The sequence below is a fragment of the Caproiciproducens sp. LBM24188 genome, assembly GCF_054130445.1.
The window spans coordinates 749,727-1,672,472 of record NZ_CP196862.1; the positions used below are offsets into that span (position 1 = coordinate 749,727).

Annotated in this window: 879 protein-coding genes, 7 tRNA genes, 3 other RNA genes, 10 pseudogenes, 1 CRISPR repeat array, 1 riboswitch and 2 other annotated features (2 of these 903 running past the window's edge); of the genes and pseudogenes, 591 read left to right on the forward strand and 308 right to left on the reverse strand. The window is 46.9% G+C overall.

The genetic code is table 11. The features are described 5' to 3' along the window. The 3 genes from ACSVDI_RS03400 to eda form a co-directional block, all read left to right on the forward strand. A protein-coding gene (locus tag ACSVDI_RS03400) for a gluconate 5-dehydrogenase (RefSeq protein ID WP_457944745.1) crosses the window boundary here: on the forward strand, positions 1-506 show its 3' portion. The gene continues 280 nt to the left of window position 1, outside the view; the window shows 506 of its 786 coding nt (coding positions 281-786); the start codon falls outside the window, past its left edge; it ends in the stop codon at positions 504-506. A 187-nt stretch (positions 507-693) separates the two neighbouring features. Then, a complete protein-coding gene (locus ACSVDI_RS03405) occupies positions 694-1,653 on the forward strand; it encodes a sugar kinase (RefSeq protein WP_457944747.1) in 960 nt (319 codons plus the stop codon). 78 nt (positions 1,654-1,731) lie between these two features. Then, entirely contained in the window at positions 1,732-2,370 is a 639-nt protein-coding gene (gene eda, locus ACSVDI_RS03410) for a bifunctional 4-hydroxy-2-oxoglutarate aldolase/2-dehydro-3-deoxy-phosphogluconate aldolase (RefSeq protein ID WP_457944748.1), read from the forward strand. Between the two features lie 84 nt (positions 2,371-2,454). On the opposite strand, the gene ACSVDI_RS03415 is transcribed toward eda, so the two are convergent. The 3 genes from ACSVDI_RS03415 to ACSVDI_RS03425 all read right to left on the reverse strand — a co-directional run bounded on the left by ACSVDI_RS03415 (position 2,455) and on the right by ACSVDI_RS03425 (position 5,519). Further along, entirely contained in the window at positions 2,455-2,736 is a 282-nt protein-coding gene (locus tag ACSVDI_RS03415; protein ID WP_457944750.1) for a hypothetical protein, read from the reverse strand. A gap of 135 nt (positions 2,737-2,871) precedes the next feature. Beyond that, positions 2,872-4,059 (reverse strand): IS256 family transposase, encoded by a 1,188-nt coding sequence (locus ACSVDI_RS03420; protein ID WP_135661204.1) that lies wholly within the window; start codon positions 4,057-4,059, stop codon positions 2,872-2,874. Between the two features lie 89 nt (positions 4,060-4,148). Then, positions 4,149-5,519 (reverse strand): DUF4080 domain-containing protein, encoded by a 1,371-nt coding sequence (locus ACSVDI_RS03425; RefSeq protein ID WP_457944751.1) that lies wholly within the window; start codon positions 5,517-5,519, stop codon positions 4,149-4,151. 418 nt (positions 5,520-5,937) lie between these two features. Between ACSVDI_RS03425 and ACSVDI_RS03430 the strand changes: the two genes are divergently transcribed. The 6 genes from ACSVDI_RS03430 (at position 5,938) to ACSVDI_RS03455 (ending at position 14,646) form a co-directional block, all read left to right on the forward strand. Then, positions 5,938-8,112 (forward strand): glycoside hydrolase family 3 C-terminal domain-containing protein, encoded by a 2,175-nt coding sequence (locus ACSVDI_RS03430; protein ID WP_457944753.1) that lies wholly within the window; start codon positions 5,938-5,940, stop codon positions 8,110-8,112. Between the two features lie 548 nt (positions 8,113-8,660). After that, entirely contained in the window at positions 8,661-9,392 is a 732-nt protein-coding gene (locus ACSVDI_RS03435; protein ID WP_457944755.1) for an ABC transporter ATP-binding protein, read from the forward strand. Beyond that, entirely contained in the window at positions 9,389-11,203 is a 1,815-nt protein-coding gene (locus ACSVDI_RS03440; protein WP_457944757.1) for a CARDB domain-containing protein, read from the forward strand. Before ACSVDI_RS03435 ends, ACSVDI_RS03440 begins: the two co-directional genes overlap by 4 nt. Continuing rightward, on the forward strand, positions 11,200-12,540 hold the full coding sequence (locus ACSVDI_RS03445; RefSeq protein WP_457944759.1) for an ABC transporter permease: 1,341 nt from the start codon (positions 11,200-11,202) through the stop codon (positions 12,538-12,540). The genes ACSVDI_RS03440 and ACSVDI_RS03445 overlap by 4 nt, the downstream gene beginning before the upstream one ends. A 287-nt stretch (positions 12,541-12,827) precedes the next feature. Next, entirely contained in the window at positions 12,828-14,306 is a 1,479-nt protein-coding gene (locus ACSVDI_RS03450; RefSeq protein ID WP_457944761.1) for an alpha-N-arabinofuranosidase, read from the forward strand. Between the two features lie 88 nt (positions 14,307-14,394). Then, entirely contained in the window at positions 14,395-14,646 is a 252-nt protein-coding gene (locus tag ACSVDI_RS03455) for a DUF6171 family protein (protein ID WP_457944763.1), read from the forward strand. A gap of 81 nt (positions 14,647-14,727) precedes the next feature. On the opposite strand, the gene ACSVDI_RS03460 is transcribed toward ACSVDI_RS03455, so the two are convergent. The 3 genes from ACSVDI_RS03460 to ACSVDI_RS03470 form a co-directional block, all read right to left on the reverse strand. Continuing rightward, positions 14,728-16,626, reverse strand: coding sequence for an ABC transporter ATP-binding protein (locus ACSVDI_RS03460; protein WP_457944765.1), 1,899 nt, complete (start codon positions 16,624-16,626; stop codon positions 14,728-14,730). Then, complete coding sequence (locus tag ACSVDI_RS03465; RefSeq protein ID WP_457944766.1) at positions 16,607-18,358, reverse strand: ABC transporter ATP-binding protein; 1,752 nt, start codon at positions 18,356-18,358, stop codon at positions 16,607-16,609. The genes ACSVDI_RS03460 and ACSVDI_RS03465 overlap by 20 nt, the downstream gene beginning before the upstream one ends. Positions 18,359-18,476: 118 nt before the next feature. Continuing rightward, on the reverse strand, positions 18,477-18,947 hold the full coding sequence (locus tag ACSVDI_RS03470) for a MarR family winged helix-turn-helix transcriptional regulator (RefSeq protein ID WP_457944768.1): 471 nt from the start codon (positions 18,945-18,947) through the stop codon (positions 18,477-18,479). Positions 18,948-19,197: 250 nt separating this feature from the next. Between ACSVDI_RS03470 and proC the strand changes: the two genes are divergently transcribed. The 7 genes from proC to ACSVDI_RS03505 all read left to right on the forward strand — a co-directional run bounded on the left by proC (position 19,198) and on the right by ACSVDI_RS03505 (position 27,067). Next, entirely contained in the window at positions 19,198-19,992 is a 795-nt protein-coding gene (gene proC / locus ACSVDI_RS03475; RefSeq protein WP_457944770.1) for a pyrroline-5-carboxylate reductase, read from the forward strand. Positions 19,993-20,220: 228 nt separating this feature from the next. Then, positions 20,221-22,404 carry a DNA helicase RecQ gene (gene recQ, locus ACSVDI_RS03480; RefSeq protein ID WP_457944771.1) on the forward strand — a complete coding sequence of 728 codons (2,184 nt, stop codon included), beginning with the start codon at positions 20,221-20,223 and terminating at the stop codon, positions 22,402-22,404. A gap of 92 nt (positions 22,405-22,496) precedes the next feature. Beyond that, positions 22,497-22,793, forward strand: a complete 297-nt coding sequence (locus tag ACSVDI_RS03485; protein ID WP_457944773.1) for a DUF2087 domain-containing protein — start codon at positions 22,497-22,499, stop codon at positions 22,791-22,793. Positions 22,794-22,861: 68 nt separating this feature from the next. Beyond that, positions 22,862-23,097: a binding site (T-box leader), on the forward strand. 80 nt (positions 23,098-23,177) lie between these two features. Beyond that, positions 23,178-24,848 (forward strand): biosynthetic-type acetolactate synthase large subunit, encoded by a 1,671-nt coding sequence (gene ilvB / locus ACSVDI_RS03490; protein WP_457944774.1) that lies wholly within the window; start codon positions 23,178-23,180, stop codon positions 24,846-24,848. A 12-nt stretch (positions 24,849-24,860) separates the two neighbouring features. Then, positions 24,861-25,352 (forward strand): acetolactate synthase small subunit, encoded by a 492-nt coding sequence (ilvN, locus tag ACSVDI_RS03495; protein ID WP_457944775.1) that lies wholly within the window; start codon positions 24,861-24,863, stop codon positions 25,350-25,352. 108 nt (positions 25,353-25,460) lie between these two features. After that, positions 25,461-26,660 carry a threonine ammonia-lyase gene (ilvA, locus tag ACSVDI_RS03500; protein WP_457944777.1) on the forward strand — a complete coding sequence of 400 codons (1,200 nt, stop codon included), beginning with the start codon at positions 25,461-25,463 and terminating at the stop codon, positions 26,658-26,660. 32 nt (positions 26,661-26,692) lie between these two features. Continuing rightward, positions 26,693-27,067, forward strand: a complete 375-nt coding sequence (locus ACSVDI_RS03505) for a RidA family protein (RefSeq protein WP_457944779.1) — start codon at positions 26,693-26,695, stop codon at positions 27,065-27,067. Between the two features lie 166 nt (positions 27,068-27,233). On the opposite strand, the gene ACSVDI_RS03510 is transcribed toward ACSVDI_RS03505, so the two are convergent. Together ACSVDI_RS03510 and ACSVDI_RS03515 are read right to left on the reverse strand one after the other, a co-directional pair. Then, positions 27,234-28,067 carry a putative ABC transporter permease gene (locus tag ACSVDI_RS03510; protein WP_457944781.1) on the reverse strand — a complete coding sequence of 278 codons (834 nt, stop codon included), beginning with the start codon at positions 28,065-28,067 and terminating at the stop codon, positions 27,234-27,236. 92 nt (positions 28,068-28,159) lie between these two features. Continuing rightward, a complete protein-coding gene (locus ACSVDI_RS03515; RefSeq protein ID WP_457944782.1) occupies positions 28,160-29,530 on the reverse strand; it encodes an oligosaccharide flippase family protein in 1,371 nt (456 codons plus the stop codon). 150 nt (positions 29,531-29,680) lie between these two features. On the opposite strand from ACSVDI_RS03515, the gene prmA reads away from it, so the two are divergent. Then, the gene (gene prmA / locus ACSVDI_RS03520; protein ID WP_457944784.1) at positions 29,681-30,601 is read left to right on the forward strand and encodes a 50S ribosomal protein L11 methyltransferase; all 921 of its coding nucleotides are present in this window, start codon (positions 29,681-29,683) and stop codon (positions 30,599-30,601) included. A gap of 160 nt (positions 30,602-30,761) precedes the next feature. Beyond that, positions 30,762-31,259, forward strand: coding sequence for a VOC family protein (locus ACSVDI_RS03525; protein ID WP_457944786.1), 498 nt, complete (start codon positions 30,762-30,764; stop codon positions 31,257-31,259). A gap of 56 nt (positions 31,260-31,315) precedes the next feature. On the opposite strand, the gene pheA is transcribed toward ACSVDI_RS03525, so the two are convergent. The 6 genes from pheA to aroF form a co-directional block, all read right to left on the reverse strand. Next, positions 31,316-32,449 carry a prephenate dehydratase gene (gene pheA / locus ACSVDI_RS03530; protein ID WP_457944787.1) on the reverse strand — a complete coding sequence of 378 codons (1,134 nt, stop codon included), beginning with the start codon at positions 32,447-32,449 and terminating at the stop codon, positions 31,316-31,318. Between the two features lie 130 nt (positions 32,450-32,579). Further along, entirely contained in the window at positions 32,580-33,656 is a 1,077-nt protein-coding gene (gene aroC / locus ACSVDI_RS03535; protein WP_457944789.1) for a chorismate synthase, read from the reverse strand. Further along, complete coding sequence (aroA, locus tag ACSVDI_RS03540; RefSeq protein ID WP_457944791.1) at positions 33,634-34,872, reverse strand: 3-phosphoshikimate 1-carboxyvinyltransferase; 1,239 nt, start codon at positions 34,870-34,872, stop codon at positions 33,634-33,636. Before aroA ends, aroC begins: the two co-directional genes overlap by 23 nt. Further along, a complete protein-coding gene (gene aroB / locus ACSVDI_RS03545; RefSeq protein ID WP_457944793.1) occupies positions 34,865-35,950 on the reverse strand; it encodes a 3-dehydroquinate synthase in 1,086 nt (361 codons plus the stop codon). Before aroB ends, aroA begins: the two co-directional genes overlap by 8 nt. After that, the gene (locus tag ACSVDI_RS03550) at positions 35,950-36,786 is read right to left on the reverse strand and encodes a prephenate dehydrogenase (protein ID WP_457944795.1); all 837 of its coding nucleotides are present in this window, start codon (positions 36,784-36,786) and stop codon (positions 35,950-35,952) included. The genes aroB and ACSVDI_RS03550 overlap by 1 nt, the downstream gene beginning before the upstream one ends. A gap of 102 nt (positions 36,787-36,888) precedes the next feature. After that, positions 36,889-37,914, reverse strand: coding sequence for a 3-deoxy-7-phosphoheptulonate synthase (gene aroF / locus ACSVDI_RS03555; protein ID WP_457944797.1), 1,026 nt, complete (start codon positions 37,912-37,914; stop codon positions 36,889-36,891). Between the two features lie 509 nt (positions 37,915-38,423). Here aroF and ACSVDI_RS03560 point away from each other — a divergent pair. Continuing rightward, positions 38,424-39,782 (forward strand): sensor domain-containing diguanylate cyclase, encoded by a 1,359-nt coding sequence (locus ACSVDI_RS03560; RefSeq protein ID WP_457944799.1) that lies wholly within the window; start codon positions 38,424-38,426, stop codon positions 39,780-39,782. A gap of 109 nt (positions 39,783-39,891) precedes the next feature. On the opposite strand, the gene aroE is transcribed toward ACSVDI_RS03560, so the two are convergent. Next, a complete protein-coding gene (aroE, locus tag ACSVDI_RS03565; protein ID WP_457944800.1) occupies positions 39,892-41,244 on the reverse strand; it encodes a shikimate dehydrogenase in 1,353 nt (450 codons plus the stop codon). Between the two features lie 212 nt (positions 41,245-41,456). On the opposite strand from aroE, the gene acpP reads away from it, so the two are divergent. From acpP to nagA, 40 genes are all read left to right on the forward strand, one after another. Continuing rightward, positions 41,457-41,684 carry an acyl carrier protein gene (gene acpP / locus ACSVDI_RS03570; RefSeq protein WP_457944801.1) on the forward strand — a complete coding sequence of 76 codons (228 nt, stop codon included), beginning with the start codon at positions 41,457-41,459 and terminating at the stop codon, positions 41,682-41,684. 242 nt (positions 41,685-41,926) lie between these two features. After that, a complete protein-coding gene (locus ACSVDI_RS03575; RefSeq protein WP_457945595.1) occupies positions 41,927-43,009 on the forward strand; it encodes a sodium ion-translocating decarboxylase subunit beta in 1,083 nt (360 codons plus the stop codon). Beyond that, the gene (locus tag ACSVDI_RS03580; RefSeq protein ID WP_457944803.1) at positions 43,010-43,201 is read left to right on the forward strand and encodes an OadG-related small transporter subunit; all 192 of its coding nucleotides are present in this window, start codon (positions 43,010-43,012) and stop codon (positions 43,199-43,201) included. Between the two features lie 292 nt (positions 43,202-43,493). Continuing rightward, positions 43,494-44,930: a proline--tRNA ligase gene (gene proS, locus ACSVDI_RS03585; RefSeq protein ID WP_457944805.1), complete on the forward strand. Its 1,437-nt coding sequence runs from the start codon at positions 43,494-43,496 to the stop codon at positions 44,928-44,930. A 253-nt stretch (positions 44,931-45,183) separates the two neighbouring features. Then, positions 45,184-45,450, forward strand: a complete 267-nt coding sequence (locus ACSVDI_RS03590) for a hypothetical protein (RefSeq protein ID WP_457944806.1) — start codon at positions 45,184-45,186, stop codon at positions 45,448-45,450. Positions 45,451-45,504: 54 nt separating this feature from the next. Further along, a complete protein-coding gene (locus ACSVDI_RS03595; RefSeq protein ID WP_457944807.1) occupies positions 45,505-46,371 on the forward strand; it encodes a hypothetical protein in 867 nt (288 codons plus the stop codon). A 461-nt stretch (positions 46,372-46,832) separates the two neighbouring features. Then, entirely contained in the window at positions 46,833-47,144 is a 312-nt protein-coding gene (gene rpsJ / locus ACSVDI_RS03600) for a 30S ribosomal protein S10 (protein ID WP_038325938.1), read from the forward strand. 81 nt (positions 47,145-47,225) lie between these two features. Further along, a complete protein-coding gene (rplC, locus tag ACSVDI_RS03605; RefSeq protein ID WP_457944808.1) occupies positions 47,226-47,858 on the forward strand; it encodes a 50S ribosomal protein L3 in 633 nt (210 codons plus the stop codon). 17 nt (positions 47,859-47,875) lie between these two features. Beyond that, positions 47,876-48,499: a 50S ribosomal protein L4 gene (gene rplD, locus ACSVDI_RS03610; RefSeq protein ID WP_457944810.1), complete on the forward strand. Its 624-nt coding sequence runs from the start codon at positions 47,876-47,878 to the stop codon at positions 48,497-48,499. After that, entirely contained in the window at positions 48,499-48,789 is a 291-nt protein-coding gene (gene rplW / locus ACSVDI_RS03615) for a 50S ribosomal protein L23 (RefSeq protein WP_457944812.1), read from the forward strand. Before rplD ends, rplW begins: the two co-directional genes overlap by 1 nt. 82 nt (positions 48,790-48,871) lie before the next feature. Next, positions 48,872-49,705, forward strand: coding sequence for a 50S ribosomal protein L2 (rplB, locus tag ACSVDI_RS03620; RefSeq protein WP_457944814.1), 834 nt, complete (start codon positions 48,872-48,874; stop codon positions 49,703-49,705). A 26-nt stretch (positions 49,706-49,731) separates the two neighbouring features. Further along, positions 49,732-50,013, forward strand: coding sequence for a 30S ribosomal protein S19 (gene rpsS / locus ACSVDI_RS03625; RefSeq protein ID WP_457944816.1), 282 nt, complete (start codon positions 49,732-49,734; stop codon positions 50,011-50,013). A gap of 21 nt (positions 50,014-50,034) precedes the next feature. Next, the gene (rplV, locus tag ACSVDI_RS03630; protein WP_457944817.1) at positions 50,035-50,370 is read left to right on the forward strand and encodes a 50S ribosomal protein L22; all 336 of its coding nucleotides are present in this window, start codon (positions 50,035-50,037) and stop codon (positions 50,368-50,370) included. A gap of 20 nt (positions 50,371-50,390) precedes the next feature. Then, positions 50,391-51,056: a 30S ribosomal protein S3 gene (gene rpsC / locus ACSVDI_RS03635; RefSeq protein WP_457944819.1), complete on the forward strand. Its 666-nt coding sequence runs from the start codon at positions 50,391-50,393 to the stop codon at positions 51,054-51,056. Then, positions 51,056-51,481 carry a 50S ribosomal protein L16 gene (gene rplP / locus ACSVDI_RS03640; RefSeq protein WP_457944821.1) on the forward strand — a complete coding sequence of 142 codons (426 nt, stop codon included), beginning with the start codon at positions 51,056-51,058 and terminating at the stop codon, positions 51,479-51,481. Before rpsC ends, rplP begins: the two co-directional genes overlap by 1 nt. Beyond that, a complete protein-coding gene (rpmC, locus tag ACSVDI_RS03645; protein WP_457944823.1) occupies positions 51,481-51,687 on the forward strand; it encodes a 50S ribosomal protein L29 in 207 nt (68 codons plus the stop codon). The genes rplP and rpmC overlap by 1 nt, the downstream gene beginning before the upstream one ends. A 19-nt stretch (positions 51,688-51,706) precedes the next feature. After that, positions 51,707-51,964 (forward strand): 30S ribosomal protein S17, encoded by a 258-nt coding sequence (gene rpsQ, locus ACSVDI_RS03650; RefSeq protein WP_457944825.1) that lies wholly within the window; start codon positions 51,707-51,709, stop codon positions 51,962-51,964. A gap of 30 nt (positions 51,965-51,994) precedes the next feature. Then, the gene (gene rplN, locus ACSVDI_RS03655) at positions 51,995-52,363 is read left to right on the forward strand and encodes a 50S ribosomal protein L14 (protein ID WP_457944827.1); all 369 of its coding nucleotides are present in this window, start codon (positions 51,995-51,997) and stop codon (positions 52,361-52,363) included. Positions 52,364-52,377: 14 nt separating this feature from the next. Then, positions 52,378-52,698, forward strand: a complete 321-nt coding sequence (gene rplX / locus ACSVDI_RS03660; RefSeq protein WP_457944829.1) for a 50S ribosomal protein L24 — start codon at positions 52,378-52,380, stop codon at positions 52,696-52,698. A gap of 15 nt (positions 52,699-52,713) precedes the next feature. Further along, a complete protein-coding gene (gene rplE, locus ACSVDI_RS03665) occupies positions 52,714-53,253 on the forward strand; it encodes a 50S ribosomal protein L5 (RefSeq protein ID WP_457944831.1) in 540 nt (179 codons plus the stop codon). Positions 53,254-53,265: 12 nt separating this feature from the next. Then, a complete protein-coding gene (locus tag ACSVDI_RS03670) occupies positions 53,266-53,451 on the forward strand; it encodes a type Z 30S ribosomal protein S14 (protein WP_457944833.1) in 186 nt (61 codons plus the stop codon). 23 nt (positions 53,452-53,474) lie between these two features. Further along, entirely contained in the window at positions 53,475-53,873 is a 399-nt protein-coding gene (gene rpsH / locus ACSVDI_RS03675; protein WP_457944835.1) for a 30S ribosomal protein S8, read from the forward strand. Positions 53,874-53,888: 15 nt separating this feature from the next. After that, positions 53,889-54,437 carry a 50S ribosomal protein L6 gene (gene rplF, locus ACSVDI_RS03680; RefSeq protein ID WP_457944837.1) on the forward strand — a complete coding sequence of 183 codons (549 nt, stop codon included), beginning with the start codon at positions 53,889-53,891 and terminating at the stop codon, positions 54,435-54,437. A gap of 18 nt (positions 54,438-54,455) precedes the next feature. Further along, on the forward strand, positions 54,456-54,815 hold the full coding sequence (gene rplR, locus ACSVDI_RS03685) for a 50S ribosomal protein L18 (RefSeq protein ID WP_457944839.1): 360 nt from the start codon (positions 54,456-54,458) through the stop codon (positions 54,813-54,815). Between the two features lie 15 nt (positions 54,816-54,830). Then, positions 54,831-55,328 carry a 30S ribosomal protein S5 gene (gene rpsE, locus ACSVDI_RS03690; protein WP_457944841.1) on the forward strand — a complete coding sequence of 166 codons (498 nt, stop codon included), beginning with the start codon at positions 54,831-54,833 and terminating at the stop codon, positions 55,326-55,328. 14 nt (positions 55,329-55,342) lie between these two features. Continuing rightward, on the forward strand, positions 55,343-55,522 hold the full coding sequence (gene rpmD, locus ACSVDI_RS03695) for a 50S ribosomal protein L30 (protein ID WP_457944842.1): 180 nt from the start codon (positions 55,343-55,345) through the stop codon (positions 55,520-55,522). A gap of 18 nt (positions 55,523-55,540) precedes the next feature. Next, positions 55,541-55,981 (forward strand): 50S ribosomal protein L15, encoded by a 441-nt coding sequence (gene rplO / locus ACSVDI_RS03700; RefSeq protein ID WP_457944844.1) that lies wholly within the window; start codon positions 55,541-55,543, stop codon positions 55,979-55,981. Position 55,982: 1 nt separating this feature from the next. Next, complete coding sequence (gene secY, locus ACSVDI_RS03705; protein WP_457944845.1) at positions 55,983-57,317, forward strand: preprotein translocase subunit SecY; 1,335 nt, start codon at positions 55,983-55,985, stop codon at positions 57,315-57,317. Positions 57,318-57,329: 12 nt separating this feature from the next. Continuing rightward, a complete protein-coding gene (locus ACSVDI_RS03710) occupies positions 57,330-57,962 on the forward strand; it encodes an adenylate kinase (RefSeq protein WP_457944847.1) in 633 nt (210 codons plus the stop codon). 2 nt (positions 57,963-57,964) lie between these two features. Beyond that, on the forward strand, positions 57,965-58,717 hold the full coding sequence (gene map, locus ACSVDI_RS03715) for a type I methionyl aminopeptidase (RefSeq protein WP_457944848.1): 753 nt from the start codon (positions 57,965-57,967) through the stop codon (positions 58,715-58,717). A 12-nt stretch (positions 58,718-58,729) separates the two neighbouring features. Beyond that, on the forward strand, positions 58,730-58,996 hold the full coding sequence (locus tag ACSVDI_RS03720; RefSeq protein WP_457944849.1) for a KOW domain-containing RNA-binding protein: 267 nt from the start codon (positions 58,730-58,732) through the stop codon (positions 58,994-58,996). Positions 58,997-58,999: 3 nt separating this feature from the next. Next, entirely contained in the window at positions 59,000-59,218 is a 219-nt protein-coding gene (gene infA / locus ACSVDI_RS03725; RefSeq protein ID WP_038325909.1) for a translation initiation factor IF-1, read from the forward strand. Positions 59,219-59,247: 29 nt separating this feature from the next. Beyond that, a complete protein-coding gene (gene rpmJ, locus ACSVDI_RS03730; RefSeq protein ID WP_022174947.1) occupies positions 59,248-59,361 on the forward strand; it encodes a 50S ribosomal protein L36 in 114 nt (37 codons plus the stop codon). A gap of 33 nt (positions 59,362-59,394) precedes the next feature. After that, positions 59,395-59,763, forward strand: a complete 369-nt coding sequence (gene rpsM / locus ACSVDI_RS03735) for a 30S ribosomal protein S13 (RefSeq protein ID WP_457944852.1) — start codon at positions 59,395-59,397, stop codon at positions 59,761-59,763. Positions 59,764-59,784: 21 nt separating this feature from the next. Beyond that, a complete protein-coding gene (rpsK, locus tag ACSVDI_RS03740) occupies positions 59,785-60,198 on the forward strand; it encodes a 30S ribosomal protein S11 (RefSeq protein WP_457944854.1) in 414 nt (137 codons plus the stop codon). Positions 60,199-60,228: 30 nt separating this feature from the next. Beyond that, positions 60,229-60,855 carry a 30S ribosomal protein S4 gene (rpsD, locus tag ACSVDI_RS03745; RefSeq protein WP_457944856.1) on the forward strand — a complete coding sequence of 209 codons (627 nt, stop codon included), beginning with the start codon at positions 60,229-60,231 and terminating at the stop codon, positions 60,853-60,855. Positions 60,856-60,927: 72 nt separating this feature from the next. After that, complete coding sequence (locus ACSVDI_RS03750) at positions 60,928-61,881, forward strand: DNA-directed RNA polymerase subunit alpha (RefSeq protein WP_457944857.1); 954 nt, start codon at positions 60,928-60,930, stop codon at positions 61,879-61,881. Positions 61,882-61,930: 49 nt separating this feature from the next. Continuing rightward, entirely contained in the window at positions 61,931-62,272 is a 342-nt protein-coding gene (gene rplQ / locus ACSVDI_RS03755) for a 50S ribosomal protein L17 (RefSeq protein WP_457944858.1), read from the forward strand. A 407-nt stretch (positions 62,273-62,679) separates the two neighbouring features. Continuing rightward, a complete protein-coding gene (locus ACSVDI_RS03760) occupies positions 62,680-64,656 on the forward strand; it encodes a hypothetical protein (RefSeq protein WP_457944859.1) in 1,977 nt (658 codons plus the stop codon). 308 nt (positions 64,657-64,964) lie between these two features. Further along, entirely contained in the window at positions 64,965-66,101 is a 1,137-nt protein-coding gene (nagA, locus tag ACSVDI_RS03765; protein WP_457944860.1) for an N-acetylglucosamine-6-phosphate deacetylase, read from the forward strand. 99 nt (positions 66,102-66,200) lie between these two features. On the opposite strand, the gene ACSVDI_RS03770 is transcribed toward nagA, so the two are convergent. Continuing rightward, complete coding sequence (locus ACSVDI_RS03770; protein WP_457944861.1) at positions 66,201-67,367, reverse strand: phosphoglycerate dehydrogenase; 1,167 nt, start codon at positions 67,365-67,367, stop codon at positions 66,201-66,203. Between the two features lie 32 nt (positions 67,368-67,399). After that, a complete protein-coding gene (gene serC, locus ACSVDI_RS03775) occupies positions 67,400-68,485 on the reverse strand; it encodes a 3-phosphoserine/phosphohydroxythreonine transaminase (protein WP_457944862.1) in 1,086 nt (361 codons plus the stop codon). 269 nt (positions 68,486-68,754) lie between these two features. Between serC and ACSVDI_RS03780 the strand changes: the two genes are divergently transcribed. The 7 genes from ACSVDI_RS03780 (at position 68,755) to ruvX (ending at position 74,864) form a co-directional block, all read left to right on the forward strand. After that, positions 68,755-69,513, forward strand: a complete 759-nt coding sequence (locus tag ACSVDI_RS03780) for an ElyC/SanA/YdcF family protein (RefSeq protein ID WP_457944863.1) — start codon at positions 68,755-68,757, stop codon at positions 69,511-69,513. A 160-nt stretch (positions 69,514-69,673) separates the two neighbouring features. Next, positions 69,674-70,969, forward strand: a complete 1,296-nt coding sequence (locus tag ACSVDI_RS03785; protein ID WP_457944864.1) for a dihydroorotase — start codon at positions 69,674-69,676, stop codon at positions 70,967-70,969. A 57-nt stretch (positions 70,970-71,026) separates the two neighbouring features. After that, positions 71,027-71,959: an orotidine-5'-phosphate decarboxylase gene (pyrF, locus tag ACSVDI_RS03790; RefSeq protein WP_457944865.1), complete on the forward strand. Its 933-nt coding sequence runs from the start codon at positions 71,027-71,029 to the stop codon at positions 71,957-71,959. Positions 71,960-71,984: 25 nt separating this feature from the next. After that, positions 71,985-72,767 carry a dihydroorotate dehydrogenase electron transfer subunit gene (locus ACSVDI_RS03795; RefSeq protein WP_457944866.1) on the forward strand — a complete coding sequence of 261 codons (783 nt, stop codon included), beginning with the start codon at positions 71,985-71,987 and terminating at the stop codon, positions 72,765-72,767. A 4-nt stretch (positions 72,768-72,771) separates the two neighbouring features. Continuing rightward, positions 72,772-73,683 carry a dihydroorotate dehydrogenase gene (locus ACSVDI_RS03800; protein WP_457944867.1) on the forward strand — a complete coding sequence of 304 codons (912 nt, stop codon included), beginning with the start codon at positions 72,772-72,774 and terminating at the stop codon, positions 73,681-73,683. A gap of 46 nt (positions 73,684-73,729) precedes the next feature. After that, positions 73,730-74,392 carry a histidine phosphatase family protein gene (locus ACSVDI_RS03805; protein ID WP_457944868.1) on the forward strand — a complete coding sequence of 221 codons (663 nt, stop codon included), beginning with the start codon at positions 73,730-73,732 and terminating at the stop codon, positions 74,390-74,392. Between the two features lie 52 nt (positions 74,393-74,444). Then, a complete protein-coding gene (gene ruvX / locus ACSVDI_RS03810) occupies positions 74,445-74,864 on the forward strand; it encodes a Holliday junction resolvase RuvX (protein ID WP_457944869.1) in 420 nt (139 codons plus the stop codon). Positions 74,865-74,945: 81 nt separating this feature from the next. Here ruvX and ACSVDI_RS03815 read toward each other — a convergent pair whose 3' ends face one another. After that, positions 74,946-75,827: a DegV family protein gene (locus ACSVDI_RS03815; RefSeq protein ID WP_457944870.1), complete on the reverse strand. Its 882-nt coding sequence runs from the start codon at positions 75,825-75,827 to the stop codon at positions 74,946-74,948. Between the two features lie 191 nt (positions 75,828-76,018). Next, positions 76,019-77,308 (reverse strand): class II aldolase/adducin family protein, encoded by a 1,290-nt coding sequence (locus tag ACSVDI_RS03820; protein ID WP_457944871.1) that lies wholly within the window; start codon positions 77,306-77,308, stop codon positions 76,019-76,021. A gap of 254 nt (positions 77,309-77,562) precedes the next feature. Between ACSVDI_RS03820 and ACSVDI_RS03825 the strand changes: the two genes are divergently transcribed. The 4 genes from ACSVDI_RS03825 to ACSVDI_RS03840 all read left to right on the forward strand — a co-directional run bounded on the left by ACSVDI_RS03825 (position 77,563) and on the right by ACSVDI_RS03840 (position 78,914). After that, positions 77,563-77,766 carry a DUF378 domain-containing protein gene (locus ACSVDI_RS03825; RefSeq protein ID WP_457944872.1) on the forward strand — a complete coding sequence of 68 codons (204 nt, stop codon included), beginning with the start codon at positions 77,563-77,565 and terminating at the stop codon, positions 77,764-77,766. A 175-nt stretch (positions 77,767-77,941) separates the two neighbouring features. Then, on the forward strand, positions 77,942-78,217 hold the full coding sequence (locus ACSVDI_RS03830) for a late competence development ComFB family protein (protein WP_457944873.1): 276 nt from the start codon (positions 77,942-77,944) through the stop codon (positions 78,215-78,217). A 58-nt stretch (positions 78,218-78,275) separates the two neighbouring features. Beyond that, positions 78,276-78,602, forward strand: a complete 327-nt coding sequence (locus ACSVDI_RS03835; RefSeq protein WP_457944874.1) for a GNAT family N-acetyltransferase — start codon at positions 78,276-78,278, stop codon at positions 78,600-78,602. Between the two features lie 108 nt (positions 78,603-78,710). Then, positions 78,711-78,914: a hypothetical protein gene (locus ACSVDI_RS03840; RefSeq protein WP_457944876.1), complete on the forward strand. Its 204-nt coding sequence runs from the start codon at positions 78,711-78,713 to the stop codon at positions 78,912-78,914. Positions 78,915-79,009: 95 nt separating this feature from the next. Here the strand turns inward: ACSVDI_RS03840 and ACSVDI_RS03845 are convergent, their stop codons facing one another. Next, positions 79,010-80,335, reverse strand: coding sequence for an MATE family efflux transporter (locus ACSVDI_RS03845; protein WP_457944877.1), 1,326 nt, complete (start codon positions 80,333-80,335; stop codon positions 79,010-79,012). Between the two features lie 312 nt (positions 80,336-80,647). Further along, complete coding sequence (trxB, locus tag ACSVDI_RS03850) at positions 80,648-81,580, reverse strand: thioredoxin-disulfide reductase (RefSeq protein WP_457944879.1); 933 nt, start codon at positions 81,578-81,580, stop codon at positions 80,648-80,650. Between the two features lie 784 nt (positions 81,581-82,364). On the opposite strand from trxB, the gene ACSVDI_RS03855 reads away from it, so the two are divergent. The 5 genes from ACSVDI_RS03855 to ACSVDI_RS03875 all read left to right on the forward strand — a co-directional run bounded on the left by ACSVDI_RS03855 (position 82,365) and on the right by ACSVDI_RS03875 (position 88,138). Further along, positions 82,365-82,691 (forward strand): DUF1292 domain-containing protein, encoded by a 327-nt coding sequence (locus tag ACSVDI_RS03855; protein ID WP_457944881.1) that lies wholly within the window; start codon positions 82,365-82,367, stop codon positions 82,689-82,691. Positions 82,692-83,355: 664 nt separating this feature from the next. Then, a complete protein-coding gene (locus tag ACSVDI_RS03860; protein ID WP_457944883.1) occupies positions 83,356-84,384 on the forward strand; it encodes a LacI family DNA-binding transcriptional regulator in 1,029 nt (342 codons plus the stop codon). A gap of 50 nt (positions 84,385-84,434) precedes the next feature. Further along, positions 84,435-85,061 (forward strand): DUF4867 family protein, encoded by a 627-nt coding sequence (locus ACSVDI_RS03865; RefSeq protein WP_457944885.1) that lies wholly within the window; start codon positions 84,435-84,437, stop codon positions 85,059-85,061. Position 85,062: 1 nt separating this feature from the next. After that, the gene (gene xylB / locus ACSVDI_RS03870; protein ID WP_457944887.1) at positions 85,063-86,583 is read left to right on the forward strand and encodes a xylulokinase; all 1,521 of its coding nucleotides are present in this window, start codon (positions 85,063-85,065) and stop codon (positions 86,581-86,583) included. Between the two features lie 70 nt (positions 86,584-86,653). Next, entirely contained in the window at positions 86,654-88,138 is a 1,485-nt protein-coding gene (locus ACSVDI_RS03875; RefSeq protein WP_457944888.1) for an L-fucose/L-arabinose isomerase family protein, read from the forward strand. A gap of 72 nt (positions 88,139-88,210) precedes the next feature. Here the strand turns inward: ACSVDI_RS03875 and ACSVDI_RS03880 are convergent, their stop codons facing one another. Continuing rightward, positions 88,211-88,573 (reverse strand): MerR family transcriptional regulator, encoded by a 363-nt coding sequence (locus ACSVDI_RS03880; protein WP_457944889.1) that lies wholly within the window; start codon positions 88,571-88,573, stop codon positions 88,211-88,213. A 381-nt stretch (positions 88,574-88,954) separates the two neighbouring features. Between ACSVDI_RS03880 and ACSVDI_RS03885 the strand changes: the two genes are divergently transcribed. From ACSVDI_RS03885 to ACSVDI_RS03900, 4 genes are read left to right on the forward strand one after another with little or no spacing between them, the layout of a single operon-like run. After that, a complete protein-coding gene (locus ACSVDI_RS03885) occupies positions 88,955-90,127 on the forward strand; it encodes an aldo/keto reductase (RefSeq protein WP_457944890.1) in 1,173 nt (390 codons plus the stop codon). A gap of 41 nt (positions 90,128-90,168) precedes the next feature. Next, positions 90,169-90,609, forward strand: a complete 441-nt coding sequence (locus tag ACSVDI_RS03890) for a DUF1893 domain-containing protein (protein ID WP_457944892.1) — start codon at positions 90,169-90,171, stop codon at positions 90,607-90,609. Between the two features lie 29 nt (positions 90,610-90,638). Beyond that, positions 90,639-91,430, forward strand: coding sequence for a nitroreductase family protein (locus ACSVDI_RS03895; protein ID WP_457944893.1), 792 nt, complete (start codon positions 90,639-90,641; stop codon positions 91,428-91,430). Between the two features lie 12 nt (positions 91,431-91,442). Continuing rightward, entirely contained in the window at positions 91,443-92,063 is a 621-nt protein-coding gene (locus tag ACSVDI_RS03900) for a flavodoxin family protein (protein WP_457944894.1), read from the forward strand. Between the two features lie 564 nt (positions 92,064-92,627). Here the strand turns inward: ACSVDI_RS03900 and ACSVDI_RS03905 are convergent. The 3 genes and pseudogenes from ACSVDI_RS03905 to ACSVDI_RS03915 all read right to left on the reverse strand — a co-directional run. Beyond that, a pseudogene (locus ACSVDI_RS03905) lies at positions 92,628-93,038 on the reverse strand (manganese catalase family protein); the annotation flags it as partial. Between the two features lie 93 nt (positions 93,039-93,131). Continuing rightward, positions 93,132-94,712, reverse strand: a complete 1,581-nt coding sequence (locus ACSVDI_RS03910; RefSeq protein WP_457944895.1) for a recombinase family protein — start codon at positions 94,710-94,712, stop codon at positions 93,132-93,134. A 73-nt stretch (positions 94,713-94,785) separates the two neighbouring features. Then, on the reverse strand, positions 94,786-95,274 hold the full coding sequence (locus tag ACSVDI_RS03915) for a hypothetical protein (RefSeq protein WP_457944897.1): 489 nt from the start codon (positions 95,272-95,274) through the stop codon (positions 94,786-94,788). Between the two features lie 52 nt (positions 95,275-95,326). Between ACSVDI_RS03915 and ACSVDI_RS03920 the strand changes: the two genes are divergently transcribed. Then, complete coding sequence (locus tag ACSVDI_RS03920) at positions 95,327-95,533, forward strand: hypothetical protein (RefSeq protein WP_457944898.1); 207 nt, start codon at positions 95,327-95,329, stop codon at positions 95,531-95,533. 575 nt (positions 95,534-96,108) lie between these two features. Here ACSVDI_RS03920 and ACSVDI_RS03925 read toward each other — a convergent pair. Then, positions 96,109-96,465 carry a helix-turn-helix domain-containing protein gene (locus ACSVDI_RS03925; protein ID WP_457944900.1) on the reverse strand — a complete coding sequence of 119 codons (357 nt, stop codon included), beginning with the start codon at positions 96,463-96,465 and terminating at the stop codon, positions 96,109-96,111. A gap of 219 nt (positions 96,466-96,684) precedes the next feature. Between ACSVDI_RS03925 and ACSVDI_RS03930 the strand changes: the two genes are divergently transcribed. Genes ACSVDI_RS03930 through ACSVDI_RS03940 form a run of 3 tightly spaced genes read left to right on the forward strand, consistent with a single transcriptional unit; the run spans position 96,685 to position 97,362 of the window. After that, a complete protein-coding gene (locus tag ACSVDI_RS03930) occupies positions 96,685-96,891 on the forward strand; it encodes a hypothetical protein (RefSeq protein ID WP_457944902.1) in 207 nt (68 codons plus the stop codon). After that, positions 96,875-97,189 (forward strand): hypothetical protein, encoded by a 315-nt coding sequence (locus ACSVDI_RS03935; protein ID WP_457944903.1) that lies wholly within the window; start codon positions 96,875-96,877, stop codon positions 97,187-97,189. Before ACSVDI_RS03930 ends, ACSVDI_RS03935 begins: the two co-directional genes overlap by 17 nt. A gap of 44 nt (positions 97,190-97,233) precedes the next feature. Next, entirely contained in the window at positions 97,234-97,362 is a 129-nt protein-coding gene (locus tag ACSVDI_RS03940) for a hypothetical protein (protein ID WP_457944905.1), read from the forward strand. 82 nt (positions 97,363-97,444) lie between these two features. Here the strand turns inward: ACSVDI_RS03940 and ACSVDI_RS03945 are convergent. Together ACSVDI_RS03945 and ACSVDI_RS03950 are read right to left on the reverse strand one after the other, a co-directional pair. Further along, positions 97,445-97,561, reverse strand: a pseudogene (locus ACSVDI_RS03945) (manganese catalase family protein); the annotation flags it as partial. An 11-nt stretch (positions 97,562-97,572) separates the two neighbouring features. Next, positions 97,573-99,006 (reverse strand): recombinase family protein, encoded by a 1,434-nt coding sequence (locus tag ACSVDI_RS03950; protein ID WP_457944907.1) that lies wholly within the window; start codon positions 99,004-99,006, stop codon positions 97,573-97,575. A 59-nt stretch (positions 99,007-99,065) separates the two neighbouring features. Between ACSVDI_RS03950 and ACSVDI_RS03955 the strand changes: the two genes are divergently transcribed. The 3 genes from ACSVDI_RS03955 to ACSVDI_RS03965 all read left to right on the forward strand — a co-directional run bounded on the left by ACSVDI_RS03955 (position 99,066) and on the right by ACSVDI_RS03965 (position 100,815). Beyond that, a complete protein-coding gene (locus tag ACSVDI_RS03955) occupies positions 99,066-99,395 on the forward strand; it encodes a hypothetical protein (RefSeq protein WP_457944909.1) in 330 nt (109 codons plus the stop codon). A gap of 163 nt (positions 99,396-99,558) precedes the next feature. Next, positions 99,559-99,780 carry a hypothetical protein gene (locus tag ACSVDI_RS03960; RefSeq protein WP_457944911.1) on the forward strand — a complete coding sequence of 74 codons (222 nt, stop codon included), beginning with the start codon at positions 99,559-99,561 and terminating at the stop codon, positions 99,778-99,780. A gap of 345 nt (positions 99,781-100,125) precedes the next feature. Further along, entirely contained in the window at positions 100,126-100,815 is a 690-nt protein-coding gene (locus ACSVDI_RS03965) for a DUF6062 family protein (protein ID WP_457944912.1), read from the forward strand. A gap of 56 nt (positions 100,816-100,871) precedes the next feature. On the opposite strand, the gene ACSVDI_RS03970 is transcribed toward ACSVDI_RS03965, so the two are convergent. Next, on the reverse strand, positions 100,872-101,378 hold the full coding sequence (locus ACSVDI_RS03970; RefSeq protein ID WP_457944914.1) for a superoxide dismutase family protein: 507 nt from the start codon (positions 101,376-101,378) through the stop codon (positions 100,872-100,874). A 250-nt stretch (positions 101,379-101,628) separates the two neighbouring features. Here ACSVDI_RS03970 and ACSVDI_RS03975 point away from each other — a divergent pair, with 250 nt between their 5' ends. The 12 genes from ACSVDI_RS03975 to ilvD all read left to right on the forward strand — a co-directional run bounded on the left by ACSVDI_RS03975 (position 101,629) and on the right by ilvD (position 115,529). After that, positions 101,629-102,657, forward strand: coding sequence for a M42 family metallopeptidase (locus tag ACSVDI_RS03975; protein WP_457944915.1), 1,029 nt, complete (start codon positions 101,629-101,631; stop codon positions 102,655-102,657). A gap of 236 nt (positions 102,658-102,893) precedes the next feature. Beyond that, a complete protein-coding gene (locus ACSVDI_RS03980; RefSeq protein ID WP_457944917.1) occupies positions 102,894-104,174 on the forward strand; it encodes an MFS transporter in 1,281 nt (426 codons plus the stop codon). 482 nt (positions 104,175-104,656) lie between these two features. Next, the gene (locus ACSVDI_RS03985; RefSeq protein WP_457944919.1) at positions 104,657-105,673 is read left to right on the forward strand and encodes a LacI family DNA-binding transcriptional regulator; all 1,017 of its coding nucleotides are present in this window, start codon (positions 104,657-104,659) and stop codon (positions 105,671-105,673) included. Positions 105,674-106,282: 609 nt separating this feature from the next. After that, positions 106,283-106,975 carry a FadR/GntR family transcriptional regulator gene (locus tag ACSVDI_RS03990; RefSeq protein ID WP_457944920.1) on the forward strand — a complete coding sequence of 231 codons (693 nt, stop codon included), beginning with the start codon at positions 106,283-106,285 and terminating at the stop codon, positions 106,973-106,975. A 2-nt stretch (positions 106,976-106,977) separates the two neighbouring features. Beyond that, complete coding sequence (locus tag ACSVDI_RS03995; protein ID WP_457944922.1) at positions 106,978-108,270, forward strand: ABC transporter substrate-binding protein; 1,293 nt, start codon at positions 106,978-106,980, stop codon at positions 108,268-108,270. Between the two features lie 48 nt (positions 108,271-108,318). After that, positions 108,319-109,239, forward strand: coding sequence for a carbohydrate ABC transporter permease (locus ACSVDI_RS04000; protein ID WP_457944924.1), 921 nt, complete (start codon positions 108,319-108,321; stop codon positions 109,237-109,239). Between the two features lies 1 nt (position 109,240). Then, on the forward strand, positions 109,241-110,077 hold the full coding sequence (locus ACSVDI_RS04005) for a carbohydrate ABC transporter permease (RefSeq protein ID WP_457944925.1): 837 nt from the start codon (positions 109,241-109,243) through the stop codon (positions 110,075-110,077). Positions 110,078-110,141: 64 nt separating this feature from the next. Further along, positions 110,142-110,960, forward strand: a complete 819-nt coding sequence (locus ACSVDI_RS04010; protein ID WP_457944927.1) for a transketolase — start codon at positions 110,142-110,144, stop codon at positions 110,958-110,960. After that, complete coding sequence (locus ACSVDI_RS04015; RefSeq protein ID WP_457944928.1) at positions 110,953-111,885, forward strand: transketolase family protein; 933 nt, start codon at positions 110,953-110,955, stop codon at positions 111,883-111,885. The genes ACSVDI_RS04010 and ACSVDI_RS04015 overlap by 8 nt, the downstream gene beginning before the upstream one ends. Positions 111,886-111,902: 17 nt before the next feature. Continuing rightward, positions 111,903-112,307, forward strand: a complete 405-nt coding sequence (locus ACSVDI_RS04020; protein ID WP_457944930.1) for a cupin — start codon at positions 111,903-111,905, stop codon at positions 112,305-112,307. Between the two features lie 87 nt (positions 112,308-112,394). Further along, entirely contained in the window at positions 112,395-113,729 is a 1,335-nt protein-coding gene (locus ACSVDI_RS04025; protein ID WP_457944932.1) for an MATE family efflux transporter, read from the forward strand. 147 nt (positions 113,730-113,876) lie between these two features. Continuing rightward, the gene (gene ilvD / locus ACSVDI_RS04030) at positions 113,877-115,529 is read left to right on the forward strand and encodes a dihydroxy-acid dehydratase (RefSeq protein WP_457944934.1); all 1,653 of its coding nucleotides are present in this window, start codon (positions 113,877-113,879) and stop codon (positions 115,527-115,529) included. 125 nt (positions 115,530-115,654) lie between these two features. On the opposite strand, the gene sufU is transcribed toward ilvD, so the two are convergent. The 5 genes from sufU to sufC are packed head-to-tail and all read right to left on the reverse strand — an operon-like array spanning position 115,655 to position 120,605. Beyond that, the gene (gene sufU, locus ACSVDI_RS04035; RefSeq protein WP_457944936.1) at positions 115,655-116,104 is read right to left on the reverse strand and encodes a Fe-S cluster assembly sulfur transfer protein SufU; all 450 of its coding nucleotides are present in this window, start codon (positions 116,102-116,104) and stop codon (positions 115,655-115,657) included. Next, the gene (locus ACSVDI_RS04040) at positions 116,094-117,278 is read right to left on the reverse strand and encodes a cysteine desulfurase (protein WP_457945596.1); all 1,185 of its coding nucleotides are present in this window, start codon (positions 117,276-117,278) and stop codon (positions 116,094-116,096) included. Before ACSVDI_RS04040 ends, sufU begins: the two co-directional genes overlap by 11 nt. A 25-nt stretch (positions 117,279-117,303) precedes the next feature. Continuing rightward, positions 117,304-118,398 (reverse strand): Fe-S cluster assembly protein SufD, encoded by a 1,095-nt coding sequence (gene sufD, locus ACSVDI_RS04045; protein WP_457944938.1) that lies wholly within the window; start codon positions 118,396-118,398, stop codon positions 117,304-117,306. A 26-nt stretch (positions 118,399-118,424) separates the two neighbouring features. Next, complete coding sequence (gene sufB / locus ACSVDI_RS04050) at positions 118,425-119,843, reverse strand: Fe-S cluster assembly protein SufB (protein WP_457944940.1); 1,419 nt, start codon at positions 119,841-119,843, stop codon at positions 118,425-118,427. Positions 119,844-119,858: 15 nt separating this feature from the next. Continuing rightward, complete coding sequence (gene sufC / locus ACSVDI_RS04055) at positions 119,859-120,605, reverse strand: Fe-S cluster assembly ATPase SufC (RefSeq protein ID WP_457944941.1); 747 nt, start codon at positions 120,603-120,605, stop codon at positions 119,859-119,861. 391 nt (positions 120,606-120,996) lie between these two features. Between sufC and ACSVDI_RS04060 the strand changes: the two genes are divergently transcribed. Then, entirely contained in the window at positions 120,997-121,428 is a 432-nt protein-coding gene (locus ACSVDI_RS04060; RefSeq protein WP_457944943.1) for a CBS domain-containing protein, read from the forward strand. Positions 121,429-121,568: 140 nt separating this feature from the next. Here the strand turns inward: ACSVDI_RS04060 and ACSVDI_RS04065 are convergent, their stop codons facing one another. The 4 genes from ACSVDI_RS04065 to ACSVDI_RS04080 all read right to left on the reverse strand — a co-directional run bounded on the left by ACSVDI_RS04065 (position 121,569) and on the right by ACSVDI_RS04080 (position 122,473). Further along, positions 121,569-121,679 (reverse strand): manganese catalase family protein, encoded by a 111-nt coding sequence (locus tag ACSVDI_RS04065; protein WP_457944945.1) that lies wholly within the window; start codon positions 121,677-121,679, stop codon positions 121,569-121,571. Then, positions 121,679-121,939, reverse strand: coding sequence for a spore coat protein CotJB (locus ACSVDI_RS04070; RefSeq protein ID WP_457944947.1), 261 nt, complete (start codon positions 121,937-121,939; stop codon positions 121,679-121,681). The genes ACSVDI_RS04065 and ACSVDI_RS04070 overlap by 1 nt, the downstream gene beginning before the upstream one ends. Further along, a complete protein-coding gene (locus tag ACSVDI_RS04075) occupies positions 121,936-122,130 on the reverse strand; it encodes a spore coat associated protein CotJA (RefSeq protein ID WP_457944949.1) in 195 nt (64 codons plus the stop codon). Before ACSVDI_RS04075 ends, ACSVDI_RS04070 begins: the two co-directional genes overlap by 4 nt. 154 nt (positions 122,131-122,284) lie before the next feature. Further along, positions 122,285-122,473: a hypothetical protein gene (locus ACSVDI_RS04080; protein WP_457944951.1), complete on the reverse strand. Its 189-nt coding sequence runs from the start codon at positions 122,471-122,473 to the stop codon at positions 122,285-122,287. Positions 122,474-122,730: 257 nt separating this feature from the next. On the opposite strand from ACSVDI_RS04080, the gene ACSVDI_RS04085 reads away from it, so the two are divergent. The 3 genes from ACSVDI_RS04085 to ACSVDI_RS04095 all read left to right on the forward strand — a co-directional run bounded on the left by ACSVDI_RS04085 (position 122,731) and on the right by ACSVDI_RS04095 (position 125,304). Continuing rightward, entirely contained in the window at positions 122,731-123,522 is a 792-nt protein-coding gene (locus ACSVDI_RS04085; protein WP_457944953.1) for an HAD family hydrolase, read from the forward strand. Positions 123,523-123,718: 196 nt separating this feature from the next. Next, complete coding sequence (locus ACSVDI_RS04090; RefSeq protein ID WP_457944955.1) at positions 123,719-124,840, forward strand: lysylphosphatidylglycerol synthase transmembrane domain-containing protein; 1,122 nt, start codon at positions 123,719-123,721, stop codon at positions 124,838-124,840. Between the two features lie 170 nt (positions 124,841-125,010). Further along, positions 125,011-125,304 carry a hypothetical protein gene (locus ACSVDI_RS04095; protein ID WP_457944957.1) on the forward strand — a complete coding sequence of 98 codons (294 nt, stop codon included), beginning with the start codon at positions 125,011-125,013 and terminating at the stop codon, positions 125,302-125,304. Positions 125,305-125,404: 100 nt separating this feature from the next. On the opposite strand, the gene ACSVDI_RS04100 is transcribed toward ACSVDI_RS04095, so the two are convergent. Beyond that, positions 125,405-127,981 (reverse strand): calcium-translocating P-type ATPase, PMCA-type, encoded by a 2,577-nt coding sequence (locus ACSVDI_RS04100; RefSeq protein WP_457944958.1) that lies wholly within the window; start codon positions 127,979-127,981, stop codon positions 125,405-125,407. A 299-nt stretch (positions 127,982-128,280) separates the two neighbouring features. On the opposite strand from ACSVDI_RS04100, the gene ACSVDI_RS04105 reads away from it, so the two are divergent. Together ACSVDI_RS04105 and rd are read left to right on the forward strand one after the other, a co-directional pair. Next, a complete protein-coding gene (locus ACSVDI_RS04105) occupies positions 128,281-128,529 on the forward strand; it encodes a DUF6514 family protein (RefSeq protein WP_457944960.1) in 249 nt (82 codons plus the stop codon). 63 nt (positions 128,530-128,592) lie between these two features. Further along, complete coding sequence (gene rd / locus ACSVDI_RS04110; protein WP_457944962.1) at positions 128,593-128,751, forward strand: rubredoxin; 159 nt, start codon at positions 128,593-128,595, stop codon at positions 128,749-128,751. A 171-nt stretch (positions 128,752-128,922) separates the two neighbouring features. Here rd and ACSVDI_RS04115 read toward each other — a convergent pair whose 3' ends face one another. From ACSVDI_RS04115 to ACSVDI_RS04135, 5 genes are all read right to left on the reverse strand, one after another. Beyond that, a complete protein-coding gene (locus ACSVDI_RS04115) occupies positions 128,923-130,818 on the reverse strand; it encodes a hypothetical protein (protein WP_457944964.1) in 1,896 nt (631 codons plus the stop codon). Then, positions 130,793-131,692: an ABC transporter ATP-binding protein gene (locus tag ACSVDI_RS04120; RefSeq protein WP_457944966.1), complete on the reverse strand. Its 900-nt coding sequence runs from the start codon at positions 131,690-131,692 to the stop codon at positions 130,793-130,795. The genes ACSVDI_RS04115 and ACSVDI_RS04120 overlap by 26 nt, the downstream gene beginning before the upstream one ends. Next, positions 131,685-132,068: a GntR family transcriptional regulator gene (locus ACSVDI_RS04125; RefSeq protein ID WP_457944968.1), complete on the reverse strand. Its 384-nt coding sequence runs from the start codon at positions 132,066-132,068 to the stop codon at positions 131,685-131,687. Before ACSVDI_RS04125 ends, ACSVDI_RS04120 begins: the two co-directional genes overlap by 8 nt. A 140-nt stretch (positions 132,069-132,208) precedes the next feature. After that, positions 132,209-133,336 carry a sporulation integral membrane protein YtvI gene (ytvI, locus tag ACSVDI_RS04130; protein WP_457944969.1) on the reverse strand — a complete coding sequence of 376 codons (1,128 nt, stop codon included), beginning with the start codon at positions 133,334-133,336 and terminating at the stop codon, positions 132,209-132,211. Between the two features lie 118 nt (positions 133,337-133,454). Further along, entirely contained in the window at positions 133,455-133,703 is a 249-nt protein-coding gene (locus tag ACSVDI_RS04135) for a helix-turn-helix domain-containing protein (protein WP_457944970.1), read from the reverse strand. 424 nt (positions 133,704-134,127) lie between these two features. Between ACSVDI_RS04135 and ACSVDI_RS04140 the strand changes: the two genes are divergently transcribed. The 3 genes from ACSVDI_RS04140 to ACSVDI_RS04150 all read left to right on the forward strand — a co-directional run bounded on the left by ACSVDI_RS04140 (position 134,128) and on the right by ACSVDI_RS04150 (position 136,586). Next, entirely contained in the window at positions 134,128-135,588 is a 1,461-nt protein-coding gene (locus tag ACSVDI_RS04140) for a nicotinate phosphoribosyltransferase (RefSeq protein WP_457944972.1), read from the forward strand. Positions 135,589-135,674: 86 nt separating this feature from the next. Further along, an RNA gene (gene rnpB, locus ACSVDI_RS04145) (RNase P RNA component class A) lies at positions 135,675-136,018 on the forward strand. A 232-nt stretch (positions 136,019-136,250) separates the two neighbouring features. Then, positions 136,251-136,586 (forward strand): hypothetical protein, encoded by a 336-nt coding sequence (locus ACSVDI_RS04150; RefSeq protein WP_457944974.1) that lies wholly within the window; start codon positions 136,251-136,253, stop codon positions 136,584-136,586. Positions 136,587-136,723: 137 nt separating this feature from the next. Here the strand turns inward: ACSVDI_RS04150 and ACSVDI_RS04155 are convergent, their stop codons facing one another. The 5 genes from ACSVDI_RS04155 to ACSVDI_RS04175 form a co-directional block, all read right to left on the reverse strand. Beyond that, positions 136,724-137,728 (reverse strand): ABC transporter ATP-binding protein, encoded by a 1,005-nt coding sequence (locus ACSVDI_RS04155; protein ID WP_457944976.1) that lies wholly within the window; start codon positions 137,726-137,728, stop codon positions 136,724-136,726. Then, entirely contained in the window at positions 137,682-138,533 is an 852-nt protein-coding gene (locus ACSVDI_RS04160; protein WP_457944978.1) for an ABC-2 family transporter protein, read from the reverse strand. The genes ACSVDI_RS04155 and ACSVDI_RS04160 overlap by 47 nt, the downstream gene beginning before the upstream one ends. A gap of 46 nt (positions 138,534-138,579) precedes the next feature. Then, complete coding sequence (locus ACSVDI_RS04165; protein WP_457944979.1) at positions 138,580-139,377, reverse strand: ABC-2 family transporter protein; 798 nt, start codon at positions 139,375-139,377, stop codon at positions 138,580-138,582. Between the two features lie 111 nt (positions 139,378-139,488). After that, positions 139,489-139,641, reverse strand: a complete 153-nt coding sequence (locus ACSVDI_RS04170; RefSeq protein WP_457944981.1) for a hypothetical protein — start codon at positions 139,639-139,641, stop codon at positions 139,489-139,491. Between the two features lie 225 nt (positions 139,642-139,866). Next, complete coding sequence (locus ACSVDI_RS04175; RefSeq protein WP_457944983.1) at positions 139,867-141,528, reverse strand: glycosyltransferase; 1,662 nt, start codon at positions 141,526-141,528, stop codon at positions 139,867-139,869. Positions 141,529-142,037: 509 nt separating this feature from the next. On the opposite strand from ACSVDI_RS04175, the gene ACSVDI_RS04180 reads away from it, so the two are divergent. Continuing rightward, complete coding sequence (locus ACSVDI_RS04180; RefSeq protein ID WP_457944985.1) at positions 142,038-143,828, forward strand: aminopeptidase P family protein; 1,791 nt, start codon at positions 142,038-142,040, stop codon at positions 143,826-143,828. A gap of 52 nt (positions 143,829-143,880) precedes the next feature. Here the strand turns inward: ACSVDI_RS04180 and ACSVDI_RS04185 are convergent, their stop codons facing one another. From ACSVDI_RS04185 to ACSVDI_RS04195, 3 genes are all read right to left on the reverse strand, one after another. Next, complete coding sequence (locus tag ACSVDI_RS04185; RefSeq protein ID WP_457944987.1) at positions 143,881-144,075, reverse strand: hypothetical protein; 195 nt, start codon at positions 144,073-144,075, stop codon at positions 143,881-143,883. Between the two features lie 178 nt (positions 144,076-144,253). After that, complete coding sequence (locus tag ACSVDI_RS04190; RefSeq protein ID WP_457944989.1) at positions 144,254-144,475, reverse strand: hypothetical protein; 222 nt, start codon at positions 144,473-144,475, stop codon at positions 144,254-144,256. 47 nt (positions 144,476-144,522) lie between these two features. After that, a complete protein-coding gene (locus ACSVDI_RS04195) occupies positions 144,523-145,581 on the reverse strand; it encodes a nucleoside recognition domain-containing protein (RefSeq protein ID WP_457944991.1) in 1,059 nt (352 codons plus the stop codon). 256 nt (positions 145,582-145,837) lie between these two features. Between ACSVDI_RS04195 and ACSVDI_RS04200 the strand changes: the two genes are divergently transcribed. The 17 genes from ACSVDI_RS04200 to ACSVDI_RS04280 all read left to right on the forward strand — a co-directional run bounded on the left by ACSVDI_RS04200 (position 145,838) and on the right by ACSVDI_RS04280 (position 160,057). Next, positions 145,838-146,089 (forward strand): YabP/YqfC family sporulation protein, encoded by a 252-nt coding sequence (locus ACSVDI_RS04200; RefSeq protein ID WP_457944992.1) that lies wholly within the window; start codon positions 145,838-145,840, stop codon positions 146,087-146,089. Positions 146,090-146,098: 9 nt separating this feature from the next. Beyond that, a complete protein-coding gene (gene yqfD / locus ACSVDI_RS04205) occupies positions 146,099-147,277 on the forward strand; it encodes a sporulation protein YqfD (RefSeq protein ID WP_457944993.1) in 1,179 nt (392 codons plus the stop codon). A 114-nt stretch (positions 147,278-147,391) separates the two neighbouring features. Next, positions 147,392-148,351 carry a PhoH family protein gene (locus tag ACSVDI_RS04210; protein WP_457944994.1) on the forward strand — a complete coding sequence of 320 codons (960 nt, stop codon included), beginning with the start codon at positions 147,392-147,394 and terminating at the stop codon, positions 148,349-148,351. A 2-nt stretch (positions 148,352-148,353) separates the two neighbouring features. Next, positions 148,354-148,863, forward strand: a complete 510-nt coding sequence (gene ybeY, locus ACSVDI_RS04215; protein WP_457944996.1) for an rRNA maturation RNase YbeY — start codon at positions 148,354-148,356, stop codon at positions 148,861-148,863. A gap of 3 nt (positions 148,864-148,866) precedes the next feature. Then, positions 148,867-149,373, forward strand: a complete 507-nt coding sequence (locus tag ACSVDI_RS04220; RefSeq protein WP_457944998.1) for a diacylglycerol kinase family protein — start codon at positions 148,867-148,869, stop codon at positions 149,371-149,373. A 22-nt stretch (positions 149,374-149,395) separates the two neighbouring features. Further along, entirely contained in the window at positions 149,396-150,352 is a 957-nt protein-coding gene (era, locus tag ACSVDI_RS04225) for a GTPase Era (RefSeq protein ID WP_457945000.1), read from the forward strand. A gap of 269 nt (positions 150,353-150,621) precedes the next feature. Further along, a complete protein-coding gene (gene recO / locus ACSVDI_RS04230; protein WP_457945002.1) occupies positions 150,622-151,392 on the forward strand; it encodes a DNA repair protein RecO in 771 nt (256 codons plus the stop codon). A gap of 43 nt (positions 151,393-151,435) precedes the next feature. Further along, complete coding sequence (locus ACSVDI_RS04235) at positions 151,436-152,350, forward strand: metallophosphoesterase (RefSeq protein WP_457945004.1); 915 nt, start codon at positions 151,436-151,438, stop codon at positions 152,348-152,350. Between the two features lie 4 nt (positions 152,351-152,354). Next, entirely contained in the window at positions 152,355-154,733 is a 2,379-nt protein-coding gene (locus tag ACSVDI_RS04240; protein ID WP_457945005.1) for an endonuclease MutS2, read from the forward strand. Positions 154,734-154,935: 202 nt separating this feature from the next. Continuing rightward, entirely contained in the window at positions 154,936-155,607 is a 672-nt protein-coding gene (locus tag ACSVDI_RS04245) for a hypothetical protein (RefSeq protein ID WP_457945007.1), read from the forward strand. Positions 155,608-155,730: 123 nt separating this feature from the next. Beyond that, positions 155,731-156,093, forward strand: a complete 363-nt coding sequence (gene ylxM, locus ACSVDI_RS04250) for a YlxM family DNA-binding protein (RefSeq protein ID WP_457945008.1) — start codon at positions 155,731-155,733, stop codon at positions 156,091-156,093. 32 nt (positions 156,094-156,125) lie between these two features. Continuing rightward, positions 156,126-157,454 (forward strand): signal recognition particle protein, encoded by a 1,329-nt coding sequence (ffh, locus tag ACSVDI_RS04255; protein WP_457945010.1) that lies wholly within the window; start codon positions 156,126-156,128, stop codon positions 157,452-157,454. A 114-nt stretch (positions 157,455-157,568) separates the two neighbouring features. Next, positions 157,569-157,811 (forward strand): 30S ribosomal protein S16, encoded by a 243-nt coding sequence (gene rpsP / locus ACSVDI_RS04260; RefSeq protein WP_457945012.1) that lies wholly within the window; start codon positions 157,569-157,571, stop codon positions 157,809-157,811. A gap of 15 nt (positions 157,812-157,826) precedes the next feature. Next, complete coding sequence (locus tag ACSVDI_RS04265) at positions 157,827-158,060, forward strand: KH domain-containing protein (RefSeq protein ID WP_457945014.1); 234 nt, start codon at positions 157,827-157,829, stop codon at positions 158,058-158,060. Positions 158,061-158,284: 224 nt separating this feature from the next. Continuing rightward, the gene (gene rimM / locus ACSVDI_RS04270; protein WP_457945016.1) at positions 158,285-158,800 is read left to right on the forward strand and encodes a ribosome maturation factor RimM; all 516 of its coding nucleotides are present in this window, start codon (positions 158,285-158,287) and stop codon (positions 158,798-158,800) included. Continuing rightward, positions 158,790-159,545, forward strand: coding sequence for a tRNA (guanosine(37)-N1)-methyltransferase TrmD (trmD, locus tag ACSVDI_RS04275; protein ID WP_457945018.1), 756 nt, complete (start codon positions 158,790-158,792; stop codon positions 159,543-159,545). Before rimM ends, trmD begins: the two co-directional genes overlap by 11 nt. A gap of 248 nt (positions 159,546-159,793) precedes the next feature. Next, the gene (locus ACSVDI_RS04280; protein WP_457945020.1) at positions 159,794-160,057 is read left to right on the forward strand and encodes an HPr family phosphocarrier protein; all 264 of its coding nucleotides are present in this window, start codon (positions 159,794-159,796) and stop codon (positions 160,055-160,057) included. Between the two features lie 77 nt (positions 160,058-160,134). Here the strand turns inward: ACSVDI_RS04280 and ACSVDI_RS04285 are convergent, their stop codons facing one another. Next, on the reverse strand, positions 160,135-160,518 hold the full coding sequence (locus tag ACSVDI_RS04285) for a VOC family protein (protein WP_457945022.1): 384 nt from the start codon (positions 160,516-160,518) through the stop codon (positions 160,135-160,137). A gap of 304 nt (positions 160,519-160,822) precedes the next feature. Between ACSVDI_RS04285 and uvrC the strand changes: the two genes are divergently transcribed. From uvrC to ACSVDI_RS04310, 5 genes are all read left to right on the forward strand, one after another. Beyond that, positions 160,823-162,676 (forward strand): excinuclease ABC subunit UvrC, encoded by a 1,854-nt coding sequence (gene uvrC / locus ACSVDI_RS04290; RefSeq protein ID WP_457945024.1) that lies wholly within the window; start codon positions 160,823-160,825, stop codon positions 162,674-162,676. Between the two features lie 112 nt (positions 162,677-162,788). Continuing rightward, the gene (rsmD, locus tag ACSVDI_RS04295) at positions 162,789-163,340 is read left to right on the forward strand and encodes a 16S rRNA (guanine(966)-N(2))-methyltransferase RsmD (RefSeq protein ID WP_457945026.1); all 552 of its coding nucleotides are present in this window, start codon (positions 162,789-162,791) and stop codon (positions 163,338-163,340) included. Next, entirely contained in the window at positions 163,337-163,834 is a 498-nt protein-coding gene (coaD, locus tag ACSVDI_RS04300) for a pantetheine-phosphate adenylyltransferase (protein ID WP_457945028.1), read from the forward strand. The genes rsmD and coaD overlap by 4 nt, the downstream gene beginning before the upstream one ends. Beyond that, the gene (locus tag ACSVDI_RS04305) at positions 163,831-164,307 is read left to right on the forward strand and encodes an ATPase (RefSeq protein ID WP_457945030.1); all 477 of its coding nucleotides are present in this window, start codon (positions 163,831-163,833) and stop codon (positions 164,305-164,307) included. The genes coaD and ACSVDI_RS04305 overlap by 4 nt, the downstream gene beginning before the upstream one ends. A gap of 258 nt (positions 164,308-164,565) precedes the next feature. Then, positions 164,566-165,558 (forward strand): polysaccharide deacetylase family protein, encoded by a 993-nt coding sequence (locus ACSVDI_RS04310; protein WP_457945597.1) that lies wholly within the window; start codon positions 164,566-164,568, stop codon positions 165,556-165,558. A gap of 288 nt (positions 165,559-165,846) precedes the next feature. Here the strand turns inward: ACSVDI_RS04310 and ACSVDI_RS04315 are convergent, their stop codons facing one another. Continuing rightward, positions 165,847-165,978, reverse strand: coding sequence for a hypothetical protein (locus ACSVDI_RS04315; RefSeq protein ID WP_457945032.1), 132 nt, complete (start codon positions 165,976-165,978; stop codon positions 165,847-165,849). Between the two features lie 354 nt (positions 165,979-166,332). Then, positions 166,333-167,715 (reverse strand): amino acid permease, encoded by a 1,383-nt coding sequence (locus ACSVDI_RS04320; RefSeq protein WP_457945033.1) that lies wholly within the window; start codon positions 167,713-167,715, stop codon positions 166,333-166,335. Between the two features lie 256 nt (positions 167,716-167,971). On the opposite strand from ACSVDI_RS04320, the gene ACSVDI_RS04325 reads away from it, so the two are divergent. Both ACSVDI_RS04325 and ACSVDI_RS04330 read left to right on the forward strand, forming a co-directional pair. Next, positions 167,972-168,048: transfer RNA gene (locus ACSVDI_RS04325), tRNA-Asp, on the forward strand. A 3-nt stretch (positions 168,049-168,051) separates the two neighbouring features. Beyond that, positions 168,052-168,127, forward strand: a tRNA-Thr gene (locus ACSVDI_RS04330). A gap of 524 nt (positions 168,128-168,651) precedes the next feature. Here the strand turns inward: ACSVDI_RS04330 and ACSVDI_RS04335 are convergent. The 7 genes from ACSVDI_RS04335 to ACSVDI_RS04365 all read right to left on the reverse strand — a co-directional run bounded on the left by ACSVDI_RS04335 (position 168,652) and on the right by ACSVDI_RS04365 (position 175,519). After that, positions 168,652-170,688, reverse strand: coding sequence for a thioredoxin domain-containing protein (locus ACSVDI_RS04335; protein WP_457945034.1), 2,037 nt, complete (start codon positions 170,686-170,688; stop codon positions 168,652-168,654). An 87-nt stretch (positions 170,689-170,775) separates the two neighbouring features. Beyond that, positions 170,776-171,585 carry an energy-coupling factor ABC transporter ATP-binding protein gene (locus tag ACSVDI_RS04340; protein ID WP_457945035.1) on the reverse strand — a complete coding sequence of 270 codons (810 nt, stop codon included), beginning with the start codon at positions 171,583-171,585 and terminating at the stop codon, positions 170,776-170,778. Further along, on the reverse strand, positions 171,578-172,441 hold the full coding sequence (locus ACSVDI_RS04345) for an energy-coupling factor ABC transporter ATP-binding protein (RefSeq protein ID WP_457945036.1): 864 nt from the start codon (positions 172,439-172,441) through the stop codon (positions 171,578-171,580). The genes ACSVDI_RS04340 and ACSVDI_RS04345 overlap by 8 nt, the downstream gene beginning before the upstream one ends. After that, on the reverse strand, positions 172,429-173,169 hold the full coding sequence (locus tag ACSVDI_RS04350) for an energy-coupling factor transporter transmembrane component T (protein ID WP_457945598.1): 741 nt from the start codon (positions 173,167-173,169) through the stop codon (positions 172,429-172,431). The genes ACSVDI_RS04345 and ACSVDI_RS04350 overlap by 13 nt, the downstream gene beginning before the upstream one ends. Before the next feature lie 249 nt (positions 173,170-173,418). After that, positions 173,419-174,024, reverse strand: a complete 606-nt coding sequence (locus tag ACSVDI_RS04355; RefSeq protein WP_457945037.1) for an ECF transporter S component — start codon at positions 174,022-174,024, stop codon at positions 173,419-173,421. A gap of 1 nt (position 174,025) precedes the next feature. Beyond that, positions 174,026-174,781 (reverse strand): nucleoside phosphorylase, encoded by a 756-nt coding sequence (locus ACSVDI_RS04360; protein ID WP_457945038.1) that lies wholly within the window; start codon positions 174,779-174,781, stop codon positions 174,026-174,028. A gap of 42 nt (positions 174,782-174,823) precedes the next feature. Next, complete coding sequence (locus ACSVDI_RS04365; RefSeq protein WP_457945039.1) at positions 174,824-175,519, reverse strand: Crp/Fnr family transcriptional regulator; 696 nt, start codon at positions 175,517-175,519, stop codon at positions 174,824-174,826. 404 nt (positions 175,520-175,923) lie between these two features. Between ACSVDI_RS04365 and ACSVDI_RS04370 the strand changes: the two genes are divergently transcribed. The 7 genes from ACSVDI_RS04370 to ACSVDI_RS04400 all read left to right on the forward strand — a co-directional run bounded on the left by ACSVDI_RS04370 (position 175,924) and on the right by ACSVDI_RS04400 (position 182,601). Next, entirely contained in the window at positions 175,924-177,651 is a 1,728-nt protein-coding gene (locus ACSVDI_RS04370; RefSeq protein ID WP_457945040.1) for a DEAD/DEAH box helicase, read from the forward strand. A gap of 158 nt (positions 177,652-177,809) precedes the next feature. Beyond that, complete coding sequence (locus tag ACSVDI_RS04375; RefSeq protein WP_457945041.1) at positions 177,810-178,061, forward strand: kinase to dihydroxyacetone kinase; 252 nt, start codon at positions 177,810-177,812, stop codon at positions 178,059-178,061. A gap of 143 nt (positions 178,062-178,204) precedes the next feature. Continuing rightward, positions 178,205-178,690 carry a peptide deformylase gene (def, locus tag ACSVDI_RS04380; protein WP_457945042.1) on the forward strand — a complete coding sequence of 162 codons (486 nt, stop codon included), beginning with the start codon at positions 178,205-178,207 and terminating at the stop codon, positions 178,688-178,690. Positions 178,691-178,793: 103 nt separating this feature from the next. Next, positions 178,794-179,273: a DUF134 domain-containing protein gene (locus ACSVDI_RS04385; RefSeq protein WP_457945043.1), complete on the forward strand. Its 480-nt coding sequence runs from the start codon at positions 178,794-178,796 to the stop codon at positions 179,271-179,273. Positions 179,274-179,778: 505 nt separating this feature from the next. After that, positions 179,779-180,672 (forward strand): PHP domain-containing protein, encoded by an 894-nt coding sequence (locus tag ACSVDI_RS04390; protein WP_457945045.1) that lies wholly within the window; start codon positions 179,779-179,781, stop codon positions 180,670-180,672. 16 nt (positions 180,673-180,688) lie between these two features. Further along, positions 180,689-181,714 (forward strand): aldo/keto reductase, encoded by a 1,026-nt coding sequence (locus ACSVDI_RS04395; protein ID WP_457945047.1) that lies wholly within the window; start codon positions 180,689-180,691, stop codon positions 181,712-181,714. Positions 181,715-181,782: 68 nt separating this feature from the next. Continuing rightward, the gene (locus tag ACSVDI_RS04400) at positions 181,783-182,601 is read left to right on the forward strand and encodes a hypothetical protein (protein WP_457945049.1); all 819 of its coding nucleotides are present in this window, start codon (positions 181,783-181,785) and stop codon (positions 182,599-182,601) included. A 124-nt stretch (positions 182,602-182,725) separates the two neighbouring features. Here the strand turns inward: ACSVDI_RS04400 and ACSVDI_RS04405 are convergent, their stop codons facing one another. The 3 genes from ACSVDI_RS04405 to ACSVDI_RS04415 all read right to left on the reverse strand — a co-directional run bounded on the left by ACSVDI_RS04405 (position 182,726) and on the right by ACSVDI_RS04415 (position 187,504). Next, positions 182,726-183,298 (reverse strand): DUF4430 domain-containing protein, encoded by a 573-nt coding sequence (locus tag ACSVDI_RS04405; protein WP_457945051.1) that lies wholly within the window; start codon positions 183,296-183,298, stop codon positions 182,726-182,728. 108 nt (positions 183,299-183,406) lie between these two features. Next, positions 183,407-184,849: an outer membrane protein assembly factor BamB family protein gene (locus ACSVDI_RS04410; RefSeq protein ID WP_457945053.1), complete on the reverse strand. Its 1,443-nt coding sequence runs from the start codon at positions 184,847-184,849 to the stop codon at positions 183,407-183,409. 22 nt (positions 184,850-184,871) lie between these two features. Next, positions 184,872-185,037, reverse strand: a riboswitch (cobalamin riboswitch). A 373-nt stretch (positions 185,038-185,410) separates the two neighbouring features. Further along, on the reverse strand, positions 185,411-187,504 hold the full coding sequence (locus ACSVDI_RS04415) for a glutamine synthetase III family protein (RefSeq protein ID WP_457945054.1): 2,094 nt from the start codon (positions 187,502-187,504) through the stop codon (positions 185,411-185,413). 402 nt (positions 187,505-187,906) lie between these two features. On the opposite strand from ACSVDI_RS04415, the gene ACSVDI_RS04420 reads away from it, so the two are divergent. Genes ACSVDI_RS04420 through ACSVDI_RS04440 form a run of 5 tightly spaced genes read left to right on the forward strand, consistent with a single transcriptional unit; the run spans position 187,907 to position 192,901 of the window. Then, on the forward strand, positions 187,907-189,001 hold the full coding sequence (locus tag ACSVDI_RS04420) for a class II glutamine amidotransferase (protein ID WP_457945056.1): 1,095 nt from the start codon (positions 187,907-187,909) through the stop codon (positions 188,999-189,001). Continuing rightward, on the forward strand, positions 189,001-190,509 hold the full coding sequence (locus ACSVDI_RS04425) for a glutamate synthase-related protein (protein ID WP_457945057.1): 1,509 nt from the start codon (positions 189,001-189,003) through the stop codon (positions 190,507-190,509). The genes ACSVDI_RS04420 and ACSVDI_RS04425 overlap by 1 nt, the downstream gene beginning before the upstream one ends. 3 nt (positions 190,510-190,512) lie before the next feature. After that, entirely contained in the window at positions 190,513-190,944 is a 432-nt protein-coding gene (locus ACSVDI_RS04430; protein WP_457945059.1) for a 4Fe-4S dicluster domain-containing protein, read from the forward strand. A 5-nt stretch (positions 190,945-190,949) separates the two neighbouring features. Beyond that, entirely contained in the window at positions 190,950-192,182 is a 1,233-nt protein-coding gene (locus tag ACSVDI_RS04435; protein ID WP_457945061.1) for an NAD(P)/FAD-dependent oxidoreductase, read from the forward strand. Continuing rightward, on the forward strand, positions 192,179-192,901 hold the full coding sequence (locus ACSVDI_RS04440) for a GltB/FmdC/FwdC-like GXGXG domain-containing protein (RefSeq protein WP_457945063.1): 723 nt from the start codon (positions 192,179-192,181) through the stop codon (positions 192,899-192,901). The genes ACSVDI_RS04435 and ACSVDI_RS04440 overlap by 4 nt, the downstream gene beginning before the upstream one ends. 163 nt (positions 192,902-193,064) lie before the next feature. Here the strand turns inward: ACSVDI_RS04440 and ACSVDI_RS04445 are convergent, their stop codons facing one another. Beyond that, entirely contained in the window at positions 193,065-194,075 is a 1,011-nt protein-coding gene (locus ACSVDI_RS04445; protein ID WP_457945065.1) for an SDR family oxidoreductase, read from the reverse strand. A gap of 95 nt (positions 194,076-194,170) precedes the next feature. Between ACSVDI_RS04445 and ACSVDI_RS04450 the strand changes: the two genes are divergently transcribed. Continuing rightward, positions 194,171-194,686 carry a glycosyl-4,4'-diaponeurosporenoate acyltransferase CrtO family protein gene (locus tag ACSVDI_RS04450; RefSeq protein ID WP_457945067.1) on the forward strand — a complete coding sequence of 172 codons (516 nt, stop codon included), beginning with the start codon at positions 194,171-194,173 and terminating at the stop codon, positions 194,684-194,686. A 152-nt stretch (positions 194,687-194,838) separates the two neighbouring features. After that, positions 194,839-196,017, forward strand: coding sequence for a cadherin-like beta sandwich domain-containing protein (locus ACSVDI_RS04455; protein WP_457945069.1), 1,179 nt, complete (start codon positions 194,839-194,841; stop codon positions 196,015-196,017). Between the two features lie 157 nt (positions 196,018-196,174). Here ACSVDI_RS04455 and ACSVDI_RS04460 read toward each other — a convergent pair whose 3' ends face one another. The 8 genes from ACSVDI_RS04460 to ACSVDI_RS04495 all read right to left on the reverse strand — a co-directional run bounded on the left by ACSVDI_RS04460 (position 196,175) and on the right by ACSVDI_RS04495 (position 206,056). Then, positions 196,175-196,825, reverse strand: a complete 651-nt coding sequence (locus tag ACSVDI_RS04460; RefSeq protein ID WP_457945071.1) for a glycerol-3-phosphate acyltransferase — start codon at positions 196,823-196,825, stop codon at positions 196,175-196,177. Positions 196,826-196,851: 26 nt separating this feature from the next. Next, positions 196,852-198,009, reverse strand: coding sequence for an MGDG synthase family glycosyltransferase (locus ACSVDI_RS04465; protein ID WP_457945073.1), 1,158 nt, complete (start codon positions 198,007-198,009; stop codon positions 196,852-196,854). 157 nt (positions 198,010-198,166) lie between these two features. Beyond that, a complete protein-coding gene (locus tag ACSVDI_RS04470) occupies positions 198,167-199,789 on the reverse strand; it encodes a mannitol dehydrogenase family protein (protein WP_457945074.1) in 1,623 nt (540 codons plus the stop codon). Positions 199,790-199,838: 49 nt separating this feature from the next. Continuing rightward, a complete protein-coding gene (uxuA, locus tag ACSVDI_RS04475) occupies positions 199,839-200,909 on the reverse strand; it encodes a mannonate dehydratase (RefSeq protein WP_457945076.1) in 1,071 nt (356 codons plus the stop codon). 5 nt (positions 200,910-200,914) lie between these two features. Next, positions 200,915-201,595 carry a GntR family transcriptional regulator gene (locus ACSVDI_RS04480; protein ID WP_457945078.1) on the reverse strand — a complete coding sequence of 227 codons (681 nt, stop codon included), beginning with the start codon at positions 201,593-201,595 and terminating at the stop codon, positions 200,915-200,917. Beyond that, the gene (locus ACSVDI_RS04485) at positions 201,574-202,290 is read right to left on the reverse strand and encodes a hypothetical protein (RefSeq protein WP_457945079.1); all 717 of its coding nucleotides are present in this window, start codon (positions 202,288-202,290) and stop codon (positions 201,574-201,576) included. The genes ACSVDI_RS04480 and ACSVDI_RS04485 overlap by 22 nt, the downstream gene beginning before the upstream one ends. Before the next feature lie 55 nt (positions 202,291-202,345). Further along, complete coding sequence (locus ACSVDI_RS04490) at positions 202,346-204,460, reverse strand: hydantoinase/oxoprolinase family protein (RefSeq protein ID WP_457945080.1); 2,115 nt, start codon at positions 204,458-204,460, stop codon at positions 202,346-202,348. Positions 204,461-204,709: 249 nt separating this feature from the next. Beyond that, positions 204,710-206,056, reverse strand: coding sequence for a citrate transporter (locus tag ACSVDI_RS04495; protein WP_457945082.1), 1,347 nt, complete (start codon positions 206,054-206,056; stop codon positions 204,710-204,712). A 592-nt stretch (positions 206,057-206,648) separates the two neighbouring features. On the opposite strand from ACSVDI_RS04495, the gene ACSVDI_RS04500 reads away from it, so the two are divergent. The 5 genes from ACSVDI_RS04500 to ACSVDI_RS04520 all read left to right on the forward strand — a co-directional run bounded on the left by ACSVDI_RS04500 (position 206,649) and on the right by ACSVDI_RS04520 (position 208,274). Next, complete coding sequence (locus ACSVDI_RS04500; protein WP_457945083.1) at positions 206,649-207,122, forward strand: RNA polymerase sigma factor; 474 nt, start codon at positions 206,649-206,651, stop codon at positions 207,120-207,122. 13 nt (positions 207,123-207,135) lie between these two features. After that, the gene (locus ACSVDI_RS04505; RefSeq protein ID WP_457945085.1) at positions 207,136-207,237 is read left to right on the forward strand and encodes a hypothetical protein; all 102 of its coding nucleotides are present in this window, start codon (positions 207,136-207,138) and stop codon (positions 207,235-207,237) included. Further along, positions 207,227-207,433 carry a hypothetical protein gene (locus tag ACSVDI_RS04510; RefSeq protein ID WP_457945086.1) on the forward strand — a complete coding sequence of 69 codons (207 nt, stop codon included), beginning with the start codon at positions 207,227-207,229 and terminating at the stop codon, positions 207,431-207,433. The genes ACSVDI_RS04505 and ACSVDI_RS04510 overlap by 11 nt, the downstream gene beginning before the upstream one ends. Before the next feature lie 251 nt (positions 207,434-207,684). Next, positions 207,685-208,026: a hypothetical protein gene (locus tag ACSVDI_RS04515; protein ID WP_457945087.1), complete on the forward strand. Its 342-nt coding sequence runs from the start codon at positions 207,685-207,687 to the stop codon at positions 208,024-208,026. A gap of 35 nt (positions 208,027-208,061) precedes the next feature. Next, a complete protein-coding gene (locus ACSVDI_RS04520) occupies positions 208,062-208,274 on the forward strand; it encodes a hypothetical protein (RefSeq protein ID WP_457945089.1) in 213 nt (70 codons plus the stop codon). 605 nt (positions 208,275-208,879) lie between these two features. Here ACSVDI_RS04520 and pbp4b read toward each other — a convergent pair. From pbp4b to ACSVDI_RS04550, 6 genes are all read right to left on the reverse strand, one after another. After that, positions 208,880-211,099, reverse strand: coding sequence for a penicillin binding protein PBP4B (pbp4b, locus tag ACSVDI_RS04525; protein WP_457945091.1), 2,220 nt, complete (start codon positions 211,097-211,099; stop codon positions 208,880-208,882). A gap of 181 nt (positions 211,100-211,280) precedes the next feature. Further along, positions 211,281-211,760: a PTS sugar transporter subunit IIA gene (locus tag ACSVDI_RS04530; RefSeq protein ID WP_457945093.1), complete on the reverse strand. Its 480-nt coding sequence runs from the start codon at positions 211,758-211,760 to the stop codon at positions 211,281-211,283. A 5-nt stretch (positions 211,761-211,765) separates the two neighbouring features. Then, positions 211,766-213,412, reverse strand: coding sequence for a phosphoenolpyruvate--protein phosphotransferase (ptsP, locus tag ACSVDI_RS04535; RefSeq protein WP_457945094.1), 1,647 nt, complete (start codon positions 213,410-213,412; stop codon positions 211,766-211,768). A gap of 13 nt (positions 213,413-213,425) precedes the next feature. Beyond that, complete coding sequence (locus ACSVDI_RS04540; protein ID WP_457945096.1) at positions 213,426-213,683, reverse strand: HPr family phosphocarrier protein; 258 nt, start codon at positions 213,681-213,683, stop codon at positions 213,426-213,428. Positions 213,684-213,816: 133 nt separating this feature from the next. Then, positions 213,817-214,869, reverse strand: coding sequence for a MupG family TIM beta-alpha barrel fold protein (locus ACSVDI_RS04545; RefSeq protein ID WP_457945098.1), 1,053 nt, complete (start codon positions 214,867-214,869; stop codon positions 213,817-213,819). A 14-nt stretch (positions 214,870-214,883) separates the two neighbouring features. Beyond that, positions 214,884-216,314 carry a PTS transporter subunit EIIC gene (locus tag ACSVDI_RS04550; protein ID WP_457945099.1) on the reverse strand — a complete coding sequence of 477 codons (1,431 nt, stop codon included), beginning with the start codon at positions 216,312-216,314 and terminating at the stop codon, positions 214,884-214,886. A 403-nt stretch (positions 216,315-216,717) separates the two neighbouring features. Between ACSVDI_RS04550 and murQ the strand changes: the two genes are divergently transcribed. From murQ to ACSVDI_RS04565, 3 genes are read left to right on the forward strand one after another with little or no spacing between them, the layout of a single operon-like run. After that, positions 216,718-217,647, forward strand: a complete 930-nt coding sequence (murQ, locus tag ACSVDI_RS04555) for an N-acetylmuramic acid 6-phosphate etherase (RefSeq protein WP_457945101.1) — start codon at positions 216,718-216,720, stop codon at positions 217,645-217,647. 20 nt (positions 217,648-217,667) lie between these two features. Further along, on the forward strand, positions 217,668-218,504 hold the full coding sequence (locus tag ACSVDI_RS04560) for a MurR/RpiR family transcriptional regulator (RefSeq protein WP_457945102.1): 837 nt from the start codon (positions 217,668-217,670) through the stop codon (positions 218,502-218,504). Positions 218,505-218,518: 14 nt separating this feature from the next. Continuing rightward, the gene (locus ACSVDI_RS04565) at positions 218,519-219,361 is read left to right on the forward strand and encodes an HAD hydrolase family protein (protein WP_457945104.1); all 843 of its coding nucleotides are present in this window, start codon (positions 218,519-218,521) and stop codon (positions 219,359-219,361) included. A 90-nt stretch (positions 219,362-219,451) separates the two neighbouring features. On the opposite strand, the gene ACSVDI_RS04570 is transcribed toward ACSVDI_RS04565, so the two are convergent. From ACSVDI_RS04570 to ACSVDI_RS04585, 4 genes are all read right to left on the reverse strand, one after another. Further along, positions 219,452-220,639, reverse strand: coding sequence for an IS256 family transposase (locus ACSVDI_RS04570; RefSeq protein WP_457945106.1), 1,188 nt, complete (start codon positions 220,637-220,639; stop codon positions 219,452-219,454). Between the two features lie 89 nt (positions 220,640-220,728). Next, positions 220,729-220,947 carry a hypothetical protein gene (locus ACSVDI_RS04575; RefSeq protein ID WP_457945108.1) on the reverse strand — a complete coding sequence of 73 codons (219 nt, stop codon included), beginning with the start codon at positions 220,945-220,947 and terminating at the stop codon, positions 220,729-220,731. 172 nt (positions 220,948-221,119) lie between these two features. After that, positions 221,120-221,980, reverse strand: a complete 861-nt coding sequence (gene mauJ, locus ACSVDI_RS04580; protein WP_457945109.1) for a methylamine utilization protein MauJ — start codon at positions 221,978-221,980, stop codon at positions 221,120-221,122. A 253-nt stretch (positions 221,981-222,233) separates the two neighbouring features. Further along, positions 222,234-222,309 (reverse strand) — tRNA-Ala (locus ACSVDI_RS04585). Positions 222,310-222,521: 212 nt separating this feature from the next. Between ACSVDI_RS04585 and ACSVDI_RS04590 the strand changes: the two genes are divergently transcribed. After that, positions 222,522-222,842 carry a putative heavy metal-binding protein gene (locus ACSVDI_RS04590; RefSeq protein ID WP_457945111.1) on the forward strand — a complete coding sequence of 107 codons (321 nt, stop codon included), beginning with the start codon at positions 222,522-222,524 and terminating at the stop codon, positions 222,840-222,842. A 16-nt stretch (positions 222,843-222,858) separates the two neighbouring features. On the opposite strand, the gene ACSVDI_RS04595 is transcribed toward ACSVDI_RS04590, so the two are convergent. Continuing rightward, entirely contained in the window at positions 222,859-223,275 is a 417-nt protein-coding gene (locus tag ACSVDI_RS04595; RefSeq protein WP_457945113.1) for a YjdF family protein, read from the reverse strand. Positions 223,276-223,702: 427 nt separating this feature from the next. Between ACSVDI_RS04595 and cysK the strand changes: the two genes are divergently transcribed. Next, positions 223,703-224,629, forward strand: a complete 927-nt coding sequence (gene cysK, locus ACSVDI_RS04600; protein ID WP_457945114.1) for a cysteine synthase A — start codon at positions 223,703-223,705, stop codon at positions 224,627-224,629. A gap of 217 nt (positions 224,630-224,846) precedes the next feature. On the opposite strand, the gene ACSVDI_RS04605 is transcribed toward cysK, so the two are convergent. Continuing rightward, a complete protein-coding gene (locus ACSVDI_RS04605) occupies positions 224,847-226,571 on the reverse strand; it encodes a HAMP domain-containing methyl-accepting chemotaxis protein (protein WP_457945116.1) in 1,725 nt (574 codons plus the stop codon). Positions 226,572-226,997: 426 nt separating this feature from the next. Between ACSVDI_RS04605 and ACSVDI_RS04610 the strand changes: the two genes are divergently transcribed. The 4 genes from ACSVDI_RS04610 to ACSVDI_RS04625 all read left to right on the forward strand — a co-directional run bounded on the left by ACSVDI_RS04610 (position 226,998) and on the right by ACSVDI_RS04625 (position 231,324). Beyond that, entirely contained in the window at positions 226,998-227,690 is a 693-nt protein-coding gene (locus tag ACSVDI_RS04610; protein WP_457945117.1) for a response regulator transcription factor, read from the forward strand. Continuing rightward, positions 227,668-229,119, forward strand: a complete 1,452-nt coding sequence (locus ACSVDI_RS04615; protein WP_457945118.1) for an ATP-binding protein — start codon at positions 227,668-227,670, stop codon at positions 229,117-229,119. Before ACSVDI_RS04610 ends, ACSVDI_RS04615 begins: the two co-directional genes overlap by 23 nt. Before the next feature lie 294 nt (positions 229,120-229,413). Then, positions 229,414-230,376, forward strand: coding sequence for an NAD(P)H-dependent glycerol-3-phosphate dehydrogenase (locus ACSVDI_RS04620; RefSeq protein ID WP_457945120.1), 963 nt, complete (start codon positions 229,414-229,416; stop codon positions 230,374-230,376). Between the two features lie 108 nt (positions 230,377-230,484). Continuing rightward, positions 230,485-231,324, forward strand: a complete 840-nt coding sequence (locus tag ACSVDI_RS04625) for a P-loop NTPase (protein ID WP_457945122.1) — start codon at positions 230,485-230,487, stop codon at positions 231,322-231,324. Positions 231,325-231,390: 66 nt separating this feature from the next. On the opposite strand, the gene ACSVDI_RS04630 is transcribed toward ACSVDI_RS04625, so the two are convergent. Further along, on the reverse strand, positions 231,391-233,175 hold the full coding sequence (locus ACSVDI_RS04630; protein WP_457945124.1) for an ABC transporter ATP-binding protein: 1,785 nt from the start codon (positions 233,173-233,175) through the stop codon (positions 231,391-231,393). After that, entirely contained in the window at positions 233,165-234,931 is a 1,767-nt protein-coding gene (locus ACSVDI_RS04635) for an ABC transporter ATP-binding protein (RefSeq protein ID WP_457945126.1), read from the reverse strand. Before ACSVDI_RS04635 ends, ACSVDI_RS04630 begins: the two co-directional genes overlap by 11 nt. Before the next feature lie 204 nt (positions 234,932-235,135). Here ACSVDI_RS04635 and ACSVDI_RS04640 point away from each other — a divergent pair, with 204 nt between their 5' ends. The 25 genes from ACSVDI_RS04640 (at position 235,136) to ACSVDI_RS04760 (ending at position 258,909) form a co-directional block, all read left to right on the forward strand. Beyond that, on the forward strand, positions 235,136-235,939 hold the full coding sequence (locus tag ACSVDI_RS04640) for an AraC family transcriptional regulator (RefSeq protein ID WP_457945128.1): 804 nt from the start codon (positions 235,136-235,138) through the stop codon (positions 235,937-235,939). A 61-nt stretch (positions 235,940-236,000) separates the two neighbouring features. Continuing rightward, positions 236,001-236,618 (forward strand): dihydroxyacetone kinase transcriptional activator DhaS, encoded by a 618-nt coding sequence (gene dhaS, locus ACSVDI_RS04645; protein ID WP_457945130.1) that lies wholly within the window; start codon positions 236,001-236,003, stop codon positions 236,616-236,618. Between the two features lie 248 nt (positions 236,619-236,866). Next, on the forward strand, positions 236,867-237,844 hold the full coding sequence (locus ACSVDI_RS04650; protein ID WP_457945132.1) for a glycosyltransferase family 2 protein: 978 nt from the start codon (positions 236,867-236,869) through the stop codon (positions 237,842-237,844). 132 nt (positions 237,845-237,976) lie between these two features. Continuing rightward, positions 237,977-238,300 (forward strand): PadR family transcriptional regulator, encoded by a 324-nt coding sequence (locus ACSVDI_RS04655; protein ID WP_457945134.1) that lies wholly within the window; start codon positions 237,977-237,979, stop codon positions 238,298-238,300. Then, entirely contained in the window at positions 238,293-239,348 is a 1,056-nt protein-coding gene (locus ACSVDI_RS04660) for a DUF4097 family beta strand repeat-containing protein (protein ID WP_457945135.1), read from the forward strand. Before ACSVDI_RS04655 ends, ACSVDI_RS04660 begins: the two co-directional genes overlap by 8 nt. Positions 239,349-239,393: 45 nt before the next feature. Beyond that, complete coding sequence (locus ACSVDI_RS04665) at positions 239,394-239,738, forward strand: cysteine hydrolase family protein (RefSeq protein WP_457945137.1); 345 nt, start codon at positions 239,394-239,396, stop codon at positions 239,736-239,738. Between the two features lie 15 nt (positions 239,739-239,753). Next, on the forward strand, positions 239,754-239,936 hold the full coding sequence (locus ACSVDI_RS04670; RefSeq protein ID WP_457945139.1) for a hypothetical protein: 183 nt from the start codon (positions 239,754-239,756) through the stop codon (positions 239,934-239,936). A gap of 387 nt (positions 239,937-240,323) precedes the next feature. Continuing rightward, a complete protein-coding gene (miaB, locus tag ACSVDI_RS04675; protein ID WP_457945599.1) occupies positions 240,324-241,709 on the forward strand; it encodes a tRNA (N6-isopentenyl adenosine(37)-C2)-methylthiotransferase MiaB in 1,386 nt (461 codons plus the stop codon). Between the two features lie 45 nt (positions 241,710-241,754). Next, positions 241,755-242,162 carry a YlbF family regulator gene (locus tag ACSVDI_RS04680; protein ID WP_457945140.1) on the forward strand — a complete coding sequence of 136 codons (408 nt, stop codon included), beginning with the start codon at positions 241,755-241,757 and terminating at the stop codon, positions 242,160-242,162. A gap of 36 nt (positions 242,163-242,198) precedes the next feature. Continuing rightward, on the forward strand, positions 242,199-244,808 hold the full coding sequence (gene mutS, locus ACSVDI_RS04685; protein WP_457945141.1) for a DNA mismatch repair protein MutS: 2,610 nt from the start codon (positions 242,199-242,201) through the stop codon (positions 244,806-244,808). 45 nt (positions 244,809-244,853) lie between these two features. Next, positions 244,854-245,360, forward strand: coding sequence for an N-acetyltransferase family protein (locus tag ACSVDI_RS04690; RefSeq protein ID WP_457945143.1), 507 nt, complete (start codon positions 244,854-244,856; stop codon positions 245,358-245,360). A 44-nt stretch (positions 245,361-245,404) separates the two neighbouring features. Then, positions 245,405-245,557: a hypothetical protein gene (locus ACSVDI_RS04695; protein WP_457945145.1), complete on the forward strand. Its 153-nt coding sequence runs from the start codon at positions 245,405-245,407 to the stop codon at positions 245,555-245,557. A gap of 52 nt (positions 245,558-245,609) precedes the next feature. Further along, positions 245,610-245,918, forward strand: a complete 309-nt coding sequence (locus ACSVDI_RS04700; RefSeq protein WP_457945147.1) for a GNAT family N-acetyltransferase — start codon at positions 245,610-245,612, stop codon at positions 245,916-245,918. 102 nt (positions 245,919-246,020) lie between these two features. Beyond that, positions 246,021-247,988, forward strand: a complete 1,968-nt coding sequence (mutL, locus tag ACSVDI_RS04705; protein WP_457945149.1) for a DNA mismatch repair endonuclease MutL — start codon at positions 246,021-246,023, stop codon at positions 247,986-247,988. Positions 247,989-248,046: 58 nt separating this feature from the next. After that, the gene (gene miaA, locus ACSVDI_RS04710) at positions 248,047-249,006 is read left to right on the forward strand and encodes a tRNA (adenosine(37)-N6)-dimethylallyltransferase MiaA (protein WP_457945151.1); all 960 of its coding nucleotides are present in this window, start codon (positions 248,047-248,049) and stop codon (positions 249,004-249,006) included. A gap of 26 nt (positions 249,007-249,032) precedes the next feature. Further along, the gene (locus tag ACSVDI_RS04715; protein ID WP_457945152.1) at positions 249,033-250,313 is read left to right on the forward strand and encodes an HlyD family efflux transporter periplasmic adaptor subunit; all 1,281 of its coding nucleotides are present in this window, start codon (positions 249,033-249,035) and stop codon (positions 250,311-250,313) included. Next, positions 250,294-251,025 carry a YggS family pyridoxal phosphate-dependent enzyme gene (locus tag ACSVDI_RS04720; protein WP_457945154.1) on the forward strand — a complete coding sequence of 244 codons (732 nt, stop codon included), beginning with the start codon at positions 250,294-250,296 and terminating at the stop codon, positions 251,023-251,025. Before ACSVDI_RS04715 ends, ACSVDI_RS04720 begins: the two co-directional genes overlap by 20 nt. A 32-nt stretch (positions 251,026-251,057) precedes the next feature. Continuing rightward, positions 251,058-251,534 carry a cell division protein SepF gene (locus tag ACSVDI_RS04725; RefSeq protein ID WP_457945156.1) on the forward strand — a complete coding sequence of 159 codons (477 nt, stop codon included), beginning with the start codon at positions 251,058-251,060 and terminating at the stop codon, positions 251,532-251,534. Beyond that, positions 251,534-252,289, forward strand: a complete 756-nt coding sequence (locus ACSVDI_RS04730; protein WP_457945158.1) for a YlmH family RNA-binding protein — start codon at positions 251,534-251,536, stop codon at positions 252,287-252,289. The genes ACSVDI_RS04725 and ACSVDI_RS04730 overlap by 1 nt, the downstream gene beginning before the upstream one ends. A gap of 17 nt (positions 252,290-252,306) precedes the next feature. Beyond that, positions 252,307-253,074 carry a DivIVA domain-containing protein gene (locus tag ACSVDI_RS04735; RefSeq protein WP_457945160.1) on the forward strand — a complete coding sequence of 256 codons (768 nt, stop codon included), beginning with the start codon at positions 252,307-252,309 and terminating at the stop codon, positions 253,072-253,074. 67 nt (positions 253,075-253,141) lie between these two features. Further along, positions 253,142-255,943: an isoleucine--tRNA ligase gene (gene ileS, locus ACSVDI_RS04740; RefSeq protein WP_457945161.1), complete on the forward strand. Its 2,802-nt coding sequence runs from the start codon at positions 253,142-253,144 to the stop codon at positions 255,941-255,943. Positions 255,944-256,167: 224 nt separating this feature from the next. Continuing rightward, the gene (gene lspA, locus ACSVDI_RS04745) at positions 256,168-256,647 is read left to right on the forward strand and encodes a signal peptidase II (protein WP_457945162.1); all 480 of its coding nucleotides are present in this window, start codon (positions 256,168-256,170) and stop codon (positions 256,645-256,647) included. Further along, positions 256,644-257,591, forward strand: a complete 948-nt coding sequence (locus ACSVDI_RS04750) for an RluA family pseudouridine synthase (RefSeq protein WP_457945164.1) — start codon at positions 256,644-256,646, stop codon at positions 257,589-257,591. Before lspA ends, ACSVDI_RS04750 begins: the two co-directional genes overlap by 4 nt. Positions 257,592-257,635: 44 nt before the next feature. Further along, positions 257,636-258,436, forward strand: a complete 801-nt coding sequence (locus tag ACSVDI_RS04755; protein ID WP_457945166.1) for an HAD family hydrolase — start codon at positions 257,636-257,638, stop codon at positions 258,434-258,436. Between the two features lie 8 nt (positions 258,437-258,444). Continuing rightward, positions 258,445-258,909, forward strand: a complete 465-nt coding sequence (locus ACSVDI_RS04760) for a ComEA family DNA-binding protein (RefSeq protein ID WP_457945167.1) — start codon at positions 258,445-258,447, stop codon at positions 258,907-258,909. Positions 258,910-259,065: 156 nt separating this feature from the next. On the opposite strand, the gene ACSVDI_RS04765 is transcribed toward ACSVDI_RS04760, so the two are convergent. The 6 genes from ACSVDI_RS04765 to ACSVDI_RS04790 form a co-directional block, all read right to left on the reverse strand. Continuing rightward, on the reverse strand, positions 259,066-259,269 hold the full coding sequence (locus ACSVDI_RS04765) for a hypothetical protein (RefSeq protein WP_457945168.1): 204 nt from the start codon (positions 259,267-259,269) through the stop codon (positions 259,066-259,068). 20 nt (positions 259,270-259,289) lie between these two features. Beyond that, positions 259,290-260,366 (reverse strand): 6-phosphofructokinase, encoded by a 1,077-nt coding sequence (locus ACSVDI_RS04770; protein ID WP_457945170.1) that lies wholly within the window; start codon positions 260,364-260,366, stop codon positions 259,290-259,292. Between the two features lie 15 nt (positions 260,367-260,381). Continuing rightward, a complete protein-coding gene (locus ACSVDI_RS04775) occupies positions 260,382-262,514 on the reverse strand; it encodes an RNA degradosome polyphosphate kinase (protein WP_457945172.1) in 2,133 nt (710 codons plus the stop codon). A 121-nt stretch (positions 262,515-262,635) separates the two neighbouring features. Further along, positions 262,636-264,195: a Ppx/GppA phosphatase family protein gene (locus ACSVDI_RS04780; protein ID WP_457945173.1), complete on the reverse strand. Its 1,560-nt coding sequence runs from the start codon at positions 264,193-264,195 to the stop codon at positions 262,636-262,638. A gap of 136 nt (positions 264,196-264,331) precedes the next feature. Beyond that, the gene (locus ACSVDI_RS04785; RefSeq protein ID WP_457945175.1) at positions 264,332-264,796 is read right to left on the reverse strand and encodes a DUF4358 domain-containing protein; all 465 of its coding nucleotides are present in this window, start codon (positions 264,794-264,796) and stop codon (positions 264,332-264,334) included. Between the two features lie 13 nt (positions 264,797-264,809). Next, the gene (locus tag ACSVDI_RS04790) at positions 264,810-265,715 is read right to left on the reverse strand and encodes a GDSL-type esterase/lipase family protein (RefSeq protein ID WP_457945176.1); all 906 of its coding nucleotides are present in this window, start codon (positions 265,713-265,715) and stop codon (positions 264,810-264,812) included. A 222-nt stretch (positions 265,716-265,937) separates the two neighbouring features. Here ACSVDI_RS04790 and ade point away from each other — a divergent pair, with 222 nt between their 5' ends. Then, the gene (ade, locus tag ACSVDI_RS04795) at positions 265,938-267,644 is read left to right on the forward strand and encodes an adenine deaminase (RefSeq protein WP_457945177.1); all 1,707 of its coding nucleotides are present in this window, start codon (positions 265,938-265,940) and stop codon (positions 267,642-267,644) included. Positions 267,645-267,724: 80 nt separating this feature from the next. Here ade and ACSVDI_RS04800 read toward each other — a convergent pair whose 3' ends face one another. From ACSVDI_RS04800 to ACSVDI_RS04825, 6 genes are all read right to left on the reverse strand, one after another. Further along, the gene (locus tag ACSVDI_RS04800; protein ID WP_457945179.1) at positions 267,725-268,369 is read right to left on the reverse strand and encodes an ECF transporter S component; all 645 of its coding nucleotides are present in this window, start codon (positions 268,367-268,369) and stop codon (positions 267,725-267,727) included. Between the two features lie 132 nt (positions 268,370-268,501). Continuing rightward, complete coding sequence (locus ACSVDI_RS04805) at positions 268,502-269,257, reverse strand: hypothetical protein (protein WP_457945181.1); 756 nt, start codon at positions 269,255-269,257, stop codon at positions 268,502-268,504. Positions 269,258-269,270: 13 nt separating this feature from the next. Then, positions 269,271-270,116, reverse strand: a complete 846-nt coding sequence (locus ACSVDI_RS04810; protein WP_457945182.1) for an ABC transporter ATP-binding protein — start codon at positions 270,114-270,116, stop codon at positions 269,271-269,273. Next, entirely contained in the window at positions 270,109-270,474 is a 366-nt protein-coding gene (locus tag ACSVDI_RS04815) for a GntR family transcriptional regulator (protein ID WP_457945184.1), read from the reverse strand. Before ACSVDI_RS04815 ends, ACSVDI_RS04810 begins: the two co-directional genes overlap by 8 nt. Positions 270,475-270,601: 127 nt before the next feature. Then, a complete protein-coding gene (locus ACSVDI_RS04820) occupies positions 270,602-271,987 on the reverse strand; it encodes an MATE family efflux transporter (RefSeq protein ID WP_457945185.1) in 1,386 nt (461 codons plus the stop codon). 54 nt (positions 271,988-272,041) lie between these two features. Then, complete coding sequence (locus tag ACSVDI_RS04825; RefSeq protein ID WP_457945187.1) at positions 272,042-272,674, reverse strand: cytidylate kinase-like family protein; 633 nt, start codon at positions 272,672-272,674, stop codon at positions 272,042-272,044. A gap of 219 nt (positions 272,675-272,893) precedes the next feature. On the opposite strand from ACSVDI_RS04825, the gene ACSVDI_RS04830 reads away from it, so the two are divergent. The 5 genes and pseudogenes from ACSVDI_RS04830 to ACSVDI_RS04850 form a co-directional block, all read left to right on the forward strand. After that, positions 272,894-273,259, forward strand: coding sequence for an MmcQ/YjbR family DNA-binding protein (locus ACSVDI_RS04830; RefSeq protein ID WP_457945189.1), 366 nt, complete (start codon positions 272,894-272,896; stop codon positions 273,257-273,259). A gap of 50 nt (positions 273,260-273,309) precedes the next feature. Next, positions 273,310-273,581 (forward strand) — a binding site (T-box leader). A gap of 194 nt (positions 273,582-273,775) precedes the next feature. Further along, entirely contained in the window at positions 273,776-274,813 is a 1,038-nt protein-coding gene (locus tag ACSVDI_RS04835; protein ID WP_457945190.1) for an ABC transporter substrate-binding protein, read from the forward strand. 51 nt (positions 274,814-274,864) lie between these two features. After that, positions 274,865-275,779, forward strand: coding sequence for an ABC transporter permease (locus ACSVDI_RS04840; protein ID WP_457945191.1), 915 nt, complete (start codon positions 274,865-274,867; stop codon positions 275,777-275,779). Further along, entirely contained in the window at positions 275,757-276,566 is an 810-nt protein-coding gene (locus ACSVDI_RS04845; protein ID WP_457945193.1) for an ABC transporter ATP-binding protein, read from the forward strand. The genes ACSVDI_RS04840 and ACSVDI_RS04845 overlap by 23 nt, the downstream gene beginning before the upstream one ends. 279 nt (positions 276,567-276,845) lie before the next feature. Then, positions 276,846-276,989: pseudogene (locus ACSVDI_RS04850) on the forward strand (helix-turn-helix transcriptional regulator); the annotation flags it as partial. 7 nt (positions 276,990-276,996) lie between these two features. Here ACSVDI_RS04850 and ACSVDI_RS04855 read toward each other — a convergent pair. Next, on the reverse strand, positions 276,997-277,488 hold the full coding sequence (locus ACSVDI_RS04855) for an amidase domain-containing protein (protein ID WP_457945195.1): 492 nt from the start codon (positions 277,486-277,488) through the stop codon (positions 276,997-276,999). 232 nt (positions 277,489-277,720) lie between these two features. On the opposite strand from ACSVDI_RS04855, the gene ACSVDI_RS04860 reads away from it, so the two are divergent. The 3 genes from ACSVDI_RS04860 (at position 277,721) to thpR (ending at position 279,094) form a co-directional block, all read left to right on the forward strand. After that, entirely contained in the window at positions 277,721-277,939 is a 219-nt protein-coding gene (locus tag ACSVDI_RS04860) for a YwbE family protein (protein WP_457945197.1), read from the forward strand. A gap of 44 nt (positions 277,940-277,983) precedes the next feature. Continuing rightward, positions 277,984-278,484 (forward strand): GAF domain-containing protein, encoded by a 501-nt coding sequence (locus ACSVDI_RS04865; RefSeq protein ID WP_457945198.1) that lies wholly within the window; start codon positions 277,984-277,986, stop codon positions 278,482-278,484. Positions 278,485-278,563: 79 nt separating this feature from the next. Beyond that, positions 278,564-279,094, forward strand: a complete 531-nt coding sequence (gene thpR, locus ACSVDI_RS04870) for an RNA 2',3'-cyclic phosphodiesterase (protein ID WP_457945199.1) — start codon at positions 278,564-278,566, stop codon at positions 279,092-279,094. Between the two features lie 143 nt (positions 279,095-279,237). On the opposite strand, the gene ACSVDI_RS04875 is transcribed toward thpR, so the two are convergent. The 3 genes from ACSVDI_RS04875 to ACSVDI_RS04885 all read right to left on the reverse strand — a co-directional run bounded on the left by ACSVDI_RS04875 (position 279,238) and on the right by ACSVDI_RS04885 (position 280,777). Further along, complete coding sequence (locus tag ACSVDI_RS04875; protein WP_457945200.1) at positions 279,238-279,423, reverse strand: hypothetical protein; 186 nt, start codon at positions 279,421-279,423, stop codon at positions 279,238-279,240. 105 nt (positions 279,424-279,528) lie between these two features. Then, positions 279,529-279,927 (reverse strand): hypothetical protein, encoded by a 399-nt coding sequence (locus ACSVDI_RS04880; RefSeq protein WP_457945202.1) that lies wholly within the window; start codon positions 279,925-279,927, stop codon positions 279,529-279,531. Positions 279,928-279,967: 40 nt separating this feature from the next. Further along, positions 279,968-280,777 carry an alpha/beta fold hydrolase gene (locus tag ACSVDI_RS04885; RefSeq protein ID WP_457945204.1) on the reverse strand — a complete coding sequence of 270 codons (810 nt, stop codon included), beginning with the start codon at positions 280,775-280,777 and terminating at the stop codon, positions 279,968-279,970. 180 nt (positions 280,778-280,957) lie between these two features. On the opposite strand from ACSVDI_RS04885, the gene ACSVDI_RS04890 reads away from it, so the two are divergent. Then, the gene (locus ACSVDI_RS04890) at positions 280,958-281,878 is read left to right on the forward strand and encodes an AEC family transporter (RefSeq protein ID WP_457945206.1); all 921 of its coding nucleotides are present in this window, start codon (positions 280,958-280,960) and stop codon (positions 281,876-281,878) included. Positions 281,879-281,965: 87 nt separating this feature from the next. Here ACSVDI_RS04890 and ACSVDI_RS04895 read toward each other — a convergent pair whose 3' ends face one another. Next, a complete protein-coding gene (locus ACSVDI_RS04895; protein WP_457945207.1) occupies positions 281,966-282,112 on the reverse strand; it encodes a hypothetical protein in 147 nt (48 codons plus the stop codon). A 141-nt stretch (positions 282,113-282,253) separates the two neighbouring features. Here ACSVDI_RS04895 and ACSVDI_RS04900 point away from each other — a divergent pair, with 141 nt between their 5' ends. The 10 genes from ACSVDI_RS04900 (at position 282,254) to feoB (ACSVDI_RS04945) (ending at position 293,847) form a co-directional block, all read left to right on the forward strand. Beyond that, positions 282,254-282,646 (forward strand): winged helix-turn-helix transcriptional regulator, encoded by a 393-nt coding sequence (locus ACSVDI_RS04900; RefSeq protein WP_457945208.1) that lies wholly within the window; start codon positions 282,254-282,256, stop codon positions 282,644-282,646. A 39-nt stretch (positions 282,647-282,685) separates the two neighbouring features. Beyond that, entirely contained in the window at positions 282,686-283,435 is a 750-nt protein-coding gene (locus ACSVDI_RS04905) for a nitroreductase family protein (RefSeq protein WP_457945210.1), read from the forward strand. A gap of 77 nt (positions 283,436-283,512) precedes the next feature. Further along, a complete protein-coding gene (gene msrB / locus ACSVDI_RS04910) occupies positions 283,513-284,463 on the forward strand; it encodes a peptide-methionine (R)-S-oxide reductase MsrB (RefSeq protein ID WP_457945212.1) in 951 nt (316 codons plus the stop codon). A gap of 187 nt (positions 284,464-284,650) precedes the next feature. Then, positions 284,651-285,217 carry an HDIG domain-containing metalloprotein gene (locus ACSVDI_RS04915; RefSeq protein WP_457945213.1) on the forward strand — a complete coding sequence of 189 codons (567 nt, stop codon included), beginning with the start codon at positions 284,651-284,653 and terminating at the stop codon, positions 285,215-285,217. A gap of 370 nt (positions 285,218-285,587) precedes the next feature. Continuing rightward, a complete protein-coding gene (locus ACSVDI_RS04920; RefSeq protein WP_457945214.1) occupies positions 285,588-287,192 on the forward strand; it encodes an ABC transporter substrate-binding protein in 1,605 nt (534 codons plus the stop codon). 271 nt (positions 287,193-287,463) lie between these two features. Further along, positions 287,464-288,480, forward strand: a complete 1,017-nt coding sequence (locus ACSVDI_RS04925; protein WP_457945215.1) for an ABC transporter permease — start codon at positions 287,464-287,466, stop codon at positions 288,478-288,480. A 6-nt stretch (positions 288,481-288,486) separates the two neighbouring features. After that, positions 288,487-289,389, forward strand: coding sequence for a nickel transporter permease (gene nikC / locus ACSVDI_RS04930; protein WP_457945216.1), 903 nt, complete (start codon positions 288,487-288,489; stop codon positions 289,387-289,389). Between the two features lie 14 nt (positions 289,390-289,403). Next, on the forward strand, positions 289,404-290,387 hold the full coding sequence (locus tag ACSVDI_RS04935; protein WP_457945217.1) for an ABC transporter ATP-binding protein: 984 nt from the start codon (positions 289,404-289,406) through the stop codon (positions 290,385-290,387). Next, positions 290,384-291,358, forward strand: a complete 975-nt coding sequence (locus tag ACSVDI_RS04940; protein WP_457945218.1) for an ABC transporter ATP-binding protein — start codon at positions 290,384-290,386, stop codon at positions 291,356-291,358. Before ACSVDI_RS04935 ends, ACSVDI_RS04940 begins: the two co-directional genes overlap by 4 nt. A 329-nt stretch (positions 291,359-291,687) precedes the next feature. After that, positions 291,688-293,847, forward strand: a complete 2,160-nt coding sequence (feoB, locus tag ACSVDI_RS04945; RefSeq protein ID WP_457945219.1) for a ferrous iron transport protein B — start codon at positions 291,688-291,690, stop codon at positions 293,845-293,847. 265 nt (positions 293,848-294,112) lie between these two features. Here feoB (ACSVDI_RS04945) and gdhA read toward each other — a convergent pair whose 3' ends face one another. Then, on the reverse strand, positions 294,113-295,444 hold the full coding sequence (gene gdhA / locus ACSVDI_RS04950; RefSeq protein ID WP_457945220.1) for an NADP-specific glutamate dehydrogenase: 1,332 nt from the start codon (positions 295,442-295,444) through the stop codon (positions 294,113-294,115). Positions 295,445-296,054: 610 nt separating this feature from the next. Between gdhA and ACSVDI_RS04955 the strand changes: the two genes are divergently transcribed. The 7 genes and pseudogenes from ACSVDI_RS04955 (at position 296,055) to ACSVDI_RS04985 (ending at position 301,630) form a co-directional block, all read left to right on the forward strand. Next, positions 296,055-297,653 (forward strand): DUF1538 domain-containing protein, encoded by a 1,599-nt coding sequence (locus ACSVDI_RS04955; RefSeq protein WP_457945221.1) that lies wholly within the window; start codon positions 296,055-296,057, stop codon positions 297,651-297,653. Then, the gene (locus ACSVDI_RS04960) at positions 297,640-298,326 is read left to right on the forward strand and encodes a hypothetical protein (RefSeq protein WP_457945222.1); all 687 of its coding nucleotides are present in this window, start codon (positions 297,640-297,642) and stop codon (positions 298,324-298,326) included. The genes ACSVDI_RS04955 and ACSVDI_RS04960 overlap by 14 nt, the downstream gene beginning before the upstream one ends. 213 nt (positions 298,327-298,539) lie before the next feature. Further along, entirely contained in the window at positions 298,540-298,887 is a 348-nt protein-coding gene (locus tag ACSVDI_RS04965) for a hypothetical protein (RefSeq protein ID WP_457945223.1), read from the forward strand. Between the two features lie 58 nt (positions 298,888-298,945). Further along, positions 298,946-299,113 (forward strand): hypothetical protein, encoded by a 168-nt coding sequence (locus ACSVDI_RS04970; protein WP_457945224.1) that lies wholly within the window; start codon positions 298,946-298,948, stop codon positions 299,111-299,113. Between the two features lie 243 nt (positions 299,114-299,356). Continuing rightward, positions 299,357-299,761, forward strand: a pseudogene (locus ACSVDI_RS04975) (cupin domain-containing protein); the annotation flags it as partial. A gap of 242 nt (positions 299,762-300,003) precedes the next feature. Beyond that, on the forward strand, positions 300,004-301,419 hold the full coding sequence (locus tag ACSVDI_RS04980) for a ComEC/Rec2 family competence protein (protein WP_457945225.1): 1,416 nt from the start codon (positions 300,004-300,006) through the stop codon (positions 301,417-301,419). Positions 301,420-301,429: 10 nt separating this feature from the next. After that, the gene (locus tag ACSVDI_RS04985) at positions 301,430-301,630 is read left to right on the forward strand and encodes a DUF3006 domain-containing protein (RefSeq protein WP_457945226.1); all 201 of its coding nucleotides are present in this window, start codon (positions 301,430-301,432) and stop codon (positions 301,628-301,630) included. 133 nt (positions 301,631-301,763) lie between these two features. On the opposite strand, the gene ACSVDI_RS04990 is transcribed toward ACSVDI_RS04985, so the two are convergent. Both ACSVDI_RS04990 and ACSVDI_RS04995 read right to left on the reverse strand, forming a co-directional pair. Then, entirely contained in the window at positions 301,764-303,035 is a 1,272-nt protein-coding gene (locus ACSVDI_RS04990; RefSeq protein ID WP_457945227.1) for a sensor histidine kinase, read from the reverse strand. A 4-nt stretch (positions 303,036-303,039) separates the two neighbouring features. Further along, entirely contained in the window at positions 303,040-303,765 is a 726-nt protein-coding gene (locus tag ACSVDI_RS04995; protein ID WP_457945228.1) for a LytR/AlgR family response regulator transcription factor, read from the reverse strand. 228 nt (positions 303,766-303,993) lie between these two features. On the opposite strand from ACSVDI_RS04995, the gene ACSVDI_RS05000 reads away from it, so the two are divergent. Beyond that, on the forward strand, positions 303,994-304,533 hold the full coding sequence (locus ACSVDI_RS05000) for a LemA family protein (protein WP_457945229.1): 540 nt from the start codon (positions 303,994-303,996) through the stop codon (positions 304,531-304,533). Positions 304,534-305,082: 549 nt separating this feature from the next. On the opposite strand, the gene ACSVDI_RS05005 is transcribed toward ACSVDI_RS05000, so the two are convergent. The 4 genes from ACSVDI_RS05005 to ACSVDI_RS05020 form a co-directional block, all read right to left on the reverse strand. Further along, the gene (locus tag ACSVDI_RS05005) at positions 305,083-305,460 is read right to left on the reverse strand and encodes a PH domain-containing protein (RefSeq protein ID WP_457945230.1); all 378 of its coding nucleotides are present in this window, start codon (positions 305,458-305,460) and stop codon (positions 305,083-305,085) included. A gap of 302 nt (positions 305,461-305,762) precedes the next feature. Further along, positions 305,763-306,869 carry a site-specific integrase gene (locus ACSVDI_RS05010; protein ID WP_457945231.1) on the reverse strand — a complete coding sequence of 369 codons (1,107 nt, stop codon included), beginning with the start codon at positions 306,867-306,869 and terminating at the stop codon, positions 305,763-305,765. A gap of 142 nt (positions 306,870-307,011) precedes the next feature. Beyond that, positions 307,012-307,383: a S24 family peptidase gene (locus ACSVDI_RS05015; protein WP_457945232.1), complete on the reverse strand. Its 372-nt coding sequence runs from the start codon at positions 307,381-307,383 to the stop codon at positions 307,012-307,014. Positions 307,384-307,485: 102 nt separating this feature from the next. After that, positions 307,486-308,673 (reverse strand): IS256 family transposase, encoded by a 1,188-nt coding sequence (locus ACSVDI_RS05020; protein WP_135661204.1) that lies wholly within the window; start codon positions 308,671-308,673, stop codon positions 307,486-307,488. A 55-nt stretch (positions 308,674-308,728) separates the two neighbouring features. Between ACSVDI_RS05020 and ACSVDI_RS05025 the strand changes: the two genes are divergently transcribed. The 12 genes from ACSVDI_RS05025 (at position 308,729) to ACSVDI_RS05080 (ending at position 315,628) form a co-directional block, all read left to right on the forward strand. Further along, positions 308,729-310,024 carry a minor capsid protein gene (locus ACSVDI_RS05025; RefSeq protein WP_457945233.1) on the forward strand — a complete coding sequence of 432 codons (1,296 nt, stop codon included), beginning with the start codon at positions 308,729-308,731 and terminating at the stop codon, positions 310,022-310,024. Further along, positions 310,014-310,292 (forward strand): hypothetical protein, encoded by a 279-nt coding sequence (locus ACSVDI_RS05030; RefSeq protein WP_457945234.1) that lies wholly within the window; start codon positions 310,014-310,016, stop codon positions 310,290-310,292. The genes ACSVDI_RS05025 and ACSVDI_RS05030 overlap by 11 nt, the downstream gene beginning before the upstream one ends. A 94-nt stretch (positions 310,293-310,386) precedes the next feature. Beyond that, positions 310,387-310,713 (forward strand): DUF4406 domain-containing protein, encoded by a 327-nt coding sequence (locus ACSVDI_RS05035; RefSeq protein WP_457945235.1) that lies wholly within the window; start codon positions 310,387-310,389, stop codon positions 310,711-310,713. A 138-nt stretch (positions 310,714-310,851) separates the two neighbouring features. After that, positions 310,852-311,409, forward strand: coding sequence for a phage scaffolding protein (locus ACSVDI_RS05040; RefSeq protein WP_457945236.1), 558 nt, complete (start codon positions 310,852-310,854; stop codon positions 311,407-311,409). Positions 311,410-311,431: 22 nt separating this feature from the next. Next, the gene (locus ACSVDI_RS05045; protein WP_457945237.1) at positions 311,432-312,370 is read left to right on the forward strand and encodes a hypothetical protein; all 939 of its coding nucleotides are present in this window, start codon (positions 311,432-311,434) and stop codon (positions 312,368-312,370) included. A 13-nt stretch (positions 312,371-312,383) separates the two neighbouring features. Next, positions 312,384-312,572, forward strand: coding sequence for a hypothetical protein (locus ACSVDI_RS05050; RefSeq protein ID WP_457945238.1), 189 nt, complete (start codon positions 312,384-312,386; stop codon positions 312,570-312,572). Next, on the forward strand, positions 312,553-312,915 hold the full coding sequence (locus tag ACSVDI_RS05055) for a hypothetical protein (RefSeq protein ID WP_457945239.1): 363 nt from the start codon (positions 312,553-312,555) through the stop codon (positions 312,913-312,915). The genes ACSVDI_RS05050 and ACSVDI_RS05055 overlap by 20 nt, the downstream gene beginning before the upstream one ends. 8 nt (positions 312,916-312,923) lie before the next feature. Next, positions 312,924-313,250, forward strand: coding sequence for a hypothetical protein (locus tag ACSVDI_RS05060; RefSeq protein ID WP_457945240.1), 327 nt, complete (start codon positions 312,924-312,926; stop codon positions 313,248-313,250). After that, positions 313,247-313,684: an HK97 gp10 family phage protein gene (locus ACSVDI_RS05065; protein ID WP_457945241.1), complete on the forward strand. Its 438-nt coding sequence runs from the start codon at positions 313,247-313,249 to the stop codon at positions 313,682-313,684. The genes ACSVDI_RS05060 and ACSVDI_RS05065 overlap by 4 nt, the downstream gene beginning before the upstream one ends. After that, positions 313,674-314,093: a phage tail terminator family protein gene (locus tag ACSVDI_RS05070; RefSeq protein WP_457945242.1), complete on the forward strand. Its 420-nt coding sequence runs from the start codon at positions 313,674-313,676 to the stop codon at positions 314,091-314,093. Before ACSVDI_RS05065 ends, ACSVDI_RS05070 begins: the two co-directional genes overlap by 11 nt. Before the next feature lies 1 nt (position 314,094). After that, positions 314,095-315,141 carry a phage tail sheath subtilisin-like domain-containing protein gene (locus ACSVDI_RS05075; RefSeq protein ID WP_457945243.1) on the forward strand — a complete coding sequence of 349 codons (1,047 nt, stop codon included), beginning with the start codon at positions 314,095-314,097 and terminating at the stop codon, positions 315,139-315,141. Positions 315,142-315,154: 13 nt separating this feature from the next. Next, entirely contained in the window at positions 315,155-315,628 is a 474-nt protein-coding gene (locus tag ACSVDI_RS05080) for a phage tail tube protein (protein ID WP_457945244.1), read from the forward strand. A 54-nt stretch (positions 315,629-315,682) separates the two neighbouring features. Here the strand turns inward: ACSVDI_RS05080 and ACSVDI_RS05085 are convergent, their stop codons facing one another. After that, the gene (locus ACSVDI_RS05085; RefSeq protein ID WP_059031389.1) at positions 315,683-316,723 is read right to left on the reverse strand and encodes an IS6 family transposase; all 1,041 of its coding nucleotides are present in this window, start codon (positions 316,721-316,723) and stop codon (positions 315,683-315,685) included. Between the two features lie 118 nt (positions 316,724-316,841). Between ACSVDI_RS05085 and ACSVDI_RS05090 the strand changes: the two genes are divergently transcribed. The 3 genes from ACSVDI_RS05090 (at position 316,842) to ACSVDI_RS05100 (ending at position 320,068) form a co-directional block, all read left to right on the forward strand. Then, on the forward strand, positions 316,842-317,252 hold the full coding sequence (locus ACSVDI_RS05090) for a phage tail assembly chaperone (RefSeq protein WP_457945245.1): 411 nt from the start codon (positions 316,842-316,844) through the stop codon (positions 317,250-317,252). 177 nt (positions 317,253-317,429) lie between these two features. Continuing rightward, the gene (locus ACSVDI_RS05095; RefSeq protein WP_457945246.1) at positions 317,430-319,412 is read left to right on the forward strand and encodes a tape measure protein; all 1,983 of its coding nucleotides are present in this window, start codon (positions 317,430-317,432) and stop codon (positions 319,410-319,412) included. Beyond that, positions 319,409-320,068: a LysM peptidoglycan-binding domain-containing protein gene (locus ACSVDI_RS05100; protein ID WP_457945247.1), complete on the forward strand. Its 660-nt coding sequence runs from the start codon at positions 319,409-319,411 to the stop codon at positions 320,066-320,068. Before ACSVDI_RS05095 ends, ACSVDI_RS05100 begins: the two co-directional genes overlap by 4 nt. Before the next feature lie 37 nt (positions 320,069-320,105). Here ACSVDI_RS05100 and ACSVDI_RS05105 read toward each other — a convergent pair whose 3' ends face one another. Then, positions 320,106-320,717 carry a hypothetical protein gene (locus ACSVDI_RS05105; RefSeq protein WP_457945248.1) on the reverse strand — a complete coding sequence of 204 codons (612 nt, stop codon included), beginning with the start codon at positions 320,715-320,717 and terminating at the stop codon, positions 320,106-320,108. 69 nt (positions 320,718-320,786) lie between these two features. On the opposite strand from ACSVDI_RS05105, the gene ACSVDI_RS05110 reads away from it, so the two are divergent. The 10 genes from ACSVDI_RS05110 to ACSVDI_RS05155 are packed head-to-tail and all read left to right on the forward strand — an operon-like array spanning position 320,787 to position 326,794. After that, positions 320,787-321,800, forward strand: a complete 1,014-nt coding sequence (locus ACSVDI_RS05110) for an XkdQ/YqbQ family protein (RefSeq protein ID WP_457945249.1) — start codon at positions 320,787-320,789, stop codon at positions 321,798-321,800. Then, the gene (locus ACSVDI_RS05115) at positions 321,797-322,123 is read left to right on the forward strand and encodes a DNA helicase (protein WP_457945250.1); all 327 of its coding nucleotides are present in this window, start codon (positions 321,797-321,799) and stop codon (positions 322,121-322,123) included. Before ACSVDI_RS05110 ends, ACSVDI_RS05115 begins: the two co-directional genes overlap by 4 nt. Beyond that, entirely contained in the window at positions 322,120-322,515 is a 396-nt protein-coding gene (locus tag ACSVDI_RS05120; protein WP_457945251.1) for a DUF2634 domain-containing protein, read from the forward strand. The genes ACSVDI_RS05115 and ACSVDI_RS05120 overlap by 4 nt, the downstream gene beginning before the upstream one ends. Further along, positions 322,515-323,537, forward strand: coding sequence for a baseplate J/gp47 family protein (locus ACSVDI_RS05125; protein WP_457945252.1), 1,023 nt, complete (start codon positions 322,515-322,517; stop codon positions 323,535-323,537). The genes ACSVDI_RS05120 and ACSVDI_RS05125 overlap by 1 nt, the downstream gene beginning before the upstream one ends. Beyond that, positions 323,534-324,067 (forward strand): putative phage tail protein, encoded by a 534-nt coding sequence (locus ACSVDI_RS05130; RefSeq protein ID WP_457945253.1) that lies wholly within the window; start codon positions 323,534-323,536, stop codon positions 324,065-324,067. The genes ACSVDI_RS05125 and ACSVDI_RS05130 overlap by 4 nt, the downstream gene beginning before the upstream one ends. Further along, a complete protein-coding gene (locus ACSVDI_RS05135; protein WP_457945254.1) occupies positions 324,067-324,957 on the forward strand; it encodes a hypothetical protein in 891 nt (296 codons plus the stop codon). The genes ACSVDI_RS05130 and ACSVDI_RS05135 overlap by 1 nt, the downstream gene beginning before the upstream one ends. A 12-nt stretch (positions 324,958-324,969) precedes the next feature. Continuing rightward, the gene (locus ACSVDI_RS05140; protein WP_457945255.1) at positions 324,970-325,311 is read left to right on the forward strand and encodes a hypothetical protein; all 342 of its coding nucleotides are present in this window, start codon (positions 324,970-324,972) and stop codon (positions 325,309-325,311) included. After that, positions 325,308-325,442, forward strand: coding sequence for an XkdX family protein (locus ACSVDI_RS05145; RefSeq protein ID WP_457945256.1), 135 nt, complete (start codon positions 325,308-325,310; stop codon positions 325,440-325,442). The genes ACSVDI_RS05140 and ACSVDI_RS05145 overlap by 4 nt, the downstream gene beginning before the upstream one ends. A gap of 20 nt (positions 325,443-325,462) precedes the next feature. Continuing rightward, entirely contained in the window at positions 325,463-326,302 is an 840-nt protein-coding gene (locus tag ACSVDI_RS05150; protein WP_457945257.1) for a glycoside hydrolase family 25 protein, read from the forward strand. A 33-nt stretch (positions 326,303-326,335) separates the two neighbouring features. After that, the gene (locus tag ACSVDI_RS05155; RefSeq protein ID WP_457945258.1) at positions 326,336-326,794 is read left to right on the forward strand and encodes a phage holin family protein; all 459 of its coding nucleotides are present in this window, start codon (positions 326,336-326,338) and stop codon (positions 326,792-326,794) included. A gap of 377 nt (positions 326,795-327,171) precedes the next feature. Here ACSVDI_RS05155 and ACSVDI_RS05160 read toward each other — a convergent pair. Then, positions 327,172-327,247, reverse strand: a tRNA-Trp gene (locus ACSVDI_RS05160). Positions 327,248-327,439: 192 nt separating this feature from the next. On the opposite strand from ACSVDI_RS05160, the gene rpsU reads away from it, so the two are divergent. The 10 genes from rpsU (at position 327,440) to ACSVDI_RS05210 (ending at position 335,488) form a co-directional block, all read left to right on the forward strand. Then, a complete protein-coding gene (gene rpsU / locus ACSVDI_RS05165; RefSeq protein ID WP_457945259.1) occupies positions 327,440-327,616 on the forward strand; it encodes a 30S ribosomal protein S21 in 177 nt (58 codons plus the stop codon). 250 nt (positions 327,617-327,866) lie between these two features. Further along, positions 327,867-328,403 carry a YqeG family HAD IIIA-type phosphatase gene (locus tag ACSVDI_RS05170; protein ID WP_457945600.1) on the forward strand — a complete coding sequence of 179 codons (537 nt, stop codon included), beginning with the start codon at positions 327,867-327,869 and terminating at the stop codon, positions 328,401-328,403. A 14-nt stretch (positions 328,404-328,417) separates the two neighbouring features. Next, complete coding sequence (gene aroQ / locus ACSVDI_RS05175; RefSeq protein ID WP_457945260.1) at positions 328,418-328,855, forward strand: type II 3-dehydroquinate dehydratase; 438 nt, start codon at positions 328,418-328,420, stop codon at positions 328,853-328,855. Between the two features lie 75 nt (positions 328,856-328,930). After that, on the forward strand, positions 328,931-329,488 hold the full coding sequence (gene efp, locus ACSVDI_RS05180; RefSeq protein ID WP_457945261.1) for an elongation factor P: 558 nt from the start codon (positions 328,931-328,933) through the stop codon (positions 329,486-329,488). Positions 329,489-329,543: 55 nt separating this feature from the next. After that, entirely contained in the window at positions 329,544-329,978 is a 435-nt protein-coding gene (locus ACSVDI_RS05185; protein WP_457945262.1) for a CD1247 N-terminal domain-containing protein, read from the forward strand. Positions 329,979-330,171: 193 nt separating this feature from the next. Next, positions 330,172-330,870, forward strand: a complete 699-nt coding sequence (locus tag ACSVDI_RS05190) for a Crp/Fnr family transcriptional regulator (RefSeq protein WP_457945263.1) — start codon at positions 330,172-330,174, stop codon at positions 330,868-330,870. Between the two features lie 105 nt (positions 330,871-330,975). Next, positions 330,976-332,025 (forward strand): ABC transporter substrate-binding protein, encoded by a 1,050-nt coding sequence (locus ACSVDI_RS05195; RefSeq protein ID WP_457945264.1) that lies wholly within the window; start codon positions 330,976-330,978, stop codon positions 332,023-332,025. Beyond that, positions 332,003-332,785 (forward strand): ABC transporter permease, encoded by a 783-nt coding sequence (locus tag ACSVDI_RS05200; protein WP_457945601.1) that lies wholly within the window; start codon positions 332,003-332,005, stop codon positions 332,783-332,785. The genes ACSVDI_RS05195 and ACSVDI_RS05200 overlap by 23 nt, the downstream gene beginning before the upstream one ends. A 60-nt stretch (positions 332,786-332,845) precedes the next feature. Further along, positions 332,846-333,466, forward strand: coding sequence for an ABC transporter ATP-binding protein (locus ACSVDI_RS05205; RefSeq protein WP_457945265.1), 621 nt, complete (start codon positions 332,846-332,848; stop codon positions 333,464-333,466). A 213-nt stretch (positions 333,467-333,679) separates the two neighbouring features. Further along, positions 333,680-335,488 carry a polysaccharide biosynthesis protein gene (locus ACSVDI_RS05210; protein ID WP_457945266.1) on the forward strand — a complete coding sequence of 603 codons (1,809 nt, stop codon included), beginning with the start codon at positions 333,680-333,682 and terminating at the stop codon, positions 335,486-335,488. A gap of 100 nt (positions 335,489-335,588) precedes the next feature. Here ACSVDI_RS05210 and ACSVDI_RS05215 read toward each other — a convergent pair whose 3' ends face one another. Next, positions 335,589-336,188, reverse strand: coding sequence for a thymidine kinase (locus ACSVDI_RS05215; protein ID WP_457945267.1), 600 nt, complete (start codon positions 336,186-336,188; stop codon positions 335,589-335,591). A gap of 175 nt (positions 336,189-336,363) precedes the next feature. On the opposite strand from ACSVDI_RS05215, the gene ACSVDI_RS05220 reads away from it, so the two are divergent. From ACSVDI_RS05220 to ACSVDI_RS05235, 4 genes are all read left to right on the forward strand, one after another. Beyond that, on the forward strand, positions 336,364-337,134 hold the full coding sequence (locus ACSVDI_RS05220; protein ID WP_457945268.1) for a polysaccharide deacetylase family protein: 771 nt from the start codon (positions 336,364-336,366) through the stop codon (positions 337,132-337,134). Between the two features lie 112 nt (positions 337,135-337,246). Then, entirely contained in the window at positions 337,247-337,480 is a 234-nt protein-coding gene (locus ACSVDI_RS05225; RefSeq protein ID WP_457945269.1) for a hypothetical protein, read from the forward strand. A gap of 179 nt (positions 337,481-337,659) precedes the next feature. After that, positions 337,660-338,202, forward strand: a complete 543-nt coding sequence (locus tag ACSVDI_RS05230; RefSeq protein WP_457945270.1) for a hypothetical protein — start codon at positions 337,660-337,662, stop codon at positions 338,200-338,202. Positions 338,203-338,298: 96 nt separating this feature from the next. Further along, complete coding sequence (locus ACSVDI_RS05235) at positions 338,299-338,493, forward strand: alpha/beta-type small acid-soluble spore protein (RefSeq protein ID WP_457945271.1); 195 nt, start codon at positions 338,299-338,301, stop codon at positions 338,491-338,493. Between the two features lie 139 nt (positions 338,494-338,632). Here ACSVDI_RS05235 and ACSVDI_RS05240 read toward each other — a convergent pair whose 3' ends face one another. Beyond that, complete coding sequence (locus tag ACSVDI_RS05240) at positions 338,633-339,028, reverse strand: BofC C-terminal domain-containing protein (RefSeq protein ID WP_457945272.1); 396 nt, start codon at positions 339,026-339,028, stop codon at positions 338,633-338,635. 92 nt (positions 339,029-339,120) lie between these two features. Here ACSVDI_RS05240 and ACSVDI_RS05245 point away from each other — a divergent pair, with 92 nt between their 5' ends. The 4 genes from ACSVDI_RS05245 (at position 339,121) to ACSVDI_RS05260 (ending at position 345,129) form a co-directional block, all read left to right on the forward strand. Next, positions 339,121-341,484 (forward strand): transglycosylase domain-containing protein, encoded by a 2,364-nt coding sequence (locus ACSVDI_RS05245; RefSeq protein WP_457945273.1) that lies wholly within the window; start codon positions 339,121-339,123, stop codon positions 341,482-341,484. Between the two features lie 228 nt (positions 341,485-341,712). Next, complete coding sequence (locus ACSVDI_RS05250) at positions 341,713-342,957, forward strand: homoserine dehydrogenase (RefSeq protein WP_457945274.1); 1,245 nt, start codon at positions 341,713-341,715, stop codon at positions 342,955-342,957. A 25-nt stretch (positions 342,958-342,982) separates the two neighbouring features. After that, positions 342,983-343,879, forward strand: a complete 897-nt coding sequence (gene thrB, locus ACSVDI_RS05255; RefSeq protein ID WP_457945275.1) for a homoserine kinase — start codon at positions 342,983-342,985, stop codon at positions 343,877-343,879. Between the two features lie 29 nt (positions 343,880-343,908). Further along, positions 343,909-345,129: an aspartate kinase gene (locus ACSVDI_RS05260; protein WP_457945276.1), complete on the forward strand. Its 1,221-nt coding sequence runs from the start codon at positions 343,909-343,911 to the stop codon at positions 345,127-345,129. A gap of 105 nt (positions 345,130-345,234) precedes the next feature. Here the strand turns inward: ACSVDI_RS05260 and ACSVDI_RS05265 are convergent, their stop codons facing one another. Together ACSVDI_RS05265 and ACSVDI_RS05270 are read right to left on the reverse strand one after the other, a co-directional pair. After that, positions 345,235-345,951, reverse strand: a complete 717-nt coding sequence (locus tag ACSVDI_RS05265) for a hypothetical protein (RefSeq protein ID WP_457945277.1) — start codon at positions 345,949-345,951, stop codon at positions 345,235-345,237. Positions 345,952-346,046: 95 nt separating this feature from the next. Beyond that, a complete protein-coding gene (locus tag ACSVDI_RS05270; RefSeq protein WP_457945278.1) occupies positions 346,047-346,304 on the reverse strand; it encodes a hypothetical protein in 258 nt (85 codons plus the stop codon). A gap of 421 nt (positions 346,305-346,725) precedes the next feature. Between ACSVDI_RS05270 and ACSVDI_RS05275 the strand changes: the two genes are divergently transcribed. Continuing rightward, positions 346,726-347,409: a DUF3298 and DUF4163 domain-containing protein gene (locus ACSVDI_RS05275; RefSeq protein WP_457945279.1), complete on the forward strand. Its 684-nt coding sequence runs from the start codon at positions 346,726-346,728 to the stop codon at positions 347,407-347,409. A 6-nt stretch (positions 347,410-347,415) separates the two neighbouring features. Here ACSVDI_RS05275 and ACSVDI_RS05280 read toward each other — a convergent pair whose 3' ends face one another. Next, complete coding sequence (locus ACSVDI_RS05280; RefSeq protein WP_457945280.1) at positions 347,416-348,861, reverse strand: MFS transporter; 1,446 nt, start codon at positions 348,859-348,861, stop codon at positions 347,416-347,418. Next, positions 348,861-349,301 (reverse strand): MarR family winged helix-turn-helix transcriptional regulator, encoded by a 441-nt coding sequence (locus ACSVDI_RS05285; protein ID WP_457945281.1) that lies wholly within the window; start codon positions 349,299-349,301, stop codon positions 348,861-348,863. The genes ACSVDI_RS05280 and ACSVDI_RS05285 overlap by 1 nt, the downstream gene beginning before the upstream one ends. A gap of 341 nt (positions 349,302-349,642) precedes the next feature. Here ACSVDI_RS05285 and ACSVDI_RS05290 point away from each other — a divergent pair, with 341 nt between their 5' ends. Continuing rightward, positions 349,643-350,329 (forward strand): L,D-transpeptidase, encoded by a 687-nt coding sequence (locus ACSVDI_RS05290; RefSeq protein ID WP_457945282.1) that lies wholly within the window; start codon positions 349,643-349,645, stop codon positions 350,327-350,329. A gap of 85 nt (positions 350,330-350,414) precedes the next feature. Here the strand turns inward: ACSVDI_RS05290 and ACSVDI_RS05295 are convergent, their stop codons facing one another. After that, positions 350,415-350,759 (reverse strand): rhodanese-like domain-containing protein, encoded by a 345-nt coding sequence (locus tag ACSVDI_RS05295; protein WP_457945283.1) that lies wholly within the window; start codon positions 350,757-350,759, stop codon positions 350,415-350,417. A gap of 250 nt (positions 350,760-351,009) precedes the next feature. Here ACSVDI_RS05295 and pta point away from each other — a divergent pair, with 250 nt between their 5' ends. Continuing rightward, the gene (gene pta, locus ACSVDI_RS05300) at positions 351,010-352,002 is read left to right on the forward strand and encodes a phosphate acetyltransferase (protein WP_457945284.1); all 993 of its coding nucleotides are present in this window, start codon (positions 351,010-351,012) and stop codon (positions 352,000-352,002) included. A gap of 213 nt (positions 352,003-352,215) precedes the next feature. Further along, entirely contained in the window at positions 352,216-353,493 is a 1,278-nt protein-coding gene (locus tag ACSVDI_RS05305) for a LysM peptidoglycan-binding domain-containing protein (protein WP_457945285.1), read from the forward strand. Between the two features lie 69 nt (positions 353,494-353,562). Here ACSVDI_RS05305 and ACSVDI_RS05310 read toward each other — a convergent pair whose 3' ends face one another. Both ACSVDI_RS05310 and nth read right to left on the reverse strand, forming a co-directional pair. Beyond that, positions 353,563-353,760 (reverse strand): hypothetical protein, encoded by a 198-nt coding sequence (locus tag ACSVDI_RS05310; protein WP_457945286.1) that lies wholly within the window; start codon positions 353,758-353,760, stop codon positions 353,563-353,565. A 91-nt stretch (positions 353,761-353,851) separates the two neighbouring features. Further along, on the reverse strand, positions 353,852-354,496 hold the full coding sequence (gene nth / locus ACSVDI_RS05315; RefSeq protein ID WP_457945287.1) for an endonuclease III: 645 nt from the start codon (positions 354,494-354,496) through the stop codon (positions 353,852-353,854). 202 nt (positions 354,497-354,698) lie between these two features. Here nth and ACSVDI_RS05320 point away from each other — a divergent pair, with 202 nt between their 5' ends. From ACSVDI_RS05320 to ACSVDI_RS05340, 5 genes are all read left to right on the forward strand, one after another. Then, positions 354,699-355,352: a TraX family protein gene (locus tag ACSVDI_RS05320; protein ID WP_457945288.1), complete on the forward strand. Its 654-nt coding sequence runs from the start codon at positions 354,699-354,701 to the stop codon at positions 355,350-355,352. A 53-nt stretch (positions 355,353-355,405) separates the two neighbouring features. After that, on the forward strand, positions 355,406-356,659 hold the full coding sequence (locus ACSVDI_RS05325; RefSeq protein ID WP_457945289.1) for a serine hydroxymethyltransferase: 1,254 nt from the start codon (positions 355,406-355,408) through the stop codon (positions 356,657-356,659). Between the two features lie 169 nt (positions 356,660-356,828). Next, positions 356,829-357,014 carry a hypothetical protein gene (locus tag ACSVDI_RS05330; RefSeq protein WP_457945290.1) on the forward strand — a complete coding sequence of 62 codons (186 nt, stop codon included), beginning with the start codon at positions 356,829-356,831 and terminating at the stop codon, positions 357,012-357,014. A 39-nt stretch (positions 357,015-357,053) separates the two neighbouring features. Continuing rightward, on the forward strand, positions 357,054-358,334 hold the full coding sequence (locus ACSVDI_RS05335; RefSeq protein ID WP_457945291.1) for a replication-associated recombination protein A: 1,281 nt from the start codon (positions 357,054-357,056) through the stop codon (positions 358,332-358,334). 170 nt (positions 358,335-358,504) lie between these two features. After that, on the forward strand, positions 358,505-359,161 hold the full coding sequence (locus ACSVDI_RS05340; protein WP_457945292.1) for a flavin reductase: 657 nt from the start codon (positions 358,505-358,507) through the stop codon (positions 359,159-359,161). A gap of 52 nt (positions 359,162-359,213) precedes the next feature. Here the strand turns inward: ACSVDI_RS05340 and ACSVDI_RS05345 are convergent, their stop codons facing one another. Continuing rightward, complete coding sequence (locus tag ACSVDI_RS05345; protein ID WP_457945293.1) at positions 359,214-360,101, reverse strand: LysR family transcriptional regulator; 888 nt, start codon at positions 360,099-360,101, stop codon at positions 359,214-359,216. A gap of 180 nt (positions 360,102-360,281) precedes the next feature. Here ACSVDI_RS05345 and ACSVDI_RS05350 point away from each other — a divergent pair, with 180 nt between their 5' ends. The 20 genes and pseudogenes from ACSVDI_RS05350 (at position 360,282) to ACSVDI_RS05445 (ending at position 384,690) form a co-directional block, all read left to right on the forward strand. Next, a complete protein-coding gene (locus tag ACSVDI_RS05350) occupies positions 360,282-362,024 on the forward strand; it encodes an ABC transporter ATP-binding protein (RefSeq protein WP_457945294.1) in 1,743 nt (580 codons plus the stop codon). Next, the gene (locus ACSVDI_RS05355) at positions 362,021-363,784 is read left to right on the forward strand and encodes an ABC transporter ATP-binding protein (RefSeq protein WP_457945295.1); all 1,764 of its coding nucleotides are present in this window, start codon (positions 362,021-362,023) and stop codon (positions 363,782-363,784) included. The genes ACSVDI_RS05350 and ACSVDI_RS05355 overlap by 4 nt, the downstream gene beginning before the upstream one ends. A gap of 69 nt (positions 363,785-363,853) precedes the next feature. Next, positions 363,854-364,699, forward strand: coding sequence for a transketolase (locus ACSVDI_RS05360; RefSeq protein ID WP_457945296.1), 846 nt, complete (start codon positions 363,854-363,856; stop codon positions 364,697-364,699). Beyond that, entirely contained in the window at positions 364,700-365,644 is a 945-nt protein-coding gene (locus ACSVDI_RS05365) for a transketolase family protein (RefSeq protein ID WP_457945297.1), read from the forward strand. It abuts the gene before it with no gap. Positions 365,645-366,258: 614 nt separating this feature from the next. After that, positions 366,259-366,678 carry a division/cell wall cluster transcriptional repressor MraZ gene (gene mraZ, locus ACSVDI_RS05370; RefSeq protein WP_457945298.1) on the forward strand — a complete coding sequence of 140 codons (420 nt, stop codon included), beginning with the start codon at positions 366,259-366,261 and terminating at the stop codon, positions 366,676-366,678. Positions 366,679-366,702: 24 nt separating this feature from the next. Next, positions 366,703-367,629, forward strand: a complete 927-nt coding sequence (gene rsmH / locus ACSVDI_RS05375; RefSeq protein ID WP_457945299.1) for a 16S rRNA (cytosine(1402)-N(4))-methyltransferase RsmH — start codon at positions 366,703-366,705, stop codon at positions 367,627-367,629. Positions 367,630-367,724: 95 nt separating this feature from the next. Next, entirely contained in the window at positions 367,725-368,219 is a 495-nt protein-coding gene (locus ACSVDI_RS05380) for a hypothetical protein (RefSeq protein ID WP_457945300.1), read from the forward strand. 249 nt (positions 368,220-368,468) lie between these two features. Then, positions 368,469-370,694 carry a penicillin-binding transpeptidase domain-containing protein gene (locus tag ACSVDI_RS05385; protein WP_457945301.1) on the forward strand — a complete coding sequence of 742 codons (2,226 nt, stop codon included), beginning with the start codon at positions 368,469-368,471 and terminating at the stop codon, positions 370,692-370,694. Positions 370,695-370,744: 50 nt separating this feature from the next. Next, a complete protein-coding gene (locus tag ACSVDI_RS05390) occupies positions 370,745-371,254 on the forward strand; it encodes a hypothetical protein (protein ID WP_457945302.1) in 510 nt (169 codons plus the stop codon). 177 nt (positions 371,255-371,431) lie between these two features. Then, positions 371,432-372,439: a phospho-N-acetylmuramoyl-pentapeptide-transferase gene (gene mraY / locus ACSVDI_RS05395; RefSeq protein ID WP_457945303.1), complete on the forward strand. Its 1,008-nt coding sequence runs from the start codon at positions 371,432-371,434 to the stop codon at positions 372,437-372,439. Positions 372,440-372,646: 207 nt separating this feature from the next. After that, positions 372,647-373,891, forward strand: a complete 1,245-nt coding sequence (ftsW, locus tag ACSVDI_RS05400; protein WP_457945304.1) for a putative lipid II flippase FtsW — start codon at positions 372,647-372,649, stop codon at positions 373,889-373,891. Positions 373,892-373,944: 53 nt separating this feature from the next. After that, entirely contained in the window at positions 373,945-375,072 is a 1,128-nt protein-coding gene (gene murG, locus ACSVDI_RS05405) for an undecaprenyldiphospho-muramoylpentapeptide beta-N-acetylglucosaminyltransferase (RefSeq protein ID WP_457945305.1), read from the forward strand. A gap of 136 nt (positions 375,073-375,208) precedes the next feature. Continuing rightward, the gene (gene murA / locus ACSVDI_RS05410; RefSeq protein WP_457945306.1) at positions 375,209-376,462 is read left to right on the forward strand and encodes a UDP-N-acetylglucosamine 1-carboxyvinyltransferase; all 1,254 of its coding nucleotides are present in this window, start codon (positions 375,209-375,211) and stop codon (positions 376,460-376,462) included. Between the two features lie 56 nt (positions 376,463-376,518). Further along, the gene (locus tag ACSVDI_RS05415) at positions 376,519-377,436 is read left to right on the forward strand and encodes a cell division protein FtsQ/DivIB (protein WP_457945307.1); all 918 of its coding nucleotides are present in this window, start codon (positions 376,519-376,521) and stop codon (positions 377,434-377,436) included. Positions 377,437-377,565: 129 nt separating this feature from the next. Beyond that, positions 377,566-378,669, forward strand: a complete 1,104-nt coding sequence (gene ftsZ / locus ACSVDI_RS05420; RefSeq protein WP_457945308.1) for a cell division protein FtsZ — start codon at positions 377,566-377,568, stop codon at positions 378,667-378,669. A 440-nt stretch (positions 378,670-379,109) separates the two neighbouring features. Next, positions 379,110-380,033 carry a magnesium transporter CorA family protein gene (locus ACSVDI_RS05425; RefSeq protein WP_457945309.1) on the forward strand — a complete coding sequence of 308 codons (924 nt, stop codon included), beginning with the start codon at positions 379,110-379,112 and terminating at the stop codon, positions 380,031-380,033. A 221-nt stretch (positions 380,034-380,254) separates the two neighbouring features. After that, positions 380,255-380,785 (forward strand): FumA C-terminus/TtdB family hydratase beta subunit, encoded by a 531-nt coding sequence (locus ACSVDI_RS05430; RefSeq protein WP_457945310.1) that lies wholly within the window; start codon positions 380,255-380,257, stop codon positions 380,783-380,785. Positions 380,786-380,845: 60 nt separating this feature from the next. Beyond that, positions 380,846-382,021, forward strand: coding sequence for a cation diffusion facilitator family transporter (locus tag ACSVDI_RS05435; protein ID WP_457945311.1), 1,176 nt, complete (start codon positions 380,846-380,848; stop codon positions 382,019-382,021). Positions 382,022-382,223: 202 nt separating this feature from the next. After that, on the forward strand, positions 382,224-384,137 hold the full coding sequence (gene htpG / locus ACSVDI_RS05440; protein WP_457945312.1) for a molecular chaperone HtpG: 1,914 nt from the start codon (positions 382,224-382,226) through the stop codon (positions 384,135-384,137). A gap of 326 nt (positions 384,138-384,463) precedes the next feature. Further along, positions 384,464-384,690, forward strand: a pseudogene (locus ACSVDI_RS05445) (zinc ribbon domain-containing protein). A gap of 70 nt (positions 384,691-384,760) precedes the next feature. Here ACSVDI_RS05445 and ACSVDI_RS05450 read toward each other — a convergent pair. The 3 genes from ACSVDI_RS05450 to ACSVDI_RS05460 are packed head-to-tail and all read right to left on the reverse strand — an operon-like array spanning position 384,761 to position 389,483. Then, complete coding sequence (locus ACSVDI_RS05450; RefSeq protein ID WP_457945313.1) at positions 384,761-387,343, reverse strand: transglutaminase domain-containing protein; 2,583 nt, start codon at positions 387,341-387,343, stop codon at positions 384,761-384,763. A 14-nt stretch (positions 387,344-387,357) separates the two neighbouring features. Further along, positions 387,358-388,536 carry a DUF58 domain-containing protein gene (locus tag ACSVDI_RS05455; RefSeq protein WP_457945314.1) on the reverse strand — a complete coding sequence of 393 codons (1,179 nt, stop codon included), beginning with the start codon at positions 388,534-388,536 and terminating at the stop codon, positions 387,358-387,360. Positions 388,537-388,544: 8 nt separating this feature from the next. Then, complete coding sequence (locus tag ACSVDI_RS05460; RefSeq protein WP_457945315.1) at positions 388,545-389,483, reverse strand: AAA family ATPase; 939 nt, start codon at positions 389,481-389,483, stop codon at positions 388,545-388,547. Positions 389,484-389,868: 385 nt separating this feature from the next. Here ACSVDI_RS05460 and ACSVDI_RS05465 point away from each other — a divergent pair, with 385 nt between their 5' ends. The 5 genes from ACSVDI_RS05465 to ACSVDI_RS05485 all read left to right on the forward strand — a co-directional run bounded on the left by ACSVDI_RS05465 (position 389,869) and on the right by ACSVDI_RS05485 (position 394,453). Continuing rightward, entirely contained in the window at positions 389,869-390,609 is a 741-nt protein-coding gene (locus tag ACSVDI_RS05465; protein WP_457945316.1) for an NAD-dependent protein deacylase, read from the forward strand. 117 nt (positions 390,610-390,726) lie between these two features. Next, positions 390,727-392,148 carry an IS1182 family transposase gene (locus ACSVDI_RS05470; protein ID WP_283109454.1) on the forward strand — a complete coding sequence of 474 codons (1,422 nt, stop codon included), beginning with the start codon at positions 390,727-390,729 and terminating at the stop codon, positions 392,146-392,148. Between the two features lie 212 nt (positions 392,149-392,360). Further along, positions 392,361-392,789: a hypothetical protein gene (locus tag ACSVDI_RS05475; protein ID WP_457945317.1), complete on the forward strand. Its 429-nt coding sequence runs from the start codon at positions 392,361-392,363 to the stop codon at positions 392,787-392,789. Between the two features lie 400 nt (positions 392,790-393,189). Continuing rightward, positions 393,190-393,768: an RNA polymerase sigma factor gene (locus ACSVDI_RS05480; protein ID WP_457945318.1), complete on the forward strand. Its 579-nt coding sequence runs from the start codon at positions 393,190-393,192 to the stop codon at positions 393,766-393,768. Next, positions 393,734-394,453 carry a DUF4367 domain-containing protein gene (locus tag ACSVDI_RS05485; RefSeq protein ID WP_457945319.1) on the forward strand — a complete coding sequence of 240 codons (720 nt, stop codon included), beginning with the start codon at positions 393,734-393,736 and terminating at the stop codon, positions 394,451-394,453. Before ACSVDI_RS05480 ends, ACSVDI_RS05485 begins: the two co-directional genes overlap by 35 nt. 426 nt (positions 394,454-394,879) lie before the next feature. Here ACSVDI_RS05485 and cas7c (ACSVDI_RS05490) read toward each other — a convergent pair whose 3' ends face one another. The 5 genes from cas7c (ACSVDI_RS05490) to ACSVDI_RS05510 form a co-directional block, all read right to left on the reverse strand. Further along, a complete protein-coding gene (cas7c, locus tag ACSVDI_RS05490) occupies positions 394,880-395,800 on the reverse strand; it encodes a type I-C CRISPR-associated protein Cas7/Csd2 (protein ID WP_457945320.1) in 921 nt (306 codons plus the stop codon). Continuing rightward, a complete protein-coding gene (gene cas8c / locus ACSVDI_RS05495) occupies positions 395,801-397,828 on the reverse strand; it encodes a type I-C CRISPR-associated protein Cas8c/Csd1 (protein ID WP_457945321.1) in 2,028 nt (675 codons plus the stop codon). After that, complete coding sequence (gene cas5c, locus ACSVDI_RS05500) at positions 397,825-398,568, reverse strand: type I-C CRISPR-associated protein Cas5c (RefSeq protein ID WP_457945322.1); 744 nt, start codon at positions 398,566-398,568, stop codon at positions 397,825-397,827. The genes cas8c (ACSVDI_RS05495) and cas5c (ACSVDI_RS05500) overlap by 4 nt, the downstream gene beginning before the upstream one ends. Positions 398,569-398,580: 12 nt before the next feature. After that, on the reverse strand, positions 398,581-400,998 hold the full coding sequence (gene cas3 / locus ACSVDI_RS05505) for a CRISPR-associated helicase Cas3' (protein ID WP_457945323.1): 2,418 nt from the start codon (positions 400,996-400,998) through the stop codon (positions 398,581-398,583). A 411-nt stretch (positions 400,999-401,409) separates the two neighbouring features. Next, positions 401,410-402,357 (reverse strand): hypothetical protein, encoded by a 948-nt coding sequence (locus ACSVDI_RS05510; RefSeq protein ID WP_457945324.1) that lies wholly within the window; start codon positions 402,355-402,357, stop codon positions 401,410-401,412. Positions 402,358-402,664: 307 nt separating this feature from the next. Here ACSVDI_RS05510 and ACSVDI_RS05515 point away from each other — a divergent pair, with 307 nt between their 5' ends. The 7 genes from ACSVDI_RS05515 (at position 402,665) to ACSVDI_RS05545 (ending at position 409,006) form a co-directional block, all read left to right on the forward strand. Then, positions 402,665-402,841 carry an excisionase family DNA-binding protein gene (locus ACSVDI_RS05515; RefSeq protein ID WP_128706129.1) on the forward strand — a complete coding sequence of 59 codons (177 nt, stop codon included), beginning with the start codon at positions 402,665-402,667 and terminating at the stop codon, positions 402,839-402,841. Between the two features lie 67 nt (positions 402,842-402,908). Continuing rightward, entirely contained in the window at positions 402,909-405,170 is a 2,262-nt protein-coding gene (locus ACSVDI_RS05520; RefSeq protein WP_457945325.1) for a DNA primase family protein, read from the forward strand. A 419-nt stretch (positions 405,171-405,589) separates the two neighbouring features. Further along, positions 405,590-405,895: a hypothetical protein gene (locus ACSVDI_RS05525; RefSeq protein ID WP_457945326.1), complete on the forward strand. Its 306-nt coding sequence runs from the start codon at positions 405,590-405,592 to the stop codon at positions 405,893-405,895. Between the two features lie 12 nt (positions 405,896-405,907). Continuing rightward, complete coding sequence (locus ACSVDI_RS05530; protein ID WP_457945327.1) at positions 405,908-406,855, forward strand: phage major capsid protein; 948 nt, start codon at positions 405,908-405,910, stop codon at positions 406,853-406,855. Positions 406,856-407,097: 242 nt separating this feature from the next. After that, entirely contained in the window at positions 407,098-407,259 is a 162-nt protein-coding gene (locus ACSVDI_RS05535) for a transposon-encoded TnpW family protein (RefSeq protein WP_204614219.1), read from the forward strand. A gap of 76 nt (positions 407,260-407,335) precedes the next feature. Continuing rightward, positions 407,336-408,076: a recombinase family protein gene (locus tag ACSVDI_RS05540; RefSeq protein ID WP_457945328.1), complete on the forward strand. Its 741-nt coding sequence runs from the start codon at positions 407,336-407,338 to the stop codon at positions 408,074-408,076. Positions 408,077-408,088: 12 nt separating this feature from the next. Further along, the gene (locus ACSVDI_RS05545) at positions 408,089-409,006 is read left to right on the forward strand and encodes a DUF4368 domain-containing protein (protein ID WP_457945602.1); all 918 of its coding nucleotides are present in this window, start codon (positions 408,089-408,091) and stop codon (positions 409,004-409,006) included. A gap of 97 nt (positions 409,007-409,103) precedes the next feature. On the opposite strand, the gene ACSVDI_RS05550 is transcribed toward ACSVDI_RS05545, so the two are convergent. Continuing rightward, positions 409,104-409,358, reverse strand: coding sequence for an AbrB/MazE/SpoVT family DNA-binding domain-containing protein (locus tag ACSVDI_RS05550; protein ID WP_457945329.1), 255 nt, complete (start codon positions 409,356-409,358; stop codon positions 409,104-409,106). Positions 409,359-409,534: 176 nt separating this feature from the next. On the opposite strand from ACSVDI_RS05550, the gene ACSVDI_RS05555 reads away from it, so the two are divergent. From ACSVDI_RS05555 to ACSVDI_RS05570, 4 genes are all read left to right on the forward strand, one after another. Beyond that, positions 409,535-410,116, forward strand: coding sequence for a nucleoside recognition domain-containing protein (locus ACSVDI_RS05555; protein WP_457945330.1), 582 nt, complete (start codon positions 409,535-409,537; stop codon positions 410,114-410,116). 106 nt (positions 410,117-410,222) lie between these two features. Next, complete coding sequence (locus tag ACSVDI_RS05560; protein WP_457945331.1) at positions 410,223-410,744, forward strand: spore maturation protein; 522 nt, start codon at positions 410,223-410,225, stop codon at positions 410,742-410,744. A gap of 9 nt (positions 410,745-410,753) precedes the next feature. After that, on the forward strand, positions 410,754-412,598 hold the full coding sequence (gene feoB / locus ACSVDI_RS05565; RefSeq protein ID WP_457945332.1) for a ferrous iron transport protein B: 1,845 nt from the start codon (positions 410,754-410,756) through the stop codon (positions 412,596-412,598). A gap of 350 nt (positions 412,599-412,948) precedes the next feature. Further along, entirely contained in the window at positions 412,949-413,719 is a 771-nt protein-coding gene (locus ACSVDI_RS05570) for a type III pantothenate kinase (protein ID WP_457945333.1), read from the forward strand. A 94-nt stretch (positions 413,720-413,813) separates the two neighbouring features. Here the strand turns inward: ACSVDI_RS05570 and ACSVDI_RS05575 are convergent, their stop codons facing one another. Then, complete coding sequence (locus ACSVDI_RS05575; RefSeq protein ID WP_457945334.1) at positions 413,814-414,992, reverse strand: DegT/DnrJ/EryC1/StrS family aminotransferase; 1,179 nt, start codon at positions 414,990-414,992, stop codon at positions 413,814-413,816. 248 nt (positions 414,993-415,240) lie between these two features. On the opposite strand from ACSVDI_RS05575, the gene ACSVDI_RS05580 reads away from it, so the two are divergent. The 6 genes from ACSVDI_RS05580 (at position 415,241) to ACSVDI_RS05605 (ending at position 421,879) form a co-directional block, all read left to right on the forward strand. Beyond that, positions 415,241-415,819, forward strand: a complete 579-nt coding sequence (locus ACSVDI_RS05580; RefSeq protein WP_457945335.1) for an acyltransferase — start codon at positions 415,241-415,243, stop codon at positions 415,817-415,819. 3 nt (positions 415,820-415,822) lie between these two features. Continuing rightward, positions 415,823-416,950 (forward strand): DegT/DnrJ/EryC1/StrS family aminotransferase, encoded by a 1,128-nt coding sequence (locus ACSVDI_RS05585; RefSeq protein ID WP_457945336.1) that lies wholly within the window; start codon positions 415,823-415,825, stop codon positions 416,948-416,950. A gap of 28 nt (positions 416,951-416,978) precedes the next feature. Next, positions 416,979-418,298 carry a nucleotide sugar dehydrogenase gene (locus ACSVDI_RS05590; protein ID WP_457945337.1) on the forward strand — a complete coding sequence of 440 codons (1,320 nt, stop codon included), beginning with the start codon at positions 416,979-416,981 and terminating at the stop codon, positions 418,296-418,298. Positions 418,299-418,414: 116 nt separating this feature from the next. After that, on the forward strand, positions 418,415-419,515 hold the full coding sequence (locus ACSVDI_RS05595; protein ID WP_457945338.1) for a Gfo/Idh/MocA family protein: 1,101 nt from the start codon (positions 418,415-418,417) through the stop codon (positions 419,513-419,515). Positions 419,516-419,541: 26 nt separating this feature from the next. Beyond that, positions 419,542-420,618, forward strand: a complete 1,077-nt coding sequence (gene wecB / locus ACSVDI_RS05600) for a non-hydrolyzing UDP-N-acetylglucosamine 2-epimerase (protein WP_457945339.1) — start codon at positions 419,542-419,544, stop codon at positions 420,616-420,618. A 16-nt stretch (positions 420,619-420,634) separates the two neighbouring features. After that, positions 420,635-421,879 (forward strand): glycosyltransferase family 4 protein, encoded by a 1,245-nt coding sequence (locus ACSVDI_RS05605; RefSeq protein ID WP_457945340.1) that lies wholly within the window; start codon positions 420,635-420,637, stop codon positions 421,877-421,879. A gap of 200 nt (positions 421,880-422,079) precedes the next feature. On the opposite strand, the gene ACSVDI_RS05610 is transcribed toward ACSVDI_RS05605, so the two are convergent. The 4 genes from ACSVDI_RS05610 to ACSVDI_RS05625 form a co-directional block, all read right to left on the reverse strand. Then, entirely contained in the window at positions 422,080-423,732 is a 1,653-nt protein-coding gene (locus ACSVDI_RS05610) for a DUF4368 domain-containing protein (protein WP_457945341.1), read from the reverse strand. Between the two features lie 57 nt (positions 423,733-423,789). Beyond that, positions 423,790-423,993 carry a transposon-encoded TnpW family protein gene (locus tag ACSVDI_RS05615; protein WP_138205822.1) on the reverse strand — a complete coding sequence of 68 codons (204 nt, stop codon included), beginning with the start codon at positions 423,991-423,993 and terminating at the stop codon, positions 423,790-423,792. A 74-nt stretch (positions 423,994-424,067) separates the two neighbouring features. Beyond that, positions 424,068-424,967 carry a phage major capsid protein gene (locus tag ACSVDI_RS05620; protein ID WP_457945342.1) on the reverse strand — a complete coding sequence of 300 codons (900 nt, stop codon included), beginning with the start codon at positions 424,965-424,967 and terminating at the stop codon, positions 424,068-424,070. 264 nt (positions 424,968-425,231) lie between these two features. Further along, on the reverse strand, positions 425,232-427,535 hold the full coding sequence (locus ACSVDI_RS05625; protein ID WP_457945343.1) for a phage/plasmid primase, P4 family: 2,304 nt from the start codon (positions 427,533-427,535) through the stop codon (positions 425,232-425,234). An 815-nt stretch (positions 427,536-428,350) separates the two neighbouring features. Between ACSVDI_RS05625 and ACSVDI_RS05630 the strand changes: the two genes are divergently transcribed. Genes ACSVDI_RS05630 through ACSVDI_RS05645 form a run of 4 tightly spaced genes read left to right on the forward strand, consistent with a single transcriptional unit; the run spans position 428,351 to position 435,164 of the window. Next, complete coding sequence (locus tag ACSVDI_RS05630) at positions 428,351-428,590, forward strand: helix-turn-helix domain-containing protein (RefSeq protein ID WP_012103576.1); 240 nt, start codon at positions 428,351-428,353, stop codon at positions 428,588-428,590. After that, a complete protein-coding gene (locus tag ACSVDI_RS05635; RefSeq protein WP_457945344.1) occupies positions 428,583-430,547 on the forward strand; it encodes a DNA methyltransferase in 1,965 nt (654 codons plus the stop codon). The genes ACSVDI_RS05630 and ACSVDI_RS05635 overlap by 8 nt, the downstream gene beginning before the upstream one ends. Positions 430,548-430,561: 14 nt before the next feature. After that, positions 430,562-433,522, forward strand: coding sequence for a type III restriction-modification system endonuclease (locus ACSVDI_RS05640; protein WP_457945345.1), 2,961 nt, complete (start codon positions 430,562-430,564; stop codon positions 433,520-433,522). Between the two features lie 22 nt (positions 433,523-433,544). Next, positions 433,545-435,164: an ATP-dependent nuclease gene (locus ACSVDI_RS05645; protein WP_024833756.1), complete on the forward strand. Its 1,620-nt coding sequence runs from the start codon at positions 433,545-433,547 to the stop codon at positions 435,162-435,164. A 125-nt stretch (positions 435,165-435,289) separates the two neighbouring features. Here the strand turns inward: ACSVDI_RS05645 and ACSVDI_RS05650 are convergent, their stop codons facing one another. Next, on the reverse strand, positions 435,290-435,856 hold the full coding sequence (locus ACSVDI_RS05650) for a uracil-DNA glycosylase (protein WP_457945346.1): 567 nt from the start codon (positions 435,854-435,856) through the stop codon (positions 435,290-435,292). Positions 435,857-436,219: 363 nt separating this feature from the next. Between ACSVDI_RS05650 and ACSVDI_RS05655 the strand changes: the two genes are divergently transcribed. The 3 genes from ACSVDI_RS05655 to ACSVDI_RS05665 all read left to right on the forward strand — a co-directional run bounded on the left by ACSVDI_RS05655 (position 436,220) and on the right by ACSVDI_RS05665 (position 438,428). Next, entirely contained in the window at positions 436,220-436,777 is a 558-nt protein-coding gene (locus ACSVDI_RS05655) for a PduL/EutD family phosphate acyltransferase (protein ID WP_457945603.1), read from the forward strand. Between the two features lie 174 nt (positions 436,778-436,951). Further along, positions 436,952-438,139 carry an IS256 family transposase gene (locus ACSVDI_RS05660; RefSeq protein WP_135661204.1) on the forward strand — a complete coding sequence of 396 codons (1,188 nt, stop codon included), beginning with the start codon at positions 436,952-436,954 and terminating at the stop codon, positions 438,137-438,139. A gap of 22 nt (positions 438,140-438,161) precedes the next feature. Further along, on the forward strand, positions 438,162-438,428 hold the full coding sequence (locus tag ACSVDI_RS05665) for a hypothetical protein (protein WP_457945347.1): 267 nt from the start codon (positions 438,162-438,164) through the stop codon (positions 438,426-438,428). A gap of 34 nt (positions 438,429-438,462) precedes the next feature. Here ACSVDI_RS05665 and ACSVDI_RS05670 read toward each other — a convergent pair whose 3' ends face one another. The 6 genes from ACSVDI_RS05670 to ACSVDI_RS05695 form a co-directional block, all read right to left on the reverse strand. Then, on the reverse strand, positions 438,463-439,671 hold the full coding sequence (locus ACSVDI_RS05670; RefSeq protein WP_457945348.1) for an FprA family A-type flavoprotein: 1,209 nt from the start codon (positions 439,669-439,671) through the stop codon (positions 438,463-438,465). A gap of 42 nt (positions 439,672-439,713) precedes the next feature. Next, entirely contained in the window at positions 439,714-441,615 is a 1,902-nt protein-coding gene (locus tag ACSVDI_RS05675; protein WP_457945349.1) for an acyl-CoA dehydrogenase family protein, read from the reverse strand. A 183-nt stretch (positions 441,616-441,798) separates the two neighbouring features. Then, entirely contained in the window at positions 441,799-442,215 is a 417-nt protein-coding gene (locus ACSVDI_RS05680; RefSeq protein WP_457945350.1) for an RrF2 family transcriptional regulator, read from the reverse strand. A gap of 216 nt (positions 442,216-442,431) precedes the next feature. Then, a complete protein-coding gene (locus tag ACSVDI_RS05685) occupies positions 442,432-443,235 on the reverse strand; it encodes a YhfC family intramembrane metalloprotease (RefSeq protein WP_457945351.1) in 804 nt (267 codons plus the stop codon). 66 nt (positions 443,236-443,301) lie between these two features. Beyond that, entirely contained in the window at positions 443,302-443,694 is a 393-nt protein-coding gene (locus ACSVDI_RS05690; RefSeq protein ID WP_457945352.1) for a hypothetical protein, read from the reverse strand. Positions 443,695-443,804: 110 nt separating this feature from the next. Beyond that, on the reverse strand, positions 443,805-444,089 hold the full coding sequence (locus ACSVDI_RS05695; RefSeq protein ID WP_457945353.1) for an autorepressor SdpR family transcription factor: 285 nt from the start codon (positions 444,087-444,089) through the stop codon (positions 443,805-443,807). Positions 444,090-444,343: 254 nt separating this feature from the next. Between ACSVDI_RS05695 and ffs the strand changes: the two genes are divergently transcribed. The 14 genes from ffs (at position 444,344) to ACSVDI_RS05765 (ending at position 456,063) form a co-directional block, all read left to right on the forward strand. Next, positions 444,344-444,442: signal recognition particle sRNA small type (gene ffs, locus ACSVDI_RS05700), an RNA gene on the forward strand. A 76-nt stretch (positions 444,443-444,518) separates the two neighbouring features. Then, positions 444,519-446,171 carry a DNA polymerase III subunit gamma/tau gene (gene dnaX, locus ACSVDI_RS05705; protein ID WP_457945354.1) on the forward strand — a complete coding sequence of 551 codons (1,653 nt, stop codon included), beginning with the start codon at positions 444,519-444,521 and terminating at the stop codon, positions 446,169-446,171. Between the two features lie 62 nt (positions 446,172-446,233). Next, positions 446,234-446,584, forward strand: a complete 351-nt coding sequence (locus tag ACSVDI_RS05710) for a YbaB/EbfC family nucleoid-associated protein (protein WP_457945355.1) — start codon at positions 446,234-446,236, stop codon at positions 446,582-446,584. A gap of 1 nt (position 446,585) precedes the next feature. Then, positions 446,586-447,191, forward strand: coding sequence for a recombination mediator RecR (gene recR, locus ACSVDI_RS05715; RefSeq protein ID WP_457945356.1), 606 nt, complete (start codon positions 446,586-446,588; stop codon positions 447,189-447,191). Positions 447,192-448,059: 868 nt separating this feature from the next. After that, entirely contained in the window at positions 448,060-449,205 is a 1,146-nt protein-coding gene (locus tag ACSVDI_RS05720) for an RNA-binding domain-containing protein (RefSeq protein WP_457945357.1), read from the forward strand. A 137-nt stretch (positions 449,206-449,342) separates the two neighbouring features. Continuing rightward, positions 449,343-449,657 (forward strand): hypothetical protein, encoded by a 315-nt coding sequence (locus ACSVDI_RS05725; protein WP_074365374.1) that lies wholly within the window; start codon positions 449,343-449,345, stop codon positions 449,655-449,657. 74 nt (positions 449,658-449,731) lie between these two features. Continuing rightward, positions 449,732-450,472: a class I SAM-dependent methyltransferase gene (locus ACSVDI_RS05730; RefSeq protein ID WP_457945358.1), complete on the forward strand. Its 741-nt coding sequence runs from the start codon at positions 449,732-449,734 to the stop codon at positions 450,470-450,472. A gap of 31 nt (positions 450,473-450,503) precedes the next feature. Further along, complete coding sequence (locus ACSVDI_RS05735) at positions 450,504-451,337, forward strand: nucleotidyltransferase domain-containing protein (RefSeq protein WP_129724976.1); 834 nt, start codon at positions 450,504-450,506, stop codon at positions 451,335-451,337. Between the two features lie 67 nt (positions 451,338-451,404). Continuing rightward, a complete protein-coding gene (locus tag ACSVDI_RS05740) occupies positions 451,405-451,791 on the forward strand; it encodes a VOC family protein (protein WP_068556432.1) in 387 nt (128 codons plus the stop codon). A gap of 62 nt (positions 451,792-451,853) precedes the next feature. Beyond that, the gene (locus ACSVDI_RS05745; protein WP_457945359.1) at positions 451,854-452,210 is read left to right on the forward strand and encodes a hypothetical protein; all 357 of its coding nucleotides are present in this window, start codon (positions 451,854-451,856) and stop codon (positions 452,208-452,210) included. A gap of 1,062 nt (positions 452,211-453,272) precedes the next feature. Further along, complete coding sequence (locus ACSVDI_RS05750) at positions 453,273-453,470, forward strand: helix-turn-helix transcriptional regulator (RefSeq protein ID WP_457945360.1); 198 nt, start codon at positions 453,273-453,275, stop codon at positions 453,468-453,470. Beyond that, positions 453,445-453,960 carry a DUF6773 family protein gene (locus ACSVDI_RS05755; RefSeq protein WP_457945361.1) on the forward strand — a complete coding sequence of 172 codons (516 nt, stop codon included), beginning with the start codon at positions 453,445-453,447 and terminating at the stop codon, positions 453,958-453,960. Before ACSVDI_RS05750 ends, ACSVDI_RS05755 begins: the two co-directional genes overlap by 26 nt. A 695-nt stretch (positions 453,961-454,655) precedes the next feature. Then, a complete protein-coding gene (locus ACSVDI_RS05760) occupies positions 454,656-455,243 on the forward strand; it encodes an MBL fold metallo-hydrolase (protein WP_457945362.1) in 588 nt (195 codons plus the stop codon). Between the two features lie 274 nt (positions 455,244-455,517). Then, positions 455,518-456,063, forward strand: a complete 546-nt coding sequence (locus ACSVDI_RS05765) for a hypothetical protein (protein ID WP_457945363.1) — start codon at positions 455,518-455,520, stop codon at positions 456,061-456,063. Between the two features lie 271 nt (positions 456,064-456,334). Here ACSVDI_RS05765 and ACSVDI_RS05770 read toward each other — a convergent pair whose 3' ends face one another. Further along, the gene (locus ACSVDI_RS05770; RefSeq protein ID WP_457945364.1) at positions 456,335-456,739 is read right to left on the reverse strand and encodes a four helix bundle protein; all 405 of its coding nucleotides are present in this window, start codon (positions 456,737-456,739) and stop codon (positions 456,335-456,337) included. A 562-nt stretch (positions 456,740-457,301) separates the two neighbouring features. Here ACSVDI_RS05770 and ACSVDI_RS05775 point away from each other — a divergent pair. Together ACSVDI_RS05775 and ACSVDI_RS05780 are read left to right on the forward strand one after the other, a co-directional pair. Further along, positions 457,302-458,228 (forward strand): ParM/StbA family protein, encoded by a 927-nt coding sequence (locus tag ACSVDI_RS05775; protein ID WP_457945365.1) that lies wholly within the window; start codon positions 457,302-457,304, stop codon positions 458,226-458,228. A 5-nt stretch (positions 458,229-458,233) separates the two neighbouring features. Further along, positions 458,234-458,521 (forward strand): hypothetical protein, encoded by a 288-nt coding sequence (locus ACSVDI_RS05780; RefSeq protein ID WP_162784467.1) that lies wholly within the window; start codon positions 458,234-458,236, stop codon positions 458,519-458,521. A 636-nt stretch (positions 458,522-459,157) separates the two neighbouring features. Here the strand turns inward: ACSVDI_RS05780 and ACSVDI_RS05785 are convergent. Continuing rightward, entirely contained in the window at positions 459,158-459,445 is a 288-nt protein-coding gene (locus tag ACSVDI_RS05785) for a hypothetical protein (protein ID WP_457945366.1), read from the reverse strand. A gap of 83 nt (positions 459,446-459,528) precedes the next feature. Continuing rightward, positions 459,529-461,499 (reverse strand): CHC2 zinc finger domain-containing protein, encoded by a 1,971-nt coding sequence (locus ACSVDI_RS05790; protein WP_457945367.1) that lies wholly within the window; start codon positions 461,497-461,499, stop codon positions 459,529-459,531. Between the two features lie 414 nt (positions 461,500-461,913). Here ACSVDI_RS05790 and ACSVDI_RS05795 point away from each other — a divergent pair, with 414 nt between their 5' ends. Beyond that, positions 461,914-462,201 carry a stage V sporulation protein S gene (locus ACSVDI_RS05795; protein ID WP_457945368.1) on the forward strand — a complete coding sequence of 96 codons (288 nt, stop codon included), beginning with the start codon at positions 461,914-461,916 and terminating at the stop codon, positions 462,199-462,201. Positions 462,202-462,435: 234 nt separating this feature from the next. Here the strand turns inward: ACSVDI_RS05795 and ACSVDI_RS05800 are convergent, their stop codons facing one another. Beyond that, positions 462,436-462,681: a helix-turn-helix domain-containing protein gene (locus tag ACSVDI_RS05800; protein ID WP_034835500.1), complete on the reverse strand. Its 246-nt coding sequence runs from the start codon at positions 462,679-462,681 to the stop codon at positions 462,436-462,438. A 104-nt stretch (positions 462,682-462,785) separates the two neighbouring features. Here ACSVDI_RS05800 and ACSVDI_RS05805 point away from each other — a divergent pair, with 104 nt between their 5' ends. The 26 genes from ACSVDI_RS05805 to ACSVDI_RS05930 all read left to right on the forward strand — a co-directional run bounded on the left by ACSVDI_RS05805 (position 462,786) and on the right by ACSVDI_RS05930 (position 490,734). Then, complete coding sequence (locus ACSVDI_RS05805; protein ID WP_034835502.1) at positions 462,786-463,670, forward strand: GGDEF domain-containing protein; 885 nt, start codon at positions 462,786-462,788, stop codon at positions 463,668-463,670. A gap of 191 nt (positions 463,671-463,861) precedes the next feature. Continuing rightward, positions 463,862-464,146 (forward strand): stage V sporulation protein S, encoded by a 285-nt coding sequence (locus ACSVDI_RS05810; protein WP_457945369.1) that lies wholly within the window; start codon positions 463,862-463,864, stop codon positions 464,144-464,146. Between the two features lie 164 nt (positions 464,147-464,310). After that, on the forward strand, positions 464,311-464,661 hold the full coding sequence (locus tag ACSVDI_RS05815; RefSeq protein WP_457945370.1) for a Spo0E family sporulation regulatory protein-aspartic acid phosphatase: 351 nt from the start codon (positions 464,311-464,313) through the stop codon (positions 464,659-464,661). A 335-nt stretch (positions 464,662-464,996) separates the two neighbouring features. Continuing rightward, positions 464,997-466,064, forward strand: coding sequence for a DNA sulfur modification protein DndB (locus tag ACSVDI_RS05820; protein ID WP_457945371.1), 1,068 nt, complete (start codon positions 464,997-464,999; stop codon positions 466,062-466,064). 911 nt (positions 466,065-466,975) lie between these two features. Then, positions 466,976-467,413: a hypothetical protein gene (locus ACSVDI_RS05825; RefSeq protein WP_457945372.1), complete on the forward strand. Its 438-nt coding sequence runs from the start codon at positions 466,976-466,978 to the stop codon at positions 467,411-467,413. Positions 467,414-467,462: 49 nt separating this feature from the next. Next, on the forward strand, positions 467,463-468,548 hold the full coding sequence (locus ACSVDI_RS05830; RefSeq protein ID WP_457945373.1) for a hypothetical protein: 1,086 nt from the start codon (positions 467,463-467,465) through the stop codon (positions 468,546-468,548). Positions 468,549-468,671: 123 nt separating this feature from the next. Further along, on the forward strand, positions 468,672-469,016 hold the full coding sequence (locus tag ACSVDI_RS05835) for a hypothetical protein (RefSeq protein WP_457945374.1): 345 nt from the start codon (positions 468,672-468,674) through the stop codon (positions 469,014-469,016). A 196-nt stretch (positions 469,017-469,212) separates the two neighbouring features. Beyond that, positions 469,213-470,487, forward strand: coding sequence for a restriction endonuclease subunit S (locus ACSVDI_RS05840; protein ID WP_457945375.1), 1,275 nt, complete (start codon positions 469,213-469,215; stop codon positions 470,485-470,487). A gap of 14 nt (positions 470,488-470,501) precedes the next feature. Continuing rightward, a complete protein-coding gene (locus ACSVDI_RS05845) occupies positions 470,502-470,732 on the forward strand; it encodes a DUF2188 domain-containing protein (protein WP_034835528.1) in 231 nt (76 codons plus the stop codon). Positions 470,733-470,747: 15 nt separating this feature from the next. Continuing rightward, entirely contained in the window at positions 470,748-471,110 is a 363-nt protein-coding gene (locus ACSVDI_RS05850) for a hypothetical protein (protein ID WP_034835531.1), read from the forward strand. 13 nt (positions 471,111-471,123) lie between these two features. Further along, the gene (locus ACSVDI_RS05855; protein ID WP_434565055.1) at positions 471,124-473,010 is read left to right on the forward strand and encodes an HsdM family class I SAM-dependent methyltransferase; all 1,887 of its coding nucleotides are present in this window, start codon (positions 471,124-471,126) and stop codon (positions 473,008-473,010) included. Positions 473,011-473,024: 14 nt separating this feature from the next. Then, positions 473,025-474,422 (forward strand): restriction endonuclease subunit S, encoded by a 1,398-nt coding sequence (locus ACSVDI_RS05860; protein WP_457945376.1) that lies wholly within the window; start codon positions 473,025-473,027, stop codon positions 474,420-474,422. 28 nt (positions 474,423-474,450) lie between these two features. Then, a complete protein-coding gene (locus tag ACSVDI_RS05865; RefSeq protein ID WP_457945377.1) occupies positions 474,451-475,506 on the forward strand; it encodes a hypothetical protein in 1,056 nt (351 codons plus the stop codon). Continuing rightward, the gene (locus ACSVDI_RS05870; protein ID WP_457945378.1) at positions 475,503-476,558 is read left to right on the forward strand and encodes a hypothetical protein; all 1,056 of its coding nucleotides are present in this window, start codon (positions 475,503-475,505) and stop codon (positions 476,556-476,558) included. The genes ACSVDI_RS05865 and ACSVDI_RS05870 overlap by 4 nt, the downstream gene beginning before the upstream one ends. Positions 476,559-476,569: 11 nt before the next feature. After that, positions 476,570-480,631: a hypothetical protein gene (locus ACSVDI_RS05875; RefSeq protein WP_457945379.1), complete on the forward strand. Its 4,062-nt coding sequence runs from the start codon at positions 476,570-476,572 to the stop codon at positions 480,629-480,631. Further along, entirely contained in the window at positions 480,631-481,431 is an 801-nt protein-coding gene (locus tag ACSVDI_RS05880) for a hypothetical protein (RefSeq protein ID WP_457945604.1), read from the forward strand. The genes ACSVDI_RS05875 and ACSVDI_RS05880 overlap by 1 nt, the downstream gene beginning before the upstream one ends. Further along, on the forward strand, positions 481,418-482,578 hold the full coding sequence (locus ACSVDI_RS05885; protein WP_457945380.1) for a hypothetical protein: 1,161 nt from the start codon (positions 481,418-481,420) through the stop codon (positions 482,576-482,578). The genes ACSVDI_RS05880 and ACSVDI_RS05885 overlap by 14 nt, the downstream gene beginning before the upstream one ends. An 18-nt stretch (positions 482,579-482,596) precedes the next feature. Then, complete coding sequence (locus tag ACSVDI_RS05890; protein WP_457945381.1) at positions 482,597-484,282, forward strand: helicase HerA domain-containing protein; 1,686 nt, start codon at positions 482,597-482,599, stop codon at positions 484,280-484,282. After that, on the forward strand, positions 484,275-484,916 hold the full coding sequence (locus tag ACSVDI_RS05895; protein ID WP_457945382.1) for a hypothetical protein: 642 nt from the start codon (positions 484,275-484,277) through the stop codon (positions 484,914-484,916). Before ACSVDI_RS05890 ends, ACSVDI_RS05895 begins: the two co-directional genes overlap by 8 nt. 1 nt (position 484,917) lies before the next feature. Further along, a complete protein-coding gene (locus tag ACSVDI_RS05900; protein WP_457945383.1) occupies positions 484,918-486,381 on the forward strand; it encodes a protein kinase domain-containing protein in 1,464 nt (487 codons plus the stop codon). A gap of 69 nt (positions 486,382-486,450) precedes the next feature. Then, on the forward strand, positions 486,451-487,425 hold the full coding sequence (locus tag ACSVDI_RS05905; RefSeq protein WP_457945384.1) for a toll/interleukin-1 receptor domain-containing protein: 975 nt from the start codon (positions 486,451-486,453) through the stop codon (positions 487,423-487,425). A gap of 26 nt (positions 487,426-487,451) precedes the next feature. Further along, entirely contained in the window at positions 487,452-487,895 is a 444-nt protein-coding gene (locus ACSVDI_RS05910) for a DUF3908 family protein (RefSeq protein WP_457945385.1), read from the forward strand. A gap of 33 nt (positions 487,896-487,928) precedes the next feature. After that, complete coding sequence (locus ACSVDI_RS05915; protein ID WP_457945386.1) at positions 487,929-488,822, forward strand: ADP-ribosylglycohydrolase family protein; 894 nt, start codon at positions 487,929-487,931, stop codon at positions 488,820-488,822. Positions 488,823-488,851: 29 nt separating this feature from the next. Next, positions 488,852-489,433, forward strand: coding sequence for a DUF7686 domain-containing protein (locus tag ACSVDI_RS05920; RefSeq protein WP_457945387.1), 582 nt, complete (start codon positions 488,852-488,854; stop codon positions 489,431-489,433). A gap of 172 nt (positions 489,434-489,605) precedes the next feature. After that, positions 489,606-490,343, forward strand: coding sequence for a DUF1444 family protein (locus ACSVDI_RS05925; RefSeq protein WP_457945388.1), 738 nt, complete (start codon positions 489,606-489,608; stop codon positions 490,341-490,343). Between the two features lie 124 nt (positions 490,344-490,467). Beyond that, positions 490,468-490,734, forward strand: coding sequence for a hypothetical protein (locus tag ACSVDI_RS05930; protein ID WP_457945389.1), 267 nt, complete (start codon positions 490,468-490,470; stop codon positions 490,732-490,734). Between the two features lie 72 nt (positions 490,735-490,806). Here ACSVDI_RS05930 and ACSVDI_RS05935 read toward each other — a convergent pair whose 3' ends face one another. Next, positions 490,807-491,103, reverse strand: coding sequence for a hypothetical protein (locus tag ACSVDI_RS05935; protein WP_457945390.1), 297 nt, complete (start codon positions 491,101-491,103; stop codon positions 490,807-490,809). A 294-nt stretch (positions 491,104-491,397) separates the two neighbouring features. On the opposite strand from ACSVDI_RS05935, the gene ACSVDI_RS05940 reads away from it, so the two are divergent. Further along, the gene (locus ACSVDI_RS05940) at positions 491,398-492,267 is read left to right on the forward strand and encodes a hypothetical protein (protein ID WP_457945391.1); all 870 of its coding nucleotides are present in this window, start codon (positions 491,398-491,400) and stop codon (positions 492,265-492,267) included. A 708-nt stretch (positions 492,268-492,975) separates the two neighbouring features. After that, positions 492,976-493,581 (forward strand): recombinase family protein, encoded by a 606-nt coding sequence (locus tag ACSVDI_RS05945; protein ID WP_457945605.1) that lies wholly within the window; start codon positions 492,976-492,978, stop codon positions 493,579-493,581. Between the two features lie 172 nt (positions 493,582-493,753). On the opposite strand, the gene ACSVDI_RS05950 is transcribed toward ACSVDI_RS05945, so the two are convergent. Next, on the reverse strand, positions 493,754-495,730 hold the full coding sequence (locus ACSVDI_RS05950; protein WP_457945392.1) for a hypothetical protein: 1,977 nt from the start codon (positions 495,728-495,730) through the stop codon (positions 493,754-493,756). 609 nt (positions 495,731-496,339) lie between these two features. Between ACSVDI_RS05950 and ACSVDI_RS05955 the strand changes: the two genes are divergently transcribed. From ACSVDI_RS05955 to ACSVDI_RS06095, 29 genes and pseudogenes are all read left to right on the forward strand, one after another. Continuing rightward, positions 496,340-496,813 carry a hypothetical protein gene (locus ACSVDI_RS05955; protein ID WP_457945393.1) on the forward strand — a complete coding sequence of 158 codons (474 nt, stop codon included), beginning with the start codon at positions 496,340-496,342 and terminating at the stop codon, positions 496,811-496,813. 188 nt (positions 496,814-497,001) lie between these two features. Continuing rightward, on the forward strand, positions 497,002-497,229 hold the full coding sequence (locus ACSVDI_RS05960) for a hypothetical protein (RefSeq protein WP_457945394.1): 228 nt from the start codon (positions 497,002-497,004) through the stop codon (positions 497,227-497,229). A 178-nt stretch (positions 497,230-497,407) separates the two neighbouring features. Further along, positions 497,408-497,869: a hypothetical protein gene (locus ACSVDI_RS05965; protein WP_457945395.1), complete on the forward strand. Its 462-nt coding sequence runs from the start codon at positions 497,408-497,410 to the stop codon at positions 497,867-497,869. Between the two features lie 474 nt (positions 497,870-498,343). Then, the gene (locus ACSVDI_RS05970; protein ID WP_457945396.1) at positions 498,344-499,201 is read left to right on the forward strand and encodes a TnsA endonuclease C-terminal domain-containing protein; all 858 of its coding nucleotides are present in this window, start codon (positions 498,344-498,346) and stop codon (positions 499,199-499,201) included. Then, entirely contained in the window at positions 499,182-501,341 is a 2,160-nt protein-coding gene (locus ACSVDI_RS05975) for a Mu transposase C-terminal domain-containing protein (protein ID WP_457945397.1), read from the forward strand. The genes ACSVDI_RS05970 and ACSVDI_RS05975 overlap by 20 nt, the downstream gene beginning before the upstream one ends. After that, positions 501,319-503,010, forward strand: a complete 1,692-nt coding sequence (locus ACSVDI_RS05980) for an ATP-binding protein (RefSeq protein WP_457945398.1) — start codon at positions 501,319-501,321, stop codon at positions 503,008-503,010. Before ACSVDI_RS05975 ends, ACSVDI_RS05980 begins: the two co-directional genes overlap by 23 nt. Continuing rightward, complete coding sequence (locus ACSVDI_RS05985) at positions 503,004-504,716, forward strand: TnsD family Tn7-like transposition protein (protein WP_457945399.1); 1,713 nt, start codon at positions 503,004-503,006, stop codon at positions 504,714-504,716. Before ACSVDI_RS05980 ends, ACSVDI_RS05985 begins: the two co-directional genes overlap by 7 nt. 169 nt (positions 504,717-504,885) lie before the next feature. Then, positions 504,886-505,062, forward strand: coding sequence for a hypothetical protein (locus tag ACSVDI_RS05990; protein ID WP_457945400.1), 177 nt, complete (start codon positions 504,886-504,888; stop codon positions 505,060-505,062). Further along, positions 505,059-507,452, forward strand: coding sequence for a hypothetical protein (locus ACSVDI_RS05995; protein WP_457945401.1), 2,394 nt, complete (start codon positions 505,059-505,061; stop codon positions 507,450-507,452). The genes ACSVDI_RS05990 and ACSVDI_RS05995 overlap by 4 nt, the downstream gene beginning before the upstream one ends. A gap of 619 nt (positions 507,453-508,071) precedes the next feature. Next, a complete protein-coding gene (gene smpB, locus ACSVDI_RS06000) occupies positions 508,072-508,536 on the forward strand; it encodes an SsrA-binding protein SmpB (RefSeq protein ID WP_457945402.1) in 465 nt (154 codons plus the stop codon). A 129-nt stretch (positions 508,537-508,665) separates the two neighbouring features. Beyond that, positions 508,666-509,038, forward strand: a transfer-messenger RNA (tmRNA) gene (gene ssrA, locus ACSVDI_RS06005). 171 nt (positions 509,039-509,209) lie between these two features. Beyond that, positions 509,210-510,361, forward strand: coding sequence for a tyrosine-type recombinase/integrase (locus ACSVDI_RS06010; RefSeq protein ID WP_457945403.1), 1,152 nt, complete (start codon positions 509,210-509,212; stop codon positions 510,359-510,361). Between the two features lie 273 nt (positions 510,362-510,634). Beyond that, positions 510,635-510,970: a hypothetical protein gene (locus tag ACSVDI_RS06015; RefSeq protein ID WP_457945404.1), complete on the forward strand. Its 336-nt coding sequence runs from the start codon at positions 510,635-510,637 to the stop codon at positions 510,968-510,970. Between the two features lie 208 nt (positions 510,971-511,178). Further along, entirely contained in the window at positions 511,179-511,745 is a 567-nt protein-coding gene (locus ACSVDI_RS06020) for a recombinase family protein (RefSeq protein ID WP_457945405.1), read from the forward strand. A gap of 428 nt (positions 511,746-512,173) precedes the next feature. After that, positions 512,174-513,505 (forward strand): restriction endonuclease, encoded by a 1,332-nt coding sequence (locus ACSVDI_RS06025; RefSeq protein WP_457945406.1) that lies wholly within the window; start codon positions 512,174-512,176, stop codon positions 513,503-513,505. A 426-nt stretch (positions 513,506-513,931) separates the two neighbouring features. After that, a complete protein-coding gene (locus tag ACSVDI_RS06030) occupies positions 513,932-514,864 on the forward strand; it encodes a hypothetical protein (protein ID WP_457945407.1) in 933 nt (310 codons plus the stop codon). Positions 514,865-515,060: 196 nt separating this feature from the next. Continuing rightward, positions 515,061-515,282 carry a helix-turn-helix domain-containing protein gene (locus tag ACSVDI_RS06035; RefSeq protein WP_457945408.1) on the forward strand — a complete coding sequence of 74 codons (222 nt, stop codon included), beginning with the start codon at positions 515,061-515,063 and terminating at the stop codon, positions 515,280-515,282. A 486-nt stretch (positions 515,283-515,768) separates the two neighbouring features. Beyond that, complete coding sequence (locus ACSVDI_RS06040) at positions 515,769-516,005, forward strand: hypothetical protein (RefSeq protein ID WP_457945409.1); 237 nt, start codon at positions 515,769-515,771, stop codon at positions 516,003-516,005. Positions 516,006-516,050: 45 nt separating this feature from the next. Beyond that, the gene (locus ACSVDI_RS06045) at positions 516,051-516,350 is read left to right on the forward strand and encodes a hypothetical protein (RefSeq protein WP_457945410.1); all 300 of its coding nucleotides are present in this window, start codon (positions 516,051-516,053) and stop codon (positions 516,348-516,350) included. Beyond that, entirely contained in the window at positions 516,347-516,691 is a 345-nt protein-coding gene (locus ACSVDI_RS06050; protein ID WP_457945411.1) for a hypothetical protein, read from the forward strand. The genes ACSVDI_RS06045 and ACSVDI_RS06050 overlap by 4 nt, the downstream gene beginning before the upstream one ends. An 11-nt stretch (positions 516,692-516,702) precedes the next feature. Continuing rightward, the gene (locus tag ACSVDI_RS06055) at positions 516,703-517,392 is read left to right on the forward strand and encodes a metallophosphoesterase family protein (protein ID WP_457945412.1); all 690 of its coding nucleotides are present in this window, start codon (positions 516,703-516,705) and stop codon (positions 517,390-517,392) included. Between the two features lie 425 nt (positions 517,393-517,817). After that, positions 517,818-518,102: a hypothetical protein gene (locus ACSVDI_RS06060; RefSeq protein WP_457945413.1), complete on the forward strand. Its 285-nt coding sequence runs from the start codon at positions 517,818-517,820 to the stop codon at positions 518,100-518,102. A gap of 367 nt (positions 518,103-518,469) precedes the next feature. After that, on the forward strand, positions 518,470-518,817 hold the full coding sequence (locus tag ACSVDI_RS06065) for a hypothetical protein (RefSeq protein ID WP_457945414.1): 348 nt from the start codon (positions 518,470-518,472) through the stop codon (positions 518,815-518,817). Positions 518,818-518,833: 16 nt separating this feature from the next. After that, positions 518,834-520,129, forward strand: coding sequence for an FtsK/SpoIIIE domain-containing protein (locus tag ACSVDI_RS06070; protein ID WP_457945415.1), 1,296 nt, complete (start codon positions 518,834-518,836; stop codon positions 520,127-520,129). 180 nt (positions 520,130-520,309) lie between these two features. Then, on the forward strand, positions 520,310-521,242 hold the full coding sequence (locus ACSVDI_RS06075; RefSeq protein WP_457945416.1) for a rolling circle replication-associated protein: 933 nt from the start codon (positions 520,310-520,312) through the stop codon (positions 521,240-521,242). Between the two features lie 2 nt (positions 521,243-521,244). Continuing rightward, entirely contained in the window at positions 521,245-521,520 is a 276-nt protein-coding gene (locus ACSVDI_RS06080) for a hypothetical protein (RefSeq protein ID WP_457945417.1), read from the forward strand. 57 nt (positions 521,521-521,577) lie between these two features. After that, positions 521,578-522,717 carry a tyrosine-type recombinase/integrase gene (locus ACSVDI_RS06085; protein ID WP_457945418.1) on the forward strand — a complete coding sequence of 380 codons (1,140 nt, stop codon included), beginning with the start codon at positions 521,578-521,580 and terminating at the stop codon, positions 522,715-522,717. A gap of 628 nt (positions 522,718-523,345) precedes the next feature. Then, positions 523,346-523,816: pseudogene (locus ACSVDI_RS06090) on the forward strand (DNRLRE domain-containing protein); the annotation flags it as partial. 27 nt (positions 523,817-523,843) lie between these two features. Next, a pseudogene (locus ACSVDI_RS06095) lies at positions 523,844-524,071 on the forward strand (hypothetical protein); the annotation flags it as partial. Between the two features lie 1,096 nt (positions 524,072-525,167). Here the strand turns inward: ACSVDI_RS06095 and ACSVDI_RS06100 are convergent. Beyond that, the gene (locus ACSVDI_RS06100; protein WP_457945419.1) at positions 525,168-525,695 is read right to left on the reverse strand and encodes a nitroreductase family protein; all 528 of its coding nucleotides are present in this window, start codon (positions 525,693-525,695) and stop codon (positions 525,168-525,170) included. Positions 525,696-525,904: 209 nt separating this feature from the next. On the opposite strand from ACSVDI_RS06100, the gene ACSVDI_RS06105 reads away from it, so the two are divergent. Then, positions 525,905-525,978 (forward strand) — tRNA-Gln (locus ACSVDI_RS06105). Positions 525,979-526,005: 27 nt separating this feature from the next. Continuing rightward, a tRNA-Pro gene (locus ACSVDI_RS06110) sits at positions 526,006-526,082 on the forward strand. 911 nt (positions 526,083-526,993) lie between these two features. Here the strand turns inward: ACSVDI_RS06110 and ACSVDI_RS06115 are convergent. The 43 genes from ACSVDI_RS06115 to ACSVDI_RS06325 form a co-directional block, all read right to left on the reverse strand. Further along, entirely contained in the window at positions 526,994-527,311 is a 318-nt protein-coding gene (locus tag ACSVDI_RS06115; RefSeq protein WP_457945420.1) for a hypothetical protein, read from the reverse strand. Positions 527,312-527,376: 65 nt separating this feature from the next. Then, positions 527,377-528,036, reverse strand: a complete 660-nt coding sequence (locus tag ACSVDI_RS06120; RefSeq protein WP_457945421.1) for a hypothetical protein — start codon at positions 528,034-528,036, stop codon at positions 527,377-527,379. Continuing rightward, on the reverse strand, positions 528,033-528,365 hold the full coding sequence (locus ACSVDI_RS06125; RefSeq protein WP_457943357.1) for an AbrB/MazE/SpoVT family DNA-binding domain-containing protein: 333 nt from the start codon (positions 528,363-528,365) through the stop codon (positions 528,033-528,035). The genes ACSVDI_RS06120 and ACSVDI_RS06125 overlap by 4 nt, the downstream gene beginning before the upstream one ends. Before the next feature lie 72 nt (positions 528,366-528,437). Continuing rightward, complete coding sequence (locus ACSVDI_RS06130; protein WP_457945422.1) at positions 528,438-529,361, reverse strand: helix-turn-helix domain-containing protein; 924 nt, start codon at positions 529,359-529,361, stop codon at positions 528,438-528,440. A gap of 67 nt (positions 529,362-529,428) precedes the next feature. Next, on the reverse strand, positions 529,429-531,225 hold the full coding sequence (locus ACSVDI_RS06135) for a type IV secretory system conjugative DNA transfer family protein (protein WP_457945423.1): 1,797 nt from the start codon (positions 531,223-531,225) through the stop codon (positions 529,429-529,431). A gap of 29 nt (positions 531,226-531,254) precedes the next feature. Further along, positions 531,255-532,181, reverse strand: coding sequence for a DUF3991 domain-containing protein (locus ACSVDI_RS06140; protein ID WP_457945424.1), 927 nt, complete (start codon positions 532,179-532,181; stop codon positions 531,255-531,257). Positions 532,182-532,193: 12 nt separating this feature from the next. Continuing rightward, positions 532,194-534,986 carry a MobP3 family relaxase gene (gene mobP3 / locus ACSVDI_RS06145; RefSeq protein ID WP_457945425.1) on the reverse strand — a complete coding sequence of 931 codons (2,793 nt, stop codon included), beginning with the start codon at positions 534,984-534,986 and terminating at the stop codon, positions 532,194-532,196. 147 nt (positions 534,987-535,133) lie between these two features. Next, entirely contained in the window at positions 535,134-535,547 is a 414-nt protein-coding gene (locus ACSVDI_RS06150) for a hypothetical protein (RefSeq protein ID WP_457945426.1), read from the reverse strand. Position 535,548: 1 nt separating this feature from the next. Continuing rightward, positions 535,549-541,866, reverse strand: a complete 6,318-nt coding sequence (locus ACSVDI_RS06155) for a DNRLRE domain-containing protein (RefSeq protein WP_457945427.1) — start codon at positions 541,864-541,866, stop codon at positions 535,549-535,551. 184 nt (positions 541,867-542,050) lie between these two features. Beyond that, positions 542,051-542,656 (reverse strand): hypothetical protein, encoded by a 606-nt coding sequence (locus tag ACSVDI_RS06160; protein ID WP_457945428.1) that lies wholly within the window; start codon positions 542,654-542,656, stop codon positions 542,051-542,053. 2 nt (positions 542,657-542,658) lie between these two features. Next, positions 542,659-543,162 carry a hypothetical protein gene (locus ACSVDI_RS06165; RefSeq protein ID WP_457945429.1) on the reverse strand — a complete coding sequence of 168 codons (504 nt, stop codon included), beginning with the start codon at positions 543,160-543,162 and terminating at the stop codon, positions 542,659-542,661. Between the two features lie 54 nt (positions 543,163-543,216). Beyond that, positions 543,217-543,669 carry a hypothetical protein gene (locus ACSVDI_RS06170; protein ID WP_457945430.1) on the reverse strand — a complete coding sequence of 151 codons (453 nt, stop codon included), beginning with the start codon at positions 543,667-543,669 and terminating at the stop codon, positions 543,217-543,219. Positions 543,670-543,747: 78 nt separating this feature from the next. Then, complete coding sequence (locus ACSVDI_RS06175; protein ID WP_457943364.1) at positions 543,748-543,879, reverse strand: hypothetical protein; 132 nt, start codon at positions 543,877-543,879, stop codon at positions 543,748-543,750. Positions 543,880-543,962: 83 nt separating this feature from the next. Then, positions 543,963-544,424, reverse strand: a complete 462-nt coding sequence (locus ACSVDI_RS06180) for a hypothetical protein (protein WP_457943365.1) — start codon at positions 544,422-544,424, stop codon at positions 543,963-543,965. Further along, entirely contained in the window at positions 544,417-544,866 is a 450-nt protein-coding gene (locus ACSVDI_RS06185; protein WP_457943366.1) for a Fic/DOC family protein, read from the reverse strand. Before ACSVDI_RS06185 ends, ACSVDI_RS06180 begins: the two co-directional genes overlap by 8 nt. Before the next feature lie 288 nt (positions 544,867-545,154). Beyond that, complete coding sequence (locus ACSVDI_RS06190; protein ID WP_457943367.1) at positions 545,155-545,328, reverse strand: antitoxin VbhA family protein; 174 nt, start codon at positions 545,326-545,328, stop codon at positions 545,155-545,157. 99 nt (positions 545,329-545,427) lie between these two features. Continuing rightward, complete coding sequence (locus tag ACSVDI_RS06195) at positions 545,428-546,858, reverse strand: lysozyme family protein (protein WP_457943368.1); 1,431 nt, start codon at positions 546,856-546,858, stop codon at positions 545,428-545,430. Beyond that, a complete protein-coding gene (locus ACSVDI_RS06200; RefSeq protein WP_457945431.1) occupies positions 546,858-549,434 on the reverse strand; it encodes an ATP-binding protein in 2,577 nt (858 codons plus the stop codon). Before ACSVDI_RS06200 ends, ACSVDI_RS06195 begins: the two co-directional genes overlap by 1 nt. Then, the gene (locus ACSVDI_RS06205) at positions 549,431-550,033 is read right to left on the reverse strand and encodes a hypothetical protein (RefSeq protein ID WP_457945432.1); all 603 of its coding nucleotides are present in this window, start codon (positions 550,031-550,033) and stop codon (positions 549,431-549,433) included. The genes ACSVDI_RS06200 and ACSVDI_RS06205 overlap by 4 nt, the downstream gene beginning before the upstream one ends. Positions 550,034-550,309: 276 nt before the next feature. Next, a complete protein-coding gene (locus ACSVDI_RS06210) occupies positions 550,310-551,245 on the reverse strand; it encodes a conjugal transfer protein TrbL family protein (RefSeq protein WP_457943372.1) in 936 nt (311 codons plus the stop codon). Between the two features lie 7 nt (positions 551,246-551,252). Further along, positions 551,253-551,615, reverse strand: coding sequence for a DUF3852 family protein (locus ACSVDI_RS06215; protein ID WP_457943374.1), 363 nt, complete (start codon positions 551,613-551,615; stop codon positions 551,253-551,255). A gap of 54 nt (positions 551,616-551,669) precedes the next feature. After that, positions 551,670-552,797: a DUF7768 domain-containing protein gene (locus ACSVDI_RS06220; RefSeq protein ID WP_457945433.1), complete on the reverse strand. Its 1,128-nt coding sequence runs from the start codon at positions 552,795-552,797 to the stop codon at positions 551,670-551,672. A gap of 15 nt (positions 552,798-552,812) precedes the next feature. Further along, complete coding sequence (locus ACSVDI_RS06225; protein WP_457943376.1) at positions 552,813-553,220, reverse strand: single-stranded DNA-binding protein; 408 nt, start codon at positions 553,218-553,220, stop codon at positions 552,813-552,815. Positions 553,221-553,284: 64 nt separating this feature from the next. Then, entirely contained in the window at positions 553,285-559,605 is a 6,321-nt protein-coding gene (locus ACSVDI_RS06230) for an SNF2-related protein (RefSeq protein ID WP_457945434.1), read from the reverse strand. Between the two features lie 323 nt (positions 559,606-559,928). After that, positions 559,929-562,886 carry an Ig-like domain-containing protein gene (locus ACSVDI_RS06235; RefSeq protein WP_457945435.1) on the reverse strand — a complete coding sequence of 986 codons (2,958 nt, stop codon included), beginning with the start codon at positions 562,884-562,886 and terminating at the stop codon, positions 559,929-559,931. Positions 562,887-562,932: 46 nt separating this feature from the next. Beyond that, positions 562,933-563,484, reverse strand: coding sequence for a hypothetical protein (locus ACSVDI_RS06240; RefSeq protein ID WP_457945436.1), 552 nt, complete (start codon positions 563,482-563,484; stop codon positions 562,933-562,935). Beyond that, the gene (locus ACSVDI_RS06245) at positions 563,481-563,882 is read right to left on the reverse strand and encodes a DUF4320 family protein (RefSeq protein ID WP_457943383.1); all 402 of its coding nucleotides are present in this window, start codon (positions 563,880-563,882) and stop codon (positions 563,481-563,483) included. The genes ACSVDI_RS06240 and ACSVDI_RS06245 overlap by 4 nt, the downstream gene beginning before the upstream one ends. 10 nt (positions 563,883-563,892) lie before the next feature. Further along, positions 563,893-564,513 (reverse strand): secretion protein F, encoded by a 621-nt coding sequence (locus tag ACSVDI_RS06250; RefSeq protein WP_457945437.1) that lies wholly within the window; start codon positions 564,511-564,513, stop codon positions 563,893-563,895. 245 nt (positions 564,514-564,758) lie between these two features. Next, positions 564,759-565,688: a type II secretion system F family protein gene (locus ACSVDI_RS06255; protein WP_457945438.1), complete on the reverse strand. Its 930-nt coding sequence runs from the start codon at positions 565,686-565,688 to the stop codon at positions 564,759-564,761. Beyond that, on the reverse strand, positions 565,685-567,052 hold the full coding sequence (locus tag ACSVDI_RS06260; protein WP_457945439.1) for an ATPase, T2SS/T4P/T4SS family: 1,368 nt from the start codon (positions 567,050-567,052) through the stop codon (positions 565,685-565,687). The genes ACSVDI_RS06255 and ACSVDI_RS06260 overlap by 4 nt, the downstream gene beginning before the upstream one ends. Continuing rightward, entirely contained in the window at positions 567,045-567,788 is a 744-nt protein-coding gene (locus ACSVDI_RS06265; RefSeq protein ID WP_457945440.1) for an AAA family ATPase, read from the reverse strand. The genes ACSVDI_RS06260 and ACSVDI_RS06265 overlap by 8 nt, the downstream gene beginning before the upstream one ends. Further along, a complete protein-coding gene (gene cpaB / locus ACSVDI_RS06270; protein WP_457945441.1) occupies positions 567,778-568,527 on the reverse strand; it encodes a Flp pilus assembly protein CpaB in 750 nt (249 codons plus the stop codon). Before cpaB ends, ACSVDI_RS06265 begins: the two co-directional genes overlap by 11 nt. Before the next feature lie 17 nt (positions 568,528-568,544). Next, positions 568,545-569,051, reverse strand: coding sequence for a prepilin peptidase (locus ACSVDI_RS06275; RefSeq protein WP_457945442.1), 507 nt, complete (start codon positions 569,049-569,051; stop codon positions 568,545-568,547). A 1-nt stretch (position 569,052) separates the two neighbouring features. Further along, positions 569,053-569,262 (reverse strand): DUF6133 family protein, encoded by a 210-nt coding sequence (locus tag ACSVDI_RS06280; protein WP_457945443.1) that lies wholly within the window; start codon positions 569,260-569,262, stop codon positions 569,053-569,055. A gap of 380 nt (positions 569,263-569,642) precedes the next feature. Beyond that, positions 569,643-569,897 carry a septation protein SpoVG family protein gene (locus ACSVDI_RS06285; RefSeq protein ID WP_457943396.1) on the reverse strand — a complete coding sequence of 85 codons (255 nt, stop codon included), beginning with the start codon at positions 569,895-569,897 and terminating at the stop codon, positions 569,643-569,645. Between the two features lie 20 nt (positions 569,898-569,917). Next, a complete protein-coding gene (locus ACSVDI_RS06290) occupies positions 569,918-570,952 on the reverse strand; it encodes a hypothetical protein (RefSeq protein WP_457943397.1) in 1,035 nt (344 codons plus the stop codon). A gap of 566 nt (positions 570,953-571,518) precedes the next feature. Next, entirely contained in the window at positions 571,519-573,267 is a 1,749-nt protein-coding gene (locus tag ACSVDI_RS06295; protein ID WP_457945444.1) for a hypothetical protein, read from the reverse strand. 88 nt (positions 573,268-573,355) lie between these two features. Beyond that, a complete protein-coding gene (locus ACSVDI_RS06300; RefSeq protein WP_457945445.1) occupies positions 573,356-573,925 on the reverse strand; it encodes a DUF6550 family protein in 570 nt (189 codons plus the stop codon). A gap of 378 nt (positions 573,926-574,303) precedes the next feature. After that, positions 574,304-574,486, reverse strand: coding sequence for a hypothetical protein (locus ACSVDI_RS06305; protein ID WP_457945446.1), 183 nt, complete (start codon positions 574,484-574,486; stop codon positions 574,304-574,306). Positions 574,487-574,514: 28 nt separating this feature from the next. After that, entirely contained in the window at positions 574,515-574,742 is a 228-nt protein-coding gene (locus tag ACSVDI_RS06310) for a hypothetical protein (protein WP_457945447.1), read from the reverse strand. Positions 574,743-574,770: 28 nt separating this feature from the next. Beyond that, a complete protein-coding gene (locus ACSVDI_RS06315) occupies positions 574,771-575,685 on the reverse strand; it encodes a ParB/RepB/Spo0J family partition protein (protein ID WP_457945448.1) in 915 nt (304 codons plus the stop codon). Continuing rightward, complete coding sequence (locus tag ACSVDI_RS06320) at positions 575,682-576,479, reverse strand: ParA family protein (RefSeq protein ID WP_457945449.1); 798 nt, start codon at positions 576,477-576,479, stop codon at positions 575,682-575,684. Before ACSVDI_RS06320 ends, ACSVDI_RS06315 begins: the two co-directional genes overlap by 4 nt. A gap of 15 nt (positions 576,480-576,494) precedes the next feature. Further along, positions 576,495-576,668: a DUF3970 family protein gene (locus tag ACSVDI_RS06325; RefSeq protein ID WP_457943410.1), complete on the reverse strand. Its 174-nt coding sequence runs from the start codon at positions 576,666-576,668 to the stop codon at positions 576,495-576,497. A gap of 397 nt (positions 576,669-577,065) precedes the next feature. On the opposite strand from ACSVDI_RS06325, the gene ACSVDI_RS06330 reads away from it, so the two are divergent. Further along, positions 577,066-578,070 (forward strand): tyrosine-type recombinase/integrase, encoded by a 1,005-nt coding sequence (locus ACSVDI_RS06330; protein ID WP_457945450.1) that lies wholly within the window; start codon positions 577,066-577,068, stop codon positions 578,068-578,070. A 1,074-nt stretch (positions 578,071-579,144) separates the two neighbouring features. On the opposite strand, the gene ACSVDI_RS06335 is transcribed toward ACSVDI_RS06330, so the two are convergent. Continuing rightward, entirely contained in the window at positions 579,145-580,602 is a 1,458-nt protein-coding gene (locus tag ACSVDI_RS06335; protein WP_457945451.1) for an MDR family MFS transporter, read from the reverse strand. Positions 580,603-580,785: 183 nt separating this feature from the next. Between ACSVDI_RS06335 and ACSVDI_RS06340 the strand changes: the two genes are divergently transcribed. Continuing rightward, positions 580,786-581,409, forward strand: coding sequence for a TetR/AcrR family transcriptional regulator (locus ACSVDI_RS06340; protein WP_457945452.1), 624 nt, complete (start codon positions 580,786-580,788; stop codon positions 581,407-581,409). A 91-nt stretch (positions 581,410-581,500) separates the two neighbouring features. On the opposite strand, the gene ACSVDI_RS06345 is transcribed toward ACSVDI_RS06340, so the two are convergent. Together ACSVDI_RS06345 and ACSVDI_RS06350 are read right to left on the reverse strand one after the other, a co-directional pair. Then, the gene (locus tag ACSVDI_RS06345) at positions 581,501-581,818 is read right to left on the reverse strand and encodes a hypothetical protein (RefSeq protein WP_457943353.1); all 318 of its coding nucleotides are present in this window, start codon (positions 581,816-581,818) and stop codon (positions 581,501-581,503) included. A gap of 79 nt (positions 581,819-581,897) precedes the next feature. Beyond that, positions 581,898-583,319 (reverse strand): IS1182 family transposase, encoded by a 1,422-nt coding sequence (locus tag ACSVDI_RS06350; RefSeq protein ID WP_457945453.1) that lies wholly within the window; start codon positions 583,317-583,319, stop codon positions 581,898-581,900. Between the two features lie 237 nt (positions 583,320-583,556). Here ACSVDI_RS06350 and tnpA point away from each other — a divergent pair. Then, positions 583,557-584,026, forward strand: a pseudogene (gene tnpA, locus ACSVDI_RS06355) (IS200/IS605 family transposase). A gap of 175 nt (positions 584,027-584,201) precedes the next feature. On the opposite strand, the gene ACSVDI_RS06360 reads toward tnpA, so the two are convergent. After that, on the reverse strand, positions 584,202-589,991 hold the full coding sequence (locus ACSVDI_RS06360) for an InlB B-repeat-containing protein (protein WP_457945454.1): 5,790 nt from the start codon (positions 589,989-589,991) through the stop codon (positions 584,202-584,204). Between the two features lie 26 nt (positions 589,992-590,017). Further along, complete coding sequence (locus tag ACSVDI_RS06365) at positions 590,018-590,518, reverse strand: hypothetical protein (RefSeq protein ID WP_457945455.1); 501 nt, start codon at positions 590,516-590,518, stop codon at positions 590,018-590,020. 468 nt (positions 590,519-590,986) lie between these two features. On the opposite strand from ACSVDI_RS06365, the gene ACSVDI_RS06370 reads away from it, so the two are divergent. From ACSVDI_RS06370 to ACSVDI_RS06405, 8 genes are all read left to right on the forward strand, one after another. Then, on the forward strand, positions 590,987-591,166 hold the full coding sequence (locus tag ACSVDI_RS06370) for a hypothetical protein (protein WP_457945456.1): 180 nt from the start codon (positions 590,987-590,989) through the stop codon (positions 591,164-591,166). Then, on the forward strand, positions 591,163-591,333 hold the full coding sequence (locus tag ACSVDI_RS06375; RefSeq protein WP_457945457.1) for a hypothetical protein: 171 nt from the start codon (positions 591,163-591,165) through the stop codon (positions 591,331-591,333). Before ACSVDI_RS06370 ends, ACSVDI_RS06375 begins: the two co-directional genes overlap by 4 nt. 240 nt (positions 591,334-591,573) lie before the next feature. After that, entirely contained in the window at positions 591,574-591,813 is a 240-nt protein-coding gene (locus ACSVDI_RS06380; RefSeq protein WP_457945458.1) for a hypothetical protein, read from the forward strand. 186 nt (positions 591,814-591,999) lie between these two features. After that, positions 592,000-592,164, forward strand: coding sequence for a hypothetical protein (locus ACSVDI_RS06385; RefSeq protein WP_457945459.1), 165 nt, complete (start codon positions 592,000-592,002; stop codon positions 592,162-592,164). A gap of 32 nt (positions 592,165-592,196) precedes the next feature. Beyond that, positions 592,197-592,889, forward strand: a complete 693-nt coding sequence (locus tag ACSVDI_RS06390) for a response regulator transcription factor (protein ID WP_457945460.1) — start codon at positions 592,197-592,199, stop codon at positions 592,887-592,889. Between the two features lie 5 nt (positions 592,890-592,894). Beyond that, on the forward strand, positions 592,895-593,812 hold the full coding sequence (locus ACSVDI_RS06395; protein WP_457945461.1) for a sensor histidine kinase: 918 nt from the start codon (positions 592,895-592,897) through the stop codon (positions 593,810-593,812). Positions 593,813-593,950: 138 nt separating this feature from the next. Beyond that, entirely contained in the window at positions 593,951-594,877 is a 927-nt protein-coding gene (locus ACSVDI_RS06400) for an ABC transporter ATP-binding protein (protein WP_457945462.1), read from the forward strand. Then, a complete protein-coding gene (locus ACSVDI_RS06405) occupies positions 594,870-595,451 on the forward strand; it encodes an ABC transporter permease (RefSeq protein ID WP_457945463.1) in 582 nt (193 codons plus the stop codon). Before ACSVDI_RS06400 ends, ACSVDI_RS06405 begins: the two co-directional genes overlap by 8 nt. A 551-nt stretch (positions 595,452-596,002) precedes the next feature. Here ACSVDI_RS06405 and ACSVDI_RS06410 read toward each other — a convergent pair. After that, positions 596,003-596,299, reverse strand: coding sequence for a hypothetical protein (locus ACSVDI_RS06410; RefSeq protein ID WP_457945464.1), 297 nt, complete (start codon positions 596,297-596,299; stop codon positions 596,003-596,005). Positions 596,300-596,631: 332 nt separating this feature from the next. Between ACSVDI_RS06410 and ACSVDI_RS06415 the strand changes: the two genes are divergently transcribed. The 3 genes from ACSVDI_RS06415 to ACSVDI_RS06425 all read left to right on the forward strand — a co-directional run bounded on the left by ACSVDI_RS06415 (position 596,632) and on the right by ACSVDI_RS06425 (position 598,715). Continuing rightward, on the forward strand, positions 596,632-597,063 hold the full coding sequence (locus ACSVDI_RS06415; protein ID WP_457945465.1) for a MarR family winged helix-turn-helix transcriptional regulator: 432 nt from the start codon (positions 596,632-596,634) through the stop codon (positions 597,061-597,063). A gap of 77 nt (positions 597,064-597,140) precedes the next feature. Next, positions 597,141-597,929: a DUF1295 domain-containing protein gene (locus ACSVDI_RS06420; protein ID WP_457945466.1), complete on the forward strand. Its 789-nt coding sequence runs from the start codon at positions 597,141-597,143 to the stop codon at positions 597,927-597,929. A 51-nt stretch (positions 597,930-597,980) separates the two neighbouring features. Next, complete coding sequence (locus ACSVDI_RS06425) at positions 597,981-598,715, forward strand: hypothetical protein (RefSeq protein WP_457945467.1); 735 nt, start codon at positions 597,981-597,983, stop codon at positions 598,713-598,715. Between the two features lie 264 nt (positions 598,716-598,979). On the opposite strand, the gene ACSVDI_RS06430 is transcribed toward ACSVDI_RS06425, so the two are convergent. Further along, positions 598,980-599,123, reverse strand: coding sequence for a hypothetical protein (locus ACSVDI_RS06430; RefSeq protein ID WP_457945468.1), 144 nt, complete (start codon positions 599,121-599,123; stop codon positions 598,980-598,982). A 255-nt stretch (positions 599,124-599,378) separates the two neighbouring features. On the opposite strand from ACSVDI_RS06430, the gene ACSVDI_RS06435 reads away from it, so the two are divergent. From ACSVDI_RS06435 to ACSVDI_RS06450, 4 genes are all read left to right on the forward strand, one after another. Then, positions 599,379-599,648, forward strand: coding sequence for a nitrilase-related carbon-nitrogen hydrolase (locus ACSVDI_RS06435; protein ID WP_457945606.1), 270 nt, complete (start codon positions 599,379-599,381; stop codon positions 599,646-599,648). A 779-nt stretch (positions 599,649-600,427) separates the two neighbouring features. Continuing rightward, positions 600,428-601,018: a TetR/AcrR family transcriptional regulator gene (locus ACSVDI_RS06440; RefSeq protein ID WP_457945469.1), complete on the forward strand. Its 591-nt coding sequence runs from the start codon at positions 600,428-600,430 to the stop codon at positions 601,016-601,018. A 31-nt stretch (positions 601,019-601,049) separates the two neighbouring features. After that, positions 601,050-603,221, forward strand: coding sequence for an efflux RND transporter permease subunit (locus ACSVDI_RS06445; protein ID WP_457945470.1), 2,172 nt, complete (start codon positions 601,050-601,052; stop codon positions 603,219-603,221). A gap of 70 nt (positions 603,222-603,291) precedes the next feature. Next, entirely contained in the window at positions 603,292-605,400 is a 2,109-nt protein-coding gene (locus ACSVDI_RS06450; protein WP_457945471.1) for a hypothetical protein, read from the forward strand. A 215-nt stretch (positions 605,401-605,615) separates the two neighbouring features. On the opposite strand, the gene ACSVDI_RS06455 is transcribed toward ACSVDI_RS06450, so the two are convergent. Both ACSVDI_RS06455 and ACSVDI_RS06460 read right to left on the reverse strand, forming a co-directional pair. After that, positions 605,616-606,194 carry a GNAT family N-acetyltransferase gene (locus ACSVDI_RS06455; protein WP_457945472.1) on the reverse strand — a complete coding sequence of 193 codons (579 nt, stop codon included), beginning with the start codon at positions 606,192-606,194 and terminating at the stop codon, positions 605,616-605,618. 64 nt (positions 606,195-606,258) lie between these two features. Continuing rightward, on the reverse strand, positions 606,259-606,786 hold the full coding sequence (locus ACSVDI_RS06460; RefSeq protein ID WP_457945607.1) for a flavodoxin domain-containing protein: 528 nt from the start codon (positions 606,784-606,786) through the stop codon (positions 606,259-606,261). Positions 606,787-607,155: 369 nt separating this feature from the next. Here ACSVDI_RS06460 and cas3 (ACSVDI_RS06465) point away from each other — a divergent pair, with 369 nt between their 5' ends. The 9 genes and pseudogenes from cas3 (ACSVDI_RS06465) (at position 607,156) to cas2 (ending at position 616,563) form a co-directional block, all read left to right on the forward strand. Further along, positions 607,156-609,330 (forward strand): CRISPR-associated helicase Cas3', encoded by a 2,175-nt coding sequence (cas3, locus tag ACSVDI_RS06465; RefSeq protein ID WP_457945473.1) that lies wholly within the window; start codon positions 607,156-607,158, stop codon positions 609,328-609,330. Positions 609,331-609,403: 73 nt separating this feature from the next. Further along, complete coding sequence (gene cas5c / locus ACSVDI_RS06470; protein ID WP_457945474.1) at positions 609,404-610,063, forward strand: type I-C CRISPR-associated protein Cas5c; 660 nt, start codon at positions 609,404-609,406, stop codon at positions 610,061-610,063. After that, positions 610,060-611,460: a type I-C CRISPR-associated protein Cas8c/Csd1 gene (gene cas8c, locus ACSVDI_RS06475; protein WP_457945475.1), complete on the forward strand. Its 1,401-nt coding sequence runs from the start codon at positions 610,060-610,062 to the stop codon at positions 611,458-611,460. Before cas5c (ACSVDI_RS06470) ends, cas8c (ACSVDI_RS06475) begins: the two co-directional genes overlap by 4 nt. Positions 611,461-611,555: 95 nt before the next feature. Further along, positions 611,556-612,830 carry an IS110 family RNA-guided transposase gene (locus ACSVDI_RS06480; protein ID WP_457942479.1) on the forward strand — a complete coding sequence of 425 codons (1,275 nt, stop codon included), beginning with the start codon at positions 611,556-611,558 and terminating at the stop codon, positions 612,828-612,830. A 442-nt stretch (positions 612,831-613,272) separates the two neighbouring features. Then, positions 613,273-613,677: pseudogene (locus tag ACSVDI_RS06485) on the forward strand (type I-C CRISPR-associated protein Cas8c/Csd1); the annotation flags it as partial. A 3-nt stretch (positions 613,678-613,680) separates the two neighbouring features. Beyond that, a complete protein-coding gene (cas7c, locus tag ACSVDI_RS06490) occupies positions 613,681-614,565 on the forward strand; it encodes a type I-C CRISPR-associated protein Cas7/Csd2 (RefSeq protein WP_457945476.1) in 885 nt (294 codons plus the stop codon). A gap of 3 nt (positions 614,566-614,568) precedes the next feature. Further along, positions 614,569-615,234, forward strand: coding sequence for a CRISPR-associated protein Cas4 (gene cas4, locus ACSVDI_RS06495; protein WP_457945477.1), 666 nt, complete (start codon positions 614,569-614,571; stop codon positions 615,232-615,234). Further along, on the forward strand, positions 615,231-616,262 hold the full coding sequence (cas1c, locus tag ACSVDI_RS06500; protein ID WP_457945478.1) for a type I-C CRISPR-associated endonuclease Cas1c: 1,032 nt from the start codon (positions 615,231-615,233) through the stop codon (positions 616,260-616,262). Before cas4 ends, cas1c begins: the two co-directional genes overlap by 4 nt. A gap of 10 nt (positions 616,263-616,272) precedes the next feature. Next, positions 616,273-616,563 carry a CRISPR-associated endonuclease Cas2 gene (gene cas2 / locus ACSVDI_RS06505; protein WP_457945608.1) on the forward strand — a complete coding sequence of 97 codons (291 nt, stop codon included), beginning with the start codon at positions 616,273-616,275 and terminating at the stop codon, positions 616,561-616,563. Between the two features lie 181 nt (positions 616,564-616,744). Continuing rightward, positions 616,745-620,416: a CRISPR direct-repeat array (repeat unit 32 nt; unit sequence GTCGCTCCCCACGCGGGAGCGTGGATTGAAAT). Positions 620,417-620,597: 181 nt separating this feature from the next. On the opposite strand, the gene gatB is transcribed toward cas2, so the two are convergent. From gatB to pdxR, 6 genes are all read right to left on the reverse strand, one after another. Further along, positions 620,598-622,016: an Asp-tRNA(Asn)/Glu-tRNA(Gln) amidotransferase subunit GatB gene (gatB, locus tag ACSVDI_RS06510; RefSeq protein WP_457945479.1), complete on the reverse strand. Its 1,419-nt coding sequence runs from the start codon at positions 622,014-622,016 to the stop codon at positions 620,598-620,600. Positions 622,017-622,053: 37 nt separating this feature from the next. Then, complete coding sequence (gene gatA, locus ACSVDI_RS06515; protein WP_457945480.1) at positions 622,054-623,517, reverse strand: Asp-tRNA(Asn)/Glu-tRNA(Gln) amidotransferase subunit GatA; 1,464 nt, start codon at positions 623,515-623,517, stop codon at positions 622,054-622,056. A 9-nt stretch (positions 623,518-623,526) separates the two neighbouring features. Continuing rightward, entirely contained in the window at positions 623,527-623,805 is a 279-nt protein-coding gene (gene gatC / locus ACSVDI_RS06520; RefSeq protein ID WP_457945482.1) for an Asp-tRNA(Asn)/Glu-tRNA(Gln) amidotransferase subunit GatC, read from the reverse strand. A gap of 19 nt (positions 623,806-623,824) precedes the next feature. Then, complete coding sequence (gene aspS / locus ACSVDI_RS06525; RefSeq protein ID WP_457945483.1) at positions 623,825-625,576, reverse strand: aspartate--tRNA ligase; 1,752 nt, start codon at positions 625,574-625,576, stop codon at positions 623,825-623,827. A 469-nt stretch (positions 625,577-626,045) separates the two neighbouring features. Beyond that, positions 626,046-627,263, reverse strand: a complete 1,218-nt coding sequence (pepT, locus tag ACSVDI_RS06530; protein ID WP_457945484.1) for a peptidase T — start codon at positions 627,261-627,263, stop codon at positions 626,046-626,048. A gap of 205 nt (positions 627,264-627,468) precedes the next feature. After that, positions 627,469-628,857 carry a MocR-like pyridoxine biosynthesis transcription factor PdxR gene (gene pdxR, locus ACSVDI_RS06535; protein ID WP_457945485.1) on the reverse strand — a complete coding sequence of 463 codons (1,389 nt, stop codon included), beginning with the start codon at positions 628,855-628,857 and terminating at the stop codon, positions 627,469-627,471. 214 nt (positions 628,858-629,071) lie between these two features. Between pdxR and ACSVDI_RS06540 the strand changes: the two genes are divergently transcribed. The 3 genes from ACSVDI_RS06540 to ACSVDI_RS06550 all read left to right on the forward strand — a co-directional run bounded on the left by ACSVDI_RS06540 (position 629,072) and on the right by ACSVDI_RS06550 (position 631,784). After that, positions 629,072-629,599 (forward strand): TIGR04002 family protein, encoded by a 528-nt coding sequence (locus tag ACSVDI_RS06540; protein ID WP_457945486.1) that lies wholly within the window; start codon positions 629,072-629,074, stop codon positions 629,597-629,599. 39 nt (positions 629,600-629,638) lie between these two features. Then, positions 629,639-630,211, forward strand: coding sequence for an ECF transporter S component (locus ACSVDI_RS06545; RefSeq protein WP_457945487.1), 573 nt, complete (start codon positions 629,639-629,641; stop codon positions 630,209-630,211). A 265-nt stretch (positions 630,212-630,476) separates the two neighbouring features. Next, on the forward strand, positions 630,477-631,784 hold the full coding sequence (locus ACSVDI_RS06550) for an oligosaccharide flippase family protein (protein WP_457945488.1): 1,308 nt from the start codon (positions 630,477-630,479) through the stop codon (positions 631,782-631,784). A gap of 155 nt (positions 631,785-631,939) precedes the next feature. Here the strand turns inward: ACSVDI_RS06550 and ACSVDI_RS06555 are convergent, their stop codons facing one another. Continuing rightward, positions 631,940-634,318 carry an HAD-IC family P-type ATPase gene (locus ACSVDI_RS06555; protein ID WP_457945489.1) on the reverse strand — a complete coding sequence of 793 codons (2,379 nt, stop codon included), beginning with the start codon at positions 634,316-634,318 and terminating at the stop codon, positions 631,940-631,942. Between the two features lie 292 nt (positions 634,319-634,610). Between ACSVDI_RS06555 and ACSVDI_RS06560 the strand changes: the two genes are divergently transcribed. Continuing rightward, positions 634,611-635,825 carry an O-antigen ligase family protein gene (locus ACSVDI_RS06560; protein ID WP_457945609.1) on the forward strand — a complete coding sequence of 405 codons (1,215 nt, stop codon included), beginning with the start codon at positions 634,611-634,613 and terminating at the stop codon, positions 635,823-635,825. Positions 635,826-635,997: 172 nt separating this feature from the next. Here ACSVDI_RS06560 and ACSVDI_RS06565 read toward each other — a convergent pair whose 3' ends face one another. From ACSVDI_RS06565 to safA, 4 genes are all read right to left on the reverse strand, one after another. After that, a complete protein-coding gene (locus ACSVDI_RS06565; protein ID WP_457945490.1) occupies positions 635,998-636,855 on the reverse strand; it encodes a TIGR03915 family putative DNA repair protein in 858 nt (285 codons plus the stop codon). Further along, positions 636,834-638,153 carry a putative DNA modification/repair radical SAM protein gene (locus tag ACSVDI_RS06570; RefSeq protein WP_457945491.1) on the reverse strand — a complete coding sequence of 440 codons (1,320 nt, stop codon included), beginning with the start codon at positions 638,151-638,153 and terminating at the stop codon, positions 636,834-636,836. The genes ACSVDI_RS06565 and ACSVDI_RS06570 overlap by 22 nt, the downstream gene beginning before the upstream one ends. 168 nt (positions 638,154-638,321) lie before the next feature. Then, positions 638,322-639,536 (reverse strand): MFS transporter, encoded by a 1,215-nt coding sequence (locus tag ACSVDI_RS06575; protein ID WP_457945492.1) that lies wholly within the window; start codon positions 639,534-639,536, stop codon positions 638,322-638,324. A 169-nt stretch (positions 639,537-639,705) separates the two neighbouring features. Continuing rightward, positions 639,706-640,323 carry a SafA/ExsA family spore coat assembly protein gene (gene safA / locus ACSVDI_RS06580; protein ID WP_457945610.1) on the reverse strand — a complete coding sequence of 206 codons (618 nt, stop codon included), beginning with the start codon at positions 640,321-640,323 and terminating at the stop codon, positions 639,706-639,708. 249 nt (positions 640,324-640,572) lie between these two features. Here safA and ACSVDI_RS06585 point away from each other — a divergent pair, with 249 nt between their 5' ends. After that, entirely contained in the window at positions 640,573-642,171 is a 1,599-nt protein-coding gene (locus ACSVDI_RS06585) for a peptide chain release factor 3 (protein ID WP_457945493.1), read from the forward strand. A gap of 120 nt (positions 642,172-642,291) precedes the next feature. On the opposite strand, the gene clpB is transcribed toward ACSVDI_RS06585, so the two are convergent. From clpB to ACSVDI_RS06615, 6 genes are all read right to left on the reverse strand, one after another. Next, complete coding sequence (gene clpB, locus ACSVDI_RS06590) at positions 642,292-644,895, reverse strand: ATP-dependent chaperone ClpB (protein ID WP_457945494.1); 2,604 nt, start codon at positions 644,893-644,895, stop codon at positions 642,292-642,294. Positions 644,896-644,958: 63 nt separating this feature from the next. Further along, a complete protein-coding gene (locus ACSVDI_RS06595; protein WP_457945495.1) occupies positions 644,959-645,621 on the reverse strand; it encodes a hypothetical protein in 663 nt (220 codons plus the stop codon). Between the two features lie 367 nt (positions 645,622-645,988). Next, positions 645,989-646,975, reverse strand: coding sequence for a D-2-hydroxyacid dehydrogenase (locus tag ACSVDI_RS06600; RefSeq protein WP_457945496.1), 987 nt, complete (start codon positions 646,973-646,975; stop codon positions 645,989-645,991). Between the two features lie 73 nt (positions 646,976-647,048). Next, positions 647,049-647,840 carry a methyltransferase domain-containing protein gene (locus ACSVDI_RS06605; protein ID WP_457945497.1) on the reverse strand — a complete coding sequence of 264 codons (792 nt, stop codon included), beginning with the start codon at positions 647,838-647,840 and terminating at the stop codon, positions 647,049-647,051. Next, the gene (locus tag ACSVDI_RS06610) at positions 647,833-648,654 is read right to left on the reverse strand and encodes a GNAT family N-acetyltransferase (protein WP_457945498.1); all 822 of its coding nucleotides are present in this window, start codon (positions 648,652-648,654) and stop codon (positions 647,833-647,835) included. The genes ACSVDI_RS06605 and ACSVDI_RS06610 overlap by 8 nt, the downstream gene beginning before the upstream one ends. Positions 648,655-648,980: 326 nt before the next feature. After that, positions 648,981-651,416, reverse strand: coding sequence for a GH36-type glycosyl hydrolase domain-containing protein (locus ACSVDI_RS06615; protein ID WP_457945499.1), 2,436 nt, complete (start codon positions 651,414-651,416; stop codon positions 648,981-648,983). Between the two features lie 482 nt (positions 651,417-651,898). Between ACSVDI_RS06615 and ACSVDI_RS06620 the strand changes: the two genes are divergently transcribed. The 4 genes from ACSVDI_RS06620 (at position 651,899) to ACSVDI_RS06635 (ending at position 656,475) form a co-directional block, all read left to right on the forward strand. Further along, on the forward strand, positions 651,899-652,927 hold the full coding sequence (locus ACSVDI_RS06620) for a LacI family DNA-binding transcriptional regulator (protein WP_457945500.1): 1,029 nt from the start codon (positions 651,899-651,901) through the stop codon (positions 652,925-652,927). Positions 652,928-653,001: 74 nt separating this feature from the next. Continuing rightward, positions 653,002-654,465, forward strand: coding sequence for a carbohydrate ABC transporter substrate-binding protein (locus tag ACSVDI_RS06625; RefSeq protein ID WP_457945501.1), 1,464 nt, complete (start codon positions 653,002-653,004; stop codon positions 654,463-654,465). A 160-nt stretch (positions 654,466-654,625) separates the two neighbouring features. Then, complete coding sequence (locus tag ACSVDI_RS06630) at positions 654,626-655,579, forward strand: carbohydrate ABC transporter permease (RefSeq protein WP_457945502.1); 954 nt, start codon at positions 654,626-654,628, stop codon at positions 655,577-655,579. Then, positions 655,576-656,475: a carbohydrate ABC transporter permease gene (locus tag ACSVDI_RS06635; protein WP_457945503.1), complete on the forward strand. Its 900-nt coding sequence runs from the start codon at positions 655,576-655,578 to the stop codon at positions 656,473-656,475. The genes ACSVDI_RS06630 and ACSVDI_RS06635 overlap by 4 nt, the downstream gene beginning before the upstream one ends. Positions 656,476-656,694: 219 nt before the next feature. On the opposite strand, the gene ACSVDI_RS06640 is transcribed toward ACSVDI_RS06635, so the two are convergent. Then, complete coding sequence (locus ACSVDI_RS06640; RefSeq protein ID WP_457945504.1) at positions 656,695-657,558, reverse strand: YitT family protein; 864 nt, start codon at positions 657,556-657,558, stop codon at positions 656,695-656,697. Between the two features lie 306 nt (positions 657,559-657,864). On the opposite strand from ACSVDI_RS06640, the gene ACSVDI_RS06645 reads away from it, so the two are divergent. The 7 genes from ACSVDI_RS06645 (at position 657,865) to ACSVDI_RS06675 (ending at position 666,231) form a co-directional block, all read left to right on the forward strand. Continuing rightward, a complete protein-coding gene (locus ACSVDI_RS06645; RefSeq protein WP_457945505.1) occupies positions 657,865-660,084 on the forward strand; it encodes a glycoside hydrolase family 3 C-terminal domain-containing protein in 2,220 nt (739 codons plus the stop codon). A 137-nt stretch (positions 660,085-660,221) separates the two neighbouring features. Then, complete coding sequence (locus ACSVDI_RS06650) at positions 660,222-660,437, forward strand: hypothetical protein (RefSeq protein ID WP_457945506.1); 216 nt, start codon at positions 660,222-660,224, stop codon at positions 660,435-660,437. A gap of 204 nt (positions 660,438-660,641) precedes the next feature. Then, entirely contained in the window at positions 660,642-661,049 is a 408-nt protein-coding gene (locus ACSVDI_RS06655; RefSeq protein WP_457945507.1) for a Fur family transcriptional regulator, read from the forward strand. A 67-nt stretch (positions 661,050-661,116) separates the two neighbouring features. Beyond that, positions 661,117-661,659, forward strand: a complete 543-nt coding sequence (locus ACSVDI_RS06660) for an NADH peroxidase (protein WP_457945508.1) — start codon at positions 661,117-661,119, stop codon at positions 661,657-661,659. Positions 661,660-661,878: 219 nt separating this feature from the next. Next, on the forward strand, positions 661,879-663,231 hold the full coding sequence (locus ACSVDI_RS06665) for an NAD(P)/FAD-dependent oxidoreductase (RefSeq protein WP_457945509.1): 1,353 nt from the start codon (positions 661,879-661,881) through the stop codon (positions 663,229-663,231). Between the two features lie 64 nt (positions 663,232-663,295). After that, positions 663,296-664,870: an NAD(P)/FAD-dependent oxidoreductase gene (locus tag ACSVDI_RS06670; protein ID WP_457945611.1), complete on the forward strand. Its 1,575-nt coding sequence runs from the start codon at positions 663,296-663,298 to the stop codon at positions 664,868-664,870. Between the two features lie 191 nt (positions 664,871-665,061). Then, positions 665,062-666,231, forward strand: a complete 1,170-nt coding sequence (locus ACSVDI_RS06675) for an iron-containing alcohol dehydrogenase (RefSeq protein ID WP_457945510.1) — start codon at positions 665,062-665,064, stop codon at positions 666,229-666,231. A gap of 334 nt (positions 666,232-666,565) precedes the next feature. Here ACSVDI_RS06675 and ACSVDI_RS06680 read toward each other — a convergent pair whose 3' ends face one another. The 4 genes from ACSVDI_RS06680 to ACSVDI_RS06695 all read right to left on the reverse strand — a co-directional run bounded on the left by ACSVDI_RS06680 (position 666,566) and on the right by ACSVDI_RS06695 (position 669,312). Further along, positions 666,566-667,432 carry a pyridoxamine 5'-phosphate oxidase family protein gene (locus tag ACSVDI_RS06680; RefSeq protein ID WP_457945511.1) on the reverse strand — a complete coding sequence of 289 codons (867 nt, stop codon included), beginning with the start codon at positions 667,430-667,432 and terminating at the stop codon, positions 666,566-666,568. Between the two features lie 15 nt (positions 667,433-667,447). Continuing rightward, positions 667,448-668,218: an EFR1 family ferrodoxin gene (locus ACSVDI_RS06685; RefSeq protein WP_457945512.1), complete on the reverse strand. Its 771-nt coding sequence runs from the start codon at positions 668,216-668,218 to the stop codon at positions 667,448-667,450. Between the two features lie 50 nt (positions 668,219-668,268). Beyond that, positions 668,269-668,760, reverse strand: a complete 492-nt coding sequence (locus ACSVDI_RS06690; RefSeq protein WP_457945513.1) for a hypothetical protein — start codon at positions 668,758-668,760, stop codon at positions 668,269-668,271. A gap of 93 nt (positions 668,761-668,853) precedes the next feature. Next, on the reverse strand, positions 668,854-669,312 hold the full coding sequence (locus ACSVDI_RS06695) for a hypothetical protein (protein WP_457945514.1): 459 nt from the start codon (positions 669,310-669,312) through the stop codon (positions 668,854-668,856). A gap of 486 nt (positions 669,313-669,798) precedes the next feature. On the opposite strand from ACSVDI_RS06695, the gene ACSVDI_RS06700 reads away from it, so the two are divergent. Both ACSVDI_RS06700 and ACSVDI_RS06705 read left to right on the forward strand, forming a co-directional pair. Then, positions 669,799-670,560 (forward strand): ParA family protein, encoded by a 762-nt coding sequence (locus ACSVDI_RS06700; protein WP_457945515.1) that lies wholly within the window; start codon positions 669,799-669,801, stop codon positions 670,558-670,560. A 2-nt stretch (positions 670,561-670,562) separates the two neighbouring features. After that, the gene (locus ACSVDI_RS06705; protein WP_457945516.1) at positions 670,563-671,060 is read left to right on the forward strand and encodes a late competence development ComFB family protein; all 498 of its coding nucleotides are present in this window, start codon (positions 670,563-670,565) and stop codon (positions 671,058-671,060) included. A 184-nt stretch (positions 671,061-671,244) separates the two neighbouring features. On the opposite strand, the gene pdaA is transcribed toward ACSVDI_RS06705, so the two are convergent. The 4 genes from pdaA to iadA form a co-directional block, all read right to left on the reverse strand. After that, a complete protein-coding gene (gene pdaA / locus ACSVDI_RS06710) occupies positions 671,245-672,048 on the reverse strand; it encodes a delta-lactam-biosynthetic de-N-acetylase (RefSeq protein WP_457945612.1) in 804 nt (267 codons plus the stop codon). Positions 672,049-672,243: 195 nt separating this feature from the next. After that, the gene (gene cphA, locus ACSVDI_RS06715) at positions 672,244-674,874 is read right to left on the reverse strand and encodes a cyanophycin synthetase (protein WP_457945517.1); all 2,631 of its coding nucleotides are present in this window, start codon (positions 674,872-674,874) and stop codon (positions 672,244-672,246) included. 13 nt (positions 674,875-674,887) lie between these two features. Then, positions 674,888-675,703, reverse strand: coding sequence for a cyanophycinase (locus ACSVDI_RS06720; RefSeq protein ID WP_457945613.1), 816 nt, complete (start codon positions 675,701-675,703; stop codon positions 674,888-674,890). Positions 675,704-675,775: 72 nt separating this feature from the next. Beyond that, positions 675,776-676,891 carry a beta-aspartyl-peptidase gene (iadA, locus tag ACSVDI_RS06725; protein ID WP_457945518.1) on the reverse strand — a complete coding sequence of 372 codons (1,116 nt, stop codon included), beginning with the start codon at positions 676,889-676,891 and terminating at the stop codon, positions 675,776-675,778. A 283-nt stretch (positions 676,892-677,174) separates the two neighbouring features. On the opposite strand from iadA, the gene ACSVDI_RS06730 reads away from it, so the two are divergent. Genes ACSVDI_RS06730 through ACSVDI_RS06740 form a run of 3 tightly spaced genes read left to right on the forward strand, consistent with a single transcriptional unit; the run spans position 677,175 to position 678,094 of the window. Next, on the forward strand, positions 677,175-677,333 hold the full coding sequence (locus ACSVDI_RS06730; RefSeq protein ID WP_457945519.1) for a hypothetical protein: 159 nt from the start codon (positions 677,175-677,177) through the stop codon (positions 677,331-677,333). A gap of 15 nt (positions 677,334-677,348) precedes the next feature. Then, positions 677,349-677,492 carry a CPC_1213 family protein gene (locus ACSVDI_RS06735; protein WP_457945520.1) on the forward strand — a complete coding sequence of 48 codons (144 nt, stop codon included), beginning with the start codon at positions 677,349-677,351 and terminating at the stop codon, positions 677,490-677,492. Further along, complete coding sequence (locus ACSVDI_RS06740) at positions 677,489-678,094, forward strand: HDIG domain-containing metalloprotein (RefSeq protein WP_457945521.1); 606 nt, start codon at positions 677,489-677,491, stop codon at positions 678,092-678,094. Before ACSVDI_RS06735 ends, ACSVDI_RS06740 begins: the two co-directional genes overlap by 4 nt. A gap of 92 nt (positions 678,095-678,186) precedes the next feature. Here the strand turns inward: ACSVDI_RS06740 and ACSVDI_RS06745 are convergent, their stop codons facing one another. Together ACSVDI_RS06745 and ACSVDI_RS06750 are read right to left on the reverse strand one after the other, a co-directional pair. Beyond that, positions 678,187-678,849: a LysM peptidoglycan-binding domain-containing protein gene (locus ACSVDI_RS06745; protein WP_457945522.1), complete on the reverse strand. Its 663-nt coding sequence runs from the start codon at positions 678,847-678,849 to the stop codon at positions 678,187-678,189. A gap of 6 nt (positions 678,850-678,855) precedes the next feature. Then, positions 678,856-679,197 (reverse strand): LysM peptidoglycan-binding domain-containing protein, encoded by a 342-nt coding sequence (locus ACSVDI_RS06750; RefSeq protein ID WP_457945523.1) that lies wholly within the window; start codon positions 679,195-679,197, stop codon positions 678,856-678,858. 231 nt (positions 679,198-679,428) lie between these two features. Between ACSVDI_RS06750 and ACSVDI_RS06755 the strand changes: the two genes are divergently transcribed. From ACSVDI_RS06755 to ACSVDI_RS06765, 3 genes are all read left to right on the forward strand, one after another. Then, positions 679,429-679,965 carry a glutathione peroxidase gene (locus tag ACSVDI_RS06755; RefSeq protein WP_457945524.1) on the forward strand — a complete coding sequence of 179 codons (537 nt, stop codon included), beginning with the start codon at positions 679,429-679,431 and terminating at the stop codon, positions 679,963-679,965. Between the two features lie 61 nt (positions 679,966-680,026). Next, positions 680,027-680,461, forward strand: coding sequence for a MarR family winged helix-turn-helix transcriptional regulator (locus tag ACSVDI_RS06760; protein ID WP_457945525.1), 435 nt, complete (start codon positions 680,027-680,029; stop codon positions 680,459-680,461). Positions 680,462-680,691: 230 nt separating this feature from the next. After that, entirely contained in the window at positions 680,692-681,471 is a 780-nt protein-coding gene (locus ACSVDI_RS06765; protein WP_457945526.1) for an NYN domain-containing protein, read from the forward strand. Positions 681,472-681,750: 279 nt separating this feature from the next. On the opposite strand, the gene ACSVDI_RS06770 is transcribed toward ACSVDI_RS06765, so the two are convergent. After that, positions 681,751-682,986, reverse strand: a complete 1,236-nt coding sequence (locus tag ACSVDI_RS06770; protein WP_457945527.1) for an ammonium transporter — start codon at positions 682,984-682,986, stop codon at positions 681,751-681,753. Positions 682,987-683,243: 257 nt separating this feature from the next. Beyond that, positions 683,244-683,588 carry an OadG family transporter subunit gene (locus ACSVDI_RS06775; protein WP_457945528.1) on the reverse strand — a complete coding sequence of 115 codons (345 nt, stop codon included), beginning with the start codon at positions 683,586-683,588 and terminating at the stop codon, positions 683,244-683,246. A gap of 215 nt (positions 683,589-683,803) precedes the next feature. On the opposite strand from ACSVDI_RS06775, the gene ACSVDI_RS06780 reads away from it, so the two are divergent. The 3 genes from ACSVDI_RS06780 (at position 683,804) to asnB (ending at position 687,189) form a co-directional block, all read left to right on the forward strand. Further along, positions 683,804-684,658 (forward strand): AraC family transcriptional regulator, encoded by an 855-nt coding sequence (locus ACSVDI_RS06780; RefSeq protein ID WP_457945529.1) that lies wholly within the window; start codon positions 683,804-683,806, stop codon positions 684,656-684,658. Then, entirely contained in the window at positions 684,655-685,206 is a 552-nt protein-coding gene (locus tag ACSVDI_RS06785) for a DUF1836 domain-containing protein (RefSeq protein WP_457945530.1), read from the forward strand. The genes ACSVDI_RS06780 and ACSVDI_RS06785 overlap by 4 nt, the downstream gene beginning before the upstream one ends. Positions 685,207-685,335: 129 nt before the next feature. Next, positions 685,336-687,189 (forward strand): asparagine synthase (glutamine-hydrolyzing), encoded by a 1,854-nt coding sequence (gene asnB / locus ACSVDI_RS06790; RefSeq protein ID WP_457945614.1) that lies wholly within the window; start codon positions 685,336-685,338, stop codon positions 687,187-687,189. 67 nt (positions 687,190-687,256) lie between these two features. Here asnB and ACSVDI_RS06795 read toward each other — a convergent pair whose 3' ends face one another. From ACSVDI_RS06795 to udk, 3 genes are all read right to left on the reverse strand, one after another. Then, positions 687,257-687,547 carry a hypothetical protein gene (locus ACSVDI_RS06795; RefSeq protein WP_457945531.1) on the reverse strand — a complete coding sequence of 97 codons (291 nt, stop codon included), beginning with the start codon at positions 687,545-687,547 and terminating at the stop codon, positions 687,257-687,259. 390 nt (positions 687,548-687,937) lie between these two features. After that, a complete protein-coding gene (locus ACSVDI_RS06800) occupies positions 687,938-688,159 on the reverse strand; it encodes a hypothetical protein (protein ID WP_457945532.1) in 222 nt (73 codons plus the stop codon). Between the two features lie 176 nt (positions 688,160-688,335). After that, a complete protein-coding gene (udk, locus tag ACSVDI_RS06805; protein ID WP_457945533.1) occupies positions 688,336-689,004 on the reverse strand; it encodes a uridine kinase in 669 nt (222 codons plus the stop codon). A 272-nt stretch (positions 689,005-689,276) separates the two neighbouring features. Between udk and ACSVDI_RS06810 the strand changes: the two genes are divergently transcribed. From ACSVDI_RS06810 to ACSVDI_RS06825, 4 genes are all read left to right on the forward strand, one after another. Further along, positions 689,277-689,564: a sll1863 family stress response protein gene (locus ACSVDI_RS06810; protein WP_457945534.1), complete on the forward strand. Its 288-nt coding sequence runs from the start codon at positions 689,277-689,279 to the stop codon at positions 689,562-689,564. 68 nt (positions 689,565-689,632) lie between these two features. Next, the gene (locus ACSVDI_RS06815; protein ID WP_457945535.1) at positions 689,633-689,803 is read left to right on the forward strand and encodes a hypothetical protein; all 171 of its coding nucleotides are present in this window, start codon (positions 689,633-689,635) and stop codon (positions 689,801-689,803) included. 112 nt (positions 689,804-689,915) lie between these two features. Next, positions 689,916-690,092 carry a hypothetical protein gene (locus tag ACSVDI_RS06820; RefSeq protein WP_457945536.1) on the forward strand — a complete coding sequence of 59 codons (177 nt, stop codon included), beginning with the start codon at positions 689,916-689,918 and terminating at the stop codon, positions 690,090-690,092. Between the two features lie 198 nt (positions 690,093-690,290). After that, on the forward strand, positions 690,291-690,443 hold the full coding sequence (locus ACSVDI_RS06825) for a hypothetical protein (protein ID WP_457945537.1): 153 nt from the start codon (positions 690,291-690,293) through the stop codon (positions 690,441-690,443). A 114-nt stretch (positions 690,444-690,557) separates the two neighbouring features. On the opposite strand, the gene ACSVDI_RS06830 is transcribed toward ACSVDI_RS06825, so the two are convergent. Next, positions 690,558-691,550 carry an ATP-binding protein gene (locus ACSVDI_RS06830; RefSeq protein WP_457945538.1) on the reverse strand — a complete coding sequence of 331 codons (993 nt, stop codon included), beginning with the start codon at positions 691,548-691,550 and terminating at the stop codon, positions 690,558-690,560. A 4-nt stretch (positions 691,551-691,554) separates the two neighbouring features. After that, positions 691,555-692,586 (reverse strand): DnaD domain protein, encoded by a 1,032-nt coding sequence (locus ACSVDI_RS06835; RefSeq protein ID WP_457945539.1) that lies wholly within the window; start codon positions 692,584-692,586, stop codon positions 691,555-691,557. A 300-nt stretch (positions 692,587-692,886) separates the two neighbouring features. Between ACSVDI_RS06835 and ACSVDI_RS06840 the strand changes: the two genes are divergently transcribed. From ACSVDI_RS06840 to ACSVDI_RS06875, 8 genes are all read left to right on the forward strand, one after another. Beyond that, positions 692,887-692,962 (forward strand) — tRNA-Gly (locus ACSVDI_RS06840). A gap of 196 nt (positions 692,963-693,158) precedes the next feature. Further along, positions 693,159-694,979: a translational GTPase TypA gene (gene typA, locus ACSVDI_RS06845; protein WP_457945540.1), complete on the forward strand. Its 1,821-nt coding sequence runs from the start codon at positions 693,159-693,161 to the stop codon at positions 694,977-694,979. Between the two features lies 1 nt (position 694,980). After that, a complete protein-coding gene (locus ACSVDI_RS06850; RefSeq protein ID WP_457945541.1) occupies positions 694,981-695,862 on the forward strand; it encodes an exonuclease domain-containing protein in 882 nt (293 codons plus the stop codon). A gap of 182 nt (positions 695,863-696,044) precedes the next feature. Then, a complete protein-coding gene (gene pgeF, locus ACSVDI_RS06855) occupies positions 696,045-696,881 on the forward strand; it encodes a peptidoglycan editing factor PgeF (RefSeq protein ID WP_457945542.1) in 837 nt (278 codons plus the stop codon). A 71-nt stretch (positions 696,882-696,952) separates the two neighbouring features. Then, positions 696,953-697,840, forward strand: a complete 888-nt coding sequence (locus ACSVDI_RS06860) for a radical SAM protein (RefSeq protein ID WP_457945543.1) — start codon at positions 696,953-696,955, stop codon at positions 697,838-697,840. A 124-nt stretch (positions 697,841-697,964) separates the two neighbouring features. Further along, a complete protein-coding gene (trhA, locus tag ACSVDI_RS06865; protein WP_457945544.1) occupies positions 697,965-698,654 on the forward strand; it encodes a PAQR family membrane homeostasis protein TrhA in 690 nt (229 codons plus the stop codon). A 102-nt stretch (positions 698,655-698,756) separates the two neighbouring features. Continuing rightward, positions 698,757-699,710, forward strand: coding sequence for an alpha/beta fold hydrolase (locus tag ACSVDI_RS06870; protein ID WP_457945545.1), 954 nt, complete (start codon positions 698,757-698,759; stop codon positions 699,708-699,710). Between the two features lie 312 nt (positions 699,711-700,022). Beyond that, positions 700,023-700,862, forward strand: coding sequence for a glycerophosphodiester phosphodiesterase family protein (locus ACSVDI_RS06875; RefSeq protein ID WP_457945546.1), 840 nt, complete (start codon positions 700,023-700,025; stop codon positions 700,860-700,862). A 154-nt stretch (positions 700,863-701,016) separates the two neighbouring features. Here the strand turns inward: ACSVDI_RS06875 and ACSVDI_RS06880 are convergent, their stop codons facing one another. From ACSVDI_RS06880 to metF, 4 genes are read right to left on the reverse strand one after another with little or no spacing between them, the layout of a single operon-like run. Then, positions 701,017-701,772 (reverse strand): hypothetical protein, encoded by a 756-nt coding sequence (locus ACSVDI_RS06880; RefSeq protein ID WP_457945547.1) that lies wholly within the window; start codon positions 701,770-701,772, stop codon positions 701,017-701,019. 12 nt (positions 701,773-701,784) lie between these two features. Continuing rightward, a complete protein-coding gene (locus ACSVDI_RS06885; protein WP_457945548.1) occupies positions 701,785-704,175 on the reverse strand; it encodes a homocysteine S-methyltransferase family protein in 2,391 nt (796 codons plus the stop codon). Between the two features lie 4 nt (positions 704,176-704,179). Next, positions 704,180-704,848, reverse strand: a complete 669-nt coding sequence (locus ACSVDI_RS06890; RefSeq protein ID WP_457945549.1) for a vitamin B12 dependent-methionine synthase activation domain-containing protein — start codon at positions 704,846-704,848, stop codon at positions 704,180-704,182. Continuing rightward, a complete protein-coding gene (metF, locus tag ACSVDI_RS06895; RefSeq protein WP_457945550.1) occupies positions 704,845-705,708 on the reverse strand; it encodes a methylenetetrahydrofolate reductase [NAD(P)H] in 864 nt (287 codons plus the stop codon). Before metF ends, ACSVDI_RS06890 begins: the two co-directional genes overlap by 4 nt. A gap of 358 nt (positions 705,709-706,066) precedes the next feature. Here metF and ACSVDI_RS06900 point away from each other — a divergent pair, with 358 nt between their 5' ends. Beyond that, the gene (locus ACSVDI_RS06900) at positions 706,067-706,630 is read left to right on the forward strand and encodes a GNAT family N-acetyltransferase (RefSeq protein WP_457945551.1); all 564 of its coding nucleotides are present in this window, start codon (positions 706,067-706,069) and stop codon (positions 706,628-706,630) included. Here ACSVDI_RS06900 and ACSVDI_RS06905 read toward each other — a convergent pair. Continuing rightward, entirely contained in the window at positions 706,575-707,267 is a 693-nt protein-coding gene (locus ACSVDI_RS06905) for a DUF554 domain-containing protein (RefSeq protein WP_457945552.1), read from the reverse strand. The two genes, ACSVDI_RS06900 and ACSVDI_RS06905, sit on opposite strands and share 56 nt — an antisense overlap. Positions 707,268-707,397: 130 nt before the next feature. On the opposite strand from ACSVDI_RS06905, the gene ACSVDI_RS06910 reads away from it, so the two are divergent. From ACSVDI_RS06910 to ACSVDI_RS06920, 3 genes are all read left to right on the forward strand, one after another. Then, on the forward strand, positions 707,398-708,048 hold the full coding sequence (locus tag ACSVDI_RS06910) for an HAD family hydrolase (RefSeq protein WP_457945553.1): 651 nt from the start codon (positions 707,398-707,400) through the stop codon (positions 708,046-708,048). A 135-nt stretch (positions 708,049-708,183) separates the two neighbouring features. Continuing rightward, positions 708,184-708,621 carry a YaiI/YqxD family protein gene (locus ACSVDI_RS06915; RefSeq protein WP_457945554.1) on the forward strand — a complete coding sequence of 146 codons (438 nt, stop codon included), beginning with the start codon at positions 708,184-708,186 and terminating at the stop codon, positions 708,619-708,621. Positions 708,622-708,769: 148 nt separating this feature from the next. Then, positions 708,770-710,185: an NAD(P)/FAD-dependent oxidoreductase gene (locus ACSVDI_RS06920; protein ID WP_457945555.1), complete on the forward strand. Its 1,416-nt coding sequence runs from the start codon at positions 708,770-708,772 to the stop codon at positions 710,183-710,185. A 65-nt stretch (positions 710,186-710,250) separates the two neighbouring features. Here the strand turns inward: ACSVDI_RS06920 and ACSVDI_RS06925 are convergent, their stop codons facing one another. Next, positions 710,251-710,964, reverse strand: coding sequence for an SGNH/GDSL hydrolase family protein (locus tag ACSVDI_RS06925; protein ID WP_457945556.1), 714 nt, complete (start codon positions 710,962-710,964; stop codon positions 710,251-710,253). 320 nt (positions 710,965-711,284) lie between these two features. Here ACSVDI_RS06925 and ACSVDI_RS06930 point away from each other — a divergent pair, with 320 nt between their 5' ends. After that, the gene (locus ACSVDI_RS06930) at positions 711,285-712,706 is read left to right on the forward strand and encodes an IS1182 family transposase (protein WP_457941925.1); all 1,422 of its coding nucleotides are present in this window, start codon (positions 711,285-711,287) and stop codon (positions 712,704-712,706) included. 108 nt (positions 712,707-712,814) lie between these two features. Here the strand turns inward: ACSVDI_RS06930 and ACSVDI_RS06935 are convergent, their stop codons facing one another. Beyond that, entirely contained in the window at positions 712,815-713,807 is a 993-nt protein-coding gene (locus tag ACSVDI_RS06935; RefSeq protein ID WP_457945557.1) for an asparaginase, read from the reverse strand. A 337-nt stretch (positions 713,808-714,144) separates the two neighbouring features. Here ACSVDI_RS06935 and ACSVDI_RS06940 point away from each other — a divergent pair, with 337 nt between their 5' ends. From ACSVDI_RS06940 to ACSVDI_RS06950, 3 genes are all read left to right on the forward strand, one after another. After that, positions 714,145-714,810 carry a M48 family metallopeptidase gene (locus ACSVDI_RS06940; RefSeq protein ID WP_457945558.1) on the forward strand — a complete coding sequence of 222 codons (666 nt, stop codon included), beginning with the start codon at positions 714,145-714,147 and terminating at the stop codon, positions 714,808-714,810. A gap of 262 nt (positions 714,811-715,072) precedes the next feature. After that, complete coding sequence (locus tag ACSVDI_RS06945) at positions 715,073-716,308, forward strand: aminopeptidase (RefSeq protein WP_457945559.1); 1,236 nt, start codon at positions 715,073-715,075, stop codon at positions 716,306-716,308. Between the two features lie 58 nt (positions 716,309-716,366). Then, positions 716,367-717,317 (forward strand): L-lactate dehydrogenase, encoded by a 951-nt coding sequence (locus tag ACSVDI_RS06950; protein WP_457945560.1) that lies wholly within the window; start codon positions 716,367-716,369, stop codon positions 717,315-717,317. A gap of 102 nt (positions 717,318-717,419) precedes the next feature. Here ACSVDI_RS06950 and ACSVDI_RS06955 read toward each other — a convergent pair whose 3' ends face one another. Then, positions 717,420-717,632 carry a cold-shock protein gene (locus tag ACSVDI_RS06955; RefSeq protein ID WP_457945561.1) on the reverse strand — a complete coding sequence of 71 codons (213 nt, stop codon included), beginning with the start codon at positions 717,630-717,632 and terminating at the stop codon, positions 717,420-717,422. Between the two features lie 153 nt (positions 717,633-717,785). Between ACSVDI_RS06955 and ACSVDI_RS06960 the strand changes: the two genes are divergently transcribed. Beyond that, positions 717,786-718,691 (forward strand): glycoside hydrolase family 25 protein, encoded by a 906-nt coding sequence (locus ACSVDI_RS06960; RefSeq protein WP_457945562.1) that lies wholly within the window; start codon positions 717,786-717,788, stop codon positions 718,689-718,691. A gap of 12 nt (positions 718,692-718,703) precedes the next feature. Continuing rightward, a complete protein-coding gene (locus ACSVDI_RS06965; RefSeq protein ID WP_457945563.1) occupies positions 718,704-719,000 on the forward strand; it encodes a hypothetical protein in 297 nt (98 codons plus the stop codon). 50 nt (positions 719,001-719,050) lie between these two features. Here ACSVDI_RS06965 and ACSVDI_RS06970 read toward each other — a convergent pair whose 3' ends face one another. Further along, positions 719,051-719,383 carry a hypothetical protein gene (locus ACSVDI_RS06970; RefSeq protein WP_457945564.1) on the reverse strand — a complete coding sequence of 111 codons (333 nt, stop codon included), beginning with the start codon at positions 719,381-719,383 and terminating at the stop codon, positions 719,051-719,053. Positions 719,384-719,617: 234 nt separating this feature from the next. On the opposite strand from ACSVDI_RS06970, the gene ACSVDI_RS06975 reads away from it, so the two are divergent. Continuing rightward, a complete protein-coding gene (locus tag ACSVDI_RS06975; protein WP_457945565.1) occupies positions 719,618-719,941 on the forward strand; it encodes a hypothetical protein in 324 nt (107 codons plus the stop codon). Between the two features lie 57 nt (positions 719,942-719,998). Here ACSVDI_RS06975 and ACSVDI_RS06980 read toward each other — a convergent pair whose 3' ends face one another. Continuing rightward, positions 719,999-720,601, reverse strand: a complete 603-nt coding sequence (locus tag ACSVDI_RS06980; protein ID WP_457945566.1) for a DUF3862 domain-containing protein — start codon at positions 720,599-720,601, stop codon at positions 719,999-720,001. 395 nt (positions 720,602-720,996) lie between these two features. On the opposite strand from ACSVDI_RS06980, the gene ACSVDI_RS06985 reads away from it, so the two are divergent. Then, positions 720,997-723,633 carry a cation-translocating P-type ATPase gene (locus tag ACSVDI_RS06985; protein WP_457945567.1) on the forward strand — a complete coding sequence of 879 codons (2,637 nt, stop codon included), beginning with the start codon at positions 720,997-720,999 and terminating at the stop codon, positions 723,631-723,633. Positions 723,634-723,795: 162 nt separating this feature from the next. After that, the gene (locus ACSVDI_RS06990) at positions 723,796-724,446 is read left to right on the forward strand and encodes a pentapeptide repeat-containing protein (protein ID WP_457945568.1); all 651 of its coding nucleotides are present in this window, start codon (positions 723,796-723,798) and stop codon (positions 724,444-724,446) included. 101 nt (positions 724,447-724,547) lie between these two features. On the opposite strand, the gene ACSVDI_RS06995 is transcribed toward ACSVDI_RS06990, so the two are convergent. After that, positions 724,548-724,994: an RrF2 family transcriptional regulator gene (locus ACSVDI_RS06995; RefSeq protein ID WP_457945569.1), complete on the reverse strand. Its 447-nt coding sequence runs from the start codon at positions 724,992-724,994 to the stop codon at positions 724,548-724,550. 236 nt (positions 724,995-725,230) lie between these two features. Here ACSVDI_RS06995 and ACSVDI_RS07000 point away from each other — a divergent pair, with 236 nt between their 5' ends. Then, positions 725,231-726,004 (forward strand): tRNA threonylcarbamoyladenosine dehydratase, encoded by a 774-nt coding sequence (locus tag ACSVDI_RS07000; RefSeq protein WP_457945570.1) that lies wholly within the window; start codon positions 725,231-725,233, stop codon positions 726,002-726,004. Between the two features lie 62 nt (positions 726,005-726,066). On the opposite strand, the gene eno is transcribed toward ACSVDI_RS07000, so the two are convergent. After that, positions 726,067-727,344 (reverse strand): phosphopyruvate hydratase, encoded by a 1,278-nt coding sequence (gene eno / locus ACSVDI_RS07005; RefSeq protein ID WP_457945571.1) that lies wholly within the window; start codon positions 727,342-727,344, stop codon positions 726,067-726,069. A 398-nt stretch (positions 727,345-727,742) separates the two neighbouring features. Here eno and ACSVDI_RS07010 point away from each other — a divergent pair, with 398 nt between their 5' ends. Next, complete coding sequence (locus tag ACSVDI_RS07010; protein ID WP_457945615.1) at positions 727,743-730,448, forward strand: SH3 domain-containing protein; 2,706 nt, start codon at positions 727,743-727,745, stop codon at positions 730,446-730,448. A 118-nt stretch (positions 730,449-730,566) separates the two neighbouring features. On the opposite strand, the gene ACSVDI_RS07015 is transcribed toward ACSVDI_RS07010, so the two are convergent. The 8 genes from ACSVDI_RS07015 to ACSVDI_RS07050 form a co-directional block, all read right to left on the reverse strand. Then, complete coding sequence (locus ACSVDI_RS07015) at positions 730,567-732,783, reverse strand: tetratricopeptide repeat-containing glycosyltransferase family 2 protein (protein WP_457945572.1); 2,217 nt, start codon at positions 732,781-732,783, stop codon at positions 730,567-730,569. A gap of 156 nt (positions 732,784-732,939) precedes the next feature. Further along, positions 732,940-734,439: a flagellin N-terminal helical domain-containing protein gene (locus ACSVDI_RS07020; RefSeq protein WP_457945573.1), complete on the reverse strand. Its 1,500-nt coding sequence runs from the start codon at positions 734,437-734,439 to the stop codon at positions 732,940-732,942. Positions 734,440-734,671: 232 nt separating this feature from the next. Beyond that, positions 734,672-734,902: a carbon storage regulator gene (locus ACSVDI_RS07025; RefSeq protein WP_457945574.1), complete on the reverse strand. Its 231-nt coding sequence runs from the start codon at positions 734,900-734,902 to the stop codon at positions 734,672-734,674. 12 nt (positions 734,903-734,914) lie between these two features. Continuing rightward, positions 734,915-735,349, reverse strand: coding sequence for a flagellar assembly protein FliW (fliW, locus tag ACSVDI_RS07030; RefSeq protein ID WP_457945575.1), 435 nt, complete (start codon positions 735,347-735,349; stop codon positions 734,915-734,917). A 165-nt stretch (positions 735,350-735,514) separates the two neighbouring features. Further along, on the reverse strand, positions 735,515-736,870 hold the full coding sequence (locus ACSVDI_RS07035; RefSeq protein ID WP_457945576.1) for a flagellin N-terminal helical domain-containing protein: 1,356 nt from the start codon (positions 736,868-736,870) through the stop codon (positions 735,515-735,517). A gap of 29 nt (positions 736,871-736,899) precedes the next feature. Further along, the gene (flgK, locus tag ACSVDI_RS07040) at positions 736,900-738,609 is read right to left on the reverse strand and encodes a flagellar hook-associated protein FlgK (protein WP_457945577.1); all 1,710 of its coding nucleotides are present in this window, start codon (positions 738,607-738,609) and stop codon (positions 736,900-736,902) included. An 82-nt stretch (positions 738,610-738,691) separates the two neighbouring features. Continuing rightward, positions 738,692-739,174 carry a flagellar protein FlgN gene (locus ACSVDI_RS07045; RefSeq protein WP_457945578.1) on the reverse strand — a complete coding sequence of 161 codons (483 nt, stop codon included), beginning with the start codon at positions 739,172-739,174 and terminating at the stop codon, positions 738,692-738,694. Between the two features lie 48 nt (positions 739,175-739,222). Beyond that, on the reverse strand, positions 739,223-739,564 hold the full coding sequence (locus ACSVDI_RS07050; RefSeq protein WP_457945579.1) for a flagellar biosynthesis anti-sigma factor FlgM: 342 nt from the start codon (positions 739,562-739,564) through the stop codon (positions 739,223-739,225). A gap of 300 nt (positions 739,565-739,864) precedes the next feature. Between ACSVDI_RS07050 and flgB the strand changes: the two genes are divergently transcribed. The 28 genes from flgB to ACSVDI_RS07190 all read left to right on the forward strand — a co-directional run bounded on the left by flgB (position 739,865) and on the right by ACSVDI_RS07190 (position 764,322). After that, entirely contained in the window at positions 739,865-740,248 is a 384-nt protein-coding gene (flgB, locus tag ACSVDI_RS07055; RefSeq protein ID WP_457945580.1) for a flagellar basal body rod protein FlgB, read from the forward strand. Between the two features lie 176 nt (positions 740,249-740,424). After that, complete coding sequence (gene flgC, locus ACSVDI_RS07060) at positions 740,425-740,883, forward strand: flagellar basal body rod protein FlgC (RefSeq protein WP_457945581.1); 459 nt, start codon at positions 740,425-740,427, stop codon at positions 740,881-740,883. 6 nt (positions 740,884-740,889) lie between these two features. Further along, positions 740,890-741,198 carry a flagellar hook-basal body complex protein FliE gene (fliE, locus tag ACSVDI_RS07065; protein WP_457945582.1) on the forward strand — a complete coding sequence of 103 codons (309 nt, stop codon included), beginning with the start codon at positions 740,890-740,892 and terminating at the stop codon, positions 741,196-741,198. 151 nt (positions 741,199-741,349) lie between these two features. Continuing rightward, positions 741,350-743,107, forward strand: coding sequence for a flagellar basal-body MS-ring/collar protein FliF (gene fliF, locus ACSVDI_RS07070; RefSeq protein ID WP_457945583.1), 1,758 nt, complete (start codon positions 741,350-741,352; stop codon positions 743,105-743,107). Next, on the forward strand, positions 743,100-744,107 hold the full coding sequence (gene fliG / locus ACSVDI_RS07075; protein WP_457945584.1) for a flagellar motor switch protein FliG: 1,008 nt from the start codon (positions 743,100-743,102) through the stop codon (positions 744,105-744,107). Before fliF ends, fliG begins: the two co-directional genes overlap by 8 nt. After that, positions 744,100-744,993 (forward strand): FliH/SctL family protein, encoded by an 894-nt coding sequence (locus tag ACSVDI_RS07080; protein WP_457945585.1) that lies wholly within the window; start codon positions 744,100-744,102, stop codon positions 744,991-744,993. Before fliG ends, ACSVDI_RS07080 begins: the two co-directional genes overlap by 8 nt. Before the next feature lie 59 nt (positions 744,994-745,052). Beyond that, positions 745,053-746,351: a flagellar protein export ATPase FliI gene (fliI, locus tag ACSVDI_RS07085; RefSeq protein WP_457945586.1), complete on the forward strand. Its 1,299-nt coding sequence runs from the start codon at positions 745,053-745,055 to the stop codon at positions 746,349-746,351. Between the two features lie 15 nt (positions 746,352-746,366). Beyond that, the gene (fliJ, locus tag ACSVDI_RS07090; RefSeq protein ID WP_457941745.1) at positions 746,367-746,798 is read left to right on the forward strand and encodes a flagellar export protein FliJ; all 432 of its coding nucleotides are present in this window, start codon (positions 746,367-746,369) and stop codon (positions 746,796-746,798) included. A gap of 86 nt (positions 746,799-746,884) precedes the next feature. After that, entirely contained in the window at positions 746,885-748,171 is a 1,287-nt protein-coding gene (locus ACSVDI_RS07095) for a flagellar hook-length control protein FliK (protein WP_457941746.1), read from the forward strand. A gap of 16 nt (positions 748,172-748,187) precedes the next feature. Beyond that, a complete protein-coding gene (locus tag ACSVDI_RS07100) occupies positions 748,188-748,904 on the forward strand; it encodes a flagellar hook assembly protein FlgD (RefSeq protein ID WP_457941747.1) in 717 nt (238 codons plus the stop codon). 28 nt (positions 748,905-748,932) lie between these two features. Then, positions 748,933-749,337, forward strand: coding sequence for a TIGR02530 family flagellar biosynthesis protein (locus ACSVDI_RS07105; RefSeq protein ID WP_457941748.1), 405 nt, complete (start codon positions 748,933-748,935; stop codon positions 749,335-749,337). An 82-nt stretch (positions 749,338-749,419) separates the two neighbouring features. Continuing rightward, positions 749,420-750,637, forward strand: coding sequence for a flagellar hook-basal body complex protein (locus ACSVDI_RS07110; RefSeq protein WP_457941749.1), 1,218 nt, complete (start codon positions 749,420-749,422; stop codon positions 750,635-750,637). Positions 750,638-750,707: 70 nt separating this feature from the next. Next, a complete protein-coding gene (locus tag ACSVDI_RS07115) occupies positions 750,708-750,911 on the forward strand; it encodes a flagellar FlbD family protein (protein ID WP_457941750.1) in 204 nt (67 codons plus the stop codon). Between the two features lie 195 nt (positions 750,912-751,106). Beyond that, on the forward strand, positions 751,107-752,090 hold the full coding sequence (gene fliM / locus ACSVDI_RS07120) for a flagellar motor switch protein FliM (protein ID WP_457941751.1): 984 nt from the start codon (positions 751,107-751,109) through the stop codon (positions 752,088-752,090). Positions 752,091-752,113: 23 nt separating this feature from the next. Continuing rightward, a complete protein-coding gene (gene fliY, locus ACSVDI_RS07125) occupies positions 752,114-753,271 on the forward strand; it encodes a flagellar motor switch phosphatase FliY (RefSeq protein WP_457941752.1) in 1,158 nt (385 codons plus the stop codon). A gap of 29 nt (positions 753,272-753,300) precedes the next feature. After that, positions 753,301-753,663 carry a response regulator gene (locus ACSVDI_RS07130; protein WP_457941753.1) on the forward strand — a complete coding sequence of 121 codons (363 nt, stop codon included), beginning with the start codon at positions 753,301-753,303 and terminating at the stop codon, positions 753,661-753,663. A 31-nt stretch (positions 753,664-753,694) separates the two neighbouring features. Continuing rightward, positions 753,695-754,144, forward strand: a complete 450-nt coding sequence (locus ACSVDI_RS07135) for a FliO/MopB family protein (RefSeq protein WP_457941754.1) — start codon at positions 753,695-753,697, stop codon at positions 754,142-754,144. A 43-nt stretch (positions 754,145-754,187) separates the two neighbouring features. Next, complete coding sequence (fliP, locus tag ACSVDI_RS07140) at positions 754,188-754,874, forward strand: flagellar type III secretion system pore protein FliP (RefSeq protein ID WP_457945616.1); 687 nt, start codon at positions 754,188-754,190, stop codon at positions 754,872-754,874. 37 nt (positions 754,875-754,911) lie between these two features. Continuing rightward, entirely contained in the window at positions 754,912-755,178 is a 267-nt protein-coding gene (gene fliQ / locus ACSVDI_RS07145; RefSeq protein ID WP_457941755.1) for a flagellar biosynthesis protein FliQ, read from the forward strand. A 90-nt stretch (positions 755,179-755,268) separates the two neighbouring features. Then, positions 755,269-756,033: a flagellar biosynthetic protein FliR gene (gene fliR, locus ACSVDI_RS07150; RefSeq protein WP_457941756.1), complete on the forward strand. Its 765-nt coding sequence runs from the start codon at positions 755,269-755,271 to the stop codon at positions 756,031-756,033. A 108-nt stretch (positions 756,034-756,141) separates the two neighbouring features. Then, entirely contained in the window at positions 756,142-757,221 is a 1,080-nt protein-coding gene (gene flhB, locus ACSVDI_RS07155; RefSeq protein WP_457941757.1) for a flagellar biosynthesis protein FlhB, read from the forward strand. Then, entirely contained in the window at positions 757,205-759,268 is a 2,064-nt protein-coding gene (gene flhA, locus ACSVDI_RS07160; RefSeq protein WP_457941758.1) for a flagellar biosynthesis protein FlhA, read from the forward strand. The genes flhB and flhA overlap by 17 nt, the downstream gene beginning before the upstream one ends. A 51-nt stretch (positions 759,269-759,319) precedes the next feature. Beyond that, on the forward strand, positions 759,320-760,093 hold the full coding sequence (locus ACSVDI_RS07165) for a sigma-70 family RNA polymerase sigma factor (RefSeq protein ID WP_457941759.1): 774 nt from the start codon (positions 759,320-759,322) through the stop codon (positions 760,091-760,093). Between the two features lie 12 nt (positions 760,094-760,105). After that, entirely contained in the window at positions 760,106-760,849 is a 744-nt protein-coding gene (locus ACSVDI_RS07170; RefSeq protein WP_457941760.1) for a flagellar hook-basal body protein, read from the forward strand. 28 nt (positions 760,850-760,877) lie between these two features. Beyond that, on the forward strand, positions 760,878-761,582 hold the full coding sequence (locus ACSVDI_RS07175; RefSeq protein WP_457941761.1) for a flagellar hook-basal body protein: 705 nt from the start codon (positions 760,878-760,880) through the stop codon (positions 761,580-761,582). A gap of 52 nt (positions 761,583-761,634) precedes the next feature. Then, on the forward strand, positions 761,635-763,119 hold the full coding sequence (locus ACSVDI_RS07180; RefSeq protein WP_457941762.1) for a DUF342 domain-containing protein: 1,485 nt from the start codon (positions 761,635-761,637) through the stop codon (positions 763,117-763,119). Positions 763,120-763,216: 97 nt separating this feature from the next. Then, the gene (locus tag ACSVDI_RS07185) at positions 763,217-763,840 is read left to right on the forward strand and encodes a chemotaxis protein CheC (RefSeq protein WP_457941763.1); all 624 of its coding nucleotides are present in this window, start codon (positions 763,217-763,219) and stop codon (positions 763,838-763,840) included. Continuing rightward, positions 763,837-764,322 (forward strand): chemotaxis protein CheD, encoded by a 486-nt coding sequence (locus ACSVDI_RS07190; RefSeq protein WP_457941764.1) that lies wholly within the window; start codon positions 763,837-763,839, stop codon positions 764,320-764,322. Before ACSVDI_RS07185 ends, ACSVDI_RS07190 begins: the two co-directional genes overlap by 4 nt. An 87-nt stretch (positions 764,323-764,409) precedes the next feature. Here the strand turns inward: ACSVDI_RS07190 and ACSVDI_RS07195 are convergent, their stop codons facing one another. The 3 genes from ACSVDI_RS07195 to fliD all read right to left on the reverse strand — a co-directional run bounded on the left by ACSVDI_RS07195 (position 764,410) and on the right by fliD (position 767,708). Then, a complete protein-coding gene (locus tag ACSVDI_RS07195; protein ID WP_457941766.1) occupies positions 764,410-764,841 on the reverse strand; it encodes a hypothetical protein in 432 nt (143 codons plus the stop codon). A gap of 66 nt (positions 764,842-764,907) precedes the next feature. Next, positions 764,908-765,285: a flagellar export chaperone FliS gene (gene fliS, locus ACSVDI_RS07200; protein WP_457941767.1), complete on the reverse strand. Its 378-nt coding sequence runs from the start codon at positions 765,283-765,285 to the stop codon at positions 764,908-764,910. A gap of 44 nt (positions 765,286-765,329) precedes the next feature. Continuing rightward, on the reverse strand, positions 765,330-767,708 hold the full coding sequence (fliD, locus tag ACSVDI_RS07205) for a flagellar filament capping protein FliD (protein ID WP_457941769.1): 2,379 nt from the start codon (positions 767,706-767,708) through the stop codon (positions 765,330-765,332). A gap of 214 nt (positions 767,709-767,922) precedes the next feature. Here fliD and ACSVDI_RS07210 point away from each other — a divergent pair, with 214 nt between their 5' ends. Continuing rightward, entirely contained in the window at positions 767,923-769,029 is a 1,107-nt protein-coding gene (locus ACSVDI_RS07210) for an HD-GYP domain-containing protein (RefSeq protein ID WP_457941771.1), read from the forward strand. A gap of 287 nt (positions 769,030-769,316) precedes the next feature. On the opposite strand, the gene ACSVDI_RS07215 is transcribed toward ACSVDI_RS07210, so the two are convergent. From ACSVDI_RS07215 to ACSVDI_RS07240, 6 genes are all read right to left on the reverse strand, one after another. Continuing rightward, positions 769,317-770,543: a methyl-accepting chemotaxis protein gene (locus ACSVDI_RS07215; protein WP_457941772.1), complete on the reverse strand. Its 1,227-nt coding sequence runs from the start codon at positions 770,541-770,543 to the stop codon at positions 769,317-769,319. After that, positions 770,540-771,076, reverse strand: a complete 537-nt coding sequence (locus tag ACSVDI_RS07220; protein ID WP_457941774.1) for a chemotaxis protein CheW — start codon at positions 771,074-771,076, stop codon at positions 770,540-770,542. Before ACSVDI_RS07220 ends, ACSVDI_RS07215 begins: the two co-directional genes overlap by 4 nt. Before the next feature lie 44 nt (positions 771,077-771,120). Continuing rightward, entirely contained in the window at positions 771,121-771,765 is a 645-nt protein-coding gene (locus tag ACSVDI_RS07225; protein ID WP_457941775.1) for a PilZ domain-containing protein, read from the reverse strand. 44 nt (positions 771,766-771,809) lie between these two features. After that, a complete protein-coding gene (locus ACSVDI_RS07230; protein WP_457941777.1) occupies positions 771,810-772,343 on the reverse strand; it encodes a chemotaxis protein CheW in 534 nt (177 codons plus the stop codon). Between the two features lie 177 nt (positions 772,344-772,520). Further along, positions 772,521-772,868, reverse strand: a complete 348-nt coding sequence (locus ACSVDI_RS07235; protein ID WP_457941778.1) for an EscU/YscU/HrcU family type III secretion system export apparatus switch protein — start codon at positions 772,866-772,868, stop codon at positions 772,521-772,523. Then, on the reverse strand, positions 772,855-774,282 hold the full coding sequence (locus ACSVDI_RS07240) for a hypothetical protein (protein WP_457941780.1): 1,428 nt from the start codon (positions 774,280-774,282) through the stop codon (positions 772,855-772,857). Before ACSVDI_RS07240 ends, ACSVDI_RS07235 begins: the two co-directional genes overlap by 14 nt. Before the next feature lie 92 nt (positions 774,283-774,374). Here ACSVDI_RS07240 and ACSVDI_RS07245 point away from each other — a divergent pair, with 92 nt between their 5' ends. The 4 genes from ACSVDI_RS07245 to ACSVDI_RS07260 all read left to right on the forward strand — a co-directional run bounded on the left by ACSVDI_RS07245 (position 774,375) and on the right by ACSVDI_RS07260 (position 780,898). Beyond that, positions 774,375-776,435, forward strand: coding sequence for a chemotaxis protein CheW (locus ACSVDI_RS07245; RefSeq protein ID WP_457941781.1), 2,061 nt, complete (start codon positions 774,375-774,377; stop codon positions 776,433-776,435). A 116-nt stretch (positions 776,436-776,551) separates the two neighbouring features. Then, positions 776,552-777,355 carry a CheR family methyltransferase gene (locus ACSVDI_RS07250; protein ID WP_457941782.1) on the forward strand — a complete coding sequence of 268 codons (804 nt, stop codon included), beginning with the start codon at positions 776,552-776,554 and terminating at the stop codon, positions 777,353-777,355. 8 nt (positions 777,356-777,363) lie between these two features. Further along, positions 777,364-778,416: a protein-glutamate methylesterase/protein-glutamine glutaminase gene (locus tag ACSVDI_RS07255; RefSeq protein WP_457941783.1), complete on the forward strand. Its 1,053-nt coding sequence runs from the start codon at positions 777,364-777,366 to the stop codon at positions 778,414-778,416. 208 nt (positions 778,417-778,624) lie between these two features. Continuing rightward, positions 778,625-780,898 (forward strand): methyl-accepting chemotaxis protein, encoded by a 2,274-nt coding sequence (locus tag ACSVDI_RS07260; protein WP_457941784.1) that lies wholly within the window; start codon positions 778,625-778,627, stop codon positions 780,896-780,898. 99 nt (positions 780,899-780,997) lie between these two features. Here ACSVDI_RS07260 and ACSVDI_RS07265 read toward each other — a convergent pair whose 3' ends face one another. Further along, positions 780,998-782,530 carry a YifB family Mg chelatase-like AAA ATPase gene (locus ACSVDI_RS07265; protein ID WP_457941785.1) on the reverse strand — a complete coding sequence of 511 codons (1,533 nt, stop codon included), beginning with the start codon at positions 782,528-782,530 and terminating at the stop codon, positions 780,998-781,000. 424 nt (positions 782,531-782,954) lie between these two features. Here ACSVDI_RS07265 and ACSVDI_RS07270 point away from each other — a divergent pair, with 424 nt between their 5' ends. From ACSVDI_RS07270 to ACSVDI_RS07320, 11 genes are all read left to right on the forward strand, one after another. Beyond that, positions 782,955-783,542, forward strand: a complete 588-nt coding sequence (locus ACSVDI_RS07270; RefSeq protein WP_457945617.1) for a sigma-70 family RNA polymerase sigma factor — start codon at positions 782,955-782,957, stop codon at positions 783,540-783,542. 106 nt (positions 783,543-783,648) lie between these two features. Continuing rightward, the gene (locus ACSVDI_RS07275; protein ID WP_457941786.1) at positions 783,649-783,924 is read left to right on the forward strand and encodes a zinc-ribbon domain containing protein; all 276 of its coding nucleotides are present in this window, start codon (positions 783,649-783,651) and stop codon (positions 783,922-783,924) included. A 155-nt stretch (positions 783,925-784,079) separates the two neighbouring features. Further along, positions 784,080-784,292 carry a DUF1858 domain-containing protein gene (locus tag ACSVDI_RS07280; protein ID WP_457941787.1) on the forward strand — a complete coding sequence of 71 codons (213 nt, stop codon included), beginning with the start codon at positions 784,080-784,082 and terminating at the stop codon, positions 784,290-784,292. Between the two features lie 258 nt (positions 784,293-784,550). Beyond that, entirely contained in the window at positions 784,551-785,255 is a 705-nt protein-coding gene (locus tag ACSVDI_RS07285) for a tRNA (adenine(22)-N(1))-methyltransferase (protein WP_457941789.1), read from the forward strand. Next, positions 785,252-786,025, forward strand: a complete 774-nt coding sequence (locus ACSVDI_RS07290; protein ID WP_457941790.1) for a Nif3-like dinuclear metal center hexameric protein — start codon at positions 785,252-785,254, stop codon at positions 786,023-786,025. The genes ACSVDI_RS07285 and ACSVDI_RS07290 overlap by 4 nt, the downstream gene beginning before the upstream one ends. 23 nt (positions 786,026-786,048) lie before the next feature. Further along, the gene (locus ACSVDI_RS07295) at positions 786,049-787,812 is read left to right on the forward strand and encodes an Rqc2 family fibronectin-binding protein (protein ID WP_457941791.1); all 1,764 of its coding nucleotides are present in this window, start codon (positions 786,049-786,051) and stop codon (positions 787,810-787,812) included. A 19-nt stretch (positions 787,813-787,831) separates the two neighbouring features. Beyond that, positions 787,832-789,370: an O-antigen polysaccharide polymerase Wzy family protein gene (locus tag ACSVDI_RS07300; protein WP_457941792.1), complete on the forward strand. Its 1,539-nt coding sequence runs from the start codon at positions 787,832-787,834 to the stop codon at positions 789,368-789,370. After that, complete coding sequence (locus ACSVDI_RS07305) at positions 789,367-790,587, forward strand: glycosyltransferase (protein ID WP_457941793.1); 1,221 nt, start codon at positions 789,367-789,369, stop codon at positions 790,585-790,587. The genes ACSVDI_RS07300 and ACSVDI_RS07305 overlap by 4 nt, the downstream gene beginning before the upstream one ends. Continuing rightward, positions 790,584-791,765 carry a glycosyltransferase gene (locus ACSVDI_RS07310; protein WP_457941794.1) on the forward strand — a complete coding sequence of 394 codons (1,182 nt, stop codon included), beginning with the start codon at positions 790,584-790,586 and terminating at the stop codon, positions 791,763-791,765. The genes ACSVDI_RS07305 and ACSVDI_RS07310 overlap by 4 nt, the downstream gene beginning before the upstream one ends. 15 nt (positions 791,766-791,780) lie before the next feature. After that, a complete protein-coding gene (locus ACSVDI_RS07315) occupies positions 791,781-793,043 on the forward strand; it encodes a hypothetical protein (protein ID WP_457941795.1) in 1,263 nt (420 codons plus the stop codon). A 169-nt stretch (positions 793,044-793,212) separates the two neighbouring features. Further along, the gene (locus ACSVDI_RS07320) at positions 793,213-794,748 is read left to right on the forward strand and encodes a site-specific DNA-methyltransferase (protein ID WP_457941796.1); all 1,536 of its coding nucleotides are present in this window, start codon (positions 793,213-793,215) and stop codon (positions 794,746-794,748) included. A gap of 26 nt (positions 794,749-794,774) precedes the next feature. Here ACSVDI_RS07320 and ACSVDI_RS07325 read toward each other — a convergent pair whose 3' ends face one another. The 4 genes from ACSVDI_RS07325 to ACSVDI_RS07340 form a co-directional block, all read right to left on the reverse strand. Continuing rightward, positions 794,775-795,503 carry an HAD-IB family hydrolase gene (locus tag ACSVDI_RS07325; RefSeq protein WP_457941797.1) on the reverse strand — a complete coding sequence of 243 codons (729 nt, stop codon included), beginning with the start codon at positions 795,501-795,503 and terminating at the stop codon, positions 794,775-794,777. Positions 795,504-795,730: 227 nt separating this feature from the next. Then, positions 795,731-795,907: a hypothetical protein gene (locus tag ACSVDI_RS07330; RefSeq protein ID WP_457941798.1), complete on the reverse strand. Its 177-nt coding sequence runs from the start codon at positions 795,905-795,907 to the stop codon at positions 795,731-795,733. A gap of 495 nt (positions 795,908-796,402) precedes the next feature. Then, positions 796,403-798,220, reverse strand: coding sequence for a methyl-accepting chemotaxis protein (locus ACSVDI_RS07335; RefSeq protein WP_457941799.1), 1,818 nt, complete (start codon positions 798,218-798,220; stop codon positions 796,403-796,405). A gap of 237 nt (positions 798,221-798,457) precedes the next feature. Beyond that, positions 798,458-799,387, reverse strand: coding sequence for a S1 RNA-binding domain-containing protein (locus ACSVDI_RS07340; protein ID WP_457941800.1), 930 nt, complete (start codon positions 799,385-799,387; stop codon positions 798,458-798,460). Positions 799,388-799,602: 215 nt separating this feature from the next. On the opposite strand from ACSVDI_RS07340, the gene ACSVDI_RS07345 reads away from it, so the two are divergent. The 3 genes from ACSVDI_RS07345 (at position 799,603) to ACSVDI_RS07355 (ending at position 802,904) form a co-directional block, all read left to right on the forward strand. Beyond that, complete coding sequence (locus tag ACSVDI_RS07345; protein ID WP_457941801.1) at positions 799,603-800,469, forward strand: peptidylprolyl isomerase; 867 nt, start codon at positions 799,603-799,605, stop codon at positions 800,467-800,469. Positions 800,470-800,502: 33 nt separating this feature from the next. Continuing rightward, positions 800,503-801,174: a hypothetical protein gene (locus ACSVDI_RS07350; protein ID WP_457941803.1), complete on the forward strand. Its 672-nt coding sequence runs from the start codon at positions 800,503-800,505 to the stop codon at positions 801,172-801,174. Between the two features lie 119 nt (positions 801,175-801,293). Beyond that, a complete protein-coding gene (locus tag ACSVDI_RS07355) occupies positions 801,294-802,904 on the forward strand; it encodes a CTP synthase (RefSeq protein ID WP_457941804.1) in 1,611 nt (536 codons plus the stop codon). Between the two features lie 211 nt (positions 802,905-803,115). On the opposite strand, the gene ACSVDI_RS07360 is transcribed toward ACSVDI_RS07355, so the two are convergent. Beyond that, positions 803,116-805,083 (reverse strand): DUF2207 family protein, encoded by a 1,968-nt coding sequence (locus ACSVDI_RS07360; protein WP_457941805.1) that lies wholly within the window; start codon positions 805,081-805,083, stop codon positions 803,116-803,118. A 20-nt stretch (positions 805,084-805,103) separates the two neighbouring features. Next, positions 805,104-805,661, reverse strand: coding sequence for a LemA family protein (locus tag ACSVDI_RS07365; RefSeq protein WP_457941807.1), 558 nt, complete (start codon positions 805,659-805,661; stop codon positions 805,104-805,106). 295 nt (positions 805,662-805,956) lie between these two features. Between ACSVDI_RS07365 and ACSVDI_RS07370 the strand changes: the two genes are divergently transcribed. Continuing rightward, entirely contained in the window at positions 805,957-806,616 is a 660-nt protein-coding gene (locus tag ACSVDI_RS07370) for a manganese efflux pump (protein ID WP_457941808.1), read from the forward strand. A 91-nt stretch (positions 806,617-806,707) separates the two neighbouring features. On the opposite strand, the gene ACSVDI_RS07375 is transcribed toward ACSVDI_RS07370, so the two are convergent. From ACSVDI_RS07375 to ACSVDI_RS07395, 5 genes are all read right to left on the reverse strand, one after another. Continuing rightward, entirely contained in the window at positions 806,708-806,932 is a 225-nt protein-coding gene (locus tag ACSVDI_RS07375) for a DUF3006 domain-containing protein (protein ID WP_457941809.1), read from the reverse strand. Between the two features lie 43 nt (positions 806,933-806,975). Further along, positions 806,976-807,905, reverse strand: coding sequence for a ComEC/Rec2 family competence protein (locus ACSVDI_RS07380; protein WP_457941810.1), 930 nt, complete (start codon positions 807,903-807,905; stop codon positions 806,976-806,978). Then, complete coding sequence (locus tag ACSVDI_RS07385; protein WP_457941811.1) at positions 807,875-809,761, reverse strand: YgiQ family radical SAM protein; 1,887 nt, start codon at positions 809,759-809,761, stop codon at positions 807,875-807,877. The genes ACSVDI_RS07380 and ACSVDI_RS07385 overlap by 31 nt, the downstream gene beginning before the upstream one ends. A 59-nt stretch (positions 809,762-809,820) precedes the next feature. Then, entirely contained in the window at positions 809,821-812,352 is a 2,532-nt protein-coding gene (locus tag ACSVDI_RS07390) for a DNA translocase FtsK 4TM domain-containing protein (RefSeq protein ID WP_457941812.1), read from the reverse strand. A 135-nt stretch (positions 812,353-812,487) separates the two neighbouring features. After that, the gene (locus ACSVDI_RS07395) at positions 812,488-813,270 is read right to left on the reverse strand and encodes a ClpP family protease (RefSeq protein ID WP_457941814.1); all 783 of its coding nucleotides are present in this window, start codon (positions 813,268-813,270) and stop codon (positions 812,488-812,490) included. Between the two features lie 255 nt (positions 813,271-813,525). Between ACSVDI_RS07395 and ACSVDI_RS07400 the strand changes: the two genes are divergently transcribed. The 3 genes from ACSVDI_RS07400 to ACSVDI_RS07410 all read left to right on the forward strand — a co-directional run bounded on the left by ACSVDI_RS07400 (position 813,526) and on the right by ACSVDI_RS07410 (position 817,433). Continuing rightward, on the forward strand, positions 813,526-815,457 hold the full coding sequence (locus ACSVDI_RS07400; RefSeq protein ID WP_457941816.1) for an aconitate hydratase: 1,932 nt from the start codon (positions 813,526-813,528) through the stop codon (positions 815,455-815,457). A gap of 92 nt (positions 815,458-815,549) precedes the next feature. Further along, on the forward strand, positions 815,550-816,758 hold the full coding sequence (locus tag ACSVDI_RS07405) for an NADP-dependent isocitrate dehydrogenase (protein ID WP_457941817.1): 1,209 nt from the start codon (positions 815,550-815,552) through the stop codon (positions 816,756-816,758). A gap of 30 nt (positions 816,759-816,788) precedes the next feature. Further along, positions 816,789-817,433: a redox-sensing transcriptional repressor Rex gene (locus ACSVDI_RS07410; protein WP_457941819.1), complete on the forward strand. Its 645-nt coding sequence runs from the start codon at positions 816,789-816,791 to the stop codon at positions 817,431-817,433. A gap of 105 nt (positions 817,434-817,538) precedes the next feature. Here the strand turns inward: ACSVDI_RS07410 and ACSVDI_RS07415 are convergent, their stop codons facing one another. From ACSVDI_RS07415 to ACSVDI_RS07465, 11 genes are all read right to left on the reverse strand, one after another. Next, complete coding sequence (locus ACSVDI_RS07415; protein ID WP_457941820.1) at positions 817,539-818,162, reverse strand: V-type ATP synthase subunit D; 624 nt, start codon at positions 818,160-818,162, stop codon at positions 817,539-817,541. 31 nt (positions 818,163-818,193) lie between these two features. Continuing rightward, the gene (locus tag ACSVDI_RS07420; RefSeq protein ID WP_457941821.1) at positions 818,194-819,654 is read right to left on the reverse strand and encodes a V-type ATP synthase subunit B; all 1,461 of its coding nucleotides are present in this window, start codon (positions 819,652-819,654) and stop codon (positions 818,194-818,196) included. A 105-nt stretch (positions 819,655-819,759) separates the two neighbouring features. After that, positions 819,760-821,520: a V-type ATP synthase subunit A gene (locus ACSVDI_RS07425; protein WP_457941822.1), complete on the reverse strand. Its 1,761-nt coding sequence runs from the start codon at positions 821,518-821,520 to the stop codon at positions 819,760-819,762. Positions 821,521-821,552: 32 nt separating this feature from the next. Beyond that, positions 821,553-822,149, reverse strand: a complete 597-nt coding sequence (locus ACSVDI_RS07430) for a V-type ATP synthase subunit E (protein ID WP_457941823.1) — start codon at positions 822,147-822,149, stop codon at positions 821,553-821,555. A 32-nt stretch (positions 822,150-822,181) separates the two neighbouring features. Beyond that, positions 822,182-822,490, reverse strand: coding sequence for a V-type ATP synthase subunit F (locus ACSVDI_RS07435; protein ID WP_457941824.1), 309 nt, complete (start codon positions 822,488-822,490; stop codon positions 822,182-822,184). Positions 822,491-822,514: 24 nt separating this feature from the next. Next, positions 822,515-822,967: an ATP synthase subunit C gene (locus ACSVDI_RS07440; protein WP_457941826.1), complete on the reverse strand. Its 453-nt coding sequence runs from the start codon at positions 822,965-822,967 to the stop codon at positions 822,515-822,517. 57 nt (positions 822,968-823,024) lie between these two features. Beyond that, on the reverse strand, positions 823,025-824,971 hold the full coding sequence (locus ACSVDI_RS07445; RefSeq protein WP_457941828.1) for a V-type ATP synthase subunit I: 1,947 nt from the start codon (positions 824,969-824,971) through the stop codon (positions 823,025-823,027). Positions 824,972-824,978: 7 nt separating this feature from the next. Then, positions 824,979-826,037, reverse strand: coding sequence for a V0D/AC39 family V-type ATPase subunit (locus ACSVDI_RS07450; RefSeq protein ID WP_457945618.1), 1,059 nt, complete (start codon positions 826,035-826,037; stop codon positions 824,979-824,981). Positions 826,038-826,042: 5 nt separating this feature from the next. After that, positions 826,043-826,354: a hypothetical protein gene (locus ACSVDI_RS07455; protein WP_457941829.1), complete on the reverse strand. Its 312-nt coding sequence runs from the start codon at positions 826,352-826,354 to the stop codon at positions 826,043-826,045. Positions 826,355-826,624: 270 nt separating this feature from the next. Next, a complete protein-coding gene (locus ACSVDI_RS07460; RefSeq protein ID WP_457941830.1) occupies positions 826,625-827,983 on the reverse strand; it encodes a DUF711 family protein in 1,359 nt (452 codons plus the stop codon). A gap of 143 nt (positions 827,984-828,126) precedes the next feature. Continuing rightward, on the reverse strand, positions 828,127-828,396 hold the full coding sequence (locus ACSVDI_RS07465) for an ACT domain-containing protein (RefSeq protein ID WP_457941832.1): 270 nt from the start codon (positions 828,394-828,396) through the stop codon (positions 828,127-828,129). A gap of 404 nt (positions 828,397-828,800) precedes the next feature. On the opposite strand from ACSVDI_RS07465, the gene ACSVDI_RS07470 reads away from it, so the two are divergent. The 4 genes from ACSVDI_RS07470 (at position 828,801) to ispE (ending at position 832,230) form a co-directional block, all read left to right on the forward strand. Continuing rightward, positions 828,801-829,613, forward strand: a complete 813-nt coding sequence (locus ACSVDI_RS07470) for a histidinol-phosphatase HisJ family protein (protein ID WP_457941834.1) — start codon at positions 828,801-828,803, stop codon at positions 829,611-829,613. 75 nt (positions 829,614-829,688) lie between these two features. After that, complete coding sequence (locus tag ACSVDI_RS07475) at positions 829,689-830,174, forward strand: Lrp/AsnC family transcriptional regulator (protein WP_457941836.1); 486 nt, start codon at positions 829,689-829,691, stop codon at positions 830,172-830,174. Next, complete coding sequence (locus ACSVDI_RS07480) at positions 830,170-831,339, forward strand: aminotransferase class I/II-fold pyridoxal phosphate-dependent enzyme (protein WP_457945619.1); 1,170 nt, start codon at positions 830,170-830,172, stop codon at positions 831,337-831,339. Before ACSVDI_RS07475 ends, ACSVDI_RS07480 begins: the two co-directional genes overlap by 5 nt. 30 nt (positions 831,340-831,369) lie before the next feature. Then, positions 831,370-832,230 carry a 4-(cytidine 5'-diphospho)-2-C-methyl-D-erythritol kinase gene (ispE, locus tag ACSVDI_RS07485; RefSeq protein WP_457941837.1) on the forward strand — a complete coding sequence of 287 codons (861 nt, stop codon included), beginning with the start codon at positions 831,370-831,372 and terminating at the stop codon, positions 832,228-832,230. A 126-nt stretch (positions 832,231-832,356) separates the two neighbouring features. On the opposite strand, the gene ACSVDI_RS07490 is transcribed toward ispE, so the two are convergent. Beyond that, a complete protein-coding gene (locus ACSVDI_RS07490) occupies positions 832,357-832,983 on the reverse strand; it encodes a VanZ family protein (RefSeq protein ID WP_457941839.1) in 627 nt (208 codons plus the stop codon). A gap of 385 nt (positions 832,984-833,368) precedes the next feature. Here ACSVDI_RS07490 and spoIIR point away from each other — a divergent pair, with 385 nt between their 5' ends. From spoIIR to leuS, 21 genes are all read left to right on the forward strand, one after another. After that, on the forward strand, positions 833,369-833,971 hold the full coding sequence (spoIIR, locus tag ACSVDI_RS07495; RefSeq protein ID WP_457941841.1) for a stage II sporulation protein R: 603 nt from the start codon (positions 833,369-833,371) through the stop codon (positions 833,969-833,971). Positions 833,972-834,195: 224 nt separating this feature from the next. Then, positions 834,196-837,546 (forward strand): PD-(D/E)XK nuclease family protein, encoded by a 3,351-nt coding sequence (locus ACSVDI_RS07500; RefSeq protein ID WP_457941843.1) that lies wholly within the window; start codon positions 834,196-834,198, stop codon positions 837,544-837,546. After that, positions 837,539-841,114, forward strand: a complete 3,576-nt coding sequence (addA, locus tag ACSVDI_RS07505; RefSeq protein WP_457941845.1) for a helicase-exonuclease AddAB subunit AddA — start codon at positions 837,539-837,541, stop codon at positions 841,112-841,114. Before ACSVDI_RS07500 ends, addA begins: the two co-directional genes overlap by 8 nt. A 152-nt stretch (positions 841,115-841,266) precedes the next feature. Beyond that, the gene (infC, locus tag ACSVDI_RS07510) at positions 841,267-841,806 is read left to right on the forward strand and encodes a translation initiation factor IF-3 (RefSeq protein ID WP_457941847.1); all 540 of its coding nucleotides are present in this window, start codon (positions 841,267-841,269) and stop codon (positions 841,804-841,806) included. A 22-nt stretch (positions 841,807-841,828) separates the two neighbouring features. Further along, positions 841,829-842,026, forward strand: coding sequence for a 50S ribosomal protein L35 (gene rpmI / locus ACSVDI_RS07515; RefSeq protein ID WP_457941849.1), 198 nt, complete (start codon positions 841,829-841,831; stop codon positions 842,024-842,026). Between the two features lie 46 nt (positions 842,027-842,072). Then, on the forward strand, positions 842,073-842,426 hold the full coding sequence (gene rplT, locus ACSVDI_RS07520) for a 50S ribosomal protein L20 (protein WP_457941851.1): 354 nt from the start codon (positions 842,073-842,075) through the stop codon (positions 842,424-842,426). 59 nt (positions 842,427-842,485) lie between these two features. Further along, a complete protein-coding gene (locus ACSVDI_RS07525; RefSeq protein ID WP_457941853.1) occupies positions 842,486-843,295 on the forward strand; it encodes a TrmH family RNA methyltransferase in 810 nt (269 codons plus the stop codon). A gap of 78 nt (positions 843,296-843,373) precedes the next feature. Next, positions 843,374-844,555, forward strand: coding sequence for a DNA-processing protein DprA (gene dprA / locus ACSVDI_RS07530; RefSeq protein WP_457941855.1), 1,182 nt, complete (start codon positions 843,374-843,376; stop codon positions 844,553-844,555). A gap of 221 nt (positions 844,556-844,776) precedes the next feature. Further along, complete coding sequence (gene topA, locus ACSVDI_RS07535; protein ID WP_457941857.1) at positions 844,777-846,861, forward strand: type I DNA topoisomerase; 2,085 nt, start codon at positions 844,777-844,779, stop codon at positions 846,859-846,861. Further along, the gene (gene trmFO, locus ACSVDI_RS07540) at positions 846,858-848,171 is read left to right on the forward strand and encodes a methylenetetrahydrofolate--tRNA-(uracil(54)-C(5))-methyltransferase (FADH(2)-oxidizing) TrmFO (protein ID WP_457941859.1); all 1,314 of its coding nucleotides are present in this window, start codon (positions 846,858-846,860) and stop codon (positions 848,169-848,171) included. The genes topA and trmFO overlap by 4 nt, the downstream gene beginning before the upstream one ends. 24 nt (positions 848,172-848,195) lie before the next feature. Then, positions 848,196-849,227 carry a phosphate acyltransferase PlsX gene (gene plsX, locus ACSVDI_RS07545; protein WP_457941861.1) on the forward strand — a complete coding sequence of 344 codons (1,032 nt, stop codon included), beginning with the start codon at positions 848,196-848,198 and terminating at the stop codon, positions 849,225-849,227. Between the two features lie 65 nt (positions 849,228-849,292). Next, positions 849,293-849,967 carry a ribonuclease III gene (rnc, locus tag ACSVDI_RS07550; RefSeq protein ID WP_457941863.1) on the forward strand — a complete coding sequence of 225 codons (675 nt, stop codon included), beginning with the start codon at positions 849,293-849,295 and terminating at the stop codon, positions 849,965-849,967. Continuing rightward, positions 849,964-850,971, forward strand: a complete 1,008-nt coding sequence (locus ACSVDI_RS07555) for an elongator complex protein 3 (protein ID WP_457941864.1) — start codon at positions 849,964-849,966, stop codon at positions 850,969-850,971. The genes rnc and ACSVDI_RS07555 overlap by 4 nt, the downstream gene beginning before the upstream one ends. Before the next feature lie 87 nt (positions 850,972-851,058). Further along, positions 851,059-854,637, forward strand: a complete 3,579-nt coding sequence (gene smc, locus ACSVDI_RS07560; RefSeq protein ID WP_457941866.1) for a chromosome segregation protein SMC — start codon at positions 851,059-851,061, stop codon at positions 854,635-854,637. Between the two features lie 60 nt (positions 854,638-854,697). Continuing rightward, a complete protein-coding gene (gene ftsY, locus ACSVDI_RS07565; RefSeq protein WP_457941867.1) occupies positions 854,698-855,609 on the forward strand; it encodes a signal recognition particle-docking protein FtsY in 912 nt (303 codons plus the stop codon). Between the two features lie 18 nt (positions 855,610-855,627). After that, complete coding sequence (locus tag ACSVDI_RS07570; protein WP_457941868.1) at positions 855,628-856,218, forward strand: XTP/dITP diphosphatase; 591 nt, start codon at positions 855,628-855,630, stop codon at positions 856,216-856,218. Further along, positions 856,212-856,517 (forward strand): YhbY family RNA-binding protein, encoded by a 306-nt coding sequence (locus ACSVDI_RS07575; protein WP_457941870.1) that lies wholly within the window; start codon positions 856,212-856,214, stop codon positions 856,515-856,517. The genes ACSVDI_RS07570 and ACSVDI_RS07575 overlap by 7 nt, the downstream gene beginning before the upstream one ends. Positions 856,518-856,626: 109 nt before the next feature. Continuing rightward, positions 856,627-857,226 (forward strand): nicotinate (nicotinamide) nucleotide adenylyltransferase, encoded by a 600-nt coding sequence (nadD, locus tag ACSVDI_RS07580; RefSeq protein WP_457941872.1) that lies wholly within the window; start codon positions 856,627-856,629, stop codon positions 857,224-857,226. Positions 857,227-857,231: 5 nt separating this feature from the next. Then, positions 857,232-857,804, forward strand: a complete 573-nt coding sequence (yqeK, locus tag ACSVDI_RS07585; protein WP_457941873.1) for a bis(5'-nucleosyl)-tetraphosphatase (symmetrical) YqeK — start codon at positions 857,232-857,234, stop codon at positions 857,802-857,804. Positions 857,805-857,836: 32 nt separating this feature from the next. Continuing rightward, the gene (gene rsfS, locus ACSVDI_RS07590; protein ID WP_457941875.1) at positions 857,837-858,187 is read left to right on the forward strand and encodes a ribosome silencing factor; all 351 of its coding nucleotides are present in this window, start codon (positions 857,837-857,839) and stop codon (positions 858,185-858,187) included. A gap of 47 nt (positions 858,188-858,234) precedes the next feature. Next, the gene (gene leuS, locus ACSVDI_RS07595) at positions 858,235-860,643 is read left to right on the forward strand and encodes a leucine--tRNA ligase (RefSeq protein WP_457941877.1); all 2,409 of its coding nucleotides are present in this window, start codon (positions 858,235-858,237) and stop codon (positions 860,641-860,643) included. Positions 860,644-860,698: 55 nt separating this feature from the next. Here leuS and ACSVDI_RS07600 read toward each other — a convergent pair whose 3' ends face one another. Beyond that, positions 860,699-860,983, reverse strand: a complete 285-nt coding sequence (locus ACSVDI_RS07600) for a DUF1294 domain-containing protein (RefSeq protein WP_457941878.1) — start codon at positions 860,981-860,983, stop codon at positions 860,699-860,701. Between the two features lie 11 nt (positions 860,984-860,994). After that, positions 860,995-861,372: a zinc ribbon domain-containing protein gene (locus ACSVDI_RS07605; protein ID WP_457941879.1), complete on the reverse strand. Its 378-nt coding sequence runs from the start codon at positions 861,370-861,372 to the stop codon at positions 860,995-860,997. A 169-nt stretch (positions 861,373-861,541) separates the two neighbouring features. On the opposite strand from ACSVDI_RS07605, the gene ACSVDI_RS07610 reads away from it, so the two are divergent. Beyond that, positions 861,542-862,846, forward strand: a complete 1,305-nt coding sequence (locus ACSVDI_RS07610) for a glycoside hydrolase family 10 protein (RefSeq protein WP_457941881.1) — start codon at positions 861,542-861,544, stop codon at positions 862,844-862,846. An 81-nt stretch (positions 862,847-862,927) separates the two neighbouring features. On the opposite strand, the gene mtaB is transcribed toward ACSVDI_RS07610, so the two are convergent. Beyond that, a complete protein-coding gene (gene mtaB, locus ACSVDI_RS07615) occupies positions 862,928-864,217 on the reverse strand; it encodes a tRNA (N(6)-L-threonylcarbamoyladenosine(37)-C(2))-methylthiotransferase MtaB (RefSeq protein ID WP_457941883.1) in 1,290 nt (429 codons plus the stop codon). Between the two features lie 132 nt (positions 864,218-864,349). On the opposite strand from mtaB, the gene ACSVDI_RS07620 reads away from it, so the two are divergent. Beyond that, entirely contained in the window at positions 864,350-864,586 is a 237-nt protein-coding gene (locus ACSVDI_RS07620; RefSeq protein WP_457941885.1) for an HPr family phosphocarrier protein, read from the forward strand. 52 nt (positions 864,587-864,638) lie between these two features. Here ACSVDI_RS07620 and ACSVDI_RS07625 read toward each other — a convergent pair whose 3' ends face one another. Continuing rightward, the gene (locus ACSVDI_RS07625; RefSeq protein ID WP_457941887.1) at positions 864,639-866,534 is read right to left on the reverse strand and encodes an ABC-F family ATP-binding cassette domain-containing protein; all 1,896 of its coding nucleotides are present in this window, start codon (positions 866,532-866,534) and stop codon (positions 864,639-864,641) included. 123 nt (positions 866,535-866,657) lie between these two features. Further along, complete coding sequence (locus tag ACSVDI_RS07630; RefSeq protein ID WP_457941888.1) at positions 866,658-867,110, reverse strand: hypothetical protein; 453 nt, start codon at positions 867,108-867,110, stop codon at positions 866,658-866,660. A gap of 348 nt (positions 867,111-867,458) precedes the next feature. On the opposite strand from ACSVDI_RS07630, the gene ACSVDI_RS07635 reads away from it, so the two are divergent. Next, a complete protein-coding gene (locus tag ACSVDI_RS07635; RefSeq protein ID WP_457941890.1) occupies positions 867,459-868,244 on the forward strand; it encodes a sugar phosphate isomerase/epimerase family protein in 786 nt (261 codons plus the stop codon). A gap of 90 nt (positions 868,245-868,334) precedes the next feature. Next, positions 868,335-868,796 (forward strand): transcriptional regulator NrdR, encoded by a 462-nt coding sequence (gene nrdR, locus ACSVDI_RS07640; RefSeq protein WP_457941892.1) that lies wholly within the window; start codon positions 868,335-868,337, stop codon positions 868,794-868,796. Between the two features lie 113 nt (positions 868,797-868,909). On the opposite strand, the gene ACSVDI_RS07645 is transcribed toward nrdR, so the two are convergent. From ACSVDI_RS07645 to ACSVDI_RS07655, 3 genes are all read right to left on the reverse strand, one after another. Next, positions 868,910-869,290 carry a DUF4363 family protein gene (locus ACSVDI_RS07645; protein ID WP_457941894.1) on the reverse strand — a complete coding sequence of 127 codons (381 nt, stop codon included), beginning with the start codon at positions 869,288-869,290 and terminating at the stop codon, positions 868,910-868,912. After that, on the reverse strand, positions 869,287-869,901 hold the full coding sequence (locus ACSVDI_RS07650) for a DUF421 domain-containing protein (protein WP_457941896.1): 615 nt from the start codon (positions 869,899-869,901) through the stop codon (positions 869,287-869,289). The genes ACSVDI_RS07645 and ACSVDI_RS07650 overlap by 4 nt, the downstream gene beginning before the upstream one ends. Before the next feature lie 183 nt (positions 869,902-870,084). Continuing rightward, complete coding sequence (locus ACSVDI_RS07655; RefSeq protein ID WP_457941897.1) at positions 870,085-871,338, reverse strand: glycosyltransferase; 1,254 nt, start codon at positions 871,336-871,338, stop codon at positions 870,085-870,087. 331 nt (positions 871,339-871,669) lie between these two features. Here ACSVDI_RS07655 and ACSVDI_RS07660 point away from each other — a divergent pair, with 331 nt between their 5' ends. Genes ACSVDI_RS07660 through ACSVDI_RS07670 form a run of 3 tightly spaced genes read left to right on the forward strand, consistent with a single transcriptional unit; the run spans position 871,670 to position 874,617 of the window. Next, positions 871,670-872,734 carry a glycosyltransferase family 2 protein gene (locus tag ACSVDI_RS07660; protein WP_457941899.1) on the forward strand — a complete coding sequence of 355 codons (1,065 nt, stop codon included), beginning with the start codon at positions 871,670-871,672 and terminating at the stop codon, positions 872,732-872,734. Beyond that, positions 872,731-873,948, forward strand: a complete 1,218-nt coding sequence (locus ACSVDI_RS07665) for a glycosyltransferase (RefSeq protein ID WP_457941901.1) — start codon at positions 872,731-872,733, stop codon at positions 873,946-873,948. Before ACSVDI_RS07660 ends, ACSVDI_RS07665 begins: the two co-directional genes overlap by 4 nt. A gap of 18 nt (positions 873,949-873,966) precedes the next feature. Beyond that, complete coding sequence (locus ACSVDI_RS07670; RefSeq protein WP_457941903.1) at positions 873,967-874,617, forward strand: lysoplasmalogenase family protein; 651 nt, start codon at positions 873,967-873,969, stop codon at positions 874,615-874,617. 150 nt (positions 874,618-874,767) lie between these two features. Here ACSVDI_RS07670 and ACSVDI_RS07675 read toward each other — a convergent pair whose 3' ends face one another. After that, positions 874,768-876,204, reverse strand: coding sequence for a radical SAM protein (locus ACSVDI_RS07675; protein WP_457941905.1), 1,437 nt, complete (start codon positions 876,202-876,204; stop codon positions 874,768-874,770). Between the two features lie 308 nt (positions 876,205-876,512). Between ACSVDI_RS07675 and ACSVDI_RS07680 the strand changes: the two genes are divergently transcribed. The 12 genes from ACSVDI_RS07680 to ACSVDI_RS07735 all read left to right on the forward strand — a co-directional run bounded on the left by ACSVDI_RS07680 (position 876,513) and on the right by ACSVDI_RS07735 (position 891,507). Further along, positions 876,513-877,967 carry a UDP-N-acetylmuramoyl-L-alanyl-D-glutamate--2,6-diaminopimelate ligase gene (locus tag ACSVDI_RS07680; protein WP_457941907.1) on the forward strand — a complete coding sequence of 485 codons (1,455 nt, stop codon included), beginning with the start codon at positions 876,513-876,515 and terminating at the stop codon, positions 877,965-877,967. Positions 877,968-878,089: 122 nt separating this feature from the next. Next, a complete protein-coding gene (locus ACSVDI_RS07685) occupies positions 878,090-879,448 on the forward strand; it encodes a UDP-N-acetylmuramoyl-tripeptide--D-alanyl-D-alanine ligase (RefSeq protein ID WP_457941909.1) in 1,359 nt (452 codons plus the stop codon). Positions 879,449-879,810: 362 nt separating this feature from the next. Further along, positions 879,811-880,479 (forward strand): NlpC/P60 family protein, encoded by a 669-nt coding sequence (locus tag ACSVDI_RS07690; RefSeq protein ID WP_457941910.1) that lies wholly within the window; start codon positions 879,811-879,813, stop codon positions 880,477-880,479. A 395-nt stretch (positions 880,480-880,874) separates the two neighbouring features. Beyond that, complete coding sequence (potA, locus tag ACSVDI_RS07695; RefSeq protein WP_457941911.1) at positions 880,875-882,002, forward strand: spermidine/putrescine ABC transporter ATP-binding protein; 1,128 nt, start codon at positions 880,875-880,877, stop codon at positions 882,000-882,002. Positions 882,003-882,004: 2 nt separating this feature from the next. After that, entirely contained in the window at positions 882,005-882,823 is an 819-nt protein-coding gene (locus ACSVDI_RS07700; RefSeq protein WP_457941912.1) for an ABC transporter permease, read from the forward strand. Beyond that, positions 882,820-883,638 (forward strand): ABC transporter permease, encoded by an 819-nt coding sequence (locus tag ACSVDI_RS07705; protein ID WP_457941914.1) that lies wholly within the window; start codon positions 882,820-882,822, stop codon positions 883,636-883,638. Before ACSVDI_RS07700 ends, ACSVDI_RS07705 begins: the two co-directional genes overlap by 4 nt. After that, entirely contained in the window at positions 883,635-884,840 is a 1,206-nt protein-coding gene (locus tag ACSVDI_RS07710; protein WP_457941916.1) for an ABC transporter substrate-binding protein, read from the forward strand. Before ACSVDI_RS07705 ends, ACSVDI_RS07710 begins: the two co-directional genes overlap by 4 nt. Positions 884,841-885,195: 355 nt before the next feature. Next, a complete protein-coding gene (gene spoIVB / locus ACSVDI_RS07715; protein WP_457941918.1) occupies positions 885,196-886,425 on the forward strand; it encodes a SpoIVB peptidase in 1,230 nt (409 codons plus the stop codon). 116 nt (positions 886,426-886,541) lie between these two features. Further along, positions 886,542-887,327, forward strand: coding sequence for a sporulation transcription factor Spo0A (gene spo0A / locus ACSVDI_RS07720; RefSeq protein ID WP_457941920.1), 786 nt, complete (start codon positions 886,542-886,544; stop codon positions 887,325-887,327). 189 nt (positions 887,328-887,516) lie between these two features. Next, the gene (locus ACSVDI_RS07725; protein ID WP_457941922.1) at positions 887,517-888,509 is read left to right on the forward strand and encodes a tyrosine-type recombinase/integrase; all 993 of its coding nucleotides are present in this window, start codon (positions 887,517-887,519) and stop codon (positions 888,507-888,509) included. Positions 888,510-889,735: 1,226 nt separating this feature from the next. Further along, a complete protein-coding gene (locus tag ACSVDI_RS07730) occupies positions 889,736-890,080 on the forward strand; it encodes a hypothetical protein (protein WP_457941923.1) in 345 nt (114 codons plus the stop codon). Between the two features lie 11 nt (positions 890,081-890,091). Then, on the forward strand, positions 890,092-891,507 hold the full coding sequence (locus tag ACSVDI_RS07735) for an Ig-like domain-containing protein (RefSeq protein WP_457941924.1): 1,416 nt from the start codon (positions 890,092-890,094) through the stop codon (positions 891,505-891,507). A gap of 256 nt (positions 891,508-891,763) precedes the next feature. Here ACSVDI_RS07735 and ACSVDI_RS07740 read toward each other — a convergent pair whose 3' ends face one another. Beyond that, the gene (locus ACSVDI_RS07740) at positions 891,764-893,185 is read right to left on the reverse strand and encodes an IS1182 family transposase (RefSeq protein ID WP_457941925.1); all 1,422 of its coding nucleotides are present in this window, start codon (positions 893,183-893,185) and stop codon (positions 891,764-891,766) included. Positions 893,186-893,785: 600 nt separating this feature from the next. On the opposite strand from ACSVDI_RS07740, the gene ACSVDI_RS07745 reads away from it, so the two are divergent. The 11 genes and pseudogenes from ACSVDI_RS07745 to ACSVDI_RS07795 form a co-directional block, all read left to right on the forward strand. Next, on the forward strand, positions 893,786-894,049 hold the full coding sequence (locus ACSVDI_RS07745) for a hypothetical protein (RefSeq protein WP_457941926.1): 264 nt from the start codon (positions 893,786-893,788) through the stop codon (positions 894,047-894,049). A 1,648-nt stretch (positions 894,050-895,697) separates the two neighbouring features. Next, entirely contained in the window at positions 895,698-896,189 is a 492-nt protein-coding gene (locus ACSVDI_RS07750; RefSeq protein WP_457941927.1) for a hypothetical protein, read from the forward strand. A gap of 83 nt (positions 896,190-896,272) precedes the next feature. After that, positions 896,273-897,109, forward strand: a complete 837-nt coding sequence (locus tag ACSVDI_RS07755; RefSeq protein WP_457941928.1) for a phage major capsid protein — start codon at positions 896,273-896,275, stop codon at positions 897,107-897,109. A gap of 147 nt (positions 897,110-897,256) precedes the next feature. After that, positions 897,257-897,493 carry a helix-turn-helix domain-containing protein gene (locus ACSVDI_RS07760; protein WP_457941930.1) on the forward strand — a complete coding sequence of 79 codons (237 nt, stop codon included), beginning with the start codon at positions 897,257-897,259 and terminating at the stop codon, positions 897,491-897,493. A gap of 140 nt (positions 897,494-897,633) precedes the next feature. Then, complete coding sequence (locus tag ACSVDI_RS07765) at positions 897,634-898,410, forward strand: hypothetical protein (protein WP_457941932.1); 777 nt, start codon at positions 897,634-897,636, stop codon at positions 898,408-898,410. A 273-nt stretch (positions 898,411-898,683) separates the two neighbouring features. Continuing rightward, complete coding sequence (locus ACSVDI_RS07770) at positions 898,684-900,564, forward strand: hypothetical protein (protein ID WP_457941933.1); 1,881 nt, start codon at positions 898,684-898,686, stop codon at positions 900,562-900,564. 93 nt (positions 900,565-900,657) lie between these two features. Beyond that, positions 900,658-900,822 (forward strand): hypothetical protein, encoded by a 165-nt coding sequence (locus ACSVDI_RS07775; protein ID WP_268058208.1) that lies wholly within the window; start codon positions 900,658-900,660, stop codon positions 900,820-900,822. After that, entirely contained in the window at positions 900,822-901,286 is a 465-nt protein-coding gene (locus ACSVDI_RS07780) for a hypothetical protein (RefSeq protein WP_457941934.1), read from the forward strand. The genes ACSVDI_RS07775 and ACSVDI_RS07780 overlap by 1 nt, the downstream gene beginning before the upstream one ends. A 116-nt stretch (positions 901,287-901,402) precedes the next feature. Beyond that, the gene (locus ACSVDI_RS07785) at positions 901,403-902,941 is read left to right on the forward strand and encodes a phage terminase large subunit family protein (RefSeq protein ID WP_457941936.1); all 1,539 of its coding nucleotides are present in this window, start codon (positions 901,403-901,405) and stop codon (positions 902,939-902,941) included. A 15-nt stretch (positions 902,942-902,956) separates the two neighbouring features. After that, complete coding sequence (locus tag ACSVDI_RS07790; RefSeq protein WP_457941938.1) at positions 902,957-904,258, forward strand: phage portal protein; 1,302 nt, start codon at positions 902,957-902,959, stop codon at positions 904,256-904,258. 197 nt (positions 904,259-904,455) lie between these two features. Beyond that, positions 904,456-904,581: pseudogene (locus ACSVDI_RS07795) on the forward strand (sporulation initiation factor Spo0A C-terminal domain-containing protein); the annotation flags it as partial. Positions 904,582-904,919: 338 nt separating this feature from the next. Here ACSVDI_RS07795 and ACSVDI_RS07800 read toward each other — a convergent pair. Next, the gene (locus ACSVDI_RS07800; RefSeq protein ID WP_457941939.1) at positions 904,920-905,117 is read right to left on the reverse strand and encodes a hypothetical protein; all 198 of its coding nucleotides are present in this window, start codon (positions 905,115-905,117) and stop codon (positions 904,920-904,922) included. A gap of 134 nt (positions 905,118-905,251) precedes the next feature. On the opposite strand from ACSVDI_RS07800, the gene ACSVDI_RS07805 reads away from it, so the two are divergent. The 3 genes from ACSVDI_RS07805 (at position 905,252) to ACSVDI_RS07815 (ending at position 909,298) form a co-directional block, all read left to right on the forward strand. After that, complete coding sequence (locus tag ACSVDI_RS07805; RefSeq protein ID WP_457941940.1) at positions 905,252-906,025, forward strand: M15 family metallopeptidase; 774 nt, start codon at positions 905,252-905,254, stop codon at positions 906,023-906,025. Between the two features lie 108 nt (positions 906,026-906,133). Further along, positions 906,134-907,600 (forward strand): glutamate--tRNA ligase, encoded by a 1,467-nt coding sequence (gltX, locus tag ACSVDI_RS07810; protein ID WP_457941942.1) that lies wholly within the window; start codon positions 906,134-906,136, stop codon positions 907,598-907,600. 12 nt (positions 907,601-907,612) lie between these two features. Next, positions 907,613-909,298, forward strand: a complete 1,686-nt coding sequence (locus ACSVDI_RS07815; RefSeq protein ID WP_457941943.1) for a glutamine--tRNA ligase/YqeY domain fusion protein — start codon at positions 907,613-907,615, stop codon at positions 909,296-909,298. 68 nt (positions 909,299-909,366) lie between these two features. Here ACSVDI_RS07815 and ACSVDI_RS07820 read toward each other — a convergent pair whose 3' ends face one another. Beyond that, positions 909,367-910,347 (reverse strand): biotin--[acetyl-CoA-carboxylase] ligase, encoded by a 981-nt coding sequence (locus tag ACSVDI_RS07820; protein ID WP_457941944.1) that lies wholly within the window; start codon positions 910,345-910,347, stop codon positions 909,367-909,369. A gap of 199 nt (positions 910,348-910,546) precedes the next feature. Between ACSVDI_RS07820 and ACSVDI_RS07825 the strand changes: the two genes are divergently transcribed. The 6 genes from ACSVDI_RS07825 (at position 910,547) to ACSVDI_RS07850 (ending at position 915,616) form a co-directional block, all read left to right on the forward strand. Beyond that, on the forward strand, positions 910,547-910,744 hold the full coding sequence (locus ACSVDI_RS07825) for a DUF951 domain-containing protein (RefSeq protein ID WP_457941946.1): 198 nt from the start codon (positions 910,547-910,549) through the stop codon (positions 910,742-910,744). A gap of 43 nt (positions 910,745-910,787) precedes the next feature. Beyond that, positions 910,788-911,885 (forward strand): peptide chain release factor 1, encoded by a 1,098-nt coding sequence (gene prfA / locus ACSVDI_RS07830; RefSeq protein WP_457941948.1) that lies wholly within the window; start codon positions 910,788-910,790, stop codon positions 911,883-911,885. 92 nt (positions 911,886-911,977) lie between these two features. Next, positions 911,978-913,000 (forward strand): L-threonylcarbamoyladenylate synthase, encoded by a 1,023-nt coding sequence (locus ACSVDI_RS07835; protein WP_457941950.1) that lies wholly within the window; start codon positions 911,978-911,980, stop codon positions 912,998-913,000. Further along, entirely contained in the window at positions 912,993-913,607 is a 615-nt protein-coding gene (gene coaE, locus ACSVDI_RS07840) for a dephospho-CoA kinase (protein ID WP_457941952.1), read from the forward strand. Before ACSVDI_RS07835 ends, coaE begins: the two co-directional genes overlap by 8 nt. After that, positions 913,594-914,211, forward strand: a complete 618-nt coding sequence (locus ACSVDI_RS07845) for a lytic transglycosylase domain-containing protein (RefSeq protein WP_457941953.1) — start codon at positions 913,594-913,596, stop codon at positions 914,209-914,211. Before coaE ends, ACSVDI_RS07845 begins: the two co-directional genes overlap by 14 nt. Then, the gene (locus tag ACSVDI_RS07850) at positions 914,204-915,616 is read left to right on the forward strand and encodes an aminopeptidase (RefSeq protein ID WP_457941954.1); all 1,413 of its coding nucleotides are present in this window, start codon (positions 914,204-914,206) and stop codon (positions 915,614-915,616) included. Before ACSVDI_RS07845 ends, ACSVDI_RS07850 begins: the two co-directional genes overlap by 8 nt. 47 nt (positions 915,617-915,663) lie before the next feature. On the opposite strand, the gene ACSVDI_RS07855 is transcribed toward ACSVDI_RS07850, so the two are convergent. After that, positions 915,664-916,821, reverse strand: a complete 1,158-nt coding sequence (locus ACSVDI_RS07855; protein WP_457941956.1) for an FtsW/RodA/SpoVE family cell cycle protein — start codon at positions 916,819-916,821, stop codon at positions 915,664-915,666. 186 nt (positions 916,822-917,007) lie between these two features. Between ACSVDI_RS07855 and ACSVDI_RS07860 the strand changes: the two genes are divergently transcribed. The 5 genes from ACSVDI_RS07860 to upp all read left to right on the forward strand — a co-directional run bounded on the left by ACSVDI_RS07860 (position 917,008) and on the right by upp (position 921,089). Further along, positions 917,008-918,675, forward strand: a complete 1,668-nt coding sequence (locus tag ACSVDI_RS07860) for a formate--tetrahydrofolate ligase (RefSeq protein ID WP_457941958.1) — start codon at positions 917,008-917,010, stop codon at positions 918,673-918,675. 97 nt (positions 918,676-918,772) lie between these two features. Then, complete coding sequence (tsaE, locus tag ACSVDI_RS07865; protein ID WP_457941959.1) at positions 918,773-919,198, forward strand: tRNA (adenosine(37)-N6)-threonylcarbamoyltransferase complex ATPase subunit type 1 TsaE; 426 nt, start codon at positions 918,773-918,775, stop codon at positions 919,196-919,198. A gap of 43 nt (positions 919,199-919,241) precedes the next feature. Continuing rightward, complete coding sequence (tsaB, locus tag ACSVDI_RS07870) at positions 919,242-919,955, forward strand: tRNA (adenosine(37)-N6)-threonylcarbamoyltransferase complex dimerization subunit type 1 TsaB (protein ID WP_457941960.1); 714 nt, start codon at positions 919,242-919,244, stop codon at positions 919,953-919,955. A gap of 1 nt (position 919,956) precedes the next feature. Then, positions 919,957-920,403 carry a ribose 5-phosphate isomerase B gene (rpiB, locus tag ACSVDI_RS07875; RefSeq protein ID WP_457941962.1) on the forward strand — a complete coding sequence of 149 codons (447 nt, stop codon included), beginning with the start codon at positions 919,957-919,959 and terminating at the stop codon, positions 920,401-920,403. Between the two features lie 53 nt (positions 920,404-920,456). Next, entirely contained in the window at positions 920,457-921,089 is a 633-nt protein-coding gene (gene upp / locus ACSVDI_RS07880) for a uracil phosphoribosyltransferase (protein WP_457941963.1), read from the forward strand. A gap of 111 nt (positions 921,090-921,200) precedes the next feature. Here upp and ACSVDI_RS07885 read toward each other — a convergent pair whose 3' ends face one another. Together ACSVDI_RS07885 and ACSVDI_RS07890 are read right to left on the reverse strand one after the other, a co-directional pair. Next, positions 921,201-922,139: a hypothetical protein gene (locus tag ACSVDI_RS07885; protein WP_457941964.1), complete on the reverse strand. Its 939-nt coding sequence runs from the start codon at positions 922,137-922,139 to the stop codon at positions 921,201-921,203. Positions 922,140-922,153: 14 nt separating this feature from the next. Beyond that, a protein-coding gene (locus ACSVDI_RS07890) for a tRNA(Met) cytidine acetate ligase (RefSeq protein WP_457941965.1) crosses the window boundary here: on the reverse strand, positions 922,154-922,746 show its final stretch. It continues 607 nt past the right edge of the window; only the last 593 of its 1,200 coding nucleotides appear in the window; the start codon falls outside the window, past its right edge — the gene reads right to left on this strand; its stop codon occupies positions 922,154-922,156.

Sequence of the window (922,746 nt, forward strand, 5' to 3'; positions counted from 1 at the left end):
ACAATGCCGGTATCATCAAGCGTATCCCAATGCTGGAAATGGAAGCAAAGGACTTCCGTCAGGTGATCGATGTTGACCTGAACGCGCCGTTTATTGTTTCCAAGGCGGTCATTCCGGGTATGATCAAAAAAGGCCATGGCAAGATCATCAACATCTGCTCCATGATGAGCGAACTTGGCCGTGAAACGGTCAGTGCTTATGCAGCTGCAAAAGGCGGCCTGAAAATGCTAACCCGGAACATTGCTTCCGAATACGGCGAGTATAATATTCAGTGTAACGGTATTGGACCTGGATACATTGAGACTCCGCAAACCGCTCCGCTGCGTACTCCGGACCATCCGTTCAATAAATTCATTATTTCCAAAACTCCGGCAGCGCGCTGGGGCAAGACGGATGACCTGATGGGACCTGCCGTTTTCCTTGCTTCGGACGCATCTAATTTTGTAAACGGACACATTCTGTATGTGGATGGCGGTATCCTCGCATACATTGGCAAACAACCCTGATCTTATCCTGATCCGGGGGTAAGATGGTAAAATGGTTCGGACCGGGCCGGGTATTTCCCTGCCCGGCCCGAACCATCTAAGCAGCCGTTGATTCAAGCAGTTCCCCAACGCCGCTCCATCTGTGTTTTCGCGGCTTTTGACTGCCGTCTTCGACGGAATCACCGGTTACTAACAGGAGGGAAATCTTTTGGGTAAAAAACTTCTTTTGGTCGGCGAACCGATGGGCCTCTTTATCGCGCAGGAGGAAGCATCGCTGGAGGATGTAGCGCATTATTCCGCCGCCGTAGCCGGTGCGGAATTCAACGTTGCCGTCGGCCTTTCGCGCCTTGGCCATTCGGTGGGTTACATGACCAAATTGGGCAATGACCCATTTGGTCACCGGATTGTCAAGACGATGAAGCAAAACGGAATCGGGACCTCCCTGATTACTTACAGCGACGACCGTTCCACCGGATTTATGCTGAAAGGTAAAACCAGCCACGGCGATCCGGAAACCTTTTATTTCCGCAAAAATTCCGCTGTTTCCACCATTTCCGTGGAAGATGTGGAAAAAGTGGATCTTTCTGAATACGGGTACCTTCATATGACGGGAATTTTACCCTCACTGTCAAAAACAACGCAGGAAGCGGCACACCACCTGATGAAGCGCGCGAAAGAAGCTGGTCTGACGATTTTTTTTGACCCGAACTTGCGCCCAAGCCTTTGGCCGGACACGTCCACCATGGTGCGGGAACTGAACCGCCTGGCGGAGCTGGCGGATTATGTTCTGCCCGGCTGCAAGGAAGGAAAAATCCTTTGCGGAACGGACGACCCGAAAGCGATTACCGAATTTTACCTGGCGCGCGGCGCAAAGGCGGTCATAGTAAAAACCGGACCGAAAGGTGCCTATGCTGCAACCAAAGAAGGTGGGTTCCAGTCCCCCGCGTATCCGGCGGAAAAGATTGTGGATACCGTGGGTGCGGGCGACGGTTTCGCCGCTGGAGTGATCAGCGCGGTGATGGAAAACCTTCCTCTGGAGGAAGCGGTTCGCCGCGGCAACGCCATTGGTACGATTCAGGTTATGAGTGTGGGCGACAATGAAGGACTGCCCACACGGGAAAAGTTGGAACGTTTTATGCGGGAAAACAAACAGGAATCCGTCGATTAAGAGGGCGGAGGTTCAAACGGTTGATTACGGATGCGGATTCAAAGCAAAATCCGTATCATACGAAAGGGTGGCTTATCAATGAGTGATTTTTTTACAGAACTGCATGAGGTTGGCATTGTCCCCGTTATTAAAATGGATACTGCGGAAAACGCAGTACCGCTGGCTAAGGCGCTGCAGGCGGGCGGTCTGCCCGCTGCGGAAATTACCTTCCGCAGCGAAGCGGCGGAAGCATCCATCCGCGCCATTGCGGAAAGTGTGCCCGGCATGTGCGTGTGTGCCGGAACGGTGCTGAATGTGGAAAACGCACGCCGTGCGGTGGAAGCGGGCGCAAAAGCAGTAATCAGCCCCGGTACCAATCTGGAAGTGGTGCGCTGGTGCGTGGAACATCATGTTCCGGTTATTCCGGGCTGCGCTACCCCGACCGAGGTGGAAGCCTGCATGCGGGAAGGCCTGAAGACCGTAAAGCTGTTCCCGGCGGAAGTTGTGGGCGGCGTAAAAATGCTGAAAGCACTTGCCGGCCCTTACGCAGGCATGAAATTTATGCCGACCGGCGGCATCAGCCTTGCCAATGCGAAGGATTACCTTCTGCTGAAAAACGTCGTCGCGTGCGGCGGCAGCTGGATTGTCCCCGGAAATCTGCTTGCGGAAAAACGTTTTGACGCGATTGAAAAGCTCGCGGCGGAAGCTGCTCAGTTAAGGGACAGCGTCCGCAGCTGATTCCTTGTACTAGTAAGAAAACAGCCGTGGCCCATTGGCAAATGGGTCACGGCTGTTTTTGTTGTGTGGGAACTCCTAGTTGCGTTACCGGCTATGCAGTGCAGATGGTTCGCGCAAGGGGAAACGGGTCAGTGGATATTCCCCGGTGACGGGGTTTTGGTCGCGGTATTCCGCGCGCACCACGCAATGTTCCGTGTAAAGAATCGCGTATCCGCGGCGGACACCGTCCGGAGAACGGGTCAGGTCTTCCTGTTCCAGCCGCTTCACGGCACGAAGCAGTTCCGGGTCGTTCCGGCGAAGAACGGGTGGTAGTTTGCCGGAAGCGTTCGTGGCCAGACGGTCGCATACCATACAGTCACGCAGCACAAAGGGGTCCACCCCGTTCTGCCCGCTGAAATAACGGAAAACAAGTTCCGTGTAATCGTCCAGCGAAATTTTCTGGGTTCCTTTTGCTGGGCTATGTCAAGAGAAGTTCGCAATTTGGGGACTCCACGAAATGAATTAAGCTGCGCTTAGCAGAAGTGTCTGAATCGATTTGGGATTCAAATATGCTCTGGAAACGGACCAGTCTTCAGCGTATTCCATGAGATATGTTGTAACCAACCGCAGATAGGAATCTTTGTTTGGGAATATCCCGACGACGTTGGTTCTGCGCCGGATTTCCTTGTTCAGCCGTTCCAGCATATTGGTCGATGAGATTTTACGGGCATCAAGCTCGGGGAATGCATAGAAAGCCAGTGAGTCCTCCAGCCCGTCTTCCAGAAGCTCGATTGCTTTGGGAAACCGCTTCCCATATTGCTCCGACAACTGTTTTGCGCGCTGTCGCGCTAATTGGACGGAAGGCGCCAGCCAGATTTCTTTCAGTTGGACCGCAAAGGATTCTTTTTCTTTCTGCGGTATATGGGCCAGAATATTTCGCATGAAATGCACTTTGCAGCGTTGCCAGGATGCGCCGGGAAAACTTTCTCGGATGGCGGCAATCAGCCCTTTGTTCGCATCGGAAACCACCAGCAGCGGTGTTTTCAAGCCGCGATCCAAAAGACTTTGAAACAACTGGGAATAGCTCTCTTTGGATTCGTCCAGCATCGGCTCCACGGCGAGAATGTCCCTGTGCCCTTGCTCGTTGACGCCGCAGACAACCATCACCGCCATGCTGACGACACGGCCATCCATACGGACTTTTTCGTACAGGGCATCCGTCCAAATGACAGGATAACGAGTATCCGTCAGAGAACGGTTGCGAAATTCCTGTACCTGTTCATTGAGCCCTTTTGTCATCTCACTGACCTGACTGCGGGAGAGGTTCTCTATCCCCAGACTGTGAGCCAACTTTTCCATCTTCCGTGTGGACACGCCCTGCACGAATGCCTCCTGAATAACCTGTACCAGCGCCGCCTCGCTGCGTTTGCGTTCCGTGACAAAGAACGGGATATATCCATGGCTGCGCAGCTTTGGCACCATGAGATACATCGTCCCTACGCGAGTATCCAGCCTCCGGGGACGATATCCGCAGCGGTAGTCGCTTCGAGACGGATTATGCGCATTCTTTTCCGCTCCCACAAGGCCGGAAACCTCCGCCTCCATCAGTTGAGCGCAGAGCCATTCCAGCATACTGAGCATCGGGTCGGGCTCCGCCATACATTTCAGTAGCAATTCCGTAAGATCTGTGTTATTCTTTCCTTGAGTCATTGGGGCCAACTCCTTCTTTGAATGTCTTGACACCATTCATTTTAAAGGAGTCCCAATGGCTTTTCTATACCTTCTCGAAATTGCGAACTTTATTGTACTCTATCTTTTGCTGCGGCATATTCCCCGAATTTTGTAAACAACTCAAACGGAGTCCACCCGGTTTGCCGGAACAGGTAGTCCAGTGTGCGCGGGAATCGGCCGCTGTTGGAAAGGCGCTCCAGCGCGTCCTCCGTCCGGTGCAGGCAGAGCAGCTCCGCCGCCGAAAGCCAGGGCGTTTCCAGTACCTCATAGGGTGGCTCAGGCGCGTAGCGGCAGGGGTATTCCTCCGGCTGCTCGCGCATGGGTGCTCCGTATAAAAGTTTCAAAAATCCAAGCTGCAGCATATTGGGGTGCAGGGCATAGGCGGTGTTAAAGCTTTCTGTGAAACAGGTCCAGTCTTCGTATGGCAATCCGGCAATAAGGTCAATGTGAATGTGCATATTGGCGTTATTCGTCAGGCGTTTAATATTGGCTTTCAATTTTTCCACGTTTGTTTTCCGGTGGATGGTTTCCAGCGTTTTTGCATGGAAACTTTGCAGCCCGATTTCCAGCTGCATGGAGCCCACGGGAGCCGAAGCGAGAATCTCCAGCGTTTCCTCATCCAGCAAATCGCCTGCAATTTCAAAATGGAAGCAGACGCCTTTCGGGATATCGGTTCCGTAATGCCGGATAATAAAGCGGAAAATTTCGTTTGCACGCTCCCGGTTGGCGTTGAATGTGCGGTCCACCAGCTTCACGGTTTGTGTGCCGCTGTTTGCCAGCAGAAGCAGTTCCCGCTTGGTGCGTTCCAGGTTGAAAAACCGTGCACCGCCGCACCGGCCGGAAAGGCAGAATGCGCAGGAAAATGGGCATCCGCGGCTGCTCTCTAGGTATGCGATGCGCCCGTTCAGCGCCTGAAAATACTCCGGCGAGTAAGGGCTTGGAGGGTCCTCCTTCGGCGTATAGGGTTCCGTGGTCCAAATGCGTTCTCCATCCCGGCAGCATACGCCGGGAATGCCCTTGCCGCTTTCGCCTGTGCGGATTGCGTCGAGCAGCAGGGCAAACGGCTTTTCCCCTTCGCCGGAAATGATATACTGCACCAGTGGTTCTTCTTTCAGCAGGGCCTCCGCCCGGTAGGAAACTTCCGGCCCGCCCAAAATGACAACTGTTTCCGGCAGACTTCTTTTGATTCTGCGCACGAGCGCGAGGGTTGTCTGAATGTTCCAGATGTAGCAGCAAAAACCGACCGCCTGCGGCTTGCAGGCCAGAATGCGTTCAGCTATCGGTTCTGTTTTTTCATTGATGGTGCCCTCCACTACATGGGCGGTGATTTCTTCGCCGCAGTACGTCTTGACTCCGGCCAGAAGGCACCAAGGCGCGAGGGAAGAATGAATGTATTGGGAATTTAATGCACAAATTACAGCGGATAATGTTTTCTGCATGATGTAAACTGCCTTTACTTAAATTTGTTTTGGATTCTATTATACCATAAACATGAATCAACGACCCAAGAAACCATAACCGCAGCAGGCGGGAAGTCACGGTGTGCCTGCGGCAGAAGCGGGGCAACGGTCGGGATATCATGAAACTGATGCCCGGTGCACCCGCGCTACGGGGGAAATGCTGGTCTGAATTCGCTGCACGGACTAGGCTTTGTCAATAAAAATGTAAGATGGCACAATAACAGATTTTCCCGGTATGACGGCAGCATTTTTCTGTTTTAAGTTCTTTGCTGTAGCTTTTGTCTGAATTAGAGCAAAAAATGATCAGGAAAGCGCAAGGAATGATGGGACTTCTTTCCGCGGAACAGTTATCATAGTGTAAGACCGGTAACTATAGGAACGCGGAGGATTTGTAATAATGCCACAAGAGCCGATATATAGAAACGAAGAATACAGTTTTGAAGAACGGGCGCGCGATTTGGTGTCGCGTATGACCTTGGAGGAGAAAATCGGGCAAATGCAGCACAGTGCGCCGGAAATCACGCGGCTGGGTGTTCCAAGCTACAACTGGTGGAGTGAAGCACTGCACGGTGTTGCGCGCGCGGGCGTTGCCACCATGTTCCCGCAGGCAATTGGTATGGCAGCAACGTTCGATCCGGATTTACTGGAAAAAACCGCAGATATTATTTCCACGGAAGGACGTGCAAAATATCATGAATTTCAGCGGAAAGGCGACCATGATATTTACAAGGGACTTACATTCTGGTCACCCACCATTAACATTGACCGTGACCCACGCTGGGGGCGCGGCCAGGAATCCTATGGGGAAGACCCGTACCTGACTTCCCGGCTTGCGGTTTCCTTTATCCGCGGTATTCAGGGCAACAATAAAAAATATCTGAAAGCTGCCGCCTGTGCCAAGCATTTTGCGGGTCACAGCGGGCCGGAAGGGGAACGCCACCGCTTTAATGCAGAAATTTCGCAGAAAGATCTTTGGGAAACTTACCTGCCGGCGTTTGAGGTCGCCGTCCGCGAAGCGGGAGTAGTGGGTGTGATGGGCGCCTATAACCGTGTGAACGGGGAGCCCTGCTGCGGCAGTAAAACGCTTTTAAAAGATATTCTGCGCGGCGAGTGGGAATTTGACGGCTATGTCACTTCCGACTGCTGGGCAATTAAGGATTTTAATGAAGCACATAAAGTGACGAAGAGCATTGAAGAGTCCTCCGCTCTGGCGGTAAACAATGGATGTGACCTAAACTGCGGCTGCGCATATGCCAGCCTGACCAAGGCGGTGCGCAGCGGGCTGATCAGCGAATCCGCTATTGACGAAGCGGTTTACCACCTGATGCTGATTCGCATGCGCCTGGGAATGTTTGATAAGCCGGAGCATGTGCCCTACACCACGATTCCTTATGAAAGGGTGGACTGCGAGGAACACCGCCGCGCCGCGCTGGAAGTAGCCAAAAAATCACTCGTTTTGCTGCGGAACCGGAATCAACTCCTTCCGCTGAATAAAAATCAGCTGAAATCCATTGCGGTCATCGGGCCGAACGCCGACAGCCGCGCCGCGCTGGAAGGAAACTACAATGGAACCGCCTCCGAGTATGTTACGGTATTAAACGGAATCCGTGAGGCGGTCGGACCGGATACCCGTGTGTATTTCGCGGAAGGCTGCCATCTTTATAAGAACAGCATGAGCGGCCTTTCGGAAAAATACGACCGAATTGCGGAGGCGGTTTCCGCAGCGGAGCGCGCCGATGTAGCGGTACTTTGCCTTGGACTGGATGCCGGTCTGGAAGGTGAGGAGGGCGATACTTCCAATGAGTTTGCCTCCGGCGATAAAGTCAACCTGAAGCTGCCCGGCACCCAGCAGCAACTGCTGGAAGCGGTTCAGAAAACCGGCACCCCGGTTGTTTTGGTCCTTCTTTCCGGAAGTGCGCTCGCGGTAAATTGGGCGGATGAACATGTAAATGCTATTGTGCAGGCGTGGTATCCGGGCGGGCAGGGCGGCCGAGCTGTTGCGTCCCTGCTGTTTGGGGAGTATTCCCCAAGCGGAAGGCTGCCGATTACCTTTTACCGTTCGGAAGAGGATCTGCCGGATTTCCACGACTATTCCATGGAAAACCGTACCTACCGCTACTTCAAAAAGGCGCCGCTCTATCCGTTTGGATACGGCTTGAGTTACACCAGCTTCCGTTACAGCAACCTGGTTCTCAGTGCGTCGCAGCTTCCGGCGGGAAGCGGGCTGGAGGCGCGTGTTACCGTGGAAAACACCGGAACGCGTGCTTCCGATGAAATTGTTCAGCTTTATTTGCAGGATATGGAAGCCAGCGTGCGGGTTCCACGGTGGCAGCTGAATGGCATTCGCCGCATTACCTTGAATCCGGGCGAAAAAACGGAGGTTTCCTTCCCAATTACCGCCCGTCAGATGGCACTGATTGACAATGACGGAAACTGTGTGCTGGAACCCGGCAAGTTCCGTGTTTACATTGGCGGAAGCCAGCCGGATGAACGCAGCAGGGAACTGACCGGCTGCGAGGTACCCTGTGCGGAATTTACCGTAACCGGCGAACCGCTGCGCATGCACAGATGACACGCTAAAAAAGAGAAATTTGGGGCAAGCCGCTAAAACGGCTTGTCCCAAATTTTTTGCTGTCGTCTAAACAAAATTGCAAAGTTACCAGTCGCAAATTTAAATGGTTGGCTGAACACTGAATCAGCAATTATTTCGACCTCCAATAAGTCGGAATTCCATATAATTATGGAAAGAGGCATTCCTTGCCGTTTCGCTGCATTTTATTAAGTAACATCTTCCTTCGTAATCAGAATTTCTTTTTGCATCCAAAGCGTATGGAGAAAGCACAGCGGGGCGGCTTGCTGCGCTGCCGCAGAAAGTTACATTTTTGTTCATTGTTTTATTTCTCGCAATAGTATATTATTAGCTTAAAATAATGTTAAATATTGCCACATCTCTAAAATTTTTTAGGATTGTTGTCAGCACTGCAAGAAAGGGGAATTGGAATCGCTTTTTAAGGAACCTGCCGTTTTGGATGGATTGCCCCCCGTTCTGCACGATGGCGGATGGGTTGGGTTACAGGCAGGGCGCGATGCGCAAAGTTTCAGTTACGGAAGGAGAATGAAATGAGCTTGATTTCCGTGAAAGATATCCGCAAGACTTACCGGGTCGACCGTGAAAGGGTGGTCGCCCTGGAACGGATTAATTTAGAGATTCAGCCGGAAGAAGTGTGTTGTATCCTTGGCACCTCCGGTTCGGGAAAGTCCACCCTGCTGAATATCCTTGCGGGACTGGAAAAACCGACAAAAGGAACCGTAAAAATCGGAGGGCAGACGGTTTCGAATTTTTCAGAGAAACAGTGGGCGCTGTTCCGGCAGAAAAATATTGGGTTTATCTTTCAGTCGTACAATTTGCTGCCCACCCTTACGGCGGTCGAAAATGTTGCTATACCGTTGGTGTTTAAGGGCGTTGACAAGACCGAACGCACCAAACGGGCCATACATATGTTAAAGCTGGTGAACCTGGGGGACCGGCTGTTCCACAAACCCACGCAGATGAGCGGCGGCCAGCAGCAGAGGGTTGGCATTGCGCGGGCGTTTGTTTCCCGCCCTCAGATTATTTTTGCCGATGAACCGACCGGGAACCTGGACAGCAAAACCAGCCGGGAGGTCATGGAAATTATGGTTTCGCTGGCCAAACGGTACCGAGAAACGCTGATTGTGGTAACGCACGACAACGAAATCGCAAAGTATGCTGACCGGATTATAACGATTCACGACGGAAATGTCAAAAGCGATGAGCCGAATCTTTCAATTTTACAAACGATCCACAGCGAAAAACAGGAGGAAAACGCATGATGAAAAACAGAATACGAAGGATGGTTTCTCTGGCAATGGTATTTTGCCTGATTACCACGGTTGTTGCTTTCAGCCGCACGGCAAGTGCGGCGGGGACTGACGACGATATTACGCCGCGGTTGTCATACCATATCATTTCGAATGCGGATAAGCCTTCTATCAGCCGGGGCAGCAGCTTTGAGGCGGATTTTGTATTTTTCGACCAGAATAGTCATGACCCTGATAACGTTCAAATATCGGTAACCAGCCCAAACGGTTCCATTTCCGGTCTGCCGAGTGGTAAAATGACTCCGAAGAAGTGGGAACCGGATGATGACAGCAGTTCTACCCCTTCTAAAGGGAATGCGTACTATATTCATATTGGGGAAAAAAATATGAAGTATGTCGGCATGGGGCCGGCCATCCTCAAATTTACCATTGTTTTTGTATCAGAAAAGAAATCGTGTACTATTCAGAAGACCATTACCGAGTGTCAGCCGACCACGACTTCCTCCGGCACAGAAAAGTCCGACCTGTCGCTTGCCAGCTACACGGTCAGCCAAAGCGGGATTAAGGAAGGGGAAAAATTTGACCTGAACCTGACCCTGAAAAACAGCGGCAGCCTTGCAAACCACCATGTGACCGTGGTGCTGGACGGGTTGAATGCCGACGAAATCACCGTAAACGGGCAGACGGATACCAAAACTGTAGATTCACTGGATGCCGGAAAGACCACGGTGGTCACCTTTCCCATGGTCTGCAATCCGAAGATGGTGTCCAAAAATTATATGATAAAAGTCCAGATTTCATCGGATGAATGTCCAACGACAGTGGCCACTAATGTGTTTGTGCCGGTCACTGGTACCAAAACGGACACGGAAAGCGGAAGCAGTGGAACCAACGCGAGCAAGCCAACCATTATTATTGAAAGCTATGATTACGGCGGGAAGGCTGTTCTGGGCGGCAAGGAGTTCAACCTCGCGATGCGTTTCCGTAATACAAACCCCACCACGCAGATTGAAAACCTGAAAATTACGGTTTCTTCTGTGGCGGGAAACGACGATAAATCCGTAGCGGGTGCATTTACCCCTGCAAAATCTTCCAACACCTTTTTTATCGATAAAGTTGCCCCCGGCGCGTTATTCAGCAGAGAAATCGCGCTGCTGCCGAAGTCGGACGCAACCCCGAACTCATACGGTGTGAATGTGGCCTTTCATTATGAAGCGGTTCTGGACGGAAAGCGGGAAACGATTGAGTCTACCGAAGTCATTTCCATTCCATTAACTCAGCCGGACCGGTTTGAAGTGGGTGGGGTGGAACTTCCGTCCCCCATGTTTGTTGGGGAATCCGGGCAGCTGAGCATTAGTTACGTGAATAAAGGAAAAAGTAAAATATTTAATCTGTCCGTCAAGCTTAGCGGCAACTTTACCTCCAGTGAAATGGACTCCTACATCGGCAATGTGGAGTCTGGCGTGGGGGATACGTTTCAGGCTTCTTTAACCCCAAACGAGGAGGGGACGTTAAAAGGAACCGCTGTGTTCAGCTATGAGGACGCAACCGGCGTAAACCGAAGCGTGACCAAAGAATTTTCCTGCGAGGTGTCGCAAATGGAGGATGAACCTGGTGAGGGTGGTTCCGAACCAGCTAACGCTCCGGTGGAAAACAACGGGCTTCCGTGGTACCTTTGGGCCGGTGTGGGCGTTGGCGTCATCGCAATTCTAGTCGTTTTGCGCATCTTTCTGAAAAAGCGGAAGGCAAAAAAACTCCGCCAATTGGAGGAAGAGGACGACTATGACGCTCCCGAGCCGTCTTCACAGGAGAAACGGTTATGAAGTGGAAAGATATGATTTCCATGGCGCTCGGGAACCTTTTCAAACGAAAGGTGCGCACGGTTCTGACCGTGGCCGGCGTGGTAATTGGCACCTGTGCCATTGTGGTTATGCTTTCGTTTGGATTCGGAATTCGGGAAAGTATGGAAGCTATGATGCGGGATATGGGCGATTTGACTGTAATTCAGATTCATGCCGATTCGGGGTCATCCAAGTCCACTCCGCTGGACGACAAAGCGCTGGAAAAAATCAAAATGATGGAGCATGTTGTCGCGCTGACACCGGTTTGCATGCTGGACCCATCACAGGTAACGGTCAAAAGCGGAAAATACCGCTATGACAGCATGATTTACGGCGTAGATATGGGGGCGCTGGAAGCGTTCGGCTATAAGCCAACGCAGGGAACGCTTCCGAAAAAAGAAGAGGAAAACCGTACCACGATTCTGATGGGGAAAGACGGGGCCTATGACTTTATTGATACCCGGAAAACCAACAATAACATGGTGTATGCGGAACCGGACAAAAACGGGAAGCTGCCGGAACCGTTTTTGGACCCGATGAAGGCAAAGCTTCAGGCGGAGCCGACGCCGCCGGAAAATTCCACCGCAAAGGTCAAACCCGTTAAACTGAACTGCATTGGTATTCTGGAGGAGGATTACGGCAAAAGCCCTACTCCGAGTCATTGCATTTTTATGGACATCAGCCTTGCGAAGGAACTGCAAGCGAAATACGAAAAGCTGAACAATGTGAAGAAGGATAAAAATGCTTCGGAGGGATACAGCGAAGCGAGTGTGAAGGTGGACGCGGTGGAACATGTCTCTGACGTAGAGGAAGTGATTAAAAAGTCCGGCTACAGCACTTACAGCATGAACAGCATCCGCAAGCCGATTGAAGAGCAGATGCGGACGATTCAGATGATACTGGGCGGCCTGGGGGCCATTTCCCTTTTGGTCGCCGCGCTTGGAATCGCCAATACCATGACCATGTCCATTTATGAACGCACGCGTGAAATTGGAATTATGAAGGTTCTAGGCTGTGTAGTGGGAAATATACGGTCCATGTTTTTAATGGAAGCCGGTGCCATTGGTTTTTTGGGCGGCATCGTGGGTGTTGGAATCAGCTATCTGATTTCTACCGTAATCAATACGCTGGCCGCGCAACAAAAGGGGGGCGACGCCATGGTGGGGCTGGTTTCAGCCGGTTCGCAGATTTCCATTATACCGCCCTGGCTGGCGCTGAGTGCCTTGGCTTTCGCCACGCTGGTTGGGCTGGTTTCCGGTTTTGGCCCGGCGAACCGCGCGGTTAAAATTAGTGCGCTTACCGCGATTAAGCAGGAGTAAAGGAATAACGCTCCGTTACCGGGTTTCAAACCTGTTTTAAGCCGGGAAAACAACGGTTTTCCCGGCTTAAATTTGTTGTTTTTCCATATTTTATTTTATAAAAAAAATGATATAATATAAAGGTAATTATAAAATATAAATGCATACATAAAATTGGACAAAAATTCTTATGCTGCACGGTTTCAGCAGCGGCTGATGCGGAATCCCGGTGTCAAAGGGGTCGCAAATCCGAATCCGGCGGCAAAGCAGCAAAGAGCGAATTTCAGTTATTTACTGGAGGAATGGAAATGGGAAAACTAATTGTCAACACCAAAGTGAAAAAAAGTAAAATCAACCGCAACATCTATGGCCATTTTTCGGAACACTTGGGCCGCTGTATTTACAACGGCATTTATGTGGGTGAAAATTCGGAGATCCCCAATGTGAACGGGATGCGCACCGATGTGGTGGAGGCCCTAAAGCACATCCGCGTTCCTGTACTGCGCTGGCCGGGCGGCTGCTTTGCTGACGAGTATCATTGGAAAGATGGGGTTGGACCCAAAAGCAGCCGCAAAAAAATGATTAACACCAACTGGGGCGGCGTCGTGGAGGACAATTCGTTCGGTACGCACGAATTTCTGGAGTTTTGCCGCCAGGTCGGCTGTGAGCCGTACATCAACGGAAACTGCGGTTCCGGCACCGTTCAGGAAATGAGCGAGTGGGTGGAGTACATGACCTTCGACGGGCAGTCCCCCATGACGGAATGGCGCAAACAGAACGGCAGGGAAGAGCCCTGGAAGGTAAAGTACTTCGGGGTAGGAAACGAAACTTGGGGCTGTGGCGGCAACATGCGGCCGGAGCATTATCTCGACCTGTACCGCCAGTATCAGTCCTTTCTTAAGAATTACGGGGAAAACAAGATTTTCCGGATTGCCAGCGGCCCCAGCGTGGGCGACTATCATTGGATGAAAACCATGATGGAGTACGCGGGCAAATTGATGGACGGCATTACCCTGCACTATTACACCGTTCCCGGCGAGTGGAAAAACAAAGGCTCTGCAACTAAGTTTACCGAGCAAGAGTATTACATAACGCTGAAAAAAGCGCTCTACATGCAAGAACTGGTGGAAAATCACTCCCGAATTATGAACTATTATGACCCGGACCATAGGGTAGGGCTGATTGTAGATGAATGGGGAACCTGGTATGATGTGGAACCGGGGACGAATCCAGGATTTTTATATCAGCAGAATACCATGCGCGACGCCATAGTGGCGGCCCTAAGCCTGAATATTTTCAACCAGCACAGCGACCGTGTGGTAATGGCCAACATTGCCCAGATGGTGAACGTTCTGCAGTCCGTGATTTTGACTGAGGGCGAAAAGATGGTGCTGACCCCGACTTATCATGTATTTGATCTATACCGTGCGCATCAGGACGCCACACTGGTGGAAAGCTTTGCCACGGGGGAGATGATCGGAACAGAAGACGCTCAGGTTCCGAATCTCAACGTATCGGCATCTGTGGATGACCATAATGTTCTTCATATTACCGCGGCAAACTTGTCGGCCGATGCGGCTGAGCCGATTGAGTGCGACCTGCTCGGGATGAAGCCGAATCAGGTCAGCGCGCGAGTTCTGACCGGCGGCGCAATGGATGCGTACAATGATTTCGACCACCCGGACACCGTTAAAATTCAGAACTTCCAGTCGATTGAAACCATGGAAAACCGCCTGAAATTCACCATGCCAGCCTGCAGTGTGATGGAAATTACCGTAGCGGAATAATCCGCAGGCCCGGCGGCACCGGAAAGCCGCCCCGCGAACGGGGCGCGCACAACGTTCCGGCCAATGCCCGTGAAAGGATGAGCGGAAAATGGACATCGTTTGCAGGCGCTGCTTGTTAAAAGATATGACCGACAGCGAGTATTACCGGAGCATTTCCGAGTATGTGGAAAGTCTGGACGAAACAATGCGGACACCTGCGCCGGATTATGAAGCCCGCCTGGCGTATTGCAGGCAGTGCAGCCATCTAATCAACGGAATGTGTGAACTGTGCGGCTGTTTTGTAGAGGTTCGCGCTGCCAAAAGACAGAATCACTGCGCAAAGGACAGTCGTATCTGGTAACGCGTACTGATTTTATAAAAAAAGACTTTCTTCCTCAACCCATTCGGCCGGGGAAGAAAGTCTTTTTTATGAAATGAAACATCAGGAAAGTTCAAACATACCTGTGTAAAGCTGATAATATTTGCCCTTTTGCGCAATCAGCTCTTCATGGTTGCCGCGCTCAATAATATTGCCGTTTTCCAGCACCATAATTGCATTGGAGTTGCGCACGGTGGACAGCCGGTGGGCAATGACGAATACCGTACGGCCCTGCATCAGGCGGTCCATGCCTTTTTCAATCAGTATCTCCGTGTGGGTATCGATGGAGGAAGTCGCTTCGTCCAGAATCAGCACGGGCGGATTCGCCACCGCGGCACGAGCAATGGCCAGCAGTTGGCGCTGTCCCTGAGAAAGGTTGGAGCCGTCGGAGTAAAGCATCGTATTGTATCCTTTTGGCAGATGGCGGATGAAGTGGTCGGCATTGGCCAGCTTTGCCGCCTCAATGCATTCCTCGTCGGTTGCGTTTAAGTTGCCGTAGCGGATGTTTTCCATCACGGTTCCGGTAAACAGATGGGTGTCCTGCAGCACCATGGAAAGCGAACGGCGCAGGTCCGCCTTTTTAATCTTATTGATGTTAATGCCGTCGTAACGGATTTTTCCATCCGGCACGTCGTAAAACCGGTTAATCAGGTTGGTGATGGTTGTTTTCCCAGCGCCGGTGGAACCGACAAAGGCGATTTTCTGGCCCGGTTTGGCGTAAAGGGAAATGCCGTTCAGTACGGTTTTGTTCGGCTCGTAGCCGAAGACCACGTTGTCAAATTCCACACGGCCTTCCAGCTTGGTGTAAGTTACGCTTCCGTCTGCGCTGTGGGGATGCTTCCAAGCCCATACGCCGGTGTAGTGATCTGTTTCAGTAATGCTGCCGTCCGGCTCTACTTGGGCGTTTACCAGTGTAACGTAGCCGTCGTCCACCTCGGGTTCCGAATCAATCACCTCAAAAATCCGTTCTGCACCGGCCAGTGCCGTCAGCACGGTGTTCATCTGCTGGGAGATTTGGGTAATCGGCATGGAGAAGTTTTTGGTCAGCTGCAAAAACGCTACCACTGTGCCCGTTGTCAGGCTTCCAGCCAGAACCAGTAACCCGCCGCACGCGGTGGTCAGCGCGTAAAGGATGTTGGAAATGTTGCCCATAATCGGCATTAAGATATTGGCGAATGTATTGGCGCTGGTCGACGCGTCGCACAGTTCCTCATCCAACTGGTGGAACTCTTCCTTGGTCCTGTCTTCGTGGCAGAATACCTTTACGACCTTCTGTCCTTCAATCATTTCCTCAATATAACCGTTGACCTTGCCAATGGCCTGTTGCTGCTTGCGGAAATACAGTTCACTTTTTCCGCCGATTTTTTTTACCACGTTAATCATGACAAACAGCATCAGAATCACAACGATGGTAAGCTGCCAGCTGTAATAAAGCATCATGACAAACGCGCTGACAACCGAAAGGGCGGAGGAAATAAAGTTTGCCACGCTGTTGGAAAGCATCTCACGGATGGTGTCCGTATCGTTGGTGTAGCGGCTCATCAGTTCACCATGGGTGTGGGTGTCGAAATAACGGATGGGAAGCTTCTCCATTTTGGTAAACAAGTCGGTACGGATGCGATACAGGGTTTTGGTGGAAATCACCAGCATAATACGGCTGTACGCATAAGTGCAGAGCGCACCCATCAAATAAACCACGCCCATAATCAGCAGCATGCGCACAAAGCTAGCCATCAGGGTGGAGGAAATGCCGTTTTGCAACATGGGCATCAGTGCATTATCAATGATGCGCTGCAGCAGGGTGGTGCCGACAATCTGAGCGCTTGTACTGATGACGATTGCCACCAGAACAAGGCAGAACCGGAATTTGAAATTCCCCAGATAGCCGAAAATGCGCTTCAGCGTTTTTCCGGTGTTCTGTGGTTTTGCGCCTGGTTTTTGTTTATGCATTGGTCCTGGCATATTCGTCCACTCCTTTCTGCTGGGATTCATAAACTTCCCGATAAATTTCGTTTGTTTTCATCAGTTCTTCGTGGGTACCAAAGCCGTTGATTTTTCCTTCGTCCAGCACAATGATTTTATCCGCATCACAGACAGAGCTGATGCGCTGCGCGATAATCAGCGTGGTGGTACCTTTCAGCTTTTTGCGGAACGCCGCGCGGATTTTGCTGTCCGTTGCGGTATCCACCGCGCTGGTGGAATCATCCAGAATAATGATTTTTGGCTTTTTCAGCAGGGCACGGGCAATGCAAAGGCGCTGCTTCTGCCCGCCGGAAACGTTCACGCCGCCCTGCCCCAAATCGGTGTTGTAGCCGTCGGGGAAAGACTGCACGAAGTCGTGTGCCTGAGCGGATTCGCACGCCGCTTGAATTTCTTCATCAGTTGCGTTTTCGTCGCCCCATTTCAGGTTGTCGCGGATGGTGCCGGAAAACAGCACGTTTTTCTGCAGAACCATGGCGACTTCCTCGCGCAGGTCGCGCAGCTTATAGTCGCGCACGTCATGGCCGCCCACGATCAGCTGCCCGTCCAGGACATCATAAAGCCGTGGAATCAGCTGCACCAGCGACGTCTTTGCTGAACCGGTTCCGCCGATGATGCCGATAGTCTGTCCGGAGGCGATGGAAAGATTGATGTGCGACAGCGTCAGGTTTTCCGGGTCGTTTGCGTAGCTGAAAGATACATCGCGGAATTCAATGGAGCCGTCTTCCAGGTGAAGCTCTGTTTCCCCTGCGGCATCCTGAATGTTCGGGGTTTCGTCTAGGACCTCCATAATTCTCTGAACGGAGGCGTAGGAAATGATCGAGATGATAAAGATCATCGAAAGCATCATCAGCGACATTAAAATCTGGGCAATATAGCTGAGGAAGCTGGACAGCTCGCCGATTTCAAACGAACGGTTCAGCACCATATTGCCGCCGAACCAAAGCACTGCCAGAATGGAACCGTACATGCACAGCTGCATAACCGGCACGTTCATAATGACGAGCTTTTCCGCGAAGAACTGGGCTTTGCGCACCGAGTCTGCATGGTCGCGGAACTTTTTATCTTCGTGGTCCTCGCGCACAAACGCTTTTACCACGCGAATTCCAATCAGGTTTTCCTGCACCACGGTGTTCATCGTGTCGTAGCGCTTCAGCATTTCCAGAAAACGCGGGTGCGCCTTGCTGATAATGAAATACAGTGCGCCGCCCAAAATCGGAATCGCCACAAGGAATACCAGGGAAAGCCGCGCATTGACACGCACCGCCATAATGGTTGCGCCGATTAGCATGGTCGGCGCGCGGAAGCCGACGCGCAGGATCATCATAAAGGCGTTCTGTGTATTGGTCACGTCCGTGGTCAGCCGGGTGACAAGCGAGCCGGTGGAGAATTTGTCGATGTTGGAAAAGGAAAAATCCTGTACTTTGTCAAACAGGCTGTTGCGCAGGTTTTTGGCGAATCCCATCGCCGCCACGGCGCCGGCCCGGCCGCCTGCTGCGCCAAAAAAGAGGGAAATAAACGCGAGCATCACCATAATCGCACCCATTTTCAGGGTGTAGTTCATGCCGCCGGTTCCCTGAATGCCGTTGTCAATAATTTGAGCCATGACCAGGGGAATCAGGACTTCCATCACGACTTCGCCAATCATAAAGAGCGGCGTCAAAATCGCGTATTTCCTGTATTCGCCAACATAGCTGAGCAGTCTTTTAATCATATATTGTGACCATCCTTTCTCTGCCAGTCGGAGGTTTCAAACGGGCTGTCCGTAAGTTGGATTTCCGTTTTGTTTTTCAAGGAAAGTGGCAGAACCTTCTGCTTGAAAGATAGGTTTATCAAGAATTACCATCCCTTGCTTCTATGATGTTGTTGATCACTCGATGAAGAAAGTCGTGCAGCTGAACCTGCTCTGCGGAAGAAAAACCCTGGATGATTAGTTTTTCCTCCATCTTTCTTTCGTTCAGAATCACTTCGAAAAGGTTGTGGGCCTTCTGTGTTTCGGTAACGATTTTGGCCCTTGCATCCGTTTTGCTGGTGGTTCTTAAAATAAATCCGCCTGCTTCCAGGTAGTTTAGCGCACTATTGATGGTGGATGGGCGAAGGTTGAATTCCTCCTCAATATCGTGCTGTGTGATTTCTTTCCCTTTGTTGAAGCACAAGAAAGTGAGAATGGCAGCCTGTTTTCCCGTGATTCCATGCGGTTCGTACAGCCGGTTCCGGTATAGTGCCAGGTGGTGGGCAATTCCCGCCAGAAGGAACGAGTTGCTGTCTTTAAAGGAAGTCAAATCTTCGCTTTTGTTTTTCACAAACGGGACACCGCCTTTCCGTGAAAATTGAAAATACTTAGATATAGAAAAGTTAGAATTCTAAACAAATATAGCACGATTGCATTTTATTGTCAACGAGAACTTTTATGACTCCATACTTTCGCGCATTACATTGACAGATTGCTCTCAGTCAGTTATCATATGGTTACCACAATGGCATTTCTTATCAATCTATCCCGCCGTCCTGTGTTCGTCCGTGGACGACCGGAAACAAAGGAGCATCCACAGCATGAAACTGGGGTTTATCGGATGCGGCAACATGGCGTGCGCCATGATGGGCGGCATCATAAAAAATCAGGTTCTTAGCGCGGAGAAAATTATTGCATCCAATTTGGGTCGTGCCCCGCTGGAACGCGCACAGCGGGAGCTTGGCATAAAGACTGCGCAGGATAACCGGGAAGTGGTTCGGCAGGCGGAAATTGTAGTTCTTGCCGTAAAGCCGCAGGTTTATGAAACCGTTATTCGCGAAGTGGCGGAAACGGTGCGGCCGGAGCAGGTCATCGTTACCATTGCGCCAGGCAAAACGCTGAACTGGCTTGCGGAAACGTTTGGCAAACCGGTCAAACTGGTGCGCACCATGCCGAACACCCCAGCCTTGGTGGGGGAAGGCATTACCGCGGTTTGCGCTAACGAATCCGTTACCGCTAAGGAACTGGAGGAAGTCTGCCGGCTTCTGCGCGGGTTTGGCCGCACCGAGGTGATTCCGGAGCACCTGATGGATGTGGTGGTTTCGGTAAGCGGCAGTTCCCCGGCGTATGTTTTCTTATTCATCGAAGCCATGGCCGATGCCGCTGTGGCGGACGGAATGCCCCGGAAGCAGGCATATGAGTTCGCGGCGCAGGCCGTGCTGGGAAGCGCGAAGATGGTGTTGGAATCCGGAAAACATCCGGGTGAGCTGAAGGATATGGTCTGTTCCCCCGGGGGTACCACGATTGAGGCAGTGCGCGTACTGGAAGCGAAAGGCTTCCGCAGCAGCGTGATCGAAGCGATGAAAGCCTGCACACAGAAGGCAAAATCCATGTGAGCCCATATGGGGTACAGAAAAACAGCCCGTGAATCTTCACGGGTTGTTTTTCTGCAAAGGGACTTTTGGGGCGGAATATGTTATAATACATCATACATAAAACCGGCAACTCTTTTTCTCCGTTGGAACCGCTTGCCAAGAAATTTCAACCGCTGCGGTTTCTTGTTTCGAAAGGAGAAAGCGATTGTAATTGGTAGTCATTATTAATAGAAACATGGAGGACGCATTTTGGACAAACTCGGCGCGCTGAAGCAGTATTTCGGCTATGACTCTTTTCGAAACGGACAGGAAACGCTGGTGGATGGACTTCTTTCCGGCCGGGATGTATTTGGGGTGATGCCGACGGGCGCGGGAAAATCGCTGTGCTTTCAGCTTCCGGCGCTGATGCTGGAGGGCATTACGCTGGTGATTTCCCCGCTGATTTCCTTAATGAAAGATCAGGTGTATTCGCTGAACCAGGCGGGAATACGGGCAGCTTATCTGAACAGCTCCCTTACACAAGGGCAGTACCGGCTGGCGCTGGAGCGTGCGCGGGAATACACCTACAAAATTATTTATGTTGCGCCGGAACGTTTGCTGACGGAAGAATTTCAGGAGTTTGCCCGGCATGTGAAGCTGGCCATGATTGCTGTGGACGAGGCGCACTGCGTTTCCCAGTGGGGGCAGGATTTCCGCCCGAGTTATTTGAAAATACGTGAGTTTACGGACGGGCTTCCCGTGCGCCCGGTGATGGGCGCGTTCACCGCCACTGCGACCGAGCAAGTGCGCAGCGATGTGGTGCGTCTGTTGAATTTGCGCGACCCGGTTCAGGTTTCTACCGGATTTGACCGCAGCAACCTGTATTTTGAGGTGCAGAAGCCACGGGATAAGTTTTCGGCGCTGCTGAAATTACTGAATGAAGCGCGGGAGCAGTGCGGAATTGTGTACTGTTCCACGCGCAAAACGGTGGAAGAAGTGTGCGACCGCCTGAACGCGGAGGGCATCCCCGCTGCCCGTTATCACGCCGGGCTGAGCGACCGGGAGCGCCGTGAAAGCCAGGAGGACTTCCTTTTTGACCGCGTTTCCGTCATGGTGGTGACCAACGCGTTCGGAATGGGCATTGACAAATCTAACGTGTCTTTTGTCATCCATTACAATATGCCGAAGGATATGGAAAGCTATTATCAAGAGGCGGGGCGCGCTGGACGTGACGGTGAGCCCGCACGATGCACTCTGTTTTACAGCGGGCAGGATGTGCGAATCAACCAATTTATGCTGCAAAACGGTCGGGATAACGAAGAGCTGGACGAAGCGACCCGTGCGCTGATTTTGCAGCGCGACGAGGAACGGCTGAAAAAAATGACGTTTTACTGCTTTACCGACGACTGCCTGCGCGCTTACATCCTGCGGTACTTCGGGGAATCCGCGCCGGGGTACTGCGGCAACTGCGGCAGCTGCTGCGCAGACACGGAGGAAACGGATATTACGGAGGATGCGCGGAAAATTCTGGCTTGCATTCAGCAGTCGGGTGAACGGTTTGGCGCGGCGATGCTTACGGAAATTCTGCGCGGCGGGGGAAACGACCGCATTTACCGGTATGGGCTGGACGCCCTGCCCGTTTACGGCAGCCTGAGCCGCCGTACGGAACAGCAAATCCGTGCCGAGCTCCGTTATTTGGAGGGGAATGAATATGTGTCTACTTCTCAGGATGAGTACCGGGTGCTGGGCTTGACCGGAAAGGCGGAAGAAATTCTGCGCCGCGGCGAAACGCTGCGGATGCGTCTGCCAAAAGAAACACAGCCTGCGCTGAAAAAGAGCAAGGCAGCAGCCCCGCAGGGGCCGGTGGACACCCGCCTGTTCGAGCGGCTGAAAAAACTGCGTGCCAAAATCGCGGGGGCGCAGGGCGTTCCCGCTTACGTGGTGTTTTCGGACGCGACGCTGCGCGGCATGTGCGCACGCCTGCCGCGCACCCGGCAGGAATTGATGGAGGTCAGCGGCGTTGGCGCGGAAAAGGCGGCGCGCTATGGGGAGCGTTTTCTTGCCGCGATAGCAGAGGAAGAGGCTCCCAATCCGGCACCGGCCGCAATTCCAGAGGAAGAGAAGTTCCAGCTGAGCGAAGAACAGAAAGAACAGCTCATTTTCCTCGACGAACCGGTTCCGGTCAGCTTTCTAACGAAAAAAATCGCTTCCGTAACGGGCGGCGCGTACAAAGTTTCCGCCGTTCGGGTGACCAACTGGCTGCTGCGGCAGGGTTATCTAATGGAGCAGCACACAGCGGGCGGCAAAATGCGCGTGGCCTCCGATTCCGGCCGGAAAATCGGGATTCTTACCGAGGAGCGGGAAAGCGAATCCGGGGAAGTGTACCGCATCAATTTGTACGACAGTACGGCACAGCGTTTCCTTCTGGATCATCTGGGGGAGATTCTTTCCTAACGGCCGTAACTTGACTTTTTGGATGAGAATGGTAAAATCGAAACAAATATCTCCTGTCATACAACAGGACAGGGAAGGGACGGTTACAAGGAATGGATGATTTTTCAGTAACACCGGAAGAGGAAGAGAAAATTTTGAAGAACTGCTTCAGCTCGCTTGACCCGCTGAAATTGAAGGTATTTTCTTCCAAGGCCAAGAAAAAAGCGATCATTATCAAAAAAATCGCTGGTCAGTTTGAGGCGGGGAAAACCTATACGGAGATGGAGGTCAACGGAATCCTCAAGCAGATTTATCCGGAGGATTTTTCCACCCTGCGCCGCGGCCTGATTGAAGCGGGTTATCTGGACCGCAAGCCCGACGGAAGCGCCTATTGGGTAAAAGAAGCATAAAATATAAATTTTATTTAATGCTTGACAACGCTAAAGAAATTGAATATTCTATATATTAATAGGATAAGTGAAATGCGCAGATGGGGACGGAATGCGGATGTCCCGTTTTCAGAGAGCCGCCGGCAGGTGCGAGGCGGTACGGAGTTTGCAGGAGATCACCCCGGAGCAGGCGGCTGAACGGTAACTAGTAGGCTCGCTCGGGTTCTTCCCGTTATCAAAGAGTGCATTGTTGGATGCATACAGAGATGCCGCTGCGGCGGTGAATTAGAGTGGTACCGCGAAGCTGATAGCCTTCGCCTCTATGTTTAGAGGCGAAGGCTTTTTTGTTTTCGATGCATCGGCTGTTTGGCCGGAAATTTTAAATAGAATTAGGAGGATAAGGAAATGCTTTTGACAGGAGCGCAGATTGTCATGGAATGTCTGCTCGAACAGGGCGTGGATACGGTGTTCGGCTACCCGGGCGGTGCCGTGCTGAATATTTACGATGCCCTTTATGAGTACCGGGACAAAATCCGCCACATCCGTACCGCGCATGAGCAGGGCGCGGCACATGCCGCCGACGGGTACGCCCGCTCCAGTGGGAAAACGGGCGTCTGCATCGCAACCAGCGGACCCGGCGCAACGAATCTGGTAACGGGCATTGCCACCGCTTACATGGATTCCGTTCCGATGGTGGCGATTACCGGAAACGTAAGCAGCGATCTTTTGGGGCTGGACAGTTTCCAGGAAGTTGATATTACCGGAATTACCATGCCGGTAACCAAACATAACTTTTTGGTCAAAGACGTGGATAACCTTGCCGATACCATCCGCCGGGCATTCCGCATTGCCAATACCGGGCGCAAGGGCCCGGTACTGGTGGATATCCCCAAGGACCTGACGGCGAAACGGTGCGAATACACCCGTTCTGAACCGCTTGCACTGCCGAAAACTGCCCTGCCCAAACCGGAGCGGCTGGAGCAGGCATTGGAAATGATTCGGAAAAGCGAGCGGCCGTTCCTCTATGCGGGCGGCGGCGTGGTGGCGTCCGGGGCAAATGACGCACTGAAAGACTTTGCCGAGCGCATCGACGCCCCGGTTTCCTGCTCGCTGATGTGCCAGGGCGGCTACGACCAGACGGATGCCCGCTATATCGGCATGCTGGGCATGCACGGAACCAATACGTCCGCCTTGGCCATTAAAAACTGCGACTTGCTGATTGCCGTCGGCACGCGCTTTTCCGACCGCGTGTTGTGCAATGCCGGTTTGTTCGCGCAGCATTGCCCAATTCTGCAAATCGACATTGACGCAGCGGAATTCAATAAAAATATCGACGTGGATTTAAGGCTGCATGGGGATGCAAAGGAAGTCCTTACCTGCCTGAACGAGCAGCTGACCCCAGTCCGCCATAGCGAATGGATGGGCATGATTCAGGGCTGGAAAGCACTTTATCCGTTGGAGCAAAAGGCGCCTTCCGACGAGGCGGTGACCCCGAAGGAATTGATGGAAACGCTGGACCGCCTGACCGGTTCCGAAGCGATTATTGCGACGGAGGTCGGCCAACACCAGATGTGGGCCGCCCAGTTTTACCGCTTCCGCCATCCGCGCCAGTTTATTAGTTCCGGGGGACTCGGCACCATGGGCTTCGGCCTTGGCGCGGCGCTGGGTGCGCAGGTGGCCAACCCTGATAAACGGGTGGTGAATATCGCGGGGGACGGCAGCTTCCACATGAACTGCAACGAGCTTTCAACTGCGGCGCAGTACCGGATTCCCGTTATTGAGCTGGTGGTCAACAATACCGTGCTCGGCATGGTGCGCCAGTGGCAAAAGCTGTTTTATGAAAGCCGTTTTTCCCAGACGGACTTGGACCGCGCTACCGACTACGAAATGCTTGCCCGGGCTTTTGGCGTAAAGGCGCTCACTATTCGTACCAAGAGCGACATTGAACCGGTGCTGAAACAGGCACTCGCCCTGAACGAACCGGTGCTGATTAACTGCTATATCGACCCCGACCTGAACGTGCTGCCCATGGTTCCCGCGGGCGGCTGCGTTGAAAAACCGATTCTGGAAATGTGAGGAGGTTCCGTGATGAGCAACCAAACTGGAGAAAAAGAATATATCCTGTCCGTGCTGGCTCGCAACAATCCGGGCGTGCTGCTGCGCATTTCGGGGCTATTCAGCCGCCGCTGCTACAATATTCTGAGCATTGTTGCCGCGCAGACGGAAAATGCCGAATATTCCCGAATTTTGATTGTGGTTCTGGGGGATGACCGCATTGTGCGTCAGGTGGATAAACAGCTTAGCAAGCTGGAGGACGTGGAAGACGTAAGCGTTTTGGACCGTGACCGAGCCGTTGTGCGGGAGCATCTTTTGATGAAGGTGGAACGCACCCTGCAGAACAGTGAAAAGCTGGTAGAAATCGCTAACGTGTTTCATGCAAATATTCTGAACGTGGAACCGGATTCCATGATATTGGAGTTGACCGGCGACGCGGCATCCATCAACTCGTTTATTGAGCTGTATAATCCGTACCATGTGGTGAAAATTTTGCGAACCGGAACCATGGCAATGATGAAATAGAACCGACCATTTCAACCGCTGAGCTCCGCCCCTTGCCGGAAAACACCCGGCAGCCTTCGCGCCGAATCAGTGGGGAGCAAATCAAACTGACTGATGGGGGAATAAAAAATGCTGACACTGGATAAAGTGTATCACGCCGCTTTTGTTTTGAAGAATGTCATTCGCACTACGGATTTAATCAGCGCACCGCTGATCAACCCGGAAAGCCAGATTTACCTAAAAACAGAAAACCTGCAGATTACCGGTTCCTTTAAGGTGCGCGGTGCGTACTATAAAATTTCACAGCTTTCCGATGAAGAAAAGAAAAAAGGCGTCATCGCCTGTTCCGCCGGCAACCACGCGCAGGGGGTGGCGCTGGCGGCAGCAAAAAACAAAATCCGTTCGCTTATCTGTATTCCTGACAGCGCACCAATTTCAAAGGTAGAGGCCACCAAAAGCTACGGGGCGGAGGTGTGCCTGGTTCAGGGCGTTTACGACGACGCGTTCCAGAAGGCGTGCGAACTTCAAAAGGAAAGCGGCGCAACCTTTATTCACCCCTTCAATGACCCGGATGTCATTGCGGGTCAGGGTACAATCGGGTTGGAAATTCTCAATCAGCTCCCGGAAGTAGACGCGGTGATTGTCCCCGTGGGCGGCGGCGGACTGATTGCTGGCGTGGCCTTTGCGGTAAAGTCGCTGAACCCGAACTGCAAGGTGTACGGCGTTCAGGCCTGTGGCGCGCCGAGCATGGCGCAGGCGCTGGAAAAGCACAAGGTGGAAGCGCTGCAGAATGTTTCTACCTTTGCGGACGGCATTGCCGTTAAGTGCCCCGGCGACCTGACCTACGAGCTTTGCAGCAAATATGTGGATAAAATCGTAACGGTAACGGACGATGAAATTTCCACTGCCATTCTTACGCTGATTGAAAAACATAAGATGATCGCAGAGGGCGCGGGCGCAGTATCCGTGGCGGCGGCCATGTTCAACAAGGTGGATGTAAAGGGCAAAAAGGTGGTCTGTCTGCTTTCCGGCGGCAACATCGACGTGACTATCCTTTCCAAGGTAATTAACCGCGGCCTGCTGAAGGCTGGGCGTTCCAGCGACTTGACCATTGAAATGATCGATAAACCCGGTCAGCTAAAGGAAGTTTCCGCACTGATTGCCGACCTTGGCGCGAACGTGGTAAGCGTGCACCACGAACGCGGGGGCGAAAACACGGGCATTAACGCCTGCACGCTGCGCATTCGCATGGAAACCAGGGATTGGCAGCATGTGCAGCAGATTCGGGAGGCTATCACTGGCGCGGGATACACGATTTTAAATCCATAAAATTTATTTTTATGATAAAGGAAGGGTTTGTTATGTTTCAGGTGATTTCCACGAAGGATGCGCCCGCCGCAATCGGGCCGTATTCTCAGGCAATTGTTGCAAACGGTATGGTTTTTGCTAGCGGACAGATTCCGATTATCCCGGCAACGGGCGAAATCGCCGAAGGGGATATTACGGCTCAGGCGGAGCAGGTGATGAAGAACGTTGGGGCGATTCTGTCGGCGGCGGGAACGGATTACAGCCATGTGGTAAAAACGACCTGTTTCTTGGCAGAAATAGCTGATTTTGCGGCGTTCAACGCCGTATATGAGAAGTATTTTACCGGAAAGCCAGCCCGTTCCTGTGTGGCTGTAAAACAGCTGCCGAAAAATGCGCTGGTTGAAGTCGAGGTAACTGCGGTTCTTTAAAACGGCCGGCGCTTTCCCTGTGCTGCCGCTCGAAAAGTCCGTGGAGAATGCCGCTGCCAGTGGGGCCACAACGGACAATGAAACAGAAAGGCGCTGCAAAATGAACCTGGATTCATTTTGCAGCGCCTTTCCTGATTCCTCTTTTTATGTTTGCAGGATTCAAGATTTACCGGCGCGTGATTCGCTGTGCCCGTTCGGTAATTGATCGTTTTAAACGCTGTAAGGACTCGTTGTTCTGAATGGAGGTCATCGTCGGGAATGCATCAAGCAGGCGGCGCTGAATCCGCTTGCTGGTGCTCTCCAGTTTATCCATCTGTTCAAATAGGGCCGTAAAGCGGGACTTTGCGTCTTCATCCAACAGCCCGGAAAACGCAAGGCGAATGCTTTCCACGGTTTCCTCTTTCGCCAAAGAAGCGCGCTGGCGCAGTTCGTTCAGGGAGGCGCGCTGCTTGATTTCGTTTAGAATCTGCTGCAGCTCGTCCAACTTTCCGTTCAGCTGATATACCGCGTTGACGGTAATCGCGGTGTCAAACAGGAAATAGACCGCCAGAACGGCATCAATTGTCATCAGCCCATTTTGCGGGATGTAGTCCAGCAGACTCACCAGCGCAGGGTACACGCACCGAACACCGACCACGCACATGACCCCGAACGCAAGTGAATTCCCCAGACAGATGCGCCCATGAAGATTGCATCTGCGGTGGCTGTAGTCCCAGTATTTCGTGTGGAAAAGCTTTTCCAGAATGGCACCCGTCAGGTATTCCACCAGTGTGGTAATGAATACGCTGGCTGTATAAAGCAGAATCAAATGATTTTGGAACGGCATCAGCGTGACGGTAACAAGAATACCGCCTGCTCCATAAATCGGGCAGAATGGGCCGTTCAGAAATCCGCGATTGATAAATTTATGTTCTGGAATCGAACAGACAATGCTTTCCGTCAGCCAACCGATAAAGCTGTAAACGGAAAACAGAAAAAACAGAACCCAAATATTCTCCATTCAACCCCTCCGTTCGTTAAGGTAGAAATCAGCTTGATCCGACAGAAAGCAATGGTAGAATGGTTATAGTTTAATCGGTTTAAAACGGTTTGTCAAACCCCCGAAAATAAAATCCGGCGCGCCAGAATCAGTACGTAATAAAGCAGTGCCGCGGCGACCGCAGGGGTGAGAATCCAGCCGGTAATATCCACTTCCAGCGAGGTAACTTTCAGCAGGCGGTTGATGCTGAGCGATGCGTTGAAAATCTCGCTTAAAAACAGAATGGCAATGTACGCTTTCATACCGGCGGCAGGAATGGTGGTTGCAACCAGCAGCACGCGCATAATAGAATCGGTAAAGTTATAGGTCATGGAATAGAACTGCTGGTCCAGCCCTTTCAGCATGCCGTCCACCACACTGTCAAGGTACATCAGCGGAACAATGGGGGCCATTACCCGCAGAAGCGTGCCCGCCTGCGTGTTGTGGTAAAACGCCATGCCAAGGTCGTCGGCAAATACAATCAGCAGCGTTGTTACAAAGAAGGAAAATGCCAGCGTAAAACGGATGGAGCGGGCGGCGGCCCGCTGAATGGTTTTCTGGTTTCCAGCGGCGTTTGCCTCGGCCATTTCCGGTACCAACAGCACGGCCAGCGAGCTGAGGAAAGCCGAGGGGAAAAGCAGAATGGGCATGACCATGCCCTGCATTACACCGTACTGTGCGAGGGAGGATTGGGCGTCGGAACCATTTTTCCGCAGCCCCCTCGGAATTAAAATATTTTCCACACTTCCGAACAGTCCCCGCAGGAAAGTTCCGCCCAGTACGGGTGCCGCAATGTGGATAATGCGCCCAAAGACCGGTTCGGCCTTTCGCTTCGGGAAATTCTTTCTGCGGATGAAGATGCGGTACAGCAGGACCATATAAAGGAAAGAGATTACTTCCCCAAGCGTGGAACCGAGCATGAGCGCTTCCATCGGGCTGACCAGCTTCAGCAGAATCAGGGTTGCACCGATGGTTGCGGATTGCTCCAGAAAATCGCCGCAAACCGGTACCACCGTATTGCGGATGGCGATAAAATACCCGCGCAGGCAGGCGCATACGGAAATAAACGGCAGACCCGGCATCAGCAGGCGGATGGGGTAGGCTGCCGGCGGGCTGTTTATCCATTTTGCGGCGATGAAATCTGCGCCGAAAAAAAGAACCGCACTTGCCGCAAGACTGAGGGAAAGCGCGCATCCAAGGCATAGCCGCACGGCGTGGCGGGTTCCATGCCCCTCCGCGACCAGCCGTGTGACCGCAAACCCAATGCCGGAGGTGCACAAAATAATGCCGAGCGCAAAAATGGAAAAAATGAGCTGGTACAGCCCCATGCCGCTCGCACCGATCAGGCCGCTGATCAGGGTGCGGAACCAGATGTTGAACAGGCGAATGATAACCGAACTGACGGTAAGGATAACAGCGTTGTAAAAAAATACGCGATTTTTCATTTGACATACACCTTTAAACCTTTATAGTCAAATGTATTCGCGTAAGGGTTGAAATAAGTCTATAAATTTGAAAGGATTTGCATTATAATAGAGTTCGCATCAAAAAACCGGGCGGAACGTTCCGGTCAGCGACGAAAGGATGGACAATTAATGGATTGGACGGAAGTAACCGTAACGGTGGACGCCGCAGAAATCGACCGCGCGAGCGATATTGCACAGATGGTGGTACCGTACGGGATTTATATTGAGGACTATTCCCACTTGGAGGAAGAAGCGAAGGAAATCGCACACATTGACCTGATTGACGAAGAGCTTCTGAAAAAGGACCGCACCAAGGCGATGGTGCATGTCTACATCAGCCCGGAGGAAAGCCCGGCAGAGGCCATTGCGTTTTTGAGCGAACGGTATAACGCAGAAGGAATCCGCCACACCATTACCACCGCAAACTGCGTGGAAGAGGACTGGATTAACAACTGGAAAAAGTACTTTAAGCCGATTCCGGTGGGGGAAAAGCTGCTCATCCGCCCCACTTGGGAAGAGGAGTATGAGGCCGACGACCGCGTGGTGCTGAATCTGGAACCTGGCCTTGCGTTCGGCACAGGCACGCACGAAACAACCCGGCTTTGCATGGAACTGCTGGAAAAAACCATTCAGCCCGGCATGGATGTGCTGGATGTGGGCTGCGGAAGCGGCATCCTTTCCGTAGCCGCCCTGCTGCTGGGGGCGCACAACGCCGTTGGGGTGGACATTGACCCGCTCGCGGTAAAGACCGCCGTACAGAATGCGGAGCGCAACCAGGTTCAGGAACGCTTTACCGGAATTTGCGGGGACCTGACCGAAAAGGTCAACGGCAGGTTCCACGTAGTGGTTGCGAACATTGTGGCGGATGTGATTGTGAAACTCACGGAAGACATCGAGCAGTTCCTGTTCCCGGATTCCGTGTACCTGATGAGCGGAATTATTGACACCCGTGAAGCAGACGTACTGCGCGCACTGGAAGGCAAATTCGAGGTTTTTGACCGCAAAACCGAACGCGGCTGGGTGGCCCTTGCCGCAAAGCTGAAAAAATAGCGATAAATAAGATAAAACGTTGTCCTGTTTCTTGTGCGATCATATGTATACGGTTGTATATTGTTAGGAGATGCGGGAATCTCATCATTTCACCGTCGTTCGCAATGGAGAGCATATTGATCGGCGTTGCGAAAGCTGTGAATTTAAAGGGTGGTATTTTATGGATTATCAAATTTCCATTCATTCGCTCTATATCTGTGTTAAGGACATGGAGCGTGCTGTCCGCTTTTACGAGGAATTTTTGGGGCAGAAGGCAGATACACACGACCCTGTGTTTTCGGTTTTTTCCATTGGGGGATTCCGGTACTGCCTGTTTCAGCCGGATTTGATGGGCGAAACCGCCGTATGGGGCGACAACTGCCTGCCCAGCTTTGAAACGAACAATATCGAAGCTGTCCGGAAAAAGGTCATCGAAATGGGAAGACCGATAGTTTTTCCGCTGAAACAGATCGGTGATAACCTTGTATTTGAATTTACGGATTCCGAAGGCAACGACATTGAGGTTTACAGCCCGCAGGCACAAGAGCCCCTCCTGCTCGAAAGCGGAACTACACAATGCCCTTGTAAGCGTGTGAAATGCCCGCGTCATGGAAAGTGCACCGAATGCATGGAACACCACAGTACGAAGAAAAGACCGCCTTACTGCAAACGAAAATAAAAAAGCACCAGCCTGCGGACATTTGTTTTCCGCAAGCCGGTGCTTTTCAGCCGGTGTTATAAGTTGGATTCATATTCCACATAATTCCCCAGAAAAGAAAAGCGCGGCAGTTCATCGTAAAGCGATAAAATCAGGTTTTGTGTGGGCTCTTCCCGAATATTACCAGTAAAGTCCAGATAAAAGTCGTATTCAAAGGTCCGGTTGGCGATCGGGCGGCTTTCAATTTTGGTCAGGTTCAGGCCCGCCACCGCAAAGCGGGAAAGAATCTTGTAGAGCGAGCCGGTCTGATGCGGCAGGGAAAAGCACAGGCTGATTTTCCCCGCGGATTTCGGAATCACCATCCTGCGGCTGATGACGATGAAGCGGGTGCAGTTGTTGGCGCTGTTCTGAATATCCCGCTCCAGAACCCGCAGGCCGTATTGGGCTGCCGCTTGTTCGGAGCAGACGGCGGCAATACCGGGTTCGTTCCATTGGGCAACCATCTGAGCGGCGCGCGCGGTGCTGCTGAATTTTACCGGGTTTAAGTGATGCATCTCAATATATTGGGAGCACTGTGCCAGCGCTTGCGGATGTGAATACACAGTTTTAATCTCTTCGGGGTTGCTTCCCTGTGTGCAGGCAAGGCAGTCATGCACCCGGAGCGTGATGGCCGCGGCAATGTAAAAACGGTATTTTAGAATCAGGTCATAAACTTCGCTGACCGAACCGGCGGAAGAGTTTTCCACGGGGACAATGCCAATGTCGGCGTCGCCGCTTTCTACCGCGGCGAATATTCCGCTGAAATGTTCAAAGAAAAGAGGGTTTGCGTCGGGATAAAGTTCCATGGCCGCTTCGTGAGAAAACGAACCAATTTCACCCAGGCAGGCAATTGTGTCACACTTCTCTAGTGCGGGGTCTGCCGCTGCAATCTGGCTGCGAAGCACATTTCCGGTGCCAAGCAGCGCGTGCTGGCGCGCCCTGCTCAAATCCATCAGTGTGGAGTAAAGAATGCGCGCTTCGTTCCCGTATTTTCCGGCGTCTTTTTCCGTGCGGTTCAGTATTTCTTGTTCACGTTCCGGGTCGTAAACGGGAAGGCCGCCCTGCCGTTTGATTTCGGCAACCTGTTCCGCACACTTCATGCGCTTAATCAGGAGAGGCAGCAACTGCTCGTCAATGGAATCAATTTCCGTTCGAATTTCATCCAGCGTCATTTTATGCATCCCTCAGTTTTAAATTATTTATATTCAGATTATTATGGATTCGTTTGCCAACGGGGTTCCGGCGGGACGAAAATCAGTCCCGCCTTTTTGACAATGGGAACACTTTTATTGGAAAGCAACCCTATAGTACCATATCTAGCAGCGCTATCGCAGCGGCGGCTTCCACCACTGGAACGGCGCGCGGAACAATGCAGGGGTCGTGGCGGCCATGTACATTCAGCTTGGTGTTTTTGCCTGTCTGCAAATTCACGCTGTCCTGTTCGCGGCCGATGGATGAGGTCGGCTTGAACGCGGCGCGGAACACGACCGGCATACCGGTGGAAATTCCGCCCAGAATTCCACCCGCGTGGTTTGTCTTAGTGTGGATCTCGCCATATTCCGTGATTTCATACGGGTCATTGTTTTCGCTGCCGTGCAGCTGCGCCGCGCCGAACCCGGCGCCGAACTCCACGCCCTTGCACGCCGGAATACCGAACAGCATGGAGGCAAGCATCGGCTCGATTCCGCCGAACAGCGGCCCGCCGATTCCGGCGGGCAGGCCGATGACGGCACATTCCACCACGCCGCCCACGCTGTCGAGCGCAAGGCGCGCCTGCTCTATGACTTGCCGCATTTCAGCTTCTGCCCCGGCACGCAGGACGGGAAAGTAAACCGAAGACAAACGGCGAATCAGCTCTTCCGGAATCTGCACCGGGTCAAAGGCGTCGTCCTGAACCGTAGAAATGGAAGCAACGTGCGCGCCGATGAGAATGCCCCGCCGTTCCAAAATCTGGCGGCATACGGCGCCGGCAAACACAAGCGGGGCGGTCAGCCGTCCGGAAAAATGCCCCCCACCGCGGACATCGTTGTACCCTTCATAGCGGACAAACGCGGGGTAGTCGGAGTGACCGGGCCTTGGCACAATATCGAGGTTTCCATAGTCGCCGGACTTGGTGCTGGTATTTTCGATGATGGCGCAGAGCGGCGCCCCGGTAGTTTTTCCGTTTAGCATACCGCTTAAAACGGTGGGAAGGTCGGCTTCCCTGCGCGGCGTGCTGGAGCGGTCCCGGCCCGGGGCGCGCCGAGCCATTTGCAGTGCGACGGCGTCAAAATCAATGGGTTCCCCTGCAGGCAGGCCGTCCAGCACTACGCCAATCGCTTTTCCATGGCTTTCCCCGAAAATCGATATTTTAATCTTATTCCCCCATGTGGATGACATTGGCTTTCCCTCCTAATGCTTGAAAATCCTGAAAAAATGACGGGTAACTTTTTCGAATGCTCTGCGCGTCGGTAATCGTCACGGGCGCGTCAGCGTTCAATGCCGCTATGGAGAGTGCCATTACCACGCGGTGGTCGTTATACCCCAGTGCCGAACCGCCGCGCAGACGCGGCACGCCCTCAATCAGCAGGCCGTCCGGCAGTTCCGTAACCCTGCCGCCCAGCCGGTTCAGTCCGTCCGCCATGGCGGCGAGCCGGTCGCTTTCCTTGATGCGCAGGCGCCGCGCGTTGTAAATGCGGGTTGTTCCCCCGCACAACGCTGCGGTGGCTGCCAGCGCGGGAACTAAGTCCGGAATCTGCGCCGCGTCGATTTCGACGCCGTGCAGATTCCCCGGGGAAACGGAAAGAAGCGTTCCCTCCCAGTGTACATTTGCCCCGAACGCATGGAAAAGCGTTTCCGCCGCGCGATCTCCTTGTGCGGAAGCAGGGTTCAGTCCCTCCAGCGTGATAGAGCCGCCCAGCGCGCCCGCTGCGAGGAAAAACGCGGCCTGGGACCAATCACGCTCCACACGGTATTCCCGTGTGCGGAAGGTTTGGTTCCCCGCAACGTGCCAGCCGTTTTCCGTTCGCTCCACGGCAATGCCGAAGTCGTGCAGAATTTCCAACGTCATGTCCACATATCCCGCGCTTTCCAGCGGAGAAGTTAAAAGCAGCTCGCTGTCGCCGTTCAGCAGCGGAAGGGCGAGCAGCAGTCCGGTAATAAACTGGGAACTGATGTTGCCCGGAACGGGAAACGTTCCGGGGCGCAGCTGCCCATGAATGGTCAGTGGAAGTCCCCCGGCGGTCGTGCACGAAACGCCGTGCGCTGGAAGGCACTCGGCATACACGCCGATCGGGCGTTCCGGCAGCCTGCCCCGGCCGGTGAATTCCGCCGGGATGCCGAGCGCCGCCGCGACCGGAATCAGGAAGCGGAGGGTGGACCCGGATTCCCCGCAGTCAATTTGCAGTGTGCCGCCGCGGTAAGCGCGGATCTCCTGCATGGCGCGCAAGGTGGTTAAAATGTCCTCGCTCAGCGGTTCTTCCTGGGAAAACGGTGCGGCTGCGCCCGCAAGAGCGGAACAAATGATTGCGCGGTGCGCGGCGCTTTTGGAGGGCGGGGGAAGAATCCTGCCGTTCAGAACGCCGGGCTGTATGGTGACCGTTTGGTTTTCATTCATGCCACATACCGTCCTTTAGCCCGCAGAACTTGGAAAATTCTTCTCTGCTGTAGGTTTGAATCAGGCTGCTGCCGATTTCTTTCAGCAGGATTACGCGGAGGGAATGCCCGTTGCTTTTCTTATCGACCGCGGTCGCTTCAAAAATCTTTTCCAGCCCCATTTCATCACAAACCGGCAGTTGGTACTTTTGCAGAACCTCGGCAATCTCATCCGCAGTGCCCGGTTTGGTCAGGCCCGCTTTTTCGCTCAGCCGGGTCATCATCACCATTCCGATGCCGACGGCTTCCCCGTGGGACAGCTTCCGGAAGTCATACAGCTTTTCCAGCGCGTGGCCGAACGTGTGGCCGAAGTTCAAAAGCATACGCTCGCCGGTGTCCAGTTCGTCGTGTTCCACGACTTCTCGTTTGATATCGACGCAGTCGGTAATCATTTTTTCCAGAAATTCCGGGTCGGAACCCACGTTTTCCCCGGCAGTGCGGAGCAGGTCGAACAGCGCGCGGCTTTTAATACAGCCGTATTTCACCGCTTCCCCCATCCCGTCAGAAAAATAGCGCGGGGGCAGTGTGGCAAGCGTCTGTGGGTCGATCAGCACCAGGCTTGGCTGGTGGAACGCGCCGACCAGATTTTTGCCCTGCGGCAGGTCCACACCGGTTTTTCCGCCCACGGAGGAGTCAATCTGCGCTAGCAGGGAAGTGGGAATTTGAAGAAACCGGATGCCGCGCAGAAACGTAGCGGCGGCAAAGCCCGCCATGTCGCCGGTAACGCCGCCGCCCAGCGCCACAATAAAGTCGCTCCGGGTGAACCGGCTGTCCGCCAGCGCGCAGTAAATCTGTTCCACCACCGACAGCCGCTTGGATTGCTCCCCGGCTGGGAAGGTGAACCGGAAGCACGAAAATCCGTTTTGTGTCAGCGCGTGTTCCACCGCATCGCCGTAAATCGGCAAAACATTCGTATCGCCAACGATCATGGCTTTTGCGCCAGCGGGGAACAGCTGCCCCGCGTGCATGCCAACTTGATTTAGACAGCCGCTTTCAATCCTTATTTTATAAGGATGGGAGGTTTTTACCGTCAGTTCCATTATTCACCAAGCCTTTCTTTTACCAGTCTGCCCTGCCGCAGGAGGGAACGCAGCGTTTCCGCATCGCTGCGCGCCACCGCGTCCTTAATTTCTGTAATATGGCCGATTAGGGTATCCAGCTCTTCCGTCAGGTGTGTTTTGTTATCGATAAACAGCTCGGTCCAGAGCGTTTCATTAATATTTGCTACCCGGGAAACGTCGCGGTAACTGCCGGCGGAGTACCCGTTGTGCTCCGGGCAACGCGGGCTCATCACATAAGCGCATGCGAGCACATGGGGGAGCTGGCTGGTAAACGCAATCATGCTGTCGTGGTGTTCCGGCGTGGTCACCACCGTGCCGCCGAACCCAAGTTCCACGGCAATCGCTTTCAGCAGGTCCACGGCCTGTGCCGGGGCACCGCAGGGGACAATCAGGTAGCTTGCGCCCAAAAACAGGTCCGCGTCGCTTGCCGAAAAGCCGTTTTGCTCTTTTCCCGCCATGGGGTGCCCGCCCACAAAGGAAAATCCGTTTTCTGCCGCGATTTGGGGCAGCTTGGAACAGATTGCCGACTTGATGCCGCAGGTGTCCGTAACCAGGCATCCGGGACGGATCAGGGAAAGATGCGCGGTGACAAAATCGATATCCGCCTGTGGGTAGAGACACAAATACAGCACATCTGCGCTGCGGATGTCATCATCCGTTCCGATTTTATCGATGGCACCGATTTCCAGGGCGGCTTTCAGCACCGATTTGTCCCGGTCGATTCCTACCACCGAGCATTCACTATACTTTTGGAACGCTTTCGCGAGCGATCCTCCAATCAGTCCCAGCCCCACAATGACGATATTTTTTTTCACGCGGCATTCCCCCAATCTGATATTTTGTAAATTCTCTTCGGTTTTTCGGCACGTTGCCGATATATCTGAATGTTGTGAACCATTATATCAGATTTTAACGCTTTAATCTACTACTCTTCCAAAGCTTTTTGCCACCGCCTTAACCCGCTGTGCCACTCGGTCAAACTGATCCGGTGTCAGGGACTGTGCGCCGTCCGAAAGGGCCTTGGAAGGGTTGTTGTGTACTTCAATAATCAAACCGTCGGCACCTGCCGCAACGGCCGCGAGGGCCAGCGGTTCCACCAGCCAGGAGATGCCGGAAGCATGGCTTGGGTCGACCACAACCGGAAGGTGGGAAAGCTTTTTCAGAATCGGTACCGCCGAAATGTCGAGCGTATTCCGGGTGTAGGTTTCATATGTGCGGATTCCACGTTCACACAGGATGACCTTGTCGTTTCCGCCCGCCATAATGTATTCTGCGCTCATCAGCAGTTCCTCAATGGTGTTGGAAAGACCGCGCTTCAGCAGAATTGGACGGTCGATTTTTCCCAGTTCCTTCAGCAGTTCAAAGTTCTGCATGTTCCGTGCGCCCACTTGGATGATGTCAACCCCGTCTTTTAAAAACAGTTCGATGTGGCGCACGTCCATCAGTTCTGTAACAATCGGAAGCCCGGTTTGCTTTTTGGCCTCCATCAGCAGTTCCAGTCCTTCCGCTTTCAGCCCCTGGAACGCATAGGGCGAGGTTCTCGGTTTAAAGGCTCCGCCGCGCAAAAACTGTGCGCCCGCCGCCTTGACCCGCTGCGCCACACCGCAGATCTGTTCTTCGCTTTCTACCGAGCACGGCCCGGCAATCAGGGCAAGACCGTTCCCGCCGATGCTCTGCCCGTTGGGAAGTGTAATAATGGTATTGTCCGGGTGAAACTTCCGATTCGCTTTTTTGTAAGGCTCCTGAACCCGCTTTACGCTTTCCACAATTTCCTGTGCAGCGACGGAATCAATATCAATCACGGAAGTATCCCCAATCAGTCCTAGTACGGTGCTCTGGGTTCCTACCCAGGTGTTTACTTTAATGTGGTATTCGTTTTCCAGTGATTGGGCAAACTCCTCGGTCTGTTCTGTGGTACACCCCGGTTTCAGTACGATAATCATGTTTCATTCCTCCAAAAATTTTTCGGTTGTGCTGTGGGTAGGTTCCCCAGAACCGCGTCAGCGGTTCGACATGAAAGTGTAAAAAAATAGCGGAGCTGACATCAGCTCCGCTAAAAATATCAACCGTTTTTCAGTGCCCAAAAGGTGGGCGTATCCGGCTTGATTTTTTCACACGTAAAAGCTTGCAGTCAGTTTCATTGCATGCACGAAAAGCCCACGCCAAAAATAGCGGGGGTAACCATAACCTGTAAATCGTGCAGTAGCGGCAATGAAGCTCATCGCAATACTCCTTTAATAATCTTGTTTAAAATGGTAATACAGAATGACTTCTCTGTCAATATTGAACGGGGATAATTTTAATAATTATTTTATAATTAACAAATTACACCAAAATGGTGATAAAACTCAAGTAATAATTGATTATATTATCAAATTTTGTTAGAATAATACTAGAGAATGAGTACAGGATATCTTATGCCGTATTTCACAAAATGTAAAGGAGCCAAAGTATGCACGACGCCTCGTCACCTCCGGTCCGCTTGGAAACCATATCGGATTTCCTCGCGAGCGGAATCCTATGCTGCCGGCACGACGCAAATTTGACAATTACATATGCCAATCGAAGTTTTTACCGCATGCTGCAATATCAGCCCGGGGAAATTCAGTCGCTGTTGGGCGGCGAAACGGGCGGTGTTCTGCGCGATACTTCTGCTGCCGACTGGGACGCACTGGGGGATGAGCTCCGCCAGGGCGGCTTTGCTGACCACACTTTGAAGCTGTACCCAAAAGACGGACACCATATTTGGGTGTCTGCACGCATTGGGCTGATGCGGCCCGAGGAGGCGCGCGGGGAGGAATATTTCTGCATGGTGTTAAACGACATTACGCAGGAACGGCGCAGCCAAAAGCTCCAGCAGGAGCAGCTTGAGGCAATCCGGCGTGCGGAATCGGAGCTGGCCGAAAGCGAGCAGCGTTACCGCATTATTATGGAACAGGCGGCGGATCCCATTTTCGATTACGACCTCAAAACAAAACGAGTTTACTGCTCGCCATCTTTCCGGCAGCGATTTGATTTTGAAATTAATGGCGGAAATTATTTTGAAAAATTGCGAAATACGGATTTTATTTATGAGGAGGACCGCCCGCGTGCCCTTGCCAATCTAAGCGCGGCGCTGCACGATGGCCGGGACACCCACATTGGGGAATATCGTCTCAAAACAAAATGCGGCCGTTACTGCTGGCACCGGGTGCGCGGCACGATTGTTCGGAGCGACGGTAACGGGTCCGTGCGCCTCATCGTCTTTTTCACCGATACCGACAAACAGAAGCGCGAAACGCTTCGTCTGCGGGAGCAGGCGGAACGCGATCTTTTGACCGGACTTTACAATCACGTGACCACCACCGAGCTGATCGACAAGGCGATTTTAGAGAGCAGCCCGGAACAGCGTCATGCACTTTTTGTCATCGATATTGATAACTTCAAAACCGTAAATGACAAGCTGGGCCACCTTTACGGGGATGAAGTGCTGGAAGAAATCGCGCTTAAGCTGAAAGAGCAGTTCCGGGAAGAGGATGTGGTAGGAAGAATCGGGGGCGACGAATTTGTGGTATTCCTGAAAAACATACCATCCCAGAAAATTCTGTCTTTGAAATCCCGAATTCTGAACGACCTGTTCCGTGGAACCCAGTCGGACGGCAAAGTTGTCTGCCCGTTTTCCTGCAGCGTTGGGGTGGCGCTTTACCCCAGGGACGGCAGGAATTACCACGAGCTGTTCCACAAGGCAGATATCGCTATGTACGCAGCGAAACGAAGCGGCAAGGATCGGTTCCGTTTCTATTCGGAAGACCTTGAAACTATAGAAGAATAAGGATTCGGGCGGCGTGAATGGCCGCCCGAATCCAATAAATAAATCGGAAACCAACGCATTTTTACAAAAGCCCGCGGCTGTAAAACCGCGGGCTTTTGCTGTTATGTTTTTATTCCTGCTCTTTCTGGAAGAGTGCTTTGACTGCTGCGGCGGTCTCCTCCGGGCTTTGGTCCGCCGGAATGGTGAAGTCTGCCGCCGCGCGGTAAAGTTCCGTGCGTTCTGTATACAGCCGCTTCATGGCTTCTTCCCGGTCTGGTCCGGCGAGGAGGGGGCGTGTTTTGTCCCCCTGAAGCCGCGCGCGCACGGCATTCAAAGATGCATCTAGAAAGACGATGATGCCGTTTTCCCGTAATGCGGCAGCGTTGCTGGGGTTCGTCAGCGTGCCGCCGCCAGCCGCAATGACCAGACGGCTTTTCTGCCCGAGTGTTTCAGCGGCCTGCCGCTCCAGACGGCGGAATTCCGGCTCCCCGCGCCGCTCAAAAATTTCGGCTACCGTCATGCCCTCGTTTTTCTCAATCCACTGGTCCAAATCGATAAACTCCCGGTTGAGTTCCCGAGCCAGCAGTTTTCCAACGGTGGTCTTGCCGCTGCCCATAAAACCGCATAAAATCACATTGCCGAACTCCCGTTTCCTTTCGATGACCGCGTCACTGCAAATCTGCGCGATCCCCTCCGGGTCAAATTCGGCCCCGTACCAGATTCTATGCGCTTCGGCCGCCTGCCAGACCAGCATGCTCATGCCGCCGACGGCTTTTTTTCCGCTTTGCCGCGCCAGTTTCAGAAAGGCGGTTTCGTTTGGGTTGTAAACCGCGTCGAACACGCAGGATGCCTGCGAGATGATTTCCCGCGGGACGGGGCTTACTCCGGTGTTCGGGTACATGCCGACCGGCGTCGCGTTTGCCAGAAGGTCGATCGGCCCGCGGAGCTGATCCATTTTTCGCGCGTCTGCGTGCACCCCGGGAATTTTTTTTTCCAGGTCACAGCAGAGCCGCCGTGCCGCTTCCAGGCTGTGTTCACGGGCGGCAACGGTAACTGTGCCGCCCTGGAGCGCCGCTTCAAATGCAAGCGCCCGCGCGGCGCCGCCTGCACCCAGAATGACAGTGTGCCCGTTCAGCGGAATGCCCGCCGCCTCAAGCGCCTTGCAGAACCCGGTTCCGTCGGTGTTAAAGCCGGTCAATCGGCCGCCTTCCTGCTTCACCGTGTTGACGGAATGAAAAAAAGACGCGGTTTGATCCAGCGCGTCCAAATATGGAATAATCGTCTGCTTATGGGGAATTGTTATGTTGAATCCATCCAGCTGCTTCAGCTCACTCAGGCAGTCCGCCGGCGATGGCAGGTCCAGTACGCAGTACTGCGCTTTTTTGCCGCTTAGAGAGAATAGACGCGAATGGATAAACGGAGACATAGTGTGGGCAATCGGATGCCCGATTACCGCAAACCGATTCTGCTTTTGGGTATTCATAACAGATTACCTCACAGGAAAGAAAATAAAAAATGATGGAAAAGATATTGACAAAGTCGGGGTTTGCTAATAATATGTGGTTAGGCAAAAAAGGGCGGAGCGATTTATCTCGTTTTTACTGTGGCAATTGTATCATAATTTGGTTTCTTTTGTCCACATAAACAATAACGTTTCCCGTACGCCGATATCTTAATTAGTAAGGAGGGTGAAACATGGTTTTTGAAAAAGTGAAGGCAATCCTCAGCGAGCAATTCGATGTAGAAGAGGATTCCATTACCCCCGATACCAACATCTCGGAAGATTTGGGTGCGGATTCTTTGGATGTGGTAGACCTTTTAATGTCGATCGAAGATGAATTCGAAATCGAAATTCCCGATGAGGAAATTGACAATATCAGGACGGTCGGTGAACTGGTTAAGTACATTGAGGCAAATGTATAAAGTGGTTATTCCGCTAACCGCCGTGCGTTGCACGGCGGATTTTTTATGTTTTCCCCCAGCAGCGGACCAGAAAAACCGTTTTTTTACAGGGAAATGAAACAAGCCCTTGAAAAGGGAATCGCGTTCCGATATAATATTACGTAGTTTATCCGCAAAAATTTTGGCAGATTAAACAAAGGAGTTGTGAGTCGTTGGAGGGTTTGAGTTTTTTAACCGCCGGATTAACCGCAATTACCTGGCAAATGGTTTTAATGTGGCTGATTGGTGCGGTGCTGATCTGGCTTGCGGTCAAGAAGGATTTTGAACCTGCTTTGCTTTTGCCGATGGGTTTCGGTGCGATTCTAGTCAACCTGCCCCTGAGCGGCGTCATTGGGGACAACGGAATTATCCGCTGGCTGTTTGAAAAAGGAATCTCTGTTTCCGAAGCGTTCCCGCTGCTGCTGTTCATTGGCATTGGCGCAATGATCGATTTCGGCCCCCTGCTCAGCAATCCGCGCATGCTGCTGTTCGGCGGCGCGGCGCAGTTCGGTATTTTCTTTACCGTGTGCATGGCTGTGCTGCTTGGCTTCCCGCTGAAAGACGCCATGGCGACCGGAGTAATCGGCGCGGCGGACGGCCCAACCTCGATTCTGGTCTCTCAGGTGCTGAAAAGCAATTACATCGGCCCGATTGCAGTTGCCGCGTACTCCTATATGGCACTGGTGCCGATTATCCAGCCGGCGGCAATTCGACTGGTTACCACAAAGCACGAGCGCATGATTCGTATGCCCTATAACCCACAGTCGGTTTCCAAAACAACGAAGATCCTTTTCCCGATTATCGTCACGATGATTGCCGGACTGGTGGCGCCGGATTCCGTCGCTCTGGTCGGATTTTTGATGTTTGGCAACCTGATCCGCGAGTGCGGCAAGCTGGAATCCCTTTCGCAGACAGCACAGGGTCCGCTTGCGAACCTCATTACGATTCTGCTTGGCATCACCATTGCGTTCCAAATGCGTGCCGATGTGTTTGTAAAACCCGGCACACTGGTGGTTATGGTGCTTGGTTTGGTCGCCTTTATCTTTGATACCATTGGCGGCGTGCTGTTTGCTAAAGTTCTGAATTTGTTCCTGCCGCACAATAAAAAGGTCAATCCAATGGTTGGCGGCGCAGGAATTTCCGCGTTCCCAATGTCCGCACGCGTCATTCAGAAAATGGCGCTCAAGGAAGACAACCAGAACCATATCCTGATGCACGCGGTCGGCGCGAATGTGGCCGGCCAGATCGGTTCGGTGGTTGCAGGCGGCATTATTTTGAATCTTGCCAGAATGTGGGGGATGATGTAAATGGGGAACCTGTTGAATTGGAACTTTCTGACCGCGTTTACCAGCGTGGTGGGAGAAGTCAAAAATGCGGATATTACCAAGTCCTTTGAACTGATGGGCAAGGGAATGCTCGGCATTTTTGTCGTAATGCTCCTGATTTATCTTGTCATTGTGCTTCTGAACCGGTTTACTGGCAGCAATAAAGAAAAATAATTATCTTCGCCATTTTGGCGGTTTTTGTACGGTACAGCTCACATATGGGGAGAATATAAACAGACGTGTTCTTATAAATAGAACAGCACATATTGAATGAAATGAACCCCGCCGCCCTTTCTCGGATTGGGCTGCGGGGTGGCTGTACCTTTTTTGCTTTTTAGATCATTGCAATAATTCGGGGCGGTTTGAAAACTCCTGCTCGGGTGGAACCGTATACCGCATTTCCTGCGGCGGGTTCGGCAGAGCTTTTGTTTTCAGAAATGTCCCTAGAAATCAAGGAGAAATTTACATGGCAGAACAGAAGAAGATGGTGGAAGCCATCACCTCCATGGAGGAAGACTTTGCACAGTGGTACACCGATATTGTGAAGAAAGCGGAGCTGATGGACTACACCAGCGTACGCGGCTGCATGGTGATTGAGCCGTATGGTTGGGCCATCTGGGAAAATATCCAGAAGATCCTGGATGCGGAGTTCAAGGAGCTGGGGCACGAAAATGTGTCCATGCCGCTTTTTATTCCAGAAAGCCTGCTGAATAAAGAAAAGGATCATGTGCAGGGCTTTGCGCCAGAAGTTGCTTGGGTTACGCACGGCGGCAGCGAAAAGTTGACGGAAAGACTGTGTGTTCGCCCAACCTCGGAAACCCTGTTCTGCGAGCATTACGCCAAGGTGATTCAGTCCTGGCGTGATCTGCCAAAGCTGTACAATCAATGGTGCTCCGTGGTGCGCTGGGAAAAGACGACCCGTCCGTTCCTGCGTTCCGTCGAGTTCCACTGGCAGGAAGGCCATACCATGCATGAAACAGCGGAAGAGGCGAAAGCCGAAACTGAGCGCATGCTGAACGTGTACGCCGACTTCTGCGAAAAGCAGCTGGCGATTCCGGTTGTTAAGGGCCGGAAAACCGATAAGGAAAAATTTGCGGGAGCGGAAGCCACCTATACGATTGAAGCCATGATGCACGACGGCAAAGCTCTGCAGTCCGGAACCAGCCATTATTTCGGCGACGGCTTTGCCCGGGCGTTCAACGTGACTTTCCAGGGCAGGGACAATTCGCTCTGCCATCCATTCCAGACTTCCTGGGGCATGAGCACCCGTATCATCGGCGGCATCATCATGACGCACGGAGACAACAACGGACTGGTTCTTCCGCCTGCTGTTGCACCGATTCAGGTTGTGATTGTTCCGGTTGCTCAGCATAAGCCCGGTGTATTGGAAAAGGCGAAGGAGCTGCAGGCACAGCTGAAAAAGCAGTTCCGCGTAAAGCTGGACGATTCCGACCAGACCCCCGGCTGGAAGTTTGCGCAATATGAGATGAAGGGTGTTCCGCTTCGTCTGGAAATCGGCCCGAAAGATATTGAAAAGGGCCAGTGTGTGCTGGTGCGCCGCAATGACCGCGAAAAGATTTTTGTCCCGCTGGAAAACCTGGAAAGCGCTATTGCGGAGCAGCTTGAGCTGGTTTGCAAGGGAATGTACGAATCCGCGCTTGCACGCCGTGAAAATATGACCTATACGGTTAAAACGCTGGATGAGATGAAGGAAACCGCCGATAACAAGCCTGGCCTGATTAAGGCTATGTGGTGCGGCGACGTAGCCTGCGAGGAAAAGCTGAAAGAGGTCGCTGGCGTGTCTTCCCGCTGCATCCCGTTTGAGCAGGAACACATTTCCGACACCTGTGTTTGCTGCGGAAAACCGGCCAAGTCCATGGTGTACTGGGGCAAAGCGTATTAATCCCGGCCAATCTGCTGAAAAATATTATGAATCCAAAGCGTCGTTACGGCTTCAGCTGGCGGCGCTTTTTTGTTGCTAGAAAATTTATCCCGAAAATGAGAAGGCAGCACCTTACGGTCCGGAAGAAGAAAGGTTGCACCAGAATGCCCGGAATAATTTTTTTCATAACGTTTTTTTACCAAAAAACGGGTATACTATCTTTAAAATTGCAGTCAGGCGAGCAGACAGACAACTTTTGAAAGGAGCGCTTCACATGAAGAAGATGATTGCAGTACTTACATTGATTGCGGGCGGCGCTGCGGTTACGGGCACGGTTCTGCAGCGGATGGGGAAATTGCAGAATGTACGCCCGCGCAAGCTTTACCGGGTTCGAACATTTCAGGGGAAAAACGGATGTGTCGCGGTGGCTGCGGCGGGTAAAGTTCCCCCGGACAGCATACCGGAACGCCTGCGCAACAGGGGCAGCAAGGTATGGGAAAGAGGGACAAGGTATTTATCCAGGACGCGTATCGGAGCGTAACCGGACAGACGGCAGGTCAATAATTCCATTATGTTACTCAGGAGGTGTGCCGCGTTGAATAACAGGAGGTGGCTGCCTGTTCTTGTACTCTGCATGGCTATTTCTTTTTCGGGCTGTGCAAAGGGCGTTGGCGGGCAGGGTATGGACTCGGTTGGAAGCATGCCGGTGCCGAGCCAAGTGGAGGTAGGATTGGATTCGGCATTGCAGTCGCAGGATAGCTCCTCCTCGGAGGAGGAATCCGGAGGATCTTCATCGGAAGAATCGGCAGCCAGCACGGCGGCAAAGGCATATTCCACAAAAGCCGAGGCCAATCTGAATTCCGGGATTTATCGGATTAAAACCGAAACGTATTCCTACCAAAAGGACAATTTAAACTATTCCGCAGAATATCCTCAGTTGGTCAGCGATACAATTCGTTCCAATCAGGTTAACCAGCTGCTAAAAAACTGTGCAATGCAGACTATCCGCACACTTGGAACGGCAAAGCGGCCGGAAACAATTCTGGTACGGTGCACCGGGGACGTCACCTACGAGGGAAAAAATTTCATCAGTGTTGGGTTTAACGAGTATGAAAAGCTTTCTCCGAAGGCCGAAACCACTCATACCATGCGCACGCTTAATTTTGACCTAAAAACCGGGAAGACAGTCGGATTTTCCGATTTGATACAAAAGGGGGATGCGTTTTACGCGGCGCTTTTGGATGCCGGAAAAAGCCAGCTGGATGCAGATCAGGCGGCTGTACTGGATGTTTCCACGATCCGGCAAGGGCTTGACTCCAACGTCATCTATTTTACAGATGAAAGTGTTGGCTTCTGTGTGCGGGTTGTTCGGCCCGAGGTGAAGCTGGTGCGCATTACGCTTGCTTTTTCCAAGGTAAAGCCGTTTCTTATCGCAAATTCGGTTTGGGATAACTTTATATAAGGATAATATGATACGATAAAATACGGCAAGTTCATGCACCGTACCGGTCCAGTTGGATCCCTTTTTTCAACTATGGCAGGTTGAACAAATTTTGGAATAAAAATTTTTACAAAAAAGAGAAAATAGGACTTGCGTGAATGAGGATAATATGGTATTATAATCAAGCATGACTGCGACAGATATGCGTTGAAGCGGGAGGTTGCGGCCAATATGGCCGGTTTTTCCGTGGAGTATGTCCGATTTTAAACCGGGCGACAGATAATTTGAGTCCGCAGTGGGAAGATGATGGAGCGAGCTGCTCTACCGCCGTGTCCTTTCTGCGCTCAGACGTTTTTTTGCCTACACCCGGATTTCACTTGCAGAAGTGAATCCGGTTTTTCAATGTGTTAACAGGGAACACCCGGCACAGTGTTAGGATTTAAAAAACGCCGCCCGCCAACTACAATAAGGAGGCGATTACAGTGGCAGTCAAAGAGAAAATCAGGATAAGAATCAAGGGTTACGATCATCAGTTGGTGGATCAATCCGCCGAAAAGATCGTGCAGACGGCCAAGCGTACGGGTGCAAGAGTTTCCGGCCCGGTTCCGCTGCCGACCGAAAAGCAGATCATTACGATCCTGCGCGCGGTTCACAAGTACAAAGACAGCCGTGAGCAGTTCGAAATGAGAACCCACAAGAGACTTATCGACATTCTCAGACCTTCCAACAAAACCGTTGAGGCTTTGATGGGTCTGGAACTCCCCGCCGGTGTTGAAATCGAAATCAAGCTTTAATCGCTTGAATGGATTTGAACCGACCAGCGGCCGAGGTCAAGTTGGCAGTGCCAACCAATAACCTGCATAGGAGGTAAAAAAATGCAAAAAGGAATTATCGGCAAGAAGATCGGCATGACCCAGATCTTCGACGAAAAGGGAAATGTCGTTCCCGTAACCGTTGTGGAAGCCGGTCCCTGCGTGGTATCGCAGAAAAAAACGGTTGAAAACGATGGCTACGCAGCCGTTCAGATGGGCTACGGCGACCTGAAACCCGTAAAGGTCAACAAGCCTTTAAAGGGGCATTTCGCAAAAGCGGACGTTGCGCCGAAGAAAACGCTTCGTGAATTCCGCGTGGAAAACACAGACTCCTACAACGTAGGGGACATCGTGAAGGTCGACACGTTTGCGGCAGGCGACAAGGTAGACGTTGTTGCTACCAGCAAAGGTAAAGGCTACGCCGGCGTTATTAAGCGCTGGAACCACAGCAGACTGAAGGAATCGCATGGTACTGGCCCGGTTGCCCGTCACGCCGGTTCCAACGGCCCGAACTCCAGCCCGTCCCGAGTGTTCAAAGGCATGAAGATGGCCGGTCACCTGGGTGCGGAAAGAGTTACTGTTCAGAACCTGACCGTTGTGAAAGTGGATGCGGAAAACAACCTCATCGCCATTAAGGGCGCGATTCCCGGACCCAACGGCGGTATCGTAGTAATTCATGACAGCGTGAAGGTGTAAGGGAAGGAGGAATTGGAATGCCTACAGTAGCAGTACTTGATATGGCCGGCAAAGAAGTTGGTAAAATCGACCTTTCCGACGCCATATTCGGAATAGAACCCAATGTTAAGGTTCTGCACGACGCGGTGGTCAATTACCTTGCAAACCAGCGTCAGGGCACACAGTCAGCGCTGACCCGTGCGGAAGTTTCCGGCGGCGGCAAAAAACCTTGGAAACAGAAAGGCACCGGCCACGCAAGACAGGGTTCCACCCGTGCTCCCCAGTGGACTCACGGCGGAATTGTGTTTGCTCCCAAACCGCGTGATTACAGTTATTCTTTAAACAAAAAGGTTAAACGTCTTGCACTGAAATCCGCTTTGTCCAGCAAGGTAAACGACAACGCTCTTGTCGTGTTGGATAAGATTTCTCTTGACGAATACAAGACGAAAGCCATTGCGGCAATGCTCAAGGCGATTGGTTCCGGAAAGAGAACCTTGATTGTTCTGCCCGAAGTGAACGAGAAGGTTATTGCTTCCGCTTCCAACATCCCCGGAGTGAAGACAGCGATGGTCAACACCTTGAATGTCTACGACATCATCAATGCCGATCGGTTCATCGTATTGAAAGATGCCGTGGCTCAGATTGAGGAGGTGTATGCATAATGGCAGCACAGGATATTGTTATCCGCCCCATTATCACAGAACGCAGCATGGCCGGTATTGGCATGAAGAAGTACACCTTCGAAGTTGCCGAGAGCGCCACTAAGATTGATATTGCAAGAGCGGTTGAAGCCCTGTTCGGCGTAAAGGTCAGCAAGGTGAACACCCTCCACGTAAGAGGCAGAATGCGCCGCCAGGGCAGAAGCGAAGGATACACCCGCTCCTGGAAAAAGGCTGTTGTTACTCTTACGGAGGACAGCAAAACGATCGAATTTTTTGAAGGCATGATGTAAACTCTGCCTGAGATTACGCAGAGAAGCAAGGATGGGGAAACGGCATTTCCCCGCAAAGCCATCATGAGGAGTGTGAAACCGAATGCCGATTATTAACTTTAAGCCGACTACGGCTTCAAGACGCAATATGTCCGTTACGGACTATTCCGTTCTTTCGAAAGTCGATCCGGAAAAGAGCCTTCTTCAGTCATTGAAGAACAAATCCGGTCGCAACAGCTACGGCAGAATTACCGTCCGTCACCGCGGCGGCAGCAACCGTAAAAAGTATCGTTTGATTGACTTCAAGCGCCAGAAGTTCGACGTTCCGGGCACGGTCCAGACTCTGGAATACGACCCGAACCGTTCCGCTTTTATTGCACTTGTTCAGTATGAAGACGGAGAAAAGAGATACATCATCGCGCCAAACGGCCTGAAGGTCGGCGACGTTGTGGTTTCCGGCACCGGAGCGGATATTAAGCCCGGCAATGCACTGCCGCTCGAAAACATCCCCGTTGGTACCTTTATTCACAACGTTGAGCTTTACCCTGGCAAGGGCGCACAGCTTGCCCGTGCAGCCGGCAACATGGCTCAGCTCATGGCGAAGGAAAACGGCATGGCTCTGTTAAGACTGCCTTCCGGCGAACTTCGCAATGTGCCGATGAGCTGCATGGCCACCATCGGCCAGGTCAGCAACATCGACCATGAAAACGTCAAAATTGGTAAGGCCGGCCGTAAGCGCCATATGGGCTGGAGACCGACTGTCCGTGGTTCCGTTATGAACCCGAACGACCACCCGCACGGCGGCGGCGAAGGCAAAGCACCTGTTGGCCGTCCGGGCCCTGTTACCCCGTGGGGCAAACCGGCCCTGGGTTACAAGACCCGCAAACATCACAACCGCTCCGATAAGTTTATCGTGAAGCGCAGAAACGGCAAATAAGGCGTACAGAAAGGAGCTTATGAACTATGGGCAGAAGCATCAAAAAGGGTCCTTATGTTCAGCCTGTGCTGCTTAAAAGGATTCAGGAAATGAACGCGGCCGGCGAGAAGAAAATCGTGAAAACATGGAGCAGAGCCTCTATGATTTTCCCGGATTTTGTCGGTCACACCATTGCGGTTCACGACGGCCGCAAGCATGTTCCGGTTTATATTACGGAAGACATGGTTGGTCACAAGCTCGGCGAGTTTGCGCCGACCAGAACCTTTAAGGGACATTCCGGTTCCAAAACAACAGCGCCGTCGAAATAACGGCCGAAAGGAGTGTATGACATGGAAGCAAGGGCTTATTTAAGATATGCCCGTATTTCTCCCCGCAAAGTCTCGATCGTGCTTGACCTGATTCGGAACAAGCCGGCGGACGTTGCCATGGCTATCCTCAAGAATACACCAAAGGCCGCCAGCGAGTCTCTCGTGAAACTGTTGAAGTCGGCTATGGCGAACGCTGAGAATAACCATAATATGGATGTTTCCAGACTTTACGTTGCGGAGTGCTTCGTAAGTCCGGGCCCGATCCTCAAGCGCATTCGTCCAAGAGCGCAGGGTCGCGCGTTCAGAATTGAGAAAAGAACCTCGCACGTTACCCTCGTGCTTAAGGAAAAAGAATAAGGCGGAAGAGGAGGTAAATTATGGGCCAAAAAGTAAATCCCCACGGTTTTCGTGTGGGCGTAATTAAAGACTGGGATTCCCGCTGGTTTGCAAGGGATGATGTCTTCGGCGATACGCTCGTAGAAGACTACAAACTGCGCAAGATGCTGAAAAAACAGCTCGCGGCGGCGGGTGTGCCGAAAATTGAAATTGAGCGTGACGCTTCCAAAGTCCGCGTTCATATTCATTGTGCAAAACCCGGCATGGTCATCGGCAAGGGCGGCGCTGAAATCGAAAAGCTCCGTCTCCAGTGCGAAAGCATGCTGAAGAAGCCGGTTTCCATTAATATTGTTGAAATTAAATCCCCTGATTTGAACGCTCAGCTTGTTGCGGAAAACATTGCTCAGCAGCTCGAAAAGAGAATCTCTTTCCGCCGCGCCATGAAGCAGTGCATCGGCCGTGCCATGAAGCTTGGTGCCAAGGGTATTAAAACCCAGGTTTCCGGCCGTTTGGGCGGTGCTGAAATCGCAAGAAGCGAGCAGTATCATGACGGTACCATTCCGCTTCAGACCCTTCGCGCTGACATTGACTACGGCTTTGCAGAGGCTGCAACCACTTACGGCCGTATTGGCGTAAAGGTCTGGATTTACAGAGGCGAGGTCCTTCAGGACAACCGTAAGCCTCGTAAGGAAGGAGGCAGTAAATAATGCTGTTGCCAAAGCGTGTTAAATACCGCAGAGTGCACCGTGGCCGTTTAACCGGCAAGGCGTACCGCGGCAACAAAGTGACATACGGCGATTTCGGCCTTCAGGCTTTGGAGCCGGCATGGATCACTTCCAACCAGATTGAAGCAGCTCGTGTTGCTATGACACGTTACTGCAAAAGATTTGGTAAGGTATGGATTAAGATTTTCCCGGATAAGCCGATTACCCAGAAACCGGCTGAAACCCGAATGGGTTCCGGTAAAGGTTCGCCAGAATATTGGGTTGCCGTTGTAAAACCGGGCAGAGTCATGTTCGAAATCGGCGGCATTCCAGAAGAAACCGCAAGGGAAGCTTTACGCCTTGCGTCCAACAAACTGCCGATTAAGTGTAAGTTTGTGAAAAAGGAAGAAACGGGTGGTGAGCAGTAATGAAGGCCTCAGAAGTCAGAGAATTAACAACCGAAGAGCTTGAAAGCAAGCTGAAAGACCTCAAGGCCGAGCTTTTCAACCTGCGTTTCCAGCTTGCCATTAATCAGCTCGACAATCCGATGCGGATCTCTGCTGTCAAAAAAGACATTGCACGCATTAAAACCATTATGCGCGAGAATGAGCTTAAAGACAGCGCGAATGCGTAACGGAAGGGAGGATTAATCTGTGAGCGAAAGAAACATGAGGAAAACAGAGGTTGGCAAGGTCGTCAGCAACAAGATGGACAAAACCATCGTGGTTGCCATTGAGGACAGCGTAAAGCACCCGCTGTATAAAAAGATTATTAAACGTACCGTGAAGCTGAAGGCACATGATGAGAACAATGAATGCTCAATCGGTGACCGCGTGCGTGTGATGGAGACCCGTCCCCTTTCCAAAGACAAAAGATGGCGTCTCGTCGAGATTATAGAAAAAGCCAAATAATTTCGGCTTTATGCAAAGGAGGAACGCACTGTGATTCAACAACAGACTTACCTCAACGTTGCCGACAATACCGGGGCAAAGCAGCTCATGTGCATCCGTGTCCTTGGCGGTACGGGCAGAAGGTATGGCAATATCGGTGACGTTGTTGTCGCTTCCGTGAAAAAAGCGGCTCCGGGCGGAACCGTGAAGAAGGGCGAAGTCGTGAAGGCGGTCATTGTCCGCACAGCTTCCGGCGTTCGCCGTGATGATGGATCTTACATCCGCTTTGACGAAAACGCGGCTGTACTCATCAAAGATGATAAAAATCCGAGGGGAACACGTATTTTCGGGCCTGTCGCCAGAGAACTGCGTGACAAAGACTATTTGAAAATTTTAAGTCTTGCCCCTGAAGTGCTGTGATGGAGGTGTTCACAATGAATAATAAAGTTCATGTAAAAACCGGCGACACCGTCATCATTTTAAGCGGAAAAGAGCGCGGCAAGAAGGGCAAAATTCTGGCCGTTAGCCCGAAAGAGGGCAAGGTCATCATCGAAGGCCGCAACATGGTTTCCAAGCATGTAAAGCCCCGCAAGATGGGTGACCAAGGCGGTATCGTCAAGGCTGAAGGCGCTATGTATGCCTGCAAGGTTCAGGTCGTTTGCCCCCGCTGCGGCAAGCCTACACGTGTCGGACACAAGGTTTATGAGGACGGCACTAAGGAACGCATTTGCAAAAAGTGCGGCGAAGCGCTGTAAGGAGGATAAAACTACATGGCCAGACTGAAGGATTATTATAAATCGGAAGTCGCACCTGCACTGATGAAGAAGTTTTCCTACAAGAGCGTAATGCAGATCCCGAAGCTCGAGAAAATTGTCATCAATGTCGGCGCTGGCGAAGCGAAAGACAATTCCAAGGTGATTGACGCCGTTACAAACGATCTTGCAGCGATTACCGGTCAGAAGCCGGCTGTCTGCAAGGCAAAGAAGTCAGTCGCTAACTTTAAGATCCGTGAAGGCATGAACATTGGCGTAAAGGTTACGCTCCGCGGGGATAGAATGTATGAATTCCTGGACCGGCTTTTCAACATTGCTCTTCCGCGCGTAAGAGATTTCAGAGGTATTGACGCAAACTCGTTCGACGGCCGCGGTAACTACAACATGGGCCTGAAAGAGCAGTTGATTTTCCCCGAAATCGACTATGATAAAATCGACAAGGTTCGCGGAATGGACATTTGTTTCGTAACCACCGCAAAAACCGACGAGGAATCCAGGGAGCTTCTGACTCTATTGGGCGCCCCGTTTGCGAAATAAGGAGGGAAAACTGTGGCCAAGACTTCAATGAAAATTAAGCAGCAGAGACCGGCGAAGTTCTCTTCGCGCGAATACAACAGATGCAAAATCTGTGGCAGGCCGCATGCCTACCTTCGCAAATTCGGTGTTTGCCGTATATGCTTTAGGGAACTTGCTCACAAAGGCGAAATCCCGGGCGTGAAAAAGGCCAGCTGGTAAAGCTTAGCAAAGGAGGTAACGGTATGCAAATTACTGATACAATTGCTGATTTGCTCACCCGTATTCGCAATGCGAATTCCGCAAAGCATGATTCTGTGGAAATCCCCGCTTCCAACATGAAGAAAGCCATTGTGCAGATCCTTGTGGACGAGGGTTATGTTAAGAATTATACGGTTGTCGAAGACGGCAAACAGGGCATCATTAAAGTGAATCTGAAGTACGGCGAAGGAAAGACCCCGGTTATCAACGGACTTCGCAGGGTTTCAAAGCCCGGTCTTCGCATTTATTCCAACGCAGAAGAACTGCCAAAGGTAATGAAAGGCCTTGGCGTCGCAATCATTTCTACTTCCAAGGGCATTATGACCGACCGTCAGGCCCGCAAAGAGAATGTCGGCGGTGAAGTTCTCGCGTTTATTTGGTAATAAGGGGGTGCAGTAATGTCACGAATTGGAAGAAAACCCGTAAATATTCCCGCTGGCGTCAATGTAACTGTTGACGGCAACGTTGTAACGGTGAAGGGGCCGAAAGGCACCTTGACCCAGAAGTTTCATCCGAACATGACAATTTCCGTCGAGGGCAACGAAGTGCATGTCACCCGCCCCAACGATGAGAAGGAAAACAGATCCCTGCACGGCCTGACCCGCACGCTCATTCACAACATGGTGATCGGCGTAACGGAAGGCTTCAAAAAGGAACTCGACGTCAACGGCGTCGGCTACCGTGTGCAGAAGCAGGGTAAGAACCTTGTCATGAACCTGGGCTATTCCCATCAGGTCATCGTACCTGAGGTTGATGGAATTTCCATTGAATGCCCGACGGCAAACAAAATTGTCATTTTAGGTCCCGACAAGCAGAAGGTTGGCCAGTTTGCCGCGGAAGTCCGTGAGAAACGTCCGCCGGAGCCGTATAAGGGCAAGGGCATTAAGTATGTTGATGAAGTCATCCGCCGCAAGGAAGGTAAAGCGGGCAAGGGTGCCAAGAAGTAATGAAGGAGTGAATCACAAATGGTGAATAAGGCTGACAAAAACAAAGCCAGACTGAGACGCCACCGCAGAGTGCGCGGCAAGATTTCGGGCACGGCCGAGTGCCCGCGCCTGAATGTATTTCGCTCTACCAACAACATCTATGCCCAGATCATTGATGACATTAAGGGAGTTACTCTCGTAGCAGCTTCCTCGCTGGACAAAGAGTTCGAAGGTAATGGCGGAAACAAAGACGCCGCACGAAAAGTTGGCGAGCTGATTGCCAAACGTGCCGCTGAGAAGGGCATCACCGAGGTTGTTTTCGACCGCGGTGGATATATATTCCACGGCCGCGTCAAAGAGCTGGCCGAAGGCGCCCGTGAGGGCGGCCTCAAGTTCTAAGAAGGAGGAATACTTTTGGCTAGAATTGACGCATCATCCATGGAATTGAAAGAACATGTTGTTGCGATTAACCGTGTATCCAAAACCGTAAAAGGCGGCCGTATTTTCAAATTCGCCGCTCTCGTCGTAGTCGGTGACGGCAACGGCACGGTCGGATTCGGCATCGGCAAGGCGGGCGAAGTTCCCGACGCAATCCGCAAGGGAATTGAAGACGCCAAAAAGAACCTGATTAAGGTTTCCCTGCGCGGCTCTACCATTCCGCACGAAATTATCGGTGCGTACGGAGCCGGCAGAGTTCTGATGAAACCTGCTGCACCTGGTACCGGTGTTATTGCCGGCGGCCCGGTTCGTGCGGTTGTGGAAGCAGTCGGTATTAAAGATATCAGAACAAAGGCGCTTCGTTCCAACAATCCGTGCAATGTTGTGCGCGCTACTTTGGACGGTATGTCCAAACTGCGTTCAGCCGATGAAGTTGCGGCAATCCGCGGCAAGTCGGTAAAAGAGATTCTTTAAAAGGGGGTAGCAAGATGGCACAGATTAAAGTAACGCTGGTAAAAAGTCTTATCGGCGGTAAGAAAGACCAGATTGCAACCGCCCAGGCTCTAGGTCTTTTCAAAGTGGGCGATAGTTCCATCCAGCCTGATAACGAACAGACAAAGGGCAAGGTGGCTAAGATCACCCACCTCATCGAGGTTAGCAAAGCGTAAACAAGGAGGTGCGAATAAATGAAGTTGCACGATCTGACTGCGGTGCCCGGTTCCACAAAAGAGCCGAAGCGTATCGGCAGAGGACATGGTTCCGGTCAAGGAAAAACCGCAGGCAAAGGCCATAAAGGCCAGAAAGCCAGAGCGGGCAGAGGAATGCGACCCGGCTTTGAAGGCGGTCAAATGCCTATGCAGAGACGCATCCCGAAAAGAGGATTTAATAACATTTTTGCTAAAACCATCGTGGCAGTCAATGTCGGTACCCTCAATCAGTTTGAGGATGGTGCCGTAGTTGATACTCAAGCTCTGATTGACGCAGGTATTGTAAAAACATGCTGCGACGGAGTAAAAGTTCTTGGAAACGGTAAGCTTGAAAAGAAGCTGACGGTGAAAGTGAACGCTTTCTCCGAATCCGCCAAGAGCAAAATAGAATCTGCAGGTGGGAAGGCAGAGGTGATCTAAGTTGTTTAAAACACTTAAGAATGCCTGGTCTATTCCCGATCTTCGCAGGAAGATCCTGTTTACCCTTATGATTATCATTGTTTTCCGTTTCGGTTCCGTCATCCCGGTTCCGTTCCTGAACACCACTGCGTTAAAGGGACTGATGAGTACGGTAAACGAAACGGGTTCGGCATTGAGCTATTTGGATATGCTGTCCGGCGGCGCTTTTGCAAATGCTACTTTGTTTGCAATGAGCGTTACGCCATACATCAACAGCTCCATTATCATGCAGCTGCTTACGGTTGCCATCCCGCCACTGGAGCGTTTGGCGAAAGAGGGCGAGGAAGGCCGTAAGAAAATCGCTACCATGACTCGCTACGTTGCTGTCGCACTTGGCCTGATTCAGGGACTTGCGTATTACTTCTATCTGCGCAACAGCTCCTATCAGGGCACTCCGATTGCAAAGTACACAAGCGGTTGGGAGCAGGTCTTCTCTGCTGTCATCATTGTTATGGTGTTTACCGCCGGCACGGCGCTGATGATGTGGCTTGGCGAGCAAATCAACCAGTTTGGCATTGGCAACGGTATTTCCATCCTGTTGTTTGCCGGCATTGTCGCAAGACTGCCCTCTACAGCTAACCAGCTTGGAAGATATCTGCAGGCTGCCAATCAGGATCCTGCCAGCTACGGCCAGTACTATTTCCTGGTCCCGCTGTTTGTTGTGATTTTCCTGGGCGTCATCTGGGTGATTGTATTTATGAATGACGCCGAGCACCGTATTCCGATTCAGTACGCGAAACGCGTAGTCGGTCGGAAAATGTACGGCGGACAAAGCAGCCATATCCCGATTAAGGTTTCAATGTCCGGCGTTATGCCGATTATTTTCGCAAGTTCGATTCTTTCCATCCCCAGCACGATTCAGCTGTTCCTGGGCAACCGGGTGACAACTGGATTCTGGAAGAGCTTTTTCGATGCTTTCTCCACGACTGGCTGGATTTATTCCATACTTTATTTCCTCCTGATTATCATGTTTGCATATTTCTATCTGCAAATTCAGTATAATCCGCTGGAGATGGCCAATAATCTTCGTCAGAACAACGGTACGATCCCTGGCATTCGTCCTGGAAAACCGACCGCCGATTACATTGCGAAGATTCTTGCCAAGGTCACCCTGATTGGAGCGCTCTTCCTGGCGTTCATTGCTCTGCTTCCGATTGTTTTCGGCGCTGCGGCCAACATGCACAATCTTTCCATGGGCGGTACGTCCATCCTGATTGTCGTCGGCGTTGCTCTGGAAACCGTAAAGCAACTGGAATCCCAGATGATGATGCGTCATTATAAGGGCTTCCTTGATTGATGGGAGGAACCTATGAACCTGATTCTTCTTGGCGCCCCCGGCGCCGGAAAAGGGACTCAAGCAGAGGTAATCTGCTCACATCTCAATATTCCTGCAATTTCCACGGGTAATATAATCCGTGAAGCGCTGAAGAGCGGCACTGAAATGGGATTGCGCGCAAAATCCTTTATGGATGCGGGCCAGCTGGTTCCCGATGAAGTCGTGATTGGCATCATTCGCGAGCGCCTTGCTCAGGATGACTGCAAAAAGGGTTTTATTCTGGACGGCTTCCCGCGTACCATCCCTCAGGCCGAGGCTCTGGATAAGATGGGCGTAACAATTGATAAGGTAATTGATATTGAAGTGCCCGACGAAAAAATTGTGCTCAGAATGTCCGGACGCCGTGTCTGCGAAAACTGTGGCGCCAGCTATCACATCCTGTACAAAAAACCGGAAGTGGAAGGCGTTTGCGGAAAGTGCGGCGGCACCCTCGTTCAGCGCAAGGATGACCACCCCGATACAGTGAAAGAACGCCTGAAAGTATACCACCAGCAAACTGAGCCGCTGAAGGATTATTACTCCAAGCAAGGTAAGCTGCGTGTTGTGGAAGGCCAGGAGGAAGTAGCGGATACCACAAAACTTACTCTTGCAGCATTAGAGGCGTAATTATGATCGTGCTTAAAACCGCTCGTGAACTCAAATTTATGAGGGAAGCGGGCAGGGTATCATCAAGAGCATTAAAGCTGGCCGGCACCATGGTAGAGCCCGGTGTTTCCACACTGGAAATCGACCATGCCGTCCGCCGTTTCATTGAGGAACAGGGCGCAAAGCCTACGTTCCTCGGCTACGGCGGTTTCCCGGCGAGCGCATGTATTTCTGTAAACGACGTGGTGATCCATGGCATACCACATAAGGGTATCATCCTAAAGCAGGGGGATATCGTCAGCATCGACATTGGTGCGACGTACGAAGGCTTTGTAGGCGACAATGCCTGGACCTTTCCATGCGGTCAGGTGAGCCCGGAAGCACAGGCCCTTATGGATACAACGCGCGAATGCCTGTACGAAGGCATTAAGGCCGCAAAAGCCGGTTCCCGAATCGGCGATATCGGCAGCGCGGTACAGAAGTATGCCGAAGCTCGCGGCTACTCGGTGGTACGGGATTTTGTCGGCCACGGAGTAGGTGCGAAGATGCATGAAGACCCAAGTGTTCCAAATTACGGCACGCCCGGCAGGGGCGTGCGCCTGTTGCCCGGCATGACTATTGCCATTGAGCCGATGATCAATCAGGGCGTAAAGGAAGTGAAAACGCTGGCGGACGGTTGGACGACCGTAACCGCTGACGGCAAGCTTTCCGCCCATTTTGAACATTCCATCGCGATCACCCCGGAAGGACCCGTCATTTTGACGCTTCCGGACTGAAGGGGGAAAACCATGGACTTTGTCAGGGGCCTGATTGTTCGGTCGGGCGCCGGCCGTGACAAGGGCGGCTTTTTCGTAGTGCTTGAGGCGGATGATCGATACGCTGTGATCTGCGATGGAAAGCGGCGCAGTCTAGACCACCCCAAGCGGAAAAAGCAGAGGCACCTGTCCGTAACCAAAACCGTGCTGCCCGAAAGTTCTTTGCAAACCAACCGTGAAATTCGAGGTGCTCTCAGGGCGTTTCAAGCCGGGAGCCGTTTTCCACAAGAGGAGGCTTAATATATGTCGAAACAGGACGTAATTGAAACTGAAGGCATAGTAACCGAAGCGCTGCCGAATGCAATGTTTATGGTAGAGCTTCCGAACCACCATACAATACTCGCGCATATTTCCGGTAAGCTGCGGATGAACTTCATCCGGATTCTTCCGGGCGACAAGGTCACGATTGAATTGTCGCCGTATGATCTGACGCGCGGCCGTATTACATGGCGATCCAAGTAAATCGATGACTCGCTAAGGAGGGCACACCAATGAAAGTAAGACCTTCTGTAAAGAAAATATGTGAAAAGTGCAAAATCATCAAACGCAAGGGTAAAGTCATGGTTATCTGTGAAAACCCGAAGCATAAGCAGCGCCAGGGCTGATATTGGCGCGATAACAATGGAGGTGCAACCATCATGGCTCGTATAGCAGGTATTGATCTGCCCAGAGACAAACGCATCGAGATTGCTCTCACCTATGTCTATGGAATCGGCCGCAAAACCGCTTCCGACATCTGCGCTGCAACAGGCGTTGATCCGGACATCCGCGTAAGAGATTTATCCGAAGATGATGCAGCAAAGCTCAGAGAATATATTGACCACAACTGCCGCGTAGAAGGCGACCTTCGCCGCGATGTGGCTTTCGACATTAAAAGACTGATTGAAATCGGCTGCTACCGCGGGATTCGTCACCGCAAGGGCCTGCCGGTAAGAGGCCAGCGCACAAAGACCAATGCGCGTACGCGCAAAGGCCCGAGAAAGACCATGGCCAACAAGAAGAAGTAAGCAGGGAGGGGATTTTAGAAAATGGCAGCAGCAACAAAAGGCGCAGCTAAGAAAGGCGCTGTTACACGCAGACGCCGCGAGCGTAAAAACATTGACCGCGGAGCCGCTCATATCCAGTCTACTTTTAACAATACGATTGTGACGATTACCGATATGCAGGGCAATGCGGTTTCCTGGGCCAGCTCTGGCGAGCTGGGCTTCCGGGGTTCCAGAAAGTCCACTCCTTTTGCCGCTCAGACTGCGGCAGAAACCGCTGCAAAAGCAGCGATGGAGCACGGCATGAAAACGGTTGAGGTTTACGTTAAAGGACCGGGTGCAGGCCGTGAAGCCGCAATCCGCGCTCTTCAGGGTGCTGGGCTCGAAGTCAGCATGATTAAAGACGTTACTCCGATTCCGCACAACGGATGCCGTCCGCCGAAAAGAAGACGCGTCTAATTTTGAAACAACAGGAGGTGCAACCCAAATATGGCAAGATATACCGATTCTGTGTGCAAGCAATGCCGTCGTGAAGGCCAGAAGCTTTTCCTGAAAGGGCAGAGATGCTACACGGACAAATGCGCCGTTGTGCGCAGACAATACGCCCCGGGCCAGCATGGCCAGGGCCGCAAAAAGACTTCTGAATACGGCTTGCAGCTGCGTGCAAAGCAGATGACCAAGCATTATTACGGCGTGCTCGAATCCCAGTTCAGGGGTTATTACGAGCTTGCTACTCATAAAGAAGGCAAAACCGGTGACGAGCTGCTCACCATTCTGGAGAGCCGCCTCGACAACGTGATTTATCGCCTTGGCTGGGCAACTTCCAGACCGGAAGCCCGCCAGCTGGTTGTTCACGGCCACTTCACCGTGAACGGTAAAAGAGTTGACATTCCGTCCTACCTTACAAAAGTGGGCGACGTGATTTCCATTCAGGACAAGAGCCGTTCGAGCGAAAAGATTAAGGCTGTTCTGGAAGCGACTTCGGCTCATCCGGTCGTAAAGTGGCTGGATCTGAACCGCAATACCCTTGAGGGTAAAGTGATTGCCATGCCAACCCGTGATGAAATTGACCTTGCAGTCGACGAAACTCTCATCGTTGAGTTGTACTCCAAGTAATGCCGTTGCGTAACAGCATAAAAGCATCATGGCAGATATCATACATCCGCTATATGTCAAGGAGGGTCGCTAATGATCGAGATTGAGAAGCCAAAAATAGAAACCGAAGTTTTATCGAATGACGGAACTTATGGTAAATTTGTTGTGGAACCGCTTGAAAGAGGGTTCGGCACTACGTTGGGCAACAGCCTTCGCCGTGTGCTTCTTTCTTCCCTGCCGGGCGTCGCGGTCACTTGCATAAAGATTGACGGCGTTCTTCATGAATTTTCCACCGTTCCCGGAGTGAAAGAGGATGTCACCGAGATAGTACTGAATATCAAGGGATTGACCGCAAAGCTCCACTGTGATGGACCCAAAACCGTAGAAATTAACGCGGAGGGTCCTTGCGAAGTAACGGCCGACTCTATCAAGTGCGACAGTGAGGTTGAAATTCTGAACCCCGAGATGCATATTGCAACTTTGGGAGACGGTGCAAAACTGTATATGGAATTGACCCTGGACAAGGGTCGCGGATATGTTCCGGCTGAAAGAAACAAGCAGAACATGGCTACGAACATCATTGGCGATATCCCCGTTGATTCCATTTATACTCCGGTTCACAAGGTGAACTTCAATGTTGAGCCAACCCGTGTAGGCCAAAATATCGATTATGACAAGCTTACACTGGAAGTTTGGACCAACGGAGTGATCGGTGCCCAGGAAGCGGTTTCGCTCGCCGCAAAGGTGCTTACAGAGCATCTGAATCTTTTTGTTGACTTGTCCGATAAGGGCAGCAGCACCGAGATTATGGTTGAAAAAGACGATAAAGGCAAGGAAAAATTGCTCGATATGACGATTGAAGAGCTTGATCTTTCAGTCCGCTCTTTCAACTGCCTGAAGCGCGCCGGAATCAATACGGTTGAAGACCTGATCAACAAGTCCGAAGAGGACATGATGAAGGTTCGCAACCTTGGACGTAAATCCCTGGAGGAAGTTGTCTGGAAGATGGCTTCCCTCGGTTTCAATCTGCGTAAGGATGATGAATAATTGTATCTCCTGCGCTAACCCCAACCTAAGGTAAAGGAGTGATATTTCGATGCCCGGAACCAGAAAGCTCGGAAGAGACACTGACCATAGAACCGCCATGCTCAGGGCAATGGTAACCTTCCTTTTAGAGAACGGAAAAATCGAAACAACGGTTACCCGCGCCAAGGAGGTTCGCTCTTTGACCGAGAAAATGATCACGATCGCAAAAGAGAACAACCTTCACAACAAACGCCTTGTGCTTGCTTTTGTAACTAAGGAAGATGTTGTTAATAAATTGTTCAATGAAATCGCACCGAAGTATGCCGACCGCAATGGCGGCTATACTCGTATCAGCAAGCTTGGTCCTCGCCGCGGCGACGCCGCCGAGATGGCTTTGATCGAACTGATGTAATCTGTAAACAATCTGTAATAAAGAGGGGCAGCCGGTTCCGGTTGCCTCTCTTTGTATTAATACGCCGATGAACCATTAAATGAAATGCTTTTCATATCTGTTTATGAAATACGTTCCCGTGAGGAGAAAGCAGGTTATACCAGAATTGCTTTTGCCACTCCGAATAGAACGGAAAGAGCAAGATTGACGGGGAAATTAAATTCTGGAAGAGTTAGGTAAAAAATAGAAGTAATTACCTTAATGTTTTCATAAATATGGTTAAAAATTTTACATAATTCTCCAAAATAATTAAATTTAAGAAATTTTCTTATGCAGGATATTCCTTCTTAAAGAACTGTTTAAAATGTATTGGATGTCTTTGGTATGGAATCTAGACATATTATTACAAAAACGGAAGGATATAGCACATGAGAAAAAGTACACGCATTCTAAGCCTGCTGTTTTCGCTCACGTTGATTGTCGGTTTATTTTCCGGCACGATGGCGTTTGCAGAGGAAACGGCCCCGTCCTCCATCCTGTTTACCGACGGCTTCGATTCCGTAAAACAGGTGGAACTGAATTCTATTGGTCATTACAACCTGGAATTAAGCCAGCCGGATTTGACACTGACTGCGGAATCAAGCAATGACGCCATACTGTCCGTTCACCTGTTTCAGGATGAGGAATACCCGGACGAGTACGAGCTGCAGATGGTCGCTTGGAAAGAAGGAGAAGCAACCATCACATTGAAAGCATCCGATAATTCGGTCTTTACGCAGAACATTACTGTTGCCAATACGGGGGCGGAACGCACCTACACTATGACCTCTGATGTGACCGGTGATTTTTCACTGCCGCAGGGTTCCAGCAAAATTATCAAAGTCAATTATAACGATGTGGATCATTATTCTTACCCTGTGTTAACGACGGATGATCAGGAAAACAGCCTGAAAACCAGTTTATTGGCAGTGGATTACAAGAACGGGGATTATTATTACCGTGTAGACGCGGTCGGAAGCGTCGGCCAAACCGGAATGCTTTATCTGGGCAGCTGCGACTATATTCCGGATAAACTCGGAACCGTAACCATTACGCAGAATAAAAACCTTCGGCTGGATACGTCATCTTATACCTGTAACCTGTATGATACATATCGGTTTGTCGTTTACACAAATTCCACCACTCCGCCGGTTGTGTCCTCCTTTATGGACAAGCTGTCCGTGGAGTATCTTGGGAAAGTGTCTGGCGGCTATGAATATCGGCTGTCCGCTGACGAAGAGGGGGATTCCCTGATTCAGGTCACCGCAAACGGAGAAACCGCAACCTTCCCGGTAACGGTAAACTACAATGACCCGCCAATGGTGACATCGGATACGCCGAAAGCAATTACCATTAATCAAAATGCTTCGTACACCTACAAGTTTACCATTCAGGGCGGCGGCGAACCCCTTGTTGTTACCGGAGACAGCAGCGTGGCAACCGCCCAGATTGTTCAAAAAGACGGTATTAATTATTACTGCAAGGTGACTGCACTGGGGCAGCCCGACAGCACAACGCCGATTACCGTTACCTTCCCGGACACTGGCGACGAAAGCTTTAATATGGAAGTTGGCACTGTTACAGTGGGGAAGTCCGCCATGACCTCCGATACGAATTATGATTTTTCGCTGAAGAAGGGTGCAAGCTATACGTTTAAAATTACCGGAGCCACCAGCTTTAATCCTGGAAGCAACGGGGTTTTTAAAACGGAACTGGTTAGCAAAACGTCCCAGTACTCTCTGTATAAAATTACGGCGATTGGTAACCCGGGCCAGCAGGCAGGTTTCTATATGTCCGCTCCGGGACTGGCTGCGCAGAAGGTCTGCGTAGTAACCATCGCGCAACCCGCACCGGTTGTTATGACCTCGGATACAAACTCTAATTTCTCACTGAAAAAGGGTGCAAGCTATACGTTTAAAATTACCGGAGCTACCAGCTTTAATCCTGGAAGCAACGGGGTTTTCAAAACAGAACTGGTCAGCAAAACGTCTCAATACTCTCTGTATAAAATCACGGCAATTGGCAACCCGGGCCAGCAGGCAGGTTTCTATATGTCCGCTCCGGGACTGGCTACGCAGAAGGTCTGCGTAGTAACCATCGCGCAACCCGCACCAGTTGTTATGACCTCGGATACCAACTCTAATTTCTCACTGAAAAAGGGTGCAAGCTATACGTTTAAAATTACCGGAGCTACCAGCTTTAATCCTGGAAGCAGCGGGGTTTTCAAAACGGAACTAGTCAGCAAAACGTCCCAGTACTCTCTGTATAAAATCACGGCGATTGGTAACCCGGGCCAGCAGGCAGGCTTCTATATGTCCGCACCGGGAGTAGCCGCACAAAAGGTTTGTGTGGTTACGGTCGCGTAAGAAATTTAATCGTCATTTTGGCCCCCTATGGATTTAAATTCCATAGGGGATTTTTTATGATGAAAGATAACGGAAAACAAAATAATTTTGGTTCAGGAAACCCCGTCGGTTTTTCAGAAAATATATCATCAGGTCATTCAAGTAATATGATATCGTGCTACAGTATTCCATAGAAAGATTACTATTTCTGAACGGTATTTACATTCCATAACCAGGACCATAATTATTTATTGAGAAAGACTTGAAAAAATTATCTTTCAGTTTATAATGAAATTATGGATAATATTTTCAGAATTGAGGTCTGACTTATGATATTAAAAAATGCTTCTGTTATGGATGACAGCTTTAACCGGGTTTCCACAGATGTTGCGATTACGGGCGAGCGGATTTCTGAAATGGCTCCCGGCCTGTCCGGGAACGATACAGTGGATTTGTCAGGCTATACGCTGGTGCCTGGATTTGTGGATATCCATATTCATGGCTGTGTTGGTTCGGATACCTGCGATGCAGATGCTGCCGGTTTGGCCAAAATGTGCGCGCACCTGGTAACCAAGGGCGTGACTTCTTTCTGTCCGACCACCATGACCATTTCGCGCGACGGTATTCTGGAGTCCCTTCAAACAGTGCGCAAGTGCATGGAACAGCCGCCGGAGGGAGCACGCATTGTCGGAGTGAATATGGAAGGCCCATACATCAATATCCATAAAAAGGGAGCTCAGGCGGGCGAACATGTGAAGGCACCGAGTTTTCAGGAGTTCCGGGAGTATTACGAGCAGAGCGGAAGGATTATTAAGCTGGTTGACGTTGCGCCGGAGTGCGAGGGCGGCGATGAGATGATTCGGAACGCCTCCAAATTATGCACGGTTTCCATCGCACATACCGAGGCGAACTACGAGACGGCAAAGCACGCATTTGACCTTGGCGCTACCCATGTGACGCACCTTTACAACGCGATGCCAGGAATGTCGCACCGCGCGCCCGGAACCGTCGGTGCGGTTCTGGATGACGAGCGTGTGCGCGCAGAGGTTATCTGCGATGGATTCCATATTCATCCGGCGGTGGTGCGCGTTACCTTTGCGGCGCTGGGGGAAAACCGGAGCGTCGTGGTCAGCGATTCTATGCGGGCGGCCGGTCAGCCGGACGGTACCTATACGCTGGGCGGTCAGGAAGTGTTTGTAAAGGACGGTCAGGCAAGACTGGCGGACGGTACCATTGCCGGTTCCACAACCAATCTTCATCAGGAATTGAAAAACTTGCTGAGCTGGGGGGTTCCTTTCCGTCAGGCAATTAAGTCCGTCACAATCAACCCGGCGAAAGAAATCCATATGGAAGATCAAATTGGCAGCATCCGCGTAGGAAAGTACGCTGATTTGGTCGTATTGGATTCCGACTGGAATATCAAAATGGTGTTTGTGCACGGAAAACTTGCTGTGGATAACCGCTGATGAAGCATCGAAATCGAACATAAATCAAGAGAGAGCTGCAAATGAGTTTCAACTCATTTGCAGCTCTCTCTTTTGCAATAAGGGGGGTATCAAAATATTTTACTTAATAATTCTTACCTTAATGATTTCCGGCAGCTTTTCTATGTTGGCTGCCGTGGAATCTTGCAGCTCTCCGGTTACGTCCAATATGGTGTAGGCATAATCCTTTTTCGACTTGCTCTGCATGTTTTCAATGTTGATTCCCTTCTCTGCCAGCGCACCGGACAGGCGGCTGATGGTGTTGGGCACGTTGCGGTGTATGATGCAGATTCGCGCGCAGGAGCAGTCGCGCGGCATGGAAATGGAGGGCAGGTTTACGGAATTGCGAATGTTGCCGTTTTCCAGATAATCAATCAGTTCAGAAGCAGCCATGCTGGCACAGTTGTCTTCCGATTCCGGCGTGGAAGCGCCCAGATGCGGGATGGCGATGACTCCTTCTACACCTATCACGTCATCGTTCGGGAAATCGGTCGCATAGGCGGAAACCTTTCCGGAAGCGAGTGCAGCCAGAATATCGGCGGAGTTTACGAGTTCGCCGCGTGCAAAGTTCAGCACACGCACGCCGTCCTTCATCTTCGCGATGGATTCGGCATTAATCATGTATTTGGTATCCGGGGTAAGCGGAACATGAACGGTAACATAGTCGCTCACGGCAAAAATTTCATCGAGCGTACGGGCGTGGTGAACGGAGCGGGAAAGTCCCCATGCGGCTTCTACGGAAAGGTACGGGTCATAGCCGTAAACCTCCATGCCAAGGCTCTTCGCCGCGTTGGCAACCAGAATTCCGATTGCGCCAAGGCCAATAACGCCAAGTGTTTTTCCGGCAATTTCGGGGCCAACAAATGCGCTCTTTCCTTTTTCTACTAACTTGCCGACTTCGTCGCCCTTGCCCTTCAGCGTTTTTGCCCATTCAATGGCGGGCACAACTTTTCGGGAGGTGAGGAACAGTCCGGCAAGGACCAGCTCTTTCACAGCGTTTGCGTTGGCGCCCGGGGTGTTGAAAACAACAATCCCTTGTTCGGAGCATTTGTCGATCGGAATATTATTGACACCTGCACCGGCACGCGCAATGGCGAGCAGATTTTTTGGCAGCTCCATTTCATGCATGGAAGCGGAACGAACCATAATGGCGTCGGGGTTATTCACGTCTTCCCCGCAGTGGTAGTTGTCGTTAAAACGGCTTGTGCCGACGGGGGAAATTTTATTTAAATAACGAATCTGATACATTTTCATACCACCTTTCCCAAAAGCCCGTTTTGTTATCCATTCTTCTTTTCAAAATCTTCCATGAAGGCAGCCAGTTTTTCCACGCCTTCCACCGGCATTGCGTTGTAAATGGAAGCACGCATTCCACCAACGGTGCGGTGGCCCTTTAGGTTGACAAAACCATTTTCCGCAGCTTCCTTTACAAATTTTGCGTTTAGTTCTTCGCTTTCAGTAACAAACGTAACATTCATCAAAGAGCGGTCCTTGGCCACAACGGTTCCGTGGAACAGTTTGGAGTGATCCAAAAAGTCATATAGGATGCCGGCCTTCTTTTCATTGATTTTTTTCATTTCTTCCAGCCCGCCGATGGTGTTTTTCAACCAATCCAGCACAAGCATGCATATGTAAATCGTGTAGCAGGGCGGGGTGTTGAACATGGAGCCGTTGTCCGCGTGTGTCTGGTAGTTCAGCATAGTGGGGGTAATATCCATGGCATGGCCAATCAGGTCTTCCCGGATAATTACGACGGTCAGGCCGGCCGGCGCCATGTTTTTCTGTGCACCCGCGTACAGAACGCCGAATTTGCTCACGTCAATCGGTTCGCTCAAAATGTAGGAGGAAACGTCCGCCACCAGCGGAACGTCGCCTGTTTCCGGCAGCTTCGTAAAGCGGGTGCCGTAGATGGTGTTGTTCATGCAGATATGGAAATAGTCCGCATCTTTCGAAAAGGTGGACGGGTCCAGTTCCGGAATGTAGGTGAACGTTTTATCTTTTGAGGAGGCGACTACGTTGGCAGTGCCGTAACGCGCCGCTTCCTTGTAAGCTTTGGTGGCCCATTGGCCGGTCAGAACGAAGTCCGCCTTGTTGTTTTTTGTCATGAGGTTCAGCGGAACCATGGCAAATTGAGAGGAAGCGCCTCCCTGTAAAAACAACACTTTGTAATTGTCAGGGATGTTCATAACTTCACGGAGAAGACTTTCCGCAGAACTGATAATTCCCTCATAAATTTTAGATCGATGGGACATTTCCATTACGGACTGTCCACTGCCCTGGTAATCCAGCATTTCATCCGCTGCGCGGCGAAGAACCGGTTCAGGCAGCATTGAAGGACCTGCGGAAAAGTTATAAACGCGTTTCATTCGGTGCAACCTCCACAATAATATTAATAAATTAATTATATTGCTTTAGCTTATTAAAGTCAACAAATTTCAAAGCTTTCGATTTGTTGTTTTATCCATAAAAAGCCGGATGGATACGGAATTTTCTGCTGTGAAAAAATCGTTTTTCCACCGAAAGGGAACTGATTTGCAAAACAGCTTCCGAATGACTCTTCAACGGCTGTTTTGTGCTATAATGAAAAATAAGATTCTTTAGCGTTTGTACACAACGAGTAAACCGGGAGGCTGCCATGAAAAGTCGTCTGATTCGTTTGGTTTTGGGGATGCTTGCCGTTGCCGGCATCATCTGGTTTTGCATTCCGTTTGGCTGGGGGGTGCGCAACATCGGCAGTTTTTTCGGGTTGGCGGTATGCGGGGTACTTTTGCTAGGATGCCTGTTCTGGCCCGCCATCCGAAAAGCGTGTGACAGTTCGCGCGGATGGCGCATGTTCTGCCGAACCGTCGGAATTCTGTTCAGCGCGGGCATGGTCTGGTGCGCAGTGCTGACGGGACTGATATTTTTCGGTGCTTCCGCTGTCCCTCCGCAGGATGCCACGGTGGTGGTGCTGGGCAGTAAAGTCAGTGGGCATGTTCCCAGCGCAGATCTGATGGCGCGTATTCAAGCCGCGAAGGACTGGATGACCGCACACCCCGGCACTGCCTGCATCGTCAGCGGCGGGCAGGGTGCCGGAGAACTGGAAACGGAAGCCGTCGTCATGAAACGGACGCTGGTGAATATGGGGATTGAATCCTCCCGCATTCTAATGGAGGACCGCTCCACCACCACACAGGAAAATTTACAGAATGCGCTGGCTCTAATAGACCAAAAGGGTATGAGCCGGAATCTTGCGATTGTAACGGATGAATACCACCAGTACCGCGCCGGCTGCATTGCTCGAAAGCTCGGCGCACAGCCTTATTCCGTGCAAGCGCATACGCCGTGGTACATTTTTTCTGCCTGTTATGCGCGCGAACTGCTTGCGCTGACGAAGTATCTTATTTTTTCCTAACTTTTTTCATTCGACTGTGAAACCTGCCGAAAACCGCTAGATACAGGAATTTCTTATGGACAAGCTCTTCCCGCGCGGTTATAATAGAAAAAATGCCCGAAAAATAGTTTCTTGATTAGAATTATAATTTGTTAACCTATTGAGAAAAGGGAGGCGCACGATGGAAACTCTTTTGCTGAAAGGAGCCCGGTATCTTGACCCTTCCAACAGCTGCGATGAGATTGGTGATATCCTTATTCAGGAGGGGAAGATTGCCCGAATCGGCGGGAAAATTGCCTGTGAATCTGCACAACTGGTGCCGGCACAAGGCTTGGTTGCCGCTCCCGGACTGGTAGATGCCCATGTGCATCTTCGCGACCCGGGGTTTACGGAAAAGGAAGATATTTTGACCGGGTGCCGCGCGGCGGCGGCGGGCGGGGTGACCAGTCTGCTGTGCATGCCGAATACGAATCCGGCGGTGGATACCCCGGAAACGGTTCATTATATTCTAAAAAAGGCCGAACAAGCCGATGCCCGTGTTTATGTGGCCGCTGCCATTACAAAAGGCCTGAAAAGCGAAGAGCCGGCTGATTACCGTGCACTGAAGGAAGCGGGAGCCATCGCGCTGAGCGACGACGGCAGGCCGGTTGAAAATACGGCGTTCATGGCGAACGCTATGCGTCAGGCCGCCGAATTGGGGCTGCACGTGATGTCCCATTGTGAAGATTTGTTTTTATCTCAAGGTGGAAAGCTGAACGAGGGGCAAGTGTCCGCTCAGCTCGGCGTGCGGGGGGTTCCCGCTGCGGCGGAAGACTGCGGCACAGCGCGTGAAATTGCCCTTGCAGCGGCTTATAGTGTTCCAGTTCATATTTGTCATGTCAGTACCAAAACTTCGGTGGAACTGATTCGTGACGCAAAACGGCGGGGCGTTCCGGTTACGGCCGAAACAGCGCCGCATTATTTTGCCCTGACGGAGCAGGAACTGAGAAAGCGGGACGCGGATTACCGCATGAGCCCGCCCCTTCGCACAGAGGAAGACCGGTTGGCAGTTATTCAGGGAATTCGGGACGGAACGATTGACCTGATTGCGACCGACCACGCACCCCACACGCCCGAAGAAAAGGCGGATTTTCTGTCCGCGCCCAACGGAAGCATCGGCATGGAAACCAGCCTTGCCGCCGGCATTACGTTTCTGGTTCAGCCGGGGTTCTTGACCCTGGGCGAGTTGATTCAAAAAATGAGCACCACGCCCGCCCAGCTGCTCGGCATTCCGGCGGGGACTCTGTCGCAGGGGGCTCCTGCCGACTTGGTTTTGTTTGCCCCGGAGGAACGTTGGACGGTCGATACTGCCCGCCTGCACGGGAAGAGCCGAAACGCGGCGCTGAAGAATCGGATGCTGACCGGAAAGGTGAAGCTGACGATATGCCAGGGAAAAATCGTTTACCGGGATGAACCGCAGGACAAGCAGGTAAAATAGTTTTAGTTCCACAGTAAAAACTGTTTTATAAAGATTATAAAAATTGGAGGAATGACGATGTCGCTGGACAGACTGATTGAAAAAATTGCGGAGCTGCAAAACCCCACCGTGGCGGGGCTTGACCCCAAGCTGGATTATATTCCCGCTTTCATCAAAAGCGCCGCATTTCAGCAGTACGGGGAAACGCTGAAAGGTGCCGCCGCCGCCCTGCTGGAGTTCAACAAGGGCTTAATCGATGAACTCTGCGGGATTGTTCCGGCGGTAAAGCCCCAGTGTGCTTATTATGAGATGTACGGCTGGCCGGGTGTAAAAGCCCTGCACGATACGATTGCGTATGCGCACAAAAAGGGCATGTTCGTTATTACCGACGGCAAGCGCAACGACATTGGCACCACCATGGAGGCTTACGCAGCGGCCCATTTGGGCAGTGTTGCGGTTGGGCAAACAAACTGCGTTCCGTTCGGAGGAGACGCGCTGACGGTAAACGCGTATCTTGGTTCCGACGGCGTCAATCCATTGCTGAAAACCTGTGAGCAGGAGGATAAAGGCATCTTCGTATTGGTCAAAACCTCGAATCCGTCTTCCGGGGAGCTGCAGGACCGGATGCTGGAGCAGGGCGGCTCGCTGTACGCGGCCATGGGCGAGCTCTGCGAACATTGGGGCCAAGCCCTGCCGGGCCGCCATGGGTATTCCGGCGTGGGGGCCGTAGTGGGCGCCACCTATCCGCAGCAGCTCGGGGAGCTGCGCGTAAAGCTGCCGCACACGTTCTTTCTGGTGCCGGGTTACGGTGCGCAGGGCGGCGCGGCAAAAGATGTTGCCCCGGCGTTTGACGCCAACGGCTGCGGCGCGGTGGTGAACGCGTCCCGCTCCATTCTCTGCGCCTGGCAGAAAACCGGTGCGGCTCAGCAGGATTACGCCAAAGCGGCGGCGCGCGAAGCCGTGCGCATGCGGGATGAAATCAGGGCGGAAATCGGCTCAATTCGGGTCTGACGGCGGCGAAAGGATGGAGAAGCACATGAAATACGATACCGGGTCGTGCCGCATTCTGGAAAAGCAGCAGCTGACAGTGGATATTTATGATGTTACGGTTGACGCGGGGAAACTGGCGCTGCTTGCCAAACCGGGGCAATTTGTCCATGTTTTGGTGCCGGGTCACACCCTGCGCCGCCCGATTTCCATCTGCGGAATCGACCGCGCGGCGAATACACTGCGTCTAGTGTTTCAGGTCCGCGGCGAAGGCACGGCGCAGCTTGCCGCGCTGAACTGCGGTGATTCCATAGATTTGCTGGCTCCGCTTGGCAGGGGCTTTTCCCTCGGAAATACCGGGCGAAAGGTGCTGTTTGTCGGCGGGGGCATTGGGGTGCCGCCGCTGCTGGAAGCGGCAAAGCCGTTTGGAGAAAACGCGGCGGTTGTGCTCGGCTTTCGCAGCCGGGAAGCCGTCATTTTGAAAGAAGATTTTGAGCGAAACGGCAATCGGGTGCAGATTGCAACGGACGACGGTTCGCTGGGGCACCACGGCCTGGTGACGGACTGCATGGAAGCACTTGCAGCGGAACACTTCGCTTTTGAAGAGGTGTTTGCCTGCGGCCCCGCCCCAATGCTGAAAGCGGTCAGCCGTGCGGCGGAGCGCCTGGGCGTTCCGTGCCAGGTTTCCATGGAACAGCGCATGGCGTGCGGCGTGGGTGCCTGCCTCGGCTGCGCGGTAAAGCTCCGCCGGGAAGACGGCGGGGAATATTACGGCCATGTCTGCAAAGACGGGCCGGTATTTCGCGCGCACGATATTGTGTGGGAGGACTGAGCACATGGCAGATTTAAAAGTAACCATCGCCGGGGTCCCATTTCAAAATCCTCTGATTGCGGCGTCGGGGACTTTTGGGTTCGGGCGTGAGTATGCCGAATTTTATCCCCTCAGCACTTTGGGCGGAATTTCCTGCAAGGGCATTACGCTGGCGGAACGCCCCGGCAATCCGCCGCCGCGCGTGACGGAAACACCCGGCGGAATGCTGAACGCCGTGGGGCTGCAGAACCCCGGTGTGGATCATTTTATAAAAGAAGACCTTCCCTGGCTTCAAAAGCAGGGGACGGTCGTTATCGCGAATATTGCGGGTAATACGCCGGAGGATTACTGCCGTATGGCGGAAAAGCTTTCGGACACCGCGGTGGATATGGTGGAACTGAATATTTCCTGCCCTAATGTGAAACAGGGCGGGGTTCAGTTCGGTACCAGCTGCGCCGGGGTGGAGGATATCACCGCGCAGGTGCGCCGTTTCTGCAAAAAGCCCCTGATGGTGAAACTTTCCCCGAATGTCAGCGATATCGGGGAGATTGCCGCCGCGGCGGAAAGCGCTGGGGCGGACGCAATCTCTATGATTAATACGCTGACCGGGATGCGCATCGACATCCGCACTCGCCGGCCGGTGCTGCGCAACAACACCGGCGGGCTTTCCGGCCCAGCGCTGCTGCCCATTGCCGTGCGCATGGTTTGGCAGGCGGCACAGCGGGTAAAAATCCCGATTGTCGGCATGGGCGGAATCTCAAAATGGGAAGATGCGGTGGAGCTTTTGCTCGCGGGGGCTTCCGCCTTGCAAATTGGCACTGTGTTTTTTACGGACCCGTACGCGCCGGTAAAAATACTGGACGGCCTAAACCAATATCTGGATTACAACGGGATTTCTTCCGTATCGGATTTGACCGGAAGAGTATGCCCGTGGTAAAATAAAAAAACAGAGTCCGAAGAGAAGCGTGAATGGAGGTTTGACAATGACACGAATTCTGTTGGTGCGTCACTGTGAGGCACAAGGAAATACAGACAGCATTTTTCAGGGACATACCGATTGTGAAATCAGCGGAAACGGGGCAACGCAGCTGGAGCTTTTGTCCATACGCTGCCGCAATATGCCAATTGAGGCGATTTATTCCAGTCCACTGAAACGTGCACGCCTTACGGCAGAAGCCATAAACCGATATCATCGGCTTCCCATTCGGATTGACAACCGCCTGATTGAAATTAACGGCGGCGTGTGGGAGGGAAAGTCATGGTCGGAGCTCCCCGTGCTGGACGCGGAGCAGGCGGATGCGTGGTACCATCGTCCGTATGAATTTGCGCCGAAAGACGGGGAATCCATGCGCGAGGTGTACGACCGCATCTGGGACGGCGTAACGGATATTGTGCGCGCTAATCGGGACAAGATGGTTTGCATTGCCTCGCACGGGTGTGCCATCCGGAACTTCCTGTGCCGTGCGCAGGGCTGGCCGGTGGAACGCCTGAACGATGTGGACTGGTGTGACAACACTGCCATCAGCATCATCGATTTTGATGAGGATATGAACAGCAAGGTAGTCCTGATGAACGACGCTTCCCATCTGACGCCAGAAACCTCGATTTTCATGCATCAAACCTGGTGGAAGCGCGAGGATGCATAAGAACGCTTTTTAGAAATGTTTCAGCGGTCTGCCGCGAAAGGGTGAAATACGAATGAAGATACTGGCAGTGGATTTAGGTCTGGTGCGCACGGGCTTGGCTTTGTGCGACGAGGCGGAAACACTGGCATACCCGGCCGGGGTTCTTCAGGAACGCAGCCGGGAACGCCTGGCTGGGCAGATTGCGGAACAGGCGCGGCAGCACGAGGTTGGCGGCATTGTGGTGGGTCTGCCGCGCAATATGGACGGCAGCGAAGGGCCAAGCGCGCAGGCGGCCCGTGCTTTTGCGCAGCAGCTGCAGGAGTTGGTCTCGGTTCCAGTAGAAATGCGGGACGAACGCGGCACCACCATTACCGCGCACGGTTTTCTGAACGAAACCAATGTGCGTGGGAAAAAGCGGAAGGCCGCGGTGGATGCGGTTGCCGCAACTGTTATCCTGCAGGATTACCTCGATTACCGCAGAAATCACCGATAAAAAACCATAAAAAACGCGTGTGTGAATCAAATTTTCCTTTTCACACACGTATTTTTTCTGTTCATTTTTATAAGAAGCTTTTTAGTCTTTACTTTTTCCAAGGTAAAACAAAGCCACCGTGCCGGGACCGGAGTGAGCGCCGATGACTGGGCCAATCGGATTAATTTCAATACCCTTGACAGGAAATTTGCGTTTGACCTGTTCTGCCACGTATTGTGCATCTTCCAAGCTGTCCCCATGGCTGATAAAGATAATCTGCTCTTCCGGATGCTCTACCGCAAGCTCCATGTGTTTTACCAGCGTGTCCAAAGACTGACGGCGCCCGCGTATTTTTTCCATCGGAATCAGGTGCCCTTCGTTGTCCACATGCAGCACGGGTTTAATTCCCAACATGGTACCCACCAGCGCAGCTGTGCCGGAAACCCGTCCGCCGCGCTTCAGGTGATTTAAGTCGTCCACGGTAAACCAGTGCGCAAGGCGGTTGCGGTTTGCTTCCACCCAGCGGCATAATTCGTCGATGCTCAGTCCTTCGTCGCGCTTTTTCGCGGCGTGGTACACCAACAGTCCCTGCCCCATGGAAGCCCCAAGGGAATCCACCACGTGCAGCTTATGTTCGTATTTTTCATTCAGCTCGTTTGCAGTTAGAACCGCATTGCTGTAGGTTCCGCTCAGGCCGGAGGAGAAGGCAATATACAGAACGTCTTCGCCGTTTTTCAGAATGGGTTCGAAACACTCAGCAAACGTAATGGGAGCGAGCTGGTTGGTTGTAGAATCCTCGCCGGCGCGCAGACGTTCGTAAAATTCATGGGATGACATTTCCCGTTCGTCCGGATAGTTGTTGTAGGTCTTTCCGCCAATGGAAAAGTTCATGGGGATTACTTCAATATCCAGTTCCTCCACCAATTTTGGAGGAAGGTCACAGGTGGAATCGGTAAAAATTTTATATGGTTTCGTGCTGCTCATGAAAACCGCTCCTTTTCAGAATGACTGGCGGCAGCTGCCCCCCTCAGTTCGGCTGCTGCCGCCCGGAAATGCCGAAAAGCCCTTTCCGGCCGTCGGCATAGTATTTTCTTTTTTATGGCTTCATTATAAATAAATTATAAAGGAAAAAGAAGGATTTGTCTATGGCATCGGTATGCACAAGACCGGCGTGTTTATTCTAGATGGAACGCTTCTTCCAAACTGCGTATTTTCTGGTCGTCGATGGTTACGATATCGCCCAGCTGTCTGGAGGAAATTACCGCCTTTGCGCTGTATTCTGCCACTTCAAGCCGGTCGAACGCATTAAGCAGGTTGTTTCCGGTTACAATGACGCAGTCGTTTTTAACCATGACAATCGGCGTGGAGGGAACAAACTGTTCCGCCACCTGTTCGGGATTCATAAAGACAGAGCCGTAGGGCAGCTTGGGAATGTTGCGCAGCAGAATGTAGCTTTCCGGAATGGTTTTGGAATCAAAATTCTGGTCAGTTACGCAGAACGCCATGATGTTCGGCGCATGGGCGATGAGGACGGAGTTGATGTGGGGATGCTTTTCGTAAATCGCTTTGTGCAGCATTACCGAGCGGCTTGGAATTTTACCGGCTTCCTTGCGGCCGTTCTCAATGCGGACCAAATCCTCCGGATCCAAATATTTGCGGTCTTTTTCGTAAGGGGTGATGAGGAAAGAACCGTCCTCCAGCCTGCAGGAAAAAGTACCCTCTGTACTGGTAAAAAGATTTTGGTCATACGCGCGGTGGATCAGATTGCACATAACCCGACGTGCATCGCGCTCCGCGCTGCTGTATCCGTTCGGCGTAAACTCCGGCATATCTGCATTGCGTTCGTTTTTGCTCAGTTCCATGTCGGCATCCGTCAGGGAAATGGTTTTGCCAATGCTTCTAGCCTGAATATCCAGGCGGGCGCAGAAGTCCAGCGTTTCAAACGATTTGAAAGCGTCCAGCAGGCTTGCTCCGCCGACTACAACACCATGGTTTTCCAGTACAACGGAGCGAAACCCTTTGCGGAAGACCGCCGCAATTTTTTCTCCCAACTCGGTACTGCCTGGCAGGCCGTACTCTGCCATGCCGATTTTACCGCATACCAGCTCTACGTTGGGGAACAGGCGGGTATTTGGCAGCTTGCGAACAATGCTGAATGCAACCAGAGCGGGCGGGTGGGCGTGCAGAACGGCTTTAATGTCCGGTCGGGTTTGGTAAATCAATTTATGGAACGGGAATTCGCTGGAAGGATTATACTTTCCGATGATTGTTCCGTCCGGCTTAACCTGAATGATGTCGTTCCGGGTCAGGGAACCCTTGTCCACGCCGCCGGGCGTAATCCAAATGTCACCGTTGTCATCGAGAATGGACAGATTTCCGCCGGAGGTGGTGGTCATGCCGTAGTTATAAATGCGCTCCATAATCAAAATAAGCTGATCGGCTGGATGGAGTAAATTGAAATTCATTTTTTTACCTCGTTTCGTTGCTGAAATTTCGGCTGCCGCAGCGCCCTGAGCGGTATCCGAAATAAGAAGTATTTTTCTTTATTTGCTTATCATTATATCATTCCTGCCGTGAGATTCAACCGATTCTCCCAAAAATGAAGACGGTCCTCTAGAAAGAAATGCGGGGTAGACCGGTTTTAAAAATCGGGTGAAAAACAGTTGGTATAATTATGTGCACAGGCGGATAAAATAATTCCCAAAAGGAGGGCATGTCTATGATGGATAAAATTGCTTTAATACTATCAATTATTGGAGGCTTGAACTGGGGCTGTATCGGAATCTTCAATTTTGATGTTGTGGCATGGATTTTCGGAGGACAGACCGCAATCGGCAGCCGAATTGTTTATATTCTTGTGGCGCTGGCCTCGATTTGGTGCATCACATTACTGTTTCGTGACACAGAAGCCGCAAACGATTGACGTGGGCCCTTCCATACGGAGGGGCCTCTTTCTTTCTTTCTTTCTTGTTTTGTCCCATTTTGGCTTAAGAAATTTATAAATTCTATTTACAAAAGAGGAATCTGGCAATATACTTGAGATGACGATATCTTGGGAAAAAACAGATGGAAAGAACGTGATCAATGTGGAGATTGTATTGAAAAATTATATGGAAAATTTGGTCCTGGAGAAACTGGATGAACTGATCGATCAGCTGGATTGCTGCAAATGTGAAAAATGCCGGATGGATCTGGTGTCTTACGCGCTGAACCGGCTTCCACCGAAATATGTGGCGTCCTACAAAGGGCAGGTCTATTCTAAGCTGGACACGCTTTCCATTCAATATGAAACCGACTTAATCAATGCGATCTACCAGGCTGCGAAAATTGTTTCGGAAAATCCACGCCATAATCAGGAAAGCGAAGACCAATAGGGTACATAGCACGCTTGACGGTATGCGGCGGCATATTTTAGAAAGGACGGTTGCGACAATGGACTTTATCGAACAGCCCAATCGAATTTATGCAGTGAACGGGAGCGGAACCCCGGTTGCCTCCATCTCGTTTCCAAACCGTTCCAACACGGAAAGTCCGGTGCAGTTGGTAGAAATCAACCACACGTTTGTGGATGATTCCCTGCGCGGTCAGGGGGTCGCCTCAAAGCTGGTCGAAGCTGCGGTCGCAAAGCTGCGCAGAGAACATAAGAAAGCTTATGTGACCTGCTCCTATGCGCAAAAATGGTTTCAAAACCACCCGGAAGCTGCGGATGTTCTGGCCGAGCCCACCGAACTCATACCCGAATCGCCGCGTGTACTCTAATATGCGGTAAAAATTTACTTCAAACAAGAATTCTTTGCAAAAAACAACTTGAATAATCCTGAATGATATATTAAACTTATAATAAAATTCGGGTGGTGAGCAAGAAAAATGCTTTACAAAGTCTGGTCGAAAGACGGGGAGTCCCGCAAATGGTGTTATGACTTTTTTCTGGCGTCGGTGGACGGCGCGGTTTATTCTTATGACATGGAAGGCCAGACAGTGCGTTCTGCCATCTTTATTGTGAAAAAGCCCATTCCACAGGATTTGTTTGACCACTTTTTCTTTGACTATGAGCTTCTTTCCAGCGATTAAACGAGAATGACACAGAATGAAAGTATGAGTTAAGGGGCGTCCCGGCTGAAAATAGCCGGGGCGCCCTTTTTGCCGAATCTGCGTAATCAGTGTGCTCAGTCAATCAGATGATGCTGATACCACTTTTTACCTTTGTATCTCAGCAGGAAAATGGTGGCGCGCACGCCCCATTCGCAGTCCATAGCCACCCATACCCCCACTATTCCGAACGGGAGCAGGATTCCTAAAATGTACCCAAGCACCACACGGAACAACCACATGGAAAGCATGGAAACCATGGAGGTAAATTTGGAATCCCCCGCGGCACGCAGCGCAGAAGGGGTGATAAAGCTTGCGGACCACAGCGGAATTTGTGCAATCGCGTTAATGATCAGAATAATAAAAATTGTGGGAATGATTTCTTCCGGTGGGTGGAACAAGGAAACCAAAGGCCGATAAAACGGCATAATTAGCGCGAACATAACCATAAAGGAAAAGCTGGAAAGAAAAATAAATGATTTGATAAATTTGCGCGCGTCTTTAATGTTTCGCTTGCCCATGCATTGGCCGACCACGGTAACGACGGAGAGCGAAAGCGCGTTCGCCGGGATTTGAAACAGCTGGGCGATAGAGTTGCAGATTGCGTTCGTTGCCATGGCGTAAGTGCCAAGGCTGACAATAAAGGTCTGCGTCAAAATTTTCCCGCCGTTAAAAAACATTTGCTCCGCAGCAAACGGAATCCCGATAAACATAATGCGCTTGAGCATGGAAAGGTCAAACGTCAGAAGATTGCGTAAATGAAAATCCAGGGAGGTATTTCGTTTTATCAGATAAATGATTGCACAGACGGCGGCAAAATAACGCGAGATATTCATGGAAGTAATCATGCCGTAAACGCCCATGTGCAGGGTGTTGATGAACAGAAAGTTCAAAAGCACATAGATGCCGTTCATAATGAGGGATAAGGTGAGGGAAGACTTTGTTTCACCCACACCGCGCAGTGCGCCGCACACAGCTTCTTCCACGGCAATGCCGCAGTAGGAGGAGGCGCTTCCGATTATGTAGATTCTGGCGTTAGTTAGCACGGCCGCCTCCGCTTTGCCGAACAGCAGATCCAATACATTGTTGTGCAGGCCGATAATCGTAAGGCTGATGGCAAGGGCCAGAAGAAAGACGGATGTAATTGAACCGGCCGCCGCCTTCGACACCATCGGGCCGTTCCCGCTGCCTTTGTATTGTGCAACCACAACCGTTCCGCCGGTTGAAACGGCAATAAACACATTGACCAGAAAAATATTCAGGGAGTCCACCATGTTCACCGCGCTGACCGCGGAGACCCCGGAGGAACTGATCATCGCCGTGTTCAGCAGATTCATGCATACCACGAAAGACTGGTCCACGAGAATCGGAATGATAATACTGATGACCGTTTTGTAATTCATGGACTCGCCGGAAAAATGTTTATTGAAAAAAACGTTCAGGTTTGATTTTACATTTGCGAGTGTCACATTATCACATCTTTATTTATTTCTATTAATTGCTATTAACATTGTCGTAAAATTACGGATCATTGATTCCATTCAATTTGACTTGATGAGATTCGTAACGATTTCTGAATCTTATTCTAGCACAATTTTCAATGGTGGGCGTAAGAAAAATAAGCAAACAAAAGGAATTGGCAGAATAGCCAACTCCTTTCACTACAAATAATTATTTTTTATAAGAGCTTAAAACTTTCGCCGGAAGAGAGAATATTATGCTTCGGCAAGACCGCTTAAATATTTTTCAGCCATGGTAGCCGCCACCGCTCCATCCGAAACGGCGGTTACAATTTGGCGAAGCGCTTTTTCACGCACATCGCCCGCCGCAAAAACGCCGGGGATATTGGTTTTGGTTGTTTCATCGGCCAGAATGTAACCGGCTCCGCTCAGGACCAGCGTTCCCTGGAATAGAGAGGTGTTCGGTGTGTGACCGACCGCCACAAATATGCCGTCGCAGTCGATGGTGCGGTCGGCGCCGGTCTTTTTATTATGCACGGTAATACCGCTGACTTTGTTTTCTCCAAGAATTTCCTGAACGGCGGAATCCCAGACAAATTCCACATTTCCGGCACTTTCCAACGGCTTTAAATAGGCTTTTGAGGCACGCAGGCTGTCCCGCCGATGCACCAAATAAACTTTTTTGCATATTTTAGATAAGAGGACGGCATCGGATGCAGCGGTATCGCCCCCACCGACCACAACCACAGTTTTTCCGCGGTAAAAGGCCCCGTCGCAGGTTGCGCAGTAGGAAACCCCCTTCCCGCGGAGCTCTTTTTCGCGGGCAAGGCCCAATTCCCTCGGCGAAGCGCCGGTAGCCGCGATGACAACACCCGCTTCATACTGTGTGCCGTCTTCTGTAGTTATCTTTTTGGGATTGGATTCCAAATCAATTTCTGTTACTTTCTGAAACATGCTTTGAGCCCCAAAACGCTCCGCCTGTTTGCGCATTTCGGTCGCCAGGTCAAAGCCGCCCACTCCTTGGGGGAAGCCAGGGTAGTTATCTACCATATCGGTGGTCCCCATTTGCCCACCCGGAGCGTATGATTCCAGCAACAATGTTTTTAAAGCCGCGCGGCCGCAGTAAAGAGCTGCTGTGTACCCCGCGGGGCCGCCTCCGATAATAATTACATCAAAGCTTTGGCTCATCCTTTAATCCTCCTAAATTGATTGCGATAAATTATATTGTATAAAACTAAATTGATTATAACAGTTTTCAAAAATATGATACCCCAAATTGATGAATTTTACAACTGATTTTTTATTGCCGGTTTGGTTTCGGTCCCTGACAAAAACAGGGCTTCGGCAAATGCCGAAGCCCATTCTTATCAATCATGTATTTCATTGTGGATTTTCAATTAAAACATTGGAATCACCAATTATTTTATAATTTTCGGAGTATGTGGACGAAACTTTGGACCCACCCCTTTCCGAAATCCTTTTCACAAGGAAAAACCGGGATGCTTCAGATCGACACACATGCTGTCTGCTTTGGACTCAATCCTTTCTATTTATTAATGTTTTCAAAGTTATAAAAAGCACTTCACTTTTCGCAGCTGCGCCCAACAGGGAACAACTGCTGGCTTGACGCCTCGTCTGACTGGCCCATTGGACTCATTCCTTTCTGCTGAAACATTAATCAAGGGGAACTTTGGAGGGAATTTTTTGGCGCCCTACTCAGCGTTGCTTTGCTTGGTTTGGTAGCAACTTATCGGTCACACAACCTCTGGCGCCTTTTTGATTTCCTTTTTTCTCTCTTTCTGTCTATATTATAAGAAATAATATGTAACTTGTCAACATTTTCTTCTTATATTTTTTAAAAATTTTTATATAATATTTTCTAGAGCGATTTTCCTGTTGACTTAAAGGCCGCGAAAGGTTACAATGAGAACACGGAAAACAAAGTGAATTTAATCGTGAGGAGCTGATCCCAATGAACGATGATTACGGCGCCGATTTACTGACCCTCGTGGATGAGGAAGGAAAAGAGCACGAATTCGAAATTCTGGACGTTATAGAGAATGAAGACGGTTGCTTCTATGCATTGCTTCCGACTTTTGAAACTCCCGAGGAGAAGGTTCAATCCCAAGGTACTTATTATATTTTTGAAGCGATCGAAGAAGACGGCGAACAGCAGCTTGCTGAAATTGAGGATGAAGCTCTTCTAGATAAACTTGCCGCACAGTTCGAAAGCCGTTTTGAAGAACTGTACGACGATGATTACGATGAGGACGACATCGATTCGGACGACGAGGATTAAACTGAATCGGAGTTTTGTCTGCACCCTGCCTGGTGCGCGGACCGTGCATGAATAACCCTACAGATAATAATAGGGAGCTTAGCTCCGGTGGCGGACTTCAGACCTCCCGGCTTTTGCCGGACGAAGGGAGTATGAAACCATTGGGCGGCACCCACCTGCTTTGAAAGGCAGGGTATATCAGCACATTACGGCCAGGCGGGATCTATTAACAAAACATGCGGGAGGCGTTTCGCCTCCCTTTTTTCATATACATAATTAATCAATAATATATACAATCAGTCGGCGGGTTTAAACACACACGCCTAACCGAAAAAAATTGTCTGGGGGTCTCATCATAACCTGCAGGCATTTTTGCTTTTTTGGGAGTGCTGTAAAAGGAATGAGCATTTATATTGCAGTGCTTCCACAATGCACAATGCACGGAAATTTTCCGCTAATTTTTATCCACTTTCACTAGAATCCGGGAAGCTTATTTATCAGAAATTGAGAAATGGAAACAGAAGATTGACTTCCGCTAAAATCAGAATATACTTAATATCAGAAAGAATGTGCCCGGGCACGAAATTTCAAATTCAGACGATAAAGACAATATTTTTATATGGAATATTGCTTTTTTATCTATATTAAACAATAAAGAAACGGCTCAAAAGTTTGGAAGTGAACCATGTCAATTACCATTCGGGAAATCGCTAAAATGGCCAATGTTTCTAGAGGAACCGTTGACCGCGTGCTGAACTGCCGCGGCGGGGTCAACCGAGAAGTGGAATTGCGCGTGCGGAAAATTGCCGAAGATTTCGGCTATAAGCCCAACCGTGCAGGAAAAGCACTGGCGGCCAGAAAAAAACCATACCACATCGGGTGTCTTCTCCCGGGAATCGATAATCCGTTTTTTGACGACGTCATTTCCGGAATGCGCGCCGCGGAGCGGGAATATTCTGATTACGGCCTTTCGCTGGAAATACAGATGATAAAAGGCTACGATGCCCAAACACATCTGGAGGCAATGGAGAACCTGGCGGGGAAAGGTGTGGACGCGCTCTGCCTGACCACGGTTGACGTGCCTTCGGTTTCTGCCAAAATCAATGAATTTGGAAAGGCGGGCTTGCCGGTTGTAACGGTCAACTCCGACGTAAGGGGAACCACACGCCTGTTTTATGTGGGATGCAATTACCTGAAAAGCGGCCAAACTGCTGCCGGAATGCTGTCGCTGATGCTCGGTGAAACGGGGAATACCCTGATTGTAACCGGTTCGCTGAAAATGCAGGGCCACAACCAACGCATTCAGGGCTTCAGCAGCGCCATCAAAGAAAAGAACCTTAGAATTTCCGTTGCGGATATTGTGGAAAGCCAGGATGACGACGACACGGCATACCGCTATACCAAAGAAATCCTGCAGGCAAACCTTACTATTAACAGCATATACATTACCGCGGCCGGCGTCGCAGGTGTCTGCCGGGCGGTGGAGGAGCTGGACCTCGCGAAAAAACTGCGGTTGATCGCCGTGGACGACGTTCCCGCTACACGGGAGGCAATTCAAAGCGGGACCATCGACGCCACGATTTGTCAGGAGCCGTACCAGCAGGGGTACCGCGCCGTAAAGCTTTTGTTCAATTATTTTATCGAAGGGGTAATTCCTAAAGACGGCACCGTATTTACCGACAATGTCATTAAGATTCAGGAAAACCTGTTTTAATTGGGTACCAATCAGTTTTCATATAAAATTTATTAATGAGGGTGAGAGATTTGAAAATTTGGAATGTCGATGACCCGGAATTCAGAAAATACGGAAGGGTGGTTAAGGGGTACGACTGCTCCCAACTGATGGAGGCAATAGGGAAGACTCCGCTGACCGCCGAAGTAGCCTATGTTCCGGCAGAGCCAACGCTGGAAGCACTCCCGATTTTTCAGGAGCTGCAAAACCGTGCGTACGGAGGACTGCCGATTCAGATTGGCTACTGCAACGGCAGCAACACCAAATTGAACGCAGTGGAATATCATCGTTCTTCGGAACTGGATATTGCCGCTACGGATTTGATTCTGCTGTTGGGCTGGCAGCAGGATATTGACCCGGAAAATTATACCTATGATACGTCGCGGATTGAGGCATTCTTCGTACCGAAGGGCACGATTGTGGAACTGTATGCCACCACACTGCACTATGCACCATGCAATGCAGAAAAGGGCGGTTTCCGCTGCGCAGTTGTTCTTCCGCGCGACACAAACCTTCCGCTGGAAACGGAACAGCATGAACATGAGGATCGCCTGCTGTTTGCCAGGAACAAATGGCTGATTGCTCATCCGGAAACGGACCTTGGGGAGCAGGGCGCCTTTGTCGGCCTGACCGGGGCAAATGTATCGGTGGAGGGATAATATGACGACAAGATGCATTTTAGGACTGGATATCGGCACCTCCGGCTGCAAGGTGCTTGCGCTGGATGAATCCGGCACGATCCTTGGCTCTGTGGTGGAGGAATATCCTCTTTATACGCCGAAGCCGGGTTGGTCGGAACAGGACCCGGAGGACTGGTGGCAGGGTGTTGTGACCGGAATCCGTAAGGTCTTGCAGAAAATCGGTGACTGTCAGGTCTGTGGCATCGGCCTTTCCGGCCAGATGCACGGCATGGTGCCGCTGGACAACGAACACCGGGTTGTGCGCAAGGCGATTCTCTGGAACGACCAGCGTACCGGCCGCCAGTGTGAGGAAATCACTGAGCTTGCGGGCGGTTTGGAATCTTTGCTTGGCTACACCAATAACCGGATGTTGACCGGCTTTACCGGCGGAAAGATTTTATGGATGAAAGAGAATGAGCCGGAAAATTATGAACGTACGGTTATCATTTTAAATCCGAAGGATTACATCCGGTTCCGCCTTTCCGGCGCATTTTTCACCGAAGTTTCGGACGCTTCCGGAACGGGCCTGTTCAATGTGAAGGAACGCACCTGGGCTGTCGAGCTGATTAAAAAAATCGGTTTGAAGCCGTCGCTCTTTCCACAGGTGGTGGAATCCACACAGGAAGCCGGCCGCGTAAGCCGTGAAGCGGCGGAACTGACCGGAATTCCGGAGGGCACCGTCATTTCCGGCGGCGGCGGGGACGCGGTTATTTCTACAACCGGGCTTGGGTTGATTCGCCCGGGCCGCGTGGGCATCACGCTCGGCACAAGCGGCGTGGTTGCCATGGGTTTGCCCGCTTACATGGAAAATCCGAACGGGCTGCTGCAGGTTTCGTGCAATAACGCGCCGGGTACCTACCATGCCATGGGCGTAACGCTTTCCGCAGCGGGTTCTTACCAGTGGTTCCGAAACGCATTGGGAGATTATGAAACCGAGAAGGGCAAAGCGACTGGAAAAGACCCGTTTTACCTGCTGGATCAGGAGGCAGCGGCCACCAACCCCGGTGCGGACGGCCTGGTGTTTCTGCCTTATCTGATGGGCGAGCGCGCGCCGATTAACGATCCCGAGGCCACCGGTGCCTTTTTGGGCCTAACCATCCGCCACGGCAAGGGCCATTTCTCCCGTGCGGTGATGGAGGGCGTAGCATTTTCTCTGAAACAGGTTTACGACCTGATTTTGAGCGTGAATCCCGATACCCATCCGGATGAAGTCGTTCTGGCGGGTGGCGGAGCAAAAAGCCCCATTTGGCGCCAGATTTTCGCCGATATTTTCAACCTTCCGGTGCGTACAGTATTTGGCAGCGCAGAAGGCGGCTCCTTCGGTGCGGCGCTGGTTGCCGGCGTAACGGCGGGCATCTGGAACAGCCTGGCCGATACTGTGGCGCTGATTAAGCCGGAAAGCGAAACGCTTCCGATTGCGGAAAATGTGCCGGTGTACGCCGCGCAGTATGCGAAATACATTCGCTATTATGACGCGCTCAAATGGAGCTATCGTTCCTAAAAAGCAGCAAATTGTTTTCGTACCTTTTTGCAGATTATTTTTAAATACATAAAGTATGGAGGATTTTGAAATGACAAACATTCCTGAGGTTAAGCTTGGCATTATCTCCGTCAGCCGCGACTGCTTCGTGATTTCCCTTTCCGAGAAACGCAGAAGAGCGATTGTGGAAAGCTACGAGAAAAAGGGCGGCTCCATCTACGAGTGCAAAACCACCGTGGAAAATGAAACCGATATGCTCAAAGCAGTCGCAGAAGTGAAAGAAGCCGGCTGCAATGCACTGGTTGTGTTCTTGGGCAACTTCGGTCCGGAAACACCGGAAACCCTGATTGCACAGGAATTCAGCGGCCCGGTAATGTACGCGGCTGCCGCCGAAGAATCCGGTGACGACCTGATCAACGGGCGCGGCGACGCATACTGCGGCATGCTGAACTGCTCCTACAACCTCGGCCTGCGCAAGCTTAAGGCCGTCATTCCGGAGTACCCGGTCGGTACAGCGGACGACATCGCCGATATGATTGTGGACTTTGTCCCGGTTGCCCGCGCTCTCATCGGCCTGAGCTCCCTGAAAATCATCACCTTTGGTCCGCGCCCGCAGGACTTTTTTGCCTGCAACGCGCCGATTAAAGCGCTTTATGACATCGGCGTTGAAGTTCAGGAAAATTCCGAGCTCGACCTGCTCGTTTCTTACAAAGAGCATGCAAATGACCCGCGCATTGCCGAAGTGGCCGCCGACATGGCTAAAGAACTGGGTGCCGGCAACCAGTACCCGGACTTCCTGCCCCGTATGGCACAGTTTGAGCTGACTCTGCTCGATTGGGCGGAAAAGAACAAGGGCAGCCGCAAGTATGTGGTGTTTGCCGACAAATGCTGGCCGGCATTCCCGAAGGAATTTGGCTTTGAACCCTGCTATGTGAACAGCCGCCTTGCTTCCAGGGGCATTCCGGTGGCCTGTGAAGTTGATATTTACGGCGCGCTCAGCGAGTACATCGGCGCCTGCATTACTGGTGATGCCGTTACCCTGCTGGACATCAACAACTCCGTTCCGGCTGATCTGTTTGAAAAAGAGATTAAGGGCAAATACAACTATACGCTTCAGGATACCTTCATGGGCTTCCACTGCGGCAACACTCCGCTGTGCAAGCTGTCCAAGGGCGCAATCAAATATCAGCTTATCCAGAACCGTCTGCTGGAAAACGGCGGCGAGCCGGACTTCACCCGCGGTACCCTGGAAGGCGACATTGCTCCCGGCCAGATTACCTTCTTCCGTCTGCAGAGCGCCGCAGATACTACGCTGCACGCTTATGTGGCGCAGGGCGAGGTTCTTCCGGTGGCGACCCGTTCCTTCGGCGGCATCGGCATCTTTGCAATTCCCGGCATGAAGCGTTTCTATCGCCATGTTTTAGTGGCGAAGCACTATCCGCACCACGGCGCGGTTGCGTTTGGCCATGTGGGCAAAGCCCTTTATACGCTGTTTAATTATCTGGGTGTGGAAGACATTGAGTTCAACCACCCGGATGGCATGCTCTACAAGGGCGAAAATCCGTTTGCAGAATAAGTCTGGGAACGATAACCAAAATCCCATTCATACAAAAACAGGCGCCGCTGAAAACAGCGGCGCCTGTTTGTCTTATTTTATGTGGTGCTTTCCTTTGTACCACGCGATTTTACAGTCGATTTTGGCCAGATTTTTCTGCAGGGTTTCAATCTGTTTTAAAATGTGAAGACGCTGCTGGTTGAAAATTTCCAGGCGTTCCTCTACGGTAGAATCTCCCTGCGCACAAAGGTCAAAATACCTCCGAATGTCCTTAATTGACATACCCGTCGCTTTTAGGCAGCACACCATTTCCAACTGATCCATATCCTCTTCCGAGTAGATGCGGATGCCGGTTTCCGTTTTACGGGGGGAAAGAATCCCTTCTTTTTCGTAGTAGCGCAGGGTGGGCGGCTCCAGCCCGAATTTTTCTGCAGCCTGGCGGATGGTATAATTCATGAACGTTCCCTCCGTTTGTGATGATGCTGCGGCGTTTTCAATCCAGTACCCGTTTATGTTCTGCGCGTTCTAATCGCAAAATAACAGGCACTGCATTACGCCGGTTTTCAATGGATAAGCATACTTCTGAAAATCGTTTTTGTCAATCCTGCGGAGCTTGTAAAACATTTATGAAAATTTTTAAAAAACTATTGACTTAAAGTTAACTTTAAGAGTTAGTATTATTCGTATGGAATTAAATTGGAGCCGCTCAGGGTATGGTTCCATTTGGCCTGCGGGGGAGTCCGCGTGCGGTACCGGCAAGGCCGAAACCGCTTTTTTGTGGAACAATTTAGGCTGAGCAGCAGAGTTCAGATTTGCAGAATGTAAGGAGGAATTGGAATGATTTATCGTAATTATCGGAACGAAAAACGTTCCCTTTTAGGATTTGGGTGCATGCGGCTTCCAAAGCTGCAGGAAGACAAACAGGAAATCGATTATGAAAAGGCTCAGGAACTGATTGATTATGCGTACTCTCACGGCGTAAACTATTTTGATACCGCGTATCCGTACCATGAAGGTCAGTCGGAGCTTTTCATTGGCCAGGCGCTGAAAAAGTATCCCCGGGAATCCTTTTATCTGGCCGACAAAATGCCAAGCTGGCAGTTAAACAGCCTGGAAGACGGCAAACGGATTTTTGCCGAGCAGCTGAAAAAATGCCAGGTTGACTATTTCGACCACTATCTGTGCCATTCTGTCGGAAAGTCGCTGGAAGAATTCATCAAGCGGTATGAAACTACCGGGGTGCTGGATTACCTGCGGGAAGAAAAAAAGAACGGCAGGATCCGCTTCCTGGGATTTTCCTTCCACGGAACTCCGGATGTTTTGGAACAGATTGCGAGCCGGCACGAATGGGATTTTGCGCAGATTCAGCTCAATTATCTGGACTGGAACATGCAGAACGCGAAAAAGCAGTATGACATTCTGGCTTCGTGTGGGATTCCCTGCATTGTCATGGAGCCGGTGCGCGGCGGCAGCCTGTGCAATCTGTGTGATGAGGCGGCGGGGCTTTTAAAGGCTGCCCGGCCGAATGACAGCTTTGCTTCCTGGGCCATTCGATTTGCCGCTTCCCAGCCGAACGTCATAACCGTTTTGAGTGGAATGTCCGCTATGGATCAAGTGGAAGACAACGTAAAAACCGCTGCGGATTTCACCCCCATTACCGAGGAGGAACGCGCGGTTTTGGAACGGGTGGTTGCCGCAATCCTGAAAACCGGAACCATTCCCTGTACCGGGTGCCGGTATTGCATGGACTGCCCTGCCGGAGTGGATATTCCAAAGGTGTTTTCGGTTTACAACCGGTGTGCTTCTACCAATTGTCTGCCGATTTCCCTGGGAAAGCAGTCTGATTTTGAAAAGAACCGGAAGGATTTCCTGCAGGCGTTTGAAGTGGTGCCGGAAAAGAATCTTCCTAACCACTGCGTCCGGTGTGGTCAATGTATGAAACATTGTCCGCAAAGCATTGAAATTCCGGACCGTATGCATGAAATTGCAGCTTTGCTGGCCACGGTTTAAGGGCAGGCGCAATGATTTTTAGAACAGCAGGTGAACAAAATTTGACAGAACGGATGAAACAGGCCGAACAGATTTTACAGCAAACGCAGGCAGCGTGTGTTGTGATTCAAAAGGATGGCACCGTGGTTCAATCGGAACTGCCCGGCATTCGGCCGCTGATGGGCTGGCTGGAGCAATCCCCTGAAATTTTGAAAGGCGCGTGTGTCGCCGATAAAGTTGTGGGCAAGGCCGCCGCCCTGCTTATGCTTTACGGAGGTGTCGCCGAGGTTTGCGGCGAACTCGTCAGCCAAGCGGCGATTGAGTGCTTGAAAGAGGCCCATGTGCCGCTGACTTACGGAAAAGCGGTGCCGTATATCTTGAATCGGGATCACACAGGAATGTGCCCGATGGAACAGTGCTGCCGTGAAATTGATTCCCCTAAGGAAGCGTACGAGGCGTTAAAACGTATGATTCAGAATCGAAGAGCGAAAAGCGGGACATAATTTTCAATCCGTTGAAAGGATGGTTCATTATGGTAGTCATTGATTCGCAAAGCTGCATTGGGTGCGGTGCCTGCGTGCAAGACTGCCCGCAGGCGAATCTCAGCGTGGAGGAGGGCACGGCGAAGGTTCTTGGGAACTGTATGCAGTGCGGGCACTGCGTGGCAATATGCCCCGCCAATGCGGTGCGGATCCCGGAGTATGACATGGAAGATGTGACGGAGTATGACCCGGAAACGTTCCGTTTGGCTCCGGAGCAGGTACTTAATGCAATCAAATTCCGCAGAAGTATCCGGCACTTTAAAAACACGGCGGTGCCGCCGGAAACGCTGCGAAAAATCATAGAAGCCGGACGCTACACGGAAACCGCCGTCAATCGACAGGATAACCGGTTTATTGTGGTGCAGGAAAAGCTGCCGGAATTCCGGAAACTGATTTGGGAAGGCTGGAGGAAAACCGCGGAGATTCTTCGGGAGCAGAGCGACCCGCAGGCGCAATGGTATCGCTCTGTATATGAAAAATATGAGAATCACCCGGAACGCGATCCGCTGTTTTTCGGTGCTCCGGTCTTACTGGCCGTTGCCTCCGGGCGTGCGCTGAACGGCGGCATGGCCAGTGCGAATATGGAAACGATGGCAGTGTCACTCGGTTTGGGTGTGCTGGTCAGCGGCATGATTGAGCGGGCGATAAAAGCAAACCCGCAGGCGCAGGAATGGCTCGAACTGGGGGAGAAACAGCTGGTGTCGTGTATGCTGGTCGGTTACCCGCAACTCCAGTATCGCCGTACGGCGCCAAGACTCCGCGCAGATATTACATGGAAATAGGGAGGTATAAACATGAATGTCTTATTGATTAACGGCAGCCCACATAAAAATGGTTGTACCTATACTGCACTTTCCGAGGTGGCGGGCCAGCTGAATCAGGAAGGGATTGAAACCACCTTTGTCCATTTAGGCAGCGGGCCCATCCGGGACTGCAACGGATGCGGCGGCTGTGCGCAAACGGGACACTGTGTATTCCATGACGGCCCAGTCAACGAATGCATTGACCTTGCGAAACAGGCGGATGGAATCATCGTGGGTTCTCCGGTTTATTATGCCGGCCCGAGCGGTGCGCTTTGTTCCCTGCTGAACCGCATGTTTTATGGAAAATCCGAGTTGTACGCCTACAAGCCCGCAGCTGCTGTGGTAAGCTGCCGGCGCGGGGGTGCAAGCGCAGCTTTTGACCGTTTAAACAAGTATTTCACCATTGCCAATATGCCGGTGGTGTCTTCCCAGTATTGGAACGCGGTGCACGGAAATACGCCGGACGAGGTGCGCCAGGATTTGGAAGGCCTGCAGATTATGAGGACGCTGGGACGGAACATGGCTTGGCTTTTAAAAAACATGGAGGCCGCAAAGGATACGGTTTCTCTTCCAAAGAGGGAGCCTCCCGCCAAAACAAATTTTATCCGGTAACAGAATCGAAAAAACAGGCTTCTGAGCATTTCACTCAGAAGCCTGTTTTTATTTCTTGTAAGAGGAGTAACCCTCTACGCCACTTCCTTTTCCGCTGGTCGCTGCACCGGAAACATCGCTCATAGACTTTTTCCCGCTCATGCCTGCGACGTTGCCGCCGCTCATACCCGCGACGTTACCACCACTCATGCCTGCAACGTTGCCACCGCTCATGGTTGCGGTTTTACCGCCACTCATGCCTGCAACGTTGCCACCGCTCATGGTTGCGGCTTTGCCGCCACTCATGCCTGCGACATTGCCGCCGCTCATGGTTGCGGTTTTGCCGCCGCTCATGCCTGCAACGTTACCGCCGCTCATGCCCGCGACATTGCCACCGCTCATGGTTGCGGTTTTGCCGCCGCTCATGCCTGCAACATTGCCGCCGCTCATGGTTGCGACGTTGCCACCGCTCATGGTTGCGGTTTTGCCGCCGCTCATGCCTGCAACATTGCCGCCGCTCGTACCTGCGACGTTCATATTTGGCATTTTATTTTTACTTGTGCCCTTTACATTACGGTTCATCATTTTGTCAAAAGCCGGGTTAAAGGCATAGAAGTTCCTGGAATCCAGCTGATCCGTTATAATACGCAGACCTTCGCCAAAGCGCTGGAAGTGCACAACTTCACGCTGGCGCAGGAATTTAATCGGGTCGCGTACATCGGGATCATCCGCAAAGCGGAGAATATTATCGTACGTGGTGCGCGCCTTTTGCTCTGCCGCCAAGTCCTCGTGAATGTCCGTGATCGGGTCGCCCTTTACCTGCATGCTTGCTGCGTTGTAGGGAACTCCGGTTGCGTCGGCGGGGTAGATGCCGGTGGTGTGGTTGATAAAGTACGCGTCAAATCCGCCTGTTTTGATTTCCTCTTCGGTTAGGTTGCGGGTCAACTGATGCACAATGGTTGCAACCATTTCAAAATGTGCAAGTTCGTATGTACCAAATGCTTATCGGTGTCAGCATATCTCTGGACTTCTGGTCAAATTCCATTTTAGCGGAAATACCCTAGACTCTAGGGAGTTTTCATATAGGTTTCAGACCTTCTTGGGCGGAAGCTTTGGATACAGAATCAGTTCAAACTCATCCGCACGGTTATTCCATCGGCCGTTTACCGTTTTGGTATAAACCGCTTTTTCTATTACTGTTTTCAGCAGATTGTTTTTTTCTTCCGCGGTTCGCGCTTCCTCATATTGCTTCCATATGGATTCATTCGTGCATATGGGATGTGCCCCGGGCGGACTGCACGGCGCGGCCTGCGCTTCAAGCATTGGAAGACGGGCTTGAACTTCTTCCATCTTCTGCTGGATTGTTCGGGATCGCTGCAGAAAAACTTCATCGGAATAGATCCCTTTTTCCAAAAGCTCATAAATGGAATCTTGCTGTTTTTTCAGTGCGAGCAGCTCTTTTTTGGCCCTTTTGAGTGCCTCCTCGCGCATGTCGGGCAGGAAAGGGGAGCGTCTTTCCACATCACCCGGATTTATCGGGTACGCGCCAAGCCAATCCTGAAGAACGGTCAAAATCAGCTGTTCGACATAGTCCAGCCGGGAACTTACATTTTTACAGGAGGGCGCCGCGCACAAAAGAAAATCCGGCTCGTTTGCCTTTCGATATGGCCTGCGAACCATCCGGTGCCCGCAGACCCCACATACGACCAGCCCGGCGAGCGGATTTTGAACCGGATACTGATTAGGGCAGGGGCGGCCTGGATTTTGGCGGAAACGCTGCTGCACCAGCTCCCATGTTTTGTTATCGACCAAGGGCTCGTGGAGCCCGTCGGCAAGAATCACATCCTTTTCGTTTGCGCGCGGACGTTCTTTTACCAGCCGGCCGTTGCTGATTCTTTTCTTCAGGGGGCGCGAACTCCAACGGATTTTTCCGATGTAAACCGGATTTTGAAGCATATCGCGGATGCTTGCGTAGACCCATTCCTTTTTCTTTCCGGCCGGGATGGAAAGCTGATTTAGCTTTCGAGCGATTTTAGGGATGCTCATAAGCTCTGTGGTACCATCCGGCTGCTGCTCCCCGTAAGCAAAAAGGGAAAAGATAATTTTTACAATGGGCGCTTGTTCGGGGTTGGGCTTCAGCGTAAATCCCCGATCGTGGTCCAGTTTTACGCGCGTATAGCCAAAAGGCGGCACGCTGCCCACAAATTTTCCTTCCCGAACCGAAGCAATTCGCCCGCGCTGCAGACGGCGGTTAATGGTTTTGTATTCGCGCCGGCTCATAAACAGGCCGAATTCAAAATATTCTTCATCAAATTCATTATTCGGGTCGTAGGTTTTCAGGGGCGTTATGATTTTGGTGCCGCTGAACCGGAAGGTTTGTGCGACAATTCCCTGGTCAATGGTGTCGCCGCGGGCCAAGCGTTCCACTTCCATGACCAGAACGCCTTCCCACATTCCCTGCTCAACTTCGGAGAGAAGCTGCTGCATAACCGGTCTTGCCGCAATGGTTTCTCCCGATACGATTTCTCGGTAAATCCGATCAATTTTTAGGTTCTGCCGCTTTCCCAGTTCCAGCAGCGCTTTTTCGTGGCGTGCAAGTGTTTCCCCTTCGCCGCGGGCTTCAGCATCAAGGTCGGCACGGGATTTGCGCAGGTAGAGACAGTAGGACATGAAACTCCCTCCCTAAGTAAAACACCCCCACGCCAATACGCGCGGAGGTGTTTTTTACATCAAATTGATTTTTTCAGTCGCTGGGAGAGAATTTCATAGTCGCTCCCGTAATTTTTAAGGTCTGTCCTTTTTGGAATGTGACATTTTTAAATCTTCTTTGATTTGCATCGCTGGTGTCGGATCCCACGGAAATACTGAATTTTCCATCGGTTGTGGCAACCGTTCCGCTGCCATCTTCCGTGTAAAGATCGTAGGTTCCGGCTTCCATATCGTTTCCAACGGTATAGCTGCCCGGCTTCAATTTATAGGTCTTGGTTGCCGTATTTGTGCGTTCCTTTAATTTGGATAGATCCACTTTTTCTTTGCATACAATTTTTACCGTTACTCCGGTTACGGATACCGTTGTTCCATCGTGAATCGCGACGTTTTTAATTACCTGCTGGTGGGTGGCATCGGCTACTTTGCTCAGCTTTGCATTTACGCTGTTGTCGCTGGTTGCAAAGGTGCCGGTTCCTTTATGTGCAGTAATCTTATAAGTACCCGCTGGAAGATCAACGCCCACGGTATAATATCCGCTGAGAAGGGTCGTGCTGAACGACTTTAGGTTGGAAGGCGTGGCCTTTATAATAACAGCAGATGATGGAGACGAGGAAGACGCATTCGAAGGCGTTGAAGCGGCTGGGGATGAGGTTGCGGAGGAGGAAGAAGATATGGACGAAGAAGAATCGGGCGAAGATGGATTTGCTGTTGCATCGGAGGAGGAACCGGACGTGGGCGAACCGGATGCGGAGGCCGGCACAGGGGACTGTGCCCCGCTATAAAAGCTTGAGAAGAAAATTGCCGCGAATAGAACCACCGGAATAAGATATAAACAGGCTGTCTTTTTTGTTTTCTGATCGCTCCAGAAAACCATCCATTGTGGTTTCAGCATACCGACAAGAAAGGCAAGCAATGCAATAATCGATAATACTCCAAAGAAAATACTCAAGTAAACGACTCCTTTTGCTTTATAATAATGCTTCCGGAAAGGGAATCCCTATTAAAATATTTTACCAACCCTTAGCCGAATTGTATACCCTATATTACCTGTTTAATATGTCCAAATTATTACGTAAGGTCAATAAACGATTACAAAATTTTAAAATTTTAATGACAAATTTAATATTATTTTCAGGTGTGTGGGGGTTAGAAAAGTTTCCTCCAGTTTTCCAATTGTGAAAACCGGTGCCCCAAGGCCCGGAACATATATATGCCCGAAGGGTACCAAGCTATTTCTATTTAGGAATGTCGAATGCTTTCAAGAGTTTTGGCAGGAATCTTTCTTTGTATACAATGAGGGCTCGCACTGAAAAGTACGAGCCCTCATTCATTACGGGAAGTTTATATTATGATAAAATTATGACCTGATTTTTTCCGCCAGGCTGGCAAGCGAGCGCAGATTCGACAGCGCGTCTTCCAGAAAATTATCCGGAAGATCTCGCATGATTTCAAGCGCTTCGGTAATTCTTGGGTCTGTGTTTTCCGTGTCAACCGGTGTTTTGTTTCTTAGTTCCGTTCCAAGCAGAGAGTCGGCTGATTCCTGATAAAGGTCGGATAGTTCCACCAGCATTGCAACATCCGGCATGCTTTTTCCTGTTTCCCACATGGAAACCTCGTTAATGTCTATTTTCAGGTGCTTTGCCACTTCTATTTGGGTAAAACCCTTCAATTTTCGAATCGTTTTTAAGCGTTCTCCTAAAACAATCGGTTCCATGATAAAGCTCCTCTAATCCAATCGTTTATTTTTCAATATCAAATTCTTTATTTTTATTTTAACACAGAATTTTACTTAAATCGAGCGCGAAGTAGAAATTTGCTTATAAAATAATAATTTTACTAATAAATCAATCATCATGAGATTAATACATAGAATCAAGAAAATAAATTTTGTGTCATAAGACATGCCGGGAAAGCAATACAATGAAGCAGGGTGATGATGATGTGTAATCTTCCTGTGGAAGGAACCATTGTAAAGGAATTCTACATCGGGCACACCCATATTCTCATCAGCGACGCGGCGTATTCCAATAAAACACCGGAAGAACTCAAACGGATTGAAGAAGAGTTTCGTCAACAAGGGTTGAACCTTTATCTGCGAAATTCAACCAAAGAAAGCACTCCGGTTGAAACCGACCGATAAATTGCTGGTTTGTGGAATGGATGCCGAAGAACCGCTGATGACCGCAATTCAGGGGCCTGCCATGCGGTGTTTTCCGGCCCGGAACTGCGGCCTGACCAATGAAATCAACAAGTGCCTGAAAATGAACGCTGGAGGGATCAGAAAACATGATGTTTTCACAGTCACCTTGTCTGGACTGCTCAAAACGGCACGTGGGGTGCCATGCAAATTGCGCGACCTACTGCCAATGGAAGAGGGAAGAGGCAGAAAAAAACGAGATGATTCAAAAATCACTGCAGTTGGAACGCGCCTTCGATGAAGTGCGGGCAAAGCGCAATATCCGCATCCAACGGATGCTGCACAATGAGCCAAGGGGAAATTATCGTTTTCGATAAGCCTTGTTTGTGCTTGTCAGGGGACTGGAAGGATACCGTTTACAAAACCGGGGAAAAGTCGGTATTTACCCCTTCCATGTTGGACAAGCCTTTTTGATCTGTTATTTCGGAGTATCCATTCGGAACAAGGCGTCGGATACGGGGAAAGCGGAAACACATTGATAACCGTGTGGAACCGATTCTTCTGTACCAATATCAGTTAGTATCGCTTTCAATTCCGGGTAGGGCATGCTGTAGCGCTGGCTCAAATAGCGAAGGGAAGCGCCAAGTTCGCCGTCCGGTCCACCGTATTCCAAATCGTGACGCTTTACAGTGCGGAATAGTAAAGTTCAATCCGGTTGTTTTTCCGGTCAAAGACTATTTTATCCAGAAGACAGCGGAGCAGAGCATTTTTTACATCGGGCCCAACCGTCGGGCTGCGCAGCAGGGAAACAGCGTCCGTATACATCGGGGGCATAGGGGAGAGTGCCTGTGTGTTTACAGTTTCGGCGGCTGATTTTTCCGCGGCCAGCTGTTCCATTCGCGCGTTGATTTTTTTCTTTGCCTCCTTGTATTCTTCCAGGGAGTCGATTCCGTTTTCATATGCTTCCCGGATTCGGGCAAGTTTTTGCTCTTCCCGCTGAATCTGGCGGTCAATCCACTGGATTTCCTCCTGCCTCGGCCAGCTTTCCGCACCGGGTATTTCAAGGCTGCGGCAGCGCAGGGTTTCCTGAATGGCGGACAAAATCATTGCTTCCAATTTATCGGCTGAAATGCTGTGGGAAACGTGGCATTTTCCGTGCGCGTATGCCTGGCATTGCATATAGGTTCCGTTCGAGCGCGTCAGCGTGGCGCCGCAGCTTTCGCACCGAACCAACCCCTGCAGCGGGTATTCTGCCGGCTTTTTTCCCCCGCCAGTTTTTCCGTACTTTCTCTTGTTTCGTTGGAACTGATTTTGCGCCTGCTGCCAGGTTTCGTCGTCAATCAGGTGTTCATGGGCTCCATCCGTTATCTTTAAATTGGGGTCCTGAAAGTTGCGTCGGGTTTTTCCTTTGGGATTCCAGCGGATTTTCCCAATGTAGACCGGGTTGCGCAGAATGTACTCTACGGTGCGGTTTTCCCACAGGCCTCCGCGTTTTGTCCGTATGCCCATAGCGTTTAATTTGTCTGCGATGGCCCGGCACCCCATGCCGCCGATGAAATCATGGAATATCATGCGCACCACAGGTGCCGTATCCGGGTCGACAACATAGCCTTTTTTCTCAATCCGGTATCCGAACGCGGGGGCGGTAACCGGCTCCCCACGGCTCACCTTCTCATTCATGCCGCGGCGCACCTCTTCTGCCAGATTAATACTGTAATATTCGTCCATTGCTTCAATCATCGCTTCCACAAGAATGGACATTTTGTCATCGCCAAGCTGTTCGGTAACCGAAACAACCTCGATGCCGCACTGTTTGCGCAGCATGGATTTATAAACGATACTGTCCTGCCGATTGCGCGCGAAGCGGGAAAACTTCCAGACGATGATTCCGTCAAAAGGCTTGGGCTTCTGTTTGGCAATCCCAATCATGCGCATGAATTCGGGGCGCTTTTCCGCCTTTTTTCCGCTGATTCCCTCGTCTTCCCGAAAAATATACTCTGCGGGCAGTATCCAACCATTTTTGTCCGCATATTCACGGATTTTTTCCAGTTGGCTGTCCGGACTGTATTCCAGCTGATCGTCTGTAGAAACCCTGATATAAGCCGCCGCAATTTTCATAGACTGTATCGCCTCCTGTGAAAAATCCCCGCGCCGAAAATACGCGGGGATTTATATATATGAAAGCAAAAGCCGTAAATGACACCGGAAAGGGCATAGGACAATCCGAACAGCGAGTAGATATTTTTGAGGTGGTTGTCATGTCTGAAAAAAAACCGTTTACGTTTACAGCGGTCAGCTATGTTACGGACAAAGCCAGTGATGCCGCACGGTGCAGGGAAGAGCTTGTGTTGGAACAGGTTCGCCCCGGCCGGGGAACCGATGCGTTTCGGCTGGTTCGCCGAACGGTTTTTCTGCCGGAGGAGGAGCAAAAGAAAATGGATGAGAAACGAATGAAACAGGTGGGAAAAGCTTTGTCCAAATTTCGGAACCGTTTGAAAACATTGTAAAATTTAATTGCTGAAAATTCTGAAAAGATAAAATGCCGTATAACCTCGGACAAAAATCGGACGATATAATTAGTAATTAGAATTTGTGATTGGGAATTATGCGGAGAATACCGTTCCCCATTGCGGTTCCGCGCATAGACACAGACAGGAGGTTAAGCAAAACATGAACGAAAACCGGGCCACTGTTATCTTAAACAAGACGATAGAGGGGCTGAGCGTGATAGGGATTGATCTTTATGTAGCAAGCAGAAGACTACACACGGAACCCTCGCGAAGGTTTATAGATGATTTGAATAAGACTCCTTTGCTGGACCGGGAAATGATTAAAAATATGATTACGAAAACATTCGGAATACCAGGTAAGAATATATATTTTTCGGATTGATGGAAGGGTCCCTGTGCGCTTTTTTACCGGTTGTTCAGTCTGACCGCAGAAAAGTGTTCCATGCAAAGGGTGGAGCCTCTTTCTGAAAAATCCGTTGAATGCGAACCGGCTGAAGTGCTCAAAAAGCATCCGGTATCATTGTAAATTTCAAAAAATATGCTATACTGTATTCCAGAGGGAGAAAGCTCCCTTTTGGAAATATTCGAATCGCTGGAAAACAGCTGACGGCTTCTACAGGACCGTGTAGGGGCTGTTGACTGTTTTTTATTTTTAGGTTTCTGTCCGGCGCCCCATACTTTGCAGCATTTTTTATTTTCCGAACATCATCGGCAGGGAGAGAACACTATGAGTCAGGATATGGTTTGGCATGAAGTGTATGAAGCGCTTGGCCATGAGGAATGCCCGGTTTGCAAACTGGTGAAAAAAGCAGTGAACAGCTATATTGACGGGTTTCTGTATGAGAATGTCAATGACCCGATGTTTCAGGAGCGGCTTCGAAAAGAGAAAGGCTTCTGCAACGCGCACTCCTGGCTGATGCACAGCTTCGGGGAGCCGCTTGCCCATGCGATTCTTTACGATGCGTTTCTGCGGGACGCGCTGGCTGAGTTCAACAGCGCACTCCCGGCAAATGCCAAACGCAAATTAAGATTTCGTCCTAATGTGGGCAGCCAAAGTAAGGAAAACAAAGCGGAATGCAAGCTGTGCAAGTTGGAAAGCGATTATGAAAAATCGTATTTAAGGGTAATCGATGAAAATGTAAGCAGTCAGATCGATTTTAAAAATAAATTTGTGGAGCAGGGGATTTTATGTGTTCCCCATATGAAGCAGTACATCAGCCTGAGCCGAAACAGCGAAAGCCTTGATCTGGTTCAGGAGGTCGTTTATGCAAAATACCAGGGTCTTTTGCACTGCCTGGCTGAAATCCGCCGCAAAAATGATTACCGGTTTACCGGGGAAGCATGGACGGATGCAGAGCGAAACGCGTGGACGAAAGCGGTTGAAATTATGGTCGGGCGCAAGATGTATGAGAAGTAATATTCGAGGTTAATAAAAAAGGGAGGCGTTTTCTGCGCTCCCTGAGGAAAAGAAGTTCACATGGCCCCGGTGTTCCGCACAATCAGCCCGCAGGCGATTTTTGTACCCGAGTTTCCAGCCGGCTGGGTTGTAAAATCGTCCGGCGAAGCGTGCACTATGACGGTGCGGCCAATGATGTTGTTGACAGTAAAGCGATCGGTCAAAAAAGCGGTAAATGCATATCCGTGATTGCCGAACAAGGGCGGCAGGTCGCCCGCGTGAGCGGGGTGGGGACAACCGGTTGGATTATAGTGCGGGCCAGAGCTTACAAAAGGATATTCCGCGGTTCCACTGCAGGAACGGCCCTCGTGGATATGGAATCCAAATATGGAGGATGGGCAGGCTCCCTCGCCTTTTGGAAGACCGCTTACGCGCGCGATGACCATCACGCTGTCCGAAAGCTGATAAAAGAAAATCGTTCCTTCCAAATCGGGGTAGTCGTCACTTCCTTTTACATTGGCGTAAGCATCCGGGCGGCTTTTTAGCAACTCAATAAACTGACTGAACTGTGTTTCGGTAGACAAAGGTAACACCTCCTGGTCCATTTTATGCTTCCTGTTCCAATTCGGCTGTATCTTAAGGTGTATTTGAAAGAAAAATTATCACGGAACGCTTTTGCTGGCATCTATTGAGTTTTATGGGAATCGTGATATGATAAAGGATACGGCACCTGCGTCGTCAATGATCCGAAACCGGATGCCGGACTCAAAACGCGGAAGATGCACAGGCAATCTTTTCAAACGTTATGACTTAACAGGAAAGGACGAACATAATATGAATTCTTTAGATGAAATTATAAAGCAGCTCAAAAATCTGACGGCAATTGACAGCCCAAGCGGTTTTACCGCGGAAGTCACCGAATATACGACGAATGAGCTGAAAAAGCTTGGCTACTCGCCGTATCTGACGAAAAAAGGCTGTGTGGTGTGCGACTTGGGCGGGGAGGGCGACCCGCTGATTCTTTCGGCACATATTGACACTCTTGGCGGCATGGTAGCCGAAATTAAAAAGAACGGCAGACTTCGGATTACAAACATCGGCGGGTTGAATGCCAACAACTGTGAAACGGAAAATTGCCGAATCCGCACCCGTTCCGGACGGGTTTTTGAAGGTACCCTTCAAATGAACGACCCCTCGGTCCATGTGAACGACGATTATTCCAAACAAAGCCGGACGTTCGATGAGATGGAGATTGTTCTGGATGAAGCCGTGACAGAGAAAAAGGATACGGAGGCATTGGGAATTCGGAACGGAGATTTTGTCTGTTTTGATCCCCGCACAACGATTACAGAGAGCGGGTACATTAAAAGCCGTTTTTTGGATGATAAGCTTTCCGTTGCAATTCTTCTTGGCTTGGCAAAGGAAATTCACGAAAAAAAGATTGCATTAAAACGGAAGGTTTACGTGTTTATCACGGTCTATGAGGAAGTCGGTCACGGTGCCTGCGGCGCCCTGCCGGAGGATGCGTCGGAAATCATCAGCGTAGATATGGGATGTGTAGGGGAAGGCCTTACCTGCACCGAGCGGATGGTTAGTATTTGTGCCAAAGATTCCCGCGGGCCCTATAATTATGAGGTGACCACGAACCTGATTCGCTGCGCAGAAAAGGGACAACTTGATTTTGCCGTGGACGTGTATCCATATTATGGTTCGGATGCGGATGCTGCACTTGCCGCCGGGTATGACCTGAAGCACGGGTTGATCGGAGCCGGGGTCTATGCCTCCCACGGGTACGAACGTTCCCATGTGGACGGCGTTCGAAATACGCTGCGCCTGTTGGAGCTTTACATAGGACAGGAATAATAGTTACCACCCCCGAAATTCTGAGGAACAATCGGTTTCGGGGGTAATTTTTATTTACAAAATGTATAATTTTTAAATAAAGCAACAATCTGTTATGATACTTTACAGGAATTGGTTGCGCAGAAGCGATAAATTGGATTGATTTTCGGAATCGCTTGCAAAGGATGTTCGAAACTGATATAATCGGTCTGCTTTTGTTTTTTGAATCGTGTTCCAAAATTTTAAAAAAGGCGGCTTTGAAAATTAATACTCAAAAAATGACGTTTCAGTTGACGGCGAAATATTCGTTGATACACTGCTGCTATTGGTCGATTATGTGCAGCAGTTTGAATTTTGCCTCTGTATTTTTGCTTTCCAAACACTTCAGCAACAGTCAGATCGGCCTGATTCTGGCCCTGGCCAATATTTTTGCAGTGGTCCCGCAGCCCGCGGTGGCATCGTTCGCGGATCATACCAGCAAGATATCCATTCAAAGCCTGTCGGCGCTACTTGCTTTTTTTGCCGGTCTGCTTGCCGCGGGCCGTATTCTTTTATCCAATTGCTTTGCGGCGCTTGGGGTACTCCTTGTTTTGGAGCTGACGGTCCTTTTTACCCTGCAGCCGCTGCTCAACTCGCTGGGAATGCAGCTGATTAACCAGGGGGTTCCGTTTAATTTCGGATTTGCCCGTGGAATGGGTTCTATGGCGTTTGCTGTTTTTTCCGTCATACTTGGTTCCCTGGTTCAATCCTTGGGAACGGATTTCCTTTCTGTTTTTTCTACTGTGCTGTCTGTCTTGCTTGGAATATCCATTTTAATGCTTACTAAGCGGCAGAAACTGCCAAAGGGGGCAGAACAGCACCTTCCCTCTGCGAAGGCCGACCCGGTTCCTGCCCCGGATTTGAATCAGAATTCTTCGGGCCTGATTGCGTTTATTTCGCAAAATCTAAGATTCTTTCTGCTGATGGTCGCTGTTTCCCTGACGTTCTGCTCCCATACCATGATTAATAACTTCCCGATTCAGATTACCAAGAATGTCGGGGGTACGGAACGGGAAATGGGGATTGCAATCGGTCTGGCTGCAGCGATTGAATTGCCTGCCATGTCCGTTTTTGATTTTCTGATGAAGAAATTCCGGTGTAGTTCGATTCTGAAATTTTCGCTTCTTTTCTTTATGGTGAAAGCGGCGGTTACCCTGTTCGCCACAAACGTATGGACCTGGTATGCGGCACAGCTGATTCAATGCGGCGCATACGCACTGTTTATCCCGGCATCGGTTTATTATGTCAATACGATTATTCAGCAGAAAGACCACGCAAAGGGACAGGCCTTTGTCACAACAGCCATTACGGTAGGCGGAGTGGTTGCCAGCCTTTTCGGAGGATGGCTTTTGGATGGTCCGGGCGTGGGCGGAATGCTTTTGGCCGGTTTGATTTTTTCTGCTTTGGGGCTGGCAATCGGTCTCTTCGCCACCCAGAAAACGGATCAAAAAGGGGAAGCGGATCTGGATTCGCTCCCTGCTGAACCTCCCACAAATTAATACGCTTTAAGAGGATTCTACTTTTCGGGGATAACATAATATCAATATTGTTGATGAAACGAATACTAAATGTATTCTGTGAAATCATCATACATGAAACTGATAGCTAAAAACAATCATTTGTGAATATTTTATGATATCATTTTATAAAGTTTTTTATTTATATCATTGACAGAACGGGAGTAAAAAAGTATATTATTAATAAAAAATGAGTTCCAATTTATCGAGATTCTTGATAAAATAAAAATGATTTAGGTGGTACCATACCTTTTCTACTTTATTCCTGCGGCTTGTTTCGGGTTTTTGCGAAGAAATTTGCATCCCGAAGCGGTGCAGGAATTTTCTTGTGAGGTTTTTCGTTTATGAGTCTTTCCCGGCTGTCGCGCAACATGAACTGCCATTTAAAACCGCTATACAAGACAGAGCTGACCTTGGAGCAGAGGTTGGGAACGTTCTCAAAATGAAAAAGAGAGGAATTTGTTATGGCTACCATTATTGATGTCGCCAGAGAAGCTGGCGTTTCAAAGTCAACCGTATCGCGGGTGCTCAATCGAACCGGACCAGTGAAGGCCGAAACCAAGGCAGCAATTGACGCCGCTATGAAAAAACTGGAGTATTCCCCCAGCTATTTCGCCCAGGGAATCCGAACCGGCAGAACCCATACCATCGCCATGCTTGTACCGGAATACAGCAATATTTTTTACAGTGAAATGTTTCAGGGTGCGGAAGATGTTGCACTGAAAAACGGGTACATGGTTCTGGTCTGCAACACCGAAAGAAGTTCAACGTCTGAACTGGAATATACCAGGGCACTAATCCGCCGCAGAGTGGACGGAATTATTTACAATACATACGAGAACAATCCGAAGATGGTTGAGTTTTTAAAGGATATTTCCAGAAACATCCCGGTCGTTTTCATGAACCGGGTATTCAGCGACCCAAAGGATTTTTCCTATGTCTGTACCGATGGCTTCAACAGCACCAGAAAAGCGGTACAATACCTCTATCAGCGCGGGAAAAGAAAAATCGGTTATATTCGGAATGTAAAGCAGATTGACGTTGTAAACGAGCGGTACGAGGGATATTTAATGGGACTCAAGGAATGCGGACTGCCTTATAATGAAAAATGGATTCACCAGGAAGAATGCCGCAACCACACTTCGGATTATATTAAATTAGGCTTCATGGCCGGCAGCTATTTTGCCGGGCTGGATGACCGCCCGGATGCGGTTTTGGCTTCAGTCGACCTGATTGCCTTGGGGTGTGTAAAGCAGCTGAAAGAATGCCAAGTACAGGTCCCAAGGGATATTAACGTAGTCGGTTTTGACAATCTGTTTCTAGATGAAATCTATGAACCGGCCCTTACCACAATCGGCCAGCCAATTCGGGAATTGGGGCGGCACGCGGCGCAGATTATCATTAGCAAAATCAACGGAAATCCGGTAAACAGCCAGGTTTTGTTTGACGGGGAACTGATTCTTCGCGGTACCACCGATTAACTACATAGACAGAACAGGAAAGCGGAACTGCCCTGCACGGGCAGTTCCGCTTTTGCCATTTGGCCGAAAAGAACTGGATTTTTCGAAAAAGCAAATTTTGTTCACAAACAGGGTGACGGAACCGCAATAGAATGCAATTATTGAATTTTAAGAATAATATCATTATTGTCAAAAACCTACGAAGTTCGACCGAAATATTAGTAATAAATGATAAGTCAACTAGATTTTTGAATATATTATATTTGAGTTTAGAACTACACCAGCGAATATTGACGGTTTTTAATAAAAAATAGAACGCTGTTCTAAAACTGAAAAATATATGTGTTGCATATCAAAATAAGACGTGTTATAATTAAGTCGACAAAAAAATTCAAAATACAAACAAACTTTTGAACACATTTCAGAACTTTCAGAATGTTTGATAGGAGGTGAGGATCGTATTGTAGCTGGTCTGACGTCTGACAGGTATAATGCTAGCGCTTAGTTTTTGCACATGATATTTGACTTTTTATAAAAATGAGTCATAATTAAAGACGTCTGATGTCATACATCAGACGAATATCTACTAAGCCTTGTGTTATCCGGGGCGTTTTTGGGAGAGATTCAAAAATGAGTCAAATTTTAACGGTACCGAAGGAACTTTCTGTCATAGCGGCGAAACGGCTGCGTGAAATGATTGTGGATAAAAAGATGCAGCCGGGCGACAGACTTCCAAGCGAAAGCGAATTAGGAAAGATGTTTGGAGTGAGCCGTTCCACCGTGCGTGAGGCCGTCAAGCTTCTGATTGCGGAAAATGTTGTAGAAATACAGCGTGGTAAGGGTACATTTATTACCATGCAGCCCGGCCTGGGAAAAGATCCTTTGGGGTTGGAATTCACGAATCAAAAAAAGCTGCTGACCAATCTGCTGGAAACCAGAATGATGATTGAGCCACAGATCGCTTATCTGGCGGCGCAAAGGGCAACTCAAGCCAATATAGACCAGCTTGCCCAAATTATCCATAAAATTGAACTTGCAGGAAGCGACAGGAGCAACCACACTCCGTATGACGTTGCCTTTCATAAAACGGTAGCGGAGTGTACCCAAAACGATGTTTTGTATCGGATTCTGCCGATTATCTGCGAATCCATTCAGGAAGGTTATCTGGAAACAGCAAACGTACCGGGAAGTTATGAACGAGCCATTCAAAGTCATTTAAATATTTTCCATGCAATTGAGAACCATAATGCTGATGCTGCCAAATTTGAAACAGAAAAGCATTTAAGGCAGACCATGGAGGATATGAATATTACAGGAGGATAAGTATGAAAAGATTCTTATCGATTACTCTTGCGTTGACAATGTCGATGACAATGTTGACTGCGTGCGCACAGAAACCCGCCGAATCACAGCCTGCGTCCAGCGCAGCGGAGACTTCGTCCGCAGCAAGCAAGCCGGTTACCATCACACATTGGTATTGGGCGGACAACTCGGACTATTCCGCTAAGATGCAGGAAATGGTAAAAGATTTTAACGCTACCAATAAATCCAACATCACAGTCGTCGCTCAGGAATATCCTTGGGACGGCGGCGCTTACAGCGAAAACCTGTTTACAGCAGCCATGGGCGGCGGCGGCCCGGATACAGCGGCCTGGAAGCTTACTTCTACTCCGCTTTTCACTTCAAACAAACTTTTGGCAAACCTAGATAATTATATTGCAAACTGGAAGGACAAAGACGATATTGATCCCAGCCTGTACAATACGATGAAGCAGGCCGGCGGTTCCGACAGCATTTATGTAATGCCATGGAACGCACAGGTTCTTTACGTGTACTATCGTCCGTCCATGTTCAAGGCGGCGGGCGTAAGCGTGCCGAAAACGTACGATGAATTCCTTGAGGCTTGCAAAAAGCTGACCAGAGATACCGACGGCGATGGAAAAATCGATGTTTACGGCTTTGGCATGAGAGGCGCAAAGGGCGGCCAGGAACCGTGGGGCAGCTTTGTCTGGGCGCGCGGCGGCGACTTTGAGAACCTCACCACCCCCGAAGCGATTGCCGGTATGCAGGACTTCATCGATCTTTATAAAAACGGCTACGCGCCGAAAACCGCTCCAACCGACGGCTTTAATGAAATTATTGCGAACTTCAAGTCCGGCAAGACAGCAATGACCATTCACCACATTGGCTCTTCCAAGGACATGGTGAAAACCTTCGGCGACGATGTCGCGGCATTCCCCTTCCCAGCAGGCAAAAAGCAGTGGACTTCCATGGGTGACACGGAAAACGTCATCTTTGAAAAGTGCCAGAATAAGGACGCGGCCTTCGAGTGGCTGGCTTACCTTGCTACCGGCAAAGGACAGGAAACCTGGTGCGTGACCACAGGCAACGTTCCGGTCAGCAAACGCGTACAGCAAATGGATGAATTCCAGAATAATGAATTTATGAAGGTTTCTATTGAAGGACAGTTCAGCGCCGGTATCTTCCCGATTCTTGATACTACGACCGAATGGATTAACACAACTTGGCCGAATACGGTTGCGTCGGCTCTTTCCGGGAAAACTTCGGCAGCAGATGCCATGAAAACTTTGCAGGAAGGTCTTTACGGAAAAAAATAACTAATTTGGTTCAATCGGTAGATTTAGGATGTCTTTGTGGGGTCGCAATTGAAAAACATTGCGGCCCCGGATTTTAAAGAGGTGATTGGTTTGCTGCACAAGAAGACGACGATTTGGCCGTATTTGCTGATAGCGCCGGCGCTGATTGTAATTTTAGCAGTGGTTTTTGTCCCTGCTGTAAACGCAATTTTAATGAGCTTTCAGAGTTATGACCTTAGAAGACCGTCTCAAATCGGTTTTATCGGTTTGGAAAATTACATGGAGGTTTTTCAGGATTCCTTGTTTTGGTCCTCTCTAGTTCGGACCGCATTATGGGTAATATTTGGTGTAGGGTTCCAGTTCATATTTGGTTTTATTTTGGCGTTGCTTTTGAATAGAAAATTTAAAGGCAGAGGAATTGCCCGTTCCATTAGCTTAATCCCGTGGGTCACACCGGGCGTGCTGATTGGCCTGATGTGGCGATGGATTTACGACGGCAGTTACGGTGTCTTAAACGATATTTTATTGCGGCTTCATCTGATTCAGGATAAAATACCATACCTTGCACAGGAAAGTACTTCGTTCCCGTCCGTGGTTGTCACCATTATCTGGCAGGGCATTCCGTTCTTTGCCCTCATGTTGATGGCTGGCCTTCAGGGGGTTCCGAACGAATTGTACGAGGCGGCCGATATTGATGGCGCCAACAAATTGCAGCAGCTGTTCCGGGTTACAATTCCTTCTATAAAAAATACGATTTACGTAACGACGTTGCTCCGTATTATCTGGGTGGCAAATTCCGTAGACGTTATTTTCAATATGACAGGCGGCGGCCCGGCCTACTCTTCCCAGACGCTGAGCGTTTATATCTTTAACAAGGCGAACTCGCTGAATCTGGGCTACTCTTCGGCTATGTCCATTTTGCTGACCCTGCTTCTTTTACTGGTGGCCGTCCCTTATTTGAAGAATATGTTTAAGAATCAGGAGGCGTAAAATGAGAGAGAGCAAAAATAAGACTTTAAAAATTTTCACCCTGTACCTCCCGCTTCTGGTACTCCTTGTTTTTCTGCTTTTCCCGTTTTACTGGACTTTGGTCACGTCCCTGAAACCGGAACAGGAACTGTATGGCAGTACCGTCACGTACTGGCCGATGCATACGACCTTCGATTCCTACCATAAGCTTTTTGTCGACTTTAACTTTTTAAAACCAATGTCCAACAGCTTTGTGGTCGCTATCATTACCACTATACTTTCACTTGCGGTTTCCGTGCTTGCCGCTTACGCGTTCTCCCGCTACCGCTTTAAGGGAAGAAAAGCGTTTATGATGCTGTTTTTGACCAACAACATGTTCCCAACGGTATTGCTTTTGATTCCCCTGTATTCCATTATGAGGAACATTGGAATCCTTTATACCCCCATGTCGCTGGTCCTTTCCTACACAACGTTCACCATCCCGTTTTCCGTCTGGCTGCTCAACGGCTATTTGAACGATCTTCCTATGTCTTTGGAGGAAGCCGCGCTGGTTGACGGCTGCAATCGCGCGAAGGCCTTTCTCCGGATTATTCTTCCGATTCTGATTCCGTGCCTAGTTGCAACGGGGGTCTATATCTTCATGACTTCATGGAACGAGTATACGTTCGCTGTTATGTTTACGAATGAGGCAAACCGGACCATACCGGTTGCGCTGAAAAACCTGATCGGTCAGCTTGGCGTACAGTGGGATTTGCTGACCGCAGGTGGAATTATTACCATTATCCCGGTCTGCATTATGTTCTTCTTTGCACAGAAAAGACTGGTGGAAGGCCTGACTGCCGGTGCTGTAAAGGGTTGAGAAATCGAATTTTAAGGTTAAAATCCCCGCGGGCAAAAGCCATAAATATAAAGGAGATAAAAAGATGAGTGAAGAAAATTTAGAACAGAAAGCGAAGCAAATCCGAGCGGATATTCTGAAAATGCTTTATACCTGTCAGTCCGGTCATCCGGGTGGATCGCTTTCCTGTGTGGAAATGCTGATGGCACTTTATTATAAAGTGGCGAACATCGACCCTTCCAATCCGAAGATGGAAAACCGTGACCGCATTGTATTAAGCAAAGGGCACGCCTGCCCCGCGTTGTACGCCATTCTTGCGGACAAGGGTTATTTCCCCAGAGAGGACCTTTGGACCCTGCGCCAGCTCAACAGCCATTTGCAGGGGCACCCGGATATGATGAAAACTCCCGGCGTAGACGCCAATACCGGTTCCCTTGGGCAGGGTGTTTCCATTGCCATGGGCATGGCGATTGCCGCGAAATATAAGAAGGAAGATTATAAGATTTATGCCATTGTCGGCGACGGCGAACTGCAGGAAGGTCTTGTATGGGAATCCGCTATGGCGGCTGCCCATTATAAACTGGATAATTTCGTGGTCATGCTGGACCACAACGGGCTTCAGATTGACGGCTCCAACGACCAGGTGATGAGCCTCGGCGACATTATGGCGAAATTCCAGGCGTTTGGGTTTGAGTGCATACAGGTGGACGGCCATGATCTTGATGCCATTGTAAAGGCGCTGCAGGCGCCGGTCAGCGGAAAACCAAAATTTATCTGCTGTGAAACCGTGAAGGGGAAAGGCGTTTCCTTCATGGAGAATAATTTTGGCTGGCACGGAAAAGCACCGAGTGAAGATCAATATAATGCGGCAATCAAAGAATTGGGGGTAGCGGTCAATGGCTGAGAGTAAATCGTTAAGAGTAGCATACGGAGAGGCTCTGGTAGAGCTGGGAGAGAAAAACAAAAATGTAGTTGTTATGGATGCGGACCTTGCCCATGCCACAATGACCAATTCTTTTGCTGCGGCATATCCGGACCGCTTTTTCAACTTCGGCATTGCGGAAGCAAACATGATGTGCGCGGCGGCCGGTTTTGCACATTCGGGGCTGATTCCGTTTGCCAGTACCTTTGCACTGTTCGGTACGGGAAGAGCGTATGAGCAGATTCGCAATTCCATCAGCTATGTAAACGCAAACGTTAAATTCGGGCTTTCCCATTCCGGCCTGAGCGTGGGCGAAGACGGAGGCAGCCACCAGAGCATTGAGGATATTGCGCTGATGAGAGGCCTTCCCGGAATGACCATTTTTGTTCCGTGCGACCCGCTGGAAACGAAAAAGGCTGTTTTTGCAGCTGCGGAAATTAACGGCCCGGTTTATATCCGTGTGGCACGTCCGGTGGTGGATACCATCACTACTCCCAATACGCCCTTTGTCCCCGGCAAAGCCAATGTTATGCGCGACGGCTCCGACGTCTGCATCATGGCGACCGGACTGATGCTGCCGGTTGCTTTGAACGCCGCCAGACTGCTGGAAGAGGACGGCATTCACGCAGCTGTGGTGAACTTCCATACCATTAAACCGATTGATTCGGATTGCATCCTTGCTATGGCGGATCGGTGCGGTGCAGTTGTTACCGCAGAAGAACATTCCGTCATCGGCGGCCTTGGCTCTGCAGTGGCGGAAGTGCTGGCCGGCCATTCCTCCGCGAAATTTGCCCGCGTGGGAATTCAGGACAAGTTCGGCAAATCCGGAAAACCGGCCGACCTTTTTGCAGCCTACGGCCTGACTGCGGAAAATATTGCCGCACAGTGTAAAAGCCTGAAACAGTGAGAGGAGAGTCAATCACAATGAAAATCGAACAGTACGAATTCGAAGGCGAGGGCATGACCCGCGTATTTGAAAATGAAAAATGGATGGTTGGCATAAAAAACTGGAAGCCGGCAAATGATATTTCCAACCTTAACTGTCTGGAGCGCCACAATAAGACCGATGAATTATTCATTTTGCTTTCTGGCAAATGCGTTCTGCTCTATGCGAACGAAGTAAACGGTGAATTGGTGATAGAAGCGGTTGACATGCAGCCGAAGAAGGTTTATAACATTCCTAGTACCCTTTGGCACAACACGGTAACCAATCATGAAACCAAACTGATCCTAGTGGAGGATTCTTCCACCGGTATGGATAATAGTGATATTTTGGAGCTGAACGAAGCGCAAATTGCGAAAGTCAAAGAGCTTGCAGCCGGAATGTAATCGCAGAAATCTAATCGTCATGATTTGTCGGCCGATCGCCTTTGGTGGTCGGCCGACTCTTTTTGTAATTTTAGGGGGATATTGAATATGGTGAATATGACAGAGGGCAACATTTCCAAGCATCTGCTGAAATATTCAATTCCCCTGATTTTAGGGAATCTTTTTCAGCTTACTTACAACGCGGTGGATTCGATTATTGCCGGGCGGTTTGCCGGGAAAGACAGTCTGGCTGCCATTGGAACCGCCAATCCGGTGATGAGCATCGTGATTTTGGGTGTTTCGGGCATCTGCCTGGGCGCGTCGGTGCTGATGAGCGAGTTTTTCGGCGCGGGTGACGATGCCCAGCTGAAAAAGGAAGTAGCCACTACCATTGTGGCCGGCGGCATTTTTTCGCTGGCCGTTGCATTGCTGGGCCTGTTTTTGTCACGCCCGCTGCTTGTGCTGATGAGCGTTCCAAATGAGATTTTGGACCTGGCGACCCTTTATTTAAAGGTGATCCTTTTAGGGTTCCCTTTTACCTATCTTTACAACGCGGTTTCCGCCGCAATGCGAAGCATCGGGGACTCTCGAACGCCAATCTATTTTCTGGCGTTGTCATCTGTCATCAATGCTTCTCTGGATATGCTGTTTATAGCAGGATTTCACTGGAATGTGGTTGGCGCCGGATTGGCGACGGATCTAGCGGAAGGCGTTTCCGCGCTGCTATGCGTCTATTATGTCTACCGAAAAATCCCGATTCTCAGCCTAAAGCCGAAACAGCTTCGCATTGACCGGCCTCTTCTGAAAAAAACGCTGGATTACGGTGCTTTTACAGCCTTTCAGCAGTCCAGCCTGCAAATCGGGAAGCTGTTGATTCAAGGTGTTGTCAACCCGTTGGGCGTGGATGTGATTGCGGCGTTCAACGCGGTGAACCGGGTGGATGATTTCGCTTTTACGCCGGAACAGAGCATTGCGGGTGGAATGACCACGTTTATCGCCCAGAACCGGGGCGCGAAAAAGACGGAGCGGATTCAAAAGGGATTTCACAGCGGAATGTTTTGGGAAGTGATTTATTGGCTTTTAATCGGCTCTGTCATCCTGTTTTTGAAAGAACCGATTATGAACCTGTTTGTAACGGGCAGTGACCATAAAATTATTACGCTGGGTACGAATTACCTGCACATGATGGCATTTTTTTATCTGTTACCCGCCATGACGAACGGCTTGCAGGGCTATTTCCGCGGAATGGGAAATATGAAGATTACTTTTTTGTCCACGCTGACGCAGATGATTTTCCGTGTTCTGTTTTCCTATTTATTGGTTCCTTCCATGGGTATGGAGGGCATTGCTTTTGCCTGCCTGCTGGGTTGGGTGGCCATGCTGCTCGTGGAAGTCCCATATTATGCCGTTTACCAAAAGCACAAAGAGGATTTCGTGCAATAAACTTTTGCCAAAATCTTTTTCCTGCTTTCGGACTTTTCTTGACTTTAGACATCATACAAGTTATAATGACATCATACAACTAAGGCGGGCGAAAACCACGTCTGAACCATTCAGATGATCGAAAAAACTGTGAAGGGTGGCAGGAAAATGAACAGTGAAGCAATTAAGAAAACTGCTCCGCACCGCGCGCTGCTCCACGCGTTGGGGCTGACCAACGAAGAAATCGAACGGCCTCTTATCGGAATCGTGAGCTCGAAAAACGATATTGTTCCGGGACACATGAATCTGGATAAAATTGTGGATGCGGTCAAGCAGGGCGTTTCCATGGCCGGCGGCACGCCGCTTGTGTTTCCGGCTATCGCGGTATGCGACGGCTTAGCTATGGGTCATCAGGGAATGAAATATTCCCTTGTAACCCGCGAACTGATTGCCGATTCCACCGAAGCAATGACGCTTGCGCACGCGTTGGACGCATTGGTTATGGTGCCGAACTGCGACAAAAACGTGCCCGGACTGCTCATGGCGGCGGCACGCATCAATATTCCGACCATTTTTGTCAGCGGCGGGCCGATGCTTGCCGGTAAGGTGGACGGCCAGAAAACCAGTTTTTCTAGTGTTTCCGAAGCAATGGGCGCATTTTATTCCGGTAAAATTACGAAAGAAAAGCTGCTGGAATTTGAAACCAAAGCCTGCCCAACCTGCGGTTCTTGCTCCGGCATGTATACCGCAAACAGCATGAACTGCCTGACCGAGGTGCTGGGCATGGGGCTGCGCGGCAACGGCACCATTCCGGCCGTTTACTCGGAGCGCATCCAGCTGGCCAAACACGCCGGCATGCAGGTTATGGAACTGCTGAAGAAGAATATCCGCCCGCGCGATATTATGACGGAAGGCGCATTCCGCAACGCGTTGACTATTGATATGGCGCTTGGCTGCAGCACCAACAGTATGCTGCATCTGCCTGCTATCGCCCATGAATGCGGAATTGAGCTGAATCTGGACATTGCAAACGAAATCAGCGACCGCACGCCGAACCTCTGCCACCTTGCGCCGGTCGGCCATACCTACATAGAAGACCTGAACGAGGCCGGGGGCGTGTACGCGGTCATGAACGAAATCAGCAAGCTGGGGCTGCTGGATACGAGCCTGATGACATGCACGGGCAAGACCGTAGGCGAGAACATTGCCGGCTGCGAAAACAAGAATCCGGAAGTGATTCGCCCGGTGGAAAACCCGTACAGCAAAACCGGCGGCATTGCGGTGCTACGGGGCAACCTTGCGCCGGATTCCTGCGTGGTGAAACGCTCCGCCGTTGCTCCGGAAATGTTGGTGCACGAAGGCCCCGCCCGTGTGTTTGACTGCGAAGAGGACGCGCTGCAGGCGATTTATTCCGGAAAAATTGTGCCAGGCGACGTTGTGGTTATTCGTTATGAAGGGCCGAAGGGTGGTCCCGGTATGCGTGAAATGCTGAACCCGACTTCTGCCATCATGGGCTGTGGGCTGGGCGACAGTGTTGCGCTGATTACGGACGGCCGGTTCAGCGGTGCGACCAGAGGAGCGGCCATCGGCCACGTTTCCCCGGAAGCGGCCGTGGGCGGCAACATTGCTCTGGTAGAGGAAGGCGATCTGATTCAGATTGACATCATGAAGAATCAGATTAACTTCAAGGTCAGCGACGAAGAATTGGAACGGCGCAGAAAAGCCTGGAAGCCGAGAACGCCGAAAATCACCACGGGGTACCTTGCACGTTACGCCGCGCTGGTTACATCCGGCAGCAAGGGCGCCATATTGCAGGGCTGAAAATATTCAGAAATTTGAATCAATCAGAAAAAGACTGCCGCAGAAGAAACTTTGCTTTCCTCTGCGGCAGTCTTTCTTTCTGAAAAGAATACTCTATTCGTTCCCGATTTTACACGGTTTATAACTCAATGTTCGTGGTTTGCTGCATGTTCGCCTTCTACGGCATTTTCCAGCGTATGCCACGCCAGCACCGCGCATTTCACACGGGCAGGCATGTGGGAAATATCTTTCAGGGCAATAGCCTCGTCCAATGGTTCCAGTTGGTCTTCATCGGTGATTTCGTTTTTAATCATGCCGAAGAACAGCTTGGAAAGCTCGATGGCTTCTTCTTTGGTTTTTCCCTTGATTAGGTCGATCATAATGGAGGTGGAAGCCTGCGAAATTGCGCAGCCGATGCCGGTAAAGGCCGCGTCCTCAATGACGCCGTCGCGTTCACGGAGCTCCAACTCAATTTCATCGCCGCAGCTGGGGTTTACGCCCTTCAGCACGGTGGTCGGATTGTCGATATGATGTTTGTTTCGTTTCGAATTATTATGTTCCGATAAAATTTCCGAGTAAATCTGCTCAAGCCCCATAGCCGAGCCACCCCCTGACTTTTTTCAGACTGGCAAGGAAAATGTCAATGTCTTCTTTGGTATTGTAGAAATAAAGGCTTGCGCGGCAGGTAGCGTTAACCTTCAGGTAACGCATCAACGGCTGCGCGCAGTGGTGCCCAGCACGGATTGCCACACCGTCTGCGTCCAGAATGGAGGACACATCGTGCGGATGAACGTCCTCTACATTAAAGGACACGACCCCGCAGCGTTCCGTCGCACCGGTGGTATCGCCGTAAACAGTAATATGAGGAATCTGCGCCATGCCGTCCAGCATGTAGCGCAGCAGTTCGGATTCGGTCTTCATGATGGTATCGTAGCCGACCTGCTTTAAATAGTCGATTGCGGCTGCAAGTCCCAGCGCGCCGCCAACGTTCTGCGTACCAGCTTCAAATTTCTGGGGAAGGGGGGCAAACGTAGCTTCCTGTTCATACACGTATTCAATCATTTCTCCGCCGGACAGGAACGGGGGCATTTTATCCAGCAGTTCCTGCTTGCCGTACAGCACACCGATCCCCATGGGTGCCAGCATTTTATGGCCGGAAAACGCGACGAAATCCGCATCCAGCTCCTTTACGTTTACCGGGTAGTGGGGGATACTCTGCGCACAGTCTACTACAACCACCGCTCCAACAGCATGTGCCTTTTCCGCGATTTCACGGACCGGGTTTACGGTGCCCAGCACGTTGGAAACGTGCGCGACCGCGACAATTCGGGTTTTCGGCGTGATTTTGGAGTTGATTTCCTCTTCTGTCAGGTGGCCGGTCGCGTCCGGATACAGGTAAACCAGCTTTGCACCCTTTGCTTTTGCCACCATCTGCCATGGCACCAAATTGCTGTGGTGCTCGGAAACGGGCAGAACAATTTCGTCGCCTTCGTTCAAAAAGTTCAAACCGTAGCTGTACGCGACCAGATTTAAAGACTCCGAAGCGTTGCGCGTAAAGATGATTTCTTCGTCCTTGTCTGCACCAATGAATTCTTTGACCTGATGGCGCGCGTTTTCATACGCCTCCGTTGCCCGGACGCTCAGCTCGTACAGGCCGCGATGCGGGTTCGCGTTAAAGGCGCGGTAATAGTCCTCTACCGCGCGGAGTACGGAAAGCGGCTTCTGCGTGGTTGCGGCATTGTCCAGGTATACCAAGCGCTTGCCGTTCATCGGTTCCTTCAGAACCGGAAAATCGTCAAGATACGGGTTCAATGGTATTCAGCCTCTCTTTCACATACTCGGAGATCGCGTTTTGCAGGCTTTCTACCGGTATTTTGTCGGTTGCCGGCTGGAACTGCGCTTCAATGATCAGCTTTTTCGCCGCCAGTTCGTCCAACCCGCGGGACATTAGGTAAAACAGCTTGGTATCGTCGATTTTTCCAGAGGAAGCGGCGTGCTGTCCTTCCACGTCCTCTTCCGCGCACAGAATCAGCGGAACGGTACGGTTGCGTACCTTCGGGCTGAACATCAGGTTGTATTCGCTTTCATGCCCGACCGCCTGCTTGGCTCCGCGGACAAAATCGATGGTGCCGCGGAAGGTCTTGCGGCTTTCGTCCAACAGAGCGCCGTTTACATGAATTTCACTGGCGGTTTTCTTGCCGATGTGCTCCGCTACATAGTTGATATCAATGGAACGCTTCCGGTCGCCAAAATAAATCGTTTCCAGATTCAGACTGCTGCAGCGGCCTTCCAGCTTTGCGCGGCAGCCCGCGAACGCCTGACTTCCGCCAAGCTCTGCCTGCATAATGTCAATGATTCCGTTTTCTTCGGCAATCGCTCCAACATCATCAAAATGCAGGCAGCTGTCGTTCAAAAGCTGAACTTGTACCAAATGGATGGTTGCGTTTTTCCCGGCAATCAGTCTGGTACACCCGCCGTGAAAGCCCGCCGTCGCTTCGTCCGAAGCGTAGCTCATCACCACGGTCACTTCGCTGTTTTCCTCTGCAATAACGGTGTTTACATCCACAACCGCGGGGTTTTTCGAATCCAGACGATACGTGAGGACAATCGGTTCCGCGGCCTTTACCCCGGCGGGTACCCGTACAGAAACGCCGCAGCTGCGGTTTGCCTCGACAAAGGCGGCGGCTTCCGCGCCCATGCCGGTTTCCGGCATATTTCCGGGAAGCGGCTGACTGCTTACGGTCACACCTTCCGGTAGCTTTTCATTCAGCGGCGTGCCGTTGTAGGATTTGATTTCCGGAAGCTCCGCCGCAAGACTGGTTTGGTTTACACCCAGCCGGTTCCAAGTCAGGAACGGCAGAGCGTTAATTTGTTTGAAAGAAAGATTCATAATTCTTAACTGCTCCTTTCCGCCGTTCAGCCAATGGAGCCCTCCATTTCCAGTTTAATCAGATTGTTCATTTCAACGGCGTATTCCACCGGCAGCTCCTTGGCGATCGGTTCCGCAAATCCGGTTACGATCATGGCTTTCGCGTCATCTTCGGAAATGCCGCGGCTCATCAGGTAGAAAATTGCCTCGTCGCTGATGCGGCCGATTTTTGCTTCGTGGCCGATGTCCACATTATCGTTCTGAATGTCCATCGCGGGGATGGTGTCGGAACGGGAACGGTCGTCCAGCATCAAGGATTCGCACGAAACGGAAGATTTGCAGTCGTGCGCATTCGGCAAGACCGTAACGGAGCTGCGGTAGGTGCAGTTTCCGCCGTCCTTGGAAATCGACTTGGTGTTGATGTTGGAATAGGTGTGCGGCGCAGCGTGAACCACCTTAGCGCCGGTGTCCAGCGACTGGCCGTTGCCGGCGAACGTAATGCCGGTAAACTCCATGCGGGAGTTTTCCCCTTTTAAGATGCTCATGGGGTACAAATAGGAAACATGCGAACCGAATGAACCCGAAACCCATTCAATGGTGCCGCCCTTTTCTACAACGGCGCGCTTGGTGTTCAGGTTATACATGTTTTTGGACCAGTTTTCAATGGTAGAATAGCGTAGACGCGCGTTTTCAGCCACATAAAGCTCCACGCAGCCGGCGTGGAGGTTTGCAACGTTGTATTTTGGTGCGGAGCAGCCTTCAATAAAGTGGAGGCTCGCGCCTTTTTCTACAATGATAAGCGTGTGCTCAAACTGCCCGGCACCCGGCGCATTCAGCCGGAAATAGGACTGCAGGGGAATTTCCACCTGCACACCCTCCGGCACATAAACGAACGAGCCGCCCGACCAGACCGCGCCGTGCAGCGCGACAAACTTGTGGTCTTCCGGCGGAACCAGCTTCATAAAGTGCTCTTTTACCATGGGACCGTAAACCGGGTCGTGCAGCGCACTTTCCATATCGGTGTAAATCACACCCTGGCGGCGCACTTCCTCGCGCACGTTGTGGTAAACCACTTCCGAGTCATACTGCGCACCCACGCCGGCCAGCGATTTGCGTTCCGCTTCCGGAATGCCGAGCCGTTCAAATGTATTTTTAATGTCGTCCGGAACTTCCTTCCAGTTGCCGCGCATGGCAGTGTTTGGGCGAATGTAGGTAACAATGTTATCCATATTCAGACCCTCCAGCGACGGTCCCCAGTTCGGCAGGCTCAGGCGGTTGTAAATTTCCAACGACTTCAGCCGGAATTCACGCATCCATTCCGGGTCGTTTTTCGCCTCGGAAATTTCACGGACAATTTCCGGGGTTAAACCCTGCGCCACCTGATAAGCGGCGTCGACTTTATCTTTGATGTCGTAAACGCTGCGGTCAATGTCTTCCACATACGTTTTATTGCCGGTTGTTTTCAAGTTCATCCCCTCCCATTAAACCGCAGGGGCGGCGGAAAGATGCTGGAAGCCGGATTCGTTAATTTGATCGATCAGCGTACGGTCGCCGGTTTTCGCGATTTTGCCGTCCATCAGTACATGCACGGCGTCCACCTGCAGATATTCCAATATTTTCGTATTGTGCGTAATAATCAGGAGCGAATTGTCGGAGTTTTTATACTTTTCAACGCCCTGTGAAACGATGCGGACCGCGTCCACGTCCAAGCCAGAATCGGTTTCATCCAGAATGGCAAGTTTCGGGTTCAGCATCAACATTTGCAAAATTTCGGACTTTTTCTTTTCTCCGCCGGAAAAACCGACGTTTAAGTAGCGGGAAGCATACTCTTCGCTCATATTCAGCTCGTCCATTTTCTGGCGCAGTTCCTTTTTAAAAGCGAACAGTTTGACCGGCTGGCCGGTTACGGTATTGCGCGAAGTGCGGATAAAGCTTTCCAGTGAAATGCCCGGCACTTCCTCCGGGTTTTGGAACGAAAGGAACAAGCCGGCTTTCGCGCGTTCGTTCACCGGCGCGTGTGTAATATCTTTTCCTTCAAAATATATCGAACCACTTTCAACATGATACTGGGGGTGCCCCATTATGGTGTTGACCAGTGTGGATTTTCCGGCGCCATTCGGGCCCAACAAAACATGAACCTCTCCTTTTCCAATGGATAGATTCAGGCCATCTAAAATTACATTGTCGTCAACGCTTACTTTCAGATTTTTAATCTCCAACAGTTGCACGACTTTTCACTCCTTATTCTTGCAAAATCACATTAATATATACCAATTTTGTAGACATTCATATTATAGTATACCCTATCTAACATTTCAAGTTGCCTGCATGACAAATTGTCGGTAAATATTGCATAGTTCTGTATGGAATACGGAAAACATTCCTGTTGAAAAAACAGAGAACGCTTTCCAGCGCGGTCTTTTGCATACAGCTTCCTTATTATAATCCCTTATAACAGAAAAAAATACACACAAACAAAAATGGATCGGAAGCCTTCGCACTGCTTCTCAACTGGCAGTCCCGACCAGTCATAGTACCCTGGATTTTGGACAACCTATGACCGGGGCGGAGTTGAAAAGAAAACTTTTCAAAAGCCGCAACGAAAGGATGGTGATACGCATGAAGGTAAAAGAAATTATGTCGAAAAACATTGCAAGCGTAAAATCGGACGATACCGTTGAAAAAGCAGCGCAAATGATGAAACAGTACGATGTCGGCTCCATTCCGGTCTGCCGTGAAAACTCGGTGGTCGGAATTGTTACAGACCGCGATATTACCCTGCGCTCCGCGGCGGAAGGCTGTGATACCAAGCAGCAGAAGGTCAGCGAAATTATGAGCGCAAATCCTGTGGTTGGCGACCCCGAAATGGATGTGGACGATGCTGCCAGAATCATGAGTGAAAAACAGATTCGCCGGCTGCCGATTGTTCAGAACAACAGTCTGGTCGGTTATGTGGCGCTGGGCGATATTTCGGTAGAACCGGCTTTAAAAGAAGATGCCGCGGAAGCCTTGTCCGATATTTCGCAGCCTGGTCACAACCAATTCTCATAATAAACAGAAAGTGTTTTCAATCAGTAGGATGCAACAGGGGGAACGGAGCAATTCGTTCCCTTTCTTCATAAAATGCGCCGTTACTCTTCTAGAAGCGGTAATCCAATCCGTTCAATGGCTTTCAGACCCCCAGATTTTTCTCACAAAACGGGATATGGTCCGCCGTACTGCGCAATAATAAGCTGCGCAAGCTTTGGGTTGGGGTTTTTAATATTAATCGGATATTGCAGACGCTTTTCGTAAGTCCACATTATTTCTCCGCCTCCTCACTTGGATCCCACGGCCATGGGTCGGAAATCCATGCCCAACGGCTGGCCGTTTTGGGCGATTCGTTCATCGGGCCGTAAGCGGCCTCATATTGCGCGATCAGTTCGTTGACCGTCTTCTGGTATTCTGCATGCTTTTGTGCCGCCTGGCAGTCGCCCGGGTGGGTGTCAAGGTAAATGTGAAGTTCCCACAGTGCGAATCGATAGGCATTAATGCGGCGCATTAAGCGTTCCTGTTCACTCACTTTGAGCCACCTCCCAGAAACGGCTTATCCAGATCTGGAAAAATGGTTCCCATTTCAAGACCTTTTTCGGGCGTGTAAGTTGAGCTAAATTGCTGAAATGGTACGTAAGCCATTGCGACTACTGGCATCGCTGGCAGCGGTGTCGGATTGAGCGTGCAGGCCTGGCCGTCCATATTAGCCATAACATCCATAATAGATCTCCTTTCTTGTGCTTTGAGCATATCTCAATCACATATTATGCGGAAAGAAGATGAAAGTGTTATCGCATATCTGGAAATTCGCAAAACCGCCTATCAACGAAAAACCGTGCAGAGCAAAATCCGGTTTTCCTGCTGCACGGTTTGATTAGTTTGCCTTATGCCCGTTTTGGTTTAGCCGGTCCTCCACACATCTGCGCAGCGCATCAAACCCATGAATTCCGGTAGCGTGCTGCTGAACGGTCTGCTTCATAGCGTATGGCAGGGAGTTGTAATATCGTTTGGCTTCCCCGTTTTGTTCCACCAGACTGTTTAGGTTTTGATAGAAATCTTCCATGGGGTTCACCTCCTGGATTAGTGTTTGCAGCATGACCGTAAATACTATTGCCTTTTTGAATTTTCCCCGTTTTCCGGCCGGCAGTATTTTACCGGCCATCATCTTACGGAAGCATCTTCGCTTTTTATTCGAATGTGGATAAAAGGATCCTGTATTATTTTTCGATTTATGAAAAAGAGAGAATCCTGTTTATGCTACAATAACAATGTTTCTGCATGAATGGATGTCAACTGACAGAGCAAATGAGGGGACTGCGAATGATACGACTGATTGCTTCTGATATGGACGGAAGCCTGTTAAATGATGAGAAAAAAATTCCTCCGGAATTTTTTGAAGTGCTGCCGAGGCTGCACGAAAAGGGGATCCGGTTTTTCGTGGCAAGCGGGCGTTCTTACTGTACGCTGAAAGATAATTTTGCCGCCGTTGCTGACCAAATCGGCTATATTTGCGACAATGGTGCAAATGTTTATTATCAGGATGTTTGCCGGGTGAAACTGCTGCCCGGGGAACTTTTAAAACCGCTGCTGCTTGCCTGTGAGGAACTGCCAGGGATTCAGATTTTACTCTGCGGTGTAAACGGTACTTACGTCAAAAGTTATTCCAAGGAATTTGATTTTGAAATCGGAAATTACTATCATAACCGCCGCTTTGTGGAGCGCCTGACCGATGTGAACGACGATATTTTCAAGGTGGCTATCTGCGATATGAAAAATCCGATGAACCGTACCTATCCCTTTTTAAAGGAACGCTTCGGGGATAAGCTGAATCTTCAGGTTTCCGGCATGTATTGGATGGACGTCATGAACCGAGAAGTGAACAAAGGCACCGCGCTGGAAACCATTCAGAATGAACTTGGCATTTCTCCGGAGGAAACGATGGCGTTCGGGGATTTTTACAACGATATCCAGCTTTTGCAGCATGCGAAATACAGTTTTGTTATGGCCAATTCCAACGAAGACATGCGCCAGTATGGGAATTATATGGCGGAAAGCAATAATGATAACGGTGTGATGAAGGCTATTCGAAAGTATGCTTTACAAGAGGAATGATCTTTCTGCCTTTTCCGTTAAGCCTTGTATAATTTCTTAAAATAGTATAAAATATAACAACACTGTTTTACTGTTTTAATACTATTTTTGTGTATCTGGCATCCGGCCGGTCGGAAAGGCAGGCCGGATGTTCCGCGCCACTGGAACAGAAACGGTTTTCCAACCCGAGAAAACAGAAATCAAGTTGGGATATTTTATGAAAATAAAGATTAAGAAAAAAAATATTTTCACGATCGTTACCCTGGTGCTGACCGTCAGCGTTTTACTATACTGCATGATTACAACCGACAGCATCAGCACGCTTTGGCACTTGCTGCATCAGCTGAAGCCGCAATGGGTGTTTGGGGCGGTCGTTGCTGTTATTGCCACCTGGTTATTAGAGGGCTACTGCCTGCATCTACTCTGTGCGCATCTTTACCCGGAATGGACGTATGGGCGCTCTGTTTCCGTTGGAATGATCGGGCTGCTTTACAGCGCGCTGACCCCTTTTTCTACGGGTGGCCAGCCCATGCAGATTTACTCCATGCACCGCATGGGAATGGACACGGGCAGGGCCGGTTCCATTATTGCGGTAAAAACTCTGACGTATCAGGTTGTTATGGTGCTGTATTCGCTGGTGGCCGTTGTAGCAAAGCTCCATTTTTTCCAGACCAGCGTCAGCAATTTTTCCTTTGTTACCATTATCGGACTGATTTCCAACAGCGTTTTCATCGCGCTGGTTTTTTTATTTACGCTCAGTGAAACCTTGACGGACCGTCTTGTGACCGGTTGTATTCAGTTCCTGCACCGCATTAAGCTGGTTCGCCACCCGGACGAACGCTACCGGAAAATTCACGATCAGCTTCAGACGTTCCATGACGCGGCCAAACTGATGGGAAATTCTGCAAAGCTTTACCTTACGGTCATGGGGCTGTCTGTCGTTCAGATTACTTTGGGCAGTCTGATGCCGTATTTTATTTACCGCAGTTTCGGTTTTCACACGGCGCCGGTTACCACCATGGTTGCCGCGCAGGTTTTTGTGTCCATGGTTTCCGCGTTTGTTCCGCTGCCAGGCGCTTCCGGCGGCGCAGAAGGCAGCTTTTACGTTTTCTTCGGAATGTTTTTCCAGTCGACGATTTTGCCCGCGGTTTTGCTCTGGCGTTTTCTTACGTACTATTCCAATATTCTGGTGGGGGGAATTGTGTCTTCCGTTGCGGGAAGAATCTTTTACCAAAATAAGCCGCAGGAACAGGAATTGCCCGGGGAACCGTCCATTTCAGGGAATTTGGAGGATTCGGTTCCACAACCACCGGCTCCGGAAGAGCCACACAAGGAATAAATCGATATGGATCAAAAGCGCATCCGTTTTCTTCGGTGTAAAGCCGGAAAGATGGATGCGCTTTTTTTAAAACCTTGTGGGAATGCGGTTTGCGCATTCCTCGTTCGCAGATTGACAAGCCGTGACACTTCTACATATGATATAGCAGTCGGTTGCCGGGAGGTGATGATATGAGCTTGTACCGTTATTCGAATGAGCACGATTATCCGAGCTTCAAGGGATACCGAGAAGAAAAAAAGGAAGAGGATAACTTCCGTGGCTGCCATTACGGGGAAGACAAAAAAGACGATTGGGAGTATAAAAAAGAGAAGAAAGATGACTGTTATAAAGATTGCGGCGGTGACAGTGCCAGAACATTAAAGAAGATTTTGTATCTGTTGGAAGAATTAAATATTCATGACCTGCACATCCTGGACCAGATCATTGAGCGAGCACTTTGCATCCGCTCGAAAAAAGTATATTAACTCAGTATAATCCGTAAAAAAGAATCTCCTTTCCAGTGCGAAGCGGCGCCCCGTCAAATTATGACGGGGCGCCGCACGGCATATGGAGCTTTTTCTACCATCAGCGGTATCGGGAAGACAAAATCGCTTTTTCCAATTCCACCACAGCCAGTGGAACCAGGGACAGAAGCACGACAATCAGCCACTGAAAACCTGTCAGAACCGCGGTCTTAAAAATAACGGCAAGCGGCTGGAATAGAATGACGGAAGCCTGCAGGAAAATGCAGACGGCGGCAGCGAGCACCAGCCTGGGGTTGGCAAACAGGCCGGCCTGAAAAACAGAGCTTGATGAACGCATGTTGAATGTGTGGACAATCTGTGAAAGGCTTAAAATGGCAAATGCCATCGTCCGACCAATCAGCGGCGACGCAGGGTCCACATCGAACCACAAACGCCCGATGCTGTAGCCCAGAAGGGACAGCGACCCGATTAGGCAGCCTTCCACAATGATATTGTACCCCATGCCGCCGCTGAAGATGCTCTCGCTGGGTTTGACGGGTTTGCGGTTCATAATATCGCCCGGAATAGGTTCCACCCCCAGCGCAAGCGCTGGAAGCGAATCGGTGACAAGGTTTACCCACAAGAGCTGAATGGCCAGAAGCGGGGAGGGAAGACGCAGCAAAAATCCAACGAAGATGGTCAGAATTTCCCCTATGTTGCAGCTGAGCAGGAAATGTACGGTCTTACGGATATTTTCATAAATCCCGCGTCCTTCGCGAACTGCCGTAACAATGGTGGCAAAGTTATCGTCAGTTAAAATCATGTCGGAAGCCGCTTTGGCCACGTCCGTTCCGGCGATTCCCATAGCGCAGCCGATGTCCGCCGTTCTCAGCGCCGGGGCATCGTTCACGCCGTCGCCCGTCATGGCGACAATTTCTCCGTGGGCTTGGAACGCTTTCACAATCCGCACTTTATGTTCGGGCGATACACGGGCGAATACCGAGTAGCGATAGATGTTTTTTTCCAGATCTGCCTGACTGGTGCGGTTCAGTTCGGCGCCGGTCATAACACTGCTTCCCTTTTCCAGAATGCCCAGCTGCTTGGCGATTGCAGAGGCGGTGGCGGCATGGTCCCCGGTAATCATAATGGGACGGATGCCGGCACTTTTGCAGAGCTTGACGGCCGCCTGAACCTGCGGCCGCGGTGGGTCAATCATTCCAATTAAACCGCAGAAGGTTAGGCCGCTTTCAATCGAACGGTCATCGGACGGAATCGTGTCCACATCGCGAAACGCTACGCCGATTACGCGCAGGGCACGCGAAGCCATCTCTTCGTTTTGAGAGGCGGCTCCGCCGTTTATGCAGTGGGTGAAAAGAACATCCGGCGCACCTTTTGAAATAATGCGGAAGCGGTTTTTGTCTAGCCGGTGCACGGTTGTCATCATTTTTCGTTCGGAAGAAAAGGGGATTTCCCGAATTCGAGGGTATTTGGCGTCCAAGTCGATTTTACTTATCGGACAGGCAGTGACAATGGCAGCTTCCGTCGGGTCCCCGTAAACCTTGCCCCCATTTACCGTGCAGTTGCTGCACAGGGAAGCAAGGCTGAGAATCTTCTGGGCTTCGTCGGAGTGCAGGCCGATTTTGCCGGAGTTGTTCTGTACTTCCACCACCGTCATACGGTTTTGCGTAAGCGTTCCCGTTTTGTCGGAGCAGATGACGCTGGCGCTGCCCAGGGTTTCCACTGCCGGCATCCGCCGCACTATTCCCCGCTTTGCCGCCATTCTGCGCATTCCAATGGCAAGCACAATGGTGACAACGGCGGGCAGTCCCTCCGGTATGGCCGCGACGGCAAGACTGATGGAAATTAAGAACATTTCCAGGGGCTCTACGTGCTGAAACAGGCCCATAATAAAAATGATCAGGCAGATAATCAGCGCCCCAATGCCGAGGATCCGCCCGGTTCTCGCAAGCTTTTTCTGCAGCGGTGTCTGGGGTGCTTCCTGGCTGGTGATCATATGAGCGATTCTGCCAACCTGGGTATCCATTCCGGTGGCTATGGCGATTCCTTCCCCATGGCCCGAGGTGATGGAACAGGTGGAAAACAGCATGTTGTGCCGGTCACCGAGAGGCGTGTCAGAAGAGCAGACAAATTCAGCACTCTTCTCAGATGGAAGGCTTTCACCGGTCAGCGCGCTTTCTTCGGATTTCAGGTTGAATGCCTTGGTCAGCCGGATATCGGCGGGAACCAGGTCACCGGTTTCCAGCAGTACCAGGTCGCCGGGAACTACATCTGCCGCGTCGATTTCGAGCTCCTTTCCACTGCGGATGACCCGCGCCTTGGGGCTGGAAAGCTTTTGCAGCGCTTCAATGGCCTTTTCCGCGCGGCTTTCCTGAATCAGCCCGATGACGGCGTTCAGCACTACAATGACAAGAATGATAATGGAGTCAATATAATCGTTGTTATGCTGGATATAAGACGTTGCAAAAGAAATCCCAGCGGCGATTAACAAAACAATAATCATAAAATCGGAAAACTGGGCAAGAAAACGCAGAATCAGGCTTTTCTTTTTCGGGGGTTCCAGTTCGTTTGCACCGAATTGTGCCCGGCGCTTTTCCGCTTCTTGAACCGACAGTCCTGCATGCAGATCGGTGTCCAGCTTCCTTGCACAGTCTTCTCTGGTTAGATTTTGGCAATCCACTCATATCGACCTCCTGTTGCTTAAGTATATTCCCGGTAGAGGCCGAATATGGCATTTGTTTATTTTTCCGATGGCAATTCCATAAATAACAAGAAAAATCTATATATTTTTCTATAAAGCAAATAATTTTTTCTTTCGTTACTAGATATGCAATAATTCTAAAAAAAATCCAAATATATTGCGCAAAAATGAAATTTCTGCAAATTGTGGGAATTCCCACCTTGAAAATTTTCCCATGTTGCATTATGATAATATTACTTTGGGTGGTAATATTTCACATCAAGGAGGGAATTTAAGAAATGAAAAAGTGTGTGGGGCAAGTCAGGCTGCATGGGAAACGCCTGTCCTACTATGTCATTGGGGATCGGAATACGGGTTATGGAGTGAGGATTACAAAAACCTGTATGGAAAAAGCGGACCAGTTGGTGTCCGGAAACTTTGCGGAGGCTTTGAACCTAGCACACCAATTGAGACGTGGAGTCGTATTTCCATCAAACTTGACGGAAATAATCGATGACTATCGAATCGATGACAATGAATTTAATTGACAAAAGATGGCTGCTCATCTATACTTAGCTTAATCCAATTTAACTAAGTTAGGAGTGTTTGTTATGAAAAAATATATCTGTGATGCATGCGGTTATGTTTATGACCCGGAAAAGGGAGATCCGGACAATGGCATTGCCCCTGGTACCGCGTTTGAAGATCTTCCGGACGATTGGACATGCCCCGTCTGCGGTGTTGGCAAAGATATGTTTTCTCCGGAATGAGCTTTGTTGTTTTACCGCGAGAAAAGGCGTTTGCTAGAAATCGTTTTGCAGTAAAACAGCCGGCTTGATTTTCTATGTAATCAATATGCTCATACGCAGGAGTGCCCGCCCCGATGTTCCGGGGCGGGCGCTCCTGCGTATTTCATGTGTGTTGTATTGCAGGGCTGGCGCCTAGTTGAGCCAGCCCATTTTTTGCATCAGTTGGTAGGTGGCGGTATCTTTACGGATAATATTATAGTTGCCGCCGTTCAGGGAGATTTTTCCCTGGTAGCTGCCAACCTGGTTTTTCACAAAGTCATCCCTTACTGGAATGGCGTCTTTAAAGTTGACACAAATCGAAATGTTGCTTTCTTCTTTTTGCCGCGTGTTGGACATATCCAGTTTTCGATTCAAAATATCTTGCTGAAGGGCGTCCAGTAATTGTTGTTTGGCGGCTTCATCCGGTACAAAGGAATTTTGTCCAGATGAATTCGTCACGTCCACGCTTTTTACGTCTGACGCAGATACATGGAAAATCATGTCGGTTCCCTTAATGTATTCTGGTATGCTGGTAATCGTTTTAAGCTGTTGATTGTATGCTTCCCAGGATACGGGTTCCCCGGAGTTTCCGTTGTAGTAGTACTGATAATCCCGGTGGATGGAACGGCCGTTTTTCATATGATAGGTAACGGTCAAAAGCCTGCTTGCAGTATTTCTCAGCTGGTACGGATAAGAGTCGGAGCGGTAATGTTCAATGACCTTTTTCTGCGTATCAATGACTGCCTGAATATTTTTTTGATCCGTTAGTAAGGGAGTAATGGTGCTGTTCAGTATGCGGTGTTTTTCCGAAAAGATCGTGCGGCATCCGCCTCCGGCGATGATATCTGTATCGCCGGCATTGACCGTCACGCTGGCAACATCCTGAGCGTTCGGCACTTTCGTGTCATACCCAAACAGTCCTGTGGCCAGCACTCCGTAAAAGGCCACGAAGACGGCGGCGAAAACGCCGTACCACTTCATGCTTTTTTTCAAGTGGCTGAAGCCGCGGGAATAAACCGCTTCCACTGCAATGTGGGTAATGACGGAGCCGGTAACAATGCCAATCAAGAAGCCGTTCGCGATGCTGCGGAGAACGAGACCGAAGCCGATTCCACCCACCGCGGTCAGAAGAAATCGGATGATGATTTTGGGGATTGGAAACGCAAAATTGTTTTCTGCTGATTCACTTTTCCGTTTTTGGTACAGAATGGTAGAAGCGGACAGAAGAAGGAGCGTCAGAACTACCCACCAAATGGGAAAGACAGCGGACACTTCGGTAATAACGGGGACAAGGATTGCGCTGAACGGCGCCAGAGCGGTGATGATGAGCAGGTGGCTTCTGTAATCAAAGGAAAGTCCCGGTACAATCATGGTCGCAATGGTCATTCCCAGCAAAATGAGAACGGGATACCCGGCGTTTACGCCAAGGATGGAAAGAATGGTGTCCAGGGTGGTGCCACTGCAGACTGCCATAAACAGGCAGAACGTAAAGGAAGCCATGGTAATTAACAGTGCCCACAGCATTTGCAGCAGCGGGGGCGCGGATACCGCTTCCAGCGTAATTCCGTAGGAGAGGCGCACAATTTCCGCAATTCCCGTGTTTACAATCATGGGGACAAACAGCACGGTCAGTCCTGCGCACCAACGCCCCAACAACATGGGAGTGCGGCCGACCGGCAGGGAGTGGAATAAATCGACGCTTCGTTTGTTGTGCATGTAAGAAAACAGCTGGATGCACAAAATCAGCGTGAAAAGCAGCAGAAGAGAAGTAGAAAATGGGATAGCAACTTTTAAAAATGAATTGTAATAGCTGGAGATGATTTGCTGCAATGACAATGCAGCAGTTTGCAGCCCGGATTCCGTAAAGGAATTGAACTCCTCCGCTGCGTCTTTCAGCCAGCCGGGAGCGGAGAGCAGCAGAATCATCGGGTCTGCCATAAAGGTCAGAAGAAATAGCAGGGCGGCCATACCGCGACTTTTTTTCAGCGCCCAGCAATACGTCTGAGTAAACTCCTTCCAAGTGTTATTTGAGGATGTTTTCAAGGTCATAACCAGCCGCCTCCATTTCACTGATAAATACTTCCTCAAGGGTCAGGGGAAGAATTTCCGCAAAAACCGGATTGAGAGAATTAATTTTTGCCATAATTTCTTCCTTGCCGCCGCGCACCACCAGATTGATTAATGAACCGCGTATTTCAGTTTTTACAATATCCAGCGGCGCGAATGCGCTTAGTTCCGGCATGGGCTTTAGCACGGCCTGAACTTTGTTAATTCCAAGCTTCAGTTCGTCCAGTTCGCGCTCGAAAATTACACCGCCCCGGTGGAGTAGTCCGATGTGGTCGCAGAAGTCTTCCAGTTCGCGCAGATTGTGTGATGCAATCAGTACCGTCATACCGCGTTCCGAAACGTCGCTTGAAACGACGCGCTTTAACAGCTGGCGCATGACCGGGTCCAGACCGTCGAAAATTTCATCCATCAGCAGGTAATCTGGCTGTGCGGCAAAGGCGCAGATCAAAGCGGCCTGCCGCTGCATTCCCTTTGACATATTACTGATTTTTTCTTTTACGCCGATCGGAAATACAGAGCAAAGCTCCTCATAGCGCTTCCGGCTCCAGTTCGGGTAAACCCTCGAGTAAAAATCGGCCATCTCCGCCAGTGTGGCCTGGGGAATAAAGTAAGGAAAATCAGAAATAAAGAACAGCCTTGATTTTACCGTGGAATTTTCAAAAGGTTCCGCGCCGTCTACCAGAATTTGGCCGCCGTCCGGCGAATAAATACCGGCCAGTGTGCGGAGAAAGGTGGATTTTCCAGCTCCGTTCGATCCAACCAATCCAAACAGGGAACCGGAGGGAATATGGAATGAGATTTTGTCCAGCGCTGTTTTATCCTCGAAGTGTTTTGTCAGATTTTTCACTTCAATCATGATGCTCAGCTCCTTCCGCGGAATAATATTGATGAATGTGTTCTTTTAGTTCTGCCTCGTTGATGCCGCACTCCACGGCGATGCGCACGGTTTCCTTCAGCTTTTGGAAAACGAGTTCACGCTGCCGGTTAATGGCGGAATTGCTTTCGGAAATAAAAGAACCTTTTCCCGGTACGGTATGAATGATTCCGTCCCGCTCCAACATTTGGTAGGCTTTTTGAACGGTATTGGGGTTTACGCCAAGCTCCTGCGCCACAGACCGGACGCTGGGAAGGGGCTCCCCAGGGTCGAACGCGCCTACGGCGGTCATTTTTATAATGGATTGATATAACTGTTCATAAATTGGAAGCCTGCTTTTGTAATCTAGGGTAAACAATTTGCTCACCTCTCTGTCCGAACTGTATTATTGTGATTAATACAGTTATAACTGAAACCGTGCGGAAAGTCAATAGGGCACACAAATAATTTTCTAAAATAAAAAATCCGCCCGTTTGGGCGGATTGGAAGTTTCTGATATTATGCCTGCTTGGAGGAATCTTGAGCCGGAGGGCCCTGCTTTTCCTCGTCCGGATTTTCCGGGAAAAGTTTGGGCAGCATGCCGGAATGCGTAAGTACCTGATACAGAATTGCCAGCAGGGAAAAGTAAATCAGTACCCAGAAATTTGCGGAAACCAGCGCAAAATAAATGGCGGCAAGCATGTACAGAGGATGAATGTTGATGGAGGAGGATACCAGCTTCGGCTCAATCACCTGACGAATGGCTGTAATCAGCAGCCAGCAGACCAGCAGGGCAACCGCATTGAAAATTTTGCCCGTGCACAAATAGATGACTGCGAGCGGAATGTAAATGGTGCCCGGACCAAAAACGGGGAGGATATCGGCAATCCCGGTAACCAAACTTAGAACAAGGGGATACGGTACGCCGAGTACGAAAAATACAATCAGTGTTTCGATAAACGTGATAAAGTAAACCAGCAGATAGGACATGACAAAGCGCCCACTGATATTGGCGCCGTGTTTCGATGCGTTTTTCAGGCCGGTGGCGGTTTTCGAAGGCATCAGCACGATAAAATGACGTTTAATGGAATCCAGGTCCTTGGAAAAAAAGTAAGTCGAAAAGATCATAACAATCAGCATGGTAAAAATAGCCGGGAGTGAAGTGAGAAACTTCAACGTGGTGCTTAGTACGGCGGTAATGACTCCCGCGCCCGATTTGGTAATTTCCAGCAGTTGGTTCTGGTTTTGCTGGATAAATTTCATGTCGACTTTATTCAGGTACGTGCCGATTTGCGTAAGTACGGCGTTGATCGGCGCCGAAAGATCCCCAAAATTATTTTTGGAAAGTTCCGTCACGTAATTCAGTAAATTGCTGATTTCCGTAACCAGCCAGAAACCCAGAAGAAACAAAAGTCCGAATAAAATGGCAAATACCAGAAGCGTGGCCAAAGCGGAAGCTAGTCCCTTTTTCCAATGGAAGCGGCTGCTCAGCATGCGGATTAGCGGTTGAACAATCATGGCCAGCAGAAGCCCGGCTAAAAATGGAAAGGAATATTTCAGTGTGACGGCGAAAATGTAAAAGCATATTGTAAAAACAGCCAAAAAAACCGCCAGTGGCTTCAGCCGAAGGAACGGTTGTTCAATCAATTTCGTATGCCCCCTTGTCTTTCCTTGAAAACAATAGTATTATTATAAACTGAATTCAGGCAAAAAGAAAGAAAAAAAGAACGCTTCGCATAGAGCGAAGCGCCTGTTCGGATTTTCATTATTTTTCCCTGCCGAGTAACCAGTCGACAGAAACATTCAGAATATTGGCTAATGCCGCAAGTTCAAAATCGGTGACGTAACGGATTTGACCTTCCAGTTTGGACAGACCGGAAGCATTCATATCAACTCCGTTCACCTGCAGCTGTGCCAAAAGTTCCTTTTGCTTCATTCCCTGATTTTTTCGCGCCATTTCAACGCGGGCGCCGACTAAGTTACGGGTGCCTAGTGCCTGCTTGCGTAATCTCATTAAATTCATCTCCCACCTAAACTGATTTGGTTACATACTTCCTGCCAATCATCTCTTCCATCAAATACCAAAATTTTTCATCATTATGGGATTTTACGGAATTTCTTGTCTCATCATGATATAGTATAATATCTTTTTGTGAAAAATACAATAAAATTGTGAAAATTTTTCATTTGATTATTGAATTAAATTTGAGAAGTTTATATTTTCACTAATAGATAATTTATTTTATTTGTTATTTTCTCATAAATTTGTTATAATATTCCTGTTATTTATTTTAACTTGAGTTGTGACAAATTTTATTCATTTTAAGCATGTTAAGCATCGTAAGGTTTCTGTTTCAGGAATCGGTGCCGTTCTATAATATGACAGTCAATGAGGTAGTAGTGACTGCGAATTTCAAACATTTCTAGGAGTGGAGAAAATGGAAAATCTAAGCACGGAAAAAACAAATCTGACGATGCTGACCGACTTTTATGAGATCACCATGGCCAATGGTTATTTTTCAAGCGGTTTTCGCGATAAAATCGTATATTTCGATATGTTTTTCCGTCAGGTTCCGGACAATGGCGGTTATGCGATTATGGCCGGTGTGCAGCAGTTGGTGGACTACCTGAAAAATCTGAAATTTACTAAGGAGGACATTCAGTATCTTCGCGACTGCAAAATCTTCCGTGAGGAATTTATTCAGTATTTGGAGAATTTTCGGTTTTCCTGCGATGTTTGGGCGGTGCCGGAAGGAACGCCGATATTTCCAGGCGAACCAATTGTTACAGTGCGCGGCCCGGTGATTCAGGCACAGTTTATTGAAACCATGGTGCTGTTGTCCATCAACCATCAAAGCCTGATCGCAACGAAAGCCAACCGGATTGTACGCGCGGCTGCCGGCAGGGCTGTCATGGAATTCGGCTCCCGGCGCGCACAGGGCGCGGACGGCGCGATTTTGGGCGCGCGCGCGGCTTATATTGGCGGATGCGTGGGAACGGCATGTACCATTTGCGACCGCGATTTCGGGGTGCCGGCGCTTGGCACCATGGCACACAGCTGGGTTCAGCTGTTTGACAGCGAGCTCGAAGCGTTCCGGGCTTATGCTAGGGAATACCCACAAAGCTGCACGCTTCTGGTCGATACTTATAATGTCCTGAAATCCGGGGTCCCGAATGCAATTCGGGTATTTAACGAAGAACTCCTTCCGCGCGGCTACCGCCCCGCGGGAATCCGCATCGACAGCGGCGATATTACCTACCTTTCCCGGAAGGCCCGGAAAATGCTCGACGACGCCGGCTTCCCGGACTGCAAAATCTGCGCCTCCAATTCTCTGGACGAGTATATCATCCGGGATATGCTGATTCAGGGAGCCTGTGTGGACAGCTTCGGCGTGGGGGAGCGGATGATCACATCCTCCAGCGAGCCGGTGTTTGGGGGCGTGTACAAGCTCAGCGCGGTGGAAGGGCCGGATGGGGAAATTATTCCAAAAATTAAAATTAGCGAAAATGTTGCGAAAATTACCACGCCGTGCTTCAAAAAACTGTGGCGTCTGTTTGACCGTGAAAGCGGAAAAGCAATCGCCGACGTGATTACGATGCACGATGAAACGATTGATGATGCAAAACCATATGAAATCTTTGACCCGGAGCATATCTGGAAACGCAAGAAGCTGGTGAACTTCCGCGCGGTCCCGCTGCGTGAAAAAATCTTTGAAAACGGCGTGTATGTCGGGCGGGAGAGAGAGTTGAACGAAATCCGCGAATACTGCCTGAATCAAGTGGATACACTTTGGGATGAGGTAAAGCGATTTGAAAATCCGCATCAATATTACGTGGATTTATCACACCGGCTGTGGTCGAAGAAAAACCGCTTGCTTTCGGAATACACTTATAATTGATGAAGTGATAAAGAAATCTTTTTACATGGATAAATTATCCAAAAACAGTTGACAGGTTTCGCTTTTCTCGTTAAAATAAGAATCGGCGAGCAGACTGAACAGCTGCGGACACAGTTCGAAAGGGCGTGCCCGAGGAAAGTCCGAGCTCCACAGGGCAGAATAGCGGCTAACGGCCGCCGGGGGCGACCCCAGGGAAAGTGCAACAGAGATATACCGCCGGAAACGGTAAGGGTGGAAAGGCGAGGTAAGAGCTCACCAGCGTGCGGGGAACCGCACGGCTCTGCAAACCCTATTCGGAGCAACACCGCAGAGGAACATAGAGCGCCTGCCCGGCGCGTTCCGAGAAGGTGGCGTCGAGCCTGGATGGCAACATCAGGCCAAGATAGATGGCTGTTCACGACAGAACTCGGCTTATAGGTCTGGTCGCATATACGAATAAAATCCGCTGATTAGGCGGGTTTTGTTATACCCAATTAAGGCTCGTCCGAATCGAAATATCCGTTCTTTCCCTAACCGGAAAAATCAATGGATTGAAAGAAGTGTACTGATTGAAATAATTCGACCGGATGTCCTGGAAATCATATAATAGTTTTCACGAATTATATCGTGGGTGGAGATGTTTAGAAAAAAGTTCATACCGTGTTGCTTGGAGGGTAGTATATTTGAACTTTTCAATTTTGTTACGGATGCAGCTTCAGGAAGGAAAATGGGTGACAATGGGCGACACGCATATCATTCCATGGGAAAACCGTGATTTGATCACTGCCAGCAGTGACTGGTCGGTGATGAACCAAGAGGTGGTTCGGCCGGCTTCTGTCCTGATACCAAAGCTGGAAAAAGGAATTTGGGAACTTTCCAACTGCCCGGATTGCTATCAGGAGTATGAAGTAAAACACGGCATAGGGACGATTGTCGATATGCTGAAATTTTACAGGGATTTGCTTCAGGATTGTTTGGAACACCCGTTTGCAGAACTTTACGGATCGCTTGTTGTTTAAAGGAATTCAGCTGCGGCCGGACTGCCAAAAAAGCAGTCCGGCCGTTTTTTTCTACCTGTTGCTTGGGACATGCGAAAAACGACCCGCGCCCCGGTTCCATCTGGATGGAACCGGGGCGCGGGTATTTCTATAACTTTTTACGCTTTCCAGCTTTTGTACAAGGCGGCGATGACTTCTTCAATCGGCGCTTTGCGGATTTCTACATTGCGCACGCCTTCCGCTGCTGAAATTTCAGCCAAAACCGAGCGAATGGGTGTTTTTCCGCCGTCGAAGGCATATTCGTGTTCATTTCCTTCCGAGGAAACGTATGTCAGCTGCTCAAATTTACAGGGAGTGGAGGATGTGGTGGTCACGCGAATCCTTCCAAGGTTTCCCTGCGTCAGACGAAGCTGGTCAAAATCACCGTCGAAAGCGATTTTTCCATGGGAAAGCAGGATGATGCGGTTTGCCATTTCCTCCAGATCGTCCATGTCGTGGCTGGTTACCACAATGGTGGTGCCACGTTCCTGGTTCAACCGTTTCAGAAACGCAATCATCTGCTGCTTAGCCAAAACGTCCAGACCAAGAGTCGGTTCATCCAAAAAAATCAGCTCCGGGTTGTGCAGCAGCATCATGCCCAGGTCGGCGCGCATCCGTTGACCAAGGCTCAGTTCCCGAGAGAAGGTGTGCAGCAGTTCGCCAAGGTCGAGCAATTCGGTGACCATGCGCAGGTTTTTCTCGTAAACATCGGCCGGAATATGCCAGACCGCGCGTTTCCATTCGTAGCTTGTAATAACGGGATGGTCCCACCAAAGTTCGGTACGCTGACCGAACACAATGCCAATCCGGCTCATCAACTCCCGTCGCTGCTTGGCTGGGTCAAGCCCTAGCACGGAAACGGTGCCGGAGGAGGGCTGGAGAATACCGCACAAAATCTTGATGGTTGTGCTTTTTCCAGCGCCGTTAGCCCCGGCGTAGGCGACGAATTCTCCCCTATCCACACGAAGGGAGAGGTGGTCAAGCGCTGTCACAGCGCGCTGTTCCGGCTTTACCAGATTTTTTATTATATCTTTTACTTTTCCACTTCTTTGCCATTGACGGTACTCTTTTGTGACATTATCGATGACCAAAACCGGTGTATCGGTTTGAACTGTATTTTCCATAATGAATTAACCCCTTTCGAAATAAAAGAACGGCTGCCGCACACCAAAGTGCCGCGGCAAGGTAGAACGTTATGCCGGGAAGTCCGGCCGGTGTTTTTCCAAGCATCATTTCCGCCGGAAACCATGCAGCAAGCCCGACCGGAAGAATGGAGCAGAAAACCGTTGCCCCGCGTTTGGTTAAGCCGGCCAGCGGATAGGTTTTCGTATCGCTGAATAAATCGTGGATTACCATCGCAATTTCTTCCGCCGCGACCGGCGCGTAGAATGCGCAGCACGAAAAAACATAAACAAAGGATAAAATAATGGCGGCGGAGCACAGTATGTTCAGAATCAGCCAAAGCACCCACAGCGGCGTTACGGTAAAGGCGAGCCGCCGCAGGGAAATGACCGTGAGAACGATGCCGCAGAGCAGCTTGCTGCTGCCGGAAAATGGCATAAATGCCCCCGTCAGCAGTTGAATCCACAACGGAACCGGCTGAATCAGCATGTGGTCCAGCTGGCCGCGCCCGATAATGCGGCTAATGTAAGCTATATTGTTTCCGTCGAAAAACAGCAGAATAAAGCCGTCGATCAGAACGGCAAAGCCGCATAGAAAGAGCATTTCCTCAAAGGACATCCCTGCGATCCCACCGAATTTTCGGCTGATGAGTAGCACTGCGCTGACCGAGGCCAGCGCGGTCACTGCATCCGAAAAAATTTGAATCAGGCAGTAGCGCGTGTCGCGCAGAAGCCAGAGCAAATCCATTTTCGCGTACTGATGCCAAAGCCGGAATATAGTTTTAATATTTGATAATATGGATGACATAAGTCTTATGAAACCTCCTGAATTAGAATGGAGCGAATCGTGTTTCTCAGCCTCCGAAAGAGACCATTTTTTCCTGCGACCTGCGGAAATACAGAATGCAAACCGGCCACAGAGTTAGGTTCCAGAAAACGGAAAGCATAATTAACTGCGGGGCGCTGCCGGAACCGACGAAAATGCTCAACGGGGCTCCGGCCAGCGATCCGAACGGTAGAAGCTGGAACACCGCGGCCACTCCTTTCGGCAGAAGCGCAAAGGGAATCAGGGAGCCGGAAAGCAGTGTGGTAACGGCGTCGCGAATGGCGAGCGCCGCCCAGCATCCGTTTTTCATCCGCATGGAAAACGCGGCGAAAATAAAATCAACGGCAAAGCTGAGCGAAATGCCCAGCAATAGGCTGACGAGGAAAAGAACCCCGTTCCAGGCGCTTGCGGGCAAAATGCGTACGCCAAACAGCGGAGCCGCAAGACAGACCGGGAGCGTGTAAAACAGCAGGGACGGCACCCATTTTCCTATGGTTTCCGCAACAAATGTTCCAATGACGGGAACCGGCCGTGTAAAGCGGTTGATGATGGAACCTTCCCACAACGCGGTGGTAGCCGGTGTGTAAAGGAAAAGCTGCTCGCTTAAAACAGAGGAAAGCAGCGCGTAAGTCAGCATCTGGGAAAGCGACAGGTCCGCCGTGTCTGGAATCGAGCGGAAAACTGCCGTCATAACCAGCAGGCGAACCATGCGCACAGCGTATCCGGCGAACACGAACAGAAAATTGCCGTCAAACGCCTGTGTGGCGCACAGCCAGGCGGTTGCGGTATATTCCGAAAGCGAAAGGAATCGTTTCTTTTTCAGCATATAGCTGGTAACCTCCTAAAAATGGGCATAAAAATACCCGGGATGCGGCCTAAGCCACCTTCCGGGTTTCAAACGTATGATTCTGAACGGACTAAAACAGACCGAACCGAACTATTTGAAAAGGGAAAGATGAACACGCGACCGCGCAGTGAATTTCTGCAAAAGGGCAGACTGATACACGGAACGGTCGATTTTACCTAAAATAACGGCAACTTCCCCGATGTTATTCCAGATTAAGCCTTGCTTAAATACGGTGCGGTTCATTGCTTTCACCTCCATAATCCTAGATTTTTCCTTATCATACTGAATTTTGAAGATTTTGTCAAGCCCCGTGTCCCGGGGGAAAGCGCAGTTCTTATGGAGTAGTAACAGGCTGTCCAACAGAACTTTATTACCAGTGATTTGTTTATAAAACTGCCGAGTCTATTTATGATTTCTTCCATGAATGTATAATTTATGTATAGCTATTTAAATGTTATTTAAAATTTACTAAATACGTTTTATAATGATCCACTCATCATTTATTACCATTTGCATATATAGTCCTTTTAAACTATTTCTGAGATCTAGTTTGACTACTTTGACCGCAAGAATTCCATCTTGTGTTAATAATGAATATGCTTTATTAATAATACGAACAGGATTTTTTTGCTTTTCAATGCTACCTTCTATGATAATATACTTAAAGTGAATATTATCATAAAGAGTTTTTATCATTTCAATGTTTTTAACATACTGAAATTTGTCTGATACTCCCCTTAAATCGTCACTAAAGTTGGAATTATTTGTTATATTGTATACTATGACATTTATATTGTGGTAAGTCTCTTTTAATATTTCCTTGATTTTGAGTGGATCACTTCCTATACCACAGTTAATTCCTAAAATATTAGTTGGCTCTGTTGGTTCCACATTAGAAAAAGAAAGCGATGATACTAACTTTAAATCGTAGCAGAGACCCTCCCCCCAAGGGTCAATTCCAAAAGTATCATAAAATCTTTTGCGCCCGATTTGATAAAAATTTTGCTTTTTCGAACTATAATCTTTTAACGCGTTATCTCCAAAATGATATACATATGTATCTTTGGCCAGAATTAATTTGTATCCATTGCGCCTCATTAACAAAGACATCAAATCATCGGAAAATCCAAAAACCCGATCAGGAGTATATGGATAAGTGTAACAAAATAAAGCATAGAAAAAATAATTATTACTTCTGGCTAGAGCAACCGGAGGAGTAAGTCTAGCCCGCTGTTCCCAACGATATGGATTACTAATATTATTTTTTATCGAGAAGTCTATCATCTCTTTTATAGAAGAATATTCTGCTGGTATTTCCTGAAGATTCGAAACATTAGGACAAGTAGGCGCTACGCACCCTATTGTTTCATCTGATTTAATGCATGTTAAAAGATTACTGATTGCATTGGGGGTTAAAATAACATCATTTGATAAAAAGAGAGTATATTTGCCTTCTATAATTCTACTTACAACAGAGAAACTTTTTGTATTTTCAATAATATCTATTTGCTTATTGGGGTGAATACTTTCAAAGAAAAGTTTTGTTTCGTCGTTAGAACCATTATTTATGCAAATTAATTCATAACTCAAATTATCAGGTAAATACTTAAAAAGATACTTAACGCACTCTTTTGTAAAATTCAATTTATTATAAGCAGGCAAAACAATAGAAAGATCGTATTTATAGGAGTTTATTTTTTCAGATTCTTTAATATATGGCAATGGACATAAATCATTCATTTCATTACGATAAAAATTCCACATTTTATTATTATCTGGATAACAAAATCCCCAAAAATAAAAATCTGTGTAAAGCTCTTGCGCTAAAGGCAGTAACTCATATTCAATTTTTTGACAGGCCAAATTGCTGCTATCTTGCAAGAGATACATTATGTTAGCTAAGGAATATTCTACATTTTTACATAATTTACCGGACATTAGAGCAGATTCTTCCTTGGCCAATTTTTCAAAAACAGGGTACATGGCAGTCAGCATTGCTTGCATTTCTTTTGAAAATTTATAAATTTTACGATCTTTGTTTGTTGCTAATTCATATAATTCTACAATAGCCTGTTCTAACGTGTCAATCATTTCAAGAATTTGCTCTCCGAGAGAAATACTTTTTATCATTTTTTCACCATTCCAATTAATCCAAGAGTTACTAAAACTTTATCGACACTATCTTAATAATATTTACCCCTCTATTAACGATCAATCAAGAATTCAAACTATAAACTCAAACATGTTCAAATTGAATGGGAAACTCGTGTATATGGTATATCTATTAAGGGTTAACAATTCCCATATTATCTCCGCCTTCTATGAGTAGATAGTGATGCTTAATTTATCCATTCAACCGATGGTTCCCCGATTGACCTTCGATAGAAGGGATTTATCTGAAGTTATCCGAATGATTGTGTGGTGTTCATAAAAGTTCACAATTGTCCCGGGGGAAAGCGCAGTTCCATCCATGCCTTGACAGCCGGTGTGATTAAGCCTATACTTCATTTAATGTATGATTCTGGCTGTACGGGCAATCTTACGTATTCTCCGTACGGTTCAATTGATTTCACGGAATTTTCGTAAAAATACTTTGTCTGTGCCTGATGGCGCGGTCTTAATAGAAGGAGTAGTGAATCATGGTCAGTGTGAATGAAAGAATTGCCGCCCTGCGCGGCAAAATGAAGGAATACGGTGTGCAGGCCTGCATTATCCCGTCTTCCGACCCGCACATGAGCGAATATCTGCCCGCCCACTGGGAAGCGAGAAGCTATTTTTCCGGTTTCGACGGTTCTGCCGGTACGCTGGTGGTGACGGAAAAGGAAAGCGGCCTTTGGACGGACGGCCGGTATTTTATTCAGGCGGCGCATCAGCTGGAAGGCAGTGAAATCGTCCTTTACCGCATCGCGGTCAAGGGCGTTCCGACCTATATTGAATTTTTAAACGATAAGCTGAACGAAGGGGAAACCGTCTGCTTTGACGGCAAACTGCTTTCTGCCGCGACCGTCCGTGAAATGAAGGAAGCTTTTGCAAAGAAGGGCCTGAAAGTTAAGACAGCCGACCTGATTGCTGATATCTGGCCCGACCGTCCGCCGGTTCCGGCCTCCAAAGTATTTGTACATGACGTAAAGTATGCCGGATACACCTGCAAAGAAAAGCTGGAGCAGGTGCGCGCCGAGTTGAAAAAGCAGGGCGCCGACGCAGAGCTGTTTACCCAGCTGGACTGCGTGGCTTGGCTGATGAATATCCGCGCGGATGATATCGCTTACAATCCGTTCGCTATTTCTTATGCCATGGTTTACCCCGATTCGGCGGTGCTTTTCATCAACACGAAACGCGTTCTGCCGGAAACCATGCAGTACCTGAAGGAAAACGGCGTGACCGTGAAAGAGTATGAGGACATTGACGCGGAGCTTCACAGCATCCGCGAAAAGATGACTGTTCTGGTGGATGCGTCCGGCACGAACTATGATTTGTATACGATCCTGAAAGAAAATGCCGCCGTTACCCTGAAAGAGGGCGAAGATACGGTGACCTACCTGAAGGGCGTTAAGAATGAAACCGAACTGAAAAACATTGAGGAAGCGCATATTCAGGACGGCTGCGCCATGGTGGAATTCTGCGTCTGGCTGGAAGAACGCATGGCCGCGGGCGATACCATTACCGAATGCGACGTTTGCGATAAGCTGAAGGAATGCCGCCTGAAACAGCCGGGCAGCATGGGCGAGAGCTTCGGCACCATTGCGGCTTACGGAGCAAACGCCGCCATGATGCATTACCACCCGGAACCGGACGCGTGCAGCAAGCTGGAAAAGAAAAGCTACCTGCTGATTGATTCCGGCGGACAGTATCAGGAGGGCACAACCGACATTACCCGGACGTTTGCACTTGGCGAGCTGACACAGGAAGAAATGGAACATTACACCTATGTGCTGAAAGCGCATATCGGCCTTGCTACCGCGGTATTCATGGAAGGCCTTTCCGGTCAGAACATCGACATTCTCAGCCGTGTGCAGGTGTGGAAGCACGGAATCGATTACCGCTGCGGCACGGGCCACGGTGTGGGCATGTACGGCGGCGTGCACGAAGGCCCGCAGAACATGAGCATGCGCGGCCGTGCACCGCTGAAAAAAGGCATGACCATTACGGACGAACCCGGTATTTATGAGGAAGGCAAACATGGAATCCGTACGGAAAACATCCTTCGCGTCACCGAGTTTGTCAACAACGAATATGGCCAGTTCCTGAAGTTTGAACCCGTTACTTATTTCCCAATTGACACAGCGGGAATCCTTCCGGAGCTTCTGACGGAAGAGGAACTGGAATGGCTGAACAACTACCACCGCTTGGTTTACGAAAAACTTTCTCCAAGGCTTTCCGGCAAAGAACTGGAATGGCTGAAAAAGAATACCCAGCCGATTTCAAAATAATAGGCAAACAAAAAGAACCACCAAAAGGCGGTTCTTTTTGTTTGCCTGTGAGTTATAAGCGGTTGACGTATTCTTTCAAGCTCTGTAATTCGCCGATCAGGGGAGCACCGATTACTTTAGACAGAGCCTGGTTCAGTTCTTCATACTGATTTCCCGTCACAATGATTTCAGCGCCCTGATGCTCCTTCAAAAGATGAATTCGGCGGTCAATTTCCCGAGAAATTTCCTCTTTAATATTTTTACTCATCGTAAAGCCATCTCCTGCAATAAATCAGGGACGCGGCACGGTTGCCGCCTGATTTCGGTTGTTCCCTGCAGGTCATAGTGTTTCCGAATTTTGTCCAAATATTTTGGCCCGCCGAAAAAGCGGTGTATCAGAGAAGAAATTTCGGTCAAAGATAAAAGAAAGACAGGAAACCCGCTTTTTACAGCTTGAATTCCTGTGCGTCGTGCGGGCGCATGGGAGGAAAGGTTTTGGGTGAGCGCTTCAGCGGGTCATAGACAAAGCGACCGCAGGCACCGTCCGGCTGTGGAGAAAGGCCAAACCGGCATACGCCAGATTCCGTCTGTTCCCGCCAGTTTTTGCAGTATTCGCAGCTGACCTCAACATGATCCCCGAAAAACGTGTTTTTCTTTTTCCTGAACATGTCAATCCCGCCTTTTCATATCCTGTTTTCTGTCGCTTATTATAACATTATCGGCGGTAAAGTTCCACTTTTTCAGATGGAATATATAGGATAAACGCGGCGCACAGAATAATCAGCGCCGCCGCCGCGGGGCTGGAGCCGGAAAACGCGGGCACCAGTGTGGCGGAGGTGTTGCTAAATGTTTCCTCGCTGAGGGGAAAAAGCTTTTCCAGTCCGAAGGTAATCGCTGCCGCAAACAGCCCGTGAAGCACGCGGAACAGGAAAAAGCGTGGCAGTTTAACCGGGATTTGTTCTATCATAGAAAGAATCTGGAAATGAACGCAGAGCCCGCCCCAGCCAATGATGAGCGATACTGCCCAAAGCGGCAGGTGGAGCTGCGCAAAGTCGGAGCATCCTCCCGTCACCTCCAAAAATCCGGAAAGCGCGGCGGAACTGCCGGGTTCCCGCACCCAGATACGAAGCAGGTTCAGCACCGATGCGAACAGAATCACAAAACAGCACATGTTCATCATGGCGCGCGCGGCGTCTGCGGCGGATGAAATCAGCGCTGTTAATGCCTTTTGGGGTGCGCGCCGCCTGGTTGGGCTAATATCGGCACCGCGTTTTGCCGTTGCCCCGCAAATCAGGCCCAGCAGAACAGAGGCGATGATCTGTGAAACGAACAGGTAATAGCCTGCCTGCCGGTTTCCAAGAAACCCGGCGCCCACCGCGCTGATGACAAACGCCGGCCCCGAATTCACACAGAAGCAAAGCATCCGCGATGCTTGTTCCCCATTGATGGAGCCCGCTTCGTAAAGTGCTGCAACGCTTCGTCCTCCGGTGGGATACCCGCCAATCATACTCATGAAAACCGCCGTTGCGGCGCTTCCGGGCAGTTTCAGCAGGACACGTGACGGGGCTTCAAAGACATGACCGATTTTATCGGATAGGCTGCTTTTTACCAAAAACACAGCCAGTACCATAAACGGATACAGGGATGGAATCAAAATTTGAAGGCAGTACCCAAGTCCCTTCCGGGCACCTTCCGCCGCCTCCGAGGGGAAAATCAGCAGTGCGCAGGCAATTAGAAAGGTTGTGATTAAGAGCAGATTCTGTTTCCATTTCATTCAATCACCCCGCTTATATATATGTTTCCATGCGGATATTTACGACTTGACGCGCATAGGCTTTATGTGACTGACACTGATTGACCGAGTATATTTTCGCGCATGTTTCTTTCCTTTGAAAAAGGAAAGGTGGGGGAAAACGGCCGGCTTTTTTCGGCAGGAACGAGCGTGGCCGGAAGTCCTTTTCTCAAACGAAAGGACTTCGAAAGGGCAATCAGGTGATTTCGTATCAAACTGATTAGGGCAGGGATGCATTTTGAGCAGGAAAAGGATTATCGGATTCCCAGCCACACCGGCGACAATGCAGTCCCACATGGAGCTGAACGGCAACCGCGAGGCGGTTGTGGAAGGCTGCGGCGGCGTTTTGGAATACGATCCCGGCGTCGTTCGTGTGAAGGCGGGGAAAATGGTGCTGCGCTTTACCGGACGCGGCCTGGTAATCAAGTGCCTTACGGTGGACTCCCTTGTGGTGTCGGGATTTATAACGGGAATAGAGTTTTTGACGTGAGGTGATTTGATGTTTTCCTTGGCGCTCACGCGATGGTTCATGGGCTATGTGCGTTTTGCCGTTTGCGGCGGCAGCCTGGAGCGCTTTCTGAACCAGTGCGCACGCTCCGGCATCTATTTGTGGGATATTCAAACGGGGCAGAACCGGGCGGCCAGCGTGGCTGCCGGAAGATACCGCGCCCTGCGCCGATGTGCGCGCAAAGCCGGATGCCGGCTGAAAATCATAAGGCGCAGTGGGTTCCCGTTTGCCACTGTCCGCATCCGGAAACGAAAAGGCCTTATGGCGGGGAGCATTCTGTTTTTGGTGATTGTAATGGTGCTTTCCAATCGGATGTGGTCCTTCGAAGTAGTGGGCAACACCTCCATTCCGGCAACGGCAATTACTGCAGAGCTGGCCGCGCTTGGAATTGGGCCCGGAACCCCGAAAAAATATTTACAGCCGCAGCTTCTTCAGCAGGCGCTTATGCTGAAATTCCCCCAAATCAGCTGGATCAGCGTCAATACGCACGGCTGCAAGGCGGAAATCCGGCTGCAGGAGAAAACGGAAAAACCACCGATTGCGGTGAAGGATGTACGCCCCTGCGACATTAAGGCAGCTGCCACCGGGCAGATTGTTTCTCTGGAAGTTTACGCCGGAACGCCGCAGGTAAAGGAGGGCGACGCCGTGGTAGAGGGTCAGCTTCTGATTAGCGGCGAGGTAAAGGATGAGGCGGGCGAAACCTCACTGAAGCATGCAGCCGGAAAAATTATGGCCGAAACCACACGGACTGTGTCGGTTGAAATTCCGCTGAAACGCACGGTGGTTCAGGACACGGGCAGTGTGGTCACCCGCCGCTGCCTGCACTTTATGGGCGCGCGCATTCCGCTGACTATGACGGTGAAGCCGGATGGAAATTACCGGCAGGAAACGTACTTTACAAAAATCCGACTGATGAACACCTCCCTGCCGATCGGCGTTTATGAGGAGGATTGGATTGAGCAGAGCTCCGCCGCCGTAACCCTTACAAGGGAGCAGGCACTCTTCGAGGCAAAACAGGAAATTCAGGAAAAGATTAAAAATGAACTGAAGGACGTTCAGATTCTCTCTTCCAGTGCAAGCGACAAAATGACAGGTTCCAGCTTGATTTACACCACGGTGCTGAAATGCCGTGAAAATATCGGCCGTGAAGCGGAAATACTGATAAATTAGCACCAATTTTTGTCACTAATTCTGATGACGAAAATGAAAGTATATGATATAATTATACTAATTTATCGTGAGTCAGTGTGCCTTGCTTACGGTAAAAGAATCAAAGGTGATAGGATGTTTGAACAAAGGATCAATATCGACCGGATGGAGCAAGCAGTTGCGCTTTTCGGCAGTTTTGACGAAAATATCAAATTGATTGAAAAAGAGTATCAAGTTGCCGTTTTGGGGCGCGGCAGTGAACTGAAAGTTTCGGGCGAACCGGAAAACGTTGCGCGCGCGGTACGGGTGATTGAGAGCCTTCTGACTCTCATCAACCGCGGCGAGGTACTCAGTGAGCAGAATGTGCGTTACTGCATCTCCCTTGTAAACGAGGGCAGCGAGGATAAAGTCGAGGCTCTGGCGGGCGACTGCATCTGTATCACTTCCAAAGGAAAACCGGTGAAAGCGAAAACACTGGGGCAGAAAAAATACTGTACCGCTATTAAGGAACATACCATTACGTTCGGGGTGGGTCCCGCCGGAACCGGCAAAACTTATTTGGCGGTTGCGCTGGCGGTGACCGCGTTCCGCGCGCAGGAGGTCAACCGGATTATCCTGACGCGCCCCGCGGTGGAAGCGGGTGAAAAGCTGGGGTTTCTGCCTGGTGATTTGCAGCAGAAGGTCGACCCTTACCTGCGCCCCCTTTACGACGCATTGTTCGATATGCTGGGCGCGGAAACGTACCAGCGTTATGTGGAACGCGGCAACATAGAGGTTGCTCCGCTCGCTTATATGCGCGGGCGCACGCTGGATGACAGCTTCATCATTTTGGATGAGGCTCAGAATACCACGCCGGAACAGATGAAGATGTTTCTCACCAGACTGGGGTTCAATTCCAAAATGGTGATTACCGGCGATATTACGCAGATTGATCTTCCCGATGGGCGGCGTTCCGGTTTAAAGGACGTGCTGCGAATTCTGCGCGGAATTGACGATATTGCGCAGATCCGATTTTCTGAAAAAGACGTTGTGCGCCATAGACTGGTGCAGGATATTATTAAAGCATATGAAAAAAATGAGGAGGCCGGGCGCTAAAAATGGAAAAAGTAAGAGTCGTTATCGACAACAAACAGAAAGAAGTAAAAATCCCGACGGGGCTGCGGATGCTGGTACGCCGCTGCTGCAACGCAGTGTTGCGTATGGAAGAATTCCCGGATCCTGCGGAAATCAGCGTTACCTTTGTCAACAATCAGCAGATTCAGGAGCTGAACAAGCAGTATCGCCAGAAAGATATTCCGACGGACGTGCTTTCTTTCCCAATGGGAGAAAACGGCGTGTACGACGAGAACCATTCTACCGGGGCGAAAATTCTGGGCGACATTGTCATCTCTATGGAAAAAGCGGTGGAGCAGGCGGAACGTTATGGGCACAGCCTGGAACGGGAAGTCGGTTACCTGACCGCTCATTCTATGCTTCACCTGCTGGGCTACGACCATGAACAGGGCGGCATAGAGCGCGTGCATATGAGGGAAAAAGAAGAGCAGGTCATGACTCAGCTTGGTCTGCCCAGCACCAGCAGTTATGTGCTTGACGAGGACGAGGAATAAAGCTTGCGTTTTTTGAAAAGTTTTCGTTACGCTATCCGCGGAATCGTTTACTGCATTAATAACGAGCGCAATATGAGGTTCCATACGGTTGCCGCAGTGTATGTGCTCGCCTTTTCGCCGTTTTTTTCCCTTTCGCGGGAAGATTACGCGATTTTGTTTCTGACCATCGCGGCGGTTATGACGGCGGAAATGTTTAACACTGTGGCGGAAGAGCTTTGCGACCTGGACGCTGCAAGCTTTCATCCGGTGGTCCGCATAGTGAAGGACATGGCCGCGGGCGCGGTGCTGATTACGGCGGCGTTTTCCGTGGCGGTCGGGATTGCACTTTTCTGGAAGCCAGCGGTATTGGCTGAAATTGTACATTATTTCTTTGTCCGCCCGCCGATGATTTTGCTGCTTTTGGCGACCATAGCGGCGAGCGTCCTGTATATTGCTGTGGGCCCAACCAGCCTGCGCGATTTTATCCGCGGAAAAATTGCCGGTCTAAACGGCAGAACGCACGGAAAGTAAAAATGAAAACGGTTAAAGGAGAATGAATTTGCTGGAAAACACCAAAACTATGGAATCCAGTTACGAAGAAAAGTCGGCGTTTATCGCCATTGTTGGAAGGCCGAATGTTGGAAAATCATCGCTGCTGAACGCAATGATCGGCCAGAAGGTCGCTATTGTTTCCGACAAGCCCCAAACGACGCGCACCCGCATTATGGGTGTATTAACACGGGGGGAAAACCAACTTGTGTTCATTGACACCCCCGGGCTTTTAAAACCGCGCAACCGCTTGGGTGAATACATGGTGCGGTCAGTAACGGAATCCGTTGCGGGTGTGGATGCCTGCCTGCTGGTAGTGGAAGCCGGCGGCCGTACTTCCCCCGCTGATTTGGAACTGATTGAAAAATTCAAATCCATGAAGCTTCCGGTTGTTCTTGCCATTAATAAGATTGACCTGCTGGCGGACAAAAGCGTTATGATGACACAGATTGCAGAGCTTTCGGCGCGGTATCCGTTCGAGGCCGTCGTTCCGGTTTCGGCGCTGGACGGCAACGGAATTGAGGATCTGACAAAGGAACTGGAACGCCTTGCCATGCCGGGCGGTCATTTCTTTGACGAGGATACACTGACTGACCAGCCGGAGCGGGTTTTGGCCGGCGAAATTGTGCGTGAAAAAATTCTTCGCCTTTGCAGCAAAGAGGTTCCCCATGGTGTGGCCGTGGTGGTGGAACGCATGCGCGAGCGCGAATCCGGCGGTTCCAGCCCGGTGACTGATGTGGACGCAACCATTTACTGCGAAAAAGCTTCCCATAAGGGAATCATTATTGGAAAGAACGGCGCCATGCTGAAGCGGATTGGCACGTATGCGCGGTCGGACATGGAGCGCTTTTTTGACTGCAGAATCAACCTGCAGCTTTGGGTCAAGGTGAAAGAGGATTGGCGCAATCGGCCGGAACTTCTTCATACCTTTGGCTTTGATAAAACGGATTTTAATCTTTAATTTCGGAACAGCGCGCCCGCAGCAAAGCAGTTGAAAGCACATTTTCCTTGAATATTTTGTCACATTATGGGTTTAAATCATATATTTACCGCTCATAGAACCCCTTTCCACGGCAAATACTTAAATTAGCCAATGAAAAAGGGGAGTGGAAAATATGGATGAAAAGACAGCATGGAACTGCTTTGAACATACGGGAAACGTGATGGATTACCTGATTTACAGTCAGTGTAAACATCGGCAAGAAGAAATGCAGACACGGGAGGTTCCCGATGCAGATAGAAACCGAGGGCCTGGTAATTACGGAGAAGTCAGTGGGTGAAAGCGACCGGCTGATAACGGTTTTAACAAGGCAGGAGGGCGTTTTGCGCGCTTTTGCCCAGCAGGCCAAAAAACTGAAAAGCAGCAAGCTTTCGGCTACGCAGCTGTTCAGCTATTCCCGCTTCACGATTTTCAAGGGGCGGGAAAAGTACATAATTGACGACGCTCAGCCGATTGAGGTTTTCTTTGACCTTCGGCGGGATATGGAGCGACTTTCCCTTGCCCAGTATTTTTGCGAGCTGGCTTCGGCGCTTGCTCCGCGGGAAGCCGAGGCAGGGGATTTTTTGCGTTTAATGCTGAACGCGTTCCATTTTCTATGCAAAGGCAGCCGCCCGGCACCCCTGCTGAAGGCGGTTGTGGAAATGCGAATGCTTTCTCTTGCAGGGTATATGCCGAACTTAATTTGCTGCGCGGGCTGTTCCTGCTACGAAGCGGACGTGATGTATTTTTTGCCGAACAGCGGCCAAATTTACTGTGGGGACTGTCCCCGCCCTGTAGGGGAGCCCGCCCTGCCGCTTAGCAGGGGTGCGCTGACTGGATTAAGGCATACGGTTTATGCGGATTTTGAAAAGTTGTTTTCGTTCCGCCTTTCTCCGCGCGGAATGGACGAATTGGCCCGCGCCAGCGAGCAATATGTACTTGGCACACTCCAACGGGGCTTCAATACGTTGGATTTTTATCACCAGATGGTACCGATGAAGCCGGTGGAGAAAACAGAGTGATTTTTTCGAAAGATGGGTTCGAGATTTCGATGAAAGAGGGCTTATGAAGCAAAAATCTAAAATCAAGCGATTCACTGCCCGCACGGCACGAGCGCTGTTTCAGCTGTTTCCCGAAAACCACATGCTTTCCGTGTCGGAATATCAGATTGAATCGGCGAAAATACCGAAATCCTTTGACGGCTTTCGAATTTGCCACCTGTCCGACCTGCACAGCCATCGTTTTGGAAAGGATAATGTCCGGCTGCTGCGCCGCGTTGCGGATTCCAAACCGGATTTGGTTGTATTGACCGGTGACATGGTGAGCCGCACGGATTCTGACTATTCGGTTTTTCTGTCCTTTGCCCAGGTGCTTGCCAAGCAATATCCCGTTTTTTACGTTATCGGTAATCATGAACAGACGATGGGACGCGCGGCGCTGAAAGCGTTCCTGAACCGGCTGAGAAAGCTGGGAATCCGTGTGCTGAACAATGAAAAGACGGAGCTCTGCCGCGGCGGCGAAAGCCTGCCGGTGTACGGAATGTGGTATCCGCTGAAATATTATAAAGAGGCCAGGCATATTGGAAAACATGAACGGTTCCGGCTGCGGGATATGCACCGCGCGATGGGTGGCGTCGACCCGGACCGGTTTTGTATTCTGCTTACGCACAACCCGCTTTCATTCCCGGTTTACGCCCGGTGGGGCGCAGACCTCACGCTTTGCGGCCATGTGCATGGCGGAATGATTCGTCTGCCGTTTGTGGGAGGGCTGCTTTCGCCGGAACGCAGGTTCTTTCCCCAATACAGCGAAGGCGTTTATACAATGGAAGAAAAAAAGATGGTAGTCAGCCGCGGGCTTGGCAGCGGGGTGTTCGGCCCGCGCATCCATAACGTGCCGGAAGTGGTGAACCTTACGCTGCGTTCGGTTCCCGGCGGCGGAAACAATCGGTTTGAAAAAGGCGTTTTCAAACGGGAAGGATGATTTCATGTTGGAACAGGAATACCAAAGACATTGGCGGGCGCTTGAGCTCGATAAAATTTTAAAACTGCTTGCGGAGCAAACCGCGTGCGACGATGCCGCGGAGCTTGCGCTGCATTTAACCCCGTCTACCTCGCTTTCCGAAGTGCAGCGGCTGCTGGGCGAAACGGATGAGGCACATACTCTGATGGCGCGCTTCGGCTCACCCTCTTTCGGTGGACTGAGCAATGTGAGTAATTCCCTGCGCCGTGCGGAGGCGGGCGGCACCCTGACGATGGGGGAACTGCTGCGTGTGGCGGGCGTTCTGCGTACCCTGCGCGGAATTGTAGAATGGCGTTCCAAAAGCGAAGGAGTAAAAAGCATACTGGACTGGCGTTTTGAATCGCTGGTTCCGAATAAATATCTGGAAGACCGCATTACCAGCGCGGTTCTTTCCGAGGAGGAGATGGCGGATAACGCCTCCCCGCGCCTTTCAGACATCCGTCGGAAAATCCGCGCCGCATCGACCCGCGCGCGCGAACAGCTGGATAAAATGATCCATTCCCCCGTGTATCAGAAGTATCTGCAGGATCCGATTGTCACCCTGCGCGGGGGGCGCTTTGTGGTTCCTGTTAAGGCGGAGCACCGTGCGGAAGTTCCGGGCCTGGTACACGACACTTCGGCCAGCGGGGCGACCATTTTTGTGGAGCCCATGAGCGTGGTGGAAGCGAACAACCAGGTTAAAGTGCTGCTTTCTGAAGAGCAGAAGGAAATGGAGCGCATCCTGGCGGAGCTTTCTGCAGAAACGGGCAATTTTGCGGGAGGCATCATCAGCAGCTATGAGGCGGCGGTGGAGCTGAACCTCATTTTTGCTAAGGCGAATCTCGGCTATAAAATGAAGGCCAGTTTGCCGCAGGTGAACGACCGGGGCGAAATATTATTAAAAAAAGCACGTCATCCGCTGATTCCGGCGGATAAAGTTGTCCCGACGGACATAGAATTGGGTGTCGGGTTTGATACACTGGTCATTACCGGACCGAACACGGGCGGTAAAACTGTAACGCTGAAAACGATCGGCCTGTTTACGCTGATGGCGGAATGCGGCCTGCTTCTTCCGGTGGCGGACAACAGTCGGATTTCCGTTTTTGATCGGGTTCTGGCCGATATTGGCGACGAACAGAGCATTGAACAATCCCTTTCCACTTTTTCCGCGCATATGACGAACATCATCCATGTGCTCGATCAAGCAGGCAGCGCCAGCCTGGTGCTGTTGGATGAACTTGGCGCGGGTACCGACCCAGTGGAAGGCGCGGCGCTTGCTATGGCTATTCTGGAAGCGCTCCGGCAGAAGGGTGCAAAAATCGCCGCCACCACGCATTACGCGGAGCTTAAGGTATATGCACTGCAAACGACGGGTGTGGAAAACGCCTGCTGCGAATTCGACGTAACCACGCTGCGCCCCACCTATCGTCTGCTCATTGGTGTGCCGGGCCGTTCCAACGCATTTGCCATTTCCCGGCGGCTTGGCATGAGCGAGGAAATTGTTGACCGCGCGAAGGAATTGGTTTCCGGGGAAGATGCCCGGTTTGAAGACGTGGTGCAGCGGCTGGAAACCAGCCGCCAAAGCCTGGAATCTGAACGCGCAAAAGCGGAGGAAGCAAGGCTGGAAGCCGCTCGTGCGAAGCGCGAGGCGCAGAAAATCCGGGATGAGATTCAGGCAAAGGCGGAACGGGAAATGGAAGAAGCACGCCGCCGCGCCGCCGAACTGGTGGCTCGCACACGCAGCCAGATCGACGCAATGCTGAATGAGATGGAAGAACTGAAAAAGCAGCAGAACAAGGCGCTTTCCAGTGAACAGAAGGCTAAGCTGAAAGCCGACCTGCGTGCTTTGGAGGATGCCGCCGACCCGGTTCATGCGAAAGAACAGGGGACTTATGTTTTGCCTCGCCCGCTTAAGGTGGGGGATACGGTCCTGATTTTCGACATTGATAAAAAAGCGACCGTGCTGAAGCTGCCGGAAGGCAATTCTAACACGGTGCTGGTGCAGGCGGGTATTATCCAGACCCGCGTACCGCTTTCCAACCTTCGTCTGGTGCAGGAAAAGCCGAAGCAGCAGCCGCGGCGCACCATCACCCGCAATGTCACCGGCAGGGCACAGGCCAAAGTGATGACCGAACTGGACCTGCGCGGGCAGAACACGGAGGAAGCCCTGATGAATGTGGATCGCTTTATTGATTCCGCGTTGCTGACCGGAGTCAATATGCTTACCATTATTCACGGCAAAGGCACCGGAACACTCCGCGCGGCGGTGCAGCAGCACCTGAAGCGCCACCCCAGTGTGGCAAGCTATCGGCTTGGAACATTCGGGGAGGGTGAGTCCGGCGTAACCATTGTGGAGCTGAAATAAAAAGTTTTGGTTTCATCAGAAAATCAATACGGATAATACCATCAAAACGGGCATATCATTTTTTATGGATACGCGGATCGGTCCGCCACGGGCGCCCCACGGCATGGAATGGCTGCCTGGCAGGCGGAATCCGTCGTCCCCTAAGCATTCCAAAATCTTTTTGAACGGGAGCACGCTCCCGTAACATATGGGAGGCGGCTTCATGCTTCGTATGGTGGAAGAGCCACGGAAGAAGAAACGTCCGTGGCTGATTGTGCTTTCGGTTCTTGTCGGTCTGTTTGCCTTGCTGGGTATTTTTGCGCTGCTGGCGCTGAACGACCCCGGCCGTGATTCCGTTCCGGCCAATCCGGATTCGGGAACTGTGCTGACCAAGCTGGGCGCGGCCGCGCTGAATAAGGAACCCGCTCAAATCAGCGAACAGGAGCTGAACGGCTTTCTTTCCGCAAGCTACAAAACTATGCCGCCGCAGTGCAAAATTCAGCCGGACAACACGCTGGAACTCTATATGCCCGTAAATTACAAAGGAATTCGCGTTGGCGTAACCGCGCATGGGAGCGCTGCGTTTGACCTTTCCCGGCAGCAGCTGGCTTTGAAATTCAGTTCGGTTCGCATCGGCAGGCTTCCTGTACCCACGGCCTTTGCGCTGAATTTGGCAAAGGATTATCTTCCCGATGGCTTTTTCGTGGAAGACGATTTGGTGTATCTGGATACTTCCGCGGCAATGGGTGGGGATTACAGCAGCTTTACGGGAATTCAGATTACCGGTATGGAAATTTTTGACCAAAAACTGATAGTCAGTGTAGCGGGGGACCCGAATAAATTCAAGGAATTTATTGTGCAGTCGCTTCCCGACCTGCTGAAGTTATTTCAATAAGCTGTAAATTTCCATGAAAAATTTTATGGAGAGGCCGTTGCCTCTTGACAAACGGCCTTTTTTATTGTATAATTCATAGCTGTAAAGCAAATCACTTTACACTCTTTCAGCGGGGGTGTGCACGTGGCAAAGAATCTTGAGATCTCTTTTCTGCTCGATTTTTACGGCGACATGCTGACTGAAAAGCAGCGTGAAGTGATTGAGTATTATTACAATGATGACCTTTCCCTTTCGGAAATTGCGGACAACGAGGGAATAACCCGCCAGGGTGTGCGCGACTCCATTAAGCGTGCGGAAACGCAGCTGCTGGAAATGGAAGCACGCCTCGGCCTTGTGAAGCGCTTCCGTGAAATGCGGAACGGTCTGGAAGAGATTATGGACGCCGCAAACCAGATTCGGCAGATTAATCAGCACTCTGTCAATTCACGCGACCTGGAGCTTCAGTCCGGGCGGATCCTTGAAATTGCAGAGAAGCTTTGTGAATAAACCCATTAATTCAAATCAAAGGAGGAACCGCATTGGCGTTTGAAGGCCTTGCCGACAAGCTGAACGCCGCGTTTAAGCGGCTGAAATCCAAGGGAAAATTAACGGAAGCCGACGTCAAGGAGGCAATGCGGGAAGTCCGCCTTGCTCTTCTGGAAGCGGATGTAAACTATAAAGTCGCGAAAGATTTCACCAACCGAGTGAGCGAGCGTGCCGTGGGTTCCGAGGTTATGGAAAGCTTGACCCCTGCCCAAATGGTGGTTAAAATCGTCAACGAAGAGCTGACCTCTTTAATGGGCGGCAGCAACGCGCGGCTGAACAGCCCTTCTTCCCCGCCAACAATTATCATGCTGTGCGGCCTGCAGGGCGCCGGTAAAACGACCCACGCTGGCAAACTGGCGCTCATGCTGAAAAAGCAGGGGCACCGTCCTCTGTTGGTGGCGGGCGATATTTACCGCCCGGCGGCTATTAAACAGCTGCAGGTTGTAGGCTCTAAAGCCGGGGTTCCGGTTTTTGAAATGGGCAAGGAAGACCCGGTGAAGATCGCAAAGGCTGCGGTTGCCCATGCAAAAGATTACGGAAACGACATGGTGCTGATCGATACGGCAGGTCGTCTGCAGATCGACGAAGTGCTCATGGATGAGTTAAAGAATATCAAAAATACGGTGCACCCGCATGAAATTCTGCTGGTGGTTGACGCGATGACCGGTCAGGAAGCCGTCAATGTGGCCAAGTCCTTTGACGAACTGCTGGATATCACCGGCGTGATTCTCACCAAGCTGGATGGCGACACCCGCGGCGGCGCGGCGCTTTCCGTCCGCGCGGTAACGGGCAAGCCGATTAAGTTTGCCGGTACGGGCGAAAAGCTGGAAGACCTGGAAGTGTTCCACCCGGACCGCATGGCGTCCCGTATCCTTGGCATGGGTGATGTTCTGACCCTGATTGAGGAAGCGCAGAACAAAATCGACCGCAAGGCGGCCGAACAAACCGCCCGCAAGATGTTGGAAAACAAGCTGGATTTCAACGATATGCTGGACCAGTTTGAACAAATCAAGAAAATGGGGCCGCTGAAAAAGGTTCTTTCCAAGTTCCCAGGAATGGATAAACAGCTCCAGGATGTTGACATCGACGATCGTATTATGGACCGCACCGAAGCCATGATCCTTTCCATGACGCCGGAGGAGCGGGAAAAGCCTTCGCTGATTAACCCGTCGCGCAAGCGCCGGATTGCCGCGGGAAGCGGAATGAAAGTGGAGGATGTAAACCGTCTGCTGAAGCAGCTGGAACAGACCCAGAAAATGATGAAACAGCTGAAAGGCATGGGCAAGCGTCGTTTCCGTGGAATGGGAATGCCGCCATTCTAAGTGGTAAAAAGCAATACAAATGGTATATTTTAAGTGAATTCATCCAATAAGGATACTCCTTTTGGTGAAGATAGGGGAAATTCCCCGATTAATTCGTGGAGGTGAACATTAATTATGGCAGTAAAGATCAGATTGCGCAGAATGGGCGCCAAGAAGGCTCCTTTCTATCGTATAGTTGTCGCCGATTCCCGTTTTCCGCGTGACGGCCGTTTCATTGAAGAAATCGGCTATTACAACCCGCTGGAAGAGCCTTCTGTTGTGAAGGTAGACGCCGAAAAGGCAAAGAAATGGATTGCGAACGGAGCACAGCCGACCGATACCGTGAAGGCTTTGTTGAAGAAACAAGGCGTTCTGTAAAGCGGAGGATGCACCATGAAAGAACTGCTCATAGCGATTGCTCAGGGTCTTGTGGAAGAACCGTCCGCCGTTTCGGTGGACGTGGATGAGCCCGATGAAACTGGAACGGTCGTGTATCACCTCCATGTGGCAGAAAACGACATGGGTCGTGTGATTGGCAAGCAGGGCCGCATTGCGAGAGCGATTCGTATCGTTATGCGTGCGGCGGCAACTCGTGCCGACCAAAAAATTTCAGTGGAAATTGACTGATCGCGAAACCGGAAGGTGCTGTGAAATGAATGATGATTCATTTTGCAGCACCTTTTTCAAAATGCTTGTGGGCCAATTGGAAAGGCCCACATTTTTCATTCTTTGTTAGCAACCACCGGCGGGCGTTTTGAAAATTGCTTTTGCCGGTTGTTCGTCAGGCTATTTTGCAACCACCCGTAAAAACGGGATTATGCCGCCGCGGCGGCGAAAATCAGGAGGACGGTATGCTGAATCAATATTTGGAAGCGGGAAAAATCGTTGGCACCCACGGCGTCAAGGGGGAAATCCGCGTGCAGCCATGGTGCGATTCCGCGGAATTTTTACTTCCGCTGAAAACAATGTATTTTGACCGGGGCGCTCAAAAGCTGGAGGTCGTTTCTTCCCGTGTTCACAAATCGCTTCTGCTGCTCCGGCTGAAAGGCATTGACTCAGTGGAACAGGCGGATACTCTGCGCGGAAAAATCCTGTACCTGAACCGTTCAGACGTGCAACTGGAGGAAGGCCGCTATTTTATGCAGGATTTGATCGGGATGGATGTTTATAATGCCGATAATTTTATTTATTACGGTAAGCTGACAGAAATTATGAGAACCGGCGCAAATGACGTTTATCAGATTACTTCGGAAAGCAGTAAAAATTATCTGATTCCCGCCATACCGAGCGTTATCATAAATGTTAATCTTGAGGACAATAAAATGTTGATTCGGCCAATTCGGGGGATTTTTGACGATGAGGATTGATTTTGTCACGCTTTTCCCGGAAATGTGCGAAGCCGTTATGGCGGAAAGCATTATTGGACGAGCCCGTAAAAAAGGTGTTCTGCAGGTATATTGCCATCAAATTCGCGACTTTGCAAACAACAAGCATAACCGTGTGGATGACAGCCCGTTCGGCGGCGGCATGGGGATGCTGCTGATGGCGGAGCCGATTGCGCTGTGCCTGGAGGATGTCATCCGTCAGGTCGGTAAAAAGCCGCATATTGTTTATCTTTCCCCGCAGGGTAAAACTTTGACCCAGAAGCATGTGAAAGAACTTGCCGGGTATGAAAATTTGACGCTCCTCTGTGGCCATTACGAGGGAATCGACGAACGCGTTTTAGAAGAATTTGTGGACGAAGAAATTTCGATTGGGGACTATGTGGTGACCGGCGGTGAACTGCCCGCGCTGGTGCTGGCGGATTCGGTTAGCCGCATGATCGACGGGGTGTTGTCCGCCCCGGAGTGCTTTGAGGAAGAGAGCCATTTTAACGGTCTGCTGGAATACCCGCAGTACACCCGTCCTGCGGACTGGCGGGGAAAGCAGGTGCCCGAAGTGCTGGTTTCGGGGCATCATGAAAACGTCCGCAAGTGGCGCCGCGAACAGTCACTGCTTCGTACGGCGCAAAAAAGGCCGGAACTTCTGAAATGCGCTGATTTGACACAGCAGGACCGCGAATTTCTCGAAAAACTGGAAAAATCCAGGGAAAATGCCGAAGATGAATGCTGAAAAAAGCCTTGTCTCCGTCAATTCATATGGCAGACAAAACAAAAGTTTTCAACAATAATAGCATGTTGCACAAATAACGGCATAACATAAAACCGTGTCTTCGGTTATCAATCCAAAGTTTTTCAATTTAGTTGACGGCTTTTCAGGATGTGTTATAATTATTTTAAACTATTACAGTATCGATCTTAAGTTTGCTTGTACTTGTATATGATCTTGTAAGTTATCTTTTTGCATAGGAGGGAATCGAAATGTGTGTGAAGGAAGTCCTTGTTCAGAATCAGGTTGGGCTCCATGCTCGTCCAGCTACATTTTTTATCCAGAAAGCGAACGAGTTTAAATCTTCCATCTGGGTGGAAAAAGAAGAAAGACGTGTCAACGCAAAAAGCTTGCTGGGTGTTTTGTCACTTGGAATTGTCGGCGGGACGACCATCCGTATTATTGCGGACGGTACCGATGAAGAAGAAGCTGTAAACAGTCTTGTGGAACTGGTTCAGTCCGGTTTTGCTGAATAATCTGTTTCAAGAAAAAGCACCGCTCAATCGGCGGTGCTTTTTGTATTCCCTGGAAAACGGTGAAATCCAAACCTGCGCTACTCCACAATTTCCACGCGGTTTCCGTCCGGGTCCGCCACACAGCTTTCGTAATACCCGTCGCCGGTGACGCGTGGGGCGCTTAAAATTTGGTATCCGTCGCAGGCGAGCTGTTCGGTCAGCTCATTCACTTTTTCTTTGCTTCCCACTTGAAAGGCCAGATGTGCCCATCCGGTATGCGGAGCGGACTGCCGCTCTTCCTGCAGCAGGGGCTGCGTCATAATTTCAAGACGGGTATTGTCACCGAAACTTAGAAAATATGTTTCCAGCCCAGTTTTTATATTTTGATATTTTGGACCGGCGACCGCGCCAAAGTACGTTTCATAAAAATTCCGGATTATTTCTAGGTCTGTGGTAAAAAGCGCGACGTGACTAATTTTCATGCAGTTTCCTCCCAAATAAAAGCTTTGCTATAATATATGGTGTTTTTGCGAAAATTCAGCCTGATATACTTTATGTTATTTTCTCTTGCCCCCATTGTGGACGGAAAGTCCAGTTTCCCGGCGAAACGGCCTGTTTATGAAGTCTGCCCCGGGTAATGAAATATGAATTTTACTCTTTTCTATTTTATCATATCATATATGGAAATTACTGTCTAAATTCGTATAATTTTTGATAAAGGAAAGACCTAGGAAGAACGTTCCGAAGGGATTCCTTCAAAAGTATTTTGCAATCAAGGAGGTTCCCATGACTGACCACGAGAAGCATATTAAGGAACTGCGCCGTCAGGCCATGCGTCTTCCGTTGAATCCCGGTGTTTACATGATGCATGACAAATCGGGAAAGATAATCTATATTGGCAAGGCAAAAGCGCTGAAAAACCGTGTCAGCCAGTACTTTGGCTCGGAAAAGAACCATGATGAGAAAGTACGGCGCATGGTTGCCAATGTGGAATATTTCGAATATATCATTACGGACAGCGAGTTTGAAGCGTTGGTGCTGGAATGCAGCCTGATTAAGCAGCATACGCCCAAATATAACATTCTGCTGAAGGACGATAAGGGGTACCATTATATCAAGGTGACGTCCGGTCCGTGGCCGCGCATTTCCCAGGCAAAACAGATTTTGGACGACGGCGCCAACTACATCGGGCCTTATATCAGCTCTTGGGCTACGAAGGAATCCGTGGAAGGTGCGCTGAAGATTTTCAAGCTGCCCTCCTGCAATCGGCGGTTTCCGCAGGATATTGGCAAGGAGCGTCCCTGCCTATATTACTATATCAACCAGTGCTGTGCTCCCTGTACGGGGAAGGTAAGTGAAAAGGAATACAACGAAGCGGTAACGGAAGCCGTTGAATTTCTGCGCGGCGGAAGCGCAGAAAGTGTGCGGGAACTGACCAAGCGCATGGAAGAGGCGGCAGAGGCGTTGGAATTTGAGCGTGCCGCCAGAATCCGCGACCGCCTGACCGCGATTAAACGGATGGCGGACAAACAAAAGGTGGTTGCGGCCAAAGTGCCGGAGCAGGATGTGATTGCCTTGGCACAGGGGCCGGAATCCAGCTGCTTTGAAGTGTTCCGCTTTCAAAACGGCCGCCTTTGTGACCGAGAAACTTTCCTGATGGGGGAAACCGGCAATCCATCTGCTGCGCGCGGGGAATTTCTCGAACAGTACTACTCGATGCGCGACCGGATTCCGCCCCGTGTTTGTCTGGATGGCCGGGTGGAAAATGCCGATCTGCTGGGGGAATGGCTCACGCAGAAGGCCGGAAGAAAGGTGTCGCTTTCCGTGCCGCAGAAAGGGGAACAGGCGCAGATTGTGGAAATGTGCCGCAACAACGCCGCCGAGCAGTTGGCGCAGGCGACAAACCGCACCGGGCGCGAGGCGTCCGCTCTGGATGAACTGGGCCGCCTGCTGGGCATGGAACAGCCGCCAAACTATATTGAATCCTATGATATTTCAAACCTTGCAGGCGGGGAAAATGTGGCCGGCATGGTGGTCTTTGAAAATGGCAGGCCGCTGAAATCCGCCTACCGCAAGTTTAAAATTAAAACCGTAATTGGTCAGGATGACTATGCTTCCATGCGTGAAGTTATAGAACGCAGGCTGCAGGAATACGAAGCCCACAAGGACGAAGGAGAAGGGTTCGGGCATTTGCCCGACTTGATTCTTCTGGACGGCGGAAAGGGCCATGTGGCGGCGGTGCGCCCGGTTTTGGAGGCTGCCGGGTTGAATATTCCCTTGTTTGGCATGGTGAAGGACGATAAGCACCGTACCCGCGCCATTGCCCGGGACGGCGGAGAAATCGCGATTAATTCCAACCGCAAGGCGTTTACACTGGTTTCGTCCATTCAGGATGAGGTGCACCGCTTTGCCATTGGATATCATCGTCAACTGCGCAAAAAAACGACGATTTCCTCTACCTTGACCTCCATTGAAGGGGTGGGGCCGACCCGCGCCCGCGCGCTGCTTAAGCACTTTAAAACGGTCGCCGCAGTCAGCAACGCCGATTTGGAGGAGCTTGCCGCGATTCCCGGTATGAACCAGCCGGCAGCACAGCGGGTGTACGATTATTTTCACGGCGGCGAAGAAACTGCGGAATAGGCACAAAGCATTTGACATCAGGGCTCTTCCATGGGATAATGTCAGTTAAAGGAATTCTTTCCCGCTTTTTGAAAAGAACCCCCATAATTTGTAATTTTAAGGAGATTTCCATATGAGAGTAATCACCGGGTCAGCGCGCGGAAAGCGGCTGACCACGCTGGAAGGGGAAAGCGTGCGTCCTACGCCAGAACGGGTGAAGGAAGCGCTTTTCAGCATCATCCAGTTCCAAATAGAAGGAAGACGGGTGCTGGACCTATTCGCCGGTTCCGGGCAGCTGGGAATTGAAGCGCTCAGCCGAGGAGCAAGACAAGCGGTGTTTGTGGATGCATCGAAAAGCTCGATTGAAATTGTGCAGAAAAATCTGGAAACCACCGGTCTGTCGGAATTCGCGGTGGTGAAGAATCTGGATTTTGCGTCTTACCTGATGCAGAACCGCGAGCCGTTTGACATTGCGCTCTTGGATCCACCTTACCGCACCGGGCTGCTGCAGCGTGCGCTTCCAATGGTGGCGGCAACGATGAACCGGGGCGGAATCATTCTCTGTGAGCATCCTGCCGACGAAGAGCTTGCACCGGAAGCCGGCGATTTTGTGCGGGCACGTTCTTATCGGTACGGTAAGATTATTTTGACGTTATACAAACATAAGGATGTGACCGAAGAATGAAAACGGCGATTTGTCCGGGAAGCTTTGACCCGGTTACTTTAGGGCATTTGGATATTATCAACCGCTCGCGTGTCATGTTTGACAAAACCATCGTGGCAGTAATGGTAAACCCCGCAAAGCGCACCATGTTTACCGTGGAGGAACGGATCAAGCTTCTCAAACGCTGCACAGAAGGAATGGACAATGTCGAAATCGTGGGATTTGACGGCCTGCTTGCGGATTACGCCAGGCAGCGCGACGTTAAGATTATTGTCAAAGGCCTTCGGGCGCTGTCTGATTTTGAGTATGAATTTCAGCAGGCGCTTGCCAATAAAAAACTGAATCCGGAACTGGAAACCGTGTTTCTAACCACCAGCGCCGAAAACATGTTTCTCAGTTCCAGTGTGGTAAAACAGATTGCAAGCTTCGGTGGGGATGTTTCCAATTTCGTTCCAGAATGTATTTTGGAAGATATTAATGCCAGAATTCGGGAAGAAGGAGGGAAATTTTCATGAGTGAACAGTTGAATGTGGAGGATTTGCTGGACGAGCTGTACGATATGGTGGAAAAGGCCTGGAGCCTTCCGCTCAGCCGGGGACGCGCCGTTTTGGATGGAGAAGAGGTCAAGCAGATTCTGGATGAAATCCGCGACTGCCTTCCGCAGGAAATCCGCCAGGCAAAAGCAATCTGCGCCGACCGCGCCCAGATTATTAACGACGCGAAGCATGAGGCCGAAACCATTATAAGAGTGGCGGAAGAACGGGCAAGAACCATGGTCAATCAGGATGAAATCGTCCGCCAGGCTCAGCAAAAGGCCAATGAACTGCTTGCACAGGCGCAGGCAAAACACCGTGAAATGCGCAAAGCGTCCAATGATTACATAGACGACCTGATGAAACGTACGGACGACGCTTTGTCTGCGAACCTCGCGGAGCTCCGGAAGGCACGGCAGAACATCAAAGCGTCACAGCGTTCCGGTCAAACCTAATCTTAAAGCAAAAATAAAAACACGCTGCATGTGCAGCGTGTTTTTATTTTTGCTTTAAGCCGAAGGTTACAATAATTTAACTGTCATTTTATATTGGAATGTATATAATAGAAGTGAAAATAGAAATTGTCAATTTTCATCGAAAGCTGTGTCATTATGAAGTATCAATATGCAAAACATGCAACGAATTCCAGAGCAAGGCATAGCCGCCGAAAAAGAGTTTGGCACACGATGATTTTGGCGGGGCTTTTTTTGCTGGTGCTGTCAGTCGGAGCAGTTACTTTTGATGTGTTAAATACCGTCAGTTCCTACCCGCTGTCCAAATCTGGAACAGGATATCCCCAAGCCGAAAGCGGAACGGTTTCTATTCTGGAAGTACATAGCAGCTCACTGCCGGTTTCCTCGCGCGTTCCAAGCTCCGCGCGGCAGAGCAGCAGTTCTTCCACCGTATCTGCGTCGTCCTCAGTACGGACTTCTTCCGTGCCTGCTTCCTCGGTTCCTGTATCCTCGGCCCCTACTTCCTCCGCTCCGGCTTCCTCCCATCCGATGGACCCGGCAGTGTATCAGGCCATGTATCCTAATTTGAATGTGCAGAAACCCGCTGCCGCTGCCGCGGATCATGTAAAAACGGTTTATCTGACGTTTGATGACGGGCCGTCCAACCTGACAAAACCCCTTTTGGAGGTTCTAGACCGTTATCAAGTAAAGGCCACATTCTTTCTGGTCGGCAAAACGGGCCGGCAGGACCTGCAGGATATGAAAGATATTGTGCAGCGCGGCCACGCAATCGGCGTACATTCTTACACCCATCAGTTCCGGCAGATTTATAAGGATCCGGCTGCATTTCTGGATGATTTTGCAAAAATGCATGACCTGATTTTAAAAACCACCGGCGTCGATACCCATATCTATCGGTTTGCCGGCGGAAGTGTGAACGGCTATAACCGCAGCACGGCAAAAGCGATAATTACGGAAATGAACCGCAGGGGATACACCTATTACGATTGGAATGTCAGTTCGGAAGATGCCGAAGTGGGAACCACCGCGCAGCAGATTTACAATAATGTAATCCGAGGCGTCCACTCCCACACCCATTCCGTTGTGCTGTGCCATAACACCGGGGCAAAGAAAAAAACGCTTGAGCAAATGCCGAAGATTCTTGAAACCCTATTAAAGGAAGGCTATACGTTTAAAACGCTGGACGATACGGTGAATAATGCGCCGTACATATTCCCGGTTCCAAAATCTTAAGGAATAGAAATAAATACTTAAAACAACCCGAAACGCTGTCCGGAGGAACCTCCGGACAGCGTTTTGACTATTTATTGGTGATATAAGAAATGTTGACGTTCCAGCAGTTGGCTGCGGGCTAGAAGAAAGAAAAATATTGAAGTTTGTGTCACAGCCGGACCAACAGCTTCGGACGGTGTTGACTCTTAAAGCGCCGCCAAAGCGGGAACATCCGGTGAGGTATCTGCGGTCGCGTAAGACCCCATGAACAATCGGCGCCCTCTTTCTAAAAGAGGGCGCCGAGCCGTATTATATCAAACCCATTTTACCAGAAGCCACAGCAGCGGCGGTTCCAGTTGCAGCAGCCCCTTCTACGGCAGCAGCCGCGCCGGCATCCCCGTCTGCATCCCCGACAGCCGAAGCACGAACTCCAAAATCCACACATACTGACAATCCCTCCTTCCAAGGATGGTACTACATAATATGAAAAAGTGAAAGGGCCTGTCAATATGCGAATTTTGTGGTTATTCCTCCGGAACGGCTGGATTTTTCACCGTTACAGTACAGAAGTGGCCGGACTGCTGGAGATGAGGCTCGATTGCGTTCCGCCGGAGCCTGGCACACTGGAAGCTGGTTCACTCGAAAGAACTCCGCTCGGTGTTTCGGAGGATACTACGGCTGACGAGGAGTTCCCCTGGGTATTTTTGCAGCCTGCGAATGCACAGACGATCGCGGCAGAGAGAATGAGCAAAATTGCCTGTTTTGCTTTCAAACTGAGCACACTCCTTTCTTTTCTTATTTTTGCCGGCTTTGGCAGGAATTATGAGCCGAAGCAGTCCGGTGTCGAAGGCCCCTTTTTGTGCGCCGTTTCGTCATCTGGTAACAGAGCGAGTAAAAAACCACCATCGCCATGCCGGCAATCAGGCCGGATTCCTGCCCCGGAACAAACGGCATGCTTAAAATGGCAAGAACCAAAAGAATCAGTACAACCAGCGAAGTATAAGGAAATCCCCATAGCTGGCATTTGCCATCCGGCGGGCAGCCGTTTTGCTTGCGAAAGCGAATATGCGTTGCCATAATAGAGGCGTAAATAAAGAGGAGGGCAAAACCGCCGGAACTGACCAAAAACAGATAGACCCGCGGGAACATCAGTCCCAGAGCAAGCCCTACCATCATGCCGAATCCGGAAAATAGAATCCCACGCCGGGGAACATCCTGTTCCTCTTTCAACCAGCCGGGTGCCTGTCCTTCGTCGGCAAGGGAGCGAATCATGCGTCCAAGCCCGAACATGGCTGCCAGCATGGTGGAAAGGATTGCGGTAATCAGCACAATGTTCAGAACGGTACCTGCCCAGCCGATGCCCTGGCGGTCGAGCGCCGCCACCATTGGACTGGTGTTTTCGTTGATGTCTGCGGTTGGTATGAGAGGAAGAAGCACAGCCTCGGATAAAATATACAATCCCACCAGCCACAGCACGGTGCGGTTAATCGCTTTTGGTACGGTGTTTTTGGGGTCTTCCGCTTCCGAAGCCGCAAGGCCGATAATTTCAAATCCGGAATAGGAGCTCACTACAATCAGCATGCTTCCCGCTACTCCCTTGATACCGGATGGCATCAGGGGTTCTTTTGCAAGTTCCCCCGTGCCGATTGCTCGGTGCTCCGGGAGCCAACCGGCAATTAGACAAACAGCAGCCAGAATGAAGGAGCCGATTGCCAGCAGTTTAATGGCGGCAAGGCCGCTTTCCAGTTTACTCAGCTTATCCGCGCCCAAAAGATTGAGCAGGGTGACGCCGATGATGATGAGACTTCCGAGCAGGGCGGTTGGAACGTTTGGAATCCATTCCCGCAGTAGAATGGATACCGCGGTGGCCTCGCTCGACATGGCAAGCACCATTCCGGTCCAGTAAACCCACCCGACCACAAACCCGGTTCCTTGTCCGAATGCTCTGGCCGCAAATGTGCGGAAAGAGCCTGCGTCCGGGTTTGCCACCGTCATTTCCGACAGGGCGTATAGTATAAAATAGACCAGCACACCGCCCAGAATAAACGAAAACAGCACAGCCGGACCGGCCGCGTGGATGGATACCGCAGAGCCGAGGAAAAACGAGCCGCCGATTACCGTACCGAGCGCCATCATGGTGAGCTGCCAGGCAGATAAACCCTTTTCTTTTTTCTGCATAGAATTCCCCCTTTCTTAATGCGTGTATGCAAACCGAAAAACAGCGGATCGTTCGATGAAGGGGAAGATGCGCCCGAATGGATGTGGTCGGTTCGCAGAATCAACGTCTAGTATTCCTCCCAGCCGAAAAAACATTCTGCGGAATGGTGACATACTTTAGTTGGGAGCAGAAAATAAAAAATATAAAATATTTTGGTTTTAAATGTTGACAAGTTCCCTCTTTTTCAGTATAATAAATCACGTTGTCAGTTCATTTGGCTCGGTAGTTCAGATGGTTAGAACGCTAGCCTGTCACGCTAGAGGTCGTCGGTTCGATCCCGATCCGAGTCGCCATTTGCTGCTATGGCTCAGTTGGCAGAGCACATCCTTGGTAAGGATGAGGTCACGCGTTCGAATCGCGTTAGCAGCTCCATAAAAAACCCGCTTAGCTGTAAAGTTAAGCGGGTTTTTTGGCAATCGGTATTTCTTTTTATGGTTTGCCTAATCAATAAAACTTATATGCTATTGACGAATAGTCACTTAAAATGATATAAAATAATTATAGCATAGCGGAGCGTAACCCGTACCCGTTACCACCCAGGGCATGGGGACAAACAGCCTGCCGGGAGTTTCTTCCCGGCGGGCTGTTTTATGCCTTGGTTCATGTTTGTGGCATTTGATTTCGAGAAATATTCAAACATGGTAAGCAAAATCTGCAAGTTATAATTTCACATTGATTTTTTCGGTTTTTCGATGTTTGCTTCGTAATCGAAGCGAACGGTTAAAAACTTTTGGTATATTAAAACAATTAAAGTACAAATTGTATACATACTATTTATAATTAAGCATATTTATTGGACCATTGATATCGTGGCAAAATTGATGCAGGCGATATAACTCAGCAGAACGTGACTGCACGCCCGCAACGTTCGCTTGCCTTACAGATACCGGCAAGAATTAGTGAAGCATCTGTTTCAGCTCTTGCAGACTGGTTACCGGCGCGGCACAGGCTCCGTTTTTGCAAAGGTAATAGGCGGTTCCCTCTAGGGGAATCGGGTAGCTTTCGGTAAATGGCGCGGCTTGGGCAAGTGCTTGCTGATTTGCTTTCGTCTTAATCAGTACAAACGGAAGCTGCTGCGAAGATTCCCATAAAAAATCAGTTAACTCCGGCGGAATCCGGTGCTCTGAGGTTGCGCACACCAGTTCCTGGGAAGGATACGTCATCTTCGCGATAGCTAGCAGGGATGCGGAATACCCTGCGGGGAAGTCGTGAACATAGCTGGACAGAAAATCAAACTGTTTTTGGCTGAGCTGCTGCCATTCTGTTTCGCCAGTAAGCTTGAAAAGCTCTGTCAGGACGATTGCGGCAACGGAATTCCCCGAAGGCATGGCTCCGTCGTAGACCTCCTTGGGGCGGCTGATCAGCTGCTCGCCGTCCTTTGCATACAAATAAAAGCCGCCTTTCTCCGGATCAAAGAAAAGCTCAACCATCTGTCTGGAATATGCGACGGCCTCGTTTAAATAGGAAACATCAAAGGTAGCCTGATAAAGCCTGAGCAGCGAAAGGGAATAAAACGCATAGTCGTCCAGCTGACCATCGATTCCGCTCTCGCCGTTCCGCCAGCGGTGCAACAGGCGTTCGCTCCGGTCTGTAAGGGATTTCGAAAGGAACTGCTGCGCCTCTTGCGCCGATTTTAAATAGGCCGCATTCCGTATGGTCATCCAGGCATCCGCCAGTGCGGTAATCATCAGAGCGCTCCATGCGGTCAGAACTTTATCATCCTTATGAAGCGGCGTCCGTTTCAGACGATAAGAATAGAGAATCTTGCAGAAATCCTCCATTTGTGGATTTTCTTCTTTAAATCTTGGATTTGCAATCAGGTTTGGAATATTTTTGCCTTCAAAATTGCCAGCGTCGGTTATCCCGAACCAACTGCAGAATAGGTTACCGTCTGTTTGCCCCAGAACGGTACGAATTTCGTCGGGTGTAAAGGTGTAGTATTTCCCTTCAACGCCATCGCTGTCCGCATCCTGCCCGCAGTAAAAGCCGGACTGTTTGTCGGTTAGCTCACGCAGTACATAATTCAGCGTGGCTTCGGCTACCCGGCGGTAGAACAAATGGTGGGTTGTTCGGTATGCCGCAAGATAAGCCTGAGCAAGCAGCGCATTATCGTAAAGTGTCTTTTCAAAATGCGGCACCAGCCACTTTTCATCGGTGGAATACCGTGAAAATCCACCGCCAATATGGTCGTAGATTCCGCCCCGGTACATCTGGAATAGCGTATGCTCCACCATTTCCAGCGCCGTTTTCTCCTGCTCCGCCGCGGAATACTGCAGCAGGAACAGCAGATTGCATGGGGTTGGGAACTTGGGAGCACGGCCGAATCCACCCCATTCGGCATCGTAGGCCCCGCGAAACCATTTAAAAGCGCTGGAAAGTACATTATGGTCCAGCTTGCGAGCCGGCTGTTCTTTCTGTTCCAGTAGCTGCAGCTGTTCCACTACGTTTTCGCCCGCCTCCGTCAGCCTTTTCTTATCGGTATGCCATAATGACGATATGGCGTTCAGAACCTCCAACAGTCCCATATGGCCGTATTGCGAAGTTTTAGGCAAATAAGTTCCCGCCCAAAACGGTTTTTGCTCCGGTGTCATAAGAATCGTCAGGGGCCAGCCACCGTTCCCGTTAAAGGCTTGGCAAACAGCCATATAAACCGCGTCCACGTCGGGGCGTTCCTCGCGGTCCACTTTAATACAGACATAGTTCCGATTAAGCACTTCGGCGACCTGCAGATCCTCAAAGGATTCATGTGCCATTACATGGCACCAGTGGCAGGTGGAATAACCGATGCTCAAAAAAATCGGTTTGTCCTCCGCTTTTGCTTTTGCAAATGCTTCCTCGCTCCACGGAAACCAGTTAACGGGATTATACGCGTGTTGAAGAAGATACGGCGATTTTTCATGAATCAGTTTGTTGGGGACTTTCTTTGTGTTCATGGCATAACCACCAATCAAATTCAAGATTCATTGAATTTACTTCCATGGTGGTATTGTTATCCGTTCTTATCCGCATGATACGTTTTCTTATTTTTTTAATGTCCCTTTTACATAGGCGACAAAATCTTCTACGGTCAAAAATGTTTGTTGATATCCTAGTCGATTGCACAGTTGGGTAACGTGCGGCGGTTCAAGATAGGCCTGCGTTAATTTTTCCTTCTGTGCAAAAACTTCTGCTGTTGGACCATCCAACAGCACATTTCCCTTTGCAAAGACGATGGTTCGTTCAAAACATTCGGCTACGAAATCCATATCATGAATAATCGTTAATACCATTTTGCCGTCCGATTTCAACTGGCGGATAATTTGTTTGATTTTTTCTTTTGCCCTATAATCCTGCGCAATGGTCGGTTCATCAAAAATGACCACATCCGTATCCATGGCAAGAATCGAAGCAATGGCAATCATCTTGCGGTCTGAAAGCCCCATGTCATATGGGTTTTCGTCTTCCGTACCGGCTAATCCGACAATGGAGAGTGCTTTTCTGGCATGGTCCAGTGCGTCTTCCTGACTCATTCCAATATTGATGGGCCCGAACATCACTTCATCGATGACTTTGCCTTTGAAAATTTGGTCATTCGGGTTTTGAAAGACAAGGCCAATATATTTGGCAAGCTGGGCAACCGTCATTTGGGAAATATCTTTTCCATCCCAAAAAATTTGACCGTGCGTAGGTTTTAAAAGACCCTTTAAAAGCTTAACAAAGGTTGTTTTCCCAGCACCATTTTGCCCGATAATAGCTGTTGTTCGCGAATCCAAAGTCAGGTTAATTCCATTCAGAACAGGCTCGTTTTCCGTGTAACTGAAGTACATGTCCTTTATTTCTATGTTACTCATCCGCAATCCCCCCGTTTTTAAGAAGGTTTATCGCACCTTCGGCTTCTTCCAATGTTACCGGGTAACAGCCGTTTTTTTGATTTTTGATTCCCAGTTTTTTGCAGATGCGCGTGAAAGCGGGGGCATTCACCCCGTATTGTTCTAAATTTTCCAAAGAAAAAACTTTTTGAGGAGTATCAAAAGCGACCATTTTTCCATCCTTCAGCAGCATAACATGGTCGCTGTATGCTGCAATCTTTTCCATTTTATGTTCCACCATAAGAATGCTGATGCCTTCCTGGCTTAAACTTTGCACCGCCCGGAACACTTCTTCGCTCCCTTGTGGGTCAAGCTGAGAGGTGGGTTCATCCAAGATGATGACTTCCGGCCGCATCGCGATGATGCTTGCAATCGCCATCCTTTGCATTTGTCCGCCGGAAAGGTCAAAGGGATTCCTGTCCTTATATTGATAAATATCAAGCAATTTCAGCGAATAATCAATGCGTTCCATCATTTCTGTTCTGGAAAGTCCCATGTTTTCCAGACCAAACGCAATCTCCTCATATACTGTGAGTTTCGACCCGGTTACCTGATTGAATGGATTTTGAAATACAATGCCTACTTTTCTGCAAACCTCACTAATGCTGTGTTTTGCCACTTCTAGGTCATCTATGAATACTTTTCCGCCGTAAGCGCCTTTATAGAAATTGGGGATAATACCTACTAAGGCTTGGCACAAGGTACTTTTCCCTGCATTGTTTTCGCCAATAATTCCGATGAATTCTCCTGGTTCAATCGTAAAGGAGATGTCTTTTAAGGCTAATTCATCGGTAAGCGGATACCTATATTTTAAATGCTCAACCACTATCTTAGCCATATCAGCACCCTCCCGACCAATGATAAAATAAGAACCGCAGCAAGTACAATTTTAATGACTTTTTCAGAGCGAGTTTTCTTTACTTCGGTCAAAAAAGTCTTTTTCTGTTTGGAGTCAAAACCGCGCACTTCCAACGCAATTGCTCTTTCTTTCGTGGTAATTAACGAATTCATGACCACCGGCGAAATCAACGGAAAGAAAGCTTTGACTCGTGTTGTCAGATTGCCTTCGGTTTCCATGCCTCTGGAGCGCTGGGCATCCGTAATTGTTGCCATTGTTTCGGTCATTTGCGGAATAATCTGAAAGACGGAGCTGAGCACATAACCTAATTTCGGGGAGAGTCCCATGCGTACAAAGGTTTCTACCATGTCGGACGGCTTTGTTGTGAGAACTAAAATGGAAAAACTCATTAAAATGTTGATGACATTTAGTGAAATTCCAAGTGCGAACAGCAGCCCTTCTTTATAAAATACAACGCTTCCTAATACCAAAGCCGGTGTTACATTATCCGGCCTGAAAATTCCCTGTATAATTACGACCGTAATAAGGATTAAACCCGAAAAACCCAGCATAGGCACGGTTCTTTTCAGTGACTTTCCCATCAAAAGAATGATGATGCTGACTAAGATAAAAGCGGCCGAGGCAATTTGGCTTGCCAGCAGAAACGGAACGATGATTGCTACAAGTATATATAAAATTTTGCTCAAAGGGTCAATTCTGTGAATCACGGTGTTTTTGTCTTGATATAAACTGATACTTTTCAAACGTCACTGCCTTCTTCCTGACTGTAGTCCAAAGTGGATGAAACGCGAAATGAATCTCCCGCAATAAGCGGCGGAATAGGGAAGATACCACCCTCAGGCGGGGTGTAGAGCAAAAAATCGCCGCAAGCAACTTGATGCTGCATCATCAGGTTCATAATAAAATTTGGGACGGCTTTTGTCACCGTCCCAAATCGGGAACCTGTTTTGGATTGATTAATCTAAGCTCTCAATGGCCTGATCATTTTTATACAAAATGGTCAGTTTCTTCGGCAATGCTTTATAAATGCCAAAGGCGATCAGCGTAACGGCCACTTTATCCGGAATATCTACTACCAGCTCGTCAAGTCCCGATGCCAGCCATGTTGGGAACTGGTTTGCCGTGCACCATGTAAATAATGCGTCGCCCCAAATATTCCCCGTTTGACCGCCATACATGGCAATGTTGATTGGGGTTGATACTACCGTAGCGACGCAGGCGATGATAAGACCGGTTATGATTGAGCCGACCAGTCCTTTCATCTTGCCTTTATAAGCGAGAACACCGGCTACGATGCCAATTCCCACTTGAGAGAGGGCGTAAATGAAAGAAACAGGGTCCAACGTAAAACCATAAATAATGTTATTGATTGCGCCGCACAGCGCGCCCACGATCGGCCCTGCCAAGCATGCAGCCAAAATTGTTCCGATGGAGTCCAGCCACAAAGGCAATTTCAATGCGCCTGCAAAAAGCTTGCCTATGTAATTGATGCCGACTGCCGCAGGAATAAGTACCAATGATGCCGTGTTTAACTTAAGCGACCACATACTGTTCTTTTTCATGTTATACCACCTTTTTATTATTAATTTTAATAATTGCTTCCAGTGCCGTAAGAATCTCGTGCTCTTCGCCCAGTCGCGTGAGATGTTCGCCTTCTACATAATTACTGATCCCGTCCTCAAGTCCGCCGTTACTTTCGACCACTGTGTTCAGAATGGATGCTGTCCTCACTCCTCTCAGTGCACCAACCACAAATAACGCCGCCGTTTCCATATCGGATCCCAAAATTCCGTTTGAGGCCCAATACCCGTCAATTTGTTCTTCTCGATCGGTGTAAAAACTATCGTGACTTCGGGCTCTGCCTACATGATAAGCATACTTCTGTTCTTTTGCCGCCTCAATGGTGCAAAAGAGCAGCTCCGTATCCGGTATGGCCGGATAAATCGCATCAATATAGGTCTTTGATGCGCCGTCGTCACGGACTGCCCCATTAATCAGGATAAGGTCACCCAGTTTGATTTCCGGCTGCAATGCGCCGCAGCTTCCAATTCGAATCATGGTTTGAACACCAATGTTATGTAGCTCTTCCACTGCAATTCCTATGGAAGCTCCGCCGATGCCAGTTGATACTGCTATAATCGGAACACCTTTATAGCAGCCGCGAATGCTTTTATATTCACGGTTAAAAGCAATTTCTGTTACATTCGTCAAATATTCTTTGATTCGATCAACGCGTTTCGGATCACCGGGTAAGATTGCATACGGTGCACCGTCTTCCACGCCGCATCTGATATGTGGCTGTAAATTTGTTTTTGTCATTATATTCCTCATTCCTTTAAGAATATGGATTTTGAATTGAAGTTATTTCTTACTTTCTTCCAGTTCTTTTTGCAGCTGATCCGTATTTTTAATCACAAGAAACCCATTTTCCACTTCGAGAATTCCTTTTTCTTTCAGTTCTTTGGTTATGCGGTTTATACTGCGGTTTGTCACCGCAAGGTAGCTGCTTAACGCTTCTTTATTAATCATCAGCCTTTGCTCGTTGTCCATAAAGGCATGCTGCTTGGCACATTGCAGCAAAAACTCGCAAAGTCGGTATTTCAAACTATAAAAGGTATCTTCAGCCGCCTTTACGGACAGCGTATAAAATTTAGAGCAGACATTGCGTAACAGCACATTTTCAATATTACGATCAATTTCCATCCACCGCAGAAAATCAGGACGCGAAATTTTTAAGAGCCGAACATCGGTCAATGCAGTTGCGCTGCAGCAATATTCCATCTGGTCAAAGATTTCAAGTTCGCCAAGGTAGTTGCCCTCTTTATAAATCGCATGGGAATATTGCTTGCCGTCCTCGGAAACGGTATTTACATCAACCAGGCCGCTTTCCATAATGAAAAATGCGTCGCAGATTTCTCCCTGTGTAATGATTTTCTGCTTTTTATGGAAGCTGACAATGGACCAACATTTCAATATTTGATACGGACAGTTTTTTAAGTACTCATAAATCTCAGGATTGCTTTCAATAATTGAAATAAGATTGTTTATACTATCCATAATTTTCTCCTATATATTAGAATATTTTATATAAAATTATAAGGACATTCGTCCTTGTTTCAATTCATTTCTTAACATTTTATTTACAAAATCCAGTGCTTTTAGGAAATGTGTCCTTGTTTTTCAATTTTAAATATAATTAGGAAACATTTTCCATAATCTAATTGAATTATACGTCAATAGAATCCATACATCAATGGCAAAGCGAATGTTTTTCCACTTACTGCTTTTTGCGTTGTAAAAGCACAAAGAAGATGCCAAAACCCGAACTTGGCTTTCAAAATTCGGCATCCATTCTTTCTCGGATTCTAATAAACAAGGTTAATTCATTCAGAATCCATTCCTTTTTATCATTTCGTGTTATAATGACATAATATTATAAAAATAAATGAGGAAAAAAAAGAATGCAATTTAGCGAACTGAATTTAATCCCTGAAATTGTACGTGCAACCGAAGAAATTGGGTATCAAGAAGCAACCGACATACAGGTTGGCGCAATTCCCGTATTGTTGGAAGGAAAAGATTTAATTGGGCGCTCCAGTACGGGTACAGGGAAAACCGCAGCTTTTGGGCTTCCCATTGTTCAAATGGTGAACCAGAACGGCCAAGCCAGAGGACAAGTGCTGATTTTAAGCCCCACGCGGGAACTCGCAATACAAACCAGTGAAGAAGTACGCAAATTTTCCAAGTATTTGCAGAACATAAAGATTGCCGTTGTTTGCGGCGGGCAGTCAATGCCGATGCAGATTCGCCAGCTTCGTACGGCACAAATGATTATTGGAACCCCGGGCCGTATTATGGACCACATGCGCCGCCAAACCTTGTCTTTGGAAAATCTGAAAACAGTGATCCTTGATGAAGCAGATGAAATGCTGAACATGGGCTTTTTAGAGGACATTCAAACCATCTTAAAGCAGGCGCCGGAAACAAGGCAGACGGTTTTATTCAGTGCGACCATGCCGCCCGCCATCATGAAGATTACGAAGGAGTTTCAGACTAACCCAAAAATCATAGCGGTGGACCAGGGACGAAAAACGGTGGATAACATATCGCAGTTTTACTACCATATCCATCAGGCGGATAAAATCAATGCGTTAAAGCTGCTACTGGAGTATCATCATCCGAAGCGTGCAGTGATTTTCTGCAACACGAAAAAAATGGTGAATGAGCTGTGTGAAGAGTTAAACGACAGCGGATTTCAAACGGCCGGCATACACGGCGATTTAAAGCAAAACCAGCGGAATCAGGTTATGAGCGATTTTAAAACCGGCCGAAACAGCATCCTTGTTGCAACGGATGTTGCCGCACGCGGAATCGATGTCGAAGATGTTGACGCCGTGTTCAATTATGATATTCCCGATGAGGATGAGTACTACATTCACCGCATCGGCCGTACCGGCCGGGCGGGGAAAACGGGCGCGTCCTATACCCTGGCTACAAGCCGGAGCCAGCTTCAGCGGTTGTATTCCCTGGAGAAGTTTATGAATTTGAAGATTCAGGAAGCCCCGATACCCGATCTTGCGGAGATTCAGGAGCGGCGCCTGAAAAAGTTCCGGGGGAAAATTAAACAGCTTGTTGCGGAAAACAATGGTTCACAATGGCTCACATTTGTTGAGGCACTGGAGCAGGATGGCTATGAAGCAAAAAATATCGCAGCGGCGCTGTGTGAGGAAATGAGTGGAAAGGGCCGGAAACTTAGCGCGCTGAAAAACGTCCGAAAGATGCAACCGGATTCCGCGAAATCAGCGGTTATGGAACCGGGAAAAGCCAAATTAAGCCTTAATATTGGGACAAACAGCAAAATCAAGCCAGATTTCCTGCTTGGTACTATTGTAGAAGCAACCGGCCTGCCTATTGGTGCGGTTGGCAAAATCGAAATGCACAGCGAGCATACCACCATTGAAATGGCTCCGGCTGACGCGGCATTTGCAGTGCAGAAGATGAACGGATACCGAATCAAACAACGCACGGTACATGCCGCCTTATCCGGAAACAAGAAGGCTGGCCATAATCCCGGGAGCAAGAACGGAATGTCCCAGCCCAAGAACCGCCGTTTGGGCGGCAAACCCCGCGCTCCGTTCTATTCCGGGCATCTGCATTCTGCCGGTCGGAATAAACGGAAAGCAAAATAACTTTTCCGCCGTCGTGCTCCGTTAACCATCACTGTATTGGAGCAGGAAATTTGGTTAGAAAAGCAGGCCCTTGGATTCGTGCGATTTGTGGAAAAAATCAGCTGGGCCATTCATTCGGCCCCGGCTTTGAAATTTACAAACAGAGAAGGAGAATCAAGATGCTTTCATACAAATTTGACACGCAGTTACTAATTGAAGGGAAAAATCTTTCAGAGGATGAAATAAACGAGTATATTACGAAAAATATAGAAGGCGATTGCCTGCTTGCGGTGGGGGACGAAGAGCTGATTAAAATTCACTTCCACACAAATACTCCGTGGAAAGTTCTGGAGTACTGTGCCTCTTTGGGCGAGATTCATGACATTGTGATTGAAAATATGGAACTGCAGGCGAATGGCCTGCATGGCTAGGCCATTTTGCCGCTCATATGCATGAGAAAGAGTTTTGATACTTTTTGCGCTTCCGGTTCGCACGATATTGTAAAATTCGATTTATTGACATATGCCCAAAACCGGGATATTATATGATTAGAAACCGATAAAGGATGAGGCATATGGCTTTGCTCAATATTATAAATTATAAAACCGATCCGGTTCTGCGCAAACCGTCGAAACCGGTAGAAAAAATAGACAAGAAAATTTTAACGCTGCTTAACGATATGGCAGAAACAATGTACCACGCAAACGGGGCGGGTCTGGCAGCCCCACAGGTGGGAGTTTTAAAGCAGCTGGTCGTGATTGATGCCGGCTCGGGATTAATCAAGCTGATTAATCCGGTAATTACGGCTTTTTCCGGGGAGCAGGTGGATTTTGAAGGATGCCTCAGTGTTCCCGAGATTTACGGAAAAGTAAAACGGCCGCAATCCGTAACGGTGAAGGCATTGAATGAAAAAGGGGAGACCGTTGAGTTTAAGGGCACGGATCTGCTGGCGCGTGCCTTTTGTCACGAGATCGATCATCTTCATGGGGTTTTATTTTTAGATAAAGTCATACCGGACACACTGATTCGTATTAAACCGGAGAAACCCAAAAATATGTAAAGCGAAAGGAATGCTTTTTTGTCCGGACGGGAAAATGGAACCGTGCTAAAATAAACGGGATGTTTAAGATGAAACCTATGGCCGGAAAATGGAGCTGATTAATTTGGCGAGACCGACGAAATGGAGAAAAATCGAGCATATTCCATCCGTTCCTTTCTTTGTTCCATCCGAATCGGATGTTGCCGAAGTACCGGAAAATATCCTAAAGTTGGAGGAACTGGAAGCAATACGGTTAAAGGATTTGGAAGGGCTAGAGCAGGAGGCTTGCGCTCAAAAAATGGAGGTTTCCCGCCCTACCTTTCAACGTATTCTGCTTTCCGCGCGGGAGAAAATAGCCGACAGTTTGGTAAACGGAAAAATGATTCATGTGGAGGGCGGCAACTTTACGCGCAACATTTGCCCGGTAAGGTGTCTGGACTGCGGCAGGGAGTGGACGGAGCGCTTTGAACATCTGGAAGCCGCGAAAAACGGAAATTTGGTCTGCCCCGCCTGCGGTTCCGGCAGGGTGGCATGTGAACGCGGCCGCAAGGGGAAGTTCTGCCGAAGCAACTGCCGGCGGTATGGTAGAAATCCAAAACCTTAACCGCACAGGGACTTCCTTACTTTCAAGGATGTCTTTTCCACTAGAGCAATTTGAACGGCTTATCACAGGAAATCCGGCACAGCGAAAAAGCATCGCTGCGCCGGATTTTTATGCGCGATTCAAGAATCAGATTTCCGTGGAATATTTTGTTGGGCGCCGTTTTTTATGGTATAATAATCCAATCAGCTTACGGCTGGGTGGGACTTTCGGAAATTGCTGTACGGTACACAGTACCCTCCCGACTTTGTCGGCCGCAATTTCTAAATTATAATCAATCGGCTGTCCTGCACAAATTTTCGGATTACGCTAATCCCCTGAATTTATCATATTTGAAGGCCTGCCCAATGGGGCGGCTTATAGACGGTATTATAAAAATCCGGTAATCCAGCCAGATATGGGGCAGGAAGAAGCCGTGCAGCGCTTCTCTCTGTTTTACATAAACCAGTGGAAATCTTTTCAGCACAAATGCAGCAATTCAATTCTCGGCGAAAGGATGGTTAATCACATGAAAACATTACTGAAAACAAGCGGAAAATGGTTTAAAGGCAATCTGCACATGCACACGCTTCGTTCTGACGGCCGCATAGAGCCGGAGGAAGCGATTCGTTTGTATTGCGAAGCCGGCTATGATTTTATCGCGCTGACGGACCATTGGGTTCAGTCTGAAACAGAGCAGCGGGACGATTTCCTGCTTTTAAGCGGCTGCGAATGGGATACGGGCGATATGGTGAATACCCCAGTGTTCCATATTATCGGCGCTGGAATGGAGCGCCCCGTTTCGCTGGAGGTCTGCCATTCGCACCCCGTGCAGAAAATTATCGATGCTATCCGCGATGCCAACGGCATTGCGATTTTAGCACATCCCGCGTGGTCGGTGACGAATCCGGATGATGTCTTGGGGCTGCGCGGACTGAGCGGCGTGGAAATTTACAATACGGTTTCCGGACTGCCGTGGAACGGCCAGCGGGCAGATTCCAGCCTGTATTTTGACCTTTGGGCAACTAAGGGAAAACTGTTCCGCAGCATGGCGGCGGATGATTCCCATTTTTACGATGGGGAGCATACGCGTTCCTACATCTTGGTAAATGCCGAAGAGCTGACCGCTGCATCCATTAAGAAGGCGATTGCCGACGGGAATTTTTACGCCTCGCAGGGGCCGCGCTTTGAATCACTGGAAACGGACGGCAAGGTGATTCAGGTTCGCTCCAGCAAAGTGGAAAGCATCGTGTTCTACAGCAATAGCGTTTGGTGCCGCGACCGCGTGTTTACCGGCGGCGTGGATAGAGCCACCTATCATATCGAGCCGACGGACCGCTACGTCCGTGTGGAACTGATTGACTTTGAGGGGAACCGGGCGTGGAGCTCTCCGTTTGCCGTTCATTCGGACGCCGCGCAATAAAGAAAGGAAGAATTTTATGGATCTCATGCGGTTAGGGCGCACCAATCTTTTCGCTTCCAGAAGCGGGTTTGGTGCGCTGCCAATTCAGCGCATTCCGCGGGAAGACGCGGCGGCCATTCTGAAAAAAGCTTACCAGGGCGGCGTGAACTTTTTTGATACTGCCAGAGCTTATACGGACAGTGAAGAAAAAATCGGCTTTGCATTGTCCGAAGTAAGAAATCATATTATCCTTGCCACAAAAACCATGGCAAAGGATAAGAAAACGCTGTTTCGCGACCTGGAAACCAGCCTAAAGAATTTAAAAACGGATTACATTGATATTTACCAGCTGCACAATCCCACGGAGCTTCCCGATTACGACGACCCGGACGGACTGTACCAGGGGCTTGTGGAGGCCAAAAAGAAAGGAATGATCCGCTTTTTCGGGCTGACGAATCATCGCTTGAAGCTTGCGCTGCAGGCTGCTGAAGAGCAAAAATACGACACCATTCAGTTCCCGCTCAGTTCCCTGTCGTCGGATGAGGATTTGAAGCTGGTGGAACTTTGCAAGAAGAATGACATTGGCTTTATTGCCATGAAGGCCATGTCGGGCGGGTTGATTACCAATGCGGCAAGCACATTTGCATTCTTAAGGCAGTTTGACAACGTTCTCCCGATTTGGGGTATTCAGCGTATGAGCGAACTGGACGAATTCCTTTCCTACGAAAAGGATCCGCCGGTGCTGGATGAAGCTTTGCAGCAGGTCATCCGGCAGGACCGGCAGCAGCTGGCTGGCAGCTTCTGCCGCGGCTGCGGTTACTGCCAGCCCTGCCCCGCACACATTCCGATTGAAACGGCGGCGCGCATTTCGCTTCTTCTGACCAGAGCGCCATACCGGAGCTATATGACAGATGAATTCAAAAGCCAGATGGAGCGGATTCAGGGCTGCACACACTGCAACCACTGCAAGAATCATTGCCCCTACGGCCTGGATACGCCCAATCTGCTGAAATATATGTTGGGTGAATATCAGAAATTTTACGCCGTTCATCATGCGGATTGACCATGGCTGCAGCCTAGCTTGTGTTGGTTTGAAATGAAACGCCATCAGGATGAAAAGGACTGTTTCGAATGGAAATACAGCCGGCCGGAGTAAAAATGATACCAGAAACAGATATGACCGGTCCTAGGGAGCGGTTTCGTCTGGCGTGCGATAAAGTGCTTTCTTCTCAGGGGAAAAGAGGAAGTATCGGCACATTGAGCGAAAAAACGCTGCACGCGGTTTTGAAATATTATTACGAACCCCGGGAAAGTAATCATGAAATCCGGTTTGGCCGCTATGTTACAGATATTGCCGGGGAAAACGGCGTAATTGAAATTCAGACGCGCCAGTTTAACAAGCTGAGAAACAAGCTGGAATTTTTGTTGCCTCAAACCCAGGTGACCGTGGTTTATCCGGTTGCTGCCAGCAAGTGGATTATCTGGATTGATGAACAGACCGGGGAAATGACCAAAAAGCGAAAATCCCCCAAAAGGGGAAAGCCCTGGGAAGTTTTCTTTGAACTGTATAAAATTAAAAATTTTCTTACCCATACGAATTTCCGGTTGTGCATTGTTTTGCTGGATATGGAGGAATACCGGTCACTGAACGGTTGGAGCGAGGATAAAAAGAAAGGCTCCAGCCGTTACGACCGGATTCCTGTTTCGCTTTTGGAGGAAATTACCGTGCACAGTCCCGCGGAATACGAAAAGCTGATTCCGGAGGGATTGGAAGGCGCGTTTACCTCAAAGGAATTCAAAAAAGCGAGCGGCCTTTCTCTGGCCGCATCCCAGACTGCCCTCAATGTTTTGTATTCTACCGGCGCCGTGACAAGGATTGGAAAACAGGGCAATCGATACGTTTATGAGAAAACAGCGCTCTGCCCTTTTGAGGACTTGCCGGCAAAATGAAAATCCCCATTGCACCATATTCTACGGTTCGATGGGGATTTTTATATGACTTAAAAAAACGATTTTAGCCTTAGGTTTACCACTCCGATTATTCCGGCCGATTTGGTGGGAAAGGGGCTTTGCTTTATGAATTGCTGCAGACAAAGATCCATTCTACCGTATCGCCGCTCTTCAGCTTATAATCATTGCAGGCAACGGGCGCAAGCTTTCCGTTAACCAAATATGTCCATCCGCTGTTATTTCCGTACTGCTTTTGCGCAATGCCGCCGATGCTCTGCACGTATTCCGTTCCCAAAGCCGAGGAAACGTGGGTGACGGCAAGGTTGGCCGATTTTGCCACACGCAAGAGGATAGCAAACACCGTTTCCCCCTCCGTAATCTGCACCTGGTTTGCGGGATATAAAACGCCGTCTTTGGGGACGATACTCAGCTGAGCTTCCGTAAACTGGTCTTTGTTTTTCAAAATCTCCGCGGCGGAGATGGAGAAGGTGCAGGCGGCCTGTTTGGCCTGCGGCACCGAAGCAGTCTTGGATGCCGAAGATTTGGGTTTGGCGGCGGAAGAGGAAGCCGTGGCAGCTTTGGAAGAAGTTGCGGAAGACACGCTGTTATGCTGGGCGGGCAGTTCTACCTTACAACCGGAAAAAAGGCAAGCAAGTATTACGGCGGCGCACACAAGCGCCGAAATTTTTTGTTTCATGAAAGTCCTCCTGATTTTACGCAAATGGTTTTCGGGATTTTTTCAAAAAGAGTGCTGCACATGAATCAAACTTCATGCGGCAACACTCTCTTCTTATATGAAATCGGCTTACGCGGTCTGACGGATTCGTTTCACAAGAATTAGAATCACGACACCGCTGACCAACAGAATGCCGACCCCATAAACCGCTGGGATTTCTCCGGTTTTCGGGGAAGCAAGCGGGGCATTCTTTCCGATTGCATACATGGTTCCGCTGTCATTAAAATAGAACAGCATGCCATCCTGCGAAGGAGTCAGGCTCTGGGAAGAAGACTGGCTGACGGAAGGGGTAAACAGCGTTTGGTAGGAGCCCTTCGTCTGGCCGGGTTTGTCTTCAATGACATACACGCTGGAAGCACCCTTTTCGAAGGTTCCGTCCTGATTCGCGGTACCGTAATCCGTGACATAAATCAGGACTTTTCCATCGTCTTTGCTGTAGGCGGTGGAAACCAGCGGGGTGGACTGGGAATGAATTTTAATTTGGTAAATGGTTTTCAGCGTGGAAGCATCCAGTACGGTAAACGGCGTGGTAGAGCCGTAGCCGCTGCCTGCTACATAAAGTCTGTCGTTATATACGACCGGGCTGGAAGTGATGCTGTTGCCCAGCATTTGGGACTTGACCGCGGTGCCGGCATCTATTTTGCCGGAAGCGTCCGCTTTCACCGCGTAAATATAGCCGCTGTTGACGGCAGCGTAAAGGCGGCCCTGCGCATAGCAGAGGGTGGAGCTGACCGGGCCGCCGGCGGAAACCGTACTCATTACGTTTCCATCCGTCAGGCCATAGGAAACAATGTTGCCGTTTGTGTCGGACACCGCGATTGCAGAACCGAGCACCGCGCTGCCGTTCCAGTAATAGCCGGCCTTATCGTTTGCCTGCTGCCAGGTGATTTGCCCGGTTTTTGTATCCACGCAGGCAAAGACGCCGGAGGTGTAGGCATAAGTTGCCGAATCCTGCGTGTAAGTTCCAAAATAAATATGATTGTTATAATAGGTGATTGGGGATGAAATCTGCTGCGGAACGTCGCCGTGTGCAATTTCCGGGCTCTGCCAGGAAAGGGAGAGCGTGTCCGAGTTAAACGCAGAAATTTTTACACCGGTTTTGGTTTGCTGGGGAACGAAGATTTTTCCATCGCCGTAAGCAATTTCTGAAAAATAGGGTGGAACGCCGGCCACCTCCGCAGAGGCGGCGGTTTTACCGGTTTTCGCGTCAACTTTCAGCAGTTTCCCGGTGGATACGGTAAAATAAACGAATTTGCCAACCGTAATGGGAGTACCGCACGCGTTGTTTTCATATTTCGAACCGTTAAATTCGCTGGTAACCGTGTACCGGGCGGTCCATTCCTGTTTGGCTTCCGCGGCCGAAACCGGGGTTTTGGCCGACGTGATGCCGGGTGATGCGGGGGAACCCATAAACTGGGGCCAATCCGCGTTTTCCACGGCGAAAGTGCCTGCCGCGGTACTGCAGACAAGCGCAAGGGTACAAAGCCATGCTGTGAGTTTCTTTGCTTTCATTCTAATCCCTCCGATTAAAGATAAAACAACAGGATTTACGGCAGGTTTCCTGACTTGAAATCATCCCACGCCGCGCGGCCTTCCCAGGGGACCCAGTGACCATATTGTGCGCAGCGCAGTCCTTCTTACAGTAGCGGGGGCTGTTGCGGCTTAACCGCATTCCCTACACCGTAAATCGATTTTGTTTTCAGCAGCCGCTGATGATATCGCCGAACGGCAATTCTAAACCGCAAATCTTTTGACTCATCGGTTTTAAAATGGTTTCCATCAATGGCTACTCAACTATTATTGACGGAATCTCTCCCAGTGTCAAGCAATTTGTCGGATTCGTGTAAAAATCGCCGATGGAGTGAACGATGCCTGTCTGCTGTTTTGCTCGATGACAAGCTGTCTGGCCATACGATTCTACAGAAAAAAGCAGCCGGCCAAAACGGCGGACTGCCTCTTTCCTATAGGAAGATATGTAAAGATCTTATAATCAAATAGAAATAAAATGAGCGAAAACGGCGTGTATTCTGCAGGGGGGCATGCGGAACCCACGCCGTTGTGTTTGCGAAACGCTTAAACCACGCTGAACAGAAGCGCGCCGTAGGTGGGGTACGGCCAGTATTTTTCGCCAACCAGGCTTTCAATTTCGTCTGCAGTGGTACGGGTGTCTTCCATGGAAGCAAATACCGTATTGCGGTAGTATTTTGCTTCTTCCAGCAGATCCCCAAAAGCGGGCTGTTCGGTAATGGCCTTTTCCAAGACTTCCATCTTGCGGTAGAGCTCCGCAGAAAGAGCGGAAAGCTTTTTCAGCAAAATTTCTTCCAGCTCGCAGCAAATTTCAGCGTTTAGCTGTTTCTTGTTTAGGGCTTCTTTGCTGATGTCCTTCATGTAAGAGCAGACAGCTGGAAGAATATCCTTCTTGATCATGTCAATCATGGTCAATGCCTCAATATGAAGCTGCTTGCAGTAATTTTCAAGCTGAATTTCATAGCGGGCATGAATTTCAGTTTTGGAAAGCACCCCGAACTTTTCAAAAAGAGCGACGTTTTTCTCGGAAATGTAGTAAGGCAATGCTTCCGGGGTGGAATGCAGGTTCAGTAGGCCGCGCTTTTCCGCTTCCGCAACCCATTCTTCCGAATAGTTGTTGCCGTTAAAAATAATGCGCTTGTGCTCTTTAATGGTTTTGCGGATGAGCTGATTCAAAGCATCGGTGAAATCGTCTGCCCTTTCCAATTCGTCTGCGAATTCACACAGGGATTCCGCAACAATGGTGTTCAGAATCTGATTCGGGCAGGCAATGGAAAGGGAAGAACCAAGCATACGGAACTCGAATTTATTGCCCGTGAAAGCAAACGGGGAAGTGCGGTTGCGGTCGGTGGTGTCTTTCGGAATGGCCGGAAGAACATCGACGCCGATTTTCATGAAGGTTTTGCCCTTCTGATCGTAATCGCTTCCGTTTTCAATGGATTCCAGAACCTTTTCCAATTCTTCACCGACAAACATGGAGACGATTGCCGGAGGCGCCTCGTTTGCACCCAGACGGTGGTCATTGCCAGCGCTGGCGACGGAAATGCGCATCAGGTCCTGATGTTCGTCGACCGCTTTGATGACGGCGGCAAGGAAGAGCAGGAACTGCGCGTTTTCGTGCGGGGAGTCGCCGGGCTCCAAAAGGTTGATTCCGGTATCGGTGCAAATGCTCCAGTTATTGTGCTTGCCGCTGCCGTTGACACCCGCAAACGGTTTTTCATGCAGCAGGCAGGCCAGGCCGTGCTTTGCAGCTACCTTTTTCATCATTTCCATGGTTAACTGGTTGTGGTCGGTGGCAATGTTGCTGGAAGTGAAAATCGGGGCGAGTTCATGCTGAGCCGGAGCAACCTCGTTGTGCTTGGTCTTTGCCAGGATGCCGAGCTTCCAGAGTTCTTCGTCCAGCTCTTTCATATAAGCGGAAACGCGGGGTTTAATTACACCGAAATAATGGTCTTCCAGTTCCTGACCTTTTGGGGGTTTTGCGCCGAACAGCGTTCTGCCGGTGTAAATCAAATCTTTCCGCTTTTCGTACTGTGCTTTGTCAATGAGGAAGTATTCCTGTTCCGGACCAACTGTGGTGATGACACGGTGGGCGGTGGTGTTGCCGAACAGCCGGAGCACACGCAAAGCCTGTTTGTTAATTGCTTCCATGGAGCGGAGAAGGGGAGTCTTTTTATCGAGTGCTTCGCCGCCGTAGGAGCAAAACGCGGTTGGAATGCACAGGGAGCCGTCTTTTACAAACGCATCGCTGGTTGGGTCCCACGCGGTGTAACCTCTGGCTTCGAACGTAGCCCTCAGTCCGCCGGATGGAAAGCTGGAAGCGTCAGGTTCACCCTTAATAAGTTCCTTGCCGGAAAATTCCATGATGACTTTCCCACTTTCCACAGGGGAAATGAAGCTGTCGTGCTTTTCTGCCGTAATACCGGTCATCGGCTGGAACCAGTGGGTAAAATGGGTTGCTCCTTTTTCAATCGCCCATGCTTTCATGGCATTGGCCACCACGTTGGCAACTGCCAGGTCCAGGGGTTTGCCTTCTTCCCTAGTTTTCATCAAAGCCTTATAGGTGGCTTTGGGCAGCCTCTCTTTCATCACGGTTTCATTGAATACAAGGCTTCCAAAAATTTCAGGAACGTTGCTCATGGAAATCCACTCCCTATACAAATTATGCAAAAATACAATAAAAAGGCGCTGTAGGGGTAACCCCTACAGCGCCTTTGCTGTAATGCTGTTATTATATGACAACTTCGGACAAAAGTCAATACCGAAATTTGTTTTTGCAGGATTTGATAATATTTTATGCAAAAAACTTTAAAAAGTTAACCGTTTATAGTAAAATTTCTGGACTGTGCAAGTTAATTACATTAATTATGCAAAATTTTAATTTAAAACTATTGACAGAGAACTTTAAAAAATATACTATAAGGAAGCACAAACTTACTTTTGTAAGTTATGCTGACTCCCAGAGTTAAAAAACAGGTTGACCGCACATGGGGGAAAAGCATGTGCATCTTTCCATATTATTGCAGGGAGGTCCGTCTAATTATGCAAAAAGAGGGAGCAATTCGGATTCCTTCGGGCTGTGCGATATCCGGTATTTTTTCGCGCAGCGGAAAGAGGATGAACGGGGAGCCCATCATCCAATCCATTTCCACCATGCATGACCGAAGCAATGGCCTTGGCGGCGGTTTTGCAGCTTACGGGATTTATCCCCGCAGCAGGGATCTTTATGCGTTCCATGTATTTTATGACAGTGTTCGGGCCAAGGAAGAATGCGAAAAAGTGATTATGGCGAATTTCGACGTGACCATAGCGGAAAAAATTCCAACCAGGGAAATGCCCGAGATTACTGACGAACCCTTAATTTGGCGTTACTTTGGCCTTCCCTTTGAAAAGCTTTTAAAAGACACCCGATTGGACGAGAAAGAATTTGTCGCACGGTTTGTTACCAAGGTGAATACAGAGATTAAGGGCGCTTATGTTTTTTCCAGCGGCAAAAACATGGGTGTGTTTAAGGCTGTCGGCTTTCCGGAGGATGTCGGTCGCTATTACCGTCTGGAAGACTACGAAGGCTACTGCTGGACGGCGCACGGCCGCTACCCGACCAATACACCCGGTTGGTGGGGCGGGGCGCATCCGTTTTCTATGCTGGATTATTCCATTGTACATAACGGGGAAATTTCCTCTTATGACGCGAACCGCCGTTTTATTGAAATGTTCGGGTACAAATGCACACTGCTGACCGATACGGAAGTCATTACCTATATTATTGATTTTCTCAACCGCAAGCAGCACCTCAGCCTAAAGGAGGCGGCGCAGGTCATTGCCGCACCGTTTTGGAGCGAAATCGACCGCCTGCCCCCAGAGCAGCAGAAAAAGCTGACCTATCTGCGCAATGTTTTTTCTAGTCTGTTGATTACCGGGCCGTTTTCCATTCTGCTTGGGTTTACCGGCGGATTAATGGCATTGAACGACCGCCTGAAGCTGCGTTCCATGGTTATTGGGGAAAAGGGCGACATGTTCTATGTGGCCAGCGAAGAATGCGCCATTCAGACGATAGAACCGAATATTGAGCATTTCCGGGCGCCGCAGGGCGGGGAACCGGTCATAGTGACTCTGAACGAGGGGGTGGATGCATAATGGGCATCGACTATTTATCTCCGGATTACGAAGTGGTCCGCAATCCGCAGCGGTGCATCGCCTGCCGTGTATGTGAACGCCAGTGCGCGAACGAGGTGCATTCCTATGACTCGGAATGGAAGGTCATGAAGAGCGATGACAGCAAATGCGTCAACTGCCACCGCTGCGTCGCGCTCTGCCCGACCCACGCACTGAAAATTGTAAAAACGGATGATACTTTTAAAATCAATGCCAACTGGACCAACGAGGCTATCGGCGAGGTGTTCCGTCAAGCGGGAACGGGCGGCATGCTCCTTTCCTCCATGGGAAATCCACAGCCGTATCCGATTTATTGGGATAAAATCCTCATCAACGCCTCCCAGGTGACAAACCCGTCCATCGACCCGCTGCGTGAACCAATGGAAACCCGCACATTTCTGGGCAAGCGCCCGGAAAAGCTGGAGCGCGACGCAGACGGCAGCCTGGTGACCGACAACCTGCCCCCGAACCTGGAGCTTTCCGTTCCGGTTCTGTTTTCGGCCATGAGCTACGGCTCCATCAGCTACAACGCCCATGAAAGCCTTGCCCGCGCCGCGCGGGAACTGGGAACCTATTATAACACCGGAGAGGGCGGCCTGCACGAAGATTTTTACCAGTACGGCCCCCACACCATTGTTCAGGTTGCGTCTGGACGTTTCGGCGTTCATAAGGATTATTTGGAAGCCGGGGCGGCGATCGAAATTAAAATCGGTCAGGGCGCAAAACCGGGCATCGGCGGCCACCTTCCGGGGGAGAAAATCGTTGGCGACGTTTCCCGCACCAGAATGATTCCCGAGGGTTCGGACGCGATTTCACCCGCCCCGCATCACGATATTTATTCGATTGAAGACCTTCGCCAGCTGGTTTATTCCTTGAAAGAGGCGACCAATTATAAAAAGCCGATTATTGTAAAAATTGCAGCGGTGCATAATGTGGCGGCCATTGCCAGCGGCATTGCCCGCAGCGGTGCAGATATCATCGCCATCGACGGTTACCGCGGCGGCACCGGCGCGGCGCCGACCCGTATCCGCGACAATGTCGGTATTCCCATTGAACTTGCGCTCGCGGCGGTGGACGAACGCCTTCGTCAGGAGCGCATCCGCAACAATGTTTCCATTGTGGTTGGCGGCAGTATCCGCAATTCGGCAGATATTGTCAAGGCCATCGCGCTCGGAGCGGACGCGGTTTACATCGGTACCGCGGCACTGCTGGCGCTCGGCTGCCACCTGTGCCGCACCTGCCAAAGCGGCAAGTGCAACTGGGGCATCGCGACCCAGCGCCCGGACCTTGTGAAGCGGCTCAATCCGGATATCGGCTCTAAACGCCTGGTCAACCTTGTTTCTGCATGGCAGCATGAAATTATGGAAATGATGGGAGGCATGGGAATCAACTCGATTGAAGCGCTCCGGGGTAACCGCCTGATGCTGCGCGGAGTCGGGCTGAACGAGAAAGAGCTTGAGATTTTGGGCATTAAGCATGCGGGGGAATAAGCGATGAAACGTGTTTATGTAAATGAAAAATGGTGCCTTGGGTGCCATCTTTGCGAATACAACTGTGCTTTTGCAAATTCCGGCTGCGACGATATGGTGAAAGCGTTAAAGGATGTGCAGATTTATCCCCGGATTCAGATTGAACAAGGCAATGGCATCAACTTTGCCGTGAACTGCCGACACTGCGAGGAACCCCTCTGTGTAAAAAGCTGCATTACCGGTGCGCTCAGCGTGCAGGATGGCGTGATTCACGTCGATCAGGACAAATGCGTGGGGTGCTACACCTGCATTCTGGTTTGCCCGTACGGTGCGGTCATGCCGGGGCCGACCGGCGGCGTGGTGCAGAAATGTGAACTGTGTACGAACAATTCCTCCGGGGAACCGGCCTGCGTGAAGGGATGCCCGAACCGCGCGATTGTATTTGAGGAGAGGTGAACGAAATGAACTACGTGATTATCGGCAATTCCGCGGCGGCGGTTGGCTGTGTGGAGGGCATCCGCTCCATTGACAAAACGGGCAGCATTACGATAATTTCCGACGAGCCGCACCATGTTTATTCCCGTCCGCTGATTTCCTATCTGCTTTACGGCAAAACGGACCGAGAGAAAATGAAATACCGTCCGGATGATTTTTACGAGAAGAATTCGGTAACCGCCCTCCTTGGGGTGACCGCCGAAAAGGTGGATTACGAAGCGAAAAAAGTGGTGCTGAACAACGGAAGCAGTGTTGCCTTCGATAAATTGCTTTTCGCCACGGGCTCCTCACCGTTTGTACCGCCGATGGAAGGGTTGGACACCGTTCCAAAGAAGTTCAGCTTTATGAAACTGGACGATGCGATGGCGCTGGAAGAGGCCATCGGACCGCAAAGCCGGGTATTAATCGTAGGCGCCGGCTTAATCGGTCTGAAATGCGCGGAAGGCATCCGCGGAAAAGTACGGGAGCTTACGGTGGTGGACCTTGCGCCCCGCATCCTGCCCAGCATTCTGGACGAAGAAGGCTCCGACATGGTGCAAAAGCACATTGAAAAGCAGGGAATCACCTTTCATTTGGGCACCAGCGTGGCAAGGTTTGACGCGGAGAAAGCGGAACTGAAAAACGGCGAAACCGTAGAGTTCGACGTTCTTGTCCTTGCGGTTGGGGTTCGCCCGAACACCGCGCTTGCGGCAGAAATCGGCTGCAAGGTGAACCGCGGAATCGTTTCCGACGAACATTGCAGAACCAATCTGGACGGCATATACGCAGCTGGCGACTGCAGCGAAAGCTATGACATTACGGAGGACCAGTACCGCGTGCTGGCGCTCTGGCCGAACGCTTACATGCAGGGTGAAACCGCTGGAATTGACATGGCGGGTGGCAATCAGCTTTACGACAAGGCGATTCCCATGAATGCCATCGGTTTTTTTGACCTTCATGTTATTACCGCAGGCAGCTATGCGGGCGAGGCTTATGTGACCCGGACCGAAGATACCTATAAAAAATTGATAACCAAAGACAATTTACTGAAGGGCTTTATTTTAATCGGGGAAATTGCCCGGGCGGGAATTTACACCTCGCTGATTCGGGAAAAAACGCCACTCGACACCGTGGACTTTGAACTGATTCGGGAGCGCCCGCAGTTAATGGCGTTTGCCGCTCCGGAACGGGCAGTGAAACTGGGAGGTGCCAAGGCATGAGGATCAACGCAGCCGGAAAATATTTTAAAGACCTGAATGACGAAGTGCGTGCCGCCGGGGAGCAGGAGATTATCATCGACAACTGCGTCGGTCAGCGCTACATCGGCGCGGGTATGCGTGGCAAAAACGTAACCATCAACGGCGTGCCGGGAAACGACCTCGGCTGTTATCTGTATGGCGGTTCTATTACCGTAAACGGCAACGCACAGGATGCGACGGGCGACACCATGAACGACGGTACTATTGTTATTCACGGTTCCAGCGGGGATGCAACCGGGTACGCCATGCGCGGCGGAAAGATTTTTGTAAAGGGCAACGCTGGGTACCGTGCCGGTATTCATATGAAAGCGTACAAAGCACAGCAGCCGCTGATTGTCATCGGAGGTGAGGCGGGCAGCTTCCTCGGCGAATATCAGGCAGGCGGCACGATTATCGTATTGGGGCTGAATTCCGGCAAGAAAGTTCCGGTCGGCAACATGTGCGGAACCGGAATGCACGGCGGCAGAATGTACCTGCGCGCAGTGGCACTGCCGGAAGACCTGCCAAAGCAGGTGGAGGCAAAACCAGCCACACAAGAAGAGATGGCGGCGATTGATGGTTTTCTAGAAGAGTTCTGTGGTCACTTTGCCGTAAGCAAAGAGGAGGTCCTTTCCAAACCGTTTTTCCTCCTGACGCCAAACTCCAAAAATCCGTATAAATCTTTATATACCTTTTATTGATGATAAGAGATTAAAAATCAAAACATAAGAGCAGCCAATCGGCTGCTCTTATGTTTTAGGAAGTGGCAAGGATAGGTGATGTAAAGCTAGAAACAATTCGACCTAAGCGGTTTTCCACTCATTTTTATCCGAGGCCTAGTTTCTGCGTACCCGTCTCAAAGCATCAGAAGGATTTCAGCATTCCAGAGCAGTAGGCAGAAATGACCTTGTCACACCAGGTGTCGAATTCCGGGTCGGGGACCTGGTATTCCGGGTGGCTTAGCAGGAAGTCGACGGTATGCCGGATACCCTGGTCAAAACGCACCTGCGCGCAGAAGCCGGGAACCAGCGTTTTGATTTTTGTATTGTCAAATACGACGGAATTGGACTTGTCCCCCAGCAGCCCGCCAAGAAACTCCGGATTGTATGCTGCCAAAAACTCCGACGGGATGTGCACCAGATTCGGTTCCACGTCGAGTGCCTTTCCAATCGTGCGGTAAATCGCATTCCACGTGAGAACCTCATCACTGGTGATATGCACAGCTTCCCCAATGGCATGGGGGTTGTCCATTAAACCGACAAACCCTTTTGCAAAATCGGTGTTGTGGGTTAAAACCCAAAGGGAAAGGCCGTCCCCATGCACAATAATCGGCTTGCCCGCGCGCATGCGTTCCAACACCTGCCAGCTGCCTTTACTTCCGCTAATGGCCACGGGCACTTTGGTGTCGCCATAAGTGTGACTGGGGCGTATAATGGTTACCGGGAAATTGTCGCTGCGGTACGCAAGCATCAAAATTTCCTCACAGGCAATCTTATTGCGGGAATACTGCCAGTAGGGGTTGCACAGCGGCGTGCTTTCCGTGATGAGAAAATTGGAAGCAGGTTTTTGATAAGCAGAGGCTGAACTGATAAAAATATATTGATTTGTTTTGCCGGAAAACAGCCGGATATCCCGTTCCACATGAGCAGGAAGATACGCGATGAAGTCTGCAACCACGTCGAACTTCCGGCCCTGAAGCAGTTTGTACACGGAATCTTCGTCGTTGATATCGGCCTGCAAAAGTTCCGCTCCCTGCGGTACCAGTTCCGGATGGCTGCCGCGGTTTAAAAGGGTTAGTTCCACTCCGTTTTTTACCGCGAGGGCGGCCGCTGCGGAGCTGATTGTGCCGGTTCCGCCTATGAATAAAGCTTTCATCTTGAACACTCCCATGAATTGTATTATAATATTAACATTCTGGAAAACATATTTATCAAGTGATAACGATATATTTTTCGCAAGGAGGGGTCGATATGCTGAAGAATGAATCGTTCATCAGTATGCTTGGATGGAATCTGCTTATCATCGGACTATGGCATATTGTAATCTTTTTAGCATGCGTCAAAATGCCAAATGCGAAATTTGATCCTGCAAAAGAACGTTTTGCACCTAGGGAATGGGAGCATGGCGGCCGTTGGTATCGGGAAAAGCTGAAAATTCAGGAATGGAAGGATCGCGTCCCCCAGTACATTGGTAAGGAAGGCTTTTCCAAAGCACATTTTACGGATCTTTCCGTGGAATATATTGACGCATTTATTGTGGAAACCTGCCGGGGGGAGTGGATGCACATGAAAAACTGCATCTGCGCCGTGGTGGTTCTAATCATCAATCCCCTTTTGGTGGGTGTGATTTTTTCCCTGTTCATTTTGCTGGGCAATATGCCCTTTGCTGTGATACAGCGGTATAACCGGTTCCGTCTGCAGGTTCTCCGCAAAAAGAGGCTTCGTGACCTGCGCGGCAGCGAGGTCGGACAGACGGTTACCGCCTGACGAAAATATGCCGCGTTTGCGTCTCAAATCAATACGAATACCCGAAATCAGCTTTGTCATCCGGCAAAGCTGATTTTTGTAAAAATCGGTTATTCCAGCCAACCGCGGGACGAAAACGGATTTGTCGGCTTGCGGAGAAGGGGTGCCAGTGAATGAGAAAAAGAAGAAGGGCGAGTATTTATTCCCTTGTGCTGTTGCCAGTTATATTGTTCTGTTTCATATTTTCCCAACCCGCACACGCGGAAACCGTTCCGTATTTTACCTTTCATCTGGACAAGGACAACGTTCCGCCGGACGGCCTGGTTAAAGTGTACGTCAGCGCAAACCCGGTGCCGGATACCGCCGCCGCGTTCCGCATGAGAATGGATTACGATTCTTCTGTGCTTAGTTTTGTTGGAACGGAAACTTCTTCCCAAATTAAAACGGGAACCTTAATGACAAACAGTGACAGCAACCCAATCTGCAGTGTGTATGTCTGCAATGTTGGCCAAAAGGCTGCCCCAGTTCTTTCTGGCAACATTATTTCCTTTGTTTTTAAGGTGTGCGATACGGCAGACTTAGGTAAAACGGTCATCGGTGCGCACATCGACCAAATCTGTAATTATCAGGCACAGCAGTTAAATCTCAGCTATGACGAAAATCTGACATTGAAAATCAATCCCGAAACGGATTTGTCCGGCAACGCCTATTTGACAGCGTTAAAACCGTTAACGGGTTCCCTAGTGCCGGAATTCTCTCCCGATGAGTTTCAGTACCGGATGACGGTCGGAGCGGAGGTGCAATCTGTTGAATTTCAGGCATCGGCGGGCGACGGCGGAACCGTTTCCATTAACCGCAGAACGCTGGGCAAAGCTGGGAGCGATACGGTCATTCTTGCAACCGTTACCTCCAAAAATAAAAAGGCTAAGGTGCAATACGCGGTCACGGTGCATCGAAACGCCGCGGTGGACAACGAAACGGAAAAATCACCCGTGGCTACAGCTACGCAAGAGGAGAAACGGTCACAGAACAAAAACGGCGGGAACAACAGCAAAAGTTCTTTTTCCCGGTCGGGAACGGGCGGTGTGAAAGGTACCACCGGAAGTACCAAAGCGGAAGAAACGCAAAGCCCGGTTCAAATTGCAACCAGCGGGTCAAACAGCACACAGCTGCTTGCCGCAAACGGGGCTGGCACGCGCAACATATATATTATTGGAAACCAAATGCCCTTTTATTTAATGGTGCTTTTGGTTGTGATTCTTTTAATTCAGCTGGGCATTATGCTTGCCCCGTGGCTCAGCAGCACACGTGCCATGAAAAAAGAAGCTCCGCGGAATGAGGATAAGAAGTAAAGAAGAGCGTGCTCTCGGAGCATGTTCTTATAAAAAACGCCTCACGGTTTGTGAGGCGTTTTTTATTCATCATTTTTGAAGAATCCGTTTTTGAATGGGGGTCTGCAACCGTGCACTTGATGTTCCGCGCTGGAATCTCCACCCCCATTTGTGAAAGTTATATTCGGCGAAACCGAAGACCCTGGGTTTCGAACGATAAGGAAAACCGCCAGAACCGAATGCTGCGCGTTCCCGGGTTTGGATTTCTTAGTACCTTGAAGATGACAACGGCACTAATGAGGATGACCGCCAGTTTGATGCAGAAAAGCGGTTCGAACAGCACTGCGGCAATCACCGCGGTGCAAAACCCGACAATTACCCCGGTGGAGTCCGGACTGACCACAACCACAAACTTATAAAATGCCAGAATAAGCGCAAGAACAAGCACAAACTGGCTTAATGGGAATGCAGCAAGCAGGGAACCAAAGGCGGTGGAAATCGCTTTGCCGCCGTTCCATTTTAAGAAAGGCGAAAAGGCATGCCCGAATACCGGAGCCGCCATAACCGGGACCAAAGAAAGGTCGCTGATTCCAACATAGTGGATGGAGAAAAAGACCGGCAGAAACGCCTTCAAAACATCCAGTGCCATGCAAAGAAAGCCGATTTTTGCGCCGGCCGCCTGAATGGCATTGGCGCTGCCAGGATTTCCATCGCTGCCGACAAACTTCGTTACATCAACATTCTTGACAAGTTTCGGAATGTAATAGGAATTCATCAGGGAGCCGCAAAAAAAGCCGATAACGGTCATAACCAGAGTTTGAAGCAACAAACCGCAATTCCCCCTCTTTCCAGTTGTTAGTTACACAAGTTTTTGCTGCTTTTCTGTTGAACGGTGATTTCCATATGCTGCTGGGTACTGCTGCGCACCAGATGAACCAGATATTCTGCGATTTTTTCGGTACTTTCCCGTTTAAAATATGTGCGCTGCCGTTCCAGCATCCGGCGGGCTGCTTCGGGGTCCGTTGCAAGCTTCAAGGCGGCTCGCGCCGCGTCGTCGGCGCTGTCGGCCGTTACCGCCGCACCAAGTGAGCAGAGAAAAGCAGTATTTTTTTGTTCACAGCCGGGAATGGGGTGGGTGAGCACCAACGGCACGCGCTTTGCCAGTGCCTCGCTGGTGGTAAGGCCGCCCGATTTCGTTAAAAGTACGTCTGCGGCATCCATAAACACGTCGACTTGGTCGGTATAACCGAACGGACGAACCCTTTCCATTCCGCTTAACTTTTGATACAGCACTTCATTTCTTCCGCAAAGCACCGCCACCTGCGCGTCCGGCATTTGCGAAATCAGCGAAAGAACGAGCGTTTTAATATCTCCATATCCCATGCTTCCACCGGTTACAACGAACAGATGCTTTGTACCGCACAGCCCCAGTCTGCGGCGGGCTTCTTCCTTATCACCCTCTGTGCGGAAGGCTTTCCGCACAGGAATGCCGAGTGGAATCAGCTTTTCCTTTGGAATCCCCTTTTGCACAAATTCATCCATCAGCGCTTTGGCAGGAATGATGTAGGAATCCAATCTGGTTTCTTCCCAGAAAGGGCTGCAGGTGTAATCCGTCATAATGCCTACGCAAGGAATGTGCAGACCGTATTTTTCGCGAAGGTGCGTGATTGCCTGAGCGCCGAAAATATGGGTGCAAATAATACCGTCCGGCTGAAGAAGCTGGATTTTTTGGTACAGGCTGCCCGCATACAGGGAATTCAGGTAGTAAATCGGTGAACGCCGCCGGCTGGAGCTGACCCACTCACCCATATGATATAAGAATCCGAAAAAGCCTGGGAGCGATAGAGTCAGCCGGGTATACAGCCGGGATACTTTGGAGGAAGCATCTCTTTTTCCTGATTTCAGCACATCCATAATAACCGCTTCGCCGTATGGCTTTAAAGCTTCCTGTAAAGCAGCTGCAGCAGAATTATGGCCTTCCCCTGTTGCTGTGGATAATAGAAGAAGTTTCATATGATCGCTCCATGGTTTTCTTCCATAATTTCCTTAATTTTGAAAACTCATCATTATTTTATAGCGTAACTCGGAATATTTCAACAGATCATTACCATTTTATGCAGCTGCATTTATTTATCTGCACCGTTCTGCAAAACCGGATTCCGTTGTTTTTTCAATCTGCTTTTTTCAAATACTTTTGCAGGGTTGCTCGTACTGCGCCGGGGCCTGCAAGCATTTCTTGGAACATGGTTTCAATTTTATCGGACAGCCCGGCGGCACAAAGGTCGGTGCCAAACAAAACCGGGTTGGAAAGAATCGGTTTCAGCTGACCATCGTACGTTTCCGGTTTGCCAACGGTTACGCCGGAAAGCTGGGACTGAAGTTCCTCCAGCATTGGGTCGCTGCTTACCGCCATCGGTTGATTCTGGTCATCAACCCCAAGAAGGTAGCGCAGCCATCCGGCAATGGCAAGGGGAATAAAGGTAAGGCTGGTTACATCCAGATCGCTCCGTGAAAGGTAGGCTTTAATTGTTTCACCGAAGCGGATCGGAATCTTTTGGCTGGTGTCGGTCGCAATACGCTGGGGAGTATCCGGAATAAAGGGATTCGGCAGACGCTGGTCGATTACCTCATGAATGAAGTCCATCGGATTCAAAATGCCAGGGTGTACTACAACGGGCATACCCTCCTGGTAGCCGATGCGGGAGACCAGTTCTTTCAGGTCGTTGTCTTTCATTTCTTCCGCAATGCTCTGATAACCCAACATGCATCCATAAACAGCAAGTGCTGTATGGAGCGGGTTCAGACAGGTCATGACCTTCATGCGCTCGGTCTTATTGACGGTTTCCCGGTCAGTGAAATAGACGCCCGCTTTTTCCAGGGGAGGACGGCCGTTCGGAAAGCGGTCTTCAATGACCAGATACTGCGGAATTTCGGTATTAACAAATGGGGCGATAAACGTTCTTTTGCCGGTAATAATCGGTGTCATCTCTTCAATTCCGGCTTGTGTCAGGGATTTTTCCACCGCTTCGGACGGGCGCGGCGTAATTTTATCAATCATGCTCCACGGGAATGCAACCTTTGTTTCGTCGTTGATATAGGCGACAAATCCATCGTCCACAAACCCGCGTTTATGCCATTCCTCCGTAATCGTAACGACGGAAGAGCGCAGCTTTTCTCCGTTTTGACTGCAGTTGTCCATGCTGACCAAAGCAATCGGCTTTGCCCCTGCACGGTAGCGGGCCAGCATGAGTTCGGTAAGAATGCTCATAGCGTGATGAGCGCTGGAGGGACCGTTTTTAATGTCATCCTGCACAACGGGGAAATATTCGCCCTGCAGGTTTTTCAGTGCATATCCTTTTTCTGTAATGGTAAAGCTCACCATCTGCAGAGAGGGGTTTTCAAAAATGGCGGTTAGCTTTGCCATCTCTTCCGGAACGGAGTTGTCCGCCCAGACGCGATCGGCAACACTCGCCACAATTTCACGGTCTGTGGTCCCGTCGGGCTTCAGGCTGACCACCAGAGTAAGGTTATCGTGCGGTTCATAAATGCATTTCAGAATTTCATAATCAAAGGATGATGCCGCGATGATGCCTTTGTCGGAAAGTCCTTGATTTAACAGCTGCTGCTGCAGCCGGGCGATGAATCCACGGAAAATATTGCCCGCGCCGAAATGCACCCAGATCGGTGCGTCTTTCGTGCTGCGTACCATAGCGTCTAGGTCAAACTGCGGTAAGGCAACGCCCGCAGCGGCCCATGCGCTCTTCTCCTGTAAACCAGCTCGATTCAGTTTCATAACGTGCCTCCGTATTTCTGAATGATGATGTGTTAAGCAACGAGTTTGCTCAGCTGTTTTCCTTTACAATGGCTTCCCACAGTCCGCACAGGTAAGCGGCGCCGAGCGCACGGTCATACAGGCCGTAACCCGGCATGGCAACCTCATCCCAAATCATGCGGCCGTGGTCGGGGCGGATCGGTCCGTCAAATCCGATGTCGTACAGGGCCTTCATAATGGCATGCATATCAAAGGTTCCGTCGGAGGAAAGGTGTGCAGATTCCTCAAAGTCACGTTCGCCGTCGTTAAACTGCAGGTTGCGGACATGCGCGAAGTGGATTCTTCCCTTCAGAGCGTAAATCGTTTCGGGCAGCTTGTTTTTCAGGCTGGTGCCGAACGAGCCAGTGCAGAATGTAATGCCGTTATGGGGATTGTCCACTGCTTTGATTAAGCGAAGCAGATTTTCCTTGCTGTTGATGATACGAGGCAGTCCGAAAACATTCCACGCCGGGTCATCTGGGTGAATCGCCATATTAATGTCGTATTTGTCACAGACCGGCATAATGGCGTTCAGGAAATAGGTCAGGTTTGCGAACAGCTTTTCCTCGTCAATGTCTTTGTAAAGTTCAAACAGTTCTTTTACCTTTGCCATACGCTCCGGTTCCCAGCCCGGCATAACCGTGCCGTTCATATCGCCGGATATAGACTCGAACATTTCGAGCGGATTGATTTTGTCTACCGCTTTTTGACTGTACGCCATTACTGTGGAACCGTCAGGGCGCTTTCTGGCCAGTTCCGTGCGGGTCCAGTCAAACACCGGCATAAAGTTGTAGCAGACCATGTGGATGCCCGCTTCGCCAAGGTTTTTCAGCGTTTCAATATAAGCTTCAATGTCCTTGTCGCGGTTTTCAGAGCCAACCTTAATGGCGTCGCTGACGTTAACACTTTCAATACCGGCAAAGCTCAGTCCGGCGTCTTCTACTTCCTTCTTCAGCGCAAGGATTTCTTCCTTTTCCCAGACTTCACCCGGAAGTTTATTGTAAAGCGTTGTAATAATCCCTTTTACATAGGCGGTTTGTCTGATTTGCGATAAGGTGACGGTATCATATTTGCTGCCGTACCATCTCATGGTCATCTGCATATTTTTCACCTTTCTTCTTTTTGATCCTCAAAATATCCGGAATATTGCTCCTGAAGACTGCCAAGCTGACTGTGCACCTTCTCAAGATGTACGGTCAAAGTGACGCGCATTTCTCCCGCGTTCCGGTTTTTTACAGCCGTTACAATACTCTCGTGCTCGTTTATAATATTTTGGTCAATGCCTTCGATTTTGTTCGATAACATTCTTAATCGATTATAATGCGAAAGCACATCGTTAATAGTGTTCCACGCAAGATTCTGTCCCGCAGTTTCAAATATAATCCGATGAAAGTTGTTGTCGGCTGCCATTAATTCTTTGTATTTTCCCGATTTTACATACTTTTTTTGAACCGAAATCACGTATTCCATGGCGTCGATGACCAGAGGGCTGCAGTTCTTAAGAAAATCATCCACAAGAGCCAGTTCCAGTGATTTTCGAATAAACTGTTCCTGCTCAATCCGCGCCAAGTTAATTTTGGAAATCATCGTTTTTGCCTGCGGAAAAATTTTCACCAAGTCTGCTCTTTGCAGGCGAATCACCGCTTCCCGGGCCGGAGTGCGACTCACTCCGTATAAGTCCGCCAGCTTCTGGACGCTGACGGTTGAACCCGGTTCTAGCGTTAAATCCATAATGTCGTTCCAGATTCTATGGTAAGTTAAATCATTCAGTGATTCGCTTTGAGACATTTTTCACCAAGTCCTTCTACTCCAATATCTATAACGCTTTGGTAAATGCTTTTTGCTCCTTCTGGATTATAACCAAAATATAGCAAAACATCAAGTAAGAACGGGGAATAGGGTAGATGGTTTAGCTTTTTTGAAAAAGCCATTCCAGCAATTTCACCCAATACAGAAATGCTGGAGTAATTACGAAAACCGAAAATACGCCATAACAGAATTTTTTCTGTTCTAGTGTAAATTTCATTTTCATGCCGGTCTTCCAAAAAATGAAAGAGTTCGTGCCCAAGCAGAATATCCGAAAGCTCCTCCGCTTTGGGTAGCAGGGCGGCTTCCTCTTGGGAAAGTCCGGCAAGAACAGCTCGGTACTTTTCAATCGGTTCCGACAGGATTTCAATCAGATCCGGCGGAGTGTACTGGGCAAACAGAGCGCGCTTGCCCGTCATGGTAAGATTGCTGGATTCTACCCGCAGCTGAAAATATTCCGCAATTCCGCGGGGCGTATCCCGGCCGGTTTCTTGAATAACACGGTCGGCATACGCCTCTCCACATTGAATTGAGCGAAGAATCATTTCTCTTTTTTGGTTGTCGGAAATGCGGTCGCGAAGCAGTTCCCTGGTAAAAGCGTAATAACCCCAGCTTACATCATCGATTTGGAGCAAATCCGTGATCATCTGATTGAGGGAAATACGGTTACTGTTCATTGATATCTCGCTTTTCTTTTGGAATGGCGGCCCGCCGCCAAAACGGAACCGCGGCTTAGTTCTGCTTCATGTTTGCGGCTACCACAATGACTTCGGTATCCGGGTCCATCATGGAAACCTCAATTCCCATCAGCAGCTCCAACTGTTTGAAATCTATCGCGGTAAAGTCCATTACTCTGGCGCCCAGGCACAGGTAGTAATCCGGCCGGGCAATCAGTTCGGATTGGTAAACGGCCATGTCGTCCCACAGCTTTTTCACGGCTTCCAGGTAGTCTTTTGCCGTGGTTTTCAGAACTTTGGCATGCCCGCGCTGAACCTTGATAAATCCCTTTTTGTCCAGAATACGAACGGCGACCGGGGAGCCAGCACGTTCCGGCTTTTCACCAAAGACGTAGAAGTATGCGGATTCTTCCAGAAGCTCGGTTTTGTCTTTGCTGATGCGCATGTCTTCAGCAGCCAGTTCTCTGGCTTCTTCTACGTCGCATTCCTTCAGCAGGTCTGTGGTTTTTACTTCGGTCGAACCGGTGGCGATTGCGGTTACCTTTGAGGTCTGCGGATCGATTTCAATGTGAATTTCTACCGATTCCGGAGAAGCGCCGCTTTCAATGGCCTTGTTCATAGCTTCGGTCTTAATGGAACGAATGTCGTCCTGACTGGGCGAAGGGATAATACGTTCTACTACGTCACGCACCATGGCCAGAGCAACACCAATGGAGGAAATGACTTCTGCATTTTCCGGGATACTGTATTTCAGCCCCATTTTCTCCGCGAAATAGATAATCAGGGAAGATGCGCCACCACCGACGCCTACCAGAGAAATCTGGTCCTTTTCCAGCTTGTATTTTTCGGCAAGACCCAAAATTACCGGTTCAATCTTTGCGTAAGATTTCTCCATGATCTGCTTGGCGATGTCTTCCACGGTGGTTCCGCAGTAATCTGCCAATGCCTTCATGGCCTTTTTGGCAGCTTCCACATTTCCGTAAGAGAAATGCTCCGGCTTCACAAGGCCCAGCACGTTGGCTGCGCAGGAGTTGGTAATTGTCACGCGCTCGCCGTTTTCCAGACGAATCGCAACATAGTCGCTGGGGTCGCCCGGCCTCGGGGAGAAGAATTCCACTTTTGGCCCGACAATTTTATTCGGGTCGCTGTAAACCGAATATTCCAGACCGGCGATATGTGCTGAACGCGGGCCAACGTCAATGATGCCGTCCTTGTTTGCACGAACCATGGAGCCGCCTGCCACACCAAGCACGCGTACGTCGAGGGAGCTGATGTAAGTGGGGTGGCCGCCGACGATGGAATAGTCGATGGCGGGACGCCCGTTTTTAATTACGCCGATGTTTGTCGTGGTGCCGCCAACTTCAAAATAAACACCATTGGAAGCGCGCAGGTACATCAAAGAACCCATGACCGAGGCAGCAGGTCCGGAAAGCATGGTGAGCACGGGACGCTTTTTCATTTCGTTGATTTCCATAACGCCGCCGTCGCCGCGCATGATCATCAGCGGCACGTTTACGCCGGCTTCGCGCACGGATGCTTCCGTGGAATTCGCAGTGTCCAGCATCTTTGGCAGAATGCTCGCGTTGATTGCGGCGGTGCGGGTTCTGCGGGTCAGACCGTACAGTTTGGTAATATCAGACGCAATCGTGGTGGGCATGCCCTTTTTCTCCGCGGCATCATGTACCAGCTTTTCGGGGCCGTTGTCGTCTACGCCGAATGCCATGGAGGATACGATGACCTGAGCCCCACGTTTTTTGAGCTCTTCCACAAGCTGATCCGCTGTTTCCGGTGTCAGTTTCTTCGTATTGATAAAACTGTTGACAATCTTAATTTGTTTTTTATTGCCAAGGTCGATGTTGTCGAGCTGGGTCTGACGTTTTGCAAGAAAACTTTCAAAACCGCCCTTTGCCATTCCAACCACGCCGACGGTGGCGACGTCGCCCTCGATTAATGCGTTAGTCGCCTGCGTGGTGCTGTGCGCAACGAACACAACTTCTTCCGGCTTAATGTTATTTTCTTTCAGACAGTTCATGAAGGACTGAACAACACCTGCCGCAACACCTCTGGGGTCGCTGTGGGTGGTCTTTACGGATGATTTGCCAATGATTTCGTGCGTTTGATTGTCGATGGCCACTGCTTTGGTATGAGTGCCTCCGACATCAATACCCATTCTAACGGATCTGCCCATTGAATTCCTTCGTTTCCTTTCATTTGTAAATCGAGCAGGTTAGATGAATCCTACAAGGTTCGTCTTAACCTGCTCGTGTGATTTTGAATCGGATTTCAGTCAAAACCCGATTCAACAAGCAACTGAATCAAAAATCCGGGTTCTGCTCCGCAAGGAACACCCTATGCTTTTAGAACACGCTGCTCCGCTGTGCAGAACTCAGGGAAAAGCAAACCTTAATCAGATCAGCTTTTAGTGTACCAGGCCGCCATACAGGAAGAAGACGGAGATGCAAAGAATCGCGCCGACAATCCAGCCGGTCGGAATAGACATCTTCATGTAGTCCTTCGTGTTGACCTTGGTGTAGCCGAAGCCCCATGCAACCCAGGACTGTGTAATGTCAAGATGCTGAGGAGCAATGGTGGTAACGGCGAAGAGGGGATACAGGAACTGAACCGGCCAGCTGGCGATTCCTACAACAACCGCAAGAATAGCGGCGCCGCAACCTACCAAGTTCATGGGGCCACGGAAGAAGCCAAGCGGAGTCAAAATCGCAAAGATCAGGCAGATGAGCAGAGCAGAAGTCGGAATGAATCCGCCGATCAAAGTCTTGAAATAAGGAGCCGTAAAGTTTGCTGCATTGTTGAACATGGAAAGAGTAAGCAGGAAGCCGACCATCGGGGCGACATCCACAGCGCCGTCTGCGAAAAGCTTTGCCAGGTTGCGGCAGATTTCGCCGAAGCCGCCTGACAGTTTTCTGCAGGTGAGCAGTGCATAAAGCGCTGCAATAACGAACGCAAGAATAATCGGGACATTGAACGCCACAACTAGAATCACAGGCAGAAGAACGGAGATCCAGGAGATAGCCGGAGCATCTGCCACGGCTTCTGTGTTTGCGCTAGCCGCCCATGCGTGAGAGACCTTCTTGCGCTTCAGGCTGATGTTTGCAACGACCAGCACAACAACAAGGGCCACAACCATTGCGATTACGCCAAAGCTGAAGTAGGAGTTGTAATCATAGCTGGCGTAATCCGGGTTTGCGGTGGCGAAGATCGCCTGATATTGTTTAAAGTTGACAATATTGGCGAAAATGCCGGCCATGATGGAACCCATGAAAGAGAACAATGCAACAGGAGCCGAAATTCCCAAAGAAAGCAGAATCGGAAGAACGATAACTGCGATGGAAATTACCGGGCCAATTCCGGTCATGGAAGTAAAGATCAGAGCAGTCACAACGCACAGCAGTGTCATTGTAATGCGTGGTTTGTCGCCGCCAAGTTCCACGACTTTCCGAATCAAGGTGGACGCGATACCGGTATCCATCAGCACTCTACCGAAGAATGCGCCGAAGAATACGTTGACCAGTATGGATTTGCCGTAGTTTTCAGGACCCGTCTGAAAAACGTTCGTTAAAACGTCAATAACGGTTTTGTCTTTCATCGCCTCGGTTGGCACAATGGCATTGCCGATGAGTGCAAGAGCAACCCAGAAAACAGACATTACAAAGAACCCGACCATTAGGTTGTATCCTTTTACACAATACCAGATCATGCCAAAAAAGGATAGTACCATAATGATACCAATGATAACATTAACCATAAAAATCCTCCCTACAATTTAGATGACACCCCAGGTAAGAATAACTAACATGTTAGTTCAGTGCTTAAATAGTAACATGTTAGCGACTGAATGTCAAGCGCTTTTTTGTATATATTTCTTAATTAATTAATTGGAATGATTTGCTTATTGTTGAAGTATTACCAATAGTAATTTCCTAATTCAATTTAAATAATCAAAATGCGCTTATGAGAAAAATATTTTCTCTAAGATGATTGAAAATATTTGTGAAAAAACTGTGCCCAAGCTCCCGCCGGAATGTTTTGATTTGGTTCAACCGGCATTATTGTAACCGGTTTTAGGCATTGTAATTCAAGAAAAAAGCACCCGGCAAGAAAGCCGGGTGCGAATCAACATTGCGTTATGTTATTTGATGCTTACAATACGCATGAATCGAAAAAATGAAAAACAGTGGAATCTCTAGAATGGCCGCTCAGACTGTAAGATAGGGAGACCAAATGTACCAAGGACCAAGCTGGATAAACGTAGTCTGGTTTAGCAAAGTGAAAAAGTTGCGAGAGATACCCGCGCCGCCGGACGGCAGCACACAGGTTACAAAGTTGGCTGTATTTCCATGCCACACGGTATGCAGAATCGCGGGCAGGATGCAGAATGCAACAGCGATAATCAATGCTGTTGTGGGATGCTGGCATTTTGCGGAAACCAAAAGGATGAAACAAGCGGATGCAAGCAGGGTCAGCAAACCGGCCAAAATGGTCAATCCTTGCTCTTGCCCGATTGTGAGCGGGACAAAGCTGAGCACCATTTAGAAATTAGAATTTTAGTATCGCTTGTCGGGGGGCACAACATGCTGATCTTTTTCCTGTCTATGCTTGAGACAGACGAGGGCAAAAACAACTTCACCCGGTTATATGAGAAATATCGCAAGCTTATGTTTTATGTAGCCAACCAAATTTTGAGGGACGGTTATCTGTCGGAAGACGCAATAGAACAGACTTTTGTAAAAATCATTGAGCATTTAGACAATATTTCGGATGTGGATTGTCACAAAACCAAGAGTTATATTGTTATTAGAGTTTTTGAATGAAGAAATTGCAACGATGTTAGGAATCTCGGAACCGACTGTGCGAAAGCGATTGGAGCGCGCGAAAGATAAAGTCCAGCAATTTCTGAATGAGGAGACCAATGAGAATGCCGAGTAGCTACTCCGAAGAAGCCCTGAAAGCTGCTGTTGTAGCAGCCGACCATTTATTCGTTCACGCTTTGCCATCTGATAATGAAATCGATCATGTGTTTTCCAAAACTAGCCCGATGGGTAAAACAGCCGATGTTTCATGGAAATCGTCCGGTATGACGGATGACGTTCATTTTTTACAACAACAGGCCTCTGGAAATTAGACAGCACTCATTTATGGGACAAATATTGCACGTCCTACTGGAGATCGTATGATGGATCTCCGCTCTTTTGGTAGTATTTCTTATAAATCCGCTCAGATGACAATTTCATACGTTTTGGAGTAATCTTGTTCTATAGTGGGAGGAACAAGCTATAAAGGTTGTCCCTCCCATTTGTGGTCTACATTCAGTTTTTTCGGAAGCTGCCGATAATATTTTTATAGAAAAATAATTTATAATAGGAGGACACTATTATGAATATAAGTTCTCTTAGCATGGGAGGTTTCTCACGCCTAAATTCCCAAACTACTGTAAGAGCAGATCAAACCACTTCTACTGAAAATACTTTCGGGAAGAAAAATACCAGTTCCTTGCCGGATGAAGTGGTTGAAAACATTCAGAAAATGGCACGGGAAGGTGCGAAAAAAGGTGTATATATGGGAGATCAATATGGAGCATATATCAACGCATATAAAACGCAGCATATATCGCCCAACCGTTCAAAGCTGATTTCTTTGATGACTCCTATGTTGATGAACGCAAAATACACAAATGGTTTACCACGTTTTTTCAATTTTCAGGACTTCCATTTATAGGAATGTTACAGGTCGGCGCACGAAATGGAGTGTCTATGTCTATCTATGACAATAGCGGAACTGAAATCCTGTCTTATGATTGCAGAAATGGCTGGCTTCCTCACCAATCGCAGGCGGAAGGCGAGTTTTACGATGAAACAACGGCAATTTATCATGAGGCATACGTCGCCGCGAGAGCGGAGATGCAGGTAGGCTCAGTACCAAGTAGCGGAATAGCTACAACTTCAGGATTGGATATAAAAGCATAAAGCACCTTTGTGTATTCTTATAAAGTAAAGGTCACCCTGTCTTACCCATCAAATTATAGGAAATTACAACATACCAATATTTAACTACCCTCTTTGAAAAATTTAAAGGGAAGCCATTTTGACTTCCTTCGATTTACCTATTTTGAGTATTAGAAATTAAAAACTAAATTCCATTCTAATAAATTCTCCAAAACCAATTGGTGTATCTTTTATATATCCTTCATTATAAATCCTGCTTCCTTATAGCATTTAATTGCTCTCTCAATAAAGGAACGTACTTCATATATCTTTTTATATTTACAGAGGTAGAAGAACATCTTTAGTAGTCTCCTGAGTTGCGTAAATACAAAAGCAGTCTCATGCAAGGCTTTTCCACAGCCAGTGCAACTTTGATGGTACGGACAATCTTGGTCTTTCTTGAAACGATCTGAATAGGGGATAAAATGGCCAGAGCGCAGTATGGAAAGCAAAAATACGGGAAAGCCTGAAAAGACTTTCCCGTATTTTTTAGCCCTAGAGGAATGGAAACTCTAAAAGCATATATTGATTTATTCGCTGCAAGATTCGCTTTTTACAATTACAACAGATCTTAGAGTAAATTCGTATTAGCGCGCTTTTATGGTTGCGGTCAGACATCTTGAGCTGCCGTTGATATAAATTCCCGCAGAATCGCCTACTTTTCCGATTACGGTAATTTTGTAGAAATAGGTATTGCCGTTTTTCCTAATCAGTTTGCTTTGGAAAACGCCAGGGGTTCCAACGACGAATGTGGGCGCTTTGCCGTTTTTACTTACAATTTTGAATGTGTAAAATTTGTTCACTTCCAAATCGTGAATGGTGTCACATTCATAAGTTGCCAAAGCGGAAAGCCGTTTTTTAAACTGGGATACTACAGCGGCATCTGCTGCTTTGGGCAATTTGGACATGGCTTGCTCCGCGTAATTGACCGTTTCGGGTGTTTTATGCTGTTCTGCACGAGTAATAGCGGTGTCAACCAACGGGTAAGTAGCCTGCAAAATTGCCTTCTCGTCGTACTTCTCCGTTTCTTTTTGATAGAGTTTTAATTTTTCGCTTACCATTTCTGCAATATTTGCATTCACGGCGCTGTCGCTGGTATGCTCGATCCCTTCATAAATCAGTTCTGAAATAGTTCCTAAGGTCGCGGTTGTAAATTTATTGCCAAGAAAATCATTTGGGTTGGTCTTATTGTCAATCAGAGGAGAATTGATTTTATTGGTCAGCAACACCATAACCAGATCGTTTTCCGGGTCGATCATAGTCAGGGTACCGGTCCATCCCTGGTGGCCGATGGTGTCACTTGAAGAATCCACTCCGAAATACCACGGGCGACCTTTGTCTCCTTCTCTCCACCATCCGAGACCCCAGGTCGGAAGAGAATCTTTTCGCTTTGTAAATTGATCGATGGTATTTTTGTCAAAAAGCTTATTCCCTCCGTAGCCGCCGCCGTTCAGCATTACCTGGCACAACTTTGCAAGGTCACCGGCATTTGCGAATAAGCCGGCATGCCCTGAAACGCCGCCCATGGAATAGAAAGCTTTTTCATCATGAACCTGCCCTTGAAGGGTGTTCGTTCGGACATTCACAAACTTGACGGCGCCGTCGCGGGTATTGCCATTCAATTCTGTTGCTGCGCAGTCGTTTACGTTGAATCCCTTCTTCAATGGGTTGTACAGGATATGGGAAAGTCCTAATGGTTTGTAGATATTATTTTCTACATATTGGTCGAGTGGTTCACCCGTCACTTTTTCCACAACAAGGCCAAGAAGCATATAATCCACATCGGAATATTGGGTCTTGGTTCCTGGCTCATATTGAAGCGGAGTCTTCAGAATCATTTGAATCGTGGTGTTCTTATCCTGTGAAAAAAGCGAATTTGTTACATTGGGATCGGACTTCTGTGTGGCTTGATTGTAGTGGTCATTGAAATACTGCGGGTCTGCCGGAAAACCTCCCTGATGCTCCATGAGTTCTTTCAAGGTCAACTGCTCTTTCCCTCGAATCGGGTCATTTGCTCCGTCCTTGAATTCGGGGAAATATTTTGTGATTTTATCGTTGATGTCGATTTTTCCCTCATAAACCAGTTTCTGAAGAGCATAATTGGTTGCGTACATCTTTGTGTTGGATGCAAGGTCGTAAAGCGTGTTTGTGGTAACACGCGGTGAGTTGGTCTTTCTGGTACCGTTCTGTTGATAGGCATTTATCGTGCCGTATGCGGTATTTTTAATCATTACGCCGTCTTTGATAATGGCCAGCTGTGCGCTTGTAAAACCATATTTAATATCGTTATTAATAATCGTATCAATCAGGTTTAACTTATCCTGGTCCACGCCAACGCTGGAGGCGGTTCCATTTATTACGATGGGGTAGGGGATTTTTACATTAATTTTTCCGGTGGACGGAGTATAGCCATTAATTTGAATGGTATTTATACCATTCACCGTCCATTTTGAAATGTCTAGTTTATAAGTCTTTCCGTTATGGTTACATGCTTGCGAAATATCAACCTGTTTACCGTTAATGAAAAATTTGACACTCTTAAGGTTATTGCATGTGATATAAAGCTCGCCCTGGCCTTTATAGGCTTTGAAGCTATATTTGTTATTCATAATAAGGGTGTCATCCACATAACCGGCCCAATCTGGAAAGGTAAGGTCGGCCTGCAGACCCGAAGGGACCGAAGCAGCCATCGTAATATGGCTGGTTTCAGCCGCCTGAGCTGAGGGACTGAATGTGAGCGGCATAGAAGAGAAAACGATACCGGCTGTCAGCAGAAAACTTAGCGCCTTTGTAGATGCAAATCTCATCTCTTTCACTCCTTTTCATCTATAAAACAGAGTATCCACTTTTCGCTGCAGGCTTAATTTTTCCACAACTCACTCCTTTATCAGCGCTGCTTTCCGCACTTGCGGCCGCTACGGTCGGAAAAAGTCTTCTATTTTTTAATGGGGTCCCCATACTTCGCTAAGCACAAATGACTTTTATCTCTTATAAAGAATATTTTATAATAACAGTTTTGCCTGCATCGGCTTTGCCGCCATAGGTAGTCAAGTCTTTTACCTCGTCCATATTGGTAATGATGCACGGTGTAACGACATTGTAACCTGCCTGTTTAATTTCTTCCACATTCATGTCCATCAGTAAATCCCCTGTGGAAACCCGCTGGCCTTCTTTAACATGGCAGGTAAACCCTTTCCCATTCAGCTGAACGGTCTCCAGTCCCAGATGGATTAGTATTTCAAGACCGTCATCACTTTCCAGGCAGATGGCGTGCAGGGTGTCGGCGATTTGCACCACTTTACCGGAAACTGGCGCAAGCACTTTACCGTCGGAAGGAATGATTCCAATTCCGTCGCCTAAAACTTTGCCGGAGAAGATATCGTCCGGTACTTCGGCTAGGGAAACAATTTTCCCTGTTTGTGGTGCAACAATTACGCCATCGTTTTTGTGTTTGTGAAACAGTGTCATTTTACTTAATCCTTTCCAGATTCAGATTGAATTGCTTGCTGTAAAGCGCTTTTCAGGCTTAGTACAGACGGTGGAACAACGGATAATTCGTCGATACCGAGCTTTAAGTAAAATTCCGTTAAAGCGGGGTCGGCGGCGGATTCCCCACAGATGCCCACGGGTATTCCCGCCTGATGGGCACTTTGGGCGGCCATTTCAATCATTTTCAGCACAGCGGGATTGCGCTGGTTGTACAGTTTCGAAATTTTCCCATTCATCCGGTCGGCTGCCAGCGTATACTGGGTTAAATCGTTGGTACCAATGCTGAAAAAATCACACTCTTTTGCCAGTTCACTGCTCAGCACAGCCGCCGCCGGCGTTTCAATCATAATTCCAACCTTTACTGCGGTATCAAACGCAATGTTTTTGGCAGATAGGTCCGATTTTATATCTTCTAAAATGGCTTTCGCCGTTCTGATTTCCTCAGTTGAAATAATCATTGGGAACATGATTTTTAGATTGCCAAATGCGGAAGCGCGCAGCAAAGCCCGAAGCTGCGTCCGGAATAAGTCCGTCTGGTCCAGGCAAATGCGAATGGCACGGTAGCCAAGCGCAGGATTTTCTTCTTCCGGCAGATGAAGGTACGGCACCTTTTTGTCCGCACCAATGTCAAATGTGCGCACGATGACCGGCTTTTTGCCCATTTTCTTCAATACCTGCCGATAAGCTTCGAACTGCTCGTCTTCTGTCGGCAGGGAGTCTCGTCCCATATATAAAAATTCACTGCGAAACAGCCCAATGCCATCGGCTCCGTTTTCCAAAGCGCTTTGCACGTCACCTGGGTGCCCGATATTGGCGTTGACTTCAATGGTTCTGCCGTTGTGCATAATGGTGGTATTTCCCAAAGATTGTTTTAATTTATTCTGGCTATTAATCGATTCGGTTTGCCTTTTTTCATAATTTCCCTGGGTGGCTTTGTCCGGTTCCAAAAGAACCTCGCCGGACGTTCCGTCCACAATTACAAACATACCATCTTTTAATTCCTCAAAGTTGTCTTCCAGGCCCGCCACAGCTGGAATCCCCATAGTGCGTGATAAAATGGCGGAATGGGAGGTCCTGGAGCCAACGCGCGTTACAATCGCGAGTACTTTCGATTGATCCAGTTTTACGGTTTCGCTTGGCGTCAGGTCTTCGGCTGCAAGGATGAACGGTTCTTCAGAATTCACCGGCCCCGCAGCGGTGCTTTTGTTCAGGCATTGAATCAAACGGCGTGAAATGTCGATGACATCCGTTTTGCGGCCGCGCATATATTCAGAGTCCATTTGGGCAAACTGCTCCGCAAATTCCTGGCCGGTTTCCCAAACCGCAAACTCGGCATTCACCTGTTCTTTTACAATTTTCTCTTGTATGGCTTCGGTAAAGTCCTCATCCTGAAGCATCATGATGTGAATCTGAAAGATCATGGAATCTTTTTCCCCGACCTGCTTCAGCAATTTTAGATAGATTTCATTTAGGGCACCTTCGGCCTGTTTTTGTGCCGCCTTGAAACGTGCAAGTTCGTTCTCTGTATTTTCAATGTAGTGTTTTTCGATTGACAGCTTGTCGTTTTGGTACAGCATCAGACGGCCTATTGCGACCCCGTCCGACGTACCGATTCCATGAAGTTTTTTCATTGAGTCACCTGCTTTAAATGTTTGCTTCGCAGAATTCCTTTAGTTTTGCACAATCCGCATTTTCTTCCGGTCCCTCAACCGTAAAGGTAACCAGGTCATTCTGCTTAACACATAGGCCCATCACGGCAAAAAGGCGTTTTGCATCTGCGGATTTGCCGTTCACAGACAGTGTAATGTTGGAACTGCACTCTTTTGCACATTTTACTAAAAGTCCTGCCGGACGTGCGTGCAGACCGTCTGCATCTTTTATTTGATACGTAAATTCTTTCATTTTATTTGCCCTCTTTGCAAATGGTATTTTGAAAAAGAAGGCGGAACGAATTTACTTTCTCTCGCCACAAAGGGAGAGAGAATCAAAACTTTCCGCCTTTATAAAGCTGCCGCATCAATCAGCGGCACAAAACTCATGATAGTATGAATTTGAATCCCATGCCCTCGGTAATATAATCAAGATACGGAAGGGACTCTGGTTTGACCTGACCGACAATGTTCACTTTGCTCTCCAGCGGCAAATCTTTTCGGGCGATCTCCAGTTCTCCCGAGTACCTCAGGTAATCCTGGTTGCCCACTGAGATGCTGCCTTTCTTTCTGGGGCTGCACGGCTCAACCGGGAACAGCCTTCCTTCGGAAGCATATGTTCTGGATTCCTGCGAACGAATCACATATTCGCTGGAATCCGGCCGGTCATGGTGGATGCTTTCCGCAATGAATTTGTATTCCGGTCGGACATCGGCTTTTAGGCTGATGTAGCCTTCCGACAGTTCTTGAATTTGGCGGTAGGCATCATCGCTGATGTCGACATCGCCTACCATGCAAATATCGGTGGAGCACAATTTGATTAGTTGAAGCATATTGAGAAGCACGTTTCCATTGCGCTGTTCTTCAACGGTAGGGAGCCCCATTTTCAGGGGCTCCCGCAGTGTTTTGTCGCCTGCGACAAACGCCATGGTTTTCATGCCAAGCGAATGCATCCGCTCGTTTATTTTTTCGACTCTTGCGAAAGACAAGCCCGTAAGCGGTTTGGGATAGAAATTATGGCATGCACTGAATTTTGAAAAATCTGCATGCAGGCTTTGTAGCTCGGTAATCTGGCTGTCCTGGAGCGTGCTGGCATTAAAAACCAGATGGAAGTCTTTCGACAGCTCTACCATTTCCCGGCAGGTAAACCCATAGTCCACCCTAAGATGTGAAATGGAAGTCTGTTTTAAATCTGAAATGCTTTGGAGTCCCATCTTCTTTAGGGTTCGCGGGCCAATATCTACAATTAAAGAAACTCCGAATTCCTTGCATGCATCCAGAAGGCTTTTGACTTCATTCGCATCATCTTTTGTCTGTTCTTCTGGGATATGCAGGGAAGTAAATGCATATTTGATGTTGGAACGGTGCGCCTTTTCCAGAATTTCAATATTTTTCTGAAGCCCTGTTCCCAAATACAATGAAATTCCAAAGTGATTCATACCATGATACCCCGTTAATCGTCTTTACCGTATACTTCATTAATTCTGTTTTCATCAACGCCGAAGAAATAAGTCAGGATAAATCCGCCAAGGTAAGCCACAACCATTGAAATGACATACTGCAGCTGCTGGCCAGGGACAACAATTAACAGACCGAACAAGCCCGAAACACCCTGGGAGATTGTTCCAAGATGGAACAGAGATGCCAGAATGCCGCCCAAGCCGGCGCCTAAGCAAGCGGTCACAAACGGTTTGCCAAGCGGAAGCGTTACGGCATACATCAAAGGTTCGCCAACGCCAAGGATGCCGACGGGGAGGGAGTCTCGTGTCATTCTCTTTAGCTTCTTATTTTTCGTTTTGAAGCAGATTGCAAGGCCGGCACCAACTTGGCCACCGCCCGCCATCATCAGGATCGGCAGAAGATAGTTGACACCCTTTGTTGCACCGTTGGGATCATTCAGCATTGCATGAATCGGGGTTAAGGCCTGATGCAGTCCGACCGAAACCAAAGGCAGGAAACCAGCGGACAGAATGTAGCCGCCTATGGCACCAAGATCAGTATACAGGAAATTAAGCAGGAAGAAAATGCCGTTTGTAAGCCATGTGCCAATCGGCTGCAGCACGATTACCGTTACAAAGCCGCCAAGAATGACTGTGAGAAGCGGCGTAAAGAACGTATCCAGCAGATCGGGCATGATTTTTCGAATCCATCTTTCAAGGTATGCAAAGAAGATACCGGCAATCAGTGCGGAAAGCAAACCGCCGTTGCTCGGGTTAAAGGCTTTTCCAGTGATAGGAAGTAAAATGTCGGCATCATTTACCTTAGCAAGCAGCGGCATAGCTGAATTTGCCACAAAATATGCGCCGGCCAGCGCTCCGAGGATGGGGGAGCCCTTAAATTCTTTGCAAGCGTTCATGCCAACGAAAATCGGCAGGTACAAGAACAGTGCCCATCCAATTACAGCGATGCACTGGTACCACCAGACACCAACCATCGCTTTGTTGGTCGAAACGTTAATGACATTGAGAATTCCGTTGATAAGACCTGCGGCGATGATGCCCGGCAAAATAGGTACGAACACGTTTGCAATATGTTTTAAGAACCTTTGTACCGGACCGTTATGCTTCGCTTTATTAATTTCTTTGTTTTCTTTGGCAACGGACTGCACGTCCTCGGCAGCATCGTCCGAGCCAAGCGCCAGTCCGGTCAGTTTGGCGAATTCCTCGCCAACCTTATGTACTTTTCCTGGGCCGAAAACAATTTGCACTGTTCCCGAGTCGACAACGCCAAGCACCCCCTCTATTTTTTTCAATGAAGGGACATCCACTTTTTCATGATCCGAGACAGTTACCCGCAGCCGCGTCATACAAGTCATGTTGGCAACGATGTTCTCTTTTCCGCCAAGTGCCGCAAGAACTTCTTTTGCAGTTTTTTGATAGTCCATCATAAGTTCTCCTTTCTCTTTACCGCTTAAAGTTTGTTCTCATCCCTCGTGGATTATTTGACTATCTACATTATACGATTTAAACAATATATGTCAATAATATTTCAAAAAATTTTTTAAAATATTAAAATATTATTTTGTACATGTTATTTGCGAATCTAAAATTTTTGCGAATTATTTCTATATAAAACTTTAGTTATTGAAAGTTATCGAGTAATATAACGAATGTTTTTTGAATATTATTATATTTTGGAATTTTTTGCCTTAATTATTTCATGTATTTATTTAATATAATATTGAAATTTTATTTTATATAGTTATAATATAAAGTGTAATAAACGAACGGTGCAAATGTATGCCTTTTTACAGCTTCAAACATGAAACGAACAAGGGGAAATATAAAATGAGCATAAACTTGAACACACTCGAAACGGAACAAACCAACCCGAACAGTCAAAACATCGATGTAATGGATACCATCGATATCCTGAATGTCATCAACCGAGAGGATCAAACGGTCGCCCTGGCGGTACAAAAAGTTCTGCCGGAAATTGCAGAGTTGGTCGATCAGATTCACGAACGGATGATGCGGGGAGGAAGGGTGATTTATATTGGAGCAGGTACCTCCGGTCGGCTTGGTGTATTGGATGCCAGTGAATGCCCGCCCACATACGGGGTGGACGCTTCCTTGGTTCAGGGAATCATCGCCGGCGGTTTTTCCGCGCTGCTGAAAGCCAAAGAAGGTGCCGAAGACAGCCTGGAACTTGCACGACATGACCTGGAAAATATCGGCCTTACTGACAATGACACGGTAATTGGCTTGGCCGCCAGCGGAAGAACGCCTTATGTTATCGGCGGATTGGACTATGCTAATGAAATTGGAGCCTATACCGGCGCAATCAGCTGCGTATATCGCGCCAAGATTTCAGAACATGCCAAAGCAAAAATCGAAGCAGTCGTTGGGCCGGAAGTTATTACCGGCTCTACACGCATGAAGGCCGGCACTGCACAGAAAATGATTCTGAACATGATTTCCACAACTTTGATGATAAAGTACGGAAAGGTTTACAAAAACCTGATGGTCGACGTACAGCCGACCAATGAAAAGTTGGTGGAGCGGGCAAAACGCATTATTATGTCCAGCAGCGGCTGCAGTTACGAAGAAGCTGCGGACTATTTGGAGCAAAGCGGTTCCAATGTAAAAATTGCGATTTGCATGGCGATTACCAAGCGATCGAAAAACGATTGTGATATAATATTAAAAAAAGCCCAAGGCAATATCTCGAAAGCAATCCGTTCTTTAAGAGAAGGCGACGATCGTACAAAAAGCTGAAATAACCGTGAGGGAATGACATGAGCTGCATTTATAAAATCCGCGAAGGAATGGCAAGTTATACCGAAACTGAAAAAAAGCTGGCAGATTACCTGCTGCAAAACAGGAATGAAGCGATTCTGTGCTCCGCGCAGACTTTGGGTGAAAAAGTCGGGGTGTCAGCCGCCGCGGTAATCCGCTTGTCCCACAAGTTGGGGTACAAAGGATTTACTGCGCTGAAAGTGGACCTTGCCAGGGACAGTACCAACGAGGTCATGAGCTTTGACGACATGATTCAGGAACAGGACCCTATGGATATTGTGGTGAAGAAAGCCGAAAACCTGAACACCATGCTGCAGAACCAAGCGTACCGGCTGTTAAACATTGAGGACTTGGAGCGAGCGGTACAAGCACTGCTGAAGTGTCAAACGGTGTATCTTTTTGGTATCAGCGGCTCCGGTATTGTTTGCATGGATTTTATGGAAAAGTTGTCTCGGATTAACCGTTCCGTCATTTATCACAGCGACTTTCACGACCAATTTGCGGCCGCAGCCCACATGACAAAGCACGATGTTGCGCTTGCCGTAAGCTACAGCGGAAAAACCCACGAAGTAAACACCGCTATGAAATTCGCGAAAGAAATCGGAGCCACCACCATCGCGATTACACAGTTCCGAAAAAGCCCTTTGTCCAAATTAGCCGATATCCCGCTCTACATTCCCTCAACGGAACGTGAGCTGCGGCTGGGAGCTATTGCCTCTCGGAATGCCTCTTTCATTGTAACAGATTTACTTTATATGGGCATTGCCAAGGATAATATAGAGTTTACAAAAGAGTGTTTGGTGAAAACCAAGAACATAATAACCCGGTTAAAATAGAATGGGTGATTTGCTTGAAATTAAAATTAATCGCGTTGGATATGGATGGGACTGTTTTGCTTAATGACCATAAGAGCATTACTCAAAGGACCAAACAAGCAATCGGCAGGGCGGTCGCACGAAATATTATGGTGGTTCCTTCCAGCGGAAGAATTGTCACCGTTTTACCGACCGCTGTAACGTCTCTTCCCGGCATTAATTTCGCCATAACCTCAAACGGTTCCTTGGTTTATGACTTGAAGAAAAAAGAAATCATCTATTCCAATGCGATTCCCGTCCCTAATATCATATCGGTTTTACAGAGTCTTCCCGCAGATTTATGGGTTGAAGTCTGGTATCATGGAAAAATCTATATGGAACAAACAAAATTTTCGCATCTTTCCGATTATTCGCTCAATCCATTTCATGTCGAAGTCCTTGAGCGGATTGGGATTGGGGTTGAAAATTTGATTTCCTGTGCAGAGAAAATGCTGGATGGAGCTGAAAAAATCAACATTCCAACGATGCCGCCCGATTTGAAGGGGAAAGTGTGGGAAGCCCTTTCCCGCAGTTCGCAATTTGCTTTGGTTGATGCAGGTTCCGGGATGGAAATCATGAATGCAGGAACATCAAAAGCGGCTGGCATTTTGGGACTGTGCCGCTACCTTTGCCGAAAAGGCGCTGAAATTAAGATGCAGAATGTGATGGCAATCGGCGACAGTGAAAATGATATTGAAGCACTGCAGGCCTGTGGATTAGGCATCGCAATGGGAAACGCCTGCGACTGCGTAAAAAAGGCCGTGAAAAACATCACCCTGCGCAATACGGAAGACGGCGCTGCCGTGGCGATTGAAAAATATGCCCTATCACTCGTTTAACGTTTGCAAAAGGAAACCGGCAGATTACATAGAAAGCAAAAATAGGCTATGTCAAGAGAAGTTCGCAATTTAGGGGCTCCACGAAATAAATTAAGCTGCGTTTAGCAGAAGTGTCTGAATCGATTTAGGATTCAAATATGCTCTGGAAACGGACCAATCTTCAGCGTATTCCATGAGATATGTTGTTACCAGCCGCAAGTAGGAATCGTTGTTTGGAAATATCCCAACGACGTTGGTTCTGCGCCGGATTTCCTTGTTCAGCCGTTCCAGCATATTGGTCGATGAAATTTTACGGGCATCAAGCTCGGGGAATGCATAGAAAGCCAGTGAGTCCTCCAGCCCATCTTCCAGAAGCTCGATTGCCTTGGGAAACCGCTTCCCATATTGCTCCGACAACTGCTTTGCGCGCTGTTGGGCTAATTGGAGAGAAGGTGCCAGCCAGATTTCTTTTAGTTGGGCTGCAAAGGATTCTTTTTCTTTCTGCGGTATATGAGCCAGAATATTTCGCATGAAATGCACTTTGCAGCGCTGCCAGGATGCGCCGGGAAAACTTTCTCGGATGGCGGCAATCAGCCCTTTGTTCGCATCGGAAACCACCAGCAGCGGCGTTTTCAAACCGCGATCCAAAAGACTTTGAAACAACTGGGAATAGCTCTCTTTGGATTCATCCAGCATCGGTTCTACGGCGAGAATGTCCCTGTGTCCTTGCTCGTTTACGCCACAGACAACCATCACCGCCATGCTGACGACACGGCCATCCATACGGACTTTTTCGTACAGGGCATCCGTCCAAATGACAGGATAACGAGTATCCGTCAGAGAACGGTTGCGAAATTCCTGTACCTGTTCATTGAGCCCTTTTGTCATCTCACTGACCTGACTGCGGGAGAGGTTCTCTATCCCCAGACTGTGAGCCAACTTTTCCATCTTCCGTGTGGACACGCCCTGCACGAATGCCTCCTGAATAACCTGTACCAGCGCCGCCTCGCTGCGTTTGCGTTCCGTGACAAAGAAAGGGATGTATCCCTGACTGCGCAGCTTTGGCACCATGAGATACATCGTCCCTACGCGAGTATCCAGCCGCCGGGGGCGATATCCGCAGCGGTAGTCGCTTCGAGACGGATTATGCGCATTCTTTTCCGCTCCTACAAGGCCGGAAACCTCCGCCTCCATCAGTTGAGCGCAGAGCCATTCCAGCATACTGAGCATCGGGTCGGGCTCCGCCATACATTTCAGTAGCAATTCCGTAAGATCTGTGTTATTCTTTCCTTGAGTCATTGGGGCCAACTCCTTCTTTGAATGTCTCGATACCATTCATTTTATCGGAGTCCCAATGGCTTTTCTATACCTTCGCGAAATTGCGAACTTTATTGTACTCTATCCAATTTCTCGCATTTTGAAAGAAATTTTCCCATATCTCCATAATTGTCCCGAATCACACACTGCGCCGGGGTTTTGACCCAGCATCCAAAGCAGCCAATGCAAGGATGAATGGTACCGTCATCTCCGATGAGCCGCGTATTGCCGTTTTGCGGCAAAATAAGTTTCACTTGTTCTTCCGGTAAGTCATGAACAATGAGTTTCATTTTTTTCCTCCTTTATGTGCTGCAGAAAAGACCAGTAAGACAATCAATCTTTTCATGGATGTCCTTAAACGAAAAGTATACTGCATCAGTTGCAATCATGCTTTTCCGCATTAATGGGCAATTGAAATAATTTTACATTTGCTTGTGTCATAAATATCTTAGTAAATTTGAATTATAGTATTTTGTCTTCAATTGCTAAACGTGATAATAATTTCATTATATAATTATCTTTTGATATTTCTGTAACATTATAATTGAAATCATATTCAATAATATTATCCTTACCATGGGCAACTCCGCATCTATTTTGGTTATAAAGATAATGAGTCAACTTTCCTGGATACTTTTTATTTATGTTATTTATCTGAATCATTGCTTTTCTTCGGTAAATTGAGAAGAGGTTGGTTTTACGTTTACTATTTAAAGAATTTATGTTTCTAAGCTCTAAAAAGCCAAAATTATAGTTATTTATTCTAGTAATATTTGCTTCGATCCAGTTCTTCCCGTTATCACCTGTAATAAATTCAATTATTCTATAATAACATAAAAACTCGGATAATGGGTCTAATTGCCTAAGTGCAGTTGCGTATAAGCTCAATTCTCTTGCAACTTTTTTATACTTAATGCTGTATTGTATGTCTACTTCTTTATCAGAATCAGAATATCTAAATACTACATTTCCAAAGCCAAACTTTATATCATTAATAAATTCATACGCTTGTGTTATTATATCGTAGCTTCTACCGATATAACTGTTATTACCTATAATTGGTTTAATAAAAGGCTTTTTATTAACTGAATATATAGAAGTTGGCAGTTCATGTTCATAAGCCAGGCAGTTTGCGTAAAATACGACTTCCGCAAAGGTCGGTTGTGAGACTTTCTCATATGGCATTAAACTCCATGAACATATAGGTTCAACTGGTATAAGTATAAATTTATTATCAATTTTAACACTTCCAATGCTATCGGATATTGTGCCTGGCATCTCAATGTAATATTTTATATGCTTATCAAAACTATTTTCAATCATAAATTCACCACTATTCGCTAACGTTTCACAACAACTAATTCTGTATGATTGCTATTAACCTGCCACTGAATGAGTTTTACATGATTGCAAAGTTTTGATTTTAGAAAATTATTACATATATTATAGCAAAATAAATAACAATTTGTAAGTCCCCATATGATAGAAGAGAAAACAGCAAGATCAAATACAAGGTGCTTGCATGTCCAGGATAAAAACAAAAAAGAGAAAATCTGATCACAGATTTTCTCTTGCATGGTGGACCTGGAGGGATTTGAACCCTTGACCTCTCGGATGCGAACCGAACGCTCTCCCAGCTGAGCTACAGGCCCATTTATTCATTTTAGCGAAGATTATAAAACGACGAGTTTTTCGCATCTGCGAATCTCGCAACGTCGCTTATTATACCACGACAAAATCACAATTTCAACTGTTTTTTTAATTTTTTACTGATGCAACATAAAAACTGAATGGATGTTTCTATTGCAGTATTTCCTGTTCATGGTAAAATAGAAATTATAAATGTTAGGAGGTACCTTCAGCCATGATTATTACAACGACACCAAGCATTGAGGGCAAAAAAATCGTTGAGTACAAGGGAATTGTGTTCGGGGAAGTCATTTCGGGAGTCGATTTCGTGAAGGACTTTGCCGCGGGGCTGTCCAATTTTTTTGGCGGGCGCTCGCAAACGTATGAGGAAGAACTGATTCAGGCACGTCAAAATGCGATTGGGGAAATGACGCAGCGTGCCTTCCAAACGGGAGCAAACGCGGTTGTTGGAGTCGATGTGGATTACGAGGTGCTCGGTGCCAATAATGGTATGCTGATGGTTACGGCCTCCGGCACAGCGGTGCGCTACGAGTAAAGCACAGGGGCAGATTTTACCTGCCCCTGTGCTTCTCTTTTTGCTTTCGACGCCTGAGTTCATATTTTTGCTGCTTTTCCAACTCACATTTTTCCCGCCGCCGCAGTTTTGCGCTTGCTTTGGCGTTTTCCTGCTGAAGCTTCAGCGCCATCTGCGCTTTGGTTCCGATTCCCTGCCGCGAAAGTTGTGCCCGGATTTCCCGCTGAACGCGTTTCGGGTTTTCCTTTTTCTGCAAGGGATCGGGGTCCGCTACGGGAGGGCTGAAGGACAGCCGGTTCCAGTTGCGCAGGAGGAAATCATAAACCGTATAATCCTTCGGCTCCGCGCCGAAAATAATACGGCTGACTTCCAGCTTCGGTCCGCTTTTCCGTTCATACACACCCACCCAGAAGGGGTCCTCAAAATAAACCGTCAGCGCCGCCCATGTTTCCATGGCTTTTCCTCCTAAAACATACAGTCAAGAACGGACAACCAGGAGGCAGGTTACTGACGAAGAAAACTCTCCGCGCCCGGACTACCAACCGGGCCGTGTTTTTATCTTGCGCTTTTATTTTAGTAAAATCCGGCTAGTTTGACAAGATGCCTTTTTAAACCGAAATTCAGCTGAAAAATAAAAAGAGACATATTGACAATTGCTGATAGCAGGCATATAATAGCATTATAAAAGAATTCATATAATAATAGTATGAATTAGAAGGGCAGGAATGTCGGTGCAGGTAAACTTCTTTCGTGGTGAATTGTGCTTTTTCCGTATTTCCAAACGATGTTTACGACCTATTATTGATAACATAAACCGAAAACCCGATTTTTAAACGGAATTACATCTATTAAAATATAGTAATCGTAGAGGAGTGGCTGTTATGTCAATTTATAAGAATCTTACCGATTTGATCGGAAATACCCCGTTGTTGGAACTGTCTAATTATGAAAAGAAGCATGAGCTTCAGGCGACACTGGTCGCGAAGCTGGAATATTTTAATCCGCTTTCTTCCGTCAAAGATCGTGTTGGCTATGCGCTGATTAAAGATGCGGAAGAAAAAGGCCTGATTAATAAGGATACCACGATTATTGAGCCAACCAGTGGCAATACCGGCGTTGGCCTGGCGTTCGTTGCCGCGGCGAAGGGATACCGCCTGATTCTTACCATGCCGGAAACCATGAGCCTGGAACGCCGCAGGCTGGTTGCCGCGCTGGGTGCGGAACTGGTTTTGACAGAAGGTGCCAAGGGCATGAGGGGCGCCATTGAAAAAGCCGACCAGCTGGCCAAAGAGATTCCGAATTCCTTCATTCCCGGCCAGTTTGTAAATCCTGCCAACCCCGCAATTCACCGCGCTACCACAGCGGAGGAAATTTGGAAGGACACGGACGGAAAAGTGGATATTTTCGTCGCCGGGATCGGCACCGGAGGAACCATCACCGGTGTGGGTGAAGTCCTGAAGAAATACAATCCGAAGGTAAAGATTGTTGGTGTGGAACCTGCCACATCCCCAGTGATTTCACAGGGCAAGGCCGGCCCCCACAAAATCCAAGGAATCGGTGCGGGATTTATCCCCAGCGTTCTGAACACCGGTGTGCTGGACGAAGTGATCGCCGTTGCCAACGAGGACGCGTTTGCCACCACGAAGGAAATTGCGAGAACCGAGGGCCTTTTGGTGGGCATTTCCTCAGGCGCCGCTTCGTTTGCCGCAACCCAGCTGGCACTGCGCCCGGAAAATAAGGGCAAGCTGATTGTTGCTCTGCTTCCGGATACCGGGGAGCGCTATCTTTCCACCGGCGTTTTTGACTGATTTAAGGAACAAAACAAAATCAGATTTAAATTAACAAGCAGGAGTTCCGTTTTTTCGGAGCTCCTGCTTGTTTTGTTGGGAAATGTGGTGGATGAAAGAGCCGTTTCGCTCGGTATGGCTGCTGCTTTCCAATGCAGTTTCAATAGCATTCATGCTCCCAGAACAGCAGATTCAGCGGGAAGGCCGCCGAAAATTTTTGGAGCCCTTGTGCTGCCTGTTATGCCATACTTTCGCAATCTTCTTGCTGGGCGGAACGATTCCTAAGCTGAAAGCCGCTTACCTGATTGTAAAGCATTTCGGCCTGGGCAGAAAGTTCTTCGCTTGCCGCGGCGCTTTCCTCTGCCGTGGCAGAGTTGGTCTGTACCACAGAAGAAACCTGTTCAATGCCTTGGTTAATCTGAGCCACAGCATCCGACTGAGCCAAGGAAGCCTGTCTGATTTTCTCGACGGTCTGGCCTACCTTTTCCATTTTTTCCGTAACGGATTCCAATGCTTTTGCGGTGCTGTCTGCGATTACGGTGCCGTCATTTACTTTCTGAATGGACGCTTCAATCAACTGTGTGGTCTGTTTGGCCGCGTCTGCGGATTTGCTGGCCAAATTGCGAACCTCATCGGCTACAACAGCGAAGCCTTTTCCTGCGGAACCGGCGCGGGCGGCCTCCACGGCGGCATTCAGTGCAAGAATGTTGGTCTGGAATGCAATGTCGTCGATGACCTTATTGATTTTACTGATTTCGCTCGACGACAAATGAATGTCGTTCATAGCATTAACCATCTGCTGCATCTGCCGGTTGCTGTTTTCTACTTCGATGGCGACCTCTTCCATGTTTTCAGAGACATTTATGACATTTGCTGAATTTTCGTGGATTTTTTCCGCAATTTCAGAAATAGAGGCCGAGAGTTCTTCTACTGCACTGGCCTGCTCTGTAGAGCCCTGCGCAAGTTCCTGTGCCCCGTTTGAAATTTGGGAAGAGCCGCTGTCAACCTGTTCCGCCGATGTTTTAATAATGGTAAAAGTATCGTTCAGTTCATCGACAATGTGGTTCATGGCAACTGAAATCGGAGCGAAATCCCCTTTATAAACCTGCAGGGGTTCCAGGTTCAGATTCCCCCGCGAAACATCCGTCAGGTTTTCGGAAACTTCGCGAATAATAGTTTTTAGCTGTTGGAACACCGACCGGAAGGATTCGGACAGCTGCCCAAGTTCGTTGTTGGAGCGGTATTCGATCGCCAGGTCCAGCTTACCGCTTTCGGAAAATTCTTTTGCAACATAGGCGAGCTCCGCTACTGGTTTGCCAATGGAACGAGAAATCCGAATGCCCAGCAAAATAGAAATGCCAAATCCGATTATGGTAGCGGAAACCGCCAATATGGTAAGCAGCAACGCCATATTATTGTCCGCTGTATTTTGGTTGGCGGCAGTGCTTAGACGATAATCCAAAAATTCCGTGTACAGGTTGGCCAGAGCATTATGTGCTGTATGGGACTGATCCAGACTGGCCATTGCAGCTGTTTCATCACTCTGCGCTTTTTCAAAAACCTGTTTGATCTGCAGCGCAAAATCTTGCTCGTATGTTTGCTGGGCTGATTCCAGCTTTTCTTTCCAGCTATTGTCGTTGATAGTGGCAATCAACTGGGCGCTGTTCTCTTTATACTTTTTGTCGTATTTTTCAAAGGCCTGTTTGTCACTGCTGAATATGTCGGGTTTGTCTTTGTTCAGCAGTGCATCACGCGTTGCCGCCTGAATATTTGCGATACTATTGGTCACATTGATGATGTACTTCATGGACACTAGGCGGCGTTCGTACATGTCCGATTCAGAGGCTTTTAGACTGCTTATGCCGAAGATTCCGATTCCACCGATGATTGCGGCGATAATGGATACGAGCAGAAACGAGGCAAGTAATCTTTTGGCGATTTTCATGTTTTCAAGTTTCTTCAATTTTCATTCTCACTTTCATCATTTATTTTGTTAGGGCTTTAGCAGTTTAAGCTTTGATTCATTCTCCTTTCTACTTTGCAATAAAGTGCATCATCTTACTAATATTTTATCGACTTTAATAATACCAGATTAATAACGGGAAATTATTTCCATGAAAGATTGGAACAAATTATAATTTATATTTATATCTAATAAAATACATGATTTATTTTTACAAAAGCAAAGCTTTTGTAGCACGAAAAATAAATAGCTGCAGCTTTTAATTTGCGGCGGTTTGATTACAATTTGATTCTTGCATATGGAGTTGCAATACAGAATAGAAATACTTTATTGTGCGGAAAATCATCAGAATATCACAGAGTTTTCACAATTGCACCTTAAAATAAGCTATAATAAAACGAAAATGGCTTAAAGAGGGGCAACACGATGTATCAGATCTTAGTAGTTGACGATGAACAGAGAATTCGGGAACTGATTAAAAAATATGCGGTTTTTGAGGGACATACGGTAATCCAGGCCGGCGACGGCATGGAAGCAGTGCAGATTTGCCGCGAACGGCCCCATGACTTTGACATTATTATTATGGATGTTATGATGCCGGAACTGGACGGCTTTTCCGCCGTGAAGGAAATCCGGAAATATTCCTCCACGCCGGTGCTGATGCTCAGCGCAAGGGGCGAGGAATACGACAAAATCCACGGATTTGAGCTTGGTATTGATGACTACGTGGTAAAACCGTTTTCTCCTAAAGAACTAATGATGCGGATTAATGCGATTATTAAGCGCTCCAGTGCTTCCAATGAAGAAAATCAAAATGAAGTGGTTCGCTTTGACGGGCTAACGATTGATTTTACCGGGCGGATAGTTACGGTGGACGGGGAAAAAGTGGAGCTTTCGCCGAAGGAATATGACCTTTTGTTTTATATGGTGAAAAACAAAAATATCGCGCTGACGCGGGAAAAGCTGATTACGAACGTGTGGGGCTATGACTTTTACGGCGATGACCGCACGCTGGACACCCATATTAAACTGCTCCGTAAAAGCCTAAAGGATTACAGCCGGTTTATTGTAACGTTAAGAGGGGTGGGGTATCGGTTTGAAACACAGGGACCTGCTTAAACGGATCGGAATTAAGTGGCGCATTTTCGGCGGATTTGCCATTTTCACCCTGCTGATTCTGGTCTTGCTCTGGATGTTTCAGGTGGTCTTTCTGGACAACTTTTATAAATTCATTAAAACCAATGAAATCAGGAGTTCTGCGGAAAGCCTGGTGGAAACGATGAATTCAGATGATTTTATCGATACGGTAAACAGCATCTGCCAGAATACGCAGATCAACATTATGGTGACCAACGAAAAGGGGCAGATCCTCTACAAGTTTTTTGCCATGCCGACCGGAATTGCGGAGCGTTTTAGCCGGGTTAACAGCCCCTTGTACCTTACGCAGGTGTACGACGTGGCCGAATCGCAGGGCGGTACTTACCTGGAGCGTTCCCAGCACGGTGGGCCGGGGATGGGCGGCCCGCAGCGGGACGGCCGCATGGCGGAGCCGGAAACCATTCTCTATGCCCGTACAGCGGTAAAATCGGACGGAACGAAACTCATGTTCCTTTTAACTTCCAATATTTCGCCGGTTACCGCTACGGTGAATACGCTACGCGTGCAACTGACATACATTACGGTGATTATGTTGATTTTGGCGCTTGTGCTTGCCGTTATTCTGGCGCGCCACATTTCCCAGCCGATTGTCCGGATTAACCAGACCGCCGGAAGGCTTGCGCACGGCGATTACGACGTAACCTTCGAAGAAAAGGGATACCGCGAGGTAGCGGAACTGGCGCATACCATGAACTACGCGGCATCCGAGCTTTCCCGCACGGAAACCCTGCGCCGCGACCTTATTGCGAATGTTTCCCACGATCTGCGCACGCCGCTGACCATGATTACCGGGTACAGCGAGGTCATGCGCGACCTGCCGGGAGAAAACACGCCGGAAAACGTCCAAATTATTATTGATGAGGCAACCCGCCTGACCACGCTAGTGAACGATATGCTAGATCTTTCCAAACTGCAGTCGGGCACACAGACATATCTTCGGGAAAACTTCAACCTTACGCAGAGCCTTCGCACAATTCTGCTTCGGTATTCCAAGCTGACCGATTACAATATTACGTTCTCCGCGGATTGCGACGTTACGGTATGCGGAGACGAGCTGAAAATATCGCAGGTGTTTTACAACCTTGTGAACAACGCGATTACTTACACCGGCCCTGACAAGGTGGTAGATATCCGCCAGATTGTTCACGACGGAAAAGTACGTGTGGAGGTCCGCGACACGGGAGAGGGCATTCCGCAGGATAAACTAAACGATATTTGGGACCGGTATTATAAGGTAGACAAAGAACATAAGCGCGCGCAGATTGGCACCGGCTTGGGACTGTCCATTGTGAAAACGATTCTTGACATGCACGGCGGGGCATACGGCGTCAGCAGTCAGGAAGGCGTGGGCAGCGTGTTCTGGTTTGAATTGGACATTGTGGAAGAATAAAGTCCTGGCAGTGTACGGGAAGCCGCCCTTGCCTGTGCGGTCGGTACCCTGAACGACCAGGCGGGCACCTGCGGTCACAAGGACCATGCTCACGGGGAATGCAGCGGGAAAAATCACTGCGGCTGACGATATTCCACCGATCAATTTTAAAATGGGAGTTCATGGGCCGGCATTTCTGTGGTATAATAATAAAATTGGCTTTGGCTGATATCATTTTGAGAATCTGCCGTGTGGCGTAACGTTTTCGGCGAGTGAAACTATGGCTCGCGTCATATTGCTATCGGAGGTGCTGTTATGAATATTGCCGTGCTTGGCTGCGGAAGGTGGGGCAGCTTTCTGGCATGGTACCTGAACCGCCTTGGCCATTGGGTCATGCTTTACGGCCGGGAGGGTTCCGAACATCTGGCCGCGTTTCAGAAAACCCGCACCAACGGCCTGGTTACGCTGGAGGATTCCGTGCGCCTGACCAGCCGATTGGAGGAAGCCGTTTCCTTTGGAGAAATTCTGGTAATTTCCATCGGCGCCCAAAGCCTGCGCGCGCTGATGAAACAGCTTTCCGGGCTTGCGATGGATGGGAAAACCATTGTGCTCTGCATGAAGGGGCTGGAAGCGGAAACCGGAAAGCGGCTTACAGAGATTACGGCAGAGTACCTGCCCGGCGTGCCAACCGCAATCTGGGTCGGGCCGGGTCATGTTCAGAATTTTGTCCGTGGAATTCCAAACTGCATGGTAATTGACAGCAACAGCGACGCGGTTAAGCAAAAGCTGGTGAAGGCCTTTTCCAGCGACCTGATTCGTTTTTATTACGGTACCGATCTGCTTGGGAACGAAGTCGGCGCCGCTGCAAAAAATGTAATCGGGATTGCCGCCGGTATGCTGGACGGCCTGAACAAGACTGCGCTGAAGGGCGCGCTGATGTCCCGCGGAACGCGTGAAATTGCCCGGCTGATCCGTGCGATGGGTGGAAACGAATTGACCGCCTATGGGTTGGGTCATTTGGGCGATTATGAAGCAACCGTATTTTCCCCGTACAGCCATAACCGTCGGTTCGGTGAGCTTTTTGTGCGTGGGGAACCTTACGGCGAACTGGCAGAGGGCGTGGCCACCACGACTGCCTTGCTGCGTCTTGGCGCGCAGTACGGGGAGGAACTTCCAATCTGCAAAGCGGTGGATTCGGTGATTAACGGAGGAAACGATCCGAACCGAGTTCTTTCTGACCTGTTTCTGCGCAGCCTGAAAATGGAATTCCGGCAATAGGAGTTCCGGTGAAACCATCCATTTCTGTTGGTTTTGCGCCGATGGTGTGAATGATACCAATGTTACCAAAGTAGTATTTACAGTATATTAGTAAAAGGATGTATGGATATGAGCGAAGAAAACTGCACACATGACTGCAGTACTTGCGGCGAAAACTGTCCTTCTAAAAAAGCTTCCCCGCAAGATTTTATTGAAAAGCCGAATCCGATGAGCAAAATCGGCAAGGTGATTGGAATTGTCAGCGGCAAGGGCGGTGTCGGCAAAAGCATGGTGACCAGCATGATGGCGGTGCTGCTGAACCGCCGCGGCAGCCATACCGCAATTCTGGACGCCGACGTAACCGGGCCTTCCATTCCGAAAGCGTTCGGCATTAAGGAAAAGGCTATGGGCAGCGAGGCCGGCATGATTCCGGTGGCTTCCGGCACGGGGATTGACGTCATGTCCGTCAATTTGCTGCTGGATGACGAAAGCACTCCGGTTGTCTGGCGCGGCCCCATGATTGCCAACATGGTCAAACAGTTCTGGACGGATGTAATCTGGAACGATGTGGATTATCTGTTTGTCGATATGCCTCCGGGAACCGGAGATGTGCCGCTTACCGTGTTCCAAAGCATTCCGCTGGACGGCATAATCATCGTAACCTCTCCGCAGGAACTGGTTTCCATGATCGTTTCCAAGGCGGTTAACATGGCGAAAATGATGAATGTGCCAATCATCGGCATTGTGGAGAATATGAGCTATGTTAAATGCCCGGACTGCGGAAAGACAATTCAGGTATTCGGCGAAAGTCACGTGGACGAAATCGCCGCAAAGTTCAATTTAAAGGTGCTTGGAAAGTGTCCGTTTGACTCGGGTCTGGCGAAAAACTTCGACGTTGGTCTGGCAGAGCTTGCAAACGCCCCTTGGCTGGAAGATGCCGCCACTGCGGTCGAGCAGTTCTCGAAATAAAAGACAGCATAAAGCGACCCCCGGCAGCGATTGCTGCCGGGGGTCGCTTTATGGCTGCGGTAACGGTTACGCACTTGCGCGGGCGCTGTCGTACTGCGCCATATACAGGCGGTAGTAATAGCCTTTCTGTGCCATCAGTTCCTCGTGGGTTCCGCTTTCCATAATGCGGCCGTCGTCAATGTACATAATACGGCTGCAGCTTTTGATGGTGGACAGCCGATGCGCAATGATAAATGACGTACGCCCCTTCAAAAGCATGTTAATGCCCTGCTGCACCAACTGTTCGGTGGCGGTGTCAATGGATGAGGTTGCCTCGTCCAGCACCAGAATTTTCGGGTCAGCCAGCAGTGTGCGCGCAAATGCCAGCAGCTGCTTCTGCCCCTGGGAAAGCCCGCCGCCGCGCTCTTTGACCACGGTGTTGTAGCCGTTTCGCAGTTTGCAGATAAAGTCGTCCGCGTGCAGCGCTTTCGCGGCCCGAATGACTTCCTCATCCGTTGCATCCTGCTTCGCGTAACGGATGTTGTCGGCAATGGTGCCGGAGAAAATGAAGCTGTCCTGCAACATGATGCCCATTTGGCTGCGCAGCGAATGCAGCGTCACGTCCATCACGTTGTGGCCGTCAATCAGCACCTGACCCTCCTCAATGTTGTAAAAGCGGCTAATCAGGTTCACAATGGTGGTTTTGCCCGCGCCAGTCGGCCCCACAATGGCAATGCTTTCCCCGGGCTTTGCCTCAAAGCTTACATTTTTCAGAATTTTCTGGCCGGGTTCATAGCCGAAGCTGACGGAGTCAAAACGGACTTCCCCAACAATGGGAGGAAGTTCCTGCGCGCCCGGTTTGTCTTCAATCACTGCCGGCTCGTTCATGGTTTCAAAAATGCGCTCCAGGTAGGAAACTGCGTTAATAAAATTGTTGTAGATGTTGGCAAGGTTGATAATCGGCTGCCAGAAGCGTGAAGCGTAGGTGCCCATGGCAAGCAAAACGCCGAAGGAGGCCATCGGGTTCAGCCAGTAGGCGCCCGCGATATAAACCAGAGAAAAGACGATTTGGGAAACGGTTTCCACCGAAAACCACACGGTGTTTGAAATGTAAATGGCATTCATCCAGGTGTGGTAGCGTTTTTCCAGCAGCCGGTTCAGAATGCCCATGTTGGTTTCCTGTCGGTCAAACGCCTGTGTAACCCGGGAGCCTTCAATGGATTCCTGTACAAACGCATTGACGTTGGAGTTTTTGTTGGAAACCGCCTGCCAGGCCTTGCGCTGCCGCGGCTTGATGATCCAGATAAACACGGCAACAACTGGCATCCCGGCAACCGTAATTGCCGCCAGCGGCACGCTGACCTGAAACATGAAGATGATAATAAAGATAATATTGATGATTTCAATGATGAAGTTCAGAATGCCGTTGCTCAGCGCGTCGGATACTGCGTTGACGTAATGGACAACACGCACCAGAATTTTTCCGTGCGGCCGGTTGTCGTAATAAGAAAAGGGCAGTACCTGCAGGTGGTCAAACAGGTCTTTTCGAATGTCGTGCACGATATTCTGTCCGACCTTTGCCACAATGACGGTGCGTATGGTATTAAACCCGATATTTACCAGAATGGTCAGTGCCAGCAGAACGCTGAGACGGATGAGGTAACCTACGTCCTTGTGGGGAATGGCAATGTCGGTTGCTTTCTGCAGCAGCATCGGGCCGGTCAGACCCACAATACTGCCGATGGCGCTGAAGACCAGTGCACCGATCATCTGCTTTTTATACCGGGCAACATAAACCATGCATTTTTTTAAATTTTCAAAATTAAATGGGGATTCCAAATCTTCATCTACATCATACTTGTTACGCGCCAATGGAAATCCCTCCTTCCGGTGCAGCTTCCGTGGAGTCCACGCTGTTTTGCAGCGCCCAGATACGGTAGTAGTAGCCGCGCTTTTTAAGCAGCTCTTTATGGGTTCCCTGTTCTACAATGCGGCCCTGATCCAGAATCAGGATGCTGTCTGCATCCTGCACTGAGGAAACACGCTGTGCAATAATGATTTTGGTGCAGGGGAAATCCAGATGCCGCAGCTGTTTTTGTATGTACTGTTCCGTTTCCATATCCACTGCGGATGTGGTGTCGTCCAGAATCAGAATGGACGGCTTGACGGCCAGCGCGCGTGCCAGGGAGATGCGCTGCCGCTGCCCGCCGGAAAGACCCACGCCACGCTCGCCGATTAAGGTGTCGTACCCGTCCTGCATATGGGTGATGAAGCCGTCCGCGTCGGCCGCGGCGGCATACTTCACCACTTCTTCCATCGGCAGGTTTTCGTTCCCATAGGCAATGTTTCCTTCCACTGTGTCTGAATAGAGGAAAACGTCCTGCATTGCCACGCCGATGGAGTCACGCAGAGAAGAGAGCGTCAGATCCTGCACATTTTTTCCATCTACCAGTACCTCGCCCTCCGTTGCATCGTAAAACCGGGTAATCATATTGGCCAGTGTGGTTTTGCCCGCACCGGTGGTTCCCATAATACCGAGTGTTTTGCCCGCGCCAATGCGGAAGTTCACGTGGTCCAGCAAAACGTTTCCGCCAGTTTTAAAGCTCACGTTCCGGAATTCCAAATCGCCCTTCAGGCGGCCTGCGGCGGGCTTGGCATGGCTGCGGTTTACGATGGTAGGCTGCGCATAGAAAATTTCAATAATCATTTCGCACGAGGCGAAGAACCGCTGAATGTCGTTAATGAGCATACCCAGGTTGCGCAGCGGGTTGGCAAGCGCCCAGGTCAGGGAGGAAAACGCCAGCAGTTCGCCCGCGGTCAGCTTTCCATGAATCATAAAAATGCCGCCGACCAAAATCGTAATGACCGTCAGCGAATTGGAAAGCAAGTCAATCAGCGGCTGAAACCGAACCCCGACGTACGTGGTTTGCAGGTTCATCTTACGGAATTCCGCGTTTTTTTCCTCGAACTTCTGCTTTTCAAATTCCTCCGCCGCAAAGGCTTTCACCACCCGGTTTCCCGCAATGTTTTCCTGTGCCACGGTGTTTAATTCGGAGAGCTTTTGGCGCAGCTGCACGAACATCGGACTGATGATTTTGGAGAACATTCGCGTAATCAGCAGGATGAACGGCGTAATAGCGGCAAGGCACAGCGTAAACGTAACATTTACTGTGAGCAGATAGCAGAGAGTCACCGCAAAAATTACAATGGAATCCACCACGTTGTAGGAAATCCACGCGGTGGTGTGCCTGACCAAATCCAGGTCGTTGGTCATGCGCGTCATGAGGTCGCCGGTGCGGATTCGCCCGTAAAAAACGTAATCTTGATTTTGAATCACTTCATACATTCGGCGCCGCACGTCATCCAGCATACACTGGCTGTTTTGCTCCAGGCAGACGATCATAATATAACGCATCGTCAGCCGTACAATCTGTACGATCATCATGGCACCGAGAATCGGCAGCAGCTTTTCTGTGTTGTGTGGCGTAATTACTTCATCAATCAGTTTTTGGGAAAGCATTGGATTGATAATCAGCATGGAAGAGGTGATTCCCGAAAGAATCAGCCCAATTACGAACAAAGGGCGCTTTTTGCCCATATACTTCCATAGCCACTTTAGCTTGAACATGTTGTCACCCGTGACATCCACCCCCATCATTTCCTCAATTTTTTCTGAGATGTTCTGCCTGATTTTGCTGTAATCTGCGGAGAAAAATGGATTTTATTCTTGCGCTCTGCATACCAAAGGATTATAGTAAATTTAGAAAATTATTTCGTGTCATCTGTTCACATTTTAGTGACAAAAATTGCTGGATTGGAGGATGCACCATTCATGCTGGAATTCTATGAAACATACCGTGACAACCTGCCTTACCCGTCGTTTTGGGAAGAGCGGAATGTTCACTGCAGACCGCATTTCCACAGCAGTGTGGAACTGACTTATGTTTTGGAAGGAAATCTTCAGGCCTCTGTGGATGGCAAGCCATATCTGGTCGACCCGGGTGAGGTCCTGATTTTCTCCAGCTACGCCGTGCACAGCTTCAGCCGCCAGTTTCCCAGCCAGTGCATTTTGCTGATTGTTCCGCTGGACTTTCTTCCAGCTTACGAAGCTGTGCTGGAGAAAAAGATTTTTCAAAAATGCGTATGCCAAGACCCCTTGGTGAACCGTGAAATTCTGCACTGTATGGAACAGATTCTGCTTTACCGGGAGTGCACGGAGGAAAACGTCAACATCATCAAGGGGTATGTTTATGTGATTTTTGGACTGCTCATCAACAGTGTTGGCCTGCAGGAAACCGCGGAGAAAAACGATTCCCTGTCGCGGGAAATTCTGAAATATCTGCAAAACAATTATTTGGCGCCGGTATCGCTGGACCTCCTTGCACACTACTTTGGCTACAGTAAGTACCGGTTTTCCCATATTTTCAGCACCTTGTTCGGATGCAGCCTGACCGAATACGTTAATACGCTGCGCTCCCGGCACGCAGCTAGCCTGCTGACGGAAACGAAGGTCCCGCTAATTGATGTCGCGATGAATTCCGGTTTTGAAAGCATGCGCACCTTTTACCGCGCATTTAAGGTCTGTTTTGGGGTCACGCCCTCCCAGTACCGCAGCAACTATATTGCCAAGCAGTAGCTTGTAAATTGTAAAATTTAGGAATATAATTAATTTAATTTTTTTTATGCGGAGGGTCGGCATGTCGGATTCTCTGATTACAAAAAAGGCGATTGCCAGTTCCATTAAGGAACTGATGAAAAAGAAGGACCTGCAGAAAATTTCGGTCTCGGATATTACGGAACACTGCGGGATTAACCGCCAGACGTTTTATTACCATTTCAAGGACAAATATGACCTTGTAAATTGGATTTACTACAACGAAGTGGTTACCGCCGTGGTACATAACAGCAATCCGCTCAGCTGGAGCGGAGTCATGCTGGAAGTGCTCACAGACATGCAAAAGGAAAAGCACTTCTACATGAATGCACTCAGTGTGACCGGCCAAAATGCGTTTCAAGACTATTTTTTTGAAATGACCAAGCAGCGGCTACTTGGGATTTTGGACTTTATTGCGGAGAATACGGATTCGGACGGGCGGATGAGTGATTTGAAAATGATTCCGCAGGAGGATAAAGATTTTATTGCGGAGTTCTTCGCGTACGGAATTGTTGGAATTACCGTGCAGTGGGCACGCGGCGGAATGCGGCAGCCGCCGGAGGAAATCATTCGCAGAATGTCTTACCTGATTCATAACGTTAATTTTTTTACACCATTGGAAGATTGTTTTCCCAATCCGGCCGATTTGCCGGAAGCGTAAGAAAACGGAATAGAAGGAAAAACACCTGATTGCGGTGACCGCATCAGGTGTTTTTTGTAAATTTCTGGCGAAAAACGGACGAGTTTTAATGTTATTTTAAACAAAAGAAAGTGGTTGGAATTCGTTAATCTGTTCAATTTTGGCGTTTAAATTTGGTTATAATATGATATAATCTTAAATATGATTCTATGGTTTCCAATTTGGATTTCACCTTTGGAAAAGCAGTATGGGAAAAGAAGAAAGTGGAAATGAGGTTGACGGCAATGCAGCTGACGGAGCTATCTATTATTATTCCGGTTCGCAATATTGAACGGGAAATTCAGGGCATATTAAGTTCCGTGGCAGCGCAGACGGCGGGGCATGAAACGGAATTTATTATTGTAGATATGGGTTCCACCGACCAGACGGTACTGGAAGCCGTTCAAACCATTAAAGAGCAGAAGCTGCGCGGGTTCGTCATCCAAAACGGAGACGGCGCCGTTTCGGCCGCGCTGAATACCGGAATGCAGAAGTCTGGCGGGGAATATATTACTTTTATTTTCGCCCGCCGCCTTTACCGAAATTTTATTCATGGATACCTCGATACAGCGGCGCGTACATCGGCGGACTTTATCTACGGAAGTGTGACGGAAGCGGACTCCGCGGCCGCGGAGCGCAGGCTGCTCGGCAGGCCGCTGCAGCAGGAAAACGGAATCGAATCCATGAAAAAGATTCTGCGTGGAATGCTGCCGGTTGATATTTCTGCTATTCTGGTCAGACGGAGCATGATTCTGGGAAAGCGGATCCGCTTTTTTGACCATTGCGAACACGGTTACGCGGAAGAGTTCGTGTACCGTTGCCTCCTTTCGGCGAATTCCATCGCACAGTCGCCCACGGTCCTTAAACGGGATGTCAGTATGGAACTGAAGCGCGGCAAGCAAAAGGCGATTGGAAAAGCAATTTTTCAGCATACCGATGCAATGCTTCGTATTCTTGACCACGTGAAAGCCGGCAGCCAGGAGGACCCGGAGCTGACCGCACTGCTGGAGCAGAATAAGATTCCGCAGACGATTATGGACGGAGTGGACATCATGCTCCGGGAAGGTGCACAGTATAACGCCGTGCGCGCGGTCCTGCGCGCCGGCGGCTACGACAAGCTGCTGGTAACGGGCCGACACACGTCCCCTGCGCTGAAACGACGTGTAAAGCTGTGGCAGTTTTTCCCGTGGCTGTACAAGGCAAAATAAGGTGATACGGCAAACTGCTCGTTTGGGCGGGTTGCCGTTTTTTTATAATTATTCTTTATTATTTTTATTAGAAAAATAATTGACAGCCCATACTATGTTATATACAATATAATCCAATGGGGGGTATTTCCATTGGATATACAGATCAAAAAAGGTCTGCTCGACGTGTGCGTTCTGGCGGTTATCCAGCGAAGGGATTCCTACGGATACCAGATTATGAAAGACCTTTCCAGCTGTATCGAAATCTCGGAATCGACACTGTACCCGATTTTGAAACGACTGGAAGCGAACCGATGCCTCTCCACTTATTCCATGGCTCATAACGGGCGTTTGAGAAAGTATTACCGAATCACTCCGCTGGGGCGGCAGAGACTGGCTGATTTTCTCGAGGAGTGGAAGGAACTGGAGCAAATGCACGATTTCATTTTGCAGGAGGAACACGAATCATATGAATAAAGAGCAGTATTTAAGAAAACTTCGGTCGTTGATTCGGAAACTGCCTAAAAGCGAGCAAAAAACCGTCATTGAATATTATCGTGAGATGATTGACGATAAGGTGGAAAATGGCCAGACGGAGGAACAGGCCGTCGCCGAATTGGGGGACGTCTTCCTTCTGGCGCAGAAGATTTTGGCGGAGAACCCGAACCGGAAGCGTTACAGTGCAAATCGGATTGCCGGTATTGTGGTGGCCAGTATTTTCGCCGTGCTCATTATCGCCGGAATTTGTTTCAACTCTCTTAGAACGTCCAGCACAGCAGCGGAGTCCTACGGGTTTGCCTGGAATTCCCAAAATCAAAACAGCGGAAGGGGCTCGGAGCCATTGGAAACCAAGACGGAAATGGCTTTGGCGGCGGAAACAAAGTGCATTTATATTGACGTGAGGGACAAGGAAATATCGGTGGAACGCGTGGAAGGTGATTCGATCTGCCTGACCTATCAGTCTTCCAAACAGGATCAGTTTACTTACACCAATACGAACGGCGTTATGAAGCTGATTAACCACAGTCAGGGCGGGTTTCACACGTTCGATTTCTTTGACTGGGATCCTCAAAGCCGAGTTACCGTGAGCGTGCCGGAAAGCTACGCAGGGGAAGTCTACCTGAGTACCAGCAACGGCACAATTTCGGCAGAGAATTTGTCGCACGCCACGGTGCTGACCTGCTCCACCAGCAACGGGAAAGTTTTGCTTTCCGATGTTCAGGCAGAACGGATTTCGGCGAACAACAGCAACGGGCGGATTGTGTTTACCGACGTGACCGCTTCGAAAGTGAACGCCGACACCAGCAACGCAGAAATTTCCCTGCAGAAGCTAAACGCACCGGACATTGAGCTGGAAACCAGCAATGGCGGAATTCGCGGCAGCATTGTGGGCCGGGAAGAGGACTATACCATTCACACCGATACCAGCAACGGAAGCTGTACCCCGGGCAGCCGTCAGGGCGGCAGCAAACGCCTTTTTGCGGACACCAGCAACGCAAGTATCCGCATTGATTTTGTCGATTAATAATTTTTATATCTGAATTTGAAAAAACTGGAAAGGTGGCAGCTTATGAAAAAGGCATTAATTGTTGTAGACTATCAAAAGGATTTTGTCACCGGAAGCCTCGGTTTTCCAGGGGCAGAAACGCTCGACAAAGTGATTGCTGCCAAAATTCAGGAATACCGTTCTTCCGGCGGTGATGTCATTGTCACGCTGGATACGCACGCAGAAAATTATTTAGAAACCCAGGAAGGCAGAAATCTTCCTATTGTTCATTGTGTCCGAGATACCGATGGATGGAACCTATTTGGAGAAACAGCAAAGCAAATCTGGGAAACGGATTGTCGTTTTGAAAAGGGTACCTTCGGTTCGCTGGCTCTTGCGGAGTATTTGAAAGAGCGGGGCTATGAATAGGTTGAACTGGTCGGCTTGGTGTCCAACATCTGTGTAATTTCCAATGCCGTGCTGGCAAAGGCGGCTCTGCCTGATGCGCAGATTATCGTAGACGCTGCCTGCACAGCGAGCAATGATGAAGCGATGAATGAAAAGGCTCTGGATGTTATGGAAGGAATTCAGATTAAGGTTATCCATCGGCAAGGCGAATCGAATTGAAACAGCGAAAGAAAGTTATATTAGAAGTCGAATATGAAAAAGCCGATGATGAAATGAATCCCTTTGCAGTTTTCAGACCATAGAAAAGATTTTTATGATGCCGTTTTCCGATGCTTCGGGAGATGGCATTATTTTTTAATCAGACAAGGCGGGAAAAGAACCAACACACGGAGCATTTCTGGCAAGTGGGGCGTGGGCGGACTTTTCCTTGAAGAAAACCGGAGCGCATGTTATAATAACACTGATTCCCCAGAACAGAAATTTCGCTGGGAAATCGGCATATGAATCGAATCTGAAACCATACCAACAGGGAGGGCAACCTTTTTGACCAATACAATTCCGGCCGAAGCGCCGGCACGTACCAGCGTACCACGTACCAACGTACCAATGCGTACGCAGGAGGACTATATGGCCGAGGTCGCGCAGATTATGGCAATCCGTGCGCGGGGGGACGTGCCGAAAGCTTTGGTTCGTACCTACGGCTGCCAGCAGAATGTGGCAGACGGGGAAAAAATTAAAGGGCAGCTGGAACAGATGGGCTTTTCTTTTACCGATCAGGAAGAGGAAGCCGATTTTATTCTGTTCAACACCTGCGCGGTCCGCGAGCACGCGGAAGACCGGGTGTTCGGCAACGTGGGTGCGCTGAAAAACATTAAGCGCCGCAACTCGTCGCTGATTATTGCGCTGTGCGGCTGCATGATGGAAGAGGAACATGTCGCGGAGCGAATCCGCAAAAGTTTTCCTTTCGTCAATTTGGTGTTCGGCACACATGTTATTCACAAGCTGCCGGAGATGATGTTTCAAACACTGACCTGTGGCCACCGCGTGTTTGAGCGTGGCGACGACAGCGCCGACAAGCAGATTGTCGAGGGTATTCCGGTTCACCGGGACGGCTCGGTCAAAGCGTGGGTCACCGTGATGTACGGGTGCGACAATTTCTGCTCGTACTGCATTGTTCCCTATGTGCGCGGCCGGGAACGCAGCCGCACGCCGCAGGCTGTTTACGAAGAGTTTCTGGGACTAGTGAAAGCGGGCTATAAAGATATTACCCTGCTTGGCCAAAATGTGAATTCCTATGGCAAAGGGTTGGAGGAACCGGTGAACTTTTCCTCCCTGCTGCGCATGCTGGACGAGGTGGAGGGCGATTACCGCATCCGGTTTATGACGTCGCACCCCAAGGACGCGACCCACGAACTGATTGACACCATCGCCCAAAGCAAGCACATCAGCCACCACCTGCACCTGCCGTTCCAGTCCGGTAACGACCGTGTGCTGAGAGAGATGAACCGCGGCTACACTTCGGCGCAGTATCTGGATTTGGTAAATTACGCGAAATCGAAAATTCCCGACCTTTCCCTGACTTCCGACGTTATCGTCGGATTCCCGGGCGAAACCTACGAGGAATTTCAGGATACGGTCCGTTTGATTCAACAGGTGGAATTTACCTCGCTGTTTACTTTCATCTATTCCCCACGCGAGGGAACCCGCGCTGCAAAGATGCCCGACCCCGTTTCGGCAGAGGAGAAATCCCGTTGGTTTGCAGAACTGTGCGCCGCGCAGGAACAAATTGCGGCCAGACGCTGTGCTTCCATGGTCGGAACGGAACAGAAAGTGCTGGTCGAGGAGAAAAATGAAAAAACCGGGCTGTTAACCGGCCGCACGGACGGAAATATTATTGTTGATTTTCAGGGGAACGAAGCCAACATCGGCAATTTTACCCGGGTGAAGATTACCGCCGCGCGCAACTGGATTTTGACCGGCGAGGAACTTTGAACCACAAACGACAGGTTTTGAAAATATATATTAAGGAGTAATTCAATGGATATTATCAGTTTGGCAAGGGAAATCGGTAAGGAAATTCAAAAGGACGAGCGTTACCTGAAGATGCGTGTCGCCCAGCAGAACGCCGATGAGGACCAGCAGCTGCAGCAGATGATCGGCGAATTTAACCTGAAACGCATTGCCATTAATACGGAGTCCCAGAATGCAAACGCTGACCCAGAGAAAATACAGACCCTAAATCAGGAGCTTCGCGCGGTTTACGAGCAGATTATGAAGAATCCGCGCATGACAGCTTACAATGAAGCCAAAAAGGATTTTGATACGCTTTTAAAGCGCGTTAACGCCATTATTTCCCTTTCTGCCGAAGGGGAAGATCCGGAAACTGCGGATTACGAGGAGCATTCCTGCGGTGGGAACTGCAGTTCCTGCAGCGGCTGCCACTAATTCGAAAAAATCTTTCAAGGAGGCGGTATTTGCGCTATGGCAGCCTTATCCCCAATGATGCAGCAGTATTTTGAAATTAAGAATCAGTATCCCGACACGATACTGTTTTTCCGCCTCGGCGATTTTTACGAAATGTTTTACGATGACGCAAAACTTGCATCGAAGGAACTGGATTTAACGCTTACCGGCCGCGACTGCGGGCAAGAGGAGCGAGCGCCGATGTGCGGTGTTCCGTTCCACAGCTACGAAACTTACCTTGCCCGTCTGGTGGCCAAAGGCTACAAGGTGGCAATCTGCGAGCAGATGGAAGACCCAGCCTTGGCCAAGGGGTTGGTCAAGCGCGACATTATCCGTGTGGTTACCCCCGGAACCGTGCTGGAAAGCAGCATGCTCGATGAAAGCCGGAATAACTATATCTGCTCGCTCTGTGTGGAAAACGCCGGGGCGGGCGTCTGCTTTGCGGACGTTTCCACCGGGGAGCTGCACGCTACCTCGCTTGCCGACGGCAACTTGACAGAGCAGCTGAAAAACGAGCTTTCTCGCTATTCCCCAAGGGAAATTCTGATTAATCAGGAAGCGCTCGGCCTGGCGGAACTGCCGAAGTTTATACGCGAGCGCCTTTCCGCCAGCCTAGAACTGCTGGATCCGCCGGAATACGATACCAATGCCTGTACCACGCAGGTTCTGGAGCAGTTTCACCGGGAAACACTCGACGCACTGGATTTGGGGGACAAGCCCGAAATTGTGCGCGCGCTTGGGGCGCTGTTCGGGTACTTGAAACGCACCCAGCGCACCGGGTTGGAGCGAATGACTTCCATCAACCTTTACACCGGCGCGCAGTACATGCACCTTGACCTGAACGCACGCCGCAACCTGGAGCTGTTGGAAACCATGCGCTCCAAGGAAAAACGCGGCTCACTGCTTTGGGTGCTGGACAAGACCCACACGCCCATGGGCAAACGCTTAATCCGTAGCTGGATCGAGCAGCCGTTGTTAAGCCCTGCACAGATCAGCCGCCGCCTGAACGCGGTGGAGGAGCTTACTCAGGATTCCATTCTGCGCGGCAGCATTGGGGAGCAACTGACCGGCATTCACGATTTGGAACGCTTGATGTCGCGGATTGTCTATGGTTCCGCAAACGGGCGGGAATTGCGCTCGCTTGCCTCTGCCACGGAGCGGCTGCCCAAACTGAAAGAACTCATTTCTTCGACAAAGTCGGAGCTTCTTTCCCGCATTTGTGCAGAAATTGACGAACTGCAGGATGTCCGCTCCTTGATTGAACGCGCGATTGTAGAGGACCCGCCGTTTTCCGTGCGCGAGGGCGGCATTATTCAGCCGGGCTACAGCGAAGAACTGGACCTGCTGAAAGGCGATATGAGTGACAGCCAGGGCATCATTGCCCGGATCGAGGCGCAGGAGCGCGAACGCACGGGAATCCCGAAGCTGAAAGTCGGATACAACCGCGTATTCGGATATTATATTGAAATCAGCAACGGCTACAAGGACCAGGCACCGCCGGAGTACATACGCAAACAGACGCTCACAAACTGCGAGCGTTTCATCACGCCGGAACTGAAGGAACTGGAGGGCAAAATCCTCGGCGCGCACGACAAGTCCGTACAGTTGGAATATCAGCTGTTCGACGAGGTGCGCCGGAAGGTTGCAGAGCAGCTGAACCGTGTGCAGCAGACCGCACAGGCCGTTGCACGGCTGGACGTGCTGAATTCGTTCGCACAGGTTTCGGTTGACCATAACTATACGCGCCCTGTGGTGAATTTGGACGGAAAAATTATTCTGAAGGAAAGCCGCCATCCGGTTGTGGAAGTGCTGCTGGACGCACCCTTTGTGCCGAATGATGTTCAGCTGGATATGGACGAAAACCGCGTGGCGATTATCACCGGTCCGAACATGGCCGGGAAATCCACCTATATGCGACAGACTGCGCTGATCGTTATCATGGCGCAGATTGGCTGTTTTGTGCCGGCCTCCTATGCCGAAATCGGCATTGTGGACAGCATTTTCACCCGTGTGGGCGCGTCGGATGACCTAGCTTCCGGCCAATCTACCTTTATGGTGGAAATGTCGGAGGTGGCAGATATTATTCGCAGCGCCACGCCGCGAAGTTTGCTGATTCTGGACGAAATCGGGCGCGGCACCTCTACCTTTGACGGCATGAGCATTGCCCGCGCGGTACTGGAATATGTTGCGGACAAACAGCAGCTTGGCGCAAAGGCGCTGTTTGCCACACACTACCATGAACTGACCATAATGGAAGATTTGGTTGATGGGGTAAAAAATTACAACATCGCCGTGAAAAAGCGCGGCGACGACATCACGTTCCTGCGCCGCATTGTGCGGGGCGGGGCGGACGACAGCTTCGGCATTGAAGTCGCAAAACTTGCGGGCGTACCGAACAAAGTGGTGAGCCGCGCAAAGCAGATTCTGGCAGAGCTGGAAAGCGGAAAGCAGGTTACGGCGCCCAAAAAGAGAAAAAAGCAGGACGACGAACCCGAAGAACTGCAGTTGGCGCTGACCCCTCCCAACGTGACGGAAGTAATGGAACGGCTGAAAAAGTTGGATGTTAACACACTGACCCCGATCGAGTGCATGAACACGCTGTTTGAGTTAAGCACGCTGGCAAAATAAATGCAGTCGGTTTACACAGCGAAATAGCAGCAAGGGGGAATCACAATGCCGCAAATCTATCAGACCAAACAGCCGGGGCTGACCATTCGTTTTGCGCAGGAGGCGGATGTTCCGGCGATTCTGGATTTTATCCGTGGGCTCGCGGAATACGAGCACATGACACAGGACGTTTCCGCAACGGAGGAGATTCTTCGCGATTCCCTGTTTGTTCGGAAAAAAGCCGAAACGGTTCTTGCCGAACAGGACGGAAAACCGGTTGGGTTTGCACTGTTTTTTCATAATTTTTCCACGTTCCTCGGCAAGCCGGGGATTTATCTGGAAGATTTGTTTGTGTGGCCCGAGGCGCGCGGCCGCGGCGTAGGCAAAGCCTTGCTTTCGTTTTTAGCAAAGCTGGCGGTGGAACGCGACTGCGGACGGCTGGAATGGTCGTGCCTGGACTGGAACGAACCGTCCATTTCGTTTTACCGTTCGATGGGCGCAGTTCCTCTGTCTGAATGGACCGTTTACCGGGAAACCGGCGCGTCGCTCACGGCTCTTGCAGAGCAGTTTTAATATGATCACATCATCACATGAAAACCAAAAGGAAGATTTTTATCATGTACAAGTTGACCAGGCTGACTTCGGAAATGGAGCGCGAATATCAAGATTATATTGAGAAATGGCGCCATTCCGGGGAAATGATTGTACCCATGTCCTCCGATCATCAGGAACTGACCTACACAGTATTTGAACAGTCTGCGTGCGTTTGAGCACGAGGAAACCTGTCTAAAGAATTTTGTTCCGGGTACTACGTGGTTTTATGTGAATGATGCAGGACGGATTTTAGGTGCAGTGAATCTTCGCCACCGTTTGAACGAATCCCTTCTGAATTTCGGCGGGCATATCGGTTACGGGGTGCGTCCCAGTGAACGGAGAAAGGGTTACGCTTGTGCCATGCTGGCCCTTGCTCTGGAGGAATCCAAAAAACTGGGGCTGACCCGGGTTTTGGTGACCTGCGATAAGAAAAACATCGCTTCTGCCCGTACCATTCAAAAGAACGGCGGCGTGCTGGAAAACGAGGTTTTGGAGGACGGCAGAATCACACAGCGGTACTGGATTGCGCTGGCCTGAGCGGATGCCCGCGAAAGCGGGCTTTTCGTGTATCTAGGAATGACCAAGATTTACAAGAATTAATTTATAAAGGAAAGTGACGATATAAAAGGAGGTGCGCGTTTGGGAAAAATCAACGTGCTGGACAAACATGTGGCCGAACTGATTGCCGCGGGGGAAGTGGTGGAACGCCCGTCCTCCGTGATTAAGGAACTGGTGGAAAATTCGATTGACGCAGGTTCCTCCGCTGTTACGGTGGAAATTAAGAATGGCGGCATTTCCTATATCCGTGTAACGGACAATGGCTGCGGCATCGCGCGGGAGGATGTTCCGGTGGCGTTTCTGCGTCACGCTACCAGCAAGGTGCGGGAACAGGATGATTTGGAAAATATCGGGACGCTCGGGTTCCGCGGCGAAGCGCTGGCTTCCATTGCGGCGGTCGCGCGGGTGGAGTTGATTACGCGCACCCAGCAGGAATTGGCCGGCACACACTATGTGATTTCGGGTGGGGAAGAAGAACTTTGCGAAGATGCAGGCTGTGCGCCCGGTTCGACAATCCTTGTGCGGGATTTGTTTTATAATACTCCTGCGCGCATGAAATTCCTGAAAAAAGATATGGCGGAAGGAAACGCCGTTGCGGGCGTGCTGGACAAAATTGCACTTTCACATCCGGAAATTTCCATCCGATTTCTGCGGGATTCGCGCGAAACGCTGCATACCCCCGGGGACGGCAAACTCCGTTCTGCCATTTATTCGGTATACGGCAAGGAGTTTTCCTCTGGATTAATTCCGGTGGATTATGAGCTGAACGGAGTGAAGGTATGGGGGTTTGTCAGCAAACCTGCCTATGCCCGCCCAAACCGCAGCATGCAGCAGTTTTACATTAATGGGCGCTATGTGAAAAGCCGTACGGCCATGGTGGCGATGGAGGAAGCGTTCAAGGGCTCCTTAATGGTCGGCAAAGTACCAGCCTGTGTGCTGCACCTTGCCATTGCGCCAAGCGCGGTGGATGTGAATGTGCATCCGGCGAAAATCGAGGTGCGCTTCCTCAATGAAAAACCGATTTTCGAAGCAGTGTACCACGGGGTGAAAACCGCGCTGAATCAGGGGGATACGCCCGTTGCGGTCGCGCTGAAAAAGCCTGCGCAGACCATTCTTTCCCCGTTTGCGCAGCCGGAGCCGGCCGCGCAGCTGCGGATGGATATCTCTGTTTCCCAAGCGCCTTCTTCGGAAAGAGTCGTTGCCCCTACGCGGCCCCAGGTGGATGCGGCCAAACCGCCCGTCCGTAATTTTGCCGTGCACGATGTGCAGAAAATGCCCATCCGCATGGATTACGGAATGAATTATGTCCGCCCGGCTTCCGCGCCGGAAGCGGAAAAGCCGGAACTTTCCCTTGCACCCAGTCCCGTGGAACAGAAAGCCGTTCCGTCTTTTGCGGAGCAGAACGTGAAGCTGCCGGAACCCCCGATGGAGCAGGAGCCGCCCACTGCGGCTCAACCCCTTACGGAAGAACCGGCGTGCCAGCCGGAGCGCCTGATTGGGGAAGCGTTCGGTACGTACATCATTTTACAGCGCGGAAAAGACGAGCTTGTTTTTATCGACAAGCACGCTGCCCATGAACGGATGCTTTATGAAAAGCTGAAAGCGCAGGGGGGACAGGCCGTGCAGCAAATGCTGCTCAGCCCCGTTCCAGTTACACTGGAAAAGGGCGAATACACCGCCGTGCTGGAAGCAAAGGAAACACTGGCGCAGGCCGGCTTTGAGATTGACGACTTCGGTTCCGGCACCGTTTTGGTACGAAGTGTCCCGTTGGTACTGGGCGCGGAGGAAGATGTGGCGGATGCCCTGATGGAAATGGCAGGGTATCTGCTCAATGCCAAAAACGATATTACAACGGAAAAGCTGGACTGGCTGTATCATAACGTGGCGTGCCGAGCGGCGGTTAAGGCAGGGGACGAAAGCTCCCCGCAGGAGCTGGTGGAACTTGCACAACGCGTGGAGCGGGAAGATGTGCGCTACTGCCCGCACGGGCGCCCCGTCAGCTTTGTTTTGACCAAAAAGGAACTGGAACACCAGTTTGGACGGATTTAATCCGTTTTTCCACGGTGGGGAGAATTTAGCGCAGGCTTTGGAAAGGAGGGCTGTGGCGTTGTGTGAAACCAATCAAATACCGGTTGTGGCTGTGGTCGGCCCCACAGCCTCCGGCAAGACCCGCCTTGCGGTGGAACTTGCCCTGCGCCGGAACGGAGAGGTCATTTCCGCCGATTCCATGCAGATTTACAAGGGCATGACCATTGGAACGGCAAAGCCGGACCAGGCCGAAATGCGTGGGGTTCCGCATCATCTGATGGACTTTCTGGAGCCGTCACGCTCGTTCAGCGTAGCTGATTATGTGGAGCTTGCCTCCCAATGCATCGCAGAGCTTCACAGCCGGAGAAAACTGCCGATACTTGCCGGGGGAACCGGGCTGTACGTTCGCTCCCTGCTTCAGAATGTCCATTTTACCGAAGCTGACCGGGACGACGCGCTGCGCGCGCGCCTGTGGGAAACGGCGGAGCGCGAGGGCGTGGAGCCGCTGCTGGAAGAACTGCGCAGAATTGATCCGCAATCCGCTGAACGGATTCATCCCAACAATCTGAAGCGCGTGATTCGCGCGATAGAAATCTACCATACTACGGGCATTACCATGACGGAGCAGATCGAACGCTCCCGAAAAATTCCTTCGCCCTACCGTACCTGCATGATTGGCTTGGATTACCGTAACCGGGACGTCCTTTATGAACGCATTAACCGCCGTGTGGACGATATGATGGAGCGTGGGTTGTTGGAAGAAGCAAAAGAAGTGCTGGAGTCGGATTGTTCCGGCACCGCGCTACAGGCCATTGGGTACAAGGAGCTGCTGCCGTATTTTCGTGGGGATTATCCGCTTGCCGAAGCGGTGGAACGCATTAAGCAGGAAACTCGGCGCTATGCCAAGCGTCAGCTGACCTGGTTCCGCCGGGAACCGGGGGTTCACTGGATTTACGTGGATGAATGCTCCGGATTTGAAGCGGTTGCACAGGAAGCACTGCACTGGATCGATGAAGTTCTGTTCACTTCACAATCTTAGAAGAAAGGGAATGGAGGAGAAACCGGTTGAACAATCCGCTGCTGAAAAAACTTGCGTCTAGCTTGCTCGCCATCCTGATTCTGATTTATGTTGGTTATCAGATTTACAATACGAAATTTACCAATCTTGCAACGGAAACAGCGGCTTACGCTACGGTGTCGAACTCCATTCAGGTGGAAGGGATTGCGGTGCGCACGGAAAGAGTGATTTCCGGAAACATCAACGGCGTTGTCGATTATGTGATTCCAAACGGAGGAAAGGTTGCGAACGGCGGAAAAGTCGCGCAGATTTACGCGGATTCCCAAAGCGCAATGAACCAGAAAAAGCTGCAAAGCCTGGATGCGGAAATCGCTAAACTGGAAAAGCTCGGTACGCCGGGCGACACGTATGCGGCGAACCCCGACACCATCGTTAAGCAGATCAATCTGAAGCTGGATGACCTGCTGGGTTCGGTAAACGATTCCGATTACAGCACTGTTTCCTCCTGCCGAGAGGATTTGCTTTACCTGCTCAACGAACGCCAGATTGTGGCGGATAAAACCGCCCGGTTCGACACGCGCATTAAGGCGCTGAAAGCGCAGCGCGACGCGTTGGCAAAGGAAAATTCCCAACCGACCGGTTCGGTGACGGCACCGGTTCCGGGGTATTTTATCAATATGACGGACGGATACGAGAATGCCTTCAATGTCAAAAATATTCTGAACCTGACCACCTCCGAGCTGAAACAAAAGCTTGAGACCAAACCGGAGCCCATTACCAACGCGGTGGGGAAAATTTGTTCCAACTTTAACTGGTATTTTGTATTTTTGTTGCCGGAAAATAATTATTCCCAGGTTCGCCTTGGGAATACGGTTTCCATCCAGTTTCCCTTTGCCGCAAGCGAATCGGTCCCTGCAAAGGTGGCGGCGGTGAATAAAACGCCGACGCAGGCCGCGGTGGTGCTGCAAAGCAATTATATGAATTCGTCGATTGCGTCCATCCGTAAGGAAACGGCGCAGATCTGCACGGATGAATATACGGGAATCCGGGTCAGCCAAAAGGCGGTCCATTTTGAAGATGTCACGAAAAAAGTCAAGGACAAAGACGGAAAGACAACCTCGGTTACCAAAAATGTTCAGGGTGTATATGTTTTGCAGGGGAATCAGGTGGTCTTCCGGCAGATTATTCCGCTGCTTAGTACGGAGAACTATGTTTTATGCAAGGCAAACCCTTCTTCGGATGAACTGATGACGGACTCCACCATACAGCTTTCCGATGAAGTGGTTTTGGAAGGGAGTAATCTTTACAATGGAAAAGTTGTCAAATGAGATGGAAAAGCGGTTTCGTGATTTGGAGGAAAATCTGAAGGTGATCCGCGACGGAATTTCCGAAGCGGCGGTAAAGTCGGGCCGCAGCCCGCAGGACATTACCCTGCTTGCGGCAACCAAAACCGTGCCGGTGGAACTGATTAACCACGGAATTTCGCTTGGCATTGACCACATCGGCGAAAATAGGGTGCAGGAGCTCTGCGAAAAGTATCCATCCTATGCGCTTTCCAACTGCGCACTGCATTTTATCGGCCACCTGCAGACGAATAAGGTTAAAAACCTGATCGGTAAGGTGCAGATGATTCAGTCGGTGGACAGCGTGAAGTTGGCTTCCGAAATTTCACGCCTTTCGGAAAAGCAGGGAATTGCCACCGACGTTTTGGTTGAGGTCAACATTGGTGCGGAAGAAAATAAATCCGGCGTGTCCACCGAGGAATTGTACGACCTAATTCCGCAGATTGCCGCCTTTCAGGGGGTGCGCGTGCGCGGATTGATGGCAATTCCGCCCGCAGGAGCAGACGAACGGGAAACTATGGGTTATTTTTCAAAGATGTACAAATATTTTGTTGACATAAAGGCTAAAAAAATAGATAATGTTACTATGGATTTTTTATCAATGGGAATGTCATCCGATTATGGACAGGCTATTCTAGCGGGCTCAAATATGGTTCGTGTGGGATCAGCGCTGTTCGGACCGAGAATTTATCAATAACAACCATTAACTAAAAAACGGGAGGCTTTAAAATGGCAGGTCTGGTTGAAAAGCTCAAGGGAATGTGGAATCCTCCGGAAGACGAGTACGACTATGATTACGACGAAGAACTGCAGGATGATATTCCTGTCGGCGTAAAGGAAGAACCCGAGTTTCATGAGCGTGAAGTGGTAAAACACCCTGTCGCTTCAGGAAACGGAAATAAAGTGGTCAATATTCATGCTACGGCGCAGCTTCAGGTTGTGTTGTTCAAGCCCGAACGTTTTGGGGAAGACACCTGCGCCATTGCGGATGAGCTTTTGAAAATGCACACGGTGGTTCTAAACCTGGAAAGCACCAATAAGGATGTCTCCCGCCGGATTATTGATTTTCTCAGCGGTGTCGCATATGCGAACGGCGGGAAAATCAAGCGTGTGGCGACCAGCACCTTTATTATTACCCCGTATAATGTCGATTTGACGGGCGATGACGTTTTGGACGAATTGGAAAACAACGGCGTGTATTTTTAATGGAGAGAAATCGGGAAGACGATGTACTGGGAGCTCGTCTGCGCGATGCGGTTCGCCTTGCGCAGAATGGGGGCCGCCCCCACTTTATCGGTTTTTTAGATGAACGCCAGGCAGATTTCGTACAGCATACAATGAAACAACTTTTCTGTGAAAACTATATGCTCTGGGGCGGCTATGACGACGCGGAGCGTGTAGTTTTTGGCGTATTTCCGGACTTTCTTGTACCGGATGCATCCGCGTTTCCCATTGAGGCGCTGACCGTTTCTTTCCGGCGCGCCGACACCCTTACGCACCGTGATTTTTTGGGTTCGTTCCTCTCCAAAGGAATCGAAAGGGAAACGCTGGGTGATATTTTAGTGGAAGAAGGCCGCTGTGTGCTGTTCGTGCGCAGTGAAATTGCGGATTTTGTGCGAAATCAGACGGATAAGGTCGGCCGGGTCGGTGTAAAGTTGTCACCCGGTGCGGAAGAACCGCTGCCTGCGGCGCATCGCTTTGAGGAGTTTCAGTCGGTTGTCGCTTCTGCGCGGCTGGACTGTATTGTTGCGGCGGCCATTGGTTCCAGCCGGGAAAAGGCGGGGGAAATCATCCGCGTCGGTCTGGTGATGGTAAATCATGAGGTGTCCACATCGCTTTCTGCCGCGGTTTCGCCGGGAAGCAAGCTGTCCATTCGCGGAAAAGGACGTTTTATTGTGGATCGTATCGGCCCCCTGACCAAAAAGGGACGGCTGAGTATTGCAGGACGGAAATATATTTAATAGGAGGGCTTTGGGAAATGCTAACATTAAACGATATTATTAACGCCAGTTTCAGGAAATCCGGTTTTTCCGGCTACCGCGTGGAAGATGTGGATCAGTTCATCGATCAGGTAAAAGAATCGTTCGACGCGCTGCAAAAGCGGACCATCAGTCAGAAGGAAGAGTATGAAAAGCTGAAGGCGGAAAATGATCTTCTGACCGATAAGATAAAAATCCTTGCTCAGAAGGTGGAAGATTACCGTTCGGAAGAGGAAGAGATTAAAAACGCTTTGGTCAGCGCGCAAAAGCTGGGCGACGCTTCCGTCCGGGAAGCCCGCCACAAGGCAGAGATTATTCTGAAAGACGCCAACTTGAAGGCTGAGCGGATTATTGCCAATGCAGATCAGGCGATTATTGAGCAGAAAAAAGAAATGGAGCGCCTACAGAAACAAGCCGCCGATTTTCGCACCAAACTTTTGGATTTGTATAAGCAGCACCTTACCCTGATTAACGCCCTCCCGGTCCAGAAGCCGGAAGAAAAGGCACAGGAGCCGGCTACGCCTGCCGCCGTGCCGGAAGAACCGGTACGTGAGGAGCCCGCACCAGCCCAGAACGTTACTCCGACTGTTTCGCATGCTGACGAAGCGCCGCTTTCCCAGGCGTTTCATACGGGGGAAGAACCGGCGGATGATGACGCCGACCCTCTGTTCCGGGCGGAAGTTTCCAACTTTGACGACACCCAGGCGTTTGAAGCGCTTTCTGGTCACTATACCGCCATTCAGTTTGGAGCCGAAGAAGAAAAGTAAACCAAACGGATGATTTTATTCTGAATTTTTCAGTGCCCAAACCACCGAAGGAGAGAGAAATAGATCAATGGATTACAAGAATACCTTGAATCTTCCAAAAACTGATTTTCCCATGCAGGCCAACCTGCCGAAACGGGAGCCCGGCATGCTGAAAGCATGGGAAGATAATAAAATCTATGAAAAGATTATGAAGAAAAACGAGGGAAAGCCGGTTTATGTCCTCCACGATGGCCCGCCCTATGCCAACGGCGATATTCACCTTGGCACCGCGCTGAACAAGACGCTAAAGGATATTATCGTGCGTTATAAGAATATGTCCGGTTTTCAGGCTCCGTATGTTCCGGGCTGGGATACCCACGGTCTTCCGACAGAACTGAAAGCGCGTAAAAAAGCCGGGGTGGACAATTCCACTACGATTTCTGATGTAGAGCTGCGCAAAATCTGCCGGGAATTCGCGCTCAGCTATCTGGACGGCCAGCGCAATCAGTTTAAGCGCCTGGGCGGCATCGGCGACTGGGACCATCCCTATATTACGCTCACCCACGATTTTGAAGCAAAGCAGATTGAAATCTTTTCCGAAATGGCAACCAAGGGTTTCATTTACAAAGGTTTGAAGCCGGTTTATTGGTGCCCTGAATGTGAAACGGCGCTTGCCGAAGCAGAAATTGAATATGCGGAGGATCCGTGCGATTCTATCTATGTAAAGTTCCGCGTGACCGACGATAAAGGAATGTTCTCTGCGAAAGGCGCCGACCTGAAAAACACCTATTTCGTGATTTGGACAACAACTACCTGGACTCTGCCGGGCAACGTAGCAATCTGCCTTGGCCCCGATTTTGAATATTCTTTGATTCGCTGGGAAAACGAATATTATATCATGGCGACCGCGTTGTATGAAAGCGCCATGCAGGAAGCGGGCAAAACCGGCTATGAAGTGGTTGCAACGTTCCAAGGCTCCGAACTGGACGGCATGAAGGCTGCTCATCCGTTCCTGGACCGTACTTCTTACATTATTGTCGGCGACCATGTTACACTGGAAAGCGGTACCGGCTGTGTTCATACCGCGCCTGGGCACGGTGTGGAAGACTTTAATGTATGCCATGACCACTACCCGGAGATTCCGGTTATCGTTCCGGTGGACAACCACGGAAGGCTGACCGAAGAAGCCGGTGAACTGTTTGCCGGCCTGACCACGCATCAGGCAAACCATGCCATTGCGGAGCACTTGCAGAAGATTGGCGCTATGTTTGCCGTAAAGCATATTATTCACCAGTATCCGCACTGCTGGCGCTGCAAAAAGCCGGTCCTATTCCGCGCGACGGAACAGTGGTTCTGTTCGGTGGACGCCATTAAGCAAAAGGCCGTGGAAGAAATTAATAAGGTCAACTGGGTGCCTGCTTGGGGCCGCGACCGCATTACCTCCATGGTAATGGACCGCAACGACTGGTGTATTTCCCGCCAGCGCCGCTGGGGCGTTCCGATTCCGATTTTCTACTGCAAAGACTGTGGTGAGCCGCTGATTTCCAAGGAAGCCATGGCCGCTGTTTCGGACTTATTCCGCCGGGAAGGTTCCGACGCGTGGTACAGCAAAGAAGCAAAGGAAATTCTTCCGGCGGGAATCAAATGTGCCAAATGCGGCTGCACCGAGTTCACGCAGGAACGCGATATTATGGATGTTTGGTTTGACTCCGGCGTAACCCATGCCGCAGTGGCAGACCAGCGCCCGGAACTGCATTGGCCGGCCGATTTGTACCTGGAGGGTGCCGACCAGTACCGCGGCTGGTTCCAATCCTCGCTGCTGACCTCAGTTGCTTGGCGCGGAAAAGCCCCGTACAAGGCGGTTGTCACCCATGGCTGGGTGGTGGACGGCGAAGGCCGGAAAATGTCCAAATCCTTGGGGAACGGAATTGTTCCAAGCGAGATTGTGGAGCAGTACGGCGCGGACATTCTCCGCCTTTGGGTCGCGTCTTCCGATTATCACGCAGATATTCGTATTTCCAAAGAAATTTTGAAGCAGCTTTCCGATGCGTACCGCAAAATCCGCAATACGGCGCGCTTTATTCTGGGCAACCTCAGCGATTTTGATCCGGATCAAAACAGCGTCGCGCTGGATCGGCTTCAGCCGATTGACCGCTGGGCTTTGCACCGCTTTGACGAATTGACCCGGCAGGTCTGTGAAGGTTACGAATCCTTTGAGTTCCACAATGCATACCATGCCATTCATAATTTCTGTGTGGTCGATATGTCCAACTTCTATTTGGATGTTTTAAAAGACCGACTGTATGTTGAAAAAGCGGACAGCGAAAGCCGGCGCGCTGCCCAGACCACGATGTATTTGATTTTGAACGGAATGACGCGTTTGATTTCTCCAATTCTGGCGTTTACCTCTGATGAAATCTGGCACAGCATGCCTCATGGCGCGGGGGATGACCCAGAATGCGTTCTGTTCAACGAAATGCCAAAACCGACTGGTGTGAATGCCGACGAAGCGTTTATCGCACGTTGGGACAAAATCCACGCAATCCGTGATGACGTAAAGAAAGCGCTTGAGCTTGCACGAACCGAAAAGATTATCGGTGCTCCGCTGGATGCAAAGGTGCAGCTGTTCTGCACCGGTGAACTTTACGATTTTGTCCGGTCAGTGGAAGACGAACTTCCGGCGGTTCTGATTGTATCCCAGGTTACGGTGTCGGCAGAGGGAAAAGGTTCTTTTGCCGGGGAATCCGTTCCGGAACTGTCGGTCAGCGTTGCACACGCGGACGGCGAAAAATGCCCGCGCTGCTGGAGTTACAGCAATACCATCGGCAGCGACCCGGCGCATCCGGAAGTCTGCGAACGCTGCGCACATGCGCTGCATGAAGCCGACTGACGCCATTTAAAGTTCGGACCGGTCAAAGTGAATCTTTTGTGTCTGCTTAAAAAACAAAGCCGGCTGTCCGGCAAAGCTTTCTGCTGGAAAGAACTTCAGTAAAATCAGTTTTATTCTTTAGGGCGGATCCAATACTCCGCCCTTTTTTACAGAATTTTAGGGAATGCAAGCTGAGCGATCAACGGAGCTGGTCGGAATGACATCATCAGAAAAAGGGGATTGTTATGGGAATTCTTGTTCTGGTAATATCCGCGGTAGCAATTGCGGTGGATCAGGTATTAAAGAATATTGTCGTACAGAATTTAAAACCAAATGGAAACATCAATGCCATACCGGGCTTCCTGCGTTTTATTTATGTGGAAAACCGCGGCGCGGCGTTTGGCATCTTTCAGAACCAACAGTGGTTCTTTATCATTGTTACCGCGGTCATTTGTGTTCTGATTATTCTGGCGCTGTTTTTTTACACGCATCATGAATTCTTTTCCTATGCCGCGTCTGCTTTGATTGTCGGCGGCGGAATCGGCAACCTAATTGACCGGGTGCGCGCCGGCTTTGTCGTAGATTATATCAGTGTGTCGTTTTTCCCACCCGTGTTTAATTTTGCGGACTGCTGTGTTACAGTTGGCACCGTGTTCCTGATTATACACATGCTGTTTTTCTATGAGAGAGACGGAGATGTGGAGCGGGTGATTCGTTCCAGATGAGTGATAGCCATATTACACTGACGCTGGAAGCGGAGGACGAGGGAATTCGCCTGGACAGACTCATCAGCCTGAAAATTCCGGAGCTGACGCGTTCTGCCGCCGAAAAGCTGATTACTCGGGGCCTTGTCACCTCCGGCGGAGTAGTGCTGCCGAAAAGCGCGCAGGGACGCGCCGGGCAGCAGATTGAAGTTACCATTCCGGAACCGCAGGGACTGGATGTGAAAGCGGAAAATATTCCGCTGGAAATTATGTATGAAGATGACGACCTGCTGGTGGTCAACAAGCCGAAAGGAATGGTGGTGCACCCCGCCGCCGGAAATTACGAGGGCACGCTGGTCAATGCGCTTCTGGCGTACTGCGGCGATTCGCTTTCCGGTATTAACGGCGTGATCCGCCCCGGCATTGTGCATCGGATTGACAAAGATACCAGCGGCCTGTTAATCGTCGCAAAAAACGATTTTGCTCACCGCATTCTGGCGGAACAGATTAAAGAGCATAGCTTTACGCGTGTTTATGAAGCGATGGTGCATGGGCATTTAAAGCAGGACGAAGGAACGGTAGATGCGCCCATTGGCCGTCATCCGGTGGACCGCAAAAAAATGGCCGTGACACAGAAAAATTCCCGTAACGCCGTCACGCATTACCGCGTGCTCGCGCGGTACGACGGACTGACCCATGACTTTGCCCAGGGGTTCACCCATGTGCAGTGCAGGCTGGAAACGGGCCGCACGCACCAAATTCGCGTACACATGGCGTATCTTGGCCACCCGGTTGCGGGGGACCCGGTTTACGGCCCGAAAAAGGTGGTGCCCAACCTAAACGGGCAGTGTCTGCACGCGCGCGTGATTGGGTTTCGCCACCCGAGGGATGGGCGATATATTGAAATCACCAGTGAGCTGCCCGCGTATTTTACCGATTTTCTGGCGAAGCTTCACCGGATTTAGACACTTAATAGAAGATATGACTGCAATTCCCGGGAGGAACTTTTTTGGACTTAAATGGAATTTTGGTAATCTCTGATTTGGATGGTACGCTGATTGACCGAAATTACACGGTGCCGGAGCGTACCCTGCGCGCCGTGGAGCGTTTGAAACGCGCCGGGGGCCGGTTTACGGTCGCGACCGGCCGCTCGCCGGAATCTGGTCGACGGTACATAGAAGCGGTTGCACCAAACAGCCCGGGCGTCATTCTGAACGGTACGCTGGTTTATGATTTTGAAACCGGCAAAATCCTTTGGCAGAATCCGATGAATACCTCCGGCGCGAAAGAATGCATTGACCGGATTCGGGATCATTTCCCCGAAACGGGCATAGAGGTGTTCGCAACGCAGGGACTGGGCGTGGTACACCGCAACGAATGGATTACGCAGCACCTGTCCCGTGAAGGAATCCGGGAGTTTCTTCCGGATGTGTTTCACGGCCCGGTTTTGTGCAAGGCAATTTTTGCGGACGAGGCCGATGTTATCCGTAAAATCATCGATTTCACCGGGACCTTTGCACATGAGGAAGTGCGGTTTGTAACATCCAGCCCGCATTTTTTGGAAATGCTCCCGGCTAAGGCAGACAAAGGCTCGGCCCTGCGGGAACTGATGCGCATTTGCGGCTATGCCCGCGAACAGGTCTATGCCATCGGGGACTATTACAATGATCTGGAATTGCTGGACGCCGCCGGCTTTGCCGCGGTACCGGACAATGCGCCGGACGACTTGAAACAGCGGGCAGATTTGGTGGTTTGCAGCTGTGACGAGGGCGCAGTCGGTAATCTGATCGAATATCTCGAACAAAAGTAGGTTTTTAGATGGAACAGGAAACCCTGCATCAGCGTTATCTGGTGGTTTTTGCATTGATTCTGTGCGCAGTAATGGTGCTTTACAACGTTTTTTACGTGCCGGATGTATCCCTTTCTAATGTTACGGTTTCCATTGACGCTTCGTCCGGCCAGCCATTCGAGAATTCCTCCGTTTTGTCTTCCGATGAAGAATATGTTCCCAGTGCAGTATCTTCTGGGGATTTTTCAGGTGCCGGGTCGAAAAGCATTTCTTCCAAAGCTGCGGCTTCGGGCGGAAAAATCAACCTGAACACCGCCACCGCACAGCAGCTCAGCGATGGACTGAACGGAGTCGGTGAGGTGCTTGCAAAACGGATTGTGGATTATCGGGAAACACACGGCCGTTTTCAATCGGTTTCTGAACTGAAGAATGTTACCGGAATTGGCGAAAAGCTGTATGCGAAGATTCAGAATCAGGTTACTGTGGGGGATTAGGCATTTCCCGCGGGTTTGGGTCGTCTGTTTGAAACCGGAATTTTCAAGATAACAAAATAAGAAGCAGGCATCCGCTCCTATCGTGAGTGGGTGCCTGCTTTCGTTCTGAGAAGTGATTCATTTTTCACTGAAAAATATATCAATGGGAAGTGGAAATCAGGGCAGTTCGTTTTTCCGTGTGTGTTCCGCTAAATAGACATCTGCGGCTTTCTCCATCTTTTTCATAGATTTTTGCGTCCGATTCATGTAACAAATGGATTTCACCAGCACCCAGCCGCTTAATACGGAGCACAGTGCGGTCATGACCGCTACGGCTGCGCCAAAAATGCGAAAGATTCTTTTCCGGTTTTCCGGGTTCATTCTTTCACCCCCTGTTTTCTTTATTCGCCAAAGCTAATTCCAATGTTACGCGCGGTTTGCACAATTTCCGAATCGGCGGGAACCAGCTTTAGTTTTCCTGCTACTTCGCTCAAAGGCACCGGAACAATCCGTTCCTTTTGCAGCGCGACCATGTTGCCGTAATTTTGTTCCGCAATCAGGTCCACGGCCGCCGCGCCAAAGCGGGTGGCCAGCAGGCGGTCATAGGCGCAGGGGCTGCCGCCGCGCTGAAAATGTCCAGGAACTGTTACGCGGATTTCAGACCCAATTTTTTCGCCAATTTCGTTTGCCAGCCGGTACGAGATGGAGGGAAACCGCATTGCTGCGCGTGCGGCCTTGAATTCTTTTTTGCTCATTTTTGCCTCGTCTTGGGAAAGTGCGCCCTCCGCGACCGCAAGAATGGAAAAACGCTTGCCTGCCTGATTTCTCGCCTCCAGCGTTTCCAAAATGCTGTCGAGTTCATAAGGAATTTCGGGAATTAGAATCACGTCTGCCCCGCCGGAAATACCTGCGTGCAGCGTCATCCAGCCTGCCTTGTGCCCCATAATTTCCACAATGAAAACCCGGCCGTGGGAAGTAGCCGTGGTGTGGATGCAGTCCAGCACATGGGTTGCAATTTCCACCGCGCTGCTAAAGCCGAAGGTCATTTCCGTGTTCCAGACATCGTTGTCGATGGTCTTTGGGAGTGAAACCACGTTCAGTCCTTCTTCCCGGAGCAGGTTAGCGGTTTTTTGCGTTCCGTTGCCGCCCAGCACCACCAGGCAGTCGAGCTTCATTTTTTTATAGTTGTTTTTCATGTTTTTAACTTTATCGACACTGTCTTCTTCCACGATTCGCATTTTTTTGAAGGGCTGACGGGAAGTCCCCAGTATGGTGCCGCCCAGCGTTAGGATGCCGGAAAAGTCCGAAGGCTGCATTCGTTTGTAGTTCCCTTCAATTAATCCACGGTATCCGTCGATAATGCCGTAGACCTCCACGTCCTCGCCAAACCGGACATACAGTGCTTTCGCAACTCCGCGGATTGCTGCATTCAGGCCCTGACAGTCGCCGCCGCTTGTTAAAATTCCGATTCTTTTCATCTTCCTGCCTCCGAATTAAGAAATGGTTTCTTCTTTCAAATCGGCCCGCCGAATCGGGCGGAACGGTTTGCTTTCTTCCGACTGCGCCAGTTCATCCACCGATTTCTGGGCGGCCCGCCAGAATTCCAGCTGGCAGTCGCACGGCGCCTTGCCACGTTTGTCAATGTGGCTGTAAGAGGTGTCCGGTTTCATGACTCTGGTATTAATATTATCACTGAACATCAGAGTTAAAATGGAAAGCGTGCGTTTGCGCAGATTTTCATCCTCAATGGGGAACACCAGTTCCACGCGCCGGTCCAGGTTGCGCTGCATCCAGTCCGCGCTGCCCATATAGATTTTCGGGTTCCCACCGTTTTCAAACATGAAAATGCGGCTGTGCTCCAACTGCCTGCCCACTATGCTGTGAACCTCAATGTTTTCGCTGATGCCGGGAAGACCGGGAATCAAGCAGCAGATTCCACGCACAATCAGGCGTATGGCAACGCCCGCCTGCGAAGCCTTGTAAAGCAGTTCAATCATGCGCGGGTCAACCAGGGAATTCACCTTTGCGGTAATCGCCGCGGGCAGGCCGTGCTGCGCGTTTTCTATTTCCTTTTGAATCATGCGCTCAAAAAACGGCCGCATTCCGCTGGGGGCGACCACAAAGCGGTTGTATTCCGGCGGCAGGGAGTATCCGGTTAGTACGTTAAATAGGGAGGAAGCATCCGAACCATAGGGTTCCTTGCAGGTGAACACGCCGATGTCGGTGTAAACTTTTGCGGTGGAATCGTTGTAATTGCCCGTTCCCATGTGCAGGTAGCGGCGAATCCCGTCCTCATCCCGCCGCACAACCAGCAGAATTTTGCAGTGGGTTTTCAGCCCAGCCAAGCCATAAATGACATGGCAGCCGGCTTCTTCCAGCTTTTTGGCCCAAATGATGTTGTTTTCTTCATCAAAACGGGCTTTCAGTTCCACCAGCACCGTCACCTGCTTGCCGTTTTCCGCCGCCTTAATGAGCGCGGCGATGATGGGGGAGTGACCGCTGACCCGGTAAAGGGTCTGCTTGATGGCAAGCACGTTTTCATCCTCTGCTGCCTGCCGAACGAACTGCACCACGGTTTCAAAACTTTCATAGGGGTGGTGGACCATCCGGTCCCGCTCGCGGATGGCCGCGAAAAGATCGTCGCACCCCCAGAAGTCGGCAGGCGGGTATACGGGACGAAGCGGCTGGAAACAGAGCGGTTCAAATTCCGGCAGGGAAGCAAATTTGGACAGAAAGGTCAAATCCAGCGGGCCGGGGACTTCATAAATTTCCTCGGCGGTTATGCCAAGCATCTCCACCAGAAATTCGCGGGTTTCCGGGTCGCAGCGCTGCAAAATTTCCAGCCGCACCGGCTTGCCGCGCCGGCGCTTCTTAATGGATTTCTGGATTTCAATCATCAGGTCTTCGGATTCTTCGTCAATTTCAAGGTCGGCGTCGCGCGTAATGCGGAATGGGCACGCGGTACGAATGTTACTGCGTTCGAACAGTTCATCCAGTTTATAGATGATTACATTTTCTAGTAGCACAAATTTATTGCCCGTGGAGGAAGGAACTTTCAGAAAGCGGGAAAGTATGGAAGGAACCTGAACCACGGCAAAATACGATTCCCCTTCCCGGTTTAACCGTACTGCAATATTCAGGCTTTTGTTCATCAGCAGCGGAAAAGGCCGACTGGTATCGACCGCAAGCGGGGTTAAAACCGGGAACAGGACTTTATCAAAGTAATCGGAAATAAATTTTTTCTGTTCGGCGTTCATTTCATCCGGTTGAAGAAACGAAATGCCCTTTTTGCGCAGCGCGGGAAACACCGATCGCAGCAAACAGGAATACTGCTTTTCGTTAAAAGCGCGGATTTTTTCCGTGAGCAGGGGAAGCAGCTGATCCGGCGTCAGACCGGAAGGGTCCACCGCGTGGTAATTGGAACGAATCTGCTCTTTTACGCCTGCAACGCGCACCATAAAGAATTCATCCAGATTGGATGCGGTGATGGCCAGAAAACGGATGCGCTCCATAATTGGATTTTCGCGCTCGAAGGCTTCTTCCAGTACACGCGCGTTAAAATCCATCCAACTTAACTCACGATTAATGTAGGGAAATTTATTTTTTGAATTTGCTTTTTCGCTCATTGCATCTCAACTGCCTTTTCAGTCATTAGTCATGTTCTGCCGAAATAGAACGCAGCGGAATCAAATCCAGAACATAGGCTTTGTTCGGCTTTTTGCCGAGCTCAGTTCGATCGGCAAACCCTTAGATGAAAGTCGATTTAATGGTGAGTTCCGGGTTATAGCCGAATACTTCCATAAAGAAAGGCGCACACTGTTCAAACGCCCATTTTTCCAGGTAGGCGTTCTCATTGCTGACCGCCGAAATCAGCAGTCGGTCGTTTTCCAGCTTTATCTTTAAATCGCTCAGTTTTTGCTTTTGCGACTTGTCAAGTGCGTTAGCCAAGCGGAAAATAGCGACTAGCTTCGAAACAATCAGTCTTTGCTTGTCGTTTAGGCGGAAGAACCCGATGTCGTCAAAGTTGGGCACATCGTATTCATTGTAGCGAGAAACATAAGCCGTCAGCAGCATTTCCTCATCGGTCATTCCGTAGATATCAATATTTTTAATCAGGTCGAAGCTGCTCAGTAAATGGTCTTTCACGGTGACATAATGGCCGCACTCATGCAGAATGGCCGCAAGCTCCAGCAGCAGGCGCTTGCGGTGGTCAAGGCCGTGGGCATCCTTCATTTTATCAAAAATCCGGCATGCGATTTTACGGATGCTTTCGGAATGCTTTTGGTCGCATTTATAGGTTTTGGCAATTTCGTTTGCACAGGAGATGGCGTTCACGCGGACATGCTCCAAATATTCCCCACTGCTTTTCGGGACCAGCATATGCCGCATCAGCGCGTCCCAAAGCTCCACCTTCGGCGCAATTACGCTTTCAGAAGTGGTGAATCCCGTCAGTCGGGTATAAATCGCCAGGGCGGAATACAGCAGTTCGGCGTTTTCTTCGCTGATATTGAACTGTTCACAGATTTTTTCCTGCGATAGGGAACGGAATTGGCGGGAAAGGTCAGAAATCATATGTGCCGGAATAATATATTTTCCGTTTTTGGGTTCCACCCCGCAGATTTTTGCAATCAGCTGAATTTCATTTCCGGTCAGAATCAGGTTGGAAACGTTTCCTTTGCTGAGCGGAATGGTAATATGGCCGAGAATGGAGTCCAGATATTCCTCCACCACATAATAAAAATCCTCGGTTTCCTCCTCAATTTTGCCCAGAATATCGTGCAGTTTCAGCGCACCCATGGGGATGTTCTGAGAAAAAATCATATGTTTGCCGTCATATACCGAAAATCCGATGGTGCCCGCGCCAATGTAGGAAATCAGCGCCGTATCCTCCTTTAGCCCCTCCATGCTTTGCAGAGAATTCAGAATTTCCGAATAAATCAGAGTTTTTTCCTGGTCGTCCTCCAGCACCTGAACCGTCATATCGTTCTGGATTTTCAGCTGGTCAATTACATAATACCGGTTGGCCGCCTCGCGCAGTGCTGTGGTCGCCACTACGCGGTACTGTTCCACGCCGTATTCGGCCATAATGTCGCTGTAACCGTGCAGAGCCTTGGAGAGCTCGCGCAGGCTTTCAAAGCTGATTTTTCCGTCGGTAAACACTTCGTGCCCCAGAGAAAGCGGGTATTCCAGCCGGTCAATGTCCACAATTTCGCCGCGCTTTAATTGGGAAACACGCATTTTCAGCAGCTTGGTGCCAATGTCGATGACGGCGGCCGTTTTGTCGTTCCTCTTTTTATGATTGTTCACGGTTTTCACCGCCCTTTTGCAAATTTATATCAGTATAACAGGAAATGCCTGCTTCATCAACCGAAGGAATCCGTTCCATCCGGGTAAAACAAAACCGGCATCGGCGCGCGATGTCGGTTTGAAACCGGAAAAACGGTTATTGAATTGCGTCATTGTAAATCTTATTCAGCTCTTCGTACTGCGGGGAAACAATCATGCTGACGTAATTGCCGTCCTGTTTTACCGGGCATTTCTTTAAAATGGCGTATTCTTCGGGAAGATAGTCCTTCATTTCCACTTCTTTTTGCTGGTAACGCGCGTCCATTTTTTCCTTTATCCGTTTGGCGGCGTCTGCGTCCTTTCCTTCCAACAGAACGATTTCATCACCCTTTACTCCGGTGGAATCCACATAGATGGCAAGCTGCTTCACATCATTCGCGTCAATTCCGTAAGAAGCCATCAAGTCATCTTTGGTCAAATCCATCATTTCTGTGTTGGTGAGCTTTGCTTTCATATTGTCCATTACCTTGGAAAGGTCGGCTTGCTTGGTTGCCTTGCTGCCGCATGCGGCAAGGGAAAAGAGCAGAATCAAGCCTAAAAGGACGGAAAACCACTTTTTCATAAAAATCCTCCAGTTATTGCTTTACCGTATGGGTCAAAAGATATTGAATCCAAATCTCACAGGCTTTGTCCGTAAAATGAATTCCTAGAATATTGGGGTCGCTGCAGAATTCCGGCGGCAGGTTCCCGTCTTCATCCCGCAGGGCGGAGGCCACATCCACAAAATAATAATTCTTTTCCTGGCACATTTTGCTCAGGGCATTGTCGTAGGCGATTAGATTGGGGTTGTTCAGCTGCTTCATCTGCTTTTCTTTCAGAATCGGGGTGGCGGACTGTACTAAAATCATGGCATCGGGGGATTTGGTTTTTATGTTCGCCAGCAGCTTTTCCATATTCTTTACGGAGCCTTCAATGCCATAAAGCGCAATATCATTTGCACCGAGCATAATATAAACCTTTTTGGCGCCCATTGCTGCTACGCTGTCTTCCAGCAGCATTTTCTGTCCGTTATAAGCAGGATGAATGGAATCGGTTCCAACCGCTTTCAGCGCGTTGGCGCTGCCCATGCTTCCGGCGGTTAAAAATTGTGCCTTGCCCATAAAATCCGGCTGGGTTTTGCGTTTAATCGTAATGTAATTTTTCAGTTTCAGAGAAACTGAGTCACCGATAAACACCGCGTCGTCAAAATAGCTGTAATCGGACTTGGCGCTTTGTTTTACGGCGTTAACCGGCGCGCTTTTGACCGGAGGCGGGAGGGAAACCGTGTTTTCGATGGAATTGGAAGAGCCTGAATTCGAGGGGGATAGGGAAACTGCGCTGCTTTCTGAAGAGGCAGCAGAGGACGCCGCCGGGCCGGAAGAAACGGAGCTCTGTGCGGAATTGTTGGAAGAAACCGTGCTGGATTTTGCACAGCCGCTGGAAAGCAGAAGGCCTGCCAGAAGCAGACAGCACACGGTCAACCGGGGATAATGCTGAACCATTCCGTTCACCCTTTTCGATTATGAAATGTTAAATAGTACTGTAAGTATAGCATAGCATTTACCAATCCACAATAAAGATTACAAAAATGACAATAATTTTGGTTGAAGTTCCTATTTTTTACATTTTTAGTTGCCTTCCCCGCTTCTAGATTGAAAATGAACGGATTGAATCTTTGCTTTTCTTGTGGTATCATAGATAAAATTTACCTTGGAGGCGGTACCGTGAATCAGGCGGAGAAAAAGAGGCTGATGCGTGCTTCAATGGGAGAAATTACACCGGATCTTGTATTAAAATACGCTGATATTATTGACGTGTTTACAGAAAAAATATACACCGCTGATATTGCCATAAAGGATGGCTACATTGTCGGTATCGGCTCTTACCGTGGGGCATGTGAAGTGGACATGAGCGGAAAAATCATTGCGCCTGGTTTTATTGACGCCCATGTTCACCTGGAATCGTCTATGGTATCACCGAGCATTTTCGCGGGGAAGGTACTGCCCTGCGGAACTACTACGGTGATTGCCGATCCGCATGAAATTGCCAATGTTGTGGGAGCCGACGGCATTCGCTATATTATTGAGGACAGCAGGCACTGCGGGTTGAATGTTTTCTTTATGCTCCCGTCCTGTGTTCCGCTCAGCGAAAGCGACCACAGCGGGGGTGTGGTCGGGCTGGACGAAATGAAGCAGCTGAGGGATGAATCCTGTGTTGCCGGGTTGGGCGAAGTGATGAGCTATGAGGCTCTTCTGGCCGGGAATGACGGCCTGCTCGATAAGATTGAATTGATGAAGGGTAAGACGATTGACGGCCATTCCCCGGGGCTGACTGCCAAAAAGCTGCAGGCTTACCGGCTGGCTGGGGTAGAAACCGACCATGAGTGTGTTGATTATGCATCCGCTCTGGAGCGTCTGCGCGCGGGATTTTTTGTTCAGGTCCGCGAAGGCTCCGCCGCGCGCAATTTGAACGCGATTCTTTCGGGCGCGCTGCGGGACGAAATCAGTCTGGACCGTTTCGTGTTTTGTACGGATGACCTTCATTTGGCGGATGTTTCTAAGCAGGGCCATATTAACCACAATATTCAAATGGCAATTCAACTTGGCATGGACCCAATCAAGGCGATTAAGATGGCTACTTTAAACCCTGCACGGGTCTACGGGCTGAAAGATGTCGGTGCTGTGGCGCCCGGCTGCCGTGCCGATTTGGTGGTGCTGGACCAGTTGGAGGACGTTTCCATTTTCGATGTCTATAAGAGCGGTGTTTCCATTAACGGAACGGATTTCTGCGCACCGTGGACGCGGCCGAATGAGAAACTAACGCACAGCGTGCATATTCCCGAACTGCCGGCGGACAGCCTGAACCTACGTGTGAACAGCAAGTTTCCTGTTATAGAGATTATCCCCGGGCAGATTACAACCCGGCGTGTCGACCTGGAACTGCCCAGTGAAGACGGACTGTTCACGCCGCGGGACGGATTGCTGAAAATTGCCGTGGTACAGCGTCACGATGGTTCGGGGCGAATCGGGCTGGGCGTTGTGAAAGGATTCGGCTTGAAAAATGGAGCGATTGCCTCCACGGTTGCGCATGACGCGCACAATTTGATTGTCGTCGGCGACAACGACCGGGATATGTTTGCCGCCATTGAGGAGTTAAAAGCCTGCGGCGGGGGATATACGGTAGTCCGGGACGGAAAAGCGGTGCGTACGCTTCCGCTTCCGATTGCGGGCCTGTTTACCGATGACCGCAGCATTGATATGATCTGCGAGCTGAGCGATATGTCGATTGCCGCGCACGCCATGGGGGTTCCGGAAGAATTGGATGTCTTCCAGAACCTTTCCTTCATGTCGCTGCCCGTTATTCCCGAACTGCGTATTACGGACAGCGGATTGTTTGACGTACTGGAAAACAAATGGATTTCCCAACCGTAAAGCCTGCAGATATTCCATACACAAAAGACGGACGGTGTGAAACACATCGTCCGTCTTTTGTGTGTCAACATTTTTCACCGTTACTCAACCGTATGCTTCAGGTGTTTCCGAATTGGATAGCAAACGGCGTAGGCGGCAATGGCACCAATCAACGCTTCCGGAATACCGCTGGTCAGTACGGTTAGGCCGATCAGGCCAAGCAGGGCTTCCACGCCTTGCTGAATTGCACTTGCGTAGCTTTGACCAAAGAATACGTAAATTCCGCCCATCACAAGAATCGTATTGGTCAGGCTGCCGAGCAGTCCGCTCAGCCCGTAAACCAGAATGGATTTCATTTTGGTTTTTTGGAACAGATGGAAGCACAACCCCGTAACCGTACCGACCAGGATACGCGGCACAAAACAGATCAGCAGGCTGAGCATGCTGCCGTGGTTCTGCCCCGGTACAGCATACACCGGGGTGAACACAAATGCAGTAATCGGGTTAGGCGGGGTAGTGGTCCAAACGATAAAACTGAAAAGACCGGCAAAAAAACCCATCGCTGAACCGGCGCCTGTTCCCAGTATAATTGCCGTAATAATGACGGGAACCATGCCGAGCGTGGCAACAATGGGGCCAATGGCCGGCAGGGAACCGAGCGGTGTAAAGCAAACAATGGCCTCAATGGCAAGCAGCATTGCAAATTGTGCAAGAAACAGCGTGTTTTTGCTGACGGATGCATTCATAAAAATTCCTCCATGTTATCGATTAACAATGTTTGGATTTTCCTGATTTTCTCACTGGTTATTTATGATATGATAAAATTGAATGTTTATATTTCTAATAGAGCAAAAACACAGGGTTTCTTTTATTTTTGTTTATTTTTTAACAACTGCCTTACGTGCAAGCAGAAATGTCAAAGCGGAGAAGCAGCAGGCTAGCAGAACGTGGCTGCCGATCGCTACGAAAGGATGGCAGCCGCCGGAAAGTCCCCAGACGGCGCAAAGGGCCTGGGTAATCCATTGCATGAGTTTCCCGTGAAGAAGGTAAGCGTCCAGAAGGTTGATTCCGTTCACAAGGATGACCGGTACCCCTACGGAAACGGCTATTTTCATGCCCCGGTTCATGCGGTAATACAGCGTTGTGATGAAAAGTCCCACCATAGAAATGAAAATGTAAACGACCCATAACAAAAGAAAGTTTGTCACCAGCATCAAAAAGTATGCAGCAGGCCCAAAACCCTGAAAAGCAGGCTGATACAGCAGCAGAAATAAGGGAGTATAATTGCTGATGTGGGGGAAAACGGCAACGTTCAACGTGTCAATCAGTGCGAATATGGCGCACAGAATCCCGAAAAAGAAAAGGGTGCTGAAGAACTGCGTTCTTCGTGAGATGCCGTTGATGGAGAAGAAATTAAAGTTTTCTTTAAAAGAGACCAGCCCAATGACCAGCAGCGTGATCATGGAAACCAATTCCATGCCGTTTAACGTCACATGCTTATCCGACGGCAACGTATTATGGTCGATGCAGGAAACTATGAAAAGAAAATAAACACAGCTGTACATAATCATGGCCGATTTTTTAAAATCATGCAGCTGGTACCGGACAATGGAGAAAAAACGTTTTTGATTCATAAAAACTGCCTCCTTACGCATTGGTAAGCTGAATGAACAGCTTTTGTAAATCCAGTGTGCCGACTGTAAGCCCGTCGGGTACGTGCGTGCATGGCTCCATTAGGTAGGCTGATTTCAGTCCGCCGAGCTTGTCGCTGCCAATCAGCTTTTTGCCCTGCACATACCGGTCCACCAAATCGGCGGGTCCGCTCACCGTGCAGCCGGATTCAAGAATGTCCTGCGCATTCTCGTTTAGAAGGATGGTTCCGTTTTTCACAATGATGATCCGATCAATCAGGGTGGCGGCTTCTTCAATCAAGTGGGTGGACAGGATAAAGCACCGTTGGCTGCTGCTGAAATTTTCAATCAGCTCGCGGTAAAACAGCTCCCGATGATTGGCGTCCAGACCAAGCACCGGTTCGTCGAGCAGGACGAATTCGCTTCCACAGGCAAGCGCGATAATCAGCTTGAAGATAGAGGTGTAGCCGGTGGACAGACCGCCGATTTTTTGAAACTCGTTCAAATCGAACTTTTTACACAGACTGCTGGCATATTTGCCGCCAAAGTTTGGGTAAAACTCCGCGCTCCAGCTGAGCGCGTCAACCACGCGCATACGGTCCGGGTATTTGCTGCCTTCTGTCATGCAGTAGATTTTGGAAAGCGCGCGGTCGTTTTCCAAAACCGGTTCCCCGTCCACCGTAATTTCTCCGCTGTCCGGGAAAAGCCTTCCGGTTATCAGATTCAGAAGTGTGGTTTTTCCCGCGCCGTTGCGTCCAAGCAAGCCATAAATGTGGCCGCTTTCAAATTCCAAGGAAACATCGGTTAGCGCTTTTGTTTTTCCGAATGTTTTGGTAAGATGACTGATTTCAATTCTACTCATCGTCAAAACCCCTTTCTATCTGCTCCAGAAGATCTTTTTTGTTTAGACCGAGCTTTTTGGCTTCACTGACCAGGGTGCGCACGTAGCTGTCGTAAAAATTGTTCCGGCGCTTTTTTTCGATTCGTTCTTTTGCACCTGGGGCAACAAACATGCCAAGACCTCGTTTCTTATATACAATTCCTTCCTCCACCAAAAGGCTGATTCCTTTTAGGGCAGTCGCAGGATTGATTTTATAATTTACCGATATTTCGGTGGTGCTTGGAACCTGGGTGTTCTCCTCAAAGGCGCCGGAAAGAATGGCGTCTTCTATTTTTTCTGAGATTTGCAGGTAAATCGGTTTTTCTTCTGCAAAACCCATATCTTCACCTCCTGCGTTATATAGTTAATTACTCATGTAACTAACTATATAACATAACATGCGGGATGTCAATCTTTTTTCAAAAAAATACGCACACTCCCACAGGAGTGTGCGTAAAACAGTAAATTCAGTCGGTTTTCTCGGGCTGCCCGCCTTTGTTGGAAACCACGCTTTTGGTTTTCCACCGCCCGGTTATGTAATAAACAAAGGAAATGATTAAACCAAGAAGCCAGCCTATGGCGTAGGAATAATAGATTGCGTCCCTTCCCCAGACAGAGGCAATCCAGTATGCAGCCGGGATTCTGGCGATCCACAGGGATACGAAAGTAGATATGGTAGGAATTGCGGTGGCACCTGCTCCACGAACCACGGCATTGAGGATGAACAGCAATGCCAGCAGGAAATAGAACGGCAGCACGTCGTGCAGATAGGCCACGCCCGCGTCAATTACATCCTGATGCGGGCTGAACAGGCGCATGAAATTCGGGCTGAGCAGATATACAATTCCGCCGATTACCAGACAGGAACCGACGGCAAGCACCAACCCTGCGCGCGTTCCCTTCTTTACACGGTCCATAAAAGAAGCTCCTACATTTTGCCCCACATAGGTGGTTACGGCGTTTGAAAAACTTTGAATGGGCATAAAAGCAAACGTATCGATTTTATTTGCCCCATTAAACCCGGCCATAAAAGAGGAGCCGTAAGAATTGACCAGTGCCTGCATTACCATGGAACCGATGGCGAACATCGCCTGCTGAAGACCGGCGGGAATGCCGAGCTTTATGGCTTTCAGGAAAATTTGGCGGTTGAAATGAAAATGAAACAACCGGATGTGAAAGTCCGGGTAACGTTTGTTAATGAAGTAAATTCCAAAAATCCAGGAGCAGAATTCCGCGATAATCGTGGCGAACGCTACGCCGAACACGCCCCAGCCGAGCGTTGCGGTGAACAGCAGGTCCAGGATAATATTAATGATGGTTGAGATGATTAAAAACAGCATGGAAGTCCGGCTGTCGCCGAGTCCCTGTAAAATTCCGGAGTTTATGTTATAACCAAGGTTCCCAATCATCCCGGCAAAAATCACAAACATAAAGGTCTGGGCCATTTCCATTGTACCGTCGTTCGGCACATTCATCAAACGCAGAAGCGGAACGCTGCTGACGATTCCGATGAGGGACAGGGGTATGGCACCCAAAATCAGTGCCGTATAGATGGTCTGTACGGTTTCGCGGATTTGGTCCATATTCCCTGCGCCCAGGTACTGTGCAATGATAATGGTCGCGCCCATGCCGATTCCGATAAACAGGGAACTCATCATAAAGGTGATGGGAAAGCCGGTTCCCACGGCGGCCAGCGCTTTGTCCCCAACCACATTGCCGACGATAATGCAGTCGATGATAAAATAAAGCTGCTGAAAAATATTTCCTACCAGAAGCGGGAGGGAAAAATTGAGGATTAAGCGGTATGGATTTCCAACTGTCATATTCGTTGCGCCGGGAGATGCTGTTTTCACAAAAATACTCCTTTTCTATGCTCCACAGCGCACTGGAATTTTCCCAAATTCGCATTAACAGGCTTGGTTAATGCGCCGCCGTTCCTTCATTTCTGCGGCATTCAGCAGGAGCGATACCACCTGGTCCATATCAAACATAGAAGAATCAATGGCAAGGTCGTAGTTGCTTAAGTCGTCCCATCGCTGATTGGTGTAAAAGTTGTAGTAATTTGCGCGCTGTTTGTCTTTTTTTACAAGATATTCTGCGGCTTGTTTCGGCTCTATGCCATATTCCTTCACAATTCGGTCCATTCGGGTGAATTTGTCCGCGTAAATGAAGACGCGAAACAGGTTTTTATGATTGCGGAGCACATAATCCGCACAGCGCCCCACAATGACGCACGGCCCCTGTTCTGCCGCCTTTTGCATAATATCGGACTGGATGAGAAAAAGCTTGTCGTTAATGGGCATATCACCGTTTAAATCGTTCCGGTTTCCAAATGTATAACTTCCCATCAAAAGGGAATAAATGAGGCTGGGGCTTGCATGTTCATCCGCATTCTGAAGCAGCACCCCGTTTTCCCTTGCCGCAGCGGCAATTTGTTCCTTGCTGTAGAACGGAATGTCCAGTTTCTGCGCAAGCCTTTGTCCTATTTCGTGTCCCCCGCTTCCATATTGCCGGGAGATCGCAAAAATAGTATTAATCATAATGTACACCCCTTCCGAAATAAGTCTCTTATATCGTATCGGACGTATACCGATTTAATTTACCTTATTTTCTAAGATTTGTCAAATCAACTCATGAAGATTTTCTATTTGACAAATACTGCAAACAAAATATATTATAGGTAAAGTTTATGTCTTATTTTGAAAAAAATATGGAATACGGGAGCTGCTTAAACAGGAAGTAACAGTAGGGTGTGAAGGATGCTGACAAAGCGGGAATTAATTGATTACTGTCTGACTTTTCCGGACGCTTACGAGGATTATCCGTTCAACGAGGATTCTGCCTCTCCCGAAGCATGGGCGGCACTGCGCCACAAAGGAAACCGAAAAGCCTTTGCATTCGTTTATGAACGCAAGGGCTTATTGCGCATAAATTTGAAATGCGACCCAATGTTTGCGGACTTGCTGCGCAGCACATATCCGGGTGTTGTACCCGCTTATCATATGAATAAAGAGCACTGGAATACCGTCACACCGGAGCAGGGAATCCCCGAACAGGAGCTGTACGAGTGGATTCGGCAGAGCTATGACCTGACCGCGCCGAAGAGAGCGAAAAGAATTCCTTGACAAATTTGCTGGGAGTGCATATAATAACACATAAGATAAAAAGGAAATATCCGAAACCTGTGATTAAGAATAGTAGGCAGGCATATCATTCCCCCAGAGAGCCGCAGACGGTGCGATTGCGGCAGAATGTGGCAGGCTGAATGGGCTTATGAGGGCAAAACGAAACGCATGTTGCTGAGTAGTGTTTGACGGGATCTTCACCCGTTACCAAGGAAGCATACATAGGTACATGTCTGGTTTGGTGTGCAATGTGTATGGAATAAGCGGGCGATTTTTCGCCAATCCGGGTGGTACCGCAGGAGTAAATGCTCTTGTCCCTGTTTTTCAGGGGCAAGGGCTTTTTTGTTTCCTTTTATCCGGTCAACGGTGCCCTTTATTTACGATAGGTTCTGATTCAGATGAAGTTAAGGAGTTGATGCAGATGGAAGATGGTTGGTGGCAAAAACCGGGTATCTTAAGTACGGCATTGCATTCGAAACGTAACTTATACTGCTTAACTTTTGGGAGGAATTTATCATGAAAAATACATTCAAAAAAGTACTGTCTTCCATTCTGATATTAGCGCTTGCCGCTTCACTGGCCGCCTGCTCGTCCAATGCGAGCACATCCGCTCCTTCGGGCGCTTCGCAAAATGCTTCCGGTTCGGCCGCGAAAAGTTATAAAATCGGCGTTATTCAGTATGCGCCGCACCCTTCGCTTGACAACTGCTACAAAGGCTTTCAGGCCGGTTTGAAGGAAGCAGGGTTGAAGGAAGGGGAAAACCTGACGATTGATTTTCAGAACGCGCAGGGCGACACCTCCAACAGCGACCTAATTGCAAAGAATATGGTTTCCAAGAAATACGACCTCATTATGGGAATTGCAACACCGTCGGCCATGTCCGCGTTCAGTGCGGCGAAAAACACCGAGATTCCGGTGGTGTTTACCGCGGTGTCCGACCCGGTTGCGGCGGGGATTGTAAAAAGCCTTGAAAAGCCGGAAACGAACTGCACCGGTTCTTCCGACGTTCTTCCGCTGGAACAGCAGGTGAAAATGATCCGCGCGTTTCTTCCGAACGCCAAGAAAATCGGAATCCTTTACACTACCAGCGAAACCAACTCTGTTTCCCATCTGAAAGAAATCAAAGAAATTGCCCCGAAATACAATTTTGAAATTGTAGAGGTCGGAGTAACCAATGCCTCCGAAGTTGCCGCCGGCGCGCAGACCCTTGTTTCCAAAGGGGTTGACTGCATCAACAATTTTACAGATAATAATGTGGTAAACAATCTGACGACCCTGTTGCAGGCGGCAAATTCCAAGAAAATTCCGGTTTTCGGTTCGGAAGAGGAACAGGTGAAAAACGGCTGCGTGGCATCCCAAAGCATTGATTATGTGGCGCTCGGCAAGGAAACCGGAAAAATGGCCGCTAAGATTCTTCGGGGAGAGGCCAAGGCAGAGGACACCCCGGTTTATCTGGTGAAGGACTGCACGCCGGTTTACAATAAGGAAATGCTTCAGCAGCTAGGGTTAAGTCTGCCGAACGAATACGCGGATGCGTCCGCTGTTAGCAAATAAGTTTTTTCTCTCCCATGTAAAATCACAACCAAGAAAGCTGGTATTTTCCGCATGGATATTGTTTTCGGTCTGATCCGGAATGTGCTTGAAGAAGGCTTCATCTACGGCATTATGGCGATTGGCGTTTACATTACCTACCGTGTGCTGGATTTCCCCGACCTTTCGGTGGACGGTACATTTCCGCTGGGTGCGTGCATTACGGCAATGCTGATTGCGGCGGGGGTAAACCCGTGGCTTGCATGCCTGATTGCGTTTTTGTGCGGCGGGGCCGCCGGCTGCATCACGGGGCTTCTGCACGTGAAGCTGCGCATTACCGACCTGCTTTCCGGTATTCTGGTAATGACCGCCATGTGGAGCGTGAATCTGGTGATTACCAACGGGAGCGCGGTGCTTCCGTTCTATAATAAGGATACGATTTTTACCTCCGGCCCGGCGGCGCTTCTAACCGGGGACGCGAAGCAGTACCGCATTGTTCTCCTCGGCGCCGTTTGCTGCATTGTGGTGAAGTTGATTATCGACCTTTACCTTCGAACCAAATCCGGGCTGCTTTTGCGCGCTTCGGGTGACAACCCGCAGTATGTAATTTCCCTTGGAAAAGACCCCGGAACGATGAAAATTGTCGGCCTTGTCATCGGCAACGGCTGCACGGCGCTGGCCGGAAGCATTTTGGCGCAGCAGTCGGAATCCGCCAACATCCAGAGTGGAACCGGTATGGTGGTCATGGCACTGGCCTCCGTCATCATCGGAACCAGCCTGCTGCGCAAAGTGAAGTGGATTCGGGCGACTTCGGCGGCGGTCATTGGCGCGATTCTGTACAAAGCCTGTTTGGTGATTGCCATGCAGCTCGGACTTCCAACCAACTTCCTGAAACTCCTGATGGCGGTGCTGTTTACCATTGCATTGGTGTCAAATAATTTATTTGCGGGCAGGAGGAAAAAGCAAAATGTCAACCCAACTCAAATCTGAAACAGACAAAAACTTTGTGGGTCTGCGGCACATTTATAAAACCTTCAACCTCGGCTCGGTGAATGAAGTGGTGCTGTTTACCGACTTTAATCTGGAAATTGAGAAGAATCAGTTTGTTTCCGTCGTGGGCAGCAACGGCTCCGGCAAAACGACGATTCTGAACCTGCTCTGCGGCAGTATCCCCGTGGACAGCGGCAGCGTTTTTGTAAACGGAAGGGAAATCGGAAAACTGAAAGAGCACGAGCGTTCCCGGTTTATTGGCCGTGTATTTCAGGACCCTTCCAAAGGAACCTGCCCGGAACTGACCATTTTGGAAAATATGGCGCTGGCCGACAACAAGGGCTCGTCGTTCGGACTGCAGCTTGGGGTCAATAAACGGCGCATCGATTATTACCGCACGCAGCTGGAGCTGCTGAAGCTTGGGCTGGAGGATAAGCTGGACCTGAAGGTTTCCAGCCTGTCCGGCGGGCAGCGGCAGGCGCTGGCGCTGCTCATCTGCACCATGACGCCGCTGGACCTGCTGATTCTGGATGAACATACGGCGGCGCTGGACCCGCGTTCCAGCGAAACGGTCATGGAGTTGACGGAGCACCTTGTCCGGGAAAAGCAGCTGACCACCCTGATGGTGACGCATAATTTGAAATTTGCCGTCAATTACGGCGACCGCTTGATTATGATGCACCGCGGGAATATTGTTCTGGACGCCGGCCCGGAGGAGAAGCCTTCGCTGCAAATACGGGATTTGACCGAAAAGTTCAACGAAATCAGTATTGAGGACGGTAACTGAAAAATTGAATCAGGAGAAAGATGTTCCATAAGGCTTTTGTGGTTTGCCCGGGCATCTTCTCCAAACCAGGCGCCGCACGATGAAATTCATTCCACCGTGCGGCGCTCGATTTTTGAGGCAAACACACAGATTCGATTGTCATTTTAACTGGTCTGGGCTACACTTATTACAAGACAGAAAAACTGTTTGGAATGTTAAGGTAATCCCCCTGCCGTAAACGACAGAGGCGGTGTCCCTTTTTCAAAGCGTACCGCGGTCAGTGACGGGGTGTTGAGTGCATTGCAGATGAACCGTTTGTTTGAAATCGTCTACCTTTTAATGGAACGGAAAAACGTAACAGCCAAAGAGCTTGCGGAGCGGTTCGAGGTTTCTACACGCACCATTTACTGCGACCTTGACACACTGAGCGCCGCGGGAATTCCCTTTGTTGCTACCGGTTCTGCCGAACGCCGAGAATATGCAGGTAACGGACGGCTCCGTAACTGTAACTGCTCAGCGGGCGCATATAGGCATCGAAGGTGTGCGCCGCAAGAAACAGTTCCTCCGGGGTAACCTTCACAATTACCAAGGTGTGGTAAAAGCGCCCGGTGCCGTCACCCAGTTGGAGAAGGTCGCCCGGCTCCACCTGGCTTCGGTCCGTTTCTTCTGCGTAAGGACCTGCTCCATTGTTTTTAACCATGAAGTTGTATAAAAACGGGACTCCGCTCCAAGATGCGGTGCGGCTCCCGCCGTTTATGTAATACCAACCGAGTACGGGGGTAAAATTCATGACCCGGCTGCCCGCAAAAACGCACTGAGAGGCAAAGTTGGTGCAGTCACCGCCCATACCGTCAAAGTTCAGATAAGCCGGGTTCCGCTTCATGGCCCATCTTTCTGCGTAAGCCAGCACGTTTGCCCGTTGGTACGGCCGCTCAGTCAACATAGTAAAGCCTCCTGTTTTATGCGTTTGATTGCGTATGATTGCAGAACGATATTTTGGTATGCTATATTGTATTCCTACACGCCATGTACCATGACAGGAAATCGTACTTTTGGGTTCGGGTTATTCGTGGTATAATAAAATAATTAACCACGGTTGAGTTTTACCGGAAGATTGATGTTCGGTACCGTTAAATCCGGTGCTGATTTTATCGTAAATAAACAGGAGAATACAAATGGACGGAAAACGAAGAAGCGACATTGCAATCGGCGCGCTGGTAGAGATTGTCCTGAAAAAGGACCAGCCGACCGGAAAGCTGACAAAGGGCCGCGTGAAGCGAATTTTGACCAACCGTCCAACGCATCCCCATGGCATTAAAGTTATGCTGGAAGAAAATGATATGGTTGGCCGGGTTCAGAAGATTTTGGATGAGCCGCCTCACCGTGAGGGGTAAAAACCGTTCAAAGCTTTGGATTGGCCGTGAAAGGATGGTTATTCATGCAATCAAATCATTCCATTTACCCGCAGGATAAAACCGAGTGCTATCGGCTGCTGTATGCCCAGATGAAGTCGATGCTGGACGGGGAAACCGATGTCGTTGCCAATCTGGCGAACGCATCTGCGCTGCTGAAAGAAGCGCTGACCTCAATCAACTGGGCCGGGTTTTACCTGATAAAAAACGGGGAGCTTCTGCTGGGACCGTTTCAGGGGAAACCTGCCTGTGTGCATATTGCCGTGGGCAAAGGTGTGTGCGGAACAGCTGTTGCACAAAACCGCACACAGACAGTGGAAAACGTTCATGAATTTCCCGGCCACATTGCGTGTGACTGCGATTCCGCTTCGGAAATCGTGGTTCCGCTGCGCAGCAGAGGGGAAATTGTTGGGGTAATGGATATTGACTCCCCGCAGGTCGGCCGATTTGACGGGGAGGATACCCGTTGGCTGGAACAAATCGCTGGTGTCATTGAAACCGCTTGTAACTGGCCGGCTGAGAGATAGCAGATCGTAAGTTCATGGGTTAAAATGGGCCAAATTAGTCAGAAACGAAAAATACGCAAGCAGCGGGAGGAATCTTAGGATGCGGTTATTTATTGCCGTTCAGTTTCCGCAGGAAGTTCGACTGTCTTTGTGCCATGTCATCGATCACTTACGGGAAGATTCGGTGCAGGGGAATTTTACAAGAGAAGAAAATCTGCATCTTACGCTTGCATTTTTGGGGGAAGTTCAAAAGCCGGAAGCGGTCATTTCGGCGATGAACCGAGTGAAAGCCGAACCATTTCCAATGGAGCTGGGCGGTTTCGGCAAATTTTCACGTGACGGCGGCGATATTTACTGGGTCGGGGTTTGGCCGAACGAACCGCTCAGCCTGCTGTATGAAAACCTATGGGCACAGTTGACCCAAATTGGGTTTCACAAGGAGAACCGCCCGTTCCGCCCGCATCTTACGCTTGGCAGGGAAGTGCTGACAAAGCCCGGGTTTGACCGGAAATTGTTTGAAAAATCCGTCCCTGCCATGCAGTTGAACGTAACGGGAATTCATCTGATGAAATCGGAACGAATGGCTGGAAAACTGGTTTATACTTCTATTTTCGCAAAACCTTTGGAATGAATTGGGATGAACCGAAGGCCGCGTCATTGGATCACGCTGCAAACGCGCATCTGTGGTGTGGCCTTTTCCTGCATAAAAAGATACAAAAAGAGTGCAGTGGGAGGATGAAACAACCCATCTGCGCTTTTTGAATGCTTGCGTCTTTATTGAATAATGCCCTGGTCTTTTTCCTGTTTCAGCTGTGCTACAAACGATTGCAATTCATCAAAGGAACGAACATCGCTGTCTTCCACTTTACGCTGAATCTCCTCGGGCAGCGAGTGGAAATATTCATAGCTGGTTAAATCCTGATCCAATAAATCGGACAGGCATAAATGCATGGTTTCCATTCTGTCACCCCGTTTTCACGAATTTTGAAGAATTGCATTTTTAGTTTGCTTGAAAGCGGGGAAAATAAATCCGGCAATGTTTTCCGCAGGGTTTGACTTGTTTTTTTATTTTGACGAAGTTTGATGAAGCCGAAGCCAGAGCCAGTACCCGAACTGCAAAACAGCGCCTAGGAATAATCCCGATAGCAGCCCGAAAAATAGGCTCATCAGCCCGGCTAAATCCTCCCAGCCGCTCAAGTTGCTGGAAAACGCTCGGTACATCATGCAGAATCCGGCAAAAATACCGCCAAGGTAGCACGCACAGGCAATTTTCCACCGGAGCAGATAAAGCACGGAGGCGGCGCCGCCAAACAGTATGGAAACAATGATGTAGGCCAGGAAGTTTCGCGGCAGCACCATGCTTTTTGCAATCCAAGCAACGCCAATATAAAACGCAAAAAATGAACTTACAGCGGTGGCAATCCAAATGGTCCAAAAAACTTTTTTACTGCCCGGTTTCTGCATCCGTTTTCACTTCCTCTGCTTTTCTGCGTCACATTTCCGGTCATCCATTTAAAAAAGCCAGAAACATCTCATTGAATTTATCCATCTCGTCATAAAAAACGCCGTGCCCGCTCTGGTCAAAGCGGAAAAGCGTGGAACCGAGAATTCCCTTGCTAAGCTCCAGCGGGATTGGGTATGGACATATTTTATCCAGTGCGCCGTAGAAAATCCCCGTTTGCGTGCGGATCTGCCGTAAGTCTGCGTGCAGGTCTGTGTCCCGCAATGCTTCCAGGGTATGTATGGTGCTGTGCCCGGCTGCACTGCGACTCAGTGCGGTGAACCAGCGGAAGAAACTATCCGTGATTTTTGAGGCAAAAAACATGCGGCTGAAATCTTCCACAGCCTGCGGCCGGTTGTGGGCAAGCTGGGAAAGAAGCACGTCGACCGATTCCTTGGTCAGCCCATATGGAAAATCATCCGTGCGGACAAACGAGGGTGCCGCCGCGGAAACGAGCGCCAATTTTTTCACGCGGTAACCGCGGTGCCTTGCCATATAGCGTATGGCAACCGCGCCGCCCATGGAAAAGCCGACCAGCGTCAGCTGCGGCACATTCAGGGTTCGGATTACCTCGTAAACATCGTCTGACAGACGGTTGTAATCATACCCGTCCCATGGCGCGTCGCTGTTCCCAAAACCGCGCAGGTCCATGGAAATGCAGCGGTAACCAAGTTTGGGTAAAACATTGAACTGATATTCGAACATTTCGTGGTTCAACGGCCAGCCATGCAGGAAGAAAACGGTTTTGCGCCCTTTGGCGTTCAAATCGTACACGGCGATGCGGACCCCGTAGTCGGTTTTTACATAGTACATCTTCATTCCACCCCCATACCATTTTATGCGGCGTGGAAGGATGCTAGAAGCCGGATGTGCCATTGACTTTCGAACGGGATTCCTTTATACTTTTACCTACTAAATATATCACAGAAGGTACGGAAGAGATCAATACATGGCCCGTTTCCGAACCTTTTCGAGAACGGAGCTTTTATTTTTATGCTTGCATCTGCCCTTACGGTTTCCGAACGCGTCTTAATCCTGTTTTTAATGATTTCAGCCGGTTTTGTCAGTGGAAAGACCGGTGCGATTTCCAAACGGGGTGCGCAGCAGATTAATTTTATTCTGTTTTACATTGTGACCCCGGCGCTGATTATTTCTTCACTTCAAAGCATGATCGGTCAGATCAGTGTGACAAAGCTGCTGATCGCCGGCGGATTTTCCGTGCTGTGCATGCTGGTCAGCATTTTGGTCGGTATGCGCTTTTTCCCGAAAAGCGTGTCTGAGCGTAAGAAGGTGCTCCGCTTTGCCTGTACGTATTCCAACTGCGGCTTTATGGGCCTTCCCCTTGTGCAGTCGGTTATGGGCGACGTTGGCGTGGCTTACGCCTCCATGTTCCTCGTTGTTTACAACGTATTTGTCTGGACGCACGGCTATGCGGCCATGAGTGGTTCCAACAAGCTGGGCTGGAAAAAAATCGTTGCCAATCCCGGTCTTATCGGCATTGTGCTGGGGTTCCCTCTTTTTGCGTTTTCCATCCATTTGCCGGAATTGCTGGAAACGCCGCTGGATTCGTTCGCTTCCCTGAATACCCCGCTCGCCATGATTGTAATTGGCAGCTATATTTCCCGTGTCAATTTGAAAGAACTATTCAACGATTGGTCGCTTTACGGAGTGGCCGCGGTTCGAATGATTTTGATTCCTTTGGTTTCTTTTGGTCTACTGTATTTTACCTGTCCGGACAAGACCATTGCGGCGACCATGCTGATTTTGAGCGCAGCTCCGTCCGGCGCGAACACGGCCATGTTTGCCGCCCTGTTCGGTGGGGACGCAAAGCTGGCTTCGAAATCGGTTGCATTCACAACGCTTTGCTCTATTATTACCATGCCGGTGTTTATTTTGCTTTCCGGTCTGCTGTAACCAGTTAGCGGAATGCTCTGTAAATTATTAAAATATAGAAGAATCCCGAAGCGCTAGCGCTTCGGGATTTTTTACTGTCCATGTGGGTTAAAGCTTTTCAAAAGTACCGTCCATGCCTGCCAGTTCCACGTCCAGATTTTCCAGGTAGCATAATCCCATCACACGACCGGTCTGCTCATTATAGATTTCTTTTAGGGAGGGCATTACTTCAAACGCGTGGGTCAGGGTAGCCAAAGGGACGGACGCGGGGATTGGTTAGTATCCAATAAATTCCAATATCAATATTTACAGCGATATTATAGTATGATACAATAATCAAAACAAGTACAATATTTATTTATTCTAAGTATAGTAAAAGATACTATGGAGCTGTATATGAAACCAACAGAAGAGGATTTATTCGGAGTTTGTCCTGTTTGTACCGCGCAGAAGATTATTTCCGGGAAATGGTCGATTCTGATGCTGTACTATTTAAGCTGCGGAACTATGCGGTTCAGCGAGCTTCACCGCAAGATGCCTTCCCTGACGCAGGCAACGCTGACCAAGCAGCTGCGCAGTTTGGAAGAATACGGGCTGGTGGAACGTACGGTATACCCCCAAGTGCCGCCCAGGGTGGAATATAGCTTGACCGCCATTGGGCGGCGGTTTATTCCGGTTTTGGAGTCGATTTACCAATGGGGGGAAGAGTACAAAAAATATTTGTCGGCGAAGGGTGTTACCCAGAGCAATCACCGGAGGAATCACGTTCCGTCGGATGATGCTCCATGAAAGACGAGTGCGATAAAATAGGAAAAGAGGGATAATCTTATGGAAATGAGGCAAAGCTGGTACCGGGCGGCGGACACCCGCACCTCGCGCAGAACCTATCTGGCACAAAGGCTTACGCCGGAAACAGCCGCGAAGCTCCGTAAAATGACGGAGGAGTGCAACCGGGAAGGCGGGCTGAATATGCGCTTTGTAGAACATGGGGAAGAATTGTTCCAAGGCCTGAAAGGCGGCGGAATGCTCCGCGGCGTGCCGTCCTATGTTGCACTAGCGGCGCCGAAATCACTGGCGCATCGGCAGGAAAAACTCGGCTATTACGGGGAGCTGCTTGTGCTGGAATGCACCGCTATGGGTCTTGGTACCTGCTGGGTTTCAGGCACCTATGACCATAATGGCTGTAAGGAACAGATTCGCTTGACCGGTGACGAGGAGTTAAGCGCGATTATCACAGTTGGAATGGTTTCCCCGGAGAAAAGCCTGAAGGAAAAGGCGGTTTCCGTGGCGGGAAGACGGCGCAAGCCGCTGAGCGACTGGATTACGCCCTCACAGGGACTTCCGGACTGGGTGGTGCAGGGGGTGGAAACTGCCCGTAAGGCGCCTTCTGCCATGAACAGCCAGCCGGTTCAGATGCGGTATGAAAACGGGGCGGTTCAGGCTTTTGTGGATCTTCCGGAGGGTGTGCACGGACTGGACCTCGGCATTGCCATGGCGCATTTTGAATTGGGCGCCTGGAGCGCCGGAGCGCAGGGAAAATGGAAGCCCGGTCATAACGGGTATGTATTTGAATTATAATAAGCAGGGAAACACACTTTGGGAAAACCGGACTGGAAAGCGTGGTTTCCCAGCCTTGTGGAAGGACGGTAAGAAATATGGCGGAAATTTATCTGGCGGGCGGATGCTTCTGGGGTACGGAAAAATATTTGGCGCAAATTCCGGGGGTACTGTCCACAGACGTCGGCTACGCGAACGGACGCACGGAAAACCCAAGCTATCAGGAGGTTTGTCATCACAACACCGGCCATGCAGAAACGGTCCATGTGGTGTATGACCCGCAGAAGCTGCCGCTGCCGTTTTTACTGGAGATTTATTATGACGCGATTGACCCCACTTCTGTGAACCGGCAGGGCGGCGATACCGGAACCCAATACCGCACTGGAATCTATTATGTTGATCCGGCAGATGAGCCGGTGATCCGTGCTTCCCTGCGGGAGCTGCAGAAAAAATACACGGAACCGATTGCCGTTGAAGCAAAGCTGCTGCAGAATTATTATGCCGCGGAAGAATACCATCAGAAATATCTCGACAAAAACCCGGGCGGATATTGTCACATTAGCAAAGAGAAGTTTCAGCGCGCGGCGCAGGGGGCTGTTAACCCGGCATTGTATTCCCTGCCGGAGCGGGAAATACTGAAACAGACCCTTTCGCCGGAGCAGTACGAGGTGACACAGAACAGCGCAACGGAGCCGCCGTTCCGGAACACGTACTGGAACCATTATGAACGGGGCATTTACGTGGATGTGACCACCGGGGAGCCTTTGTTTGCATCGTCGGATAAATTTGAGTCCGGCTGTGGCTGGCCGAGCTTTTCCAAGCCAATCGACCCCAATGTGCTGCACGAGAGGGAAGACCATTCCCATGGGATGCACCGGGTCGAGGTGCGCAGCCGCGCGGGCGATGCCCATTTGGGCCATGTGTTTCCGGACGGCCCGAAGGAATCCGGTGGGTTGCGCTACTGCATCAACAGCGCGGCTCTTCGCTTTGTGCCGGAATCGGAAATGGAAGCGCAGGGGTACGGGTACCTGCTTCCAGCCATCAAATAATGAAATCTATGCTTTTACGCTGTCTTCTGCTTTTAAGCAATGGAAGGCAGCGTTTTCATTATGCCGATCAATTTTATATATTTATTGTTCACCGGCATGGACAGGCGGAATCATTTGCGCTATACTAATACCTAAAATATGGAAAAACAGAACTGCAAAACGTTGGAAGAAAATGAGGAATGAAAAAATGAGTTATGTACCAACAATGGAACAGGCGCAGCAGCTGCTGGAAGAGTACAATCAGGACGAATTCCACCTGAGACATGCCAAAATCGTTTCCGGCGTAATGGGGTATTTTGCAAAAGAATATGACCCGGAAAACGTGGAGTTCTGGAAAGTGGTTGGTTTGCTGCATGACCTGGATTTTGAACGTTACCCGGAGCAGCACTGTGTGAAGAGCCAGGAAATCATGCGGGAAAGGGGAATTGACGAACGCATCGTGCGCGCGACGGCCAGTCATGGTTACGGAATTACGGTGGATATTAAGCCGGAACATATTATGGAGAAGGTGCTTTATGCGGTGGACGAGCTCACCGGACTGATTGGTGCGGTGGCGCTGATGCGGCCGTCCAAAAGCGTTTCGGACCTGGAACTGAAATCCGTTCGGAAAAAATTCAAGTCGCTGAATTTTGCCGCAGGCTGTTCCCGCGAGGTGATACAGAATGGAGCGGACATGCTTGGGTGGACTTTGGATGACCTCATCAGCCGGACGATCCTCGCGATGCGCAGCCTGATGGACACGATGGACATCTGACTTGGAAGGGGCGGCCCGAGTTTTGGGGAATCCGCAGTTCCGTTGCCCGGCAAAATTGCGGCTCCGTTTTGTGAAAGTGCACAAAGTCAATTCCGGATCCTAATAATTATGAATAAACATCTGTTATTTTATTTATTTTTTCTTTTGTGATAGGGCGTTGTTTTAATTTTTCTTATAAAAATGAATCAACACTATTGCAAACTTGCAAAAATAGTGATAAAATCGATTCAAAGCTAAGGTGCTTGACAAAATTTGGTTAAGTACCTTTCTTTTTTCTACCTATCGCTTTTACTAATTAAAGGTTTTAAGTAGAAAATGGTTGCTCATTCAAAGCGCTAAAACTGGAAAATATGAAAGAGAGGTTTTTGAGATGAAGAAAGTCAATCGGGCTTTTGCATTCGTGCTGGCCGCGGTAATCGCATGCTCCGGAATGTCGGCCTGTTCTGCCCCACAGAGAAACACGGCGGCGGGCGCTGCAACCGCAGCTTCCGGCAGCCAGGGCACCACACAGAAATCCACTGCTCAGGATACTTTGATTTTCGCACAGGGCGCCGACCCCAGAGGACTTGACCCCGCACTGGTGGACGACGGCGAATCTTCCAAAGTAATCGTCAACATCTATGAGGGCCTTTTAAAGTACGCCAAGGATTCCACCAAAGTGGAGCCCTGCCTCGCAAAAAGCTGGGAAGTCAGCGAAGATGGTCTTACATATACGTTCCACCTGCAGGAGGGCATAAAGTTCCAGGATGGCACCGACTTTGACGCGGAGGCGGTGAAATTCAACATCGACCGCCAGCTCCCGCCGCAGGCCACCGACGATATGTCTTACGCCAGCTTTGTGTTCGGTTCTGTAAAAGATGTTGAGGTTGTCGACAAGTACACGGTAAAAATCAATATGAAAGAAGCCTGCACCCCGTTCCTCAACAACCTTGCCATGAGCTTGGGCGCTCCGATGGTCAGCCCGACGGCTCTGAAAAAATACAACAATAACGTAAACGAACATCCCTGCGGCACAGGACCTTACACCTTTGTCAGCTGGACCAAGGGGCAGAACGTTGTTCTGAAACGGAATGATAACTACTGGGGCGAGAAAGCGAAAACCCAGAATGTAATTTTCAAGATTATTTCCGACAACTCTGCTAGAGTGGTTGCTTTGAACAACGGCGAAGCCGATATGATCGACGGAATTGACGCAACAGTGGTCAGCCAGATTGAAAGCGCGGGCAATAAGATTTATGAAGCGCCCGGCATGAACATCAACTACCTGGCCTACAACACCACCAAAAAGCCGCTGGACGATGTGAAGGTGCGCACCGCACTTTCTCAGGCGGTCAATGTACCGGAACTGGTCAAGAGCTTGTATCAGGGATATGCCGACCCGGCGACCTCCATTCTGCCAACTTTTATGCAGGGCTATGACGACAGTATTAAGCAGGCTGCGTTCGATGCCTCCGCCGCAAAAGCTACGCTTGCCTCGGCCGGTGTAAACAAGCTTCACATTATTACTTACACCAACCCCAGACCGTACAACACTGCAAACGGTCAGGCGCTTGCGGAAGCAATTCAGGGTTATTACAAAGCGGTCGGCGTAACTGCGACAATCGATGCTTACGACTGGACAACTTACAAAGAAAAAGTCAAAACCGGCGATTATGACATCTGCTTCTACGGCTGGAACGGCGACAACGGCGACCCGGATAACTTCATGTATCTGTTGTCCATCGATGATCCCACTCAGAATGTATCCCGCTTTAAAAATGCAGATTACGACGCACTGATCAAAAAGGGTGTTGCCACTCCTGCCGGAACGGACCGGGATAAGATCTACACGCAACTCGAAAAAATGGCCGCTGAAAATGCGGTATGGCTCCCGATTTCCCACGGGAAAACAATTTGCGGCTACCGCAGCAATATCAAGGACTTCTATTATCATATGACCGGAAACGTGTTCCTTTCCGGTGTATCCAAGGAGTAATCGAATCGCATCGGGTATCTGGCTGAATGATTCACCTGCCGGAAGTTGTTATGCTGATTTGTGTGAGAAATGCGGTTTCTACTGGGATTCTCGGACGATCAGCAGGATACACAACTTCCGGCAATACTCATTTTTTAAGGGCGCGCTGATTCCGTCGCCGAACGAGCGCTTAAAGTAAAGGAAGACGTGCCGCTTTCGAATTGCTGTTCTCTGCACTTCCTTTAGCGTTTCGTTTCTAAGGTCTGGAAAATGCTGTGAAAGGTTGTTAGACATGCTTAAATACATCGTAAAACGCATTCTGATGTTGATTCCCGTTCTGTTGGGAGTTTCCATCATTGTGTTTTTAATCATGCGGGTTTTCTCCCCGGACCCTGCGCCGATTGTGCTCGGCCAGCACGCGACGGTGGAAGCCGCGAATCAGTGGCGGGAGGCCAATGGACTGAACGCCCCGCTTTATATTCAGTATTTCAATTTCATTAAAGGCGCGGTTACCGGGGACCTGGGAACCTCCTATTACACCAAAACGCCGGTAACGCAGGAGATTTTCTCCCGCTTTCCCGCGACGATTGAACTTGCCGTTGCGGCAATTATTATTGCTTCGCTGTTTGGCATCTTCATTGGTGTGATTTCTGCGGTTAAGAAAAACTCGTTCTTTGACCATGCCGGCATGGTGCTGGCGCTCATCGGCGTTTCCATGCCGATTTTCTGGCTTGGCATTTTGCTGATTATTCTGTTTGCCGGTGTCTTACATATTCTCCCGTCCGAAGGGCGGATTAACCCGCTGCTCCAGCCGATTGGCGGAACGGGACTTTATTTGATTGATACACTCTGGCTCGGCGACATGGAAGCGTTTACCGACGCGCTGCGCCATCTGATTCTTCCCGCCGTGGCGCTCGGTATGTACTCTATGGCAATTATTACCCGCATGACGCGTTCCAGCATGCTGGAAACTATGAGTCAGGACTTCATCCGCACCGCACGGGCAAAGGGAATTACAGAGAGCAAAGTAGTTACCCACCATGCGCTGCGCAACGCGATGATCCCCGTAACAACGGTCATCGGCCTGCAGTTCGGCTCGCTGTTAGGCGGCGCGGTTCTTACGGAAACGGTCTTTTCCTGGCCGGGAATCGGCAGCTATACCGTGCAGTGCATTCTGAAATCGGATTTTCCGGTTGTGCAGGGTGTTGTGCTGCTGATTGCGGTGATTTTTGTACTGATTAACCTTGTGGTTGATGTGATTTATGCGTTCATTGACCCCCGTATCAAATTTTCCAGGAAGGAGGTTTGACCTGTGATGACAGAAATGAATGAGGAAAAAGCAATTCAGGGCCAAACCGAGGTTCTGGAAAAACCGGAGTCCCAGGTAAAGGAAATGTGGGAAGCGCTTTTGGAAAATAAGGCGGCTGTCGTCGGACTTGTGATTATCGCCTTTCTGGTGCTGGTGGCTATTTTTGGCCCCCTAATGATGCCGTATGACCCGAACGCTTCCAACATGGGGCAAAGTTTCCAATGGCCCAGTGCGGAGCACCTGTTCGGTACGGATCAGCTTGGACGCGATATTTTCAGCCGTATTATTGCTGGTGCCCGGATTTCCCTTTCCGTTGGTCTGGCTGCCGTTTTGATTTCGCTGACCATCGGCGTGGTGCTTGGCTCCATTGCCGGCTATAAAGGCGGCTGGGCGGATACCGTTATCATGCGCATTATGGATATGATGCTCGCCATTCCGTCCATCCTGCTGGCCATCGCGTTTATGGCGGCACTGGGAAAAGGCATTGACAAGGCGGTCATCGCCATCGGCCTGGTTTCCATCCCGGAATACGCGCGCATTGTGCGCGGCTGTATCCTTTCCGTAAAAGAAAACGACTATGTTCAGGCTGCTCGTGTTATCGGCAACCGGAGCGGGCGGATTATTTTCCGCCATATTCTGCCGAATGTTTTGTCTTCCATTGTGGTAAGGGCTACGCTGGGTATTTCCACCGCTGTGCTGGATACCGCCGCGCTTGGCTTCCTCGGCCTTGGCGTTCAGCCGCCCCAGGCGGAATGGGGCGATATGCTCGGCCGTGCGAGGGGATTTATTTTTACCGCCCCTTACACATTGATTTTCCCCGGCATCGCAATTACGATTACGGTGCTGGCATTCAATCTTCTGGGCGATGGTCTGCGCGATGCGCTTGACCCAAAGTCCAGAAAGAAATGAGGCGGTGAACGAAAATGCTGCTTGAAGTGAAACATTTAAAAACGGAATTCCAACTGAAACGCGGTACTGTAACCGCCGTGAATGACCTCAGCTTTTCCGTTGATAAAGGCGAAATTCTCGCCATTGTGGGCGAATCCGGTTCCGGAAAGAGCGTAACCTCCCTTTCTATTATGGGTCTTTTACAGCCACCGGGGAAAACAACTCAAGGCGAAATTCTGTTTAAGGGCGAAGACCTGTTGAAGAAATCCAAAGCAGAAATGCAGAGCGTGCGTGGTGACCAGATCTCCATGATTTTTCAGGAGCCGATGACTTCTCTGAACCCGGTGTACCGGATTAAGGATCAGATTATGGAAAGTGTCATGACGCATATGAAGCTTTCCAAAAAAGAGGCGCTAGAACGTACCATACATATGCTTGAGGTGGTTGGCATTCCCTCGGCGAAAGAGCGTGCCAACGATTATCCCCACCAAATGAGCGGCGGTATGCGCCAGCGTGTGATGATTGCCATGGCGCTTGCCTGCCGGCCGGAACTGCTGATTGCCGACGAACCGACCACCGCTCTGGACGTTACCATTCAGGCACAGATTTTGGATCTTTTGTACCATATGCGCGAAGAGTTCAACATGGCGGTTCTTCTGATTACGCACGACCTGGGCGTGGTAGCCGAAGCTGCCGACCGCGTGATTGTTATGTACTGCGGCCAGGTGGTAGAAGAGGCGGAAGTGAATAAACTGTTTGCCAACCCGCTGCATCCTTACACAGTTGGGCTGCTGCATTCTATCCCGCGTTTGGAGGACAACAGCAAGGAACCGCTTTATATGATTAAAGGCATGGTTCCGGATCCGCTGCACATGCCGAAGGGCTGCCCGTTTTCCGACCGGTGCGACCGGTGCATGGACCGCTGCAGGAAGGAAATGCCGCAGCTGCTGGAAAAGGATGGCCATAAGGTGCGGTGTTTCCTTTATGATTCGGAAAACCAGGAGGGCGGTCAGGTATGAGTGAAGCATTGGTTGAAGTAAAAAATCTAAAAAAGCATTTTACGCTGGAGCACGACTTTTTCGGTCGGCCGACCACGGTTCTGAAAGCGGTGGACGGCGTTTCCTTCCAGATTAAGAAAGGTGAGGCGTTCGGTTTGGTGGGGGAATCCGGCTGCGGAAAGACCACTATCGGAAAAATGCTGGTGAACCTTTATACCCCGACCGATGGACAGATTGTGTTCGAGGGTACCGATTTGACCAAGTTGTCCCCCGCAAAACGCCGTGAATTCTGCAAGGATATCCAGCTTATTTTCCAGGACCCGTACGCCTCCCTGAACCCCCGCATGACGATCGGCGATATTATTGCTGAGCCGATTAAAATCAACAATCTTCTTCCGAAAGATCAGATTGAAAAACGGGTGACCTACCTGCTGAACTGCGTGGGGTTGGCAAACCACCAGCGGAACCGTTATCCGCATGAATTTTCCGGCGGCCAGCGCCAGCGTGTCGGCATCGCCCGCGCACTGGCGGTTCAACCGAAACTGATCGTCTGTGACGAACCCGTTTCTGCGCTGGATGTATCGATTCAGGCACAGGTGCTGAACCTGCTGGATGAGCTGAAAGAAGAATTCGGCCTTACTTATCTGTTTATTGCCCATGGCCTGAACGTGGTGAAACACATCAGCGACCGTGTGGGTGTAATGTATCTGGGCAATCTGGTGGAAATTGCGCCAAAGCAGGAATTGTACGAGAACCCGCTGCACCCCTACACACAGGCGCTTCTTTCGGCGATTCCTTCCGTAGACCCGACAAAGCGTAAACAGCGGATTATTCTTTCCGGCGATGTGCCAAGCCCGATCAATCCGCCGGACGGCTGCCGGTTCTGCTCCCGCTGTTTTAAAAAGTTTGACGGCTGCGAATCGGAAAATCCGGTGCTGCGAGAAGTATCCCCGGGCCATTTTGTCGCCTGTCGGCTGTGGCAGGAAAAATAAATTTGCAGGAGCACATGGAACAAAGAAATATCCTCCTATAGTAGGAAAATGCGTCTTGATACGGCGAAAAAAGCCAATCAAGATGCATTTTTTGTGCATTCCTTTTCCTGTTTGCGGGCGGCGGCGTTCCGGCTTTGGAAAACCGTAACACTTTCCTTTTAAGAATCATATATTAGCCTGATGAAAAATGTTTACCGACCGCTATCATTACACGTATTACAGGGTTCGATTCGATTGATTAACGGTGTTGATACCTGTTTCTTCGGAAAAACGAAGGCTTCCTGCTTTTCGCTACAATAAATACAATGGAGTTTTGAGGTGTATAGAAAATGGGGTTGACCGGTACTTCGACAGGCACAGGAGTGTTAAGCAGCTGTGATGGGATCTTAAAAATCGAGAAAGAAACATCGGAAGATAAGGTCATTGCGTTGGCCGGCAATCCGAATGTGGGGAAAAGCACGGTGTTCAACAGTTTAACCGGAATGAACCAGCACACGGGAAACTGGCCGGGAAAAACCGTTGCCAATGCCCAGGGCAAATACCGATACAAAGGAAAAAACTTTATTTTAGTCGATATTCCCGGAACCTATTCTCTAATGGCAAATTCGGAAGAGGAAGAAATCGCCCGTGACTTTATTTGTTTTGGGGAACCGGATGCCACGGTGGTCGTTGCGGACGCTACCTGCCTGGAACGTAACTTAAATCTGGTCCTTCAGACTATGGAGATTTCCAATCGGGTAATTCTTTGCGTCAACCTGCTGGATGAGGCAAAAAAGAAAAAAATCCGGATTGATTTGAACTTGCTGTCGAAAAAATTAGGAATTCCAGTGGTGGGGACTAGTGCACGGAGCGGAAAAGGACTAAGCCATCTAATGGATGCGGTCTGGAACCAAACCACAGAGCTTTCCGCAGCAAAGCCGTTTCGCCTGACGTATGATGCCGACATAGAGCAGGCGCTTGCCACTCTGGAGCCTGCCGTGAAGCGGGCAATCGGAGAAAAACTGAACAGCCGCTGGGTAGCCGTTAAGCTTCTGGATGGCGACGAGAAGCTGCTTACTACCCTGAAAAATTATTTTGGATATGATCTTTTATCCAACCCAGATGTTGCCGGAAATCTGGCAAAAGCAAAGGCTGTTTTGGCACGGGAGCCTTCCGGGAAAACTTATTTTCGTGACCGAATCGTAACCAAAATTGTGGACTCCTGCGAGGCAATCAGCCGGGAAGTGGTTGTATATGAAAAAGCGGAGTATGCCGAACGGGACCGCAAAATTGATAAGATACTAACCTCGAGAGCCACTGGAATTCCGATTATGGTACTGCTTCTGTGCGGAATTTTGTGGCTGACCATAACAGGCGCAAATTATCCGTCTGAGTTAATTGCTGATGGCCTCTTCTGGGTAGAGAACCGTCTGACCGAATTTTTTATTTCTCTTTCAGCACCGGACTGGGTTCGCGGATTGCTTGTCGATGGGATGTACCGGACCTTAGCGTGGGTGGTATCCGTCATGCTGCCGCCTATGGCGATTTTCTTCCCGCTTTTCACATTGCTGGAGGATTTGGGTTACCTGCCCCGCGTCGCGTTTAATCTGGATAATTTTTTCCGCAAGGCCAATGCTCATGGGAAACAGTCTTTGACGATGTGCATGGGGTTTGGATGCAATGCATGCGGTGTAATTGGCTGCCGAATTATTGATTCTCCACGGGAGCGGCTCATTGCAATCCTTACCAATAACTTTGTTCCATGCAACGGGCGATTCCCAACGTTAATTGCGATGATTACTATGTTTTTTGCCGGAATTGCCGTCGGACCGCTTCAGTCCGTTATTTCTGCACTGATTCTGACCGGGGTAATTGTGCTTGGTGTGGGAATGACGTTGCTCGTTTCAAAAATATTATCCAATACGATTCTGAAAGGAGTGCCATCCTCGTTCAATCTGGAACTGCCGCCATACCGCCGCCCGCAAATCGGAAAGGTCATTGTGCGCTCCGTTTTTGACCGAACGCTGTTTGTTCTCCGTCGGGCTGTGGCAGTTGCCGCCCCGGCTGGGCTGGTAATTTGGCTGTTGGCCAATATTCGTGTGGGCGAAAGCAGTGCCTTGACGCAGTGCGCCCAGTTTTTGGATCCGTTTGCCCGTTTATTAGGAATGGATGGTTATATCCTGATGGCGTTCATTCTTGGGTTCCCTGCGAATGAAATTGTGGTTCCTATTATCATTATGAGCTATATGTCAACGGGTTCGCTTACTGAGTTCAGCAGTCTGGCGCAGCTGCATTCTCTTTTTGTCAGTCATGGCTGGACCTGGCTGACCGCCGTTTGTGTGATGCTTTTTTCTTTGATGCACTGGCCCTGCGCGACCACCTGCCTAACCATTCGGAAAGAAACGCAGAGCCTAAAATGGACCCTCTTGTCTTTTGTTATTCCAACCGTTTCAGGAATGCTCCTCTGTTTTCTTGTCGCGGGCGCAGCTCGCCTGCTTGGAGCGGCGTGATGGGAAACGAAATGGACCTTTTACACAAGAGTGAGAAGTTCTTATTTTTATCACAAACTATAATTCTAATTAGTAAAATAGTACCTGTGCTTGTGACTAAACATAAAAAACAGGGGAAAAGGTGATCCTTTTCCCCTGTTAGTTTCATCTGCTGTATTGGACTGAATTAGATGCAGCTCACGGCGCGAGTAGGAGAAACGCCGCACAGCGCCGTATTCAGCCTTTTACATAAGGAATGGCACGCAAATATGCTATGTTTTTTGAATCAGACAATACCCTGTGCCAGCATAGCGTCAGCAACTTTTACGAAGCCTGTAATATTCGCACCGGCAACGTAATCCTTCGGGCGGCCATATTTTTCTGCTGCGTTGGAAACATTGCTGAAAATATTCTGCATAATACCTTTCAGCTTTTCGTCGACTTCTTCAAAAGTCCAGGAAAGACGCATGCTGTTCTGGCTCATTTCAAGCGCTGAGGTGGCAACACCGCCTGCGTTTGCGGCCTTGCCGGGAGCAAACAGAACGTTGTTGCTCTGCAGGTACTTGGTCGCCTCAATACTGGTCGGCATATTCGCGCCTTCCGCGACGGCAATTACGCCGTTCTTGACAAGTTCTTTTGCATCGTCGAGGAGCAGTTCGTTTTGTGTTGCGCAAGGCAGTGCAATATCGCAGGGGGTTGTCCACACGCCTTTGCCCTCGTGATAAACGGAATTCGGACGGTAAGCTTTGTACTCTGACAAACGGCCGCGCTTTACTTCCTTGATTTCTTTGACTGCTTTCAGGTCAATTCCTTCTGCGTCATAAATCCAGCCGGTGGAGTCGCTCATGGTAACAACCTTGCCGCCGAGCTCTTGCGCTTTTTGACATGCATAAATTGCAACATTGCCGGCACCGGAAATGGCGATGGTTTTGCCTTGAATCGACAGACCGTTTTTCTTCAGCATGGCGTCGGTAAAATAGAGCAGACCGTAACCGGTTGCTTCCGTACGGGCCAGCGAACCGCCATAGGTTAATCCTTTGCCAGTCAGAATGCCGGAATATTCATTGCGAAGGCGTTTGTACTGCCCAAACAGGAAACCAATTTCACGTCCGCCTACACCGATATCACCTGCGGGGACATCCGTGTCGGGGCCGATGTGACGATACAGCTCGGTCATAAAACTCTGGCAGAAAGCCATCACTTCACGGTCAGATTTCCCTTTGGGGTCAAAATCCGAACCGCCCTTGCCGCCGCCGATTGGCAGCCCGGTAAGAGAGTTTTTGAAAATCTGCTCAAAACCCAAAAACTTCAGAACACCCAGGTTTACAGACGGGTGAAAGCGAAGTCCGCCCTTATAGGGACCGATCGCATTGTTAAACTGTACACGGTAACCGCGGTTTACCTGTACTTTTCCATTGTCATCCGTCCATGCGACCCGGAACTTAATCTGCCGGTCAGGCTCTGTAAGTCTTTCCAGAATGCCGGCCTCCTGGTATTTCGGGTTTTGCTCAATGACAGGAGCGATGGATTCCAGAACTTCCGTTGCAGCCTGAATAAATTCGGGCTCGCTCTGATTCCTTTTGATTAATTCTGCTAGTTGTTCCTCGATATAATTCATGTGTATGCCCCCAATAACTTTATTTATTAACTTTATCATAAAAAAACTTACTTTTCAATATTATGATTGAATATTGTCGCACAATATATTGCATTTTTTATGGAAAATTTTCGGATAAAGTGATGTTTTAGGGCTGCAAATTGCAGGAACAAAGCTTAAAAGTTTCCTTACACCCGGATTCTCTGGAACTTTTAGGAAAATTTTACTAATCCAGCAACTGAAAAAAGTGTGATAAAAACGAATAAATATTCATTTTGTATCATGCCCGGATGAGTTTTCTAAATTGCCATTTTTCTCTTTTTGTTTTTATATGGTGGTTCATCATGATTGGATGTTTTGAACTGTGCGGGAGGCTAAAATCGGAGCCGGTGTACTGGAAGCAGGCATTTGTCAGCATGGTAGGGCAGGCCGAGTGGATGCTGGCGACCTATGAACATGGATTCTTTCTAATTAGGTGCCTAAGGTGCTTTGTTTAATTATTACCAGTTTATTGCCTAACTATTTTACAATAAATTAGTTAGGCAAATTTAAAAATTGTTTTATTTGCCTAATTTAACCGATATATGTTATAATTAATATATTATTACTATTGATGCAGCAGGAGGGAAAAATGAGCAGGAAACTATTTGAGAAACTCGAAGAATCGCTGAAATCCGTCTTACCAATTTGCTTGATTGTTCTAGCCCTACACCTCACAATTGCCCGTATGCCGCTTGGGACGTTCGCCCTTTTTCTTTCAGGAACGTTTTTTCTTGTGCTCGGAATGAGCATTTTTACTTTGGGTGCCGATATGGCCACCATGCCCATCGGGGAATTAATCGGGCATGAACTGACCAAATCAAAAAAAATATGGATTTTGATTTTGGGATGTTTTATACTAGGCTTTACGGTTACCATTGCAGAACCGGACCTGCAGGTATTAACCAAACAGGTACCGGCCATTCCAGATGGGGCACTGGTTGCCGCGGTGGCTGCTGGCGTCGGGCTCTTCTTGGTTTTGGCGATATTAAGAATTATTTTTCGGGTAAAACTGGCCTACATGTTTATCGTTTTATATTTAACGGTCTTTTTGGTCGCTGCCGTTGCCGCGCCGGACTTTCTGGCAGTTGCATTCGATTCTGGCGGGGTTACTACCGGCCCGATTACCGTGCCCTTTATTCTGGCGCTTGGCGCCGGGGTATCTGTTTTGCGCGGCGGGAAAAACGAAGAGGAGGACTGCTTTGGACTTTGCGCCCTGTGCTCCGTCGGTCCCATTCTGACCGTGCTGATTCTTGGCATCTTTTTTGATTCTTCCGCGAGTGGTTATGCGTTTGAAACTGCCAGCAGCGTGGACAGTTTTCAGGAGCTCGTGCTTCTTTACGCCAACGGCTTCCGCGTATTTGTAAAAGAAGTGATAATGGCGCTGCTGCCCATCGTCATTATTTTTCTTATTTTAAATGCGGTGCGGTTGAAGCTTCCCAAAAATCAGATGTTTAAAATCATTGTGGGCCTGGTGTATACGGTTGCTGGACTTACCGTGTTTTTGGTCGGTGTGAATATTGGTTTTATGCCTGTGGGCACTTATCTGGGAAGTACGTTAGCTTCTTTGCCTTACAACTGGATTCTTATTCCAATCAGCCTTTTGTTCGGCCTTTTTATTGTAATGGCCGAACCGGCGATTTACTTACTGAACCGGCAAGTTGAGGAAATCACCAGCGGTGCGATTTCCAAACGAATGATGATGATTGGCCTTTCCTCGGGGGTAGGTATTGCACTGGTTCTTTCCATGATTCGTATTATGAAAGGATTCAGCATTTGGTTTATTCTTCTGCCGGGTTACCTGATTGCTTTGGTACTTACGGCTTTTGTTCCAGAAATTTTTACGGCAATCGCATTTGACTCCGGCGGGGTGGCCGCCGGCACCATGGCTGCGGCGTTTCTGCTTCCGTTTGCAATGGGGGCGTGTAAAGCGCTGGGCGGGAACGTAATGACGGATGCCTTCGGAATTATTGCCATGGTGGCAATGATGCCGCTGGTAACCTTGCAGATCATAGGATTATCGTATAAAATAAAGCTAAAACGCATGCAGGAAACCGCGGAACCGGAAATTTATGCTGAAATATCCCAAGAAATTCCCACCCAAGCAGAAAGCGAAGCAGGAAATCATATGATGGGTGAATCGGAAGATTCCCGTACTTCGGAGGAAGGCGATGAAAATGGAGAACAGTAAAATGCAAAATCCGCAGATGGCTTTAATGGTAACGATTGTAAACAGAGGTTCCGGGGAGCGTGCAGCTTCCATTATAGCGGATGCCGGCTTCCATTTTCACCTTCTGACCCTAGCCAAAGGAACGGCCGATACGAAGCTGTTGGATTACCTGGGCCTTGGGGAAACCGATAAGGATTTAATTATTAGTATGATGCCTTTGGATGCTACAAAGAATATACTGGAATTGCTGGATACTCAAATCCAGTTACACAAGTCCGGTCACGGTATCGCTTTTACCATACCGATTCGTACGATCGGAAGCAGCTTGGGAGTACATGATTTAAGAGATTCCCTTCAGGCTGCGCAGGAGGAAAATAAAATGTTACAAAACAAGCAGTATGAGTTGATTGTTACCGTCTCGAACCGAGGCTATACCGATGATATTATGGAGGCTGCCCGCTCCGCACAAGCAACGGGCGGCACGGCAATCCATGCACGCCAGGTGGGTGTAAAGGAAGCGGAAAGCCTTTTTGGGGTGACCATTCAGCCGGAAAAGGAAATTATTTTGATATTGACTTTGCAGGAAAATCGGGATGCCATCATCCAGGCAATTATGGAACGTGCCGGACTTCAGACCAAAGCCAAGTCGATTGCCTTTTCCCTTCCGGTTAGCGATGTTGCCGGATTGGCCTAATAGGACCGTCAATACCGTTTCCAACCAGTGCCCAAAAGTTCTCTTGACGAGCGGCCTAGAATACCGTGGATCAAAATAACATCGGGTTCCATAGAGGAAACAGAGAAAAGCACTGTTTGCTGCGGAATTTTGATCTCTTCTTTCAATGAAGTACCATTTTACCATCGAAGCATATTATTTAATACAGGTGATTGTTGAAAGGAGAAAAGTGGAATGTCTTCAGGCACAGCAAATCGTATTGAGAACTGTAAAATTCCAATTGGCATCTTTAATACTTTTCGGAAGCTCTGGACCCAGCATGTGATGTGGACCCGCTCGTTTATTATTAGTACTGCGGCAGATCTGGGAGATTTGCAGCCGGTTACAAACCGGTTGTTGCGCAACCCGGCCGATTTTGCAAAGGCACTTCTGCCGTATTATGGAGAAGAAAGGGCAAAACAGTTCAGCGATTTATTGACGAAACAACTGAACGATTGCCGCGCAACTGGTCAACGCCGCAAAAGCAGGGGACACGGAAACCGCGAACGAGGAACGAAGAAAATGGTATTCCAATGCGGATGAAATCGCCGCTTTTCTGGCCAGTATTAACCCCTATTGGTCAAAAGTTCAGTGGACTCTTATGCTGCGCGATCATTTGAGGGTGACCGAAGAAGAAGCGGTCGACCGATTAACTGGCCAATATGCAAAAGATGTAGCACTTTATGACGTAATTGAAGATCAGGCATTGATGATGGCCGATTATATGGCAACTGGAATTTTAAAACAGTTTTTTATCAATCAAAATTGAGGCGAACCACCACATTTGTGGTGGTTTTTTCTTGCTCTATCGACAATAAAACAGGGGAAATTTGGTTCAATCTTTGTCCATAAAATGCCTCAAGGAATAGAAACGGCAGCCGTAGCGGGTACGGCCGCCGTTTTATTCTTTTCATCACTTTTCTAAACGCACATCATATTATGTAAATTGTAAATAACAAAATTCCGTAAGAAAGGTGCATACAAAATGGATGCGCATGATTTTGACAGTAATGAATTAAAAGATTACGGCCCAATGCCAATTGTAGTGAATATTGAAAGGGTTACCAAAGAGAACGATACATTCCGTACCGCTTTATGGACGGGAAAACATATGCAGCTCACCTTAATGAGCATCAATGTCGGCGATGATATCGGCTTGGAAAGACATCAGAATGTCGACCAATTTCTCCGGATTGAACAAGGGGAAGGGCTTGTAAAGATGGGAATGGATCAAAACAACCTGAGTTTTCAAAGAAAAGTGAACTCCAGCAATGCGATTGTAGTACCGGCAGGAACTTGGCACAATTTAATTAATACAGGAAATGTACCATTGAAGGTGTATTCAATTTATGCACCGCCGCAGCATCCTCATGGAACGGTTCACAAAACAAAAGCGGATGCAATGGCAGCCGAATAATTTACCGGGATCAGCGCCTTGTTCTTGAACAGGCGCTTTTTTTGTGATACGAAACTCAAAATATCCGTGCATCATCGACAAGAACTTTGAAAATACCTTCGGCGCAACACTCAAAATTGGCAGGAGAATTGTATAAATAATGGATGGAAATCCAACCATACTAATACCAAAATTAGGCGTTTGCCGTGCCGGTATGCAAAAGGCTTTACTGGTTTACTCGTGAAATAGAGAAGGGTAAAATAATGATACGAAATAAAATATCCAATATTATATTATGGATTCTATCCATTTCCTTTTTGTTAATCACTGTTATCCTGTTATCCACCACGTGGGCCGCAATCTTTTTTATCATCCCTGCCGTTTTACTAAATCCATATGTCAACAAGCTATTATGGGACAAATTTAATTTTCACAATAAAGCATGGATTAAAATAATAAGTGCCATTCTTCCGTTTATTTTTTATGGCATTGCAGTTCCGACTACCTCAACGACTCCGAATCCAAATCTTGTTTCCTCTTTGCCAAGTTCGGCCGTCATATCTTCTTCTGAAACCTCTCTACCATCCGTCATTCCATCTTCCTCGTTTATTCCCTCATCCAGCAGTCAGGTCGTAATATCGTCCTCTACCGCTCAAACCATTCCAGCAGTTCCCGCTGTGGGAGCTAAGCTAAAAGTGCATTTTATTGATGTTGGTCAAGGAGACTCTGAATTTTTAGAGTTGCCAAACGGACAAACAATGTTGATTGATGCAGGTGAAGCTGAGTATGGGTCTGGAATCGTCAGCTATATCAAAGGGCTGGGGCATACCAAAATTGACTATTTAATCGCTTCTCATCCACATGCAGATCATATTGGCGGTATGGCTACCGTAGTCAATGGTTTGAATATCGGCAAAATATACATGCCGAAAAAATCCACGACCACCAAAACATTTGAAGGTTTACTGACTGCCATAAAAAACAAAGGACTACAGGTGAATATCGCAAAGGCAGGACAAAACTTGCTCAAGGCCGGGAATCTGAACATTGATATTATCGCCCCTGTTAATATTACAGGCGATGACCTGAACCAGTATTCAGCAGTTATTAAGGTCACCTATGGCGCAAACCGGTTTTTGTTCATGGGGGATGCCGGAAGTACTTCGGAAGCACAGATCTCCGCGGATGTATCGGCAGATGTTTTAAAAGTAGGGCATCACGGCAGTAATACATCCACATCGCAAACCTTTTTAAATAAAGTTCGTCCGAAATATGCTGTCATTGAAGTGGGAAAAGGAAACTCTTATGGGCACCCAACTGCGGCAACACTGACAAAGCTTCAAAATATTGGAGCTGCCATTTATCGAACTGATAATGACGGTACCATTATTTTCACATCGGACGCAAAAACCATTACCATAAATAAAAAGTCTGCCACGATAAAACAACAAGCGCCCCCGACTGCGTCGTCAAAATCTTCTGCGGCCAGTTTCAAAGCTGCCGCGTCTAAGCCTTCCACAAATAACAATCAAGGCATAACCGTTTATATCGCAGATACCGGATCAAAATATCATTTAAGCACCTGCCGCACGCTGAAGAAAAGTAAACATGCCATATCGTTGGCAGAGGCAAAAGCGAAAGGCTACACTGCGTGTGGAATTTGTCATCCCCCAGAATAAGGAGTAAGGTATGAAATATACGATTGATCGTTTTGAAGGCGAATTCGCCGTTGTAGAATTGGAAAATCAGCAATTTGTGAATATCCCTCGGTCTGCTATCCCTATGGAAGCCAAAGAAGGGGACATCCTCAATGTTCAGGTGGATCACGAAGAAACAGAGAAAAGAAGAAAGCACATCCAAAAGCTTATGGATGATGTATGGGCGGATTAATCACCTGCAAAAAAGGAACGCCAAGCACGCTTGGCGTTCCTTTTTTCTTCTTCGAAATCATTGAAAGGACTTTTCATTACTAGAAATTCCTTTGTTTAGCTGCTCCTAAATCTATTTTGCTCAGGAAATAACTTTATGTAGTGGCTTGAAATATAAACCATTCATCCTGAACCAAGAACTGGCAAATACCGCCATGCTTTTCTACAATCTGAACCATACTTTTTGTGCCGTAACCATGCCCCGGTTCGTTGCATACCGGAAGGCCCTGATGAAAGATCGGTTCTGCCTGGTAACGGTTGCGAATGTCAAGGCACAGCTTCTTATTTTTGGAGTACATACGCAGTTTAATGCAGCGCTTTTGGCTGCCCGTTATGTTTTTACAGGCATGTATGGCGTTTTCCAAAGCGTTTGACAGTAAGGAACAAAGTTCGGTGTCGCTAAACGGAACCGCGTCCGGCAGCTTCGCATCGACCGTCAAAAGGATTCCGGACTGTTTTGCTTTGGAGGCGAAAGAGGACAAAATTAGGTTGATTGTTTCATTTTCACAAAAGCGAATGGGTGTAATGGCGTCTATATCAGATTGGGCTGTTTGCAGATATTCTTTGATTTCCTCTAGGCAGCCCTCATTGGCCAAACTTTGCAAAAGCGCGAAGTGGTGGCGCATATCATGCCGATAGGCTGCCGCATTGTGCTGCATCTCCCGCAGGGAAACCAGTTCGGTCTGAGCCTGGCGCAGCTGTGTATCCAAAATATCATGCTCTTTTTGCATATCTGCCTGTTTTTGCGTTTCGATATCGTAAAGAAGGATAAATACGAAATAAAGTGCCGATGTTACGAAAGGCAGAAATTGTACGACTGCTCGTGCCCCACTGTACATAAGATCGGTATAAACCGTAGTAGCATGGTCGAATAAATAGTAAAATGCCGGCACAATGCCAAACAGATGGCAGGATTTAACCGAGCGTTCCATTAGATTCCGAACGGGTTTCACCACATATTTTTGTAGGTAAAAGTACATTAGAATGGTCGCCGCAATATAGCTGAGGTGGTTGATCGAAGCGCTGTGAAAAGCGCCGCCTGCAACGCTGCCAATCCAACGGGGAGGCTGGCAGCACAGGAAAGAGGCAAATACGCTGACGATGGAAATCAGCCACGGGCGCTTTAAGTACACGACAATAAAAACAGCCACAGGCAAATGGGAAAGCAGCGGATATATTTTGATGGTCATGGCCATACCCCAAAAACGCACACTTAGGATTTGCAAAACGAATAAAACAGCGGTAAAACACCCAAACGCCAGGTAATTTTTCTTTGTGCGCCCGATTCCGGCGAAACGAACCGCTACCGCCGTACCGAATAACAGGGCAGCCAAATAACGAGAGAATTCAATGATAGTCTCGATCATTCGTTTACTTTTCCTCCATTTGATACTCCAGGTACTGTCTTTTAATCTCCCGCGCCTTGCCCTGTGCAACCGGAACCGACGCGTTGGTCTGCAGGGTAACCCGGTGATTTTCAATGGTATCTACATACTGCATATTCACAATATAGGAGCGGTGAGTTTTGACAAAGCACCCATACCCCAGAAGATGACTGCAGACGGAAGAAAAAGATTCTGTGCATTCAATTACCTTGCCGGACAGCAGATGATACAGCACATTTCTGCCGATGACCTCAGCAAAAACCAAATTGAGAATCAGAATTTTTTGGATTCCCTCACTGCTCTTTACAATAATCGCATTGTCTTTTTCCTCCACCTTTCTTTGCTCCAGCAGCTCGTCAAAGGTTAAGAATAATTTTTCTTTGGATATCGGCTTTAATACATAGTTCAGGGCTTTCACCGAATAGCTTTCCAAAGCAAATTCGGGCGAGGAGGTAAAAAACACAATCGCCGCGGTTTTATCAAAAGCACGGATTTCCTTTGCAACATCCATGCCCGTAAAGCCCGGCATAATGATATCTAGGCAGTATATATCAAACCGCTTTCCTTTTTCTAATACGGAAATCAAATCAAATCCGTTTGGAAAGGCGGCATATTCACAGTTTAATTGTTTTGATACGCGGTATAAATTGATAAGTTGTACGAGATTGGACAGCTCGTCAAGATTGTCATCACAGACCGCAATTTGCAGCATAAGCATTCCTCCATCCCAAGTTTAACATATCTTAGCAATTAAAAACCATGATTCATGCAAAAAAAACATATTTCGTGCAGCTAATCTTTTTTTCAAGTCCTTTTTTGATAGATTAAACTCAGAAAATGAAACGGGCGGCAAAATCATCACAGTCCAAATTCAAAGCCACAGCATTGGCTCAGCGGCGAAGTGATGTTTGTCAACCCATAAAACAAAAAGGAGGTTAGGATGCTGCCAATTTTCATCGCTGTCCTTGCAATGATTGCGATTTTTGTTCTCTTGGTCATCTTTACGCAGCATAGACTGGTGATGCTGGATGAAAATACCGGAAATGCCATGAGTCAGATTGGGCTGCAGCTTTCAAACCGTTTTGATGCTTTGACTGCCCTTTTGGAGGTGACAAAAGGCTATGCCCCGTATGAAAGCGAGGTACTGGTTGAAACTATCAAATCCGGAAGAAGCATGATTACAGCACGTTCTACGCCAGCGGATGTGCTGCAGCAGGAAAGTGTTTTTTCTAAAGTATGGGGCAGGATTTCCGTGGTAACAGAGCAATACCCGGAATTAATGGCAAACTCAAATTATAGGAAAACAATGGACGCAGTGGAAGCTTTTGAAAATATGCTGCGCAGCAGCCGATTGATTTACAACGATAGTGTAACAAAGCTGAACCGAGAAATTCGAATGTTCCCGGTTTCCATAATCGCTGGGATGTTAGGCTTTTGGCAAAAAGAGTATCTGGAGGAGCCGAAGCCAAATATGAAATAAATGATTCATCATTCGATGCGGCCTACAATTCATAACGGACAGGGGGGAGGAAAACGTATGACTTATGCCTGTGAAGACTGCGGCTTTTTATTTTATCGGACAGGGGAGGTAGAGAAACGCCCCTCCTGTGAGAAAACCAATATCCGTTTTGCAACGCAAGAAGAAGCTCAAAGGTTACAGGAATTTATGGAAAAGGGAAATTGTTATCTTAGCTAAAGGAAGAATAAGCCTTATGAACAAACGCGTACTCAGCTTGTTTCTTTCGCTTTGCATGCTTATCACCATGTGGCCGGTTTCGGCAATGGCGAAAGAAGTACATACGACCAGGACCGGCGGAATAATTATTGAATTTGCACCGCTATCTCCAAATCGCGGAGATTAGAAAAATGAACCCAAATTTTAAATAAAGCTAGGGTGGAAACAAATGTCGTTTCCACCCTGGCTTTTCCGTGTTTCATTTTGCCGCCTACGGAAAACGGTAATAATTCGTACGGTCAGTCCTGCTGATGGGGAACTACTTGACTTGTTGGAGCAGGGCAGGCGGACTTTTCAAGAAAGGACAAACTCGCTAATGCTTCGGCAGATAGCCGGAACGTCAGCATGACTTACAAATTCGAACTTCACTTTTCCTAACCCGCTGAACCACAGCTCTAATTCGCTATCAAGATCGAACACCCCTGCACTTTCGACCGAATATACTTGAATTTTGCTGTATGGGAGCGAAGTGAAATCTTTTTTCTTTCCGGTTAATCCTTGAACATTTACGGCAATAATTCTTTTTGTTGTAAAGACAACATAGTCCCGAACGCTCTGAAACGCGGAAATAATCGTTTCGCCGTTAACAAATAATGGCTGCAGCTGAGCCTGAAATGTGCTTGGGTCTACCGGTCTTAGCTTGAGAAATCTTGCATTCGAAAAATCAATCATGAAAAGCACTCCTTTTTATTAACAATATCGGTCTGTAAGATTATATTTCTGTGAAATCCTAAAATGTTATTTTCCGCTGGTATCCCGTCCGCTATTCTCAGTAGTAGGCGGGATTTTCTTTTTGCTTGTTTCCAGTGGAAGACACAGATTGTAAATGAATTTATTTTTATGGTGAATCATTAATTGAAAACTGCCTATGTATCACATGAAAAAGCCTAAAAACGCATCAATACTGCGTTTTTAGGCTTTCAGGGGCAGAAGGACTTGAACCCTCTTGGAAATCGCTAAAACCGGCTATATACCTATGTTGTGGGCCTTTTGTGTTGCATTTCGTGTTGCATGCTTTTTGCACTTTTAGATCTATTTTTGACCTTTAACAATATGCTTTCAAAATAGCTATTGATTAGCATGTCCGCTTCATTGAGATCATTCTCTAGTACCACTTGATATATATTTTTCATAGTTTGTATATTATTCCATCCCCCGCGCGCCATAATGAGCTTGTCCGCAATATTTAGGGTAATGCCAACGGTTGCCATAGACCGGCGGAGATCGTGAAATTTAAACCGCCCTATACCAATATTTTGGCACAGTCTAGGGAAATGCTTGCTCAAAAGTCCGGGACTAATATTAAATATCCTATCCCCATCTTTTGGCAATTCCTTCAACTTCTCGGCGATATACGGCGGCAGGTTTAGCGTCCGTGTTGAGTATGTCGTTTTTGTGCTCTTAACAACCATTTTGTGGTCTTTGTCCGGAACCATAGCTTCTTCAATCCGAATTGTATTTTTTTCGAAGTCAATGTTATCCCACTTTAGTGCGAGTATTTCCGACCGACGCAAGCCTAACCACAAAGCAAGCAAAATCGGTATCTCAATTATATCACCATCGATACTATAAAGCAACTTAGCTATCTGCTGTTTGTTCAGCGCCTTAGTTGCAGGCCTTTTTTGCTGTGGCAATGTAATTTTAGGAATCGCCCAATCGGATCTGTATTGCCTCAAAATAACCGTTAAAATGCCGTATATATTTTTAACGGTTTTTGGCGAATTTTTTTCTGCCTCTGTATTAATTGCGTTTTGAATTATATTTTGCGTCAGCTTATTTAACTTTACGGTACGTATGCTTTTTAGATGATTTCGCTTAGCATTATCTAAAAATCGAATAGTAGACGGCGAGAGAAGATTGCTTTTCAGACGCATATATTCATCGATTGCCTGTTCAACTGTTAAATTCGAACTGTCAGAAGCGATTTCTTTATACCTTTCCTGCCATTCCAATGCTGCCAGATTTGCCTTGCGTTCGGTGCTTTCAGTAAACGATTTGTATATTCGCCTTCCGTTTGCGTCCTTTCCGGCGTACACTTGAGCGCGCCACATTCCACTTGGTAACTGCTTTGCTTTAGCCATAAAAATACCCTCCTATTGATTTTGGAGGGCTGAACTGGTACGCTATAATAGCGTTTATACGTACGCTGTCAGCCCTGCTGATGGTGGCCGCTCGTTCCGTATGCAAGACGGAGCGGGCAAATTTTTTATTATAGCCTACACGCTATTCTGGGTAGCGTGTAGGCTTATTTTTTATCCATTCTGGATTCAATACCGCAATAACTTTCCCGTTGCAACGGATAGAATCATTCATGGGAATTGCTTCGTATTTATGATTAAGTGATATTAGTTCATTGTTTCCAAGCTTTTTTACATATCCGCAGCCGTCCATTGTAAATAGCCCGATGTCACCGACTTCAAGTGGTTCATTAGCAATTAGTAAAATATCGCCATCGTGATATTTAGGCTCCATGCTATCGCCAGCCACTGGAACAGCAAACGCGGTATGCCGTGTCATATCATTATCTAATACGTATACCGTTTGAAATACTTCTGGTCCCAAATAAGTCCCTTTACCAGCGGAAGCAGATTGCATTGAAACCCTCAAAGGAATAATTTTTGCTTGTTCCTGTTGTTTATGAAACTCAAGGGGGCTATGTCAAGAGAAGTTCGCAATTTGGGGACTCCACGAAATGAATTAAGCTGCGCTTAGCAGAAGTGTCTGAATCGATTTGGGATTCAAATATGCTCTGGAAACGGACCAGTCTTCAGCGTATTCCATGAGATATGTTGTAACCAACCGCAGATAGGAATCTTTGTTTGGGAATATCCCGACGACGTTGGTTCTGCGCCGGATTTCCTTGTTCAGCCGTTCCAGCATATTGGTCGATGAGATTTTACGGGCATCAAGCTCGGGGAATGCATAGAAAGCCAGTGAGTCCTCCAGCCCGTCTTCCAGAAGCTCGATTGCTTTGGGAAACCGCTTCCCATATTGCTCCGACAACTGTTTTGCGCGCTGTCGCGCTAATTGGACGGAAGGCGCCAGCCAGATTTCTTTCAGTTGGACCGCAAAGGATTCTTTTTCTTTCTGCGGTATATGGGCCAGAATATTTCGCATGAAATGCACTTTGCAGCGTTGCCAGGATGCGCCGGGAAAACTTTCTCGGATGGCGGCAATCAGCCCTTTGTTCGCATCGGAAACCACCAGCAGCGGTGTTTTCAAGCCGCGATCCAAAAGACTTTGAAACAACTGGGAATAGCTCTCTTTGGATTCGTCCAGCATCGGCTCCACGGCGAGAATGTCCCTGTGCCCTTGCTCGTTGACGCCGCAGACAACCATCACCGCCATGCTGACGACACGGCCATCCATACGGACTTTTTCGTACAGGGCATCCGTCCAAATGACAGGATAACGAGTATCCGTCAGAGAACGGTTGCGAAATTCCTGTACCTGTTCATTGAGCCCTTTTGTCATCTCACTGACCTGACTGCGGGAGAGGTTCTCTATCCCCAGACTGTGAGCCAACTTTTCCATCTTCCGTGTGGACACGCCCTGCACGAATGCCTCCTGAATAACCTGTACCAGCGCCGCCTCGCTGCGTTTGCGTTCCGTGACAAAGAACGGGATATATCCATGGCTGCGCAGCTTTGGCACCATGAGATACATCGTCCCTACGCGAGTATCCAGCCTCCGGGGACGATATCCGCAGCGGTAGTCGCTTCGAGACGGATTATGCGCATTCTTTTCCGCTCCCACAAGGCCGGAAACCTCCGCCTCCATCAGTTGAGCGCAGAGCCATTCCAGCATACTGAGCATCGGGTCGGGCTCCGCCATACATTTCAGTAGCAATTCCGTAAGATCTGTGTTATTCTTTCCTTGAGTCATTGGGGCCAACTCCTTCTTTGAATGTCTTGACACCATTCATTTTAAAGGAGTCCCAATGGCTTTTCTATACCTTCTCGAAATTGCGAACTTTATTGTACTCTATCAGGGCATAGCAACGGATATTTATACGTCCGAGTATTACCACACTCTGTTTGACATTGAACAGTACACCGGGTTCCGGTTTCCGTATTCTCAACCCGCCACGTCAGCCATTCGGAAGGTGATTGAGCAGCCGGTATTCGGCATGGATATTTCGGAGCATCTCTGGCGGCAGGATATCGACACAGGGTTTCACATTCGGCAGGTGCTGAACAATATGTTCGTGACCGGCCGGCCGCCGCAGGACTTCGCCGATCAGCTTCAAAAAGCAATCGGCGCGATTCGGGTAGACAAAGACGGAAACGTGACCGGAACAGGCAAAAAGTATGAAGCATACCGATTGCTGTATAACGAATCTGCTCATGCGGTAAATCAGGCACAGTTGCAAGCCTACCGCGACGACGGCATCGATGAATACGAGGTTGTGGCTACACTGGATCGGGATACTTGCGATATATGTGCCCCGCAGGATGGAAAGCATTATCCGGTGGAAAAAGCAGTAGAGGGTGAAAATCATCCGTCGTTTCATGTGAATTGCCGCTGCACTACGGCGCCGTACATACCGAATTTGAACGATTTAAGCAGTACGCGTATTTCCCGCGACCCGGTGACGGGTAAAGCCGTTCCGACCACGGCACAGACCTACGACGAATGGAAAGCACAGCAGGACGAGAAATACGGCGCGGGTATGGTAGACATCGAACGGAAGAAAGCGCAGAACGAAGCTTCCGATTTTGAGCAGTATCAAAAATATAAAGTAATTTTCAAAGAAAAATTACCGCAAACCTTTGCTAATTTTCAAGATTTGAAGTATAATAATCATGAAGAATGGAAGCGGCTGAAAGAGAGTAAGCAGAGCGTTCTAAATTCCAGAAACTTCAACGAAATCCAGAATTTAAAAGGCAAACTTGGTAATCTGGAAACCCGACTTTGGTATAAAGCGCAGGACAAAAAGATACCGGATTTAGTTGATAAATCTCAATCGCTGGAAAATCAGGCACGTCAGGCGAGTGAACTTCGGAATCAGTTTCGGACACAGGCTCGCGATTTGATGAAAGACCAAGAGGTCAGGCGCCAACTTGATCTGAAATACCCGAATCTTCCGTTTGATTATTATGTAAAGAAATACTCGAAACCGGATCCCGATGGGACGGTTCCTACAATGGATGAAGTGTACCGGATGATTATTAAAAAATCTACTACATCGAACAAAACGTTTGATAAAAAGGCAGGTGTAAAGGATGAAAGTTGATATTTTGGTGCTTGACAAAGTTGTGCAACTTCGCATTCCGGATTCGGATATGTCTAAGTTCGACAACCTTGAAAACATGCTGAAAACTTTACCCAACGTGAAGTTTATAAAAAAGTCAATGACATTCGAAACACCGATTATTGACTATGAATATCAAGGCATAGAATTTTCACTTTTGTTCGATGAACAGGAAAGTGAAACTTTCATCGTGGTACCCAAACCTTTTGATTATCAAAAAATTCAAAAGTTTATTGAATCATTGAGCTGATACCACCTGCTGAAACGGCAAGGTGGTATTTTTATACCTGTTTATTGAACGTCCCGCCATTCGGCAGGGCGTTTTAAAGAAAGAAGAATTTTTAATGAGTAAAAAAGCAATGTTGTCACAGCCAATGGCAGGGAAAACCGAAGACGAAATCAAAGCAACAAGAGAAAATGCAATTACTGTCCTAAAATCCAAAGGATATGAAATTGTAAATACTCTTTTTACAGATGAATGGTACAGCAAAGAGCGGATGGAATCGCGCGGCGTTGTCCAGATTCCTCTTTGTTTTTTGGCAAAATCTCTTGAAAACATGAGCCTTTGTCATGCGGCCTATTTCTGCAAAGGCTGGGAAAAAGCGCGGGGCTGCAAGATTGAACATGATGCAGCGGTCGCATACGGTCTTGAAATTATTTACGAGAAATAAGCGAAGCTGATTATGAAGCGCTCCAAATAGGGGCGTTTTTTAATACCAAATTTACCCGTGGCGCGCGGGACAAAACAATGCGCACCGCAATACCGGGACTGGCCGGATAAAAAGGATAGCGGGTTGGAGGTTATTATGTTGGAATGGTTAAAAACAATTTTAGGCGACGCCTACACCAACGACATTGACAAAAAAGTTTCCGATGAAATCGGAAAAGGCTTTGTTTCCCGCGCGGATTTCAATGCCGCCAACGAAGCTAAGAAAACCCTTGAGGGACAGATTGCCGAGCGGGACAAGCAAATCAAGAGTTTTGAAAAGCTTGCCGGTGACAATGAACAGCTCAAAACGCAGCTCTCACAGGCGCAGGAAGCAAACAAGACCGCCAAGGCCGAGTATGACAGTAAATTGAAAAAAATCATGCTCGACAGTCGGGTTGAAACAGCTTTGCTTGCCGCCAAAGCAAAAAATACCAAAGCTGTCCGCGCACTGTTAGACGAAAGCAAAATTTCCCTGGACGGTGAGAATGTTCTTGGCTTAAATGAGCAGCTTGAAGCTCTCAAAAAAGATGCGTCGTATCTGTTCGGCGAAACACAGTCACAGAATCCCCCTCCGCCAGCAGGAGGGAAACCTGCGAAACCGCAGGATGATTTAGCAAAATGGGCGGCGGAAGCTGGCGTCACGCTGCCAAAGACTTAAACTTTAAGGAGGCTATTTGTTTATGGCTAACACTTTTGCAGAAAAGGTCACGAAGTTTATTCCGATTCTCGATCTGCTGTATGTTCAGAACGCGAAAACATCTGATTTGGACGATTCCACACTGGCTACGCAGTTTGTCGGGACAAACAAAGTCAAGTTGCCAAAGGTATCCGTGGATGGTGCCGGTACCTACGACCGCGATAACGGATATGTACAGGGCTCTGCCGGCGTGAGCTGGGAAGAGCATACCTTGCAGTATGACCGAGGCCGGAAATTTCGCATTGACGTAATCGATAACGACGAGGTTGCTTTTGATTTGTATCGCCGTGTCGCATCGGAGTATGTCCGTACAAAGGAAGTTCCGGAAATTGACGCCGTGCGGTTCGCTGAAATTTATGCCGCGGCGAAACGCGACGGCAGTTTGGCAACAGTGGTAGAGAAAGACCTGGGAACATCCGACAGCATCCTCGATTTATTCGATGCGGCTGAGGCGACGATGAACGAAAAGGAAGTTCCGGAAGAGGGACGTGTCCTTTATGTCACCAATACGGTCTACAAGATGCTGAAATCAGACGCGAAGATTTCCCGACGCATTGACGTCGGTCAGGCAAATCCGAACATCGACCGCCGTGTTGAAATGCTGGACGGCATTACCCCGATTATCAAAGTCCCTCAGTCGAGGTTCAACAGCCTGATTCAGCTCAACGACGGCAAGACCGCAGGACAGACCGCCGGTGGCTACAAGACAATTACCGGCAATAAGCCGATTAACTTTGTATACGCCCGCAAGGCGGCTCTTCGTGCTGTGATTAAGCGGAATGCGGATAAAATCATTACACCGGATGTCAACCAGAGCGCGGACGCATACGACATTTTCTATCGTCTGCATCATGATCTGATTGTAGCAGACAACGATACTGCCGGAATCTACATTCACACGGCGGCCACCGCGCAGGAATAAGGAGGATTGACCTATGACTTACGTAAAACGCAGGGGCATGATTCTGCTGGTGGATGATTCACAGGTTCAGAAATATACCGGGGAAGGGTTTGAAGTTTATACTCCACCTACAACCTCGGAGAAGAAGTCGAAGAAAGGTGCTGCAAAAGAGCCTCCGGCAGTTCCGGAAGCCGGTGAGAAAGATGTCAGTACAGGCAAGTGACGTCCTCGCAGTAATTAAGAGCCGCCCGGCAACCATACCGGACGGCTTTTCTGACGCTGCGATTGAGTCCTACATTGACGAGGCTAAATCAATTATGCTCGAATGCTGCACGCTGCCGCAGAACATTCAGGAAGTGCCCGATGTGCTGAAATATCCGTGGGTGGAGATTGCAACCGTGCTGATGAACAACAGCGCAGCGCTCACCACAGGCGCGGTAACGCAGCTCCACGAGGGTGATTCTACTGTATCAATCGGCAGTAAGAAAACCGCGCAGGCGCAGCTTTACGACAGCCTAAGCGTGAACAACGTCCGAATCATGAACAGTTTCCGAACGTTGTTTTGAGGTGATGGATGATGACAAACCTGTTCGAAAGACTCTGGCATGACACGATGGATATTTGCCGCTACAACGATGACGGCAGCCTGCCGGACACTCCAACGTATGCCGGACTAAAATGTCACTATAGTATGGGAACCGTCCAGCCGGTCGGTACGGATTCCGCCCCGACGATGCAGAGCACAAATAAACTGTTCTGCGCACCGGACGTCGATATCCAATCTGGCGATTATATTGAGGTCACACAACGAAACGGTAATAAGGTCAATCTCACTGTGGGAGAGGGATTCTCATATGCATACAATCAAGAGTTTTGCGTGACGAGGACTGATACGGCATGAGTAACGTAAGTGCGAACGCCGCTGTTATCGACCGGTACCGAAAAGAGCTTCGAGCTATGCTCGGCGACATTTCGCAAATCGACCGGAAAGTGTTGACGTCTGCGGTCAACGAAGGGTTGAAAGACGTCAAGAAAAACACTCCGGTTGGACAATACCCCAAGGGTTCCGGCAAAGTGGGCGGCACGCTGCGGAAAGGCTGGCACACAACGCCTACTCGGCCTGCCGGCAAAGGCATACAAAAGGGGCTCGAGAACAACGTCTACTATGCGCCGTATGTGAATGACGGCCACCGTATTGTAACCCGCAAAGGTGTAACGGTCGGCTACGTAGAGGGGAAGCACTTTCTCGAGCGCGCCAACAACGTTGTGGAAAAGACCATGATTCGAGAGTTTAACGCCGAGATAGAGAGGGTGAAAGCGAAACATGACGGATGATATTATTACGGCGATAGAAGCACGGTTAAAAGTGCTGCATCCTTCTGCTATGGTTTATCGCCATTATCAACCGCAGAATTTCAAAACGCCCTCTTTTCTTATCTCTGTTATCGATCAGGACTATGGGCGGCTGTTGCGCGGCGCTTATACCGGCAAGCTTTCGTTCGACGTGCAGTATTTTTCCGGCGCAAAGTCGGTTGACATTAAGGCGATTCGCACTGATTGCGTCTCAATGCAGGAAATGCTCCTGCGCGGAATGAATTTGGTCGGCCGGTTTCGCTGTATCAACAAAAATGCGCGGATAACGGATAACGTACTGCATTTTCTATTCGACATTAAGTATTCAGAGCGGGCGGTTGTCATGGACCCGCTCATGAATTCCATGACAAATACGGCAAAGGAGAAATAATATGGCAGGTACATGGACAACTCAAAATAAGGCTCTTCCGGGCATTTATATGAACTTCCAAACGAATGCGCCGCTGTCCATTACACCGGGCGACCGCGGAATTGTGGCGCTGTTGCAGGAAATGACTTGCGGCGTAGTGGGAGAAATCTATGAGATTACGGCGTTGGATGCTTCAAAGTGGCCCGAAAAAGCGACAGCAGAAGATAAATTCTTGGCAGGAGAAGCGCTTAAAAAGGCCAAAACGGTCAAGGTATATAACCTTGGAACGGAGCATACGACAGAAGCGCTTACTGCCGCTCTTGAAGCTCTCAAAACAGTCGATTTCGACGTGCTGTGTTATCCCTTTCCGGCGGATACCTATTCAGAAAACCAGAACACAATTAAAACTTGGGTTACATCGATGGTAAACGACGAAGGGCGATATATTCAGGCGGTACTCGCCGACTTTGCGGCTGATTCTGAAAGCATCATCAACTGTGCGCACGCTGTCAAACTTTCCGACGGCACAGAACTGACGAACGCGCAGACGACTGCGTGGGTTGCAGGTGTTACGGCAGGCGCAAAGGTCAATCAGAGTAACACCGGAGCGCAGTACGACGGGGCAATTGATGTTATCCCCCGCATGACGAAAACGCAAATGGAGGAAGCTGTTTCCGCTGGTAAGTGGATTTTCAAAGTGGATTCCGAGCAGAATGTGACGGCGGTGTATGACATCAACTCCCTGACTACGTACACAGCAGAAAAGTCAAAATCCTACCGTAAGAACCGGTTTGTCCGGCTTATTTCCGGTATTAACAACGACATCACAACTATCTTTGAATCGCAGTACGAGGGTAAATTCAACAACAATGCAGAAGGTCGCTCGGCGTTCAAAACAGTGCTTGTTGGCTATTTCCTCGAACTGCAGAATAAGCAGGCAATTCAGAATTTCAGCGCTGACGACGTAACGGTCGAAGCCGGAGAAGATTCCGATGAGGTGGTTGTTACGGTCGGTGTACAGTCCGTAGACAGCATCGAAAAAGTCTACGTGACCGTCAATCTGTCATAAGGAGGGAAAATAGATGGAAGAAGCAAAAACACTGTACAGTGATACCGTCAGCGGCCACGAAGGGAAAGGCTATATTACAATCGACGGGCACAACCGCGAAGCTTTTGAACTTTCGAAGTTCAGTGCGAATATTGAACTGACGGTATCAGAAAAACGCATGCTTGGCCATCGTATGACGCAGCATAAGGTCACCGGGGCGAAAGGTACCGGATCCATGACGATGTTTCACATGAATTCCGAAATGATAAACTACGCGAAAAAGTACCTGAAAAATGGTACTTTTACCGGGTTTACCATGCTGGTACTCCAGGAGGACGAACAGTCTACCGTTGGTAAGCAAGAAATTGCTTATTACGGGGTTATTCCTACGAAACTTCCTGGCTCGATTTTGGACGACAGCAGCGACGATGGCGTGACGTTCGATACCGATTTCACTTTTGACAGTTTTGAAATCTTGTCGAGTTTCGGCAATCCGGCAAATCTTTAATTCGGCTTTGTAAAGTAAACATGAAAGATTAAGAAGGGAAATCAGCCAATTGCTTCAAGCGACGAGGAAAAGCTTGCGTTTGCTTCTGGCAGAAAGGTTTAGGCCCGCAACTTGTGCCGGGGTCAGACCGTCAAGAGCGGAATGAGGGCGGACAAAATTGTAAAAGAAGAGAAAAACCGCGATAAGATTGTTGGCGGAATCGAACGAGGCAAATCCCTGTTTGGTTTTGTACCACGCCTTGAATTGCTTGTTAAAGCATTCGATCAGGTTGTTGGTAATATCATCGCTGAAGCTCTGGACCCGGATATGTTTCACGCCAAGCACTGCTTTTACAGGAACTTTGTAAGCACTGTAGCGGTCGGTGACGATGGCTCCGGGTTTACCGAGATGTTTAACGGAATTTAGTAAGGAAAACGCCTGAGGGCTGTCCCTGTGCCTGGAAAGGTGGAAGCTGAGAACAAAGCGGGTTTCGCTGTCCACAATTAACCAGAGGTAATACTTCATGCCTCGGATTTTTACTACAGTTTCGTCCGCGTGCCATTCGTCGGAGTTGAAATTGAGCGTTGGCATCAGTTCAAGCGCGATGTTTTGAAACAAAGGCGCGAATTTCGTACACCAGTTACTGATAGTAGTGTGGGAAACCTGAATATTCATGACAGTACGCAGAATCAAAGCAATATTACGGAAAGAGTTTTTTCCCAGATAAAACATCGACAGTGCCGTCAGGATAACATGCACTGGATAACGCATCCGCTTGAAATCTGTTTTCCCCGACAGCTTCGACATGGAAGGTGCCGTAACGGCAGCCGGTTTCGGCACAAAAATGGAATGGCCGCACTTCTTGTCGCAGCATTGGTAGTTTGAGTAGTATTTGTGGTCATGGTGAAGGAACATGGCTTTTCCGCAGACAGGGCAAGTCGGATAAGGACGCACGCGCGGCCTTCCGGGTTTGTCAGCCGCATGGGCATCCGGCGCAAATTGATGCCCGCATACACGGCAAAGATATTTCTGGTTTCCATATTTATCTTTGCCATAACGATAAAAGTTTTGATGGTTGTTGCATTTCGGACAGCAAATCTGGTATGATTTTGTCATGAGGACTCGTCTCCTTTCGGGAGTACATTGTTTTGTGTCAAAACCATTGTACCAGAAGGGCTGACGAGTCCTCAACTTTCATTTAACTTTACAATACGTTTAATTCGGAGGGGAGTAAATGAATAGTCTTGCAGCATTTCTTCACCCGGTAAAGGTGGAAAATAAAAGAGTGGTTATTTCTGAACGGTTCCAAGAAGATGGAAAGCCCGTCGAGTGGGAAATCCGGGCGGTCTCCGAAAAGGAGAATAGTGCACTGGAACGAAAGTACACCAAAACGGACCGAAAAACCGGCGCACAGCAACTTGACCGTGTTACATACGCTCATGCGCTTACAGCAGCCGGTGTCGTGTTCCCCGACCTGACAAATGCAGAACTGCAAAAAGCCTATGGGGTTTTAGGCGAAACCGAATTGCTCGGCAAGATGCTGACAGTTGGCGAGTTTGCAAAGCTGTCCGAAGAAGTTTCCAAGCTGTCCGGTTTGAATGCAAACGACATCAACGAGCAGATTGAAGAAGCAAAAAACGCATAAAGCAGGGCGACCCAGATTTTAATTATGCACATTTCGCCCTGCAAAAATTGCACATAAGGCCGTCCGCGCTGGCAAGAATGAGTCAGCGCGAGCGGGCTTTTATTTATGCCTCAATTGATCTGAGGATCGAAGCTGAGAAGCGAGAAGTGGAAAAAGCAAAACGAAAGAGGTGATACCATGCCATCGCTAAGGTCAATATTTACCCTGCAGGATAATTACAGCCGATCAATGGATCGCATTTGGACCAGCACGCAGCGGGCCACCAGTGGAATTGATCGAGCAAGTTCTGCCGTTGATAATGTAAATTCCAAGTTTACTGCAACGGAAAGTTCTGCAGGCCGGCTTACATCTCGGTTGACGGGGTTAGCCGCTGCGTTTCTGAGTATTCAAACCATCAAAAAAGGCATGGAAATTTCGGATACATACACAAATATCAGCTCGAAATTGTCCTTGATTACCTCTAATGCAGCTCAGCTAAAGTCACTGCAGAATGATATATTTGCTGCTGCCGACCGCGCGCGGGGTTCCTACACCGATATGGCTGACACTGTGGCAAGGCTTGGTATCACCGCCGGTTCACAGTTCGGAAGCAACCAGAATATCGTGAAATTCGCCGAGACGATGCAAAAAATGTTCCGTGTTGGCGGTGCCAGCACGGCAGAACAATCAGCAGCAATGTTACAAATTACGCAGGCCATCGGCTCTGGTAAATTGCAGGGTGATGAATTTCGCTCTATTATGGAAAATGCACCGATGGCGGCGCAGGCGATCGCAAAATACCTCGGAACAAGCACAGACAAGTTAAAAGAATTGTCGACCGATGGCAAATTAACATCTGATGTGATCATCAACGGTGTGTTATCCGCATCAGCATCAGTAGACCAGCAGGTAAGTAAAATGTCTTATACCTGGGGTGATTATTGGAACAAAATCAAGAACGGGGCGTATCAGGCATTTGGAGAGACATTCGGAGACGAAAGCAATTTACTTGAATCGCAGAATTTTCAGAACATGGTAAACGTGATAATTGCTTCTTTCAGCGTTTTGGCAAAAGTAGCAAATGACGTTATGACTGTGATTGCCGACGTAGGTGGATTTATCGCTGATAATTGGTCTATTATTTTGCCAATACTTTTAGGAGCCATTGGAGTATTTGTAGCTATGCAGCTGCCTATTTTGGCTGCCGCTGCTGCAACTGCATGGAAAACGATATGTGATTGGGCTGAAACGGTTGCTATTTTGGCCATGATTGCCGCACAAGATGGTTTAAACGCCGCGCTTGCCGCTTGTCCTATTACGTGGATAATCGCTGCAATTATCATCGCGATCGCCTTGGTTTATACCATTGTGGCTGCAGTTAATAAATTTACAAATCAATCTCTAAGCGCTACAGGAATTATTTTAGGTTCGGTGCTGTTTCTTGCCGCTACTGTTTATGATATTCTTCTTGGCGCCCTGAATGGCATGATTCAACTTATTTGGAGTATCTTTGTTTACCCGTTTCTTGGAATCATCGAATGGGTTCTGAACGCAGCGAATGGCGGGTTTGATGGCTTTGGTGGCGCCGTAGCAAACTTAATCGGGCAGATTATCGGGTGGTTTCTCTCGCTCGGCCAAATCGTTACAAAAATCATTGATGCAATATTCGGAACAAACTGGACTGCCGGCCTTGAATCGCTCAAAAACAATGTAACGGCATGGGGAAAAACTGACAAAGCTATTACTATAAATAAGTCAGCTCCTACAATAGGACAGCGCTGGGATGAAAAGTCAGCGTGGAATGTCGGATATAAATTCGGGCAGGGTATAGACGCTAAAATTAACAACTGGATGAAGAATCTCGGCCAAACGACGTCCCAAAAAACATTGCCAATGTCCCAAAAAACATCGCCGACGCCCAAAACCCCTATCCCCGTCACTGGCACCGGCGCGGACGGCTCAGTCAAAGTTAATATTGCGGATCAGGACTTGCAATATTTACGTGACCTGGCTGAAAAGCAGTATATCAACAAATTTTCTACGGCGGTTTTGTCTCCAAAGCTGTCCGTGAGTTTTTCAGGAAACGTCGGGGACAAGAACGACCAACAGCAGATTTATTTCACAATCAGTAAAATGTTGCAAGAGGAACTTGCAACCGCAGCGGAGGGACTTTACGAATGAATTATGCGGTGTTTTTTCAGTATGGGAATACAGTCATTAGGCTGCCGACAAACCCGGAGAAAATCGAAAAGACTTCTACGCTGGCAAGCGAAAAGTATGCAGTGTTCGGTGTGGGGCAGATTGCTGTTCCGACTTATTTAGAACTTGCGGAATATTCGCTGGAAGATGTTGAATTCCCTCACACCGCTTCTCATTACGTTGAAACGTCCGGCTCTTTTGAAGGGCCGGACTATTACGAGAATCTGTTTAACACTTGGAGAGAGAATAAATACCCAGTGCGGTTTATTGCCCGGAACGGGATTACAAAAGATATCAATACACTGGTGTTGATTGAGGAATGCAATGTATCTGAAATCGCTGGAGAAGAAGGGGATAAGTATTTTGACTTCAAACTTCTTGAATACCGTGAATTCGGATATAAGACTGTTATAGCTATGCAGACGGGAACCATAGCAAAAGCGATGGCTGCTCCGACGACGACAAAGAATCCAAAGGTCAATCAGACCTATACCGTGAAATCAGGGGATTCGCTGTGGGCGATTGCAAAGAAGTTCTACGGAAATGGTGCAAAGTACACGGCGATTTATAACGCAAACCGGAGCAAAATCAAGAATCCAAATTTGATTTATCCAGGACAGGTGTTGACAATTCCATAAAAAGACCCGGCCTCTCAATAGAAGTCAGGTCATTCGTTTATAACGTTACGCTTATTCCGCTTGCATGGGAACTTTGCCGAAATTCATTTATCCACCTTTGAACTTTTATAGGATTTTGAATCTCAAATCCGATATAAGCAACTTGGCTGTCTTTGAGATACGTAAAAATCAAGTACCGTGTTATAGTAGTTGTTTTCTTTTGCTTTGCCCTGCCGCCAATCATAGCACCAATTGGCCCAAAGAGAACTGCACCACCAACTGCTCCGCCAATGCTTGAAACATATTGTTTTTGTATTTCGGTATCGGTTTTTATACATATATCAGTAATTTTATCATTTGAAAGGTTAAAAGTATTACCTCCGGAAATGAAAACAAACCCGTTAGGGTTGCGCTGAATTACGCATCTTACGCCTTCTGGTAGTGGGAGCCCAGCGAAATGTTTAACCGTAATAGTTGACAACTTCACACTTTGAGATTTCACTTTTTCTTCTTTGGACTTGCCTTTAATAAAAAATAAGAGCAGCCCGATAAGTGTGAATGCGGTAACGGCCGGCATTGCTGAAAGGCGGTACTGCTGATTTACAGAGCCTATTAGTATTAATGCAGAGAGTATCCACAATATTATGGCCACAACTTGTCTTGTTTTCATATGTTCTCCCCCTCATCATATTTCTACTGCTATGATAATCCTTATATGGAAAAATTTCAAGCGAAATAGGTGATTCCGTTGAGCGCTGAGCTCCTCATTGAAACCACAAATAAAAAAGTCTATGAAATCAGTGAACTTGTAAAATCAGCTGAATGGTCTGACACCATGAATAACGGATGCAGCAAGTTCACTTTTTCGTATGTTGCCACAGGACCCGGAATTGATAACGGCACAATCGTCCGTTTTAAGTACAATGGAGCCAACATCTTTTATGGCGTGGTGTTCAAACATGAAGTCGCCAAGAACAAAATTGTTACCGTGACAGCCTATGATATTTTGCGATATTGCAAGGCAAAGGATACCATCGTTATAAACGGCGATACCGCAACCACCCTGGCAAAAAAGATGTGCAACTATTTCGGGTTACCGGTCGGAACGCTCACGGATACGGGATATAAGCTGGCCACGGCGGCGCAGAGCGACAAAACATGGCTGGACATTATGTACTCTGCGATTGGCGATACGCTCCGAGCAACGGGGAAATGGTTTGTTTTGCGGGACGAATTTGGGTCTATCTGCCTGCGGAATCTTACGGAGCTGGAAACAAATCTGATTCTTGGCGATGGTTCTCTATGCTATGACTATTCGTATAGTAAATCCATAGACGATGATTTCTACAACGAAATCAAGCTGGCCGTAGACAATGAAGTCACCGGGAAAAGGGACATTTACATCGCAAAAGATTCCGCCTCAATCAACAAATATGGACTGCTGCAGTATTTCGATGTTATGTCGTTCAGCTCAACCTCTACCGGTACCGGCAGCCAGTCCGATACGAATAAGGTAGCCAATGAAGCAAAGAAAAAGGCTCTTGCTATACAAATGGCGAACGCGCTCTTGTCGCTCTATAACGGCGAAACGGAATCTTTCTCCATGAGTTGCATCGGAAATACGGCAATTCGAGCCGGAAGCAGCTTTCACGCTTATCTTTCAGAAGTTGGCATCAATAAACGCCTAATCGTTAAATCGGTCACGCATACGTTTTTGCCGAACCACACCATGAAATTGGACGTGAGGATATGATAAATGAAATAAAGCAGATTGTTGAGGGATATCTGAATAATCGGAAGCCCGCCTGCCTGATGATTGGCACGGTAGTTGCCGCCGGGGTGAAAATCTCTGAAAAGCTCACGTTACCGTGGGAATTGATTGACGGTACACTGCGCGATTATGCCGCAGTGGGTGATACCGTGCGGCTTATCCGCGATGATGGCGGCGCAAGGTATTACATCGTTGAGATTATCGGATATGTACCGGCCACCAAAGGTCGCACAATACAGATTGAACCGATAACCATAGGCAGCACGACCATATCGGAAATTAAGATAAAGGATGTGGTGAAATGATTCTTGCAAACACGGTTACAACCGACCTGGCGCTCTCTGACGAGATAGAACAGACACAAACCTATAAAGTCTCAGATGATAAGATACAGGGCATCACAGACGGGCTGACAGCCTTACAGCAAACGATTGAGCATATGCTGAATACCGAACGATATGAATACCCGGTGTATTCGCTTGATTACGGTTTTCAGTCGGACGACCTGATTGGCAAAGACCGGGAGTATGTAGAAGCGGAACTGCAGCGCCGGATCCGGGAATGTCTGCTCGCTGACGACCGCATTACAGGCGTTGACAATTTTCAATTTTCCGTCAACGGCGATGAAATGCTCTGCACGTTCGACGTTGAAAGCGTTTATAAAACAGTATCAATGAGCAAGGCGGTGACAGTCTGATGTGGGAAAATATGACCTATGAAGCAATTCTCTCGGACGCTCTCTCAAAGGTACCGAGCGACGTTGACAAGCGGCAAGGGTCAGTAATTTACGACGCACTTGCTCCAGCTTGTTTCAAGCTCGCTGAGTATTATGCACAGCTTAAGAATTTTATTGATCTTGTGCTGGCTGATACAGCTGTTGGCGAATACCTTGATCGTGTTGCCGATGAGCGGAACATAACGAGAAAACGGGCGACTGCGGCGGTTCGCAAGGTAACGGCAAGCAAAGCGGTGGACATCGGTTCCCGATGGGCTATTGACGACGTTGTGTATGATATCACAGCGTTAATTTCTGATGGTGTGTATTCCGCGACGTGCGAAACTGCCGGGAGCGCCGGAAACGCTTATGCCGGGCAGTTATCTAATATAGACAATACCAGCGATGCGACGGTCGTGCTCGGCGACATTATAATATCCGGCACGGATGAAGAAACAGACGAAAACCTGCGGGCACGATTTTATGAGCAAATTCGGAAACCGTCGACCAGCGGAAATGTATATGATTACGAAAAATGGGCGCTGTCGGTTGCCGGTGTGGGCGCAGTGAAGGTATATCCGTTATGGAACGGCAATGGCACAGTGAAAGTTCTTGTTGTTGATTCCAACAAAGCGATTGACACAAGTCTGGAACAGAAAGTCGCCGATTATATTGAATCTGTCCGGCCGATTGGCGCGGCTGTAACAGTGTCAAGCCCGGAAGGCTTTGAGATTAGCGTTGCGGCCAATGTTACGCTTGACGGTTCTGTGGCACTGGCAGATGTTCAGTCGGCGTTTACGACTTCATTGAGCGAATATTTGAAGTCGAGCGTGTTTAAAACGTATAACATCAGTTATGCAAAAATCGGCTCTTTGCTGCTTTCCACGCCCAGCGTGGCGGACTACAACTCGCTAATGGTGAACGGCGGCACGTTAAATATAACCATCCCAGACGAGGATATTCCTGTAGTAGGAACCGTTGCATTATCGGAGGCGAGTGCATGAACCTGATTGATTTATTGCCGCCGTTGTACGACGGTAACGCTACGATGCAGGAACTGCAGGGGATTCTCACTAATAAAGTAAAATCAATGATTTTAGACACCGGGGTTACGATTGACGAGTGTTTCATTACGACCGCTTCGGCTCTGCTCTCCCGGTATGAAAAGATTTACGGCCTTACTGTAGATGTGTCAAAGTCGGATGATATGCGAAGGGAAATTTTAAAAGCAAAAATCGCCGGAATTGGAACGGTTACAAAGCAGATGCTGATTGATACCGCAGCATCATATTCAAATGGTGCGGTGGAGATTATTGAAAAACCGGAAGATTACAGCTTTATTGTAAAATTTACTGGGACACTCGGAATCCCCCAAAATATGGCGGGCCTTATGGACACTATAAACGAAATCAAGCCGGCACACCTGGCGTTTAGCTTTGAGTACACATACAGGACACACGGTATGCTGACTGGTTATACTCATGCGCAGCTGGCGGCATATACTCACGAAACAATCAGAGGGGGCACGATGTAATGGCAATGACTACTACGAATTACGGGCTGACGAAACCGGAGACCACGGACAATTACGACATCGAAGTCCAGAACGGAAATATGGATAAAATCGACACCGAGCTGAAAAAAGCGGAGAATCACCGAAACAATACTGATAACCCTCACAAAGTGACCGCTGAGCAGGTAGGGGCAATTAATCCAAACCTACTAATAAACGGTGATTTCCGTGTAAATCAGCGTGGACACGAGTCATATTCCACAGCCGGATACACATTTGATAGGTGGATGAACGCATATATAGAATCGGGATTTATATCTACTATTCAGCGACGTGCGAATGAAGGTTTGCCTACATCTAATGCGTACTGTATTCGGATTAGTATAGACTCGGTAAATATTGCATCATATAACAATTTTATGCAATGGATGGAAGATGCGCCGAATGGAGTAAGTCCATTTCAAGGGAAAAAAATTACATTTTCTGTTGGTGTGCGCAATATTAATGCAACATACCGGGCTATTTATATTGGATATAAAGAAGCGGGTGCATCAACCGCCGCATTTGTAATTCAGCCTATTCCGATAGGTATAAACAAACGTATGAGTATAACTGCTGATATTCCTATGGGAGCAAGTCGTGTTGAGTGTGGAATAGGTGTTACAAGAGGTATTACTTCCGATGATATTGGAACGTGGTTAGATATTTGGGATGCAAAACTAGAAGTTGGTTCTGTACCTACAGCTTTTTCCCCGCGTCCTTATGCAGAGGAATTGGCATTATGTCAAAGATATTATCAAATACGCTCAAGCAGTTCGGTAAGCACAGTAGATTTAAGGCCAACTATGCGTACAACACCGACCAAAAACAGTGTTAGTGGCGGGTACGCTTATGATGCGGAAATTTATTAAGGAGAGTAAACAATGAATGCACCTGAAATAAAAGTATATGTCAAAACAAATGCGGCGGGGTGTATAACCGATGTAAATAGTTCTATTTTCTTGCAGGATGCCACAGGATGGACGCAGATCGATGAAGGAATCGGTGACAGGTACGCCCACGCTCAAGGCAACTATTTTGAAAAGCCATTGATTGATGAAAATGGGTGTTTTATCTACAAACTGGTAGATGGGCATCCAGTAGAAAGAACAGGCGAAGAAAAAGCGACTGAAATTGCCGCTCGTCCGTCTCCACCACCAACTGAAATTGACCAGATTCGCGCTGACGTTGATTATATTGCAGTTATGATGGGGGTGACATTATGAACGTGCTGAAAATGGCAAAAAAGTATTATCCGGTGCTGTGGAACATAGGCCGGATTAAGGCATTGGTCGCAGCCGGAAAACTGACGCAAGAGGAGTATAAGGAAGTAACTGGCGAAAATTACTCCGAATAACGGAGCAGGAGGGCTGAAAAATGATCAAAGGTATCGACATATCCCACCACCAAAACAACCCTGATTTTAAGCGTGTTAAGGCTGCGGGCGTACAGTTTGTGATGATTAAAGCAACCGAGGGAGTAAATTACATAGACCCGTGTTTTAAAGCAAACGCAGCGGCGGCAAACGCGGCAGGACTGCCAATCGGTGTATATCATTTTCTGCGTGCGGGAAGCGTAGAAAATCAAGTTAGGGATTGCTTGGCGGCAATTAAGCCGTACAAAATCACTTGGCCGGTTGCTGTAGACGTTGAACACAGTGAGCTGCTTGCAATGGGGCGGGACAAGCTGACTGATATGGTGTTAGATTTCTGCGCACGGATTAAATCTGCCGGATACCAGCCGATGGTATATAGCAATTACAACTGGCTTTATTCCGCGAAACACCTTGACGTTACCCGGATTAAATCCGCCGGAATCCCTATCTGGATGGCATGGTATAACAACGCGACACCCGATAATACCGACCGGTCCGCATTATGCGATATGTGGCAGTATGCGAGCGACGGCCACGTAGATGGCATTACGAGCAACGGACTGGATATGAATGTAGCGTACAAAAATTACGCTCCTGCCTTCCGTTGCGACACCACCGCGGACATGGAAATCAAGCACGGTGCGTATTACCAAATGAAGATTACCGTATCCAATGGTAATCCGCCGCAGGTTACAACCGGCACGCCCGACGTTGTAACCATCCTGCCGCGGTACGTGGTAGGTAACGACCATTATATTTACCTGTGCGCAGTGGGAGCTCCGGGCAGCGGGACCGGCATCTACATCAATAATGTTAAGCAGTTTGTGGTCAATGTAAAATAAAAGCCGGACAACCCGGCGGAAAGAGGGACATATATGGATAAGGTAAAAGCGGTATTTATCGCCATTTTCACAGTTTTGTCGGCGTGGCTCGGTGTGCTGGCTGTGCCGGTGTTTACACTGGTATCGCTCAATGTAATTGACTATGGCACAGGCCTCGTCGTGGCCAAGTATCGGGGACAAAAAATCAGCAGTTATCGCGGCTTCCGGGGAATCCTGAAAAAAATCTGCATGTGGTTGCTGGTTGCAATCGGCGCCATTATTGATATGCTGATTACATACGGCGCAGAGCAGGCTGGCATTGTGTTGCATCTTGGTTATGCAGTGGCATCCCTGGTAGCAGTGTGGTTAATCTGTAACGAAATAATTTCGATTCTTGAAAACATGGCTGACATCGGCGTGAGCTACCCGGAATTTTTGAAGAAGATTGTGGACAAAGTGCGCGACCAAGTTGAGAGCAAAGCTACTCTGCCAGATAATGAAAAATCTGAATAACATAGCAAATCCCCCGTTGGCCTATTGGCTGGCGGGGGATTTTTTGCTTTATGGGGTTTTTGTTAATAAAGGACGAAAATCAAAAAAGATTGGTTGATGGGATATTTCTATAATTATACGAAATAAGTTATAGTTATACTTTACAGATATGCGTTTGGCGGAGGATAAACCCGTCTATGGTGACTGTCTAGCAGATACTGTTTAGGTTAGTTATTTCCACTTTTGATCATGAACGAGGGCGTTTCGTGTTGCATGTGTTGCATTTTTTAATGTATTTTTGTGTTTTAAGCAATATAATAGTCCGATATAAAATACTCTGAAAACGTGAAAAACCCGCATGAATACTGAAAAAATCAGCGTTCGTGCGGGCTTTTGATTGGCAGGGGCAGAAGGACTTGAACCCTCGGCACGTGGTTTTGGAGACCACTGCTCTACCAACTGAGCTATACCCCTATATTGTGTTAAAATGAACCGCGGATACAATATTATCACGTTCTGGAACCTGTGTCAATATAAAAAGTTGAAAATGTCGAAAGGAAAGTTCATAGAATTGTACTTGACAGATTGAGACGCTGACTGTATAATTACTTTTATGTAATATGTTTACTAATACCCCTGCCTGGCGGCGGATGGGAGGGAAAATAAATGGCTGAGATTAGAGTTAAAGACAACGAGTCCCTGGACAGTGCGCTGAGAAGATTCAAAAAGCAGTGCGCAAGAGCCGGAGTCATCGCAGAGGTTCGCAAAAGAGAAGCTTACGAAAAGCCTTCTGTCAAACGCAAGAAAAAGTCTGAAGCAGCGCGTAAACGCAAGTTTAAGTAAGTTTTGCGATTCCATACGAAGAATAGAAAAAGCGGGCTGAAAGCCCGCTTTTTTAGCTTGACCGGGTTTTGTTTAAAAATAAAAAATTGATGGATATTATAGCAATGAAAGCATAGAATGGCTAAACGGGCCTTTTTTGCTTTGGCAGGCTAAATTTCTGTTTTTATTATTTTTAGCAGAACCTAAAAATTCGGCGAAGGAATATCGATCGATTGTCCTTCGTACCATGGATAAAAATCCATTGAAATTTGTGAAAGCGGAGGGTTTCTTAGTGGCGCTGTTTCTTCCTACCGTGTCCGTGGATAAAATAACCGACATTACCCCGGAACTCATCCGGGCAATGAAGGTTCGCGCGGTGCTTCTGGATGTGGACAACACACTGGCGGAAAATGGGTCCCAAATCCCTCTGAAGGGCGCTTTGGAATGGGTGCAGTCCATGCGGGCTCAGAATATTTTGATGATGATTATGTCAAATAATTTTGAGGAACGCGTAGCGCCGTTTGCCGCAAAGTTCGACCTTCCGTTCCTGAGTCTTTCGCTGAAGCCGCTTCCGCTGGCTTATCACCGTGCAGCGCGCCGGTTGGGCGTACCCGTACGGGAAATTGCCGTGGTGGGTGATCAGATTTTTACCGATGTCATTGGCGCGAATCTTGCATTTATGAAGTCCATTCTGCTGGTTCCGCCTACCCTGGAAACAACGCTTTCTTTTACCATTCGCCGGCGTTTGGAAAAGCCGATTCGGCGCCGTATTGAAAAAACGCGCCGCGGAAGGGAATACTTTAAGTAAAGGAATGTTGCAGCATGAACGGTAAAAAAGTTTTGGTTCTGCTTGGGCCAAACCTCAATTTTGTAGGAATCCGGGAAAAGGGCGTATATGGCGATGAAACCGCGGACAGCATCAACGCCCAGATTTTGGAGAATGCGGCAAAGCTCGGTTATGAGTGCGACATTTTCCAGTCCAACCATGAAGGCGAGCTGATTGACAAAATTCAGGCTGCGCGCGGTGTTTACGACGGTGTCGTCATCAACGCGGGCGCGCTGACCCATTACAGCTACGCGCTGCGGGATGCGATTGCCAGCGTGCGGATTCCTTTTATTGAAACGCACATGAGCAACATTTATGCACGCGAAGAATTTCGTCATAAAAGCGTAATTTCCGCCGTTTGTGCGGGCCAGATCTGCGGATTCGGCAAAACCAGTTATTTTCTGGCTCTTGCCGCGCTGAAGGACCTTATGTAATCAAAAAATAGCTTGAAAAAAGCGCCAAAATATTATAAGATATTTCATAGGAAAATTTAATTGGAGGATTAAACCATGATATCTGCAGGCGATTTCAGAAATGGCGTAACATTTGAGATGGATGGAAATGTTGTTTCCATTATTGAATTCCAGCATGTTAAGCCAGGCAAAGGAGCTGCCTTTGTTCGTACCAAAATCAGAAACGTGATTACCGGAGCCGTTACCGAAAAAACGTTTAACCCGAACGACAAATATCCCACCGCTTTCGTAGAGCGCAAGGACATGCAGTACCTTTACAGTGACGGCGACCTTTATTATTTTATGGATAATGAGACCTTTGAACAGATTCCGATTAACAAGAGCGTTCTTGGCGATAATTTCAAATTTGTGAAAGAAAACATGGAATGCAAAGTTCTTTCCTACAAAGGCAATGTGTTCGGCATTGAGCCCCCGAACTTTGTGGAACTCGAAGTGGTAAAGACTGACCCAGGCTTTAAAGGCGACACCGCAACGAACGCCACCAAGCCCGCCACACTTGAAACCGGTGCGGAAATCAAGGTTCCTCTGTTTATCAACGAAGGCGAAAAAATTAGAATTGACACCCGTACAGGCGAATATATGGAGCGTGCATGACCCATACTATACATGTTTCGTATGATTCTGACGGGCAAAAATGGGAGGAAAAAGCATGACTAATACAGAAAAAGTTGCGTACATCCGTGGTTTGGCCGAAGGTCTTGAACTGGATACCGATAAAAAAGAAGTAAAGGTTCTGAATGCAATCATCGATTTGCTGGATGATCTTGCTCTGTCCGTTTCCGACCTGGAGGATAACCTCAATGATCTGGAAGACCAGGTTGACGAAGTTGACGCGGATCTGGGTTCTTTGGAAGAGGATTATTACGGCGAAGACGATGATGAAGATGAGGACGAAGACGAAGATGACAGCGACTATTACGAAGTAACATGCCCGAACTGCCATGAAACGATTTGTCTGTCGGAAGACATCATCGAGGACGGTCAAATGGACTGCCCGAATTGTGGTGAAACATTGGAATTCGATTTTGATGAATGTGGCTGCGGTGATTGCTGCGATCACAACCACGAGGACGAAAACGAATAATCATTTTTGCAGAATGAAAAGGCACTGTTTCGGCAGTGCCTTTTTTATTTTTGCATATTCTGTTTGGGTGGCATCAGCGCCGCATCAAACAGTTGGTTGATGCCCCTTTGTGAGAGGATTGACGTTGTTACCAGAATCAGGTATAATACAAATATTGTACCAAATGATACAATTTGAGAAGGTTGCGCTCGAAATGAAAGAAGTAAAGAAGCAGAAGCAGTATGCAGCGCTGCTTGCGCAGACTTTTTTGTTTAATGAAACTGACGGCGGTCTGGTGGAGCTGGCTTTTCAGGATGCGGAATGCCGGTGCATGGAATTCGATTCCGGCGAACCGGTTTACACCAGAAGTCATTTCAGCACCAGTATGGGGCTGGTCCTTTCGGGGAAACTGACGGCGTATAAACCGTCAGAAGACGGTTCCGGCTTGCCTATGAATACATTTTATCCCGGCGGTATTTTTGGGGTGGCGGGTTTGTTCCATCAAACAAAACGCTATGTGTCGGAAGTAAAGGCGCTGAAACGAAGCAGGGTTTTGTTTCTGTCACAAGGGTTGCTGCAAAGGCTGTTTCAGCAGGATTACCGCATTGCGGAAAATTACATTGCCTTTCTTTCCAGTCGAATCTGCTACTTGAACAGCTGCATTGACCACTTCACCGGGGGGAATGCCCGGCGTCGGCTGTCGTCGTTTTTGCTGAGTATTTCCGAGCGGAGCGCGGACCCGTTGAAATTTGAACTTCCCGGTACGCTGACGCAGCTGGCCGGCACCCTGGATATGGGGCGTGCCTCCCTGTATCGCGCGATGGATTCCCTGGAACAAGAGGGCATTCTCCGCCGCAGCGGGAAAACCATTGTATTAATCGACCTGGAACGGCTGAAATCCGGCGTTCTCTGAGAAAGACAAGAGGAAACACTTCCTTTGCTGCAGAAAATTTGCCGATTTCGCTTTCTGCATGAATCGATAGTTCCTTGAAAAATTTAGAAAAGGATGGTCTTACCTATGAGAACAAAAAGAATGACCGCTTTGACTTTGGCAGCTGCGCTGTTCTTTTCCGCTGCGGCAGGCTGCAGCGGCCAAAATCGGGCCGCGTCTTCTTCCACAGCACCGGTTTCCTCTTCCTCCAGTACGGCTCCCGCAAGCTCGACGCCTGCCGAAAAGACAAAAATTCGTCTGGCAACGCTGAAAGGCCCGACCGGACTGGGTATGCTGAAGCTGATGAGCGACAACGACGCCAAAACAGCCGCGAACGATTACACCGTTACGCTTGTGGGTTCTCCGGATGAAATCGTATCGAAAATTTCCACCGGGGAAGTGGATGTGGCGGCGGTGCCGACCAATCTTGCCGCAACGCTTTACAATAAGACCAACGGAAAGGTTCAGCTTGCCGCGGTCAATACGCTCGGCGTGCTTTCTCTTTTGACCAGTGAAGATGACGTAAAGAGCATAAAAGACCTGAAGGGGAAAACCATTTATTCTTCCGGCCAGGGCTCCATCCCGGAATATGCAATCAATTACATTTTAAAGCAAAATGGACTTGAAGTTGGTAAGGATGTTACGGTAAAATATGTTACGGAACATGCGGAACTTGCCACACAGATAATTTCCGGCAAAGCGTCGCTTGCGGTTCTTCCGGAACCTTATGTGACACAGGTAATGGTGAAAAATCCGAAAATCAAGATTGCCTTGAACCTGACAGAGGAATGGAATAAGGTGGCCGGTGAAAAGAGCGTTCTGACCATGGGCTGCCTGATTGTGCAAAAGGCCTTTGCAGAAAAGAACAAGGATGCTTTCAACGCGTTCCTAGAGGAATACAAGGCGTCCGCGTCCTATACGAATTCCAGTGCAGCGGATGCCGCCGCGCTTTCGGAAAAATACGGGATTATGCCGAAGGCAATCGCCCAGAAGGCGATTCCGAACTGCAATATTGTTTATATGGACGGCGCCGAAATGAAGTCGAAAATCCCGGATTTTCTGAATGTCCTGTTCCAGGCAAATCCGAAGTCGGTCGGAGGAAAGCTGCCCGGTGATGATTTTTACTACGAAAAATAAAACCACTCCTTATTCCAGGGCGGCCGGGAAAGTTCTGGCCGTTCTGTTTTGGGTTGCGGTTTGGCAGATTCTATATATGATCGTACGGCAGGAGATACTCATCGTATCTCCTGCCCGCGTTATGCAAAGAATTTCAGAACTGGCGGTCAGCGGGGAATTTTGGACTTCTGCGCTGAACTCAATTCTACACGTGCTGTGGGGCTTTTTCTTCGGTGTTGCAGCGGGTGTACTGTTTGCCGTGCTGACTTCCTTTTCCAAAGCGCTGAACGATTTGTTTTACCCCCTGCTCAGCATGATTAAAGCAACGCCGGTGGTTTCCTTCATTATCCTCGCCCTTGTCTGGATCCGCTCTGACCACGTGCCGGCTTTTACCGCTTTTCTGGAAGTGACGCCCATCGTGCTTGGCAACGTGGCCAACGGAATTGCGAAAACCGACTGCGGGTTGCTGCAAATGGCGCGCTGTTACCGTTTTGGGGTCTTTCGAACGGTGCGCCGGGTCTATATTCCGTCAGTTATGCCGTACTTTACCGCCGGCTGCACAACCGGTATGGGGCTTGCGTGGAAAACGGCCATTGCGGCCGAGGTGCTGGCCAATACCGTGCTGTCCATCGGCGGCCACATTTATGATTCCAAGGTCTACCTCGAAACGGCGGACTTGTTCGCGTGGACCACGGTGGTCATTCTTCTGAGTGTAATTCTGGAACGGATGATGGTGAGCCTGATGAAAAAAATCGGGAAACGGTATAATGTCACGCTGTAGCGCGGATTTTTCTGCGAAAACCGCTTGATTGACGGATAACGGAAGAAAAAAGGAGATTCCATGGAAATCGAGATCAAACATGCCTGTAAGCGTTATGGGGATACCCTTGTGCTGGAGGACTTTTCGTTGAAATTGCCGCAAAAGGGTACAGCCTGTTTTTTCGGGCCGTCCGGATGCGGAAAAACAACCCTGCTGAACTGTATTGCCGGGTTGGTAAAACTCGATTCCGGCGAAATTTCCGGCGTGAAGGGGCGGCGCTTTTCCTACCTGTTTCAGGAGGACCGCCTGCTGCCGTGGATTTCCGCGCAGGATAACGTCGCCGCAGTGCTGCGGGGCGGGAAAAAGCAGACGGAAGCGGAGGCCGCCCGATGGCTGCGCGATGTCGGTCTGGCCGGGAATGAGGGCAAACGACCGGAGGAACTGAGCGGGGGAATGCGGCAGCGAGTGGCGCTTGCCCGCGCGCTGGCATACGGCGGCGAATTTTTTTTGCTGGACGAACCCTTTCATGCGCTGGATGAGAAAACGAAAAGCGAAGTGATTTCCCTTTTTCAGAAAAAAACGCCCGACACGCTTAGGCTTTTTGTGACACATGATCGACACGAAGCGGAACAGCTCGCGGATATCATCTATGTTTTGCAGGGGCCTCCGTTAAAAATCATTAAAATGATTACAAAATTTTAACACTTTTCTCCGGATAGTGTGCGATAATATTCTTATAACTCGAAACTGCTCTTTTTTTTGAAGTTGAATTGTGCTATACTTAACCGGTTGCAGATGTGCAGATTATTTGATGGGAGTAGTTGTATGATTTTTAAAAGAAATACCTTAAAAAATTTAATACCGCAACTTATTATAGATAGTGTTTGCATTTTCTTCAGCTACTGGATTGCCTTTATGCTGCGATTTGAAAACGATGTTCCTTGGTATTACTGGATTTCCTTTGGACATACCATTCCGTGGATTACGCTGATTTGCATTCTGACCTTTATTGCTTTTCGTTTTTATACCACGATGTGGCAGTTTGCCAGTCTGGACGAGCTCCTGCTGATTTTCTATGGTACTACGACGGCGTGCCTTGTGGTCAGCCTGGCGGATTTTGCCATTTCCCCACATGTTTTCGGCATGCTGCGGTTCCCGTTTTCGGTGTATATCATCGGATGGGTATTTACCTTTTTCCTGGTTGGCGCCTCGCGGTTCAGCTTCCGTTTGTATCGCCGCATGAAGCGCAAAAGTCAGGTTACGCTGGGTAACGAGGAAGAATTCCACCGCGTTATGGTAATTGGCGCGGGCGAAATGGGTTCCATGGTGATTAAGGATATGAAATCCGCACCGGAAAGCAAGGGCATTCCGGTTGTTGCAGTGGATGATGACCGCCGGAAAAAGGGAACCCGCATTCACGGCGTAAAGGTTGCTGGCGGGCGCGAAAGCATTCCAAAGCTGGCCGAGCGCTACAATGTCGACCAAATTGTGCTTGCCATTGCCAGTGCTTCCAAAAAGGACAAGCAGGAAATTGTGAACATCTGCTCCAAAACGGGCTGCAAGCTGAAAACCATTCCGGCGCTTTATGAAATTATTGAAGACAGCGCCGACCCGTTAAAAATCCGCGACGTCGATATTGTCGACCTTTTGGGTCGTGATGAAATCCACTTGAACGTGGAGGAAATCAGCGGCTATTTGAAAGGAAAAACCGTTCTGGTAACCGGAGGCGGCGGTTCCATCGGCAGCGAGCTCTGCCGTCAGATTGCGTACTTTAACCCGAAAAAACTGATTATTTTTGATATTTATGAGAACAACGCCTACGATTTACAGAATGAGCTTCTCATGAAGTTCAAGCATCTGAATCTGGAAGTACTGATCGGTTCTGTGCGTGATAAAAGCCGCGTGGAGCATGTGTTTTCTGTGTTCAAGCCGGACGTTGTCTTCCATGCCGCTGCGCACAAGCATGTGCCTCTTATGGAATTAAGCCCGGGTGAAGCGGTGAAAAACAATGTGTTCGGTACGCTGAACGTTGCGCAAGCCTGTGATAAGTACGGCGTGAACCGCATGGTATTGATTTCCACGGATAAGGCGGTCAACCCGACTAACGTGATGGGCGCAACCAAACGAATCTGCGAGCTGATTATTCAGTATTTCAGCCGCCACAGCAAGACGGACTATGTGGCGGTTCGTTTCGGCAATGTGCTGGGCAGCAACGGCAGCGTAATCCCACTGTTTAAACGGCAGATTGCAAACGGAGGCCCGGTTACGGTAACGCATCCGGATATTATTCGTTACTTTATGACCATTCCGGAAGCGGCGCGTCTGGTAATTCAAGCGGGCGGCATGGCACACGGCGGGGAAATTTTTGTGCTCGACATGGGCCAGCCGGTGAAAATTTTGGATTTGGCGCGCAATCTGATTCGTCTTTCCGGGTTCCAGCCCGATGTGGATATTAAAATTGAGTTTACCGGCCTTCGTCCTGGTGAAAAGCTTTACGAAGAGCTTTTGCTCGACAGCGAAGGCGGCTGCCAGAAGACTTCCCACGAGCTGATTTATATTGGTACGCCAATTCCGTTTAATGAGCAAACCTTTCTGGAGCAGCTGGAGAAACTGCGTGCGGTCGCCGGAGTGGACAATGTAAAAATGATTCAAATCATACATGAACTGGTTCCGACTTATTCCGGCCACGCAGAAGAAAATGACGCGCTGGCGCAGACGAAATAACCGAAATCTCAGGGAATATAAAGGGAGTGTTGTGGAATGAATTTTCATTCATTTTACAACACTCCCTTTAATCGTTCATATTTTATTTTCTAGAGTTAAATTAAAATGAATCGGGTTCCTCCAACATACGGGTGGGCGGAGGATTGATTTTCCCCTTCTGCCAGCAATCGTAGCACAGTCCGATATAACTTTCGTTTCCGCCGATAAAAATCTGTTCGCCCTCGCGGACGATTTTGCCGTCGTGAATTCTAGCGTTGACCTCTGCCTTCCGCCCGCAGGTGCAGACGGATTTAATTTCCATCAGGGAATCTGCAATTTCAAACAAGCGCCGGCTTCCTTCAAACAAGTGCGTTTGGAAATCGGTTTTCAGGCCGAAGCACAGTACCGGAACAAACTCAATCGCAATGTCTTTCAGCTGGTTGATCTGTTCTTCGGAAAGAAATTGTGCTTCGTCAATGATCAGCACATCATAGGGGTTTTTCTGGTACCAGTCGTAAAGATTCATATCCCGGCGAATCAGAATCCCAGTGTCTTTCAGGCCAATCCGCGACCGGACCGTGGTATCGCCGTCCCGGTTGTCCACCTCCGGCTTCATTAGGCCGACCCGGTAGCCCTTTTCCTCGTAATTGAACTTCACCATCAGCGCCTGTGCCGTTTTGCTGCTGCCCATGGCACCGTACTTAAAATACAGTTTTGGCATGTCCAACTCCTCCGTTCCCATTCAATCGCTTTCATCAGCAGTTACTTAAGTATAGCACAGTTTTTCCATCAGGAAAATGAATGCCCTGATTTTTTCAGACACTATAAAGTCGTTTCCCCCAGCATACGGTAAATGTGCTGTTTTCCGCATATATTTGTAGCCAGGGGGAGTGCGGATGAAATGGATGATCATTTCCGAAAAAAGAGTGGTCGGCGTGCTTTGCGGCATCTGTTTTCTTGCCGTTGCGGCCATGGCCGCGCCAAACGTACTGTCCGAAGCCGCATTTTCGGAAAGCCGGGCGATTCCCATACGAAGTGTGCAAACATCAGAAAAACGTGCGGCGCTTACGTTTGATGCCGATTCCGACGATTTGGAAACGCGCAGGCTGCTCGAAGTGCTGCAAAGGTATCAGGTGAAATGCACCTTTTTTACGGTTGGCGCCTGGGCGGAAAAATACCCGGAATCCATCCGGGCGATTACCGCGCAGGGGCATGAAATCGGCAACCATTCCGCCACGCATCCCCACCTGAGCGCACTTTCCAGACAGCAGATATCCGCACAGATGCAATCGTGCAGCCGCAGCATACAAAATGCCAGGGGAGCCCGGCCAACCCTCTTTCGCCCGCCGTATGGGGAAAGCGAATCGGTGGTCGCGCAGGTGGCCCGGTCACTCCAAATGACCTGTGTTTTGTGGAACGTTGACAGCATGGACTGGATTAACCTGCCCCCGCGAGAGATTTCAGAAAGGGTAGTAACTCAGGTAGAACCCGGCTCCATCGTGCTGCTCCACTGCGGCGGCGCCAGAAATACGGCGTCCGCTCTGCCGCGAATCTTGAAAACCCTGCAGTCGGAGGGGTATGAGCTGGTTCCCGTTTCACAACTGCTGTATCCGGAACCCTATGCGGTTACGGAGGCTGGGGTGCAGGTTCCCGCTATCCGGCGGTAAAATCATCGTATCATCGTTTTATCTCTGCAAGTTGGTTTGTATCAAGGCAAAATTCGGCTATAATAATGGTATCGATTGTTTTTCTGGAAAAATTAGAAACCGGAGGATGTTTATGGCCAAAATTACAGATCTTCAAAAATGTGCGCGGCCGGTTCGTGTAACCGGAAAAACCGTTTTGGAATACAATTTTGATCAGCATTATTTTTCCATGTGGGTGCATGCCTCGGGCCAGGAGGGCGGCATGGAAAAGTGCCCGCCCAGCATCCAACTGGATGCTGAAATGGCGAAACGGCTTTGCGGCTATCTTCAAGAATTTATTCATCAAAGTGATTTGAAAAATACATAATTTCATTTTTCACGCAAATACTGTTTTTGTTCCAATCAACTGCGAAAAAACGGCAGCATTGAATTGCTGCCGTTTTGCCATATGTGACTTTAACCGCTCCAAAGCTCTGATGATGGATTCGCCGTACCCTGAAACCGTAAAACACAGGACAAAATCAGAAGAAAAAACGGAGTGAAAAAATGATTCCCATCATTTTATGTGGAAAAAGCAATGATACTGCTATTTTAGACGCGCTTGTACCCGCTCTTTCTGAGTATGGAAATGTGCTTTGCTTCGGGCCGCAAAAGCTGACCGGAGACGCGGACAAAGAAGCAGATTTTATTGTTTTTGACTGTGAAAAACTTCCGTCGATTGATTTAAAAACCGGAATTCTGCTGTTTAAAAACAGCTTTGAAGCGCAGGGCCCGCTTCAGGTTCCGGATGGATTTTCCTGTATTCTGGATTCGCAGAATCTGCATGCCGCGGCTGCCCTGCGGGGCTCCTGTGCGGCCGCCATCACGTGCGGAACCAGCTCCAAAGATACCATAAGCATTGCCGCTTTGGACGAAACCAGCGCGTCGCTCAGTTTACAGCGCAGCATTTTGACGATTTCGGGAACGGTTTTGGAGCCTCACGATTTTACCGTATCCCTACGGCCATCGCTCGGGCCACACCGGGTTTTGGCGGTGTGCGCTGTTCTGCTAGTTTGTGGAATAGAATCTTCCGAAGGTTATACGATATAGATTCTAATAATTAACAGTCATAAACACAATCTCCCTTACGCACAATATAAACGCAAACGCAAACAATACAATAATTCAATTAAGGAGTGTTGTAAAATGACTAGCAGCAATAAACATGTTGTTCCTGAAGCAAAAGCAGGATTGGATAAGTTCAAGATGGAAGCTGCCAACGAAGTTGGCGTAAACCTGAAGCAGGGTTATAACGGCGATCTTACCTCCAGAGAAGCTGGTTCTGTCGGCGGCCAAATGGTTAAGAAAATGATTCAGAGCTACGAGGAAGGCCTCAAATAAAGAAAGTATGAACGGAGCGTCATGCCAATCGGCATGGCGCTCTTTTTAAAGTCAGAAGAATGGCTCCCTCGGCCATAAAACGGATTTGCAGAAAACGAGCGTCGGTCCCTCTCAAAAAAGAACCGGCGCTCATGCCGCATCAGCTTTCATAATCTTCAATAATCTGATTGAGTCGGTCCACACTGTAAACCTTAATCCCTTCTTTTAATAGTTCCTGATCCGCCGTCGGAAGAGAGAAAACGTCCACGTCAATTTTCTGGATCGGTATGATTTCGTCATTGCAAAACACGCCGATACCGCCTTCGTATTCTTTTACCGTGTAAACATCCGGTTTACTTTCCTGGCTGGCCATCGCGTTAATTTCGCTGCTTCCTTGACTTGAAGACGTAATTGGGGTAGAATTATAAAATATATTTGAAGAGGAGCTCTCCGGCTGGGTGCGAATCCGGCTTCTGTTTACGACAAAATTTATGGAAAGCAGTACCGCAACCAGAATCGCGGCTGCGCTCAGAAGCAGTACGGATGCTTTTTTCAACAATATCACCTCAGGTGATATTATTTGTAAAATCTGGAAGAATTATTCAATTTGATTAGATGTTTTCAAAAACCGTTTAGAGGTGGTTTCCGATGCGAAAAACAGACATCACCAAATACGCAGGCAAAAATTATAAAGACAGTGCCGCGGTCACACCGAAATCCCTTGGCAAAATCATTTTAAAAGCGTTCATGACGGTGTTAACCATATTTATCATTTCGGGCATAATCGTTTCCGTTTCGCTCATCAGCTTTATTTTAAGCATGAAAGATGAAACCATTAATTACGACCTGCACAAACTGCAGTTGAATTATACCAGTTTCATCTATGTAAATGGAGAGAACGACGACAGCGAACATCCGGTCAAGTACCAAAGCTTGTACACCTCGGAAAACAGGGTGTGGGTGGATTATGATAAAATTCCGCAGGGCATGAAGGACGCGATTGTAGCGATTGAGGACAAGCGTTTCTGGGATCACCATGGCGTGGACTGGTACCGGACGTTCGGCGCAGTTGCCAACCTTTTTTCCAGCGGCGGAAGCTATGGCGGATCGACCATTACTCAGCAGTTGATTAAAAATGTAACCGGTGACAGCGACGTCAGCCTGACCCGTAAGGTGAAAGAGATTTTCCGCGCTCTGAATCTGGAAAAATCGTATAGCAAAGAAGAAATTCTTACCGCTTATTTGAATGTTGTCAACTTCGGCAGCGGAACCAATGGGGTTCAGGCTGCAGCAAACCTGTATTTTGACAAAAACATTCAGGATTGCGACATAGCGGAATGCGCCGCGATTGCAGGGATTACGCAAAACCCGTCGAAATATTCCCCACTGGTGCATCCGGAACTGAACAAACAGCGCCAGCAGGTTGTGCTGAAGGAAATGGTGGACCAGGGGAAGATTACCAAGTCCCAGTACGATTCTGCCATGGCGGAATCCGAACATATGAAATTCGTCGGCAAGCAGGCTGCCAATCAGGTGAACAGTGTGCCAATCTGGAACTGGTATGTCGATACGCTGTTCAACGATGTGAAAAACGGTCTGATGGAAGCGTACAACTGCTCCAGTGAAAAAGCTGTGGATATGATTTACCATGACGGCCTGAAAATTTATGCCGCTATGGATACAAAGATGCAGACCATAGCAGAAAATACCCTGAAGGCCGATGACGTATTCGGTACCGATAAAAATTTACAGGCCGGATATATTGCTATGGATTATACAGGACGTGTTTTGGCAACCGTCGGTGCGCGGGGCGAAAAGAAGGGAAACCGCCTGTTGTCCTTTGCAACCGACACCAAAAGGCAGCCCGGTTCCACCATTAAGCCTTTGGCCACTTACAGCCAGGCGATTGAATCCGGAAAATATTACTACTCCTCAATTTTGAACGACACGCCGCTGGACAACTGGTTCAGCAACGGCAAGCCGGGCCCGAAAAACGCAGGGCCGGGAAATACCAGCGGCAAATACTGGGGTCCCGTGACCATGGAGTTTGCCCTGCAAAAATCTTTGAATGCGGCAGCGGCTCAGCTATGCAATACGATTACCCCGAATGTTTGCTTCAACTTTTTAAAAAATAAGCTGGAATTTACCAGCCTGGTTCCCGCGGACAACAACCGCGCGCCAATGGCCATCGGCGGTTTGAGCGAAGGTGTTACCGTGCGCGAAATGACGGCTGGCTTCCAGATGTTCGCGAACGGCGGAAAGTATTATCGGCCGTACACCTTTTATCATGTGGATGACCACGATGGAAACGTGATTCTGGACAACCGCAAGAACATTTCCAAGCAGGTCATCAGTTCCACCACGGCTTCCATTATGCACCGCCTGCTGAATACGGTTATTACCGGTGGTACCGGTACCCGGGCCGCCATCAGCGGATGGGAAGTCTTCGGCAAAACCGGTACGACCAACGACGACAAGGACAGTTGGTTTATCGGCGGCACCCCTTATGCCGTGGCAGGAATTTGGACCGGTTATAAAACGCCGGCGCATTTGGCGAAAACGACCTATGCAGCGACCATATGGAAATCCATTATGTCGGAATATTTAAAAAATAAGCCAAAGAAAACTTTTACCTATGATCCCAATGTTATTTCGGCCAGTTATTGTACGATTACCGGTCTGCGGGCGAATTCTGCCGACCAGAATGTAAAAACCGGTTGGTATGACAAGAACAATATGCCGCCGGTTTGCAGCGGCGTGCACCCCGGAGAAAGTTCCGCGGTAACGTCCGTTTCCTCTGCTTCCAGCGAATTGGGTTCGCTGGGGGATTCCAGCGGGCTGGAATCCGATATTTCCAGCACGGAAAGCTTGCCGGAGTCTCAAATTAATTCGGAAAGAAGCACCCCCGAAGATTTGCCTACCGGTAGCACACCGCCCGGAAAAGTCCAGCGGGAAACGCCCGGAAAACCCCAGCATGAAGCACCCGGGCATGCCGTATCCCCCCAGAACTGAACCTTGTTAATTAAAAAACATCAGCTGTTTTGGATGGAGCCTGAAATGGACGCGGCGAAGAATCAAAAAATCAAACGATAGAAAACTGGAATGCAGACACCTTCAGGTATCTGCATTCTTTGTAAAATTCAGTTGAATGTTGCACTGAAACGTGGTAAACTGTTAAAGTGCATAACGCTTTATTTGTATTTTGATGAATATGAGTAGAATGAATAAGAGGTGCGTCATATGGTAGAAATAGCCGTGATGGGTTACGGTGTTGTTGGTTCCGGCGTTGTAGAAGTTCTGACCAACCATACCGAAAGTATTGCGAAACGGGCCAAGGAAGAAATTCGAATTAAATACATTCTGGACTTGAAGGACTTCCCTGGAAGTCCGTTTGCAGATAGATTCACCAAATCATTCGATACAATTCTTCAGGATCCTGACGTTAAAATTGTGGTTGAAGTAATGGGCGGTTTGAATCCGTCTTTTGATTATGTAAAACGGTGCCTGGAGTCTGGCAAAAGCGTGGTTACCTCCAATAAGGAACTGGTTGCGGCCAAGGGCGCCGAGCTTTTAAAAATCGCACAGAAAAACAACTTGAACTTTTTATTCGAGGCAAGTGTGGGCGGCGGCATCCCGATTATCCGGCCGATCAGCCAGTGCCTTGCCGCGAACGATGTGATTGAAATTGCGGGTATCCTAAACGGCACGACGAACTTTATTCTGACCAAAATGATCCGCGATAAAATGGATTTTGCCGACGCGCTTGCGCTTGCGCAGAAGCTCGGTTATGCGGAACGCAATCCTGCTGCGGATGTGGAAGGCTACGACGCCTGCCGCAAAATCTGCATTCTGGCTTCCCTTGCTTATGGCAGGCACGTTTATCCGGAACAGGTGCACACGGAAGGCATAACCGGCATCACCCTTGCAGATGTGGAATATGCTTCCGCCTGGGGCGGCGTGGTAAAGCTGATCGGCCAGGTGAAAATGATGGAAAGCGGTCGGCTTCAAATGGTCGTCTGCCCGATGTTTCTTTCCCGCGAAAGCCAGCTTGCCACCGTGGACGATGTGTTTAACGGCATTATGGTGCGCGGGGATTCCACCGGCGACGTTGTATTTTACGGCAAGGGCGCAGGAAAGCTGCCCACCGCCAGCGCTGTGGTGGCAGATGTTATCGACTGCGTCAAGCATTTTAAGGCGAGAAAGTATCTGTATTGGGACGACGGTGCTCCCGATTATGTGGAGGATTACCGCCTCGACACCATGGCAATGTTCGTCCGCGCAAAAGCCGCGCAGGAGGAAGAGGGTTATAAAACCGCTCGGAAAATATTCGGTGAAATTACCCGCCTGAACCGAAAGAACCCGGAGCAAGGGGAGTTTGCCTTTGTGACCGGTTCTATGAAGGGGCAGGAACTGGAAGAAAAACTTGCCCGCCTGGAGGCGGAAGGCATTACCATCGGCAATGCCATTCGCATCGGCGATCTTTAAATCTATATTATAGGATGTTGATACTATGATTCGAATCCAAGTGCCGGCAACCAGCGCGAACCTTGGTTCCGGCTTTGACTCGCTCGGCATTGCGCTGAACCTGTACAATCAGGTATGGATGGAAGAGTCTGATACCATCGATATTTCCACAAAGGATGACGTAGTTGTGCCAACCGACGAAAGCAACCTGATTTTCTGGGCGGCACGGCAGGTTTATGAACAGTGCGGGCGGAAGCTTCCTGGGCTGAAAATCGTTCAGCTGAACAACATCCCCATGGCGCGCGGTCTCGGCAGCAGCTCGGCGTGCATTGTCGCGGGGATTCTCGGTGCAAATCGTCTGCTTGGCAGCCCGCTTTCCCAGCAGGATTTAATTAACCTGGCGGCGCAGATTGAAGGCCATCCGGACAATACCACCCCGGCGATTGAAGGCGGCCTTGCCGCTTCTGCGATTGAAGCGGGCCGTGTTTACAGCGTCAGTGTACCGGTTTCCGATAAAATCCGGTTTGTTTTATTTATTCCTCCGTTTGAACTGAAAACAGAAAAAGCGCGTTCCGTCCTTCCGGATCAATATTCCAGAAGCGACGCGGTTTACAATCTTTCGCGTTCTGCGCTGATGGCGGCTTCGCTGTTTTCTGGCAAGCTGGAAAACCTGAGGGTTGCGGTGCAGGATAAAATCCATCAGCCGTACCGCGCGGGCCTAATTGATCATTTGGACAGCGTGTTCCGCCTGAGTTATGAACTGGGTTCCCTTGGCACTTATGTCAGCGGTGCGGGCCCGACCATCATTTCGATGATCGATGCCGACAATACCGAAAATTTCAGCAAATACGCGGCTGCCCATCTGGAGGAAAAAGGAATTACCGGCTGGCAGATAAAGGTGCTTAGCACAGATTCCAAAGGGGCGCAGATTGCGATCGAATAACTTATCAAAGATTTGGGGGACAGAACCTTATGAGCCTGATTGTGCAGAAGTTTGGCGGCAGTTCCGTTGCGAACGCCGAGCGTATTTTTAATGTTGCGGACATTATTACGAAAACCTATGAAGCGGGCAATGATGTGGTTGTCGTCGTTTCCGCTCAGGGCGATACCACCGACGATTTGATTGCAAAAGCGCACGAAATCAACGCCAGCCCGTCTAAACGGGAAATGGATATGCTGTTAACCGCAGGGGAGCAGATGTCCGCATCTTTGTTGGCAATGGCCATTGAAAAGCTGGGATATCCCGTTGTTTCCCTGCTTGGCTGGCAGGCCGGTTTCTACACCAGCTCCGCGTACGGGAGCGCGCGGATTAAGCGTGTGTCGCCGGAACGGATTCAAAAGGAACTGGATAAGAAAAACATTGTAATTGTGACGGGCTTTCAGGGAATTAACCGTTATAACGATATGACCACCCTGGGGCGCGGTGGTTCAGACACCAGTGCGGTCGCCATTGCGGCGGTCATGAACGCCGACCTATGCCAGATTTATACCGATGTGGAGGGCGTGTTTACCGCCGACCCGCGCAAGGTGAAAAACGCGCGGAAACTGGATGTTATTTCTTATGATGAGATGCTTGAGCTTGCTTCCCTTGGCGCCCAGGTGCTGAACAACCGCTCGGTTGAAATGGCGAAGAAGTACGGCATTGAGCTTGAGGTTCTTTCTAGCATGACCAGAAAACCCGGAACAATTGTTAAGGAGGCTAAAAAAATGGAAAAAATGCTGATTAGCGGAATCGCGAAGGACGAAGATGTTGCCCGCGTGTCAATTATTGGGGTCCCCGATCGTCCGGGCCTTGCCTTTAAAATTTTCTCCAAGCTTTCCGCAAAAAATATTAACGTTGATATTATTCTTCAATCGGTTGGCCGGAACGGAACCAAGGATATCAGCTTTACCATTAGTCAGGCAAACCTGAAAGAAGCCATCGAAATTCTGAATCCTTATGTGGAGCTAATCGGCGCAACCAGCGTGGTTTACGATGAAAACGTGGCGAAGGTCTCCATTGTGGGCGCCGGCATGGAAACACATCCCGGCATTGCGGCCCAGATGTTTGAGGCCCTGTTTGAAGCCGATATCAACATTCAGATGATTGCTACCAGTGAAATCAAGATTTCCGTCCTGATTGACCGTGACAGCGCGGACAAGGCAGTTGCCGCGGTTCATGACAAGTTCTTCAGCGCGGGTCCGGACGTATAATCGTCGAATTGAAAAACGGTGCCGCTGCACCCGAACTTTAGAAAGAGAGCGCTGCAAAATGAGTTTTCCCTCATTTTGCAGCGCTTTTTGCGACTAGACTGCCTTTTAGGAAGCAGAAGAGTCCGGCAGGTCGTATTCCAGAGAGGGGATTTTCAGCCAGAGCTGCCAACCGCGGCCTTTCAGTTTGGTCTGTACCACCCCGCGCTGGGAAGACATCGCTTCAATTACCTCGCCGTTTCCTATGTAAACGCCGATATGCCCGTTCATCCATACGGCAAGCCCGGGAATTTCCGGAATGGACTGGATTTCTCCTTTTTCCTGCGCTGCCTGCGCCATGCCATTGGCGTTTAAATCCGGCATACCGTTGGAACGGTATTCGTATCCGCCGGAAGCGGGGTCGAACCAGCCGTAGCCCTTAATCAGTCCGACGCAGTCCGTAACCCTGCCGCCCATCCAGTTTTTCCGCGTAAACTCTAGGTAAGGAGCTACTTCGTCAGGGTATTTTTCACGGCAGTAGTCCAGCAGGCCCGGGTCCAAAATCTGCCCGAAGGTTCCGTAAAGATAACCCCATTTGCAGTCCCGCGCGTTTTCCGCGTATTTTACTAAATCAAGATTATTTTTGACTTTTGGATTGTGAAACGCAATCTGCATGTCGATGCGACGGGGGGAGGGATGCTCGGCTGTTCCGTGCTGGTATATCAGATAGCAGAATAGAATCAGCAGGAAGACCAGAAAGAGAGAAATCCAAGAGATTTGTCTAACGCGGCGGGCGCTGAGCGGTAAAATGAGTAGCCGCCTTTTTCCTATTCTTTTCACTTTCATAGCTTTCATCTCCGTTCCGTCATATATACGCAAAAATACCGCCGATAATCGCATCGGCGGTATTGGTCAAATATTCCGGATGAAAACTCGGCACGTTAAATGCGCCGGACCCGGCAAAATTCTGGAAAGAAGTTTTCTTGCTGATAACGGAAAACAGGGAGCCCAGCTTTTTCCACAGATTCTTCGTGTTTTTCGCTTTCTTCTACGGAATTCTCTTCCTTGGAATTTGATTCCATGGAATTCGATTCCGTGGAATTCTCTTCCTTGGAACCTTCTTCTGCAGAGTATGCTTTTTCCGTCATCCAGAACGGGAGTGGATTTTCACCCGGATCGGAACAATTGAATACTTTCAACTGAAAAACCTCCATTCCGCATAGTGGGCGATTTGTTCCATAATATGCGAAACAGGAAATAAGGTTACCCTACTGCGCTTTTTCTGCTGCAGAAAAGATGAACCACCGTCCATTAGTACGTTCTAGGTGGAAGCGGCTGAATCGGCGGCCTTGGCGGCCTGGGGGGCCTCGGCGGAACCGGCGGTCTGGGGGGTCTGGGCGGAGGAGGTGCAGGCGGCCCGGGCCGATGGTTCCATATGGGGCGCCACTGCCACCATCGGGGAATTATAACAGGCATTTTCATTCCTCCTTCCCTGCATAATATGCCGGATGAAAGAAATGAGTTTATCCAGCACAAAATTTTGTGGAAAGGTTTTCTTTTTCGAAAAAATACAGTCAAAAAAATCCCTACCGGCATAATCTGCATCGGGAGGGATTTTTCATGGATTATCAAGTTCAAGTTGAAAATCATGTAATTGAACGCGAAATGTATTATAAGGATACGATGGTTCTGCGGTACAAAATCAATTTCCCGCAGTTTCGCTCCTCACATTTCGTAACGGGAATCACACGGATTAATGCGTATTGTAGGAGGAAGGCCGTACAATACCAACGGTACTTAGAGCGTGATTTGTATGCAATGGCGGTCAGGGAATATGAGTATTCCATGGCAAACGGGTTCCCGGTCCGAGCGTTTGAAGCACAGCTGGATTATACTGTTACTTATTCCAGAAACTGCGGGCTGAGCCTGTATTTCGACCGCTATCAGTTTACCGGCGGGGCACATGGTTCCACCATCCGTGATTCGCGCACCTGGAACATTCGAACGGGCCGCAGAATTTTCCTGCGTGAACTGTTCCCTTATTCCGTGGATTACCAGGAATACCTGATTCAGACCATAAACCGGCAGATTGCGGGGCAAATTGCGTCGGGCAATAATATCTATTTTGAAAACTATGAGCAGCTGACCGCAAAAACATTCCAGCCGGAAAGCTTTTACCTTACTCCGGACGGACTTGCGATTTATTATCAGCAGTATGATATTGCCCCTTATTCCAGCGGAATTCCGGTTTTCATCATCAACTATGAGGAAGGCCGCGTTGTGCTGCCGACCTGCGGCCGTTGAATTTTTTCATGCTTTTTTCGGCTGTGTTTCTTGTTCCTTCTTTCGGCGGAAGAGCCGTATGGCCGTCGTCACAACTCCTACCAGGCAGATGCTTCCGGATACGATATAGGCAAGGTGCATTCCATAGATGAACACATCACTGCGTCCTTCCACGTAACTGGTCACATGCCTGCCGATTTTTGCGCTCATACCGCCATATAAAACAGAGGTGGAGGTAGCGATTCCCACGACCATGCCGATGTTTCGTATCAGCGCGTTTACACTTCCGCCGATGCCAAGCTCTTCGGGCGGAAGCATGGACATAACGAGGGAGTTGTTCGGCGACTGGAACAGGCCGTTGCCCAGTGACATAATGGCAATAAACAGGATCAGCATCCAGTAAACCGGGGAGGCGTTCAGAAAGACCACCAGGTAAAGACCGGCGCTTGTCAGCGAAAGGCCAATCAGCGTCAGAATTTCAGAACCGATCCGGTCGGAAACGTATCCGCTGATCGGTGCAACCAGAGCCAGTACCACCGGATAAATCGTCATATAAAGTCCAGCTTGTCCGGGGCTCATGCCCAGGGCGTTCTGCAGATAAAACGGCAGAATGATGTTGGAACATGAGATGGCGACAAAAGAAGTAAAAGCGCAGAATATGCTGACGGAAAACCATTTGTTCCGGAAAATATCCAAATCCAGCAGAGGTGCGCTGACTTTACGCTCCACATATAGGAAAACCGCAAAAGCTATTACGGATACGGCAAAGCAGATTAGAATCAGCGGGGCACCATAGCCGATGGTCTGGCCGTATTCCAGGCCGATAAACAGCGGGGTAATGGTCAGCGTGAAAAGAATCTCGCCCCATACGTCCAGCTTTTCTTTTTGTGTTGTTTCATCCTTGTCGGAAAATTTCAGATTCAGAAGATATGCAATCAAACCGATCGGTACGTTCACCCAGAACAGGTATTCCCAACTGGCGAAGGAAATAATAAATCCGCCGAGAGAAGGTCCCACCATGGTGCCGAGGGCTACGAATGAGCCGTTAATGCCCAGTGCACGCCCGCGTTCTTCCGCGGGAAAAGTTCGGGTAATAATGCCTTGGCTGTTCGCCATGGTTGCGGCGGCCCCAATGGCCTGTACCACCCGCGCGGCCAGAAGTGTTGGGAGGGTGTGGGTAACGCCGCATAGAAAAGAACCCACAGTAAAAATAATCAGGCCGATGCGAAAAATTTTTTGCTGCCCTTTCAGGTCGCCCAGCCTGCCAAACAGAAGAATAAAAATGGTAATTGCAATCAGATAGGCACTGACGACCCAAGCAATCAGCCCGGTGCTTACGTGAAGAGAAGTTGCCATAACGGGTAATGCGACATTTACAATACTGCTGTCCAGTGTGGACATGAAGGTGGATATGGCGGTGATGACCAGCACCATCCACCTGCGGCGATCATAAGTTGTTTGTTTTTCTTCCACTATTTTTGATTCATTCCTTTGCGTTCGGCGTTGCCTGCTATTTTTTTCAGCAGTTCAACCGCCATATCTTTTTCATTTTCAGACAGCCCGTCCGTAATTTGCTCAATCCAATTGGAGATTTCTTCCCGCACAGCGGGAAGGCAGGCGTGCGCTTTTTCCGTCAAATAGAGCCGGAATGCGCGGGAATCTTCCTGATCGGGTATTTTGGTGATAAAGCCAAGTTCTGCCAGCTTTTGAACGGTACGGGTAGACATGGCTTTGTCCACACCAAGCGTTCTGCTGATCTGTTCCAAACTGATGCCTTCCTGCTTTTCCAGCTCAAAAAGATAGGAATAGCCTCCGCTGCTCAGTTGATATTTCCTTAATACTATATCCAAATATGTCTGAGTTTTTCTCATAATTTTGCCGCAATACTTAATCAGGTACCTTTTTTCATCCATGTGCCGTCCTCGCTTTTCCAAAAATTGACGAGCTGAATTATTTTATCTTGAATTAGTTGACTTGTCAACTAATTAATGTGAAAAAATTGTTTTTCTTGGAGAATTAACAAGAATTTCATAACTTAAGCAGAAAAAGAAGTTATAATAATATAAAAATGCTTCGGTTCCGTTTAGATTGACCAATTTTCGAAGTACCGCCCAAAATGCGGACAGGCATCGGACACGTACAAGTCCGGTGTCACTTGAAAAATTCCACCCATTTATTCTGGACGGATTTCTTTATGATAGGATAACGAACGTAATGAAAACGAATTAACGCATAGAAACGGAGAATCTGTGAGATGAATTACAACGAAAACAATCCTTCCACCGAAAAAAAACCAAAACACCCGCAGTTCTTGCGCTTGATGGCGCTGTTGCTCTGCTGTATTGGCGCGGCGGCATTTTACTGGGTTGCGGTCACTTCTAATAAAATACCAGCGGTTTCTACGGCATCTTCCTCCACTTCTTCTATGCCGGTTTCTTCTGCCGTGGTTTCTTCTGCTGTGGTTACTTCTTCGCCGGCATCTTCGTCCGCACCCTCTTCTTCTGCCGCCGCATCCTCCAATGTGAGTAAGCCGGAGGAAGTTCTGGTGGACCTGAAAGCGGCGGACAAGCCTTTGTGGGTTAAGGTGAGCATCCCGGAGCAGCGGGTTTTCGTTTATGATGCCTCCGACCGTATGGTTAAGAATTTCATTTGTTCCACCGGATTGGAGGGCTCGGATACCCCGACCGGTACCTTTACGGTTTCGGATCGAGGAAAGTCCTTTTTCAGCCCGCAGTATCAAGAGGGCGCGTATTACTGGACCCGTTTTAAGGGCTCGTTCTTGTTCCATAGTATCCCCTTTGACAAGAACGAAAAAATAGAGCCGGAGGAAGCCGACAAGCTGGGTACCAAGGCTTCGCACGGATGTGTCCGGCTTGCGATTGAGGATGCAAAATGGATTTATGACAATGTGCCGAGGGGTACCAAGGTCGTTATTGAGTAAATTACATAACATGAAAAATACCTGCGGGCCGCGTTCTGGCCTGCAGGTATTTTTTCATATGACGGTCGGCGAACCTTTTCCGCCATTACTTTTCCGAGCCTTTCGCGGTGGTGTATTTCCAGTCACAGATTCCGCCCATGGTGCTCACGTCGGTGTAACCCAGCTCCGTAAGGCGGGAACAAGCCGCGGCGGCACGGGCGCCGCTTCGGCAATACACAATGATGTCTCGGTCTTTTTCGGGGGCGAGCGCGGATATTTTCGACTCCAGCTCGTTCAGCGGCAGCAGAACGCTGCCCGGTATGTGCACCGCTTCGTATTCCTCTTTTGTCCGGACGTCCAGCAGAAGCGGACTGCCGGAAATCAGTCTCTGTCTTGCTTCTTCATGAGTGATGGTGCGATATGTCTTTTTATGAAACAGTACTTGAAACATACGATCCCCTTTTTTCGTCTTTTGATTGTTTTGTTTTAGTATAACCGGAACGGAAAACGGATTCAGTAACTTGGTCACCGAAAGAAGTATGATAATCCGCCCGCACCTGGGAAAACTGAACATCAGGTGTTCTTGCATTCGGCGGTACCGCGTGCTATAGTTACCATATGATTGGAAATTAAAGGAAATATGGATGAAATCATGGAATCATCCAATTTTTATTGGAACGATCAAGAAAGAAGGGACTTTTATGGATTTTCTTGCAACGATGATGGAACGGGCCAGGAGTTTCAAAAAAACCATTGTGTTACCGGAAAGCGGAGACCCCCGCACGCTTGAGGCTGCGGAGGAAATCTTAAAGCAGCAAATCGCGGACTTGATTCTGGTTGGTGACGAGGAGGAAATTCATCGCTTGGGCGGGAACCGGGATTTGTCCGGCGCAAAAATCGTGAATCCCCGAACCGCACCGCAGCGGGAAGAATACTGCAAAATGTTCTACGAGCTTCGCAAAGCGAAGGGAGTTACTATGGAACAGGCAGAACAAATCATGCAGGACAACGTTTTCTGGGCTGTTATGATGGTGAAAAATGGGGAGGCGGACGGAATGGTTTCCGGCGCGGCGCACTCTACGGCGGATACCGTCCGGCCTGCACTGCAGATCATCCGTACTGCGCCGGACGCCAAAATTGCATCCAGCTTTTTCATCATGTCCGTTCCAAACTGCGAATATGGCAACAACGGCGTTTTTGTTTTTGCGGACTGCGGCTTGAACCGCAACCCCACTGCAGAAGAACTAGCAGAAATCGCGATTGCCTCCGCAAAATCCTATCAAAGCCTGGTACAGGATGAACCGCGTGTGGCCATGCTTTCCTTCTCATCTTACGGGAGCGGGAAAGACCCGATTGTGGATAAGGTGATTGAGGCAACCCGGCTGGCAAAGGAAAAAGCGCCGCAGCTTCAGCTGGACGGCGAACTTCAGGCCGACGCCGCGCTGGTGCCCGAAATTGGGCGGTCCAAGGCGAAGGGGAGCACAGTCGCAGGCCGTGCAAACGTATTGATTTTCCCGGACTTAAACTGCGGGAATATTGCCTATAAGCTTGTGGAGCGGCTTGGAAAAGCCACTGCGTTCGGCCCGATTCTGCAGGGAATCGCAAAACCGGTTAACGACCTTTCCCGCGGTTGTTCCGCAAAGGATATTGTGGGAGTGGTTGCCATTACCGCCGTTCAGGCGCAGAACGCCTGATTTTGGTTCTGTAAATCGAAAAGTCCGCCCTTTTCACGGGACGGGCTTTTTTGCTTACAGGAATAAACGTTCCCAGGAAAACATATATTGCTTAGAACGGGATAGTATGTTGTACGGTTTAGGGGGTTCTGCCGGTATCGGCTGAAAAACGCGCACGGCGCGCTAAATGCCTTTGACCGTAATTGATTTCAATAAGGGAAAGGTGTGATCCGCATGGTGATTCATGTCGTACAGCCTGGGGACAGCATTTATACCATCGCGACGCGCTATGGCGTGCCAATGCAGAAGGTGATCAGCGATAACAGGCTGGAAAATCCGGAACAGTTGGTGGTTGGGCAGACAATTGTCATCAGCGCCGATATTGTGCCGCACACGGTTGCTGCGGGGGAATCGCTGTACAGCATCGCGCGGGATTACCGCGTTACGGTTTCCGGCTTGCTTCGTTTGAATCCGGAAATCAGCGACCCGTCCCGCATTCAGGCCGGGCAGGTCATTCAGGTACCGGCGGCGGTTCCAAAGCTGGGCACGATAGACGTGAACGGTTATGCATTTCCGAACATTTCGTCCGCCACGCTGCAGGACACCCTTCCAAACCTTAGTTTCATCAGCCTGTTCAGCTATCAGGTACGCCCGGACGGAAGCCTGAATCCAATTGACGATTCCTCCATTATCCAGGCTGCAAGGGCGCGGAATGTTGGGCCTTTCATGGTGATTACCAACATTAAGGAAGGTGGAAGTTTCGACAGCGAACTTGCCCATACCATCCTAATCAGCGACCAGCTGCAAAACACCTTGCTGGATAATGTCATCGCCGTGCTGAGAAAAGGCTATTACGGGCTGGATATCGATTTTGAATATTTGTACCCCCGCGACCGGGAAAATTATAACCGGTTTATCCGGAAAGTAGTGGATCGTCTGCATCCCCTTGGGTACAAAGTTACAACGGCGCTTGCACCAAAAACCAGCGCCGGGCAGGTTGGGCTGCTTTACGAAGCGCACGATTACGCGGCGCATGGAGCGACCGTTGACCATGTGATTCTAATGACCTATGAATGGGGATATACCTATAGTCCACCCCGTGCCGTCGCGCCGATTAATCTGGTGGAGCAGGTCATCCGGTACGCCGTTACGGTGATTCCGAGTCAGAAAATCCTGATGGGTATTCCCAATTACGGTTATAACTGGACCTTGCCCTATGTGCGGGGTTCTGCAGCAAGGGCGATTTCCCATACGGCGGCGGTGGCACTGGCGGCGCGGGTAAGAGCGCGGATTGAGTACGACACAACGGCGCAGTCGCCGTATTTTCGCTATTACGATGAAAACCGGAGGCAGCACGAAGTCTGGTTTGAGGATGCACGCAGCATTCAGGCAAAGCTGGAGCTGGTTCAAAAATATAATTTGGGCGGGGTCAGCTACTGGACCATTAACAGCTTTTTCCCGCAGAATTGGCTGGTGTTGGATTCCATGTACAATGTGCGCAAACCATTGTAAATTACCCCGGCAAACTGAACAGCCGCGAAGGGAACACTGCTCCCTTCGCGGCTGTTTTATTATATGCAGTTATACAGTGCCGACGAAAGTAAAAACGGAATGAGCCAAACCGAAAAACGGGTAAGTCCGAATTAAAATAGCGGAATACGGGCTTTGCGCAGTGCTCAGCCGGATCATTTGAAACACGCACCATCCAACCCCGCCAATCAGGGCCAGCAGCACGAGCACCAGAAAAACCTGAAGCGCCGTTCCTTTTTTCGTCTTCATTGTTACCGCCGCCTTCGATCTGCCGCCGCAGGGCGGCGGAATAAAATCAGCGGTAGTATTTCCCAAAAGGGGTATGTTATTCAGAAATGATTTATTTTTTCTTTTCGGCTTCCTTAACGTACTTGCAGAAACTGTTCATCACACAGGCTTCGCATTTCGGGCTGCGTGCGGTGCAAACAGCGCGCCCATGCAGCACCAGCCGGTGGCAGAACGCGTTCGATTCTTCCATGGGCAGCACAGTGCGGAGTTGCATTTCGACTTTATAAGGGTCCTTGCCTTCGCTGAGCCCCACTCTCCCGCAGATGCGGATGCAGTGGGTATCGGTTACAACCGCAGGTTTGTGGTAAATGTCCCCAACCACCAGGTTGGCTGTTTTCCGTCCAACCCCCGGCAGTTTGGTCAGTTCCTCTATCGTATCCGGCACCACGCCGTTGTAGTCGGATTTTAATTTTATGCACATCGCGTGAATGTCACGCGCTTTGGTTTTATAGAGTCCGCAGGTGCGAATCAGCGTTTCAATCTCTTCTACCGTACCTTCCACAAAAGCATCCAGAGTCGGAAAGCGCTCAAACAGGGCGGGGGTCACCAGGTTGACGCGCGCGTCGGTGCACTGCGCGGAAAGCCGCGTTGCAATCAGCAGCTGGAGCGGATTGGTGTAGGTCAGCGAACAAAGAGCATCCGGATATTCTTTTTTTAACGCTTCCACCGCCAGTGCGGCGCGTTGTTTCTTTGTCATTGCCTTTCCTCCGAGTTTCTATTTACAAATAAGACCTTACGGATATTATCATAGCGCAAACCGTCGGAAACTACAAGTTGACAAGCTCCGCGGGATTCTTTATGATTATTCTAATGGTTTGGGCTGCAAACCTGAAAAATGGGCCTCTGCACTGCTTTTCGGTTGGAATGAACGGATAAAGCGGTAGAAAGTTGGAAAATACATGAATAGATTTCAACTAAAAATTTTTGCGGTTGTGACCATGCTGATTGACCACATTGGCGCGGTCCTTTTTCCCGGCGTGATTTTCCTGCGCATCATCGGCCGGCTGTCGTTTCCGGTTTTTGCGTATCTTCTGACCGAAGGACTGCTTCATACCTCCAATATACGGAAATATTTCGGCCGGCTTTTTCTGTTTGCACTGGTTTCGGAAATCCCGTTTGACCTAGCATTTCATTCTTCCGTATTTTACCCGAACAGCCAGAATATTTTTTTCACTCTCTTTTTCGGCTTGGCGGCAATCGCCCTGCTGCAGAAGATTTCCCCCGTTCAGCCGGTCGGTGCCGCGATGGGTGCCGTCTCACTGGCGTTGATTGCGGAGCTGCTGCACACGGATTACGGCTGGTACGGCGTGGCGGTTGTGGTGCTCTTTTACCTTGGGCGGAAGTACCCGACCAAGGGGCTTGTGCTGTTTTCGCTTTTGACGGTAGGCTATGGCTTGGCATTTAGTCCGTTGGAGAGTTACGCGGTTTTGGCGGGAATTCCTATCTTTTTATACAGCGGATTTCGGGGAAAATGGAACTGGAAATACTTCTTTTATGTTTTTTACCCTGCACACCTTCTTTTACTGTATTGGATTCACACAGTTGCCATTTAAATTGTTGAAGTGTATAATATACGTATTACGTTAAAGGGAAAGGAATTGAAAAAATGTACAGTGACATGATGGACACAATTGGCTTTGTATCTAAGCTGGACCCCGCGCTGGGCGCGGCTATGAACGACGAACTGAAGCGCCAGCGCTCCAACCTGGAATTGATTGCTTCGGAAAATCTGGTATCCCCTGCGGTGATGGCCGCCATGGGAAGCGTCCTCACCAATAAATATGCCGAAGGTTACCCGGGAAAACGGTATTACGGAGGCTGCCAATATGTGGATGTGGTGGAAGAGTTAGCCCGAAACCGCGCCTGCGAGTTGTTCGGTGCGGAGCACGCGAACGTTCAGCCCCATTCGGGCGCACAGGCCAATTTGGCGGTCTATTTTGCCCTGCTGAACCCCGGTGATACGGTTATGGGCATGAACCTTGCGGAGGGCGGCCACCTGACGCACGGTTCCCCGGTGAACATGTCGGGCAAATATTTCAATTTCATTCCCTATGGTGTGGATCCCGAAACCGGACGCATCGATTATGAAAAGCTGTATGAAACGGCGATGAAAGAAAAGCCGAAAATGATTGTGGCGGGCGCAAGCGCCTATCCGCGTATTATTGATTTCAAAAAGTTCCGTGAAATCTGCGACGCCTGCGGCGCGTACCTGATGGTGGACATGGCGCACATTGCCGGTCTGGTCGCGGCGGGCGAGCACCCCAACCCGGTGGAATGGGCGGACGTGGTGACCACCACTACGCACAAAACGCTGCGCGGCCCGCGCGGCGGCATGATTCTTTGCCGTGAAGAGTACGCCAAGGCGATTGACAAGGCAATTTTCCCCGGAACACAGGGCGGCCCGCTGATGCACGTCATCGCGGGCAAGGCGGTCTGCCTTGGGGAAGCGCTGAAGCCAGAGTTCAAGGAATACGGCCATCGGGTGGTGAAAAACGCCGCTGCCCTGGCGCAGGGCCTTGTAAAACGCGGTGTGAAGCTGGTTTCCGGCGGCACGGACAACCACCTGATGATGGTGGACCTCAGCGGAATGGAACTGACCGGTAAAGAACTGGAGCACCGTTTGGATGCGGTGAATATTACGGCCAATAAAAATACGGTGCCGAACGAACAGCGCAGTCCGTTTATTACCAGCGGCCTGCGGCTTGGCACCCCTGCGGTGACCACACGCGGTCTGAACGAGGACGATATGGACGTGATTGCGGAATGCATCAGCCTTGCGATTCATGACTTTGAATCGAACGAAGAAAAAATCCGTTTGATGGTCAAAGGAATCTGCGACCGGTATCCGTTATACGAATAATTTGGCCGGCTGGCCTTTACTTGGAAGCCCTGCGAAAGGATGGAAAATCCTTCTGCGGGGCTTCCTTTTCTCTTGTATCTTTCCGGTACTTGTGCTATGATTAGATTTACGAAAAACATACGTTCCGACTGGTCTTGGGAGGAAAGTGCGGCAGAAAGGGTGGATTATCGTGAAGAAAAGTACTCTGTTTTTACTGTGCAGCACCATGTTGATTCTTGGCACCGTGCTTGGCTTTTTGTTGGCTCCCATCAAAAAAGGGGTTTATATCGGCAACAATAACGGAAACACCAACTGCGGTGCCCCGAAGGACGCTGATAAAATCGATTCTGGCGACGAGGAAGACATGCCCTTTTAACAGTTGGGTTTACGGTTGGAGAACGGAAGGAGGAATTTCATGACGGCACCGCTGGCGGACCGGCTGCGCCCACAGACGCTGGACGAAATTGTCGGGCAGCGCCATCTTTTGGGGCCCGGCAAGGCGCTGCGCCGAATTATCGAATCGGGGGAAATTCCAAACATGGTTTTTTACGGCCCCTCGGGTATCGGTAAAACCACGCTTGCTTCCATTATTGCGCGCAAGACCAACCGGAGCCTGTGCAAGCTGAACGGCACAACGGCCAGCACTTCAGATATTCGCGATGTAGTTGGCCGTTTGGATACGCTGGCTGCCCCGAACGGAATTCTGCTGTACTTGGACGAGATTCAGTATTTCAATAAAAAGCAGCAGCAGACACTGCTGGAATTCATAGAAAACGGGCAGATTACTCTGATTGCGTCCACGACGGAAAATCCGTATTTTTACGTGTACAATGCGATTCTCAGCCGTTCCACGGTGTTTGAATTCAAACCGGTGGAAAAAGAAGATATTATTCCAGCGGTCAACCGGGCGTTCCGCTTTTTGGAACAGGAGCAAAACCTGGAAATCCACCCGGAAGAGGGCGTTGCGGAGTGGATTGCAACGGCCTGCGGCGGGGATGTGCGTAAGGCCATGAACGCCGTGGAACTGAGCGTGCTTTCCGGCGAAATCCGGGACGGCGTCTGCCATGTTTCACTGGAACATGCGCGCGAGCTTACCCAGCGCAGCGCCCTGCGCTACGACCGCGCGGACGACGAGCATTACGACATCCTTTCCGCGTTCCAAAAATCCATGCGCGGTTCCGACCCCGATGCGGCGGTACATTATCTGGCGCGCCTTCTGGAGGCGGGCGACCTGCCCTCCGCCTGCCGCAGGCTGATGGTATGCGCCTGCGAGGATGTGGGCCTTGCTTACCCCATGATTATCCCCATTGTAAAGGCCGCGGTTGACGCCGCGCTTCAGGTCGGCTTGCCGGAAGCCCGAATTCCACTTGCGGACGCAGTAATTCTGGTGAGCATCGCACCCAAATCGAACACCGGCCACGACGCCATCAACGCGGCGATCGCGGACGTGCAGCGGGGGCGGATCGGCAGCATCCCCCGCCATTTGCAAAATAAGCATTACGACGGTGCGGACAATGCGCATAAGGGCCAGTTCTACAAGTATCCGCACGACTACCCCAACCGCTGGGTGGAACAGCAGTATTTACCGGACGAACTGAAGGACGTTCATTATTATCAATACGGCCAGAATAAAAACGAACAGGCCTATAAGGAATATTGGAGCAGAATTAAGGGAAACCGCGGGCAAAATTCCTGAATTATATTGAAAATAAGGTTATTTTTTAGGATATCAACACAATACAATATACAAAGTAATAGAAAGACCGGGCGCAAAAGTTTTGCATTTTCCCACTGAGTATTCAGGCGGAAATTCGGTTGAGCCGAACCGTCAAGACTTTCGGGCTCTGCGAAAGGATGGTTATAATTATGAAGGATGAAGTGCTGTTTAGTCTATCCTATGGCATGTATGCAATTGGTGTAAAGGACGAGCAGAAAATCTCGGCCTGCATCGTGAATACCGTCTTTCAGGTCACGAACAATCCGAACCGGATTGCCGTCAGTATGAGCCATGACAATTACAGCTATGACTGCATTATGAAAACCGGCATGTTTACGGTTTCTGTCCTGTCGGAGGATACCTCCGGCGCGGTAATTGGTGCCCTTGGTTTTTCTTCCGGTCGGAACACCGATAAGCTGGCGAACGTTCGTCATAAGGTTCTGGCGGAGGGCCTGCCGGTCATTACGGAAAACTGCTGCTGCTGGCTGCTCTGCAAAGTGACCGATCGTTTGGAAACACCCACCCATACAGTGTTTATTGCCGAAGTGACCGCGGGCAGCGACAAGTCCGTGGGTACCCCTATGACTTATGACTATTACCATAAGGTAATAAAGGGCAAGGCCCCGAAAAATGCACCCACGTATCAGGCAAAGCAGCCGGTCGGTGATGGCGACAGCACAGAAAGTTGGATTTGCACAGTGTGCGGATATGTTTACAATGACCCTGATGTGCCGTTTGAGGATTTGCCCGATGACTGGGTGTGCCCGATCTGCGGGATGCCGAAGTCCGCTTTTAAGCGGCAGTAATCGGGCGCGGCCCGTTCCTTATATACAGAAGTGCTGCAAAATGATTTCCCATTCATTTTGCAGCACTTCTTTGTTTCGTGTCTTTTTCACCGAATACTTCCAGAAAACATTTCGCAGCGGAGGAGAGGTAACGGTCCCCGCGCCAAATTGCCACAACCCGGCTGGTCATGTTCGTGTCTGCAATTACCCTGCAGACTCCATCGGCATAAGAGCGCATGGACTGTGGAACGATGGCGATTCCAAGGCCTGCGTTTGCCCACATGAGGGACGTACGTGCGTCGTCGTTTAGGCAGTAAACGTTAGGCCGGAACCCGGCGGCCTTGCAGGCTGCAAGAATCATTTTTTCAAACCGTCGGTACAGAATCAGCGGCTTTTCCGCCAAATCCTTCAGGAAGACGGATTCCCCCGGTAGACCGGAAAAATAGCGGGCGTTTCCGGCCGCGATCATCGGTTCGCTTTCCAGTTCGATATGATTGGTTTTTTCCGCGTAAAACGGGGTGCGTGCCACGGCAACCTCAATATCCCCGGAGGCCAGAAGGTCAATCAGCTGAAAGGTGTTTCCTTCCCGGATTTCAAACCGGACACCCGGGTAAGCTTTGGCGTATTCGGTGACCCGCCACCCCAGAAGCGCGGGCCCAGAGGAAGAGGTGGTTCCCAGCCGCAGCGTGCCGTTGGGCTTTTCGGCCAGATCCTCCAGCTCCCTTACCGTGGTGTCAGCCAGTTCCAACAGGCTGTGGGCACGGCGGTACAGGATGGCTCCCGCATCCGTCAGCCGCACCTGCCGTGCCCCGCGTTCCACCAGCTTTTGCCCAAGCTCGTTTTCCAGCAGCTTCAGCTGGTGGCTGAGCGGTGGCTGGGAAATATGCAGTTTTTTTGCGGCGGCACTAATGCTGCCCTCTTCCACAATGGCGGCAAAATAAGCCAGCTGTTTTAAGTCCATAACAATTCCTTTCTGTTAATGTGCGCCGATCAAATACAAAGTGCTGGAATCGGTGGCTTCCTGATGTATATCAAAAAGATATGGGAAGTAGATAAAATCAATATTATTCCTATGGATTAACCTATGCTATAATTATTATCATAATCGTGAAATGTCAAAATAACAAGGGATGAACAAAAAATGCTGAAACTGGCGCGTTATTTGAAACGCTACCGCGTACAGGTCATTGTGGGGCCTGTTTTCAAACTTTTGGAAGCTATTTTTGAATTGATTGTTCCGGTCATTACCGCGCAGATGATTGACAACGGGGTGCGCAAGGGAAATGTTCCGTATATTTGGCATATGGGGGGAATCCTGCTTTTGCTCGGGGTCATTGGGCTGTGCAGCGCGCTGGTCTGCCAAAAGCTTGCTTCTATTGCGTCGCAGGGCTTCGGCACTGTGCTACGTAATGAAATGTACCGCCATATTAATACCTTTTCCCATGCGGAAATTGACCGGTTTGGAACTCCTTCGCTGATTACCCGCATTACGAACGATGTGAACCAGCTTCAGTACGCGGTCGCCATGCTGATTCGTCTGGTTATCCGCGCGCCGTTTCTTGCGGTGGGTGCAATGGTTATGGCCATTATTCTGGACTGGAAGCTCGGCATGATTTTCCTGATTGCCACGCCGCTGATTGCTTTGGTGCTTTACCTGGTAATGAGCCGCTCCGTTCCGTATTTCCGTGTGATGCAGAAAAAGCTGGACCGCATTTCGTTGGTGTCTCGGGAAGGGCTCAGCGGCGTGCGCGTTATCCGCGCCTTTTCCAAACAGAACATGGAAGAGAAGCGGTTTGACGAAGCCGCGAACGACCAGACGGAAACCGCGGTCCGGGTGAGCAAGCTGTCTGCCTTGCTGAACCCGCTGACTTATGTGATTATGAACTTTTCCGTTATCGCGATTATTTGGATGGGCGGCGGACGGGTCAATACCGGCGAAATGACCCAGGGCGAGGTCATCGCCTTTGTTAACTATATGTCCCAGACGCTGCTGGCCTTAATCGTTGTTGCAGATCTGGTGGTTACGTTCACCAAGGCCGCCGCTTCCGCTTCCCGTGTGAACGAAGTGCTGGAAACGCAGCCCTCTGTGCTGGAAACGGCGAAGGTTCCCGTGACGCCGGTTCCCAGCGCGCCGAAAATCGAGTTTTCCGGCGTCAGCTTTTCCTACGACGGTGCCGACAGCGACCATTATGCGCTGCAGAACATCCAATTTTCCGCCCGACCGGGGGAGACCATCGGCATTATCGGCGGCACCGGTTCGGGCAAGTCCACGCTGGTGAACCTGATTCCGCGTTTTTACGACGTAACCCAGGGAAAGGTCTTGATTGACGGCGTGGATGTGAGGGACTATTCTTTTGAAGAGCTGCGCACCAAGGTGGGGGTTGTGCCGCAGGAAGCATCGCTGTTTACCGGCACCATTGCGGACAACCTGCGCTGGGCGGATGAAAACGCGGGGGAAGAGCAGTTGATGCACGCTTTGAAAATTGCGCAGGCTTACGATTTTGTCGCAGAACTGCCGCAGGGGCTGGAAAGCCCCGTAAACCAGGGCGGAAAAAACTTTTCCGGCGGGCAGAAGCAGCGCTTGACCATTGCGCGTGCGCTGGTGTCGAACCCGGAAATCCTGATTTTGGACGACAGTGCAAGCGCGCTGGACTTTGCGACCGATGCCGCACTGCGCCGGGCGCTCCGTGCGGAAACCGGGGGCATGACGGTGCTTATCGTTTCCCAGCGGGTCAGCGCGGTGCGTCAAGCCGACCAGATTCTTGTGCTGGACGACGGTGCAATTGCCGGAATCGGCACGCACGCGCAGCTGCTGGAAAGCTGTGAGGTTTACCGGGAAATTTGTCTGTCGCAGCTGAGCAGGGATGAGGTGGAGAAAAAATGAAAAAACCGGTTTTAAAACGGCTGATGAAATATACCAAACCCTATCTGCCCTTTTTGATGGGTGCCCTCATCAGCGCCGTTATCAGTGTTTCGCTCACGCTGTACGGGCCGATTCTAATCGGCCATGCTGTCGACCACATTATTGCGCAGGGCAATGTGGATTTCCCCGGTATGGTGCCCATTTTGGTTACCCTGTTTTTTACTATCGTCATCAGCGCGGCGTTTCAGTGGCTGATGAGCTACTGCAACAATCAGGCTGTTTACCGTACGGTACGCGACCTGCGGATGCGCACGTACCGTAAGATTAACCGCCTTCCGTTGCGCTATATTGACAGCCATGCGCACGGCGATATGATCAGCCGGATTGTGAATGATGTTGATCAAGTTGCCGATGGACTGCTTCAGGGCTTTACCAAGCTGTTTACCGGGGTTGTCACTATTGTGGGAACGCTGGTGTTTATGCTGACCATCAGCCCGGTGATTACGGTGGTGGTGGTTTTGGTAACGCCGCTTTCCATGTTTGTGGCAGCTTTTATTGCAAAGCTGACCCACAAGCAGTTTGTGGAGCAGCAGGCGACCCAGGGGGAATTGAGCGGATATATTGAAGAAATGCTCGGCGGGCAGAAAATTGTAAAGACGTTCCATTATGAAAAGCGCGCAGAGAATCAGTTTGGCGAAATCAACCAGCGGCTTTACAACTGCGGGGTCAAGGCGCAGTTTTATTCCGCACTTTCCAACCCGAGCACGCGGTTCGTGAACGGCCTAGTTTATACTTCCGTGGCTGTCATGGGTTCCATCTGTGCGGTTACCGGCCGCCCCGGCCCGTTGACGGTGGGGCAGATTTCCAGCTTCCTCGCGTACGCGAATCAGTATACAAAGCCCTTTAACGAAATTACCGGTGTCATCACACAAATTCAAACGGCATTTGCTTCTGCTCAAAGGCTGTTCCATTTTCTGGATGAGGAAGAAGAGCTTCCCGATGCACCGGACGCGGAAGTTCTGCAGGACTGCGAAGGCAATGTCGAAGTCAAAGACCTGTTCTTCTCCTACCGCCCGGACGCCAAATTGATTCAGAATCTGAATCTTTCGGCGCGGCGTGGGGAACGCATTGCCATTGTTGGCCCGACCGGCTGTGGAAAAACAACCATTATTAACCTGTTGATGCGGTTTTACGACGCAGACAGCGGCACCATCCGGGTGGATGGAAAAGATATCCGGGGCCTGACGCGGAGCAGCCTTCGCGGCGCGTTCGGCATGGTGCTGCAAGATACGTGGCTTTTCACGGGAACGGTGCGCGACAATATTGCATATGGCCGGGACCATGCGGGGGAAGAGGAGATTGTTGCAGCGGCTCGAGCGGCGCATGCCCATTCCTTTATTCAGCGGCTGCCGAAGGGCTATGATACCATGATTTCGGAAGACGGCGGCAATCTTTCGCAGGGCCAGCGACAGCTGCTGTGCATTGCGCGCGTCATGCTGGTTGACCCGCCGATTCTGATTCTGGACGAAGCAACCAGTTCCATTGACACCAGAACGGAAATTAAGGTTCAGAAAGCGTTTGACGAAATGATGAAGGGTCGAACCAGCTTTATCGTGGCGCACCGTCTTTCCACCATACGGGAGGCGGATTTGATTCTGGTCATGAACCACGGCAGCGTGGTGGAACAGGGTACGCACGAGGAGCTTTTGGCGCGGAACGGATTTTACGCGAACCTATACAACAGTCAGTTCGCCGCGGCGGATGCGGATGAAAATCCCTGAATTATATTGAATAACCGCCATGCCCGCGTTATAATAAGGTAGGATTTCCGAAACTTTAGGAGGTTGTTTATGGACACAAGTGAGAAAAAGCAATTGCAGATTCTGGCGTGCAAAGTCCGGATGGGTGCAATTGAAGGCGTTTTTAATGCCAAGTCCGGCCATCCCGGCGGATCGCTTTCCGCAGCGGATTTGTTTACCTATCTCTATTTTAAAGAGATGAATATCGATCCGAATAACCCGAAGGCGGAAGATAGGGATCGTTTCGTTTTGTCGAAGGGGCACTGTGCTCCCGGCCTTTATGCTACGCTTGCCCTTCGCGGATATTTTTCGATGGATGAGCTGAAAAAGCTCCGTCATATTGGCGCAATGCTTCAGGGCCACCCGGACATGAAAGGAACCCCCGGCATCGACATGAGCTCCGGCTCGCTTGGGCAGGGTGTTTCTGCGGCGTGCGGCATGGCTTTGGCAGCAAAGATGGATGGAAAAGACTACCGTGTGTACTCCATTCTGGGCGACGGCGAAATCGAGGAAGGTCAGGTTTGGGAGGCTGCCATGTTTGCAGCTCACCATAAGCTGGACAATCTGTGCCTGATTGTTGACAACAACGGCCTGCAGATCGACGGCCCGGTCAGTGAAGTAGGAGGCCCCGAGCCGATCGATGAAAAATACCGTGCCTTCGGCTTTGATGTTCAGATCATTGACGGCCATGATTTCGACGCGATGGAGGCTGCATTTGCACACGCGAAAACCGTGAAGGGAAAACCAAGCGTGATTATCGCGAAAACCATTAAGGGCAAGAACGTGTCCTACATGGAAAACGCGGTCAACTGGCACGGTGCCGCACCGAATGCCGAACAGTATGAAATCGCGATGAATGACCTGAAGAAGGTCTTGTCCGGATTGGAGGCGGAATAAATGGCGGAAATGGTAAAAAAGGCTACTCGTGAAAGCTACGGTGAAGCTCTGGCGGAGCTCGCCAAGGAATATCCTCAGATCGTGGTTCTGGATGCCGACCTTGCAGCAGCAACCAAAACCGGTATTTTCAAGAAAGCTTGCCCGGAGCGCTTTGTTGACTGCGGCATTTCGGAATGCAACATGGTTGGCGTGGCGGCTGGCCTTGCCACCTGCGGCAAAATTCCGTTTGCAACTTCTTTCGCAATGTTTTCCGCGGGCCGCGCATTTGAACAGGTTCGCAATTCCGTCGGCTATCCGCACCTCAATGTAAAAATTGTCGGTTCCCACGCGGGCATTTCCGTCGGCGAAGACGGTGCTACCCACCAATGCAACGAGGACATCGCGCTGATGCGTACGATTCCGGGCATGGTGGTGCTGAACCCTTCCGACCACTATGAAATGAAAGCTGCGGTACGGGCTGCCGCAGAGCATTACGGCCCGGTTTATATTCGCCTTGGCCGTTTGGCCGTGGAAAGCTTCAACAATTCCGACGATTATAAATTTGAACTCGGCAAGGGAATTACCCTGCGCGACGGCAAAGATATCACCATTATCGCCACCGGCCTGATGGTATCCCGCGCACTCGAAGCGGTCAAAACGCTGGAGGAGCAGGGCATTGACGCAAGACTGATTAATATACACACCATTAAGCCGATTGACCGCGAGCTGGTCGTAAAAGCCGCGAAAGAAACCGGCCGGGTTATCACTGTGGAAGAACACAATGTAATCGGCGGCCTTGGGGACGCTGTCTGCAGTGTGCTGTCTGAGGAATGCCCGGTTCCGGTTACAAAAATCGGAGTAAACGATGTTTATGGTCACTCTGGCCCGGCGATGGCCCTTCTGGATGAGTTTGGCCTGAATGCTGCCCATATTGTAGAAACAACTAAAAAAGTTCTCGGAAAATAATCGGATTGTCAAATTGTTCCGTTTCAGGACGGCTTCGAAACGGACTCCTATGCGTTCAGAATCGGGAAAATGTATACCTGAGGTACTAGGCACTTTTTTCCAAGAAAAGGACGCTGCAAATGAAATTTTATTCATTTGCAGCGTCCTTTTTACATATTTATACAGAATCACGTGCATGCATTGTATTGATATGGAAATATTTTACATTTAAGAAAATCGATGTGGGAGTGTTTTAACTGGCTTCCCGGTCCAATGAAAGCAATATTTGATAAATAAGAAATTTTTGAATTTCTAATCCAAAATATTGAATTCAATTTTGTTGAATAATTACAAAAGAAATCTTCCGAAATACGACTGTTTCAATGGAAATATTCTCATTTTTGGTAATTTTAGGCATAATATTTAATTACTTTTTGGTTAGATTAAATTTATTGAAAAAATCTTTAATATAAAATTTTAAAAAATATGACTAAATTGGTTTACATAAATTAAAATAGTGGTTGCAATTTTATTCTGAATACGTTATAATCAAACCACAAAGTGGTGAAAGGTGGGGGTAAGTGCCACGATGTGGAGAACCCATCATGCATTTACCCAAAAACAGGAAGTTTATTATGTTGATCGGAGAGTACCAGCATAATATAGACCCGAAGGGCCGCGTGATTATTCCTTCCAAATTCCGTGAGGATTTGGGAGAATGTTTTTATGTCACAAAAGGCCTGGATGGATGCCTGTTTGTGCTTTCACCGGAGGAATGGGCAAGGCTGCAGGAAAAAATCAAGGCCATGCCGATTTCCAAATCCCGTGGACTGCAGCGTTTTTTCTTCTCCGGCGCCGCGGAAGTGGAACCGGACAAGCAGGGGCGTATTCTGCTGCCCCAAACCTTGCGCGATTACGCTGGCCTTACCCGGGACGTTACCGTGATTGGTGCTTCTACCCGCGCTGAAATTTGGGACAGCGCGCGCTGGGAAGAATTCAATTCCTCTCTGACGGAAGAAAGTATTGCCGAAGCTATGGATATGCTTGAATTTTAAGTGCGGGCGGTGTAAAAAGGCGAAATGAATTTTCAGCATAAGCCTGTTTTGTTTGATGAAACTATTGAAAGCCTTAATATCCGCCCGGATGGAATCTATATTGACGGAACCGCCGGGGGCGGCGGACACTCCCAAGCCATTGCAGATCGCTTAACGACCGGAAGGCTGATTGCGATTGATCAGGACCCGGACGCGATTCAGACAGTGACCGAACGTTTTCGCGGCAATCCGCACGTTTCCGTTTATCATGCGAATTTTTCCGAGATGGTTCAGGCTGCACAACGGTTTCAAATTGATTCCGTGGACGGCGTTCTTCTTGATATCGGGGTTTCTTCCTATCAGCTGGATACCCCAGAACGCGGATTTTCCTACCATTACGACGCACCGCTTGATATGCGCATGAGTCAGGAGGGAACCTCCGCAAAAGACTTGGTTAACACACTTTCCTGGCAGGAGCTTGCGCGGATTATCAGCCGCTATGGCGAAGATAAAAATGCGCGTGCGATTGCGAAAGGAATTGAAAAGGCACGGGAGACCGCGCCGATTGAAACCACGCTTCAGCTGGCGGAAATTGTAAAGTCCTCCGTTCCTGCGGCGGTTCGCCGGGAGCCGGGGCACCCGGCCCGCAAAACCTTTCAGGCCCTGCGCATTGCGGTGAATGGGGAACTGGACAGGCTTTCCCAGGGGCTGGACGCAGCGTTTTCTCTGCTGAAGCCGGGTGGCAGGCTAGCCGTCATTACGTTTCATTCGCTGGAAGACCGCATGGTGAAGCAGCGCATGGCTGAATGGTGTACAGGCTGTACCTGTCCGCCGGATTTTCCGATTTGCGTCTGCGGAAAAAAACCGCGGGCAGAGCTGCTTTATAAAAAGGGACTTGCCCCAAGCGAGCAGGAATTGGAACAGAATCCCCGCAGCCGGAGCGCAAGGCTTCGTGTCTGCATCAAATTATAGAGGAAAACGCTGAGTAACGGATCTCGGTTTTACTATCCCCCCGAACGGCTGCATCAGCGTATTCCCGGAAATCATATAGGATAGGGAGTGAAAACATGGCATCTCGGAAAGGCAGCGAAGCGTACGATTTTGCGCTTTTTGAGCCCAAACGCCGGCAGGACGAACCGCAGAAACAGGACAACATTATTAAGCTTCCGAAAGAAAAGCTGGAACAGAACCGGCGCCCGAAGGTCAGCCCGGTTAAAGCGGTGTCCGCATTTCTGGCGATGATTGTGATGCTCGGAATTGTTGGAACCATCGTTTACGGCCAAGTGCAGCTGACCGAATTGACCGAACAGCTGAATTCTGCAACGAAAACGCTGAATGAGCAGAAAAGCGTTTATACGCAGCTGAAAATGAAGTCCGAATCCCAGTTTTCGCTTCAGGCGGTGGAAAGCTATGTCACCGATAAGCTTGGCATGAAGCGCATTGAACAAAGTCAAGTGGAACCAATCGAGCTTTCCAAAGGGGATAAAACCCAGGTTGTGCAAAGCGGCAACCAGAACTGGTTTACTTCCCTGTGGGACACAATTGTTCATTTGCTGTCATAATCGAAACGGTTGGTCAATAAGTATTACTGCATGCTTTCCCATTCTTTTTAACGATGGTTTGGGCGGGTTTTGTTTATAAAATTAGGAAGTGTGTTTGTTTCGGGCCGATGAAAATTGACTTTATGAAACAAGACTTTGGGAAAAGGAGAGTTGAGATCTAATCTTAACTCTCATTTTTGTAACAGATTGTTTTAACAGGGGAAATTCCGAATCCGGAACAGGTTCCCGCCTTGGTTTGGAGGATGATCTATGGCAAAGGGTACGACAATCCGCATGTGGCGCCGCACGGTGTTTTTGCTGCTGGCGCTGAATGTCATCGGGTTTGGCGCGATTATCGTCAGCTTGGTACGGCTGCAGCTGATTAACGGGGAACAGCTGCACACCATGGCGGTGGAAAATCAGATGCAGAATACTTCCCTGAACGCTCAGCGGGGAACCATTTACGACTGCAACATGAAGGAGCTTGCCAAAAGCGCCACGGTCTGGAAAGTCGTGCTGGAACCGGCCTTTATTACGGATAAAAACCGTGATCTAATCGCGAACGGTTTGTCGCAAATACTGGGCATGGATAAAGAGGAAATTATAAAGCGCAGCAAGAAAAAGACTTACTATGACGAACTGAAGCGCAAGGTGGAAACAGACGTTAAGGACCAAGTCCTGAAATTTAAAAATGATAATAATATCGGAAACGGAATCCGGTTAATCGAAGATTATAAGCGGTATTATCCCTATGGCACTTTTGCCGCCACGGTTCTCGGTTTTACCGGGTCGGACAGTCAGGGCCTTGCCGGTGTAGAGCAGCAGTACGACAGCTATCTGACTGGTACGCCGGGAAAACTGGTTACGGCGAAAAATGCCATCGGTACCGATATGCCATTCCAGTATGAGCAGAAAGTGGACGCGAAAAACGGCGACAGCCTGGTTCTGACCATCGACGAGGTGGTGCAGCACTTTCTGGAGGAAAACCTGGAAGAAGGCATTGTGAAAAACAAGGTTGGGGAACGCGGCGGAGCGATTGTAATGAACGTAAAAACCGGCGCGATTCTTGGCATGGCGGTAAAAGGGGACTTTGACCCCAACGACCCGTTTACCATTGCCGATAAAACGGAGGCGGCACGGATTAACGCCATGCCGCAGGGCGAAGCCCGAACCACCGCGCTGAAAGCGGCGCTCGACAAGCAATGGCGTAATAAAATGGTTAGTGATACATACCACCCGGGCTCCGTATTTAAAATGGTTACTGCGTCCGCAGGGTTGGAAGAGGGCGTGGTTACAGAAAATTCTCCTTTCTACTGTAGGGGGGCCGTGGTGGTAGCCGATAAAACCATTCACTGCTGGCGTACCTACGGCCATGGGGCGGAGACTTTTGTGGAAGGTCTGTGCAACTCCTGCAACCCGGTATTTATTGAAATCGGGCAGCGGCTTGGGCCAGAACGTTTCTTTAAATATTTTCAGGCTTTCGGCTTTACCCAGAGAACGGGAATCGACCTTCCCGGTGAGGCTCGCGAATCAGCCAGCCTGTATTACAACCAGAACCAACTGAATCCGGTGGAACTTGCCACTTCAGCATTCGGCCAAAGCTTCAGCGTTACGCCGATTCAGATGATTACCGCTGCGGCAGCTGTTGTAAACGGCGGCTATTTGGTGCAGCCACACGTTGTCAGCCAAATTATTGACGACAGCGGAAATATTGTAAAATCCGTGGATACCACTCCGAAGCGCCAGGTGATTTCCAGCGAAACATCCAAACGCATGGCCGCCATCCTTCAAAGGAACGCTACGGTCGGCACCGCGAAAAACGGATATTTGCCCGGTTACCGCATCGGCGGAAAAACCGGTACCTCCCAGAAGACCGAAGTGAAAATCCGCACCGGAAAAGATGAATATATCGCTTCTTACTGCGGGTTTGCACCGATGGACGACCCGGAAATCGCCATGTTGGTGTATTACGACGAACCGCACGGCAGCAGCTATTATGGCAGCGCCGTAGCCGGTCCTGTTTTTGCGAAAACAATGGAGGAAATCCTCCCTTACCTTGGCGTGCAGCGGAAATATACGGACACCGAAATGAAAAAACTGGATGTTTCTGCACCTAATGTGGTGGGCAAGTCGGTAAACGACGCCAAAAATACGATAGTCAACAGCAAGCTGGTTGCAAAAGTCTACGGCAGCGGCCAAACGGTGGTTTCTCAGGTACCAGAACCGGGTAAGACCATTCCGCAGAACGGAACGGTTGTCCTGTTTACCGACACCAAGAGCGCCAGTAACACCGTTACCGTGCCGAATCTGGTAGGCATGTCCCTTGCAAATGCCAATAAAGCCGCCGCAAATGCGGGTATTAACATCAGCATTACAGGCGCGGCCTTGACCGGTACGAATCCGGTTTCCAATTCGCAGAGTATTGCCGCGGGGGCGAAAGTATCCCCAGGCACCGTGGTGACGGTTGGATTTATTGAACCGGACCAGGTAGAATAGCTTTCCCGGATGAATTTGATTTTGTAAGGATAGGATAAGGGATTGAGCGTATGCGTTCTGTGAAATTGATTGCAGTAAGCGACCCCAATGGCATGATTGGTTCCATCCTGAAGAAAATTATGGACCTCTGCGGGCGCACGAATTGTCGTGTCGCGCCCGCAGGGGAACCTTTGCGCCCGGAGGAGGTTCCGTACCTGCTGCTTGCCGGCACAGGGGAATTTGCGGACGCGGCAGGGAAATTTCAGAAATATGTCGCCCCGTATGAAAATCAGAAAGGTAGTCCCGGCCCGAATCAATGCTTTGTTACCTATTCCATGGAAGACGACCGGGCGGATTATACCGTTAAAAACATTCGCCGCAGCCCGGACGGGCAGATGACGTTTGAAATAGTCGGGGCAGGTGTAATCGGGCGTGTAAAGCGCAACAGCGGCCAGGCGGAATTTGTGGAGCAGGCGCTGGCGGCAGCAGCCGCCGCAATGACCGCAGGCATATCCTTTGCAGAAGTGCTGGATGCCCTGAACACTATGCCTTTACAAGCGGAAAGCGTGGTTCCTACGTGACGGTGGGACGGTCATTCGGCCGCGTCTTTCGGCTCACGGCGAAAGAAGAGGATTCCATCGCTTTCGACGCGGGAATGTGCTATAATAAAAAACTGCCGGTTTTACAGCCGGTAATTAGGAATACCCCCTTTGCCTCGGGCAATTCGGGCAATCACAAAAAGGTGGAGTAAGAACATTATGAACTCAGTTTGGACGATGGCGGCGGCGGTTATATCGTTTGGTGTTACCGGCCTGCTCGGAAAATGGATGGTACCGTTTCTTCACAAGATTAATTTTGGCCAGACCATTCGGGAAGTCGGGCCCAGATGGCACCAGAAGAAAAACGGCACGCCTACCATGGGCGGTTTTATGTTTATCATCGGCATTTTTGTGGCCGCAGCTATCTGTCTGCCGCTCTTTTATGTGCTGTCGGAACGAAGCTCACTGGATATGCTGATGCGCACAAAGCTTGTCAGCGGTTTGCTGATGGCCCTGGGCTTCGGCGCAATCGGATTTTTTGACGATTATATTAAAGTGGTGAAAAAGCGCAACCTTGGCCTGAATGTAAAGCAGAAACTGATTCTGCAGTTTCTGGTGGCGGGCGCATACCTGTACTCTTTGTATTTGGCCGGCGCCTCTACACTGACGATGATCCCGCTTGTTGGGAGCATCAATTTTGGCGCCTGGTACTGGATTTTATCCTTTCTTGGAATTGTCGGCATTGTTAACGCAGTAAACTTTACCGATGGAATCGACGGCCTGAATGCTTCGGTTACATTTTTTGTGTCGATCTTTTTCCTGCTGATTTCCGGCGTTTTGGGCGTTTCGGGCATTGGCATCCTTTCCGCGGCGGCGGCTGGTGGCTGCCTCGGCTTTTTGATTTGGAACTTCAACCCGGCGAAGGTATTTATGGGCGACACCGGCTCGCTGTTCCTCGGCGGAATGGTCTGCGCGCTCGGTTTTGGCTTGAACATGCCTATAATTATTCTTCCTTTGGGCATTATATATATCTGCGAAATTCTGTCCGTGGTCCTGCAGGTTACTTACTTCAAGGCAACACACGGGAAACGCCTGTTTAAGATGAGCCCGATTCATCACCATTTTGAAATGTGCGGCTGGAGCGAAGTGAAAATTTGCGCCGTGTTCAGCCTGGTTACGATTGTGTTGGGTGCAGTTGTCGTATGGTGTGTAATGGTTGGCGTTTGAAGGATGGATATTGACAAATTTTTCGGGTGAACTGTGATTTAATGGAATCGCTGCTTGCTGTTTCAGAAAAGCAAAGGTGTTGGACATTCCAATGAATCATTGCAGTCTGCCCATGAAAAGCATTTAGAAATGATGGCGCGCGGCTTCACGCCGTGTTTGTCGGCATCGGACAATGATTGGTCGGCATCGAAAGGATGGTCGTAATCCATGGTGAATCCAAAAGCGGAATCGAAAAGGCCCCCCGTGCGCGGCGGTTCCGGTCAAAGGCAGGAACAGAAACCGGAAAATCCGTCGGCTGTTCGGAAAATTCGGAAGAAATTTCGTGTTTTTTCTGCTCGTTCGGGCATGGACCTGCCGTTTTTGTTTCTGATTCTGGTTCTGCTGGTGATTGGGCTGGTTATGCTTTTTTCGGCCAGCTTTGCAAACGCCCTGTACCGCCATGGAAGCAGCTACTTTTTTATCAGCCGTCAGGCCATTTGGGCAGTGCTCGGTGTGGTGGCGATGATTGCAATTTCTTATTTCGATTATCACCATCTTCATAAATTTGCGGTTCCGATTCTGCTGCTTTCTTATGCAATGCTGGTGCTCGTTCTGTTTACGTCGCGCGACATTAACGGTGTGCACCGCTGGCTGGAGCTTGGCCCGCTCGGGCAGTTTCAGCCTTCGGAGCTTGCGAAATTTGCTATTATTCTGATTTTTGCGCATTTGATTTCCCTGAACTTCCACCGAATGGACACGTTCCGCTATGGGGTTCTTCCGTACCTGATTATACTGGGGGTTACGGCCGGCCTGCTGATTTTGGAGCCGCATGTTTCCGCCACTGTGATTTTGGTAATTCTGGCCGGAGTCATGCTGTTCATTGGCGGGGTAAGGCTGCGTTGGTTTGGAATCGCGTTCGGCGGGGCAGGCGCCGTCGTGATGTATCTGGTGCTTTTCTCCAAAAAATTCAGCTACGCGAACGACCGTCTGGTCGCCTGGCTGGACCCGTTCAGCACTGCTTCAAAAGAAATCATTGCAGATACCTGGCAGACGCGCCAATCCCTGTATGCAATCGGATCCGGCGGACTGCTTGGGCTTGGTCTGGGGCAGTCGCGCCAAAAGTACCTGTACCTTCCGGAACCGCAGAACGACTTTATTTTTGCCATTGTATGCGAAGAACTGGGATTTATCGGTGCGCTGATTATCATTATTCTGTTTGCCATGTTGGTGTGGCGCGGAATTACCATTTCACTGAAAGCAAAGGATAAGTTTGGAATGCTGCTCGGAATCGGCCTGGTCATGCAGGTCGGCTTGCAGGTTGTTTTGAACATTGCGGTGGTGACCAATACCATTCCAAATACCGGCATCAGCCTGCCGTTCTTCAGTTACGGGGGAACCTCGCTGGTTATTTTGCTGGCAGAAATGGGAATTGTGCTGTCTATTTCGCGAACGTCTTCCATTGAGAAAACGTAGTGTTATCATCCGGCCGGGTTTCCGGCAGGAATTATGTTATTAAGAGGGATATTATGAAAGTGATATTTGCAGGCGGCGGTACGGCGGGGCATATTAACCCGGCGCTTGCCATCGCAGGATATTTGCGGGAACAGGAGCCTGACGCGCAGATTTTATACATAGGCGCGAAAGGCGGGATGGAGGAACGTTTGGTTCCGGAAGCGGGTTTTGCGTTTAAAAGCATTACCATCTCCGGTTTTCAAAGAAAACTAAGCTGGAAAAATGTAAAACGCAATATGAAGACTCTGGTTCATGTATTTACTTCCAGCCGGGAAGCACGAAAGATCATCCGGGAGTTTCAACCCGACCTTTGCGTTGGCACCGGCGGCTACGTAGCGGGCCCCGTAATCCGCGAGGCAATCAAGCTGGGAATCCCATCGGTCATTCACGAACAGAACGCTTTTCCCGGCGTAACCAACAAAATGCTGTCCAAGCGCGCCAACCGCACCATGCTTGCGGTGGAGGACGCGAAAAAATATCTTGATCCGTCGGCAAAATGTGTTCTTACCGGCAATCCGGTTCGCCCTGCTGTGCTTCGCGCGCAGCGCGCCGCAGCCCGAAAAGCGCTTGGGCTGGACGACCGGCCGCTGATTCTATCCTTTGGCGGAAGCCTTGGCGCACGGACCATCAACGAGGCCATGGCGGACTTGCTGGCGGACAGCGCGAAAACCGGACGTTTTCAGCATATTCACGGCTACGGCCAGTGGGGGAAATGGTTTCCCAATCTTCTGAAGCAAAAAGGCTGGGACCCGAAAAAGCATCACAACATTGACATCCGGGAATATATTAATAACATGCCCGAATGCCTTGCGGCTGCGGACTTGGTAATCGGTCGGGCGGGCGCAATTACCCTCAGTGAAATTCAGGCACAGGGAAAAGCCTCCATTCTGATTCCATCACCTAACGTGGCGGAAAACCACCAGTACCATAACGCCATGGCGCTTGTCTCACGCGGCGCAGCTGTTCTGATTGAAGAAAAGGATTTGACCGGTCCCCTGCTTTGCAGCAAGGTAAAAGAGCTCTTCGCCAAACCGGATACGATTGCCAAGTTGGGCGCGAACGCAAAGAAGATGGGCATTACAGATGCCAATGAACGCATCTACCGAATCTTAAAGGAAGTTTTGGCTGAAGCAAAATCCTGATTCGACCGATATATGATGTAGGAGAAGGCAGTACCCACCGGGCCCGCGGCAGAGCAGCGGACCCGATTTCAGGAAAGCAATCACCGCATAGCAAATCCCCGCATAGTATGATAATAGAAAATGTGGGGGTGTTGTTATGTCAGAACTTATCATTCACGGACCAAACCAACTGGAAGGTGAAATAGCAATCCATGGTGCAAAAAACAGCACTTTACCGCTGATGGCCGCCGCTCTATTATGTGAAGAACCATGTGTTTTACATAATTGCCCGAATCTATCAGACGTGGACACGTCCTTGAAGATTCTGCGGCATTTGGGGTGTGGCGCGGAGCGCAGCGGAGGCGACATCTTTATTGACCCGCGCACAACGGATCACTTCGATATCCCCGATGCGTTAATGCGTGAAATGCGGTCCTCTATTATTTTCCTGGGAGCAATTATCAGCAGCATGGGGCAGGCGCTTCTTTCTTTTCCGGGTGGCTGCGAGCTTGGTCCGCGCCCCATTGACCTGCATCTTGCGGCGCTGCGCAAAATGGGGATCGTAATCAATGAAAACCATGGATGCCTGGAGTGCAGCGTCCCAGATGGAATTCACGGCGCTGTGATTAATCTCTCGTTCCCCAGTGTTGGCGCCACGGAAAACATTATCATCACGGCTGTGCGCGCCGAAGGCACCACCATTATCACCAATGCGGCGCGGGAACCGGAAATTTGGGATTTGGCGGATTTTCTGAATTCCTGCGGCGCGAAAATCAGCGGTGCGGGGGAAAGCACCGTAACCATTGAAGGGGTAAAGCATTTGTCCGGCTGCGAGCACCGGGTGATACCGGACCGCATCGCTGCGGCTACTTACCTTGCCGCAGCCGCCATTACGGGCAGTACGCTGACAATTACCGATATCATTGCGGAGCATTTGGCCCCAGTGTTCCCGGCATTTGACGAAGCAGGCTGTAAGCTTGAGATTAAAGACAACAAGCTGAAGATCATTTCGCCCAAACGCCTCAGAAGGATCAAGAATATCCGAACCATGCCGTACCCGGGATTCCCGACCGACGCGCAGGCGCCGGTTATGGCGATGACTACGCTTGCCGACGGCACCAGCATGTTTGTGGAAAATATTTTTGAGAGCCGATATAAACATGTAGGAGAGTTGCTGCGGCTTGGGGCGAATATCAAGGTGGAGAGCCGAGTCGCGGTGGTGGAAGGCGTCAGCCGCCTTTCCGGCGCGCCGGTGGAAGCCGCTGATTTGCGGGGCGGTGCCGCTTTGGTCATCGCTGGCCTTGCAGCGGATGGGATTACAGAAATTTCGGGTTTAAAGCACTTAGACCGAGGGTACGAAAACATCGAAAAGAATCTTGCCCAGCTTGGGGCAGACGTAAAAAGGATTTAACCTGTTGAACAGTAAACAGGGTCCGGAAATTTCACCAATCATCGGGGGATGTTTCAATGGCAGGAAATCAAAGAAGCAGAAACACCGGGATTCCTCGTGTGTACGATAAGAGCAGCGGGGAATACCGGCCGGTGTTCGGGCATCAGGGGAACGCCCCAAACCGGCGGAGCGGGAAATACGCGACTCCCCAGCGCCGGGCAGAGGCCCGGCGCCGCCGGAAACGGCGTGCACTGATTGCGTTTTATCTGTTCGTTTTTGTTACGGTGATTGCGTGCGCCGCCGCGCTTTCCCTTACCGTTCTGTTTAAAATCGACACCGTTTCTGTGGAGGGAAAATCCAGCTATCCTGCCGATCAAATCATATCATTGTCCGGAATAAAAAAGGGTCAGAATCTTTTCCTAACCAATACCGATGCGGCGGAGAAAAGGATTTTGCAGAATCTTCCCTATATTGGCGCGGTGAACGTAAAGCGGCGGCTTCCCGCACGAATTCTGATTTCTGTTTCGGAGGAGCCGGTCTGCGGGGTGATTTCGTACAACAAGAAGTTTGTGGTCCTCGGCGCTTCCGGAAAGGTGCTGGAGATTGTGGACCAGGTTCCCACGAATCAAACGCTGGTTCAGGGGGTAACGCTTACCGACGCTTCGGTGGGGAAAGCAGCCGTGTACAAGGATTCCACACAGAAAACCATGTTTGAAGATCTGATTGCGGCCATTGAGGCAGCAAAGCTGGACAAGGTTACAAAAATCGACCTAAGTAAAACCTACCAGATTACCGTTGTTTATGACAATCGGATCAACATGAACTTGGGCCCCGCTTCCGATCTTGAAAAAAAGCTGCGGTTCGGAAAAAACATTCTGGAGTCCGGTAAAATTAAGAACACGGAAAGGGGCGTTCTGGACTTGTCCACCAGCGCAGAGGACGAGCACGCTTACTTTGACCCCAATTATTCAGTATCTTCCGGAAAAACTTCATAAATAGCATAATTACTCCGGAGTATTTGAATAAAATAATTGAAAAAAGTATGAAAACATGGTAAATTATTAATATCCATTAATTTCTGAGAATTGAAACAACTTAAGGATAAATCAAGGGGGATGCAGCACATGCCTTTCGAAATTGACAACGATTTTGACAACATCGTTCAAATAAAAGTTATCGGTGTTGGCGGCGGCGGCGGAAACGCCATTGACCGAATGGTTACTATGGGCGTGCAGGGCGTCGAGTTTATCAGCATCAACACCGATAAGCAGGCTCTTTACCGTTCCAAAGCAACGCAAAAGATTCAAATCGGCGAGAAAGTGACACACGGAAAGGGAGCGGGCTCTAAGCCTGAAATGGGGCAGAAGGCTGCGGATGAAAGCCGGGAAGCCATCGCCGCGGCTCTGCGCGGCAGCGATATGGTGTTCATTACCGCTGGAATGGGCGGTGGAACCGGTACCGGTGCGGCGCCTACGGTGGCCGAGCTGGCCCGGGACATGGGAATTCTGACCGTCGGCATTGTAACCAAACCCTTTGAATTTGAGGGGCGCCGCCGTATGGAGCAGGCGGAAAGCGGTATCGCGGCCCTGCGCGAGCATGTGGACTCCCTTGTTGTCATTCCGAATGAACGGCTGAAGCTGGTCAGTGAACAGCGGATTACCCTGTTGAACGCGTTTTCCATCGCGGATGACGTGCTCCGCCAGGGCGTGCAGAGTATCTCGGATTTGATTAAGCTGCCGGGTTTGGTAAACCTGGACTTTGCGGACGTGACTGCGGTTATGAAGGACGCGGGCTACGCCCATATGGGTGTGGGACATGCCTCCGGTAAGGACAAGGCGGAAGCGGCCGCAAACATGGCGATTTCCAGCCCGCTTTTGGAAACGGCCATCAACGGTGCAAAGGGCGTTATCATAAACATTACTTCTTCCCCCGATATTGGTCTGGACGAAATCGAAACTGCTTCTTCCATGATTTCTGCGCAGGCGCATGAAGACGCGAACATCATTTGGGGCGCTGCGTTTGATGAAAACATGGATGATGAGATGAGCGTTACAGTGATTGCAACAGGCTTTTCCACCGTTAACCCGCCGGAAGGCGCAGCGGACAGGCAGCCAGCCGCCGGAAAACAACCGGAAAAGGCAGACAGTGCGGTTCCGCAGGCTCAGAAATCCAGTCCGATTGACGATGAGGATTTTACCGACATCATGTCGATTTTTAACCGTAAATAATGGTCCAAAATCCTTTTGGCGTGCCTCGCATATGCGGGGCACGCCTTTTTCTAAGCGGTTTTTAGCAACCCTTTGCGGGATTGCAGCTCACCGGGTTTTGCTCATCCGAAAAAAAGAATCTCACAATATTAGCAGCCTATTATTTCCTTCCTTTGTGGGAAATACTATTGTAGTGGCTTCCGCACTTTCGAAATTCAAATTCACCGGTTTTGGGCCAATTTTCCTCTAATTCGTTCAAATAAGCCTAAATTTAGTATTATAAGACGACTTTCAATAAATATTGCCCAAAATACTGAATTTGCTCTTGTATTCTCGTCATATTATGATATAATATCATTCGGATAAAGCCTGAGTGAAAATACATATTTGAGGAGGTGGCATTGTGAACCCGGACCCTTTCAGTCGAAGCTTCATTCAATTTCATACAGGAGATGAGTGCAATGCTGACCTACTTCAAAACCATCGACGGCCACATCTCAGAAATTCCGGCCTGTGAACCAGGGTGCTGGATTAACTGTGTTGCGCCGAATGATGATGAGATTAACGGCCTGATTGCCGATTTTGGTATTGAACCGGATTTTTTTCGTGCCGCAATGGATGAGGAGGAATCCTCCCACATCGATTACGAAGACACCAGCACACTGGTAATTCTTGACATTCCTGTGGTGGAAAAAAACGGGCAGAACATTACTTATACCACCATGCCACTCGGTATTATCTTGACCGAGAAAAACGTGATTACGGTGTCCATTCGCGAAAACGCCATCATTAACGAGTTTTCTGAGGATGTTGTAAAGGGTGTGCAGACCAATCTGAAAACCCGTTTTATTTTGCAGGTGATGCTTCGGATTGCGACGAAGTTTCTGCAATATTTGAAACAGATTGATAAAATCAGCGATTTTGTGGAGCGCGAACTTCGGAAGTCCATGAAAAATTCCGAACTGATTCAGCTGCTGGATATTGAAAAATCACTGGTTTACTTTTCTTCTTCGTTGAAAGGCGACGAAATTACCATTGAAAAAATAATGCGCGGGCGTGTCATCAAGCTTTATGAGGAGGATCAGGACCTTCTGGAAGATGTTCTGATCGAAATCAAGCAGGCCATTGAAATGTCGAACATTTACCTGAACATTTTGTCCGGCACCATGGATGCGTTTGCGTCCGTCATTTCCAATAACCTGAATATCGTGATGAAAGTGCTGGCCTCCATTACCCTGCTGATCTCCATTCCAACCGTTATTACCGGTTTGTACGGGATGAACGTTACTGGCGTTCCAATGGCGAATTTCTGGTTTCCCGTCGCGATATCAGCCGCATGCATGGGAATTGCGTATTTGATTCTGCGTAAAAAAGATATGTTTTGAATTTTCTTTTGGATTGCAAAAGGATGCGGTTTGTGATATAATTTCTAAATCAACTTATAGAGGGTTCTGATTTCAGAACGGAGGTTTCCCGCACAGCGGTTCTGCCGAATGGCAGTTCGATTTCTTCGGTTCAGCAATCTTATATTATTGTAATAAAATAGGAATTGAAAAATTAGGGAACTGCGGTGGCAGTTCCCTATTCTGGTATTTTGGAGGTTAGCATGGACAGACTTATTGTTCCTACGGAAGAGATTGAAGAAGCTGCAAAAAAACTGCGTGCAGGGGATCGCATTCTTCTGAGCGGTACCATCTATACAGCGCGGGACGCTGCCCACAAACGGATGTTTCAGCTGCTGGACGAGGGCAAGCCGCTTCCGTTTGATTTAAAGGGAGCCTGCATTTATTACGCCGGGCCCACTCCGGCTCCAGCACACCTGCCCATTGGTTCCTGTGGGCCGACCACTTCTTCCCGCATGGATGTGTTTACCCCTCGGCTGCTTGACCTGGGGTTGAAGTGCATGATTGGAAAAGGCGGGCGTTCACCGGAAGTGGTGCAGGCCATTCAACGGAATGAGGCGGTTTATCTTTGCGCAATCGGCGGCGCAGGGGCGTTGGCCGCGCAGTGCGTGCGTTCGTTAGAGGTGATTGCGTTTGACGACCTTGGCTGTGAATCCGTCAAACGTCTGCAGGTTGAAAATTTTCCGCTGATCACAGCAATTGACTGCCGCGGGGGCAGCTTGTTTGAAGCGTAAAGTGACTACTTGTGCCATTTGGCGCAGTGCCCGGACAGCATCGAAAGGATGGTGTTGGTCATGACTGAATTTTTGATTCGGCTGTTTATTAAGGATTACAATCATACTAGCGATAATAAAGTACGCGAACAATACGGAAAATTTTCAGGAATTGTAGGAATTGCCACGAACTTCCTGCTGTTTCTCATTAAATTCGTGACAGGATTTTTCTTTCACAGCATTTCTATTATGGCAGACGCTGTGAACAACCTGTCCGACTCCGCTGCTTCAGTGGTCACGCTGGTCGGCTTTAAAATGGCGGGTAAACCGGCAGACCAGGAGCATCCGTACGGCCATGCGCGCATAGAGTACCTTGCGGGGCTGATTGTTTCGCTGTCTATTCTACTGGTTGGGTTTCAACTGGGGCGCAGATCCTTTGATAAAATTCTCCATCCGGAAAATGCGGAATTCAGCCTGGTTATGCTGGCAGCTCTTCTGATTTCCATTCTGATTAAAATATGGCAGGGAATGTTCTACAAAAAAATCGGGAAGCGCATTCAGTCCGAAACCATCGCCGCTACTGCAACCGACAGCCTGAACGATGTGATGGCGACAAGCGCGGTTTTCATCGGTACGGTGATTACCAAACTGACCGGCGTAAATCTGGACGGCTACATGGGTTTGGCTGTAGCGGTGCTGATTGTGATTACCGGGGTGAAGCTCATTCAGTCCACAAGCAACCCGCTGCTCGGCACTGCACCGACCCGCGAATTTGTGGACAGTATCTATGAAAAAATCATGAGTTACGACGGGATTCTCGGTATCCACGACCTGAACGTTCACAACTATGGCCCGGATCGCTGTTTTGCTTCTGTGCATTGCGAGGTTTCCGCTTCACAGGATATTCTGGTCAGTCATGATATTATTGACAACATTGAGCGCGACTTTTTAACGGAGCGGGGGATTCATCTGGTAATCCACCTTGACCCGATTGTTACGGATGACGCGCGCACCAACGCTGTAAGAGCGCAGGTGATGCAGATCATCAGCCAGATATCACCGGAAATCACCATGCACGATTTCCGTGTGGTGTGGGGCACAACGCACTCTAACCTGATTTTTGACGTGTGCGTTGCGTTTGGGTTCCAACTTACGGACGAAGAGCTGAAAAAACGGCTGGAAGATGAAATTCACAAACTGAACCCCGACTATCATGCGGTGGTTACCATCGACCACGATTACGTTCCCGCAAAGTAAATATATTCCTAGCATCGATTGTCGCCGCGGAGGATTCCGCGGCTTTTTTATGGCGTTTGCCAAAACAAAGTTCGGCAAACAATTTGAAATAAAAAATTAACAATTTATCTACTTGAAATTCCCACAGGGTTGTATTACAATAATTTTAGCACTTTAAGAGTTGGAGTGCTAAATGCGAAAATAAAAAATAGAGGTTGATAACATGGCGATGAAGCAATTCAAAGCGGAATCCAAACGTTTACTGGATTTGATGATCAATTCCATTTATACCCACCGTGAAATCTTTCTGCGCGAGCTGATCTCCAACGCGAGTGACGCAATTGACAAACTGTATTATAAAACCCTGACCAGCGGGGACACCGGCCTGAACCGCGCAGACTTTTATATTGAGCTGAAGCCGGACAAGGAAAAACGCACCCTGACGATTACGGACAACGGATGCGGCATGACCAAGGAAGAACTGGAAAATAATCTGGGCACCATTGCAAAGAGCGGTTCGCTGAACTTTAAAAAGGACAATGAACCGAAAGAGGATATCGAGATTATTGGTCAGTTCGGTGTTGGCTTCTATTCCGCCTTTATGGTCAGCGACCATGTTACCGTTATTAGCAAGGCGTATGGCAGCGACGAAGCCTACCGCTGGGAAAGCAGCGGGGCCGAAGGATATACCATCGAACCCTGCGAAAAAGAATCGCATGGCACAACGATTATTCTGAATATTAAGCCCGATACAGAAGAAAATCACTTTGATGAGTATTTGGATACTTACACGCTGAAAAATCTGGTTCGGAAATATTCAGATTATATCCGCTACCCGATTAAAATGGACGTGGAAAAGACGCGTTTGAAAGAAAAGCCCAAGGACGTAGAGGAAAAAGAGGGCGAGCATAAGGATGAATACGAAACTTATGTGGAAACCGAAACCCTGAACAGCATGGTTCCTCTGTGGCGCAAAAACCGCAACGAAGTTAAGGCGGAGGAATACAACGAATTCTACAAGAGTAAATTCAACGATTATCAGGACCCCGCTCTGGTGATTCATTCCAGCACCGAAGGTACTGCGACTTACAAAGCACTGCTCTTTATTCCAGCCAGAGCACCGTTTAATTTTTATACCCGCGATTACGAAAAGGGTCTGCAGCTGTATTCCAACGGCGTTATGATTATGGAAAAATGCGCCGACCTGCTGCCGGATTATTTCAGTTTTGTACGCGGCCTAGTCGATTCCCAGGATCTCTCGCTGAACATTTCGCGTGAAATGCTGCAGCATGACCGCCAGTTGAAGCTGATTGCGGGACGCTTGGAAAAGAAGATTAAATCCGAGCTGGAAAGCATGCTGGAAAAAGATCGCGAAAAGTACGAGAACTTCTTCAAAAATTTCGGTCTCCAGCTGAAATACGGCGTATATCAGGATTACGGATTGCACAAGGAAGTTCTGCAGGACCTGCTTCTGTTCTACTCCTCCAGTGAAAAGAAGATGGTCACCCTTAAAGAGTATGTTTCCCGCATGAAGGAAGGCCAGAAGTTCATCTATTATGCCTGCGGCGACAGCGTGGAGCACGTAGAACAGCTTCCGCAGACCGAAGCCGTGAAGGAAAAAGGCTACGAAATCCTTTACCTGACCGACGATGTGGACGAGTTCGCCGTGCGTATGCTGATGAAGTACGACGACAAGGAGTTCAAATCCGTGTCTGCCGATGACCTTGGCCTGGAAACGGAAGAGGAAAAGAAGGAAGCAGCGAAAAAGGTTGAGGAAAACAAAGATATGCTCAACTTTATGAAGGAAGCCCTGGATGGCAAGGTTAAGCAGGTAATTCTTTCCCAGAGGCTGAAAACACACCCGGTCTGCCTTTCCACTGGCGGCGCAATTTCCATAGAAATGGAAAAAGTGCTGAACGCACTGCCGAATCAGGAAAAGGTCAGCGCCGAGCGCGTGCTGGAAATCAACGCAAATCATCCGATTTTCCAGAAGCTCTGCGATTTGTACCAGAATGATAAAGACACGCTCAAACAGTATGCTTCCCTGCTTTACACACAGGCGCTGCTTATTGAGGGCGTGAAAATTGACAATCCGCTGGAATTCTCCAATCAGATTTGTGAACTGATGACGAAATAAAGGCCATGTTCCCCTGGCAATCGTTTTCCTTCGGCCGAGGAAACGTTAAGATACACTCTTAGGGGGGACGCCGACCACAATTCAAAGCGGTGAAAAATCGTACAAACGATTGCACAATTGCTTTTGAAATTGCTTTTATCCGCGTTTCCCCGGAAAGCAGGAACCATACCGAAAGGAAGGTTCCTGCTTTTTCTGTGTTTGAAATGTTTTTCTTAAAATATGACGTGCATGTGTCATATTTCGACTGTTACAATAACCGTACCATCAAATTTATTTATAGGAGGAATCGCAAAATGGAAACGATATGCCAAAGCTGCAGAATGCCAATGGACCGAGAAGAACTGTTTGGGACGAATGCGGATGGAAGCAAAAATGCCGATTACTGTATGCATTGCTTAAAAACGGTGCATTTACCGCAAACGTGGATATGGATGGAATGATTGACATCTGCGCCCCGATTATGGTTCAGGAAAATCCCAGTCTAACGGAGGAAGCCGCACGAAATCAGATGCAGAAGTTTTTCCAAACCTTAAAGCGCTGGAAAAAGAACTGACGCAAAAAGGAGAGCCGCGAACGAATCAATATTCGTTCGCGGCTCCCTTTTGCATTTGAAGTGAATAAAGTTATAGCAGACCGTACCAGTATTTCAGCAGAATCCGCTGTACGGAGGATGCGCTTTGCAGATTCTTTGCGGCAAGGCGTTCGGCTTCCTGCCGCAGGGTATCGATTTCTTCCAAGGTCAGCTTGTGTTGGCTGAAACGCGCTTTTTCTGCCAGCTCCGTTGCCGTTTGGCTGACTTCCCCGTGGAAGCGCGCCAGTTTTTGCAGGTAGCGGTAAATTTCCAGCGCGGATTGATTGGGATCCGCATAGGCAAACCGTTTCTGCCGGAGCCGCCGCGCCACACTGCGGCGGATGACTGCGGCGCAGACCACGACAAAAATCAGCAGTAGTATCGTCAGGATAACTGGCAGAACCGCCGCACCTGGATCCGCTGAAACACCGGACCGCGGTAGTGAGGATGGAGCGGAGGATGCGCGTGGGGCTTTGCTTTCCGGCTTACTTTCCGGCGCACTGGAAGTACTGCTTTCCAGCTTGCTTTCCGCCGGAGTACTGGAAACGATTCCCGGCGCAGAGGCGCCCTGGGCCTGATTGTCCTCCACACGGAACCCGGGTGTCATTTCAACGGGCTGCCAGCCTAATCCGGGGTAGTATACCTCCGCCCACGCGTGCGCGCGGGAATCCGATATGTTTGCCCAACCATCGGCGGCATTTCGGTAATCGTCTTTTGTGACGATATACCCTTCCGCATAGCGGGCGGGCACCCCGGCAGCGCGCAGCATTACAACCCCGGCGGTGGCGAAATGGACACAGTAGCCCTTTTTGTTTTCCTCCAGAAAGTACTGCGTAAAATCCTTTCCGTCCGGAACTTTTCCAGGAGAAAGGGTATAGGTGTAATGATTAGCGAGGTATTGCTTTACCTCTGCCACAACACGGTCCAGCGTGTTCATGTAATACTGGGAATTTAAAAGTTTTTTGTACCCTTGGCTCCAGTACAAAGAGGAAAAAAATCCTTGATCGTCCATCCATGATTTAATCGCTTTCGCCTCATTTTCCGGGAGCTGCGTATATTTGTCGTATAAAAAAGTACGGTATGCGTGTTCGCCGGTCAAAAAGCTTTTTCGCTCGGGGTCGAATGACTCTGGTACGCCGATGGGATTTACCCCGGTGTAAAATACACGCATCCCTTCGGGAGGTTTCAGGCTGTTTGCATCGTTGTAATTGCTCATGTAGGGAAGGATTTCTTCTTTCAGTTTTGTACGGTCTACGCCGTCCAGTTTTACCGCCGCCTGATACAGTGCGGATACGGTGCCGGATACGGTGGAACTAATGCGGCCCTCGTTAAAGCTGTTCGCGTAAAGCGTATATTCGCTGGTGCCGAAAATCCAGTTAGAACGAATATCCCCGTCGTGTAAAAATTTTACACCGGTAATTTGCTCCGGCGTGGTTGTCAGGTTGTAAGGGGTGTAAATCAGCCTTTTATTTTCAGAAACATTTTTCACGTGAATTCCGTACCCACCGAAATCAATGATTTCCGGGAGCTGAACGAGGGATAGATATTTGCTGCTCATGTTCTGAACATGCAGATTGCCCAGCTGGCTTTCCACATCCTGATAGTCGGAATCCGGCAGGCGTTCCCAACTTTTCCCGGTGAACACGCTGCCGGTGAATCCTTTTAAGTAAGCGGCGTGCGGGGTCGTTGCCTGTACCTGAAGCATGGTCTTTCCGGTAAAGCGGATGGAATCCGTGCTGTTCAGATTGACCCGGTCCGAGTTGCCCGCAAGGGTGTCGCCGTCCGGCATGAGGGAAAGCCGGCTCATGGCTTCCGTCAGCCGGCTGCGTGCTTCCTGCGCACTGGGGGAGTACTGGTAGGTTTGCTTTGGAAAAGCACAGAGAATCACCGCCAGCGAAAGCAGCACAGCGGGGAGCAGCTGCAGACCCGCCTTTGCCGCCTGAGCGGGGCTGGCGGCGCGGTAGCCGCCGCGCGTTTTAAAAATGCCGGGCGTGTTTGCACTGGGAATGCGCAGAAACAGCAGCGTTGTCCAGCAGATGAAAAGAAGCAGAACAGCGCGGTCATCTGGGATGATGTAGAAGGGAAGCCCGGCCGCTAGGAACGGAACGGTGGTCAGGAATACGGCCGCAAAGCTTTGGCGGCGGACAATCGCCCAGCTTAGGAATAAGCAAAGGAAAAAAGATACATACAAGACAAAAGTCGTGACGAACTGGCTGTACTGCCCCGCTTTTGCAGTTACCTGGTAAATTGGCAGCACATAGCTGGAGTGTGCCGCGTATACAGTCATCATCTGATTTGTGGTAATCAGGAATCCCTGAATAAATTCTGTGTGCAGCCGATAGCCAATCCAGGCGTAAATCAGCGTAAGAAGAGGCAGAATGATAAATCTAGCCCGCTTCAATCGGTAAATCCCGTTCAGCCCAAGGACAAACAGCAAGGTAAACAGGACGATGGGCAGCGGCAGGACCGGCAGGGAAAAGGTACTGATAAAGCACCATTGGGCGCCAAATACGCCGAGCAGGGTCAAAAGCACCCCGAGCAGAATTTCAGACAACACGGAAGACCGCTTTCCGCTGATGCGCGGAGCGGTCATCTCGATTCCGGAACGGTCCGTATTTTGTCTTCTTTTTTGCATGGCTGCTCCTGTTCCTATAGTGTAAAGCCGGAAAGACCGGCCTGCGTTGCTCCGGCCGGAATTTCCAGCAGTTCTGTTTTGGAATTGTCCAGTTTACCGGCCATCGCCTTCTGCGGCTCGTCCATTTTCCCGCAGTACAGGATTTTAAGTTCCACGTTGTTTTCCGGTTCGCTGCGGAATCTGGTCAGCTCATCCGTCAGCATTCCGGTAATGTAAATTACATGGGGATATTTTTCCATAGAGTTCTCTACGGCGGAAAGAAACGAATAGGGTTTGCTATGGTAAGAGCGTGCCCCCAGCAGCGCATGAAACACGGCGGCCTGGTCATCACCGGTTTCAATCCGTGTTTCGGAATAACCGGATTCCCCGTACCAACCGATGCTGTGGACGATTTCTCGATCCAGCAGGAACGCCGAAACCGAGGCCAGCGTTTCCACGACGGTGTCTAAAGCATCCATGTCGGCGGCCATTAACTCTGCCAATACAAGCACCCTGCTGTCGGTCGGCAGGCTGAACTCCTTGACCATCAGCTCGTCCAGGCGGGTGCTAAGCTTCCAATGGATGCTCCGCAGCCGGTCCCCTTCGCGGTAGGTTCTAATCTGAAAGAGCTCAGACGGGTCATCACCAGGCTTTATCTTCGAATAGGTGCTGCTTTCCAGCCCGGAATGGTCGGAACGGTCGTCGAACTGTGCGTCGGGAAGCATGGCGAGCGGGGCGGCGTAACAGACTGCCGAAATCTCCGGTTTCCGCTTGATGCGGAAAATCCCGAGATAATCATAAAAAATCAGGGCGGAAAGTTCCGTAGTGATTTTTCCGCAGTATTGGGAGGACAGTTGGTATTCCACCGTGCGCTTCGGCCCGGTTCCCACGGGAAGGCTCAGCGTTTCTTTGCGCTTTTCCCCGCAAAGGGAGTTTTCACAGGTAAACCGAAGCTCCGCCTGCGCAATGGGAAGAATAGATTCGTTTTTCATCGTGATGCGCAGCGGAAAAACATCGTTTTTCAACACAAATGGCGTGCCGGTTTCCATGTGCACTTCAGTTTTGCATACGGCAAGAACCGTAAGCAGAAACGATACCACCGGAAGAAGCAGCAGCAGTGCCAGCAGAAAAAAAGACAGGTATCCTGTGAAAAAAAGGTAAAACAGTAGCGCTGCGGCGAGTGCCATTGTGTAAAAAAATCGGTATCGAAACATGGGGCACCTCAGCGCGCCGCAATGGAAGGCGCGGCCACATCGTTTAAAATGCTGCTCAGCACCGCCTGTGCGGTGGTTCCGCTGATTTTTGCCTGTGCGCTCAGCAGAATGCGGTGCTCAATCACATCCCGAAAGACCAACTGCACGTCCTTCGGCACAACGTAATCCCTTCCGGAAAGATAGGCTGCCGCCTGCGCCATTTTGGTGAGGGCGATGGAACCACGCGGACTTGCGCCGAGGCGAATCATTTCGTTTGTGCGGGTGGCGGCAGTCAACTGGGCAATGTAGCGGTATACGTCTTCCGAAAGGTAAACCGCGTCCGTTTCTTCCTGCATGCCGATTACATCGTTTGCGTCCGCAATTTTACGAACGGATTCCAGCGGGTCGGCCTCATGCTTGCGCCGCAGAATCTCCATTTCGTCCTGTAAATCAGGGTAGCCCATATTCAGGCGAATCATAAAACGGTCCAGCTGGGACTCCGGCAGAAGCTGGGTCCCCGCGGAACCGACCGGATTTTGTGTTGCGATAACGATGTAGGGCTTTGGCACACTGTGCTTGATGCCGTCCACGGTCATGCTGCCCTCTTCCATGACCTCCAGCAGCGCGGACTGCGTTTTACTGGAAGTACGGTTGATTTCATCCGCAAGAAAAAGGTTGCACAGCGCCGCGCCGGGCTTATACTCCAGAGAGCCGGTTTCCTTGTTGTACACGGAAAAGCCGGTCACGTCCGTCGGCATTACATCGGGCGTGAACTGCAGCCGTTTGCAGTCCAGGGAAAGCGCTTTGGAAAGCGCCAGCGCAAGCGTAGTTTTTCCGACGCCGGGGATATCCTCCAGAAGAATATGGCCGCGCGCCAGGATCACCATCAAGACTTTGGCGATGACCGCGTCTTTTCCGACAACCGCCTTTTTTACTTCGTTGATGATTTCCAGTGCCTTTTTTTGCATGAACGGTTCCTGCTGCCTTTCTGGGAATTCAAGATAAAATCAATCTTTTCCCGCACCGGTAAACCGTCTTGCACGGGAAAATCCTGACTTTATTTTTCGGTCCCTTCTTTATTACGAATTATTATAAAGGAATTGTATTAATATTTCAATTACAAGTATTAACAAGAATCATTCGGTGGTTCCGGTGTGATAAAAATCCCGGAACAAGAAGCCTGTAAACTCATATTTCAAGTTTTATTTAGTATTGATTTTCATTTTTCTTGCAAAGCCATTTCTTTTCCTTGAAAAATGCCTGAAAAGATTCTAAGATAAAAGAAAAGCAACAGCATCGGAATCAAAACCGGAACAAAACTTTTTATTTTATGGTTTATGGGAGGTATATTACATGGAGTCTGGTTTGGAACAGCTTCAGAAAATGATCGACCAAAGCAGTCGGATTGTATTTTTTGGCGGAGCGGGTGTTTCCACTGAAAGCGGCATCCCGGATTTTCGCAGTGTGGATGGCCTGTATCATCAGCGCTATTCGTATCCGCCGGAGGTTATGCTCAGTCACAGCTTTTATGAAACGCACACGGAGGAATTCTTTGATTTTTACCGTGATAAAATGCTCTATTTAGACGCGGAACCAAACGCCGCCCACCGCAAACTGGCCGAGCTGGAACAGGCGGGAAAGCTGAGCGCGGTGGTAACCCAGAATATCGATGGCCTGCATCAGAAGGCGGGCAGCAAAAATGTATTTGAGCTTCACGGCTCGGTGCACCGGAACTACTGCACCCGCTGCCACAAATTCTATGATGCGGAGTATATGCTACACAGTACCGGCGTTCCGCACTGCGAATGCGGCGGTATCATCAAGCCGGACGTGGTGCTTTATGAGGAAGGCCTGAACCAGCGCACACTTTCGGGTGCGGTAGAAGCTATTGAGCGGGCGGACATGCTAATCATCGGCGGAACCTCTTTGGTGGTATACCCGGCGGCAAGTCTGGTCAACTATTACAGCGGCAGGCGGCTGGTTCTCATCAACCGCACTGCAACACCACAGGACGAAAACGCGGATTTGGTTTTGAAAGGCAGCATCGGCGAAATTTTGGATCGTATCTCACTGAAACAGGCTGAAAACAGCTAAAGTTTACCCAAAATGAACGGCGGAGGGAAAATCCCTTCGCCGCAGCCTGTCGAAAAAGTCCAGTGAAAGCTGGGCTTTTTCGTTGTAAAATGGTAAAATATAGACAGGTGATGAAAGATGCTGGAACGGGAAAAACTACGCAGAGATGCAGTTGAATTTGTGAATACAGATCTATTGGTGCCGGGAAATCATCTGCTGCGAAAGATTGACAGCGCGGTAGATTTTAGCCATATTTATGATTTTGTAGAAGATTTGTATTGTGAGGGCAACGGTCGTCCCAGTGTGGACCCGGTCGTCCTGTTTAAGATTGTTCTGATCCAGCATCTGTACGGAATTCCCTCTTTACGCCGGACGATGCAGGAAATCAATATGAATATCGCGTATCGGTGGTTTCTGGGATATACACTGAACGAGGAGCTGCCGCATTTCTCCACTGTGAGTTACAATTTTAAGCACCGGTTCACAGAGGAAACCGTGGAGCAGGTGTTTTCGTGGATTTTGCAGGAGGCAAATTACGCCGGATATTTGGAGCCGGAAGCAGTATTTGTGGATGGGACGCATATCAAAGCAAACGCCAACATCAACAAAAAGATCAAAAAGGCAGTTCCTCAGGCGGCAAAGCGATATGCCTCAGAATTAATGGAAGAGGTTAACGCTGACCGGGAAGATCATGGGAAGAAGCCATTCGACAGTACTCCGAAACCGCCGAAGGAAAAAGAAATCATGGTGTCCAAAACAGACCCGGAAAGCGGGTTGTTCCAAAAGGGAGAACACAAGAAGTGCTTTGCCTACGAAGCACATACGGCCTGCGACAAACACAATTTTGTCCTTGACGTTGAGGTGACTCCGGGAAACGTACATGACAGTGTAGCATTTGACGCGGTCTATGGCAAAGTGACTCAACGGTTTCCTGAAATTGAAACGGTGGTGGCGGACGCCGCATACAAAACGCCGCATATCTGTAAACGGGTGTTTGACGACGGGCGGGTACTTTCCACAGCATACAAGCGGCCAATGACCAAAGCAGGAAATCTGGAATGGTGGAAGTATGTATACGACGAATATTATGACTGTGTGATCTGCCCGGAATATCAGGTTCTGCATTATGCAACAACCAACCGTGAGGGATACCGGGAATACAAAAGCCGGAGTTACATCTGCGAAAAATGTCCATTCCGTTCTCGCTGCACCGAGAGTAAAAGCTGTACGAAAACCGTAACGCGGCATGTGTGGCAGGATTATGTGGAGCTTGCGGAAGATATCCGACACACACCGAAATACAAAGAGCTTTACAAAAAACGAAAAGAAACCATTGAGCGTGTCTTCGCCGATGCAAAAGTGAAATATGGGATGCGGTACACGCTCTACCGGGGCTTAACTCAAGTGACGAATTGGGTTAAGCTTAAGTTTGCTGCCATGAATCTCAAAAAGCTGGCAATGTGGAAATGGAGGGATGGCCATCCCTCCGGGTTTTTATTGATTTTACTTTGCTTATTTTCCTATCCTGCATATTATCAAGAGAACCCATCCTTCGTTTAACCGCGTTGGATGGGTTCTTCGACAATCTGCGGCGGAGGGAAAATCCCTTCGCCGTTTTTTAATGGACCGATAAAATTTTAAAAATTTTTTATAAAAATCTGTAACAAATCGGGGGGCTAAAACGGTATATTATCGGAACAAAAAAAGGAAGGATTTGAAAACCCCAAAAATAGGATTTTTAAATCCGAAATAAAGAAAGGACGGTCATGATAATGTCAAAAAAAATCATTGCGCTTCTCATGAGCATCTCAATGGTTCTGTTCGGCAGTATTCCATCATTTGCGGCAGAAGCAAAACCGGCCGATTCTGAACCGGAAATCCACCTTATGTGGGAGAATACGGACACCGTTGAAGTTGCGCTGAATTTCACCGGAACCCGCGGGGACTGCACCGCCATTATTCACGGGAAAAAGGGTACTTCAAAAATTACCGCCACCGCGCTGCTGAAGCGGGTGACCAGCAATGGGACGGTTACCGTAAAGGCATGGACCGGTTTAAGCGCTTCCGGGGACTCGTTCTATTTCGATAAGTCCTATTATGTTTCCAGTGGATATTCCTACATTTTTGAAATTAATGCGAAGATTTACCGCAATGGTGTTGCCGAGAGCGTCAGTGTTTCCGACAGCGACTACTGTGGGTAAACCATAGTACTTCCCACGTTTGGCAACAGGGCCCAAAAAAGATGTGCTCATTCGCAAAACTGTCCAAATTCATGAGCATTGGGACCGCACAAGAACGGGGCAGGTCTGCTTGCAATGGACGGAACGAAAAAATCTCGCGAAGAGCGCAGAAAGAAACGTTCCTTCCGCTGTATTTTTACTTTGCTTACATCTCATCTCTTTCATCGGGCACGCCGGCAGTGGTTAACCTGCCGGCGTGTTCCTAATTAATTATTCCTGCTTGAATCCGTATCGTGATTTGATGTGTGCAGCAACGCCTTCTGCTGAAAAAACATGGCACAATCTCAAGATTCTGTAATTTTCGTATTGGAACGAGAAAATGCTTCTGTTATAATCGAAAGAAGAAAGAAGGCGAAAAATTGTGCTTTTGTGTATTTCAGCAATTCAAAACGATGCGGAACGAAGCATGGTGGAGTCGTTATATCACCAATATTATAAATTCATGCTGTATCTCGCTAATGAAATCCTGCATGATCCGAATCAGGCGGAGGACGCGGTTTCGCAGGCGTTTGTAAAAATAATTGATAAATTTCAAAAATTCTCTTTCGAAGATTGTAACAAAACGAAGGGCTTAATCGGTATATTAGTGAAAGATATTTGCTACGATATGCTCAGGGCTGAAAAGCGAAGAGAGTACATCCCGATTGAGGATTACACAATTCCGGAGAATTCTGAAAATTATCCGTTGGACTACATCCTTTCGCAAGAGGATTATAATGCCCTTCTGGAACTGCTGTCCGGCCTAAGTGTAAAATCAGGCAGCATACTTAGGCTGAAATACATATACGATTATTCCGACCGTGAAATCGCTGAATTCCTGAATATTTCGCCGGAAAACGTGCGGGTGCGGCTTCACCGCGCCAAGTCTGCGCTGCTGTATGCGCTCAGGGAAAGGGGAACTGCTGATGAAAAATGCAGAGATGAATCGTCAAATTTTTGAGGTTCTGCTCAAAAACGCCGTTCGGGAAGACTTCGAGCGGGAACTGAGCGAATTCCCCTCTGAGCAGGAATGCGAAGGTTATGATTTGTCGCAGGCCACGAAAAAGAAAATTGAAGCGATGATTCATCGGGAATATCGCCGTGCCATTTGGCACCGTGCGGGCAAACTGGTGAAAAAAATCGCCATGATTCTTGCCGTGGTTCTGCCGGTCGCATTTGGCAGTCTGCTTAGCGTGGAGGCGTCCCGCAATGAAATTTTCAATACAATTATGAACTGGAAATCCGACCATGTGGATATCCGTTACAGTAAAGAGGCCTCCTCAGCTGCCGCGTTCGCAGAACAAAATTCCGGGGAAATTGCAAAACCACAGTATCTTCCGGAAGGCTTTTTCGAAACGCAGACCGTTCGGACCGGGGTGAAAATAGAAACGGAATATCAAAATGAGAAGGGGGAAACCATCCTTTTGGATCAGTGTCCTTTGTCCGAAGCGGGAACCATTGCTGTTGATACAAAGTATACGACCCGCAGGGAAGTAAAGATCAATGGGGAAACGGCTTCCCTGTTCGTATCCAATAATCCGGGCCAAAAGTCCTATCTAATTTGGAAAACGCATTCCAGCAGTTATCTGCTCAGTTCAGAAATCGCATGGGATCAGCTGGTGAAGATTGCGGAAAGTGTCCAATAGCGCTATTAGAAAGTTAAAATTATGGGGTGGTTGTTTGAAACGTTCCAGTGTACGGATTGTCATTATCGGAATTGCCGTTACGATTCTCCTGTGCGTAATGACTATTATTTTTCTGTTTCAGTATCCGGTAGGAAAGAAAGGCTCGGCACCGTTGAATTCTTCCTTTTCACTCAATCATGATTTCATACGATAAAAGATTTATTCCTCATGTATTTTATACCGGAATTTTCTTGCTTGCCAGCCGCCCGCCTGGAAATAAGAGGTTGGCATAACCGAGCAAACGCAATCAAAAAAAGCCGCCTAAAGGGAGTACAAGATAGGGATTTTCTGAAACAAGACAATTTTTAACCGGCACTCTTCAAGCGGGGCCACTACAGTAAAGACCACACCGAAGGATAACCTTTAGTGTGGTCTTTCTGTGCTCAATTATATTAGTTCTATTATTTCCGGAACACATTTCGTTTGCGACACGCTTATGTCATAGTCAAAAAATGAATGGGGTTCGTCTACCTTGGCGGTTATTACCAGAGAGCGCTGGATCATTGCAGATGTTTCCTTTGGTGTTTTATCGGCGTGCTTCCACCAATAAACACGGCAAACTTCGCAAGTACCTTCCGGTCGAGCGGAAGAAGCATCATTTTCAAACAATGTACATAGTGCATGTTTGATTTTTTCAGCGTCTTCATCAGTAAAACCTGTTTTTTCAGCAAGCTGACAGTTTATACTACCACGAATCACATAAAGACCGAAATTGACAAAATGTTTCGTGCCCATAGTGTCTGACGCCTTACCGCTTTTACCTCCTTCAGCATTGACACTTTTTGTGATCTGCATGTCAATAATTTCAATTGGTTCAACGCTGACTGCCTGCTGGATAGACACCGGGCCACGGACTCCGACAGAAAGTTGGCTTCCGGTCTCGTCTTCCTCATTTTTATCCTTTTTCTTATCTTTTTTAAACGCAAACACTTGGCCAAAGGCTCTGACGTCGATCCACTTTTTGCAGGCTATTTTTGCGAAAAGATCTGCATCCGCATTCTTGCCTTTCTTAAGTTCAGCGGCAAGTTGCGGATCGCTTGCGGCTCGGTCACGTAAATTATGATAATTCTCCTTAAGATCAGGATTGAAGGCTATATCGTTTTCTCTCCCATCCGTCTGAACAAATATGTATTCACCCATATCCTGCAGCCTGTTGCGAATCTTCCTTTTTATTGCCACATCGGAAAAAATACCGTAACCGTCATAATCTTCACGAGGACGGTTTCCGTTTAAGGGATCGCCGTTAATATTGGCGCGTGTGACGGAAATAATTGCGGCAAAATCGATCTTATTTTGCAAAATGCTCATTTAGAATTCCTCCTCGTCGTTTTTTTCGGGCTCATCTTCGGTTGATATTGTAATGCTGTCTTTCTGGCGGTATTTTAAAGCTTCTCTCTGGCAATCGTAACCGAGAAGAAATTTTCCATCCAGAGCCTTCTTTTCCTCAAAGCATCCCTCTTCAAAAAGTTTCATAATCTGACTATACAAATTCTTGTAGAATTCCCTGCTTCTGGGATTCAACTGATTCAGGTAAATCTGTGTGTTTCTGCGTATAAGCTCCCATGTCCGAAATGGAGTTTGAGAAAATTGCCGCATATAACGCTCGGCGTTTGTAGTTCGGGTCTCTCCCTTTTCATAGGTACAGCGCTCGATTTTTTCGGCAACGGCTAATAGCCGGCCATAAAGATAGCTTCTGTCTGTGCATTTTTCGTCCAGTGTCATATCAAATATCACTCCCTTTTCCCAATAGTATTTTTTGACCAGAGAACAAGCTATGTGAAGAACACGAAGATAGTTGAACTTTATTTCATATGCCAACGGATTAGATGCTTTTGTCACTGCCAACTTAACAATATCCTGCGGAATTGCCGTCGCATCGATGATGCATGGTCGAAGCCTGTCGAACGCGGAAATCAGCATGGGGGATTTCCCGTCACTGTTTGGACGTAAGGTCAGTTGTTTATTCTGCTCGTTACCATAGATCGCCGTAGCGATCTCCTTAATGGATGCCATTCCTTCATAATGGATGTACCTTTTGGTCTTATTATCATAGAATTCGTGCCGCCAACAGCAGCTCTTCTGCCAGTACTGAAGATTTCTCAGATATACGGATGAACTAAGGTCTCGGAAATAGGTTATTGCAAGACGTCCGGGAGAAGCACTGTCAAGCGCAAGGATCACCATTTGGGATGTATTGTCTATGCGCTTGGAGTATCCGTCCATGGCGGCATAAAAGTCTTGTGCGGTGATGTAATTTGTGTCGGTGTTTTCTTCTTTCTCTTCAAATAGTGCGTCATTCAATTCTGAGCTTAGCTCTTCCTCTTCTGTTTTGGAACCGAGTATTTCGAGAGTCCCTTCGTAAAATTCCGGCAGCTCTATTAACTCGCTTTCCCATGTCACAATGCAAACGCCGTCATGAGAATACCCCTGTCGGCGGATGATCCACTTCAGAGCGTTGTGGATTTTCTGAGACGTCTCATAACCGATAGATAAAGCCTCATTATATCCGCTGTCCTTATCCTTAGTTTTGAAACGACCTCTGTATGTAAAATTTGTATCATCATTGGAGGATATCAGACTTGCCTTTGTGTCCCACTCACCACGAATCTTGACGGGGTTTGTTTTTGCAACCAATTCACGTTTGCCTGTAAAATAACAAATGTCTGTGTTTTTTGCGGTTGACAGATAGAACTTAATAAAAGATTGCTGCACATCCTTATTAAGCCATACTGCCGTTTCGTTCTGCTGAGAGCTTGGCGAATACACCCGAAAACGGACAAATGCTTTTTGAATAGGGGTGCCTTGAATCTTTTTTCTATCTGTCAATATGCCATTTTGATCAAATTCCAAAACTTTAGCATTTAACAGATCTGCTATTACGGATTTTTTTGATACATACTTATATATTGCCGCTATTTGACGATTATCAGGATCGAATTCATGCCACGCCTTTAACCTACTGATATATGACGGAAAACTCTTACGAATATCGCTTAATGCTTTGGCTTTTTTGTTTTCTGGGACGTCTTCGAGTAACAAAGTTACCCGTTCCATAAAATCACCGGCAACATACGAAAGACTATCGCATAACGGAAGAGCTTTAATTCCACTGGTTCTTCTATCGGGGTATGGCACAATCGTTTCGGAGTCGGATTTATCAAGAGTCAGAGCGTTAATAAAGTCGCCGTCCTCACTGATAGTAATTTCTATCTGAGCCTTCATCGTGTCATATCCCGGCGGCATAAGCACTAAGGGCTTACCGTTCCAGTCTTCAATTTCTCCTGCCCGCCGAGCATTTTTATCATATAAGGCGCACAAGGCAGTTGCCCAACTCATAAACTCACCTCCTCATTGGTAAATTCCCTCAGGCCGATAAAGTTATCCAATTCCTCGCCGAACTTCTTGACAGGCATCTTATGTAATACACGCCTGTCCTTATCAGGAATATCCTCCGGGGCCGGAAATTCAATAATACCGTTACGCATTACAACATGATGGAATCGTGTGCTCATATGTCCCTTTTCGTTTTCTCGAACGGCTTCGTCAGCATAGGTGAATCCATGGAACATATATCCAAATGAAAGCTCATCAATTTCGTCATATGCGCCCTTTCCCTCTCCGAACACACAAGGTGCTACATCCGCATGGCATTCACGTGTTCCGAGAAAAACATCCCTTCTGCCGCCACGCTCAATCATGCGTTTTGCAATGTTATGATGTTTATTTTCGTTGTAATCATGAAAGAGCTCGGGCCGGTTTTCATTTCGTATAAAATGAGCACGTACCTGATAGCGAACTTTTTTGAGATAAGTATAGATTGACAAGTCATTGCCGCCACAATAGTTTTTCGTGCGAATGCCCTCTGCTACTGTCTGTATTGGGTTCATTACACGCACGGCATCAATGATCCAGACAATGGTCGGTTTCCAATAAACGGAGGCAATGATGCCCTTTAGAGCTTCATAAGTCGGCACATAATAGCTTGTTTTTTCGCCTCCCACACGGGTAATCGGATCGGAAAACATCGCTTTGTCACCACAGACCTCAAACTCGACCGTATTTCGCTTTTTTTCCATTTTCACACCTCCTTAGTAAACTAATACCCGGGGTTCCTCTGTTACCCCATAGATTTCATCATACCAATCAGCCGATAAAATCATCACCCCCGCTTTGTCTTCGAAACGTATTCCGGCTCCGAGTTTGTCAATCATACAGGGCATTAACTGTATTGTATATTGCTGCAAAAAGCGCAGCTCTCTTTTCTGTTCGGAAATAAAGCCACTCGACAACAGCTTTTCAATATGTTTGCGGGCATCATCGTTGTATTCGACAATAACATCCCGCATGCCGTTTTCCTCTATTACCTCAAAAACATCCCCTGCCTCTTTGAATGCCTGTTTCATCAAAAGGCTACTTGCGTTCTTATTCCGCTTACTTCCTGCAGGGTTTGTCGATAAAAGATCAATAATTGTATGCTCCGGGTCGTAAGGTAAGGGAAAGGCCATTTCTTTTTTTTGAAGTGGCAGATAAAACTTAGCATAAAACTCATCCATCGCCTGTTTGGAAAGAGCGCCGCCGGGATATTGATGAGGGCTTGTGCTGACATTATATAGCACCTCTCGTGTTACTTTCTGGGCTTCCTTGATATGACCGAGATGACTTATTTTTTCATCATTAATATAGATCACCGATACTTCTCCGCATTTGGCTTCACAGTTTCGGTTACAACGGCCTGCCGCCTGAACGATGCTGTCCAGTCCTGTCAGTGACCGAACAACGCACTCAAAGGACACATCCACACCGGCCTCGATAAGGGTTGTGCTGACGCATATAATATGTTGCTTGCACTCTTTGTCTAATAAGCATTTGCACATTTTTTTAATAACAGAGTTGCGATGCGCAGGACACATATTGGTAGAGAGATGAAAAACTATGAATTTATCGCTGCCGTTAGTCTGTTTTTGTATCTGCTTTGCGATTCTTCTGGCGACAGCTTTTGTGTTCACGATGGCAAGTATCGACCTTACACTATGCGCTTTCTTAAAAATGAAGTCCGCCGCTTCATCAAAAGATAAACCGTTTCCGCTTGTACAATCTTTGATTTCGACACGTTTGAAGGGTTCGTTATATTTCTCCGAGTTCAAAATCAAGTCAAGGGGGCGTAAAACCCTATAATCATTTAATTTATCCAAAAGCGGCTGTGTCGCTGAGCAGAGCAGCACGGATGTATTGCAAAAACCGGCTAAGAAGTTTACAGCTGCATTAAAAAGCTTCAGCACTTTAACCGGCAGAGCTTGTATTTCGTCAATAATAATCACGGAATCCCCAAGAGCCTGCATACGCCTGACTGCTGATGTTTTTGAACTGAACAGCGTGTTGAGAAATTGCACGGCCGATGTTGCGATAATCGGAGATTGTGCCCAGTTTTCTGTGAGCAACTGATATCTTTTCTCTTCCTCCTCGTCATCTGCGTCAAATACAATGTTAGAATTGTGCAGCAAAACTGCTTCGGCATCACCGACATATTCCACAATCTTATCTGCGTTTTGTCCAAGTATCGAATTGTATGGAGCAATGTAAAAAATGTGACGCTTGCCATAGCGTTTTGCTGTTTGCAGGGCATACCGAAGAGCCGATAATGTTTTACCGGCTCCACAGGGAACTACAAGCCGGAATACTCCGTTTGCCCCGCCGTCATATTCGGCGCAAGCCTGTGAAATCTCGGAGCGGAATTGATCTAAAAATGAGGGCTCTTTATTCGCCTGAAATTCTGCAATTTTTCCTTCACAAAAAGAGCAGTAACGGTTCCACATTTTTATCAGTTCTTCACGCGACAGTGGCTTTGGCGGTTCGGTGTTGTCGTTAAAGCAGGCGGTATCCGTGCGATCGGCGTCAATTACTATCGAAGTCAATAGCCTTTCATAAAGTGCCAGGTAGATGTGTGCAGAGCCCAAGCCGCCTTCTTTGGGCTGAAGCGCGCGTATGCGCGATTGAATATTTCTTGCGTCTGTACATGCACGCTTAAATTCTTCTAAAGTTTCAGCTTCACCATTGTTATCGTACACAATTCGCTCAACATTTTTATATGAATCCTTGATACGTTCTACCGCTTGAAGATATGTAATCGTCCCATCCTTTGAAACAGCATCTCTCAAGCCATGGTGACTCATAATAGTAGTACGGAGCATTTCCGCAGCCAACTTAGATGAAAGGTCTGTACCTTGATGCAGATTATTTACAAAGCAAGCTCCATGAGTGGAATGAATCACTGATCCCCGAACGACCTTTTCTCCTGCTGATGCCATTTTTATATATTCGAGATAATCCTGCGTGTTTTTTCCGTCATCATGGTGGCGTCCGGCAAAAGAAGACAGGTTTTCAATGTTGTAGGCCGACCCAAGCACTCTGGCTAATTTTGCTACATTGCTGTTATGCTCGGCTACCGTTTGTTCGCGCTTGTCTGTGTCACTAATATGAGCTGTATACTGTGTTTTTTGAGAAGTCATCTATTCGCCCACCTTTTTTGAACACGAGATAATCTATCTACAATAGTATATATAACTAGATATCCCATAAAATGGACTCAACTTCCTAAATCTACACTCAGTAGAGTACATACTTTGATTAGCACTTCCGTCGCAGTTTTATAATAATCGAGATACTCCTGCTTGTTTTTTCATGTATTCTTTTAATTATAAAGTTTATTATTTCATTTGTAGATTTAGGTTTGAAAACATTATAGTTTTCATTTAATATCTTGTCAAGAAGTTGCCATACCTGTTATAATATTTTGTCATTCGGCAAACTGGTATTACTGAATGTGGATTGAAATATTTGCAGGTTCAGGTTGTGGAGAATCGCAGCGGCAAGGGCATCGGAAGTAAATTTCCGGTGCCTTTGCTTTTAATTTTTATTCGTTACTTATTTTTTACTTCCGCAGCCTTCTTTCGAGCATAACTTGCTCGTCTGTTCCTTCTATTACGCTCGGCTTGGCAGCCCCAACTATTGCAATATAATTGACGGCTTGAATGCCGTACAAAGTATTTGCCGCAGGCAAGGCAGGACAGTATCGAGCCTTGCGATTCAAAATAGTTTAGGTCTTCATCTACCGGTGGCGCAACATCAGCTACCATTCTGGAAAAGGTGTACCAGCAAATATCAAACACCGATTGAATGTCAGCACCATACATCACTTTCCCGGTTTTCTTATCTAATTTCAGCCTCATTCGGAAGTCCGGAAACATATCAATCACTTGAGATATATGTTCATTGTAATTCTCTAAAAGACGAGCTTTGTATTCATCGTCGTCGCTGTATTGCCTGTATCGTTCAAGAAAAGCGAGGCTGTCACAAAGCCTGCCTTCATAAAAGAGACTTCGTGCGTAGCCTATTTCTCCGTAATATTTGACTCTCCTCAAGGCAAAGTATAGTTCAAATACGGTGCCCAGACTGCATAAATCCTTTATGAATTGATCTAAATAGAATGTAGCATCTTTCTGAATCAAATCCATGTATGTTATATGGGCAAAGTTCTCGCTATCCAGCATTTCATAAAGACTGTCTATATTGTAAGGATGAATATTGTTTCTGCACCAATCCCAGACGGCATCTGTAATAGAAACAGTGCTGTCTGGGTTATTTAATTTTCCATAAAGATTACACAGACTGACCAATAACTCCTGTCCGGTTAATGAATAATCACAGCCGCCTTCCGGAGCATGAAGCCCTGTGAAAACTGGCTTTAATACTTCGTCGCCATCATCATAGTCCGGAACATACTCAGGAAATCGAACAGCTCTATAAATCATCTCGCCAACGCCCCCAATTTCAACGAAACCGAGATTTTCTACCGGCAGTTTTTTCATGGCAATCATCCTTTGAATGTAATCGTTATTGTAAGCGATGAAAAATTTACATCGATTACATTGTATTATACAATGGCATTGAATACAAGAACAAATTGTAAAACTACTAAAATTCCGGTTCCTTGACAACTGAATAGTCCGCCCGTAAGAGATACTTTTGCAGCGTCGCCGCCACGATGGTGAAAGCCGGAGCGCTTCTGCTGCAATCGGATACGAGGAGACCACGATCAGGTGGCTGCCTTAGGAACGGCAGCGAATGGTGGATGTAGAAACCGAAACAACTATCAAGATAAGGAGGAAAGAGTATATGGAAAAGACGACCATGAGTGTGCAGGAACTGTCAGCACAGATGGGCATTAGTCTGCCGAAGGCCTACGAACTTGTTAAAAAGCCGGGATTTCCAGTCATACGAGTTGGTACGAGAATCCTGATTCCGGTTGAAGCTTTTAAGGAGTGGCTGGTCATAAACTCGGCGAACGAATAATGGCAGCACAAAATGCAGCGGAGAGGAGGTGGACAAAACGGCAAACGCAATACAGGAACTGATGGTTATGAAGATATGGTTTCTTTGGCGCAAAGAAATGGATGGCAACCGTATCAACAAAATTCCCTTTGCTGCTGGCGGTGGGGCGACAGGCACTAATGAAAAATACCGACACACATGGGTTACCTACGACGAAGCACTTATCTCACTGAAGAAGCAGAGCGCTGCAGGTTTAGGTTTTGTAATACCTAAAGGCTACTTCTTCCTTGACATCGACCACAGGCCTATCACAGATCCCTTCGTACAGATACTGCTTGAACGTTTTAACTCCTATACCGAGCGTTCCATCAGCGGAAACGGTATTCATATTTACGGTAAGTGTGATTTTGAAAAGCTACCGACTTATGTAGACAAAAACGGCAATCCCAGGTTAGATAAAGCATACTATATGAAAAACCCGAACAATCACCTGGAGTTGTATGTAGGCGGTCTTACAAATCGCTTCGCAGCTTATACCGGTAACGTGATTCTGAATGAACCGCTCAAAGAAAGCACAGCAGCCATTTTGCTAACTCTCGATAAGAACATGAGGAAGTCCAAGAAAGCAAGATACAGCCAAAAACGTGACGGTGACCGCACCTATTTCGATATTGTCTGTAACTTACGCAAACAGAAAAACGGAGATAAGTTCAAGAAACTATATGACGATGGAGATATCTCCGGATATAGCTCTCACTCCGAGGCTGACGCGGCACTGTGCGCAATGATTGCATTCCGTACCGGGCCTGATCCTGCTGCTATTGATGATATCTTCCGCAATTCTGCCCTCTACCGTGAAAAATGGGAGCGTGACGATTACAGAGAATCCACCATCAATGCCGGTATCGATGCCTGTCATGGCATTTTCCATAAATCCAGGATGGAGCATCCGTACTTCATCAAATTTCATGAAAAGACCGGTGAACCTTATGTCAGCGTTCCGCTCCTTGCAAAGTATGTACGCGAGCACCTCTGCTATGTGCTTGTAAGGGATAACGGAAAGCAGGGCCTTTTGAAATATGTCTACGAAAACGGCTGTTATCGGTTCTATGCCGACAATATGCTGATGGGCATTATCAAGCAGTACATCGTGGATTATGACGAGGAACTTGTGAGAATGGGCATCGTCAGCGAAACTTTACAGCATATCACCACTGACCTTAATTATGTTAGCCAGGAAGAGCTAAATGCCGATGAGGATTTAATCAACTTCAGGAATGGCCTGCTCCGTATCACTGCAGATAATGCCATTCTTCTACCACACTCCCCGGATATCCTCTCCACCATTCAGATTCCGTGCAACTGGTCGGGAAGGGAAACGCCCACGCCGGTCTTCGACAGGTATATGCGCACCCTCACAGACGGAGACAAGGCCATAGAACACCTGCTACTTGAGTTTATCGGTGTATGCATCTCCAACATCAAGGGATGGCGAATGAAAAAAGCGCTTTTCCTTGTTGGCGATGGCGACACCGGCAAATCTCAGCTAAAGAGTCTTGTAGAGCGGTTGCTCGGCAAGGGTAACTTTATAGGAATCGACCTTAAGGAGATTGAAGCGCGTTTCGGCACCGGCGCGATTTACGGCACACGACTTGCCGGTAGCTCTGATATGAGTTTTCTATCCGTAGATGAGTTGAAAACATTTAAGAAAATAACCGGCGGCGACAGCCTATATGCTGAGTTCAAAGGACAGCAGGCCTTTGAGTTCACCTACAACGGGCTACTCTGGTTTTGCATGAACAGACTTCCCAAGTTTGGCGGCGATGATGGCAAATGGGTCTATGACCGCATCATGGTGGTGCGCTGCCCTAATGTCATTCCAAAGGACAAGCAGGACAAAACACTCCTTGACAAAATGTATGCCGAGCGTGATGGCATCGTCTACAAGGCTGTTAAGGCGCTGCAGTTGGTTATTGCAAACGGGTACAGCTTTTCCGAACCGGACAGTGTAAGCCTTGCAAGAGAGCAATATATGTCAGAGAACAATACTGTGATCTCCTTCTATGAGGAATGTATGTGCGAGCGGTCAGAAGGCAAGTTTAATGATTCCGCTACAACAAGCCGCATCTACGATGTTTACAGGGCATGGTGCCATGACAACAATAACGGCTTTGCCAAGACAGCCAAAGAGTTCAGAGAGACATTGGCATCCCATCTCGGCTGCACCTTTAAGGAGATGACCGTTCATACCAATAAAGGCACCTATTATAAAAACCTCACCCTCACTATTGAGGCAAAGGAGCAGTACAAGAAGGCTTATGGCTATGACAGTACGGATTTTCTTGCTTAAAGTGACAGAAGTGACAGTCGAGTGACAGTTCTCACAGGCAACTGTCACCGTTAAAAAGCCCATATATCAAGGATTTCCAGCCACAAGTGACAGTAGTGACAGTCTTTCAAACTTCTTGGCGGGAAAAATAAAGTTTGGAATTGTACAGAGAACAAGGAAAGGATTATGAGCTGTTGTGAGTATGAAATGAAAAGTTCTGTCATTTTTGTCACTTAAGCTATAAAAGCCTTGCTACGAGTCGCTTTTCAGCGTGACAGTTCATCAAAACTACTGTCACTGAACTGTCACTTCTGTCACCGGAAGTATCACTGGAGGGAGGAACAGTTATAACGATTCAACATGACGAACGTTCAGCAATTAATCTACAGGAAATATCATCAACCGCATTTAAACATCTTAATTTTGAGGAGGGAAAAATCATGAATTATCCGCTTATGAAAATGAACAAGGAAGGCTCTTTGCTGCGACCGCAGCACACTTACTATTCCGATGAGTTCGCCCATAACATGTGCGACCTGCATCTTTCCGATGTTGTCATCGAAGACGATAAAGGAAAGTTAAAATTGCGATACCGCCTCCATGCAAAGCATCCTCACACCATTGAAGGGGCTATGGCATATAACATTCTGTGTCCGAAATGCCACCACCACTTGAAACAGGTAGGAAGATCGCTCAGCTACCATGACCTCGGTCTCTATGCCTGTCCATTCTGCGATAAGATTTAAGGAGGGAACGCCATGAATTATACTGAAGTCAGAGTATATACTGGTCAGCCGGAATACAGTAAGCACTTCTGGAATGCCATGCGCGGCAAGGAAAACGATTATTCCGGACTTTCCGAAGGCCGCAGCAGCGATACAGGTACTTATGTCATGCCAAATGCCACAAATAACAAATATGAAACAGCCATCAAAAACGAAAGCCTGTTCCGTAAAATCGGCACAACATTTAATGTATATGAAGGCAGCTATCACATCCTTGCAAAGGAATATGATGACCTTGCGCAGTTTGTACCGGAAGGCGGCACTATCCCTGTTTTTGACGGACTAAATGATTTCACTCAGTACACCGTTGAAAGCCATAAACTCGCTGCTCTTGTAAAAATGAATTCGGACTTTGTCCGCGATGCCGCATTCGACATCGAAAGCTACCTTGTAAAGCGCCTTGCCAGGAACTTTGCCAAAGCTGAGGACAACGCCTTTATTAACGGTACCGGTGTGCATATGCCGACAGGTATCTTAAACGATGCAAACGGCTCTGAGGTTGCCTATTCCGTCGATGAAATCACCTATGATGATATAATCCGCTTGTACTTCTCTGTGAAGCCGGAATACCGCAAAAATGCTGTATGGCTCATGAACGATAAGACAGCCCTTGCCCTTCGCACAATGAAGGATGAAGCCGGAAACTACCTTTGGCGCGACAGCGATGATACCATCCTCGGTAAAAAGGTATTTATATCAGAGTTTATGCCCGATATGGAGTCTGATTCAAAGCCTATAGCCTTCGGTGATTTCAGCTACTACTGGATCATCTGCAGAAGCCCTGTCAGCGTGAGGGCACTCTCAGAGAAGTTTGCCCTGCTCGACCAGATAGGTTACCTTGCCTTTGAGTTTATTGACGGAAAACTTATCCGCCAAGAGGCAGTGAAGGTAATTCAGATGAATACCGAGACCAACGGTTAAGACATATGGTGGAAAGGCACAGTGGAATATCCTGCTGTGCCTTTTCTCCTAAAGAATGAACGTTCCCAAGATGAAATACACACCAAATTTATTTCAATTATATGAATTTTATCCCGGTTGTTCCTTTAATACCCCGTTTGAATTCGCGTTTTTTTGCGTGAAACCCCACGCCCGTTGCACGATCGAAAGGGTGTAAGGATTAATTACCCCCTACCCCCAATGTCAGAAAGGAGGAGTGCCTTATGGCTGAGAAGACCATCTGCGTTACCGAAAAGGTAATCGGTGATACTCTCTACATTATAGAATCAGCAGTCAGCAGCACTGCCAAAGAAACTGCCTATGACAAGCTGAAACGCATGATACTTAACGACACAGCAAAGCTTGAATTAAATAAGGCTTCTTAATCAAAATAACTTGACTTCTTCGCGGCAGTACGGGAACATAGAGTACCGCTTGAAGACTGTCGGAAAGGAGGTAAACATGAATAGCAGGCAGTCTTATACTGCTGTGAGGAATAACGATAAAATAACCGCTCTGTATTGCCGTCTCTCACGAGATGATGAGTTGCAGGGTGATTCTAACAGCATAAAAAATCAGAAGACCATTTTACAGAAGTACGCTGATGACAACGGTTTTACAAATACTGAGTTTTTTGTGGATGATGGCTATAGCGGTACGAACTTCGACCGCCCGGATTGGCAGCGCCTTATCTCACAAGTGGAAGAAGGCAAGATTGGCACCATCATTGTAAAAGACATGAGCCGTCTTGGAAGAGATTATCTAAAGGTTGGCTACTATACTGAAGTGCTCTTTCCCGGCTCTGACATTCGCTTCATAGCAATAAACAATAATGTGGACAGTGCCGATCAACAGGACAGCGATTTTACACCGTTTCTTAATATTATCAACGAATGGTATGCAAAGGATACGAGTAAGAAAATACGCGCCGTTTTCAAGTCAAAAGGGCAGTCCGGCAAGCCGCTCTGCACCAATCCGCCTTACGGCTATATCAAAGACCCGGATGATAAGACACGATGGATAGTCGATGAAGAAGCCGCTAAGGTGGTACGCGAAGCATTCCACTTATGTATGCAAGGGTATGGCCCTTCGCAGATAGCCAAGGAATTCACTAAGCGCAGGATTATGAATCCAACGGCTCATGCCAAGAAAAACGGAATCAATATTCCGGACAACAGAGGCCATGACGATGATTATGTCTGACGAGGCAGCACTATAGTTCATATGCTTTCAAGGCAGGAGTATTTAGGCCATACGGTTAATTTCAAAACTTACCGTAAGTCCTATAAGCAGAAAAAGCAGATGAAAAACGACCCGTCAGAGTGGATGATTTTCGAGAATACCCACGAAGCAATTATTGAGGAATCTGTATTTGTAGTAGTACAGAGAATCAGGGATGGCAGACGCAGGCTCACACCGATGGGTGAAATGCCGCTTCTCTCCGGAATGATGTTCTGTGCGGATTGCGGAAACAAACTGTATCAAGTGCGTGGGCGCGGTTGGGAGCATGAAAAGGAGTATTTTGTATGCGCCACCTACCGCAAGATAAAAGGCGGCTGCAGTTCTCACCAGATCCGCAATGTGGTGGTAGAGGAATTACTCCTTGATGGTATTCGTAGCGTAACAGCTTTTGCCAAAAATTATGAGCAAGAATTTGTGGAATTAGTAACCAAGAAAACAAGGACAGAGCTTGACAAAAGTTTGCGTGATAGCAAACGAGAATTAGAACAGTCACAGTCTCGTATCAAAAAGTTAGATGAAATAATGCAAAAACTTTATGAAGATAATATCGAGGGTAAAATATCTGATAAGCGTTTTGCAAAGATGAGCGCAAACTATGAAACTGAACAGCATACCCTTGAAAACAGAGTAGCCGAACTGAAATCCATTATGATAGAGGAAAAAGAAAGCGCACTCAATATTGACCACTTCCTATCTCTAGTAAGAAAGTATACCGACATAAAAGAACTCACAGCGGAAATTATCCGGGAGTTCGTTGAAAAAATCTATGTGTACAAAGCAGAGCGTATTGATGGCAGACGGGTACAGCGTATTAAAATTGTTTGGAACTGCATTGGTGAATTTGAACCACCGGTTTCTGCATCAACCACAAAGAATGAAAAATCGGCATAGCCGGTAACTACATACCAAACTATGCCGATAATTTCTGGGATTAAAAATCCCTTAGACGCACCCTCTAATGGGCGGCTTTTTTATGTTTCATCCAGGCTTATTCGTCGATTAAACCGGCAATTTTTTTCATGCATTCCTTGCAGACGTTGTGGCCTTTAAAATTGGTCACTTCATTCATGCTATTGCAGAAAACACAAGCCGGTTCGTATTTGTTAAGAATAATCCGGCCATTGTCGTCAACAAAAATTTCCAACGGATCTTTCTCGTTTATGTTCAGTGTCATCCGAAGTTCTTTTGGAAGCACAATTCGTCCAAGTTCGTCAACTTTTCTTACGATTCCAATTGATTTCACTCTGATTCATCTTCTTTCATTCTAAATCTTGCGGTAAATGTCGTATTTCTGGATAATTATAGTATAATTTTCCAATTATGTCAATAATTTGAGGCTTTACAAAATGACGGAATTTGTACTAGGACAAGCGCGAAATGCATAGATATTAACGAAAATCCGGAAAAAGAGGTGGGCTTTTGCTGAATTATATTTGGGCGGTGCTGATTCTGATCAGCGTGCTTTGCGCATTTTTTACCGGTCGTGTTCCGCAGCTTTCCGCCGCCGTAATGAACGGCGCTTCCAACGCAGTGGACCTGACCATAACCATGATGGGCATGATGTGCGCATGGACCGGATTGATGAAAATTGCGGATGCGGGCGGAATTACCAGAATTCTGTCGAACCTTTTGCACCCGCTGACTAAGCACCTGTTCCCTGACTGCGAAAAGGGCGGACCTGCACTCAAAGCCATCTGCATGAATATCACAGCAAACCTTTTGGGGCTTGGAAACGCCGCCACACCGCTCGGCATTGCAGCAATGAAAGAACTGAAAAAACGGAACCCAACTCAGACGGCGGATAATTCCATGGCAATGTTTGTGGTGATCAATACAGCGTCCCTGCAAATTATACCAACTTACATGGGAACGCTCCGTGCCAAATACGGTTCACCAAATCCGTTCGACATTGTGCCCGCCGTTTGGTTTACGTCCGTCTGCGCGCTTGCCGCCGGAATCATTGTGGCCAAGGTGCTGGAGGGGCGAAAGTTTGAAAAATAAGCGTTTCAACGGGCGGATTTGTTCTTTCCCGTAAGAACACGGAGGAAATTTGGCCGTGCATGACCGGCCCGAACTTCCGTCCGACAGCGAGAGGATGGTCTTTAAAGTGGATAAGCTGGGAGTGTTTGTCATCCCTCTTTCGGTTTTTCTGATTGTTACATTTGGCCTGTACCGCAAAGTGCCGGTTTTTGATACGTTCCTTTCCGGGGCGAAAGAGGGAATTTCCTCGACCATTTCGATTCTACCCTCGCTAATTGGCTTAATGATGGCGGTTTCCATGCTGAATGCGTCCGGCGCACTGGATTTGCTTTCTTCTTTTCTGGCGCCAGTGGCACATTTTCTCGGACTGCCTGAGCAGGTGATGCCGCTGGTGTTGATTAAACCTATTTCAGGCAGTGGAGCTACCGCCATTCTGACTCAAATTTTCGAGAAATATGGTACAGAAAGCCTGATCGGCCGCGTCGCCTCCGTGCTGTCCGGTTCTACAGAAACCACATTTTATGCCATTGCGGTGTATTACGGCGCGGTGTCGGTGAAAAAAACGCGGCACACCATCCCAGCCGCTTTGACTGCTGATTTTACAGCATGTATCATATCGGCGCTTGCCGTGCGGCTGTTTTTACATTAGAGGATACCAATGAACCGTGAAGAATCAAAAACGCTGACCTTTGCACTGGTTGGAAACCCGAACTGTGGGAAAACAACGCTTTTTAACGCACTGACCGGGGCTTCCGCTCAGGTTGGGAACTGGCCGGGGGTTACGGTAGAAAAGAAAATCGGCCGCTTGCTGATTAATCAGCGGGAAATTGATTTGGTCGATTTGCCCGGCATTTATTCTTTAGCGGCTTATTCTCCTGAAGAAGCTATCGCAGAACGGTTTCTGCGGGAAGAAAAGCCGGATGTCATCATCAACATTGCAGATGCTTCCAATTTAGAGCGGAACCTTTACCTGACCACCCAGCTGATGGAGCTGGGCCGCCCCATGGTGCTGGCGCTGAACATGATGGATGTTGCGGAGCGCCGAGGCGACCGGATTAACTGCCCGCTGCTTTCCGCCCTAACCGGAATTCCGGTGGTTCCGGTTTCTGCGGCAAAAGGAATTGGATTAAAGGAACTGCAGCGTGCGGCCATGGCTGTACGGGAGGCCCCAATAACGCGCCGACACCGCGTTTTGCCGCCGCATGGGCGGGACCCGGACCTGGAAATAGCAGATGCCCGCTACCATTATATTGAAAATCTGATGAAAGCGGCGGTCCACAAGAGACCTTCCGCATCCAGAACCAGAACAGAAATTATTGATGCGGTTGCAACCAACCGCTTTTTGGCAATTCCTCTATTTTTTGCGGTGATTCTCGGTATTTTCTGGTTGACCTTCGGCTCCGTGGGGTCCATGACTGTGCACTGGGTGGAAACTTTTCTCGCAAAAGTAGTTTCCCCGGCGGTTGACGGAGTGCTGCGCGCCGCGGGCGTATCCACTTGGGTCAGAAGTCTGGTGCTGGACGGAATCCTCGCCGGGGTCGGCGCGGTGCTGAAATTCCTTCCCCAGATTTTACTTCTGTTTCTTCTGCTGTCTTTGCTGGAAGACAGCGGATACATGGCGCGCGCCGCGTTTATTATGGACGCACCCATGCGCAGAATCGGGCTTTCGGGGCGCGCATTTGTGCCGCTGCTCATGGGGTTTGGCTGTACGGTTCCGGCCGTGATGGGAACCCGTATTCTGGAGCAGGAAAAAGATAAGCGCCTTACCATATTGATTACGCCGTTTATGTCCTGCAGCGCCAAAACGCCGGTGTATACCATGGTGATTGCCGCCTTTTTTGTAGGTGCGCAGCCGCTTGTCACGTTTTTGCTTTATCTGTTCGGCGTCTGTATGGGAATCCTTTCGGCGCTGCTGCTGAAAAAAAGCGTTCTAAAAGGGGAACCCGCCCCATTTGTGATGGAGCTGCCTGATTACCGGCTTCCTACGCCGAAAAGCGTTTGGCTTCACGTAAAGCGAAGAATAGTGGATTTTCTGCAGAAAGCCGGCACCACCGTGTTTGCGGCAACCGTGCTGGTTTGGCTTTTGCAGTCCCTGACCGTCGATTTTCGGATGACAACGGACAGCACCCAAAGTATCCTTGCGGAAGGCGGCAGACTGATTGCCCCAGTTTTTACGCTGTGCGGCTTCGGCTCGTGGGAGCCTGCCGTTGCGCTTTTAACAGGGCTGGTTGCCAAAGAATCCATTGTCAGCACTATCGGGGTACTCAGCGCGGGAAATGCCGTGGCGCTGCTTCAGCGAAGCTTTACTCCGCTGAGCGCGTGCTCTTTCCTAATTTTTGTGCTGCTTTATACCCCGTGTGTGGCGGCGCTGAGCACCATCCGGCGTGAAACAGGCAGCATAAAATGGGCGGCGTTGAGCGCCGCCTACCAGTTTGCAACGGCATGGTACTGTTCCGCTCTTTTTTACCAATGCGCATTGCTCGTAATTCGGTTGATCACGTAACAGCTTGCCACAGAACGGCACGGGATTCGAATAAGCCTCCCGGTTCATACGGAACTTTTGGAATCTATCGATAAACGGAAACAGCGCGTCGCTGTTTCCGTTTATCGATAGATTTTGCTATTTCCTAACAGATTATAAAGGAAAATGTAAGTAAATACAAGGCCCTGTTAAAAAAGTATCAAACAATCTTGAATAATCTGTGGGTTATGTTATAATATAGTCAAATTGTCGACGGTCATTTTGACTTTGAAAAAACGCTGAGTTACGGCATAGAACAAGAGTCGGTTGCAACCGATTTGACTATGGGCCAATCAGGAAAAATCAACGGCTAACCATGTGGGGGAAAATCAATGATTTTAACATTAGACATTGGAAATACCAACATTACAATCGGTGTATACGATCATGACAAACTGCGTTTTGTTTCGCGCATGGCGACGGACAGCTCCCGCATGGAAGACCAGTATGCGATTGAACTGCGGGATATTTTAGACATCAACGGTGTGGCCATGAAGAACATCGAAGGCTGCGCCATCAGTTCCGTGGTTCCTCCTGTGAATACCGCGATTGTGCGCGCTGTGCGCAAGCTGACCAATGTGAATCCAATCTGTGTGGGGCCGCAAACAAAAACGAATGTGAAAATAAAAGTACAGCAGCCGGAATTGACCGGCGCCGACCTGATTGTCGGCTGTGAGGCCGCCGCCAGCATGTTTAATGGACCGACCATTATTTTAGACATGGGCACCGCCACGACTTTTGTCTTGCTTGACCGGGAAAAGAATATGCTCGGCGGATGCATCTATCCAGGTGTCGGTATTTCCCTGGATGCGCTGACCCACCGGACGGCTCAGCTGCCCAGCATCAGCCTGAAAGCGCCCAGCAAAACGATTTGCGACAACACCGTTGATTGCATGCGTTCCGGCATTATTTACGGTACGGCCTGCATGATTGACGGAATGGTGGAACGCATGGAAGCGGAAGTTGGGGAAAGGTGCCACGTGGTGGCCACCGGCGGGCTGTCGAAAGAAATTATCCGTCACTGCCGACACAGCATTCATTTCTGTGATACACTTTTGCTGGATGGACTGCTGATGATTTATCACGCGAACAAAGAAAACTGAGTATACTTTTTAGTCCGAATAAAGCAGCAGCCTGCACCGCATTTCTGCGGTGCAGGCTGCTTTTTGCGTAGATTGGTTTTGCTGCGGGATCGCTTTATTTGTGAAATTTCTCCACGATGTCGCGTACCGCGTCGATCACGTACTGAACTTCCTCGTCCTTCATGGTCGGGTACAGAGGAAGTGAAATAATCCGTTCGAAATGCTTTTCGCAGTTCGGGAAATCGCCCTGTTTAAAGCCAAACCGATTGGTATAGGCGCTCATATACGTAACCGGGATAAAGTGAACGCTGGTGCCCACATTGCGATTGTTCAGCTCCACAATGAACTGGTCGCGGTCAATGGTGAGCTTTTCAGGGAGAATGCGGAGGACGTACAGATGCCAGCTGTGTGTGGTGTAGTCCGGGACGAAGGGTGGTTCTACGCCGTCAATTTTGGCAAATTCCGCGTTGTACTGTTCGGCGATTTTCAGTCTTTTCGCCTGCATTTCGTTTAGCCGCGCCAGCTGCTGCAGGCCAAGGGCTGCCTGGATGTCGAACATATTATACTTAAAGCCGGGCTCACAGATATCGTATTTCCAGGTGCCGCCCTGTGCGTAGCGGTTCCATGCGTTTTTGCTCATGCCCTGGCCGGAGAAGATGCGTGCCTTGCGCGCGGTTTCTTCGTCGTCCGTCACCAGCATTCCGCCGTCGCCGGTGGCAAGGTTCTTGGTTGCGTAAAAGCTGTAAGAGGCGGTGCCCATCAGCTTGTTGCCGATTAGCCTGCCTTTGTAGCGGCTGCAAAGCGCATGTGCGGCATCTTCGGAAACAAACAGGTTATGCTTCCGGGCAATCTCGTAAATCCGGTCCAGGTCGCAGACCTGCCCGCTGTAATGAACCGGGACGATGGCCTTCGTTTTTGAGGTGATTTTTTTCTCAATTTCATCCGGGTCAATACAGCCGGTTTTATAATCGATGTCGGCAAAGACCGGGGTTGCGCCCGTGTGGATGATGGTGCTGGCGGTGGAAGCGAACGTCATCGGTGTGGTGATGACTTCATCCCCTGCGCCGATTCCCTGTGTAAGCAGGGCGACGTGCAGCGCGGCAGTGCAGGAGTTCATGGCCACCGCGTATTTCGCGCCAACATAGGCGGCGAAATCTTTTTCAAACTGGTTGGTGCGCGGTCCCTTTGCAATCCAGCCGGACCGCAGCGTGTCAGTGACTTCATTAATCTCCGCTTCGGTCAGGTCGGGAAGATTGTAGGGGATGAACTTTTCTCTTGTAACAAACTTACTCATTTCAGAACCTCTTTTTATATCTTTTTTCGTCCTATTTATCATTTTTGCCCAAGAAAACTATGTAAATTCTAATACGATTGATATCTAATGTCAATCGTATTCTGACGCCGATTATTGACTAAAGGATACGATAGGGATATAATACTAAATGCTATGGAATTGAGCGGAAAGGCTTCGTTTTGCCTTCCTGCATGGTTTCGGTGTATAGAAAATGATAATCGAATAGCAATAGAAACGGTGGTTATGCTGTGGAAGACTCAAAAAAATATTTTGCGCATCCGACCGCCTGTGTGGACAGCGGCGCCGAGGTGGGCGAGGGCACAAAGATTTGGCATTTCTGTCATATTAGCTCGGACTGCACCATCGGCCAGAACTGTACCATCGGCCAGAATGTTTTTGTTGCGCCGGGCGTGACAATCGGAAACAACTGCAAAATTCAGAACAATGTTTCCGTTTACGAGGGGGTTGAATTGGGCGATTACGTCTTCTGCGGCCCCTCCATGGTATTTACAAACGTACAGCGCCCGCGGTGCAAATATCCCCAGCGAGGCGCTCAGTTTTATGCCCACACACCGGTGGGGGAAGGCGCCAGCATCGGTGCGAACGCCACAATCGTATGCGGGCATCGGATTGGGAAAAATGCATTTATCGCCGCTGGGAGCGTTGTGACAAAGGATGTTCCCGACCATGCTATTATGATGGGTACGCCGGCGCGCCAGCGCGGCTGGGCTTGTGAATGCGGCGAAAAGCTGGATGAAAATCTGGTCTGCCCGAAGTGCGGTAGAAGATACGTTCAAGGCGAAAACGGCCTTGAGGAGGAAAAATAAAATATGCAAAAAATAGAGTTTAACGATCTTGGAGCACAATATCAGCATTTAAAACCGGAAATCGATCAGGGCATTGCCGATGTAATTGCCGGATGCCGTTTCATTTCCGGCCCGCAGGTAGAGGAATTGGAGCAGGAGCTCTGCCGCTATACCGGGCGGAAATACTGCGTCAGCACCAGCAACGGCACAGATGCGCTTTTGCTGCCGCTTATGGCATGGGGCATCGGAGCGGGTGACGCGGTTTTTGTTCCTGCCTTTACCTTTTTCGCCACGGCGGAAGTGGTCAGCCTGACAGGGGCCACTCCGGTTTTTTGTGATTCCGATCCGCAAACCTATAATATGGACCCAAAATCTTTGGAGCACATGATTGAAAAGACGCTCCAGGAGGGCAAACTAAAACCAAAAGCGGTTATTCCAGTGGATCTGTTTGGTCAGCCGGCGGATTTTCCGGCGATTGAACCGATTTGCAAAAAGTACGGCCTGAAGCTGATGGAAGACGCAGCACAGGGTTTTGGGGGAACCATTCACGGCAAAAAGGCCTGTTCGTTCGGCGATGTTTCCGCAACCAGCTTTTTCCCAGCCAAGGCGCTCGGCTGTTACGGCGACGGCGGCGCGATTTTCACCGACGACGAAGAGCTGTATCAGCTTTTGGTTTCCCTGCGCGTCCATGGAAAGGGTTCCTTTAAATACGACAATGTTCGTCTTGGGTTGAACGCCCGTTTGGACACGCTGCAGGCGGCGATTCTTCTGCCGAAGTTGCGCGCGTTCGATGGGGAAACGGAGCACCGCAACTGGGCGGCCGACCGTTACGCGAAGGGGATTCACGGAAAAGTTCAAACCCCGGTTTTAAAAGAAGGCTTCACATCCAGCTTCGGTTATTACACAGTGCAGGCGAAAACACCTGAGGAACGCACCAGAATGATAGACGGTCTTAAGGCGGCCGGTGTGCCGATCATCATTTATTACCCGAAGCCGCTTCACCTGCAAACGGTGTACAAGCCGCTCGGATGGAAAAAGGGTGACCTGCCGGTTTGCGAGCATCTGAGTGAAACGGTATTCAGCCTGCCGATGCACGGCTATATTACGGAAGAGGTAATTGATTATATCTGTAATACGATTCAAAATCTTTGAGAATATTTGAATACAAGGAGAATTTTCAATGTCAAACGTAAAAACAGAGCTATTGAATAAAATTCAAGACAAGTCCGCTGTCGTCGGTATCGTCGGTTTGGGCTATGTCGGCCTTCCGCTTGCCGTGGAGTTTGCCAAGGCAGGGTACAAAACCATCGGTTTTGATGTACAGGCCAAAAAAGTGGACGCGGTGAACGCCGGTCATAACTATATCGGCGACATCGTCGGCGATACACTGAAAAATGTCGTAGAAAGCGGCAAGCTTTCCGCAACCAGCGACTTTTCCTTTATTAAGGATGTAGATGCGGTTGCCATTGCCGTTCCGACTCCGCTGGATAAATATCAGCAGCCGGATATCAGCTATGTGAAGGGCTCGACAGAGTCCGTTGCGAAGTATGTGCATAAGGGCATGGTTGTGGTTCTGGAATCCACCACTTACCCGGGCACCACGGAAGAGCTTTTATTGCCGATCCTGGAAGCAAGCGGTCTGAAATGCGGCGAGGACTTCTACCTTGCATTCTCCCCGGAGCGTGTGGATCCCGGCAACAAGCAGTACAAGACGAAGAATACCCCGAAAGTAGTGGGCGGCGTCGGTAAGGATTCTACGGAACTAGCGGCTTCCCTGTACCGCAATGTGCTGGAAGGCGGCGTTTACGAGGTTTCTTCCCCGGCGGTTGCGGAAATGGAAAAACTGCTGGAGAACACCTACCGCAACATCAACATCGGCCTTGCGAATGAAATGGCTATCATCTGCCATCGCATGGGCATCAACGTGTGGGAAGTCATTGAAGCGGCGAAGACCAAACCGTACGGCTTCCAGGCGTTTTATCCCGGCCCGGGCCTCGGCGGTCACTGCATTCCGCTTGACCCGTTCTACCTGACCTGGAAAGCGCGTGAATTCGACTACCACACCCGTCTGATCGAAACCTCCGGCGAAATTAACACCGGAATGCCGGAATACGTTGTGGACCGCGCCATGAAGGTCCTGAATCGGAATAAAACCGCTATGAACGGCGCAAAGGTGCTTGTGCTTGGCGTTGCCTACAAAGCGGATATCGACGATTACCGCGAAAGCCCGGCACTGAACGTGGTTGACCTGCTCATTAAGCAAGGAGCGAATACAGTATTCTACGATCCCTTTATTCCGGAATACCGCCACAAGGGTCAGGTACACACCGGCGAAAAGGAACTGACCGATGAGCTGCTGCAAAGTGCTGATATCGTAATCATCTGCACGGCGCATTCGTGCTTCAATTACGAACGGATTCAGAAGCTTTCCAAAGCGGTGTTCGATACCCGCAATGCGATGAAGGACGTAAAAGACCGTTCCAACATTGAACTGTTATAATGACCGTTTCCCCCGTTGAAAATAACGGGGGAATTTTGTGTGAATCGGCCGGATGCGAATGTTTTCCGGAACCGTGATTCAGAATAGAAGAAAACACAATCAAAGGGGATTACAGAATGAGTAAATTACGCTTTGCATTGATCGGCTGCGGAAGAATTTCCAAAAACCATATCGCCGCCGCGATTGCTAATCAGGAAACGATGGAGCTTGCCGTGGTGTGCGACCCGGTTCTGGAAAACGCGGAAAAGAAAGCGAACGATTATTTTCAGGCGACCGGTGTAAAACCGCTGGTATACGCCGATTACAAAAAAGCGTTGGATGAGCAGAAAATCGACTGCTGCTCCATTGCGACCGAAAGCGGCTACCACGCGGAAATTGCGCTGTACTGCATTCACCATAAGAAAAACGTGCTGGTGGAAAAGCCGATGGCGCTGAACACCGCCGACGCGGAGCAAATGATCCGCGAAGCAAAGGCAAACGGCGTTACGCTGGGTGTCTGCCACCAGAACCGCTTCAATGCGCCGATTCAGGAGCTGCATAAGGCGCTGGAGGATGGCCGCTTCGGCCGTTTGGTCAACGGTACGGCGCGCATTCTGTGGAACCGCACCATGCCTTACTATCAGCAGGCCCCGTGGCGCGGCACCTGGGCGCAGGACGGCGGCACGCTGATGAACCAGTGCATCCACAACATTGACCTGCTCCAGTGGAGCCTGGGCGGTGAACCGGATACCATTATGGCTATGACCGGCAACTACCTGCGCGACATTGAGGCAGAGGATTTTGGCTCCATTCTGATCCGCTTCAAGAACGGCGCGATCGGCATTGTGGAAGGCACTGCCTGCGTTTACCCGAAAAACCTGGAGGAAACTCTTTCCATTTTCGGTGCGACCGGTGCGGCGGTCATCGGCGGCCTTGCCGTGAACCGTGTGGAAACTTGGAACTTTGAAACCCCCGCAGAGCAGGACGAACGCGTGGCCAAGCTGGCCGGAACCGACCCGAAGGATGTTTACGGAAGCGGTCACAACCAGCTTTACGCCAACTATATCAATGCGGTCAACACGCACACCGATCCGCTGGTCAGCGGAACCGAGGGCATTAAAGCCATGAAGATTATTCTTGCCGCATACAAGTCCCAGAAGACCGGTCAGGCAGTTAAATTCGACGGCCTCAGCTTCTCCACGCTCGACATGAGCAGTGCGGACGTAAAAGTAAGATAAAGTCAGAGTAAATGGGGAAAATGAAAATGAAAATTGTTACCGTGGTGGGCGCCAGACCGCAGTTTGTCAAGGCCTCCGTCGTGTCACAGGCACTCAAATCCGTGTGTACGGAGGTGATTGTGCACACCGGCCAGCATTACGACCGCAATATGTCCGACGTATTCTTTGAGGAACTTTCCATTCCACACCCCGCTTACAATCTGGGCGTCGGCTCCGGTTCGCATGGGCACCAGACCGGCGAAATGCTGATGAAAATTGAAGACGTGATTCTGAAGGAAAAGCCGGACATCATGCTGGTTTACGGCGATACAAACTCCACGCTGGCGGGTGCGCTGGCGGCTTCTAAGCTGCACATTCCGGTGGCCCATGTGGAGGCCGGACTGCGCTCCTATAATATGCGCATGCCGGAGGAACAGAACCGCGTTTTGACCGACCATATTTCGTACTGGCTGTTCTGCCCGACCCAAACCGCGGTGGACAACCTGAAAAAAGAGGGTATCACCAAAGGCGTTAGCATCAGCGGCGACGTGATGCTGGATTCCGTTCTGCACTTTTTAAAGATGGCGCAGGCAAATCCGCAGAAAACAGCCATTTACGACCAGCTGGGCATTGCACCGAAGCAGTACCGGCTGGCAACGCTTCACCGTGCGGAAACAACCGACGGCGGTCTGGAAGCCATTATTCGGATTTTCCAGGCATTTGAGCAGCTGCCTCAGCGGGTCGTGCTGCCTATTCACCCCAGAACCAGACCACTTGCGGAGGAGGCCATTGCCAAGCAGGGCTTCCAAAACATTCAGCTGATTGACCCGGTGGGCTATTTGGAAATGCTGCTTTTAACCTCTGGTGCGTGCCAGGTGCTGACCGATTCCGGCGGGCTGCAAAAGGAAGCATGGTTTATGAATGTTCCGTGCATTACGCTCCGGCAGGAAACCGAATGGGTGGAAACACTGAACGGAAACTGGAATGTGCTTGCTAAGCTGACCACGGAAGATATTTATGAAAAGGCCATGCATACCGTGCCGGATCCCGCCGCGCGCGACAGTATGCCGTTCGGCGACGGAAAAGCGTCGGAAAAAATTGCCGCGGCTCTGGCCGAAGCCTGAACATGGGGTGCCATTAATGAACATCATTTATATCAACCATTACGCCGGTTCCGACCGGCACGGCATGGAGTTCCGCCCATACTTCATGGCAAAGCGCTGGGCGGCAGCCGGCCATAACGTTACCATGGTAGCAAGCTCTTATTCCCATTTGCGCACGAAAAATCCTGATCTGCAGGGAAACGCGACCATGGAGGAAACCATTGACGGAATCCGCTATTTCTGGATTTCCGGCCCGAAGTATGAAGGCAACGGGATAGGCCGAATAAAGAATATGCTTTCTTTTCTGCGCGGGCTTTACAAATACTCGGATCAAATTACCGTGCAGGGCAAACCGGACGCTATTATCGCGTCCTCTACTTATCCACTCGATATTTACCCCGCACACCGAATGAAAAAAAAATACGGCGGTATGCTGATTTACGAGGTGCACGACCTTTGGCCGCTCAGTCCGATTGAACTGGGGGGCATGAGCCCGAAGCACCCGTTCATTATGGTGATGCAGGCAGGCGAAAATTACTGCTACAAGCACAGCGATTATGTGGTATCCCTTCTGCCGAATGCCAAAGAGCATATGGTAGAACACGGCATGAGCCCGGAAAAATTCATCTGCATTCCGAACGGAATCGTGAAGGGCGACTGGGAAAAGCCAATGGCACAGCCCCCGGTTTACGCGGAAAAGCTGAAGCGCTACCACGATGAGGGATATTTCCTGATTGGCTACACCGGTGCGCACGGAATCGCAAATGCGCTGGACAGCTTTGTGGAAGCGGGCGAGCAGCTGCGCGGGAAAAAAATCAAGCTGCTGCTGGTTGGCCCCGGCCCGGAACGCGAACGCTTGAAGCAAAAGGTTGTCGACCTCAATTTGAGTGATACGGTCGAACTGTTGGAGCCGGTTCAGCGCGGTCAGGTGCCGGAGTTGCTGAACCAGATGGACGCGCTCTATGTCGGCTTGCAGCGCCAGCCCTTGTTCCGGTTTGGCGTTAGCCCCAATAAGCTGATGGACTATATGATGGCGGCTAAGCCGGTCATTTTTGCGATTGAAGCGCCGAACGATATGGTTGCGGACGCGAACTGCGGCATTTCCATTCCGCCGGAGGACAGCGGCGCGATTGCACAGGCGGCGCTAAAACTGGCCGCTATGCCGAAGGAGGAGTTGGAGGCAATGGGGAAGCGCGGAAAGGCGTATATTTTGGCGCACAACGAATACGACGTGCTTTCCGAGCAGTTCCTAAACGTGTTTACCCTTCCTTATACGAAGTAATTGCTGCCGGGTAACCGGATGGCAGTTTTTTGAGCCGAATATGAAATCGCGGTAAAACGTGAAGCTTCCTTGTAATTCAAGGCAGGATAAAAGATCAATGAAATCGAAAAAAGGCGGCCGTTAGGAGCGGTCAGATAGGGATTTATAATTCCTGAAAAATTCGGCATAGTCGTTGATATTCGGCTATGCCGTTTTTTCGTTTATTTTGGTAAGTCGATAGCGCCAATGCAGTTATAGAAAATTTGAATCCGCTGAGTTCTGCGGCCATCTACCTTTTCAGCCTTAAATACTATAATTTTGTCAATGAACTCTCGAATAATCTCTGCATCCAATTCTGTAATTTCTGTGTACTTTTTAACCAGTGCCAAAAAGCGGTCGGTATTGAGGGACTGTTCATTTACTGTATCAATGGTATGCTTTAATTTGGTTATCCTTTCTTCCAGTGCCTTCTGCTCGGTTTCATATTCAGCCGACATCTTGTAAAAACGCTCTTCGGGAATTTTGCCCATCACATTGTCTTCATATAGCTTTCGAATGATTTTGTCTATGTCAGCAATGCGAGTCTGTGCTTGTTCGTATTCCTTTTGACTTTGGCGGAGTTCTTTGGCAAGTTCCTTTTCTGAATTATTCATAACTATACGGATGAATTCCTGTTCATGGTCTTTGGCAAAGGAGGTTACACGTCTTAAATCTTCTAGCAAAAGCTGTTCCACTACAACATTACGTATCTGATGTGAACTGCACATACCCTTTTTCTTGCGGTAAGTCGCACAAACGAAATATTCCTTATCGTGTGTCCATCCCTTGCCTCTAACCTGATACAGCTTTGCACCACAGTCGGCACAGAACATCATGCCAGAAAGCATTCCCATTTCACCTAATCGTGATGGTCTTCGCTTGCCATCTCTAATTTTCTGCACTGTTTCCCAAGTCCCCTCATCAATAATTGCTTCATGGGTATTTTTGAAAACTAGCCAATCTTCTGGATTGTTCAATATCTTGACTTTGCTCTTATATGACTTTTTAGAAGTCTTGAAATTCACCGTGTGACCTAGATATTCCATTTTAGCCAAAATATCTGCTACGGTACGAGCCGACCAAGCATATGGATTTTCTGGTGGTCTTGCTGGAGTGTTAATACCCATTTTGCGAAGATGAACCGTAGGTGTATCAATGCATCGCTTTTCAAGTTGCTTTGCTATCTGCGTGGGTCCAAAACCAGCCATGCACAGTCGGAAAATATCTCTGACCACTTCGGCGGCTTTCTCATCTATTATCCAGTGCAACTTATCTTCAGGGTCTTTAATATAACCGTAAGGCGGATTGGTGCAGAGTGGTTTACCGGACTGTCCCTTGGATTTGAACACAGCACGGATTTTCTTGCTAGTATCCTTAGCATACCATTCATTAATAATGTTAAGAAACGGTGTAAAGTCACTGTCTGCTTGGTTTGCACTATCAATACCGTTGTTAATAGCAATGAATCGTACATCTGCTTCAGGAAACATAATCTCTGTGTAATAGCCTACTTTGAGGTAATCCCTGCCGAAGCGGGACATATCCTTAATGATAATCGTTCCAATTCTACCGGACTCTACATCTGCAATCATGCGGTTAAAGTCTGGTCTATCAAAAGTTGTACCGCTGACCCCATCATCCACATAAAATTCGATGTTGCGAAAACCGTTGTCCTCAGCATATTTTTTTAGAATTGTCTTCTGGTTTACTATGCTGTTGCTGTCTCCTGCAAGCTCATCATCACGGGAAAGCCTGCAGTAAAGAGCAGTAATTTTCGCTTCTTCAAATGCTATTGTTGATTTACGTATAGTGCTAAATGTTGACTGTCTATTCATTTTTCTCCTCCATTTCCGACAGTCTTCAAGCGGTTTAGCACTATGTATATTACCGTACTACCTTGAAGAAGTCGAGTTGATTTCCGTGGATTTATTTGAACTATCTGATAACTTTGAAAGGCTTTTTGCGTTGACTGTAATCAGTCGTTTCAGCTTGGAATATGCACTTTCCTTTGCTGAAACACTTATTCGTGATTCCACCACATAGACCGTACCTCCAATATCGGATTTGGTTGTGCGACTGTTAATTTGGTTTTCCATATCGTGACCTCCTGTACGATGTTTTGAAGGAACTGGCACTGAACCGAATCAATGATCCAGTGCTAATCCATTATTTAAGCTTTTATTTGTAATATTTTCAGAGCATCCGGTTGAATTAGCTTGCCATCCAATCTCTCGTAAGCAGAAAAGCCAATTTGCCCCTGCAATGCATATAACTCACTTAATTTTTTTATCGTTATTGGTTGACGTTCAATCAGCCAGTAGTATGATAAATCTCCAAATACAAGGCTTTTTGCTCCTGCTGATACTGTAGGCATATATGGAGAGGTAACTACAGGCTTTCCGAAGATGGTGTTATCTGAAGGATTCCACAGATAACTGCCGCTTGTATCCTTAAGGGTTCTAAGAAGCATAGCTGTATTATCGTGCATGATAAACACAGCGTTATTTCGGTATTCATCTTTTAATGAAAAATACAGAGAGATAATCTCGTCAAAAGAGATGGCAGCACTATCTGCTGTAGTTACATCTGCATCTGCTGTAAGGATACCTGTTGGCTGTGTTGTGCCATTTCCATTAAGTAATGCATTTTCCTCAGCCTTGCCAAAACGCTTCGCAAAATCACTCATCAGATACTTTTCAAGATTAAAGTTAATATCGGTGACGAATGAGCGGTTTAGCTTGACAAGAGATGCCAGCTTGTATGATTTCACCAGAAACTGTGTAAATGTATCGGCGCTTTCGGGGATTGGATCCCCGTCTTCAACCCAATCTGCTGTACCCGTTGAGGATACCGCTTGAATTTTACCTTCTGCAGAAGATAGATTGATAACAGTAGCAAATCTGCGGAATATATTCTCCTTTGCCAAAGCAGTGTTAAAGCCTTCTCGGAACTCGTCTGGTGCGACATAGGCTCCTGCATTATCAAAGCCCTCGCTTAGATTTTGATTATTTTCTTCTTTTCCTTTCATAACATTCCAAAACGCTCTATTATAAGTTGTTGATGTTGCCATAATCGTTTACCTCCTAAATTAAAATGGATTGTGGGGTATATACCCCGTTTGAAACCGCGTTTTTTTACGCGTTGCCCCACGCCCGTTGTCCAGATGAAAAGGTGTGGAGATTTGACCTCCCCTAGGGGCTGGTATTAACACATGGAGTCATATCCAGTGGTTTTAAGCTTTGTAGCAAGATGTAGCAGGTAAAAACTAAACTCTCTATACGAGAGTGATTTTTTATATAACCTGTTTTTCTTGCTACAAGCTGCTACACTGTGTTTAAATAAGAAAAAACTCTTCTTCTGTCAGCTTATATCCGATAAGCATTGTGGTCATTCCACCACCAGAACGTGGTCGTTTCCTTTCTACACGGGCGATAGCTGTTAATGCCTGTTTGAAGTTTCTTGCATTCTCCGAATAACATCCATTGGCACTGCACCAACGCTGATACCGGGCATACACTTCGGATGTCCGCACCTCACTATTAGGACTTTCCTCCAAGGCATCCTCGAAAAATAATGCTATTTTATCGCTGTCACGCTTATAAGCCTCCGTTGCTGTCTTAACGGAATCAGGTAAAATTAAGCCTTCCTTTTTTAACAGCTGATAGCCTTCAATTAGCCAGTTGAGGATAGCACTCTGATTCTTCGCTTTGGCGAATTCACGTTTTAAGTTTTTATCCTGCTCGCTTTCATCAAAGTGTCGTTCAAAAGGGATGATTACCACTCTGCCACTGGAAAACAGTGTCATATCCGTAATAACGGGCAGATAATTGGTGTTGATATACAGCTTAAACTTTGGTGAAAAGTCAAAAGAATTCTCATGTAGAAACCTTGCGTTGATGGTGTCACCACCCGTCATGCTTTTTACCTGTGCAGCATTTAAGACAAGTCCTCTGCTAGGTTCGGAGATATTCACAAAGCGTACTCCTGCAAGCCGGGCAATATCTTCACTTGGACTTGAACTGTTATTGTTCTTTTTCAGACTGATAGTCTCTGGCCTTGCGGTACAGCCATAACTGCCTAATACCTTAAGAATGCTCTCACATAGCGTACCTTTACCATTTCGAGTTGTAGCACCATAGAGAACAAACAGGCATTCATACCGAGTGTCTCCGCTGATACTGTAGCCAAAGGCTTTTTGGAGGAATTTTGCCTTTTCCTCATCTCCGCTCATAATCTCATGAATAAATCTATCCCATCGCTCGCTTTTTGCTTCTGGGTCATATTTAACACCAGATATCTTTGTAAGCCTGTCCTCGCTGTTATGGGGACGAAAATCCATAGACATTAAAAACAATGTGCCATTGGCACAGTTGAGCATAAGTGGGTCTTGGTCAAATTCAGCCATTGATATGGGATATACGCTCTGTGCATCCTTAAGCACCGTTTCTCGGTATCTTCTTGACTGCCACTTTCGGCAATAGTCAATGTATGCCTTTCTTTGATGTTCATCTTGAATAGTCAAAGCATAGGTTAGCAGTTGATTAGCCAATGATTTACACATTTCCATTACTTTGAGATTACCGACATCAGGAATCCAAATGCCATTCTCATAGCAAAACCACATCTTCCTTTCGGGAACAAAGCGGGCAAAAGACTTATAATAATCAGCAAACAACCTGCTTGCCCCAATATCCGTCCAAGGGTAGCGATCGTTACTCTCAGGCTTAAAGCCAGCAAGGGAACATTCACCAAAATCTTCTGTAGCTGATGAATGTATACCACCCGGTTTGTATATCTCAGTAGCATTTGCGATTGCTTTTTCTATGGTTATCATTCCATAAGTACTGCCGGACTGTGGTCTATTCCATTTATCTCGCATTAGGCCGCTCTGCCGGAAAAGTCTGTCTATCTGTCCAATATCCCTGCCACACCAAAATGCCAGCATACCGCAAAGTGCCAAATCAGCTTCACTTGCAGAAGCATAGCCTGACGTATCTCCTTGCCATAATGCTTTGAATTTTTCTCCATTTGCTGATTTTAATGCCTTCTCAATAACAGACTTGTCAGATAGATAGGATCGGCTTTCTGTATCCAGTAGTTGCTTCACAGGGGTAGGACGCAACATATACTTGTCTAGTATCATCTGTAGTTCATTCGATTTCTCCGATATATCACCATCTACAAATACATTGCCTGTTACGGTAACAAAACGATTTGTTGCTCCAGCCACATAAACCTCAACTCCCAGCTTTCTGTTATTGATATAGTATTTTGTTTTGTCAAAGTCATAGTCAGTGGCCTTAAAGAAAATATGCAACCCTTTCCCAGATGGACTGTGTTCCATATAGCAACCACTAAAAGCGTCTACAACACTTTGGGAAATAGGCTTAAGCTTACCGCTGCTATCAAAGCAATCATCTAAGTCGATAACACATATGTCATTACCCACCAAAAATCCGATACCGTCATAATCACTTATAGCAGCTACCGCCGAACTAAAATCTTTAAATGTACCACGTTGATTTGGTTTTGCCCTTTTTCCTGTTATCGGGTTATAGGGAACTTTGGTTTTTCTACCACTTCGCTCTTCATATTTCCAACAGCAAAACTGTGGCTTACTTTTAAGTATCTGTGGCAAGTTATCATATTGTGTTTTCAGTTACTTCACCTCCTTGCCTTTTATAAATGACCCGAAACACTACTGTTCCAGAGGGTTTGCCTTGTTTGACACAACCTCGTTATCTTTCAAGGAATACGCTCGGAATTATCGTCATGGCATATTCTGCTTGAAGTATCTCTTGCATTTCGGGGTATTCAGTTGTCAAGGAGCAGTGAGAGAAAAACTATGTTTTCATTGATTGTTCATGAGAAAGGCAGATCCACAGAGTTTGCTAAGGTAATTTCCTCTCATCCTCCACAGGCCTCAAACCTGCAGTTTGAGTACAGGAACAAATATTTCTGTGAATTGCTTTCCTCTACTAATAGCCGAAATTATTAACCCCTTAGCTAATGCCACAGCAAATAGCTTACTCGAATGGTCAAGCAAAGTATTTTCCTCTCACCTTATAGCCTTGGTAGGGCACATTAGTTGAGGATTTTCTAAAAATATTTTTCTTCCTCATCCATAAGCGAAGAATTCTATTGATTCGAACCCCTAAAATAAAAAATAGCCTGTCTTTTTTCCAGAAAAGACGGCTGTAATGTTTATGCTTTTGCTCAAATTTGAGCGAAAGTGGTATTAAATTTAAGAAGGCTTAATGCTGTAGTTTTGGATTTTTCAATTAGACTTTTCGACTTTTTTGTCTAAAAGCTTTAATTCGAACATCTTAAGATAAATGCGTAAATAGAAAATTGTGATTGAAATAGACGAAAAATAATGTGAGATTAAAAATTTATACTGTTTATAGCGTGTTTTTGTGATATAATTATTAATATTTGTGGGAGGTGCAAAAAATGGCAATACATTATAACAAGCTATGGAAGCTGCTAATTGATAAGAATATGAAAAAGAAAGATTTGCAACGCCTTTCCGGTGTTAGCTCGGCAACTATCACAAAGCTTGGCAGAAACGAAAATGTAAATACAGAAATACTTCAAAAAATATGCACAGCATTAGAATGTGACATTTGTGATATTTTAGAGTTTGTACCTGATAAAATTGAGAAAGGCAAGGTGAATGATAACAATGATTAAGGATATTATGAATGCCAATGATAGTGCAACGCCGAACTGTCGAGAAATGGCTGTATTAAAAGAAAATTTCCCCTCATGTTTTAAGGCAGATGGGTCCTTTGATATTGAACGGTTTAAGGAATTTTTAAGTGATAAGATTGCTGTCACAGGAGAGGGTTATGAACTCAAGTTTTTAGGAAAAAATTATGCCCGATTGTTGGCTTCGATTGATACTACAACTGTTGTTGTGCCAGACGAGGAACATAACTCAAAATCAGAAAATATGAACAGTGAAAACATCTACATAAGTGGCGATAATCTTGATGGGTTAAAGCATCTCTTGAAGTCCTATTCACGTCAAGTTAAATGTATTTATATTGATCCTCCTTATAACACTGGAACAGATGGATTTGTGTATAATGACCAGTTCAATTTTACTGTGGAAGAACTTTCGGAAAAATTAAGTATTAGAGAAGAACAGGCACAACGTATTTTAGACTTAACAAAGCGTGGTTCGGCTTCTCATTCTGCGTGGTTAATGTTTATGTACCCACGTCTTTTACTGGCTAGGGATTTACTTAAGGATGATGGGATTATATTTATTTCTATTGATGATAATGAGCAAGCCAATCTTAAACTGATATGTGATGATGTCTTCGGAGAAAATAATTTCTTGACTTGCATTTCGCGTGCAACAGGTACTCCAACTGGCGGAGGTTTTGATGGTCTTGTTAATGAATTAGACTATATGCTTGTATACGCAAGAAATATTACCGCTGCTGTAATCAATGGATTAGCTATGAATGAAGATGATGCAAGAATATATAATCAGATTGATGAAGATGGAAATAGATATTTAACTCGATCACTACGTAGAACTGGTGGTGAAGATAGACGTGAAGATAGGCCAACCATGTACTATCCATTAATTGCTCCAGATGGTACTGAGGTCTATCCTATTGGTCCTACTGGATATGAGAGCAGATGGATATGTGCTCCAGAGACAGCAAAAAAGCTCGAGGAAGATGGATTGATTGAATGGAGAAAAACTGATTTGCTTGGGAAAAAAGTTTGGCACCCATATCAAAAATATTATTTAGAAAATCGAACAAAAGCACCAGGGAACATATGGCAAGACTTTTTCTGGCCACCAGATGACACAAATCATGAATTTCTTTGGACTGATATCGAAGGCAATAAAAAGGCAACAAGAGATATTAGAGATCTATTTGACGGGCAAAAAGTTTTTGAAACAGCAAAACCTATTGGTTTGTTAGAAAAAGTACTTACAATTGGAAGTAATGATGGGGATATAATAGTTGACTTTTTTTCTGGCAGTGCAACTACTGCTCATGCAATCATGAGAATGAATGCAGTAACCCAAGGAAAACGAAAATATATACTTATACAGCTACAAGAGCCTGTAAAGCCAGGAAGTGATGCAGAAAAAGCAGGATACACTACCATAGACCAAATCGGCATGGAGCGCATACTACGAGCAGCTGTAAAAATAAGAGAAAAGTATCCAGATACAACAGTTGACCTTGGCTTTAAGCACTATACATTGGTTGAGCCTGAGCAAAACACTCTAGACAAGCTTGAAAAGTTTGACCCTACTGAAAATAAATTATTTGCTGACAAAGACATTCTTAGTGATTTTGGAAAACCTACCGTCCTTGCAACGTGGCTTGTTAGAGATGGATATGGACTTACAGCAGAAGCTGAGGAGTTAAATTTTGCTGGATACAATGGCTATTATATAGGAAAACATCTTTACCTAATTGACCCGGAATTGTCTAATAAGGCGATTGAAGCCATTGTAGTAAAATATGAAACTGACGGCAGCTTTAATCCTGAGAACGTGGTGTTATTCGGTTATAGTTTTACATGGACGGAAATGGAAGCTTTAAAAATTAATTTGAAACGGTTGAAGGATACAGAGAAAAACTTGCGTATCAACTTCGATATCCGTTATTGATTGGAGGGTATGTTATGGAACTTATCCTACAACGAGGATTACCACACCAACAAAAAGCTGTAGATGCAATAAGTGCTGCTTTGAATGGGGTACAGATAACTTCTCCTGTACAATTTTATGAAAACCCAAGTATTTCTCTTTCTGATCCTAAACTAGCTGCAAATATTAGAGAAATTCAAAAAAATATACCTTCAGAATATCGAAGCAGTATGCCTATTGGTGACTGCTTGAATATTGATATTAAAATGGAAACTGGTACAGGAAAGACTTACGTTTATACTCATACTATATATGAGCTTCATAAACGTTACGGACTTAATAAGTTTATTATCGCTGTACCTTCACTTGCGATTAAAGCAGGAACTGCACAGTTTTTGCGTGATGAATATGTAAAGCGACATTTTTCCGATGTTTGTGGCTATGGTACAGAAATTGAGGTTGGAGTACTAGAAGCGCCAAAAAACAAGAAAAAGGGGCGCTCCTATTTCCCGAGTGTTGTGAGCGACTTTGTAAAAGGTTCTTGCCAGAACACGAAGAAGATTTATGTATTATTAGTTAATATGCAACTACTTGTTGTCCGATCAAATGGTATGCTTAGCCGTGACGACTATGATTATGGAGTAGAAGGTTTTTATAGACCACTTGAGGCTATTCGTGCAACAAACCCTGTTGTTATTATTGATGAGCCACATAGATTTTCTCGTGACCAGAAGGCATTTAAGGTTATCGTTGATGAAATAAAACCACAGTGTATTATACGCTTTGGTGCTACCTTCCCTGAAACTACAAGTGGACGTGGAAAAAACAAAATAACCGTAAAAGACTACCAAAACCTGCTCTATGATTTAAATGCCTGTGAATCTTTTAATCAAAATTTGATAAAGGGAGTAACGAAGGAGCATTTTGAACCGGTATCCAAGCGTGAAGAAAAGGTGAAAATCACTTCCATCACAAGCAAGGATTCTGTTACCTTTCAGTATAAAAAGCGTGATGAATCGACTAAAACATTTACTCTTAAAACTGGAGATTCACTATCTATCATTAATGAAGCTTTCGAGGGAATTACGGTTCATGCTATTGGCAAATCAACAGTTGAGTTTTCTAATGGTATTCAAAAGTCAACTGGTGAGGAATTGGATGTGGATATCTATATGACCTCTTATCAAGAGCAGATGATGCGTCTTGCCCTTGAGCGTCATTTTGAAACAGAAAAAATAAACTTCTGTGGTCGCAATTTCAAGATCAAGACATTGGCATTATTTTTTATCGATGATATATCATCATATCGACCAAACGAGGAAGGTAAAACCCCTTATCTATTACAAGCTTTTGAGAGATTGCTTAAGGAACGGATAGAATCGGTGCTATCTACCCTCAGTGAGCATGATACTGAATATCGGGCATATCTGGAAGCAAGTCTTGCAGATATTTCTGCTTGCCATGCAGGCTATTTTTCACAGGACAATAGCGATTCGGATGAAGATATAGCAAAAGAAGTAGAAACTATCCTTCATGGAAAAAAACACCTTCTCTCTTTCAAGAATAAAGACGGTAGCTATAACACTTTACGTTTTCTATTTTCAAAATGGACACTTAAAGAGGGCTGGGATAACCCTAATGTATTTACGATAGCTAAACTTCGTTCTAGTGGAAGTGAAAACAGTAAACTGCAAGAGGTTGGACGAGGTTTACGACTGCCTGTAGATGAGAATGGTAATCGAATCTCCAATGAAGAATTCCAGCTTAATTATATTGTCGACTTCACAGAGGCAGACTTTGCTAAACGATTAATAGACCAAATAAACGGAGAAATTCCACAAGCTTCTTCTATTAGCGAAGAAAGATTGGAACAAGTGGCCAAGAAGCTTGGCATGACTTCAGATGAACTTTTTGATGCACTATATGATAAACATTACATAGACAGGCGATTAAATATAAAACCCGATACAAGGGACGCTTTCTTTGCAGAATACCCGGACTTTGCTACAGGATTGTCTTCAGGTAAGGTAAAAGACCGAAATGTAGCAAAACCAAGACCTGTAAAAATCCGCAAAGCTGTTTACAGTGAAATACGCGAATTATGGGAAGCAATCAATCAACGATACCTACTTTTCTATGATGATGATCTGGATGCTGATATGGCTAAAGTTGTTTTATCTTTGCTGGAAAAACCCGGTGTTTTTACAGACGTTGTCATGACTAGCTCCAGAGATATCGTTAAGAGCGATGGCTCACAGATGATGATTGTTTCAGATACAGGTGCCCAATATATAGTATCCAAACCTATTCCCTACAATGAATTTCTTAAGAGGATCACAAATGCTACAAACATTCCAATTAAAGTATTGCATGAGGCATTGTGTGAGTATGTTAAGAGGAATGGAACTATAAATCCAGAACGTATTAATGAAAATTCTGTCAGCATGTTTATCCAACAATTTCATGACTGGAGAAGCAATAATTTGCAAGGTCGATTCCATTATGCAAAAAGCAATACGCCTGTTGGTGCAACAGCACTCACCTATTCAGACGGTTCTCCACGTGAAGATATTGCGCAGGGACGTATTGGCACAAAGATAGTTCCGGGAACTCCAAGTGAGAAGTATTTATATGATGCTTTCGCTTATGACTCACCGTTGGAACAAAAAAATATTATGTCGGACATCGAAGAAGTCATTGTATATGGAAAAATTCCACGTAGCAGCATTGCCATACCAACTATTACCGGTGGAATGTACAGTCCAGACTTCATGTATGTTGTAAGAAAGGCTTCCGGTGAGAAAGAGCTTAACATTGTAGTCGAAACAAAAGACGTAGAAAATAAATCCGACTTACGTGGTACAGAAAAAGCAAAAATTGATTGTGCTCGTGTTTTCTTTGATATGCTCTCGAAAGATGGATACACTGTTTATTTCCGTGATCAGTTAAACAACAAACAGATGGCTCAGATTATTAAGGAAGTATTGGCAGAGTAATTTAATTTAGGGGGGTGAAAGATTGAGGTTAGAAGCATTTTTAATTAAACATTATCGGTCGATAGAAAAAGTGGCTCTTAAACTTCCTCAAAATAAGCCACTTGTCCTATTTGGACCGAATAACGCAGGAAAATCTAATATATTATCAGCTATAAATAGATTACTTGGTGAAAGGTATCCAACAAATATTGAGATGTTGGAAAGTGATTACTTTAAACGTAATCAAAGTGAATATCCTACCGCACAGATAACTGCTAAATTTTCTGAGCCTTTACATTATGATAGTAGAGGGAATGGACATGATGTGATAACTATAAGTTATAATTATAATGGACAGGCTAATAATAATCTTTTTCACGATGTTAATGGAAATAGGTTATATATAAAAAATGAAGAGCGTTCCGCTTGTCAATCTTACTTGATTGATGCTGAAAGAAATATCCAGAGTGCTTTTAATTATAGTAGTAGCTACTCTCTGTTAAGCAAGTTTTCAAAGAAGATACATGAAGCCTTAAGTACAGAGCATAAAGATGAATTATCACAAGCCTTTAATCAAATTACAGCATCCTTTGAACAGACTGATGAATTCTCTGGTTTTTTTAATCGATTTTCTGAAGCTCTAAAGGGAGCGGTAAAAGGGTTTGTTCATTCATTGGCTGTGGATTTTTCAGCCTATGATCCAAACAATTATGCAAAGTCACTTCGGATCTATGCAAAAGAGGGAGATAATATTCGTGGATTTGAAGAATTCGGCACTGGTGAACAGCAAGTCTTATTAATGGCTTTTGTTAAAGCATATATGGAAGTATTCACTGGTGAAAACTTTGTGTTGATTATTGAAGAACCAGAAGCCCATCTTCATCCCTTAGCTCAAAGATGGTTAAAGGAATATGTTGTGGATATGTGTTCATGTGGTATTCAAGTAATCATTTCAACACATTCCGCAGAATTCATAGATGCAGAATACTTAGACGGACTTGTTCGAGTACATAAAGAGGGTGGAGTTACTAAAGCAATACAACTATCCGCTCAGCAACTTTGCGATTTTTGTATAGGGTCAGGTGTTCCAGAGAATTGTGTGTCACCAGAAAATATAGTTGATTTTTACTCGACAAAACTATTTTCAGACCAGTTAAAAGGAATGTTTGCCGAAACAATCATTTTAGTGGAGGGAGCTACTGAATATTTTGCTCTGCCAGTGTATTTGAAACGTAGTGGGTATTCTTTAGCTGAACATGGAACCGAAATTGTTAATTGTCGCGGTAAGGATGCAATCCCCTTGTACTGGAGGTTATTTAAAGCATACGGTTATAATTGTTATGCTATATTTGATTGTGACAGGAATGCATCAAAGACTAGGGATGTGTTTAATGGCATCTTTTGCGAAGAAGAATGGGATACAGAAACTGAAAATTGTATTGTTAGAGCCGATTATGCATACTTCGGTAAAGACTTTGAATCCTATTTGCGTACAGCAATAGAGGATTATACTTCAATGGAACAAACTATTTCTGAAAAATATCATATTTCTTCAAAGCCAGGAAAAGCTAAAGCTATTGCACAACATATAGAGGAAATTCCTCATTTTATTAAGGATATTGCAGATAAACTATTAATTATAGAACTATTGGGACAAAATTAGCTGAATGTTAAAAAGACCACACAGGAGTATAAAAACTCTTATGTGGTCTTTTTTGCCCCGCTTGAAGCTGTTCATTTAAGTTTTTCTTCAATCCCTAAGTGAACGCTTCTTTTGGCCGCCTTTTTTCATTCGATTCCAAGTTCGTTCATTTTTTCCCGCAGCTTAATAAAGTCATCAAACGCCGCCGGTTTGTTGTTCGGGTTACGCAGCAACGCGGCGGGGTGCAGGGTCGCCATCATCAACACGCCGTTTTTCTCAAAGAAAATGCCGTGCTCCTTCATGATTTTTAGGTCCGGCTTAATCAGCTTCATGCCGGAAATCCGGCCGAGGCAAACGATGATTTTTGGCCGCATTAGGGCAACCTGATTGCGCAGCCAGCCGATGCAGAGTTCCTGTTCCTCCGGCAGCGGGTCGCGGTTTTTCGGCGGGCGGCATTTTACGGTGTTGCCAATGTAAATGTTGCGCTCCCGGCTTAAATCTACCGCGTCCAGCATTTTATCCAGCAGCTGGCCGCTGCGGCCCACAAAGGGAAGGCCTTGCAAATCTTCCTGTTCCCCGGGGCCTTCGCCGACAAACAGGACTTTCGCATTTCTATTTCCTCCGCCGAACACCACGTGGGTGCGGCCTTCACACAGACCACACTTTCTGCACATAAGGCAGGCGGATTCCAGTTCTTCCCAGGTTTGATACATGGATTGCGGCTCCTTTATCATAAGAAAAATTATTAGGTCAAAACGCTGCGCGTCGGCCAGCAAATCGGCATATAGCCGAAATGAGTTTTCGTCGCAGAAAAATTGCGTCCGCTACAGCGGAAAGGCGCTGCGCGCCGTACAGCAATTTCCAAATGAGAAATCAGCGTTAGCTGATTTCTCTATTATACCATACCCCATCTTTTTTAAAAAGTATGTTTTTACGACGTAATTCTTTGTAATTCTTGTAATTTCTGGCTTCGTGCGGTAAAATAAAAAAGTCGGTTACCTTTGGATGGAAGCCCGTGGCTTTTCATCGTAACGGACCTTAGTAATTTATATTAGGAGATGTTCATATTGAAGATTATGGTTGAAACTTCCGCTCGTCACATTCATCTGACGCAGGGAGATCTGGACACGCTGTTCGGCAAGGACTACAAGCTGACTCCGAAAAAGGACCTTTCCCAGCCCGGTCAGTTTGCCTGTGCGGAAAAAGTGGAAGTAGTTGGGCCGAAGGGCTCTCTTAAAATGTCGATTCTTGGTCCGGTTCGCCCGGAGACACAGGTTGAAGTTTCCAAGACCGATGCCCGTTCCCTTGGTATTGACGCTCCGGTTCGCATGTCTGCCGACCTGAAGGGTACGCCCGGCTGCAAAGTGATTGGCCCCAAGGGTGAAATCACCCTGGAACAGGGTGTGATTGTGGCAAAGCGCCATGCACACTTTACTCCGGATCAGGCTAAGGAATACGGCGTGAAAGACGGCCAGAACATCCAGATTAAGCTCGATTACAACGACCGCGCTCTGATTTTCGGCGACGTGGTTGCCCGTGTGAGCAAGACTGCCGGCCTTGCCGTACATATCGACACCGACGAAGCGAATGCTGCCGGTCTGCCGGGAACGGTTGACGGCGAAGTCATTCTTTAATTTTTAATTTTAGGGAACCGCTGACTTTGGTCAGCGGTTCTTTCGTGTCAGAAACAGGTATAGGGTAAGCGGATAGAGTACAATAAAGTTCGCAATTTCGAGAAGGTATAGAAAAGCCATTGGGACTCCTTTAAAATGAATGGTGTCAAGACATTCAAAAAGGAGTTGGTCCCAATGACTCAAGGAAAGAATAACACAGATCTTACGGAATTGCTACTGAAATGTATGGCGGAGCCCGACCCGATGCTCAGTATGCTGGAATGGCTCTGCGCTCAACTGATGGAGGCGGAGGTTTCCGGCCTTGTGGGGGCGGAAAAGAATGCGCACAATCCGTCTCGAAGTGACTACCGCTGCGGATATCGTCCCCGGAGGCTGGATACTCGCGTAGGGACGATGTATCTCATGGTGCCAAAGCTGCGCAGCCATGGATATATCCCGTTCTTTGTCACTGAACGCAAACGCAGCGAGGCGGCGCTGGTACAGGTTATTCAGGAGGCATTCGTGCAGGGCGTGTCCACACGGAAGATGGAAAAGTTGGCTCACAGTCTGGGGATAGAGAACCTCTCCCGCAGTCAGGTCAGTGAGATGACAAAAGGGCTCAATGAACAGGTACAGGAATTTCGCAACCGTTCTCTGACGGATACTCGTTATCCTGTCATTTGGACGGATGCCCTGTACGAAAAAGTCCGTATGGATGGCCGTGTCGTCAGCATGGCGGTGATGGTTGTCTGCGGCGTCAACGAGCAAGGGCACAGGGACATTCTCGCCGTGGAGCCGATGCTGGACGAATCCAAAGAGAGCTATTCCCAGTTGTTTCAAAGTCTTTTGGATCGCGGCTTGAAAACACCGCTGCTGGTGGTTTCCGATGCGAACAAAGGGCTGATTGCCGCCATCCGAGAAAGTTTTCCCGGCGCATCCTGGCAACGCTGCAAAGTGCATTTCATGCGAAATATTCTGGCCCATATACCGCAGAAAGAAAAAGAATCCTTTGCGGTCCAACTGAAAGAAATCTGGCTGGCGCCTTCCGTCCAATTAGCGCGACAGCGCGCAAAACAGTTGTCGGAGCAATATGGGAAGCGGTTTCCCAAAGCAATCGAGCTTCTGGAAGACGGGCTGGAGGACTCACTGGCTTTCTATGCATTCCCCGAGCTTGATGCCCGTAAAATCTCATCGACCAATATGCTGGAACGGCTGAACAAGGAAATCCGGCGCAGAACCAACGTCGTCGGGATATTCCCAAACAAAGATTCCTATCTGCGGTTGGTTACAACATATCTCATGGAATACGCTGAAGACTGGTCCGTTTCCAGAGCATATTTGAATCCCAAATCGATTCAGACACTTCTGCTAAGCGCAGCTTAATTCATTTCGTGGAGTCCCCAAATTGCGAACTTCTCTTGACATAGCCGGTAAGCGCAGCTGGCTGCGCTGCCTTGTGCCTGTTTTTCTACATTTTTGGCCGAAAAATATCGCCGGTATGGGGTTGTTTTACCGTGTTGAAGAATTAGATGACCGCACTGAGCATATGTTTTACTGGGGAGACGGAAACATGAGGTCGAGCCTCAAATTTTTAAATCCATTTTTTGACAGCATAGAAAAAAGAATGCCGCAAAAGGAGTGTAATTCCTTTTGCGGCATTCTCGCTTTATGATTCATGTTATGGCTTATGGCCATTAGTATTCCAGTCATGCTTCCTTTACGGATGCCGCCAGGCTTTCTGCCAGCGCATCCAGGTTGGCCATGTTGTCTTCGTTCATGGCAGAGGTGAGCGTTAGCTTTTCGTCCAGAACGGTCATATTTTTCATTTCGTTCTCCAAGAAGCTGCGCATCAGCGTGCCGGACTTGCATGCCCAAGAGCCGTTTTCCACAATGGCGAAAGTGCGGTTCTGAAGATTCAGCGCCTTCATGTCCATCAGGTAGTTGTGCATCGGCGGGTAAATTCCAAGGTTATAGGTAACAGAGGCAAGCACAATGTGGCTGTACCGGAAGGATTCGGAAATCAGGTAGGAAACGTGGGTGTTGGAAACGTCGTATAGGGCGACGTTGGTAATGCCTTTTTCCACCAGTTTGCTTGCTAGCGCGTCGGCGGCGCTTTCCGTGTTGCCATACATGGAACCGTAAACAATCAGCACACCTTTTTCTTCCGGTTCGTATTTGCTCCATTTATCGTATTTGTCCAGAAAATACCCCAGATTGGAACGCCACACGGGGCCGTGCAGGGGGCAGATGTACTTAATGTCCAGCTTGGCAGCCTTTTTCAGCAATGCCTGTACCTGCGGGCCGTACTTGCCAACAATGTTGGTGTAGTAGCGGCGGGCCTCGTCAATCCAGTCGCGGTCAAAGTTCATTTCGTCGTTGAATAGTTTGCCGTTCAGCGCTGCAAAGGTGCCGAACGCGTCCGCGGAGAAGAGCACTCCGTTGGTAGTGTCGAAGGTTGCCATAACCTCGGGCCAGTGAACCATCGGCGCGGAAACGAAGGTTACCGTATGCTTTCCAAAGGATTTGGTGTCGCCTTCTTTCACTTCTTCCGTGCGCTCGTCAATATGGAAGCCGAACTGACGCATCAGCATAAAAGCCTTGTTGTTGCTGATGATCTTGGCGTTCGGGTAACGGATCAGCACTTCTTCCATGGAAGAGGCGTGGTCCGGTTCCATGTGGTTGACCACAAGGTAGTCGAGCGGTCTGCCGTTCAAAACAAATTCAATATTCTCTAGAAACTGGCGGCAGGCCGACCAGTCCACCGTGTCGAACAGCACGGTCTGCTGGTCCAGGAGAAGGTAGGAGTTGTAGGATACCCCGCGCGGAATCGGATGAATATTCTCAAACAGAGCCAGACGGCGGTCGTTCGCGCCTACCCAGTATAAATCTTCGGTTACTTTTCTTACACTATGCATGGTGGAATCCCCCTTTACACTAAATCATTTGTTTTCCGGTGTTCATGCTTCTATGAACTGCGCTTTTTCTTCGCCGCATTCCGGGCAGATCCACTCTTCCGGGAGCGCATCAAACAGGGTGCCGGGGCGAATGTCACTTTCTGGGTCACCCGCGGCGGGATCATATTCGTATCCGCAGCCGTTGCAGACATACCGTTTCCAGTCCGGCACGGTTTTGCGGACTTTTGCCCGTTTCATTTTCTTCATGGGCGGAGCGGGCTTTTTGGGCTTGCCGTTGTCTAGTGCAGCAGTCAGCAGTGGGAGAATTTCCAGCACATCTCCTACAATGCCGTAATCGCAGTTTTTAAAGATGGGTGCGTTCGGGTTAATATTAATCGCTACGATTGTGGTTGCGTCCTTTATCCCTTTTAAATGCTGACCGGCGCCAGAAATGCCGCAGGCAATGTAAAGATTTCCGGTAAATTTCTGACCGGACATGCCCACATAGCGGTTCAGCGGCACATAATGCAGGGCTTCGGCCACCGGGCGGGAAGAACCGATTGCCGCACCTGCCTGAAGTGCAAGGGCTTTAATCAGCTCCATGTTCTCTTTCGCGCCAATTCCCTGGCCTGCGCTTACCACTCGGTCCGCCTTGACAATCGGCGTATCCGGGTCGATTCCGACGGTGAAGTCGTAGCCGTCCGCTTTCAGTGCTTCCACCAATGCGTTTACCCGTTCCTGCGCGCTTCCATCTTTATAAATTATCTTTTTACGCACGCCGGTAATTGGTTCCGCTTTGGTCCGCTGCATCGGTTCCTTCGACATTTTGCCGATAATATGGGAGGCGATGACCACACGCTGAATTTCATTGGTGCCTTCGTAAATCGTGCAGATTTTTGCGTCACGGTAGGCGCGTTCCACTTCCATGCCTTTCAGATAGCCGCTGCCGCCGAAAATTTGGAGCGCGTCGTTCACAATTTCCAGACAGCGGTCGGAAGCGTACTGCTTTGCCATGGCGGCTTCCATTCCGTACGATGCGTGCTGTTCTTTCAGCTCCGCTGCGCTGTACACCAAAAAGCGCGCGGCGCGAAGCTTGGTTGCCATATCAGCCAATTTAAAAGCGATAGTCTGCTGCTGACAGATGGGCTTGCCGAATTGGATGCGTTCTTTGGAGTAGGCAAGTGCATTTTCATAAGCGCCTTGGGCAATTCCAAGCGCCTGTGCAGCAATGCCAATGCGTCCGCCGTCCAAAGTGGATAACGCAATTTTAAAGCCCTGTCCTTCCTTGCCAAGCAGATTTTCTTTCGGAACCCTTACATTGTTGAAAATCAGCTCAGCAGTGGAGGAGGATCGAATACCCATTTTATCATAATGATCGCCAAAAGTGAAGCCTTCCCAGCCTTTTTCCACAATAAACGCGCTAATTCCATGGGTTCCTGCGCCTGGGTTGGTCACAGCAAACACAACGTAAGTATCGGCCACCGGGGCGTTGGTAATAAATATTTTCCCACCGTTCAGAATGTAATATTCCCCGTCCTTTTCCGCGGTGGTTTCTGTGCCGCCTGCGTCGCTGCCGGCGTTTGGCTCGGTCAGCCCGAACGCGGCGATTTTCTCACCCCGTGCGAGCGGAACCAGATATTTCTGCTTCTGCTCTTCCGTGCCGTAGGCAAAAATCGGCCAGGAACCCAGTGAAACATGGGCGGAAAGGATTACGCCGGTCCCACCGTCCACGCGGGAAAGCTCTTCCACTGCAATTGCGTAGCTCAGTTGGTCAAGCCCCAGCCCGCCGTACTCTTTCGGATAAGGGATTCCCATCCAGCCAAGTTTCCCCAGCGTTTGGACCGCCTCTGTTGGGAATCTGTTTTCCTTGTCCAGCTGAAACGCAAGCGGTTTCACCTCATTTTCCGCGAACTCGCGCACTTTTGCGCGCAGGGCCTCATGGCCTTCCGTTGTTTGAAATAGCATAACAGCTTCCTCCCCTTGTCTGTTTCTTTGTATCTCATAAAACCGTCGGATTCGACCGGTTATGAGTCCAATGAACCTATAAAATTGAAGATTATGCAGAATACTTGATAAATTTTATCCGGTTTAACCGCAAAAAAAGAAAAGAAGGACAATGTGCTGAAAAACGGAACCGGAAGAGCAGCCTCAGGCGTCGTTGGATAGAATCTGCCGAAGGCTGCGGGCGCGCAGTTCAGAATCCAGAACATGCTGAATTTGGAGCAGGTGTTTGTTGACACTGCATGTGCAATCGTATTGCTGCCTCCATGCGCATTGATGCCCCGGTTTTGTACAGGTGCTGATTAAGTGATCGCCTTCCATAATCTGGGTTAGGTCGTACAGGCTGACCTTGTTTAAATCCGCGACCAACTGACAGCCGCCGTCCGCACCGCGGGAAATCTGAATTAAGCCGGCGCGTTCCAGCTTTTTTAGTATTTTATAAGTAAACTGCTGCGGCAGAAGTTCCTTTTGGCAGATGTCCCCGGCGGTTACCCGCTGCCCGTCCGAAAGCACGCGCAAAATGCGCAGGGCGTAATCTGTTTCGCGTGTAATAAGCAGTTTCATTCCCTCCAATCCGTCCGATGCAGGAATTTTTCTAAAATAAATATATCATTCTGGATAAACTTTGTCAAGTATAAAGTGAACGAGAATTATGAATCAAGAACAGAGCATCATAAGCGATTCTTTCGCGTGCGATTTTGCGATTTATTTAAAAAGAACAGCTTACTGTTCCATACGGTGAAGTACGGCAAATAAGCTGTTTTCTTCTTATCGTTCATTTTATTCACTTTCTGTTTCCGCTTTTGGGAACGACGGCCGCAGCTTGAAAATCAGGAATACCCAAACCACCGACAGTGCAAACACGACTCCTTCTGTCAGAACGGGATTGGTGTAAGTGCTGAGCGTTGCAGCGGCAAAATCCAAAACAAAGTGCGCCAGAAGTGCCAGAAGGTAGAATACGGGCCTGCGTTCGTTCAGTGCTTTGAACACCAGTACGGTGGCGAACAGGTGGAAGGCGACCGCGAATACGCGTTCCAGCACACCAAGAAAGACTAACTGAGGGGTGGCAGCCGCCATGGCGGCAAGAATTTGGTTTGCCGTGTCCGGGTAAGCGGCCAGCGTTTTTTGCAGCGTCCCGTTGTTAATCATGATGGAGTAGGTAATATTATTGATTTGTGTCATGCCGGTTAGAAGAATCACTTCGCAGTAACCGTGCCCCAATCCGAACGCGATAGCATCGCGGAACAGCCAGTCCTTTTTCTGAAGGAAGCCGGCGAACAAATAACGGGCACTTTCCTCAAATAATCCGGCGGTAAAGGCCAGCATCATCAGGTAAGGAATGGTATTTGCCGCAAACGCCTTGAACCAATCCTGTGTTTTCAGCACGTTCAGAATTTGGAGTCGAAGCAGAATCTGAGATACAAAAAAGGATGCGAAGCCAAGAAACATCGGTTTTTTATTGATTTTTTTCTTCCAACATAACACAATTAGAAGCACAATGGGCAGCACGATTTCGGCTGCCGCCGCAAACAGGAATGACACAAACAATGGGGCAGAAACAACGGTACCGGTTTTTATCATCATGGACTCATTCTTTCCTAATTAGTAACCGCCTGGGCTTTCGAATTGCTTTCATCAATGGTTACTGCATTATAAAACAACAAACAGAATCACGGCTACCACAATCAGCACACATCCGCCGCGCCGCGCGTAAGATATGGACTGTTTCAGCCCGACCTGCCGGCTGGTTTCCGGTGTGGAGAAAGGGAAGGGGAACAGGAGCGCGCCAATTAGTGCAATGGAAAGCGGGACAAGAACTTTGGGCATGACTACGGCACCGACAATCAGCAGAACGATCAGCGACATCATCAGAACCAGGAACGGGGAAACGAATTTGCGGGAATAGTCCAAAAAGCGCTTTGCCTCTTCCCAGCAGGATTCACAGCAGAACGAAAGGGGTTCTCCTTCTTCCTGCTCCAAAGTGTATTCGGTTCCCGGCTCTTCGGATTCCTCCAGCGTTTTTCCGCAGTAGGCACAGTTCATAAATGGTTGTGCTCCTTTCATTTATATTAGGTGTGGCTGGCTGAAGAATTTCGGACGCAAACAGCCGACAGCATAAGAATGACCGCGAGCAGTAGAAACGCCTCGTTTTCTTACTCTTTTTTCGGCGTATTCTCCCGGCTTAAAAACTGGTTCAACCAGCTTACGACTTCTTCCAAAACAGAACCGTTCAGTTCGTAAAAGACGTATTTCCCGGCCTTTTTGCTGGAAATCAGATCGGCACTTTTTAGAATGGACAGATGATGGGAGATGGTCGCAGTCGTCGTATGGAAGGAATTGGAGATTTCTCCGGCGGAAAGGGGCTCCTCTTTCAGCAAATTCAGGATTTCCCGCCGGGTGGGGTCGGAAAGCGCTTTAAAAGTTTCCGCGGGCGGCATTGCCCTGCCTCCTTTATTTCTATTTTGTCAGAATGTATCATAACACGTACCGAAAAAAAGTCAATATTATTTTGAATTATATCAAAATGTTTTTTTCTTGACTTTCACGGTAGAATTCGTATATAATAGGGATACTTGCCCGGTTCCGGAAGAATGAGGTTCTGCGAATACGGCTTGTCAATTTGGGGAAAATCGTATATAATAGTGAAGTTGAAAAAAGCAAGGCAGAAATGCGTGCAATAGGATATGCAGGCGGGCGGGCTCTGCGCGGCGGGACGCCGTGAACCATGTCAGGCGGGGAACCGAGCAGCATTAAACGGACTGCCCCGGGCGATGCAGGTGGTCTGTTCGTCTGCATATCCTAGTGCATGAGGTGCCGCTGAACAAGCGGCCTGTCTTGCTTTCCATTTGTCCAAGGGGGTGCGTTTCGTGTATCAGGTGCTTTACCGGAAATGGAGACCCAAGGCATTTGCTGATGTGGTCGGCCAGCCGCAAGTGACCGTAACCCTCAAAAATGAACTGATGGCAGGGCGCATTGCCCATGCCTATTTATTTACCGGTTCGCGCGGAACAGGCAAAACAACCTGCGCAAAAATTTTGGCGAAGGCGGTCAACTGTTTGCACCCGGTGGACGGGGACCCTTGCGGCGAATGCGAAATCTGCCGCGGGGTGGACAGCGGTTCTGTGATGGACATTGTGGAAATCGACGCGGCCAGCAACAACGGGGTGGACAATATCCGTTCCCTGCGGGAAGAGGCGAACTTTACGCCCGCCGCCGCAAAATATCGTGTTTATATCATTGACGAAGTGCACATGCTTTCCACCGGGGCGTTCAACGCACTTTTGAAAACGCTGGAAGAGCCGCCCGCGCATGTGATTTTTATTCTTGCCACTACAGAAGTGCACAAGCTGCCGGCAACCATTCTTTCACGCTGCCAGCGCTTTGATTTTCATCGTATTGCGCCGGAGGAGATTGCCTCACGGCTGACGTATGTGACCGAACAGGAGGGCGCACACATTGAGCTGCAGGCGGCGCTTCTGATTGCGCGCTTGGCCGACGGTGCCCTGCGCGATGCGCTTTCCCTGCTGGACCAGTGCCTTGGCCGCAGCAAAGACATAACCGTGGAGGTTGTGAACGAAACGGCCGGTCTGGTTGGGCGCGACCACCTGTTTGAACTGACCGATGCCATGCGGGAAAGCGATTCTTCCCGTGCATTAGAACTGATTGACCAGCTGCATAATTCTTCCAAGGATATGGCGCGTCTGTGCGAGGAACTTTCCTCGCATTTCCGCAACCTGATGCTGATTAAAACCATGAAAGACGCGCGCGGCATGGTGGTTGTATCCGACGCGGAGTACGAACGCCTGACCAAACAGGCGCTGGCGATTCCGCTGCCCGCTATCCTGCATGGGTTGGACACGCTTCAGACTGCGCTGGAAAAGATGTACCGGGGCGGCAACCGCCGCATCGAGTTTGAAATGGCGATGCTGCGCCTGTGTTCGCCGGAACTGGATTCCACGCAGGAGGCGCTCATCCGCCGGATTGAAGCGCTGGAGCGCGGCTCGGTAAGAGTTACACCCCCAAGGGCAAAGCCGGTGGAGCAGAAAGCGCAGGCCACATCCACTGGGACTGAACCGGGACCGGAGGAGGAATCCGAAACGGTTCCGCTTCCATCGGAGGCCGAAGTGCCGCCCGAACGGCCTACACGCAATCCCGCCGCAGCCCTTCCGAAGAAAGAAGTGGACATGCTGCAGGAGAAGGCAGAGCGTCTGGCGGAATGGCCGGAAATTCTCCGCGTGCTTCGGGATTATTCGCGTTCCATCGCGAGCGCGTTCAACGGTTCCACTGCTTACGTCAGCGGGGGATACGTCCTAATTGACGCACCGAATGAAATCGCGTTTCGTCTTCTGCGCGAACCGGCGCAGCGTGACCACATGCGCAGAGCCATTCAGCAGGTGACCGGCCGGGTTTACAATCTTGGCCCTTATAAGCCCGTAAAAACGGAGCAGGCGGGGGAGGACCCCCTTAAACGTCTGGCGGGGCTGGCACAGCAGGAAGGCATTGAGGTCATCCAGAAATAAAGGTTTTATCGAATATTAATGATAGTTATTGATGACGATTGAATTTACAGGAGGAATATCGTATGAAAGCAAGACTTCCACAAGGATATGGCGGGGGCGGAGCCTCCAATCTTCAGCAGATTGCACGTCAGGCGCAGAAGCTGCAGGAAGAAATGGATCAGGTGACCAAGGAACTGGAAGCAAAGGAATATTCAGCGACTGCCGGCGGCGACGCAGTAAAAGCCACCGTGACCGGCAAGATGGAAGTAAAATCTATTCAAATTAAACCGGAAGTTGTTGACCCGGAAGACGTTGAAATGCTGTCTGACCTTGTAATCGCTTCGGTGAATGAAGCGATTCGCGCAGCCATTGCAGATAAAAACGAACGGATGGAGGCAATTTCCGGCGGCCTGAGCGTGCCGGGATTCATTTAAGATGCCATCGCCATATAATGTCGCTCCACTGTCCCGCTTAATCGAGCAGTTCGAGCGTCTCCCCGGAATTGGACATAAAAGCGCGCAGCGCTTGGCTTACTATGTTCTAGGCCTTTCGAAAGATGCCGCAGAAAATTTGGCCAACGCGATTCTCGACGCGCACGAAAAAATACATTATTGCAAAATCTGTTGCAATCTAACGGATCAGGAGCTTTGCCCGGTCTGCCGCAATGAGGCGCGCGACAAATCCATCATTTGCGTGGTGGAGGACCCGCGCGACGTCGTTGCGCTGGAACGTACGCAGGAGTTCCACGCGGTTTACCACGTGCTGCACGGCTCGATTTCCCCGTTAAACGGGGTAGGGCCGGACCAGCTCTGCATTAAGGAACTGCTGGCACGTGTGAACGCGGGCGGAGTAAAAGAAGTGATTATGGCCACGAATCCCACGGTAGAGGGTGAAGCGACCGCTATGTATATTTCGCGTCTGCTCAAACCGCTTGGTGTAAAGGTAACGCGTCTGGCTTACGGAATACCGGTCGGCGGTGATTTGGAGTATGCCGACGAGGTCACGCTTTCCCGCGCGATTGAAGGCCGCAGTGAAATTTAATTTTTGTATTTTATTGTCTACATCAAATAAACTCCTTTCATTTTGCAAATTCTTTTTAAAATGCAAATAAAGTTGTTTCAGGAGACCATAGGAAAAAGGTTTAAGGAATGCCTTGGAACTATGGTTTTTTGTTTAGAAGATTGATAGGTATAAGGAACAAGGAATAAGGTTGAAAGCCAGATAAATCAACGGATTAGAAGATTAGATGGAAAAGAAAATGGAGAGGAGAAATGGACAAAATCCCCCCTTAATCCTTCCCCCTTAAACCTCAATCCTAAAAGCACTTTATTTTCATTTTTTGCCCTAAAAATTGAGAAATGAAAGAACTTTAGGAAGTAAGGAATAAGGAAAGAGGAATTAAATGGGAAATTGGAAGAGAATAACAAGCCAGTATTCTCAAGGGTTTGAGGGGTGTTGGTGAAAGGAGTTTATTTGAAAAAGGAAAGAAGTTTGTTTGATGAACACATAGTTAGGATTAAGGAAAAAGGGGTAAGGAAAATAGGAAATAAATTAGGGAGGATTTAGGGCTTAATTAGTTGTTTCAAAAATAAAATAAAGTTGTGTTATTAAAAGGAATAAGAAATCAAGGAAAGCATTAAGAAGACAGAGTTTAGTGCAATTTTAGGGTTAAAGGCACGTGGAGATTAATGGAAATTTTCGAGAGTACTTTATTTACTTTTTATATATAACATAGGTCTCTTTTTCTGTTTCCAAAAATGATGTAGCCGAAAATTTTTAGAAACAGGAAAGTACTTTCATTACAAGGAAAGTTCTATTAAAATGAAAATAAAGTTACGTATTAACTATTGCTGATAAAAACTTCAATTACGATTTATTACTATTGGATTAGATTAAGAGGAGAAATCAAGTGTATAGTGTAAATATGAAGGATAAGATAAAAAAGTTAATAGAAAGCAAATCAGAAGGAGAGTATTGGGATTTTAAACAAGTATGGCATAAAGATAACGAAAGACTTTTGCATGACATTCTTTGTTTTGCAAATACGGTACATGATAAGGACAGTTATTTAATAATTGGCGTATCAGATACAGGTGAAATAGTTGGTGTAGGTGAGGAAAACAGAAGAAAACAAGTCGATATACTTGACTTGCTCTCAAATACAGTTTTTGCTGGTGATAATATTCCTGAAGTTCGTTTGGATACAATAGAAATTGAAGGAAAAGAGATTGATATCTTAACTATATTTAACTCTTATACCGTACCTTACTACCTAAAGGCCAAGTGCAAAAGATATAATAATATTAGAGAGGGTTACATATATACAAGAGTCGGGGATAGAAATACTCCAATAAACCAAAATGCAAGTATACAACAAATAGAAATGCTTTGGAAGAAAAGATTTGGATTAACACAACCTCCATTAGTACAGATAGCCAATAGATTGGAGAATAAATTAGAATGGGCACAGAATGAAGATGCTTACTATAATATCTATAAACCTGAATTTAAGTTAGAAGCAGAATATGATGAAGATGATAGGAATATAGGTGAATTCTATGTATATTCTCAAACTAATTCACGATTCATGTATAAAAATCTAAAGATAATGTGTAGTGAAACTGTATTAAAAGAGTTTCAATTAGTTGTGCTGGATAGTGGGAGGTATGAAACGCCTATACCCAGATGGGGGTTTGCAGGCTATGATGAATGGAGACATAACCATAAATTCACATATAAATATTTTTTAAAGGATAGTATTGATTATAAGTTACAGCAGTTTCTATTTGATACAGAGAATGAAGAAGAAGTATATGCAAAGCGAAGATTTGATGAGGTCGTTTTATACTATGAAAATGAGGAAGAGAAAATAGCATTCGAATTTTATGTTGAAAATAAACAAAGCCTAATTGAATCATATATAGTCGAAGCCGATAAAAAATTTTATGAAATTAATACTAATAACGAACTGGAAGCCAAGGAATGTAAGCGAAGGCTGTCAACGGGTTTGGCGTTAAATAGAGCATTACAAGAGTTTAGAGCATTATATAAATAAAGTATTATTTATTGATAGAGTCTTCTATGATAACTGAGGGGAACTGTATTTGGAACAATTGTAAATAAAGGGTTATAGATAAATATGAATTTGTTGAGAATAAATTGTACAAATTTTTCATGTAAGGAGGATATGTTATGATTGGTTTGCTTAATCTTGGTAGCCTAGTGCTTGGAGTAATTGCCTGGATACTTCCTGTTGTCAATCTTATGCGATATAAGAATCAGGGCAACAGAAATTGGGCTTTTCTTTCTATTATGAGCATCAGCGCTTGTGCTATTTCACTATGTTTACAGATTCTTTATGGTTACCATCTAGTAAAGATTGAGGACTGGTCTGCTCTTATGGACACTACTGGTGCTGCGGCGTTTGCCGCTATTATTCTTCTCACTGTTACTATCATATTAAATGCAATTACTCTGATTGCATATCGAGACAAAACGTCAAAGTAGGAGGATAGGGTGTTTTTGTTTGCATATAACTTGAAATGAAAAGAAGAACAAATAGATAGAAAGGGAAATTTATAATGAAACAAAACAAATACGATGATGACACCTTTTTTAATAAATATAGTAATATGGATAGGTCGAAAAATGGTCTTGAAGGTGCGGGGGAGTGGCATGAACTGAAAAATATGCTGCCTGACTTCAAAGATAAAAGGGTTTTGGATTTAGGCTGCGGGTTTGGATGGCATTGTCGCTATGCTGTAGAGAACGGTGCCAGGTCAGTAATTGGAATTGATATTTCACAAAAAATGTTAAGTGAAGCAAAGAGTAAAACAAAGTGTGGAAATATCGAGTATATCTGTATGCCAATAGAAGACATAGATTTTCCTGAAGAATCCTTTGATGTTGTTATCAGTTCCCTGGCGCTTCACTATATTAAATCCTTTGAGGATGTTTTAGATAGAGTATATAAATGCCTTTCAAGGGGTGGAGATTTTATATTTTCTGTAGAGCATCCCATTTTTACTGCCCAAGGCCCTCAGGATTGGTATTATGATGATAAGGGCAATATTCTGCATTGGCCAGTTGACCATTATTTCACAGAAGGCATTCGCAATGCTAAATTTCTAGATGAGGAAGTTATTAAATATCATCGGACACTTACTACATACTTAAACAGTCTCATAAAAATAGGTTTTGAAATAACAGGTGTTGTCGAACCAAAGCCTGCAGAAAATATGCTCAACACAGTACCTGGGATGCGGGATGAACTGCGCCGGCCGATGATGCTGCTTGTGTCAGCAAGAAAGAAGTTATATTAGAACAAAATGAAGGCGGAGGTGGAGTGCTGCGATGGTAGAAAATATTTTGAATCAAATCACCAGAGAATTGGAAGGCATACCAGGCATTATAGGTATAGTTTTAGGAGGCTCAAGAGCAAGAGGTACCAATCATGAAAAGTCCGACATAGATATCGGAATATACTATGACGAAACAGAGGGCTTTGATATCAGAGAATTAGGCAAGGTTGCTTCAAAACTAGATGATGAGCATAGAGAAAATTTAATTACACAAATAGGTGGATGGGGACCTTGGGTAAATGCGGGCGGATGGCTTGTTGTTAAAGGATATCATGTAGACTTTATATTACGTGACATAAAAAGGGTGTCTCAGGTTATTGATGATTGTTTGTCAGGAAAAGTATCTGCTCATTACCAAACAGGTCATCCCCATGCTTATCTTAATGTAATGTATATGGGCGAAGTTTCTGTTTGCAAAATACTTGTTGACCCTATGGGTAAAATTTCAGAGTTTAAATCCAGAACCAAGCCATATCCTCAAACTTTAAAAGATGCAATAGTTCAATATTTTATGTTTGAGGCCTCCTTTTCCTTAATGTTTGCTGAGGATAATGTCGATAAGGATGATATTTATTATGTATGTGGACATTGTTTCAGAAGTATTTCCTGCTTAAATCAAGTTTTATTTGCTTTGAATGAAGAATACTGCATTAATGAAAAAAAAGCGGTCAGGATGATTGATGGCTTTTTTATAAAGCCCAGGGATTATAAAAATAGAATAGATAAGATTATTACATTACTTTCCGCTGATAGAGATACTACAAGAGAAGGGATAAATATGCTTAAGGAACTTATTTCTGAAACAGAAATCCTTCTTGTTAAGTAATAAAATCATTTTGTATAGAACTTATATTACGAACTACAAGCGAGAAATTAAGAAGGAGAAACCTATAATGAAAGCAGAGATTAACCTTATTACAATTTGGACAGACGAAATTGACAGGATGAGAAATTTTTATAATCAAGTCCTTGGATTTAGAATTAAAAATGACCTTGGCAATTATGTTGAATTAGAAAATAATGGAGTAAGATTTGCTATATGTATGAGAAATGTTATGTATTCATATAGTGATGAGTATAGGAAAAAAGTAGTTGGTCAGGCTTTTGAATTGGCTTTTCCATGTGAAAATCCTGATGAAGTAGATGAAGCATTTGAAAAGTTGGTTACGATGGGAGCAACTCCTGTTCATCAACCTCAAAATATGCCCTGGAATCAAAGAACAGCATTATTTGCAGACCCAGATGGCAATATACATGAAATTTTTTCAGAGATTATTTAGGTCAAAACTTTCTATAGAAATATGTATTAAGAGGTTATACATACTTGTGTGGGAGTAATAATTTGGAAAAGCATGAGTTTGGAATAATAGATTCTTTTGAAGAAATCAAATGGTATAGTGACTATGAACCTGAAAAATATAATTGTATTTCTGTTAGTGACGATTTATTTGAAGAATTAATTATAAAGTGTAATGAAGAATTATTGGCAATTAAAACATATTTTCAGGTTACAACCCAGCCAGGTACCGGATTAGATTATTGCGGTGTGACGCTTATCCCTCCAGAATCCCTCAAACAATTCAGGGATATTATTATAAAGGCAAATAATCACTTCAAGGCAAAAGAACTTCAACTTCTCACTGAAAAAATAACTGAGGCTATAACAGGAAACAAGTATTTAATTCACTATGGAATATAACAACATTGTTCTCCAAAACCCTTAATCCTCAAAACTTATCCCCATTTGAGGGCATTTCAGGTGCATTACGGAAACTTAAAGTATGTTATGGGAATTTATAAACAGATATGAAAATTAAGCGTAAAATGTGGTATAATATATATAGGTATTTGAAAGCCAAGGTGTGCAAACACCTTGACCCTAAAACTATTAATAAATAGGGCTATTAGGATTTTTTTAAGTGCTTTGGAGATTTAGCGGTCTTTCCAAGGCATTTTTTCTTATTAGTTGTATTGATAAAAAATGTGAAGAAGGGAATCAAGCATATTTTCAAAGATGTATTAGCCATGAGAGGAATTTTATAAATTTCGCCTCATCCTTCTAAAAAATTTCATCTAAATGAATTTTAAGTTCCTTAAAAGTTTGAGATACTGCACAATCATTGCCTTTGTAAATAGCATCCTGTTTGTGCTCATCTCCTTCTAATACATATACTGTATACCCTAAGAAATTTGTGTCATGAATAAAAAGTCTTGTTAAGAATCATGGTGAAAATAGGGTAGAAAACCTTATTGGAGCCATGATTTTTTTGTTAGTTTTAAGGGCAAAGAGATAAGGGAAAAAATAAAAAATTACTTTCATGTTTTTTGCAAATGAAATTTCCCCACTTTTGCAAAATGAGCACTGGAAAATTTGCCAGCAGTTTAAAGCATTATAATTGCATTTTTCAATCATGTCAAGGATTCGCTAACGCTTGCCCTACGGGCTTTGTCCTTGACATGATTTTCAAATACAATTACTAAAACCTTATCCTGCTTGGCAAAAATTCTGGAAATTTTTCGTTGTAATTCTGGGGAATTTTATTTTGCAATTAACACTTTCATGAGGGGCAAAACTTGTTAAATAAAAATGGAGTTATATTATATTAAGGTCATAATAGTATTTGAATGCGAAGCAAAAATTATTTATATAATTTTTAAGTAGGCTTGAAATTAGGTCTACTAATATTTTTTATTAAAATGCAATATATAATTGACATAATGCAATATATATATTATAATAAGTAATGTAAGGAGGGAGGATATGAAAAATAAAAGAATGAAAATTGCCCGCTTGGAATGCGATATGAAACAAGAGGATTTAGCAAAAATTGTGGGTGTAACAAGACAAACCATTAGTTTAATTGAATCAGGCGATTACAATCCTTCACTTAATCTCTGTATTGCAATATGCAAAGCGCTTGGTAAAACATTAAATGATTTATTCTGGGAGGAAGTATAATGAGAAAACAAAAATTCATGATGAAAGAATTCTAACACAAAAAAGGAAAATAGGAAGTGATGCATTTCAAATACTTTTTTACAGTTTGCTTTTGTCGGTTTTAGTCCAACAATATATGTTTAACGCACCATTTTCACAATATGCAGTTGAGACAATTTTACTTCTTGCGATTTCCATATATATTATTGTTCGCAATATAATGGTTGGAAATGACCTGTTTGAATCTTCGAAATACAACCAAAAACTTGTTGTGGTAAATAGCATTGTTAGCGGACTTGTCTTTGCAATTATCAACACTACTCTTAATTATATAAAATTAGGGGATTCACTTAAAATAGATATTATAAATACTGTATTAGTTTTTGTCATAACCTTTTTGTGCTCATTTATTATTGCATTTGTTGTATTTGAAATTCTTTATGTAATAAACAAGAAAAAGCAAAAGCAAATTGAGTCCATATTAAATAATGAAGATAGCGACAGTGAATAAAATAAACACGCTCTCCACTATATAACTAAAATAAACTCCACTCCATGATAATAAACTTCGCTCTATAAAAATAAAGTCCATTCCTAAACCTCGTAGTAAATACACGATAACTTCTAATTTGCTACGGGGTTTTTGCTTTTGTAAGAAGAGGGTTAAGGTGTAGAATTAAGGGGATTAGACATTTTATTAGCATTTCGAATATAACATTGATATAGTTACAGAAAAGTTGATTAAATTATTAACCCTTAATCCACGAAACTTTTTCCTATTTGAGGGCATTTCAGGTACATTACGGGAATTTTAAGTGCGTTATAGGCATTTCAGGTACGTTATGGGAGTACAGGTGTATAACCCAAAAAACTCATGTCAAGAATAAAAAAGTCATGTTAGACATTCACTAATTATATATTTCTTGATACAAGATTAGGAATGCAATTATATTACACATAACAGGCTTTTACTCCCGCTTATGTTGCATTTTCTTTTATCTAATTTCTATAAATGATAGAATGATAATTCCAAAAATAAAAAATTACTTTCATGAGGGGCAAAACTTGTTTAAATGAAAATGAAGTTATGTTATATTAAGGTCATAATAGTTAAAATTATACGAAATAAAATCTTCATAAAAAATACTGCTAATAATAATATACATATATATGAGTACGATGATTAAATCTTCGAGGTGAGTATAGATGAAAATATTGAATTTAATTTGTAAAAGGACAAATTGTTATCTCCTTGAATCCAGTTGTGGTTGGATAATGATAGATACTGATTTTCCAGGTACTCTTTATCGGCTTATGAACTTATTGAATCAGCATGATATCAAAATAAGTGATATCAAATATTTAATTGTAACACATTTCCATCCAGACCATGCTGGTATTGCACAAGACTTAAAGAATTTAGGAATAAGATTAATTATACATGAATGTCAGGTTACTTTTGTAGACAATCTAAATAACTTTTACAAAAAGAATCCTCAATTTAATTTTACAGATATTCTATCTGAGGGTAATATCGTAATTTCTAGCAAAGAAAGTAGAGACTTCCTCAAAAGTATGGGAATAGAAGGGGAAATAATCCAAACACCTGGTCATACAGATGATAGCATAAGCCTCATTATTGATGGATGTTGTGCATTTACAGGCGACCTTCCAGAATTCAGTCTTATGGAAGTCTATAACGACCAAACAATCAAAGACAGTTGGAAATTAATAAAGGATTATAAAATAACAAAAATATATCCAAGTCATGGAAACCCATATACTATAATTTAGTGTACAATGGTATATCTCCTCTTGTATATACACAATAAACTCCACTCCGTAATAATAAACTTCACTCTATAAAAATAAAGTTCGTTCCAAAATTCCGTAGTAGATGCAAGAGAAATCTTCATTCGCTGCGAGGTTTGTTTTTTTTACAGGGGAAAGGACTAAGGAGTAAGGGACAAGGCTAAAGACATTCTTAGGTGTTATTGAGGTAAGAGATGGGATAATACACCATGAGCAGTGATGTATACAAAATATAGAAAGGAAGGAGTAAGGAGATATGGAGAATATTTTTGATGATATACTGGAAGAGGCTCTGAAAAAAGGTAAGTTAATAGCAGAAATGTCTTGTACACTGCATATTGTGAAGAAATTAAAGGGGATGGGTTTTACTGTAAAGCAAGTGCTACAAACCATTGAATTACCTGAGAATGCAGTAACGAGGGTTTTTGACGGTAAAGAAGATATTAGAAAAATAGCAGAAGACATTGTAAATCATCAAATAGCAGAAAACAGAGGTAAAATTCCACAAGAGCGGGACTTTATAAAATGGGTAGAAAACGCTCTTGAATATTTTATGCCGCCACAAGAAAAGGAAGAACTAATACCTCTTAAAGAACCACAGAGGCTCACTTGTGAACAGTGGGCTCAGTATACTCCCTATGAAAACAAATTGGAACTTTTTGATGGACAAGCGCTGGCAGACTTAAGAGAACGGGAAAATATGATAATTGCCCTTATATATAATATTGGCCTGAAACACTTTGTTAAAATACTTCCGCAGGAGTCTAAAGCAATATTGAAAGAACTTATAAATGAACACTAGAAGAAAGACTTATATTTTTATATAAGATTAATTATTAAAATATATCATATTATTCAGTGCAAATTATAGTAGTAATTTATACGTTCTAGTAGTATATTAAAAACTAAATTTTAGGAAGGAGTTATTAACAGATGATAAATGTTGTTCTATTACAATAATATCTATACCTGCGAGGGCTAAAAAATGCGTATAAGTGTGCTAAGAGAAGATACAAAACAAAAAAAGGATTAAGGTCCAAAGGGAAGTACCCTTAACCCTTGTTATAGCATAATTAGAAGTCACTGAAATCTGAATCATTCTTTATATCCAGTTTAAGTCTTTTTATATAACCATGCAACATTTTGATAATCTCAACTACTTTTGCATCTAAAGAATCATACTTCTCTTTATGTAAATAACCATTCTGATAGGCAGTAAGAAGATGATTTCTAACTTCTCCTGCACTACCTAACGCAGCATTTGCATGGAATAGTTCTCTTTTTATGAATAATTGGGTATTTCCTTCTGCAATATTTGCACCTACACTTCGAGAAGCCCTTACCAACTGGTCTGTAAGTCTATATTGCTCATATGCCGGAAATCCTTTTGCCAATATACCTATCTCCTGCTCAAAAGCATTTGCCTTTTGCCAAACTTTGAGAGTTTTAAAATCCTTTATAAGTAGATTTTCAGACATTTAACTCATCCTTTCAAATTTGATTTTTCACATTATACGTATTGTTAGTGATAAGTCAAATTCTGATAGAAAAGTTTTTATAAAGTAATTACTGAAGGGCAAAAGGGCTAAGGAAAAAAATAACGCATAATTAATCCATAGCCCTTTAACATTAGAACTAATATCCTAACATGAATTTGACGCTTAAAATCTATTTAAGCATTGTAAAATTAAGGCTTTGATGGAGTTGACTAAATACATAATTATAGGAAAGGGTAAGGTGGAAAAGAGAGAAAGGATTTTGGATTATAATGATAGACAAAAATACTTGACTTTGTATTAAATGATTTACTATAAAAAAATTGTTCTGAATAATAAGGTATTTTAAATAAATAAACATTATATACCTCCATTAAATAAATTCCTACGCTTACCTGGTTAACAGGTAAGCAATTTTTTTATTGTAGAAATACTTGAAATTATAAAAAATGGTTTATTAGGATAGCAAAGAACATAAAGGAGCCTGACACTTTAAGAAGGACATTTTTAAAACAAAATTAGAATTAGAAAAGGAGTGCTGCATATGAATAACAATATAATTATTGGTGTTGACCACGGTAACAGATTTATTAAATTTTCAGAAGGGATTTATTCATCAGGATATTTTGAAAGTCTGACTGTTCCCCCTATAACAGAAAACTTACTGTATTACAACGGCAAATACTATTCAATCGGAGGGAATAGAGTTAAATACCGTTATGATAAAACAATAGATGAAACTTTCTTTATCCTCACACTTCCAGCATTGGCTATGAGGCTAAGCAAAGAGGGAATAACAAGTGCAGACGTGATTTTGGGAGTTGGAGTACCATTATCCCACTTTCAATTAAAACAAAAGTTCATAAACTATTTTAAAAGAGATAATATTCATTTTACCTATAACCAGAAGAAATACCAGGTAAATATTAAAGAGGTTATGTGCTTTCCACAGGCTATTTCAGGCTATATGCTTCACTTTGAAAAGTATAGAGGAATTGACTTTTTGAATTTGCTTGATTTTGGCCAAGTTACCCTGGATGCGGTAAAAATACATCAGGGAAGGCCCTTGATTGATTCTGCAATCAGTTTGAACTGGGGAATGTTAAAATTAGTTAAAACAATACAAGAGCAGATAAGAAAGGAAACAGGCATCGAAATTACAGAAGAGCAAATTGAGATGACGCTTCAAGGGAAGAAGGCATTACTTTTCAATGATAGAATAAATAAAATTATAGAATCAGCAACTATTACTTTTATCAATGATATGCTTGATGAACTGAGGGAAAACGGATATGAACTTCAGGCGACAATGAATCTGCTAATGGGCGGGGGAGCATACATCGTGCAAAACACTCTTGACAAGGGGAAAGACCAAAACCGAATCGGATATACTGAGATACTTCCTGAAAGTCAAATTGCAAATGCTGTTGGATATGAGAGATTAGTAAGAGAAGCCCTGAGAAGAAGGTGAAGATGATGAGGGAAGTAAAGAGAATAAACCTCAGTTTTGATTTAAGAAATGAGAAATTGAGAGAAGCATATGGAATAATAGTATCCAAAAGGTCTGCAAAAACAGCATTTGTTGCAGATGCCGTCCTTGCTTATTTAGAGAATAATACGCTAATAAATAAGCAGTGTATTAAAGAGGCTGTAAAAGAGGCGATTCAGGAAATGGGAGGTATAACAGTTAATAAATCAAATAATAATGAAGAATCGGCAGGTGGTATCCCTGACGATGTATTTGATATTATAAGCCAGATATGAGAAAAAGGGCAGAATAAGGTATTGTGTCTTTTCTGCTCTTTTTATATGAAGTTTAATGTGTATACTTAATGTTAAACTTAGCACATAAAGGAACTGGAAAAATTAGTTGGGAACTAAGAAGAACTATACAAATTAAATTTAAAGATAAACTTCTTTACAAATAATTCTGGGATATGCTATATTTAAAATGCATTCTGGGAAATGTAGTTGACAAACGGGCAAAATAGGGGAAGAGATTGCTTTGTTGCAGTTTCTTTCCTTATTTTGTTTTATACAAATTAATTTTTTTCAGGAGCGCGAAGTGTAAAATCCGATTTTAGAAACGGTTTCCTTAATTAGAAAATAAGTAAGATAAATTTTTAGAATTCAAGTATTTTATGTCAGAAACAGAGCAAATACATAGGCTTTTAATAGATAAAAGGTTTAGAAACGGTTTTAAGCGTTAAGGGGTAAAAAGTGATTCTAAAAAAGCAGGTGTAGGGGGATTATAGGTTAAAGGGGATAGGGGCCTTGGAATTAAAAACTGCATAATATGATAGTAACTATTAAATGTATTAAATTTTCTTACCCATTATCTTATTAAAATCTATAGAAAAAGACTTTCCAGTTTTCTTGCTGGAAAGCCTTGTAAAATAATTAGTCAGTAAGCCATTCATCTAAATAGTCAATCATTTGACTTATGCTTGGGTATTTTTCGTTAAACTGTTCAGGTGATAGTTCAGGTATTTCTTTTGATATTTTTACAAGAAGAGCCTTTAATTCTTCTAATAAATCCTTTTCACAGTCATAGTTGAATTCGTATACAGTTACTAAAGTATCAAGGTAGAAATCCAATTTTTTATATTGAATAGAGTCTTTACCCAAAACCTTCTCGGCATTACTTAATAGGGCTTTAACTTCTGGTTTGAGATGCTTATTTTTCATACAGCACCAACTCCTTTCCAAGATTTACAGTATTGTAGGAAAGGATAAACATAAAAGTCAAATATTTTTACAATAAATTTATTCTAAAATGGCATATCTTCAGGTTCAACCAGGATTGGTTTAAAATCTTCGTCTACTAAAGTTGGTGGTGTAAATTTTTCGGGAGAAAAATATTCATCAAGTTCAAACGGAATGCCATTTATTATCTTACCCACTATATTGATAATTTGTTCTCTTGTACATTTCTCATCAATTTCTTTAATTGTATCTATATCAAATTTTTGCTTAAGACGGTACAACTGGGCATCTGAAATGTTCATAAAATAGTATTCAGTTTTTTGTGATGTATCCGTTTTACATAACTCTACTTCATTACGAGAAGGGGAAGTTATATGGGTTGTGCTGGCTGGCTCAAAAATATTACTGTTTGTATTGTCTTTAGAAATGTTTATATTAGATTCAACGATAGACGTAATATTTTTTATCTTTTTTAGTTCTTTAATATCCAAGTCAGTTTGTTGGCCTAATTTTTTAAGGAGTTTAACCTTTGCAATTTCTTCCTCTATGTCCCTGGGGTCAATGGAAAATACTTCAGAATCAGTGTAATATCCAGAGTTCAAAAGTACATTTAAATGTTCTTCTGAGGCAGGCGAGAAAACATAAGCATTCTTTTCCCACAAGTCAATCAGCATCCGCAGTTGGCTATCATTCTGGATTGCAACAGCAACATCCGTCAAATCCTTTCCTTGTCCAGGAAAGGTGCGGACAATTTTTATATTTCTAAATCCGCTTTTCCATAACTTATAGGCTATTTGGATGCTATTGCACTGCCCGATGTTATTATTATCATTATCAAAAAAGAGCAGTACTTCAATTTCACAGCCAAAATAGTGTTTTAACAGATTTATTTGTTCGTCAGTCAGGTTAGATTGACCGGGGGAAACGGCATTAATATATCCTAAGGATATCAGTTTCAGGCAGTCGGCAACACCTTCAGTAACCAATAATTTGGTTACTTTATTTTCTTTAATTTCAAATAAATTAAACAAAAACTGGCCTATGGAAAAAGATTTTATACCGTAATACTGATATCCATTGTCTTTAGTTTTGAGTTCACCATAATCAAGAATATTTGAATACTTCCCCCATTGTTTACTTTTGCCTTCTTCTTTTTTGTATAAGACATGTCTGCAATGAAGCCCTACTATTATGCCTGAGTTATGGTCTTTGAATGGGAATATTACTCTGTCACTAAGCCCATAAAAATTAGAATGAGTAAGTTTACTTTGACTTTGTCTGTCAAAATAAACAAGTCCATATTTTTCTATAATATCGCCAGAAATATAGTACTTTTTAAACATGAAATCATGCAATTTATAAATTGAATTGAACTGTTCCTTATTTAACAGGATTTCATGTAGCAATATACTGTTTTTTGCGTCTTCTGTCGCTTGTGTATAAATATTAAGTTCAGCATCTTTCTTGGAAGATGATTCAATAGGAAATTCATTTTTGTTATTCACACAACAATTATCTGGTTTCCTCGTTACTGTATTAACCGAAAAAGCAGATTTATCGGGTAATATTGAGATATCATAATAATCCTTAATGTCTAAACTTTTTGTTGCCTCATATCTTTTTATGACTTCCTGCTTTATTTTTTCTCTATAATCACTTATTGAATTAAAAGCAAGGTTCAAATGAGCAAAATGTACTGCAGCAAATATTTTGGCTTCATTAAGAGCATTTGAAGTAAATCCCTGCATTAATGCAATAAACTTTAAGTAGGTTCCACTGGTTTTGCAGGCAAAGCATGTAAAACTTTTTTCGTTATCGTTAAATATAAACTCAGTTTTATTGGAGGCACCTTGGTGAAAAGGACAAACACATCGCCAGTGTCCATATTGATTAGTTGCATTCAGGTTATAGAATTTAACTAAATTTTCCCCAGTTATCTGAGGTGAGATATAAGTATTTTCTATTTCATTTAGGTAGTTATACAGTTGTCCCATTTCATATTTGATTTTGTTTTCTATAATTTCATTGATATTCATTGCCATCATCCTTTCGTAGAAATTTATCATCTAATTATAAAGTAACACATAAAAATAAAACGCCATTTGACGGTGTATTAAATGATGATGGCATTATACTTTAAAATAAGGAGAAATCAACTTTTTGGACAAGAAACTTTTCGAAAATTGTAACAAAAATTTAACAAAAAAATAGCCGTGAAAATTTGACAAAAGGTTTTTGGGCTTTATAATAACTTATGTAATGAAGTATTAAACATGTACTTCATTACGAGAAGGAGAGATTAATCAAATTCCTCTCTTTCGTAATGAAGTATAGGTTTTAAGTATTTTAATTAATACTTCATTACATAGATATAAGAAAACAAGAAACTTGAAATTATGAGCAATTCCTTCCTATAATGCTTGAAACCAGCATTAAGGAGGGATTTTATATTGGGTATACAGGTATTAAAGGTTTCAGGAAATGGTAATATAAACGCTATTGCTGATACAATTAATAAATACGTAGTTGAGGATGGCATTGTCCATATTGATGCAATAGGAATAAAGGCAACATATACGACAGTAAAAGCCCTTATACAAGCGGTTGAATATCTGGTGAGTAAAGGGTATAGGTTTAATTTGAGGCCATATTACGTTAAAGTAAACACAGAGGTAAATGATATACAGTCAATTAGTAAGACTGCCATTCGGTGGACTTTGATTGCTAAGGGGAAATAATACAAGTTTTTGTATTTATAACCGAAATATGGTAAAATGAATACACACAGTCGAAAGGTACACACCTTTCTTATACTGCATAAGTATAGTAGAGGTGTGTTTTTTGTTTATACTCTTAGGAAGATGGTTAAATAAATAACAAATGGGGTATAAGGTATAAGGGAAGGAAAAGGGCTGTAGGATTTACAAAGATGAGGATATAGTTTATAATGTTCTAATAAAGAACATTATAAACTATTTTTCTAACCCTAACAGCCAGCCAGGGCTGACTTTTAGGATTTGACACAGGGCTAATAATTCGAAATCAGTCACAATACGCCTCTGCTGCTCGATTTTGCTGATACTTGCCCTGTCTATATATACAGCCATTGTCTCCAACCTGGCTGATAACTGCTGTTGGGTTAGATTGCTTTTTAACCTTGCAACTTTTAACCGAGGCCCGATGATATTTCGATTATCATTGTCGAGTACCAATTTCATATTTACCACCTTTGTGTTTTATTAGAACATTTTAAGTTTAACCGAACATCTAAACTTTTATGTTCTAATAAAGCACATAACATGGTTTTATAGGAGAATGTGCTATGGAGGAGTTTGTAAAAACCGGCAAAACAGTATGCATACTGATAAATAAGCAAGGCAGGATTTACTACAGTAATATCGGTAAGGATGTTGCTGAAAAGTGCCTGGAAGATATTCATATCTTTGACCATTTGCCTGCTGACGGTACTGTTAGTTACAATGTTGGGTATTACACTGTCACTGCTGATACGGTTGATTTGGATGAGGCACACTACTATTTGATTCTTATTCAACCGCAGGGCAATTTATATAAATATGCTTACAGGGACTCATTTACAGGCTTATACAACAGAAACTACTGGGAGCAGTTGATATCAGGTATGATGCACCGCCCCATACCCAAGAGGTTTACTTTAATTGTTATTGATGTGGATAATCTGAAAAGCCTTAACGACAACAGGGGGCATCTGGCAGGGGACAAGGCTATACGGATTGTCGGGCAGTCTATTAGGGAGAGTATCCGTAAACGTGATATTGCCTTTAGGTATGGAGGTGACGAGTTCTTTATACTTCTTGCGAATACGAAAAAGGCTATAGTAGAAAAGGTGATAAACAGGATTAAGGAAAATATAAGAAAAAGAGGGAAGGAAGAAAATATTCACATTGAAATAAGTGCAGGGGCGGCCTGTTCAGACTGTACCTGCGAGATAGGAAAGATAATAGCCATAGCGGACAGCAAAATGTATAAAGAGAAGGCTGGGAAAAAGGTTAAAGCAAGGCAAATAACAGATGAACTATTGGAATTAAAACAGAAAATAGAGACAGTGAGGGATGAATTAAAAAATAAAGTTATCTGGAAACCAAACAGGTCGGTTGACAAAGAACTGATGGAGGTAAATATAAAACTGGAAAATCTGATTAAAAAGCATTTAAAAGATGCACAATAATCCCATAAAAGAAGCAGGTATATTATTAACCTGTTAAGATACAAATTGATTTACAGGTGATATTGACCTGTTAATTAATGGAGGATTTGTTTTGAAATGAAGCATTGAAAGGAAAGCAAAAGACACTTGAAACTATTAACAATCAATCCTTATTATGCTGATAAATACAAACCAAGGAGGCATAGTAAGGTATGAATATACAGGTTTTAAAAGTTGCTGGAAACAGCAGTGTTAATTCTGTTTCTGATAAAATAATCCAACACGCTGTGAACGATGGAATAGTGCATGTAGACTGCATAGGGGTAAAAGCAACTTATACAGCCGTAAGAGCGATAATATTGGCAACAGAGTATCTGGTAAAGGAAGGCTACAAATTTAATTTGCGCCCTTATTATACGGAAGTGGATGTACAGGATAATGACAAAATGGTACAAAAAACTGCCATACGCTGGACTATAGTTACAAAGAAAAAATAAAATAGAAGTTGTTATTGTAGAAAAATAGCAATTATGGTAATATAAGAATATACGGACGGGAGGACATGCCTCCCTATACTGCCAGGCTTAGTGCCTGGAATGTAAGGGTATAGGTGAGGTGTGTCTTTTTTGTTGACATTATTTGTGATAGGGGGGATTGCAGAATGTTTCACAAAAGCGTATCTGAAAAAAAGGAATATAGAAATAACAATAGAGGGATATCAGGATATAAGGTTAAGCAAGGTTTTAAGGGTTCAGTGATAGAATGTAGTAAAGATGAAGGATATAGAAAGGATATAATTGATGCAAAGCGTGAACTACAGGAAATTAAGGAATCTATAGACGCTGCCAGGGATAGATTAAATAAAATGGTAATCCAGGATGAGAGGATTCAATTAACTACCAAGGAAATTATTGAGGTAAGCCGACAGTTGGACATATTAATTCAAGACTATAACCGTAAAAGTGTTGAGATTCAGGAAATAACTGAAATTAATAACTATTCTTCGGATTGATAAATATAACTTAAAACCTGAAAATAACGCATGTAATGTTAATAAAAATTAATCTTCAGACTGTGTGTAGATTATGCAGCAGTCTTTTTTATTTTTGGTTCTGTTTTATTACATATATTGGAATTTAGCATTATTCCTGTATATTAATGAATGAGAGCGGTTTAGCAGCAGAGAAAAATTTATTTTTGCAATTTAAAACGTTTAAACTGTATCTTTTCCCTTGTGCCTTTAACCTGTTTCTGATAGAATACAACCAGAAAATATTGTCCATAATTTTAGTATTGTAAAAGATTGCTGTATTATTATAAGTATATAAACGAGGGAGGAAAGTACATATGGCGGAATATGTGTTCAGGGATGTAAACCAGATAGGCGAAAAGGAATACCAGACAGTAATCGATGGGCAGGAATTAGCACAGATGTGGAGGGATGGGATAATAACCTATAACCCAGAAATCCAAAGGGGTACAAAAGTTAAGAGGGGAAAGGATAACACGGAAACTGAGGTTGCTGTGTTCAGCAAAGCAAATGTGAAAAAAATCTATACTTCTATGCTGTCAGGCCAATATTTCACAGATATGATTACATTAAATGTACTTGAAGACGGAAGTGAAAAGATTGAATTTGATGATGAGGGGAACCTTACTGTAGAAGGTGAAATAAACATTTCTGATGGACAGCACAGAATCAGGGCTTTGGCTATGATTCTCGAAGGAAACGAAAAAGGGAATACAGCCTTTGATTTGTCTGAACTTAAATTCCCTGTAAAAATCACCAATTATGATGTGCAGACTGCCCAGCAGCAATTTCACCAGTTCTCCCAGGGGCTTAAAATAAGTTCAAGCCGTGCCGAATACTTTAATCAGGCAGGTCTTGCCAATATTGTAGTTAGGGAACTTATGAAAAGCAGCGACCTGGCTGGCAGGGTGGAAGTGGTAAGGAATTCCATACCCAAGAAGGATGAACGGCATATTGTTACATTTGCTACACTTGTAAACGCTATAGAGATAGTTTACAAGGATTTAGAGACAAGGGTTCAGGCGATAGAATTATCTAGATACCTTGCAGAATTTTTCAATGAATTGATAAACCTTATACCTGAACTTCATAACTACGAAAAGAGGGCGCAAAGCAAGGAAATATCGTTAGTTGGGGAAAATTTCATGTTTTACGGTTATGTGGCGATAAGTAAGGTATTACGGGATAAGGAGAATTGGAAGGAGTATCTGCCTCTTATAAATGAACTTGACCTGCTAAAATCCTCTAAAGTATGGTACGGTGAAATGATAAAGGGTGGAAAGGAAAGAGGATATGCTATTATTAATACCAATGAAAGCAGGCAGAAATTTATAAACAAGATAGTAAGAATGTTTAAAAAACTATTAAACGAAAAGACTGAATAATATACATTTTTTAAATAGGCTGACGGGTAGTTGTAGTATACTAACCTGTTAGCCTTTTTGATTGGTAATGGAAAGGGCTGCGGAATTAGTTATTAAGTTGTTATTTAGCGTATAATTGAATTTTTGTCGCATAAAAAATCTATCAAACCCTTAATCCATGAGCCTTTGACCTAACTATAGGGTAAGGGTTATGGTTTAAGTTAAAAAGGTATAGTATGAAAAATATACTTGACATGAATAATTAATTATTTATAAAATGCTTCAGCAAAATCAGGGCTTCATCATTAATGCCTCTTTTATTAAACTGTCTACTGAAAAAGTAGGCAGTTTTTTTATGTAAAAATTAAAGACAGTATATTACTATGAGAATTTTTCAATAAATAGATAAATTGAGATAAAAGTCCTATAAAAAATAGGATGAAAGTCCTATATAAAATTGGAGGGATTATTTTTTTATGTGTTATGTATATAAGTAGGAGAGGTAAAGAGGGTTTAAGAATTATGAGAAAAAGGCATAAAAAATTTTGGATTTCCTATATGTTACACTCAAAATGTTGGGAGATGTTTAATAAATACCAAAAATTTTATATGTTATGCTTAATAGTGTGGGGAGGTAATAAAGAAAACTTCAAATTTCTTATGTGTAATACTATAAATGTAGAGGAGGAAATCCTGCAAAAAAAACCAAAAATCTTTTATGTTATACTCCTAAGTGTAGGGATAAAAAAGGAGATGATTTTATGAATTATAGGATAAGAAGTCCTGATAAAAAAAGGTAGAAGGCAGCATTCGGCAAAATGCTCCTTCTAGAAAAACATTACTATAAATATACTTCTAAACGGATTATATCACAAAAATTTAAAAGCAAATAGAGTGTATTGAATTAAATTTGGTCTAAGGAGGAAGGCGTCATGATAAGTAAAAAAAGATGTGCTGAAATTCAGACCGAACTTAATGAAGTTCAAAAAGGCTGCACCGCAAGAGTTTATAGTATAGAGGAAGTCCAACAAATAATTGAAGCAGTAGAAATGGAAATGAAGAAATTTCCTAAATGGATGTATCAATATCTTACTTACAAAGAAACAAAAGCAGCGACCATCCATTATTCTGGAAGTCCACATGCAACTTATATTACTATTACCTTTAATAAAAATGGCACTGTTAAAAATGTTAAAATCAGCCGTGAATTTGCAAAGCATCAGCAATACGGAGGATATATTAAGAAGTTTGTGTTGGATGAGCAAGCACTGCTGGATTATTTTGAAATGGAACAATTGAGTAGCAAGTTGAGTAGATATTTATATCATTCGTTAGGCTTTACTAGTAGTGGATATAGGAATATCAATTAGAAGATTCTTATCCAGTAATATTATGTTATGAGAAAAGGAGAGATGAAGTATGAATAATAAAAATAAATTAATAAATTCCAAGCAACTGCAATCAAACATTTTTAAATTAGGGCAATTTGTAAAAAGATATGTAAATGGACTATTTGATGAAGAATATGATTTAGTAAATCCATGTGCATTTGACTATGTTATTCATTCAACATTGTTTCCATTAGAAGGTGAATATAAGCAGGTTGTTATCAAAGAAGATACAATTGTAATTATTATGAACAATGGCGATATAGTAGAATTAGTAAAATCAAATAGAAAGTATTTTTGTAAAGAATTAATAACAATCATAGCCAAAGAGGTCTTTTTAGGAAAAACTTTATTAATAGAAGCACAACATATAAGAAACAATGGTGGCATAGAAAACAAGGTAAATCCAATAACATATGATGAAGCAATTCAAAAAATTGAAAATTCATTTAAATACGGAAATATGCGTATAAGGGAAAAAGATTTTTGTGTGAACATAGCAGGGGAAAATTCAGTTTCGATTGAATTTACGACACTAGAAGCAAATGTCTTATCCTGCAAGAACAAAATATATGTTCCAAATGATAGTGAGGATAAAAGTTTTCAGCCAAAGATAATTCAATCTAATAAATTCAGAAGCCATATGCAAGTGCATGAGAAAGATTTTATAATTCCTTATCAGAATATTATTCAGTATGCTTCATATAAAGGATACTTTAATGATATAAATGAGAGATTCATAGACATGGTAGTTGAATTTCCATTCAATATCGGATACTCACTGCTTTGTGAAACAACTGCTCAGGATACTATTGTATATGCGAAGAGAAAGAACAGGGAAATATACAGCAGGTTTACTTTGGATAGGGAAAAGAAACTGACGAATAAATGCGTCTTTGTCTTAAATAGAAGCAATCAGAAGCCTGATGAATATTACCTTATAACCATGTTTCCAGGAGAATATCTGGTAAAAGAGCCTCAAGATAAAAATATAAAAGACGAATTAGAAAGGCAGAGAATGCTGGAGTTTTGGAGAAATCATGCACTTGTGTTTAATCCTAAGGACGTTGATTTAGAAACAGCAACTTACTCATGTCCATATGATTTGGGGGCATAGTAATTGCAACTAATAAACTGAGAGTTCATAAGAGACCAATTCTTCTCATATGAACTCTCAAACTAAGACTATTTAAATTGAGACTATCTTAATGCTTAAATTAATATGGAAGGATGATTAAATATGAAAAAATTAATTATCAATTATACTGAACTTGTTGATTATCTATTAGAAAATAGAGGAATGGATGGATACATTTATTTTTATGAAAGTATGGAAACAGAACAAGGCATAGTTATTTCTTTCAGTACCTTTGATACAGGCGATTCTATTTATAGAATGAAGTTTTGCCCAAGCGACCACGGCTATGATACGAGTTTAGAGCCTGGGAGTTACAGTCAAAGTGAGTACGGTACAAGTTTTGAAGAAGAAGATGTAGAAGGTTATATTGCAGGATTAGATGAAATTATTGCAGATAAATACAAAGAATTCTCTGATGAAGATGTAGAGGTTGTTTTTGTCGATTAGGAAATAGGTTATTTGTCAAAAAGATATGGACTGATAAGGAGCATATACCCTAGTAGGTATGTGCTTCTTGTTTTATTTTTAGAGAATTGGAAACAAAATTATTGACTTTTCCTGAAAATAGTAATATTATTTTTGTAAGGAAAGCAAATGTAAGGGGAAATTATGTTATAGAACGATGGTGAGTTAAGTGAATTGCATGTTTATTACCCCAGATAAAATGGATGGAAAACGAATTTCTTATGATTATGTAGTACAGCAATTTAAAATACAGCGATTATTACAGAACCATTCCCTTATAGCGTTAAGCGATATATGCAAGGAGATAACGAGTGGGATTCGAGTTAAGAAAGAGTATTATACAGATAAAAACGGATATAAGATAATTGCTCCTGGAGATATAAGAAATGAAGTTATATATATTAACGAACTTAACATAGTACAGCCTGAGGTAGTAAGAGAGAAAGATTTGATAAATAGTGGAGATATATTGATTACAGCCTCAGGTAAATCAGGGCAGATAATATATGTAAATGAAGCATTAGAAGGATGTGTAATAACATCGGATATTATAAAAATTACATTAAGGGATAGGGATAAGGGTATAAGATTATATAAGTTTTTAAAAAGCAGTATCGGACAAATGCTGTTAAACTCTATAAAAATAGGGATTTTAAATAAAATTTTTGTGGAGGATGTTGGAAATTTATTAATTCCTGAAGACTTTGACACATATCAGGAAGATTGTTCTGATGATTCTACAGTATATGCAGAGGCTGAAAAACTATACAGGTCTGCAGAAAACATATTTTACAGGGTATTTGATTATAAAGGTGAAGAAAAGAATCTTAAACACTTTTATGTGACAGAATACCTTGACAGTCACAGATTAGACCCTGAGTACTACTCGAACTTTTACACTGAACTGTATAGGGTAATTCACAAGAATTTTGATGATGTAAAATGGGAGGAACTTGGAGAACTTGTAGAAATAAAAAAAGCAGATAAGCCCGAAATAAGTGAGAATCAAAAAGTTAAGTATTTTTTGTTAGCGGATATAGACCCAAATTTTTCAATCATAAAAGAGACCCATGAGGATTTTTATGGCAATTTAAGCAATCGGATGAGATATATTGTGAGGAGGGGAGAAATAGTAACTGCCAAAGGTGGAAGCGCTACAGGGACTAAGGGACATGCAACGGCACTTATTACAGAAAAATTTGACGGCTTGGTTACAACAGATGCTCTATATAACTTGGTCCCCAGAAGAATTAATCCTTACTATCTTCTGTTTTTGTTTAAACAGCCAATAATTCTAAACCAGGTAAATATGTTTACTAAAGGGACACTATATAAACTCATTCAAAGAAATGACTTTGAAAAAATCAAAATTCCAAGACTGGAAAGTAGTTTGGAAGAACAAATAGTAGATAAAATGATGAATTATTTAAGTGTGTTACAAAACAAATTTTAAAAGAGGTGTTATATATGGGTAAAAATCAATGGGTTGTAAGACATGGCGACAAATGGGCTGTTAAAGGTGAAGGCAACGAAAGAGCAACTAAAGTTACTGATACTCAAAAACAAGCAATAAATGTAGCAAAAGGAATTGCCCAAAACCAGAAATCGGAATTGATTATCCAAGGAAGAGACGGCAAAATCAGGAGTAAAGATAGTTATGGAAATGACCCGTGTCCACCAAAAGATAAGGAACATTAATGGAGGTGGACGCTGTTGGTAGAAATAATATATGAACAACTGAAAACCCCTAAGTCTGTTGAAGAATTACACCAAAGGTTAAAAGAGTCTGGAGTGAAATGGAATAAAGCACAATTACAACTGTTTCTTCTTATGGATAGTAATATTAAAAAGACAGGGGATTTATACAGTGTTGGAGGAAATAATCTAAATACTATTATATTGGACATAGTGGATAAAGTAATGGATGGTAAACCTGTTGCACCTATAAAAAAAATTATGGAGTATATACCAAATGATATTACAGTCAGTGCAGAAGAGATATCAAAAATTGCAGAGCAAAGCGGGAAGTATAAACTTCATCCCAATGGGGCTGTTTTAATGAGAGCAAAAAATTAAGGAGGAATTTTTTATGCAGGAACTAAAGGATAAAATCAAAAAACTTGGTTACGAGGAAATAAAGGATATTGATGATGCTACCTTTATAGCCAGTCATAAAGATGTATATGTATATGTAAAAAAAGTAGATGAAGAACAGTTGAAACCAGAACTGGTTACTGCCATAACATTTGAAGCGATGGCAACGGACCCTATTTCTACATATGCTTGGATTACAAACGGTACAAGCAATGCCTATGTCCTTGTGGAAGAAGAAAAGGCTGTTTCTGAAATTCCATCGGTCTTTGAAGATGAAAACAAATTGTACTCAGGCAAAAGGCAACTTACTGATAGAGACAAATGGTCAATAAGAAAATATCAAGAGTTACAAGAGAAATTTGATGGACTCCATGAAATGATTTATGGAATGAAGGACCATGTAAATAACTCCAATGATGTAATCGATGAATTCAGTAAACTTATTTTTTTGGAGACCTTCAGGCTTTATCACCCTGAATATAGATTAACTAAGGGTAATGTAACAGGGAAACTATTTAACGAAATATATAGATACGAATATGTAGAAAAACATAAGGATAAGGCAGTCCAGGAGATAAGGGAAGCCTTTAAAGAAATAAAAGACCATGCAGATTATGTTGCTATTTTGGATAATGGGGAAAAGGCAAACATATTTAGTGCAGATGAATATATAAAACTGGAGAATCCAAACATCTATATTGCTGTTTTAAAGGCTCTCCAGGATTTAGGACCGATAAAAATTGACGATGTAGAGAGACCTGCCACTTTAAGGGATTTAACAGGGGATGTATTGGGCAGGGTTTTTGATGTACTGCTTCGTGGAAAGTTTGAGAATAAAGGCGGTATGGGTATCTATCTTACCCCAAGACAGGTAACGGAAGCAGCAGCAGAAATTGTTTTACACGACCTTACCAAAGACGGGGCAGCAAAACTAATAGGTAAAGACCCCAAAACAGGAATACCTACCCTCCGCATAGGTGATTTGTGCTGTGGTTCGGCAGGATTTTTAATAAAGATGCTTCAGAAGATAGAGCACTACCTTCTAAACAAATTGACAGGAGACAAGAAGCAGTATGAAGAACTTTTTGAACAAATGAAGGAACACTGTTTTATAGGTGCGGATAATGCTCCAGGAATGGTTCTCAAGGCAAGAATCAATATGGCACTGCATGGAGCACCTAAGTGCCCTATTTTCCAAACAAGAAATTCTCTTATGAATACACGTCTTAAACCAGGGACATTTGATGCAATCCTTACAAATCCCCCATTTTCAAAAACTGGAATTTCAAAAACGATTAAGAAGGGGAATACCACTGTTGAAAACCCTGAAGGTGCTGAAATTATCAAATATTATTCTTCTGACATAGATGAAGATGGACAAAACAGAATGAGTCCTTATGGTCTATCTCTCGGGTCAAAGCCAGACAGCAGAGGTAAGTGGAAAGAAGTAAATTCGGTAGACCCAGCAGTGTTATTTATTGATAGAAATCTTCAACTGTTAAAACCAGGTGGGCTACTCATGATAGTTGTACCAGACGGAATTCTTTCAAACTCAGGGGATAAATATGTCCGTGAATATATTATGGGTAAAAAGAACCCTGTTACAGGGGAATTTGAAGGTGGAAAGGCAATATTAAAGGCGGTTATAAGCCTTCCGCAGGAAACTTTTGCCCTTTCAGGAGCAGGTGCAAAGACATCTTTGCTATACTTAAAGAAGAAGGAACATCCAGGAGAAAAACAGGGTCCAGTATTTATGGCGGTAGCAGATGAAGTAGGATTTACTGTAAAACAGAATGTAGAGGTACAGTTAGGTGATGACCATAACGACTTATTAAAGATTGTCGAGGCTTATAAGAAGGGTATACCGGATGATATCGAGTAAAGGTGGTAAGAGATTTGAAATATCAAATAGTACAAAATAAACCGGAGATTATATGGATTAATAGTAAATTGTTAGAGGATAGGATTGATTATGATTTTTATTCTATAAATCAAATTCGTGTTGTCGAAAAGTTAACAAAAGTATCTTATAGAAAGTTAGATGATTTAGTAAAAGCAAAAAGGTCAGAGCCGCAAACAGACAGTAAAGATTTTAGTTATGATGGTATTGATGTAATAAGAATGTCAGATATAGATGATTTTATTATTGATTTTAGTAATACAGTTAAGATACCTATTGATATATATGAGAATTTAAAGGAATTTACTTTAAAACCTAATACTGTTATTTTTGGTTTAACAGGTGTAACTTTAGGAAAAGCGGTGCCTATTTCTAAGAATATTAAAAAGTGTATAACTAATCGAAGAATTGCACAGTTAGAAATAAAAGATGCATTTGATTCTTTTTACATTGCAACCTTTATAAATACACAATATGGGAGAAGTCAATTATTTAGATATTCTACTGGAGTTGCACAACCTAATATAAGACTAGAAGATACCGGTGAAATATTAGTTCCTATTCCAGACTATGATATTCAAAAATATATTGGAGATAAAGTTAGAAAAGCAGAAGAGTTGAGAGAAGAAGCGAAAACCTTACAGAAGGAAATTGATATATTGCTAGAAGTGGACATGTTACTAAAAGAAGAAACTGATAAAGTATATAATATTTATGATTCAAAAATAAATTGGACTAACGAAATTAATATAGAAGATAGAATTGACCCAAATTTTTACCAGAAGAAGTATATATCGACAATTGAAAAATTAGGTAACAACAAGGTAAGGTTAGAAAAATATGTAAGAATAACTAAAATAAGATATCAAACAGGAAATATAAATAAATATATCGAGATAAGTAGTATTAATAATAGTTTTGGTACAATTGATGAAGTAGAAGAGTTGCGTCCTGAAGAGATTCCAACAAGCGCAAAATACCAAGTGAAAGAAGGAGATATTTTGGTATCTCTTGTTAGACCTACGAGGAAGGCAATATCAATTGTTACAAAAGAATATGATAATGCTATATGTACAGGTGGGTTTGCAGTTTTACAATCAAAGGGTAAAGTTCCAGTAGAATTTTTAACTGCTGTATTAAGAACAAATTTTGTAGGAATTCAATTTGAACGTTATTGTGCAGGTTCAACTTACCCTACTATTAATGAAGATGATGTTGTAAAAGTATTTATTCCAATGTATTCTGAAAATCAAATTAATAAAATTACAGAGAATTATAGAAGAATAATTGATAATATTTATACATCAAAAAAACTAATTGAAGAAGCCAAGCAAGATGTAGAAGACCTAATTGAGGGTAACTTTGATATGTCAAAAGTGAAGGCGAATAGTTAAAGTTTTAAGACAAAGGCAGGTGAGACCTTTGATAAATATAAATGAGTTAGTTAAAAATTTAAACAGCCTGTATGATTACGGGGAAACAAAAAACAATCTAGAATTACAATACCTTATTGACCAAAACTTTATTAGGCTCATAGAGGACAGGCTGGTTATCACAAAAAAATGGATTAGATTCAGTGGTAAAGTAAACAGAGAAGACTTTATAACATCCCTTCTATGTTTCTATCCACCTCTTTTACATAAGTTGCTGAAAAAAGTATACGAAGAGGCTTGTATTATAGGTCAGAGGGGAGACAGCAAAGCCTTATATGAGTTTATAGACAGCATCCCTGAATTTGCTGAAACTATGTTAAACATTAAGGATAGAGATATAGAAGAAACGGAAGAAATAAAGTCCTTTTATCAGGCTGTATTTAATGGTTATCCTCAATATCCTTCAATCCTTAGAAAACTAAAAACCATGCAGTTGGCGGAGGATACAGAGGATGTGGAGTTATCACCGATGGGTAATAATCCTAATGAAATATGGGTGCAGGGCAGGAGGATAACTTCATCTGTAAATCTCCCGAAGTTAAAGGATAAAGACAAATATACCTTTACTCCCTATGAATATAAGGATTTTCCAGTGGAAGAGAAAGTAGCGGAAGTCCTTTCTTACCCATGGAAATCATTTTTAACAATATTATTAATGGTAGCCCTTGAATATCAGACTGCTGGTTTTGAAGGATTATCTATAAGACCTACAGACCACACCAACTATTATGCAACCCAGCCTTTAGACTTTTACATTTTTAATACAAAGGGCAGGGAAGTTAGGGTAGGAAGACTTAATGATTTTGTATATGAGTTTTGCATGGAAAATGATATGTACCTTTTCCCAGATAAGGCTCCTGAAGTAGACAAGGTGGTTTTTGATATGATGGATGAGCAGAAAATTGATTTTAAAGATGGGGAATATGTCCTTAATGAAAAGTTTAAAGACCTGATATACTCAAAGGATATTATTATAAAAAACCGCTCCAGAAAGTTTAAAAGCACCCTTAAAGATTATGTAGAAAAGTTGAGGAATACATTATGATTATAAAAATAGGTACGGACAGATTTTGGGTAAAAGCATCCAATATAGAAAGATGGGCAGAAATTTTAAAATCTTTACCAAAGAAAATACCCTGCAGCAGTAAAAAAGATATAGCCAGGGATTATCTTGGCTATAAGGTTGACGAGAGCGGAAGAATTGTCAATGCTGATGAGGTATATGGCCTTTTTGGTGCAGAAAAAGATAAAGACTCTTTAACTATCGTTGGATGTAACTTTATAAAGGAAATTGAAGGAGGATATGAACTTACAGGGGGTGCTACTGAACTGGTAGAAAGATTTAAACATAATGAGGAATGGGAAAAGGTATTGGGAAGTCAATTATTAAAGTATTCCATAAGAATTAGGACCATTGCTTATGCAATGCTAAATGGAGGATATCTCTATTTTGAAAAAGGATATATGGAAAACTTCGCAAAGGCTTATATAACCCTAAATGACAAGAAGTTTTATGTTTTCAGCAGTAAGCCCGATGAAATGAACATTAATAGTTTAATGAAGGAGAATCAATCAAAGATATTAGGTGATTTCTGGAGAAAGGAACTTGATATTGGTGATGGGGAAGAAATAGAATTTAGGGGCGTTAATAAAGATTATCCTTCTTTAGGCTCCATGAGTACTTATTTAAAAATACCAATGCTGTTGTTTGACTATTTAGGTTGGATTGTTGAAAGCGAAGATAGAAGGTACGTCTTAGATAAACATAAGATAAAAGAGGATGCTGGCATTGATGTATATGAAAGTTTAGTAAATGAAGCCGATATGGATGATATAGAAATACTACATAAATTAATTAAAGAATACTCGGATGCAAGGGGATTTTTCCCAATAGGAATAGTAGGTTCCATATTGAAAAAGAAGATTGACAGTGAAAATAGCATGGCAGAAGAACAATGGATTGACCATTACTTTGTTACAGGCATAAACAAAGGAAAGTTTATAATTAAAGACCATGAGCAGGGACAACCCAGGCACGGCAGGGGCTTGCTGGGGAAAAAAGATTATCAATTAATTAAGTTGGAGATTAGAGATTAGGAGGGATGGATATGTTTATATGGGCTCCTTTCGGTACCAGTGATTTTCCTTTAAATCAGCCGATGGTAGGGCAGAAAGAGTTTTACGAAATTTTTAAAGGCTTTACGAAGACTATGAAAAGTGCAGGGATGGCAACTATTTTCCCACTCATTTCAAAGTGGGGTGTAGGTAAATCCCGTATCGGTTTCGAACTTATTTCAGAACCCCTTGGTATGGACAAAGGTTGGATTGTTAATGAAGATGGCGTACAAAAGGAAGTGAGAATTTTTAATCCGAATTTCGAAGATAAAGTTCTCCCGTTATACATAAGGTATTCCCAAATGTGCCATCCTGATTTAATTGGGGATAATTGGGTGGCTTATGGCATTTATACAGCGCTGTCCTATTTAAGCAGAGAATCCGATGGAAGCATTCAAGGAATGATTATGGAAGCCATTCAAGATGCCTTATTTCCTGTAGGGTTTGATAGAAGCATCCTTGGAGATTTACTGCAAGTAGACAGGGTAAATTTAAATGAACTGGTTATAAACAAAGAAAAATTGGATGAACTAACCCGAAAAGGAATGGAGTATGTTAAACAATTCGGTATTGAACATTTTCTTATTGTCTGCGATGAATTAGAAACAGCGGGGGAAATTGCAAAGTATGGAATTGAAAAAGAGAAGGAACTGGTAAACAAAATAGATGGAGAAGCAATTCAGGTAATTACAAGTGCTATAAAACATGAAGACCCGAGAAAGAAATATCCAGAGGTTTCCTATCTTCTTTTGTGCTCTACAGTTATAGGAGGAAGTATCCAGGGGATAGGTGCTTTAGACAGAAGAACGGAAATGTATGAAATGCTTCAGAATTCCTTTGCAGATATATCGGATTATATCGCTTATCTTAACAAGAAGGGTATGATACCCGATTATCCAAAAGGGCTGATAGAAGCAGCCTATACCATAGCAGGAGGTAATTTTGGCTGGTTTAACGTTATTATGCATAATGTAGACCAAAAGATGGAGGATAGTTCTGTCAAAAAGGATACGGGACATATCTTTGAAACCATATTAAACTCCAGCAACCGTTTCAAAGAAAGTTTGATTGATAAACCTGCTTTTGATTACATTCAGTGTGATGACAGATTCAGGCAGACTATTAAGCATGCTCTTTTAGAGCAAATCCCCAAGAAGAAAACAAACTATTCTGCGGAAGAAATAAATGCCATGATGGATGCAAAGGCAGAAGATGGCGAAAAGTTATTCAAAGAGTTTTACTGTGTGAAATTAGAAAAGGATGATTTGGCGGTTTACCTCAATTCTCAAGGCTACAAAAGAGAAACGGGAGATATATTCGTTAATAATTTCGGTAGCAGTTTTGATTTAGGCATACTTTTGAGAAGTCTGAAAACTTTTTCTCTCAATGTAAAAGAAAATGAGTATATTGTGGGGAAGGAAGAAGAAACATTTTTAGACCAGGTCAGGATGTTGTATCCGAAGGATGATATTGAAGAATCAGCAAGATATATCTATGGATATATCCTTGAAAAAATAGAAAAAGAAGATATAAAAGAAGCAGAATATATCGGACCAAACTTTGCCTATTTAAGCCGCCTTGATAAAAGGTATAGAGTAGAAAAAGATGATTTTGGCTATGTTCCGGATACTGAAAAAAATAGGGAGATTGAAGAACTAATAAAAGAAAGAAGCAAGAATAGAAAAGAGGAAGTAAAAAGGGTTCTTTCAGGTGCCTGCAGGGCGTTGGAAATAAACTATCCAGAGGAAAGTTTCTATACTATTAATGGAGTTGAATGTGTAAGGACAAAGGTAGAAGGAGGACCTTACCTTGATGTTCATGAGGCTAAAATAGTAGATATTATCTGGGGCAAGGATGAAGATAGATTAAAAGATGCACTGTTAGATAGCAGACTTTTAAAAGAAGGGGTTCATCCTGTTATTGTAATCTCTGATTCTGTTATTAGTGCAGAGTACACCGATAAATTTGTAAAAGAAAAGTATGAAGGTATTGGCAAGTGCTTGATATTTGTCAATATAACCAGACTTCAAAAGGATATTTTAGAGGTCATGTCCATAGATAAGGACATATTGGATATAAGGGAGAACAGGAATGTTATTACTTCAACCTTTAGGGATAGAATCAGAAAAATCAGGGACCATTTTAACTTAAAGGCAAGAGAATGGTTTGAAAAATTAGATGAAGAAGGCTGGATATTAAGACCCATTATTTATAAAAAGCATGAAGAAAGGCAAATAGCGCTTATAGCAAAGGCTTACAAGAGGATGCTCATTCACAACCTTGATTTTGAAGAACTTGGCAGTAAAAAAGATTTGCGGCTGCCCGATGCAGAATATACAGAGTTAAAGAACGTTCTAAAATCAACTGCCATAGGCAGAATGAATGAGGGAAAAGGATATAAGGAAACAGGTTTATTCATTCATGAGGATGAAAATAGATACAGCATAAATATACCAGCCTGTATGAACAGAATACTGAAGTTTAATGGAAACAGCAACAAATCCATGGCTGATTACGGCAATAAATTTTTCTTCAGCCTTATACACGAGGTAAAGCCGAAACGCATTCTAGAACAGTGGATAGAGTTTATGATGGGGCTAAATCTTTTGCTAAAAACCAAGGACGGTTTTATTGAGAGAATATCCAATTATGAGTTGGACGGCAGGTATTCTGTAGTTAAAAAATGGCTGGAAGATGACTGCAAGAAAGAAATTGACAGCATGAAGAAGGTTATAAACGGTCCTTATTTGGATGTCCTTGAGAAGAATCAGGTACCTTATTATAAAGTACAACTTCAAGAGGCTGAAAAAATTAAGGACAGCATTAATGTTGATAAGTTATCAGAAAAAGATAATAAGAATATGGAAAACTTCAGAGATGTTATTTCGAAGATTGAGAAATTCCTTGGCATTTGCTACCAAGTATATGACAGTGATGGATGGAATAACATCAAAACCTATAATCCAAACATCATAAAGGATATTAAAATTGATGATAAGGAGAAGCCTTTGTGGTTTAGGGTAAGGCATATAAGATTGTTTATAGACTATATTAATACCTTAAAGGACCCAGCAGTAAAGAGCATTACGGATAAAATTGCAGAAATCAAGAAAAATTGTGAGTATGGCGGATTCATGCTTCCTATTTCTCCGATAACGAATATACTGCAAAAGTATTGTAATGAACTGGAGAACTCAACTGATTATGAAAAGATGACTATATCAGGTACAGGGACTATGGTTTCCTATATAAATACATTAGCATACAAGTTAAAAGATGGAGATTTTAGTGGAGCATATAAGCGAATTGAAGATATTCTTGATGCCTGTGGATTAGAGCCTATTGAAAACAATGAATTAAAGTGGGCTAATGATAGAGGAATAATAGGTGAGTATAAGGCTATTTATAAGAATTTTACTTCTATCATTGACTGTTATAAGAAATTACCTGAAAGCAAAAGGTGGGTTGATTATTTTTCAAATGCACCAGAAAAATTAAGGAATCATACCGAGGTGAAGAATTTAAGCAACTGTATTAAGGAAATAGAGTTATTTGTTAACGGCGGTCTTGAACAGGAGATTGAAGATAACGAGCCTGTTATGCTGAGTAAGCCTGATGACTTTTTGGCGCTTCTTAAAAAGAGTGTAGAAGATATGCAGCAGTATGTAGGGCTTATTGAAGGTTATAAAACAAATGTAATGAATTTAGCAAGGACAAAGAAGAATGAGTTTTATGATAATTTGCTGATAAGTACTATGGATAAAATATGTAGAATACAGGGTAAACCTCCCGTATCTGCACAAATAAATATGGAAGAGTACCCAAAAGAGGAAACTTATGTTGCCACAAAAGAAGCGATACAGAATAAAATGATTTTGCTTGCAAGTGAAGGTGAATCATTCTTTAAGAACTCACCATTGATTAGGAAAACTACCTTTAGTTTCTTTAAGCAGGTAGTAGAAAAGAATGGAGATATTAATTGGGATGACTACCTTGAGGAAAAGCGTGAGTTAGAATCGGTGAAACTCATTCGGACAAAGGTTGAGGTACTGTGATGGTTATTCAAATATTAGATGAATATAAGAATAGAACAGAATACAGGCTTCTTAAGGATTTTTATAACTGCCAGGTAGCCCAGATGAATTCACTGCAAACTGGGGTTTTAGTTCTGCCTGGAATTCTATTAAGTAAACTGGGCAAACAACAGTTAGACCTACTTAATACATGGCTGGAGGATAATAAAAACCAGTTAATACTTACACCTTCCTGGGCCGAAATGAATTTAAAGGAAATCCTTCACTCATCGGTAGATATAAGAATAAGTAGAACAGATGATAATTATGAGGGAATTCCGATAGGCTTTTTGATTGATACCACTGTAAAAGATGTTGTATTTCAACAAAATGGGAAGAAATTTGGGATTCATTACAGGAAGAATACGGGAACAGGTCTGATAACGGTAGTCACCCTACCGTTATTGGACTATAAAATGATTCAGTTAGAAGATAAATTAAAGGCTCTTTTTAATTCCTTGCTCCTTGCTGAGGATGCTAAACAAGGACCCTTGGTAGAAACAAAAGATTTTATATTAGATGATATTCATGTTTATTTGATTATCCTGACAGGGGCTTGTATTGACTTAAGTCAGCATCTGTCAAGTATAATTCATAAATATTTCGGAGTTTTGATTGATGAAGAAACTGCTAAGCAAGGATATCAAGACCTGATAGCAAATCAATATATTAACGAGAATGGATTGTTGAGCAATGGTATGACTGTAGTTAAAGAAAGGAAATTGAAATCCTTTATCAATGCTGTAAAACAAAGGGGAGAAAAAGAAGATGGATGGATTTAAGGAAAATAGTACTCCAATATCCCAAAGCATAGTGGCTAATATTCAATTAGGTCTTCCAGCCACAGTTTCCAGGTTATCATCCAAAATGCGGTTTATTGATAAAATAGCCCCTGCCTTAAAGGAAAGTGGGGTGGTTAGAAATATAGAATTAATAGCCCCTCTCACTATCAAGGCATCAGGTATTGCGGCAACCAATAGGACTTCCAGTGCATTTGGTGGAATGTTATATGTTGCTGGGGCAGTAAGACAGGACATCCTTATAGATGAAGGTTCTATTTATAAAACAAGACAGGAAAGTATCGTTGATGTAGATGAGATAGATGACCTGGATAATCAGAAAAAGTTGAAGTTTATAGACATTATCAATGTATATAAACTCCTGTCTGATTTAATGGAAGATGATGAAAAACCCGAACTTGTTTTGGTTGATGTACCTTTAGTACTTGAGCGTTCGGATGCTCCCCTTGAAGATAGAAAGGATACTATAGAAGTTTATGATAAATGCAGGGAGACCATTAAGTTTTTCTGGGATAAATATAGGGACATGGTATACCCATTTAATGAAAATGGAATTAAAATCGCATCAGTAGGAACAAAAAGGTTTGGTGCAATTATATATGCTCTGACTGAGGATAATTTAATCTATATTCCAGATGATGTGGACAATAGCATAGTTAAAAAGATGGAAGAACTAATGCCTAAAATTCAAGATGTAGGAATTAAAAGGCTTCTAACAGGTATCCTTGTAAAAAGAACAAGGACAGCAGCATTTCAATATGATGGCTTAAATAAGGATAACAGGCTGGAGCCTGAAACTTTACGAGATGTTGGATTAATAGGCATGCATATTAAGGCGGGAAACACTACACCGCCACTTTTGGTAGAAGTATTAGGGGGCGTAAAAGATTGGTCATCTGAAATGCTGGATAAACTGGCTTCTCAAATTATATCCCTGATTGCATTTGACCAAAAAAAAGCACTGCCACTGCCATTATGGTATGCCAAATATGCTTTAAAGCCAGTCGAGGCCACAAACAATGGGAAAAATGTGATTTTAGAATACTATAAAACACAAGCCAGGGAGATGCTCCAAAGTGAGGCATTGGAGAGCATTTGGAAAGAAGATTTGAATGTGTTTGAGGATTAAGGAGGAGGGGTGATTTCAGTGGATAAATATATAGGCAAACTTATCGGCAATACAGGCAATCCTAATGATTTAAAGATTGCTCTCGAAAACAGTTTTTCTGCTAAAAGAGGAGAGTTTGTAAAAATCAAGCATAGAGAATCGGAAGAAGATGGGGATACATATGTTCTCGGGAGAATTGTATCCATATCCAGAAGCAATATTCTATATAACTCCAATATGGGGGAGGGGCTGTCATCCCTTGAAATACTACCAGGTGCACAAGTTACTGGGGAGACTTTATTTGGAACCATAGAACTGGTAGGATACAGGGATAACTATGGGCAGATAAAAATACCCAGGCGACCCCTTAACCCAGGGGAAAAGGTATATGGTGTTGACTATGAGTTTTTGTCAAAGTTTTATAAGTTTGATGAGAATACAAGCATTAACATAGGTAATTTGATTGGATATGATAAGGGAAATAATATAGTCCCTGTTTATCTTGATGTAAATAAACTGGTTACAGAGCATTTGGCTGTACTGGCAATGACAGGTTCAGGGAAATCATATACTGTAGGCAGAATTATTGAGAGACTTGTAGCAGAAATGAATGGAACAGTAGTAGTTTTTGACGTTCATGGAGAATATGGAAAAGCATTTGAAAAGGGAGAGATACATTTTAATAACAATCTTGATTTTATTGAGGATGAGAGGGAAAAGAAGAGTATTCAAAGAATTCAGGAACAATTCTTAAAATTAATAAAGGCGGGTGGAGGGATTAAAGTATATACTCCCCAGATTGATTCATTTGATTATAAGTATAGTGGGAAAAATTATCACTTAGCCCTGCAATTCGACAGATTCGACATGGATGACTTATCTTCCATTCTTCCCGGTTTGACAGAAGCCCAGGAAAGAGTATTAGATGTTGCAATCAGGTATTGGAAAGCAAAATATAATCATCCGCCCAGGGATATTCAGGATTTAACATATTTACTCTCTGATGAACAGGGACTTGAGGAACTAAAGAATTGGGACAATTTGACTGAAGGTGAAGCCAAAGCGCTCAACAATAGAAGTGCAGCAGTGGCTTCCATGAAATTAACCCGAGTGATAAATGAAGCGAAGAGTTTTTACACAAGGGCTATTGGTGAACCGACAGATATTTATAAGATGGTCGGAGAAAAAGGAAATAATGTGGGAAGACTTGTAATTATAGACTTGCAAGGCTTATCTGATGATGCTAAACAAATTATAACAGCATTAATATCCAGTGAGATTATGAGGGCAGCATCAGATAAAAAAAGACAAATAAGGCCATGTTTTCTTGTTTATGAAGAGGGGCATAATTTTGCACCTGCGGGGATTCCAAGTATATCTAAAAAAATTATAAAGAAGATTGCGGCAGAAGGAAGGAAGTTTGGTACAGGGTTTGCAATTATTTCTCAAAGACCATCGAAATTGGACCCTGATGTCACATCGCAATGTAATACAATCATTACAATGAGGTTAAAGAATCCAGATGACCAGAGGTTTATTGCAAGAACTTCAGATATGTTTTCATCATCTGATATTGAAGAATTGCCATCTTTATCAACGGGAGAAGCATTGATAAATGGTAGGTCAATACCTGCACCGCTGTTAGTAAAAGTTGGAACAAAAGCGCTTATACATGGTGGAGAATCCCCTGAAGTTATTAAGGAGTGGGGTACATTTAATGGATAGGGAAAAGATAATTGATTTTATAAAGGAAGAGTTTAAAACAGGAAATATTAGGAACAAATTGTTTCCCATGATGACACAATTTGGTATAAGGGACTATTCAGAAACTGTTCATACTGTTGGCCTTAATTATGTAACTGCTATAGGGAGATATATAGAAGGAGTCACTTCCCTTTCCGAATGTCCTGTATATCCGTATCCGAAAACAGGTCATTATGGGCAAATGGTTGCAGAAAGCCAAGCCAATTACGAAGTTAAGGTTAATGAGGTAAGGCCAGATTCTATTTGGTACTCAAAAGAAGATAATAGCCCTATATTGATTTGTGAATTTGAAAGATATGAAAAGAATAGAAGAAAAGACTTAAAAGTCAAAGAGAAAATAGAGAACTTGCTTATTGCTTATCATCAATTAGGTGGGGATATCCCTATCATATTATTTATATATTGGAGTTATGCTGGAAAAAATCCTGGAGAAATTGAAGAATATATATCCATATTGGATAATGGGTTTAAAAAGAGTGATGGTATGTATATCAGAGGAATTAATGCATTAAAAACCAAGTATTTAATATATCGGTGTGTTGCTTCAGGTAATGCAGATAATCTTATTTTAAATCAATGGGTAGAGGTTGGATAAAATGAGAAAAAAGAAAGCCGTTAATTTTCGCCCACAGGTAGATATGAATATAGGAGACAAGTATTTGCTAAAGGAATTTATTGATGAAGGTTCCTTTGGTTATGTATGGAAAGCGGTAAATCTTGAATATAGGCAAATAGTAGCACTCAAAATACCAAAAGACCAGGAACGGGGAGATAATACTCTATCTGAAGGTAAAGAATTTATCGATAGCCATCATCCAAATGTTATTTCGCTATATTGGATGGGGCGGGTAGATGGAGTTTTTCTAATTGAAATGGAATATTTTAGAGGTTATAAACTGTCTGATGAGTTGTGTGAAACGGGATTTAAGAGTCCTAGGACATTTGAAGAAATTTATAAATTATTTTTGCAGATACTTGATGGTGTAGAGTATATCCATTCAAAGCATATTTGCCACGGGGATATAAAGCCTCAGAATATTCTAACGGATGGGAAGATAGTGAAAATAACGGATTTTGGTACAAGTAAATTGATAGAAGATTTATTTATAAAGACAATTGATGGTGGAGGCACCTGGGCTTATATGGCTCCAGAAGTGGTTGGGTCAAACCGCAGGTACCTTAACTCGGATATATATGCATTGGGAGTGCTTTTATACAAGTTTTTAACTGGAAGAACTCCTCATGAAACTGCCAACCAATTAATTAATAATATGCCTTACCCAAAACCAAGGGAGATAAATGATAATATACCCGAATTAGTTGAAGAAATTATTATAAAATTACTTAAAAGAAACCCTGAAGAAAGATATCAGAATGTGAGGGAAGTAAAAAGGGATTTCGAAGAGGTATTAAGGAATGGAAATAGCAATATTATTTTTTACAATGAGCGGGTTGAAGTAAGATATGAGGATACTGATTGGGTAGAAAGAGTAATCCGATACTATAAGAATAAAGAATTTGATAAAGCAGAATTATTGCTAAAAACGGAGTATGAGAATGGAAATAAATCTGCTGACATACTATATCATACTGCTTATACATATTTTCTGCAGGGTAGATATTTCGACAGTATGGATGTGTTAAACGGCATAAATATTAAGGAGATAGAGGATGTCAGAAGAGAGGCTTTAGAAGATAACCTTTTATACTTAAAAGGAAAATTATTTTTTGAACTAAAAAGATATGAGGAAGCAGTCAAAGTTTATGAAAAATTGGTATCAAGGAATCCAGATGACTTGAACTATAGATATAAACTAGCATGTGCTTATGGCTTAAATAATGAACAGGAAAAATCAATTGAAATTCTGGAAGATATTAATAAAAAGACACCCGGAATGCTTTATATAGTAAAAAAACTTGGTCATGCATATGACCAGAGAAAAGACTTTAGAAAGGCAAGGGCTTATTTTAATTATGCCATACGTTTAGACCCGAACGACATGCTAATTAGGAGCAGGCTGGAAGAATATAATAAGTATTTGAATTATCTTAGTTATTAGGCAGGATTATTTAACTTTGGTAGAAATCAAGTTTCTTATGAAAGTCTTGAAAGGGATGAGGGGATAAAAATGTCAAAAGAACATCCTTCGGTATTTATCAGTTATAGTTGGGATAGTGAGGAACACGAAAACTGGGTAACATTCTTAGCGGCTAAATTAAGGGAAAATGGTGTTGATGCAACGATTGATAAATTTGAAACACAAAGCAAGACTGTTAACTTGAATAGGATGATGGTAGAAAAAATAAAAAATAGTGATAATATCTTACTTATTCTTACTGAAAACTACGCTAAGAAAGCAGATACTTTTCAAGGTGGAGTGGGGTATGAGACAAATTTGTTAATACGCTATATAAAAGATAATTTAGATAAAATAATCTTAATAATGAGACATAAAGGAAACTATAGAAAAGCCGTTCCATTTTATCTGGAAGGTTTTCATTTCATTGATTTTTCAGATGATGGCCAGTTTGATATTAAGTTTGATGAATTACTACATAGGATTTTTCAGGTTGATGTAATGGATGTACCTAAAGTAGGTGCAAAACCAAAATTAGAACCAAAGAAAATTATTTATGATAGAGTAGTAAATGGAACTACTGATATAATACCTAATTTTAAAGAAATAACAGATTTAGATAAAAATAAATTTATGAAACAAAGTTATGCTGAAATATTGTCCTATTTATCTGACTTTGCGGAGCAGACCAGACAAAAAAATAGTAATTTTGATTTTGAAAAAGATAATATACACAATCAAAAGGCTATTATAAGATTCTATATAAACGGTATGGAGAAATATGCAGTTAAGATTTGGCTCGATAATTTATTTGGTGGTGGAAGCCAAAACATATATTTGTCATACGGGAGATTTAATATTGATAGCGATAATTCGTTTAATGATGTAATTGAATGTGAAGTAACTAAAACTAAAGGTTTAAAGTTAAAAATGACAATGAATTTTATGACAGGGAATAATACTAGCGATGCATACGGGGTTGCTGTAGAAATATGGAAACAGATTATTCAATATTTAGGCTACTAACTCATAATAAGTAGGAGGGATTTAAGATGAATGTAGATTTTAAAGAAATTAAGGATTACTTTTATAACAACCGTTACAGCAATAATACTGCCCATAAATATGCAGGTATGTTTAAAAAAGTTTCACAAATAATTGATGAGAATGATATATTATATTTTTATCCAAAATACTTATTTGTTGATGAACAGACTTTACAATTATATTTTATCTTAAAAAACAACAAATTTGTTAATGTCTGGATTAATGAGGATAAGCAAATAGTTATGGAATTTTTTAATATAAACAAAATTAAGAGTGTTACTTATGAATGTCCTTTAGATGATTATGGCGACTATAGGTTAACTTTGCTTTTTGAAGAAAAGGTAGAAGAAATTACATTTAACAGTAAAGAGGATACAAATGAGCATTGGAAATATAAATTTGATGAAGCAATATGCAGCATTGCAAAATACTTTTGCACAAATAAATAATCATAGATACTGAGTTTAAAGGAAGTGTGTTTCATGGATAGATATGAACGCATACTCGGAGGGCTTTTTGGCGTTGCCTGTGGAGATGCCCTTGGCGGAACGCTGGAATTCATGTCAAAGGATGAGATTGAAAGAAAGTATGGATACTTAAAAGATATTATCGGTGGAGGTTGTTGGAATTTAGAACCTGGAGAAGTAACAGATGATACAATGATGACTATTGCTGTGGCAGAAGGCATCCTGGATAACCCAGAGAATCCTGTCGAAGATATCGGAAAACACTTTATTGAATGGTATGATAGTAAACCCAAGGACATAGGCAACATTATTCGAATTGCACTTGATGAATACAAGCGAAGCAATGATTGGATGAAAACAGCCTACTACGCCCATCAGACAACAGGTGGTATGAGTGCTGGGAATGGTTCACTTATGAGGTGCTTGCCAGTTGCATTATATTATAATGATGTTGAAAAAATGCTGGAGATAACTGCTTCACAAAGTGTACTTACTCATTATGACCAAAAAGCAACAGATGCCTGCCAGTTTTATAACCTGTTAGTTTACCAGTATCTCAATGGTAAGCCTAAAGTGCCTTGTATAAGAGAGTACATAGAAAAGTATCCAGAATATAAGCAGGTATTTCAGTTATCAAAAGACCAACTGAAGCCAACGGGATATGTGTTTGATACCTTGATATGTGCATTATGGTGTTTTATTAACACTTCTTCTTTTGAGGATGCTGTATGTGAAGCAGCCAACCTTGGAGGAGATGCGGACACTATAGCCGCAATTACTGGCGGAATGGCTGGGGTGTACTATGGCTATAATGCTATCCCTGACAGGTGGAAGGAAAAAATATTAGTAAAAGAGAAGTTAACTTCTTTTGCAAAGAGGATGATAGAAAAGTATAGGATTCAAGAGTAATTCCAGTCGGTTTTAAGGAGAGAATTTGCATGAATAGATGTCAATGGTGTGGAAGAGTGCCAAGCGGTTTTGGAATGGTAGTTTTAACTATAAATGAAGACGAGCCATCTCAATCTCTATGTAGAGATTGCTATAACGAGTTTGTGGCTAATATGCTTGGAATTGAAGATTATAAAGATTTTGAAAAAGAGGTTATCTTTATAGATTGCGATGGAATAGAACATCGCTTTCAAATAGGAAAAATGATTAACCCAACAGGTATTTGTTGGGAAGCGGTAGAGTTTATAGGTGAAAATAAAATAGGATATTCTTTTGAAGTACATCAGGATTTTGAGAAAGATTCAAATGATGCTCTGGAAAGGCTTCATAAAAAGATAAGGAAAGGACTATCAAAGAAGTTTATTAGAAAAGAAATGTTTCAAGGGCAAGAACTTATCTCTATTAAAGAAAATATTGTAGAAGGACGTATTGAATGGGATGATAGATATAGCGACAGAACGCCCAAATTTATCATAGATGGACAAGAATATAGTCTGGAAGAGTTCGGTAGGATATTGATGTCCTGTGAAGGATGGAACTTTAGATTAGAAATAATTGAACCTACAGAGTAGTTCATATTCACAGTATTAAATTTAAGACGAAAACATTGCACATACCTAAAGTATAACGTAAAATATAATTATACAGAATTGAGAGCATATTCTCTTACACAGCCAGCAGATGCTGGAATAAGTTAAGAGAATATGCTTTTTGTGTTTAATAGAGTTGTTAAGGAGGTAGGCAATGCTTACTATTGCTGATTTTTCAAGGAAAATAATTTTTGACTTGAATAGAACATTTCCTATAGCAAGGATTCAGGGAAAGTATGTTATTGTGGAGTCTAAGCCAAACTGTGTGTCTGTGCCTATTAGTAGTATTTATGGGGAATACCAAGAGACTAAGGATTATAAGAAAACTTTAGCATCATATATTAAAATTATTAATGATATTTTGAATCAATATAAATTTAAGATTGATTATAACAATGTTTATCCGTTGCTAAAGAGTAGAAAGTTCGGAAAAGGAGAAAAGGATTTAGATTTTTATAGAGAGGCAGCCTTTGCCGATGTAGATACACTTTATGTGACTGATGCAGGGGAAGTTTTTAGATTTGTATTAAAAACCGATGATGTGGATTTTGATATGGTGAAAAAATCAGCATGGGAAAATTTAAATAAAATGAGAAATCCACTAGTTAAATTGGATACGGCTCTAGCAATATATACCTTGAAATACACAACAGATTATAACTCAACCCTGTTATTAAGTACTGCACTACAGAATCAGATATGCAAAAAGATAGGGCGGGATTATCTTTTTGCAATCCCTTCTGCTACTACGCTAATAGTGGGTAAATTATGCCATGAATATATAAAAATTATAGAATCACTGATTATGATAGATAATGACCCGAATAAGGTTTCAGACAAGGTTTACAGGTGTAAGAATGGAATATTTGATATTATTGATGAAAGATATTAAAGGATAAAGGAAATTAGGGAAAAGTATAATTTTAAGGGGATTACAAGAAGTTATTCCAATTGATTTAGAGATAACAAATTCATATAATATAAAAAGTAAAATATAAAAAAGGTGATATGGCAATATGAATAAGGTTTTTATTGAATGTGATGAACTTATTTACGAATATAAAATAAATAAACAAGACATTATAAAGCAACTAGAAGCGATTAAAATAGAAAAAGACCGGGATTTTATAATTACCTATGAAAATGATTTTAGATTTACTTTGGCCGGTGAAATGAGTAAAAATAACACCTCGATAATTCTAACAAATATTATAAAAGCCGATGATTTTAGGGAAATGAATAATTTAGACTTATTTCAGTTTATAAGGGAACAAGGTGATTGAGGTTAAGGAAAATTAGGATGGAGGGGCAAGGCTTTGGGGATAAGGATGTATATCCTGCAAAGCCTTATATTGTTAGCATTTAGGTATTTCAGTTTTTACTTTTTCCATGAAAATCCTTATGGTGGGGATATTGTTCATGAGGAGTTTATATTCATAAGGTTCAAATTCTTTCTGAATCTGATTTATGTACTGTTCAATCGTTTGAATGTAAGAAAAAAGCGAGGAATCATAGGTACTAGGATTAAGGAAACAAGTGACTAATGCTGTGATTGCTTTACTTATTTCCCTTGAAACCTTATCTCCTATAATGCTCTTAATAACCTGTTGCAGGTAATTTAGTTCTATTCTAAGAACTTCCAAATTTATCATTTCGACCACTCCTTCACGAAATTTGGAGCATTATAGCCGTGGGTAGATGGAAAGTCAAATTAAAAGAGGTAAAAGTTTTTGTAGGGTGAAATGATATTGGTCTAAGGTAAATTTGGTAGCCTACAATAATAAATAGAATAGATTGTTTTCTTTATTTATATGCGCTAAAATATCGTTAATAACACTGACGGAGAGCATATTCTCTTTATACAGCCAGGTTTATACTGGCAGTAATTAAGGAGAATGTGCTTTTTATTTTTTGAAAGATAAAGTTTAAGGCAAGAGGTGAAAGTTATGAGAGCAGATTTTAAACAAAAGAGTTTTATTGAAGGATATTTTAATAGAATCTTTAAGGGCTTATCCTTTGAAGAATTCGGTTTAGATTTGCCAGCAGTCAAAGAAGTTGTTGAAGTGGAGCAGATAGAAAATTATAAAAAGCCACTTCTAATGTTTCTGCTTGAAGATGATTCGCTACTTCATATTGAAATTATTAATATTAAATCAAAACCTGACTTCCAGAGTATATCAGTTTATGATATGAGCATAGTTTTGAAATATGGTATGCAGGTTAGAACTGTTATCTTGAATTTTGGAAGCAAGCAAAATAGCAATTTTCAGAGGAGTTTTGGTTCTGTGTATTATAATACTCAAATTGTAGATTTATCAGGACTTGATGGAGAAAGAGTGCATAAGGAAATTAATCAAAAAATTAGTTCGGGCTTTCCTATTAATGAGGCTGATAAACTGAATCTGGTATTTCTTCCATTTATGAAAAATTCCTTACCTTTTAATGAAGCGCTGCCGAAGGTTATGTACCTCATAAAGAAAATAAAGGATGAAGAAGAACGGATGGCGTACTTAACAGTAATTTCAGAAATTGTAACAAGGGCTACAAAACAGGGGCTTAATGCTCTGGAGGAATGGCTGGTGGACAGTGAGGTGGGAATGAGGATTAAGGATGTAGGCGTTAAGGAAGGAATGCGCAATTCGTTGCTAATAATCCTTCTGGATAAATTTGATTCTTTACCTTACAATCTATACTTTGCTATTACAAATCAACAAAATGAGAATATTTTAATGGAGTGGCTTAGGAAGGTTTCAGGTATCAATACTATAGACGAACTAGAGAAAATGGTGTTTAGTAGAAATAGAATAAAGGAATAAATCCTCCTTTATCCTTATTGTCCTTAAACCTCTTATTTCCTAAACCCCTATAATATTATGTATATTAGTTGATAAGGGTAAAGGCTTAAGTATCAAGGAATTGAAAGTGTTTTAAGACGACAAAATTTAAGCAGGCTTTATTACAGATTTTTAACATTTTATAAAATTGGACCTGACAAATTTTAACTTGCGCGCTATACTCATCTTAAAGAAGGGAGTTGATTATTTATGAAAAAGAAATTGATTATATATAACATTGCAATACCCACGGTGATTGGATACGCAACATTTTTCCTGCTTTTCTACTTGTATCAAAGATTATTTTTTGAATACAGGTGGTTTGCAATCATACCGTTTGTAATAGTTTCGGCGATTTTTATTAAAGATATCATAAGAGAGTGGAAGGTGATAAAGCAGCAGGGATAAGGGAAACCTTATCTCTGTTTTGTTAGGGGGATTAGTGAGCATGATGTATTTAACAATTACCATGATTTTTTGTATTACCTTTGTCAGTATTGGTGCTATTTGGTTTATGCATAAAAAGAAATAGTATCTTATTGTTTCAAAAAGTACACTTTTTGAAACTATTCAATAAGACCTGAAATAGCATTTCAAAAAGTTAAATTTATATTTTGAAATATATTTCAAAAGTGTAGTGACATTTTGAAATAGTTTTTTATTTTCTTTTTAAAAAGGACGGTGAGAAATATAAATAGAAGAATTTATGGGTATATAAGGGTTAGTTCTAAAGACCAAAATGAAGCACGCCAAATAGAAGAGATGAAAAAGCATGGAGTAGATGAGCGATTTATTTTTATTGATAAGGAAAGCGGAAAAAATTTTGACAGGAAAGAATACCAATTGATAAAGAAAGTGTTAAACCAGGGTGATTTATTGATAGTTGAGGCTATTGACCGCTTTGGCAGAAATTATAAAGAAATTTTGAAAGAGTGGAGAGAAATAACAGAGGAAATTAAAGCAGATATTAAAGTTTTGGACATGCCACTACTAGATACTACTCAATATAAGGATACATTAGGCAATTTCGTAAGTGATTTAGTACTTCAGGTTCTAAGTTTTGTTGCAGAACGGGAAAGGGATAATATAAGAAAAAGGCAAAGCCAGGGGATAGCGGTAGCAAAAGCAAAGGGTATCAAATTCGGCAGACCCAAACAAGATATCAGTGATAATTTTGAAAAAGCATACAAGCGATGGAAAGCAGGAGAGATAACTGCAGTTAAAGCGATGGATTTATGTATGATGAAAAGGAATACATTTTATAGACGAGTCAAAGAATATGAAAAAAGTTTATAATGAAATAAATACCATATGAGTTTTTATAGTTCCTTTTTAAATATTATAAGAATTAGTATATATCTATAGTTCAATATTGTTATACTTTTTTTACGTATAAAAATTTATCAAAAGGAGAAACAATAAAACCCCACATCCATAGTTAGGTTCTTATTGTTTCTCCTTTTGGCAATTATTCATCTAATAGGCTTCTTTGAATGAGTACATATTTCTTAGTGTCAATACCTAATTTTTGATTAATATTATTATTAGCCTTCACATATATCAGGTCGTATTTTTGAATAATGTCAGGTAAAACCTTCCTGAACTCATATTCCTTTACTCCACACCTTATATAATGATTGTCCACTTTTAGTTTATAGTTCATAATCATATCTTTGGTGAAGTAACCATAGGTTTTGATTTGTTGCAGTATGAATGATTCTATGGCATCTCTTATATTCTTGCTTTTTTCACTATCTTTTACATTTACAAGATAAATTTGATTAGCAAACTCTTCTCCAAAACAGTTTTCCAAATATTTTTTACTCATGCCTTTGATGCTGAACTTATATTGAAGCATTATAGATGCCCTTTCATCTGCTGATTTAAAAGCCTCATTATAATCAGGAACGGTGTAGAATGAAATCCCGTTTTGGGCATTGTCTTTAGAAATCTGAACCGCTATTGCTCTCAATCTCTGATTAACTTGTTTATATGGGATTTTGTTGAGTAATCCTAAGGTGCAGAATAAATTTATGTATTTATTTATATTCACAACACTTTTATTTCTTTTCCCTGCAAGGTACCGATTGGAAAAGAAAAATATGCTTTCTCCATTTGTGCTAAAAAAGCGGTTTATAATATTTTCTTTACTAATTTTAAGAATATCCATCAGAATAGGATAGCCAAACCTAATGATACGGCTTAGATTTGGGAATTCATTTTTTCTTTCTCCAAGTTGGCTCAAAAGCATCATGTTGGTTTCAAATTTTTTACTCTGCTCATTTATCCAAGTTGAATCTTCTAATTTAATGTGAAAATATTCAATTAATTTCTTTATAGCAGTTGAAGTGTCGCAATTTTCTTTGATTCTAACAATATCAATAATATCCATGCCTTTCCTATCATTATGGCAAATACAAGCGGGAGAATTACAAAAATACTTGTAATATCCGCCGCAATTTTTTATGACAGCACTGGGGTTATTATCATTGTGGAATATGCATTTAAAGTTTATATTAGGTTTTGCATAAATGCCCAGGTAACTTATTAAATCCTGCTGTTTTAAAAACGTAATCAAGTCCTCATACTGTATGACTGGAGAGGAATAAACTCTACGACTTTTTTTTTGCAAATTGCTGGTCTCAGCCCTCACAGCAACAGGTTTTATTACAGTACTTTTTGTATTACTGACCAACTCAATGATATTGCATCCTATGGCAGTGGCAATATCTTCTTGAGTGTATTTTTTATCCGTATTTAGATATATACACTTAATAGTAAATGGGTCCTTGGGATTCTTCAAATGCTTATAATCTATTAGTCTAAGAACTCTATTTATATCCTTAACACTGCTATCAGCATGCTCTTTTCTTTCTTCAAAAGCAGCAAAATAGTCAATAAGTTTTTCTTGGAGTGGGGTAAAAGCGTCTAAACTTTGTGGCTTATCAGGGTCAAGCAGCCAGTAAACATGAAAACCGTTTTTGGTTTCTATAATAACGTTTGGATTTAACTTAAAACTCTCTAGTTTCTTCAGAAAAGCAATTTTATATTCTTCTATTTCTTCCTTGGTCCTATACTCATAAACGGAATTTCCTTCAGAGTCTTTAAAGAGTTCCCCGTTAATGATTTTTGGAACTTTCCCAAAGTCCATATCAATAAAGTGTGCATTTATTCTTTTGATAGAATTCTTTTCCTGTCCGCCGCTATTTACAACAAAATAAACACCGTAGCCCTGTATCTGATATTTTATAAAAAACTTCTGAATAAGTGGATATTCTAAATCATTATCTAAAGTTAATATACAGTCGATTTTTTTTGCTACGTGCTTCTTTTCCTGAATAAGCCTAAAATATACTTTTTCATTTGGTTTCTTAAATAGTGATAAAAATTCAAAATCTTTAATAGTTAATGCTTCACGGTTTTTGAAATCAATGTTTAAACCCATTAAAACTCCTCCTTTTCAGAAGGAGTCACTAAATATTTTGTTTTCCGACTGAATTAAAATATTTTCCGTAATATAGATATAGTTTTCCGACCTGCCAATAGAGAATTTTCCGCTTTGATTAGCGACTCCATGCTTGTTTTTTTAAGCATTATATTTGCTGTGTTATGAAAATCAAATTTCTGCATAGATTTTTTTGTAAAAAGTAGAAACAATAAGAACCTAACTATGGGGGTGGGGTCTTATTGTTTCTACTTTTAGAAATTATGAAGAATAAAAACAAATTGTATAAAATTATGAGCCTTATTAGTATATACCTTTCCTCTAGGTTGCCATTGAAGTTTCAAAACATTGTTTTTACTCTATTAATCAAAAAAATAGATATATAATAATTTGATTTTTTTCATTTCGTATGTATAATATCAACAAAATTATTTAAGAACAGGTGTTTATCCTTAAGACATTATAATATTACATTTTTGTTACAATTTCCAAAAAAATAGCCCATAATACAAAGTCTTAAAAAAACATCTGTTATACTAAAAGTAGTTAGTTTTAAAAAGCAGTGGCCATTGCTTTATATAAAAAATAGCACAAAAGGAGAGATGAAATATGATTAAGAAAGTTTATGAATCTTTTCCAAGGTTAGTTTATTCAAATTCAATTATCAATGAATGTGGTGGTTACTTCCAAAATAAAATTGACAAAGAAGAAGCATTAACTCAGGAAGAAATGACTATTGCTTCATATCTATTAAGTTATTTGCCAACACAGGTCAAATTGACAAAGGATGAACTCAAAAACTATTTCACTAAGGAAGAAGCATTAATGCTAATTTCACTATTTACTAGCACGTATTTATATAATTTTTCGGCAGCCAAGGAAAAACTAATTTCAGATGCTAAAGCAGCCGTTTACTATGAATCTTTCGATGATGTTTATAATAGTGGTGGCGAAAAACTTATTAGCAAGTTGGAAAAACTTACAGAGTTTCAGGCATTTACGGTTCTAAGTATGATTGAAGAAGTATTTTTTCAGGGAAAAGTATCTGATGAAGAAATGAAAAAAATATTTAATATTGATTAGTTACTGATATATCATTAGATATTATAGGAAAAAAGGTTTTAGTAGTAATCTAGGCTACTAAAACCTTTTAATTAGGATAATCAGTACGATTTAAAGGGATGAGTTTAGAAAAAATCGCTCCAAAATTTGATTTGATAGGTTTTATCTATATAATACCTTTAAATCAAAACTGAATGGAGTGATTATTTATGAAAGGCGTAACGATTTTTGGGAATTTCACTGTATTGGGAACTTTTATGCTTAATGGAGTGCAAGTTGATAAAGGCTTTGATGAGCGGCTTAATATATTTTATAGAGCAAATCTTTATATAGAAAATGATGAAGATGATACTAACGGTACATTTATTGAATGTTACTATAGGAGTATTCCTGATTTAAAGAAAGAAATCAATTGTTATTCGATAAAGCAATATTAAACTTAAGGATTGATGAAGTCTATTATGCAAAAGGTGCATCAACTAATTTACTTTAATTTATATGAAATATTATACTCCATTGCACTATTTAAGAAACTTGAAAAGAGTTTATAGTCCTCTTTATATTATTTGAAGTTCTGGAAACAGGAATTTTATAATAATAGGGAGGGCTTATAACATGCTGTTGAGAGCAGAAGAAATTTATATGAAATTTAGAGAAGAAACCATAAAAATTGTAATTCCCAAAATGCTGCTGCTGGTTTTAATACAGCAGATAAACAGGCACCTGGAAGTGTTAAATTATGAACAGGGGACTATAGATAACTTTGCTATACAAGATGACATGAATAATGCAGAAATGATAATGACAAAACTGCTTATTTTAATGTCAGAGCCAAACAATAAAAAACAGATTCTATTTGAACTAAATATAGCAGAGTTTTTAATTCTGCGGGATTGCGTGTACTGTAATAATTCATTGCTGCATCTACAAGCAAAGATGAAGCCTCAAATCATAAAGGTTTATAAGAAGTTTTACGAGTATATTGAAAACATCTTCGGAATGATAGACAGCGATGAAGTAAAAGCATATTGGGATTACATAAAAAACTACAAAATTAAAGGCAGTATACTCCAGTGAATCAGTGAATCAATGAAAAAAGGCATTGATAGGTGCTAAATTCTACCAATGCCTTTTTTATTACTTCAATTTACCCTTTTCATACATCCTTTGTATTTTGCTGGTAAAGGATAGTAGTATAATGAATGAAAAACCTATTAATAGGCCGATAATAAATCGTATGACAATACTTTGAACGGCGATTGAAAAAGGTATTAAGAATATGTTTCCAAGTATAAGCAATTTTATAGTTCTAAAAATACTTCCTCTCATAATACTTTAATACCTCCATATGCAACTATTAGATAAAATTTTACCTGACCACTATATCCTATTTCAAATTAAATTTAACATTTAAAATAAAGTTGTTTTATGATAAAATTAAAATACACAGCATAAATGGATTAAAATGCCATTGACACAGACATCTTAACGATGCCTTGAGTCAGTGGCATTTTTTTGTTTGCAATTTCTAAATTAAATGGAGGGAACAAGATGGCTAAAAGAAGTAATAACTGGGATGCAAAGAAATTAGATAGATGGATAAAAGAGGGAAGAGGACAGGGAGAAGGAGAAAACTATAAACCCTGGTTGGCGATTCAGGACTTTCCATCGATGGGTAGGGTAACGAGAGTTTTTGGATGGACAACCAATAGAATTCATCATTTTTTTTCAGATACGCAATTAAAATATTTTTATTTATTAGATTGGGAAGAAAGGGTTATTGATATTCGGGAGCATTATCCCCTTATAGATTTAGAAGTAGTGTTAAAAAATACATCGGATTTAAAACTAGACAAATTTATGGATAAGAAAACAAAAGAACCCTACATATTAACTACAACATTTCTAATTACCCTGTTAAATCCTGATGGTAAAAAGAATTTCGCTGCAAGAAGCATAAAATATGCATCTGAATTAGAAAAACAGAGTACTATTGAAAAATTGGAAATTGAAAGGCGGTACTGGGAGGTACAAGGAATTGATTGGGGTATTGTAACAAATAAGGACATCAACGATGTTAGGGCAAAAAACATTGAATGGATTCATTCTGCAATGACTTCCGATGGCTGCAACGGACTTTCCAGGGAGGAGTTTGATGATTTGCTAGATGGACTTTTATATAGATTCGCTGATAATAAGCAGAACATAAAGAACATCATATTAGGATTTGAAAAAGACTATTCATTAGATGTGGGAACGGGACTGTTCTTATTTAAACGCTTAATTGCTGATAGAAGAATTATTTTGGATATGGATAAGTCAATAAATCTTAATCAAATAGGGAAATCAATTTGCATACCTGAAATAAGTGGCAAAGGGGGAAATAGCAGTGTTAAGGTATACGGTTAATTCTTTAATAGAATGGAAAGACGAGAATGAAAATTCTAGTATAGAGAGGCTGTTGTGGCTGGATGGTGAAATAGCCTATGTAATTGATGTAAATAAAAATAAAGTTCCTTATCTTCGCAAGATGAAGGATATAGAAGATGCATTGATTGAGGGTAAGGCGGAAATAAAAGAAGATGATAAATACATTATTGTATTAAAGGAAGAAGAGATACCCGAAAAACATAAGGAAATTAGGAATAAGGCTTGGAGAATAATCAAAGATATGATAGGTAAAGAGCCTGATATTTATCAATTTGCTTTTAGAAGAAAGTTGATTAAAAGTGCATCTGAAACCTATGGGATAAGTGAATCATGGGTTTTGGAATATTTAAAAAGATATTGGAAAAGGGGGAAAAATTGCAATGCTTTATTACCAGATTACAGAAACTGTGGTGCAAAGGGCAAAGAGAGAAAGGCTAGGAATATGAAAAGAGGAAGACCTAGAGCCAATCAGAGTATTAAGGGTGAAGGAATTAATGTAACGGAGGATATTAAAAGAATATTTCGCATCGCCGTCAATAAATATTATTATACTACAGCAAAGAATTCCTTAACCCTTACATATGAGTTAATGAGAAAAGAGTATTTTTCGGATGGCTTTAAAGAAGAAAATGGAGTAAAGGTACCAATTATAAAACCACAATCAGAAATCCCTTCTTTTGGACAGTTTCGCTATTGGTTTGAAAAAGAACGTAATATAAAAAAAGAAATAACTAGTAGATACAGTAATAAAAAATACCAAAAACAGTATCGTCCTATTGTAGGTACTTCATTAAACGGGGTACTACAACCAGGGGAGTTTGAAATTGACTGTCAGGTGGGAGATGTTTATTTAGTATCAAGATTCAATCGAAATTGGATTATAGGTAGGCCTGCTATTTATGTCGTCATTGATAAATTCAGTAGAATGATATGTGGAATATATATTGGTTTAGAAACTGGCTCTTACATTGGTGCCATGATGGCATTGCTTAATGCAACAACAGATAAGGTTAAGTTTTGTAAGCAATATGGTATAGAAATAGAAGAAAAAGATTGGCCAGTTCACCATCTACCAGAAAGTATAACCGCTGACCGTGGAGAACTAGAGGGAGGAAACATTGAAAACCTTATAAATACTCTAAATGTAAAAGTCCAAAACACTCCACCATACAGGGCGGAATTAAAGTCCGCTGTTGAAAGATTTTTTGGTCTTACCAATGAAAGAGTTAAACCATTCCTTCCAGGCGTAGTGGATTTAGATGGAAGAGAACGAGGAGATAAAGACTATAGGGTAAAAGCAAAACTGGATTTATTTCAATTTACACAGATAATAATAAAATGCATCTTATACCACAATAATTACTATCATTTAGATTATTACAAGAGAGACCAAGATATGGTTGAGGATAATGTTCCATGTATACCAATCAAACTTTGGAATTGGGGTATTGCGAATAGGGGTGGTACACTTAGAACAGTTTCAGAAGATGTTGCAAAATTAGCATTGATGCCATCTGATACAGCCACTATAACTCCTAAGGGGATAAGGTATAAGGATATGTATTACGCAACAAAGACCATGCTTAAAAATGGAGTATTTGCTGATGTACGGGCTAAAGGAAGACGGAAGATAAAGATAAGTTACGACCCTAGAGATATGAACTATATTTATGTGTATGATGAGAACCTTAATGAATACGAAAAATGCTTTTTAATAGATGCTAATAGTAGATATAAAGATAAAGCAATTGAGGAAATAGAATATTTGTTAGCGGTAGAAAGAATGCAGAAAGAAAAGAATAAAGATTCTGTGGCACAAGCAAAAACAAAACTGATTGCAGAAATAGAAGATATCGTAAAACAGGCGGATGAAGATTATAAAAGGGAGACAAGTGCTGCAGAGAGCGACAGGCAGAGGGTAAAAAACATAAGGGGAAACAGGAAGATTGAAAAAATAGCAAGAAGGGCGGAAGAAGCATTTAAACTAGGAAATAACGAAGGAGATTATGACAGCAGCGTATTTAATGAAGAAGATTTTGAAGAAGGGATTAATACTCTGCAGTTGCTTTTTAAAAGGCAGAAGGAGGTGCTGAAGGGTGAAGAAGATAATAATTCCTAATGGTAGCATGGCAGAAGAAGCACAATATAAGGAACAGGTAATACCAGATTATCAGGATAATCCTTTCATAGAAGCACTTCCAAATATTCTTTCTCCTCATAAAGTGGTAGAAAAATTGGCTTTTTATCCTCAATACCACCAAAATGAAAGGAAGTTGGACAGCCACTACCGAATTTATATGGTAGACAGGCTCTTTCAAGTCTTTCAGCCCTTACCCATGAATATAGAACTGGAAAGAAAGATATCACGTGCACTGCGTCAGGGATATGTTTTTCGAAATCCATTTGAAAGCAAACTGGCTCAGGGCTTTTGCAGAGACTACTATGGAACGAATCCTGTAAATTTAAAGGATGATGACGGATTTTATCCATCATCCTTTGGATTTACTCTAATAGGTATATCGGGATTAGGGAAGACATCCTCATTAAAGCGTATACTAAATATGTACCCACAAGTTATTGTTCATTCGGAGTATAGGGGCATTCCTTTTTCAGCATATCAGGTAGTATGGGTAAAATTAGAGTGTCCTCATGATGGGTCTATCAAGGGATTGCTGTATGAATTTTTTTTGGAAATAGACAGGCTGTTGGGAACCAACTATTATCAAAAGATGATGAGAACAAGGACAACAGCAGATGCCATGATGACAGTGATGAATCAGGTAGTCAGAAACTGTTCTTTAGGCATATTAATTATAGATGAAATCCAGCATTTAAGCATGGCTAAATCGGGAGGAAGCGAAAAAATGCTGAATTTCTTTGTAAACCTTGTAAATAATGTAGGGGTGCCAGTTATTTTAGTGGGAACCCCAAAGGCAGTTAAGGTACTTCAGGGGGATTTCAGACAGGCACGCAGGGGTTCAGGTCTTGGAGGCGATATGGTATGCGACAGGATTCAAAAAGATGAGGTGTGGGATTTATTAGTAAGTTCTATATGGCACTACCAGTGGACAAAAAAAGAAACTCCCCTTACTCCTGAAATAAGCGGTATTTTATATGAAGAAACGCAGGGAATACCTGATTTATTAAAAAAAGTCTATGCTATTGCTCAAGCCTACGCCATTTCATCAGGAAAGGAAGAGATAACCCCATATATTATTAGAAAGGCGGCGAAGGAGAACTTAAAATTAGTACAGCCAATGCTGACTGCATTAAAAACAGGGAATATCAGAGAAATTGCTAAGTACGAGGATATCTGCATGGCAGGTGTTGATTTCAATGACTTTTTAACCTGGACGAAAGAAACTATTAACCTGGATTTGCGGGCAACGGAAATAAAGAAAAGACAGAACAAAATGAAGCAGGAAAACCTCATGGAACAAAAAAAGGAAGGCGTATTAAAACTTGTTGATTTAGGCGTAGATGCTAAGAAGGCTGAGAAAATAATTGATACTATGCTTTCTAAAAATCAGGATGTAAGTGCAGAGGGCATGGTAGAAGATGCGATGGCGCTGCTTAAAGATGATAGGATTAAAGAAGAGATGAAGAAAAAGGGAGTAAGCAAGGTAAAAGGAAGAGAAGGTAACAGGACTGTAACCAATTTTTCTGATATTCGCAGTATTATTGGACAGGGGAAAAAAGATAATAAAAGTGCTTATGAGGCTTTAAAGGAATCAGGGTATATTATAAGTTTTGAAGATGATATTTTTTCCAGGGAGGTGGTATGGTGAATTTCTTTCCTATACCATATCCAGATGAACTTTTATACAGTACGCTGGCACGCTACTGCATAAGAAGCGGAAATATAAGAGAGATACATAATTTTGAGGATTTGTTTGAAACGAGAAATTGTATAGCAGTAATGGAACTGCCTACACAACTTGATGCATTAATTAAAAATATGCCTGTCAGTACAAAATATACAGCAGAGTATTTTATATACAACCATACCCTATTTCCTTTCCTTGCTGCATTCATTCCGCAGGAACGGGCTGATAAAATAATCCAAACTATGAGAAACGGCGAGGGTGCCGTTTCCTACATGAGAATAGGGTTAATATCAAATTCCATCAATCTAAATAAATACTTTAGATTTTGTCCTGAATGTTTTAAAGAAGACATAGAAAGATTTGGAGAGCCATACTGGCACAGAAGTCATCAAATTACAGGGGTGTTTGTATGTTCTAAACATAAAATACCCCTGTATAATAGTACAGAACTTATTAGAGCAGGAAATAGACAAAGGTATATTGGCGTATCTCATGAGAACTGTATAGTAAAAAAAGAAATAAGTTATTCAAATGATTTGATGGAGAAGATGCTTTGGATGGCAGAGGATGCAGAAATACTTTTAAACAATCAATTTGGATTTATGGAGCCTGAATGGTTTCAAAGTCAGTTTCGGGTTAAGTTGGTTGAGAAAGGCTATGCAAGGATGAACAACTATATACATCAAAAGAAGTTAAAGCAAGACTTTGTAGACTTTTACGGTCATGAATATTTACAACTTGTTCAATCTCCTGTATCAAAGAATAGCGGAGGTTGGCTATCAGATATGATACGAAAAAATAATAGAACAACTTATACAGTAAGATATCTATTATTAGCGAGGTTTCTTGATATTCCTGTCGCTGATTTGTTTAATATAAAACTTGGTTTTAATGATGAAGATGAGAATAATATTGATACTTATCAGGAACTGTGGGACCAGAGACTGATAGAACTTGCCCAGTCAGGATTATCGATTCGAGAAATTGCAGAAGTATTAAAATCATCCACCAAGACAATTAGAAAAAGTATCAATAGACTTGGGATTGAACCATTTTGGAAATTTAACGGCGGTGGAAAATACCTTCACAAAAAGTATACTGATACTGATGAATTTAAAATAAAAAGAGAAAAATTCAGGAAGAAATGGCTTCAACTTCACGCTCAGTATGCCGATATAAGTAGTAACCAGATAAGAAGAAAAAATGATGGATTATATACATGGCTGAAAAAATATGATAGCGAATGGTTAGAACAAAACTATCGCAGGATAAAAACAAATGTTAATAGTGTTGATTGGGCTAAAAGGGATGCTGAATTGCTACCACAAGTAAAAGAAGTTGTAAAAGAGATGAAAGAAGGCAAACCTGAACGTATAACTTGGACAACCATAGGAAGTAAATTAGGGATTAGTGGATGGCTTTCTAAGAAGAAAGAGAAACTTCCATTGGTAAAGGCATATATAGACTCAGAAGTAGAAAGTCTGGAAGAATTCCAAATAAGAAAAATAAAATGGGCTATTGAAGAATTAGAAAGGCAAGGAAAAGAGATGACATTATGGAATTTGGCTGAAACAGCGGGGGTTAAGCCAAGGTACATGGGAAGGATTTATAAGGAAATTAATCAAATATTAGATAGTAGGGGATGTAGTTGTAATTTTAAATGGTAGGTATAGGGTCATATATAAGGATAACAAGTTTCTTTATGTGGTTTCTATATGAAGTATGAATAATAAATTTATATTATGGGAAATAGAGGAAATTGAAGATTCATATCGAATAATATACTATAAAGAGTATTTTTTGTCAGTAACTTTTAGAAGGTTGGGGTGGATAAGGATGGATGATAAATCGTTCGCATCCGAAATATTGTATAATACAATTGATAAACTAAATTTACAACAAGATTGGTTGCAAGAATATAGTAATATTTTTAAAGATTTGTTTGAACAAAATAAATATGATAATCAGGAGGAGATTTATAAGGCTATTGAGCAGGGGGTTAACAAAATATGATAAAAAGTATTGAAATTGAGAATTTAAGGGGAATAAGGTGTAATACATATTTAGATTTAGATAACAAATCTTTAATTATTTTTGGTGAAAATGGTAAAGGTAAAAGTTCAATTATTGATGGTATTGAATATGCATTAACAAAGGATATTAAACATATTTCATCATCATGTAGAGAAGTATCATTACAAAAACATGCTCCTAATATATCTGCGAATTTTCAAGATATAAAGGTTCAAGTGGAGTTTCAAGACGGGAGTATATTATCCAACCGAGAGGAACCTAATGAAAGTACAATAGCATATAAAATAAATAATAGCGTAAATGGAAATATAAATATATTAAGACGTTCTCAACTATTAAATGCAGTTTTTGCTCAACCCAAGGAAAGATATGATTTATTAAAACAATTCTTACCACTTACCGAAATAAATAAATTCGAAAATGCTTCTAAAGGGGTAGTTGATAGATTTCAAGAGGAATTAAGTCGTCTCAAAACAGAGATTGAGAATCATAAGAGGAGTATTCAGTCTGCTCTTGATATAATGGATTTAAATTTAGTTACTAATGATAATATTATCTCAATACTTATAAATAGAGGAAAGCAATTTAATTTAGGAGTTCTAAAGAATTTAGAGGAAATACCAGAATACATAAAAAAAGTTGATGATTATGTAAGAAGCATGGGTAATATCAGTAATGATGCAGTTATTAGGAATCTTTTGAATTTATTAAATGAAGTAATTGATAAAACATCACCTGAACAATTCGCAAAAAAAATTTTTGAGAATATTAACTCAAAACTTGATTTAGTTCAGAAAAAAACGATTGTTTTTTATGAGGAATTTCTTCTTACAGGTATTCAATGGTTACAGGAAGATAATAAATCTTTATGCCCATTTTGTGAAAGTCCTATAGATGTATCAAGTGTTATAGAAAGAGTAAAAAAGAGAATAGATGAAAACTCAGAATATTCAACAATTAAAAAGGAATTTCAAAAAGATTATAATATATTGCAGTCAGAACTTAAATGGTGGAAAGATAATGTAATTAAGATTAGAAGCATAAATAAAGAACTGAATGACGATAATATAGAATATTTATGTAAAATTATCGAGGACAATATTGAAATATTTATAAAATTGCTTCCTAAAAGTATAGAAGAAAACATTATTGAAAAGAATCTACCAAATTGGGACCAATCTATTTACATAAATGCTAATCACCTAAAAAATAAGTATAGTGACAAGGTGCTTCCAAATAATACTGTTTTATTAGTTGACCAAGCAATTAGATTTAAAAATGACTTAAAAGTTGTATATGATAATTTTATATATTTAAATAAGAAAATTAATAAATATAATCTTTTTTATAAAAGATATTTAATAACTAAGCAATTTTATGAAGAATTAGTTCGTCAGCGTAAAAATTCCGTTCAAGAAATTTACAATGATATTAGAGAGGATATTAATAGTTACTATAATAGGATGCATCCTGAAGAAAATATAGGTGGTATTGATTTAAAAATAAAAGATTCTTCAAGCAAGGGAAGTGCTATAATAGAAGCAAGTTTCTATGAGAAGGATAGTGAAGACCCAAGAGCATATTATAGTGAAGCGCATCTTGATACTTTAGGATTGTCGATATTTTTAGCGTTATATAAAAGAGAATGTTTAAAAAATAAGGATTTAAAATTTTTAATTTTAGATGATATACTTACATCAGTTGATGCTGCACATAGAATTAATATAATAAATCTTTTGTTTACTGAATTCAAAGAACATCAATTAATTATTACAACTCACGATATTGTTTTGTATAAGGAAATTCTTGAGTTAGAAAAATTATATGGTGGAAATAATAAGTTTAGAAATATTGAAATATGCGAGTGGGTGAAAGATGAAGGACCTATACTAGATGATACTAAGTCAGAAATTGAAAAATTAATAGAACTTATGAATAATCCTAGAACAGATAAAAGTATACTTGCTTCTGCGACTGGTCTTTTCTTAGAATTACTATTATCAAAATTACGATATTCTCTAGAGTTATCAATTCCTGCTAAGTATCAGGATAAATATACAATTTCTGATATTTGGAATAATTTATATTCGCAACTAAAGAAGAATAAAGAATTTTATAATTTAAACTCAAAAGTATTGGATGCCATAAATAGTTCTAAGTTTATTAGAAATACAAATGGGTGCCATTATAATGAGTGGGCACAAGGAGTATCTAAGGATGAAATAAAACAGTTTACAAATAATGTTATAAGTTTTTATGAGGTAATATATTGTAGTAAGTGTAATTCTTTAATAAAAAAGAATAATGAAGATTATCAATGTAATTGTCCAAATTTGAAATATCAAAAAAATAAGTTGTTAATTTCATAACTACTGGATTGCATGTTGGATTTAAATGAAAACATTTATTTACAATATTATCAAGGTTTTAAACCTTTTCACTTAAACCTATATCTATGTCTACATCAAATAAACTCCTTTCATTTTGCAAATTCTTTTTAAAATGCAAATAAAGTTGTTTCAGGAGACCATAGGAAAAAGGTTTAAGGAATGCCTTGGAACTATGGTTTTTTGTTTAGAAGATTGATAGGTATAAGGAACAAGGAATAAGGTTGAAAGCCAGATAAATCAACGGATTAGAAGATTAGATGGAAAAGAAAATGGAGAGGAGAAATGGACAAAATCCCCCCTTAATCCTTCCCCCTTAAACCTCAATCCTAAAAGCACTTTATTTTCATTTTTTGCCCTAAAAATTGAGAAATGAAAGAACTTTAGGAAGTAAGGAATAAGGAAAGAGGAATTAAATGGGAAATTGGAAGAGAATAACAAGCCAGTATTCTCAAGGGTTTGAGGGGTGTTGGTGAAAGGAGTTTATTTGAAAAAGGAAAGAAGTTTGTTTGATGAACACATTATCCCATATAAAGTGTCTTGACAATTCGGATAAATTATGCTATTCTCTGAATCCAACAGAATAGAAGGAGGGCTTTTTATGGCGTCTGAAAATTTAAAAACGATTGCTCAAAATAAAAAAGCTTTCCATGACTATTTTGTGGAGGAGAGCATGGAAGCTGGAATTGAACTTTGCGGCACCGAAGTAAAATCGCTGCGCAAAGGGCAGGTAAACCTGAAGGATTCCTGGTGCTCCATTGTCAAGGGCGAACTTCTGGTGAACGGGATGCATATCAGCCCGTACGAACAGGGGAATATCTTTAACCGTGACCCTATGCGGGTGCGCCGCCTGCTGATGCACCGGCGGGAAATAATGCGCCTATTCGGTTTGGTGAAGCAGGATGGTTATTCCCTGATTCCGCTTTCTGTGTACCTGAAGGGTTCCCTCGTAAAAGTGCAGGTTGGTCTGTGCAAGGGCAAAAAACTGTACGACAAACGCGCCGATATGGCGGAACGCGCCGCGAAGCGCGATATCCAGCGTGCCATAAAGGAGCGGAACCGGTAAGCCGCTGGAAAAGGTTCTGGTAAATATTTTTCACAAAGTTGAATTGACTTTTTATCGGCGCATATTATAATAAGGATGGATCACATTAAGAAGTGTGTCTATCCTTCAGAAGAGCAATACCGTTTATATGGGGATGTAAAGGTTTCGACGGGGATTGCGAGCCTGAGTAAGCGAGTAGCGACGCGGAACGCTTTAATTTCGCACCTTTAAATTAAATGACAAAAATTCTAACGCTAACTATAACTACAATTATGGGATGGCGTACGCAGCCTAATTAACGCTGCCGTCTTTACCGGGAGTACCGCGGCCTGGATAAAGGCGTCGATGAGCGGTGAACGTGAACAGGAGGATGCCTTTGCTCCTGTCATGACTGAAAGGCTACTAATGCGCTGAGCCTGCTTATGGGCGCGGCGCAGAGGGAATGTTAAACCATAAGCTATACTCGTAGAAAGCTCTGGTAAGTGATTTTCGGACACGAGTTCGACTCTCGTCATCTCCACCATGAATTAAGCACTGTATCGCAAGATATGGTGCTTTTTATTATAAATTTTATCTATATATAGTGCATATTAAAATTAACAATACAATAGGTAGACATTTAGGTAGACATCTCTAAATCTAAGTGCTATAATGTGATTATCAGGTAGACATTTTTGAAAGCTGGGTAGACATTATGGCACGGAAAACAGTAGAAAAAAATATATCCTATGACAGCGGCAAAGACTTGTATTACGTCAATATGGACTATGGCAAAGATGAAAACGGAAAAAGAGTAAAGGTTTCAAAGACTTTCCGAACAAAATCAGAAGCTAAAACAGCATTGAAAGAATTTGAAGCGAATAAGACAAAAGGGCAGTTGGTCATACCAAAAAAGACAACATTAAAGGAATGGCTTGACTATTGGATGGAAAACGTGGTAAAACCTAACCGACAGCTTACAACATATCATTTTTACAAAGGTATGATTGACAAGTACACTTCTCCACTATTGGGTTCTATTCCTATTCAAGATTTAAAGCCGACACAGATACAGAAATACTATACACAACTAAAGAATCAATACAAATTATCGCTGAATACAATCAGAAAACACCATGATATGCTTCATCTTGTGTTAGGGACAGCAGTCAAGCAGGAACAAATATTGCAGAATCCGGTTGATAAAGTTGAACCACCGCAAAAGCAGCATAGAGAAGCTAAATTCTATCATCTTGATGATTTGAAAAAATTATATCAATTGGTGAAAAATACTGATTTAGAGGTTACAGTTAAGTTAGCAGGGGGATTAGGTCTTAGGCGTGAGGAAGTATGCGGTTTAAAGTGGAAAAATGTTGATTTAGATAATAAAAAAATAAGAATCTGCGAAGCACGGACAATAGCCGGAACAGAAATTATTGATAAGGATACCAAGAATCAATCATCAAATAGAACGCTTTCGATTCCAGCGGACATTGTTGAATTGCTATTAACAGAAAAAGCCAGACAGGAGAAAAACAAAGAATATTTCGGTGAACTGTATGAGGACAGCGGTTATGTAGTGGTTCGTGATGATGGAAAACCATATAGACCAAATTATCTTTCTGGAAAGCTTAAAAAACTGATTGATAATAGCGAATTGCCGCCTTTAACGATACACGGCTTACGCCATACTTTTGCCAGTGTCGCAAATGAACAAGGAATACCATTGTTTGAAATCGGCAAGGTTTTAGGCCACTCTACACCATCAACAACAGGAATGATTTATACTCATATGTTTGACGATACCCATCAGGCAACGTTAGAAAAAGTTGCAGAAGCAGAAAGCCAAAAAGAAAGTAAGGAATAACCGCTGTGGCTATTCCTTATTTTTGTGTGATATTTCTCATTTATAGGTATAATTTTTATTACCGAACAAGTATGTTATTTTTACACTTTTTTGGAGATAAAATACAGTAATCATGCGGATTTTTTAGACTTTACCGAACATCATTCCGAACCACAAATAAAAGCTGTAGATACAACAAATCTAAAAAGCCTAAATATTGACAATATTTTACAGAATGATATAATTTTATACTAGATAAGTATAGCAAAATGTGTTTTGAAAGGTAGCGGTAAAATGAAAGATATTATTGTTCAAATTTGTGTGCCAATTTTAACTGCTTTGCTTGCATTTATTAGTGCTACATATAAGAGCAAAATAGAATTAAACAAGCAGATTCAACTCAATAATACTGAAATTGAGAAAATAAAAGAACAATGTAATAACGAAATAGAAAAGATAAAAATCCAGATGGATAAGCAATCAGAACTATACGAAAAAAATGCTCAAACGGATGTTGTGAAAAGTTTCTTTGATAAAATGCTAGATAACCCTGAAAATGCTATGGATGTACTGAATGGTATGACGCAAGTTTCCAATATGATAAATCATCCCAATAATAACAATAAATGAAAGGCTATAGTAATAGACTGCTAATACATAAGCTTTTAATAGTAACAAATATGTCATTGGAGTATACCCATGTGACAATGTATAAAATGTGTCATATAAGCCGTAAAACAATATTGAAATATATGTCATAAATAAAGTATATCCTATTGACATACACGCTGATTGATGGTATAATTTAGGTACAAAATCAATCAGGAGAGTGATTATAATGAAAGTAGGATATATCAGAACGTCAACAGCAGAACAGAATATCGCTAGACAAGAAATTCTTATGCAAGAGTTAGGCGTGGATAAAGTTTATGTCGATCAGTTAAGCGGTAAAAATACAGAGCGTCCTCAGCTTCAAGCTATGTTGAATTACGTTCGTGAGGGTGACACCGTTATAGTTGAATCTATCAGCAGATTTGCAAGGAACACGAAAGACCTATTGGAACTGGTTGAACAGCTGAAAGAAAAAAACGTAACCTTTATCAGCAAAAAAGAAACCATTGACACCAATACAGCAGCAGGACAATTCATGCTAACTGTATTCGGAGCAATGGCACAGCTTGAAAGAGATTATATCTTAGACCGACAGCGTGAGGGCATAGCGGTTGCAAAGTCCAAAGGGGTATACAAGGGTAGACAAGCAATAGAAGTCGATACAAAAGCCTTTGAGAGTGTTTACAAGGCATGGAAAGCCGGAGATATTTCAGCAAAAAAGGCTATGCAAAAATTAGACTTGAAACCGAATACATTTTATAGGAGAGTAAAAGAATTCGAGAGCGGAAAATAAACCGCTCTCTTGCTTTATACGCTTATACAAGCTTATTTCAGCCACTTTCCACATTTTAATGAAAGTATTAAGAGCGGTTAGTATGCCCCACAGTAACCCCATAGAAGGGGAATTCTATCTTAGTATGTATTTATGTTAAATTATAAAGAATTACGGCACAAACTATTTGACCTTATAATTTACCTATAAGAGTATAGAAGCTGCTAATTACTTCTAAAACATAAGCAGAATAAATTAAAAACAGTATCGTGGGGGTATTTTACATTTTTCTCGATATTATTTTCTCTATAAATGTGCATAGTTGTTTCATTCGTTTCTTACAGGCTGTTTTTTGTACCGAATAAATATATTTTATCAATGTTACCATAATGATATTGTGATATAATAAAGAAAACTGGTTTGACCATATTTATTTGAGGAGGATTTCAATGATTATGGAATTAAAAAAAATGGAAGTGGAAAATGTTCAATTTTGGGACGATAAAAGTAATAAGTTTTTTGATTTTCCATTAACGGCAAAGTTTGAGGAAAATAACATAAGATTGTATTGTGCGGGAAAACTTGTTTCCAATATCATTGAACTTCCGAAAGATATTTTAGTCCCAGTGACTGTAACCCCTACTAAATATACAAATTATATTGTTAAAATAGCGAATTTAGTTTTTTGTATGACTAAAGCTCAAGCAGATACAGTTGAGAATTATTTTAAAGATTATAATAAACAGATTGAAGATTATTTAACCAATGAGAACAATAGAATATGTTCGATTTGTAATAATTTGAATAATGATATAGTAAACATGGCCGCTAACTTGTTAGAATGTTCCGAATCAAAAGTATTGCTAAATCATGATGCATTCATTATTTTACAAAGATTATTTGGTGTTAAACGATATGATGATTATGAAATGTTTGATAGTAATGCAACTGAAAACAAAAAGTTATTATCTGAAATGCAACCATTATATCAAGCAATAAACGATTTTTCTGATATTTTGGAAGAAGAATACGGAATTGAAGAAGATGACAAAAAGCATTGTGCGTGGGAACTTATTACAAGAGCAGCTCCGAAGCACTTTGCGCCTATTTGGCAAGAAAACTATGAAGTATATCTCGATATTAAACTAGCAGAAAATATTTCTAGTGAAGCTGATGGTATGCTAGATAGATATATTGAATCTGTTATAATGTGTAACGAAATTAACCATGAAGCCGAAGCAGTTCTTGCTTATTTTACATTTTATATAATGTATAAAAAATACATAGTCGGCGGTAACTATTTTCCTGCATTTTTTGAAAATGTTAAAGCTGCTTTTGAAACTATAGGAGAAAAACTTCGTAAAAATTCATTTAAGAACAGACTCAAAAATAGTGACACGATTACAAAGCCTACCATTTGCTATACTTTAGATGATGTTGATATGATGAATGGAAATGAATTTGAGCATTTTATTTGTGAATTATATTTAAAAATGGGATATAGTGCCGAAGTAACAAAACAGTCCAGTGACCAAGGAATAGATGTAATTGCCCAAAAAAGCGATAAACGCATTGGCATTCAAGCAAAATGCTATAGTGGCACTGTAGGCAATTCAGCAGTACAAGAAGCAGTAGCTGGAAAACGATTCTATGATTGTGATAAAGTTATAGTTGTAACTAATAATTATTTTACACCATCTGCAATTGATCTAGCCCAAGCTAATGATGTCATACTTTGGGACAGGAATATATTAAAAGAAAAAATCACAGAATTATTTTAATTAAAAGGTTATAAATAGGAATTTATGAGTGGGTGAAATTCCCACTCTTTTTATTGTTAATTTTTATGTGGCTATATTAGAATTTTACGACCATACAGCAGGGTTGAATAATGTTATATGTGAATTTTTTGTAAACAAAAGAAAAAACACTTGCCATATTCATAGACAAGTGTCATAATATAAGTTGGAGAATACGCCCAAAAGGTGAATCTCTACATTCTAATTGCGAGTTAGAATGTATTTCCCATTACTAATTGAGATATTCAATCTTATTTCTTCAATTTTTACTATCCTTATGATACCACAAACAATCCATATAATTGTAAATAAATTGTGAACAAGTGTGAAATATAAGGTAAATTATGAAAGTGGGTTGATATATCACGCTATCACGTTCAATGCAGAAAGGCTATAGGTGTAAAGACATTGAACAAAGAAAAACTTAATAAGATGAAAAATATGAGCTGCGGAATACATACTATAAGTATTGCTACAAATGACATCATTTGCTGTAAAAGTGATAAGGTTAAAGAATGTATTAAAGCAGACAAAAACAGAGTAAATCCATCAACAGGCGAAATCATTTATAAGGCAATCATCAATCCAAATAAGTTGAACGGATATATAAGCACTTATGAAGATTTGCAAAAAGTATTTCCTGTAATTATACATGCAATGGGAATCAGCAACTATAGAATCGCACGAGCAGATTTTGCAGTAGACAGTTTTGAGGATAATTATAATGAACTACATAAAATAAATAAGTGTATTTGCTTATTGTTAGCAGTTGCCTATCATATTAAAAACAGATATGAAAGCACAGACCCCCTATCCCTAGATCATTTGACTACAAGGGTGCAGAACGAATATTTAGAGTGCGAAAACTATAATAAAGATATTGAATCTGATCATACCAGTCCAGTCTTTAATCGTTTGGAATTTAGAAGTAAAGCAGTTTTAAAGATTAAAAAGGAAATTCCAATATTAATGGATGATTGGTGTAATAGGTTGGATTATGCCGTGTGCTATTTTGATAAATTACAGGATATTTGTAACGATTACCTTATCAAAAGATGGGGTGAAGAAAAAGATATTAAGGTCAAAAGTATATCAGAATTTCTCCGCAAATATCAAGATAATATTTATTCTTCTAGGCAAATAGTGAATTTTTACTCCAGATTGGGTTTTGATAAGCCGGAAAGTAAAGCAAAGAATTTCAAGAGATATAATAGTATAGAATATTTCTCGTTGAATGACTTGAAATCTTATACCGCTATTATCAAGAAATTATTAAAGGCATATGTAAAAACGAATAATAATAGTGCGGTAACAGCACCAAATAGCGATTCTGTATTATAAGAAAAACATTATAAGATGTAGCTTTTTAAGACTTATAACGATTATTTTATGCGTTAATACATACCCTTTAAGAAATAATTATTAGGAAGAAAATAAACAATTTAGAGCATTGATAATATAGCATCAATTAGTAATTTAATGATTAATCGATTGGACGTTATCTCCGATTTTTTAATAATGATTGGAGATTGATACTTTGCAGATTTGTAACAATAACAATGCATCAGTAGTTTATACAGTAGATGAAATCAGAAACATGTTGAGAATCGGTAAGAATCAGGCATATGAATTAGTAAACAGCGGAAAATTCCATGTTCTTCATATAGGAAAGAAAATTCTAATTCCAAAAATAATATTTGATAATTATTTACTCGGAAATGACGATCACGAACAATTACAAAGTAAAATAGTATCATAAGTGAAATTAAGGGAAATACAGTATACGAGCAATTTTAGGTAGACATTGGGTAGACATGAAGTAAAAATAACATAGGTTAGCGTAAGTGATTAGGGGTGAAATTGTTCCCTCTAAACAGCTTAAAACATAGACTACAAGCCATGAAAAGTGAATAGGAGTGATAAGAGAAGATATATAGAAAATGTGTTCGACTCTCGTCATCTCCACCACACAATGCCGCAATCCTTGTGAAATCAGGGCTTGCGGCATTATTTTTTATGTTGTACACGCCGAGTACACGCCAAAGGATATTAAAATATCAATGAATCAACTTAAAAAGATCTCGATAACTAACTTGATAGGATATCAGAAAGTAAGATATAATGAAGTTGAGGAAATGTTGAATAGGATTACGATATGCAAAGAATGCTAATTCTCCTGATGGTCGGAAATTGATTTCAATGAGATGTATCGAGTAAGTGGGTTGATTTAGGAGTGGAATGATAAATGAGTAATTTTAGTAGTAAGGAAATAAAAAGATTAACAGGTGAACTGAATAAGGTAGCAGAAGAATTGGAATGTGAAATGGATGAAGATAATATTATGACACTGCGTTTTAGAGCAGCGGTTATTTTAGAGAATATAAGGGCACTTATTAGAGGTTGTCCAATTGCGCGGTATGATAGTGAAACTAAACAGTCTTATTTTTTGTACCCAGATGGAAGTAAAAGCAGTCATATATAGCAAAGATGGTAAAGTGCATTTATTATTATGGAGGGTTGACCTACTATGAGAAAGAACCAAGTAACAATTAAGATTCAAAGGTTTGGAGATCAGGTTCCGAAAGATTATCCTGAACATGCACAAGAAATATCCGTTTATGCTGATTCAAATAATTTATATGAAGCGTTGGCAGCTGCGTTTAGTGGAGTCCTTGAAGAAGTGAGAAAATATGAAAATATTCCGTCTTTCGGGTGTTGTGAACCCCGGTCAAACGCAGGAGCTGATCCACACGATCCTGTGAATCAATATTTTTGGAGATACATGGGGGGAAGAAAGGATAATGAGAAAGGGGATAAAAAGGAATGAATTATCGGGACGGGGTTGCTATTTTTCAGCAGATGGAGAAGTCAGGAAATGACTTGGATAAGTATTGGAAACAGTTATATTTAAGTGTTTTGGAATGTGCTGTAGACTACGCACAAGTGAGGGCAAGATGGCTTTTTTTGACACCAGTGGAACGGTCAGAGGCTGATAGACGTAGAACTATTCAACATGATGCGTTTATTTCTTCTCTTAACGTGTTGGCTCGTTATGCTACAAAGAATGATTACGCTACTGATTGGGTTAAGGTGTTAGAATGTGATAGAAAAGAAATAGGGGATTTTGCTTGTTATATAGCATGTATAATTGGTTTAGAAAGTAGATAGGTAATAAAAAGATGATGTATGTTACTGGAGATACACATGGACTATCTGATATTGGTAGAGTTGTTAATTTTTTTGCTGATGAGTCCGAAAAGCAGATTTTAACAAAAAAAGATTATCTTATTATTCTTGGTGATGTAGGTGTTTGTTGGGACAATGGTGAGAATGATGATTCGGTTAAGATGGTTTTAAAAGAACTTCCTGTTAGTACGCTTTGGATTGATGGAAATCATGAAAATTTTGATATATTGAGTGAATATAATGAGATCACTTGGAACGGTGGAAAGGTTCAAGAGATTGAGCCAGACATAATACACCTTATGCGTGGGCAGGTGTATCAAATCGAAGGAAAAACATTTTTTACCTTTGGTGGTGCATTTTCTACGGACAGATCATCCCGCGTTGAAGGGGTTAATTGGTGGCCGGAAGAGATGCCATCCAAAGATGAGTATAAACAAGGATTAAATGCTTTAAAGATTCATGATTTTAAAGTTGATTTTATTCTTACGCATACGGCTCCATATGATGTTGTTGCAGAACTTGGCGTAGAGATGCTTGATGAAGAAAAACAATTTCAACAATATCTCCAAAGAATAGCCGATAATACAGATTTTCAAGAATGGTTCTTTGGGCATTATCATGAGAATATAGAAATTGATAATGGTTTTCATGGAGTTATGGATGACATAATTCGTTTGCTGTAGAGGAAAAGATATAAGCAGAGGGGATTGCTATTCTCTCTGCTTATTTTTTTCAGCGGAGCGACAGTGGGGTCGAGGGGACGCGTCCCCTCGGTCGGCTTTTTATCTGCGAGTGAATTTTATGCGAATGATTTGGGGGGCGGGAATAATTTTATTTTCTATGCAAAGTGTAGCGCTTCTATTGGCATAATCGTGGAATAACAACGGAAAGCTTTCTGTATTATCCGGTGTATCGGTAAATATGGGAGCTTTTTTTATGTTGGTTCTTGTTTAATGCCGCGAAAGTTCGTTGATGGCCGTCGGTGCTGTAAGCTTAAAGTTATGCCGCATTTAGTGCAGAGTAAATGTCAAATATATGTTGACAAACGATAATATATGTAGTAATCTACATATATAGATTACTACTAAATTTTTAGGAGGTCTCACTTATGAAACAGCAGGAAAAGAAAAGAAGACAGGTCAGCTTTAACATTGATGACAACTTATATATTGAGTATAAGAAGTTAATGCTCGAAGAAAGAACAACTCCTACTGCTGACCTAACGCGCTATATTCAGAAAAGAGTTAATAAGGGTGCTAGTTCCACGGATGACGAAGAGTGCAAAGATTCCTCATGGGATGACGCCATGTCCCTAATGTATCCCAATCTTGACCCTTCGAATCTTTCGGAGATGGAGCAAATTGGTGAAGATTTGTTAGATAGAGATGATTGAGGTGAATAAAGCGAATGATGATGTTTCAACACAAAAAGAAATTTACAATATGGGTTATGACCAATATTGCGTTGCTCTTGATAATATTCTGGGGTTGGGCTGAGTCGATTTTAATGAAAACCATACCGGAATTTTCCCATTGCTATTGGGCAACTAGAGGATATGACATGACTTATCGCGTTATATGGGAAAGTTACCCAAATAACTTGTTCGGGCAGAGTATCCAATTCCTTCATCGACATGTTTTAATAAGCCCCAGTAGCGTTTCATTGCTTATCTCGGTGTTAAGTGTTTTAACTTGGATGGTTCTATTTTTTATTCAAATACTGATTATTAATGCAAGAGAAGAAAGAAAGGTGTGTTTAAAATGATTTCATTAAAAAATCTTGTAATTGATGCCCCTGCCACTATTGGGAAGGATATTAAGTTGGTAGGAATTTCTCCATCTTATGCCTATGAGGGAGAGAAGAAAACTGATACTGTCGAGGCTTTCAAACTGGAGGTACTTTGTCCTGCTCTTGGATATGAGAAGCTGACTGTGAAAGTTGAAGGGGCAACTCCCCTCATTCCCGAAGATGAATGGGTGGCGGGTAGTGCTTTGCCGATTTTCTTTGATGGTCTCGAAATTAAGGCATGGCAGGATTTTCATACAAAGCAAATTCGTGTTTCTGCTTCTGCGAAAAGTGCCCGACTTTTACAGGTGCAGAAAGGATAAAAGGTTAAGATGAGAAATGAAAAAGAAACGGCGATTTCATTTTGTTTCCTTAATGCCAAAGCTGTTCGATTGTTTTGACTTGTATAAAATAGAGTTACTATCTGTAATTGTTATATCTTGTGCTTCTGTTATTCTTCTTTACAATATATCAATTGCTCTGGCTCGGATTTCAAGCGTATTTAATACTCTAAGTTTTCTTTTATTTGTACCGTGGGGATTTGGGCTGTTCAAGCTGTGGCAGTCTTTTTTGAGACATAGGAAAAGTATAAATAATTCTATGGCAAAGAATTTGAAATGGTTTTTGGCTTCTCATAATCTTTGTAAGAAGAATGGGGATACAATAATTTATTCTTCAAATCTCGGCTTTTATGAAGACTGCGAAACAATAATTATACGAGCTATAAAGGATGGTGGAGCTTTTTCTGAAAGCATGAATACTTTTGATAATGATTTGTCCTCACTTGTTGGCTTGTCCTTAGATAACAAGGTGGACACTATTAATTATTGTGATTATGTTTTCAACAAAAAGCAGGATTCGAGAATTATCTTGGATGGCAGTGCTAAGTCATATAATAACAGCACTGTTATTCCTCTATCCTCAAATCTGTCTTGGAATATAGTTAGACAGCCGCATATGCTCCTTGCGGGCGTGACCGGCTCCGGAAAAACCACGTTCATAAACTATTTAATTCTTGAAATGAAGAAAATGCGTGCTGAGGTTTACATTTGTGACCCCAAGAGAAGTGACCTTGGTAGCTTACGGCACGTTTTCGGCGATGAGTTTGTTGCCACAGACGTAAACAATATTGCAAAAATTACAAGGATTGTCAAAGAAAAAATGGAGCAACGTTTCATAAACTATAAGGAAAATGCCGAAAAGTTTGTATACGGTAATTCTTTTGTAGATTATGGTTTAAAGCCTGTGTTTATTATCTTTGATGAACTAGGCGCCTTCCGCGCTGGAGCTGACAAGAAAGTATTTGCCGAGGCTATGTCTAATTTAACTGAAATTATTCTTAAAGGCAGAGAAATGGGAATATTTGCCATTCTTGCAACCCAGCAACCAAATTCCCAAAATATACCGACTGAATTGCGCGATAATTTATCTGTGAGAATTTTCCTTGGAGCGGGAAGTGTGGAAGCTTATCGTATGGTCTTTGGCGAAGATATAAAGGACTTGCAGTCTGTAAGCGCAGTCGGTACTGGTTACATATATCTTGATGGATTGGGATGGTCGAAACCTAAGTTGTTTGAATCGCCGTTTTTGGATTATAAAAAATTTAATTTTATGGAGGAATTAAAAAAATATTAAGTTAAGGGGGCAAAAATGTTGGGTTGGGCAGGCAAAGCCGTAGGACTTTGAGTGGAACGACTGCCTTACCCAATATTTTTATCCCCTGTGCGTAGCACGAAAATCTTCTTCCTTTATTAACTTGACTCTTATGTTAAATCGTCAGCTTTTTAAAATTTTATTTAAATTGGGCATTTGGTGGTGATAAAGATTAAATCTGAAAAAATTGACAATGTTCGTCCCCCACCTGAAAGCACTGTTACTGTAAAAAAATGTGGGAATGTCACGGAATTGCGGTATCAACAAAGTAAAACGGGAGGGAGTATTCAAAAATGGGACAAAGATAATTACATTGACTTAAAAACTGGTGAGTTTAAGGAATTTCGGCATTCTGATCTGAGGGTAAGCCATCTGGAAAATATTTCACGCAGTTTGAGAAATTTACGTGACTTAATCAATACCAATGTTACTAATCCTGCTAACTGTCAATGGGTAACACTCACGTATCGGGTGCACATGACTGATGCAAAGCGTGTATATGATGATTTCCGAAAATTTAATATGAGATATCAAAACTATCTAAAAAAAATGAACTTAAAAGCAGAATATATTTCTGCAATAGAGCCCCAGCAGACAGGGTCTCTACATTTTCACGTAATATTTATTTTCCCTGAAAAAGCCCCTTTTGTAGAAAATGATAAATTAGCGAAGATATGGGGTCAGGGATTTGTAAAAATAACTTCGCTTAAAAGTGTAAAAAATGTAGGCGTATATCTTAGTTCTTATCTTTCAAATCTAGATGCGCCGAATGATATAGATATTGATAAGTTTAAAGACAATAACAAATTTAAAATAGTGAACGCTGTTGATGAAAACGGAAATAAGGTAAAAAAAGCTATTATAAAAGGCGCTCGGCTATATTTTTATCCAACAGGCTTTCATATAGAGCGACATAGTAGAGGAATTAAAAAGCCTGAAACTTATGAAACAACTGAGGCCGAGGCAATGAAGGAATTAGACGGTGCTGTTCTTACATATGAAAAAACCATACAGCTTTCAGATGATGGAAAAATTATTAATCAAATAAATTATAGGCATTACAATGCTTTAATGAAGGAAAAGGAAGGTGACTAAATTTGAATACTCCCCCGATTACAGCTATTGATACTGCATTGGCGATTTATTATAAATATCCTGAAATCGGTAATTCGCATATTAAGGCGTTGTTTGGAAAGCATTCATCAGCTACTATAAACCGCCTGAAACAGCTAGTAAACGCAGAAATGATATCAAGAGGAGTTCATTCATATACCGCTCATTATGTAAATACAGAGATTGCATACTCTGTATGGGGTCTGGATGTGTCTGACCTTGAGAAACGCCGTGCAAAGTTGAAAAAATTAGGGTTATAATCAAATTTTATTGATGGCTCTTTCTTTATGAGGTAGAGCCTATTAGGAGGGTTAAAGGTGCCGATTTATAAGGTTGATGGAGTTAAGCAAGAGGGACTCCAGAAATATTTGGTGCGCATAAATTTCTTGGATAATCATGGCGCAAAAAAGCAGCTAACGAGAGTTGCTTTTGGTTCGGACAACGCTAAGAATTTAGAGCGTAAGTTGTTGCAAGAGGTAGAAGAATGTGTTGCCCCTTCTAAAATTACATTACAAGAACTATATCATGAGCATATTGATGCTTTGAAGTTTGAGATTCGCGAAAGTACACTGGAAAAAAAGAAACAGATTTTTCGATTGCATATTTCGCCTATTCTTGGTGACATCAAACTTGATAAGTTAAACGCCAAAATTTTGCAGGATTGGAAGTTGCAAATTGAAGCTGGCAATTACACATTGAAAACTAAGAGGAATATTTATGCAGAGCTACGAGCAGTCCTTAATTATGCTGTTCGAATGGAGTACCTACCCAGAAACCCACTGCAAAAAATAGGAAATTTCAAAAGTACACTGGAATTAAAGTCTGAAATGAGTTACTATACAGCTGAGGAGTTCTTGAAGTTTATCAATGCGGCATTAAAATCCGCTAAAGAGGTGGAGAGACTTCGCAATAGCTATTCAGAATGGGATTATTATGTGTTCTTTAATATCGCGTTTTACTGTGGGCTGCGAAAGGGCGAAATTTTTGCTTTGAAATGGTCGGATATTGACGGTGATGATTATTTGCACGTTACTCGCAGTCTTAATCAGAAGCTTCATGGCGACGATAGAGAGACAGCACCAAAAAATAAATCGTCTATACGCACTTTGCAATTACCAAAGCCGCTTGTGGAGGTCCTGAATGCCCATAAAACGAGACAAGAGCAATTATCAGGTTATAACGACGATTTTAGAATTTGTGGCGGTGTACGTGCTATAAGAGATACTTCTGTACAGAAGAAAAACATTGAATATGCGAAAATGGCGGGTATTCATGTTATTAGGATACATGATTTTCGGCATAGTCATGTATCAATGCTTGCAAACGCTGGTGTAAATATTCAAGAGATCGCTCGGCGGCTTGGACATAGCGATATTGAAATGACTTGGAATACATATAGCCATTTATATCCCAAGGAGGAAGAGAAAGCCATTGAAATTCTTAATAAAATCACTTGATTGTACACGCTCGGTACACGTTACGATTAAATTTCGAGATATTTTATTTAAATGATGTTATAATAGAATAGGTGAAAAAGCCTGATAAATAAAGGGTTTAGCATGGTATTTGAACAGGAGAAAACAGCAAGAGAATAAATAAATAGTTCTCGTCATCTCCACCAATTCAAGATAAGGCGAACCCCGTACGGGGTTCGCCTCTGATGTTTTTATCTTCACCATAGAAATAGCATCAATTCCCATAAATGGAATTGATGCTATTTTTTATGAATATTACTGTATGCCCGCCGCGTTTTGCTCCGAGCCTATTTTTTGTCGTTTATAAATAGCCATAAACTTCAGTTTACCTTATATGAAAACCGACCGGATGTTCATTATTTAATTAGGAAATGTCCCACATGTATTTTTGATTTGTGTCAAACCGAAAATGGTCACGTATTATATCAATAGAAAAGGTACAAGTGCAAATTCAGAGCAGCGATCAACACCTTATCAGGTTCCGCAATCTAATTTGCGCAAGAACCCGCACCCTATGTTATTATATGTGCCTGCGTGAAATTAAGTGAATGAGCTTCATCGGTGAACAAAAGAGTATTATTCAATTTATGAGAAAAGAAGGTTTGCTCGTATGCCTACTATTACACTCAATGCAGCTGGAACTACCTTTGTTGCCTCAGCTCAACCAAATACTAATTTTGCAACTTACCCCACGATCTATACTGGAACCGACCCATCATTCGATTTTACGATCAGTTATTTGAAATTCGATTTGAGTTCAGTACCGGTTACAAGGGTTGACAGTGCAATACTTGAGTTAACAGTTCTTGCTAAAACCGGCGCTTCACCCAGTTTGGTTGTTGTTAACAGAGTAACTGCCCCATTTGATATTAATACCATAACCTTTAACACACAGGTAGCTTTTGCGCCAACATCGTCTCAGAGAGTAGTAACAGCAGAAGATTTGTATCAAAGAGTACAATTTGACGTTACAGATATTGCTAACCAATGGTTAGATGGAACATTTCCGAATTATGGATTGGCACTTACAAACACAGATGGTACTACTGTTGTCCAATTCGCCTCTAACAATATTTCTTACGCACCATATTTACCCACACTCATTTTAACCTATTCTACAGGTCCGACCGGTCCAACGGGTCCAACCGGCCCGACCGGCCCAACGGGTCCAACCGGTCAAACTGGCCCGACGGGTCCAACGGGTCCAACCGGCCCATCGGACGGTCCAACCGGCCCAACGGGTCCAACCGGCCCGACAGGCTCGACCGGTCCAACCGGCCCAACCGGCCCATCGGATGGTCCAACCGGCCCAACAGGAGCAACAGGTCCAACCGGTCCGACAGGCCCAACTGGTGCTACAGGCCCAACTGGTACAGTTCAGCCAAATCCATTTGAAATCTTTGTTCAAGCTGGAGCGATTGATGGAGATGGTACACAGGCAAAGCCATTTGGAACAATACAAGAAGGGGTGTTAGCCGTAGCACCAACGGGCGTTGTTCATGTGTTAGGTGGAACTTATTCAATCACTTCACAAATAACAATAAACAAAGCAGGAGTTACAATACAAGGATACCCAGATACAGTTGTATTAGTGCAGGCCGCGGTAATTGCCTTCCTTGTTACAGGAAACGGTGTAACAATAGATGGATTAACGATTACCAGTAATAATCCGTATGCTATTGAATTCATTCAATTTGCGGGAATAAACCATAAGTTAACAAATAATGTTATCTTTGGGCCTCCTCAGGTGGGTCCGTCGTCCGACTGGGTTGTTAACCGGGGATTTGTCACGCAGTCAAATGTACAGAATTTGATCGTTCAGAATAATATTTTCTACTCGCTAAGACAACCAGCTTACCTCAATCCAAACTCAACCGGTAATATCGTTGACAATGTGGTTTACAATACACGTGGATTTGTTGTAGATAGAGCGATATTTGTCTTCTCAGGAAATTCATGGGGAAGCCCTGCCAATGCAGTTGATATCGCGTTGTTGGATGGTACACTGTTCGGTTCGCCCTATGATCCCTTGACTGATTTAAGCAATAACAATAGCGTTGCCAACATCAGTGATCAAAGGACACCATGATAACCTATGCAGAGTCAAATGAGTGATGTTTTCGAGGCCTTGTTTATCCGAATCCTCGCATAGTCCAAAAGCAGCACGAACATCCTTTTAATGAAAGAAACATGTTTGGATTTCGCGCGTTTACCTCCACCAGCTGGCTGAGCCTGCACGTAATTCACGCTCCTCACATCGTGGGGAGCGTTTTGCTTTGCGCGCACGTTTACGCCTTATATCTTTTTTGTACGAATTGAATCAATAGAAAACCCGCATAAATACTGAAAATCCAGTATCTATGCGGGTTTTGCTATAAACGGAATTCACATTGAAATGTTTTAAGTAGGCGTTTTGATAGGCGCTGTACTATTTACCTTACATAGCTGATGTCATTGTCGCGCCTTTCTTTCGGTGCCGGCGCGTTTTCCTTCGGATACCCCAGAGCGACGCAGCCGAAGGGGATATATCCTTCCGGAAGTTTGAGCTGCGGCAGAATTTCTGCGTCACGCAGGCCGTCTACGACGGAGCAGATATAGCAGGTGCCCAGCCCATAGGCATAAGCGGCCAGCAGAATGTTCATAATGGCGCACGCCACGTCCTCGCGGTTATATTTGAATGCTTCGGGAGCAGACAACACAATGACGGTGGGTGCATTGTAAAAGGGGGTATGACCCGGTGAATATTTGCCCCCGTTGCGGGCTGTGGCATCAACAATATCCGACAATAATTTCTTATTCTGGATTACTGTAAAATGACGGTTCTGCATTCCCATGGAGGAGGGGGCATATTTTGCCGCGTGCAGAATATCAGCCAGTTCTTCCTCAGAAATTTGTTCTGGACGAAACGACCGGATGGTACGACGGTCGAGCAGGGCTTCAATGGTATGATTCAAAATCATATTCATTCCTCCAACGGTGATATTTGGGATTCTTTACAATATATAGTGGATAATGTTTAAAATTATATCCTAATACAAAAGATAAAGCAACCTGTTTTTCGTGAAATCTGTTGATCTTTAAAAAGTTGCATTTTCTTTTCAAAAGAGGGTTGACAAATTCCTATATTTTGATATAATAGTCCATGTTGTTTCGCTGCTGCGAATGTTGATGCGGAATTGTGTAAAGGTAGCACGACAGACTCTGACTCTGTTTGTGAGGGTTCGAATCCTTCTTCCGCAGCCATAGCCCCAAAAACGGGGCTTAATTTTTCGAGGTGTGGCTCAGCTTGGTAGAGCGCTACGTTCGGGACGTAGAGGCCGCTGGTTCGAATCCAGTCACCTCGACCATGAAAAATAAAGGGTAGAAGCATATGCTTTTACCCTTGTTATCAAATAATTATATACTCAGAGGTGCTAAGTACATAATTATTTGATAACACAAGGCGGAAGTCTTATGCTACCAAATAATTTATGTATCACAAAGGATTGTTGGCACAATCACATGGGAATTAAAAAATTCCTCTCCCAGGTTCTCTGGAAGCTGCCCCCAATACAGTGACGTTGGCCGGGCAGAAGTATCATTATCACTTTGCCGGGGTTATCGCACATCCAATTGCCAACTTGGATATCAGCATGCAGATGATCGCAAATGCGGCTGTGCCGGCTTTGCGGTGTCCAACGTTTCCGCTCCGACAAAGAAAGTCTTTGTGTTACACTATGATTTCTTCAATCGTTGCAGCGATTGATTGAAATATTTTTCAAAGTGCGCCAACCTCACGCCGCGAATAAGATAATTCGCATTATGAGGTACACAATGCATATCGCATTGTGGGGGTTTTGTGGAAAAACAAAAGTCTGCACCCTCACTGGCCAATAAGGGTACAGACCTTGACATGTATCCGAAATGCGTGTTAAAATAACAGCGCAAAAACGGCATTCACAAGTCATAATGGGTATTGTCCACCCTTATGGCGGATGGGGATCAATCGTTTGCTGGACGGTTGGTTCCCTGTGGATGCTATTTTGTTATCCACAGATAGAATTATAATACAAGAAATTTAAAATTGCAAGGTAAAATTTAACAGTTTACTGTGTAATAGATCGGATTTACTCCGATCTTTTTTGGCTCTATGTCAATAGTTGTGATTACCCCAACTATTGACATATGTGGTTGATCTGATTAATTCTGACATGGACAAGGTAAATAAACCATAGTTGACGTGGAGCAGAAAAGGCTGCTCCACGTTTTTGGTTGTTTCCTATTTCGTAAGGACCAGAATCCCCTCTGTCATTCCCAGCAGGAACAGGATATCTCCATTTTTCAACTGGTTTTCTCTGACCCACGAAATGGGTAAAGTAATAAGCCCACCGATAATGGAGCAGAATTTGCGCGGCTGTACTCCTTTTTCGCAGAGATAGGCCGGCTGATAAAAAAGCTGTTGCTTTGATGTTTTAAAGACCAGCACGTCATTAATTTCCGATATTCCATAAAAGTGTAAATATTCTTTAGGAATATAAATGCGGTTGTGGATGAATAGCTTTGTCGGATAGCCAATAATTTTTCCAATGTATTTCATGAATTATCAAACCTCTCAATAAAAAGGCGGAGCAGGAAATCCTGTTCCGCTTCGTTCTGTTATTTTTATTCGATCTTCTGTGTAAAATTCTCAGTTTTCTCCTGCTCGAAGCCTTGTAAAAGATACTCATATTTCTTTTGCAACTCATCGCGTTCCATTTGGAGAATGTGGTAGTTATGCTCTAGATCTTTATGTTCTTTTAGAAGAGCTTCGTATTTTTCGGTAATCTGCTGCTTTTCAAGTTGCAGGATAGGTAATTGCTCATTTAATGCATAAATAGCGTTAATTTGATCATGCAGATTACGCTGGTTGGAAGTCATGGAATTTATTAGTTCCTCTCTTCTGGCTTCTTCTACAGCTAATTGTTTATCAATTGACGAAACAGCCGCATGTATTTCAGATGTTGTCTGCGAAATGCGTCCTTGTCCCTCTCTGATGAGATTTTGGCTCGCGTCGATTTTATCACTTAGTCGCTCATGGTCCTTAATAAGCAGATCCCTATTCTTGTCGTCATTATCCTGAATCCTTGTGTGTTCTGACTGAGAATCATTTCTATCCTTAAAGGTTCTCCAGATCTCGAAACCCAATTCTAACGCTACAATAATTAGGGAGCCTAGTACTGCATAATCCAAAGAATTACCCCATTTTATGCCCTTGTTTTCATATTCTATTTTAGCAAAATAGAGTAGTAAAATCAACATGGTAATTATCCCACTATAATTCATAATTGGCCCTCCTGAGAAAAAGTTGAAAATTTGACGGACGGACAGATGAGAATACAATCCTCCGCTGCAATCAAAAAGACGTAGTCACCAACCTCTACTCCGTTTGCCCGAACCCACTCCATCGGCAGATTAAACCTGCCTGCACTAATATCTTTTCGGACTCCTCCCTTTAGTTCAACGACGTCGGGAAATACCTGCAAACGGTTCCGGTTAATGATAACCTGTACGGACCCGGTTTCTGGAATATTCAGCAAATCCCGAAAGCTCCGGTTGATCACAATCCGGTGCCGCTCCGAAACAAGAACCGGAAGTCCAATAATTTCGTTCATGTTGTCCTCTCCAATCTCATTTTTCGCAAAGATGTTCTAAAGCAGGGAAAAAAGAATTGCCCAGCTGTGATATTATCCGGAGTCACTGAATTTTCGTTGCCTTCCGGTTAACTGGCTTTTCCATGACGATTTCGGATAAATATTCGCTGTATAGCACTTAGCTAATAGAGAGATAAAATACTCTTTTCTCTGCTTTAACGTAACCTTTGTTCTGGATATAGTTCTATGGGGTGTCACCGGTGACATGGGGGAGGGTGTCAAACGGATGAAAAAAAGATAAAACAGCACTTTCCAAAGGCTTGGGAAGTGCTTTCTGGAATGTTTTTTCCGATCCGTTGAAGCATTTAGTATGTACAGATTTACACTGGTTCCATTGTTTCCATAACGTTCCATCCGCGTCTGCGGGACAATGGATATTAAGCCTGCGCTTTTCAGTTTCCGAATAGCCCTGGTAACCGTGGCCACACTCATACTGCAGTCGGAGGCGATCCGTTTCTTCGATGGTTTGCATTGACCGGACCGGCCGGCATGAAAAAACAGACAGGAATACACTTTCATTTCAGATGGCGATAGCTTTACCTGAAATCCGGCAGGGCTACATTTGAATAGGCAAAGTTTTGTCTGAACGCCGTTCTGAGCCTTTTTTGTGTAATTATCGCAGTTAAATTTAGGCTGCGTTTGATTGGCCTGAGAAGCCACAATATCGTTTGTTGTGAGCTGGGGATTGTCGATCAGAATATAGTCATTGGAAGTCTGCTGACCTTTTTCTAAAAATCTGCGTTTCACTTCCAACAATCCTTTCCCACACAGTTCCCGAACCGCACGGTTCACCGTTGATACGCTCATATGGCAATGCATCGCGATGCTGCTCCGTTTGTAGAAGCTGGAACGGGTGCGATTGTTTGCACTCATGGCAAGAAAAGAGTAAACCTTAAACGCTGATTTTGAGAGGTTGGCCTGCAGGGCGGCACTGTTGCACAGGTAAAAGTTTTCCACGGCATATTCTCCTTATATAAAATTAGAGGGAACCGGTTCAGTCGGTTCCCTCTTTTATCAATTCAGGTTATATCAATTCATCCGAAATGTGCGTCTTCCGCACAACGGGAGGTTCCTCTGGAAGTGGAATTTCTTCCGGCTCCGGTTCTCGTTTCTGCGGATATTGGGCAAGTACTGCGGCCCATAGTTCATCTTTGCTGGCGTAGCGCACAGGGCGTGCCGCGAATTCCGGCATTTCATAGGGACAGTTTAGTTCAATTCCCCATTCGTTATAGCGCTTTAGAGTCGTTATAAACGGGTGGTTATGTGTTTTCATTAATACCCATTGATTTTTAGGCAGTGTTTTAAGTTTGTTTGCGCTAATCAATGGTTTTGATACCATATGATAATTTTGGGATGAACTTGTCTGAAGCAGCCCGTTTCCGTTGTAGGAAACGCCTCCCGCCTGAACCGTCATCTTTCCCAGCATATCGGAAAAATCGCTTGCACTTTTTGATAGTGGAGCCTGTCCGCCAACTAAGGCATTCTGGCAGGCTTCCAAAATGATGTTTGTTCCATCGCGGCCGTATTTTTTATCAAACTGCGCGACCGATTGCAGCATAGGAAAGAAAAGAATGTTTCTGGACCGCCCGGCCGTAAACATCTGATCCAGATTATCAAATTTCGGCATGGTCCCAATTTCGTCCAGATAAAAAAGGATACGCCGGTCCAATTTATTTTTTCCATCCTGGTTCGCGATGGTCAGACATTCGTTGTAAAGTTCAGAAACAAACAAATTGACGAGAAAAAACTTCGTGGGGTCTTCTTCCGGAAATACAATGAAAACAGCCACTTTATCGTTGCAGAACTGCTCTGCATCCACGTAGGAATCAAAGCAAAGGATTTGCTCTAATTCGCTGTCAATGAAGGAAAGCAACCGACTCATAGCCGTACTCATGACACTATGCATACTGGATTCCGCGGTGTTCAGAGCAGCTCCGGCCAACCATTTTGCTTTATGCTCCGGAGGAAGCAGCTCCATGAGTTTTTGATACTCATTCTTGGGCTTAACACTTTTATCTGCCTTTGACTTTACTGCCTTCGTCTGCAGCAACTCCTGAATGATTTTGAATACGCTGACAATATGGCGCTCGCCTTTTGCACAAAATTCGGAAACGAGCAGTATGGTGGACGCAATCAGCCCTTCGGCGGCTTCGTAGAAAAAGGCATTCTGTCCGCCGCCGTCGAACCCGTCCATATGTACAATGGTGTGCGCGGTAATCTTCGCATAGCGCTCCGCGCGCGCCTTGTCTTTTAAAGAGCCAGATGCTTTGTATTTGTCCATGTACTTGTTGACTAAATGCAGCAGATTAAAGCCGTTGCTGCGGGTTGGATTTCGCAGATCAATGACATAGGGGCGATAGTGATAATATTTCTGAGCGATTCCGGCGTAATCGCGAAAAGCGTCCCCTTTCGTATCCGTTACCAAAAAACTCATCCCGGAAGCACAAGCCAACTCCAAATTTGGATAAAGGATGCAGGTTGTTTTTCCTGCGCCCGGCGGACTGATAAGAATGGTGTTGCTGTCCGATGTATCTATTCTTGCACTGGTATGTTTTCTGGTTCCAAGATACCCCAAAACGGCACAAAACTCCACCGAAGTAGGAAGATTCATACCCATGCGCCACTTTTCCGGCTCGAATGGGATAACTCGGTAGGTGTCATTGATTTCTTTCTGTGTCGCTAGCCGCGCGTCACCATACTGGCCGTCGCCAACGGTCTTAGATTTGATATTTAGTGAACCTTGTTTCGCTTGCAAAATCATAATAATAACGATAAAAATTACCGCCACCATGGAAATAATGAAAGCGATGTTCCTTGGCATATCGATTCCTCCTCGATTTGATTCATATCTCACTGTTGACTCCTGCTTTTCTGGACTTCATTCCAATCTTTCAGATCTGGAACCATTACGCAGGTGTCATATCCTTTTTGTCCATAATCATGACAAAATTGCCTTGCAGCCACCTGTCCGTGATTTGGGGCAGGAGAACCGTCCTTGTTTTTCGCGTTTGCGTCGTTGTCCAAACAGAATACAATCTTTCGGATATTAGAATATTCAGACAAAAAGCGGGCCAGAGCACGGTCGCTCAGCCCGCCTAAAGCTAGGTAGTTGTGTTTTTTCCAGTTCTTATCCTTATGCAGACAGATAAAAGACATCAGATCAATCGGCGCTTCAAAAACGAACAGCCATTCCGAACCGCCAGAATAGTTGAAAAAATAGTCCTTCGATGAACCTGGTACGTCACGCCGATACGGTCGGTCAGAAAGTGTCCCCTTTTCGTGTGCCGACCGGGCCTTTCCAATCCTGTCATACCCGACGAATACGGCATTGTGAGTATTGCTGCTTTCATACAGGCTTCGCTGGTGGACAAAGAAGGAAATGATATCTGGGTCGATTTTTCGTTCCTGCATCAGATACGCATAGAGCCGTTTCATATTCCGGCTTTTCTGCGGCAGTTTGAACGGTTTCCGCTCCGGTGGCGGAGCCGTGTTTCGGTGTAACCTTACTCCGTTATAATCTTCCCCCAGCAGGGTTAGGACCGCGTCCGGAAACCGGCAGTTGTAGAAGGTACAGAGAAAATCAATGGCGGTTCCGCCTTCACCGGTGGCGTGTTCACAAAAAACATGGCCGCGAATCTTCACACTTGGATTCGCGGCCCACATCCACTCACTTCCGCTCCGCAGAACCTTTTCGCCCTTTGCTTCCAGAAATGACTTGATATCCGTGTGGGCAGCGCGGTCAATTTCCTCCTGGGTAAACTCCACATACTTTGACATTTCAATCCTCCTCTACATAGCCTGCTCCTGGTCATCGTATTTGTGTCCATGTTCTATCTTCCGCTCACGCTGTTTTTGCAGCAGCTTGCGGTCCTGCCGATACTTGTGTGTTGTGCTGTCTTTAATGCTGTCACCCATGCTTTGGCTGAGTGCCCGAAACAGACTCAGCACAGAGTTGACCGCCATGCCGGTTTCCATGGCATGGATCTGATTCAACCGCTCCGCTGCGGATTCATTTCCTGAATCCGCAGCCATTCGATACCACTCTTTGGCTGCGGTAACGTCGCGTTTTACACCCAGCCCGAATTCCAGCATGATTCCGATTTTATACTGTAACGCGTCATCCGGTTCTTCGTGATTAAGTTTTACAAAGGCTTGAAAAGCCTTAGTGTAAAATTCACCGGCTCGGTTTTCGTTCTTCATGACGCCATCGCCGGTTTGCAACATCCGAGCAAGCTGATACTGTGCGTGCGGGTCTTCCTTTTCCGCGCACAGCTCCAGCCATTTCGCCGCTTCCTTGGGATTAACATCTACACCTAACCCATGCAGATACATCCCAGCAATTCGTAATTCATCAGCGGCATTCGGCTGCCGCTTCTCCTGCTCTAAAAATTCTTCCAGTGCTTTGCGGTAGAGAATACCGGATAACTCCGTATCTTGTTCCATGCCCTGTCCGGCCGCACACATCTGCGCCAAACGGTAATCGGCATAGGGAACATTTTCTTTTGACGCCAATGTAAACCAGCTTGCAGCTGCAGAGCGGTTCTGTTCCACGCCGGTGCCGGTGTCAAACATTCTTCCGAGCGCATAATAGGCGTACCGGTCTTTACCTTCTGCGGCTGCTTTGTAGCAGTGCAGCGCTTCAGAGTAATCCTGTGGAACGCCCTCACCACCGTAATACATTTGTGCCATACAGTAATTGGAATGGATATGACCACCCTGTGCTGCCAACCGGTACCACCGGAATGCCTTCTCGTAATTCCGGTCGATACCCTCCCCGGAGTGTTCCATCCGACCCAAACAGTACAGAAGGTAGGCTGCGTCCTTACAACCGGAGTAACCTTCCTCAAACACTGTTCCATCTTCCACGTATTGTCCAATATCCAGCCCGTATGCCTTTTCCACGGAGTGCCGGAAATCCCAGTAAGCCTCCAGACAGTATTCCTTGCCGAGTTCCATGTCCATGTCAATACCGATTCCATAAAGATACATTTTCCCAAGCTCATATTTTGCAAAGGAATGACCGCTTTCGGCAGCAAGGCCGTACCACATCATGGCCTGTCCATAGTCCTGTTCTACGCCTTTTCCATAAAAGTACATCCGGGCCAGCTCATACCGGGCTTTCGCCAGTTCATATCCGGATTTTGCTGCACCATTCACTGCTTTGTTCCAACAATCGCGGAATCGTTGCTCGGCAGAGCTGCATTGTTCTACCGGTTCAAAGTCGTCCTGGACGTCCCAGTTTGCTGACTGTTCATAATCCGCCGGCAAACAATCCAGTTTTTCAGATGGCAGGGGGGCACAGAGAGATTCGTAAGAAAGCGGGGAAGAAAGGGACGATTCGTGCGCTCGGGCCAAGTTCACAGCTTCACGAATAATCTTGTTTCGAATAACCTGAAATTCGGATTGTCTTTCAAGAGGACCAATATCCTTTGGATTATTTCGATACATTCCCTGCAGCTCTTTGTGGTCCTCGCAGTAAAGACGGTAAAGTTCCTGAATCGCCGGTGTCTTTCCTAAATCAGCCATGATGTCATTAATCTGGCGGCGGAGCTGAAAATCTTTGATCCAGCCGTATTGTAGTTTCCCAGGGCGGTTCTTCAGAACATTCCCCAACTGCAACAGCTTATTACAGAGCGTGTCCATTTCTTTGTCACTGAACTGCCTTTCGGCATTTCGCGTAATCTCGGAAAGAATTTCATCCACTTGTTTTTTAATTCCCTCGCGCATTTCATCTTTATGTTCATAGATGTGATGGCGCTCATCCGCGAAGATCACTTCGGAAAATTCGGATTTCATTTGATTGATTCCCTCCCGGGTAAGTTTCCCGGATTTGGGATTGTCTGAAAATACAAGCAGATGAATGTGGGGATGGTGTGTAGTGTTGTGCATCCCGGCGTACCAGTGCAGTTCCGATACCGGAATGTTGGAAGCCTTTGCGATGATGTCAATCTTTTGCATTATGAGATCGCGCCACGGCTTCTGAGTATCATACCCAAGTGCATCTGCATCTTCTCGTCGCAGGGAAATGACATGCGTCCAGATGTTTCCCTTGCAGTTTGCAATTTCTTCTTGAGCCTTTTTAATATCCACTTCCGGAGCAGAAGAAAAAAGACCGTGTTCCCCAACACGGTCTACTCCGGGTCGCTTCCCGACATACTCAACTAAATTTTTTGCCCTGCCTAAATCCACTGCAAACCCCAATCCAAACTCTGCAGCGTGGGAGATTAGTTCCGTCGCGTTGCCGATGGTTGGGTTTGCTTTGAAGTCCTGATATTCCAAACTCTGTTTTGCTTCTGGAAACTCATGGAGAAGTTCAGCCAGCAATTTCATCTGCTTATGCGTAGCCGGTCGCGCAGCAACCTCAGTTTTCAGATTCAGCGGGTCCAAATTCAGAGCAGTAATATTTTCGTCATCCATAGAATGCTGCTTCGGCATGTTCAGCACCACGCTTTCCCGCGTGCCAACATAATTGACCAGGCCCATCGCTGCGTCCTTTGTCATGACATGTTTTCCGTCTGCCTTTTCTCCCACTTTGGCAATATGAAAGTATCGGGCGTTTAATATAAGTCTTGCGCCGGGCATTGGATTTCCTCCTTTAATGAGTTAAGCCTTGCTTAAATCGATAAAGATCTAAACAAGGCTTTTGAATGGTACGTAAGTATCAAGAGTGCTATTTCTTCAAAGCCACATAGAGCGATCAAGTTTCATTGATGAGCAAATTGATGCAACCTAATGCTTACCCTTTTTAAACCACCTACCAACGTTTACATATGTTCTACCATCCTTTCTTCCTCTAAAAGCAAAATTGAGTATACCCAAAATTGATACATCTCCCATTATAATAACCTCAGTGGCACTAATCACGAAATGATAATATGAATTCATAAAATAATAACATATTGGTATAAATGCAAGAAATATACTATGGGAAATCCATACGCCAAAATACAAATAAAGTAGCGGTTTGGGAATCTCTTTTCGATACCGGCTATATAAAAGCCATTCCTTAAATGTTTGCCCTTTTTTCCGCTCTTTTCTTGTTTTTTTATTCAATTGGAAATCTATTACACTCCAATATATCCATCTTAAAAAAAAAATCGTTAATGCTAACATGCTCAGAACAACTATAAATTCATCTTCCATATTACCACCCTATTGTACTAAGTTTTTGTTTTAATTTTTCCGTAGTGTAGGTTGTACCAATTGATATGAGCGTGTCTGGCAACGCACTTTTTGTTAGGGGTTTATAAAAATAGCTGGTGTTCTTTGCATAGTAACTGGTAATTTTGGGTAATTCTTTTATGGTAGCAGACACCCCTTTGTATTTCAAAGTGTTCGCAGTACGCTTTATAGTTTGCTTTCCAAGATTCGTAAGATTTTTAGACCCCTTTCCAGCACCACCAAGCGCGCCAGTCGCAGCGCCAACTGCACCATCATAAACCATGTCTCCTGCATCAAATTTAGATAGTCCTTTGTTTTTGATGATTTGATTGGCTGCATTACCGGCCATTGAAATAGCTGCGCCACCAACAATCATCCCTATAAGGCCAACGCCGGTTGCTGCCAATGCTCCTGTTAATGCTCCCGTGACCATTGCTACTCCTAATCCGTCATTCAACTTATTTCCGGTTATCCAATTGGAAGCAACTTGACTTATGCCCCCAACAAGAGCCCCTATTGCAGCACCTGCAATTATATTCCAGAAACTTCCTTCTTGATCTATACGGTTGACGGGATCATTATCACAATAGCTGAATAAATTTTTATCCGTAGAAGACGTAGGACTTGATGTCAAGGTATCAATATGATCTGCGTTTATCATACGTCCCGTCTGCGGGTCATAATATCTGCTGTTGAGGTAATACAATCCACTTTCGGCATCATAGTAGTACCCACGGTACAGGAACGGATTAATCTTGCCAATGGTGTCCGCCATGGAGCCTGTGGTACTGAGCAGCCTGCCCCAAGCGTCATAGCTGTACTCGACTACTAAATTGGCGTTGCTGTCCGTGATACCCGTCACATCGCCCTGCGCGTTCTTCGTGTAGTAGTAGGAAGCGCCATTGTAGGTGAAGCCTACCCGTGTGCCGTCGCTCTCGTACAGGAACCAAAGGACATCGCTTCCGGTCTGCTGGGCAAGCACCGTGCTGCCGTCAACAAAGTATTTCGTTGCTGTGCCGTCAACTGTCTTGCCGATGCGAATGCCGTCACTGTTGTAAGTATAGCTTATGTTTTTACCGTTGGCAACTGCGGTTTTTAACTGGTGGCCTTCCCATGTGAAATTCATGCCATCACGATAGGTGAGGGGGTTGCCAATTGCGTCATAAGTAATGGATTGACCATCATAGCTGGTTAAAAGGTCTTTCCAGTTTTCATTACCGTATTCATAATTAACGCTCTTTGTCGCTTCACCCAATGAGCTGGAAGCGGCAGTGTAGGCGTAGGTGCTCACATTGGTGATATTCCCGCCAGCATCATAGCTGTAAGCTGTGCTTTTGTTCGCCTTTTCATCATCTGCACGAATCAGCTGGTTGAGCTTGTCGTAGGCATAGGTGGTAACTTTATTGTCCTTATCCGTGACCGTGCTGATGTTTCCGTTATTGTCATAGGTGTAGCTGTACTTGGCGAGCGTCGTGTCTGAAGCACCCACATGCTTGTAATTATAGAGTGTTTTGACCAGACTGGTTGTCCTGTTCGCATCACCGTCTACATCAACATAACTGCGCTGCAGGCGAAACGTTGGTTCTTGCCGGGGTATCGTGTTCGTATCGGTTACGACTTCACGGTTTAATTCATCATATGTATAGGTTACTCTACCGCCGGACAGCAGATTCGCCTCGCTCTTTCGGTTGTCAACTCCAGGAACGTATGAGCTGGTTTTGCTCTGATCGGCAAAAGTATAGCGGGTGACGGTGTTGCGGTTCATATTGTCGTAAGAGTACTGAATCGTCGAACCATCGGATGTGGATTTCTTAATCAACCGGTCACCGACATCGTATGAATAATCAGTTACCAAATCGGAACCGCCGGTTCGATCTGTCAGTTTTGCGAGATTACCCCGTGCATCATAAGTGTACAAATATGCTGTCGCGCCGTTCTTCGTTACAGAGGTAACACGGTCATAGCCGTCATAGAAGTACCCCAGCTTAAATCCATTGCCATAATTCGCGGAAAGAAGGTTGCCATTGCCTGATGCAAAAATATTGGTAATCAGGTTTTGGCTGCCTACATTGATGATGGTGGTATTCCCGAAGCCGTCCCGTGCGAAGGTGTAGTCAAACCCGTTGTGGGTAATTTTGTTGAGCCTGTCGGCCTCATCATAGGCGTATAAATTTTCAACCGTTTGCCCGCCGTTTTCACTTCGCACAGACTCCAGAAGATTGGTATCTTCATTGTAACTGTACTCCGTAGTTCCGCCATTAGGATCTTCGACGGAATTTGTGAGTCCGGTTACCGGATCCACATCATAAGAAGTGGTATTTCCCCGTTGGTCTGTGGCTTCCTTCACATAGTTCCCGTCATCGGTATAGGTCTGTGTGCTTTCCAGATAGGGCTGAGATGTGTCGAGCGTACCGGTGGTACTGACCGTGCCCATTTGGGTATCGGTCACATTCCCATAAGAGTCATATCCAAAAGCAAATCCGATTCCTGTCTGGCTGGAGCGGGAAGCAGTCAGCCGATGCTTGTTATTTGTGTCATAGGTATAGGTGTAATTCTGACTAAAGCCCGCCGCGTCATTGCTGGTTGTCGCGCTGGTCAGTTCCTTCGCGTCCGAGTAAGCATAAGTTCCGGTGTTTTTGGCGTTCTGAGTGGAAGAAACCAGCTTTCCGGTTTTGGCGTCATACGCGTAGTTTGTCGCCGTTTCATCCATGTTCAACTGCAAAAACTTGAATTTCGCTTCATTGGCATTTTTGTAGTAGATAACGTAATACTCCAGCCTGGAAATGGTTTTATTTTGATTCACCTTTGAAGCCGCTACAGCACCGCTCGTGTACTGTGTCCCATTGGCGTCGGGATTGAAATCGATGATACTTTCCCACTGAGAAGTTCCATCCGTAAAATACATGCCAACGTCGATGGCGTAGTACCGGCCATCGCGATGCGTTGGTACAGAGCTCCCCGTAGACTGTCCTGAAACAACGAAGGCAATGCTATTGGCCGGTTTATTGATGTACACATTCTGATAAATGTTTTTGTTGAGTTTTGGATTGCCTGCAATTCTAACCTGACCGCCGGACATACCGTCTCCGGACTCAAAGTTCGTCACGCTCCAGCGATCGGGCAAGTAGTTGGTGCTATACCGAAAATCACTGTTTTCCAGCATATTGTAAAGGTTCATGACGCTTCCGGTTTCCAGCTGCAGGCAGTCGAACCAAGCCGTTCCGTTGGCATAGCTTAAACCGCAGTATACCTCTGTTCTGGTTGTTCCCGTGGGAACTGTAAACGTAACGGAGTTACGCTGCCAATCGTTATCTCCGGAAAGCCCTTTTCCGTTGACGGTTCCAAGACTTGTACTTCCGTTGAAAAACGACACGTAAAGGTTCGCACCCTGTCCCATTGTTACACCGCTTGTTTTTTCATAAGCGGACAAAGTATAAACTGTACCCGGAGTGAGATTGGTTAGTTTTTGTACCGCTCCGCTGCGTGCCGGACTTGTTTGATTTTGTGTAATTTTTAGGGACTTTGTTCCTAAATACGCCACTGTGCTGTCCACACTGAACGTGCCGCCCGGCGTTGACCAGTTAGAGCCTGCCCAAGTAGCGTTGTTCAGTTCCGCGTTGTTGTCCAGCAGCAAATTGCTCACAGGAGCGCTTGTCGCCGCCTGCTGGGTCATTTTATTCGCGGTTGCGTCCTTTGTCGATGTATCTGTGTACTTATAGTTTCCTGCTGAACCGTCCATATTAACGACGCTGATTGTTCTGCCGACATTGTCGAAATTATAAGTTTCGGTTTGAGCCTGTGCTTTTGTTTGACCCGATTTTATGTACTGGAACGTGGTACTGTTATCGTTGTTGTAGCTGAAGGAAACTGTATTTCCGACTACTCCGCCAGCTGAATACTCGGCTACCGTATCTACACGGTTTTGAACCATGGGGTTTGAGCCGGGAAAATAGGTGTATTTCACATAAGTGCCATCTACATTGATTGCTTTTTCAATCTGATTGTTCGCGTTATAGGTAAATTGAATGCTTTTGTCATCGGGGTAAGTAATCGATGTCAGATTTCCCCCGTAATAGTTAAAAGTCGTTTGTTTACCGTCTGGGCCAGTAACTCCCGTAATCGAGCCATACTCTGACCGGTCAATCTTTGTAATCCGCCCGGCTCCGTCCTCAACTTGGGTCAAATAGGCGCCGTAATACGAAAGCTTCAGCGAATTCCCCTCGCTGTCTGAAATCGACCGTAAATACCCGCTGCTTGTAAAGCTCTTTTTTGACCCGTCAGAGTAAGTGATTGTATAGTAATCATCTGCCGTACCGTTCTTGGTAACTTCCATTCCAAGACCGTCTTCATCAATCACCTTAGCTGAATTCTGGGGATCGGTGATGAAATAGTGCTCTGTTCCGTCTTCATCTTGATAAACGTATTTATACCCAAACGAAGCCAGCAATTTGTATTTTGCCTTTTCCGTGTCGTTTGTACCGGAGCTTTCGGTGATTGGATCCAATCGCTGGCTGAGGTTCCCTTGCCAGCCCCAGCCATAAATGAGCCCGCGCTGATTATCCTGATAATGGTCGCCTGTCTGATAACCGTTATATACAATGGAGAAATCCAATGGGGCACGCTCTCCCGTTGTATTCATGATGGGAACGGAATAAACGAGATTTCCCGTGTAATCGTTCACAGAGCCTGTACCGGCACGACCCGCGGACTGGCTATGATAAGACCAGTAGCTTTCCAAACCGGCATTGTTTACAAAGTTAATGATTAAATAGGGGTATGCAGCATCTCCATTCGGATAGTTTGATGCATAGTATACGTTTCTTGCCGCTGCTGTTTCATTCTCTGCTTTCAGAACGATCCCGTTGTTGGTGGATGCGCCGCTATACCACTTCTTTACCAGTTTCGTGATGTCCCATGCGTTGTAAGTGTTGGCGGTAGACTGCGAAACATTAAAATAGTCCAGCACCGGCCCGGCAACAGCTGATTTCACAGCATCGAATGAATTGTTCCAAGTAACCGTTTTTTCATTCCATGCCGAATTCATTTCATACGCATTAATCTGCATAGTAGCTGTTGATGGATCCAACCCGGTCGGCCTCTGCGCAAGGTTGAGTTGCGCGCCAACAATCATGTCGCCTTTATTAAACTGGGGCAGAGTGAAGTTGACCAATATTCTGCACAGGTTATAATTGGCCGTTTCATTTCCGATATAAAGGGTACCCATTGTGTTGCTGATTCCGGCCTGATTATTATATCCATATCCGGAACTGATAAAAGTATCACGGATACCGGACGCAGTCTTCGGAGTTTCCACCTGTGGGTCAATCGTCACCGGGTATGTCCTGCCGGCATCAGAGAGCCATTCATCGCTTGCTTCTAAAGCAATCTTTAAGACACCTTGGCTCTTGCTAATAATCGATATTGATAAATCATCGCTGATATCCCCGTTTGCATCGCTCATCTGCGGAGCGCTGATCGTATAAATCGCTTTTTCAAACTTGGTGTCATCAGGCTCATACAGATTGATGGTTTTATCATTAACCTGCTTTGCTACCAAATTATCTATTTGATAAGTTTCTGAAAATTGCTTCTGAGCGTCCCTTGAATTCAGAATAATGTTTTCTTTCACTGAACCCGAAGATACAAAGTACTGCAGGTCGACGTTGGGGAATGCGTTGCGATAAACGACCTCACTGTTAACTTTTTTCAGCTTTAAAAACTGATCGTTATGATTTTCTTCTGGCTCAACCTCGTCCGCGTTTTGTGGATCGACCACAGACTCGGTCTTATTAGCATCGTCTATGCCCCAGCTGATAGTATGGTCTCCAGCCTGAAGCGAAACTGTTTTTTCCGGTTTTATTGTTCTGGCAAGACTGATTCGGTTCACTCCTGCTGTAGTTTCCAATTGCTGAGTATCAGTTGGCTCAGTTGGATTTTCAACACTCAAAGTGTTATCAATATCTTGCCATTCGTCGCCACTGTCCTTATAATGAACCGGCTCATTATATGCCGCCAGCATATAGGAACCGTCGCTCATTAAGAACGTTTTCGTGGTTTCTGTTCGCCTTTCGGGAACTTCCGCAACGATTTGTGGAGCAGAATGATCTCCCGAGTCTTTTAATTCTGGTGAATGGCCGGAATCACTCGCAGAATTCTCGTCAGGTTCATCTACGTTTCTGCTGTAGGGGGTGTCTGTTGTAAATAATGATTTTTCTGCCGCGAAGGCTACTGTTGTGAAAGATTGCGATACTAAAACGAGTGATAAAATTACTGCTAAAAAGTTTACTGTGATTTTCCTCATTGAATTCCCCTCTTTCTTTATTAATAGATTATAAATAATTGAGTAATAATTTGTCAATAAATTTACCATAGAAGAAATTTCCCAATATATGGTGAACGGTTTGCAATTTATAACAAAGGATAAAGAAAAACCGTTCTTACAAACGAAGTAAGAACGGCATTTCAGAAGATAAACTTAATTAACTTTACCTTCTATTTGATTCATTGCTATATTGATCCAGTAGAGACTTTAATCTATCATCAAGATTTTTGCAGACTTTGTTGATACATCGATACAGCTTACCGTGGACGAACTTATAATCACTGCGATTTAAAATATACGCGGTTTTTACATCTTTTAGGCAGGCATTTATTTTGTTTTTCTCATCTTTTAATTTTGAAAGCGATTTATCCCTATCAGCTGGAAACTTACTATTTAATTCATTAATATTAGACAATGCATCACTCCAAATTTTCTTTGTCCTTATTATCTCACTTTTCTGTTTTTCTTCCAAAATCTCAAGTTCTTCGCTTGCTGTGTTATTATCGTTGTTAAAAACGATAAAATAAGCGACAAGCTGAGCGATGAGAATCACAAAAATAATCAAGAAGAAGGAACTACTGTGGGAATTGATAAATCTTGATATAGCGTAAAGGAAGTCGCCACCCGCAGAACTTTTTGCTTCGTTGCTAAAGTCGCATCCCGCCAATGCAACAAGCACTGCCAATAAAACAAAGGAATGCTTTTTAATCGCTTCAAAAAAATATATTTTACTTTTATCAGCTTTCCCGATCTCAGGTTTCTCTTTCATGATCAATCGTCCCTCATTTCTATCTCAGGGGACTCCTCCAAAGCAGGCTGATCATGAAGAGAGCTTAGAAATTCCTTGCGATCCATTTCAAATTCTTCTTTCAACTTAATATCCTCTTTAATAGCCTGTATAAGATTTTCATGGTCTTCCTGCGAAGGATTCTCCGATGTTAAAAACCGTTCGATTAGATCAAGCCTTTTGTAAAGACGATCATTGTCTTCTATCATCTTGTGAGCATATAGGACGACTTGCTCCGTCATTTGACCACTCTGTGAAAGAAGGCTCTCGGCATTTTCTTGATAATCCTTATGTACTCTTGCAAGACTGTCGTATGCGTTCTTATATTTTTCGATGGTTTCATTGGCGTCGGCCTGGAATAGGGAGAACTGTTTTCCAAGCGCCTCAATTCGTCGAATGAGTTTGTCACGAGTTGCAAATTTATCTAATAATTTATCAAACAGAAAAATCCCTCCTATCAAAATTAAAATCTTGATAAACAAATCCATTTTTCTTATACCTCAATTCTACATAGTTTTACAATTCCTGTCAAACAAATTCCCTTACGATTCATCTTCCAATTCATTGACTGCTTGCATAATATCAATAGATCCGTTTGTTGCTTTTACATCATGAATGGACTTAGTACGTAGTTTCTCATAATCATCTTTACCAAGTTGTACCACGGTAGCCAACATACGTGTTAACATATCCATTTCAACTGCTGTTCGAAAATTCCCTTTTGAAATTCGCGTAGCTAGGTTATTAACCAGTCCTTCCATCTTTGAACCAAAAGCGCCGCATAAATAATCTTGATTTAGTTGAGAAGTGATGTATCCAAAATAAAAATCAACAGCTTTTTCGATTACATCATTTCTCGAAGTGCAGCCAGCAAGATTAATAAGGCTATCCACTTTTGCGTAGCATCCTCTTTTTAGATAGACTGTGCATTTAAACTTCTTATCTGAATCAATTGAACTGTCTTTTACAATCTCTGTATTTATAAAGTCAGGCATGATTTTCCTCCCAAATGTTGGTGGCAAAACTGGTGGTAATAAAAAAGTAAGTGCTTTAGCGCCTTTATAAACACAATTTCAATATTTTGATTCCTGTTTTGCCACCAAATAAAAAATTTTGCCACCAATGTCATATTTCTTAACGCCCAGCACCGCTGGGCGTTGCGTAACTAAGCGCCACCGTTTTGGTGGCGCTTCTTTATCCTGCAAAGTTGCTCCACAGGTTTTCCTTCCATAGATATCTCTTTGAGAAAACCTAAAAAAACCGCATAGCAGGGCCAAAAACAAGCAATTTAGCCATCGCAGGAGCGACTAGAACCCACATTACTTAAATCCATACCAAAATCCGGTTCTTCAGAACCGGATCCTGACGGCCCTGAGGGAGCAGAACGGGAAGATTTTTCAGCGTTGGTATGGGAGGCAGCAGTCGATTTTTCAATGTATTTTCGCACCGGAGAAGGCACGAATTTTTTGTAAAAAGTCTCTGCTGTTTTGCTCAACTCATCACTAATATCCAATCCTTTTTCTTCCATAAACTGCTGTGCGGCGTTGAATTTTTGCGGTTCAATTTTTAGTTTTACGGTGATTGTTTTCATCGAAATTACCTCTTTCCTCTTAATGTAAATTGTGTTCTGCCAGTGGTTTAGCGCGCCTAAAGCAGAGAAAAAACATTTGATTTTTATTCTGCTGGCATGAAAAAAGCCATCAGAGTTTTCCTTTCTGATGGCATTACTTGTGTATTGAGTTTTATTCAAGTGTCATTCCCGGTTCTTCTTCCAGTTCCTGTTCACATACCGAAATTTTCTGAAATAATTCAAGAAGTTTTCCACCTTTCGGATTGACAAGCCGGATGTATTGCTCCTGCTCTTCAAGAGAAATCGGTGTTGTAATCCTCTCAAAGGTTTCCGTCATTTTTCGATAATCGCAGCCAAAGGCAAGTGCGCTGGCTTCGATCATATCCGCTGCGGATACGTTCGAAAAATCGACTTTATAGCCGGCAACTTGAGCAAGACTTTCAATAAACACTCTCTGTGTACGTCCATTTCCTTCTCGAAACGGATGGATAACATTGATTTCCCCTAAATAATAGGCCAGCTTCTCACAAATATCATCCTGGGATGTGCCAATCAGATAATTCTCTTTTTTAAGCTTATCAAAGGTTAGCTTTGCCCGGACTCGATATATATGCAGTTGCAAAATTGATTGCCTTTTGCAATGTTAACTGTCCGAAGCTGCCCGGCCCAGGAATAAATATCGCGGAAAAAAAATCGATGAATCGCCTGCAAATGTTTCAGATCAAAGTTTCCTTTGATTGGATTTTCCGTGATTTGTGAAATGCGTATAGTTGTAATTTCACGTTCTGCCTCGTTCAGCGCCTTGCCATTTTTTATGCCTAGCTTATTGATCAGGATAAAAGAATTGGGATAACAATAATTGCTATCCCATTCTTAATCATATTGATATTCGTTTTTCATATAGTCATAATCACCTTTCAGACGGGATGGTGTGCTTCTTTACAAGCCTCTTGACCATTTCATCATATGAGGTTTTTCCTGTAAGACAATCGCGTAACCTCTCTTTGTCATCATCCGTTAAGGGCATACCTTCCATAGCCATGGTACCGTTAATTTCATCGATAATCTTTTCCACGTCTTTCATTGAATAGCCCCCTTTTGTATATCAATATTATACTCCTTCCAGAAGAAAATAACAAAGAATTTTGGCAGGCAGGCGTGCCTAAAGCAGAGAAAAACAATACTATTTTAGATATAGCATCGGGTCGACTGCTTTTCCATTCTTCCGAATTTCAAAGTGGCAGTGGTTGCCGGTAGAATCTCCGGTGCTGCCGACCAGCGCAATGGTTTGTCCCTTTTGTACTTTCTGACCATTGCTGACGAGCAGCTGCGCGCAGTGGCCATACATCGATACCAGATAGGATGAATGCTGAATTACTACCAAATTTCCGTACCCGGTGTAAGGGGTTGAACCGAACTGTGCATAAATCACGGTGCCTGATTCGCTGGCATGTATCGGTGTGCAGTAAGGTGCGGCGAAGTCGACGCCTTTGTGGAATTGTGTCCCTTTTCCGGTAGGATTAGAGCGGCTTCCAAACAGAGAAGTGATCGTATACTTACCAGTTTGAATTGGGTAAGCAAACAATCCGCCGTTAGGATTTTCCTCACCGGTTGTGCTGTAGTACCGCAGCACATGGCTCACGTAATTAATGTCGCCGTAGCTTTGCCACCCAAGTTTGGATGCTTCCATTTGGGAGAATTCTGCGGCATTTTCCTGTGTGTAACCGCCTTTTTTCAGCGCCCAAGTTATGTAACCGTTGCCAAAATTGTAGCCCTGCAGAGCAAGACTGATGCCTTGAATATCCTGGGGAGATTTGCATTTTGCTGCCTTCAGACAGCTTGCCAAGTACTGAACACCGATTTGGATGGAGTAGTCAGGATCGGTAATGCTGTTAGGACTGTGAGCATATTTGGTGTTGTATGGGCTTTCGGAGCATTGCATCGGGTCGGTTCCGGAGCCCCCGGATTCCTGCTGCATGACGGCCATCACCAGGGAAACATAATCCGGAATACCGTATTGTGAGCAGTATTTACTGATCAGGGGAACAAAAGAGGATACACTGCTTGAAATCGAACCGCCGGAATAGGGTAGGAGCAATTCTGAAAGATTTTGAATATATGCACGTTCGTTGTCGTTAATCTGGATATGGAAAGAATCCTCTACTTCGTTAAATATTTTGGTTGTGTCACTAATCGGTAGTGCAATCATATGTATGAGGTACTTTGGTTTTCCTTGCTCATCCAGAACCGCATTCCCATTTTCATCAACAACTGCTACTTTTTTGCTGGATTCTGTATAAAAGCAGCGAAGCAGCTGTCCCCGAATGGTATCTTTGTCCGGGTATTTGGAATTGTCAAAAACCGTAATATAAACCGCGTAAAGAAGTGGCGTGTTCAGTTCTCCTTCCTCAATTTCCGCATTTACCTTGGCAATCAATGGCGCATAGTCCTTGGCAATTTGATCTGATGTGTAGACCTGAAGGTTATGTGCAGTACAGCTCGTTCCTACCGCAGTAACGATCAAGGCGATGATGATAAAAGCACTCCCGATGATCTTCCATGTGCGCTTATCGGAGGCCAGCTTTAAAAACACTTTAATAGCAGCGGCACTCATTATTGACCACCGGCATTCCCAAACAGCGCGCTTTTATAAGGTGGCGCAATGACATGAAGATGATACCGTTCATTTCCACATTTAAATAGGCAAAACCCTTGATTGGGTTCGCGAATCAAATCATACTCGCATTCCGGAAGAGACAGGAAACGTTGAAACTCCTTCTCGTCGCAGTTATCACCGGGGTTAAACAGAAAGCTGTGCGTTGGAATACTAAGAAGCGGCTTGGTGTATTCCTTGATTCCTGGGAGCATTAAATCTTCTACATTCTGACTCGCAAGAATAACGTCGGAGTTTTTTTTACGTCCTCGCTTTACAAAGCTGCGCAGATAGTTGACCGCGATTGGGTTTGATACAAACAAATAAAGCTCATCTACCGCCAGGACTGCATCGCCTTCGGTCAGGTATTTGTGGCTCATGTAAGAGAAAATATTCATAAACATGGCGTTCTTCAGGTTTTCGTTTGTTTCGAGCATTCCTTTTACGGAAAAATCAATAAAATCCGCATTTGTGATGTTTGTGTACCCATTAAAGAATGTACTCTCGGAACCGACACAAATAGAGCGAAGACCAAGCGTCAGGCTGCGTAGAACATTTTTGGTATAAAGCTGACCGCCTGCCTCATCGTATTCCTCCAGCTCTTTTTTGCACAACTCAAACAGGTCAGACAGAATCGGATAGTCATTCGGCTGGAATTTATCAAAATCAGAATCGTCGGAAATACCAAACTGCTGATACAGCTTTTCCAACAGGATTTCCAGCGTGTCCAGCTGTTCCATTGAAAATTCTTTGTAGCAGCGGAACCAGTCCCGTAAATAAGCAATATGCTGGCTCAGTATGGTTCCTTTCTTAAAAGCCGCCGGAATATAATCCTCATTATAATCTTCATCCTGCTCATCGGTTATTGGGTTGTCCGTCAGCCTGTGGGGTTCCAGCACATTAATAAAGTACTTGCCTGCCATCATATTCAAATAGCATGCGCCTAGATTTATGGTCAATTCCCGATACTCATCTTCCGGGTCCAGAATAAAAATCCGCTTATGAGCCTGACGGAAATTTGTGGCCAGAAGCTTTATCAAATGAGATTTTCCCTGGCCGGAATTTCCCAAAATCACAATGTGTCCATTCGTTTTATCTTGTGTGCGCCGGTCAAAGTTTACGATGATGTTGCTACCACGTACATTCTGCCCGATATACATCCCATTCGGGTCCGTTTTACCAGAATAAGAAAAGGGATATAGATTTGCAACGCTGCCGGCAGGTATGGCTCTCTGAAACTGCGATTTGAACTGGTCTTGCCCGGTCAGCATGACGGACAAAAATCCTTCTTTTTGAAGAAGCCAAAGGCTGTCATAAACGATTTTTTGCTCTGAACAGAAAATCATTACTTTTTGCTGCAGGTCCTTCAGCTTTTGGAGGGATACTGCTACCATCTCGATAAAAACAGAGCAGTGCAGCAGCTTTTCTTTGGTGTTGTGCCTTTGTCGCAACATTTTATCAATGTCATTCAGATCTTCTTCTGCCTCAATTTTCTCATTTGCTTTTGTAGTGGTGTTTTTTCGATTGTTATTCCGCTTATTGGAATTGTCAATGATTTTATTTTCTTCCGCCGGTGAGAGAGGACTTATGAAAATTTTCAGCGTGACACCGTCCATCTCGCCTAACTCTTTTAATATTGCACACTGATCTGTTTTGGCTGGATACTCGCGTACGGCCCAAACGCACCGGAATGTGTTGCCGATCACATAATAATCTGGATGACCAAAATCAGCGGCTGACGGGGAAATCATGTCCATAAAACTTTTGAGCGAATCAGAAACTTGTGAATCCGCCGGTGTTTTGGTTACTTTCAGCGGCATTTTCTCTTTTCTTTTTTGCTTTGGCTTTTTCTGCCGCACCGGTTTTGGTTTCGGTTCAGGTACATTTTTTCTTTCATCCGGAGTAACGCTGACTGGTTGAAAAACTGGATCGGATTCTCGATTTTCTTCTTGATACTCCATCGGAACAGGCGTTTCCTCCACCAACTCCTTATTACTGCCGCTTGCTAAATTCCGCCAATACTGTGCCAGGCCCAAATCCGTTTCCCCTGCCAGACCGTTTTCATAAATTATGGCCAGCTTGTATTCAATATTTGAGTTGGGGCAGCGCTTCTCTTGTTTTAAAAATTCCGTGAACGCTTTGATGTATAACTGATCGGCCGCATCCTGGTCCTTATCCAACCCTTGACCGGCTGCGCACATTTTTGCCAGCTCGTAGTCAGCAAAGGAAATATCCGCACTGGAGGCTTTTGCGTACCACATGGCAGCCTTTGTATAATTCTGCTGCACAAGAACCCCCCAGTAATACATTTTTCCAAGCACGTAACATGCGTACTTATCGCCGCGGTTTGCCGCAGAAATATACCACTCTGGTTCGCCGTTGGGGTTATACAGTTTGAGCATGGATGCCACACTGTCGTTTCCATCTGAGGTCGCTGCCAGCTCATACCAGGATTGGAGCTGTTCCTGTGGTGTCAGTTGCCGTTCCTCTCGCAGCTCGTCCGAAAGGACTTTCGATTGTTGCATAATTCGGTTCATAACTTCATCTCCAATAGCTTCACATACCGTTCTCCATCAAAATCCGGATAATCGGTATCAAATATGTTTTGTTCCAGGTAAATTGCCAAAAGTCGTTTTATATCTGTTTCCTCGGCCTGACGCACAATCATTCCGTTATCCTTGAATACTCCATAAGCCGTGCGCAAAACCTCGTTTACATGTTCTAAAGATTCTTTTGCAGAAAAGCGAAATACTGCGACAAATTCACGGCTGGTTGCCATGGTTACTTGAATGCGGTCAAAAAAACGAATGTCCTCCTCATCCAACTTTCGCAGGGTGTCATTTGTTTCTTGTTCCTTGAGTTTTGACAAGTAGTGCTTGTTACTGTCATAACTCTGTGCAGAATTCAGACAGCAAAAAGTAATCGTGCCAAGTGTTTCCAGAACGGTTGTCAGCTTTGTAATACGGCTCTTGATATTCACTTTTGAGAGTACATTGAGATTTACCGGTGTTATCAGTAAGAATCCCAATTTCTCGCCTGTATTTAAAGAAAGACAGCTGCCCTCAAAGGCAGCTGTTCCTAACAAATCCTGAACACTGATTTTCTTTTTCCCAATAAGGTCAAAAAGACTTTTCATGCTTTGATTCCTCCCAGTAATAAATAAGCTGTGAAAATAGTACGTATCTGCAAACCTTTATGATGTATTGGTAAATATGTATTCTGCCAATGATCGCGGTCATAAAGGCATAGATAAAGAGAATCAGGAAGGGAATAAGTGAGCGAAGCACCGGGATGGAAAGTGTGGAAAATAGAAATATCAAGGAAATAATGATAAGATCGTGATGCGTCCACAAGCCTAACACCGGTGGCGCTTCCAAATCTTTCGGATAATAAAACATAACTTCTTGCCTCCTTAATGCATCAGGGTTTTCCCAAGAGAAATGAGAGAGCTTGTAGTATGAACGACACTGGTTAAATTACCCCTTACGGAGGTATCCAAACCAAACATCTGCGCGATGCGCGGAACCTCGGCACCGGCCAGCATTAAGCCGGTGCCGATCAACATCTGGTCCTTAAAAACATATAAACCGGCCACCAGCATGATATTTTGAAGAAACGCGGTAAAACAAAGGCCGATGACTTGTTTACACCAGGAAATAAATCCGTCGAGGTATCCGCGTGGAATACTGAACATATACAGAGAGCCAACACAAATCTGTATAAATAAGATTCCACCGCGCTTTAAGTTACCAAAGAGAATTTTTAAAAACGCATATGCAAACGCCAGAATAAAAAGCAGTTCCGTGATTTGAGGTACGTGCTGCTGCTGGCCGGAAATCGAACTGGCGGCACTGCCTGCAATGGAGCCAATGACATTAGCTAGTGGATTTCCAGACACCAAGTTCACAAAAAAGGCGATAGCACCCGCAATCATTTGACCGGAGGACATGGGAACATTTGCTTGCGTGTTTGTGGAGGCCGCAGTGGTGTTAACCACAGCAGCAATGGCAGACTCAACGTTCACGCTCAACTGAAACAGTTGAATTGGGACGGTCGTAAACAGTACGGAAGCGAACATTCCGATACCAATATTTTTCGCGGTATCCATGAAATCCGCTTTCCCATTATCAAAAGAGATAAAGAACTCCAAGATTGCCAGGACAATCCCAACTAGGACTAACGCATAACCAAATAGCTGAAACAGATAAATAATCGCTTTGATAAATTCATTGCTAAATAAATCTGCTCCCAAGTTGCCAATGTATTTGTTAAACTGGTTCATGAGATCTAAAGTCGTGTAATAGAGCCATGTTTCAAGCTGCTCAATGGAATTTCCAACAGTAAACATTGCTCAATCACCAGCCGATCGCGCTCCAAGCCCAAAATGGGGCAGATACGGCAAGAATCAGCCCTGCGCCTAATCCTGCCGGTTCGATCCATTCAATGCGCCCACCGTTTCTTTTGTACTCAGCAACTGCGGTCGCTAATTTGATGACAAAAAGGATTCCTAGGACTGCGTCGGCAAGCCCGAATACCGTTATATTTACAATCAGTTTGATCTGTGGTTTTAAGTATGAATTGTATGCGTTATTTACTGCATTAGCCACATTGGCCTCCCCAGCTGCGAACGCTGTTGCTGAAAAGAGAGTAATAAAGACAGTAACAAAAATAAAAATCAAAAGACTTTTACGCCAAGTTGTAAAATTTAATCGTTTCAAAATTTTTCACTCCTATTTATCAAGTTTTGGTTGCCTAAAGCAGAGAAAAAATAATTACATACACAACTCCTGTTCTTCTTCCGGTTCGAATATTTCCAGGTCCGGCTGGTTATTGTCAGATTCTTGTCTAAGAACCACTTCTTCGGCCAGTGCCAATTCCTCCGGGGTCAGATAGTCGTTCGCTTCTTCCGGAATATTGACTATTGCTGGGGTATTGGAATCCCCTCCGGAGAAGACAAACATCCGGGCACCGGTTTCCTGAAAAACCCTGTCTAGCTTTTGCATCACGATATGTTCCTGATATTCTTGAAAGGCAACCGGTTCGATCTCTTTCAATAGATTGAGAGAATTTTGAACATCCAGCCTCGCATCTTGGAAAGGAAGCTCACGAAGCTCATCCGAATAAGTCCCGGAAAAGCGGTTATCGATATCGAAAAACGGCCGGCCGAAATCATTGAGAATCAACAGAGCAAATTTATCATGTTTCGCCACTGGGCAGTACGTGAATGTCACCAAATCATTCTGGTCAATCACCAAGTAAGGTAGGGCAGTGTCCTTCATTGGGAAAAGCTGACTGTATTTTTCTAAGCCTAATTGCTGAAATAATTTATTCCACTCTGATAAAATTAATGGTTTCAGAATGTCAGCAACCGCTTTTTGCAGTTCACCGGATTCCATTTTCAAAAAATCAAGAGCATGTTTCGCACCATCCACCGTCACTTTGTTCCCATTGTCAAAAAGGACTTGTGCAAAATTGCCAAGATTTTTGTCGACCGTAACAGTGTAGTAAGCCGTATAAATTGGCTGATACTGCTGCAGAATCATAGATTTTTGCGTATGAAGCTTTTTTAAATCCGGTTTCATATTCAATTCCAACACTTCTTTCATGTGTTTTATGGGAATCCCATGTGTTTTTGCATACTCAATCTCACCACGCATTCCGGGTGAGATTACATTACCGCAGACCCAAAGTTCGTCGCAGCGGGAAAGAAGAGCAAGGCCCATCGCAAGCGCACGCTCTCGTTGCTGTGGAACATTGTCATTGAGATACTTTGTGAAGATGGTATGCGGAGCCAGAGGAACAACGTCCATTCGTGCGGCTGATGCGCAATATTGATTCGCCATCTCAATGTTTTTTTCCATATCCCCGTGCAGGGGAGAACAGATATAGACCAGTTTCATGTCATCTCACTCCTTTCAGAATGGTAAATCTTCATCCGACACGTCCGGCGGGAAATCGTCAGAAGGCGGTGGAGCGTCATTTTGTGGCTCTGCTGCGTTATTGCGTTTTGATTCTGCAAAGTGTACGCTGTCTGCCACTACTTCAAATGCTTTGCGCTTGTGGCCATCTTTGTCCGTATAAGACCGTGTTTGGATGGAACCCTGTACCGCCACCAGTTGGCCTTTGTGGAAGTATTTGCATACAAAATCCGCCGTACTGCGCCAGGCAACCACATCGATGAAGTCTGACTGGCGTTCCGCGCCAGGCTTCACATACAAACGGTCGACCGCCAGCGTAAAGGTGGTAACAGCCAAATCATTTGCTGTGTGACGCAATTCCGGATCGGCAACCAGCCGACCCATTAGTACTGCAACATTTAGCAATATACTTACTCCTTTCTAAAAAATTAGGACAACCGGTCAATCCGGTTGTCCTAAAAGGCTGCTTTTACATTTCTAAGTCCATTTCATTATTGTGTTCCTCCTCGATTTCTTCTGTTTGAAATGAATTGCAATCGGAAGTAATAATTTGTTCATTATCATTATCTAAGTTAGACGAAAGTTCGATGTTGAGCTTATCCAGCCTTTTCGTCTTTTCATCTAACTCGGATTGATATTCCCACGGAATTTTTAATTGCTCGTTCAGCGCTGAAATTTTCTCTTTGGCATCCACAATTTCTTGTTGGCAGAAATGGAGACGCTCATCTAAGTCCTTTAAAACATTATCCAAACGCATTGTGCAGCCAACAGAGTCCTCTCCGAGTGCACATTCATACCTTCCAGAACCACATAACATGATTTTATGGATTCGTGAAAAAGAACTATACGTCAGCTCCATTCGGAATCCGCGGTATCTACCGATAGGCAAATACTCACCGTCTGTCCGGTACGCGTTTACTTTCTGGAGAATTACTTGTCCCGCAGCTTCACGCTTTTTATAGATTTTGCCGAATAACTCCATCTCAAAATCTGATTTTGCATTTTCCTTTAAAAGAGCAATATCCTTTTCAAGGTTTTGAATTGCCTGTTCGTTTCGGGCAATACGCTGAGGAAGGCGAGTCAAGCAATCATCCTCCATGTTATATCTTTCAAAATTGAATTGTGCTTTTAGTGCGTTAAGCTCTGCAACACGAACGCGCAGTTCTTCGCGCTCTTTGATGCGCGGGTCGTTGGTGGAAAGCATTTTTACGGTAGCATAATCCAATACGGTTTCGTCAATATCCTGCGCATGACGCTCTGCACATCTGCCGGAGGAAATTTGGCTGATGAAGCGCTGTTTTTGCTCAAGTATCTGCCAACTGTAGGCGTCAAATGTTCCTTCTGTGACGTACCGGTACTCGGTGACTTCAGAATTTTCATTTCCGCGGCGGAAGGCTCTGCCGTTTCGCTGCTCCAAATCACCCGGTCGCCAAGGGCAATCTAGATGATGAATTGCAACAATTTTATTCTGAGCATTTGTTCCGGCGCCCATTTTTGATGTGGATCCAAAGAGAATTCGTACTTTTCCGGAGCGCATGTCAGCAAAAAGCTGTTCTTTTTGCTTTTCACTGTTGGCATCATGAATGAATTTTATCTGTTCTTCAGGAATACCTAACTGAATCAGTTTCTGCTTCATGTCATCATATACATTGAATTTTCCATCATAGTGTGGGGTAGAAAGGTCGCAGAAAACCATTTGTGTACCGCGTTTTGGAGTACTGTCTACCCATTCTTGATAGATGGTTTTTACTGCAAGATTAATCTTGCTGCCCTCATAATCCGAATAAGCAGGGTCAAGGATTCGCATATCCAGTGCGCCGCACCGACCACGGTGTGTTTCTTTCAACGCATTGTCTTCCCATGGAGCAACCTCTCCATTATGAATCAGTCGGAACCGTTCAATAATGTCTGCCACCAAAGCCTTCTGGTCGTCACTCGGTTTTGCAACGATGATCTGTGGCTTTCCGCCCCGCATTTTGGGTATGGGCAGTTTCAGCTGATCTGCTGTTTTAATGTCAGCTACCAGTGAATACAAGTTCATCAGCTCCGGAAGATTGACAAATTCGGCAAAACGGGTCTTATACCGGTATTGCGTACCATCCGGAGTAAGTTCCAGGGAGGATACTTTTTTACCAAATGTCGCGGCCCACGAGTCAAAATGCCGGAAGCCCAATTCGGTGAGTTTATCGTTTTCTAAATAGCGCATCATGACGTATAGCTCGGCCATACTGTTTGAAACCGGTGTTCCTGTTGCGAATACCACTCCACGCGGTCCGTGATTCCGCTCATTGATATATTCGCATTTCATAAGCAAATCAGAGGATTTCAGCGCATGGCTGCTGGAAATTCCGGCCACATTTGACATTTTCGTTGGGATAAAGAGATTTTTATAATAATGTGCTTCGTCCACAAATATTTGATCCACTCCAAGCTCTTCAAAAGTGAGAAGATCATCTTTACGTTCCTGATCTGTCAAGTGTTTCAGCTGTTCTTCCAAACTTTTTTTAGTACGTTCCAACTGCTTGACCGTCCAGTCCTCACCGTTTTCCATATGGGCAAGCTCCATGGCTTCGGTGACCGAGTTAATCTGCTGATGGATTAGGCGTTCCCGGCGTTCAGGACTGACCGGGATTTTTTCAAAGCTGGTATTTGCAATAACCACCGCGTCGTAGTCCCCGGTAGCAATCCGGCTAATCAGGCGCCGCCGCTTCGATCGTTCAAAATCCTGTTTGGTGGCTACCAGCACATTGGCACCCGGATACAGTTTCAAAATATCGCTGCCCCACTGGTCAATGAGGTGACCGGGAACGATAAACATACTTTTGCTGCAAAGGCCCAAGCGCTTTGATTCCATTGCGGCGGCAATCATTTCATAGGTTTTTCCAGCACCCACACAATGGGCAAGCAGCGTATTCCCGTTGCTGATCATCCTAGCCACAGCGTTGCGCTGGTGTGGTCGCAAGGTGATTTCGGGATTCATACCAGGAAATGTCAGATAACTTCCGTCATACTGCCTTAGCCGGATATTGTTATATACATCATTGTATTTGCGTACCAGACGTTCGCGGCGTTCCGGGTCTTTAAAAATCCAATCTCTAAACTTATTCTCAATAACCTTCTGTTTTTCCCGCGCGGCGGCGGTTTCGGATGGATTAACCTCATATGTGTCATCCGGCTTTCGGTCGCGGATGGTCGGGGTTTTCTGATTCAAGGAGAGTTCCAGAAGTGCGTAACTGTCAATTCGCCTGGTTCCAAACGTCTTTGACGCAGTTACGTCAGAGAAAAGTAGGGAATGCGATACCCCGCTTATTTTCCAGAGCGCTTCAGAAGGCAGATAGATGACTTTCAGGTTTTTTGCGTAGTTGGGTGGATTGAAAGTGTCTTTGATAAACTGCTCGATATCAGATGGTTCCAGCAACGGTGAACCAAGACGAACATCGATCTGAGATGCTCCCAGATCCTCCGGCTGCACTTTTTTCAGATAGGTGACGTTGATATTGTACTGATCATCTTGTTCCGCCGCATTTTGTGCGATGGATAACTTTTCACGTACGTTTCCTGAAAGGTATTCTTCCGCAGTCAGATATTTTCCGTCAATCGGGTCTTTAAAAATGATACCAGTTAAGTCCTGTAAAATCTGTTCTTCCGTCTTGTCTGTAAGCTGGGACAGAAACGGAATATCCACGCAACCCTTTTGGTTCAGGCAAATGGGTAGCGCTTCAACTGCCGTGTCTACGTGGGTAATAGGCTGCGGAGGTCGAATGGTACGTTTTGTGAAAATCGCTGCTTTCGTGACGTGATGGTTTTCATCCACATTTTCTAGGCTGCAGAGCAACGGATAGTCTGCATCCGATGAAAATGCCAGACGATTCCCTGTTCCCGTAAGCGGGCCATATTTCTTCACGTAGGAGTCATACAGCCGGTTCAACTCTGCTTGTGTCTTTTTAACGGCCGAATCAGGATAATCTTCACTCTGTACCCGAATAACCTCACGGAGAGCATTGCGAATTTCGATCATTCCGCGAATCCGTTGCTCCCGTGTGCCGGTGAAGTTTTTCTCAACCATCTGACTGTTTTCGCGGTAATAGATTTTACCGTTCTCACCTATGGCGTAGCTGTAATTCTTAACATTTGGGTCGGCAAGAATGACGGCTGCTTGCTCCTCTTCTTCCAGGTCTAAGATGGGTTTTTGGTACTCCGCTTGAAGCATGGAAATGGCTTCGGTTAACTCTTTACGCCAGTCTTTTCCTTCATGAGGTAAAAGTGTGGTATCTTTCGCACCGCCATACATTCGGTCATTAAATGCCATAGTTCCGAGCATCATTTCGGGGTGATCATAAAAATAAGTGTTGATTGGCACACCATCATCTGTGTAAGTCAGGTTTACCCAGTCCGGTTCGACATCTACCATACGTTCGCGCTTCTTCAGGAAAATAATGTCCGCAGTCACTTCGGTGTTTGCTTCGATTTTCATCATGGTATTTGGCAATCGTATGGCTCCGATCAGCTCGGCACGCTGGGCGATGTATTTTCGTACAGCGTTGTTTGATTTGTCCATGGTTCCCTTTGATGTCACAAAGATGATGAGACCGCCAGGGCGTGTCTTATCCAGTGCACGAGCGAAGAAATAGTCGTGTACCAGGAAATTATACCTTTCATAGCGTTTGTCTGGAATCTTGTACTCTCCGAACGGCACGTTGCCAAACATCACGTCGAAAAAGTTATCTGGGAAAGTTGCTTTTTCAAAGCCTTTAATCTGAATCTGTGCTTTGGGGTAGAGCTGCTGTGCGATACGCCCGGTTAGACTGTCCAGTTCCACACCAAACAGGTGACTGGACTGGGTAGTTTCCGGGGGCAGATAGCCAAAGAACCGCCCTATTCCACAGGACGGTTCTCCAATATTACCTCCGGTAAACCCAAAATTCTTTAAAGCGGTGTGAATCGCGCTGATTACGGCGGGCGGTGTGTAAAACGCGGTTAAAGTAGATGCCCGCGCCGCCGTATATTCTTCTTCTGTAAGCAACTCTTTCAGTTCGTCGTATTCCTTTGCCCAGGATGCGTTTCCTGGGTCAAATGCCTGCGATATGCCACCCCAACCGACATACTTAGATAAAACGGTTTGCTCTTCTGGAGTAGCCGGACGGCCTTCTGATTCAATCTGTTTTAATAGACGAATTGCATCAATATTGAGCTTATAGTGCGTTTTTTGACCACCGGTTACTTCCGACATATCTGGATACCTGAAATTCTCCAGCTTTTCACGGTTGAATTCTTTGTGGGTATCCCGGTAGATGGCTTCGGCCTGACGGTGGATTTCGTCAACACGCTTCTGATGCTCGGCGTCTTCTTCTATTTGCGGATTTGCCGCGGATCTCATTTCCGCCTTTGGAACTTCGGATGATGGCCCTTCTGCAGGTGACTCAAGTTTCTGCTCCGGTTGGAAAGCGACCGCGTGCGGAGTAGTTTCAGCTGTCGGTAATACGGAAAACAGAGATAACTGCTCCGGCCGCTCCGCCGGAGTACGGGAAAGGAAACGGTCTTCCTCCACCATGGTTCGGATTTCCTTTTGCACCATGCTCCATGGAGCAGTCCTAGAGTACTCCCCTTCGGGAAGATGGATGGTAAGTGTCAGTCCTTTTCCATCAAACATATAAAATCCGGAGTTCTTATTGAGAAAAGTAATAGATCCACCCCTAATTCCATAGTGATACTTCAGAAAATCAATCGCTTCTTTGGAACTAGGTCTGGTTTGAAAAAAGCGCTGTATCTGTTCCTGCTGCTCATCGGAATTTTTCAAAGCTAAAACAGAGAAAAGATAAATATCCTTAAAGTCGTTTTCACTAACGAAGGCTTCATAAGCAGGTTCTCCGTTCATGGTATCCTGCTCATTTTTTGCATCAAAAAAGGCAGCTTCTAAAGAAGCTGCCTTTTCCTTGTATGAAGCTATTTCTGATATATCACGTCGTTCATCGTGATTTCCTGTGCCTGTTGATACAGTGCGTTGTTGTACTGAATCATCTTCATGGTGTCCTCCGTCTTCGGTGGGGGATTCTGTTTGCGCAGCCGTTCCAGTACGATTCCCTCGTAGCGGTTCGCTTCTTCCTCTTTCTGATGGCACACTTTCATGAGTTCCAGCGTCCCGATCAAGATTGCATAGCGACCCGGCTGGGTTTCCTCCAGATATTTCTTGTACGCGATTCCGTATCGTGTCAGGGGTTTGTCGTATTCCGGCTGTGTTACTGCCAGTTCGGGATAAATTTTCTCTTTGGGTAAATCGGACATTTTGTGATCTCCTTTGCTTAATCAGCTGTTCATGCTGAATTTGTTTGATGGTGTGCTCAACCTGTCGGAGCAATTCGCCGGAATGCTTTACGCAGGCCTTTCCTAAAATGAGGATGTGCTCCGAATTGGTAAGAAGGGGAAAGTCGTCAAATATAAGAGAGTCAAGGATTTTGCTTTCTGGCGCAACCCGGCTGTAAACCATCTGAGTAATGCTGTCGGAAAGGAATTCCTGAATGATTGCGTCTGTTTCGGAAAGTTCGATCTGATCCAGTACGGTTCCTTCGATTCTCTGAAATATTTCTTCTGCATAATTATTATAGCACTCCTGGACTGCAACTTCAATGACATTCAGTAATCTTTGGTCAAAGGTTGTTCCACTGTTTTTAATGCCGTAACGGTCTTCCAGATCAACCAGAACCGCGTCTTCCATCTCCGGTTGGAGTTCCCAGAAAACAGGACGAGTTTTCTGTTCTCCGTTTGTATCGCTGACGTCATAAACATAATCCAACTCTACCCGGCTGCCTGAAATCCGGAGAATCGGGATTTTCGCGTCATACGATGTAATATATCGGCCGACCCTTTTCCAAATATCCTCGGTTGCCAGCGCTGTTGCATCCGGACGTTTCGAATAAATTAAAAGTGCGGAAGTAAAGTCATACTTATAAACTCGGGACGCAAATTGCAAGAAAGAGCGCCACTCTTGCACAGAGGATGTCACTTTTTCTCTCGTTTGCTGTAATATTTTTTTGCATTCGCTTAGTTTGTCCATGAATTTCCTCCATTTATAAATAAGCAGCCGGAGAAATCCGGCTGAGTGAGAATATTGTTTTATTAGGTTTCAGGAACGTAGGTGAATTGTTGCCCGGTTGGAACCCATGTAAAACAAGACCACGGTATCGAAACAACTTGTTCGTACTCGTCATCCTCACTTGTACATCTGATACCAATATCAAAACTTATACTTCGCACACCACTTGATGCATCAGCATATATAGTCTGCTCCTTTAAGACAGGCCAACCGATATTCTGTTGAGCCAAAAGCGTAAAGAAGTGGCTAATGCCATTGTTATACGTTACCGTAATAGATTCAATGTGATAATTATTACCCCTTCCGTTGTAACTTCGCTCTATGGTTCCCTCAGAAATTTTTATTAACGGAGTTCCTATGTCGTATGGTGTATTATCCGAAACATAAAATGTCAACTTTCCATGATAGGTACTTGAATGTTTTCCTTCTCTGTAGCCTCTCATATCGATGGCCATATACTCCGATGATGAAAAGTTGTCGATAGAGCAATCTCCATCAGAACATTCACAGTAAGCACCATATAAGAATCCTCGATTTAAGGTGAATACAGCTGCCAAATTAATGTTATCATTGACGAAAACATATCGGCTGGCATCCGTATTTCCATCAGACCACTGAACAAATTTATAGTTGTCATTCGGGATCGCTGAAATCAGAATACTGCTTCCATATGCGTAATTTCCGGACCCGGTCACAGTACCACCATCCCCCGCGGAAAGAGATACGTTGTAAGTATCAATGGCAAAATTGGCGGCTAAGGTGACATTTTGCGTTACAACCAGCGTCCGGCTAATGGACGTAAGCCCATCATTCCATGAAATGAAATGAAAATGAGGGTTTGGAACAGCTGTCAAAGTAACGGATGTGCCATATGAATAGGTTCCTCCGCCAGTTATTGTTCCATTAGCACCACTAGCCATGACAGTGAACGTGTCTACCTCAAATTGGGCAGAAACCGATACATTTGAATTAAGGCGGTTGATGACATAGGTCGAATTTGTTCCTGCTGTCGACCCATCCTCGTTAATCCACTTGACAAAGTGATAGTGGGGTGACGGTGTAGCTGTCAAAGTAACCGTGCTGTTTTCATCATAAACTCCGGCTCCGGTTACGGATCCATTCGTAGCTGGCTTGACTGTTACCGTATATTGGATGGGAGTAACAGCAACCTGACATTCTGCTGAAATATTTCCATCATGAGTGATAGCGCGAATCGTTGCACCACCAGCACCAACACCCTTAACATTGCCGAAATTATCCACTGAGGCAATGGATTCATCGGAAGATTCCCAAATCACTGCCTGATCGGTTGCATCTGCCGGAGTAATTGTCGGAGTCAGCTTATCTCCGGAAAGCCGAACAAGCGTGAGAGAAGTTTTGTCCAGTGATATACCTGTAACAGGAATGACCACTGTAACTGTACAGGACGCGGTGAACCCACCGTCATGGGTAGTTGCCGTAATGATAGCGGTGCCAGGCTTGACTGCCAGTATTTTTCCGAAACTGTCTACCGTGGCCACCGATTCGTCCGATGAGGTCCACTGCACCGCCTTGTCGCTGGTATCCTCCGGGAACACGGTGGCAGTCAGGGCTTCATCCTTTCCCATTGCTAATGTAATGGCCGATTTATTTACGGCTACACCAGTCGCAGGTACGGTAACCGTAACTTTGCATTCTGCAACATGGGAACCAGCCTTTGCCGTAATGGTGGTTACGCCGCCTTCCACGGCGGTAATGACTCCGGAATCGTCCACAGTCGCTACGGCAGGGTTGCTCGAAGTCCATTCCATAGTTGGTTTCTCCGTGGTGTCCGGCGGATTAATCGTAGCTGTTAAGGCGGTCTGTGTACCCTTGATCATATTCAGTTCCGTCTGGTCAAGCGTAAGGGACGAAATAGAGATAACCACTGTCACGTTACAGGATGACGTATACTTCTGATCTTCCGTGGTTGCGGTAATAACCGCTTTTCCAGGGCTCATGCCAGTAATTTTTCCGTCTGAATCGACGGAAACCACATCATTGTTGCTGGTTGCCCAAATCACTGTTTTATTTGTACAATCAGACGGAGTAACGGTTGCGGTCAAGGTTCGAGCCGCGCCCTTGTCAAGGCTGAAATCCTCAGCGTTTATTTTAATGCCGTCCGGCGGCACTAAAACAGTAACGGTGCAGGATGCTGTTTTGCCGTTTGCCGTTGCCGCAACCACTTGGGTAGTTCCAGCACCTACAGCAGTAACCTTTCCGGATTGATCCACCGTGGCGATTTCCGGGTTATTGGTTTTCCATGTAATTGTCTTATTTCCAGTTGCGTTGGATGGGGAAATTGATGCTTTCAGTAGTTCTGAGGTTTCCCCCTTGTTTAGTGTAAGTGTTTCCTTATCCAAAGCAACTCCGGTAATCGCTTTAGACCTGTGCCCGTCGGAACCGGAATGCCCTGGCACTGGTGTGCTGGGAACCGTTTGTTTCGGGGAACTAGATGTTTGGGAACTAGAAGTCGGCTCACTAGGAGATGAGTTTGAAGAAGGTGTTGACGACGGAGCCGATTTAGAAGAGGTGGGTGCTTTGGAAGACGTGGAAGAGGCTGACGATGCAATATTTGAAGATACTTTACCCGGCGTAACGGATATTGGACTTGGTGTTACATTTGGCTTTGAATGTTCACCCGATACTTCGTCCTCTTTTGCGTCAGGATCGGAGGATTCCGTCTGTGCAGATGTTTCGTGCGAAATAGAATTAGATGGATTAATTTCCTCCGGATTGATGTGGGAATTTTTAGGGACGTTGCTCGTTATCTGAAGTTTTGCGGTATGTGGATTTCCAGTCATACTTGCAGAAGTATTGAATACTCCGGTTACGGCCTGCAGCACTTCGGGCATTTGACCGGTTGCTACGGCATAGCTGGACACCCCTGCGCCAGCGACCACAAATCCCATAAGCAGAGAAAAGAGGAACTTACGATGTTTCCTCTTGCTTTCATCTTTCATGTAAATACCTCCTTACAAACAAAAAAGCGGAACTAATTCCGCTTTTTTAGAACTTTGCGGTATAACCCGCTTTTACTTGCATAGGAATAACAAGCGGCGGCAGTTTCTGCCAGCCGAAGGATAAAGGCACTGTCAACGTATAGGTTGCCGTGCCGGTGAATTTAGGCTCATTTCCAAAGCTATCCGGTGCGAATGGAGTATTTGTCATCTGGATGGATAAATCTGAAATACGATATTCCATTGTGCTGCCGTTGTATTTTGCGTGTCCGGAGCCATCAGATTTTGTCCCCAGCTGCTTATCCATGATAGAGTAGGCAAAGTCGGCATTGATGTCCTCCGTCCACTTTCCGTTATTCAGTTTATATCCGCCGCTATACCCTTCGCGCAGACCATTGTATAGTCTGTCGTAGTTTTCTGTACAGGTCTGTGTAATGACGGTTTCCATACCGTTACGCGTACCTTGGACAATCACATTCAAACGCAGGTATTCCAGTCCACAGGCTACAAGGATGATTAAAAGCATGGCGACGACTACGGTACTGATATTACTGCGGCCTTTACTGTTCCGTAAGACTCTTTTGAGCTTTTTTATCATCATTTCCAGTAAACCTCCGAACGCCCCGTTTGTTTTGAAGTTAAAGGCACTGGAAATGAGCCAAACCAGCCGAACCCAATGTCTTTGGTTATTCTGCAGGTCACGGTAAATTCATCGTCCAGCTGAATTTTACCGGTTTTTGACCAGCTGATATCGGGATGCAAACCAGTTTCTTCAGACAATTTTCGTGCTTTTTCCGTAGTCTGCGTGCCTACCATGCCGGTTAATTCAGCGGTGCGTTTCAGCTCTGTCGCGTAAGTGTCGAGCTGTTGTTTAGCGATAATGGCAGGAAAAGAATATAGCGCGATGGCAATAATCATAACAGAGATAATCAGCATGACCGGAGCTTCAAATACAATGCTTCCGTTTCGTGATTTCAGAATCCTGTTTATTTTCTTCATGATGATGACCTCACATCAGTTGTCTTAGCAGGTTTACAAAATAAATTGCGATTGGCGTAAGAAATGTAAGAAAAAAAGCGGCCAGAATCAGGTAGTTGAATACTTTTACTTTGTCCGGCCGTTTCTGTGCAATCATTTTGAGTTGTTGCAGTTCCTGCTGTTTAAAGTCGTTAGCCAGCATGGCAAAATGCATGATGCCGTTATCGCCGCGAATGACCGCCAGCAAACCGCGTACAGTCTGGCTCATCATGACGGTATTCACACGGGATTCCAGATGGATTAATGCCTGCTCCTGTGAGCCGGTTTTCATCTCAGCGATTGTTATTTCCAGCTCATACCGAAATGCATCGCCAGCGCTTGCTTTGTACCCCTCTAAAATTTCCAAGATATTAGAGGTACTGTTCAGCTCCTGCTCCACCGTGGAAACAAAACGCGGCAGTTCTCGGTTAATTTCTTCATGGCGCTGCTTTACCTTCGTCCGTGCTTCATTTATATCTCGAAATATACCCCATACTGACCATATGATGATGATAACATCCATCAACGGAGCCAATAGGGAAAATGGAATTAGAAATAGCAGCTTTAGCAGCGCCTTGACAATACAACGTGCGAAATATGTTTCCGGTTGCATTGGAATTTCCGCGACGGCCAGCGTTGACCTCCACTCTTTTTTTCGGGATTCGCTGAGCCGGATTATTTTGCTGAGTCTCGAAGCTAGAGATATTTCAATAGCTTCAATACTTAAAATGTGATGTTTTTTCGGCTGCGTTATACTCATCACAGCCTTTGTCGCTGCAAGCGTAGGAATGTGACATAAGTCGCAGGAAATCAAGTATATACCAAACGACAGGAATAAAACAAATATTAATTCCATAATTACCTCCTGTATTCGACAGGCCGGGTATTCTGGACGACTGCGACCAGCGAAACAATTAATATCACCGCGTCAATCGTAATAATGATTTTTCCCGCCATCGAGTACATCAAGATGTTATACCAGTCTGCGTTCATCATCCGGAGCATTGGAATCTCACCAATCAGCAAAAGCGCCATAATGACAAACTCTTGCATTGGCTTGTACATCAGGTTGTTTAATTCTCCCGATACATAACGCATATCTGACAACTTGTTTACAATAGGCAAGAGGGTGCTTTTTAAATTTCGATCATCCTGACATAGTTTCATGGCGTCGATCCACTCACAGAACACATCACTGTCAATTTGATCTTTCATTTGATCCAGCAAAGCCGGAATATCCGGGCTGATCATCTCAGCTTGCACCAAAAAGCGTTGAAACGTCGGTTTTATCTGAGGGTCAAGATACTGAATATTTTCCGCGACCGCCGTAATGATGGAATCTGTGCGAACATACGTCGACGTGATCGTGGATAGAGCGGTTTCAAGTGCGTTATTGAAGTTCTTTCGATTTTTAGCTGCCATCAGCAACACATATAAAAACGGAAGCAGAGCAAATCCAATCGCCAAAACTGGTGTAAGGAACAGATTGCTCACAGCGCTGGACAGTAAGATACCGACTATGGCAAGGATAAATGACATCATAACCAGCTGAGAAAAACGGCCAATTTGATTTTCTTGCCGCAGGGTATCCTGTGTTTCTTTCACAATTCTCTGAGGACCGCGCAATTTTCGCGGTCTGGTGCTTTTTTGTATGGCATGTTTTAATTTTATTTTTCTGTTTGATTTAATCTGAGAAAGTTGGTTTATCAACTCGAGAGGGGAAATATCGAGTAAAATATACATACCGCCTATCATTAGGAAAAAGGCGGTGGTATAAAAAAAAGTCAAGCTGCTTCAACTCCAATCATCTTTTCAAGCGTCCGTTCGTCCAGTCCTTTTCTTCTCAGCTTTGCCTGAAGCTGAGAAGAAATCGGGTTGACTTTTTCGAAATTGCCTATTACTTCTGTTTTCCCGGTTCTAGAATTTTTTTGGTTATTGTAAACGTGGTACCGGTACAACGTGCGAACACGGTACTTTCCATTGCCTAGGATCTCACCTTCTGCAATTTCCACGATGCGGCGCACGCCATCTTCCATCTTATCTACGTAAAAAACGACCGGAAACGCTTTAATGATGAGATCCATCAGTTTGAGCTCACTCAGGTTGGTAGATTTCTGCATACATAGCGTCAGAATGCGGTCATAAATATCGTTACAAGAATCGGCGTGAATGGTACTCAGGTCAGCATGGCCGGTTAAAGATGCTTCCACCGTTTCATAGGCTTCGGAGCCTTTCATTTCCGCCATGCAAATGTATTTCGGGTGGAAGGTCAGCGCCTGTTCCAAAAGCATCTGCGCGGTCACAACCTGTTTCGGATCATTGGATTCTTTGGTAACCGTACTTATGACACTGTTTATAACCTGTCCTTGTTGATTTCTCATAACCAGATCAAATTCACGGTTACCAACTTCAATGGTAAACAACCGATTTCTTTTATTATTTGCAACCGCCCTTAATATGTAGCTCATAAGTGTAGTCTTTCCGACACCGGTCGGACCGGCAAGACACATAGAAACTCCATGACGGTACAATGTCACGAGAAAATCCAGCATTTCTTCCGTGGCAAGCCCATTTTCAAGAAATGCATCTTTGCCTAAATTCTGCGGATTCACGAACCGAATTGACGCCTGAACACCGATATCATCATCAATAACACCGGGTCCGTTTACAGTGATACGGATATTTTTATTCAAATGCCCACGGACACAAGGATGCGCACCGTCCAATACGATTCCTGATTTTGAAAGAATGCGTTTGACTACGTTAATTGCGTGGAGAGGAGAATAAAATTGACCGTCTGCCGGTTCCACTCTCCCATTGCTGAACCAAACCTCAACATCATCCCAGGCATTGATGTTGACTTCCTCCACATCGGGAACGCGCATATCAATGTACTGGGAAAGGAAAGAAAATCCGGCCATTTCGTAATACAGCTTGTTTACCAGCTGATCCGTTGTCATTCCTTCCACACCATACTCTTTTTCAGCTAGGTACTGTTCAATATACGACCGGAACTGCGTGCTGTTTTTGCTGTCTAGGTTGGACGTCAATTCTCGATATTTCTCGGACATATACTGTTGGATTTCATCAAGCAACACTGGAAAAGGCAGAGCTTTCTTTTGAGATGTAAACATTGCCGTGTTTCTAGCCATTCAAAAATACCTCTTTTACTAGTTGTTTCATGACCGGCTCAAAACGCCGCGCATCTTTTCCAAACAGGGAATCGAGCAGCCTCTGTTCATTGAATTCCTGTTCCAAAGATGGACAATGCGGAAATACATAGGGTACTCCTCCCAATGACTCCTGGAATGGATAGATATCCTCATCAGGAAGTACGTTATTCAGAACATTGATATGTCTATCATAATGAAACCGCTCTTCACGCAATAATCCTTTCTGCGATGCTAAATACGCAGAACTTCTCAGGTTCGCATTTGCAACCTTGATTACTGCATCTGCCGTTTCCAAAGCAACCGCAGTGAGCAAGTTATCCACCGTATGGCTGGAACAGTCCACTAAAATGTATTCCACATTGGCAAGGCGCCGACAAAGCTGGAAGAGATTCCGTACATCTTTTTCATCGTATTGCCGATAGGAAATCGCATTCTCGGCGTTCTGGTAGCCTAACAGGCTAATACGATCACTGTATACGGTAAAGTGTTTCAGAACGTCAATTTGGGATGGGTTTGGCAGGGACAGCAAGTGCCCTAAAGATTGAGTACATTGTGCTGTGGGCATGAGCAACGGCAATACTGGCGTTTCGTCGTCACAGTGAATGACCAGCACATTCTTTTTATTTTCTTCCAAAACCTTTGCGATTTTTATGGACAAGGTTGTTTTTCCGCTTCCTCCACTGCCCCACAATGCTACAAACCGATTATTTTCCAACTTCGGTTCCTCCTTGTGCCTGTTGGTTCAGGTATTGTGCCTGGATATCTAGAAACTTCTGTGCGTTTTCCTGCGTGCCACGGTAAACGAGCGCAGCATGAAGAACGCCATTATTTTCGTAATCCACCAGTTTCTGCATCTGCGCTGGTGTTGCCAACACGGTCAAAGTAGAAGGCATGTCTTCCTCTTTGGTGTCCTTTGTTCTTTCATCCTCAGAGTTATCCGTGCCAGTATCGTTGGTGGCCGCCAGCAGTTTAACATAGCGCAGTTCTTCTGGCGCAAGCGTTTGTTTCATGTCACCATAATTTGCAACATCAAAAGAGATAATATCGCCCGATTCCAGCTTTCCGGAAAGGCCAGCCGCAAAGTTCTTTATGCTGACAGAAACAGCGACTTGTTTCCCATCTAGCTGCGACAGATATGCATTCGGGGCTTGCGTTGAAATTTTTGTATCCAGTATGTTATCCCCCGGTTGCAGTGTTGCCGTCGCGTACTTTCCAATGACTTTGTCAGGGTCGGTAATAATATTGGCAGGCAGGTTATATCCACCTACTTTGACCGTCTGTACCATGTCCTTGGTAATCAAAGCACTTTCAGGTATCTTTTTGGTTACGCGCACGATAGAAACCTGCTTAGAGTTGGATGTACTCAAAGCCGGTGCAATTACAAGACAGATCAGGATAGCAATCACAATGCTGCCAATCCCCAAGAAAGTTCGGTTTCGAAATAACTTCTTCATGTGGTAATTCATTCCTCCTAAAGCAGCATGTATGCAAAAAAGCACCCAAGGCTTAAGCTGGGTGCTAACGCATACGTATCTTTCTTTCTCATTAAGCGCGGGTATAGGTATCTGACGATAAAAATGCAAGAGCCAAATAAAACACCCATAACCGCAGCACGACCTAATACAAAGCCATAGGCGGCAATGAGCTTAATATCCCCGCCGCCAATGACTTCCGTTTTTGCGATCAGCGCAACGATTAAGAACGGAACGGCGATGGCCGCACCGGCCAGTGATTCCCAACTGACTCGAATGAACCCAATTGGTATTAATGGAATAAGCAGCAAGTCGGGAATTGTTTTCGTTTTTGCATCACAGTAGCTGATTGCAAGCATAAAAAGAGTAAATAAAAAGCCTTTGATGATCATCAGTGGATCAACAAAAGCAGAGAAAAAGATGAAAAGTGTACTGAGCAGTATGAGCGACATTACGATAAGCTCAGCAGGGCTCATGTTTTTAAAAATCTCCGTTAACTGTTTCATATTAAGACACAGAGAAAATGCTTTTTATCTTGTCCCTAATGCCAGGAATGACGGTATCGGAAAAAATTCCGGTAAAGGCATTTAAGATGATAAGCCCCAATACAACCGCAATAACGGCGGCGATAGCAATTTCTACCGCCGATGCACCGGAAGTATCCTCGAGTTTGATTTTTGCACGAATCAGTTTCTTTCTTAAAGCTTCTTTGAACATTTTCATTCCTCCTGATATTATTAATTTTGAGTAAGTGATGTTGAGTTCACAACTAGCTGGAATCCAACGCGACGTCAATCGGTTTATTTCGTGTCCTCATTTAATTTCACTCCTTAAAGAATCCGGTGAACTTTATTCACCGGCTTAAAAATTTATCATTGATATTGCGGAGAAACGACATGGAATTATCCTCGCGAAAAATCAGCTGGCCAAAAAATACAATATCAAAACCACCGAAGAGACTGTTTGGTTGGCACCAGATTTGGTCTGTACGGTAGAGTGGATGCCGCGGCAAAACGGTGCATTAAATCAACCGGTGTTCAAAGGGGTTGCGGGATGACAAGAGCCCGGAGGATTGCTTAGAAAACTGAGAAAGGGCCTTATAGAAAATAATCCGCATTTAACCGATAGGCTTTCAAAATCAGTCGCTGCATGTAATCTCTGGTATCCTGGTTAAGCGGAGCTACCAACGCCTTTCCATACTTGTCTTTGGGAAAATCCACACACATGCCATGCGGTGTTTGGATAATTTTAATATCATTCAGAGCAAGCCCGTTATCAAGAGCAACAGACGCAATTCCTTTCAACCGAGTGTATCCGTTAGTATTGCGAACTGTGATGTTTGTAATTTTCATAGATTCTGCCTCCTTTCTGATTACACTGTCATTTTTTGTGCTTCCCGGTCGCGCAAAAAGTTGATTAGACAGCTGCGCCAGTAGGCCGACACGTTTTTGACGTTCTTAAAACTTTTCCCACGCATGTGTTCCATAAATTCCATAATTGTCGTACTATCAACCCGTGCTATGTACGGTTCAAGAGCTTCGCGCGTCTGTGTTACCCCGTTGATTTTGGTTGCTCGAACAGTCTGCATCTCCACCAGATAGTCAATGATGGCATCCACTGTGGAAAGGTCATCTGGTTTGTTCTCCTCAAAATAATCGTACTCAATTTGTATTTTTATTTTTTCGCGTAAAAAATCTGTCAATCCGTCTTCGTAAGACTGACTGACAGAAGTATTACTAGAGAGAGTATTATTCGATAGAGTATTACTGGATGGAGTATTATTTATATACCCTACATTTCGCATAGGATGCATGGAGCATGGTATGCATTCAGCATTGGGTGCAAAATGTAGGGTATGGTTATTTAAACTTCCTTGTTCCTGACCATACCCTACAAAATGTGGGGTATGGTCAACAGAAGAATCGGTCTGCTGATCTGAGCAGTCATCCGGTTTATCATTAGGGTCGGACGCTAAAGGCCCATTTGGTTCACCATTACCTACAAAATGTAGGGTATGGTCAGCTTCTTCATTGTCTTTTTGAGGTAAAATATCTTCACCGTATTTGTTCCGGTTGATAAGGGCGGGTTGAACAGTATCCGGAGTATCCAATAATTCATACTCATATTTGAACGCTCCATTTTTGCCGCCAGGCATCCGATACATTTTCAGATAACCAGCGTCCTTCAATTCTTTCCAAGCGCTGTCAAACGCACGATCTTTTTCCTTGCACATTTTTTTCAACCTATAAACTTTCAGGTTTATACCGGGAATAGTGATAAGACTTTGAATAACGGAATAGAGTCCTTTGGCCTTAAGAGACAGCTTTGCATCCTGCAAAGCTGCATTTGAGATTTGTGCGAACTTTGCTTTCTTTGGACGAAATTCACCAGATAAATTTTCAGACATAGTTGGACACTCCTTTATCATAATTGTTAGCTGTGCGTTGTACCGGGCTTACTACCGTTCGGCTTTGCACACCGAGCCGCAGTCACAGAGCTGATCAGCTCCACGTTTATATGTTGAAAAAGAATTTACCTTAATTTAGGCTATCTCGAAAAAAGACCGGCAGGCATGGATGAACCAGCTTGCCGTTGTCAATCAAACAATAATGCAGGTAGTAGCTCATATACTTAGCATAATGCCTTTTCTTGATTTGTGCGAAACTGTAATTTTGTATAATTAGTCACCGCCCCAGGCAGGACGAAAAGTCAAACCCGAAAAAGTGGCAAATTTTTAATTTAGCTGTTTTTGGAGCGGAAAATTGAATGCCATACAACCACAAAATATTGTGGCTGCATAAAACAAGAAAGAACTCACGTTTTCTCAAATTTTCTCAGTTTTTCTCATTAGGATTTCGAACGTTGATAGACAGCTGCTTGTTTCTAATTTATAATAATATTCTTACAAGGGGTGAGAACGGTGTTATTGGACTCTGATTTGAAGCCAATTAATAGGGAAGCCTTTTGTATTGTTTAATCCACCAGCTGCGGCCCAATATGCCAATCGTCATAAACAGAGCCGTTTATCGTCACGTAGTCGTTAAGATTAAGGCATAGCATTCCGGCCGGGGTCCATGCATCTTCCAGATAGGTGTATGAAGTATATGTTCCGTCTGGATACCACAAAGGCGTAAAATGAACCCGCCGGTTATAGGTGGAGTATTCATTGTTTTTAAACTGTAGCACCGCGGATTCACCAGCCTGTGTCAAATCCAGCAGCCGCCAATAGTTTTTATATTGAAATTCCGGGAAATAGGTAATTGCCGTTTGTGCACCAGTAATGTGAGAAGATGGAGCTGACGACCGAATCTGAGCATTGACGGACTCCTTGACACCGTAACCGGAACGCATCAATTTTCCTCGTGCGGTTGGAACCTTATCATCCGGTAAAAGAGACATATTTGCCGTGAGGGTCGCGTGGTAGCTTTTAAAACTGAATTCCCAGTTTCCTTCATCAACCCATTTTCCTTTGTCCTTCCAATAGCCGCCTTTGGGAGAATCCGTATCTTTTACCCATACCCACTTCTCATGCCAGACCCATTTAGGTATCCATTTCGCATTCCAAACGCCCCAGGAACTTGCTGATCGCTCTGTGTTCTTAGGTACGGTGGGTACTACAAAGTTATCGTTTCGATCTTTTGCGGTTGGATTTGGCGGATTGTGTTCGGCTAATGATTCTATCTTTGCAGTAATCCTGTTGTAGTCTAACGAACCTTTTGTAGCAGATACCGTTATGTTTACAGTCTGTGGAGTGCTGGGTGTATGCCATTTTACCCAAACAAGCTGTGATTCGCCCTGCGGAATTACAATATTCGTCACGGTGTATGTTCCGCCCAAAATGTGAAAAGTAACGGATGCAGGTTTGTCAGGATTGATTTCAGAACCAGCTGATAATGTGACGGAAGTGATAACGTCCGTGTTTACCCGGTAGGTCTCATTTTTAGCACCGGGATTCACCGGTGGCGGCGGGGTAGGGCCTTCTTTGAATTTCACAATTCCCAGTCCCAGCGAAGTGATAATCGTATTATCGGATTGCGGTTTGGACGTAGACCCTTTATAGGCCGGATACCCTAAATCTGACTTTTCAAGGAATAAGGACAGCGGAAGATTCTGGTGCGTTAGCGAAACCATCTTACTACGTAAACCACCGCTTAATTTTTGGTCATATAACGCTGCTTCTGTTGCAGTCATGGCCATTTTATAACCTTGAAATGTGAAGTAAGCTACTGGCTCAATTAGAAGTTTGAAGTTCCCATTGATCAAAGTATCATAGGATGTGCCAATTAAAGATGCTACGTACTTAATAACCAACTCATCGGTAAAATAATTTTTAATAGCAGCGATATTTGCATTACCGCCGCCGCTGATGATTTTTGGTAGCGCTTTAGATGGTTTAGTAGCAGCATATGCAGACTGTGAAGCTATAAGTGTTGAACCGCTTCTATAATGAAGTTTACTTTTCTTAATAAAGAAACGTACAACATCACTCTCATCATGATTTGTTAAATCAAACGGTGTGCTGACTGGTTTGTTGTCGCTGGCACGGATAACCGTTACCCTAACACCGTCTTCTCCTTCGTGCCAAAAATTTCCGCCTGTACCGCTCCCCATACCGCCGCCGCCGCCATTCATGTTTCCATCGCCGATCCCGTCAGCGAAAGCAGTACATGGAATTATAGCAACCAAAATAGTACATAAAATAAGTGAAATAATTCTTTTCATTTATCTATCTCCAATCAAAATGTGTATAAAAATGGCACAGTCTTGTGACCGTGCCATAACAATTGTATATTAATTTGTGTTGTGTTTGTCAGTCCATGATTCCGACCTTGTTACCAGTCAGCTCATCACCGGGATTACCGACAGTTGTCATTTGCCCATGAGGAGCTTGCGTATTTCCAAAAACGGGGTCATTATCACCAGCACTGTTGCTGTTTTTAGTAGTGGTGTCATCCGACTTCTTCGCAGTCGGTTTGCTAGTATACGTCGGCTTCTTGGTCTTATCGGTTAATGCCGAATTCGTCGGCTCCGTTTCTTTTCCGTCGCTGGTCTTGGAGCTGTCACCCTCTATCACCGGAGCCGGGGGAGCGGACGTTGGTTTTTCAATCTTCGTAAGTTCCGTGGTCTGGCTTGCGCCGCTTACAGGATTGAATGCCGGTGCCTGACTCTCGCTCTCCGCTTTTGAATCCTCGTCAATTGGGTCAACTGATAAAACAAACGAACCCGTGGATGACGAGCTTACCGGTCCAGTGGTTACTGCTTTTGATGGTGTACCGGCTGTAAGCGTCAATGCAGCAACAGCAACACCAATGCAGAACACTGCGGAACCGGCTATAATAAGGCGCTTTTTTGCCTTCTGGCTAATATCTATCTTTTTCATAAATATATCCTCCATTCACATATCGAATTCTGTATCAGTATTCTCTGATACCATTATCCTATTTTATTCTTATTTGTCAAGAAATAAAAAAGCGCTCCATTCGGAGCGCAGGTAAATCAAAGCAATTGCATACCTTAATCAAGTATTAAGTTTTCATTCTGATTAAGCTGTTCTTGTAGTTCATTTAGCCATTGGGGTTTATAGTCACTTTTTAAAATAATTTCTCCATTCCGGTACTCCGCAACGTTATCGAACCGGTTTTCATTATCATAGAATTTTACTTCATCACAATGCGAAATAAGGAGACGGACAAGGTGGCCCTTGTATTGGCCTTCTTACGCAATAAACAGCACTATTTTTCTTAATTACAACATACTGTTAAAAAGTTAAATCGTCTCCTACACGAAATCTCTTTTCCTCTGCTTCTTCATGATCTGCTTCGGCTTCGATTTCGTCTTGCGTCATACCGCCGAAGAATGCCATGTCAGTCATAAAACAATTTTCCGGTTCCGGCACGTCAATACCATCCAAACCATTTTCGCCATAACAAAGTCTTTTCATGCAAATTAAGTCCTTTCAAAGATATGTTTTACACTAGCTGTTTTCGATTGAAAACCTGCGTAGTTGTAAAATTAAATGGCTGATAGGGAAGCCAGCAGCCGCCTACCCATTCGTAAATTGTCCATCCAGCAATGTCGCCGTGTGCTTCGGCATATGCTCTAGCTTCATGTATCTTTTGCTTAATGGAACCGTTTTGAAACGGTTCCATATCAAGAGTATACTTATTACTTTTATTGTAAAATCTAATCTTCAGCAAGGTAAAAACTCCCTTTCGCTCTAAGATTTCAACGACCCACGCTCCATTGTCTGAGTAAATCCAGTATAACGCTTTCCATCTGTGCAGGAGAGAATTCCGCAGGAAAGTATTGCTGAATCTTTTTTGCCGGAATGGTTAGATTTTTTGGTTCCAGCTTTCCCTCCGTTATGATTGCAAGAATAGCTCCCCGGTTTAATTCACCGGATTGACTGAACTCTTTTAACCGCCGAGCTTGCTTGATGGATGGAGAAGATTCTTCTTGATTCATTACTTCCAGTAGCATGGTTTGCTCATCGGGTTTAAGATAGGAAACCTCCACCGCAGGATTTAAGGGCAACTTTTTATCATCCACCATTTGAAGAAGTGGAGATATCAACTCGGTCAGACGGACAAAACGTTGAATTTGATTACGACTTTCTCCAACTTGTTCTGCGAGTATTTGATCTGCCCGTTGATTGCTTAACTTCGTCCCAACTTGGGACGAAGTTAAATCGGTACGCTTTCCTTGCCGTTTCATGGCATCCAACTTCATCTTATAGGCAAAGGCCCTTTCGCTTGGCAACAGGGTTGCACGCTGTAAATTGCTGTCTACCATCAGGATGGTAGCAACATCATCATCCATTTCCCGGACGAGAACCGGCATGGTTTGCATACCAGCCAATTTGCTGGCGTGTTTGCGCCGGTGACCCGCAATCAGCTCGTATCCTCCCTCGGGGCGTGGTCGTGCGATGGCAGGGTTTAGAACTCCGTACTGGCGTATGCTCTCCACTAGCTTTGTCATGTCTTCATCATCGCGTACTTGAAATGGGTGATCCTTAAAAGGAAAAAGTTCAGAGAGACGAATCTCCTGAACTTTTTCTTTAGAATCCTCTGTTCGCTCATTACTTGTTTTAAACAAATCATCAAACGGGGTAAGCGTAATTTTACTTGCACTGTTACTCATCCGGCTGCAACCTCCAGTGTGAGGGATTCATACGCTTTGGCTACCTTGCCGTGCGGGTCGTGTGCATAAATGCTTTTGCCTTCCGCGCTGATTTCCGCCGCCCGAACGGAAAGGGGAATATTATTTTTGTAGATTCTCAGCTTACCGTCATAGTTTTCATGAAGCTTTTGTAGAAGCTCCTTTGTAAATTTAGGCCTTGTGTCAACCATCGTTATCAGAATGCCGTCAATCGACAATCCCGGATTAATTTGACGCTTTACTTTTGCAATGGTTTTGATTAGTTGCTCAAGTCCTTTAATTGGTAAGTACTGAGCCTGTACCGGGATAATCACGCTATCAGCAGCTGCCAAAGCATTGATGGTTAACATTCCAAGTGACGGCATACAGTCGATCAGGATGTAGTCGTACTGGTTGCGTACCGTGTCGATGTATTGCTTTAGGATAGCTTCCCGGCACATAGCGTTCACCAGGGTGTTTTCTACACTGGCCAGGACAATATTGCCTGGAATCAGGTCAACACCTTCGGCGTGATACAGAACTGCGAATCGGTCCGGGATAGCAACGTCGCTTAAAATCATACCCATAACAGTAGCGAGCGTGTCTTCAAGTTCATCCGGTTGATGCCATCCTAAGCTGGCAGTCAAGCTGCCCTGGGAATCAGCGTCAATTAGCAGCACTTTGTTCCCAAGATTAGCAAGGCCAATGCCTAAGTTTGCACATGTGGTCGTTTTTCCGACACCACCTTTTTGGTTCACGATAGCGATCACTTTACAGGACTTTACATTCATACTCATAATTGTCAAGACCTTTCATTCAACATCATTACTTTTGGGCTTCTCAATGTCTGCGTATTTTCGGACAAATCGACTCCGACTGTTTTTATATTGCTTTGATTCGTCAGAAATAAGAAACAGCTCTCTGAGTTCATTCAGAAAGCTGTCAATTTCCTCCGGTAAGCCGGTTATTCTGATTTTAATCATCATATTACTCCTATAAATAAAGTGTTTCTTTCGGATTTTAATTTCTGATCACATAAACCTGCTTACTTGTCCGTGTTTTATTCTGCGCTTCTACCATAGGATGCTACAATGCGGACTCTGGGGATACTGGGCTGTCACAAGAGGGTAAGTCTTTTTTGTCATTGTTATTTGCTCCTTTCGCAATAAAGTATATAAAAATGGCCAACTAATGTTGGCTCTAATTAAGCATTATTTTAATGATTTATTAATTTTTCGGCACGAAGCTTATATTAAAATGTTAAATAGTAATTATTATTTGAAAACATTATCCATTTACGGGAATATGGGGAAGCTGTATAATTATGCCAAATTATAATATTGTTCGCGGACGAATGCTAAAAAATAATAAAGGATGATAATCATGAATGCAACAAATAGTCAAGATACATTTAGGTATTGGGGAAATCTTTGGCTTCGTAAAAAAAGCCTTAACTTTTCTCGTTCATATTTTGCTACTGCTGTAAATTACTTAAATAACATTAACAGTTTTATTGGTGATATGCCCATAGACGAAATAAGTGTTCTTGATATTGATAATATAATAATCGATTATGCTGAAAAGAATCCTCATACTGGTAAACCAACAGCAAAGGCAACATTAAAGGACATGCGCAATATTGCGGCTTCTGTATTTGATTATGCATGTGATAATGATGTAATACATAAGAATCCAGCCAGGGGAAGGGAAATTCCAAAGAAAGCTCCAAAGTATAGCCGAAGAGCACTTACCGAGACAGAACAGAAGTGGATTATATCAATGCCACATCGTATGCGACTTGCTGCATTAACAATGATGCTCACTGGTCCTAGACTGGGAGAACTCATACCCTTAACATGGCAAGATTTTGATTTTAATCGGGTTGGATTGAATATTAATAAAAGCGTAGAGAAAATTAATAACCGATATTATGTAAAGCCAGGAACAAAGAATAATAAAAGTCGATTTGTTGAGGCTCCAACTGAATTAGCGTTAGAAATAGAAAAGGCCAAAAAAAATGCGATCAGTAAATACATGTTTTGCAAAATTAATGGTGAAATGCACTCTCCATCTTCTTTTAGAAGCGCTTGGAAAAGTTATCTATGTGATTTAAACTGTACTTTTGGCGGATATAACGATGGGAAGTGCAGCAAATATAACCCGCATGGAATACCGATGATGATTGATAAAATCACGCCGCATATGCTTAGACATACATATGCAACCCTCTTATACTCATCAGGAGTTGATGTTCTTACCGCATCCAAATTACTAGGTCACTCTGATATAAAAACGACATTAGCAATTTATACACATTTGGAAGAAACAATGGAGTATCGATCGATTGAAAAGTTAAATAGCTACGTTACTGAATTATTTAAGTTGTAATAGACGGATTCGGGACGTAGAGGCCGCTGGTTCGAATCCAGTCACCTCGACCATGAATAAAGGGTAAAAGCATATGCTTTTACCCTTTATTATTAAATAATATTATATATTTAGTGATTCTAAGTACATAATTATTTGATAACACAAGTGGAGGCTTGTGCTACCAAATAATTGTTATGTTTCACAAAGAATTGTTGGCACAATCACATAGGAACTTAAATTCCTCTCCCAGGTTCTCTGGAAGCTGCCCCCAATACAGTGACGTTGGCCGGGTAGAAGTATCATTATCACTTTGCTGGGGTTATCGCACATCCAGTTGCCAGTTGGATATCAGCATGCAGTTGATCGCAAATGCGGCTGTGCCGGCTTTGCGATGTCCAATGTTTCCGCTCCGACAAAAAAGTCTTTGTGTTACACTATGATTTCATCAATCGCTGCTACCGATTGATTGAAATATTTTTCAAAGTGCGCCAACCTCACGCCGCGAATGTTACATTCGCATTATGAGGTACACAATGCATATCGCATTGTGTATGTGTTGTGGAAAAACAAAAGTCTGTACCCTCACCGTCCAATAAGGGTACAGAACTTGACATGTATCCGAAATACGTGCTAAGATAGCAACGCATAAACGGCATTCACAAGTCATAACGGGTCTAGTACACCCTTATGGCGGATGGAAGTCAGCTGGTTCCAGCCGGCTGACCTCCTGTGGATGCTTTTTGTTTATCCACAAAAAGAATTATAATACAGGATAATATAGGAAATTTAAAATTGCAAGGAAAATTTAACAGTTTACTATGTAAGATCGGATATACTCCGGTTTTTTTATTTTATGACGATTACGCAGTTGATTTTCCGGCTTGTAATTTCGACAAGCAGATTTTGAAATCCTTACCGATTGGTATCCGTTTTGTAAGGTACCGTTAGTTTTGGGCTGTCATAAGATAGGCAGAGACTTCGGGCCAACTTGGTCAGAAGTTACGGGGCTTGTCCCGCGATGCCGCGGGACAGCACAAAAAAACACCTGTGCGGAGAGACCCCCGCAAGGTGTTGATTAGTTTTACTCTTCTTTTACTCATCTGCGATATCTTTTGTGGTGGCTTCTTCTGTTTCTGATTTTCTACGCATTGCCAAAAGCATTGTGGGAATCGCCGCTACCACAGTAAAGCCGATGGCCCACCAGAAAGAGATGTTGAACGCATGGGAAATCGCGCGAAGATCGGAATCGGCATGGCCTGTCATCTGCTGCTGGGCAACGGTCGCGAGAATCGCCGATCCGAAAGCTCCACCAATGGTCTGAAAGATTCTTGTAGCGATGCTTGCGTGAGGAACTTGCTCCCTTTGCAGCCCAATGTAAGCGGACGTCATAATGGAAATCAGCAGACCGCCGAGGCCCGCCCCTCTGACCAATAAAGCAGCGGCCAAGAGAATGAGATTTGTATCTGCACCCGCAAGAGCAAACGGCACTGTGCCGGCCGCAATAACGGCGAGGCTCACCAGCACAATATTACGCGAACCGTCGCGGTCGGCTATCTTAGCCGCCCAACTTCTGGTCAGTAGCATACCGATACCCTGAGGAAGCAACCACAGCCCGGTATACAGAACGCTTGTACCGCGTACATTTTGATAATAGAGCGGAAGGATCAGCAAAGCGCCGTTTGTAATAATACCTGTCAATACCAGCAAAATATTCGAAGCGGAAAAATTGACGGATTTGAACAATCGAAGATTCAAAACCGGCTCCCGTTTTGTGTTTAAAGCATAAATGACATACAACGCCATCAAAACGATACCAATAATCAGAGGGACATAGACAGCACTACTACTTAATCCTCCATTTTTGGCAATTTGAGTGATGCCGTAAATCAGAAGGGCAAATGCAGGAGAGAGCAAAAGCATGCCAATGATATCAAGGGAAGCTTTCTTCTCCAAAAATTCGTCGGCCGGAATTCCCCAGACAGCCAGTGGGATCGCTACAATGCAAATTGGGATATTAACTAAGAAAATTGCACGCCAGCCAAGGCCGTTAACGATTACTCCGCCCAAAACCGGCCCTAGAATCGGCCCGAGGAGAGCGGGAATACTGACAATTGACATGATCTGCCCGAGACCATGTCCTCCTGAAAGCTGTACAAGCTCTGTTGTTAGCACTGGCATTAATAATCCCGCGCCGATTCCTTGAATTACTGCAAAGCCAATTAAGCTTTGGATGTTCCATGACAGCATGGCGAGCACGGAACCAACCAGAAAGACCGCCAAAGAAAAAATGTAGGACCTTTTGCATCCGAATCGTTTGGTGGCCCATCCCGAAATTGGAACGGTAAGCCCCATCGCCAGAACGTATCCGGTTGTGATCCACTGCACGGTAGAAATGGTTGCTTTCATATCAGCCGCTATTGTTTTGATAGCCACATTGACCATTGTTGAATCAAAGAGTGGCGCAAGGGCACCGACAACCAGGATTATGGCTGCCTTGAGTACGATTGGGTCGAGCTTATCCTGCGATGATTTTACGTTTGTTGCACTCATGAGAAAACTCCCTTCACTTTGCATAAGAAACGTTTTGCGTTTCTTATGCAAATATGATATAATAAATGCAATACGAATACAATAGTCATTCTCGACATAGAAATAAGAAACTAGTTAAGTTTCTTATGTGTATTTTTACAACAAAAGTACATTTATTGCTGAGAATGGGAGGGAAATAATATTATGGACGGACAAAAGAAAGGTATGCGTCGCCGTGGGGAAGCTCTGGAAGATGCAATCCTGCTTGCCGCGTGTGAGGAACTTTATGAAACAGGCTATACGCATCTGACGATGGAAAGCGTCGCAAAGAGGGCAGGGACAAATAAGGCTGTCCTTTATCGCCGATGGGACAACAAGTTGGAGCTTGTGATTGCCGCCTTGCATAAATATGTGCCGAAAATTACGGATGAAATACCGAACACCGGAAACCTGCGCGACGATGTGGTTACCTATTTGCAGCGACTTACTGCACCGCTGAAATCCATTGGTGCGCAGACGATAAGAGGACTTATGACGGAACCGCATGTGGGCGGTTCTTTAATAGCGTACTTACCGCAGGTCATCCAGCCGAGAACGGAGAGCAAACTGATGGTGGCTATGACGGCGATTTTGAAAAACGCGGAGACTCGTGGAGAAGTCTGCTTAGAGAAATTGACAGCCCGAATGATTTCATTGCCGCTCGATTTACTGCGGTACGAGTTGATCACTATGCAAGAACCCATATCTGACGAAGTCATAACGGAGATAGTCGACGATATTTTTATGCCAGTTGTCCGATCTAATAATCCATTACAGGCGCAATCGTAGTTTCTAATCATGGCGGATCGGTACTAGATCACGTCGTACATATCTTTTTAGTGCTGGTCTTATCCTTCATGCTCCACGTTTTGGTTGTTCCCTATTTTGTAAGAACCAGTATTCCCTCTGTTGTTCCCAGCAAGAACAGGATATCCCCATGTTTCAGCCGGTGTTCTCTAACCCACGAAATAGGTAAAGTAACCAGTCCCCCAATAATGGAGCAAGACTTGTATGGATGTGCTTCTTTTCTGCAAAGATAAGATGGCTGATAAAACAGTTGTCGATCTGATGTTTTAAAGAACAACTCATCATTGATTTCCGATATTCCATAAAAGTGTAAATATTCTTTAGGAATGTAGATGCGGTTGTTAACGAACAACTTTGTTGGGTAGCCAATAATTTTGCCAATGTATTTCATGATTATCAAACCTCTCTATAAAAAGGCGGAGCAGTGAATCCTGCTCCGCCTCAGATTGTCGAAGAACCCATCCAAGGCGTTAAGCGAAGGATGGGTTCTTTTGATAATATGCAGGATAAGAAAATAAGTGATGTAAAATGATTACATATCCGGACGGATGACCATCTCTCCATTTCCACATTGCCAGCTTTTTGAGATTCATGGCAGCAAACTTAAGCTTAACCCAATTCGTCACTTGAGTTAAGCCCCGGTAGAGCGTGTAACGCATCCCATATTTTACTTTTGCGTCGGCGAAGACACGCTCAATTGTTTCTTTTCGCTTTTGGTAAAGCTTTTTGTATTTCGGTGTGTGTCGGATATCTTCCGCAAGTTCTACATAATCCTGCCACACATGCCGCGTTACGGTTTTCGTACAGCTTTTACTTTCGGTGCAGCGAGGACGGAATGGACATTTTTCGCAGATGTAACTCCGGCTTTTGTATTCCCGGTATCCCTCACGGTTGGTTGTTGCATAATGCAGAACCTGATATTCAGGGCAGATCACACAGTCATAATATTCGTCGTATACATACTTCCACCATTCCAGATTTCCCGCTTTGGTCATTGGCCGCTTGTATGCTGTGGAAAGTACTCGCCCGTCGTCAAACACCCGTTTGCAGATATGCGGCGTTTTGTATGCGGCGTCCGCCACCACTGTTTCAATTTCAGGAAACCGTTCCGTCACTTTGTCATAGACCGCATCAAACGCCACGCTGTCGTGTACGTTTCCCGGAGTCACCTCAACGCCAAGGATAAAATTATGTTTGTCGCAGGCAGTATGCGCTTCGTAGGCAAAGCACTTCTTGTGTTCGCCCTTTTGAAACAGCCCGCTTTCCGGGTCTGTTTTGGACTCCGTGATTTCTTTTTCCTTCGGCGGTTTCGGCGTACTGTCGAATGGCTTCTTCCCATGATCTTCCCGATCAGCGTTAACCTCTTCCATTAATTCTGAGGCATATCGCTTTGCAGCCTGAGGGACTGCCTTTTTGATCTTCTTATTGATGTTGGCGTTTGCTTTGATATGTGTTCCATCTACAAATACTGCTTCCGGCTCCAAATATCCGGCGCAGTTTGCCTCCTGCAAAATCCACGAAAATACCTGTTCCACGGTTTCCTCTGTGAACCGGTGCTTAAAATTGTAACTCACAGTGGAGAAATGCGGCAATTCCTCGTTCAGTGTATATCCTAGAAACCACCGGTAAGCGATATTCATATTGATTTCCTGCATTGTCCGGCGTAAAGAGGGAATTCCGTACAGATGCTGGATCAGAACAATCTTAAACAGGACAACCGGGTCCACACTGGGACGGCCGTTGCACTCACAATACAATGCTTCTACAAAGTCATAAATATGGTTAAAATCTACTGCTCCGTCAATCTTTCGCAGCAGATGATCCTGTGGCACCAATAGATCTGTATTCACAAATTCAACTGCATCTCTGCGCAGTTTTTCTCGTTCCAACATCTTTCATCACCTGCTTCTATTTTACCATTTTACAACCAAAAAGCCCAGCTTTCGCTGAACTTTTTCGACAGGCTGAGGCGGAGCAGTGAATCCTGCTCCGCCTCATTTTTGTAGCTTAAGCGCAAAAAACTACCAGCTATGCTGGTGAGAATAAAAGTCTTTAGATACAAGAAGACCTCCCTTTGTTAAAATAGATGCGGGTTTGCTAACCGCATAAAAACAAAAGGAGGTAATGTCATGAAAGACATACAAAGTTTATCACATTCCAAGTGGAGATGCCAGTACCATATCGTTTTTGCGCCTAAATACCGCAGAAAAGAAATATATGGGAAAATTAGAGCAGATATAGGGAAGATACTGAGAAAACTGTGCGATCAAAAAGGAGTGGAAATTATAGAAGCACAGGCGTGCCCAGACCATATTTATCTGTTAGTAAGTATTCCACCGAATCTCAGTGTGGCACAATTTATGGGTTATCTTAAAGGGAAAAGCAGCCTGATGATATTCGACAGGCATGCGAATCTAAAATACAAGTATGGAACTCGGCATTTTGGTGCCGTGGATATTACGTAGACACAGTAGGGCGAAATAAAAAGGTAATTGAAGAGGATATTAAAAACCAATTGCAAGAAGACATTGCAGCAGATCAAATAAGTTTTAAGGAGTATATTGACCCGTTTACGGGTAGCAAGAATCCTAAGGCGTAAAAGAAGGCCGCTTTAGCGGCGGCCTGTAAAAGTAATGCGGTTGGTGAACTTATTCAGTGCATCTTGAGATGCGTGCCAGAATTATGCCCTTTCAGGGCTTGTGCATACCACGCGTTCAACGCGTGGTTTTGATTATTTTGGAGCGCTTTCCGGGTTCCCTGCCAAATGTTTTTGCTCAAGTAATGTATGCTATTGCAACCGGCGTATGGCTGGAATTGATATAGAATCCGGCTGCTTGTCCGGCCTTTCCGACCGGCGTTGCCTGGTAAAAATAATCCTTTCCGGATTGTTTTACAAGCTTTACCTGAAATACAGAAGAATTACCGCAAATCAGTGATGGTTTACTGTTTGATGTCAGTTTGAATACATAAGTCTTTCCTTTAGAAATTTTGAACGCCCCTGTTGTATCGCTTTGCACAAGGAAAGCTGTCGTCCCCACAGTGGCAACCAGCAGCTTTACTCCATTGACATAAATTCCGGCTTTATCCCCGGGTTTACCAATGGCTGTTAACTTTATGTAATAATCGTTACCGGATGTGCGGACAAGCTGGGTTTCAAAGATGCCCGGAGTGCCAACAACAAGCGATGGAACTGCGCCATTTGTGCTGGTGATTTTAAACTGATAGGCGCTGTTTACAGAGAAATCCAGAGTTGTATCACTGACAAATGTTTTAGATGGAGAGACAGGCGCTGCATTCGAATCGGAGGGTGATGAGTCTCCGCTGCCGGAACTACCGCTGCCGGAACTACCGCCGCCGGAACTTTTTGGACGGTAGTTTGCGGTAACGCTTACCGCCTTTGCCGGCATGGTAAAGGTGGTCGTTTTTTCGGTGGCGTTCGCAAAGGTTACGTCTGCACTGCTCCATTCTGTGAATATATAGCCGCTTCTGTCATTCGCCGTAATCGTAACGGCCGCACCCTCGGCGTAGCTTCCGCTGCCTGTGCCGTTTGTTACCGTAACGGTAAAGTATCGCTCCGCCACCGTTAAGGTGCCGTTCGTATAGGTAATGTCATAGCTTGCGGAATTTGTAATCGTTCCGCCCGAGATGCTAATGACAAAGGTTCCGACAGTATTTCCATCCGTTGAAACGGACATTTCGGGGTGATTTAATACGGCATCGCCGTTGACCAGTCCTGTTGCAGTATAAGTAAAGACCGGTACTCCGTCACCTTTGGTCATGCTCTTATCATCCGCTGTTAAAGTAAGCGCTTTTTGAGCAACGGTTACCGTATAGCTTGCCGTGGCTTGTGCATGGGTAGACGTTTCCACAGCGGTAGCGGTGATGAATGCGATTCCGCTGCCTATAATGGTCACCTCGCCGGTGACGGCGTCCACAGTCGCCACAGAAATATCGTCACTTGCATAGGTGATTGTACCGGTAACGGTTGTTTCGGTCAGCGGGTTGGTAAACTTACCGTCGCCATAGGTCTTATCCACACTGGTTTCTGCATAGAAAATATTCTGCGGTGTCTTTGCAATGTAGGTTACCGTTACAATGATGTTGTAATTGTTGTAGTTGGTGGCGCCTGTTACAGGAACCATTATTGTGCCGGTTTGTCCTGCTGAGCCGACGGGTGCGGTATACGTCAAGGTGTTGCCCGAAATGCTCATGTCGGTCATGCTAATGCCGCCGCTTGCAGACGGGGTGCCGTAGCCTGCGCCCTGTGGCAGGCCAGGAAGCGTTACCGTCGCCCCCACCTGACCGCTTACAACGTTTGCCGATAAGGTTTTCGTGCCGGAATAAGCAATTTTATTAATGGCGAAGCTTCCCAGGAATAGCCCCGATACCGCCTTATATTCCTCGCTTTCGGCAATATCCACCGTAACGGTATAGATGCCTGCGTTGATGGGCGGGGTGGTGCTGCCGTTGTACCTGATGGTGATTGCACCCAAATTCTTTCCCGGACTTGCTGTTACAGTCACATTTTTTGCACTGCCGTCATAATCCACAGCGGTCAAAGCGTGAACTAAATCCGCCGTAGTTGGTGTTGCTTTGACAAAGGCGGCAATGGTGACCTCGGCATCTTCGCTTGCCAGAGCCGTGCCGGTAGCCTTTATGCGAACAAGATATGTGCCGGGTGCAAGGCCTGTCACCGTGCTGCTGCTGATAGGTGTGTAGCTTGCATCACCGCTTTTCTTATACTCCATCAGGCTGTTTACACCGGTGATGGTGCCGTCGTTCCGTGTCAAGGTTTCGTCGGTTTTACCAATGGTCGGTTTAGACGGCTGGGTAATATCAATCGTCTGGGAACTGCCCGCAAGGTGGGTGTCAGCCTCTTTTACTCGCACCAGAATATCCTTGTCTGCCTTTATGCTGCCAAACTGGCCGGTCAAATCCATATCCGGAGTACAGTCTGCCCAAATGCTTCCACCGTCTAAGCTGTATTCCATCGCAGCGGTTGCACCCATGAGTTTGCCTGCGCTTACACCGCCGTCAAAGGAGAAGCTGACACTGGGCGCAGCGGGACCGTCTGTCTTAGTAACGGTGATGGTTTGGGTGGTTGTGATGCTTGTGCCGTTCGCAGTAAGGGTGATAGTGGTATTACCCATATTAAGAGTACCCTTTGGACTGAAATCGTAGTCTGTAAAGGCCTGATTTTCCGTGTCGTCATCATAGGTGGCCTTGACGACCATCCCTGTGGGATCGAAACTCTCTCCATATTTGTAAATCGTCTTGGTAGGCGGTGTGGTAACGGCGATAGAGGCCAAAGTTCTCTCTGATGTTTTCGGGAAGGTAACCGCTACCGTCAAGGTATTTCCGCTGCCTGCGTCATGGGTAACAGAGGAGGCACCAGCTAATGTAAAGCTGTTTGCCCCAAGACCACTGAACGTATAGCCCGGTTTTGCCGTCAGCGTGATAGTTGCCGTATAGACTGTGCCTCCAAGAAATTTCTCTGGAGAACTGGACCAGGCAACTACTCCTGTATACTGCGTTGTATTTATGCTTGTAATAGGTGTCTCATTCTTGACCGGGGCTGTCAGCTGGCCGGCCAAATCAAGGACATCGACCGTACTTGCCGGTCCAAACTCTAAGTATTTGTAATTGCCAATGTTGTCGGGATCGTAGGTGGAAACAGGGGTTCCATCGAACTCCTCACTGGCAGCTTTGACACCGGCGTTTTCCAATGTAAGAGCATAACCCTCTGTCAGCATTTTCTCACCGGCCTTAAATATAGCACTGCCGCCGTCCGGAATATTTATTTTTATCGAAGCTAAAGGTGATCCATAAGCATAAGTATGGCCGATTATTGAATTTTGCGTGGATTCCAGTGTCCCACCCGTTACAAGTATCGTGTTTTTTAAATAAGCATCAATCACATACCCTGAATCACCGGTATGAGTCAGGGTTCCACCGGTGATTTCAATAGCCGGATCACTTGATTTCTCCCCATTCATGAAAATACACATATTTTGTGCAACAATGTTTGCTGTTCCCGATATAATGATTTTACCGGTGCTGCCGTAAGCTCGAGCAATTGCATAAGCAGTTGACGCAACCGATGTGGATTCCACTGTGCCGCCGGAAATAGTCACATTGCCTGAACCTGCGTTATTAAGGGCCACCCCGAGACCATCAGATGTGACTGTTCCACCGGAAACGGTTATGTTACCCGCCCCACGATTGTCAATTGCCCTCCCACCTGATCGTATTGTACCGCTTAAAAGGGTCAACGAACCGCCAGCTGTAATCTCAATCGTGGTCTGGTTGTACCATGTGTTTTCAATTATTCCGCTGCTGCTATCGTCTTGAATCTTCAGGGTACCGCTGCCATTATGTTCAACCGTCGTTGTTCGAAACTTATTGCTGATTTTCTTGCCGTTTAAGTCAAGGGTAAAGCTTTTGTCGCCTGAGATAGTGACAGTATCCGTGAGGGTCATATCCGTCAGCAGCTTAATAGTCTGGTCATTATCAACCGCATTCACCGCCTCTTGCAGGGTAGCGTAGCCGATATTCGTCGCTGTATTTTGCGCCGCGCAATCTGCCCACTGTGCGGTCAAGCCTGTCACGCTACTGGGCACCTCATCGCCTGCTTCGTAGATTGTGGAACTGCCTGCATCCTTCCACACGGCAAACGCTTTGCCGGTGGGTGCGGTCAGCCCCTCGCCACTAGGGGCGGTAAATCTATCCCCCGCGCAGATAATCTGGATACTCTCGGTACTTCCCTTTAGGCTGCCGCTGTTCAGGTTCAGGGTTACCGCTTTCAATCCGTCAGATTCCAGTTTGTCGGGGAGCACCTCAAGCGCGGGGCGGAAGCGGGGATCAAAAGCGGTTGCTCCTGGCGTGAGGCAATCCCAACAGTGAACCGATTTATTTCCGCGGATTGCACGGCTCAAACCGGTTTCACTATCGGTATCCTGACCCCAGGACCAAGACCCGGTAATATTCTTTATCCACGTCCCATTCGATTGTGCGACAATCTGATCCCACTCGTTGGTGCCCGGCTGCCCAAGATGGTCGCTGCCGTCTTCTGCGGAACCCATCCTGCTGCTTCCTGCGCTTAAAGTGCGCAGCTTGTAATGCGTGTCAAAGGTTTTGCCGAAGATAAGGCCATTAACATTCAATGCGTTCCATGTGATGCTTGTAGAGATATTGTAATCCCCGACAAACAGGCTGCGGTCAGATGTGTTTGCGTTAGCAAAGTCTTGCGTTGTTGAAAGTTCACTCGTTAAGCTGTACGCATTCACCGTGCCGACATAAGTAAAGGGTACATAGTGCAGGGTTGTGTCAGGCAGGCTGCTATTCACACTGCCTAATCCATCCTTTTCGCTTGACAAGTCAAAATAGTATGTGCCGCCGAGGGAAAGGTCGATTTGCTCGGTGACAGCAGGTGCAGGCTCAAACGTTAGGTATTTGTAGGCTGCTATCTTTTCGTCTGTATCAATATCTGCTTTGGTAATCTCTGAGACATCCGAACCGTCTGTCGCTGTTGTGCTTGCCGTTATCTTTACATTGACATAGCGGCTTAAATCAGGGGCTTTATTCATCGCCTTTCCGCCGCCCTTGATGGTGGGCGTACCACCGTTTGAAATAATAATTTTACCGGTTTTACCGGTGGCAACCGCAATACCGATACCATTTGTGCTGTTTACAATGCCGCCTGAAATTGTAATATCGCCATCGGCGTTGTTGTAAATGGCGTTGCCGTCCCCAGTTGCGGAAGTATTTTCTATGGTTCCGCCGGTAATTTCAAGGCCGGCGGAGCCGCCCAACTCAATGGTACCGCTTTCGTCTCTTTCATTTTCACTGGTGACAATCGTATCCTCACCACTAATGGAGATGCGCCCGCCGCCAGAACACCCGATTGCCGGATAATTGGCATGTGTACTGGTCACCTTACCGCCCGAAACACTGATTTTGCCGGAGGATGAGCTGTCAGATATTGCACCCCACGCACCGGACACCTCACCGCCCGAAACACTGACGCTGTCGGGGGAGCTGTAGGAGGAAAAGTTATTTATCCCATACTGGTCGCCTGTCACCTTACCGCCTGAAACACTGACTCTGCCGGAGTTGTTATATATTGCGGCCCCCACGCTTGTCACCGTGCCGCCCTCAATGCTCACACTGCCGGAGGAGTAGTTATAGATTGCCGCAGGGGTAAAGGAAGAGACAGATTCCTCGCTATGCACTGTGCCGCCGGTAACGACAAGGCTGCCGTCTGATGAAGATAACTGAATTGCCCATTTCTTAGAAGTGATTTTGCCGGTTTTTTCGCTGCTGCTGTCTGTAATCGTCAGTATGCCGCTTCCAGCGTGATCTATGGCAATTTCCTCGCCGCCATCCAGCATTTTACCGTTTAAGTCCATAGTTATGTTGTAGTGATTGGCGATTGTCAGAGTTCCACTGCTTTCAACATAGCTGTCGGAAAGCTTTAAATCCAGATCGCTTGATGCGTTATTTATGGTAGTCTGGAGGGATTCAAAATTGAAAATTTCTGTTGGAGTGTCAGCAGCAAGCATCATCACAGGCGCAGCTACGGCACCTACCGTTACGTAATCTCGGGCAGCTCGGCGCTGACCGTATAGCCCTTTATCACCGGGGTAAAGACATAATCGCCATTGGCATACATGTCATATTCCGGTGTAGATTCCCACGTTACCGAAATATCTTGTGTTGTTTTCTCCCATTCGGGGTCGGGGGTTTCGTCTGTGTCCTCTGGCTCACTGATTTCCGCCTCTATGGTGGAATCGGTGGCTGCAGCCACGGAATCGCTCTCTGCCGCATCCTCATCCGTGCTGCCAAAATCCCGCGTTGGTTCCTCCCTGGGGGCAACGGCAGTCTGTACTGTAACGGTCAGAGTCGTGGGCAAATCCAAAGCCTCCATAGGGGTGCCGGGAGATACAAATTTTGCTGTTTCTGTGAGCGGTTCAAAGCTGATAATTTCTCCGATTGCGCTAACGGGGGCAATTGCTTTCTCCGCCATTGCTGAGATCGGCAGCATGGTCATAACCATGCTCAGCGCAAGAATCAAACTAAGAGTTTTTTTCATAACTGCTGTTCCTCCTTTTTAATGATTTTAAAGTTTCTCAATCCTATTGGTTTCATCCTCTGTGAAAAACGACTATGTTTCTCTCACAGGAGGAAAATTCGAAGCTGCTGGTATGATCTCTTCAAAGGCATCAATCGAGCAGATTATCCCCTCCGTAGGCAGAACTTATTGTCATAACATGCTCTAGTATTAAATTCAGTCTATCAAAAAAGTCTTCTCAAAAACAGTTTGCTGCATGAAATATGCTATTTTCGACATGAAACATAATTTTTTATGTGTAAACTGTCTTCGTATAAATACCGAACGAAAAACTGTTGCTATTGCCGTTTCTTAAGCTTTCGCTGATGATGTAAGGCTTTCGGTGCGATACTCGAGAACAACACTCCAACAATCGTGACGACACTTTTCAATAGCAGTTAACACACCATCCCAATTTGACAAGCCTACCACAACGAATATCAAGCGAAAATGAAAGATTTGATTGAAAGCAAAATCAACGGCAAAGAAATTGTAGCTCCTAAAGATGATACTCCTGATAATGTCATTCGTCTGATGGACGCGCTGCAGGCAAGCATCGATAAAAATAACACTGACAAGAACAATGACAAACCGAAGAAACGTACTACCAAAAAGACAAAAGGTGCATGATGGACATCTTCAATGATAAATCCGCAAGCACGATGCTCATAGCTGAGATACAAGATCCTTTTGACAGCCCGGACTATATTTATGAGCTAAAACTTGATGGTGAGCGCTGCCTTGCTTATCTGGATAAAGATCAGGTTCCTTTACAAAATAAACGAAAATTGATCTGAAATCCTCGCTTCCAAGAATTAACTCAAATTAGCAAAAATATAAAAATGCGCTGTATCTTAGATGGCGAAATCACGGTTTAGTTGACGGTAAGCCTGATTTTTCGCAGGTGCAACGGCGTTCCTTAATGTCAAACCAATTTAAAATCCAACTGGAGGCAGATAAACATCCTGCCAGCTTTACCGCTTTCGATATTCTTTACTATAAAGATCATCCAGTTGTTGACATGACGCTCATGGAGCGTGAAGAAATCTGGGTACCCGAACGGTCAGGCATTCATGGCAACCTACACTAAGGCAGAGAAGATTATGAAGCAGTACAAGGCTGATCTGGAAGAATGGGAACGCAAGACGCAGCAGCCCATGCAGTCTGAAACCCAGCGTCCGCCGGAGAAGCGCAGCATTATAGAGCAGCTTCGCCAAATTCAAACGGAGGCAAAACAAAAGCCCCGGAATACGCTTAAGCGGAACCGGGACGATTAGGAACGATAAATCAAAGTAATTCGATAAGCCCACAACTGCGAATAGCAGTAGTGGGCTTATCATAGGCGTTCGCGTGCTAATTTACCGAATTTTGTTTATGTTGTAGTGGTTGGTTTTAAATCGAAGAATAAAGGTGCCATATATTAACGCTTATGGTATAGTATTATCATGGGGGGTGGTAACTAATTGAACGCCAAGAAAGGAAATAGTTACTGCCTGGCTAATATCAAAATAGACAAGACAATGGGGGTAAGCGAAATGATGAGTATGAGCAATAAATGCGAGACAATAGTTGTTGTAGATGATGAGCGAGAGATTGCCGATCTCCTTAACTTCGGAAAAGCCGATTGATGGTCGGACAAAACAAGAAAAGGGACTGCACCATGAATAAAATTTTGATTATAGATGATGACAGAGAACTGTGTGCTTTGATTAAACGCAGTGTACTATCAGAAAATATAGAAGCCAATTTTTGTAATACGGGAAAAGAAGGCTTACAGAAATTAAAGGAAACGGAATATCAACTTGTGATACTGGATGTGATGATGCCCGGTATGGATGGCTTTGAAACGCTGGAACAAATCAGGAAAGAAAACAGCCTGCCGATTTTGATGTTCACATCCAAAAATGATAGCATTTCTAAGGTGCGGGGCTTGCGAGCTGGAGCGGATGATTATTTGACAAAACCTTTTGATATGGATGAACTGATCGCACGTATTGTTTCCCTCATCCGCAGGTATACACGCTTTAATCAACAAGATGGAACTGCACAGCAGCTTGTATTTGATGGACTACAAATTGACCTTGAAAATCGTTCAATCACTACGGAAAATGGTACTTTTGAACTCCCCCCAAAGGAATTTGACTTGCTACTATATTGTGTAAAAAATCAAGGAAGGATTTTGACCAAACAGCAGATATATGAAAAAGTTTGGGGCGAAGAATACTTCTATGATGACAGCAACATTATGGCAATCATCAGCCGACTTCGCAAAAAATTAGAGGCCGATCCATCAAAACCGAAGTATATTCAAACCATAAAGGGGATCGGTTATCGCTTTAATAAGGAGGTGTGATAGTTATGGAGATCATCATTTTTTTATCCATAACGGTTGCTGTTTTGGCTGTTTTCATTTTCTATTCCATGATTCGACGAGTAAAAAGGCAAATAGCAGAATTTACTGACGCTCTGGCAGATATAAAAAACGGAAATGGCAATCGGCGCATTTTATCCGATACAAATGAACTGGCTGCCCCTCTTGCCTATGAAATCAATGAGATCGTTGTATCTTACGAAAATAAGCTTTCTGTTTTCCGGCAGACAGAGGAAACAAACCGCCAATTGATGACAAGCCTTTCCCATGATGTCAGAACACCCCTTACAACCCTAATAGGGTATCTTGATGCTGCACATAAAGGGATTGTTACAGGTAAAGACCGGGATGACTATATCGAGACAGCCCGTCGAAAGGCATACGATTTGAAAGAATACATCGATGTTCTCTTTGACTGGTTTAAGCTAAATTCCAACGAGTTCGCTATGGAAATCCATACCGTTGAAGCCGCAGAACTTACAAGAAATATCCTGATCGACTGGATACCGATATTTGAAGATAAACAGCTCGATTATAACATTGACATTCCCGAACAGCCTTTCCGTGTAAAACTTGATACGGACGGTTATATGCGGATTGTAAACAATCTCATTCAAAATGTAATTGCACACAGCCATGCAGACAAAATTGAAATTTCCCTGTCCAGACAGGGAAAAACCATGAAACTGCGCCTTGAGGATAATGGTGTGGGAATTGAAAAAGAAGATTTGAAACATATCTTTGAGAGGCTTTATAAATGTGATAAAGGCCGATCTGAAAAAGGCAGCGGCCTTGGCCTTTCCATTGTTCGTCAACTCGTAGAAAAAATGGACGGCAGTATAGAAGTCAAAAGCACACCGGGAAAAGGAACTGAATTTGACCTGCTTTTCCCTTTGGAAGATTGATAGGGTTCCCGCCTTTGCGGCGGGAGCCTTTGCTATTTTAGAGTGCCATGTTTCAAATTGCAAGGTTAATGCAAGGTTGCGGCAAGGTTAATGCAAGGTTGGTGTGATAGAATGCCTTACAGAACAGGAGGTTTGAATATGGACACAAGTTACATCATTGAAACCAAAAATCTGACAAAGCAATACGGCTTACAAAAGAGCGTGGCTGACCTAAATATCCATGTGAAGCGCGGGAGGATTTATGGTCTGCTCGGAAGAAACGGAGCCGGAAAAACCACTACCATGAAAATGCTCTTGGGCTTAACGAAGCCGACTTCTGGGGAGGTCAAAATCTGGGGAAAGTCTTTGCATGGAAACGAAAAGAAATTGCTGCCCCGTATCGGCAGCCTAATCGAGTCCCCCGGCTTTTATCCCAATCTGACCGGCACAGAGAACCTGCGTATCTTTGCTACTCTGCGGGGCGTACCGAACAATCATGCCATCAAGGACGCTCTGGATCTGGTAGGACTGCCCTACAAAGATAAAAAACTCTTTTCTCAGTATTCCCTTGGCATGAAGCAGCGGCTTGCTATTGCCCTTGCCGTTATGCACGATCCGGAGCTTTTGATTTTGGACGAGCCGATCAACGGACTTGATCCCATCGGCATTGCAGAGGTGCGCTCCTTTATCCGGGAGCTTTGCGATGCAAGAGGAAAAACCATTCTGATTTCCAGTCACATTCTCTCGGAAATCTCTCTGCTGGCTGACGATATTGGAATTATCGACCACGGCGCATTGCTGGAAGAAGAAAGCCTTGCTGAACTGGAACAGAAAAGCAGCAAGCATATTCATTTTATACTCTCTGATACTGCACAGGCAGCAAGAATTTTGGAGAGGAGTTTCCACGAAAATCACTTTTCCATACAGGACGATCATAACCTGCGCTTGCACAATCTGGAACTACCTATCGGAAAAATCGTGACCGCCTTTGTAGAAAACGGCTTGGAAGTATCTGAGGTTCATACCCGTGAAGAAAGCCTTGAAGATTATTTCAAGCGCGTGACGGGAGGCGAGGGAATTGCTTAAACTGATAAAATGTGAATTTATGAAACTGAAACGGAAGAAATTTATCCCGCTTATTATTCTGGCTGCTTTTATGTTTCCGATTCCTCTGACCTATCTTATGACAACGCCATCTATGATGGATCGCTACACGGATCGGGCAGACGCTTTTGATGGGCTTTTCAATATGGTACTTGGGTATGGCATCCAGTTTTTACTGCCCTGTATTATTGGAGTTATCGCCGCGATGCTGTTCTTTATGGAACGAGACAATGACACATTCAAAAATCTGCGTACCATTCCCGTAACAAGCACGCAAATGGTACTTGCAAAAATTCTTGTTCTGTTTCTATTTGGGATTGTTTTTTGCGTGGCTTCTACCATTGCAACAATTCTTTGTGGATTTGGAACATTAGAGGTTTACGGCATTGGCTACAAGTTATTTTTAGCGGTTGAAACAGGAATTTTTATTACGGCAGGAACACTTCCGCTCATTGTTCTTGTTGTTTTTTTCAGCAGAACCTATGTTTTCTCAATTCTGCTGTGTGTCTTTTACAGTGTGCTTAACATGAGCGCAACCGCGTTTGGAAAATCATGATATTATGAGCATATTCACTTATCAATTATTTTAAGGCACAATAATTTGCTAATTTAATTTCTTTTTGCAAAACCAGTTTATTACCAATTTTGTCTTTGAAAACATAAAAAGCACTACGATTTCTATCAGACAAAGTACTATGAACAGCGGAGGAGTAATGATGCTAGAATAGATTTCCAATGACACAAATGCAAGAACAGTTAAAATAATTAAAGATAAACCAAATAAGATTTGGGATATTCTAACTTTTGACATATCATAAAGCTTCTTTTCTTCGTCAGTCAGTTTTCCATACATCATAAGGGAGTCTCCTGTCCCTTTTGCAATATTTATAGTATTCATAATGCAGACTAGTAGTACAGCTAGATACGGGAAATATTTCTTATAAATATAGTCTTTGGTATTCGCATTATCTGAAGTATTTTGTAAGTCATATATACATATTCCAGCAAGTATTATGATTATTGCTACACAGAAATAATATATATTTTTTCTTCCACACCATATATTTATTTTCCTCTCATGTAAGAAATAAGAGGCCTTGTTAGATTCTACTGATTAAAATAGCCGCTCGCATACAAAGACAAAATTATTTTAGTTCGCTCTTTGTGGTCCTCGCAGTAAAGATGGTAAAGTTCCTGAATCGCCGGTGTCCTTCCTATATCAGCCATGATGTCGTTAATCTGGAGACGGAGCTGTAAATCTTTAATCCAGCCGTATTGTAGTTTCCCAGGGCGGTCCTTCAGAACATTCCCCAACTGCAACAGCTTATTACAGAGCGTGTCCATTTCTTTGTCACTGAACTGCCTTTCGGCATTTCGCGTAATCTCGGAAAGAATTTCGTCCACTTGTTTTTTAAATTCCTCGCGCTTGCCCTGCCTAAATCCACTGGAAACCCCAATCCAAATTCAGCGGTGTTGGAGATTAGTTATAAATTAATTAACTACTACATAGGTTTATTCAAGATCTTCTGCTTCATTTATAACTTCCATAATATCAATAGAGCCGTTAAAGCCGTTTGCTTGTCTGACTCCCTTAATGGTCAAAGTCAGATTTGCTCTGATAACGGATGCCAGCATGAGAGTATGTATTTTAATATTGACAATCCGAATATTGTTGCTAAGCTGATTACAGATAGTTGAAAATTCAACTGTTGAAAAATCTACGAAAGTGATGAGCGATGGAGTTTCACACACTGAATTTGCTTTGCCGATATGCCCAGTCCTATGGACGGGAACGAATCCGATCCGTGGGCTTGACGAACACGAGTTTTCTGATTTTGTGTTTGCTTAGCGGACACGGAGCTTTGCAGCAGGACAAGATTGTATTGATGCTGATGATGGGCAAGACGACTGTGGCAAAGGCACTCGGTCCACTTGAAAAGGCAGGACTTGTGCAGAGGCACACACATCCTTCCGATCGCCGAAAGGTTATTGTAAATATAACAGAAGCGGGACGCCAAAAGATTTCCGGTATACAACATATTTACGATGAATGGCTTGAAAATAATGCGAAATGCCTTACCACCGAAGAGCACAAGATATTCGACGATATTTGCCGGCGTTTGGCTAAAAACGCGGAGCTTTCAACTGAAATCCTGCCGTTCGGATAAGAAATTCTTAAATACTATTAAATAGAGGGTGGTTGTATTATGAACTTTTCTGAAGCGTGGCGGATTGCTTTCCCCCGATGATGTGGGTATTGCCGTTGGTTGCAGCGATCCTGTGTTCGATTGGGTTCAAGAAATTCGTTTGGTTTATCTCAATTGGCTACGGCGCAGCTGTTGCCGGCGAGGGCATTGCCATGATCTTCATGTTCTGGAACAGGCTTACTGTTGCAACGGTAATTATCCTGATTGTGCTGATCGGCTATGCGTGCCGGCTTGCTGGATTTCTTACAATGCGCGAAATTAAGAGCGCGTCTTATCGGAAGGTAGCCAAGGAAATTACGAAGGATGGGTCCGATATGTCCTTCGGCGTGAAATGTGCGATTTGGATCTCTGTCATCTGCCTGTATTTCTGTCAGGTTTCCCCGATTTTTTATCGCCTTTCAAACGGCACTGCAAGCAACGCTTGGCATTGGCTTGGCCTGATTGTGATGCTTTTGGGCGTAACGCTGGAGGCGACTGCCGATATGCAGAAGTCCGCAGCGAAAAAGAAGAACGCGAATCGTTTTTGCGACACTGGACTGTTTCGCCTTGTACGCTGCCCGAATTACCTTGGTGAGCTTCTTCTGTGGGTCGGTGTGTTTATCTCCGGATTCGGGGCTCTGACAGGCGTCGTTCAATGGTTTATCGCGGTTCTTGGATTCGTCTGCATAACGTATATTATGTTCAGTGGCGCACGGCGTCTGGAGCTCCGGCAGAACAAGCGTTACGGTAACGACCCAGAATATCAAAAATATGTAAAATCAACACCGATTATTATCCCGTTTATCCCACTGTACAGCGTAGCAGACTGCAAATTTATTATCGTTTGACAAAGCAGAATGCCTCAGACGCATTTATCCATTTTATTAGGGGGACTGGACGTGAAAATCGATGCTGTTAACCGGAGAAAACTGGGTTGGCGTGAAGGCATTGTTCCGGCGCTGATTCAGTTTGGTATCCTGGTAATCGTTATTATGGAGTTTCTATTACTGATTGGGCCTAAGAATGGCCTTACCAATCTTCAGCCTGTGTCGGTCATTGGGGATGAGCAGACAAATCCAAACCTGATTCGTCTTATTTATATGCTGATAGTCATTCCTCTGTCGTTTGTGCTTGTGCGGCTGGTGCAGGGTGCGAGTTTCAAGAAGCAATTCTGGATTTCATTAATATCAGGCATCCTGCTGTGGCAGGGCGTTGGTGAGTGTGCCTGGCATTTCGGATTAATCTTAGACGGCCGTTTTCTCAATTTCCCCAGAATTGAAGGCATGCAGGGGACCTTTATCCTGCTTTTCCTGACGTTGCCGCTGTTTGTATACGCGTGGAGAAAGTCTGTGCTTAGTTGGCCGGTAAAGATTTTTTGTCTATCATTTTTCACGAACTGGCTGCCGCATTGGCTGATGATTGGCCTGGCAGACCTGCTGAGCAGTATTGTCAGCGGCAACACCTGGTTTTTGATTTCGGCAATTTTCATTGGGCTGCCATGCTTTGTCATAGCGCTGTGGCTAATATTTCGAAGAGCGCGTACGCAAGAGGAACGCTATATGCTGTCCATCCTGCTGTATGCCGGGCTTGGCATGACGATGGAAGGCTTCGCGACAGTGTTTATGGGAATCTGATCGATTATACATAAGAGGTCGTACAAAGTCAGCAGTAAAAAGGGAGTGTCTCAAATTCCATTTTGGGACACTCCTTTTTTATTTGAATATCGCGCTTCGAAAGGTGTTAATCCTCGATTAAAGATATGTGGGCTCTGATGATTATAGCAAATGTAGTTAAAGTCATATACCGCCGCATCCAGTTCCTTGTTCGCCCACATGTGTTGGCAAAGTTCCAGAACACGAATTATGGTAATCACAATAAACAAATGATACACTAATAAATTACACCGTTTTAAAATCGGTAGCAGACGAAAAAATACTATATGAATCCGCACTTTTTACTGCATCAATAATAGCACTTTCCACAGCTCGGCAAGCGAGAATGCCTACTGCATCAAGCCTTGTATCAACTTTGCCAGAGCTCATTGTGCACCCACATATAGATCATTGTATTGAAAAGCGCAACTACCGACTCCGCCCTTCATTGCATATTCAATTCCAGCTATTTTTCCTACAGTCGCACCAGTTCCGGCACCATAGTTGCCGCTTAGCCAACCAATTCCGTCAAAAACATTATGATATTATAATTGGTGGATCAACATTACAATTTGACGGCAGCAACGCTTATAATGTTTTTCAACTTATTTTCCCTAATGGACAAGTGTGTTCACATAAAAAGATATACCTACACAGTTTGAAAATTGCTATTATACCAAAGGAGATACGGTCAATCTGCTCCAAACCCCTATTGGTAACATCGGCGTAGCGCTCTGTTGGGAAATGCTGAGATATGATACTGTTAGACGGCTTTTGGGAAAGTCAGATGTTGTTTTAGCTGGCTCATGTTGGTGGGACTTGCCCGATGATGCTTCTCCCAGTAGAGAAGGTTTGCGCAAATATAATCAACATCTTGCTGTTGAAACACCTCTTGTATTTGCTCAGCTTTTATAAGTACCAGTAATACACAGCATTCATTGTGGAGAAGTTACAGCATTTGATTTTCCAAATGCTCAAATGGTTCAGAAACGTCATTTTATTGGTGCAGCTCAAATCATAGATCAGCAAGGGAAAATGATTGCAAGTCGGTCATTTGAACAAGGGGAAGGTCTTGTTATCTCCAATCTGCCGAGCCAGAATCCAATTGAGCGGAGAAGTCAAAGCCTTCAGATTGGATACGCACACCTTTTTTCACGATTCCAACATCTGTAATATTCACATCAGGGATAATTGTCGCGTGTAAAAACCAGAAAACTAATAGCAACAACAGACCTGCATAAATAACATATTTGGTTTTTTGGAAAGGATTTTTCATATATTCTTATTACTTTATTCCATAATTCACCATATTATAATTCTATATAGTCAATAAGTTAACAGTAAAGAAATTAATAGACCAGCGCCCGGTCACTGGCTTTCATGAATCATACCGATGGAAGAATATCAAAAATCGATGAAGTACTGGATCAGTCATAAGCCAAAATGAAATCGAATCGAAAGCGGGGGCAGGAATTTTCCTGCCCGCTTGTTGATGTGCCCGTCCGTTTTCGTCAAGAAACCTCATAAATCGGTTCCGCCTTATGGAATAATAGTATAAAAATGTACAATTTTATTTGTAAGAATGCACCATATTTTTAAACTGCATTTCTTGACAAAAGGTATGGTGCAGACTATAATCTCAATTAATGACTAAAAGTCATTTTTTTGAATGGTAAGTGGAAGGGAGCGACGAAATGAAGAGTAAGATTCTCGAGAATAAAAGTATCAAAATAAAAAAACTTCATGACGCGGCCTATGAGCTTTTTACGTCCATTGGTGTGCATAACACAAAAATCGACGACATTGTAAAAAATGCGGGGGTTGCCAAAGGGACGTTCTATCTGTATTTCAAGGATAAATATGACCTTGTTGATAAAATCATCATAAAAAAAGCGACTGCCCTTATCCAGAACGCATTGCAGGCGGTGGCGGAAAAACAAAAAGTCGGGCAAGACGATTTTTCAAACAATGTTATTACGTTTGCGGATTATTTTGTGGAATTCTTTAAGGATAACCAAAAGCTGCTCGCACTGATTTACAAAAATCTTTCGTGGGATCTTTATCAAAAAGCGATGGAAAACCAAGAAATGGGAGGGGCAGTGAAAACATTTATCCAGCATTTCAACACACACGGAACCGATACGGAAACGGCCGAACGCAGGCTGTTCATTATCGTTTCTATGGTCGGTGCGGTCTGTTACAACTCGATTGTACTGGAGACCCCGTTTGGCATAGACAGCATGAAACCGGAATTGTACCGTTCCATTGCCAGGATTATTGCCTGACTTAGAATTCACTATTTAGGGAGAGCGCAACATGAAACTTGGAAAACATACGGGCCGGCGCCCGTTCAGCATTGTGAATTTTATTATTGAAAAGCGCAGAGGAATCGAGATATTCTTCGTGGTTTTGACGGTTTTAAGTGCGTTTTGTTACCTGCTGGTGGATGTAAACTATGACCTTACCAAGTATCTCCCAGGTACAACGCAATCTCAGCAGGGACTGAAAGTCCTGAAAAAAGAATTCGGCTATCCGGGCACAGCCCGCGTAATGGTCGACAATGTTACATACTTTGAGGCCAAAAGCTACAAAGACCGAATTGAAGCGGTGGACGGCGTGGATTCCGTCATGTGGTGTGACAGCGCCTCTCCGGCATATCAGGCCAGTTCCTTCATCCGTACCAAGGATATTGAGGATTACTACAAAGACGGATATTCTGTGATGGATGTTGTGTTCAAGCAGGGTGACACCACCAAACTGACGTCCAAAGCGCTTGACCAGATCAAGCAGATCATCGGAGATAAGGGGCATATTGTCGGCCCTGCTGTCGTGAATAAGTCGCTGAATGAGAACCTGAGCAGGGAAGTGGCCTCCGCATCCATCATCTGCATTGTAATTATCTTCCTGATTTTGCTCTTCACGACGACGTCCTGGTTCCTACCGGTGTTGTTCCTGCTCATTATGGGAATCGCCATCGTAATTAACATGGGTTCGAATATCTTCCTCGGGGAGGTTTCGTTCATTACCTCCAGTGTTGCCGCGATTCTGCAGCTTGCGGTTGCCATGGACTATTCCATCTTCCTGATCAGCTCCTTTACCGCGGAGCGGAAAAAGGGACTGGACCTTACCGAGTCCGTTACCAATGCAATCCGACATTCCGCAAAATCAATACTTGCCTGCGGCTTTGCAACTTTCTTTGGGTTTATCGCGCTGGCGCTCATGAAGTTCTCAATCGGCTTTGACCTTGGCATCTGTCTGGCAAAAGGAATTGCCATCAGCGTAATTACCGTTCTGTTCCTGATGCCTTCCCTGATTCTGCGCTGGGCGAATATTATTGAAAAAACATCCCACCGTCCTTTCGTTCCATCCATGCACGCCTTTGCACGGGGTTCCTTTAAGTGCAGATATGCAACCCTTGCGTTGGCGCTGTTGATTGCCGTGCCTGCCTATGTAGGAAAAGGAATGAACAACTTTACCTACGGCAGTTCAGCGCTCGGCGCGGGGGAAGGAACGAAGGTGTATGAGGACGAACAGGCCATCAACAAGCAGTTCGGCCGCAGTAATCTTCTTCTGATTCTTGTACCGAACACATCGGTTGTAAAAGAAAAAGAGCTTTCCGATGCGCTAGAAAATCTGAGTTATACCAAGAGCGTAACGTCGTACGCAAACAAGGTTCCGGCGGGGGTTCCAGAAAGTATTCTTCCTTCCAGTATTACAAGCCAGCTTCATACGGACAACTACGCACGGATTCTGCTTTACACCAATACAAAAGATGAAAGCGCTTTGGCGTTCCAAAGCTCCAACGAAATTCAGTCCATTGTAAAGAAGTATTATCCCACAGACTCTTATGTAATTGGGCAAACAACATTTACGCAGGATATTAAGGATACAATCGTCAGCGACTATGAGGCAGTCGATGCTATTTCCATTCTGACCGTGGCACTCGTAATCCTGCTGAATTTCCGTTCGCTTCTGCTGCCGGTGCTGCTTCTGGTACCGATTGAAATTGCAGTTTTTGTCAATATGCTGTTCCCGTACTTGGTGGGCGACAAGCTTATGTTTATCGGCTATATGGTCGTCAGCTGCATTCAGCTTGGCGCCACCGTGGACTACGCGATTCTGCTGACCAACAATTATATGGAATACCGAACGCAAATGGATAAAAAGGAAGCCACCATCGAGGCGGTTGCCAATACCACTGAGCCGCTGCTGACCTCTGCTACGATTCTTACACTGGCTGGGTTTGCGCTATATAAAACATCTACCATCGGGGCAATTGCGGATATCGGCCATCTTATCGGCAGAGGAACCATTCTAAGTCTTCTGCTTGTGGTAACGGTTCTTCCAACCCTGCTTTATATTTTCGATAAGCCGATTCTTAAGAATATCGAAAAAATGCAGCGACTAAGGGAAAAGGCGGCGCAGCGCCGCAGCGAACGGAAAAATCGGATACTTGGAAAGCTGAATTTCAATTTTAAAGTTGGCTGATCACGATTTTATATTATCCCACGTTAAGATGTTTTTGTGGGAAAGCAGCACGATAGGAGGATTACGTTTTATGAAAAGCTATCATAGAATTTTAGCCGGAATTCTGGCGGCGGTGATTCTGGTGCCCGCATCTTCTTCTTTTACGGCAGAAGCAGCTGCACCGAAGGTGTCAACCGATGAGGCGGTATATGTAAATTTGGATTATTACGGTAAAACAAATGGGATGACGATTGTAAAAGGGTGCAGCCTGAACGGAAATACTTCGTTTACCGATTACGGCAGCTACGAAAAGGTAACCAATATGACCGATGAGACGCAGCCGGTTCTCAATGGCGATTCTGTAAGCTGGAATTTATCCAATAGTGTCGACAGATTCTACTATGAATGTACCCCGAAAAGCAACACCATCGCTTTGCCGTGGTCGTTTGATGTGTCCTATAAGCTGAACGGAGTACCGGCCGATGCAAGCAAGCTTGCCGGCGCTTCCGGTATGGTAGAAATCGATATCAAGGCCACCCCGAATAAAAACGTAAGCGATTACTTCAAAAATAATATGCTTTTGGAAGTTGGTACTGCATTCAAAATGAAGGATACGCTGAGTGTGGAAGCCGAAGGCGCGCAGGTGCAGTCCATCGGCGAATACAAGGCGGTTTTGTTTGCCGGGCTGCCGGGGGAAGATAAAGAGTATAAAATCCGCGTAGGCACCAATAAATTTGAAACCATCGGTGTTGTGATGATGATAGTGCCCGCAACGATAGACCAGTTCAAAGACATTAAGGACATCAAGGACGCAAAGGATACCGTAGAGGATTCGCTGGATTCGATTCACGACAGCACAAACGAGCTCTTGACCACACTGGAAACAATGTCCGGCGGGTTGGCACAGACCAAATCCGGGCTGGCCTCGCTGAACAATGCCCGCGCAACGATTAGTTCCTCCAAGGGCAAGGTTTACAGCGATGCCGATAAATCACTTGCCGATTTAACCACCATCACCAATGAAACCGCCGCATTGGTTCCGCACCTTCAAAAAGCGCAGACAGCGGTAGAGGAAATCAATATCAACTTGAACGCGATGGTGGGCAAGCTGAATACGGTCAGTACGGACCTGACCGATCTTTCCTCGGCCATTGGAGAAGTCCGCAGCGATGTGAACGATATCCGCGATAATTTGGATGATTATGACGACAATACGACCAAGCGCAAAGAAGCGGCGGCGGACCTCAAAAACGATATTGATACCGTACACAACTTCTTGACGGATTCTACTAATAGCAAGGTCCTATCTACATTGGCATCAGAAATGGAAAAATTGAAGGCTGCGGAAGATACAATAACTGCTTTACAAGCAGCATCTTCAAGTAATCCAATGATCCAAACACAGGCAGCGCAAGCGATACAAAGTTTGCAAACGATTAACACATATTTGCCAATGGTTAGTTCCGGAATCAAGTCAATGTTGGCAAAGACAAACGGGGTTTATAAAGTAGGAACTGAAACAGTCGCTGCAGTGGATGCCTACATGGATGCTTTGGACAGCGGCGTGAGCGATGCCGACGAACTGCTGAAGGATACCAATAAAATCGGTGCGAGCACAAAGGACCTTCTTGCCACCTCGAAGGAAGTCATCGACAGCATCACCGCACTAAACGGCGTTTTAAACCAGTACAAGGACGGCACGGTGCAGGCGCTGAAGGACACGGAACAGCTGGCAGGCGGCATCTCCCAAGGACTTTCCGATTCAAAGAATTTCCTTACTTCTCTGGAAGTTATGCTCCGTACCAGCGGCAACAGCTTGGACGAAGGTACACGCAAAAGTTTGGTCGGCTTGATTGACGTTTTGCAAAAGGCCATTGACCAGACCAAGAACACATCTACCATTAAAAATGCAAATAACACAATAAAAAAGGCAATCGATGATAAAATCGATAAATATGAAAACGAAAACAACCTGCTGAATCTGGATGCAGAGGCGAAACCCGTCTCGTTTACCTCTTCTAAAAACGCGACACCGGAAAGTATTCAAATCATTATGCGTACGGAAGAAATCAGTACGGACGACAACAGCCAAAATATTAAGGATCAGGAGCAGGCTGAAGTTTACGTTTCGCCCCTCGCCAGAATACAGAATATTTTCTCGACCATTTGGCAGGCCATCGTATCGGCGTTCTCAAAGTGATAACTGCGCAAATTCCTTATGGCGCTGTGTCAGTTGTTGAGAGAAAACCAAACATAGAAAAAATGGGAGCAGCTTCAAGCTGCTCCCATTTTTTATGCGGAATGATTGAACATAGGTAAAATACACCTATAAAAACCCAATGACTTTTCGGTAGTTTCTTCAAATTACGAACTTTATCGTGCTCGATTCCATGTTGAATAGACATACTCAGGAAATTATTTTTCTATTACAAAATAATCGCCGTACGAGGCCCCATCATGCCCAATCAATTTGTGGTCTGTCTTATAAAATCCCAGTTTTTGCAGTGCCTGAATGCGTTCTTTTGCTTCCGGAACGGCCTTAGTCGCAATTTTGTGGCAATCGAACAAATCAAAAGTTTGAGGTAAAATCATTTGTAAAATTTCTTTGATATTTTTTTCGTTTTCATAGTCACTGCGCAAATCAAGTCGTAAAAGACCAGTATCGGTAAAAAAGTCATCAGCGTCCCGATGAAAAAGCTCGATTGTGCCGACCGCAGCGTTTTCTTCCTTATTCATGATACTCCAACGTACAAATGCTTTAACTGCATAGGCATCCATCCAAAAATGAATGGCATTTTTTATTTTTTCCTCGGTATCATAATAAAACGTGTCTCCATTGCAGTTGTCTGCATTAAAGAAAGGGACGGCCTTCTTGTCCGAATATACCTTTAGAAGATTCTCCGCATCGGACATAGACACCTGCTGCAGCAGCCAATTCTCACTCTCAAATTTCGGGACCAACTGATATACATCCTGTGTGTTTTCTACCGTCATTGTTTTGCACCCTCCATTGTATTCCTTATGTAAAACTTGATGCCCTATGAGCGGCTGAATCAGTTCATAAGGACTGAACATATTGAATAAGCGGGGAGATGGCTGCTCGATTCGTAAAATCCACCACTTTACCATAAGTGGCAAGCATTTGCTTATCTTCATTCCGCAAGGATTGAGGTTCTTTTTTGGATAACATTTTATGAAGCATCGCCATCATCGCTTTATGAACAGGACCCAATTTTGCATAGTTAATTGCTCCTCTAAGATGAAATACTTTTATTTGCTTTTGCATTTCAGAGGAGAATATTTTATTGAGGTTGCTTTTGATATGATCTGTATTTTCTTGGTCAGAAGGGTCAGCCAATCCACATGTGAATAATATCAGATTCTTATTACGAAACTGGTCAAAGTTTTTGGTGAACAGATCGATTCCATTCACGCCGTCGGCATAAAGTCCTCCGCCGTAAACAATGGTACGATATGGTTCCAAATCTGCAGGCTTTACCTTGCTGCGTTCATAAATATCGCAGGAAAGATCTTCAGCAATCCACTTTGCATATTTTTCAGTAGACCCATATTTTGATTTATATATTACTACGGTTTAATTCATGGGATAACCTCCGTTTGTGATTCTTCATATCGATTGCGATGAACCAGGTGTTTAAGGGGAATTCTTTTCTTACCACGATGTTGCCGCTTAGCTTTATATTATCATTTTTGGCAAACAATGCAATGAATTTTTACTAAAATGCTCTGCCTCAATATTCTGATATAGTTTATGATGGTCTCAATTTTATTTAAATTAGATAAAAATAATTAGGCAAAAATGTGTTGTAATTGGTTATATTTGGTAATATAATTTGCTTGTACGAATTATTCACTGAAACAGAACTGCATGATGAAAACTTCCGGGCAGCTGATTCCGCAGCAAGGAACATCGGCAGCTTTTTGGGGTTCCTATATGAATATAGCCCATATTACTGACGACCACAGAATACAAACCATCGAAGATCACCTTAACGGTACGGCCGAACGGGCCCAGCGGTTTGCAGATGCCTTTCAGGCCGGAGAATACGGCTACTGCATCGGCAAACTGCATGATGCCGGAAAATATTCCAAGGAGTTCCAGAATCATATTTTAAATGGAGGTCCAAAGGTGGACCACTCCACAGCAGGTGTCCAGGCGATTCTTCACGCGTCGGCAACCGGCGTCGGCCTCATAATGGCGTACTGCGCGGCAGGGCATCACGCCGGATTGCCCGATGGAGGCAGCAGTGCCGACTCCCGCGACGAGGCGACCCTTTTTGCTCGCATGAAACGCACCGTACCGGATTACACCCCATTTTACCAAGCCGTGAATCTGCCGGCAATTTTGCCGAAATCAGCGCCGCCTATCCGGATGCTGGGCAAGGGCGGTTTTACTGCGGCTTTCCTGATTCGGATGCTGTTTTCCTGTCTGGTTGACGCGGATTTTTTGGACACGGAAACTTTCGTTTCGGGTGGAACCGTTTCCCGCGGAGGTATGGATGCAATCCCGGTTTTACTGGAAAAGCTGTTAAAGCACCTTGCAAAATTCGGCTCGCCGACCAGCGCAATTAATGAAAAGCGTACCCAAATTTTGAATACCTGCCTGAAAAAAGCGACACAGCCCAAAGGACTGTATACCCTTACAGTTCCAACCGGCGGCGGAAAAACGCTTTCGTCGCTTGCGTTTGCACTGAAACACGCGGCAAATCATGGGATGAACCGGGTGATTTATGCCATTCCATATACCAGTATCATTGAGCAGAACGCCTCGGTTTTCCGTAATATTCTCGGGAGTCAAAACGTGCTGGAGCATCACAGCAATTTTACCTTTCCCGACTGTAAAGAGGAACAGGAAACAAAGGAGCAGGAAAAACTGAAACTGGCCGCTGAAAACTGGGATGCGCCGCTCATTGTAACGACAAATGTACAGTTTTTTGAATCCTTGTTCGCGAATAGATCTTCGCGGTGCAGGAAGCTACATAATATTGCGAACAGTGTCATTATTTTTGATGAGGCACAGATGATTCCGCGGGAATATTTGCTCCCTTGTATCCGTGCCATTTCGGAACTGGTCTGGAATTACGGCTGCACGGTCGTGCTTTGCAGTGCCACACAGCCCGCACTGCAAGCCCTGTTTCCGCCGGAAATCCAATGTGCCGAAATCTGCGAAAACGTCCCGGAAACGTATCAGTTTTCCCGCCGGACAACCATTGTGCAGGCAGGGGAGATGGACGACGCTTCGCTTGCAGAATCGATAAATTCCCAAAAGCAGGCACTTTGCATTGTAAACACGAAACAGCACGCACAAAACCTTTACGCTCTGCTGGAACCGAATGGTGTGTTTCATCTTTCCACCCTGATGGTTCCCTTTCACCGCAAGGAAATGCTGGAGCAAATTCGGGAACGGCTGAAAAACGGGGAACCGTGCCATGTGGTTTCCACCAGTCTGATTGAGGCGGGCGTGGATGTGGATTTCCCTAACGTGTACCGGGAAGAAGCCGGGCTGGATTCCGAAATCCAGGCGGCGGGGCGCTGTAACCGGGAAAACAAGCATTCCGCGCAGGAAAGCCGCGTCATCATTTTCAGCCCAGAGGAAAAATATCGCGGTCATTTGATGCCTTCGGTTCAGCTTCCCGTTGACCTTACCAGATCAATTGCGCGGAAATACACGGACATTTCGTCCCCTGAGGCCATTCGCTGTTACTTCGAAACGATGTACCATGTTTCCGGCGAACAGCTGGATCAAAAGCGAATTGTAGAAGCGCTGGAACAGGGAGCCTCAAATAATTTTAGTTTTCCTTTTGCCGAGGTTGCTAAAAAGTTCCGTCTGATTGAAACCGATACCAAACCGATTTTTATTCCCGTGTGGCCCGCGGCACAGGCATTGCTGCAAAAGCTGCGTGCTGGCGAAAGAAACCGTGAGCTTTTCCGGGAGGCAGGTCTTTACTGCGTGAATGCCTACCTTTCTCAGTTCGAATCTTTGTACAATGCCGGAAAGGTGGAGTTGCTCGACTGCGGACTTGCCGTACTCACCGACCCGGATGCGTACACGCAGGAAACCGGGCTTGCCCTTACCTTGGAGGATTCCGGTACCGCGTGGTTTGTATAACGGTGATCCTGATAACTTTTATATTTGATCGTAAACCATCATCATATAAAAATACTTTGAAAGGAGAGATTCTATGGGCTATGGAGTAAAGGTGGAACTCTGGGGTCCGCTGGCGCTTTTCTGCAGGCCGGAAATGAAAGCGGAACGCGTTTCCTACGACGTTCCTACCCCGTCCGCCGCACGTGGAATTTTGGAGGCCATTTATTGGAAACCTGAGATTCGCTACCGGATCGACCGCATCTACGTGTGTAATCCCATCCGCTTTACCAATCTGCGGCGAAACGAGGTTTCTGCAAAGCTGCATTGCAGCGACGGGCTGGATGCGTTAAACAAAGGAAAGGTGCTTGCCCTTTATACCCCGGCGGTTATTCAGCAGCGTGCCGCCATGCTGCTGCGTGACGTGCGGTATGTGATTGAAGCTCATTTCGAGCTGACTGGAAAAGGGGGCGAAAGGGATTCGGAGGAAAAGCATTATGCCATTCTGATGCGCAGGCTGAAAAACGGCCAATGCTTTAACCAGACATGTTTCGGATGCCGGGAATTCCCGGCGGCATTCCGCTTGTTTGAAAGCGAAACCGTTCCCACCGCCCCGGAGAACATGGGCGAAAAAGACTTGGGATATATGCTGTACGACATGGACTATTCCGATCCCGACAATATCCACCCAATGTTTTTCCGCGCCGTGATGCGCGATGGGTGTATCAACGTGGCAGGCAGCGAGGTGGTATCATGATACTGCAGGCGCTCACGCGGTACTATGAAATTCTTGCGGCGGACGGAAAACTGCCGAAGCCGGGTTATTCCCCTGCGAAGGTTTCGTTTGCGCTGAATCTTTCGCCCTCCGGCGAGCTGCTGGATATTTTTCCGCTGCGAAGGGAGGAACAGCGCGGCAAAAAAACAGTCGAAGTGCCGCAGGAAAAGGTTGTTCCGCAACCTGTTATTAAGTCTGTAAATATACTTGCAAATTTTCTCTGTGACAACTCCAGCTATTTCCTTGGGCTGGACAACAAGGGTAAACCGGAGCGTTCTCTTCTTTGCTTTGCCGCCAGCCGGGAACTGCACGAAAAAATCCTGCAGAGCGTGCACAGCCCCGCAGCGGACGCGGTACGCGGCTTTTTTCAATCCTGGAATCCCCGCAAAGCAGAGGAAAACGTCGCGTTTCGGGAGCACCGGGAGGAGATTCTCTCCGGAGGAAATCTTATCTTCCAGATTGACGGGGGTGAATATGCACAGGACGACCCTGCAATCAGCCATGCTTGGGACAGCTACCGTGCTTCCTCCGCAGAAAGCATACAGATGCCCTGCCTTGTAACCGGAAAGGACGAGCCCGTAGCCATTTTGCACGCAAAAATAAAGGGGATTCCCGGTGCACAGACGGCAGGGGCCAACCTGGTCAGTTTCAATGCTGAAGCGTATGAATCCTATGGTCGTGTCAAAGCACAGGGGCTGAACGCGCCGGTTGGGCAATACGCGGCATTTGCCTATGCGGCGGCGCTGAATTATTTGCTGTCCGACCGGGAACATCGCCTGACGCTGGGAGACACCACGGTGGTCTATTGGGCGGAAAGTTCAAACCCTGCCTGTCAAAATATTTTTACCGCCCTGTTAAGTCCGCAGAATGAAAACGACAACAAGCTTTTGGACAGCGTGATGAAGCGGATTGAGCAGGGAAAACCGATTTCCAACGAAATCGACCTTAAAACGCCGTTTTACATTCTCGGGCTGGCGCCGAATGCTGCCCGAATTTCTGTACGGTTTTTTTTACATGACAGCTTTGGAAATTTTGTAAAACAAATTAAACAGTATTACGAAGATCTTAAAATCGCGCATGCGCCGCAGGATTTTCCTTACCTTACGCCATATTGGCTTCTGCACGAAACGGTAAATCCGAACTCGAACGACAAGGCGGCTTCTCCACTGTTGAGTGGGGAGGTGATGCGCTCCATTTTGCTCGGACTGCCGTATCCGCAGTCGCTGCAAAGCACCGTTTTGCTGCGCATTCGCGCCGAACAGGATGACCCGAACCGGCATATTCAAAAAATCACCCGCGGCCGCGCGGCTATTTTGAAAGCCTTTCTTCTTCGGACGCAGAATCATGAAACATATAAGGAGCATTCCTGTAAGGAATAAAAATGAACTTTGAAAAAGAAGATGCCAACCTGTAGAATTTGATATGTGAGTTGCGTGACGGTAACCACAATCAAAAAATACAGGAGGCATCTAATATGAAGCGTACACAAAACGAGAAGATTTTGCAAATCAAATTTGAAACCCTTATCGTCGGAATAGACGTAGGAAAGGAAGCACACTATGCCAGAGCTTTTGATTTCAGAGGATTAGAACTAGCAAAGCTCCTCAGGTTCAGTAACACCAGACAAGGTTATGAGTCTCTTGAAAACTGGATGCAGGAAATTATGAGGGAGCATGGAAAAACCGAGGCGATTGTAGGTTTTGAGCCTACAGGGCACTACTGGTTCACGCTGGGGGATCACCTGCAAAGACAAGGCCATCGGCTCGGGATAGTGAATCCGTTTCACGTAAAGTGTACAAAAGAGTTGGATGATAACAGCCCAACCAAGAATGATCGGAAGGATCCGAAAACCATAGCCATGCTGGTGAAGGACGGGAGATTTCGGGAGGTATACATACCGGAAGATTTGTTCCAGGAACTCAGGGAAGCAGTAGCTGAGAGGGAACGGCTGTTGGAGCAGCTGACCATATTAAGTAATCAGGTATTACGCTGGCTGGACATCCGCTTTCCGGAATTCAGTGAAGTGTTCAAGGATTGGAACAGAGACGCTGCCTGGCTGACATTGAGACATCATTCGACACCCCAAAAAGTGGTAACAGCCGGGGTGGCAGGTCTAATGAAGACCTGGCGGCAGGAGATGAAACGGCCAAGCTTGAAAAGGGCTGAAAGATTGGTAAAGGCAGCTTCGGAGTCTATCGGCAGGACCGCTGGCTCAGAGGCGGCAGAAGCAGCATTGCAAAATATTTTGACACAATATGAGTTGATCGACCGGCAGAAGCAAGAAACTGAAATGCTTATGCAGGAGCTGTTGTTAAGGGTGCCAAATGCATCAAAACTTTTGGACATAAAAGGAATCGGGATGGTGACGGCGGCAGTCATCGTCAGCGAGATCGGAGACATCCACCGATTCCATGATCCTCGACAGATACAGAAAATGGCGGGCTTGAGCCTGAGAGAGAACAGTTCTGGTAAGCACAAGGGGAAAACCACTATCAGTAAGAGAGGAAGGAAGCGACTCCGTGAAGGGTTGTTCCGAGCGATCATTACCATGTTGGCAACGAATCAGGAATTCCGGGCGATCCACAGGAGGAACCTGACGCGGGAAAACAACCCGTTGACCAAGATGGAATCGGTCATAGCCCTGTGCGGGAAGTTAATTCGAGTTATATTTGCAATACTTACAAAAGGTAACGATTATGACGCAAAGAAAATGATGAACGATATGAACCGGTCGATGAAGGCGGCATAAGCCTCCTGAGACAAGCAAGGCAGCGGTATTTGAGGAAACTTGCCGGCCGCAGCAAGTGGAATCAGGTACAACGATTACAGCAATAGTGGGCACCAAATTGCACTTTGAAAAGGAAGAGCCGGGGCAGTCAAGTTGAATTTCACCTTTAGGGCATAGACCCAGTTTAGGAGCATGATTGACGTTCCACCTCCAGGATAAGCAGGACGAAGGAATTAGGCACATTCGATGCCGGAAGACATGGGAGGTTTGCTGCTTGGAGTTGATGTGGGATCCCGATGGCCGAGACAGATAAAACATATGCGGTTTTATTTGCTCTGCCTGAAACCACAAAACTACCAGCTAAATCGCAGTATCTGGAGTAAAGGCTCAACCAGATTAACATGAAAATCTATGAAAAATGAAGACAAATTAAGTATGAGAGACTTTATTAAGGGAGGTCTTAACCGTGTCTTTAAATGAAAACAGCGACAACCGCGCCTATGTGCTGGGCCGCTTGTTCGCGGTGCTGGAAAAAGCGCAGAAGGATGCCAACCCAGGCATCAATTCCACCATAAAGGACCGTTACTTTACCTCAGCGTGTGCCACACCCGCAAGTGTGTTCCCAACGCTTTTTAAGCTGTATGCCAATCATCTGGAAAAAATCCGCAAGATGGAAAACGGAACGAGAATTGCTATTTTTCATGATAAGTTGGTTACGGAGTTGATGGACAAGCTGAACGTGGACGAGCATCCTTTTCCAACCCATCTATTTTTGAACGATCAATCCATTTTTGTCCTTGGTTACTACCATCAGGTGCAAGCCTTTTTCACCCCAAAAGAGAAAAAACTGAATTCAGAGGAGGAATAAAAAATGGCAAATCCAATTCGAAACCGCTATGAATTTATAATTTTATTTGATGTGGAGAACGGCAATCCGAACGGTGACCCCGATGCGGGCAACATGCCGCGCATTGACCCCGAAACCGGCCTCGGCATTGTGACCGACGTCTGCCTGAAGCGCAAAATCCGCAATTACGTGGAAACTGTAAAGGAAGACCAGCCGGGCTATCGGATTTATATTAAAGATCAGATTCCCCTGAACACCAGCGACCGCAGCGCGTTTCAGGCTCTGCAGATCGACGAAAAGAAAATCAGTAAAAAAGATGACCCGGACATCGACCGGAAAATCCGGGACTATATGTGCAGCCAGTACTACGATATTCGTACGTTCGGTGCTGTAATGACCACCTTTGTCAAAGCGGCACTCAACTGCGGGCAGGTACGCGGCCCAGTGCAGATCGGCTTTGCCCGCAGTATTGACCCCATCGTCCCCCAGGAAATCACCATTACCCGTGTCGCGATTTCCACCGAAGAAGACGCCCAGAAGAAAAGCACCGAAATGGGACGCAAGCATATTGTCCCTTATGCGCTCTACCGGGCAGAGGGATTTGTTTCCGCCAATTTGGCGCGCCGCTTCACCGGCTTTTCAGAGGATGACCTTGCACTGCTGTGGCAGGCCATCATTAATATGTTCGAAAACGATCGTTCCGCCGCACGCGGAAAGATGGCTGTACGCGAGCTGATTGTATTCCGCCACGACAGCGAGCTGGGCAACGCTCCGGCCTATAAGCTGTTCGATACGGTGACCGTTAAGCGGAAGGATCCGTCCATTCCCGCACGGAGTTACTCTGACTACGCGGTGGAGGTACACACCGAATCTTTGCCGGGTGGTGTGACATGTTCCCGGATGGTCTGAACCATGGAATATGATGAAGAAGATTATTTGAACCTTGCGGGATTGCAGCATTTTGCTTTTTGCCGCCGTCAGTGGGCACTCATCCATATCGAACAGCAGTGGGCGGAAAATCTGCGCACTGCCGAAGGACAGATTCTACACGACAACGCACACGATCCCTTTTTCTCCGAAAAGCGCGGTGACCGGCTTATTTCACGCGCAATGGCGGTTGCCTCTAGCCGGTTGGGCGTGAACGGCGTGTGTGATGTGGTTGAATTTCATGCATCTTCCAAAGGGGTGGAACTTGCCGGGCGGGAAGGCAAATGGCTGCCGGTACCAGTGGAATATAAGCGTGGAATTCCCAAGGAAAATGACGCAGACCGCCTTCAATTGTGCTGCCAGGCCATGTGTTTGGAAGAAATGCTGCTGTGCCCCCGTATCCCAACCGCATATCTGTACTACGGTGAAACAGCACGAAGGACTGCTGTAACATTGGATGATGTTTTGCGTCAGAAAGTATGCGACATGCTCGCGGAGATGCATGATTTATACCGCAGGAGATATACGCCGCGTGTAAAGCCCTCCAAAAGCTGTAATGCCTGTTCGCTGAAAAATCTGTGTCTTCCCAAACTATACCGCGTAGGCTCTGCAGCGGAATACATTCGAAAAAGATTGGAGGAGACGGTGTGAGGATCCTCGGAAATACACTGTATGTTACAACGCCGGATGCTTACCTGTCGCTGGATGGAGAAAACATCGTGATTCAGAAAAACGGTGCAGAGCTGCGAAGAATCCCTTTGCACAACCTGGATGGGATTGTAGCATTCGGGTACACCGGGGCCAGTCCCGCCTTAATGGGAGCCTGCGCCGAGCGCGGCGTTGCGCTAACCTTTTTGACGATGCATGGGCGCTTTTTGGCGCGGGTATGCGGAACCGAGCGGGGAAATGTGCTGCTTCGGAAAGAGCAATACCGGGTATCCGACAGCAAAGAAAAGAGTGCAGCCATTGCCAGAGAGATGATTACGGGAAAATTGTTCAATTCTCGATGGGCTATTGAGCGTGCAGTTCGGGATTATGCCCTTCGGCTGGATACAGCAAAGCTGAAGCACGCCTCGGACGCTATTGCCGAATCCATTCACCGGCTTCAGAACGCTGGAACACTGGACGAAATCCGCGGAATAGAGGGGGAGGCCGCTACCTGCTACTTTTCCGTGCTGGATGACTTGATTTTGCAGCAAAAGGAGCAGTTCTTCTTTCAAAACCGGAACCGCCGCCCGCCGACGGATAACATGAATGCCCTGCTTTCTTTTGTCTATACTTTGCTTGCGCATGACACGGCGTCGGCGCTGGAAACGGTGGGGCTGGATCCCTATGTGGGATTCCTTCACCGTGACCGCCCCGGAAGGATTTCCCTCGCACTTGATTTGATGGAAGAATTTCGGACAGTGATTGCGGACCGTTTTGTTCTTACGCTAATCAACACCCGTCAAATTAACGGGGATGGTTTTCTGCAAAAAGAGGACGGAGCAGTATTAATGGATGATGCGACCCGCAAAAAAGTTCTTATGGCATGGCAGGAAAGAAAGCAGGAAAAAATTACGCATCCCATGCTTGGCGAAAAAATGGAATGGGGGTTGGTTCCTTATTCGCAGGCGTTGTTGTTGGCGCGATATCTGCGCGGTGATCTTGACGCGTATCCGCCTTTTTTATGGAAGTAGGTGAAGTGAAATACTGGTGTTAATTACTTACGATGTAAATACGGAAACTGCGGCAGGAAAGAAGCGGCTGCGTAAAGTGGCAAAAATCTGTGTCAATTATGGTCAGCGTGTGCAAAATTCGGTATTTGAATGTGTAATGGACTCTGCCCTTTGCTGTACGGTAAAGCACAAACTGGTACAGATGATTGATTCTGAAAAGGACAGCTTGAGGTTTTACTATTTGGGAGATCATTACAAAACAAAGGTGGAGCATTTTGGTGCGAAGCCGTCGTTTGACGTAGCAGATCCGCTGATTGTATGACGCATGAATTTGGTGCGAACCCTAAGTTCCCATGCTTTTCCCGTTTGGTTCGCACTAAAATTTTAAATTTATTTTTATATTTAGGAATAATATTTTACAAATTCTGCTTACCTCCTTGATTTAATTGGAATAGTACACAATTTTTTATTTTTTACTAAAGGTAGGTTAGGCAGTTTTTGCTGTCGCTCCCCACGCGGGAGCGTGGATTGAAATCGATGTGGTCAGTCAAAAACTGCTGTGCACCGGCGTCGCTCCCCACGCGGGAGCGTGGATTGAAATGTGTTGAATTTAGAGACACGACGGTCGCTTTTCGTCGCTCCCCACGCGGGAGCGTGGATTGAAATAATGCGGGACAAGCTCATTCAGAAAGGAATATTGTCGCTCCCCACGCGGGAGCGTGGATTGAAATCATCATCAGAAATAACAGCCATGTCATTTTCCAGTCGCTCCCCACGCGGGAGCGTGGATTGAAATTTAAAAATGGATTGATTCAAAATCGCTATTTTCGTTGTCGCTCCCCACGCGGGAGCGTGGATTGAAATTTATCTTTATTAAATTGTGGTTGGTCGTTGGTTGGTGTCGCTCCCCACGCGGGAGCGTGGATTGAAATTTTTTCTTTTCGAGCGATAATCATGTTGATCGCGTCGCTCCCCACGCGGGAGCGTGGATTGAAATGTCATAGTCAACTTGATACTGCGGAAAGTCCATAGTCGCTCCCCACGCGGGAGCGTGGATTGAAATATATGCTCACCTTCGGTACATAACATGGCACTTGATTGTCGCTCCCCACGCGGGAGCGTGGATTGAAATATCCAGCCATTAGAAAATATATCGAGCAATGGTACGTCGCTCCCCACGCGGGAGCGTGGATTGAAATGGTCATCGACAGTCTTGGCAGAACCCAACAAGCCGTCGCTCCCCACGCGGGAGCGTGGATTGAAATAGCAGGAACGCGCTCACGCAATGCTGATGAACGGTCGCTCCCCACGCGGGAGCGTGGATTGAAATTACATCGGAAAGGCAAAATTTACAAGAAAGGAATGTCGCTCCCCACGCGGGAGCGTGGATTGAAATATAGAAGGTACGGACTATTTTACCATCAATCTAAGTCGCTCCCCACGCGGGAGCGTGGATTGAAATGTATGCTTGAACAATGGACGGGTGAAATAATTGGTCGCTCCCCACGCGGGAGCGTGGATTGAAATCGTCTGGAATCTGGAATCGAAATCGTCCTGGAAGAGTCGCTCCCCACGCGGGAGCGTGGATTGAAATTTATATGAGCGCCCGGAAGGATTCAATCTGAACGGTCGCTCCCCACGCGGGAGCGTGGATTGAAATCGATATCGGTACCGGCGGAATTACGGGCAATAATGTCGCTCCCCACGCGGGAGCGTGGATTGAAATCCACACGGCAAGCTCCGTTAATTGGTCGTCAAGAGGTCGCTCCCCACGCGGGAGCGTGGATTGAAATTGGATATGCAAGCCGGTATTGCAATAATTCGCCGTCGCTCCCCACGCGGGAGCGTGGATTGAAATCATCCTGCCGAAACAAGCAGATCGAGTAAAACTGTGGTCGCTCCCCACGCGGGAGCGTGGATTGAAATACACCAAAATCATGGTAAAAGCCGCACGATGCAGTCGCTCCCCACGCGGGAGCGTGGATTGAAATCTGCAGTTCATTTTTCTTCCTTCCTTTTGGTACGTCGCTCCCCACGCGGGAGCGTGGATTGAAATATTCTGCACCGTTTTATCCTTACCGAGTTTGCCGAGTCGCTCCCCACGCGGGAGCGTGGATTGAAATGTCAGTCATCTTGCGCCACGATACCGCCTGCGCATGTCGCTCCCCACGCGGGAGCGTGGATTGAAATTTTTACACGTACCGCCATCCCCGACAACAAATGAAAGTCGCTCCCCACGCGGGAGCGTGGATTGAAATGGACTTGCCGCAGATCAAGCCGGACACGTTGCGGAGTCGCTCCCCACGCGGGAGCGTGGATTGAAATCGAAATTATCAAAGAACTCGGAGAAAAAACAGCCGGTCGCTCCCCACGCGGGAGCGTGGATTGAAATTGCCATTCTTCTGTATCCTGAAAATTATCAAACGGTCGCTCCCCACGCGGGAGCGTGGATTGAAATGACCTTTATGCCAATGGCTTTACGGTTAAACAAGTCGCTCCCCACGCGGGAGCGTGGATTGAAATACCTTTGAGCCAACCTTTAAGGAGGGTTTATTTGTCGCTCCCCACGCGGGAGCGTGGATTGAAATCTTCAGCACGTCGACCACGGATATCGCGTAGCTGGTCGCTCCCCACGCGGGAGCGTGGATTGAAATGCACGTTACGCAAGCAGAGCACAACGCTATAGCGTCGCTCCCCACGCGGGAGCGTGGATTGAAATATCCATACCCATTTCATTAGGACACGTGAGCGTTGTCGCTCCCCACGCGGGAGCGTGGATTGAAATCTTAGCGGCCTGAAAACGATCAGACCATTGTCCGAGTCGCTCCCCACGCGGGAGCGTGGATTGAAATCAGCTTGGAGGTACATTAGAATAACTACTGATGGAGTCGCTCCCCACGCGGGAGCGTGGATTGAAATATCACTCGGTTTTCCATCGAATAAAAGCTGTATGCGGTCGCTCCCCACGCGGGAGCGTGGATTGAAATATAATATAACTGCTCATCCCTTTAAAGAGATGGAGTCGCTCCCCACGCGGGAGCGTGGATTGAAATACTATGTTTTGTATGGAAGTTATCAACAAATACAAGTCGCTCCCCACGCGGGAGCGTGGATTGAAATGGCCGGTAGCCTGCCAGTATCATACAGACGTTTCAGGTCGCTCCCCACGCGGGAGCGTGGATTGAAATTTTTTTGTCTATCCATCCTGATCCGCTACAATCGTCGCTCCCCACGCGGGAGCGTGGATTGAAATATCCGTATGGTTGAGTAACTCTTGCACACGTTTGTCGCTCCCCACGCGGGAGCGTGGATTGAAATGACCCTAAACATATGCGCCGTCCGTTGCAAGTCCGTCGCTCCCCACGCGGGAGCGTGGATTGAAATGCCCTCCGTCAAGCCCTGCGCGTAATCCGGCAAGTCGCTCCCCACGCGGGAGCGTGGATTGAAATGATTGCAATTTTTTTGGTTTTGACCGTCAGTCTTGTCGCTCCCCACGCGGGAGCGTGGATTGAAATAAAACGATTTGGGACTTGGTTGTTGGCATTCTCAGTCGCTCCCCACGCGGGAGCGTGGATTGAAATTTTGTTACCATCCAGATATTGATTATATAGATCTTGTCGCTCCCCACGCGGGAGCGTGGATTGAAATGGATTAGCTGCGAAAGGGTATCCGGTACGCTGCTGTCGCTCCCCACGCGGGAGCGTGGATTGAAATCCCAGCACTCAAACGACACAATATCGCCCAAGTGTCGCTCCCCACGCGGGAGCGTGGATTGAAATGTTGTGCCGGTTGTGCTACCTGCAACAGAAGATGTCGCTCCCCACGCGGGAGCGTGGATTGAAATCGATGAGGCAACTGCTCAGAACAGTACAGAAAGGGTCGCTCCCCACGCGGGAGCGTGGATTGAAATGGCTACCGTTGCGCGCTGTAGGCTTGCAGGGTAGTCGCTCCCCACGCGGGAGCGTGGATTGAAATTGGGCGTTATCGAGGGCAACGCCTATGCCCTTATGTCGCTCCCCACGCGGGAGCGTGGATTGAAATAAATCAATGTGTAGATATCGGTTTGTGATAATCTGTCGCTCCCCACGCGGGAGCGTGGATTGAAATTCTTTTGGTGCATTAAATACCATCCAATCTGTAATGGTCGCTCCCCACGCGGGAGCGTGGATTGAAATAACGGGATTAAAGACATATTAGGTGCGGACGAAGTCGCTCCCCACGCGGGAGCGCTAAGAAAATCGTATCGATAGTACGTGACTTCGAACAACGAAGAAAGGCAATATCATAAAAACAAGGACTGCTGCAAATTGCCTTGCAGCAGTCCTTTGTTTTTATATTGGAATGTTTTTAGAGCTTTTATTTTTGAATAAGCTGAATCAAAATCTGCTCTGCTTTCACGGCGTCGGCACGGCCCCGGGTGGCTTTCATCACAGCCCCCAAAATTGCCTTGAGCGCTTTTTCCTTGCCGTTTTGGAAATCCGCTACCGCGGCGGGATTGTCCGCTACAGCCTTCGCACAGGCTTCCCGCAGGGCATTGTCGTCCAGACCGGCCAAATCGCTTTCCGTCAGGAAAGCGTCCGCGGATTTTCCGGTATCCAGCATTTTTTCCAGCGTGGATTTCATCAGGTTGTTTCGAATTTTCCCAGCGTCCAACAGGAGTACCAGCTCTTTTAGCTGCTTCGGCGTAATGGCAACCTCGAACGATTCCTTGGCCGCGTCGGTGTCCATGCGGCTGAACATCTGCCCAATGATGCAGTTTGCAACAACCTTCGGATTCTTTACGCCATCGCAGGCTTCTTCAAAGAATTCCGCAATTCTGCGGTATTTGGAGAGCTGCAGCGCGTCCGCCTCGGGCAGGCACAACTCGCTGATATAACGCTGCATTTTTTCACGCGGAAGCTCCGGCACGCGCGCTTTTAACCGCGCAATTTCCTCTTCGGAAACGTTGATGGTAACTAAATCGGGTTCACGGAAGTAGCGGTAGTCGTTTGCGTCTTCTTTGCCGCGCATGCTTTCGGTGCAGTCGTCTTCTTCATTGTAACGGCGGGTTTCTTGAATCACTTCCTCGCCGCTTTCCAACAGGTCAATCTGGCGGTTGATTTCGTAATCCATCGCTTTGGTCATATGCGTAAAGGAGTTCATATTTTTGATTTCTGTACGAGTGCCGAGTGTTTCCGTGCCTTTCGGCCGCACAGAAATGTTCACGTCACAGCGCAGGGAACCTTCCTGCATTTTGCAGTCGGAAACGCCGATGTAGCGCATAATCATCTGAAGCTGCTCCAGATATTCCTTTGCTTCGTCAATGCTGCGAATATCCGGTTCCGAAACGATTTCAATCAGCGGAACGCCGCCGCGGTTGTAGTCGACGAATACATTGCCACGCTGATGCACCAGCTTGCCCGCATCCTCTTCAATATGAATGCGGGTAATGCGGATTTTCCGTCCGTTGGAAAGCTCAATATAGCCGTTTTTGCATAGTGGCATATCATACTGGGATATCTGATAAGCCTTTGGCAGGTCGGGGTAGACATAGTTTTTGCGGTCCATTTTCGAAATATGGCTGATTTCGCAGTGGGTGGCAAGGCCTGCCATAATGGCGTAGTCCACAACGGTTCGGTTCAGCTTTGGCAGTGTTCCGGGAAGCCCGATGCACACAGGGCAGCAGTGGGTGTTGGGTTCGCCGCCGAATTCCGTGGTGCAGGAGCAGAAAATTTTTGTTTTGGTGGAAAGTTCAACATGCGTTTCAAGGCCGCAGACCAGTTCGTATTGTTTCATGCCCATAACCATCCTTTCTCTCTCCGCCTGAACCGTTTCAGACGGATACTCCCATATCTGCAGTGCGGAAAACATGTTCCCCGACGGCGGTTTCATATTGATACGCCGCGTTGAGGATGGTTCCCTCGCAGAAGCGGTTGCCGATCAGCTGCATGCCAATGGGCAGTCCGGCGGCATCGGAACCGCAGGGGATGGAAACGGCGGGCAGACCAGCAATGTTCACCGGAACGGTGCAAATATCGGTTAGGTAGGTTTCGACCGGGTCCTGCGCGGTAAAATTCTGCGGAAATGCAGTCATGGGAACGGTGGGGGCGAGCAGCACATCGCATTTTTGAAACGCGTCTTCAAATGCGTGAACCAATGTACCGCGCAGGTTCTGCGCCTTTTTATAGTAGGCGTCGTAATAGCCGGAACTTAACACATAAGTTCCAAGCAGAATCCGGCGTTTGACTTCTTCGCCGAAGCCTTCGCTGCGCGTTTTGCAAACCATTTCGTTGCGGTCGGCGTAATGGTCGGTGCGGTAGCCGTAGCGGATGCCGTCATACCGGCCTAGATTGGAGGAAGCCTCTGCACAGGCCAGAATGTAATAAACCGGCAGGCTGTATTTTAGGGATGGCATATCGAAATGGACGATTTCTGCGCCGAGCGATTCATAGACTCGTATTGCTTCTTCCACCGCCGTGCGTACGTCATCGCGGATGCCCTCAAAATATTCTTTTGCAATGCCGATTTTCATTCCTTTGATGGGGTTGACTAGGGACTGCGCGGTCGGCGCACCCTTTCTTCCACTAGAGGTGGAATCCCGTTCGTCGTAAAGCGAGATCGCGTCGTAAACCAGGGCGGCATCCTCCACAGTGGAGGTAATCGGGCCAATCTGGTCAAAGCTGGAAGCGTAAGCAATCAACCCGTAGCGGGAAACCGCGCCGTAAGTCGGCTTTAAGCCGACCAAGCCGCAGAAGCTGGCCGGCTGGCGGATGGAACCGCCTGTGTCGGAACCGAGACCATAAACGGCCAGGTTGCCCCCAACGGCAGAAGCGACCCCGCCGGAGCTTCCGCCCGCCACATGGGCAAGGTTATGCGGGTTTTTCGCGCCGCCAAAGCACGAGGTTTCACAGGAAGACCCCATGGCAAATTCATCCATGTTGGTTTTGCCCAGCAGAACGGCGTTCTGCTTTTGCAGAATTTCCCATACCGTCGCGTCGTAAATGGGAACGTAGCCCTTCAAAATTTTGGAGCAGCAGGTGGTTTCAATGCCTTTGGTGGAAATATTGTCCTTTAATGTCATTGGAATGCCTTCCAGGGGAAAAAGGGCTTCCCCCGCGGCAATTTTTTGATCAACGGCCTTCGCGGCTTGCAGCGCCGCGTCTGGCGTACGTTTTACATAAGCGTTCAGCTTGCCGTCGTCGCGTTCCATGGCGGCAAGATATTGTTGGGTCAGTTCCGTACAGCTGATTTCTTTGGAAGCCAGCATTCGGCTGATTTTTTTAATTTTTCCTTCCATAGCGGCCTCCTATACGCGCTTTTTAACCAGGAAATATCCATCTTCCTGATTTGGCGCGTTTTTTAGAATTTCTTCCTGGTCATAGGAAGGCACAACCGTGTCTTCACGGAATGCGTTGGAAAGGTTGTTGATATTGTCAAAGTCGGAAGCATCGGGGCTGACGGCATTAATCGTGTCGGCAAATCCGATGATTTCGCTCATATCTTTTGTCAGGCGGTCCAGCTCATCGTCGCTGACCGAAAGTTTGGCCAGCCGGGCGATTTTGCGTATTTCCTCATAGGTGACCACGAAAAGCCCTCCTTGCGGTTTATTTTCTCAGTTTAATGTGCACTTCGCGCAGCTGCTGCTCGGTGACCTCGTTCGGTGCGCCCATCAGCACATCCTGTGCATTGGAGTTCATCGGGAATGCGATGACCTCGCGGATATTTTCTTCGCCGGTCAGCAGCATAATCATACGGTCCACGCCGGGGGCCATGCCGGCATGCGGCGGGGCTCCGTACTGGAACGCGTGGTACAACGAGGTAAACTTTGATTGGATGTCCTCTTCGGTATATCCGGCAATTTCAAACGCCTTTTTCATGATTTCAATGTCATGGTTGCGCACCGCACCGGAGGAAAGCTCCACGCCGTTGCAGACAATATCGTACTGGTACGCCAGCACTTCGTCGGGGCGTTTGTTCTGCAGCGCGTCCATTCCGCCCTGCGGCATGGAAAATGGGTTGTGCGTAAAGGCGTAATTGCCGGTTTCCTCGTCGATTTCGTACATGGGGAAGTCAACGATAAAGCACATTTTATAGGAATTTTCGTCAATTAAATTCAGCCTGCGGCCCAGCTCGGTGCGGATTTGGCCGGCCAGTTTGGGCGCGGTTTCCCGGTCGTCGGCTATAAAGAAGATGACGCAGCCGGGTTTCAAGCCGGAACGGCGGATGAGCTCCGCGCGGTCCTCTTCGGAAAGGTATTTGTTAATCGGCCCTTTGTATTCGTTGTCCGCGGTGACACTAATGTACCCCAAGCCTTTCATGCCGATGGATTCCGCGAATTTCAGCATGGATTCAAAGAAGCTCTTTGGCTGGCTTACACAATCCGGCACGTTAATGGCGCGCACGGTTTTGCCTTTAAACGGTTTGAAATCCGTTTCCACAAACAGGTCGGAAATATCGATGATTTCCAGCGGATTGCGCAGGTCGGGTTTATCCGTTCCGTATTTCAGCATGGATTCCGCATAAGGAATCCGCACAAACGGAGGCTTGGAAACCTCCTTGTCCGAAAACTGTGCGAAGGTTTTGCTCAGCACTTCCTCGGCAACGGCAAATACATCCTCCTGCGTGGCGAATGCCATTTCAAAATCAAGCTGATAGAATTCGCCGGGGGAACGGTCGGCGCGTGCATCCTCATCGCGGAAGCACGGCGCAATCTGGAAATAACGGTCAAAGCCCGAAACCATTAAAAGCTGCTTAAAAATCTGCGGAGCCTGCGGCAGCGCATAAAATTTGCCCTGATGGCGGCGGCTTGGAATCAGGTAATCGCGTGCCCCTTCCGGCGACGATGCGGAAAGAATTGGGGTCTGGATTTCCAGAAAACCCAGTTCCGTCATGGTCTGGCGCAGGAAAGAGATCACCTTAGAGCGCAGCACAATATTATTGTGCACCTGTGGGTTGCGCAAATCGAGGTAACGGTATTTCAAACGGACGTCCTCCTTGGTTTCGCGGGAGGATCCTACTTCAAAAGGCAGATTGGAAAGCGCTTTGCCAAGCACCGTCAAGGTCTCTACCTTAACCTCGACGGTGCCGGTATTTATTTTGGGGTTAATTGTGTCTTCGTCGCGCAGAATCACGACGCCGGAAGCGGTTATGGTACTTTCTCTTGTTACGTTATTCAGCAGAGCTTCATTATGAATTACAAGCTGAACTACGCCGTAGTGGTCGCGCAGGTCGACGAACTGAACGCCGCCGTGATCGCGGATGCTTTCAACCCAGCCTGCGACGCGTACTTCCTTACCAATGTCGTTTTCGCTGATTTCACCGCACACATGGGTGCGATACTGATTGATACGAATCATTTTCCACTTAACCCCTTTAATCGCTTTCTTTTTTTGCCAATTACGGTCAAAGCCTATGGCTGCCCACAGGACGGTTCCCTATGGGTGGTCATTGACTTTAGAACCGGTTCCCGGAAGACCGGCTTGAAATTCAAGCCATCTGCTTGGTCATGACGGAAACGGCAGAAAAGCTGCCTGAAAGCACAAAATCGAACCGGCCGCACGCTTGGAAGAGATGCAAAATACCGAAATCTAATGGGATTTCAACGAAACAAATGCATCGGTTCCCGCATTTTGCGGCACGCTGTCGTAATTTGGCCAACAAGGCCGCCTTTAAAGAATTATTATAACATAATATGCATAGCGTTACAACACAACTTGCAAATTTACATTAAAATTTTAATCTGTTACATCGATAAAGTCCACTCTTAGTGGAGAAAAGAGACTTCGGTTTTCTGAACTTTTTGGGCGGGAAAGATATGTTTTTAAATCAGGATACTTTCATCAGGTTGATCAGAACCTCCACCATACGGTCCATGGACTGAACGGGGATGTATTCAAACCGGCCGTGGTAATTGTGACCGCCCGTGGAGAGATTTGGGCAGGGAAGGCCCATGAAGGACAGGCGCGCTCCGTCGGTTCCGCCGCGTATGGCAACGATTTTCGGCGTGACGCCCGCGTCGGTCATCGCCTGTTTTGCCCGGTCGATTAAAAACATATGCGGTTCGATTTTTTCTTTCATATTATAGTAGGAATCACACAGCGTCAGTTCAATGGTGCCTTCGCCGTATTTTTCATTCAGATAATCCGCAATTTTTGCAAACCGTGCTTTCTTTGCCTCAAACTGGGCACGGTTATGGTCGCGGATGATATAGCGCAGTGTGGCGAGCTCTTCCTCTCCCTCCATGTGCGAAAGATGATGGAACCCCTCGTAACCTTCCGTGCAGGCGGGGATTTCGTTCGGAGGTAACATGGAGTTGAATTCTATCGCCATCAACAGTGCGTTCTTCATCTTATTTTTTGCTTCGCCGGGGTGAATGTTCACGCCGTGAACCGTTACGGTTGCCGCCGCCGCGTTGAAATTCTCGTATTCTATTTCCCCAAGTTTTCCGCCATCCACCGTGTAGGCGAACTGCGCGCCGAAATTTTTCACGTCGAACCGGTCAGCGCCGCGTCCGATTTCCTCATCCGGCGTAAAGGCGACGGGAATCCTGCCGTGCGGAATGGATTCCTGATTCAGCCGTTCCACAGCGGTCAGAATTTCTGCAATGCCGGCTTTGTCGTCCGCGCCCAGCAGGGTAGTGCCGTCGGTTACAATCAGATCCTGACCGACGTAATCGGAAAGATGCGCGTACTGCTTCGGGCTTAAGACAATGTTTTTTTCCTGGTTCAGCACAATATCTCCGCCGTCGTAGTTTGAAACGATGTGCGGATGCACGTTTTCCCCGCTGGCGGAAGAGCTGGTGTCCATGTGGGCAATCAGGCCAATGACGGGTACTTCCTTTTCGGTATTTGCGGGGAGCGTACCGTAAACATAACCAAAGTCGTCCATGTGGGCGTCTTCCATGCCGAGGCGTTTCATTTCTTCTACCAGCGCCTGGGCAAGAATTTTCTGGTTTTCGGTGCTGGGGCATACGGCTTCGTCCGCCGCTTCATCGGAAGTGGTGTTGTATGCAACATAATTGAAAAGTCGTTCGTAGGCTCTCATTTTTTTTACTCCTTTATCCTTATATAAATGTATCAATGGTAAAAATGGTTCGCTTTTTCCCATTTTACTACTTTATGGGAAAGATAACAATAGAAGGCGAGGGAGGGAGAATACCGACAGTAGCAAGGTAACCGATAAGGAAAGCAAATCGAAAGCGGCTAAGGTCAGAAGATTCGCAGCTTTGAATTGCTGCCTTAAGTCGGGATTAGTGGTTTCCAGAAACCACATCGCCCCAGGCTTCTTTCAAACGCTGAACCGCCGGTTCTATGTCGTTCAGCGGGATTCCGGCAAAGCCGAGGACAACCCCCGAAGAAACGCCTTTTTCTGGCATGACGCGCACGCCGTTTCGCGCGGCAATTTCACAGAGTGTGCTTCCTGGCAAAGATGTGTGAAGGCGAAGGTTTACACACAGAGGGGTTTCCTGAAGAAGAATCTCCGTGTGGCTGCCAAACGCGTTTTTCAGCGCCTGAATCAGCGCGAAGCTTTTAGCCGCGTAACGCTTGCGCAGACGGCGGAGCTGCCGTTCCAACTGCCCTTCCCGAATGTAGCGGCTCAGTGCGAGCTGCTCCGTTTTGGAAGCGGTTTGATTGTAACGCGCCACGCGAGTTTGGTACAGTTCCAGGAGCCGTTCCGGCAGAACCATGTAGCCAATGCGTACAGAGGGAAGCAGCAGCTTGGAAAAGGAACCAATATAAACGACCGTCTGAGCGCGGTCCATTCCCTGCATGGCGGGAATGGGGCGGGCGTTGTAACGCAGTTCGCCGTTGTAGTCGTCCTCCACCAAAATCCCGCCGGTTTCCCGCGCCCAGTCCAACAGTTCGTACCGCCGGCTGACGGGGATGCCTGTTCCGGTTTGTATGCGGTTGGAAGGGCTGACGAACACCTGCTTCACACCGCTTTCGCGCAGAGCGTCCATGCGGATGCCGGAATCGTCCGCAGGCAGGCGGAGCACCTGCAGGCCGCAGTCAGAAAATATCTGCTCCGCCTGCAGAAAACCCGGTTCCTCCAGCGCAATCCGTTCGTCCGCCCCCCTGAGCAGGCCACACAGAATCGACAGCAGCGGCTGCGTGCCCGCGCCGATGACGATCTGTTCCGGCGAGGCAATCACACCGCGCGCTCCATAACTGTAGGCGGAAAGTGCCTCACGCAGTTCCCATTCTCCCTGATGGTCGCCGTAGGAGGCGATGACTTCCTGCCGATTTAGGACTTCGCGGATGTGCCGCTGCCAGATTTTTAGATCGATATAGGAGGTGTCCACGCAGTCACTACCAAAATTGTAGCGAATTTTCTGCGCCTGTTCTGGCCTGCGGATGGCCGCGGGACGAAGGGGCAATGCTTCGCTTTTTGGCGCAGAAAGGACAAAGTACCCCCTCTGCGGGCGGGCGGTAAGGTACCCCTCCACGCAAAGCTGCTGATAGGCCGCTTCCACCGTGGTGCAACTCAGCTTTAAGTCCCCCGCCAGCTTTCGGATGGAGGGAAGCTTTTCTCCCTTGGCAAGGTGTCCCGCCTCAATGGCGTTTTTTACGGCAAGGTAAAGCTGCTGATAGAGTGGTACGCTAGAACCGGTGTCCAGCAAAATATAGTCATAGGTCATTGGTTATAGATTCCTCCATGCTAAAAACTGTACTGATTAAATTTTTATAAACTGTGTATTTTAATAGAAACAGTTTTACGATACTATTATATCACAGTTCGAAAGTCATACAACCATGCGGAGTTTGAAAAATGCACTTTTTCAATTCAGGAGGAAATCCGGCTTCGTTCAATGGCCGGAACCTCCGCATGGCGGAGAAAGGATCGTGTTCTTTATGAAAACCAGCGAAAGGAAATCCACAAAGACGGCGGTTCTAACGGCCTTGTTTGCCGCACTGATTTTTGTCGTGACCGCTTACGCGCTTCATATTCCCACCCCGGCAACCGGCGGGTACATTCATTTGGGCGATGCGTTCCTGTATCTTGCCGCAAGTATATTGCCCGCGCCGTTTGCTGTGGCGGCGGGCGGAATTGGGGAGGCGCTTTCCGATTTGCTGACCGGCAGTGTGGCATATGCCCTTCCAACCCTGGTGATTAAGTCGGCGATGGTGCTGTGTTTTGCTTCGACGGGAAACAAGATTGTGTCGAAACGCAACGCGGCAGCGTCCGCGGTGGCAGGGATTATTTGTGTTGCCGGTTATTATTTGACCCAAGTGATTTTTTATCACAGCTTCGTTTCCCCGCTGGTGGAAATTCCTGCGAATTTGGTTCAGGCGGGTGCCAGCGCCGCTGTTTATCTTCTGGTCGGCAACGCGTTGGACCGGCTCCGCATCAAAAAGCAGGTAGGGGCGCTTTTTCAATAAGTCTTTAAGATCGATTTGCATTGGAGGCAGAAGTATAACATGAAATTAAATTCAAACAAGCGGAATACGACGGTAAACCTTACCTTGACCGGGTTAATGGGTGCTCTGGTCTTTCTGGCCACGATGTTTTTTAAGGTACAAATCGTAGCCGGCACGGACAAAACTATGATCGGCTTCGAAAACGTATTCTGCATTCTATCGGGATTGCTGCTCGGCCCCGTGTATGGCGGGTTGGCGTCGGGCATCGGCTCCTTCCTGTTCGATTTGGTTAGTGGGTGGGCATCCAGTGCGCCGGTTACGCTAATCACAAAATTTTTAATGGCGTTTATCTGTGGTGTGGTCGCCTACGGCGGGGATCATAAAGCCAAAAAGCTTGTCCGCATCATTGCCGCGGCGGTAGTGGGCTCGCTGAGCTACTGCGTGCTTTACCTGGGCTATTCTTATGCAAAGCTGATTTTTCTTGGCTCCACTGGGGAGGCCGCGAATGTGGTAATCCTGACAAAGCTGACCGCTACCCTGACGAACGCGGTAATTGCGGACACGATTGGGGTTCCTCTGTATTTTGCCGTGCGCGCGGCGTTGGAGCGCAGTCACTTGGAAAAGGGAATATGAATATTCAGCTGATTTACTGAAATTTTTATCCGGCGGCGGGGCTTAGGCCTGTGCCGCCGGATTTTTGCATTGATAATTTTCTTGTTATCCTCAAACGCAGGTGCTATAATAATGCTGCTTTGCTCGGAAACCCGTAAAACAGGACTGCAGTTTTACAGGCGGCTGATTTACTTAGCCAAACACGCGGGGAGAATCCAGAAATGTTTCCATGGCGAAGCCGTACAAGCCGCAGCGCTTTGCAATTAACCTTATAGGAGCATACCGAATGAAAAAAAACAGAAGTTCAATCGTCCGTGATTCCTTGAATACGTTTGGAACCAATGCGATCGGCGCCGTCATTACCATAATTTCATCGTTTCTTGTTTTAAACCGTGTTCAGCCGTCCATTAAAGGTTTGTATAATACCGTTCAGCTTTGGGGTGGGGGATTCAGCAGCATTTTGGGTGTGACCCTGAATTCCGCCGTGACTTATTTTGTCGCGCGCTATACGATTAAGAATACCGGATACACAATTAAAAAACTGACCTTGGGCATTTCGGCCGCGATTGCCGTTATCGGTACTTTGGTGGTCATCCTGTTCCGCAGCAGTGCTTCGTTTTATGAAACTCCCGCGCCGTATTTGGCTGCCATCGTAATTTATGCAGTCAGCTCCTTTGTGCTGAACATTTCCACCTGTGTTCTGCGTGGAGAAAACAAATTCAAATCTTATAACATGCTTTTGCTGCTGCAGAAAGTTCTGGTGACGCTTCTGGCTGTGGCGGTGTTCCTGCGCCCCTCCGCGGCGGTCTGGGTCTGGGGCACGGTCGCGATTTCCATCTTTTTAATTCTGCTGTCCCTGTATTTCGTGAAACGCTGGAACAGTCCGCAGCCGCAGCCTGCCCCCGCGGACGATATTCCCGTGCATACCGGAAGCATGGTGAAATACAGCCTGAAGTCCCATGTCAGCACCGTATTGAACTATTTAAATATGCAGGTAGGAAATTATATCGTTCAGGGCCGGTTTGGCACCGCGATTTTCGGTGTTTACAATACTGCTTATACCTTAATGCAGCAGGTATGGATTCTTCCGGATGCCGTCAGTGTGGTAATCATGACCCGCATCGCTTCGATGCAGGAGCAGCAGGATAAGCAAAAGCTTACGATTATTTCCTGCAAAATCGTTACCTATATCACCACGGTGTCCGCCGTTCTGCTGGTGTGGGTTTCTAATTTGCTGGTTCCGGTCATTTTCCCCAAATATGTCGGAGCGCTTGGTCCGCTGAAGTACCTGATTGTCGGCGCAATTCTGATTTCCTACGCCAAGGTGCTGAACAATTCGATTGCCGCCTACGGCAGGCCCGAACTGAACATCATTCCCACGGCGCTTGGTATTGCCTCGAATCTGGTGTTTTCCTTTCTGTTCATACCGCTCTATGACGTCAATGGTGTGGCAATGGCAACCTCGGCTTCCCTCTCCCTTCAGGGGCTTGTTTCCATTGTGATTTTCTGCACCTTTACCAAAACACCGTTTTATCGGTTGTTTATTCCCACAAAGAGCGAAATTGCCATGGTGAAAAACATCTTTAAAAAATAAACATAAAGAAAAGAAAAGACGACGCAAACGGGATTTTTATGGATTCCCATTTTGCGCCGCCTTTTTCGTATATTTTGCTTTCGCGCCCATCGGTTTGAGAGCTGTTCAGTTTTTCTGCTTACCAAAATACCCTCCCGGGAAAGGGAGGGCGTTAATTACCGTACTGTACGCATCAGGCGGATCCATTGCCGCTGTGCGCGCCGGCGCAATTTTCGCGTGGCAAGCCGGTCAATCGTCTGCAGGACGACGACCATCAGGCACAGAGCCAGAATCATCATCGGAATAAGGACGATAAACATGGGCAGGGTAATGGGAATCACCGAGAAGAACGATTGGAACGTGGAAAGCGCCACGGCGAAAATCAGCACCATCATGGCAAACAGAACCGTCCGCTTCGCATCAAACGGCATACAAATGCGAAACAGGATCAATAGCCCGGTGTAACCGGTAATAATCACTGCGAGCGTGGAAACCTGGCTTTGGTTAAACCCGAAGAACGAGGCAATGGAGACCAGCACAACAATATTGGTGATCATAGCCAGCGCCCCCGGAATGGATTTTTTCAGCACGTTGACGCTGAATTTTCCCTGAATTCTTTCCTTGTTCGGTTCCAGTGCCAGAATAAAGGACGGAAATCCGATGGTAAGGGCGTTAATTAGGGTAAATTGAATGGGCTGGAATGGATACGTTGCGTTAATGAAAATAAACAGAACGCCGATGATAATGGAAAACAGCGCTTTTACAATATAGAGGGCGGCCGAACGCTGTAAGTTGTTGATGGAGCGCCGCCCTTCAGCCACAATACGGGGCATGCTGGAAAAGTCAGAATCCAGCAGAACAACCTGCGATACCGTTCTGGATGCATCGCTTCCGGAGGCCATGGCGATGCTGCAATCGCTTTCTTTGAGCGCCAGCACGTCATTTACGCCATCTCCCGTCATAGCTACGATGTGATTCTGTTCTTTCAGCGCCTTAATCATGTCGTGCTTTTGCTGCGGAGTAACGCGGCCAAAGACACTGTATTTCCGCACCGCCTCCATAATATCTTCATAACTTTTCAGCGTGGAGGCATCTACGTAATTGTCCGCGTTCCAAAGGCCTGCGCGCCGCGCAATATTGGAAACCGTAACCGGATTGTCCCCGGAAATAATTTTGATGTCGACGCCCTGGTCGGAGAAATACTCCAAAGTGGCCCGGGCGCTTTTCCGTATCCGGTCGCTCAGCAGGATGAGCGCAAGCGGTGTAATTTCTTGGGGCAGTTCCCGGTCGCTCAGCTTTTGTCTGGAATGCGCTAGAAGGAGCACCCGGTGCCCGCGCTTTGCGTACCCGTCCGCCTGCGGCCGAATGGATTCAAATGCGTCTTTCAGAATAAATTCCCCGGCTCCCATCAGAAAGCTGCCAGCCTCTTCAAAGGATGCGCCGCTCCATTTTCGGGCGGAAGAAAACGGAACCGTTCCAGAACAGGTCCACTGCGGGGTTTCCAGCCCAAGCTGCCGCAGCGCGCTGCTGGTCGGATTTTCATCGTTCAGTGTATCCACCAGCGCGGCGACCGCATCTTCCACCTGCTTGCGTGATACAGAGGCAAGGGGGACAATAGTGTCCACCTGCATTACGCCCTCTGTGATGGTTCCGGTTTTGTCCAGGCAGAGCGTGTCCACGCGGGCCAGAGTTTCAATGGAGTAAAGATCCTGTACCAGCGCCTTGTGCCGGGCTAGGCGAACCACACTGACTGCCAGAACGACGCTGGTTAAAAGCACCAGACCTTCGGGAATCATGCCGATCAGCGCCGCCACCGTGCTGATGACGGACTGGGAGAACGAGGCGTGAATGATAAAATACTGTTTGGCGAACAGCATCAGCCCAACCGGGATAATGCCAAGGCCGATCCATTTTATAATGCGGTTCAGCCATTGCATAATTTCGCTGTTCGGTTTTTTCAGGTATTTGGCTTCCTTCGTGATTTTTGTCGCGTAATTGTCCGCACCGATATGCTCGACTCTCGCGTGGCAGTTGCCGCTGGAGAGAAAACTGCCGCTCAGCAGGTGGTCGCCCTTCTTTTTCACCACAGGGTCCGACTCTCCCGTAATCAGGGATTCGTTGACTTCGCATTCGCCGTCTACCACGACGCAGTCGGCGCACACCTGGTTCCCAGCGGCCAGAAGAAGAATATCATCTATGACCAGTTCGCTGATGTTCAGTTCCTGCTTCTCTCCGCCCCGCACCACATGTACTTTCGGCGTGGCGATTAAAGAAAGCCGGTCTATCGTTTTTTTTGCTCGGATTTCCTGGAACGTTCCAATCAGGATATTGGAAACAATGACTCCCATGAAAAGAAGGTTTTTATAGGAGCCGACTAACAGGATCAGCCCTGCCAATACGGCGTTTAAAATGTTAAACGGCGTAAATAGGTTGTCACGGATAATTCTCCCGATTGTTTTCGTTTTAATGTCTTCATCGCTATTGACCAGACCCTTTTGTTTTCGTTCCTCTACCTCGTCTGGCGATAACCCCTGCATAGTACTTGTATCGTCCATTGATTGCTCTCCAATTTTTCAATTCGTGAATTATTAACCTTAATTTAACCCATAATATTATAGCCAAGGGGTAGTTTGAATAAAACAGGTTGCGGCAAATTCTTTAAATATTCGTAATAATTTTCGTCAATTTCACCAATTTAATCCTTTCGCCTCTATCACTTTCGTTTGAATATTCATCTTGTTAACCAATTATGTTGTGGTATAATTTAAGACTGTGGTTGGAAGCATATTAGAATACATAGTATAGGATTTATGTAAAGAAAGGGGATGGACCCTTATCACTACTGTGATGAATTTTGTTGCTGAAAAGGCGAAGCCTTTTGCAGAAACAAAAGAAGAAGCGATCCTTTTCCTGTTAACCATTTCGCTTTTTATGCCGTTCTATTTCAGCGTGGCTTCGGTCTGCCTTGTGGCGGTTATGACAATGATGAATTACCAGATGAGGGTGAAGGCTTTTTCCGCTCCGTACACCGGATATTTGCTGGGCATTTTAATTGTTCCGTTTTTTGTTGCCGCAGTTTACAGCAACTACTGGGGTATGCTTTATGAAATGGTTCTGATAGCAGTTGTAATCACCGGCTTTTATGTGAAAAGCGTTATGACGCCCGAACTGTTTCACAAAGTGTTGGATTTGGCTTGTACCGCCAGCATTTGGTGTGCCGGAATTGCCATTTACCAAAAAGTTTCCGCGTATGCGGCCGCGCCCGCCTACCGGCCCGTTTCGGTGTTCCACAACGCCAATACTTATGGCATGATGATTGAATTCATTGTGATTATTGCGCTTTACCGCGCATTCACCAACAAGCGGAAAATGGGCTTTTATTTTGGCGTGATTGCGCTGAACCTGGTGGGGCTTTATCTTGCCGCCAGTGTGTCCGCCCTGCTTGCGACCGGCTGTGCGGTTCTGACCTTTTTGTTCCTGAAAAAACAGTATAAAATAATGGCGGGCTTTTTGGCGGTTACGGTTTTGCTGTCCATCGCCTGTCTGTTGGTTCCATCCTTGTTTCCACGTGGAATTATTGCGCTTGACACGACCTGCACGCAGCGCCTTTCCATCTGGAGTACGGCGCTGAAAGGAATTATGCGTCATCCGTTTATGGGAACCGGCGCAATGTCCTATCAAATGATTTACGAGCAATATGGTGGCTACCAAACGTACCACTGTCATAATCTTCTGCTGGACACCTTGCTGAATTACGGCTTTGTCGGTCTTGGTGCCTTCGGTATTTATGTGATTGCACAGCTGAAACTGCTGTCGCTCCGTTTCCATAACCACACCTGCACAGATATGAATATTCTGGTGATCGCGATGCTGGCCGCGGTTGCGGTTCATGGCATGACAGACGTAACAATTTACTGGATTCAGACGGGGATGCTGTTTATGCTTCTGTTTGCGTCCACTGGGATCGGAGCCGAATCCTTCGAAAACGAGATTCGTATTCCTGCAATTTTACCGGAGTATTCCGACCAACTTGCAACCCTGTCCGCATATCTGAAGAATTGATGCAAGCAACACGGCTTCTTTTGCCGATGTTCATCCTATCATCATCCTTATTTTACAATAAAATCCCCCTGCCAAAACATTTGGGAGGGGGATTTTATTGTGGTTTGAAAACTCTCAGTTGTGCCGTGGGTAACGGTTTACGGGGTAGATATTCTGTTCATAATTTTGTATTCTAACCCTGCCCGTCCGGTAGAAGAGGCGTGTCGGGCCGCGCGGGCGGGGAGGAGAGCAATACGGGATTTGGTTCGTATTTTGGCTCCATACCAGGCCGCTTGCGGTGCGGCGGGGCAAATTCCGTCATATATTTCCAGTAGCGCTTCGGCATGTGACTCATGCGACATTTCGGGTTGTGCCGCCCTTCCACCTCAATGGTATTGTAGAACAGCCTCCACAAATCCTGAAAATAGTACTCCTCCTCGTCCGGTTCCGGCAGTTCCAGCGACTCAATCGCCACAATTTCGGCGTGATACGGCTGGTAAATCAGTGCCATACCGTGCGATTTGTCATAAATTAGGAATTTTTCTTCTGGGTAGCGGTTTCGAAAGTGTTCCACTAATAACGGCAGTACAAAATTATTCGGCTCAATTTCCGCAACCATCGCGCCCTGAAAGATGGAAAACCGGATAAACTGCCGGAACTGGTTGCTTTCGTTATTCAGATATTTTACCGCTTTTGTCAGCGTGTGCACCGTGTCATTTGTCAGCAGGTTCAGCACGGAATTGCCCACTCGGTATCCCAGACGTAAAAACAGCAGGATTTCCTTTTCTTTGTGCGGCAGGCAGGTCAGAAATGCGTGGCGGATAAAATCCAGCGTTTCCTTTCCCATTTTTTTCGGAATTGAAACAAGAACCCTGCGGGCTTTTTCCTCATCGGTAACAATGTCCCTTATGGGGAGCAATGTGGTTTGGGGTGTGTCGGCAACGATAATGTCCAGCGGAACTTCCTTTTTTTCATAGCTTTCAAATACACAGCAGAGCAGTCCTTCAAAGCTGCCGTCGTACTGATAAATCAGATTTGACCCGTCAGGCATTTTTGAAGATCCTCCTTTGTTGGGTTGGGGTTCGTAAAGAACGAAAGCTGTTCCGGCACTGTATCAGGAAGATTTTGGCGCAGCGTTCCGAGCGCGGTTTCCGACATCAGCGAGCGCAGGGCAGCGTCCTGTGTAATTTTCAGCCCGTCCGCGATTTTTCCGCAGCAGGTGATGAAATACTGTGCGCGTTTCAGCACCACGCCAAGTTTTTTCAAGCCATCAAAATGGAGCGGTCCAGTCCTGCGGGCGACAATAATGCGCTGTGCGCTCCGTACGCCAATGCCGGGGACACGCAGCAGCTCTTCATAGGAAGCGCGGTTGACTTCGATTGGGAAGAATTCCATATGATTCAGCGCCCAGTTGCACTTGGGGTCAATATAGGGGTTAAAACTCTGGTGGTCGCTGTCCAGAATTTCATTGGCGCGGAATCCATAAAAACGGAGCAGCCAGTCCGCCTGGTACAGCCGGTGCTCCCGGAGAAGCGGCGGCTTGCTTTCCTTGGAGGGAAGCAGGGCATTTTCCACAACCGGAATATAAGCGGAAAAAAACACGCGCTTTAGGCGGTATTTTTTGTAAAGCCCTTCAGCAAGGTTTAGAATCTGGAAATCCGTTTCCGGGGTTGCGCCCACAATCATCTGGGTGCTCTGCCCTGCGGGCACGAATTTCGGTGCATGACGGTATTTCACCAGGTCGGTGCGGTTTTCCTGCATCCGGTCTTGAATGAACCCCATGGGCGCGAGAATCGAATGTTTGGATTTGTCGGGAGCTAGCGTTTGCAGGCTCTTTTGGGATGGCAGCTCAATGTTTACGCTCATGCGGTCGACCAAAAGCCCCAGCCGCTCAATCAGCGCGCTGTCGGCTCCGGGAATGGCCTTAGCGTGAATATATCCGGAAAAGTGATATTCTTCCCTTAAAATCCGTATGGCTTCAATCATTTGTTCACAGGTATAATCCGGATTTTTCAGCACGCCCGAACTGAGAAAAAGGCCCTCAATGTAATTACGGCGGTAAAAATTAATGGTCAGTTCCGCAAGCTCGCGCGGGGTAAAGGCGGCGCGCGGTGTATCATTGGAACGTCGGTTCACACAATATTTGCAGTCATAAACGCAGGAGTTGGTCATCAGGACCTTTAATAGCGAAATACAGCGGCCGTCGGCGGCGAAGCTGTGGCAGATTCCACACGATACCGCGCTGCCGATTCCGCCGGAGGACGCCTTGCGGTCTGTTCCGCTGGAAGTGCACGCCACATCGTATTTTGCCGCGTCCGTCAGAATTTTCAGTTTATCAAAAACATCCATAGGAGAAACTCCTTCACGAAAGTTCAATGCAGTTGTCTAAGAGTTGTTTTTCTTTTTTCGACGCCTTTTTATTCGATAAAAGTATATCATAGAACATTTGTTCTTGTAAAGAGGAAAATTGAAAAAATTAAAAAGGCGCGGAATCTCCGCGCCTTTTAGGATATGGAATCAGGAAGCTTTCGATGCAGCTTCATCCTTCTTTTTGAAAGAAAGATTAATCTTTTCAGTACAGAAAATCATGACCGCCGCGTATGTGATGAGAAATACCGGAAGCAGGGCAGAGCTGCTGTGCGAAGCGACCCAACCGAAGATGGGCGGCAAAATGGTGGAACCGAAATAAGCCCCGGCCATCTGCATTCCCATAATCCGCTGGGCAATGGTTTTGCCGAACCGTGCCGGCGTTTCGTGCAGCATACAGGGGAAAATGGGGGCACAGCCAAGGCCGATTAGCAGAAAACCAAACAGGCAGGCGGTGCGGGGAAGCGGCAGCAGCAACAGAAAAATGCCCAACAGCAAAATGCCCTGACCGGTACGGATCAGTTTTGGATTACTGAATTTCAATGTTACAAAACCGTTCAGGAAGCGCCCCACCGTGATTCCGCCATAAAAGGAAGAAACCCATGCGGCGGCTGTCGCCGCGTCTATCGCTTTGCCTTTTACCAGGAAACTGCTTCCCCACAGCCCCATAGTGGTTTCTACCCCGCAATAGAACGTGAAGCTCAATATGGCAAGCAGAACGCCGCGCTTTTGAAGCAGCGCGAAAACGGAAGTGCTTTCCGGCTCGTCCGAGTCGGCGGATGCGTTTTCCTCCGGCGTTTCTACGGCTTTCTGCTGGTTCATTTTTTTCCAAAGCGGCAGCGTGGCAAACAAAAGTGCGGCAAGCACAAGCTGAATGATGGAAACGGTTAGGTATCCGTTCCTCCAGGAAGCGTGGTTGTCGATAAAGCGCGACATAATGACCGGTCCGGTCATTGCACCCACGCCCCAAAAGCAGTGCAGCCAGCTCATCTGCATCGAGTGGTAGTGCTCTGCCATATATTCGTTTAGCCCGCAGTCCACCGCGCCTGCGCCCAATCCCAAAGGAACGGCGAACAGCAGCAGCCAGTACACAGATGGCGACAACGAAATTCCCAGCAGGCCCAGCGCGGTCATCAATACGCTGACGGAAGTCACCTTGCCGGTTCCAAAACGACGGATGACCCTGCTGCTGAATAAGCTCGAAATGATGGTACACGATGAAATCATTATGGAGATGAATCCGGCAAACCCCAGGGGAGCACCGAACTCCGGATACATCAGCGGCCACGCGACACCCAGCAAAGAGTCTGGCAGCCCAAGGCTGATAAACGCAGCATAAATCATCAAAAGAAAAAATGTTGCCATAATACATCCCGCTTTCCCGAATCATACGAAAAAATAGAGAAATCAACCGCAGCCGATTGTCCTATTATATCATATGGAAGGACCAAAAGAAAAGCCGGTATACTTCAAAACCCAAGGGTTGCTGAAATATACCGGTTTTTATTATGATTCCATTTTGATTTCTGGTCGATTAATACGGGTGTATAAACTGCTGGGTCCAGTACAGTGTGCCGTTTGATTTCTTTGCCGCACCGACGCCAATCTGCGTATAGGCGGTCGAAAGAATATTGGCCCGGTGTCCGGGGGAATTCATCCACGCATTTACCACTTCCTGAGGGGTGCGCTGTCCATAAGCAATGTTTTCACCGCCGGCAGAGAATTTTAATCCGAAACTCTGCATCATGGTAAAAGGAGAACCATAAGTCGGGGAATTATGGGAGAAATAATTTTTGTTAATCATATCCTGTGACTTGTACCGCGCAACGCGGGAAAGCTGCCAGTTTGTGGTCAGTGCAGGCAGTCCGCGCTTTGTGCGCTCCAGGTTGGTCAGCCGGATGACTTCCGTTTCATAAGCGGCGAGCGGGCTTGCTTCCGGAATATTGATTTTTTGTCCGACTTTAATCATGCTTGGGTTGGAAATCTGAGGGTTTGCTTTAATCAGTTCGGAAACGCCGATTTGATATTTTACGGCAATTTTCCACATGGAGTCGCCGGATACTACCGTATAGGTGGTGCTTTTCGCGTAGGCCGACGTTTGAATGGTAAACAGTAGAACAACAGCCGTTAAAGCGGCTGTTAATTTTTTCAGCTTCAATTTAATCGCCTCCGCATACATTTTTGCCTTGATTGAATTGGAATATGCGAAGCCGATCGAAAAGTTTAGAAAGCAATATTTTCAAGTGTATTTTTTGAAAATCGCAAAGTTATAAAAAATATTTGATTATTTCAGGCAAAAGTTTTAAAATATTCAAGTGTGTGTATTTCATCAGGGCTAGTCTGCAAATCAGCCGCCGATGAGCGGTAATTTTTGCGCACAGCCCACGCTGGAGGAAGTAATTTGGCAGATTATTTAAATGAAATTAAAAAGCGAAGAACTTTTGCGATTATCTCCCACCCGGATGCGGGAAAAACGACATTAACCGAAAAGCTCTTGCTGTACGGCGGTGCCATTCAGCTTGCCGGTACGGTAAAGGGGAAGAAAAACGCGAAGCATGTTGTTTCGGACTGGATGGAAATTGAAAAGCAGAGAGGAATCTCCGTTACTTCTTCTGTTATGCAGTTCCATTATCACGACTACTGCATCAATATTCTGGATACGCCCGGCCATGAGGACTTTTCAGAGGACACCTACCGCACGCTGATGGCGGCGGACTCCGCGGTTATGGTGATCGACGCTTCCAAGGGTGTGGAAAAGCAGACGCGGAAGCTGTTTAAAGTCTGCACGCTGCGGAATATCCCGATTTTTACGTTTATTAATAAAATGGACCGCGATGCCCGCAGCCCGTTCGACCTGATGGAGGAAATTGAGCACGAGCTAGGAATTAAAACCTACCCCATCAACTGGCCGATCGGCTCGGGAAAAGAGTTCAAGGGCGTGTATGACCGCAGCCGTAAGGCGATTCTGGCCTTTAAGGGGGAAAGCGGCGCACGGGAAGTGGAGATGACGCAGGTTGACCTGACGGACAACGGGTTGGACAACCTCATCGGTGAGGACTTCCACCGTACGCTGGTGGACGATATTGAGCTATTAGACGGCGCAGGCGACGAGTTCGACCTGGAGCAAGTTCGTGCAGGAAAGCTCTCCCCGGTGTTTTTCGGTTCGGCGCTGACCAATTTTGGCGTAGAACCATTTCTGGAGGAATTTCTGAATATGACCACGTCCCCCCTGCCGCGTAAGGCGGACGTCGGGGTTATTGACCCGTTTGACCCGAATTTTTCTGCGTTTGTATTTAAGATTCAGGCAAACATGAACAAGGCGCACCGCGACCGCATTGCCTTTATGCGTATCTGCTCCGGCAAGTTTGAAAAGGGAATGGAAGTCCTGCATGTGCAGGGCGACCGCAAAATGAAGCTTTCTCAGCCGCAGCAGTTGATGGCGCAGGAGCGTGAAATCATTGAGGAAGCCTATGCGGGCGACATCATCGGTGTGTTTGACCCCGGTGTATTTTCGATTGGCGACACCATCTGCGCGCCGGGCCATAAATTCCAGTACAGCGGTATTCCGACCTTTGCACCGGAGCATTTTTCCCGCGTGCGCCAGATGGATACCATGAAACGCAAGCAGTTTGTAAAGGGAATTTCCCAGATTGCGCAGGAGGGTGCCATCCAGATTTTTCAGGATTTGGGCGGCGGTATGGAGGAAGTCATCGTTGGCGTGGTCGGTTCTCTGCAGCTTGACGTGCTGGAACACCGCTTGAAAAACGAGTATAACGTCGATATCCGTCTGGAAGGCCTACCGTACCAGTATATCCGCTGGATTGAAAACGAGGGGCTTGACCCGAAAACGCTCAACCTGACTTCCGACACCAAGCGGATTCAGGACTTGAAGGGCAATTTCCTTTTGATTTTCGCCAACGAATGGAGCATCCGCTGGGCGGAGGAGCACAACAAAGGATTGGTTCTTTCTGAATTTGGCGGAACCAGGGAAGAATATTAATTCCAAAAATAAAAGTGTTTTTGCAAAGCACCCCACCCCGCATAGAAGTCGGAATCGGCTTCTATGCGGGGTGCAAAAGCGCGGCCCCGGAGAATTTTCCTCCGGGGCCGCGCGTATATTTTATTCTTCTGCTACCGTCAGCTTTTCGCCATCGTAATCGACGGTGAGAATCGTGCGTGGTTTCAGATCTGCGGTGATGATTCGTTTTGCAATCAGCGTTTCTACTTTGCTCTGGATAAAGCGGCGCAACGGCCGTGCTCCGTACACCGGGTCGAATCCCTGGTCCACGATATACTGCTTTGCCGCGGGGGTCAGCTTTACGGAAAGCTGCTTTTCTTCCAGACGGCGTTCCAAGTCCGCCATCATCAGGTCAACAATCCGGTCGATTTCGTTCCGGGTCAGCGGTTTATAGAATACGATTTCATCCAAGCGATTCAGAAATTCAGGGCGGAACTGCTGCTTCAGCATGGCGTGCACCTGATTTTTCGCTTCGTCGCTGATTTTGCCGTCCGCGTCGATTCCCTCCAGAATCGCGCCAGAACCGAGGTTGGAGGTAAGAATGATGATGGTGTTTTTGAAATCCACCGTGCGTCCCTGTGAATCCGTGATGCGTCCGTCATCCAGTACCTGCAATAGGATGTTAAATACGTCGGGATGCGCCTTTTCCACCTCATCAAACAGAACAACGGAGTAGGGGCGGCGGCGCACCGCTTCCGTCAATTGGCCGCCCTCTTCGTAGCCGACATAGCCCGGAGGCGCTCCAATCAGGCGGGACACGGAGTATTTCTCCATGTATTCAGTCATGTCGATACGCACCATGTTGTGTTCGTCGTCAAACAGCGCCTGCGCCAGCGCTTTGGCCAGCTCGGTTTTGCCGACGCCTGTCGGCCCAAGGAACAGGAATGAACCGATGGGACGGTTTGGATCCTGAATTCCGGCGCGGGAACGAAGGATGGCTTCCGACACCTTTTCCACCGCTTCCTCCTGTCCAATGACGCGTTCGTGCAGAATATCCTCCAGCCGCAGCAGCTTTTCGCGTTCGCTTTCCATCAGTTTGGAAACGGGGATTCCCGTCCAGCGGCCGATAATCCGTGCAATTTCCTCTTCTGTTACGCGGTCGCGCAGCAGGGAACCGGACTGCTGAGTCTGCTCGGCAATCTGTTCTTCCGCTTCCAGTTCCTTCGTCAGCCCGGGCAGACGGCCGTATTTCAGTTCCGCTGCCTTGTTAAGGTCGTATTCGCGTTCCGCCTTTTCAATTTCCGCGTTGACCTTTTCCAGCTCTTCTCGCAGCTTTTGTACTTTGGAAATCGCCTGCTTTTCGTTTTCCCATTTGGCCTTCATTTCCTTGAACTGTTCGCGCAGGTCGGCCATTTCCTTTTGCATTTCTTTTAGCCGTTCCTGCGAAAGAGTATCCGTTTCCTTTTTCAGTGCCGCTTCTTCAATTTCCAGCTGCATAATTTTGCGGGAAATCTCGTCCAGCTCCGTCGGCATCGAGTCGATTTCCGTTCGCACCATGGCGCAGGCTTCGTCAATCAAGTCGATGGCCTTATCCGGCAGGAAACGGTCGGAAATATAGCGATTAGACAGCACAGCGGCGGAAATCAGCGCTTGATCCTGAATTTTTACGCCGTGGAAGACCTCATAGCGTTCTTTCAGGCCGCGCAGAATGGAGATGGTGTCCGCCACGCTGGGCTCTTCTACCAGCACCGGCTGAAAGCGCCGTTCCAGTGCCGCGTCTTTTTCAATGTACTGGTGGTATTCGTTGAGCGTGGTCGCACCAATGCAGTGCAGCTCGCCGCGCGCCAACAGCGGCTTAAGCAGGTTGCCCGCATCCATGGAGCCCTCGGTTTTGCCCGCGCCCACAATGGTGTGCAGCTCGTCGATAAACAGAATGATTCTGCCTTCGCTCTTTTTTACCTCGTTCAGCACTGCTTTCAGGCGTTCCTCAAATTCCCCGCGGAATTTCGCGCCTGCAATTAGTGCACCCATGTCCAAAGAGAAAATTTTGCGCTCTTTCAGGTTATTCGGCACGTCGCCGCGCACAATGCGCAGAGCAAGTCCTTCCGCAATGGCGGTTTTGCCCACGCCCGGTTCGCCGATAAGCACCGGGTTGTTTTTGGTTTTACGGGACAGAATGCGGATGACATTGCGGATTTCGTTATCCCTGCCGATGACCGGGTCAAGTTTGTGGTTTTTGGCAAGCTCCACCAAGTCCTGACCGTATTTGGACAGCGCGTCGTAGGTTTCTTCCGGGGAATCGCTGGTGACCCGCGTGTTTCCTCGCACGGTAGACAGAACGGACAAAAAGCGGTCTTTTTGAATTCCGAAGGACTGGAACACGCTGCGCAGTGCGGCGTTTGGGCGGTTCAGCAGCGCCAGCATGATGTGTTCGACCGAAACATATTCATCCTTCATGCGGTCGGCTTCTTTTTCTGCGTCTACCAGCACGGCGTCCACATCGGTGGAAACATAAATTTTTCCCGGCTCCCGGCCCGGGCCGGTGACCCCAGGAAGCTTTGCCACCTGATGCTGCAGGCTGCTCAGCACGGCCTGCGGGTCGATTCCCATTTTTTTGAACAGCTGAGGAATCAGGCCATTTTCCTGTGCGAGCAACGCCTGAGCCAGATGCTCTTCTTCAATCTGCATATTGTTGTGCTCAATGGCAATGTTTTGCGCTTCTTGAATGGCTTCCAGGGACTTTTGCGTAAATTTTTGGGCATTCATAAGCAATACCTCCTTGCTGATTAACGATTATTTCAATCTTGTGCCACAAAAGAGATGGGGATGTCAAATCACCCCGTTTGGAATTCGCTTGCGGTAACTCTGTTCCAGTTCCGCACATACCACTTCCACCTGGTCCAGATTGGCGAAGTACTTTTTCAGGCTGGCGTCAAAAAATTGAATGTAATCGGAAATAGCGTTTGCTACGCCTTCCTCTGTGCGGCGGGATTCTTCCGCCGGCAATAGGAACTCCCGAAAATAGCGGCCCGGTGTTACCCGGCAGAAAACCATTTGCGGGGGGAAATACCGGCCAACCAGCCGTTCTTCCAGTTCCGCCCAGAATTCAAAAAATTCGGTCAGAATTTCAAGAAGAGAGCGATTCTGTGTGCGTGCGGAAACCCGCAGTTCGCCGACCGTGGGTCCTAAGTCCGGGTAAAGTTCCAGCACATAGCGGATGGTTGGGTTGTATCGGTACCGCAGGGCGCTGCGTAGGGAAATCATCGCATCACTGGGCTGAAATTGAATTTGGAAGCTGTCCAGCTCGGAAAGCATCTCCTCCACACTGTCGAAAATGCTTTTCATCCGCATTTCCGGAGTGGTACAGGAAAGGTATTCTGCCAGGATTTGGTTAATCAGGTTGCTCCGGCTGGTACTGCGCTCATAAGCCAGCTTGTCAACGGCTGCAACTACGCCGTCCTCCAGAACAAGACTGTAAACACTTTTTCCCATTGTCTTCTTTCATTCCTTCGCTTAAAAACAGGAGGATCGTCCGTCCTAGGGCTTTAAGTCACGGTATGGATGAACGATTAAACTGTTTTATCGTTAATAATATTATATCGTGATTATATAACTTGTCAATATAATTATATAAATATTATTACGAGTTTACGTCTTTTGTAGTACAATAATGGCTGCTTGACCCGCTTTTTTGCGGGGGCATAGAAACAGTATCCCCATATGAAAGGACGATAATGAGCTTTTGATGGGATAAAACGAGATATGAGCATATGAGCAAAAGATAAACGTTCTTTGCCGCAATTTATAAAAAACAGGCGCCCGAATCGCGATCGGGCGCCTGTTCTGAACTCTTATGTCCTTAGCTGTTTGTTTTTTTGTATCCTGTCTGAAAATCAACGAGGTTTTTCAGCGGTTCGCCTGCCATATACCGGCGAAGATTTTCACAGCAGGTGTGGAACACGCGTTCATACGTTTCGTTCAGGTTGTATCCTCCGGAAATATGGGGCGTAATGATTGCGTTTTTCGCGTGCCACAGGGGATGCCCAGGAGGAAGCGGCTCCGGGTCGGTTACGTCGATCGCTGCACCAGCCAGATGCCCACTGTTCAGCGCGTCGCACAATGCGTTGGTGTCCACCGCCATGCCACGCCCCACGTTGAGGAAGAGTGCGCCCGGCTTCATGCGGCTGAATTTCTCTTTTCCGAACAGCTTGTGTGTTTCGGGAGTTTCCGGCAGGCTGAGCGCTACCACGTCCGCACGGGGGAGCACCTCGTCCAGTTGATCCATCATGTAAAGCTCATCCACATAATCCGGCTTATTCCGGTTGCTGCGGCGGATACCGATGACCTTTCCGCCCAGCGCGCGGTAGCGTTTTGCAAATTCGCCGCCGATGTCCCCAAGCCCTACGGCCAGCGCGGTGGAACCGTAAATTGAGTGGACGGGGCCTTGGTTTTGCCACACGTTTTCCGCCTGATTCCGGTAATAGTCCGGAAGATGCAGCAGCATGCTGAGCACCATGCCGATCATGTATTCCGAGATGGCGAGACCGAAGCAGCCCGTCGCGTTGGTTAGCACGCAGTCTTCCGGCAGCAGGCCGGGCGTCACGTAAAGGTTTGCTCCCGCGCTTTCCAGCTGAAGCCACTTGAGGTTCTTCATAGACGACAGCAACCGGCGGCGTGGGTTGCCGATTACGATCGATACATCGGCAAGATCTGCTTCATCTGGAATGTCGTCCTTGCTCAGAAAAAGAAAACGTGCTCCCGGGGCTGCGGATTTTAACTTTTCCCGGTGTTCTTCATCCATGGGGAATACTGCCAGAATGGTTATTTCTTTGTTGTTTTGGCTCATGTTATTTGTGTCCTTTCCTTACTTTAACTCCCTGCACAGCCAGGCAGTTCAGCACGGCATGCATGGGAATGGGTTATATAGATGCGGGTTTGCTTGCAAGAAAAAAGAAGCGGGGGAAACGGAAAAGAATGGTTCCATTTTTCTGCGGTAGATAGCTTTTCTCCACCCGCTTTTGAATAACCTGCTCAAATTGTGATTTTTTATTCTCCGGCAGCACATCCAAATAGGGTTTTAGCCCGGTGGAACGGTACCATTCAAGGATATCCCGATGCGACCGCATGGTGTGGAAATATGTGGTCTGCCACAGGTCAAAATCCTGCGACAGTTCCGAAAGAAGGTCAAAATATTCTTCTTGCGTCAAATTATAGAAGACGCGCGGATTTGGAAAATACCCTTTCCATTCGTCAGAAGAAGTAACCTCCTGTATGATCTGATGGATGGGCTCTTGATGATTCATCGGGGTCTGTACCGCCAGAAACCCGCCTGGTTTCAGCAGAGACATCAGTCCGCGCAGCAATTCCGCATGGTTCGGAATCCACTGGATGCATGCGTTGGAAAACACAACATCGTAATCCTGGTCCAATGTGGGGAGGTCATGCGGAATATCCGCAGTTTGGAATGTAATTCCCGGATGTTGGTTCCGCGCCGACTCAATCATGTTTTCCGAACGGTCAACACCCAACACAGAACTGCCGGGAAACCGGTCAGCCAGCACCTGTGTGCTGTTCCCCGGGCCGCAGCCGATGTCGATGATTTTAAGCGGGCACTCTTTCGGAACTGCCGGTATCCGGTTAGCCAAATCAATCGCAGGCAGCGTGCGCTCGCGGGAGAATTTTAGGTATTGCGCAGCGTTCCAGTCAAGCATCGGACCCCTCCGAGTTTTCTTTCTTAATCATCATATAACTGCCAATTTCCTTAAATCCGATCTTCCGGTAAATGCTGCCGGCTTCCGGATTGTCATAAAAGAGGCAGAGAAATTCCTTTCCGCTTTCCAGCAATTCTGTACACAACTTTGCAACCAGCCCGCTTGCCAGACCCATTTTTCGGGACCCGGGCAGGGTGGCGACTCCCACAATCATGGCGCATACGGAATTTTCCGCAGAGGAAGAAGCTACGGCAGTCAGCTTGCCATTGCGAAAAACGCCCCAGCTTCGGCCTGCGTTGCTGGAGAGATTGAATCGTATTTCTTCAATTGCCTCTGCTTCCCGGCCAATGTAGCTGTCGCGAAATTCCGCAATCTGACTGTATAATTGCACAATCTCCGTCGCATTGTCAGCGGTGAGCCTGCGTAGCTCTACACTGTCGGGCAGCTCCGGAACATAATTCACTTTGTTTAAGCGGGCCATGTAGGTTTCTTGACCATGACGATCTGGAAAATAGGGGAGAAGCCGATTTAAAAGTTCCGTTTTTCCGCTGATAACATTGACTTTCCGCGAGGAAAGGTAATCTGCCGCCGCTCTTACATTATAGTCTTCGTTTTGGCTGTAAAGTATGTAGCTGTCCAAATAACGAAGCAGAATAAAATTCCATCCGTTCGGACCTTCCTGCACCAGAACCTCGACTTGATCGCTTTCTAGTCCGAAATTTTCAATATCCCCGAAAATAAAAAGATTCATTTCGGGTTCTTTTCGGATGTAATCCAGCAGCGAATACCGATCGTTGTTCGTGAGTTTTTTCATAGCGTTCATCCTTTCTGCGTGAAAGTCAGCTGGCTAGGCCTCGCGGAAAAACCGGAAAGCGGTTACGCACGGTGTCAGTCTGCCGCATAAAATTTCGTTTATTATATCACAATTTTCCAGAAACAAAAAGGTGATTTCGCACCCCGACCGGGGAAATTTATATAAGATCAGACGCGGCGGCCAATAGCCGGCTTTGTTTTTTTGCCAAGGACACCATGCCTGGTTGACGGTTCTCCCTGCTAAAAAAGACGGAAGCGCCGGCCGTATGCCGACGCTTCGGTTTAGAGGAGATGAAGAAAGAATATGAAAAAAGAGTTGTAAACAAATTAACCAATCCGAACCTGTACGGTGTGTGTTTTGCCGTCAGAGCAAGGCGGAATCAAATTGCCCTGAATCGGCTGGCCGTCCAGTGTTACGGATGTTACCCCTTTTTGGGCACCGTTTGCCTGTTCCACGGTAATTACGTAAGAGGCGCCACGGAATTTCCGTTCTACGGTAAAATTCCCAAAGCCTTCGGGAATGCACGGATCGATTAAAAGACCGTCAAACTGTGGGCGAATTCCTAGTATAAACTGAGATACATTATAGAAAGTCCAAGCGGCGGTTCCGGTCAGCCAGGAATTTTTTGCTTCTCCGTGGCGCGGCGCGTCCCGCCCCGCAATCATCTGGGAGTAAACATACGGTTCGGTGCGGTGGATTTCGCTGATGTCTTCCAAATAAGCCGGGCAGATTTTCCGGTACACAGAGAACGCTTCGTTGCCCCGCCCAATGACGGTTTCCGCAATGGAAATCCAGGGGTTGTTGTGGCAGAAAATACCGCCGTTTTCCTTGTATCCCGGTGGGTACGAAGAAATTTCACCCAGATTCAGCCGATAGGTTGTGTAGGAAGGCCAGTTCAGCACAATGCCGTATTTGGTATCCAGATATTTATGAACGGAATCCAGTGCCTTTTGGGCCAGGCCTTCCCGCACGCCGACGCCCGCCATGACGCAGAATCCCTGCGGTTCAATAAAGAGTTTTCCTTCATCGCATTCCTGACTGCCTACTTTTTTACCAAATGCGTCATAAGCGCGCAGGAACCACTCGCCGTCCCAGCCGTAATCCAGAATTGCCTGGTACATCGCTTTAGTTTCCTGTTCGGCTCGGTTTGCCTCTGCTTCCAACCCTTTCCGACGGAAGATTTCCGCGTAAGCGGGTCCAATTGCCACAAACATTCCGGCAATAAAGACGGATTCTGCAATTCCGCTTTCAAAATTTGCGCAGGTCTGGAAACTTTCGCCCGGAACCTTTGAGAAACAGTTCAGGTTCAGGCAGTCGTTCCAGTCGGCGCGGCCAATCAGCGGCAGTTTATGGGGGCCTAGGTTGTTCAAAACATGATCAAACGAGCGTTTTAAATGCTCGAGCAGGGGCGCTTTGTTGGAATCATCGTTGTTAAACGGAACGTTTTCGTCTAGAATTGACCAGTCTCCGGTTTCGCGCAGGTAAGCGTCTACGCCGAAAATCAGCCAGAGCGGGTCGTCGTTAAATCCCTGACCAATATCCGCATTGCCGCGCTTGGTTAAAGGCTGGTACTGATGATAGGCGCTGCCGTCTTCCAACTGCGTAGCGGCAATGTCCAGAATCCGTTCCCTGGCGCGGGCCGGAATCAGGTGCACAAACCCGAGCAAATCCTGCGTTGAGTCGCGGAATCCCATTCCGCGGCCGATTCCCGACTCAAAATACGAAGCGGAGCGCGACATATTGAATGTGACCATGCACTGGTATTGGTTCCAGACATTGACCATGCGGTTGAGCTTTTCGTCGCCGCTTTCCACATGATAAGTAGAGAGCAGGTCATTCCAGTATTTTTTCAGATCGGCAATCGCCTGATCTACTTGTACGTCCGTTTCAAATGCAGTCAAAATCCGTTTTGCCGGAGCTTTGTTGATGACATTGGGAGCCTCCCATTTTTGGTCCTCCGGATTTTCGCAGTACCCGAGCATAAAAATCAGGCTTTTTTCTTCCCCTGGTGCCAGTGTAACATCGATCCGGTGGGAACCGATCGGCGCCCAGCCGCTGGCGATAGAGTTGCAGGATTTTCCGGCCAAGACCGCGTCGGGCCGGTCAAACCCGTGATACAGGCCAAGGAAGGATTCTCGGTCCGTATCAAAACCGTCGATCGGCGCGTTTACAGCGAAAACCGCGTAATGATTGCGCCGTTCGCGGTATTCCGTCTTATGGTAAATCGCGCTGCCGATCACTTCTACTTCACCCAGACTGAAATTGCGCTGGAAGTTGGTCATATCGTCATAAGCGTTCCACAGACAAAATTCGACGAAGGAGTATACGGAGAACTGCTTTTTCTGCCTGGAAAGGTTTTTGAAATGCAGGCGGTGGACTTCGCAGTTAAAGCCGATCGGTACAAAGGAAGTTTGCTCCGCAGAGAGTCCATTCTTTTCTGATTCAAAGACGCTGTATCCAAGGCCGTGACGGCACTGGTAGCGATCCAGCTCCGTCTGCATCGGCGCCCAGCCTGGATTCCAGACGGTTCCGCCCTCATTTATGTAAAAATATCTTCCGCCGGCATCTGTTGGAACATTATTGTAGCGGTAGCGGGTAATGCGCAGCATCCGGGCATCTTTGTAAAAACAATATCCGCCGGATGTGTTGGAAATCAAAGAAAAGAAGTTTTCTGTTCCAAGGTAATTAATCCAGGGATACGGGGTGTCCGGGCGGGTAATCACATACTCTCGGCGCAAATCGTCGAAATGTCCGAATTTCATAAATAAATCCTCCTGATTGTCTTGCCTTCCCATTATTACGAAAACGTTTTAGTTAATGGGCGGAACAAATTGCTGATATTTTTATAACTATTATAGTAATTGTTTTAATAGGCAAAATCAAGCTTTTTTTCATTTTTAGCAGGTTATACAAGTAAAATCCGGTCAATTCATCGTAATATTGCATAAAATTACAAACGATGAATGGAAATATCGTTACCTTTTCTCTATACGCTGCAATCTAGAGCTTCTTTTGGTTTGGAAAGCCAGAAAGCACGTTCGTTCAGGAATACAAATCGAAAATGTTTTCGATTATAATATATATAAAAGAATAAAAATTGGCATATTTAATAAAACTGGATGAATATATTCGTTTAAAACAGGAAAACTATATATTTTATTTAAAAAAACTATTGCAAAATTGTCAAAATAATATTATACTAATGGCGCGAAAACGATTTAGAGTTCAAATGAGGGATGACCCAGTGGCAAATATTAAAGAAATCGCACAGCTGTGCGGGCTGTCCGTTTCAACCGTCAGCAAGGCGCTGAACAGCTACAGCGATGTTAGTAAAGAAACGCGCCAGCGTGTGCTTGAAACGGCGGAGCAATGCGGATATTTTCCAAACTCGATTGCGAGGGCATTGAAAACAAACCGTACCTATAATATAGGGGTTCTGTTTGTCGATGACGCGCAGAGCGGTTTGAAGCACGACTATTTCGCAGCGGTGCTGGACAGCTTCAAAGTGGAAGCGGAAAAACATTTTTATGACATTACTTTCATTAATCATAATATCAATATCGGCAACCGGCCGATGACCTTTCTGGAACATTGCCGTTACCGTAATTTTGACGGTGTGTGCATTGCGTGCATCGATTTTCAGCAGCCAGAGGTGACGGAGCTGGTGAACAGCAGCCTCCCGGTGGTGACAATCGATCATATTTTCAATAATCACACAAGCATCAACTCGGCGAACGTGCAAGGGATGCACGATCTTGTGCAGTACATATATCGGATGGGCCATCGCAGAATCGCCTATGTGTACGGGGAAAAATCAAGTGTATCCGAACAGCGTGTTACCAGTTTCTGCAAAACGCTGATGGATTTGGGAATTGAAACACCGCCGGAATATTTGGTACGGGGAGCGTTCCATGACCCGAATGCAACAAAGCAGTGCGTCAATACGCTTTTAAAGCTTCCTGTTCCACCAACCTGCATTGTGATGCCGGACGACTACGCGGCACTTGGTGGAATTGAAGCGATTGAAGCGGCTGGGTTAAGAATCCCGGAGGACATTTCCATTGCCGGTTACGACGGAATCTCGCTTTCACAGGTCATTAAGCCCAGGCTTACCACCATAAAGCAGGACACCGAAATGCTGGGGCGCGAAGCGGCGCGCCGCCTAATTTCCCAGATTGAAAGCCCGCTTACAACGATTACGGAAAATGTGACGGTAATGGGGCAGTTGATTGAAGGGCAGTCCGTTGGCAGAGTTATTCCGGAACTTGGGTAGGTAGTGGCAGTTTTACTGCCATGCTGATATATTTTGGCGGATAGTCCGTCAAATTAAAGGAGGATTTACCAAGAATGAAAAAGGCAAGAAGAATTACCTCGATGGTAATGGCCGTAGCCATGATGACAGGCATCATGGCTACGGCAACAGGATGTCAGAGCAACGCGAACCAGTCTGCAGCATCTTCCGCGCCGGCCAATTCTCAGGAAGCTTCCAGTGAAGCGGCCAGTTCTCAGGCGGAGCCGGAAGGCAAAGTTCTTAACATTTGGTGCTGGAACGACGAGTTCCAAAGCAGATTCAATGCTTATTATCCGGATGTTAAGGAAGTAGCAAAAGACAAATCCACCACAACCCTGAATGACGGCACGATTGTAAAATGGACCATCAACCCGAATGAAAACAACAACTACCAGAACAAATTGGACGCGGCGCTGCAGAATCAGGAATCTGCCGCTGCGGATGACAAAATCGATATTTTCCTGGTTGAAGCGGATTATGCTTTGAAGTATTGCAACAGCGATTACACATTGGATATTAAAAAGGACATCGGCTTAACAGATTCCGACCTGGCCAACCAGTATAAGTATACGCAGGACATTGTCACCGACCAAAACGGTGCAATCAAAGCTACTTCTTGGCAGGCAACCCCGGGTTTGTTTGCATATCGCCGTTCTATTGCCAAATCGGTTCTGGGAACGGATGATCCTGCAAAGGTTCAGGACGCTCTTTCCGACTGGACAAAGTTTGACTCCGTAGCCGCTAAAATGGCCGCGAAAGGATACAAGATGCTTTCCGGTTTTGATGACAGCTACCGCGTATTTTCAAACAACGTATCTGCCGGTTGGGTAGACGGCAGCACAGTTAATGTGGATCCTAACATCATGAATTGGGTGAAACAGACAAAGACCTATACCGAAAAGGGATATAACAACAAGTCCACTCTTTGGAGTGACCAGTGGACCGCAGACCAGGGCCCGAAGGGCAAAGTATTTGGATTCTTCTATTCTACATGGGGCATTAACTTCACATTGTTGGGCAACTCCCTTGCAAAGCCGACCAGTGAAGGCGGCAAAGAAGAAGTTGGCAATGGTATTTACGGCGACTGGGCAGTTTGCCAGGGCCCGCAGAGTTATTATTGGGGCGGTTCTTGGATTTGCGGCTGCGCAGGCTCCGACAACATCGGAACTATTAAAAAGGTTATGAAGTCTTTGACTTGCGACAGCACCATCATGAAGAAGATTACCGAGGACACGCAGGATTACACTAATAACAAAGCTGCAATGGAAGAACTCGCAAACAGCGACTTTAAGTCTGCATTCCTCGGCGGTCAGAACCACATTAAGCTTTTTGCAGAAGTTGCTCCCAAGATTGATATGAGCAAGGCTGGTGCGTATGACCAGGGCTGCAATGAGACTATTCAGACCGCATTCCATGACTATTTCAACGGGACCGTTGACATGGAAAAAGCAAAGGCAAACTTTGAAAAGACCATCAAAGAAAAATATCCTGACATCAAAGAAGTTAAATGGCCTTCATAAAACATGGAAATTCAGGGAACTGCTGATTCCGCCGTCAGACGGCAGATAAAGCCGCGGAAGCGGCTTTAGAATCAGCCTTATCTAGGCATCGCACGGCTACGGGACGGGAAAATCCTGGCCTGTGGTCGTGCCGTTTTTAAGAGAGGGGCTGCAATCGTATATGAACTCCGAAAAATCGCCCAAAAGGCAAAAAAGAGTCAGCTATGCAAAATGGGGATATTTCTTTATTGCTCCGTTTTTTATCATTTTTATTGTTTTTCAACTTATACCGTTAGGGTCTACCATTTATTACAGCTTTTTTGAGTACTTCCGGCAGGGCTTAAAAATTATTGGGCCAAATTTTGTCGGTTTGGATAATTATATCAAGTTGTTTCAGGCAGATTTGCCGCAATACCTTGGGAATACGTTTTTGATTTGGGTGATCGGCTTTATTCCTCAAATTATAATTTCACTGCTTCTGGCGGCCTGGTTTACCAACATGCGTCTGCAGCTTCGCTGCCAGGGATTTTTTAAAACCGTAATTTATATGCCGAATCTTATTATGGCGTCTGCATTTTCTATGCTTTTCTATGTACTGTTTTCGGATAACGGTCCTGTAAACAGTTCGCTGGTTTCCATGGGGATTTTCAGTCAACCGTTCCGGTTTCTTGCCACAGTGACAGGAACCAGAAGCTTGATTGCTTTCATGAACTTCCTAATGTGGTTTGGCAACACGACAATTTTGCTGATGGCGGCGATTATGGGAATTGACCCCACGTTGTACGAAGCGGGCGAAATTGATGGGGCTTCCGCCAATCAGATGTTTTGGCGCATTACCATACCATTAATTCGTCCGATTGCGGTTTATGTTTTCATTACATCCTTGATCGGTGGTTTGCAGATGTTCGATGTACCACAGATTTTGACGAACGGAACCGGAAGTCCGGACCGTACCGCCACCACCATGATCATGTACCTGAATAACCATATGTACAGCAAAAATTACGGGATGGCCGGAGCGGTATCCACTGTTTTGTTCATCATTTGTGGGGCATTGTGTTTGATTGTGTACTATGCATTTACTAGAAACAACGATTCTGCCGCAATTGTTAGAAAGAGAGGCGCTAAAAAATGAGTGATCTGCCTAATGCAAACGAGAGCAGAATTGCTTCCGCCGGAGCCGTCAAGTCTGGAAAAGGCAAACTGATTGCGGCTCGTATCGGCTGCTATATTGTTCTGATTTTACTCTGCTTTTTATGTCTCTTTTTCTTTTATATACTGATTGTCAATTCCTCCCGTAATAACTTTCAGATTCAGCAGGGATTTTCCTTTTTGCCAGGTGAATCTTTTTCTGTCAACCTGAATAATCTTTTGAATAACGCCAACATTCCGGTTCTCAGCGGAATTTACAATAGTTTCGTCGTTTCTGCGATGTGCGCGCTTCTATCTACTTACTTTTCCACGATGACAGCCTATGGAATTTATGCCTATGACTTTAAATTCCGGAAAGTGATTTTTACGATTATTCTGTTGATTATGACGATGCCAACGCAGGTTACTGCGCTTGGGTTTGTTAATCAGGTTCAGGGAATGGGACTGAAAAATTCACTGATCCCGTTGTTTCTTCCCTCCATTGCTGCTCCTGTTGTGTTTTTCTTTATGAAGCAGTATCTGGACAGCAATATGCCAATGGAAATTGTGGAAGCGGCCCGGATTGATGGCAGCGGAGAATTTTCTACCTTTAATTTCATTGTATTGCCCATTATGAAACCCGCGATCGCCGTGCAGGCCATATTCAGTTTTGTTGGCGCATGGAACAACTTCTTTGTTCCGGCACTTCTTTTGGATAAGGCAAATAAGAAAACGCTGCCGATTCTGATTGCTCAGCTGCGTAGCGCGGATTTCCTTAAATTTGATTTGGGTCAGGTTTATATGCTGATTACAATTGCAATCGTACCGGTGATTATCATATACTTGATTCTTTCGAAATATATTGTGCGTGGTGTTGCGCTGGGCGGCGTAAAAGGCTGATGTCAGCCCCGTAAGCGATACCATTGAAATTCCACATGAGTACGCCGTATGCTACTCTCTTTCATCGGGATTTCCGGCCGCTTTGCATGGCGCGAAGCGGCTGGTTCTATCCCTCCTTTACAAGGATTTTCGAAGAGAGTCGGTATATGAAAAAATAGATATTCACATTATAAAATGAAAAGGAGTTCGCGGTTTCCATCGCGAGCTCCTTTTTCCGGCTTATTCGTGAAATCCTTTTCCGATAATCTCACTGGTGTTTGTAATCAGGATAAAAGCATCCGGCTCCACTTTTTTTACAAACTGCCGGAGCAGAACCGCCTGGGGTCTGCGCAGGGCAGTCATGACGACGTATTTATGACGATGGGAATAGGCACCTTTCGCCTCAAAAATCGTTGCGCCGCGGTTCAGCTTGTGAACGATAAAATCACAAATCACTTCCGGTTCCGAGCAAATAATGTTGAAGTATTTTGCAAGGTTAATGCTTTCAATCACGTTGTCAATCACGAGTGATTTTGTCAGCAGGCCCAGAAAAGAAAACAGGACCGTTTGAATATCGAACACCAGGCACGCCGAAGCGGTCACAAGAATATCGCTGAGAAGCACCGCACGCCCAATATCGACGCTGGTGTATTTTTTAAGAATCAAAGCGATAATATCGGTACCGCCGCTGGAAGCGCCAATATTAAACAGAACAGCGGAACCAAAAGCCGGCAGTGCAACAGCAAATATCAATTCCAGCATCGGTTGGTTGGTTAGCGGATGCTGCAGGGGATAGATGTAGTCAAAAACCGGCAGCCCAAGGGACAGGAGCACGCTGGAATATACGGTTTTGAGCGCAAAATCGCTGCCGAGAAAAATAAAACCTAAAACCAGGAGAAGACAGTTTACAATCAGGTTGATGATGCTTGGAGAAAAGGGTGTCACTTTTCCCAGCACGACGGAAAGACCGGTAACGCCGCCAAATGTAAAATTGTTCGGAAACTTAAAAAAGTACACGCCAATCATAATGAGAAATGTGCTGACGGTAATTAGAGCATAGTCCTTTAACTGTTTTTTAATCATGTTTCTATTGATCTGAATCATTTACAATCCTCGTTTTCAAGTAGGTTTACCGCACAAAGGTAGGTGCGTGAGACAACGCTTTTATTGTAGCAAGTTTTATAATTATTTCAAACATATTGTTGCCAAATTTCAGGAAAGAAAAATATAAATTTTGTATATTTACAATTAGAAAAAATCCATCATAATTAAATTTACAGCGTTTTCGATTCGGAGTGCAGAATATGAAGGTGTTCCCCACCATTTCGCGGGGGGAGGAGGAGCATAAACACCACCCATCTGCATCTGAATGGAATGGCCGAAAAAGTATGCAGAAATGAGGTTGATACGATGAATGAACAAAAGAAGAAAGAGATTCTGTCTCAGCTGACTTTGGAAGAAAAAGCGTCTTTGTGTTCGGGTGCGGATTTTTGGCATACAAAAGAGGTTAAGCGCCTGGGAATCCCCGCGGTAACGGTTTCCGACGGTCCTCATGGTCTGCGGCAAGAAGATCCGAAGGATCACAATAAAAGCTACCCGGCGGTATGCTTTCCATCCGCCTGTGCAACCGCGTGTTCTTTTGACCGGCATCTTCTTTTTGAATTAGGTGAGGTTCTTGGTAGCGAATGCCGTTCGCAGGGGGTTTCTGTGATACTGGGACCCGCCGTCAATATTAAGCGAACACCGCTTTGCGGACGCAATTTTGAGTATTTTTCGGAAGACCCACTGCTGGCCGGCGAACTGGCGGCCGCTTACATTCAGGGAGTCCAAAGCCAAAAGGTGGGGACTTCCATCAAGCATTTCTGCGCAAATAATCAGGAGGAGCGCCGGATGACTGTAAGCGCAGAGGTGGATGAGCGGACTCTGCGCGAGATATACCTTACCGCGTTTGAATTGGCGGTCAAAAAAGCAAAACCGTGGACGGTCATGTGTTCCTATAACCGAATTAACGGCGAATATGCCAGCGAAAACAAAAAGCTGCTAACCGATATTTTGCGCAAGGAATGGGGGTTTAAAGGGCTGGTCATGAGTGACTGGGGCGCTGTTAACGACCGCGTGAAAGGCGTTGCGGCGGGTCTTGACCTTGAAATGCCGTCCAGCGGCGGCGTTAACGACTCGGAAATTGTACGGGCGGTTCGCAGCGGTGTTTTAAAGGAAAGCGACTTGGACCAAGCGGTGGAAAATGTTTTGGAACTGGCGGACCGTCATCTTGTGCAGGTGCCGGAAGATCACTGCCATGACTGGGACGCTGACCACGAATTTGCCCGTCAGGTGGAATGCGAAAGCATGGTTCTGCTGAAAAATGAGAATGACATTCTTCCACTGAACCGACAGGATAAAATTGCTTTTATCGGAAAATTTGCGGAAACTCCCCGGTATCAGGGCGGCGGAAGCTCCCATATTAATGCTTACCGCGTCACAAGCGCCATGGAAGCGGTTCAGAAAGTAACTGAGGTGACGTATGCGCCTGGCTTTTCCATCGACGATGACCAGCAGGATGAGGCCTTGCTGCAGGAAGCGGTGCGCGCCGCGGCGCAGGCAAAGGTAGCGGTTATTTTCGCAGGGCTTCCGGAGTACATTGAAAGCGAGGGCTTTGACCGAAAGGACATGAAGCTTCCCGAATGCCAGAACCGCCTGATTCATGAAGTCGCCAAGGTGCAGCCGAACACGGTGGTCGTTCTGCACAACGGTGCGCCTGTGGAAATGCCGTGGGTCAATGAGGTGAAAGGTTTGCTGGAGCTGTACCTCGGCGGCGAAGCGGTCGGCGCTGCGGCAGTGGATGTACTGTTTGGGTTCAGCAATCCCTGCGGAAAGCTGGCGGAAACGATTCCGGTCAAACTCAGCGACAACCCGTCGTATTTGTTCTATTCCGGGGAAGGCGACACCGTGGAATACCGGGAGGGTATTTTTGTCGGTTACCGGTATTATGAAAAGAAGGGCATACCGGTGCAGTTCCCGTTTGGCTACGGATTAAGCTACACCACGTTCCAATACAGCGATTTAGAGGTTAACCACAGCGAAATCAATGAAAACGGATCGCTTAGTGTTACGCTGAAAGTCCGGAACACCGGAAAACGCGCGGGAAAGGAGATTGTCCAGCTTTACGTCAAGGACCATCAGTCCGCGGTCATCCGCCCGGTAAAGGAACTGAAAGGGTTTGAAAAAATAGAATTGAATCCCGGGGAAGCAAAAATCGTCGGGTTCCAGCTTGACCGAAGGGCATTTGCTTATTACAGTGAAGAACTTCAGGATTGGTGTGTTCAGGATGGTACATATGAAATTCTAATTGGAAAATCCTCGCGCGACATCGAACTGAGCACAACCGTACGAATCAAATCAGCTTCGAAGGCGCGGCGTCCGCTGACGGTGAATTCCACATTGGGTGAGTTCCTTGCTTGCCATCCTTCCGAGGAGATTCTGGGGACCTTAAAACGGATTTTCCCAAATCTGGAGGATCCGACGGGAATCCGTGACCTACCGCTTCGCACGGCCATCAGCTTTAGCAACGGCTTGGTTACCCATGAAATGCTGTCCAAATTGATTAACCAGGTCAATTCGAATGTCAATTAAAGAAGTGAGGGGAAGGCGATATTTTACAGGCGCGTTTTCAAAAAGTACACGATTGCGCAGAAGATAGCCATATGGGTGCAGCCGGAAATCGCCAGTGGGCTGTTCATAGAAGCGGTTCCATCAGGGAGTGCCGTAAAATGAGCGAACGTTCATTTTGCGGCACTCCATTTTTTTATTTAAAATTCCCGGTTATGCCGGAAGTTCAAAAAGGCTTTCGAACCTTCCCACAACTCTTCTGCTACGGTTTCGAAGCAAAGATAGGTTGCTTCCATGAAACAAGAAAGGCATTGTTAGGAAGGGGGCAAGGGGATGAGAAGGATTGTTCAAGTGTAAGTAAACCCCGAGCAACTTGAAGTGTTACCAGTATAGACAGGGCTTGCCCGTTTAGTGAGAACCCCCGGTGGTGTCAGGGATTACCGATAGCATCGCGGAAATTTTAGATCCAACTGGAAGATTTTTAACTTTTTTTAAAAAAAGGTATTTACAAAAATGAGAATGAGTGCTATTATTATATCAGCAACAGGAACAATAATAATTCCTATTATCAAGGTGAAGCGATGGAAAAGAAGCAAAATTTCAGTAGAAAACGAGAAGCCATTCTCAACGCGCTGCGCAGTACAACCATACATCCTACTGCTGAATGGGTTTACCAAAAACTGAAACCGGAATATCCGGATTTAAGCTTGGGAACAGTATACCGAAATCTAGCCCAGTTTAAGCAGAGCGGAGCGATTATCAGCGTAGGCGTAGTCAACGGACAGGAACGTTATGACGGAAATACGCATCCACACACCCACTTTATCTGTTCCGGTTGCGGTGCGGTACTGGATGTTCCGGGCGAGTATGTGCGGGAAAATTCCGCGACGCTGGTTTCCGAAACGTATCATCTGGAAGTCGATTCCTGTGATGTCGTTTTTCACGGACTATGCACCCAGTGCATCGAAAAGCAGCAAATCAAAAATTGATCTTTGCTCATAAGGCGAAAGCCTTACTCTTAATCACATTTTATTATTATAATGGAGGCTGTTTAAAATGAAAAAATTTGTATGTTCTGTATGTGGTTATGTTTATGAAGGAGAAGAAGCTCCTGAGTTTTGCCCGCAGTGCAAAGCCCCGAAAGAAAAATTCGTAGAACAGACCGAGGGCGTTTCGTTCGCCTGCCAGCATGAAATCGGTGTGGCAAAGGGCATTGATAAAGAAGTTTACGACGGATTGGTTGCCAATTTTAACGGCGAGTGCTGCGAAGTTGGTATGTACATAGCTATGGCTCGTCAGGCTGACCGTGAAGGCTACCCGGAAATTGCGGCCGCATTCCGCAAGTATGCTTATGAAGAAGCCGACCATGCATCTCGTTTTGCAGAGCTGCTCGGCGAAGTCGTAACAAACAGCACTAAGAAGAACCTGCAGCTTCGTGTAGAAGCCGAATCCGGTGCATGCTCCGGAAAACTTGCGCTTGCGAAACGCGCTAAGGAACTGAACTACGATGCCATCCACGATACCGTGCATGAAATGGCGAAGGACGAAGCACGCCATGGCAGCGGTTTCCAGGGCCTTTTGAAGAGATATTTTGACTAAGCTTCCTGATTTTGATATCGTAATTTTCTCCATGTTATAATTATTCCTAATAGAGAATCCCAAATCCATTTCATTTTCTTCCAAATAAAGAGCCGTCGGAGCGATTGTTCCGCCGGCTCTTTTTGTGCTGAAAGCCATATATTTATGGATTTGCTTGCCTTTTCCCGTTTAGATCGTCTATACTATACTTCTGGAAAGAATCATCCGCATACCTGCTGATTGTTCAGCGGATACGGGAAGGGAGGGCTTTTCATTCAGAATAGGTATGATCTCGCGGTCGTCGGCGGGGGAGCTGCCGGACTTACGGCAGCCGTGGCTGCGGCCGAAGAATATATAAAAAGGCACAAACATGCTCGTATCGTCGTATTGGAAGCAAATTCACGTGTGGGCAAAAAGATTCTCGCGACCGGAAACGGACGCTGCAATCTGACTAATTCCGGAATCGACCCGATACATTATCACGGGGATACCTCTTTTTTACCGGATTTCCTTTCGCATTACCCGCCAGAAAAAATAATATCATTTTTTCAATCGATCGGTTTGGTCTGCCGGGAACAGGACGAGGGCCGGGTTTATCCTTATAATTTACAAGCTTCCGCAGTTTTGGACGTGCTTCGTCGTCAGCTGGAGCACTTTCAGGTTGAAACTATTTGTGATTTTCCGGTGACCCGCTTGAAAAAAACGGCACAGGGTTTTGAACTGTTTCGGGAAACGGAATCCGTCACCGCCGCCAAAGTCATCGTTGCCACAGGAGGAATGGCCTATCCACAGCTTGGGGCGAACGGAAGCGGTTATCAAATTCTGAAGGAACTGGGGCACAACTGCACTAAACTAATTCCTTCGCTGGTTCAGGTTACCACGGAGCCGCGCCGGGCCAAACCGCTGAAAGGTGCGCGCAGCCCCGCCAGGGCTTCGCTCTATGCGGATGGAAAGCTTATTGCGGAATCCTCCGGGGAAGTCCAGTTTACCGAACGTGGGTTGTCCGGCATCTGCATTTTTGAATTGTCCCGAATGGTCGGGGAGCGATACGGCAGACAGAAATTAGAACTGTCGCTCGACCTTATGCCGGAATATCCGTTGGAACGCATTGTGGAATTTTTAAAGCAGCGAAGCGAGATTGAGGAGCTGCCGGCGTTGGAACTGTGCAGTGGATTTTTAAATAAACTGGTTGCGCCGGAGGTTGTAAAGGCAGCTTTGCCGCATGTGCCGAAAACGGTTGGAGAATTGGATGAGCATCAGCTGGAAGAAGTGGCGCGCACGGTCAAACGGTTTCGCTTTCCGGTTACCGGTACGCTGGACTGGAAAGATGCTCAGGTGACCGCGGGAGGAATCCCACTGGACGAAGTGGATTCGAACCTGCAGTCCAGGTGCTGCCCGGGGCTGTATCTTGCGGGTGAAATTCTAAATATTGATGGAGACTGCGGCGGATTTAACCTTCACTGGGCATGGAGCACCGGCCTGGCGGCGGGCCGCTCGGCCGCTAAGGCGGAAAGCGAAGGGGAAAAGGGCTTGGGAAAACCCAAAAAGTCCAGCCCGCGAAGAGAAACAGGGAATCAAAAACGGCGGAAATAGAGCAATCGGCTTAAAAGGAAAATGGTTGCTTGTTACGAGCGTTGAAAGGACGGTTATTTGTTTGATTTATCGCATTACTGAAATTAGTCTGCCTTTGGATGGTACGCAGGAAGACCTGCTCGCCCTTGCGGCGAAACGGCTGAAAGTTCCGCCGGAATCCATCCGTTCCCTGAAGCTTTATAAAAAGTCGGTGGACGCCCGTAAAAAAGAGGACGTCCATTTTATCTGCACGGTGGATGCGGAATGTGACCGGAACAACCGTCCGCAGGATAAAAAGATTACTGCCGTACAGCCGTATCATTACGAACTTCCCGCGGGGAAAAAACTGCCCGCCCGTCCGGTGGTGGTCGGGTTTGGCCCGGCCGGTTTGTTTGCCGCGCTGATTCTTGCACAGGCGGGGCAGCGGCCGATTGTTTTTGAGCGGGGAAGCGCGGTGGAAAAGCGCCAGGAAGAGGTTTCCACTTTCTGGCGCACCGGAAAGCTGAATCCGAACTGCAACGTACAGTTTGGCGAAGGGGGAGCCGGAACCTTTTCCGACGGAAAGTTGAATACGGGAACGAAAGATTCACGTTCCAGAAAAGTGCTGGAAGAGTTCGTAGCCGCCGGGGCTCCGGAAGAGATCCTGTATATGGCCAAACCACATATCGGTACGGATAAACTGCCTTCCACGGTAAAGAATATTCGGGAAAAGATTATTTTCCTTGGCGGCGAGGTGCATTTTAACACAACGGTGCAGAACCTCCTCATTACCGATGGGAAAATTACCGGGGTCGAGGTAAAATCCGGGAATGTCTCTTCATACCGTGTGGAATCGCAGCATGTGATTCTGGCAATCGGGCACAGCGCACGCGACACGTTTGAGCTGCTTCGTTCGCTGAAGATTCCCATGGAGCAAAAGGCATTTTCGGTCGGTGCCCGCATAGAACACCCGCAAAAGCTGATTGATGTTTCACAGTACGGGAAATTCGCCGGGCATCCCGCCCTTGGCGCGGCGGATTACAAGCTGGCCGTTCACCTGCCCAACGGGAGAGGCGTTTATACCTTCTGCATGTGCCCGGGCGGCAGTGTGGTGGCGGCGGCAAGTGAGCCGGGACGGCTTGTCACCAATGGAATGAGCAATTTTGCCCGCGACGGGCAGAATGCCAACTCTGCCCTTTTAGTTGGAGTCGGCCCGGAGGACTTTGGCAGCGAGGATGTTTTGGCAGGGGTCGTGCTGCAGCGCCGGTTGGAAGAAAGTGCGTTCCGTCTGGGCGGGGAAAATTATTTTGCCCCGGTACAACGAGTGGAGGACTTTTTAAAGCGCCGAGCCTCTAAATCCATTGGGGAGGTTACTCCCACTTATCTGCCCGGCGTTACACCCTGTAATCTGGACGACTGCCTCCCGCAGGAAATTGCCGATTCCATGCGGCAGGGAATTGTAATGATGAACGCGCGTCTGCGCGGGTTTTCTTACCCGGATGCTCTTTTAACCGGCGTGGAAACCAGAAGTTCGTCCCCAGTGCGCATTTTACGTGGGACAACCTGTGAATCGGTCGGGGTGACCGGACTTTATCCATGCGGCGAGGGAGCAGGTTACGCCGGGGGGATTATTTCCGCCGCAGTAGACGGCATCCGCTGCGCGGAACAGGTGCTTTCTTAAGGCGGCTCGGGATCGGTTTCGGTGTAGCCCATACAAATAATTTTTTCACCGATTTTCCTTTCATTTTGAGCAGTATTTCAGAATAAAATTTATGAAAGAAAGGGCTTGAAAAAATAGTCAGTGAATGTTAATATATAAACAAAGATTGTTATATCTTTAACGAAAAACTGAAAGAAATTGGAGGAAAAGTTATGGCACGTTTTACATTACCCCGCGATATTTATTATGGACCGAACGCCATCAGTGAACTGAAAAACCTGAAGGGCTATAAAAAGGCTTTCATCGTTACTGGCGGCCAGTCCATGAAAAGAACCGGTTTCCTGAAAAAATTGGAAGATGTATTAAAGGATGCCGGACTGGAAACCCGCATTTATGATGGAGTAGAACCGGATCCTTCTATTGAGAGGGTGTTTGACGGCGCGAAAGCCATGCGCGAATTCCAGCCGGATGTGATTGTTGCCATTGGCGGTGGTTCCCCAATGGATGCTGCAAAAGCCATGTGGGTCTTCTACGAGTATCCGGATAAGACTTTTGACGACATTAAAAATCCTTTCACAATGCCGAAACTCAGAACCAAGGCTATTTTTGTAGCGGTTCCTTCCACCAGCGGAACTGCTTCCGAAGTGACAGCGTTCTCTGTTATTACTGACTATTCCACCAATATTAAATATCCTCTTGCCGATTTTGAAATTACCCCGGATATCGCTGTTCTGGACACGGATATTCCGCTTACTATGCCGAAAGTCCTGACCGCCCATACCGGTATGGATGCTTTGACCCATGCAATCGAAGCCTATGTTGCTTCCGCCCGTTCCGATTTTTCGGACGCCCTTGCCATTAAGGCGATTTCCGATATTTATGGTAACCTTGTTGCTTCTTACAACGGCGATGTGGAAGCGCGCGGCAAAATGCACATTGCCCAGTGCCTTGCCGGTATGGCGTTCTCCAATGCGCTTCTTGGCATTGCGCACAGCCTTGCACATAAGACCGGGGCGATGTTCCATATTCCGCACGGCTGCTGCAACGCAATTCTGCTGCCGAATGTCATCCAGTACAACTCCAAGGCCTGCATGGCGCGCTATGCAGAGATTGCAAGAGCCATCGGCCTGCCGGGCGTAACCGATCAGCAGCTGACCAATTCTCTTGTAGAAATGGTTCGTGAGCTGAATAAGAAGCTGGGTATCAAGCAGTCCTACAAAGAAAACGGTGTCAGCGAGGAAGACTTTAAAGCACACAGCAAAGAAATCGCTGAAAATGCAGTGCTGGATCCTTGCACTGGCTCCAACCCGAGAGCGATCGACGCCGAAAATATGCTGAAGGTTCTTACCTGCGCATATTACGGGGAAGACGTTGCATTCTAATTTATGTTCGAATTTTTCTTTCTTTCTCTCTATTGCATAAATCCGTGACTACCAATGTGAAGAGGCGCTGTGTCATTCCCATGACACAGCGCCTTTCCACAATGTTATGCTTTAAAAAAGGTTTGGCCTGTAAAACCAAAAGGGCGCCGGAATCCGCCATGTAAGGTGGACTTCGGCGCCTTTGCCTTCTTGTTTAGAAAAATGATATTAAAGGCTATATCCGAAAAGAATGAAAAGTTATCCTGAAAATGATTTATTCATGAAATACGTTTTTTATATACTGTTTGGTTCATTATCCGGAAAAACTTAATTTAATAAGTCAAAACAGTTCCGATTATATGGGCTTCTGGAATGTCTGCTTGGTGTTGTGGCCGGATTTTCTCAAATCCGATTTCAGAATTTCAAAGCGAGTTGGTTCCACCTTCAGCATATTTAAAGTTAACGGCATTGCCTTCAAGTTCGCTTCCGAGTAGCCTTTTTGAGTAATTACGTCCACATACTCGGGGGAAAAGGCTTCTACCAGCTTGGCGGTTCCTTCGATTTGAACGCTTTCCAGTTCCCCCATCCCGGTGAATTCCTTGTATACCGCGATGGAAACATGCGGGTTCACCGCGATATTGGCCAGTTTCTCCCCGCCCTCCGTCAAAAAGTACAGGGAACCTCCGGCATAAATGTATTCCAGCGGGGTGGCGCGTACATGGCCGCCAAATCCGGTACAAAGCGTGCAGGTATTGTGGGCCCGCAAAATGGCCTCCACCTGCTTCATAAGATCGGTTTCCGGCATGTCGCTGTCGTCTTTCAGCATTCGCTTCCATTGAATCAGGCGCTGGGCCAGCTTCCCGGGGATTCGCTTTTCGTTCAGATTCCCGGGCAGTTGAATGCTGTCGTAAAAGCAGAACAGATTTTTCCATTGCTCCGACGCTGCGAAAAGAGTTTCCCGTGCGCCAAAGTTGTTTCCTTCCAGGCAGATCAACCCGGTTTTGCACGCCCCAAGCGGCTCTGCATATTGATTAATCCATTCGGCTGTTTCGAGGCGCACCGTCCCGTTTCGGGGCCGGACCAATACAACCGCATAGGCGCAGGACTGAAAATTTCCATCAAACTGGTCCAGAGGAAAAGATTTTGAGGTGCCAAGGACTTGTTTCAGCAGGGAAATCAGTGTGCTGGGAACATCTTCATGCAGAATCAGTGCAAATTCCATGGAAAGAGCCTCCCGTTAAATTTTTTCAATCATATGATATTGTTCGCAGGTTTGATTATGATAGGTAATGGCATGAACCGGACAGTTATTAACGCATCGGGTGCAAAAAATGCAGCTTTTCCCGAATTCCGGCCGTCCGTTTGCCATTTTAATGTTGTTCTTCGGACATTTTTTTGCGCAAAGACCGCAGCCGATGCAGCTTTCCCCGGCACCGTATTTCATGGCGAAAACCGGAAACAGTTTGTTGCATAGGACCGCCACGGCTCGATCGGCCACCGCAAGGGCTTTTCCAATGTTTTCTTCGCTGGGCGTGCCTTTTACTAATTTTTCGGATAGCTGCCGGCACTCTGCAAGCGCTGCTTCCAGGTTGGCCTTCCGCTTCTCCGGAGTGGTTTTTTCAAAGCTCTTGAAAATCAGGAAGTTGTTTGCTACCGGAAGGCTTTTTCCGATGATTAAATTGTGGTTTTTTGCAGCCAGCATTTTTTTGACTTTTGTAAAATCCGTCATCAAAGGGCTGGCCTGAGTGCAGTACATCATGGTAGGAACCGGTTTGGAACTGCAGGGAAGGTTCTCTTTCAAATAATCGAGGAAAAAGAAAACAGGATATTCGAAATATTTTGGGCTCCCAAGCACCAACAGGTCATAGGAGTCCGGTTCAATCTTGGGGGCATCTTCTATAGAATAGAGCATGGTTTCACATTGCAGCTCTTCCAGGTCAGCCGCAATCTGTTTTGCGATAAATTTCGTATTTCCAGTTCCGCTGAAATATAAAATCAGCGCTTTCATATGTATCTCTCCTATTCTTTCTGTACGGGCATTCGTAGGAATAAGGTTTTTTAGGGTTTTGGAGAAAGTTCAAAATGCACATCGGACAGGAAACGTCCTATTTCCTCTTTATCGCCGGGGGTACCGTATAGGTTGCAGCTGATGGAGCACGCTCCGCCGAATGTGCTGATGGCAATCTGAAAGTATGGAACCTGTTTTACCGCGCCGGTCATATAGGCGTCCGTTATCTGCAAACCGGCAAAAGAAAGCCGCGTGCGGTCCAGAATTCCCAAGTTGGTATAAGACAAAACCGGGATTTTAAACAGCCGGTCAAACTGCTTTTCCAGGATACGAAAAGGAATTGCATGAAAGGCGAACTCCGCCATGAGAATCGATTTTAAACAGGCCAGACTGGATTTCTGCTGCTTGATTTGTTCTGCGACCTGCTTTGCGGTTACATGAAACGGATCACCGCTGCGTATCGTCACGGTATAGAGATAATTGCTGGTTAAGTTGCTGATGCCGAACGAATGGTTGTTCGGCAGGTATCGGCGCAGGTCCACCGGGCATGGAATGGTAATTTCTTCGGCTCCGGTTCGGCTGTGCAGTACGCGGAGATAAGCGACGAGAATACCGTCGTTTACTGTAAACCCCCGTTACTTTGCCCAACGCTTCAAGGCAGTGAACTCTTCCTCCTGCAAAACGATCCGTGTGAAAATAGGACGGTTTTGGCAGCCCTGCAGCCGATAAACCGGCTGTACACGCTGCCGGGAAAGGTCATAACGGGTAAAAAGGGTCTGCAACTTTTCACGCGGGCTTAATCTTTTCAAAACTGTCAGGGCACTCCTTGGTCCGGCTGTTAAAACAGGTATATAGTCGGGCTGTGCGTACAGTTGGTTATGAAGTGAAGCGAGTAGATAAAGATACTCTTTTAATCCCGCCCCGTCGCAAATCATATGGTTTACAACCACACAGAGAATATCTTTCTCGGTTTTTCGTACCAACGTTAACCGGATTTGCGGGCCGGCTTCGGGGTCAATTGTTTCCGCCAGTGCGGCCATAGCGGCTGCATCCGTATCCTGCAAATCTGACACAACCGTTACAAAGCGGTCCACTGGAAAGTCCTGTTTTACCCACCTGGTTCGGGAAGAAGAGCGGTCAAACCGGCAGCCCAGCTGCGGAATGGCGTTCAGAGTAAAGAGTAAAGAGTACCGCTCTTTTTTAGGAGCGTTTCGTTTAAACAGCCGTCCAGCTCTATTTTAACATGAATCAGCGGTTGATGCACCCTGCTGTAAAAATATTGCATCAGGTCGAAGGATTCAGGTTTCCATGTTTGCGGTTTGGTCATAAATTTGCCATTCTTTCTCCATATTATGGTGCAAGTGATAGAATCTTAATTCCAATGAAAAATATTTTGTGGTTTTTCATCTATTATATTCTTCCTACCCTTCGGATTCAACAACTTTCGCTTTTCCTGTCACCAAAATTTTGCCCACACTGTGGGACGGGGAATCTTGTGCAACGGGGACTGCCATAGTATAATAAAAAAATAATGTGTAATGTGGATTTTACTCTTTACCGGGAGTGAAGGAGATAGAGGGATGAGCAAGGTTATATCCGTTTCGAACCAAAAGGGAGGAGTGGGCAAGACAACCACGTCCTGCTGCCTTGCCGTTGGTTTGAAGAAAAAGGGGTTTCGCGTACTGACCATAGACCTTGACCCGCAGGGGAATTTGGGGTTCAGCGTGGGTGCAGATACCGAAACAAGCGCGTCCATTTATGACGTGCTGAAAGGTGACGTGAAAACCCAGTTCGCTATTCAAAAAACAAACATCATCGATATTATCATATCCAGCATTTTGCTCAGCGGAATTGAACTGGAATTTACCAACACCGGGCGTGAATATCTGTTGCAGGAAGCTATAAAGCCCATTCTGGACCTGTATGATTATATCATATTGGATACGCCGCCGAATCTTGGTATTCTGACAATTAACGCTTTTACTGCGTCCGATTATGTCCTGGTCCCTATGCTTTCCGATATCTTCAGCCTGCAGGGAATTGCGCAGCTGTATGAAACGGTGGAGCGGGTAAAAAAGTACTGTAACTCCAAGCTATCCATCGCTGGGATTTTGTTGACGAAGTTTAACCCGCGCACCCTGCTGAGTAGGGAAATCCGCGGCACAGCGGAGCTGATTGCGAACGATTTGAACATTCGATTGTTCGACACTTACATCCGCAGCAGCGTGGTGGTCAGCGAAGCACAGTCCGTTCAGCAAAGTATTTTGGATTACGCGCCGAAAAATAATATATCGAAGGATTATTTAAGATTTATCGATGAATTATTGACAAAGGGAGTATGAGCATGGCGAGGACGAAAAAAGAAATTGATAAGGACTTAATGTATAAAAAACTGATGCCGTCCGCCGTCAAGAACAAGCTGACCCAGCAGGAAGAACCGGGGGAAGAACCAAAGAATGAGGTCGAGGAAGAAAATGCACAGCAGCCCGCAGAGCCGGAAAAGCAGACTGCAGAACCCGAGGATCCGCCCATTCAGCGCCGCCAGATGATCCGCAGGGAAATCGGCGTCCCTTCCATGAACACGCAGTCTACGGTATTGGTGAATGCCATGGAATCCATTGTGATCGGAAAACTGGATTCTGTTTTGTCCCGGTTTAAATGCTGCCGGTGCGACCGCTGCAAAAAGGACATTATCGCCCTTTCGCTAAATAAACTGCCGGCAAAATATAAAGTGCTCCGGGAGGGGCAGTCCACGCGGGATCCCGATCCGCAAACGAACGCGCAGGTGCTTTCCGCAATGATACAGGCGGTTTTGGTGGTTCGTGACCACCCCAGACATTAACCCCGGCTGTTTCGGTTTTTAATTTTCGAACCAACCGCTTTTGGTTTGTACGGAATTTATCCAAATGAAGCCAAAAGATGGCGGTTAAAAGCCACTTTTCCATACAGAGGGTGCTGCAAAATGAATCTTCCTTCATTTTGCAGCACCCTCTGCTTTTTGTTTGAATGGAACGGAAATGAATGATTTATGTACCGCAAAGCTGCGTAAGTGTACCGAATGTGTACCCCATGGATTCCCATTTTGTCAGCAGTTCATCCAGAATCTGCGCGTTTGTTTTGGAAGTGCTGTGCAGCAGTACAATGGCACCGGGGTGAATCCGGGGAATCAGCTTGGAAAACGCCTCGTCCCGGCTCGGCTGTTTATCCTGATACCAGTCCACATAGGCAAGGCTCCAGAATATGGTGCGATAACCGAGTTCGTTCGCTTGCTTCAGGTTGTTGACGCTGTATTTCCCCTGCGGCGGGCGGTAAAATTTCTGCATACTTTGCCCGGTAATTTTCTGAAATTTGCTTTCCACTGCTTCGATTTCCTTTTGGAAAGAAGCCATATCCGCGATTTTGGACATATCCGGGTGGGTGTTGGTGTGGTTTCCCACAATATGGCCCTCACTGACCATGCGCTTTATCAGTTCTGGGTTGGTGTCCAGGTAGTTTCCCACAACAAAAAAGGTGGCTTTCACATTGTGCTTTTTTAAGGCGTCCAGAATGGCGGGCGTATAACCGTTTTCGTAACCCGCGTCAAACGTCAGGTAAATTATTTTTTGATCGGCTGAGCCAACGTAATAGGCGTTATACTGCTTTAAAAAATCCGCCGAGGCGTTTCCGGTCGGCTGTTTTCCGTTTTCCCCAAAGCCGAGCCCCCAGTTGGTGTTTGCGGGGGATGTGGCTGTGGCGACCGCCTGTATGGACCGGTTTGCGAAGAAAAGGATTGCGGTAACGGCCACCAACAGACAGGCCAGAATAATGTAAAAATGCTTCCGTCGAATCATCAGAACCAAGCAGGATGCCACCGTCCGATCTGTAAGATTAGTTCATTTATATGCGTCAGAAGCGGGATTATGTCATTTTTGGGCGGAATTGGTTGTCCCCATTGCCGAAGTGGAGAAAAGAATCGGCATGCGCCCATATTAGGAAATGCCTGTGATCCAACATATGGATCACAGGCATTTTTTAAAAGGGATCATTTATAGATTGATGACGTTTGCGTGCTGTACCGGTTCTGGTTTCGCGTCAAAGCGGATGCTTTGCGCGCCGCTCGCTTCCAGATAATCGCGGAGCGGGTCAAGGTGTTCATAGAACACGACGATTAAATCCCCGCTTTCCGCGCCGGCTACTGCCGCTTTCAGCGCTTCCAGCTCGGGTTCGATTACCGCTACCTGCTGCTGAGGGAATCCTTCTGCAAGAATGGCATCCTGGAACAGCGCAGCAACTTCACCGGGTTTTCTGCCGCGAAGGTCCTGATCCTCCTTAATATAAATCCGGTCGAACGCTCCGGCACAGAGCTTTCCGGCTTCCCGGATGGATTTGTCCTGTCGGTCGCCCGGCATTCCGATGACCCCGATTAAGCGGCGGTGCTCCAGTTTGCGGCAGGTTCCCAGCACCTGCCGGTACCCTGCGGGATTATGGCCGTAGTCCAGCATAACATGGAATCCCCGCAGTTGGAACAAATTAAAGCGTCCCTCGTTTTCCTGAAAGCTGCGCAGGCCGCAGGCGATGATTCCAACCGGAATATGCAGTCCATACAGAGCGGAAACGGCGGCAAGGCAGTTTTCCACATTGCAGCCGATCAGCCCGCCAAACGTAATGGGAATTTCATCTACACGCAGCACGCCGGTCCGCTGCGCACCGTCTTGGATCTGAATCCAGCCGTCTTCTATGAATACGCCGACACAGCCCTGACCAAGATACGGGGCGACGTCACTTTCCTTAATGCCGAAGAGGATCTTTTTGGATTTTACACGGTTTAAAATATATGGTGTGATGCTGTCACGCGCGTTCAATACGGCGTACCCGTCCTTTTTTACGGCTTCTGCAACCAGCGATTTTACAAAGGCAAGATCTTCCAGGGTATCAATTCCGTCCAGCCCAAGGTGGTCTTCTGCAATATTGGTAATCACACCCACATCGGCCAGGTCGTAGCCGAGCCCCTCTCGCACTATTCCGCCGCGGGCCGTTTCCAGCACCGCCGCGTCAATCTGCTTATTGGAAAGAAGTGTTTTTGCACTTCTAGGGCCGGAGTTGTCCCCCTTGCAGATACGCCGTTTTCCGATGAAGGTTCCGCTGGTGCTGGTCATGCCCACAGTAATTCCGGTTTGCAGCAGCACATGGTGAATCAGCCGTACCGTCGTGGTTTTACCGTTTGTGCCTGTGACGGATACGATGGGGAAGCGGCAGGCTTCCTCATCCGGAAAAAGCAGGTCCACAATATCCTTTGCAACGTTGCGCGGCTTTCCTTCCGAGGGATACAGGTGCATTCGGATACCGGGCGCGGCGTTAACCTCCACAATCGCACCGCCGGTTTCCTCAATGGATTTTGAAATATCCTCTGTTACAATGTCGATTCCAGCAATGTCGATTCCCACTGCATTTGCGGCGCGTACGGCCAGTTCTGCATTTTCTGGATGAATCGTATCGGTACAGTCAATGGCAATGCCCCCGGTGCTCAGGTTCCCGTTTTCCCGCAGAACCACCCGCTGCCCCTTTTCCGGAATGGAATCAAAGTCCATTTTGTATTTTTGCAGCACATTTTTGGTGGCGTCATCCAGTTTGATTTTAGTCAGCGGTTTTTCATGAGATTCGCCTCGCCGCTCGTCCTGATTGACCAGGTCAACCAGCTCTCGGATACTGTGGACGCCGTCCCCAATAACGGAGGCCGGCTGCCGTTCGGCAACCGCTTTCACGGAATCGCCCACCACCAACACACGAAAGTCGCGCCCGGTCACGAATTTTTCCACAATAATGCCGCTGCTGTATTTGCTGGCTTCTTGATAAGCGGCTTTAATTTCTTCCTCCGTATTTAAGTTGAGGTGAACCCCTTTGCCCTGATTGCCGTCAAAAGGCTTTATTACCACAGGCATACCGATTTGGTTCGCCACCATGACGGCGGAAATTTCCGAGTAAACCACTTTCCCGTAAGGAACGGGAATGTTGTGTTCGCTTAAAATGGCTTTGGTCAGCTGCTTGTTGGTGGAAATGTCGGCCGAAATGCACGATGTTGCATCGGTGAGCGTCGACTCCACCAATCGGCTGTGCCGGCCGTACCCCAGCTGCACCAGGCTTTCGTGGCCGATGCGTGTGACCGGGATGCCGCGTTTTTTGGCTTCATCTACAATGGCAGAGGTGCTCGGCCCAAGCTCGGCGTCAATAGATATTTTTTTCAGGTAAGAAAGAAAAGAGTCGGTATTGATGGCTTCGCCGTGCAAGAAGCAGTTTAGAATAAAGACTGCGGCTTTTCCGCACTCCAGTCCGCAGACTTCGTTTTCATATTCATAAACCAAATAATAGACGTTATTGGCCTGAATGGTTCTGGTTTTCCCGTACCGGACGTCATAGCCGACCATATACTGCATTTCCAGAATCGTGTGTTCCAGCACGTGAGCCAGATAGGTGCCTTCGTTCAGGCGGTCCAGAAAGCCACCCTCATAACCCAGCCCGCATACGTTTTTTCGCAGGCCGGGGAAGGCGTTCAGCAGCATGTCGTTGAAACCCGGGATATCCTTTGTGGGAATTTCGCCGTATTTGCCAATGTCTACAATCATTTTCATTACAGGCCTATGGCTGTAAATGTTACGTCCATGGTAAATGATAAAATCCATGATCTGAATTCGTTCAGTTTCCATCCTTTAAACGCAGAACCTTTCTGTTTTTTAAATCAAAGCCGTATCCCTGCGGGAGTGCATGCACGGTAACGCCCGTAATTGCCAGAATTTCATCCGGGTTTAGTTCGGATACATTCGAGCTTTGAATGGTTTTGCCGTCAATTATGGTAACGGCGTTTGAGCCGATAATTTCAAAATGCATGTCGGGGTACAGCTTAATCGCAGTATCCTCGTCAATTCCGATGCCCAGAACGTCCGGGTTTTCCGCCACACCGCAAAGCAGCCGGCCGAACCTTCCGCGCTGGTCAAAATGCTGGTCGATGATGACCCCGGGGAATAGTCCGAGCCCGGGCGCCATTTTTAAGGTGCATTTTCGGGCGGGTTCGTTGTCTTTTCCCTGCACCACCATGGTTTCACTCATAACGGAAGCGCCCGCGCTGGTTCCCATAATGATTCCGCCGTTTTGATAGAGGTTCTTTAATTCTTCCCAGGCAGGTGTTCCGCCAAGGATGCTGGTAATGCGCAGCTGGTCGCCGCCCGTCATAAAGATACACTTTGAATTGCGAATGGTTTCGCAGTTCTGCGGGTCGGCCGCGGAATCTCTGGTATTGATATTTAATACCCGAACATTTTGAATTCCAATTTTCTGAAATACGTCGATGTAGTCCCGGCCTGCCTGTTCGGGTTCTTCCGTGGCGGTGGTCAGAACGGTTAGAATATCTTCTTCGGCAAGCATTTCCGGCGCCTGTTTTAAAATGGTGATATCACCATTTTTATCTTCCGCGCCGCCTATGATCACCAGATATCCTTCTGTATTCATCATGATGACAATTCTTTTTCTCCTTTGTTTTTTCAAGACTGCGTTTTTATTTTAATGGGTATATTTGTGAACGGAAGATTAATTTTGTAATACTTTACCGCAGTCCACCATTAATCTTCCCATGCAAAACAGTTTCTTAATCTGGTAATTTTTATCGGTAATTAAAAGATCGGCATCGCTGCCTTCGGCCAGCGTTCCTTTTTGGGGATAAAGCTTCAGTACCTTGGCCACGTTTTCGGTCACCGGCAGGAAGGCTGTTCCCGGAGGAATGGAGCTGTGAATCACGCAGTTCCGAATATCCTCATATAAAGAGCTGATTTTCCCGACTCCTCCGCCCGGAATGCTGCCGTTTGAATCGGAGCTTACGGTAACGCGCTCCAAACTTCCCCGGTAGTCGAGCAGCTTTTTAAGGGCGGTTGGTACCGGAATTCCTGCGGTTTCACCAGATGTGAGGTCGATATTTCCGCCGTTTTTCCAGTAGCTAACTGCTTCTTCAAAAAGCACGGGGTTTCGGTTTACATGGGTGGGTACAAACATTTCCACCGGAAGGTCGGAGTGCTCTAGAAGCTGAACCAGCGGTGCAAGACCCTGTTTGCCGTCGCCAACGTGGAAATGCACCACTCCGGCTTTTCCGCTGAGCAGTCCGCCTACGTGCGTTTGATGTGCAAGCTGCAGCAGCGCGTTTAAATCCGGGTAGGAGGAACGATGGTCGGAAATAGCGATTTCACCAGTCCCAATCACCGGATCAATAAGAAACAAATCGTTGCAAAGGTCTTTTGTGAAGGTAACCGCAGGAACGGCATAACTGCCTGTGTAAAGATAGGTGGTAATTCCCTGCTGCTGGAGCGCTTTTGCCTTTGCCAGGAGAGAAATCAGCCCCTTGGTGCGGTCGTCCGTGCCAAGAAGCCCCACCAGCGTGGTTACCCCGGCCAGAAGAATATCGGCAAGTTCCATTTCACCGACGCGGCTGATGCAGCCTTCTTCTCCTCCGCCGCCGATAATATGCACATGCTGGTCGATTAAACCTGGAAATGCAAGAAGTCCCTCGCAGTCTATCACACGGTCAATCAGCGGGTTTGCGGGCCGCTCTTTCGGCGGCTCTATTTTTGCAATTTTGTCCTGAACGATTAGAAGATCCCGTTTGCCCAGATGGCGCGGGGCATAGCATTCCAATCCCTTCAGTAGTGTAATCAATGGCATCATCCTTTACGGGAACATAAAAATTAGTTTGAATTTCATGCCGCGAATTATTCAGTTAAAATGTTCCAAATGATATTTTTTTCTGTTTTTTTTCATATAATTCGCGTGCAAAAAATAAAGCTGCTTTTTCCGACTGGTCTTGTCAGGCCTTATGCCGCTTCGAACGAATCAAAATTTTACTTGTAAAGATTGTAAAGTATAAAAAATACGGCAGGTTAAACACTTTATTTGGTCCTATTTGCAATTCATTTTGAATTTGGAAAGGGGAAGCAAAAAAATGACAAAACCAAACGCGGTAAACCGCGAAACAAATAAAGCGGAAGAAATCCGCCAGAAAGCCATGTTCAATGCCGTGACAAAGTCCGTTAAACCGGAGAATCAAAATCAGGAACACAATACCAAAAAAGTATCTTACGGACCAAATACGCAGCGGTAAAGGAGGAGATTCATCATGGAGCGAAAGGATCAGAACCGTTCCCAGAACGCAAAAGGAAAAACCAAGTTTCCGTCCAAAAATATTAAGCATGATCCTCAGGCAGAAAGTGCACGCGCAAAATTTGGACTCCGTGATTCTGATTCCGGGCGGCCGCAATGAACCAAGCTGACCTTTTTCAGGAGATGGATTCCCATCTGCAGGAGGATGAAACGCCGTCTGTATATATCAATCGCGTTTCGGAGGAACCGATTTTTCGGGAACAGCCGTTTTTCATGCTGATTCGTTTAAAAAACACAGAGCAGTCCAAAAAGTACCACCCAGAGGGCAATGCGTGGAACCACACCATGTTGGTGGTGGACGAAGCGGCGAAGGAAAAGGGCCAAAGCAGAAATCCACGGGCGCTGCTCTGGGCGGCGCTTTTGCACGATATTGGGAAGCCGGATACCACCCGCATGCGACGGGGAAAAATCACTTCTTACAACCATGAAAAGGTTGGTGCTAAATTAGCCAGGGAGTTCCTTGCCCAGCTGACGGATGACACCGAACTGATTCAATCGGTTGCGGGACTGGTTCGGTGGCATATGCAGGTTTTGTTTGTAACCGGGAATCTGCCGTTTGCGGATTTAGAAGCCATGAAGCAGGAAACCGATTACTGGGAAGTTGCCCTTCTCGGCTTTTGCGACCGAATGGGAAGACTGGACGCGGACCGGGCAAAGGAACAGGAAAATATCAAGCTGTTTCTTCAAAGAGTGGGCGAATGAAGAGAAAATCTCCTTGTGTAATAAAATCGGGGAGTTTGCGTCGGTGTGAAAACCGGCAAACTCCCCGAAGGCATTTTAAATATTATTTTCTGTTATTTTAATCCGGCTGCTTTCTGCACACAGTCAGCGTGCTGCTTCTCATAGGCGGTAGAGGCGCTCGTGTTATGCGCGGTACTGTGGTACAAGTACAGGTCAAAATGCCCGGTTACGTTGTTGGTTGAAATCGTGTCATAGGAATGTGGCATTCCGGAAAGGGAAGCGGCAAAATTAATTCCTTCGTGAAAGATGACGACCGGACGCGGCGTCCATTGCCAGGAAGAGAAGAGCTTTTTCATGGCCGCAGTATCGGTTGCCGTTAGTGGCTCCACGTCGGAGTGGTTGACGCCGCCCAGCATTTTTACCTTGAACTGCGTGCCGGTCTGCACGTCGGTAATCTGGAAAACATCGTTTCGCTTCAGCAGATACTTTCCGTCTAGGTACCAGTCTACCAACTTGCCCACACGTGCCGGGGCGGAACTTTCGCCAGGCATTACTGCATAGTTCCGCGGTGCGTATCCGTTGATTGCGATTTTCTCACCTTCATCCAGCCATTCATCGGGATCCATGTAATTGTATTTCATAATATTTGCGGTAGTGGTGCCAAACTTTTTTGCCACGGCGCTTACCGTGTCGCCCGTCTTTACCGTGTAGGTAACGGAAGGCCAGCTCGTAACCGCAGTTTGTTTGGATGAGATGGAAGGGAGTGGTATGTACAAAGTCTGTCAGGGATAAATAGTGGTGCCCGCAAGGTTGTTTCCACTGGTAATCTTATTTATAGTTGTGTCAAATTTTTGAGCAATCAGCCAAAGCGAGTCGCCGCTTTTCACCGTGTATTTTTGGGACGGGAACAAAGCAAGCTTTTGCCCCACAAGAATCGTGTCGGACGTAAGGGCGTTGTACTGTTTCAGCTCAGCTACGGTAAGGCCATTCGCGGTGGCGATTTTCCAAAGACTGTCGCCTGATTTTACGGTATATATTCCGGCTGCGAACGCGTTCATTCCCACAGATACCACAAGAACAACGGTGCAGACCGCTCCAGCTATTTTCTTTATCATCGCTTTCATTCGAAATCCCTCCATTCAGTTGAAAGCAGGTTGTGATTACGAGACGCGTTTAATATAACATGTAATTTAATCGATTTCCTTAACAAATTAATGGAAATTGTCGAAATCCACCGCTGCCATCGAGAAAAGTGAGGGCAAAAATTTTTTAAATTCTATTGACAATCACAATTTAGTTGTATATAATTTAATTGAAAACAATAATATAGAATAATATTGAAAGGAAGCTTTCTTATGACGGTTTATGATTTTAAAGTAAAGGATGCACAAAACAACGAGGTCTCTCTTGCAGATTATAAAGGAAAGGTTCTTTTAATTGTGAATACCGCGACCGGTTGTGGCTTTACACCGCAATACGAAGAACTGGAAAGACTGTATAAGAAATATAAGGATCAGGGATTTGAGATTTTGGATTTCCCCTGCAACCAGTTCCTGAATCAGGCCCCTGGCACGAATGAAGAAATTGTTCGGTTCTGCCAGTTGAAATACGGCACCACCTTCAAAACATTCGGAAAAATTGAGGTGAACGGCAAGAATGAAGAACCGCTTTATACATTTTTGAAAAAGGAAGCGGCCAAAGAAATCGAAAACAGTGAAACTTCCGCTTTTCTGGAAAAGCTGAAGAAACTGGGCCAAAACGCAATGGGAACCGATATTAAGTGGAATTTTACAAAGTTCCTGATTGACCGTCAGGGTAATGTGGTCGCCCGTTTCAACCCAACCTTGACTCCGGGTGATATTGAAGGGAAAATCGTAGAATTGCTGAAATAGGTTGTATCAAATTCCATTGTGTGTTAAAATGAAGAAAATACATGAATGGTGATTTGAAAAAATGGATTATGATAGTCTGAAACTAGAAAATCAGCTCTGCTTTCCGTTGTACGCATGCTCGAAGGAAATTATCAAAAAATACAAGCCTTTTCTGGACCCCCTCGGCCTGACTTATACGCAGTACATTACTCTGATGGTGCTATGGGAAGAAAACAACATTACGATAAAAACGCTGGGGGAACGCCTTTACCTGGATTCCGGAACTCTTACCCCGTTGCTGAAAAAGATGGAAAGCCAGGGCCTTGTCACTCGGGAAAGAAGCCCGAAGGACGAACGGAATGTGTATATTAAACTGACGGAACGCGGCATAGCACTGCGGGACCAGGCAGTGGAGGTTCCCAAACAGATGGGCAACTGCCTGGCACTTCCGAAAGAAGAGCTTGTCGCTTTAAAAAATTCCTTGAATAAAATTTTAAAGCATTTGTCCGAAATTTAAAAAGCGCGAAGAAAATGCACCTTAAAACGAGTTTTGCAACCCGCTTAAGGTGCATTTTTTGATTCGGTATTGATTTTATTTCTTTTGCGGCAAGCATCTTTTTCACCGCAATGGAAACACGGATTGATAATTCCAAGTTTTGGGCTTATAATAAATTGTGCAAGGATAAAATGTGACTTGTGGATAAAAGCGGTTGCAGAGCGGATGAATAATTGGATGGAGGATACCAAATGGAGATTGAAAAGGACAATCGATTTGCCGTCTTGATTGATGCGGACAATGTTTCGGAAAAATATATTAAATTCATATTGGATGAAATTTCAAACGACGGGGTTGCTACTTATAAAAGGATTTATGGGGACTGGACAAAGCCCGCGCTGGGCATGTGGAAAAACGTACTGCTTGATTATTCCATTACGCCGATTCAGCAATACAGCTACACAACAGGGAAAAATGCGACGGATTCCGCAATGATTATTGATGCCATGGACATCCTCTATTCTGGCAATGTGGATGGTTTCTGCATTGTTTCCAGTGACAGCGACTTTACCCGTTTGGCGGTGCGCCTGCGCGAATCCGGCATGTATGTGGTCGGCATGGGGGAAAAGAAAACGCCGAATGCGTTCATTTCCGCCTGCAATAAATTTCGATATCTGGAGGTTTTGGCGCAGAATGAAAATTCCACCGCTACTTTACCCAATACCGCCGAAGAAACAACCAGCACGGAAATGACTCCGCTGGAAACCATCAAAAGCACCATTCGCACCATCGTGCAGGAGATTTCGGACGACGACGGAAGGGCGTTTGTCGGGGAGCTTGGCAATATGCTGGTGCGCCGCTATCCGGATTTTGACGTGCGGAATTACGGCTTCCGAAAATTGACGCCGCTTCTGAAATCCATGGAGATTTTTGATATTTATTCCGAACCCAACAGCGGCGGGTACAACAAGCTGGTTTATGTGAAGGAAAAGAACAGCCAGGGGCAGCAGGGCAGAAATAGTAAAAAATAAAGCGATGCTGTGCCCGCAAAAGCGAACAAATTACTTTTCTTTATATTTCTACAAAGAAGCCGAGAATGGAGTAAAATCCATTCTCGGCTTCTTTTATAGCTTGAGACAACATATGGCCTTTGCTCATTTCTTTCAGTATGGCCAGAATCCCTTCAATCAATATGCCCTCAATTATTCCTTATCATACAGACACGAGGACAGGGCCATTTGAAAAATGACTCTGTCCTTGTAACCATAAATAGGATTAATATTGTATATTGATTTGAATTTTTAGGCTGGTCAGTCAATGCCGTTGAATGCAGGGTAGGCAGATTCTCCATGTTTGGAAGCATCCAGACCGATTTCCTCATCCTCTTGGGAAACACGAAGATTTTTCACAATCAGCTTTGCCACGCCGACAGCAATCAGAGTCCCAACCACCGCAAACACAGTCGCCACGGCAATCGCCGCCAACTGGCGCAGGAACAGATTTCCGTTTCCATAGAGCAAGCCGTCCCACAGGGCAGAGGCATTGATGGATTTCTGGGTGAAAACTCCGGTGGCAATACCACCCCAAATTCCGCCGATTCCATGGCACCCGAAAACATCCAGTGCATCGTCGTAACCGAATTTCCTTTTTACCACCGAGATAAAGAAAAAGGAAATGGGACTGGCAAGTGCACCAATCAGAATGGCAGACCATACTGGGACAAATCCTGCACCGGGCGTAATGGCGACCAGACCGATGACCATTCCTGTGGAAGCGCCGACCAATGAAGGTTTATCAGAGATGATTTTTTCCACCAACATCCAGGAGAGCATGGCGGCCGCAGCGGAAGTGTTTGTGGTGAGAAAGGCGTGAACGGCAAGTTCATTGGCTCCAAGCGCACTGCCGGCGTTAAAACCGAACCAGCCGAACCAGAGCAGCGCGGCACCGAGAAAGACCATCGGTACATTGTGCGGGCGATAGGATGGATTTACGCTGGATTTTCGGTTTCCAAGCACAATGGCTAATACCAACGCGCTAACGCCGGAGGTAATGTGCACTACGTTTCCGCCTGCAAAATCAACGGAGCCGATTTTCATCAGGAATCCGCCGCCCCATACCATATGGGTCATGGGATAGTAAACCATCAGGGACCATACCGCGGTAAAAATAAACAGTGCGGAAAAGCGCATTCTTTCTACGACGGCGCCGGCGATTAGGGCTGGGGTAATGACCGCGAACATCATCTGAAAGATGGCAAAAGTCAGAGTGTTCGGATAAGCATAGGTGGTATCTTTCATGCCGTCAAAATTCAAGCCGAACCATTTCAAGTCCCCAATTACCCCGCCAAGATCGCCACTGAAAGAGAGGGAAAATCCGCATAGAATCCAGAGAATGGCCCCAAGCCCCAAGGTCAGTGCACAGGACATGATGGTGTTAATTGCATTTTTCCTTTTTGTTAGGCCGGCATAAAAAAACGCCAGCGCAGGAGTCATGAGAAAGACCATTGCAGAGCTGGTCAGCATCCAAGCGGTATCGCCGTTGTTCATTCTGATTTCCTCCTTATATACCTTTCATTTTGTGCGGAAACATGTTTCCTTGGCAATACAAAAAGCCGACAACCTGCATGCAGCTCATGCGGGTTGTCGGCTTCTTTGCCGAGAGAATATGCGATTAATATACCATAGAATATTTCAAAATGCAAGATACAAATTGAAAAAATTCAAAATTCGGATTTTTTAAATTTTTTGCCATTTTGGTTAAAAGAATGAAAATAGGGAGTTGACTGCAAAGGTCTGTGCTTTATTTAAAACGGTCTGGTATTTTCCAGCAGTCCAGCCGCGCTCCACGCGGAACGGGCGGGCCGTATGGACCGGCGTATGCTGGTAATCGCCCCGGCACTTTCGCCGTAGGTCATGTATACGGCAGCAGCAATTGCGGCGACCACCTCCGGGGGGATTCCTGCAGAATCTCGGCCTGCTGAGGGTGCCAGTCCGGATGCCGGGGTACGTTTACCGCCGGATTGCAGTTTCTGAATTTCTGCACCGTAACCTTTTACCAGATTAACCAGAAAAATCAGTACAGCCAATACGATTACCAGCCCTGTCAGCAGTGCTGTTACAGCTAACGTGAATTTTTGTTCCGGTGTCATAAAAACCGATCCTTCCCTGATAAAATTCTGAAAGCATTTTAGACATAATTTCTAAAAAATTAATTTCATATTACTTAAATTGTTATGTCTATTATAACTGATATGGGAATTAATTTCAATTTATTTTACTTACAAATTGAATAATATTGAATCTTATCTCTTTTTAAACTATAATAAATACATTGATTCGAAACTGCTTAGGAGGCGTGCGTGCTGTGACGAACGAAGAATTCCGCCATTCTTTTAAAATGTCGGTACACAACAGCCTTGGGCTGGCTGTTTACAGCTGCGGCGTGCAGAGGTGCGGACCCAATCATTCATGGGGTCCGGCGGTGCGCGACCATTATTTGATTCATTACATCACCTCCGGATGCGGCAGTTTTACGTGTGCAGGGAAGACTTATTCCCTGTCTGCAGGGGATGGTTTTCTGGTGGAACCCTCCACGGTGGTATTCTATTCTGCCGATTCGCAAAACCCATGGGAATACTGCTGGGTCGGGTTTAACGGAAGCGACGCGAAACGCCTCATGAATCAGACGGGGTTGTTAAGTTCTGGCCCCGTGTTCCATTATGATAAGGATAATCGCCTTCAGACTCTTTTGATGAATATCTGTAATGTGTCCGGTTCCAGCCCAAGCGAAGAGGCAAGAATGGAATCCGGTCTTTTGCAGTTTCTGGCGGAGTTGATGGATTTGTTCGGCAGTCATTCTTCGCCGCGTCTCAGCGGCTTTGAGTATGTGCAGAAAGCTATCAAATTCATTGACTACAATTATTCCGGAAATATTGATATCAATGACGTCGCGGCAAGCGCGGGAATCAGCCGCAGTCATCTGTACCGCTTGTTTATGCAGCATATTTCCATGCCGCCGAATGAGTATTTGATGCGGTTCCGTATCAGTAAGGGAACGGAATTGCTTGAAACCGGCCGTCTTTCCGTGGGAGAGGTGGCTTATTCCACGGGATTTTCGGATCAGCTGTATTTTTCCCGTGTCTTTAAAAAGTATATGGGGGTTCCGCCCAGCCGGTACGCGGGCGGCGGAAACCGTAAAACCAGGGAGGATTTTCAATGAGCGAGGCGACCGATAATATCGTTTCTTGGGTCAAGAAACTGAAAGAATATAATATGGTGGAGTGGGATCGGCTGCCCGAGATTTATCTCTATATGGATCAAGTCATGACCTACATGGAAAAGCAACTGAGTCTGTTTGGAGGAAAAGACAGTACGCTGCTTACCTCCAGCATGATCAACAATTATGTTAAGGACGGTGTGATTCCCCGCCCGGAGCAAAAAAAATATTCCCGTGAACACCTGTCTATGCTGATGATCATCTGCCTGCTGAAGCAGGTTCTTTCCATTCCGGATTTGTCCTGGATGATGAAGTTCCTGCTGGAAGACACGCCGCAGAATGAAATGTACGACCGCTTTCGCGAAACGCAGTATGCCGCACTGAAAGAAGTGTGTGAACGTGTGGAGGAAGCGGCCCCGAAAGGGGAAGCCGAGCTGGCCCGTTTGGCGATTGAGCTTTCGGTGGAAGCCAGCGCGCGCCGCACCGCTGCCGAGCGGATTCTGGACGAGCTTTCCCAGGGCGAAAAGCACCCCAAACGAAAAAAAGAATAATGGATTGATTGCCTTACAAAAAAAGCCGCTCCAAAAGAGCGGCTTTTTCATTTGGGAAAATAGTCGCATACGGAACCATAATCCTCTTTTGGCATAATATGAATGAGAAAAGGAAAGCGAGGTTTGGTTATGTGCGGAATTGCGGGATTTTGCGATTATAACGACGAACTCAGTGAGGAGGCCCTGTTTTGGGGCGCGCTGGCGAAACGAATGGGGAAACGGTTAAAGCACCGGGGGCCGGATGACAGCGGGATCCATGTTTCCAGTCATGCCGCTTTTGCGCACGCCCGGCTGGCTGTTGTGGATATTAAGGGCGGGAAACAGCCCATGAGCGCAATGGAGGATGGATACCGATATACCATCGTTTACAACGGCGAGCTGTACAATACCGAAGAACTGCGCAGCGAGCTGAAAGCCCTGGGACATACGTTTGAAACCAAAAGTGATACGGAAGTATTGCTGAAAAGCTACATTCAGTTCGGCCCTGACTGTGCAAAAAAATTGAACGGGATTTATGCTTTTGCAGTGGATGACCAAAGGCGGAACAGCTGCTTTTTGTGCCGCGACCGCTTTGGGGTAAAGCCGCTGTTTTACACGCTGATGAACGGACGCCTGGTATTTGCATCGGAAATTAAAGCGCTGTTCGAATATCCCGGTGTCAATCCCATTGTGGACCGGGAAGGGCTGTGCGAAATTTTCGGAGTTGGTCCAGCAAGAACCGCCGGCGTCGGTGTGTTTAAAAATATTCGTGAAATCAAACCGGGCTATTCCGCCGTGTTTGACCGGGACGGATTGCACGAAAGCGCTTATTTCAAGCTGGAAAGCTATGAACATCCGGACAGCTACGAGGTTTCCGTAAAGCATGTGCGCGATTTGATGGAAGACATCGTCACCCGTCAGCTGGTTGCCGACGTACCGCTCTGCACGTTCCTTTCCGGCGGGCTGGATTCCAGTGTGATTACGGCGCTCGCAGCACAGGATTACCACCGCAGGGGAGAAGTGCTCTCTACCTATTCGTTCGACTTTGTGGGCAATGATAAGTTTTTCCGCCCCAGTTCGTTTCAGCCGGATGCCGACCGGCCGTGGGTCGATAAAATGGTCGCGTTCTGCGGGACCAATCACCGGTATTTGGAATGCAATAACCTGGAGCTGGCGGATTGCCTGTACGATTCCGTGGAAGCGAAGGATTTGCCCGGTATGGCGGATGTGGACGCTTCGCTTCTGCATTTTTGCAGGCTGATTAAACGGAATCATGTGGTTGGAATCAGCGGTGAATGCTCGGATGAAATTTTTGGCGGGTATCCGTGGTTCCATAAAAAAGAAGCATTCGAGGGAAAGACCTTCCCCTGGTCCCCCGATTTGAGCGTGCGCACAAAGTTGCTGATTCCTGAAATTGCCGACGCTTTGCAGCTTGAATCCTATGTAAATCAGCGTTACGAAGAGTCGATTGCCGCAGTTCCAACACTGGAGGGAGAGAATGCGGAGGAAAGACGCCGCAGGGAGATTTCTTTCCTGAATATTTATTGGTTTATGACGATGCTGTTGGACCGCAAAGACCGCGCCAGCATGGCCAGCGGGTTAGAAGTCCGCGTGCCTTACGCAGACCACCGTTTGGTTCAGTATGTGTTTAACGCGCCATGGGCATATAAATGCCATGACGGTGTGTCGAAAGGCTTGCTTCGCGATGCGGCGAGGCCGTGGCTGCCGGAAGATGTGCTGTTCCGCAAGAAGAGCCCATATCCGAAGACGCATAATCCAGGGTATGAACTGATCGTCAAACAGCGGCTAAAGGCGGTAATGTCTGACCGGAACGAGCCAATTCATACGCTGGTGGATAAAAAGGTCATCGAAGGTTTGGTCAACGGCCAGTCTGACTACGGAAAGCCGTTCTTTGGACAGTTGATGGCCGGTCCACAGTTGATGGCATACCTGCTGCAGGTGAATTACTGGCTGAAAAAATACGAAATTGCCATTGATTTATAAAAACGTGGGAAGAAGGCAAAAATACTGCGCCGCCAAAGTTTTCCTTCGGCGGCGCAGTACCGTTTCGCTATTTGGATGTTCCGGAATTTGTTGCTCTCTTTATTGCGGAATAAGCGCCGTTTGCGCTTAGTGCGACGAGAATTGCATCAAAAGGAATCAATGCACCGGAAGACCAGGTTAGGTTTCCGGTAAAGAAGGTGGCCCCCAGCAATAAAATGACGGCGATGATGTAGGACACCCACTGGGTCGCAATTTTATCGATGGGGGGCAGTCCCTTGATAAACTGTGTAATCAATGAGGTGGCGGCAACGCAGCCGGCGAAGGTTGCCAGGGTGCTCCAGCTGAAAAATTCGTTCATAGCAACAGCAATCCTCCGTTTCTTCAATGAATGGGCTTTCATCTATTACTTTATGATGAAAGCATCGTTTTTGCTACGTTTGCCAGGGTACTGCTAGAGCGCAAACAGCCGTAAAGCTTCGCAGACAACGAAGCTTTACGGCTGTTTATTACGGGGGTCTTTTAAAATCTTGTCCATCCATTGGGCTAAAGGGAAAGCGCAAATCAGGACTTTTTCAAACCGTTTTCCCTTTCTTCTCAAAATCAAAGGAGTTTTGTTTGAAAAAATCCGTTGTTTTGTGCCTATAACCAAAATCAGTCATCTTACAAACACGCTCTGAAGAATTTATCAAAAACAGGATTTGTTATGTATAACAGTTGCTGAAAACAAAGCGGGATTCCAGATTTGCTTTTACGCCGATTTTAATTCTTCGACCTTCAGTATTTCATCCACACTTTCATAGTCTTTTCTTTCACCCGCTCGAATCCCCTCCAAATGAAGGAAGGCAGGCTGCCTTTCGCCGCAGTCGTACTGCGAAGGAACAATTTGCAGTTCAACTTCATTCATGTGATCACGTTCCATCTCAATTAGGGTTTTCAGGAGCGCGTTGAGATTTAACTTGATTTTCTTCATTTTTTAATCATCCTTTCTGTTTACTAGTGTATTCAAAATCAGACAAAATTGCAATAGGGAAAAAAGATGAATAAAGAAGAAGAGTGTCGAATGAAAATAAATTAGATAAATGAATAAAATATCCGGTCTGACCAAGTCCTTTTTGTTGTTTTTTTTTGTAAAAATAGAGCAAAATTTCATGCGATGCTGTTTTTTGTGGTGTGATTTGTCAGTGCATTAATGCGGTCAATTAACATGTGAAGCGCCACGCGGTTTTCGCCGCCCTGCGGAATGATAATATCCGCGTTTTTCTTGCTTGGTTCGACAAATTGCTCATGCATGGGTTTTACGGTGCTCATGTATTGGTGGATGACGGAATCCAGGCTTCTGCCGCGTTCCTTTACGTCGCGGGTCAGTCTGCGGATCAGCCGGATGTCGGCGTCTGCATCCACAAACACTTTAATATCCATCAGGTCTAAAAGCTCCTGATTTTCAAAAATTAAAATACCTTCCACAATAATCACGGGCGCCGGTTCCACGTGAACGGTATCTTTCAGGCGCGTATGCGTGACAAACGAATACTGCGGATGGTCAATGGCCTGTCCACTTTTCAGCTTTTTAATATCCCGAATCATAAGGTCGGTGTCAAAAGCGTTTGGGTGGTCATAGTTCAGCTTCACTCTTTCCTCAAACGGAATGTCGGAGTTTGCACGGTAATAAAAATCATGGGAAAGTATTACGGACGCACCGGAAATGGACTTTTGCAGCTTAGTTGCAAGCGTCGTCTTGCCGGAGCCTGTTCCGCCCGCCACCCCGATTACAAATGGGGAACAGGTGGGGACATGGGATTCAGGAGAAGAGTTCATTTTTATGGCCATCCTTTCGCAGATTGTTAAAATTTTATTGGAATTAACCACAGTATAAAAGCCAATTACGGCTCGTCATGGAATCGGCCTGTATTCCCGTTGCAAAAGCCCTTTGCATAGGAACAAAGCCGACTTCAGAAGATAGTAATTGACTTTATCTCTGTTATATATGAATGAATTATATCATATTTTTTTAACGGTGTCATAGCTTCAAAGATTATTAAGCAGAAAAAACGGAAAAAATAAAAGAGAAAGAAAGGAGGAATCTTAGCATGATGACCAGTCATCAGGAATATCAAGGCCGCATGGAGGAACAGCTTGCCAGTTTGGGAAGAAGAATTGATGAGCTGTCCGATGAAGCCAAACACGCCGCAGGAGAAGTTCGTCAGGAATACAGCCGGAATGTGGAAGAACTTCGCCGGCAGCGGGAAAACGTGCAGAAACAGCTGAATGAACTGAAACAGGCTTCCGGACAGGCGTGGGAAGAATTGAAGAACGGAATCGACCGCGCATGGGAAGAAATTCAGAACAGCCTGCATTCCAAATCCGGTTTTCAGTAAGAAAAATCCGTCCCCATAAGTTCATGGGTGTTCGCAAAGAGGCCGCAAAATTTTAAGAGGTGATTGCTGTGGATTACACGGGTTATTATGAATTCCCCTTTCCATCGTCGGAAGACAATGTAGAAATGAAGAAGTTTTTCTATTCGCTCCCAGATGAGGAACAGCTGAGGCTGCTCAACGGAAGTCCGTCGTATCAAAGTTTTCGTGAACGGCTTCTGTGCTGTATGAAGGACAAATAAAAAAGTACATTGCACCCCGCCCAGCCGCCCGTTTTCGGGCGGCTTTTGTTTTGCAATCATTTCCAACATGAATCAACTGTTTTTCGTGCACACTAAGCGCGAGGTGATAATATTGGATAATAATTTTGCTTTTCCAATCGCTTTCGGTGCGCTCTTAAACAGTGACCCGGACATGGAACGTTATTTTTTTCAGCTGCCGGAAGAGGTCCAGCAGCAACTGCTGAAAGATGACGTTCATTCGGATCAGGATTTACGGGACCGTATTGAAGAATATCGACTGAAACAATAAAGGCAGCAGTCCTTCTGTCTGTACATTTAAAAGGCTCTGCTGTGAAGCTGAATAAATTAACACCAACGCGGGGTGCTGCACAATGGACCTAATCATTTTGCGGTACCCGGTTTAGCATTTTTTCGCAATCCGGAATAGAATATTATAAATTAATATCTATTCGAGGGGTTTAGTATGGAGATGAAAATATACCACTGCATGAATCAGGAAGAAAACCCCATTCCGTATTGGATGAGAGGAACGGAAAAGAAAAAAGAAGAAAAAACAAAAGACTTGGTGCAGCAGTTTAAACAAAACCCGGATGCATTTTTTCCTCCGATCATTCCCCCTGCAAAACCAAAACTAAAATAGGGTTGCTGTTATCCAGCTGCGTTCGTCGGGTAAAAAACAGGAAGGGTGCCATTGCACAAAACACCGCCGTATCAAAACGTTTCCGTTGTGATACGGCGGTGTTTCTGTAAGAAATTAAACGGATTTCGAATTTTTCAACAGCTTTTGCAGCCGATTGTCGCGCCCGCAGAAGGAAAAACGTGCGTAGTTGCCCATGATTCGGGAGGCGAAGCGCTCTGTGTAGCGTTCCTGCAGTTCCTGCATGGTAAGGTTGGTGCTGATGATTGTTGGTTTTTGCGTCATCAGCCGTGTGTTAACCAAGTTATAGATTTCCGCGCAGGAAAACGCGCTCCGAAATTCGGTGCCTAGGTCGTCCAGAATCAGCAGGTCACATTCCTGCAGGGTGCGGCTGCTGTCGCCGTCGTCCCGCCCGAAGTGTTCCCGCTCCAGCTGGTTAATAATGTTGTTCACCGAGCAGTAAACCACACCGTAGCCCTTCTGAATCACCAGATTTGCGATGGCGAGCGACATGTGTGTTTTTCCCAGACCGGTTCCGCCCTGCAGAATCAAATTGGGGGAAGATGGGGAAAAGGAGGCGGCGTAGCGCCGACATTGGGTATAAATATTTTCCATTATGGCGCGCGGGGACTTTTTACCTTCCTCTTCCGGCCGGTCGGAATAATAATCCAGGGAAAAGCTTTCAAAGGTGGAAAGTGACAAAGGGGTCAGCGCGTTCAGCCTGCGGTAGGATTCCTCCCGGAGCAGCTTTTTCATACAGCTGCACAGGATACCGTCCTGGTAGCCCGTGTCTTTGCAGTCGGGGCAGGCGTAATGCGGTTCCAGATAATCTTCCGGGTATCCCTGCGATTTCAGCAGTTCCGCAAGCCGATTCTGCAGCATTTGGTTATTCTGCTTCAGGCGCGTCAGCTGTTCCCGCGCGTCTTTTCCGCTAAGCACCGCGCGTGCCGCGGAAATCGCGGTTGCGGCTAACTGTTTTTCAATTTGTTCCGCGGGGGGACAGCGGCGGTAAAATGCAGCGCGGTGTTCCTGCGCTTCGGTTTCCGCTTTTCTGCGGCGCTCCGTCAGTTGCTGTTCCACGGCGCGGTAAATTTCCCTGCTGTAACCCATTCAATCATTTCCTTTCAAAATTTTCAAAATTTTGAAATACATCGGATCGTTCATATTCCGCAATATCGTATGTCGTCTTTTTCGGCGCATTGCTCCGTGCGGAAGCACGCTCCAGCTTTTCCTTCTGGGCCTGCGGCAGGGTAGAAATTCCCTCCCTGTGCCAGCGCTCCAGAATCTTATTCATATAGCTCAGGGTAAACTTTCCCGTCGCATCCACATTGCGTTCATACGCCTCATGTATCATTGCGGGTGTGAATTTCCATTCGTTGACCCATCTGGAGGCAAACTCCTCTTCTTTGGCAGTTGGGGAACGGTGCGGGATACCGAGCGCCTGTTCCACCGTGCGCCAAGCGGTGGCGTTTTCGGCCAAGCGGCGCAGCTTTTCCTCTGCCTTTTCATGGGTAAAAATTTCTTCGTCGGCCCAGTTCATGGCCACTTTTTCTATGTAACGCATATTTGCGCGGCCAATGCTTACTACATACTGCAGCAGCATGATGATGACGTCTGCCGGAAGACCAAAGTCATCGTGTATCATCAGCAGGGTTGCGGAATCCCCGTTGGAAATCAGCCGCCCCAGAATCTGTTCAGCTTCCTGCATCAGGCAGGCAATTTCCGTGGATTCGCTCATCCGCCGGGCAACAAACGCGTTGTCCGCTTTTTGCGGGCGCGAAAGAATCCGGTGCTTTGGCTTTACCGATTCTTCTGGCATGTCCGATTCGGAAGTCACAGGAACTTCCACGGCAGATTCCGCAGCTGCTTTGGGTTCCGACGCAGTTCCAGCCGGCTGCAAATCGTTTTCGCCAACGGTCAGCAGCCCGGCTTCCTGCCAGTAAAGCATGGCGTCGTTTACTTCACCGCGGTCAATGCCGAGCGCTTTGGCCGTGTCTGCCGTTTCAAACGGTTCCCCGGCGTGCCTTAAAATCCACAGCAGCACTTTCAGCTGCACGGAACCCGCCAGTTTAATATGTTTGTCCACCACGCAGGAAGGTACGGCGAAAACCGAGTTCCACGCGCCGAGATTCAGGGTGTAATTCATAAAAGAGTCTGCCTTTCGAAAATCTGCCGGAACCGTTTTTTCGCGTGCATTTTCGCGCTTCCAACAGCTCCGATCCGTCGTATTTATAGTATATAATTTGTACTGGAAGAATGTCAAATCGACCGATTCGGCCAAAATCTGCGGCCGCCATTTTTTAAAATCAAATCAGCCACTAGCTGATTTGATTATTATATCATACACGCAACCATTAGGGAATGATTAAATCCTGCCGAATTTTTATGAAAAATAGGGTTGACAAACCCGGTGAAGATATCGTATAATTACAACCGTTCCAAATTTGCGAACGTAGCTCATCTGGTAGAGCGCCACCTTGCCAAGGTGGAGGTAGCGAGTTCGAGCCTCGTCGTTCGCTCCAAACGAAAGGCGTCGGCATTTGCCGGCGCCTTTTTGCGCGGTTGCAGGGAATATGGTTCACGCGGTACGATTGCAAATTGCAAGTTAAATTGCTTGCAAACACTTGCAAACAGAAGAAAGGTAAAATTTTAATTCACAAATTTGTTGAAATATGATATAATATTAAAGTTTTGTGAATATGTAAAAGAGGTTGAATCATGGATACAAGAAATGATATCAGAAATGTTGCGATTATCGCCCATGTTGACCACGGTAAAACAACCTTGGTTGACCAGCTCCTGCGGCAAAGCGGCGTGTTCCGTTCCAACGAAGTCGTTGAGGAGCGCGTGATGGATTCTAACGACCTGGAGCGGGAACGCGGCATTACCATTCTTTCCAAGAACACAGCCGTCATGTACAACGGCGTAAAAATTAATATTGTGGACACGCCCGGCCATGCCGATTTCGGCGGCGAGGTGGAACGCATCTTAACGATGGTGGACGGCGTTCTTCTTTTGGTAGACGCGTTTGAAGGCTGCATGCCCCAAACCCGTTTTGTGCTGAAAAAGGCACTGGGTCTTGGGAAAAAGCCTTTGGTTGTCCTAAATAAGATCGACCGCCCCGGTGCAAGACCGGAAGAGGTCGTGGATGAAGTGCTGGACCTGTTTATTGAGCTCGGCGCAAACGAGGACCAGCTGGAATTTCCGGTCATTTACGCTTCCGGCCGCGATGGTTATGCTTCCACGGACCCGCATACCCCTGGAACGGATATGAAACCGCTGTTTGACGCAATTCTGAAAAACATTCCAGCTCCTACCGGCGATTTGAACGGCCCGACTCAGGTCCTGTTTTCCAACGTCGACTATGACGATTATGTAGGAAGAATCGGAATCGGTCGTGTGGAGCGCGGAGAAGTGCACGACGGTGAAAGCGTGGTTCTTTGCTGCCGCGACGGCTCAACCCGCAACGTGAAGGTTTCGAAGCTGTATCAGTTCGAGGGCCTGAAGCGCGTGGAAGTGGAAGAAGCGAAACTCGGCGATATCGTCGCCGTATCGGGTATTACCGGTCTGAATATCGGGGAAACCATCTGCTCCCCCGACTGTGTGGAACCGCTTCCGTTCGTTAAAATTGATGAGCCGACCGTTTCCATGATGTTTATGGTTAACAACAGCCCGTTTGCCGGCCGGGAGGGCAAGTATGTCACTTCCCGCAACCTTCGCGACCGCCTGTTCAAGGAAGTAGAAACCAATGTTGCCCTGCGTGTGGAGGAAACCGAATCTTCGGATACATTTAAGGTTTCCGGGCGCGGCGAGCTGCATCTGTCCATCCTGATTGAACAGATGCGCCGTCAAGACTACGAATTCCAGGTTTCCGCTCCGCATGTAATTTTCAAGGAAATCAACGGCAAAAAGTATGAGCCAATCGAACTGCTGATGATTGAAGTGCCGGAAAATTATGTGGGTGTTGTAATGGAAAAGCTGGGTGCCCGCAAGGCAGAAATTGTGAATATGGGTACTCGCGGTACCGGAACGTCTCATTTGGAATTCCGGATTCCTTCCCGTGGACTGATGGGTTACCGTCAGGAATTCCTGACAGATACCAACGGCAACGGCATTATGAACAGTGTTTTTGATTCTTACGAGCCGTATAAGGGCGACATGGTCATACGCCCACAGGGTTCTTTGATTGCCCATGAAACGGGCGTGTCCACTGGATACGGTCTGTTCTATGCGCAGGACCGCGGGCGCATGTTTATTGGGCCTGGCGTGGAAGTGTACGAGGGCATGATTGTTGGCGTAAGCCCCAAATCGGACGATATTGTGGTGAACGTCTGCAAGAAAAAGCACGCGACCAACACCCGTGCGTCCGGTTCCGATGAAGCCCTGAAGCTGACGCCGCACACCGTTCTCAGCCTGGAGCAGTGCATTGAGTTCATTAAGGATGACGAACTGGTGGAAGTAACGCCGAAAAACATCCGTATGCGCAAGAGAGTGCTGAGCAAGGAGCTTCGCATGAAGCAAGCCAGCAAATTGAAATGATATGAATTTCGTAATATTGGATTTGGAATGGAACGGTACCTACAGCCGCCGGATTAAAGGATTTATCAACGAAATCATTGAGTTTGGTGCGGTTAAGGTGGATGAAAACCTTCAAATCATCGACACGTTCGAATCGCTTGTCCGCCCGCAGGTGGGCAAGCGGATCAGCGGGAAGATTAAAACGCTGACCAGCATTACCAATGAAGAGTTGGAAGGCGGCTTGCAGTTTATGCAGGTGACAAGCCGATTCCGAAAGTGGATGGGCGACGCGGTTCTCATGACGTGGGGAACTTCGGACATTCTCGCGTTAATCGAAAATTACCGCTATTTCTGCGGGAATCCCCGTATTCCGTTTCTCACGCAGTATGTAAACCTTCAGGCCTATTGTGAAAAGCTGCTGGATTACGACTCATCGAAGCAGATGGGCCTCAGCACGTCGGCGCAGCTGCTGAAAATTGACGAGCGGGATTTTGACCATCACCGCGCTTTGGGTGACAGCCTGCTTTCCCTGCGGTGTCTGCAAAAGTTGTATTCCCCGGGGACTTTGGAGCCATTTTTGCAGGATGCCCTTTGCGATGAATTCTATGAGCGCATTTTGTTTAAGACGGTGATTATCTGCGACTTGAACAACCCGCTGATTCGCCGCAGCGAAATGAATTTTGACTGTGACCTTTGCGGGCGTCGTGCGCACCGAGCCAGCGAATGGCAGCTGAAAAACAAAAGCTTTCGTGCGCTGTTTTTCTGCCGGAAATGTCAGCATAAATTTTACGGACGGATTCAGTTTAAGCTGAAATACGAAGGCCTTACCGTGAAAAAAGCAATCCTTCCGTACCACGAGGAAAAGGATAAAGAAGAGGAACAGATTCCTCAAGAAGAGAGCTAATATAAGGCTCTCTTTTTTTGCCCGAAAACAAAAAGAGCCGAGCAATTTTAAAATGGCCCAGCCCCAGGCAGGCTTACTTTTCCTGCGAAAATTACAAGGAAGCCTTTCCGGCAGTTCCTTTCTGGAAGGAAATGTGTTACACTGGTTCTATCTTTGATGAAGTATTACGGGTGACGAATAATATGAATTACTTTTCCGGCAATATGAATTTGGTCGAAAATAAAGGGGTAACCTACCTTACCATTCCAGCCTTGGAAGCGTTCCCTTTTGTGCGCCACGCTTTTTCCACGCGGCTTGGTGGGGTTAGTCAAGAAGAATACGCTTCCATGAATCTGAATTTCGGGCGGGGCGACCCCGATGAAAATGTGCGCGAAAATTACCGCCGCTTCTGTAACGCGGTCGGGTTTGATCCACATACGCTGGTTGCTTCCGCTCAGGACCACCACACCTTTATCCGGCGGGTTACCGCGGAAAACCGCGGGATTGGAATTTGGAAGCCGAAGGACATGCAGAGTGTGGATGGCCTGATTACCAACGAACCCGGTGTAACGCTGGTGACATATTATGCCGACTGCGTCCCGCTGTTCTTTGTGGACCCGGTGAAACGCGCGGTCGGTCTGGCCCACGCGGGCTGGCGGGGAACCGTCGCAAAAATTGGGGAAGAAGCGGTCAAAGCCATGCAGCGCGAATTTGGGACCGACCCGCGGGATGTGTTTGCGGCGGTGGGCCCGTCCATCGGCCCCTGCTGTTTTGAGGTGGATACCCCGGTTTATGAGGAGTTTGCCGGGCAAAAGGAGCTTTCTCCGCAGGAATTTATTACCGCAGACGGCGGCGGGAAGTATCATATTGATTTGTGGGAAGCGAACCGCAGAATCCTGTTTCAGGCCGGGGTGCCAGATGCGCAGATTTCCGTAGCAAAGCTCTGCACCAAATGCCATTCGGATTTGCTGTATTCCCACCGGGCCAGCGGAGGAAAGCGCGGCGGCCTTGCCGCGATGATTTGTCTGGAGGAGGCTTGAAACCGTTCTTCAGCTTTGTTTGTATCTGTACTATTTCATGCTTAACGGAATAAAAAGGATGGTCAAAAAATATGAGAATAGAATCCTGCACGCTTTGCCCGCGCAAATGCGGCGCGCTACGGGAAGAAGAACAAGGGCGCGGCTATTGCGGGATGGGTGCCAATCCGGTCGTGGCGCGCGCAGCGCTCCATTTTTGGGAGGAACCCTGCATCAGCGGAAAGCGCGGCTCCGGAACTGTGTTTTTTACCGGCTGCTCGCTGAAATGCGTGTTTTGCCAGAACTACCAAATCAGCACGGAACGTGAGGTCGGGAAATCGGTCACGGCGGAACAGTTGGCTGACATCTTTGACCGTCTGGTAGCGCAGGGTGCGCATAATATCAATCTGGTCAATCCAACTCATTTCGCGCTTCCTATTGCACAGGCGCTGCGGCTGCGGAAACTGCCCGTTCCGGTGGTTTACAATTCCGGCGGCTATGAAACCTTGGAAACACTGAAACTGTTGGAGGGTCTGGTGGATATTTACCTGCCGGACCTGAAATACGCAGACAACGCGCTTGCCAAAACTTTTTCCGGCGCCGCGGATTATGTGGAAACCGCGCAGGCCGCCGTGCTGGAAATGGCACGCCAGACCGGCCCGGCGCAATACGATGCGGATGGCATGATGACGCGCGGCACCATTGTGCGCCACCTGATTCTTCCGGGGCACACCCGCAACTCCATTGCGGTGCTGGATTGGCTTTCCAGCCATCTTCCCGACGGGGTTCCGGTCAGTCTGATGGCGCAGTATATTCCCTGCGGCAAAGCGCAGGAATACCCTGAAATTAACCGTACCATTACCCGGCGTGAATATGAAAAGGTTCAGCAGCATCTGTTTGACCTTGGACTGGACGGATTCATTCAGGAAAGAACGTCCGCAAGTGAAAAATTCATTCCTCCGTTTAACTTGGAAGGGGTTTGATTCCCCTTGACAAAAACTGGGGACTGCTTTACACTGTTTTTAAATTCGTCTGTCAAATGATTCATCCGCTTAATCTTTCGTTACAGGAAAGAAAACAGAAACAGAAAAGGATACGGTGATCGCATTGGGAAAATACATCGAAAGTATGGCAGAGTGGCGTGCAATGCGCCGGGAAGACCTGGACCTTCCCCAATATTCGCTCGGCGAAGAAATCGTTAATGCCATTACCCACGGTGTGGGAACCGGATTGGCCATCGCTGGGCTGGTGGTTCTTCTTGTAATGGGGCGCCCCGACCCACTGACCAGGGTCAGTGCGAGCATATTTGGTTCCGGGATGATTCTATTTTACCTGGTTTCTACGCTCTATCATGCGCTGGCGGTTAATCAGGGAAAAAAGGTGTTTCACATTCTGGACCACTGTACGGTTTTTCTGCTGATTGCCGCAACTTATACACCAATTACCCTGTTGAGTTTTCGGGGCGTAATCGGCTGGACCCTGTTTGGGGTGGCCTGGGGCGTTGCCGCGCTTGGCATTGTACTGACTGCGGTCAACCTGCGCCGGTTTCGCGTATTTACCATCGTCTGTTACCTTGCGCTTGGCTGGGTGGTTATTTTCTTCTTTAAACTGCTTTTGGACAATCTAGATTTCACTTCTGTCGTTCTGCTGCTTTCCGGCGGCGCGGTTTATACACTTGGCGCCATTGTATATTGGCTTGGTCAAAAGCATAAATATCTTCATTCGCTGTGGCATTTGTTTGTGCTGGCCGGAACCATTCTGCATTATTTTGTTATTTACCGCATTGTCATTGCCTGAGAAAATATTCTTTTCCAAAATATTTAACTAAGGATACAATAATTTTATTATCTTCCACGTTATAATGTAATTACTATACAAATAACGAGGGGAGCGTTTAGAATGAATATTTTGCAGAGGGAAATCACCTTTGAATCCTGTGTAAAGGGAGAAAATATCTTCGTCCGGATTGCGGAACCCGAGGAGCGCAGGGATATCAAAGGTGTGGTGCAAATTGCCCATGGCATGGCGGAGCATAGCCTTTTATACACGGATTTTATGAAATTCTTGGCTTCTCAAGGATATTTCGTTGCGGCCAACGATCATCTTGGGCATGGAAAAACGCTTTCTCCCGGGGGTGTGTCCGGCTATTTCGGGCCGGGTGGTGTGGAAAACCTGATTCGGGATATGCACCATCTTTATGAGCTGATTCATGCGCAGTACGGCAACGTTCCGTATTACCTGCTCGGCCACAGCATGGGTTCGTTCCTGGCGCGCAGCTATACGGCGCGGTATGGAAAGGAACTGGACGGCGCCATTTACATAGGCACTTGCGGCAGCACGGGCGGCGTGGTTTATGCGGCGGAGCTGTTGCTGGCCGACTTTCTAGTTCGCAAAAAAGGCCCCAAGGGTCACGACCCCATTTTTGCCAAATTGTCCACACAGCGGTACAATCAGGCGTTTCAACCGGTACGGACACCGAACGACTGGATTTCGCGCGACCGCGAACAGGTCGATTTTTACACAAACGATCCACTTTGCGGTTTTGATATGACGGTTTCTGGCTACCGCGATATTGTCGCACTTCAGAAAGAAATTGGATCCCGAGCATGGTACCGCGCGGTTCCGGATATTCCTCTGTTAATCCTATCCGGGGATCAAGACCCTGTGGGTGGATTCGGCAAGGGTGTTCGACAGGTTGCAAAACGGCTGAAAAAAACCGGCCACAACGTGAAGCTGGTTTTGTACCTAAACGCACGGCACGCGATTTTGACGGAAACCAATAAAGACGAGGTTTATCAGGAAGTGCTGAACTTTTTACATTCCTGCGGGCAGCGGGAAAAAACAGCAGTGTAAAAACATCCGTACCGGTTTTTTCGGCCGGTACGGATGTTTTTGTTTCCCCGGAGCCATTCCGGGGTGATCATTATGTTCCTCTTCAGCTACATTTTTATTTTATGCAGGAACCCCTTAAAATTTTCCTGTGAAAAGAGTTACAATTTCTGGAATTTATTTTGTGCGGGGATATTAAAATTGAGTTAAATCGAGAATACGGAGGCTATTAGAGGAGATTTCCTTATATTACTATGCTTTTTGTGAAACACGGCGGTAGCAGACCACTTCCGCTTGCTGACAGCCGGAAAGCTTTTCCTATGGAGGATGATAATATTGCAGACTTTTTGGACGATTCTTAGTGTGCTTTTGTTTCTTTTCGCTTTGTGGGTGCTTGCCATTGCCCCACGTACTAGAAATAAGCCGGATTTAACCCCGTTTAGGGGGTGGTATTACGCGCATCGCGGCTGCTACCGAAAAGACCAGACCATTCCGGAAAATTCCCTGCCCGGTTTTGCCCGCGCGGTGGAAGAAAAATTCGGCGTTGAACTGGATGTACACCTGACCAAAGACGGAAAGCTGGCGGTGCTGCACGACGAAAACCTAAAACGCATGTGCGGCGTGGAAATTAATTTGGCTTTCCTTAACAGTTGGGAGCTGAAAAAGTATAAGCTGAACGGAACCGAAAACACCATTCCGCTTTTTTTAGACGTGCTTCCGGTGATTCACGGAAAAGTACCCATGATTATTGAGGTCAAACCCTATGGCGGGAACATCGGCACCCTATGTGAGCAGCTCTGCCGGGAGCTGGAAGGGTACAGTGGCCTTTACGGTATTGAATCGTTTGATCCGCGCGTGTTGATGTGGTTTAAAAGGCATCGTCCTGAAATTGTCCGCGGTCAGCTTGCCATGAAGCCTTCGCGTTACCGCGGCGCTGTGTTGCCGGTCACCGCGTTTGCTGCAGGAAATTTGCTGATGAACTTTTTGACGCGGCCGGATTTTATCGCTTACTGCGTGGAAGACCGGAAAAACCTCAGTTTCTGTCTGTGCAAACTGATATACGGGGTACAGGAGTTTGCCTGGACAGTACGGAATCCGTGGCAGGCGAGGAAAGTAACGAATAGCGGCGGTCTTGTCATTTTCGAATACTTTGACCCCAGAGCCTGTTTGAAATAGTGTGGATCCTCTCATTATAAAATCAGAAATAAAGCTAACTCAAACTTGTTTTAGTAAGCGAAACGGTGGGAATTGGTTTCTCCGTGAACGAAAAGCACAGGTGCCACAGTAAGGATTTCATGCTGCGGCACCTGTGTTTTTTCGTCTAATTTTTCTATTTGCTGGGAATAAGCTGAACGGTTCCTCCCGAAACGGTAATGGAGGTTCCAACGTCGAGCAGAAGATTTTTGAATCCCTTTTCGAAGTCTTTTCCCTGCGCGTTCAGCGTTTCATGGCACACAGCGCCTTCGCTGTCGGAATCGAATTTCACGATGCCGTTTAACGCGGTAACGTCGTAGACGCCGTCTTCCAGCTGTTCCCCGACCCGGTAGGTTCCGCTGCCGAGGGTCACGGTTTTTGTCGCGGTGTTTTCACGTTCCGATAATTCGGCGGTATCTGCCGCGTCGCTTTCAATCCGAATTCTTAATCCGGTAATGGAGAGAGCTTCTCCCAGCGGAAGGTCCACCTTCTGAAGCTGCTTTGTTCCGTTTATGCCGAGGGCTTCCGTTTTTCCTCCGCCGGAAGGAGAAGTGTAGTAGACTTGTCCGTTTCCGTCCAGCACGGTAATATTGTAGGTGCCAGCTGGAAAGTCAATTCCGGGCGTGTAATATCCGCCGATGAACTCCGCCTGATAGGGCTTGCCAACGGCAACGCTGGAACTGGGAACGGAAGCGGAAGAAGAGGAAACCGGCACGGAGCCTGTGGAGGGCGTTTCCGTCCCGTTTACTGGAAGGAACAAGGCGAGAACAAAAAACGCCAGTGCGGCCAGAACGCCGAACACCATGGATTTCTTTGGCTTTTTTCTTCCAAACAGGACGAACCACACGGCACAGCAAAGGATTCCGACAATACCGATTATTTTTAATGCCATCCTATCCGCTCCTCACACAGCAGGGTCAGTCTGCGCATCCCGCTGAAACAGGGTGTTTGCGTAGCGCACGGCCGCCATAGCATCCTTTGCGTACTGGTCGGCGTGAATCATTTCGGCGTATTCGGGTGTAAGAACCGCTCCGCCAACCATGATTTTACAGCCCGGCGCGCTTTGATGAAGCTGTCGGATGGTTTCCGCCATATTGGTCACCGTTGTTGTCATCAGGGCGCTTAACCCGACCAGCTTTACCTTGTTTTGAACGGCAGTCTCTACGACCCGCTCCGGTGGAACGTCTTTTCCAAGGTCGATTACGTCATAGCTGTAATTTTCAAGAAGGACCTTCACAATATTTTTGCCGATATCGTGAATATCTCCTTTTACGGTTGCAAGGATGATTTTATCCTTTTTTACATTGCCGCCCGCCCCGCCGAGTTTCCCACGAATGGCATCAAAGGCCGCCTTGGCAGCTTCCGCACTCATCAAAAGCTGCGGAAGAAAGAGCGTTCCTTTTTCAAAATCGATGCCGACCCGGTCGAGCGCGGGAATCAGCTGGGTGTTGATGATTTCCAGCGGTGGCAGGGTGGCCAACAGCTTTTCCGCGGCGGCGTATGCGCTTTCTTTTAAGCCTTTGATAATGGCGTCGAACAAGGTCAGTTCGGTGCCGGTGGGGGCGGCTTCGATTTTCTGCCCCGCGTATTTTCCAATGTAAGCGGCGCACTGGTCATCGGCACCGGTCAGCGCACAGAAGGAGTAGTATGCGCTCATCATGCCCTGGGAACCGGGGTTCAAAATGGCGGCGTCAAGTCCGTTCTGCATTGCCATGGTGAAAAACGCGGCGTTGATGTTTTCCCGCTGCGGCAGTCCGAACGAAATATTCGAAACCCCAAGCGAAGTGTGCACACCGAGTTTTTCCCGAATCAGCCGTACCGCTTCCAGCGTAATAGCTGCATTTTCCTGTCCGGCGCTGATGGTCATGGCAAGCGGGTCCACAATAATATCTTTTCGGTCAAATCCATAAGCTTCGGCAGTCTGTACCACTTTTTCCGCAATGGCAAGCCGCCCCTGTGCCGTATCTGGAATTCCGTTTTCGTCCAGCGTCAGCGCAATCACCACGCCGCCGTATTTTTTTGCCAGCGGGAAAATTGTACGCATGGATTCCTCTTTGCCGTTCACCGAGTTGATGAGCGGTTTGCCGTTGTAAATGCGCAGCGCTGTTTCCATCGCCTCCGGGCTGGAGGTGTCAATTTGGAGCGGCAGGTCCACAACGGACTGCAGTTCTTCCACTGCGTGCCGCATCATGGAGGTTTCGTCTATTTCCGGCAGGCCAACGTTCACATCCAGAATATCTGCGCCGTTTTCCTGCTGGGTAATGCCTTCCCGCAAAATATAGTCGAGGTCATTTTCCCGCAGCGCCTGCTTTAAGCGAGATTTTCCCGTCGGGTTGATGCGTTCCCCAATCAGCACCGGCTTTTTCCCGAAAACCACCGCCTTGGCGTAAGAGGACACCACCGTGTGGCTGTGTCTGGTTAGCGGTGCGGGGGAAAGGCCGCGGCAGCGGGCCGTCATGGCCGCAATGTGCGCCGGGGTGGTTCCGCAGCAGCCGCCGATCATCCACGCGCCGCCCCGCACGATTTCCTCCATTTTTTCCGCAAATTCCGCTGGTGTTACGTCAAACACGGTATTTCCATCCACGCTGCGGGGCAGTCCAGCGTTCGGGTTCACAATGACCGGAAGGGAGCACCAGCGTTTCAGTTCCGGCAGCAGCTGCAGCATTTGCACCGGGCCGAGCCCGCAGTTCAAGCCGATGGCGTCTACGCCAAGCCCTTCCAGCAGCGCAACCGCAGAAGCAATGTCACCGCCGGTCAGCAGTTTTCCGTTTTCATCGAACACCATGGTAACGAACACGGGCAGTTTCGTATTCTCCTTTGCGGCAAGTACGGCTGCTTTACATTCGTATGTGTCGCTCATGGTTTCAATTAGGATGAAATCGGCTCCGGATTTTTCCCCGGCTTCCGCCAGTTCCTGAAATAATCCATAGGCCTGTTCAAAGCTGAGGTTACCCAGCGGTTTCATCAGTTTTCCAGTTGGTCCAATGTCCATGCCCACCAAAGCGCCGGTTCCTTCGGCCGCCTTTTGAGCGATTTTTACTGCGGAGGATACCACTTCCTCCACGGTATGTCCGGTGCCGTTCAGCTTCAGGGCGTTGGCGCCGAACGTGTTCGTTTTCAGCAGGTTTGCACCCGCAGACAGATATTTTTGATGAACTTCTGCAATGATTTCGGGGTGGGTTATGTTCCACAGTTCCGGTAGTTCGCCCGGTTTCAGCCCATTTTCCTGCAGCAGTGTTCCCATTGCTCCGTCAAAAAACAGCAGTTGCTTTCCAAGCTTGTCCAATGGATTCAAGAGATCAGTCCTTTCTGAACGGGCAGTTTATCGATTTGCACTCCATACACTTGGCAATATGGCAGCTTTTTGCTTCTTTGGTCAGGCCGATGACGGCGGTCACGGATTTGGACGGGGCCAGCATGAAGCTGTCCGTCATGGTTAGGCCGATTTTTTTCGGCGCGTCTAATATCCCCAACAGGTCGGCCTGATGCCGAATGTCAAAATCACCGTAACCGGGACTGTAGCGTGGGCGCAGATAAAGCCCTTCGGGTTTTATTTGGTCGGACAATTTTCCGCACACAAAGTCGCAGTAGCTTTCTACATAGGCGGCCCCACAGGCATGCAGAATAACCGCTCGGGCCATATCGGTTTTGGCGTACCGCCTTTGCAGCGTATCCGCCGGCGTGCCGAGCGTTGCGGCGAACAGCACCGCTTCCATGCAGCCTTTCAGGTGTTCGCTCAGGTCACGGCTGCGGAACGTCACCCCGCTGATGGTTACGCTTCCGTCCTTCACTTCGGCCGGGAGCCGGCGCAGCAGGCTGCGGGGGGTAACGCAGCCTTCCAACTGGGCGGAACAGTCTTGAATCAAAGTCAGCGTTTCCGCGTCTGCGGGCTTTCCGCGGTACCCCAGGTAACGCAGAGCCGCGTTCGTGTCCACGGTAAAATTCTTATTCCTTAAATTTGACATCATTTGATAATTTCCGAAAGGTTCTCCATGATTTTCGCGGCAATATCCGGTTTGTTCATGGTGTAAATGTGGATGGCGGTTACACCGTTTGAAATCAGGTCGATGATTTGCTCGGTCGCATAGGCGATACCGGCCTGCTTCATAGCGCTGGGTTTGTCGGCAAACTTATCGACAATCGCCTTAAAGCGCGGCGGCAGCTCCGTGCCGGAAAGGGCGGTAATCCGTTTGATCTGCTTGCTGTTGGTAACCGGCATAATGCCTGCCACCACGGGAATGTGAATTCCCTTGCTTAAAATCCGATAAAGAAAATTATAAAAAATATTGTTGTCAAAAAACATCTGGGTGGTCAGAAAGTCGCATCCGCTTTCCACTTTCTGCTTTAAATGGTCGATGTCATCTTCCTTGTGCTCGCATTCCACGTGCCCTTCGGGGTAACAGGCCGCACCGATGCAGAAATCGCCGTAGGCGTGAATTTCTTCAATCAGTTCGCTGGCATAATGGTAATGAGCCGGAGAAGGAAAATCCGCGTTCTGAGGAATATCTCCCCGCAGCGCCAGTATATTTTCAATACGATTTGCTTTCAGTTCATCCAATACGCGCACGACCTGCTCTTTTGTGGATGATACGCAGGAAAGGTGCGCCAGCGCCGGAACGCCGTTTCGCTGGATTTCTGCTGCGATTTTCACCGTGTTTTGGGAGGTGCCCCCACCTGCTCCGTAAGTAACGCTCATGTAAGCGGGGTTTAGCTGTGCAATATCGTGAACGACTTGCTGTACTTGTGCAATGTCCGTGCCCTGCTTTGGGGGGAACAATTCGCAGGAAACCGTGACTTTCCCACTGTTTAATAAAGTATCGATTCTCATTTAATTCATCCTTCGTCCTGAAAGGCTAATTTTACAGTTTACCGCTTTATTATATCAAATTTCACCGAACAAGAAAAGAACTTCAATCTATAGTAAATAGATATATAATGATATAAATAAAAAATATAGCGGCGTGCGGTTTTTCTCTTTTGGTTTCGTGACATTGACTGAAAACAGTAGAATTTCTCTGTGAAAATTCACTGCCACTTTTTGAATAATACTTGTGACTCAACATTTTTTGATTTATACTTGATTTATAAGAAACAATCTTCAAATACGGGTTAATCTGAGCAAAGAGGATGCCTTGGATTACCGCGGGACCCGATGGGTTCTATGGTAGATTAATTGGAGGGAAACCATGGCCAAAACCAAACGAAATTTCGACTGGTGTTTCCGCATGTGTACCCAAGCGGATTTAGATGCCGTCATGCGGCTGCAGGAAATTGTCTGCGCCGCGTTAGAGGACCCGGATTTGTTTGTTGCCACCGACCGGGAGGAAAATCGAACATACCTTGCCGCACCGAATTTTATTTTGGGCTGCTTTGACGGCGATGTGTTGGCTGCCTACTGCTCCTTTGTGGTTCCCGGCAATACTCCGGAAAATTATGCGCAAGACCTGGGCTGGCCCCCGGAAAAGGTCTGTGCCGCCGCAAAGCTGGACACCATCGTGGTACACCCGGCTTACCGCGGAAACGGTTTGCAGCGTGAGCTGATTGACCGGGCCCTGGCGCTGGCTGCACACACTCCCGGTGTTTCCACAGTGCTGACCACGGTGTCTCCGAAAAATCAATACAGCCTGCACAATGTGCAGGCTGCAGGTTTTTCCATATTGATGAGGAAACTAAAATACGGGGGAAAAGAGCGCTTTATTTTAGGCCGAGCGCTGTTTTTGCCCAATAATACAGAAACGGCAGAAAAATAGAGGGAAGCATGTTCCCAACCTTGATTTTTGTGACTTTCAGCATGTTCAGCCCGATGGCTATAATTAAAATTCCGCCGACCGCGGAAATTTCAGTGATCATCGTTTCAGTCAGGAATGCTTTCAGTGCGCCTGCCGCAAGCGTAATCAGTCCTTGATACAGAACGACCACGGCCGCGGAAAAAACGACGCCGAATCCGAGCGTAGAACTCAGAAAAATAGAGGTGATTCCGTCCAACACCGCTTTGGCGAACAGCGTCTGGTGATTGCCGGTCAGGCCACTTTCAATGGAGCCGACTATCGCCATGCTGCCTACGCAGAAAATCAGGCTGGAAGTGACAAACGCTTTTGCTACGCTACCGTCCGTGCTTTTGGTTTTTTGCCCCAGCAGCTGACCAAACCCTGCCAGCCGGTCTTCAATTTTTGCTGCTTCCCCTAAAATGCTGCCCAGAACAAGGGAGAAAATTAGTAAAAGCAAGTCGTTGGTTTTTATCGCGCTCAACATGCCGATGAGCAGTACGGACAGCGCAACGGCGTTCATAATGGTTTCCTGGTAATTTTTTCGAATTCCGCTTTTTAAAACGCAGCCAAGCCCTGTTCCGCACACAATGGCAAGCGCATTTACAATCGTTCCCAGCATGGACATCCTTCTTTTTTGGTTAATCTGTTTTCGCGGCGTCCGCTATGGCACACACCTTGATATGACACCTCAGCAGTATAGCATTTCACTGAAGCAGATGTCAACAAAGTTTGGAAGAAAGAGGTAAAATATGATTGAAGCAGTAATTTTTGATATGGACGGCGTGTTGTTTGATACGGAAAATATGACGTTGAAGCTATGGAAAAAGCTTTGTAAAGAAATGAACTGCGCAGACGTTACACAGCACCCAGAAGAATTTATGGGGATGAATTCTGACCAAATTCACAAGCATTTTTTGGATCGCTTCGGGGTTGATTTTCCCTATGAAGAATTCATGCGGCGCGGGAGAAAATATGCAGAGGAGGAAGTTCAGGCAAATGGTGTTCCGGTCAAGCCGGGGCTTTACAAGCTGTTGGACTATTTAAAGCAGAACGGTTTTCTGATTGCCGCGGCGTCCTCCACCAAACGAGTCACCGTGCTGCAATATTTTGAAAGCGCCGGAATCACCGGTTATTTCAACCGAATTATCTGTGGGGATATGGTCGAAAAGAGCAAACCCGATCCGGATATTTACCTGAAAGCCGCTTCCGCTTTGGGGGTGAACCCGCATTCCTGCATGGCAGTGGAAGATTCCCCGAATGGAATTGCTTCCGCATGGAGCGCCGGAATGAAAACGGTAATGGTGCCCGACCTTGTTCCGCCGAATCCGCGCCTGAATCAAATGCTGTATGCGTGCGTGCCGACACTGGCGGATATTATTCCGCTGCTGGAACGAGAATAGTCTATAGCGGATTGTCGTTTCGACAGCTGCCCTTCTGCACCGATGACAGCACTGCACTTTACTTCGTGTCGGTGTGAAGGCAGTGTTCTATATGCTTCTGGTTCCGTTTATCTTTGTCTGAAAGGTTGCAGGACGATGAAAATATTAGTGGATGCGGATGCCTGTCCGGTGAAAAAAATTATTGTCCGCCTCGCAAAGGAAAAGAAGCTTCCGGTTATCATGCTGATTGACACCAGTCACGTGCTGAATGACGGTTACAGTACAGTGATTACAGTGGACAAGGGGCGTGACAGCGCGGACATTCGCCTGGTGAATTTGATCGAACCGGGCGACGTGGTGGTAACTCAAGACTTCGGAGTGGCCGCAATGGCTCTTGCAAGGGAAGCGCACGCATTGAACCAGAACGGCATGGAATACAACAACGGCAATATGGACCGCCTGCTGTTCGAGCGGGCGCTCGGGCAGGAAATCCGCCGCGCCGGCGGAAGAACGGGCCATATCCGAAAACGGACCAAAGCAGACGACGCCGCATTTGAAGCTTCCTTTCGAAGAATCTTGGAGGAACGCGAATAGTTGGTGCTGCGGTACTATTTCCAAAATCCTATAAATCTTAATTGACATTTTATTTTTATATGTTATAATACTTCTGTTTTGCCCAAAGCCGGTAACACCAATCTTTTGGCGGCCGGCTTGAATATGGCAGCGAAAAAGGATGAATTGCATGTACGATTATGACGTGGTTGTAATCGGAGCAGGCCCCGCGGGTATTTTTACCGCGCTGGAGCTGGACAAACTTGCTCCGAACAAGAGGGTGCTTGTGGTGGATTCAGGCAGCGAAATTAAAAAGCGAGCTTGCCCGGCAAGAACTTCCGGCCAGTGCGCGCACTGCAAGACCTGTAATATTATGAACGGTTGGGCTGGCGCCGGCGCTTTTTCCGACGGAAAGCTGTCCCTTTCCGAAGATGTCGGCGGTAATATTACCGATTATATGTCGGTGGATGATGCGCGCGAGCTGATTCACTACACAGACGAAATCTACCTGAAATTCGGTGCTCCGGATCAGGTCTTTGGCCGCAGTGACAAATTCGCGGACAAAATCTCCTACGAGGCGCGCAAGGAAAATATCCGCCTGATTCCGTGCCCGGTGCGGCATATGGGAACGGAATACTCCTACCAAGTGTTAAGCAGAATGTACGACTATCTTTCCAGCCGCCCAAACTTTGAGTTCCGGGAGCGTACCACCGCGGATTCCATCGAGGTGGAGGACGGCAAGGCGCAGGGCGTATGGCTTGTGAACCGCCAAGGGGAGCGCACGTTGGTGCGCGCGCCCTATGTTGTCGCGGCACCTGGCCGAGGCGGCGCAGAATGGCTTTCCCGCATTGCCCGGGAAAACAATCTTCAAACAACCAATAATGAAGTAGATATCGGTGTGCGTGTTGAAGTTCCGAATTCGGTCATGGACCACCTGACCAAAAACCTTTACGAGGCTAAGCTGGTCTATTACTCCGATACGTTCGAGAATAAGGTTCGCACGTTCTGTATGAATCCGGGCGGAATTGTCAGCGAAGAGCACTACGACGGCGGCATCAACGGCGGCATTGCCGTTGTAAACGGCCATTCCTATGCGGATGAAGACAAACACAGCGAAAACACGAACTTTGCCATGCTCGTGTCCACCCGCTTTACGGAGCCTTTTAACCAGCCGATTGAATACGGCCGCTATATTGCGCAGCTTGGCAATATGCTGACCGGCGGCGGCATTATGGTGCAGCGCCTGGGGGACCTTTTGATGGGCAGACGCACCGACGCAACTCGGCTGAGCAAATCTACGACGATTCCTACGCTGAAAAACGCGGTGCCGGGCGACCTTTCCTTTGTGCTGCCGCACCGCCACCTGACCAGTATTGTGGAATCGCTTCGCGCATTCGATAAGCTGGCTCCGGGCCTTTATTCCAAGAATACGCTGTTGTACGGTGTAGAGGTTAAGTTCTATTCCTCCAAAGTTTCCGTATCCAAAAGCTTTGAAACGGCGATTCAAAACCTGTACGCCATCGGCGACGGCGCCGGAATTACCCGCGGCCTGATGCAGGCTTCGGTAACGGGCGTCGTGGTGGCCCGCAACATTGCGGAAAAATAAAGAAAAAGCAGAAATGAAAAAGCGGCGAGCCGGAAATCCGGTTCGCCGCTTTTTTGTGAAATTGATTAAGATGCAAACTGGGTGCGCAGCATCAGCTTTTCGGGGTGCGCGGTATAACGGGAGATTGTTTCCTCAATCAGCTTGTGCCCCTGCTCGTTCGGGTGAATCCCGTCTTCGCAGATATATTTCTGGTAGTTCCCAGCCTGAAGAAACGCGCTGCTGATGTCGATTAACGGAACCTGCTGCTGCAGCGCAAGCCGGCAGACGGCAAGATTATACATTTCATGCCAGCGGTAAATGTATTCCACGTCACCCAGAAATTTCAGGATATTCGCTTGGTTCAGTCCGCGGGAAATCCAGGCGAAATAGCGCTTGGCGTCGATGGGAGGGAGGGAAAGCAGCACCGGCCGGCCTCCGCAATTTTTCACGTTTTCAATCAGCTTGGCATATTGAAGCTCGAAGTCCTCCACCGGTGTTTTCGGAACATGGTGGGCGTCCGGCGCTTCCGAAACCTTCGTCCAGTCAAAATCGCAGTCGTTGCCGCCAAATTCCAGTACGGTAAAATCACTCCGGCTGACTTCGTTCAAATGCTTGTTCAGAATATCGCTGCCCTTTGTAACAGTGCAGCCGAATTTTGAGTAGTTGCTGATCATCATATTAGCAGCCCGCTCCAGTAAATGTACAAAGCTGTCTTTAATGATCATATATTTCTTTAAGGTGCTGTCGAATACAACACCCTTTGATACGGAATCGCCAAAAACGCAGATTGACTGTGTCATAACAGCACTCCTCTTAACTGTGATTATTTCATCTAGTATTAAATACTATATATCATAGAAGACAGTATGTCAATAGAAAAGCAGAATATTCATTGATTCTTTACAATGCGGTAAAAACATTCAGAACGGTGTTTTTCGTTGTTTGGTCTTGTTTCTTTTTTGCTTTTCCTTATTATTTCATTTTTTGATTCTAATAAACATAAATTTGTTGAAAAATAAAAGGGACACCGTAATTTGCGGTGTCCCAGCCTGTCGAAAAAGTTCAGCGAAAGCTGGGCTTTTTGGTTGTAAAATGGTAAAATAGAAGCAGGTGATGAAAGATGTTGGAACGAGAAAAACTGCGCAGAGATGCAGTTGAATTTGTGAATACAGATCTATTGGTGCCACAGGATCATCTGCTGCGAAAGATTGACGGAGCAGTAGATTTTAACCATATTTATGACTTTGTAGAAGCATTGTATTGTGAGTGCAACGGCCGTCCCAGTGTGGACCCGGTTGTCCTGTTTAAGATTGTTCTGATCCAGCATCTGTACGGAATTCCCTCTTTACGCCGGACAATGCAGGAAATCAATATGAATATCGCTTACCGGTGGTTTCTAGGATATACACTGAACGAGGAACTGCCGCATTTCTCCACTGTGAGTTACAATTTTAAGCACCGGTTCACAGAGGAAACTGTGGAACAGGTATTTTCGTGGATTTTGCAGGAGGCAAACTGCGCCGGATATTTGGAGCCGGAAGCAGTATTTGTAGATGGAACACATATCAAAGCAAACGCCAACATCAATAAGAAGATCAAAAAGGCAGTCCCTCAGGCTGCAAAGCGATATGCCTCAGAATTAATGGAAGAGGTTAACGCTGATCGGGAAGATCATGGGAAGAAGCCATTCGACAGTACTCCGAAACCGCCGAAGGAAAAAGAAATCACGGAGTCCAAAACAGACCCGGAAAGCGGGCTGTTTCAAAAGGGCGAACACAAGAAGTGCTTTGCCTACGAAGCGCATACTGCCTGCGACAAACATAATTTTATCCTTGGCGTTGAGGTGACTCCGGGAAACGTACACGACAGCGTGGCGTTTGATGCGGTCTATGACAAAGTGACGGAACGGTTTCCTGAAATTGAAACAGTGGTGGCGGACGCCGCATACAAAACGCCGCATATCTGCAAACGGGTGTTTGACGACGGGCGAGTACTTTCCACAGCATACAAGCGGCCAATGACCAAAGCGGGAAATCTGGAATGGTGGAAGTATGTATACGACGAATATTATGACTGTGTGATCTGCCCTGAATATCAGGTTCTGCATTATGCAACAACCAACCGTGAGGGATACCGGGAATACAAAAGCCGGAGTTACATCTGCGAAAAATGTCCATTCCGTTCTCGCTGCACCGAAAGTAAAAGCTGTACGAAAACCGTAACGCGGCATGTGTGGCAGGATTATGTGGAGCTTGCGGAAGATATCAGGCACACACCGAAATACAAAGAGCTTTACAAAAAACGAAAAGAAACCATTGAGCGTGTCTTCGCCGATGCAAAAGTGAAATATGGGATGCGGTACACGCTCTACCGGGGCTTAACTCAAGTGACGAATTGGGTTAAGCTTAAGTTTGCTGCCATGAATCTCAAAAAGCTGGCAATGTGGAAATGGAGGGATGGCCATCCCTCCGGGTTTTTATTGATTTTACTTTGCTTATTTTCCTATCCTGCATATTATCAAGAGAACCCATCCTTCGTTTAACCGCGTTGGATGGGTTCTTCGACAATCTGGGACACCGTAATTTGCGGTGTCCCTCTACGGGTTTGCGTATTGCTTTCGCTGGCCTGCGCCTGCCGCGCCCTTTCGGGCTTAAAGCTGGATTTCGCCCACATAGTTCGTGCTGAAGATTTTCCGAATTTCGTCCGGCTGCTCCGTTTTTCCAAGCGCCCACATCAGTTTGGTTACGGCGGCTTCGGTTGTCATATCAAACGCCTGCAGCACACCGCTTTCCAGTGCCTTTTTCCCAACCTGATAAATGGTAAAGTCGCTGCGCTCGTACAGGCATTGGCTGCAAACGACGACGGCGATTCCGCTTTCCACAATTTTCTGCAGCTTTGAAATCAAATCGCGCCGTACAAAATTCAGTCCGCCGGAGCCAAACGCTTCAATGACAATTCCCTTGTAGTTCATCTGAAGAAGCATGTCGAAAATTTCCGGGTTCAAGCCCGGGGTCAGTTTCACCAGAAAAACACCATTGCACAGGCGGTCTTCCAGCTCAAACGGACCATTCTGTACGGGCAGAACTTCATCGTTGAATTTCAGTCCGCCGGAATCGATTACTGCCGCACAAGGACAGTTCACGCTTTCAAACGCATCGAACGCCGTGGTTCGAACTTTTACTGCGCGGGTCCCAAGCATAATTTTGCGGTGGAACGCGACAAAAACACCCGCTTTGCCGCTTGCAGCCATGGCCAGAGCACAGCGCAGATTCTCTACCCCGTCCGTCAGAGGGTGGCCAATGGGCAGCTGCGAACCGGTTAGCACGACCGGCACCGGAATATTGCACAGCATAAAAGAGAGCACCGAGGCGGTGTAAGCCATGGTATCCGTCCCGTGCGTCAGAACAATGCCGTCGTAATTTTGGTAGTTGCGCGCGACGGCACGTGCCATGCATTGCCATTCCTCCGGCTGAATATTGGAACTATCCAGTTGGAACAGATTTTCTATCGTAATTTCATAATCGTTGGTTATGCCGTTTAGAAAAGCGGCTAACTTCTGACCATTTAATGAGGGGGCCAGTCCTTCCTCGGTCTGTTCCGAAGCAATGGTGCCCCCGGTTGTAATCAGAAGAATTTTTTTCATGATTGTTCGAACCTTTCCGAAGCGTATGTATTTACCTGAACCATCTTACCATCATTCGAATCCGAAGTAAATAAGCGAACTGGATTTTTCCGTCTTTTCATTGATGCATACCGGCTTGCTCTGTTTTGGCGGATGATATATGATGATAGGAAACTGTTCGAGTAAAGGGACAACCTTGGTTGGATTCGATTTGCACCAAACAGAAAAACAGCCGCTCTTTTTCCGGACATCCGTTGAACTTTTCCAGAAATCATATTACAATGAGCGTAACCAAATGTTCACCGGAAGATTCCGGCGGACCAAAACCCGGGATCATACGAAAGGACGGCCGGAAAGCTTGGAATATGAACTAATCCGCTCCAAACGAAAAACCATTGCTATTTGCATCGACCGCGAAGGCGGTGTTACAGTCCGGGCACCGTTGAATGCCCCGCAAAGCGCCATAGAACGCTTCCTCATGGAAAAGCAGGGATGGGTTTTGGCGAAATCCGCAGAAATGACAAAGCGCGCTCTGGAAAAGCAGGCATTCCGGTTTGAAAAGGGCTTTTTTCTGCCGCTTCTGGGGCTTGATTATCCGATTGAACCGGGACAGACGGTTTCCTTTGATGGAACCTTTTTTCATGTCCCAGTCGGGGATGCCAAAAGTGTTCGCCCACTGGTGGAGGAACTTTACAAAGAATTGGCCAGACGCTGGATTTTGCCGCGGGTTGCGTTTTACTCCTCCCACACCGGCTGGGTTCCGGCGGGGGTGCGCATTGGCACAGCAACTGCCGCATGGGGCTCCTGTTCCGGAAAGAACCGTCTGAATTTTACCTGGAAGCTGGTAGCGGCCGAACCCGATGTAATTGATTATGTGGTCGTTCATGAACTCGCGCATCTTCAGGAGCACAATCATTCTTCAAGATTTTGGCGCCTAGTGGAACAGGAACTGCCGGATTACCGTATTCGAAGAGCAAAATTAAGAATTCTGGAAGAAAAATTGCAGAAAACGGGTTTAAGTTAGCATATGCTAATTCCATTTTTCAACAAATCGTGGTATAATATAGTAACATCAGCGGAGGCTGATGCTGCATTGAGAAATTGCTGTGCGGCGCTTAGCGCCCCTTCCGCTTGACATCGGTATAGCTTTTCTATATCTAATGTTGGTTGGTTCAGCATCAGCAGAGGACCTTGAAGCAAATTGATCTCAAATTTTTCGGAATGTACCCAACGACCATCCGAAGTATTTCTTGAGATTAGTAATAATTTAGAATTGAGGGATAATCATGGTTTCACAGCAAATATTAAAAAAGTATGCACAGCTCGCGGTCTGTATCGGGGCAAATGTTCAGAAAGGCCAGCTCCTCGTGATTAACGCGGATGTGAGCAGCGCGTATTTCGTCCGCCTGTGCGTGGAAGAGGCTTACCGTGCCGGCGCCGGACAAGTGGAAGTTCGGTGGAACGACGAAACGGTCACAAAGCTTGCTTATCAGCACGAATCCACGGAAACACTGTGCCAGATTCCACCTTGGCAGATTGAGCGCACGAAGAATGGCATTGATCGCAAATGCTGCTTTTTGTATATTGAATCCGCCACACCGGGCTTGATGGCCGATATTGACGGCGACAAACTGCAGGCAGCCAGAACCGCGCGCGAAACGGCCATGGAACCGTTTGAATATTACACTATGTCCAATGTCGGCCAATGGACGATTGTTGCGATTCCAACCCTTGACTGGGCAAAGAAAGTATTCCCGAATGACGACGACGATACCGCGCTGGAAAAACTCTGGAATGCCGTGTTAATGAGCGTTCGCGTCCGCGAGGATAACGACCCGGTTGCCGAATGGCATGAGCATAACAAAAACTTGACTCACCGCAGCAAAGTAATGAACGATTTCAACTTTAAGTCGCTTCATTTTAAAAACGAAATTGGAACAGACCTTACTGTGGAACTGATTCCGAACCATGTGTGGGAGGGCGGCTGCTCCCCTGCCAAGAATGGAGCGGTATTCAATCCGAACATGCCCACGGAAGAGATTTTTACCATGCCGTATAAATTTGGTGTGAACGGGCGTGTCTATGCAACAAAGCCCTTAAGCTATCAGGGAAAGATGATTGACGGTTTCCGTCTGGACTTCAAGGACGGCAAAGTCGTTGATTTTTCCGCGGAAAAGGAAGAAGAAACCCTGAAAAATCTGATCGGGTTCGACGAAGGCAGCTCCTATTTAGGGGAGGTGGCGTTGATTCCATATGATTCTCCGATTAGCAAGTCCAACATTCTGTTCCTGAATACACTGTTTGATGAAAACGCCTCCTGCCACCTGGCACTGGGCGCAGCTTACCCGGACAATGTAAAGGGAGGCGCGGATTTAACGCGCGAACAGCTGACCGCTCTTGGTTCCAATTACTCTAAAATTCACTGTGACTTTATGTTCGGCAGCCCCGACATGAACATTGTGGGAACCACGCAGGACGGGAAGCAGATTACGGTATTTAAGGACGGAAACTTTGTAATCTAATCTTTCCATAAAACCATGCAGATTGGTCAATACTTCATTTGAGAAAGACGGTGATGGAATGTTAAATATCCGAAAATGCGCGATTATTGGATGTGGCTTTGTGGGTGCGAGCTGTGCGTTCAGCCTGGTGGAAAGCGGGCTGTTTTCGGAGCTTGTGCTGGTAGACGCCAATACGAAAAAGGCGGAAGGCGAGGCCATGGATTTAAGCCACGGCATGCCGTTTGCCCACCCGATGGAGATTTATGCCGGGTCCTATGACGATATTACAGACTGCGGCCTGATTATCATTACAGCCGGCGCTAATCAAAAACCAAACGAAACAAGGCTTGACCTGGTTCATAAAAACGTTGGTATCCTCAAGACGAGTATCATGCCGGAAATTACCAAGCGCAGCTGCGAAGGGATTCTTCTGGTGGTGTCCAACCCGGTGGATATCCTGACCTATGCGGCGTTAAAGCTGTCCGGTTTCCCGGCCAACCGCGTGTTCGGGTCTGGCACGGTGTTGGATACGGCCCGGTTGAAATATCTGCTGGGTCAGCATTTGGGTGTGGATAGCCGCAGCGTGCATGCATTCATCATCGGGGAGCATGGGGACAGTGAACTTGCCGTCTGGAGCAGTGCGAATGTGTCCGGCGTGGATTTGGACCATTTCTGCGAGTTGTGCGGCAACTGCGACGATCGGGAAACAATGCAGAGTCTGTATGAAGAGGTTCGCGACAGCGCTTATAAAATTATTGAGCGCAAGGGTGCAACCTATTACGGAATCGCCATGGCGGTGCGCCGCATCGCGGAATGCATTCTGCGCAACGAACACTCCATCCTTCCGGTTTCCAGCCTGATTCAGGGGCATTACGGTCTGCACAATATCTGCATGGGCGTGCCATGCATTGTGGGAAGTACCGGGGTGGAAAAGGTGCTTGACATCCGTTTGAACGAAGAGGAGCAGCGGAATCTGCTGGCCTCTGCGGAGTCACTGCAAAAGGTGCTGAGTACGCTGGACTTATCATGAATCCATAGAAAAATATCCGGCCGCTGGCGTTTACCGCAGGCGGCCGGATATTTTTTGGGTTGGGGGAACTGTGCGTATTGTCAATCAGTTCCCGCCAAAGAACTATTTTACAACGGTAACATTGATGGCTCTGAGTTTTCCGTTTCTGGAATCGACTTCCGTGTCATAAGTAACCTTTTGCCCTTCGGACAGTGTTTTGTAACCTTCCGCCTGAATTCCTGAAAAATGGACAAACACGTCTTCTCCGCCGTCGTCGCTGGAAATAAAACCATAGCCTTTTGCGGCATTGAACCATTTTACGGTGCCTTGATTCATAAGCACACCTCCCGAATCTATTATTACCGAAGTTGTGCCCATGTATGCGAAAAATGAAAAGAGCGCGCAACACAGTGTGTTCTCATATTATGTGGTACAGCCGGTTTACCAACATGTTTTCCGGCTGAAAAAGATGGGAAGGGAGATGAAACCTTGAAGGGAATTGACGTAAGCAGGCACAACGGCACGGTAAACTGGGGCATGGTAGATGCTTCCGGCATCGACTTTGTTCTGGTAAGAGCCGGCTATGGGAACGACATCAGCCAGAAAGATCAAAAATTTGATGAAAATGTTAAAGGCGCGTTGGCGCACAAGCTTTTTGTCGGTGCTTACTGGTTCAGCTATGCGATTTCCGTGGAAGATGCGAAGAAGGAAGCGGAGGCCTGCAAAAAGGTGCTTTCCGCCTATCGTGGAAAGCTGACGTTTCCTGTCGCGTTTGACTACGAATACGCCAGTATGGAATATGCCAAGAAAAAGGGGATTCCGCCGACCAATCAGCTGATTGATGCCATTGCACGTGCGTTTCTGGATTCTATGAAACAAGACGGGTGGTTTGTCTGCCTGTATACCAATCAGGATTTCATTCGGTCCGGTAAATTTACTTCCGAAACGATTCAAAAATATGATTTATGGCTGGCAGATTACAGTGGCCCGCCGGATTACCCCTGCGGCATTCAGCAGACGGGCAATACCGGTTCCGTCCCTGGAATTGACGGGAATGTGGATTTGGATATCTCCTATCGGGATTATCCGACCATCATTAAGTCCGGCGGCTACAACGGTTTTCCCAAAATGCCGTCGACTGCCGTAGCAATTGATACAACCATGGATATCTCCCTGGCCCACGGCCAGTATTATGTGGTAAAAACGACTGCAAACCAGACCGTTACGCTAACAGCGGGAACGAGCGGTGTTGTAACGGTTGTCCGTTTCCCCAGGACCGGTAACGACCAGCTTTTTGCTCTGGTTGCAATCGGCACATCCGGGCAGGCAACCGGAATCTACACGGCCGCGGGCGAGGAATCCCCGTTGAAACGATTTGTGGTAAAAATAAAGTAGGGGATTTCCCATATGGACTATACAGAGAAATCGAAAACAGCGGAACAGGCGCTGGACAGTGCACGTCTGGCATACTGCCGGCTGAACGAATTGGAATTGGAACGAAAAGAGATCCAAAGTTTGACTGCGGCAATGGCCGCTGTCAATGAAAAAGTGGATCATCTGAAATCAGATGTAATAGAAATCAAGAAAGATATTAAAGAGATTACGCTTCGTCCGATGCGTATCTGGGACCGGCTGATTGCCGCCGTAATCGGCGCGGCTGCCACCGGGCTTGTGACGGCGGTTTTTCAGCTTATTCTCCGATAAGAATTGCAATCCGACGGCACCCCGCATAATGTGAGATGCCGCCGGAACGCTTATACGGTCTGGTAAAAGACCGCGCTGATCCAGGCAACCGGGATTTCATATTTAACTTCGGAAGAAACCCATTTGGGGCAGCGCAGGCATTTTCCCGGCTGAACTGCCTTGCAGGGACAGGCAGCCAGGCAAATGTGGCTGTCCGATACCGTAATTAAAATACCGGAGAACGGCTGCTCATTTTGGGCAGTGTATACAATGATGCGCCGGCCCGTTAAGGTGCGAAGCAGCGCCGCCAGTCCGCCGGTGGAGCTCTTTTTTTCCTCCTTTGGAGTTTTCGGATTTCTCGGGATCAGCTCTTCCAGAGCCTGATAGTTTTTTATGTACAGCATAATCGGGGCACCAAACCTTTATGTTATTGGCAGAAGTCTTCCAAAATAATATGAATTGCTGTCATAATATGATTTTTTCCAAAACGGTGTTACTGCGGGATGATCTGCTTTTTAGGCGGTACCATCTGCAAGGTTTCACCATATTATGTTACCGGAAGATTATATGGACGGGACTTTACGCTTCTTTCAAATGGATCAACGCACCGATACTGTATTTGAGATAGGAGGTTTATTATGGCACTTTACGAATGCCGTAACAATAGAGGTAACAATAGTGTTTCGGATGATGCATTTAAAGACCTGAAAAAGAACCTCGGCAGAGTTGTAACCGTGTTTACCAGCAGCGGGGGCTGCTCCGGAAGAGGTTTTACCGGTCTTTTGGTCGAGGCAAACGACGAGTTTATTAAGCTGGTGACCTCACTACCCAGCGCCCCACGCCATCCGCTCGGACTGGATTCTGCAAACTGGCTGGGCTCGGACAGCTGCACGGGAAGGTTGGGAACTTCCTGCGTCATACCGACAAACCAAATTGTCTGCTATGCATTTAACCAGATTTGAATCCTATCAAAAAAGGAAGTGCGCATTTTGCGCACTTCCTTTTAAACATATTTTACATTAGTTTAGACCGAATTGTATTTTTGAACTGACAACGCCTTTTTCAAAGGTTACTTCCGCGTAGGAACTGGAAACGCCATTACCGGTCCAGCGGTAAGTTACGCTGTAGAACTCGCTGTTTTTGTCCCCAAATTCACGGGATACTTTTCCGTCGCCGCCAATGATGGATTTTACCTGTGCGTAGGACATGCCGTTCTCAATCTGGTCGTACTCATTTTCCGAAACTTTTGAACCGCTGTTGTCACGTGCCGCCTCCGATGAAATTGATTGGGAGGAGTTCCCGAAAACAGAACCAAACGTCGTTTTCGCGGCGCTGTTCGTTTGGGATGACGTTGAAGGGGCGGAAGAAGCTGGTTGTACCGAAGAACCGGCAGAAGCAACGGAGGAGTTTACTCGGGAACTGGAACCCGCCGGCAATACATAACCGTTATCCGACTGGGTGGAGGAAGCAGAAGAAGTGTTCGATGCAGAGGACGAAACTGCGCTGCTTGCCGTACTTTCTGCAGCAGCAGAGGTTTCGGCCTGGGAGGCATCCGACGATGCAGTAGAGGAGGAGCCTGTACTGGAAGATTCCCCGCAGCCAGCCAGAAAAAATGCGCTCATCGCAAGGACCAGTAGTATGAAGCCTGTCCGCATAATGTTCTTGTAAAAAGAATGTATAAAACCAAATTGGGTTGGGAAAAACTTAACAACAGTTTTCATGGATCAGCCTTTGTTTTTCTTAAAATTTTAATTCTTTTATAGTTATAGCACTTTTTGTCATGATTGTCGAGAAATAAGTTGACAAATTTCTTCCCTCCTGTTATTATATGAACACTCGGTTGAATTGAATATTCTCGTGGGGGAGTAGTTTACATACGATTTCGTATGTGCCAAGTCAACATCATGGCCGGTTTCGGTCTGGCTTGTCTTAATAAACAAGACTCATGCATGGCTTTCCAAAGCTGTGCATGAGTTTTTTTATTCAATAAATGTCCACACTGGAAAGGAAGTAAACAATGAAGTATTATCTGGAAAACATCGACAAGGTGTTCCAACAGGTGCAAAGCAGCGAAAGCGGGCTTACTAGCCCGCAGGCGCAGAAGCGGTTGGAGGCCAACGGCAAAAACAAGCTGGCAGAAGCGAAAAAGGATTCTTTGGTGAAACGCTTTTTCCAGCAGTTGGGCGACCCAATGACCATCATCCTGATTGTCGCCGCAGTGATTTCCGCGATTACCTCCGCTTATTCCAACGAATCCTTTGCCGACGTATTCATTATCCTGTTTGTCGTTATCGTCAATGCGATTCTCGGCGTTTATCAGGAAAATAAGGCGGAAAAAGCCATCGAAGCCCTGCAGGAAATGGCGGCGGCTACCTCCAAAGTCATTCGCGACGGTTCCGTTGTTTCCGTAAAAAGCGAGGACCTGGTAACCGGCGACGTGATTCTGCTGGAGGCCGGTGACGCAGTTCCGGCGGATTGCCGCATCATTGAAAGCGCAAGCATGAAAATTGAAGAAGCCGCGCTGACTGGCGAATCGGTTCCGGTGGATAAAGTTATGAATGTTCTTTCCCTGAAGGGAGAAAAGGAAGTCCCGCTTGGGGACCGGAAAAACATGGCCTACATGGGCAGTACCGTTGTGTATGGGCGCGGCCGGGCCGTTGTTGTCGGTACTGGTATGAAAACAGAAATGGGTAAAATCGCCGACGCGCTGGAAAATGCCGGCCAGAAAGACACCCCGCTTCAAATCAAGCTCAACCAACTGAGCAAGATTCTGACTTATCTGGTAGTTGGCATCTGTATTTTCATGTTCCTGTTCAGTCTGCTAAAGGAAGGAAACTTCAGCACACAGGTGGTTCTGAATACCTTTATGATTGCGGTCAGCCTTGCTGTTGCCGCCATTCCGGAAGGCCTCGCCGCCGTTGTTACCATTGTTCTGTCGATCGGCGTAACCAACATGTCAAAGAAAAACGCCGTAATTCGCAGGTTGACCGCGGTGGAAACCCTCGGCTGTGCGCAGGTCATCTGTTCCGACAAGACCGGTACACTCACCCAGAATAAAATGACCGTTGTAGACCATTACGGGGAAGACGAAGCCCTGTTGGCAACAGCCATGGCGCTGTGCAGCGACGCAGAGCTGGACGAAACCGGGAACGCGAAAGGGGAGCCGACGGAATGCGCGCTGGTAAATTACGCGTCAAAGCTTTCACTGGATAAAAACAAACTGAAAGAAGCGGCTCCCCGGATTGGAGAAGTTCCGTTTGATTCCATGCGCAAAATGATGACGACCGTTCACGCTGCTGAGAATGGCTTCATTCAGTACACAAAAGGTGCTCCGGACGAAGTCCTCAAAAAATGCACGCACATTCTTCGCGGCGGCAAGCCGGTTCCGTTAACGGACGACATCCGCCGGGAAATGCTTGCGGAAAATAAGCGTATGGCAGACAAAGCGCTTCGTGTGCTGAGCGCGGCATATCGCATGCACACCGAAAAACCGACTGCTTTTGAAGCCGATGCGCTGGAAAACAACCTAACCCTGATTGGCTTGGTCGGCATGATCGACCCTATCCGTCCGGAAGTAATCGGCGCGATTGAAGAATGCAAAACGGCTGGAATCCGTCCGATTATGATTACAGGCGACCATAAAGACACCGCCGTTGCCATTGCAACACAGCTTGGTATCATTACGGATGCGTCGCAGGCTCTTTCCGGTTCCCAGCTGAACGAGATGAGCGACGAAGAGCTCGATCGCAATATTGAGAAATATTCCGTATACGCGCGCGTTCAGCCCGAGCATAAGGTCCGCATTGTAGAGGCGTGGAAGAAAAAAGGAATGGTTACCGCAATGACCGGTGACGGCGTGAACGACGCACCGTCCATTAAAACCGCCGACATCGGCGTTGGCATGGGCATCACCGGCACGGACGTTACCAAAAACGTTGCGGATATGGTGCTTGCGGACGATAACTTTGCCACCATCGTTTCTGCAGTGGAGGAAGGCCGCAGAATTTACGATAACATTCGCAAAGCCATTCAGTTCCTGTTGGCTTCGAACCTGAGTGAAGTGCTTTCTGTTTTTATTGCAACACTGCTTGGCTTTGTGATTCTGAAGCCGGTTCATCTTTTGTGGATTAACTTAATTACAGACTGCTTCCCGGCGCTGGCGCTGGGTATGGAACTGGGCGAGCAAAACCTGATGTCCCGTAAGCCGAGAAAATCCAAAGATGGTATTTTCTCGGGCGGAGTCGGTATTGACGTTGCGTATCAGGGCATTTTAACTACGCTTCTGGTTCTTGCCGCTTACTTTATCGGGCATTTCATTGAAAACGGAGTTTGGGAAATTACCAATAGTCCAGATGGCATGACCATGGCGTTCTTGACCATGTCTATGGCGGAAATTTTCCATTCATTTAACATGCGTTCGCAGCGCGGCTCCATCCTGACCATAAAGAAGCAGAACTTCTTCTTGCTGGGTGCCATGCTGGTTTCCCTGTTGCTGACCACAGCGGTTATTTACATTCCGGTGCTTTCCACCGCCTTCGGATTCGAGGAAATTTCGCTTCTGGAGTATGTTGTGGCGCTGGGCCTTGCCTTTGCCATTATCCCGATTGTGGAACTTATCAAACTAATTCAGCGCAAACTGGCGAAGGAAGAATAAAAAGACAAACGAAATCATGCCTGACGATGATTCACAGGCAATTTCCCGAAATGGGGTATTCGGTATGAATCCATTCCGAATACCCCCGTTTTTATGGCTTGACGGAAAGAACATAATGTTTTATACTGGCAAAAGAAAATTTGTTCGAATTCGGGTGACAATATGAAAGAAAAACAGCCAGCCGTATTGCGGGAGTGCGGGAATTTTCAGGAATTGATTCGGGAAGCAAGGGAAGAGGAACGCACAATTACGGGGTATCGCTTTTTCCGTATCATCGGCGATCCGCAGGACGTCAACACAATGCCCGATTTTCCTCCGGAGTTTCAGAATTGTGTGTTCGAAAACTGCCGGCTCAGCGGGTATGGGTTCCATGGCGCATATTTTGCGGACGTACTTTTTCGGGAATGTGACCTTTCCAACGCCGACTTTTCCGGCAGCTTGTTCCGCCGGGTTTGGTTTGAAAGCTGCAAAGCGGTGGGTGCGGACTTTACCGAATCGGTGTGGGAGCATACCACGGTGCTGGACTGCAGCTGTAGCATGGCCAACCTGGCCGGAGCAAAGCTGAAGCATACTACCTTGGAACAATCCGATTTTTCGGGAGGCGGCTTTCAGCAATGCGTTTTTCAGTCGGTTTCTTTTCAGCACTGCAGGCTGACACGCGCGGAGCTGTTTCAAACGCCGCTGAAAGGCATCAATTTTACCACCTGCGACATCGGCGGCATTGTTTTGTCCGGCGAAGAGCTTCGCGGCGCGATTGTAACCCCGGAACAGGCCTGTGACCTTTCCCACTTTTTGGGCTTGATTATACGTTAAAAAAGGTGTCAAGGAATAAATGAAGCTTTATCCCTTGGCACCTTTTTCGGTTCTGTTTGTAACATAAAAATCTGCGTAAAAAGAGAAACTATGGATTGCAATCAGATGTAGAACATCAGCGCTTCGCCCTGCCTCTGGTCCTGCACTTCCTGAATCAGGCTTTCCAGGGATACCTTTTCCAGAGCTTCTTTCACCGTATTGTCAATCACCGTGTAAACGCATTTCCGCATGGCCTGTTCAATTTCGTTGGCATGTTCCGTGACGGATTCCTCTGTCTTTTCAAACAGCGATTGTTCCAGTGCCCGCAGAATTTCATAAGCGTTAATGGATTCTGGACTTCTGGCAAGCCGGTATCCGCCCTGTGCCCCCTTGGCGGCGGTCACAAGTTCCGCTCTTTTTAATAACGAAAAAACCTGCTCTAAATAAATTTTGGAAATGCCCAGCTTTTCCGAGATACTGATAATGGTAATGCATTCGTTGCTCGCATAATTCTGGCCTATATGAATCATGGCGGCAAGGCCATATCTTCCTTTTGAGGAAATTCTCATTCCAATCTCCTTCCTGAATTTGAAACAATTGTCTTTGCAATGTTTCAGCTCTTGTTCCATTACTAATAATATAGTTCGATAGGGTATTCGTCAAGTATAACATAGTGATTATGTATGATTTTATAAAAATATTTTGTATTCAATCAAATTCGTTTGACAGTAAAATAGATTTGCGATAACATAAGAATCTGTGAACGGAATACAGGAATTTTTGAATCAGGTGGAGCAATGAACTTATGCTGAATGAATTTTCAAGAACCCAGCTGCTGCTGGGGGAAGAGGCAATGGAAAAATTAAAACACGCTTCGGTTGCGATTTTCGGAATCGGCGGGGTGGGCTCCTACGCTGCGGAGGCGATTGCCCGGTGCGGGGTGGGCCACATCGAACTTTTTGATGACGACAAGGTTTGCCTGACGAACATTAACCGTCAGCTGATTGCCACCCGTAAAACCATCGGAAAGCAAAAGGTGGACGTCATGCGGGAACGGATTGAAGCAATCAATCCGAACGCCGAGGTGGTTACACATCAGTGTTTTTACACTGCGGAAAATGCGGGTGAGTTCGATTTTTCAAAATACTCTTATATTATCGATGCGATTGATACCGTTTCCTCCAAGCTGGAACTAATTGTCCGGGCCGAAAAGGCCGGTGTACCCATCATCAGCTGTATGGGAGCGGGGAACAAGCTGGACCCGACCCGTTTTGAGGTTGCGGATATTTACAGTACCAGCGTCTGTCCGCTGGCGCGCGTGATGCGCAGAGAACTGAAGGCCCGGGGAATCAAAAAGCTGAAGGTGGTTTATTCTAAAGAGCCGCCGCTTACTCCTTTGGAGGATATGAGCATCAGCTGCCGGGAGCATTGTGTCTGCCCGCCGGGAACAAAGCGCAAGTGCACGGTTCGCCGTGCAATTCCCGGCAGCATTTCTTTTGTGCCTTCCGTCGCCGGACTGATTTTGGCCGGCGAAGTTATTAAGGATTTGGCAGGGAACCCGGAGAGCGCTCCAAAATAATAAAAGAAATCCGGCGCCGGAGAAAGGCGCCGGATTTTTTATGCTGTTTTTTGGTTTCAAAATTAAAAACAGTTGATTCCAGGGTAGACGGCGCTGCGGCCAAGGTCTTCTTCAATGCGCAGCAGTTGATTGTACTTGGAAACACGCTCGCTGCGGCTGGGGGCTCCTGTCTTAATTTGCCCGGCATTGAGTGCCACGGCCAAATCCGCAATGGTGGTATCTTCCGTTTCGCCGGAACGATGCGACACAATGGCGGTGTAGCCGGCCTGATGCGCCATTTTGATTGCGTTCAGCGTTTCTGTCAGGGAACCGATTTGATTCAGCTTAATCAGAATGGAATTGCCGCAGTGTAGGTTAATTCCTTTCTGAAGGCGTTCGGTGTTGGTTACGAATAAATCGTCGCCCACCAGCTGGACTTTATTCCCCAGTTCCCGGGTGATTTTCTCCCAGCCCTGCCAGTCTTCTTCCCCGAGCGGGTCTTCAATGGAGCGGATGGGGTATTTCGCCACAAGATTTTTCCAAAAATCAATCAGTTCGTCGGTTGTATAGGCTTTCTGGTGCTTCGGCAGCAAGTAACCGGTTTCCGTTTTCCATTCGCTGGATGCCGCGTCAATCGCAATGACAAAGTCTTCGCCCGGATGGTAGCCGGCTTGTTTTACCGCTTCCAGAATCAACTCGATGGCTTCTTCGTCGGTTTCCAGATTCGGCGCATAGCCGCCTTCATCGCCAACGGCGGTGGAAAGACCCTTTTCTTTCAAAATGGATGCCAGCTTGTGGAACACTTCTGCGCACCAGCGCAGACCTTCCTGAAACGACTTTGCCCCCGTTGGCATAATCATAAATTCCTGAATATCCACATTGTTCGCCGCGTGGGCTCCGCCATTCAGAATGTTCATCATTGGCACCGGCAGCGTATTGGCGTTCGCTCCGCCGATAAAACGGTACAGCGGCAGGTCAAGCGCGTTAGCTGCAGCGCGGGCCGTGGCCAGGGAAACCGCCAGAATGGCGTTTGCACCCAGAGCGGATTTTTCCTTAGTGCCGTCCGTTTCAATCATTTTCCGGTCAATGGCGGCCGTATCCGCGGCGTTCATTCCATGGATTGCTTCAGCGATTGTGCTGTTGATATTTTTTACTGCCTTCGTAACGCCCTTTCCGCCGTAGCGGGTCTTATCGCCGTCCCGCAGCTCCAGAGCTTCAAACGAACCGGTAGATGCTCCGCTGGGCGCTGCGCCGCGGCCCCAAGCCCCGTTTTCTAGAACGACTTCCGCTTCTACAGTCGGGTTTCCACGGGAATCGAGGATTTCTCTTCCGGTTACAGCCTTAATTTTTAATTCTGACATTACATACACCTTCTTTAACTTATTCCTCAATAGTATAAGCTGGAAATTTATCTTCATTCATTGGTAAGCTATTGCTAACTTTCAGGTTTATCGTAACACGGTTTACAGATTTTGTCAATCAAAATTTCGAGAAAAGGAAGGTTGGACGCAAAATTTTTTTCTTTTGTAATGTTTTGCCAGGTAGGTAACAAATTGATGTCAGATCTGCAAGAATTCCCGATATTGGTTGAAAAAAATACTATTTTGACGTATAATGAAACATAATATTCTGGAAGATCAGGCACAATTATCCTGGCATTGTTTTTATTTGCACTGGTCAAGCCGATGCAGACCAGCTTTCAATAAGAAGTATCGCTTTATTAAGAATAAATTATTGTGGAGTGAAAAAATTGAATCAGATGAAAAGAGTTGTGTCAGGGGCTGTTTCTCTTGTATGCGCGGCAGCCGTTGTGGTCACTGCATTGCCCCGTGTAACGGCTTATTCTGCTGCCACCGCTGTTACAACGGATTATTTGAACCTTCGTACCGGAGCTGGTACAAACAATAAGGTGCTGCTAACGTTGAGCAAGGGCGTAACGGTCACCATTCTGGACAATTCCAACGCGCAGTGGGCCAAGGTGCGAACCACTTCAGGCAAAGAGGGGTACTGCTTTAAGCAGTATCTTTCCTATTCCAATTCCGGTTCCTCGTCGACGGGGTCCGGTTCCAGCAGCACAGCTTCCAGCAATGCGACCGCAAGTACGGCGGTCGCGACTGACAATGTAAATCTCCGCAGCGGAGCAGGCACTTCTTATTCCATTCTGACTACCATAAAAAAAGGCACATCCGTTCAGGTGATCGACAATTCCAATGCCCAATGGGCAAAGGTGCGCACCTCGGACGGGAAAACAGGATATAGTTCCAAACAATATCTGAAGATTTCTGCGTCCGGCACAAGCTCCACAGGCACAAAGCCGGCGGATAGCACGTCGACTTCCAGCAGTTCCACAACAACGTTATCGGCTCAGACGACGGATTATGTGAATATGCGCAAGGGCGCCGGAACCAATTACGCGGTTATTGTAACGCTTGCAAAAGGCACTTTGGTAAAGGTTCTGGATAATTCCAACGCCCAGTGGGCCAAGGTGCAGACTTCTTCGGGAAAACAAGGATACTGTTTTAAGCAGTATTTGAAAATATCTACAACGTCTCCGACCTCTCCGACTTCTTCAACGCCTACCACACCCACCACACCTACCACACCGACCACCCCTCCTGCATCGACCGGTACAAAGCTGGCCGGCCAGGCGGTCGCTCAATTAAGTGTTCGCAGTGGCCCCGGGGAAAATTACGGCGTAGTAGATACCATTGCACAATGGGTGGTGGTGTCGGTTACGGATAATTCCAATGCTTCCTGGGTTAAGGTAAAAACCGCCTCCGGAAAAGAAGGCTGGTGCCCAAGAGGCCAGCTCATCATCAGCAGCGCTGACGATGCCAACCCAAGCGGCGAACCCTCCAGCAGCAGCGGAAGCTCAACGCCTGCCGTTACTGGAGCTACCGTAACGGCGGATGTGCTCCGTCTGCGGGATCAGCCCAGCACATCCGGTAAAATTCTGGCGAATCTTCCGAACGGTACGAACCTTACGGTTCTCGATACCTCCAATTCCGCCTGGGTAAAGGTTCAGACTTCTGGCGGACAGGTAGGATATGTCAGTGCAGATTACATCAAATTCAATTATTCCAGCGGCAGCACAGGGAATGCCAGTTCCCTTTCCCTGTCCACCTCTTCCCAGAGCGTCCCAATGGGTAAGACCCTGTACATTAAGGCGAATGTAAGTCCAAGCGGCTCTTCCGTTACATGGACAAGCAGTAACACTTCGGTTGCCACCGTATCCAACGGATATGTTTATGCGGTTTCCAAGGGAAGCGCGGTTATTACCGCGTCGTCCGGTTCCTATAAGGCAACCTGTAATGTGACGGTTACGGATGCGGAACCGGTTCGTACGGCTTATGCATCACCGAATATCGCCGGGCCGGGTACTACCGTTACGCTGACGGCTGTGACAGATACGACCCGCGACGGAGTTCGTTTTGCGATTACCGCGCCGGACGGAAGCACCAGTTCTGTGAGCGCATCGTCTTACACAACAGAAACCACGGGAGGAACAACCGTAAGAATCTGGAAGGCCACCACGACCTTCAATATACCAGGAACCTATACGTTTTCAACCTATGCTTCGGTGAATGGGAAAATGAACTCCACAGGCTATACGACAAACGCCTATGTGTCCACCCAGCAGGATTTTTCGGTTAGCACAACGGAAGACCGCAGAATCAGCGACCAGATGATTTCTTTAATTGCGCAGTGGGAAGGTTACCGTGCGACAGTATATGCGGATCAGCTGACCGCCAATCAGGTTCCCACCATTGGCTATGGCTGCACGTTCGGGGCAAACGCGGTTTTCTACAATAACCTGTCCAAAACAGAAGCATGGTCCCTTCTGGTCAATAAAATCAATAATTCGTCCTATACTTCGGAATTGAATAAAATGATACATAACAACAATTTCCGGATGAACCAAAGTCAGGCGGACTGTCTAATCAGCTTTGCCTACAATGTTGGAGCCGGTTATTTCAACTGCTCCAATGAACCGGATTTCAAAAAGATTATGGAAAATGCGGTTGTTCCACCGGACTTCTCCAGCGGTTCGGTTTCCGCTACTGTGACGGCCGACGCGATTCTGCGCAGTTCGCCCAGTGTGAACAGCGCACAGGTGTGCAGCGTTTCCAATGGTTCCACGGTGACTGTGACCGGCAGCAATTTTACGGATATCAGGGATGGCTGGTATGAGATTACCCTGAGCAACGGCAGCCAGGGGTGGATGAATTCCGGCTATGTCCGGCTTTCCAATCAGGCTTCGCTGGTACATGACTTGAATTATACCAATGCGCATGCGTTCGGCAGTGAAATGATCCTCTGGAATCAGGCGGGAGGCAAATTCTACGCCGGTTTGTTTTACCGCAGAATGGGCGAAGTAAATGTTTACAACTATGGAGATTACAGCGCGGTACGGTACAATAAGTACAGCTATTCCTATCCGCAGTCGGCTTCCGGTTTGGACTAACCGAAAGTATCCCGTTCTAAAAAAGAATTGCCTGCTGGAAACCTTATAGCCAGCAAGCAATTTTTTCATCAAGAAGGGTGCCGCCAATGAAGTTTCATTGGCGGCACCCTTCTGCGATTTATTGCATTAGTTCTGAAATCATTTCCTGTGTGGCCGGTTTTACGCTGGTCTGCAGCAGGAAACGCTGAATATCTTTGTCGTCTGGCATTAATTTTGCCAGTTTCTGCGCGATTTGCCCCGCTTCAAGCAGATGCCCCTGCTCAATCAGCAGTTTTACCTGATTTTTCATCTTCTGGGCAAGCATTGCGAACTCATCGGAGTTAGCCCTCCGCTTTTCCTCTTCCGCTTCGTAGCGGCTTAGTAAAATTTGAATCGGGTTATTCATCACCGGGTAGGCTTTCAGCGCCTTACGCAGGCTGCTGAGGTAAACAGAAGCATTGCCGCTTTGCTTTGCGGTAAAAGCTTTTCCAATCCAGAACATGAAGCGGTGAAGGCGGGGGAGAACGTCACACACTTCCTCCAGCTGGTCATTCCGGTAAACGAGATTCAAATAACTGCCTGCGGCTTCGGCGTAATTTTCCAGTAGCTCTGCGCACTCGTCTTCCTGCTTTTCTTCTGCTCGTTTCAGAATCAGCCGTTCCAGCAGATAGAGCATCCAATACAATTCCTTTGGAGATTCTGCCGCCGCGTTTTCCAGGTATCGCGAGGAAACTTCCGGAAAGTCGCTGTGCTGGTTTTGAAGATAAACGAAAATCGATGAAAAATCTTCTGAATCAAATCGGGACAATAATCTGCACAATGGAATCGTTTCTTTCATGCCGCAATACAGAAAGTCGGAATATAATGGATCAAAACTATCTTCTAGCTGTGTAAACTGTTCTAAAAGCGATTGTATGGAGTTACTGGAATCTTCAGACTGAGCCAAACGAAGACGGCAGAGTAGGGAATAGGGATGGGCAGAGTTTACAGCGGCAAGAGCACATAGAATACTTTCTCTTTTATCCTCTTTTGAAAGAACATATTGTTCGATGTAGGCAATAAAGGCATTAAGTTTATCTTCGCTGTGAAGTTCCAGAACCTTCTGATACAGATCTCCGAAAACGCTGTAATCGCTAAATTGCTTTGCAAATTCTACATAAAGCGTGGTTGTTTTTGTGATGGAATCTGGAAGAGTTAGGTCTAAAAGACTCAGTGTTTGAATCGCATCATCTGCATGTCTTAATTGAAGATGGGCTTTTGCCAAGAGATACAAAACGCTTTCTTTGGCCGCTGGAGTAATGGATACAAATGATGTTAACGTCAAAACCGCATCTTGAAATTGATTCTTTTCGTACAGTTCATAAATTTTCAGGTAACTATTTCCGGCTTCGACTGCCTCTTCCCAACGGTTTAATTTATCTGCTGAGGCAATTTGATAGAAAAAACAATCCAGATAGGGTAATTCTGGTTTTGCTTCTGCGGGGATATGCTCATTGCAAAAAGAAATTACAGCCTCATAATCTTCTTTGCAAAATAATGCTTTTACTGCAAATAAAATAAATCCAAGATGGAATAGTCGATTTGGCGATTTTTTTTCGATTTCTAGACCGGATACAGCGGTTTCAAATGATTGGTCAAATTGTTTATAGGTGGCTTGTTCCTGGGCAAGCTGAAATAAATCTCTTTGACTTTCTGGATTGTCAAGAAGATTTTTTTGTAGCAAGGTCAAATTACGAAGCCGCTTTTCTTCTTTTTCTTCCTCGGATGAAAAAGCGTAGCCGTAATGATGAACAAAACACTCAAAGAACTTTCCGGGTGAAAAAACCCGATTCATATGTTCATGAATGGTGCCATCAAAATGCATTCCGGAAAATCGGCGAAATAAACGCTGCGCATGAAAATCCTGATATCTCGTTCCTTGAAGATTTAAATAATTTCGTACAACAAAAGAGGCATAACCATATTGTTCGTACTCCTCGCTATTAAAAAAGTCGATAATCTCCTGTGTATCCTCAAAAATTTCGTCCCCGTCCAAAAACATAAACCATTGCCCGCGCGCGACTTCTAACCCGGTATTTCGGGCTGCGGCGAAATCATCGCACCACTCAAAATGAAGAACTTTAGTAGCATATTGCTCTGCAATTTCCACAGTACGGTCGGTGCTGCCCGTATCTGTAATAATTAATTCCGACGGCAAAGCGTTCAGAATAGGCATTAGTGCCGTCAAGCAATCTTCCAGTGTTTTCTCTTCATTTTTTACTATCATTCCAATCGTCAGCTTTAAATCATATCCACTATATGGTCCATATCCGTCATTTTGAAATAGATTAGCCGATTTTGTAAGTTTTGCTTTCATACCCATTTGCTCCAATCGTCAAGATAAACACGATTAATATATCGGCTAAACGAAGCAGATTATTAGGTATTTCATATAGAAAAAACAACGGACACCCGGTTATGGCCGGATGTCCGCTGCAAGTGCTTAATTTGTACGGGTAGCGCGGGTAATAAATTACTGTAAGAGCTTGAGAATGCTCTGCGGCAGCTGGTTGGCCTGAGCAAGCATGGACTGTGCAGCCTGAGCCAGAACCTGATTCTTGGTCATTTCCATCATTTCCTTCGCCATGTCAACGTCGCGGATGCGGCTCTCAGCGGAGGTCAGGTTTTCACTGGTGGTACCAAGGTTGTTCACCGTGTGCTCCAGTCTGTTCTGCAGGGCGCCGAGTTCAGCTCTCTGGGTGGAAACAGTGTTGATTGCGGTCTTAATTACGTTAATTGCAGCCAGTGCACCACTCTGGGTCGAAATATCGATATCAGTAATACCAAGACCCTTTGTGCTCATATCAGCAATGTTCAAAGAAACCTGCTGATCATCTGTAGCACTGTCGCCAATCTGGAACATCAAAGAATTGCCGGATTTTTCGTCGCTCTTTGCTGCGGTAATATCGATGTTTCCATCTGTAGCATTAGCTTTGGCATCAAGGCCATACTGCTTTAACTGGGCTACGACAGAATCCGTATCATCTTTAGTTGATACTTTACCGGTATCAGTCGAAATAGCAATATAACCGTTCTGTGCTTTCTGTCCAGTCTTAACAATCTGGAACTTCTTACCGTCGATTTCAAAGGTACCAATGCTTGCTGCATTAGAAGCATCGACAGTAGAAAGGTCCATTGTAAAGACATCGTCTTTGCCAGCCGTATAAGTACCAAGTGTTTTTTCTGTAGATGCAGCACCATCAATTGACTGCGCAACACTCACCAGATGGAATTTGCTGGCTCCTTTTTCTTTGGCGGTTAATGTGATCTTTTCACTCGAAACAGTGATATCAAAATGATCTGCCAAAGAAGTAGCGTTCAATGCATTCTGGATATTGGCATTATCATCTGCAGCACCGGCATAAGAAACAGAAACCGTCTTGACATTTCCGTCATTGTCTAAGTACGTAATGTCTAACGCTCCAGTACTGGTGGCACCAGCAGCAGATACCGTTACGGATTGGCTGGCTGCTACACCGCCAGTAGCTGTTGGAGATGATGTGGTGGTACCGATGGTATAGCTAACTTTTTTAGCACCGGAAGCGGAAGACAAAGAACCATCCAACAGGTTAATCTGGTTAAAATTGGTGGAAGTGGAAATACGGTCGATTTCCTTCTTCAGTCTGTCAACTTCGGTCTGGAGGTTCGTACGGTCAACGTCATCCTGATAAGTACCGTTGGAAGCCTGTGTTGCCAGTTCAGCCATTCTTTGCAGGATGGAAGCGGTTTCGTTCAGTGCGCCTTCTGCGGTCTGCACAAGGGAGATACCGTCGTTCGCGTTGTTTGTTGCCTGATCCAGGCCGCGAATCTGAGCACGCATTTTTTCAGAAATTGCAAGTCCTGCAGCGTCGTCAGCGGCACTGTTGATTTTGTAGCCGGAAGACAGCTTCTGAATGTTCTTGCTAAGAGCACTGTTGTTGGTAGCGAGTTGTCTTGTCGCATTTAAAGCGGCAATATTGTGTTGAATACGCATAGTTTTTTTCCTCCTGAAACTTTGATTTTAATTCGCCGGGCATTTGCCCAAACGTCTTTAGAAAAGAACATCCCTGTTCTTTACTGATAAATTTATGTACCAATTCCCGTACCTGCGGGCCCTGCGGGCGCGGGAACAAATACCGAAGCCGTAAGTTTTTTGCTTACACCACTTATTTCGGTGGAAAAAGGGAAAAATTTAGGGAATATAAAAATTTTTTTATCATTTCTTTTTACTTTCTTTTCAGCCTGTTTTTTACTTCTTCCAAGGCATCCTGCTTTGGAAGAATACTGGCTTCCCGGTTCAATTCCTGCGTTTCTAGCAGCTCTTTTCGTACGATGTGTACTTCTTTCGGTGCATTAATGCAGATTTTGACTCGGTCACCACTGACTTCAGATACAACCAGTTCAATATTGTCGCCAATCAGAATGGATTCGGAAACTTTTCGGCTAATAACCAGCACATTATCCCCTCCTCACTGCTTGCCAAGCAGGGGATAGCGGAGAGGATATTCGGAATTTTCCAGAATGATCTGCTTCGCTTCTCTGGTATTAATATCGATTACAATCGGCGCTTTCAGATTAACCACTGATTCACTCGGTTCGGGACGGATGACCGCAATCACCAAAAAGCACAAATCGGTTGGGTCAGGGTTGCCAAAGCCACGCAACTCCGACTCGGTAAGCGTCGGATTGTATCCGGGGCAAACCGTGAACGGGTCGATAACAATAAAGGAAGGAATATCCGAATTTGCGGCCTGAAGGCTCCAGATAATATTGTTTTCATCTTCGTGATACAGCAGATATTCATGGATATCCTCGAATCCGAGGATTCCCTCTGAAAAATGAATAATATTTTGCTGTTGTGTTTTTAATTCCGTGTTTTGGATTGCCGCCTGATTCCCGTCCATAGAGGGCCTCCTCAATACAAATCTTTCCGAAAAGTGAAACCAGCTCTATAGCTGATAAATATAGAAAACAACGCAGATCCGGAAAGCGCGCCGCCAAAGGCGGGGAGGCATTGTGTGCCAAAACAGCGATTTCCGAATTGCAATCCACTGTGGTGAATTGCAACTTTATCCCATAAAGTCAAGCAGGGTTTTCGTCAGAATCTTTGTTCCCATATTGAGCGCGGCATTATAGGAGTATTGCTGCATATAAAAGTTCATAATAGCAGTTGCCGGATCCATGAATTCCACCCGGTCGTCTTTCTCCGTGATGGCATCTCCCATGGATTCCAGGTTTTTCTTGGTTGTGTTAAGGTAATCGGATTTGGTTCCAACCTCTGTAATATTCGAAAGAAGATTGGTCCCCTGATCATTAAACTTATTGATCAGCTTTTCAATATCCTCCACTTCACTATCAGACAAGGTTTCCGCATGGCCATCCGCTGCGGAATCCTCCAGCTTTTGCGCAATATCGCCCAAAAGCGTATATAAATTATTGGAGGTACCATCGGGTGCAACGCCGTAACCCAGAAAAGAAATTCCAGGAATGGCTGCGTTAAACACGCTTTGTCCGTTGATGGTTCCATCGCTTTCAAAATTCAGCCCCATGCCGATATCAATCATACTGCTTTCATTGGCCAGATCCTTCAGCTGATCCTGTGAAAGCTGCTTTGTTACGGCATAATCCGAAGTCATCCCGTCCGAGATTGGGCGGTTCATATCCCCGGACATGGTCAGGCCGGAAAAATGTTTTTTCAACTCATCGTAAAGCTGTTGATTGGTTGCGCCGGCATCCAGCGGAACCTTAATTACGACCGTATCTGTTGCAGAGGTGTCCACGGAAAAAGTCCCAGACGTTCCTACGGTTTCAATCGAAATCTTTTTCCCGTCAAAGTCCGATTGGTTCAGGGTTCCGTCTGAATTCTTACCAAACTGAATTAGAGCGCCATTTAGGTTTGTGGTTTCTCCGTTCAGTAAGGTTCCGTCATTCACATTGACACCACGGTAATAAAGCTGGGTTCCGTTTGTTCCGCTTTCCACAGTAAAGGGAGGCTCGGTCATATCGGAACCGCCGAAAATGTATTTGTCCCCGTATTTGGTGTTGCAGGGAGCTACCAGTTCCTTCTGCAGCTGGCGCAGCTTAGCGGCGATTGTCTGCCGGTTGCTTTTATTAATTGTTCCGTTAATCGCCTGTAAACAGTCGCCGGAACCAGCTTCCTTCACCACATTCTTATAAATCGACTGCATGGCGCTTTCCGCCGTGGTAAACTGGTCGACCGTATCTTCCACTAAGCTCTGCCAGGTGGTATTTTCAGTGGATTCCCTCCGCAGACGATACGCTTTTGAAGCGGCAAACGGATCTTCTGAAGTTTTGGTAAACGTGCGGTAATCGGTTCCTCTTTGGTAGGCACGGTTTAAATCAGAAAGCGAGGAGTTCAAATTCGTGTTGTATTGCTTACTGATCATATTCATCGTAATTCGCATAATGAAAATCCTCCTGTTCTAATCTAAAATCAGCCCACGCCCATTTTATTTATGATGGTGTCGATTGCCTCGTCCAGCGTGGTCATAAAGCGGGAGGAGGCGGCCAGCGCCTGATTATACATAATCATGTTTATACTTTCTTCGTTGATATCGACGGAGGAAATTGCCTGCCGCTGTGTGTCGATATCATTGCGCGTTAAAGTAAACGATGTATTCTGATTAGACGTAGTGTTAATATCCTGCCCAAGTGTAGTAGAAAGCGTGGACATAAACGAGTCGAGGCTGCTGGTGAAAAGTGTGGTAGTTTTTGTAGAATCGGTATAGAAGGTTTTCTCCTGTGTAAACTGGTTGATCATATAGAGAATATTCTTCCCGGCACTGGAATTGTCCACCCCAACCAGTGTTTCTGATTTTGTTGCCGTAATAAAGTTGCCAACCGCAGAGTTCCATGCATTGGAAATTGAAATATTTTTGGCGGTAATCTGGGAAATGTCAGTCGTAATACCGTCGTCTGTTGTGAACAAAGGCTTGTTCGGCAAATTAGAAGCGTTGTTTCCCATGTCATCCAATGTCACATTGGTGCTGTTCACGTTGTTCATCATCTGCGCAAATGCGCCGGCAAGCTTGTCCAATGTTTTCTGGTAATAGCCGATGCCGCGGGTCGTTGCCGCAACAGCAGGGTAAGTATCCCCGTTTGCGGAGGTGCCAGAAGCGGCAATATCGTATTCGCCGTTGTCGTTCAGCATGGAAAGGTAACCGGCAAATTCACCACTGGCAATCTGATCATTCAGGGGAAGAGTTGTGGTTCCGTCAGCGGCTTTCTTCCCAAGCAGCTCACCCTTGGAGTTGGTCAGATAAACGGCGGTATCCAAATTTTTCGTATAGTATACGTCGTTGTGTGGCGAAGTCACATAATCAACAGAAACGTTCTGTTTCACAGAAAAAGTACTGTATTGGTCGTCATCAATCAGGTTGTAGTTGGTGCCGTCGGCGCCTTTCATATCCACAACGAGAACGTCCACTGTTCTTCCCGCGCCAATCGAGTACTGCCTGGTGGAAATGTCGATGTCCAAATATTGGGACAATTCGTCCAGATAAGAGTTCCGCTGATCCAGCAGTTCCAAACAGGGCGTTTGGGAAATATCCGCGCTCTTAATTTCCTGATTCACATTAGCGATGTTTTTCAGAAGCGTGTTGACCTTATCAACCGCATACTTTTGAAACGCGCCCTGCTGCTGTGTGCGGATATCTTCCAGCTGCTTTGCGGCTTTGTGGAATTCATCTTTCAGCTTTGTGCAGGCAGTTTTTACAATGGTCTCCAAATTCGTGTCCGAAGGAGTGGCAGCCAGATTCTTCAGCTCGCTTACTAATTCGGTCAGCTGGGCGTTGATTCCGTTCTTGCTGATTTCATCCAGCGCGGATTCCATGTCGTTCATGGCGTCAAGCTGAACGCCGGTCATGCCGGTTTTCGTGCTTGCCATACGGTAACGCACATCCAGGAAAGGATCGCGCAGTTGGGAGACACTTGTGCTTTCGACACCTTCCCCAATTCCGAGGCTGTCTTTATTGGCATACATTGCGTTCCGAGTGGTGGACGCAAGGGCGTTTGAAACCAAACGCTGGCGGGTGTACCCGTCCGTATTTACATTGGTCATATTCTGACCGGTTACTTTCAAATTGTATTGAGCGGTTTGAATTCCGCTTCTCGCCATATAATAGGAGGAAAAGGTGGATGGCATGAAAATCTCCCCTTTTAAATTAAATTTTATGATAACGCTTTATTAGTATCAATTATATATAAATGTTATATATAAATGTCCTTTATACTTTTTTTGAGATGAAGCTTGTGTGAATATTGTTTTCTTTGGCTCGAGCATTATATATTTTTTGAAGATCAGGACGTTTTTCCAATTTCTTAATATCCGCCTGCACCCGGCGGAGCCGCAGCTCGGTCAGGTAGTTACAGCGCAGATTAATTTCCTTAAAAGAGCGAAGAACCTGATAAAGTTCATCATAAATTTGCTGAATCTGTTCCCGCTGCGGAGGTTCAAACAGTGGGATCAGCTCTTTAAAGGTTGCTTTCGGATTTCCTGCTTTTGCCACCAGACGGTCACGTTCCGCTTCCAGCCCGCGTGATTTTAACATAAAAGCTTCTTCGCGGTTTACGCATTCATCCAGCTTATTCAGCCGATTCATAGAAATATCCTCAAATTTTTGTGATTCCAGCTGAAAAAAGTCCTTATAAAATGAAAGGTAGCCTTGGAAAAAATCAATGAATTCATTTGCCAGTGCTTTCTCTAACATTGCAGAATCTCCATTTTAACAATATATATAGGTAAGAAATGTTGGTCCTCAGTCTTCCGAGTTTGTGCCGATGGTTAAAATTCTGGAAAGCTCCTTGGAGTCAATTTTGTACTCGTTTGCTTGGATCTTTGCTTTTAATGTTTCCAGAAAAGAGATATCCTTGTCCTGATTGATATCCGCAAGGATCTGGTCACGTGTTTGCGACAGGGAAGTTTTGCTTTGAATCGCTTGTTTTGAAATTTCAATGGTATCCAGATTTTTTGGTACGGAAATCTGGTTTAGCTTCACAGCGTTAGATTTATTGGAAGCGCCTGAAACGGCCTCGGACTTCTGCACGGAGTAGGGGGTTGAAACAGCGCCGGGTATATAATTGGAATTCTTAATCATCATCACAATTCACCTCGAAAATAGTATCGGCATATCTTAAAAATACTTTAGCAAAACGGAAAATCAACTCTTTATTTTTATAAAATGAATAATTTATTAACTAAATGTTACCAAACTATTAAGTTAATACATTTTTTATAAGCTTATTGTCGAAAAAGATTGACTTTTGACACACATTGTATATAATGGATTTATGTTGGGTCACAGGATACCGTTAATTTTAGTTTAACCTTATTTCAAAAAAATTGTTATGACGGGATAAACGTAAATCCCCCTAAAGTTGAATTTCAGGAGGCGGTTTTGTTGAATTGGCTGGACAGTTTACCAATCAATCTGCTCAGCAAGGACCTCGAGGGCCTTTGGACCAGGCAGCAGGCAATATCTGATAATATAGCAAATGTGAGCACGCCGGGTTATAAAAGTAAAGTAGTTAGTTTTGAAGATCAGCTGAAGGGACTTCTGGCGGATCCTTCCAATCAGGAAGATGTGAATCAGCAGATTAAAGATGTTGAGCCGTCGGTGACGGTTACCGATGATTTGACGTCCAGGCTGGACGGAAATAATGTCGATGTGGAACAGCAGAACGTTGAATCGGTGCGAACCCAGTTCAATTATATGTATTCCCTTCGCGAGCTTTCGAGTTACTTTTCCCGACTGAAATACGTAATTACAGAAGGAAAAAGCTGATTAAAGCTGATTGTTTTTGTTATCAATATCAATTTTCCTCATATTTTTCCTCATATATTTTTCTTTAGTCATTAACATTATTAAGTAAATAAAATCATCATCACATATTACCTCAACCTCACCCGAACCAAAAGAACAGCACTTTACCATTAATCAGCTGGAAAGAAGGATGATTTATGGCGTTTTTAAGTTCCCTGAATATCAACGGATCCGCGCTTACTGCGGAACGGCTGAGAATGGATGTTATTTCGGATAATATTGCCAATGCAACGACAACCAGAACGGAAAAAGGTGGCCCTTACCGGAGAAAGGTTGTTGTTTTTCAGTCCGCGAACCAGTCGCAGCCTAGCTTCCGGCATATCGTGGAGAAGAAGATGAGTGCTCAAAGCGCGAACAATCTTCAGAACGGCGGCGTAAAGGTAGCTCAGGTGGCAGAAGACCCCAGCGATTTTACACCGGTTTACGATCCGACTAATCCGGATGCCAACGATCAGGGATACGTTATGATGCCAAACGTGGATCCCGTGAAAGAAACCCTTGATCTGATGAGTGCCACCAGATCGTATGATATGAATCTAACCGCATTTAATGCGATCAAGCAAATGGCTTCCAAGACTTTAGAGATGGGAAGGTAATGCATCATGGTAATTACACCAATTCAGCCGATTCAGTCAATCGAGTCTTTAACTGATTTATCCCCTGCTTCAAAAGTTTCTGATTCCGGCTCTACCCTGCCATTTCAGGATCTTTTTCAGGATGCAATCAACAATGTAAAAACGACCAACGCCGATCTTGATCAGCAGATTTATAAGCTTGCCACCGGGCAGACCGACGATTTACCTTCGCTTACCATTGCGTCGCAAAAAGCAACCTTATCCGTTCAACTGTTGGTGCAGCTTCGCAATAAGGCGATGGATGCCTATAACGAAGTCATGCGGATGAGTGTCTGACGTAAGGCGATATCGGGATGCCCAAACATTGCTTTAGCATGCGTTGTTGTAACGGCACATTTTACCCCATTTTGGGAATGCCGGAGCATCAGCGCCGATGAAGCATGGAGTTCCAGTTCAATTTGTTTGAAAGGCAGCTGCAGAGTGAAAGATGAGCGAACAAATCAAGAAGTATCTTGACCCGGTCAAGAATTTTTGGCAAAATTTGACGAAAAAAAGGAAAATAATCATTCTCAGCGTACTTGGGGCAATCGTTCTGATTTCCATTGTTGCCGGGGTACTTTTGAATCAACAGCCTTATGTGGTCTTGTATCCGGGATTGGACCACACCGAAGCTGTTGAGGTTATGAATGAGTTAAAAGAGCGTAATGTCAGCTTCCGAGAGGATAACGGAACCATCTATGTGCCGAAGGATCAGGAAAATGCCTTAAGGATGGATTTATCCAACGAAGGACATCCGAAAACCGCTCCGAATTATGATTTCTTTACCAATAATACCAACATTATGTCGACAGACTATGAAAAGAAGACCATTGAAAAATACCAGTTGAATCAAAGACTGGAGGCTGTCATTAAAACGTTGGACGGAGTGGTAAACGCAAATGTTACCATCAGCATTCCGGATCAGAGCAGCTACGCTTGGGATGATAATGCGGCTGAGTCAACCGCCTCTGTTACGATAACCTTAGAGGACGGGAAAAAGCTGCAGGCAAAACAGGTGAACGGGATCAAACAGCTGGTTGCCAAAAGCGTCCCGAATATGAAGACGGATAACGTCAGCGTTGTGGATACTGCCACCGGGGAAGAGCTAAGCGATACCGAGGACAATACCGGAAATCAGGTTGATATTTCCCAGTTTAAACGTACGATTGAAAAAGAGTACGAAAACGATGTGGAAAAGAAGATTATGAAAATCCTCACACCTGTTTTTGGTATCGATAATGTCCAGGTAACTGCAAAAAGCGTAATGGACGTGGACAAAAAGGTTCAGGAAATCATTACATACAACCCGTCCGGCAAAGACAACACAGGCGTTATTTCAGAAAGCAACGTCGATAAGGAACAGGAAACGGGTACGAACAGCAAAGACGGTGGAACAACGGGGACGGAAACGAATTCGGATGTTACAACTTATCCAGGAGTAACCGTCAACGGAAACACCATTTATACCAAAGATCAGCAGACATATAAGTACCTGGTCAGTCAGGTAAAGGAACAGATTCAGGGCGACGCCGCCAATATTAAGGATATGACGGTTTCTGTTGTAATTAATAAGGCAATGATGGATGATAATCAAAAATCCCAAATTGCCAACATTGCCGCGAACGCCGCGGCGACTGACCCGAGTAAGGTTGCGGTTTACAGCGCAGCGTTTGCTACTTCGGCAACGCCGACGGTTAATACCAATCTGCTGCCGAATCTCAACCAGATTTTGTTGTACGGCGGAATTGCGCTCGGTCTGCTTCTGACTATCGGTATTGTGGCGGCTGTTCTGGTTGCCCGCAAGAGAAAGAAGAGACGTGAGGAATTGCTCGGTGTCGGCATTGGCGAAACCGTTCCGGAAGACTTCTATGCGCTGGGCGAAAATGCCGAAGAGATGGAAGAAGTCGAAGACACCGAAGAGGACGAAGAGAACGAAGAAGGCGAAGAGGAAGGAGAAGATGCTGAAGCTGAGGCTCCTGACGAGAACGGAGAAGAAGCGGAGGCTGAGGATATGGTTGAGTCCGAAAGCAATAAGGCGGATGAAGAACGTCTAAATGCCTTGAAGCAGCTGGAAGAAACACGCAGACAGCATAAGACCAAGGAAGAGCAGCTCCGCCAGAGAATACAGGATTTCTCGTCTCAGAATCCTGAAATTGCGGCGCAGCTTATTAGAATGTGGTTAAGGGGCGATGATGTTGATGGCTGATGGAAAGATTACCACACAGCAGAAGGCGGCCGCGGTTATTGTTGCTTTGGGTGCCGACAATGCTTCTAAAATTTATAAGTACCTGAAAGAAGATGAAGTGGAGCAGCTGACTTTTGAAGTTGCCCGGCTTTCACAAATACCCGCTGAGGATCTTGAGAAGATTCTGGATAATTTCTACCAGGTTTGCCTGACGCAGAAAGTAGTTACCGAAGGCGGCGTGGAGTATGCACGCGATGTTCTGGAAAAAGCGTTTGGTGCACAGATGGCAACTTCGCTTCTGGACCGGGTTACCAAATCGCTTCGGACCAAGGCGTTTGAATTTATCCGCAAGGCGGACTACAAAAATATTATCGCAATTATTCAGAACGAACACCCGCAGACGATCGCTATGATTTTATCATATGCCCGGGCTGACCAGGCGGCAGACATTATTGCCGAGCTGCCTAAGGACATCCGGATGGAAGTGGTGGAGCGAATCGCTACCATGGACCGCACTTCGCCGGACATTGTCAAAATTGTGGAGTCCAACTTGGAGCAGAAATTTGCCTCGCTCATGTCGCTGGACTTTACGGAATTCGGCGGCGTAAATTATATTGCAGATATTATGAACAATATGGACCGGGCCAACGAGAAGTTCATTTTCGACGAGTTGACCCGCAAGGATGCCGAACTTTGCGAGGAAATCCGGAAAAGAATGTTCGTTTTCGAGGATATTACAACTTTGGACGATATGTCGATTCAGCGTTTTCTCCGCGAAGTCGATTCCAAAGACCTTGTTTTTGCCCTCAAGGGTGCCAATCAAGAAGTGGCAAACTGCATCTTCAGAAATATGTCCACACGTTCCAGCGAAAGCGTCAAGTCCGACCTGGAGTATACGCACAATGTCAGGCTGCGTGATGTGGAAGAAGCGCAGCAGCGTATTGTGGGTGTTATCCGTCGACTTGAAAGCGAGGGTGAACTCGTGATCATGAAGGGCGGAAAGGATGAGGTCATTGCCTAATCTTATTATTAAGGCGTCCCAGTATGACGGTATTCATGCGCAGAGCGTGGATCCGGCGGAACTGCCAAGGTTCCACAGCAATCCAGTTCCTCCCAGCAGTCCTGCTCCCACGAGTGAGCCGGCTCCCAAAAGCGACCCGGTTCCCACTCAGGCGGCGGCCCCGGCTCCTGCAGCTGAGCCGCAGGAGGATGTCAGGAATCGGCAGCAGGCGATCATGAAAGACGCGTTTCAGAAAGCAAAGAGCATTGTCGAGGCGGCTCAGAATTACAGCCTGAACCAGCTTCAAGAAGCAACCATGCGGATGAATGAAGAATGCGCGCAAATGAAGATCCGCAGCTATGAAGACGGTTACCAAAGTGGTTTCGCAGAAGGAAAGCAGGAGGGTACCGAGCTTGGTTATCAGGATGGATATCAGCAGGGGCTGAAAAAGGCACAGGAAGAATTCAACCAGAAAAATCAATCCATTACAGAAAACGCCGAAAAGGAAATACGTTCGATGCTGGACAGCATCGAACAAGCGAAAGAAGATATCCTGAAAAAGTTTGAGGAAGACCTGCAGGGTTTATCCATTGGAATTGCGCAAAAGATTCTCCGCAGGGAGCTTCAGCTGGAACCTGATTCCATTCGGACCATTATTAATAATGTTTTGGATTCCTACCGGAATCAGGCTTGGGTTAAAATAAACGTTTCGCCTTCGGATGCGGAGATTCTGACGAAAGCAGATCGAAGCATTATCCAGGAATTACAGAAGGTTTCTTCCAATGTCAAGATTGTTCCGGATCCGGATTTGAAAGACGGCGGCTGCATCATTGATCTGCCCGATCAGGTGATCGACGCCGGAGTCGATACGCAAATGGAGCAAATTCAGAAAGCGCTGAACTTATAAAAAACAGCTTGTTATGATTTTACGGTTTTCACAATCTGCGTTGCGGGGGTGTTTGCAGTATGGATTTTTCAACTTCATATGATGTACTGGCAAAGCTTGACCCGCTTCGCTGTATGGGGAAAGTAAAGAACATTGTCGGGATGATGATTGAAGTCAGCGGAATCACCGGAAATGTCGGCGATATCTGCACCATCGAAACCCCCGGCGAAGAAAAAGTCATTGTTGCTGAAATCATTGGATATAAAAACGAAAATCTTCTTTTAATGGCTTACGGCGATGTAAAAGGAATTGGCCTTGGCAGTCTGGTTCAGTGTACCAAACGAAAGCTCCAGGTGCCTGTCGGCGATTTCCTGATTGGCCGCACCATAGACGCCACCGGCAAGCCGATTGACGGAAAGGGCGATTTCCAGGCAACGGAGTTCTACGATGTGGATTCCACTTACACGAATCCGCTGGAACGTCCCAGAATCAGCCAGCGGCTCAGCTTCGGGATCAAAGCGATCGACGGCATGATGACGATAGGCAAAGGCCAGAGAATGGGCATTTTCGCCGGCAGCGGCGTTGGGAAAAGTACTCTGATAGGAATGATCGCAAAAAATGTCAAATCGGATATTAATGTGATCGCCCTGGTGGGCGAACGCGGCCGTGAAGTGACCGAGTTTATGGAAAAAGATCTTGGCCCGGAGGGGCTGGCCCGTTCGGTTCTGGTTGTTGCAACCTCGGATCAGCCGGCCATGTACCGGGTAAAATGCGCGATGGTTGCAACGGCGATTGCGGAATATTTTAAAGATCAAGGAAAAGATGTTCTGCTCATGATGGATTCCCTAACCCGTTTCGCCATGGCGCAGCGGGAAATCGGCCTCGCCGCGGGCGAGCCTCCTATCGCGAGGGGCTACACGCCGTCGATTTATGCGGAGCTTCCCAAGTTGCTGGAGCGCAGCGGAAACTTCAAAACCGGCTCCATCACCGGAATTTATACGGTTCTGGTGGAAGGCGACGACACCAACGAACCGATTTCCGATACGGTTCGCGGCATTATTGACGGACATATTGTTTTAACCCGTTCACTTGCCCATCAAAACCATTATCCGGCGATTGATGTGAATTCCAGTATTTCCAGATTGATGAATGATATTGTCGATGACGAACATAAACAGGCGGCTTCCAAAATCCGAAATCTGCTGTCTGTTTATTATCAGAATTATGATTTGATTTCAATCGGCGCATACAAACCGGGAATGAACCCTCGGTTGGATGAGGCTGTTCGAAAGATAGATTCCGTAAACTCGTTTCTGTGTCAGAAAGTAAATGAGAGCTTTTCTTTTGAGGAAACTCTGAAAATGATGAAAGAACTGTAAGGACGCGAATTTACTATGAAGAAATTTATCTTTTCCCTCGAAAAAGTCTTGGGGTTTAAACAGCAGACGCTGGATGTGAAAAAAAACGAGCTTTCCGCCATGCAGTCCAAACTGCATGAACTGGAACAGGAAATTGATGACCTGAACCGTAAATTCACCTTGTACAATCAGCAAATGGTGGAGGCTATGAAAGAAGGCCTTTCCGCCAGTGATATTTCGGTTTATAAAATGTATTTCAATGAGTTGAATAGGAAGATCAAAAAGCTGATTGAGGAAAAATCAACGGTGCTGGATTTGATTTCACACAAAAAAGATGAAATTGTGCAGGTCAACAGCGAAATTTCCGGTTTTGAAAAGCTTCGGGACAAGCAGTTTGCAGAATATATGAAGCAGGTTCAGAAAAGCCAGGAACTTGCGATTGAGGAATTTGTCAGCCAGGTTCGCTGAATCTATATTTGTTTATAAATACCTTTATTTATAAAACCAGTACCGTGTTAATCACGGTAGATGAAAGAAACAAGGAGGTGAAAAGAATGGTACAGCAAATAACAATGTCTCAGGTGCAGCAAGCCACACCGAAGACTCAGTCTGTTCAAACTCAGAAGGACGACCGGAGTTTTCAGTCTGTGCTGAAGCAGTCCACCGATAAGCTGGAAAGCAAAAAGCAGGAAGGACCGTCAAAAAGCAGCCTCCCCGAGAAAGAAAGCAAAAAAGACGACACTTCTTCCGTATCGCCGGAAGCTACCGTATTAAGCGGACTTTGCGGCTCTGCAGTACAGCTTCAGCCTTCTGCGCAGACGCAGCCCTCCACAGCTTCTGCCGACGAAACGGTTTCCAATCCGCCCATTTTGTCCGTTGAAGCGGGTGGCGAAATACTCCCAACCGCACCGATGACACCTGATTCGGCAAGCAGTTCCTCTGGTGGGCAAACCGTTTCTGCTGATTTGCCTATACCGCAAAATCAAGCGGCAGAGCAGACTAATCGAATCGGCGAAACGTCCACAATGAGTCAGGCAAACGTTCCCACTGGCAACCAAAATCATGGAACGGCGGACAGTACTGTTACCCAAGTGGTTCATGAAGCATCGGTATCCAACACAACGGATTTTACGACGCAGAAGCAGGAAAATCAGCTTCCGCAGACGAACTCTTCTCAGCAGATGGAAACGCCTGTTTCGAATGATTCAATTACCGTGCCTGTTTCAGCCAAAGGGGAGCCAACCGGACGGAACACGGGAGCACAGGCGGAGCAGAGTGAGGCGGCCGACCTTTCCGGACAGCAGAAAATGGAAGAATCGGCGGCAAACGTACAGCCAGCTTCTTCTTTTCAGAATATGATGCAAACCGGCAACATTATCATTAAAGTTTCCGATGAAGTGCCCAAAACAACCAAACCGGTGGTTCACCAGGTTGCAGATCAGGTACTGAAACAGTATCAAGCCGGCACTCAGAATTTCCAGATGGATCTTTATCCGAAGGAACTGGGAAAGGTCACCGTAAAGCTGGCTGTGCAAAACGGTACCATGACGGTGGAAATTTCTGCATTAAACCCGAAAACACAGAGTATGCTTCTTTCCAATTCGGGTGAAATTCGTGCTCTACTGGAAAGCGCGGTCCATCATACGGTGGAAGTTACTCAGCCTGCGCAGGATTCCCAGTGGTATCAGCAGGATCAGAACTCTTCCGGACAACAGGATCAGCAGCAGGAAAATCAGCAGCGTCAGTATCGATATCATGACGACCAAGACGGCGTGAACGACAGCCAAGAGGATTTTCTTACGATGATCCAGCAGCTTCGGATCAAAGCCAATATGAACTAGGAAAGGAGGCTACAACTTGGGTATTACAACAACGAACAACATCAACAGTTACAATACGTCTTCTACCTCTAGCGCCAGTTCTAACACGACGAAAAACAATGCTGCAAGCATGGACACTTTCCTTCAGCTGCTTTCCAAGGAAATGCAGAACCAGGATGTTTTGAATCCGAGCAGCAACACCGAATACATTACGCAGCTGTCCCAGTTTACGTCTTTGCAAGCACTGCAGAACCTGGTCAACTATGCAAACAATCAAAATGATCTGCAAACCTCGTTGCTTGGTTCATCCATCGTGGGAAAATCGGTGATTGTCGCATCGTATGATTCCGAAACCAATACACTTACCAAAGATCACGGCATTGTTACAAAGTGCGATTTTTCTCAGACCACACCTATGGTGACAGTCAACGGTAAGGAATATTCACTGGGCTCCGTTATGGAAGTTGACAATTCGCCTACTGCGGATAATTTCCAGTATGGAACTTCTCTGGTTGGAAAAACCGTAACCGTGACCGGCACCGATGCGAAAGGCAATTCCGTCGACACAACCGGCGTGGTATCCGGCTGCATCTACAAAAACGGTAATGTAAGCCTGGTGATTGACGGGAAAGAATATTCGCTTTCCGCGGTTACCAAAGTGGTGAACGGCACGGAGGCTTCGGACACTTCCCAGAGCAGCGGAAAGGACAGCAATTCGGAAGCATCCGGCAGTGGTTCTACCGCAAAGGTTTAACCGGCCCAGGGACCCGTAAGGAGAAGTCATGGAAGACATACAATTTCAAAAAAAGTACGCTTCAATGATCGGCCCCAATTATCCCGTTTCCCAGATTCCCAATTCCGCAAAAGCGCTGGAAACGCAGCAGAATGGAACGGATTTTTCCCAACTGTTTCTGCAAAAGGTTCAGCAAAATTCGCAGCTGACGTTTTCCAAACACGCGCTGCAGCGGCTGGACAGCCGCCAGATTCAGCTTTCTCCCCAAATGCTTGCCAAAATCAACGGCGGGGTAGAAAAGGCAAAGGCTAAGGGAATTAAAGACGCGCTTATATTAAGCGGGCCGAACGCATTCATCGTGAACATTCCAAGCGGAACAGTAATTACTACCATGAGCGGTCAGGAAATGACCGACAATGTCTTTACAAATATTGACGGAGCCGTAATTGTATAACCGGACCTTATCAGGAAGTTATCAAGACTTTGACTGACAGAGAAGTCTTTGCGGAATCCGAAAAAGAAAGTGAGAGATTAAAATGTCATTATCAAGAGCAATGACCTCCGGCGTATCCGCTATTTCAGCGCTTCAGTCCGGAATGGATGTAATTGGCAACAACATTGCCAACGTGAATACTTCCGGTTTTAAATCCTCCAGAACGACCTTCCGCGACGTTTATTACCAAACGCTTTCGGGTGCTTCTCAGGCAGGCACACAGGGCGGTTCCAACCCGTCTCAGATCGGTTATGGTTCGCAGCTGTCATCCGTTGACGTGGTGAACACCCGCGGCGGTTTTGTTTCCACGGGTCTCGGCACGGACTGCTACATCGATGGCGAAGGCTACTATGTGGTGCAGGACGGAAGCGGCAAGAAGTTTTTAACGCAGGTCGGCACGTTCAGCTTTGACGGCAGCGGCAACCTGGTAGACGGCAACAAAAACAAAGTCATTGGGTTCCCTTATGCCGGGTATACCACGGACAAGGTAACCGTCGGCGGTGCTACGATTGACTTTGGTAAGGATAACCTTTCCAAGTATGATTTGGACGGCTACACCTTAAAAGTTGTGTACAGCAAGACGGCCGACAGCAGTGTGGTTGCAGATATTGGGAAAAAGACCATTACTGTTACTTACAAACAGGAGCAGGATGCTACTACGAACGAGTATTCTTCCCTGACGAAAAACGGGCTGCAGACTTTGCTGCAAGGCACTTGGACTTGGCAGGAAAACGGCGGCACACCAACTACCACGCCGAGTATCACAACAACCGATATTACCATTAAGGGCGGCGCCACAGGGGATGCCACGGCCAACGATGTAGTACCCGCCGATGCTTCCGGCACGGTAAACAACAGTGCTTCCTTCAATACCGACAGCCTGACCCCGATTGTGAATACCTATGGTACCCTGAAAAATGTTACCATCAGCGCCGACGGTATCATCACCGGCCAGGACACAAACGGAAAGATTCAGAGTATTGGCCAGATTGCGGTTGCATATGTGCCAAACCCCAACGCGCTTTCTTATGACGGAAACTCCTATTTTTCCGCGGGCGTCAACACGGGCGACCTGGTCTATTCGGTTCCGGGCGAAAACAGCACCGGTAAGTTAAAAACCGGCGGCCTGGCGGGTTCCAATGTAGACCTTGCAAATGAGTTTTCCAATATGATCGTAACACAGAGAGCGTATCAGGCCAACTCCAAAATCATCACGGTCAGTGATGAAATGCTTGAAACGCTGGTCAACATGAAGAGATAATAAGGAATGACAGCTTCCGTACCGGAACGAAAAGTCCGGTACGGTCCGGCTGGTCCTGGAGGGGACTCAAATGATCGAGTTAACCAACTTAAACGGCGTTTCTTTTGTTCTGAACAGCAATCTGATAGAAGATATTGTAAATATTCCGGAAACGAAGGTAACTCTGACAACTGGAAAATATTATCTTGTAAGTGAAGACAAAAATGAGATCATAAAGAAGGTCATTGCTTACAACCGGGAAATTTTTAAGAATGTAATCCGGTTGAAGGATTGACTTTTTGAGCTTTGAAACAGCTATTTTGTTTTAATTGTTTTTCTTCGGAATAATCTTCCACAGTTCGCGGTAAGCGAATGCTTGAAAATTTTATTCCGTATTTTATCAATGGGGTTTGTTCAGGAAGGGTATTTTAAATTTCCGTTTTGCGGATGAGATTAATGAAGTGGGAATGGTGGTTATATGGCGGAAATTTTGTCACAACAGCAAATTGATGAATTGCTTGGAAGCCTGCAAAACGGCAACATGGACTTCAAGGAAATCGAAAAGCAGTCAGGCTCGCAAAAGGTTAAAGAATATGACTTCATGTCGCCAAAAAAATTCTCCAGAGAGCAGTTGAAGCTGCTGGACAACGTTTTTGACAGCTTTGCCCGAACGTACAGCCTGCAGCTTTCCAGTATGCTTCGTACCGCCTGTCAAATGGAAATTCTTCAGGTGGAAGAAGAAGAATACCGGGAATTTAACAATGCGTTAAGCGATTCCGTTTTGGTTGCGGTAATCGGAATGCATAACGAGGAAAATCGAATTGACGACAAGCAGATTCTCATGGAAATGTCACGCCCGGTTTCGTTTTCCATTATGGACCGGCTGCTGGGCGGCAATGGTTCTGGTTATCAAATCGACCGGGATTATACGGACATTGAATTGTCTTTGCTGGAATATCTTTTTAAGCAGGTTCTCGGGCTGCTCAAAAATGCTTGGGGAAACTATATTGAGATTGAACACAGCCTTGACATGATTGAAACGAATTCCCGTTTAATGCAGTCCATTCCCCCCGATGAATCCGTTGCCATTATTGTAATTGAAATGACTTTGGATACGCTGAAAGGAAATATGAATATCTGTCTTCCAGCCTCTTCATTGGAAGAGATTTTCAGAGTATTCAATTCAAAATATGTAAAATTACCGAAGAGGGATGATCCCGAAATTGAAAGGCGGCGCAGGGAGGCGATCATGCGAACCTTGAATGACTCCCCGCTTCCTGTGTCGGCCATTCTGGGGAAGACAGAGATTACACTTCGGGATCTTCTGAATTTGCAGGTGGGTGATATTATTACTTTGAATACACCGGTAGAAAACAATCTGGTTACAGTCAACGTTGGAAAGTTCCCGTGGTTTACGGGTGTTATAGGGTCAAAAAAGAAAAAGTATGCTGTAAAGATTGAAAAAACTCTCTAATATATTGATGGAAGGTGATTTCTATGGAGCCGATGAACAATGTTCTTTCTCCCATGGATGTTGATACCATAGGAGAAATTATGAACATCAGCTTGGGGTCTTCGGCGACCACTGTTTCAACGCTGCTGAACCAGAGGGTAACGATTACAACTCCAAGGGTTCAGGTTACAAAATCGGATGAATTTCATTTTGAATCGTTGGAACCGGCGGTTGCGGTTGAAATTAACTATGTAAGCGGTCTGAATGGCAAAAACATCATGATTTTAAAAGAATCTGATGTGAAAGTGATCGTCGGATTGCTGCTGCAAACAGATTATTCCGATCAGGAATTTGTCCTGGACGAAATGAGCCTGGGTGCGATCTGTGAAGTCATGAATCAGATGATGGGGGCGTCTTCCACGGCGCTTTCGCAGCTTCTGAATCGTGCCATCAACATTTCACCGCCGAATTCTTTTCAAATTGAAAATTCCAAGCAGTTTAAAAACAAATATTTTAAAGATGACGATCCGGTTGTGGCAATTCACTTTAATTTGCTCATCGGGGATCTGGTGAACAGTGAATTTATCAGTTTGATGTCAGTTGATCTGGCAAGAGAACTGATTTCCACATTCGGTTTTGATGACAGCGCTGCTGCCGCAGCACAGCCGCAGGCACCGGCACCCGCGCCGGCACCCGCGCCGGCACCCGCGCCCACGCCTGCACCGGCACCCGTTCCGACACCTGCACCCGCGCCTGCACCTGCACCCGTTCCGACACCGGCACCCGCGCCTGCACCGGCTCCAATGCCGGCTCCGGTTCCCGCATCGGCTCCTGCGCCCGCTCCAATTAACCGGCCCGCGCCGTACCCGGCCCCAAGCTACGATGTCCGGAGCGCCACCTATCAGAGCTTTGATGAGCAGGATTCTTCCCTGACCAACGACCAGAATACCAATCTGGGTCTGATTATGAATGTTCCGTTGGAAATTACCGTTGAAATTGGACGTACTTCCAGAAAAATCAAGGATATTCTTGATTTTACCACAGGAACGATTTTAGAGTTGGACAAGCAGGCAGGTCAGCAGGTGGATGTCTTCGTCAATGGCAGACAAATTGCCAAGGGCGATGTTGTCGTGGTAGATGATTTTTACGGAGTAAGAATTACGGAAATCTCCAGCAACAGCGAAATCATGAAGTTACTCTGAGTTTAGCACATTTTTTAGGAGGAAACACAATGGGAAAGAAAGTTATGTTAGTTGACGACGCTGCGTTTATGCGAATGATGATTAAGGATACTCTGCAGAAAAACGGGTATACGGAAATCGTCGAGGCTGGCAATGGGGAACAGGCGTTAACCACCTATGCGGCCGAAAAGCCGGATCTGGTTCTTATGGATATCACCATGCCGGTTATGGATGGTCTGGAAGCGCTGAAAAGGCTGAAGGAAATGGACCCGAACGTTAAAGTTGTGATGTGTTCTGCAATGGGGCAGGAAACCATGGTAGTAGATGCCCTGAAGCTCGGCGCAAAGGACTTTATTGTAAAGCCGTTTAAGCCCGATCGCATTATGAAAACCGTCAATAGTATTTTGGGCTGAGCCTGATACCGAGAGAGAGGAAGGAACCTGTTTGACGAAGTTAACCGGATCGGGTTACTCAACGGATATACTGCCCCTCATTCTGTCGCTGCTTGCGGTTGTCGCGGTGCTGTATCTGTGCTATTTGTTTAGCAAGTTCATCGCCAAAAAAGCAAACCGCATGACGGACACTACCAATATTCATATATTGGAGAAAGTTGCGCTTGCGCAGGATAAGGGGCTCGCTTTGGCGGAAATCTGCGGAAGCTACTATCTGATCGGGTTTTCAAACAACGGAGTTGAAATTCTTCACGAGGTTTCCAAAGAAGACATTAAAGCCCAGCAGCCTGCTTTTAATATGGGCGGGAATTTTCTTGAAATTTTAAGTTCCACCATGAAAAACAGATTGGATGTGAAAACGCTTGACAGAAACAACGCAAGACCTGCTAAAGGCGGCGATGCCAGAACCGGCGAAAGAGAAGAAGAAAAAAAGAAGTCTTAGAAAAAAAGTTCTTCTCCTGTGTGTGCTGTCGCTTGTTTTTGTAATGTTGGTACCAATGGGCGCTTCCGCCGCATCCAACGTGAATGTGAATGTGAACGGCAAGGGCGTGGATACGCTTCAGATCATTGAGATGTTTACGATTCTGGGTCTGGTGCCATCCATCCTGATCATGACCACCTGCTTTACCCGGATTATAATTGTATTGTCTTTTTTGAGGAACGCTCTCGGTCTTCAGCAAACGCCGCCAAATCAGGTGTTGATTGCGATCGCGTTGTTTCTTTCTCTGTTTATCATGTCACCGGTGCTGAATCAGATCAACACAGACGCTTATCAGCCTTACAAGGCGCAGAAAATCACACAGGAAGAGTTTATTCAGAAGGCCTCTGCTCCGATGAAGGAATTCATGCTGAAGCAGACCAAAAAGGATGACCTGAACCTGTTTATCAATCTTTCGAAAACGAAGAATGTCAAATCGGTGAATGACTTATCCCTGACGGTGATTATTCCGGCGTTTATGACCAGTGAACTGAAGCGCGCGTTCTTAATCGGATTCCTTATTTTTATCCCGTTTATGATCATCGATATGATCGTTTCGAGCACCCTGATGTCCATGGGTATGGTCATGCTGCCGCCTTCCATGATTTCATTGCCGTTCAAGCTGCTGCTTTTTGTTTTGGTTGATGGCTGGAGTCTTCTGTTTAAGACCCTTGTCGCCGGATTTAACGTCTAGGTTTGGAGAATTATAAAACAGAAAGGTACATTGTTGAATGACAACTTCGGAAATTGTCGGGGTAATACAGGCTGCCATGATTGCAGCGATGAAACTTGCAGCCCCGGTTTTGCTTGGCAGTATGGCGGTCGGCCTGATTGTTTCCATTTTTCAGGCAGCGACGCAGATTCATGAACAGTCCCTCTCTTTTGTTCCAAAACTGATTGTCATTGCACTAATCCTTGTGATTCTTGGTCCATGGATGATGGAGACCATGAATGACTTTGTGAAATACATATTTGATATGATTGTTCGAATGAATTAAGGTCCGGCGGCGGACAAGGGACGGGAAGCCGGTTGTTCCGGTCGAAAAATGTCACTATTTAAAGCGGAAAGGGCTTGGTCATAAGGCGATATGGAATTTGATTATGATTTTACTCTTCTGCTTTTGATCTTTATGAGAATGTCGGGCTGCATTTTGTTTAACCCGATATTCGGAAGGCGGAATATCCCGGTTGTCATTAAAATTGGTCTGTCGCTGATGCTTTCTGTTTTTACCTACAATCTTGTGCCGGTTCAGCATCTGGCGATTTCATCTTTTCTAGTATTCTTTGTCGAGCTTTTAAAGGAATTGATGGTCGGGTTTATCGTCGGTTATGTAATTCAGCTTTTTTTGTCCGTTATTTTAATGAGCGGAGAAACCATGGATATGCAGATCGGCATTTCCATGTCTAAAATTTATGATCCCTCCAGCAATATTTCCATGCCACTTACCGGCTCTTTGATGAACGCAATGTTCATTCTAATCTTTTTTGCATCGAATTCCCACCTGACGCTGATTCAGGTGTTTGTTAAGCTCTGCACTTTGGTGCCTTACGGTTCTTTGAATTTTCAGCCGGAGCTGATGTCCAACCTTCTTTCCTTATTCAGCTTGATCCTGATTTATTCAGTGAAAATGTCGCTTCCCGTTCTGGCCGCGGAACTTATTACAGAAATAGCCGTCGGCATTGTAATGCGTGCTGTCCCTCAGATTGATGTTTTCACCATTAACATTCAAATGAAGGTTATCATCGGATTTTTGATGATTTTCCTTCTGGTGCCTGCTTTTTCCGCTTTTCTGGAGCGGATGATTTCCCTGATGTTCGATAATCTCAATCATGTGTTTATACAGCTTACCTAACGCGGTGTTTATACGTTGCAGCAAAAGAATTTTGCTTTGCCGTATAATCCTCCCCGTAGATTGATATAGAACCATCTCGCCAAAATAGCTTGCCGTGGGGGGGATGATATGGCCGACAGCAGCAAAACCGAAAAGGCCACGCCGAAAAAAAAGGAAGACGCACGAAAAAAAGGTAACATTTTTCAAAGTGCAGACGTGGTCAGCGCGTTATCCATTTTAACCCTTTTTTTCACGTTGAAGCTGGTTTTCCCGTTTATTTATCAGTACATGTCCGGATTTTTGCGGAAGTATTTCGTTTATACCAAAACGGTTGATGTTCTATCCACCGATTTTGTTATGGATTTGTTCCGGGATTGTACCATTGCCTTTCTGTTGATGGCAGGACCTGTCATGTTGGCTTCCATTGTGGCAGGGGTGGTTGGTACAGGTGTTCAGACCCGGTTCAAGATTTCCAAGGAAAACCTGAAATTCAAATTTTCCAGGCTTAGCCCGATTCAGGGGATAAAACGCCTGATCTCTCTGCGGTCCGTTATCGAAGTCGTAAAATCCCTTATTAAAATCATCGTAATGGCCGCCATGCTTTATACCTCCGGAAAAGAAATTCTGAATGATGTTGCCAAGCTAATGTACGAAGATGTTGCACAGGCGGTTTACTACATTCTGAATTCAATCATGAACATCGTCATTAAACTTTCGGTCGTGTTTGTCGCAATTGCCGCGCTGGACTATTTGTATCAGTGGTGGGAATACGAGCGCAGCCTTCGCATGACCAAGCAGGAAGTAAAGGACGAATATAAGCAGATGGAAGGCGACCCCCAGATTAAGGGGCAAATTCGTGAACGGCAAAGACGAATGGCAAATCAGCGCATGATGCAGCAGGTTCCGACAGCAGACGTTATTGTAAGAAACCCTACGCACTTTGCGATTGCGCTGAGATATGACATTGAAAAAGACAGTGCCCCCGTAGTCGTGGCAAAAGGACAGGACTATGTGGCGCTGAAGATTATAGAAATAGCGGAGCAAAACCATATTCCAATGACGGAAAACAGACCGCTCGCCCGTGCGCTATACCGCGAGGTTGAGGTAAATGCGGTAATTCCACCTCAATACTACGTAGTACTGGCTGAAATAATGGCTTGGGTATATTCCATGAAAAGGAGTCAGGGTGATTTTGAAACTTCTAAATAATGTTGTTGCCATCTTTGTGATTGTGATCATTGCGTTTATTATCATTCCGCTTCCTTCTTTCGTACTGGATATGATGCTGATTATCAATATTTCTTTCTCTATTATGATTCTGCTCATGACCATGTACGTAAAGGATGCACTGCAGTTTTCTATTTTCCCGTCTCTGCTTTTGATTACTACCTTGTTCCGCCTTGCCCTTAATATTTCTTCAACTCGTTTGATTCTTACCAATTCTGGGCAGGCTGGTCAGGTTATTCATACGTTCGGCAGCTTTGTTTTGGCAGGTAATCTGGTTGTTGGCTTTATTGTGTTCCTGATCATCGTTATCGTAAACTTTATGGTTATTACGAAAGGTTCGGAACGCGTTTCCGAGGTATCGGCCAGATTCAAGTTGGACGCTATGCCTGGTAAACAAATGGCAATTGATGCTGATTTGAACTCCGGACTGATTACGGAAGAAATGGCACGCACCCGCCGCCAAGATATTCAGCGCGAAGCGGAATTTTACGGCGCTATGGACGGTGCTACCAAGTTTGTTAAGGGAGATGCGATTGCATCCATTCTGATTACGTTTATCAATCTGATTGGCGGTTCCATTATCGGCATGGTGCAGGGTGGCGGCTCCATTAACGATGTGCTTTCCACTTACACCACGGCTTCCGTCGGTGACGGTCTGGTTTCCCAGCTTCCGGCACTTTTGATTTCCACCGCGACCGGTATGATCGTTACACGCGCTGCTTCCGACGCAACCCTGAGCCTGGATGTAACCCGCCAGTTCTTTGGACAACCAATTGTTATGATTATTTCAGGCGGCGCAATATGCGCAATGTGCCTGATTCCGGGAATGCCGGTGGTACAGCTGCTGATTGTGGCCGGCGCGCTGATTGTGAGCGGCCTGACTATCCGGAAACGCAAAGCGCTGCAGGAGGAAGTGGCAGCGGAAGGGGCTCAATCGGCATTGGCGGAGCAGCAGCCGGAACAGGATGAAGCCTCTTTCTACAACAATATTGATAATGTTTACAATCTGCTGCAAATCGATTTAATCGAAATGGAATTCGGCTACAGCTTGATTCCTTTGGTTGATGAAAGCAACGGCAGCAGCTTTATTGAACGACTGGTTACTTTCCGGAAGCAGTTTGCAATGGATATGGGTACGGTGATTCCAGCGGTTCGTCTGCGCGACAACGGTTCGCTGAACCCAAACCAGTATGTGATCAAAATCAAGGGCGAAGAAGTCAGCCGCGGAGAAGTTTTGGTCAATTATTACCTGGCGCTTGATCCGGGAAATCTGACCGGCAATATCGACGGGATTGAAACCATTGAACCGGCTTACGGAATTCCGAGCAAATGGATTACGCCGGATAAAAAGGAAATGGCTGAAATTTACGGCTATACCGTTATTGATCCGCTTTCTGTTATGGTTACGCACCTTTCGGAAACCATCCGTCACCATGCGCATGAACTGCTCACCCGCCAGGATGTTAACCAACTGCTGGAGTCGGTCAAGAAGGCCGATCCTTCTCTGGTCGACGAAGTGGTTCCAAGCATTATTTCCTACAGCAATCTTCAGAAGGTTCTCTGCAACCTTTTGAAAGAAGGAATTCCGATTCGCGATATGGAAACCATTTTGAGCACCATTTCCGATTATGCGCCGACCGTGCATGACAGCGAAGTGCTTACGGAATATGTACGGCAGTCGCTGAAACGTACGATTACGCGTAAGTGGTCCGACGGCGGACAGATTCGCGTCATTACGCTGGACAGCGAAGTCGAGCGGATGATTCTAAATGCAATCACGAAAAACGAGCAGGGTACTTACCTGTCGCTGGATCCTCAATCCACCCAGAAGATTATTACAAAGCTGATGGACTGCATCACCAAGGTAAAGGACGTAATTAATGTACCGATTATCCTGACTTCACCATTGGTGCGAATTTATTTCAGCAAGATGTTGGAACAGTTTTATCCGAACGCCGTCGTTTTGTCCTTCAATGAATTGAATTCAAATGTACAGATTCAGGCGGTTGCCAATGTTACCTTGGAATAGCGCCTGCCGCAATACAAAGGAACATGCTTTTCGGAAGGGGGGAATGGCTGAATGAAGAATTCAGAACCGTGTCAGACATTGGTTGAGGATCTTTGGGCGGAATACCGGCAGACCAGGAACACGGAGATCAGAAATCAGATTGTGATTCAGTACAGCTACATGGTAAAATGCATCGCTCTGAAAACCATTGGCCGCTATCAGTATTTTAACTATATGGACGATCTGGTAAATGAAGGATTGATTGCTCTTCTGGATGCCGTAGAAAAATTCGACCCAGATAAGAAAGTGAAATTTGAAACCTATGCCTCGATTAAAATCCGAGGAGCTATGATTGACTATATCCGTAAGCAGGACTGCTTCCCGCGCCGCCTGAAGCGAATTGCCAAAAATCTGAATGAAGCGGAAAACGATCTGAGCCATAAGTTTGGAAGAAACCCTACGGATCAGGAGCTTGCCGATTATCTTGGTGTTTCGCTGGAGGATTATCAAAAGATGCAGGCGGAGACCTGCTCTTTGAACATGCTTTCCTTTGAGGAACTGATTTATGAAAAAGGCGCCGAGAATATTGAATTTGGAATGACCAGCGACCCAATCCGCGGCCCGGAACAGGTCATTGCGGAAAAAGAGTTGGAAGATGTTCTGGCGGATTACATCGACCACCTGAATGAAAAGGAAAAACTTGTGATTTCCCTGTATTATAAGGAACAGCTAAAGATTAAAGAAATATCCAGCGTAATGGAAATCAGTGACTCCCGGGTTTCTCAAATCCATTCCAATGCGCTGCGCAAGCTGAAAAAAAGCCTGACGGAATATTATAATCAATGATGGAGGCTAACCATGGAAAGAGGATTTTATATGCTGGGCTCGGGGCTGATTACCCAGAGCAGAAAATTAACCGCAATCAGTAATAACATTGCTAACGCGGAAACCAATGGATATAAAAAGCAGAAGGTTTCTACCACAACGTTTGGTGAGATGGTCATCAGCCGGCTGGATTCTCAGTCCTCCACGCCGATTGGTTCGCTTAGCCTTGCAACCATTGCGGATAAAACAAACGTTATTCACTCCGAAGGCACGTTAAAGTCTACCGACCGTGCTTTGGATTTTGCAATCGTGGGCGAAGGCTTTTTCGCGGTACGGGGAAACAACGGGGTCCGCTATACCCGCAACGGCAGCTTTAATGTCGATGAGGAAGGGTACCTAATCTTGAACAACGAGGGAAGAGTGCTGGGCGCGGACGGAAACCCGATTCGTGTCGGAACCGATCAGATACAGGCCGATGAAGCAGGAAACCTTATGGTGAATGGAACGACGGTCGGAACGCTCGGCGTTTATAACTTCGCCGACTACAACAACCTGAAGCTGGCAGATAACGGTATGTACACGGCGACGGGGGGAGCTGTGCTTCTTCAGAACCCGAACATTAGCTGGAAGAAGCTGGAGGGTTCCAATGTGGATCCTGCGGAGGAAATGACGAATGCGCTGGCGGCTCAACGGGAACTGCAGAGCTGTTCCCAGGCCGTTAAGATGTATGATCAGGTCATGAGCCGTGCATCAACGGAAATTGCGAAGATTAATTAAGTGAAAAATAGATAGGGAGGGATTATCAATGATTACTTCATTTTATACGGCGGCTACTGGCACAATTCAACTGCAAAAGGGAATTGATGTTGCAGCCAACAACATCGCCAACGTGGAAACAACCGGCTATAAAGCGACGGAACCTACTTTTTCCGATCTGCTTTATACCAACATTCATGCCGCACCGAATACGCAGACGGATTTAAAGAACGGCCATGGCACTAAATTGGCCAAAACCGATACGGTTTTCACACAAGGCGGACTAAAACAGACCGGTCAAATGATGGATTATGCGCTGACTCAGCCCAATGAGTTTTTTGCTGTGCAGACAGGCGGAACCATAAAATATACCCGCAACGGCAATTTCCATATTTCCGAAGAAAACGGTCTGAAATATGTGGTTGATTCCACAGGTGGCTATGTTTTGGGTGCAAACGGCCAGAGAATCACGGTAAACAGTGAAACAGATGATGTTCCGGCTGCTGTTTATTCTTTCCCGGACTGCGACGGGCTTTCCCGTGAGGGCAATTCATATTTTACTGCGACCGATCGTTCCGGTGCCGCCACGCGGGTGGAAAATCCCGCTGTGAAAAAGGGCTGGCTGGAAGAAAGCTCTGCGAATCTTTCGACCGAGCTTACGTCGGTTATGGAATTGCAAAGAGCTTTTCAGATGAATTCAAAGATCGTTCAGATGTCGGATGAAATCATGCAGACTGTGAATAATCTGCGGTAAGAATGAAGGACTTTAAGTATAATCTTTATATGGGATAAGGAAAGTGGTTCGTATGAATAACGCATCTGATTCACTGACCAGTGGTCGACCCATTACGGCTGGATCGTCCGAAGAAGAACTGAAACCTCAGTTTACTCTTCAGATTTCAGCGGATAATATGACGGCTTACCTGCGAGTAAAACCGGCGACTTTAGACCAAAAAATAACTTATGAGCAGATTTTGGATTTCTTAAAAGAAAACAATATACAGTATGGGATCTGTGAAGATGCAATTAAAACGTTCTGTGAGGAACGAAGATTCTTCTCTGAACTGATTTGTGCGAAGGGAATCCTTCCCATTGACGGCAAAGACGGAATCTTGAATTATCACTTCAATACGGACAAAACGCTCAGACCGAAAGAGCGGGAAGACGGTACGGTGGATTTTAAGGACTTGGGCTTGGTTCAGAATGTGTCCAAGGGGGATGTGCTTTGCAGTATTACCCCTCCTACCACCGGAACCGACGGAATCGACGTTTATAATCGCCCGGTTCCGTTCAAACCCGGAAGGATGCCGGTGCTTCCGGTTGGTACGAACACTGTTATTTCGGAGGACGGCCTTTCTTTACTGGCCGCCGCCGATGGCTGTGTGGAAAATTTGAAATCCAAAGTAAATGTCAATGAGGTTTATATTGTGCGGGGCAATGTTGACGGCGCCTCGGGCAATATTGAAACGAACGGCTCAGTGATTGTTCAGGGCGATGTAATGGAGGGGTTTTCCATCAAGTCCGGGCATGATATTACCGTGCGCGGCATGGCGGAAGGAGCGCTGCTGGAAGCGCGCGGTTCGATTTCCATCTCCAACGGTATGCATGGAATGGCAAAGGGAACCATTCGCGCAGGCGGAAATATTTCCGGTAAATATTTTGAAAACGCGAACCTATTTTCAGAAAACGATGTTTATGCGGATGTCCTGATGAACTGCCATGTGGTTGCAGGCGGCTCCATCATTTTAAAAGGCCCGAAAGCTTCTCTGATTGGTGGAAATTATCAGGTTGGGCGTAGGGTTTATCTGAAGAACATCGGAACATCCGGCAATGCCATTACAAAGGTTTCTATTCAGTCCAGCAATCTAAATAATATTTTTGCTTCTTATGGGGAAGCCAGTAGTCTGGATGTCCTGAATCAAAAGCTGGCAAATGCCCAGCAGGAACTGGAAGCGTTTACAAAAGGTTACGAAGTTCTGTTGGAGCAGCTTGCCCAGAGCGGGCAAACTGGGTCGGAGAGCGGCAAGATGCTGATTAAGGCATCTATCGTGAAGAAAAGCAAGCTGACGCAGGCGATCGAAGAGATTACGCACCAGATTGAGCAGTACCGAAAAAATGCAACCAGCCTGATTGATTACAACGTAATTGGCACGGGGGTTATTTACCCCGGTACCAAGATCACAATCGGCCCTTACTCCATGAATATCAACAATGAATTCAGCAATTCGAAGTTTTACCCGGATCAAAATGGCATTGTGTTTGGCCCTGTTCTTCCGTCGGATGTTCCATGAGCAAGTAAATTAAAAGATATGAACCTCCTTCAAATCAACCGCAGGAAGGAGGTTCTGTAAGAAAAAAGCCGATATGCGGCGGCAGGGGGGGATTGAAATGTCCATTGTAAATTTGGAACAGCTGAATGAAATGCATATCGACGTGCTGAAAGAAATCGGTAATATCGGGGCTGGCAACGCGGCGACATCCCTTTCCCAGATGCTGAATACCGAGGTGGATATGACGGTGCCAACGGTTCGCATTCTGGATATCAACGATGCTGCGAATGCTCTTGGCGGCCCGGAAAACCCGGTGATTGGCATTTTGGCTAAGCTGTACGGCGATATTGAAGGCATCATGATGTTCATCATTGAGCAAGATTTTGCCAAAACGGTTTTATCCAGTCTGCTTGGGGTGAATGATGTAAACTGTGACCGTCTGTCTGATATGGAGCTGTCTGCGATTTCAGAAATCGGGAATATCATGATTTCGGCCTATACCGGCTCCATCAGCACGCTTTCCCAGTTGGCAATCAAAACGTCCGTGCCGGCCATCTCAGTAGATATGGTGGGCGCGCTGTTAAGTGTTCCTGCTATCGAAATGAGCTCGGTATCGGATAAGATCATCTTTATCCAGGATGATTTCTTAAGCAATCGTAATGACGTATCCGCCAATATGCTGCTAGTACCGTCTATGGATTCGCTCACCAGATTAATGCAGAAATTGGGGATTGAGTTATGAGCAATATGGTTACCATCGGAATTTCGGATATGAAGGTTGTGAAGGAAGGCGATTCGCTTGTAACTTACGCGCTGGGCTCCTGTGTCGGAATCTGCCTTTACGACCCTGTTACAAAAATCGGGGGGCTGGGGCATATTATGCTCCCGAATTATCCGCAGAATAACCCAAAAGAGAATCCACACCGTTTTGCAGATACCTGTATTCCTGCAATGCTGGATGAAATGGCGAAAATGGGTGCCTTGCGCCAGCGAATTGTCGCCAAAATTGCAGGTGGAGCAAAGATGTTCGAGGTATCCGGGGATTCCGCATTCGGGAATATTGGAGCGCGAAACGTTGAGGCTGTAAAAAATTCATTAATGAGTTTCCATATTCCCATCAAAGCGGAAGACACCGGTTTGAATTACGGACGCACCGTATTTTTTTATACGGAAAACGGATCAATGGTCGTGAAGTCTTTTGCAAATGGGGTGAAAACGTATTAAAATGAATAGAAATTCCAAAAAGCTTTCTATCAAATCCAACGGGTTTTGACAGAAAGCTTTTTTCATACCCTCATGTTTTTATGTGTCTTAGCGGTAAAACAGATCGTGTTCTTTTCCTGACTTTTTTAGATCAATCAGAATCCTTTTGGTTTCTTCGTACTTTTGCTTGATTGCTTCATTTGCTGCGCGATCCAGAACGGCTGCCCGGTCAAACAGCGAAGAGCACTGCTGTACCAGGTCCATGGCTCTCTGTTCTTCTTCGCTGCAATCCACAGCGCTCCCGTTTAGAATTTGCTGAATCCGTTCCTTCTGGTCATCGTCAAGCTGCTGCGCCAATACACGGATAAAATGATCGCACTTTTTCGTGCGCTCCATCAGGTCGCCCCGTGTGTCTAGCAGGTTTTCCAGGTTTACTTCAGGCTGCTTGCACTGTACTTCGATTTGTTTCGTAATATTGAGAATCTGTGTCATCAGGATTACTTTTTGCTCCAGACAGGTCATGATTTCCTTGCTAAACATAATTTCCTCCAGTTTGAAAGGAACCCATCGGCGGGTGGTTGCCGATGGGTCTGACAAAAGTTTGTTTTATTTTTGAATGTGGGTCAGTCTTTCTGCTTCCGCCCAGGTATCGCGCATATCCTGCACCAGAGGAGCCAAATCGTCCAATAGGGAAGGATCACGCTTGACCTCCGCACGGATAATCTGCTGATTTGCAAAATAATACAAATCATATAGATTGCCTGAAATGCTGTTACTCATGTCAAGGATGGAGGAAAGATAGCGAAAAATCTCCTTGCACTTTTCGGTGCATTTTTGCGAAGTGGGGTAATTCCCATCTTTCATCATCATGGAACCGTAATGAAGATTTTTTAGAATCTCATCAAACAGCAAAACCAGTTGTTCGCCCTTGGTCATGGTATTGATGACCTGTTCCTTGTACTGCATAATTGGGTTGTTCTGCATTGGGTACACTCCCATTTTTCTTTAAAAATTAAACCCGCTGATTTTTACGAATCGGAGCTGCTCATAAAGTAACTAAGCTGTGTATTCATCTGACTCATATATTGTTCCAGTTTGGTGAACTGATTGTAATAGTATTCTTGTTTATCCGCCAGCTGGGTTTTTAATTCTTTAATTTTCTTAGTGAAATTTGAAATCTGTTTTGCAATAGTGCTGTTATCCACGGTATCGGTAGAAAGGCCGGCTTTTTGTACCAGGATTCCAGGATTGGCTGAACTGGTGTTAATATAGTCCTTAATCACTTTCTGCAGCCGGATTGCAATGCCGTCCGAGTTGGTAACATTGTCATCGTCCCCATCAGAAGTGGTGAACAGTGCTTCCACCTTATCGGGATTTTCCGTTAGCGCTTTTTTGAGTTTGGTTTCGTCGATTTTCAACTGGCCGTTTGACTTGGAATAGTCGCTTGACTCCGTAGTGATTCCAATTTCATAAAGGGCGCTCTTAATACTTTCTACCTGATCGGTCATGGCGGAGCGCAGATTGTTGGTTAGATTAAACAGAAGGTCATCGTTTTGCAGAATACCTTTTTTTGCTTTGGCAGTCCACGCATCAATCTGTGCCTCTGTCATTTCCTTTTTCTGGTCATCGGTCAAAGGCGCGTAAGTTTCCCCATCAGTTTTTTTGCTTTCGGTTACTTTTCCGTAAGCAAGAGTAATTATTTTATTGTAGTCCGTTACAAAATCGCTGATTTTTTTGTAAAGCGCGTCTGTTTCAATGTTAACGGTAAACTTGATTGTGCTGACACTATCATCGTTGGATTGCGTTGTGTTTGTTGCCAATAACTCAAAGTTTACGTCGTCCAAGGTAAATTTATTGTCGCTGCGGATAATCGTTTGGAAAGTATTTCCGCCATCGAAACTGACGTTCAGCTTTGCATCCTTTCCATCTTTTACTGTATAATCGGTGTCTTTGGTGCCAAAAAGGACTTGAGCCAAATTTTCGTCGGAAATATCGACTTTTCCGGAAGAACCACCGCTTTTTGCAGCGACTGAAAAAGTGTCCAACGTACTGGAGTAAGAAATGGTTACGTTTGCGTCCGCGTCGTTATTGATGGTATTGATAATGGAATTGATGGAGTCAGTGGATTTAAACGTAAATTCTTTTTCATTTATTTTAATTTTATAGGTTCCGTCAATGGCAGGAGTAAGCGGTGTTGTAAGGTATTGATTACCCGCTTTTGCCAAATCGCCCAGTGTCATTTTGGTATTAATCCGGTTGGAGGAACCTGCATAAACCTTTAAAGCGCCGGTGGCACCTAGTACACCGACTTTACTGGAAGAGGAGATGGTTAAGACAGAAGTGGTTAAGACAGAAGTGGTGGAATTTGGTGTGGTAAAGGATAATTGTCCATCCTTTGCTTCTACTTTCACCTTGTCGCTGCCATATGCGGAGTTCAATTTTGTTTGAAGATAACTTGCTAAACTTTCTGGAGTCTTATAATTATCTTTCGCCGATTCGTCGAAAGAAATTACTTTCGTCAGACCGTCCAGATTGAACGTGAGTGTGGAACCAGCCAATGTTTCACTTAGGCTTGCTTTCGTGTATAAGCTGTCCAGTTTTACCGTACCGGTAAATGAAGTCTGCGAAGTACTATCGGAGGCGGTTAATCCTAACCCTGTTAAAAGGTTTTTACTGCCGTCCATAATCTTAATTGCAGTGGAATCTGTGGTAGATAGTTTGATGCCCGTACTGCTATTTGTTGTCTCTATTTTCAGTTTACCGTTTAGATCGCTGTTGCTGTCAATTTGCTTTTGAAGGTCATCGACAATTGTTTGCACGTTAACCAACGGATTACCGTCGGTGCCGTAGTCGCCAAGTTGCAAATCACTGCTGACGGTCAGCTTATAATCTTTACCGCCATAATTAATAGTGATATAGCTTCCATTTACCTGGCTGTCCGCATAGTTTTCGTAAATCGCGCCCGTCTTGATTGCCTGGCTGGAAACCTTGTGTGTGGAAGAAAAGCTGGCCTGGCTTGCCAACTGGTAAATTTCCTTCACTTGCATATTTTTTGCAGCGGAAGCAGAGCCGCTGACATTTAAATAGGAGGACGTGTTGCCAATGGAAGTAGAATTGAAAAAGTCGCTGCTTAAAATACTGCTGCTGCTTGTGGAAGAGGACAAATATTTGGAATTGAAATCCGACAGGGCGCTGATGACTTCACGGTAAGAAGCCTGCTGCCACTGGGCAATTTGTTTGCTCTGATTCTGCCTATCGATTTTTGACTGTATATTCGCAGTAAGTTGTTTCACCAAGGTATCGGTATCTAAGCCGGAGATCAGGCCGCTTAACCTTTTATTCGAAGTAAGTGTCGTACCGCTGGTGCTTGAACTGCTGCTGGCACTGCTTGAGCTGGAAATCATCATAAATAATAACCTCCTGACGGAATATCCAACTTAATTCTATTATTTATATCGTATCTTCCAAATAAAAAATTAGTGTAAAAAAGAAGAGTATTTCGGAAAAACTGTAAAAAAAATTATTGATTTTGTCGATATTTGTCACTATAATATTAATTATTGGAATAACAATCTTAATTTGAATTGAACAAAGAATTTAGAAAGAGAGAAAGGATAGCGAATGACTTTTGTTCCGATTGACCAGCTTGCAGAAGGAATGATGTTGGACCGGGATGTCTATCTGTATGACTGCAGTACATGCAAAATCGCCATGCTGCGTTCCGGTCAGGTTCTGACACAAGCTTATATTAACAAGTTAGGCGAACTTCAGGTTTTAGGTGCTTATATCCATTCCGATGAGAAAAGCGAACTTATCACTCCGGTTCCATCCCCAATTAAACCGGAATTGGAACAGGAAGCTATTACCAATATTCAGCGTGTCTTTGAAATGTTTGACAAAGGCGCTCAGCATATTAATATTCACTGCATCAACCAGACAATGGCGATTTCAAAAAAACTGGTGAATGCCTTAAAAATGAATCAAGACATGAAGCTGAGTATTGATAATCTGAAAATGTACGATGATTATACTTATAACCATTCGTTCGGTGTCTCCGTTCTCTCCATTGCAATCGGCCTGTCTATGAATTTAAAAATGACGGAGCTTTATGACCTTGGTTTCTGTGCGCTTTTGCACGATATTGGGAAAATGGCAGTTCCCATTGAGATTATCTCCAAGCCGGCGCGTTTGACGGACGAGGAATTCGAAATTGTCAAACAGCACCCGGAAAAGGGTGCCGAATTTTTTATGCAGCATAGTCTGGCGAACAACAGAATCTGTGCCGGGGTCTTGACCCATCATGAAAAGTTTAACGGCACTGGTTACCCGAGCGGCCTTTCCGGAGATCAGATTCCCCTGTTCGGGCGGATTATTTCCGTTGCCGATGTATACGACGCGCTTACTTCGGTAAGACCCTACCGCAATCCATCCACACCTGCAGAAGCAATTGAATATATTATGGGCGCCAGCGGAAGTGCGTTTGATGTATCGGTGGTAGAAGCATTTTTGAAGAAAGTATCTCCGTATCCGATTGGTTCCTGCGTAAAGCTGAGCAACGGGGAAATTGCCATTGTGGTGGAACAGAATGATTTCCATCCGCTGCGGCCGGTTGTACGGCCATTTAGTGATCCGGAGAAAACGATGGATCTCTATCGTGAACGGGAGTATCAGAATATTGTCATTGATGATGTATGCAATGTAACTGCAGGAGAACTGCTGGCAAACTAGGCCTTATTGCAAAACTGAATTCAAATTATTTTGACGAATCTCAATTTGCGCGGAAAAGAGGAGGCGCGAATTGAGATTTTTCATTTTACGGGCAAACGGCTTTATCATGATTTAAACAAGATATGGCCGTTTTTTTATTTGCCGGAGTAGGGAAGAGAACAGAGATTGTTCCTGGGATTTGGAATGAGCACTTTCTTACGCGAAAACAATTACCGATACAAAAATGCTCTCCGGCGTTAACGCCGGAGAGCATTTTACCTGTGCGGTATTTGACTAATGATAAATTGTTAAGCAGTTTTCAGTGAGAACGCGCTGACAAGCTGCTGCAGGTTTTTCGCATGAACAGCCATTTCCTGGCTGGAAGCCGCACTCTGTTCGGCAGTTGCCGAATTGGTTTGTACAACCTCGGAAATCTGTTCCACCCCAAGCGTTACCTGGCTGATGGAGCTTGCCTGTGCATTGGAAGCGGAAGCAATGCGGTTAATCAGCTCCGTAGACTTTGCATTTGCCTCAATGACCTCATTCAGGGTCTTAGCAGTAATGTCGGCAATTTCCTTGCCCTTTTCTACGGCTTCAATGGAATTGACGATCAGGCCGGTAGTGTTTTGAGCTGCCTGTGCGCTCTTGCTGGCAAGATTACGAACTTCATCCGCAACCACGGCAAAGCCCTTACCTGCTGCACCTGCTCTTGCTGCTTCCACAGCTGCGTTCAGAGCGAGGATATTGGTCTGACGGGCGATATCATCAATGGATTTAATAATTTCATTGATTTTATTGGAAGACTCTGTAATGTCTGCCATAGCCTGCAGCATTTGCTGCATTTTCTGAGCGACACTCTGCATTTTTTCCTGTGCGTTGTTAGATGCCTTGTTTGCCTCGGAAGCATCAGCTGCATTCTGCTTTACCTGTTCCGAAATTTCGGTAATGGTAGCGGAAAGCTCCTGAATTGCGCTGGCCTGCTCGGTAGCGCCCTGTGCAAGAGCCTGAGACGCATTGGAAACCTGAGCAGAACCGTTTGCGACCTCACTGGAAGTAAGATTAATGGAGTTGATGCTGTGGTTCAGCATTGCAATGATTTGTTCCAGAGACTTTTTCACTTTTATGTAGCTGCCTTTAAAATCATTGCTCAGTTCAACGTTAAGATTTCCGGTTGCGATCGCGTCCAAGCACGACGTAATTTGAGCAATGCATTTTTTCTGTGAAACAACCATTGCATTCATTGCATCCGTCAATTCTTCCAATTCGGAAGAGGTGTTTTCAATCGCAACATTGTTCAAGTCGCCTTCGGCAATTCTTTTTGCCGCCAGGGTAACAGAATCAAGCGTTTTGCGTACTTTCTTTCTGCTAAAGATCGGGAGTAGAACTGTAGCGATGATGAGAAACGCTACAAAAATGACAATGGGGATGATGATCGAGTTCATCGTCTGGTAAAGGAAAAGTCCTGCACCGCCAGCCACAAAGGCGATAATGGAAATAATTGCATTCATGATAACAATTGACTTACTTGATTTCATGATTTCTTGCCTTCCTCTTTTGCTAAGTTTTCAACCGCGCTGCTGACAATTTCAATTTCTTCAGCGTTCAGTATTTTATCGGTATCCAGTAGTAAGACCACCTTGTTTTTCAGCTTGCCGATTCCGGAAAGATATGCGTTTGTACGTTCCTTGGAAACCCTCGGAGGAGGAGTAATGTTGTTGTCCTCTATCGTCGTAACTTCATCTACCGAATCCACAATAAAACCAATCAGGTTGTCGTCAATCTGCGTCACAATGATGCAGGTGCGTTCGTTGTAACTGGTTTCTTCCTTGCTGAAACGAAGGCGGACGTCAATCACAGGGATAATATTACCGCGCAGGTTAATGACTCCTTTGGCATAAGCCGGGGAATCGGGTATCGGCGTGATTTCCTGAATTCCAATGATCTGAACAACATCCGCGATCGGGATTCCGAAAAGCTGATTGTCCGTCCAGAATGTCAGAAACTTCCCTTTCATTTCATTGGTGTCGGTTTCTTCTTCTAGATCGCTGGTTTGGCTGATTGTATCCATTCTGACCACCTCAATTTATTTAATGTACAGTTGTAATGATTCGTTTAATGATCTAGATGATTACGGGATTTTTGAATGAGTTCCCTCTGCTTTTCAAAGATAAATTGGCAGAGCAAATCAATTTGCCTTTTGGTTGGTTCCAGAAATGTGCAGCCGTAACCGTTGTTCAAGTCATCCATTTTCTTCATACGCTGTACCTGGCAGGTAAAAGAAAGTTTTGCATCGGTCAGCGGAAACGTCGCGACAAAGCGGCGGCCGATTTCCAGCTGCTTTCTTGTTTCAATAAAGCACCCGCTCAAGCTCAGATTCGTTACCTTTATGGGAAACAGCTCGATTGTCTCATTGGTATTTGGCTTCAGAAGATAAGCCTGAGTCTCCATACCGATCTTCAAACGGAAAAAATCTCTTCGCTCAAAGTCGGAAAGATTTTGAACGTCGATCAGCCGCATCATTTGAGATGTTGACAAATAAACTCTTCCTACCATGGATTTCGATTCCAGCGATTTACTCAAAACGTGAATGTTTACAAACGTATCACAATGCACGATGGGAAGGATGTCGTCCTCCTGGTTTTTCAGCTGAATGGATTCATCCTCGATTTTCTCTAACAGCCCGGAACAGATACTTTCCCCTTGCGGAGAACTGATTTCGCAGACGGAATTGCAATACTCCTTCGACAGCGGCAGCATAAAAATTCCCCCAATAACTTGATTTGATTTATTGGAAATTTGTGTTATGCTCCTACTGCCTGATCCGGTGAGGGAACAGTGGGGCTCACCTCATTGCTGTCTTCGGTCAGCAGCTTTGTTAAGTTCAGTATCAGTGCGACCTCATGTTCCAGTGTAGCGATTCCGCTGACATAGTTGTTGGTAATGTCTTTGCCCAGTCTAGGAGATTCACTAATCTGATTATTGGAAACATCGACCACATCGTTTACCATATCTACAATAAAGCCGATACTGAATTCACCCGTTTCCACCACAATAATGCTGGTGCGATCATTGTATTCAATTTCTGGCTTGCCAAGTTTCAACCGCAAATCGATTAGGGGCACGATTTTACCGCGCAGATTGATGACGCCTTTTACAAAAGGCGGCAAGTGCGGCATAAACGTAATTGGCTGCATCCGTATAATTTCCACAACCTGACTGCTCTGAAGGGCAAACAGCTGTCCATCAATAAAGAAAGTAAGGTATTTTTCGGTGGGTACGTTTTCTGCAGAAGATTGGGATGCTTTCTCTAATACCTCTTCAATTCTGTTTTCCATATCTTTCTTTCACCACTTCTGCCGCTGCCGTAGCGGCGGATTTTTTAACTGTTTTATCGGCAACAGATGACAGTAATTTTATCTCAATATCATATATCGACAATTTAAAAAAATAATTAACAAATTTTTACGAAATTTAATCATGAAAATTTCCGGAATTTAGCCTGCTTTCAAGGGTTACTCCGTTTGGGGCGGCTCCTGCAAAAGCGGCTGAAATTCATCTTCTAGGTTTTCGGAGTTTTCGGAAATTTCCAGATCTTTTTGATTGTAGTTTAGAAAATAAACATAGATATCCACGACCGCCTGATAAAGCTCCGGCGGAATTTCACTCCCGCACTCCAACTGGGTTAAAAGGGAAGCGAGCGCGTCGTCCTGATAAACCGGGATTTCGTTTTCCTGTGCCAAATCAATGATTTTCTGCGCAACATAGCCCAATCCGGAGGCGACCACAATCGGTGCGTTAGAGGAATCACCGTTGTATTTTAGAGCGGCGGCGCGCTGGGTGTTGTTCTCATATTGTGACATCGATCGCATATTTCCTTTCGTTGATTTTTTTCATAATAAGCTGAGAAATGGTTGGTGTGTTGTCCGGGCGAATATACACACGGTCGGCCACAAGGCCGTTGCGTGTGAAGATTTCCGTAATGCCGTCGCTGATTTTTTGAGTATCCGAAGCCAGCTCCGGCGGGCAGCTGATGGCCACGTTCGCGTGGTTTGCCAGCAGTTCGATGGAAGCCTCAAAATAACCAAGCTCCCGAATGTCAAACGTCAAATAGATTTTTGTAGGACTTGATTCTGCCGCAGCGGAACGCGTTCCGTCTTTTGAGGGTTCCTTTTTCTCAATCCAGACCTCGCTGAACATGAACTGGCCGTTGTAGTTGACCGGCAGGAACAAATGGTGGAACGGCATGTACACGCTTTTGTCCATCAGCATGGAAAGAATGGTTTCTTTGTACAGCGCCTGGCTTAAGCTGGAGGTATTCTGTTTGGAGCCTTCGGAAAGCACTTGCGTCAGGGAACGGAACAGCGCATTTTCCTGTGTGGACTCGGGACCGGATTTCCGGTTTAGGTGCTCGAGAAATTGAGCCTTGATTTCCTCCGTTTTTGCCGCAGGAATATTCCGCTCATAGCGCAGGTAGTCCATCAGGGAATTGAACTTGTCGTCCAGTTCCTCCTGAGAACTGGTGTTGAGCCGGGCCAGGTTATGAACCAGAAGCGTAATGGTGTCCCGGGCGCGCCCGAAGTCATTAGAGGCGTTGATATATTTGGCTAAAAACGGTATAATCTTATTTTTGAGTACGGTTAAATTCTTCTGCAGGTTGTCTGTGGGGCGCTCTAAGGTCAGCTCCTTCGCAAGCGAGTCAAGCTGGTCGCGGTAGGGATTCGGAATCTGCATTTTCAGCTGCTCCAGCTGATCAATTATGGATTTTGTGGTATCACCAATGGAAAAAAATCCGTCGTATGCCGATAAAAACTCCGCCAGTTTGGTTCGGGTCGCCGTGTCAGCGTTCTGTGCAGACAGCTCGCGGAATACTTTAAAAATCCCATCCGAAAATTTGGTCTGCCCGCTGCTTTGAAAGCGCAGGTTTTCCAGCATGGTGTCCGGGTCCATCTGCATTGCCTGGGCCAACTGTTTCAGCAAGGGAGAACCGCCGTCCGCCATCAGCATTTCGGTTTTGCCGAAGATGTCCAGCATGATTTTTTCCATGTTCTGAGAAAGCCCGGGCGTCTGGTTGAGCTGTTCAATAAATTTGCTGAATACGGAATTCCGGTTCAGCAGAAATTTGAAGTTGTCTCCCAACTCCTGCTTTTGCGCGCCGGCCTGCTGAATTTTAGAAGTGTCGACGGCGCCGAGCGCATCGGTGTGTTTTGACGGGGAAACGCGGTTTAAGCTATCGCTGCTTGAGACCGGAGTAGTGATTCGAATATTGTCGGGCATAAAAACACCTCAAAAAATATAATCTAAGAGTTAATTTTATCAAATTCGATTCGATATATTAAGTATAAAGTTTATTAGGCGGTGAAGTAACTATGGACAGCAACATGGAATCAATGCTTGAGGTATATCTTTTCGAAACAAATGATCTTCTGGAACATCTGGATGAAATACTTCTTCAATGCGAAAAAGCCAATTCCTTCGACTCGGACAGCATTAATGAAATCTTCCGAATCATGCACACCATTAAAGGCTCATCCGCAATGATGCAGTTTAACAGTCTGGCAACCATTTCCCATAAAGTGGAGGACTTGTTTTTTTACGTCCGCGAAAACGGAATTGATGCTCAGTACAATGACGAGCTTTTCGACCTGATGTTCAAATCCAGCGACTTTATTAAGGATGAAGTTGCAAAGGTTGAAAACAACGAGCCTCTAACTACAGATATCGGCACTTTCGAACAGGAAATTAACGATTTTCTGAAAAAGATTTCAGGCGGCGCATCCGGGAAAGATGGGAAGGCGGAGGCGGCTCCTAAGCAAGAGCAAAAGTCCGCACAGGAAACAGCCCAAAAGGAAGAATCTACCCCGCAGCCGGCCGCTGTTGCGCCCTTTGACAAGGACTATCCTTATTCCGTCCGCATTGCCTTTGAGGACGATGTGGAGATGGCAAACCTGCGCGCGGTGATGCTTGTGCAGTCGGTGAAAGACATTTGCAGTGAAATTAAGTATGTACCGCAGGATATTGAAACGAACCCGGGCAGCGCGGAGGTCATTCTGAAAGATGGTTTCCTGCTCTGCTTTAAAGACGAAAAGGGAATGAACAGCAGCCTGAAGACAATCGAAAATTTCGTCTATACCAAGAATTATACCGTAATCACTCCGCCTGCTCAGGAGCAGAGCGAAAATTCGTCTGAAGCAAAGGCGAAGAACGAAGCAGGCAAGCCGCGTGAAGCAGGCGGCGCCAGCCATCCAGCGGTCAAGCAGAACCTCATCAATGTCAACCTTTCCAAACTGGACAACCTGATGGACCTGATGGGAGAAATTGTTATTACGGAATCGATGGTTGCCTCTACCCAGGCGGGCCAGACGGGCGAGATCGACAACAATTACAATAAGGCTTCCCGTCAGCTTCGCAAACTAACGGACGAGCTGCAGGAAGTGGTTATGTCCATCCGCATGGTGCCGATTTCCGGTGTGTTCCAGAAAATGAACCGAATTGTCCGCGATATGAGCAAAAAGTTGGACAAAGATGTGGAACTGGTTATGATCGGCGAAGATACGGAAGTCGATAAAACCATTATCGATAACATCGGCGACCCGATTATGCACCTGGTCCGCAACGCCATGGACCATGGCATTGAAACCAAAGAAGAACGCGCAAAGACGAACAAACCGCCGAAGGGCACCGTTACGCTTTCCGCTCAGAACACTGGCGGTGAGATTTTGATCAGCGTTCAGGACGATGGCGCTGGCATTGACAAACAGGCCGTGCTGAATAAGGCAAAACGGCAGGGCATGCTGAAAAAGCCGGAGAAAGACTATACGACCCGTGAAATTTACAATTTCCTGCTTATGCCTGGTTTCTCCACGAACGAAGTTGTTACCGAGTATTCCGGCCGTGGCGTCGGCATGGACGTTGTAAAGAAGAACGTGGAGAAAATCGGCGGCGATGTCTCCCTGACCAGCGAACCCGGCAAGGGCACAAAAATCATCTTTAAGATTCCACTTACGCTGGCCATTGTAAACGGCATGAAGGTGTCGGTTGGGAACAGCGTGTTTACCATCCCGATTAACAATATTAAGCAGCTTTTCCGGATTACGCAGGATCAGATTCTGCACGATACGGACGGAAATGAAATTGTGATGCTCCGCAATCAGTATTTTCCGCTGCTGCGTCTACACAAAGCGTTTAATCTGGAAACCGAAATTCAGAATGTCGAGGAAGGCATTGTAATTTTGGTGGAAACCCACGAAAAGGCATACTGCATTTTTGCCGACAGTCTGCTCGGCGAACAGCAGGTTGTTGTAAAAGGACTGCCCGCCTATCTGAATCAATTCGAAATTCGGAACACCGGCATATCCGGCTGTGCGATTCTAGGTGACGGAAGCATCAGTATTATTTTGGATATTTTAAACCTTTACAGTTATAATTAATTTGTTATACTATTATATAGTTTGGACTTGTAGGGGGAACGCCGACGAAATTCCATTCATCGGTGCTTCCCCTGAATTGTCCATTGCGGCTGGAGATATACCTTTGGAGGACGAACATGATACATCTGACCGACCAGGAGTTCAACGATATTGTTACTTACATAAAAAGTAATTACGGCATCAATCTTATTAATAAACGGCAGCTGATTGAAGCCAGAATGTATTCCGTGCTGGTTGAAAAGGGTCTTACAAATTTTACCGATTATTTTAACCTGATTAAGCAGAACAATTCCCAGGAAGTTACTGCAATGCTGAACAAACTTACGACGAATCACACGTATTTTCTTCGGGAAGAAGCGCATTTCAATTTTTTAAAAAATGTCATTCTGCCGGAACAGGAAAAAACAAACCGTATGAAAAACATCCGAATCTGGAGCGCTGGATGCTCTTCCGGAGAAGAAGCGTTTACCACGATTATGGTGATGATGGATTATTTCGGACTGAGAAGATCGGAATGGGATTATCGTATTCTAGCGACGGATATTTCAGAAAAGGTAATGCAGGAGGCACGGGTTGGCCTTTATGGAAAGGATTCCTTGAAAAACGTTCCGGAAACATGGCTGAGGCGTTATTTTACCAAACAGGGCAACGATCATTATGTGCTGAGCGAGGAAGTACGCAAGCAGGTGATTTTTAAGCGCTTCAACCTGATGGATCCGTTCCTTTTCCAACCGTTTGATTTGATTTTCTGCCGGAATGTCATGATCTATTTTGATCAGGCTACACGCAACGCATTAATAAATAAATTTTATGATGTGCTGAAACCCGGTGGGTATTTGTTCATCGGTCACTCGGAAACCATACAGCGTGACAGTTCAAAATTCGTTTATATTGAACCGTCTGTTTACCAGAAAGGATAACGGAATCAATGTCGCTAAAAAAAACGATACGGGTTCTGATTGTGGATGACTCTTTGTTTTTCCGGACTGCGCTGCAAAAAGCGTTGGCGCAGGATCAGAGTCTTGAAATAGTTGGAACGGCAAGCAGCGCGACGGACGCGGAAAGAAAAATCAAGGAACTGGAGCCGGACGTCGTTACCATGGATGTGGAAATGCCGGATATGAAGGGGACGGACTTTTTAAGAAAGCTTATTCCTGTGCATCCGGTGCCGGTGGTCTTGGTTAGTTCAACAAACATCGGAATTTTTGAATCGCTGGATGCCGGCGCCGTGGATTTTGTGCGTAAACCGGAAGGCCAAAATGGGAACGATTTTCAGCTTTTCTGCAATGAGCTTTCCGTGAAAGTGAAAATCGCCTCTACGGCAAAGGTAACAAAGAAAAATGCGTCTGCTCCGTTCAGCGGGCTTCCGCTGCCAAAGCTGAAAGCGGACGACGAAAGTGAGCATGTGATTGCAATCGGGGCTTCTACGGGGGGAACGGAAGCAACGCTTGAGATTTTAAAGCAGTTCCCGCCGAATATTCCGGGAATTGTAATTGTTCAGCACATGCCGGTCGGCTTTACAAAAATGTACGCCGACCGCATGAACCGGATTTGCCAGTTTGAAGTGCGGGAAGCGCAGAACGGTGACCGTGTGCGGGCCGGACTGGCTCTGCTGGCACCCGGCGACAAGCATATGACGCTGGCGAAAGACTATAAGGGATATTACGTGAAATGCGCTTCCGGCGATAAGGTGAGCGGCCATTGCCCTTCAGTGGACGTTCTGTTCCGTTCGGTGGCACATACGGCCGGGCGTGACGCGATCGGCGTCATCCTTACCGGGATGGGGAGAGACGGAGCGCAGGGCCTTTTGGAAATGCGCAAAAGCGGTTCTTACACATTTGGTCAGGATAAGGCGTCCAGTGTGGTTTATGGAATGCCCATGGTTGCCTATGACATCGGCGCTGTGGTCAAACAGGCACCCTGCCAGTCCATTGCGGGTCTGATTATTCAAAGACTGAACCGCTCGAAGGGGAAACAGTAAGAATTAATGCCGTTCAAAGGTGGATGACCCCTTTTTGAACGGCTTTTTATAATTCTAGATATAATTTGGTAATATTTTGTCGAAAAAATTTCTTTATTTTTATAAACTTATGATTAATGTGGCCGATAATAAAAAATAGCCGTTCTTTTTAATCTGAATACTGCTTGCATATTTTTAGAGAAAGAGATGACATGGGGTTATGAAAAAGATGAGGAAAGTGAAAACGCATAAGATGGCCAAGATGGCAAAAGTAGCCACAATGCCTGAACAACAAGAGAAAAAGAAGCATAGATTTACATTTCATAAATTTACATTTCCAAAAAAGAAAACAGAGAAAAACGAAACAAGCAGTCTAAGAGAGGGAAAGAAAAGCATCCGAAAAACTCTGCTGCTGGGTCTTATCAGCCTTTCTGCTAGTATCAGCATTCTTTGCGGTATTGCTTCCGGTATTGTTCTGTATCAGAACAGTTACACCAGCATGAAAGACGAGGTTTCGGCTGTTGCAAATTCCTACTCCCAGTTAGTTCAGAAGCAAGTTTACATCTATAAGAATTCCATTGAAATTATTTCCAAAAATGAAAATATTGCAAAAGCCGATTCTTCCTCTTATCTGGTTCAAATGGCAAAAAGCCTGCTGTGCGCGCAGTACGGTTTCCAAGAGATTCACACCGCTTCCACAGACGGTAAAAATGATGAGGGAACCGATATTTCGGATACGGATTACTTTAAGAATGCCATTGTCGGCAATACATATGTATCTAGTCCGTTTTACAAGGATGGCGATAAAAACGGCCAGCTGGTCATTGCCATTGCGACAAGAATCAGCAGTTCACAGAGATTTAACGGTATTGTTTACGGCTTGCTTCGCTTCGAGACCTTCAATTCCGTAATTGACAATGCAAAAATCGGAAAGACCGGCTACAGCTTTATTGTCAACAGAGACGGTACCGTCATTGCCCATAAAGATCTGAACTTGGTCAAAAATTTCACCAACTATGTTGATGTGGCGAAGAAGGACGGCTCCTATTCCGGTGTTGCCAGTATCATCAACAGTATGAAAACGGGGAAAGCTGGTTACGGATCTTATAATCTTCAGAATACCAACCATTTTATTTCCTATTATCCGATTTCCAATACGGATGGATGGTCCATCGGCGTAACCGCCAATATTTCTGAAATGATGAGCAGTTTCTACAATGCCATTGCTCTTACGGTTATTTTGACCATTGCTTTCATTGTGATTGCATTTTTCCTCGCATTCCAAATTGCAAATCCGATTGCAAGACCGATTACCACTTTGGTTTCCAGAATTGAAACACTTTCGGCCGGTGACCTCCATTCCGACGTTCCGGTCATTCGCAGTAAAAATGAAATCGGTGTACTGGCAACCTCCTTTACAATAACAGTGGATACCCTGAGGGGGTATGTAAGCGAAATTTCCTCCATCCTGGGTGCGCTTGCAAATGGCGACTGCACCGTAGAACCTCAGTTGGAATACAAGGGGGATTTTGAACCGATTAAAACATCCCTTAATACGATCACAAATCATTTGAATGATATTTTTGCTTCCATCAGCCAGTCGGCGGATCAGGTCGCAAGCGGTGCGGCCCAGGTTTCCAGCGCAGCTCAGGCACTGTCACAGGGTGCTACCATGCAGGCCAGTTCCATCGAGGAGCTTTCCGCTTCCTTGACCGAAATTGCGGACCGTGTAAACAAGAACGCATCCAATGCAACATCTGCAAATCAACTTTCCAACGATGCGTCTAAAGAAGTCGAACGCGGAAACGAACATATGCAGCAAATGATGGGCGCTATGAAGGAAATCAGCGACACTTCCGGACAAATCAGCAAGATTATCAAAACCATCGAAGACATTGCCTTCCAGACCAATATTCTCGCTTTGAACGCTGCGGTTGAAGCCGCACGTGCAGGTTCCGCCGGCCGCGGCTTTGCGGTAGTTGCGGATGAAGTGCGCAACTTGGCCAGCAAGAGTGCTGAAGCGGCAAAGAATACTACGGCGTTGATTGGCAATTCTATTAAAGCGGTACAGAATGGTACAAAAATTGCAACTCAGACGGCTGAGTCGCTCAATTCTATTATTGACGGTGCAAACCGGACTTGTGAACTGATTGCAGAAATTGCCCAGGCTTCCAACGCCCAGGCTACTTCCATCAACGAAATTATGTCCGGCGTTGATCAGATTTCCGCGGTTGTCCAGACCAACTCTGCTACCAGTGAGGAAACTGCGGCCACTAGTGAAGAGCTGAACGCGCAGGTTCAGTCGTTGAAGGAATCCCTGTCTTTCTTCCGTCTGAAAGGATCGGAACCGGCAGAAAAGAGGGAAACCCCGGAAGCGAAGAAACCGGAATCCGCCGAAGCAATATGGATGTCGACGGAGGACTCCAAACCGGTGCAGGAATTTTCAACAGCACCCGCTCAGGCGGCTGTGTTTGATGAGTCACAGGATTCAGTCAAGTATTAAATCAGCTAACTCCTAAAATCTTTATACATCACAAACAGCCCGTGAATGAGCCAAATCATTCGCGGGCTGTTTGTTTTTCCTATACTGTTTCCGCGTCGGTCAGCGTTCCTTCAGCCAGTATTTCCGGTCAAGACTGCGGTATTGTACTGCTTCCGCAACGTGTCTAGACTGAATTTCCTCGCTGGCATCCAAATCGGCAATGGTGCGTGAAACCTTCAGAATCCGGTCATAAGCACGCGCGGAAAGCCCCAGCTTTTCAAATGCCGACCGAAGAAGCGCTTTTCCTTCGTCGCTCAAACGGCAGGTGTCATGCAGAAGATCGCTTGTAATTCTGGCATTGCAGGTAACGGAGGTACCCCGGAACCGATTGTTTTGAATCTCCCGCGCGGCATTTACGCGCTTTTTGATTTCCGCGGAGCTCTCTGCTTTTTCTTCAGAAGCAATTTCATCAAATTCAACCGGTGGCACTTCAATGTGAAGGTCCAGTCGGTCCAGCAGCGGGCCGGACACCTTTGCCAAATAGCGGGAAACCGCGGTGGCGGAGCAGGTACAGGGTTTGCTGGGGTGGCCGAAATACCCGCAGGGGCACGGATTCATAGCGGCGACCAGCATAATGGAACAAGGATACGAAATGGTGCCGCTGACACGCGATATGGTTACTTTCCCGTCTTCAATCGGCTGGCGCAGTACTTCCATTGCGGCGCGGGAAAATTCGGGCAGCTCATCCAAAAACAGAACCCCATTATGTGCAAGGGAAATCTCGCCCGGCTTGGGAATGCTTCCGCCCCCGGAAAGTCCTGCAGCGGAAACAGTGTGGTGAGGCGAGCGGAAAGGGCGGGTTTTAATCAGGGACACACCCTCCGGGATCGACCCCGCGATGGAATGAATTTTGGTGGTCTGAATGGTTTCCTCAAACGTCATGTCAGGAAGAATGGACGGAAGGCGTTTGGCAAGCATGCTTTTTCCGGAACCAGGCGGGCCAATCAGAATCACGTTGTGTCCGCCGGCGGCGGCAATTTCAAGCGCACGCTTGGCCTCGTACTGGCCTCGTACTTCCGAAAAGTCAGGGAGGGGAACGGCACTTTGCGGCGCGTTTTCACTGGGAACCGCAGGCTCGATTCTCTGGCGGCCCGTCAGATGGTTCAGCAGGGAAGGAAGGTTTCTGACCGGGTATACGCGGATTCCTTCCACTACGGCGCCCTCTGCGGCATTTGCAAAGGGAATAAACAGGTTTTGGAACCCTTCCTCCTTGGCTTTCATTGCCATGGGCAGAACCCCTTTTACGGGCCTTATTTCCCCGGTCAGGGAAAGTTCCCCAAGAAAGACACAGTCTTCCAATCCGGCATCCAACTGCCCGCTTGCTTTCAGCAGGGCGATGAGCAGCGGAAGGTCATAAATCGGCCCCTCCTTGCGTTTGTCCGCAGGAGCAAGGTTTACGGTGATTTTATGGACCGGAAAATCAAACCCACAGTTTTTCAGCGCGGAGCGCACTCGGTCGCGCGATTCTTTGACTGAGGCGTCCGGCAGGCCGACAATGTCGAAGGACGGCAGCCCGACAGAAATGTCTGTTTCCACCTCGACCACGAATGCATCCATTCCGTAAAGCCCCATGCTGAACAGGCGTGATACCATGACAAATTCCTCCAAAATTTACATATTTTCATTATATCTCAACATTTTCTGCGAATCAAGAAAAAAGAAAGCTCCCTCGATTTTCATCGGAACCATCTAAAGCCATTCCGACTTTATTTTTCAGCGGATCGGCAGAACCATCAACTTTACTGCTGCATATACTGGAGGAAAGGAAAATGAATTTTCCATTTTTATTGCTTATATAAGAAAATATGGGATAGGTGTCGAATTCCTTTAAAAATCGAAGAAGAAAAAGTAATACTTGAAAATATAACCATACATTTTTCTTTTTTTCATATAAATTAACCAAATAAAACAAATATTCATGTGTTTTAGAAAAATATTTGTTGACTTAATCGAAGAAATGAGTTATGATATGCCTGTGATTTTGATTAATGTCCATGAGGTGTTTGGCTTGGCTGACGTGACTTGCTATGAACAAATGGCCGAATTAACCGACAGCCAATTGTCTGCCAGAATTGCAGACGGCGACCCAAACGCTTTTTCTGAACTTACCGCCCGCTATCTTACACAGATTAAGGCCAGAGCCGCCCGCCTTCGCAGTACTATGCTGGAGATGGACGACCTTTGCCAGGAGGGCCTGATGGGGCTGTTAAGCGCGGCCCGTACTTATGATGCATCCGGCGGAGCTAGTTTTAAAACCTATGCGGGTGTTTGTATAGGGAATCGAATGATTATGGCCTGCCGCTCGGCGGCTGGGCGAAAAAATTCCCCATTAAAAAACTTTGTTTCACTGAGCGAACAGAAAATGGATCTTGATATGCCTGATACCAGATCGAATCCCGAATCGATGCTGATTGATCAGGAAAATGTGGAGCAGCTGCGCAAGCACATGAAGAACATGCTGACTCAGTTGGAGCAGCAGGTGCTGATGCTTTATTTGGGCGGCAGCAGTTATGGGCAGATTGCAGCTCAGCTTGGCATCACACCAAAGGTGGTTGACAATGCTCTGCAACGCGCTCGTGTTAAGCTGAAAAAACTTTTTGAATAGATTTTTTAATATGCCCTGGTAGCTTAAGTAGAGCGTTGGTAATCAAAGGCGTCGGTGCGAATCCGTCTATGGGCAAATATCTTTAATCCAAAGCGAGGTAAAACAAATGTACGAAGACAAGACTCTCATCTGCAAGGAATGTGGCAGTGAATTTGTATTCACAGCCGGCGAACAGGAATTCTATGCTTCCAAGGGTTTCGTAAACGAACCCCAGAGATGCAAGGCCTGCCGCGATGCACGCAAGAATGCCGCTAAGCCGGAGCGCGAGATGTTTACCGCAATCTGCGCTAACTGCGGAAAAGAAGCCAAGGTCCCCTTTAAACCGCGTGAAGACCGTCCTGTATATTGCAGCGAGTGCTTTGCAAAGATGAGGGAAGAATAAGTTTTAGTATAGATCTTATTCACGACCAGAACGCCCCGGCTCTGCCGGGGCGTTTTATCATGTCCGGAAAAAAAGTATTGCAAAGCGTACAAGCGGGTATTATAATAGAAACTGTTCTAAACTACTTCCATTTATGTGTAACGGAGGATTTTATCATGGCTGCAACAGTAATCACAAAAGATATGCTGATTGGCGATATTCTTGATTTGGACCGTACCACCGCACCGTTTTTCATGGAAATGGGCATGCATTGCCTGGGTTGCCCCGCTTCCCGCGGCGAATCCCTTGAGCAGGCCTGCATGGTGCATGGGGTCGATGTCAACGAAATGGTTGAGAAACTGAATGAGCATGTGACTTCAAAAGCATAACTTGTTTTTGTTGCCGTACACCAGAATGATAACGCCGCCCGGCAAGCAATTGTCGGGCGGTTGTTAAGTATAAGGGCATATGTATTAAATTACCGCTTGCCGGGCGGATGCACACTGTCGGCGGCGATGACCCTGGAGCTCGAGCAATTTGTCTTGGAGGCCATTTCTCGTTTTTCCGGTTCTGGTGCGGGTGGAAGCCATTCTGGAAAGTACAAGAGTGCAGATTTGATTGATTAAAGAAACTGTGGGGTGTAATAATTGAGTTCTCATCCCTTGTTCCAACTTGGGGAAAGACTCCGGCTTTGCGCTTCCATGGTTCGCCCCGGGTGCGCGTTGGCGGATATTGGCACGGATCACGCTTATCTTCCGATTTGGCTGGCTAAACAGGGAATGATTTCCCGGGCGATTGCGGCGGATGTGCGGCCAGGCCCGCTGGAGAGAGCGCAGCAGAACATTGAGCGGTATCAGGTTCAGCATCTGGTTTCCGCACGGCTTTCCGACGGACTGGATGCTTTCCAGCCCTCGGAAGCAGAGGATATTGTCATCGCCGGAATGGGCGGTGAAACCATGGTTCAAATTCTTTCCCGCGCGCCATGGCTGAAAAATGCGGAAAAGCATTTGATTCTGCAGCCCATGACAACGGTTTCCACGTTACGCCACTATCTAGCCGTTCAAGGCTTCACTGTTTTGCGGGAGCAGGCGGTGCAGGACGAGGGGCGTGTATATTCTGCGTTTCTGACTGTTTATCGCCCTGATTTAGCACAGGAGGATGCGCTTTACCTCCAGATTGGCAAGCTGAAAGCGGACACGCCGGATAACCGTCTTTACATTCGAAAGCGAATTGAGCAGCTGCAAAAGAAGGCGAGCGGGTTGGCTCGTTCCGGGAAACAGGCTGAAGCCGAACCGCTGCTCCGGTTGATTGAACAGTTGTACTCCATGCTGGAAAAGGATGTTGCGAATTGACGACCATCGGTGAAATTTATCATTATATTGACGGCTTTGCGCCGTTTCATACCCAGATGGGGTTTGACAACGCCGGCCTTCTGGCAGGCAGCCCGAAGGACGCGGTGAATACCGTTCTTTTGGCGCTGGATATTACCCCCGCTGTGGTTCGGGAAGCCGCTGCGTACGGGGCCGAGCTGGTCGTCAGCCATCATCCGGTAATTTTCAATCCCCTAAAGCGGCTGGAGCCGGAAACCGCACCTTACCTTCTGGCGAAACATGGTGTCGCGGCCATCTGCGCGCACACCAATCTGGACATGGCTGCGCAGGGCGGGGTAAACGCCTGCTTGGCACAAAAGCTTGGGCTGAAGGATATTCGTACGCTGCATCAGGATGAAGCGTCCGGCTTGCCGGATGCGCTGATGGGGGATTTGGAAACTCCGCTTGCACCGCGTGCTTTTGCGCAGTATGTGCGCGATGCGCTTGGCTGCGATGGCGTCCGCTACACGGACGGCGGCCGCGAAATCACCCGGGTAGGGCTTTGCAGCGGCGGCGGGGAAGATTGGTTTTATTATGCCGCGCAGGCGGATTGCCAGGCTTTTGTTACAGGGGAAAGCAAGCACCACATTTTGCTGGATGCCGAAAACGCCCATGTAACTCTGGTGGATGCGGGGCACTATTATACGGAATGCGTGGTTCTGGAGCCGTTAAAAACCCGGCTTTCGGAGCAGTTCCCGGCAATCCGATTCGTTTTGTCGCAGAAAATGCACAGCCCCGCAAAATTTATTTAGCGAAAGCCTCAGGAGGTAGCCGGATGGCTCTTGACGGAGCGTTTTTAAGACATATTAAAAAAGAATTGGAAGAACGCGCCATCGGCGCGAAAGTTGATAAAATATATCAGCCAAACCGGGAAGAAATGGTGCTGCTGCTGCGCACCCGCAGCGAAAATTTCAAGCTGCTGATGTCTGCGCGTGCCAACAGCGCCCGGATTCATTTTACCCGGTTTGTGCCCGAAAATCCTAAAGTGCCGCCCATGCTCTGCATGCTGCTGCGCAAGCGCCTATCCGGCGCGCGCCTGGCGGCCGTTCACCAGCCAGGTTTGGAACGAATGCTGTCCCTTGAATTTGACGCGGTCAACGAATTGGGCGATGAAATCCGTCTGACGCTGGTCATCGAAATCATGGGCCGTTACAGCAATATCATCTTTGTAGATGAAAACGGGAAAATCATTGACGCGCTCAAACGCGTAGATGCGGAAATGTCTTCCGAACGGCTGGTGCTGCCCGGGCTGACGTACCGCCTGCCGCCGGCGCAGGACAAGCTATGCCTGTTGGAACATCCGGTGGAGGAGGTTTTGGCGCGCCTTCACAGTATCCCTTCGGACATGGAGCTTTCTAAGGCGCTGCTGAATACCTTGCAGGGCGTTTCTCCGGTCGTGTGTCGGGAACTGCAGCATTTAACCGGGCACGGCGCAGAGCTGACCGTTCATACCATGAGCGAGGCTCAGGTGGAACGACTGTCTTTTTTCTTGAATCGATTGAAACAGATGGTTCAGAACGCAGACGGCCAACCGTATATGGCGACGGATCCCCGTAATAAGCCGATTGATTTTTCTTTTTTGAATATTGAGCAGTATGGCCGCACGGCAGTTGTAACCCATTTTGAAAGTTTTTCTGAGCTGCTGGACGCATTTTATTCGGAACGGGATAAAATTGAGAGGATGCGTGCCCGTTCGCAGGATTTGCTTCATATTTTAACGACGGTTTCTGACCGTTTAAGCCGTAAAATCAATATTCAGCGTGCGGAACTGGAGCACTGCGCGGAACGTGATACCATGCGGATGTACGGCGATTTAATAAACGCCAATCTTTACCGCATCGAGAAGGGGCTTTCTCATGTGGAATTGGAGAATTTTTATGAGGATTCGCAGCCGCTTGTAAAAATAAAATTGGACCCAGTGCTTACCCCGGCGCAAAATGCTCAAAAATATTACAAAGCCTACCATAAAGCGCGCACGGCGGAAGAAATGCTGAACGTTCAAATTTCGCAGGCGCAGCAGGAACTGGATTATCTGGAATCGGTATTTGACGAGCTTAGCCGTGCAGCAACGGAGCAGGATCTTATGGAAATCCGCGCCGAGTTGACGGAGCAGGGCTATATTCGCGCGCAAAAGGAGAAAAGGAAACAGCCGGCCAGCCAGAAGCCTATGGAGTTCCGTTCTTCCGACGGGTTCCGGATTCTGGTGGGGCGCAATAACCGGCAGAATGACCGCCTGACCCTGAAAGACGCCAGAAATCAGGATGTTTGGTTCCACACCAAGACAATCCCCGGTTCCCATACCATTCTGGTGACGGATGGCCGCACGCCAACCGAAACCGCCATGACCGAGGCGGCAATGTTGGCCGCATTTTACAGCCGCGGAAAGGATTCCTCTCAGGTTCCGGTGGATTACACACAGGTGCGTAACGTCAGCAAGCCGCAGGGAGCCAAACCCGGCATGGTGATTTATGTGAATTACAAAACGATTTACGTTACTCCGGATCGCGCTCTCGCGGAGCGTTTGAAGGTTACGAACTAGTTGGATTGGAAGTGAGTCCATGGTGAAATTAAAATCAAGCGATTTTCTGCGCGACACGGTTTTGTTCGGGATAACCGCCCTATTATTCCTTGTCGCGAATTTTATGGCATTTTTAGGGGATTTTCTGCTGGAAAACGCGCTGAATGTCCTACTGGTTGCCATCATCTTTTTAAATATCGCTATTTTTGGCAGCATCCTTAAAAATATGCGCCGTGATATTGCGCTGTTTATTTTTATGGCTGCGTTTGACACGCTTTTATTGGGGCGTGTTTATGTTTCCTGGATCGGTTATTACCACAAGTATGTCGAGCTTTTGGAAGCAAACGGCTTGTCGGAGCTTTTTCAGGCGCTCCGTATTGTCGCACTGTCGCAATTCTTTGTATACCTTGCTTATCGGTTGATTGGGCCCTTGTTCCATAAACAGGAAAGCCGGATACAGCGCCTTGGAATCGACGCTACCCGCAGGAACGCTATTACGCCGATTCTTCGCCAGCTTAGTGAAATTATTCTCTTTGTCAGCTCCGTACCGTTTTTGTATGTGTTGTCAAAAAGCGCACTGAATGTTTTGCGCCACGGATACCTGAGCTCTTTTACAGACACTCAGGATATTCCGGGAATCATCAGCCGCCTTTCTATGTTTTTTGTGCCGTCGTTTGCGGTTTTCCTTGCAACAATGCCAACCAAAAAGCAGTTGAAGTGGCCGCTTCTGATTTACCTTTTTTACATGCTTTCTTCCTTGTTGACCGGAAGACGCACCACGATTGTGACCGAAGCGCTGATGCTGATTATTTATTTTGTGATGCGGGACAACCTTCTGCCGAAGGGAAAGCGCAGGCTGAACAAGCAGACGGTGGTGGTTGCGGGTGTTTTCGGCGTCGCAGCCATGTATATGCTGCAGGTTGTCGCCCTGATTCGCGCCGGGTATTCGAATAAATTCCGCGGCCTGGGCGAAACGCTTGTCAGCTTTTTTGATTCGCAGGGGGCTTCCTTCCGTGTCATTATACAGACCATCAACAATATTCATTCATTTGACCGCTCCCAGTCGTATCTGTACCTTTTTTACCCGTTTGAGCGGTTCGTGCATAACAATGTTTTTACCAGACCAATGTTTGGACTGACCCCGATTGTAGAGGTCCAAAATGCCATCTTTGTGCAGACAACGCATAATTTTGCCCATGTGCTAACCTATTTGGTGGACCCTGCCCGGTATCTTAGCGGCGGTGGGTTTGGTACTTCCTATATTGCAGAGGCTTTTGTGGCCTATGGTATTTTCGGTGTGATTGTGATCAGTATGATGATCGGAGTGGCGTTCCGCTTCTTTTCTTCCATGCTTACCCGTTCCTGGGTGGTGGTTGTCTGCTGCCTGCTGGCCATCAAGGATTTTGTTTATATCCCGCGTGGCTTTGCCTTCATGTGGGTGACCGATACCTTTAATATTACTTATTTTTGCTTTTATGCCATTCTTTATTTTACTGCTCTTCTTATGCTGCACTATGGGAATCACGTGCGCGCGGCAAAGGGCGAAAAACCCACGTATGCATTGGAGGCTGAGGAATGAAACTGCTTCTTTTGCTGACCGCAGCATTCCCATATGACAAAGGGGAAGACTTTTTGCCCGCAGAGTTGCACGCGGTTTCCGGATTCGACAAAATATTAGTCTGCCCCTGCAATCTAAAAGAAAAATCCACCGTTACCAAAACACTTCCGACCGGGATATTGGTTTATCCGCTAAGCAAGCAGGGCCTTGGAAAGGCGGCTTATGCAAAGCTGCTGTTTAGTCCACCGGTATTACAGGAAATGATTGACCTGGTGCACAGCGGCCGGTTTTCTTTTTCCAGACTGCATGAAATGTTGTTTTTTATGAAGAACGCGGTGCAGCTTTATGAATCGATGCTGGAAATTCCAGAGGTTCAGGCTGCGGACGATATAACGATTTACAGCTACTGGTTCTATGACGCGGCGGCGGCGGGTGCGCTGTTGGCGCAGGAATTGAAGCGACGCGGAAAAAGGGTTAAGCAAATTTCCCGCGCGCACGGCTTCGACATTCATCCGGAGCGTTCCCTGTGTGGTTATCTTCCGATGCGCAAGTTTTTATTGAGCAGTGTTGACCGCCTTTACCCGTGTTCCCAAAATGGAGCCGACACCATCTGCCGGCAGTATCCGGAATATCGGGATAAAGTCCGGCCTGCGTTCCTTGGTACCGCCGACTGCGGCGTAACCGGGGGAAAACGGCAGCCGGAGCTTCATTTGGTTTCTTGTTCCTACATGGTGCCGGTCAAACGGCTGCATTTGCTCATTCAGGCCTTGTCACTCTGTGATTTTCCGGTTCGCTGGACGCATCTTGGCTCTGGCCCGTTGGAACAGGAGCTTCGGCAGCAGGCGGAAAAGCTCCCCCAAAACGTAAACGTGAACTTTGCCGGGCAGCTGGAAAACACGGCGATTCTTGATTTTTACCGTTCTAATCCGGTGTCCGTTTTTGTCAACGTCAGTTCCAGCGAGGGGATTCCCGTTTCCATTATGGAAGCGATTTCGTTCGGCATTCCGGTGGTTGCCACCAACGTAGGGGGAACCTCCGAAGCGGTTCGGGACGGTTTCAACGGCTTCCTGCTGGAAAAAGATTTTACTCCGCGCAGCCTTATGGAAAAAATCAGGCAAATCCGTGATTTGAGCGATGCGGAGTACAAAGCCCTGTGTGTAAATTCCAGGGCGATGTGGGAGAAAAAATTCCATGCGTCGGTGAATTACAGCAGGTTTTACGAGGAGATAAGCAAATGAAATTACTGTATTTGACTTTTCAGGAGGACGCTACGCTATATGTCGGCGTAATTCGCAAGCTCGGCTGGCAGGCAAAGGCGTTTGAAAAGCTGGGTTACGAGGTAACGTATTCGCTTTGGAAAGGTCTGGAGTATCGCTTTATCACGGGGGACTGTGTGGAAACTAGGACGATTCCCGGCGGGCATGGCCTGATGCATCAGTTTGCGGATGTGGCGAAGGACTATTTGAACAGCCATTCGTTTGATGTGGTCTATCTGCGTTTGGACCGCATCAGCTTTGAAATGATTCAGCTTTGCCGCACAGCACGCGCGCGCGGCGCGAAAAAAGTGATCATCGAAGTGCCGAATTATCCCTATCTTAGAGATTACATCAACAGTGTCAACGGCGTCCGTCCGTTTTCCGCAAGGCTTTTTTCCCGGATGAAAGTATTGGGTACCGCTGCTGAGGACCGCCTTTCTGCGCTGCAGTTGCGTGGGCTGGTGGATGCCGTTGTGTTAATTGGCAACAAGGCGGACCGCTTTTTCGGTGTAAAGGCCATTAACATCAGCAACGGAATCGATGTGGACGACATGGACCCGGTGCCGCCGAAAAACAACGAACGGGAGATTGTCCTTGTTGGCGTTGCAGGTACTCTTTGGTGGCAGGCTTATGACCGCATTCTGGTGGGAATGCACGAATATAAAAAGAAGAAGAAAGCGGAAGACCCTAACATCCGGTTTATTCTAGTCGGCGGGGATGCCAAGGAAATGCCGGATTTTAAGGCCTTAATTCATCGGTACGGTTTGGATGACGATGTGGAATGCCCGGGCTTTAAAACCGGCGCGGAGCTGGACGCCATTTATGATCGCGCAGACCTTGGCGTTTCTACTTTGGGGTGCTATCGGCGCGGGCTGACGTCATGCTCTTCCCTAAAGACACGGGAATATTGCGCGAAAGGCCTGCCCTTTATATATACTTGCGAAGACTCCCTTGAGGATGAAAACGTAGATTTTGCGCTGCAGGTATCGAATGACGATACCCCGATCGATCTGTTTCAGGCAGTGGATTTCGTGAAAAAATGCCGCGCAAATAGGCACATCTCTCAGGAGGAACGCGAATTTGCCCGTTCCCATTTCGACTGGGAATCCATTTTGAAGAAAGTGCTTGATTTTGCCGACGGCAAAAATTTGGAAAGATAATTGGAGGTCAATCAAATGGAACTTTTTGTAAGCTTCACTGAGATGAAACAATTTTTCAGACGCCATATCCGTCAGTATTTTATTGTGGTGGTTTTGTTTGCGCTTATTGGCGCTCTGCTTCCGCTTCGTTTTTATAACCACGAATACAGTGCGTCCAGCACGATTCTGATTTCCTGTGAAGTCCCCGAGGATGCTGGCACGGATTATCGGCTGCAGTATACCGGTATTTTAAGCACTAGAGTTCAGGCGGCCGTCGCCATGGCGAACGGTACCGACATGGTTCAGGCAACGGCTCAAAAACTCGGGATTAAGGAGGATCAGATTCTAAATATCAGCGCAACTCAGTTGAACTCAGCCCCGCTGGTAAAAGTAACGGTTACGACTCCGGTGGCGAAAATGGCCTCTGTTATTTCCGATACGGCGGCTGAGGTTCTTGGTGAAAGACTGGAAAATGCGTTCCCGTCCCCGAAAATTACCGCTTCCATCAGCGATAAAGCCATTCCTCAGCAGGAGCAGTCCAAAAAGCGTACCATGGTAAAAACCGGCGTGCTTGGCGCTATCGCCGGATTCCTCATTTATCTCTGCTTTGGCATCGTGGTTGTACTTACGGATAAGACCATTCGCAACAGTGATTTTGTAAGTGAAGCGCTGAACCTGCCTTTCTTGGGTTCCACTTATAAATTTGGTTCGGAGGAAAAGAAGCTCAACAGTTTTCGTAAACTTCGCGCCGCCGCGGTTCATCAGGGAGGGGAAGGAAAAACCTTCCTGGTAACAGATGTCTGCATGAACAACGGCTCCGCGGAGGTGGTCATCGGTCTTGGAAAGGCGATGGCCCGCTCGGAAAAATCTGTTCTTTTAATTAACGCCGATGTGCGTACCCAGCAGATTGCGCAGCTGCTTGGCGTAAAGTCGGAGCACAACCTTTACGATGTGCTAGAAGGCACCTGCACCGCGCAGCAGGCCGTCAGCGAAACCTCCATGAAAGGAGTCAGCCTGATTGCTGGAGCTGACCGTGGAGAAGAAGACCTTTCGGATATCCTTGCCACCGACAAAGCCAGAACGCTGCTGGATGAACTGGCACCCAAGTTCGATTACGTTTTGGTTAATGTTCCGTCGGAAGTTCGCTTCCCGGATGCGGACAATCTGGCTCCGCTGTGCGACTCTGTGATTATGGTTGCCAAGTGTGGTTCGACCCCGTACCGTGATTTCAAAGATTCTTACGGCCGGCTGAAAACATCCGGTGCCAATGTCATCGGTTTTGTGACAACCGACTGCTGAAAATAAATAATTTTCTTGCACCGTCCATTTTGGATGGTGCATTTTTTATTGGATCGACCGGTCATTTTAGATGTTGAAGAGACTTCTGGCACCGTTAAATTGAACAGAATTTTAAATTATGCTATAATATTTTGAAATCGAAAGGTTTTAGGCAAAGGGGGGAGACACATTGGCCGGAACGAATTTTTCGGAAGAAGATTGCCGCCTGATGGATGATTGCTTTCAGCTGAATTGGCACGGGAAAGAGGAATCGTTTCAGGTGTCCCAAACTCCCGCCAAAGGTACCCTGATTCCCTGCAGGGAGGAAAGCCGAAACTGGAATGCTACGGGGAATCTTTATCTGGAAGGGGACAATCTTGAAATTCTGAAGCTGCTGCAGCCGGAGTTCGGCGGCAGAATCAGGATGATCTATATTGATCCTCCGTATAATACCGGCAAGGATTTTATCTATTCCGATAATTTTTACGACAGCAAAACGCAGTATTGGAAAAAAACCGGAGCTAAGCATCAGACGAACGGACGTTACCACACCGGCTGGCTGAATATGATGTATCCGCGCCTTTTGCTGGCATATTCTTTGCTTGCGGAAGACGGCGTCATTTTTCTATCCATTGACGACAACGAATTGGATAACCTGAAAAAAATCTGCGGTGAGGTGTTTGGAGAGGATAATTACATTAATCTAATTACCGTGAAAACCAAAACAAGTTCCGGTGCAAGCGGCGGCGGGGAAGACAAACGGCTGAAAAAGAATACGGAATATGTTCTGATGTACGCCAAGAACAAAGACAAAATGATACTGCGGCAGCCGACCGAAAAAATCAGAATTTCCGACTATATCCGGGAACATCGTTCCGCCGGGATCGGTTTTTATTACACCCGAATTTTGGAGGACGAAGGGAAGAAGGAACTCCTCTGTGAACGCGACGGACTGAAGATTTATGTTCACCGGCATTTCCGCTTTTCTACCGTTAACGAAAAGAGGAAGCAGGAAAATCTGTCGGAGGATGAAGTGTACAGCCGCTATTTTTCTAAAATTTTTATGGTAACCAACGCCCAGACCTCTCTGCTCATAAAGGTGAATCAGGTAACGCCGGAGAACCGCATGTTGATTTCCTATGAATATGTTCCAAAAACCGGACGGAGCAAGGGAAAAAGGATTACAAAATATGTTTGGAATAAAACGTTGATTGTCTGGCTGTCCGACAGCGCGGTGAAGGAGAAAAACCGAGTGTACAAGCGTGCTGCCCTTGGAACGCTGTGGGACGATATCTCTTGGGGCAGGCTGGACCTGGAAGGTGAAGTGCCGTTTAAAAACGGCAAAAAACCGCTCAAACTTCTGGATCGGATGCTATCCATGGTGACCGACCGTGATTCGGTGGTTTTGGACTTTTTTTCCGGTTCCGCTACAACGGCGCACGCCGTCATGAACCGGAACGCGCAAGACAGAGGTTCCCGCAGGTTTATTATGGTGCAGCTTCCTGAGCCGATTGACCAATCGGATGCTGCCTACCGGAAAGGCTACCGCACCATTTGCGAGATTGGGAAAGAACGGATCCGCAAAGCGGGGGATGCACTGATTTCGGAATACGGGGCTTCCTCCGCCGGCGACACGGGCTTTCGGGTTTATCGGCTGAATTTGGTCGAAGACGAATGTGGGGAAAATCAAGACAGGCAGAGAGAAAAAGAGAACGCCGCAAAATAAATGGAGATTTATTTTGCGGCGTTCTTTTAAATTAGATTCAGGTCGTTAACATTCAGCCGATAAGTAACGTCTTTTCGCTCAATAATGACCGTAATGCGCTGTTTCAGTTCATTGTCCTGCAAAATATGGGAAAGAAGCTCCCGCGTTGGATTGATGGCAAAGGGGTTTCCCACCAGCTTCATCATGGTAAAATCGCCGTTGGTATCCCCGTATGCATAGCTTTGCGAGAGGTCAATTCCGTATTTGTCGGCCATTTCCAAAATTGCCTTTCGCTTGCTTACGGAATCCCACATGGGAATAATTTCCCCGTTGTAAATGCCGTTGGGGCCGATTTGGTAAATCGTGCCTCGGTAGTCATCCATTCCATATTTTCGGGACATTTCCCGAACCAGTTCAATCGGGGAGCCGGAAATGGCAATGACCACGTGCCCCTGCTCCTTATGCCATTTGATGCGGTCGCGCGTATAAGTGTAGACACGCTCTCCTTTTTGTTCAATCACTTTTTTCGCAATATACTCAATGTGAAAGGCGTTTGTGCTTTTAACTGTTTCGGTGTATATATCCACCATTTTCTGTAGATAGGAATCATAGTCCCCGGTGCGCCTGTCCCAGCGGGTAAAAGCCGGTTCCACTTCGTTGTACCATTTGCTGTTGTCAATCAGTTCGTATTTGATCATTTTTTTGAACATTTCGCTGATGAGTCCCTCACGGGAGATGGTGCCGTCAATATCAAAAAACGCCGCCTGCTTTGCCATTTCCAATCACTTCCTGTTTATCGATAATTATGTCTAAGCCCAACCGCAGTAAAAAATATTAGGGCCGTGGCCTGTTTTCCTGCTTTCTGACCCCAATTGCAAAATGACGATCCCTTCATTTCGCGGTACTGCTTAGTTAACTTACTATTATACTTCGGAATTAAGTGTTATATTGACAATGGAGAATTAAAGCGCTGGAAAGAAAGCAAAATATAATTCTTTAACCTTTATGACAGTGCAGATGGTTTGTTGTTCAAATCCGCTTTAAAATGTTCAGCTACCTGCATCAATTCGCCTAACGTAGAAATTTCCGCGCCGGATTCTAATATTTTATTTTTTACCGCAATCGGCAGATTTTCAAAATAGTACTGTAGGTCCGGATTGTTTTCATAAAAGGTACCCATTTGACCATCCCTTCGTTTACTACTGATAAAATAAGGGTACTGAAAAATGGATTCATTCCATTTTGCAGCACCCTCCTTTTGTCCCGATAATTGTTGTCGGGATCAGCCCATTTACCATGCGGGCTATTTGCTTTGAGCCTGTTTTTTTGAACCCTGCATCAGGTTTTCCGCGCATTTGCGCAAATCCGCTTCCGAAGTGATTTGTGAATTCCCTTGTTTTATGGTTTCCTGAATAAATGTCGGCAGTGACTGAAAATATGCGTTGGATTCAATATTTGCGAAAAAGTTGTTTTCAGGCATGTTCTTCACCTCAGGTTATAGTTTTTGCAGTGAAATGAAAATTAGTACAGGAAAACAATATTTTTTCGGTATCAGTCTGCATAGATTGAAGAAAAGGGCGTGCTGTAATTGACAGCACGCCCTTAAAAATATTTTCCAATATAATTTGCAAGCAAAAAAGAGAAAGAGAAAATTGTGTAGGACGGCAGAGCTCTCTTAATATTTCATGTTGACCGCGGTTTGTGGCAGTAATTCCGGAGCTGCCGTGAAGCCCTCTGAAAGTTCAGCAGCCTCGTACACCGCATTTTCCGTATTTGGTTCTTCCGATTCGTCGCTGGGCTGGTTGCTCTCGTCCAATTTACGAAGGCGAAAGCGCTTCAGCAGTTCCTGCAGGGAACGTGCCTGGCCGGCAAGTTCTTCGCTTGCTGCCGCGTTTTCTTCAGCCGTGGCAGAATTTGTCTGCACCACATTGGATATTTGCTCCACACCCTGTGTCACCTGCGTAATCGCATGGGATTGTTCTTTTGTCAGTTTGGAAATTTTCGCGACCGTTTCCGTCGTGGACCGTGCGCGCTCCATGACGCTCAGCATAGCCCGTGCAGTAGCGTCAGCCAGACGATTTCCGTTTTCCACCTGTCTGGAAGAATTTTCAATCAGCTCGGTAGTTTCCTTTGCAGCCTGCGCGCTTTTGCCAGCCAGGTTCCGAACCTCATCTGCAACCACTGAAAAGCCTTTTCCAGCAGCTCCGGCACGTGCTGCCTCCACAGCAGCGTTCAGAGCAAGAATATTGGTTTGGAAAGCAATATCGTCAATGGTCTTGATAATCTGCTTAATCTGTTCCGAAGACTCACTGATGCTGTTCATAGCTTCCGTCATTTCACGCATCAATTGATTGCTCTTCTCAATTTCTTCACGAACAAGAGACACGTCTTGACTAACGTTTACCGCATGCTCTGCGCTGGTTCTAATGTCAGAGGAAATCTTATCAATGGCAACGGTCAGTTCCTCCACGGTACTTGCCTGTTCCGAAGCGCCCTGCGCCAAAGCCTGGGCACTGGAAGATACTTGGCTGGAACCGATTGTAATCTGCTTGGAAGCCTGGTCAATCAGGACCAATGCATCGTTAAATGAATCCACAATCTGCAGAATAGAATCCCGCAGCTCAATAAAATCTCCTTTAAAATCGGTTTGGGAACGGATATTCAGATCGCCTTGCGCCACTTTGGCCAGGTTGACTTTAATTTCCTCAATATAAGAGCTCAACGATTCGATCGTCTGCCGCAGGGAGGTACCCAATTCGCCGATTTCGTCGGTAGACTTGACATCAATCTGTACCTTCAGGTTTCCGTTTGCCATTTCCTGTGCCGCATTAGCCATTTGCTTTACTGGCTTGCTGATTCCCCGAGAAATCGCCCTGGCGATAAAAAGCGAAAGCCCAATGGCGATTACCATAATGTCCAATATGGCAAAGATTACGCCGCGGTTTTGAACATTGAGCTGATTTTGAATCTGAGTACCGGTTTGCGTTTTTAGGTGGATTAATTCCAGAACTGAGGAATTGATTCGGTCCATCAAAGGCACGCATTGCCCGTTCAGCAGGTTAATCGCCATTTCATCGTTGTCCTCTTTTGCCTGCTCTATGACCGAGGCGCTGTTTTCCTTATATTCGGCATAGTCGTTCTTTACCGAGTCGTACAGCTTTTTCTCGGCGTCTCCCGACAGCTCTGTTCCCATTTTCTCCAGGTACTTGTCCACGTTGGACATATGGGATTCATACTGCGCAAGCCCCGCCTGGATTTCGGAAGAATTGCTGTAGGAGATAATTTCCCGCATAATCGAGGAGCTGTTGTTCAACTCCGTACTGAAAATACCAATGTCCCCTTGGGTAAAACCGTACCGATTCAGCGCGTCGCCGTACCGCCGGTTCATATTTGACATCATGGAAAGATTGAATATGCTGCCAACGCTTAACATAACTGCAACCAGAATAAATGTAAGAAACAGCTTCTTTTCAAGTTTTAAATTCTTCAGCATGTCGGTTTCGCTTCCTTGTATTAGATTGTGAAATGGGAAAGATGAATGGTTCAGGCCTCGCTTCGTTTGTTTATTAGTTTAACTTATCATACAGGGAAAATAGCGAAAATTCAATACTCTTGTCACAAATTCGGGTATTTTATTATATTTTATTAGAAATTTATTAAATTTCTATATGAAATAAACTTTATAATATAGAAAAAACCTGTCGAAAAAAGACAGGTTTTTTGAAAATTTTTACTTTACATTGAAATCCGTGCAGATTTCCTTTTCACTGCCCGGCGGTGAGTAAACAAAACGATCCATTCTTTTGCCTTCAAAAAAGTATTTGGGCGGGCTGGAACGGTACGAGTAATCGAAGGTATCAATAATGACCAGTTTGACCTTCATTCGGGATGGAATGATGCTTTTTATGTACACACTCGCCTGCTGCCCGGGGACCACATCTTCTTTCGCTTCCGCCAGCCCGGCCAGATTCGGGGTAAGTTCTACGAAAATACCGTAAGGCTCCACGGAACGGACAATGCCGGCCACTGTTTCCCCAACAGTGAATTGTGCGGCGTTTTCCTCCCAGGTTCCCAGCAGTTCTTTGTGACTCAGCGTAATGCGGCCGTTTTCCACTGATTTTACTATAACTTTAATATCCATGCCGACGGAAAAACGTTCGCGGGGGTGGTCGATTCTGGAAACGGAAATCGCGTCTATCGGCAGGAGTGCAATAATGCCGCAGCCGATATCAGCAAATGCGCCGAAGCTTTCCAGGTGGGTAACCCGCGCGTTGATCACATCGCCTGGTGTCAATTTAGAAATATAGTCCGCCATGCATTTTTCTTGAGCCGCCCGTCTGGAAAGAAGTGCGGTCATGCGGCCGTCCTGGTCCTTTTGGAATCCGCTGATCGTAAAACAGACGGGGCGGTTTACACGAGAAATAATCGCAATATCACGTACGGAACCCTCGCGAATGCCAATGGCACCCTCTTCGCGCGGAATCAGTCCTTTCATGCACCCCAGATCAATTAATAAATTGTGGGCGCTGTCACAAATCAGCGCGCGTCCTTCCAAAATTTGTCCATCCCGGCAGGCATCATTTAGCGTGGAAATATTCTGTAACGCTGCACGATTTTCAGGGGTGTCAATCAACCAACCTTCAGGATAGTAGTCAAACATTTTAGTACCTCCTTTACATGTTCGTTCATCTATATGCGTGAAATTTCGAGGTAATACTAGACTGAAAAATTATTAAATTGTTAATTAACGTCTTGTGCTCTTGAATCTTGCTTCATTATATAATAGAATATGAAAGATATGGGATCGGAATCAATCCAGGTATTTTACGGTTAGACCTGGCTGTTTCGGTTAAATGGAAAGGATGTTTCAAAGAAATGCCTCATCAGAAAAGAATTCTTGTTTCGGCTTTGGCAGCCGTTTTTATTTTCAGCTTGACGGCGTGTTCCGGCAAGGCTAGTACTGCCTCGGGTTCCTCTTCAACGTCTTCTGCGGTCTCGTCGGTGAGTGCTTCTTCAGGGGCGGCGAGCGACGGCAGAATCCGCCCGGACGACGGGAAAAAGCTTGGCTATCAGCTGGAAAAGCCGCAAAAAGGGGAAGACATCGCCGTGCTGACAACCAGTATGGGTGTTGTGAAGCTTCGCTTGTTTCCGGACGCAGCGCCAAAGACCGTTGAAAACTTCAAGGGCCTGATTCAGAAAGGCTATTACAACGGCTTGACCTTTCACCGGGTGATTAAGGATTTTATGATACAGGGCGGTGACCCGAAAGGGGACGGCACCGGCGGGGAAAGCATTTGGGGCAAAGAATTTGCCGATGAATTTAACACCAATTTGGTAAATATCCGCGGTTCTGTTTCTATGGCGAATGCTGGAGCGGACACAAACGGAAGCCAGTTCTTCATCAACCAAAAGGGAACCTCAGAACCCATTAACTGGGCTTATTATAAACAGGCCTACAACGTGTTCAAGCAGTATCCGAATGAATTTTTGCAGCAGTACGGTGGGAACTGGCCCGACATGTCCAAGGTGACCGATGCCTATCAAACGCTTTATAATGAGCAGGGCGGAAATCCGAATTTGGACGGTGCGTACAGTATTGCTCAAATTGGGCATACGGTTTTTGCACAGGTGATTGAAGGTATGGATGTTGTGGATAAAATTGCGGCTGTGGAAACCGACCAGAATGACAAGCCAACAACGGCTGTGAAAATAGTGAAGGCAGAAATTCAGAAATATCAGTAATTTTATCCGCAACGGAGATTGGGAGGAATGAAAATGAGCGAAAACAATCAAAACCGTGACCCGAACCAAGGAAGTCCCCAAAATCCCCAGCAGACGGACCCATACCAACCGCCATACGGCGGCCCAAATCAACCACCGTATACTCCGCCGCCCTACGGGGCAAATTACCAGGGAGGACAGAACCCGCAAGGATACCAGAATTCGCAGTGGTACAACAACCAGCCGAATCATTCCGACTGGAACCAGCAAAACTATTACGGTGGATACAATCCGCAGGGAAATCCTCAGGGCTACAACAATCAGCGGCCGCCGGTTCCTCCTCCGTATTATACCGGCTATTCTGTCGATAATACGAAAGTATTCAGCATTCTGTCTTATATTTGGCTGCTTTGGCTGGTAGGCCTTTTGGCTGACCGGGATAATCCCAAAGTTCGGTTCCATGTAAATCAGGGAATAATTCTCACGATTTTCACCATTATTTTGGATGTCGCCGTGGCCATTTTAAAGGGAATCGTCAAACTAATTTTTACCGATCTATTTTCCGGAGTTTTTCTGATTCCGGCGTTCGGCAGCGGGATCAATGCCGTGCTTGGCCTGATCGCCTGGGGGGTTCCGTTAGCCCTTATGATTATCGGTATTGTTCATGCGGCGCAGGACCGGGAAGAACCTCTTCCGTTTATTGGTACCATGTTTAAAATTTTATAAAACGGAACTTCAGAATATCGCCAATCGCCCGTTGACAACATCGAGCGGTTGGCGATATAATTGATATGTTTGTTTTTTAATCGATGGTACAATAAGTGAATGACTGATGGAGGGTAACTATGTCTGCAAAATTTATCTTTGTCACCGGTGGCGTTGTTTCCGGATTGGGAAAAGGAATCACAGCGGCATCTCTCGGACGGCTCTTGAAGGCGCGCGGTCTGCGCATCACCATGCAAAAGTTTGATCCCTATTTGAATGTTGATCCCGGAACCATGAATCCGTATCAGCATGGCGAGGTATTTGTGACAGACGATGGAGCGGAAACGGATCTTGACCTTGGCCACTACGAGCGTTTTATTGATGAAAGCCTGAGCCAGAACAGCAATGTGACTTCGGGCCGAGTATACTGGAATGTCCTCCAGAAGGAACGCAACGGGGACTATGATGGCGGCACGGTTCAGGTTATCCCCCATATTACGAATGAAATTAAAAACCGAATTTACGAAGGCAAGGATAATGTTGATATTGCATTGGTTGAAGTCGGCGGCACGGTGGGCGATATTGAAAGCCAGCCGTTTTTGGAGGCGATTCGCCAGTTTGCCACGGAAGTCGGCCGGAATAACTGCCTTTTCATCCATGTTACCCTTGTACCGTATTTGGCTTGCTCCCATGAGCATAAATCGAAGCCGACGCAGCACAGTGTGAAAGAGCTGCTTTCCATTGGAATTCAGCCGGATGTGATTGTGCTTCGTTCCGAAAAGGAAATTGGCGAGGACATTAAAAAGAAAATTGCCCTGTTCTGCAATGTGCAGGAAAACTGCGTAATACAGAATCTGGACCTTCCGCTTCTGTATCAGGTGCCGTTGGCGCTGAAGGAAGAGCGGCTGGATGACATCGTCTGCAAGCGGTTCGGCTTTGACACCCCCGGCTCGGATTTGAGCGACTGGATTACCATGGTCAACACGGCCATGTCCCTAACCGAAAGCGTCACCATTGCTCTGGTCGGAAAGTATATTGACCTGCATGACGCCTATTTGAGCGTGGCGGAAGCGCTGACCCATGGCGGCATCGGCAACAAGGTTAAGGTAAACATCAATTGGATTGATTCCGAAACCATTACCGAGGAAAATGTGGGACAAGTCCTTGCCGGTGCGGATGGCCTGTTGGTTCCCGGCGGCTTCGGCCAGCGCGGAATTGAAGGGAAAATTACTGCGATTCACTATGCGCGTACCCACGGCCTGCCATTTTTGGGCATCTGCCTTGGCATGCAGCTTGCGATTGTGGAGTATGCCCGTAATGTGCTTGGCCTTGCCGATGCGAATTCCGCAGAATTTGACCCGCAGAGTACCAACCATGTGATTGACTTGATGCCGGAGCAGAAAGATGTGGTCCAGCGCGGCGGCACTATGCGCCTTGGCCAGTATCCGTGTAAGTTGACTCCTGGAACGAAAGCGTACGAGCTGTACGATCATCAGTCACTGATTTCCGAACGCCACCGTCACCGTTTTGAAGTGAATAACGATTACCGTGACCGTTTGGAACAGGCCGGTGTTGTTTTCTGTGGAAAATCCCCGGACAATCATATTGTGGAAATGATGGAGCTTCCGGATCATCCGTGGTTCGTGGGCGCTCAGTTCCATCCGGAATTCAAGTCCCGCCCGAACCGTCCGCACCCGCTGTTTAAGGGTTTAATCGGTGCGGCAAAGGAATACCACCAGAAACAAAATTAATAGTACACATAAAGAGCGAAAAATGCGTCTTGAAATGGCTGGTGTGGCCCGATCAAGACGCATTTTTGTATATTATTTTTCCAATGCTGTTTTTCACAGAACTTTTTAAATCTTGTGCCGACTGAGAATAAAATCATGTTGCGGCAGCACAGAAGAAGAGCGGAAGCCCCGTTTTAGGGTTTCCGCTCTTTTGTCATTTTGGAAATTTGACTTAGCGGACTCCGCCGCCTCCGCCACTGCTGAAGCCGCCGCCTCCGCCGCCGAAGCTGCCACCGCCAAATCCGCCGCCTCCAAAACCACTGTTGTTGGACGGGGGAGGATTGGCAAGTCTGGTGGCCGCGTTGCTGATGTCGCTGATTGTGGATGCCAGCGAGGCGCCAAAGTCATCGCTCGAACTGCGGTATCCATAAGGACCCATTGGGTGGCCGAACATATAGTAAAGGTAGCTGTTGCCCCAATAGGTATTCAGATAGGTTTCGTCGTTCAGTTCGGGATATACCATTTTCAGTTGGCTGCATACCTGTTTGGAAATGCCCATCATGGTCGCGTATACCAGATATTCCTCCCATAGGGGAAGCTGTGGCACGCTGTATTCCTTCATGCGGGAAAATTCGAGCATATATTTTTTCAGCCCGTTCCACAGTCCAAGATCCTGTTCCCCCTTTACGGTCAGCTTTTGCTTGGAACTGCCCGCAAGAATCAGCAGAACCCCGAAAAGAATCAGTGAAAGGGGAATATAAACCAGTGTGCTGTTCACCGCCCCACTGAGCGCCAATACAATGAATGAAAGCACCAAAGAGGCAATGCCAACTCCTATAGACACATAAAGGTAAGCCGGCTTCGATTCATAATAGCCACGCGTGGAAATTTCACGCTTTGTGCTGGCTAAAAAGCTGTTTATATGGTCGTTCACATACTTAAAATCGGTTTCTGCGAAATTTCGGAACTGTTTCATGGTAAAGGAACCGTTAAAATGTTCCGCTACCGTGGAAATCATATTGTAAAAGACCTGTTCGCTTTCGGTCAGCGCTGTATTTTTTGTTTTCCCGGTAATTCGGACGGCAAAATCTTTTTCTCGCTGGCCTTCGAAGGTAATAAATCCTTTTCGTGCAAGGCTCAGAAGTGTTGCGCTGAACACGCGCCCTTCCACTTTTTTAGTGATGCCGCCCGAGTAGAAATAGAACAGGTTTGCTATTCCGCCCGGCGAATTTCCCGGCGGAATTTCACGGGTGTATTCCGGGACATCCACCGAATGTCTTCTGTTTTTGTGCTTAATCAGGATAAATAACGCGATTCCGGCAAGGAAAAGTACCACGCCGCCCACCGCGTCGATGATGCCTAAAAGGTACTGCCGCTGTTGTTCTGCACGGTAATCCTCCGCCCACTTTTGCTCCTCGGCTGTAATCGATGGCAGAACCGTTTGCGTGTCGGTTCTTGTGGAGGCGGGGAAAAGGTGGGGCGGTGTGCACAGCCTGACCTCTACTGAGGTTTTGGCCGGAATTTCATGCACGGTAAAAGAAATTTTATCGGCGGAATCAATGGTCAGGTTTCCTTTTGCAGTGGAATGAAGATAGGCGCGGATGGCGCTTTGCTCTCCTCCGGAGGGAAACTGAATGGTTCCGTCCATTTCCGTAATCGGAAGGGAAAAGTTCCTGGGGTTAAAGAAATGATACAGCACGGCGGTATCCTGATGTACCGCAACAATATTTTTCACCGTATAGGTAATGATAAAAGTACGAACGCCTTCCCGGATGGCCGGCATAAACCATCCTACCTCAAACAAGTTGCCCGTTTGGTGTGTATAACTGGAATAATCGGGCGCCAATTCGCCGCTTTCCGGGTCAAAATCACCGATAAAATGGTAGGAGACTTTATCATCCTCATCATATACCGAAAAGTCGGTGATTCCGTCCGCTTTTGAAGAATCCAGCTCAAAGGTGCGGTACAAGTTGCGGTAGTCCCGGTCGCGGTCCTCCAGATTGATTTTCCAGGTTTCCCGAATGGTCATATCGCCGTTTTCCGCCAGTTCGGCATCGATTTTTATATGATCGATGACCTGCTTGGAATCTCCCCGATAATCGGAACAGCCGCCAAGCGTGAACAACAGAAGGCAGGCTGCCGCCGCAACCGCTAAAATTCTTTTTCGGATTTTTTTGACCGCGAAGAAAGAATTACGCATGTTTCCTCCTCAATCGCATCTTAAAATTTTACCTGAGGTACTGCTTTGCTTGCCTCGTCAATTTCAAAGTACTTTTTCTGGGAGAATTTGAAAATGGAGGCGATAATGTTGGACGGAAAGCGCATGACGTATTCATTGTATTTCATCGCGGTATCATTATAGAACTGGCGTGCAATCGCTATTTTGCTTTCAATGTCTTGCAGCTGCCCCTGCAAATCCAGAAAGTTCTGATTTGCTTTCAGGTCGGGGTATTGTTCCGCGGTTGCAAACAGGTTCACAATGGCACGGGAGAGCTTTGCGTTGTTTTCCATTGCTTCTTCCGGGGTTTTGGAGTTCATGGCTGCGCTTCTCCATTTTGTAACTTCTTCAAAGGTGTGCTTTTCGTGCGTCGCGTAGCCTTTTACAGTTTCCACAAGGTTCGGAATCAGATCAAAGCGTTTTTTCAGCTGCACATCCACCTGTGCCCATCCGTTGTCTACCCGGACAGAAAACGAAACCAGACGGTTGTAGCTGCTTGCAGCCCAAAGAATCAGAATCAAAACCACTGCACCGAGAATTGCCCAAGGTAACCAGCTCATAATGTAACCTCCTAAATGTTAATGCATTCATAGTACCATATTTCTCTTTTTTAGAAAAGTGGCCGCCCGTTCATTTTTACCGGAAATTGGCCGGATATTACAGAGCGCTGCACATGGGCGCTTTGGGACGTATCCGGCCGTTTGCCTGCGCCGTAAATCGCTAATTTCTTGTCGATTCATTCTTCTGTGGAATTTTTCGTGGTCGGTTATTTGCAAACAACAGAACGACCCTAAAATCACCAAATCCCTTCTTTCTCATAATCTAATAAAAGAAATACGCAGAATTGCGGAAGATATGCCGGCAAAAGAGCGGCAATTCCGGAATTTGGGAAAGAGGGATCCTAGATTGATTTTTTCCGCTTTGCTTTTTAGCCTGACCTTCAATATGGATAACATGGTAATCGGCGCAGCCTACGGAATGAAAAAAATTAAAATCGGGTTTACTGCAAATTTGATTATTGCCGCCATTACAACAATTGGGACATACCTGTCGATGACACTTGGCACTTATATTTCACAGTTTTTGCCGGATTTCTGTGCGAATGCAATTGGCGCGGCGGCCGTTGTTCTGCTGGGGCTCTATTTTTCTCTGCAAAGTATCGTTAAGCTGACAGAACGGACGAAGCCAAAGGAACTGGCGCTGAAAGATGTTTCGGACATGATGGAATATGCGCAGGAATCCGACCGGAACCACAACGGAAAAATCGACTACAAAGAAGCCATTCTGGTAGCAGTTGGATTGATGGTCAATAATCTAGGCACCGGAATTGCCGCCAGCATTACCAAAGTGAATCTTCCGCTGACGATTTTATTTACTTTTATACTGAGCCTTGTAACCTTGGTTTTGGGGGAGGTACTCGGTACGCATGCGCTGGGGAAGCTTTTCGGCAAATACGCATCGCTCTTTTCCGGACTTCTTCTCATTCTGCTGGGTATATTTGAATTTTTCCATTAATCCCCTTAGGGAAGGGTTTGGTGCTATAACTATAAAAAAACAAGACTGCTTTCGGCAGCCTTGTTTTTGGGTGGAAATGATTTTATCCGTTTTATTCCTGAAAGAGTTTGTTTTGCAGCTTCACCATTTTTGCCCGCTTTTTTTCGGTTAGTTCCTGATTGATGCTTAAAGTTCCTTCGCTGTCATCCACGTTTAGCACGTCGCCCTCCGCGGCACCCTGCGGAAGTTCAGAGGTTTCAATGGCAAACAGCTTTTTATCGGCGTCCTCGCAAATGGCATAGGTTCCTTCAAAGCGATCGATCGTCAGTGTTTTCATTTTTTAATCCCCTTTGGCCGGTCCGTTTTTCTTCGGGCCGTAATTATGGTTTCTTTTTTTCTGTGGCAACATGCACCGAATGGCCGTCGCTCAGAAAAAGAATGGTTCCGTAAATATCGGTTCGGAATGTTTGCACGCCCTTATCATTCAGTCTTTTGATCACGTCATTTTTGGGCAGGTGGTTGGTGTCGTCCGCGACAGAAATCGCCGCGTACCGCGGCTGCACCGCTTTGATCAACTCGGCAGTAGTGGAAGTACTGCTTCCGTGGTGGCCGACTTTCAGAACATCTGCGGTAAGGTCAGCACCAGAGGCCAGCAGATCGGCTTCTTCTTCTTTTTCTGCGTCACCCATCAGCAGAAAATGTGTGTTGCCGTAAGTCAGCCGCAAAAGAATGGAATTATTGTTGGTACTGGTTCCGGTTTTCAAAGGACCAAGCACCTGAATTTTTAATTTTCCAAGGAAATAGGTGTCTCCGAATTTCGGGGCAGACGAAGCGAGTCTTTTTTCGTGTAGCACTTCCTGCGTCAGACGGTATTCCTCGCTTAATGGGATAAGTTCCAATGGGATTGCCGGAGCCAGATAATGTTCCACGGAAAAGCGGCGGATAATTTCACTCAGTCCGCCGATATGGTCGCTGTCGGGGTGGGTGTTTACTACATAATCCAGCGTTTTCACGCCGCGGCGTTTCAAGTATTCCGCGACCGGTTCCCCACAGTCGATGGTTCCACCGTCCACCAGCATGTACTTTCCTTCGCATTCAATCAGGATGCTGTCGGCCTTGCCAACGTCAAGCACATGGACGGAAAGGGGACTTTGGTCAGCTGCATCTGTAAAATCCGTCAGGCCGAAGAAAGAATAAATCCGGTGCCGGAAAGCCGCCGCCCCATAGGGCAAAAGAGAAATAATGGTGCCGACGGCCAGCAAAAGCAGAAGAACCAGCTTCAGCGCCGTTTTACTTTTTTGCCGCTCCATTTTTTTTGCTTCTCTCTGTTGTTGTTTTGCCGGTGCAGATTATTTTGCGCGCGCAGCATTTCTGCGTTCGGGCGCACAAGGCAGCGCGCGTCCGTACCTATTAAATCGGTCCGTCCCGCTGCTTTCAGCGCGGCGATGACCAAATCCTTATTCTTTGGGACAAAGTATTGAAGAAGTGCCCGCTGCATTGCCTTTTCATGGTCGGAACGAGGAACATAGACTTCTTTCAAGGTATAGGGATCCAACCCCGTATAGAACATGCACGTTGAAATGGTACCGGGGGTTGGGTAAAAATCTTGTACCTGTTCCGGGCGAAGATGTTCCTTTTTCAGGAACAGTGCGACTTCCACCGCGTCTTTCATGGTGCAGCCGGGGTGGGAAGACATCAAATAGGGGACAAGGTACTGTTCTTTCCCTGCTTCCTTACTGAGCTGGAAGAATTTTTTCTCAAATTTCAGGAAGGATTCAATGTGCGGTTTTCCCATCGTGTCCAGCACCTGCGCGGAGCAGTGCTCCGGCGCAACCTTTAGCTGGCCGCTCACATGGTATTTTACCAATTCATGGAAAAAGGTGTCATCCGGGTCGTTTATGAGATAGTCAAAGCGGATGCCGGAACGAATAAACACCCGTTTTACACCCGGCAGGGCGCGAAGCTTTCGAAGAATCTCCAAATATTCCGATTCATCCACCTTCAGTGCAGGGCAGGGCTGCGGGGCAAGGCATTTCTTTCCTCCGCCACAAAGGCCAAGCTTGGCCTGCTTTTCACAGGAAGGATGACGGAAGTTTGCCGTCGGCCCACCCACATCGTGAATGTACCCTTTAAAGCGCGGATTCTGCACCAGCTTTTTGGCTTCCCGCAGAATGGATTCCTCACTGCGTGTTGCAATCGCGCGCCCCTGATGGAACGCGATGGAGCAGAAATTGCAAGCGCCGAAGCAGCCGCGGTTGTGGGTAATGGAAAATTCCACTTCTTCAATGGCGGGCACACCGCCCATCGGCTCATAGCAGGGGTGGTAGGTGCGCTCGTATGGCAAATCATAGACGGCGTCCAGTTCCGGCTGGGTTAGAGGCGGCATCGGGGGATTCTGCACCAGAATCCGGTCCCCGTGGCGCTGAATGATTTTTCGCCCGCGCACCGCGTCCTGTTCCTCCTGCTGCTTGCGGCAGGATATGGCATAGGCCCGTTTATTTTCCTGGACCTGTTCGTAACTGGGGCATTCCACCGCGGGGCCGGGCCGATATTCCTTTGTGGGAACCGTGTAGCAGGTTCCGCGGATGTCGGTTATGGTACAGATAGGCTCCCCAAAATTCAGGCGCCTTGCGATTTCTATCGTCTGATTTTCTCCCATGCCATAGACTAGAAGATCTGCGCCGGAATCCAGCAGAATAGAGGGGCGCACGGCATTGTCCCAATAATCGTAGTGCGCGAAGCGCCGAAGAGAGGCCTCCAGCCCGCCGATGATTACCGGGGAGTCGGGGTAAAGCTCTTTAATCTTTTTCGTGTAAACAATCACGGCACGGTCCGGACGCAGTCCGGTTTTACGGCCGGGGGAGTAGGCGTCCTCACTTCTGCGGCGGCGTGCGACCGTGTAATGCGCCACCATGGAATCAATGTTGCCGGAGTTGACCAGAAAGCCGAGCTTCGGTCTGCCAAATCGGGTAAAATCACGGTTGGTGCGCCAATCCGGCTGAGCCAGAATCGCCACGTGATACCCGTAATTTTCCAAAAGGCGGGAAAGGATAGCCGTTCCAAAGGACGGATGGTCCACATAGGCATCACCGGTGACGAATATAAAGTCGGGCGCATCCCAGCCCAACGCGGTTACTTCTGCCTGGGTAATTGGTAAAAAAGGCATTCTTCTGTTTTCCTTTATAATAGAATCTGTTAGATACAGTTTAATACAAGATAAAAATTTTATTCTTTGTTTTGCGCAGTTTGCTGGTTCATAGCGTCGTTTTGCCGCATGCTCATTTCCAGCCACTGCTGGTAGGTAATTAGAACCTGACGCGGTTTGGAGCCTTCGTGCGGGCCTACAATTCCCATTTGCTCCATTTCGTCAATCAGCCGGCCTGCGCGTGCATAGCCAAGGCGAAGGCGGCGCTGCAGCAGAGAAGTAGAGGCTTGCCCCGCTTCTACCACACACTTAACCGCTTCGGGCATCATGGGGTCGGTATCGTCGCTGACGGAACTGTCTCCCGAATCCTTATCGGCAACGGCGTTCTTTTCAATTTCTTCCGCGATGTTCTGATCATAGCCGGCTTCCTGCGTTTTCTTGACGAACGTAACAACGGATTCAATTTCTGCGTCGCTGACAAAACATCCCTGAATACGGGTCGGCTTTTGGGAACCAACCGGAGAGAACAACATATCGCCGCGGCCAAGCAGCTTTTCCGCCCCGCCGGTATCCAGAATGGTTCTGGAGTCCACCTGGGAGGAAACGGCAAAGGCAATTCGGCTTGGAATGTTGGCTTTGATAATACCGGTGATAACATCGACAGACGGGCGCTGGGTGGCGATTAGCAGATGCATTCCGGCAGCACGCGCCATCTGTGCCAGGCGGCAGATGGAATCCTCCACTTCGTTTGGCGCGGCCATCATCAGGTCGGCCAGCTCGTCGATGATGATAACAATCTGGGGCATGTGCTGCATCGGCTGGCCATTCGCATCTTGATAGCCGCAGGAAGCCGCGAGTGCATTGTAGCCATGCAGGTCACGCACGTTGTTTTCTGCGAAAATCTTATAGCGCTTCAGCATTTCCGTAACAGCCCAGTTTAGTGCTCCGGCGGCCTTGCGCGGTTCGGTGACAACCGGCACCAGAAGGTGAGGAATTCCGTTGTAAATACCAAGTTCCACGACCTTCGGGTCAATCATCAGAAAACGGACTTCATCCGGAGTGGATTTATACAGCAGACTGATAATAAAGGAGTTGATGCATACGGATTTACCGGAACCGGTAGAACCGGCAATCAGTAAATGCGGCATTTTCCCAAGGTCGGCCGTCACGACTTCTCCGGCAATGTCGCGGCCAAGCACGACCGTCAGCCGGCTTTTCGCCGTAGTGAAACTGTTGGATTCAATCAGCTCGCGCATCCGCACCACGCTGATTTTTTTATTCGGAACTTCTATGCCTACTGCGGCTTTTCCGGGAATCGGCGCTTCAATTCGCACGCCGGAAGCCGCAAGGTTCATGGCAATGTCGTCGGACAGGTTGGTAATCTTGCTGATTTTTACCCCCGCAGCGGGCTGCAGTTCATAGCGTGTTACCGCGGGACCGCGGCTGATATCCATGATTTTTGTCTGTACGCCAAAGCTTTTCAGGGTCTGTACCAGCATTTGGCCGTTCATTTTCAGTTCTTCGGTGACTTCCTGTTCGTTCACCTGCTTAGAGGCTTCCAGCATGGAAACGGGTGGGAAGTGGTAATTTCCGTCCTGCGGCGGTTCGTCGGTGAACATCGTCATCTGAACCGGCACGCCGACCGGTGTGTTTTGCACTTCTTTCTGGGCCGTTTCCTGCTTGCGGGCGGCAAATTGGGCGGCGGCTTCCTCTACACCGGTTTTATCCGTGGGGGCTGGTGCGGCGGCTTCCTTAGCGGGCGCCGCAGGCTCCACTTTTTCCACGACCGGTTCTTTCATACCAAATACTTTTTCCAGCTTTTCTAACTTTTTGCTCTTTTCTTTTGCTGGAGTTTTTCCAGGGGACTGTACTGGATGCTGAGGCAGCTCGTCTTCCGGCCCGAGCGCAATATCAATGTTTGTACTGCGGCTGCGCTGCAGCTGCCTTTGTTCCCGTACGTTGTTAAAGTTGGTGGCAACCATATCTGCCGGCTTGGTAATCGCGCGGAAAAGCTCCACAAGGCTGGTACCGGTCAGAATCATGACCGTGACAAACAGCGCGAGAATAATGACGATTTTCGCGCCCGCACTGCCCAGTCCCGCGACCAGCAGAATCCCAAGCAGGCCGCTGAACAGACCGGCACCGCTGCGCTCAATTCCAAGTTCATACAGGTGTTTCAGGGTGCTCCAATAGGAGGAAAGCGCCGTGTTTTCCTTCTCTGTAAAGATGTATACGGCAGAGCAAAACAGGGTGATGATGATTATGATCATAATCACCTTACTGCTCAGTCGGTTGTTCTGTCGCTCCAAGGCAGTCACAATGGATATGTAACACAGCAGGATGGGCCAAGCAATGGCGCATGTCCCGAACAAACCGAGCAGAACGTTGTGCGTCCACAGCCACAGGTGGTCACCGTTAATAATCACCAGACAGGCCATTAAAATGGAAACGGCGAATAGCATAATTGCCTGAATTTGATTGTTCTGCCGCATTCTTTCCGGGTCTTTAATTGGTTTTGCCCTGCTGTTTGCTGCGGCTTTTGCCGGTTTTGTTCCGCCGCGCGGCCGCGCATGCTGCGCGGGCCTTTTCGTTTGTGTTTTTCCTCTTGCCACTGTACGATCACCTTTATTTTAAAATTCCACTTTTTTGTCTGTACTTAACACTACTTAAAAACGCCGCTGAGGAAAGCAAAAGGTTTTAACCGTTATATGTAACGGGCGGCATGGGCCGCCCGGAAAAAGTGCTTTTTAGGAATCAGCGGGTTTTCTTTTTGCTGGTTTTGATGCTGTTTTCGTTTTGGACTTGTCCTCTGATTTCGTGCCGGTTCGGGTGTCTTTTTTCCGGTTTTCATCAATCATTTTGTTCAGGCATTCCATCGCGTCGGAAAGCGTTCCGAGCGAATCAATCAAACCCTCGCTGACTGCGTCTGGGCCATCCAAAACGCTGCCAACGTCCATTACCAGTTCCTGTGTATTCATGGCCAACTCGTAAAAACGCTCCATCGACATCTTCGAGTTCTGGGTCACAAATTTTGCAATGCGTTCCTGCATGCGCTGAAAATATTCCAGTGTCTGCGGTACCCCCAGTAGCATTCCGTTCATCCGCACCGGATGAATTGTCATGGTTGCGGTAGGGGCGATAAAAGAATGCTTTGCGGCAACGGCAAGCGGCACGCCAATGGAATGCCCGCCGCCCAAAACCAAGGATACGGTGGGCTTTTTCATTCCGGATACCAGCTCGGCCAGCGCAAGGCCGGCCTCCACATCGCCGCCTACAGTATTTAAAATCATCAGCAGGCCGTCCACATCTGGCGATTCCTCAATGGCAACCAGCTGCGGAATTACATGCTCATATTTTGTGGTTTTGTTTTGCGAAGGAAGAATATAGTGCCCTTCGATTTGACCAATAATGGTTAGGCAATGAATCGTGTGGACGCCGTCACTCGTCAGTATGGAGCCTGTATCAATGATTTGATGCGTTTGCTGCACTTGTTTTTCGCTTTGTTCTTCCGAGGTACTTGTTGTACTCATTCACAATCCCTCCTTCGGTTAGTTTGCCGTAGGAGGCGGAATCTCATACACAAAAAGCGGCAATAATTTCGTAAACATTATTATAGCATTTGTTTTGATTTTCATCAAGAAAAGAACGTTCCATTTTCTCATTCGCAATGATAATCCTGACAAGCCGATTGACAAGCCGCCTATTTTATAAGATAATAACTATATATTTAATAATATCTTTGTCCACTATACTGATTTAGAAAAGAAACGGGAGGCTCTCACTCAATGGGGTTAACTTTGGCTCAAAAAATTATAAAAAACCACCTGCTTAGCGGGGATATGACGGTCGGCAGCGAAATTGGCTTGAAGATTGACCAAACGCTTACCCAGGATGCAACTGGAACCATGGCTTACCTGGAATTTGAGGCGATGGGAGTTCCCAGGGTCAAAACAGAGCGTTCCGTAGCTTATATCGATCATAACACGCTTCAAACCGGTTTTGAAAACGCGGATGACCATCGCTATATTCAGTCGGTTGCAAAAAAACATGGAATTTATTTTTCCCGCCCCGGCAATGGAATTTGCCATCAGGTGCATCTGGAACGCTTCGGCATTCCGGGCAAAACCCTGATTGGTTCTGACAGCCACACCCCCACGGGTGGTGGAATTGGAATGCTCGCCATGGGCGCGGGCGGCCTAGACGTTGCGGTTGCCATGGGCGGTGGCCCTTACTATATTACCATGCCGAAAATGCTGCGAATCAACCTGATCGGCAAGCTGGGCCCATGGGTCAGCGCGAAAGACGTGATTCTGGAAGTGTTGCGGATCCTCAGTGTTAAGGGCGGCGTGGGTAAAATTGTGGAGTACGGCGGCCCCGGCGTGGCTACTTTGACCGTCCCGGAACGCGCCACTATTACCAATATGGGCGCGGAGCTTGGCGCAACCACTTCGATTTTCCCCTCCGATGAAGTTACCCGCAGCTTTTTAAAAGCGCAGGGCCGCGAAAGCGACTGGAAAGAACTTCTGCCGGATGACGACGCGGTTTACGACGAAACCATTACCATTGACCTGTCTGCGCTGAAACCGCTGGCGGCCTGTCCGCACAGCCCGGATGCAGTGAAAACGGTGGACGAGATTGGTCCAATTAAGGTCGATCAGGTGTGTATCGGCTCCTGCACCAACTCCTCTTATCTTGATTTAATGCGCGTTGCTTCTATCCTGAAGGGCAAAACGGTTCATCCGGATGTCAGCCTTGCGATTGCACCGGGTTCCAAGCAGGTTTACAATATGCTTGCGCAGAACGGTGCGCTTGCCGACCTGATTTCGGCGGGCGCGCGGATTTTGGAGTGTGCCTGCGGCCCATGCATCGGCATGGGGCAGTCCCCAAATTCCAAGGGCGTTTCGCTGCGCACCTTCAACCGGAATTTTGAAGGCCGTTCCGGCACTGCCGACGCACAGATTTATCTGGTCAGCCCGGAAACCGCCTGTGCTTCTGCGCTTAGCGGGGTGTTGACCAATCCGCAGACATTGGGGAAGGAAGATCCGATTGCTCTGCCGGAAACGTTCCTGATTAACGACAATATGATTCTTCCGCCCGCTAGTGAAAAAGAGGCCGAAAAGGTTGAAATTCTGCGCGGTCCTAATATTAAGGAATTCCCGACCACCACGGCGCTTCCGCATAGCATTGAAGCGAAAGCACTGCTGAAAGTCGGCGACAACATTACGACTGACCACATTATGCCGGCGGGGGCGAAAATTCTTCCGTACCGTTCCAACATCCCGTACCTTTCCAACTTCTGCTTTGGCGTCTGCGATAAGGAATTTCCGGAGCGCTGCCGTCAGAACGGAAAAGGCATCATCATCGGCGGAGCTAATTACGGCCAGGGTTCTTCCCGTGAACACGCCGCGCTGGTTCCTCTCTATCTTGGCATTAAAGCGGTGATTGTGAAGAGCTTTGCCCGCATCCATTGCGCAAATCTGGCAAACGCCGGAATTCTTCCGCTGGTCTTCGAAAACGAAGCCGATTACGATACCATCGACCAGATGGACGAACTGGAACTGCCGAATATCCGTGAGGCCATTCAGAACCACGGAAAGATTCTTGTGAAAAACAAAACAAAAGGCACCGAATTTGAAGTGAAAGCAGTATTGACCGACCGTCAGCGCAATATGGTTTTGGCAGGCGGCCTGTTGAATTATACCAGAGAACAAAACTAACTGCCTGTGCAGTTTTTCAGCTGGACGGGGAAGTTCCGCACGCTGGGTGCAGCGGGACTTCCGGTTCGCAGGGAAAGGATGGTCATTAAAATATGGATAAAATTCAGATGAAAACACCCTTGGTCGAGATGGACGGGGATGAAATGACCCGCGTCATCTGGAAGATGATAAAAGACATTCTGATTACACCTTATGTCGACCTGAAAACGGAATACTATGACCTCGGTTTGGAAAACCGCGATGCAACCAATGATCAGGTGACCTTGGATTCCGCGAATGCCACGAAAAAATACGGCGTGGCGGTCAAATGCGCCACTATTACCCCGAACGCCGCGCGCGTTAAGGAATACAATCTGAAAGAGATGTGGAAATCTCCGAATGGAACCATCCGCGCAATTCTGGACGGTACGGTGTTCCGCGCTCCGATTCTGGTTAAGGGAATTTCCCCGTATATTTCGAACTGGAAGAAGCCGATTACCATTGCCCGCCATGCTTATGGTGATGTTTACCGCAATGTGGAGCTCTCAGTTCCGGCCGGTTCTAAGGCGGAGCTTCTTGTAACCCGGCCCGACGGAACGGAAGAACGCGCATTGATCCATGATTTTAAGACTCCCGGTATTATTCAGGGGCAGCACAATCTCGACAAAAGTATTGAAAGTTTTGCCAAATCGTGCTTTAATTATGCTTTGGACACAAAACAGGATGTCTGGTTCTCCACCAAGGATACGATATCCAAAAAATACGACCATCGTTTTAAGGATATCTTTCAAGAGATTTTTGACAAAGATTACAAAGAGGCCTTTGAAAAAGCAGGAATTACCTACTTCTATACTCTGATTGACGACGCTGTGGCCCGTGTTGTCCGTTCGGAAGGCGGCTTCATTTGGGCCTGCAAAAACTATGACGGCGATGTTATGAGTGATATGGTCGCGACGGCGTTCGGAAGTCTGGCCATGATGACCAGCGTTCTGGTTTCCCCCGACGGGGTGTACGAATATGAAGCGGCGCATGGTACCGTGCAGCGCCACTATTACAAGCACCTGAAAGGGGAAAAGACGTCTACCAATTCGATGGCGACTTTGTTTGCATGGACCGGCGCACTGAAAAAGCGCGCAGAGCTTGATGCCCTGCCGGAATTGATGCGTTTTGCACAAATGCTGGAAGAAGCGTCCCTGCAGACCATTGAAGACGGCGTCATGACCGGCGATCTTGCCAGTCTTTCCACACTGCCCAACAAGCAGTCGGTTGATACGGAGACGTTTCTTCGGGAAATTGGGAAAAGGCTTGCTTTGAAACTGTAATTTAAGCAGGATAAACGGAGGTAATGCGTTGTGCCAAAACGCGAGAATATTTCAATGTCTGTCATCCGGCGGCTGCCCCGGTATTATCGTTTTTTAAAACACCTGAGAAGCAAAGGCGTGGTTCGAATTTCATCCACCGAGCTTTCGGCAAAACTGGGTCTTACCGCATCGCAAATCCGTCAAGATTTAAACTGTTTCGGCGGGTTTGGCCAGCAGGGCTACGGTTATATGGTGGACCAGCTCTGTGAAGAAATCGCCCATATCCTGGGCTTGTCAAACGGGTACAAAACGATTCTGCTCGGTGCCGGCAACCTGGGGCAGGCGATCGCTTCGCATATGTCTTTTGAAGATGATGGCTTCAATCTAATCGGTATTTTCGACAGCGCGCCGCAGAAAATCGGCAAAACGGTGAACGGCCTTACCGTGCAGGATATTGCCAGTTTGGAAGAGTTTTGTCAGGCCGATATGCCCTCGATGGCGGTACTGTGCGTTCCCAGAGAAGCTTCCGCCGTACTGGTGGAACGTCTGTATAATATCGGTGTGCGCAATTTCTGGAATTTCAGTCACTACGACATTATTATGAAATATCCGGACGCACTGGTGGAAAATGTGCATCTGAGCGACAGCCTGATGACACTTTGCTATAAAATTTCTAATACGCCAGATGCTTCTTGACTGTCTTTGATTCTAAAAGAGCCGGTTTCCGCATAAAAAACGGAACCGGCTCTCTTTTATTATTTCACAAAATAAAACCCCGGTACACGCGCCGGGGTTTTGTTCTTAAGAATTGTTTTGATTGCTTTTCTGTTGTTTAATTACCTTTAAACGGGAGAACTCTTCACGATCCTTTTCTTCTAGAGCATCCGTAATGATTTTCACGGTCTGCTCAAAGCGGGGAATCATGATGTTGCGCAAAGCATTGGCGCGTTTTTGTGTCTTTTTAATGGCGTCGGCCAGACGATAAACACTGTTTTCTACTTCGGCAAGTTCCGCCGTCAGGCGTTTTACATCGTTAAATTTATTATATGCATTATCCAACTCAATGTTGGTTGACCTCAATCCAAAGGGAATCGGAATTTTGGATTCCTTCAGGGACACCATGGGAATTTCCACGCCCATAACGCTGCGGTAGGCCACGTTCAGGTTGTTGTCCAGCGGAACCGTAAGGGAAAGCTCCGCGCTGATTCCCAGCGTGATATTGGCTTTTTGAAGCGCAGCATAAGCTTCCTCATACGTATCGTCGATCTGGTTCTGTATGGTTGCAGCCCGGCCGATCAGTGCCATCATTTCCCGGATTAAGATATTGCGCTTGCGGTCCAACAGCTCAAAGCCTGTGCGGGACAGGGCAAGCGATTTTTTAGTTGCTAGCAGATTGCCTTTGGTTGGTACAATCTGATTACCCAAGGCGGGTCACCTCCTCCGGTACGGAGCGGAATCAAACCGGCTCATCACTTTCGGTGCTTTCGTTCGGTTCCGCGTCTATGCTATTTTGGGACTTTTCGCCGCTTTCCAGCTGCTGTTTGGCCTTTTCATAATACCGATCCAGTGTTTCGCTGTCCACACGATCCAGTTCCTCGCGGGGGAGGGTGGCAAGCAGCTGCCAGCCAAGGTCAAGGCTCTGGTCAATGGAGCGGTTCTCGTTTGCGCCTTGGTTGACAAACCGCGCCTCAAACCGTTTGCCGAACTCAATATATTTCTTATCCGTTGGGGAGAGTTCCTCTTCACCGATAACAGAGGCAAGCGAACGGGCATCCATTACCTTTGCGTAAGAAGCAAACAGTTGGTTGGAAACAGCGGCGTGGTCTGCACGGGTAAAGCCTTCGCCAATGCCGTCTTTCATCAGACGCGACAGGGAAGGAAGCACAGAAACCGGCGGATAAACTCCGGCGCTGTCAAGTGCGCGGTCCAGCACAATTTGGCCTTCTGTGATATAACCGGTCAAGTCTGGAACCGGGTGTGTAACATCGTCGTTTGGCATGGTCAGAATCGGAATCTGCGTAACAGAGCCTTTCTTTCCCTTTACCATGCCCGCGCGTTCGTACAAAGAAGCAAGGTCAGAGTATAAATAACCCGGATAACCTTTTCTTCCTGGAATTTCACCCTTGGAAGAGCTGAATTCACGAAGTGCTTCCGCGTAGGAGGTCATATCCGTCATGATGACAAGAATATGCATGTCAAGCTCAAACGCAAGGTACTCTGCAACGGTCAGCGCGCAGCGCGGGGTCAGAATTCGTTCAATAATTGGGTCATTGGAAAGGTTCAGGAACATTACAACGCGCTGCAGGACGCCGGATTCCTCAAACGAACGGCGGAAGTATTCCGCAACGTCGTTCTTTACGCCCATGGCGGCGAATACAATAGCGAAGTTGTCGCCGTTTGCATCGCGAATCTTTGCCTGTCTGGCAATCTGAACGGCGAGCTCGTTGTGTTTCATACCGGAACCGGAGAAAATCGGCAGCTTCTGACCGCGAATCAGGGTCATCAACGTATCAATGGTTGAAATACCAGTATTGATGTAGTCCCTCGGGTAAACTCTGGAAACCGGGTTGATTGGCGTGCCGTTAATGTTGGCGCGTTTTGTCGGGAAAATGTCGCCCAGTCCGTCAATCGGCTTTCCGGCGCCGTTAAACACGCGTCCAAGAATTTCGGGGGACAGCGGCATTTCCATGGGATGACCCATCAGTCTTGTGCGGGTATTATTTAGAGAGATTCCGCGCGTGCCCTGAAACACCTGTACCACGACGCGGTTTCCATCCATTGCCACAATTCTGCCCTGGCGTACGGTTCCATCGTCCATGCGAATGTCGACCACCTCTTCAAACGAGGCGTGTTCCACATCGTCCAGCACGATTAGGGAACCGTTGATTTCTTTAACGCCGATATAATCAAGAATCATGGTGTAACCACCTTCTTCACTAATTTGATTTACACGGATCTTCCTTGAAACGGTCTTTAACGAAGAACATCTCAAGGAAAATCAGTATTCTGTCCGAAAACGGACTCAGGCAGACATGATCCCCGCAAGGGCCGAATCGATCTCTGCAATATAATCGTTAAACAGTTCCAGCTTGTTGTTCGGAATATCGTATTTCATCTTTACCAGCTTGTCAAACAGACCGGTATTCATAATGCTTGAAATCGGTACGTTGGCAGCAATCAGCTGTTTGGACTTGCGGTACATGTGAAGAATAACCTTCATCATCAGCTTCTGCTTTTCAAGCGGAACGAAGGTATCCTCCGCATGGAACGCATTCTGCTGGAGGAAACCGACACGGATCAGACGCGCGATTTCGATGACCAGCTTTTGGTCATCCGGCAGAACATCGGAGCCAATCAGCTTTACAATTTCCATCAGCTTGCTTTCTTCCTGCAGCAAACGATTGATTGATTTGCGGTATTTGATAAAATCTTCCCCAAGCTCCTTGGTGAACCACGGGTCAAGGTCCAGAAAATATTCGCTGTAGCTTTGTGTCCAGTTAATGGCCGGGTAATGTCTGGCATAAGCCAGAGCCTTGTCCAGTGCCCAGAAGCAGCGGGTAAAGCGCTTTGTGTTCTGGGTAACCGGTTCGGAAAAGTCGGAACCGGCAGGGGAAACGGCACCGATGATGGTGATGGAACCATTGCTGCCGTTCAGGTTGTTTACCATACCTGCGCGTTCATAGAATTCGGAAAGGCGGCTCGGCAGATATGCCGGGAAGCCTTCTTCTGCGGGCATTTCTTCCAAACGGCCGGAAATTTCGCGAAGCGCTTCCGCCCAGCGGGAAGTGGAGTCTGCCATGATGGCCACGTGGTAACCCATGTCGCGGTAATATTCCGCCAGCGTAATACCGGTGTAAATAGAAGCTTCACGCGCGGCAACAGGCATATTGCTCGTATTGGCAATTAGTACAGTGCGGTCGGTCATCGGCCGGCCGGATTTCGGGTCGATCAGCTCGGCAAATTCGTCCAGAACCTGGCTCATTTCGTTGCCGCGTTCACCGCAGCCAACGTAGACAATAATATCTGCGTCGCACCACTTTGCCAACTGATGCTGCGTCATAGTTTTACCGGTACCGAATCCGCCTGGAATGGCGGCTGTACCGCCTTTGGCAATGGGGAAGAGGGTATCGATAATACGCTGACCGGTAATCAGCGGAATGGTCGTCTGCAAACGTTCGCTGACCGGACGGGGCGTACGAATCGGCCAGCGCTGGCACAGCGATAGCGGATGAATTTTGCCCTTTTCGTCTTTCAGCTCTACAATGGTATCGTTTACATGGTATTTGCCGTTTTCTGCAATTTTGGTGACAACACCGGAAATCTTTGGCGGAACCATGCATTTATGCTTGATAATCGTCGTTTCCGGGCATTCCGCGTAAATATCGCCGCCCTTTAGCGTATCACCGACTTTTACCGTAATGGTAACATCCCATTCCCTGGACTCGTCCAGCGGAGAAACACTGCTTCCGCGTGAAATGAACGAGCCGGATTCCTTGGCAATTTCCTTCAGAGGACGTTCGATACCATCAAAGATATTATCGATGATGCCGGGGCCAAGCGTGACGTTCATGGGGCTGCCCGTGCCGTAAACCGGTTCGCCCGGTTTCAGGCCGGTTGTTTCCTCATAGACCTGAATCGTTGTAAGTTTATCGGTCATGCCGATGACTTCACCGACCAGACGCTCCTTGCCGACGTACACCATTTCCATCATGGAGAAGTCGCGCGCGTTCTGTATGGTCACAACCGGTCCGTTAATGCCATATATCACATTCTGATTTTCCATTTAATCATCTCCGATAAAAAGTGGACAGCGGCTCAGACCACAGTCATGCCGGAATTTTCCTCAAACCATTCGCGCTGATCCTCCAGCATGGAGTCCAGCGTTTCATCGGCCAAAATGCCGATTTCCGAATTATAGGCACGAATGCCGCCAATTTTAATTCCGGGTTCGACTTTTATTGTACAGTCACTGCCGAAAGTGCTTTTTATCATTTCTTCGTACTTTTCATCTTCTTGTCTTATTTCAATCACTGTGCCGGGCCGATGGAGCTTTGCGGGCAGCTTTGCGGTGAATTTTTGAAGCAGCGCAGCGTACTCTTCTTTTTCTGTAAACTGAATCAGCTGCTGCTTCGCTTTTTCAAACACCCCTGCAGTAATTCTTTTTCTCTGTTCCAGCAGTTCCCTGCGGCCGTCCATTTCGCGGCGGGCCATTTCTTTGGCGATTCCGTTGCGCATTTCGGACATTTCTTTGTGAATCAAACGGTAGGCTTCCGTCAGAGCCTCCACTTCGGCGTCTTCCAGTTCCTTTTGTTTGAATTCGGCGATTTCCTGCTCAATTTTCTTTCGCTGCTCTTCGGCGTAATGATTGATGGCAAGATTAAACTTATTTATTTTTTCTTCATTGTTCGCCATAGTGTAACCCCCGTTCCGCCATAACAAGCGGCCTAAATTTTAACCCCGATGGCCTCGCGGACATAGCGGGTGATGGAATCCTTCGTACGGCCGTTGCCGTGCCGGTCCGGGATTTCAACAATCAGCGGGCGCTTCTGGTTGAGTTTCAGCTGGTCAATCAGGTCCGGGCAAAGCTCCCGGAGGGTTTCCGTGATTAATACCACAGCAACATCCTCGCGAGCCATTGCCTCTTTCAGCGCTTTTTGCACCTCGGCGGCTTCGTGAACCACAACCCCGTCAATGCCTGCCAGCCTCATGCCAACTTGGGTATCCACATTATCGCTGATTAAATAAAAGCGCATTTTATGCACCTCAGCTTTCAGCGGTCAGACTTTATTCAGAATCAGAATAGAGATCAGCAGGCCGTACAGTGCAATACCTTCGCCCAAAGCAACGAAAATCAAAGCTTTACCGAATGCTTTCGGATCCTCACTGGTGGCACCGATTGCTGCCGGAGCAGCTGCTGCAACCGCAATACCGCCGCCAAAACCTGCAAGACCGGTAACCAGAGCAGCCGCGATCAGGCCCATGCCCTTATTCCAGTCGGTGCCCTGTGCCTGCTGGGACTGTGTGGTGGCAGCAGCCGTGTTGGTGCCGCCGGTCGAAGTCGCGTTAGCAATGACAGGGGACGCGAACATAATTACACATACTGCCACAAACGCCAAAAGCTGAGTGACAACAGCACTTTGTTTCTTTGTCCCCTTTTTCACGGCACGAATGGCAAAAAATACGGAAACAGCAAGAAATGCAGCGGGAATGCAAAATAATACGAAATTCATAACATTAGCCTCCAAAAATTAAAAAATGAAATAGAAAGTATTAATTCGCGGCAGCGATTACTGCTCCGCGTGAACAACAATGGGTTTAAACGGACGGCCGCTGCCTTCAAAGAAGCGGCTGAACATTTCATAAAACTCCAGCCTCAGTACCTGAATACCAACCAGCAGTCCTTCCAGTGCGGTCACAAATGCGTTGCCTATAATCAGAACAAGGACGTATCCGATACCGCTGCTCATTTCCGCAAGCGTAAACACCACCATCATCATGCCGGCGTGAACCAAAACGAACGCGCCCACACGGAGAAAGCTCATGGTGTTGGTTGCGTAACTCAGCAGGAATTCAAAGACTTCAAAAAAGTTCTGCATGATGAAGTCCCCCCAGCTCTTGGGTTTCCAGTCCGGGCTTCGTTCTACCAGTTTGCCGAGAACCTCGCGGAAAAACATGGCAAGAATCGGAACAATAATCAGGCAGATTACATATGCAGGGGTGACAATTTTCCAATTGAAAAGTGCCTGTCCGCCGAACCCGAAAATCAAGGATGTGTAAAAAATGAATCCGGCGATGCCGCTGGGCCCAAACAGCCCGTCTGCGTAATGCTTTCTTTTCAGAGAAGAGTAGATGTTGATCAGCATTGCACACATCACAAGGAAAATTCCGATTCCAACGGCGGAATAGATAATTCCTGTCGTGGTGGTCGGTTCCATGACCTCAATGGGTTTTGACTTCATGCCTAGCAGGTTGATGTAAAGCGGATCCAGTGCGTGTTCAAAACCGAACACCGAACCAAACAGAGTACCGAATACCGCGGCGGAAATCCCGCACGGTACCAGAATCCTGCCAAGCGGCATTTTTTTCTTCTGCCACATCAGCCAACCGATTAGGGAAACGGCCAGCCCTTGCCCTAAGTCGGCAAACATAATTCCGAATAGAATCATGTAAGTCAGGGATACGAACGGGGTCGGATCGACTTCGTCGTATGCGGGCAGGCCGTACATATCAACGTAAAACTCGAACGGACTGAACAATTTTCTGTTTTTGAGCTTGATTGGTGGGGAGTGCTCCAACTGTTCCTCTGCGCCCTCCACCGAATATTCAATGGATTCCACCTGGTCAAGCGCTTTGGTGAATTCTTGTTCCTTCTCTTTCGGAATCCAGCCGGTCAAAATAAAGTTCCCGTTATACCGGGCAGCGTAACGGCGAATTCCAAAGTATACGGATTGCTCGGTCATCCACCAGTAAACCGTCTGAAAGGTCTTTTGGTTGGTTTTGAGCAGATCCTCAATTTTTGCCTCTATGCTTTTGTGAAGAGCCTTTTCGTCGGCAAGTTTTCTGCGGTAATCTTCCAAAGCAGATTCCGGAGTGCCGGTCATTTCCGCCAGCCTAGTGCGTTCAAAGTACAGGCTGGAAAAAATTCGGTCCACTTCGCTGACTTCACTGATTGGGGCAAAATAAACACCCCAGTAGTAGGAGTCGTCATTGGAACTGGGGAAGAAGACTACATAGGGATTCTGCGTGTAAGCGTTCAGTTTTTCAAAGCTTTCCTTGGGAAGAGAGCCAAAGCGAACCTTTATGTATTCGCAGGCATGCACTTCGTCCAGGTTTACATCCAAACCGACAAAATGGGAAATTTCATCGATTTGTTCGGAGTAAGCTTTAATGTTTTCCTCTGTCTTAGCCAGTTGGCGCTGCAAATCGGCATATTCGCCAGAAATGTACCGCGCGAAATTCCTCATTTCTTCTGGGCTCATCGTGGGCTGATCTTCTTTGGAATAGGGAATCAGTCCTGGCGCTTCGGATGGATCGGAAAGAATACCGTTTAGTTGCTGCAGCGGTTCTGCATAGGGATTTTCTTCATTTAGAGGAGAGAAATCCGAAGTGTCGGAGTAAAAGGAGAGCGCATTGTCGGGATGAAATACGCCGGACTTGCCGCAAAGCGCGGTAACCTCGTCCAAATCGGCCATTCGTCCAATAATACTGATGACATCAATTTTTAAAACAGCCAACCATCAATTACTCCTTTCTTCTATAATTCGGTATAATCAGCAACTTCAGGATTTCATCAGGTGGTAACTTGTAGCGCACGCCTTCCACGATTGTGATAATATCGGTGCGTTCGCATTGTACCAAAAACAGATAGGACATCATTACAACAGCGGGATGTGTGGAAAAGTAAATGTTGTGACGACAGATTTTGTAAAGCATCCGTTTTGGAATTTCATCGACATAGGAGTACGGAATATCCAGTGCTCGTCTGCCGATTTTCGTCCTGTGCATAATCTCTGAAATCTGCTGTTCGGTTTCAGCATCCACCATTTGCTTAATGGTAGCCGGGTCCAGCGACCCGAAGGGGAGAAGAGAACTTTGAATGAAGTCTGCACCGCACTGATAGGATACTTTCATGCGAACAATGCGCGAATAATTGTCTAAATCAAGGTAGGTATCAAATATTTCGTGCAGTTCTTTTCGCGCTTCCCCTTTTGTGTAGTGATCGATTACTTCGTAAAGATTTCGATACAGATAACCATAAAGCGCGTTTTCAATTCCGGTAAAGTTGATTGGTACGTCCTTAACCGGTTTAAACGGTTCCAAAATTTCCCGGTACGGGGTCCGGTCCAGCACTAGCAACAGGTCGTCATAACTTCGAATTTTGCTAAGCCTATCCATATCCATGCTGGCGTGGCGGCTGAGGTACATCGGCAGCTCGAAAAGGTATTCTTCCGGCTTGCCGGCATCTAACAGGATAAGAACGTGCAGAATCTGTTCGATTTCACTGTGCACCAAAAGATATTTCGCAAACCGTTCTCCCACCGTTATTTCGTAGCGGCATAGGGAATCGTAATCTTCAAACTGTTTCTGCTTTAGCTTTGCTTCCAACTGGCCGCGGTGTACGGCATTTTCGTTGATGCCGGCCAGCACCTGTTTGTAGTGGGTTTGATTTTTCAGGTAAAAGGCAACTTCACTGACGTTTTGACAGTTGAGCAGTTCTTTGTAGTCCTGTTCTGTCAGGCGTCTGCCATACATGGCGCGCGCTTTTGACAATATTGCATTGGATGCCAGGGTGGCAAGCATCACAATCACTCTCCTATCACTCTAGAAACGATTGCCTTAACCCAAGTGTCCCCCTTTTCTTGATAAAGCTGATCCATTTTCTGAGCAAGTTCTGCGTTTTTCTTTTTCTTGATTTCCCAATTTTCCTCCGCGGCGGCACGCTCCTGCGGTTCATTTAGGGCAATCCGCTTTCTGGCTCGTTCCAGATATTCGTTACGAATCTGCTCTCGTTTCCCAACGACTTCTTTTTCGGAATTTATTTTTTCTATTTGGGCGGCATTCGTAATTTCTCTGGCTTTTTTGTCCATATCAACGATTTGCTTTAATAAATCCTGCATTGATCACCGCACCTCCTTATTTACTTTTTGTTGTTTTGCCTTAATGGCGATACCATATGATACCATATTATAAGACCGCAAATTTTAATTTACAAGTGAAAAACTGTGCAACGAAATCAAAAAAACAAATTTGTTTTTAGGAAGGTTGCCAATTTTTCACTTGTGTCATAAAAAGTTTTAAATATACTATATATGGTATATTACACTTTGACCAAAAACTATATTTTCATTTATTTATCGGCTGAAAAGGAATACAATTAACAGCTTTCTCTAATTTTTTAAACTTTGCATGGGGGCAGGGATTCTTCCTCCGCGCTGAATGAATTTCAGCGGCGAATACGAGTTGACTTCCATTACGGGGCCGCTGCCCAGCAAACCGCCGAAGTTCAGTTCGTCGCCTGCCTTTTTGCCGATGGCGGGAATTAGGCGGACCGCCGTGGTTTTAGAATTGACCATGCCGATTGCCGCTTCGTCCGCGATAATCGCGGAAATCACCTCATCCGGCGTGTCGCCCGGAATGACGATCATATCCAGACCAACGGAGCAGACCGCCGTCATGGCTTCCAGTTTCGTAATGCTCAGTGCGCCGCACTGGGCCGCCGCTATCATGCCAGCATCTTCGGTAACCGGAATAAACGCGCCGGAAAGACCGCCAACGTGGGAAGAAGCCATGACGCCGCCCTTCTTAACCGCGTCGTTCAGCAGGGCAAGGGCTGCGGTTGTGCCGTGGGCGCCGCAGGATTCCAGCCCCATTTCTTCCAGAATGTGCGCGACCGAGTCGCCGACTGCCGGCGTGGGGGCGAGGGAAAGGTCCACAATGCCGAACGGTACGCACAGCCTGCGGGAGGCTTCCCGTGCGACCAACTGGCCCATGCGGGTAATTTTAAATGCTGTCTTTTTTACAATGTCCGCCACACCGGTCAGGTCACAGTCGCCTGCTTTCGCCAGCGCCGCACGCACCACACCGGGGCCGGAAACGCCCACGTTGATGACACAGTCGGGTTCGCCTGCGCCGTGGAACGCGCCCGCCATGAACGGGTTGTCCTCCGGCGCGTTGCAAAACACCACCAGTTTGGCCGCACCAATGCAGTCGCGGTCGGCGGTGCGCAGGGCGGTTTCCTTTACAACGGAACCCATTTTTGCCACTGCGTCCATGTTGATGCCCGTTTTTGTCGAGCCAATGTTAACGGAGGAACAAACCAGTTCCGTTTCGCTCAACGCTTCGGGGATGCTTGCAATCAGCGCGTAGTCGCCCGGTGCGAATCCCTTGTGAACCAGTGCGGAATACCCGCCGATGAAGTTTACGCCGACCGTCTTGGCCGCGCGGTCCAGTGCTTTGGCCAACCGGACAGGGTTTTTCCCGGGGCAGGCCGCCGCAATCATGGCAATCGGTGTTACAGCAATCCTTTTGTGGATAATCGGAATGCCGTACTCCTTGCTTATATCTTCACCGGTTCTGACCAAATTTTGCGCGTACCTGCAAATTTTATCGTAAACTTTATCGCACGCTTTTTCAATGTCTGGATCAACGCAGTCCAGCAGCGAAATTCCCATCGTAATGGTGCGCACGTCCAGATTCTCGTTGTCAATCATATTGATGGTTTCCAGTATATCATGTGAATTTACCATATTAATTATCAACCTTTCTGGGAAGAAATACGGCGAGGTTTCGAAACCGTGAAGGGGATTTCGAAAACCGCACGCGGCACTTTGCTCCGTCATTCACGGCTGTTCCCATGGTTCTCGTCTTTTACGGAACAAATGGAGTATGTTCAAATGCGGTGCATGGAATTGAAAATATCCTCGTGCATGACATGCACGGTCAAATTCATATCATTTCCTATGGCGGTCAGCTTGTCAGAAAGCTCACTGAACGGAACGGTGGATTTGGAAATATCTACCAACATAATCATGGCGAAAAGCTCCTGCAGAATTGATTGGGTTACTTCTACTACGTTGACTCCGTTTTCCGCACAAATCGTGGAAACTCTGGCCAAAATACCTACCATGTCCTTGCCAATTACAGTAATAACCGCGCGCATAAAAATTACCTCCAGAATGAATATTTAAATATAATTTTCATTATGAACGAGAATCGAAATCTTGTCAATACTGCCGAAAAACTGCCGAAAAACCGCATAAATCCTGTCCGTGGGCAATGTGTTTAAAAAGTTTGTGTTTTTTTTTCAGTGAAATATTTATTAATAACGTTTCATTGTATTTTGATTTATGATACTATATATATGATACTAATTTAAAGAAACAGCTGATTAAACTATGATAAAGGAAGTTACTAAGAACTATTGAAGCAGAAGGAAAGCTTTGAAAAACGCGATTTTCAAACGGGAAGTTTGGTTCTTTCCCGCGTACAAAGGAGCGGAAGTTCGGCGGACCGCGGGACTGGGCGAACATTCCGACCGGCAGTGAAAGGGTGGTTACAAGCGTTATGAAATACCGATATATCTCAGACAGCCATGTGCATTCCGACTGCTCCCGCGATGGCAATGACCCCACAATGATGATGTGTGAAAATGCGGCACGGCTTGGGCTGTACGCTCTTACGATAACAGATCACTGTGAATGCAACGTTTATTACGCAGAAGCGTACGACCGCAGCATCCGCCAGTCCTTTTTTGAAGCGCGCAAGGCTGCTGCCGTGTTTCGCGACAGGCTGCATGTTTATGCCGGAATTGAAATCGGACAGCCTATGCAGGATCTGTCTGCGGCGGAAGATGCTCTGGATTCGTGCGATTTTGATTTTGTCTTGGCTTCGGTGCACAATGTCAAAAACCTGAAAGACTTTTACGAACTGGATTATTCTACCATCGGGCTTGACGATGTACTCAACCGTTACTTTGATGAAATCACCGAAACCATTTTATGGGGGCGTTTCGATTCCCTTGCTCACTTGACCTACCCTTGGCGCTACATTGTTGGCGAACACGGTATGACCATCCGGAACGAGCTTTATCGGGAGAAAATCGATTCCGTCTTAAAGCTTCTGATTCAGAAGCGCAAGGCTCTGGAGGTCAATACCTCCGGATTTCGGCAGAAATTGGGAACGACCATGCCGGATGAAGCGATTATCCGCCGTTACCGGGAACTGGGTGGTAAGCTGATTACCCTCGGTTCGGATGCACACCGCTGGGCGGATGTTGGCGGTGGAATTGAACAGGGGCTGGCGCTGCTCCGAAAAATCGGGTACAGCCACTTTACCGTTTATGTGCGCCATGAACCTGTTTTTCTTCCCATTGAATAACAAGCGCTTCCTGAAAGGGAAGCGCATCCTTTTAAGAATAGATTATGAGAAACATATTAGGAGGACTGTATTGATATGGATCGGTTATTGACTCTTCTGGACGAAAACGCCCGCCTTTCCACCGCGCAGTTAGCGGCAATGCTGAACAAAACAGAAAAAGAGGTGGAAGCGGAAATCGACGCCTACGAGAAAGCGGGTGTCATCCGTGGATATAAAGCGCTGATCAACTGGGAAAAAGTGGACGAAAATAAGGCAAGCGCCCTGATTGAACTGCGCGTTTCTCCGAAGCGTGACCGCGGTTTTGACGAAATTGCCAACCGCATTATGCAGTTTGAAGAGGTGGAAAGCGTCTACCTAATGTCCGGCGGGTACGACCTTGCGGTAAAGGTGCACGGCCGCAGTATGCAGGAAATCGCCATGTTCGTTATGCGCCGCCTTTCCACGCTTGATTCTGTTTTATCCACCGCAACACACTTTATTCTAACCCGCTACAAGGACGGCGGAGTCATCCTCAATCAAGAGGAGGAACGGGACGAGAGAAGGAGTGTGCTCTGTGATTGATTATCAAAGCATCCTCAATGAAGAGGTGCAGAAAATCAAACCGTCCGGTATCCGCCGCTTTTTCGATATTGCCAATGAAATGGATCACGTTATTTCGCTGTCCATCGGCGAACCGGATTTTACCACTCCGTGGCATGTCCGTCAGGAGGGAATCCGTACTCTAGAGGACGGCAAAACTTGGTATTCGCCGAACCGCGGCTTTATGGAACTGCGGGAGGAAATTTCTCGGTGGCTAAAGCGCCGCTACCACACCGAATATGACCCGAAAACAGAGCTGCTGGTTACGGTGGGCGGCAGCGAGGCCATCGACCTTTGTATCCGCAGCCTGGTCAAGCCCGGCGAAGAGGTGCTGATTCCCCAGCCCAGCTTTGTCTGCTATGAACCTTTAACCGAAATGGCGCACGGCGTGCCGGTGATTATTGAAACCAAACAGGAGGATCAGTTTCGGCTGAACCCGCAGGCGCTGCGGGAAAAGATTACCCCGAAGACCAAACTGCTGATTCTTCCTTTTCCAAACAACCCGACCGGCGCGGTGATGCGCCGCGAGCATTTAAAAGAAATCGCCAAAGTGGTGGAAGAGTTCAACTTAATGGTGCTGTCCGATGAAATTTACAGCGAGTTGACTTATGGCGACACCCGCCATGTTTCCTTCGCGGCAATCGACGGAATGAAAGAGCGCACGATTGTGGTAAACGGTTTCTCCAAAGCGTTTGCTATGACAGGGTGGCGCCTTGGCTATGCCGCGGGACCGAAAGAAATTATTGCGCAGATGACCAAGCTGCATCAGTACGGGATTATGAGCGCCCCCACCATGGCGCAGTACGCCGCGACGGAAGCAATGAAGAACGGCGACAGCGACATTGACGAAATGCGCGAGCAGTATGACATGCGCCGCCGCCTGATTGTCAGCGGCTTTAATTCCATGGGGCTGACCTGTTTTGAACCGGAGGGTGCATTTTACGTGTTCCCCTGCATTAAAAGCACCGGTTTGAGTTCAGAGGAATTCTGCGAAAAGCTGCTTTACGCAGAGCATGTCGCAGTGGTTCCGGGCAATGCGTTCGGTGCATGTGGGGAAGGTTACATCCGTGTTTCGTATTCTTATTCCATTAAACATATTACCGAAGCGCTCTCCCGCATCGAACATTTCATCAATTCGTTATCTTAAACCGAAATCCGGAAATTGGGAGCGCGATCCATGCAGATACTTGCTTATGCAAAAATTAATTTAACGCTTGACCTGGCTGGAAAACGGGCGGACGGCTATCACCTTCTGCGCATGGTAATGCAGTCCGTTTCCCTTTGCGACCGGTTGGAACTGACCACGGGGAAACCGGGAATCCGGGTAACCTGTTCCACCCCGGGTGTGCCGTGTGACCGGAGCAATACCGCCTACCGGGCGGCAGAGCTTTTCTTTGCACAAAGCGGCGGGACGCCCGATGTGGAGATTCAGATTGAAAAAAACATTCCCTCTCAGGCAGGGCTTGGCGGGGGCAGTGCGGACGCTGCCGCCGTGCTGCACGGACTGAACCTTTTGTATCGTACCGGCTATTCGGAAGAAACCCTGCGGGGAATCGGCCTGCGGGTGGGTGCGGATGTTCCATTCTGCCTGCTTGGAGGAACAGCGCTGGCCGAGGGAATTGGGGAAGAACTGACCCCGCTGCCAGGTATGCCGCACTGCTTTCTAGTGATTTGCAAGCCGCCTGTGGGGGTCAATACCGGGGAAGCCTACGCAAAAGCCGATTTGTTCCGCGTTGCAGGCAGCCGTACGGATGGGATGATTGCCGCCCTTGAACAGCAAAATCTTGCGGGTGTGGCCGCCGCTCTTGGAAACAATTTTGAGCAGGTGGTCGCTTTGCAGGAAGTAGAGCAGATTGAAGCGGTTATGCGTTCCCGCGGCGCGCTCGGCGCCTGTATGACCGGAAGCGGTTCCGCTGTATTCGGTATTTTTACAGAGAAATCCGCCGCGTCCGCCTGTAAAAAGCAGTTGGAGCAGGAGTACCGCTCGGTATTCCTCTGCGAACCGGTTTCGGTTCCCTGTGAAGTGCAGAGTATGTAATTCGACTGGGTTTCACCACAGGGTTAAAAAAGCCCCTGTTCCATCGTTCCCGTTTTGCCGGGGCGCGGAACAGGGGTTTGTTTTTACTTTTGCTTACTTTTACTCCGGCTTAGCAGCTTTGAGGCCTTATCTTCGCGCCGAAGCGTAACGTTTTTTCTTCTTTTTGGGGCGGAACAGGTTTCTCAGACCCGCAAAGACCAGATACGCCAGAATACATCCGGCCGCGTTCAGCACAACATCTTCCATTTCCACGGTACGAATCGCGCTTCCCGATAAAATATTGCCGACCAGCTGCAGCCCCTCGATTCCCACCGGCACAAGAATGGCGACCAGAACCATCCGCCCGATGCGGAAATTCGAGTTGCACAGCGGAACCAGAACGCCCAGCGGCATCAGCATAATAAAGTTCCCGCCGATTACCCGGAAAAATTCCTTAAAGTTTCCTGTGGCAAAAGAGTTATGTAAAATATTTCCCGCAGAACGGAATGGAATCCACTGGATGTTTTTCAGCACGAACGTTGTATTTTTTGCGTTGATATGCCAAGCGTTTGGAAGAGGGAGGGAAACGGTGATTCCCCAAATGACCCCAAGGTAAACAAATAACACACCCAGCCAAAATTTTTGGGCAGGGGTCTTTCTGCGAAAGAAAAGGAAAAGGCAGATAATATAAAGAACCAGTGCCGCTGCCATTTCCGCCAGATAGTGAATCTGAAGAACAAACTGGATGGAAAAAGATTCGAAAAGATTCTGCATGAACGTACCTTCTTTATAAACTTATCTACGATTTAAGTAATCTGATTCCGTCGCCCGACAGAAATTCAGTGTCGCGAAAGGACTGCTCCAAGCAGCTTTCGTTTTTTTCATTAGTGGTTACTTAAAGTATAAATTATGGTAATGCATGTCCGATTATATACCGTATTATTTTAGAATTCAATAAGTCTGTTTTCAAAAGAAAAAAAGATAACGCTATCGAACCTCTTTCCATCAATCAAGGCAAGGTGAAACACGAAGCAAAATTGGTTCTTGCGAAAAATGAAATATTTATTAAATTGGAAAATATTGGAATAGGATCCTTTTTTTCATCCAATACTCCTTTTGCTTGGAAAGCAACACCACATAAACAAAAGGAGTCTTACTTATGAAGCTGTTGGAAAAATCCATCTGCCTGGCGCTTGTGCTAACCGTTTTGATTTCATTTACCGGTTTTACTGCCGGATGTGAAGATATTTCGACCCGTGTACTTCGCCTGCATGTGCTGGCCAATTCCGATTCACAGGAGGATCAGGCGCTGAAGCTGAAAGTCCGCGATCGCATTTTGGCGGAAAGCGCCGGCATGTTTGATCACCTGAAGAGCAAAGAGGAAGCAGAGGCCGCCGTAAAAGCGGGGATTCCAAAACTCCGTGCCGCCGCTCAAGATGAAATTCGCAAGCAGGGATATGACTACCCGGTCAACGTGGAGCTGACCAATATGTACTTTACCACCCGTGCGTACCGTACGGTTACCCTTCCTGCCGGGAATTACGATGCGCTGCGGGTGTCCATTGGGAAAGCCGAAGGGCATAACTGGTGGTGCGTTATTTTTCCGCCCATGTGCCTCCCAGCGGCGGAAGAGCCAAAAGAGCTTCAGGATGTTCTGAATGAGAATCAGCTGAAGATTGTGGAAGGAAAAGGCGATTTTGAGGTGAAATTTCTCTCCGTCGAAATGTACGAGAAAGTAAAGGCGATTCTGGAAAATCGCTGAGCAGAAAAACGGAAAAATTCTGTTCAGAAACGCAGCCATAATAAATTTTTATAAACGGCGTGTATGCTGCCTTTTTCGGGCTTCACGCAGGGATACGTACTTTTTTCCGCGCAGCATCTATGTTATAATCGAATCTACAGAAAATCCAATTTAAGCTGAGATTTCGGCGTGTGTTCTCTCCGTAGAGGAGAGGAAAAACGCAAACAGATTCGAGGAGGCATTGGATGCTGCGTTTAATTTTAGGCCGTTCCGGCAGCGGCAAGACAGAAACGGTTCGCACCTTGTTAAAAGACATGGCGCGGAACACCGATCAAAAGCTGATGCTGATTGTGCCGGAGCAGGCTTCGTTTGAAAACGAACGAGCCATGCTGCATCTTCTGGGTGCACGGGACGTGCAGCGCGTGCAGGTAACAAGTTTTTCCCGCTTGGCGGACGCGGTTTTTCGCCAGTACGGCGGGGCAGCGGGCCGCCGGCTGGACGACGGCGGGCGCAGTATCTTTATGAGCCTTGCGCTGGAACAGGTGAAGGACCGGCTCAGTTTTTTCCGAAAAAGCGCCGAAAGCACCGAATTGATCGGCCTGATGCTATCCATTTCATCCGAACTGAAAATGTGCGGTGTCACCCCGCAGGAACTGGAACAGACGGTACACGCCGTTCCACCGGGAACGCTGCGCCAGAAAACGGAAGAGCTTGCGCTGATTCTTTCTGCTTATGACGCGCTGGTGGCACAAAGCTATATTGATCCGCTCGACGATCTGACCCGATTGGAAAAGGCCCTGCGGGAGCATGACTTTTTCCGCGGCTATACCGTCGCACTGGACGGATTCCAAAGCTTTACGGTGCAGGAGTACAATATCATCCGGCAGATTTTAATCCAATCGGAGAATTTATACGCCGCGCTCTGTGCTGACCAGTTGGACGATCCGGAGCACGGTATGGGACTGTTTTCCCTGGTGCGCCGCACTGCAAAGAATTTAATCCGTCTGGCCAAAGAAAACCAGGTCCGGGTCGCCGTGCCGCAGGTGTTGGAGGGAGGAAAACGGTTCCAGAACCCCGCGCTTGCCGCTCTGGAAGCAGGTGTTTACCGGTTTGGTCGGCCGCACACAGACTGCAGTGCGGAAGACGTTATGATTTACGAAGCGAAAAACGTTTACGATGAAGCTGCATTTGTCGCAGCTACCATTCGGAATCTTGTTATGGAGCGGCAGTATCGGTATCGGGATTTCGCCGTGATTGCGCGTTCGACCGACCGCTACCAGGGTGTGCTGGATACAGCTCTGGAACGCTGGCAGGTTCCTTACTTTATGGACAATCCGCGTCCCATAGACGCGGAGCCTCTTATGCGTCTTGTCCAGGCCGCGTTTCGCATTCTTCAAACTGGGTTTTCTTCGGATGCCGTGTTTTCCTATTTGAAAACCGGCCTAGCAGGACTGGATACCGAAGCAATTGCCCGTCTGGAAAACTACGTTTTTATCTGGAATATTTCCGGGAAGAAATGGAAAGAGGAGTGGACGGAGCACCCGAAGGGTTTTGCGGAGGTCATGACGGAATCGGACAAGCGCAGCCTGCAGGAGCTGAACGAAAGCCGCGCAGCAGTTGTTACGCCGCTGGTGCGGTTTGCCTCCCGCCTGAATGACGCGGACGGCGAGGGGATGGCTTCTGCCGTCTATTCACTGTTGGAGGAAACCAGGGTTCCGGAGCATTTAAAGGCACTGGCGCAGCGGCTTTCCAATTGTGGGGAGCCGGAGCTTGCCGACCGCCAGCTGCGCCTGTGGGACCTGCTGATGGAAATTCTTGACCAGACGGCATTGGTGCTGCGCGGCAGTAAAATTTCCCGTTCCCGATACGCGGAGCTTCTGCGGCTGGTGATTCTTGCGAACAACATGGCAAGCATTCCGCAGGGGCTGGACGAGGTCACGGTGGGTACGGCGGATCGGATTCGCGTGAATGAACCAAAAGTCGTATTTCTAATCGGGACGGTGCAGGGTGAATTCCCCCTGGCCCCCGGCGGCGGACAGGTGTTCAGCGACAGCGAGCGGCGCGCGCTCATTGAGCTTGGCCTGCCGTTGAACGATACGATGGACGGCGTTGCCGTGCAGGAACGCTTTCTTGCGTACTCCGCGATGAGTGCTGCTTCTCAGATGCTGTTTGTGTCCTACCCGGTTTCCGGCGCAAAAGGGGAGGCCGCCGCGCCTTCCTCCATTCCTACGGAAATTGGTGCGGTGCTGAAAAAAGTGCATGTACACACGGAACTGACTCTGCCGCAGGGTTACTTTGCCAATGCAAAAGAACCCGCATTTGAACAAATGGCACAGCAGTGGAACCACAATACAGAATTTTCCGCCACGCTGAAAAGCCTGTTTTCCGAGCGCGGGGAAGAACACCGTTTGCAGGCGATTGGCCGTGCGGCACAGAAACGTCCTGCTGTCTTCACGGAGCCTGCCCGTGCGCGGGAACTGTTCGGTTCCAACATGCGCGTTTCCGCCACACAGATTGAAAAGTTCTTTTTGTGCCGCTTCCAGTATTTCTGCCGTTACGGTCTGAATGCGAAAGAACGCCGCGCCGCGGAAATGGACGCGTTGGAATACGGCAGCTTGATGCACTATCTGCTGGAACACCTTTTCCGTGACTTCGGCAGCGAAGCGCTGCTTGCCATGACGCAGGAGGAGCTGACACAGGAAATTCACCGTCTGCTTACCATTTATGTGGAATCCAAGCTGGGCGGTGCCGCCAATAAATCGCCGCGCTTTCTGTACTTGTTCCACCGCCTGACGGATACCGCACGGGTTGTGGCGCTGCATATCGCGCAGGAGCTTGCCCAGAGCGAGTTTACCCCCGAAGATTTCGAACTTGTCATCGGGCCGGAGGGCATTCCACCTCTGCGCATCCCGTTGCCGGATGGCGGTAGTGTGGAAATCAACGGAAAAATCGACCGTGTTGATTTGATGACGCGCGACGGCGTCCGGTATCTGCGTGTGGTGGACTACAAAACCGGGCAGAAGGAGTTCCGCCTGTCCGACGTGATTTACGGCATGAATATGCAGATGCTCATTTATCTGGCTGCACTGTGTGAAAACGGCGGGGAACGATACGGCGAAATCACGCCTGCCGGGGTGCTTTACATGCCTGCAAACCGCCCATCGGTTTCCGCTTCCCGAGGCGATTCGCCGGAAAAGCTGGAACGGGAGGCGGAAAAAAAGCTGCGTATGGACGGTTTGGTTCTGAATGATGCAGAAGTGATTACTGCCATGGAAAAGGACGGGCAGGGGAAGTATCTTCCGGTGGCACTCAAGGACGGTGCGCCCGCAAAGCGCGACCATGTCGTGTCCGAACAGGAGCTATTCGGCGTGATGAGCCATATTAAGGGACTGGTAACTGCCATGGTGCGCGAACTTCATCAGGGCTCTGTGGCCGCCGTCCCGCTTTCCGGGGATTACGACGCCTGTGCGTGGTGTCCTTATTCCGCGGTCTGTGGGCATGAGCAGGAGGACCCAACGCGGGAAATGGAAAAATGGGACCGAGACGCGGCGGTTCAAGAGCTGATGAAACCGAACGGAGGTGAGCAAAATGAGTGACCGGAAGTGGACTGACAGTCAGCAGGATGCCATTTCCGCGCGGGACGGTACGCTGTTGGTGTCCGCCGCCGCCGGCTCCGGTAAAACGGCGGTTTTGGTGCAGCGTGTCATTGAGCGCATTACTGACCCGAACCATCCGGTGGACGCGGACCGCCTTCTGGTGGTAACCTTCACCAAAGCGGCGGCAGCCGAAATGGCGGCACGCATCTCGGTTCAAATTTCCCGCCTGCTGGAAGCAGACCCCTTCAACGTGCGGCTGCAGCGGCAGCAGATTCTTCTGACCCGCGCGCACATCAGCACCATTCACAGCTTTTGCAGTGAAATTGTACGCGAAAATTTTTACAAGCTGGGCATTTCCCCGGAATTTCGTATTCTGGAGGACAGCGAAATGAACCTGCTGCGCAGCGACGCAGCCGATGCCGTATTGGAGGAATTTTACGCGCGGGAGGATCCGGTGTTTCGCGAGCTGGTGGAGGCGTTTTCCTCCGGCCGAAACGATGACCGCCTTATCCAGACGATTGACCGGCTGTATGATTTTGTGCGTTCCCATCCGTTCCCAAAGCGCTGGCTCGCTGAAAAAGCAGCAATGTATTCCTCCAGCCTGCCTGCTTCCCAAACGGTTTGGGGGCAGACGATTCTCGGCTTTGCTGCTGACGCCGTCGATTACTGTATTTCCCTGACGGAAAACGCCCTGCGGCTGATGCAGGAGGATGAAGCGATTGCAAAAGCCTATTCCGATGGTTTTTCCTCCGATCTTGCGGGGCTTAGCAGCCTGCGGGAAGCCATCGGTTTAAAGGATTGGAATCAAATTTCGTTCCAGGCAAACAGCTTTGCGTTTCAGCGACTGAAGCCTCTGCGCGGGTATGATGCGGATCCGCTGAAAAATAAGATTTCTGCTTCTCGGAAGGAAGTGCAGACAACCGTCAAAAAGCTTGCAGAGCTGTTCACCGCCGACGAAACACAGTGCGGGGAGGACATCGCCCGTCTCGCTCCGCTGGTCAGTAAGCTGTTTGAGGTGACCACCCGGTTCGGCGAAACGCTGGATGAGCTCAAGGCGGAGCGGCGCGCGGCGGATTTTGGCGATCTGGAGCACTGGGCGCTGAAGCTGCTGGTTACGGACACGGAGAATGGGTTTGTCCGAACGCCGGAAGCGCAAGAGCTTTCCGCACAATTTGACGAGATTATGGTGGACGAATACCAAGATACGAACGAAGCGCAGGATATGATTTTCCGCGCCGTTTCGCGCAACGAGTCCAATTTGTTTTTGGTCGGCGATGTAAAGCAGAGCATTTACCGGTTTCGCCAGGCTATGCCGCAGATTTTTCTGCGCCGTCGGGAACAGTACCCTGATTACGACCGGGCGCGCAACGAATATCCTGCCTGCGTGGTGCTGGACCGCAACTTCCGCAGCTGTTCCGGGGTGACCGATGCGGTGAATTTTGTGTTCCGTCAGCTAATGAGCCGCCAGACCGGCGAGCTGGATTATACCAAAGCCGAAGAACTGGTGGCCGGCGCAACGTATCCGCCGTGTGACGAGCCGGCAACGCAACTTAATATCATCGACCTTTCCTCCGCCGATACGGAAGAAACGGCGGTTTCGGCGGAGAGCCGCCGGATTGCGGAACTTCTCTATGAGATGATAGCAAAAGGAACCACTGTGACGGAAAACGGAACCCAGCGCCCAATGGTGTACCGGGATGTCTGCATCCTGCTGCGAAGCGCCAACCAGTACGCGCACGATTATGTACGGGAGCTCACCGCGCTGGGCATTCCTGCATGGGCGGATACAGCGGGCGGCTTTTTTGCCGCCTATGAGGTGCAGACGGCCATTTCCCTGCTGCGTGTTGTAGATAACCCCATGCAGGATATTCCGCTTTTGTCCGTGCTGATGAGCCCGCTTTACGGGTTTACGCCGGATGATATGGCAGAAATCCGCATCTCGAACCGCGCAGGTTCCCTGTACCTTGCTCTGACTTCCGCGGCCAAGAAGGGGCATCCCCGCGCGGCGGAGGTGCTGAAGCAGTTGGAGCAGTACCGCACCCTTGCCGCCACCGCTCCATCCGACCGGCTGATTCAGCTGGTTTACGAAAAAAGCGGGTTCCTGAATCTGGTGCAGGCCATGCAGAACGGTGAGCTGCGGCTTGCAAACCTCCGCCTCCTTTTGGAATATGCGAAAAAGTATGAGGCGGGCGGAAACGGCGGCCTGTCCGGATTCATCCGCTTTATCGACCGGCTGCAGAAGAACGATGCCGACTTAGCCGCGGCCTCCACCATCAGCGAGGCGGCGAACGTGGTGCGCATCATGAGCATTCACCGCTCCAAGGGGCTGGAATTCCCGGTTTGCATCCTGGCGGGCTGTTCCCGCCGGTTTAACAGCGAGCGGGCGGATGTGCTGCTGCACCCGGAGCTTGGACTTGGGGTCAAGCTGAGGGATATGACTACGCTGGCACGCTATAATACCATGCCGCGCGAAGCGGTTTCCCTGGAGCTGGACCGCGGGGAAATGAGCGAAGAGCTCCGCGTCCTGTATGTTGCCATGACGCGCGCAAAAGAAAAGCTGATTCTGATTACAGCGGTGAAGGACGCCGCCAAAACGCTCGGAAAGCTGGCCTCACGTTTAACAGAGGAACCGCGGATTCAGCCTTATGTGGTGCGCAGCGCCTCCAGCATTTCGGACTGGCTGCTGCTTTGCGCCCTGCGCCACCCGAGTGGGGAGCGCCTGCGGGAGTTAGCGGGTGCTCTGCCTGGGGTTTCGGTGCCGGCGGAGGAACCGTGGACGATTAATATTGTTTATCCGCCGCACGCGCAGGACGGGGAGCAGGAGGAACATACCGTAACCCCGGCGCTTCCGAACGAAGCGCTGAAAGCGGAATTGGAGCGGAAAATTGATTTTGTCTATCCATATGAAGCGCTGCACGGCGTGCAGGCAAAGGTGGCGGCTTCCGACCTAGCGGCGCAGGAGTTTTCCGCGCGGTACGCCGCGACCTCACGCCCTGCGTTTTTAAGCAGGAAGGGGCTGACCCCCGCGGAACGCGGCACGGCGCTGCATCTGTTCATGCAGTTTGCGGATTATTCCAAAGCCGCTTTGGACCCAGCCGCGGAGCGGGACCGGCTGGTGGAACAGAAATTTATGACGGCGGAGCAGGGCGACGCGGTGGAGCTGGATAAAATCCGCGCGTTTTTCCAAAGCTCCGTGGCGCGGCGAATCCTTGCTTCCCCTCACGTGATGCGGGAATACCGGTTTACGGTTGAAATCCCGGCCGGCACGGTAAAGCCGGAACTTTCGGGCGAAATGGCTTCCGTTCCGGTTGTGCTGCAGGGTGCGGTGGACTGTGCATTTGAGGAAGACGGCCGGCTGGTAATTGTGGATTATAAAACCGACCAAACGAAAGATCCGAATGAACTTTGGAATCGCTATCGTGCCCAACTGGCGCTTTACCGGCAGGCACTGGAGCAGTGCACGGGGAAAACGGTGGCTTCCTGCCTACTTTATTCTTTTTCGTTAAACCAGGAAATTGAAAATTTCGCCTTGACAAACGCAGAAAATGCTGATAGAATCATTAAGTAAAACAAAGCGGGGCACATGTTATTGTGTTCACACCTTTGGGATTTCGTTCGCCATGGGTCAATACGTTTGAACTCCAGGTACTGGAGTTTTCTGAATGTGTATTGAAAGCGGGCGGATATTCTGCCCGCTTTTTTATTTTCTGTTGAGTTAACGTGTTTTGGAGGTGCTTAACTATCAGCAACAAGGAACTGCAGATTAACGAAGAAATCCGCGATAAGGAAGTACGTGTAGTCGGTGCGGATGGGTCCCAGCTTGGGGTAATGTCGGCCGCTGCCGCGCTGGAAAAGGCTTATGCGCTGAATCTGGATCTTGTCAAAATCGCGCCGCAGGCGACGCCACCGGTGTGTAAAATCATTGATTACGGCAAGTTCCGCTTTGAACAGGCCAAACGCGAAAAAGAAGCGAAAAAGAATCAGCACATTGTTGATATCAAGGAAATTCGTTTGTCTTTAAACATCGACACCCATGACTTTGAAACAAAAGTCGGTCATGCAACCCGCTTTTTAAAAGACGGCGACAAGGTGAAGGTTTCGATCCGTTTCCGTGGGCGCGAAATGGGCCACCCGGAACAGGGCCATGCCATTATGAAAAATTTTGCCGATGCGCTCACCGAGATTGCAAACGTTGAAAAGCCGGCTAAGCTGGAAGGACGCAACATGTTGATGTTCCTTGCTCCAAAACCCGCTAAGTAATCATTTAAAGGAGGACAATACAATGCCTAAGATTAAGACCCATACCGGCGCGAAAAAGCGCTTCAAACTTTCAAAAAACGGAAAGGTCATCCGTGCCCACGCCAATAAGTCTCACATTTTGAATAAAAAAACCACCAAGCGCAAGAGAGGCCTCAGAAAGACAACCGTTGCCGATAAGACAAATGTGGCCAAGCTCAAGAAGTTAATTCCTTACAAATAAGAATTGACGGATTTTTAAATTATAACCATTTATTGGAGGTAATACAATGGCACGTATCAAAGGCGCAATGATGACCCGCAAAAGAAGAAAAAAGACTTTAAAGCTTGCGAAAGGCTATTGGGGTTCCAAGAGCAGACATTTTAAAATGGCCAAACAGGCTGTTATGAAATCCGGCAATTATGCCTACATCGGCCGTAAAGCCAGAAAAAGGGATTTCCGCCGTCTGTGGATTACTCGTATTTCCGCCGCCTGCCGCGCGAACGACATCAGCTATTCCGTTTTCATGAACGGATTGAAAAAGGCGGGCATCGTATTAAACCGCAAGGTTCTTGCCGAAATCGCGGTTGCCGACGAAGCTGCATTCAAAAGCCTGATCGAAAAAGCAAAGGCTGCGCTGTAATAAGCCGTTATTGCGCCCGGAATAGTACCGGGCGCAAATTTTATTTGGGGGGATACGGAATGCCGAATGTCATTAGCAGCCGGAAAAACGAGATTATCAAAAATGCCGTCCGTTTGTCCTCCTCTCCGGAATATCGTCGCGAAGCGGGGCTGTTTTTAGCAGAGGGTGCACGCCTGTGCAGTGATGCAGTGCAAAGCGGAATCCGGGTAAGAGCATTGTTTTATACCGTGCATGCCATGGAAAAATACGGGGAATACCTGAATGTAATTCTGCCCGGCGCGCGCCAGGTCTATGAAGTGGAGCCGCATGTCGCCCAGTTGCTGTCAGATACGAAAACCACGCAGGGTGTGTTCTGCATTTGTGAGATTCCCCGCCGCGCCGGGGAACTTGCAGAGCTGAAAGCCGACCGGCACTACGCTGCGTTTGAAAATCTGCAGGACCCGGCCAACCTTGGCGCCGTGCTCCGTACGGCGGAGGCACTTGGGGTCGGCGGAATCATTTTGGCCGGCAGCAGCTGCGATGTGTACTCCCCTAAGGTGCTTCGAGCCAGCATGGGCGCGGTATTCCGCCTTTCCTTTTACACGGCGCCCGTCTTGGCGGATGTCCTTTCCGAATTGAACCGAAAAGGCTTCCTTACCCTTGCGGCTGTGCCGGATTCCTCCGCGAAGAAAATCACGGAGTTTTTGTTTGATGCTCCGACGGTGATTGCGGTAGGCAATGAGGGGAATGGGCTTACACAGGAGGCCATCGAAGCCTGCGGCCAGCGGGTAACCATCCCGATGCTGGGCCGTGCCGAATCGCTGAATGCTTCTGCCAGTGCCGCTATATTAATGTGGGAAATGATGCGCGGCCAGGCAGGGAAGGTCTGAAAATAAGAACCGGTCTTTCCATTAAAAGAATTTGCGTTTGCGGGTTTTATTTTATCATAGGTTCTGAGAGGGATGGTTATGATGACGGAAGTGGATCGCCGATCTTACTGGATTTGGCTGCAGCACGCGCTGGGCGCAGGCAGCTCCAAGCAGAACCGGATTCTGGAAACGTATCCGTGCTTAGCGGATTTTTATGAGTCTGGCATTTCCGCCTGGCGGTTTGAGGGATATTTTACTGCACGTGAACTGGAAAAGCTGAGCGCGTTTTCTGTTGAACAGGCACAGGCGCTTCTGGAGTACAGCGAACGCATCGGCCAGCGTGTTGTAACGCCTGAGTGTGCGAATTACCCGGAGCCTCTCCGGCACATCCACAACGCGCCGTGCGTACTTTATGTCAAGGGGGAACTGCCGGATTTCACGCTGCTTCCGGCCATCTCGGTTGTGGGTACGCGCAAGGCGACGGCAACCGGAATTTCCGCTGCGCACAGCTTTGCATACAGTTTGGCACGGCGCGGCGTAGTGGTCGTCAGCGGGGGCGCGCTCGGCATTGACACCGCCGCACATAAGGGAGCGTTGCAGGCGGGCGGGAAAACCGTCTGCGTGCTCGGCTGCGGGATTGATTTTAATTATCTGATGGCAAACGCTTCCCTGCGGGACGCGATTGCCGTAAACGGCGCAGTGATTTCGGAATATCCGCCCAACACCCAGGCGGTCAACTCCAACTTTCCCATTCGCAACCGTATTATTTCCGGCCTGAGTTTGGGAACGCTTGTGGTGGAGGCTGCGGGGAAAAGCGGATCTTTGATTACCGCCGATTATGCACTGGAGCAGGGAAGGGATGTTTTTGCCATTCCGTCGGGCATTTACAGTCCGGTTTCTCAGGGCGTGAACAACCTGATTAAAAACGGCGCAAAGCCGGTTTCCTGGCCGGAAGAAATTCTGGAGGAATACAGCAGCCGCTTTCCAGGGCTGCTAAACGAAGAAGATGCCGGGATCAACGTGGTGGTAAGCAAAGCACCGGTTTCGGAACAACCTCATCCCGGGCTAAAACCGAACCGGGAACTGCCGGACGAGTCCACGTTTTCCGCGGAAGCGGTTTCCCTTTACTATGCACTTTCCGGCGTACCGCAGCATATCACAGCATTGGCGGCGCAGGCCGGCCTTTCCATTCCGGTTTTGTTTCGGGCGGTGACCGAACTGGAGCTGGCAGGGAAAATACAGTCTTATTCCGGAAGGCGGTACAGTTTGCCGCATGGATGAATGATGCAAAAAATGATGAAATTTCTTTTAAAGATTGTTAAAACTTGCTGATTTTTTCGGCAGGTTTTAAAAATCTTTAAATTTTATGCTAAAGATGCATCATTTTTGTGTTGCTTGCAACGATATATGGTATGATATATGGTAACATTTTGCCCGGCAGCAAATAAATGCCGGAATTAATGATACTGCATACGGATTGAAAAAAGATATGAGGTGTAGTTATGTCTAAGCTTGTGATTGTGGAATCACCAGCCAAAGCCAAAACCATTAAAAAATATTTGGGCAACGATTTTGACGTAATCGCTTCCATGGGGCATGTCCGGGATTTGCCGGAAAGCCGCTTGAGCGTTGATATTAAAAAGGATTTCAAGCCGAAATATGAAATTATTAAAGGAAAGGAAAAATTGGTTGAGGAGCTGAAAAGCAAGGCCGAAAAAAGCGATACCGTTTACCTTGCAACGGACCCGGACCGCGAAGGAGAAGCAATTTCCTGGCACCTTGCGTACATTCTTGGGCTGGATACTCAGGCCCAGAACCGCGTGACTTTTAATGAAATCACGAAGACCGGTATCTCCGCCGGAATGGAGCATCCCCGCAGCATTGATATCGACCTGGTCAACGCACAGCAGGCGCGCCGAATTCTCGACCGGCTGGTGGGCTACAAGCTCAGCCCGTTCCTTTCGCAGAAAATCCGCAGGGGCCTTTCCGCCGGGCGCGTACAGTCCGTTGCGGTGCGGCTGATTGTGGACCGGGAAGAGGAAATCCGTGCTTTTGTGCCGGAAGAATACTGGACCATCGACGCAAAGCTGATTCCGAAGGGTCAGCGAAAAGCATTTCATGCTTCCTTTTACGGTGATGTCAACGGAAAAATCAAAATCGAAAACAAGGAACAGTCCGACCGAATTCTGGAAGAACTGAAAGATGCCGAATATAAGATTGTAAAGCTGAAAAAGGGCACGCGCAGAAAATCCCCTGCGCCGCCGTTCATCACGTCCACCCTTCAGCAGGAGGCCTCGCGCCGCCTGGGCTTTCAGGCGCGCCGCACCATGAAAGCGGCGCAGGAACTTTACGAAGGCGTTGAAATTGAGGGCATGGGTGCAATCGGTCTGATTACGTATATGAGAACGGACTCCCTGCGCCTTGCCGAAGACGCCGTTCGCGACGCAGCAGCATACATTGAGGAACGCTGGGGCAAGAAATACCTGCCGGACACGCCCCGCCATTTTAAAACAAGGGCGGGCGCGCAGGACGGCCACGAAGCCATCCGTCCCACCATGCCCAGCCTTTCGCCGGACAAGGTAAAAGCAAACCTCTCCTCCGACCAATATAAGTTGTATAAGCTCATCTGGGAGCGTTTTATCGCCTGCCAAATGGCAAACTGCCAGCAGAGCACCACGCAGGCGGATATTCAGGCGGCAAACTATATTTTCAAAGCGTCCGGCTATACCGTTACGTTTGACGGTTTTACCGTTCTTTACGAAGAGGGAAAAGACGAGGAGAGCGAGGACGAAGGTTCGCTTCCCGTATTGGAAAACGGGATGCTCCTGAAGCTGAAGGAAATCGCGGGCAACCAGCACTTTACGCAGCCGCCCGCACGGTACACGGAAGCTTCGCTGATTAAGGCGCTAGAGGAAAACGGAATCGGCCGTCCTTCCACTTACGCGGCCACCATTTCCACCATTACGGGGCGCGAATACGTTGTTCGTGACGGAAAAGCGCTAAAGCCAACCGAGTTGGGCGAAGTAACAACCAAACTGATGAAGGAACGTTTCCCGAAAATTGTAAACGTAAAGTTTACCGCGCAGGTGGAAAACGACTTGGACCAGGTGCAAAGCGGTAAAGCCGACTGGGTGCAGACGCTGAAGGATTTTTACGGTGATTTTGAAAAAACCCTGAAAACCGCGAAGGAAGAAATGCAGGGCGTGAAAATCCAGCTGAAGGAAGACGAAACGGATATCATCTGCGAAAAATGCGGCCGCCGCATGGTTATTAAAACCGGCCGCTATGGCAAATTTATCGCCTGCCCGGGCTATCCGGAATGCAAGAACATCAAGAAGCTGGTGCAGGAAACCGGCGCGGAGTGCCCGCGCTGCGGCGGCAAGATTATTGTTAAGAAATCCAAGAAGGGCAGGGTGTTTTACGGCTGTTCCAATTATCCCGAATGCAACTTTATGTCTTGGGATGAGCCTACTACGGAAAAATGCCCGCGCTGCGGCAAAACGCTGCTGAAGAAAAAGGGCAAACATCCGAAATACTATTGCGTAACGCCCGACTGCGGTTATGAAAAGGTAATGGAGGACGAATGAGTATCACAGTAATCGGAGCCGGCCTTGCCGGCTGTGAAGCCGCCTGGCAGATTGCACAGGCCGGCATCCCGGTTGAACTTTATGAGATGAAGCCGGTGAAGTTTACACCAGCGCATCATAATCCGAATTTTGCAGAGCTGATCTGCTCTAATTCACTGAAAGCGGAGCGCGTGGAAAGCGCCGCAGGTTTGCTGAAAGAGGAAATGCGGCGGCTCGGTTCCCTGCTGATGCAGTGTGCGGATACCTGCCGGGTTCCGGCGGGCGGGGCGCTTGCGGTGGATCGGGACGAATTCGCCGAAGCGGTCACACACCGTATCAAAAGCCATCCGCTTATCCATATTCACACGGAAGAAGTCACGGAGATCCCGATGGACGGTTTCACGATAGTCGCAACCGGCCCGCTGACCTCCGACGCGCTCGCGGCCCGGATTGATTCCCTCTGCGGCGGCGGGCGGCTTAGCTTTTTTGACGCGGCCGCGCCGATTGTTACCGCTGAAAGCCTGAACCGGGAACGCGTGTTTGCTGCTTCCCGCTACGGCAAGGGCGGCGACGACGCGTATTTGAATTGCCCGATGAACCGGGCGGAATATGAAGTGTTTTACGATGCCCTTCTCCATGCGGAGCGCGCGCCGATTCATGACTTTGACGTTGCCGACCCAAAGGTCTACGAAGGCTGTATGCCGGTTGAGGTTATGGCACAGCGCGGTGCGGATACTTTGCGGTTCGGCCCGTTAAAGCCGGTCGGCCTGCGTGATCCGCAAACCGGGCACCGCCCGTGGGCGGTTGTTCAGCTTCGCCGCGAAAACAAAGACGGTACGCTCTACAATCTGGTCGGCTTTCAGACCAACCTGAAATTTCCGGAACAGAAACGGGTGTTCGGGCTGATTCCCGGTTTGGAGCACGCAGAATTCACCCGGTTCGGGGTAATGCACCGCAATACCTTTCTCAATTCTCCGCAGGTGCTGAATTCAGATTTCAGCCTGCGCTCCCATCCGAACGTGTTTTTTGCGGGCCAAATTACCGGCGTAGAGGGTTACATGGAATCCGCTTCCTCCGGCATTATGGCGGGAATCAACGCTGTGCGGCGTCTTGCCGGGAAAGAAACGCTCATCCTTCCGGAGGATACGATGATTGGTGCGCTAAGCCGGTACGCGGCGCAGGGCGGCGAATCCGACTTTCAGCCGATGGGCGCGAACTTCGGCATTATGCCGCCGCTCGATGTGCTCATCAAGGACAAGCGTGATCGTTATGCCGCGATTTCCGAACGGGCGCTGCGGTCGCTGGCGGATTATCTTTCTGCTCAGGAATGATCCATCAAAAAAGGGGTGTTTTAAATGAAAATCATAGTAGATGCTTTCGGCGGCGATAATGCACCGCTGGAAATTCTGAAAGGTTGCGCCATGGCGGTGGAAGGGCTTGACCTGGACTTTTTGCTGACCGGGCGGGAGGAAGAGATTCGCCGTGTCGCACGGGAAAATGATATTTCCCTGAACCGAATGGAAATCATCGACACACCCGATGTAATTACAATGGAAGACCATGCCGGCGAAGTGATGAAGTCAAAATCAAACAGTTCCATGGCAGAAGGCCTGCGCAGGCTTGCTGCGGGGGAAGGTGACGCCTTTCTTTCCGCAGGGAACAGCGGCGCGCTGGTCGTCGGTTCCACCTTAATTGTCAAACGGATTAAGGGCATCAGCAGGATCGCGTTTGCCCCGGTTATGCCGAAGGACAAGGGTTGCTTTATGCTGATCGACAGCGGTGCCAATGTGGACTGCAAACCGGAAATGCTTCGTCAGTTCGGCGTTATGGGTTCCATCTATATGCAGAAGGTAATGAAAATTTCAAATCCCCGCGTGGCCCTTGCCAATATCGGCACGGAGGATCATAAGGGCGGGGAACTTCAGCATCAGGCCTTTGCCATGCTGAAACAATCCAATGTGAATTTTATTGGAAATATCGAAGCGCGCGACATTCCTTTTGATGCCGGCGACGTAATTGTTGCGGACGGCTTTACCGGCAATGTAATTTTAAAGCTTTACGAAGGCGTTGCCATGATGCTGATGGGCAAGCTGAAAAACATTTTTACCGCTCGAACTTTAAACAAGCTGGCCGCAGCCATAGTTTACCGCGACCTTGGCGGATTAAAGAAAACAATGGATTACAACGAATACGGCGGCGCCCCGCTGATGGGCTGCGCGAAACCGGTTTTCAAGGCGCATGGCAGTGCGAAAGCGAAAACTTTTTATAACGCGCTTCGCTTGACGAAAGAATATGTTTTGGGCGATGTGGTAACGGAAATCGCCAAATCGGTAGAGGAATATAAAAAGAACTGGAAACCCGAAGGGGCAGAAGACTCCGAGGAATGACCGGGAATTCCCTGATTGCCAAGACCGGCCACTCTTCCGGCTGAAAGAAAAGGATGGTCCTGTTTATGAATGAACTGGAAGAAAAGATTGGGTATCACTTTAAAAATAAGGCGTTGCTGAAAAACGCACTGACCCACTCTTCTTATGCGAATGAAACAAAATGCCCCGGCGGCAGCAACGAACGGCTTGAATTTCTGGGCGATTCCGTGTTGGGTTTTGTTGTTGCGGATTATTTGTTCCGCCATTTTCCTGACCTTCCGGAGGGCGACCTGACCAAAAAGCGCGCTTCATTGGTTTGTGAAAAGGCCTGCTGCGGTTTTTCCAAACAGCTGGAGGTAGGAAAATTTCTGCTGTTGAGCCATGGCGAGCAAAATTCAGGCGGCCGAACCCGCTCCTCCATTCTTGCGGATGCTTTTGAATCCATTACGGCGGCAATCTATTTGGACGGCGGCATGGAGGAAGCGCGCAAATTTATCCTTCGTTTTGTGCTTCCTCAGCTGCAGACCGCTAAGCCGAAAACCTTTAAGGATTATAAAACTGCTCTGCAGGAAATTATTCAGCAGAATCCGGAAGAACGCCTGGAATACGTTCTAACCGGGGAAAGCGGCCCGGACCACGACAAGCACTTTACGGTGGAGGTCCACTTGAACAGCAACGTCATTGGAAAAGGCGGCGGCCGCAGCAAGAAAGAAGCGGAGCAGCAAGCCGCGCGGGAAGCACTGGAGCTGATGGGCTATTGAAGCACGCGAACGTCGCGCTTTTTGTTCCCCATAACGGGTGCCCGCATCAGTGCAGCTTCTGCAATCAGCGCAGCATTACCGGCCAAGCGGTCCAGCCCAGTCCGCAGGATGTGCATCGAGCCGTACATACGGCGATCCAGAGCCTGGGGGAAGAAACGAAAAATGCGGAAATCGCATTTTTCGGCGGCAGCTTTACCGCGATTGAACGGTCGTACATGATTTCGCTGTTGGAAGCGGCGTATCCTTATGTAAAGGATGGCACCTTTTCCGGAATTCGAATTTCCACCCGCCCGGACGCGATTAATGGGGAAATTCTCAGCCTGCTGAAGCAATACGGCGTGACCACGATCGAGCTTGGCGCGCAGAGCATGGATGACCGCGTGCTGGAGCAGAACAGGCGCGGGCATACCGCGCGGCAGGTGGAACAGGCCTCCGAACAGATTCGGGCGTTTGGGTTTACGCTCGGTTTACAGATGATGACCGGGCTTTTCGGCGACACCATACCGGGGGCTTATGCAACGGCAGCAAAAATCGCCGCTCTAAAGCCGCAGTGCGTGCGCATTTATCCCACCATTATTATGCGTGGGACCGAACTGGGAGAAAAATATCTTGCGGGTGTTTACCGGACCTTTTCACTGGAGGATACGGTAACGCTGTGCGCGAATTTGCTGGATTTTTTTGAGGAACGGGGCATCGCGGTCATCCGGCTTGGTCTTCACAGTTCGCCGGAACTGGAGCGCGACATGCTTTCAGGCCCGTGGCACCCGGCGTTCCGCCAGCTTTGCGAAAGCCGCAGGATGCTAAACAGAATAACGGATTACCTGCAAACCAACTGTATTCCGAAAGGAAAAATTATAATCTGCGTGAATCCCCGCTGCCTTTCCACGGCCATTGGCAACCAGAAAAGCAATCTAAAGCTGCTGGCGCAGATGGGGTTTCAGGCAACGGTAAAACCGGATGTTTCCTGTCTTAATTCGGATTTTTCAATTTTTGAGATACGCTGATTTTGTTGCCGGGCGGTGATTCAGGGCTGTAAAGAACGGTCCGAATTGCTTTCATCAGCGTTTACCTTGCGCAAAGGGGATGAAAACATGCTGCTGAAATCACTTGAAATTCAGGGTTTTAAAACCTTTCCCGATAAAACTATACTTACTTTCGACCGTGGAATTACGGCGGTGGTCGGCCCAAATGGAAGCGGAAAAAGCAATATCAGCGACGCGGTTCGCTGGGTTTTGGGCGAACAGTCCACCCGCACGCTGCGCTGCACCAAAATGGAAGACGTTATCTTCAACGGCACGCCCACCCGCAAAGCGCTGGGGTACGCAGAGGTAACGCTGAATATCGACAATTCTTCACGCGCTCTGCCCTTTGATAACGACAGCATAGCCGTTACGCGCCGATATTACCGTTCCGGGGAAAGCGAATACCTAATTAACAAGGTTTCCGTCCGGCTGAAGGATATTAACGAACTGTTTATGGATACCGGCCTTGGCCGGGACGGCTATTCTATTATTGGTCAGGGTAAAATCGACAGTATCGTTGCTGCCCGCTCGGAAGACCGCCGTGAAATTTTTGAGGAGGCGGCGGGAATTTCCCGTTTCCGCTACCGCAAAGAGGAATCGGAACGCCGGCTGGGTCAGGCGGAGGAAAACCTGCTTCGTCTGCGCGACATCGTTTCCGAACTGGAGGGGCGCATCGGACCGCTGAAGGAGCAGTCCGAAAAGGCGCAGAAATACCTGGAATACGCACAGGAAAAGCGTTCGGTGGAAATTGGCCTGTGGCTGAATACGCTGGAAGAATCCGGCCGTACCCTGCGTGAATACGATGATAAAATCACGTTGGCCCGTACACAGCATGAGGCTGCGGAGCTGGAACTGCAGGAGATCGACGCGCAGATTGAAGACAATTTCAGCCAGTCCAACGCCTGCGGGGCAAAAGCGGACGAAATCCGTCAGCAGGCTGCAGGCCTGGAGGAAGCTGCCGCCAAAAAAGACAGCGAAGCGCTGGTTTTGCAGAACGATATCCTCCATAACAAAGAAAATATTAACCGCATCCGCCGTGAAATAGAGCAGAGCGCGCAGTCCGGCCAGGATATGGACCGCCAGATTGAAGAAAAGAATCGGCAGATTGCGGAAAAGAACGATTACATAAAGCGAAAGCAAAAGGAGTCGGATGCGCTGAATATTCGGATGGAGCAAATCCGCCGCACCATGAGCGAATCCGACGCCGGAATTGACCAATACACACAGAAAATCAATACACTAAACGGGCAGGCAACGGATGCTAAACTGGCAGAAATGACCTCTTCATCCGCCATTTCCGAAATCAGCCTGCGTCTGACCTCCGTGGAAAAATCTATTCAGATCAAACAGACGCAGCTGCAGGAACTGCAGAAGGCCGCGGAAGACTATGCCAAAATGCTGGCCGATACCGACGAGCGCATTACCGCCCTCAACAACGCAGTCAAGGGCTATGAAATGCGCCTGACCTCCCGCCGCCAGCACATGGAGGCGGCAAAGCAGCAAAACGAAAAACTTCGGCTGGACGCGCAGGAATGTGCCCGCCGCGCTCATCTTTTAGAGGAACTGGAACGCAATCTGGAGGGCTTCTCGCAAAGCGTAAAAACCGTGATGAAGGAAGCCGGAAGGGGTAACCTCAGTGGAATCCATGGCCCGGTTTCGCGCATTCTCAAGGTTCCAAGCAAATACGCCGTTGCCATTGAAACCGCGCTCGGTGCCGCCATGCAGAATATCGTGGTGGAAAATGAGCAGGACGCGAAGCGTGCCATCCAGCTGTTAAAACAAAAGGACTCCGGCCGCGCAACCTTTCTGCCGGTTTCCACCATCAAAGGAAGCGTCTTACAGGAACAAGGGCTGGAAAACTGCCCAGGGTTTGTGGGAATTGCGGGCCGCCTTTGTTCCTGCGAACCGAAATATAACGGAATTTTGAACTCCCTGCTCGGCCGCATTGCCGTGGCGGAGGATTTGGACAGCGCGGTGGCCATCGCGCGCCGTTACAGCTACCGGTTCCGCATTGTTACGCTGGACGGCCAGGTGGTTAATGCGGGCGGCTCCCTGACGGGTGGTTCGCTTGCGCGAAACTCCGGTCTGCTCAGCCGTGCTTCAGAAATTGAGCGCCTCAAAGCGCAGGCGCAGGAGCTTGGCGCAAAAGCGGAGCAGTCCGCCGCCGCGCTGAAAGCGGCAACCGAAGAGGTCTCCGCTGCTGAAGCGGCGCTGACGGCGTCTAAGGCAGAGCTTTCTTCCGCACAGGAGGAACGCTACAAAATCAACACCGAGCATCAGCGCGCCCTTGCGGACGCGTTAACGGTGGATCGCGACCAAAAAGCCCTTGTGGAAGAGCAAAGCACCGCTTCTGCCCGTTTGGAGGAGCAGAAGCGAATTCAGGCCGAGGCGCGTGAAAAATCCCGCCGAGTAACCGAACAAATCGTCGCGCTGCAAGCAGAACTGAATCAAATCAGCGGGAACCGGAGCGAGCAGAACCGCAAATGCGAGGAAATTACCGCACAGCTGCAGGAAATCCGGATAGCGTGCCTGACTGCCCAGAAAGATATTGAATCCCAGAATGCGGCTATTGCGGAAATTGAACGCCGCAAGCTGGAGCATGTCGACCGGATGGAATCCCAGGAGCAGGAAATCAAAGCACTCGAAGAATCCAGCGCTTCGCTTTCCGTTCAGATCGACGAACTGAAAAAGCAGGCGGAAGCCCTGCGTGCGCAGGCGGAGCAGTCCAAAGGGCAAATCGAAGCGCTTCAAGCCAAGCGTCTGGAATACGAGCGCCTTTCCACCGAACTGCGCGCGAAGGAACGTGACAAGTCGGCGGAAAAGGAAACCATCGGTCATGAACTGGCGCGTCTGGAAGAACGCAAGGCCGGGCTTCAGAAAGAATACGATGAAATTATCAGTCGTTTGTGGGAAGAATATGAGCTGACCCGCCGTGAGGCGGAAGAATCCGTGGCGAAAGTCGAGGATGCCGCCAAAGCGCAGAAACGCCTGAACGAACTCAAAAATCGAATCAAGGAACTCGGCGCGGTCAATCTAGCCGCGGTCGAGGAATATAAAGAAGTATCCGAACGCTACGAATTTATGTCCACGCAGGTTGCCGATGTGGAAAAGAGCCGCGACGAGCTGAAAAAACTGATCGGCGAACTGACTACCCAGATGAAGGACCTGTTTACCGTACGTTTTCAGCAGATTGCGGGGCACTTCAAACAGACCTTCCGCGAACTGTTTGGAGGCGGCGACGCGGAGCTGTCGCTCAGTGATCCGGAAGATCTTCTGAACTGCGGCATTGAAATTGCGGTTCAGCCGCCGGGCAAAATTGTTGCGCATCTGGAGTCGCTTTCCGGCGGCGAAAAAGCACTGGTTGCCATCGCTCTGTATTTTGCCATAATGAAGGTCAATCCTCCGCCGTTCTGTGTGCTGGATGAAATTGAGGCCGCTCTGGATGATGTGAACGTTGACCGTTTTGCCGCGTACCTGCGCCGGATGAACGAGAACACGCAGTTTATCGTGATTACCCACCGCCGCGGCAGTATGGAGGAAGCCGACGTGCTGTACGGCGTTACCATGCAGGACGAGGGCGTTTCCAAGCTGTTGGAGCTCCGAGTTTCGGAAATTGAATCGGCTTTGGGAATGAAAGAAGAAATATGATATCATGATATTGTAATAATATAGTAGAATGATATTGTGAAGATAAAAGGAGGCTGCCGAATGGGTTTCTTTTCAAAAATAAAGGAAGGCCTGAAAAAAACAAGGGACAGCATGAGCAAACAAGTAGAAATTATGCTGAATTCCTTTACCAAAATTGACGAATCCCTTTTTGAAGAACTGGAAGAGCTGTTGGTCATGGGGGATGTTGGCGTCCACACAGCAGAACATATCTGCAACACGCTGCGCAAACAGGTGAAAGAGCAGGGTGTGACCGACCCGAACAAGATTTACGACATGATTCGGGAAATCGTTACGGATATGATGCGCGGCGGCGAAGAGCTGAACATTAGCACAAAGCCTTCCGTGATTCTTGTCATTGGGGTGAACGGTGTTGGAAAGACAACCACAATCGGAAAAATTGCCTCCCGTCTAATCAAGGAAGAAAAGAAAAAAGTAATTCTGGGAGCGGCGGATACCTTCCGTGCGGCTGCCATTGAGCAGCTGGAAGTTTGGGCGGAACGCTCCGGCGCCGATTTGGTGAAACAGGCGGAAGGCAGCGACCCTGCCTCCGTTGTATTTGATTCCATCGCCGCCGCTAAGGCGCGCAGTGCGGATGTTGTTATTTGCGACACCGCCGGCCGCCTGCACAATAAAAAGCATCTGATGGATGAGCTGTCGAAAATTAACCGCGTTATTGACCGCGAATTGCCTGGGGCGGACAAAGAAGTGCTGCTTGTTCTGGATGCCACCACAGGGCAGAATGCTGTAAATCAGGCGCGCGAATTCAAAAATGCCGCTAATATTACCGGAATTGTGCTGACCAAGCTAGATGGAACAGCGCGTGGCGGCGTGGTTCTCGCTATCCGTGAAGAACTGGATCTCCCCGTAAAATTTATCGGCGTGGGCGAACAGGTGGACGATTTACAGCCGTTCCACGCGGAGGAATTTGCGGCGGCATTGTTTGAACGGTAAGAGAGGAACCATAAAATTATGGCTACATTTGTAATTGCGACTCATAATGTGGGCAAACTGAAAGAATTGGAACGGATTCTTGCTCCGCTTCATATCCGTGCTGTTACCGCGGATTTGGAGGAAGTGGAAGAAACCGGAACTACCTTTGAAGAAAACGCGTTTTTAAAAGCGGATGCCGCTTGCCGCCAGACCGGTATGCCCGCCGTTGCGGATGATTCGGGGCTGATGGTGGACGTCTTAAATGGGGAACCGGGCATTTATTCCGCGCGGTACGCCGGGGAAAATGCGACCGACGCGGACCGCATTCAAAAGCTGTTGGATCATTTAAAAGGCGTGCCGCGTGAGCGGCGTACAGCCAAGTTTGTCTGTGCGATTTGCTGCGTGTTCCCAAACGGTGAGAAAATCACCGTGCGAGGAGAATGCCCCGGCATTATTGCGGATGCGCCGCAGGGAACGGGCGGCTTCGGCTATGACCCCATATTTTTGGTCAATGGGAAATCATTTGGCGAGCTAGACCCCATCGAAAAGGATAAAATCAGCCACCGCGGCATCGCGCTCCGGCAGCTGGCCAAAGAATTAGAAAAAATGAAGGAGAACTTTTCATGCTGACAAGCAAACAGCGCGCTTATCTGCGCTCCCTTGCAAACGACATCGACACCATTGTAATGATCGGGAAATCCGGCATCGGTCCGGAGCTGATCCATCAGGCGGACGACGCGCTCACCGCGCGGGAGCTGATTAAGGCCAAGGTACTGGAAACTTCCCCGGTAAAAGCCAAGGAGGCGGCACAGCAGGTTGCGGAGCAGACGCAGTCCGAAGTGGTGCAGGTCATCGGTTCCAAATTCGTTCTTTACCGTAAAAATACAAAAGAACCGAAAATAACTCTTCCATTCGCGCCGAAAAAGTAATATGATATAAATTACTATAACGTTTTTACTTCCGGAAAGACGGATTTTGGTAAAAACGTACTTGTCAGCGTGATTTGAAATATGAAGCGACATTTGTTTAGGAAAGAAAATGCAGAAAATAGCTGTTTACGGCGGAACGTTTAATCCAATTCACAATGGGCATATTCATGTGGCAAAGCAGTTTGCTCGGCTGCTTGGGGTGGAGCACGTTCTGCTGATTCCCACAATGGTACCGCCTCATAAAGAGGCACCCGACCTGGCCCCCGCCGACGACCGGCTCGCTATGTGCCGGCTTGCCGAGCCGCAAACATTGTTTCAGGTCAGCGATCTGGAGCTTCGTCGTGAAGGCCCAAGCTATACCGCTGATACGCTGAAGGAGCTGAAACAGCTTTACCCGAACTCGGAGCTTTATCTTCTAATGGGTGAGGATATGTTCCTGACCGTTCAGAATTGGTGGCATCCGGAGGTTTTGTACGCGCTTTCCACTCTTTGTGCCGCGCCTCGCAGCGCGAGCGGCACGAAAAACCTGATGGAACACGCCAAACTGCTGGAGCGCAGCGGAGCAAGGTCCTATATTGCAGACATTGAATATCTGCCGGTTTCTTCTACCATGGTGCGCAGTGCGGTGAAGCATGGTCAACGAATCTCCGAACTCGTGCCTTCCCCGGTAGAACGCTATATTTATGAACATCATTTATATTTGGAGTGACTGTAATGAAGGATTTGGAAACCTATAAAAGCATTATACGGCCGTTTTTGGGGGAGAAACGGTTTTATCATTCGGTATGTGTCAGTGAAGCCGCTGTAGAGCTCGCCAAAAAATACGGCGCAAACGAAGAAAAGGCGGCAGTTGCCGGAATCCTGCACGATATTATGAAGGATACTCCGTCGGATGAACAGCTGAAAATGATGACGCGTTACGATATTATCCTAAGCGATGTGGAGCGCAGGACCCCGAAGCTTTGGCATGCCATACTGGGTGAAGCATATTTGGAACAAGAACTGAAAATTTCGGACCACGATATTCTGGATGCCGTACGGTATCATACCACCGCACGTGCCAACATGTCTTTGTTGGAAAAAGTCCTGTTTATCGCCGACTTTATTTCCGCTGACCGGGACTATACCGGAGTGGAAAATATGCGCCGTGCCGCGAAGGTCAGTCTGGAGGAGGCCATGGTGGAAGGCCTTACCTTTAACATTAAGGACCTTGCCTCCGGCTACAAGCCAATACATCCCGACACCATTTCCGCCTATAATCAGGTGGTTGTGATGTATAAATCCTAATTTTGATTTAATATTTTGAAAGGTTGTTGAGAATGGAACCATTGGAACTTGCCACCGCAGCAGCTGAAATACTGGATAACAAAAAAGCAATTGATTTAAAAGTAATTGGAATTAAGGATATTTCCGTTTTGGCGGATTATTTTGTCATTGCGACTGGTACCAGCAATACTCATGTAAAATCATTGGCTGATGAAGTTGAATTTAAGCTGAAAGAGCGGAATGTTACCCCGCAGCATACGGAGGGATATCATTCCAATTCCTGGGTTGTTTTGGATTACGGCAACGTGATTGTTCATGTGTTTACTCCCGAGTCCAGGCAGTTCTATGATCTTGACCGTCTGTGGCAGGATGGCGAGACTGTTGCGATTCCGGGTATTGAATAAAAACCGGAGACCGGTTCGAACTTTTTATGTACAGGAGCGAAGGATAAATGAAATACGACCATAAGCAGATTGAAAAAAAGTGGCAGGACAAATGGGAAGAGACCGGCGTTTTTCACGCTTCGAACTCTTCGGATAAACCGAAATACTACACCCTGATTGAATTTCCGTATCCATCCGGGCAGGGGCTGCACGTCGGTCACCCGCGCTCCTATACCGCCCTTGATATTGTGGCGCGTAAACGCCGCCTGCAGGGCTACAATGTGTTGTATCCAATCGGATGGGACGCATTTGGCCTGCCGACCGAAAACTTTGCGATTAAGAATCATGTGCATCCGGCGGAAGTAACAAAAAAGAACATTGCCCGCTTTAAAAGCCAGCTTCGGTCTTTGGGCATTTCCTTTGACTGGTCGCGCGAAATCAACACCACCGACCCGGAATACTACAAATGGACCCAGTGGATTTTTCTGCAGCTCTTTAAGCATGGGCTTGCCTATAAAAAGGAAATGTCCGTCAACTGGTGTACTTCCTGCAAATGCGTTCTGGCCAATGAAGAAGTGGTCAACGGCGTCTGCGAACGCTGCGGCAGCGAAGTCATTCACCGCGTAAAATCCCAGTGGATGCTGAAAATCACCGAGTACGCCCAGCGCTTGATAGACGACCTGGAACTTGTGGATTATCCGGAACGCGTAAAAGCGCAGCAGATTAACTGGATTGGTCGTTCCACCGGTGCGGAAGTGGATTTTTCCACAACGGCAGGCGATAAGCTGACCATTTATACCACCCGGCCGGATACCCTTTACGGCGCAACCTATATGGTGGTTTCCCCGGAACATCCGGTAATTGAAAAATGGGCGGACAGGCTGAAAAATATAGATGAAATTCGCGCGTATCAGGCGGAAGCCGCGAAAAAGTCCGACTTTGAGCGTACCGAGGTCGCCAAAGAGAAAACCGGCGTGCGGTTGGATGGCGTTTCTGCGATTAATCCTGTCACCGGCAAAGAAATTCCGATTTTTATTTCGGATTATGTTCTGGTTTCGTACGGAACTGGCGCGATTATGGCGGTTCCCGCGCACGATACGCGCGACTGGGAATTCGCGAAGAAATTCGATCTTCCCATTATTGAAGTCGTCAAGGGCGGCGATGTACAGAACGAGCCTTTTACAGACTGCGCGACCGGAGTCATGGTGAACTCCGGAATTCTGGACGGCCTGACCGTTGAGCAGGCCAAGAAAAAGATTATCGAGTACTTAACGGAAAAGGGAATCGGACATGCCAAGGTGAACTTTAAGCTGCGCGACTGGGTATTCTCCCGCCAGCGCTACTGGGGCGAACCAATTCCGATTGTCCATTGCGAGAAATGCGGTTATGTTCCGGTGCCGGAAAGTGAGCTTCCGCTTCGTCTGCCGGATGTAAAATCTTATGAACCGACGGATAACGGCGAATCTCCGCTTGCCCACATGACGGACTGGGTGGAAACCACCTGCCCGCACTGCGGCGGCAAAGCCAGACGCGAAACGGATACTATGCCTCAGTGGGCAGGTTCCTCCTGGTACTTCTTGCGCTATATGGATCCGCACAATTCTAACGCGTTTGCCAGCAAGGAAGCACTCAAATACTGGGGTGAAGTTGACTGGTACAACGGCGGCATGGAGCACACCACGCTGCACCTTTTGTACAGCCGCTTCTGGCATAAATTCCTGTATGACATTGGTGAAGTTCCTACGCCGGAGCCGTACGCAAAGCGTACCAGCCACGGTATGATTTTGGGCGAGAACGGCGAAAAGATGAGCAAGTCGCGCGGAAACGTCGTAAATCCAGATGAAATTGTGGACGAGTATGGCGCGGATACCATGCGTCTGTATGAAATGTTCATCGGTGATTTTGAAAAGTCCGCTCCATGGAGTGCTGCGGGCATTAAGGGCTGCCGCCGCTTTGTCGAGCGCTACTGGAATTTGCAGAACAATATCAGCGAGGAGACTGGTATCCGGAAAAGTTTGGAGACCTCTTTCCATAAAACAATCAAAAAAGTCGGCGAGGATATTGAAAATCTGAAATACAACACCGCAATCGCGGCACTTATGGCGCTGATGAACGACTTGGCCGACGCGGGTTCCATCACGCGTGACGAGTTGAAGATCTACACTATTCTGCTCAATCCGTTTGCTCCGCACGTTACCGAAGAAGTTTGGGAAGCGCAAAAACTTGGGGAAGGCATGGTTTGCCAGCAACAGTGGCCTTCCTACGAGGAATCTAAGTGTATGGAAGATACGATTGAAATTGCGGTACAGGTCAATGGCAAGGTGCGTGCACGCCTAAGCGTTGCAGCGGATGTGACCAAAGATGATGCCCTTGCTGCCGCAAAAGCAGAGGACAAGGTTTCTGCGGAAATCAGCGGAAAGAAGATTCTGAAAGAAATTTATGTTCCCGGCAAACTGGTAAATATTGTGGCGAAGTAAAGAAGAAATACAAATCAAAAGGAGCCGCCCGGCCGAGCCGGACAGCTCCTTTCTGCTATGCATAATATTTGAAGTAAAGAAAAGAACCGCAAAGTACAATCTGAAAAAAGAGGATGAGCGGAATTCCAATCATAAACTTTTTACGCTGGGTTTTGTGTCGGATTTTTTTCATGGTGATCAGCATGGCGGGGGAGCCCCCCAGAGCAGACAAAAGCAAAAGGTCGTTTTCCGGAATCCTCCATCGGTGCCGTGCCGCACGCCGTTTGTCGGAAATGGTTGCCGCCATTGCAATGAAATTAATAATAATCAGCCAGCCAATGAAATATATATAATCAGGCATGTCTTTCTTCCTTAATTCAGTTTGGTGCCGCAGTTGGAGCAGAAGTGGGCATTTGGGTCCACAGCGGTATGGCAGTTCGGGCATGTTTTGCCATAAGCGTTGTTAAAATTCCGTAAAGCATACATTTGGGACGGGTTGATTTCCGCACCGGGGTCGCGTGCTATCCGGCGGCCCTCTTCCCGGGAAAGCTCATATACCGTCCCGCATTGTGGGCAGGTCACGAAATAGCGCTTTCCAAAGCGAAACAAGGGAATAAAAAACAGCGTGAATACCTGATAGGAACAGGTAACTGCTGCCATTGCGCCGTAGCGATTGCAGCATGGAAAAAAGGTGCATTTTCGCAGGCCGATGTTTTCGGACCCGCTGTCGATTCCAACAATAAAAAACATGGAAACACCCCCATAGCTTTAATGAATGCATATTACCGAATGAGCTTTTACAATACTTTATTTTCTGTAATCCAATACTTCGTATTTAGCGTCGTCTTACCTCCCGTGTCGATCCGAACGACGGACCGGTCTGACCGAAAATAAACGGATTTTGAAAGGAAGGATTTTTATGGTCGTAAAGATATTCAACCGCCACAGTATCTTAGTGTGTGTCTGTATCCTTGCAGCGGTGATTGCCGTTACTATGGCTGTGAATGTCAGTCTCCATCCGAAAGAGAACAGCCCTGCCGTTCCGACGAATCTGGCGGCAGGATCTACCTCGCCGGTCAGTCCGTCCAATTCCGTTTCCGCTGCCGCTGCCACAGCTTCCGTCAGTACTGTTAACGGGGAGATGCGCGCGGTGTGGGTGCCGTATATGAGCCTTAATATGAGCAAGGAAAACGATAAAAGTGAAGCTGCCTTCCGAAAGAAATTTTCAGGTATTGTCACCGGCGCCAAACAATGCGGAATGAACACTCTGATTGTTCAGGTTCGTCCTTTTGGTGACGCATTGTATCCATCCGCTTATTTCCCGTGGAGCAACGTGGTGGGGGGCACACAGGGGGTCAATCCGGGTTATGACCCGCTGAAGGTTATGGTAGAGTTAACCCATCAGGCGGGGATGAGTATTCATGCGTGGATTAATCCAATGCGGATTCAAATCTCCGGTTCTCCTTCCATTTTGGCAGAAAATAATCCCTACACGGTATGGTCAAAGGATGCTTCCAAAGCCGGCTGGGTAGTCGACACAGGCAGTGGGAAATACTATAACCCCGCGTATCCTCAGGTGCGCAAACTGATTGCGGACGGTGCGCAGGAAGTCGCAAAAAATTACGAAGTAGACGGAATTCAGTTCGACGATTATTTTTATCCCACGCAGGATGCTTCCTTCGATAAAGCAGCTTACGACAGCTACTGTACGGAAGCCGCTAAAACCGGTACGCCGCTTTCCCTTGCGGACTGGCGGTGTGCAAATATCAACGCGATGGTTTCGCAGGTTTACCGGCAAATCAAGGCCGTAAAACCCAATCTGGCGTTTGGAATCGCGCCGCAGGGGAATGTGCAGAACGACTTGAAAATGGGCGCTGATGTTAAAGTGTGGTGCTCTGCCCAAGGGTATGTGGATTATATTTGCCCGGAGCTCTATGTGAATTTTGACAATCCGGTTCTTCCGTTCGATACCGCGGCGGAAAGCTGGAGAAAAATGGTGACCAACAAAAATGTCAAACTATACCTTGGCCTTGCGGTTTATAAAGCTGGTTCCGATGCGGACAGCGGCACCTGGAAAAAATCTACCAATATCCTGGCAAAGCAGGTGGAACTGGGCCGAAAAACCACCTGCGACGGTTTTATGTTTTATTCATGGGAATATCTGAACAGCAGTCAAACCAAAGATGAGGTTCAGAATGTGATTAAAACGCTGAATGGAACATAACAGCTTTTCCGCTGAATCCGATCGTTCCGGTGTACATATCGCCCGACAAATGGGGCGCAGACTTCCGTCTGCGCTCTTTTATTACGCTGGTTCGCCGGTGCAGAAATCTTTTTCCGCTGTGCTGATTTTGACCGGAAGAATCAATCCGCTCAAGCTTTTTTCACTGTTTATTCGGACAGGCGTATAGTTTTCTGTATAACCTTCAAAAACGCCCGGTTCCACTTCCTGTTCAAACAGAACCGGTTCCGTGCGGCCGATCTGCTGGCGGAAAAACGCTTCTTTGGTCCGTAAAGTCGCTTCAATCATGCGGTGGCTGCGTTGTTCTTTGACTTTCTGCATTACCTGCTCCGGCGCATCATATGCCTTTGTACCGGGTCTGCGCGAATAGGCGAAAACGTGAACCTTTGCAAACGCGATTTCTTCGGCGAATGCAAGTGATTTTTGAAACTCTTCTTCGGTTTCCCCGGGAAAGCCAACCATAATATCCGTAGTGATTGCGGCGTTGTCAAACACAGCGCGAAGATTTCGCACGATGGTGCGGTATTCGTCCGCTGTGTAGTGGCGGTTCATGCGGCGGAGCGTTTCGTCGCAACCACTTTGCAGGGAGAGATGAAACTGCGGGCAGAGCTTTTTCTGACGGTGCATTCGGGCGATTACCTCTTCGCTGAGCTGCTCTGGTTCCAAGGAACCGAGCCGAACGCGCTCGATTCCGTCCGGTTCGCAGGCGGCTTCAATCGCGTCGCAAAGGGTAAGCCCCAGTTCCTGGCCATAAGCAGGCAGGTTAATGCCGGTCAGCACCACTTCCCGGTATCCGTTCGCGGCAATCTGCGCGATTTCCCGCTTCAGGTCCTCCAGCGGCTTGGAACGCACCCGGCCGCGCGCATAGGGAATAATGCAATAAGAACAAAAACGGTTGCACCCGTCTTCAATTTTTAAAAACGCCCTGGTCCGTTCGTGAAAACGGTTTACACTCATCGGTTCAAATCCGTCTGCTTTTCCATGGGGAACAATATCAATAATTCGGTGATGCGAGGAAAGGTATTGAAGAATGTCAGGCAGAAGGGAGGCACGGTTCGAGTTGCCCAGAACAATATCGGCGTCGGTCAAGCCTTCCGCCAGCTCGGGGAAAGCCTGCGGCATGCAGCCGGTCAATACGAGGATGGCGTCTGGGTTCTGGTGGCGTGCACGGTGCAGCGTCTGTCGCACTTTATGGTCGCTGACCGATGTTACAGTACAGGAGTTTACAATTACAATATCGCTCCCGGAGCTACCCTCGTTTGCGGTGAAGCCAGCATCCAACAGCTGGTTCAACATGGCCTGGGATTCGTATTGGTTTACTTTGCAGCCGAGCGTAATAATAGAAACTTTCATATTGTATCCTTTCAATAAAAATACATATTTTAATTGTGTATTAGGCATGATGTATAGTGAAAATGAATATTGACCATTTTCGCAACGTGCGATATTATTGAAGAATACAGCGAAATATGGAGGTACATTCAAATGTATACAACATCAATCATGTTATCCAGTATTGAAGCGGTCAAAAAGTTTGTCACCCTGACTAACAGTTACGAATTTCCGATCAATCTTACTACTGATAAATATAAAATTGACGCGAAATCCATCATGGGTGTATTTAGCCTGGATTTGTCCAAGCCAGTGGACATTGAATTTGAGAGCGAAAGCGAAAAGGCAGACGATTTTATCAAACAGTTGGAACAGTTTAAAGTAAAATAATAAACATACACATTTTTGAATGTATTGCCCGGCTGAGCCGGGCTTTTTTTAATTATTCGTACTTTTGAGCCAGTTCGCTCCATTTCTGGAATAAGGCATCATTTTCCTGATGCAGTTCGTTCAGCTGTTCGGTGATTTCCATTGCTTTTTCGTAATCCGTGGCGATTTCCGGTTTTACAAGCTGCTCTTCCAGTTCAGCGATTTGCTGTTCCACTTCTTCAATTTTTGCTTCCATTCGTCTTAATTCCGCCTTTTCTTTGCGAATGGCGGCTTCGCGTTCCTTGCGAAGTTTGTAATCGTTTGCCTTAGGTGGTTCTTTTTCCACCGCTTGGGCTGCGGCGGCCTTGCTTCTTTCCAGATAATTATCGTAATTGCCAACGTATTCCGTTACGCCGTTTTCGTCCAGAAAAAAGACCTTGTCCGCAAGTTTGTTCATCAGGTATCGGTCATGGGACACAATCAGCAGGGTGCCCTCGTAGCTTTGCAGCGCGTCTTCCAGTGCTTCGCAGGAGTTAATATCCAGATGGTTGGTCGGTTCGTCCAGCAGCAGGAAGTTGTTTTGCGAAAGCATCAGTATCAGCATGAGCACGCGAGCGCGTTCCCCTCCGCTTAACGCGGAAACGGGCTTAAATACGTCGTCACCTTTGAACAGAAACACCGCCAGCGCATTCCGGATTTCTGTCTGTGTCATACGGGGGTAGCAGTCCCAGACTTCGTCGATGACGGTCTTTTCCGGGTGCAGACCTGCCTGTATCTGATCATAATACCCAGTTTCAATTCCCGCGCCGAAGCGGATTTCGCCACAGTCCGGGGAATAGATGCCGAGCAGCGTTTTCAGCAGGGAGGTTTTTCCGCAGCCATTCGGGCCAATCAGAAAAATTCGCTCACCGCGGTGAATTTCAAGGTTTACATTTTGAAACAGCTTTTTATCATCAAAGCTGAGTGCCAGGTCTTGGACGCTCAACACGTCGTTTCCGCCTCGCTGGCGGATACTGAAGTTGAAATGGATACTTTCCGGCGTTTCGTCGGGTTTGTCCAAAGTTTGCTCCAGCCGGTCAATCATTTTCATTTTGCTTTCTGCGGTTTTAATGCTCTTTTCGCGGTTCCATTGGCGCAGCTGAGTTACAACGCCCTCCAGCCGTTTAATTTCTTTCTGGGTGTTGTCGTATTTCCGCTGAGCGGCCAAATGATTCTCTTCCTTTTGGGAAAGATAAGCAGTATAGTTCCCTTTGTACAGCGTAAGACGCTGATTTTCCATTTCAAACGTCCGGTTCGTTGTCCGGTCCAGAAAATATCGGTCATGGGAAATCACAATGTAAGCTCCATTGTAGGAGCGCAAAAAATCTTCCAGCCATTCCACGGAGGAAATATCCAGATGGTTGGTCGGTTCGTCCAAAAGCAGTAAATTCGAACCACTCAGCAGCATTTTGGCCAACTGCAGTTTCGCTTTCTGCCCGCCGCTTAGTACGCCGATTGGAAGTCCCATCTGCTCATCGTCAAATCCCAGCCCCAGCATCGCAGCACGGGCGCGGCTGCGGAAGGTCAACCCGCCGTCCCGCGTAAACCGGTCGTTTAAATAAGCCTGACGTTCAATCAGTTCATCCAAATGTTTGGGCTTTGCCTGAAGTTCCTGATTGATTTTTTCCAGATCCTTTTCCATCTCGATCAGGTCATGGAAAACGCTCAGCACTTCGCTGTAAGCGCTGCGTTCCAAGTCCCGGCAGACGTGCTGTTCCATGTAGCCTACTACGGTGGAATTTGCCTTGGAAATGTCGCCGCTGTCGGCTTGCATTTCACCGGTCAACAGTTTAAATAGCGTGGTTTTGCCGGAACCGTTGACTCCGACTAATCCAATGTGATCGTTTTCCTGTATTTCAAACGAGACACCGCTGAAAATCAAATCGGTGCCGAATGACTTTGTCAGATTGCTGGCGCTGAGAAGACCCATAACCGTACCTCTTATATGTAAAAATGCGGAGCGTCGCTCCGCTCATGAAAAATCAATCGCTGTTCTATTATAATGAAAAAGCAGGATGAAATCAAGCGCTTTTGCCGGGTACGGCCGGAAGGCTCAGTTAAGGAATTGCTTTAGTATTTCAATATGCTTTTGTTCTTTTGAAATATAATCATTTGCCAGTTGCTTTGCCCCGGCGTCGGACTCGCTCATGTTATTCATTTTTTTGGTTAAGTCGATGATGCCCATTGTAGTTCCGTTAATCATCAATTCTGCAATATGGCCAGTGGAATGATTGGCTAAGGTTTTCATTTTAATGCTGCTTTTCAGCATCATTTTTTGGGAAAGTTTCTCCTTTTTCGGTTGTTCCCCGCTTTCATGAAGCATGGCTTTGGCTTTCAGCCCCAGGCTTCGGTAATCTTTTCGATGCTGTTCAATTTGTTCCCGCAGCGAGGCATCCTTTACTTGGGGAAGAATGGTTTCGACTGCATCCAATCCCATTTGAGTTGCAAAATAAACTTCATCTAGTAAACTTTCGTTTTGTCCGATTTGTTCGCTTTGTGCGGCCATAATCTCCGCGCCTCCTGTTTTAGTTTTTATTCTGGCGCGCGGGCTGGAACCCGCGGCGTTGCTGCACTTTCGCGGCAAAATCCCTGAACGGTGTTCCGGGTTTTGCGGCTATTTCTTATCGTACCCGGTAATTCAGAAATTAAACTGGACAAAAATTATATGGCGGAATATAATTTTAATAAAATATCTGTATTTTTTGTTGGCAGGAGGCAGCTCCGGCGTTTCCGTGCCATGTTTGTCAGCTGTTCTATGAATGCGTTTTTCAATAAGGCCGTTTCCGGTTAAAATGATTCCTTCCGGCGGCAGAAATGAAACGTTACTATTCGGTACGGAGATGGAGGAGAACGAATGCGATCTGGAATTTCTACCGCGTGTTTATATCCGATGGAACTGGAAAAATCCCTGCCGCTTCTGATTGGCATGGATTTCCATGTGTTCGAAGTCTTTATCAATACATTCAGCGAGCTTCAGCCGGAATATCTGTCCGAATTGAGGAAGATGATCGATGACAGCGGCAGCTGTGTAAAATCAGTCCACCCGTTTACCTCGGGGTTTGAAAGCTTTTTGTTGTTTTCGGATTATGAGCGAAGGTTTTTGGATGGGCTTGAACTGTATAAGCGCTTTTTCGAGGCCGCGAACCGGTTGGGGGCGCATATTTTGGTTCTTCACGGGCAGCGGTCGGAAAAGAGGAGCCGCATTACGGAAGAGCAGTACTTTGAACATTATGCAAGGCTGTTTGCGCTGGGACAAACGTTCGGCGTTACCGTAGCGCAGGAGAATGTGAATTCCTTCCGCAGCGATGACCCCGGGCTGATCCGTCGGATGCGTCAGTACCTGAATAATGACTGCGCTTTTGTGCTGGATATTAAACAGGCGGTACGCGCCGGAAAGAACCCGTTTGAACTGTGCGATGCCATGGGGGAGCAAATGATTCATATTCATTTAAATGACAATCGGAAAGGCTGCGACTGTCTGCTGCCGGGTTTTGGCACCATGGATTTTGATCTTCTGGTCCGGAAGCTGAAGGGATTCGGTTATGACGGCGACTTGATCATTGAGGTATATCGGGACAGTTTCAGCTCGATGCAGGAGCTGGAAACGGCAAAACACTTCACAGAACGACTAATTTCTTGATTTTATTTCATGATTTGATGTATATACTACTTGATTAAATTGCGGTATTTATGTTATAATTATACAAAATATAGTTGAGGTGATTCCGCGATGCGCTGTCCATACTGCGGCTATACAGAATCCAAAGTGATTGACTCCCGTCCGACTGATGAAGGGGAACGAATCCGGCGCCGTCGGGAGTGCCTAAGCTGTCAGAAACGTTTTACCACTTATGAAGTAATTGAAACGGTTCCTATTATTGTGGTCAAGAAAGACCGGTCCAGAGAAGCGTTTGACCGGAACAAGCTGTTGAACGGGCTTTTGCGTGCCTGTGAAAAGCGGCCTGTTTCACTGGATACTCTGGAGCGGATTGTAGACGAAATTCAGAATATGCTACAGAATTCACTGGATCGAGAAGTCCCTTCCAGCCTAATCGGAAAGTATGCGATGGAGAAGCTGAAAGATGTGGACGAGGTTGCCTATGTGAGGTTTGCTTCTGTGTACCGTCAGTTCAAAGATATTAATACCTTTATGGAAGAACTGAACCGTATGATCAAAAATAAATCGAATTAAAAACATCGGCCGGAGTTTTCCAGCCGATGTTTTTAATTCGTTACACTGTTACCGCTCATGACAAGGAAATTTGTTGCTTTAAATTGCTGCCTTACGACTCAATCAGCGCTTACCTAGAATATATTCTGGATGGTCGGAATTTCCGATTCGTTCAGATACTGAATTTGTGTGATTCCGCGGTCGCATTCTCCCTCGAACTGTTCGTTTGCCTCGTTTTTTACCAGAGCGGGCAGGACGGCCAGAGTCTGGTCAATCGCTTCCAGTTTTGCATGAGACATGTAAACGCAGAGAATTTTGTGCTTTTGGTGCCAGTCTGCAACTGCTTTCTGGCTCATCTGATAAGCGGTTTTCAGGTCACCCACCTCTGCGGCCTGTTTTGCCAACTCGATGGTTTGTTCTACCTCGGAACTGACTTTTTGCGTGTTGATAATACCGAAAATGCACATGGCAAGTAAAAGCACGAAAATAATTCCGGAAACCCAGATTCGTTTCATTTTGACGCATCCTTTTTAATAATATTAAAATCGCCTTTCCGGTTAGCGGTCATAATAAAAATATCCTCCGCCTTAATCTTTTTCCCGTTCAGTACGCCGTTCAGCCAGTCCCGGTTTTTCCCGCAGAGGGAGAGGGCGGAGTCATAAATAACGCCGTCGCTGATGACGACGGTTTCAATACCAGTATCCGGCACAGCGATTCCCAGCATTCCGGCAGTAGGGGTTGATTTGTCAGGCTTTTTTATGATGCTCATTTTGCCGTTCGTTTCAACAATCCCGTACGCTACGTCTTCCAGACTGAAAATATCTTTCAGACGAAGCTCTTCCATTAAGTCTTCCGTGGTCATGCGAAGGCGTCGCATTTCTTTCTGATCCACTCGGCCGTCGTTGATTACGATAATTGGACTTCCGCAGATGATCTTGCGGAATTTCGCGTTTTTAACCATTCCGCAGGATACGACGATCTCGCACATCACCAAGGCTGCAATGGGCAGCAGACCGCTGACCAGCGGCTGGCCGGTATCCTGCATGGGAATGGCCGCTATGTCGGAAATTAAGAGCGTAACTACCAACTCGCTTGTCTGCAGTTCGCTGATCTGTCGTTTTCCCATTAGCCTTACTGCTACTATAATCACTATGTAGAGCAGTAAGGTTCTGATAAATGATACTGTCATATTAGTCACCGCTTTACTAACTTAAATAAATCAAATTGCTGTTGCAAGTAGCATTAGTATGTGCGGTAAATATTGGATTATGTAAAAAATCCGAGCTGCCTGCGAACAGCCCGGATTTTTCTACTTCGCTTTTATTTCTTCCGCAAACCTTCGGAAGTTGTCTTGTGCGCAGAATTTTTTCTGCCATTCTTCCCGGCAGTTTTCCCGCAGCTGCTGCATTTGTTCCTTGGGCAGCAGAACGGCTTCTTTTATTTTTTCCGCTAATTCTTCCGCGGTAACATCGGCGCTGACCAAAAAACCGGTAATTCCGTTTTGCACAATTTCTCCGGTTCCTCCTACGTTGGTTGCAAGCGCTGGAATCCCGAACGAACAGGCTTCCATAATGCTGACCGGCAGTCCTTCGGAGCTGCTGGTGTTTACAAATAAATCCACGGAATTCTTTTGATAGTATTCCATCAGCTTCTCGTTTTGAATTTCCCCGCTGAATTCACACTTCATAAACGAAAGGGCACTGTCCGCGTACTCCTTCAAACGATTCAGCCCTTCACCGCCGCCGAAATGAGTCCATTCCAGCTTCAGTCCGCTGTCTTTCAGGCATGCCAAAGCCTGTGCCAAAAGCTCCACCCGTTTTACCGGAACAATATGGCAGCAGCTGACAAGATGGAACGCAGTTTCCTCCTTCGATGTGGATACTCCAAAATCCTTTGTTCCAAGGTATGCGGTGTGGATTTTATCCGAATATTCGGGATAACGCTCTTTCAAAAAGCTGCTGCCATTTTCAGAGCAGGGGTACAAAGCGTCGATATGCTGCAAGATGTAACCGCGCATGGGCAGATAATTCATTGGATTGCGATACGGGTAAAGGTCATAACCATGCGCGCGGCTGACCACGCGTTTTACGGCAGCGGCGCACTGTTCTTTCAACCGGATTGCGGCGACGGCGGTATCATAGAACCAGTAGCTGTAGAAGGTTACACGGTCGTATTGTTCCAGATTGCAGCTTTGCAGAAGTTCAGTTGCTTCCCGGCAGACAAGGTCAGCCTTCGCCAGAAAATAAGTTAGGAATAATCTTTTTTTCAAAGAGTGGCCAAGCAGTGTTTTCTCCTGTGCGTCACACAATCCTTTAAATCCAGAAAAGGGGAAATACTTTACAGCAGTAGAAGGGAGCCCCTTCCGTATTTTTGAAGCGGGCACGGAGAACACACGGACGTTGTCGGCGGTTTTTCTGGTTTGAACAGGCTTGTCCCCGGTGCTTGTCGCAATCAGTATAACCTGATGAAACGACTGGGCTAAGATGGGAACTTCATTTTCTATAAATTCTTCCCCTTTGTCAAAGGGGTAGGTTTTGGTCAGCAAAACAAGACAGTCTTTCATGGAACTCCTCCATATTAACATTTACTAAAGAATACCATAGGAAATCATGCATTTCAACCTATTGTAACGATACTGCACAAATTCATCTTGTAATCAAATTAAGCAAATGATATAATTTCTACATCTGACAATATTGAGTCTTGTGAATGAAGAAATAAACTGGATGGAAAGCGCAGGCCCTTTTCAGGCAAAATTTTATCGGCCTGTGCGTTTCTGCCAGAGCCGCGGATTTCTCTGGCTGCCGGTCGGAGCAATCGCGGTCACGGAAAATACGGCGGTGGCCCAAGAAAGGGCTGAATTCTTTTTGCCGTCAAAAAACGGAGGCCTTAATTTGCCGAAGGTAAGTGTAATAGTACCTGTTTATAACGTGGAAAAGTATCTTGCGCAGTGCGTGGAAAGCATTCTGGCACAGACGCTGGATGATATTGAAATATTGCTGATTAACGATGCATCAACAGACCGTTCTCTCGAAATCGCGCGTACATACGAAAAGGATCCGCGCGTAAAGGTGTATGACAAGCCGCACGGGGGGCTGGGGGATACGCGAAATTACGGCGTTGCCCGCGCTTCCGGTAAGTATTTAATCTTTATTGATTCTGATGACTGGATCGACTCCGGGATGCTCACGAATCTGTGCGCCTGCGCGGAAGAGTATCATTCCGATCTGGTGGTTTTTAATTATGTGAGGGAAAATACGAACAACGGGGAACAAAGGGTTTGCAGGCTGCCCATAAACTACCCGGATTTCGGGCTTGAAATTCAGGAAACGGTGCTGAGGCAGCTGATTGGTCCAGACCCTGCGGATACCGACTGGCGTAAAGTGGAAATGCTTGGCTGTGCTTGGAGGAGGATGTACCGCCGCGAGTGGTTTTTACAGAACCAGCTTTCTTATTATAACGAACAGGAAATCATGCTTGAAGATCTTCCGGTCAGCATTAAGGCGCACGCCCTTGCAAAGCGCGTGTTGTTCGTCGGCGGTGCTTTTTACCATTACCGCTATAACCCACAGTCGCTCAGTATCCGTTACCGTCCCCACAGAATGGAAATGATGGCGGAATGTTATCAGATTGTGAAAGAGTTTTTGGAAAGCCGAAACCTTTATGAAAAATATGCCGAGCGGCACCAAGCGTGGTTGCTCCGGAGCGCCGCCCATTCCTCCTTTGTCAACTGTTTCAGCCCGCAGAATAAGGTCCGCTTTTCGGAACGTTACCGTGAGGTACGGGGCATTCTGCGCAATCCGCTTCTCAGGCAGGCCGCGAAATCACATTATCTGGAAAGCGGCACTCGTGCGGACCGGTTGATTTTGCGCCTGATTCGTATGGGAAACCCATTTTTTGTATATGTGTTTTACCGTTTGTATTCCTATACTTTATCCATAAACGTGAGGAAAAAATGATGTCAATGATACCGGAAATGCCCGAAAAAAAGAAAATCTTGTTTGTGAATTACAGCCTGCACAGCGGAGGAATTGAAAAAAGCCTTGTCACACTGTTGAACCTGTTTGATTATGACCGGTACGATGTGGACTTGCAGCTTTTTGTCAATGAAGGCTTGTTTTTAAATCGCGTCCCAAAACAGGTGAACCTGCTCCCGCCGATTTTTCCTCCGGAATATAAGCTGAACATTCGCAAGGCGTTCCCAAAACTGCTTCAAAAAGGGCATCCGCTTTTGGCTGTCTGCCGTATGTTGGTTACCATTGTCAGCCTGCGCGGCACCATGGGCGAACGACTGGCCAACATGTGGAACATCGAGCGGCGTTTTGCCCGCACAAACCGGAAGGAATATGACGCGGCTGTGGCTTTTATGGAGGGTCAGCCGATTTATTATGTGGTTTCCAAGGTGAAAAGCCGCACGAAAATCGGGTTCATTCACGGCGATTATAAGGCCATGGGGCTCAGCAAGATTTACGATTATGACTTTATCCGCCGGTTGGACGCACTATGTACGGTGTCAGAATCGTGCAAAACCGCGCTGGATGAAACGTTCCCGGAATTCCGGAATAAGTTTCATGTTATCTATAATATAATTTCAGCGAAGTTTATGCGCAGCATGGCGGAGGAACCGGTCGATTTCGATTCTTCCTATCACGGCACGCGGATTTTGAGCATTGCGCGTCTTTCCCATCAAAAGGGACTTGATATTGCGATTCCAGCGATTGCCGCGCTGAAGAAAAAAGGGTTTGACTTCAAGTGGTACATCATTGGAATCGGCCCGGAAGAAGCTGCTTTAAAGGAGATGATCGAACGCCTAGAAATCCAGGATACGGTCGTTTTCCTCGGGGAACGGCCAAACCCGTACCCGTTCCTGAAATCCTGCGATATTTACCTTCAGCCATCCCGGTTTGAAGGAAAGTCCATTGCCGTAGATGAGGCAATGGTGATGTGCAGGCCGATTCTTCTGACGAATTTTTCAACGGCGGCGGACCAGATTGATTCAGGGCGCAACGGGTTGATTGTTCCGATGACGAGCGAGGGAGTTGAAAAGGGTCTGGAGGATTTACTTTTGCATGAAGAACGCCGTGCGGCGTTCATTGCAGAATTGGAAAAATCCGATTATACCAATGAAGAGGAGATCAACAAGCTTTACGCACTGATGGAGGACAAAAAATAGAAAAGGGGTTTTCTTAGTATGAGTATTACCCTTTGCATCCTTTCTGTCGCAGCTATGGGTTTCTTTTTTGACCGGTATTTCCATCATCGCAAAGACTATAAAGACAATAAGGTCGCGCTGATTTATAAAGCCTCCGGCACGCTGGTTCCGGTTTTACTTTGTCTGTATGCGCTGCTTCGCCGGGCCCCAGCCGGTGTGTACTGGCTGCTTTTTACCGGTATATTCCTGTGTATGGCGGCCGATGTGGTTATTGGCATCCGTTTCGAGGCCGGAACTTTGGTTTTTCTGGTTGCGCAGCTGTGCCTGATTGCCTATTACTTTACGTTGGCGCCGTTTCACTGGGTCAGTATCCTCCTTTTTTTCGGAATTCTGATCCTCGAAGCTCTGATTTTAAAACCTTCTTTTTCCTATCCTTTGAACCGGCTGATTTGCTGCGGGGCTTATGCGCTGGCGCTGGCCTTTATGGTTTCTATGGCGCTGCTGCTTCCGTTTTCGGTTTACCTTTCCGGTACTATACTGCTGGCTGTGGGTGCGGTACTGTTCCTAATTTCCGATACAATGCTTGCCCAAAATACCTTTGGCAAGCCGGTGCAATGGCGTGATCGGCTTTTAATGGCATTTTATTATTCAGCTGTTTATCTCATGGCGGTAAGCACCTTTTACCTGTAACCGGGGTGCCGAAAAACAGATATAAAAATGCGGATATGGAAAGAGCCTGAATGGTATGGTTACGCATTCAGGCTCCTATTTCGTCCGGAGGTTTTTGTGAAAACCGCACCGGTGGAATTTTCACTATTCCCCCAGTGCGGTTGAGACTTCTTAACCTGCTTTTACTTTTACTTTTTTGGCGGCTTTTTCCGCGATTTTTGCTTTTCGTTCTAATTCCTTACGAACCTTTTCCTCTGATCTTTCGCGGCCTTCGCTGGCGTTCCAGAGCTCTTCTGCCACCGGTTCCCACTGATGCGCTGCGTCCTCGCATTTTTTGCTTAGGGCTTCTACGTCTTCCGGATGCTGCATATCGGTTGACACCGCGCCGGATTTCTGCACCATGTCTGTCAGGCGGCCGGGATTGTCAAGCAGCGGACAGGGTTGGAGCATATTGTTGTTGAATGGCTGGTTTTTGCGGTACTGCATGAACAGAGGGGACTGTAGCGCTTCCAGCAATGTTTTTTCTTTGATATTGGAATCCGCATAATGGATAAACGCGCAGGGTTCTACATCTCCGTTTGCGTTGATGTGCAGATAGCACCGTCCGCCTGCGATGCACCCGTTCACATATTCGCCGTCGTTCCAGAAGTCCATGGTAAACAGCGGCTTTGTCCCGCGGAACTTACGAATCTGGTCATACATGAATTTGCGCTGCTGCGGTGTGGCCATTAGTTCCGGCACCGCGTCTACGCCGACCGGCATGTAAGTAAAGAACCATGCGAATTTGCAGCCGTGTTCAATCAGGAAGTCAATGTATTCTTCACTGCCGATGTTTTCCGTATTTTTGCTGGTGTAGCAGAGGGATGCGCCAAACGGAAGCCGCTTTGTCCTCAGCAAATCCATGGCTTCGATGACCTTCCGATAGGTCCCTTTGCCCCGGCGAAAGTCGGTTTCTTCTTCAAAGCCTTCAATACTGATGGCGGGAACGAAGTTTTTCACACGCAGCATTTCGTCCGCAAATTTTTCGTCGATCAGCGTACCGTTTGTAAAGGCCAGGAATTCGCAGTCGTTATGTTTTTCGCACAGGCGGATGATGTCATCTTTCCGCACCAGTGGTTCGCCGCCGGAATAAATATACATGTAGGTTCCAAGCTTTTTACCTTGCTCAATGATGCTATCCAACGTTTCAAAGCTCATATTGAGCTTGTTTCCGTAATCCGCGGCCCAGCAGCCCGTGCAGTGCAGGTTGCAGGCAGACGTGGGGTCCATCAGGATTGCCCACGGAATGTTGCAGTTGTATTTTTCTTCGCATTTATTTTTCTTCTGGGAACCGATAATAGCAGAGTTTACGAGGAAATTCTCAAACAGCTTTTTGCGTACGCCGTCGTCGATTTCTGTATACATGCTTTTGATCAGCCGGTTCCAGTTGTTATCCGGATCTTTCATGAATTCTTCGATCATATCGTAAGTGTTGTTGAAAAATCCATCGCTGTCCAGTTTGCGCAGCCAGCCGATGAGTTTTGGAACGTTTTCCTCAGGATTGCTGTCCAGATAGCCAAGAACCTTTTTGAGCCCGAAAGCTTCCAGCTTCTCATTGACGATACCCATTTCCTATTCTTCCTTTCAGAAAAAATTTTGTGGTTCGAATGATTTCTATGTTAAATTAGAATATCACCGGCAGCGTTCCTACCGCTTTCATGGATACCTGGAAAACGGTAAAATGCTACGTCCTTAATTTAACATATTGTAAACGGGGCGTAATCAGACAAAAATCAGGGGAAGTATGTTTTTTATACAAAATCTGGAAAGTGTCATATTATTTATTATAATTCTTTGCCTTAAAAATTATGCAATTGACTTTGGAAAAGTATTATTGTATGATCAAAAATATATTAAAGTTTTTTGGAGGAAATACCATGCGTCTTGCAGATTTGCTGATTGGTTTACCATATACCTGCTCTGGGAGCACAGAGCAGGAAATTACCGATATCGTGATTGATTCCCGAAAGGTAACAAAGGGCTGTGCTTTTGTTTGTCTGTGCGGTTCCCGAATTGACAGCCATGAGTTTGCCCAGCAGGCCGCCGATGCGGGTGCTGCTGCGATTATTGCGCAGCATGAAGTCCAAGTTTCTGGCGCGCCAGTGGTGATGGTGGAAAATACGCGCTACGCGCTGGCGGTACTTTCCGCCGCGTATTTCGGGCATCCGGCAGAGAAACTTACCGTGGTCGGGATTACCGGTACGAAAGGGAAGACCACTACTTCCTACATGATCCGTTCCATCCTGGAAGCCGCCGGCATTAAAACCGGCCTGATCGGCACGGTTGGTATTATGATCGGGGAACAGGTGATTCAAACGGAAAACACGACGCCGGAATCCTATGATGTACAGCGCTACCTGCGGCAGATGGCGGACGCAGGCTGCAAAGCCGCAGTGATTGAGGCCTCCTCCATTGGGTTAAAGGATCACCGTGTGTCCGGGTTTACTTTTGACATCGGTCTTTTTACCAATTTCTCTCCCGACCACATTGGGGGCAGCGAACATGCTTCTTTGGAAGAGTATATGCAGTGCAAAAACATGCTGTTCCGCCAGTGCAAAACGGGAATCGTCAATATCGACGATGAAAACTGGAAGGGCATTACCGCGAATCATACCTGCAAACTGGAAACCTATGGCTTTTCTTCACAAGCAGAGCTTCGTGCTTCGGGGGAAAGGTTAATCTCCCGTCCAGGCTATGTGGGTGTTCATTTTAATGTAGAGGGCGCGCTGAACTTTGGTGTGGATGTGGATATTCCGGGCCGGTTCAGCATCTATAACGCGCTTGGCGCAATCGCCGTCTGCCGGCATTTCGGTGTGCAGGAGCAGCATTATCAGCAGGGCCTAAATATCGTGAAAGTTAAGGGCAGGGTGGAGCCGGTTCCCGTTCCGGGAAATTACACGCTCCTCATCGATTACGCGCATAACGCCCTCAGTATGGAGAATATTCTGGGAACCCTCCGCGAATACCATCCCAACCGCTTGATCTGCATGTTCGGCGCGGGCGGCAACCGCGCGCGCTCCCGCCGGTATGAAATGGGGGAGGTCAGCGGCAGAATGGCTGATCTTTCCGTTATTACGGCGGATAACTCCAGATTTGAAAACGTAATGGATATTATCGAAGATATCAAGGTCGGCCTTGCCAAAACCAACGGCAAATATGTGGTCATTCCGGACCGGAAGGAAGCCATCAAATACTGCATGGAAAACGCGCAGGACGGTGATATTATTGTTCTGGCCGGAAAGGGTCACGAGGATTATCAGGAGATAAACGGTGTAAAATATCACTTGGATGAACGCGAAGTCATTGCGGATATTATTCATCACAAAATTTAAGAGCCGATGATCCGCTTTCTCATTGAATCTGGAGAAACCAGCCGCGGGCAGATTCCGCTTCGGGCTTCTGCCAGAAAGGAAATTTCGGCGTAATTGACTGAAACGAAAGGTCGAACAGAATTATGAAAATAACAGTGGGAGAGGCCGTCCGCGCCTGTGGGGGAACCCTGCTTTGCGGGAATCCGGAAACCATTCTAACATCCGTCAGCACAGACAGCCGGAAAATCACGCCGGGTTCGTTGTTTGTGCCGATTAAGGGAGAAAACACGGACGCGCACGATTTTATTACCGCTACCTTTGCAGCGGGTGCGGCGGCGACGCTGACGCAGGAACACAGCCAAATGGACGATGCCCATGCGTGGATTGCTGTGCCCGACACTTTGGCTGCGCTGCAGCAGATTGCCGCAGCTTACCGGAAAAAATTTCAGATTCCGTTTGTGGGGATTACCGGCAGCGTGGGAAAGACCACAACCAAGGAAATGGTTGCACTTGCTCTTTCTGCCGAACGAAACGTAATGAAAACAGAGGGAAATCAGAACAGTCAGGTGGGTCTGCCCTTGACGATGTTCCGGCTTTGTACGGAACACCAAGCTGCGGTGGTTGAAATGGGAATGAGCAATTTTGGGGAAATGAGCCGGCTGGCGGAAATTGCCGCACCCGATTATGCCGTTATGACGAATATTGGAATTTCTCATATTCAGCAGCTGAAAACCCAGCAGAATATTTTATCTGAAAAACTTCATATTACCGATCGATTTCACGAGGGTTCGGTTCTGTTCCTGAATGGGGACGATGAATTGCTTGCTGGTCTTCGCGGGAAAACGAAGTTTGAAACCGTATTTTACGGCACACAGCCATGGTGCGATTATTATGCCGAAGATATACAGAGTGAATCCGGAACCACCACCTTTACGCTGCGTACAAAAGAGGGCAGCAGGCAGATTACCATTCCGGTACTTGGAATGCACAATGTTCTGAATGCCCTTGCATCGCTTGCCGTTGCGAAAACCTTGGGCGTATCGGTGGACCACGCGGCGGAAAAGCTCGCCAATTACCGTCCGCTTGCCATGCGCCAGCAAATCCATACGGTCAATGAAATCACGGTAATTGATGATTCGTACAATGCCAGTCCTGATTCCATGCGCAGTAGCCTGGAACTCTTGTGCAGCTTTCACAGCGGAAAGCGGGTGGCGGTTCTTGCAGATATGCTGGAGCTTGGCGAATATTCCCAAAAGGCGCACTTCAATGTGGGTGTTTATGCTGCTAAAAGTGGTGTGGACCGTTTAATCGCCATTGGTCCGGAATCCCGGGAAATCATAAATGGCGCCAAATCCGTTAATCCAAACTTGGACTGCTCCTATTTCGAGCAGAACGGACAGGCGATTGAGCTGCTTCAGGCAACCCTGACCGGGGGAGATGCGGTTTTAGTAAAAGGCTCACGCGGAATGCATACGGATGAAATCGTTAAGGCACTCTTATAGTCAAGTGCTATAAAATCATAGATTGTAATTGCAATACAATACACAAAAGTCAGAAGGCGGCGGACAAATTGTCCGCCGCCTTTGTGCATTTAAACAACAAAATCCAGAAAAATTTGTAATAAAAATTGGTCAAATTTATCTATATGGGCTTGCGACACAAAAAGATTTATGTTAGAATGTAACCAATTTGTAATCATTGTAATAAATTGTAACAGAAGTTGGACGAGAACAAACAAATATGCAAAAAATCTACTTTGGCGTGATTTGAAATTTGGATCATTTCCGCCGGGAATCAGAACGGAGATTGGGCGGCGCCGAACCGGTTAAAGATTACGGCTCGCAGAGAAAGGATCGTCATCAGAATGAAACGAAAACTGTTTTTGATGTCTTTTTTTGTAGCGGTGTTCCTTGTACTTGCAGTCATAACTCCCAATGTAGGTGTTTCTGCGTCCGCAGTATCCGAAGAAAAGACGGGTGTTGGGCTTTCTGAGCATGTACTGAAAGCGTATCGGGAAAACTGGCAATACCGTTCGGGGTGCTATGGCCAGTTTGTAAACGGCCGGCGCGCTACGGATTGTTCCGGATTGGTGAAATCCTACCTTTGGTGGACTGGGGAGAAAACCAATCCGTCGTCCAAGTTAATGTCGGTTGCAGGCAGTTCCAGTGCCATGCTTCGCTCTGCTAAGGTCAGCGGGACAATCAAATATTCGGATTCGTCTTCTCTTCCTCGGGTGCACGGACTGATTTTGTACCAGCCGGGCCATGTTGGCGTGTATGTCGGCAACAATATGGCGGTCGACAACCGTGAATCTGGCGTAAATATCAAGTATGAAAAAGTGTTTGGTCGCTCCAGCCCAAAGTGGACAAAATGGTTTAAGCTTCCGCAGATTACATATCCGACCACCGGTTTGGTTACGTTTGACGGGAAGGAATACTATTATGAGAACGGGCAGTATATCGTCAATGCCAATAAGCTGATTGACGGAATTCCGTATCACTTTGATTCCGCAGGGGTCGGTACGCCCCTGTAAATTAATACTTAGAATTCAGGCTCCTACGGTTTCGCCGCGGGAGTCTTTTTTGTGTGTTTTTTCTCTCATTCGCTATTTACAGAAATAGCAATAGCTCGATTGAAAAACAAAGAATGGCAGAGAAAAACAGAGAAAAAAGAAATGATTCTATCGATAAATTAAAAATATGAGAGATTTTTACTGTTTTATTCAAAAATATCTTGACAAAACAATATTTTGACACTATATTTGATATGTTGCGTTTGCATCTGAAAATCGGCAGCGTTTCATTGCCGCAGTCAGCTTTGATTGTGAAAAATCCTTTGCGGAGGGCAATGGTTTGTGCGCAGCCGGAATTGCGTTTAACCGCCAAGGCTTAACGTGACTATTATAAACCGCAAAGGGGATGCACAGAATTGACCCAAAGTCCAATTATTACTCTGCAGAACATCGCTGTATCGTTTGACGGAGAAGCCGTGCTGAAGGATTTTAATCTCAACATCCGAGATGGAGAGTTTGTTACCCTTCTTGGTCCTTCCGGTTGTGGAAAAACCACAACACTGAGGATTATCGGCGGTTTTGTCCGACCAGATGCAGGCGATGTTTTTTTCAGTGGAAAGAAAATCAACGATGTACCGCCGCATAAACGGGAAGTAAACACAATCTTCCAGAAGTACGCGCTGTTTCCGCATCTGAATGTATACGATAACGTTGCGTTCGGAATGCGCGTCCATGGCAAAACAGAGAGCCAGGTAAAGGCCAAGGTACACGAAATGCTTCAGATGGTGAATCTGGAAGGCTTTGCCCACCGGAACGTAAATCTTTTGTCCGGTGGTCAGCAGCAGCGCGTGGCTATTGCGCGCGCTCTCGCGAATGAACCAAAGGTGCTTTTGCTGGACGAGCCGCTCGGTGCGCTGGACCTGAAGCTGCGCAAGGATATGCAGGTGGAACTGAAAAAAATACAGCAGCAGACCGGAATTACCTTTTTGTTCGTTACGCATGATCAGGAGGAAGCGCTTTCCATGTCTGACACGGTGGTCGTTATGGATAAGGGCATCATCCAGCAGATCGGCACGCCGCAGGATATTTACAACGAACCCCGCAACGCGTTTGTTGCGGATTTTATCGGTGAAAGCAATATTGTGGACGGAGTGATGCGTGAGGATTATGTTGCGGAGTTTGCCGGGCATAAATTCCGTTGTGTGGACAAGGGCTTTCAGCCGAACGAGCCGGTAGACGTGGTCATCCGGCCGGAAGACATTGATGTGGTGGAGCCGGAGGAGGGGCACCTTTCCGGTGTGGTTACCAGTGTCAACTTCCGTGGTGTGCATTATGAAATCATCGTGGATGTAAATGGATTTAAATGGATGATACAGTCCACCGATTTTCAGCCGGAAGGCAAACAAATCGGCATGATGCTTCAGCCGGATGATATTCACATTATGAAAAAGTCGGAATATTCCGGTATGTTCGGGGATTACAGTTCTTTCAGCGATGAAATGGACGATGCGTCCGTCCTGGACGAGGAGGAGGGTGAGAGATAAGAATGAAAGCAAAATCAATCGCCGCGCCCTACCTGGTTTGGATGACGATTTTTATTGTCGTTCCTATGATGCTTGTTATAGGCTTTGCCTTTACAGACCGGAGCGGAGCGTTTACCCTGCGCAATCTGGAGGGCGTGGGCCAGTATTCTAATGTCTTTCTGCGCTCCATCTGGCTGGGTGCGCTTGCTACCCTGATTTGCCTTGTTCTCGGCTATCCGCTTGCCTATATTATTTCTCACATGAAAGCAAAGCGCCAAAGTGTAATGATCATGCTGGTGATGCTCCCCATGTGGATGAATTTCCTGCTTCGAACCTATGCCTGGATGACATTGCTGGAGGACAACGGAATCATTAACACCTTTCTCGCATCACTGGGCCTTGGTAAGCTTCAGCTTATCAACACACAGGGCGCCGTTGTACTGGGGATGGTTTACAACTATATCCCTTATATGATTCTGCCCCTGTATTCCGTGCTGACGAAAATTGACCAAAGCGTAATTGAAGCGGCTCAGGATCTGGGTGCCAATCAGAGAAAGGTATTTTTCAAAGTGATTTTTCCTATGAGCACTCCTGGAATGATTTCCGGCGTGACCATGGTTTTTGTACCGGCAGTCAGCACCTTCATTATCTCTAAAATGCTGGGTGGCGGTGCGAATCTGATGATCGGTGACCTGATAGACATGCAGTTTTTGGGCAGCGCCTACAACCCAAATCTTGGTTCTGCCATTTCCCTTGTATTAATGGTGATTATTCTGATCTGCATGGGCATTATGAATCAGTTTGACGATGGAGAAAGCAACGGGGGAGGGATTATGATATGAAAACTCTTTCCCGATTTTATATCTTTTTGATCTTTTTGTTCCTTTACGCGCCAATTTTTGTCCTTATCATCTTTTCTTTTAACGATTCCGCCACGATGAGCCGTTCCGTCTGGTCCGGATTTTCCATGAAGTGGTACTCAAAATTGTTTCAGGACAGAATGCTGCTTGAAGCGCTTCGCAATACGTTAGTGATTGCCCTGATTGCGTCAGTTGTGTCCACTGTGCTGGGCACCTCGGCGGCTATCGGCATTAACGCGATGAACCGCTGGATGAAGCGTGTGGTTATGAACATTACGAATTTTCCCATGGTGAACCCGGAAATCGTGACCGGCGTTTCCTTGATGCTGCTGTTTGTCTTTGCAGCGCGCGGAATGGGAAATGCTTCGCTCGGCATGATTTCGCTGATTTTGGCACACATTACGTTCTGTCTGCCTTATGTGATTCTTTCCGTCATGCCGAAACTGCGGCAGATGGATCCCCATCTGTATGAGGCGGCGCAGGACCTTGGCTGCAATCCGGTCAGTGCGCTGTTCAAAGTGGTTCTGCCGGAAATTATGCCCGGTGTGATTACCGGCATGATTATGGCGTTCACCCTTTCTATTGATGATTTTGTCATCAGCTACTTTACCAGCGGCACTACGCAGACACTGCCGATCTTTATCTATTCCATGACCAGAAAGCGCATCAGTCCGGAAATCAACGCGCTTTCCACGCTTTTGTTTGGAACCATTATGGTGCTGCTCCTCATTATTAATTTCCGCAATAACAAAGAGAACAAGGCAGAGATTGCAGGGGAGGAGGAGATGGGCCGTTGAAGAAAAAACTACTCTCTCTTTTCATCGTGATGCTTCTCCTGATGATGTCATTTCCGGTTTCCGCCCGTGCAGAGGAGGCTTCCTCCGAAGCAACCGCCGTACCGAAGACTGGCGTAACCATTAATGTCTATAACTGGGGCGAGTATATCTCAAACGGTGTGGACGACACCATAGATGTCAATAAGGAGTTTACCAAACGCACAGGGATTGAGGTAAACTATACCACCTTCGACAGCAACGAGTCCCTGTATTCCAAGTTGGCCAGCGGCGGCGCAAGCTATGATGTGATTATACCGTCGGACTACATGATTTCTAAGCTGAAAGACGAGGGGTTAATTCAAAAAATTGATTTTCAGAATGTCCCGAATTTTCAGTATATTGATGAAGAATTCCGCAATCAGGAATACGATAAAACCAACGAATATTCTGTGCCTTATACCTGGGGCGTGGTTGGCATCTTTTACAATAAAAAGTATGTAAAGGAAAAGGTCGACAGTTGGAAAATCCTGTGGGATGAGAAATATGCCGGTAAAATATTGATGTTCGACAATCCCCGCGACGCCTTCGGAATCGCACAGAAACTTCTAGGCTACTCCTTCAACTCCACCAATCCGTCTGAATGGGAAGAGGCGGCTTCTCTGCTGAAAAAACAGAAACCTCTGGTTCAGGCGTATGTAATGGATCAGATTTTTGATAAAATGGCAAACGGAGAAGCATGGCTTGCGCCTTACTATGCAGGCGATGCGGCCACACTGGTAAAGGATAATCCGGACATTGGCTTTGCCATTCCGACCAAAGAAGGAACCAATTTCTTTGTAGATGCCATGTGCATTCCGACCAGTGCTCAGCATAAAAAAGAAGCAGAGGCATACATCAATTTCCTCTGCGAACCGGAGATCGCTGCGGCAAACATGGACTATATTGGTTATTCTACACCGGAAAGCGCCGCGAAAAAGCTTCTTCCGGAAGAAGTCGTCAATGACCCGATTCGCTATCCGGATCAGAGCATTCTGGATCGTTCGGAAGCCTTTGTAAATCTTCCGGACGACAACAATATGCTGCTGGATACCCTGTGGGCAGAAGTAAAAATGGGCGGCCCGGGCCAGACCGCTATGCTGGTTGCGGTTCTTGCCGGATTCCTGGCGGTTTATATCGGAATCGTCATTTATAAAAAGGTTAAAGCAAAACGCGAGCTTCAATAAAATCCCTTTTTAAATGACAGAACCTTTTAAAAGCATTGCTGCGGAGCGAACCGGCAAATGAATTCTGCTGGAAAATTATGCTTGATTTGTTTTTACAAAAGAAAATACGAAGTTTGGGTTTGCTTATGGCCCAAGGAAGAATTTTCCGAAAACGGAGATGCTGCAAAATGAAACTTATTTCTTATGCAGCATCTCCGTTTTTATTGCCAGCCGATGAAATTTTATCTATTTGCGTCCCAAAGATGCGGGTCCGCAGAAAAAGAAATCCATCTTTTCCCAAAATAAAACATTATTGACATAATATTTTTCACCGTCCTGTGGCAGATTAATAAGGCGTCGCCTAGGAGGTGAATTTATGAAAAAATTTATGAAAGGCATCACCGCAACTGCGGCCATTGCTGCGCTTTATCTAATTATTAGTATAGGCGTTGCAAATTATTTTACTCCAGATTCGTTTCAGGTTGCCGCCGGTCAGGATTTAGACTGGAACATGCCTTCTATAACGGCTGTCAGGGACGGTAATAGTATTTCCAAAAACTCTCTTGCAAAGGCAAATCAAAGTTATAAGGCAAAACTGATGCTCTATAATATAGTACCAGTCAAAACGGTTGACGTTAATGTTGTAAACGAACCAATGCTGATTCCATGCGGCACACCGTTTGGAATCAAACTGTTTACCAACGGTGTTGTAATTGTTGGCGTGGCCGATATACAAACTTCTTCCGGAGCCGTGAACCCCGCTTCCATTTCGGGAATTAAGGTGGGGGATGTAATTACTTCGGTTAATGGAAAAGCGATTACCACAAATTCTGAGATTGCGGCTCTTATGGCGGCAAGTGAAGGAAAAAAGATGAAACTGACCATACGCAGGGATAACGTGAGCATGAATGTGGACATTCAGCCGGTTCTGTCTCAGGTAGACAACACCTACAAGGCCGGATTATGGGTCCGGGACAGTACTGCCGGCATTGGAACGCTCACGTTTTATAATCCGGCCACCAAAAGTTTCGGCGGCTTGGGGCACGGCGTATGCGATACCGATACCAATGAACTGATGCCCCTGCTCAATGGCGATATTCTTCCGGTTACCATCAATGGAATTTCCAAAGGGGAACGGGGTGCCCCGGGAGAATTGCGCGGATATTTTTCGACGGATGACGCAATCGGAAGCCTTCAGGCAAATGAACCTTCCGGTGTGTTTGGGGTTCTTTATTCCGCGCCGAAAGGAAAAGCCATGCCCGTCGGGCTGAAACAGGATGTGAAACCCGGCGCCGCAAAAATCTTAACCACCATCGACGGTAAAGGCCCTCAATACTACGATGTGCAAATTGAAAAAATTGATTACCGTGATTCGATTACCAGTAAAAATTTGGTTCTGCATATTACCGATCAAAAGCTGCTGAATCAAACCGGAGGTATCATTCAAGGAATGAGCGGAAGCCCCATTCTGCAAAATGGAAAATTGGTTGGTGCCGTGACACATGTCTTTGTAAATGACCCGACAAGGGGCTATGGTGTATTTGCTGAAAATATGCTAACCGTAGCGCAAAAGGTAAACAGCAATACAACGAAGAAAGCATCTTAATTTCTTTTTTATAGATATTTTTCCCCTTTTTAGCAAAAATATCATTACAAGCTATTGCCAAAATTCCCAATATATGGTAATATAGCGATATATTAAATCAATTAGGGGGACTAAATATGGAAAAGCGTATAAAACTGCTGATTGCAAATGATAGTGTCGAATTTTCACGCGATTATGGCCGCGTTTTTGAAGAATCCGGAATGGAGACCATCTATACACAGAAAGACGGCATGAAATTGCTGGAAAAGATTGAAACCCTCCATCCAGATGTTGTGATCGCTGATCTGTTTATGCCCCGTCTTGATGGAATCGGCGTGATGAAAGCGACACAGGCAAAACTTACCGGAACAAAACCGCTGTTTGTCATTATTTCGAATTTTACCAGCCCGACTCTGGAAAGGGAAGTAATGATGTCCGGTGCCTCTTATTTTGCAATCAGTCCGTTTAGCGCTGCGGATTTATCTGACCGTATTGCCCAGCTCTGTGCAATTTCAGGGTTGCTGCCGAAAAATGCGGCAAAACCTCAGGCGGCGCCGGTACAGGAACCGTCACTGGAAATTCAGGTTACGGAGATTCTGCACCAGATTGGAGTTCCTGCGCATATCAAGGGTTACCACTATTTACGGGATTCCATCATTATGGCGATTGAAACTCCCGATATTATTAATGCTGTGACGAAACGACTGTATCCAAGTGTTGCAAAACGGTATGAAACCACCGCGTCGCGGGTGGAACGCGCCATCCGTCACGCGATTGAAGTTGCATGGGACCGCGGCGACGTCGATATCCTGAATTCCTATTTTGGTTACACCATTCACAATACACGCGGCAAACCGACCAACAGCGAATTTATCGCAATGATCAGCGACCGTCTAAGACTCCATATGAAGACGGCAAGTTAACACTGAAAAATGCTTGAATACTGGACAAACAGAGATTATTAGTAATGATTTCACACCGATAAAGAATACTAAAGTACGAGTGAAATCAATTTCTAAACCAATGAATTTTTAAAATTTTACCGATAAACTTCTTCACTTTATTGGGTATGCAATTTTACCGACTCAATAAAGTGAAGGAGTGTTTTTTTTATGGTGCAATTTGATTATGATATTGATGATTTTATGAGTTACTGTCAATGTCAGAACCTAAGACCTAAGACAATGCAAAGTTATGAGCAAGCATTAAGGATTTTTGAACATTACTTGGTAGAAGTACATCATATAGAATCTGCGGAAGATGTGAAAGAGGGGCATATTAAAGAATATGTCAAGTATTTATCTGAAAGAGGAAAATACACCATAGTTGTCAATGAGCAAAGTAGGAATATGAATTTTCCACAAAATAGAACTGATTTGAACAAACCAATGAGCAAGACAACTATAAATAATTATTTGCGTAATATTAAAGTGTTTTTTAATTATTTGTATGAGAATCATTACATTAAGGCAAATCCTATTCGCAGAGTTAAGCAACTGCCAAATGAACGCAAGCCGGTTGACTTTATAAGTGATGAAGAATTCAAAAAACTAATTAGTGTTTTGGATATTTCCAAATTTCATGAGTACAGGGATTGCACAATCATTCAATTAATTATTGATACAGGCATGAGATTAGGGGAAACGCTTTTAATTGAACTTAAAGACGTTGATATGACTAGAAAATCTATCTATCTTCCACCTGAAAACACAAAAGGCAAAAAGGGCAGAATGGTATTTTATAGTGCAGAAATGGATAAGTATTTAAAGAGATGGTTAAAATTCAAAGACCGGTATAGAGATAGTGAATATTTATTTTGTACTAATCAAGGAAAACCTTTAACAGTTGGAAATTTTGAAACTAATTTTAAACAATATGCAATGAGAATTGGATTGAAAGATGCACACCCTCATATGCTTCGTAATAACTTTGCTAAACGATTTCTTATGAATGGGGGAGATATCTATACTCTAAGCCGTATTTTAGGGCATAGTAGCGTTACAGTGACCGAGAAGGCTTATCTTGATTTAGATAATGATGATTTAAGGACAAATTATGCACCATACTCACCTTTAACAAAGATTATGAAAACAGGAAAATATTAGTGTGAAACATTAACGTGGAACATTTATAAAAATGAAATGGATAATACTCATTGTATATGTAGTGAAAATACCATTGTACAGTGAGTATTACTGTTTTATGCAGGATTCTGTAATGGTTTAGGGATATAGGAAATAGATACAGATATGATGTAAACCGATTATGACTATATCATACCTATTTAGTGTACATTAATATCACTGTTCACTATTTCAATATGATTGACAAATTGCCACAACTGGGCATAAAAAAACAGATGATGTAGCAAAACACTACACCACCTGCAACTATTATGTGAATTTGGGATATACAATTATACATCAATATACGGAATATATACATTTCTCATTTATAATGCAAATTAAGAACAAATACACTCGGATTCATTGGTTAGCAGTATCTAATTATACAAAAGACTAGTTTTAACTAATTAGTTATGTGGATAATAACTAATAATAGACGCTATAGATAGTACATTACTTGTTAATATTTACAAACAATAATGACATATACCATATATAGTGATTCAAGCCGGAGATAGACCGATAAAACAAGCCAATTCCATAGGAAATTAGGCATTTTAACCAGTGGAAGTTAGAACCAAATAAAAGTTTTATTACAATATCAGAATGAGGATTATACATTTAATATACATAAATTATGTATAGAATCACATGAAAAAAATGTAGTGGAGAACCCCCTTTTCCGAAAATGCCGCCATAGCTAACCTATTTTTTTTCTGCCAAACAAAATTTCACCCCTATCAATTAAGGTAGGGGTATTCTTATGTCAAATTTATGTAAATAAATAATAAAATCTACCTTAAACTCTTTCCCCATGAAATTACACCCCTAACCCCTCATATACCAAAATCTATAATACTAAATAAAGAAATACAACCCTAGAATCGTTTATATAGTAAGGGTATGAAATTATACTGCCTAAAGATAAAATTGTCTAATTACTTCAAAAACTATATAACTACATTATGTTTTAAGACAACGTGGAGATATTTCAAGTAGTTCTTTAAAAATGGGTAGAATTATTTGTGAACTTGAAAGAATTTATGGAATTCAAAAAGGTAACAATCAGCATACCACCATTGGTGGATTCCAAAACCTATTAACACCTTTTGCAAGGTGTGTCAAATTTAACCCTCCCTCAAATTTGAAGCAGGGTGTTCCATTTCGTACACCCCTATATACATTACATAGAAAGGACTGATACAATGGCAATAACAACACTTAACCGCTTAAAGATGGAATTGAACAACAAGGATTATTACCCTGATGATACGCTATCCATCTATCTTACTGAAAATTCCCTTGATGGAACTGTAACTTATGACAAGGCAACCATGCAAAAGAATTTATATCAAACCGTATATGATGTATTGGATTCCCTTGCAAATAATCTTGATTTATTCAGATCAGTAGAAACTGAATTCACAACAACAGGACAAGCCTATACATATCTGCAAAAGCGACTTGATACACTTCAAAGCAAAATACTTTCAATACCTGATGCAGCAGGTACAACTGATTCACAATTCAACTTTATGTATCATGATTGAGAGGTGATAGAATGTATGATACAGTTAATTCTGCCTTTTCTGATGCCCTAAAGCGTGAGGGTAAAGTAATTACCGCCTATTCAGATAATACCCCATACAATGTTATATTCAGGCGCAATAGTGATACGAATAAATTACAGAATACAATAACAATATTTTATAATGCCGATTCTACTATTTATGCCGGACAACTCTTGAAATACAAAGATAAAACATATCTTTCCATCAATCAAGAATCCGCTGAAAATGATACATACTTAAAATCGGACTTGCGGCAAACAAATGCAGTAATGAATTATATCAGTGGGGGCATGGAATTTAATGTTCCTGTCTATGCCTATGATGTGAATGATGCTTTGATAGTAGAAAGCAGCGCAATATCAGTTGTTGGCGGTAATATTGAAATATTGGCTGAAGATAATTCAATTACAAGAGCATTAAAAATTAATGATTGCTTTTATGCTTTGGGCGGTTATTGGAAGATTGACAATCTGATTTACAAGGACAATGTAATTTATATTTACGTTGAAAGAGAAACAACCAGTACAACCTATACAGTAACCATTACTGCTAATGATTCCTATGACAGAGGAACAACTGCACAATTTACGGCTACTGCAAAAGCAGGTGATACAGTAGTTACCAATGCCAATATTATTTGGAGTTCTTCAGACACAAGCAAAGCAACAGTAGATTCAAGCGGCAATGTCACATTCCTAGCAAATGGTAGTGTTGATATATCCGCTGCATGGCAAGAACATAGTGTAAGTTCTACAAAATCAATCACAATAACAGAACCGCCAGTATATGGACTTACTATTGCAGGTAATGATTCTTATACAACTTCTGATACACCGACATTGACCGCAACGGCTACAATAAATGGTACGGCAGATACAACGGCAACTATTACATGGATTTCTTCCGATACTTCTATTGCTACAATTGACAGCACTGGCAAAATTACATTCCTTAAAGCAGGAAGTGTTATATTTACCGCAACATGGGTAGAACACAATAAAACCGCTACAAAAGCAATTACTGTTACAGTTCCAGTACCAACTACACAATACACTTGTAAGATTACAAATACAACGGCTACATGGACAGAATATAATGATACTACTAATATAGCTACAGTTAAAGTTGGCGGTAGTTTAAAGCCGTTTATGTGTCATTTCTATGATTCTACTGGAACAGAAGTTACAAATATAACTCCTGTATGGTCAATAAATGTAAGTGGATTGACAACGGCACAACAGGCAGAAATACATCTAACATATCAAACTGCTTATCCATTGAGAGCATATTTGAATGTGGATAATGATACAACGCTTATAGGCTTACAATTCACATTGTCTTTAACGAATAGCACAGGCACTTGTGAGGTAAAAACAGTTCCGATTAAAATTACAAGTCTTATGTAATGGTTTTTACTGTATTTGAAAAAGAAAATGAATGGCAAGAATATTGTAACGATTGTAAAGGATATCAAAAAGTAAAATCTAAAACTTTAGTTTGTTGCGATTGTCATAAACCTTTCAAAGTAAATGGGAATGTAAAAAATAAAAAAAGGTGTGATAAATGTCAATTAATAAAAATCAGAGAATACGAAAGAATCAAAAAACAAAAGCAAAGACATAAATAAATGTCCCAGATTGTCGAAGAACCCATCCAACGCGGTTAAACGAAGGATGGGTTCTCTTGATAATATGCAGGATAGGAAAATAAGCAAAGTAAAATCAATAAAAACCCGGAGGGATGGCCATCCCTCCATTTCCACATTGCCAGCTTTTTGAGATTCATGGCAGCAAACTTAAGCTTAACCCAATTCGTCACTTGAGTTAAGCCCCGGTAGAGCGTGTACCGCATCCCATATTTCACTTTTGCATCGGCGAAGACACGCTCAATGGTTTCTTTTCGTTTTTTGTAAAGCTCTTTGTATTTCGGTGTGTGCCTGATATCTTCCGCAAGCTCCACATAATCCTGCCACACATGCCGCGTTACGGTTTTCGTACAGCTTTTACTTTCGGTGCAGCGAGAACGGAATGGACATTTTTCGCAGATGTAACTCCGGCTTTTGTATTCCCGGTATCCCTCACGGTTGGTTGTTGCATAATGCAGAACCTGATATTCAGGGCAGATCACACAGTCATAATATTCGTCGTATACATACTTCCACCATTCCAGATTTCCCGCTTTGGTCATTGGCCGCTTGTATGCTGTGGAAAGTACTCGCCCGTCGTCAAACACCCGTTTGCAGATATGCGGCGTTTTGTATGCGGCGTCCGCCACCACTGTTTCAATTTCAGGAAACCGTTCCGTCACTTTGTCATAGACCGCATCAAACGCCACGCTGTCGTGTACGTTTCCCGGAGTCACCTCAACGCCAAGGATAAAATTATGTTTGTCGCAGGCAGTATGCGCTTCGTAGGCAAAGCACTTCTTGTGTTCGCCCTTTTGAAACAGCCCGCTTTCCGGGTCTGTTTTGGACTCCGTGATTTCTTTTTCCTTCGGCGGTTTCGGAGTACTGTCGAATGGCTTCTTCCCATGATCTTCCCGATCAGCGTTAACCTCTTCCATTAATTCTGAGGCATATCGCTTTGCAGCCTGAGGGACTGCCTTTTTGATCTTCTTATTGATGTTGGCGTTTGCTTTGATATGTGTTCCATCTACAAATACTGCTTCCGGCTCCAAATATCCGGCGCAGTTTGCCTCCTGCAAAATCCACGAAAATACCTGTTCCACAGTTTCCTCTGTGAACCGGTGCTTAAAATTGTAACTCACAGTGGAGAAATGCGGCAGTTCCTCGTTCAGTGTATATCCTAGAAACCACCGGTAAGCGATATTCATATTGATTTCCTGCATTGTCCGGCGTAAAGAGGGAATTCCGTACAGATGCTGGATCAGAACAATCTTAAACAGGACAACCGGGTCCACACTGGGACGGCCGTTGCACTCACAATACAATGCTTCTACAAAGTCATAAATATGGTTAAAATCTACTGCTCCGTCAATCTTTCGCAGCAGATGATCCTGTGGCACCAATAGATCTGTATTCACAAATTCAACTGCATCTCTGCGCAGTTTTTCTCGTTCCAACATCTTTCATCACCTGCTTCTATTTTACCATTTTACAACCAAAAAGCCCAGCTTTCGCTGAACTTTTTCGACAGGCTGAGACATAAATAAATGTCCCTATGTTATATTAAAATGATTATATTTATAAAGTCCAGTGTCCATGCGGATTACTGGACTTTTATTATTTTAGTAATTATTATTAAAAACGCTAATAAACCGCATGGTTAAGCCATATATTACTATATTATATGATTTTAATTTGTTGCCTACAATGGAAAGCACCTAACCCAATCTACAAAAATTATCGGTTAAAGACAGGTTTTCCATAATTAAGTTCTAAAGACAATCAAACTACACGTTGTAAAGAATGTCAACATAAACATTGGAACGAATATAATGCAATGAAACAAAAAGAATACAGAAGAAAAAAACGTGTATAGCACAAATTAAATAAAAATACTTAAAAAGTCCAGTAACCATGCGGGTTTCTGGGCTTTTTAATTTTTTCTAACTTATGGATAGTAATTAAATTATAATATCTCATTTAATACTATACCACAACATAATTGATATTGCAGAAAAGGAATGATTAATATATAACTAATAGAACAGGAGAGTGAAAAAATGGATATGCAAGCAATAACCAACTTAATCACAACTGTAGGATTCCCTATTGTGTGTTGTTTGGGTTTAGGTTGGTTCATGGTCAAATACATAAATCAGCAAAGAGAAGATAATGTCAACAGAGAAAATAAATTACTAGAACAGATTGACAAACAAAATGAAGTTCTTGTCAGTATTAATTCTAATATGGATAAAATGTCAACTAACCTAGATAATATGAATCAGCGGCTTGATGTGCTGGAGCAAAAGGTTGAAAGTAAATAAGATTAAGACACGCACAAATTAAATAAAATTTATTAAAAAGTCCAGTAACCATGCGGTTTTCTGGACTTTTTATTTTTTTCTAACTTATGGAATAGAGATAAAATGTCAACATGAAAAGCATAAAGAATATCAACCGATTGAAAAGAAAGAGTTAATATGTTGTGATTGTCATAAACCTTTTGAAGTTAGAGGTATTGTAAAAAATAAAAAGCGTTGTGATGAATGTCAAAAAATATTGAGAGATAAACAAAACAAGGAAAAATCTTCAAAATATTATTATAATCACAAGTAATCTTACCAGTTTTATTTTAATAAAAATATTAAAAAAGTCCAGTAATCATGCGGTTTTCTGGATTTTTTATTTTTTTCTAACTTATGGATAGAGAAAGCACTAGACATTTTTAATTAAAAGTCAATCAAGAATGTTACGGTTAGCAAATCTAAAGTCTATGCGGTAAATCTATACTATTTGTGTACGTTTTGGGTAAGTTCTAAAGACAATCAAACTACACGTTGTAAAGAATGTTATGATATTTGGAGGCAGGAAAAGAGTAGAGAAAAATCATTAAGATATTATAATAAACACAAAACTTTACCAGCACAAATTGAATAAAAATACTTAAAAAGTCCAGTAACCATGCGGGCTGTGCGGATTTTTTATGTACAGTTATATATACAGTATGGAAAAAATTATAATAAGTTAAAACATCAAAAAGAGTATTATGGATTATCAAACAAAGGTAGTCGAGATAAACGTAGATATAAGCGTTGTCAAGATTGTGGCAAAATGTTTTTTGCTAATTCCAAAGCTAATAACAGATTAAGATGTGACGAATGTAAGGAAATAGAACGTTCAAGAATAAATCATAATAACTATTTACATAATTCAGACCAGTCAAATTGAATAAAAAACTCTCTAAATCCGCATGGTTCTAGGGCTGTGCGGATTTTTTATGTACAGTTATATATACAGTATGGAAAAAATTATAATAAGTTAAAACATCAAAAAGAATATTATGGATTGTATTTAGATTATTATAATCATGTTGATAAGATAGTCTTGTGTGATTATTGTAAACAACCTTTTAAACAAAGACGTAAAGATTCGAGGTTATGTAATAAACATAAAGATTATCAACCAATAGAAACTAAAACATTGTTATGTAAAGATTGCGGAAAAGAATTTCAAGTAGATGCTCGTAATATGACAAAGATTAGATGTGATGAATGTTATAAAAAATATAGAGCAGAAAAGAGCAGAGAAAAATCACTAAAATATTATAATAAACATAAAAATAATTAAAAACTTTACCAGTTGTTTTTAAAGTTTAAAAATCTTGAAAACCGCTTGGCTCTAAGGCTAGGCGGTTTTTTTATACCCTCTATATATACAGTATGGAAAAAGTTAAATAAATAAATAATTCCACTTTTGTTTTTTAATAAAAATATTTAAAAAGTTCAGTAACCATGCTGAAAAATGGCACTTCTCATTTTTTCTAACTTAGGGTAGAGAATAAATAACATGATTGATTGAACCTTGCTCTTTTTTGAGCGAGGTTCTTTCTATATACAAAATTATAAACAAATGGGACAAGTCACAGTAACCAGTTTGGGGATTGTGACAAGTAACAGGAAAGAGGTTTAATTTATGGAAGAAAATACAAATGTAGAACAACAGGATCAGGACACTATTACCATTAGCAAGAGTGATTATGCAAAGGCAATTCAATCAGCAGAGGATAAGTTAAGGACAAAGTATTCAGCAGATATTAAAGCATTGAAGGACAAGATTGCTGAACTTACTCCAAAACAAAAATCTGATGCAGAGATTGATTTTGAAAATCGCTTGAAAGCACTTGAAGCAAAGGAAAAGAAAATTGCTTTACTTGAAAAATTGAACACAAAAAATATTGATGGTTCAATTGCCGATTTTTTAAAAGATGATGTGGACGTTGATAGTTTTAATACTGTAATTGAAAATCTTGTTAATACAAGAATTGAGAAAGCAGGATATAAACCAACTGGACACATGAATAGTGAATCTATTTCAAAAGAAAAATGGGCAAGTATGAACATCTCACAAAGAACGGAATTTTATAATTCCAACCCTGAACTTGCTAAAAAGTTGATGGGTATGTAATCGCTCAAATTTGAGCAAAAGCAGAGTCACTGAAACGGTGACACAGAAATCAAAATTTTAATGAAAGAAAGAGGTAATTTATTATGGCTATATTTGTTCCTGAAATTTTCGCAAATGCAATTAATGAGAAACTCGGTACTACCCTCCGCTTTGGTTCTGTAGCGTTTGATGCTTCTAGCCTTGTATCCGATATTAAGTCCGCAGGTGACATAATGCACTTCCCCAAACTGAAAAGAACCGCAACAGTAGAAACAGTTGTTAAGGGTACTCCCCTCACTCCTGCTACTATTGATATGACAGATAGCACAGCAGTTATCAAGTACATTGGTTCTGCTTTCCGTGTGTACGATTCAGAATTGTCACAGATTAAAGGTACTGTACTCGATAAGATTGTTGAGCAGGTAAGTACCGCTATGGCAAAACAAATTGATACAGACCTTGCAGCCGCCGCAGATACAGCAGTATTTAAGAGTGCAACCGCAGCAGCCGATAAAATCACTTCCGCTGAATTACAGAGTGGTATTGATAATTTTGGTGACAATGTGGATACTGATTCCTTTGCCGCTATTGTTATCAATCCTAAACTCCGCTCTAGTTTTGTAGGTATGGACGAATTTGTAAATACCGCAAAAACCTATCAGACCGCAGGTAACGCAATTGTTCAGAATGGTATTATCGGTCATTATTTCGGTATTCCTGTAATTGTAACTTCCAACGGTACATGGGATACTACTAAATTAGAAGCCAAAACTTACATTATCAAGAAAGATGCTCTCGGCTATGTATTCCAAAAGAATATTACTCTTGAAGAAAGCCGTCAGGCACTTTTACTTGCAACTGATGTTGTTGCATCTAGCCTTTACAGCACAAAGTTACTTGACGATTCTGGCATTGTAGTTTGCAGAAAGACAGTAGCATAATCAATTAATCAAAACTGAATAAGACTTATAAAGGTCAGAGTAGCAATAGTTACTCTGGCTTTTTCTATATCTACTGTAAATCAATAGGTATAGAAAAGGTAACAAATTTGTTACCTTTATATTTCTATGGAAGAGGTGAAATCAAACGTGATAACAGGAAAAGAATTCAAAGAAATCAGAGAATACAAAGGTTTGTCCTTGCGTGATGTAGCACAGTTTTGTGATGTATCACCGCAACTGATCGGACAGATTGAGCAAGGCAAAAAGTATTTTACAGAAAATAACTATCAGCAAATTATTGATGCTATGAACCTTGCAACAGTAGCAAAGGCAAATGGAAAACTTGAAAAACACAAAGGAATCAAATTAACAACAAATAAATGAAAATCAAAGGAGGAATTAAACAATGATGTGTTTTATGGCATTACAGGTAGGAAGGAGATGTGATGATAAGCATTAAATCCTATGGGAGATAGACTAAATATCGCTTGAACCAACTGTAAAACTCTTGTGAAAACAAGAAAATGAAGCAACAATTATTAAATAAATTTCCAACATGGTATGAGGACTTAACACCTGAAAAGAATTATCTAGTCTTATCAAATGACTATGACAGTTATTATTCATGTTGTCTATTAAGAAATAAATTCGGATTAGAAATAGGCGGCTTTTACTCTCTCAAAGATGGTTTATATCTTAATGCAGAACATACAAAGGGTAAAGAACCTATATTTGTAGATTTGAGTGTTACCAGACGCAAGACATTTGATAACCACTTTACATTTATTAATAATCCTGAATCTATCAATCCAAATATCATTACAGATGTTTATTACAGGAAATATAACGGTGGTACATTACCTTTGTTATGTTCCTTATACAATAGAGATTTATCAAAATACAGTGAAAAAGCATTAACAATATTACTTTGCATTGATGGTTGGTATATTGGTTATTACAATAAAGGCGGCAGATATAAGGATGTCAATATCTATTGGATGGAAATGCTCGATATGGACAAATATCTTTTGCCAATATTAGAATCACATGACGAACAATATTTTACCGACTTCATAAAGGAACATCATTTAAAAACAACTATCACAATGAAAAATAATCACTTGTATTGTGAAAGAAATATTAATATTCCAGATTATGAATTTGAATTAGTGCAACCAGTAACAAGAGAAAATATGAGTGATTCTGAATTGAGATTACTCTATAAAATGAATCCTGATGAAATCATAACAGCAGCGGCTTGTTATAAGGATTCCTATTCAATATGCAGAAAGGCAGGATAAAAATGACACAGGAAGAAATTCAGAAATCAATTAGTGATCGGTTTATTATCGTATATAGTTGCCGGAAGATGTTATATCTGAAAGACAACGGATTTAGATACTTATTCAAATGCTTCAATGAGGGAAGTAGATGTAACTTTTGGGTATTTGATGCTACACCTGAAATCAGAGAATCATTAGCAGAATACAAAAGACCAGATCAAGAATAAAAAATAAAGAATTAGGGGTACGGTGTAATGCCGTATCCCTTTTATATTGTAAAGGAGAAAATAAATGAATATCAAATGTATGTATTACAGTAAACAATTTCAGAATAAGCCAAAAGGTTATGAAGTAGCAGAGGTACAAAAGAATTTATCTCAAACTGAAATCACGATTGAGCAATTAGCAGATGGATTATCTCATGGAGCAACATTCAAACCTGCTTTACTCAATGGTACTCATTCAGCCGATTGGATAAGCCAAAAATTATTCGCTTTGGATTTTGACCATGATACAACAATACAGGAACAACTTGAAAAATGCTCTCAATTAAATATATACCCTTGCTTTGGCTATACGAGCTTTAGCCATACAGAGCAGGAACATCATTTCAGATTAGTATTTTGTACAGATAAGGTTATTACTGATGTTGAAACTAGAAACAAATTGCAAAATACTCTTATTTCTATTTTTGATAAATCAGATAATGTTACTAAGGATTGCACACGCATTTTCTTTGGTGGTAGAACTCTTATCTGTAATGATTTTGATAGACGAATTAACGGCTACCAAATAATTGATAGATATTATGAAGAATCTTTGCAGAAACCGACTAAGGTTAGTAATTCAAAAACTTGTAAAAAAAAACTAGACTATAATTCTAATAAGTCAATATTAAAACAAAATGATGATAATATGGCTTTAAAAGTTGAAGCTATTAAGTCATTGAATGTAGGTGCGATGAGGGCGATACTGGAAAGCAATACTGATAAAAAAGATAATATACCTTATTCTATCAGTATTACATTCCAGTTGCATGACAATCAGAAAGTGTTTAAAAGCCAAAAGGAACTATATGATTTCATTAACTCAATTGACTTATCAGAATATCTAGGTATTTATGGCTATGTCAAATGCATTTTGCCTGAACATGATGACCATGAACCAAGCGCACATATATATGAAACAGATAGCGGAACACAGGTATATAAATGTTTTGGGTGTAATAAGGCATATACGATAATTGGTATTACAGAAAAGTTAGCAGGTTGTAAGAGAAGTGAAGCAATCGAATTTATAAAGAGTGTTTATAATCTGCAATTGGTTCAATCCGATTGGGTAAAGCAACAACAGCAGATAATGATTGATAGCGCAAATTATCTTGATACAGAAGAATTCAAAACAGAATTTCCAGTATTGTCAACACTTATTAGGACAAGAAAATTACATATTCAAAAGATGCTAATGCACTTCACACAGTATGTTAGTGATGATTTAAGAGTTGATAATAAACCGCTATTCTACAGTAATTATCAAACACTCATGGAAATATGTGAAATAAAAGATAAAACAAGAATGGCACAGTCATTGACATTATTTGCTTTACTTAATATGATTGAAAAACTTCCAGTAGAATCTATTCCAGAAAAAGAATTAACGAAAGCAAAGCATATTGCCGCAAAGTATGGACATAAAAAGCTAACTAATTTTTATTCATTTGAGGAATATGGCGTGAATTCACTTGCTAATAGTGAAGAAATTGCAAAGACATTGAAAGCAAATAACTACTCACTTAAAGGGTTAAGCAGAGAATACATATTAAGAACCTTCGGTGTGGATTTAGCAAATAAATGTTTCCCACAATACAAGTATGAAAATGCAAAAGGTACAACGAAAGAATCTGATAAGCGCACTTCACAAATAGTGGAGTGCCTTTTTTATTGTATAGAGCAAAAAGGATATGCAACAGAAAAAGATGTGGTTTATTTGTTAGGTGACAAATACAAGTATCAAACTACAGAAATTCAGATTAAGAAAAGCCTACAAGAAATACTTGTATCCTATGGGTTGGTTAGAGTTAAAGCCAGTAAGGACAATAAATTGAAATATAGCATTAGTGATGATGTAAGTTATCAAACATATGTCATATGCAAAAATTGTGTTGACGAGTGAAGAATTGAAACTGCGTTAAAGGGTGTCACAGAAATGTGATGCCCTTTTATATTGTACAAAATGATAATCAAATTTAGAAAGGAAGTATTTACTATGAAAAATACAGAAAAAGAAATTAAGACATTAGAGGATGTAATTTCCACTATGCAAGAAATTAAAGATAATATGCTATGGGATAAAGTTTGTGAAAACAATAGAAAAATTAATCTACTGAATGAAAAGTTAGATATGATTATTGAAAAGTTAGGTGGTAAGTAATGGCAGGAGGAAGAAAAAAGTCAGATCATTTAGACGGATATGCACAAGGCAAAAGTGTATCACAGGAGCAAAGCATTCAACAAAAATTATTTTCACTTGTAAAGACTTATCCCAAAGTATATTTTATCATGTGGAAATATGCTCCACAACTTTTACCCAATTCAGATATTAAAACATTTGATGATTTAAAAAATACTTATAAATCTTTTACAGCAGGTATGACAGAAGTTAGTTGTAATAATTGGCTGATGGAAGAGAATGTACAGACGGCGGTTAAATGGCTGCTGAAAAGAGAACATCAAGCCAAATTAATTGAATTGTACAATACATATTATGATAAGGCAAAAGATGATACAAATGCTTTCAAGGCATTTACTGATTTTTCAGATAAGTTCTTCGCAGAGGAAAAGGACAGTGAATTGTTAGGAATATTGAACGGCATTAAAGATGATGAATTAGAATAGTGTATAAGCGTTTCTAGGGGTTATAGGGCGGCTTTTATAGGTAGGTAGTGTAATTTGCTTACTGAAATAAAAGTGCCTTATATCCCCTTATTTATTAACGTAGAAAGGGGGGTAACATGACAGTACAAGATAAGCTAAAAAAGATAGTAAATAATCCGGTTCTATATATGGAAAAGTTCATGAATGTGGTTGATAAAAACGGTAAATTAGTACCGTTCAAATTGAATCCACAGCAGAAAGAACTTTTACAGGGCATGGATAAATATAATATTGTACTTAAAAGCCGTCAGTTAGGAATTACAACGCTTTCATGCGCTTATTCCATATATCTTGCTATGACAAACAGTAATATTACTTGCTTATTGGTGTCCTATTCTATTGATTCCGCTACTGCTATTTTTGAAAAGTTAAAGCAGTTATATAATGATTTACCAAATGCATTAAGAGTTGAATTGATAGCCAATAACAAAAAGGAATTGAAATTTGTAAATGGTTCAAGAATTATTTGTGCCACTTGTGGGAGCAAGGATTGTGCCAGAGGTTTAACACTTAGGTTTTGTCATGTTAGTGAAGTAGCGTTTTGCAAGGATAACATAGACAAACAATTACTTGCTATTGAACAAGCATTAACACCGAATGGGAAAATCATTCTTGAATCAACTGCTAATGGTTTAAATTATTTTTCAGAATTATGGAATAAGGCAGAACGCAAAGAAAATATGTACAAGCCGCTTTTCTTCAGTTGGATAAATGACAAGGTAATGTTTGCTGATGAATACAAAGAATTTTGTGATAAATATATTGCTATTCATGGTTCATTACCAAAAGATGAAGAATTAACCGATACTGAAAAAGCGTTAAGGTCACAAGGTGCTACTTTAGAACAATTAGTATGGAGAAGATTGAAAGTCGCTAATAGTAGTGAAGAATCATTTGCACAAGAATTTCCTGCTAACCCCCTTGAAGCATTTATCAGTACAGGCAGCAATATCTTCTCCCCTAAATTGATTCATGATAGATTGCAGTATATTGATGAAGTCAAGTCGATAAAAAACAAGCCTATTGGATTGCCAGTTAGCTTAGTTCCGTGGTTAGGGCATGAATTGACATTATGGGTTCTCCCCAAAAAAGGGGAAAAGTATTATATTGGTGTCGATACTGGTGAGGGTATGGGACAAGATTATTCTGCTTTTCATGTATTATCACAGGATGGAATACAAGTCGCAGAGTTTAAGAGTAATAAAATAAAACCGTTCCAGTATGCGGAAATAGTAAATGATATAGGGATCTATTACAATAAGGCATTACTTTGTGTTGAAAAAGCAAGTGCCGGACATACCGTTGTGGATAAACTCAAAAATGACTATAGATATTCCAACATGTACAAATACAAGGATTATGATGCAAGGGGTATCCCTATGAAAAAAGTAGGTTTCGTAACAAATCCAAAAACTAAACCCCTTATGATTAATGACTTTGTAGAACTATTTGAAACAAATCAGATCGTCATTAACAGTAAGGATTTATTATCAGAAATGAAAATGTTCCAGTTCAAAGATGGAAAAATGGAAGCCACAATAGGTTTTCATGACGATCTAGTAATGAGTTTCGCAATGGCTATCGTTGCGCTAAAATCAGGTGTCAATTATATATAAAGAGAGGGTGATATAATGGATATAAAAAGTGAATTTTGGTTTCAAGATGAAATAAATAAAACAGAGCATATGAAACGTATTTCCAATGTTGTTGATATAAAACAGTATCTATTACGCTTACATAAGGTATTGCAGCGTAAAGATTTTAAGTTTAAGGAAGAAACATATACAACCGCTAAAATCGTTCTGAATACATTGAAATCTATTATAAATTTCCATACTTCCTATGTTGTGGGTAATCCCATAAGCATTACAGGAGAGCAGGAAATTGTAAAGAAATACAATAGCATTTACAAGAAAGGTATGTACACAAAGACCGATTATGAAATTGCAGAGGATTTATATACCTATGGCAATGCCTTTGAATATGTATATTCCGATAATGGGGTGATAAAAAGCAAGGTCATAGCAAATGAAGATTCATACCCTGTATATGATGAACATGAAAATTATGTGGCGTTTATTGAGTATTGGGAAGATATGGAGAATGGACATAAAAACTATATCGTATATACTCCGGCAATGGTTCAGGTGTATCAGGACAATACCCTTGTTGATGAATATGCAAATTTGAGCGGCTTACCTATTTGCTATTCTAGTTTGGACAAGTCCGAATACAATTTCTTTGGTGATAGTCCTTTAAATGACCTTATGCCAATTATGAATCAGATTGAAACTTTGTTAAGCAAATTAGATGATGCAATTAATACCTTGTCTATGAATCCTTTAGGGGTATCTATGGGACAGAGAATCACAGACAGTATTCCTAAAGATATTTGCGGTGCCACATTGAATCTTGAAGATGGCGGTGATTTTAAGTATGTAACTGCTCAAATGGATTATCAGAATATTAAATTGCTATTGGATAGCCTTACACAACAGTTATATGCCGTTGCCAGTGTACCAGCCAGTGTGATCGGACAAGGTAATATTGCAAATGTGTCTGAAATCAGTTTGAAGTTACTTTTTAGCCAGACAGATAACAAGGCAAAACAAATGATTCAGGTGCTTAAAGAGGGTATGTACAAAAGGTTTGAATATATCCGTAAATTGCTTAAAATTCAGGGTGTAACATTCTCTGATGATATGTATGATAGTTTGGATATTACTTTCAGTGTCAATCGTCCAGTGGATACACAAAGCATGATGAATGAATTGAAAACCCAATATGATATGGGTGCTATCAGTAAACAGACAGTGATTGATAAATCGCCTTATACTACTGATACTGCCCTTGAATTACAGAGGATTGCAGATGAACAAGGGGAACGAAATACCGTTCAGCCGACAACAGACGATACACAGATAAATAATTAATATTTAGAACTAAAATATCACTCGTACTTTCATAGCCTTTATTGGGTTAGAACTTGCCTTTATAGGTTCAATATGATATAATCAGACCAATGAAGAAGTGGGGTTCATACCAATAAAGTGTAAGGGTAGAATTATAATCTTCATTGGTTTAGAGCAATTTTTAAAATCATAATAATCCAGTATTCATGCGGTTTTCCGACGTCGATATTCTGAATTCCTATTTTGGTTACACCATTCACAATACACGCGGCAAACCGACCAACAGCGAATTTATCGCAATGATCAGCGACCGTCTAAGACTCCATATGAAGACGGCAAGTTAACACTGAAAAATGCTTGAATACTGGACAAAGTAAGAAACCAGGAATGACTTCAGAGTGAGGAAAGATAGAATATTATATTTTCTTTATTATTGTTATCTTTAAAACGTAATTTTAATAGGCTCCTTTACTTTTGCTGGATTTGAATTTTTATTCTTCTAGGAAAGTAAAGGAGCTTTTTTATGCAGTAAATTATTGATGGAGATCCGCTCCTACCGATGATTTTTCAAAAAGTTTAATATATTGTAGCGGTATGAGCTGATGCAGAGAATTTTAGAAAAGAAACCGATAGATCGGAACGGCATTTAAAGGAGCAGTCGGAGAAAGGTTTTCCGGAATTACTAGCAATGATTGTTTTGATTTCCATCTCCGCCGCTGGTATTCGCCGTCGCGATTAAAGTCAGTTGATCCCCAATCACATTGAAAAGGGCGCCCAGTAAATTTGCTTCGTCTGTGGTTACTTTTTCGGCAATGGCAATGACGATGGCGGTTCCCACTACGGAAAGCGAAACACCGTTGCAATTTTTTGATGGTTCCATGGTTCACCATCTTTTCGTTTTAAATTTTTATATAATACGTTTTCAAAGAATCAAATGCCAAAAAGGACCGGATGAAAGAATGATTTGTTTCGAAAGTATCATAATAATAGCATCAACTATTAGGCGGTGCTAATTTGGATCAGAAAAATCGAGACAAAGCATTAAAAATTTTGGCGGCTGTCATCGCAGGGGTGAGCGTTTCTGCTGCGGTAACGGCATTTTTGTATTTTCCCCATAAGGGGATTATGAGCAACATATTTCGTACTGCTTCGTCGTCTCTTGCTTCCAACAGTGCGGACAGTTCTGCCGTAAAGACGGTCGCTGCACAGGAACAACAATTACACGATTGGAGATTGGTGTTGGTAAATTACAGTCATAAAATGCCGGACAACTTTCAACATGTTATTGTAAATGAGCTCGGGGTTGAAATGGATTCGCGCATTATTGAGCCTTATAAAAAAATGAGGGATGCGGCTGCAAAGGATAACATAACACTTTGGATTTCCTCCGGTTACCGCTCGCCGGAAAAGCAGCAGGCCCTTTTTGAACAGGAGATTAATTCCTACTATCAAAACGGCGTTACTTATGCCGATGCAATTACAAAAGCAGAGTCTTCCGTCGCCAAAGCGGGGTACAGTGAGCACAACACGGGGCTGGCCCTTGATTTGAACGGGGTGCGGGAAGACTTCGGGGGAACGCCTGCTTCCAACTGGCTTCAGGCACATTCTGCAGAGTACGGGTTTGTGCTTCGCTACCCAGCGGACAAGCAGTCTATTACCAAAATAAAATATGAACCCTGGCATTATCGTTATGTGGGCGTGCAGCACGCGAAAGAAATGAATCGGCTGCATATGTGTCTGGAAGAATATGTAGATTATTTGGGGAAAAAAGAAAAAGCGGGCGATTGAATAATCCATTTCAATTTGCTATAATAATTAAATCAGTATTTTTATGCGGAAGCCGGCGCTATTTGACGCGACAGGCATTCCGCCTGAACTTTTTTGGGGGTTACAAAAATGCAGGAGAAAATGGTAAGGACAAGGTTTGCGCCTAGTCCGACAGGATTCATGCATGTAGGTAATTTACGCACGGCACTGTATGAATACTTAATCGCAAAATCAATGGGGGGGAAGTTTGTCCTCCGAATTGAGGATACCGACCAGGAACGGTTGGTGGAAGGCGCGGTTGATATCATATACAACACATTGCGGCAGGTTGGACTGCAGCATGATGAAGGCCCGGACATCGGCGGTGAATACGGCCCGTATGTTCAGAGCCAGCGGAAGGATATTTATCTGCCTTATGCCGAACAGCTGGTTCGGGAAGGAAAGGCATATTATTGCTTCTGTACCAAAGAACGTCTGGAATCCCTGCACTCCGGCAATGGGGAAGGGGAATTCGGCGGTTATGACCGGCACTGCCGAAATTTGCCGAAAGAAGAGGTAGAGCGTTTGCTTGCCGCAAAGACTCCGTATGTCATTCGCCAGAAAATGCCCATTGAAGGCTCCACAACCTTTGAGGATGCCGTTTATGGTTCCATTACGATTGAAAACAAAGAGCTGGAGGACCAGATTCTAATTAAATCGGACGGGTATCCGACCTATAACTTTGCCAATGTAATTGATGACCACCTGATGCATATTACGCATGTGGTGCGGGGATGCGAATATCTGTCCTCTACACCGAAGTATAATCTGCTGTATCAGGCGTTCGGCTGGGAAATCCCAACCTATGTTCATCTTCCCCTGATTATGGGCAAAAACGACGACGGAACGGTTTCCAAGCTGTCAAAGCGCCACGGTTCCACCGGCTTTGCCGATCTGATTCGGGAGGGCTATCTGCCGCAGACTATTGTGAACTACATAGCACTTCTGGGATGGTGCCCGAAAGAAAACCGGGAACTGTTTACGCTTTCGGAGTTGGCTGAGCATTTTTCCATTGACGGAATCAGCAAATCGCCGGCGGTTTTTGACTACGATAAGCTGACATGGTTCAACGGGGAATATATCCGCGCCATGTCGCAGGAAGATTTTATCGCGGCGGCCATGCCGTATTTTCAGCAGGTTTTCGGCGCTGCACAGTTAAACTGGCCGGTGCTGGCTTCCATTTTACAGCCGCGTGTTACAAAGTTCACGCAGATTCCCGAAATGATTGCATTTTTGAAAGAGCTGCCAGACTATCCGGCAGACTTCTTTGTCAATAAAAAGAGCAAAACGAATCTGGAAAATTCCGCAGATATGCTGAACGCCGCGATTTCCGCACTGAGCGAACTGCAGGAGTGGACGGTGGATTCCCTGCACGAAACTTTAATGGGTCTGGCACAAAAGCTGGAAGTGAAAAACGGAACCCTGCTGTGGCCGGTACGCATTGCGGCTGCCGGTATGCTGGTAACGCCGGGCGGTGCGATTGAAATTCTTGCGATTCTTGGAAGAGAAGAATCCCTGCGGCGGCTTTCGTTTGGGCTTGAGAAATTAAAGGCATAAGGAGCGGAAAATATGAGTGATGAAGTGATAAAAGAAGAAATTTCGGAAGGTTCCGGAAATTTCATTCATACTTTGATTAAAGAGGATATTGCTCCCGGAGGGCGTTTTGAGGGCAAAACGGTGCATACCCGCTTTCCACCGGAACCGAATGGCTACCTGCACATCGGCCATGCAAAGGCGATTTGCATTGATTTTGGCACAGCGGAAAAATTCGGTGGAATCTGCAACCTCCGTATGGATGACACGAACCCGACCAAAGAGGATACCGAATATGTTGATGCGATTCAGGAGGATATCCGCTGGCTCGGCTTTACCTGGGACGACCGGTTCCACTATGCGTCCGACTATTTTCCACAAATGTATGAATTTGCATGTCAGCTGATTCGGAAGGGCCTTGCGTATGTGTGCGAGATGACGCCGGAACAGATGAAGGAAAACCGCGGCGATTTGTCGCATCCCGCTGTCAGCCCGTTCCGTGACCGTCCCATTGAGGAAAGTCTGGATTTGTTTGAACGGATGAAGAACGGAGAGTTTGAAGACGGGAAAATGACGCTCCGAGCAAAAATTGATTTGGCCTCCGGCAACTTTAATCTGCGCGATCCTGTGATTTACCGCATTAACCATATGGCGCATCACCGCACTGGCGAAACCTGGTGCATTTATCCGATGTACGACTTTGCGCATCCGATTGAAGATGCTTTGGAACATATCACCCATTCGCTTTGCTCGCTGGAGTTTGAGGACCATCGTCCGCTGTACGACTGGGTTATCAATAATATCGACCTTCCGTCTAAGCCGAGACAGATTGAGTTTGCGCGCCTTGGCATCAATAATACCGTAATGAGCAAGCGCAAGCTCCGTACCCTGGTGGAGAACCATTATGTGACCGGCTGGGATGATCCCCGTATGCCAACCCTATGCGGCCTGCGCCGCCGTGGCTACACCCCGGCTTCCATTCGGAATTTCTGCGACCGCATCGGTGTTTCCAAAGTTAACAGCACGGTGGAATACGGTTTTCTGGAGCACTGCCTGCGGGAAGACCTGAATATAAAGGCACAGCGCACCATGGCGGTGTTGAACCCGGTTAAACTGGTTATTACCAATTATCCGGAAGATAAAACCGAACTGTTTGAAGTGGAAAATAATCCGGAACGTCCGGAGGATGGAACCCGGACGGTTTCTTTCTCCCGCGAAGTTTGGATTGAGCGGGAAGACTTTATGGAAGAACCTGTAAAGGGATACTTCCGCCTGTTCCCCGGTAACGAGGTCCGTCTGAAAACGGCTTACGTGGTCCGCTGCACCGGATGTAAGAAAGCGCCGGACGGCACCGTAGAGGAAATCTATGCGGAATACGACCCGCAGACGCGGGGCGGCAATACGCCGGATGGCCGGAAAATCAAAGGCACCATTCATTGGGTGGATGCCAAAACTGCCGTAGATGCCGAGGTGCGCCTTTATGACAGCCTATTTACCGTGCCTGACCCGGAAGCGGGCGATTATTTGCAAGAGCTGAACCCCGATTCGCTGCGAGTCCTGAACGGCTGCAAGGTGGAACCTTCCCTGAAGGAAGCAAAGGTGGGGCAGTCCTTCCAGTTTATGCGTCAGGGCTATTTCTGCCTGGATAACCGCGACAGCACGCCAGAGCATTTGGTGTTCAACCGTTCTGTATCACTGAAAGACAGCTTTAAAAAGAAATAAACAATCAAAAAGTGGGTGCCGGTGAGGGAGTTTTTCTTCCAACATCAGCACCCGCTTACTTTTATGCCTTATTGCCCGTATATTCCCTGTACGGTTACTTCTCCAGAAAATACTGGAACGGTTTCGCCGTTTTCACACCGCACGATCAGTTCTCCTTCCCGGGAAATATCAATGGCCGTGCCGGTCGCTGGCTGCCCGTTCCGGGTGAACCCCACGGTGCGGTTCAGGGAAATACATTGCTTTTTGTAATCTTCCAGCAGAGCATCCGGCCCGCTGGATTTCAGCTGTAACAAAAGAGTTTCGAAATTCGTGAGTACTTCCTGCAAAAGAGCGGTGCGCCGGAAGGGCTTACCGCTTTCCAAAAGGAGGGAGGTTGCCTTTACCCGAAGTTCTTCCGGGAACTCTTTCTGGTTTACGTTGATTCCGATTCCAATAATCACATAATTGATGCGCTCCATTTCAGCCGCCATTTCGGTCAGAATACCGCAGACTTTTTTGCTGCCGATTACAACGTCGTTCGGCCATTTTATTTTTGCGTCGCACCCGGTTTGCGCCCGAATCGCCTTGCTCACCGCGAGCCCGGCCAGAAGAGTCAGCAGTGTGACCTGCTGCGGAATGGACTGTGGGCGCAATAGAAGGGTAAACCACAACCCTGTTCCAGCGGGGGAAGACCAGTTCCGACCCAGCCGTCCTTTGCCGCTTTGCTGTTCTTCCGCGATGAACAAGCTGCCGTTCGGCGCGTTTACAAGCGCCTGCCGCTTCGCTTCCTTGTTTGTGGAATCGACGCAAGGTAGAAAATAGATTTTTTTGGCGGTAAAACCCGTGTGCAGGGTGGAGTGAAGCTCTTCTTCTGTGATTAGATCCGGACGGGAAATCAGGCGGTAGCCCCGGTTGGTGACCGACTCAATTTCATAGCCAGCTTCCCTTAGAGCATTGATATTTTTCCAGACGGCGGTTCGTGAAACCTGAAACCGTTCGCTGAGCTCTTCCCCGGAAACAAATTCCTCTGTACTGCTCAGCAATAACAGTATCTGTTCTTTTATCTTCATGTTGTCCTCTCATCCCGTATTCTACGGTATCATTTTTCTTATTTTTTTCAGAATAATTTTATTATAACTGCTTTTTTCTTTGTGTGGCAAGCAAATATGAAAAATATGTTGTTCTATCGGATTGTTTGGTGTTATACTATAAGGGAATTTCGATTCGAAGAACTTCCAAGATGATGCTGTAGAATGGAGGTATGCCGACATGGATGTAAGGCCCGGCGATATCCTGCAGATGAAAAAACCTCATCCATGCGGGAGCAAAACCTTCCTTGTGCTGCGTTCTGGTATGGACTTCAAAATCCGCTGTACCGGCTGCGGGCATGAAGTGATGGTGCCAAGGCTCAAGTGTGAAAAGCATATAAAAAAGATTATCCGGGAAAATACACAGGATGAATTATAGCTTCCTTCAATTTTGCAAACCGTAAATTTGAAGGAGAATTAAAATGTTTGAAAATTTAAACGTTTTTGAGAAACGCTATGAAGAGTTAAATCAAAAATTGTATGACCCTGCCGTGCTGGCCGACCAATCCCTTTACACAGAATTGATGAAGGAACACAAAAATATTACGCCGATTGTCGAAAAATATCGGGAATACCGGAACGCCTGCAAATCTATGGAGGAGTCTTTGGAACTGCTGAACGAAGGCGGGCTGGAAAAAGAGCTGAAGGAATTGGCGGACGAGGAGCTTCAGCAGGCGAAAGAAGACATGGAGCGCACGGCCGAAGAACTGAAAATTTTGCTGCTTCCGCGCGACCCGAATGACGACCGCAACGTAATTGTGGAAATTCGTGCTGGGGCGGGAGGGGAAGAGGCCGCTCTGTTTTCCGGCGCGCTGTACCGGATGTACAGCATGTATGCGGAGTCCCGCGGATGGAAAACGGAACTGCTGAACGCGAACGAAACGGAACTCGGCGGCTTTAAGGAAATCAGCTTTATGATTACCGGCGAAGGCGCGTATTCCCGCCTGAAATATGAAAGCGGCGTTCACCGCGTGCAGCGTGTGCCGGAAACGGAAACACAGGGCAGAATCCATACTTCCACTGCAACCGTTGCGGTGCTGCCCGAAGCCGATGAAGTAGAGGTTGAAATTAACCCGAAAGATTTGCAGATTGACACGTTCCGTTCCAGCGGAGCGGGCGGCCAGCATATCAATAAGACTTCGTCCGCCATCCGTATCACCCATCTGCCGACTGGTATGGTGGTGGAATGTCAGGATGAACGCAGTCAGTACAAGAATAAAGACAAGGCAATGAAGGTGCTGCGTTCCCGTCTGTTTGAAATTAAGCAGAGGGAGCATGACGAGCGCATTGCGTCCGATCGAAAATCACAGATTGGCACCGGGGACCGCTCCGAACGGATTCGCACCTACAACTATCCCCAGGGCCGGCTGACCGATCACCGCATCGGCCTTACCCTGTATCGTTTGGACGATGTGCTGAACGGTAGTTTGGATGAAGTAATCGACGCCCTGATTACCGCGGACCGGGCGGAGAAAATGAAAGATACCATAGAGAATCAGTCGGAAGAACGAGAAGCTTGAAAACCATGTTTTCAAGCGGAATGTTCTGTCCTGTTCCGCTAAGATTCGGGTGGAACTCCGGCTGAAAAAGAAAGGATGCCATAGAAAAAGAAATGCAAACCAAGTTATTAAATGCGAATGATCCGCACGCCGTAGAAACTGCCGCCCAAATTATTCGCGATGGCGGTTTGGTCGGCATGCCGACGGAAACCGTATACGGCCTTGCCGCCAACGCGTTGGACGGCAAGGCCGCAGCAGGCATTTTTGCGGCAAAGGGCCGTCCGATGGACAACCCTTTGATCGTACATATTTCGGAATTTGATCAGATTCATCAGCTGGTGCGGGAACTGCCCGATTCTGCGGTCCAACTGGCGGAAGAGTTCTGGCCGGGCCCGTTGACAATGGTTTTGCCAAAATCCGCGCGGATTCCGGATGAGGTTAGCGCCGGTCTTGATACGGTCGGCATACGGTTTCCGTCGCATCCGGTTGCCCGTGCATTGATTACCGCTGCGGGCCTGCCGATTGCTGCGCCCTCCGCGAACACCTCCGGCCGTCCCAGTCCAACCACTGCTGCGCATGTCATGCATGACTTGGCCGGCAAGATTGAAGCGGTTTTGGATGGCGGCCCGTGCGGTGTGGGTGTGGAATCTACGGTACTGACCCTAGCTACCAATCCTCCGCGCCTTTTGCGCCCGGGTGGGGTTACGCTGGAACAGCTGCGCAGCGTACTCGGGAAAGTCGATATGGACAGCGCGGTTCTGAACCCGCTCAAAGAGGGGGTAAAGGCTGCATCACCCGGTATGAAATATAAGCATTATTCTCCGAAGGCAAACGTAATTATTCTGGAAGGCAGTTTTGAGGCGTATCGGAACTATGTAAACACGCATTGCGAAGAGGGAACTGTTGCTCTTTGCTATAACGGTGAGGGGAAAGAACTGAAAGTGCCCTGCGTTTGTTATGGCGGGGAACAGAACGGGTCACAGCAGGCGCATGAATTGTTTGAAGCGTTGCGCAGACTGGACGAAATGAACGCAAAAACCGTTTATGCGCGCTGCCCGGAGCCGACAGGAGTTGGTTTGGCGGTGTATAACCGCTTGATTCGTGCGGCCGGCTTTGAGGTGCTTCATCTTGAATAAGCCGGTCATTGGGCTCACCGGCCCCACCGGTGCCGGAAAATCCACCGTGGCTCAGGCTTTGAAAGACCTGGGGTGTATGGTGATTGACGCCGACCGGATTGCCCATGAAGTGGTAAATCAGCCCGAATGTGTTTCGGAGCTTGTCCGGGAATTCGGTTCCGACCTTATCCTTCCGGACGGGAGCCTGAACCGAAAGCTGCTAGGCAGCCGCGCTTTTTCTACCCGGCAGAAAACGGACCGCCTGAACGAAATCACACATCCCAGAATTTTGGGTGAGGTTCTGCGCCAGATTGAAGCCGGAAAGGCCGGCAGCGCCAAGGCGGTGATTCTGGACGCGCCGTTGCTTTTTGAAAGTGAAGCAGACCGTTTCTGCGACGCTGTGATTGCCGTGACGGCACCGGCGGATGTACGGCTTGGCCGGATTATGCAGCGGGACTCCATCCCTGCGCAACTCGCGCAGGCGCGAATCCGAGCGCAGCATGACGAAATGTATTACAAAGAACGGGCAAAATATTCCTTTGACGGTTCTCTGCCAATTTATCTAATCCCTGAATCGGCGCGTAATTTATTGGAGAAAATATTTGGAGATTTGCATGAAACGATATAGAAAGCCTTATAAAAAGCCTTTTTTTATTGTAGTTGGTCTGGTGTTGCTGCTCGTTCTTGGCTATTTCGTTTTGTCACGCTGTTACGATTCTTTTATGAAGCAGGCATATCCCCTAAAGTATTCCGAAATTGTTTCGGTGGAAGCAACCGAAAATAAGCTGGACCCAGCACTGGTCTATTCAGTGATAAAAGTGGAAAGCAATTTTGACGCCGAAGCCGTTTCCCACGCGGGCGCCGTTGGACTGATGCAGCTTACCCCCGATACGTTTGAATGGCTTCAGACCAAAAGCAAAAGTGAAAACAATTCGGTGTATACTTCGCAGGATTTAAAAATGCCGAACATTAATATCCGTTACGGCTGCCGCTTTCTTGCGCTTCTTCTCAAAAAATATTCCAACACCCGTACCGCACTTAGTGCCTATAACGCGGGCATCGGTACGGTCAACGGATGGCTGAAGGATTCCGAGGTTTCCAAAGACGGAATAACGCTGGAACACATCCCATATGCCGAGACCCGAAAATATGTCGATGCAGTTTTGAAAAACTATGAAAAATATAAAAGTCTGTATCAATTCAACAGCAAAGGAGAAATGATTAATGGCTGAAAAAATGGAAAATGAAACAGTCAAAAAATTAAAAGAGGAACTGCTGATTAACCGCAAGAACGGTTATTTTCAAATTCCGGACGAAAAGGTAAAAGAAGCGGACCGTTTCTGCGAAGACTACAAAAAGTTCCTGAATGAAGGTAAGACAGAACGCGAAGTTGTGGCGTACGCTGTTAAGGCGGCGGAAAAAGCAGGATTTGTTCCTTATGATTTCAATAAGCAGTACAAGGCGGGCGACAAGGTTTATTACAACAACCGCGATAAAGCGTTGATTCTGGCTGTAATCGGAACGGAAGGATGCAAGAACGGCGTCCGCATCGCAGCATCGCATATCGATTCTCCGCGCCTGGATTTAAAGCCCCATCCGCTTTTCGAAAAGGACGATATCGCGTGGCTGAAAACACATTATTATGGTGGAATTAAAAAGTATCAGTGGATGGCAACCCCGCTTTCCCTGCATGGACGGGTCGTTCTGAAGGACGGCACCAAGGTTGACGTCCGTCTTGGCGAAGAGGACGGCGAACCTCAGTTCTGCATTACCGACCTTTTAATTCACCTTGCTGCTGAGCAGATGGACAAAAAGATGTCCAAGGCAATTGAGGGCGAAAGTATGAATATTTTAGCCGGCAGCCGGCCGGTGCGGGCGGACGAGGGCGACAACCTTGTAAAGCTCAATATCATGAAGCTTATTCATGAAAAATACGGCATGACGGAAGAGGATTTTGTTTCCTCCGATTTTGAGTTTGTTCCCGCCCATAAGGCGACGGATATCGGCTTTGACCACAGCATGATTGGTGCTTACGGTCACGACGACCGTGTTTGCGCGTATCCTGCTTTAATGGCTGCGCTTAATGTGAAAAATCCGAAGAATACGGTCATTACCGTTTTGGCAGATCGTGAAGAAATCGGAAGTGACGGCAATACCGGCCTGAATTCCCAGTTCCTGCACTATTTTATTGCGGACCTGGCACAGTCCGAAGGGCTTAGAACCCGTTATGTCCTGCGTAAATCCAAGTGCCTTTCCGCGGATGTTACCGCTGCGTACGACCCGAACTACGCCAGCGTTTATGAATCCATGAACAGCACGTACCTCAACAACGGAGTGGGTATGTGCAAATATACCGGTGCCCGCGGCAAGAGCGGCACCAGTGAGGCAAGCGCGGAGTTTGTTGCAGAAGTGCGCAATATTTTTGAGCAGAACGACGTTCTGTGGCAGATTGGCGAACTTGGCAAAATCGATGCAGGCGGCGGCGGAACCGTGGCGATGTTCATTGCGAACCTGGATATCGACGTACTCGATGTCGGTGTGCCGGTGCTGTCAATGCATTCCCCGTTCGAGGTGGTTTCCAAGCTGGATGTATATATGACTTATAAGGGCATTAAGGCGTTTTACGAAGCAAAATAAAAAGAGGCGGGCCGAAAGGCCCGCCATTTCTATGCCAAAAGGAAGATTTAACTGAATTTTTTCAAGCTGACTTTATCGGTTACTGTTCGATGCATATGCACGTTCAATACCAATCCAAACCCAAGATATAGACAGGCTGCGGAGGAACCTCCGGCACTGAAAAACGGCAGCGTTACACCCATAACCGGCAGAAGGTTTAAACACATGCCCAAATTGAAGAGCGCCTGTGCCGCCACCATTCCGAAAAAGCCGAAGCAGATGGAATTTCCCATGGCGTCTCCTGCCTTCCGCGCAATATGGAGCGTGCGGAGAAGAAGCGTAAACAAAAGCAAAATAATGAGTACGCAGCCAACAAATCCCAGCAGTTCGCCCGCTACGGAAAAGATGTAATCCTTATCCTGCACCGGAACGAGCCATTTGTTTACACGGGTCTGTTCGTTGTATAATCCGCGCCCCCACAGGCCGCCGCTTCCAATAGACAGTCTGCCCTGCACCTGCTGCAGCCCTTTGTCCAGAGGATCGGAGTCCGGGTGCATAAAAATGGTCAGGCGGTCTTTTTGGTAAGGCTTCAGCATGAATTTGTAAGCCAGCGGAAATGCAACGCAGAGGGATGCAAATACCGCAACAAAGTAACGTAGCTGAACTCCGGAACCAAACGCCATCGCAAGGAACATGCAGAAGAAAATAACTGCGGCACCGTCGTCGCCCTGAAAGTGAACCAGAATAACCGGAACCGCTGCGTGTGCCGCAAGCAGCATAACATGGGGGAAGGAATAGAGCAGCCCACGCTCCTTAACTTCCGAAATATGCTTGGAAAACGTAATCATAAATCCGATCTTCACCAGCTCGCTTGGCTGGAACGTCAGGCCGCCGGGCAGTTTAATCCAGGCCTGCGCATTCACGCCGCCGCTGTTGGTAACGGCCGTTCCTTTCAGCTTGGTATAAAGAATCAGGAACAAACAAAAGCCCGCTACAAGATACCAAAAGCTGGCGATTTCATGGTAATCGATTAATGTGATTAGAATTGCACCGCAGTACCCGAGCAAAATCGCAATCAACTGAATGGTGAAAACGCTTCGCGATTTTCCCTCTGTTGGGATTCTGCTGAGCAGCAGCAGACTGTAGGCCGAGATTGTAAGCATCAGCAGCCAATACAGTTTGTCCGTGCGTTTTAAATAATCAAGCAATGGTTTTAATACGCGCATGAATTCACCTCTCAATCTTACTTATTATAAGATGCGAGCGCACAACATGCAAGCAAATTTCGGAATGGTTACAAAACATTCACAATGATATTTGTGGATAATTCGAATTTCTTTGCCGGTTTTAGTTCATTTTCGACCTGTAATATGATATAATTTTTACATATTTTTGTGTTAGGAGAATGCCTCATGCTCACGGACATTGAAATTGCACAGCAGGCAAAGCTGGTGCCGATTGCACAAATTGCTTCCAGACTGGGAATTCAGGAAGAAGAACTCGAGCCTTACGGCAGGTATAAGGCCAAACTGAACGACGCGCTTTTTCAACACCTGCGGGATAAGCAGGATGGAAAACTAATTCTGGTCACCGCAATTAACCCGACCCCCGCCGGGGAGGGAAAAACGACCACGACCGCCGGACTGGGCGAAGCAATGGCAAAAATCGGGAAAAACGCGATCCTCGCGCTCCGTGAGCCGAGCCTTGGACCGGTTTTCGGCATCAAGGGCGGCGCGGCAGGCGGCGGCTATGCGCAGGTTGTGCCAATGGAGGACATTAATCTGCATTTTACCGGCGATTTTCATGCCATTACCTCGGCTAATAATTTGCTTTGCGCGATGCTGGACAATCACATTCAACAGGGAAATGCGCTTCAAATTGATCCCCGCCGGGTATTGATTAAGCGCTGTCTGGATATGAATGACCGCGCCCTGCGCAATGTGGTCATTGGATTGGGCGGCAAAATAAACGGGGTCCCCCGTGAAGAGGGGTTTTGCATTACGGTTGCTTCGGAAATTATGGCTATTTTCTGCCTTGCCGCCGACCTTGCCGACTTAAAAAAGCGTTTGGGAAAGATTCTGGTTGCCTATACTTATACCGGGGAACCGGTTTATGCCAGTGACCTGAAGGCACAGGGGGCAATGGCCGCTTTGTTGAAAGATGCGATTAATCCAAACCTGGTGCAGACATTGGAAGGTACGCCTGTGATTATGCACGGCGGCCCATTTGCCAATATTGCGCACGGCTGCAACTCCGTGCGTGCAACCCGACTGGCACTGAAGCTAGCTGATTACTGTATTACCGAGGCGGGCTTCGGTTCTGACCTTGGTGCGGAAAAGTTTCTGGATATTAAATGCCGGTTTGCGGGTTTAAAGCCGAACGCGATTGTGGTAGTTGCCACGGCGCGCGCACTGAAATATAACGGTGGAGTCCCCAAAGACCGTACAGCGGAAGAAAATCTGGACGCCCTGAAAAAAGGAATTGTGAACCTTGGCGCCCACATTTCCAACATGAAAAAATACGGCGTTCCGGTTGTGGTTGCTATCAACCGCTTTTTGACCGATTCCGATGCGGAACTTGGCTTTATTGAAGAATATTGCCGTCAGAACGGCGCTGATTTTGCACTTTCCGAGGTGTTTGCAAAAGGCGGGGAAGGCGGAATTGACCTGGCAAAAAAGGTGTGCGCTGCGGCAGAGAAACCGTCCGATTTTCATCCGATTTATTCGGAGCTTGCCCCTGTAAAAGAGAAAATCGGCGCGATTGCACGTGAAATTTACGGCGCAGACGGCGTGGATTATACCTCGCAGGCGGAAAAGTCCATTCGGGAAATTGAAGCGCTCGGCGGGGATAAACTTCCCGTGTGTATCGCGAAAACGCAGTACTCCCTTTCGGATAACGCCGCGCTGCTCGGCCGGCCGACCGGCTTCCGGATTACTATCCGCGATTTGCGGCTTTCCAACGGCGCCGGGTTTGTAGTGGCTTATGCAGGTGATATCATGACGATGCCCGGTCTTCCGAAAGTTCCGAGTGCCGAGCGGATTGACGTGAGCGACAGCGGCAAAATAACAGGATTATTTTAAGGACAGTTAAAAGTCTTTATCTCCGCAAAAAATAAGGCGGGGATTTGGTCAGATCGGCCGTGGTATGCGGCCGGCAGCGAAAGGATAAGACATAAGAATGCAGGAAATTATAACATCGTCCCCGGCTCAGACGGAAGCGCTAGGTGAAAAAATTGCCGCGCGGCTGCGCGGAGGAGAAACGCTTGCCCTGTTCGGCGGGATGGGAATGGGGAAGACGGCGTTTACACGCGGCCTGGCCCGCGGTCTTGGGGTGGAAGACGGCGTTTCCAGCCCGACCTTCGCCTTGGTGCATGAATATTCCGGCAGAATCCCGGTCTATCATTTCGACATGTTCCGCGTGACGGACTGGGACGACCTGTATTCCACGGGCTTTTTCGACTATTTGGAAAGCGGCGGAGTACTGGTGATTGAGTGGAGTGAAAATATCGAGGCTGCTCTTCCGCAAGACGCTGTCCGGATTGAAATCCGGCAGGGAAATGCGGAAAATGAAAGGATTTTCCGGATTGACGGAATAGAAGTTTAAGGAACAAGGTTTTCCAGCAGCTTGTGAAAGGACGGTTATATTATTGAGAATACTGGCGGTTGATTCCTCCGCCACTGCTGCTTCGGCAGCTTTGGTGGAGGACGGCAAGGTACTCGGGGAATTTTACATCAATACAAAGCTGACCCACAGTCAGACCCTGATGCCGATGATAACCAATGTGCTCCAATGTACACGTACGGAGTTGTCTGAAGTGGATTTATTTGCGGTTTCCGCTGGCCCGGGGTCTTTTACCGGAATCCGAATTGGCATTGCAAGTATGAAAGGCCTTGCCATGGCGCAGAATAAACCTTGTGTGGGGGTGTCCACGCTGGAAGCAATGGCGGAGAATCTTTCCCATTTGAAAGGCACTGTCTGTGCGGTGATGGATGCGCGCTGCCAGCAGGTTTACAATGCGGTCTTTGCCGTGGACCACGGCAAAATGGAGAGACTTACCCCAGACCGCGCTCTTTCCATTGAAAGTTTGGCGAAAGAATGCGAAGAAAGTAAAAATTATGAAAAACCGCTCTATTTGGTTGGAGATGGGGCGAAGTTGTGCTATAATATAGAACGGTTTCAGGAACTGGGCGCCGTTCTCCCGCCGGAACCGCTGATTTATCAGCGTGCCTGCGGCGTAGCAAAGGCGGCAGTACGCATTTATGAAAACGGCGGTGCGGTAAGTGCCGCGGCGCTGATGCCTGTGTATTTACGTCTTCCACAGGCGGAGCGCGAGTTGAAAAAACGAATGAAGGAGAAGTAGCATGATAGTGTTGGGAGCCGACCACGGAGGAGTAAAACTAAAGGAAGCCATTAAAAAATATTTGGATGAGCAGAACATAGCCTACAAGGATTTCGGCACATTTGATGAGAACTCGGTTGATTATGCGCCGATCGCGTCGAGAGTTGCCAATGCGATTGTGGACGGCGAAGCTGAGCGGGGTTTTCTGTGCTGCGGTACGGGTATTGGAATGAGTATTGCCGCGAACAAGGTAAAGGGAATCCGCGCTTCCGTCTGCTCCGACCCGTTCAGCGCGGAAATGACACGGCGTCATAACAATGCCAATATCCTTTGTCTGGGCGGCAGAGTGATTAATGAGGAAAAAGCGGTTGAACTGGCGAAGATTTTCCTGAATACGCCTTTTGAAGGTGGACGCCACCAGCGCAGAATTGATCAGATTGCTGCTATTGAACGTGGGGAAAAGCTGTAAAACCGGGACGGTTCCCGTAATGAATAAAGAAAACGAAATTTGGAGGCTGTTAAATGGAAAATCAGGTATTCGTCATGGACCATCCGCTGATTCAGCATAAACTAACTTTATTGCGTGATAAGAACACTGGTTCCAAGGAGTTCCGTGCTTTGGTCAGTGAAATTGCTATGCTGATGTGCTACGAGGCAACCCGTGACCTTCCGCTGGAGGAGACCATAATTGAAACGCCGATGGGCACGGCTCATACCAAGGTAATTTCCGGCAGAAAACTTGCATTTGTTCCGATTTTAAGAGCTGGTCTTGGTATGGTGGACGGTGTGCTGGAGATGGTTCCGGCGGCAAAAGTCGGTCATATCGGCCTGTATCGCGATCATGAAACCCTTCAGCCGGTGGAATATTACAGCAAGCTGCCGCAGGATATCGACGAGCGCGAGGTCATTGTTCTGGATCCGATGCTTGCAACGGGCGGTTCGGCCATTGATGCGATTACAATTATCAAACGCAGCAATCCAAAATGCATTAAATTCATGTGCATTATTGCCGCGCCGGAAGGACTGAAGGCGCTAACGGAAGCGCATCCGGATGTTCAGGTCTACTGCGCTGCCGTGGATGATCATCTGAACGAAATAGGTTATATTGTTCCGGGCCTTGGCGATGCAGGGGACCGTATCTTCGGAACAATCTGATTCTGGTTTTAAAATTTACATATGTATTCAAAGAGGGCGGCCGGTGAAAACCAGCCGCCCTTTTTAACTCGATTTACAATTAGAAAAAGAAGAATGGGGATACTCATAAATCTATTTCAAATTAGCAATGTATTCATCAATGTCGTCTTCCTCCGTCGGCACATCCCCATCTGTTTTGTAAAGCGCGAGGTTTTCCACATGACGGATTCCTTCCCCAGGCTCCATATTATACAGGGGGCTCAGCGTCTGCATTTCCACATAATCCCCACAGACGTATGTTTCATACGAACAGCCAAAGTCCGGATACGCCGCCTTAGCATTATGAACGAAACGTTTGACCAGTGTATAGCCGTGGTTGCTGTATGCCGCCCAGCCCAAAAGGTTGTTGCATCCAATTTTTAGCGGCTCGGCGATTTTTGGGTCGTGCCGGATGGTGATAAATTTATTGGATAAGGAAATTCGATTGTCATGAAGATCTGTATAAGGCCAATAGGAAAGCAAGCGGTTCGGCAGAATCAGGTTGTCCGGCGTGTTTTCGCGGTTCTGCGGAATCAGTTCTGTTCCCCCTCCATTCAGCATGGTGATCGCACAAAGCGCAAGCGTTTGATTTTCCTTTGACTGATTTTTAGCAGTATGAAGAATCATAACGTCGGTGGCGCCTTCGCCAAGTATGATTTCAAAACCCAGCTGAATCTCGTTCTTCTTTTGGCGGGCGGGGGTAAAGCTGACGCCGTCCGGAAGAATTCCATAAACGACTGGATCGTTGTCGGGGTAATAACTTTCCGGCATACGCTCGGGGCTAATCCAGACGCGGTGCCCGCCGTAACAGTAAAATGCGGCATTCTTTCCGTAGCGCTCTGCAATGCTCGGATTGTGATTTACTAGCTTTCGCTCTAAGTCGTTGTACAACACATTTTCTTCGTTTACAAAGCCAAACCGAACAATCCGCGGGCCCACTTCAATGGTTACAACAAGGTCAATCAGGCCGTTGCTGATCTGCACGCATCTGCCGTAATTTTCATACTGAATTTCCTTTACTTCAGCTGCCATATCAATACATCCTTTCAAAATGAAGGCGAAGCGATGATTATGCCGGTGGTTCGATCCAGCCCGCACGGGGCTGATTCCGGCATACAAAGAGCATAAAGATCGGTTGCTCTGTTTTCTAATTCAATCACATTTTTAGCCCGATTGTCAAGCAATAAAATGTCCGAGGAATGGCTGATTATCGGTAATTTTTTGACATTTTTCGCACGCCGCAGGATTTCCGTTCCGCGGTTATTCATTCCAAGCACCCGCAGATAGGGGGGAGTACCCTGATTCATGCCGGAAGTTACGCCGAGAAAGGCCGAAAGCACAATTCTTCGAATACGAGCGTGCGTATAACGCTTTGATTTGGTAAGCGAAAAAACTTCTTCCAAAGTTGAGGCTTTTTTTACCGCTTGAAACAGCCGGTTTTCCAACCCTTCGCTGAGGTCCGGCAGCGATGCATACTCCGATTTTTCCATTGTTCTTAGTTTCGCCAGAATGGCCCGTTCCATGCACAAAAGGGAAACGGGAGCCCGTCCGGCTTCGATTTCTTCTTTTAGAATTTCTGCGCTGGACGGCGGCAGCAGTTCGCAGTAATTTCCTTTGGAAAGCACGGTGTTCCGGATTT

Excerpts from the sequence above, each read along its gene's own strand:
- rsmH (WP_457945299.1), top strand. The coding sequence starts at position 366,703 with ATGAATTTTCAGCATAAGCCTGTTTTGTTTGATGAAACTATTGAAAGC.
- ACSVDI_RS07700 (WP_457941912.1), top strand. The coding sequence starts at position 882,005 with ATGAAAGCAAAATCAATCGCCGCGCCCTACCTGGTTTGGATGACGATT.
- ACSVDI_RS04885 (WP_457945204.1), bottom strand. The coding sequence starts at position 280,777 with ATGTACTATGTAAAAACCGACTACGGGGTCCGCATCGCCGTGTACGAT.
- thrB (WP_457945275.1), top strand. The coding sequence starts at position 342,983 with ATGATTCGAATCCAAGTGCCGGCAACCAGCGCGAACCTTGGTTCCGGC.
- ACSVDI_RS05735 (WP_129724976.1), top strand. The coding sequence starts at position 450,504 with ATGGTAGAAAATATTTTGAATCAAATCACCAGAGAATTGGAAGGCATA.
- rplT (WP_457941851.1), top strand. The coding sequence starts at position 842,073 with ATGGCACGTATCAAAGGCGCAATGATGACCCGCAAAAGAAGAAAAAAG.
- ACSVDI_RS04720 (WP_457945154.1), top strand. The coding sequence starts at position 250,294 with ATGGAAAAGTTGTCAAATGAGATGGAAAAGCGGTTTCGTGATTTGGAG.
- ACSVDI_RS05020 (WP_135661204.1), bottom strand. The coding sequence starts at position 308,673 with ATGACTCAAGGAAAGAATAACACAGATCTTACGGAATTGCTACTGAAA.
- rpmC (WP_457944823.1), top strand. The coding sequence starts at position 51,481 with ATGAAGGCCTCAGAAGTCAGAGAATTAACAACCGAAGAGCTTGAAAGC.
- ACSVDI_RS05320 (WP_457945288.1), top strand. The coding sequence starts at position 354,699 with ATGAATAGATTTCAACTAAAAATTTTTGCGGTTGTGACCATGCTGATT.
- fliI (WP_457945586.1), top strand. The coding sequence starts at position 745,053 with ATGGATTTTTCAACTTCATATGATGTACTGGCAAAGCTTGACCCGCTT.
- ybeY (WP_457944996.1), top strand. The coding sequence starts at position 148,354 with ATGGAAAAAGTAAGAGTCGTTATCGACAACAAACAGAAAGAAGTAAAA.
- ACSVDI_RS04880 (WP_457945202.1), bottom strand. The coding sequence starts at position 279,927 with ATGCAGAAACCGGGCAGTAAAAAAGTTTTTTGGACCATTTGGATTGCC.
- cysK (WP_457945114.1), top strand. The coding sequence starts at position 223,703 with ATGTCAATTTATAAGAATCTTACCGATTTGATCGGAAATACCCCGTTG.
- ACSVDI_RS07605 (WP_457941879.1), bottom strand. The coding sequence starts at position 861,372 with ATGTTTTTTATTGTTGGAATCGACAGCGGGTCCGAAAACATCGGCCTG.
- ACSVDI_RS04235 (WP_457945004.1), top strand. The coding sequence starts at position 151,436 with ATGAAGCAAAAATCTAAAATCAAGCGATTCACTGCCCGCACGGCACGA.
- ACSVDI_RS05230 (WP_457945270.1), top strand. The coding sequence starts at position 337,660 with ATGATTCCCATCATTTTATGTGGAAAAAGCAATGATACTGCTATTTTA.
- ACSVDI_RS04985 (WP_457945226.1), top strand. The coding sequence starts at position 301,430 with ATGAAATATACGATTGATCGTTTTGAAGGCGAATTCGCCGTTGTAGAA.
- rpsD (WP_457944856.1), top strand. The coding sequence starts at position 60,229 with ATGGCAAGATATACCGATTCTGTGTGCAAGCAATGCCGTCGTGAAGGC.
- ACSVDI_RS04840 (WP_457945191.1), top strand. The coding sequence starts at position 274,865 with ATGGATATTGTTTTCGGTCTGATCCGGAATGTGCTTGAAGAAGGCTTC.
- ACSVDI_RS07280 (WP_457941787.1), top strand. The coding sequence starts at position 784,080 with ATGGCTGCAACAGTAATCACAAAAGATATGCTGATTGGCGATATTCTT.
- ACSVDI_RS05855 (WP_434565055.1), top strand. The coding sequence starts at position 471,124 with ATGCAGGAACTAAAGGATAAAATCAAAAAACTTGGTTACGAGGAAATA.
- ACSVDI_RS03780 (WP_457944863.1), top strand. The coding sequence starts at position 68,755 with ATGAAAAGTCGTCTGATTCGTTTGGTTTTGGGGATGCTTGCCGTTGCC.
- ACSVDI_RS05005 (WP_457945230.1), bottom strand. The coding sequence starts at position 305,460 with ATGATTGATTTTTCGAATGCAAGATTTCTCAAGCTAAGACCGGTAGAC.
- ACSVDI_RS05885 (WP_457945380.1), top strand. The coding sequence starts at position 481,418 with ATGGATGGATTTAAGGAAAATAGTACTCCAATATCCCAAAGCATAGTG.
- eno (WP_457945571.1), bottom strand. The coding sequence starts at position 727,344 with ATGTCAGAATTAAAAATTAAGGCTGTAACCGGAAGAGAAATCCTCGAT.
- ACSVDI_RS07380 (WP_457941810.1), bottom strand. The coding sequence starts at position 807,905 with ATGGAGCGGCAAAAAAGTAAAACGGCGCTGAAGCTGGTTCTTCTGCTT.
- ACSVDI_RS06160 (WP_457945428.1), bottom strand. The coding sequence starts at position 542,656 with ATGAAAGAGAAACCTGAGATCGGGAAAGCTGATAAAAGTAAAATATAT.
- ACSVDI_RS05685 (WP_457945351.1), bottom strand. The coding sequence starts at position 443,235 with ATGATGATAAAAACCGGTACCGTTGTTTCTGCCCCATTGTTTGTGTCA.
- ACSVDI_RS04445 (WP_457945065.1), bottom strand. The coding sequence starts at position 194,075 with ATGAAAGCTTTATTCATAGGCGGAACCGGCACAATCAGCTCCGCAGCG.
- ACSVDI_RS04790 (WP_457945176.1), bottom strand. The coding sequence starts at position 265,715 with ATGGTTCAGCATTATCCCCGGTTGACCGTGTGCTGTCTGCTTCTGGCA.
- dhaS (WP_457945130.1), top strand. The coding sequence starts at position 236,001 with ATGTCGGATTCTCTGATTACAAAAAAGGCGATTGCCAGTTCCATTAAG.
- ACSVDI_RS06570 (WP_457945491.1), bottom strand. The coding sequence starts at position 638,153 with ATGGATGTTTTTGATAAACTGAAAATTCTGACGGACGCGGCAAAATAC.
- ACSVDI_RS04725 (WP_457945156.1), top strand. The coding sequence starts at position 251,058 with ATGGCAGGTCTGGTTGAAAAGCTCAAGGGAATGTGGAATCCTCCGGAA.
- ACSVDI_RS07745 (WP_457941926.1), top strand. The coding sequence starts at position 893,786 with ATGGATATGCAAGCAATAACCAACTTAATCACAACTGTAGGATTCCCT.
- ilvA (WP_457944777.1), top strand. The coding sequence starts at position 25,461 with ATGCTGACACTGGATAAAGTGTATCACGCCGCTTTTGTTTTGAAGAAT.
- ACSVDI_RS03840 (WP_457944876.1), top strand. The coding sequence starts at position 78,711 with ATGCTTTACAAAGTCTGGTCGAAAGACGGGGAGTCCCGCAAATGGTGT.
- ACSVDI_RS05605 (WP_457945340.1), top strand. The coding sequence starts at position 420,635 with ATGAACATCATTTATATCAACCATTACGCCGGTTCCGACCGGCACGGC.
- ACSVDI_RS07365 (WP_457941807.1), bottom strand. The coding sequence starts at position 805,661 with ATGAGCTGGTTACCTTGGGCAATTCTCGGTGCAGTGGTTTTGATTCTG.
- ACSVDI_RS06660 (WP_457945508.1), top strand. The coding sequence starts at position 661,117 with ATGAAAAAATTTGTATGTTCTGTATGTGGTTATGTTTATGAAGGAGAA.
- cas3 (WP_457945323.1), bottom strand. The coding sequence starts at position 400,998 with ATGACTTCTCAAAAAACACAGTATACAGCTCATATTAGTGACACAGAC.
- ACSVDI_RS05925 (WP_457945388.1), top strand. The coding sequence starts at position 489,606 with ATGCTTACTATTGCTGATTTTTCAAGGAAAATAATTTTTGACTTGAAT.
- ACSVDI_RS04140 (WP_457944972.1), top strand. The coding sequence starts at position 134,128 with ATGGAAAATCTAAGCACGGAAAAAACAAATCTGACGATGCTGACCGAC.
- ACSVDI_RS04900 (WP_457945208.1), top strand. The coding sequence starts at position 282,254 with ATGAAACCAACAGAAGAGGATTTATTCGGAGTTTGTCCTGTTTGTACC.
- ACSVDI_RS04020 (WP_457944930.1), top strand. The coding sequence starts at position 111,903 with ATGAAAATCGAACAGTACGAATTCGAAGGCGAGGGCATGACCCGCGTA.
- ACSVDI_RS05985 (WP_457945399.1), top strand. The coding sequence starts at position 503,004 with ATGGTGAATTTCTTTCCTATACCATATCCAGATGAACTTTTATACAGT.
- ACSVDI_RS07835 (WP_457941950.1), top strand. The coding sequence starts at position 911,978 with ATGCAAACCAAGTTATTAAATGCGAATGATCCGCACGCCGTAGAAACT.
- ACSVDI_RS05510 (WP_457945324.1), bottom strand. The coding sequence starts at position 402,357 with ATGAAAAAACTGCCGGTAGAAAATCTCGGTTTCGTTGAAATTGGGGGC.
- acpP (WP_457944801.1), top strand. The coding sequence starts at position 41,457 with ATGGTTTTTGAAAAAGTGAAGGCAATCCTCAGCGAGCAATTCGATGTA.
- ACSVDI_RS07330 (WP_457941798.1), bottom strand. The coding sequence starts at position 795,907 with ATGGGTACCTTTTATGAAAACAATCCGGACCTACAGTACTATTTTGAA.
- ACSVDI_RS06375 (WP_457945457.1), top strand. The coding sequence starts at position 591,163 with ATGATGGACATCTTCAATGATAAATCCGCAAGCACGATGCTCATAGCT.
- ACSVDI_RS04640 (WP_457945128.1), top strand. The coding sequence starts at position 235,136 with ATGCTGGAATTCTATGAAACATACCGTGACAACCTGCCTTACCCGTCG.
- ACSVDI_RS04855 (WP_457945195.1), bottom strand. The coding sequence starts at position 277,488 with ATGTTGACTGAGCGGCCGTACCAACGGGCAAACGTGCTGGCTTACGCA.
- ACSVDI_RS06915 (WP_457945554.1), top strand. The coding sequence starts at position 708,184 with ATGAAAATATTAGTGGATGCGGATGCCTGTCCGGTGAAAAAAATTATT.
- ACSVDI_RS04360 (WP_457945038.1), bottom strand. The coding sequence starts at position 174,781 with ATGACAAAAACAAATTTACAGCCACATATCAGATGCGGCGTGGAAGAC.
- ACSVDI_RS06550 (WP_457945488.1), top strand. The coding sequence starts at position 630,477 with ATGAAAAAAAACAGAAGTTCAATCGTCCGTGATTCCTTGAATACGTTT.
- ACSVDI_RS04935 (WP_457945217.1), top strand. The coding sequence starts at position 289,404 with ATGCTGCTTGAAGTGAAACATTTAAAAACGGAATTCCAACTGAAACGC.
- ACSVDI_RS03975 (WP_457944915.1), top strand. The coding sequence starts at position 101,629 with ATGAATTCTTTAGATGAAATTATAAAGCAGCTCAAAAATCTGACGGCA.
- ACSVDI_RS05015 (WP_457945232.1), bottom strand. The coding sequence starts at position 307,383 with ATGCAATCTGCTTCCGCTGGTAAAGGGACTTATTTGGGACCAGAAGTA.
- ACSVDI_RS04815 (WP_457945184.1), bottom strand. The coding sequence starts at position 270,474 with ATGGGTTTTGCAGAAGAAAAACCGATTTACCTGCAAATCTCAGAAAAA.
- ACSVDI_RS07230 (WP_457941777.1), bottom strand. The coding sequence starts at position 772,343 with ATGGAAAACAGAATTGAAGAGGTATTAGAGAAAGCATCCCAATCTTCT.
- ACSVDI_RS07340 (WP_457941800.1), bottom strand. The coding sequence starts at position 799,387 with ATGTTTGACTACTATCCTGAAGGTTGGTTGATTGACACCCCTGAAAAT.
- ACSVDI_RS07210 (WP_457941771.1), top strand. The coding sequence starts at position 767,923 with ATGACTTTTGTTCCGATTGACCAGCTTGCAGAAGGAATGATGTTGGAC.
- gltX (WP_457941942.1), top strand. The coding sequence starts at position 906,134 with ATGCAGGAGAAAATGGTAAGGACAAGGTTTGCGCCTAGTCCGACAGGA.
- ACSVDI_RS04465 (WP_457945073.1), bottom strand. The coding sequence starts at position 198,009 with ATGAAACTTCTTCTATTATCCACAGCAACAGGGGAAGGCCATAATTCT.
- ACSVDI_RS03785 (WP_457944864.1), top strand. The coding sequence starts at position 69,674 with ATGGAAACTCTTTTGCTGAAAGGAGCCCGGTATCTTGACCCTTCCAAC.
- ACSVDI_RS04345 (WP_457945036.1), bottom strand. The coding sequence starts at position 172,441 with ATGGCTAAGATAGTGGTTGAGCATTTAAAATATAGGTATCCGCTTACC.
- ACSVDI_RS07385 (WP_457941811.1), bottom strand. The coding sequence starts at position 809,761 with ATGCCTTTTTTACCAATTACCCAGGCAGAAGTAACCGCGTTGGGCTGG.
- pheA (WP_457944787.1), bottom strand. The coding sequence starts at position 32,449 with ATGACGCTGGATGAAATTCGAACGGAAATTGATTCCATTGACGAGCAG.
- ACSVDI_RS05200 (WP_457945601.1), top strand. The coding sequence starts at position 332,003 with ATGATTTTTACTACGAAAAATAAAACCACTCCTTATTCCAGGGCGGCC.
- ACSVDI_RS06415 (WP_457945465.1), top strand. The coding sequence starts at position 596,632 with ATGGAGTTTCACACACTGAATTTGCTTTGCCGATATGCCCAGTCCTAT.
- ACSVDI_RS07685 (WP_457941909.1), top strand. The coding sequence starts at position 878,090 with ATGAAAATAACAGTGGGAGAGGCCGTCCGCGCCTGTGGGGGAACCCTG.
- ACSVDI_RS04505 (WP_457945085.1), top strand. The coding sequence starts at position 207,136 with ATGTTAGGAATCTCGGAACCGACTGTGCGAAAGCGATTGGAGCGCGCG.
- ACSVDI_RS06195 (WP_457943368.1), bottom strand. The coding sequence starts at position 546,858 with ATGAGTGCCGCTGCTATTAAAGTGTTTTTAAAGCTGGCCTCCGATAAG.
- ACSVDI_RS05640 (WP_457945345.1), top strand. The coding sequence starts at position 430,562 with ATGGAACTTATCCTACAACGAGGATTACCACACCAACAAAAAGCTGTA.
- ACSVDI_RS05030 (WP_457945234.1), top strand. The coding sequence starts at position 310,014 with ATGAAAGTTGATATTTTGGTGCTTGACAAAGTTGTGCAACTTCGCATT.
- ACSVDI_RS07475 (WP_457941836.1), top strand. The coding sequence starts at position 829,689 with ATGGATCGGTTATTGACTCTTCTGGACGAAAACGCCCGCCTTTCCACC.
- nrdR (WP_457941892.1), top strand. The coding sequence starts at position 868,335 with ATGCGCTGTCCATACTGCGGCTATACAGAATCCAAAGTGATTGACTCC.
- ACSVDI_RS04015 (WP_457944928.1), top strand. The coding sequence starts at position 110,953 with ATGGCTGAGAGTAAATCGTTAAGAGTAGCATACGGAGAGGCTCTGGTA.
- ACSVDI_RS06810 (WP_457945534.1), top strand. The coding sequence starts at position 689,277 with ATGATGACCAGTCATCAGGAATATCAAGGCCGCATGGAGGAACAGCTT.
- pyrF (WP_457944865.1), top strand. The coding sequence starts at position 71,027 with ATGTCGCTGGACAGACTGATTGAAAAAATTGCGGAGCTGCAAAACCCC.
- ACSVDI_RS07345 (WP_457941801.1), top strand. The coding sequence starts at position 799,603 with ATGCCTCATCAGAAAAGAATTCTTGTTTCGGCTTTGGCAGCCGTTTTT.
- htpG (WP_457945312.1), top strand. The coding sequence starts at position 382,224 with ATGGCGATGAAGCAATTCAAAGCGGAATCCAAACGTTTACTGGATTTG.
- ACSVDI_RS07370 (WP_457941808.1), top strand. The coding sequence starts at position 805,957 with ATGCCGGCAAAAGAGCGGCAATTCCGGAATTTGGGAAAGAGGGATCCT.
- ACSVDI_RS06575 (WP_457945492.1), bottom strand. The coding sequence starts at position 639,536 with ATGGCAACATTTTTTCTTTTGATGATTTATGCTGCGTTTATCAGCCTT.
- rpsS (WP_457944816.1), top strand. The coding sequence starts at position 49,732 with ATGGGCAGAAGCATCAAAAAGGGTCCTTATGTTCAGCCTGTGCTGCTT.
- ACSVDI_RS03460 (WP_457944765.1), bottom strand. The coding sequence starts at position 16,626 with ATGCCAGGACCAATGCATAAACAAAAACCAGGCGCAAAACCACAGAAC.
- ACSVDI_RS06640 (WP_457945504.1), bottom strand. The coding sequence starts at position 657,558 with ATGATTCAGATCAATAGAAACATGATTAAAAAACAGTTAAAGGACTAT.
- ACSVDI_RS03910 (WP_457944895.1), bottom strand. The coding sequence starts at position 94,712 with ATGTCCTACTGTCTCTACCTGCGCAAATCCCGTGCCGACCTTGATGCT.
- spo0A (WP_457941920.1), top strand. The coding sequence starts at position 886,542 with ATGGAAAAGCGTATAAAACTGCTGATTGCAAATGATAGTGTCGAATTT.
- ACSVDI_RS06115 (WP_457945420.1), bottom strand. The coding sequence starts at position 527,311 with ATGAAATACATTGGAAAAATTATTGGCTATCCGACAAAGCTATTCATC.
- ACSVDI_RS06975 (WP_457945565.1), top strand. The coding sequence starts at position 719,618 with ATGGCACTTTACGAATGCCGTAACAATAGAGGTAACAATAGTGTTTCG.
- ACSVDI_RS04905 (WP_457945210.1), top strand. The coding sequence starts at position 282,686 with ATGGAAATGAGGCAAAGCTGGTACCGGGCGGCGGACACCCGCACCTCG.
- nadD (WP_457941872.1), top strand. The coding sequence starts at position 856,627 with ATGCAGAAAATAGCTGTTTACGGCGGAACGTTTAATCCAATTCACAAT.
- ACSVDI_RS05785 (WP_457945366.1), bottom strand. The coding sequence starts at position 459,445 with ATGAAAAATAAGCATCTCAAACCAGAAGTTAAAGCCCTATTAAGTAAT.
- ACSVDI_RS07265 (WP_457941785.1), bottom strand. The coding sequence starts at position 782,530 with ATGGTATCACGCCTGTTCAGCATGGGGCTTTACGGAATGGATGCATTC.
- ACSVDI_RS03710 (WP_457944847.1), top strand. The coding sequence starts at position 57,330 with ATGAACCTGATTCTTCTTGGCGCCCCCGGCGCCGGAAAAGGGACTCAA.
- ACSVDI_RS05595 (WP_457945338.1), top strand. The coding sequence starts at position 418,415 with ATGAGTAAATTACGCTTTGCATTGATCGGCTGCGGAAGAATTTCCAAA.
- ACSVDI_RS07885 (WP_457941964.1), bottom strand. The coding sequence starts at position 922,139 with ATGGCAGCTGAAGTAAAGGAAATTCAGTATGAAAATTACGGCAGATGC.
- ACSVDI_RS04650 (WP_457945132.1), top strand. The coding sequence starts at position 236,867 with ATGAGGTTGACGGCAATGCAGCTGACGGAGCTATCTATTATTATTCCG.
- ACSVDI_RS05345 (WP_457945293.1), bottom strand. The coding sequence starts at position 360,101 with ATGGACTTAAAACAGCTGGCTTATTTTGCCGCCATTGTGGAAGAGGGC.
- ACSVDI_RS06135 (WP_457945423.1), bottom strand. The coding sequence starts at position 531,225 with ATGCCAAGGAACATCGCTTTCATTATTTCCATGGTGGCGGTAATTTTT.
- ilvD (WP_457944934.1), top strand. The coding sequence starts at position 113,877 with ATGAACAGTGAAGCAATTAAGAAAACTGCTCCGCACCGCGCGCTGCTC.
- trxB (WP_457944879.1), bottom strand. The coding sequence starts at position 81,580 with ATGAGCCAAAGCTTTGATGTAATTATTATCGGAGGCGGCCCCGCGGGG.
- ACSVDI_RS06600 (WP_457945496.1), bottom strand. The coding sequence starts at position 646,975 with ATGAGCCAAAACAACAAAGAAATAACCATTCTGGCAGTATTCCCCATG.
- ACSVDI_RS05725 (WP_074365374.1), top strand. The coding sequence starts at position 449,343 with ATGATTGGTTTGCTTAATCTTGGTAGCCTAGTGCTTGGAGTAATTGCC.
- ACSVDI_RS05695 (WP_457945353.1), bottom strand. The coding sequence starts at position 444,089 with ATGCCGCCCGCGGAAACTTTTAAAGCGCTTTCCGACCCCACCCGGCGG.
- ACSVDI_RS07675 (WP_457941905.1), bottom strand. The coding sequence starts at position 876,204 with ATGGGTATCGTCAATGAGAAGCTGGAAGCTTTCGGGCTCAAAAAGGTT.
- ACSVDI_RS06100 (WP_457945419.1), bottom strand. The coding sequence starts at position 525,695 with ATGATTTTGAATCATACCATTGAAGCCCTGCTCGACCGTCGTACCATC.
- ACSVDI_RS03485 (WP_457944773.1), top strand. The coding sequence starts at position 22,497 with ATGGATGATTTTTCAGTAACACCGGAAGAGGAAGAGAAAATTTTGAAG.
- ACSVDI_RS03435 (WP_457944755.1), top strand. The coding sequence starts at position 8,661 with ATGAGCTTGATTTCCGTGAAAGATATCCGCAAGACTTACCGGGTCGAC.
- ACSVDI_RS05995 (WP_457945401.1), top strand. The coding sequence starts at position 505,059 with ATGATAAAAAGTATTGAAATTGAGAATTTAAGGGGAATAAGGTGTAAT.
- aroE (WP_457944800.1), bottom strand. The coding sequence starts at position 41,244 with ATGAATACCCAAAAGCAGAATCGGTTTGCGGTAATCGGGCATCCGATT.
- ACSVDI_RS07845 (WP_457941953.1), top strand. The coding sequence starts at position 913,594 with ATGAAACGATATAGAAAGCCTTATAAAAAGCCTTTTTTTATTGTAGTT.
- sufU (WP_457944936.1), bottom strand. The coding sequence starts at position 116,104 with ATGGGGCTTGAGCAGATTTACTCGGAAATTTTATCGGAACATAATAAT.
- ACSVDI_RS06560 (WP_457945609.1), top strand. The coding sequence starts at position 634,611 with ATGAATTTTGTTGCTGAAAAGGCGAAGCCTTTTGCAGAAACAAAAGAA.
- rplD (WP_457944810.1), top strand. The coding sequence starts at position 47,876 with ATGCCTACAGTAGCAGTACTTGATATGGCCGGCAAAGAAGTTGGTAAA.
- ACSVDI_RS05920 (WP_457945387.1), top strand. The coding sequence starts at position 488,852 with ATGAATAGATGTCAATGGTGTGGAAGAGTGCCAAGCGGTTTTGGAATG.
- ACSVDI_RS07360 (WP_457941805.1), bottom strand. The coding sequence starts at position 805,083 with ATGCGTAATTCTTTCTTCGCGGTCAAAAAAATCCGAAAAAGAATTTTA.
- asnB (WP_457945614.1), top strand. The coding sequence starts at position 685,336 with ATGTGCGGAATTGCGGGATTTTGCGATTATAACGACGAACTCAGTGAG.
- ACSVDI_RS05120 (WP_457945251.1), top strand. The coding sequence starts at position 322,120 with ATGATTCTTGCAAACACGGTTACAACCGACCTGGCGCTCTCTGACGAG.
- flhB (WP_457941757.1), top strand. The coding sequence starts at position 756,142 with ATGGCCGACAGCAGCAAAACCGAAAAGGCCACGCCGAAAAAAAAGGAA.
- ACSVDI_RS06700 (WP_457945515.1), top strand. The coding sequence starts at position 669,799 with ATGAGCAAGGTTATATCCGTTTCGAACCAAAAGGGAGGAGTGGGCAAG.
- ACSVDI_RS07705 (WP_457941914.1), top strand. The coding sequence starts at position 882,820 with ATGAAAACTCTTTCCCGATTTTATATCTTTTTGATCTTTTTGTTCCTT.
- ACSVDI_RS06655 (WP_457945507.1), top strand. The coding sequence starts at position 660,642 with ATGGAAAAGAAGCAAAATTTCAGTAGAAAACGAGAAGCCATTCTCAAC.
- cas5c (WP_457945474.1), top strand. The coding sequence starts at position 609,404 with ATGGGCTATGGAGTAAAGGTGGAACTCTGGGGTCCGCTGGCGCTTTTC.
- ACSVDI_RS07725 (WP_457941922.1), top strand. The coding sequence starts at position 887,517 with ATGGTGCAATTTGATTATGATATTGATGATTTTATGAGTTACTGTCAA.
- pbp4b (WP_457945091.1), bottom strand. The coding sequence starts at position 211,099 with ATGAGATTTGCATCTACAAAGGCGCTAAGTTTTCTGCTGACAGCCGGT.
- ACSVDI_RS05915 (WP_457945386.1), top strand. The coding sequence starts at position 487,929 with ATGGATAGATATGAACGCATACTCGGAGGGCTTTTTGGCGTTGCCTGT.
- ACSVDI_RS05660 (WP_135661204.1), top strand. The coding sequence starts at position 436,952 with ATGACTCAAGGAAAGAATAACACAGATCTTACGGAATTGCTACTGAAA.
- ACSVDI_RS05325 (WP_457945289.1), top strand. The coding sequence starts at position 355,406 with ATGTACAGTGACATGATGGACACAATTGGCTTTGTATCTAAGCTGGAC.
- ACSVDI_RS05155 (WP_457945258.1), top strand. The coding sequence starts at position 326,336 with ATGGATAAGGTAAAAGCGGTATTTATCGCCATTTTCACAGTTTTGTCG.
- ACSVDI_RS07780 (WP_457941934.1), top strand. The coding sequence starts at position 900,822 with ATGGCAGGAGGAAGAAAAAAGTCAGATCATTTAGACGGATATGCACAA.
- ACSVDI_RS05740 (WP_068556432.1), top strand. The coding sequence starts at position 451,405 with ATGAAAGCAGAGATTAACCTTATTACAATTTGGACAGACGAAATTGAC.
- ACSVDI_RS06240 (WP_457945436.1), bottom strand. The coding sequence starts at position 563,484 with ATGATGATAAAAAAGCTCAAAAGAGTCTTACGGAACAGTAAAGGCCGC.
- ACSVDI_RS03505 (WP_457944779.1), top strand. The coding sequence starts at position 26,693 with ATGTTTCAGGTGATTTCCACGAAGGATGCGCCCGCCGCAATCGGGCCG.
- ACSVDI_RS05585 (WP_457945336.1), top strand. The coding sequence starts at position 415,823 with ATGCAAAAAATAGAGTTTAACGATCTTGGAGCACAATATCAGCATTTA.
- ACSVDI_RS04890 (WP_457945206.1), top strand. The coding sequence starts at position 280,958 with ATGCTTGCATCTGCCCTTACGGTTTCCGAACGCGTCTTAATCCTGTTT.
- ACSVDI_RS07350 (WP_457941803.1), top strand. The coding sequence starts at position 800,503 with ATGAGCGAAAACAATCAAAACCGTGACCCGAACCAAGGAAGTCCCCAA.
- ACSVDI_RS05990 (WP_457945400.1), top strand. The coding sequence starts at position 504,886 with ATGGATGATAAATCGTTCGCATCCGAAATATTGTATAATACAATTGAT.
- ACSVDI_RS04365 (WP_457945039.1), bottom strand. The coding sequence starts at position 175,519 with ATGGATAGTATAAACAATCTTATTTCAATTATTGAAAGCAATCCTGAG.
- ACSVDI_RS04770 (WP_457945170.1), bottom strand. The coding sequence starts at position 260,366 with ATGAAAAGAATCGGAATTTTAACAAGCGGCGGCGACTGTCAGGGCCTG.
- ACSVDI_RS05950 (WP_457945392.1), bottom strand. The coding sequence starts at position 495,730 with ATGGGTTTAAACATTGATTTCAAAAACCGTGAAGCATTAACTATTAAA.
- ACSVDI_RS05095 (WP_457945246.1), top strand. The coding sequence starts at position 317,430 with ATGCCATCGCTAAGGTCAATATTTACCCTGCAGGATAATTACAGCCGA.
- ACSVDI_RS04510 (WP_457945086.1), top strand. The coding sequence starts at position 207,227 with ATGCCGAGTAGCTACTCCGAAGAAGCCCTGAAAGCTGCTGTTGTAGCA.
- ACSVDI_RS05285 (WP_457945281.1), bottom strand. The coding sequence starts at position 349,301 with ATGGATGAAAAAAGGTACCTGATTAAGTATTGCGGCAAAATTATGAGA.
- dprA (WP_457941855.1), top strand. The coding sequence starts at position 843,374 with ATGATGACGGAAGTGGATCGCCGATCTTACTGGATTTGGCTGCAGCAC.
- ACSVDI_RS05680 (WP_457945350.1), bottom strand. The coding sequence starts at position 442,215 with ATGAAACTGCTTATTACACGCGAAACAGATTACGCCCTGCGCATTTTG.
- aroC (WP_457944789.1), bottom strand. The coding sequence starts at position 33,656 with ATGTCATCCACATGGGGGAATAAGATTAAAATATCGATTTTCGGGGAA.
- ACSVDI_RS07305 (WP_457941793.1), top strand. The coding sequence starts at position 789,367 with ATGAAACTGCTTCTTTTGCTGACCGCAGCATTCCCATATGACAAAGGG.
- ACSVDI_RS04440 (WP_457945063.1), top strand. The coding sequence starts at position 192,179 with ATGAGGATCAACGCAGCCGGAAAATATTTTAAAGACCTGAATGACGAA.
- ACSVDI_RS07800 (WP_457941939.1), bottom strand. The coding sequence starts at position 905,117 with ATGGAACCATCAAAAAATTGCAACGGTGTTTCGCTTTCCGTAGTGGGA.
- lspA (WP_457945162.1), top strand. The coding sequence starts at position 256,168 with ATGGGAATTCTTGTTCTGGTAATATCCGCGGTAGCAATTGCGGTGGAT.
- ACSVDI_RS07180 (WP_457941762.1), top strand. The coding sequence starts at position 761,635 with ATGAATAACGCATCTGATTCACTGACCAGTGGTCGACCCATTACGGCT.
- flgC (WP_457945581.1), top strand. The coding sequence starts at position 740,425 with ATGGCGTTTTTAAGTTCCCTGAATATCAACGGATCCGCGCTTACTGCG.
- smpB (WP_457945402.1), top strand. The coding sequence starts at position 508,072 with ATGGCGTCTGAAAATTTAAAAACGATTGCTCAAAATAAAAAAGCTTTC.
- ACSVDI_RS06125 (WP_457943357.1), bottom strand. The coding sequence starts at position 528,365 with ATGAACGAAATTATTGGACTTCCGGTTCTTGTTTCGGAGCGGCACCGG.
- ACSVDI_RS04970 (WP_457945224.1), top strand. The coding sequence starts at position 298,946 with ATGCTGCGCGATCATTTGAGGGTGACCGAAGAAGAAGCGGTCGACCGA.
- ACSVDI_RS07165 (WP_457941759.1), top strand. The coding sequence starts at position 759,320 with ATGAAGAATTCAGAACCGTGTCAGACATTGGTTGAGGATCTTTGGGCG.
- ACSVDI_RS04730 (WP_457945158.1), top strand. The coding sequence starts at position 251,534 with ATGGAGAGAAATCGGGAAGACGATGTACTGGGAGCTCGTCTGCGCGAT.
- ACSVDI_RS03885 (WP_457944890.1), top strand. The coding sequence starts at position 88,955 with ATGATTTATCGTAATTATCGGAACGAAAAACGTTCCCTTTTAGGATTT.
- ACSVDI_RS07740 (WP_457941925.1), bottom strand. The coding sequence starts at position 893,185 with ATGTTGGAACGAGAAAAACTGCGCAGAGATGCAGTTGAATTTGTGAAT.
- nikC (WP_457945216.1), top strand. The coding sequence starts at position 288,487 with ATGACAGAAATGAATGAGGAAAAAGCAATTCAGGGCCAAACCGAGGTT.
- ACSVDI_RS05820 (WP_457945371.1), top strand. The coding sequence starts at position 464,997 with ATGGCGGAATATGTGTTCAGGGATGTAAACCAGATAGGCGAAAAGGAA.
- ACSVDI_RS04680 (WP_457945140.1), top strand. The coding sequence starts at position 241,755 with ATGGATATTATCAGTTTGGCAAGGGAAATCGGTAAGGAAATTCAAAAG.
- ACSVDI_RS03465 (WP_457944766.1), bottom strand. The coding sequence starts at position 18,358 with ATGATTAAAAGACTGCTCAGCTATGTTGGCGAATACAGGAAATACGCG.
- ACSVDI_RS06765 (WP_457945526.1), top strand. The coding sequence starts at position 680,692 with ATGGAGATTGAAAAGGACAATCGATTTGCCGTCTTGATTGATGCGGAC.
- ACSVDI_RS06140 (WP_457945424.1), bottom strand. The coding sequence starts at position 532,181 with ATGTCAAAGTATGTGGAGTTTACCCAGGAGGAAATTGACCGCGCTGCC.
- ACSVDI_RS06235 (WP_457945435.1), bottom strand. The coding sequence starts at position 562,886 with ATGAAAGATGAAAGCAAGAGGAAACATCGTAAGTTCCTCTTTTCTCTG.
- ACSVDI_RS06010 (WP_457945403.1), top strand. The coding sequence starts at position 509,210 with ATGGCACGGAAAACAGTAGAAAAAAATATATCCTATGACAGCGGCAAA.
- cas3 (WP_457945473.1), top strand. The coding sequence starts at position 607,156 with ATGAATATAGCCCATATTACTGACGACCACAGAATACAAACCATCGAA.
- fliW (WP_457945575.1), bottom strand. The coding sequence starts at position 735,349 with ATGGACGGGAATCAGGCGGCAATCCAAAACACGGAATTAAAAACACAA.
- ACSVDI_RS05100 (WP_457945247.1), top strand. The coding sequence starts at position 319,409 with ATGAATTATGCGGTGTTTTTTCAGTATGGGAATACAGTCATTAGGCTG.
- ACSVDI_RS07755 (WP_457941928.1), top strand. The coding sequence starts at position 896,273 with ATGGCTATATTTGTTCCTGAAATTTTCGCAAATGCAATTAATGAGAAA.
- ACSVDI_RS03560 (WP_457944799.1), top strand. The coding sequence starts at position 38,424 with ATGCACGACGCCTCGTCACCTCCGGTCCGCTTGGAAACCATATCGGAT.
- ACSVDI_RS04450 (WP_457945067.1), top strand. The coding sequence starts at position 194,171 with ATGCTGAAGAATGAATCGTTCATCAGTATGCTTGGATGGAATCTGCTT.
- ACSVDI_RS05150 (WP_457945257.1), top strand. The coding sequence starts at position 325,463 with ATGATCAAAGGTATCGACATATCCCACCACCAAAACAACCCTGATTTT.
- ACSVDI_RS03590 (WP_457944806.1), top strand. The coding sequence starts at position 45,184 with ATGAAGAAGATGATTGCAGTACTTACATTGATTGCGGGCGGCGCTGCG.
- ACSVDI_RS04280 (WP_457945020.1), top strand. The coding sequence starts at position 159,794 with ATGTGTGTGAAGGAAGTCCTTGTTCAGAATCAGGTTGGGCTCCATGCT.
- rplF (WP_457944837.1), top strand. The coding sequence starts at position 53,889 with ATGTCACGAATTGGAAGAAAACCCGTAAATATTCCCGCTGGCGTCAAT.
- nth (WP_457945287.1), bottom strand. The coding sequence starts at position 354,496 with ATGACAAAGAAACAACGCGCCGCACTGGCGGTGGAAGCGTTAAAAAAA.
- ACSVDI_RS06965 (WP_457945563.1), top strand. The coding sequence starts at position 718,704 with ATGGACTATACAGAGAAATCGAAAACAGCGGAACAGGCGCTGGACAGT.
- ACSVDI_RS06685 (WP_457945512.1), bottom strand. The coding sequence starts at position 668,218 with ATGAAAGCGCTGATTTTATATTTCAGCGGAACTGGAAATACGAAATTT.
- cas8c (WP_457945321.1), bottom strand. The coding sequence starts at position 397,828 with ATGAGTTGGGCAACTGCCTTGTGCGCCTTATATGATAAAAATGCTCGG.
- ACSVDI_RS04085 (WP_457944953.1), top strand. The coding sequence starts at position 122,731 with ATGATACGACTGATTGCTTCTGATATGGACGGAAGCCTGTTAAATGAT.
- proS (WP_457944805.1), top strand. The coding sequence starts at position 43,494 with ATGGCAGAACAGAAGAAGATGGTGGAAGCCATCACCTCCATGGAGGAA.
- ACSVDI_RS04865 (WP_457945198.1), top strand. The coding sequence starts at position 277,984 with ATGCAATCAAATCATTCCATTTACCCGCAGGATAAAACCGAGTGCTAT.
- yqeK (WP_457941873.1), top strand. The coding sequence starts at position 857,232 with ATGAAGGATTTGGAAACCTATAAAAGCATTATACGGCCGTTTTTGGGG.
- ACSVDI_RS05895 (WP_457945382.1), top strand. The coding sequence starts at position 484,275 with ATGGATAGGGAAAAGATAATTGATTTTATAAAGGAAGAGTTTAAAACA.
- ACSVDI_RS03510 (WP_457944781.1), bottom strand. The coding sequence starts at position 28,067 with ATGGAGAATATTTGGGTTCTGTTTTTTCTGTTTTCCGTTTACAGCTTT.
- ACSVDI_RS05760 (WP_457945362.1), top strand. The coding sequence starts at position 454,656 with ATGAAAATATTGAATTTAATTTGTAAAAGGACAAATTGTTATCTCCTT.
- ACSVDI_RS04060 (WP_457944943.1), top strand. The coding sequence starts at position 120,997 with ATGAAGGTAAAAGAAATTATGTCGAAAAACATTGCAAGCGTAAAATCG.
- ACSVDI_RS04965 (WP_457945223.1), top strand. The coding sequence starts at position 298,540 with ATGTCTTCAGGCACAGCAAATCGTATTGAGAACTGTAAAATTCCAATT.
- ACSVDI_RS07235 (WP_457941778.1), bottom strand. The coding sequence starts at position 772,868 with ATGTCACAATATGAGAACAACACCCAGCGCGCCGCCGCTCTAAAATAC.
- rnc (WP_457941863.1), top strand. The coding sequence starts at position 849,293 with ATGAATGAACTGGAAGAAAAGATTGGGTATCACTTTAAAAATAAGGCG.
- ACSVDI_RS04530 (WP_457945093.1), bottom strand. The coding sequence starts at position 211,760 with ATGACACTGTTTCACAAACACAAAAACGATGGCGTAATTGTTGCACCA.
- ACSVDI_RS03955 (WP_457944909.1), top strand. The coding sequence starts at position 99,066 with ATGAAAGCAAAAGCCGTAAATGACACCGGAAAGGGCATAGGACAATCC.
- flgK (WP_457945577.1), bottom strand. The coding sequence starts at position 738,609 with ATGCCATCCACCTTTTCCTCCTATTATATGGCGAGAAGCGGAATTCAA.
- ACSVDI_RS07670 (WP_457941903.1), top strand. The coding sequence starts at position 873,967 with ATGAGTATTACCCTTTGCATCCTTTCTGTCGCAGCTATGGGTTTCTTT.
- ACSVDI_RS06015 (WP_457945404.1), top strand. The coding sequence starts at position 510,635 with ATGAAAGATATTATTGTTCAAATTTGTGTGCCAATTTTAACTGCTTTG.
- ACSVDI_RS04500 (WP_457945083.1), top strand. The coding sequence starts at position 206,649 with ATGCCACACGGTATGCAGAATCGCGGGCAGGATGCAGAATGCAACAGC.
- smc (WP_457941866.1), top strand. The coding sequence starts at position 851,059 with ATGCTGCTGAAATCACTTGAAATTCAGGGTTTTAAAACCTTTCCCGAT.
- ACSVDI_RS05335 (WP_457945291.1), top strand. The coding sequence starts at position 357,054 with ATGACGGCACCGCTGGCGGACCGGCTGCGCCCACAGACGCTGGACGAA.
- ACSVDI_RS04575 (WP_457945108.1), bottom strand. The coding sequence starts at position 220,947 with ATGAAACTCATTGTTCATGACTTACCGGAAGAACAAGTGAAACTTATT.
- ACSVDI_RS06980 (WP_457945566.1), bottom strand. The coding sequence starts at position 720,601 with ATGAGCGCATTTTTTCTGGCTGGCTGCGGGGAATCTTCCAGTACAGGC.
- ACSVDI_RS05115 (WP_457945250.1), top strand. The coding sequence starts at position 321,797 with ATGATAAATGAAATAAAGCAGATTGTTGAGGGATATCTGAATAATCGG.
- ACSVDI_RS07170 (WP_457941760.1), top strand. The coding sequence starts at position 760,106 with ATGGAAAGAGGATTTTATATGCTGGGCTCGGGGCTGATTACCCAGAGC.
- ACSVDI_RS06935 (WP_457945557.1), bottom strand. The coding sequence starts at position 713,807 with ATGAAAAAAATTCTTCTGATTACAACCGGGGGCACCATTGCTTCGGAA.
- ACSVDI_RS06365 (WP_457945455.1), bottom strand. The coding sequence starts at position 590,518 with ATGAAAAAAACTCTTAGTTTGATTCTTGCGCTGAGCATGGTTATGACC.
- ACSVDI_RS03420 (WP_135661204.1), bottom strand. The coding sequence starts at position 4,059 with ATGACTCAAGGAAAGAATAACACAGATCTTACGGAATTGCTACTGAAA.
- ACSVDI_RS05305 (WP_457945285.1), top strand. The coding sequence starts at position 352,216 with ATGGTGATTCATGTCGTACAGCCTGGGGACAGCATTTATACCATCGCG.
- ACSVDI_RS04240 (WP_457945005.1), top strand. The coding sequence starts at position 152,355 with ATGTTGGAACAGGAATACCAAAGACATTGGCGGGCGCTTGAGCTCGAT.
- ACSVDI_RS05670 (WP_457945348.1), bottom strand. The coding sequence starts at position 439,671 with ATGCATAGTGTAAGAAAAGTAACCGAAGATTTATACTGGGTAGGCGCG.
- ACSVDI_RS07400 (WP_457941816.1), top strand. The coding sequence starts at position 813,526 with ATGGGGTTAACTTTGGCTCAAAAAATTATAAAAAACCACCTGCTTAGC.
- ACSVDI_RS06995 (WP_457945569.1), bottom strand. The coding sequence starts at position 724,994 with ATGAGAATTTCCTCAAAAGGAAGATATGGCCTTGCCGCCATGATTCAT.
- ACSVDI_RS07630 (WP_457941888.1), bottom strand. The coding sequence starts at position 867,110 with ATGGCCGCACAAAGCGAACAAATCGGACAAAACGAAAGTTTACTAGAT.
- ACSVDI_RS04920 (WP_457945214.1), top strand. The coding sequence starts at position 285,588 with ATGAAGAAAGTCAATCGGGCTTTTGCATTCGTGCTGGCCGCGGTAATC.
- ACSVDI_RS05730 (WP_457945358.1), top strand. The coding sequence starts at position 449,732 with ATGAAACAAAACAAATACGATGATGACACCTTTTTTAATAAATATAGT.
- ACSVDI_RS05940 (WP_457945391.1), top strand. The coding sequence starts at position 491,398 with ATGAGAGCAGATTTTAAACAAAAGAGTTTTATTGAAGGATATTTTAAT.
- plsX (WP_457941861.1), top strand. The coding sequence starts at position 848,196 with ATGAAAATCATAGTAGATGCTTTCGGCGGCGATAATGCACCGCTGGAA.
- ACSVDI_RS04375 (WP_457945041.1), top strand. The coding sequence starts at position 177,810 with ATGCTTTCATACAAATTTGACACGCAGTTACTAATTGAAGGGAAAAAT.
- rpsM (WP_457944852.1), top strand. The coding sequence starts at position 59,395 with ATGGCTCGTATAGCAGGTATTGATCTGCCCAGAGACAAACGCATCGAG.
- ACSVDI_RS04335 (WP_457945034.1), bottom strand. The coding sequence starts at position 170,688 with ATGAACACAAAGAAAGTCCCCAACAAACTGATTCATGAAAAATCGCCG.
- ACSVDI_RS06680 (WP_457945511.1), bottom strand. The coding sequence starts at position 667,432 with ATGGAATTTGCACTGATTCTGCATGAAGATGTTCCCAGCACACTGATT.
- ACSVDI_RS05615 (WP_138205822.1), bottom strand. The coding sequence starts at position 423,993 with ATGGAAAACCAAATTAACAGTCGCACAACCAAATCCGATATTGGAGGT.
- ACSVDI_RS03950 (WP_457944907.1), bottom strand. The coding sequence starts at position 99,006 with ATGAAAATTGCGGCGGCTTATATCAGGGTTTCTACAGACGATCAGCTG.
- rpsH (WP_457944835.1), top strand. The coding sequence starts at position 53,475 with ATGCAAATTACTGATACAATTGCTGATTTGCTCACCCGTATTCGCAAT.
- ACSVDI_RS04370 (WP_457945040.1), top strand. The coding sequence starts at position 175,924 with ATGCAATTTAGCGAACTGAATTTAATCCCTGAAATTGTACGTGCAACC.
- ACSVDI_RS05090 (WP_457945245.1), top strand. The coding sequence starts at position 316,842 with ATGAATAGTCTTGCAGCATTTCTTCACCCGGTAAAGGTGGAAAATAAA.
- ACSVDI_RS05265 (WP_457945277.1), bottom strand. The coding sequence starts at position 345,951 with ATGAAAGTGAAAAGAATAGGAAAAAGGCGGCTACTCATTTTACCGCTC.
- ACSVDI_RS05035 (WP_457945235.1), top strand. The coding sequence starts at position 310,387 with ATGAGTAAAAAAGCAATGTTGTCACAGCCAATGGCAGGGAAAACCGAA.
- ACSVDI_RS06220 (WP_457945433.1), bottom strand. The coding sequence starts at position 552,797 with ATGAAACTGGTCTATATCTGTTCTCCCCTGCACGGGGATATGGAAAAA.
- ACSVDI_RS05870 (WP_457945378.1), top strand. The coding sequence starts at position 475,503 with ATGATTATAAAAATAGGTACGGACAGATTTTGGGTAAAAGCATCCAAT.
- ACSVDI_RS06610 (WP_457945498.1), bottom strand. The coding sequence starts at position 648,654 with ATGAAAAAACTCACGAACAACGATCGGTATTCGCTGCTGGATTACATC.
- ACSVDI_RS07130 (WP_457941753.1), top strand. The coding sequence starts at position 753,301 with ATGGGAAAGAAAGTTATGTTAGTTGACGACGCTGCGTTTATGCGAATG.
- uxuA (WP_457945076.1), bottom strand. The coding sequence starts at position 200,909 with ATGCAGATGACCATGAGATGGTACGGCAGCAAATATGATACCGTCACC.
- ACSVDI_RS05135 (WP_457945254.1), top strand. The coding sequence starts at position 324,067 with ATGGCAATGACTACTACGAATTACGGGCTGACGAAACCGGAGACCACG.
- ACSVDI_RS05960 (WP_457945394.1), top strand. The coding sequence starts at position 497,002 with ATGAAAGGCGTAACGATTTTTGGGAATTTCACTGTATTGGGAACTTTT.
- ACSVDI_RS04980 (WP_457945225.1), top strand. The coding sequence starts at position 300,004 with ATGATACGAAATAAAATATCCAATATTATATTATGGATTCTATCCATT.
- ACSVDI_RS04485 (WP_457945079.1), bottom strand. The coding sequence starts at position 202,290 with ATGAACAGTAACCGTATTTCCCTCAATCAGATGATCACGGATTTGCTC.
- ACSVDI_RS06910 (WP_457945553.1), top strand. The coding sequence starts at position 707,398 with ATGATTGAAGCAGTAATTTTTGATATGGACGGCGTGTTGTTTGATACG.
- ACSVDI_RS04005 (WP_457944925.1), top strand. The coding sequence starts at position 109,241 with ATGAGAGAGAGCAAAAATAAGACTTTAAAAATTTTCACCCTGTACCTC.
- rsfS (WP_457941875.1), top strand. The coding sequence starts at position 857,837 with ATGGAACCATTGGAACTTGCCACCGCAGCAGCTGAAATACTGGATAAC.
- ACSVDI_RS04570 (WP_457945106.1), bottom strand. The coding sequence starts at position 220,639 with ATGACTCAAGGAAAGAATAACACAGATCTTACGGAATTGCTACTGAAA.
- typA (WP_457945540.1), top strand. The coding sequence starts at position 693,159 with ATGGATACAAGAAATGATATCAGAAATGTTGCGATTATCGCCCATGTT.
- ACSVDI_RS03750 (WP_457944857.1), top strand. The coding sequence starts at position 60,928 with ATGATCGAGATTGAGAAGCCAAAAATAGAAACCGAAGTTTTATCGAAT.
- fliD (WP_457941769.1), bottom strand. The coding sequence starts at position 767,708 with ATGATGATTTCCAGCTCAAGCAGTGCCAGCAGCAGTTCAAGCACCAGC.
- ACSVDI_RS05835 (WP_457945374.1), top strand. The coding sequence starts at position 468,672 with ATGAAAAAATTAATTATCAATTATACTGAACTTGTTGATTATCTATTA.
- ACSVDI_RS03800 (WP_457944867.1), top strand. The coding sequence starts at position 72,772 with ATGGCAGATTTAAAAGTAACCATCGCCGGGGTCCCATTTCAAAATCCT.
- ilvB (WP_457944774.1), top strand. The coding sequence starts at position 23,178 with ATGCTTTTGACAGGAGCGCAGATTGTCATGGAATGTCTGCTCGAACAG.
- ACSVDI_RS05675 (WP_457945349.1), bottom strand. The coding sequence starts at position 441,615 with ATGCTATTTCAAACAACGGAAGGCCATGAGGCCCTGCGCGCAAAAGTG.
- ACSVDI_RS06730 (WP_457945519.1), top strand. The coding sequence starts at position 677,175 with ATGACAAAACCAAACGCGGTAAACCGCGAAACAAATAAAGCGGAAGAA.
- ilvN (WP_457944775.1), top strand. The coding sequence starts at position 24,861 with ATGAGCAACCAAACTGGAGAAAAAGAATATATCCTGTCCGTGCTGGCT.
- ACSVDI_RS06985 (WP_457945567.1), top strand. The coding sequence starts at position 720,997 with ATGAAGTATTATCTGGAAAACATCGACAAGGTGTTCCAACAGGTGCAA.
- rpmI (WP_457941849.1), top strand. The coding sequence starts at position 841,829 with ATGCCTAAGATTAAGACCCATACCGGCGCGAAAAAGCGCTTCAAACTT.
- ACSVDI_RS05965 (WP_457945395.1), top strand. The coding sequence starts at position 497,408 with ATGCTGTTGAGAGCAGAAGAAATTTATATGAAATTTAGAGAAGAAACC.
- ptsP (WP_457945094.1), bottom strand. The coding sequence starts at position 213,412 with ATGAAAAAACTTCATGGAATCGGTACGTCGGACGGGGTCGCAATAGGC.
- ACSVDI_RS05195 (WP_457945264.1), top strand. The coding sequence starts at position 330,976 with ATGAGAACAAAAAGAATGACCGCTTTGACTTTGGCAGCTGCGCTGTTC.
- ACSVDI_RS05590 (WP_457945337.1), top strand. The coding sequence starts at position 416,979 with ATGTCAAACGTAAAAACAGAGCTATTGAATAAAATTCAAGACAAGTCC.
- ACSVDI_RS04075 (WP_457944949.1), bottom strand. The coding sequence starts at position 122,130 with ATGGATGTTATGGCTAATATGGACGGCCAGGCCTGCACGCTCAATCCG.
- ACSVDI_RS04210 (WP_457944994.1), top strand. The coding sequence starts at position 147,392 with ATGTTTGAACAAAGGATCAATATCGACCGGATGGAGCAAGCAGTTGCG.
- ACSVDI_RS05140 (WP_457945255.1), top strand. The coding sequence starts at position 324,970 with ATGAATGCACCTGAAATAAAAGTATATGTCAAAACAAATGCGGCGGGG.
- ACSVDI_RS06920 (WP_457945555.1), top strand. The coding sequence starts at position 708,770 with ATGTACGATTATGACGTGGTTGTAATCGGAGCAGGCCCCGCGGGTATT.
- ACSVDI_RS06210 (WP_457943372.1), bottom strand. The coding sequence starts at position 551,245 with ATGTTTACTGTTGGAAATTCCATTGAGCAGCTTGAAACATGGCTCTAT.
- pta (WP_457945284.1), top strand. The coding sequence starts at position 351,010 with ATGGATTTTCTTGCAACGATGATGGAACGGGCCAGGAGTTTCAAAAAA.
- ACSVDI_RS06705 (WP_457945516.1), top strand. The coding sequence starts at position 670,563 with ATGGCGAGGACGAAAAAAGAAATTGATAAGGACTTAATGTATAAAAAA.
- ACSVDI_RS05570 (WP_457945333.1), top strand. The coding sequence starts at position 412,949 with ATGATTTTAACATTAGACATTGGAAATACCAACATTACAATCGGTGTA.
- ACSVDI_RS04520 (WP_457945089.1), top strand. The coding sequence starts at position 208,062 with ATGTCTATCTATGACAATAGCGGAACTGAAATCCTGTCTTATGATTGC.
- cpaB (WP_457945441.1), bottom strand. The coding sequence starts at position 568,527 with ATGAAGAAGTTATTTCGAAACCGAACTTTCTTGGGGATTGGCAGCATT.
- cas5c (WP_457945322.1), bottom strand. The coding sequence starts at position 398,568 with ATGGAAAAAAAGCGAAATACGGTCGAGTTTGAGGTCTGTGGTGACAAA.
- ACSVDI_RS06285 (WP_457943396.1), bottom strand. The coding sequence starts at position 569,897 with ATGAAAATTACAAACATCACAGTTCGCAATACTAACGGATACACTCGG.
- ACSVDI_RS04590 (WP_457945111.1), top strand. The coding sequence starts at position 222,522 with ATGATTATTACAACGACACCAAGCATTGAGGGCAAAAAAATCGTTGAG.
- ACSVDI_RS05435 (WP_457945311.1), top strand. The coding sequence starts at position 380,846 with ATGACTGAATTTTTGATTCGGCTGTTTATTAAGGATTACAATCATACT.
- ACSVDI_RS07240 (WP_457941780.1), bottom strand. The coding sequence starts at position 774,282 with ATGCCCGACAATATTCGAATCACTACTCCGGTCTCAAGCAGCGATAGC.
- ACSVDI_RS06755 (WP_457945524.1), top strand. The coding sequence starts at position 679,429 with ATGACGGTTTATGATTTTAAAGTAAAGGATGCACAAAACAACGAGGTC.
- ACSVDI_RS04170 (WP_457944981.1), bottom strand. The coding sequence starts at position 139,641 with ATGAACCGCACCGTATTTAAGCAAGGCTTAATCTGGAATAACATCGGG.
- ACSVDI_RS06360 (WP_457945454.1), bottom strand. The coding sequence starts at position 589,991 with ATGATGCTTGCTGCTGACACTCCAACAGAAATTTTCAATTTTGAATCC.
- ACSVDI_RS04915 (WP_457945213.1), top strand. The coding sequence starts at position 284,651 with ATGAGTTATGTACCAACAATGGAACAGGCGCAGCAGCTGCTGGAAGAG.
- ACSVDI_RS06735 (WP_457945520.1), top strand. The coding sequence starts at position 677,349 with ATGGAGCGAAAGGATCAGAACCGTTCCCAGAACGCAAAAGGAAAAACC.
- ACSVDI_RS06055 (WP_457945412.1), top strand. The coding sequence starts at position 516,703 with ATGATGTATGTTACTGGAGATACACATGGACTATCTGATATTGGTAGA.
- ACSVDI_RS05930 (WP_457945389.1), top strand. The coding sequence starts at position 490,468 with ATGAATAAGGTTTTTATTGAATGTGATGAACTTATTTACGAATATAAA.
- ACSVDI_RS07790 (WP_457941938.1), top strand. The coding sequence starts at position 902,957 with ATGGATATAAAAAGTGAATTTTGGTTTCAAGATGAAATAAATAAAACA.
- ACSVDI_RS04775 (WP_457945172.1), bottom strand. The coding sequence starts at position 262,514 with ATGAGCGAAAAAGCAAATTCAAAAAATAAATTTCCCTACATTAATCGT.
- ACSVDI_RS04560 (WP_457945102.1), top strand. The coding sequence starts at position 217,668 with ATGAGCTGCATTTATAAAATCCGCGAAGGAATGGCAAGTTATACCGAA.
- ACSVDI_RS06555 (WP_457945489.1), bottom strand. The coding sequence starts at position 634,318 with ATGGACGATACAAGTACTATGCAGGGGTTATCGCCAGACGAGGTAGAG.
- sufD (WP_457944938.1), bottom strand. The coding sequence starts at position 118,398 with ATGAATCTTTCTTTCAAACAAATTAACGCTCTGCCGTTCCTGACTTGG.
- ACSVDI_RS06905 (WP_457945552.1), bottom strand. The coding sequence starts at position 707,267 with ATGCTGGGAACGATTGTAAATGCGCTTGCCATTGTGTGCGGAACAGGG.
- ACSVDI_RS05635 (WP_457945344.1), top strand. The coding sequence starts at position 428,583 with ATGATTAAGGATATTATGAATGCCAATGATAGTGCAACGCCGAACTGT.
- mauJ (WP_457945109.1), bottom strand. The coding sequence starts at position 221,980 with ATGATTGAAAATAGTTTTGATAAGCATATAAAATATTACATTGAGATG.
- ACSVDI_RS07465 (WP_457941832.1), bottom strand. The coding sequence starts at position 828,396 with ATGCGCGCGGTTATTACTGTAATTGGCAAGGACATGGTAGGTATTTTG.
- ACSVDI_RS07010 (WP_457945615.1), top strand. The coding sequence starts at position 727,743 with ATGAAAAGAGTTGTGTCAGGGGCTGTTTCTCTTGTATGCGCGGCAGCC.
- ACSVDI_RS04785 (WP_457945175.1), bottom strand. The coding sequence starts at position 264,796 with ATGAAAAAGTGGTTTTCCGTCCTTTTAGGCTTGATTCTGCTCTTTTCC.
- ACSVDI_RS07255 (WP_457941783.1), top strand. The coding sequence starts at position 777,364 with ATGTCGCTAAAAAAAACGATACGGGTTCTGATTGTGGATGACTCTTTG.
- ACSVDI_RS06615 (WP_457945499.1), bottom strand. The coding sequence starts at position 651,416 with ATGAAATTCGGACATTTCGACGATTTGCGCCGAGAGTATGTGATTACC.
- ACSVDI_RS04305 (WP_457945030.1), top strand. The coding sequence starts at position 163,831 with ATGAGTGAACAGTTGAATGTGGAGGATTTGCTGGACGAGCTGTACGAT.
- fliE (WP_457945582.1), top strand. The coding sequence starts at position 740,890 with ATGGTAATTACACCAATTCAGCCGATTCAGTCAATCGAGTCTTTAACT.
- ACSVDI_RS06795 (WP_457945531.1), bottom strand. The coding sequence starts at position 687,547 with ATGAACGAATTTTTCAGCTGGAGCACCCTGGCAACCTTCGCCGGCTGC.
- ACSVDI_RS06635 (WP_457945503.1), top strand. The coding sequence starts at position 655,576 with ATGAGTGATCTGCCTAATGCAAACGAGAGCAGAATTGCTTCCGCCGGA.
- ACSVDI_RS06870 (WP_457945545.1), top strand. The coding sequence starts at position 698,757 with ATGAATATTTTGCAGAGGGAAATCACCTTTGAATCCTGTGTAAAGGGA.
- ACSVDI_RS07375 (WP_457941809.1), bottom strand. The coding sequence starts at position 806,932 with ATGAAAACACTGACGATCGATCGCTTTGAAGGAACCTATGCCATTTGC.
- ACSVDI_RS04195 (WP_457944991.1), bottom strand. The coding sequence starts at position 145,581 with ATGAAATGGAAACAGAATCTGCTCTTAATCACAACCTTTCTAATTGCC.
- rpiB (WP_457941962.1), top strand. The coding sequence starts at position 919,957 with ATGATAGTGTTGGGAGCCGACCACGGAGGAGTAAAACTAAAGGAAGCC.
- mtaB (WP_457941883.1), bottom strand. The coding sequence starts at position 864,217 with ATGAAAGTTTCTATTATTACGCTCGGCTGCAAAGTAAACCAATACGAA.
- ACSVDI_RS06295 (WP_457945444.1), bottom strand. The coding sequence starts at position 573,267 with ATGAAAAGAATTATTTCACTTATTTTATGTACTATTTTGGTTGCTATA.
- ACSVDI_RS07850 (WP_457941954.1), top strand. The coding sequence starts at position 914,204 with ATGGCTGAAAAAATGGAAAATGAAACAGTCAAAAAATTAAAAGAGGAA.
- ACSVDI_RS07185 (WP_457941763.1), top strand. The coding sequence starts at position 763,217 with ATGTCCATTGTAAATTTGGAACAGCTGAATGAAATGCATATCGACGTG.
- ACSVDI_RS04175 (WP_457944983.1), bottom strand. The coding sequence starts at position 141,528 with ATGATAAAAAGTATTTCTCTCGGAGAGCAAATTCTTGAAATGATTGAC.
- prmA (WP_457944784.1), top strand. The coding sequence starts at position 29,681 with ATGGATTGGACGGAAGTAACCGTAACGGTGGACGCCGCAGAAATCGAC.
- ACSVDI_RS06775 (WP_457945528.1), bottom strand. The coding sequence starts at position 683,588 with ATGACACCGGAACAAAAATTCACGTTAGCTGTAACAGCACTGCTGACA.
- ACSVDI_RS07195 (WP_457941766.1), bottom strand. The coding sequence starts at position 764,841 with ATGTTTAGCAAGGAAATCATGACCTGTCTGGAGCAAAAAGTAATCCTG.
- ACSVDI_RS07665 (WP_457941901.1), top strand. The coding sequence starts at position 872,731 with ATGATGTCAATGATACCGGAAATGCCCGAAAAAAAGAAAATCTTGTTT.
- rplP (WP_457944821.1), top strand. The coding sequence starts at position 51,056 with ATGCTGTTGCCAAAGCGTGTTAAATACCGCAGAGTGCACCGTGGCCGT.
- ACSVDI_RS05245 (WP_457945273.1), top strand. The coding sequence starts at position 339,121 with ATGCGAAAAACAGACATCACCAAATACGCAGGCAAAAATTATAAAGAC.
- ACSVDI_RS05530 (WP_457945327.1), top strand. The coding sequence starts at position 405,908 with ATGAATTATACTGAAGTCAGAGTATATACTGGTCAGCCGGAATACAGT.
- ACSVDI_RS05455 (WP_457945314.1), bottom strand. The coding sequence starts at position 388,536 with ATGTTTCGATACCGATTTTTTTACACAATGGCACTCGCCGCAGCGCTA.
- ACSVDI_RS05650 (WP_457945346.1), bottom strand. The coding sequence starts at position 435,856 with ATGTATCAAACCTGGGAAGAACTGGAATCCGCCTGCCTTATGTGCAGA.
- ileS (WP_457945161.1), top strand. The coding sequence starts at position 253,142 with ATGGATTACAAGAATACCTTGAATCTTCCAAAAACTGATTTTCCCATG.
- fliS (WP_457941767.1), bottom strand. The coding sequence starts at position 765,285 with ATGCAGAACAACCCAATTATGCAGTACAAGGAACAGGTCATCAATACC.
- ACSVDI_RS06025 (WP_457945406.1), top strand. The coding sequence starts at position 512,174 with ATGATTATGGAATTAAAAAAAATGGAAGTGGAAAATGTTCAATTTTGG.
- pdaA (WP_457945612.1), bottom strand. The coding sequence starts at position 672,048 with ATGATTCGACGGAAGCATTTTTACATTATTCTGGCCTGTCTGTTGGTG.
- ACSVDI_RS06335 (WP_457945451.1), bottom strand. The coding sequence starts at position 580,602 with ATGAGTGCAACAAACGTAAAATCATCGCAGGATAAGCTCGACCCAATC.
- ACSVDI_RS07775 (WP_268058208.1), top strand. The coding sequence starts at position 900,658 with ATGAAAAATACAGAAAAAGAAATTAAGACATTAGAGGATGTAATTTCC.
- ACSVDI_RS07570 (WP_457941868.1), top strand. The coding sequence starts at position 855,628 with ATGGCTACATTTGTAATTGCGACTCATAATGTGGGCAAACTGAAAGAA.
- ACSVDI_RS06595 (WP_457945495.1), bottom strand. The coding sequence starts at position 645,621 with ATGGGAAAAAGTGTTTACAGTCTTGTTCTGGAGGACGGCGTAGTTGCA.
- ACSVDI_RS06750 (WP_457945523.1), bottom strand. The coding sequence starts at position 679,197 with ATGAAAGCGATGATAAAGAAAATAGCTGGAGCGGTCTGCACCGTTGTT.
- ACSVDI_RS07650 (WP_457941896.1), bottom strand. The coding sequence starts at position 869,901 with ATGGGAAAACGACAGATCAGCGAACTGCAGACAAGCGAGTTGGTAGTT.
- ACSVDI_RS05970 (WP_457945396.1), top strand. The coding sequence starts at position 498,344 with ATGGCTAAAAGAAGTAATAACTGGGATGCAAAGAAATTAGATAGATGG.
- ispE (WP_457941837.1), top strand. The coding sequence starts at position 831,370 with ATGCAGATACTTGCTTATGCAAAAATTAATTTAACGCTTGACCTGGCT.
- ACSVDI_RS05355 (WP_457945295.1), top strand. The coding sequence starts at position 362,021 with ATGAAAAAACCGGTTTTAAAACGGCTGATGAAATATACCAAACCCTAT.
- ACSVDI_RS05250 (WP_457945274.1), top strand. The coding sequence starts at position 341,713 with ATGGTAGAAATAGCCGTGATGGGTTACGGTGTTGTTGGTTCCGGCGTT.
- ACSVDI_RS07575 (WP_457941870.1), top strand. The coding sequence starts at position 856,212 with ATGCTGACAAGCAAACAGCGCGCTTATCTGCGCTCCCTTGCAAACGAC.
- ACSVDI_RS03990 (WP_457944920.1), top strand. The coding sequence starts at position 106,283 with ATGAGTCAAATTTTAACGGTACCGAAGGAACTTTCTGTCATAGCGGCG.
- ACSVDI_RS05460 (WP_457945315.1), bottom strand. The coding sequence starts at position 389,483 with ATGCAAAAAAAGGCACTGGAAATCATCAACGAAGTAAAAAAGGCGGTT.
- ACSVDI_RS03425 (WP_457944751.1), bottom strand. The coding sequence starts at position 5,519 with ATGCAGAAAACATTATCCGCTGTAATTTGTGCATTAAATTCCCAATAC.
- ACSVDI_RS06325 (WP_457943410.1), bottom strand. The coding sequence starts at position 576,668 with ATGATGATTAAAATCAGAATAACCGGCTTACCGGAGGAAATTGACAGC.
- murG (WP_457945305.1), top strand. The coding sequence starts at position 373,945 with ATGAAAGTGATATTTGCAGGCGGCGGTACGGCGGGGCATATTAACCCG.
- ACSVDI_RS06625 (WP_457945501.1), top strand. The coding sequence starts at position 653,002 with ATGAAAAAGGCAAGAAGAATTACCTCGATGGTAATGGCCGTAGCCATG.
- upp (WP_457941963.1), top strand. The coding sequence starts at position 920,457 with ATGGAAAATCAGGTATTCGTCATGGACCATCCGCTGATTCAGCATAAA.
- fliG (WP_457945584.1), top strand. The coding sequence starts at position 743,100 with ATGGCTGATGGAAAGATTACCACACAGCAGAAGGCGGCCGCGGTTATT.
- trmD (WP_457945018.1), top strand. The coding sequence starts at position 158,790 with ATGAGGATTGATTTTGTCACGCTTTTCCCGGAAATGTGCGAAGCCGTT.
- ACSVDI_RS05815 (WP_457945370.1), top strand. The coding sequence starts at position 464,311 with ATGTTTCACAAAAGCGTATCTGAAAAAAAGGAATATAGAAATAACAAT.
- ACSVDI_RS03845 (WP_457944877.1), bottom strand. The coding sequence starts at position 80,335 with ATGAATTACAAAACGGTCATCAGTATTATCATTCCGATTCTCGTGGAC.
- addA (WP_457941845.1), top strand. The coding sequence starts at position 837,539 with ATGAGTGACCGGAAGTGGACTGACAGTCAGCAGGATGCCATTTCCGCG.
- ACSVDI_RS04245 (WP_457945007.1), top strand. The coding sequence starts at position 154,936 with ATGCTTCGTATGGTGGAAGAGCCACGGAAGAAGAAACGTCCGTGGCTG.
- fliR (WP_457941756.1), top strand. The coding sequence starts at position 755,269 with ATGGAATTTGATTATGATTTTACTCTTCTGCTTTTGATCTTTATGAGA.
- rpsP (WP_457945012.1), top strand. The coding sequence starts at position 157,569 with ATGGCAGTAAAGATCAGATTGCGCAGAATGGGCGCCAAGAAGGCTCCT.
- feoB (WP_457945219.1), top strand. The coding sequence starts at position 291,688 with ATGGGGTTGACCGGTACTTCGACAGGCACAGGAGTGTTAAGCAGCTGT.
- ACSVDI_RS04040 (WP_457945596.1), bottom strand. The coding sequence starts at position 117,278 with ATGAACGGCAAGCGCTTGGTATACCTGGACAATGCCGCAACCACGCAG.
- ACSVDI_RS06340 (WP_457945452.1), top strand. The coding sequence starts at position 580,786 with ATGGACGGACAAAAGAAAGGTATGCGTCGCCGTGGGGAAGCTCTGGAA.
- ACSVDI_RS06830 (WP_457945538.1), bottom strand. The coding sequence starts at position 691,550 with ATGGGTTACAGCAGGGAAATTTACCGCGCCGTGGAACAGCAACTGACG.
- ACSVDI_RS03965 (WP_457944912.1), top strand. The coding sequence starts at position 100,126 with ATGAGTCAGGATATGGTTTGGCATGAAGTGTATGAAGCGCTTGGCCAT.
- ACSVDI_RS04875 (WP_457945200.1), bottom strand. The coding sequence starts at position 279,423 with ATGGAAACCATGCATTTATGCCTGTCCGATTTATTGGATCAGGATTTA.
- ACSVDI_RS06770 (WP_457945527.1), bottom strand. The coding sequence starts at position 682,986 with ATGAACAACGGCGATACCGCTTGGATGCTGACCAGCTCTGCAATGGTC.
- map (WP_457944848.1), top strand. The coding sequence starts at position 57,965 with ATGATCGTGCTTAAAACCGCTCGTGAACTCAAATTTATGAGGGAAGCG.
- ACSVDI_RS05450 (WP_457945313.1), bottom strand. The coding sequence starts at position 387,343 with ATGCAAAAAAGAAGACAAAATACGGACCGTTCCGGAATCGAGATGACC.
- spoIIR (WP_457941841.1), top strand. The coding sequence starts at position 833,369 with ATGAAGCTGTTGGAAAAATCCATCTGCCTGGCGCTTGTGCTAACCGTT.
- ACSVDI_RS07395 (WP_457941814.1), bottom strand. The coding sequence starts at position 813,270 with ATGAGTACAACAAGTACCTCGGAAGAACAAAGCGAAAAACAAGTGCAG.
- ACSVDI_RS03440 (WP_457944757.1), top strand. The coding sequence starts at position 9,389 with ATGATGAAAAACAGAATACGAAGGATGGTTTCTCTGGCAATGGTATTT.
- udk (WP_457945533.1), bottom strand. The coding sequence starts at position 689,004 with ATGAACTCTTCTCCTGAATCCCATGTCCCCACCTGTTCCCCATTTGTA.
- ACSVDI_RS04550 (WP_457945099.1), bottom strand. The coding sequence starts at position 216,314 with ATGGACTATCAAAAAACTGCAAAAGAAGTTCTTGCGGCACTTGGCGGA.
- ACSVDI_RS07315 (WP_457941795.1), top strand. The coding sequence starts at position 791,781 with ATGGAACTTTTTGTAAGCTTCACTGAGATGAAACAATTTTTCAGACGC.
- uvrC (WP_457945024.1), top strand. The coding sequence starts at position 160,823 with ATGACTGACCACGAGAAGCATATTAAGGAACTGCGCCGTCAGGCCATG.
- ACSVDI_RS07460 (WP_457941830.1), bottom strand. The coding sequence starts at position 827,983 with ATGGTAAATTCACATGATATACTGGAAACCATCAATATGATTGACAAC.
- ACSVDI_RS07190 (WP_457941764.1), top strand. The coding sequence starts at position 763,837 with ATGAGCAATATGGTTACCATCGGAATTTCGGATATGAAGGTTGTGAAG.
- xylB (WP_457944887.1), top strand. The coding sequence starts at position 85,063 with ATGACGACAAGATGCATTTTAGGACTGGATATCGGCACCTCCGGCTGC.
- ACSVDI_RS04760 (WP_457945167.1), top strand. The coding sequence starts at position 258,445 with ATGGAACAGGAAACCCTGCATCAGCGTTATCTGGTGGTTTTTGCATTG.
- ACSVDI_RS07425 (WP_457941822.1), bottom strand. The coding sequence starts at position 821,520 with ATGGAAAATCAGAATGTGATATATGGCATTAACGGACCGGTTGTGACC.
- ACSVDI_RS06345 (WP_457943353.1), bottom strand. The coding sequence starts at position 581,818 with ATGAAATACATTGGCAAAATTATTGGCTACCCAACAAAGTTGTTCGTT.
- ACSVDI_RS05235 (WP_457945271.1), top strand. The coding sequence starts at position 338,299 with ATGACTAGCAGCAATAAACATGTTGTTCCTGAAGCAAAAGCAGGATTG.
- ruvX (WP_457944869.1), top strand. The coding sequence starts at position 74,445 with ATGAAGATACTGGCAGTGGATTTAGGTCTGGTGCGCACGGGCTTGGCT.
- ACSVDI_RS06260 (WP_457945439.1), bottom strand. The coding sequence starts at position 567,052 with ATGGCTAGAAACACGGCAATGTTTACATCTCAAAAGAAAGCTCTGCCT.
- ACSVDI_RS06900 (WP_457945551.1), top strand. The coding sequence starts at position 706,067 with ATGGCCAAAACCAAACGAAATTTCGACTGGTGTTTCCGCATGTGTACC.
- ACSVDI_RS03580 (WP_457944803.1), top strand. The coding sequence starts at position 43,010 with ATGGGGAACCTGTTGAATTGGAACTTTCTGACCGCGTTTACCAGCGTG.
- ACSVDI_RS06050 (WP_457945411.1), top strand. The coding sequence starts at position 516,347 with ATGAATTATCGGGACGGGGTTGCTATTTTTCAGCAGATGGAGAAGTCA.
- ACSVDI_RS05825 (WP_457945372.1), top strand. The coding sequence starts at position 466,976 with ATGATAAGTAAAAAAAGATGTGCTGAAATTCAGACCGAACTTAATGAA.
- ACSVDI_RS03720 (WP_457944849.1), top strand. The coding sequence starts at position 58,730 with ATGGACTTTGTCAGGGGCCTGATTGTTCGGTCGGGCGCCGGCCGTGAC.
- ACSVDI_RS05655 (WP_457945603.1), top strand. The coding sequence starts at position 436,220 with ATGGTTGAAACTTCCGCTCGTCACATTCATCTGACGCAGGGAGATCTG.
- serC (WP_457944862.1), bottom strand. The coding sequence starts at position 68,485 with ATGAAACGCGTTTATAACTTTTCCGCAGGTCCTTCAATGCTGCCTGAA.
- ACSVDI_RS04025 (WP_457944932.1), top strand. The coding sequence starts at position 112,395 with ATGGTGAATATGACAGAGGGCAACATTTCCAAGCATCTGCTGAAATAT.
- ACSVDI_RS05000 (WP_457945229.1), top strand. The coding sequence starts at position 303,994 with ATGCTGCCAATTTTCATCGCTGTCCTTGCAATGATTGCGATTTTTGTT.
- ACSVDI_RS05225 (WP_457945269.1), top strand. The coding sequence starts at position 337,247 with ATGGCCAAAATTACAGATCTTCAAAAATGTGCGCGGCCGGTTCGTGTA.
- ACSVDI_RS06835 (WP_457945539.1), bottom strand. The coding sequence starts at position 692,586 with ATGAATTACACCCTGAATCTCGGCGCGTGGAACTCGGTTTTCGCCGTA.
- ACSVDI_RS04495 (WP_457945082.1), bottom strand. The coding sequence starts at position 206,056 with ATGGTTAATGTTATCATTGGTATCATTATGGTACTATCCTTTTTTGGC.
- ACSVDI_RS04190 (WP_457944989.1), bottom strand. The coding sequence starts at position 144,475 with ATGTTCAGGAAAAAGAAAAACACGTTTTTCGGGGATCATGTTGAGGTC.
- ACSVDI_RS04835 (WP_457945190.1), top strand. The coding sequence starts at position 273,776 with ATGAAAAATACATTCAAAAAAGTACTGTCTTCCATTCTGATATTAGCG.
- ACSVDI_RS07680 (WP_457941907.1), top strand. The coding sequence starts at position 876,513 with ATGCGTCTTGCAGATTTGCTGATTGGTTTACCATATACCTGCTCTGGG.
- efp (WP_457945261.1), top strand. The coding sequence starts at position 328,931 with ATGATATCTGCAGGCGATTTCAGAAATGGCGTAACATTTGAGATGGAT.
- gatA (WP_457945480.1), bottom strand. The coding sequence starts at position 623,517 with ATGGAAGGAAAAATTAAAAAAATCAGCCGAATGCTGGCTTCCAAAGAA.
- ACSVDI_RS05065 (WP_457945241.1), top strand. The coding sequence starts at position 313,247 with ATGAGTAACGTAAGTGCGAACGCCGCTGTTATCGACCGGTACCGAAAA.
- ACSVDI_RS06880 (WP_457945547.1), bottom strand. The coding sequence starts at position 701,772 with ATGGCATTAAAAATAATCGGTATTGTCGGAATCCTTTGCTGTGCCGTG.
- fliP (WP_457945616.1), top strand. The coding sequence starts at position 754,188 with ATGTTGGTACCAATGGGCGCTTCCGCCGCATCCAACGTGAATGTGAAT.
- ACSVDI_RS04665 (WP_457945137.1), top strand. The coding sequence starts at position 239,394 with ATGAAAAAGGCATTAATTGTTGTAGACTATCAAAAGGATTTTGTCACC.
- ACSVDI_RS06190 (WP_457943367.1), bottom strand. The coding sequence starts at position 545,328 with ATGAAAGACGTGGAAAAGATTATCGATGAAATTAACGGTACCATGGCT.
- ACSVDI_RS04540 (WP_457945096.1), bottom strand. The coding sequence starts at position 213,683 with ATGAAAGAATTTACGTATCAAATAAAAGATGCAGACGGTCTGCACGCA.
- ACSVDI_RS06925 (WP_457945556.1), bottom strand. The coding sequence starts at position 710,964 with ATGACACAGTCAATCTGCGTTTTTGGCGATTCCGTATCAAAGGGTGTT.
- ACSVDI_RS05010 (WP_457945231.1), bottom strand. The coding sequence starts at position 306,869 with ATGGCTAAAGCAAAGCAGTTACCAAGTGGAATGTGGCGCGCTCAAGTG.
- ACSVDI_RS05415 (WP_457945307.1), top strand. The coding sequence starts at position 376,519 with ATGGCAGGAAATCAAAGAAGCAGAAACACCGGGATTCCTCGTGTGTAC.
- ACSVDI_RS04265 (WP_457945014.1), top strand. The coding sequence starts at position 157,827 with ATGAAAGAACTGCTCATAGCGATTGCTCAGGGTCTTGTGGAAGAACCG.
- ACSVDI_RS06825 (WP_457945537.1), top strand. The coding sequence starts at position 690,291 with ATGAATCAGGAAGAAAACCCCATTCCGTATTGGATGAGAGGAACGGAA.
- ACSVDI_RS04080 (WP_457944951.1), bottom strand. The coding sequence starts at position 122,473 with ATGGAAGATTTCTATCAAAACCTAAACAGTCTGGTGGAACAAAACGGG.
- ACSVDI_RS04595 (WP_457945113.1), bottom strand. The coding sequence starts at position 223,275 with ATGGAAACATGGGCGGCGCTGACGGTTTATTTTGAGGACCCCTTCTGG.
- aroB (WP_457944793.1), bottom strand. The coding sequence starts at position 35,950 with ATGGAACTGACGGTAAAAACCTCCCATCCTTATAAAATAAGGATTGAA.
- ACSVDI_RS04660 (WP_457945135.1), top strand. The coding sequence starts at position 238,293 with ATGAATAAAGAGCAGTATTTAAGAAAACTTCGGTCGTTGATTCGGAAA.
- mraY (WP_457945303.1), top strand. The coding sequence starts at position 371,432 with ATGAACTCAGTTTGGACGATGGCGGCGGCGGTTATATCGTTTGGTGTT.
- mobP3 (WP_457945425.1), bottom strand. The coding sequence starts at position 534,986 with ATGCCCGGCGCAAGACTTATATTAAACGCCCGATACTTTCATATTGCC.
- ACSVDI_RS07525 (WP_457941853.1), top strand. The coding sequence starts at position 842,486 with ATGCCGAATGTCATTAGCAGCCGGAAAAACGAGATTATCAAAAATGCC.
- ACSVDI_RS05105 (WP_457945248.1), bottom strand. The coding sequence starts at position 320,717 with ATGAAAACAAGACAAGTTGTGGCCATAATATTGTGGATACTCTCTGCA.
- cphA (WP_457945517.1), bottom strand. The coding sequence starts at position 674,874 with ATGGATTTTATCATTTACCATGGACGTAACATTTACAGCCATAGGCCT.
- ACSVDI_RS07750 (WP_457941927.1), top strand. The coding sequence starts at position 895,698 with ATGGAAGAAAATACAAATGTAGAACAACAGGATCAGGACACTATTACC.
- ACSVDI_RS06200 (WP_457945431.1), bottom strand. The coding sequence starts at position 549,434 with ATGAACCGAATTATGCAACAATCGAAAGTCCTTTCGGACGAGCTGCGA.
- ACSVDI_RS06275 (WP_457945442.1), bottom strand. The coding sequence starts at position 569,051 with ATGAAACAGTTAACGGAGATTTTTAAAAACATGAGCCCTGCTGAGCTT.
- ACSVDI_RS04390 (WP_457945045.1), top strand. The coding sequence starts at position 179,779 with ATGAAAACATTACTGAAAACAAGCGGAAAATGGTTTAAAGGCAATCTG.
- ACSVDI_RS05955 (WP_457945393.1), top strand. The coding sequence starts at position 496,340 with ATGATTAAGAAAGTTTATGAATCTTTTCCAAGGTTAGTTTATTCAAAT.
- ACSVDI_RS05575 (WP_457945334.1), bottom strand. The coding sequence starts at position 414,992 with ATGAGTAAGTTTGTTACAAGAGAAAAGTTCATCCCCTACAATCTTCCC.
- ACSVDI_RS07620 (WP_457941885.1), top strand. The coding sequence starts at position 864,350 with ATGTATACAACATCAATCATGTTATCCAGTATTGAAGCGGTCAAAAAG.
- ACSVDI_RS07050 (WP_457945579.1), bottom strand. The coding sequence starts at position 739,564 with ATGATGATTAAGAATTCCAATTATATACCCGGCGCTGTTTCAACCCCC.
- ACSVDI_RS06250 (WP_457945437.1), bottom strand. The coding sequence starts at position 564,513 with ATGCAACCGGAAACATATTTCGCACGTTGTATTGTCAAGGCGCTGCTA.
- def (WP_457945042.1), top strand. The coding sequence starts at position 178,205 with ATGGCTTTGCTCAATATTATAAATTATAAAACCGATCCGGTTCTGCGC.
- feoB (WP_457945332.1), top strand. The coding sequence starts at position 410,754 with ATGAACCGTGAAGAATCAAAAACGCTGACCTTTGCACTGGTTGGAAAC.
- ACSVDI_RS05360 (WP_457945296.1), top strand. The coding sequence starts at position 363,854 with ATGGACACAAGTGAGAAAAAGCAATTGCAGATTCTGGCGTGCAAAGTC.
- ACSVDI_RS03515 (WP_457944782.1), bottom strand. The coding sequence starts at position 29,530 with ATGAAAAATCGCGTATTTTTTTACAACGCTGTTATCCTTACCGTCAGT.
- ACSVDI_RS03875 (WP_457944888.1), top strand. The coding sequence starts at position 86,654 with ATGACAAACATTCCTGAGGTTAAGCTTGGCATTATCTCCGTCAGCCGC.
- ACSVDI_RS06165 (WP_457945429.1), bottom strand. The coding sequence starts at position 543,162 with ATGGATTTGTTTATCAAGATTTTAATTTTGATAGGAGGGATTTTTCTG.
- ACSVDI_RS05805 (WP_034835502.1), top strand. The coding sequence starts at position 462,786 with ATGGAGGAGTTTGTAAAAACCGGCAAAACAGTATGCATACTGATAAAT.
- ACSVDI_RS04955 (WP_457945221.1), top strand. The coding sequence starts at position 296,055 with ATGAGCAGGAAACTATTTGAGAAACTCGAAGAATCGCTGAAATCCGTC.
- ACSVDI_RS05880 (WP_457945604.1), top strand. The coding sequence starts at position 480,631 with ATGGTTATTCAAATATTAGATGAATATAAGAATAGAACAGAATACAGG.
- rplW (WP_457944812.1), top strand. The coding sequence starts at position 48,499 with ATGGCAGCACAGGATATTGTTATCCGCCCCATTATCACAGAACGCAGC.
- pgeF (WP_457945542.1), top strand. The coding sequence starts at position 696,045 with ATGAATTACTTTTCCGGCAATATGAATTTGGTCGAAAATAAAGGGGTA.
- ACSVDI_RS07635 (WP_457941890.1), top strand. The coding sequence starts at position 867,459 with ATGCGATCTGGAATTTCTACCGCGTGTTTATATCCGATGGAACTGGAA.
- gatB (WP_457945479.1), bottom strand. The coding sequence starts at position 622,016 with ATGAAACAATACGAACTGGTCTGCGGCCTTGAAACGCATGTTGAACTT.
- ACSVDI_RS07440 (WP_457941826.1), bottom strand. The coding sequence starts at position 822,967 with ATGAATTTCGTATTATTTTGCATTCCCGCTGCATTTCTTGCTGTTTCC.
- ACSVDI_RS05465 (WP_457945316.1), top strand. The coding sequence starts at position 389,869 with ATGGAGTCTGGTTTGGAACAGCTTCAGAAAATGATCGACCAAAGCAGT.
- ACSVDI_RS06970 (WP_457945564.1), bottom strand. The coding sequence starts at position 719,383 with ATGCTGTACATAAAAAACTATCAGGCTCTGGAAGAGCTGATCCCGAGA.
- rplB (WP_457944814.1), top strand. The coding sequence starts at position 48,872 with ATGCCGATTATTAACTTTAAGCCGACTACGGCTTCAAGACGCAATATG.
- ACSVDI_RS03855 (WP_457944881.1), top strand. The coding sequence starts at position 82,365 with ATGAACGATGATTACGGCGCCGATTTACTGACCCTCGTGGATGAGGAA.
- eda (WP_457944748.1), top strand. The coding sequence starts at position 1,732 with ATGAGTGATTTTTTTACAGAACTGCATGAGGTTGGCATTGTCCCCGTT.
- ACSVDI_RS06645 (WP_457945505.1), top strand. The coding sequence starts at position 657,865 with ATGAATGAACAAAAGAAGAAAGAGATTCTGTCTCAGCTGACTTTGGAA.
- ACSVDI_RS06395 (WP_457945461.1), top strand. The coding sequence starts at position 592,895 with ATGGAGATCATCATTTTTTTATCCATAACGGTTGCTGTTTTGGCTGTT.
- ACSVDI_RS07245 (WP_457941781.1), top strand. The coding sequence starts at position 774,375 with ATGGACAGCAACATGGAATCAATGCTTGAGGTATATCTTTTCGAAACA.
- ACSVDI_RS05310 (WP_457945286.1), bottom strand. The coding sequence starts at position 353,760 with ATGAAGACGAAAAAAGGAACGGCGCTTCAGGTTTTTCTGGTGCTCGTG.
- metF (WP_457945550.1), bottom strand. The coding sequence starts at position 705,708 with ATGAGAATCGATACTTTATTAAACAGTGGGAAAGTCACGGTTTCCTGC.
- ACSVDI_RS06370 (WP_457945456.1), top strand. The coding sequence starts at position 590,987 with ATGAAAGATTTGATTGAAAGCAAAATCAACGGCAAAGAAATTGTAGCT.
- ACSVDI_RS05185 (WP_457945262.1), top strand. The coding sequence starts at position 329,544 with ATGACTAATACAGAAAAAGTTGCGTACATCCGTGGTTTGGCCGAAGGT.
- ACSVDI_RS03770 (WP_457944861.1), bottom strand. The coding sequence starts at position 67,367 with ATGTATCAGATTCGTTATTTAAATAAAATTTCCCCCGTCGGCACAAGC.
- ACSVDI_RS07625 (WP_457941887.1), bottom strand. The coding sequence starts at position 866,534 with ATGGGTCTTCTCAGCGCCAGCAATCTGACAAAGTCATTCGGCACCGAT.
- ACSVDI_RS06205 (WP_457945432.1), bottom strand. The coding sequence starts at position 550,033 with ATGAAAAGTCTTTTTGACCTTATTGGGAAAAAGAAAATCAGTGTTCAG.
- fliF (WP_457945583.1), top strand. The coding sequence starts at position 741,350 with ATGAGCGAACAAATCAAGAAGTATCTTGACCCGGTCAAGAATTTTTGG.
- ACSVDI_RS06890 (WP_457945549.1), bottom strand. The coding sequence starts at position 704,848 with ATGATGTCAAATTTAAGGAATAAGAATTTTACCGTGGACACGAACGCG.
- ACSVDI_RS05125 (WP_457945252.1), top strand. The coding sequence starts at position 322,515 with ATGTGGGAAAATATGACCTATGAAGCAATTCTCTCGGACGCTCTCTCA.
- ACSVDI_RS04180 (WP_457944985.1), top strand. The coding sequence starts at position 142,038 with ATGGTCAGTGTGAATGAAAGAATTGCCGCCCTGCGCGGCAAAATGAAG.
- fliQ (WP_457941755.1), top strand. The coding sequence starts at position 754,912 with ATGACAACTTCGGAAATTGTCGGGGTAATACAGGCTGCCATGATTGCA.
- ACSVDI_RS04400 (WP_457945049.1), top strand. The coding sequence starts at position 181,783 with ATGGAAATACAGCCGGCCGGAGTAAAAATGATACCAGAAACAGATATG.
- spoIVB (WP_457941918.1), top strand. The coding sequence starts at position 885,196 with ATGAAAAAATTTATGAAAGGCATCACCGCAACTGCGGCCATTGCTGCG.
- ACSVDI_RS04090 (WP_457944955.1), top strand. The coding sequence starts at position 123,719 with ATGAAAATAAAGATTAAGAAAAAAAATATTTTCACGATCGTTACCCTG.
- aroA (WP_457944791.1), bottom strand. The coding sequence starts at position 34,872 with ATGAATGAAAACCAAACGGTCACCATACAGCCCGGCGTTCTGAACGGC.
- ACSVDI_RS05215 (WP_457945267.1), bottom strand. The coding sequence starts at position 336,188 with ATGCCAAAACTGTATTTTAAGTACGGTGCCATGGGCAGCAGCAAAACG.
- ACSVDI_RS07860 (WP_457941958.1), top strand. The coding sequence starts at position 917,008 with ATGCTCACGGACATTGAAATTGCACAGCAGGCAAAGCTGGTGCCGATT.
- ACSVDI_RS05755 (WP_457945361.1), top strand. The coding sequence starts at position 453,445 with ATGATTTATTCTGGGAGGAAGTATAATGAGAAAACAAAAATTCATGAT.
- ACSVDI_RS06785 (WP_457945530.1), top strand. The coding sequence starts at position 684,655 with ATGAGCGAGGCGACCGATAATATCGTTTCTTGGGTCAAGAAACTGAAA.
- ACSVDI_RS04415 (WP_457945054.1), bottom strand. The coding sequence starts at position 187,504 with ATGAGCAACGTTCCTGAAATTTTTGGAAGCCTTGTATTCAATGAAACC.
- ACSVDI_RS04135 (WP_457944970.1), bottom strand. The coding sequence starts at position 133,703 with ATGAGATTACGCAAGCAGGCACTAGGCACCCGTAACTTAGTCGGCGCC.
- ACSVDI_RS04695 (WP_457945145.1), top strand. The coding sequence starts at position 245,405 with ATGTACAAGTTGACCAGGCTGACTTCGGAAATGGAGCGCGAATATCAA.
- ACSVDI_RS04735 (WP_457945160.1), top strand. The coding sequence starts at position 252,307 with ATGCTAACATTAAACGATATTATTAACGCCAGTTTCAGGAAATCCGGT.
- ACSVDI_RS05290 (WP_457945282.1), top strand. The coding sequence starts at position 349,643 with ATGAATTACAACGAAAACAATCCTTCCACCGAAAAAAAACCAAAACAC.
- ACSVDI_RS05210 (WP_457945266.1), top strand. The coding sequence starts at position 333,680 with ATGCTGCGATTTGAAAACGATGTTCCTTGGTATTACTGGATTTCCTTT.
- ACSVDI_RS06990 (WP_457945568.1), top strand. The coding sequence starts at position 723,796 with ATGAAAGAAAAACAGCCAGCCGTATTGCGGGAGTGCGGGAATTTTCAG.
- aspS (WP_457945483.1), bottom strand. The coding sequence starts at position 625,576 with ATGATTCGTATCAATCAGTATCGCACCCATGTGTGCGGTGAAATCAGC.
- ACSVDI_RS03895 (WP_457944893.1), top strand. The coding sequence starts at position 90,639 with ATGGTAGTCATTGATTCGCAAAGCTGCATTGGGTGCGGTGCCTGCGTG.
- ACSVDI_RS05145 (WP_457945256.1), top strand. The coding sequence starts at position 325,308 with ATGAACGTGCTGAAAATGGCAAAAAAGTATTATCCGGTGCTGTGGAAC.
- ftsZ (WP_457945308.1), top strand. The coding sequence starts at position 377,566 with ATGCCTTTCGAAATTGACAACGATTTTGACAACATCGTTCAAATAAAA.
- ACSVDI_RS04420 (WP_457945056.1), top strand. The coding sequence starts at position 187,907 with ATGCAAAAAGAGGGAGCAATTCGGATTCCTTCGGGCTGTGCGATATCC.
- ACSVDI_RS07855 (WP_457941956.1), bottom strand. The coding sequence starts at position 916,821 with ATGCGCGTATTAAAACCATTGCTTGATTATTTAAAACGCACGGACAAA.
- ACSVDI_RS06930 (WP_457941925.1), top strand. The coding sequence starts at position 711,285 with ATGTTGGAACGAGAAAAACTGCGCAGAGATGCAGTTGAATTTGTGAAT.
- ACSVDI_RS04320 (WP_457945033.1), bottom strand. The coding sequence starts at position 167,715 with ATGCAGAAAAAAGAAAAGGGTTTATCTGCCTGGCAGCTCACCATGATG.
- ACSVDI_RS06430 (WP_457945468.1), bottom strand. The coding sequence starts at position 599,123 with ATGAGCTCTGGCAAAGTTGATACAAGGCTTGATGCAGTAGGCATTCTC.
- ACSVDI_RS03445 (WP_457944759.1), top strand. The coding sequence starts at position 11,200 with ATGAAGTGGAAAGATATGATTTCCATGGCGCTCGGGAACCTTTTCAAA.
- era (WP_457945000.1), top strand. The coding sequence starts at position 149,396 with ATGAATTTGCTGGAAAACACCAAAACTATGGAATCCAGTTACGAAGAA.
- mraZ (WP_457945298.1), top strand. The coding sequence starts at position 366,259 with ATGTTGATCGGAGAGTACCAGCATAATATAGACCCGAAGGGCCGCGTG.
- ACSVDI_RS07450 (WP_457945618.1), bottom strand. The coding sequence starts at position 826,037 with ATGCTTGCCACCCTGGCATCCAATGCAATATTGTCAAAAGCGCGCGCC.
- ACSVDI_RS04355 (WP_457945037.1), bottom strand. The coding sequence starts at position 174,024 with ATGAAAAAGAACAGTATGTGGTCGCTTAAGTTAAACACGGCATCATTG.
- ACSVDI_RS05620 (WP_457945342.1), bottom strand. The coding sequence starts at position 424,967 with ATGGCAACATCAACAACTTATAATAGAGCGTTTTGGAATGTTATGAAA.
- ACSVDI_RS05935 (WP_457945390.1), bottom strand. The coding sequence starts at position 491,103 with ATGATAAATTTGGAAGTTCTTAGAATAGAACTAAATTACCTGCAACAG.
- ACSVDI_RS07105 (WP_457941748.1), top strand. The coding sequence starts at position 748,933 with ATGGAAGACATACAATTTCAAAAAAAGTACGCTTCAATGATCGGCCCC.
- ACSVDI_RS06445 (WP_457945470.1), top strand. The coding sequence starts at position 601,050 with ATGAAACTTGGAAAACATACGGGCCGGCGCCCGTTCAGCATTGTGAAT.
- ACSVDI_RS04470 (WP_457945074.1), bottom strand. The coding sequence starts at position 199,789 with ATGAAACTGAATCGAGCTGGTTTACAGGAGAAGAGCGCATGGGCCGCT.
- rplO (WP_457944844.1), top strand. The coding sequence starts at position 55,541 with ATGAAGTTGCACGATCTGACTGCGGTGCCCGGTTCCACAAAAGAGCCG.
- ACSVDI_RS07500 (WP_457941843.1), top strand. The coding sequence starts at position 834,196 with ATGCTGCGTTTAATTTTAGGCCGTTCCGGCAGCGGCAAGACAGAAACG.
- rplV (WP_457944817.1), top strand. The coding sequence starts at position 50,035 with ATGGAAGCAAGGGCTTATTTAAGATATGCCCGTATTTCTCCCCGCAAA.
- ACSVDI_RS04430 (WP_457945059.1), top strand. The coding sequence starts at position 190,513 with ATGAAACGTGTTTATGTAAATGAAAAATGGTGCCTTGGGTGCCATCTT.
- gdhA (WP_457945220.1), bottom strand. The coding sequence starts at position 295,444 with ATGAATTATATCGAGGAACAACTAGCAGAATTAATCAAAAGGAATCAG.
- ACSVDI_RS04845 (WP_457945193.1), top strand. The coding sequence starts at position 275,757 with ATGTCAACCCAACTCAAATCTGAAACAGACAAAAACTTTGTGGGTCTG.
- fliJ (WP_457941745.1), top strand. The coding sequence starts at position 746,367 with ATGAAGAAATTTATCTTTTCCCTCGAAAAAGTCTTGGGGTTTAAACAG.
- ACSVDI_RS03825 (WP_457944872.1), top strand. The coding sequence starts at position 77,563 with ATGATGGATAAAATTGCTTTAATACTATCAATTATTGGAGGCTTGAAC.
- ACSVDI_RS05905 (WP_457945384.1), top strand. The coding sequence starts at position 486,451 with ATGTCAAAAGAACATCCTTCGGTATTTATCAGTTATAGTTGGGATAGT.
- ACSVDI_RS07820 (WP_457941944.1), bottom strand. The coding sequence starts at position 910,347 with ATGAAGATAAAAGAACAGATACTGTTATTGCTGAGCAGTACAGAGGAA.
- ACSVDI_RS03820 (WP_457944871.1), bottom strand. The coding sequence starts at position 77,308 with ATGAATTTCAATTTACTCCATCCAGCCGATCAGCTTATTTTGATTATG.
- ACSVDI_RS05295 (WP_457945283.1), bottom strand. The coding sequence starts at position 350,759 with ATGTTTCAAGTACTGTTTCATAAAAAGACATATCGCACCATCACTCAT.
- ACSVDI_RS05425 (WP_457945309.1), top strand. The coding sequence starts at position 379,110 with ATGCTGACCTACTTCAAAACCATCGACGGCCACATCTCAGAAATTCCG.
- yqfD (WP_457944993.1), top strand. The coding sequence starts at position 146,099 with ATGTTTTCCTTGGCGCTCACGCGATGGTTCATGGGCTATGTGCGTTTT.
- ACSVDI_RS04185 (WP_457944987.1), bottom strand. The coding sequence starts at position 144,075 with ATGAGTAAAAATATTAAAGAGGAAATTTCTCGGGAAATTGACCGCCGA.
- ACSVDI_RS05385 (WP_457945301.1), top strand. The coding sequence starts at position 368,469 with ATGGCAAAGGGTACGACAATCCGCATGTGGCGCCGCACGGTGTTTTTG.
- ACSVDI_RS03995 (WP_457944922.1), top strand. The coding sequence starts at position 106,978 with ATGAAAAGATTCTTATCGATTACTCTTGCGTTGACAATGTCGATGACA.
- ACSVDI_RS05050 (WP_457945238.1), top strand. The coding sequence starts at position 312,384 with ATGACTTACGTAAAACGCAGGGGCATGATTCTGCTGGTGGATGATTCA.
- ACSVDI_RS05525 (WP_457945326.1), top strand. The coding sequence starts at position 405,590 with ATGAATTATCCGCTTATGAAAATGAACAAGGAAGGCTCTTTGCTGCGA.
- ACSVDI_RS05520 (WP_457945325.1), top strand. The coding sequence starts at position 402,909 with ATGAAGATATGGTTTCTTTGGCGCAAAGAAATGGATGGCAACCGTATC.
- ACSVDI_RS04285 (WP_457945022.1), bottom strand. The coding sequence starts at position 160,518 with ATGAAAATTAGTCACGTCGCGCTTTTTACCACAGACCTAGAAATAATC.
- ACSVDI_RS07295 (WP_457941791.1), top strand. The coding sequence starts at position 786,049 with ATGGCTCTTGACGGAGCGTTTTTAAGACATATTAAAAAAGAATTGGAA.
- ACSVDI_RS03860 (WP_457944883.1), top strand. The coding sequence starts at position 83,356 with ATGTCAATTACCATTCGGGAAATCGCTAAAATGGCCAATGTTTCTAGA.
- cas8c (WP_457945475.1), top strand. The coding sequence starts at position 610,060 with ATGATACTGCAGGCGCTCACGCGGTACTATGAAATTCTTGCGGCGGAC.
- murA (WP_457945306.1), top strand. The coding sequence starts at position 375,209 with ATGTCAGAACTTATCATTCACGGACCAAACCAACTGGAAGGTGAAATA.
- ACSVDI_RS05085 (WP_059031389.1), bottom strand. The coding sequence starts at position 316,723 with ATGACAAAATCATACCAGATTTGCTGTCCGAAATGCAACAACCATCAA.
- ACSVDI_RS05430 (WP_457945310.1), top strand. The coding sequence starts at position 380,255 with ATGGACAGACTTATTGTTCCTACGGAAGAGATTGAAGAAGCTGCAAAA.
- leuS (WP_457941877.1), top strand. The coding sequence starts at position 858,235 with ATGAAATACGACCATAAGCAGATTGAAAAAAAGTGGCAGGACAAATGG.
- ACSVDI_RS06065 (WP_457945414.1), top strand. The coding sequence starts at position 518,470 with ATGATTTCATTAAAAAATCTTGTAATTGATGCCCCTGCCACTATTGGG.
- ACSVDI_RS04690 (WP_457945143.1), top strand. The coding sequence starts at position 244,854 with ATGCCGCAAATCTATCAGACCAAACAGCCGGGGCTGACCATTCGTTTT.
- ACSVDI_RS03900 (WP_457944894.1), top strand. The coding sequence starts at position 91,443 with ATGAATGTCTTATTGATTAACGGCAGCCCACATAAAAATGGTTGTACC.
- ACSVDI_RS06315 (WP_457945448.1), bottom strand. The coding sequence starts at position 575,685 with ATGAGTAACAGTGCAAGTAAAATTACGCTTACCCCGTTTGATGATTTG.
- ACSVDI_RS06480 (WP_457942479.1), top strand. The coding sequence starts at position 611,556 with ATGAAGCGTACACAAAACGAGAAGATTTTGCAAATCAAATTTGAAACC.
- wecB (WP_457945339.1), top strand. The coding sequence starts at position 419,542 with ATGAAAATTGTTACCGTGGTGGGCGCCAGACCGCAGTTTGTCAAGGCC.
- ACSVDI_RS05485 (WP_457945319.1), top strand. The coding sequence starts at position 393,734 with ATGAAAAATGCAGAGATGAATCGTCAAATTTTTGAGGTTCTGCTCAAA.
- ACSVDI_RS05205 (WP_457945265.1), top strand. The coding sequence starts at position 332,846 with ATGGAAATCGAGATCAAACATGCCTGTAAGCGTTATGGGGATACCCTT.
- ACSVDI_RS05830 (WP_457945373.1), top strand. The coding sequence starts at position 467,463 with ATGAATAATAAAAATAAATTAATAAATTCCAAGCAACTGCAATCAAAC.
- ftsY (WP_457941867.1), top strand. The coding sequence starts at position 854,698 with ATGGGTTTCTTTTCAAAAATAAAGGAAGGCCTGAAAAAAACAAGGGAC.
- ACSVDI_RS07020 (WP_457945573.1), bottom strand. The coding sequence starts at position 734,439 with ATGCGTATTCAACACAATATTGCCGCTTTAAATGCGACAAGACAACTC.
- ACSVDI_RS05910 (WP_457945385.1), top strand. The coding sequence starts at position 487,452 with ATGAATGTAGATTTTAAAGAAATTAAGGATTACTTTTATAACAACCGT.
- ACSVDI_RS06300 (WP_457945445.1), bottom strand. The coding sequence starts at position 573,925 with ATGAAAAAGATAGATATTAGCCAGAAGGCAAAAAAGCGCCTTATTATA.
- ACSVDI_RS03805 (WP_457944868.1), top strand. The coding sequence starts at position 73,730 with ATGACACGAATTCTGTTGGTGCGTCACTGTGAGGCACAAGGAAATACA.
- ACSVDI_RS05515 (WP_128706129.1), top strand. The coding sequence starts at position 402,665 with ATGGAAAAGACGACCATGAGTGTGCAGGAACTGTCAGCACAGATGGGC.
- ftsW (WP_457945304.1), top strand. The coding sequence starts at position 372,647 with ATGGTGAATCCAAAAGCGGAATCGAAAAGGCCCCCCGTGCGCGGCGGT.
- ACSVDI_RS07770 (WP_457941933.1), top strand. The coding sequence starts at position 898,684 with ATGAATATCAAATGTATGTATTACAGTAAACAATTTCAGAATAAGCCA.
- ACSVDI_RS07250 (WP_457941782.1), top strand. The coding sequence starts at position 776,552 with ATGATACATCTGACCGACCAGGAGTTCAACGATATTGTTACTTACATA.
- ACSVDI_RS04620 (WP_457945120.1), top strand. The coding sequence starts at position 229,414 with ATGAATATTGCCGTGCTTGGCTGCGGAAGGTGGGGCAGCTTTCTGGCA.
- ACSVDI_RS06150 (WP_457945426.1), bottom strand. The coding sequence starts at position 535,547 with ATGGAAGATGAATTTATAGTTGTTCTGAGCATGTTAGCATTAACGATT.
- ACSVDI_RS07455 (WP_457941829.1), bottom strand. The coding sequence starts at position 826,354 with ATGCAGGATTTATTAAAGCAAATCGTTGATATGGACAAAAAAGCCAGA.
- ACSVDI_RS06605 (WP_457945497.1), bottom strand. The coding sequence starts at position 647,840 with ATGCTTGACTGGAACGCTGCGCAATACCTAAAATTCTCCCGCGAGCGC.
- ACSVDI_RS04120 (WP_457944966.1), bottom strand. The coding sequence starts at position 131,692 with ATGATTGAAGTGAAAAATCTGACAAAACACTTCGAGGATAAAACAGCG.
- ACSVDI_RS06330 (WP_457945450.1), top strand. The coding sequence starts at position 577,066 with ATGAATGCAACAAATAGTCAAGATACATTTAGGTATTGGGGAAATCTT.
- ACSVDI_RS06320 (WP_457945449.1), bottom strand. The coding sequence starts at position 576,479 with ATGAGTATGAATGTAAAGTCCTGTAAAGTGATCGCTATCGTGAACCAA.
- ACSVDI_RS05900 (WP_457945383.1), top strand. The coding sequence starts at position 484,918 with ATGAGAAAAAAGAAAGCCGTTAATTTTCGCCCACAGGTAGATATGAAT.
- topA (WP_457941857.1), top strand. The coding sequence starts at position 844,777 with ATGTCTAAGCTTGTGATTGTGGAATCACCAGCCAAAGCCAAAACCATT.
- ACSVDI_RS04515 (WP_457945087.1), top strand. The coding sequence starts at position 207,685 with ATGAATATAAGTTCTCTTAGCATGGGAGGTTTCTCACGCCTAAATTCC.
- ACSVDI_RS04830 (WP_457945189.1), top strand. The coding sequence starts at position 272,894 with ATGCTGACAAAGCGGGAATTAATTGATTACTGTCTGACTTTTCCGGAC.
- ACSVDI_RS04805 (WP_457945181.1), bottom strand. The coding sequence starts at position 269,257 with ATGAATCAAAAACGTTTTTTCTCCATTGTCCGGTACCAGCTGCATGAT.
- ACSVDI_RS04545 (WP_457945098.1), bottom strand. The coding sequence starts at position 214,869 with ATGAATCACTTTGGAATTTCATTGTATTTGGGAACAGGGCTTCAGAAA.
- ACSVDI_RS05775 (WP_457945365.1), top strand. The coding sequence starts at position 457,302 with ATGAATAACAATATAATTATTGGTGTTGACCACGGTAACAGATTTATT.
- ACSVDI_RS06760 (WP_457945525.1), top strand. The coding sequence starts at position 680,027 with ATGGATTATGATAGTCTGAAACTAGAAAATCAGCTCTGCTTTCCGTTG.
- thpR (WP_457945199.1), top strand. The coding sequence starts at position 278,564 with ATGCGGTTATTTATTGCCGTTCAGTTTCCGCAGGAAGTTCGACTGTCT.
- ACSVDI_RS06800 (WP_457945532.1), bottom strand. The coding sequence starts at position 688,159 with ATGAAGAAAATCAAGTTAAATCTCAACGCGCTCCTGAAAACCCTAATT.
- ACSVDI_RS06170 (WP_457945430.1), bottom strand. The coding sequence starts at position 543,669 with ATGCCTGACTTTATAAATACAGAGATTGTAAAAGACAGTTCAATTGAT.
- ACSVDI_RS03940 (WP_457944905.1), top strand. The coding sequence starts at position 97,234 with ATGAGCCAAGGGGAAATTATCGTTTTCGATAAGCCTTGTTTGTGCTTG.
- ACSVDI_RS04405 (WP_457945051.1), bottom strand. The coding sequence starts at position 183,298 with ATGAAACAAAAAATTTCGGCGCTTGTGTGCGCCGCCGTAATACTTGCT.
- mutS (WP_457945141.1), top strand. The coding sequence starts at position 242,199 with ATGGCAGCCTTATCCCCAATGATGCAGCAGTATTTTGAAATTAAGAAT.
- ACSVDI_RS05380 (WP_457945300.1), top strand. The coding sequence starts at position 367,725 with ATGGCATCTCGGAAAGGCAGCGAAGCGTACGATTTTGCGCTTTTTGAG.
- ACSVDI_RS06860 (WP_457945543.1), top strand. The coding sequence starts at position 696,953 with ATGAGAATAGAATCCTGCACGCTTTGCCCGCGCAAATGCGGCGCGCTA.
- ACSVDI_RS07470 (WP_457941834.1), top strand. The coding sequence starts at position 828,801 with ATGAAATACCGATATATCTCAGACAGCCATGTGCATTCCGACTGCTCC.
- ACSVDI_RS06455 (WP_457945472.1), bottom strand. The coding sequence starts at position 606,194 with ATGACGGTAGAAAACACACAGGATGTATATCAGTTGGTCCCGAAATTT.
- ACSVDI_RS06420 (WP_457945466.1), top strand. The coding sequence starts at position 597,141 with ATGATGTGGGTATTGCCGTTGGTTGCAGCGATCCTGTGTTCGATTGGG.
- ACSVDI_RS04435 (WP_457945061.1), top strand. The coding sequence starts at position 190,950 with ATGAACTACGTGATTATCGGCAATTCCGCGGCGGCGGTTGGCTGTGTG.
- ACSVDI_RS05275 (WP_457945279.1), top strand. The coding sequence starts at position 346,726 with ATGGATTATCAAGTTCAAGTTGAAAATCATGTAATTGAACGCGAAATG.
- ACSVDI_RS05260 (WP_457945276.1), top strand. The coding sequence starts at position 343,909 with ATGAGCCTGATTGTGCAGAAGTTTGGCGGCAGTTCCGTTGCGAACGCC.
- ACSVDI_RS07175 (WP_457941761.1), top strand. The coding sequence starts at position 760,878 with ATGATTACTTCATTTTATACGGCGGCTACTGGCACAATTCAACTGCAA.
- trmFO (WP_457941859.1), top strand. The coding sequence starts at position 846,858 with ATGAGTATCACAGTAATCGGAGCCGGCCTTGCCGGCTGTGAAGCCGCC.
- rplX (WP_457944829.1), top strand. The coding sequence starts at position 52,378 with ATGAATAATAAAGTTCATGTAAAAACCGGCGACACCGTCATCATTTTA.
- rpsU (WP_457945259.1), top strand. The coding sequence starts at position 327,440 with ATGGCTGAGATTAGAGTTAAAGACAACGAGTCCCTGGACAGTGCGCTG.
- ACSVDI_RS06950 (WP_457945560.1), top strand. The coding sequence starts at position 716,367 with ATGTTAAATATCCGAAAATGCGCGATTATTGGATGTGGCTTTGTGGGT.
- ACSVDI_RS03760 (WP_457944859.1), top strand. The coding sequence starts at position 62,680 with ATGAGAAAAAGTACACGCATTCTAAGCCTGCTGTTTTCGCTCACGTTG.
- rimM (WP_457945016.1), top strand. The coding sequence starts at position 158,285 with ATGCTGAATCAATATTTGGAAGCGGGAAAAATCGTTGGCACCCACGGC.
- ACSVDI_RS07215 (WP_457941772.1), bottom strand. The coding sequence starts at position 770,543 with ATGAAATCAAGTAAGTCAATTGTTATCATGAATGCAATTATTTCCATT.
- ACSVDI_RS04610 (WP_457945117.1), top strand. The coding sequence starts at position 226,998 with ATGTATCAGATCTTAGTAGTTGACGATGAACAGAGAATTCGGGAACTG.
- ACSVDI_RS07300 (WP_457941792.1), top strand. The coding sequence starts at position 787,832 with ATGGTGAAATTAAAATCAAGCGATTTTCTGCGCGACACGGTTTTGTTC.
- ACSVDI_RS05750 (WP_457945360.1), top strand. The coding sequence starts at position 453,273 with ATGAAAAATAAAAGAATGAAAATTGCCCGCTTGGAATGCGATATGAAA.
- ACSVDI_RS07610 (WP_457941881.1), top strand. The coding sequence starts at position 861,542 with ATGGTCGTAAAGATATTCAACCGCCACAGTATCTTAGTGTGTGTCTGT.
- ACSVDI_RS05475 (WP_457945317.1), top strand. The coding sequence starts at position 392,361 with ATGTCAAAAAAAATCATTGCGCTTCTCATGAGCATCTCAATGGTTCTG.
- ACSVDI_RS05025 (WP_457945233.1), top strand. The coding sequence starts at position 308,729 with ATGGCTTTTCTATACCTTCTCGAAATTGCGAACTTTATTGTACTCTAT.
- ACSVDI_RS04165 (WP_457944979.1), bottom strand. The coding sequence starts at position 139,377 with ATGCTGAAAAAGAAACGATTCCTTTCGCTTTCGGAATATACCGCAACC.
- rplR (WP_457944839.1), top strand. The coding sequence starts at position 54,456 with ATGGTGAATAAGGCTGACAAAAACAAAGCCAGACTGAGACGCCACCGC.
- ACSVDI_RS04765 (WP_457945168.1), bottom strand. The coding sequence starts at position 259,269 with ATGAACCCGGAAAACCGGAAAAGAATCTTTCGCATTTTTGGCGCAGCC.
- aroF (WP_457944797.1), bottom strand. The coding sequence starts at position 37,914 with ATGATTATCGTACTGAAACCGGGGTGTACCACAGAACAGACCGAGGAG.
- ACSVDI_RS04750 (WP_457945164.1), top strand. The coding sequence starts at position 256,644 with ATGAGTGATAGCCATATTACACTGACGCTGGAAGCGGAGGACGAGGGA.
- rpmJ (WP_022174947.1), top strand. The coding sequence starts at position 59,248 with ATGAAAGTAAGACCTTCTGTAAAGAAAATATGTGAAAAGTGCAAAATC.
- ACSVDI_RS05535 (WP_204614219.1), top strand. The coding sequence starts at position 407,098 with ATGGCTGAGAAGACCATCTGCGTTACCGAAAAGGTAATCGGTGATACT.
- ACSVDI_RS05770 (WP_457945364.1), bottom strand. The coding sequence starts at position 456,739 with ATGTCTGAAAATCTACTTATAAAGGATTTTAAAACTCTCAAAGTTTGG.
- ACSVDI_RS07730 (WP_457941923.1), top strand. The coding sequence starts at position 889,736 with ATGGCAATAACAACACTTAACCGCTTAAAGATGGAATTGAACAACAAG.
- ACSVDI_RS05080 (WP_457945244.1), top strand. The coding sequence starts at position 315,155 with ATGGAAGAAGCAAAAACACTGTACAGTGATACCGTCAGCGGCCACGAA.
- ACSVDI_RS07260 (WP_457941784.1), top strand. The coding sequence starts at position 778,625 with ATGAGGAAAGTGAAAACGCATAAGATGGCCAAGATGGCAAAAGTAGCC.
- ACSVDI_RS06045 (WP_457945410.1), top strand. The coding sequence starts at position 516,051 with ATGAGAAAGAACCAAGTAACAATTAAGATTCAAAGGTTTGGAGATCAG.
- ACSVDI_RS05075 (WP_457945243.1), top strand. The coding sequence starts at position 314,095 with ATGGCAGGTACATGGACAACTCAAAATAAGGCTCTTCCGGGCATTTAT.
- ACSVDI_RS04395 (WP_457945047.1), top strand. The coding sequence starts at position 180,689 with ATGGATCTCATGCGGTTAGGGCGCACCAATCTTTTCGCTTCCAGAAGC.
- ACSVDI_RS06675 (WP_457945510.1), top strand. The coding sequence starts at position 665,062 with ATGGCACGTTTTACATTACCCCGCGATATTTATTATGGACCGAACGCC.
- ACSVDI_RS06060 (WP_457945413.1), top strand. The coding sequence starts at position 517,818 with ATGAAACAGCAGGAAAAGAAAAGAAGACAGGTCAGCTTTAACATTGAT.
- miaB (WP_457945599.1), top strand. The coding sequence starts at position 240,324 with ATGCGTACGCAGGAGGACTATATGGCCGAGGTCGCGCAGATTATGGCA.
- ACSVDI_RS06565 (WP_457945490.1), bottom strand. The coding sequence starts at position 636,855 with ATGCCTGACGGGTCAAATCTGATTTATCAGTACGACGGCAGCTTTGAA.
- ACSVDI_RS04455 (WP_457945069.1), top strand. The coding sequence starts at position 194,839 with ATGAGAAAAAGAAGAAGGGCGAGTATTTATTCCCTTGTGCTGTTGCCA.
- ACSVDI_RS05610 (WP_457945341.1), bottom strand. The coding sequence starts at position 423,732 with ATGAATAGACAGTCAACATTTAGCACTATACGTAAATCAACAATAGCA.
- ACSVDI_RS05190 (WP_457945263.1), top strand. The coding sequence starts at position 330,172 with ATGAAAGAAGTAAAGAAGCAGAAGCAGTATGCAGCGCTGCTTGCGCAG.
- ACSVDI_RS05055 (WP_457945239.1), top strand. The coding sequence starts at position 312,553 with ATGTCAGTACAGGCAAGTGACGTCCTCGCAGTAATTAAGAGCCGCCCG.
- ACSVDI_RS06070 (WP_457945415.1), top strand. The coding sequence starts at position 518,834 with ATGAAAAAGAAACGGCGATTTCATTTTGTTTCCTTAATGCCAAAGCTG.
- fliY (WP_457941752.1), top strand. The coding sequence starts at position 752,114 with ATGGAGCCGATGAACAATGTTCTTTCTCCCATGGATGTTGATACCATA.
- ACSVDI_RS05845 (WP_034835528.1), top strand. The coding sequence starts at position 470,502 with ATGGGTAAAAATCAATGGGTTGTAAGACATGGCGACAAATGGGCTGTT.
- pepT (WP_457945484.1), bottom strand. The coding sequence starts at position 627,263 with ATGAGAGCCTACGAACGACTTTTCAATTATGTTGCATACAACACCACT.
- ACSVDI_RS07435 (WP_457941824.1), bottom strand. The coding sequence starts at position 822,490 with ATGCGCTTTTATTTAATCAGCGATAATGTGGATACCCAAGTTGGCATG.
- ACSVDI_RS07110 (WP_457941749.1), top strand. The coding sequence starts at position 749,420 with ATGTCATTATCAAGAGCAATGACCTCCGGCGTATCCGCTATTTCAGCG.
- rplQ (WP_457944858.1), top strand. The coding sequence starts at position 61,931 with ATGCCCGGAACCAGAAAGCTCGGAAGAGACACTGACCATAGAACCGCC.
- ACSVDI_RS05070 (WP_457945242.1), top strand. The coding sequence starts at position 313,674 with ATGACGGATGATATTATTACGGCGATAGAAGCACGGTTAAAAGTGCTG.
- msrB (WP_457945212.1), top strand. The coding sequence starts at position 283,513 with ATGGCGGAAATTTATCTGGCGGGCGGATGCTTCTGGGGTACGGAAAAA.
- ACSVDI_RS07785 (WP_457941936.1), top strand. The coding sequence starts at position 901,403 with ATGACAGTACAAGATAAGCTAAAAAAGATAGTAAATAATCCGGTTCTA.
- ACSVDI_RS06440 (WP_457945469.1), top strand. The coding sequence starts at position 600,428 with ATGAAGAGTAAGATTCTCGAGAATAAAAGTATCAAAATAAAAAAACTT.
- tsaE (WP_457941959.1), top strand. The coding sequence starts at position 918,773 with ATGCAGGAAATTATAACATCGTCCCCGGCTCAGACGGAAGCGCTAGGT.
- ACSVDI_RS07275 (WP_457941786.1), top strand. The coding sequence starts at position 783,649 with ATGTACGAAGACAAGACTCTCATCTGCAAGGAATGTGGCAGTGAATTT.
- ACSVDI_RS06390 (WP_457945460.1), top strand. The coding sequence starts at position 592,197 with ATGAATAAAATTTTGATTATAGATGATGACAGAGAACTGTGTGCTTTG.
- ACSVDI_RS04940 (WP_457945218.1), top strand. The coding sequence starts at position 290,384 with ATGAGTGAAGCATTGGTTGAAGTAAAAAATCTAAAAAAGCATTTTACG.
- ACSVDI_RS06280 (WP_457945443.1), bottom strand. The coding sequence starts at position 569,262 with ATGTTCAAAGAAGCTTTAAGAAAGAAACTGATTCGTGCAAAAATCAAA.
- ACSVDI_RS05340 (WP_457945292.1), top strand. The coding sequence starts at position 358,505 with ATGAAGGATGAAGTGCTGTTTAGTCTATCCTATGGCATGTATGCAATT.
- rpsC (WP_457944819.1), top strand. The coding sequence starts at position 50,391 with ATGGGCCAAAAAGTAAATCCCCACGGTTTTCGTGTGGGCGTAATTAAA.
- ACSVDI_RS05365 (WP_457945297.1), top strand. The coding sequence starts at position 364,700 with ATGGCGGAAATGGTAAAAAAGGCTACTCGTGAAAGCTACGGTGAAGCT.
- ACSVDI_RS05790 (WP_457945367.1), bottom strand. The coding sequence starts at position 461,499 with ATGAATATCAATGAAATTATAGAAAACAAAATCAAATATGAAATGGGA.
- ACSVDI_RS07405 (WP_457941817.1), top strand. The coding sequence starts at position 815,550 with ATGGATAAAATTCAGATGAAAACACCCTTGGTCGAGATGGACGGGGAT.
- ACSVDI_RS03880 (WP_457944889.1), bottom strand. The coding sequence starts at position 88,573 with ATGAATTATACCATCCGCCAGGCTGCAGAAAAATTCGGGCTGGAGCCG.
- ACSVDI_RS04155 (WP_457944976.1), bottom strand. The coding sequence starts at position 137,728 with ATGGAAAATACAGTTCAAACCGATACACCGGTTTTGGTCATCGATAAT.
- ACSVDI_RS05840 (WP_457945375.1), top strand. The coding sequence starts at position 469,213 with ATGTTTATTACCCCAGATAAAATGGATGGAAAACGAATTTCTTATGAT.
- ACSVDI_RS04065 (WP_457944945.1), bottom strand. The coding sequence starts at position 121,679 with ATGTGGACTTACGAAAAGCGTCTGCAATATCCGATTAATATTAAAAAC.
- ACSVDI_RS05540 (WP_457945328.1), top strand. The coding sequence starts at position 407,336 with ATGAATAGCAGGCAGTCTTATACTGCTGTGAGGAATAACGATAAAATA.
- ACSVDI_RS07225 (WP_457941775.1), bottom strand. The coding sequence starts at position 771,765 with ATGCTGCCGCTGTCGAAGGAGTATTGCAATTCCGTCTGCGAAATCAGT.
- ACSVDI_RS04925 (WP_457945215.1), top strand. The coding sequence starts at position 287,464 with ATGCTTAAATACATCGTAAAACGCATTCTGATGTTGATTCCCGTTCTG.
- clpB (WP_457945494.1), bottom strand. The coding sequence starts at position 644,895 with ATGAATGCCCAAAAATTTACGCAAAAGTCCCTGGAAGCCATTCAAGAA.
- ACSVDI_RS04105 (WP_457944960.1), top strand. The coding sequence starts at position 128,281 with ATGAAAAAGTGTGTGGGGCAAGTCAGGCTGCATGGGAAACGCCTGTCC.
- ACSVDI_RS07765 (WP_457941932.1), top strand. The coding sequence starts at position 897,634 with ATGAAGCAACAATTATTAAATAAATTTCCAACATGGTATGAGGACTTA.
- ACSVDI_RS06630 (WP_457945502.1), top strand. The coding sequence starts at position 654,626 with ATGAACTCCGAAAAATCGCCCAAAAGGCAAAAAAGAGTCAGCTATGCA.
- ACSVDI_RS03795 (WP_457944866.1), top strand. The coding sequence starts at position 71,985 with ATGAAATACGATACCGGGTCGTGCCGCATTCTGGAAAAGCAGCAGCTG.
- ACSVDI_RS07825 (WP_457941946.1), top strand. The coding sequence starts at position 910,547 with ATGGATGTAAGGCCCGGCGATATCCTGCAGATGAAAAAACCTCATCCA.
- ACSVDI_RS04010 (WP_457944927.1), top strand. The coding sequence starts at position 110,142 with ATGAGTGAAGAAAATTTAGAACAGAAAGCGAAGCAAATCCGAGCGGAT.
- ACSVDI_RS06540 (WP_457945486.1), top strand. The coding sequence starts at position 629,072 with ATGAAAACCAGCGAAAGGAAATCCACAAAGACGGCGGTTCTAACGGCC.
- ACSVDI_RS07655 (WP_457941897.1), bottom strand. The coding sequence starts at position 871,338 with ATGAAAGACTGTCTTGTTTTGCTGACCAAAACCTACCCCTTTGACAAA.
- ACSVDI_RS07015 (WP_457945572.1), bottom strand. The coding sequence starts at position 732,783 with ATGAAAGCAAAACTTACAAAATCGGCTAATCTATTTCAAAATGACGGA.
- ACSVDI_RS03835 (WP_457944874.1), top strand. The coding sequence starts at position 78,276 with ATGGACTTTATCGAACAGCCCAATCGAATTTATGCAGTGAACGGGAGC.
- rd (WP_457944962.1), top strand. The coding sequence starts at position 128,593 with ATGAAAAAATATATCTGTGATGCATGCGGTTATGTTTATGACCCGGAA.
- ACSVDI_RS07095 (WP_457941746.1), top strand. The coding sequence starts at position 746,885 with ATGGTACAGCAAATAACAATGTCTCAGGTGCAGCAAGCCACACCGAAG.
- ACSVDI_RS05060 (WP_457945240.1), top strand. The coding sequence starts at position 312,924 with ATGATGACAAACCTGTTCGAAAGACTCTGGCATGACACGATGGATATT.
- ACSVDI_RS05800 (WP_034835500.1), bottom strand. The coding sequence starts at position 462,681 with ATGAAATTGGTACTCGACAATGATAATCGAAATATCATCGGGCCTCGG.
- pdxR (WP_457945485.1), bottom strand. The coding sequence starts at position 628,857 with ATGACCTATGACTATATTTTGCTGGACACCGGTTCTAGCGTACCACTC.
- recO (WP_457945002.1), top strand. The coding sequence starts at position 150,622 with ATGCAGATAGAAACCGAGGGCCTGGTAATTACGGAGAAGTCAGTGGGT.
- ACSVDI_RS04960 (WP_457945222.1), top strand. The coding sequence starts at position 297,640 with ATGGAGAACAGTAAAATGCAAAATCCGCAGATGGCTTTAATGGTAACG.
- ACSVDI_RS07815 (WP_457941943.1), top strand. The coding sequence starts at position 907,613 with ATGAGTGATGAAGTGATAAAAGAAGAAATTTCGGAAGGTTCCGGAAAT.
- ACSVDI_RS05875 (WP_457945379.1), top strand. The coding sequence starts at position 476,570 with ATGTTTATATGGGCTCCTTTCGGTACCAGTGATTTTCCTTTAAATCAG.
- ACSVDI_RS04340 (WP_457945035.1), bottom strand. The coding sequence starts at position 171,585 with ATGAGTAACATAGAAATAAAGGACATGTACTTCAGTTACACGGAAAAC.
- ACSVDI_RS04095 (WP_457944957.1), top strand. The coding sequence starts at position 125,011 with ATGAGCTTGTACCGTTATTCGAATGAGCACGATTATCCGAGCTTCAAG.
- ACSVDI_RS07420 (WP_457941821.1), bottom strand. The coding sequence starts at position 819,654 with ATGATTCTTGATTATATCGGCGTTAAAGAAATCAACGGTTCCCTAATC.
- ACSVDI_RS07045 (WP_457945578.1), bottom strand. The coding sequence starts at position 739,174 with ATGTTAGAGAAAGCACTGGCAAATGAATTCATTGATTTTTTCCAAGGC.
- ACSVDI_RS07335 (WP_457941799.1), bottom strand. The coding sequence starts at position 798,220 with ATGCTGAAGAATTTAAAACTTGAAAAGAAGCTGTTTCTTACATTTATT.
- ACSVDI_RS05690 (WP_457945352.1), bottom strand. The coding sequence starts at position 443,694 with ATGAACTGTGCCTACTGCGGAAAAACGCTGGAGGAATCCGAAGAGCCG.
- ACSVDI_RS06400 (WP_457945462.1), top strand. The coding sequence starts at position 593,951 with ATGGACACAAGTTACATCATTGAAACCAAAAATCTGACAAAGCAATAC.
- ACSVDI_RS03930 (WP_457944902.1), top strand. The coding sequence starts at position 96,685 with ATGATGATGTGTAATCTTCCTGTGGAAGGAACCATTGTAAAGGAATTC.
- ACSVDI_RS07600 (WP_457941878.1), bottom strand. The coding sequence starts at position 860,983 with ATGCCTGATTATATATATTTCATTGGCTGGCTGATTATTATTAATTTC.
- ACSVDI_RS04425 (WP_457945057.1), top strand. The coding sequence starts at position 189,001 with ATGGGCATCGACTATTTATCTCCGGATTACGAAGTGGTCCGCAATCCG.
- ACSVDI_RS07735 (WP_457941924.1), top strand. The coding sequence starts at position 890,092 with ATGTATGATACAGTTAATTCTGCCTTTTCTGATGCCCTAAAGCGTGAG.
- aroQ (WP_457945260.1), top strand. The coding sequence starts at position 328,418 with ATGAACGGTAAAAAAGTTTTGGTTCTGCTTGGGCCAAACCTCAATTTT.
- ACSVDI_RS05765 (WP_457945363.1), top strand. The coding sequence starts at position 455,518 with ATGGAGAATATTTTTGATGATATACTGGAAGAGGCTCTGAAAAAAGGT.
- ACSVDI_RS05045 (WP_457945237.1), top strand. The coding sequence starts at position 311,432 with ATGGCTAACACTTTTGCAGAAAAGGTCACGAAGTTTATTCCGATTCTC.
- ACSVDI_RS07220 (WP_457941774.1), bottom strand. The coding sequence starts at position 771,076 with ATGGATACAATCAGCCAAACCAGCGATCTAGAAGAAGAAACCGACACC.
- ACSVDI_RS07310 (WP_457941794.1), top strand. The coding sequence starts at position 790,584 with ATGAAATTACTGTATTTGACTTTTCAGGAGGACGCTACGCTATATGTC.
- ACSVDI_RS04800 (WP_457945179.1), bottom strand. The coding sequence starts at position 268,369 with ATGAATGCATCCGTCAGCAAAAACACGCTGTTTCTTGCACAATTTGCA.
- ACSVDI_RS04990 (WP_457945227.1), bottom strand. The coding sequence starts at position 303,035 with ATGATCGAGACTATCATTGAATTCTCTCGTTATTTGGCTGCCCTGTTA.
- ACSVDI_RS03925 (WP_457944900.1), bottom strand. The coding sequence starts at position 96,465 with ATGGAACCGATTGTTTTAGGAGAACGCTTAAAAACGATTCGAAAATTG.
- ACSVDI_RS06545 (WP_457945487.1), top strand. The coding sequence starts at position 629,639 with ATGAAATTAAATTCAAACAAGCGGAATACGACGGTAAACCTTACCTTG.
- nagA (WP_457944860.1), top strand. The coding sequence starts at position 64,965 with ATGATATTAAAAAATGCTTCTGTTATGGATGACAGCTTTAACCGGGTT.
- coaD (WP_457945028.1), top strand. The coding sequence starts at position 163,337 with ATGAAAACGGCGATTTGTCCGGGAAGCTTTGACCCGGTTACTTTAGGG.
- ACSVDI_RS03525 (WP_457944786.1), top strand. The coding sequence starts at position 30,762 with ATGGATTATCAAATTTCCATTCATTCGCTCTATATCTGTGTTAAGGAC.
- ACSVDI_RS06955 (WP_457945561.1), bottom strand. The coding sequence starts at position 717,632 with ATGAATCAAGGCACCGTAAAATGGTTCAATGCCGCAAAAGGCTATGGT.
- recR (WP_457945356.1), top strand. The coding sequence starts at position 446,586 with ATGCCATCGCCATATAATGTCGCTCCACTGTCCCGCTTAATCGAGCAG.
- rplE (WP_457944831.1), top strand. The coding sequence starts at position 52,714 with ATGGCCAGACTGAAGGATTATTATAAATCGGAAGTCGCACCTGCACTG.
- ACSVDI_RS07490 (WP_457941839.1), bottom strand. The coding sequence starts at position 832,983 with ATGCAGAATCTTTTCGAATCTTTTTCCATCCAGTTTGTTCTTCAGATT.
- ACSVDI_RS06305 (WP_457945446.1), bottom strand. The coding sequence starts at position 574,486 with ATGAAAAGACTTTGTTATGGCGAAAATGGTTTGGATGGTATTGACGTG.
- ACSVDI_RS04410 (WP_457945053.1), bottom strand. The coding sequence starts at position 184,849 with ATGAAAGCAAAGAAACTCACAGCATGGCTTTGTACCCTTGCGCTTGTC.
- prfA (WP_457941948.1), top strand. The coding sequence starts at position 910,788 with ATGTTTGAAAATTTAAACGTTTTTGAGAAACGCTATGAAGAGTTAAAT.
- infA (WP_038325909.1), top strand. The coding sequence starts at position 59,000 with ATGTCGAAACAGGACGTAATTGAAACTGAAGGCATAGTAACCGAAGCG.
- ACSVDI_RS03960 (WP_457944911.1), top strand. The coding sequence starts at position 99,559 with ATGAACGAAAACCGGGCCACTGTTATCTTAAACAAGACGATAGAGGGG.
- ACSVDI_RS06040 (WP_457945409.1), top strand. The coding sequence starts at position 515,769 with ATGAGTAATTTTAGTAGTAAGGAAATAAAAAGATTAACAGGTGAACTG.
- ACSVDI_RS05220 (WP_457945268.1), top strand. The coding sequence starts at position 336,364 with ATGAAATGGATGATCATTTCCGAAAAAAGAGTGGTCGGCGTGCTTTGC.
- proC (WP_457944770.1), top strand. The coding sequence starts at position 19,198 with ATGAAACTGGGGTTTATCGGATGCGGCAACATGGCGTGCGCCATGATG.
- ACSVDI_RS05470 (WP_283109454.1), top strand. The coding sequence starts at position 390,727 with ATGCTGGAACGGGAAAAACTACGCAGAGATGCAGTTGAATTTGTGAAT.
- ACSVDI_RS05130 (WP_457945253.1), top strand. The coding sequence starts at position 323,534 with ATGAACCTGATTGATTTATTGCCGCCGTTGTACGACGGTAACGCTACG.
- ACSVDI_RS07325 (WP_457941797.1), bottom strand. The coding sequence starts at position 795,503 with ATGGCAAAGCAGGCGGCGTTTTTTGATATTGACGGCACCATCTCCCGT.
- ACSVDI_RS04860 (WP_457945197.1), top strand. The coding sequence starts at position 277,721 with ATGGACGGAAAACGAAGAAGCGACATTGCAATCGGCGCGCTGGTAGAG.
- ACSVDI_RS05350 (WP_457945294.1), top strand. The coding sequence starts at position 360,282 with ATGCTGAAACTGGCGCGTTATTTGAAACGCTACCGCGTACAGGTCATT.
- ACSVDI_RS04115 (WP_457944964.1), bottom strand. The coding sequence starts at position 130,818 with ATGACCTTGAAAACATCCTCAAATAACACTTGGAAGGAGTTTACTCAG.
- ACSVDI_RS04490 (WP_457945080.1), bottom strand. The coding sequence starts at position 204,460 with ATGGGTATTGATGTCGGAGGCACTCATACCAAAGCAGTGGCCATCGAC.
- ACSVDI_RS06155 (WP_457945427.1), bottom strand. The coding sequence starts at position 541,866 with ATGAGGAAAATCACAGTAAACTTTTTAGCAGTAATTTTATCACTCGTT.
- ACSVDI_RS05780 (WP_162784467.1), top strand. The coding sequence starts at position 458,234 with ATGAGGGAAGTAAAGAGAATAAACCTCAGTTTTGATTTAAGAAATGAG.
- cas7c (WP_457945320.1), bottom strand. The coding sequence starts at position 395,800 with ATGAGCATTTTGCAAAATAAGATCGATTTTGCCGCAATTATTTCCGTC.
- ACSVDI_RS04810 (WP_457945182.1), bottom strand. The coding sequence starts at position 270,116 with ATGAGTAGAATTGAAATCAGTCATCTTACCAAAACATTCGGAAAAACA.
- ACSVDI_RS04625 (WP_457945122.1), top strand. The coding sequence starts at position 230,485 with ATGAGCGAAGAAAACTGCACACATGACTGCAGTACTTGCGGCGAAAAC.
- cas4 (WP_457945477.1), top strand. The coding sequence starts at position 614,569 with ATGGAATATGATGAAGAAGATTATTTGAACCTTGCGGGATTGCAGCAT.
- ACSVDI_RS06020 (WP_457945405.1), top strand. The coding sequence starts at position 511,179 with ATGAAAGTAGGATATATCAGAACGTCAACAGCAGAACAGAATATCGCT.
- ACSVDI_RS05390 (WP_457945302.1), top strand. The coding sequence starts at position 370,745 with ATGCGTTCTGTGAAATTGATTGCAGTAAGCGACCCCAATGGCATGATT.
- ACSVDI_RS04480 (WP_457945078.1), bottom strand. The coding sequence starts at position 201,595 with ATGTCTCAAAGCGAATCACTGAATGATTTAACTTACCATAGAATCTGG.
- rpmD (WP_457944842.1), top strand. The coding sequence starts at position 55,343 with ATGGCACAGATTAAAGTAACGCTGGTAAAAAGTCTTATCGGCGGTAAG.
- ACSVDI_RS03815 (WP_457944870.1), bottom strand. The coding sequence starts at position 75,827 with ATGAGCAGCACGAAACCATATAAAATTTTTACCGATTCCACCTGTGAC.
- ACSVDI_RS06740 (WP_457945521.1), top strand. The coding sequence starts at position 677,489 with ATGAACCAAGCTGACCTTTTTCAGGAGATGGATTCCCATCTGCAGGAG.
- ACSVDI_RS03985 (WP_457944919.1), top strand. The coding sequence starts at position 104,657 with ATGGCTACCATTATTGATGTCGCCAGAGAAGCTGGCGTTTCAAAGTCA.
- ACSVDI_RS06290 (WP_457943397.1), bottom strand. The coding sequence starts at position 570,952 with ATGTCTGAAAATTTATCTGGTGAATTTCGTCCAAAGAAAGCAAAGTTC.
- ACSVDI_RS04825 (WP_457945187.1), bottom strand. The coding sequence starts at position 272,674 with ATGATTAATACTATTTTTGCGATCTCCCGGCAATATGGAAGCGGGGGA.
- ACSVDI_RS07690 (WP_457941910.1), top strand. The coding sequence starts at position 879,811 with ATGAAACGAAAACTGTTTTTGATGTCTTTTTTTGTAGCGGTGTTCCTT.
- ACSVDI_RS07115 (WP_457941750.1), top strand. The coding sequence starts at position 750,708 with ATGATCGAGTTAACCAACTTAAACGGCGTTTCTTTTGTTCTGAACAGC.
- ACSVDI_RS06850 (WP_457945541.1), top strand. The coding sequence starts at position 694,981 with ATGAATTTCGTAATATTGGATTTGGAATGGAACGGTACCTACAGCCGC.
- ACSVDI_RS05710 (WP_457945355.1), top strand. The coding sequence starts at position 446,234 with ATGAAAGCAAGACTTCCACAAGGATATGGCGGGGGCGGAGCCTCCAAT.
- rpsK (WP_457944854.1), top strand. The coding sequence starts at position 59,785 with ATGGCAGCAGCAACAAAAGGCGCAGCTAAGAAAGGCGCTGTTACACGC.
- cas7c (WP_457945476.1), top strand. The coding sequence starts at position 613,681 with ATGGCAAATCCAATTCGAAACCGCTATGAATTTATAATTTTATTTGAT.
- ACSVDI_RS07035 (WP_457945576.1), bottom strand. The coding sequence starts at position 736,870 with ATGCGAATTACGATGAATATGATCAGTAAGCAATACAACACGAATTTG.
- ACSVDI_RS07430 (WP_457941823.1), bottom strand. The coding sequence starts at position 822,149 with ATGGCGAACAATGAAGAAAAAATAAATAAGTTTAATCTTGCCATCAAT.
- ACSVDI_RS04160 (WP_457944978.1), bottom strand. The coding sequence starts at position 138,533 with ATGTCATCCATATTATCAAATATTAAAACTATATTCCGGCTTTGGCAT.
- ACSVDI_RS03455 (WP_457944763.1), top strand. The coding sequence starts at position 14,395 with ATGGACATCGTTTGCAGGCGCTGCTTGTTAAAAGATATGACCGACAGC.
- ACSVDI_RS03575 (WP_457945595.1), top strand. The coding sequence starts at position 41,927 with ATGGTTTTAATGTGGCTGATTGGTGCGGTGCTGATCTGGCTTGCGGTC.
- ACSVDI_RS07000 (WP_457945570.1), top strand. The coding sequence starts at position 725,231 with ATGCTGAATGAATTTTCAAGAACCCAGCTGCTGCTGGGGGAAGAGGCA.
- ACSVDI_RS06450 (WP_457945471.1), top strand. The coding sequence starts at position 603,292 with ATGAAAAGCTATCATAGAATTTTAGCCGGAATTCTGGCGGCGGTGATT.
- ACSVDI_RS03430 (WP_457944753.1), top strand. The coding sequence starts at position 5,938 with ATGCCACAAGAGCCGATATATAGAAACGAAGAATACAGTTTTGAAGAA.
- ACSVDI_RS04635 (WP_457945126.1), bottom strand. The coding sequence starts at position 234,931 with ATGTTCAAGCTAAAGTGGCTATGGAAGTATATGGGCAAAAAGCGCCCT.
- rsmD (WP_457945026.1), top strand. The coding sequence starts at position 162,789 with ATGAGAGTAATCACCGGGTCAGCGCGCGGAAAGCGGCTGACCACGCTG.
- ACSVDI_RS05810 (WP_457945369.1), top strand. The coding sequence starts at position 463,862 with ATGAATATACAGGTTTTAAAAGTTGCTGGAAACAGCAGTGTTAATTCT.
- ACSVDI_RS06120 (WP_457945421.1), bottom strand. The coding sequence starts at position 528,036 with ATGAATTATAGTGGGATAATTACCATGTTGATTTTACTACTCTATTTT.
- ACSVDI_RS07355 (WP_457941804.1), top strand. The coding sequence starts at position 801,294 with ATGTCTGCAAAATTTATCTTTGTCACCGGTGGCGTTGTTTCCGGATTG.
- ACSVDI_RS06650 (WP_457945506.1), top strand. The coding sequence starts at position 660,222 with ATGAGCGAACGTTCATTTTGCGGCACTCCATTTTTTTATTTAAAATTC.
- ACSVDI_RS06350 (WP_457945453.1), bottom strand. The coding sequence starts at position 583,319 with ATGTTGGAACGAGAAAAACTGCGCAGAGATGCAGTTGAATTTGTGAAT.
- ACSVDI_RS04995 (WP_457945228.1), bottom strand. The coding sequence starts at position 303,765 with ATGCTGCAAATTGCGGTCTGTGATGACAATCTTGACGAGCTGTCCAAT.
- ACSVDI_RS06945 (WP_457945559.1), top strand. The coding sequence starts at position 715,073 with ATGGTTTCACAGCAAATATTAAAAAAGTATGCACAGCTCGCGGTCTGT.
- murQ (WP_457945101.1), top strand. The coding sequence starts at position 216,718 with ATGAGCATAAACTTGAACACACTCGAAACGGAACAAACCAACCCGAAC.
- ACSVDI_RS07645 (WP_457941894.1), bottom strand. The coding sequence starts at position 869,290 with ATGAAACGAATCTGGGTTTCCGGAATTATTTTCGTGCTTTTACTTGCC.
- ACSVDI_RS05630 (WP_012103576.1), top strand. The coding sequence starts at position 428,351 with ATGGCAATACATTATAACAAGCTATGGAAGCTGCTAATTGATAAGAAT.
- ACSVDI_RS03450 (WP_457944761.1), top strand. The coding sequence starts at position 12,828 with ATGGGAAAACTAATTGTCAACACCAAAGTGAAAAAAAGTAAAATCAAC.
- rplC (WP_457944808.1), top strand. The coding sequence starts at position 47,226 with ATGCAAAAAGGAATTATCGGCAAGAAGATCGGCATGACCCAGATCTTC.
- ACSVDI_RS06245 (WP_457943383.1), bottom strand. The coding sequence starts at position 563,882 with ATGAAGAAAATAAACAGGATTCTGAAATCACGAAACGGAAGCATTGTA.